At 67.5% G+C, this 832,844-nt stretch carries 769 protein-coding genes, 9 tRNA genes, 1 other RNA gene, 4 pseudogenes and 3 riboswitches (1 of these 786 cut by a window edge); of the genes and pseudogenes, 304 read left to right on the top strand and 479 right to left on the bottom strand.

Annotated features, from left to right (window positions below; genetic code table 11):
• From ISP17_RS06995 to ISP17_RS06840, 32 genes are all read right to left on the bottom strand, one after another.
• Window positions 1-3,587 (bottom strand): beta strand repeat-containing protein (locus ISP17_RS06995; protein ID WP_404631369.1); only part of this gene is annotated, 3,587 nt, incomplete at its 3' end.
• A 318-nt stretch (window positions 3,588-3,905) separates the two neighbouring features.
• Window positions 3,906-5,924 carry a ShlB/FhaC/HecB family hemolysin secretion/activation protein gene (locus ISP17_RS06990; RefSeq protein WP_404631467.1) on the bottom strand — a complete coding sequence of 673 codons (2,019 nt, stop codon included), beginning with the start codon at window positions 5,922-5,924 and terminating at the stop codon, window positions 3,906-3,908.
• Between the two features lie 191 nt (window positions 5,925-6,115).
• A complete protein-coding gene (locus ISP17_RS06985) occupies window positions 6,116-6,463 on the bottom strand; it encodes a hypothetical protein (protein ID WP_404631367.1) in 348 nt (115 codons plus the stop codon).
• Window positions 6,460-10,215 (bottom strand): protein kinase domain-containing protein, encoded by a 3,756-nt coding sequence (locus ISP17_RS06980; RefSeq protein ID WP_404631365.1) that lies wholly within the window; start codon window positions 10,213-10,215, stop codon window positions 6,460-6,462. Before ISP17_RS06980 ends, ISP17_RS06985 begins: the two co-directional genes overlap by 4 nt.
• A 16-nt stretch (window positions 10,216-10,231) precedes the next feature.
• Window positions 10,232-10,951, bottom strand: coding sequence for a PP2C family protein-serine/threonine phosphatase (locus tag ISP17_RS06975; protein ID WP_404631363.1), 720 nt, complete (start codon window positions 10,949-10,951; stop codon window positions 10,232-10,234).
• On the bottom strand, window positions 10,948-12,672 hold the full coding sequence (gene tagF / locus ISP17_RS06970) for a type VI secretion system-associated protein TagF (protein ID WP_404631361.1): 1,725 nt from the start codon (window positions 12,670-12,672) through the stop codon (window positions 10,948-10,950). Before tagF ends, ISP17_RS06975 begins: the two co-directional genes overlap by 4 nt.
• 3 nt (window positions 12,673-12,675) lie before the next feature.
• The gene (gene tssM / locus ISP17_RS06965; RefSeq protein ID WP_404631359.1) at window positions 12,676-16,203 is read right to left on the bottom strand and encodes a type VI secretion system membrane subunit TssM; all 3,528 of its coding nucleotides are present in this window, start codon (window positions 16,201-16,203) and stop codon (window positions 12,676-12,678) included.
• A 4-nt stretch (window positions 16,204-16,207) separates the two neighbouring features.
• Entirely contained in the window at window positions 16,208-17,464 is a 1,257-nt protein-coding gene (gene icmH / locus ISP17_RS06960; RefSeq protein ID WP_404631465.1) for a type IVB secretion system protein IcmH/DotU, read from the bottom strand.
• Between the two features lie 91 nt (window positions 17,465-17,555).
• On the bottom strand, window positions 17,556-18,896 hold the full coding sequence (gene tssK, locus ISP17_RS06955; protein WP_404631357.1) for a type VI secretion system baseplate subunit TssK: 1,341 nt from the start codon (window positions 18,894-18,896) through the stop codon (window positions 17,556-17,558).
• A gap of 63 nt (window positions 18,897-18,959) precedes the next feature.
• A complete protein-coding gene (gene tagH, locus ISP17_RS06950) occupies window positions 18,960-20,351 on the bottom strand; it encodes a type VI secretion system-associated FHA domain protein TagH (RefSeq protein ID WP_404631355.1) in 1,392 nt (463 codons plus the stop codon).
• Between the two features lie 97 nt (window positions 20,352-20,448).
• Window positions 20,449-20,988, bottom strand: a complete 540-nt coding sequence (locus ISP17_RS06945) for a DUF6931 family protein (RefSeq protein WP_404631353.1) — start codon at window positions 20,986-20,988, stop codon at window positions 20,449-20,451.
• Window positions 20,989-21,002: 14 nt separating this feature from the next.
• Window positions 21,003-23,087, bottom strand: a complete 2,085-nt coding sequence (locus ISP17_RS06940; RefSeq protein WP_404631351.1) for a type VI secretion system Vgr family protein — start codon at window positions 23,085-23,087, stop codon at window positions 21,003-21,005.
• 25 nt (window positions 23,088-23,112) lie between these two features.
• Window positions 23,113-24,495 carry a tetratricopeptide repeat protein gene (locus ISP17_RS06935; protein WP_404631349.1) on the bottom strand — a complete coding sequence of 461 codons (1,383 nt, stop codon included), beginning with the start codon at window positions 24,493-24,495 and terminating at the stop codon, window positions 23,113-23,115.
• Window positions 24,496-24,506: 11 nt separating this feature from the next.
• Window positions 24,507-24,794, bottom strand: coding sequence for a PAAR domain-containing protein (locus ISP17_RS06930; protein WP_404631347.1), 288 nt, complete (start codon window positions 24,792-24,794; stop codon window positions 24,507-24,509).
• A gap of 431 nt (window positions 24,795-25,225) precedes the next feature.
• Window positions 25,226-25,663, bottom strand: a complete 438-nt coding sequence (locus tag ISP17_RS06925; protein WP_404631345.1) for a hypothetical protein — start codon at window positions 25,661-25,663, stop codon at window positions 25,226-25,228.
• 240 nt (window positions 25,664-25,903) lie between these two features.
• Window positions 25,904-26,233: a hypothetical protein gene (locus ISP17_RS06920; protein ID WP_404631343.1), complete on the bottom strand. Its 330-nt coding sequence runs from the start codon at window positions 26,231-26,233 to the stop codon at window positions 25,904-25,906.
• Between the two features lie 272 nt (window positions 26,234-26,505).
• Window positions 26,506-27,519, bottom strand: a complete 1,014-nt coding sequence (locus ISP17_RS06915) for a hypothetical protein (protein ID WP_404631341.1) — start codon at window positions 27,517-27,519, stop codon at window positions 26,506-26,508.
• Between the two features lie 348 nt (window positions 27,520-27,867).
• The gene (locus ISP17_RS06910; protein WP_404631339.1) at window positions 27,868-28,617 is read right to left on the bottom strand and encodes a hypothetical protein; all 750 of its coding nucleotides are present in this window, start codon (window positions 28,615-28,617) and stop codon (window positions 27,868-27,870) included.
• Window positions 28,618-28,762: 145 nt separating this feature from the next.
• The gene (locus tag ISP17_RS06905) at window positions 28,763-29,158 is read right to left on the bottom strand and encodes a hypothetical protein (protein WP_404631338.1); all 396 of its coding nucleotides are present in this window, start codon (window positions 29,156-29,158) and stop codon (window positions 28,763-28,765) included.
• 278 nt (window positions 29,159-29,436) lie between these two features.
• Window positions 29,437-30,138 carry a DNA/RNA non-specific endonuclease gene (locus tag ISP17_RS06900; protein ID WP_404631336.1) on the bottom strand — a complete coding sequence of 234 codons (702 nt, stop codon included), beginning with the start codon at window positions 30,136-30,138 and terminating at the stop codon, window positions 29,437-29,439.
• Between the two features lie 56 nt (window positions 30,139-30,194).
• Window positions 30,195-30,848 carry a hypothetical protein gene (locus ISP17_RS06895; RefSeq protein WP_404631334.1) on the bottom strand — a complete coding sequence of 218 codons (654 nt, stop codon included), beginning with the start codon at window positions 30,846-30,848 and terminating at the stop codon, window positions 30,195-30,197.
• 72 nt (window positions 30,849-30,920) lie between these two features.
• Window positions 30,921-31,367 (bottom strand): hypothetical protein, encoded by a 447-nt coding sequence (locus tag ISP17_RS06890; protein ID WP_404631332.1) that lies wholly within the window; start codon window positions 31,365-31,367, stop codon window positions 30,921-30,923.
• 127 nt (window positions 31,368-31,494) lie between these two features.
• Window positions 31,495-34,230, bottom strand: a complete 2,736-nt coding sequence (tssH, locus tag ISP17_RS06885) for a type VI secretion system ATPase TssH (RefSeq protein ID WP_404631330.1) — start codon at window positions 34,228-34,230, stop codon at window positions 31,495-31,497.
• 98 nt (window positions 34,231-34,328) lie between these two features.
• The gene (tssG, locus tag ISP17_RS06880) at window positions 34,329-35,351 is read right to left on the bottom strand and encodes a type VI secretion system baseplate subunit TssG (protein ID WP_404631328.1); all 1,023 of its coding nucleotides are present in this window, start codon (window positions 35,349-35,351) and stop codon (window positions 34,329-34,331) included.
• Window positions 35,315-37,201: a type VI secretion system baseplate subunit TssF gene (tssF, locus tag ISP17_RS06875; protein ID WP_404631463.1), complete on the bottom strand. Its 1,887-nt coding sequence runs from the start codon at window positions 37,199-37,201 to the stop codon at window positions 35,315-35,317. Before tssF ends, tssG begins: the two co-directional genes overlap by 37 nt.
• A 5-nt stretch (window positions 37,202-37,206) precedes the next feature.
• Window positions 37,207-37,710 carry a type VI secretion system baseplate subunit TssE gene (tssE, locus tag ISP17_RS06870; RefSeq protein ID WP_404631326.1) on the bottom strand — a complete coding sequence of 168 codons (504 nt, stop codon included), beginning with the start codon at window positions 37,708-37,710 and terminating at the stop codon, window positions 37,207-37,209.
• Between the two features lie 13 nt (window positions 37,711-37,723).
• Window positions 37,724-38,521, bottom strand: coding sequence for a type VI secretion system accessory protein TagJ (locus ISP17_RS06865; protein ID WP_404631324.1), 798 nt, complete (start codon window positions 38,519-38,521; stop codon window positions 37,724-37,726).
• Window positions 38,522-38,569: 48 nt separating this feature from the next.
• The gene (locus ISP17_RS06860; protein WP_404631322.1) at window positions 38,570-39,070 is read right to left on the bottom strand and encodes an Hcp family type VI secretion system effector; all 501 of its coding nucleotides are present in this window, start codon (window positions 39,068-39,070) and stop codon (window positions 38,570-38,572) included.
• A gap of 225 nt (window positions 39,071-39,295) precedes the next feature.
• Entirely contained in the window at window positions 39,296-40,789 is a 1,494-nt protein-coding gene (gene tssC, locus ISP17_RS06855) for a type VI secretion system contractile sheath large subunit (protein ID WP_404631320.1), read from the bottom strand.
• A 6-nt stretch (window positions 40,790-40,795) separates the two neighbouring features.
• Complete coding sequence (tssB, locus tag ISP17_RS06850; RefSeq protein ID WP_404631318.1) at window positions 40,796-41,311, bottom strand: type VI secretion system contractile sheath small subunit; 516 nt, start codon at window positions 41,309-41,311, stop codon at window positions 40,796-40,798.
• Window positions 41,312-41,697: 386 nt separating this feature from the next.
• Window positions 41,698-42,267, bottom strand: a complete 570-nt coding sequence (locus tag ISP17_RS06845) for an ECF-type sigma factor (RefSeq protein ID WP_404631316.1) — start codon at window positions 42,265-42,267, stop codon at window positions 41,698-41,700.
• Window positions 42,268-42,284: 17 nt separating this feature from the next.
• Window positions 42,285-45,092 carry a protein kinase domain-containing protein gene (locus tag ISP17_RS06840; protein WP_404631314.1) on the bottom strand — a complete coding sequence of 936 codons (2,808 nt, stop codon included), beginning with the start codon at window positions 45,090-45,092 and terminating at the stop codon, window positions 42,285-42,287.
• A 244-nt stretch (window positions 45,093-45,336) separates the two neighbouring features.
• Between ISP17_RS06840 and ISP17_RS06835 the strand changes: the two genes are divergently transcribed.
• The 3 genes from ISP17_RS06835 (at window position 45,337) to ggt (ending at window position 49,118) form a co-directional block, all read left to right on the top strand.
• A complete protein-coding gene (locus ISP17_RS06835) occupies window positions 45,337-45,858 on the top strand; it encodes a hypothetical protein (RefSeq protein ID WP_404631312.1) in 522 nt (173 codons plus the stop codon).
• A gap of 54 nt (window positions 45,859-45,912) precedes the next feature.
• Entirely contained in the window at window positions 45,913-47,193 is a 1,281-nt protein-coding gene (gene kynU / locus ISP17_RS06830) for a kynureninase (protein ID WP_404631310.1), read from the top strand.
• A 152-nt stretch (window positions 47,194-47,345) separates the two neighbouring features.
• On the top strand, window positions 47,346-49,118 hold the full coding sequence (gene ggt, locus ISP17_RS06825; protein ID WP_404631308.1) for a gamma-glutamyltransferase: 1,773 nt from the start codon (window positions 47,346-47,348) through the stop codon (window positions 49,116-49,118).
• 410 nt (window positions 49,119-49,528) lie between these two features.
• Here ggt and ISP17_RS06820 read toward each other — a convergent pair whose 3' ends face one another.
• From ISP17_RS06820 to ISP17_RS06755, 14 genes are all read right to left on the bottom strand, one after another.
• Entirely contained in the window at window positions 49,529-50,794 is a 1,266-nt protein-coding gene (locus tag ISP17_RS06820) for a glutamate-5-semialdehyde dehydrogenase (protein WP_404631306.1), read from the bottom strand.
• 2 nt (window positions 50,795-50,796) lie between these two features.
• Window positions 50,797-51,972, bottom strand: a complete 1,176-nt coding sequence (proB, locus tag ISP17_RS06815; RefSeq protein ID WP_404631304.1) for a glutamate 5-kinase — start codon at window positions 51,970-51,972, stop codon at window positions 50,797-50,799.
• 124 nt (window positions 51,973-52,096) lie between these two features.
• Window positions 52,097-53,227, bottom strand: a complete 1,131-nt coding sequence (gene proB, locus ISP17_RS06810) for a glutamate 5-kinase (protein WP_404631302.1) — start codon at window positions 53,225-53,227, stop codon at window positions 52,097-52,099.
• Window positions 53,220-53,567 carry a cupin domain-containing protein gene (locus ISP17_RS06805; RefSeq protein WP_404631300.1) on the bottom strand — a complete coding sequence of 116 codons (348 nt, stop codon included), beginning with the start codon at window positions 53,565-53,567 and terminating at the stop codon, window positions 53,220-53,222. Before ISP17_RS06805 ends, proB (ISP17_RS06810) begins: the two co-directional genes overlap by 8 nt.
• Before the next feature lie 9 nt (window positions 53,568-53,576).
• The gene (gene argH, locus ISP17_RS06800; protein ID WP_404631298.1) at window positions 53,577-54,872 is read right to left on the bottom strand and encodes an argininosuccinate lyase; all 1,296 of its coding nucleotides are present in this window, start codon (window positions 54,870-54,872) and stop codon (window positions 53,577-53,579) included.
• A 178-nt stretch (window positions 54,873-55,050) separates the two neighbouring features.
• The gene (gene argC / locus ISP17_RS06795) at window positions 55,051-56,007 is read right to left on the bottom strand and encodes an N-acetyl-gamma-glutamyl-phosphate reductase (RefSeq protein ID WP_404631296.1); all 957 of its coding nucleotides are present in this window, start codon (window positions 56,005-56,007) and stop codon (window positions 55,051-55,053) included.
• 16 nt (window positions 56,008-56,023) lie between these two features.
• Complete coding sequence (locus tag ISP17_RS06790; protein WP_404631294.1) at window positions 56,024-57,355, bottom strand: acetylglutamate kinase; 1,332 nt, start codon at window positions 57,353-57,355, stop codon at window positions 56,024-56,026.
• Window positions 57,356-57,392: 37 nt separating this feature from the next.
• Window positions 57,393-58,598 carry an acetylornithine deacetylase gene (locus ISP17_RS06785; RefSeq protein WP_404631292.1) on the bottom strand — a complete coding sequence of 402 codons (1,206 nt, stop codon included), beginning with the start codon at window positions 58,596-58,598 and terminating at the stop codon, window positions 57,393-57,395.
• On the bottom strand, window positions 58,595-59,038 hold the full coding sequence (locus tag ISP17_RS06780) for a GNAT family N-acetyltransferase (RefSeq protein WP_404631290.1): 444 nt from the start codon (window positions 59,036-59,038) through the stop codon (window positions 58,595-58,597). Before ISP17_RS06780 ends, ISP17_RS06785 begins: the two co-directional genes overlap by 4 nt.
• A 3-nt stretch (window positions 59,039-59,041) precedes the next feature.
• Complete coding sequence (locus ISP17_RS06775; RefSeq protein WP_404631288.1) at window positions 59,042-60,232, bottom strand: argininosuccinate synthase; 1,191 nt, start codon at window positions 60,230-60,232, stop codon at window positions 59,042-59,044.
• Window positions 60,233-60,259: 27 nt separating this feature from the next.
• Window positions 60,260-60,733 carry an OsmC family protein gene (locus ISP17_RS06770; protein ID WP_404631286.1) on the bottom strand — a complete coding sequence of 158 codons (474 nt, stop codon included), beginning with the start codon at window positions 60,731-60,733 and terminating at the stop codon, window positions 60,260-60,262.
• Complete coding sequence (locus ISP17_RS06765) at window positions 60,730-61,356, bottom strand: FMN-binding negative transcriptional regulator (protein ID WP_404631284.1); 627 nt, start codon at window positions 61,354-61,356, stop codon at window positions 60,730-60,732. The genes ISP17_RS06770 and ISP17_RS06765 overlap by 4 nt, the downstream gene beginning before the upstream one ends.
• A gap of 10 nt (window positions 61,357-61,366) precedes the next feature.
• Complete coding sequence (locus tag ISP17_RS06760; protein WP_404631282.1) at window positions 61,367-62,374, bottom strand: N-acetylornithine carbamoyltransferase; 1,008 nt, start codon at window positions 62,372-62,374, stop codon at window positions 61,367-61,369.
• A 386-nt stretch (window positions 62,375-62,760) separates the two neighbouring features.
• Window positions 62,761-63,300 carry a glycine zipper 2TM domain-containing protein gene (locus ISP17_RS06755; RefSeq protein WP_404631280.1) on the bottom strand — a complete coding sequence of 180 codons (540 nt, stop codon included), beginning with the start codon at window positions 63,298-63,300 and terminating at the stop codon, window positions 62,761-62,763.
• Window positions 63,301-63,483: 183 nt separating this feature from the next.
• On the opposite strand from ISP17_RS06755, the gene cysS reads away from it, so the two are divergent.
• Both cysS and ISP17_RS06745 read left to right on the top strand, forming a co-directional pair.
• Window positions 63,484-64,854, top strand: a complete 1,371-nt coding sequence (gene cysS / locus ISP17_RS06750) for a cysteine--tRNA ligase (protein ID WP_404631278.1) — start codon at window positions 63,484-63,486, stop codon at window positions 64,852-64,854.
• 49 nt (window positions 64,855-64,903) lie between these two features.
• Window positions 64,904-65,332, top strand: coding sequence for a SufE family protein (locus ISP17_RS06745; RefSeq protein WP_404631276.1), 429 nt, complete (start codon window positions 64,904-64,906; stop codon window positions 65,330-65,332).
• Between the two features lie 12 nt (window positions 65,333-65,344).
• Here the strand turns inward: ISP17_RS06745 and arsH are convergent, their stop codons facing one another.
• The 6 genes and pseudogenes from arsH to dksA form a co-directional block, all read right to left on the bottom strand.
• Window positions 65,345-66,085 carry an arsenical resistance protein ArsH gene (arsH, locus tag ISP17_RS06740; protein WP_404631274.1) on the bottom strand — a complete coding sequence of 247 codons (741 nt, stop codon included), beginning with the start codon at window positions 66,083-66,085 and terminating at the stop codon, window positions 65,345-65,347.
• The gene (arsB, locus tag ISP17_RS06735; protein ID WP_404631272.1) at window positions 66,082-67,146 is read right to left on the bottom strand and encodes an ACR3 family arsenite efflux transporter; all 1,065 of its coding nucleotides are present in this window, start codon (window positions 67,144-67,146) and stop codon (window positions 66,082-66,084) included. Before arsB ends, arsH begins: the two co-directional genes overlap by 4 nt.
• A 28-nt stretch (window positions 67,147-67,174) precedes the next feature.
• A complete protein-coding gene (gene arsC / locus ISP17_RS06730) occupies window positions 67,175-67,597 on the bottom strand; it encodes an arsenate reductase (glutaredoxin) (RefSeq protein ID WP_404631461.1) in 423 nt (140 codons plus the stop codon).
• A 108-nt stretch (window positions 67,598-67,705) separates the two neighbouring features.
• Window positions 67,706-68,116: pseudogene (locus ISP17_RS06725) on the bottom strand (arsenate reductase ArsC); the annotation flags it as partial.
• Complete coding sequence (locus ISP17_RS06720; protein WP_404631270.1) at window positions 68,113-68,463, bottom strand: ArsR/SmtB family transcription factor; 351 nt, start codon at window positions 68,461-68,463, stop codon at window positions 68,113-68,115. The gene ISP17_RS06720 and the pseudogene ISP17_RS06725, both read right to left, overlap by 4 nt.
• 283 nt (window positions 68,464-68,746) lie before the next feature.
• A complete protein-coding gene (gene dksA / locus ISP17_RS06715; RefSeq protein WP_404631268.1) occupies window positions 68,747-69,880 on the bottom strand; it encodes an RNA polymerase-binding protein DksA in 1,134 nt (377 codons plus the stop codon).
• A gap of 124 nt (window positions 69,881-70,004) precedes the next feature.
• Between dksA and yidD the strand changes: the two genes are divergently transcribed.
• From yidD to ISP17_RS06700, 3 genes are all read left to right on the top strand, one after another.
• Window positions 70,005-70,274: a membrane protein insertion efficiency factor YidD gene (gene yidD / locus ISP17_RS06710; RefSeq protein ID WP_404631266.1), complete on the top strand. Its 270-nt coding sequence runs from the start codon at window positions 70,005-70,007 to the stop codon at window positions 70,272-70,274.
• 106 nt (window positions 70,275-70,380) lie between these two features.
• Window positions 70,381-71,160: a M23 family metallopeptidase gene (locus tag ISP17_RS06705; RefSeq protein WP_404631459.1), complete on the top strand. Its 780-nt coding sequence runs from the start codon at window positions 70,381-70,383 to the stop codon at window positions 71,158-71,160.
• An 18-nt stretch (window positions 71,161-71,178) separates the two neighbouring features.
• Window positions 71,179-71,730 (top strand): DUF4339 domain-containing protein, encoded by a 552-nt coding sequence (locus ISP17_RS06700; RefSeq protein ID WP_404631264.1) that lies wholly within the window; start codon window positions 71,179-71,181, stop codon window positions 71,728-71,730.
• Window positions 71,731-71,906: 176 nt separating this feature from the next.
• On the opposite strand, the gene folE2 is transcribed toward ISP17_RS06700, so the two are convergent.
• The 7 genes from folE2 to efp form a co-directional block, all read right to left on the bottom strand.
• On the bottom strand, window positions 71,907-72,860 hold the full coding sequence (gene folE2 / locus ISP17_RS06695) for a GTP cyclohydrolase FolE2 (RefSeq protein ID WP_404631262.1): 954 nt from the start codon (window positions 72,858-72,860) through the stop codon (window positions 71,907-71,909).
• A gap of 124 nt (window positions 72,861-72,984) precedes the next feature.
• Window positions 72,985-73,836 (bottom strand): squalene/phytoene synthase family protein, encoded by an 852-nt coding sequence (locus tag ISP17_RS06690; RefSeq protein WP_404631260.1) that lies wholly within the window; start codon window positions 73,834-73,836, stop codon window positions 72,985-72,987.
• Window positions 73,833-74,510, bottom strand: coding sequence for a phosphoglycolate phosphatase (gph, locus tag ISP17_RS06685; protein ID WP_404631258.1), 678 nt, complete (start codon window positions 74,508-74,510; stop codon window positions 73,833-73,835). Before gph (ISP17_RS06685) ends, ISP17_RS06690 begins: the two co-directional genes overlap by 4 nt.
• Window positions 74,507-75,217 carry a bifunctional 2-polyprenyl-6-hydroxyphenol methylase/3-demethylubiquinol 3-O-methyltransferase UbiG gene (gene ubiG, locus ISP17_RS06680; RefSeq protein ID WP_404631256.1) on the bottom strand — a complete coding sequence of 237 codons (711 nt, stop codon included), beginning with the start codon at window positions 75,215-75,217 and terminating at the stop codon, window positions 74,507-74,509. Before ubiG ends, gph (ISP17_RS06685) begins: the two co-directional genes overlap by 4 nt.
• Before the next feature lie 21 nt (window positions 75,218-75,238).
• Window positions 75,239-75,493 (bottom strand): YciI family protein, encoded by a 255-nt coding sequence (locus ISP17_RS06675; protein ID WP_404631254.1) that lies wholly within the window; start codon window positions 75,491-75,493, stop codon window positions 75,239-75,241.
• A gap of 25 nt (window positions 75,494-75,518) precedes the next feature.
• Window positions 75,519-76,850: a TRZ/ATZ family hydrolase gene (locus tag ISP17_RS06670; RefSeq protein ID WP_404631252.1), complete on the bottom strand. Its 1,332-nt coding sequence runs from the start codon at window positions 76,848-76,850 to the stop codon at window positions 75,519-75,521.
• Between the two features lie 158 nt (window positions 76,851-77,008).
• Window positions 77,009-77,590: an elongation factor P gene (gene efp / locus ISP17_RS06665; RefSeq protein WP_404631250.1), complete on the bottom strand. Its 582-nt coding sequence runs from the start codon at window positions 77,588-77,590 to the stop codon at window positions 77,009-77,011.
• Between the two features lie 88 nt (window positions 77,591-77,678).
• Here efp and epmB point away from each other — a divergent pair, with 88 nt between their 5' ends.
• Together epmB and ISP17_RS06655 are read left to right on the top strand one after the other, a co-directional pair.
• Window positions 77,679-78,689, top strand: coding sequence for an EF-P beta-lysylation protein EpmB (gene epmB, locus ISP17_RS06660; protein ID WP_404631248.1), 1,011 nt, complete (start codon window positions 77,679-77,681; stop codon window positions 78,687-78,689).
• A gap of 136 nt (window positions 78,690-78,825) precedes the next feature.
• The gene (locus tag ISP17_RS06655; RefSeq protein ID WP_404631246.1) at window positions 78,826-80,871 is read left to right on the top strand and encodes an EAL domain-containing response regulator; all 2,046 of its coding nucleotides are present in this window, start codon (window positions 78,826-78,828) and stop codon (window positions 80,869-80,871) included.
• A gap of 102 nt (window positions 80,872-80,973) precedes the next feature.
• Here ISP17_RS06655 and rplS read toward each other — a convergent pair whose 3' ends face one another.
• From rplS to ffh, 5 genes are all read right to left on the bottom strand, one after another.
• Window positions 80,974-81,369: a 50S ribosomal protein L19 gene (gene rplS, locus ISP17_RS06650; protein ID WP_404631244.1), complete on the bottom strand. Its 396-nt coding sequence runs from the start codon at window positions 81,367-81,369 to the stop codon at window positions 80,974-80,976.
• Between the two features lie 32 nt (window positions 81,370-81,401).
• A complete protein-coding gene (gene trmD / locus ISP17_RS06645) occupies window positions 81,402-82,163 on the bottom strand; it encodes a tRNA (guanosine(37)-N1)-methyltransferase TrmD (RefSeq protein ID WP_404631242.1) in 762 nt (253 codons plus the stop codon).
• 34 nt (window positions 82,164-82,197) lie between these two features.
• The gene (gene rimM / locus ISP17_RS06640) at window positions 82,198-82,713 is read right to left on the bottom strand and encodes a ribosome maturation factor RimM (protein ID WP_404631240.1); all 516 of its coding nucleotides are present in this window, start codon (window positions 82,711-82,713) and stop codon (window positions 82,198-82,200) included.
• A gap of 2 nt (window positions 82,714-82,715) precedes the next feature.
• Entirely contained in the window at window positions 82,716-82,970 is a 255-nt protein-coding gene (rpsP, locus tag ISP17_RS06635; protein WP_404631238.1) for a 30S ribosomal protein S16, read from the bottom strand.
• Window positions 82,971-83,273: 303 nt separating this feature from the next.
• Window positions 83,274-84,656 (bottom strand): signal recognition particle protein, encoded by a 1,383-nt coding sequence (ffh, locus tag ISP17_RS06630; protein WP_404631236.1) that lies wholly within the window; start codon window positions 84,654-84,656, stop codon window positions 83,274-83,276.
• A 107-nt stretch (window positions 84,657-84,763) separates the two neighbouring features.
• On the opposite strand from ffh, the gene ISP17_RS06625 reads away from it, so the two are divergent.
• Both ISP17_RS06625 and purU read left to right on the top strand, forming a co-directional pair.
• Complete coding sequence (locus ISP17_RS06625; protein WP_404631234.1) at window positions 84,764-85,561, top strand: cytochrome C assembly family protein; 798 nt, start codon at window positions 84,764-84,766, stop codon at window positions 85,559-85,561.
• A gap of 1 nt (window position 85,562) precedes the next feature.
• The gene (purU, locus tag ISP17_RS06620; RefSeq protein ID WP_404631232.1) at window positions 85,563-86,432 is read left to right on the top strand and encodes a formyltetrahydrofolate deformylase; all 870 of its coding nucleotides are present in this window, start codon (window positions 85,563-85,565) and stop codon (window positions 86,430-86,432) included.
• Window positions 86,433-86,443: 11 nt separating this feature from the next.
• On the opposite strand, the gene radA is transcribed toward purU, so the two are convergent.
• The 7 genes from radA to ISP17_RS06585 form a co-directional block, all read right to left on the bottom strand.
• Window positions 86,444-87,823 (bottom strand): DNA repair protein RadA, encoded by a 1,380-nt coding sequence (gene radA / locus ISP17_RS06615; protein WP_404631230.1) that lies wholly within the window; start codon window positions 87,821-87,823, stop codon window positions 86,444-86,446.
• 102 nt (window positions 87,824-87,925) lie between these two features.
• Entirely contained in the window at window positions 87,926-89,014 is a 1,089-nt protein-coding gene (gene alr / locus ISP17_RS06610) for an alanine racemase (protein WP_404631228.1), read from the bottom strand.
• Window positions 89,015-89,160: 146 nt separating this feature from the next.
• The gene (locus ISP17_RS06605; RefSeq protein ID WP_404631226.1) at window positions 89,161-90,555 is read right to left on the bottom strand and encodes a replicative DNA helicase; all 1,395 of its coding nucleotides are present in this window, start codon (window positions 90,553-90,555) and stop codon (window positions 89,161-89,163) included.
• A 195-nt stretch (window positions 90,556-90,750) separates the two neighbouring features.
• Complete coding sequence (gene rplI, locus ISP17_RS06600; protein WP_404631224.1) at window positions 90,751-91,200, bottom strand: 50S ribosomal protein L9; 450 nt, start codon at window positions 91,198-91,200, stop codon at window positions 90,751-90,753.
• A gap of 105 nt (window positions 91,201-91,305) precedes the next feature.
• Complete coding sequence (gene rpsR / locus ISP17_RS06595; RefSeq protein ID WP_346955315.1) at window positions 91,306-91,536, bottom strand: 30S ribosomal protein S18; 231 nt, start codon at window positions 91,534-91,536, stop codon at window positions 91,306-91,308.
• A 15-nt stretch (window positions 91,537-91,551) separates the two neighbouring features.
• Window positions 91,552-91,992, bottom strand: coding sequence for a 30S ribosomal protein S6 (gene rpsF, locus ISP17_RS06590; RefSeq protein ID WP_449757865.1), 441 nt, complete (start codon window positions 91,990-91,992; stop codon window positions 91,552-91,554).
• Between the two features lie 177 nt (window positions 91,993-92,169).
• On the bottom strand, window positions 92,170-92,496 hold the full coding sequence (locus tag ISP17_RS06585; RefSeq protein ID WP_404631222.1) for a HesB/IscA family protein: 327 nt from the start codon (window positions 92,494-92,496) through the stop codon (window positions 92,170-92,172).
• Window positions 92,497-92,661: 165 nt separating this feature from the next.
• On the opposite strand from ISP17_RS06585, the gene asnS reads away from it, so the two are divergent.
• The 6 genes from asnS (at window position 92,662) to can (ending at window position 97,567) form a co-directional block, all read left to right on the top strand.
• On the top strand, window positions 92,662-94,077 hold the full coding sequence (gene asnS, locus ISP17_RS06580) for an asparagine--tRNA ligase (protein ID WP_404631220.1): 1,416 nt from the start codon (window positions 92,662-92,664) through the stop codon (window positions 94,075-94,077).
• Window positions 94,078-94,088: 11 nt separating this feature from the next.
• The gene (locus tag ISP17_RS06575) at window positions 94,089-94,886 is read left to right on the top strand and encodes a hypothetical protein (protein WP_404631218.1); all 798 of its coding nucleotides are present in this window, start codon (window positions 94,089-94,091) and stop codon (window positions 94,884-94,886) included.
• Window positions 94,886-95,209, top strand: coding sequence for a hypothetical protein (locus tag ISP17_RS06570; RefSeq protein ID WP_404631216.1), 324 nt, complete (start codon window positions 94,886-94,888; stop codon window positions 95,207-95,209). The genes ISP17_RS06575 and ISP17_RS06570 overlap by 1 nt, the downstream gene beginning before the upstream one ends.
• Window positions 95,210-95,237: 28 nt before the next feature.
• Window positions 95,238-96,029, top strand: a complete 792-nt coding sequence (locus tag ISP17_RS06565) for an SDR family oxidoreductase (RefSeq protein ID WP_404631214.1) — start codon at window positions 95,238-95,240, stop codon at window positions 96,027-96,029.
• Window positions 96,029-96,820 (top strand): endonuclease VIII, encoded by a 792-nt coding sequence (nei, locus tag ISP17_RS06560; RefSeq protein WP_404631212.1) that lies wholly within the window; start codon window positions 96,029-96,031, stop codon window positions 96,818-96,820. The genes ISP17_RS06565 and nei overlap by 1 nt, the downstream gene beginning before the upstream one ends.
• A gap of 75 nt (window positions 96,821-96,895) precedes the next feature.
• Entirely contained in the window at window positions 96,896-97,567 is a 672-nt protein-coding gene (gene can, locus ISP17_RS06555) for a carbonate dehydratase (RefSeq protein ID WP_404631210.1), read from the top strand.
• 7 nt (window positions 97,568-97,574) lie between these two features.
• Here can and hutG read toward each other — a convergent pair whose 3' ends face one another.
• Window positions 97,575-98,366 (bottom strand): N-formylglutamate deformylase, encoded by a 792-nt coding sequence (gene hutG / locus ISP17_RS06550; protein ID WP_404631208.1) that lies wholly within the window; start codon window positions 98,364-98,366, stop codon window positions 97,575-97,577.
• 31 nt (window positions 98,367-98,397) lie between these two features.
• A complete protein-coding gene (gene gorA, locus ISP17_RS06545; protein ID WP_404631206.1) occupies window positions 98,398-99,744 on the bottom strand; it encodes a glutathione-disulfide reductase in 1,347 nt (448 codons plus the stop codon).
• Between the two features lie 149 nt (window positions 99,745-99,893).
• On the opposite strand from gorA, the gene ISP17_RS06540 reads away from it, so the two are divergent.
• From ISP17_RS06540 to ISP17_RS06530, 3 genes are read left to right on the top strand one after another with little or no spacing between them, the layout of a single operon-like run.
• Window positions 99,894-100,280: a BlaI/MecI/CopY family transcriptional regulator gene (locus tag ISP17_RS06540; RefSeq protein ID WP_404631204.1), complete on the top strand. Its 387-nt coding sequence runs from the start codon at window positions 99,894-99,896 to the stop codon at window positions 100,278-100,280.
• Between the two features lies 1 nt (window position 100,281).
• Window positions 100,282-101,532, top strand: coding sequence for a TonB family protein (locus ISP17_RS06535; protein WP_404631202.1), 1,251 nt, complete (start codon window positions 100,282-100,284; stop codon window positions 101,530-101,532).
• Between the two features lie 57 nt (window positions 101,533-101,589).
• A complete protein-coding gene (locus ISP17_RS06530) occupies window positions 101,590-102,150 on the top strand; it encodes a C40 family peptidase (RefSeq protein ID WP_404631200.1) in 561 nt (186 codons plus the stop codon).
• Window positions 102,151-102,313: 163 nt separating this feature from the next.
• On the opposite strand, the gene ISP17_RS06525 is transcribed toward ISP17_RS06530, so the two are convergent.
• Together ISP17_RS06525 and ISP17_RS06520 are read right to left on the bottom strand one after the other, a co-directional pair.
• Window positions 102,314-102,799 carry an FKBP-type peptidyl-prolyl cis-trans isomerase gene (locus tag ISP17_RS06525; protein ID WP_404631198.1) on the bottom strand — a complete coding sequence of 162 codons (486 nt, stop codon included), beginning with the start codon at window positions 102,797-102,799 and terminating at the stop codon, window positions 102,314-102,316.
• Window positions 102,800-102,836: 37 nt separating this feature from the next.
• A complete protein-coding gene (locus ISP17_RS06520) occupies window positions 102,837-104,069 on the bottom strand; it encodes an MFS transporter (RefSeq protein ID WP_404631196.1) in 1,233 nt (410 codons plus the stop codon).
• Between the two features lie 230 nt (window positions 104,070-104,299).
• Here ISP17_RS06520 and ISP17_RS06515 point away from each other — a divergent pair, with 230 nt between their 5' ends.
• Window positions 104,300-105,853 (top strand): M4 family metallopeptidase, encoded by a 1,554-nt coding sequence (locus ISP17_RS06515; RefSeq protein ID WP_404631194.1) that lies wholly within the window; start codon window positions 104,300-104,302, stop codon window positions 105,851-105,853.
• A gap of 107 nt (window positions 105,854-105,960) precedes the next feature.
• On the opposite strand, the gene ISP17_RS06510 is transcribed toward ISP17_RS06515, so the two are convergent.
• The gene (locus ISP17_RS06510; protein WP_404631192.1) at window positions 105,961-106,263 is read right to left on the bottom strand and encodes an EF-hand domain-containing protein; all 303 of its coding nucleotides are present in this window, start codon (window positions 106,261-106,263) and stop codon (window positions 105,961-105,963) included.
• 440 nt (window positions 106,264-106,703) lie between these two features.
• On the opposite strand from ISP17_RS06510, the gene ISP17_RS06505 reads away from it, so the two are divergent.
• Window positions 106,704-108,044, top strand: a complete 1,341-nt coding sequence (locus ISP17_RS06505; protein ID WP_404631190.1) for a DEAD/DEAH box helicase — start codon at window positions 106,704-106,706, stop codon at window positions 108,042-108,044.
• Between the two features lie 153 nt (window positions 108,045-108,197).
• Here ISP17_RS06505 and fghA read toward each other — a convergent pair whose 3' ends face one another.
• Together fghA and ISP17_RS06495 are read right to left on the bottom strand one after the other, a co-directional pair.
• Window positions 108,198-109,046, bottom strand: a complete 849-nt coding sequence (fghA, locus tag ISP17_RS06500; RefSeq protein WP_404631188.1) for an S-formylglutathione hydrolase — start codon at window positions 109,044-109,046, stop codon at window positions 108,198-108,200.
• Between the two features lie 74 nt (window positions 109,047-109,120).
• Window positions 109,121-109,870, bottom strand: coding sequence for an SDR family NAD(P)-dependent oxidoreductase (locus tag ISP17_RS06495; protein WP_404631186.1), 750 nt, complete (start codon window positions 109,868-109,870; stop codon window positions 109,121-109,123).
• 115 nt (window positions 109,871-109,985) lie between these two features.
• Here ISP17_RS06495 and ISP17_RS06490 point away from each other — a divergent pair, with 115 nt between their 5' ends.
• The 3 genes from ISP17_RS06490 (at window position 109,986) to ISP17_RS06480 (ending at window position 114,467) form a co-directional block, all read left to right on the top strand.
• Window positions 109,986-111,851, top strand: a complete 1,866-nt coding sequence (locus ISP17_RS06490) for a DEAD/DEAH box helicase (RefSeq protein ID WP_404631184.1) — start codon at window positions 109,986-109,988, stop codon at window positions 111,849-111,851.
• A 136-nt stretch (window positions 111,852-111,987) separates the two neighbouring features.
• Complete coding sequence (locus ISP17_RS06485) at window positions 111,988-113,580, top strand: tetratricopeptide repeat-containing sulfotransferase family protein (protein ID WP_404631182.1); 1,593 nt, start codon at window positions 111,988-111,990, stop codon at window positions 113,578-113,580.
• Window positions 113,581-113,675: 95 nt separating this feature from the next.
• Complete coding sequence (locus ISP17_RS06480; RefSeq protein ID WP_404631180.1) at window positions 113,676-114,467, top strand: dioxygenase family protein; 792 nt, start codon at window positions 113,676-113,678, stop codon at window positions 114,465-114,467.
• Here the strand turns inward: ISP17_RS06480 and ISP17_RS06475 are convergent, their stop codons facing one another.
• The 4 genes from ISP17_RS06475 to ypfJ form a co-directional block, all read right to left on the bottom strand.
• Window positions 114,468-114,977, bottom strand: coding sequence for a hypothetical protein (locus ISP17_RS06475; protein ID WP_404631178.1), 510 nt, complete (start codon window positions 114,975-114,977; stop codon window positions 114,468-114,470).
• A gap of 219 nt (window positions 114,978-115,196) precedes the next feature.
• Window positions 115,197-115,583: a YkgJ family cysteine cluster protein gene (locus ISP17_RS06470; RefSeq protein WP_404631176.1), complete on the bottom strand. Its 387-nt coding sequence runs from the start codon at window positions 115,581-115,583 to the stop codon at window positions 115,197-115,199.
• Between the two features lie 103 nt (window positions 115,584-115,686).
• A complete protein-coding gene (locus ISP17_RS06465; RefSeq protein ID WP_404631174.1) occupies window positions 115,687-115,914 on the bottom strand; it encodes a hypothetical protein in 228 nt (75 codons plus the stop codon).
• An 11-nt stretch (window positions 115,915-115,925) separates the two neighbouring features.
• On the bottom strand, window positions 115,926-116,789 hold the full coding sequence (gene ypfJ, locus ISP17_RS06460) for a KPN_02809 family neutral zinc metallopeptidase (RefSeq protein ID WP_404631172.1): 864 nt from the start codon (window positions 116,787-116,789) through the stop codon (window positions 115,926-115,928).
• A 114-nt stretch (window positions 116,790-116,903) separates the two neighbouring features.
• On the opposite strand from ypfJ, the gene ISP17_RS06455 reads away from it, so the two are divergent.
• Window positions 116,904-117,299 (top strand): MAPEG family protein, encoded by a 396-nt coding sequence (locus ISP17_RS06455; protein WP_404631170.1) that lies wholly within the window; start codon window positions 116,904-116,906, stop codon window positions 117,297-117,299.
• Between the two features lie 7 nt (window positions 117,300-117,306).
• Here the strand turns inward: ISP17_RS06455 and ISP17_RS06450 are convergent, their stop codons facing one another.
• Complete coding sequence (locus tag ISP17_RS06450; protein WP_404631168.1) at window positions 117,307-118,878, bottom strand: TerC family protein; 1,572 nt, start codon at window positions 118,876-118,878, stop codon at window positions 117,307-117,309.
• Window positions 118,879-119,029: 151 nt separating this feature from the next.
• Here ISP17_RS06450 and ISP17_RS06445 point away from each other — a divergent pair, with 151 nt between their 5' ends.
• Window positions 119,030-119,917: a CPBP family intramembrane glutamic endopeptidase gene (locus tag ISP17_RS06445; RefSeq protein WP_404631166.1), complete on the top strand. Its 888-nt coding sequence runs from the start codon at window positions 119,030-119,032 to the stop codon at window positions 119,915-119,917.
• 15 nt (window positions 119,918-119,932) lie between these two features.
• Here ISP17_RS06445 and ISP17_RS06440 read toward each other — a convergent pair whose 3' ends face one another.
• The 7 genes from ISP17_RS06440 to ISP17_RS06410 form a co-directional block, all read right to left on the bottom strand.
• Window positions 119,933-120,502, bottom strand: coding sequence for a Maf family protein (locus tag ISP17_RS06440; RefSeq protein ID WP_404631164.1), 570 nt, complete (start codon window positions 120,500-120,502; stop codon window positions 119,933-119,935).
• 23 nt (window positions 120,503-120,525) lie between these two features.
• Window positions 120,526-120,972, bottom strand: coding sequence for a GNAT family N-acetyltransferase (locus ISP17_RS06435; RefSeq protein ID WP_404631162.1), 447 nt, complete (start codon window positions 120,970-120,972; stop codon window positions 120,526-120,528).
• Between the two features lie 54 nt (window positions 120,973-121,026).
• Window positions 121,027-121,497, bottom strand: coding sequence for a 23S rRNA (pseudouridine(1915)-N(3))-methyltransferase RlmH (rlmH, locus tag ISP17_RS06430; RefSeq protein WP_404631160.1), 471 nt, complete (start codon window positions 121,495-121,497; stop codon window positions 121,027-121,029).
• 219 nt (window positions 121,498-121,716) lie between these two features.
• Window positions 121,717-122,106, bottom strand: coding sequence for a ribosome silencing factor (rsfS, locus tag ISP17_RS06425; protein ID WP_404631158.1), 390 nt, complete (start codon window positions 122,104-122,106; stop codon window positions 121,717-121,719).
• A 163-nt stretch (window positions 122,107-122,269) separates the two neighbouring features.
• Window positions 122,270-122,584: a pentapeptide MXKDX repeat protein gene (locus ISP17_RS06420; RefSeq protein WP_404631156.1), complete on the bottom strand. Its 315-nt coding sequence runs from the start codon at window positions 122,582-122,584 to the stop codon at window positions 122,270-122,272.
• Between the two features lie 85 nt (window positions 122,585-122,669).
• Window positions 122,670-123,338: an NrsF family protein gene (locus ISP17_RS06415; RefSeq protein ID WP_404631154.1), complete on the bottom strand. Its 669-nt coding sequence runs from the start codon at window positions 123,336-123,338 to the stop codon at window positions 122,670-122,672.
• A complete protein-coding gene (locus ISP17_RS06410) occupies window positions 123,325-123,849 on the bottom strand; it encodes a sigma-70 family RNA polymerase sigma factor (RefSeq protein WP_404631455.1) in 525 nt (174 codons plus the stop codon). The genes ISP17_RS06415 and ISP17_RS06410 overlap by 14 nt, the downstream gene beginning before the upstream one ends.
• A gap of 277 nt (window positions 123,850-124,126) precedes the next feature.
• Between ISP17_RS06410 and msrB the strand changes: the two genes are divergently transcribed.
• Entirely contained in the window at window positions 124,127-124,738 is a 612-nt protein-coding gene (gene msrB, locus ISP17_RS06405; protein ID WP_404631152.1) for a peptide-methionine (R)-S-oxide reductase MsrB, read from the top strand.
• Between the two features lie 91 nt (window positions 124,739-124,829).
• On the opposite strand, the gene ISP17_RS06400 is transcribed toward msrB, so the two are convergent.
• From ISP17_RS06400 to ISP17_RS06360, 9 genes are all read right to left on the bottom strand, one after another.
• Window positions 124,830-127,727, bottom strand: a complete 2,898-nt coding sequence (locus ISP17_RS06400) for a TonB-dependent receptor plug domain-containing protein (RefSeq protein WP_404631150.1) — start codon at window positions 127,725-127,727, stop codon at window positions 124,830-124,832.
• A 595-nt stretch (window positions 127,728-128,322) separates the two neighbouring features.
• Entirely contained in the window at window positions 128,323-128,967 is a 645-nt protein-coding gene (gene nadD, locus ISP17_RS06395) for a nicotinate-nucleotide adenylyltransferase (RefSeq protein ID WP_404631148.1), read from the bottom strand.
• Entirely contained in the window at window positions 128,964-129,977 is a 1,014-nt protein-coding gene (gene holA / locus ISP17_RS06390; protein WP_404631146.1) for a DNA polymerase III subunit delta, read from the bottom strand. Before holA ends, nadD begins: the two co-directional genes overlap by 4 nt.
• Window positions 129,978-129,980: 3 nt before the next feature.
• A complete protein-coding gene (locus tag ISP17_RS06385; RefSeq protein WP_404631144.1) occupies window positions 129,981-130,505 on the bottom strand; it encodes an LPS-assembly lipoprotein LptE in 525 nt (174 codons plus the stop codon).
• A 5-nt stretch (window positions 130,506-130,510) separates the two neighbouring features.
• The gene (leuS, locus tag ISP17_RS06380) at window positions 130,511-133,294 is read right to left on the bottom strand and encodes a leucine--tRNA ligase (protein ID WP_404631142.1); all 2,784 of its coding nucleotides are present in this window, start codon (window positions 133,292-133,294) and stop codon (window positions 130,511-130,513) included.
• A 128-nt stretch (window positions 133,295-133,422) separates the two neighbouring features.
• Window positions 133,423-134,043, bottom strand: coding sequence for a PqiC family protein (locus tag ISP17_RS06375; protein WP_404631140.1), 621 nt, complete (start codon window positions 134,041-134,043; stop codon window positions 133,423-133,425).
• Window positions 134,040-135,716, bottom strand: a complete 1,677-nt coding sequence (locus ISP17_RS06370; RefSeq protein WP_404631138.1) for a PqiB family protein — start codon at window positions 135,714-135,716, stop codon at window positions 134,040-134,042. The genes ISP17_RS06375 and ISP17_RS06370 overlap by 4 nt, the downstream gene beginning before the upstream one ends.
• On the bottom strand, window positions 135,709-136,332 hold the full coding sequence (locus ISP17_RS06365; RefSeq protein ID WP_404631136.1) for a paraquat-inducible protein A: 624 nt from the start codon (window positions 136,330-136,332) through the stop codon (window positions 135,709-135,711). Before ISP17_RS06365 ends, ISP17_RS06370 begins: the two co-directional genes overlap by 8 nt.
• Window positions 136,329-136,955 (bottom strand): paraquat-inducible protein A, encoded by a 627-nt coding sequence (locus ISP17_RS06360; protein ID WP_404631453.1) that lies wholly within the window; start codon window positions 136,953-136,955, stop codon window positions 136,329-136,331. The genes ISP17_RS06365 and ISP17_RS06360 overlap by 4 nt, the downstream gene beginning before the upstream one ends.
• 158 nt (window positions 136,956-137,113) lie before the next feature.
• Between ISP17_RS06360 and trxA the strand changes: the two genes are divergently transcribed.
• Both trxA and ISP17_RS06350 read left to right on the top strand, forming a co-directional pair.
• Window positions 137,114-137,980, top strand: coding sequence for a thioredoxin (gene trxA, locus ISP17_RS06355; protein ID WP_404631134.1), 867 nt, complete (start codon window positions 137,114-137,116; stop codon window positions 137,978-137,980).
• Between the two features lie 105 nt (window positions 137,981-138,085).
• Window positions 138,086-138,538 carry a DUF4442 domain-containing protein gene (locus ISP17_RS06350; RefSeq protein WP_404631132.1) on the top strand — a complete coding sequence of 151 codons (453 nt, stop codon included), beginning with the start codon at window positions 138,086-138,088 and terminating at the stop codon, window positions 138,536-138,538.
• Between the two features lie 9 nt (window positions 138,539-138,547).
• Here ISP17_RS06350 and ISP17_RS06345 read toward each other — a convergent pair whose 3' ends face one another.
• Window positions 138,548-139,219, bottom strand: coding sequence for a hypothetical protein (locus ISP17_RS06345; protein ID WP_404631130.1), 672 nt, complete (start codon window positions 139,217-139,219; stop codon window positions 138,548-138,550).
• Window positions 139,220-139,221: 2 nt separating this feature from the next.
• On the bottom strand, window positions 139,222-139,749 hold the full coding sequence (locus ISP17_RS06340) for an RNA polymerase sigma factor (protein WP_404631128.1): 528 nt from the start codon (window positions 139,747-139,749) through the stop codon (window positions 139,222-139,224).
• Window positions 139,750-139,884: 135 nt separating this feature from the next.
• On the opposite strand from ISP17_RS06340, the gene ISP17_RS06335 reads away from it, so the two are divergent.
• The 7 genes from ISP17_RS06335 to rapA all read left to right on the top strand — a co-directional run bounded on the left by ISP17_RS06335 (window position 139,885) and on the right by rapA (window position 153,133).
• Entirely contained in the window at window positions 139,885-140,538 is a 654-nt protein-coding gene (locus tag ISP17_RS06335) for a DUF502 domain-containing protein (protein ID WP_404631126.1), read from the top strand.
• A gap of 127 nt (window positions 140,539-140,665) precedes the next feature.
• A complete protein-coding gene (locus ISP17_RS06330) occupies window positions 140,666-142,483 on the top strand; it encodes a M14 family metallopeptidase (RefSeq protein ID WP_404631124.1) in 1,818 nt (605 codons plus the stop codon).
• Window positions 142,484-142,603: 120 nt separating this feature from the next.
• Window positions 142,604-144,727, top strand: a complete 2,124-nt coding sequence (locus ISP17_RS06325; RefSeq protein WP_404631122.1) for a M13 family metallopeptidase — start codon at window positions 142,604-142,606, stop codon at window positions 144,725-144,727.
• Between the two features lie 103 nt (window positions 144,728-144,830).
• A complete protein-coding gene (locus tag ISP17_RS06320) occupies window positions 144,831-146,951 on the top strand; it encodes a M13 family metallopeptidase (RefSeq protein ID WP_404631120.1) in 2,121 nt (706 codons plus the stop codon).
• A 279-nt stretch (window positions 146,952-147,230) separates the two neighbouring features.
• On the top strand, window positions 147,231-149,528 hold the full coding sequence (locus tag ISP17_RS06315; protein ID WP_404631118.1) for a catecholate siderophore receptor Fiu: 2,298 nt from the start codon (window positions 147,231-147,233) through the stop codon (window positions 149,526-149,528).
• A gap of 14 nt (window positions 149,529-149,542) precedes the next feature.
• On the top strand, window positions 149,543-150,220 hold the full coding sequence (locus ISP17_RS06310; RefSeq protein ID WP_404631116.1) for a Fe2+-dependent dioxygenase: 678 nt from the start codon (window positions 149,543-149,545) through the stop codon (window positions 150,218-150,220).
• A 72-nt stretch (window positions 150,221-150,292) separates the two neighbouring features.
• Complete coding sequence (rapA, locus tag ISP17_RS06305; protein ID WP_404631114.1) at window positions 150,293-153,133, top strand: RNA polymerase-associated protein RapA; 2,841 nt, start codon at window positions 150,293-150,295, stop codon at window positions 153,131-153,133.
• A 253-nt stretch (window positions 153,134-153,386) separates the two neighbouring features.
• Here rapA and ISP17_RS06300 read toward each other — a convergent pair whose 3' ends face one another.
• The 5 genes from ISP17_RS06300 to ISP17_RS06280 form a co-directional block, all read right to left on the bottom strand.
• Entirely contained in the window at window positions 153,387-154,001 is a 615-nt protein-coding gene (locus ISP17_RS06300; protein ID WP_404631112.1) for a rhomboid family intramembrane serine protease, read from the bottom strand.
• Between the two features lie 104 nt (window positions 154,002-154,105).
• A complete protein-coding gene (gene gloA / locus ISP17_RS06295) occupies window positions 154,106-154,636 on the bottom strand; it encodes a lactoylglutathione lyase (protein ID WP_404631110.1) in 531 nt (176 codons plus the stop codon).
• 152 nt (window positions 154,637-154,788) lie between these two features.
• On the bottom strand, window positions 154,789-155,442 hold the full coding sequence (locus tag ISP17_RS06290; RefSeq protein WP_404631108.1) for a C40 family peptidase: 654 nt from the start codon (window positions 155,440-155,442) through the stop codon (window positions 154,789-154,791).
• 184 nt (window positions 155,443-155,626) lie between these two features.
• Window positions 155,627-156,328 carry a YggS family pyridoxal phosphate-dependent enzyme gene (locus tag ISP17_RS06285; protein WP_404631106.1) on the bottom strand — a complete coding sequence of 234 codons (702 nt, stop codon included), beginning with the start codon at window positions 156,326-156,328 and terminating at the stop codon, window positions 155,627-155,629.
• A gap of 58 nt (window positions 156,329-156,386) precedes the next feature.
• The gene (locus ISP17_RS06280) at window positions 156,387-157,811 is read right to left on the bottom strand and encodes a M20 family metallopeptidase (protein ID WP_404631104.1); all 1,425 of its coding nucleotides are present in this window, start codon (window positions 157,809-157,811) and stop codon (window positions 156,387-156,389) included.
• A gap of 211 nt (window positions 157,812-158,022) precedes the next feature.
• Here ISP17_RS06280 and ISP17_RS06275 point away from each other — a divergent pair, with 211 nt between their 5' ends.
• From ISP17_RS06275 to ISP17_RS06260, 4 genes are all read left to right on the top strand, one after another.
• Window positions 158,023-158,364, top strand: a complete 342-nt coding sequence (locus ISP17_RS06275) for a ComEA family DNA-binding protein (protein ID WP_404631102.1) — start codon at window positions 158,023-158,025, stop codon at window positions 158,362-158,364.
• Between the two features lie 115 nt (window positions 158,365-158,479).
• The gene (locus tag ISP17_RS06270) at window positions 158,480-158,950 is read left to right on the top strand and encodes an SET domain-containing protein-lysine N-methyltransferase (protein ID WP_404631100.1); all 471 of its coding nucleotides are present in this window, start codon (window positions 158,480-158,482) and stop codon (window positions 158,948-158,950) included.
• A 13-nt stretch (window positions 158,951-158,963) separates the two neighbouring features.
• Window positions 158,964-159,503: a GNAT family N-acetyltransferase gene (locus tag ISP17_RS06265; protein WP_404631097.1), complete on the top strand. Its 540-nt coding sequence runs from the start codon at window positions 158,964-158,966 to the stop codon at window positions 159,501-159,503.
• Entirely contained in the window at window positions 159,500-160,102 is a 603-nt protein-coding gene (locus ISP17_RS06260) for a hypothetical protein (protein WP_404631095.1), read from the top strand. The genes ISP17_RS06265 and ISP17_RS06260 overlap by 4 nt, the downstream gene beginning before the upstream one ends.
• A 39-nt stretch (window positions 160,103-160,141) precedes the next feature.
• Here the strand turns inward: ISP17_RS06260 and ISP17_RS06255 are convergent, their stop codons facing one another.
• Both ISP17_RS06255 and ISP17_RS06250 read right to left on the bottom strand, forming a co-directional pair.
• A complete protein-coding gene (locus ISP17_RS06255; RefSeq protein WP_404631093.1) occupies window positions 160,142-161,059 on the bottom strand; it encodes a hypothetical protein in 918 nt (305 codons plus the stop codon).
• The gene (locus ISP17_RS06250) at window positions 161,059-163,305 is read right to left on the bottom strand and encodes a M1 family metallopeptidase (protein WP_404631091.1); all 2,247 of its coding nucleotides are present in this window, start codon (window positions 163,303-163,305) and stop codon (window positions 161,059-161,061) included. Before ISP17_RS06250 ends, ISP17_RS06255 begins: the two co-directional genes overlap by 1 nt.
• Window positions 163,306-163,496: 191 nt before the next feature.
• Between ISP17_RS06250 and ISP17_RS06245 the strand changes: the two genes are divergently transcribed.
• From ISP17_RS06245 to ISP17_RS06200, 10 genes are all read left to right on the top strand, one after another.
• Entirely contained in the window at window positions 163,497-164,171 is a 675-nt protein-coding gene (locus ISP17_RS06245) for a response regulator (RefSeq protein ID WP_404631089.1), read from the top strand.
• Window positions 164,164-165,558 (top strand): sensor histidine kinase, encoded by a 1,395-nt coding sequence (locus ISP17_RS06240; protein WP_404631087.1) that lies wholly within the window; start codon window positions 164,164-164,166, stop codon window positions 165,556-165,558. Before ISP17_RS06245 ends, ISP17_RS06240 begins: the two co-directional genes overlap by 8 nt.
• Before the next feature lie 143 nt (window positions 165,559-165,701).
• The gene (locus tag ISP17_RS06235; RefSeq protein WP_404631085.1) at window positions 165,702-167,117 is read left to right on the top strand and encodes a TolC family protein; all 1,416 of its coding nucleotides are present in this window, start codon (window positions 165,702-165,704) and stop codon (window positions 167,115-167,117) included.
• The gene (locus tag ISP17_RS06230) at window positions 167,117-168,250 is read left to right on the top strand and encodes an ABC transporter permease (RefSeq protein ID WP_404631083.1); all 1,134 of its coding nucleotides are present in this window, start codon (window positions 167,117-167,119) and stop codon (window positions 168,248-168,250) included. The genes ISP17_RS06235 and ISP17_RS06230 overlap by 1 nt, the downstream gene beginning before the upstream one ends.
• Window positions 168,247-168,993 carry an ABC transporter ATP-binding protein gene (locus ISP17_RS06225; RefSeq protein ID WP_404631081.1) on the top strand — a complete coding sequence of 249 codons (747 nt, stop codon included), beginning with the start codon at window positions 168,247-168,249 and terminating at the stop codon, window positions 168,991-168,993. Before ISP17_RS06230 ends, ISP17_RS06225 begins: the two co-directional genes overlap by 4 nt.
• Entirely contained in the window at window positions 168,990-169,919 is a 930-nt protein-coding gene (locus ISP17_RS06220; RefSeq protein WP_404631079.1) for an HlyD family secretion protein, read from the top strand. The genes ISP17_RS06225 and ISP17_RS06220 overlap by 4 nt, the downstream gene beginning before the upstream one ends.
• 181 nt (window positions 169,920-170,100) lie before the next feature.
• Entirely contained in the window at window positions 170,101-170,937 is an 837-nt protein-coding gene (locus ISP17_RS06215; RefSeq protein ID WP_404631077.1) for an alpha/beta hydrolase, read from the top strand.
• Window positions 170,938-170,945: 8 nt separating this feature from the next.
• A complete protein-coding gene (locus ISP17_RS06210) occupies window positions 170,946-171,305 on the top strand; it encodes an EamA family transporter (RefSeq protein ID WP_404631075.1) in 360 nt (119 codons plus the stop codon).
• A complete protein-coding gene (locus ISP17_RS06205) occupies window positions 171,302-171,700 on the top strand; it encodes a DMT family transporter (RefSeq protein ID WP_404631073.1) in 399 nt (132 codons plus the stop codon). Before ISP17_RS06210 ends, ISP17_RS06205 begins: the two co-directional genes overlap by 4 nt.
• A gap of 5 nt (window positions 171,701-171,705) precedes the next feature.
• Window positions 171,706-172,911: a DegT/DnrJ/EryC1/StrS family aminotransferase gene (locus ISP17_RS06200; protein ID WP_404631071.1), complete on the top strand. Its 1,206-nt coding sequence runs from the start codon at window positions 171,706-171,708 to the stop codon at window positions 172,909-172,911.
• A gap of 67 nt (window positions 172,912-172,978) precedes the next feature.
• Here the strand turns inward: ISP17_RS06200 and ISP17_RS06195 are convergent, their stop codons facing one another.
• From ISP17_RS06195 to ISP17_RS06170, 6 genes are all read right to left on the bottom strand, one after another.
• Entirely contained in the window at window positions 172,979-173,857 is an 879-nt protein-coding gene (locus ISP17_RS06195) for an arginase family protein (RefSeq protein WP_404631069.1), read from the bottom strand.
• A complete protein-coding gene (locus ISP17_RS06190; RefSeq protein WP_404631067.1) occupies window positions 173,854-174,921 on the bottom strand; it encodes a peptidogalycan biosysnthesis protein in 1,068 nt (355 codons plus the stop codon). Before ISP17_RS06190 ends, ISP17_RS06195 begins: the two co-directional genes overlap by 4 nt.
• Window positions 174,922-174,953: 32 nt before the next feature.
• Window positions 174,954-176,183, bottom strand: a complete 1,230-nt coding sequence (locus ISP17_RS06185) for a beta-ketoacyl-[acyl-carrier-protein] synthase family protein (RefSeq protein ID WP_404631065.1) — start codon at window positions 176,181-176,183, stop codon at window positions 174,954-174,956.
• Window positions 176,180-176,455, bottom strand: coding sequence for a phosphopantetheine-binding protein (locus ISP17_RS06180; RefSeq protein WP_404631063.1), 276 nt, complete (start codon window positions 176,453-176,455; stop codon window positions 176,180-176,182). Before ISP17_RS06180 ends, ISP17_RS06185 begins: the two co-directional genes overlap by 4 nt.
• Before the next feature lie 110 nt (window positions 176,456-176,565).
• Window positions 176,566-177,972, bottom strand: a complete 1,407-nt coding sequence (locus ISP17_RS06175) for an aspartate aminotransferase family protein (protein ID WP_404631061.1) — start codon at window positions 177,970-177,972, stop codon at window positions 176,566-176,568.
• Between the two features lie 20 nt (window positions 177,973-177,992).
• Window positions 177,993-178,721: an MtnX-like HAD-IB family phosphatase gene (locus tag ISP17_RS06170; protein WP_404631059.1), complete on the bottom strand. Its 729-nt coding sequence runs from the start codon at window positions 178,719-178,721 to the stop codon at window positions 177,993-177,995.
• Window positions 178,722-178,825: 104 nt separating this feature from the next.
• On the opposite strand from ISP17_RS06170, the gene ISP17_RS06165 reads away from it, so the two are divergent.
• Window positions 178,826-179,599, top strand: coding sequence for a MipA/OmpV family protein (locus tag ISP17_RS06165; RefSeq protein WP_404631057.1), 774 nt, complete (start codon window positions 178,826-178,828; stop codon window positions 179,597-179,599).
• On the opposite strand, the gene ISP17_RS06160 is transcribed toward ISP17_RS06165, so the two are convergent.
• Both ISP17_RS06160 and ISP17_RS06155 read right to left on the bottom strand, forming a co-directional pair.
• Window positions 179,583-180,356 (bottom strand): CPBP family intramembrane glutamic endopeptidase, encoded by a 774-nt coding sequence (locus tag ISP17_RS06160; RefSeq protein ID WP_404631055.1) that lies wholly within the window; start codon window positions 180,354-180,356, stop codon window positions 179,583-179,585. The two genes, ISP17_RS06165 and ISP17_RS06160, sit on opposite strands and share 17 nt — an antisense overlap.
• A gap of 220 nt (window positions 180,357-180,576) precedes the next feature.
• Window positions 180,577-181,557: a hypothetical protein gene (locus ISP17_RS06155; RefSeq protein ID WP_404631053.1), complete on the bottom strand. Its 981-nt coding sequence runs from the start codon at window positions 181,555-181,557 to the stop codon at window positions 180,577-180,579.
• 55 nt (window positions 181,558-181,612) lie between these two features.
• Between ISP17_RS06155 and ISP17_RS06150 the strand changes: the two genes are divergently transcribed.
• The gene (locus ISP17_RS06150; protein ID WP_404631051.1) at window positions 181,613-181,915 is read left to right on the top strand and encodes a hypothetical protein; all 303 of its coding nucleotides are present in this window, start codon (window positions 181,613-181,615) and stop codon (window positions 181,913-181,915) included.
• Between the two features lie 119 nt (window positions 181,916-182,034).
• On the opposite strand, the gene ISP17_RS06145 is transcribed toward ISP17_RS06150, so the two are convergent.
• Genes ISP17_RS06145 through ISP17_RS06135 form a run of 3 tightly spaced genes read right to left on the bottom strand, consistent with a single transcriptional unit; the run spans window position 182,035 to window position 183,929 of the window.
• Window positions 182,035-182,358 (bottom strand): non-heme iron oxygenase ferredoxin subunit, encoded by a 324-nt coding sequence (locus ISP17_RS06145; protein ID WP_404631049.1) that lies wholly within the window; start codon window positions 182,356-182,358, stop codon window positions 182,035-182,037.
• Entirely contained in the window at window positions 182,355-182,900 is a 546-nt protein-coding gene (locus ISP17_RS06140; protein ID WP_404631047.1) for a GNAT family N-acetyltransferase, read from the bottom strand. Before ISP17_RS06140 ends, ISP17_RS06145 begins: the two co-directional genes overlap by 4 nt.
• 51 nt (window positions 182,901-182,951) lie before the next feature.
• Entirely contained in the window at window positions 182,952-183,929 is a 978-nt protein-coding gene (locus ISP17_RS06135; RefSeq protein ID WP_404631046.1) for an NAD-dependent epimerase/dehydratase family protein, read from the bottom strand.
• A 92-nt stretch (window positions 183,930-184,021) separates the two neighbouring features.
• On the opposite strand from ISP17_RS06135, the gene ISP17_RS06130 reads away from it, so the two are divergent.
• A complete protein-coding gene (locus ISP17_RS06130) occupies window positions 184,022-184,939 on the top strand; it encodes a LysR family transcriptional regulator (protein ID WP_404631044.1) in 918 nt (305 codons plus the stop codon).
• Between the two features lie 7 nt (window positions 184,940-184,946).
• Here ISP17_RS06130 and ISP17_RS06125 read toward each other — a convergent pair whose 3' ends face one another.
• Both ISP17_RS06125 and ISP17_RS06120 read right to left on the bottom strand, forming a co-directional pair.
• Window positions 184,947-185,285: a hypothetical protein gene (locus tag ISP17_RS06125; RefSeq protein WP_404631042.1), complete on the bottom strand. Its 339-nt coding sequence runs from the start codon at window positions 185,283-185,285 to the stop codon at window positions 184,947-184,949.
• 152 nt (window positions 185,286-185,437) lie between these two features.
• Window positions 185,438-185,764: a hypothetical protein gene (locus ISP17_RS06120; protein WP_404631040.1), complete on the bottom strand. Its 327-nt coding sequence runs from the start codon at window positions 185,762-185,764 to the stop codon at window positions 185,438-185,440.
• 421 nt (window positions 185,765-186,185) lie between these two features.
• Here ISP17_RS06120 and ISP17_RS06115 point away from each other — a divergent pair, with 421 nt between their 5' ends.
• From ISP17_RS06115 to ISP17_RS06105, 3 genes are all read left to right on the top strand, one after another.
• Window positions 186,186-186,755, top strand: coding sequence for an RNA polymerase sigma factor (locus ISP17_RS06115; RefSeq protein WP_404631038.1), 570 nt, complete (start codon window positions 186,186-186,188; stop codon window positions 186,753-186,755).
• On the top strand, window positions 186,752-187,201 hold the full coding sequence (locus tag ISP17_RS06110; protein ID WP_404631036.1) for a hypothetical protein: 450 nt from the start codon (window positions 186,752-186,754) through the stop codon (window positions 187,199-187,201). The genes ISP17_RS06115 and ISP17_RS06110 overlap by 4 nt, the downstream gene beginning before the upstream one ends.
• 434 nt (window positions 187,202-187,635) lie before the next feature.
• Window positions 187,636-188,448 carry a hypothetical protein gene (locus ISP17_RS06105; RefSeq protein ID WP_404631034.1) on the top strand — a complete coding sequence of 271 codons (813 nt, stop codon included), beginning with the start codon at window positions 187,636-187,638 and terminating at the stop codon, window positions 188,446-188,448.
• A gap of 84 nt (window positions 188,449-188,532) precedes the next feature.
• Here the strand turns inward: ISP17_RS06105 and ISP17_RS06100 are convergent, their stop codons facing one another.
• From ISP17_RS06100 to ISP17_RS06070, 7 genes are all read right to left on the bottom strand, one after another.
• Window positions 188,533-189,300, bottom strand: coding sequence for an isocitrate lyase/PEP mutase family protein (locus ISP17_RS06100; protein ID WP_404631032.1), 768 nt, complete (start codon window positions 189,298-189,300; stop codon window positions 188,533-188,535).
• A gap of 139 nt (window positions 189,301-189,439) precedes the next feature.
• Window positions 189,440-189,595, bottom strand: coding sequence for a hypothetical protein (locus tag ISP17_RS06095; RefSeq protein WP_404631030.1), 156 nt, complete (start codon window positions 189,593-189,595; stop codon window positions 189,440-189,442).
• Window positions 189,596-189,739: 144 nt separating this feature from the next.
• Complete coding sequence (locus tag ISP17_RS06090; RefSeq protein WP_404631028.1) at window positions 189,740-190,582, bottom strand: helix-turn-helix transcriptional regulator; 843 nt, start codon at window positions 190,580-190,582, stop codon at window positions 189,740-189,742.
• A gap of 206 nt (window positions 190,583-190,788) precedes the next feature.
• Window positions 190,789-192,165 carry an esterase-like activity of phytase family protein gene (locus ISP17_RS06085; RefSeq protein WP_404631026.1) on the bottom strand — a complete coding sequence of 459 codons (1,377 nt, stop codon included), beginning with the start codon at window positions 192,163-192,165 and terminating at the stop codon, window positions 190,789-190,791.
• Between the two features lie 364 nt (window positions 192,166-192,529).
• A complete protein-coding gene (locus tag ISP17_RS06080) occupies window positions 192,530-193,180 on the bottom strand; it encodes a hypothetical protein (protein WP_404631024.1) in 651 nt (216 codons plus the stop codon).
• 298 nt (window positions 193,181-193,478) lie between these two features.
• The gene (locus ISP17_RS06075; protein WP_404631022.1) at window positions 193,479-195,245 is read right to left on the bottom strand and encodes a hypothetical protein; all 1,767 of its coding nucleotides are present in this window, start codon (window positions 195,243-195,245) and stop codon (window positions 193,479-193,481) included.
• A 121-nt stretch (window positions 195,246-195,366) separates the two neighbouring features.
• On the bottom strand, window positions 195,367-195,903 hold the full coding sequence (locus tag ISP17_RS06070; RefSeq protein WP_404631020.1) for a hypothetical protein: 537 nt from the start codon (window positions 195,901-195,903) through the stop codon (window positions 195,367-195,369).
• A gap of 453 nt (window positions 195,904-196,356) precedes the next feature.
• Here ISP17_RS06070 and ISP17_RS06065 point away from each other — a divergent pair, with 453 nt between their 5' ends.
• Both ISP17_RS06065 and ISP17_RS06060 read left to right on the top strand, forming a co-directional pair.
• Window positions 196,357-197,037 carry an XAC0095 family protein gene (locus tag ISP17_RS06065; RefSeq protein WP_404631018.1) on the top strand — a complete coding sequence of 227 codons (681 nt, stop codon included), beginning with the start codon at window positions 196,357-196,359 and terminating at the stop codon, window positions 197,035-197,037.
• 125 nt (window positions 197,038-197,162) lie between these two features.
• The gene (locus ISP17_RS06060) at window positions 197,163-197,504 is read left to right on the top strand and encodes an HVO_A0114 family putative DNA-binding protein (protein WP_449757868.1); all 342 of its coding nucleotides are present in this window, start codon (window positions 197,163-197,165) and stop codon (window positions 197,502-197,504) included.
• 86 nt (window positions 197,505-197,590) lie between these two features.
• On the opposite strand, the gene ISP17_RS06055 is transcribed toward ISP17_RS06060, so the two are convergent.
• The 6 genes and pseudogenes from ISP17_RS06055 to ISP17_RS06030 all read right to left on the bottom strand — a co-directional run bounded on the left by ISP17_RS06055 (window position 197,591) and on the right by ISP17_RS06030 (window position 201,500).
• Window positions 197,591-197,821, bottom strand: coding sequence for a hypothetical protein (locus tag ISP17_RS06055; protein ID WP_404631014.1), 231 nt, complete (start codon window positions 197,819-197,821; stop codon window positions 197,591-197,593).
• Between the two features lie 99 nt (window positions 197,822-197,920).
• Complete coding sequence (locus ISP17_RS06050) at window positions 197,921-198,340, bottom strand: hypothetical protein (protein ID WP_404631012.1); 420 nt, start codon at window positions 198,338-198,340, stop codon at window positions 197,921-197,923.
• Window positions 198,340-198,639: a HigA family addiction module antitoxin gene (locus tag ISP17_RS06045; protein WP_404631010.1), complete on the bottom strand. Its 300-nt coding sequence runs from the start codon at window positions 198,637-198,639 to the stop codon at window positions 198,340-198,342. The genes ISP17_RS06050 and ISP17_RS06045 overlap by 1 nt, the downstream gene beginning before the upstream one ends.
• 14 nt (window positions 198,640-198,653) lie before the next feature.
• Window positions 198,654-198,932, bottom strand: a pseudogene (locus ISP17_RS06040) (type II toxin-antitoxin system RelE/ParE family toxin).
• Window positions 198,933-199,053: 121 nt separating this feature from the next.
• Window positions 199,054-199,536, bottom strand: a complete 483-nt coding sequence (locus ISP17_RS06035; protein ID WP_404631008.1) for a DUF4440 domain-containing protein — start codon at window positions 199,534-199,536, stop codon at window positions 199,054-199,056.
• Between the two features lie 164 nt (window positions 199,537-199,700).
• A complete protein-coding gene (locus tag ISP17_RS06030) occupies window positions 199,701-201,500 on the bottom strand; it encodes an amidase (protein WP_404631006.1) in 1,800 nt (599 codons plus the stop codon).
• 332 nt (window positions 201,501-201,832) lie between these two features.
• Here ISP17_RS06030 and ISP17_RS06025 point away from each other — a divergent pair, with 332 nt between their 5' ends.
• Window positions 201,833-202,204: a YciI family protein gene (locus tag ISP17_RS06025; protein ID WP_404631004.1), complete on the top strand. Its 372-nt coding sequence runs from the start codon at window positions 201,833-201,835 to the stop codon at window positions 202,202-202,204.
• A 148-nt stretch (window positions 202,205-202,352) separates the two neighbouring features.
• On the opposite strand, the gene ISP17_RS06020 is transcribed toward ISP17_RS06025, so the two are convergent.
• From ISP17_RS06020 to ISP17_RS05990, 7 genes are all read right to left on the bottom strand, one after another.
• Window positions 202,353-203,492: an alpha/beta fold hydrolase gene (locus tag ISP17_RS06020; protein WP_404631002.1), complete on the bottom strand. Its 1,140-nt coding sequence runs from the start codon at window positions 203,490-203,492 to the stop codon at window positions 202,353-202,355.
• A 442-nt stretch (window positions 203,493-203,934) separates the two neighbouring features.
• Entirely contained in the window at window positions 203,935-204,825 is an 891-nt protein-coding gene (locus ISP17_RS06015; RefSeq protein ID WP_404631000.1) for an acyltransferase, read from the bottom strand.
• Between the two features lie 460 nt (window positions 204,826-205,285).
• Complete coding sequence (locus tag ISP17_RS06010) at window positions 205,286-206,527, bottom strand: cysteine desulfurase (protein ID WP_404630998.1); 1,242 nt, start codon at window positions 206,525-206,527, stop codon at window positions 205,286-205,288.
• 96 nt (window positions 206,528-206,623) lie between these two features.
• On the bottom strand, window positions 206,624-207,934 hold the full coding sequence (sufD, locus tag ISP17_RS06005) for a Fe-S cluster assembly protein SufD (protein ID WP_404630996.1): 1,311 nt from the start codon (window positions 207,932-207,934) through the stop codon (window positions 206,624-206,626).
• Entirely contained in the window at window positions 207,931-208,698 is a 768-nt protein-coding gene (sufC, locus tag ISP17_RS06000; RefSeq protein WP_404630994.1) for a Fe-S cluster assembly ATPase SufC, read from the bottom strand. The genes sufD and sufC overlap by 4 nt, the downstream gene beginning before the upstream one ends.
• A gap of 174 nt (window positions 208,699-208,872) precedes the next feature.
• Entirely contained in the window at window positions 208,873-210,339 is a 1,467-nt protein-coding gene (gene sufB, locus ISP17_RS05995) for a Fe-S cluster assembly protein SufB (RefSeq protein ID WP_404630992.1), read from the bottom strand.
• Entirely contained in the window at window positions 210,336-210,794 is a 459-nt protein-coding gene (locus tag ISP17_RS05990) for an SUF system Fe-S cluster assembly regulator (protein ID WP_404630990.1), read from the bottom strand. The genes sufB and ISP17_RS05990 overlap by 4 nt, the downstream gene beginning before the upstream one ends.
• 259 nt (window positions 210,795-211,053) lie before the next feature.
• Here ISP17_RS05990 and ISP17_RS05985 point away from each other — a divergent pair, with 259 nt between their 5' ends.
• The 4 genes from ISP17_RS05985 (at window position 211,054) to murU (ending at window position 214,637) form a co-directional block, all read left to right on the top strand.
• Window positions 211,054-211,392 carry a P-II family nitrogen regulator gene (locus ISP17_RS05985; protein ID WP_404630988.1) on the top strand — a complete coding sequence of 113 codons (339 nt, stop codon included), beginning with the start codon at window positions 211,054-211,056 and terminating at the stop codon, window positions 211,390-211,392.
• Complete coding sequence (locus tag ISP17_RS05980) at window positions 211,382-212,716, top strand: ammonium transporter (RefSeq protein ID WP_404630986.1); 1,335 nt, start codon at window positions 211,382-211,384, stop codon at window positions 212,714-212,716. The genes ISP17_RS05985 and ISP17_RS05980 overlap by 11 nt, the downstream gene beginning before the upstream one ends.
• Before the next feature lie 203 nt (window positions 212,717-212,919).
• Window positions 212,920-213,945: an aminoglycoside phosphotransferase family protein gene (locus ISP17_RS05975; protein WP_404630984.1), complete on the top strand. Its 1,026-nt coding sequence runs from the start codon at window positions 212,920-212,922 to the stop codon at window positions 213,943-213,945.
• A complete protein-coding gene (murU, locus tag ISP17_RS05970; RefSeq protein ID WP_404630982.1) occupies window positions 213,942-214,637 on the top strand; it encodes an N-acetylmuramate alpha-1-phosphate uridylyltransferase MurU in 696 nt (231 codons plus the stop codon). The genes ISP17_RS05975 and murU overlap by 4 nt, the downstream gene beginning before the upstream one ends.
• A gap of 150 nt (window positions 214,638-214,787) precedes the next feature.
• Here murU and motB read toward each other — a convergent pair whose 3' ends face one another.
• The 4 genes from motB to ISP17_RS05950 form a co-directional block, all read right to left on the bottom strand.
• Window positions 214,788-215,759 carry a flagellar motor protein MotB gene (gene motB, locus ISP17_RS05965; protein ID WP_404630980.1) on the bottom strand — a complete coding sequence of 324 codons (972 nt, stop codon included), beginning with the start codon at window positions 215,757-215,759 and terminating at the stop codon, window positions 214,788-214,790.
• A complete protein-coding gene (gene motA, locus ISP17_RS05960) occupies window positions 215,756-216,625 on the bottom strand; it encodes a flagellar motor stator protein MotA (RefSeq protein WP_404630978.1) in 870 nt (289 codons plus the stop codon). The genes motB and motA overlap by 4 nt, the downstream gene beginning before the upstream one ends.
• Window positions 216,626-216,807: 182 nt before the next feature.
• Entirely contained in the window at window positions 216,808-219,072 is a 2,265-nt protein-coding gene (locus ISP17_RS05955; RefSeq protein ID WP_404630976.1) for a DUF5916 domain-containing protein, read from the bottom strand.
• A gap of 114 nt (window positions 219,073-219,186) precedes the next feature.
• The gene (locus ISP17_RS05950; RefSeq protein WP_404630974.1) at window positions 219,187-220,446 is read right to left on the bottom strand and encodes a multidrug effflux MFS transporter; all 1,260 of its coding nucleotides are present in this window, start codon (window positions 220,444-220,446) and stop codon (window positions 219,187-219,189) included.
• Window positions 220,447-220,538: 92 nt separating this feature from the next.
• Window positions 220,539-220,600: riboswitch (Fluoride riboswitch) on the top strand.
• A gap of 86 nt (window positions 220,601-220,686) precedes the next feature.
• Here ISP17_RS05950 and crcB point away from each other — a divergent pair.
• The 6 genes from crcB to ISP17_RS05920 all read left to right on the top strand — a co-directional run bounded on the left by crcB (window position 220,687) and on the right by ISP17_RS05920 (window position 225,926).
• Window positions 220,687-221,076, top strand: a complete 390-nt coding sequence (crcB, locus tag ISP17_RS05945; protein ID WP_404630972.1) for a fluoride efflux transporter CrcB — start codon at window positions 220,687-220,689, stop codon at window positions 221,074-221,076.
• Between the two features lie 32 nt (window positions 221,077-221,108).
• Window positions 221,109-221,429: a DUF190 domain-containing protein gene (locus ISP17_RS05940; RefSeq protein WP_404630970.1), complete on the top strand. Its 321-nt coding sequence runs from the start codon at window positions 221,109-221,111 to the stop codon at window positions 221,427-221,429.
• A gap of 142 nt (window positions 221,430-221,571) precedes the next feature.
• Window positions 221,572-222,690: a cyclopropane fatty acyl phospholipid synthase gene (gene cfa / locus ISP17_RS05935; protein ID WP_404630968.1), complete on the top strand. Its 1,119-nt coding sequence runs from the start codon at window positions 221,572-221,574 to the stop codon at window positions 222,688-222,690.
• Between the two features lie 75 nt (window positions 222,691-222,765).
• Window positions 222,766-223,794 carry a proline iminopeptidase-family hydrolase gene (locus ISP17_RS05930; protein ID WP_404630966.1) on the top strand — a complete coding sequence of 343 codons (1,029 nt, stop codon included), beginning with the start codon at window positions 222,766-222,768 and terminating at the stop codon, window positions 223,792-223,794.
• A 410-nt stretch (window positions 223,795-224,204) separates the two neighbouring features.
• Window positions 224,205-224,969 carry a hypothetical protein gene (locus ISP17_RS05925; RefSeq protein WP_404630964.1) on the top strand — a complete coding sequence of 255 codons (765 nt, stop codon included), beginning with the start codon at window positions 224,205-224,207 and terminating at the stop codon, window positions 224,967-224,969.
• A gap of 81 nt (window positions 224,970-225,050) precedes the next feature.
• Entirely contained in the window at window positions 225,051-225,926 is an 876-nt protein-coding gene (locus tag ISP17_RS05920) for a TraB/GumN family protein (RefSeq protein WP_404630962.1), read from the top strand.
• A gap of 72 nt (window positions 225,927-225,998) precedes the next feature.
• On the opposite strand, the gene ISP17_RS05915 is transcribed toward ISP17_RS05920, so the two are convergent.
• Window positions 225,999-226,784 (bottom strand): N-formylglutamate amidohydrolase, encoded by a 786-nt coding sequence (locus tag ISP17_RS05915; RefSeq protein ID WP_404630960.1) that lies wholly within the window; start codon window positions 226,782-226,784, stop codon window positions 225,999-226,001.
• Window positions 226,785-226,971: 187 nt separating this feature from the next.
• On the opposite strand from ISP17_RS05915, the gene parC reads away from it, so the two are divergent.
• Window positions 226,972-229,209, top strand: coding sequence for a DNA topoisomerase IV subunit A (parC, locus tag ISP17_RS05910; protein ID WP_404630958.1), 2,238 nt, complete (start codon window positions 226,972-226,974; stop codon window positions 229,207-229,209).
• Between the two features lie 228 nt (window positions 229,210-229,437).
• Window positions 229,438-229,884 (top strand): hypothetical protein, encoded by a 447-nt coding sequence (locus ISP17_RS05905; protein WP_404630956.1) that lies wholly within the window; start codon window positions 229,438-229,440, stop codon window positions 229,882-229,884.
• A gap of 89 nt (window positions 229,885-229,973) precedes the next feature.
• Here ISP17_RS05905 and ISP17_RS05900 read toward each other — a convergent pair whose 3' ends face one another.
• Together ISP17_RS05900 and ISP17_RS05895 are read right to left on the bottom strand one after the other, a co-directional pair.
• Window positions 229,974-230,390, bottom strand: coding sequence for an NUDIX hydrolase (locus ISP17_RS05900; protein ID WP_404630954.1), 417 nt, complete (start codon window positions 230,388-230,390; stop codon window positions 229,974-229,976).
• The gene (locus ISP17_RS05895; protein WP_404630952.1) at window positions 230,387-230,875 is read right to left on the bottom strand and encodes an NUDIX hydrolase; all 489 of its coding nucleotides are present in this window, start codon (window positions 230,873-230,875) and stop codon (window positions 230,387-230,389) included. The genes ISP17_RS05900 and ISP17_RS05895 overlap by 4 nt, the downstream gene beginning before the upstream one ends.
• Before the next feature lie 106 nt (window positions 230,876-230,981).
• On the opposite strand from ISP17_RS05895, the gene ISP17_RS05890 reads away from it, so the two are divergent.
• From ISP17_RS05890 to ISP17_RS05870, 5 genes are all read left to right on the top strand, one after another.
• Window positions 230,982-231,791 carry a phosphodiester glycosidase family protein gene (locus tag ISP17_RS05890; RefSeq protein ID WP_404630950.1) on the top strand — a complete coding sequence of 270 codons (810 nt, stop codon included), beginning with the start codon at window positions 230,982-230,984 and terminating at the stop codon, window positions 231,789-231,791.
• Entirely contained in the window at window positions 231,788-234,196 is a 2,409-nt protein-coding gene (locus ISP17_RS05885; RefSeq protein ID WP_404630948.1) for a penicillin acylase family protein, read from the top strand. The genes ISP17_RS05890 and ISP17_RS05885 overlap by 4 nt, the downstream gene beginning before the upstream one ends.
• Window positions 234,197-234,429: 233 nt before the next feature.
• Window positions 234,430-236,037: a hypothetical protein gene (locus tag ISP17_RS05880; RefSeq protein ID WP_404630946.1), complete on the top strand. Its 1,608-nt coding sequence runs from the start codon at window positions 234,430-234,432 to the stop codon at window positions 236,035-236,037.
• A gap of 180 nt (window positions 236,038-236,217) precedes the next feature.
• The gene (locus ISP17_RS05875; protein ID WP_404630944.1) at window positions 236,218-236,652 is read left to right on the top strand and encodes a YciI family protein; all 435 of its coding nucleotides are present in this window, start codon (window positions 236,218-236,220) and stop codon (window positions 236,650-236,652) included.
• A 50-nt stretch (window positions 236,653-236,702) separates the two neighbouring features.
• Entirely contained in the window at window positions 236,703-237,962 is a 1,260-nt protein-coding gene (locus ISP17_RS05870) for an RNA polymerase sigma factor (RefSeq protein ID WP_404630942.1), read from the top strand.
• Between the two features lie 83 nt (window positions 237,963-238,045).
• Here ISP17_RS05870 and ISP17_RS05865 read toward each other — a convergent pair whose 3' ends face one another.
• The gene (locus tag ISP17_RS05865) at window positions 238,046-238,954 is read right to left on the bottom strand and encodes a LysR family transcriptional regulator (protein WP_404630940.1); all 909 of its coding nucleotides are present in this window, start codon (window positions 238,952-238,954) and stop codon (window positions 238,046-238,048) included.
• 95 nt (window positions 238,955-239,049) lie between these two features.
• Between ISP17_RS05865 and ISP17_RS05860 the strand changes: the two genes are divergently transcribed.
• Together ISP17_RS05860 and ISP17_RS05855 are read left to right on the top strand one after the other, a co-directional pair.
• On the top strand, window positions 239,050-239,685 hold the full coding sequence (locus tag ISP17_RS05860; protein ID WP_404630938.1) for an NAD(P)-dependent oxidoreductase: 636 nt from the start codon (window positions 239,050-239,052) through the stop codon (window positions 239,683-239,685).
• Window positions 239,686-239,750: 65 nt separating this feature from the next.
• Window positions 239,751-240,308 (top strand): ester cyclase, encoded by a 558-nt coding sequence (locus tag ISP17_RS05855; RefSeq protein WP_404630936.1) that lies wholly within the window; start codon window positions 239,751-239,753, stop codon window positions 240,306-240,308.
• A 20-nt stretch (window positions 240,309-240,328) separates the two neighbouring features.
• On the opposite strand, the gene dapE is transcribed toward ISP17_RS05855, so the two are convergent.
• The 7 genes from dapE to map form a co-directional block, all read right to left on the bottom strand.
• A complete protein-coding gene (gene dapE, locus ISP17_RS05850; protein WP_404630934.1) occupies window positions 240,329-241,477 on the bottom strand; it encodes a succinyl-diaminopimelate desuccinylase in 1,149 nt (382 codons plus the stop codon).
• Window positions 241,474-241,854, bottom strand: coding sequence for an ArsC/Spx/MgsR family protein (locus tag ISP17_RS05845; RefSeq protein WP_404630932.1), 381 nt, complete (start codon window positions 241,852-241,854; stop codon window positions 241,474-241,476). Before ISP17_RS05845 ends, dapE begins: the two co-directional genes overlap by 4 nt.
• Window positions 241,847-242,197: a Spx/MgsR family RNA polymerase-binding regulatory protein gene (locus ISP17_RS05840; protein ID WP_404630930.1), complete on the bottom strand. Its 351-nt coding sequence runs from the start codon at window positions 242,195-242,197 to the stop codon at window positions 241,847-241,849. Before ISP17_RS05840 ends, ISP17_RS05845 begins: the two co-directional genes overlap by 8 nt.
• Window positions 242,194-243,021 (bottom strand): 2,3,4,5-tetrahydropyridine-2,6-dicarboxylate N-succinyltransferase, encoded by an 828-nt coding sequence (gene dapD, locus ISP17_RS05835; protein ID WP_404630928.1) that lies wholly within the window; start codon window positions 243,019-243,021, stop codon window positions 242,194-242,196. The genes ISP17_RS05840 and dapD overlap by 4 nt, the downstream gene beginning before the upstream one ends.
• Window positions 243,022-243,138: 117 nt before the next feature.
• Entirely contained in the window at window positions 243,139-243,717 is a 579-nt protein-coding gene (locus ISP17_RS05830; protein WP_404630926.1) for a DsrE family protein, read from the bottom strand.
• A 74-nt stretch (window positions 243,718-243,791) separates the two neighbouring features.
• Window positions 243,792-246,434: a [protein-PII] uridylyltransferase gene (gene glnD / locus ISP17_RS05825; protein WP_404630924.1), complete on the bottom strand. Its 2,643-nt coding sequence runs from the start codon at window positions 246,432-246,434 to the stop codon at window positions 243,792-243,794.
• A 201-nt stretch (window positions 246,435-246,635) separates the two neighbouring features.
• Window positions 246,636-247,400, bottom strand: a complete 765-nt coding sequence (map, locus tag ISP17_RS05820) for a type I methionyl aminopeptidase (protein WP_404630922.1) — start codon at window positions 247,398-247,400, stop codon at window positions 246,636-246,638.
• A gap of 319 nt (window positions 247,401-247,719) precedes the next feature.
• On the opposite strand from map, the gene rpsB reads away from it, so the two are divergent.
• Entirely contained in the window at window positions 247,720-248,592 is an 873-nt protein-coding gene (gene rpsB, locus ISP17_RS05815) for a 30S ribosomal protein S2 (RefSeq protein WP_404630920.1), read from the top strand.
• Window positions 248,593-248,660: 68 nt separating this feature from the next.
• Window positions 248,661-249,539 (top strand): translation elongation factor Ts, encoded by an 879-nt coding sequence (gene tsf / locus ISP17_RS05810; protein WP_404630918.1) that lies wholly within the window; start codon window positions 248,661-248,663, stop codon window positions 249,537-249,539.
• A gap of 117 nt (window positions 249,540-249,656) precedes the next feature.
• Here tsf and ISP17_RS05805 read toward each other — a convergent pair whose 3' ends face one another.
• The 10 genes from ISP17_RS05805 to ISP17_RS05760 all read right to left on the bottom strand — a co-directional run bounded on the left by ISP17_RS05805 (window position 249,657) and on the right by ISP17_RS05760 (window position 260,087).
• Window positions 249,657-250,433 (bottom strand): HAD-IA family hydrolase, encoded by a 777-nt coding sequence (locus ISP17_RS05805; protein WP_404630916.1) that lies wholly within the window; start codon window positions 250,431-250,433, stop codon window positions 249,657-249,659.
• Window positions 250,434-250,435: 2 nt separating this feature from the next.
• The gene (fba, locus tag ISP17_RS05800; protein WP_404630914.1) at window positions 250,436-251,473 is read right to left on the bottom strand and encodes a class II fructose-bisphosphate aldolase; all 1,038 of its coding nucleotides are present in this window, start codon (window positions 251,471-251,473) and stop codon (window positions 250,436-250,438) included.
• Window positions 251,474-251,585: 112 nt separating this feature from the next.
• Window positions 251,586-252,347 (bottom strand): phosphoglycolate phosphatase, encoded by a 762-nt coding sequence (gene gph, locus ISP17_RS05795; protein ID WP_404630912.1) that lies wholly within the window; start codon window positions 252,345-252,347, stop codon window positions 251,586-251,588.
• Window positions 252,344-254,341 (bottom strand): transketolase, encoded by a 1,998-nt coding sequence (tkt, locus tag ISP17_RS05790; RefSeq protein WP_404630910.1) that lies wholly within the window; start codon window positions 254,339-254,341, stop codon window positions 252,344-252,346. The genes gph (ISP17_RS05795) and tkt overlap by 4 nt, the downstream gene beginning before the upstream one ends.
• Window positions 254,341-255,225 (bottom strand): phosphoribulokinase, encoded by an 885-nt coding sequence (locus tag ISP17_RS05785; protein WP_404630908.1) that lies wholly within the window; start codon window positions 255,223-255,225, stop codon window positions 254,341-254,343. The genes tkt and ISP17_RS05785 overlap by 1 nt, the downstream gene beginning before the upstream one ends.
• 84 nt (window positions 255,226-255,309) lie before the next feature.
• The gene (locus ISP17_RS05780; protein WP_404630906.1) at window positions 255,310-256,386 is read right to left on the bottom strand and encodes a class 1 fructose-bisphosphatase; all 1,077 of its coding nucleotides are present in this window, start codon (window positions 256,384-256,386) and stop codon (window positions 255,310-255,312) included.
• Window positions 256,387-256,393: 7 nt separating this feature from the next.
• Window positions 256,394-257,371 (bottom strand): CbbX protein, encoded by a 978-nt coding sequence (gene cbbX / locus ISP17_RS05775; protein WP_404630904.1) that lies wholly within the window; start codon window positions 257,369-257,371, stop codon window positions 256,394-256,396.
• Between the two features lies 1 nt (window position 257,372).
• Complete coding sequence (gene rpe, locus ISP17_RS05770; RefSeq protein ID WP_404630902.1) at window positions 257,373-258,053, bottom strand: ribulose-phosphate 3-epimerase; 681 nt, start codon at window positions 258,051-258,053, stop codon at window positions 257,373-257,375.
• Window positions 258,054-258,144: 91 nt separating this feature from the next.
• Window positions 258,145-258,579: a ribulose bisphosphate carboxylase small subunit gene (locus ISP17_RS05765; protein WP_404630900.1), complete on the bottom strand. Its 435-nt coding sequence runs from the start codon at window positions 258,577-258,579 to the stop codon at window positions 258,145-258,147.
• A gap of 26 nt (window positions 258,580-258,605) precedes the next feature.
• A complete protein-coding gene (locus tag ISP17_RS05760; protein WP_404630898.1) occupies window positions 258,606-260,087 on the bottom strand; it encodes a ribulose-bisphosphate carboxylase large subunit in 1,482 nt (493 codons plus the stop codon).
• Between the two features lie 114 nt (window positions 260,088-260,201).
• Here ISP17_RS05760 and ISP17_RS05755 point away from each other — a divergent pair, with 114 nt between their 5' ends.
• The 17 genes from ISP17_RS05755 to ISP17_RS05675 all read left to right on the top strand — a co-directional run bounded on the left by ISP17_RS05755 (window position 260,202) and on the right by ISP17_RS05675 (window position 280,067).
• On the top strand, window positions 260,202-261,149 hold the full coding sequence (locus ISP17_RS05755) for a LysR family transcriptional regulator (RefSeq protein WP_404630896.1): 948 nt from the start codon (window positions 260,202-260,204) through the stop codon (window positions 261,147-261,149).
• Window positions 261,150-261,266: 117 nt separating this feature from the next.
• Window positions 261,267-261,989, top strand: a complete 723-nt coding sequence (gene pyrH, locus ISP17_RS05750; RefSeq protein ID WP_404630894.1) for a UMP kinase — start codon at window positions 261,267-261,269, stop codon at window positions 261,987-261,989.
• Window positions 261,990-262,134: 145 nt separating this feature from the next.
• On the top strand, window positions 262,135-262,692 hold the full coding sequence (frr, locus tag ISP17_RS05745) for a ribosome recycling factor (RefSeq protein WP_404630892.1): 558 nt from the start codon (window positions 262,135-262,137) through the stop codon (window positions 262,690-262,692).
• A gap of 43 nt (window positions 262,693-262,735) precedes the next feature.
• Window positions 262,736-263,479, top strand: coding sequence for a polyprenyl diphosphate synthase (uppS, locus tag ISP17_RS05740; RefSeq protein WP_404630890.1), 744 nt, complete (start codon window positions 262,736-262,738; stop codon window positions 263,477-263,479).
• A 17-nt stretch (window positions 263,480-263,496) separates the two neighbouring features.
• Window positions 263,497-264,327, top strand: a complete 831-nt coding sequence (locus ISP17_RS05735) for a phosphatidate cytidylyltransferase (RefSeq protein WP_404630888.1) — start codon at window positions 263,497-263,499, stop codon at window positions 264,325-264,327.
• The gene (locus ISP17_RS05730) at window positions 264,324-265,499 is read left to right on the top strand and encodes a 1-deoxy-D-xylulose-5-phosphate reductoisomerase (protein WP_404630886.1); all 1,176 of its coding nucleotides are present in this window, start codon (window positions 264,324-264,326) and stop codon (window positions 265,497-265,499) included. Before ISP17_RS05735 ends, ISP17_RS05730 begins: the two co-directional genes overlap by 4 nt.
• A gap of 13 nt (window positions 265,500-265,512) precedes the next feature.
• On the top strand, window positions 265,513-266,859 hold the full coding sequence (gene rseP, locus ISP17_RS05725) for an RIP metalloprotease RseP (RefSeq protein WP_404630884.1): 1,347 nt from the start codon (window positions 265,513-265,515) through the stop codon (window positions 266,857-266,859).
• 174 nt (window positions 266,860-267,033) lie between these two features.
• The gene (gene bamA, locus ISP17_RS05720; protein ID WP_404630882.1) at window positions 267,034-269,436 is read left to right on the top strand and encodes an outer membrane protein assembly factor BamA; all 2,403 of its coding nucleotides are present in this window, start codon (window positions 267,034-267,036) and stop codon (window positions 269,434-269,436) included.
• Between the two features lie 142 nt (window positions 269,437-269,578).
• The gene (lpxD, locus tag ISP17_RS05715) at window positions 269,579-270,607 is read left to right on the top strand and encodes a UDP-3-O-(3-hydroxymyristoyl)glucosamine N-acyltransferase (RefSeq protein ID WP_404630880.1); all 1,029 of its coding nucleotides are present in this window, start codon (window positions 269,579-269,581) and stop codon (window positions 270,605-270,607) included.
• Window positions 270,600-271,073: a 3-hydroxyacyl-ACP dehydratase FabZ gene (gene fabZ / locus ISP17_RS05710; protein ID WP_404630878.1), complete on the top strand. Its 474-nt coding sequence runs from the start codon at window positions 270,600-270,602 to the stop codon at window positions 271,071-271,073. The genes lpxD and fabZ overlap by 8 nt, the downstream gene beginning before the upstream one ends.
• Window positions 271,070-271,858, top strand: a complete 789-nt coding sequence (gene lpxA, locus ISP17_RS05705; RefSeq protein WP_404630876.1) for an acyl-ACP--UDP-N-acetylglucosamine O-acyltransferase — start codon at window positions 271,070-271,072, stop codon at window positions 271,856-271,858. Before fabZ ends, lpxA begins: the two co-directional genes overlap by 4 nt.
• 69 nt (window positions 271,859-271,927) lie before the next feature.
• Window positions 271,928-273,145 (top strand): lipid-A-disaccharide synthase, encoded by a 1,218-nt coding sequence (gene lpxB, locus ISP17_RS05700; protein WP_404630874.1) that lies wholly within the window; start codon window positions 271,928-271,930, stop codon window positions 273,143-273,145.
• 19 nt (window positions 273,146-273,164) lie between these two features.
• On the top strand, window positions 273,165-273,773 hold the full coding sequence (gene rnhB / locus ISP17_RS05695; RefSeq protein WP_404630872.1) for a ribonuclease HII: 609 nt from the start codon (window positions 273,165-273,167) through the stop codon (window positions 273,771-273,773).
• A gap of 314 nt (window positions 273,774-274,087) precedes the next feature.
• Window positions 274,088-274,291 (top strand): hypothetical protein, encoded by a 204-nt coding sequence (locus tag ISP17_RS05690; RefSeq protein WP_404630870.1) that lies wholly within the window; start codon window positions 274,088-274,090, stop codon window positions 274,289-274,291.
• Window positions 274,292-274,440: 149 nt separating this feature from the next.
• Entirely contained in the window at window positions 274,441-278,016 is a 3,576-nt protein-coding gene (gene dnaE / locus ISP17_RS05685) for a DNA polymerase III subunit alpha (protein WP_404630868.1), read from the top strand.
• Window positions 278,017-278,186: 170 nt separating this feature from the next.
• Window positions 278,187-279,146 (top strand): acetyl-CoA carboxylase carboxyltransferase subunit alpha, encoded by a 960-nt coding sequence (locus tag ISP17_RS05680; protein WP_404630866.1) that lies wholly within the window; start codon window positions 278,187-278,189, stop codon window positions 279,144-279,146.
• Window positions 279,147-279,296: 150 nt separating this feature from the next.
• Window positions 279,297-280,067 carry an NYN domain-containing protein gene (locus tag ISP17_RS05675; RefSeq protein WP_404630864.1) on the top strand — a complete coding sequence of 257 codons (771 nt, stop codon included), beginning with the start codon at window positions 279,297-279,299 and terminating at the stop codon, window positions 280,065-280,067.
• Window positions 280,068-280,116: 49 nt separating this feature from the next.
• On the opposite strand, the gene ISP17_RS05670 is transcribed toward ISP17_RS05675, so the two are convergent.
• Complete coding sequence (locus ISP17_RS05670; RefSeq protein ID WP_404630862.1) at window positions 280,117-281,781, bottom strand: phospholipase C; 1,665 nt, start codon at window positions 281,779-281,781, stop codon at window positions 280,117-280,119.
• A gap of 156 nt (window positions 281,782-281,937) precedes the next feature.
• On the opposite strand from ISP17_RS05670, the gene tilS reads away from it, so the two are divergent.
• From tilS to ISP17_RS05655, 3 genes are all read left to right on the top strand, one after another.
• The gene (gene tilS / locus ISP17_RS05665) at window positions 281,938-283,224 is read left to right on the top strand and encodes a tRNA lysidine(34) synthetase TilS (RefSeq protein WP_404630860.1); all 1,287 of its coding nucleotides are present in this window, start codon (window positions 281,938-281,940) and stop codon (window positions 283,222-283,224) included.
• Between the two features lie 160 nt (window positions 283,225-283,384).
• Window positions 283,385-283,642: an exodeoxyribonuclease VII small subunit gene (locus tag ISP17_RS05660; protein WP_404630858.1), complete on the top strand. Its 258-nt coding sequence runs from the start codon at window positions 283,385-283,387 to the stop codon at window positions 283,640-283,642.
• Window positions 283,626-284,516 (top strand): polyprenyl synthetase family protein, encoded by an 891-nt coding sequence (locus ISP17_RS05655; RefSeq protein ID WP_404630856.1) that lies wholly within the window; start codon window positions 283,626-283,628, stop codon window positions 284,514-284,516. The genes ISP17_RS05660 and ISP17_RS05655 overlap by 17 nt, the downstream gene beginning before the upstream one ends.
• Window positions 284,517-284,586: 70 nt before the next feature.
• Here ISP17_RS05655 and ISP17_RS05650 read toward each other — a convergent pair whose 3' ends face one another.
• The gene (locus ISP17_RS05650; RefSeq protein ID WP_404630854.1) at window positions 284,587-285,009 is read right to left on the bottom strand and encodes a DUF4870 domain-containing protein; all 423 of its coding nucleotides are present in this window, start codon (window positions 285,007-285,009) and stop codon (window positions 284,587-284,589) included.
• Between the two features lie 96 nt (window positions 285,010-285,105).
• The gene (pmbA, locus tag ISP17_RS05645; protein ID WP_404630852.1) at window positions 285,106-286,473 is read right to left on the bottom strand and encodes a metalloprotease PmbA; all 1,368 of its coding nucleotides are present in this window, start codon (window positions 286,471-286,473) and stop codon (window positions 285,106-285,108) included.
• Between the two features lie 120 nt (window positions 286,474-286,593).
• Between pmbA and ISP17_RS05640 the strand changes: the two genes are divergently transcribed.
• Together ISP17_RS05640 and yjgA are read left to right on the top strand one after the other, a co-directional pair.
• Entirely contained in the window at window positions 286,594-286,851 is a 258-nt protein-coding gene (locus tag ISP17_RS05640; RefSeq protein ID WP_404630850.1) for a DUF1653 domain-containing protein, read from the top strand.
• Complete coding sequence (yjgA, locus tag ISP17_RS05635; RefSeq protein WP_404630848.1) at window positions 286,848-287,438, top strand: ribosome biogenesis factor YjgA; 591 nt, start codon at window positions 286,848-286,850, stop codon at window positions 287,436-287,438. The genes ISP17_RS05640 and yjgA overlap by 4 nt, the downstream gene beginning before the upstream one ends.
• A 40-nt stretch (window positions 287,439-287,478) precedes the next feature.
• Here yjgA and tldD read toward each other — a convergent pair whose 3' ends face one another.
• Entirely contained in the window at window positions 287,479-288,918 is a 1,440-nt protein-coding gene (gene tldD / locus ISP17_RS05630) for a metalloprotease TldD (protein WP_404630846.1), read from the bottom strand.
• 131 nt (window positions 288,919-289,049) lie between these two features.
• Here tldD and ISP17_RS05625 point away from each other — a divergent pair, with 131 nt between their 5' ends.
• Complete coding sequence (locus ISP17_RS05625) at window positions 289,050-290,255, top strand: sterol desaturase family protein (protein WP_404630844.1); 1,206 nt, start codon at window positions 289,050-289,052, stop codon at window positions 290,253-290,255.
• A 4-nt stretch (window positions 290,256-290,259) separates the two neighbouring features.
• Here ISP17_RS05625 and ISP17_RS05620 read toward each other — a convergent pair whose 3' ends face one another.
• The 3 genes from ISP17_RS05620 to ISP17_RS05610 form a co-directional block, all read right to left on the bottom strand.
• Complete coding sequence (locus tag ISP17_RS05620; protein WP_404630842.1) at window positions 290,260-294,156, bottom strand: YhdP family protein; 3,897 nt, start codon at window positions 294,154-294,156, stop codon at window positions 290,260-290,262.
• A 27-nt stretch (window positions 294,157-294,183) separates the two neighbouring features.
• The gene (rng, locus tag ISP17_RS05615; RefSeq protein ID WP_404630840.1) at window positions 294,184-295,674 is read right to left on the bottom strand and encodes a ribonuclease G; all 1,491 of its coding nucleotides are present in this window, start codon (window positions 295,672-295,674) and stop codon (window positions 294,184-294,186) included.
• A gap of 107 nt (window positions 295,675-295,781) precedes the next feature.
• Window positions 295,782-296,909 carry a mechanosensitive ion channel family protein gene (locus ISP17_RS05610; RefSeq protein WP_404631451.1) on the bottom strand — a complete coding sequence of 376 codons (1,128 nt, stop codon included), beginning with the start codon at window positions 296,907-296,909 and terminating at the stop codon, window positions 295,782-295,784.
• A 115-nt stretch (window positions 296,910-297,024) separates the two neighbouring features.
• Between ISP17_RS05610 and ISP17_RS05605 the strand changes: the two genes are divergently transcribed.
• Together ISP17_RS05605 and ISP17_RS05600 are read left to right on the top strand one after the other, a co-directional pair.
• Complete coding sequence (locus ISP17_RS05605; protein WP_404630838.1) at window positions 297,025-297,714, top strand: Dph6-related ATP pyrophosphatase; 690 nt, start codon at window positions 297,025-297,027, stop codon at window positions 297,712-297,714.
• The gene (locus tag ISP17_RS05600) at window positions 297,698-298,210 is read left to right on the top strand and encodes a mismatch-specific DNA-glycosylase (protein WP_404630836.1); all 513 of its coding nucleotides are present in this window, start codon (window positions 297,698-297,700) and stop codon (window positions 298,208-298,210) included. The genes ISP17_RS05605 and ISP17_RS05600 overlap by 17 nt, the downstream gene beginning before the upstream one ends.
• Window positions 298,211-298,447: 237 nt before the next feature.
• On the opposite strand, the gene fabV is transcribed toward ISP17_RS05600, so the two are convergent.
• From fabV to ISP17_RS05585, 3 genes are all read right to left on the bottom strand, one after another.
• Window positions 298,448-299,653, bottom strand: coding sequence for an enoyl-ACP reductase FabV (fabV, locus tag ISP17_RS05595; protein ID WP_404630834.1), 1,206 nt, complete (start codon window positions 299,651-299,653; stop codon window positions 298,448-298,450).
• Between the two features lie 145 nt (window positions 299,654-299,798).
• Entirely contained in the window at window positions 299,799-301,094 is a 1,296-nt protein-coding gene (locus tag ISP17_RS05590) for a c-type cytochrome (protein WP_404630832.1), read from the bottom strand.
• Window positions 301,091-301,852, bottom strand: coding sequence for a c-type cytochrome (locus ISP17_RS05585; protein ID WP_404630830.1), 762 nt, complete (start codon window positions 301,850-301,852; stop codon window positions 301,091-301,093). The genes ISP17_RS05590 and ISP17_RS05585 overlap by 4 nt, the downstream gene beginning before the upstream one ends.
• Before the next feature lie 105 nt (window positions 301,853-301,957).
• On the opposite strand from ISP17_RS05585, the gene ISP17_RS05580 reads away from it, so the two are divergent.
• A complete protein-coding gene (locus tag ISP17_RS05580; RefSeq protein WP_404630828.1) occupies window positions 301,958-303,541 on the top strand; it encodes an amidase in 1,584 nt (527 codons plus the stop codon).
• Between the two features lie 101 nt (window positions 303,542-303,642).
• Window positions 303,643-304,539: a subclass B3 metallo-beta-lactamase gene (gene bla / locus ISP17_RS05575; RefSeq protein ID WP_404630826.1), complete on the top strand. Its 897-nt coding sequence runs from the start codon at window positions 303,643-303,645 to the stop codon at window positions 304,537-304,539.
• A 9-nt stretch (window positions 304,540-304,548) separates the two neighbouring features.
• Here the strand turns inward: bla and ISP17_RS05570 are convergent, their stop codons facing one another.
• From ISP17_RS05570 to ISP17_RS05405, 34 genes are all read right to left on the bottom strand, one after another.
• A complete protein-coding gene (locus tag ISP17_RS05570; protein WP_404630824.1) occupies window positions 304,549-305,925 on the bottom strand; it encodes a class II 3-deoxy-7-phosphoheptulonate synthase in 1,377 nt (458 codons plus the stop codon).
• A gap of 1 nt (window position 305,926) precedes the next feature.
• Window positions 305,927-306,424, bottom strand: coding sequence for a disulfide bond formation protein B (locus ISP17_RS05565; protein ID WP_404630822.1), 498 nt, complete (start codon window positions 306,422-306,424; stop codon window positions 305,927-305,929).
• A 152-nt stretch (window positions 306,425-306,576) separates the two neighbouring features.
• Window positions 306,577-306,963, bottom strand: coding sequence for a 50S ribosomal protein L17 (gene rplQ / locus ISP17_RS05560; RefSeq protein ID WP_404630820.1), 387 nt, complete (start codon window positions 306,961-306,963; stop codon window positions 306,577-306,579).
• 219 nt (window positions 306,964-307,182) lie between these two features.
• Entirely contained in the window at window positions 307,183-308,181 is a 999-nt protein-coding gene (locus ISP17_RS05555; protein ID WP_404630818.1) for a DNA-directed RNA polymerase subunit alpha, read from the bottom strand.
• Window positions 308,182-308,197: 16 nt separating this feature from the next.
• Complete coding sequence (gene rpsD / locus ISP17_RS05550; protein ID WP_404630816.1) at window positions 308,198-308,824, bottom strand: 30S ribosomal protein S4; 627 nt, start codon at window positions 308,822-308,824, stop codon at window positions 308,198-308,200.
• Window positions 308,825-308,835: 11 nt separating this feature from the next.
• A complete protein-coding gene (gene rpsK / locus ISP17_RS05545) occupies window positions 308,836-309,222 on the bottom strand; it encodes a 30S ribosomal protein S11 (RefSeq protein WP_007513384.1) in 387 nt (128 codons plus the stop codon).
• Window positions 309,223-309,234: 12 nt separating this feature from the next.
• A complete protein-coding gene (rpsM, locus tag ISP17_RS05540; RefSeq protein WP_404630814.1) occupies window positions 309,235-309,591 on the bottom strand; it encodes a 30S ribosomal protein S13 in 357 nt (118 codons plus the stop codon).
• Window positions 309,592-309,724: 133 nt separating this feature from the next.
• Window positions 309,725-311,056, bottom strand: a complete 1,332-nt coding sequence (secY, locus tag ISP17_RS05535; protein ID WP_404630812.1) for a preprotein translocase subunit SecY — start codon at window positions 311,054-311,056, stop codon at window positions 309,725-309,727.
• Between the two features lie 4 nt (window positions 311,057-311,060).
• Window positions 311,061-311,498: a 50S ribosomal protein L15 gene (gene rplO, locus ISP17_RS05530; RefSeq protein ID WP_449757867.1), complete on the bottom strand. Its 438-nt coding sequence runs from the start codon at window positions 311,496-311,498 to the stop codon at window positions 311,061-311,063.
• Window positions 311,498-311,695, bottom strand: coding sequence for a 50S ribosomal protein L30 (gene rpmD, locus ISP17_RS05525; RefSeq protein ID WP_404630808.1), 198 nt, complete (start codon window positions 311,693-311,695; stop codon window positions 311,498-311,500). The genes rplO and rpmD overlap by 1 nt, the downstream gene beginning before the upstream one ends.
• Window positions 311,688-312,197, bottom strand: coding sequence for a 30S ribosomal protein S5 (gene rpsE, locus ISP17_RS05520; RefSeq protein ID WP_404630806.1), 510 nt, complete (start codon window positions 312,195-312,197; stop codon window positions 311,688-311,690). The genes rpmD and rpsE overlap by 8 nt, the downstream gene beginning before the upstream one ends.
• Before the next feature lie 107 nt (window positions 312,198-312,304).
• Entirely contained in the window at window positions 312,305-312,664 is a 360-nt protein-coding gene (gene rplR, locus ISP17_RS05515; protein WP_404630804.1) for a 50S ribosomal protein L18, read from the bottom strand.
• Between the two features lie 57 nt (window positions 312,665-312,721).
• Window positions 312,722-313,249 (bottom strand): 50S ribosomal protein L6, encoded by a 528-nt coding sequence (gene rplF / locus ISP17_RS05510; protein ID WP_404630802.1) that lies wholly within the window; start codon window positions 313,247-313,249, stop codon window positions 312,722-312,724.
• 10 nt (window positions 313,250-313,259) lie between these two features.
• A complete protein-coding gene (rpsH, locus tag ISP17_RS05505) occupies window positions 313,260-313,655 on the bottom strand; it encodes a 30S ribosomal protein S8 (RefSeq protein WP_404630800.1) in 396 nt (131 codons plus the stop codon).
• 218 nt (window positions 313,656-313,873) lie between these two features.
• Window positions 313,874-314,179: a 30S ribosomal protein S14 gene (gene rpsN / locus ISP17_RS05500; protein WP_404630798.1), complete on the bottom strand. Its 306-nt coding sequence runs from the start codon at window positions 314,177-314,179 to the stop codon at window positions 313,874-313,876.
• 17 nt (window positions 314,180-314,196) lie between these two features.
• Window positions 314,197-314,739 (bottom strand): 50S ribosomal protein L5, encoded by a 543-nt coding sequence (gene rplE / locus ISP17_RS05495; RefSeq protein ID WP_324896989.1) that lies wholly within the window; start codon window positions 314,737-314,739, stop codon window positions 314,197-314,199.
• An 8-nt stretch (window positions 314,740-314,747) separates the two neighbouring features.
• A complete protein-coding gene (rplX, locus tag ISP17_RS05490; protein ID WP_324896979.1) occupies window positions 314,748-315,062 on the bottom strand; it encodes a 50S ribosomal protein L24 in 315 nt (104 codons plus the stop codon).
• Window positions 315,063-315,076: 14 nt separating this feature from the next.
• Window positions 315,077-315,445, bottom strand: coding sequence for a 50S ribosomal protein L14 (gene rplN / locus ISP17_RS05485; RefSeq protein WP_007513359.1), 369 nt, complete (start codon window positions 315,443-315,445; stop codon window positions 315,077-315,079).
• Window positions 315,446-315,460: 15 nt separating this feature from the next.
• Window positions 315,461-315,721, bottom strand: coding sequence for a 30S ribosomal protein S17 (gene rpsQ / locus ISP17_RS05480; protein ID WP_404630796.1), 261 nt, complete (start codon window positions 315,719-315,721; stop codon window positions 315,461-315,463).
• 12 nt (window positions 315,722-315,733) lie between these two features.
• A complete protein-coding gene (gene rpmC, locus ISP17_RS05475) occupies window positions 315,734-315,919 on the bottom strand; it encodes a 50S ribosomal protein L29 (RefSeq protein ID WP_063672323.1) in 186 nt (61 codons plus the stop codon).
• Window positions 315,919-316,332, bottom strand: coding sequence for a 50S ribosomal protein L16 (gene rplP / locus ISP17_RS05470; RefSeq protein WP_404630793.1), 414 nt, complete (start codon window positions 316,330-316,332; stop codon window positions 315,919-315,921). The genes rpmC and rplP overlap by 1 nt, the downstream gene beginning before the upstream one ends.
• 11 nt (window positions 316,333-316,343) lie before the next feature.
• Window positions 316,344-317,093, bottom strand: a complete 750-nt coding sequence (rpsC, locus tag ISP17_RS05465) for a 30S ribosomal protein S3 (RefSeq protein ID WP_404630791.1) — start codon at window positions 317,091-317,093, stop codon at window positions 316,344-316,346.
• A 15-nt stretch (window positions 317,094-317,108) separates the two neighbouring features.
• Window positions 317,109-317,444 carry a 50S ribosomal protein L22 gene (gene rplV / locus ISP17_RS05460; protein WP_404630789.1) on the bottom strand — a complete coding sequence of 112 codons (336 nt, stop codon included), beginning with the start codon at window positions 317,442-317,444 and terminating at the stop codon, window positions 317,109-317,111.
• Window positions 317,444-317,716, bottom strand: a complete 273-nt coding sequence (gene rpsS / locus ISP17_RS05455) for a 30S ribosomal protein S19 (RefSeq protein WP_404630787.1) — start codon at window positions 317,714-317,716, stop codon at window positions 317,444-317,446. The genes rplV and rpsS overlap by 1 nt, the downstream gene beginning before the upstream one ends.
• A 12-nt stretch (window positions 317,717-317,728) precedes the next feature.
• The gene (gene rplB / locus ISP17_RS05450) at window positions 317,729-318,550 is read right to left on the bottom strand and encodes a 50S ribosomal protein L2 (protein ID WP_324896985.1); all 822 of its coding nucleotides are present in this window, start codon (window positions 318,548-318,550) and stop codon (window positions 317,729-317,731) included.
• Window positions 318,551-318,567: 17 nt separating this feature from the next.
• The gene (rplW, locus tag ISP17_RS05445; RefSeq protein WP_404630784.1) at window positions 318,568-318,861 is read right to left on the bottom strand and encodes a 50S ribosomal protein L23; all 294 of its coding nucleotides are present in this window, start codon (window positions 318,859-318,861) and stop codon (window positions 318,568-318,570) included.
• Window positions 318,858-319,460 carry a 50S ribosomal protein L4 gene (gene rplD / locus ISP17_RS05440; protein ID WP_404630782.1) on the bottom strand — a complete coding sequence of 201 codons (603 nt, stop codon included), beginning with the start codon at window positions 319,458-319,460 and terminating at the stop codon, window positions 318,858-318,860. The genes rplW and rplD overlap by 4 nt, the downstream gene beginning before the upstream one ends.
• A gap of 11 nt (window positions 319,461-319,471) precedes the next feature.
• A complete protein-coding gene (gene rplC, locus ISP17_RS05435; RefSeq protein ID WP_404630780.1) occupies window positions 319,472-320,113 on the bottom strand; it encodes a 50S ribosomal protein L3 in 642 nt (213 codons plus the stop codon).
• 20 nt (window positions 320,114-320,133) lie between these two features.
• The gene (gene rpsJ, locus ISP17_RS05430) at window positions 320,134-320,445 is read right to left on the bottom strand and encodes a 30S ribosomal protein S10 (RefSeq protein WP_017461875.1); all 312 of its coding nucleotides are present in this window, start codon (window positions 320,443-320,445) and stop codon (window positions 320,134-320,136) included.
• A 461-nt stretch (window positions 320,446-320,906) separates the two neighbouring features.
• Window positions 320,907-322,097 carry an elongation factor Tu gene (gene tuf, locus ISP17_RS05425; RefSeq protein ID WP_404630778.1) on the bottom strand — a complete coding sequence of 397 codons (1,191 nt, stop codon included), beginning with the start codon at window positions 322,095-322,097 and terminating at the stop codon, window positions 320,907-320,909.
• 83 nt (window positions 322,098-322,180) lie between these two features.
• Window positions 322,181-322,256, bottom strand: a tRNA-Thr gene (locus ISP17_RS05420).
• A gap of 23 nt (window positions 322,257-322,279) precedes the next feature.
• A tRNA-Gly gene (locus tag ISP17_RS05415) sits at window positions 322,280-322,353 on the bottom strand.
• Window positions 322,354-322,384: 31 nt separating this feature from the next.
• Window positions 322,385-322,470, bottom strand: a tRNA-Tyr gene (locus ISP17_RS05410).
• Between the two features lie 168 nt (window positions 322,471-322,638).
• On the bottom strand, window positions 322,639-323,133 hold the full coding sequence (locus ISP17_RS05405) for an acyl-CoA thioesterase (protein ID WP_404630776.1): 495 nt from the start codon (window positions 323,131-323,133) through the stop codon (window positions 322,639-322,641).
• 100 nt (window positions 323,134-323,233) lie between these two features.
• Here ISP17_RS05405 and ISP17_RS05400 point away from each other — a divergent pair, with 100 nt between their 5' ends.
• Window positions 323,234-325,555, top strand: coding sequence for a SpoIIE family protein phosphatase (locus ISP17_RS05400; protein WP_404630774.1), 2,322 nt, complete (start codon window positions 323,234-323,236; stop codon window positions 325,553-325,555).
• Window positions 325,552-325,941, top strand: coding sequence for an STAS domain-containing protein (locus tag ISP17_RS05395; protein WP_404630772.1), 390 nt, complete (start codon window positions 325,552-325,554; stop codon window positions 325,939-325,941). The genes ISP17_RS05400 and ISP17_RS05395 overlap by 4 nt, the downstream gene beginning before the upstream one ends.
• A 54-nt stretch (window positions 325,942-325,995) precedes the next feature.
• Here the strand turns inward: ISP17_RS05395 and ychF are convergent, their stop codons facing one another.
• From ychF to ISP17_RS05355, 8 genes are all read right to left on the bottom strand, one after another.
• Entirely contained in the window at window positions 325,996-327,087 is a 1,092-nt protein-coding gene (ychF, locus tag ISP17_RS05390) for a redox-regulated ATPase YchF (protein ID WP_404630770.1), read from the bottom strand.
• Window positions 327,088-327,186: 99 nt separating this feature from the next.
• Window positions 327,187-327,768 carry an aminoacyl-tRNA hydrolase gene (pth, locus tag ISP17_RS05385; RefSeq protein ID WP_404630768.1) on the bottom strand — a complete coding sequence of 194 codons (582 nt, stop codon included), beginning with the start codon at window positions 327,766-327,768 and terminating at the stop codon, window positions 327,187-327,189.
• 54 nt (window positions 327,769-327,822) lie between these two features.
• Window positions 327,823-328,467, bottom strand: coding sequence for a 50S ribosomal protein L25/general stress protein Ctc (locus ISP17_RS05380; protein WP_404630766.1), 645 nt, complete (start codon window positions 328,465-328,467; stop codon window positions 327,823-327,825).
• 119 nt (window positions 328,468-328,586) lie between these two features.
• The gene (locus tag ISP17_RS05375; RefSeq protein WP_404631449.1) at window positions 328,587-329,525 is read right to left on the bottom strand and encodes a ribose-phosphate diphosphokinase; all 939 of its coding nucleotides are present in this window, start codon (window positions 329,523-329,525) and stop codon (window positions 328,587-328,589) included.
• A 51-nt stretch (window positions 329,526-329,576) separates the two neighbouring features.
• Window positions 329,577-329,653, bottom strand: a tRNA-Gln gene (locus tag ISP17_RS05370).
• A gap of 3 nt (window positions 329,654-329,656) precedes the next feature.
• Entirely contained in the window at window positions 329,657-331,063 is a 1,407-nt protein-coding gene (gene ispE, locus ISP17_RS05365) for a 4-(cytidine 5'-diphospho)-2-C-methyl-D-erythritol kinase (RefSeq protein WP_404630764.1), read from the bottom strand.
• Between the two features lie 367 nt (window positions 331,064-331,430).
• A complete protein-coding gene (gene lolB, locus ISP17_RS05360; RefSeq protein WP_404630762.1) occupies window positions 331,431-332,054 on the bottom strand; it encodes a lipoprotein insertase outer membrane protein LolB in 624 nt (207 codons plus the stop codon).
• Window positions 332,051-333,742, bottom strand: coding sequence for a tetratricopeptide repeat protein (locus ISP17_RS05355; RefSeq protein WP_404630760.1), 1,692 nt, complete (start codon window positions 333,740-333,742; stop codon window positions 332,051-332,053). Before ISP17_RS05355 ends, lolB begins: the two co-directional genes overlap by 4 nt.
• A gap of 155 nt (window positions 333,743-333,897) precedes the next feature.
• Here ISP17_RS05355 and hemA point away from each other — a divergent pair, with 155 nt between their 5' ends.
• The 3 genes from hemA (at window position 333,898) to ppk2 (ending at window position 337,137) form a co-directional block, all read left to right on the top strand.
• A complete protein-coding gene (gene hemA, locus ISP17_RS05350) occupies window positions 333,898-335,166 on the top strand; it encodes a glutamyl-tRNA reductase (RefSeq protein WP_404630758.1) in 1,269 nt (422 codons plus the stop codon).
• 56 nt (window positions 335,167-335,222) lie between these two features.
• On the top strand, window positions 335,223-336,305 hold the full coding sequence (gene prfA / locus ISP17_RS05345; RefSeq protein WP_404630756.1) for a peptide chain release factor 1: 1,083 nt from the start codon (window positions 335,223-335,225) through the stop codon (window positions 336,303-336,305).
• 64 nt (window positions 336,306-336,369) lie between these two features.
• Window positions 336,370-337,137, top strand: a complete 768-nt coding sequence (gene ppk2 / locus ISP17_RS05340; protein WP_404630754.1) for a polyphosphate kinase 2 — start codon at window positions 336,370-336,372, stop codon at window positions 337,135-337,137.
• A gap of 7 nt (window positions 337,138-337,144) precedes the next feature.
• Here the strand turns inward: ppk2 and ISP17_RS05335 are convergent, their stop codons facing one another.
• Genes ISP17_RS05335 through ISP17_RS05325 form a run of 3 tightly spaced genes read right to left on the bottom strand, consistent with a single transcriptional unit; the run spans window position 337,145 to window position 339,161 of the window.
• Window positions 337,145-337,411, bottom strand: a complete 267-nt coding sequence (locus ISP17_RS05335; RefSeq protein WP_404630752.1) for an acylphosphatase — start codon at window positions 337,409-337,411, stop codon at window positions 337,145-337,147.
• A complete protein-coding gene (locus tag ISP17_RS05330; RefSeq protein WP_404630750.1) occupies window positions 337,411-337,884 on the bottom strand; it encodes a TlpA family protein disulfide reductase in 474 nt (157 codons plus the stop codon). The genes ISP17_RS05335 and ISP17_RS05330 overlap by 1 nt, the downstream gene beginning before the upstream one ends.
• Complete coding sequence (locus ISP17_RS05325; protein ID WP_404630748.1) at window positions 337,881-339,161, bottom strand: YihY family inner membrane protein; 1,281 nt, start codon at window positions 339,159-339,161, stop codon at window positions 337,881-337,883. Before ISP17_RS05325 ends, ISP17_RS05330 begins: the two co-directional genes overlap by 4 nt.
• A 115-nt stretch (window positions 339,162-339,276) precedes the next feature.
• Between ISP17_RS05325 and wrbA the strand changes: the two genes are divergently transcribed.
• The 4 genes from wrbA (at window position 339,277) to ISP17_RS05305 (ending at window position 342,518) form a co-directional block, all read left to right on the top strand.
• On the top strand, window positions 339,277-339,879 hold the full coding sequence (gene wrbA / locus ISP17_RS05320; protein ID WP_404630746.1) for an NAD(P)H:quinone oxidoreductase: 603 nt from the start codon (window positions 339,277-339,279) through the stop codon (window positions 339,877-339,879).
• Window positions 339,876-340,229, top strand: a complete 354-nt coding sequence (locus ISP17_RS05315; RefSeq protein ID WP_404630744.1) for a DUF2069 domain-containing protein — start codon at window positions 339,876-339,878, stop codon at window positions 340,227-340,229. Before wrbA ends, ISP17_RS05315 begins: the two co-directional genes overlap by 4 nt.
• 77 nt (window positions 340,230-340,306) lie before the next feature.
• Window positions 340,307-341,947, top strand: a complete 1,641-nt coding sequence (locus ISP17_RS05310) for an acyl-CoA dehydrogenase family protein (RefSeq protein WP_404630742.1) — start codon at window positions 340,307-340,309, stop codon at window positions 341,945-341,947.
• Window positions 341,948-342,032: 85 nt separating this feature from the next.
• Window positions 342,033-342,518 carry an asparaginase domain-containing protein gene (locus ISP17_RS05305; RefSeq protein WP_404630740.1) on the top strand — a complete coding sequence of 162 codons (486 nt, stop codon included), beginning with the start codon at window positions 342,033-342,035 and terminating at the stop codon, window positions 342,516-342,518.
• A gap of 155 nt (window positions 342,519-342,673) precedes the next feature.
• Here ISP17_RS05305 and ISP17_RS05300 read toward each other — a convergent pair whose 3' ends face one another.
• Window positions 342,674-344,842: a M4 family metallopeptidase gene (locus ISP17_RS05300; protein WP_404630738.1), complete on the bottom strand. Its 2,169-nt coding sequence runs from the start codon at window positions 344,840-344,842 to the stop codon at window positions 342,674-342,676.
• Between the two features lie 510 nt (window positions 344,843-345,352).
• Here ISP17_RS05300 and ISP17_RS05295 point away from each other — a divergent pair.
• A pseudogene (locus ISP17_RS05295) lies at window positions 345,353-345,621 on the top strand (asparaginase domain-containing protein); the annotation flags it as partial.
• Between the two features lie 93 nt (window positions 345,622-345,714).
• On the opposite strand, the gene ISP17_RS05290 reads toward ISP17_RS05295, so the two are convergent.
• Together ISP17_RS05290 and sufT are read right to left on the bottom strand one after the other, a co-directional pair.
• Window positions 345,715-347,406, bottom strand: a complete 1,692-nt coding sequence (locus tag ISP17_RS05290) for a PKD domain-containing protein (RefSeq protein ID WP_449757866.1) — start codon at window positions 347,404-347,406, stop codon at window positions 345,715-345,717.
• 1,358 nt (window positions 347,407-348,764) lie between these two features.
• Window positions 348,765-349,322 carry a putative Fe-S cluster assembly protein SufT gene (gene sufT / locus ISP17_RS05285; protein ID WP_404630734.1) on the bottom strand — a complete coding sequence of 186 codons (558 nt, stop codon included), beginning with the start codon at window positions 349,320-349,322 and terminating at the stop codon, window positions 348,765-348,767.
• Window positions 349,323-349,527: 205 nt separating this feature from the next.
• On the opposite strand from sufT, the gene ISP17_RS05280 reads away from it, so the two are divergent.
• Entirely contained in the window at window positions 349,528-349,968 is a 441-nt protein-coding gene (locus tag ISP17_RS05280; protein ID WP_404630732.1) for a hypothetical protein, read from the top strand.
• Here ISP17_RS05280 and ISP17_RS05275 read toward each other — a convergent pair whose 3' ends face one another.
• Window positions 349,969-351,402, bottom strand: a complete 1,434-nt coding sequence (locus ISP17_RS05275) for an NAD(P)(+) transhydrogenase (Re/Si-specific) subunit beta (protein ID WP_404630730.1) — start codon at window positions 351,400-351,402, stop codon at window positions 349,969-349,971. It lies immediately after the preceding gene.
• The gene (locus ISP17_RS05270; protein WP_404630728.1) at window positions 351,402-351,713 is read right to left on the bottom strand and encodes an NAD(P) transhydrogenase subunit alpha; all 312 of its coding nucleotides are present in this window, start codon (window positions 351,711-351,713) and stop codon (window positions 351,402-351,404) included. Before ISP17_RS05270 ends, ISP17_RS05275 begins: the two co-directional genes overlap by 1 nt.
• Before the next feature lie 159 nt (window positions 351,714-351,872).
• Here ISP17_RS05270 and ISP17_RS05265 point away from each other — a divergent pair, with 159 nt between their 5' ends.
• The 3 genes from ISP17_RS05265 to ISP17_RS05255 are packed head-to-tail and all read left to right on the top strand — an operon-like array spanning window position 351,873 to window position 353,368.
• Entirely contained in the window at window positions 351,873-352,445 is a 573-nt protein-coding gene (locus tag ISP17_RS05265; protein ID WP_404631447.1) for an RNA polymerase sigma factor, read from the top strand.
• A complete protein-coding gene (locus tag ISP17_RS05260; protein WP_404630726.1) occupies window positions 352,442-352,834 on the top strand; it encodes a hypothetical protein in 393 nt (130 codons plus the stop codon). The genes ISP17_RS05265 and ISP17_RS05260 overlap by 4 nt, the downstream gene beginning before the upstream one ends.
• A gap of 3 nt (window positions 352,835-352,837) precedes the next feature.
• Window positions 352,838-353,368 carry a DUF3106 domain-containing protein gene (locus ISP17_RS05255; RefSeq protein WP_404630724.1) on the top strand — a complete coding sequence of 177 codons (531 nt, stop codon included), beginning with the start codon at window positions 352,838-352,840 and terminating at the stop codon, window positions 353,366-353,368.
• A gap of 72 nt (window positions 353,369-353,440) precedes the next feature.
• On the opposite strand, the gene ISP17_RS05250 is transcribed toward ISP17_RS05255, so the two are convergent.
• Complete coding sequence (locus ISP17_RS05250) at window positions 353,441-354,541, bottom strand: NAD(P) transhydrogenase subunit alpha (protein ID WP_404630722.1); 1,101 nt, start codon at window positions 354,539-354,541, stop codon at window positions 353,441-353,443.
• Window positions 354,542-354,704: 163 nt separating this feature from the next.
• Here ISP17_RS05250 and cdd point away from each other — a divergent pair, with 163 nt between their 5' ends.
• From cdd to ISP17_RS05225, 5 genes are all read left to right on the top strand, one after another.
• A complete protein-coding gene (gene cdd / locus ISP17_RS05245) occupies window positions 354,705-355,121 on the top strand; it encodes a cytidine deaminase (RefSeq protein WP_449757864.1) in 417 nt (138 codons plus the stop codon).
• Window positions 355,122-355,129: 8 nt separating this feature from the next.
• Window positions 355,130-355,717, top strand: a complete 588-nt coding sequence (locus tag ISP17_RS05240) for a nitroreductase family protein (protein ID WP_404630720.1) — start codon at window positions 355,130-355,132, stop codon at window positions 355,715-355,717.
• The gene (locus ISP17_RS05235; protein ID WP_404630718.1) at window positions 355,714-356,619 is read left to right on the top strand and encodes a 5'-3' exonuclease; all 906 of its coding nucleotides are present in this window, start codon (window positions 355,714-355,716) and stop codon (window positions 356,617-356,619) included. The genes ISP17_RS05240 and ISP17_RS05235 overlap by 4 nt, the downstream gene beginning before the upstream one ends.
• Window positions 356,620-356,807: 188 nt before the next feature.
• Window positions 356,808-357,383: an NUDIX hydrolase gene (locus ISP17_RS05230; protein WP_404630716.1), complete on the top strand. Its 576-nt coding sequence runs from the start codon at window positions 356,808-356,810 to the stop codon at window positions 357,381-357,383.
• A gap of 113 nt (window positions 357,384-357,496) precedes the next feature.
• Window positions 357,497-357,844: a hypothetical protein gene (locus ISP17_RS05225; protein ID WP_404630714.1), complete on the top strand. Its 348-nt coding sequence runs from the start codon at window positions 357,497-357,499 to the stop codon at window positions 357,842-357,844.
• Window positions 357,845-357,922: 78 nt separating this feature from the next.
• Here the strand turns inward: ISP17_RS05225 and ISP17_RS05220 are convergent, their stop codons facing one another.
• The 13 genes from ISP17_RS05220 to ISP17_RS05160 form a co-directional block, all read right to left on the bottom strand.
• Entirely contained in the window at window positions 357,923-358,750 is an 828-nt protein-coding gene (locus ISP17_RS05220; RefSeq protein ID WP_404630712.1) for a hypothetical protein, read from the bottom strand.
• A gap of 108 nt (window positions 358,751-358,858) precedes the next feature.
• Complete coding sequence (locus ISP17_RS05215; RefSeq protein ID WP_404630710.1) at window positions 358,859-359,164, bottom strand: STAS domain-containing protein; 306 nt, start codon at window positions 359,162-359,164, stop codon at window positions 358,859-358,861.
• 10 nt (window positions 359,165-359,174) lie between these two features.
• On the bottom strand, window positions 359,175-360,356 hold the full coding sequence (locus ISP17_RS05210; protein WP_404630708.1) for a methyl-accepting chemotaxis protein: 1,182 nt from the start codon (window positions 360,354-360,356) through the stop codon (window positions 359,175-359,177).
• 14 nt (window positions 360,357-360,370) lie between these two features.
• Complete coding sequence (locus ISP17_RS05205; RefSeq protein WP_404630706.1) at window positions 360,371-361,462, bottom strand: protein-glutamate methylesterase/protein-glutamine glutaminase; 1,092 nt, start codon at window positions 361,460-361,462, stop codon at window positions 360,371-360,373.
• Window positions 361,463-361,723: 261 nt separating this feature from the next.
• Window positions 361,724-362,392: a chemoreceptor glutamine deamidase CheD gene (gene cheD / locus ISP17_RS05200; RefSeq protein WP_404630704.1), complete on the bottom strand. Its 669-nt coding sequence runs from the start codon at window positions 362,390-362,392 to the stop codon at window positions 361,724-361,726.
• Window positions 362,389-363,288, bottom strand: coding sequence for a CheR family methyltransferase (locus ISP17_RS05195; protein WP_404630702.1), 900 nt, complete (start codon window positions 363,286-363,288; stop codon window positions 362,389-362,391). The genes cheD and ISP17_RS05195 overlap by 4 nt, the downstream gene beginning before the upstream one ends.
• Window positions 363,289-363,291: 3 nt before the next feature.
• Entirely contained in the window at window positions 363,292-365,022 is a 1,731-nt protein-coding gene (locus tag ISP17_RS05190) for a methyl-accepting chemotaxis protein (RefSeq protein WP_404630700.1), read from the bottom strand.
• 11 nt (window positions 365,023-365,033) lie between these two features.
• A complete protein-coding gene (locus ISP17_RS05185) occupies window positions 365,034-365,540 on the bottom strand; it encodes a chemotaxis protein CheW (RefSeq protein ID WP_404630698.1) in 507 nt (168 codons plus the stop codon).
• A 310-nt stretch (window positions 365,541-365,850) separates the two neighbouring features.
• A complete protein-coding gene (locus ISP17_RS05180) occupies window positions 365,851-366,354 on the bottom strand; it encodes a chemotaxis protein CheW (RefSeq protein WP_404630696.1) in 504 nt (167 codons plus the stop codon).
• A gap of 121 nt (window positions 366,355-366,475) precedes the next feature.
• Window positions 366,476-368,179: a methyl-accepting chemotaxis protein gene (locus ISP17_RS05175; protein ID WP_404630694.1), complete on the bottom strand. Its 1,704-nt coding sequence runs from the start codon at window positions 368,177-368,179 to the stop codon at window positions 366,476-366,478.
• A gap of 172 nt (window positions 368,180-368,351) precedes the next feature.
• Entirely contained in the window at window positions 368,352-370,328 is a 1,977-nt protein-coding gene (locus ISP17_RS05170; protein ID WP_404630692.1) for a chemotaxis protein CheA, read from the bottom strand.
• Window positions 370,329-370,345: 17 nt separating this feature from the next.
• On the bottom strand, window positions 370,346-370,708 hold the full coding sequence (locus ISP17_RS05165) for a response regulator (RefSeq protein WP_404630690.1): 363 nt from the start codon (window positions 370,706-370,708) through the stop codon (window positions 370,346-370,348).
• A 13-nt stretch (window positions 370,709-370,721) separates the two neighbouring features.
• On the bottom strand, window positions 370,722-371,045 hold the full coding sequence (locus ISP17_RS05160; RefSeq protein WP_404630688.1) for an STAS domain-containing protein: 324 nt from the start codon (window positions 371,043-371,045) through the stop codon (window positions 370,722-370,724).
• 434 nt (window positions 371,046-371,479) lie between these two features.
• On the opposite strand from ISP17_RS05160, the gene fliK reads away from it, so the two are divergent.
• Both fliK and ISP17_RS05150 read left to right on the top strand, forming a co-directional pair.
• The gene (gene fliK / locus ISP17_RS05155) at window positions 371,480-372,724 is read left to right on the top strand and encodes a flagellar hook-length control protein FliK (RefSeq protein ID WP_404630686.1); all 1,245 of its coding nucleotides are present in this window, start codon (window positions 371,480-371,482) and stop codon (window positions 372,722-372,724) included.
• On the top strand, window positions 372,721-372,996 hold the full coding sequence (locus ISP17_RS05150; protein WP_404630684.1) for an EscU/YscU/HrcU family type III secretion system export apparatus switch protein: 276 nt from the start codon (window positions 372,721-372,723) through the stop codon (window positions 372,994-372,996). Before fliK ends, ISP17_RS05150 begins: the two co-directional genes overlap by 4 nt.
• Before the next feature lie 145 nt (window positions 372,997-373,141).
• Here ISP17_RS05150 and ISP17_RS05145 read toward each other — a convergent pair whose 3' ends face one another.
• Entirely contained in the window at window positions 373,142-374,146 is a 1,005-nt protein-coding gene (locus tag ISP17_RS05145) for an integron integrase (protein WP_404630682.1), read from the bottom strand.
• 173 nt (window positions 374,147-374,319) lie between these two features.
• Between ISP17_RS05145 and ISP17_RS05140 the strand changes: the two genes are divergently transcribed.
• The 8 genes from ISP17_RS05140 to ISP17_RS05105 all read left to right on the top strand — a co-directional run bounded on the left by ISP17_RS05140 (window position 374,320) and on the right by ISP17_RS05105 (window position 380,809).
• Window positions 374,320-374,679: a hypothetical protein gene (locus tag ISP17_RS05140; protein ID WP_404630680.1), complete on the top strand. Its 360-nt coding sequence runs from the start codon at window positions 374,320-374,322 to the stop codon at window positions 374,677-374,679.
• Between the two features lie 465 nt (window positions 374,680-375,144).
• Window positions 375,145-375,483, top strand: a complete 339-nt coding sequence (locus tag ISP17_RS05135) for a hypothetical protein (RefSeq protein ID WP_404630678.1) — start codon at window positions 375,145-375,147, stop codon at window positions 375,481-375,483.
• 78 nt (window positions 375,484-375,561) lie between these two features.
• On the top strand, window positions 375,562-375,858 hold the full coding sequence (locus ISP17_RS05130) for a DUF6968 family protein (protein WP_404630676.1): 297 nt from the start codon (window positions 375,562-375,564) through the stop codon (window positions 375,856-375,858).
• A 1,241-nt stretch (window positions 375,859-377,099) separates the two neighbouring features.
• Window positions 377,100-377,477: a hypothetical protein gene (locus ISP17_RS05125; protein ID WP_404630674.1), complete on the top strand. Its 378-nt coding sequence runs from the start codon at window positions 377,100-377,102 to the stop codon at window positions 377,475-377,477.
• Between the two features lie 457 nt (window positions 377,478-377,934).
• A complete protein-coding gene (locus ISP17_RS05120) occupies window positions 377,935-378,294 on the top strand; it encodes a hypothetical protein (RefSeq protein ID WP_404630672.1) in 360 nt (119 codons plus the stop codon).
• Between the two features lie 63 nt (window positions 378,295-378,357).
• Complete coding sequence (locus tag ISP17_RS05115; protein ID WP_404630670.1) at window positions 378,358-378,735, top strand: hypothetical protein; 378 nt, start codon at window positions 378,358-378,360, stop codon at window positions 378,733-378,735.
• 1,011 nt (window positions 378,736-379,746) lie between these two features.
• The gene (locus tag ISP17_RS05110) at window positions 379,747-379,992 is read left to right on the top strand and encodes a hypothetical protein (RefSeq protein WP_404630668.1); all 246 of its coding nucleotides are present in this window, start codon (window positions 379,747-379,749) and stop codon (window positions 379,990-379,992) included.
• Between the two features lie 523 nt (window positions 379,993-380,515).
• Window positions 380,516-380,809 (top strand): hypothetical protein, encoded by a 294-nt coding sequence (locus ISP17_RS05105; RefSeq protein WP_404630666.1) that lies wholly within the window; start codon window positions 380,516-380,518, stop codon window positions 380,807-380,809.
• A 166-nt stretch (window positions 380,810-380,975) separates the two neighbouring features.
• On the opposite strand, the gene ISP17_RS05100 is transcribed toward ISP17_RS05105, so the two are convergent.
• Window positions 380,976-381,473, bottom strand: coding sequence for a hypothetical protein (locus ISP17_RS05100; protein ID WP_404630664.1), 498 nt, complete (start codon window positions 381,471-381,473; stop codon window positions 380,976-380,978).
• An 83-nt stretch (window positions 381,474-381,556) separates the two neighbouring features.
• Here ISP17_RS05100 and ISP17_RS05095 point away from each other — a divergent pair, with 83 nt between their 5' ends.
• The 7 genes and pseudogenes from ISP17_RS05095 (at window position 381,557) to ISP17_RS05065 (ending at window position 384,952) form a co-directional block, all read left to right on the top strand.
• Complete coding sequence (locus ISP17_RS05095; RefSeq protein WP_404630662.1) at window positions 381,557-381,700, top strand: transposase; 144 nt, start codon at window positions 381,557-381,559, stop codon at window positions 381,698-381,700.
• Window positions 381,701-381,727: 27 nt separating this feature from the next.
• A complete protein-coding gene (locus tag ISP17_RS05090; protein ID WP_404630660.1) occupies window positions 381,728-381,913 on the top strand; it encodes a hypothetical protein in 186 nt (61 codons plus the stop codon).
• A gap of 68 nt (window positions 381,914-381,981) precedes the next feature.
• Window positions 381,982-382,719: pseudogene (locus ISP17_RS05085) on the top strand (IS3 family transposase); the annotation flags it as partial.
• 84 nt (window positions 382,720-382,803) lie between these two features.
• A complete protein-coding gene (locus tag ISP17_RS05080) occupies window positions 382,804-383,181 on the top strand; it encodes a hypothetical protein (RefSeq protein WP_404630658.1) in 378 nt (125 codons plus the stop codon).
• A gap of 477 nt (window positions 383,182-383,658) precedes the next feature.
• A complete protein-coding gene (locus tag ISP17_RS05075; protein ID WP_404630656.1) occupies window positions 383,659-384,012 on the top strand; it encodes a hypothetical protein in 354 nt (117 codons plus the stop codon).
• Between the two features lie 25 nt (window positions 384,013-384,037).
• Window positions 384,038-384,427 carry a hypothetical protein gene (locus ISP17_RS05070; RefSeq protein ID WP_404630654.1) on the top strand — a complete coding sequence of 130 codons (390 nt, stop codon included), beginning with the start codon at window positions 384,038-384,040 and terminating at the stop codon, window positions 384,425-384,427.
• Window positions 384,428-384,460: 33 nt separating this feature from the next.
• Complete coding sequence (locus tag ISP17_RS05065) at window positions 384,461-384,952, top strand: AAA family ATPase (RefSeq protein WP_404630652.1); 492 nt, start codon at window positions 384,461-384,463, stop codon at window positions 384,950-384,952.
• 122 nt (window positions 384,953-385,074) lie between these two features.
• Here the strand turns inward: ISP17_RS05065 and ISP17_RS05060 are convergent, their stop codons facing one another.
• The 24 genes from ISP17_RS05060 to ISP17_RS04945 form a co-directional block, all read right to left on the bottom strand.
• A complete protein-coding gene (locus ISP17_RS05060; protein ID WP_404630650.1) occupies window positions 385,075-385,566 on the bottom strand; it encodes a chemotaxis protein CheW in 492 nt (163 codons plus the stop codon).
• Window positions 385,563-386,570, bottom strand: coding sequence for a flagellar motor protein MotD (gene motD, locus ISP17_RS05055; RefSeq protein WP_404630648.1), 1,008 nt, complete (start codon window positions 386,568-386,570; stop codon window positions 385,563-385,565). The genes ISP17_RS05060 and motD overlap by 4 nt, the downstream gene beginning before the upstream one ends.
• Window positions 386,567-387,307 carry a flagellar motor protein gene (locus ISP17_RS05050; protein WP_404630646.1) on the bottom strand — a complete coding sequence of 247 codons (741 nt, stop codon included), beginning with the start codon at window positions 387,305-387,307 and terminating at the stop codon, window positions 386,567-386,569. The genes motD and ISP17_RS05050 overlap by 4 nt, the downstream gene beginning before the upstream one ends.
• Window positions 387,307-389,277, bottom strand: coding sequence for a chemotaxis protein CheA (locus tag ISP17_RS05045; protein ID WP_404630644.1), 1,971 nt, complete (start codon window positions 389,275-389,277; stop codon window positions 387,307-387,309). Before ISP17_RS05045 ends, ISP17_RS05050 begins: the two co-directional genes overlap by 1 nt.
• A gap of 95 nt (window positions 389,278-389,372) precedes the next feature.
• Complete coding sequence (locus ISP17_RS05040) at window positions 389,373-390,014, bottom strand: protein phosphatase CheZ (protein ID WP_404630641.1); 642 nt, start codon at window positions 390,012-390,014, stop codon at window positions 389,373-389,375.
• Complete coding sequence (locus ISP17_RS05035; RefSeq protein WP_404630639.1) at window positions 390,011-390,418, bottom strand: chemotaxis response regulator CheY; 408 nt, start codon at window positions 390,416-390,418, stop codon at window positions 390,011-390,013. The genes ISP17_RS05040 and ISP17_RS05035 overlap by 4 nt, the downstream gene beginning before the upstream one ends.
• Before the next feature lie 68 nt (window positions 390,419-390,486).
• Window positions 390,487-391,221: an RNA polymerase sigma factor FliA gene (locus ISP17_RS05030; RefSeq protein ID WP_404630637.1), complete on the bottom strand. Its 735-nt coding sequence runs from the start codon at window positions 391,219-391,221 to the stop codon at window positions 390,487-390,489.
• Window position 391,222: 1 nt separating this feature from the next.
• Window positions 391,223-392,215, bottom strand: a complete 993-nt coding sequence (locus ISP17_RS05025; RefSeq protein WP_404630635.1) for a MinD/ParA family protein — start codon at window positions 392,213-392,215, stop codon at window positions 391,223-391,225.
• Window positions 392,212-393,738: a flagellar biosynthesis protein FlhF gene (gene flhF / locus ISP17_RS05020; RefSeq protein ID WP_404630633.1), complete on the bottom strand. Its 1,527-nt coding sequence runs from the start codon at window positions 393,736-393,738 to the stop codon at window positions 392,212-392,214. Before flhF ends, ISP17_RS05025 begins: the two co-directional genes overlap by 4 nt.
• Before the next feature lie 190 nt (window positions 393,739-393,928).
• A complete protein-coding gene (gene flhA, locus ISP17_RS05015; RefSeq protein ID WP_404630631.1) occupies window positions 393,929-396,019 on the bottom strand; it encodes a flagellar biosynthesis protein FlhA in 2,091 nt (696 codons plus the stop codon).
• 41 nt (window positions 396,020-396,060) lie between these two features.
• Window positions 396,061-397,203: a flagellar biosynthesis protein FlhB gene (gene flhB, locus ISP17_RS05010; RefSeq protein ID WP_404630629.1), complete on the bottom strand. Its 1,143-nt coding sequence runs from the start codon at window positions 397,201-397,203 to the stop codon at window positions 396,061-396,063.
• On the bottom strand, window positions 397,200-397,982 hold the full coding sequence (fliR, locus tag ISP17_RS05005; protein WP_404630627.1) for a flagellar biosynthetic protein FliR: 783 nt from the start codon (window positions 397,980-397,982) through the stop codon (window positions 397,200-397,202). The genes flhB and fliR overlap by 4 nt, the downstream gene beginning before the upstream one ends.
• On the bottom strand, window positions 397,979-398,248 hold the full coding sequence (gene fliQ, locus ISP17_RS05000) for a flagellar biosynthesis protein FliQ (protein ID WP_404630625.1): 270 nt from the start codon (window positions 398,246-398,248) through the stop codon (window positions 397,979-397,981). The genes fliR and fliQ overlap by 4 nt, the downstream gene beginning before the upstream one ends.
• Before the next feature lie 139 nt (window positions 398,249-398,387).
• On the bottom strand, window positions 398,388-399,215 hold the full coding sequence (fliP, locus tag ISP17_RS04995; protein ID WP_404630623.1) for a flagellar type III secretion system pore protein FliP: 828 nt from the start codon (window positions 399,213-399,215) through the stop codon (window positions 398,388-398,390).
• Window positions 399,212-399,640 carry a flagellar biosynthetic protein FliO gene (fliO, locus tag ISP17_RS04990; protein ID WP_404630621.1) on the bottom strand — a complete coding sequence of 143 codons (429 nt, stop codon included), beginning with the start codon at window positions 399,638-399,640 and terminating at the stop codon, window positions 399,212-399,214. Before fliO ends, fliP begins: the two co-directional genes overlap by 4 nt.
• Window positions 399,641-399,642: 2 nt before the next feature.
• On the bottom strand, window positions 399,643-399,972 hold the full coding sequence (gene fliN / locus ISP17_RS04985) for a flagellar motor switch protein FliN (RefSeq protein ID WP_404630619.1): 330 nt from the start codon (window positions 399,970-399,972) through the stop codon (window positions 399,643-399,645).
• Entirely contained in the window at window positions 399,969-400,985 is a 1,017-nt protein-coding gene (gene fliM / locus ISP17_RS04980) for a flagellar motor switch protein FliM (protein WP_404630617.1), read from the bottom strand. The genes fliN and fliM overlap by 4 nt, the downstream gene beginning before the upstream one ends.
• A 16-nt stretch (window positions 400,986-401,001) precedes the next feature.
• A complete protein-coding gene (locus ISP17_RS04975; RefSeq protein ID WP_404630615.1) occupies window positions 401,002-401,496 on the bottom strand; it encodes a flagellar basal body-associated FliL family protein in 495 nt (164 codons plus the stop codon).
• A 225-nt stretch (window positions 401,497-401,721) separates the two neighbouring features.
• Window positions 401,722-402,777, bottom strand: a complete 1,056-nt coding sequence (queA, locus tag ISP17_RS04970; protein WP_404630613.1) for a tRNA preQ1(34) S-adenosylmethionine ribosyltransferase-isomerase QueA — start codon at window positions 402,775-402,777, stop codon at window positions 401,722-401,724.
• 88 nt (window positions 402,778-402,865) lie between these two features.
• Window positions 402,866-403,468, bottom strand: coding sequence for a response regulator transcription factor (locus ISP17_RS04965; protein ID WP_404630611.1), 603 nt, complete (start codon window positions 403,466-403,468; stop codon window positions 402,866-402,868).
• Window positions 403,465-404,628, bottom strand: a complete 1,164-nt coding sequence (locus tag ISP17_RS04960; protein ID WP_404630609.1) for a sensor histidine kinase — start codon at window positions 404,626-404,628, stop codon at window positions 403,465-403,467. Before ISP17_RS04960 ends, ISP17_RS04965 begins: the two co-directional genes overlap by 4 nt.
• Complete coding sequence (locus tag ISP17_RS04955; RefSeq protein ID WP_404630607.1) at window positions 404,625-405,839, bottom strand: sensor histidine kinase; 1,215 nt, start codon at window positions 405,837-405,839, stop codon at window positions 404,625-404,627. The genes ISP17_RS04960 and ISP17_RS04955 overlap by 4 nt, the downstream gene beginning before the upstream one ends.
• 40 nt (window positions 405,840-405,879) lie before the next feature.
• Window positions 405,880-406,650, bottom strand: a complete 771-nt coding sequence (locus ISP17_RS04950; protein WP_404630605.1) for an ABC transporter permease — start codon at window positions 406,648-406,650, stop codon at window positions 405,880-405,882.
• Window positions 406,650-407,564 carry an ABC transporter ATP-binding protein gene (locus ISP17_RS04945; protein WP_404630603.1) on the bottom strand — a complete coding sequence of 305 codons (915 nt, stop codon included), beginning with the start codon at window positions 407,562-407,564 and terminating at the stop codon, window positions 406,650-406,652. Before ISP17_RS04945 ends, ISP17_RS04950 begins: the two co-directional genes overlap by 1 nt.
• A gap of 293 nt (window positions 407,565-407,857) precedes the next feature.
• Between ISP17_RS04945 and ISP17_RS04940 the strand changes: the two genes are divergently transcribed.
• Window positions 407,858-409,354: an aminotransferase class III-fold pyridoxal phosphate-dependent enzyme gene (locus ISP17_RS04940; protein ID WP_404630601.1), complete on the top strand. Its 1,497-nt coding sequence runs from the start codon at window positions 407,858-407,860 to the stop codon at window positions 409,352-409,354.
• A gap of 62 nt (window positions 409,355-409,416) precedes the next feature.
• On the opposite strand, the gene ISP17_RS04935 is transcribed toward ISP17_RS04940, so the two are convergent.
• Window positions 409,417-410,727, bottom strand: coding sequence for an MFS transporter (locus ISP17_RS04935; protein WP_404630599.1), 1,311 nt, complete (start codon window positions 410,725-410,727; stop codon window positions 409,417-409,419).
• A 159-nt stretch (window positions 410,728-410,886) separates the two neighbouring features.
• Here ISP17_RS04935 and ISP17_RS04930 point away from each other — a divergent pair, with 159 nt between their 5' ends.
• The 3 genes from ISP17_RS04930 (at window position 410,887) to ISP17_RS04920 (ending at window position 414,884) form a co-directional block, all read left to right on the top strand.
• Entirely contained in the window at window positions 410,887-411,198 is a 312-nt protein-coding gene (locus ISP17_RS04930) for a PsiF family protein (RefSeq protein ID WP_404630597.1), read from the top strand.
• 103 nt (window positions 411,199-411,301) lie between these two features.
• Window positions 411,302-411,946 carry a uracil phosphoribosyltransferase gene (gene upp, locus ISP17_RS04925; protein ID WP_404630595.1) on the top strand — a complete coding sequence of 215 codons (645 nt, stop codon included), beginning with the start codon at window positions 411,302-411,304 and terminating at the stop codon, window positions 411,944-411,946.
• A 172-nt stretch (window positions 411,947-412,118) separates the two neighbouring features.
• The gene (locus ISP17_RS04920) at window positions 412,119-414,884 is read left to right on the top strand and encodes a lamin tail domain-containing protein (RefSeq protein ID WP_404630593.1); all 2,766 of its coding nucleotides are present in this window, start codon (window positions 412,119-412,121) and stop codon (window positions 414,882-414,884) included.
• 81 nt (window positions 414,885-414,965) lie between these two features.
• Here ISP17_RS04920 and pip read toward each other — a convergent pair whose 3' ends face one another.
• From pip to ISP17_RS04905, 3 genes are read right to left on the bottom strand one after another with little or no spacing between them, the layout of a single operon-like run.
• The gene (pip, locus tag ISP17_RS04915) at window positions 414,966-415,943 is read right to left on the bottom strand and encodes a prolyl aminopeptidase (RefSeq protein WP_404630591.1); all 978 of its coding nucleotides are present in this window, start codon (window positions 415,941-415,943) and stop codon (window positions 414,966-414,968) included.
• A gap of 53 nt (window positions 415,944-415,996) precedes the next feature.
• A complete protein-coding gene (locus ISP17_RS04910; RefSeq protein WP_404630589.1) occupies window positions 415,997-416,161 on the bottom strand; it encodes a hypothetical protein in 165 nt (54 codons plus the stop codon).
• 18 nt (window positions 416,162-416,179) lie between these two features.
• Window positions 416,180-417,592, bottom strand: coding sequence for an FAD-binding oxidoreductase (locus ISP17_RS04905; protein WP_404630587.1), 1,413 nt, complete (start codon window positions 417,590-417,592; stop codon window positions 416,180-416,182).
• 122 nt (window positions 417,593-417,714) lie between these two features.
• Between ISP17_RS04905 and serA the strand changes: the two genes are divergently transcribed.
• Window positions 417,715-418,947: a phosphoglycerate dehydrogenase gene (gene serA / locus ISP17_RS04900; RefSeq protein ID WP_404630585.1), complete on the top strand. Its 1,233-nt coding sequence runs from the start codon at window positions 417,715-417,717 to the stop codon at window positions 418,945-418,947.
• 65 nt (window positions 418,948-419,012) lie between these two features.
• On the opposite strand, the gene ISP17_RS04895 is transcribed toward serA, so the two are convergent.
• The 9 genes from ISP17_RS04895 to thrS form a co-directional block, all read right to left on the bottom strand.
• Window positions 419,013-419,089 (bottom strand) — tRNA-Pro (locus ISP17_RS04895).
• Window positions 419,090-419,155: 66 nt separating this feature from the next.
• Entirely contained in the window at window positions 419,156-419,518 is a 363-nt protein-coding gene (locus tag ISP17_RS04890) for a MerR family transcriptional regulator (protein WP_404630583.1), read from the bottom strand.
• Window positions 419,499-419,798 carry an integration host factor subunit alpha gene (ihfA, locus tag ISP17_RS04885; RefSeq protein ID WP_404630581.1) on the bottom strand — a complete coding sequence of 100 codons (300 nt, stop codon included), beginning with the start codon at window positions 419,796-419,798 and terminating at the stop codon, window positions 419,499-419,501. The genes ISP17_RS04890 and ihfA overlap by 20 nt, the downstream gene beginning before the upstream one ends.
• A 1-nt stretch (window position 419,799) precedes the next feature.
• Complete coding sequence (gene pheT / locus ISP17_RS04880; RefSeq protein ID WP_404630579.1) at window positions 419,800-422,178, bottom strand: phenylalanine--tRNA ligase subunit beta; 2,379 nt, start codon at window positions 422,176-422,178, stop codon at window positions 419,800-419,802.
• Between the two features lie 21 nt (window positions 422,179-422,199).
• Entirely contained in the window at window positions 422,200-423,195 is a 996-nt protein-coding gene (gene pheS, locus ISP17_RS04875) for a phenylalanine--tRNA ligase subunit alpha (protein ID WP_404630577.1), read from the bottom strand.
• Between the two features lie 102 nt (window positions 423,196-423,297).
• Window positions 423,298-423,657 carry a 50S ribosomal protein L20 gene (gene rplT / locus ISP17_RS04870; protein ID WP_017463630.1) on the bottom strand — a complete coding sequence of 120 codons (360 nt, stop codon included), beginning with the start codon at window positions 423,655-423,657 and terminating at the stop codon, window positions 423,298-423,300.
• Between the two features lie 15 nt (window positions 423,658-423,672).
• The gene (gene rpmI / locus ISP17_RS04865) at window positions 423,673-423,870 is read right to left on the bottom strand and encodes a 50S ribosomal protein L35 (RefSeq protein WP_038615747.1); all 198 of its coding nucleotides are present in this window, start codon (window positions 423,868-423,870) and stop codon (window positions 423,673-423,675) included.
• 257 nt (window positions 423,871-424,127) lie between these two features.
• Window positions 424,128-424,652 carry a translation initiation factor IF-3 gene (gene infC, locus ISP17_RS04860; protein WP_404631443.1) on the bottom strand — a complete coding sequence of 175 codons (525 nt, stop codon included), beginning with the start codon at window positions 424,650-424,652 and terminating at the stop codon, window positions 424,128-424,130.
• A gap of 45 nt (window positions 424,653-424,697) precedes the next feature.
• Window positions 424,698-426,599 (bottom strand): threonine--tRNA ligase, encoded by a 1,902-nt coding sequence (thrS, locus tag ISP17_RS04855; protein ID WP_404630574.1) that lies wholly within the window; start codon window positions 426,597-426,599, stop codon window positions 424,698-424,700.
• A gap of 257 nt (window positions 426,600-426,856) precedes the next feature.
• Between thrS and ISP17_RS04850 the strand changes: the two genes are divergently transcribed.
• Together ISP17_RS04850 and ISP17_RS04845 are read left to right on the top strand one after the other, a co-directional pair.
• Window positions 426,857-427,867: an NAD-dependent epimerase gene (locus ISP17_RS04850; protein ID WP_404630572.1), complete on the top strand. Its 1,011-nt coding sequence runs from the start codon at window positions 426,857-426,859 to the stop codon at window positions 427,865-427,867.
• Window positions 427,868-428,009: 142 nt separating this feature from the next.
• Window positions 428,010-429,377, top strand: coding sequence for an alpha/beta hydrolase family protein (locus ISP17_RS04845; RefSeq protein ID WP_404630570.1), 1,368 nt, complete (start codon window positions 428,010-428,012; stop codon window positions 429,375-429,377).
• A gap of 12 nt (window positions 429,378-429,389) precedes the next feature.
• Here the strand turns inward: ISP17_RS04845 and ISP17_RS04840 are convergent, their stop codons facing one another.
• From ISP17_RS04840 to uvrB, 3 genes are all read right to left on the bottom strand, one after another.
• Complete coding sequence (locus tag ISP17_RS04840) at window positions 429,390-429,839, bottom strand: CopD family protein (RefSeq protein WP_404630568.1); 450 nt, start codon at window positions 429,837-429,839, stop codon at window positions 429,390-429,392.
• Window positions 429,840-429,971: 132 nt separating this feature from the next.
• A tRNA-Val gene (locus ISP17_RS04835) sits at window positions 429,972-430,046 on the bottom strand.
• A gap of 58 nt (window positions 430,047-430,104) precedes the next feature.
• Window positions 430,105-432,135 carry an excinuclease ABC subunit UvrB gene (gene uvrB / locus ISP17_RS04830; protein WP_404630566.1) on the bottom strand — a complete coding sequence of 677 codons (2,031 nt, stop codon included), beginning with the start codon at window positions 432,133-432,135 and terminating at the stop codon, window positions 430,105-430,107.
• 151 nt (window positions 432,136-432,286) lie between these two features.
• On the opposite strand from uvrB, the gene ISP17_RS04825 reads away from it, so the two are divergent.
• Entirely contained in the window at window positions 432,287-432,847 is a 561-nt protein-coding gene (locus tag ISP17_RS04825; protein WP_404630564.1) for a GspH/FimT family pseudopilin, read from the top strand.
• A gap of 64 nt (window positions 432,848-432,911) precedes the next feature.
• On the opposite strand, the gene ISP17_RS04820 is transcribed toward ISP17_RS04825, so the two are convergent.
• The 7 genes from ISP17_RS04820 to grxD form a co-directional block, all read right to left on the bottom strand.
• Window positions 432,912-432,988, bottom strand: a tRNA-Asn gene (locus ISP17_RS04820).
• 63 nt (window positions 432,989-433,051) lie between these two features.
• Window positions 433,052-434,452, bottom strand: coding sequence for a nucleotide 5'-monophosphate nucleosidase PpnN (gene ppnN, locus ISP17_RS04815; RefSeq protein ID WP_404630562.1), 1,401 nt, complete (start codon window positions 434,450-434,452; stop codon window positions 433,052-433,054).
• Between the two features lie 153 nt (window positions 434,453-434,605).
• Window positions 434,606-437,845, bottom strand: coding sequence for a TonB-dependent receptor (locus ISP17_RS04810; RefSeq protein ID WP_404630560.1), 3,240 nt, complete (start codon window positions 437,843-437,845; stop codon window positions 434,606-434,608).
• A gap of 287 nt (window positions 437,846-438,132) precedes the next feature.
• On the bottom strand, window positions 438,133-439,848 hold the full coding sequence (locus ISP17_RS04805; RefSeq protein ID WP_404630558.1) for a GNAT family N-acyltransferase: 1,716 nt from the start codon (window positions 439,846-439,848) through the stop codon (window positions 438,133-438,135).
• 76 nt (window positions 439,849-439,924) lie between these two features.
• Complete coding sequence (locus ISP17_RS04800) at window positions 439,925-440,524, bottom strand: YhgN family NAAT transporter (RefSeq protein WP_404630556.1); 600 nt, start codon at window positions 440,522-440,524, stop codon at window positions 439,925-439,927.
• A 67-nt stretch (window positions 440,525-440,591) separates the two neighbouring features.
• The gene (locus tag ISP17_RS04795; protein ID WP_404630554.1) at window positions 440,592-441,353 is read right to left on the bottom strand and encodes an SDR family NAD(P)-dependent oxidoreductase; all 762 of its coding nucleotides are present in this window, start codon (window positions 441,351-441,353) and stop codon (window positions 440,592-440,594) included.
• Entirely contained in the window at window positions 441,350-441,676 is a 327-nt protein-coding gene (gene grxD / locus ISP17_RS04790) for a Grx4 family monothiol glutaredoxin (protein ID WP_404631441.1), read from the bottom strand. Before grxD ends, ISP17_RS04795 begins: the two co-directional genes overlap by 4 nt.
• Before the next feature lie 121 nt (window positions 441,677-441,797).
• Between grxD and sodB the strand changes: the two genes are divergently transcribed.
• Window positions 441,798-442,376: a superoxide dismutase [Fe] gene (sodB, locus tag ISP17_RS04785; protein ID WP_404630552.1), complete on the top strand. Its 579-nt coding sequence runs from the start codon at window positions 441,798-441,800 to the stop codon at window positions 442,374-442,376.
• 82 nt (window positions 442,377-442,458) lie between these two features.
• Here the strand turns inward: sodB and ISP17_RS04780 are convergent, their stop codons facing one another.
• Together ISP17_RS04780 and purE are read right to left on the bottom strand one after the other, a co-directional pair.
• Window positions 442,459-443,616, bottom strand: a complete 1,158-nt coding sequence (locus tag ISP17_RS04780; protein ID WP_404630550.1) for a 5-(carboxyamino)imidazole ribonucleotide synthase — start codon at window positions 443,614-443,616, stop codon at window positions 442,459-442,461.
• Complete coding sequence (purE, locus tag ISP17_RS04775) at window positions 443,613-444,116, bottom strand: 5-(carboxyamino)imidazole ribonucleotide mutase (protein ID WP_404630548.1); 504 nt, start codon at window positions 444,114-444,116, stop codon at window positions 443,613-443,615. The genes ISP17_RS04780 and purE overlap by 4 nt, the downstream gene beginning before the upstream one ends.
• A gap of 60 nt (window positions 444,117-444,176) precedes the next feature.
• Here purE and ISP17_RS04770 point away from each other — a divergent pair, with 60 nt between their 5' ends.
• The 4 genes from ISP17_RS04770 (at window position 444,177) to ISP17_RS04755 (ending at window position 448,230) form a co-directional block, all read left to right on the top strand.
• On the top strand, window positions 444,177-444,446 hold the full coding sequence (locus ISP17_RS04770) for a Trm112 family protein (protein WP_404630546.1): 270 nt from the start codon (window positions 444,177-444,179) through the stop codon (window positions 444,444-444,446).
• 112 nt (window positions 444,447-444,558) lie between these two features.
• Window positions 444,559-446,886 (top strand): DUF1631 domain-containing protein, encoded by a 2,328-nt coding sequence (locus tag ISP17_RS04765; protein WP_404630544.1) that lies wholly within the window; start codon window positions 444,559-444,561, stop codon window positions 446,884-446,886.
• Window positions 446,883-447,740, top strand: coding sequence for a carboxylating nicotinate-nucleotide diphosphorylase (nadC, locus tag ISP17_RS04760; RefSeq protein WP_404630542.1), 858 nt, complete (start codon window positions 446,883-446,885; stop codon window positions 447,738-447,740). The genes ISP17_RS04765 and nadC overlap by 4 nt, the downstream gene beginning before the upstream one ends.
• A 52-nt stretch (window positions 447,741-447,792) precedes the next feature.
• The gene (locus tag ISP17_RS04755; protein ID WP_404630540.1) at window positions 447,793-448,230 is read left to right on the top strand and encodes a DUF3301 domain-containing protein; all 438 of its coding nucleotides are present in this window, start codon (window positions 447,793-447,795) and stop codon (window positions 448,228-448,230) included.
• A 279-nt stretch (window positions 448,231-448,509) separates the two neighbouring features.
• Here the strand turns inward: ISP17_RS04755 and ISP17_RS04750 are convergent, their stop codons facing one another.
• From ISP17_RS04750 to petA, 5 genes are all read right to left on the bottom strand, one after another.
• Complete coding sequence (locus tag ISP17_RS04750; RefSeq protein ID WP_404630538.1) at window positions 448,510-448,941, bottom strand: ClpXP protease specificity-enhancing factor; 432 nt, start codon at window positions 448,939-448,941, stop codon at window positions 448,510-448,512.
• Between the two features lie 26 nt (window positions 448,942-448,967).
• On the bottom strand, window positions 448,968-449,591 hold the full coding sequence (locus tag ISP17_RS04745; protein ID WP_404630536.1) for a glutathione S-transferase N-terminal domain-containing protein: 624 nt from the start codon (window positions 449,589-449,591) through the stop codon (window positions 448,968-448,970).
• A 71-nt stretch (window positions 449,592-449,662) separates the two neighbouring features.
• Window positions 449,663-450,394, bottom strand: a complete 732-nt coding sequence (locus ISP17_RS04740) for a cytochrome c1 (protein WP_404630534.1) — start codon at window positions 450,392-450,394, stop codon at window positions 449,663-449,665.
• Window positions 450,387-451,688 carry a cytochrome b gene (locus ISP17_RS04735; RefSeq protein WP_404630532.1) on the bottom strand — a complete coding sequence of 434 codons (1,302 nt, stop codon included), beginning with the start codon at window positions 451,686-451,688 and terminating at the stop codon, window positions 450,387-450,389. The genes ISP17_RS04740 and ISP17_RS04735 overlap by 8 nt, the downstream gene beginning before the upstream one ends.
• On the bottom strand, window positions 451,688-452,293 hold the full coding sequence (gene petA, locus ISP17_RS04730) for a ubiquinol-cytochrome c reductase iron-sulfur subunit (RefSeq protein WP_404630530.1): 606 nt from the start codon (window positions 452,291-452,293) through the stop codon (window positions 451,688-451,690). Before petA ends, ISP17_RS04735 begins: the two co-directional genes overlap by 1 nt.
• 323 nt (window positions 452,294-452,616) lie before the next feature.
• Between petA and ISP17_RS04725 the strand changes: the two genes are divergently transcribed.
• Window positions 452,617-453,804: a S1C family serine protease gene (locus ISP17_RS04725; protein WP_404630528.1), complete on the top strand. Its 1,188-nt coding sequence runs from the start codon at window positions 452,617-452,619 to the stop codon at window positions 453,802-453,804.
• Here ISP17_RS04725 and ISP17_RS04720 read toward each other — a convergent pair.
• Entirely contained in the window at window positions 453,790-454,908 is a 1,119-nt protein-coding gene (locus ISP17_RS04720; protein WP_404630526.1) for a lytic transglycosylase domain-containing protein, read from the bottom strand. The genes ISP17_RS04725 and ISP17_RS04720 overlap by 15 nt on opposite strands.
• Before the next feature lie 219 nt (window positions 454,909-455,127).
• Here ISP17_RS04720 and miaB point away from each other — a divergent pair, with 219 nt between their 5' ends.
• Window positions 455,128-456,474 (top strand): tRNA (N6-isopentenyl adenosine(37)-C2)-methylthiotransferase MiaB, encoded by a 1,347-nt coding sequence (gene miaB, locus ISP17_RS04715; protein ID WP_404630524.1) that lies wholly within the window; start codon window positions 455,128-455,130, stop codon window positions 456,472-456,474.
• Window positions 456,475-456,813: 339 nt separating this feature from the next.
• Here the strand turns inward: miaB and ISP17_RS04710 are convergent, their stop codons facing one another.
• The 4 genes from ISP17_RS04710 to ISP17_RS04695 are packed head-to-tail and all read right to left on the bottom strand — an operon-like array spanning window position 456,814 to window position 460,482.
• A complete protein-coding gene (locus ISP17_RS04710; protein WP_404630522.1) occupies window positions 456,814-457,923 on the bottom strand; it encodes an ABC transporter permease in 1,110 nt (369 codons plus the stop codon).
• Entirely contained in the window at window positions 457,920-458,849 is a 930-nt protein-coding gene (locus ISP17_RS04705) for an ABC transporter ATP-binding protein (RefSeq protein ID WP_404631439.1), read from the bottom strand. Before ISP17_RS04705 ends, ISP17_RS04710 begins: the two co-directional genes overlap by 4 nt.
• Before the next feature lie 14 nt (window positions 458,850-458,863).
• On the bottom strand, window positions 458,864-459,829 hold the full coding sequence (locus ISP17_RS04700; RefSeq protein ID WP_404630520.1) for an HlyD family secretion protein: 966 nt from the start codon (window positions 459,827-459,829) through the stop codon (window positions 458,864-458,866).
• Window positions 459,826-460,482 carry a TetR/AcrR family transcriptional regulator gene (locus ISP17_RS04695; RefSeq protein ID WP_404630518.1) on the bottom strand — a complete coding sequence of 219 codons (657 nt, stop codon included), beginning with the start codon at window positions 460,480-460,482 and terminating at the stop codon, window positions 459,826-459,828. Before ISP17_RS04695 ends, ISP17_RS04700 begins: the two co-directional genes overlap by 4 nt.
• 131 nt (window positions 460,483-460,613) lie before the next feature.
• Between ISP17_RS04695 and ISP17_RS04690 the strand changes: the two genes are divergently transcribed.
• The 4 genes from ISP17_RS04690 to ISP17_RS04675 all read left to right on the top strand — a co-directional run bounded on the left by ISP17_RS04690 (window position 460,614) and on the right by ISP17_RS04675 (window position 464,550).
• Window positions 460,614-461,606, top strand: a complete 993-nt coding sequence (locus ISP17_RS04690) for a PhoH family protein (protein WP_404630516.1) — start codon at window positions 460,614-460,616, stop codon at window positions 461,604-461,606.
• A gap of 11 nt (window positions 461,607-461,617) precedes the next feature.
• Window positions 461,618-462,067: an rRNA maturation RNase YbeY gene (gene ybeY / locus ISP17_RS04685; protein WP_404631437.1), complete on the top strand. Its 450-nt coding sequence runs from the start codon at window positions 461,618-461,620 to the stop codon at window positions 462,065-462,067.
• Between the two features lie 250 nt (window positions 462,068-462,317).
• Complete coding sequence (locus ISP17_RS04680; protein WP_404630514.1) at window positions 462,318-463,169, top strand: HlyC/CorC family transporter; 852 nt, start codon at window positions 462,318-462,320, stop codon at window positions 463,167-463,169.
• Between the two features lie 166 nt (window positions 463,170-463,335).
• Window positions 463,336-464,550: a lipoprotein N-acyltransferase Lnb domain-containing protein gene (locus tag ISP17_RS04675; protein ID WP_404630512.1), complete on the top strand. Its 1,215-nt coding sequence runs from the start codon at window positions 463,336-463,338 to the stop codon at window positions 464,548-464,550.
• 15 nt (window positions 464,551-464,565) lie between these two features.
• Here ISP17_RS04675 and ISP17_RS04670 read toward each other — a convergent pair whose 3' ends face one another.
• Complete coding sequence (locus ISP17_RS04670; protein ID WP_404630510.1) at window positions 464,566-466,590, bottom strand: acyltransferase family protein; 2,025 nt, start codon at window positions 466,588-466,590, stop codon at window positions 464,566-464,568.
• Between the two features lie 150 nt (window positions 466,591-466,740).
• On the opposite strand from ISP17_RS04670, the gene corA reads away from it, so the two are divergent.
• Entirely contained in the window at window positions 466,741-467,754 is a 1,014-nt protein-coding gene (gene corA, locus ISP17_RS04665; protein WP_404630508.1) for a magnesium/cobalt transporter CorA, read from the top strand.
• Window positions 467,755-467,887: 133 nt separating this feature from the next.
• Here the strand turns inward: corA and ISP17_RS04660 are convergent, their stop codons facing one another.
• Window positions 467,888-469,963: a prolyl oligopeptidase family serine peptidase gene (locus ISP17_RS04660; protein ID WP_404631435.1), complete on the bottom strand. Its 2,076-nt coding sequence runs from the start codon at window positions 469,961-469,963 to the stop codon at window positions 467,888-467,890.
• A 468-nt stretch (window positions 469,964-470,431) separates the two neighbouring features.
• Between ISP17_RS04660 and ISP17_RS04655 the strand changes: the two genes are divergently transcribed.
• The 10 genes from ISP17_RS04655 to ISP17_RS04610 all read left to right on the top strand — a co-directional run bounded on the left by ISP17_RS04655 (window position 470,432) and on the right by ISP17_RS04610 (window position 482,544).
• The gene (locus tag ISP17_RS04655) at window positions 470,432-470,857 is read left to right on the top strand and encodes a pilin (protein WP_404630506.1); all 426 of its coding nucleotides are present in this window, start codon (window positions 470,432-470,434) and stop codon (window positions 470,855-470,857) included.
• A gap of 337 nt (window positions 470,858-471,194) precedes the next feature.
• Window positions 471,195-473,087, top strand: coding sequence for a hypothetical protein (locus ISP17_RS04650; protein WP_404630504.1), 1,893 nt, complete (start codon window positions 471,195-471,197; stop codon window positions 473,085-473,087).
• 384 nt (window positions 473,088-473,471) lie between these two features.
• Window positions 473,472-474,233 (top strand): TfpX/TfpZ family type IV pilin accessory protein, encoded by a 762-nt coding sequence (gene tfpZ, locus ISP17_RS04645; protein WP_404630502.1) that lies wholly within the window; start codon window positions 473,472-473,474, stop codon window positions 474,231-474,233.
• Between the two features lie 71 nt (window positions 474,234-474,304).
• Entirely contained in the window at window positions 474,305-476,461 is a 2,157-nt protein-coding gene (locus tag ISP17_RS04640) for a tetratricopeptide repeat protein (RefSeq protein WP_404630500.1), read from the top strand.
• Window positions 476,462-476,577: 116 nt separating this feature from the next.
• Window positions 476,578-477,753 carry a DegT/DnrJ/EryC1/StrS family aminotransferase gene (locus tag ISP17_RS04635; protein ID WP_404630498.1) on the top strand — a complete coding sequence of 392 codons (1,176 nt, stop codon included), beginning with the start codon at window positions 476,578-476,580 and terminating at the stop codon, window positions 477,751-477,753.
• A gap of 7 nt (window positions 477,754-477,760) precedes the next feature.
• Window positions 477,761-478,432, top strand: coding sequence for an acetyltransferase (locus ISP17_RS04630; protein WP_404630496.1), 672 nt, complete (start codon window positions 477,761-477,763; stop codon window positions 478,430-478,432).
• A gap of 8 nt (window positions 478,433-478,440) precedes the next feature.
• Window positions 478,441-479,916 carry a lipopolysaccharide biosynthesis protein gene (locus ISP17_RS04625; RefSeq protein ID WP_404630494.1) on the top strand — a complete coding sequence of 492 codons (1,476 nt, stop codon included), beginning with the start codon at window positions 478,441-478,443 and terminating at the stop codon, window positions 479,914-479,916.
• Window positions 479,917-479,938: 22 nt separating this feature from the next.
• Complete coding sequence (locus ISP17_RS04620) at window positions 479,939-480,961, top strand: glycosyltransferase (protein ID WP_404630492.1); 1,023 nt, start codon at window positions 479,939-479,941, stop codon at window positions 480,959-480,961.
• Window positions 480,962-480,980: 19 nt separating this feature from the next.
• Window positions 480,981-481,751: a class I SAM-dependent methyltransferase gene (locus ISP17_RS04615; protein ID WP_404630490.1), complete on the top strand. Its 771-nt coding sequence runs from the start codon at window positions 480,981-480,983 to the stop codon at window positions 481,749-481,751.
• 28 nt (window positions 481,752-481,779) lie between these two features.
• Window positions 481,780-482,544 carry a class I SAM-dependent methyltransferase gene (locus tag ISP17_RS04610; protein ID WP_404630489.1) on the top strand — a complete coding sequence of 255 codons (765 nt, stop codon included), beginning with the start codon at window positions 481,780-481,782 and terminating at the stop codon, window positions 482,542-482,544.
• Here the strand turns inward: ISP17_RS04610 and ISP17_RS04605 are convergent.
• The 4 genes from ISP17_RS04605 to ISP17_RS04590 form a co-directional block, all read right to left on the bottom strand.
• Window positions 482,534-483,586, bottom strand: coding sequence for a glycosyltransferase family 2 protein (locus tag ISP17_RS04605; RefSeq protein ID WP_404630488.1), 1,053 nt, complete (start codon window positions 483,584-483,586; stop codon window positions 482,534-482,536). The genes ISP17_RS04610 and ISP17_RS04605 overlap by 11 nt on opposite strands.
• Window positions 483,556-484,482 (bottom strand): NAD-dependent epimerase/dehydratase family protein, encoded by a 927-nt coding sequence (locus ISP17_RS04600; protein ID WP_404630486.1) that lies wholly within the window; start codon window positions 484,480-484,482, stop codon window positions 483,556-483,558. Before ISP17_RS04600 ends, ISP17_RS04605 begins: the two co-directional genes overlap by 31 nt.
• Window positions 484,483-485,532 (bottom strand): glycosyltransferase family 4 protein, encoded by a 1,050-nt coding sequence (locus tag ISP17_RS04595; protein ID WP_404630484.1) that lies wholly within the window; start codon window positions 485,530-485,532, stop codon window positions 484,483-484,485.
• 168 nt (window positions 485,533-485,700) lie between these two features.
• Window positions 485,701-486,555: a glycosyltransferase family 2 protein gene (locus ISP17_RS04590; RefSeq protein ID WP_404631433.1), complete on the bottom strand. Its 855-nt coding sequence runs from the start codon at window positions 486,553-486,555 to the stop codon at window positions 485,701-485,703.
• 453 nt (window positions 486,556-487,008) lie between these two features.
• Here ISP17_RS04590 and pilB point away from each other — a divergent pair, with 453 nt between their 5' ends.
• The 4 genes from pilB (at window position 487,009) to coaE (ending at window position 491,757) form a co-directional block, all read left to right on the top strand.
• Window positions 487,009-488,736: a type IV-A pilus assembly ATPase PilB gene (gene pilB / locus ISP17_RS04585; RefSeq protein ID WP_404630482.1), complete on the top strand. Its 1,728-nt coding sequence runs from the start codon at window positions 487,009-487,011 to the stop codon at window positions 488,734-488,736.
• 140 nt (window positions 488,737-488,876) lie between these two features.
• Entirely contained in the window at window positions 488,877-490,160 is a 1,284-nt protein-coding gene (locus ISP17_RS04580; RefSeq protein ID WP_404630480.1) for a type II secretion system F family protein, read from the top strand.
• 117 nt (window positions 490,161-490,277) lie between these two features.
• A complete protein-coding gene (locus ISP17_RS04575) occupies window positions 490,278-491,135 on the top strand; it encodes a prepilin peptidase (RefSeq protein WP_404630478.1) in 858 nt (285 codons plus the stop codon).
• 10 nt (window positions 491,136-491,145) lie between these two features.
• Window positions 491,146-491,757, top strand: a complete 612-nt coding sequence (gene coaE, locus ISP17_RS04570; RefSeq protein WP_404630476.1) for a dephospho-CoA kinase — start codon at window positions 491,146-491,148, stop codon at window positions 491,755-491,757.
• 9 nt (window positions 491,758-491,766) lie between these two features.
• Here coaE and mutT read toward each other — a convergent pair whose 3' ends face one another.
• The 3 genes from mutT to ISP17_RS04555 all read right to left on the bottom strand — a co-directional run bounded on the left by mutT (window position 491,767) and on the right by ISP17_RS04555 (window position 493,574).
• Entirely contained in the window at window positions 491,767-492,168 is a 402-nt protein-coding gene (gene mutT, locus ISP17_RS04565; RefSeq protein ID WP_404630474.1) for an 8-oxo-dGTP diphosphatase MutT, read from the bottom strand.
• Complete coding sequence (locus tag ISP17_RS04560; RefSeq protein WP_404630472.1) at window positions 492,168-492,656, bottom strand: dihydrofolate reductase; 489 nt, start codon at window positions 492,654-492,656, stop codon at window positions 492,168-492,170. The genes mutT and ISP17_RS04560 overlap by 1 nt, the downstream gene beginning before the upstream one ends.
• 123 nt (window positions 492,657-492,779) lie before the next feature.
• Entirely contained in the window at window positions 492,780-493,574 is a 795-nt protein-coding gene (locus ISP17_RS04555; RefSeq protein ID WP_404630470.1) for a thymidylate synthase, read from the bottom strand.
• Between the two features lie 109 nt (window positions 493,575-493,683).
• Here ISP17_RS04555 and ISP17_RS04550 point away from each other — a divergent pair, with 109 nt between their 5' ends.
• Window positions 493,684-494,694, top strand: a complete 1,011-nt coding sequence (locus ISP17_RS04550; RefSeq protein ID WP_404630468.1) for a TIGR00266 family protein — start codon at window positions 493,684-493,686, stop codon at window positions 494,692-494,694.
• A 153-nt stretch (window positions 494,695-494,847) separates the two neighbouring features.
• On the opposite strand, the gene lgt is transcribed toward ISP17_RS04550, so the two are convergent.
• Window positions 494,848-495,723: a prolipoprotein diacylglyceryl transferase gene (lgt, locus tag ISP17_RS04545; protein WP_404630466.1), complete on the bottom strand. Its 876-nt coding sequence runs from the start codon at window positions 495,721-495,723 to the stop codon at window positions 494,848-494,850.
• 199 nt (window positions 495,724-495,922) lie between these two features.
• On the opposite strand from lgt, the gene ISP17_RS04540 reads away from it, so the two are divergent.
• Window positions 495,923-497,878, top strand: coding sequence for an alpha/beta hydrolase family protein (locus ISP17_RS04540; protein ID WP_404630464.1), 1,956 nt, complete (start codon window positions 495,923-495,925; stop codon window positions 497,876-497,878).
• A 75-nt stretch (window positions 497,879-497,953) separates the two neighbouring features.
• Here ISP17_RS04540 and ISP17_RS04535 read toward each other — a convergent pair whose 3' ends face one another.
• The 4 genes from ISP17_RS04535 to ISP17_RS04520 form a co-directional block, all read right to left on the bottom strand.
• Entirely contained in the window at window positions 497,954-498,457 is a 504-nt protein-coding gene (locus ISP17_RS04535; RefSeq protein WP_404630462.1) for a TPM domain-containing protein, read from the bottom strand.
• Window positions 498,457-499,350: a TPM domain-containing protein gene (locus ISP17_RS04530; RefSeq protein ID WP_404631431.1), complete on the bottom strand. Its 894-nt coding sequence runs from the start codon at window positions 499,348-499,350 to the stop codon at window positions 498,457-498,459. The genes ISP17_RS04535 and ISP17_RS04530 overlap by 1 nt, the downstream gene beginning before the upstream one ends.
• A gap of 4 nt (window positions 499,351-499,354) precedes the next feature.
• Entirely contained in the window at window positions 499,355-499,975 is a 621-nt protein-coding gene (locus tag ISP17_RS04525) for a LemA family protein (protein ID WP_404630460.1), read from the bottom strand.
• A 227-nt stretch (window positions 499,976-500,202) separates the two neighbouring features.
• On the bottom strand, window positions 500,203-500,577 hold the full coding sequence (locus tag ISP17_RS04520) for a diacylglycerol kinase (RefSeq protein WP_404630458.1): 375 nt from the start codon (window positions 500,575-500,577) through the stop codon (window positions 500,203-500,205).
• Between the two features lie 287 nt (window positions 500,578-500,864).
• Between ISP17_RS04520 and ISP17_RS04515 the strand changes: the two genes are divergently transcribed.
• From ISP17_RS04515 to ISP17_RS04505, 3 genes are all read left to right on the top strand, one after another.
• On the top strand, window positions 500,865-502,421 hold the full coding sequence (locus tag ISP17_RS04515) for a peptide MFS transporter (protein WP_404630456.1): 1,557 nt from the start codon (window positions 500,865-500,867) through the stop codon (window positions 502,419-502,421).
• Window positions 502,422-502,462: 41 nt separating this feature from the next.
• Complete coding sequence (locus ISP17_RS04510) at window positions 502,463-503,740, top strand: ATP-binding protein (protein ID WP_404630454.1); 1,278 nt, start codon at window positions 502,463-502,465, stop codon at window positions 503,738-503,740.
• Window positions 503,741-503,810: 70 nt separating this feature from the next.
• The gene (locus ISP17_RS04505) at window positions 503,811-504,398 is read left to right on the top strand and encodes a response regulator transcription factor (protein WP_404630452.1); all 588 of its coding nucleotides are present in this window, start codon (window positions 503,811-503,813) and stop codon (window positions 504,396-504,398) included.
• 10 nt (window positions 504,399-504,408) lie between these two features.
• Here ISP17_RS04505 and ISP17_RS04500 read toward each other — a convergent pair whose 3' ends face one another.
• Genes ISP17_RS04500 through ISP17_RS04490 form a run of 3 tightly spaced genes read right to left on the bottom strand, consistent with a single transcriptional unit; the run spans window position 504,409 to window position 507,433 of the window.
• On the bottom strand, window positions 504,409-505,461 hold the full coding sequence (locus ISP17_RS04500) for an isoaspartyl peptidase/L-asparaginase family protein (RefSeq protein WP_404630450.1): 1,053 nt from the start codon (window positions 505,459-505,461) through the stop codon (window positions 504,409-504,411).
• Between the two features lie 48 nt (window positions 505,462-505,509).
• Window positions 505,510-507,078: a M56 family metallopeptidase gene (locus ISP17_RS04495; RefSeq protein WP_404630448.1), complete on the bottom strand. Its 1,569-nt coding sequence runs from the start codon at window positions 507,076-507,078 to the stop codon at window positions 505,510-505,512.
• Window positions 507,065-507,433, bottom strand: coding sequence for a BlaI/MecI/CopY family transcriptional regulator (locus tag ISP17_RS04490; protein WP_404630446.1), 369 nt, complete (start codon window positions 507,431-507,433; stop codon window positions 507,065-507,067). Before ISP17_RS04490 ends, ISP17_RS04495 begins: the two co-directional genes overlap by 14 nt.
• A gap of 215 nt (window positions 507,434-507,648) precedes the next feature.
• Between ISP17_RS04490 and ISP17_RS04485 the strand changes: the two genes are divergently transcribed.
• A complete protein-coding gene (locus tag ISP17_RS04485; protein ID WP_404630444.1) occupies window positions 507,649-509,007 on the top strand; it encodes a 3-oxoacid CoA-transferase in 1,359 nt (452 codons plus the stop codon).
• A gap of 53 nt (window positions 509,008-509,060) precedes the next feature.
• Here ISP17_RS04485 and ISP17_RS04480 read toward each other — a convergent pair whose 3' ends face one another.
• The 3 genes from ISP17_RS04480 to ISP17_RS04470 all read right to left on the bottom strand — a co-directional run bounded on the left by ISP17_RS04480 (window position 509,061) and on the right by ISP17_RS04470 (window position 511,570).
• Entirely contained in the window at window positions 509,061-509,984 is a 924-nt protein-coding gene (locus ISP17_RS04480; RefSeq protein ID WP_404630442.1) for a sensor histidine kinase, read from the bottom strand.
• A gap of 109 nt (window positions 509,985-510,093) precedes the next feature.
• The gene (locus tag ISP17_RS04475; RefSeq protein WP_404630440.1) at window positions 510,094-510,825 is read right to left on the bottom strand and encodes a response regulator transcription factor; all 732 of its coding nucleotides are present in this window, start codon (window positions 510,823-510,825) and stop codon (window positions 510,094-510,096) included.
• Between the two features lie 118 nt (window positions 510,826-510,943).
• On the bottom strand, window positions 510,944-511,570 hold the full coding sequence (locus ISP17_RS04470) for an arylesterase (protein ID WP_404630438.1): 627 nt from the start codon (window positions 511,568-511,570) through the stop codon (window positions 510,944-510,946).
• Between ISP17_RS04470 and ISP17_RS04465 the strand changes: the two genes are divergently transcribed.
• The 4 genes from ISP17_RS04465 (at window position 511,569) to ISP17_RS04450 (ending at window position 516,578) form a co-directional block, all read left to right on the top strand.
• The gene (locus tag ISP17_RS04465; RefSeq protein ID WP_404630436.1) at window positions 511,569-512,270 is read left to right on the top strand and encodes an ABC transporter ATP-binding protein; all 702 of its coding nucleotides are present in this window, start codon (window positions 511,569-511,571) and stop codon (window positions 512,268-512,270) included. The two genes, ISP17_RS04470 and ISP17_RS04465, sit on opposite strands and share 2 nt — an antisense overlap.
• Window positions 512,267-514,750, top strand: coding sequence for an ABC transporter permease (locus ISP17_RS04460; RefSeq protein WP_404630434.1), 2,484 nt, complete (start codon window positions 512,267-512,269; stop codon window positions 514,748-514,750). Before ISP17_RS04465 ends, ISP17_RS04460 begins: the two co-directional genes overlap by 4 nt.
• Before the next feature lie 65 nt (window positions 514,751-514,815).
• Window positions 514,816-515,445 carry a glutathione S-transferase family protein gene (locus ISP17_RS04455; protein WP_404630432.1) on the top strand — a complete coding sequence of 210 codons (630 nt, stop codon included), beginning with the start codon at window positions 514,816-514,818 and terminating at the stop codon, window positions 515,443-515,445.
• A complete protein-coding gene (locus ISP17_RS04450) occupies window positions 515,439-516,578 on the top strand; it encodes an SLC13 family permease (protein ID WP_404630430.1) in 1,140 nt (379 codons plus the stop codon). Before ISP17_RS04455 ends, ISP17_RS04450 begins: the two co-directional genes overlap by 7 nt.
• Window positions 516,579-516,632: 54 nt before the next feature.
• Here ISP17_RS04450 and ISP17_RS04445 read toward each other — a convergent pair whose 3' ends face one another.
• The 4 genes from ISP17_RS04445 to nudE form a co-directional block, all read right to left on the bottom strand.
• Window positions 516,633-517,406 (bottom strand): GIN domain-containing protein, encoded by a 774-nt coding sequence (locus ISP17_RS04445; protein WP_404630428.1) that lies wholly within the window; start codon window positions 517,404-517,406, stop codon window positions 516,633-516,635.
• A gap of 376 nt (window positions 517,407-517,782) precedes the next feature.
• On the bottom strand, window positions 517,783-518,592 hold the full coding sequence (mazG, locus tag ISP17_RS04440) for a nucleoside triphosphate pyrophosphohydrolase (RefSeq protein WP_404630426.1): 810 nt from the start codon (window positions 518,590-518,592) through the stop codon (window positions 517,783-517,785).
• Window positions 518,593-518,708: 116 nt separating this feature from the next.
• Window positions 518,709-519,524 (bottom strand): 3'(2'),5'-bisphosphate nucleotidase CysQ, encoded by an 816-nt coding sequence (gene cysQ / locus ISP17_RS04435; RefSeq protein WP_404630424.1) that lies wholly within the window; start codon window positions 519,522-519,524, stop codon window positions 518,709-518,711.
• Window positions 519,521-520,078 (bottom strand): ADP compounds hydrolase NudE, encoded by a 558-nt coding sequence (nudE, locus tag ISP17_RS04430; RefSeq protein ID WP_404630422.1) that lies wholly within the window; start codon window positions 520,076-520,078, stop codon window positions 519,521-519,523. Before nudE ends, cysQ begins: the two co-directional genes overlap by 4 nt.
• A 269-nt stretch (window positions 520,079-520,347) precedes the next feature.
• Between nudE and ISP17_RS04425 the strand changes: the two genes are divergently transcribed.
• Entirely contained in the window at window positions 520,348-521,295 is a 948-nt protein-coding gene (locus ISP17_RS04425) for a lipase family alpha/beta hydrolase (protein ID WP_404630420.1), read from the top strand.
• Window positions 521,295-522,260, top strand: a complete 966-nt coding sequence (locus tag ISP17_RS04420; RefSeq protein WP_404630418.1) for a lipase secretion chaperone — start codon at window positions 521,295-521,297, stop codon at window positions 522,258-522,260. The genes ISP17_RS04425 and ISP17_RS04420 overlap by 1 nt, the downstream gene beginning before the upstream one ends.
• A 58-nt stretch (window positions 522,261-522,318) precedes the next feature.
• Here ISP17_RS04420 and ISP17_RS04415 read toward each other — a convergent pair whose 3' ends face one another.
• Both ISP17_RS04415 and ISP17_RS04410 read right to left on the bottom strand, forming a co-directional pair.
• Window positions 522,319-523,095: an inositol monophosphatase family protein gene (locus tag ISP17_RS04415; protein ID WP_404630416.1), complete on the bottom strand. Its 777-nt coding sequence runs from the start codon at window positions 523,093-523,095 to the stop codon at window positions 522,319-522,321.
• Window positions 523,092-523,871 (bottom strand): type II secretion system protein N, encoded by a 780-nt coding sequence (locus ISP17_RS04410; protein WP_404630414.1) that lies wholly within the window; start codon window positions 523,869-523,871, stop codon window positions 523,092-523,094. Before ISP17_RS04410 ends, ISP17_RS04415 begins: the two co-directional genes overlap by 4 nt.
• 68 nt (window positions 523,872-523,939) lie before the next feature.
• On the opposite strand from ISP17_RS04410, the gene ISP17_RS04405 reads away from it, so the two are divergent.
• Entirely contained in the window at window positions 523,940-525,304 is a 1,365-nt protein-coding gene (locus ISP17_RS04405) for an adenosylmethionine--8-amino-7-oxononanoate transaminase (protein WP_404630412.1), read from the top strand.
• A 65-nt stretch (window positions 525,305-525,369) separates the two neighbouring features.
• Complete coding sequence (locus ISP17_RS04400; RefSeq protein WP_404630410.1) at window positions 525,370-526,104, top strand: 16S rRNA (uracil(1498)-N(3))-methyltransferase; 735 nt, start codon at window positions 525,370-525,372, stop codon at window positions 526,102-526,104.
• A 59-nt stretch (window positions 526,105-526,163) separates the two neighbouring features.
• Here the strand turns inward: ISP17_RS04400 and ISP17_RS04395 are convergent, their stop codons facing one another.
• The 8 genes from ISP17_RS04395 to ISP17_RS04360 form a co-directional block, all read right to left on the bottom strand.
• Entirely contained in the window at window positions 526,164-526,640 is a 477-nt protein-coding gene (locus ISP17_RS04395) for a chemotaxis protein CheW (protein ID WP_404630408.1), read from the bottom strand.
• A complete protein-coding gene (locus ISP17_RS04390; RefSeq protein ID WP_404630406.1) occupies window positions 526,640-528,331 on the bottom strand; it encodes a chemotaxis protein CheB in 1,692 nt (563 codons plus the stop codon). The genes ISP17_RS04395 and ISP17_RS04390 overlap by 1 nt, the downstream gene beginning before the upstream one ends.
• On the bottom strand, window positions 528,324-534,422 hold the full coding sequence (locus ISP17_RS04385; protein WP_404630404.1) for an Hpt domain-containing protein: 6,099 nt from the start codon (window positions 534,420-534,422) through the stop codon (window positions 528,324-528,326). The genes ISP17_RS04390 and ISP17_RS04385 overlap by 8 nt, the downstream gene beginning before the upstream one ends.
• A gap of 73 nt (window positions 534,423-534,495) precedes the next feature.
• Window positions 534,496-536,526, bottom strand: a complete 2,031-nt coding sequence (locus tag ISP17_RS04380) for a methyl-accepting chemotaxis protein (protein ID WP_404630402.1) — start codon at window positions 536,524-536,526, stop codon at window positions 534,496-534,498.
• A 125-nt stretch (window positions 536,527-536,651) separates the two neighbouring features.
• Entirely contained in the window at window positions 536,652-537,191 is a 540-nt protein-coding gene (locus ISP17_RS04375; protein WP_404631429.1) for a chemotaxis protein CheW, read from the bottom strand.
• On the bottom strand, window positions 537,188-537,559 hold the full coding sequence (locus ISP17_RS04370) for a response regulator (RefSeq protein WP_404631427.1): 372 nt from the start codon (window positions 537,557-537,559) through the stop codon (window positions 537,188-537,190). Before ISP17_RS04370 ends, ISP17_RS04375 begins: the two co-directional genes overlap by 4 nt.
• 32 nt (window positions 537,560-537,591) lie before the next feature.
• Window positions 537,592-537,951, bottom strand: coding sequence for a twitching motility response regulator PilG (gene pilG, locus ISP17_RS04365; protein WP_404631425.1), 360 nt, complete (start codon window positions 537,949-537,951; stop codon window positions 537,592-537,594).
• Between the two features lie 72 nt (window positions 537,952-538,023).
• Window positions 538,024-538,293, bottom strand: a complete 270-nt coding sequence (locus ISP17_RS04360) for a hypothetical protein (RefSeq protein ID WP_404630400.1) — start codon at window positions 538,291-538,293, stop codon at window positions 538,024-538,026.
• A gap of 72 nt (window positions 538,294-538,365) precedes the next feature.
• On the opposite strand from ISP17_RS04360, the gene gshB reads away from it, so the two are divergent.
• The 7 genes from gshB to ISP17_RS04325 all read left to right on the top strand — a co-directional run bounded on the left by gshB (window position 538,366) and on the right by ISP17_RS04325 (window position 544,700).
• Entirely contained in the window at window positions 538,366-539,340 is a 975-nt protein-coding gene (gene gshB, locus ISP17_RS04355) for a glutathione synthase (RefSeq protein WP_404630398.1), read from the top strand.
• A complete protein-coding gene (locus ISP17_RS04350; protein ID WP_404630396.1) occupies window positions 539,341-540,204 on the top strand; it encodes an energy transducer TonB in 864 nt (287 codons plus the stop codon). It abuts the gene before it with no gap.
• 64 nt (window positions 540,205-540,268) lie between these two features.
• Window positions 540,269-540,838: a YqgE/AlgH family protein gene (locus ISP17_RS04345; RefSeq protein ID WP_404630394.1), complete on the top strand. Its 570-nt coding sequence runs from the start codon at window positions 540,269-540,271 to the stop codon at window positions 540,836-540,838.
• Between the two features lie 10 nt (window positions 540,839-540,848).
• The gene (ruvX, locus tag ISP17_RS04340; protein WP_404630392.1) at window positions 540,849-541,316 is read left to right on the top strand and encodes a Holliday junction resolvase RuvX; all 468 of its coding nucleotides are present in this window, start codon (window positions 540,849-540,851) and stop codon (window positions 541,314-541,316) included.
• On the top strand, window positions 541,313-542,239 hold the full coding sequence (locus ISP17_RS04335) for an aspartate carbamoyltransferase catalytic subunit (protein WP_404630390.1): 927 nt from the start codon (window positions 541,313-541,315) through the stop codon (window positions 542,237-542,239). Before ruvX ends, ISP17_RS04335 begins: the two co-directional genes overlap by 4 nt.
• 65 nt (window positions 542,240-542,304) lie before the next feature.
• On the top strand, window positions 542,305-544,092 hold the full coding sequence (locus tag ISP17_RS04330; RefSeq protein ID WP_404630388.1) for a hypothetical protein: 1,788 nt from the start codon (window positions 542,305-542,307) through the stop codon (window positions 544,090-544,092).
• Window positions 544,093-544,340: 248 nt separating this feature from the next.
• Window positions 544,341-544,700 (top strand): BON domain-containing protein, encoded by a 360-nt coding sequence (locus ISP17_RS04325; protein ID WP_404630386.1) that lies wholly within the window; start codon window positions 544,341-544,343, stop codon window positions 544,698-544,700.
• Window positions 544,701-544,770: 70 nt separating this feature from the next.
• On the opposite strand, the gene ISP17_RS04320 is transcribed toward ISP17_RS04325, so the two are convergent.
• Entirely contained in the window at window positions 544,771-545,937 is a 1,167-nt protein-coding gene (locus ISP17_RS04320) for a PilT/PilU family type 4a pilus ATPase (RefSeq protein WP_404630384.1), read from the bottom strand.
• A gap of 87 nt (window positions 545,938-546,024) precedes the next feature.
• On the bottom strand, window positions 546,025-547,062 hold the full coding sequence (locus tag ISP17_RS04315; RefSeq protein ID WP_404630382.1) for a type IV pilus twitching motility protein PilT: 1,038 nt from the start codon (window positions 547,060-547,062) through the stop codon (window positions 546,025-546,027).
• A gap of 300 nt (window positions 547,063-547,362) precedes the next feature.
• Between ISP17_RS04315 and proC the strand changes: the two genes are divergently transcribed.
• Complete coding sequence (gene proC, locus ISP17_RS04310; RefSeq protein WP_404630380.1) at window positions 547,363-548,181, top strand: pyrroline-5-carboxylate reductase; 819 nt, start codon at window positions 547,363-547,365, stop codon at window positions 548,179-548,181.
• Entirely contained in the window at window positions 548,182-548,757 is a 576-nt protein-coding gene (locus ISP17_RS04305; RefSeq protein WP_404630378.1) for a YggT family protein, read from the top strand.
• Between the two features lie 50 nt (window positions 548,758-548,807).
• Here the strand turns inward: ISP17_RS04305 and ISP17_RS04300 are convergent, their stop codons facing one another.
• The 10 genes from ISP17_RS04300 to ISP17_RS04255 all read right to left on the bottom strand — a co-directional run bounded on the left by ISP17_RS04300 (window position 548,808) and on the right by ISP17_RS04255 (window position 557,284).
• Window positions 548,808-549,776 (bottom strand): potassium channel beta subunit family protein, encoded by a 969-nt coding sequence (locus tag ISP17_RS04300; RefSeq protein WP_404630376.1) that lies wholly within the window; start codon window positions 549,774-549,776, stop codon window positions 548,808-548,810.
• A gap of 50 nt (window positions 549,777-549,826) precedes the next feature.
• Complete coding sequence (locus ISP17_RS04295) at window positions 549,827-550,345, bottom strand: phosphatidylglycerophosphatase A family protein (RefSeq protein WP_404630374.1); 519 nt, start codon at window positions 550,343-550,345, stop codon at window positions 549,827-549,829.
• 5 nt (window positions 550,346-550,350) lie between these two features.
• Window positions 550,351-551,340: a thiamine-phosphate kinase gene (gene thiL, locus ISP17_RS04290; RefSeq protein ID WP_404630372.1), complete on the bottom strand. Its 990-nt coding sequence runs from the start codon at window positions 551,338-551,340 to the stop codon at window positions 550,351-550,353.
• A 27-nt stretch (window positions 551,341-551,367) separates the two neighbouring features.
• Window positions 551,368-551,940, bottom strand: coding sequence for a GNAT family N-acetyltransferase (locus ISP17_RS04285; protein ID WP_404630370.1), 573 nt, complete (start codon window positions 551,938-551,940; stop codon window positions 551,368-551,370).
• On the bottom strand, window positions 551,940-552,386 hold the full coding sequence (gene nusB, locus ISP17_RS04280; RefSeq protein WP_404630368.1) for a transcription antitermination factor NusB: 447 nt from the start codon (window positions 552,384-552,386) through the stop codon (window positions 551,940-551,942). Before nusB ends, ISP17_RS04285 begins: the two co-directional genes overlap by 1 nt.
• Window positions 552,386-552,847, bottom strand: a complete 462-nt coding sequence (gene ribH / locus ISP17_RS04275) for a 6,7-dimethyl-8-ribityllumazine synthase (RefSeq protein ID WP_404630366.1) — start codon at window positions 552,845-552,847, stop codon at window positions 552,386-552,388. The genes nusB and ribH overlap by 1 nt, the downstream gene beginning before the upstream one ends.
• 84 nt (window positions 552,848-552,931) lie before the next feature.
• Window positions 552,932-553,852, bottom strand: coding sequence for a muramoyltetrapeptide carboxypeptidase (ldcA, locus tag ISP17_RS04270; RefSeq protein ID WP_404630364.1), 921 nt, complete (start codon window positions 553,850-553,852; stop codon window positions 552,932-552,934).
• A 218-nt stretch (window positions 553,853-554,070) separates the two neighbouring features.
• The gene (gene ribBA / locus ISP17_RS04265; protein ID WP_404630362.1) at window positions 554,071-555,162 is read right to left on the bottom strand and encodes a bifunctional 3,4-dihydroxy-2-butanone-4-phosphate synthase/GTP cyclohydrolase II; all 1,092 of its coding nucleotides are present in this window, start codon (window positions 555,160-555,162) and stop codon (window positions 554,071-554,073) included.
• 151 nt (window positions 555,163-555,313) lie between these two features.
• The gene (locus tag ISP17_RS04260) at window positions 555,314-555,955 is read right to left on the bottom strand and encodes a riboflavin synthase (protein ID WP_404630360.1); all 642 of its coding nucleotides are present in this window, start codon (window positions 555,953-555,955) and stop codon (window positions 555,314-555,316) included.
• 128 nt (window positions 555,956-556,083) lie between these two features.
• A riboswitch (FMN riboswitch) is annotated at window positions 556,084-556,252 on the bottom strand.
• A gap of 117 nt (window positions 556,253-556,369) precedes the next feature.
• Entirely contained in the window at window positions 556,370-557,284 is a 915-nt protein-coding gene (locus tag ISP17_RS04255) for a LysR family transcriptional regulator (RefSeq protein ID WP_404630359.1), read from the bottom strand.
• Window positions 557,285-557,372: 88 nt separating this feature from the next.
• On the opposite strand from ISP17_RS04255, the gene ISP17_RS04250 reads away from it, so the two are divergent.
• Complete coding sequence (locus ISP17_RS04250) at window positions 557,373-558,383, top strand: zinc-dependent alcohol dehydrogenase family protein (RefSeq protein WP_404630357.1); 1,011 nt, start codon at window positions 557,373-557,375, stop codon at window positions 558,381-558,383.
• 5 nt (window positions 558,384-558,388) lie between these two features.
• Here ISP17_RS04250 and ribD read toward each other — a convergent pair whose 3' ends face one another.
• The 4 genes from ribD to ISP17_RS04230 all read right to left on the bottom strand — a co-directional run bounded on the left by ribD (window position 558,389) and on the right by ISP17_RS04230 (window position 562,474).
• Window positions 558,389-559,450 (bottom strand): bifunctional diaminohydroxyphosphoribosylaminopyrimidine deaminase/5-amino-6-(5-phosphoribosylamino)uracil reductase RibD, encoded by a 1,062-nt coding sequence (gene ribD / locus ISP17_RS04245; protein ID WP_404630355.1) that lies wholly within the window; start codon window positions 559,448-559,450, stop codon window positions 558,389-558,391.
• A 173-nt stretch (window positions 559,451-559,623) separates the two neighbouring features.
• A complete protein-coding gene (gene nrdR / locus ISP17_RS04240) occupies window positions 559,624-560,154 on the bottom strand; it encodes a transcriptional regulator NrdR (RefSeq protein WP_404630353.1) in 531 nt (176 codons plus the stop codon).
• Between the two features lie 101 nt (window positions 560,155-560,255).
• Window positions 560,256-561,524 carry a serine hydroxymethyltransferase gene (gene glyA, locus ISP17_RS04235; RefSeq protein WP_404630351.1) on the bottom strand — a complete coding sequence of 423 codons (1,269 nt, stop codon included), beginning with the start codon at window positions 561,522-561,524 and terminating at the stop codon, window positions 560,256-560,258.
• Window positions 561,525-561,568: 44 nt separating this feature from the next.
• Window positions 561,569-562,474 (bottom strand): DUF817 domain-containing protein, encoded by a 906-nt coding sequence (locus ISP17_RS04230; protein WP_404630349.1) that lies wholly within the window; start codon window positions 562,472-562,474, stop codon window positions 561,569-561,571.
• Between the two features lie 193 nt (window positions 562,475-562,667).
• Between ISP17_RS04230 and ettA the strand changes: the two genes are divergently transcribed.
• The 3 genes from ettA to pyrF are packed head-to-tail and all read left to right on the top strand — an operon-like array spanning window position 562,668 to window position 565,651.
• Complete coding sequence (gene ettA, locus ISP17_RS04225) at window positions 562,668-564,329, top strand: energy-dependent translational throttle protein EttA (protein ID WP_404630347.1); 1,662 nt, start codon at window positions 562,668-562,670, stop codon at window positions 564,327-564,329.
• Window positions 564,330-564,333: 4 nt separating this feature from the next.
• Window positions 564,334-564,810: a cupin domain-containing protein gene (locus ISP17_RS04220; protein ID WP_404630345.1), complete on the top strand. Its 477-nt coding sequence runs from the start codon at window positions 564,334-564,336 to the stop codon at window positions 564,808-564,810.
• Between the two features lie 25 nt (window positions 564,811-564,835).
• Window positions 564,836-565,651 carry an orotidine-5'-phosphate decarboxylase gene (pyrF, locus tag ISP17_RS04215; RefSeq protein ID WP_404630343.1) on the top strand — a complete coding sequence of 272 codons (816 nt, stop codon included), beginning with the start codon at window positions 564,836-564,838 and terminating at the stop codon, window positions 565,649-565,651.
• Window positions 565,652-565,739: 88 nt separating this feature from the next.
• Here the strand turns inward: pyrF and ISP17_RS04210 are convergent, their stop codons facing one another.
• The 7 genes from ISP17_RS04210 to ISP17_RS04180 all read right to left on the bottom strand — a co-directional run bounded on the left by ISP17_RS04210 (window position 565,740) and on the right by ISP17_RS04180 (window position 572,106).
• Window positions 565,740-566,864 (bottom strand): hypothetical protein, encoded by a 1,125-nt coding sequence (locus tag ISP17_RS04210; protein WP_404630341.1) that lies wholly within the window; start codon window positions 566,862-566,864, stop codon window positions 565,740-565,742.
• Between the two features lie 936 nt (window positions 566,865-567,800).
• On the bottom strand, window positions 567,801-568,178 hold the full coding sequence (locus tag ISP17_RS04205; protein ID WP_404630339.1) for a hypothetical protein: 378 nt from the start codon (window positions 568,176-568,178) through the stop codon (window positions 567,801-567,803).
• Between the two features lie 235 nt (window positions 568,179-568,413).
• Window positions 568,414-569,538, bottom strand: a complete 1,125-nt coding sequence (locus tag ISP17_RS04200; protein ID WP_404630337.1) for an acyltransferase family protein — start codon at window positions 569,536-569,538, stop codon at window positions 568,414-568,416.
• A gap of 20 nt (window positions 569,539-569,558) precedes the next feature.
• Entirely contained in the window at window positions 569,559-570,314 is a 756-nt protein-coding gene (locus ISP17_RS04195) for a queuosine precursor transporter (protein WP_404630335.1), read from the bottom strand.
• Between the two features lie 84 nt (window positions 570,315-570,398).
• Complete coding sequence (locus ISP17_RS04190; protein ID WP_404630333.1) at window positions 570,399-570,680, bottom strand: DUF427 domain-containing protein; 282 nt, start codon at window positions 570,678-570,680, stop codon at window positions 570,399-570,401.
• 1 nt (window position 570,681) lies between these two features.
• The gene (gene def, locus ISP17_RS04185; protein ID WP_404630331.1) at window positions 570,682-571,218 is read right to left on the bottom strand and encodes a peptide deformylase; all 537 of its coding nucleotides are present in this window, start codon (window positions 571,216-571,218) and stop codon (window positions 570,682-570,684) included.
• Between the two features lie 69 nt (window positions 571,219-571,287).
• Entirely contained in the window at window positions 571,288-572,106 is an 819-nt protein-coding gene (locus tag ISP17_RS04180; protein WP_404630329.1) for a DUF4197 domain-containing protein, read from the bottom strand.
• A gap of 171 nt (window positions 572,107-572,277) precedes the next feature.
• On the opposite strand from ISP17_RS04180, the gene ISP17_RS04175 reads away from it, so the two are divergent.
• The 3 genes from ISP17_RS04175 to ISP17_RS04165 all read left to right on the top strand — a co-directional run bounded on the left by ISP17_RS04175 (window position 572,278) and on the right by ISP17_RS04165 (window position 575,238).
• The gene (locus ISP17_RS04175; RefSeq protein WP_404630327.1) at window positions 572,278-574,356 is read left to right on the top strand and encodes a carbon starvation CstA family protein; all 2,079 of its coding nucleotides are present in this window, start codon (window positions 572,278-572,280) and stop codon (window positions 574,354-574,356) included.
• 8 nt (window positions 574,357-574,364) lie between these two features.
• Window positions 574,365-574,589: a YbdD/YjiX family protein gene (locus ISP17_RS04170; protein ID WP_404630325.1), complete on the top strand. Its 225-nt coding sequence runs from the start codon at window positions 574,365-574,367 to the stop codon at window positions 574,587-574,589.
• 145 nt (window positions 574,590-574,734) lie between these two features.
• Complete coding sequence (locus ISP17_RS04165) at window positions 574,735-575,238, top strand: DUF2127 domain-containing protein (protein WP_404630323.1); 504 nt, start codon at window positions 574,735-574,737, stop codon at window positions 575,236-575,238.
• Window positions 575,239-575,260: 22 nt separating this feature from the next.
• On the opposite strand, the gene ISP17_RS04160 is transcribed toward ISP17_RS04165, so the two are convergent.
• The 21 genes from ISP17_RS04160 to ISP17_RS04060 form a co-directional block, all read right to left on the bottom strand.
• The gene (locus tag ISP17_RS04160; RefSeq protein WP_404630321.1) at window positions 575,261-575,824 is read right to left on the bottom strand and encodes a GNAT family N-acetyltransferase; all 564 of its coding nucleotides are present in this window, start codon (window positions 575,822-575,824) and stop codon (window positions 575,261-575,263) included.
• Window positions 575,825-575,833: 9 nt separating this feature from the next.
• A complete protein-coding gene (locus ISP17_RS04155) occupies window positions 575,834-576,520 on the bottom strand; it encodes an HAD family hydrolase (RefSeq protein ID WP_404630317.1) in 687 nt (228 codons plus the stop codon).
• Between the two features lie 109 nt (window positions 576,521-576,629).
• Window positions 576,630-576,705, bottom strand: a tRNA-Lys gene (locus ISP17_RS04150).
• 75 nt (window positions 576,706-576,780) lie between these two features.
• Window positions 576,781-577,464, bottom strand: a complete 684-nt coding sequence (gene queC, locus ISP17_RS04145) for a 7-cyano-7-deazaguanine synthase QueC (protein ID WP_404630315.1) — start codon at window positions 577,462-577,464, stop codon at window positions 576,781-576,783.
• Between the two features lie 129 nt (window positions 577,465-577,593).
• On the bottom strand, window positions 577,594-578,271 hold the full coding sequence (gene queE / locus ISP17_RS04140) for a 7-carboxy-7-deazaguanine synthase QueE (RefSeq protein ID WP_404631423.1): 678 nt from the start codon (window positions 578,269-578,271) through the stop codon (window positions 577,594-577,596).
• A 31-nt stretch (window positions 578,272-578,302) separates the two neighbouring features.
• Complete coding sequence (gene ybgF, locus ISP17_RS04135; protein ID WP_404630313.1) at window positions 578,303-579,160, bottom strand: tol-pal system protein YbgF; 858 nt, start codon at window positions 579,158-579,160, stop codon at window positions 578,303-578,305.
• Window positions 579,160-579,666: a peptidoglycan-associated lipoprotein Pal gene (gene pal / locus ISP17_RS04130; protein WP_404630311.1), complete on the bottom strand. Its 507-nt coding sequence runs from the start codon at window positions 579,664-579,666 to the stop codon at window positions 579,160-579,162. Before pal ends, ybgF begins: the two co-directional genes overlap by 1 nt.
• A gap of 249 nt (window positions 579,667-579,915) precedes the next feature.
• Window positions 579,916-581,244, bottom strand: a complete 1,329-nt coding sequence (gene tolB / locus ISP17_RS04125) for a Tol-Pal system beta propeller repeat protein TolB (protein ID WP_404630309.1) — start codon at window positions 581,242-581,244, stop codon at window positions 579,916-579,918.
• Window positions 581,241-582,182 carry a cell envelope integrity protein TolA gene (gene tolA, locus ISP17_RS04120; RefSeq protein WP_404630307.1) on the bottom strand — a complete coding sequence of 314 codons (942 nt, stop codon included), beginning with the start codon at window positions 582,180-582,182 and terminating at the stop codon, window positions 581,241-581,243. The genes tolB and tolA overlap by 4 nt, the downstream gene beginning before the upstream one ends.
• Window positions 582,169-582,618: a protein TolR gene (tolR, locus tag ISP17_RS04115; RefSeq protein ID WP_404630305.1), complete on the bottom strand. Its 450-nt coding sequence runs from the start codon at window positions 582,616-582,618 to the stop codon at window positions 582,169-582,171. The genes tolA and tolR overlap by 14 nt, the downstream gene beginning before the upstream one ends.
• Before the next feature lie 11 nt (window positions 582,619-582,629).
• The gene (gene tolQ / locus ISP17_RS04110) at window positions 582,630-583,316 is read right to left on the bottom strand and encodes a protein TolQ (protein ID WP_404630303.1); all 687 of its coding nucleotides are present in this window, start codon (window positions 583,314-583,316) and stop codon (window positions 582,630-582,632) included.
• Window positions 583,317-583,344: 28 nt separating this feature from the next.
• Window positions 583,345-583,818 carry a tol-pal system-associated acyl-CoA thioesterase gene (gene ybgC, locus ISP17_RS04105; protein ID WP_404631421.1) on the bottom strand — a complete coding sequence of 158 codons (474 nt, stop codon included), beginning with the start codon at window positions 583,816-583,818 and terminating at the stop codon, window positions 583,345-583,347.
• Complete coding sequence (gene ruvB / locus ISP17_RS04100) at window positions 583,815-584,861, bottom strand: Holliday junction branch migration DNA helicase RuvB (protein WP_404630301.1); 1,047 nt, start codon at window positions 584,859-584,861, stop codon at window positions 583,815-583,817. The genes ybgC and ruvB overlap by 4 nt, the downstream gene beginning before the upstream one ends.
• Window positions 584,862-585,030: 169 nt before the next feature.
• The gene (locus tag ISP17_RS04095; RefSeq protein ID WP_404630299.1) at window positions 585,031-586,950 is read right to left on the bottom strand and encodes a potassium transporter Kup; all 1,920 of its coding nucleotides are present in this window, start codon (window positions 586,948-586,950) and stop codon (window positions 585,031-585,033) included.
• 16 nt (window positions 586,951-586,966) lie between these two features.
• A complete protein-coding gene (gene ruvA / locus ISP17_RS04090) occupies window positions 586,967-587,563 on the bottom strand; it encodes a Holliday junction branch migration protein RuvA (RefSeq protein WP_404630297.1) in 597 nt (198 codons plus the stop codon).
• Complete coding sequence (gene ruvC / locus ISP17_RS04085) at window positions 587,560-588,084, bottom strand: crossover junction endodeoxyribonuclease RuvC (protein ID WP_404630295.1); 525 nt, start codon at window positions 588,082-588,084, stop codon at window positions 587,560-587,562. Before ruvC ends, ruvA begins: the two co-directional genes overlap by 4 nt.
• Before the next feature lie 40 nt (window positions 588,085-588,124).
• Window positions 588,125-588,859, bottom strand: a complete 735-nt coding sequence (locus ISP17_RS04080; protein ID WP_404630293.1) for a YebC/PmpR family DNA-binding transcriptional regulator — start codon at window positions 588,857-588,859, stop codon at window positions 588,125-588,127.
• A 72-nt stretch (window positions 588,860-588,931) separates the two neighbouring features.
• Window positions 588,932-589,591 (bottom strand): esterase/lipase family protein, encoded by a 660-nt coding sequence (locus ISP17_RS04075; protein WP_404630291.1) that lies wholly within the window; start codon window positions 589,589-589,591, stop codon window positions 588,932-588,934.
• 82 nt (window positions 589,592-589,673) lie between these two features.
• A complete protein-coding gene (aspS, locus tag ISP17_RS04070; protein WP_404630289.1) occupies window positions 589,674-591,449 on the bottom strand; it encodes an aspartate--tRNA ligase in 1,776 nt (591 codons plus the stop codon).
• A 115-nt stretch (window positions 591,450-591,564) separates the two neighbouring features.
• Window positions 591,565-592,188: a DUF3011 domain-containing protein gene (locus ISP17_RS04065; protein WP_404630287.1), complete on the bottom strand. Its 624-nt coding sequence runs from the start codon at window positions 592,186-592,188 to the stop codon at window positions 591,565-591,567.
• An 85-nt stretch (window positions 592,189-592,273) separates the two neighbouring features.
• Window positions 592,274-592,567 (bottom strand): FmdB family zinc ribbon protein, encoded by a 294-nt coding sequence (locus ISP17_RS04060; RefSeq protein WP_404630285.1) that lies wholly within the window; start codon window positions 592,565-592,567, stop codon window positions 592,274-592,276.
• Window positions 592,568-592,823: 256 nt separating this feature from the next.
• Between ISP17_RS04060 and ISP17_RS04055 the strand changes: the two genes are divergently transcribed.
• The gene (locus ISP17_RS04055) at window positions 592,824-595,223 is read left to right on the top strand and encodes a TonB-dependent receptor plug domain-containing protein (protein WP_404630283.1); all 2,400 of its coding nucleotides are present in this window, start codon (window positions 592,824-592,826) and stop codon (window positions 595,221-595,223) included.
• 72 nt (window positions 595,224-595,295) lie between these two features.
• On the opposite strand, the gene clpB is transcribed toward ISP17_RS04055, so the two are convergent.
• A complete protein-coding gene (clpB, locus tag ISP17_RS04050; RefSeq protein WP_404630281.1) occupies window positions 595,296-597,899 on the bottom strand; it encodes an ATP-dependent chaperone ClpB in 2,604 nt (867 codons plus the stop codon).
• Window positions 597,900-598,026: 127 nt separating this feature from the next.
• Here clpB and otsB point away from each other — a divergent pair, with 127 nt between their 5' ends.
• The 3 genes from otsB to otsA are packed head-to-tail and all read left to right on the top strand — an operon-like array spanning window position 598,027 to window position 601,995.
• Window positions 598,027-598,854, top strand: coding sequence for a trehalose-phosphatase (otsB, locus tag ISP17_RS04045; protein WP_404630279.1), 828 nt, complete (start codon window positions 598,027-598,029; stop codon window positions 598,852-598,854).
• The gene (locus ISP17_RS04040; protein WP_404630277.1) at window positions 598,814-600,619 is read left to right on the top strand and encodes a glycoside hydrolase family 15 protein; all 1,806 of its coding nucleotides are present in this window, start codon (window positions 598,814-598,816) and stop codon (window positions 600,617-600,619) included. The genes otsB and ISP17_RS04040 overlap by 41 nt, the downstream gene beginning before the upstream one ends.
• Window positions 600,616-601,995 (top strand): alpha,alpha-trehalose-phosphate synthase (UDP-forming), encoded by a 1,380-nt coding sequence (gene otsA / locus ISP17_RS04035; RefSeq protein WP_404630274.1) that lies wholly within the window; start codon window positions 600,616-600,618, stop codon window positions 601,993-601,995. Before ISP17_RS04040 ends, otsA begins: the two co-directional genes overlap by 4 nt.
• Before the next feature lie 22 nt (window positions 601,996-602,017).
• On the opposite strand, the gene pgeF is transcribed toward otsA, so the two are convergent.
• Both pgeF and rluD read right to left on the bottom strand, forming a co-directional pair.
• A complete protein-coding gene (gene pgeF / locus ISP17_RS04030) occupies window positions 602,018-602,794 on the bottom strand; it encodes a peptidoglycan editing factor PgeF (RefSeq protein WP_404630272.1) in 777 nt (258 codons plus the stop codon).
• Between the two features lie 3 nt (window positions 602,795-602,797).
• The gene (gene rluD, locus ISP17_RS04025) at window positions 602,798-603,772 is read right to left on the bottom strand and encodes a 23S rRNA pseudouridine(1911/1915/1917) synthase RluD (protein WP_404630270.1); all 975 of its coding nucleotides are present in this window, start codon (window positions 603,770-603,772) and stop codon (window positions 602,798-602,800) included.
• A 71-nt stretch (window positions 603,773-603,843) separates the two neighbouring features.
• Between rluD and ISP17_RS04020 the strand changes: the two genes are divergently transcribed.
• Window positions 603,844-604,668 carry an outer membrane protein assembly factor BamD gene (locus tag ISP17_RS04020; RefSeq protein WP_404630268.1) on the top strand — a complete coding sequence of 275 codons (825 nt, stop codon included), beginning with the start codon at window positions 603,844-603,846 and terminating at the stop codon, window positions 604,666-604,668.
• Between the two features lie 228 nt (window positions 604,669-604,896).
• Here the strand turns inward: ISP17_RS04020 and sucD are convergent, their stop codons facing one another.
• Together sucD and sucC are read right to left on the bottom strand one after the other, a co-directional pair.
• On the bottom strand, window positions 604,897-605,769 hold the full coding sequence (sucD, locus tag ISP17_RS04015; RefSeq protein ID WP_404630266.1) for a succinate--CoA ligase subunit alpha: 873 nt from the start codon (window positions 605,767-605,769) through the stop codon (window positions 604,897-604,899).
• An 11-nt stretch (window positions 605,770-605,780) separates the two neighbouring features.
• Window positions 605,781-606,944 (bottom strand): ADP-forming succinate--CoA ligase subunit beta, encoded by a 1,164-nt coding sequence (gene sucC / locus ISP17_RS04010; protein WP_404630264.1) that lies wholly within the window; start codon window positions 606,942-606,944, stop codon window positions 605,781-605,783.
• A gap of 319 nt (window positions 606,945-607,263) precedes the next feature.
• On the opposite strand from sucC, the gene ISP17_RS04005 reads away from it, so the two are divergent.
• A complete protein-coding gene (locus ISP17_RS04005) occupies window positions 607,264-608,925 on the top strand; it encodes a sensor histidine kinase (protein WP_404630262.1) in 1,662 nt (553 codons plus the stop codon).
• Here ISP17_RS04005 and ISP17_RS04000 read toward each other — a convergent pair.
• Window positions 608,918-609,877 carry a LacI family DNA-binding transcriptional regulator gene (locus ISP17_RS04000; RefSeq protein ID WP_404631419.1) on the bottom strand — a complete coding sequence of 320 codons (960 nt, stop codon included), beginning with the start codon at window positions 609,875-609,877 and terminating at the stop codon, window positions 608,918-608,920. The two genes, ISP17_RS04005 and ISP17_RS04000, sit on opposite strands and share 8 nt — an antisense overlap.
• A gap of 361 nt (window positions 609,878-610,238) precedes the next feature.
• Here ISP17_RS04000 and pgmB point away from each other — a divergent pair, with 361 nt between their 5' ends.
• The 5 genes from pgmB (at window position 610,239) to ISP17_RS03975 (ending at window position 618,950) form a co-directional block, all read left to right on the top strand.
• A complete protein-coding gene (pgmB, locus tag ISP17_RS03995; protein WP_404630260.1) occupies window positions 610,239-613,280 on the top strand; it encodes a beta-phosphoglucomutase in 3,042 nt (1,013 codons plus the stop codon).
• 66 nt (window positions 613,281-613,346) lie between these two features.
• On the top strand, window positions 613,347-615,851 hold the full coding sequence (locus ISP17_RS03990) for a TonB-dependent receptor (protein ID WP_404630258.1): 2,505 nt from the start codon (window positions 613,347-613,349) through the stop codon (window positions 615,849-615,851).
• A gap of 131 nt (window positions 615,852-615,982) precedes the next feature.
• A complete protein-coding gene (locus tag ISP17_RS03985) occupies window positions 615,983-617,248 on the top strand; it encodes an MFS transporter (protein WP_404630256.1) in 1,266 nt (421 codons plus the stop codon).
• A gap of 35 nt (window positions 617,249-617,283) precedes the next feature.
• Window positions 617,284-617,412, top strand: coding sequence for a hypothetical protein (locus ISP17_RS03980; RefSeq protein WP_404630254.1), 129 nt, complete (start codon window positions 617,284-617,286; stop codon window positions 617,410-617,412).
• Window positions 617,413-617,543: 131 nt separating this feature from the next.
• A complete protein-coding gene (locus tag ISP17_RS03975; RefSeq protein WP_404630252.1) occupies window positions 617,544-618,950 on the top strand; it encodes a sigma-54-dependent transcriptional regulator in 1,407 nt (468 codons plus the stop codon).
• Window positions 618,951-619,011: 61 nt separating this feature from the next.
• Here ISP17_RS03975 and ISP17_RS03970 read toward each other — a convergent pair whose 3' ends face one another.
• The 4 genes from ISP17_RS03970 to ISP17_RS03955 all read right to left on the bottom strand — a co-directional run bounded on the left by ISP17_RS03970 (window position 619,012) and on the right by ISP17_RS03955 (window position 625,308).
• Entirely contained in the window at window positions 619,012-620,574 is a 1,563-nt protein-coding gene (locus ISP17_RS03970; RefSeq protein WP_404630250.1) for a hybrid sensor histidine kinase/response regulator, read from the bottom strand.
• A gap of 72 nt (window positions 620,575-620,646) precedes the next feature.
• On the bottom strand, window positions 620,647-621,093 hold the full coding sequence (locus tag ISP17_RS03965; RefSeq protein WP_404630248.1) for a response regulator: 447 nt from the start codon (window positions 621,091-621,093) through the stop codon (window positions 620,647-620,649).
• Window positions 621,090-622,883 carry a sensor histidine kinase gene (locus ISP17_RS03960; protein ID WP_404630246.1) on the bottom strand — a complete coding sequence of 598 codons (1,794 nt, stop codon included), beginning with the start codon at window positions 622,881-622,883 and terminating at the stop codon, window positions 621,090-621,092. The genes ISP17_RS03965 and ISP17_RS03960 overlap by 4 nt, the downstream gene beginning before the upstream one ends.
• A 127-nt stretch (window positions 622,884-623,010) precedes the next feature.
• On the bottom strand, window positions 623,011-625,308 hold the full coding sequence (locus ISP17_RS03955) for a GH92 family glycosyl hydrolase (RefSeq protein ID WP_404630244.1): 2,298 nt from the start codon (window positions 625,306-625,308) through the stop codon (window positions 623,011-623,013).
• Between the two features lie 181 nt (window positions 625,309-625,489).
• Here ISP17_RS03955 and fucP point away from each other — a divergent pair, with 181 nt between their 5' ends.
• The 5 genes from fucP (at window position 625,490) to ISP17_RS03930 (ending at window position 632,282) form a co-directional block, all read left to right on the top strand.
• Window positions 625,490-626,794, top strand: coding sequence for an L-fucose:H+ symporter permease (fucP, locus tag ISP17_RS03950; RefSeq protein WP_404630242.1), 1,305 nt, complete (start codon window positions 625,490-625,492; stop codon window positions 626,792-626,794).
• Window positions 626,795-626,873: 79 nt separating this feature from the next.
• Complete coding sequence (locus tag ISP17_RS03945; RefSeq protein WP_404630240.1) at window positions 626,874-628,103, top strand: AGE family epimerase/isomerase; 1,230 nt, start codon at window positions 626,874-626,876, stop codon at window positions 628,101-628,103.
• A gap of 16 nt (window positions 628,104-628,119) precedes the next feature.
• Complete coding sequence (locus ISP17_RS03940; RefSeq protein WP_404630238.1) at window positions 628,120-630,099, top strand: M1 family metallopeptidase; 1,980 nt, start codon at window positions 628,120-628,122, stop codon at window positions 630,097-630,099.
• Window positions 630,100-630,437: 338 nt separating this feature from the next.
• Window positions 630,438-631,526, top strand: coding sequence for an oxidoreductase (locus ISP17_RS03935; protein ID WP_404630236.1), 1,089 nt, complete (start codon window positions 630,438-630,440; stop codon window positions 631,524-631,526).
• 129 nt (window positions 631,527-631,655) lie between these two features.
• Window positions 631,656-632,282, top strand: a complete 627-nt coding sequence (locus ISP17_RS03930; protein WP_404630234.1) for a phosphatase PAP2 family protein — start codon at window positions 631,656-631,658, stop codon at window positions 632,280-632,282.
• Between the two features lie 25 nt (window positions 632,283-632,307).
• Here the strand turns inward: ISP17_RS03930 and ISP17_RS03925 are convergent, their stop codons facing one another.
• Both ISP17_RS03925 and ISP17_RS03920 read right to left on the bottom strand, forming a co-directional pair.
• Window positions 632,308-633,720 carry an ATP-binding protein gene (locus ISP17_RS03925; protein ID WP_404630232.1) on the bottom strand — a complete coding sequence of 471 codons (1,413 nt, stop codon included), beginning with the start codon at window positions 633,718-633,720 and terminating at the stop codon, window positions 632,308-632,310.
• Window positions 633,717-634,382 (bottom strand): response regulator, encoded by a 666-nt coding sequence (locus tag ISP17_RS03920; RefSeq protein WP_404630230.1) that lies wholly within the window; start codon window positions 634,380-634,382, stop codon window positions 633,717-633,719. Before ISP17_RS03920 ends, ISP17_RS03925 begins: the two co-directional genes overlap by 4 nt.
• A gap of 193 nt (window positions 634,383-634,575) precedes the next feature.
• Here ISP17_RS03920 and ISP17_RS03915 point away from each other — a divergent pair, with 193 nt between their 5' ends.
• Genes ISP17_RS03915 through ISP17_RS03900 form a run of 4 tightly spaced genes read left to right on the top strand, consistent with a single transcriptional unit; the run spans window position 634,576 to window position 641,227 of the window.
• Entirely contained in the window at window positions 634,576-635,988 is a 1,413-nt protein-coding gene (locus tag ISP17_RS03915) for a TolC family protein (protein WP_404630228.1), read from the top strand.
• Window positions 635,985-637,076 carry an efflux RND transporter periplasmic adaptor subunit gene (locus ISP17_RS03910; protein ID WP_404630226.1) on the top strand — a complete coding sequence of 364 codons (1,092 nt, stop codon included), beginning with the start codon at window positions 635,985-635,987 and terminating at the stop codon, window positions 637,074-637,076. The genes ISP17_RS03915 and ISP17_RS03910 overlap by 4 nt, the downstream gene beginning before the upstream one ends.
• 14 nt (window positions 637,077-637,090) lie before the next feature.
• Window positions 637,091-640,141, top strand: coding sequence for an efflux RND transporter permease subunit (locus ISP17_RS03905; RefSeq protein WP_404631417.1), 3,051 nt, complete (start codon window positions 637,091-637,093; stop codon window positions 640,139-640,141).
• A 54-nt stretch (window positions 640,142-640,195) separates the two neighbouring features.
• Entirely contained in the window at window positions 640,196-641,227 is a 1,032-nt protein-coding gene (locus tag ISP17_RS03900; protein WP_404630224.1) for a YncE family protein, read from the top strand.
• 73 nt (window positions 641,228-641,300) lie between these two features.
• Here ISP17_RS03900 and ssb read toward each other — a convergent pair whose 3' ends face one another.
• Window positions 641,301-641,837 (bottom strand): single-stranded DNA-binding protein, encoded by a 537-nt coding sequence (gene ssb / locus ISP17_RS03895; RefSeq protein WP_404630222.1) that lies wholly within the window; start codon window positions 641,835-641,837, stop codon window positions 641,301-641,303.
• Between the two features lie 236 nt (window positions 641,838-642,073).
• Here ssb and ISP17_RS03890 point away from each other — a divergent pair, with 236 nt between their 5' ends.
• Window positions 642,074-642,889: a hypothetical protein gene (locus ISP17_RS03890; RefSeq protein ID WP_404630220.1), complete on the top strand. Its 816-nt coding sequence runs from the start codon at window positions 642,074-642,076 to the stop codon at window positions 642,887-642,889.
• Window positions 642,890-642,892: 3 nt separating this feature from the next.
• On the opposite strand, the gene ISP17_RS03885 is transcribed toward ISP17_RS03890, so the two are convergent.
• The 3 genes from ISP17_RS03885 to ISP17_RS03875 all read right to left on the bottom strand — a co-directional run bounded on the left by ISP17_RS03885 (window position 642,893) and on the right by ISP17_RS03875 (window position 648,773).
• The gene (locus ISP17_RS03885) at window positions 642,893-646,369 is read right to left on the bottom strand and encodes an EAL domain-containing protein (RefSeq protein ID WP_404630218.1); all 3,477 of its coding nucleotides are present in this window, start codon (window positions 646,367-646,369) and stop codon (window positions 642,893-642,895) included.
• A 115-nt stretch (window positions 646,370-646,484) separates the two neighbouring features.
• Window positions 646,485-647,480, bottom strand: a complete 996-nt coding sequence (locus ISP17_RS03880) for a DedA family protein/thiosulfate sulfurtransferase GlpE (protein ID WP_404630216.1) — start codon at window positions 647,478-647,480, stop codon at window positions 646,485-646,487.
• Window positions 647,481-647,522: 42 nt separating this feature from the next.
• Window positions 647,523-648,773, bottom strand: coding sequence for an MFS transporter (locus tag ISP17_RS03875; RefSeq protein ID WP_404630214.1), 1,251 nt, complete (start codon window positions 648,771-648,773; stop codon window positions 647,523-647,525).
• Window positions 648,774-648,913: 140 nt separating this feature from the next.
• Here ISP17_RS03875 and ISP17_RS03870 point away from each other — a divergent pair, with 140 nt between their 5' ends.
• The 4 genes from ISP17_RS03870 (at window position 648,914) to ISP17_RS03855 (ending at window position 656,611) form a co-directional block, all read left to right on the top strand.
• Window positions 648,914-649,918 (top strand): polyprenyl synthetase family protein, encoded by a 1,005-nt coding sequence (locus ISP17_RS03870; protein WP_404630212.1) that lies wholly within the window; start codon window positions 648,914-648,916, stop codon window positions 649,916-649,918.
• 93 nt (window positions 649,919-650,011) lie between these two features.
• Window positions 650,012-652,681: a beta-mannosidase gene (locus tag ISP17_RS03865; RefSeq protein ID WP_404630210.1), complete on the top strand. Its 2,670-nt coding sequence runs from the start codon at window positions 650,012-650,014 to the stop codon at window positions 652,679-652,681.
• Entirely contained in the window at window positions 652,678-654,123 is a 1,446-nt protein-coding gene (locus ISP17_RS03860; RefSeq protein ID WP_404630208.1) for a glycoside hydrolase family 125 protein, read from the top strand. Before ISP17_RS03865 ends, ISP17_RS03860 begins: the two co-directional genes overlap by 4 nt.
• A gap of 55 nt (window positions 654,124-654,178) precedes the next feature.
• Window positions 654,179-656,611, top strand: coding sequence for a GH92 family glycosyl hydrolase (locus ISP17_RS03855; protein WP_404630206.1), 2,433 nt, complete (start codon window positions 654,179-654,181; stop codon window positions 656,609-656,611).
• A 138-nt stretch (window positions 656,612-656,749) separates the two neighbouring features.
• Here ISP17_RS03855 and ISP17_RS03850 read toward each other — a convergent pair whose 3' ends face one another.
• The 4 genes from ISP17_RS03850 to ubiH form a co-directional block, all read right to left on the bottom strand.
• A complete protein-coding gene (locus ISP17_RS03850) occupies window positions 656,750-658,345 on the bottom strand; it encodes a tetratricopeptide repeat-containing sulfotransferase family protein (RefSeq protein ID WP_404630204.1) in 1,596 nt (531 codons plus the stop codon).
• A gap of 214 nt (window positions 658,346-658,559) precedes the next feature.
• Window positions 658,560-659,348, bottom strand: a complete 789-nt coding sequence (locus ISP17_RS03845; RefSeq protein WP_404630202.1) for a dienelactone hydrolase family protein — start codon at window positions 659,346-659,348, stop codon at window positions 658,560-658,562.
• Between the two features lie 34 nt (window positions 659,349-659,382).
• Window positions 659,383-660,600 (bottom strand): UbiH/UbiF/VisC/COQ6 family ubiquinone biosynthesis hydroxylase, encoded by a 1,218-nt coding sequence (locus tag ISP17_RS03840; protein WP_404630200.1) that lies wholly within the window; start codon window positions 660,598-660,600, stop codon window positions 659,383-659,385.
• A complete protein-coding gene (gene ubiH, locus ISP17_RS03835) occupies window positions 660,597-661,820 on the bottom strand; it encodes a 2-octaprenyl-6-methoxyphenyl hydroxylase (RefSeq protein WP_404630198.1) in 1,224 nt (407 codons plus the stop codon). Before ubiH ends, ISP17_RS03840 begins: the two co-directional genes overlap by 4 nt.
• 129 nt (window positions 661,821-661,949) lie before the next feature.
• Here ubiH and ISP17_RS03830 point away from each other — a divergent pair, with 129 nt between their 5' ends.
• The 9 genes from ISP17_RS03830 (at window position 661,950) to ISP17_RS03790 (ending at window position 671,121) form a co-directional block, all read left to right on the top strand.
• Window positions 661,950-662,543 (top strand): hypothetical protein, encoded by a 594-nt coding sequence (locus ISP17_RS03830; RefSeq protein WP_404630196.1) that lies wholly within the window; start codon window positions 661,950-661,952, stop codon window positions 662,541-662,543.
• A 7-nt stretch (window positions 662,544-662,550) separates the two neighbouring features.
• Entirely contained in the window at window positions 662,551-663,126 is a 576-nt protein-coding gene (locus ISP17_RS03825; RefSeq protein ID WP_404630194.1) for a cob(I)yrinic acid a,c-diamide adenosyltransferase, read from the top strand.
• 7 nt (window positions 663,127-663,133) lie between these two features.
• Window positions 663,134-664,054 (top strand): histone deacetylase family protein, encoded by a 921-nt coding sequence (locus ISP17_RS03820; protein ID WP_404630192.1) that lies wholly within the window; start codon window positions 663,134-663,136, stop codon window positions 664,052-664,054.
• Window positions 664,055-664,170: 116 nt separating this feature from the next.
• Window positions 664,171-666,573: an LPS-assembly protein LptD gene (locus ISP17_RS03815; RefSeq protein ID WP_404631415.1), complete on the top strand. Its 2,403-nt coding sequence runs from the start codon at window positions 664,171-664,173 to the stop codon at window positions 666,571-666,573.
• A 39-nt stretch (window positions 666,574-666,612) separates the two neighbouring features.
• On the top strand, window positions 666,613-667,974 hold the full coding sequence (locus tag ISP17_RS03810) for a peptidylprolyl isomerase (protein WP_404630190.1): 1,362 nt from the start codon (window positions 666,613-666,615) through the stop codon (window positions 667,972-667,974).
• Between the two features lie 6 nt (window positions 667,975-667,980).
• Window positions 667,981-668,979: a 4-hydroxythreonine-4-phosphate dehydrogenase PdxA gene (gene pdxA, locus ISP17_RS03805; protein ID WP_404630188.1), complete on the top strand. Its 999-nt coding sequence runs from the start codon at window positions 667,981-667,983 to the stop codon at window positions 668,977-668,979.
• Between the two features lie 51 nt (window positions 668,980-669,030).
• Window positions 669,031-669,831, top strand: coding sequence for a 16S rRNA (adenine(1518)-N(6)/adenine(1519)-N(6))-dimethyltransferase RsmA (rsmA, locus tag ISP17_RS03800; protein WP_404630186.1), 801 nt, complete (start codon window positions 669,031-669,033; stop codon window positions 669,829-669,831).
• A gap of 55 nt (window positions 669,832-669,886) precedes the next feature.
• Window positions 669,887-670,270 (top strand): Co2+/Mg2+ efflux protein ApaG, encoded by a 384-nt coding sequence (gene apaG / locus ISP17_RS03795; RefSeq protein WP_404630184.1) that lies wholly within the window; start codon window positions 669,887-669,889, stop codon window positions 670,268-670,270.
• Complete coding sequence (locus tag ISP17_RS03790; protein WP_404630182.1) at window positions 670,270-671,121, top strand: symmetrical bis(5'-nucleosyl)-tetraphosphatase; 852 nt, start codon at window positions 670,270-670,272, stop codon at window positions 671,119-671,121. The genes apaG and ISP17_RS03790 overlap by 1 nt, the downstream gene beginning before the upstream one ends.
• 65 nt (window positions 671,122-671,186) lie before the next feature.
• Here ISP17_RS03790 and secA read toward each other — a convergent pair whose 3' ends face one another.
• Complete coding sequence (gene secA, locus ISP17_RS03785) at window positions 671,187-673,889, bottom strand: preprotein translocase subunit SecA (protein WP_404630180.1); 2,703 nt, start codon at window positions 673,887-673,889, stop codon at window positions 671,187-671,189.
• Window positions 673,890-674,101: 212 nt separating this feature from the next.
• A complete protein-coding gene (locus tag ISP17_RS03780; RefSeq protein ID WP_404630177.1) occupies window positions 674,102-675,031 on the bottom strand; it encodes a M23 family metallopeptidase in 930 nt (309 codons plus the stop codon).
• 28 nt (window positions 675,032-675,059) lie between these two features.
• Here ISP17_RS03780 and ISP17_RS03775 point away from each other — a divergent pair, with 28 nt between their 5' ends.
• Entirely contained in the window at window positions 675,060-675,521 is a 462-nt protein-coding gene (locus ISP17_RS03775; protein ID WP_404631413.1) for a DciA family protein, read from the top strand.
• A 248-nt stretch (window positions 675,522-675,769) separates the two neighbouring features.
• Here ISP17_RS03775 and lpxC read toward each other — a convergent pair whose 3' ends face one another.
• From lpxC to rsmI, 17 genes are all read right to left on the bottom strand, one after another.
• Entirely contained in the window at window positions 675,770-676,684 is a 915-nt protein-coding gene (gene lpxC / locus ISP17_RS03770) for a UDP-3-O-acyl-N-acetylglucosamine deacetylase (RefSeq protein WP_404630176.1), read from the bottom strand.
• A 393-nt stretch (window positions 676,685-677,077) separates the two neighbouring features.
• Window positions 677,078-678,256, bottom strand: coding sequence for a cell division protein FtsZ (ftsZ, locus tag ISP17_RS03765; RefSeq protein WP_404630175.1), 1,179 nt, complete (start codon window positions 678,254-678,256; stop codon window positions 677,078-677,080).
• 119 nt (window positions 678,257-678,375) lie between these two features.
• Window positions 678,376-679,608, bottom strand: coding sequence for a cell division protein FtsA (ftsA, locus tag ISP17_RS03760; protein ID WP_404630174.1), 1,233 nt, complete (start codon window positions 679,606-679,608; stop codon window positions 678,376-678,378).
• Window positions 679,609-679,636: 28 nt separating this feature from the next.
• Complete coding sequence (locus ISP17_RS03755; protein WP_404630173.1) at window positions 679,637-680,374, bottom strand: cell division protein FtsQ/DivIB; 738 nt, start codon at window positions 680,372-680,374, stop codon at window positions 679,637-679,639.
• Entirely contained in the window at window positions 680,371-681,330 is a 960-nt protein-coding gene (locus ISP17_RS03750) for a D-alanine--D-alanine ligase (RefSeq protein ID WP_404630172.1), read from the bottom strand. The genes ISP17_RS03755 and ISP17_RS03750 overlap by 4 nt, the downstream gene beginning before the upstream one ends.
• The gene (gene murC, locus ISP17_RS03745; RefSeq protein ID WP_404630171.1) at window positions 681,330-682,772 is read right to left on the bottom strand and encodes a UDP-N-acetylmuramate--L-alanine ligase; all 1,443 of its coding nucleotides are present in this window, start codon (window positions 682,770-682,772) and stop codon (window positions 681,330-681,332) included. The genes ISP17_RS03750 and murC overlap by 1 nt, the downstream gene beginning before the upstream one ends.
• Window positions 682,769-683,845 (bottom strand): undecaprenyldiphospho-muramoylpentapeptide beta-N-acetylglucosaminyltransferase, encoded by a 1,077-nt coding sequence (murG, locus tag ISP17_RS03740; protein WP_404630170.1) that lies wholly within the window; start codon window positions 683,843-683,845, stop codon window positions 682,769-682,771. Before murG ends, murC begins: the two co-directional genes overlap by 4 nt.
• Entirely contained in the window at window positions 683,842-685,083 is a 1,242-nt protein-coding gene (gene ftsW, locus ISP17_RS03735) for a putative lipid II flippase FtsW (RefSeq protein ID WP_404630169.1), read from the bottom strand. The genes murG and ftsW overlap by 4 nt, the downstream gene beginning before the upstream one ends.
• A complete protein-coding gene (gene mraY, locus ISP17_RS03730; RefSeq protein WP_404630168.1) occupies window positions 685,083-686,165 on the bottom strand; it encodes a phospho-N-acetylmuramoyl-pentapeptide-transferase in 1,083 nt (360 codons plus the stop codon). The genes ftsW and mraY overlap by 1 nt, the downstream gene beginning before the upstream one ends.
• Window positions 686,155-687,522 carry a UDP-N-acetylmuramoyl-tripeptide--D-alanyl-D-alanine ligase gene (locus ISP17_RS03725; protein WP_404630167.1) on the bottom strand — a complete coding sequence of 456 codons (1,368 nt, stop codon included), beginning with the start codon at window positions 687,520-687,522 and terminating at the stop codon, window positions 686,155-686,157. The genes mraY and ISP17_RS03725 overlap by 11 nt, the downstream gene beginning before the upstream one ends.
• Window positions 687,519-688,997: a UDP-N-acetylmuramoyl-L-alanyl-D-glutamate--2,6-diaminopimelate ligase gene (locus ISP17_RS03720; protein WP_404630166.1), complete on the bottom strand. Its 1,479-nt coding sequence runs from the start codon at window positions 688,995-688,997 to the stop codon at window positions 687,519-687,521. The genes ISP17_RS03725 and ISP17_RS03720 overlap by 4 nt, the downstream gene beginning before the upstream one ends.
• The gene (locus ISP17_RS03715) at window positions 688,994-690,811 is read right to left on the bottom strand and encodes a peptidoglycan D,D-transpeptidase FtsI family protein (protein WP_404630165.1); all 1,818 of its coding nucleotides are present in this window, start codon (window positions 690,809-690,811) and stop codon (window positions 688,994-688,996) included. The genes ISP17_RS03720 and ISP17_RS03715 overlap by 4 nt, the downstream gene beginning before the upstream one ends.
• Entirely contained in the window at window positions 690,808-691,080 is a 273-nt protein-coding gene (gene ftsL / locus ISP17_RS03710; protein WP_404630164.1) for a cell division protein FtsL, read from the bottom strand. Before ftsL ends, ISP17_RS03715 begins: the two co-directional genes overlap by 4 nt.
• The gene (gene rsmH / locus ISP17_RS03705) at window positions 691,077-692,027 is read right to left on the bottom strand and encodes a 16S rRNA (cytosine(1402)-N(4))-methyltransferase RsmH (protein ID WP_404630163.1); all 951 of its coding nucleotides are present in this window, start codon (window positions 692,025-692,027) and stop codon (window positions 691,077-691,079) included. The genes ftsL and rsmH overlap by 4 nt, the downstream gene beginning before the upstream one ends.
• A gap of 50 nt (window positions 692,028-692,077) precedes the next feature.
• Window positions 692,078-692,524 carry a division/cell wall cluster transcriptional repressor MraZ gene (gene mraZ, locus ISP17_RS03700; protein ID WP_404630162.1) on the bottom strand — a complete coding sequence of 149 codons (447 nt, stop codon included), beginning with the start codon at window positions 692,522-692,524 and terminating at the stop codon, window positions 692,078-692,080.
• A gap of 290 nt (window positions 692,525-692,814) precedes the next feature.
• Window positions 692,815-693,181, bottom strand: an RNA gene (gene rnpB, locus ISP17_RS03695) — RNase P RNA component class A.
• Between the two features lie 103 nt (window positions 693,182-693,284).
• Window positions 693,285-694,115: a 16S rRNA (cytidine(1402)-2'-O)-methyltransferase gene (gene rsmI, locus ISP17_RS03690; protein ID WP_404630161.1), complete on the bottom strand. Its 831-nt coding sequence runs from the start codon at window positions 694,113-694,115 to the stop codon at window positions 693,285-693,287.
• Between the two features lie 96 nt (window positions 694,116-694,211).
• Between rsmI and ISP17_RS03685 the strand changes: the two genes are divergently transcribed.
• Window positions 694,212-696,059 carry a penicillin-binding protein activator gene (locus ISP17_RS03685; RefSeq protein WP_404630160.1) on the top strand — a complete coding sequence of 616 codons (1,848 nt, stop codon included), beginning with the start codon at window positions 694,212-694,214 and terminating at the stop codon, window positions 696,057-696,059.
• Window positions 696,059-696,415, top strand: a complete 357-nt coding sequence (locus ISP17_RS03680) for a YraN family protein (RefSeq protein ID WP_404630159.1) — start codon at window positions 696,059-696,061, stop codon at window positions 696,413-696,415. Before ISP17_RS03685 ends, ISP17_RS03680 begins: the two co-directional genes overlap by 1 nt.
• Window positions 696,416-696,502: 87 nt before the next feature.
• Here the strand turns inward: ISP17_RS03680 and ISP17_RS03675 are convergent, their stop codons facing one another.
• Window positions 696,503-697,117 carry a homoserine/threonine efflux transporter gene (locus tag ISP17_RS03675; protein WP_404630158.1) on the bottom strand — a complete coding sequence of 205 codons (615 nt, stop codon included), beginning with the start codon at window positions 697,115-697,117 and terminating at the stop codon, window positions 696,503-696,505.
• 242 nt (window positions 697,118-697,359) lie between these two features.
• Between ISP17_RS03675 and ISP17_RS03670 the strand changes: the two genes are divergently transcribed.
• From ISP17_RS03670 to metK, 4 genes are all read left to right on the top strand, one after another.
• The gene (locus ISP17_RS03670; protein ID WP_404630157.1) at window positions 697,360-698,631 is read left to right on the top strand and encodes a nucleoside permease; all 1,272 of its coding nucleotides are present in this window, start codon (window positions 697,360-697,362) and stop codon (window positions 698,629-698,631) included.
• Between the two features lie 67 nt (window positions 698,632-698,698).
• A complete protein-coding gene (gene dusB / locus ISP17_RS03665) occupies window positions 698,699-699,697 on the top strand; it encodes a tRNA dihydrouridine synthase DusB (protein WP_404630156.1) in 999 nt (332 codons plus the stop codon).
• Between the two features lie 93 nt (window positions 699,698-699,790).
• Window positions 699,791-701,143 (top strand): GGDEF domain-containing protein, encoded by a 1,353-nt coding sequence (locus tag ISP17_RS03660; protein WP_404630155.1) that lies wholly within the window; start codon window positions 699,791-699,793, stop codon window positions 701,141-701,143.
• 139 nt (window positions 701,144-701,282) lie between these two features.
• The gene (metK, locus tag ISP17_RS03655; RefSeq protein WP_404630154.1) at window positions 701,283-702,482 is read left to right on the top strand and encodes a methionine adenosyltransferase; all 1,200 of its coding nucleotides are present in this window, start codon (window positions 701,283-701,285) and stop codon (window positions 702,480-702,482) included.
• A gap of 125 nt (window positions 702,483-702,607) precedes the next feature.
• Here metK and ISP17_RS03650 read toward each other — a convergent pair whose 3' ends face one another.
• Complete coding sequence (locus ISP17_RS03650; RefSeq protein ID WP_404630153.1) at window positions 702,608-705,466, bottom strand: serine/threonine-protein kinase; 2,859 nt, start codon at window positions 705,464-705,466, stop codon at window positions 702,608-702,610.
• Between the two features lie 59 nt (window positions 705,467-705,525).
• Complete coding sequence (locus ISP17_RS03645; protein WP_404630152.1) at window positions 705,526-706,128, bottom strand: class I SAM-dependent methyltransferase; 603 nt, start codon at window positions 706,126-706,128, stop codon at window positions 705,526-705,528.
• A 100-nt stretch (window positions 706,129-706,228) separates the two neighbouring features.
• Between ISP17_RS03645 and ISP17_RS03640 the strand changes: the two genes are divergently transcribed.
• The 4 genes from ISP17_RS03640 (at window position 706,229) to ISP17_RS03625 (ending at window position 714,244) form a co-directional block, all read left to right on the top strand.
• Window positions 706,229-708,109 (top strand): ATP-binding cassette domain-containing protein, encoded by a 1,881-nt coding sequence (locus ISP17_RS03640; RefSeq protein WP_404630151.1) that lies wholly within the window; start codon window positions 706,229-706,231, stop codon window positions 708,107-708,109.
• Between the two features lie 273 nt (window positions 708,110-708,382).
• Window positions 708,383-709,936, top strand: a complete 1,554-nt coding sequence (locus ISP17_RS03635; RefSeq protein WP_404630150.1) for an efflux transporter outer membrane subunit — start codon at window positions 708,383-708,385, stop codon at window positions 709,934-709,936.
• Window positions 709,926-711,122, top strand: coding sequence for an efflux RND transporter periplasmic adaptor subunit (locus tag ISP17_RS03630; RefSeq protein ID WP_404630149.1), 1,197 nt, complete (start codon window positions 709,926-709,928; stop codon window positions 711,120-711,122). Before ISP17_RS03635 ends, ISP17_RS03630 begins: the two co-directional genes overlap by 11 nt.
• Window positions 711,119-714,244 (top strand): efflux RND transporter permease subunit, encoded by a 3,126-nt coding sequence (locus tag ISP17_RS03625; protein WP_404630148.1) that lies wholly within the window; start codon window positions 711,119-711,121, stop codon window positions 714,242-714,244. The genes ISP17_RS03630 and ISP17_RS03625 overlap by 4 nt, the downstream gene beginning before the upstream one ends.
• Window positions 714,245-714,280: 36 nt before the next feature.
• On the opposite strand, the gene ISP17_RS03620 is transcribed toward ISP17_RS03625, so the two are convergent.
• A complete protein-coding gene (locus tag ISP17_RS03620; RefSeq protein WP_404630147.1) occupies window positions 714,281-714,904 on the bottom strand; it encodes a TIGR00645 family protein in 624 nt (207 codons plus the stop codon).
• Between the two features lie 98 nt (window positions 714,905-715,002).
• Window positions 715,003-717,744 (bottom strand): phosphoenolpyruvate carboxylase, encoded by a 2,742-nt coding sequence (gene ppc, locus ISP17_RS03615; protein ID WP_404630146.1) that lies wholly within the window; start codon window positions 717,742-717,744, stop codon window positions 715,003-715,005.
• Between the two features lie 132 nt (window positions 717,745-717,876).
• Window positions 717,877-717,999, top strand: a riboswitch (S-adenosyl-L-homocysteine riboswitch).
• Window positions 718,000-718,037: 38 nt separating this feature from the next.
• Here ppc and ahcY point away from each other — a divergent pair.
• The 15 genes from ahcY to ISP17_RS03540 all read left to right on the top strand — a co-directional run bounded on the left by ahcY (window position 718,038) and on the right by ISP17_RS03540 (window position 731,251).
• Window positions 718,038-719,483, top strand: a complete 1,446-nt coding sequence (ahcY, locus tag ISP17_RS03610) for an adenosylhomocysteinase (protein ID WP_404630145.1) — start codon at window positions 718,038-718,040, stop codon at window positions 719,481-719,483.
• Between the two features lie 491 nt (window positions 719,484-719,974).
• A complete protein-coding gene (locus tag ISP17_RS03605; protein ID WP_404630144.1) occupies window positions 719,975-720,487 on the top strand; it encodes a YeeE/YedE thiosulfate transporter family protein in 513 nt (170 codons plus the stop codon).
• A complete protein-coding gene (locus tag ISP17_RS03600) occupies window positions 720,484-721,062 on the top strand; it encodes a YeeE/YedE thiosulfate transporter family protein (protein WP_404630143.1) in 579 nt (192 codons plus the stop codon). Before ISP17_RS03605 ends, ISP17_RS03600 begins: the two co-directional genes overlap by 4 nt.
• A 31-nt stretch (window positions 721,063-721,093) precedes the next feature.
• Entirely contained in the window at window positions 721,094-721,471 is a 378-nt protein-coding gene (locus ISP17_RS03595; RefSeq protein WP_404630142.1) for a hypothetical protein, read from the top strand.
• A complete protein-coding gene (locus tag ISP17_RS03590) occupies window positions 721,471-722,205 on the top strand; it encodes a DUF6969 family protein (RefSeq protein ID WP_404630141.1) in 735 nt (244 codons plus the stop codon). The genes ISP17_RS03595 and ISP17_RS03590 overlap by 1 nt, the downstream gene beginning before the upstream one ends.
• Window positions 722,206-722,237: 32 nt before the next feature.
• Window positions 722,238-723,206, top strand: a complete 969-nt coding sequence (locus tag ISP17_RS03585) for a sulfurtransferase (protein ID WP_404630140.1) — start codon at window positions 722,238-722,240, stop codon at window positions 723,204-723,206.
• A 105-nt stretch (window positions 723,207-723,311) separates the two neighbouring features.
• Window positions 723,312-724,646, top strand: coding sequence for a sulfite dehydrogenase (soxC, locus tag ISP17_RS03580; RefSeq protein WP_404630139.1), 1,335 nt, complete (start codon window positions 723,312-723,314; stop codon window positions 724,644-724,646).
• Complete coding sequence (locus ISP17_RS03575) at window positions 724,633-725,592, top strand: c-type cytochrome (protein ID WP_404630138.1); 960 nt, start codon at window positions 724,633-724,635, stop codon at window positions 725,590-725,592. Before soxC ends, ISP17_RS03575 begins: the two co-directional genes overlap by 14 nt.
• A gap of 89 nt (window positions 725,593-725,681) precedes the next feature.
• The gene (soxY, locus tag ISP17_RS03570) at window positions 725,682-726,170 is read left to right on the top strand and encodes a thiosulfate oxidation carrier protein SoxY (RefSeq protein WP_404630137.1); all 489 of its coding nucleotides are present in this window, start codon (window positions 725,682-725,684) and stop codon (window positions 726,168-726,170) included.
• A gap of 20 nt (window positions 726,171-726,190) precedes the next feature.
• Window positions 726,191-726,502 (top strand): thiosulfate oxidation carrier complex protein SoxZ, encoded by a 312-nt coding sequence (soxZ, locus tag ISP17_RS03565; protein WP_404630136.1) that lies wholly within the window; start codon window positions 726,191-726,193, stop codon window positions 726,500-726,502.
• A gap of 79 nt (window positions 726,503-726,581) precedes the next feature.
• Complete coding sequence (locus tag ISP17_RS03560; RefSeq protein ID WP_404630135.1) at window positions 726,582-727,034, top strand: DsrE family protein; 453 nt, start codon at window positions 726,582-726,584, stop codon at window positions 727,032-727,034.
• Between the two features lie 28 nt (window positions 727,035-727,062).
• Window positions 727,063-727,899, top strand: a complete 837-nt coding sequence (soxA, locus tag ISP17_RS03555; protein ID WP_404630134.1) for a sulfur oxidation c-type cytochrome SoxA — start codon at window positions 727,063-727,065, stop codon at window positions 727,897-727,899.
• A 10-nt stretch (window positions 727,900-727,909) separates the two neighbouring features.
• The gene (soxX, locus tag ISP17_RS03550) at window positions 727,910-728,533 is read left to right on the top strand and encodes a sulfur oxidation c-type cytochrome SoxX (RefSeq protein WP_404630133.1); all 624 of its coding nucleotides are present in this window, start codon (window positions 727,910-727,912) and stop codon (window positions 728,531-728,533) included.
• A gap of 22 nt (window positions 728,534-728,555) precedes the next feature.
• Window positions 728,556-730,274 carry a thiosulfohydrolase SoxB gene (gene soxB / locus ISP17_RS03545; protein WP_404630132.1) on the top strand — a complete coding sequence of 573 codons (1,719 nt, stop codon included), beginning with the start codon at window positions 728,556-728,558 and terminating at the stop codon, window positions 730,272-730,274.
• Entirely contained in the window at window positions 730,274-731,251 is a 978-nt protein-coding gene (locus ISP17_RS03540) for an MBL fold metallo-hydrolase (protein WP_404630131.1), read from the top strand. The genes soxB and ISP17_RS03540 overlap by 1 nt, the downstream gene beginning before the upstream one ends.
• 6 nt (window positions 731,252-731,257) lie before the next feature.
• Here ISP17_RS03540 and ISP17_RS03535 read toward each other — a convergent pair whose 3' ends face one another.
• Window positions 731,258-731,557, bottom strand: a complete 300-nt coding sequence (locus ISP17_RS03535; RefSeq protein WP_404630130.1) for a metal-sensitive transcriptional regulator — start codon at window positions 731,555-731,557, stop codon at window positions 731,258-731,260.
• Window positions 731,558-731,936: 379 nt separating this feature from the next.
• On the opposite strand from ISP17_RS03535, the gene ISP17_RS03530 reads away from it, so the two are divergent.
• From ISP17_RS03530 to ISP17_RS03515, 4 genes are all read left to right on the top strand, one after another.
• Complete coding sequence (locus ISP17_RS03530; RefSeq protein WP_404630129.1) at window positions 731,937-733,214, top strand: OmpP1/FadL family transporter; 1,278 nt, start codon at window positions 731,937-731,939, stop codon at window positions 733,212-733,214.
• 400 nt (window positions 733,215-733,614) lie between these two features.
• On the top strand, window positions 733,615-734,439 hold the full coding sequence (gene metF / locus ISP17_RS03525) for a methylenetetrahydrofolate reductase [NAD(P)H] (RefSeq protein WP_404630128.1): 825 nt from the start codon (window positions 733,615-733,617) through the stop codon (window positions 734,437-734,439).
• Window positions 734,440-734,470: 31 nt separating this feature from the next.
• Window positions 734,471-735,073, top strand: coding sequence for a DUF4124 domain-containing protein (locus ISP17_RS03520; RefSeq protein ID WP_404630127.1), 603 nt, complete (start codon window positions 734,471-734,473; stop codon window positions 735,071-735,073).
• A gap of 52 nt (window positions 735,074-735,125) precedes the next feature.
• Entirely contained in the window at window positions 735,126-736,043 is a 918-nt protein-coding gene (locus ISP17_RS03515; RefSeq protein ID WP_404630126.1) for a branched-chain amino acid transaminase, read from the top strand.
• Between the two features lie 154 nt (window positions 736,044-736,197).
• On the opposite strand, the gene ISP17_RS03510 is transcribed toward ISP17_RS03515, so the two are convergent.
• The 5 genes from ISP17_RS03510 to ISP17_RS03490 form a co-directional block, all read right to left on the bottom strand.
• Entirely contained in the window at window positions 736,198-737,481 is a 1,284-nt protein-coding gene (locus ISP17_RS03510) for a sensor histidine kinase (RefSeq protein WP_404630125.1), read from the bottom strand.
• Window positions 737,465-738,151 carry a response regulator transcription factor gene (locus tag ISP17_RS03505; protein WP_324895621.1) on the bottom strand — a complete coding sequence of 229 codons (687 nt, stop codon included), beginning with the start codon at window positions 738,149-738,151 and terminating at the stop codon, window positions 737,465-737,467. Before ISP17_RS03505 ends, ISP17_RS03510 begins: the two co-directional genes overlap by 17 nt.
• Window positions 738,152-738,446: 295 nt before the next feature.
• Entirely contained in the window at window positions 738,447-739,325 is an 879-nt protein-coding gene (gene rimK, locus ISP17_RS03500) for a 30S ribosomal protein S6--L-glutamate ligase (RefSeq protein WP_404630124.1), read from the bottom strand.
• Entirely contained in the window at window positions 739,322-739,774 is a 453-nt protein-coding gene (locus ISP17_RS03495) for an ATP-dependent zinc protease family protein (RefSeq protein WP_404630123.1), read from the bottom strand. Before ISP17_RS03495 ends, rimK begins: the two co-directional genes overlap by 4 nt.
• A gap of 823 nt (window positions 739,775-740,597) precedes the next feature.
• The gene (locus ISP17_RS03490) at window positions 740,598-741,677 is read right to left on the bottom strand and encodes a hypothetical protein (protein ID WP_404630122.1); all 1,080 of its coding nucleotides are present in this window, start codon (window positions 741,675-741,677) and stop codon (window positions 740,598-740,600) included.
• Between the two features lie 279 nt (window positions 741,678-741,956).
• Here ISP17_RS03490 and ISP17_RS03485 point away from each other — a divergent pair, with 279 nt between their 5' ends.
• Both ISP17_RS03485 and ISP17_RS03480 read left to right on the top strand, forming a co-directional pair.
• Window positions 741,957-742,361, top strand: coding sequence for an H-NS histone family protein (locus ISP17_RS03485; RefSeq protein ID WP_404630121.1), 405 nt, complete (start codon window positions 741,957-741,959; stop codon window positions 742,359-742,361).
• 580 nt (window positions 742,362-742,941) lie between these two features.
• Window positions 742,942-744,117 carry a hypothetical protein gene (locus ISP17_RS03480; protein ID WP_404630120.1) on the top strand — a complete coding sequence of 392 codons (1,176 nt, stop codon included), beginning with the start codon at window positions 742,942-742,944 and terminating at the stop codon, window positions 744,115-744,117.
• An 89-nt stretch (window positions 744,118-744,206) separates the two neighbouring features.
• Here the strand turns inward: ISP17_RS03480 and ISP17_RS03475 are convergent, their stop codons facing one another.
• The 4 genes from ISP17_RS03475 to ISP17_RS03460 all read right to left on the bottom strand — a co-directional run bounded on the left by ISP17_RS03475 (window position 744,207) and on the right by ISP17_RS03460 (window position 747,736).
• A complete protein-coding gene (locus tag ISP17_RS03475) occupies window positions 744,207-745,559 on the bottom strand; it encodes a hypothetical protein (RefSeq protein ID WP_404630119.1) in 1,353 nt (450 codons plus the stop codon).
• A 169-nt stretch (window positions 745,560-745,728) separates the two neighbouring features.
• Complete coding sequence (locus tag ISP17_RS03470) at window positions 745,729-746,013, bottom strand: hypothetical protein (protein ID WP_404630118.1); 285 nt, start codon at window positions 746,011-746,013, stop codon at window positions 745,729-745,731.
• Window positions 746,014-746,492: 479 nt separating this feature from the next.
• The gene (locus ISP17_RS03465; RefSeq protein WP_404630117.1) at window positions 746,493-747,095 is read right to left on the bottom strand and encodes a PIN domain-containing protein; all 603 of its coding nucleotides are present in this window, start codon (window positions 747,093-747,095) and stop codon (window positions 746,493-746,495) included.
• Window positions 747,092-747,736: a hypothetical protein gene (locus ISP17_RS03460; protein WP_404630116.1), complete on the bottom strand. Its 645-nt coding sequence runs from the start codon at window positions 747,734-747,736 to the stop codon at window positions 747,092-747,094. Before ISP17_RS03460 ends, ISP17_RS03465 begins: the two co-directional genes overlap by 4 nt.
• A 280-nt stretch (window positions 747,737-748,016) precedes the next feature.
• Between ISP17_RS03460 and ISP17_RS03455 the strand changes: the two genes are divergently transcribed.
• Window positions 748,017-748,454 carry a hypothetical protein gene (locus ISP17_RS03455; RefSeq protein ID WP_404630115.1) on the top strand — a complete coding sequence of 146 codons (438 nt, stop codon included), beginning with the start codon at window positions 748,017-748,019 and terminating at the stop codon, window positions 748,452-748,454.
• Window positions 748,455-748,468: 14 nt separating this feature from the next.
• Here ISP17_RS03455 and ISP17_RS03450 read toward each other — a convergent pair whose 3' ends face one another.
• Together ISP17_RS03450 and ISP17_RS03445 are read right to left on the bottom strand one after the other, a co-directional pair.
• Window positions 748,469-749,098 carry a plasmid pRiA4b ORF-3 family protein gene (locus ISP17_RS03450; RefSeq protein WP_404630114.1) on the bottom strand — a complete coding sequence of 210 codons (630 nt, stop codon included), beginning with the start codon at window positions 749,096-749,098 and terminating at the stop codon, window positions 748,469-748,471.
• A 78-nt stretch (window positions 749,099-749,176) separates the two neighbouring features.
• Window positions 749,177-749,803, bottom strand: a complete 627-nt coding sequence (locus tag ISP17_RS03445; protein ID WP_404630113.1) for an ankyrin repeat domain-containing protein — start codon at window positions 749,801-749,803, stop codon at window positions 749,177-749,179.
• Window positions 749,804-750,317: 514 nt separating this feature from the next.
• Between ISP17_RS03445 and ISP17_RS03440 the strand changes: the two genes are divergently transcribed.
• The gene (locus ISP17_RS03440; protein WP_404630112.1) at window positions 750,318-751,763 is read left to right on the top strand and encodes a site-specific integrase; all 1,446 of its coding nucleotides are present in this window, start codon (window positions 750,318-750,320) and stop codon (window positions 751,761-751,763) included.
• Between the two features lie 29 nt (window positions 751,764-751,792).
• On the opposite strand, the gene ISP17_RS03435 is transcribed toward ISP17_RS03440, so the two are convergent.
• Window positions 751,793-752,704 (bottom strand): hypothetical protein, encoded by a 912-nt coding sequence (locus ISP17_RS03435; protein WP_404630111.1) that lies wholly within the window; start codon window positions 752,702-752,704, stop codon window positions 751,793-751,795.
• A 120-nt stretch (window positions 752,705-752,824) separates the two neighbouring features.
• Here ISP17_RS03435 and ISP17_RS03430 point away from each other — a divergent pair, with 120 nt between their 5' ends.
• On the top strand, window positions 752,825-754,189 hold the full coding sequence (locus tag ISP17_RS03430; protein ID WP_404630110.1) for an AbiJ-related protein: 1,365 nt from the start codon (window positions 752,825-752,827) through the stop codon (window positions 754,187-754,189).
• Between the two features lie 6 nt (window positions 754,190-754,195).
• Here the strand turns inward: ISP17_RS03430 and ISP17_RS03425 are convergent, their stop codons facing one another.
• Window positions 754,196-754,492 (bottom strand): helix-turn-helix domain-containing protein, encoded by a 297-nt coding sequence (locus ISP17_RS03425; RefSeq protein ID WP_404630109.1) that lies wholly within the window; start codon window positions 754,490-754,492, stop codon window positions 754,196-754,198.
• Between the two features lie 167 nt (window positions 754,493-754,659).
• On the opposite strand from ISP17_RS03425, the gene ISP17_RS03420 reads away from it, so the two are divergent.
• Window positions 754,660-755,430, top strand: a complete 771-nt coding sequence (locus ISP17_RS03420) for a hypothetical protein (protein ID WP_404630108.1) — start codon at window positions 754,660-754,662, stop codon at window positions 755,428-755,430.
• Between the two features lie 40 nt (window positions 755,431-755,470).
• Here ISP17_RS03420 and ISP17_RS03415 read toward each other — a convergent pair whose 3' ends face one another.
• The 3 genes from ISP17_RS03415 to ISP17_RS03405 all read right to left on the bottom strand — a co-directional run bounded on the left by ISP17_RS03415 (window position 755,471) and on the right by ISP17_RS03405 (window position 760,194).
• Entirely contained in the window at window positions 755,471-757,216 is a 1,746-nt protein-coding gene (locus tag ISP17_RS03415; RefSeq protein ID WP_404630107.1) for a MobA/MobL family protein, read from the bottom strand.
• Between the two features lie 359 nt (window positions 757,217-757,575).
• Complete coding sequence (locus ISP17_RS03410; protein WP_404630106.1) at window positions 757,576-758,190, bottom strand: hypothetical protein; 615 nt, start codon at window positions 758,188-758,190, stop codon at window positions 757,576-757,578.
• 213 nt (window positions 758,191-758,403) lie between these two features.
• Window positions 758,404-760,194 (bottom strand): ATP-dependent nuclease, encoded by a 1,791-nt coding sequence (locus ISP17_RS03405; protein WP_404630105.1) that lies wholly within the window; start codon window positions 760,192-760,194, stop codon window positions 758,404-758,406.
• Between the two features lie 310 nt (window positions 760,195-760,504).
• On the opposite strand from ISP17_RS03405, the gene ISP17_RS03400 reads away from it, so the two are divergent.
• From ISP17_RS03400 to ISP17_RS03380, 5 genes are all read left to right on the top strand, one after another.
• Window positions 760,505-761,338, top strand: coding sequence for a vWA domain-containing protein (locus ISP17_RS03400; protein WP_404630104.1), 834 nt, complete (start codon window positions 760,505-760,507; stop codon window positions 761,336-761,338).
• A 9-nt stretch (window positions 761,339-761,347) separates the two neighbouring features.
• Entirely contained in the window at window positions 761,348-762,067 is a 720-nt protein-coding gene (locus tag ISP17_RS03395; RefSeq protein ID WP_404630103.1) for a hypothetical protein, read from the top strand.
• Window positions 762,068-762,081: 14 nt separating this feature from the next.
• Window positions 762,082-763,734 carry a phosphotransferase gene (locus tag ISP17_RS03390; protein WP_404630102.1) on the top strand — a complete coding sequence of 551 codons (1,653 nt, stop codon included), beginning with the start codon at window positions 762,082-762,084 and terminating at the stop codon, window positions 763,732-763,734.
• A 29-nt stretch (window positions 763,735-763,763) separates the two neighbouring features.
• The gene (locus ISP17_RS03385) at window positions 763,764-764,291 is read left to right on the top strand and encodes a hypothetical protein (RefSeq protein WP_404630101.1); all 528 of its coding nucleotides are present in this window, start codon (window positions 763,764-763,766) and stop codon (window positions 764,289-764,291) included.
• A 67-nt stretch (window positions 764,292-764,358) separates the two neighbouring features.
• Window positions 764,359-765,144 carry a DUF2971 domain-containing protein gene (locus ISP17_RS03380; RefSeq protein ID WP_404630100.1) on the top strand — a complete coding sequence of 262 codons (786 nt, stop codon included), beginning with the start codon at window positions 764,359-764,361 and terminating at the stop codon, window positions 765,142-765,144.
• A 78-nt stretch (window positions 765,145-765,222) separates the two neighbouring features.
• On the opposite strand, the gene ISP17_RS03375 is transcribed toward ISP17_RS03380, so the two are convergent.
• Window positions 765,223-765,708: a JAB domain-containing protein gene (locus tag ISP17_RS03375; protein ID WP_404630099.1), complete on the bottom strand. Its 486-nt coding sequence runs from the start codon at window positions 765,706-765,708 to the stop codon at window positions 765,223-765,225.
• A 599-nt stretch (window positions 765,709-766,307) separates the two neighbouring features.
• A complete protein-coding gene (locus tag ISP17_RS03370) occupies window positions 766,308-766,478 on the bottom strand; it encodes a hypothetical protein (protein ID WP_404630098.1) in 171 nt (56 codons plus the stop codon).
• Window positions 766,479-767,188: 710 nt separating this feature from the next.
• On the opposite strand from ISP17_RS03370, the gene ISP17_RS03365 reads away from it, so the two are divergent.
• Entirely contained in the window at window positions 767,189-767,509 is a 321-nt protein-coding gene (locus ISP17_RS03365) for a helix-turn-helix domain-containing protein (protein ID WP_404630097.1), read from the top strand.
• Complete coding sequence (locus tag ISP17_RS03360; protein ID WP_404630096.1) at window positions 767,510-768,379, top strand: ImmA/IrrE family metallo-endopeptidase; 870 nt, start codon at window positions 767,510-767,512, stop codon at window positions 768,377-768,379.
• Between the two features lie 4 nt (window positions 768,380-768,383).
• Here the strand turns inward: ISP17_RS03360 and ISP17_RS03355 are convergent, their stop codons facing one another.
• From ISP17_RS03355 to ISP17_RS03340, 4 genes are all read right to left on the bottom strand, one after another.
• Window positions 768,384-769,106: a hypothetical protein gene (locus ISP17_RS03355; RefSeq protein ID WP_404630095.1), complete on the bottom strand. Its 723-nt coding sequence runs from the start codon at window positions 769,104-769,106 to the stop codon at window positions 768,384-768,386.
• Window positions 769,107-769,499: 393 nt separating this feature from the next.
• Window positions 769,500-769,736, bottom strand: coding sequence for a hypothetical protein (locus ISP17_RS03350; RefSeq protein ID WP_404630094.1), 237 nt, complete (start codon window positions 769,734-769,736; stop codon window positions 769,500-769,502).
• Between the two features lie 141 nt (window positions 769,737-769,877).
• The gene (locus ISP17_RS03345) at window positions 769,878-771,443 is read right to left on the bottom strand and encodes a site-specific integrase (RefSeq protein WP_404630093.1); all 1,566 of its coding nucleotides are present in this window, start codon (window positions 771,441-771,443) and stop codon (window positions 769,878-769,880) included.
• 103 nt (window positions 771,444-771,546) lie between these two features.
• Window positions 771,547-771,620 (bottom strand) — tRNA-Gly (locus ISP17_RS03340).
• Window positions 771,621-771,855: 235 nt separating this feature from the next.
• On the opposite strand from ISP17_RS03340, the gene ISP17_RS03335 reads away from it, so the two are divergent.
• The 5 genes from ISP17_RS03335 to ISP17_RS03315 all read left to right on the top strand — a co-directional run bounded on the left by ISP17_RS03335 (window position 771,856) and on the right by ISP17_RS03315 (window position 779,891).
• Window positions 771,856-774,174 (top strand): DUF6600 domain-containing protein, encoded by a 2,319-nt coding sequence (locus ISP17_RS03335; protein WP_404630092.1) that lies wholly within the window; start codon window positions 771,856-771,858, stop codon window positions 774,172-774,174.
• Window positions 774,175-774,288: 114 nt separating this feature from the next.
• Window positions 774,289-775,017: a tRNA (guanosine(46)-N7)-methyltransferase TrmB gene (gene trmB, locus ISP17_RS03330; RefSeq protein ID WP_404630091.1), complete on the top strand. Its 729-nt coding sequence runs from the start codon at window positions 774,289-774,291 to the stop codon at window positions 775,015-775,017.
• Between the two features lie 197 nt (window positions 775,018-775,214).
• The gene (locus tag ISP17_RS03325) at window positions 775,215-777,032 is read left to right on the top strand and encodes an SLC13 family permease (RefSeq protein ID WP_404631411.1); all 1,818 of its coding nucleotides are present in this window, start codon (window positions 775,215-775,217) and stop codon (window positions 777,030-777,032) included.
• Between the two features lie 428 nt (window positions 777,033-777,460).
• Window positions 777,461-778,645 (top strand): MraY family glycosyltransferase, encoded by a 1,185-nt coding sequence (locus tag ISP17_RS03320; RefSeq protein WP_404630090.1) that lies wholly within the window; start codon window positions 777,461-777,463, stop codon window positions 778,643-778,645.
• 196 nt (window positions 778,646-778,841) lie between these two features.
• Entirely contained in the window at window positions 778,842-779,891 is a 1,050-nt protein-coding gene (locus tag ISP17_RS03315) for an IS630 family transposase (RefSeq protein WP_404630089.1), read from the top strand.
• Between the two features lie 36 nt (window positions 779,892-779,927).
• On the opposite strand, the gene ISP17_RS03310 is transcribed toward ISP17_RS03315, so the two are convergent.
• On the bottom strand, window positions 779,928-781,022 hold the full coding sequence (locus tag ISP17_RS03310; protein ID WP_404630088.1) for a right-handed parallel beta-helix repeat-containing protein: 1,095 nt from the start codon (window positions 781,020-781,022) through the stop codon (window positions 779,928-779,930).
• Between the two features lie 362 nt (window positions 781,023-781,384).
• Window positions 781,385-782,443 (bottom strand): right-handed parallel beta-helix repeat-containing protein, encoded by a 1,059-nt coding sequence (locus ISP17_RS03305; RefSeq protein ID WP_404630087.1) that lies wholly within the window; start codon window positions 782,441-782,443, stop codon window positions 781,385-781,387.
• Between the two features lie 638 nt (window positions 782,444-783,081).
• Here ISP17_RS03305 and ISP17_RS03300 point away from each other — a divergent pair.
• Window positions 783,082-784,053 (top strand): glycosyltransferase family 2 protein, encoded by a 972-nt coding sequence (locus tag ISP17_RS03300; protein WP_404630086.1) that lies wholly within the window; start codon window positions 783,082-783,084, stop codon window positions 784,051-784,053.
• Window positions 784,054-784,218: 165 nt separating this feature from the next.
• Window positions 784,219-785,325, top strand: a complete 1,107-nt coding sequence (locus ISP17_RS03295) for a glycosyltransferase (protein WP_404630085.1) — start codon at window positions 784,219-784,221, stop codon at window positions 785,323-785,325.
• A gap of 121 nt (window positions 785,326-785,446) precedes the next feature.
• Here the strand turns inward: ISP17_RS03295 and ISP17_RS03290 are convergent, their stop codons facing one another.
• The 12 genes from ISP17_RS03290 to ISP17_RS03235 form a co-directional block, all read right to left on the bottom strand.
• The gene (locus tag ISP17_RS03290) at window positions 785,447-786,646 is read right to left on the bottom strand and encodes a glycosyltransferase family 4 protein (protein WP_404630084.1); all 1,200 of its coding nucleotides are present in this window, start codon (window positions 786,644-786,646) and stop codon (window positions 785,447-785,449) included.
• Between the two features lie 151 nt (window positions 786,647-786,797).
• Window positions 786,798-787,973 carry a right-handed parallel beta-helix repeat-containing protein gene (locus ISP17_RS03285; RefSeq protein ID WP_404630083.1) on the bottom strand — a complete coding sequence of 392 codons (1,176 nt, stop codon included), beginning with the start codon at window positions 787,971-787,973 and terminating at the stop codon, window positions 786,798-786,800.
• Entirely contained in the window at window positions 787,970-789,460 is a 1,491-nt protein-coding gene (locus tag ISP17_RS03280) for an asparagine synthase-related protein (RefSeq protein WP_404630082.1), read from the bottom strand. Before ISP17_RS03280 ends, ISP17_RS03285 begins: the two co-directional genes overlap by 4 nt.
• Window positions 789,461-789,638: 178 nt before the next feature.
• Window positions 789,639-791,063, bottom strand: coding sequence for an asparagine synthase-related protein (locus ISP17_RS03275; protein ID WP_404630081.1), 1,425 nt, complete (start codon window positions 791,061-791,063; stop codon window positions 789,639-789,641).
• 44 nt (window positions 791,064-791,107) lie between these two features.
• Complete coding sequence (locus tag ISP17_RS03270) at window positions 791,108-792,172, bottom strand: EpsG family protein (protein WP_404630080.1); 1,065 nt, start codon at window positions 792,170-792,172, stop codon at window positions 791,108-791,110.
• A gap of 10 nt (window positions 792,173-792,182) precedes the next feature.
• Window positions 792,183-793,088: a glycosyltransferase family 2 protein gene (locus ISP17_RS03265; RefSeq protein ID WP_404630079.1), complete on the bottom strand. Its 906-nt coding sequence runs from the start codon at window positions 793,086-793,088 to the stop codon at window positions 792,183-792,185.
• Window positions 793,089-793,104: 16 nt separating this feature from the next.
• Entirely contained in the window at window positions 793,105-794,325 is a 1,221-nt protein-coding gene (locus ISP17_RS03260) for a polysaccharide pyruvyl transferase family protein (RefSeq protein ID WP_404630078.1), read from the bottom strand.
• The gene (locus ISP17_RS03255; protein ID WP_404630077.1) at window positions 794,322-795,305 is read right to left on the bottom strand and encodes a nitroreductase family protein; all 984 of its coding nucleotides are present in this window, start codon (window positions 795,303-795,305) and stop codon (window positions 794,322-794,324) included. The genes ISP17_RS03260 and ISP17_RS03255 overlap by 4 nt, the downstream gene beginning before the upstream one ends.
• Window positions 795,302-796,615 carry an MATE family efflux transporter gene (locus tag ISP17_RS03250; protein WP_404630076.1) on the bottom strand — a complete coding sequence of 438 codons (1,314 nt, stop codon included), beginning with the start codon at window positions 796,613-796,615 and terminating at the stop codon, window positions 795,302-795,304. The genes ISP17_RS03255 and ISP17_RS03250 overlap by 4 nt, the downstream gene beginning before the upstream one ends.
• A 37-nt stretch (window positions 796,616-796,652) precedes the next feature.
• Window positions 796,653-798,050: a UDP-glucose dehydrogenase family protein gene (locus tag ISP17_RS03245; protein WP_404630075.1), complete on the bottom strand. Its 1,398-nt coding sequence runs from the start codon at window positions 798,048-798,050 to the stop codon at window positions 796,653-796,655.
• 44 nt (window positions 798,051-798,094) lie between these two features.
• Window positions 798,095-800,317 carry a polysaccharide biosynthesis tyrosine autokinase gene (locus ISP17_RS03240; protein ID WP_404630074.1) on the bottom strand — a complete coding sequence of 741 codons (2,223 nt, stop codon included), beginning with the start codon at window positions 800,315-800,317 and terminating at the stop codon, window positions 798,095-798,097.
• A gap of 30 nt (window positions 800,318-800,347) precedes the next feature.
• Window positions 800,348-800,782 (bottom strand): low molecular weight protein-tyrosine-phosphatase, encoded by a 435-nt coding sequence (locus tag ISP17_RS03235; RefSeq protein ID WP_404630073.1) that lies wholly within the window; start codon window positions 800,780-800,782, stop codon window positions 800,348-800,350.
• A gap of 383 nt (window positions 800,783-801,165) precedes the next feature.
• Here ISP17_RS03235 and ISP17_RS03230 point away from each other — a divergent pair, with 383 nt between their 5' ends.
• The 3 genes from ISP17_RS03230 (at window position 801,166) to ISP17_RS03220 (ending at window position 804,215) form a co-directional block, all read left to right on the top strand.
• A complete protein-coding gene (locus ISP17_RS03230) occupies window positions 801,166-801,351 on the top strand; it encodes a hypothetical protein (RefSeq protein ID WP_404630072.1) in 186 nt (61 codons plus the stop codon).
• 205 nt (window positions 801,352-801,556) lie between these two features.
• Window positions 801,557-802,624 carry a polysaccharide biosynthesis/export family protein gene (locus ISP17_RS03225; RefSeq protein ID WP_404630071.1) on the top strand — a complete coding sequence of 356 codons (1,068 nt, stop codon included), beginning with the start codon at window positions 801,557-801,559 and terminating at the stop codon, window positions 802,622-802,624.
• 319 nt (window positions 802,625-802,943) lie between these two features.
• A complete protein-coding gene (locus ISP17_RS03220; RefSeq protein WP_404630070.1) occupies window positions 802,944-804,215 on the top strand; it encodes a nucleotide sugar dehydrogenase in 1,272 nt (423 codons plus the stop codon).
• Window positions 804,216-804,375: 160 nt separating this feature from the next.
• On the opposite strand, the gene ISP17_RS03215 is transcribed toward ISP17_RS03220, so the two are convergent.
• Entirely contained in the window at window positions 804,376-804,717 is a 342-nt protein-coding gene (locus tag ISP17_RS03215; RefSeq protein ID WP_404630069.1) for a Rieske (2Fe-2S) protein, read from the bottom strand.
• 78 nt (window positions 804,718-804,795) lie between these two features.
• On the opposite strand from ISP17_RS03215, the gene ISP17_RS03210 reads away from it, so the two are divergent.
• The 4 genes from ISP17_RS03210 (at window position 804,796) to ISP17_RS03195 (ending at window position 808,490) form a co-directional block, all read left to right on the top strand.
• On the top strand, window positions 804,796-805,062 hold the full coding sequence (locus ISP17_RS03210; protein ID WP_404630068.1) for a hypothetical protein: 267 nt from the start codon (window positions 804,796-804,798) through the stop codon (window positions 805,060-805,062).
• 88 nt (window positions 805,063-805,150) lie between these two features.
• Entirely contained in the window at window positions 805,151-806,050 is a 900-nt protein-coding gene (locus ISP17_RS03205) for a methylated-DNA--[protein]-cysteine S-methyltransferase (RefSeq protein ID WP_404630067.1), read from the top strand.
• A 32-nt stretch (window positions 806,051-806,082) separates the two neighbouring features.
• A complete protein-coding gene (gene yedA, locus ISP17_RS03200) occupies window positions 806,083-806,991 on the top strand; it encodes a drug/metabolite exporter YedA (RefSeq protein WP_404630066.1) in 909 nt (302 codons plus the stop codon).
• A gap of 86 nt (window positions 806,992-807,077) precedes the next feature.
• Window positions 807,078-808,490, top strand: a complete 1,413-nt coding sequence (locus ISP17_RS03195) for a short-chain fatty acid transporter (protein ID WP_404630065.1) — start codon at window positions 807,078-807,080, stop codon at window positions 808,488-808,490.
• A 106-nt stretch (window positions 808,491-808,596) separates the two neighbouring features.
• On the opposite strand, the gene ISP17_RS03190 is transcribed toward ISP17_RS03195, so the two are convergent.
• The 4 genes from ISP17_RS03190 to ISP17_RS03175 form a co-directional block, all read right to left on the bottom strand.
• Window positions 808,597-809,919 (bottom strand): ABC transporter permease, encoded by a 1,323-nt coding sequence (locus ISP17_RS03190; protein ID WP_404630064.1) that lies wholly within the window; start codon window positions 809,917-809,919, stop codon window positions 808,597-808,599.
• 11 nt (window positions 809,920-809,930) lie between these two features.
• The gene (locus tag ISP17_RS03185) at window positions 809,931-811,094 is read right to left on the bottom strand and encodes an ABC transporter permease (RefSeq protein ID WP_404630063.1); all 1,164 of its coding nucleotides are present in this window, start codon (window positions 811,092-811,094) and stop codon (window positions 809,931-809,933) included.
• 10 nt (window positions 811,095-811,104) lie between these two features.
• Entirely contained in the window at window positions 811,105-811,791 is a 687-nt protein-coding gene (locus tag ISP17_RS03180; RefSeq protein WP_404630062.1) for an ABC transporter ATP-binding protein, read from the bottom strand.
• A gap of 121 nt (window positions 811,792-811,912) precedes the next feature.
• A complete protein-coding gene (locus ISP17_RS03175; protein ID WP_404630061.1) occupies window positions 811,913-813,148 on the bottom strand; it encodes an efflux RND transporter periplasmic adaptor subunit in 1,236 nt (411 codons plus the stop codon).
• 158 nt (window positions 813,149-813,306) lie between these two features.
• Between ISP17_RS03175 and ISP17_RS03170 the strand changes: the two genes are divergently transcribed.
• The 3 genes from ISP17_RS03170 to ISP17_RS03160 all read left to right on the top strand — a co-directional run bounded on the left by ISP17_RS03170 (window position 813,307) and on the right by ISP17_RS03160 (window position 816,014).
• Window positions 813,307-813,993 (top strand): fumarylacetoacetate hydrolase family protein, encoded by a 687-nt coding sequence (locus ISP17_RS03170; protein ID WP_404630060.1) that lies wholly within the window; start codon window positions 813,307-813,309, stop codon window positions 813,991-813,993.
• A 75-nt stretch (window positions 813,994-814,068) separates the two neighbouring features.
• Window positions 814,069-814,485, top strand: coding sequence for a large-conductance mechanosensitive channel protein MscL (gene mscL, locus ISP17_RS03165; RefSeq protein ID WP_404630059.1), 417 nt, complete (start codon window positions 814,069-814,071; stop codon window positions 814,483-814,485).
• Window positions 814,486-814,571: 86 nt separating this feature from the next.
• Window positions 814,572-816,014, top strand: coding sequence for a M20/M25/M40 family metallo-hydrolase (locus ISP17_RS03160; RefSeq protein WP_404630058.1), 1,443 nt, complete (start codon window positions 814,572-814,574; stop codon window positions 816,012-816,014).
• A 104-nt stretch (window positions 816,015-816,118) separates the two neighbouring features.
• Here ISP17_RS03160 and ISP17_RS03155 read toward each other — a convergent pair whose 3' ends face one another.
• The 4 genes from ISP17_RS03155 to ISP17_RS03140 all read right to left on the bottom strand — a co-directional run bounded on the left by ISP17_RS03155 (window position 816,119) and on the right by ISP17_RS03140 (window position 821,469).
• Window positions 816,119-816,529: a hypothetical protein gene (locus ISP17_RS03155; protein WP_404630057.1), complete on the bottom strand. Its 411-nt coding sequence runs from the start codon at window positions 816,527-816,529 to the stop codon at window positions 816,119-816,121.
• A 66-nt stretch (window positions 816,530-816,595) separates the two neighbouring features.
• Window positions 816,596-819,694 (bottom strand): efflux RND transporter permease subunit, encoded by a 3,099-nt coding sequence (locus ISP17_RS03150; protein WP_404630056.1) that lies wholly within the window; start codon window positions 819,692-819,694, stop codon window positions 816,596-816,598.
• A gap of 33 nt (window positions 819,695-819,727) precedes the next feature.
• On the bottom strand, window positions 819,728-820,852 hold the full coding sequence (locus ISP17_RS03145; RefSeq protein WP_404630055.1) for an efflux RND transporter periplasmic adaptor subunit: 1,125 nt from the start codon (window positions 820,850-820,852) through the stop codon (window positions 819,728-819,730).
• Window positions 820,853-820,983: 131 nt separating this feature from the next.
• A complete protein-coding gene (locus tag ISP17_RS03140; protein WP_404630054.1) occupies window positions 820,984-821,469 on the bottom strand; it encodes a MarR family winged helix-turn-helix transcriptional regulator in 486 nt (161 codons plus the stop codon).
• 63 nt (window positions 821,470-821,532) lie between these two features.
• Between ISP17_RS03140 and ISP17_RS03135 the strand changes: the two genes are divergently transcribed.
• Window positions 821,533-822,054 (top strand): O-acetyl-ADP-ribose deacetylase, encoded by a 522-nt coding sequence (locus ISP17_RS03135; RefSeq protein WP_404630053.1) that lies wholly within the window; start codon window positions 821,533-821,535, stop codon window positions 822,052-822,054.
• Here ISP17_RS03135 and ISP17_RS03130 read toward each other — a convergent pair.
• The 10 genes from ISP17_RS03130 to ISP17_RS03085 form a co-directional block, all read right to left on the bottom strand.
• Window positions 822,041-823,756, bottom strand: a complete 1,716-nt coding sequence (locus tag ISP17_RS03130) for a BatD family protein (protein WP_404630052.1) — start codon at window positions 823,754-823,756, stop codon at window positions 822,041-822,043. The two genes, ISP17_RS03135 and ISP17_RS03130, sit on opposite strands and share 14 nt — an antisense overlap.
• On the bottom strand, window positions 823,753-825,654 hold the full coding sequence (locus ISP17_RS03125; RefSeq protein WP_404630051.1) for a VWA domain-containing protein: 1,902 nt from the start codon (window positions 825,652-825,654) through the stop codon (window positions 823,753-823,755). Before ISP17_RS03125 ends, ISP17_RS03130 begins: the two co-directional genes overlap by 4 nt.
• Window positions 825,651-826,637: a VWA domain-containing protein gene (locus ISP17_RS03120; RefSeq protein ID WP_404631409.1), complete on the bottom strand. Its 987-nt coding sequence runs from the start codon at window positions 826,635-826,637 to the stop codon at window positions 825,651-825,653. Before ISP17_RS03120 ends, ISP17_RS03125 begins: the two co-directional genes overlap by 4 nt.
• Window positions 826,630-827,172 (bottom strand): DUF4381 family protein, encoded by a 543-nt coding sequence (locus ISP17_RS03115; RefSeq protein ID WP_404630050.1) that lies wholly within the window; start codon window positions 827,170-827,172, stop codon window positions 826,630-826,632. Before ISP17_RS03115 ends, ISP17_RS03120 begins: the two co-directional genes overlap by 8 nt.
• A 5-nt stretch (window positions 827,173-827,177) precedes the next feature.
• The gene (locus ISP17_RS03110; protein WP_404630049.1) at window positions 827,178-828,107 is read right to left on the bottom strand and encodes a DUF58 domain-containing protein; all 930 of its coding nucleotides are present in this window, start codon (window positions 828,105-828,107) and stop codon (window positions 827,178-827,180) included.
• A complete protein-coding gene (locus ISP17_RS03105; protein WP_404630048.1) occupies window positions 828,104-829,102 on the bottom strand; it encodes an AAA family ATPase in 999 nt (332 codons plus the stop codon). The genes ISP17_RS03110 and ISP17_RS03105 overlap by 4 nt, the downstream gene beginning before the upstream one ends.
• Before the next feature lie 160 nt (window positions 829,103-829,262).
• Window positions 829,263-831,434 (bottom strand): type IV pilus secretin PilQ, encoded by a 2,172-nt coding sequence (pilQ, locus tag ISP17_RS03100; RefSeq protein ID WP_404631407.1) that lies wholly within the window; start codon window positions 831,432-831,434, stop codon window positions 829,263-829,265.
• A 56-nt stretch (window positions 831,435-831,490) separates the two neighbouring features.
• Window positions 831,491-832,024, bottom strand: coding sequence for a pilus assembly protein PilP (locus tag ISP17_RS03095; RefSeq protein ID WP_404630047.1), 534 nt, complete (start codon window positions 832,022-832,024; stop codon window positions 831,491-831,493).
• Window positions 832,025-832,038: 14 nt separating this feature from the next.
• The gene (gene pilO / locus ISP17_RS03090; RefSeq protein ID WP_404630046.1) at window positions 832,039-832,692 is read right to left on the bottom strand and encodes a type IV pilus inner membrane component PilO; all 654 of its coding nucleotides are present in this window, start codon (window positions 832,690-832,692) and stop codon (window positions 832,039-832,041) included.
• A protein-coding gene (locus ISP17_RS03085) for a PilN domain-containing protein (protein WP_404630045.1) crosses the window boundary here: on the bottom strand, window positions 832,689-832,844 show its final stretch. 501 nt of this gene lie beyond the right edge of the window; 156 of the gene's 657 nt are visible here — the last part of the coding sequence; its start codon lies off the right edge, out of view — the gene reads right to left on this strand; its stop codon occupies window positions 832,689-832,691. The genes pilO and ISP17_RS03085 overlap by 4 nt, the downstream gene beginning before the upstream one ends.

Here is an 832,844-nt window from a genome sequence, read left to right as displayed (position 1 = left end):
TCCGTGGTCAGGCTGGTCAACGCGGTGGTGCCACCCACGGCGCCGCCAAAGCCGGTGGTGCCGGCGGTGTTCACGCTCAGCGCATGGGCGCCGTCCACCGTCGAACCGAAGCCGATCGCGCCGGCACCGCTGCTTGCCAGGGTCAAGTCCGCACCCAGTGTCACGGCGTCGTGGTAGGTCTGCGCGCCGCCCGTGGTGATGTCGGTGGCCAGGCCGATGCCGCCCGATGAGGCGACGTCGAGGTCACCGCCCACAGCCACCGTCCCCAGCGTCAGCACGCCGCTGCCGTTGACGATGCTCGCGTTGCCGGCACCGGTCGTGCCCAGGCTCACGGCACCACTGAAGACGTTGAGCTGGCCCAGCGTGATCGAACCGCTGCCGGCCTGTACGTCGGTGGTGCCGCCCACCGTGAGGATGCCGGCGGTCTGGGCGATGCCGCCCGAGCTACTGGTGAGGTTGAGCGTGCCGGTAGCCGTCACGTCGTTGCCGAGCGTGAGGCCGGTGGTGCCGGTGAGCGCGATGTTGGTGCCAGCCAGAGTGGCGCCGATGGCGAGCGCGCCGCCGGAGGACAGGCTGAGATCGGCCGTACCGGTATTGATGGTGGTAATGCCGGCGCCCAGGGTCAGTGGTCCGCCTGCACTCACCGTGACGGCATTGTTGGCCGCCGAGGTCAGTCCGGCGAGGTCCAGCCCCGTGGTGTCGTTGAGCGTGATCGCCGTGCCCGAGGCGGTGACGGCACCGCTGAAATCATTGCTGCCGCCGAGCACCAGCGCCGCGGCACCGGCATCCAGCGCCACGGCGCCCGCGCCCGCCGCCTGCACGATCGCGCCGGACTGGGTGATACCGGTGGCCGACACACTCAGCGTGCCGCTGCCCACCGTCGAGGCGCCCAGGTCCAGCGCATGCGTGCCGTTGTCCAGCACCACGTTGTTGGCGCCGCTGTTGGCGAGGCTCACCGTGCCGGTGAAGTTGTTGCCGGCGTTGCCCAGCGCTATAGCGCCGGCGCCAGCGTTGAACGAGGCCGCGCCGGCCGAGGCTGCCTGCACGATCGCCCCGGACTGGCTGATACCGGTGGCCGACACGCTCAGCGTGCCGCTGCCCACCGTCGAGGCACCCAGGTCCAGTGCGTGCGTGCCGTTGTCCAGCACTACGTTGTTGGCGCCGCTGTTGGCGAGACTCACCGTGCCAGTGAAGTTGTTGCCGGTGTTGCCTAGAGAGATCGCACCGGCGCCGGCGTTGAACGAGGCCGCGCCGGCCGAGGCTGCCTGCACGATCGCCCCGGACTGGGTGATGCCGGTGGCCGACACGCTCAGCGTGCCGCTGCCCACCGTCGAAGCGCCCAGATCCAGCGCGTGCGTGCCGTTGTCCAGCACCACGTTGTTGGCGCCGCTGTTGGCGAGGCTCACCGTGCCGGTGAAGTTGTTGCCGGTGTTGCCTAGAGAGATGTCACCGGCGCCAGCGTTGAACGAGGCCGCGCCGGCCGAGGCCGCCTGCACGATCGCCCCGGACTGGCTGATACCGGTGGCCGACACGCTCAGCGTGCCACTGCCCACCGTCGAGGCGCCCAGATCCAGCGCATGCGTGCCGTTGCTCAACGTCACGTTGTTGGCGCCGCTGTTGGCGAGGCTCACCGTGCCGGAAAAATTGTTGCCGGCGTTGCCCAGCGATATGGCGCCGGCACCGGCGTCGAGTGTGGCCGCGCCTGCGGCGATCGTGTTCGAACCCGCGAGCTGGCTGATACCGGTGGCCTGCACCGTCAGCGCACCGCCAGCAGTATTGATCGAACCGGTCTTGCTTCCGTTGCCCAGCGTGAAGGCGCCGCCGCCCGTTCCCGTGCGGATGTCGACGAGCCCGCCATTGGTGGCGATCGCGGCATTGCCGGTATCGCCCACGGCCACCACGCAGCTCACGCCGACGGCGCATGCGGCGTTGCTGACGTAGCTCGTTCCGGCTGCGGCGCCACCATAGTTCGACCACAGGTACAGATTGAGCGTATGGGACGCATTGGCGGTGATGTTGCTGTTGACGTAGATGCCGCCTGCTGCTTCCAGATAGAGCGAGTTGTCGCCCGCGGTCGGCTGGATCGACGCATTGACGGTGATGTCGCCGTTGCTGGTGCCGGAGCTGCCGGTGAAGACCGTGACATTGGTGCCGGTGAGCGCATTGTTGAGCGCGCTTACCTGGATGTTCGAGTCCGCCGTCGCCGTGAACGGCGAGGTGAGCGTGCCGGCGCCGCTCTGGATGGTCACGTTGTACGGATCGATCAACCAGTTGCCGGCTGTGCCCGCGGAGGCCGATGCATCGACGCGCCCTTGCACATTCAGGCCATAGTGGGACGAGGTCTCCACCCGGCCACCGTCGCCGCCCGACGCACCGCCGCGTGCGCTGATGCTGCCGTAGAAGTTGTTGCCCTGGTTGCCCCACAGCACCACCGAGCCGCCGTGGCCCGACTGCGTGGCGTCCGCGTCGAGCACCGCGTCCGGGCCGAGGTAGGTGACGTTGGCGGTGGTCAGCCCTTCGCCGCCCTGCCAACCGCCGCCGACGCGGATGCTGCCGCCGCCCTGCGTGCCGGAAGCGTCGATCTTGCCGGTGACGCCGACGTTGGCATCGGACAGCACCTGCGCACTGCCGCCATGCACGCCGGAGACATCGATGCTGCCGCTGCTGATCGTGTTGCCGCCGGATGCCACCAGCCGCACCGTGCCGCCGTCGGTGCTGATGCCGCCGGCGGTGATCACGCCGGCATTGTTCACCACGTCGGTGAACAGGTCCTTCGCTGCCGACGCCTGCAGCACCACGGTGCCGCCGTCGGCCTGCAGCGTGCCGCTGTTGCTCACGGCGGCGTTGGCGTCCAGGCGCTGCTTGAGCTCGCCGGTGACCTGGATGTTGATCAGGCCGTTGCCGTCGAAGTCGAGCACGGCCTTGTCGGCGCCATCGAGGTTGATGTTGCCGTAGTTGGCCAGGATCAGGCCGTCGTTGGCCACGCTGCCGCCGAGCAGGCTCACCGAGCCGCCGCTGGCCGCCGCGATGGTGCCGTGGTTGACCACGCCGGCCATGCCGCCGTGCGCGTCGAGGTTGAAGTGGCTGGCGAGGAAGTCGGTAGGCGTGAGGTCCAGCGTGCTGGCCACCAGGCCGCCCACGTTCACCTGCGCGGTGGAGCCGAAGATGATGCCGTGGGTGTTGATCAGGAACACCTGGCCGTTGGAGTTGATGCGGCCGAAGATCTGGCTGGGGTTCTGGTCGAGGATGCGGTTCAGCGCCACCGCGGTGAACGAGGGCTGCTTGAACAGCACCGTGGCGTCCTTGCCGACGTTGAAGGTGAGCCAGTCCAGCGCGAGCTTGTTGGAGATCTGGTTGATGACGGTGGTGCTGCCGTCCTGGCTGATCGAGCCGATGCCGCCGACCACCGTGCCGCCGGTCGGCGAGGTCAGCGCGCCGACCGACACCGTGCCGGTATTGATCCCGCCGGGAACCACGCTGGACGCATGCGCCGCCGGCGCCAGCGCGGAGCCGGCGGCCAGCGCCATGGCCAGGTAGAGCGGCAGCGCCTTGCGCCTAGGCAGCGATGCGCCTGGGCGGGTCGTCATGCGGGAGGTGCCCGGCGTTGCGTCGGAGTGCTTGTGCATGGTCGTCGCCTGCTAGAGCGTGTTCGTGGTCTCCAAGTCCCCCGCGCAGGAAACTGTTTGCGCGCGGGCCAAGGAAGAAGGAGGGAGTGGACGTCCGTCCACGACTGATGGATGACGCCGGCATGCTGGCAAACAGGCCCGGCCCTGCGGGTTGTCATCGAGCGGCCGCCATGCGGCAGCACGCGGTTCGAACCGATCACCCGCCGGCCCGGCGCCCCGCACCACGCACTGGCGACCACTCGATGAGAACGCGGGAGGCGTAGAGACCATGACCAGGCTCTAGAACGTGAAGCCGAAGCGCGAATAGATGTGGTAGCCCTTCTTGTCCGAGGCATCCGGTCCGCCGATCGGCACCGAGCCGTCCAGATGGAACTCGAAGCGGTGGAAGCGCGGCAGGCGGAAGATCAGTCCCGCGCCCACGCCCTTGAAGGTGATGGCGCTGGAATCGGCGCGATCAGCGCCGGCCGGCAAGCCGCGGGCGTAGTCGACGAAGGCTTCCAGCTCCAGCAACTCACGCCACGGACGCGCATAGAACGGCGAGACCTTGTCGCCGAAGCCCGGCGCGTCCACGTGGTATTCCAGCGAGGCGTAGTAGCCGCGATCGGTCAGGCCGTCGGCGATCGAGTAGGCGCGCACGCTGTCCGGTCCACCGATCACGAACTGCTCCAGCGGCGCCAGCGCGTCGTTCGTCCACTGCCCGCCCAGCTTGAAATACGCGCGCTGCGACTTGGTGAGGAACTGCAGGCGCGTGTACGACAGCCGCGTGCTGAGGAAGCTGCTCGCGTGGTTCGGGCTGACCAGGTCCGGGCCGACCGAGCGGTCGGCGATCGACTTGCGCACGCTCACCTGCAGCAGGTCGATGCCGTGCAGTTTCTGGTCGGTGCGGTTCATCGCCCAGGCCAGCTCGGCCACGTCGAAGCGCTCGTCCGAGAGCGGAATGCCGATGCTGGTGAGCTTGGAGCGTTCGCGGATGTAGTGCAGCGAGGCCTGCATCTGCAGCGTATCGGTGTTGACGAATTTCCAGTCCGCGCCGGCGTACTGCGACGAACTCGGTCCCTTCACGTCCAGCGCGGCGAAGGTGCCGTTGGACAGCTGCAGTTCGCTGCGTGTGGCACCGATCACGCCGCTCAGGCCCGGCACCGCCACGGTCGGCACGCGGTAGGCCAGCGCGCCGTAGACGTTGTTGCGCGGATCCATCGCGTAGTCGACGTTGGCGGTGAAGCTGTCGCCGATGCCCAGCGGACTGTTCCAGGTGACGCCCAACTGCGCCCGGTAGCGGCCGGTGAGCTCGGTGCCGTAATTGTTGGCGCCGGTGGTGATGGTGTACGGGCGCTTGGCCTCGTTGGCCACCATCAACAGGTCGGTCTGGCCGGTCTTCTCGCCAGGCTGGAAGGTGGAGCTCACCGACACGCCCGGCAACTCGCGCGCATACAGCAGCGCCGTGTCCACGTCGCCCTTGCGCAGCACCTTGCCCTTGAGCGGCAGCACCGGCGCGGCGATCGCGCTGGCACGGTAGCGCTTGTTGCCCTTGACGATCACCCGGCCGAGCGTGCCCTCGAGCACGCGGATCTCCACCACATGGTCGTTGCCCACGGTCTGCGCGGGCAGGAACGCGGTGCCGAAGATGAAGCCCGCCTTGCGGTAGGTGTCGGTCATCGCATCGGCCACCTGCTGCAGCTGGGCGAAGTCCAGCTGCGCGGGCGTGGCGCCGCCGCCCAGCTTCTTCAGCTGCGCATCGGCCAGCGCCTGCATGCTGGCCGGCGTGATGCCGGCATCGGGATGATCGCCCACGCCCTGGATGCGAAAGCCCCGCACCGCCAGCGTCTGGGCGGAGGCTGCGCCGCGGTCGCGCACCGGCGGCACCACGTTGTCCGGCAGCGGCGGTTTCGCTGCCGGCGCGGGCGGTTCCGCGGCGGCAGGCGCCTGCGCCACGGCGGGCGCGGGCGCGTCGTGCACGGTGAAGGCCAGCACCTGCTCGGGCAGGTAGGCATGCGCATCGGGATAGCCGGCGGCCTTCAGCGCCGTGGTGATGGCATCGGCGGCCGCCTGCAGCTGCGCCTGGGTCAACGCAGCAGGGTGACCCGCGGCGGCCATAGCCTGCGCGTAGCCCGCCTGCACAATGCCCTGCACCGTCGCGGCATCGCTGCCGGCGGGTACGCCGCTTACCAGGATCTGTTGCGACGGTGCGGCCGCAGCCGCCGTCGCGCCGTCGCCGGGCGCTGCTGCCGCCGGAACGTCCTGCGCCCACGCCTGGCTGTTGGTCAATGCCAACGCCAGGGCTGCTGCCAGAGAAGCCATCCGCACGACGCGTATCCCCTTCGATGTTCGGCCGACCACCCCGGGATCGGCTGTGCCGATGCCGGATGTCGCCCCCTTGCCCCACCGGTCTGACTGCGCCGCCGATTGCCGACGCGCTCAAGATCCCAGCACTCCCCCTGTAATGCGTAACTACGTCACAAAACTGGTCACGCCCGGTTGCGATCGGTGCTTCAGCCGTGGCCCGCCAGCAGCAGCGCGTAGAGCAGCAGCGCACACAGGCCGAGCCCCGCAAAAGCCATCAGCCCCAGCCGCCAGACCAGCCGCCGACGATCCGGAAACAGCGCGCTGGCCATGTCCGCCGTCGGCGCCGCCATGCGCTTCGCATCGCCGCCGCGGGGCGGTGCAGCGGCGGCGGCCGGCGTCAGCGCGTTGCGCGCAGTGATGCCGTCGCTGTCGCACAGGCTGCCGAGCAGGGCGCGGCGCCGCGCGCGATAGTCCTCGCGGGTGATGCGTCCGTTGCGGTGCGCTTCGTCCAGCGTCCGCAGGCTCTGGTTGGCACGGCGCTCGCGCTCGTTCATTTGAGTTCCCTCAGCAGGCGCAGGCCGACGTCGTTCTGGGCGTTGCCGCCGTCGGCCCGGTGCGCGTCGACCGTGCAGTCGGACCAGTAGCTGGTGAAGCTGGCGCCACGCACGGAGACCGCGCCGCCGCTGACCACCCACTCCCACACGTTGCCGGTGAGATTCACCAGGCCCCACGGATTGGGGCTGCGTCCCAGCGAGGAGATCGGCGCGCCCGAGCCGTCGTCCGCAGCGGCGGTCGGCGGCACGCAGTTGCTGTCCGCGGCCTGCTTCCAGCCGCCGCCGGCGCGCGCGGCCGCCAGCCATTCGGCATCGGTCGGCAGCCGGTAGGTGAAGCCGCTGGACTGGCTGAGCCACGCGGCATACGCCTTCGCCTGCGCGAGGGAAATGTTGGTGACCGGCAGGCTGCCGGAGAGACGGTCTTCCACCGCCTTGGGCGTGCATTGGTGCGTGGTGGTGCAGTAGCGGTTGAAGTCGCTCACGCTGACCTCGGCGCGCGACAGCGCGTAGGGACGCCCGCCGCCCAGTCCCGGCACCACCACCAGCGCGGGCCCGCGCTTGCCGGCTATCTGATCGGCGCAGATGCGCCCCTTGCCCACCAGCGCCGGGTCGCCGCAGGGATCGGCACCACCGACCGCCGTTGCCGTGGCACCGGCAACGGGGCCCGGCTGCCCGGCCGCAACCGGCGCCTTCGCCGCTCCCGCCGCCGGGCGCGTGCCAGCCGGCGTGCCGGAGGTGTTCGGCGCCTGCGCCTCCGTGGCAGCCGAAGGGGCCGGCGCGGCGGGCGTGGTGCCGGGGGCAGCGGAGACCGGAGTCGCGGTCGCCGCTTCGCCGGGCTTGAGGCTGTCGAGCAGGTCGGCCAGCTTGCCCTGCGGCAGCTGCCCGCGCAGTTTCATCGCCGACTCGAGCTGGGCGAGTGCGTTCGGATCGTCCTTGCGCGCCGTCGTCAGCTGCTGGCGCATGCGCGCCAGGTCGGCAGCCGAAGCGCCCTGCGTGCGCGCTTTCATGATGTCGGCGAGCACGTCGTAGCGCGCCTTCGCCTGGCGCAGGTCGTCGCGGTTGCCCAACGCCTTGATCGCCCGCGCCAGCGCGTCCGACGCGGACGCGTAGCGCCCGCGCTGCACCGCGGCGGCGGCCTGGCCGAGATAGGCGTCAGCCAGCAGCTTCGGACCGTCCTGCTTGAGGAAATCGCTGTCCGGCTGCAGCGTGCGGATGCGCGCCAGCGCCTCCTGCGCCTTGGCCACGTCGTTGGCCGCGGCGGCGCGCTTCATCGACTCGATGCGCGCGGTGACTTCCGCTGCCGCGCTTTCCTGATCCAGCCGTGCCTGCACAGCCTTCTGCAGGCCGTCCAGGCGATCGCGCTGGGCCAGCAGCGGCGCGGAGGCCGGCGCGTATTTCAACCCCAGCGCCACCGCCTCCTGCGCCTGCGGCAGTTGCAGTGGATCGCTCTGCGTGGCGACCTGCGCCGCGATGGCCGTCGCCAGCGCGGACACCTGCTGCTGCGTCTGGGCGCCGTGGTCGCCGGCGAGCGTGGTCATGGCGCGGGTCACGCCGGCCTGCCACTCGGCATCCAGCGTGGGCCGGGCCACCAACGCGGCCAGCGCCTGATGCGCCTGCGGCACGCTCTGGCCTGCCGCCGACGCCACCGCCGAGGTGCTGGCCGCCGCACTCTGGCTGGCCGCGGCCAATTGCGCCGCGCGCTGCTTGAGGCGGATGGAGTCGGGGAACACCGCCAGCGCCTGCTTCAGCTGGTCTCCCGCCTGCGCGGTGTCGTGGGCCGCCAGCGCATTGCCGATCGCGACGTCGTACTTGAGCTCGAGCTCGGCATTCTTCAGCAGGCTGCTGGTCGGATCGATCGCGCGGATGGTGGCGAGGATCGCCACCGCGTTGTCCGGCTGGTCGGTGAAGATCGCTCCCGCATCGATGCGCTGCGCCAGCCGCGTGTCGAGCTGGTTGAGCAGATCGTTGCGCTCCTGCTCGATCGCGCCGCGCTTGAGGTCGAGCTTGGGCGAATACAGCTTGAGCTGGTCGCGCAGCTGGAACACATGCTGCGCCCTGGCGTAATCGTAGCGCTGCCGCGACGGGTTCCAGTAACTGTCGATGCGGTCGAGCAGGAACGACTGGATCAGCTCGCCCTGGTCGATCACCAGCCGCGTGCGCTCGTCGTCGCCGAGCGTGCCCAGCGCGCTGACGGCCTGGTCTTCGTTGGCGTAGTGCTGCGGATCGGACAGCTGGAAGCGCGCGATCACCTCGTTCACGTCGCGCTGGTGCAGGTAGTGACGCAAGCCCCAGCCGCCGGCCACCACGATCACCAGGCCGATCGAACCGAACACCACGTACGGCCCCACGCGCTCGCGCAGGCTCACCTCGCGCAGGCCCTCGACCAGGTCGGCGGCGCTCTTCAACCGCTTGTCGCCGTTGAAGGCGACGGCGTCGCACAGCGTCTGGTACTGCCGCTTGGTCAGGCCGGGCACCGGCGGCGGCTTGCGCCCCTCCTTCATCGCCACTTCGGCGCTGACCTTGTCGAACGGGTGCTTGCCGGTGAGCAGCTCGAACGCCACGCAACCCAGCGCGTAGATGTCGTCGCTGGGCGTGGGTTCCTTGCCCTGGATCATCTCCAGGCTGGCGTAGGCCGGGGTGAGCGCGCCGAGCGTGCCGGCGTCGAACACGGTCTGCTCGCCGACCTGGTCGCCCATGTGCTTGCCGGCGCGCGCGATGCCGAAGTCGAACACCTTCGGCACGCCGTCGCGGGTGACCATGACGTTGCCGGGCTTGAAGTCCGAATGCACCACGCCGGAGGCATGCGCGCGCTTGAGCGCCCAGGCCATGCCCTCGATCAGCGGCCGCGCCTTGGCCAGCGGCATGCCGTTGTAGGCCTTCTCGCGGATCAGCTGCTTGAGGTCGGAGCCGTCGACGTACTCCATCGTCATGAAGACGATGGTGCGATCCTTGTCGAAGTCGTACACGCGCACGATGTTGTCGTGCGCCAGCGACTGCGAGCGGCGCGATTCGCGCTGCAGGGCGATCAGCGAATCGGGATGGCGGCGGAATTCGTCGTTGAGCACCTTCACCGCGACGTACGGATCGCGGTCGCGCGCTTCCACCTTGCGCTCGTCGCGGGCCAGGAACACCACGCCCATGCCGCCGCGGCCGATCTCCTTCTCCAGATGGAAGCGGCCCTTCAGCACGCTGCCGACGCTGGCGTAGTCGCCGCCCTCGGCGTCGGCCATCTGCTGCCAGCTGTCCGTGTTGAAGCTGCTGCTGGTCCCCGTGCCGGTGGCGCCCTGCGTGCCGGTCACGCTGGTGGCCTGCGCATCGCCGCGGCGCGGCGGCGCGGCGGGCTTGACCATGGTCGCTTCATCGTCGGGGCCGGCGCGGGACACCGAGGCCGGCTGCACCACGGTGGCATCGTCGTCACCCGCGGCGATCGGCGGCGGGCCGCCGGCCTGCACCACGGTGGCGTCGTCCGGCGCCGCGCGGGAACCCGCGGCGGACGGCTGGATCACGGTGGCGTCGCCGTCGGCCACCGCCGGGCGGGAGGTGCTGCCCTGCAGCGAGCGCAGCCGCGCGAGCAGCGCCTCGACCGCTTCGCTCGACAGGCTGCCTTCGTCGCCCAGCCGCTGCACCAGCGCCGCTTCCTCGCGATGGATCGATTCGGGCTGCGCACCGCGCGAGGCAAGCACGTCGAGCAGGGTCGAGAGCTGCAGCTTGTCGGCCTGGTAGGCGGCAATGAGTTCGTTGAGAAAATTCATGAATGAGGGGTCTTGATCAATCCTGGAGCCGCACGACGACGGCGGAAACGTTGTCGCGTGCTGCCCGGCCCAGCGCGATGCCGAGCAGGTTGTTCAGCACCGTCTGCGGCGGGTCGTGCGGGCGGCACTGCGCCTCCATCTCGACATCGGACATTTCCTTGTTGATGCCGTCGGAACACAGCACGAACTGCATGCCGGCGCGGCAGCCGGCGATCTGCCAGTCGACGAAGAGCTGGTCTTCGGCGCCGATCGCGCGGGTGAGCACGCCGGCGCCCGCCTGCGGCTGCGCCGGCAGGCCGCCGAACTGGGTCACGTCGTCCTTCATGCCGTGCACGTGGTCGGCGCTGACCTGTTCGAGGCGGCCGTTTTCCACGCAGTAGGCGCGGCTGTCGCCGACCCAGCCGCAGAGCATGAAGTCCTTGTGGTGCACCAGCAGCACCACGGTGGAGCCGATGATGTCCACCCCGCGGGTGTTGGCCGTGGTGACCAGGTCGGTGTTGACCTGCACCAGCGCGTCCTCGATCGCCTCGATGAAATCGAACACGCTGCCGCTGCGGGTGAGCGCACCGAGGCGGTCGACGATCAGCGCGCTGGCATAGTCGCCGGCCGAATGGCCGCCCATGCCGTCGGCTACCACCCACAGTCCGAGGTCGTCGCGCACGAGGATCGCGTCCTCGTTGTGCCGGCGCACCTTGCCGGTGACGCTGAGGCCAGCCGAAACGTAGGAGTTCGTCATGACGCGATCTCGATGACGGCCAGCGGCCACGGCGAGGGATCGGTGCCCAGCGCGCAGGCGTGGGCGATGCGCGCGCGGGCGCTGTCGCAGTCGGGTAACGCCAGCGCCTGCGCCAGCAGCGCCGGGTCCAGCGCCATCAGCCGGCGCGTGGACAGCAGCAGGAAGCGATCGCCCGGCTCCACCGCGCACACGATGTCGTCGCACTGCGGCTCGCCGGCACCGCCCAGGCCCACGGCCACCGCCCCACGACGGTTGGTCAGCAGCGTGTCGACGCCGGCCGACGCCGACGCGCTCTCGCCGGCGAACACCGGGCGCATCTGGCCGCGTCGCCACTGCCACGCCTCGCCGGTGCCGATACGCAGCAACGCCGCCCAGCGGCCGGTGGTGTGCAGCGCGATCACCGCCGCGTCTTCCATCACCGGATCGATCAGATCCTCGCTGGTCGCCTGCAGCGCCCCGTGGCGGGCCAGCAGCCGCTCGCGCAGCTTCTGCATGCCACCGGAGAAGTCGCCCGGTTGCATCGCGGCCGCCACCGCCTGCGCCGTGGCGGCGCCGCGGCAGCGCGGATCGTGCGCACCGTCATCGGCGGCCAGTACGGTCAGCGCGCCTTCGGGACTGCGATACACCGTGTGCATCGCTGGTGTCGCCGCCGCCGCAGCAGCAGGCGGACTCACCGAGACCGGCGCTGCGCGCGCGGCGGGGGCTGATGCGGGCTCTGATACCGCGGCCGGCGCCGGAGTGGCCGCTGCGGGCGCGGCGCGACCGAAGCCCGGCACCGTGATGTCGTCGGGAACCGGTGGTGCCGGGGTACCGATGCCCTCAAGCAAGGCGGAGAGATCGTCGGGAAGCGGCGTCGGCGCGACCGCTGGCGCGGCGGGCACCCGCACCGGCTCCGGCGCTGCCACAGGCGCGGGCGGCGCGACCGGCGAGGGCGGTGCCGCAGCTGGCGCGGGCGCGGCGGCAGGCGCCGGCGCACCGAAGGATCGCAGCGAACGCCAGCTGTCGTCGGCGTGCCCGGCATCCAGAAACGCCGCATAGCTGGCCGGCGCGGGCAGGCCCTGGGTCAGCATGGCGCTGGCCGGCACCGCGCCGGCGCCGTGCGTCCACCACAGGCACCATGCGGGCCCGGCGGTGGCGACCTGCTGCCACAGCGTCTCCAGGAAGGCCTCATCGTGGCCGTGCACGCGCAGCGGCATGCGCCAGTGCGCGGAGGTGCGCCAGTCGATGCCCTGCAGGGCGGCGGCCGGATCGCTGCGCAGCACCTCCAGCGGACCGGGCAGGCTGGCCAGCCGCGCATCGAACGCCTCGGCCGCCGAACCGTGATAGCGCGCCTCGGCGTGGGCATGCTCCAGCGCGTCGAACCAGCGTTGCGCTTCGCGCAGCGTGTGTGCCACGGCCGCGCGTTCGGCGCCCAGCGGCGCGGCCATCACCATCGGAAAGCAGCGTCCGACGCGGTCGGACGCCGGTGCCATCACGCCGGCCCAGGCGGTGTCGGCGCACACGCCCGGCGCCAGCACGAAGCGCCAGGCCGGGCTGGCGTACCACGCGTCGTGCCAGCGTTCGCCGAGGCGCTCGCGGCTCGCCGCCACGGCGTGTTCGAAGTGGCGGTCCCAGCGCTCCACGAAATCCGCCGGCAGCCGCCGCTGCACGAAGTCACCCGCTCCCGGCAGCTTGCCGAAGAAGCCCACGGATGCCGGAATCCCCCCTGTTGGATTCGGCATCGCTCAGCCTCCGCACCGGAAGCGCTGCACGTCGGTATTGAGGAACGGGTTCTTCAGGTTGTTGGCCTGCAGCGTGAGCCTTGCCACGTGCCCGCCGAAGTTCAGCGAGGCGGCGAAGCGCAGGTCCGACTGGCGCGTGAGCCCGGCCGCCTGCAGCGCACGGAAGAACGCCCAGTCGCCCTGGTAATCGACGCTGCTGATCAGGTTGCCCGCCGTGTCGTAGGCGGTGAACGAAACCTGGCCTGGCTGCGGGCCGGGCCATTTCATCGCCGCACTCATGGCGCCGCCGGGCGTGTACTCGTACTTCTGGCCTTCGACGTTGATCACCAGCTTGCCGATGCCCGCATCGAGCTGCGGCGCCTGCCAGGTGAAATCCACCTCCGGCGTGGCGCTGCCATTGCGGAAGTACATCTGCTTGATCGAGTCGGCCAGTTGCATCTGCGCCAGTATGCCGGGCGAGCCGCTGACCGCGCCGGGGCCGGTCTTCCACTGCCAGTTGCGGCCGCTGGCGTCGACCAGCTTCTCCAGCGTCTGCTTGTAGAACGCGTCGAACTGGCCGCCGTAGCCGAACAGCTCGGCAAAGTTCTGCAGCGGGATCTCCGACTTGCCGTTGGGCGCGAACGGGTAGCGGCCCCGGGTGAAGTCGGCGCAGTCCTTCGCCACGGCCTGCTGGAACTGGTCATCCAGCGCGCCCTTGGTGCCGCTGGCCAACAGCGCCTGGCTCTTGCCGGTGAGCGCGGCGACCCAGCCGGACACCGGCGGCGGCAGCTGCGCCGCGGCCTGCTGTGCCAGCAGCAGCTGCGGATTGGGCTGGCCGGCGCCGCTGCTGAAATCGGTCATGGTCAGCAGCGTCTTGCTGAGCTGATCGAGCACGCCCAGCGTCTGGTCGATCGGCGCCGCGCCGGGCGCGCCTTCGCTGAGCTTGTTGAGCGTGTCGAAGTGCGCGCTGATCGCATCGCCCGGCTTCTCTGTCGTCGCGGCAGGCGTCGAACCGGCTGCAGCGGCCAGCGCGCGACTGAGCGCGCTCTGTGTGGCCTTCTTCTCGGCCGCCTTCTTCGCCGCGTCCAGCGCCTTGTCGGCGCCGTCTTCCGGCGGCGCGCGCAGCAGGTCGTGGGTGTTGTCGCGCACCACGCCGAGCAGGGCCTTCAGCGGCGAGCTGGGGCCGGACAGCTTGGCGGCGATCGCGCTGGCGTCCTGGATGCTGGCGATCGGCTGCAGCTCGAGGTCGGCCAGCAGATCGTCCCAGGTCTTGATGTAGTCGGTCTGGTACAGCGCCAGCACCTGTTGCTGCAGCCGCGCCTTGCCGATCGCGTCGATCGTGCTGGCGCCGAATACCCAGTCGTCCTTGGTGAAATCGGTCACCGCCTGCTCGATGCCCTTGCTCACTTCCTGCGCGAACACCGGCTGGGTGAACAGCGCCGGCAACGGCGTGGACAGCGAGGTGCCGCTGCGGCGGCGGAACACGTTGCCGAGCAGGCCCAGCGCCTTGTCCAGCTGCAGCGGCGATGACTCGCCGGCATCGGCCGACAGCTTGAGGCTGCCGTAGACCAGCGCCGAGAGGTCGGCGGTGCGCAACGTGGCGCGCGCCTGTTCCACCAGGCCATTGTCCAGGCTGATCGCACGCATGCGGCCAGGCTCATTGACCAGCGCGTGGAAGTGCTTGGCGGCGGCCGTCTGCAGCACGTCGTCGCCGGGGAACACCTTGCGCCACTCGATGGTGGTCAGCGCCTCCAGCTGGGCGGGGTCCTGGTGCTTGGGCTCGCCCAGCATCAGGTAGCCCTTGAGGTAGTAGTACAGCGCCTGCGGATCGCTGGCGTTGCCGGTGAGGCCCGAGCGGAACTGCGAGGCTACGCCCGGCAGCAGGATGCCGTTGAGTTCGCGCAGGTAGGCGTCGTGCACTTCGCCGCCCACCGCCTTGCCTTGATACAAACCGAAGCGCATCAGCCACGGCACGTGGCCCTGGTACTGCTGCGCCACGTCCTGCACGCCGGACAACGCTTCGAGCCGCTCCAGCGCCATCGCGAAATACGCTTTCTGGGTGGTCGCCGCGGCCAGGTCGTTCTTCACCGGATAGCCGGCCAGCGCCTGCTGCACCTTGCCCAGGTAGCTGCGGTTGCGGCCATAGCTGGTGGCCATGCCGACGAACAGCAGCGCCGTGGCCAGCAGCACGCCGGCATACGAGGCCGCCTGCAGCAGGATCTTCTGCCGCTCCAGCTTCGGGTTGGTGCCGGCGAAGCCCGACTCCTTGAACAGCACGTCCTTGAGCAGCCGCTCGACGAAGAACGTGCGCTGCTGCGCGCCCTTGGCCTGCACCTTCGCCGCGTCCACGCCGAAGGTGCGCGCCACCGCGCTCATCATGCGGTCGATCGGCGCGCCTTCCTGCGTGCCCGAGGTGAGATACACGCCGCGCAACAGCGGCTGGCTGGCGTAGGGATTGGGCGCGAACACGCCCTCCACGAACTGCCGCGCCACGTCGCGCAAGGCACCGAGCTGCTGCGGGAACGACAGGATCGCCGCACGGCGGCTGCGGTCGTTCTCGGCGTGCAGGCGATCGAGCACGCGCGTGTTGAGCCGGTCCAGCAGGATCTGGAACTCGTCGGCGAACGCCTTGGCCGCGGTGCCGTCCATGGTCTTGTTGACCGGGAACGACATGCCCCAGACTTGGCTGCGCAGCTCCGGATTGAGATCGTCGAAGAACTCGCTGAAGCCGGCGATCAGATCGCACTTGGTCAGTACCAGGTAAACGGGCACGCCGATGCGCAGGTGCTCGGCCAGCTCGTCGAGGCGACGGCGCACCGCCTGCACGTGCTCGTAGCGCGCGTTGTCGTCCAGCACCAGCAGGTCGGACATGCTCATCGCAATGACCACGCCGTTGATCGGCCGGCGCTTGCGGTAGCGGCGCAGCAGCTTGAGGAACTCGGCCCAGGCCGAGGCGTCGGCGTTCTTGTCCGAATCCTGGGTGGTGTAGCGCCCGGCGGTGTCGAGAAAAACCGCCTCGTCGGTGAACCACCAGTCACAGTTGCGGGTGCCGCCGATGCCGCGCAGCGCCTGCTTGCCGAAGCGGTCCGACAGCGGGAAGTTGAGTCCGGAATTCTGCAGCAGCGTGCTCTTGCCCGAGCCCGGCGGACCGATCACCACGTACCACGGCAGCGTGTAGAGATTGCCGCCGCCGTGCTTGGCTTTACGCAGCGTGTCCACCGCCTCCTGGAAACGCGTGGCGAGCTGGGCGCGCTCGCCGGCACTGCGGTCGTCGCCGGCGCCGGCCGCGGCCGCGCCGGCGTCCTGCCCGGCGATGTCGCCGGACATCTGCGCGGTCTTGCTGCGCAGGCGCATCTGCTGGATCTGCAGCGCCACCACCCACACCGCCAGCAGCACGATGATCACCACCAGCCGCGTCACCGGGCTGGCCAGCGGCTGGCTGTCGCCGATGCCGAGGTAGGGGCCACCGAGCCAGATCAGCAGCGACAGCAGCAGCAGGCCGACCAGCGCGATGAACCAGCCGGACTTGAGCAGGGAAAGAAACTTTTTCACGTGCTCAACCCTCCGGGATGTACTTGATTTCCACACGCCGGTTGCGCGTGCGGTTGGCCGGAAGATTCGGCGGCAGCGCGATCGGCTGCGAGGAACCCGCGCCGCTCGATTCCATCCGCGCCGGGTTGTCCAGGCCCTGGCTGAGGATCTCCAGCACCGAGCGCGCGCGCGCGGCTGACAGCTCGAAGTTGTCCTTGAACTTCAGCGAGTGGATCGGCTGGTCGTCGGTATGGCCGACCACGATCACCCGCCCCGCCACCTGGTTCAGCGCGACGGTGATCGCGTGCAGCACCGGCAGCTCGCTGGCGCTCACGTCGACGCCGCCGGAGGCGAACATGTCCGCCGCACCCAGGCGCACCAGCGCGGTGCCGTCGGGCTGCTCGTCCACGGTGAGCTTGCCGGCCTGCTCCTCGGGTGCCAGCAGCTGCTTGAGGCTCTTGTGCGGCACCGGCGGCAACGCGCGGGTATCCGGCGGCGTGGCGCTGTCCAGGCCGATCTGCGCGATCTGCGCACTGGCCGGTGCGGAGGCTGCGTTGAGCCGCGTGTAGAACACCACGAAGGCGACCAGCAGCACGCACGCCGCGGCCGCCGCGATCACCCACAGCGGCACGTAGCGGATCAGCGGATTGCGCCGGTCCTCGATGCCGCGCCAGTGCGGCGCCAGCTCATCGGCGGCCGGCGCGCGCTGCGCCTTGATGCGGCGGTAGAGGTCTTCCTGGATGTCGGCCAGCTTGGCGCGACCGCCCGATTCGATCTGGTAGCGCCCGCCGAAGCCCAGCGCCAGGCACAGGTACATCAGCTCGATCAGGTCGATGTGCCGGCTGAAGTCGGCGCACAGCCGCTCCAGGATCTGGAAGAACTTGGCGCCGCCGTACGACTCGCCGTGGAAGGTGACCAGCAGGGTCTTCTGCGCCCAGCCGCTCTGCTCGCCCCACGGCGCGTTGAGCACCGACTCGTCGAGCATGGTGCACAGCACGTAGCGCGCCGCGGTGACCGTCTGCGCCGGCAGGCCGGCGGCGGTGGCGTGGCTCTCGAACTTGCGCACCTGAGCGATCACCTGGTCGCGCAGGTGCGTGGCGTCCGGCGGCGAGACGCTGTGGCGCAACTGCACGCCCAGCAGCAGCAGCGGGCTGGCAGTCTGCACCAGCGGGTTCATGCCGCCGCCGAGGAATTCGCTGATGTCCGCGCGCGCGGCCTCCATCGGCCGCGCCGCAGCGGGCGCGGCGACGGGCGGCGGTGCATGAGCTGGCGCGGCGGGCATGGGCGCTGCACCGGCCTGCCCGCGCGGGCGCACCACGGTGGCGTCGTCGGGGATAGGCGGATTGCCGGGGCCGTTCGGTGTGTTCATGTGCTCAACCTCCCCTGATGGCCCAGAGCTGCAGGTCGAGACCGGCGAACTCGCTGCCGAAATGGAAGGCGATGCCGCCGGAAGTCTTCAACTCGCGCCACATCGGCGAATGCTTGTCGAACTCGAAGTACAGGTAGCCCGCGTTGTACGGAATCTGCCGCGGCGCCACCGGCATCGGGCTCACGCCGATGCCCGGCAGCTGCAGGTTGACCAGGTCGCGGATCTTCTCGACCGGACCGATCTTGGATACCGCCGGCAGCTGCCGGCGCAGGTCCTCGGACTTGAGATCCGCCTTGGCCGCCAGCACGAAGGCGGCGGTGTCCAGCAGGGTGAGGTCCGGTACCACTGCCACCCACACGCCGAACTTGCGCTGCTGCAGCGGGATCGGCGTGGCGGTCTGCTCCATCACCGCGCTCAGGCTGTTGCGCAGGGCCACGATCACCGGCTCGAAACTCTCGCGCAGCGAATCGTGACGGTAGGCGGGGAACGCGCCGGGCCGCTTGCCCGACGCGGTGAACGTGGCCAGCTCGCCGGCCAGCATCACCATCACGCGGTACAGCTCTTCCGGATGCACCAGCGGCGCTTCGGCCAGGTGCGCCACGAGCGGCTGGCTCCGGTTGACCACCTGCAGCAGCAGAAAGTCGGCGATCTCCGCCGCGCCGCCGCGGTCGGTCACCGCCACGCGGCTGGCCAGCGCTTCGCCGCGCTGGTGCAACAGGCCGAGCAGTTCGGTGAGGAAGGTTACCAGCCGCGGCACCGCCTCCACGCTGAAGCCGCTGGGCATGAAGCCCTCGTCGAGCATCACGCGGCGATCGGAGCGGCACTCGACGATGCGCGCCAGCGGCAGCCGGGTGAGACCTTCCAGCGGCTGCGATTCGGGCAAGAGGCGGCTGGTCATGCCGCCCACTTCCAGCAGTGCGGTGCCGTCGGTGCTGCCGGAGGCGTCGCGCACTTCGGCCTCGCGCACGCGGTAGCGGAAGAGCTTTTCCGCCGGCGCTTCCGGGCGGCCGCTGTCGGGTTGGGTCGGCGAGCGCAGCGGCAGCGTGAGGTAGACGGTCTGGTCGCGCCAGTTGCCGTCCACGTCCAGCGCCGGCGGCAGCGGGTCGTCGCCGGGCATGGCGAACGGCGTGCCGTCGGGGAACACGCCGCGCGCGCGCTTGATGCCGAGCTTGCCCACCGCGAGCAGGTCGGTCTCCAGCTCCAGCTCGGTGAAGCCCCAGGTGTAGGGACGCAGCGCCCCGGCGCGCAGCTCGACGAAGCGCTCCAGGTAGCGCTCGTGCTGCTGCAGGTGCTGGGGCCGCAGGAACAGCCCTTCGCTCCATACCACTTTGTTGTTCTGCGTCATTCGCTTTGCGCCCATCTCGAAAAGGTTCGACGTCGGCATGGCACCGACGCGTCGTGCATGCGGTTACCGTCGCGCGCTGTTGCGCCGCGCCGACTTCAGCCGCGCCAGCTGTTCCTCGTAGGCCCGCGCGAACTCGTCGCCGAACAGGCGCCGGAAGCAGTCGTCGGGGTTCTTGATCAGTCCCTCGAAGTTCTCGCGGTACTTCTCCCAGTACTTCGCCTTGCCGCCGAAGGCCGAGCGCTTGCCGCCATCGACCTCCTGCTCCAGCCGGTCCGGGCCGAAGTGCGCCAGCAGCGACTCGAACGCGGCGCGCACGCCGGCCAGCATCGCCATCTGGTGGCAGCGGATGTCGTCGAAGGCGTCGTCGAACGCGGCCGGGCCGGAGAGGAAGGCGGCGTTCGGCGGCGAGAGGATCTTCTGCAGCGCCTCGTCCGCATTCGGCGCGAACTTCAGCGGGTTGTTCTCCGAGCGCTGGATGATCGTCACCGGCAGGCGGAACGTGTTCTTGATCTCGGCGCGCGCGCGCAGCACGTCCATCACGCCGTCGACCACGATGCTCAGCATCTGCTGCACGTCGGGCGGCAGCGGTGCCACGCCCGTGGGGGCTGCCATCGGCGTCGGCGCGGCGACGGCCGCCGGTGGCGCGAACGGAGCAGCCGGCGGCGGCGCAAACGCCGGCGCGGGTGCCGGCGCGGGAGCGGGCGACCGCGGGGCGAAATCGCCCATGGTCAGATCCCAGTTCTCCGGCAGAGCCTGCGCCTGGCGCTGCCCCTCGGTGATCGGCGGGCGGAAGTGGTCTTCCATGCCCGAGCTGTGGTTCCAGCCGGGGGTGGCCGGCGGCGCGCCGGCGGGTGCGGCCGCGGGCGCCGCGAACGGCGCGTCGAGAAAGCTCAGCGGATCGAGGTCGGCGCCGCCCAGCGGCGAGGCATCCGGGATGAGTCCGCTGTCGCGGGCGCCACCTGCCGGTGCCACCGGGCCGAGCCCGAGGTCGAGGAAATCGTCCAGCGGGTCTGCGGCGCGTGCGGGGAACGGCGCGGGTGGCATGGAAAACGGCGAAGCAGAAGGCGGCGGCGAGGTGGCGAAGATGTCCACCGGCGCGGGCGCCGGGGCCGGCGCCGGTGCGGCCGGGGCGGCGGCCTGCACGTTCACCGAGACCTCGAACGAGTCGATCTGCAGGCGGTCGCCGTGCTTGAGCGCCGACGGCTCGCCCTTCACCAGCGGCACGCCGTTGAGCAGCATGCCGTTGGTGCTGCGGTCCTCGATGAAATAAATGCCGTTGAGGCAGCGGATCATCGCGTGCACGCGTGACACGCCGGAGGAGCTCAGCACCCAGTCGCAATCTTCCGAGCGGCCGATGCTGCCGTCGCGGCCTTCGAACGCCTTCTGGCTGCGGCTGCCGAACTGGGCGGCGTGCGTTCCGGTCACCGCCAGCAACAAGGTAGGTATCGTCGACACGCTCAGCTCCCCTTTCCTGCATCGGTCGGGCACGCCGGCGTCTGCGCGCCGCGTCGTGCCGCTCGGGCTTCGTATTGGCGATCCGTGGCCGCTGCGCTCATGCGTCGCTCGCCCCGGCGTGCAGCAGGCTCATCGCCCGCTCGATGTAGCTGGCGCGGCGCGCCTCGAACTGCGTGGCATCCAGTGCGGCCATCAGGTTGATCGCGGCCACTGTGGCGCGGGCGGTGAGGTGTTCGGCCGGTGGCACCGGCGTTTCCTGCGCTGCCGGCGCCAGGCTGCCGCCGGACCAGCCCGCCGCCGCGGCGATCCACGCACCGAGCGCCTTGTAGCCGCCGGCGTGGGCGAATTCGAACGCGGCGCGGCGGTTGCTCTCGCTGGGCTCGCGTACCCACTGCTCGGCCAGCGAGGCGCCGATGCGGTCTTCCTGCGACAGCGGCTGGTCGCGCGCGCACTGGCACAGCCAGGCCACCGCGTAGCGCTTGGGCATGAGGCGCGCGAGCAGCTTCAGCGCGTCCTGCACCTGGCCGGCGGCGAGCAGTTCCTGCACCGCCGTTTGCGGCGACATGTCCGCGCGCAGCCGGGCGCTGGCGTCCGGGGTGAGTTCCATCTGGACCGAGGCGTGGATGACTGCCGACATGCGTGACTCCCCGGTCAGCCGATCATGATGATGCCGCCGGAGACCTGGGTCATGGCGTCACCCTTGACTGTCGTCATGGTGCCCTTGACCGTGGTCATGGCGGTGCCGGCCACTTCGAGCATGCCGTCCGAATGCGCCTTGAGCGTGGCGCCGGCGCCCAGGTCCATGGTGGCGCCGGCCTTGATGCCCACCTCCACCTGCCCCTCGATCTTCACGCCGACGCTGCCGGTGATCTTGATGTTGAGGCCCTTGATCTCGATGTCGCCCGAGCTCTTCATCACGATGCTCGACGCGCCGGTGACCAGCTCGATCTCGGTGCCGGCGCTGAGCTTGAACTTCTGCCCGATGCTGGTGGTGCCGTTCATCGAGACGTCGAGCTTGTCGTCGTTCTGCACGGTGACCTTGCGATCGTGCTTGATCGTCTCGGTCTGGTCGTTGTTGACGGTGAGCGTCTGGTTGTTTTCCACCGTGGTGGTCTGGTCGTGCTTCACGGTGAGGGTCTGGTCGTTCTTGATCGTGCTGGTCTCGTCGTGGTCGATGGTGACCGTGTGGTCGTTCTCCACTTCCTCGACCATGTCCTTCTGCGCGTGGATGAAGAACTGCTCGGAGCCCTTCTTGTCCTCGAAGCGCAGCTCGTTGGCATCGTCCGCCGCGCCGAGCAGGCTGCGGCTCTTGATGCCGCTCTGGGTCTTGTTGTCCGGCAACGTGTAGGGCGGCATGTTGTCTGCGTTGTAGACGCTGCCGATGATCAGCGGACGGTCCGGATCGCCTTCAAGGAAGCTCACCACCACCTCCTGCCCCACGCGCGGAATGCTCACCGCGCCCCAGTTCTTGCCGGCCCACGGCGAGGCCACGCGCACCGGGCAGGAGCTCTGCGCCTTGTCCTTGTCCGGCTTGTTCCAGTGAAAGGTGACCTGCACGCGGCCGTACTTGTCCACCGCGATCTCTTCGTCGGTATCGCTGCCGCACACCACCGCGGTCTGCAGGCCGACCACGCGGGTCTTGGCCACGCTGGGCAGGTTGCGGAACGGCGTCTTGGAGGTGACCGCCTCGAAGCGGCACTGGAACGGCTCGTCGCCCTGCTCCGCCCCGGCGTGGTAGCCCGGATCGCACAGCTCGATGGTGGTGGTGGTCACCAGGTATTCCTGGTTGAGATCGGCGAGCGGGAAGTCCTTCAGGGTGAACAGGCCGCCGGCGGCCATGCCGCAGGCGTTGGTCTGGCCGTCGAACGCCAGATGCCGCGCGTTGAGCGCCTCCACCCGCACCTGCGCGTAGTGGCGGCCGTCGTCGGCGGTCGCGTGCAGGCCGGGATAGTCGAACACGTCCAGCCCGGAGACCCCGTGGAAGCTGCTGCCGTCGTCGATGTTCTCGGTGCCCAGCAGCGAGGTCTTGGGGTTGAGCGGGTCGTAGTCGGTGAGCTGGCACTTCAGCGCGTGCACGCTCTCGGCCGCGCTCCACACCGACACCGAGGCGGCCTCGCGCTTGCCGTAGTCCACCGGCGGGCAGTACGGGATCTGCGCAAAGCCGCTGATCGCCGCGTGCGCGCCCAGCGCGTCGGCCAGCACCATGGTGTGCGTGCTGGCAGTGTGGGTGAAGTAGTAGTAGATGCCCTCCTGCTCCAGCAGGCGGGTGATGAAGTCGAAGCTGCTCTCGCGGTACTGCACGCAGTAGTCGCGCGCCGCGTAGTCGCCGCTGAGGCTGAGTTTGACATCGGCGTAGCCGATCTCGCCAAGCAGGTCCTTGACGATGGTCGGCACGCTCTTGGCGGTGTAGATGCGGCAGTCCACCTTGCGCGTGAGCAGCCAGGGCTTGGGCACCAGTTGCACGCGGTAGCGCGTGTAACGCACCTTGCTGATCGTCTCGAAGCCGGTCTGCGCCGCCTCGCGGACGATGCCGTGGAAGTGGCGCTCGTAGCCGTCGTCGGTCTTCAGCGTCACCGCCATCGGCGTGCCGAGCAGCTTGCGCAGCTTCACCGTGGCGTGTTCGCTCAGCAGGTCCAGCTCGTACGCGAACAGCCGCCCCAGCTGCTCGCTGGCGCGCATCCGCACGAACAGCAGGGAGCTGTCGATGTCGCTGTGTACGGTGATTGCGTGGGCCATCGGTGGTTTCTCCAGGGCGCCCGGCTCAGCCGACGGCCGTCGTCGATACGCGACGCGCACGCACCACCCAGCCCAGCACCGGCTTGCCCGCCTCGCGGCGCAGGGTGTCGGCGCGGATCGTGATGTCGTCGAAGCCGCTCGCCATCAGCACGTGCTCCACGTAGGCGCGCGAATGGCGGTAGCGTCCGCTGGACGTGAGCTCGGCCAGTTCGCCCTCGCCGTCGATCGCCTCCAGCGTGAAGCCGACCCAGCCGCCCGGCCGCAGCGCGCCGGCGGCGGCGCCAAGCACCGGCCGAAGCTCGCCGAAATACACCAGGGTGTCGGCCGAGATCACCAGGTCGAACTCGTCGTGGCGCGCGCCGAGCCAAGCGGTCAGCTCGGCCACTTCCAGCGTGTCGTAGCCACCGCGGGCGCGCGCCTTGTCCACCATGCCGCCGGACAGGTCCACACCGACCAGGCGCCGGGCGCGTTCGCGCAGCAGCGGCGCGCACAGGCCGGTACCGCAACCGGCGTCCAGCACATCGAGCGCCGCCGGCGTGGCCGGCAGCACCTCATGCAGGAAGTCCACCAGCACTTCCGGCGCGCGGTAGCCCAGGTTGTTGAGCAGTTGCTCGTCGAAGCTGTCGGCAAAGCCGTCGAACACGTCGCGCACGTAGTCGTCCGCCGCCCTCGGCGGCGCCTCGGCCGCACCGCAGGAGGCGAGCATGTGCCGCGGAACCGGATTGTCCGGCTCGCGCACCAGCCAGTCGCGATAGACCTCGGCGGCGGCCTCGTGGCGACCGAGCATGTACAGTGCGATGCCCACGCCCTCCAGCGCGCGCACGTTGCGGTCGTCGCAGCGGAACGCCTGGCGGAAGCACTCGGCCGACTGTTCGAGGTGCTCCTCGTTCTGCGCGTGGTTGCGCAGGAACAGGCCCAGCCGGTAGTGCCCGTGGGCGTAGCCCGGCGCCTGCTGCAGCAGTTTCGTGTAGACCTCGAATGCCTCGTCCAGCCGCTCCTGCGCCTCCAGCACCACGGCCAGGTTGCTCAGCGCCTGGTAGTGCCCGGGGCCGCACTCCAGCGCCCGGCGATAGCAGCGCTCGGCATCGGCCAGCCGCCCGCATTCCTTGTGCACGTTGCCCAGGTTGTTGTGCGCGTCGGGATGGCGCGGGGTGATCTTCAGCGCCGAACCGATCAGCACCAGCGCCTCGTCGCTGCGCCCGCGCTGGTGGCAGAGCACGCCGAGGAAATGCAGCGCATCGGGCTGCGCGACCTGCATGTCCAGCACCTCGCCATACAGGCGCTCGGCGGCGTCGAGATCCCCCGCCTGGTGCGCCTGGATCGCCCGCTGCAGCACGGCCGCATACGGCTTGGGCGCGGCCTTGGCGGCCTTGCGCGAGCGACGGAACGGACGCGTGGCGGCATTCATGCAGGCCTTCCTCAACTGATCAACACCGTGAAACAACCGAGCACGATCGTGCCGCCGTGCGCGCAGCTGTCTCCCATGCGCGCCGCGGGCTGGCCGCCGATCAGCACCTTGGGCGAGCCCATCACGATGCTGTCCGGCGGGCCGACGCAGGTGGCCATGTCGCCCAGGCGGGCGGCCGGGAGGCCACCGATCAGCACCGTCGGCTTGCCCGGCGCCGTGATCGGGCCGCCGACATGCGGCACCACCCCGGTCACCATCGGGCAGACGTGCAGGTCGGTGAGGCGGGCGGCGGGCGGCATGGCTCAATGCCTCCGACGCGCGGCGATGCGCGCGGCAAATGCGTATGAACGGCATGGCTGAAACATCCGGCACCTCCCCCTGGTTCTGCGCAGCCGCGCCGATCCCGTTTGGCGGGACGACATGGCGCTCCATAGTCAGGTGCGTAAAAGGCCGGTGGATTTGATCACCGGGCCACTTGCCGCTCGTCGGCGGCGTTGCCCATGCCACGCCCTGGAAACGCCCCTCGGGGGAACCTACTCGCGAAGGCCTCTTCCGTCGTGGTCCGGCACGCATGCCGTTGCATCGAACCCGGGCTTGCGGCGGGCAGCGGCCCGTCAGGGGCGCCGCCCTGCCCCCGTGGCCGACCCGACATGGAGTGGGCACCGCGCCCGCGACCGCGGCCAGCGACGGGCGCGACGATCCGCGGGCCGGTGGCCCCTCTGCGGCAGGCTCAGAAGTTCACGCAATGACCCGCTTCGACATGAAGATCGTTTTCGATGCCCGCGAGGATCTGCGCGTCATTCGGAGACAGGTTGGCGTAGACGTCGTCGCCCGAGGCGCCCTGGCGGACCAGTCGCGACACGGCGGCGATGCCCTGCGGCGACATCCCGGTGCCGGCGAGAAAGGCATCCACCTCTTCCTGCTGCCGCTTCAGGTCACTGTGCTTCCATCGCCCGACCTTGATGCTGTCGGCGATGTTCTTGCCCAGTCCGATCGGCGACCCCTTGTACACGGCATACATGCCCATGACGGCAAGGATTTTCGTCTTGCTGACGCGGGTATCGGCGGCCTTGAACTGTCGCGCCAGGTTCTTCTGCTGGCTGATGCTCTCGCGCGCCCCGAAGAAGTGCCGGAGTCCGGCTCCGGTCGCCTTGGCCAGTCGTTTCATGATCGTTCGCCTCGGATGGATGGATGGATGGATCGGAGAACTGGAGAAGCTGATCTCTTCGAATCACGGGGAGCCGCGTCGGCGTGCGCTCCCTCGCCAACGCACTGGAAAGACCGGCCCCGCCCCCGATCTGTTCCAGGACACGCGCAAGGCGCTCGGCATGCCAGTGACGCCCGCATCACCGCCTCCTCTCGAGAGCACCCCGGCCTGCACATCCATATGCACTGATGAGGTCGGCGATCAGAAGCGGACGAACTTGTGGACCTTCAGATCGGTCCAGCCGCCCTTCGAGCCCCATTTCCTGTAGTCGAAATAGATCACCGGCGCCCAGTCGCACGGCGTGGCCTGGATGTCGATGCCCCAGCTGAAGGCCTGGCGTTCGGCGGTGACGTCGAGGATCCAGCGCTCGGCGTTCTTGTTCTTCAGCTGCTGCTTGAAGGTCTTCTTGATCGCCTCGACCGAGCGCCATTGCGCCTTGGCCACGGCGAAGTGTTCCGTGAACGGGCCCACCACGTACCAGCGCTGAGCCTGGTCGCCCCCCCAGGTTCCGCAGGTGCTCGAAGGTGGCATCCATTTCTTCGCTGGTCGCACCGGGACTGACGTGGGTACAGAGCATGCCGGCCTTGGTCCAGCCGGCGATCGCGAAGCACTGCGCGATGCCCGGATAGACGCACGTCCTGGACGCTTGCCCCACGCAATATTCGGGGAGTGATTGATCGGCCGCCGGAGCGACGAGCGCGACTCTCATGAAAAAAACCTCCAAGGGATACCGGCTCCGCGCCGGCCGGTGATTGCAGATAGGCGTGGCTGCACGTCGCCACGGCAGCCGAAGGCCGTGGCGACTAGGAAAGATGCAGCTGCTTGAGCGCCTTGCTCTTGACGCTCGCGAAGAAGCCCTTCTTCACGTGCGTACCCTTGTCCGAAGCCAGCCCCTCCAGTTGCAGGCGCGAGGAGGCGATGTTCTTGCTGGCGATCTTGATCAGCGGCTCCATCTGCTTTTTCTTCATCGCCTCCACCCGGTCCATCCAGCCCGGCAGGCCAATGTCGGCCACGAACATGTTCGCCACCGCCGAGGTGTCGGCGCAGGTGATCAGGTAGCAGCCGAGGATCGGACTTTCGTTGAACACGCTCAGATCTAGCGCGTTGGGCTGGGCCAGGCGCTTGTTGCCGGCGCGCATGTCCTTGATGTCCAGCCCCAGGCTGACCAGGGTCAGGCCCAGGCTGGCCATCGCGTTGGCCACGCCGATGCCGGCCGTGGTGGCGGTGCCGAAGTCGGCGAACAGTCCGCCGATCTTGGCACCGGTGGCCAGGCCCTGCTGGGCCAGCTTCACCGAGTGCTGGGCCAGGTCGCGCTTGATGATCACCTGGATGGCTTCGGCCGCCGCGTAGGGATCGCCCATGCGGAAGCCCTGCTTGTAGCCGTCGCTCTTGTAGAGGTTGTAGCCGTCCTGCGCCACCGCCTTGCCGGCCTTGGCCAGCTTCACCGCGCTGGTGACCACGCCGAGGATCGGCGTCACCTCGGAGACGAGTTCCTTGAACACCTCGCCACCGATCGCCTCGATCACGTCCTGGATGTTGTGCACGTCGGCGCACTCCACCATGAAGCCCTCGAACGCCTCGCGCATGCCCGGCAGGCTCACCGCCTTGCTGGCCGTGCTGCCGCCCTTGGCCAGCTTGCTGACCGAAGACTTCATCGACTTCACGTTCGAGGCCAGTGATTTGGTCGTCGACAGCTTGCTCGACGTGCCGAACACCAGCTTGGTGCCGCCGAACATGTTCACCACCAGCTGGCGGCGCGCCTTGGCCAGCTCGCCCAGGGCCATGAATTCTTCACGACTGAGCGGCTTACCGGACATGACGATGCTCCGGCCGCCCATACACAAGCAGCACCGCGTTGCCCGCGTGCCGTGCAGACATGCTCTCGATGTTCATCCCACCCCTCACCCGCCCTGAGCGTCGTCGACGCCATGCCCCGGATCCCGGCGCAAGGGGAAACCCCGCGCCGTGGATCCCGCTCGATGCCATCCCGGCGCATGCTTCCCCGCAGGGCAGCGATGTGGTCCTCTCAAGGGGGAGTGCGCAAAACAGCGGAAAATCCCGTCAGCGCCTTTCCGGGATGCAACGGAACCCGGGCGCGGCAGGAGGATACGCGTGGTGCCACCAAGCGGGCCTGCGCTCGCCCGTCCCGACTGCACGAACAGCGTTCACACCGTGATCGGCGACGAGAAGGAGCTGCCACCGCCACCTCCCACGCCATCGTCCGGGTCCTCGTCCTTCCGCCAGTGCTTGACCGGCGGCTTGCAAGTCGACGGCAAGAGGCTCCAGGGGTCGAGCCAGTGCGAACTGGCCTCCGCGGTCACCCAGCTTTCCGAAAACCGGATGCCGAGATAGGTCAGCACCGCCCGACACAGCGGGCAGATCGGCTTGCTGACCCCGATGCGCTCGATCTCGCGCCCCGGGTGCTTGCCGCGCAGCAGGTAGTGCAGTACGGCATACATCTCCGCATGCAGATGCGAGCCACCACCCGGCTTGAACGTGAGGTCGTGATCGGCGTAATGACGGGTGCCGTACTCCTCCATCGCGGTCATGAAACGCTGCGCGAACACCACATGACGTCCGTTGCTCTTGCGCACCACCGCGGTGACGCATTGATCGCCGCGCCCCTGCCAGTCATAGGCGTTATGCACGTTGTAGGCCACGTCATCGAGGGAGGACCGGCTGGAGCTGGTGGTGGGCGCCGCCCCCAGCAGCGCCGCGCTGGTCCGGGCGACGATCTGGCGGCGACGCTCCGCCTCGCGCTCGCGTTGCGCGATCTCCTGCCGCCGACGCTCCTCCCGCAGTTCCTGGGCATCACTCGGCGTGAGACGAGCCCGCCCCCGCCATCGGGAACAGTCCCGCGCATGGCCGATGCCGTCGGCGGTCAGGTTCTCGCGGCACTCAGGACACCTCGCCATCGGGTATCTCCCTCGAAAGCATTGGACTTCATCTCTCCGATCAGCGCTCGATCCCGACACGGTTTCCCGGCAGCGGTAACGCGAGCGCCAAGGAGCTGAACACCGGCGACACGTAGCTCGATTCCCGCAGAAAATCGGCAGCGGCCTATTGCAACTCCGGCCTGATCCGGTAGGTGACGTCCGGCCCCCAGCCACCGGCCTGCTCGAGCCATTCAAGGCAGTTTTCGCAGGGTGTCCAGAGCTCGGCGCCGTCATAACCCGTGGGGCGTCCAAACGTGATCCGGCTCAAGTCGATGACGTAACCGGCACGCCTGATGTACCAGAGCAACTTGGACAGCGCCTGCGCTTCAGCGCATGCCCATGGAGAGCGTCTGAGTCGGTTCACGGCGTTGATATGCGCATACAAGGCCGGCGCGTAGGCTCGCACGTTGATCGATGGCGCCCGCCTGTCATTGACGGGACGATCAACGGCATTTTCGCCACGCGAGAAAATGGGGCCGTGGTTATGACCGTGATTGAAATCCGCGGTAATGGTCGGCATTCGATCCCTCCTTTGCCCTTCATCAACCTTGACAACATTCCGGGCGAGTCGACGACAGGCCCGATCCATCCGCATGCCACGCTGACCGACCGCCTGACTTGCCAGCGGGAAAAAAACATTGGCCTGTTGCGAATGCGGCCATCACCCCGGTGCTGTACACCCGCAGCGCCAGAATCAGGCTGGCGCGGTAGCGGGCCGCATCGACGCCATTTGTTGAAAAGCAGCACTGCCCCAGCCAGAGCCATGCCTGCGCATCCCTATCCAGCGCTCCGAAATGCTCAACTCACATGACCCAACGCCTTGGCGTAGTTCTTCGCCGCCAGCTTCAGACCTGCGTTGTTGGACGGATCGGTGGCGACCGAGGCGCAATTGCTGAGCGTATGCGTGGCACCGGAATAGAGCTTGTAACCGCCATTGGGGATGCGCAGCGACGTGACGGCCGCCAGCGTCCCCAGATCCGGCGGCGGCTTGGGCAGGTAGCCGCTGATGGTCTGCAGCGATTGCAGCACCTGGTTCTTCTTCAACGACAGCGTGAGAAAGGCCGGTGCCGGGAACAGGCAGAACGGATTGCCGCTGGCGCCGGGAATGTCGTAGCCGGTCAGTGCGGTGTAGTTCTCCTTGTCGTAGTTGCACTCGACCTCGTACTGGAAGTCGACACCGGGATGGGCCAGCACGAAGCGCTTCACCGCGTCCTCGAACTCGTACATGAAGGGGTGATTGGTGCCCGAGGTCAGCGTCACCAGATTGTCGGCATCGTCGCCCTTGCCGCCCAGCGCGTTGCCAATCAGGTGCCCGCGGTTGTGATGGGCCGGACAGCTGCCGTCGAGCCAGCCGGGGGGATTGATCAGATTGCTGGGCCCGCTGCCGCCACCCAGGTTGGTCGAGTTCAACACCACGGTGGCCTTGGTCACCACGGTGGCGGTGACCTTGTTGACCCAGGTGCGGCTGAGAGCGGATTTGGTGAAAACGGGTGTGCACATGACGGGCGTCCTTGCGTGTTCGGGGCGTTGGATGAGCGGCTCGCTGCGACGCCTCGTCAGCTCGTGTACATCGCCGTCCCGGCGGTCGCCGGAAACAGCAGCCAGGTATTGCCAGGCAGGCTGTCGTACTTCTTGTCGAAGTAGATGAGGATGGTGATGTTCTTGCTGGCCGCCAGCGCACGGTAGCGAGCGCAGCACAGCAGACAGGGGCGTGTCGTCTGCCCGATGCCCAGCAGGGTCACGCCGGTCAGGCTGCCGGAGATGCTCTTCCACAAGGCGCGTTCGGCGCAGTGCGAGGCGGTGCTGTTGATCGCGAACGGCGCGTTGGCGGCCAGATCGGTCTTGGCCAGCTTGCTGGTGTCGTTGTCGTAGTTGGCGCTGAAGGCGTTGAAGTAGATCGCGTTGCGATCGCTGCCGCCGGCCGGCACCTCAATGGCGTCGTACACCGCCCCCAGGCAGGCAGCGTTCGGTAGACCGTGCTGGCCACCCAGCGTGGAAAGCGCGCTACCGGTGACCAGGTTGGCCGCCGTCAGCGCGGTGGTCGCCGCGTTGTCCCATTCGGGCACGTCGGAGGTGTCGCGTCCGGTGGTGGTGGCCGTTACTACCAGGTCCCACCCTTTGTTCTTCCCGCACTTCGTGCACTTGCCCGGCTTCTTTGTTGCGGTGACTACCTCGTTGCATTTGTCGTTCTTGCACTTGTAGTTGGCCATGGCCTTGTTCCTTTCATGCGTCCGATCTTGGACGGCTCGCGCCGGGGACGCGTTCGACCGCTGGCTGTCGCGTCACGACCAGCGGGTGGGTGGTTGCCCGGTGCCTATCCGTCCGCTCGCCGTCGGCGCCACCACGATGTCGCCGAGATACCCGAACTTGATGTTCACGCTGTTCCAGGTGGTGGTATCGAATTCCTGCAGCTTCCCGAACTCCTCGTCCAGCTCGCCGATGAACCCGTATATCGGCGCAATCGTCGTGCCGTCCCAGACGTTCCGCGCACCGATCAGGTAGATCGCCGAGACCGTCCCGATCAGCGCCTGCTTGGAGCGCATGTTCTGCACGACCTCGAGCGGCGCCACGCTCTTCATCCCCTGCACCGGCCGGGAAAAATGCCGCCCGATGACGTACGCCGGGTCCTTGTAGACGACGGTCAGGGTCATGCAGGTATTGATTTCCGGGTAGACGATGTCCTCGCCGCCTGCGTGGCAGGCACCCGTCTGGCCCTCGTTGAGTCGCATAGCTTCTTCTCCTGGACGAACTCGATGGCGGTCGCCATGGCCCGCTGCCGCCGACAAGGGGCGGCGCCGCGGACGCTGCAGTCACAGCGCCTCCGGACCGCTACCCCTACCCAAAGCACCAGGCGGGTCAGAACGCGTAACTGAATTCCCCGTCCTTCACGCCCACGCTGGCGCGCTCGATCGGCTTGCCGTCGATCATCCGGTTGAGGAACTCGCGGCTGATGTCCGGCAGCATCGAGTTGGTCAGGATGGCGTCGATCATGCGGCCGCCCGATTCGCTCTCGGTGCAGCGCTCGACCACCAGCTTGACCACGTCGTCGCCGTACTCGAACGGGATCTTGTAGCGGCCCTCGATGCGCTTCTTGATGCGGTTCAGCTGCAGCTTGACGATCTGGCCGAGCATCTCGGGGCTGAGCGGGTAGTACGGGATGGTGACCAGGCGACCGAGCAGCGCCGGCGGGAAGATCTTCAACAGCGGCTCGCGCAGCGCCTTGGCGATGCCGTCGGGTTCGGGCATCAGCTCCGGGTCCTTGCACAGGCCGGCGATCATGTCGGTGCCGGCGTTGGTGGTGAGCAGGATCAGGGTGTTCTTGAAGTCGATCTGGCGGCCCTCGCCGTCCTCCATCACGCCCTTGTCGAACACCTGGAAGAAGATCTCGTGCACGTCCGGGTGGGCCTTCTCCACCTCGTCCAGCAGCACCACCGAGTACGGCTTGCGACGCACCGCCTCGGTCAGCACGCCGCCCTCGCCGTAGCCGACGTAACCGGGGGGCGCGCCCTTGAGCGTGGAGACGGTGTGCGCCTCCTGGAACTCGCTCATGTTGATGGTGATGACGTTCTGCTCGCCGCCATACAGCGCCTCGGCCAGCGCCAGCGCGGTCTCGGTCTTGCCCACGCCGGAGGTGCCGGCGAGCATGAACACGCCGATCGGCTTGTTCGGGTTGTCCAGCCCGGCGCGCGAGGTCTGGATGCGCTTGGCGATCATCTCCATCGCGTGGTCCTGACCGATCACGCGCTGCGCCATCAGGCTGGCCAGGTTCATCACGGTTTCCAGCTCGCTCTTGACCATGCGGCCGACCGGGATGCCGGTCCAGTCGGAGACCACCGCGCCCACGGCGACGTAGTCCACGGTGGGCAGGATCAGCGGGCTGTCGCCCTGCAGCTCGGCCAGCTGCGACTGCAGGCCGCGCAGCTCGTCGAGCGCGGCGGCGCGGGCGGCCTCGTCGAATGCGGCCGGGGTGGCGACCGCTTCGGCGACGGCCTCGGCATTGGCACCGGCCTCGAGCGAGCTGCCGGTGCCTTCCACCGGCGCGGCGTCGCCGCGCAGCCTGGCGCGGATCGCGAGGATTTGCTCGACCAGCGCCTTCTCCGCCTGCCAGTCCGCCTCGAGTTTCTCCAGCCTTGCCTTCTGCGTGGCCAGCTTCTCGCTGGCCGCGGCCTCGCGCTCGGCCACGTTCACGCCCACGGTCTTCTCGCGGGCGATGATCGCCAGTTCGGTTTCCAGCGCCTGGATGCGCTTGCGGGTGTCGTCCACTTCCGGCGGCACTGCGTGCTGGCTGATCGCCACACGGGCGCAGGCGGTGTCGAGCAGGCTCACCGCCTTGTCCGGCAGCTGGCGCGCGGGGATGTAGCGGTGCGACAGCTTCACCGCCGCCTCCAGCGCCTCGTCCAGGATCTGCACGCGATGGTGCTTCTCCATCACGCTGGCGACGCCGCGCATCATCAGGATGCCCTTCTCCTCGCTGGGCTCGTCGACCTGCACGGTCTGGAAGCGGCGGGTGAGCGCGGGGTCTTTCTCGATGTGCTTCTTGTACTCGGCCCAGGTGGTGGCGCCGACGGTACGCAGGTTGCCGCGCGCCAGCGCGGGCTTGAGCAGGTTGGCCGCGTCGCCGGTGCCGGCTGCCCCGCCCGCGCCCACCAGCGTGTGCGCCTCGTCGATGAACAGGATGATCGGCTTCGGGCTGGACTGCACTTCCTCGATCACCTGGCGCAGGCGGTTCTCGAACTCGCCCTTCATGCTGGCGCCGGCCTGCAGCAGGCCGACGTCGAGCGTGCGCAGCTCCACGTCCTTGAGCATCGGCGGCACGTCGCCGGCGACGATGCGCAGCGCGAAACCCTCGACCACCGCGGTCTTGCCTACGCCGGCCTCGCCGACCAGCATCGGATTGTTCTGGCGGCGGCGCATGAGGATGTCCACCACCTGGCGGATCTCCTCGTCGCGCCCGACGATGGGGTCGATCTTGCCGCTGCGCGCCTGTTCGGTGAGATCCACCGTGAACTGCTTGAGCGCCTCCTGCTTGCCCATCTGTGCCGGACCCATCGCACCGCTGGCCTCGCCGGGCACGGCGCCGCCCATCTTGAAGCCGTCCGACGCGGTCTGGTTGTCCTCGGGCGAGCCGCCGACCACTTCGGCGAACTGATCGGTCAACGTCTCCAGCTTGATCTTCTCGAACTCCTTGGAGATGCCCACCAGCACGTTGCGCAGGCTGCGCGTCTGCAGGATGCCGACGACGAGGTAGCCGGTGCGCACCTGCGCCTCGCCGAACATCAGCGTGGCGAACACCCAGGCGCGCTCCACCGCCTCCTCCACGTTGCTGGAGATGTCCGAGATGCTGCTGGAGCCGCGCGGCAGGCGGTCCAGCGCGTCGGTGACGTCGCGCACCAGGTTGGAGGGGTTGAGGTTGAACTGCTTGATGATGTGGTGCAGGTCCGAGTCCTGCAGCTGCAGGATCTGGTGGATCCAGTGCACCAGCTCGATGTACGGGTTGCCCCGGAGCTTGCAGAACACGGTGGCACTTTCGATGCCGCGGTAGGCGAGTTTGTTGAGCTTGCCGAACAGGGCGCTGCGGCTGATGTCTGCCATGGTGCTGGAATCCTTGCGACGTTAGCGGGTGACTCCCACGCACAAGGCGCGGGCGTGGATCGAATGGGTGGGATGAAGCGAAGGGCGCGGCATCGAGTTCATCCGGTGGGCCGGAGCACGACGTCGTCGGCATCGGTAGAGCGGCGCGGCTGGCCCATCCAGGTGGTCAGGCCCATGCGACCGGCCTGGCCCAGCCGGGTGGCGGGAATCTCGTCCCGGCGCAGCACCAGCTGCACGTCCCAGGCCTTTTCCTCGCCGGCATAGGTCTTCACCGCGGCAACCAGCTGGTCGAGCGCTTCGCCGCCAGGCAGGAAGTGGTGGAACTGCACGCTGTCCAGCGGTCCGATCCGCAGGCGAAAGCGCTGCTGCGCGCCCCACACGAATTCGCCCAGCACGGCAGTGCGCCCCAGCGAAGCCATCTGCGCCGAACCGCCGAGCCGAAGATGCGCCTCGTTCGGCAGGCGCATCCATTCGGCGACGAATTCGACCACCCGCACCGGGATGCGGAAAAAATCCTGCAGCAGCGTCTGCAGCCCCTCGGCATTGCGCGCCTGCTGCAGCAGGCGCCCGGCGAAGAAGCGCTTGAAGCGGTCCGGCAGCGCATCGCGATCGGTCACGTGCGGCGTGGCCAGGCCGACCAGCGCGCCGACGTAGGTGCCGAAACGATCCTGTTTGGGTCGGTCGTATTGCACCGTCGGCTGCGCATCGGCCCAGGCGCGGTAGAACAGGCTCATCATCCGGTGATGGAAGATGTCGGCGAACGCGGTGAAGGTCTTGTCGCGCGCGTTGATCTGCCGGTCGAGCGCGTACTCGGTAAGGTGCAGCGGCAGCGCGGCGTTGGGGCCGAACAGGCCGAAGAACAGCCCGTGCAGGCGTGCCGGCTTGCCGTCCGCGGCCTTCTCGACGCGATCGAGCATGCTCGGCGCGAACGCCAGCGACGGCGTGTGGCACAGCCGCACCGGATCCTCCGACGGCTTGGTCGACTCGCCCAGGCGCGGATGCTGCGGATACGCGCACTCGATCCGCCGGACCGCGTCGAAAAAGTCGAACCGCTCCGGGTGCTCGTGCAGCGCGTCGAGCAGCGCTACAGGATCTGGCGCTTGCCCAGCTGTGCCGGCCATCGGGCCACCTCGTTGCGTTCCAGGGTGCGCAGCACCGTCTCGGTGAACGAATTGACCGAGACATAGCGCGCAAAGAAGTGCTGCATGACCGAGCCGAGCAGGAAGGCGCCGGTGCCCTCGAAGGCGCCGTCGTCGCAGGTGAGCGTGACCTCCAGCCCGCGCCCGAAGCTGATCGGGCCGGGCACCGGGATGCGCCGCACGATCGGCGTGGTGCCGACCGCCTTGACGCCCTCGATCTGCCGCCGCGCGCCCGAGTCGAACTCGTCGCAGTACAGCGTGAGCATCTCGCGCAGCGCCGCGGCACCCTGCTCGCCGCCTTCGCCGAGCAGCGAGGCGTAGTTGAGCTGCAGGTGGCTGAGCAGTCGCCACGCGGTCTCGCCGGTGGCGGTGGGCGCGCGCGGCTTGGTCGGCCCGGCCACGCAGCGGATCGCCTGCACCGGCGCGCCGGCCTCCATGGTGAAGTCCGTGGCGCCCTTGCCCACCGGCATCTGCAGCGGGAGGTCGCGGTTGGTGCACAACAGCTGCATGCCGATCTGGCGCAGCGAGGTGGAGAACGGCGCATCGCGCGCGTCCACCAGCGAAATGAACAGCTCGTTGCCGATGTAGCTCGAGCGCGCCCCGTGCAGCTGCTGGCGGGCGGAGAGCAGGCGCGGCTCGCGGCGCACCGTATAGAACGCCGCGGTGCCGCTGTGCCAGGTGCGCTCGTCGCAGCCGTAGAACGGCTGGAAGCGCAGTTCCGGCTCCTGCCGGTCGCCGAAGCCCTCCACCTCGCTGACCGAGTGAATCTCGAAATCCATCGGCCGCGTGCGGTCGGCCAGCACGTGGTACTCGGTCTTGCCGGCCTGCAGGTGGATGCGGTCGGCACGGCGCTGGAACAGGTTGATCGCCGGCGTGCAGAACAGCCGGAAGTTGCCCGCATCCACCGCGTTGTGCAGGCGGGCGATGCTGCGATCGAACAGCACGTCGATCTCGAACTCGCTGCCCTGCGAGCGTGCCAGCACCGAACGCAGGCCGGTGAACTCGGCAAACAGGAACCGCTCCGGACAGGCGAAGTATTCCTGCAGCAGCCGGTAGCCGCTGAAGGAACGCGCCGTGTAGGGGATCAGCGCCTCGCTGTCGTCGAAACCGCGGGTGTGGATGGCATCGGCCGGGAACGTAGTGGCGAGCATGTCACCCGACGGGCCCGCCGCGCGCACCACGTAGCCCACCGCATTGCCCAGCAGCTGTTCGTACAGCCGCTTGGGCAGTTCGTCGGCGCCGGCGATGAATACCGGCAGCTTGTCCAGCGCCAGCGCATGGGCCGGGGCACCCGCGGTGACGCGGAACTTGAGCCGCAGGCCGGCGCGCACCGCCTTGCCATCGGGCATCGGCACGCCCGCCGCCGCCAGCGCTGCGGGCGTCTCGAAATACTTGGCCTCGGACAGTTCCAGCGGCCACAACGTGACGTCATGGGCGGTGCGGTACTCGCAGGCGGTGCGATCGTCGCGGCCGGTCTGGCTGCGCAACGCGGTGTGCCGCGGCACCGTGTGGCCGGTGACCAGCGCCGCCTCCTTCAGGTCGGGCTGCAGCTGCACCACGGCCATCGACGGTACCGGGGCGAGGTAATGCGGGTAGACCATTTCCAGCAGGTGCTGGGTGAACACCGGATACTGCGCGTCGAGCTTCAGCTGCACGCGCGCGGCGAGGAAGGCAAAACCTTCCAGCAGGCGCTCGACGTAGGGATCGGCACACTCGAACCCTTCCAGCCCGAGCCGCCCGGCGATCTTGGGGTATTCGCGCGCGAACTCGCCGCCCATCTCGCGGACGTGCTGCAGCTCGCGGTTGTAGTAGCGCAGCAGGCGCGGATCCATGCTCATCAGCCGAAGCCTTCGGAGACGCGGAACGCGCCGGTTTCCAGGTCCACCTCGGTCTTCAGGTAGAGCTTCAGCGGGATCGGCTGCGCCCACATCTCCGACTCGATGTTGAACACCAGCGACTGCCGGTCCATGCGCGTGCTGTCGGTATTCACCGTGACACGCAGGGTACTGGCGGTGAGTCGCGGCTCGAACGCCAGCAGTGCGGCGCGCAGCTGGCGCTGCAGCGTGGCGGCGTCGACGCCGGCCAGGGCTGTGCCGGTGAGGTCGGGAATGCCGAAGTTGAGCACCGAGCGGGCGACCTCGGGATAGTCGGCCAGCGCCTCGTCGGCGCCCAGGTTCACGCAGTTGAGCAGCCAGGCGATATCGCGGGTCACGCATTCGCGCAGGCGGTTGGCGGTGATCACGCGCTTGTCGCGGCTTTCGTCGTGCTTGCCCGGCTCGTCGTCGGTGAGCCGGTCCAGCAACGAGGGTTGCAACCGTTCCTGGGTGGTCAGCTCGGCCATGACACGCGTTCCATCAGCCGGCGTTGAACGTGATGGAACGGACATCCAGCAACGGATACTCGCCGGCGTCGGTCGCCAGCATGCGCTGCCCCTGGGCCACCTGGAAATCGTCGCCCAGGTCGAGCCAGTCGGTGCGGCGGGCGAGCACGATGTCACCGTCACCGGAGCGGTCTGCCCCGGGGTAGCGGGCGGGCACGAAACCGACCGCCTGGCCGCCATTGGCCCAGGTGATCTGCACCGGCGCCCAGATCTTGTCGCGCAGATCGCTCGGCGCTTCGAAGGTGAGCTCGCGAATGCGCGAGAACGGCGCCCACGCGTAGCCACTCTTGGTGATCACTTCCAGGCACGGGCCGAACCGCGGATCGGCATCGGCCATCCATTCGAACGCGGTGCCGTCGATGGAGCCACCGATGGCCTCGGCCTGTTCGAAAGCCTGCTCGCGCAGCGCGGCGGCCTGCTCGTGGCGACCTTCCGCATTGAGCTTGAGCGCCTGCAGCAGCAGGGCCACCCACTGCGCCGGCTCGCCGATGATGACCGGCGCACGCCGGCCCTCCAGCACCTCGACGCGCTCGCGTTCACCGGCCAGCGCCACGTTGTAGGCGCCGACCATCAAGGCATTGAGCGGGTCCATTTCGCCAGCGACGGTGAGCTGATTCTGGGCCCGCTCCCACTGCCCCAGCAGCGCGAGCAGCTGGAACAGGAAGACCCGGCGCTTGGCATCCGCCGGGTTGGCACGCACCTGTGCGGTGAGGGCCTGCAGCGCCTCGTCCAGCCGGCCTTCCTTGAGCATGTTTTCGGGGGTGTTATCCACGCAAAAGCCTTGGTTGACGAGAGGGACGAGGACGCTGCGCCGAGGCCCTTAGGCCGCGGCGACCTTCTGCATGTCGTAGGTGAAGTCCTTGGCGCCGCCGAGCTTGGCGCCCTTGTCGTCCTGCGGCTGGAACGAGTACTTGAACTTGCCGAAGTGCAGGGTGATGTTCTCGGTGAGGCGATCCTCGCCGCCAGAGCCGCCGGTGGAGTACGAGGTCACCAGGATGCCTTCGCTCAGTTCCAGCGTGAGGAAATCGGTCTGCTCGCCGGTGGCGTTGGTGACGTACAGCCACGCCTGGTCGATGCGACCGCCGGTGCACACCGCGTTCAACAGCGCGTTGGAGCAGCTGTCGACGTACTTGGTGATGGAAATGTCCTGCACGTTGGCCTTGCCGCCGCTGGCGCCGGCGCCGCCGTGCAGATCGCCGGTGTTGCTGGCGCCCCACGACCAGGCAAGGATCGGAACCTCACCCGTGTGCTTGGCGTGCTTGGACGAGCCCTCGATCTTGACCTTGCCCGAGCCGAACTTGATGTGCATGTCGAATGCCATGGAACCTCTCCTCGATCACCTGTGATGGATGGATGACGCCGTTCGGGAACGTCCCCGCACCGGTCGATCCGTGGTTGACGCTTTTCTTGCGTGGGAACGAAAGCCGGCCTTCGACCGTCGTGAACATCGCCCGGGAAGCGACCGTCCCCTGTCGCGCCCTTGTGTTGTCGCTGCTCGCCCGTGCAGGCGGCTGGCGGTCAACGCCAGCGCCTGCGCGGATGTCGATCAGGCCTTGGCTGCCGACGGCAGGCGCGAGACCAGCCGCAGCGACACCGTGAGCCCTTCCAGCTGGTAGTGCGGCTTGAGGAAGAACTTCGAGGTGTAGTACCCCGGGGCGCCCTCCACCTCTTCCACCACCACCTCGGCGGCCGACAGCGGTTTGCGCGCCTTGGTCTCCTCGCTGGAGTTCACCGGGTCACCGTCGACGTAGTTCATGACCCAGTTGGTGAGCCAGCTCTGCATCTGGTCGCGGCTGGAGAACGAGCCGATCTTGTCGCGCACGATGCACTTCAGGTAATGCGCGAAGCGGCTGGCGGCGAACAGGTACGGCAGGCGGCAGCTGAGCGCGGCGTTCGCGGTGGCGTCCGGGTTGTCGTACTCCTCCGGCTTGGCCAGCGACTGCGCGCTGATGAAGGCGGCCATGTCCGAGTTCTTGCGATGCACCAGCGGCATCAGGCCCATCCTGTCGAGCTCGGCCGAACGGCGGTCGGTGATGGCGATCTCGGTGGGGCACTTCATGTCCACGCCGCCGTCGTCACTGGGGAAGGCGTGCACCGGCAGGCCTTCCACCGCACCGCCGGATTCGATGCCGCGGATGCGCGAGCACCAGCCGTATTCCTTGAACGAGCGGTTGATGTTCACCGCCATCGCATAGGCGGCGTTCTGCCAGGTGTACTTGGACGAGTCGGCGCCGGAGGTGTCTTCCTCGAAGTTGAACTCCTCCACCGGATTGGTGGCCGCGCCGTAAGGCAGGCGGGCCAGCGTGCGCGGCATGGTGAGACCGAGGTACTTGGCGTCTTCCGATTCGCGCAGCGAGCGCCACGCGGCGTAGTCCGGCGTGGAGAAGATCTTCGCCAGGTCGCGCGGGTTGGACAGCTCATTCCAGTTCTCCATGCCCATCAGGCTGGAGTTGGCCGCAGCGATGAACGGCGCGTGTGCCGCCGAGGCCACCTGGGCGATGCCGGCGAGCATTTCCACGTCAGGCGGGCTGTGGTCGAAGTAGTAGTCGCCGACCAGGCAGCCATAGGGCTCGCCACCGAGCTGACCATATTCCTCTTCGTACATCTTCTTGAAGATCGGGCTCTGGTCCCACGCGGTGCCCTTGTAGCGCTTGAGCGTCTTGCCCAGCTCCTTCTTGGAGATGTTCATCACGCGGATCTTCAGCTGCTGATCCGTCTCGGTGTTGTTCACCAGGTGATGCAGGCCGCGCCAGGCGCTTTCGAGCTTCTGGAAATCCTCGTGGTGCATGACCAGGTTCAGCTGCTCGCTGATCTTGCGGTCAAGCTCGGCCACATAGGCGTTGATGGTCTGGGTGACGTCGTCGGAGACGATGTCGGACTTGCTCAGCACCTGCTCGGCCAGCGTGCGGACGGCCGACTCGACCTCTTCCTTGGCGCGCTCGCTCTTGGGCTTGAATTCCTTGCTCAGCAGAGCGGCGAAGTCGCCCGCTTCGACGGTGGCGGTCGCACCGCCCTGTTCGGCCAGTTTCTCGGTTGCCATGTGTGCTTACTCCCCGTCCTTGTCGTCGCCGGGCTTGGGCGCCGACACCAGTGATTGCAGCAATGCCGGATCGTTGATCGCCTGGGCGATGAGCTTCTCGGCACCCGCCTTGCCGTCCATGTAGGTACCCAGGTTGGCCAACTGGGTGCGTGCCTCCAGCAGCTTGGCGACCGAGCTCACCTTGCGCGCCACGGCGGCTGGCGAGAAGTCGTCCATGCTTTCGAAGGTGATGTCGACGTTGAGGTTGCCCTCGCCGGTCAGCGTGTTGGGCACGGCGAAGGAGACGCGCGGCTTCATCGACTGCAGGCGCTGATCGAAGTTGTCCACGTCGATTTCCATCGCCTTGCGGTCCTCGATCGCCGGCAGCTCGGCGTTGTTGGCGCCGGACAGGTCGGACATCACGCCCATCACGAAAGGCACCTGCACCTTCTTCTGCGCGCCGTAGACCTCGACGTCGTACTCGATCTGCACGCGCGGCGCGCGGTTTCTCGCGATGAATTTCTGACTGCTTTGCTTGGCCATGCTTGTGTCTCCTTCGAACAGGGTCTACCGGTGATGAGGACGGATCGGAGGCACGGCCGACGCAGCCGAACGCTCGCCGCGGAACCCCGCCGCAAACGCGATGCATGACGTCATGGCATGTCCCCCTGCTGCAGATGTGGAACCGGCCGCCACCGGCGACCGTGACAAGCACGGCACCGCCTTGGGCGAACCCTCCGCCGGGCGGTTGCAAGCCCTTCCATGGAGTTAGTGCGCGCCGGCGCGGCCGAACTGGTCAGGCCGCCGATCTGAAGTTCAGGTTGAGTTCAGCGAATAGAAAGGCGCGAAAAGTCGCCCCTTGCACGAGCACATCCGGCTGGTGCATGCGAAGGGCATCGTGAGGCCGGCCCGAACGGGCCGGCGAAGGTTCAGCCCTGCAGCTCGCGCTGCAGCCAGGCCCGGGCGAGGCGCCACTCGCGCTGCACGGTGGCGGGCGAAATGCCCATGGCGGTGCCGATCTGCTCGGCGGTGAGACCCACGAAGAAACGCATCGACACGATGTTGGCCTGACGCGGATCGATCTGCTCCAGCGCCTCCATGCACTCCAGCAGCGCGGCGTAGTCGACCTCGTGGGTCAGCGCGCCGGAGATTTCCGACAGCTCGATGCGGTCGGCGTATTGCGGCCGCTTCGACGCCTGCCGGCGGCGTGCGGCATCGATGAGGACCTCGCGCATGGCGCGCGCGGCCACGCCAAGCAGGTGGCCGCGGTTTTCCCAGGCCGGCGAGCCGTTGCCGCCGAACACCTTGAGGTAGGCCTCGTTCACCAGCGCGGTGGCGCTCAAGGTGCGCTCGCTGGAGTTCTGGCGCAGCTGTGCGCCGGCCAGCCGGTGCAGCGCGGCATACATCTGCCGCAACGCCTCGTCCATGGCGTCCGGATCGCCCGCCTGCGCCGAATGCAGCAGGCGGGTCACTTCGGATTGCTTGTCCACCACGTTCATACAGACGTCGACCCTGGTCAGTGCATGGCAATACGGTTGTCCGCGGCACACGACACGCCCGCCGGAGCCACGCCCATGCCGTGGCGCGCCTCCGATTCAAGCTGCCGCAAGGCCTGGGAGCGGCGGCTGCAGGCTCCCCATCGCGTGTCCGATTGTGCCGCGGTCGTCGCCGCCAATGAAGCCGCCTGCTGGAACTCCCCCCGCGCCAGCGAGAGGCTCACGGCCAACAGTTGCGCATCGATCGCCGCCGGATGTGGCAGCGCAAGGCGCGCGCTGTCGTTGAAACCGCGCAGCGCGTCCAGCCATACCGCCGCCTGGCGCTGGTCGCCGAGGGCAAGCGAGGCCTGGCCGAGGCCAGCGAGCGCGGCCGCGTAGCTTTCCGGCGAGGTCTTCTGTTCGCGGGGGCCGAGCAGGTCGCGCGCGCGGCGGAACTGCTCCAGCGCCCGTGCCGCCTGCCCGCGCCGCAGCGCCACGGCGCCGGTGACGTTCAGCGCCTCGGCCAGATTGGTGGTGGCCCAGACCGATCCGCTCGCCACGCGCTGGCGCATCGCGTCCAGGTGCGGCAACACCAGCGCCCCGGCATCGGCGTAGCGCTGCATTTCGAGGTACTGCGCGGCCAGCGCATCCAGCGTGCTGAAGTAGAAGTCCGGCGTGTCGGCGGCGTAGTCGCCAGCGATCCGGCTGGCGCGTTCCAGTGCCTGCACGGCGTCGCTGGTGCGCCCCATCTGCACCAGCGCGCCGCCGAAATAACTCAGCAACGCGGCCAGCGACGGGCTGGATGTGCCGATCAGCACGTCGTAATCGGCGAGCGCGCGACGGAAGCCTTCCAGTGCCTGCTGCGGCTGCGTGCGCAGCGACACCAGCGCCTCGACGAAGCGGTAGTAGAGCTGGTTGGTGTCATCGGCCACGAACAGCTTGTTCGCCTCCAGCACGGCCCGATGCGCGACCGCGATGGCCTGGGCATCCTGCCCCTGCGCCCCCTCCGTGAGCGCGAGCACGGCCAGCGCCAGCAGATGCAGCTCCGGCTCGTGGCGCTGCGGTTGACGCTCCAGCCTGGCGACGATGGCGTCGATCTGCCGGCGCACGTCGCCCAGGGAAATGTCCTGCACGCCCAGATGGTTGTAGAGCTGGTTGATCTGCACGCGCAGGATCTCGTCACCGTGCTCGCCCGGTGCGCTCGACAGCAGGCCGATCGCCCGGTCGTTCGCCGGGATGGCGGAAGATTGATCCAGCATGGTGGAGTAGCCGCGCCCCAGTTCCGCATAGACGCGGCCGCGCTCGAGCAAGCCGGGGCTGTAGCCCTTCTCCAGTTCGAGCGCCTGCTTCATCAGCGTCACCGCCGGAGCGCCCAGGCTCAGCTGGTTGTAGGAACGCGCCATCGACAGCATCAGGCGCACGCGAACCTCCGGGGCAATGTCGGTGCGCTTGGCCAGCGTGACCGCGCCGCGATCGAGCACCTGCCGCACGGTGACGTGGCTGCCGCCGGCGTGGGTCGGATCGGCGTTCTCGAACAGCTCCTGCATGAAATCGGCGATGGCCTGCGTCTTGTCGCGCTCCAGCTCGACGCGACGCAACTGCGCCTCCCGCTCGACCGCGAAGCCCACCAGCATGGCCAGCATCACCGCCGCCACACCGAGGCCGACGCGATGGCGGCGCAGGTACAGTCCCACGCGATACAGGCGATGGCCGCGCCGCGCGCGCACCGGGCGCAGGTCGAGGAAGTTCTCCAGGTCCGCCACCATTTCACCGACGGTGGCGTAACGCTCCTCGGGATTGCGCCGCAGTGCCTTCATCACGATCGCGTCGATGTCCGGCGGCACCTCGCGGCCGGCGGACACGGGCGCGCCGGATTCGCGCCGGAGTCGGCGGCTGGGCGGCTGCACGCGCCCGGTCACGATGGCGTTGGAGATATCCAGCGGCGAATCGCCCTGGGCACTGCCGAACGGGCGCTCGCCGCAGACCAGCTGGTAGAGCACCACGCCCAGCGACCAGACGTCCGCCCGCGTGCCCAGCGGCTCCCCCCGAACCTGCTCGGGGCTGGCGTAGGCCAGCGTGAGCGCGCGCTGCATGGTCATCGTCTGCGCGGTGGCCACGCCACCGACCTGGTCGAGCAGTCGCGCGATGCCAAAGTCCAGCAGCTTCGGTTCGCCATCGGCGGTGACGAGGATGTTCGCCGGCTTGATGTCGCGGTGGATCACCAGCCGCTCGTGCGCGTGCCGCACCGCCGCGCACACCTTGAGGAACAGCACCACCCGGCGCCGCAGCGACAGCTGGTGGCGCTCGCACCACTGGTCTATGCGCTCGCCCTGCACGAACTCCAGCGCCAGGAAGGGACGCCCGTCGCGCGTGCTGCCGCCGTCGATCAGGTGGGCGATGCCCGGATGGCTGAGCGAGCCCAGGATGCGTCGCTCCTCGGCAAAGCGCCGGCGCACTCCGGGAGCGAGCAGGCTGCCGGTATTGATGAACTTGAGCGCGACGCGCTGGCGGATTTCCTCGGCGGTGCCTTCGTCGATGATCCGCTCGGCCAGGTACACCACGCCCATGCCGCCTTCACCCAGCTGGCGCACCAGTCGGTACTGGCAGGCGCCGGCGCCGGCAACGCTCGATCCGCTGGCGTCGTGCAGGTCGCCCAGCAACGGCAGCAGCAGGGGCGCCTCGCTGGTGTCGTCGGCGGCTTCCAGCATCCACTGCACTTCGTCGCGCAGCGCCTCGTCGCCACCGCAGGCGGCGTCCACGTAGGCATCCCGCTGCGCAGCATCCAGCTCCATCGCGGCAAAGGCGATCGGCTTGGCGCGCGTGTAGCGCTGCCTGCGTGCCTCGTTCATGCAGTTCCCCCTGCAGTGACGCCGGGCCAGCGTCAGCTCTCAAGTATAAGCACGGCCGTGCGACAGCCGCACGGCCCGCCCCGTACCGGGCGGTACGGAAACGCCCCGTCCGGCACCCTCGTCGGGGCGCGCGACCGCGCATCGCTGTGACCGCGATCGAGCCCGCCGCCGTCGCAAACCATTATTCTTCGCCGATGCAGCGCCCCGGCGCAGCCCATCCAGCCACCGTATTCCCGGAGTCCGCATGAAACTGCTGCGCCATGCCGCCCTCGCCGCCGCCCTGCTGATGGCCGGCCCGGCCCTCGCCTCCGACGTGAGCATGGCCAACGGTGCCATCACCTTCACCACGCCGGCCAACTGGATGGGCATCATGGAGACGCAGGGCGACCCCGAGGTGCGGGTGTTCCAGGTGCCCGACCCTTCGCCCACCGCGAGCAACACGCTGGCGCGCGTCACGGTGACGGTGAAGCAGGTGGGCGACATCGGCGGCTACCAGCGCTACGTGAGCGACGCCAATGCCAAGGCGCAGGCCCTGCCCGGCTACCAGCCGATCCGCGGCGTCAGCAACACCAACGGGCCGAACGATTACCTCTACACCGCCAAGGAAAGCGGCGAGACCATCGCCTACGTCGAGCACTACTGGTTCCGCGACGGTCGCGCGATCCAGCTGCGCTGCCTGCGCCCGGCCTCGACCCAGGCGGGCGCAGCGTGGCAGGCGGCCTTCGACAAGGGCTGCAGCGACGTGGCCAATAGTCTCGCCCGCTGACCCTGGCGCGCCCGAGCTTGTACCCTTGGGGATCGTCTTTGCCGGAAGCGATCCATGTCCGATACGTACCAAGCCGACCTCGCCTGGGCCCAGGCGCAGGATGCCGCCGACCCGTTGCGCGGCTTTCGCGACGAGTTCCTGATTCCGCCGCACGAGGGCCGTGACGGCTTCTATTTCTGCGGCAACTCGCTGGGCCTGCAGCCGCGCGCGGTGCGCCCCGCGCTCAGCGCCGAGCTCGACTACTGGGGCGAGCTGGCGGTGGAAGGCCACTTCAAGGGCCGCGCGCCGTGGCTGAACTACGAGGACTACCTGCGCGACGACCTCGCCGCGCTGGTGGGCGCCAAGCCCATCGAAGTGGTCGCCATGAACACGCTGGGGGTGAACCTGCACCTGATGATGGTGAGCTTCTATCGCCCCACCGCCGAGCGCCCGGCGATCCTGGTCGAGGCGGGCGCCTTTCCCACCGACCGCTACGCGGTGGAATCGCAGATCCGCTACCACGGCTTCGATCCGGCCGACGCGCTGATCGAGCTGGAGGGCGACGGCCCGAACGGCACGCTGACGATGGCCGCCATCGAACGGGCGCTGGCCGAGCACGGCCAGCGCGTGGCGCTGGTGCTGCTTCCCGGTATCCAGTACCGCACCGGCCAGGCGTTCGATCTCAAGGCGATCACCGCGCTGGCGCACGCGCGCGGCTGCACGGTGGGCTTCGACCTGGCCCACGCGGTGGGCAACCTGCCGCTGGCGCTGCACGACACTGGCGCCGACTTCGCCGTGTGGTGCCACTACAAGTACGTCAACTCCGGCCCCGGCGCGGTCGGCGGCGTGTTCGTGCACGAACGCCACGCGCAGGCCGACCTGCCTCGCTTCCACGGCTGGTGGGGCAACCGGCGCGACAACCGCTTCCAGATGGCGCCGGACTTCGACCCGACGCCGGGCGCGGAAGGCTGGCAGCTGTCCAATCCACCGATCCTGGCGATGGTGCCGCTGCGCATCTCGCTGGAGATCTTCCGTCGCGCGGGTATGGAGCGCCTGCGCGCCAAATCGCTGCGCCTCACCGGCTACCTGGAGTGGCTGGTCAATACGCAGCTGGCGGATCTGCTGCAGATCATCACCCCGGCCGACCCGGCACAACGCGGCGCGCAGCTGTCGATCCGCGTACTGGGCGGGCGCGAGCGCGGCCGCGCGTTGTTCGACTACCTGGTCGAACGCGGCATCATCGGTGACTGGCGCGAGCCGGACGTGATCCGCATCTCGCCCGCGCCGCTGTACAACCGCTTCGCCGAGTGTCTGGCTTTTGCCGAGGCGGTGCGTGCGTGGAGCGCGGGGCGCTGATCCATTCTGCTCGCGGGCGTTTGGCGGTTTAGCCGTCCATCGCCCGTAGCCACGCAAGAACGTGCATGGACGCACGCAGGGAAGCATGCCAGGGCGACGCCCGGTACCATCGGAACCGGCACGCCCGTCCCCATCATCTTCCGGAGCCATCGATGCGACATACCCTTCTCCCCGGCCTGGCAGCCCTGCTGCTCACCGCGCCGCTGGCGGCCTGGGGCCAGTCCGCCACCGTGCAGGACAGCATTCCCAAGCAGGCGCTGGACGCCACGGCGGCCTCCACCACGCTGGCCGATCTCTCCAGCGACAAGCCGATCACCGCCAAGCACGCGATGGTGGTTTCCGCGCAGCACCTGGCCACCCAGGTCGGCGTGGACATCCTCAAGCGCGGCGGCAATGCGGTGGATGCCGCGGTGGCGGTGGGCTACGCGCTGGCGGTGGTGCATCCGTGCTGCGGCAACATCGGCGGCGGCGGCTTCATGCTGATCCACCCGGCGCACGGCAAGGACGTGTTCCTCGACTTCCGCGAAAAGGCGCCGCTGAAGGCGAGCCCCACCATCTTCCAGGACGACAAGGGCAACGTGGTGCCGGGCAAGAGCACCGGCACCTACCTCGGCGTGGGCGTGCCAGGTACCGTGATGGGCATGGACGAGGCGTTGAAGAAGTACGGTCGCCTCTCGCGCCAGCAGGTGATCGCGCCGGCGATCCGGCTGGCGAAGGAAGGCTACGTGCTGCAGCAGGGTGACGTGAACATCCTCGACCAGCGCACCAAGGACTTCGCCAAATTCCCGAACGTGGCGGCAACCTTCCTCAAGGACGGCAAGCCCTACCAGGCCGGCGACCGCCTGGTGCAGCCGCAACTGGCAAAGACGCTGGAGACCATCAGCAAGGGCGGCACCTCGGCCTTCTACCACGGCGACATCGCGCGCAAGGTAGTGGCCGCCAGCGACGCCAACGGCGGCCTGCTGAGCATGAAGGACTTCGCCGACTATACGGTGCATTGGGATACCCCGATCAAGTGCGGTTACCGCGGCTATACGGTGGTCTCCGATCCGCCGCCCAGCTCCGGCGGCGCCACCGTCTGCCAGATCCTCAAGCTGCTCGAGCCCTACCCGCTGAAGGATCTGGGCTACGGCTCGGCTCGCGCGCTGCACTTCACCATCGAGGCCGAACGTCGCGCCTTTGCCGACCGCAACAACTACCTGGGCGACCCGGCGTTCGTGAAGAACCCAATCGACACCCTGCTCTCGGACAAGCACATCGACCAGCTGCGTTCGACCATCGACCCAACCAAGGCCACGCCGTCGACGGAGATCAAGGGCAGCCTCGGCGCCACCGAGGGCACCAACACCACCAGCTACGCGGTGGTGGACAAGGACGGCAACGCCGTGGCGGTGACTTACACCATCAACTACCTGTTCGGCGTGGGCCAGATCGCTGGCGACACCGGCTTCTTCCTCAACAACGAGATGGATGACTTCACCTCCAAGCCCGGCGTGCCGAACACCTTCGGCCTGGTGCAGGGCAAGGCGAATCAGGTGGAGGGTGGCAAACGTCCGCTCAGCTCGATGGCCCCCACCATCGTGCTGAAGGACGGCAAGCTGTTCATGGTCACCGGCAGCCCCGGCGGCTCGACGATCATCACCACGGTGATGCAGAGCATCACCAATGTGATCGACTACGGCATGAACATGCAGCAGGCAGTGAACGCCCCGCGCATGCACCACCAGTGGTATCCCGACGCCGTGATCGTCGAGCCGGGCCTGCTCACCGACGCGGTGAAGAAGGAGCTGGAGGACATGGGCTACAAGTTCAAGGAAGTGCAGTCCTGGGGCGCCGACGAGGCGATCCTGCGCAACCCGAAGACCGGCCTGCTGGAAGGTGCCAACGATCGGCGCCGGCCGGCGGGGCTAGCGGCGGGTTACTGATCCCCGGCCTTCCCCGGGAACACGAAGGGCGCGCCATGGGCGCCCTTCTTTTTGGGTCAAAACGTTTCGAGTGCGCTGTCACCGGATCGCCCGGTGAATTCCAGCCAGCAGCACGCCAGCGCCAAGCCCTCCTCTCCGTCATTCCCGCGAAAGCGGGAATCCATGTTCATCGCGACGCATCAGCCACATAGATGAAGAGACGGTCGGCCGGTCACCCACCGGGGTTCTGAGGCTGCAGTGAGATGGATTCCCGCTTTCGCGGGAATGACGGTACGGGCCGAATAGGCGTCAACAGACACCCGGGCATCGGCAACCGGCATGAGCCGGCGCATTGGAAACCGTCGTCGCATACGGCACGCCGTGTCCCGTAGCCCCGCTACAACAGCCCGCGCTGCATGCCCGCCCGAGCCTCAACCTGTGCGGCTCTCCGGATGCCGCACCTGCCCTTCCCCGCGCACCACGAAACGCTCGATGGTGAGCGACTCGGCGCCCATCGGTCCGTAGGCGTGCAGTCGGGTGGTGGAGATGCCGATCTCCGCGCCCAGGCCCAGCTCGCCGCCGTCGGAGAAGCGCGAGGAGGCATTGACCATGATCACCGCCGAGCGCAACGCGTGAACGAATTGTGCCGCTGTCGTCTCGTTGCGGGTGGCGATCACCTCGGTGTGGTCCGAGCCGTAGCGGCGGATGTGCGCGATCGCGTCGTCGAGACTGTCGACCACGCGGACGGCGAGGATCAGGTCGAGGAACTCGGCGGCGTAGTCGTCCTCGGTCGCTGGCTTCATGTCGCCCGCCAGTGCGCGGCTCGCCTCATCGCCGCGCAGTTCCACACCCTTGGCGCGCAGCGCCTCGGCGGCGCGCGGCAGGAAGCTTGGCGCGATGTCCTGATGCACCAGCAACGTCTCCAGCGCATTGCACACGCCGGTGCGGGTGGTCTTGCCATCGAGCAGAAGGTCCATCGCCACGTCGGGGTCGGCGTCGCGGTCCACGTACAGGTGGCAAACGCCCTTGTAGTGCTTGATCACCGGCACGCGCGCGTGTTCGGTGACGAAGCGGATCAGGCCCTCGCCGCCGCGGGGGATGGCCAGATCCACGATGTCGCTCAGCTGCAGCAGCTGGACCATCGCCTCGCGGCTCAGGTCGTCCATGATCGTCAGCACCTCGCGCGGCACACCGTGCCGGTCCATCGCCTCGTGCAGCGCCGCGGCGATGGCCAGGTTGGAATGCAGCGCCTCGGAGCCGCCTCGCAGGATCACCGCGTTGCCGGCCTTCATGCACAGCGCGGCGGCATCGGCGGTCACGTTCGGACGGGCCTCGTAGATCATCGCCACCACGCCGAGCGGGATACGCACGCGCTCGATCGCCAGGCCGTTCGGACGGATCTCGCGCCTCGTCACCTGGCCGACCACGTCGGGCAGGTTGGCCACTTCACGCACGGCGTTGGCGATGGCGGCGACGCGGCTGGCGTCCAGCTTCAGCCGGTCCAGCATGGCGCCCTGCACACCCTTGTCGGCGGCGCCGGCCATGTCCTTCGCGTTGGCGTCGAGGATGGCCCTGGCGTGCGCATCGACCGCGGCGGCCATGTCGCGCAGCAGCGCGCGGCGGGCGTCGGCGTCCAGCATGGCGATCGCCGGGGCGGCGTCGCGGCAGGCCAGGGCTCGGGTTCGGATATCGCTCATGCTCAGATGTCTCCTGTCGTCAGGTCCAGCTCGCGCACCAGCGCGAGATCGTCGCGATGCACCACGTTCTCGCCGAAGCTGTAGCCGAGCCGGGTCTTGATGTCGCGCGTGTGGCTGCGCGCGATGCGGTTGATTTCCATGGCGCTGTACTGGCTGATGCCGCGGGCGAAGGACTGCAGCGAGCCGTTCTCGCCGGGGCCGACGATCTCCACCATGTCACCCCGCTGGAACTCGCCCTCGGCCGCGAGGATGCCCTTGGGCAACAGCGAGGCGCCCTCGTCGCTGAGCGCACGCATGGCGCCGGCGTCCACCTCGATGTGACCGGGCACCGCCGGCACGTGGCGCAGCCAGTACTTGCGCGCCTGCAGGCGGGTGGCCCGGGTGCGCAGCAGGGTGCCGTGCAGCAGGTCACGCGAGAGCAGGCTCACCACCTCGCTGTCACGGCCGTTGAAAAGGATGGTCTCGATGCCCGCGGCGCCGGCCTTCTCCGCCGCTTCCAGCTTGGTACGCATGCCGCCGGTACCCACCGAGCTTCCGGCAGCGCCGGCCATCGCCATGATCTCGGGGGTGAGCTCGGGCACTTCGTTGACCGGTTCGGCATCGGGGTTGCTGCGCGGATCGGCGGTGTACAGGCCGTCGATGTCGGTGGCAATCAGCAGCATGTCGGCGTCGACCAGCGCGGCGATGATCGCGGCGAGGTTGTCGTTGTCGCCTAGGGTGAGCTCGTCCACCGCCACCGTGTCGTTCTCGTTCACCACCGGCATCACGCGATGGCGAAGCAGCTCGCCCAGCGTGGCGCGCGCGTTGAGGTAACGGCGCCGGTTGCGCAGATCGTCGTGGGTGAGCAGCACCTGCGCCAGCGGAATGTCGAGCAGGCGCTGCCACAGCCCCACCGTCTGGGTCTGGCCCAGTGCGGCCATCGCCTGGCGCGCCGCATTGCTGGTGTCCTCGCCGGAATGATCCTTGAGCAGCACGCGTCCGGCCGCGACCGCGCCGGACGACACCAGTACGATCTCGCGGCCGCTGGCGTGGCAGGCGGCGATGAACTGCGCCAGCCCCAGCGCATAGCGCGTACTGAGGCCACCGCCATCGGCAGCGATCAGGCTGCTGCCCACCTTGAGTACGGCGCGCCGCCACGGTGGCACGGATTGCTGCCGAAAGGCCCTCAGTTGCGTCATTTCCCCGACTTCCTCACCAGATACCACCTCTAAAGGGTCTGGGCAGGTTCGTGTATTTCAACCCTTGCCGCGGAACTCCATCGCGGGAGCGAAAACGTTTCGGACGTATGGACGTCCATATCTTCTACGCCGAAACCAGCGCAAGGTCGTCGCGATGCACGATCGCCGGTCCGTAGCTGTAGCCGAGCAGATCGTCGATGTCGCGACTGTGCCGACCGGCGAGGCGTCGCACGTCTACCGCACCGTATTGGCTCAGGCCTCGCGCCACCACGCGACCGGAAGGGTCGACCACTTCCACCAGGTCGCCGCGATGGAAATCGCCCAGCGCCTCCACCACGCCCCCGGGAAGGAGCGAGGCACGACCGGCGGCGAGCGCGCGAGCCGCGCCTGCATCGACCCGGATCGACGACGCGTCACAGGGCGCGTGCAGCAGCCAGTACTTGCGCGCCTGCATGCGGCTCTGCCCGGCGATGAACAGCGTGCCGCGCAGCTCGCCCTGCCCCAACGCCTGCACGGTGGCGGCATCACGCCCGTTGAACAGCGCCGTGGCGATGCCGGCCGCCGCGGCCTTCTGCGCCGCCTGCAGCTTGGTGCGCATGCCGCCGGTGCCGACTGCGCTGCCACTGCCGCCGGCCATCGCCAGCACCGCCGGAGTGATCTCGTCCACGCGCGGAATCGGCCGCGCGTCCGGATCGCGACGCGGATCGGCGCTGTGCAGCGCATCGATGTCCGAGGCGATCAGCAGCAGGTCGGCATCCACCAGCGCCGCGACAATGGCGGCGAGATTGTCGTTGTCGCCCAGCTTGAGCTCGTCCACCGCCACCGTGTCGTTCTCGTTGATCACCGGCAGCACCTCGATCGCCAGCAACTGGCGCAGCGTGGCGCGCGCGTTGAGGTAGCGGCGGCGGTTGCGCAGGTCGTCGTGGGTGAGCAACACCTGCGCGACCGGCCGCGCCGACAGTGACTGCCACAGTGCAACCATCGGCGCCTGTCCCAGCGCAGCCAGCGCCTGCCGTTCGGCCAGGTCGCCCATGGGGACGGCCCGCGCGCGCAGCAGGGCGCGACCCGCCGCGACCGCGCCGGACGACACCAGCACCACTTCCCTGCCCTGCGCCTGGCTGTCGGCGATGAAGGCGGCCAGAGCCTGCGCGTAGTCAGGCGTGAGCCCGCCGCCATCGGCCGCCAGCAGGTTGCTGCCGACCTTGAGCACCGCGCGTCGCCATGCGGGCAGTGGCTGACGGGGCAGCTCAGCCATCGACCACCTCGCGGTCGCCGTGGCTGCGCGGCGACGACACCACCAGAAAGCGAAGCTCGTCACCGGAGTCGTTGCGCATCTGATGCGCCGGGCCGGGCGGTACGTGCAGGCCCTGCCTCGCGGCGAGGCGATGATCGACGCCGTCGAGCTCCAGCGTGGCTTCGCCCTCCAGCACATAGAAGAACTGGCGCGAGCGCGCATGCCGATGGCGCACCTCGGCGGTGCCGGGCGGCATGCGCTCCTCGATCACGCTGAGGTCGTCGCCTTCCAGCAAATGCCAGCCGTCGCACTGCCGGCCCCAGACGTAATGCGCTGCGTTGGCGGTGCTGACGGTGGCCATGGCTTTACCTCACCGGCCGAGTGCGGCGAGCCGCGCGCGCAGCTCGTCCAGCCGCAGGGCGTTGCCGGCTCCGGGCGAGGTGCGCGCGGCGAGGCTGGCCTCGGGCGTGCGGCCTGTGCCGGCGGATGCGGCCGTCTCGGCGGCGGCGCGGTAGGCGTCGCGGAACGGCACGCCGGCGGCGGCCTGCTCGATCGCCACGTCGGTGGCGTACATCGCCGGCTCGATCGCCCCGCGCATCATTGCCTCGTTCCACTGCATCTGCGCCAGCAGGCCCGGCAGCAGCTCCAGCGCCATCAGGCCGTGACGCACGCCGTGGAACAGCGAGCCCTTGGAGAACTGCAGGTCGCGCTGGTAACCCGACGGCAGCGACAGCAACTGCTCGATCTCGCAGCGCGCCGCGGCCACGCTGGCGTAGCTGGCGCGCAGCAGTTCCACCACGTCCGGATTGCGCTTGTTCGGCATGATCGAGCTGCCGGTGGTGTACTGCGACGGCAGCGCTACGAAGTTGAATTCCGCCGTGGTGAACAGCGACAAATCCCACGCCAGCCGGCGCAGGTCGAGCATGGCGCTGGCGATCGCCTCCAGCACCGCCATCTCGAACTTGCCGCGCGAGAGCTGGGCATAGATCGGCGACACCTGCATGCGCGCAAAGCCCAGCGCGCGCGTGGTGTGCTCGCGATCCAGCGGCAGGTTGACGCCATAGCCCGCGGCGGTGCCGAGCGGGTTGGCGTCGATCCAGTCGCGCGTCTGCCGCGCGCGCAGCGCGTTGTCGATGAACCCCTCGGCGAAGCCGGCGAACCACATCGCGGTGGACGACACCACCGCCCGCTGCAGGTGCGTGTAGCCGGGCAGCGGCAGCGCGGGCTGCGCGGCGCGTTCCAGGCAGACCTCGGCCACCGCGCGGCAGTGCGCTTCCAGCTCGGCGAGCTTGTCCTTCAGCCACAGCCGCGTGGCCACCAGGATCTGGTCGTTGCGGCTGCGCCCGGTGTGCACGCGGCGACCGGCGTCGCCGAGCCGCTCGGTGAGGCGCGCCTCGATGGCGGAATGGCCGTCTTCGTAGCGCTCATCCAGCACGAACGCACCGGAACGGAAATCCTCGGCCAGCACGTCCAGCTCGCGCTTCAGCGCCGCCACCTCGTCGGCGCTGACCACGCCGATATTCGCCAGCCCTTCCACGTGCGCCTTGCTGGCGGTGATGTCGTGCAGGAAGAACTCGCGATCGAGGATCACGTCATCGCCGGCGAGGAACTGCATGATGCGCGGGTCGATCTGGATGCCGGATTTTTGCCAGAGGGGCTGGGACATAGGAGTGAGTCGATAGGAGTGAGAAGTGAGAGAAGAGCGGAGAGCTCAGGAGCGAGTGAAGAGGAAGGAATGAAGAGAAGAGAACAGAGCAGAGTCGGTGGCGGCAAGGTAGGCGAGAGGCGAGCTTTTGCTTCTCTCTCACTCCTCACTCCTCTGCACTCACTCCTCGCTTTTTCGCTCACTCCTGCCTTATCGCCGTGAACTCGTCCACACCGATCGCCCGGTTGATGTTCTGCAGCGCCTGAGTCGCCGCACCCTTGAGCAGGTTATCCAGCGTGGCCACCACCACCACGCGCTTGCCGTCGGCGGAGACTGCGAAGCCGCCGATGTCGACGTGATGCTGGCCGGCGACCGCACTCACCCATGGCGCCTCGTCGACCACGTGCACCAGCGGCTCGGCGTCGTAGGCGTGGTGGAAGCGCTGCATCACTTCCTCGCGGCTCATCTTGCGGGCGAGGTAGAGGTTGGTGGTGACGGTGAGGCCGCGGAAGTGCGGCGCTACGTGCGGCATGAACTCCACCGGCACGCCGAGGTGGCGGCTCGCCTCCTTCTCGTGGGTGTGGCCGGTGAGCGAATAAGGCATCAGGTTGTCGCGCAGCTTCTCGGGGTCGTTCTTGTCCGAGGGCGTGGTGCCGGCACCGGAGTAGCCGGATACGCCGAAGCACACCGGCGGCGCGGCCAGCATGTCCTTGAGCGGCGCGATGGAGAGCTGGATCGCGGTGGCGTAGCAGCCGGGGTTGCTGATGTGCTTCTCGCCGCGCCATTTCTCACGCGTGAGCTCGGGCAGTCCGTAGTACCAGCTGCTGTCGAAGCGGTAGTCGGCGGACAGATCGAGGATCAGCGTGCCCGGCTTCACCTTGTCGATCGCCTCGACATACGGCGCCGCCTTGCCGTTGGGCAGGGCCAGCACCACCACGTCGGTGCCCTGCGCCGCCACTGCCTCGGCATCGAGGCTGGCATAGCGAAGCTCGCCGACGTAGCCGTCCACGTGGTCGGCCACGCGCTGACCGTCGAGTTCACGCGAGGAGACGAACGCCAGCTCCAGCGCCGGATGCGCGGCGACCAGGCGGATGAGTTCGGCGCCGGTGTGGCCGCGGGCGCCGACGATGCCAAGGGTTTTGCGTGCAGCAGTCATGACTCTTTCCGAAATGTCAGTCGACCAGCGTCGGCTGGCGGGTGGAGCAGTGGGCGACGCAGCGCTCGATGGTGGCGAAGCCGTCCAGCCCGTACCAGAACACCTTCCAGCGCGCCTGCTTGAAGCAACCGTCGGACTCGGCGTAGTAGAACGGGTTGATCGGATTGCCGTGGCGCGAGCGCCAGAACAGCTGTGGATGCTGCTCGCGCATCACCTGCCACACGGCGCGGCCGAGGCCCTCGCCCTGTGCCTCGTCGAGCACGGCGAACTTGTCGAGGTAGGGAAGCCCCTGCTTTCCATCGACCTGTTCGAGCGTGAGGATCATCGCCGCGCGGTAGTTCTCGCTCACGTACACGCGGTACGGCGTGGTGCGCTCGAAATAATCCGGCACCACCTTGCGGCCGAAGCTGGATTCGATCAGCTCGCGCAGCCGTGGCTGGTCCACGCCCTGCCAGCTGTCGAAGGTGAGCACCTTCTCGCCGCGGCGGACCAGGGTGCCCGAACCCTTGTGGGTGAACAGCTCCTTGGCCAGCTCGGACGGGCGGGTGATCGACACGGACGAGGACAGCGGCAGCTTGTCCAGCAGGTCGGCGATCTGCTCGATCTTCACCCGCATGCCGCCGTTGATCCACGGCTGCGCCATCAGGTGGTCGAACTCGGTCGAGAGGTTGATCGAGTCGATCAGCCGGCCCTGGTCGTCGAGCAGGCCGCCGGTGCCGGTGAGGAACACGATCTTGTACGGCTGCAGCACGCGCACCAGTTCGTTGGCAGCGAAGTCGGCGTTGATGTTGAGGAACTGGCCCTCGTCCGTCTCGCCGAGGCTGGCGATCACCGGGATCGAACCGGCACGCAGGCTGGCCTCGATCGGCGCCAGATTGATGCTGTCGACCTTGCCAACCATGCCGTAGGTGTCGCGGTCGAGGAAGCTGGCCATGAACACGCCCGAGGGCACCGAGGTGGCCCGCGTGTCCATCGACTGCAGCGCCTCGACCAGCTTGAGGTTCTGCTGCTGGAACACGCGGCGCACGATGCCCAGCGCCTTCGGGCTGGTCACGCGCAGGCCGTTGACGGTCTGCTTCTCGATGCCGGCGGCGGCCAGTTCCTCGTCCAGCTGCGGGCCGGCGCCGTGCAGCACGATGGGGGTGAGGCCGACCTGCTGCAGGAAGGTCAGCGAGGAGGTGAGGTCGGCGAGCTCGTCGCGCAGCACCGCGCCACCCACCTTCACCACCGCGAAACGGCTGGCGTCGAGCTGCGAGAAGCGCTTGAGGTACTGCTGGATCTCCTTCGCGCTGCCCATGGCCGAGAGCAGGCGAACGATGGTCTTGCGGGTGTTGGAACCGGTGGTCATGGCGTCAGTCGTTGGGGTGTCGGGAGTCGGCACGGCATCACGCGTTGCCGCGTGCGACGAGGCGATGGATGGTGGTGACGTAATGCTGCAGCTGGTCGAGCGCCACCCACTCGTCGGCGGTGTGCGCCTGGGCGATGTCGCCCGGGCCGTAGACGAACGCGGTGTAGCCGGCGGCGGAGAACAGCGCCGCCTCGGTCCAGAAATCCACCGCGTTGCCGACCGGGATCTCCAGCTCGTCGGCCAGGTCGCGCGCAGCCAGCCGGCGCGCCTCGGCGGTAGCGGTGTCGCCGGCCGGCAGCGAATCGCCGCGGAAGGTTTCGGTGAACTCGGCGGGCGCCGGCTCGACGAGGGTGCGCAGGGTCTCCAGCATGCGCTCCGGGTCCATCGTCGGCAGCGGCCGGAAGCCGAAGCGCACCTCGGTGGTCGGCGCAATCATGTTGGCCTTGATGCCGCCGTCGATGCGGCCGATGTTGAAGCGCAGGCCGGTCAGCCCGCCGAAGCGTTCATGCGACTGCGCCGCGGCGAAATCCAGCGCCGCATCGCCCCAGCGCACCGCCTGGTGGAGCGCGCTGTCGCTGGGCTTCTGCTCACCCGAGGCATGGCCGGCGTGGCCAGCGAAGCGCATCAGCACCGAATGGATGCCGCGGTGGGCCAGCACGGCTTCGCCCTTGGTCGGCTCGGCCACGATCACCGCGTCGTAGCAAAAGCCCCTCTCCCCCCGGGAGAGGGGTTGGGGTGAGGGTTCGGCATCGCCAGAACGCTCCGCTCCGTCCGTACCCTCACCCCGACCCTCTCCCAGCGGGAGAGGGGGAAATTCCTTGAGGAAGCCGGCGATGCAGCGCGCATCGTTGGCCTCCTCGTCGGTGGAGAACAGCATCGCCATCGGGCCGTCGGTGACATTCGCTACGGCAATCAATGCAGCCGCGGCGCCCTTGATGTCGCAGGCACCCAGGCCGATGGCGCGATCGCCTTCCACGCGCAGCACGTGCGGGTCGGCGCTCCAGTGCGGCGAGTCGGGCACCGTGTCCAGGTGCACGTTGAACAGCCGCTTCGGCACACCACGCACCGCGTGCAGGGTGACCGCACCGGCACCGTAGTCGGTGACGGTCACCTCGAACCCCCGCAACTGCGCGCGGATGTAGTCGAAGATGCCGCCGGTGCCGATTTCGCGCGGCGGATTGCGCGTGTCGAAACCGACCAGCGCCTCAAGATGTTGCAGGGTGGATTGCAGAAGAGGGGTCATGGCCTGCCTGGCGTTCGTGTGTAGACGTCCGGATCGAGCTTTTCCATCAAGGTCTGCGGCCGCGCCGGCGCGGTGAAACCGAAGCCGGCATACAGTGCATGCGCATCGCCGGTCGCCAGGCTGAAGCGGCGCAGCCCCTGCAACTGCGGATGCGCCATCACCGCCGCCATCAGGGTCGTGGCATGGCCTTGCCCACGGTGCTCCGGCAGCACGAAAACGTCCGCCAGGTAGCCGAAAGTGGCGCCATCGGTGACCACCCGCGCGAACGCGATCTGGCGTCCGTCGAGGTAGCCACCGAAACACAGCGAGCCTTCGATGGCGCACTCTACCGTGGCGCGCGGGATGCCCCGGCTCCAGTAGGCCTGCTCAGCGAGGAAGGCGTGGATCATGTCCCGATCCAGCGCCTCCCGTGACGTATCGATGCGTAAAGTGCCGTCCATGCGTCAGCGATTGACCTCGGCCCACAGCGTCGAGCTCATGCCGAACAGCTTGATGAAGCCTTCGGCCTCTTCCACGCCCCAGTCGGCGGACTGTGCGTAGGTGGCACCCTTGGCGTTGAGGATGTGCGGCGAGCGGATTTCCACCGCCGTGACCTGGGCACCGCTTGTCTCCAGCACCACCTCGCCATTGACCTGCGACTGGCTGGAAGCGAGGAAGGCTTCAAGGTCGGTCTTCACCGGATCGTGGAAGAAGCCTTCGTAGACCACCTCGACCCACTTGCGCGCCACCTCGGGCTTGAAGCGGTTCTGCTGCTTGGTCAGCACGGCCTCTTCCAGCGCGCGATGCGCGGCGAGCAGCGAAATCAGGCCCGGCGCTTCGTACACGATGCGACCCTTCAGACCGATCGTGGTGTCACCGGTGTACATGCCGCGGCCCACGCCGTACGGCGCGAACAGCGCGTTGAGCTTGGCCAGGAGCGTCGCGCCCGGCAGCTTCTCGCCGTTGAGCGACACCGCCTCACCCTGCTCGAAGCCGAGCGTGACGGTCAGCTTTTCGGACGGCCATTCGGCGCGCGGCTTGCACCAGCCGCGGGCGCCCTCGCCCGGCGCCTTCCAGTGGTCGATCTCGCCGCCGGACAGGGTCACGCCCAGCAAGTTCTCGTTGATGGTGTAGCTCTTCTGCTTGGCGCGCACGTCGAAGCCGCGCTCCTCCAGATAGGCCTGCTCGTAGGCGCGCGTCTGCGTGTGCTCCTTCTGGATCTCGCGAATCGGCGCCACGATCTGGTAGTCGCCCAGCGCCTTCACTGCCAGGTCGAAGCGCACCTGGTCGTTGCCCATGCCGGTGCAGCCGTGGGCGATCGCCCTGGTGCCCAGCTCTTTGGCGCGAGCGATCGCCGCATCGACGATCAGGTAGCGGTCGGACACCAGCAGCGGGTACTGGCCCTGGTAGCCCTCGCCGGCCCAGACGAAGGGCTTCACGAAGCCGTTCCAGATCGCGGGGCCGCCGTCCACGGTGACGTGGCTGGCCACGCCGAGCTCTTTCGCTCGCGCCTCGATATACGCGCGCTCCTCGGCGTCCACGCCGCCGGTGTCGGCGAACACGGTGTGCACGGCCCAGCCGCGCTCGGTCAGATAGGGCACGCAGAAGCTGGTGTCGAGGCCGCCGGAGAAGGCGAGGACGATGTCTTTGCTCATGGCTTGCAGATCCTGGAAAGAAAAGGTTTAGACAGAAGCGACGACGATGCGCGGTTCGCAGCGCACCGGGAAATTCACAGAGTTGGCGATGAAGCAGGCGTGATGCGCGGCCTCGTGCGCGGCCTCGGCTTTGGCCGGGTCGCTGGCGGCGGTGATGGTGACGACCGGGCGCAGCACGACCTCGGTGAAGCGGCCGCCGTCGCCCTCGGTCACCATGCTGCCCTCGGCGGCATCGGTGTAGTCGGTGACCACCACGCCGGCGACCGTCGCCATGTGCAGGTAGGAGAGCATGTGGCAGGTGGAGAGTGCGGCCACCAGCATGTCCTCCGGGTTGTGCCGGGCGGCGTCGCCGCGGAAGGTGGGATCGGCCGACCCGGCGAGATCCGGCTTGCCGGGCACGCGGATCACGTGGTTGCGGCTGTAGCTGCGGTAGCCGTCGGTGCCCGTGCCGCGGTTGCCGGTCCAGGCCACGTCGACGCGATAGCGGTGGGGGCGGTTCATGCGCGGCCTTCCTCCTGTTTCTGCATCAGTGCGGCGAGTGCCAGGTCGTCGATTTGCCCGCGCCGGATCAGGCCGGCGATCACACCGGTGCGGTTGGCATCCGGATGGTTCTGGCTGAGCTTGAACTTGCCCTCGATGCGCTCGATCGCGATCTCGATGCCGACGATGGCACCGAGCAACTTTTCCACGTGATCGGCCGGGGCATCGGCGACCCTCCAGGGCGAAGGCTCGCTGGCCTCATGACGATCGGTCAGTCCATCGAGCAGCGCGCGCAGCCAGTCGGCATCGTGGATCACGCGCAAGCGGCCGTGCACGTGCGCCACGGCGTAGTTCCACGTAGGCACCTCGCGGCCGCCGTTGGCGTGCTTGCTTGGGTACCAGTTCGGGCTCACGTAGCCCTGCGGACCGTGGAAGATCACCAGCGCCGCAGCGCCATCCATTGCCGCCAGTTCGTTACCGCGCGCGACGTGGCCGTGCAACACCTGGCCCTGCCGCACGAACGGCAGGTGGTTCACCGCCATGCCAGCGGCCCCGTTCGCCACCAGCGTGGCGAACGGATGCGCATCGATCAGCCCGTGCAGGGTGTCCTCGCGCGTCTCGACGAAATGCCGGGGCTGATACATGGCGGCCGACTCAACCCTGGCCGATCAGCGACGCCATCACCGCCTTCTGCACGTGCAGGCGGTTCTCGGCTTCGTCGATGGCGATGCAGTACGGCGCGTCCATCACCGCGTCGGTGGCCTTGATGTTCCGGCGCAGCGGCAGGCAGTGGCTGAACAGGCCGTGGTCGGTGAGCGCCATCTTCGCCTCGTCGACGATGAAGTGCTTGTGCGCGTCGCGGATCGGCTTTTCCTGCTCCCAGCGGCCGAAATACGGCAGCGCGCCCCAGCTCTTGGCGTAGACCACGTGGGCACCCGAGTAGGCTTCCTCGATGTCGTGACTGACCTTCAGCGAGCCGCCGTTCTGCTCGGCATTCAGACGGCCAAACGCCATGTAGCGCTCATCCAGCACGTAATCGGGCGTGGGGCACAGCAGGGTCACGTCCATGCCCATCTTGGTGGCGATCAGCAACGCGGAATTGGCCACCGCGGTGTTGAGCGGCTTGGGGTGGTAGGTCCAGGTGAGCACGTACTTCCTGTTCTGCAGGCTGCCCAGGTGCTCCTTCATCGCCAGCGCGTGGGCCAGCTCCTGGCAGGGATGGGTGATCGTTTCCATGTTGATCACCGGCACGGTCGCGTACTGGGCAAAGGCCTTGATGACCTTGTCCTGGCGGTCCACCTGCCAGTCCTGGAACTTCGGGAAGGCGCGCACCGCGATCAGGTCGACGTAGCGGCTCAGCACACGCGCCACCTCGGCGATGTGCTCCTCGGTGTCGCCGTCCATCACGCTGCCCACCTCGAACTCGATAGGCCACGCGTCCTTGCCGGGCGCCAGCACGATCGCGTGGCCGCCCAGGTGGAACGCGCCCAGCTCGAAGCTGGTGCGGGTGCGCATCGAGGGATTGAAGAACAGCAGCGCCACCGACTTGCCGGCCAGCTGCTGACCGCGCGGCGAGCGCTTGAACACGGCGGCCTGTTCCAGCAGCGCGTCGATCTCGGCGCGGCTGTAGTCCTGGGTGGTGATGAAATGCCGAAGGGTCATAGGTGACATCGCTCTTGATGAATAGTCCGGCCATGGATGGCCGGTCTTGCCATTCGCGGACGGATCCGCGTGAAGTGAATCGAAAACGAAAAAACCCGGCGCGAGGGCCGGGTTTTTTCAGTCGTTGCACATGAACAGCAGCGCGCGACAGCCTACCCGGCCGAATGTCGGACCAGCGGTCGGCGCGCACGCGACGTCATGCCAGCAGCCATGCGGGCGCTGGTGAGGACGTTGGCGGTATAGACGGCTGTGGACATGGCGGACTCGGGTGAGGAAACCGAATCATGGCGGCAATTTCGCTGCCGTGCAACAAAATTTGCGGGACGACGTCCGAAAACGCGACCGCCGCCCGGAGGCGGCGGTCGTGACCTTCGATAGCGGTACCGTCAGTCGGCCGGTTCCACGCTCACCCGCACGCGCAGGCGCTCGCCCGGGTCGTAGTTGAGGCGCGAGGTGTACACCTCGCCGCGGTAGCGGTATTCCACGTCATAGCTGGTGATGCGGCGCTGCTCGCTGACCCGGCTCACCTCGCGGCAGCGGGTCTCGGTATCCTCGTATTCGCGGCCGCTGCCGGCCGCGCGGTGGCCGATCGCACCACCGGCCACGGCACCGGCCACGGTGGCCGCCTTGCGGCCGTCACCCTTGCCGACGGTGTTGCCCAGCACGCCACCCACGATGGCGCCGAGCACCGTGCCGGCGGTGGAATTGCCGCCCTCGCGACGCACCACCGGCTGGTCGTAGCACTCCTGCTGCGGCGCTTCGGTGCGCACCACCGCATAATTCGGATCGACCCGCAACACGTCGGCCCAGCCGTAATGGCTGCCATCGTCGCCACCGGGGCCCGCGGGCGGTCCGTAACGGTCCTGCGCGTGGACGGCGCCGGCGAGCAGAGTCAGCGCCAGCACGGAAAACAACATCTTGGTCATTGCGGACTCCAGCTCGGGAGAAGTAGCCGGCCCCCTGTTGGGCCGTGCTGCATTCGAGCAAATTCACTCTGAATCCACGCTTAGAACGGCCCGGGCCGCCGCGGCAGCTTAGGCCTTGTTAAGATGCCCGGCCGTGTTTTGCCCGCCGCTGGCCGGGCGACTGCCGCCGTGGACCTCCCGCCGATGCCGATTTCGCTCTACAACAGCCTCAGTCGCCGGACCGAGCCGTTTGCGCCGCTGGACCCCGAGCGCGTCACCGTCTATCTGTGCGGTCCCACGGTGTACAGCTACGTGCACATCGGCAACGCGCGCGGCCCGGTGGTGTTCGACGTGCTGGTGCGACTGCTGCGACGGCACTACCCGCAGGTGGTCTACGCCCGCAACATCACCGACGTGGACGACAAGATCAACACTGCTGCGCTCGAACAGGGCGTGCCGATCAGCGCGATCACCGACCGCTTCGCCGCCGCCTACCGCGAGGACATGGCCACCCTCGGCATCGCCCCGCCCGACGTCGAGCCGCTCGCCACCGCGCACATCGGCGAGATCATCGCGATGATCCAGACGCTCATCGCCAGCGGCCACGCCTACGCCGCCGAGGGCCACGTGCTGTTCGACGTGGCCTCGTACGCCGCCTACGGCGCGCTGTCCGGCCGCGACACTGAAGAGATGATCGCCGGCGCCCGCGTCGAGGTGGCGCCGTACAAGAAGAACGCCGCCGACTTCGTGCTGTGGAAACCGTCCACGCCCGAGCTACCCGGCTGGGACAGCCCCTGGGGCCGCGGCCGCCCGGGCTGGCATATCGAGTGCTCGGCAATGAGCGCGGCGCACCTGGGCGAAACCATCGACATCCACGCCGGCGGCATCGACCTGCAGTTCCCGCACCACGAGAACGAGATCGCCCAATCCACCTGCGCCCACGGCGGGAAGACCTTCGCGCGCTGGTGGATGCACAACGGCATGCTCACCTTCGACGGTCGCAAGATGTCCAAGTCGCTGGGCAACGTGCTGCACGTCCACCAGCTGCTCAAGCAGCACCCGCCGGAGGCGCTGCGCCTGCTGCTGCTGCGCGGCCACTACCGCCAGCCGCTGGACTGGTCGGACAACGCGATCGCGCAGGCGATCAGCACGCTGGACGGCTGGTACCGCGTGCTGCGCGATCTGGAATCGGTACCGATGATCGAAGGCGCGCTGCCGGTCCCCGAGAGCATCGAGGCAGCACTGTGCGACGACCTCAACACGCCGCAGGCACTGGCCGAACTGTCGGTGCTGGCCGATACGGCGCGGCAGTCGGGCACGCCGGCAGCCAAGGCCGCCCTGCTCGGCGGCGGCACCCTGCTCGGCCTGCTGCAGCAGGCGCCGGAAGCGTGGTTCCAGCGCGGCACCGACGGCGTCGACGGCGCACGGGTCGAGGCCCTGCTGGAAGAACGTCGCGCCGCGCGTGCGGCGAAGGATTTCGCCCGCGCCGACGCGATCCGCGCCGAGCTGACGGCGATGGGCGTGGTGATCGAGGACGGCGCGCAGGGCACGCGCTGGAGCGTTGCCAAGGCCTGACCCATGCAACCAGATCGCTTCCAGCGGGCCTGAGCGCGATAATGCGCGAATGACCGAAACGACCGCCACCGCCCACGACGCCCAGCAGCAGATCGCCGAGGAGTTCGCCTTCTTCAGCGACTGGACCGAGCGTTATCAGTACCTGATCGACCTGGGCAAGCAGCTGCCGCCGTTCCCCGATGAGGCCAAGACCGAGGCCAACCGCGTGCACGGCTGCCAGTCGATGGTATGGCTGGTGCCCGGCGGCGATGCCACAAAGATGCATTTCCAGGCAACCAGCGACTCGGCCATCGTCTCCGGCCTGATCGCACTGGTGCTGCGGGTGTACTCGGATCGACCGGCGGCAGAAATCGTCGCTACCGAACCGGAATTCATCCAGACCATCGGCCTGGCCAAGCACCTCTCGCCCACGCGCTCCAACGGGCTGGCCGCGATGCTGGCCAGGATCAAGAGCCACGCGGCCGCCGCACTGACGTAAGCCGGGACAGGCTTACATCCGCGCCAACGTCTCGCCGATCGCGGTCGTGGCTACCGGCTGGTTCGACTCGCGACGCTCGGAGTAGCGATCCACCAGCTGCGCCGCATGCGGGCGCAGCAGCACGGTGAAGCGCACCAGCTCCTCCATCACGTCGACGATGCGGTCGTAGTAGGCCGAGGGTTTCATCCGCCCCGACTCGTCGAACTCCTGCCACGCCTTGGCCACGCTGGACTGGTTGGGGATGGTGAACATGCGCATCCAGCGTCCCAGCAGGCGCAGCGTGTTGACCGCGTTGAACGACTGCGAGCCGCCGGACACCTGCATCACCGCCAGCGTGCGGCCCTGGGTGGGCCTCACCGAGCCGATCGACAGCGGCAGGTGGTCAATCTGCGCCTTCATCACGCCGGTGATCTGGCCGTGCCGCTCCGGACTGCACCACACCTGCCCTTCCGACCACTGCGAGAGCTCGCGCAGTTCGCGCACCGCCGGATGATCGTCGCCGGCCACCTGGTCGGGCAGCGGCAGGTCGGACGGATCGAAGATGCGCGTCTCGGCGCCGAAGAACTGCAGCAGCCGCGCCGCCTCCTCCACCGCCAGACGCGAGAACGAACGCTGCCGCAGCGAGCCGTACAGCAGCAGGATGCGCGGCGGCGGCTGATCGGGCGCCAAGCCCAGTGCGGGGCGCCGATGAGCGAATTCCGGGTGCAGGGCCGGCAGCAAATCGGGATCGGTTAGGGTGCGCAGCCGGCTCATGCGCGCGTCTCCGCCGCCACCGAAAAGCGCGATTGCATCGCCCGCGCAGCATGCACCAGCGCCAGCAGCACCGGCACTTCCACCAGCGGTCCGATCACCGCGGCGAACGCCACCTTCGACGCCAGCCCGAACGCAGCGATCGCCACCGCGATGGCCAGCTCGAAGTTGTTGCCCGCCGCGGTGAACGCCACCGCCGTGGTGCGCGGGTAATTGGCGCCGACCCAGCGCGCCATCGCAAAGCTCACCGCGAACATCACCACGAAGTACACCACCAGCGGCAGCGCCACGCGCAGCACGTCCAGCGGCAGCGCGAGCAGCTCGCCGCCCTTGAGGCTGAACATCGCCACGATGGTGAACAGCAGCGCCACCAGGGTGATCGGCCCGATCCGCGGCAGGAATCGCTCGACGTACCAGCGCTCTCCCTTGGCGCGGATCAGTGCGCGCCGGCTCAACCAGCCCGCGGCAAACGGGATGCCGAGGTAGATCAGCACCGCGCCGGCAATCGTGGAAAACGCTACCGGCACCACCTGCCCGGCCAGCCCGAACAGCGGCGGCAGCACGCTGAGGAAGAACCACGCGTACGCACCGAACGTAAGCAGCTGGAAGATCGCGTTGAACGCCACCAGCCCCGCCACGTACTGGTTGTCGCCGCCGGCCAGCTGGTTCCAAACCAGCACCATGGCGATGCAGCGGGCCAGGCCGATCAGGATCAGGCCCGTCATGTATTCGGGCTGGTCGCGCAGGAAAATCACCGCCAGCGCGAACATCAGCAGCGGCCCGATCACCCAGTTCTGCAGCAGCGACAGCCACAGCAGGCGGCGATCGGCGAACACCTGGTGCAACTCCTCGTAGCGCACCTTGGCCAGCGGCGGATACATCATCAGCACCAGGCCGATGGCGATCGGAATGTTGGTGCTGCCGATGCTCAGGCGGTCGAGCGCCGCGGGCAAGCTGGTGAACACCGAACCGAGCAGCACGCCCAGCGCCATGGCGGCGAAGATCCACACGGTGAGGTAGCGGTCGAGAAACGAAAGGCGAAGGCGCGGGGCGGCGTCGGTCATCGGTGAATCCAGAAAGAGTTAAAAGAGGTCAGCCGACGCGACGGCCCTGGGCATCCAGCACCGCCTCGCCGTCCTCCTTGACGAAGGCGCCGCGCGGACGCAGCGGCAGCAGGTCGAGCACGCGCTCGGACGGCCGGCATAGCGCCACGCCCAGCGGCGAAACCACCAGCGGACGGTTGATCAGGATCGGATGAGCGAGCATCGCGTCGAGCAGCGCGTCGTCTGACAGCGTGGCGTCGTCCAGGCCCAGCTCGGCATAGGGCGGAGCCTTATCGCGGATCAACGCGCGCAGCGGCTCGCCGGTGCGCGCGGCGAGTTGGGCGAGCAACGCGCGGCTGGGCGGCGTTTTCAGGTACTCGATCACGTGGGGCTCGAAGCCGCAGTGGCGGATCAGGGCCAGCGTGTTGCGCGAGGTGCCGCACTCGGGGTTGTGGTAGATCACCACGTCCACCGGCACGGTCGCGGCGCTGGCGCCCTCGCTGCGGCCGATCTGCTGCAGCTGCGCGCGCAGCGACTCGCGCTCCAGCCCGGCCAGCGGCAAGGCGGTGAAGGCGCGGATGCGGTTGGCCAGCAGGCGGAATGCGGTGTGGAAGGCCTGCTCGCGCTGCTCCGGCGTGCCGCTGGCGGCGGCCGGATCGGCGATGCCCCAGTGCGCGGTCAGCGGATGCCCCGGCCAGATCGGGCAGACCTCGCCAGCGCCGTTGTCGCAGACGGTAAAGACGAAATCCATCACCGGCGCGTCGGCGGCGGCGAACTCGTCGACGTTCTTCGAGCGCAGGCCATCGACCGGATGCCCCACGTCCCGCAGCAGCTTGAGCGCCAGCGGGTGCACCTCGCCCTTGGGCTGGCTGCCGGCCGAGAACGCGCGAAAGCGCCCCTCGCCCAGCTGGTTGAGCAGGCTTTCGGCAAGAATCGAGCGCGCCGAGTTGCCGGTGCACAGGAACAGGACGTTGAAGATGCGATCGGTCATGGAGTGGCCTTGGCAGGTGGGCAGCAGGCCAGTTCGGCCAGCAGCGGAGTGCACAGTTCGGGATGGGCGTTGCAGCAGTCGCGGGCGAGAAACAGCATCAGGCCGCGCAGCGTGTCGAGCTGGGCGCGGTAGATCATCGAGCGGCTGTGCCGCTCGGCATGCACCAGGCCGGCACGCGCCAGCACGCCAAGGTGCGTGGACATGGTGTTCTGCGGCACATCGAGAGTTGTCGCCACGTCGCCGGCCGGCAGACCGTGCGGCTCGTTCGCCACCAGCAGACGGAACACCGCCAGCCGGGTCGGCTGGGCCAGGGCAGCCAGCGTGGCGAGCGCGTCGTTGTTATCCATATATCCAGAATTACCGATATATGTGGCACATGCAAGCCTCGCCCGGGCCATCGCGGTCTGGAAACCGTCACTTGAGGGCGCCAGGCGTGTGCGCGAATGCGCGACACGACGGTTGCGGCCCTCCCCGCATGTCCACACACCGCCTCGGAAACCCGCCAGGAGTCCGATCCCGGCCGAACAGCCATCGAGTTGACGCATTACCAGCGACTGATCTGAGATCCCGCAAAAGACGAAGCCCCGCGCGGGGCGGGGCTTCGTCAACAAGCAGCGATGCCGCGTAGGCCTAGTCGCCCATCTGCTTCTGCAGGTGCTCGCGGCGCTCCTGCGCGTCGAGCGAGAGCGTGGCGATCGGGCGGGCGTCGAGACGATCCACGCCGATCTCCTCGTCGGTCTCCTCGCAGTAGCCGTAGCGGCCTTCCTCGATGCGGCGCAGCGCCTTGTCGATCTTGGAGATCAGCTTGCGGTAGCGGTCGCGGGTGCGCAGTTCGAGCGAGTTCTCGGTCTCGCGCGTGGCGCGCTCGGCCTCGTCGCCCACGTCGCGCACTTCGTCGCGCAGGTTTTCCATGGTCTGGCGCGACTCCTCCACCAGCTGGTCGCGCCAGTCGCGGAGCTTGTTGCGGAAGTACGCCAGCTGTCGCGGGCTCATGTACTCCTCGTCGGCGGAGGGGCGGTAGCCCTTGGGCAGTTCGATCGTGGTGGTCGCCGGGAGCGCGTAGCGCCCGTCTTCCTTGGTCACGCCATTGTCGGAAATTGCAGCAGCTTTATTCATTGAGGACGACTGGGACTTCTGTTTCTTGGGAGGAGTATGGCTGGCGGTGGCCGTGGCCACGCGGGGAGTGGCCAGCGCCACGGCGCTGGCTACCTTGCCCTTGACGGGAGCGGCCGGAGCGGGGGCCGGGCTCGCCGCGACAGGTTTGGCTACCGACGCAGGCTTGGCCGCGACCGGAGCCGGCGCGGGTTTCACCGCAGCGGGTTTCACCGCAGCCTTTTTCACCGGAGCCGGCTTGACGGGTGCCGCCTTCTTGGCAACCACCTTGGCCGGCGCCTTCTTCACGGCGACGGGTTTGGCAACTTTCTTGGCCGGCGCCTTCTTGGCGACGACCGGCTTCTTCGCCGCAACCTTCTTGGCCGTCGGCTTCTTCACCGGCGCGCTCTTGGCAACCGGCTTTTTCGCTACAGCCTTCTTGGCGACCGGCTTCTTCACGGGCGCGGCCTTCACGGGCGCCTTCTTCACAGTCTTCTTGGCAGCGGGCTTGGAGGCCGCGGCTTTCTTCGGTGTGGACTTGGCCGCCTTGCTGGCGCCGCGCGAGGCGGCCGCAACGGGTTTCGCCTTCCCGGGCTTGGTGGATTTTGCCGTGGCCGCAGGCTTGTTCTTCTGCGCCTTGCCGGCGGTCGAACTACGCGTGGTTTTCGCCATTTCCCTTCACCGTTTTGGCCGTGGCGGCCGGGTGTTATAGCCCATGTGCCTTACACCAGCAAGCGCGCTTTCTGGAATACTGGCGCACTACGAACCGCCAGCCGTCTCGGCCGCGTGAACCGTCTTGACCCGATTCCTGCTGCTTCTGCTCCGCTTGTACAAACGCTGGCTCAGCCCCTTGCTGGGGCAGCGCTGTCGCTTCTACCCCAGTTGCTCCGATTATGCACGGATTGCCGTTGCGCGCTTCGGTCCGCTGCGCGGCGGTGCGCTGACGCTGTGGCGGCTGGCCCGCTGCCAGCCGCTGTGCAGCGGCGGCGAGGATCCCGTGCCCGACCGCGTCGTCTTTCGTCGCTGCGGGGATCACGACATCCACGAGCCCCCTCATGATCACTGACCGGCCGGCCTGGAAGAACCATCCGGCGCGGCGCGCGGCGAAGCTCGTGCCGATGAAGCCGTGGCACCGCGCGAGTGGCGCGATGCTCGCCTTCGCCCTGCTGTCCATGCTGTCACCGGCCCGGGCATCCGCACCGAACGCCCTGCCACGCACGATCTCGCAGGGCCAGCTGGTGATCGCGCATCTGCCTGCCGGCTCCACGGCACGACTCAACGGCACGTCGCTGCACGTCGGCGCCGATGGGCGCGTGGTGTTCGGCGCCGGCCGCGATGAAGCCGGCCCGCTGGTGCTCACGCTCGACAACGGGCATGACGGACGACGCACGGTGCGCATCACCGTGACGCCCCGCAACTGGCCGATCGAACGCGTCAACGGCGTGCCACCGAAGACGGTGAACCCGCCGCCGGCGATCGCCGCACGCATCACGCGCGAGCAGGCCCAGGTGACGGCGGCGCGCGAACGCGACGATGCGCGCGAGGATTTCCTGCACGGCTTTGTCTGGCCGGTGCGCGGGCGCGTCAGCGGACGCTTCGGCAACCAGCGCATCTACAACGGCGATCCGCGCGCGCCGCATTCGGGCATGGACATCGCGGTGCCGGTGGGCACGCCGGTGCGCGCGCCGGCCGCCGGCGTGGTGACCTTCGCCGCGCCGGCGCTGTACCTCACCGGCGGTACCGTGCTGATCGACCACGGCTTCGGGCTCAGCTCGAATTTTCTCCATCTGTCGAAGCTGCAGGTGCGCGCCGGCGAGCGGGTGCGGCAGGGCCAGGTGATCGCCCTGTCCGGCATGACCGGCCGTGCCACCGGGCCGCACCTGCACTGGGGCTTCAACTGGTTCGGCACGCGGCTCGATCCGCTGCTGCTGCCGGGCCTGCGCGATCACTGAGGCACGGAGCATCCACGCATGTCCGCTACCCCGTGGCATTACCAGGACGGCACGCGCGCCGTGGGTCCGGTCGACGAGGCGACGATCCGCCAGCGCCTGCGCGACGGCCGGATGCCGGCCGGCACCCTGGTCTGGTGCGACGGCATGGCGGCGTGGGCGCCGGTGGAGAGCACACTGTTCGCCGCCGACGTGCCGCTGCCTTCAGCGACCGGCGATAGCGCATCGGCCTCGATCCACGCAGCGCCGGTGAACCCGATGCCTGCTTGGCTGATCGCGTGCCTGCCGCTGGGGCTGCTGGTGCTGTCGTCGATGCCGGGCGCTGGCCTGGTCGCCCTGCTGGGCTACATCGGACTGGCGATCCACGACCGGGAAACCTTCAGGCGCGCCGGTCGCACGCCTTCCAACGCGTACTGGTGGATGATCCTGCTCGGCGCCGCGGGCGCGCCCGTCTACCTGTATCTGCGCGCGCGGCGGCTGGGCGATCCGTGGGGCTACGTGGTCGCGAGCGTGCTCACGCTGCTGCTGTTTGTCGCCGTCACGCTGCTGGCGGGGACCTACGCAGCGGTCTGAGCGAGGCGAGCGCTGGGAGCCTGTCGGACTTTGGTGGTCGAGGCGAAAATCGGGCTGCGCGAGGACAGATTTTCGACGATTCGCCGGCCCATAGTGGTTCTATGGGCCAAGAAGCGGTGGAAATATGGACCGCGCCGCCTGATTTGCAGCCCGACCGACCAAAGTCTGACAGGCTCCTAGGTGCAGTCGCCGCTGCCGAAACCGCCCGGCACGCCCTTGCTGGCGTAGGCCACGGCGTCGTGCGGATGCAGGCTTTCCTGATGCTCCAGCCGCACGTAGAAGTCGGCGATCGTGGCGTCGGCATCCAGCGCGCGCTGGATGCGCCGGGCGGCGTCCTCGCAGAACATCAGGTTGCCGCCATTGGCCAGTGCGAAAGCCTGCTCGTCCTCCCGCTTCACCGCCGTCTGCACGGGCGTACCCAGCGCCTGCTCGACGCGGTCCAGCAGGGCGATGAGGTTGACCGGCGCGTCCTTGTCGAAGCGCACCAGCAGGCGCGCCACGCTGCGCTGTGCATGCGGCGTGGCGACGATGCCCTGCTCGCTGCCCAGCCACGCCAGCACGGCGGCGCGATCCAGCGCGGCGTCTTCGGCGAAGTCCTTGGCGAACTGGTCCTGGATCAGCTGGCGCGAGAGCGCGGCCGATGCCGGACAGGTGGACGAATAGACTACCTCGGTGCCCAACTCCATGCGGAAGCCGTCGGCACCCAGGCTCGCCTCGATCGACACCGGATAGGCGCGCCAGCCGCTGTTGGCGCTGCGCAGGGCGGCGCGACGCACCAGCTGGTCGAAGCGGATGCTGATGCGTGCCCGGTCGGCCAGATCCTTGTGCGATTCCAGGAACGCGCCCAGCAGGCCCTCGATCATCGCCGCATCCAGCGTGCGCTTGCTCAGGTGCTCGTCCACCAGCAGATACAGCCGCGACATGTGGATGCCGCGCTTGTCCGGCCGGGTGAGATTGACGAAGGCACCGACCTGCGCGCTGGCGCGCTGCACGTCGCCATCGCCCGCGTCGAAGCGCACCGGCACCTCGATGCCGTCCATGCCGACCCAGTCCAGCGCGCCGGCCAGATGCGGCTGGGCCTGATGGGCGACATCGGGCATCAGGCGGGCAGTGTTCTCGTGGCTGTGCATGGGCGTGTCCTGGAGCAATCGTGCGAGGGTTTCGCGTCGAAGCGCTTATTTTGGGGCAGTGCCTGCCAGCACAACAGGCGGATGCGGGAAACGCTGCGTCCGCTGGCCGCAGGCAACCGCGATCTCAGCCCACGGCGGCCCGGCGCCAGCGGCGTGCTGCGTTCCAGGCGGCGAGCGTGTTGCCGAAGCTGCCTCCCTCCAGCCCGAGTTGCAGCGTGCGCAGCGGATCATCCGCCCGCTGCGCCGCGCGTACGAGGCGCGCATCCTGGCGCGCCTCCAGCGCGCGGAACACGCCCAGCGGTCCGGGCAGTTGCGCCGCCTCGCGCCACGCCGCGGCCAGATCGGCCAATTGCGCGCGAATCGCCTGGTCGCGCGCCTCGCTGCGCGTGCGCAGCGCCGAACGCGCGAGCTCGAACCGGGCCAGCCGCGTCATCGGCAGCGGCAGGCGATCGCGCTCGGCGTCGTCGTGCAGGCGGCGCAGCGCGTGCAGCAGATGCGCCAGCACCGCGACGCGCGACGCGCGCTCGGACGACGCCTGCGGGCCGAACCACCACGCCGTCTCGAGCTCGGCCAGCGCGCCGTGCAGCGGTTGCGCTGCGGCCAGCTGCGCGGCGAAATCCGCCGGCGTGCCGTCTTCCAATTGGGTGATGGCGGCGCGCACCGGCGCCAGCCAGCGCTCGGCCGGCAGCGCGTGGGCGCGCTCGTCGTCGAACAGCACCTGGGTCAACGGATGACGACCGCCACTCTGCGCGGCGCCGGCCAGCTCCTCGGCCCACCAGTTCAACTTGACCGCGGCCACCTGTGGCTCGCGAATGCCGTAGGCCGCGCCGAGCAGTTCCTGTTCCAGCGCCGCCAGCGCGATGTGGCCGGCGTGCTCGCGCGGATCGACGAAGGCCAGCGCCACGCGCTGCTGCGGCTGCACCGCCAGCCACTTGTCGACGTAGCTCTGCAGCGCGCCGTGGCCGGTATCGCTCATGCCGACACCTCGGCCGCGAACCACGTGGTGAGCTCGTCCGGATGATCGATCACGCAGTCGGCCTGCCAGTCGTCCGGGTTGCCGCCGTCGAGATAGCCCCAGCGCACGGCCACGGTGTACAGGCCGGCGGCGGCGCCGGCCATCACGTCGCGCCGGTCGTCGCCCACGAACACGCTGCGCGCCGGGTCGATACCGGCGCGCTCGCAGGCGAGCAGCACCGGCGCCGGATCGGGTTTCTTCACCGGCAGGGTATCGCCCGACACCACGGCGGCCGCGCGTGCATCCCAGCCGATGCGCGCCAGCAGCGCATCGGTGAGGAAGCCGGGCTTGTTGGTGACCACGCCCCAGCGGATGCCACGCGCCTCCAACTGCGCGAGCAGAGCCTCGACGCCGGCGAAGGCGTGCGTGTCCTGTGCCACCAGCGCCTCGTACAAATCGAGATAGCGCGGCACCAGCGCCTCGATCGCCGGCTCGCCGCGATCGGCGAAGGCGCAGCGCAGGATCGCCCGCGAGCCGCGCGAGACCACTTCGCGCACCGTCGTGTAATCCGGTGCGGCAACGCCCTCTTCCGCGCACTGGCGCACCAGCGCGGCGTAGAGGTCGGGCGCGCTGTCGAGCAGGGTGCCGTCGAGGTCGAACAGCACGCCCTCGATGCGGGCGGGCCGCGGCTTCATGCCGGCTTGCGCGCGCACAGCACGTAGTTGACCGCGGTGACACGGCTCAGCCAGGCCTTGCGGGTGAGCGGGTTGTAGGCCAGGCCCGAGACGTCCTCCAGCTCCAGCCCGGCATGGCGCAGCAGGCGCGCCAACTCGGACGGCTTGAGGAACTGCGCGTAGTGATGCGTGCCGCGCGGCAGCAGGCGCATCAGGTATTCGGCGCCCAGGATCGCCGCACCGAACGCCACCGGCGTGCGGTTGAGGGTGGACATGAACAGCCGCGCGCCCGGCTTGAGCATCGCCGCCAGGTCGTGCACCAGCGCCTCGGGATCGGGCACGTGCTCGATCATCTCCATGCAGCACACCGCATCGAAACCGGCCGGCTCGGCGGCCGCCAGCTCCGTGGAGGACTGCACGCGGTAGTCGACGGTGAGGTTCGATTCGTACAGGTGCAGCCTGGCGATCTCGATCACCTTCTCGCCCAGATCGATGCCGGTGACCTGCGCGCCGGCACGCGCCAGCGCCTCGCTGAGCAGGCCGCCACCGCAGCCGACGTCGGCCACCTTCGCGCCCTGCAGCGCGACGCGCTCGGCCACATACTGCGCACGCACAGGATTGAGATCGTGCAGCGGGCGCGACTCGCCGTCCGGGTCCCACCAGCGCGCGGCCAGCTTGTCGAAGCGGGCGATTTCCTCGAGGCTCACGTTGGCGTGCGGGTTGTGCATGGCTTGACTCCGGGGCGGCGCTCAGCGCGCCTGCCATTCGTGGATGGTGATATCCCAGCCGCCGCTGGTGTGGGCCGGATCGCGCGCCACCAGCGCCCGTGCCTCGGCCAGGTCAGCCGCGCGCAGCAGATATGCGCCGCCGCTCTTGTCGGCGAACGGACCGGAACGCTCCACGCGGCCCTCGGTGCGCAGCGCGTCGAGGAAGACCATGTGCGCTTCAATCGCCGCCGGATCGACCACCGGACGGCGCAGCAGCATCACCAGAAAAAGATTCATCGGCAGTGTCTCCGTATACGCGCGCTCATGCAGCCGAGATGCGCTCGCGCCACTGCCGCGTGCGGGCGAGGATGGCGTCCACGTCCATGTCCACCAACTGGCGGGCCGCCAGTTTGCGCCGGCCGGCGATCCACACGTCGGTGACCTGGTGGCGACCGGTGGCGTAGATCAGCTGCGAGGCCACGTGGAACAGCGGCTGGGTCTCCAGGTCGCTCAGCCGCACGGCCGCAAGATCGGCCTGCTTGCCGATTTCAATGGAACCCACCTTGTCTTCCAGCCCTATCGCGCGCGCCGCGTTGAGCGTGCCGGCGCGCAGGGCGGAAGCCGCATCGAAGGCGGAAGCGTCCTGCGCCACAGCCTTGGCGAGGATCGCCGCGGTGCGCATCTCGCCGAACATGTCCAGATCGTTGTTGGAGGCGCAGCCGTCGGTGGCCACGGCGAGGTTGACGCCGGCCCGGCGGAACTTCTCGGCCGGGCAGAAGCCGGAGGCGAGCTTGAGGTTCGACTCCGGGCAGTGCACCACCGACACGCCGGCCTCGGCGCAGGCGGCGATTTCGGCATCGGTCACCTGGGTCATGTGCACGGCGATCAGCCGGTCGTTCACCAGCCCCAGCTTCTGCAGCCGCTGGAATGGGCGCAGGCCGCTTTTCTTCTTTTCCTCGTCCACCTCGTGCGCAGTCTCGTGCAGGTGCAGGTGGACCGGGATGTCGAGCTGGTCGGCCAGCACGCGGATGCGCTCGAAGCTGGCGTCGGACACGGTGTACGGCGCATGCGGCGCAAACGCGGTGCTGACCAGCGCGTCGCCGAGGAAACTGTCATGCACCTCGCCGGCGCGCTCGAAGTATTCGTCCTGGGTCTTCGCCCACGCGGTCGGGAACTCGATCACCGGCAGGCCGACCACGGCGCGGAAGCCGAGTTTGCGATAGGTGGCGCCGATCGCGTCGGGGAAGAAGTAGTTCTCGTTGGCGCAGGTGGTGCCGCCGCGCAGCATCTCGGCCACCGCCAGCTCCACGCCGTCGCGCACGAATTCCGGCCCGATCACCTTCGCCTCGGCCGGCCAGATGTGGTCCTGCAGCCAGGTCATCAGCGGCAGGTCGTCGGCCAGTCCGCGCAGCAGGGTCATCGGGTTGTGCGTGTGGCTGTTGATCAGGCCGGGGATCAGCGCATGCTCGCCCAGCTCGACCCGCTCGCGCGGCGCGTAGGCGGCGCGCGCCTCGGCGATCGGCAGCAGCGCCACGATGCGGTCGGCGTCGACCACCACGGCGTGGTGCTCCAGCACCACCGCATGCGGTTCGACCGGCACCACCCAGCGGGCTTCGATGAGCAGATCGACGGGCTGGGGAGAGGTTTGGCTCATCGTGCACTCGCTTGCAAAAGAAGTTGAATACGACATGGGGCGGATCACCTCGCGGTGGCCGCCCCATGCTGGCCCGGCATCATGCCGGGTCTGTCACATCGTCGTTCCAGTGGATGACGAAATGCCCGGCGCACAGGCATCACCCGCGCGCCGGTTCATCACTTGCCGACGCGGCTGTCGTACTCACCGGTGCGGGTATCGACCTTGATGATCTCGTCCTGATTGACGAACAGCGGCACGCGCACCACGGCGCCGGTTTCCAGCGTGGCCGGCTTGCCGCCGCCGCCGGAGGTATCGCCGCGCACGCCCGGATCGGTCTCGGTGATCTTCAGTTCGACGAACTTCGGCGGCTGCACGGCGATGATCCCGCCGTTGAACAGGGTGACCACGCACTCTTCCTCACCCTTGAGCCACTTCCAGGCATCGCCCATCGCGGCCAGCGAAGCGGGGATCATCTCGAACGTCTCCATGTTCATGAAGTGCCAGACGCGGTCCTTGCCGATGCCGTCGATAAACGACAGCTGCATGTCGGTGTCGACCGCGTCGGCCTCCTCGAACGAGTCGCTGGACTTCAGCGTCTGCTCGGTGGTGCGGCCGTCCTTGAGGTTGCGGATGCGGATGCGGGTGAACGCCTGGCCCTTGCCCGGCTTGATGAAGTCCGCCTCGGTGATGATCCACGGATCACCGTTGTGAAGGATCTTCTTGCCCGTTTTGACGTCATTGAGGCCAAGGGTCGCCATGCGCTATCTGCTCCAGAGGTAATTCCACCCCGTGGGGCGGCTAAAATGAGGACTTTGCCGGGCTTCTGGGCCCGTTCCAGGGTCCACCATGATAACCGCAAGCCCCAGCGCCCGCCTATCGTCGCCCGCCCCGGACTGGCGCCAGCTCTGGCGCGAGGCCGTCACCGATCCGGCCGAGCTGCTGGCGCTGCTGGGTCTGCACGAGCTGGCTGCGCAACTGCCGCCGAACGATGCCGGCTTTGCGCTGCGCGTGCCGCGAGGCTTCGTGACGCGCATGCGCCATGGCGATGCGCGCGACCCCCTGCTGCTGCAGGTGCTGCCCCAACTGGCGGAGCTGGCCGAGGTCGATGGCTTTTCGATGGACGCCGTGGGCGACCTGGCCGCGCGCGAGTCGCGGGGGCTGCTGCACAAGTACGAAGGCCGCGCCCTGCTGATCGCCAGCGGCAGCTGCGCGGTGAACTGCCGCTACTGCTTCCGCCGGCACTTCCCCTACGGCGAGGAGATGGCCGCGGCCGGCCAGTGGCGGCAGGCGCTGGCACATCTGCGCAGCGATCCCGGCATCACCGAGCTGATCCTCTCCGGCGGCGATCCGCTGTCACTGGCCACCAGCAAGCTGGAGGAACTCGCGGGCGGGCTGGCCGACATCCCGCACGTCAACCGCCTGCGCATCCACACGCGCCTGCCGGTGGTGCTGCCGGAGCGCATCGACGACGCCTTCCTCGCCTGGCTGGCCGCAATTCCGCTGCAGAAGGTGGTGGTGCTGCATGCCAACCATGCCAACGAATTCGACGCGGCGGTGGATGCCGCCTGCGCCCGCCTGCGCGAAGCCGGCGCCACGCTGCTCAACCAGGCCGTGTTGCTGAAAGGCATCAACGACCACGAGGACGCGCTGGTCGACCTGTCCGAGCGACTGTTTGCCGCGGGCGTGCTGCCGTATTACCTGCACCAGCTCGATCGCGTGCAGGGCGCTGCCCATTTCGAGGTGGACGACGGGCGCGCGCTGGCACTGGTGGAGGCCATGCGCGCGCGCCTTCCCGGCTACCTGGTGCCACGACTAGTGCGTGAAGTGGCCGGCGACAGGTCCAAGCGCCCGCTGTGAACGCGACGGGCGTCGCCGGCAGATCGCACCGCGCTGGCGGCCTGTGCCGGAATCCGCTACAAACCTTGCCTACGTCCCGTCCCGTTCGCGCCCTTCGACGCGACGGTCGGTGCTCCACCCGTCGCCCGATGTGTCCATGAAAAAAGATTCCGTCATCAAGATCCTGTTCGTCGAAACTCCGGTGGAGGACGCCGAACAGATCATCAGCCTGCTGCGCAACGGCGGCATTGCCGTGCGACCCGCGCGGGCGACCAGCGCCGAGGAAATCCAGACCGCGCTGGACGAGCTGGTGCCGGACATCGTGCTGTACGACCCGGTGCCGGCAAAGATGTCGGTCCGCGAGGTATCGCAGCAGCTCGAAGCCCACGGCCGCGACCTGGCGCTGGTGGCACTGGTGGCGCAAATGGACAACCAGGTGGTCGCCGACCTTTTCAATGCGGGCGTGCGCGGCATCGCCATCCGCAGCCAGCCCAAGCAGTTGCTTACCGTGCTGCAGCGCGAGCATGAAGCGCTGCAAACTCGTCGCCAGGTACGCTTGCTGGAGGCCGCCCTGCGCGAATCCGAGCGCCGCGCCGATGCGCTGCTGGATTCGTCCACCGATCCGATCGCCTTCGTCCACGACGGCATGCATGTGCGCGCCAACAAGGCCTACCTGGATACCTTCGGTTACGAGGATTTCGACGATCTGCTCTGTCTGCCGGTGCTCGACCTCATCAGCAGCAGCGACGCGGAGGAGTTCAAGAACCTGCTGCGCAGCCATGCGCGCAACGAGAAGGCTGCGCAGCACATCGAACTGCAGGCACGACGCTCGGATGGCTCCACCTTCCAGGCCACCATCGAATTCGCCCACGCCACGTTCGAGGGCGAGCCGTGCCTGCAGATCGTGTTCCGCCGCCAGCAGGTCGATCCGCAGCTGGTCGAGCAGTTGCAGCGCGATCCGGTCACCGGCCTGTATAACCGCGCCCGCACGCTGGAATTCATCGACGATGCGGTCACCGCCGCAGCCAAGGGCACCAAGGGCCAGAGCCTGCTGCTGGTGGAGCCGGACAACTGGAACGGCCTGATCGACAGCGTCGGCATGGGCAAGGCCGACGAACTGCTGGCCGCCTTCGCCAACCGCATCAGCAGCGGGCTGGGCACGGACGACGTGGCCGGCCTGCTGGCCGAGCACACCATTGGCGTGGTGCTGCGCGAGCGTAACGACGAAGCGGTGAAAGCCTGGATCGCCGGCCTGCAGCAGCGCATCGCCGGGGAGATCTTCGACCTGGGCAACCAGTCCATCACCGTGTCGATCAGCGTCGGCGGCAGCCTGCTGGGCGAGAAGAATGCCAACGCGGAGCTGCTGCTCAACCAGGCCAACCAGGCGCTGCGCAATGCGGTCAGCCAGGGCGGCGGGCGCGTCGAGGTGCACGATCCGGCGGCGCGCGAAAAGGCCGACGCCGAGCGCGAGCGCTACTGGCTGCAGCTGCTGCAACAGGCGCTGGCCAACGACGGTTTCGTCCTCTATCACCAGCACACCATCAGCCTGCAGGATGCCGAGGGCGAGTATTCGGAAATCCTGCTGCGCATGAACGGCCCGCAGGGCGAGGTGCTGCCGGGCTTTTTCATGCCGATCGCCGAGCAGCACGGCCTGAGCGTGGCAATCGACCGCTGGGTGCTGAACAAGGCAATCGAGATCCTGCGCGCGCGCGACGGCCAGGGCATTCACACCACGTTCTTCGTCAAGCTCACTGCCGACTCGGTGCAAGACGCCTCGCTGCTGCCCTGGCTGGGCGAGCAGATCCGCAAGGCCGGGCTCAAGAACGGCCAGATCGTGCTGGAGATGACCGAAAGCAAGGTGGTGACCCTGCTGCGCCCCGCACAGGAGTTCGTCACCGGCTGGAAGAAGCTCGGAGGCCGCTTCGCGCTGGAACAGTTCGGCTCGGGCCTCAACTCGTTCCAGCTGCTCAACCACGTGGACGCCGATTACCTCAAGATCGACCGCTCCTACATGGCGCAGCTGCCGCAGCACCCGGAAAACCAGAAGAAGATCGCCGAAATCTGCCATCAGGCTCGCGAGATGAATCGCGTCACCGTGGCCGAATGGGTGGAGGACGCCAGCAGCACGTCGCTGCTGTTCGCCTGCGGCGTGGATTTCGTGCAGGGCAACTTCCTGCAGGAGCCGCAGCGGCTGGTCAACTGACCCGAGCAACCGGTGCCGCGCCGCCGGAATCCGGACGAGCGCACAGCAAAAAGCCGCGGAGGCTGCCCTCCGCGGCTTTTTTCCTGCCCTGCGTGGGCTGGATTACTCGGCGGCGGCAGCAGCCTTCGAAGCAGCCTTCGCGGCAGCGGCGGCGGCGATGTCTTCCTTGATGCGAGCGGCCTTGCCCTCGAGGTTGCGCAGGTAGTACAGCTTGGCACCGCGCACCTTGCCCTTGCGCTTCACGCTGACCGATTCGATGGTCGGGCTGTGCGCCTGGAACACGCGCTCCACGCCGGTACCGTGCGAGATCTTGCGCACGGTGAAGGCCGAATGCAGGCCGCGGTTGCGCTTGGCGATGACGACGCCCTCGAACGCCTGCACGCGCTCGCGGTTGCCTTCCTTCACCTTGACGTTGACCACCACGGTGTCGCCGGGGCCGAAGTCCGGCAGCTGGCGGGTGATCTGCTCGGATTCGAACTGTTCGATGATCTTGTTCATGGCAACACCTGTGTCAAATGCAATAACTGCGGTCACGCGTTGGCCGCATCGTTGTGCCGCAGATATTCGCGGCGGAATTCGTCCAGCAGCGCAGCGGACTCTTTATCGAGGGTCCGTCGCGCCAGCAAGTCGGGGCGGCGCAGCCAGGTTCGTCCCAGCGACTGCTTCAGGCGCCAGCGGCGGATGGCCGCGTGGTCGCCGGACAGCAACACTGCCGGCACGTCACCCAGTGCGTCATGCACCGGCTTCGTGTAGTGCGGACAATCCAGCAGGCCGTCCGAAAACGAATCCTGCTGCGCCGACTGCGCGTCGTTCAACGCACCGTCCTGCAAGCGGCCCACGGCGTCGATGACCACCGCGGCACCCAACTCGCCACCGGACAACACATAATCGCCGATGGAAAGCTCCTCGTCGACCTCGTGTGCCAGCAGACGCTCGTCCACACCTTCGTATCGTCCACACAGCAGGGCGATCCGCGGCAGCTTCGCCAGCGACTCCACCCGGCCCTGCGTCAGCCGCGCTCCCTGCGGACTGAGGTAAATCACGTGCACCGATTCCGGTGCCGCCTCGCGCATGGCCTTGAGGGTCGCGCGCAAAGGCTCGATCAGCATCACCATTCCCGGTCCGCCGCCGCAGGTGCGGCCGTCCACGGTACGGTAATTGTCGGTGGCGTAGTCGCGCGGGTTCCAGGTTTCCACCTGCAACAGCTCGCGCTGCTGCGCGCGTCCCACCACACCGACGGCGGCGCACTGGCGCATGAAGTCGGGAAACAGCGTGACGACATCGATGCGCATCAGATCCTCCACTCCCGAGCAGCAGTCTGCGGGCTCAGAATTCGGGATCCCAGTCCACCACCATGCGCCCGGCCTGCAGATCCACCGAGCGCACGTAACTGCCCTGGATGAAGGGGATCAGCCGCTCGCGCTCGCCGTCCCGCACCACCACCACGTCGTTGGCCCCGGTCGCGAACAGGTGAGTGACCCGACCCAACGCGACGCCTTCCGTGGTGACGACCTCAAGCCCTTCGAGGTCGACCCAGTAATACTCATCCTGACCCGGCGGCGGCAGCAGCTCGCGGGCGACAAAGATGTCCTGCCCAACAAGCGCCGCGGCCTTCCCTCGGCTATCCACGCCGGGCAGAAAGCAGATCAGCCCCTTGCCCTGTGGACGGCCCTTGATGCCCGTCACCTCGATCATCTCGCCCGGCGCCACGGAGAGCTGCCAGGGCTGGTAATCGAAAATCCGCGTGCGGGGCTCGGACCAAGATTCGATCTTGAGCCAGCCCTGCACGCCGTGCAGCCCGACGATGCGTCCCATCAGGACGCGCCGACCGGCTGCCGTCATGCTCAGGCAGCCTGCTGCTTGCCGGCTTCCTTCACGAGGGCAGCAACCTTGTCGGTCAGCTGCGCACCCTTGCCGACCCACTCCTTGACGCGCTCGACGTTCAGCTCAAGGCGCTTGTCCTTGCCCGCCGCGACCGGGTTGTAGAAGCCCACGCTCTCGATGTTGCGACCGTCGCGCTTGTTGCGCTGGTCGGTCACGACGACGTGGTAGAACGGACGGCCCTTGGCGCCACCGCGCGAAAGACGAATCTTGACCATAGTAAAAGCTCCAGAGTTGCCGGAATTGCCGGCCGCACGCACGAGACCGTGCGCGGTAAACGCGGCATTTTAGTGGATTTTCGGTAAAAGGGAAGCCCTTGGGCGACTATGCTGGCCTGTCCGCTCCTATCACCCATACAGCTGGGTAAGGTCGCCACGAAGCGAACGTCATCCCCGCGAACGCTGGGACCCACTGTGCTCTTGGGGCCAAAGTCAAAATGGGTCCCCGCTTGCGCGGGGATGACGTTCGCCCTGTAGGGGAGCAAAGGCGCGGGGTCGAGGGCCGCGGGATACCCCGGTTGATCAGCGCATCGGCGGCATGCCGCCGCCCATTCCACCCATGCCCTTCATGGCGCCGCGCATCTGCCGCATCAGGCCCTTGGTGCCGCCCTTGGCCAGCTTGGACATCATCTTTTCCATCTGCATGTACTGCTTGAGCAGGCGGTTGACGTCGGCCGGCTGGGTGCCGGAGCCGCGCGCCACGCGGGCGCGGCGCGAGCCATTGAGCAGGTCCGGGTGGCGGCGCTCTTTCTTGGTCATCGACCCGATGATGGCGACCATCCGCTTGAGTTCGTTGTCGTTGACCTTGGATTTGACGCTGTCCGGCACGCTGGCCATGCCCGGCAGCTTGTCCATGAGGCCGGCCAGGCCACCCATGTTGTTCATCTGCTCGAGCTGGTCGCGCATGTCGTTCAGGTCGAAGCGCTTGCCCTTCATCACCTTGGTGGCGAGCTTCTGCGCCTTTTCCTGGTCGACCTTGCGCTCGACTTCCTCGACCAGAGACAGCACATCGCCCATGCCGAGAATGCGCTGCGCGACGCGATCGGGGTGGAACGGCTCCAGCGCATCGAGCTTTTCGCCGGCACCCAGGAACTTGATCGGCCGACCGGTGACGTAGCGCACCGACAGCGCCGCACCGCCGCGAGCATCGCCGTCGGTCTTGGTTAGCACCACGCCGGTCAGGGGTAGCGCCTCGGCGAAGACCTTGGCGGTGTTGGCCGCATCCTGGCCGGTCATCGCGTCGACCACGAACAGCGTCTCGACCGGCGTGATCGCGGCATGCAGCGCCTTGATCTCGTCCATCATCGCCTGGTCGATGCTGAGGCGGCCGGCGGTATCGACCAGCAGCACGTCGATCACCTCGCGCCGTGCGGCCGCGATGGCGGCCTTGGCGATATCGATCGGGTTCTGGCCGGCCTCGGAGGGGAAGAAGCTCACCCCGACCTGCTCGGCCAGCGTGCGCAGCTGCTCGATCGCCGCCGGACGGTAGACGTCGCAGCTCACCACCATCACACGCTTCTTCTTGCGCTCGACCAGGAAGCGCGCCAGCTTGCCCACCGTGGTGGTCTTGCCGGCACCCTGCAGGCCGGCCATCAGCACCACCGCCGGTGGCGTCTGGGCGAGATTGAGCTCGGTATTGACCGTGCCCATCACTGCGGTTAGCTCGTCGCTGACCACCTTCACCAGTGCCTGGCCGGGTGACAGGCTCTTGAGCACTTCCTGGCCGACCGCGCGCACCTTGACCCGCTCGATCAGCGCCTGCACCACCGGCAGCGCCACGTCAGCCTCGAGCAGCGCAATGCGCACCTCGCGCAGCGACTCGCGGATGTTTTCCTCGGTCAGCCGGCCGCGGCCGCGCAGGCGGTTGACGGTGGCGGACAGGCGTTGGCTGAGCGACTCGAACATGGGTGAAAACCGTGGCGCGGAAAGTTGCCGATTATAGCCAGCGGCACACCTTGCCGGCGAATGAAGCCCCTGCAACGGCGCCGGACGCTGTGCGACACTGCCCGGCCATGATGCTTCCCGTCCTCAGCACCCTCGCCATCGTTCTCTACCTTGCCGCTGCCGGCGCACTGGCCTGGCCGCTGCTCGGGGACAACCGACCGACCGGCCGCTGGCCGCTGGCCGTCGGCGCACTCGCGGTGCTGTTGCACGCGGCGATCCTGCTGGGCATGCATCGCGGCGCGCTGGACCTGCACTTCTTCGCCGCGCTGTCGCTGGTCGCCTGCGTGGTGTCCGCGTTGACCCTGCTGGTGAATCTCTCCCGCCCGGTGGCGGCACTGGGGGTGATCGTGTTCCCACTGTCCGCACTGCTGGTGGCGGTGGACGGATTCCTCGCCCCGCCCACGCTGCCGCAGCCGATGGACTGGCAGATCAAGCTGCACGTCACCGTGGCCCTGCTCGCCTTCAGCGTGCTGTCGATCGCCGCGGTGATGGCGATCGGCCTGGCGGTGCAGGAACGCGGCCTGCGCCATCGCCAGTTCGGCCCGTGGCTGCGTGCGCTGCCGCCGCTGACACTTACCGAAACCCTGCTGTTCCAGCTGATCGGCGCCGGCTTCGCGCTGCTCACCCTGACCCTTGTCACCGGCACTCTGTTCGTCGACAACCTGTTCGGCCAGCACTTGGTGCACAAGACGGTGCTGTCGATCATCGCCTGGCTGGTGTTCGGCGCCCTGCTCTACGGCCGCTGGAAGCACGGCTGGCGCGGGCGCCGCGCGGTGAACCTCACGCTGTCGGGCATGGCACTGCTGGTACTGGCGTTCTTCGGCACCAAGGCCGTGCTGGAACTGGTCCTGCACCGGGGGCTCTGAGATGGGCGAGGGCGCGACACAGTTCGTCCTCACGTTGTCCTGCCCCGACCGCCCTGGCATCGTCGGCGCCGTCTCCAGCCACCTCGCCGCGCAGGGCAGCAACATCCTCGAAGCGCAGCAGTTCGGCGACGCACAGACCGGTCAGTTCTTCATGCGGCTGGTGTTCCACCCCTGCCAGTCCAACGTGGCGGCGGACGACCTGCGTACCGGCTTCCGGGTGGTCGCCCAGCGTTTCGACATGCGCTGGACGCTGCGTCCGCGTGACCAGCGCCGCCGCGTGCTGCTGATGGTGTCGAAGTTCGACCACTGCCTGGCCGACCTGCTGTACCGCTGGCGCATCGGCGAGCTGCCGATGGACATCGTCGGCATCGTCGCCAACCATCCGCGCGACACCTATCGCCACCTGGATTTCGACGGCATTCCCTTCCACTACCTGCCCACCGACCGCGCCGACAAGGCCCCACAGGAAGCGCAGGTGTGGGCGCTGATCGAGCAGTCGGGGACCGAGCTGGTGGTGCTCGCCCGCTACATGCAGGTGCTATCGGACGAGCTGACCGCCAAGCTGGCCGGCCGCTGCATCAACATCCATCACTCGTTCCTGCCCGGTTTCAAGGGCGCGCGGCCGTATCACCAGGCGCACCGGCGCGGAGTCAAGCTGATCGGCGCCACCGCGCATTTCGTCACCGCCGAGCTGGACGAAGGTCCGATCATCGAGCAGGACATCGAGCGCGTGAGCCACAGCGACACGCCGGAGGACATGATCCGCATCGGTCGCGACATCGAACGCAGCGTGCTGGCACGCACGCTGCGGCTGGTGCTGGACGACCGCGTGCTGATCGACGGCCACAAGACGGTGGTGTTCGCCCCGTAGGAGCATCGCGTTCAGCGGCAGGCGTCGATCGCCTCGGACAGCCGCTCCACACCGACCACCTCCATCTCGCCCACCTTGCCCTTCTTCGGCGCGTTGGCCTTCGGCACGATGGCGCGGCGGAAGCCGTGATGCGCGGCCTCCTTCAGGCGCTCCTCGCCGTTGGGTACCGGACGGATCTCGCCGGACAGGCCGACCTCGCCGAAGGTGATGGTCTTGTCCGGCAGCGGCCGGTCGCGCAGCGAGGACAGCACCGCCAGCAACACCGGCAGGTCGGCGGCGGTCTCCTGCACGCGGATGCCGCCGACCACGTTGACGAACACGTCCTGGTCGTAGGCCGCCACGCCGCCGTGCCGGTGCAGCACCGCCAGCAACATCGCCAGCCGGTTCTGCTCCAGGCCCAGTGCGACGCGACGCGGGTTGCCCAGCGAGCTCTGGTCCACCAGCGCCTGTACTTCCACCAGCAGCGGTCGGGTGCCCTCGCGGGTGACCATCACCGCGCTGCCCGAGGTGGGGCCGGAGTGCGTGGACAGGAAGATCGCCGAGGGGTTGGGCACCTCGCGCAGGCCCTTCTCGCTCATCGCGAACACACCCAGTTCGTTGACCGCGCCGAAGCGGTTCTTGAACGCGCGCAGCACGCGGAAACGCGAGCCGGATTCGCCCTCGAAATACAGCACCGCGTCGACCATGTGCTCGAGCATGCGCGGGCCGGCGATGCCGCCTTCCTTGGTCACGTGGCCGACCAGGAACACCGAGGTGCCGGTTTCCTTGGCAAAGCGGGTGAGCTTGGCCGCCGACTCGCGCACCTGGCTCACCGAACCCGGTGCCGCGGTGAGCAGCTCGGTCCAGATGGTCTGGATCGAATCGATCACCAGCACACGCGGACGGCTGGCCGACACCTGCTCCAGGATGCGCTCGATGCAGGTTTCGGCCAGCCCGTTCAGCGGCGCCAGCGGCAGGTCCAGCCGCTGCGCGCGGGCCGCGACCTGGGCCAGCGATTCCTCGCCGGTTACGTACACGCTGGGCAACTGCTCGCCCAGCGTGCCCAACATCTGCAGCAGCAGGGTGGATTTGCCGATGCCCGGATCGCCACCGATCAGTACCACCGAACCCTCGACCAGCCCGCCGCCGAGCACGCGGTCCAGCTCGCCAATGCCGGTGAAGCTGCGCGCCTCGGTGGTCAGCGCCACCGCGGTGAGCGGGGTGACCACGGGCGATCCGGCCGCCTTGCCGGCGTAGCCGACGCTGCGCTGCGCCGCCACCGACTTGGCCGCCGGCTGCAGCACGATTTCCGACAGCGTGTTCCACACCCCGCACTCGACGCACTGCCCCTGCCACTTGGAGTGCTCGGCACCGCAGTCGGTGCAGACGTAGGCGGTCTTGGCCTTGGCCATGCGTGTTTCCGGACAATGAAAAGCGAAGCGACGAGCTTAGCGTGCGCGCATCGCAGGTCGCGAGACGCCGGCGACGCGGCGCGCTGTCGGCGCGATGGCCGCTCAGCCCTCGTCCTCGACGAAGAGCACGCGCCGGGTCATGCCGCAGGTGAGGTCGTAGCTGATGGTGCCGGCCCGCGCGGCGACGACCTCCGCCGGCAGCTGCGGCCCCCACAGGGTGACGCGATCACCCACCTTCGCGGCGGGCGCATTGCGCAGGTCCAGCGTGATCAGGTCCATCGAGACGCGGCCGACCAGCGGCACGCGGCGGTCGCCCACCAGCACCGGCGTGCCCGCCACCGCGCTGCGCGGGTAGCCGTCGCCATAACCGATCGCCGCCACGCCGATCGGCATGTCCTCGGGACAGGTCCAGGTGCCGTTGTAGCCGATGCGCTCGCCGGCGCGGACGCGGTTGATCGCGATCAGGCGGGTGGACAGCGTCATCGCCGGGCGGTAACCGAAGTCGCTACCGCTCTTGCCGTCCACCACCGACAGCCCGTACAGCAGGCCGCCCGTACGCACCCAGTCGGCGCGCGCCTCGGGCCAGCCGAGCACGGCGGCCGAGTTGGCCAGCGAGCGCGGCCCATCAAGCCCGGCGGTCACCTCGTTGAAGCGTGCGATCTGCTCGCGGGTCACCGCACCGTCGAACACTTCCGACTCGGCGAAATGGGTGAGCAGGCCGATCTGCGGATCGACGCCCGGCATCGCGGCCAGCCGCGCATGCACGGCGGCCACCTGCTCCGGCGCGAAGCCCAGTCGGTGCATGCCGCTGTCGATCTTGATCCACACCCGCAACCGCCCGCGCCGCGGCGAGGCCTCGGCCAGCCAGGCGAGCTGCGCTTCGTGATGGATCGCCGCATCCAGGTCCAGCCGCTGCATCTCGGCAATGTCGCCGGGCTGGTCGGGGCCGGACAGCACCGCGATGCGCTGGCGATGCCCGGCCGCACGCAGGCGCAGGCCATCGCCCAGCGCCGCGACCGCGAACGCCTCGGCCTGGCTGTCGAGCGCACGCGCCACGCGCTCCAGCCCATGACCGTAGGCATCGGCCTTGACCACCGCCATCACGCGCGCCGGTGCGGCCGTGCGCTGGATCAGCGCGAGGTTGTGGCGCAGGGCGCCCAGGTGGATGGTGGCGACGGTGGTGCGGCTCATGAGTGCGAAAAATGAGGCATGGGCATCAGTAATTGGAGGGAGAGGCGCAAAAGCCCCCTCACCCCAACCCTCTCCCCCGGGCAGCGCCCGGGGGAGAGGGGGCACGGAGCGTGACCATGTGACGAATCACTGGCTTCCCCGGCGCGTCAATCGAACGATCCGACGAACGAGTCCGGCGCGTAGTTCTCGAACTTGGTGTAGTGGCCGAGGAAGGTGAGCTTCACGGTGTCGGTGGGGCCGTTGCGCTGCTTGCCGACGATGATTTCGGCGAGGCCTTTGTCCGGCGATTCCTTGTTGTAGTAGTCGTCGCGGTAGATGAACATGATCACGTCGGCGTCCTGCTCGATAGCGCCGGATTCGCGCAGGTCGGACATCATCGGACGCTTGTCGGCGCGCTGCTCGAGCGAGCGGTTCAACTGCGACAGGGCGATCACCGGCACGTTCAGCTCCTTGGCGAGGCCCTTGAGTGAACGCGAAATTTCTGAAATCTCGGTGGCGCGATTCTCCTTGTTGCCGGGCACCTGCATCAGCTGCAAGTAGTCGATCACGATGAGCCCCAGCCCGCCGTGCTCGCGGTGCAGGCGGCGCGCGCGCGAACGCAGCTCCACCGGCGACAGGCCGGGGGTGTCGTCGATGAAGATCTTCGCCTCGGACAGGATCGCGATGGCGTTGGTGACGCGCGGCCAGTCTTCCTCGGCCAGGTCGCCGTTGCGAAGGTGCTGGGCGTGGATGCGTCCGATCGAGGAGATCAGTCGCAGCGCCAGCTGCGAGGCGGACATTTCCATCGAGAAGATCGCCACCGCCTTCTTGCCGCGCAGTGCGGCGGCTTCGGCGATGTTCACCGAGAACGCGGTCTTGCCCATCGAGGGGCGCGCCGCGACGATGATCAGGTCCGACGGCTGCAAGCCCGAGGTGAGCTCGTCCAGGTCGTTGAAGCCGGTGGAGATGCCGGTGAGCTGACCCTTGTTCTGGTAGCGCTCGTGCAGCAGGCGGAAGGCGTCCTTGACCGCCTCGCGCATCGACACCGAATCCTTCTTGCCGCGCGTGCCGGACTCCGCAATTTTGAACACGCGCTGCTCGGCGTTTTCCAGCACCTCTTGCACGCCCTTGCCTTCCGGCCGGTAACCGTCCTCGCTGATCGACACGCCGGCGTCGATCAGCTGCCGCAGGATCGATTTCTCGCGCACGATGTCGCCGTAGGCGGCGATGTTGGCCGCGCTGGGCGTGGTGTTGGCCAGCTCGGCCAGGTAGCTGGCGCCGCCGACCATCTCGGCCAGGCCATTCGCATCGAACCAGTCGCCCAGCGTCACCGCATCGCAGGGCATGCCCTTGTTCGCCAGCTCGGTGATGGCGCGCCAGATGAGGCGATGATCCTTGCGGTAGAAGTCGCCCTCGGAGAGCCGGTCGGCCACCTTGTCCAGCGCATCGGGCGCCAGCATCAGGCCACCCAGCACCGCCTGCTCGGCATCGATGGAGTGCGGCGGCACGCGCAGCGATTCCACGCTGGATCCGGTGGATTTGCGATCGGGCACGAAGGACATCGGGATACTCGCAGGATGGGCGGCGCAAACCAGCGCGCACGCGGCAAGGATACGCGCCGCCATCGCAGGGCACGAGACAACAAGTCTGTGGATAAGCTGTGGTTTGGCGTGGATAAGCCGCGGCCTGGCGGCATTCCGCTCCAACGCAAACGGGCGCCTTGCGGCGCCCGTCTGGAGTCCGGCGCGAGGCGGGACTTACTTCTCGCCGACCACGATCACCTTGACGGTGGTCTGGACGTCGGCATGCAGGCTGATCACGACGTCGAACTCGCCGGTGTGGCGGATCGGGCCTTCACCCTGGATCACTTCACCCTTGTGGATGGTCAGGCCGGCAGCCTCGAAGGCCTCGGAGATGTCACGCGGGCCGACCGAGCCGTACAGCTTGCCTTCCGGGCTTGCGTGCGCGGTGATCGTCACCGACGCGTCAGCCAGCTTGGCCTTGCGGGCTTCGGCGTCGGCCAGCAGCGTGTTGGCCTTGGCCTCGTACTCGGCGCGGCGCTTCTCGAAAGCTTCGAGATTGGCAGCATTGACCGGCACGGCCTTGCCCTGCGGCAGCAGGTAGTTGCGGCCGTAACCCGGCTTCACGCTGACCTTGTCGCCAAGGTTGCCGAGGTTGCGGACTTTCTCGAGAAGAATCAGTTCCATGGTCGTTCCTTTTCGTTAGCACCGGTGTGGCCCGGCGCAGCCGTGGACGGTTGTCCGAAGGAGTTGCTCACGCGGCCGCCCCGAGGGGGCGGCCGCGCGCCACGATCAAACGTCGTGGTTGTCGGTGTATGGCAGCAGGGCCAGGAAGCGGGCGCGCTTGATCGCGGTCGCCAGCTGACGCTGGTAGCGGGCCTTGGTGCCGGTGATGCGGCTGGGAACGATCTTGCCGTTCTCGGTCACGTACTGGCGCAGGGTGTTGAGATCCTTGTAGTCGATCTCTTTGATGTCTTCTGCGGTGAAACGGCAGAACTTGCGGCGGCGGAAGAACTTGGACATGGCTATGGGCTCCTATCAGTCGCTGTCGCGATCGTTGTCGCGGTCGTCGCGGTCGCGACCACGCGGGCGGCTGTCGCCCTCACCTTCGCTGTCGTCGTCACGGCGACGCGAACCCTTGGCGTCGTCCTTCTCCTTCGACTTCAGGATGAAGGACGGCTCGGTGTCGGCCTCGTCACGACGGATGCACAGGTGGCGCAGCACGGCGTCGTTGAAGCGGAAGCCCGACTCCAGCTCGTTCAGGGCGTTCTGCGTGACCTCGATGTTGAGCATCACGTAGTGGGCCTTGGCCAGGTTGACGATCGGGTAGGCCAGCTGACGGCGGCCCCAGTCTTCCAGGCGGTGGATCTTGCCACCGTCGGTCTCGATCAGCGCCTTGTAGCGCTCGAGCATGGCAGGAACCTGCTCGCTCTGGTCCGGATGGACCAGGAACACAATTTCGTAATGACGCAGGGTCATTGGGTTTGACTCCTTGTGGATGCGGCCCTCACGGGCCTGACAGCCTCCCGTCGGTGCGGTGAGGCAAGGTTCCATCCGGCGCCGATCGGGCGCAGACAGAAGCGGAATTGTACGGTGGCGCCACAAGTGGGCGCAAGCTTTTGATTTGCGGCGGGGAACGGCGCCCGCCGGGGCCGCTCAGCCGACCGTGAAGCTCTCGCCGCAACCGCACTCGCCGGTGGCATTGGGGTTGTGAAACACGAAGCTGGCGTTGAGGCCCTGGCGCTGGAAGTCGATCACCGTGCCGTCGACCAGCGCCAGGCTCTTGCTGTCGACCACCACCTGCACGCCGTCGATGTCGAGCACCTGGTCGTCGGCAACCAGCTCGTCGGCCAGATCCACCACGTAGGCGAAACCGGAGCAGCCGGTGCGCTTGACGCCAAAACGCACGCCTCGGGCGGACGGGGTCTGCGCGAGGAACTGGCGCATGCGCTGGCTGGCGGCGGGAGTGATCGAGATGGTCATGGCGTGCAATCGGTTACGTGTCGGCGGGGAAAGGGTCGCGGGGCGCTCAGAACCTACATTATCATGCGGGTTTGGCCGGCCTCCGATCGTTGTCGGCGCCCTTGCCGCCACCCTTCTTCATCATTCATGTGCCCAGATGCGGCGCAGCAGCAGGAGTTTCAATCCATGGCGTTGGTCAGCGCGACGGTGTGCAGCGTGAAGCAGGCTCTCTCAGGCGCGCTGGAGGCGGGCAGCCGGGTGACCGTGCGCGGCTGGGTGCGCACGCGGCGTGATTCCAAGGCCGGTCTCTCGTTCGTGAACGTCAGCGACGGCTCCTGCTTCGACCCGATCCAGGCCGTGGTGCCGGCCACCGTGGCCAACTACGACAGCGAGGTAAAGCACCTCACCGCCGGTGCCGGCGTGATCGTCACGGGCATCTTGGTGCCCTCGCAGGGCAAGGGCCAGAGCTTCGAGGTGCAGGCCGAGGAGGTGATCGTCACCGGACTGGTCGACGACCCGGAAACCTACCCGATCCAGCCGAAGCAGCATTCGATGGAGTTCCTGCGCGAGGTCGCCCACCTGCGTCCGCGCACCAACCTGTTCGGCGCCGTGACCCGCGTACGGCACACCATGATGACGGCGATCCACCGCCACCTCACCGAACAGGGCTTCTTCTGGATCAACACGCCGATCATCACCGCCTCGGACGCCGAGGGCGCCGGCGACATGTTCCGCCTGTCGACGCTGGACCTGGCCAACCTGCCCCGCCTGCCGGACGGCAAGATCGACTTCCGCAAGGATTTCTTCGGTCGCGAGGCGTTCCTCACCGTATCCGGCCAGCTCAACGTGGAGGCCTACTGCCTGGCGATGAGCAAGGTGTACACCTTCGGCCCGACCTTCCGCGCCGAGAACTCCAACACCCCGCGCCACCTGGCCGAGTTCTGGATGGTGGAGCCGGAGATCGCCTTCGCGGATCTGGCCGCCGACGCCGACTGCGCCGAAGCGTTCCTCAAGGCGATCTTCAAGGCGGTGCTGGACGAGCGCGCCGATGACATGGCGTTCTTCGCCGAGCGCGTGCAGCCTGATGCCATCACCAAGCTGGAGCACTTCATCGCCCAGCCGTTCGAGCGCATCGACTACACCGACGCCATCGAGATCCTGAAGAAGTCCGGGCAGAAGTTCGAATACCCGGTGGCCTGGGGCGTCGACCTGCAGACCGAGCACGAGCGCTACCTGGCCGAGAAACATATCGGCCGTCCCGTGGTCGTCATGAACTACCCGGAAGCGATCAAGGCCTTCTACATGCGCCTGAACGACGACGAGAAGACCGTGGCGGCGATGGACGTGCTGGCACCCGGCATCGGCGAGATCATCGGCGGCAGCCAGCGCGAAGAGCGGCTGGACTACCTCGACGCGCGCATGGACAAGTTCGGCCTCGACAAGACCACCTACGGCTGGTATCGCGACCTGCGCCGTTACGGCACCGTGCCGCACGCGGGCTTCGGGCTGGGCTTCGAGCGCCTGCTGGTGTACGTGTGCGGCCTGTCCAACATCCGCGATGCCATCCCCTACCCGCGCGCGGCCGGTTCGGCCGAGTTCTGACCGGTCACGCCATGCGAACGCTGCCAAAACTCTCCGCTCTCGTCATCGCGCTGGCCCTGTGCCTGCTGCTGGGCGCGTGCCACAGCGCCAAGGTGTTCGTGCCGCCGAACCTGCGCCCGCCGACCGATACCGGCGATGCGCTGAAGCTGGCCAAGCAGCACCTGCAGGACGCCACGCCCTGCTGCACCAGCTTCGCCGACTTCTCCTACGGCAACCTGCTGCCGTGGCGGCCGAAGAAGTTCGAGCTGGGCCCGAACAGCCCGGTGGCCAACCTCAACGGCGTGCGCAGTCACTTCCTCGCATTCAAGCTGCCCAGCGACGTGAAGATGCCCTACCGCATCGCGGTGAAGTCGGAATTGAACGGCCGCTGGCTGCACTCCAGCTACCTGTTCGCGCCCACCACCGTGGTACTCGACGAGGCGTTCCAGCCGATCGACGGCAAGGACATCGCGCTTTGTGAGTACATGGGCTGGAGCAAATCCAGCACCGGCGCGTTCGGCAGCGCCACCATCGACAACCCCAAGGCGCGCTATCTGGTGATCTACTCCTCCGCCGACCAGCAATCGGGCGACACCTACTGGGAGCAGTCGCCCGCCGCATTCTCCGCCGAGGCGCCGGTGAACATGACCTCCAAGGGCAGCTTCAAGATCCCGCACGGTCCGGACGGTACGGTGTGGGTCGGCCTGATGAACGACAGCTACAAGACCGCCGTCGACCAGGCGATCTGCGGTGAGGCACCCAAGGGCGACGGCCTGCTGAAGACGCTGAGCACCGCACTACCCACCCACTGGATCGGGAGCACCAAGTAATGCCTCTGGGCGTGATCTATCTCGGCCTGCTGCTGGCCGGCGTGGCGTGTTTCCTGCTGCACTACGTGGCGCTAATGCAGGTCGCCCGGCGCCTGCGCGAGGCGCATCCGGACCAGTGGAAGATCATCGCGCAGGACGAGCGCGGCGTGGCAGTGCGCGCGCCGCTGCGCTGGATCCGCCTGCAGAACGCACTGCGTTCGCCGGTGTTGCCGGCGCTGGAAGACGCCGTGCTCAACCGCTGGCGCACGCTGTGGCGGATCTTTCCGCTGCTCGCCTGGGCCTGCCTGATCGCCGCCTTCGTGTTGCGCTGGAGCGCCCGCTAGGCTCGTGTTCCGCCATTGAGGACCGCGCATGCATCTGAACCTGAGCGGACGACATGCCCTGGTCTGCGGCGCCTCCGGCGGCATCGGGCGCGCCACGGCGGTCGAACTGGCCGAACTGGGCGCCAACGTCACGGTGCTGGCCCGCTCGGCTGATGCGCTGCAGACCGTGGCGGAGAGTCTCCCGCGGCATCACGCGGCTCAGTTGCACAATTGGCGCCAAGTCGACATGGGCGATACCGCCGCCCTCGCTGAGGCGATCGAGCAGCTGGTCGCGATCCGCCCGGTGCACATCCTGATCAACAACACCGGCGGCCCGCCGGGCGGCAGCGCCCACGGGGCAGATCGCGCCGCCTACGAGATGGCCTTCCGCCAGCACGTGCTCGCCGGGCAGACCCTGCTGCAGGCCGTGCTCCCCGGCATGCGCGCCACGGGCTACGGTCGGCTGGTCAACGTGATCTCCACCTCGGTGAAGGAGCCGATCGCGGGACTGGGCGTGTCCAATACGATCCGCGCCGCGGTGGCCGGCTGGGCCAAGACGCTGGCCGGCGAGCTGGCGGCCGACGGCATCACCGTGAACAACGTGCTGCCCGGCTACACCCGCACCGCGCGGCTGGACAGCCTGCTGGCCGCGCAGGCGCAGGCGAGCGGACGCAGCATCGAGGCGGTGGCGCAGGGGCTGATCGACAGCGTGCCGGCCAAGCGCTTCGGCGAAGCGGCGGAAGTGGCCGCGATGGTCGCCTTCCTCTGCACGCCGGCCGCCGCCTACGTCAATGGAGTAAGCATTGCGGTCGACGGCGGCCGCACGCGGGCGTTGAGCTGATGCCCGAAGGTCCCGAGATCCGTCGCGCCGCCGATGCGCTCGCCACCGCCGTGGTCGGTGCACCGCTGACGCGGGTGTGGTTCGCCTTCGACGCGCTCAAGCGTTACGAGCAGCCGCTGCTCGGGCGCAGCATCGAGTCGATCACCCCGCGCGGCAAGGCGCTGCTCACCCGCTTCGACAACGGCGTCACCCTGTACAGCCATAACCAGCTCTACGGCGTGTGGCGCGTGGCCGCTGCCGGTCGCGCGCCGGAAACCGGCCGCAGCCTGCGGGTAGCGCTGGAAACCGAGCGCAAGGCGATCCTGCTGTACAGCGCCACCGACATCGAGATGTGGCCCAGCGACCAGGTGGAAGAGCATCCGTTCCTGCAGCGCATCGGACCGGATGCGCTGGATCCGTCGCTGACTGCCGGCACCGTCGTCGCGCGCTTGCGCGACCGGCGCTTCGCCCGCCGGCGCCTCGGTGCGCTGCTGCTCGACCAGGCCTTCGTCGCCGGGCTGGGCAACTACCTGCGAGTGGAGATCCTGTGGGAAGCGGGTCTGGGGCCGCAACTGCGCCCGTGCGACCTGGATGAGGCCGAAATCGCCGCGCTGGCCGAAGCGATCCTAGACCTGCCGCGCCGCTCCTACCGCACCCGCGGCAAGCGTGGCGCCGGCCACCTGCAGGACACCCCGTTCCGTTTCCGCGCCTACGAACGCGGCGGCGAGGCGTGCCCGCGCTGCCTGGCACCGATCGAGAAGTCGATGGTCTCCAGCCGACCGTTCTACGCCTGCCTGCGCTGCCAGCGCTGAGCCAATCGGCATCGCCGGGTTACCATGCACGGCTGCGGGCCGCCGCCCGGCTGCTGCGCCCACTAAGGATCTCCCATGAGTCACAACCCCCTGCAGGACCTGATCGACAGCAACCGCCGCTGGTCCGAAACGGTGCGCGAATCCGATCCGGCCTTCTTCGAGCGGCTGGCCAAGCAGCAGTCGCCGAAGTACCTGTGGATCGGCTGCTCCGATTCGCGCGTGCCGGCCACGCAGATCGTCGACCTGCCGCCGGGCGAGATCTTCGTGCAGCGCAACGTCGCCAACGTGGTCTCGCACACCGACCTCAACTGCCTGAGCACCATCCAGTTCGCCGTCGACGTGCTCAAGGTGGAGCACATCATCGTGGTCGGCCACTATGGCTGCGGCGGCGTGCAGGCGGTGCTGGACGAACGCCGCATGGGGCTGGTCGACAACTGGCTGCGCCACGTCGGCGACGTCGCCAAGAAGCATCACGCCATGCTGACCGGGCTGGAGAACATGGCCGACCGCAACGTGCGCCTGTGTGAACTCAACGCGCTGGAGCAGGTGGTGAACGTGTGCCACACCACCATGGTCATGGACGCGTGGGAGCGCGGGCAGCCGCTGAGCGTGCACGCCTGGTGCTACAGCCTCACCAACGGCCACATGAACGACCTGGGCGTGCACATCGACAGCCACGGCGCGATCTGGCCGAGCTACGAAGCGGGCCTGGAGCGTCTGGCCAGCCGCGTCGGCGAGCCCGGCTGAACCTGGGCTAGTCAGCGGCGAGGCAGGCGCGCAGCAGTTCACCGATCAGCGCCTGCGCGCCGGCCGCCCGCTCGGGCAGGAAGTCGAGACTGTCCTCGTCCATGTAGGTGCACTGCGCCAATTCCAGCTGCACCGCCTGCACGTTCGCCGCCGGCCGACCATAGTGGCGGGTGATGTAGCCGCCCTTGAAGCGGCCGTTCACCACGTGGCTGTAGCCGCCCTGCCCGCGCAGCACCGCATCGAGCCGCGCCTGCAGCGGTGCGCTGCAGCTGGCGCCATCGGCGGTGCCGAGATTGAAATCGGGCAGGCGGCCGTCGAACAGCATCGGCACGCGGCTGCGGATCGAATGGCCCTCCCACAGCACGGCGTGGCCGTGTTCGCGCACCAGCCGCGCCAGCTCGTCGGCAAGCGCCTCGTGGTACGGCTGCCAGTACTGGGCCACGCGGCGCGCCACTTCGCCGGCATCCGGCTCGTCGCCCTCGACATACAGCGCCGTGCCGTCGAACGAGATGGTCGGGACCAGCCCGGTCTCGCGCTGCCCCGGGTACAGCGCGTGGCCATCGGCCGGCCGGTTGAGATCCACCACGTAACGCGAGAGCGACGGCCGCAGCACGCTGGCGCCCAACGCCTCCGCCAGCGGCGTGTACAGCCGGCCGACGTGCCAGTCGGTATCGAGTGAGCGTCGCGCCTGCGGCGTCATGCGCGCAGCGATGTCGGCGGGAATCGCGCTGCCGTCGTGCGGCAGGCTGATCAGCAGCGGCGCGGTGCCGCGCGAAAGGGTAATGATGGGCTGGTCCATGCCGACAGTGTAGCGACGCGTGACGCCACGCTCAGCCCATCAGCACCAGCTCCTCGGCCGAGGTGGGATGGATCGCCACGGTAGCATCGAGATCGCGCTTGCGCAGGCCCAGCTTCATCGCCACGGCGAAACCCTGCAGCATCTCGTCGGCTCCCGGACCCAGCGCATGGATGCCGACCACGCGCTCGTCGTCGCCCATGCATACGAGCTTCATCAGCGATGGTTCGCGCCGCCCCGCAAGCGCCAGCTGCATGGGCGTGAACTGGCTGCGGTAGCAGCGCACCGCATCGCCGTGCTGCTCGCGCGCCCGGGCTTCATCCAGGCCCACGCTCGCCAGTGGCGGCTCGCTGAAGAGCACGCTGGGGATGTTGTCGTAGTCCAGCCGGGCCCGTGGCTCGCCACCGAACAACCGGTCGGCCAGCCGTCGTCCCGCCGCCACCGCCACCGGCGTCAGCTCCTTGCGGTCGGTAACGTCGCCCACCGCGTAGATGCCCGGGCAAGCGGTGTTCTGGTAGTCGTCCACCGACACATGGCCCTGGCGACCGAGCGCAATGCCCAGCGCCTCCAGGCCGAGGCTCTCCGTATTGGGGACGCGACCGACGGCCCAGAGCACCGCGTCGTACGGGCCGCCCGCGTCCATGTCGTCGCCGTCGAGCCGCAGTCCCTGTGCATCGCGATGCGCGCCGCGCACCTCGATCGGGCGGATCATGCGGATGCCGTCGTGCTGCATGCGTTCGGCCAGCGCGTCGGTGAGCTCGGCATCGAAGCCGTCCAGCAGCGACCCGCGCACCAGCAGGCTCACCTCGCAGCCGAACGCGCGCAGCAGGCCGGCGAATTCCACCGCCACGTAGCCGCCGCCGACCACCGCCACGCGGCCCGGCAGCGCGCGCAGGGTGAACAGGTCATCCGAGACCCAACCCAGGTCGAAGCCCGGAATGTCCAGCCGGCGCGGTCGACCGCCGGTGGCGATCACCACGTGCGGCGCCTGCCAGCGGGTGCCGTCGACGGCCTGCACGGTACCGGCGTCGACCAGTCGACCGGCGTTGGGCACGCGCTGTATGCCAGCCTTTTGCAGGCGCTCTTCGTAGCGCGTGGTGATGCCGTCTACATAGTCCTGGCGGAGCTGGCGGAAGCGCTCCCAATCCAGCGTCCCGCCCGCCCCGTGGAAGCCGTACTCGCGTGCCAGCGGCTGCTGTTGCGCCAGCTGCGCCGCGTACCACAGCGCCTTCTTCGGCACACAGCCCCGGTGCACGCAGGTGCCTCCGGGCGGCGCCGGATCGAGCAGCACCACCTTCGCCCCGTGGTGCGCCGCACGGAACGCCGTCGCCAACCCGCCGGAGCCGGCGCCCAGCACGATGAGATCGCAGAGCTGCGTCATGAAGCCTCCACCGACAAAGAGCCAATCGGCAGTATCACCGCTCGAACGTCAACGTTGCGGCAGACGAGATCGGCCACTTGCGCCGCGACAAATTACATGTGTAATCTTCAATCAAGGATTACACCCGTAATCCACATGGAAGCCACGTCATGCGCCACGAAATTCCCACCATCACCGATGCCGAGAGCCAAGTGATGGCCGTGCTGTGGGACAGCGCGCCGCGCAGCTCGGAGGAAATCGTCGCCGAGCTGGGCGAGACCACCGACTGGCACGAGAAGACCATCCGCAGCCTGCTCAATCGCCTGCTCGGCAAGGGCGCGGTGAGCGCCGAGCGCGACGGGCGGCGCTATCTCTACAGCCCACTGCTCACCCGCGAGCAGTGGCAGTCGAGCGAGAGCCGCAGCCTGCTCGATCGGGTGTTCGGCGGTCGCGTCGCGCCGCTGCTGGCGCACTTCTCCACCCACGAGAAACTCAGCAAGCGCGACATCGCCGAGCTGCGGGTGCTGATCGACGCCATTGACAGGAAGGAGCGCTGAGATGCTCGCCAGCCTGATCGACCTCAGCGCCGGCTTGCTGCTCGTGCTGGCGCTGCGCAAGCCCGCGCGGAAGCTGTTCGGCGCCGGTCCGGCCTTCACCCTCTGGCTGTGGCCGGTGCTGCTCGGCGCGCTGCCGTGGCTGCCGACGCTGCCCGCGCGCTGGCAGCTGCTGGCGCCGGTGATCGTCCTGCCGGGCACGCTCGCCAGTCCGGCATTGCCGGGGTCCGCCGTGGCGGGAGGCGTGCCGTGGATGGCGCTGTGGCTGGTCGGCGCCACCTTCGCCCTGCTGCGCCTGGCGCTCGCCTATGCACGACTGCGCCGCCGCTGTCGCCCATTGCCGCCGGAGCTGCTGGCGCACTGCCGACACGAGCATCCCACGCTGGACCCGCGTCGCCTGCGCCTGCATTCGCGGGGACCGGCGGTGCTGTGGTCGTGGCGCAGCCTGATCCTGCTGCCGGCGGACTTCACCCGGCGCTTCGGTGCCGAACAGCGCGTGCTGGTGCTGGCCCACCAGCAGGCGCATCTCGCCCGCCGCGATCCGCTGTGGAGCCTGCTGGCCGAAATCCTCGCCGCGCTGCTGTGGTTCCACCCGCTGGCGTGGCTGGCGCTGCCGCGCTTCCGGCTCGACCAGGAGCTGGCCTGTGACGAGCGCACTCTGCATCGCAACACACACGACGCGGGCAACTACGCCCGCACCCTGCTCGCCAGCACCGGCATGGACGCCGCGCCGGTGCTCATCCCCTGGCTCGCCGAGCCGCAACTGAAGGAACGCCTGATGATGATTCGACGCGATCGCACCCCCACCGCACGCCGCCTCGCCGGGTATCTGGCCACGGCGTGTGTCATCGGCGGCATCTGCCTGGCTGCGCAGGCGTCGCCGCGGGTCGCCGACCCGAGCGGCCGGGCCACGCAGGATCTGCAGGCCAATCTCCGTACGCAGCCGCGTTACCCAAAGGCCTCCATCCTCAACAAGGAGAAAGGCACGGTCATGTTGCAGGTGCTGGTCAACCCCGACGGCACCGTCAAGGCGGTGGACTACGACCCCAAGGCAAGCACCACGACCTCGGCAAACCTGATCGCCGCCGCCAGCGATGCGGCGATGCAGTGGCATTTCAATCCCGCCATGAAGGGCGGCCAGCCGATCGAGAGCTACGCGCGGGTGCCGGTGAAATTTCAGATCGACACGCTGCCCGATGCCGCACCCGCGGCAGATTCCGAGAATCAAAATGCAAAAAAGCCAGAAAAGCACTGATTTGAAAGTCTTTTGATGGATTGGTAGGCTCGACGCACCTTCCGTCGGGCCTGCTGTATGACTACCCGCCCCCGCGCCACCCGGTCCCTGCCACGCCAGCTTCCCTGGGTATCCATGGCAGCGGCGGCCCTGCTGCTGGCCGCCTGCTCCAGCGCACCGCACCGGCGCGAGCCCACCTTCAAGACCTCGCACTCCGCGCTGGCCGACCTGCCAGCGCGCGCGCCCTCGGCGGCCACCGCCCAAGTGGCCAATGACGTGCTGTTCCGCGCGATGGCGCTGGTCGGCACGCCGTACAAATGGGGCGGGAACACGCCGCAATCCGGCTTCGACTGCAGCGGTCTGGTGGATTACATCTACCGCCACGCCGCCGACATCGCGCTGCCGCACAGCTCGCGCGCCATGTCCGAGATGGGTCAGAAGGTGAAGCGCATGACGGAACTGGCCAGCGGCGACCTGGTATTCTTCGGCAGCCGCAGCGGCATCAGCCACGTGGGCGTCTACGTCGGCCAGGGGCGTTTCGTGCACGCGCCCAACTCGGGCGGCACGGTGAGATTGGACGACATCGACGGGCCCTATTGGCGCGAGCATTTCGAGTTCGGGAAGCGGCTGCTGGATTGAGCCGGTAGCGGGCCTAGTCCGCGAGGCTTTCACTGCGAAGGCCACAACAAGAGCAGTTTGAGGCAAGCCTTACCCCTCATCCCAGCCTTCTCGCCGTGGGAGAAGGGGAGAACGAAAAACGGCGCCTTGCGGCGCCGTTTTGTTTTTTCCGTTTGAAGCGCACTCAGTGTGCTTCGGCGCCTGGCGGGTGGGCGTGGCCGTGCTGGATCTCTTCCTCGGTACCGTCGCGCACTTCGTTGATGGTCACGTCGAAGTGCAGCGTCTTGCCGGCCATCGGGTGGTTGAGGTCGACGTCCACCGTGGTCATGCCGACCTTGTGCACGGTCACCACGCGCTGGCCGCCCTGCTTGAGCGAGAGCACCGTGGTCATGCCGGGCTTGAGCTTGTTCGCCTGCTGGAAATACTTTTTCGGCACGCGCTGGATCTGGCCTTCCTGGCGCTCGCCGTAACCGTCGGCTGCAGCCACGTCCACCTGCAGCGACTCACCGGCCTCGTGGCCTTCCAGCGCCGTCTCCAGCCCCGGAATCAGCTGGCCGTGGCCGAGCAGCACCCACAGCGCCTCGTCGCGATCGTGCGAACTTTCCACCTTCTCGCCGTCCACCGTGAGGGTGTAGTGCAGCGAGATCACCTTGTCCTTGCCAGCCTTCATTGCCTGTCTCTTGTGCGATTGCAAACCCGGGATTCTATCAGGAGCGGCCGGGCTCGAAGGACACCCCGCGCACTTCCGGCCCGCGCCAGGCCAGGAACGCCAGCGCCAGCGCCACGGCGGCCATCCAGGCCGCCATCACCAGTGCGTAGTCGCCGCCGCGCTCGGCCGCCAGCCAGGCCTGGATCGACGCCGTGCCCGCAGCCAGCAGATTGCCCAGCTGATAGGCGAAGCCGGGCAGCGTCGCCCGCACGTCATGCGGCGCCAGTTCGTTGAGGTAGGTCGGCACCACGCCCCAGGCGCCCTGCACCATCACCTGGATCAGGAACGCGCCGATGCCCAGCAGCACCACCGAGCCGCCAAACGTCCACAACGGGATGCACGGCAGCGCCAGCAGCGCGGCCACCACCATCGCGCGTCGACGCCCCACCCGCTCCGACCAGCTGCCGAAGGTGAGCCCGCCGACGATGGCGCCGGCATTGAGCACCATAGTGAGCACGGCCACCGTGCCGGCATCGAAGTGCATCTGCGACTTGAGGAAGGTGGGATACATGTCCTGCGAGCCGTGGCTGAACATGTTGAACGCCGCCATCAGCAGCATCATGTAGAGCAGCCGCTTGCCGTTGCCTCGCATGGCGGCCACCGCGCCGCGGTGCGGCCCCTGTTCCCGCGCCGCCTGCCAGGCCGGCGACTCGGGCACCTTGGCGCGCAGGTACAGCACCAGCAGCGCCGGCAGCGCGCCCACCACGAACATCGCCCGCCAGCCCAGCCCGAACACGCTGAACACCAGCCAGTAAGCCAGGGCGCCGAGGAAATAGCCGCAGGGGTAGCCGCTCTGCAGCAGGCCGGACACCGCGCCGCGCGCCTTCGCCGGCACGGTTTCCATCGCCAGCGAGGCGCCGATGCCCCACTCGCCGCCCATCGCGATGCCGAAGAAAAAGCGCAGCACCAGCAGCGCGGTGAGCGAGGGCGCGAAGGCGCATGCCAGCTCAAGCACCGAGAACATCAGCACGTCGACCATCAGCACCGGCTTGCGCCCGTAGCGATCGGCCAGCCGCCCGAACAGCAGCGCCCCGATCGGCCGCGCCGCCAGCGTGAGCAGGATGCCAAGGGTGACCTCGGTGTGGCCGACGTGGAACTCGGTGGCGATCTCGTCCAGCACGAACACCAGCAGGAAGAAGTCGAACGCGTCGAGCGTCCAGCCCAGGAAGCTGGCCAGCACGGTGTGGCGCTGAGTCGTGTCGAGTCCGCGCAGTGCGGCAACGAGGGACATTCCAGGCTCCTGATCCAGATTGGGCAGCCGGGGAGGCTAGCACGCAGCCCACAGCGTGACGGGGCGCACGTCCCTACGAAATTGGCCAATTGACTCGCAAGGAATTACGCGCGTAGGGTCGACGGGTCACGCGTCAGACCGGTGGGGACCGGCCGCTTACCGCCTGACGGTCGAGGCGCCGAGGCCGGGAGGGCCGAGGCGCCAAATCACCAATCGGGGAGTACAGATACATGATGCAAAAGCCGCTCGTCGGCGCGCTGCTTGGCGCGCTCGGCCTCGTTGCAATCTCTGCGGCCCAGGCCGCCACGCCCACCACCATCCACGCCGGCGCCATGGGCAAGCTCGCGCCGGCCGCCCTGGCCACACGCCTGGGGCTGGATTCGCAGTCCTCGCTTTCCGCGCAGGCCCAGGGCCGCACGGTCCGCGGCACCCTGAAGACCCGTGAACAGCAGATGTTCGGCCACGTGCCGGTGTACGGCCATGCCGTGGTGGTCGAGCGCGACGGCGCCGGCAATGTGCTCGGCGCCGAGGGCCGACTGGCCAGCGGTGTCGGCTTCGACCTCGCGTCCACCGCGCCGACGATCAGCGCCGACCAGGCCGTACAGACCCTGCGCCAGCGCGCCGGCCTGCTGCCGTTCGGCGTGGGCGCCAACGCCGTGTCGCCATCCGACCTGCACAACGTCAAGCACGACCTGTTCGTGTATGCCGAAGGCAGCAAGGCCCGTCTGGCCTACCTGACCTCGTTCTTCACCGACGCGCAGGGCAAGCCCACCCGCCCGACCGCCCTGATCGACGCCAACAGCGGCGAAGTGATCGCCAGCTGGGAAGGCCTCACCACCAAGGGGCGCCCTGGCGGTGGCGGCGGCGGTGGCACCACCACGCCGACCACGGCGACCGGCCCCGGTGGCAACCTCAAGACCGGCGAGTACTTCTACGGCACCGACTACGCGGCGCTGAGCGTGCAGCAGTCGGGCAGCACCTGCTACATGCAGAACACCAACGTCGCCACCTACAACCTGCACCAGAAGCGCACCGGCGGCACGCTGTGGAGCTTCACCTGCCCCAACAGCGACGGTGACGCCATCAACGGCGCGTACTCGCCGATCAACGACGCCCATCATTTCGGCGGCGTGGTGCACGACATGTACAACAACTGGTTCGGCGCCCCGCCGCTGAATTTCCAGCTGGTGATGAACGTGCACTACAACCGCAACTACGAGAATGCGTTCTGGAACGGTTCGTCGATGAACTTCGGCGATGGCGCCAGCACGTTCTATCCGCTGGTGTCGCTGGACGTGACCAGTCACGAGATCAGCCACGGCTTCACCGAGCAGCACTCCAACCTCGCCTACTCCGGCCAGTCCGGCGGCATGAATGAGGCGTTCTCGGACATGGCCGGCGAAGCGGCCGAGTACTACGACCGTGGCAGCAACGACTGGCTGGTGGGCGCGGAGATCTTCAAGAACGGCACCGCGCTGCGCTACATGTGCACGCCGACGCTGGATGGTCGTTCCATCGACAACGAGGCCAACTACACCAGCACGCTCGATGTGCACTACTCCAGCGGCGTCTACAACAAGGCCTACTGCACCCTGGCCAAGACGAGCACGTGGAACACGCGCAAGGCGTTCGAAGTGTTCGAACGCGCCAATGCGCTGTACTGGACGTCCACCTCGACCTTCGACTCCGGCGCCTGCGGCGTGGAGAGTGCGGCGGCCGACCTGGGCTATTCCGCCAGCGACGTGGCAGCGGCCTTCACGGCCGTGGGCGTGACCTGCAGGTAAGCAACCGCTTCATCGAGTAAAGAAAAAGCCGGCCCGCGAGGGCCGGCTTTTTTGTGACCCGCACCTCGCCCGGGTCGCATGACGCATCCGGTCCGGTGGACGGTCCATCACACTCCGGCAGAAATGATGTTTGAGACGTAGCGCTGGTACTCCTCTTTCGACAACCAGCCGTTGCCGTCGAGATCCGCCTCGCGGAAATGCGCGCGCAATTGTTTGAGGGCGTCGACATCCTTCGGCATCTCGCTGCGCACGAGCTTGCCGTCGTGGTTCTTGTCCAGATCCTCGAACGAGGGCGCATCGGTTGCACCGGCGTCCTTGACGCCTGGTTGCAACTTCGGCGCAGCCACCGCCGGGATCGCGCACAACGCGCATACCAGGGCAACAAGCAGGCCTGCTTTCACGTGGACCATTTCTCTGCCTCCTTTCTTCAGGTCAATGTGGAAAGCCCTGCACATCCCTGGAGGGGATGCCGGGCCATGCTGACCGGTCGAGCCGCCGGCCGCGCCCCACTGTACGACCATGGAGGCTTCTGTGGTGCCGCATCGCGGCGAGCCTGTCGATGCCGGCCCCGATGACGCCCCCGCGCGGCCGAAGAGGCGCAGCGCAACAGCGCCCCCGCCCTCCATGCTGCACCGCAAGCACGGCTGCGCCGGATCGGCTACACTACGCCGGCTCGTAGACGCCCCCGACTCCCTTGCGGACATCGCGGCGATGGCCATGCCCTCGCCCTTTCCCCCACCCCGGTAGCGCGCACGGCACCCGACCAGCCATCGCTTTCGATGTGCGGTCGTCGAATTCATCGTCCGCCGCGCGGTATCAGGGAGCGCAGCAGACCACTCCAGGAGTTTCCATGTCTTTTGAATCGCTGGGCCTTGCGCCCGCGTTGCTGCGCGCGCTTGCCGACCAGGGCTACACCGAGCCCACGCCGATCCAGGCCGGCGCCATCCCGCTGGTGATCGCCGGCCACGACCTGCTCGCCGCCGCGCAGACCGGCACCGGCAAGACCGCCGCGTTCGCCCTGCCGGTGATCCACAAGCTGCTGCAGGGCGGCGACACGCAGACGCGCCGCCCGCGCGTGCTCGTACTCACCCCGACCCGCGAGCTGGCCGCGCAGGTCAACGAGAACTTCCGCGACTACGGCAAGTACGTGCGAGTAGCCACCACCACCATCTTCGGTGGCGTCGGCATGGGCCCGCAGATCAACGCGCTGCGCCGCGGCGTCGACGTGGTGATCGCCACCCCTGGCCGCCTGATCGACCACATGCAGCAGCGCACCATCGACGTCACCGGCATCGACACGCTGGTGCTGGACGAGGCCGACCGCATGCTCGACATGGGCTTCATGCCGGCACTCAAGCGCATCGTCAACGCGCTGCCCAAGCAGAAGCGCCAGACGCTGCTGTTCTCGGCCACCTTCGCCGCGCCGATCAAGGCGCTGGCGATGCAGTTCATGACCGACCCGCGCGAAGTGTCGGTGACCCCACCGAACACGGTCGCACCTCTGGTCAGCCACCACGTGCATCCGGTCGACGCCGCGCGCAAGCGCGACCTGCTGCTGCACGTGCTGTCGCAGGACAGCCGCCGCCAGAGCCTGGTGTTCAGCCGCACCAAGCACGGCGCCGACAAGCTGGTCACCTACCTCAATGTGTCCGGCATCCGCGCCGCGGCGATCCACGGCAACAAGAGCCAGAACGCCCGCACCCGCGCGCTCAGCGACTTCAAGACCGGTCGCGTCACCGTGCTGGTGGCCACCGACATCGCCGCGCGTGGCATCGACATCGACCAGCTGCCGATCGTCATCAACTACGACCTGCCGATGGTCGCCGAGGACTACGTGCACCGCATCGGCCGCACCGGTCGCGCCGGCTCCGAGGGTCTGGCCGTGTCGCTGGTGAGCCACGACGAATCCGGCCTGCTGCGCGACATCCGCATGCTGGTGAAGCAGGACATCGCGATCACCCCGGTGGAAGGCTTCGAGCCGTCCGCGCCGCTGCGGCTGGATGCCGGTGCCCCGCGTCCTGTGCAAGGAGGCGGCAACCAGCGCCAGGGCCGGCAGTCGTCCTCGCGCCCGTCGAACGGCAAGAACGCGTCGTCCCACCGCCCGCATGGCCACGTGCAGCAGGCCAGCGCCGAGCACGCGGCAGGCAACCGCTCGCGCCGCCGCTCGCGTCGTCCGGCCGCGAAGGCCTGATCACACGGCGATGAAAAAGGGCGGCGCCGCAAGGCGCCGCCCTTTTGCTGTCCGTGATCGCATCAGCACATCACCCAGTAGGAGACCGCTCGCGGGCGATGCTTTTCGCTTTGATGTGGCATCAGAGCCAGAGCATCGCCCGCGAGCGGGCTCCTACAACAGGCCGAGCGCGCTAGCGTGGTGGCGCAGGTGGTCTTCCATGAAAGTGCTGATGAACCAGTAGCTGTGGTCGTAACCGGGATGGCGGCGCAGTAGCAGCGGCTGGCCCGCCTCGGCGCAGGCCTGGTCGAACAGCTCGGGCTTGAGCTGGGCTTCGAGGAATTTGTCCGCCTCGCCCTGGTCGACGAGGATCGTGCCGGGAAAGGTCTGCCGGCGCACCAGTTCGCAGGCGTCGTAGTCGGCCCAAGCGGCGGGATCGTCGCCGAGGTAGCGCGGCAAAGCCTTCTGGCCCCACGGCACCTGGCTGGGAGCGACGATGGGTGCGAACGCCGAGACCGAGCGGTAGCGCTCCGGGTGGCGCAGCGCGATGGTGAGTGCGCCGTGGCCACCCATCGAGTGGCCGAAGATGCTGCTGCGCGCGGCATCGACAGGGAAGTGCCGCGCCACCAGCGCCGGCAACTCCTCCACCACGTAGCGATGCATGTTGAAGCGCCCGGCATAGGGCGCCTGCGTGGCGTCGACGTAGAAGCCCGCGCCTTCGCCGAATTCCCAGTCGCCGGTGGCGCCCTCGATGCCGGTGTCGCGCGGGCTGGTGTCGGGCATCACCAGCACCAGGCCGAACTGCGCGGCCAGTCGCTGCGCGCCGGCCTTGATGGTGGCGGTCTCCTCGGTGCAGGTGAGGCCGGCCAGGTAGTACAGCACCGGGCACTTGCCCTGCACCGCCTGCGGCGGCTGGTACACGGCGAACCGCATCGGTCCGCCGCAGCTGGTCGAGGCGTGCCGGTAGAAGCCCTGCACGCCGCCGAAACAGGCCTGCTCGGAAAGAGTCTCGAAACCGTCCATCACCACCTCCATGGAATCACCGCAAGATGTCGATCATAAGCCGCACGGGCGAACGCCCCGACCCGTCGCCAGGCTCAGCGCTCCTGGTCGGTGGGGCGCATCAGGATCTCGTTGATGTTGACGTGCGGCGGGCGCGTCACGCAGAACGCGATCGCCTCGGCCACATCGCGCGACTGCAGCTGGCGCATGCTGTCGGCCCAGGCGTTGAGCGCGTCCTTGGTCGCGGCATGGCCGATGTGGTCGCGCAGCTCGGTCTCCACCACGCCCGGCTCGATCACGCTCACGCGGATCCCGTGCTTGTACACCTCGCGCCGCAGCGCCTCGGAAAACGCCACCACACCGAACTTGGTCGCCGAGTAGGCCGCGGCGTTCGGGTTGGCCACGCGCCCGGCGGTCGAGGAAATGTTGACAATGTGGCCGTCGCCACGCGCGGTCATGCCGGCCAACGCCGCCTGCGTCGAGGCGATCAGGCTGAGCACGTTGAGCTCCAGCATCTGCCGCCAGCGGCCGAGGTCGGCCTCGGCAACCGGCTCCAGATACATCACGCCGGCGTTGTTGACGAGGACGTCCAGACGTCCGAAGTGCGCCTCGGTATCGCGCACCACGCGCTGCGCCTCGGCCTCGTCGAGCAGGTCCGCCTCCAGCACCAGCGGCTCGGCACCGAGCGCGGTGAGCTGCACGGCAAGCTGGTCCAGCCGGTCGCGGCGGCGCGCCGTCACCGCCACGCGCGCGCCTTCCTCCGCCAGCGCGATCGCGGTCGCCTCACCGATGCCCGAGGAGGCGCCCGTCACCAGCGCGACCTTTCCCACCAGACGCTTTGCCATGCCTGAATCTCCTGTGCCTTGAACGTTTTACGAGGCGGGCCGCGCGCCCGCAGACTGCTACAATAGCGCCCATTCTCCCGCATGCCGTCCGGCGTGCCACCCCGAGGTTCCCCCGATGTCATCCCCGTCTCCCGACTCCATCCCGGCTGCCGCCGGCTTTGCCGCGCTTGGGCTGAGTCCGAACATCCTGCGCGCGCTCGCCGACGTCGGCTACGAGTCGCCCTCGCCGATCCAAGCCGCCACCATCCCGCCGCTGATGGAAGGGCGCGACGTGCTCGGCCAGGCGCAGACCGGCACTGGCAAGACCGCCGCGTTCGCGCTGCCGATCCTCTCGCGCATCGAGCTCAAACCCGGCAAGCCGCAGGCGCTGGTGCTGGCGCCCACGCGCGAACTGGCCATCCAGGTGGCCGAGGCGTTCCAGAAATACGCCACCCACCTGCCCGGCCTGCAGGTGCTGCCGATCTATGGCGGCCAGAGCTACGGCCCCCAGCTGCAGGCGCTGCGCCGCGGCGTGCAGGTGATCGTGGGCACGCCCGGGCGCGTGATCGATCACCTGGACAAGGGCACGCTGGATCTCTCCGAGCTGAAGTACCTCGTGCTCGACGAAGCCGACGAGATGCTGCGCATGGGCTTCATCGACGACGTGCAGAAAGTGCTCGAGGCCACGCCGCCGACGCGCCAGGTCGCGCTGTTCTCGGCCACCATGCCCACGGTGATCCGCAAGATCGCGCAGAAGCACCTGAAGGACCCGGTGGAGGTCACCATCAAGTCCTCCACCACCACTGCGGCGAACATCCGCCAGCGCTACTGGTGGGTGAGCGGCCTGCACAAGCTCGACGCGCTCACGCGCATCCTGGAAGCCGAGCCGTTCGACGCGATGATCATCTTCGCGCGCACCAAGCAGGCCACCGAAGAGCTGGCCGAGAAGCTGCAGGCGCGGGGACTGGCCGCCGCCGCGATCAACGGCGACATCGCCCAGCCGCAGCGCGAGCGGGTGATCCAGCAGCTCAAGGACGGCAAGCTCGACATCCTCGTGGCCACCGACGTGGCCGCGCGCGGTCTGGACGTGGAGCGCATCACCCACGTGATGAACTACGACATTCCCTACGACACCGAGAGCTACGTGCACCGCATCGGTCGCACCGGCCGCGCCGGGCGCAACGGCGAGGCGATCCTGTTCGTCACGCCGCGCGAGAAGGGCATGCTGCGCGCGATCGAGCGCGCCACCCGCCAGCCGATCGAGGAAATGAAGCTGCCCACCGTCGAGGCCGTCAACGACGTGCGCATCGGCCGCTTCAAGCAGCGCATCAGCGACACCCTCGCGCAGGGCGAGCTGGAGTTTTTCCAGCAGCTGATCGAGCAATACGAGCAGGAACACAACGTGCCGGCGATCGAGATCGCTTCGGCACTGGCGCGCATCGCCCAGGGCGACCAGCCGCTGCTGCTGACGCCGCCGCCCAAGCGCGAATTCACGGCACGCGAGCACGAGCCGCGTGAGCGCAGCGGCGACCGGCCTGAGCGCAGTGCCCGCCCGGAGCGCGAACGCGAGCCGCGCGATCGCGATGCCGGCCCGCGCGAATCGTTTTCCCGCCCGGTACAGCGCGCCCACGTCACCGAGGAAGGCAAGCGCACCTATCGCGTCGAGGTCGGCCACGACCACGGCGTGAAGCCGGGCAACATCATCGGCGCTATCGCCAACGAGGCCGGGCTGGAAAGCAGCTTCATCGGCCGCCTCAGCATCCGCGGCGAGTACAGCCTGATCGACCTGCCCGACGGCATGCCCAAGGAAGTGTTCGAGCACCTCAAGAAGGTGTGGGTGGTGCAGCATCAGCTGCGCATCCACGAGTGGGACGGCAAGGACGACGGCGCCGCCGACCGTCCGCCGCCGCGCTCCACCACCGGCCCGCGTCCGGGCGGCTTCAAGGGCAAGCCGCGACCCGGCGGCAGCAGCGGCGGCAAGCCGCCCCGCCGCAAGTACTGAGCTTTTCGCTCGACCCACGAAACCCGCGCCCGGCGCGGGTTTCGCTTTTCTGGCAGGCCGTTCACGCTATGCACCGCTCGCCCGGACGAGCAATCGCCCCGTACCATCAGCGGATGATTCCCGCCCCGCTCGCCGCATGACGCCCGCCCCGCCCCGCCCCGGTTTCGATCCGCGCCTGAGCGGCCTGTCCGTGTCGCAGCGCGAGCAGCTGCATGCCGCCGCGCGGGCGATCCGCGACGGCCAGCTCGACGCCGCCGACCGCCTGCTCGACGCGCTGCAGCGGCTGGCGCCGCGACACGCGGAAGTACTGCGCATGCAGGGCATCGCGGCCACCCGGCGCGGCCGCATCGACGACGCCGTCACCATCCTGCGCAAGGCTCTCGCACTGGCCCCGAACGATGCGCTGGTGCTCAACGACCTGGCCAGCGCGCTGGCCCAGCGTGGCGACATGCACGATGCGCTCGTCATTTGGCGACAGGCCTGCGTGGCCGCGCCCGATTACCCGATGGCCTGGTTCAACCTTGGTCGCAACCTGCAGCAGCTGGGCGACAGCGAGGAGGCGCTGCGCGCGCTGGAGCAGGCCACCGCGCTGGCGCCGGACCTGCTGCCGGCGCATATCCTCGCCGGCGACGCGCTGGTGCACCTGGGTCGCTTCGACGAAGCGGCTGTGCACTACCGCGCCGCGCTGGCGCGTCACGGCGCCTGCGGCGACGCCTGGCGCGGGCTGGCCAACATCAAGACACAGTCGCTTGGCGATGAGGACATCTCCGCGCTGTCCTCCTTTGTGCAGCACCCGGGAGTGGCCGACAGCGACCGCATCGCGATGGGCTTCGCCTTGGGCAAGGCGCTGGAAGACCGCGATCGTCACCCGGAAGCCTTCGCCGCGCTCGCCGCCGCCAACGCGCGCATGCGTCAACTGGCACCGTGGCACGCGCCGACCTTCACCGCCCACGTCGCCCGCGTGCTCGACGCGAGCCAACACCTGCCTGCGCCGCTGGACGCCACGCTGGGGCGCGAAGTGATCTTCATCGTCGGCCTGCCGCGCTCGGGCTCCACACTGTTCGAGCAGATCCTCGCCGCGCATCCGCAGGTGGAAGGTGCCAGCGAACTGGACGACCTGGAGGCGGTGATCGCCGAGGAGTCCAACCGGCACCAGCAACCACTGCTGGCGTGGATGCCCGCGGCCAGCGCGGATGACTGGCAGCGGCTGGGCCGACGCTATCTGGAACGCACCGCGCGCTGGCGCACGCAGCGCCCGCGGCACACCGACAAGTTGCCGGAGAACTGGCTATATGCCGGCCTGCTCGGCGCGATGCTGCCGGGGGCGCACATCGTCGACGCACGGCGCGACGCATTGGAAGCGGGCTGGTCGTGCTTCAAGCAGCAGTTCTACCGACTGCCGCACTTCGCCTGCGACCTGGGCGACATCGGCACCTACACCCGCGACTACCAGCGCGCGATGGCGACCTGGCAGGTGGAGCAGCCGCAGCGTGTGCGCATTCAGCGCTATGAGGCGCTGCTGGATGACCCGGAGCGCGAGATCCGCGATCTGCTGGCGTTCTGCGGCCTGCCGTTCGACCCAGCCTGCCTCGATTACCACCGCGCCATGCGCAGCGTGCGCACGCCCAGCGCATCCCAGGTGCGTCAGCCGCTGCGCCGCGATACCGCCCGCGCCGAACGCTACGGCGCGCTGCTCGATCCGCTGCGCCAGGCGCTCGCGGGCAACTGACGCGGGCGTTCGCCTCGCGCAACAGGCTGTTGCGCGAGGCGACGACGAAAATCCGCGCGATGCCCTTATGTTGGGTGCATCGACCGGAGTCCGCCATGACCGCCCTGCCCAGCCTCTACGTTTCCCACGGCTCGCCGCTGACCGCGCTGCAGCCCGGCGCCACCGGCGCACGACTGGCCGAGCTGGCCGCGGCGTTGCCGCGTCCGCGCGCGATCGTGGTGGCCAGCGCGCATTACCTCGCGCGCAGCCCGCAGGTGGGTGCCGCCGCACAACCGGAGACGGTGCACGACTTCGGCGGCTTTCCGGCGGCGCTTTACCAGGTGCGCTATCCGGCACCCGGTGACCCGGCGCTTGCCCGCGAGGTCGCGCAGCGACTAGCGGCGGCCGGCCTGCCGGCAATCGTGGATGCCTCGCGTGGGCTGGACCACGGCGTGTGGGTACCGCTGCGGCTGATGTATCCGGCGGCCGATATCCCGGTGGTGCCGCTGTCGATCCAGCCGCGCGGCGGTCCGGCGCACCTGCTGGCAGTGGGTCGCGCGCTGTCTTCCTTGCGCGAGGATGGCGTGCTGGTGATCGGTTCGGGTTCGATCACCCACAACCTGCACGACTTGGCCGCCGGCTACAGCACCGAACGCGAGGCGCCGTACGTGCGGCCTTTCATCCGCTGGATCGAGGAGCGCCTCGCCGCCGGCGATACCGCGGCCCTGCTCGACTACCGCCGGCAGGCGCCGTTCGCCGAACGCGCGCACCCCACCGACGAGCACCTGCTGCCGCTGTTCGTGGCGATGGGCGTCGCGGGCGAAGGCGCACGGGCGCAGCGGCTGGATGCCGGCGTCGACCTGGGCATCCTGGCGATGGACATCTATCGCTTCGATGCGGCCGCCTGATCAGCCCGATGCCAGCTTGTCGCCGACCGTGACCTGCGCCTTGCCGGCGTGGCAGGTGAAGCGGAACAGGTAGTCCAGGCTGAAGGGCTCGGTGCGGCTGTCCACCACGTGGCTCTCGCCATTGGCGTCGGCGGCCCAGTGGTTGATCTGCAGCGGATTGAACTGCCAGCGCAGCGCGGCCGTCCGCGTAGCGTCGAGGTAGGGCGCGAGATCCGCTTCCGCGGAGGCAGCGTTGCCGGGGCGCACGTCGGTAACCTTGCCGGCGCGATCGACGATCAGCTTGGCGGTCACTTCCACCGCGGGCGGGCAGGCTGCCAGCTGTGCGACCGGATAGATCGGGGTGACGCGCTGGAAGGCCGTAGCGCCGCTGGATACCTCGCCCATGGCGAGCTGATAGTGCACGGTTTCCGGCTGCTCGACCGCGTGCCAGGAGGCGTCCCCCTCGTTGGGTGGCGGGGTATCGGGACGCACGGCATGGCTGGAGCAAGCGGCGAGCCCGGCCAGCAGCATGAATGCCACCACCGATCGCGACGTCGCCAAGCCGCTCATCGCCAGCCTTGCACACCTTGCTTCGCGCTGGTTTGCCATTGCCACCCTCGGATTACGTTCGTAATTTCGATGAAGATTACGGGCGTAATCCTTCGGCTGCAAACCATCCCACCCGGAGAAATGGACGACGCGAAAGACGTCAATTCGCGTGACGCGCAGCGCGCCCCGCGAGTTCGACGCTCAGGCGCTGCGCGGCAGCGGCGGTGCACCCGCACCGGAGGGATCGATCCAGTCCTGCGGCGTCAGCAGCGGCAGGCCGTGCACCAGACGCGCCTTGTCGCACTGCGCGCTGGCCTCGCCGAACTCCCATGATGGCGCCACTTCGCGGCACACCGAGGGCCGCTGCGCATAGATGCCGCAGCTCGCCTGCACGCCCACCTCGCCCTGCAGGGCCACGCAGCGCACCGGCTTGGACTCGGTGCCGCGCATCACCAGCCGGTGCGGATCGAGCTTGGCGGTGAGTTCGGCGGGTACCTCGCCACCGAGGAACGACTCGGCCTCCGACCAGTGGAAGGCCACGCGGAAATGGGCGCAGCAGGCGCCGCAGCGCAGGCAGGGATGCAGCATGGACCGACCGGGAGTGGCGCACCCCGAGGCGCGCAGCGCGCGGATTCTAGATCGTGGGCGGGCACGGCGGAGCGTGCCATCGCCCGGCTGCGCACGGCGGCGTTTAGCCGCGGTTGCCGGGCTTGCCGGCGACCACCGCCAGCAGGGCCGGCGCATCCACCGCGCCGCCGTCCGGCGTGGTCAACACGACGCCGTGCTGCTGCAGCCACGCTGCCACGTCCTTGCAAACCTGCCGACGGCCGGCCTGCGCACCGCTGGCCACGCCGATGGCGATGCCGCTGCCCATGCCCATCGCCAGCCTGATGGGAATTCCCAGCGCCATGCCCGACATTGCAGGGCTCCTCAGACCGGGCCGGCAAACGTGTTGCACTGGCCCATGTCGCCGCTGTCGAAGCCGGCCTTGAACCAGTGCACGCGCTGCGCCGAGGTGCCGTGGGTGAACGAGTCCGGCATCACCTCGCCGCGCGATTCGCGCTGCAGGGTGTCGTCGCCGATCTGGCTGGCGGCGTTGAGCGCGGCTTCCAGATCGCCCGGGTCCAGCCACTGGTTGCGCTGCTCGGCGCTGTGCGCCCAGACGCCGGCGAGGCAGTCGGCCTGCAGTTCCTGGCGCACCGAGAGGCCGTTCGCCCCCTGCAGCGTGGCGCCCTGGCGACGCGCGGCGTCCACCTTGTCGAACACACCCAGCAGGTTCTGCACGTGGTGGCCCACCTCGTGGGCGATCACGTAGGCACGGGCGAAATCGCCGGTGGTGTGGAAACGGTCCTGCAGCTCCTGGAAAAACGCCAGGTCCAGGTACACGTGGCGGTCGCCCGGGCAGTAGAACGGCCCCACCGCCGCCGTCGCCGCGCCGCAGGCGGTGTTCACCCGCCCGGAGAACAGGGTGAGCTTGGGCTGCTCGTACTGGCGGCCCTGCTGGGCGAAGATCTGGCCCCATTCGTCCTCGGTGTCGCCGAGGATGGCGCGCACGAAATCCACCTGCGGATCGTTGGGATTGGCCGGCGTGGTTGCCGGTGCCGCCGTGCCGCCACCGGTGTCGACCTGGTTGAGCAGCGCAGTCGGATCCTTGAAGAACACCAACCCGAGGATGGCCAGGATCACGATGCCGCCCAGCCCCAGCCCGCGACCGCCGCCGAAGCGCGGCCCGCCGCCACCGCTGCCGTCATCGAACACCACGTTGTCGCTGCGACGCCCTTTCTGCCAACGCATGGCCTGCTCTCCCTCGCCGCTTCCGGCGTGTCCCTGGCGACGATAGCGCCTCGCCCCGGCTCCTGCCACGATCGGCACCCGGCACCTGCGCCGCGCAAACCCGAAGGACTGACGATGCTCCAGCAACTGCCCGCCCTGGTCACCCTGCTCAACGTGCTGCTGCTCGCGGCCACCGTGTTCGCGGTAGGCAGTGCCCGCGGCAAGTACGGCATCAAGGCGCCGGCCACCAGCGGCCACGAAGGCTTCGAGCGGGCCTATCGCGTGCAGATGAACACGATCGAGCAGACCGTGCTGTTCCTGCCCACGCTGTGGCTCGCGGCCACGCACGGCTTTGCCGGCTGGGCCGGGATCGCCGGGCTAGTGTGGATCGTGGGACGCGTGTGGTACTTCGGCGCCTATCTGGCCGATCCGGCCAAACGCGGCGGCGGCTTCGTCACCGGCACGCTGGCCTGGCTGGCGGTGCTGGTGCTGGCGGCGATCGGCGTGGTGCGCGCCTTGCTGGTCGGCTGAGCGTCCCTCAACCGGCAGCGGTGGCCGGCACCACGCGCAGACGGTCGATGCGGGCGCCATCCATCGCGATCACCTCGAAGCGCCAGCCGTCAGCGACCACGCCGTCGCCCACCTGCGGGAAACGCCCGAGTTGCTGCAGCACCAGGCCGGCCAGGGTGGAGAAGCTGTCGTCCACGTTCAGGCGCTGGCCGAGCAACTGTTCGGCGCGGCGCACGTCGAGACCGGCGTCGAACAGCCATGCACCGTCTTCGTCCTGGCGGGCCGAAGGATCGCTGCCCAGCGCATCGGGAAACTCGCCGGCGATCACCTCCAGCACATCGCTGGGCGTGACCAGCCCGAGCAGGCTGCCGTACTCGTCCACCACCAGTGCCACCTGCAGCGGCGCGCGGCGGAACTCGTCGATCAGCCGCAACACGCTGAGCGATTCGAGCACCATCAGCGGCTTGCGCACCACGCTGTCCAGGTCGATGCGGCCGTGGTCGAGCAGGCTGGCCATCAGGTCGCGGGTGGAGGCCACGCCGATGAGATTGTCGAGGTCGTCCTGCGCCAGCGGCAGCCAGCCGTGGCCGGCCTCGGCCAGCTCGCGGCGCACGGTCGGCAGGTCGTCGCGCGGGTCGATCCAGCGGATCTCCGGACGCGGCGTCATGATCGAGCGCACCGGCCGCTGGGCCAGATCCAGCACGCCCTGCACCATGGACAGCTCGTCCTTGCCGAACACCGCCACCGCCGGCGCTTCCTCGTCGGTGCCGGCGGATGGCTTGGCCGGTTCGCCGTCCTCCTCCGCGCCGCCGGCGCCAAGCAGGCGCAGTACCGCCTGGGCAGTGCGGTCGCGCAGGTGCCGTGCGCTGCCCAGCAGGCTGCGCTGGCGGTTGCGCCGCATGGTCTGGTTGAACACCTCGATCATGATCGAGAAGCCGATCGCCGCGTACAGGTAGCCCTTGGGAATGTGGAAGCCGAAGCCTTCCGCCACCAGGCTGAAGCCGATCATCAGCAGGAACGAAAGGCACAGGATGATCACCGTGGGTCGCGCGTTGACGAAGGCGGTCAGCGGCTTGCTGGCGCTGATCATCAGCACCATCGCGACGACCACCGCGATCATCATCACCGACAGGTGATCGACCATGCCCACGGCGGTGATCACCGAGTCCAGCGAGAACACCGCGTCCAGCGCCACGATCTGCGCAACCACCAGCCAGAATCTTGCCGGCGCGCGCGTGCCGCCCTCGCCCACGTCCGCCGCCTCCAGCCGCTCGTGCAGCTCCAGCGTGGCCTTGAACAGCAGGAATGCGCCGCCCAGCAGCAGGATGATGTCGCGCCAGGACAGCGAGAAACCCTGCCATTGCGCGATGGGCGTGGTGAGCTTGACCAGCCAGCTCATCGCACCGAGCAACACCAGCCGCATGATCAGCGCAATCGCCAGGCCGCTGATGCGGGCGCGGTCGCGGTGCACCGGTGGCAGCTTGTCGGCGAGGATCGCGACGAACACCAGGTTGTCGATGCCCAGCACGATCTCCAGCACCACCAGGGTGAGAAGACCGGCCCAGGCGGTGGGGTCGGCAAGCCAGTCGAATGCGAACATGGGCGGCGCCTCGGCGCGCGTGTCCTCCGTGCAGTGACGCTCCACTATACAAGCAGCCCCGCAGCACCATGACCGATGGCAGGGATTGCACCGGGGCGACGCCAACCGCTAGCGTCAGCGCGCCCGTCCGCCGAAAGGAATCCTGCTCCCCGTGAATGCCGCCACCGACGTGTTTGCCGCCCCGCCACCGATACCACCGGCTCCACCCGCTCCGGTGCGCGCGCCCGGCGTCGGCGAGGCGATCGGCCTGCTGGCGCTGTATTTCGCCCTGCAGCTGGCGGTCGGCTTCACGGCGGGTTCGCTGGTCGGGCTGGTGGTCGGCATGCGCATCGGTTTTGCGCACGGCGGTGCAAAGACGGGCGGCGACCACACGCTCCACGCGCTGCAGGTCGCCATGAGCAATCCGGACCTGCGTACCGGGGTCACCGCGGCCACGTTGCTGATCGCCGCCTCGGTCACCCTGTGGATCGTGCATCGCCGCTGGCCGCGCCAGTGGCGGCTGGCGCAGGCGTGGCAGGGCTTCGGTTTCGCGCCGAGCTCCAGCGTGGCTTTCTACGCCGCCGCGCTGGCGCTTGGCGTGGCGGTACCGGTCATCGGCGGGATGCTCACCCACCTGCTCGCCGGCAGCCACCCGGTGACCCAGAGCATTGCGCAGATGGGGCAAAGCGCCTCGCTCGGCGGACGCGTGGTGCTGGCGCTGTCGGCCGTCACGCTGGGGCCGCTGGTGGAGGAAGCCCTGTTCCGCGGCGTGCTGTTCTCGTCCCTGCTCGGCTTTCGCCAGCGTCAGGCAATGCTCCCCGCCGTCGGCAACGCGCGCATCGTGCTGGCCATCGGCCTGAGCGCACTGCTGTTCGGCATGGTCCACCTGCCCGACCTCGGCTGGCGCTGGTACGCCGTGCCCAACCTCGCCCTGCTCGGCATCGGCTGCGCCTGGCTGCGCCTCAAGTCCGGCTCGCTGTGGCCGGCCGTGATGGCCCACGGCATCAACAACCTGCTCGCCGTGGCGGGCTGGTTCGTGATGACGCATCCGCCGGGCTGAGCCCGACCCCGGGACTCAGCGACGCCGGTGCTCGAATCGCGCGAGCAGCCGCGCCGTCTCGAACACCGGCAGGCCCATGACGCCGGAATAGCTGCCTTCCAGATGCTCGACGAGCACCCCGCCGCGGCCCTGGATGGCATAGGCACCAGCCTTGCCGAACGGTTCGCGGGTGGCGGCGTAGGTGGCGATGGTGGCGTCATCCAGTTTTGCGAAGCGCACGCGCGAGACGCACAGCTCGCTGTCCTGATGATCGGCCGTGACTGCCCACACGGCCGAGATCACTTCGTGCGTGCGACCGGACAGCCGGTGCAGCATGGCTGCCGCATCCGCCGCATCGGCGGGCTTGCCGAACACCTCGTCGTCCAGCACCACTTCGGTGTCGCTGCCCAGCACCACGGCGTGGGGATCGGCGACCGCAGCCAGGCCGGCCAGCGCCTTGTCGCGCGCCACGCGGCTGACGTAATGACGCGGCGATTCGCCGGCACCGCGCACTTCCGGCACTTCGACGTCGATCACCTGGAAGGCCACGCCGATCTGCTCCAGCAGCTGGCGACGACGGGGAGACTGGGAAGCGAGGTAGAGCATGGCGCGATCCGCTGGCGGCGAGGTCAGAGCGCCAGACTGTATTCGCAGAACTGCCGGTCGCGCACCCAGCCCAGCGACTCGTACAGCGCCTGCGCCGGCGCGTTGTCCAGCGCGGTGGACAGGCTCAGGCCCGCCGCACCGAGTGCCCGCGCATGCTCGGCTGCGGCCGTGAGCAGCGCGCGCGCCACGCCGGCGCGACGAGCCGAAGCGGCGACGAACAGATCGTTGAGCAGGTAGACCCGCGCAGTACGCACGGAGGAAAACAGCGGATAGAGCTGGGTGAACCCCACTGCCGCACCGTCACGCTCGGCCAGCAGGATCAGCGACTCGTGATGGGCGAAGCGTTCGGCCAGGAAGGCGCGTGCGCGCGACAGGTCGGGAGCCTGACCGTAGAACTGGCGGTAGGCGTCGAACAGCGGCGCGAGAGCATCGAGATCGTGGACATGGGCAAGGCGGATGGAGAGCGTCATGGGCGACTCGTCGTCAAATGGAGCCATCAGCTTACCGGTGTCCCGGTCGGCGACTCAGGCACGATGGTAGGGATGCCCGGCGGCAATGGTGGTGGCGCGATACAGCTGCTCGGCCAGCACCAGCCGCACCAGCATGTGCGGCAAGGTGAGCGGCCCCAGCGACCAGCGCTGCTCGGCGCGGGCCAGCACGTCCGGCGCGTGGCCGTCCGGTCCGCCGATGAGGAAGGCGAGGTCGCGGCCGGCCATGCGCCACTGGCCCAGCTGGGCCGCCAGCTCCTCGCTGGACCAGCTCTTGCCGCGACCGTCGAGGGCGATCACGTGGGTATCGCGCGGAATCGCCGCGAGCATCGCGGCGCCTTCGTCGAGGATCGCGCGGGCATCGTCACGCCCCTTGCCGCGCGCGCCGGGCCTGAGCTCGATCAGCTCCAGCGGCAGCTCGTGTGAGAGCCGCTTGCGATATTCGGCAAAGCCCTCGGCCACCCAGCCTGGCATGCGTTCGCCAACGGCAATCAGGCGGGCGCGCATCGTGAGCCCGCTTCAATCAAGCGACGCGGCGTGCAGCGCTACGTTCGCTCCCGCTCCCCGCTGGAGAGAGCTTCGCCCCGAGCAGATCGAGGGGGACGAAGGTGAGCGGCAGCTGGCGTGGCTATTCATCGGAAGGATGTTCTCAAAGCATTGCGTGCTTCGTGGCCGCCGGGTCGCAGGAACAGTCCTTGCCCACAGTGCTGTCCCCACAGAAAACCTTCAACCGGCGCTGGCCGCGCTGGCATCGTGCTCGCGGTCGCCCACGGTCCACAGGCGTTCGAGACCGTAGAACTCGCGGATGCGCGGCAGCATGACGTGAACGATCACATCGCCCAGGTCCACCAGCACCCACTCCGCTTCCTGCTCGCCTTCCACGCCCAGCGGCATCACGCCAGCCTTCTTGGCGAACTTCACCACTTCGTCGGCGATGGACTTGACGTGCCGGGCCGAGGTGCCCGAGGCGATCACCAGCAGATCGGCGATGGACGTGCGACCGCGAACGTCGATCTCGCGAACGTCCTTGGCCTTGAGTTCCTCCAGCGCGTTGATCACGTGCTGGCGCAGCTTGGAAGTGGTAACCGACTTGTCGGTGCGGGAAGAGGTAGCCAAGAGGGAGAGCCTCGGTGCAAATCGCAGCGCGGAATCACGCTGGCGAAGTATACCGCCCCTCCGTGGCGCCCCGACGCCGGGCGCGGGCCGGGATCCTGAACGGGCGCGCAGGCGCGCCGGTCGGGCGACGGGCTCCGGCCTGGGCGCCGGAGCCCGAACGCAATCACATGCCGCCGCTCTTCATGGCATCACCCTTCATGGCATCGCCCTTCATCGCGTCGTCCTTCTTCATGGCGTCGTGCTTCATCCCGTCGCCCTTCATCGCGTCGCCCTTCATCGCATCGTGCTTCATGGCGTCACCCTTCATGGCGTCATGCTTCATCGAGTCGTGCTTCATCGAATCATGCTTCATGCCGTCGTCCTTCATCGCCGAGCCGCTGTCGTGGGCCATCGAATCCTGCGCGAGGGCGGCGGTGGCGAAGCTGCCGGCGAACAGGGCACAGGCGAGGCCGAGCGCGAGCTTGCTGATGTTTTTCATGTGACGTTCTCCTGAAAGTGGGTGTGCAGCCAGCGCTGCACCCCCCTCTTTCGTCGCCGTGAAGCGGCCGGTTACGCCAATGGAATCAGCGGCGCCGCAGCAGTCGCCCGCCGCACAGGGCGTTGGCGCCGATGACCAGGCCGACCGCCAGCGTGTGCATGGCCAGGTCGGTGGCAGCCGCGTCGAACTCGTGGCAGATCTCCAGCAGGCTGGCCGACGCGGCCGCGCTGGCCAGCCCGATCATCACCGCGGTGAGCACCGGCCGCAGCGGATAGGCGCGTCGCAGCAGCCAGACCATCAGTACCGACAACGGCAGCGAGAAGGCGAGGATGAAGCCGAAGCAGCCATGCGTCTGGGCCAGTGTCGCCACTTCGGTATCGGGCGCCACCCACTCGCGCAGGCAGCCCATGCCGCTGGCCCCGATCCACAGCAAGGCGGGCGGCAGCACCAGCCAGGCACGACGCACCGAGCGCCCCGGCACGCCCAGCGAAAACGCCACCCAGCCGGCGACGATGGCCGTAAGCACCGCACCCAGGCCGGCCCAGGCGAGATCCGGCGCGCCCGCCCAGCGGGTGAGCATGGGTGTGAGCCCGTAATGGCGGGCGAGCAGCGCGGCCAGCGCGGCCAGCAGCACCGTCCAGCCGATCGCGCGCTGCAGCGGCGAGCGCAGGCGGCGCACCGGCGCCAGCTCGGCGCCCAGCGCGTGGATCAGCGAATCGTGGGAAGGCGCGTCGGCCAAGTCAGGAATCTCCATGCAGTCGCCCGCGCAGCGCCTTGAGGGCGCGATGCAGGTTCACTTTCAGGGCGCCGGTGGAGCGCCCGGTGAGTTCGGCGGTTTCCGCCAGCGAGCGTTCGCGCAGGCCCAGGTGCTCGACCGCCTCGCGCTGGCCCGGCGGCAGCGTGGCGATGGCCTCGCGCAGGGCGGCGGCACGCTGGTCGTGTTCGGTGGCGTCGCTGGCTTCGCCCTCTTCGGCGAAATTCTCGACCGCCAGCGGCTCGTGCAGCTCACGGCGATCGCGACGGCCATGCTGGCGCAAGGCATCGATGCTGCGCCGGGCCGCGATGGCGGCCAGCCAGGCGTGGTAGGACCGCGACGGGTCATAGGTATGGCGCACGCGATGGATGGTGATCAGGGTTTCCTGCACCACGTCGTCGAGCAGATCCACCGGCACGCCCTGCCGGCGCGCCACGCTGCGGATCACGCCGACCGACTCGCCCAGCACGCGCTCGTAGGCGGCACGGTCGCCCGCCTGCGCAGCCGCCATCCACGCGGCGCGGCGCAGGTCCGCCTGCTGGTTGTCGCTGAGCGATGAATCATCCACGCGCCGGACTGCGTCCCTGTGCCATACAAGGGCGTCATCTACGCCTATCGCGAGGGCGTTGGTCAAGACGGCGGACATCGGGCGTTCCGGGGAAGGGCCTGTCTGCGTTTCGCTGCATCTTGCGTCCCGGTTACTGCGTAGATTCTGGAGGTAACCGCGCACGCCCCGTCTGCGAATGGAAAGGGCCGGTGGATCACCCGACGATCGTGAGGAAACACGCATGTCCCGAACCCAGGAACTCGTGATGCTGGAGCGCCGTCGCCTGCTGCGCGCCACGCTGGCCGGGGGTGCACTGGCCGCGCTCGGCGGGCTGACGTTCATGCCCCGGCTGTTCGCCCGCGACAACAGCTCCGCCGCCGCCCCGGACGCGGCGGGGATGGTCACGCTGCAGTGTTTCGCCGACGATGGCCGCGCGCTGGGCCCGTGCAAGGTCAAACGCCTGGTGCTGAGCGAGGCTGAGTGGCGTCGCCGCCTTTCCCCGGCGGCGTACTACGTGATGCGCCAGGACGGTACCGAGCGCGCCTTCAGCGGCGAGCACGAGAAGCCCGACCGCCCCGGCCTGTTTCGTTGCCCCGGCTGCGCCACGGCGCTGTTCGATGCCGCCACCGAGTTCGACTCCGGCACCGGCTGGCCGAGCTTCTGGCAGCCGATCGCCGCGGCCAACGTGATCGAAAAGCGCGACACCACCTTCGGCATGGTGCGCACCGAGATCCGCTGTGCCGGCTGCGACAGCCATCTCGGCCACGTGTTCGACGACGGCCCGCGCCCCACCGGCCTGCGCTACTGCATGAACTCGGTGGCGCTTCGCTTCGTGCCGCGCACGTCGGCCTGAGCCGCCGCAGCACGCAGAAAATCGCGCCATGAAAAAAAGAGTGGGCCTTGCGGCCCACCCTTTCTGTTTACTGCACTGATCCCTGGGTGAATCAGAACTTCTGCGTGTAACCAACGTAGAAGTAACGGTCCAGGTCCAGGTTCGGGTCCACCGACGAAGCGCTGTTGTAGCCCAGCTGGTTCGCCAGGTAGTTCACCGACGGCTGCTTGTTGAACACGTTGTTGATGCCCAGACGGAACTGGCCGTTCCACGGCGCGTTCCAGCGAACCTGCACATCGTTGAACGCGGTGGCACCGTGGCGGTTCGCCCCCGTGTAACCCCAGCTCGGGCTGGTGTAGTTGGGCTGGTTGCACTCGCTGGCGCTGTAGCATACGTCGCGGATCGAGCTGTAGTAACGCGTGGTCCACGTCGCGCCGAAGGCACCCTTCGACCAGTCCAGCGAGATGTTGGCGCGGTTGCGGTAGATCGGGTACTGACCGACCGACTCGGCCACCACCGCATCGGGCGAGCTCTGCGACTGGTACTTCGACACGTACGAGCCGCTTACCTGCGCGACCAGGCGACCGAACGAGTACTCCGGCAGGCGGTAGCGCACCGAGTAGTCGTAGCCTTCGGTCTCCAGGTAACCCAGGTTCGCGTTGCCGCGGTTGAGGTTGACCACCTGGCTGTTGTCCGGATCACGACCGAACTGGCCGCAGTACTGCTGCGAGCCCTGCAGGTAGCACTGGTCCAGCACGTAACCCGCACTGATCGGCGAGATCAGGTTGTCGACGCGGATCTTGTACCAGTCCAGCGACATGTCCAGGCCGGCCACGTAGCTCGGGCTGTAGACCAGGCCCAGCGTGCGGGTGGTCGCCGTCTCCGGCTGCAGGTTGGCATTGCCGGCACCGGCGTTGAACGCGGTCAGGCCCTGCGCGCCGTTGACGCTGGTGATCGCGGTCTTGTCCTGCTTGAGCTGGCGATAGCCGGCCGGCACGCCGGCGGCCGTGCAGCGGGCAGCCACCTGGGCGTTGGTGGCCGCCGCGCCGTACACGGTGTCGCACGGATCGAGGAACGTGTCGTAGCTCTGCGAACCGCCACCGAAGGTGTCGTCCAGCGTCGGGGCGCGGAAGCCCTCGGCGTAGTTGCCGCGCACCAGCAGGTCGTTGATCGGCTTCCAGCTGAAGCCGTACTTGTTGTTGGTGGTGCTGCCGAAGTTGCTGTAGTGCGAATAGCGGCTGGCCACGTCCACCGACAGCGACTGGGCGCCCGGCAGGTCACGCAGGATCGGCGCATTGAACTCGACGTAGCCCTCGTTCACGCGGTAGCGGCCCGCGGTGGAGTTGGCGGCCAGGTCGGTGGTGTTGCCCGACTGGCTGGCCAGATCCGGGTACAGGTAGCCCTTCTCCTGGCGGCTTTCCACGCCCGCGGCAAAGCTGAACTCACCGGCCGGCAGATTGAACAGGCCGCCGGTGATGTTGGCCGTGGCCGACCGCTCGCTCGAGCCGTAGCGGGTGGTGGTCAGCGCGTTGATGAACTTCAGCGCGTCGGCGGTCGAGGCGGTCGGGCCGCCGGCGATGTCGAACGGCGTGCACTGGCCCTGGTTGAGGCTGGTGCCCAGCGGCAGCGGGTTGGCGGCGGTACCGCACTGGACCACGCCATCGGCATTGAGGAACGACGGCCCCAGCGCCAGCGCCATGGCCTGGCGGTTGAGGTTGCCCGAGCCGGCCAGCGTGCCCTCCGAGCGGTTGTAGGCGATGCCGGCATCCCAGTTCCACTCGTGCTCGCCGACGTTGAAAAAGCCTTCGAGGCCGGCATCGAGGTGCGCGGTATTGGTGTTGTTGCGGGTCTGGCGCGGCAGCTCGACGGTGCGGCGGTAGACCTGGAAATCCGTGCCCGGATAGGGGTTGTAGTAGCTCTGGCCCGACAGCAGCACCGGGTCGGAGAAGGCGCCCGGCTGGAACGGATAACCGGCGATCTGCGAGAACGCGTGGCGCTCGGAATACATCGCCGTGCCCTTGAAGGTCACGTTGTCGGTGAGGTTGTAGGTGCCGTGCGTGAAGATCGAGTTCAGCGTGGTCGGCGTGCGCTCGAGCATCTGGCTGGAGGCGTTGAAGGCATCGTCAACGCGGCCGTCCCAGGCGTGGTAGCTGGCCGGATCGTTCGACGGCGAGGCGCCCACGCCGTTGGCGTGGTTGAGCACGATGTCGGTGCCCGAGACGGGGTCATACAGCTCGCCCCACGGGCCCAGGAACAGGCGGTTCTCGTGATTCGGACCATCGTTGCCGTTGGTCAGCGCGCGCTTGCTCGCCCACACCGGACCCTGCTTGTTGTAGGTGTAGTTGAAGACGATCGAACCCTTGTCGTTGTTCTGACCGAGGGTGAGGCTGTAATTGGTGGTCTCCCCGTCACCCTTCTGGTTCACGCCGTAGGTGCCGTCGAGCTGGGCACCCTGGAAGTGGTCATTGAGGATGAAGTTGATCACGCCGGCGATGGCGTCCGAACCGTACACCGAGGACGCGCCGTCCTTCAGCACTTCCACGCGCTGGATCAGCGCGGCGGGAATGTTGGACACGTCGGTGTAGCCGGCCACGCTGGTCGACCAGCGCTTGCCGTTCACGAGCACCAGCACGCGCTGCGCGCCGAGGTTGCGCATGTCGACGTAGGAGCCGCCCTGCTCGGAGTTCGACGCCAGCACCGAGGCGCTGGTGAAGTCCGGGGTGCCGACCATGGACATGCGGCTGATGATGTCGCCGACCGTGGTGAGACCGGTCTTCTTGATGTCGTCCTGCGACATCACGAACACGGGCTGCTGGGTTTCCACGTCGACGCTGCGGATGCGCGAACCGGTGACGGTGATCGACTGCATCTGCTGGGCCTTGGAGGCGTCCGGCTGCTGGTCGGCAGCGGGGGCAGTGTCCTGGGCGAAGGCCGCCGAAGCGACTGCGCCCACACTCAGGGCCAGCGCGAACTTCACGGCAAGCGACAGCTTGTTGGATCCGATCTTCATGTAAAGCCAAACTCCTGCAAGTGAAAACATCGCCCACGAGGGGCGAAAAAAAGCACGACGCGACATGCCGAGGCGATGCCGAGAGCCGGGTGGGTATTGCTCTTGTTGATCGCCTTCGAGAACCGCGGAGCCGAGTGGTCCGTCAGAACGGGGGATGAAGACGAGGCGGCGAATTAACCACGCAGTAACAATCGTGTCAAACCAGTGTCATGAAATTCCCACTCCATTTGCGGCCGCCGGCACCATCAAGACGCTCATTACATGGCCATCTAGACGGCCAAACTTATTTGATGCCCGGATCGGCGCAGACCGCTCGACCCCATGCCCATCGACGCCGGTGGCAACCGACGCAATCACGGAAATCGTGGCCAGAAGCCCACCCTGATCCGGCGCACGGTGCTCTCAGGACGAAGATCCGGGCTCGAAACCGTGGACTATCGGCAGGCGAAACACGGAGCCGGCGGATCATTCAGCCCTTCCCGGTCACGGTTTCCACGGCGCCAGAAGCGATGCCTGTCCTTGCGCCGAAAACAACCGATGAATCAAGCCGATAAACGTCGCGTCACGATCGCGAGACACGCATCCAGGACTGCTGTCACCCGCGCCGGGATGAGCGATACGCGGCCAGGAGTTCGGGCTCGCCGAACAGGCCGTCCGGAAGCAGGTAGCGCGGCAGGCGCCCGCCGGCAAGCAGGTCGCGAATGCGCGTGGCGGAGATGGCCAGAGGCGTCACGTCGAGCAACACCACGGAGCCGGCCGAACGCGTGTGCAGGGCGTCGACAGTCTCCACCCGTCGTCCGTCCACCGCCGCACGCAACGCCTCGGGCCACGCCGGCGGATCTCCGGGACGGCTCAGCACGCCGACATGCGCCAGATCGAACAGCTCCGGCCAGCGGTGCCAGCTGGTGAGTCCGGCAAAGGCATCGGCGCCCATCAGCAGCACCAGCGGACGTGCACCGTACTCGGCGCGAAGCTCAGCGAGCGTGTCCACGGTGTAGGAAGGACCGGCGCGCTCCAGCTCGCGCAGGTCCAGGCCCAGCCGGTCCTGACCAGCCAGCGCGACTCGCAGCATCGCCACGCGCTGCTCGACGGAGGCGATCGGTGGCGGCCGGTGCGGCGGTACGCTGGCGGGCACCAGCTGCACCTCGGCGTCGAGCAGCTCGCTCGCCTCCCACGCCACGCAGAGGTGGCCGATGTGCACCGGATCGAAGGTGCCGCCGAGGATCGCCAGCGGCTTCATGCCAGCGCGGCGGCCGCTCGCGGTTCAGCCATGGCGGCGATCAGGCGCTCGGCCTCCAGCCAGGCGTCACCGAACTCGCGGCCCTTGGCGATGCGGTCGATGCGCGCCGCGCGGGCGAGGCATTTGAGCCAGTGTTCGCGCGGCGCGCGGCGCAGCGCCTGGCGGAACAGCTGCTCGCGCGACTGCCACAGCCGCTCGGCCTTGGCCTGTGCGGCGAAGTCGCGCGCGTTGGCCAGGCGCAGCGCCAGCTGCAGCTGGTTGACCACCCAGCCCATCATCGGAATCAGCTCCTCGCCTTCGGCGCGCAGGCCGGCCAGCACGCGCAGCGCACGACCGCCGTCGCCGGCGAACGCGGCATCGGTGAGCTTGAACGCGTCGTAGCGTGCGCTGTCGGCCACCAGCGATTCCATCTCGTCGGCGCCGATGCGGCCCTTGCCGTCGTGCAGCACGACCAGCTTGTCGACTTCCTGTGCGGCAGCTAGCAGGTTGCCCTCCACCCGCTGCGCCAGCAGCGCGGCCGCGTCGGGCGTGGCGCTGAGCCCGCGCGAGGCGAGCCGTGCGCCGATCCAGCTGGCCCACTCGTGCGGCCGCGGCGCGCTGAACACCACCATCGCACCGGCGGCGTCGAGCTTCTTGCTCCAGGCGCCGTCGTGCTTGCTGCTCCAGTCGGTCGCCGTGATCAGCAGGGTGACGTCGGGTGGCGGGTTCTCGCAGAACGCGGTGATCGCCTTGGCGCCCTCGACGCCGGGGCGGCCGGTGGGCAGGCGCAGGTCGATCAGGCGGCGCGTGGCGAACAGCGACATGCCGGCCGCGGAGCGGGCCAGGTCGTCCCAGTCGAAGTGCTGCCCGGTTTCGAGCACGTCGCGCTCGCTGTAGCCGAGCCGGCGCGCCTGCGCGCGCAGCGCGTCGGCTGCCTCCAGCACCAGCAACTCCTCGCCGGCCAGCAGGTAGACGCTGTGCAGGCGATCGCCGGCCAGCGTCTTCTGCCACTGCGCGGGCGCCAGTGGCATGGCTTACGGCGTGCCGGCCGCCGCCGCGTCGGCGCGCCTGGCGGCCGCCTGCAGGCGGAACAGGATCGACTGCACCATGTCGTCGACCAGGCTGCGCTGGATCTCCTCCACCTGCGCATCGTTGCCGATGGTGTTGGTGGCGTCGTAGCTGTACTCGCGCGACATCTGGATGTCCTGCGGCGGCAGCAGCACCTCGCCGGCGGCATCGGTGACGCCGAATCGCACCTGGTAGTGCACCGAGTATTCGGTGACGCGCGCACCGCCGCTGATGCTCAACGTGTCGGTGCTGAAGCTCGCCTGCGGCACGGCCAGCTCGGCCACACCGGGACCGCCGGCATCCTCGATGCTGATGCCGGCGTTGCGCAGGGCGCGCGCCAGGTTGCGCTGCAGGTCGCCGCCGTTGCTCACGGTGAGGTGGATGCGCTGCATCGAGGGCGGCAGCGCCACGCTCTGGCGAAGATGGAATCCGCACGCGGACACCAGCAGGGCGAGGACCAGCAGGGACGACAGCTTCACGAAGCGGCTCATGGATTTCATCCTGCGACGATGTTGACGATCTTGCCCGGCACCACGATCACCTTGCGCACGGTCAGGCCCTCAAGATACGCGAGTACCTGCGGATGCGCGCGGGCCAGCGCCTCGGCCTCGTCCTTCGACGCGCTCGCCGGCACCTCGATGGTGCCGCGCAGCTTGCCGTTGACCTGCACCGCCAGCGTGAGCGAATCGCGCACCAGTGCCGATTCGTCCACGCGCGGCCAGGGCAGGCTTTCCAGCACGGCCTGGGGATGGCCCAGCACCTGCCACAGCGCGTGGCTCAGGTGCGGCGTCACCGGGTTGAGCAGCAGCACCATCGCCTCCAGCGCCTCGTGGCGCACGGCGCGCCCCTGCTCGCTCATGTCGCTGAACTTGCCCAGCGCGTTGAGCAGTTCCATCAGCGCGGCGATGGCGGTGTTGAAGGCGTGGCGGCGGCCGAAGTCGTCGGTGACCTTCTGGATGGTCTCGTGCAGCTGGCGGCGCAGCGCCTTCTGCCCGGCATCCAGCGCAGAGGGATCGACCACCGGATGATCCGGCTGCGTCGCATGCGTGGTCACCTCGCGCCAGAACCGGCGCAGGAAGCGCGCCATGCCCTCCACGCCGGCCTCGCTCCACTCCAGCGACTGCTCCGGCGGCGCGGCGAACATCGAGAACAGGCGCACCGTGTCGGCGCCGAACTTGTCCACCATGCTCTGCGGGTCCACGCCGTTGTTCTTCGACTTGGACATCTTCTCGGTGCCGCCGATGTGCACGCTCTGGCCGTCTGCCTTCAGCTTCGCGCCGACCACGCGCGCCTTCTCGTCGCGCTCGATCTCGACGTCGGCCGGATTGATCCAGTCCTTCGAGCCGTCGGCGTTGTCGCGGTAGAAGGTCTCGGCGATCACCATGCCCTGGCACAGCAGGTTGGTGGCCGGCTCGTCCGACTGCACCAGCCCCGCGTCGCGCATGAGCTTGTGATAGAAGCGGAAGTACAACAGGTGCAGGATCGCGTGCTCGATGCCGCCGATGTACTGGTCCACCGGCAGCCAGTAGTTGGCGCGCGCGTCGACCTGTTCGTTCGCACCCGGGCTGGTGTAGCGCGCGTAGTACCAGCTCGACTCCATGAAGGTGTCGAAGGTGTCGGTCTCGCGCTCGGCCGCGCCGCCGCACTGCGGGCAGGCGCACTTGCGCCATTCCGGGTCGGCCTTGATCGGCGACTGCACGCCGCCGCCCTTGGAATACACGTCCGCCACGTCCTCGGGCAGCACCACCGGCAACTGGTCTTCCGGCACCGGCAGCGCACCGCAGCTGGCGCAGTAGATGACCGGGATCGGGCAGCCCCAGTAGCGCTGGCGGCTGACGCCCCAGTCGCGCAGGCGCCAGTTGACGCGGCGCTGGCCCTTGCCCTCGCGCTCGAAGCGGGCCGCCAGCGCCTCGAACGCCTCGGCGTATTCCATGCCGTCGAGCTCGCCCGAATTCACCACGATGCCGCGTTCGGTATACGCGCCCACTTCCTGGATGCTGCGCTCGAAATCCTCCACCACGCGCACGGCGGAAGAGCTGTCGTAGGCGTCCATGCTGCGCCCGCGCAGCGCCGCACGCATCGGGTTGGAACCCACGCCTTGCGCCAGGTCGTGCTGGATCTCGTTCACCGCATCGAGCACCGAGCGATCCACGATCACCATCTTGATCGGCAGGCCGTACTTCTTGGCGAATTCCCAGTCGCGCTGATCGTGGCCCGGCACCGCCATCACCGCGCCGGTGCCGTACCCCATCAGCACGAAGTTGGCCACCCACACCGGGATCGGCTCGCCGGTCAGCGGATGGATCACCTTCAACCCGGTGTCGACGCCGCGCTTCTCCTGGGTTTCCAGCTCGGCCTCGGACACGCCGCCGTGCTTCATCTCGGCCAGCACGTTGGCGACCCGCTCGTTGATCGCCGCCGCGTGCAGCGCCAGCGGATGCTCGGCGGCGACGGAGACAAAGGTCACGCCCATCAGCGTGTCCGGGCGCGTGGTGAAAACGCTCAGCGGCTCGCCGCCGCCCTCGACCTGGAACTGGATCTCCAGCCCTTCGCTGCGGCCGATCCAGTTGCGCTGCATGGTCTTCACCGCGTCGGGCCAGCCAGGCAGCGTGTCCAGTCCGCTGAGCAGTTCCTGCGCGTAGTCGGTGATCTTCAGGAACCACTGCGGGATCTCGCGCTTCTCCACCAGCGCACCGGAGCGCCAGCCGCGGCCGTCGATCACCTGCTCGTTGGCCAGCACGGTCTGGTCGACCGGGTCCCAGTTCACCACCGAGTTCTTGCGGTAGGCCATGCCCTTCTTCATCAGCCGAGTGAACATCAGCTGTTCCCAGCGGTAATACTCCGGGCGGCAGGTGGCGAACTCGCGCGTCCAGTCGTAGGCGAAGCCCATGCGCTGCAGCTGGCCGCGCATGTTGTCGATGTTGCGGTAGGTCCATGCGGCCGGCGCGGTCTTGTTCTTGATCGCGGCGTTCTCGGCCGGCAGGCCGAACGCATCCCAGCCCATCGGCTGCAGCACGTTCTTGCCCTGCATGCGCTGGAAGCGGCTGATCACGTCGCCGATGGTGTAGTTGCGCACGTGGCCCATGTGCAGCGCACCGGACGGATACGGCAGCATCGACAGGCAGTAGAACTTGGGTCGGCGGGCGTCCTCGGTTACCTCATAGGCGCGCTCGTGCGTCCAGTACTGCTGGGCGGCGGCTTCCACCGCCTGCGGACGGTAGCCGTGCTCGCCCGCTTCGGCGCCGGCGGAAGAGGAACCCTGATCGTCGATGTTCTGCATGTGTCCAGTGCCGTTGATGCGTGATGCGGCAGCGTCTGCGGCCAGTGGGTCCGCCGCTGCGTGAAGCCGGCCAGCCTAGCCCAAGCGCCGAGCCCCCGCCAAGCCTGCGCCGGCGGGATTCCGGGCGCTCAGGCGCCGGGGCAGCGCGCGCTGCCGGCCGCCAGCGCGCGGACCGCGTCCGCCACCTCGCCAGCCAGCCGGCCCAGCGCCTGCTGGTGGCCCTGCACCAGGGCGTCATAGCCGCCGGCCACCGGCTGGTTGAATCGGCTGGTGCAGGCCAGCGTGCGCTCGGGCGCATCGCCGCCGAGCACGCGCACGCTCCAGGCCGCCTCCAGCAGCGCGTAGCCGCCGGGCTGCGAATCGAAGCGCCGTACGTCGACCTTGATCCGCGCCACGCGGGCATCCTGATGCGCCAGACCGCTGACGTCGGGGCGACCCAGCGCCTGCGCCAGGTCGGCCGACAGCGCGCCGCGGATCTCGTCGCCCAGCGGGGCGATCCAGCGATGGCCGTCGAGCAGCGCCACGCCCTGCCCGCCCTGGCGGATCACAAGCTGCGGCTGGTCGTCCTGCGGCGGCACGCTCACCGGCAGCAGCTCGAACGGCAGCCCCGGCGACGTCGCGGCCGGTGCTTCGGCGGCGGGTGCGATGAGCGTGTAGTAATGCGTGGGCGCGGACGCGCAGGCGCCCAGCGCCAGCGCGGCGGCGATCGGCGCGAGGCGGCGGGACAGCAGATGGATCAGGCACGTCATGGCTGGCTCCCGGCAGCGTGCTTGGGCGGGTTGGATGGCGCGGGTCTGGACGGCGCAGGATCGGCCTTGCGGCCGCGGATCAGCGCCTCCGGATGCGTGCCGAGGTAATCGCTGAACACGCGCAGCGAGCGCGCCATGCGCTGCAGTTCCTGCAGCGTGCCCTGCAGGTTCTGCTGCAGCGGCGAGTCGGACGACAGCGCGCTGCTGGTGGTGCCCAGCGTCTTGCGGGCGTCCTTCAGCGTGCCCTTGAACTCCGGCAGCACCTCGCCGTTGACCTGCTTGAGCGTCTTGTCGAGGTTGGCCAGCGAGTCGTCCAGATGCACGCCGATGCTGTCGAACGGGATCTTGTGGACCTTGTCGACGATCTCCGCCAGCTGCTCCTGCAGCTTGTCGAAGCTGCCCGGCGCGGTGGGGATTTCCAGCGGCTTGGCGGAGGCATCGAACTCCACCTTGGCCGCCTTCGGCAGGAAGTCCATCGCGATGTAGAGCTGGCCGGTCAGCAGGTTGCCCGTGCGGGCCTGCGCGCGCAGGCCGTGGGCGACGAGCTTGCCGACCATCGGCGCGAGGTCGCCGCCTTCACCCTGCGCCTGGGCCAGCGCGGCGAGCTTGTCGTAGGCGCGGCCGAGCCGCTGCGGATAGATCACCGCCCCGACCGTCACCGGGAAGCGCTCGCGCTTCTCGTCGTAGTCCATGTTGATGGACACCACCCGGCCGATGTTGATGCCGAGGAACTCCACCGGCGCGTCCACCGCCAGCCCGCGCAGCGACTGGTCGAAGCGCATGCGCACGTACTGCGGCGGACCGTCCGGCGGTGCCATCGCGGTGGCCTTCTCGTCGAACAGGCGATAGGTGGAACCCTCCGGCGCCGCACTCGCGTCGTGCGGCCCGGGCGGATCCTGGAACGCCACGCCGCCGGCGAGCACCGCAGCCAGCGACTGGGTATTCACCTTCAGGCCGTTGGCGCCGAGCGAGACGTCCAACCCGCTGGCGTTCCAGAAGCGCGAGGAGCGGCTGACGAACCGGTCGTACGGACCGTCGACGAAGATCTGGAAGGTGACGCCCTTGCCGTCCTTGTCCAACGCGTACGACGACACCCGGCCGACCTGGATGCGGCGGAAATACACCGGCGAGCCGATGTCCAGCGAGCCGAGATCGTCCGCGTGCAGGGCGAAGCTCTTGCCCGGCGCGCCATAGGTCACCGCGGGCGGCTGCTCCAGCCCGACAAAGTTGAAGTGCTCCTCTTTCGAGGTGCCTACATCCACGCCGATGAAGGCGCCGGACAGCAGCGTGTCGACGCCGGACACCCCGCCCAGGCCGATGCGCGGGCGCACCACCCAGAAGCGGGTGTCGGCCATGGCGAAATCCTCGGCGCTCTTCTCCAGCGCCACCTTCACGCGCACCTTGCTGCGGTCGGGGCTGAAGCCGATGCGGGTGACCTTGCCGATCACCACGTTCTTGTACTTCACCGGCGTCTTGCCGGGATCCAGCCCCTCGGCCGAATTGAACGTGATGGTGATGCTCGGCCCGGCCTGCAGCCAGCTGTTGACCACCAGCGACAGGCCAACCAGCGCCGCCAAGATCGGCACCAGCCAGATCAGCGAGGCGCCAAAGCGGCGCCGGTGCACCACGGGCTGCGGCAGGTCGTCGCCGGACGGAGTGGTTTCTTCAGTCATCGTTGTCCCTGTTGTCCCAGATCAGGCGCGGATCGAAGCTCATCGAGGCCAGCATCGTCGCCACCACGGTCAGGCCGAAGTAGATCACCCCCGGCAGCGGCTCGACCTGGCTGAGCACGCCGAAGCGCACCAGCGCGGTCAGCAGCGCCACCACGAACACGTCGAGCATCGACCAGTAGCCGATCAACTCCACCAGCCGGTACAGCATGGCGCGCTGGCGCTGCGCCCAGACGCTGCCACGTTGCGCGCTGATCAGCAGCAGGCCCAGCACCAGGAATTTCAGCATGGGCACCACGATGCTGGCCGTGAACACGATGACCGCCAGGTCGGGCGAGCCCTTCACCCACAGCTCCACCACACCGCTGAGGATGGTGTTGTCGTCCACGTCGCCCAGACTCACCGTGCGCATGATCGGCAGCAGGTTGGCGGGCAGGTAGAAGATGAAGGCGGCGATCAGCAACGCCCACGTGCGACTGATGCTGGCCGACTTGCGCCGGTGCAGCTGTGCGCCGCAGCGCGGGCAGTCCAGGTCGTGCGTGTGCGTGTCGCGGCACACCAGCCCGCACACGTGGCAGCCGATCAGGCCCAGCTCGCCGGCACGCGGCAGCGCGCTCACCCGCGGCGCTCCCGCGTCACGTCCCACAGCTGGCGCAGGTCGATGGTGCCGAACACGGTGATCAGCAGCATCAGCGCGCCGTAAGCGAAGATGCCCGGATCGGGCACCACGTCGAAGTACACGCGCGCCTTGACGATCGCCACCATCGCGCCGAGCACGAACACCTCGCTCATCGTCCACGGCCGCAGGTAGTGCAGCGCGATCATCGCGCCGCGAAATCCCGGTCCGCGCTCGCCGCGGCGCGCGAACCAGAACACCCAGCCGAACAGCGTCATCTTCAGCAGCGGGAAAAAAAACAGCGTCAGCGCGGCCAGCACGGCCACCACTTCGGCGTGCTGCTGCCACATCGTGATGATGGTGCCCCACAGCGTGGTGCTGCTCGGCCGGCCGTTGAGTTCCAGCGTGACGATCGGCCAGACATTGGCCTGCACGAACACCACCATCGCCGTGGCGGTGAGCGCGAGCAGCTGGTCGGGGCCGAGCCGGGGATGCCGTTCGAGCACGAAATTGCAGCGCTCGCAGCAGGCCACCTCGCCGCGGGCCAGCGGACGGCGTCGGTACACCGTGTCGCAGTGCTCGCAGATGAGCAGCCCGGCGGTGGTCGTTGGCGTGGCCGTGCCCATGCGTGTGGTGCCGTGTTCCGAGCAGGTCATCCTGCGGATTCTCGCAAATCTGACGGGCCGGCGCTGAACTCCGCGCGACCGCCGCCGGCCACGCATGGGCCTTGATATGCTGGCCGATGCCCAGATCTTCGGGCGCCATCGCCGCCTGGAGCATCACCGTGACCGATTCCGCCCTCCCGCACGTCTTCGACGTCACCCAGGACAACTTCGAGCGCGACGTGCTGCAGGCCTCGCTGAGCACGCCCGTGCTGGTCGACTTCTGGGCCACCTGGTGCGAGCCGTGCAAGACGCTGGGCCCGCTGCTGGAGCAGCTCGCCGCCGAGTACAACGGCGCGTTCCGGCTCGGCAAGATCGACGTGGACGCCCACCAGCAGCTGGCTGCGATGTTCGGCATCCGCTCGATCCCCACCGTGATGCTGGTGAAGGACGGGCAGATCCTCGACGGCTTCGCCGGCGCCCTGCCACTGGGGCAGCTGCGCGAATTCCTGTCGCGCCACGTGCAGCCGCTGGAGGGCGCGCCGGCCGAGGAGGAAACCGCGGCCGAGACCATCGAGTCGCCGGAAGAGGCGGTGAACCGACTGCAGCAGGCGATCGCCGCCGCCCCGGGGCAGGACGAGCTGAAGCTCGATCTCGCGCTCGCGCTGATGCGCGTGGGCAACGTCGTTGGCGCGCGGGCCGAGCTGGATGCCCTTCCGGCCAAGTTCGCCACCGACGCACGAGCGGTACGTCTGCGCAGCCAGCTCGATCTGGCCGGCGCGCTCGACGGCGCGCCGGACCTCGCCGCGCTGCGGCAGCGGGTGGATGCCGATCCCGCCGACTGGGCCGCACGCGACCTGCTCGGCGTGCGCCTGCTGCTGGAGGACGATGCCGCCGCCGGCCTGGACCAGTTCCTCGCCATCCTGGAAAAAGCGCGCGACTGGAACGACGGCGCCGCCAAGAAGCGCCTGCTCGCCGCCTTTGCCACGCTGGACGATGCCGAACTGGTCGGCCGCTACCGTCGGCGCATGGCCTCGCTGCTGTTCTGATCGCGACCACTGCGGAGCGGGACACGAAGGCGCGGCCGCGCCATCCATACGCAAACGTATGTGTCGGCTAAACTCGGCTGCCGATCCGCTTTGCGAAGCCCGCCGATGCGCCCCAGCACCTTCCGCCGCCTGCTCAACCTGTGGCCGCCGTTCCTGTGCAACAGCATCCGCGTGCTCAAGGTAAGTGACGACTGGAGCGAGGCGCGCGTCGTGCTGAGGCTGCGCCCGTGGAACCGCAATTACGTCCGCACCCAGTTCGGCGGCAACCTGTTCGCGATGACCGACCCGTTCTGGATGCTGCTGGTGATGCACCAACTCGGCAGCGACTACCTGGTGTGGGACAAGGCCGGCGCGATCGACTTCGTCGCGCCCGGCCGCGAGGACGTCTACGCGCATTTCAAACTGGAACAGGCGGTGGTCGAGGAACTGCGCGCAGCGGCGGCCGACGGCGGCAAGGTGCTGCGCTGGTTCGAGACCGATGTGACCACGGCATCGGGCGAAGTGATCGCCCGCGTGCGCAAGCAGATCTACGTGCGGCTCAAGCCGCGCGCGCGCTGAGCCGGCCGGTCAGGCGGCCTCCTCCTCGAATTGCCGCAGCGCGTCGAGTTCGGTCTGCGCCTGACGCAACGATGCCCCGGCCAGATGGTTGGCCAGCCACTCCAGACGGCCGAGCCGGCGCAGCAGCAGGTAACCCAGGCCGACCAAGGCCAGCGAGACCAGCGCCGAGGACACCAGCCATGCCAGCAGGCCGGGCCGGGCGTGATCCCACAGGCTCACCCCGAACCGGTCGCCATCAGCCTGGGCCAGCATGAGCAGCGCGGGAATCCAGATCACGCTGCCCAGCAGCGCCGACACCGGACCCTCGACGCGCACGCGCCAGGCGCGCAGGTCGGCAAGGTGGCGCTGGATCTCCAGCACCGGGGCGGCGTAGTCGATCCCGCGCAACAGCGCCAGCGTGCGCGCCGGGATCATCACCGAGAGCAGGCCGAACACCTGCATCACCACGCCCGGCGCCATCGCTCGCGCATCGCCCAGGTGAGCGGACCACGACGCGATGCCCCACAGCATCAGTGCCACGCCCAGCGGGATCTGCACCACCAGCCACCAGGCGAGCGGCCGCAACCGATGCTGCATGCGCGCCAGACGCCCATCGCGCAACCCCTGCCACTGGATCGCCTGCTGCGCCGCGAGGCGCCGGTCCAGGGCCTGCCAGGCCCGCTTCATCTCATCCAGTTCCATGCTCATGCTCCGGTGGTGGCCAGCGCGGCCGCCCGGCCGCGCAGCTTCTGCTTGATGCGACCGATCTTGGTCGCGACGTTGGTTTCGCTGATGCCCAGCACCTCGGCGATCTCCGCGTAGCTGCGGTCCTCCAGGTAGAGCAGGATCAGCGCGCGGTTGAGGGCATCCAGCTCGCCGATGAAGGCGTAGAGGGCGGCGAGGCGTTCGTCCTCCTCGCGCTCACCCGGCGCATCGCCCACGGAATCCAGGTGGCGTTCTTCAAGCGACTCGACGCGGCCGGTCAGCAGTGCGCCGTCGCGCCGTCGGTAGGAGATCGCCACGTTGAGCGCGATCCGGTACATCCAGGTCGATGGTTTGGAGCGGCTCGCATCGTAGCGGCCGAACGAGCGCCACAGCTGCACGCGGATCTCCTGCGCCAGGTCCAGTCGGTCCTCGCGGTCGCGGGCATAGACCGCCGCCACCTTGAGAATGATTCCGCGGTGCTCGTGCAGCAGCGCCTCGAACGACGGCTGGTGGCTGGGCTTGCTCATGCGAAGGCCTGTTCCCTGGTTGCCAGCATGATTCGCACGGCGGCGAAAAAAATCACAGCCGGTCGCAGCCTCGCCGGCAGATGGCCGGGCCGGCCCCTACAATCGGGCGATCTCTTTCCCGAGGATGCCGTCCCGATGCGACCCCTGCGCGTCAAACGCTTCGTACTCACCGGCCTGCTGACCTTCCTGCCGCTGTGGGTGACCTGGCTGGTGTTCAAGTTCGTGTTCGGCGTGCTGGCCGGACTGGGCGCGCCGATGGCCACGCTGGTGCGCCGCGCGCTGGGCCTGGCCGCGCCGGACGCCGCCACCGCACTCGATCACGGCTGGACGCTGGCGTTGATGGCGCTGGTGCTCACGGTGCTGGCGCTGTACCTGCTCGGCTGGGTGGCCACCCGCGTCGTCGGCAAGCGCGTCCTCGACGGCTTCGACAACCTGCTGGCGCGCATCCCGCTGGTGCAGACCATCTACGGCGGCACCAAGAAGCTGATGACGGTGCTGCAGCAGAAGCCGTCGGGCGTGCAGCGCGTGGTGCTGATCGACTTCCCGCGCCCCGGCATGAAGGTGGCCGGCTTCGTCACCCGGGTGATGACCGAAGAAGGCAGCGGTCGCGAGATGGCCGCGGTGTACATCCCCACCACGCCCAACCCCACCGGCGGCTACCTGGTGGTGGTGCCGGTGGACGAACTCACGCCGACCGACTGGACGATGGACCAGGCGATGGCCTTCATCATCTCCGGCGGCGCCGTCGCCCCCGACACACTCCCCGCCAGCCGCGCCCTTCCCCTGTAGGAGCGCGCCCTGTGCGTGATGCCTTTTGCCACGTGGCGGAATGCACTCGCGCACAGAGCCCGCCCCGAACCCGATCCACGGGTGCGCTCCCACGATCCCGCCTCATGACCAGGACACCGTCACCCGCATGCGCCGCCTGATCCTCGCCTGCCTGATCGGCCTGACCGCCCTCGGCGCCCACGCCGCCGACTGGACCACGCCCGCCGAAGCGACCCACTTCCGCACCACGCCCAGCTATGCCGACACGCTCGCCTACCTGCAGCGGCTGCAGCGTGCCGCGCCGGACAAGCTCAAGCTGGTCACCTTCGGCACCACGCCCGAGGGCCGGCCGATGACGGCGGTGATCGCCAGCGGCGATGGCACCTTCAGTCCCGATGCGGCACGCGCTGCGCACAAACCCGTCGTGCTGCTGCAGGCCGGCATCCATCCGGGCGAGATCGAGGGCAAGGACGCCGGCCTGATGCTGCTGCGGGACATCGCCGTCACCGGCAAGTGGCCGCACCTGCTCGACCATGCGGTGCTGGTATTCATCCCGGTGTTCAGCGTCGACGGCCATGAGAACAGCTCGCCTTATCACCGCATCAACCAGAACGGCCCCGAGCGCCAGGGCTTCCGCGGCCAGTCGCAGTACCTCAACCTCAACCGCGACTACATCAAGGCCGACGCGCCGGAGATGCGCGCATGGCTGAAGCTCTGGCAGCGCTGGCTGCCGGACTTCCTGATCGACGTGCACACCACCGACGGCGCGGACTACCCCTACGACCTCACCTGGTACACCGAAGACCCGCACAAGCTCGACCCCGGCTTGGCCGCCTGGCAGCAGGCACTGATGGCCGCGGCGATTCCGGCCTACGAAAAGCGCGGCCACCTCGCCTCGATCTATCTGGAGTTCAAGGACGGGCGCGATCCGCGCAAGGGCATCGTCAACTTCGGCTCCGGGCCGCGCTTTTCCACCGGCTACGCCGCCCTGCAGAATCGGCCCGCGCTGCTGATCGAGACGCACATGCTCAAGCCGTACGCGGTGCGCGTGCGCGCCACCTACGACCTGGTGCGCCAGCTGCTGGCGCAGATCGACGCGGCGCCGGCGCCGCTGCTGGCGACCAACGCCACCGCCGACGCGCGCGTGATCGCGCGCGCCAGCCAGCCCGGCGCGCAGGTGCCGATCACCTTCAAGGCCTCGCCGGATTCCACGCCGTACGAGCTGAAGGGCTACGCCTTCACGCTCACCCACAGCGACATCTCCGGCGCCGACTGGATCCGCTACGACCCGCACACGCCGCGCACTTACCGCATCCCGAACTGGAACGAGCTGCTGCCGGACATCTCCATCGCGCCGCCGGCAGCCTACGTGGTGCCGGCACCGTGGACCGGAGTGATCGATCGCCTCGCCGCCCACGGCATCGCCATGCAGCGCATCGACCACGCCGTCACCGTCCACGCGGGCGGCTACCAGCTCGACCATCCGCGCTGGGCCGACGCGCCGTTCGAGGGCCAGGTGATGCTGCGCGACGTCGCCGTCACGCCGGTCACGCGCGAGGTCGCCCTGCCACCGGGCTCGGTAATCGTGCTGATGGACCAGCGCGCCGCCAACGTCGCCATCGCCCTGCTCGAACCGCAGGCACCCGATTCGCTGCTGGCCTGGGGCGACCTCGATGCGATCTTCGAGCCGAAGGAATACGGTGAGCCCCGCGTGCTGGAGCAGCTCGCCCGCGACATGCTGGCGAAGGATCCGGCGCTGAAGGCCGACTTCCAGCACCGCCTGGCCAGCGACGCCGCCTTTGCCGCCAGTCCGCGCGCGCGGCTGGAGTACTTCTTCGAGCGCTCGCCCTGGTACACCAGCCAGGCCGTGGGCGCCTACCCGATCCTGCGGCTGGATGCCGCGCAACTGCGCGCCCTTGCGGCCCCCGACGGCGCGAGGCCGCCCGCCCCTACCCCTGACCTTTGACACTGTCTGACCCATGACTCTTGACCTAGCGTGAAAAGTCATGACTGCCGCCCGGGGGGGCCGGTCAGTGCCTGCACGGCGCGCCTTGCCTGCGGGTCACCTTTCGACTGAGGGACATCCATGACCAAGCCGTACATGAAACCGCTGGTGCTCGGCGTCAGCCTCGCGCTCTCGCTCGCCGCCTGCGGCAAGCACGACGACACCGCCCCGGCGCCGGCACCGGCCAAGGCCACCACGGCGGCATCGGTGGCCGCCGCCGCGCCGACCGCGCCCAAGAGCGTGTTCGACGTCAGCGAGCTGGGCCAGCCGAATCTGGCCTGCCAGGATTTCAACAGCTTCGTCAACGCCAAGTGGGTTGCCGCCAACCCGATTCCGGATGACCAGACCTCGTGGGGCTCGTTCAACGTGCTCTACGAGAAGAGCCTCGCCAACCAGCACGACCTGGTGGACGCCGCGGACAAGGGCGCTGACAGCGCCAAGTCCGGCTCGATCGAGCAGAAGATCGGCTGGCTGTACCACTCCTCGATGGACATGGACGCGCGCAACAAGGCCGGCTTCGACCCGCTCAAGCCCGACCTGGCCGGCATCGACGCGCTGAAGTCGAACAAGGACCTGCCCGGCTGGCTCGGCCAGTCCTTCGCCAAGGGCGATGGCGCGGTATTCCGCTTCGGCTCGGGTGCGGACTTCAAGGACGCCAAGATGCAGATCGCCTACGGCCGCCAGAGCGGCCTGGGCCTGCCCACGCCGGACTACTACAGCGATCCCAAGCAGAAGGATCTGCGCGACGCCTACGTGAAGTACCTCGCCAAGCTGTTCGAGCTCACCGGCTCCAGCGCCGCCGACGCCAGCAAGCAGGCCGCGCTGGCAATGAAGTTCGAGACCGACTTGGCGAAACACTCGGTGCCCCGCGTGGAGATGCGCAAGCCGGAAAACCAGTACCACTTCGTGAGCGTGGCCGAGGCCGACAAGATCACTCCGCACTTCGACTGGAACGCGTTCTTCAAGGCGCAGGGCGTCACCGTCGACAAGGGCTTCTCGCTGTCGCAGCCGAAGTTCTTCGCCGAGTTCGACCAGCTGCTGGCCAAGGCGCCGCTGGACGAGTGGAAGGCCTACCTCAAGGCACGGATGATCTCGAGCGCCGCGCCGGCGCTGTCGGAGCCGTTCGTGGATGCGCAGTTCGACTTCTACGGCAAGACCCTGCGCGGCCAGCCCAAGCAGCAGCCGCAGTGGAAGCGCTCGCTCAACGCCGTGAACGGCGCGATGGGCGAGGCGCTGGGCCAGCTTTACGTGGCCAAGTACTTCTCGCCCGAGGCCAAGGCCCGCGCGCAGGAGCTGGTGGACAACGTGCGCAATGCGCTCAAGGCGCGCATCGAAAACCTCGACTGGATGAGCGACACCACCAAGCAGAAGGCGCTCGACAAGTGGTCGAAGTTCCTGCCCAAGATCGGTTATCCCGACAACTGGCGCAGCTGGGACGGCCTGGCCATCGGCAAGGACGGCTACTACGCCAACATGCAGGCGGCGTCGAAGTTCAACTACGACTACGAGATCGCCAAGATCGGCAAGCCGACCGACCGCAAGGAGTGGGGCATGACCCCGCAGACGGTCAACGCGTACTACAACCCCACCGACAACACGATCAACTTCCCGGCCGCGATCCTGCAGCCGCCGTTCTTCGACGCCACCGCCGATGACGCGATCAACTACGGCGGCATCGGCGCGGTGATCGGTCACGAGGCCAGCCACGGCTTCGACGACCAGGGCAGCCAGTTCGACGGCGACGGCAACAACGAGAACTGGTGGACCAAGGACGACCGCGCCAAGTTCGACGCCCGCACCGACAAGCTGGTCGAGCAGTTCAACGGCTATGCGCCGATCGTCGATCACCCCGAGCTGCACGTGAACGGCAAGCTGACCCTGGGCGAGAACATCGCCGACCTGGGCGGCCTCAACATCGCCTACGACGCCCTGCAGGCGGCGCTGAAGAAGCACCCCGAGGAGGCCACCGCCAAGATCGACGGCTACACCGCCGACCAGCGCTTCTTCCTCAACTGGGCGCGCGTGTGGCGCGGCAACATCCGCGACAAGGCGCAGATGGTGTACCTCAACGCTGATCCGCATTCGCCGGAGAAATTCCGCGCCATCGGCGCGCCGTCGAACATGCCGGCCTTCGCCGCCGCGTTCCAGTGCCAGCCGACCGATCCGATGGTCCGCCCGGCCGACAAGCAGGTGAAGATCTGGTAAGCGCCCTCGACGGCCGGATCGCCCAGCGTGGCGATCCGGCCGCCGCCTTTTTCCACCCGTCGTCCGCCCGCGTGGCGGCTTCCGTTCCATCAGAGAGATATCCATGACCAAAAACTACATGAAGCCCCTGGCGCTCGGCGTCAGCCTCGCGCTCTCGCTCGCCGCCTGCGGCAAGCAGGAACAGGCCGCCGCTCCGGCTGCCGCTCCGGCCAAGGCCGGCACCGCCGCCACCGCGGCTGCCGCGCCGGCACCCAAGAGCGTGTTCGACGTGAGCGACATCGATACCAGCATCAACGCGTGCCAGGACTTCAACGGCTTCGTCAACGCCAAGTGGGTCGCCGCCAACCCGATCCCGAACGATCGCAGCCGCTGGGGCGCGTTCGACAAGCTGGCCGAGGACAGCCTCAACACCCAGCACACCATCGTCGAGAACGCCGCCAAGAACGCCGCCAGCGCGCCGGCCGGCTCGATCGAGCAGAAGATCGGCTACCTGTACCAGTCCGGCATGGATGAGGCCGCCCGCGAGAAGGCCGGCTTCGACCCGATCAAGCCCAAGCTCGACGCGATCGCCGCGCTGAAGAACGGCACCGACGTGGCCAACTACCTGGTCAAGAGCTTCGCCGATGGCGACCAGCAGGTGTTCTCGTTCGGCTCGGGCGCCGACTTCCAGCACGCCGACATGCAGATCGGCTACACCTTCCAGAGCGGCCTGGGCCTGCCGACCAAGGATTACTACCTCGATCCGAAGCACGCCGACGAGCGCAAGGCCTACCTCGACTACATCGCCAAGACGCTCGAGCTCACCGGCGTGTCCGCCGATGACGCGAAGAAGCAGGCCGACCAGGTGATGGCGTTCGAGACCGAGCTGGCCAAGGCCTCGCTGGCCCCGGTGGAGCTGCGCGACCCGAAGGCCCAGTACCACTTCGTCAGCGTCAAGGACGCCGACAAGGTCACCCCGCACTTCAACTGGGAGAACTTCTTCAAGGCGCAGGACGTCACCATCGACAAGGGCTTCTCGCTGTCGCAGCCGAAGTTCTTCGCCGAGTTCGACAAGCTGCTGGCCAAGGCTCCCGTGAGCCAGTGGCAGGCCTACCTGCGCTTCCACGTGGCCGACGACGCCTCGCCGTACCTGACCAAGGCGTTCGCGGACAACAAGTTCGATTTCTACGGCAAGACCCTCTCCGGCCAGCCGGAGCAGAAGCCGCTGTGGAAGCGCGTGCTCGGCACCGTCAACGGCGGCATGGGCATGGCGCTGGGCGAGCTGTACGTCAAGCAGGAGTTCACGCCCGAGGCCAAGGCCCGCGCGCAGGAGCTGGTCGACAACGTGCGCAACGCCCTCAAGGCGCGCATCGAGAACCTCGACTGGATGAGCGCCGAGACCAAGGAAAAGGCGATCGCCAAGTGGAACACCTTCCTGCCCAAGATCGGCTACCCCGACAAGTGGCGCGACTGGTCCGGCCTCAGCATCACCCCGGACAACTTCTACGCCAACGTGATGGCCGCCGGTAAGTACAACTACCGCTACGACGTGGACAAGATCGGCAAGCCGACCGACCGCAAGGAGTGGGGCATGACCCCGCAGACGGTCAACGCGTACTACAACCCGACCGACAACACGATCAACTTCCCGGCCGCGATCCTGCAGCCGCCGTTCTTCGACGCCACTGCCGACGACGCGATCAACTACGGCGGCATCGGCGCGGTGATCGGCCACGAGGCCAGCCACGGCTTCGATGACGAGGGCAGCCAGTTCGACGGCGACGGCAACAACAAGAACTGGTGGACCAAGGAAGACCGCGCCAAGTTCGACGCCCGCACCGACAAGCTGGTCGCGCAGTTCAACGCGTACACGCCGATCAAGGACAAGCCGGACGCACACGTCAACGGCAAGCTGACCCTGGGCGAAAACATCGCCGATCTGGGCGGCACCGCCGTGGCCTACGACGCACTGCAGGTCGCGCTGAAGAACCATCCGGAAGAAGCCGGCAAGAAGATCGACGGCTACACCCAGGACCAGCGTTTCTTCCTCAACTGGGCGCGCGTGTGGCGCGGCAGCATCCGCGAGAAGCAGGCGCTGCTGCAGCTCAACACCGATCCGCACGCACCGGCCTCGCTGCGCGCGATCGGTGCCCCGTCGAACATGCCGGCCTTCGCGGCGGCGTTCCAGTGCAAGCCGGGCGACGCGATGGTGCGCACCGGCGATCAGCAGGTGAAGATCTGGTAAGGCGATAGCGCTGACGACACCGCCCTCGGGCGGTGTCGGATGCCCGAAGCCCCGTACGCGAGTGCGGGGTTTTTTTGTGCCCGCCGCGACGCTCGTGTTGCAAATCATTCTCATTTGAGTACCATGGCGACTCCGCGCCCAGCCCGCTCCCGTCGCCAGCGCACCACCCGTTTTCCGCCTCCCTCCGCACGGCCAGCCGGCCGCGCGGAACGGTGCCGGCCGGCCTGCGCAGCGGCCGCCTGCATCCCCGGCGGCAGACCGTTGCAGCAAGGAATCCGCATGGCTTTCATCACGTCGCGCAAGCACGCCCTTCCCACCACCGCCGCCCTGCTCACCGGGCTGGCACTCGCCCCCTCCCTCGTCATGGCAACCGACGTGGAAACCACTGCCCAGGTCAGCCAGGCACGCAGCCTGCCGGGCCTGAAGGTGGAGGCGAACCGCGGCCCGGATTACCGCGTCGACGAACTGTCCTCGCCCAAGTACACCCAGCCGCTGCTGGATACCGCGCAGACCGTGCAGGTGATCGGTCGCGACCTGATCGAGCAGCAGGGCGCCACCACGCTCACCGAGGCGCTGCGCAACAGCCCGGGCGTGGGCACCTTCTACGCCGGCGAGAACGGCACCACCACCACCGGTGACGGCATCACCATGCGCGGCTTCGACACCTCCGGCAGCATCTTCGTCGACGGCGTGCGCGACCTCGGCTCCTACTCGCGCGACGTGTTCAACCTCGAACAGATCGAGGTCACCAAAGGTCCGGACGGCACCACCTACGGCCGCACCGCGCCCACCGGCGCGATCAACCTGGTCAGCAAGCAGCCGATGGCGAGCGATGCGCTGTCCGGCTCCATCGCCTACGGCAGCGCCACCCAGCGCCGCGCCACGGCCGACTGGAACGAGACGCTGTCGCCCACTGCCGCCTTCCGGCTCGACGTGCTGGGCCAGGACAGCGGCGTGCCCGGCCGCGACGACGTGCGCAACAAGCGCTGGGGCGTGGCTCCCTCGCTGGCGTTCGGCCTGAAGACGGCCACGCGGGTCTATCTCGATGCGCTGCACGTCACCCAGCACAACCGTCCTGATGGCGGCGTCCCCACCATCGGCCTGCCCGGCTACGGCACGCCCGACCCGACGCGCCCTTTCCTGGACGACGCCGCGCCGGTCGACCCGTCGAACTTCTACGGCACCCTGGGCGATCACGATGACGTGCGCTCGGACATGCTCACCGCCATCGTGCAACATGACTTCTCGCCCGACGTCACTTTGCAGAACACCGCACGCTGGGCGCGCACCCACCAGGACTACCAACTGATCTCCTACCGCACGACCGCGGCCAACCTGCTCACGCCTGAGCCCTCCGATCCGACCACCTGGACGATCACCCGCGACCTGCCCACGTTCAAGGACCAGACCAACCGCATCCTCACCAACCAGACCAATCTGCGCGTACATGCCGAAGGCCGCCACGTCGACCACGACCTGAGCCTGGGCGTGGAACTGACGCGCGAGGAAGCTGGCGCGATCGGCCAGGCCGCACTGGGCGGCAGCAAGCTCCCCGCGGCAAACCTGTATGCGCCCGATGCCGACGTCGGCGGCTTGCTGGTGGGTCGCACCGGCGCGCGCAGTCGCGGCGTCACCCGCACGGCGGCGGTGTACGCCTTCGACACACTGAGCTTCGGCGAACGCTGGAAGATCAATGCCGGCGCACGTTTCGACCACTACACCACCGACTTCGAAAGCACCGTGCTGTGCGGCGCACGCAACGCGCCGGCCTGCGGCAACCTGCCGGCCGCCACGCCGGTGACAGGGCTGGACACGCGCACCTCCGGCAACCTCCCCAACTACAAGCTCGGCGTGCTGTACAAGCCGGCGGCGAACGGCAGCATCTACGTCAACGTCGCGCAATCGCAGGAGCCGCCGGGCGGCAATACGCTCACCCTGAGCAGCGCGGCGAACAGCGCGGACAACCCCAGCCTCGACCCGCAGAAGGCCCGCACGGTGGAAGTGGGCAGCAAGTGGGACGTGCTCGCCGGCAAGCTGCTGCTCACCGGCGCGCTCTATCGCACCACCGTCAGCAACGAGCTGGTGCAGGATCCGGTGGACCAGCAGTACTACCAGATCGGCCGCAAGCGCGTGCAGGGCGTTGAACTGGGCGCGGTCGGCCGGCTCACCGAGCACTGGGCGATCAGCGCCGGCTTCACCACGATGGATGCCACCGTGCTCAAGGGCGCCGTGGTGAGCAGCGACGGCTCGCGCGATCTCGCCTACACCCCGAAGCAGGCCTTCACCAGCTGGACCACCTACCGCTGGACCTCCGGCCTCACCCTCGGCGGCGGCGCGCGCTACGTGGGCGGGCTCAAGCGCGGCACCGATGGCGCCATCGGCACGCCGACCTCCACCGAGGCGTACTGGGTGTTCGATGCCGTGGCCAGCCTGCCGGTGAACCAGCACCTGAGCGTGCAGCTCAACCTGTACAACCTGTTCGACAAGCGCTACGTGGCCGCGATCAACAAGAGCGGCTATCGCTACACGCCCGGCACGCCGCGATCGGCGATGCTCACCGCCAACTTCCGCTTCTGACCGGACCGAGAACCATGCTGCTGCACCTCCCCGCCGTGCTGGATCCTGCCGAGCTGACCCAGGTGCGACGGGCGCTGGACGACGCCGACTGGACCGACGGCCGCGAGACGGTGGGCGCGCAGGGCCGCGAAGTGAAGCGCAACCGGCAACTGCCGGACGCCTCGGCGCTGCGCCACGCACTCGCTGCGCAGGTGCAGTCGGCGCTGGCGCGGCATCCGCTGTTTCACGCCGCCACGCTGCCGTTGCGCATGCTGCCGCCGCGCTTCAACCGCTACGAGGGCGGCGGCGAATACGGTTTCCATGTCGACGGCGCAGTGATGGCGTTGCCCGATGGCAACCAGCTGCGCAGCGACATCGCCGGCACGCTATTCCTCGCCGATCCGGCCAGCTACGACGGCGGCGAGCTGATCGTCAGCGACACCTACGGCGAGCACGCGGTGAAGCTGCCGGCCGGCGACCTTGTGGTCTATCCGGCCAACAGCCTGCATCGGGTCGCACCGGTGACGAGCGGCGCGCGGGTGGCGGCGTTCTTCTGGGTGCAGAGCCTGGTGCGCGACGAGCGCCGCCGCCGCACGCTTTTCGAGCTCGACCAGGCGATCCAGGCGCTGCGTGCCAGCCGCGCCGATACGGCGGCGGTGCTGCAGCTCACCGGCGTCTACCACAACCTGCTGCGCGAATGGTCCGAGACCTGATTGTCGCTTGCTGTTCCCTGCGCGCGACAAGGGGCGGATAATCGTCGGCCTTTGTCACCACGCGGTTTCGCAATGTTCGTACCTGGTCAACGCTGGATCTCCACCGCCGAACCCGAACTGGGCCTGGGCACCGTGCTGCGCGTCGAGGGACGCGGCGTGCAGGTGCTGTTTGCCAAGGCCGGCGTACTGCGGCCCTACGCGATGGAATCGGCGCCGCTGGTGCGCGCCGAGTTCCGTCCCGGCCAGCGCATCGCCGGCAAGGGCATCTCTTTCCTGGTCGAGCGCGTGGACGTGCGCGAGGGCCTGTTCGTCTACCGCGGCGAAGGCCGCGAGATGGAAGAAGGCCAGCTCGACGACGAGCAGAGCGTGAGCCAGGCCGACGATCGGCTGATCGGCGGGCGCACCGATCCGGTGGCGCAGTTCGAGCTGCGCCTGGACGCCCTGCGTCGCCGCGCCGAGGCCCGTCGCTCGCCCACCTGGGGCCTCGCCGCCGCGCGCGTGGGCCTGGTGCCGCACCAGCTGCGCGTGGCCGGCATCGCCGCGGCGCGCCGTCCGCCGCGCGTGCTGCTGGCCGACGAAGTGGGCCTGGGCAAGACGATCGAAGCGGGCATGATCCTCGCCCGCCAGCTCGCCACCGGCCGCGCCACGCGCGCGCTGGTGTTGTTGCCGGACACGCTGGTGTATCAGTGGTTTGTCGAACTGATGCGCCGCTTCAACCTCAGCTTCGCGATCTACGACGAGGAGCGCTGCGAGGCGCTGGAACAGTCCGAGCCGGGCAGCAATCCGTTCGAGGACGAGCAGCTGGTGATTGCCGATTTCGGCTTCCTGGAGTCCTCGCCCAAGCGCGCGCAGCAGTTGCTCGATGCCGGCTGGGATCTGCTGGTGGTCGACGAGGCGCACCATCTGGAGTGGACACCGGAAGCGGCCAGCCCGCGCTACGCGCTGGTGGAAAAGCTCGCCGCACAGACGCCCGGAGTGATCCTGCTCACCGCCACGCCCGAGCAGCTCGGCCGCAGCGGCCACTTCGCCCGCCTGCGCCTGCTCGATCCGCAGCGCTACAGCGACCTGGATGCCTATCTCGCCGAGGCCGACACCTTCCAGGCGCTGTCGCAGGTGGCCGACCGCCTGCTGGAAAACCAGCCGCTCAGCGTGGACCAGCGCAGCATGCTGGCCGCCGCGCTGGCCGGCGACGCCGAGCTCACCGCGCAGCTGGCCGAGACGATCAAGCCCGAGCACGCGCGCGCCATCCTCGCCGCGCTGATCGACCGCCACGGCACCGGCCGGGCCATGTTCCGCAACCGGCGCGCCGGCATCGGTGGCTTTCCCAAGCGCGTGCCCGTGTGGCACCTGCTCGATCCGGATTTGCTGGACGACGGCGCGCGCCAGTCGTTGCTGGCCGAGTTCCACGCCGATATCCAGCAGCCCGCGCCAATCCTCGCGCTGGACTACAGTGAAGATGCACGCCTGCAGGCGCTGGTCGACCTGCTGGAGAAACACCCGCAGGACAAGTTCCTGCTGATCTGCCGCAGCCAGGCCAAGGTGCTGGCGCTGGAAGAGGCCCTGCGCACGCGCACCGGCGCCGGCCTGGCGCGCTTCCACGAAGGGCTGGGCATCATCCAGCGCGACCGCAACGCGGCGTTCTTCGCCCAGCCCGACGGTGCGCGCCTGCTGCTGTGCTCGGAGATCGGCTCGGAAGGACGCAATTTCCAGTTCGCCCACCGCCTGGTGCTGTGGGATCTGCCGCTGGATCCGGACCTGCTCGAACAGCGCATCGGCCGCCTCGACCGCATCGGCCAGCAGCACGACATCGCCATCCACATCCTCGCCGTCGAGGGCAGCGCGCAGCACGTGCTGGCGCGCTGGTACGACGAGGGCCTGGACGCGTTCCGCTCCAGCCCGGCCGACGGCCGCGAGCTGCTGCGCCGCTACGGCGAGCCGCTGGCCGAGCTGGCCAGCGAGCATGCCCGTAGTGCGGACGGCCGCGACCAGGAGCTGGACGTGCTGATCGCCGAGACGCACGCCACCCACGAGGAACTGGCCGAGCTGATCCGCGCCGGCCGCGACCACCTGCTGGAGCTGGCCGCCAGCCGCGACCTGCACGCCGAGGAGCTGAGTCAGGCGTTCCGCCGCGAGGATGTCGATCCCTCACGCGATGCCTTCGTGCAGCGCCTGCTGGAACAGTTCGGCATCCACGCCGAGGAGCTCGGGCCGAAGGTGCTGCTGCTCGATCCGCAATATCTCTCCACCGACGCCCTGCCCGGCTTCGCAGACGGCCCGGTGTCGGTCACTTTCGATCGCGACCTCGCGCTGGCCCGCGAGGAGCTGCCGCTGCTGCGGCTGGATCACCCGCTGGTGATGGGCGCGATGGATCTCACGCTCTCCGGCGAACAGGGCAACGCGGCCTTCATGGTCGACGACGTGCTCGGTCCGCGCAGCGCACTGCTGCAGGCGGTCTACCTGCTCGAATGCGTGGCCGACCGCGGACTCGATGCCGAGCGCTTTTTGCCCACGCTACCTATCGTCGTCACCATCGACACCAGGCTCGCCGAGCGCGACGACTTCCAGCCCAGCGAGATCGCGCTGCGCAAGGCGGCTGACCGCAGCATCGAGGTGGCGCGCTACCGCAAGTTCCTCAACAAGCTGGTACCGCCGATGCTGGAGAAGGCGGAAGCCGCTGCCGGCAGTCGTGCCGCCGAGCGCGTGACCGAAGCCACCGCGCTGGCTACCGAGACGCTTGATACCGAACTGGCTCGCCTGCACGCGCTGCGTGCGGTGAATCCGTCGATCAGCGCCGGCGAAATCGCCATAGTGCAGGCCGAGCGCGATGCGTTGCTGGAGGCCCTGCCCAAGTCGCGGCTGCGACTGGATGCGGTGCGCTTCGTGGTCAGCGCGGACTTCCTCGCGCTGCGCTGAGCGTTTGCGCCGATGCAAACAACAACGGCGGTCATCGGCCGCCGTTGTTGCTTTTGATCCAACGGGATGCGTGCCCATCACCGGCACACGCCACCCGTTTGCGCTGAGCGTCGCTTGCGCAGGCAAGCGAAGTCGAAACGCCTCTCGACGACATCCGTCGACCGCCGCCAAGAGTCGACGCTGACGCCCGCTATCGCCGAAGTCCGGGAGCTCACCGGCTCAGCAGTGCGCGGCGCGCGCGTCGCGCATCGTCCTAGCGCAGCAATCGTCGCCGCGGCTTGATCGGGAAGCGCCCGCGCCAGTACTGGATCAGCAGCCAGCCACCCAGCATGCCGCCCAGGTGCGCGAAGTGCGCCACTCCCGGCATCCAGCCGAACACGCCGGAAAGCAGTTCCAGCCCGCCGTAGAGGATCACGAACAGCCACGCCGGCATCGGGATCGGCAGCAGGATGAAGTACACCTTCTCGTGCGGATACATCATGCCGAACGCCAGCAGCAGTCCGAAGATCGCGCCGGAGGCACCCACCGTCGGCGTGTCGATGTCATGCAGGAACCAGCGCAGCACCACCAGCTGCAGCAACGAGGCCACCACCAGGCAGGTGAAGTAGTAGATCGTGTAGTGCCGCGCGCCGAACAGTCGCTCGATCTGTCCGCCGAACATGTACAGCGCCAGCATGTTGAAGGCGATGTGCGCGACGCCGCCGTGCATGAAGCCGTTGGTCACGATCTGCCACGGCTCGAACAATCCGCTGCCCAGCGGCCACAGCGCCAGCCAGCCGAGCAGGCCCGGCATCACTTGCTGCAGCAGGAACACCGCCACGTTGGCGATCAGCAGATTGCGGGTGACCGGCGGGAGGGAGATCGGCATGGATGTTCCTTGGGGGTGCGGGCGGCAGCGGCATCACAGACCGCGCGCCGTCCCGTCGGTTCGCGTGCAGGCGGCGCCCTGATCCGGTGCGCAGGCGGCGGTAATTACACCGCAAGCGGTGCGGGCTGCAGGATCTCGATCCAGTAGCCGTCCGGATCCTTGATGAAGGCGATGTGCTTCATGCGCCCATCGGCCAGGCGCTTCTGGAACGGCACGCCGAGCGCCTCGAAGCGCGCACAGGCGGCATGCACGTCCGGCACGGTCACGCACAGATGGCCAAAGCCGCGCGGCTCGCTGTTGCCGCTGTGGTAATGGAAGTCCGGCTGCTGCTCGGTGCCGTGGTTGTAGGTCAGCTCCAGCACGCCGGGCTGGCCCAGCACCCACTGCAGGCGCGCCGCGTCGTCCTCGGGAATCGCCTCGCGATCGGCGCGCAGCACCAGGTAGTAGATGGTGAATGCAGCCTCGGCGAACTCCTGCCGATGCACCGGCGTGAAGCCGAGCACGCGCGTGTAGAAATCCAGCGAGGCGGCGATGTCCTTCACGCGGATCATCGTGTGGTTGAACACGTAGCCGTGGGTGGCGGCCTCGGGTTCGGCGGTGACGCCGGGCAGGTTGAGCAGCGGGGCAAGCGGCATGGGCACTCCAAAAAAATCACGGGAACACGGCTGTTCGACATGGGGCCGTGGGCTGCCGCGCGCAACCGGCGGCGACACGTCGCGCACGGGCACACGGACAAAAAAAGGCCGCCCTGCGGCGGCCGTGTCGGATGTGTATGACGATCGCCAGCTCAGCCCTTGCCGGGGACCGGCTCGATCTGCGCGATCCCTTCCGGCCGCTTGGCGCCGGCGAAATGCCGCGCCCAGTAGGCGTCGGCCAGGTTGTCCACGCGCACGGTCTGACCGCGCGACGGCGAGTGGATGAACCGGCCGTTGTCGATGTAGATACCCACGTGCGAGATGCGCCCGCGACGGCCGGCCGTGCGGAAGAACACCAGGTCGCCCGGCTGCATGTCCTTGCGGTTCACCTTGAGGCCGGCGAGGAACTGCGCGGCCGAATTGGACGGCAGGTGCAGGCCGACCGCGTGGGCGAACACGTAGCGCACGAAGCCGCTGCAGTCGAAGCCGGTGGACGGATCGCGCCCGCCGCGCACGTAGCGGATGTGGCGCAGGGTCATCGCCAGGTCGACCAGCGTCTTGCGCAGATCGGTGACGGCATCGACCGGCGTCACCTGGGCCGGCGCGACCAACAGTGCCGACGGATCGGCCGGCAGCACGGACTGCGCCAGCGCATTGGCGGGACTCACCAGCGGGATGGCATCGGCAAGAGGGGCCGCCACGATGTTCATCGGCAGCTGGGCGGCGGGGGCTTCGTCGGCTTGCAGCGGGGCGGCAAACACGGCGATGGCCAGCGCGGCCAGCGCGGTCAATGACTTCAATGGCATGCGGGACGAACTCCCCTCACGAGCTTGGCGGGCTTGCAGAACCCTTCGCCAGCACGCCGGCGTCGGGACAACCCAGCGAAACTAGCAAAGGGATCCGGCGGGGTTGTTGGATCGGGGTTAAGTGAACCCTGATGGCCAGTATTGCGGGGGCGTCTCGTTCAGCCTTGCCCTGCGCAAACGTGATTCAGCTCACCGTCGCGGTCCGCATGCCGAAGATGGCGCTGCCGATGCGCACCTCGGTGGCGCCCTCGGCGATGGCCAGCGCGAAGTCACCGCTCATGCCCATCGACAGCCGCGGCAGTGCGTGGCCGTCCGCCGTCATGGCGTCGCGCAACTCGCGCAGCTGGCGGAAGCAGCGACGCACTTCGGCCGTGTCGTCGGTATGCGTGGCGATGGTCATCAGGCCCTGCACCCGCAGGGTGTCGAAGCGTCGCAGCTGCATGAGCAGCGGCGCGAGGTCGTCCGGCGACAGCCCGTGCTTGCTCTCTTCCGGCGACGTCTTGACCTGCAACAGCACATCGAGCGCGCGGCCTTCGATCTGCAGGCGATGGTCCAGCGCCTCGGCCAGCTCCACCCGGTCCAGCGTCTGCACCTCGTGGGCGAGACGGGCGACATCCTTCGCCTTGTTGGTCTGCAGCGGGCCGATGATCACCCACTCGATGCCGCAATCGGCCAGTAGCGGCGCCTTCTCGCGCACTTCCTGCACGCGGTTCTCGCCGAAACGGTGCAGCCCCAGCGCGGCCGCCGCGCGCACCACCTCGGCGCCGAAGGTCTTGCTGACCGGCAGGATGGCAACCTCGGACGGCTCACGCCCGGCGTCGCGGCAGGCCTGGGCGACGCGTGCGCGGACAGCGGTCCAGTTGGCGCTGAGGTAGGAGTAGTCCATGGATATGCGGCTCTTCGCTCTGGCCTCCTCTCCCCGATGGCGAGAGGAAGCCGAGGGCTCAGCCCTTGGCTCCCAGCGCGTAATGCTTCGCCACCACCTCGGCCACCACCATCGACACCTTCTTGCCGGTGGGGATGTGCAGGAACTCGTTCGGGCCGTGCGCATTGGAATGCGGGCCGAGCACGCCAGTGATCAGGAACTGCGCCTGCGGAAACTTCTCGCCCAGCATGCCCATGAAGGGAATCGAGCCGCCCTCGCCCATGTACGCCGCCGGCGCGCCGAAATAGTGCTCGGAGGCCTCCTTCACCGCCTCGGCCAGCCACGGCGAGAGCTGCGGCGCGTTCCAGCCGCTGCCGTCCTTCTCCACCTTGAAGCTCACCTTGGCGCCATACGGAGGGTCCTTCTCCAGCAGCTGCTTGACGAACTCGCCGGCGCGGGAGCCATTCAAGGTCGGCGGCACGCGCAGGCTCAGCTTCACGGCTGTCTGCGGGCGCAGCACGTTGCCCGCGCTCTCCAGCGCCGGCATGCCACCGGCGCCGGTCACCGCCAGCTGGGGCCGCCAGGTGCGGTTGAGCACCAGCTCGACCAGGTCGTCGGTGACCGGCCGCATGCCTTCCACGAACGGGAACTTGTCGTAGATCGCCGTGCCCAGCACCTCGGTGGAGGCCTTGGCCTGCGCAATGCGCTCGGCGGGGATGTCCACGTACAGCTCCTGCGGCAGGATCTTGCCGGTAGCCGGGTCCTCCAGCCGCGACAGCAGCTCGCGCAGGATGCGGAAGCTCGACGGCACCACGCCGGAGGCATCGCCCGAGTGCACGCCCTCCTCCAGCACCTGCACGGTCAGCTCGCCGCCGGTCATGCCGCGCAGCGAGGTGGTGAGCCACAGCTGGTCGTAGTTGCCGCAGCCCGAATCCAGGCAGACCACCAGCGACGGGTTGCCGATGCGCTCGGCGAGGTGGTCCACGTAGTACGGCAGGTCGTAGCTGCCGGACTCCTCGCAGGCCTCGATCAGGATCACGCAACGGCTGTGCGCGATGCCCTGCTCACGCAGCGCCAGCAGCGCGGCGAGCGAGCCAAAGATCGCGTAGCCGTCGTCGGCGCCGCCCCGGCCATACAGCTTGTCGCCCTTGATCACCGGCTTCCACGGGCCGAGGTCGTCGGCCCAGCCAGTCATCTCCGGCTGCTTGTCCAGATGGCCGTAGAGCACGACGGTGTCGTCGCCCTCGCCCGGCACCTCGATGTAGATCAGCGGGGTGCGCCCTTCCAGCCGCACCACCTCCAGCGTGGCACCGGGGAACGCGGCCAGCTTGCCGTTGGCCCAGGTCGACATGAGCTCGACGGCCTGGTCCATGTAGCCGTGGGCGACCCAGTCCTTGTCGAACATCGGCGACTTGTTGGGAATGCGGATGTACTCCACCAGCTGCGGCACGATCTCGTCGTCCCACAGTCCGCTGACGAATCGGGAAAGGCGGGTGGTATCCATCGGCAACTCCACGCATATAGCAAAGTGCGTCATTGTATCAGCGCCCTCCCCGACGCCCGCCGCACCTGACGCCGCAGTCAGCGCATGCGTACAGCCGCACCTGCCCGGATGACGCAGCACGCAAGGCCTGCACCGGCAGCCGCCGGGCGACGCGCGAGGGCACAGTGACCGGGCCAATCACGGCTCCAGTCATGCATCACGGAGGATCGCCATGCTTCGTTCCCTGTTCGCCGCCGCGCTCGCGTTCGCCATCGCCCTGCCCGCGTTCGCCGCCACTCCCGTCAACATCAACAAGGCCGATGCGGCCACCATTGCCAATTCGCTCGATGGCGTGGGCGAGGCCAAGGCCAAGGCGATCGTCGCCTGGCGCGACGCGCACGGCCCGTTCAAGACGCTGGACGATCTGGCACAGGTCAAGGGCATGGGCCCGGCCACACTCAAGCGCAACAGCGAGGCCATCCAGTTCAGCGGCAATGCCGCCGGCGCATCGGCCAAGGCGCCGAAGGCCGCCAAAGCCAAGACCAAGAGCAAGGCCGCGGCCGGCGCCAAGTAACCCCCAAAGGACTCCCCAACCCACGGATGGGGCGGCGTTGCGGGCCCCTCATGGCCCGCAACGCTTGCGCTACACTCCGGCGCGCCCGATCCGGGCCCAGCTCGCCGCGCCTGCCATGATTCTTCCGCGTTACCGCATCGCCGCCTCCACCATCGGCGGTGCCGGCCAGGGCCTGTTTCTCGACGAGGCCGTCCGCGCCGGCAGCATCATCACCGCCCCGGACGCGATCGAGCGCACCTGTCGCCACGACGAACTGACCAGCTCGCCGGAACTGGCGCCCCTGCGCTACGCCAGCGCCCGCTGGTTCGAAGATCGTTACACCGTCTCGCCCGACTGGCCCGACGAGTGCTACGTCAACCACAGCTTTTCACCCACCGGCCTGTGGCACCTGGGCTTCATCTTCGCGCTCGCCGACCTGCCGGCCGGCACCGAAGTCACGGTCGACTACCGCCACCTGCTGCCGCCCGGCGAAGCGGAGGATTTTGTCGATTCGGCCACCGGTGAGACAATCACGGGCTTCGCCTGGGAGGACGCCCTGGCCTCAAGTACCCTCGCGCTCAGCCGATTGCTGGATAGCCGTCGCTGATTACCGAATGGCCATGTCCCAGATTCCCACCATCGAAACGGCCCGCCTGCGCCTCACCGCGCTCACCGAGCGACACTTCAACGACTACGCCGCGATGCTGGCCGACCCGGAAAGCACCCGCTGGATCGGCGACGGCCAGCCGCTGGATCGCACCAATGCATGGCGCTCGCTGGCGATGCTGCTGGGCCACTGGCAGCTGCGCGGCTGCGGCATGTGGGCGCTGGAGCGCAAGGACACCGGCGAATTCATCGGCCGCGCCGGCCTGATGTTTCCCGAAGGCTGGCCGGATCTGGAGCTCGGCTGGATGCTCAAGCCCGAACATCGCCACCAAGGCTACGCCACCGAGGCCGGAGCAGCGGTGCTGGACTTCGCCTGGCACACCATGCACGCGCAGCGCGTGATCAGCCTCGTGCGTATCGGCAACGAGGCCTCCGACCGCGTGGCCGAGCGACTGGGCGGCGAGCACGTGGACAACATGGATTTCTACGGCTGCAACACGCACCTGTTCGCCTACTACCCGCCGATCCGCGAGCCGCGCCGCGCCTGGGCATGAGCGTCGGGCCGATACCGGTCGATGCATGGCCTGACGGCCCGACGACAAGCGCGGGCGGGGCATCCCACCCACTGCTCGGCACCGTCACCGGCGAGCCGCCGCAAGACACCGATGACTGGCACTGGCAACTCGCCCTGCACACGCTGGCAGCGGGCGCCGAACTCCCCGCCGGCCCCGGGGAACCGGGCCAGATCACGCCGCTCGATGCGCCGCTGCAACTGCACCAGCACGACGGCCACTCCCGCGCGCTGCTGCGCCTGCAGGTTGCGCGCGGGCCGTTTACCGGCCGCGCCCTGCCCGCCGAAGCCACCCGCGTGGTCAGCCTGCACCTCCGCGAGGGCGTGGCGGCCGAGCTGATCGCCCGACCGCTGCAAGGCCCCATGCTGCTTCCCGCCGGCGCCCGCTGGATGGCGTGGCTGCTGGCCGGGCGGGCCGAGGTTCAATGGGGTGACGCGCGCTGGCCACTGCCGGTCGACCGGCCGATGTGGCTGCCCGACGACGACGCGCGCCGGCTGCGCATCGACGGCGGCGGTGAAGTGTTGCTGCTGAAGATCGACGCGCGCGGCGTCGATCCACTGACCCTCGATACGCTCGGCTGACGACGCCGGCGCGGTGCACCGGCGTCGTCGTGCAATGCCTCAGAGCGCCGGCGGCAGCCCTCCGCCACGACGGGCCGGCAGCAGCGATCCAGCCACGCGAGCCAGCGCGAACACGCGCGCGGCGTGCATCCAGCCAGTGACCGCCACGGCGAACTGGCTGATCAGCAGCGCCAGCACGAAACCGCCCGCGCCCAGTGCCGGCGTGCGCACGCGCCACATGCCCAGCGCCAGCGCGATGGCCAGGCCGATCGCGCTGATCAGCACATAGCTCAGCAAGGTGCTCAGCGGGCGGCGCAGCACCTGCATCACGCCGCGGCCCAGTGCGCGCGTGGCCGAACGCAGACCCACGTCGGCGACGAACGCCGCCCGCGAGGACTCCACCACCGCCTGCGCCAGCACGAACAACGCGCCCAGCACCCACAGCGCGGCGTGCTGCGCCACCTGCGCCTGCGATTCCAGCGTGGCGACATCGGCCTGCTTGCGCGCCACCGACATCGCCATCCCGCCCAAGCCGATCATCACCGCATACGGCAGCACCGACCACAGCATCAGACGGAACATCCGCCCGTACTCGATCAGGCCGCTCTGCAGCAGGTGACCGAATCCGAGCGATCGACCGGCGCGTCCGGCCGCCACCACCATGCCGTGCAGCAGCGGCAGCAGGACCACGGTGACCACCAGGCCGGCGAGGCCGGCCCCGCTCAGCCAGCCGCTGTTCTGCGCCAGCTGCATGATCACGTCGCCGAACATCATGGCGTGGAAGGATTGCGCCCACGCCGCGGCATGCACGGAGTGATCGAGCAGGCCGCCCAGCGATTTCCACAGCGGCAGGCTGACCACCGCCGTGGGCAGCAGCAGCACCACCACCCACAGCAGCAGCAGGCGCCACTGCATGGCGGCGAACGGAGCGGTGACGAGCGAGCCGAGGTCCACCCGGCGCGAATTCATCCTGGCCATCAGAGGGTCCCCAGCAAGGAATAAAGGTTCTGCAGCAACGCGGCCGCATCGGCCGCCCAGCGGCGGGCGGCGCTGCCGTCCGGCTTGCTGGCGTAGCTGTCGTTGAGCTTGTTCGCGTCCAGGTACACCGTCTGCGCCGGATCGAGCTCGGCGGACACCACCTTGGACGGCTTGGTCACCACGAAGCGCACCCAGCGGCGGTCATCGTTCCAGCGCAGGTCCTCGTGGCCGCCGTCGGCATAGGTGAGGCGCAGCGTCTGCGGCGCGCCGGCGCCGTAACGGCGCACCGTGACGGTGCTGCGCCAGGGGAACGGACCCTCACCGGGCCTGGCCTTGGGGTGCGCCTTCTTCCAGTCGGCGCGCTGCTTGTCGAGCTGCTTGTCCAGTGCCGCGGTATCGAGCTCGCTGCGCTGGCCGTCCTTGAGGAAGGTGCCGGCCTGCGGCGTCACCTCTTCGGTGTCGATCGCGGTGACCGCGTCATCCACCCAGGCCGTGCCGTAGGCCACCTGGTCGAACACCTGGTTGACCACGTCGGGCTTGCCGGAGACGTCGATCAGCGTGGCGCGCAGATCGGCCACCGACGGATGACGGAAGCGCCAGCGCTTGTAGTACTCGGCAAAGCCCTTCTCCATCACGTCCTTGCCCAGCCGCTCCTCCAGGTCGTGCATCGCCGTGGCGGTGCGCGAGTAAACAGTGCCGTAGCTGGACGAGGACAGGCGATCCCACGCGTTCTCGCCGATCGGGTCGGCCGGCTGGCGCAGCCCCGCGGTAAGACGCTCCTGAGTGAAGCCGTCCATCGAGGGCGTCACGCCCAGCCAGTTCATGAAGGGCGTGGACAGGTCGATGCCCTGTTTGCGCTCGCGCAGCATGCGCTGGTCCCAGTACTCGTTGAGGCCCTCATCCAGCATCGGCTCCTCGAACTCGTTCGAGGCGAGCAAACCGTAGAAATAGCCGTGGCCGAACTCGTGGATGGTCACGAAATCGATCATGTACTGACTGATCGTGCCGGGCTCGACGTCGCTGAAGCCGTCGGCGGTGAAGAACGTGGGGTACTCCATGCCGCCGGCCTCGCCGGCGTTGTACGGCGGCACCACGGCGGTGAGCGTCCGATACGGATACGCGCCCAGCGTCCTGGAGAAATAGCCCAGCGAATCGATGCTGGCCTTCAGCACCAGCTGCGCGCTGGCCACGTATTCGGGCGGGTAGATCACCCGCACCGCCACCTTCGGGCTGCCGGGCCCTTCGTACGTGCCGTCCAGCGTCTTGTAACCCTTGGCCGCCACCCAGGCGAAGTCGTGCACGTCGCCCTGCACGAAGTGCCAGGTGGTCTTGCCGCCGTCGCTCTGCGGCTGGCCCTGCAGCTCGCCCACCGCGCCGACGGTGTAGTCCGAGGGCACCGTGAGCTTGACGTCATACAGGCCGAAGTCCGCGTAGAACTCGCTGTTGAAGTGGAACTCGTGGCAGTTCCAGCGCACCTCGGTGGCGCCACGTTCGCCCGGCAGCTCCAGCACGCCGATCTTCGGGAACCACTGCGCCACCAGGTTGAAGTCGCCGAACCAGCCGGTGCGCTCCACCACCCGCGGCAGCTGGCTCAGGAAGTCGATATCCAGCGTCAGCGTGCCGCCGGCCGGCACCGGCTGAGCCAGATCGATGCGCACCACGCTGCGATCGGTGGCCGGGCCGTGATCCGGCTGCACGAAGGTGTACTTCAGGTCGGTGTCGGCCTGGCGCACGCTGTTGAGGTCGATCCAGCCCCACTGCCCCTTTTCCAGGCTGGCGTTGCCGCGCCCCCTGCCGTGCGCGGTGAGTACCCCGCGCTCGGTGAAGAAGGTGCTGCCCTGGTTGGCGAACGCATTGAGGTACAGGTGCATGTAGATGCTGCGCACCTCGCGGTCGCTGCGGTTGCGCCACTGCAGCTGCTCGGTGCCGTGCACCGCATGCTTGGCGGCATCCAGCTCGGCCTCGATACGGTAGCTCACCACCCGGTCGGACAGTGTCGGCTCGCTACCGCTGCGTTCGCCGCCCCAGGCGCCGGGCGCGCTTGGCACGCTCACCGCTGCCGCATCGGGAGCGGCCAGCGGAATGGGTGCATCGGGTACCGACGCCGCTGGCGCCGGTGCGGTCGTGCTGGCGGCGGCCGGTGCGGGTGCGGACACCGCGGCCTGCTGGGCAAGCGCACCGAGTGGCCACGCCAGCAGGAACAGCAAGGCGGGCAGCAGCCCGCCGGATCGCTTCGAAGACGCCATGATTCCCCCTGTGGTCAGGCAATGCGCCAGACTGGGGCAAGCCCGGGACAGCGACAAGACCCCCTGTCAAAAGTCACGAAGGCGTCGTGAAAGGTGCAAGATGTTTCGATGCAACTTTGCCCGCCCGGGATCGGTCTGAGCGCGTTCAGCCCCACCCGGCGTCACCCTTGCCCCCTTCCTGCCGTGCCTCCATGCGCATCCTGATTGCCGAAGACGACCCCGCCATCGCCGCCGCCATCACCGCATCGCTGCGCCAGGGGGGACATGCGGTCGACCATGTCACCAGCGGGGCGCAGGCCGATGCCGCACTGCGCGATACCGCACACGACCTGCTGGTGCTCGACCTGGGCCTGCCCGCACTCGACGGCAGCGAGGTGCTGCATCGCCTGCGCCAGCGTGGCTCGGGCGTGCCGGTGCTGGTGATCACCGCCCGCGAGGGGCTCACCGAGCGCGTGCGGGTGCTCGATCTGGGCGCCGACGACTACCTCGTCAAGCCGTTCGCACTGGCCGAATTCGAGGCCCGCGTGCGCGCGCTGCTGCGCCGCTCCGCCACCAAGGGCGCCACCGAACTGCGCATCGGCCGGTTGCGGCTGGACGTGCCCGGGCATCGCGCCTGGGTGGACGAGCAGCCGCTGGAACTGACCGCCCGCGAGTTCGGCCTGCTCGAAGCGCTGGCCAGCCGGCCCGACCGCATCACCAATCGCGCCCAACTGGTCGAAGCGCTGTGCAACTGGGACCAGGAGCTCACCGACAACGGCCTGGACATCGCCATCCACCGCCTGCGCCGCAAGCTGCACGGCAGCGGCGCCAACGTGCGCACGGTGCGCGGGTTGGGCTACCTGCTGGAGGAAAGCGCGGATGCATGAGTCGCGCGCCCACCGCCGCCCCAGCCTGCGGCGGCGCCTGCTGCTGCTCCTGCTGCTGCCGATGCTGCTGTTGCTGCTGATCGATGCCGTGGTGACCTACGGCGTGGCGCTGAACTACTCCAACGAGGTGCACGACGCCGACCTCGCCGACGACGTGCGCACGCTGGCGCAGATGTTCCGCTCCGGCAAGGTCTCAGGCGATCTGCCGGCCGAGGCGCGCTTCCTCATCGAATACGACCCGGACAGCCACAACTACTACAGCGTGCGCAGCAGCCGTCGGGGCCTGCTCAGCGGCAACGGCACGTTTCCGGAGCCGCCTGCTCCGGCGCCGGACGCGGCGCCGGAGCTGTTCTATTCGCGCCTGTCCGGCCGCACCCTGCGCGCCGCCTCGCTCAGCCTGCGCGCGCCGGACGATCCGGGCGACGTGCTCACCGTGACCATCGCCGAGACCCTGCACGACCGCCAGCAGCGCGCGCGCGAGATCCTGCTGCTGGCCGTGCCGATGCAGACCATCCTGATCCTGGGCGCGCTCTCGCTGATGTGGCTGGGCATCAATCGCGGCCTGCGCATCCTGCAACCGCTGACCGACCGCCTCGCCGCCCGCGAGCACGAGCTGGAACCGATCACCGGCGAGGACGTGCCGGTGGAGATCCTGCCGCTCACGCGCACCATCGACGGCCTGTTCGAGCGCCTGCGCGCCATGCTCTCGCTGCAGGAGCGCTTCATCGCCGATGCCGCGCACCAGTTGCGCACGCCGCTGGCCGGCCTGCGCCTGCACGTGGATCGCGCCCGTGCCGCGCACGATGCGGCCACCGTCCACGATGCGCTGGATCACATCGACCAGCTCACCCAGCGCACCGCCCGCACCTCCACCCAGCTGCTCGCGCTGACGCGGGCGCAGAGCCCGTGGACCGAACGCTCGTCGCACGTGCCGGTGGATCTGGCGCGGCAGATCCCACAGGCGGTGGGCCAGCGCGTCCCCGAGGCGATCCGCGCCCACATCGACCTCGGCTACCACGGGCCCGCCGGTCCGGTGTGGGTGCTCGGCGACGCCCCTGCCCTGCAGGAGCTGCTGGACAACCTGATCGACAACGCGCTGCGCTACGCCGGCCGCGGCGCGCGCGCCACCGTCACGCTGCTGCCGCTGCCCGACGGCGGCGTGCTGCTGCAAGTGGAAGACACCGGTCCCGGCGTCTCGGCCGAAGCACTGGAACGGCTGGGCGAGCGGTTTTTCCGCGCGCCCGACGCACCGGCCGGCGGCACGGGTTTGGGGCTGGCGATCGTGCAGCAGATCGCGCACCGGCACGGCGCCCAGGTCGCTTTCGGCAACGCGCCCGAAGGCGGCCTGCGGATCAGCGTACAGTTTCCGGCACCGGCGAAAAGTTGATGAAACCCTCGGCGTGGAAACTTTCGACATGACGCCCCTCCCCGCTTGTCTGCCCCACCTGTCGCGCCACCGCGGCGTCCGTTCTACCCACCTCCCCCGCTGCACCGCCGGCACGGGTCGACGGGTGGCGGACCGGGGCTGAAATGAATCCTTCACGTGTCCGGGTCGCGCGCGCAACGCTCACCGCCGCGCTTGTCGTGCTGCTCGGCGGCTGCACCGGCATCGCCATGCCCAAGCTCGACGCGCCCGTGCCGGCGCACTGGCGCCACCAGAGCGTGGATGCCGCGCCGCCGGCGGATCTGCACGGCTGGTGGCACGCGTTCCACGATCCGGCACTCGACGCGCTGGTCGACACCGCCCTGCACGACAACCTCGACGTGGCGCAGGCAAAGGAGCGACTGCTCGCCGCCCGCGCGATGACCCGCAGCGCCGACGTCGCCTACCGGCCACGCCTGCGCGCCAAGACCGAGGACGCGATCGATCCCGATGCCAGCGCCTCGTTCTTCGTGGCCGGCTTCGATGCCACCTGGGAACTCAACCTGTTCGGCCGCGGCACCGCCACCCATCGCCAGGCGCGCGGCCAGCTCGACAACAGTGCGGCCAGCCTGCAGCAGGTGCGCGTGACGCTGGTGGCCGAGGTGGTGCGCAACTGGCTGGAACTGCGCGCGGCACAGCAGCGCGAGGCCACGCTCACCGCCATCCGCGGCGCCCGCCAGCAGCAGTGGCAGTTGCTGCGCACCCGCGCGCAACTCCAGCTGGCCTCCACCCAGTCGGTAGACGAGGCCGAGGCCGCACTGGCCCAGGCCGAGGCCGCACTGGCCGAGCCGCGCGCCGCCACCGACGCGCTGGCGCAGCAGCTCGCCGTGCTGCTGGGTCGCAACGAACCCGATCCGGCCTGGCTCGCGACCGCGCCGCTGCCGGCGCTGGGCGGGCAGTCGCTTACCCAGGCGCCGGCCGACCTGCTGCGCAACCGTCCGGACATCGCCCGCGCCGAAGCCGACGTGCTCGTCGCCGCGGGCGACGCGGGCGTGGCGCGCGCCGACCTGTATCCGCGCATCGGCATCGGCGGCTCGCTGGTGTGGTCGACCAACCTCACCACCCATCGCCGCACGCGCGACAACGCGCTGCTCTCCGCCGGCCCGATGATCGACATTCCCCTGTTCGACTGGGGCGCCCGCGAAGCCGAGTTGCACGCCCGCAAGCACGAACTGAAGGCCAGCATGTACGCCTATCGCCAGGCCGTGCTGCAGGGCGTGGCCGAGGTGGAAACCGCGCTGGGCCAGCTTCGGCAGCAGCATGAGCGGGAGCAGCAGAGCGCGCAGGCGCACGCCGCCCTGGCGCGCGCCGCCCACGCCGCCGGCGTGCGCGTGAACCTGCACCTGGCCTCGCCGGCGGATCAGCTCGACAGCGAGCTCGCGCTGGCGCAATCGTCCCTCGCGCTCACCGACGCCACCGTGGCGCGCGACCTGGCCTTCGTCAGCCTGTACAAGGCGCTCGGCGGCGCACCGCTGCCGGATGCAGACGCCGACAGCGACACCAAAACCGCGGACGCGCACTGATGGTCGCGCTGGCCCGCAAGACCCTGGTCTACGAATGGCGCCGCTTCCTGCCGGCGATCCTCGCGGTGGGTTTCGCCGGCTTGCTGCAGCTGCTGCAGGCGGCGCTGGTGCTGGGCATCTTCGGCAGCGCCAGCGTGTACATCACCGGTTCCACCGCGGACCTGTGGGTGGGCTATCCCGGCACGCAGAGCGTCAACCTCGGGCGCGCGATCGATCCCGACGTGGAGATGCGCCTGCGCATGGACCCCGAGGTCAGCCACGTCGAACCGTTCCTGTGGATCGACGCCGACTGGCGCGGCGCGCACGACACCGGTGGCGAGTCGGTGTTCGTCTCCGGCATCGATCCGCGCGCCGACGGCCTGATGTTCTCGCGCACCCTGCCACCCGCACTGCGTGCGCGACTGGCCGAGCCGGACGCGGTGATCGTCGACCGCGCCGACATCGACAAGCTCGGCGTGGCGATCGGCGACAACGCGGTGATCAACGGCCACCGCGTGCGCGTGGTCGGCGTGAGCAGCGGGTTGCGCGCGCTGGGCGGGGTCAACGTGGTCAGCTCGCTGGACACCGCGCGCCGGCTCGACACCGACCCGGCCGATGCCGGCCGCCCCACCTACCTGGTCGCCGCGCTGCGCAATCCGGCCACCGCCGATGCCGTGGCGGCCCGCCTGCGCGGGGACAACAGCTTCGGTCCGTACGACGTATGGACGGCCAAATCGTTTGCGCGCCGCTCGGTGCTGTACTGGATGCTCGACACCGGCGCCGGCGCCGGCGTGGTGTTCCTGGCTGGCATCGTGTTCCTGGTCGGCGCGGTGATCACCAGCCAGACGCTGATGGCCGCGGTGGCCGGCTCGGTACGCGAGTACGCCACGCTCAACGCGCTGGGCGTGGGCGTGGTCAACCTGCGCTGGGTGGTGCTGGAGCAGGCCTTCTGGGTAGGGGCGATCGGATTGCTGGGCGCCACCGCGCTGGGCGTGCTGCTGCTGGAACTGGCGCGCAGCCAGGACGTGCCGGTGGTGCTGAGCATCCCGATCACCCTGCTGTGCGTGGTGCTGGCGATGGCGCTGGCCGCCGTCTCCGGCCTGGTGGCGATGCGCAGCCTGCGCCGCGCCGATCCGGCGAGCCTGCTGCGATGAACGCGCTCGCCCGCCCCGCCGCCGGCCCGGCGCTGCACGCCGAAGGCATCGCCAAGGCGTTCGTCTCCGGCAAGGTGCGCACGCAGGTGCTGGACGGCCTGTCGCTGAGTATCGACGCCGGTGAACTCACCCTGATCTCCGGCCCGTCCGGCTGCGGCAAGAGTACGCTGCTGGCGATCCTCAGCGGCCTGCAGAAAGTGGACGCCGGCCGCGTCACCGCGCTGGGCAGCGAGCTGGGCCAGCTCGACAGCCGCGCGCTGGAACGTTTCCGCCTGCTGCACACCGGCTTCGTGTTCCAGGGCTTCAACCTGTTCCCCGCACTGAGCGCGCGCGAGCAGGTGGAGCTGCCGCTGCACTACCTCGGCCTGTCCCGCCAGCAGGCGCGCGAGCGCGCCGTGCAGTCGCTGGAGGAAGTGGGCATGACCCCGCGCATGCAGCTGCGCCCGAGCGAACTGTCCGGTGGCGAAAAACAGCGCGTGGCGATCGCCCGCGCGCTGGCCAAGCGGCCGGAACTGCTGTTTGCCGACGAGCCGACCAGCGCGCTCGACGCCGCCAACGGCCAGATGATCATCGACATCCTCCACCGCATCGCACGCACCCACGGCACCACCGTGCTGTGCGTCAGCCACGATCCGCGGCTGATCCGCCACGCCGACCGCGTGCTGGCGATGGAAGATGGTCGCATTCTCAGTGACCGGCGCCCCGCGCCGCCGGCCGCCATGGACACAGGAACCGCGTCATGAAACCGCTGCGCCTCGCCGCCCTCGTCGCCGCCCTGCTGCTGGCCGCCGGCTGCTCGCATGAATCGCCGCCGCCCGCCGCGACGTCCACCACCGCCGCGTATGCCGCGGTGGCGCGCGGTCGGGTCGACGTGGAAGGCGGCCTGCTGGTGCTCGGCACACCGCGTGACGGCACCCTCACCGGCGTGGCCGTGCACGAGGGCGACCGCGTGAGCAAGGGCCAGGTGCTGGCCACGCTCGATCCCGCGCCGGCCCAGCTGCAGCTGCAGGCGGCCGAAGCGGAGCTGGCCCAGGCCAAGGCGCAGCGCCAGCTGCTCGACGGCAAGCTGGCCGCCGTGCGGGTGCAGGCCCAGCGCCTCGCCGCCGCCGCCAAGGCCGGTGCCGGCGACGGCCAGAGCGCCGATGCCGCGGCGGCCAGCGCCAACGAACTGGTCGCCCAGCAAGCCGCCGCCGATGCCGCCGTGGCGATGGCCACACAGAAGCGCGACGAGGCCCGTTACGAGCTGGGTCTGCGCACGCTGCGCGCGCCGGTCGATGCGCGTGTGGTGCGCGTCGCCGCACAGACCGGCGCCAGCGTGTCGACCACCGTCGGCGGCCCGCTGTTTACCCTGCTGCCGCTGACCCCGCCGATCGTGCGCGCCGAGCTGAGCGAATCCTTCGTCGATGCCGTGAAAATCGGGATGCCCGCCAGCGTGGCGGCCGACGGCGGCGGCAGCACGCAGAGCTGGCCGGCGCACGTGCTGCGCATCGGCAGCGTGGTGGGCCCGTCCACGCTGGAAGACGACCCGCAGCTGCGCGCCAACGCCCGCACCGTGGCCTGCGTACTGGCCTTCGACGCCCCGCCGCCGGCCGACGTGCGCGTGGGCCAGCGCGTGCTGGTGCGGTTCGGCGCCCCAACGGCAGCGCCCACCCCGACGAAAGGCCACTGACACGAACTTGCGATGAAGTGTCCAGGTCTTTACGACGTCATCCCCGCGAACGCGGGGATCCATCTTCGCTTAAAGGCAGTGGATCCCCGCGTTCGCGAGGATGACGAGCAAAGCTGTCCGGCTGCTCGCTTGAGCCATGGAAAAGCCGAGGCACGACAGCCTCACCGCCCAGGATGTCCCCATGATCCAACCCACCGACTTCATGCTCGAAGGTGACCGCCGCGGCGTGCTGCTGATCCACGGCCTCACCGGCACCCCGATGGAAATGCGCCTGCTGGCCAAGGGCCTGAACAACGCCGGCTTCACCGTGTACGGCATGCAGCTGGCCGGCCACTGCGGCAACGTCGAGGACCTGCTCGCCACCGGCTGGCGCGACTGGTACGCCAGCGTCGAAGCCGCCGCCGACAAGCTCCTGCAGCACGTCGACCACCTGTTCGTGGGCGGCCTCTCGATGGGTGCGCTGCTCTCGCTCAAGCTCGCCGCCGAGCGTCCACAGCAGGTGGCCGGCGTGGGTGTGTACGGCGCCACCTTCCGCTACGACGGCTGGAGCATTCCGTGGTCGGCGCGGTTGAGCTTCCTGCTGCCACTGGTGAAGAAGCTCGGCCTCGGTCGCGACCGCGCGTTCGAGGAGCAGCCGCCCTACGGCCTGCGCGACGAGCGCCTGCGCGCGCAGGTCGCCGCCGCGATGCGCTCGGGCGACAGCACCGTAGCCGGCCTGCTCGGCAACCCGTGGCACGCGTTGGCCGACCTGTACCAGCTCTCGGCAAACGTCCGACGTCAGCTGCCGAAGGTGACCTCGCCCTGCCTCGTCGCCCACGCCAGCGAGGACGACGTGGCCAGCGTGCGTAATGCCGAACTGGTGCTGCGCGGCGTGAGCGCCCCCACCGAGCTGCTGCTGCTCAACGACAGCTATCACATGATCACCATCGACAAGGAGCGCCGCACGCTGATCGAGCGCTCGGCGCGCTTCTTCGATGCCATCGTCGCCGGCCGCACCGCCGAACGCGCCGCGGCCTGAGGCAGGTCGTGCCCCTGCTCACCATCATCCTGTGGCTGGCCAACGTGGTGCTCGACACCGGCGGCCAGCTCGCCTTCAAGGCCGCCGCCGGTGACCGCGCCGCGGGCGACGGACTCGCCCGCTGGAAATACATGGCCGCGCGCCCGTGGCTTTGGATCGGCGTGGGCTGCTACGTGTTCGAGTTCCTGGTGTGGATCGCCTTCCTCTCGCTGCTGCCGCTGTCCGAGGGTGTGCTGCTGGGATCGATCAACATCGTGGCGATCATGGTGGCCGGGCGGTTCCTGTTCGGCGAGAAACTCACCCGCCTGCGCGTGGCCGGCATCCTGCTGGTGAGCCTGGGCGTGGCGATCGTGGGAGCGGGCGCATGAAGCGCTTCTACCTGATCGGCTTCGCCCTGCTGATGGGCTTCGACACGCTCACGCAGATCTCCTTCAAGCTCGCCGGCAACCACGCCCTGCCGGTGGAAGCCAACCTCGCCTGGCTGCTGCGCCTGTTCGGCGAGCCGTGGGTGTACGGCGCGGTGCTCGGTTACCTCGGCGCGTTCTTCACCTGGATGAGCCTGCTCAAGCACGCGCCGATCGGCCCTGCCTTCGCCGCCTCGCACCTGGAGGTGATCAGCGTGATGGCATTGTCGGTGTGGCTGTTCCACGAACCGCTCACCGCCGCCAAGCTGCTCGGCGCCACGGCGATCCTCGCCGGCATCGTCTGCCTGGGCCTGGCCGAACGCGAGGCGGCGCCGCACGACAGTCCCGGCGGCGCCTGAGCCCCATGCGCCGCCTGCGCGAGATCCCGCCCACCGCCGGCCTGCCGCTGCAGGCCGCGGACCTGCTGCCGCGTCGCGATGCACTTACCGCAACGCTCGCCGCCCAGCTGGGCACGCCGCCGCTGCAGCTGGAATGCTCCGGCACTGCGGCGCTGCTGGTGGCGCTGCATGCGCTGAAAGCGCGCGCGCCGGATCGCCGCGTGGTGGTGGCTCCGGCCTACACCTGTCCGCTGGTGGCGATCGCCGTGCACCGCATGGGCCTCACGCTGCGCCTGTGCGACACGCGCCCGGGCCACTGGGATCTCGATCCGCAGGCGCTGGCGCAGGCCTGCCGCGAGGACACCCTCGCCATCCTCCCCACCCATCTCGCCGGCCTCGTTGCCGACATGGATGCGCCGCTGGAGATCGCCCGCGCCACCGGCGCCTTCGTCATCGAGGACGCCGCGCAGGCACTGGGCGCGCGCGACGGCGAACAGAGCGTGGGTCTGCACGGCGACATCGGCTTCTTCAGCCTCGCCGCGGGCAAGGGCTTGTCGATCTACGAAGGCGGGCTGCTGGTGACCCGCGACGACGCATTGCGCGAGGAACTGCGCGCCGTCAGCGCCGCCATCGTGCCGCCGGCGTCGGGTTGGGAGCTGCGTCGCAGCGTCGAGCTGCTGGGGCTCGCCGCGCTGTATCGCCCGTCGCTGCTGGGCCTCGCCTACGGCGTGCCGCTGCGCCGCGCGCTGCGGCGTGGCGATCCGGTCGCCGCCGTGGGCGATGACTTCGCGCCGCAGATTCCGTTCCATCGCGTCGGCCGCTGGCGCCGCGGCGTCGGCACGCGCGCAGCCGCGCGCCTGCCCGATTTCCTCATCACCAACCGCGCCCGCGCTTTGCAACGCGTGGCCCGACTGCGCGCCCTGCCCGGCATCAGCGTGTTCGACGAGGCTGCGGGCACTATCGGCAGCTGGCCCTTCCTGCTGCTGCTGATGCCCACCGCCGCAAAAGCCGACGCCGCGCTGGCCGAACTGTGGACCGCGGGCCTCGGCGTCAGCCGCCTGTTCGTCCACGCCCTCCCCGACTACGCCTACCTCGCCGATCGCGTGCCGCAAGACGCCATGCCGCACGCGCGCGACTTCGCCCAGCGTGCGCTGACAATCAGCAACAGCGCGTGGCTGGACGAGGCGGACTTCGAGCGAATTTGCGCGGTGATTGGGCGCGCGAGCGCCTGATCCTGCAAGGGCGTTGGAAGGGAGCCGCACGACGGAAGCGCCGGCTTCCTCTGGCGTGTGCCGCGGGTCAGGCGCTCACCGCGCCCAAGGCATTGATCGCCCCGAGCAACGCCTCATTCAACCCATGTTGCTGCGCCTGCCACTGAGCCAGTTCGCGCGGGTCGACTTCCGGCTGGTCGTCGATGGCAGAGAGGCGGCGCTTCCACCAGCTCTTGTAGCGGTAGGCGGAGATTTCGCCGGTGATGTCGCTGCCGACGAGACCGGCGCGCAGGCTGTCGATGATGGCGGTGGCATGGTGGAGCTGCAGGCTGCCCTGGTCCCAGTTGGTGCGCGCGACGTCCTGCGCGAACACGTCCTTGTCGATCGACAGGTAGGCGGGCTGCGGTGCGACAAGCTGCTGCGCGGTGAAGGCATCGACCAGTGCATCTGCACTCTCGAACGCATGGAAGGCCGGGCCGAGACCGGCCTTGGCCGCCCAGCGCACGTCCACGCCCACGCTCCAGTAGCTGAGGCGCCCGGCGCGCAGCGGGGCGAGGTAGTTTTCCCACGCGTGGCCGGCGCCGATGTCGCTGGAGCCGATGCCCACCACGTGCACGTGACTCACCTGCGGCAGCATCGCCACGCGGCGCACCCACGAGCCGCAATGCACGCCGAACGGGTAGCGCATGTTGTCCGGGTGGTTGTCCAGCACCACCACCTGGAACGGCGCGGCGTGCTTCACCCGCTCGATCAGCGGCCAGCTCAAATGGTGGAAGTCGCCGCTGCCCAGCATCACGGTGCCGTGCTCGGCCGGCAGCGTGTCGTCCAGCACGCTGCGGAAGCGCGCGAGCGTGCGCAGCGTGCAGCCGAAGCGCAGCGCCTCCTGCCAGTGCTCCAGCGGCACCACCAGCCGCTTCGGCAGCGGGCCGACGGAGTGGTCGATATCCAGGACGATGGGGCGGATCATGCCGATTCCATGGCGGGCGCCGGCTGCACCGGCTCGCTCTCGAAGTGGTGGGCGATGCGGCGGAAGATGGCACGCAGCAGCGGGTTGCGCACGTACACGGCGTGGCGGGTGAGACAGAAGCGCGCGCCGAGCTGGCGCTTCACCGCGGTGTCGGTCCAGCCGGCGATGTAGTGGCTCAGGTTCCGTCGTCGCGCGTAGTCGAGATTTTCCATCCAGCTGACGAAGTACAGGTTGTGCTCGCGCGCGGCCGGATAGGCAAGACCGATGTACTTGTCCACCAGCTTGCCGGCGTGCTCGTAGCAGAGGTTCCAGCCGATCAGCGCATCGCCGTGGAAATAGGCGAACACCACGCCGCCGTTGCCGCCCTCGCGCAGCACTGCGTCGAGGAAGGCCGGCGTGAGGTGATCGAAGTGGATCTCGCTCTGCGCGTAGACGTTCTCGTACAGCGCGTGGATGCGCGCGCGCAGGGCAGCATCCTCGAACACCGGCGAGCCGGTGGGCCAGGCCTCGATACGCAGGTCGGCGCGCGAACGCAGCTTGCGCTTGATCTCCTTGCGGCGACTGCGCGAGAGACGGGCGAGGTAGTCATCCTCGCTGTCGAAGTCGATCGGCACCCAGGCCAGCGCCATGCCTTCGAGCAGCACGCAGCCGGCGTCTTCCAGCGCGCGGGCGAAGGCGCTGGCGCGCTGACCGTCGGCCACGTCGAGCAGGGGGGTTTCCGGCGCGATGTCCTTCACCACCAGCAGGGCGCAGTCGCGGCCGTGGCCTTGCACCAGCTCACGCGCCAGCGCTTCGGGCGCGACGCCGCGCGGCAGTGGCGCGAACTCGGTGACGGTGCTGCCGGCAAAGCGCGTGCGCCAGCGCAGCAGCCGACCCCAGCGGCCGTATCCGGGCAGCCGCGTGATGCGCTGTCGCAGCGCGTCGTCGGCGGTGGTGAGCAGGTCGAACGGCGCCACGAAGGTGGGCATGCCCGAGGCCGTGGTGTCGGCGACGAAGCCCTCCGGCGGATGGGCAAGAAACTGCCGCAGCAGGATCTCCGGTTCGAGTTGGGCGAGATAAGGCATGGTTGCGTCCGCTGCAGCGAGCTTCCCGGAGGTCAGGGAGCGCGTACCGCCAGCACGGCGTTGAGCCCGCCGAACGCGAACGAGTTGCTGAGCGCCGCGCGCACGCGCAGCTCGCGCGGCGTATTGGCCACGTAGTCGAGGTCGCACGCCGGATCAGGCGCGTCCAGGTTGGCGGTGGGCGGCACCACGCCATCGCGTATTGCACCGAGCACCGCCACCAGCTCCAGCGCACCGGAGGCGCCCAGCGCGTGGCCGTGCATCGATTTGGTGGAGGACACCGCCAGCTTCGGCGCATGCGTACCGAACACGTGATGGATCGCGGTGGTTTCGGTGGGATCGTTGGCCGGCGTGCCGGTGCCGTGCGCGTTGATGTAGTCGATGTCGCCCGGCGACAGCCCGGCGTCGGCCAGGGCCTGCGTCATCGCCGACGCGCTGCCGGCCGGATCGGGCGCCACGATGTCGCCGGCATCGGCACTCATGCCCACGCCGGCCAGCACACCCAGCACCTGCGCGCCGCGCGCGCGGGCATGGGCCATGGATTCGAGCACGAACACGCCGGCGCCTTCACCAAGCACCAAGCCGCGACGGTTGGCGCTGAACGGGCGACAGGTGTCGTCGGCGAGCACCCGCATCGCTTCCCACGCGCGCATCGCGCCGAAGCTGAGGCAGGCCTCGGTGCCGCCGGCCACCGCCACGTCGACCAGTCCGGCGCGGATCATCAGCGCGGCCTGGGCGATGGCGTGGTTGCTGGAGGCGCAGGCGCTGGCCACGGCGAAGGCCGGGCCGCGCAAGCCGTGCGCCATGGAGATCTGGCTGGTCGGAGCGTTGGTCATCAGCCGCACGATGCTCAGCGGATGCAGCCGCGAGGCATTCTCCGCGTAAAGCCGGCGGCTCTGCTCGTCCTGGGTGGTCTCGCCGCCCACGCCGGTGCCGACCACCACCGCGGTGCGCAGGCCCAGGCCGTTGGCGGCGAAATCCAGCCCCGACTGCGCGATCGCCTCGTTCGCTGCGACCAGCGCGAACTGCGAGGTGCGGTCGAGCATGGACAGCTGGCGCTCGGGGAAATGCGCGGCCGGGTCGAAGCTCTCCGGCACCTGCGCGGCGACGCGCACGCGCAGGTCGGCAGCGCGTTCGTGGCGCAGCGGACGGATGCCGCTGCGCCCTTCGCGCAGTGCGGCCCACAGCGTTTCGGCGCCCTCGCCGAAGGCGCTGATCGCGCCCATGCCGGTGATGGCGATGGCGCGGGATGCGGCGTCGTTCATGCCGATCCGTCAGCCTTGGCGGCCTGCGCCGCCATCACCGCATCGATCAGATGCTGCACGGTGTCGGTGTCGAAGTTGGTGCCCTGGTCGGGGAAGGTGATGTCGAAGTGCTCCTCGATGTCGAAGATCACCTCGATGGCGTCCAGCGACGCCACGCCGAGATCCTTCAGCGTGGACGCCGAGGTGATCGTCGCCACGTCGATCTTGGCCTGCTTGGCGATGATCGCGAACACCTGGTCGCGGACGGCGTCGGCGGAGAGTGGCTCGGTCATGGTCGGGTCCGTTCGCTTGGGGTGGGGTGTGTCTTCGAGCCGTCATTCCCGCTTCCGCGGGAATGACGGCCATGGGACACGGTTCGCTTCTAAAGACTTGTCGCACCGGCTTACGCCGTACGCTTGGCCTTGGTGAGCAGCTGGTCGAGCAGCGCGATCGCCAGGTCGATCTCCTCGTGGGTGATGTCCAGCGAGGGAGCGAAGGTGATCACGTTCTTGTACCAGCCGCCCACGTCGAGCACGAGGCCGATCTTCTTGCCGTTGTGCTCCAGGTCGCCGGCCAGGCCGATGTCGACCATGCGGTCCAGCAGCGCCTTGTTCGGGGTGAAGCCGTCCTCGGTGCAGATCTCGGCGCGCAGCGCCAGGCCCAGGCCGTCGACGTCGCCGATTTCCTTGTGCTTCTTCTGCAGGTCGCGCAGGCCTTCGAGGAAGTGCGCGCCCTTCTTCGGCACGGTGGTCTCGTAGTCCAGCTCGTAGCCCATCTTGATCACTTCCAGACCCAGCGAGGTGCCCAGCGGGTTGGAGTTGAAGGTGGAGTGGGTGGAGCCCGGCGGGAAGATGGTCGGGTTGATCATCTCCTCGCGTGCCCACAGGCCCGACAGCGGGTTCAGGCCGTTGGTGAGCGCCTTGCCGAACACCACCACGTCCGGCGTCACGCCGAAATGCTCGATCGACCACAGCTTGCCGGTGCGCCAGAAACCCATCTGGATCTCGTCGACCACCATCAGGATGCCGTACTGGTCGAGCACCTTCTTGAGGCCCTTGAAGAAGCCCATCGGCGGGACGACGTAGCCACCGGTGCCCTGGATCGGCTCGACGTAGAACGCGGCGTATTCGCACTGGTTGGTCTTGGGGTCCCACACGCCGTTGTATTCGGTCTCGAACAGGCGCGCGAACTGGTTCACGCAGTTTTCCGAATACTCCTCCGCGGTCATGCCCTTCGGGCGGCGGAACGGGTACGGGAACGGCAGGAACATCGCGCGCTCGCCGAAGTGGCCGAAGCGACGACGGTAGCGGTAGCTGGAGGTGATCGACGAGGCGCCCAGCGTGCGGCCGTGGTAACCGCCCTCGAAGGCGAACATCAGGCTCTTGCCGTTCTTGAAGTTGCGCACCAGCTTGAGCGAATCCTCGATCGCCTGCGCGCCACCCACGTTGAAGTGCACGCGCCCGTCGAGGCCGAACTTCTTCTTCGCGTCGAGCGCGATCGTCTTGGCCAGCTCGATGCGGGTCTGGTGCAGGTACTGGCTGGCCACCTGCGGCAGCAGGTCGATCTGGTTCTTCAGCACGTTGTTGAGGCGCTGGTTGGCGTAACCGAAGTTCACCGCCGAGTACCACATCTGCAGGTCGAGGAACGGCGTGCCCTCGGTGTCGTACATGTAGCTGCCGTTGCAGGTGCGGAAGATCTTCGGCGGATCGACGTAGTGCACGGTGTCGCCGAAGGAGCTGTACTTGGCCTCGTCGGCGAGCAGCTGCGCGTCGTCGATCATCACGGCGGTGTTCTTGTCAAAGATGTTCATGGCGTGTCCGGAACGGGAGATCAGGGGGTGGTGGCGACGTGCGGGGCCGTTTCGGCCTCCAGCAGGCTGCCGTCGAGCAGCTTGGGCAGGAATTCCAGCGCGTCCTCGAAGCCGGTGATCGGCACGTAGGCGATGCCGGCGGCGCGGCAATGCTCGATGAGGCGGTGCTTGGCGAAGACGAAATCGACGCGGTCGGCGGCGCAGAAATCCGAGGCACCGTCGCCGATCAGCAGCGTGCGGGTGGCGCCATCGGCACGGGCACGCTCGACGCAGGCGCACTTGCAGGTGCCGCTGGCGCAGCCCTCGGCCTGGAACGGCGAGGTGAGCTGCCAGCGCTGCGGCGGGGTGGCCGGCGACAGGTGGTTGGCGGCCAGCGGCAGGTCGTCCAGGCCGTAGCGGCCGAGGATCTTGTGGATGGCGTAGTCGAGCCCGTCGCTGACCACGCGGATCGGCACGCCGAGCGCGCGGGCCCGGGCGACGAAGCCGGGGAAGGCATGGTCGATCCACAACGTGGAGAGGTGGGCATCGAGCTGCTCACGGCTCATGTCGAGCAGGGCGACCTGGCCGCTCATGCACTCGCGTGAACCGATGCGGCCGGCGCGCCAGTCCTGCTCCAGCGCTTCCCAGCCGGGGCGGCCGTAGCGGTCGAGCAGCGAGTCGATCACGTCCTCGACGGCGATGGTGCCGTCGAAATCACACAGGATTGTCCACCCGGACAGGGGCACAGGCGTTGAGGCATTCGTAGGCATGGCGAAAGGCTAGGCGGCCAGTCTTTCCATGCCCTTTCCCTTTCTTGCGACGTTCCGTGCCGCACGCACGAACGTCCGGACACCCCACGACCACCGACTTGCCCATGCCCCCACGCCCCCGCTTCATCCTCCTGCTGGCATGCGCCCTGCCCGCCCTCTGGCCACTGGCCGGCACCGCCACCGACAACGCGGTGCTCGCCGCGGGCGCCGGCGTGCAGCGCATGCCGGCTTGGCCCGGCGCGAAGAACGATCGCCAGGACCCGGTGCCCTACATCGACATCGAGCTGCCCGGCGTCGGCAGCTTCTCCACGCTGGACGGGCTGGAGCTGGAGTTCCTGCACGGGCCGGCGGTGCGCGGGGGGCTGTACGGCGGCTATCAGTGGGGCCGCGAGCGCAGCGACCTGGGCGCGCTGGGCGGCAAGGTGCCCAGCCTGTCGCCGCGGGTGAACCTGGGAGGCTACCTGGAGTGGCAGATCAACAAGGCGATGGACGTAGGCGCCAACCTCAGCCACGACACCCAGGGCGCCGGCGCATACCTCAACCTCTACGTCGACACCGACCTGCCCGCACTGGGCCCGGTGGAGGAAGCGGCCACGCTGCGCTGGTCACTGATGAACGGCGCGGCGATGAACCGTTTTTTCGGCCTCGGCAACGCGTCGGCCGCGGCGCTGGGGGTGGCGCCCTGGCATCCGTCCGGCGGCAGCGAAATGGCCTCGCTGGAGTACGACCTGTTCGTGCCCACCAGCCACCACACCGGGGTGGCGCTGGCGCTGGTCTACGGCCGTCTGCTCGGTGGCGCGGCGAACAGTCCGCTGGTGCAGCAGTTCGGCACGGCCAACCAGTGGTCCGAGTCGCTGGCCTTCATCTGGCATCCGTAGCGGCATGCCGGCGCGATGCCGGCACGCCGAGCAGCAACGCCACCAGCAGCAGGTGCACGGCGACGGTCAGCAGGTTGCTGCCGTGGACATCGAGCGTGTCGGCCGGCAGCAGCGGATCGAGCACGCCGTTGGCCAGGTTCCAGCCCCAGTGCAGGCCCACCGCGGCCCACAGCGTGCCGGTGCGCCACAGCGCGGTGGCGTAGGCCAGGCCCATGCAGAAAATCATCAGCCACTCGGTCGGCCCGCGGTCGAGCCGGTAGATGTGGTTGAGCACGAAGTAGCCCGCCGAGAACACCACGAAGGCGAGCCCGCGACGCCAGCGGATGCCCGCGGCGCGATACCAGAAACCGCGCGCCAGGATGTCCTCGGCGATCGACGGCACGAACGTCGACAGCAGCAGCATCGGCAGCCCCGCGCCGAGCGCGGCGAAGCCGGCCGCGCTAAACGACGCGCCCGTGGCCGCATAGATGCCCAGCTTCTCGCCCACGCCGATCGCCAGCCCCTTGGCGGCGCAGGCAACGACGAGGCCGGCGCCCAGCCAGACGAACGAGGCCGGCGCGCAATCCAGCGCGTACGCGCCGTAGCCGCGGTAACCCAGCCAGCGCGACAGCGGCCACGCCACCAGCACGCACGCCAGCATCAGCGACGCCTGCACCGGAAAGCTGTGCAGCAGGCGTCCACCGACACCTTCGGCGGACTGGTACAGCACGAACAACAGCGCGAAGACGATCCCCGCACGAGCGACCCGCTGGGTCATGGCGACTCCCCTGATTGGCCGCGCGCAGTGTAGCTGCGCGGATCAGGGCCGTCGCCGCGAGCTCGCCTCGTCCTGGCCGCACCATCCGGTTGGCGTCACCAGGCACGAGGGTGTCTGCGTGGCATCGCGCAGGGGAGCATCAGGCCGCGTGTTCGCACAGCGCGGAACGCACCAGCGGGCGGACAGCCTGCAGGGGCAGCGTGGCGGGCGCGGCCGTCGATCAGGCGACCGAATGCATCGCGCGAACGCTGGCCTCCGCGCGTGGGCACCAGCGCTGCGCTTCGTCGAAGCGGCCTGCGCGCAGCGCCAGACCGAAGCGGGCCTCGCTGAAACCACCGGCCGCCGCCACGGGCGCCAGCGCATGCCGCGCAGCGCCCTGCCCGTTGCGGGCCAGCGCACCGGTCGATACCAGCCGCTCCTGCACGTCACGGTTGGCGGCAAAGCGCACGCGGAAGCGGGCGAGCAGGTCCGGCCGACGCGTCTCCACGTGGGTCAGCAGATACAGCCACTGGCGCTCCTGCACCTCGCGGGTGAAAGCCGGCTGGCGTGATGCCAGGTAGGTCACCAGCTCTGGCTCCCGTCCCGCGTCGGCCAAGGCGTGCGCCATCGCCAACTGTTGCAGCGGCGCCTGCAGCTCGGCATGCGCGTGCTGCAAGGCATGCGCGGCGTCGAGCTTGCGCAGTTGCAGCAGCAGGGCGAACCACTGCCGGTATTCGGCCGGCTGCAGCGCATGGCCCGCCACCTGCAGCGCAGTGAAAATCGCCACGGCGCGTGCGGCATCGCCCAGATAGATCGCCCGCTGCGCCACCGCACACTGCAGCGCCACACCCGCCTCGCTGCGGGCAAAGTCGACGTCGGCCAGCTCGGCCTGCGCGCGGGCCAGATCACCTGCTTGCAGGGCATCGTGGCCACGCTGCGCGCGGCACCTCATCGCCGAGTCGACGGTGCCGCTCTCCGCCATCGGGTACTGCACAGCCACGGAGGTGCCGCGCGCCGCCACACCACGCCGCTCGCCGCGCCATGCCTGCAGCTGCGCCTGTCCGCCAGCGTGGTGTTCCGGCCACTCCCGAGCGGGCCCAGCCGCGAACTGCGCAGCCCGTGCATGGGTCGACGGGCGCCTGGAGCCCACGTAGGTCGAAGGCGGCTGCCCGTGCCATTGCGAGGCGATCGATGGCGGCACCAGCGTCAACGGCAACATCATCAGCGTGTACGCGGCACCACGATTGGCGCGCCGCTCCCGATAGAGCGTTACAGCCGTGAGGCTCGCCTTCGACGGGACCGACGGCAGCGGCATCAAGCGCACAGTGCACGACCACGAATGCGGCAGGTACGTCATCGGCGTGGCAAAGGCATCGGACGAACCGGCGGAAGCGGGCGTAGCGGCCGCTTCGCGCGTAGCGCGCCGGCGAAAATATCGCGCGATCCGGCCGATCGCCCGACCGATCGACCACCCCCGCTCAGGCCGCGCCCGCAACGACGAGGCGTCCGGCGCCACCCACCGTGGCTCCAGGCTCGCCATTCCAAAACATACGTCGGGACCGTTGCTATCCATGGTCTAACCCCGTGCTGAGCACCCCTTTCACGGGGAATCTACGGAGCCAACCCACACCGCGAGTTGATTTTGATCACCTCGCCGTCACCTTTGTCCACGCGCTGTCATGCCCAGGGCAACGCCCGGTCAACGATCATCCCGCGTAAACACCAACCCGCCTTCCTCGAACACCGGGAACGAGGCGATCGGCTCGTACGCCGGCGGGCAGGTAACGGCGCCGGTGCGCAGGTCAAAACGCGCACCGTGGCGCACGCACTCCACCTCGAAGCCGTGCACCTCGCCACCGGCGAGTTCCGCGCCGTCGTGGGTGCACACGTCTTCCACCGCATAGAGCGTGCCGTCGATGTTGTAGACGGCGATGGCAGTGTCGCCGTCCCACACCACTTTGTATTCGCCCGGCAGGATCTCGCTGCGCGTGCCTACCTTCACCCAGCCCGGCGGCGCGCTCATGCGGCCACCTCGCCGAGGGATTTTTCCAGCACTTCGAAGCGCAGGTCGTCGCGACGCGGAATGCCGAAGCGCGCGTCGCCGTACGGGAACGGCTTGATCTGCCCGGTGCGCGCGTAGCCGCGGCGCTGGTAGAACGCGATCAGCTCCTCGCGCTGCACGATCACCGTCATGCGCATGCGGTCCACGCCCCAGCGCGTGCGCGCCAGCTGCTCCGCCTCGGCGATCACGCGCTTGCCGACGCCGCCGGTCTGGCGCGTGGGGTCCACCGCGAACATGCCGAAGTACGCCGCGCCGTCCTGCTTCTCCAGATGGCAGCAGGCGACCAGCGCGCCGTCGTGCTCGGCCAGCAGCACCAGGCTGTCGGGGCGGGCGATCGCCTCGCCCACGTCCTGCGCGTCAGTGCGCTGGCCGTCGAGCAGGTGGCTTTCGGTGGTCCAGCCGCGCAGGCCGGATTCACCGCGGTAGGCCGATTCCACCAGCGCCACCACGGCAGGAATGTCGGCGGCGGTGGCCGCCCGGAAAGCGAGTTCGTTTGCGTGCATCCGCCGATGATAGTCCGCCGCCGCACTGCGCCGCATGCGGCGGCGGTCCGCTCAGGCGGCCTGCGCCGCCATCGTGCCCGCAGCCGGCAGGCATTCCAGGCCGTCGAGCGTGCGGCGCAGGGCCTGTTCCAGCGGCGTATAGCAGTCGTCGCCGAGAAACCCGACCAGCTTGCGGTCGTCCAGCGCGATGGGGGTGCGCCAGAGGTAGCGCATCTTGCGCAGCTCGCTGAGCGTGGCCACGAACGGCGACGCCAGCGTCACCAACCACCAGGGAAAGCGCCCCAGCCGCACGTTCGCGTCGCCGCTGGCGCGGCGCACCGCATCGCCCAGTTCGCGGCCGTCGACGAAGTAGCCGCCGAAATGGAAGCGCTCGAACGCCGCCAGCTCCGGCTCGCGGTCGAGCAGGCGCGCCGCGGTCTCGGCCACGTCCGGCAGGTAGGCCCAGGCGTGGCGGTGCTCCGGCGTGCCGGGATAGCGCAGCGTGCGCACCGGCTTGCCCGGCTGCACCAGCCCCTGCGCGAACCAGCTGTTGCCCGCGTGCGGCCCGAAGAAATCGCCGCAGCGCAGGATCAGCACCCGCGCGCCCTGCTCCGCCGCCGCGGCCAGCCGACGCTCCAGCTCCACGCGGATCGCGCCCTTGGCGGTGGTCGGATGCTGTGGCGAGGTTTCGCTGAGGCGAGGGAAGGCGTCGGGACCGAAGTTGTAGATCGTCCCGGGCAGCAGGATGCGCGCGCCCACCGCGCAGGCCGCGGCGATGGTGTTATCCACCATCGGCAGCACCAGCCGCTGCCAGTCGCGGTAGCCGGGCGGGTTCACCGCGTGCACGATCAGCTGCACGCCCTCGGCGGCCGCGCGCACGTCGGCCGCGTTCATCGCGTCGCCCAGCCGCCAGTCCACCTGCGCGTCGTCGTGCTTCGCCGAGCGCACCAGCGCGCGGACCTGCCAGCCGTGGCGCCGCAGCGCCTCGATCATCGCCTGGCCGATGCCGCCGTTGGCGCCTACCACCAGGGCCGTGCGTGTCGTGTTCATGTCCCGCTCCCGCGTTGAAGGTGAGACCAGCCTGCGCCCGGCGTGGATCAAAGAAAATTGCGCAACGATGAACTTCTGCCATACAAATACGCATGGCCATCGATGACCCCGGCTGGAACTTGCACCGCTCCTTTCTCGCCGTGATGGCTCAAGGCAGCCTGTCCGCCGCCGCCCGCGCGCTGGGCATGACCCAGCCCAGCCTGGGCCGGCACATCCGCGCGCTGGAGCAGCGCCTGGGCGTGGCGCTGTTCACCCGCTCGCCGCAGGGGCTCACTCCCACCGAGATGGCGCACGAGCTGCTGCCGCACGCCCAGGCGATGGCTTCGGCCTCCGCCGCCATGCGCCGCGCTGCCAGCGCCGGCTTCGGCGAGCTGCGCGGCGTGGTGCGGATCAGCGCCAGCGAGGTGATCGGCGGCGAGGTGCTGCCCGGCATGCTGGCCGCTTTTCGCGAGCAGCACCCGGGCGTGGTGATCGAGCTGGTGCTGTCCAACCAGTCCGCCGACCTGCTGCGCAAGGACGTGGACCTCGCCGTGCGCATGGTGCAGCCCACCCAGCAGGCGCTGGTGGCGCGCAAGGTCGGCACCATCGTGCTGAACCTCTACGCGCACCGGCGTTACCTCAAGGCGCACGGCACGCCGCAGCGGCCCGATCAACTGGCCGAGCACGCGCTGATCGGCTTCGACCACGAGCCGCCCTACGTACGCGCTATGCGTCCGGCCGGCCTGGCCTATGCCCGCGAGCATTTCGCCCTGCGCACCGACAGTGACCTGGCCGGCCTGGCCGCCATGCGCGCGGGCTTCGGCATCGGCTTCTGCCAGGTGCCGCTGGCGGCGCGCGACCGCCAGCTGGTGGCGGTACTGGCCGACATGATCGCGCCGGTGCTGCCCACCTGGCTGGTGATGCACGAGGATCTGCGCCGCAGCGCGCGCCACCGCACGCTGTTCGACTTTCTCGCCGAGGCGATGGCGCGCTACGCCACGGGAGAGCACCCCGGCCAGCGCGTGCGCTGACGCCGCCTCAGGCCTCGTCGAAGCGGGCCGTGAGCGTGGCCGGCTGCGTATGGGAGCGTTGGCACACGTTGAAACCGCGCGTAAGCACTTCGCGACCGTCGGCATAGACCAGGCGCAGGTCGTAGCGGCAGCGCGTCACGCCCTGCAAGGCCACACCAAGTTCGCGCCCCGGATGCAGCGGACGCTCGGCCAGCGACAGTTGTCCGCGCTGTGCGGTGCCCACCGGCGTGGCCTCCACCGCCACGATCGGCGAGTCCGTGGCGTTCACCAACCGCAGGTACTGGGTGGCGGCCACCGGGGCCGCGAAAGGCAGGACAAACAGCAGAGCGACGAGGGTCTTGCGCATGGGATGTTCCAGAAATGGCGCGCACGGCTCCGCCGTGCCACACGCGAAGGCACGGAATGCGCGGGGGGGATGGGGGGTGAAGCCGCGCCGGCGGCGGAGCGTGCGCCGGCGCGTTGTGCCGCGGGCCGCAGAACGCGGTCGCAGCGCGGCGATCAGCCGATCTTGCGGGCGACCGCGAAGTACACCAGGTTGCCCAGTCCGGTGGCACCGGCGAGCACGGCGATCATGCCGGGGGTGAGCTCGTGCCAGTCGCCCTGCTGGATCAGCGCGAAGCCGCCAGCCAGCGCCACCAGAATGATGCCCCAGCGCAGCGAGGCGTGGCGGCGGCGCACTTCCTCGCCCTGCAGGATCGAGCGGATCAGCTCTTCCGAGCCGCCGGCGCCGACCATCTTCTGGCGGAAGCGCGCATCGACCACCGACTTGATCGCGTAGGTGATGCACAGAAACAGGACAATGGGAATCAGGTTGCCGTCGATCATGGGGTGCTCCGTTGGGTTGGGTGACGGGGCCATAGATACGGGCGCCGCGGCGGCGGTTGCATCCGGATTCGCGGCCCGCCCCAGCTCGCCTGGATGGACTCCGGCGCGGGTCCTGGCCCCCCGCCAGATGGCACCCGGTATACGGACGTCATTCCCGCGAAAGCGGGAGGAGCCTTTCGCGGGAATGACGAACAAAAGCAGTGCTCGGGCTCCTTGGCGAGCGAGTAAGCCCTCGGACGCCTCACCCCACCGTTCTCCCTGAGCGTAGCGAAGCGCACGCGGGGAGTGGCCATGGATGGCCACGGCGTTGAGGAGCGAGGAAGTCGAAGGGCGCCCGCCCCTCCCTCCCAAAAGTCACCCCACCCCGATGCAACCGTCCGGCACATGCGCGTATCTACGCCCCGATGGAAGCTCGCCCCCGATGACCGACGACCGCGCCCTCGTGGATGCCGTACTGGCCAATGCGCCAGGTGCGTTCGCGCGCCTCGTGCGCGAGTACCAGGGCCTGTGCTGGCACATCATCCAGCGCATGGTGCGCCACCCGGAAGACACCCGCGAGCTGTGCCAGGACACCTTTCTCAAGGTGCACCAGAACCTGCACCAGTACCGCTACGAGAGCGCGCTGAAATCGTGGATCGGCCGCGTGGCCTACACCGTCGCCCTGCGCCACCTGGAGCGCAAGCGCATCGCGCTGGTCGATCCGCACCTGGGCGACGACGAGGATTTTTCGCTGCTGGACACCATCGGCGACGGCTACGACCTGGAAGTGAGCTGCGCCGATGAGGAGATGAGCGCGCACCTGCACGCGGCCATCGACACCCTGCCCCCGCTGCCGCGCACCGTGCTCACGCTCTACCATCTGGACGAGCTGAGCATTCCCGAGATCGCGCAAGTCACCGGCCTGGCCGCTGGCACCATCAAGAGCCACCTGTTCCGCACGCGCCTGAAACTGCGCGAGACGCTGGAAGCCCGGTTGGGAGTCACACCATGAGCAAGCATCGCGATATCGATTTCTTCCGCCACCCCGCCGCCGAGCGCGAGTGGCAGGCACAGGAACGCGCCATGCACGCCGCCCGCACCGGCGAGCCCGCCGCCGATGACGCGCGCACTCGCGCCTACCGCCAGATCGACGCCGCCCTGCGCGCCGACGACGCTATCGCCCTGCCCGCCGACTTCGCCGAACAACTCGCCGCGAAAGCCGGCCGCGTGCCCACCGTCGCCACCGCGCCGGAAACCGGTTTGGAGAAACAGCTCACCCGCCTGCTGCTGGCCGCGCTCGTCATCGCCGGCCTCATCGTCGCCGTGCTCGAAGGCGGCAGCTGGTTCCAGGCTGATCCGGCCGCGTGGTCGGTGGCCGGCAATCCGTGGGTGCTGGCGCTGCTGGCCTGCCTGGGCGCGTCGCAGGGGGCGGAGCTTTTGAGGCGGAGATGGCATTGATCGGGCGCTGCCTCCGTCCGGGGACCCTGGCCGAGCCCGTGGCGCTCCAGATGAATTGACCCAGGAAATGGCTCGATGAGCTCCTCGCCCAAATGGCCGAGGCGTCCTTCTGATCGGGTGGCCGAGCCGCTGGTCGGGGGCGACGTCGTCGGTTTCACCGCCAGCAGAAAGCGATCTGTCCGACTCGGTCGAGCTGATGGAAGCGGTGGAGGCGTTGTGCCCCGTGTGGCTCGAAAGAAAATCCACAGCGCGTTCTTGGAAAGGCCTGCTGTGACCGTTGCCTAGTCGGTGAACCGGCCCTCGCGTTTCTCCGGCCGCCATCGGTGGCGCGCCGCCTGCTCCTGACATCTGTCACCACTGTCGCCTTGCGATCCGCAGTGGATGGCGACGGGCGCGCGGGCGATCCTCTCGACCAGTACCGAGGGGAGCACGCAATGGCGAAGAACCACACATCCACCCAGCCGTGGGTCGACCGGTGGACCCTGGTGGGCCTGGCACTGTTGCTGCTGCCCCTGCTCACCATGGCGCACGAGCTGCTCGGCCACGCCGTCACGTGCGTCGCCACCGGCCACCACCCCAGCGAGCTGGGCGCGTATTACGTCGAGTGCCCCGGCACCCAAGGATGGTCGAGCCGCGTCGTTGCGATGGCCGGCACCGGCGTGGATGTCGTGCTGGCCGTGCTGGCCTATCTGATCTGGCGCCGGACGATCCGTCCGCTGCCGCGTCTGGCGGCGTGGATGGTGTTTGCCGTGAAAGGCATGGTGGCCGCGGGCTACTGGATGTTTTCCGGCGCCACGAATCTCGGCGACTGGGGACCGGGTGCGGGTGGTGGCCTGGGACCGCTGCCCTGGCCTTGGCTGTGGCGGGTGGCGCTGTTCGCGGTGGGTTTGCTGGCCTACATCGGGGTCGTTCGCGCTGCCCTCCGCATGCTCGGGGTGATGTTGGGCGGTGGCGACCAGGCCGCCCACGTGAAGCGACAGATCGCGATGACGGTGTATGTGGTCGGCGGGGTCAGCGCGTTGCTGGTCGGCCTGTTCAATCCGCATGGCCTGGTGATCACGCTGACCTCGGCAGTCGCCGCGTCGTTCGGTGGCACCGCTGGCTTGTTCAACGTGGCCTATTCCCGCCGTTCGGACCTGCCGGCGCAGCCTTTCGAGATCGACCGTCAGCCGGTGGTGCTCGTCCTGGGTGTGCTGGTTACCGCCGCTTTTGCGGCCGTGCTCGGGCCGACGATCTACCTGCACTGAGCGACCCGCACGAAACCATGTGCCGACGCCGGCATCCTTGCCGGCCGGGAAATCGACATGCACCGTCGACCTGCGGCGCGCCGCTCAGGCCATGGCAGCCCGGGCTGCTTCGGTCAGCCACTGCATGGCACCGCGATACGGGCCGGGGCCGTGGCTGATGCGGGCCACGCCGAGCTCGGCCAGGCGCGCGCGGCTGGGCACGCCGGGCATCACCATCACGTTGAGCGGCAGCGGCGAGGCTTCGGCCAGGCGTGCGATCAGCGGCTCGGCGACCACGCCGGGCACGAACAAGCCGCTGGCCCCCGCGTCCGCGTAAAGACGGGCGCGCCGCAGGGCCTCGTCCACCATGTCCATGTCGTGCGCTTCGGCCGGCTTCTGGAAAAACACGTCGGTGCGCGCGTTGATGAACAACGCTACGCCGGTCTTCTCTGCAGCCTGGCGCGCGGCAGTGAGGCGCTCGACCTGATCGGCCGCGTCGCGCAGGCTGCCGTCGGCGGGAAAGCTGTCTTCCAGGTTGCAACCGACGGCGCCCGCATCGAGCGCCGCGGCCACGGTAGCGGCGACGTGTGCGGGCGTCTCGCCATAGCCGCTTTCCAGGTCGATGGTGACCGGCTGGGTGACCGCGGCGACGATCCGGCGTAGGTTGTCCAGCGCGAACGCAAACGGCATCTGCTCGCCGTCGGCGAAGCCGTTGGCGGCGGCCACCGACCAGCTGCCGGTGGCGACTGCGCTGGCACCGGCCTCGGCGACGGCTAGCGCGCTGCCTGCATCCCAGGCGTTGAACAGCACCAGCGGCTGGCCGCGCACGTGCAGGGAATGGAACAGCCGGGCCTTCTCGTTCTGTGGGGTCACGCCAGTCTCCAAGGAATCATCGTGGGAATCGTTGGACGGGGCTGGCCGCACGCAGCGCGCCATCCTCGTGGAAAGGCTCGTGCCCGAGCCGTGCAAGGCGCCGTGCGCCCGGCAGAGTGCGGACACGAGCCGGGGCGGCTCAGGCCTGGTGCGATGCCTGCGCGGAGGCGTAGGCCTCCTTCAGCTTCGCTGCGCATTCGTCGCAGCACACCTCCACGGTCTGCCCGCCGATACGCACCTGGATCGCGGTGTCGTCCAGTTCGTAGTCGCAGGCAGCACAGGTTCGCTTGCTCATGTCGGTTCTCCTTCAAAGCGGGAAGAGAAACCTTCGCCGGCCGTCTCGCACATGCGAGCTCCGGGCAGGAAGGTGGTAGACCCCGGGTGGGGTGGAGCCAGTAGACCCCAGGCGGTTTCCGGCGGCTGTCGAAAACTTTAGCGATCAGCGCCGCAGCGCGATCTGCCGGAACTCGCTGGGCGTGCGCCCGTACATCTTCTGGAACGCCGCAGTGAAATGGCTGTGGCTGGAGAAGCCCAGCTCCATGCCCAGCGCGGCCAGATCCTCGTAGTCGCGCAGCAGATCCAGCGCGCGCGCCAGGCGCAACCGCAGCTGGTAGCGGTACAGCGGCACGCCCTCCACCTGGTGGAAGCTCTGGGTGAGGTAGACCGCCGACACGCCGACTTCCGCCGCCACCTCGGCCAGCGTCCAGCGCCGCGCCAGGTCGCGCACCAGCACCAGCTTGGCGCGATCCACCAGCCGCTGCCGTGCCTGGCTGGCGCCGGCCGCGTGGGTGGTGCGCGGCGCCAACGCGCGGTGCGCGAGGGTCAACGCCAGGCTCTCGCCTTCCAGCGGCTCGGCCACGCCCTCGCGCAGCGAGTGGCGCAGCAAGGCCACCAGCACCTGCGCGCGCGGATCGATGCGCAAGCGCGTCTGGCAAAAGCGCAGCGGCTCGCCCGGCGCCAGCAGCTCGGCCGGGGCGATCTCGCGCAGCAGCACCTCGTCCAGGGTCATCGACAGGCTGGCGTCGCCGCCCGCGTTCGGGTGGCTGATCTGGTAATCCTCGCCCGCGTTGAAGAACAGCACCTGGCTGGCGTCGGCCACCGCGTCGTCCGCGTCCACGTGGCGCACGTAGGTGCCGCGGTAGGGAAACACCAGGTGCGTGCGGCTGGCGCGCTCGATCGCACTCTTGTGCCGGCAGCTGCCCGCACAGACCACGTCGCGCAGCTCGACCATCGGCGTGCTGAGCAGCTTGTGGACCTGGAAATCGGGATGCTCCGTGGACATGCGGCGATTATGGCCAACGGAGAGCGGCCCGGGAGGAGGCCGCCTGCGAAGCGTCCCGGGCAGGGTGCAGCGCGCCCCTTCTCTAGGCCCGCGCTGAAAACGTCGCCGCTGCCCCCGGCCCGGCTTCTTAGACGGAGCACCCTGCCCATCGCAGTGGACAGGGTGCTCTCAAACGCATGCTGGGAAGCGGACGCGAACCGCTGGCCTTATTCCCCGCGGCAGCGCTCGTCGTCGTGGCCGAAGCCGTGGCCCCGGCCGTGCGCGCGGTTGAAGCGCTGCGGCTGGTAGCCCGGCAGGTCCGCGTCGTCGAAGCCGAACACGAAGAAGCGGTTCGGGTTGTCCACGCCCTGCGGGTAGACATCGTCGGTCACCGTGGGGAGAAAGTCGTTGTCGTTGGCGACAAACAGCGTGTGCACGCGGTGACCGTCGCGCACCACGTCCGGGCCGAACGCGACGCCCTCAATCTTGGCCGGGATCGCCTCCGGCGCCACGCCGTGCGCGCCCAATACCGCCACCAGGTCGAGGAAGTCCTGCTTGCTCACCGCCGCCGCGGCCAGCGCGTCCGCGCCGCTGAGTTCGCTGACGTCCTGCGCGTGACTGAGGTCGATGCGCATCAGGTGCTTGAACTTGGCGCTGCTGCCATCGCCCAGGCCCTTGCCGTCGCGCTCGTCCACCAGAAACTCGTGGTCGTTGATCGCCACGATCTCGCTCACGGTGGTGTACTTGGGCTTGCTCGCGCTGCCCACGTTGGTCAGCGGATAGGCGTACTGACGCGTGCGCCCGGTAGCGAGGTCCAGCTGCACGATGCGTGTGGTGGCGGCGTTCTTGCCACCGTCCTGCAGCAGCGGGCTCTGCATGATGCCGGTGAGCGTGCGGCCGTCCGGCGAGATCGCCAGGCCTTCCATGCCCTTGTTGGCCAGGCGGCCGCTGGTGTTGCCATCGATCTCCGCATCGCCGGTGGGCGCGGTGTGCGCCACGCCCAGCATCGCGGGCAGGCGGTAGGCCATGGTGCGCACGCCGCTGCGGCGATCGAAGCGGTAGATGTACGGGCCGTACTCGTCCGACACGTACACCGACTCGCCATCAGCGCTCACGCGGATGCCTTCCGGGTCCAACCGCGCGTTGAACGGCGAGCTGGACGGCAGACCCGGCGCAGCGTTGTCCGAGCGGCCGGTGAAATAGTTGCGGAATGGCCGATTGAGCGCAGGCCGGCCGTTGGGCAGGTTCACCGCGGTGCCGTCGCCGTAGTACAGCGGAAACAAGTCGGCCAGCAGCGTGGTATCGCGCAGCCGTGGCGACAGCGTGAACGGCAGCGCCGCGCCCGGCGCGCTGGGCGCCAGCGTCATGCGCAGCGTCTGGAAGCGGTCGATGTACGAGGTGGTGTCGTCCGCCAGAGCGTCATAGGCCACCGCATTCGGGCCGCGATCGGGCAGCGCGAGAAAGGTGTTGCAGCCGGCATAGGCCAGGCCCGAGCCCAGACCACCGAGCACGTTGCCGGGCACGTTGTTCTCCAGCGGCCCGGACGTGCGATACGCCAGGTCACCGCCATGACCGTCGAGCTGGCCCGTCGCAATCAGATCCACCCCGGCAAATGCCGGACCAGCCATCGCCAACCCAAGGGCCGCAAACAAGGCAACACGCGTGCATCGGATCATCGTGCGTCTCCGCTGGAGGAAAGGTCCAGCGAGCGTGCATCGGGCGTGTGGCAGGGGGATGACCTTGGGGCTACGGGGTGGGAGGTGTAGCGAAGGCAGACCGACGGGAGCTGAAAAGCCCATGTCGGCCCGGCGGTTCGGCCCGGGCCATTGCACTGAAAATAAACCCGGCTCCCGTCCAGCATTGGGCTGCTTTCGGCCAGCAGCGGACGTTCACTGATCGGCACCGAGTAACATGTACAGACTGCGGTGACACTAACGAGCCGCCAAGATCTCGGCGCAAGTCACGCTCCTAACCCGGGATGCCTTCGTATTTTGGCAAGTGCGGTTCAATGGCATCAAGGAATGCTTTTGTGTCCTGCCGCACACGCTCACCAGTGGCCACGAAGCCACTCTCGAAGCGCTTAATGTCCTCGAAAGTTGGAACTTCAACTCCGCTAAGCTCCGCATGCAATATAGTGAAAGCGTAAGAGAGCTGATCAATTTCGGACTCGATCTTCTCAATAGTAAAGCCTTGGCTTCTGAATTCTTCAATCAAGGACTTTCTATTATGATGCGTATGCGCAATCAGCTTACTCCTATATCTCCCCCAGGTATCCCGGACGGAATCTATGCGAGACTTCGCATCAATGCAATGCGTCTTACGTAGGCGAACGCATAGCCTGTAAAGTGATTGTAACGATGCAGAGTTATCCATATCATCGACAAGGGCGCCGATATCAATGATTACCTTCGAAAGGGCGCAGAAGTGCACTTCACGCCAGAAATCTCCGTATCGAACATTTGGATCAATCAGGAAAGGCGTTTTTTGGCGCAGCTCCTCGATTTCCTTGAAGAGCATGAGCGCGGCATAACACTCACCTAGACGGCCGTGGACAAGCTCGTAGTGTTTAGCAACCTTTGTTTGCTGATCTTGGGTTATGCGCATTCCGCCATGTGTCATCACTTACCTTCCTCGCAGTGCGCGACTATCTCAACCTTCCCCTTCACCGACATCGTACAGCCACCAAATCCCGCAGTTTCCATTAAATTGACGTCTCTCGGTGTTCGTTAACCGTCGGCTATGGACTGGTCTCTGAATTTCGCAGCTCGCCAGGGTGCCATCGAGCCTGCAAGGGCCGTAATCGGCCAGGAGCAGCCGGGTCACCGCAAATGAAAGCGGACGTCCCACGCAAGATGAGCAGCGTCTTGCCACAACATGTCCGAGTCCACCGACTTGTTATGCGGCATCCGCGACGCCCTCACGGACTCGTGTTCTTCTCGAAGAGTAGCTTGCCGATCCACCACACGGCATGCCCGACGTTGTGGATAAGTTGCTCGCCCTGGCGCAGGTACGAGAGACTCTCGTCGATCCCGGCAAGCTTCAGGGCCTCCCCAATTTTCGATCCAGTCGGATGAGCATCGCCGACTCTCATCTCATAAGCGCCGATCACTGGACCAAGCACCGTTCGCGCTCTTTCCTCCCCGACCTGCTTGGCTAGGACGTCCTGAAGGAGTTTGTTGGAGGCAAGCTTGTCCTTCTCCTTGTGAGTCGAGATTTTACGGAGCTCTCGAACGTTCATGCGATCCGAAAAGACTCGGATGATCTCCTTCGCGAGATGCAGCAATGAGGCTCGGTCCCTGCTGTGAAAGCGAGATACCTGCTGCATAGCCGACTCGTCGTTGATACTGTGGTTGAACAGCTCAACGCCAAACTTGTCGCGGAAGCCCTGTTCGAGCATTCGCATGCTCACAAAGAGCAACTCTTCCACGGCATGTGTAGACGCCGGCTGCGTCTTAACTTGCGCAGATAGCAGTTCTCCTGAAACCTTCCCATCGGGTGGAACGTTGTGTGCTGCCCAGATATGCTGCTCCCACGCTGCAAGCCGTGCGATATCGTAGGCGTAGACAGTTAGCAAGTCAGCGGAATTGATGCCGAAATGCGTGGCGTAGCCAGAGGTAGACCCAATGGCACCAGTCTCTGCGGTGTACCACTTGAGGGAGAAACCTCGTCGGCCGAGTAAATCGGTCACTACGCTTGTGCGAAACCATAGCCAGCGCCCGATATCTTCAGAGTCGAGCGCTGAGGATGCTGCCCTTGTTCCATCAGTCTCAATGATGAAGTGCGGCAAAGATTGATCAGTGTCACCGCGCACCCGCACGCTCAGGCCTCGATGATCGATCCACTCATCTTTCCAGAATTCACCTTCAACGCGGACTCCGTCGGGCCCGGATCGAACGCCTTCCGACTGTTCGGATTCTGTGTTGTCGTCTCTCTCCGGCCCCAATACGGGAGCGTCCTCTTCCTCATCGACATCAGTTCTCCAGACGCGGAACGACGCCCAGCGTCCGCCATAGACGTCATTGAGGCTCCGAGTGAGGAGTTCAAAGCGACCGCCATCTCGATCGTTCTGATGGCTCTCCAGCCCTTCGTACTCAGTGCCTTCAAGCGAGGCTACATTTTCAACACGTTGCCGATAGTAGGAGAGACGTAGCGCAAGACCTCTGGCGGCAAGATAGTCGATCAGAAACTCCCGTTTGATCTCGATAAGCTGGTGGTTGCCATCGTCGTCAAAAAACTCGCGAGCGACGACAACGAAATCTTCCTCCGGCCTCACCCAGTTGTTGCCTTCCTTAACTAGGCGGAGCGCGATGACAAGATCTGGATTCAGTATCCACTTTGTTCCTCCGACAACCGGCTGGTCATGCACGAATACCAGCTCAACTCCAATCGGCTCTTTGTCGTTGTACTGGTACTGGTCTATCGGCGAGTAGTAGCCATCCTCATATGCGTACGGCTGCACGCTATGACCAATGCCGAGATCGCGCCAGCTCAGTTTCTCTGCGACTTCTCGGTGTTGTGGAGGGAACGCGACTGATCCACAGCCGAAGAACTCGCTGACATAGCCAACTTGAGTAACCCGAGCTTCGCCCTGCTCAACGTTCTGTAATGCGCGCAGCGGTACCCATGTCGCGTTCGCAAAGGATCGGCGCGTCTCGCGTGTTTGAAGAACCCAGTCTCTGTTCATTTTGTGGTCACTTGGGGGCAATGGCAGCTTCCGGCTGGCGTTGCTCAACGGCGGCTCAGGGTCGAAAGCCACCCGAGAGCTCCCCGGCTATCTAACTTTCGCCCTCGAGGGTTCCGTCGCTTTATCTAAGCTCGAACGAAGTACGAAGGGGCACGCTGGCGTGCCGTACGTTGTCTTTAAGCAACACGCGCAACACCCACGTACCCGAGGGATCGCCGGGATCACCCGTCCATCCGACAACCGCCGTCGAAAGGAAGGTATGGCTTACTGGTTCGTTGATGATGCCCTTGTAGCAGGGCACATCGAGTTGATGGAACGTCGGCTTCCCGTCGGGCCGGACTACATCAATGTCGCACGTGATGTCGGCGACCCGGCCGTCTTTCAGGAGCGGATTGGCAAAGAAAATCAGGAAAAAAACTTGCCGCCCTCTCGAGACACTTTTTGCCTCGTCAAAGTGTGGGACGGTGTCGGACGGCGTTTCCCATTTGGCCTTCCAATCCGCGTCTGGGGTAACCAGCAGCGAGCCCCCGAATCCGTTGACCGACCGACGCGAATCGGTCTCGGGCACCGGACGCCCCTGTTTATCCCTCCACCCTTCCTGGCAAAACGCCGGCAGCGCAAGCAAGACCAGCAGCAGTACGCTCAGTCGCTTCAGCATAAGTTCCTCGATCCGTCGGGAAGCGGCGCCAGTGTTTCGATACTGTCTTTCGGCGTCAACAGATATTGAACGCTCTCTTCGATTGGCAGCTTGAGAGAGGCCATCGGGCAAGGTTGACTTGGTTGGCACGGGCCGCCTATCGCAACTCTTCCGGTCGCTGCTCGGACAAGATTGGTGGTTACGAATCAACCTTGACTCCCCTCCAACCCAGTAGCAGACTCGATCCCAAGGAGCCTAGAAACTCCTCGTACAGCGGTACCCACCTCCGTCAAACCGGTGGTTTTTTTGTGCCTGCGCTTTTGCAGGTGCAACCGACGTGACATCTGCGTCGGGAGGGCGGCTAATACAACACCCGCAAGGGGAATACGCCCGCCGTCTGTACGCGGTTTCTAGCCTCCCGACTTCCCGTCGCCACCCCGGCGTGCGGGTACTTCATGGAACGAGGAGGCAAGCATGTCGACCATCGATTCGGAAGATCGGAATGTCACCGGCTATTTCCTGCCGGAGGACACCCAGCTACGGCTGAAGCAACTGCGCGAGTACGTGGGTTTCCTCACCAACCTGGCCCGACCTCGGCGGCCGGACGAGGACAGCGAGTGCTACAACGAGATTCGCCCGGGCGAGGTAGCGATCTGCTTTGAGCTGATCGAAGAGCAGATAGGGTTGGTGCTGGATGAGCTCTCCTGGCCGGCGGAACGTGGTGAGGGAGCGTCGGAGGAAGCGCCCAAAGCCGAGACGGCTGCGGACTCCGAAGAGACGGAGACGCCCACCGAGGGCGCAGACACCGCCGAACCCGCAGCGGCCCAACGCTACAGCTACGGCCTCACCCTGGAGCAGATCGACGAGATGCAGCTGCTGCTCAGCAGCCTGCGTGCGCTCGCCCAAGTGGTCACCTGTGCCGACCACGCCGAGTACGACAAGGCGACGCTTTCCACCATGGGCGATGCCATCTATCGCGATGTGGACAAGCTGCGGGAGATCCTCGATGCCGTTGACGACACGCAGCGGCTGAACCCGCGGCGAGGCACGCGGCCCGGCGTGGAGGAGGAGCACGCCGCCTACCTCGCACTACCCGAGCGCTTGCCGTCGAGCGGTGCGTGGCACACCGAGCAGCCGCAGCCGATGTACCACTAGCGGGCGTCATGGCGGTCTCCCGCCCGCCGATGCGTTACGCCGGGGCACCGACATGGGTGCCCCGGCAGATTGGGGAGTGCGTTTGAAGTCGCTCGCACAGCTGAGGAGACGACGTCTCGAAAAAGATCATCATCGGCATCGCGCCCCAGCAGGCTATCCGTGCGCGCGCCCTGGCCATTGCGCGCGGCGATCGCCAGCCGCGCGCCACCGAACCGAAGATCTGGTTCACCTCCATGCGCTCACTGGCCGAGGTGCTGTCCGACGAGAATCTCGCCCTGCTGCGCGTCATCCGCGAACAAAAGCCCGAGTCATTGCGGCAGCTGGCTGAATTCACCGGCCGCGCTGCCAGCAACCTGTCGCGCACGCTCAAGACCATGGAGCGCTATGGCCTGGTGGAGATGCGGCGGCAACTGCGAACGGTGCGTCCGGTGGTCACCGCCAGCGAGTTCTTGATCAAGGCGGCTTGAAGCGATTGAGTTGCAGATTGCCACGGCCAACACCGGGGTCAGTTTCCGCTAGGCAACGAGCGCTTCGTTCGAGCGGGCATCTTCGATCACTTCAGCGCACCGACGATTGCGGCTACCACAAGCGGAACGCCCACACAGACGACAAATACCGCGATTGCGATGAAGCATTTCCGGCGATAGACCAGCCCCTCAGGCGTCAGCAACTGCGGTTTGAGCAGAGCGTTTGCCGGATTCCAGAGCGTTTCCCACCCCCAAAGTGTGACCCCCGGCTTGGCCCGCCGCGCCGCTTTGACGCAAAGACGATGACTGAGAACCATGCGATGACAGCTACGCACCAGGCGACAACGAATGCCGAGAGCGCGGTGGCGACCAGGATGTCTTTCATAGGCGAAAGTGTGTCTGCATTGGGCCAGGGATCAAGGTGAACCATCGCGTGGCGCATTCGCCACCAGCCATTGCTCGGCAAACACTTCCAGGCTCTTGCGCGCCGGCACGGTGAGCCCAAACACCCGCACCCACCCATCCGCCGCCACGATGAACGCCTGCCGCGCCTGATTCGTTGCCTGCCTCGCCTGCGCCTGCTGCTGCCGCAGGCGCACCAGGTGCGGCGATGGCGGCCCGGGCCGCACGAACTTCTGATCGCGACGCAGCGCATCGGCCACCTGGGTGGTGCTCACCGCCGCGCGATGCACGGCCTCGCTCGCTTTCAGCAGCGCATGCAGCGCCTCGCGCTTTGGCGGCGTGTCCACGAACTCCGCCGGCAGGCCCGCAAAGTCGCCGGCGCCGAGGCGGGCCAGCACAGCGGCATGGGGGAATGGTGCGGGAGTCTCCGGCATCACGCGGCACGCGGCCGAATGTGCTTCAGTTCGGCGGCCAGCTCGCGGCGGGCACATTCGAGTTCGTAGTTCTTTTGCAGGTTCATCCAGCTTTGGGCATCCGTACCGAAGTACGCGGCCAGCCGCAGGGCGGTGTCGGCGGTGATACCGCGCCGCTCGTTGGCGATCTCGTTCACGCGGGCGGCGGTGACGCCAAGGGCGGTCGCCAGCGCATTGGCCGAAAGGCCGAATGGCTTCATGAACTCCTCGCGCAGGATCTCGCCGGGGTGTACCGGTGGAAGCAGAGTCTTGCGGGCCATGTGGTCACCTCGTTTCAATGGTAATCCGTGATTTCCACGCCGAAGGCGTCCCCATCCTTCCAGACAAAGCAAACACGAAACTGGTCGTTGATGCGGATGCTGTGCTGCCCGCTGCGATCGCCCTTCAAGGCTTCCAACCGATGGCCTGGCGGAACTCGCATGAAGTCCAGCGTGGCGGCGGCATGGAGTTGGGCCAGCTTGCGCCGGGCCACGCTCTCGATGTTGATCTAGCGGCGTACACGCTCGCCATGGGCAAGGGCCGCCGTGTCCTTGTCGGCGAAGCTCCCGATCATGGCCTTGTTGTATATCGGTAAACGATAAACGCAAAGACTCACCCAATATCCCTGTTTGGCAATTTCTGGCGCGTCTGCGACGGTAATGCCCACGACGCCGAATACGACTGCGCCGGCGCCATCAGCTGTCGCAGCCAGTGCGCTCCACCGACCAGGTCACGTTCTGGATCTTCCATGTCCCGGCCTCGCGCACCAGATCGAACTGCTGGTAGCCGCAATGGGCCACCTTGCCGTCGACCGCAAAGCTGTAGCGCCCCCAGACCACGGCAATGTCGCCGTGCACCCGTGCCTGCGGGTCGTGCATGCGCTCGGCGTAGCGTTCCGGACCCGGCGTGGCGTCGGCATAGGCGGCGAGAGCCGCGTTGCGTATCACCACCTTTCCGTCCGGCTGATGGAGCAGCACCGTGGCATTGCCGCTGGACCGCAGGTGACGAAGCGTGCCGGGCTGGTCGCGCGCCGAGACCGCGGCAAGCGTCGCGTCGACTTCGGCCAGCACCGCCCGCTCTTCTGCCGTGCGTGATGGCACCGCTGCTGCGACCGCGCCGGCAGGATGCGCCACCGCGAGGAGCATGAGCGTGGAAACAAACCGATGGTGCACGGCCATACAGGCCTCCAAGGCAGGACGCCAGGATCGCCTGGCGCGGCCATTGTGCCTGTGTCCGCGGCGACCACGCAGGCGCCGGCTGCAGGGAGGTCACCCTGCAACCGTGCGCTGGCGCAGCAAGCCGCCTCGGGGCTGCCCGTCCGCCCAGCCCCAGCGGACCCGGATCAGAAGCCGGGCGGGCGCTCGCTGGCCACGTTCACCTTCGCCTCCAGCGCGCGACCCACGCGGCCAAGCGTGCCTTCCTCGAACAGGCGGCCGATCAGCGTGACGCCGTACGGCACGCGGTGCGGCTTGGCCAGCATCGGGCGCGGGTGCTTGGGGTCGGGCGCCCAGTCGCTGCGCACCTGGTTCACTTCCACGAAGCCGGTGCGCAGGGTGAGCGAGGGTTGGCCGGTCATGTTGGAGATCACCATCATCTCGTCGCGCAGGGACGGCACCAGCAGCAGGTCGACCTCGCCCATCACGCGCGCCATCTCTTGGGCCACCTTGCGGCGCAGGCGATCGGCCTGCACGAAGTCCACCGCCGAGAGGAAGCGCGCCTCGCGGAACAGGTTGGGCCAGCCGTCCGGCGTCTGCTCGCTGAGCAGGTCGGCGCGGCCGGTGAGCGTAAGCTCTTCGAACGCGGCGCCGGCTTCGGCGAACAGCAGCAGGTTGAGATCGTCGTAGGGCCAGTCGGGCAGCGACACTTCGGTGGGTACCAGGCCGAGCGCGCGCAGCTGGTCGAGCGCGGCGCGGTCGAGATCCGTCGCCGGTGCTTCCTTCATCCACGCGGGGAAGTAGCCGACTTTGAGGCCCTTGATCGACGCGCCGGCGTCGTAGTCCAGGTGCGCGGCCACGCTGGCACTGTCGCCCGGATCGGTGCCGCGGATGGTGTTGAGCACCAGCAGGGTGTCCTCCACGGTGCGGGCGATGGGGCCGAGCTTGTCCATCGTCCAGCACAGCGTCATGGCGCCGGTGCGCGGCACGCGGCCGTAGGTGGGGCGCAGGCCGGTGGTGCCGCAGCGCATGCACGGGCTGATGATGCTGCCCTGGGTTTCGCTGCCGATGGCGAACGCCACCAGGCCCGCCGCGGTGGCCGAGGCCGGGCCGGCGCTGGAGCCGGAGGAACCTTCCTGCGGCAGCCACGGGTTCATGGTCTGGCCACCGAACCAGATGTCGTTGAGCGCCAGCGCACCCAGGCTGAGCTTGGCCACCAGCACGGCGCCGGCTTCGTTGAGCTTGCGGGTGACGGCGCCGTCGTCCTTCGGCACGCGATCCTTGAACGGTTCGGCGCCGTAGGTGGTGGCGATGCCGGCGGTGTTGAGCAGATCCTTCGCGCCCCACGGCATGCCGTGCAGGGGGCCGCGGTAGTGGCCGGCGGCGATCTCCTTGTCGGCCTGCGCGGCCTGCTTCAATGCGTGCTCTTCGCACAGCGTGATGACGCAGCGCAGCTGGGGATCGAAGCGCTTGAGGCGATCGAGGTAGATCCTGGTCAAGCGCGTGGAGGTGAGCTGGCGCGTGCGGATCCACTCGCCGAGCTGGGCGACGGAGGCGAAGGCGATGTCCTCGTCCTTCGCCGGCAGCGGCGTGGCGGCCACCTTGGACGGCGCGAAGCGGTCGTGCGCGGGACCGACGTGCGCGCGACCCATCGCCGGGAACCAGGTGGTGGCCGGCGCCAGGCCTTCTTCCAGTGCGACTTTGCGCGGGCCGGTGCGACGCTCCAGCAGGCCGGCCATGGAGGTAGGCCAGTTGGCCACGGCCATGGCGCGCTGCGCCTCGGTCATCGTCACCTGCTGCAGCTTCTCCGCCTCGGCGAAGGTGGCGGTGGTGAGCTTCGGGCCCACCGGCGGCGCCGTGTTGAACGCGCCTGGCGAACCGGGCGGCGGCGTGGTGGTTTCGCCGGTTTGCGCCAGCGCGCCACCGGCCACCACGGCACCCAGCAGGCCGAGCGGCGCCTGGGTCAGGAAATCGCGACGAGTCTTCATGGTTCTCCCCGATGCGCCCCGGCAGGAGCGCGTTGCTGTCGATGCTGGTGCCGGCACGCGCGACGCGCGGGCGGCTTCCGGGCTGGCCGGAACGGCTGCTCACTGTGGACGAGCGCCGGGGCGCGCACAACTCGACTTAGGTGAGGTGGAAAGGCGCAGTGGGGCAGGTTCTTGCGACGGGTTTACGCTGGCCCGGAAGGGGGGCCCGCCGGCTGGCCTCATGCAAGGCACCGGGGACACGCCGGCGAAGACGGGCTACAAAGCTCTCGGTGCATGGTCGATTTGCCATCGCCCGCTTCGTCGTCAGTGCATCCCACCCAAAAGGACCACCCATGAAATACCTCGGCCTGGCCTACTTCACCCCCGAAAAATTCGCCGCGCTGCCGCCAGAGCAGGTCAAAGCCATCGTCAGCCAGTGCCCGGCGCTGGACGAGAAGATGCGCGCCACCGGCAAGGTGCTGGTATCCGCGTCGCTGGGCGACCTGGAAAACTGGCGCACGCTGCGCCCGCGCAACGGCAAGACGCAGATCACCGACGGGCCCTACATCGAGTCGAAGGAAGTGGTGGGCGGCCTGTTCATCATCGAAGCGGACGACGCAGACGAGGCCCTGCGCATCGCCTCCATGCACCCGGCCGCGCAGATCGGCGAGGAAGGCGACTGGGCGGTGCAGCTGATTCCGTTGGATTTCTATCTGGAGCCGTGAGGGCTGAGCGCATGCCTCAGGCATGCTTTGTCGCCCCTTTATCTGCAAGCACCCCGACGGCTTCGTGAGCCCTCGGGGCCAAGGCGTTAACGAGAGGCGCGCTGCATTTCCAGTTCGCCTGACCCCGAGGTTTCCCTAGACGACCGCATTAGTTTGCTGGGCCCTCTTTCCTTCGCGTCAGTGGCAGCACTTCGCGCTCCAGAGTCACCAGCGTCTTGCCAGGTTCCTCCTCGAATACCATGTGCGAGGAGTCCTCGAACCAGACCAGCTTCTTAACCGGCGCAGTGAGCTGGCTGAGCCAGCGGTCGGCGAGTTGTGCGTTGACGTTGAGGTCGTGGCGCCCTTCCAAGAGGATGACGGGACAATCGATGTGCCGGATGGTCGAAAGGTTCACACGCGTAATTTCTGGCCACAAAGCGCCGAGGCTGTAATCGAGTCCCCTACTGCGGTCCGCCCAGTCAGTGCCCGTGTAATCCGGACTGAGAAGACCGGCGCGGTCGAGCGCGGCTTGGTCTGTGCGCCAGACAGCCCCGCCATACTTGGCTAACCATTTACGCTCAGTAGCGAGGTGGGCGAGATCGGCTGTGGGGTCGTGTTGATCCGGGAACGGAGCTATCGCCCTCAGTTCCTTGACCGCCTCGCTGTCGCCAGCCGCAATTGCAGCGGCCAACGTGGCCTGATAACCCATCGCCTCGCTCTGATGTGCGTCGGTCGCCTGGCCTACGCCCACATAGGCGTAGAACCAGTCCGGGTGACGCTGGGCGAGCATCAAGCCGAGGATCGAACCCCATGAGTGCCCAACGAGAACAATTTTCTGGCACTGGTAGGTCTTGCGCAGGTAAGCGACGACCTCCTCAGCATCCTTCAGCATCCTGTCGATACTGAGCGACGACGCCGAAAGATCCGGATTGCGGCCAAAAGTCTTGCCCGCTCCGCGCTGATCCCACTGCACGACAGTGAAATACTCCTGCCACTCGGCGGTATAGAGGTAGCTGTTTGGGATCGTTGTAAAGGCGGGACCACCGTGCAAGAACAAAAGGATGGGGGCATCGCGGTGGCGCCCACGCACGCTGATCCACTGCTCAATACCTCCTATGCGGACGAACCGATCGTCCTTCACCGCATCCTTGCCCAGGAACTGGCGAGCATCGCGCAGCACTGCACGCGGATCGGTAGGCGCTTCTGCACATACGCTGTAAGAAGTCAGCTGCAAGGCGGAAACCAGGACAGCCAACATCGCCATACGGCGAACCCGGCGTTGGCGCTTTCGCGATACGGCACTACTCATGTCGGCAATCCTCTACTGACAGCGTGATCGCGCCTCGTCCACCTTTTGTGCGGTGACGAGCGCGATGCCGCTGCCATGTTTGATGGGGAGACGGAATGATGCGTTTGCGAAGCCGATAGCGTCGATAGGCTGATGGTCATGTCGCGTGCCGCAACCGGAGACCTTCTGAGCCCATGCCGCGCGAGAGCTTTTCCACCAGCAGCGTCCCTGCAGGAGATGACTGATACAACGCGCTAGGTTCGTCCTGAAAAGCAGGCGGGAGCCTTGGAGACACCCGGCCGATCGGGTGTGCCTATTGCCTGGGATGGCGCCTGTTGATGGGACGCGAGCAACGGAGCAAGGCAAGCGAAACTGCACAAGGGCTCAACCGCACCCTCTGTCTCGAATAGCGACCCGCCCCTTTATGCAACTGCCATCTGCAACTCTAGGCTGATCGGCATCGCTACGGGCCCAGCAACACCCCCACTTCCGCATCCTTCTCCGCCCACAGCGCATTGATCCACGCCTGGAAGCGCTCGCGGAAGGCCGGGTCGTTCTCGTAGTCGCCGCGCAACGCGGGATCGATGACGCGCTGGCGGATGTGCACGCGGATGTCGCGCACGCGGCCGCCGATGAGATCCATCATGGAGCCAGCGCCCTGGGCGTAGACGATGGTGACGTCGACGATGGCGTGCAGGCCCTCGCCCATGGCGTCGAGCACGAAGGCGACACCGCCGGCCTTGGGGCGCAACAGGTGGGCGTACGGCGAGCCCTGGGCGTCGTGCTTGGCGCGGGTAAAGCGCGTGCCCTCGACGAAGTTCATCACCGACACGGGCATGTGGCGGAATTTCTCGCAGGCCTTGCGGGTGGTCTCGCGGTCCTTGCCGGCCAGCTCGGGATGTTTGGCCAGTTGCTCGCGCGAGTGGCGCTTCATGAAGGGGAAATCGAGCGCCCACCACGCCGGCCCGAGCAGCGGCACCCAGATCAGCTGGCTCTTGAGGAAGAAGCGCAGGAACGGGATGCGTCGGTTGAACACCTTCTGCAGTACCGGGATGTCGACCCAGCTCTGGTGGTTGCACAGCACCAGGTAGTTGCCGTCACGCTTGAGGCCTTCCAGCCCTTCGACGTGCCACTGCGTGCGGGTGAACAGGTCGAACAGCGCGCTGTTGACGGCGATCCAGCTCTCGGCGATGGCCACGAGGACGCGCGACATAGCCACGCGCGCCCCCTGCAACGGCAACAGCAGCTTGACGAAGGTGAGCGCGAACAGCGGCAGCACGTGCGCGATCGTGTTGAGGATCAGCAGCACGATGGCGAGGGGGATGCGCAGGAAGGCGGGGAGCGAGGCGAGCATGGGGGTACCGTCGTGTGTGGGTGACAGCGTAGCGCGGCGGTGGGGTTGTGGTTTGACTGGGGTCAGGGATTGGTCGCGTTCTGCGCGGTGTGGAGGCGGTGTGCCGGCCCTGTTTGCCGTCGACTCGATGGACCGAATCCACGTGGACATCCCAGAAGCCTCATCTTCGTCATCCCGGCGGAGAGCTTTTCAACTGCGCAAGCTGGTCAAGCCAGGATCTCGTGCCTCTGGTCCAGCTGAGTGCAAAGACGCCTGATGACGGAGCTCGGCGAGGCGCCGAGAGGCTGCGGTTGAACGTCATTCCCGCGGCTCTCAACAGCCGAATGGCTGGTCAAGCGGGAATCCAATTCGATCCGGGGGCAAAGGGCCAGATGGATGACCAGACGTTCGTCTGTTGAGAGCCCCGCATTCGCGGGAATGACGATGAGGGAGAACATGCGGCAAAAGCGCTCGCTGCCCCTCACATCAACAGCTTGCGCACCTTCACCAACGCCTCGACGAAGGCATCCACTTCCTCGCGAGTGTTGTAGAAAGCGAACGAGGCGCGCAGCGTGGCGGGCACGCCATAGAACTGCATGAGCGGATGCGCGCAGTGGTGGCCGGAGCGTACGGCAACGCCCTGCAGGTCGAGCAGGGTGGCGAGATCCGTGGCCTGGGCGCCTTCGATCAGGAACGAGATCACGGCCTCCTTCTCGGCCGCCTCGCCGAAGATGCGCAGGCCCGGAATCTCGCGCAGGCGCTCGGTGGCGTAGGTGAGCAGGTTCTGCTCGTGGGCGTGGATCGCCTCGAAGCCGAGCGACCGGTAGTAGTCGATCGCCGCACCGAGGCCGACGAAGCCGGCGATGTTGGGCGTGCCTGCTTCGAACTTGTGCGGCGGCTCGGCGAAGGTGGTGCCGTCGAAGCGCACTTCGCGGATCATCTCGCCGCCGCCGAAGAACGGCGGCATCGCGTCGAGGTGTTCCTTCTTCGCCCACAGCGCGCCGGTGCCGGTGGGCGCGAGCATCTTGTGGCCGGTGAGCGCGTAGAAATCGCAGCCCAGCGCCTGCACGTCGACCGGGCGGTGCGGCAGCGCCTGCGAGCCGTCGACCAGCAGCGGGATGCCGCGCTTGCGGCACTCGCGGGCGATCTCGCGGATCGGGTTCACCGTGCCCAGCACGTTGGAGACGTGGGTGACGCAGGCCAGCTTCACCTCCGGGGTAAGCAGCTCGACGAAACGCTCGACGATCAGCTCGCCGCGCTCGTTGATCGGCGCGGCCTTCACCGTGGCGCCGGCGCGCTGGGCCACCAGCTGCCACGGCACGATGTTGGCGTGGTGTTCCATCACCGTAGTGAGGATCGCGTCGCCCGGTTGCAGGCGCGGCAGCGCGAAGCTGTAGGCGACCAGGTTGGTGGCCTGGGTGGTGCCGGAGGTGAGCACCAGTTCGTTGCGCGAGGTGGCGTTGATGAACTTCGCCAGCTTGTCGCGGGCGCCTTCGTAGGCGGTGGTGGCCTCCTCGCCGAGCAGGTGGACGGCGCGCGACACGTTGGCGTTGTGCAGGCGGTAGTGCTGGTCCACCGCCTCGATCACGCAGGCCGGTTTCTGGCTGGTGTTGGCGTTGTCGAAGTACACCAGCGGCTTGCCGTGCACCGAGCGCGACAGCAGCGGGAAGTCGGCGCGGATGCGCTGGATGTCGAGGGCGGGTGCTTTGGCAGCGGCGTTCATGGCGTGTCCGATGGGTTGGCGGCGGCGCTCTTTCGGGTTTCCGGCGAGGTTGGCGCCTCACCCCGCCCCCTCCCCGCGGGGAGAGGGAGTGAGACGTCAGTCTTGCGGGAGGTGTTGGGCGACCAGTTCGGAAAGATGTTCGCGCAGCGCCTCGTTCGGCAGGTCGTCCAGCACGGCGCGGCAGAACGCGGCGGTGAGCATGGCTCGCGCCTGCGCCTGCGGGATGCCGCGCGAGCGCAGGTAGAACAGCGCGCGCGGATCGAGCTGGCCGACGGTGGCGCCGTGCGCGGCCTTCACCTCGTCGGCGTGGATCTCCAGCTCGGGCTTGGTGTCGATCTCGGCACTGCCGGACAGCAGCAGGTTCTTGTTGCTCAGGGCCGCGTCGCTGCCGTCCGCGCCGGGGGCGACGTAGATGGCGCCGCGGAACACGCCGCGCGCGCGATCGTCGGCCACGCCGCGCCATATCGAGTCCGAGGCGGTGTGCTTCGCGGTGTGGCGCACCAGCATCTGCGTATCCGCATGCTGGCGACCGTGCAGCACGAAGGCGCCGCGCGTTTCCAGTCGGGCGCCGTCACCGGCCAGCTCCACCTGCAGCTCGTGGCGACTGAGGCCACCGCCGAGCTCCAGCGCGTGCAGCGTGGCGTGGGCACCGGCGCGCAATTGCACGCTGGTGCGACGCACGAGGGTGCTGCCTTCGGCGGCGGCCTGCACGATCACGTGCTGCAGGCGCGCGCGCTCGCCCACCACCACGTCGGCCACCGACGTGCCGAGGTGGGCATGCGCGCCGCTGGTGGCGTGGTGTTCGATGAGCGAGAGCGCGGCGCCCTCGCCCAGCTCGATCACGTGGCGCAGGTGCCAGGCGACATCGCCCTCGGCCGCAGCGCCGACGAAGCACAGGTGCACCGGCGAGCTGATCTGCGCACCGGCGGCCACGCGCAGCAACGCGCCGTCACTGGCGAACGCGGCGTTGAGCTGGGCGAACGCATCGCCGGCCTCGCGGTAATGCCGCGCCAGCGCGAAGCGCAGCGGCTCGGCGTCGGTGACCAGCACCTGCGACAGCGGCTGCACGGTGAGGCCGGCGGGCAGCGCGTCGAGCGTGGACAGATCCAGCCGCAGCGCACCGTTGACGAACACCAGCCGCGGGCCGTCGACGCCCGGCAGCTGCAGCGTGGCCGGATCGACCATGCGCGTGGCGAGGTGCGCATCGCCCAGCACAAAGCTGCGCTGGCCGAGCGCGCGCAGTGCGGTGTACTTGAACGCTTCCACCCGCGTGTCGGGCAGGCCGGCGACGAGGAACGCATCGAGGTTGTCGCGCCGCGCCGCATCCAGCCAGCCGATGCCGCTCAGCGGCAGCTCGGCGTCGCGCTGCGAGGCGACGAAGGGCGTGATGGCCGCGGCCTGACTCATGCCGAAGCCCCCGCCGGTTCGCCGTGTTCGCGCAGCCAGGCGTAGCCCTGCGCTTCGAGCTTGAGCGCCAGCGTCTTGTCGCCGCTTTCCACGATGCGACCGTCGGCCAGCACGTGCACGAAGTCGGGCTGGATGTAGTCGAGCAGGCGCTGGTAGTGGGTGATCATCAGCACCGACCGCTCGGGCGAGCGCTGCGCATTGACGCCGTGGGCGACCTGCTTGAGCGCGTCGATGTCGAGGCCCGAATCGGTCTCGTCGAGGATCGCCAGCTTGGGCTCCAGCACGGCCATCTGGAAGATCTCGTTGCGCTTCTTCTCGCCGCCGGAGAAACCCTCGTTGACGGCGCGGTGCAGCAGCTCGTCGGAGATCTGCAGATCCTTGAGCTTCTCGCGCACCAGCTTGAGGAAGGCCATGGAATCGAGCTCTTTCTCGCCGCGCGCGCGGCGCTGCGCGTTGAGCGCGGTGCGCAGGAAATAGGTGTTGTTCACGCCGGGGATTTCCACCGGATACTGGAACGCGAGGAACACGCCGGCCGCGGCGCGCGCCTCGGGCTCCATCGCCAGCAGGTCGACGCCGTTGAAGCTGACCGAACCGGCGGTGACCTCGTAGCCCTCGCGGCCGCACAGCACGTTGCCCAGCGTGGACTTGCCGGCGCCGTTGGGGCCCATGATGGCGTGCACTTCGCCCGGCCTCACGGTGAGGCTGAGGCCCTTGAGGATGTCCTTGCCTTCGACGCGGGCGTGGAGGTTTTCGATGATGAGCATGTTGGTGTGTCCAGTTTTTTTCGCGCGCCCAGGACCTGCCTCGGCGTCATTCCCGCGAACGCGGGAGGTGATTTTCAACGGCGGATGCCGGTCATCCATTGTCTTGTGCCGCCAGAGTCAAAATGGGTTCCCGCTTTCGCGGAAATGACGTCCGGTGGGTATGTGGATGTCCGCCTAGCCCACAGCACCCTCAAGAGAAACTTCCAGCAGCTTCTTGGCCTCCACCGCGAACTCCATCGGCAGCTCCTTGAACACCTGCTTGCAGAAGCCGTCGACGATCATCGACACGGCGTCTTCCTCGCCGATGCCGCGGCTGCGGCAGTAGAACAGCTGGTCGTCGGAGATCTTCGACGTCGTCGCCTCATGTTCAACAATCGCGCTGGGGTTCTTCACTTCCATGTACGGGAACGTGTGCGCGCCGCACTGCTTGCCGATCAGAAGGCTGTCGCACTGGGTGTAGTTGCGCGCGCCCTCGGCGCCCTTCTCCACCTTCACCAGGCCGCGGTAGCTGTTGGAGCTCTTGCCGGCCGAGATGCCCTTGGCGACGATCTTCGACTTGGTGTCGCGGCCCAGATGGATCATCTTGGTGCCGGTATCGGCCTGCTGGTGGTGATGGGTCAGCGCGACGGAGTAGAACTCGCCCACCGAGCGGTCGCCGCGCAGCACGCAGCTGGGGTATTTCCAGGTGATCGCCGAGCCGGTTTCCACCTGGGTCCAGCTGATCTTGGAGTCATGGCCGCGGCAGTCGCCACGCTTGGTGACGAAGTTGTAGATGCCGCCGACGCCGTTCTCGTCGCCGGGATACCAGTTCTGCACGGTGGAGTACTTGATGCTCGCCTTTTCCAGCGCCACCAGTTCCACCACGGCCGCGTGAAGCTGGTTCTCGTCGCGCATGGGCGCGGTGCAGCCTTCCAGGTACGACACGCTGGCGCCGTCCTCGCACACGATCAGCGTGCGCTCGAACTGCCCGGTGTTCATCGCGTTGATGCGGAAGTAGGTGCTGAGCTCCATCGGGCAGCGCACGCCCTTGGGCACGAACACGAACGAGCCGTCGGAGAACACCGCCGAGTTGAGCGCGGCGAAGTAGTTGTCACCCGCGGGCACGACCGAGCCCAGGTACTGCTGCACCAGCTCGGGATGCTCGCGGATCGCTTCGCTCATCGAGCAGAAGATCACCCCGGCTTCGGCCAGCTCCTTGCGGAAGGTGGTGCCGACGGAGACCGAATCGAACACCGCATCCACCGCTACGCCGGCCAGCTTGGCGCGCTCGTGCAGCGGCACGCCGAGCTTCTCGTAGGTTTCCAGCAGCTTCGGGTCGACGTCATCTAGCGACTTGGGGCCTTCCTTCGGCGCGGCGTAGTAGCTGATCGCCTGGTAGTCGATCGCCGGCACCTTGAGCTTGGCCCAGTCGGGAGTGGGCATGGTGAGCCAGTGGCGATAGGCCTTGAGGCGCCACTCGGTCATCCACTCCGGCTCGCCCTTGCGCGCGGAGAGTGCGCGCACGGTGCCTTCGTCCAGGCCAGGCGGCAGGTAGTCGGTTTCGATGTCGGTGACGAAACCGGCGGCGTAGCGGCGGCCCAGCGCCTCGATCACTTCGGCGTTGTCGACCGGCGCGAGTGTTTCGTTCGGTTGGCGGCTCATGCGGTGGTCCTGCCCTTGATCTCGCTGATGGCGATGGTTGCCAGCGCCGGACGCGCCGGCGGCTGCAGCATGTCGGCCAGACTCACGCCGCGCAGGGCGTTGTCCAGGATGTGGTTGATCTGTCGCCAGCTGCCGCGCACGCCGCACTGCGACTCGCGATCGCACTGGCCGTCGGTGCCGCACTCGGTCATGCCGATGCGCCCTTCCATGGCCTCGACGATCTCGGCCAGGTTGATCGCCGTGGCCGGACGCGCCAGGCGATAGCCGCCGTTGACGCCGCGGAACGACTCCACCAGGCCGGCGTGGCCGAGCGACTTCAGCAGCTTGCTCACGGTGGGCAATTCCAGATGCGTCTCCTCGGCGATCTGCGCCGTGCTGAGCACGCTCTCCGGATGCGCGGCGATGCAGGTCATCACCACGGTGGCGTAGTCAGTGAGTCGGCTGACACGGAGCATGGCGGCCCGCCCGTTGAATCAAGACCAAAATGGTACGGATTGACGCCCTTGCGGTCAATCCGGACACGGCGCCGCAGGCAGCTGGTTGCACCACGATCGGGCAAGTGGGCGCACCGCGAGCGGGCGTGTCGGTGCGGATCGCCGCGCGGAGGCATCGCCTGCATCAAGGCTGCGCCTCGTCCGGCGGCGGATCTCCCGTGCTGGCACGCAATCTGCTGTATCGCAGCAAACCACGGCCGCACGGGGAGCAAGGCACGCCATGAAGTGGATCACCGCGATCATCAAACCGTTCAAGCTCGACGAAGTGCGCGAGGCGCTGGCCGAGGCCGGCGTGCAGGGAATGACCGTCACCGAGGTGAAGGGCTTCGGCCGCCAGCACGGCCACACCGAGCTGTACCGCGGCGCCGAGTACGTGGTGGATTTCCTGCCCAAGCTGAAGATCGAGATCGCGGTGAGCGACGAGCAGGCCGAGCGCGCGATCGAGGCGATCAGCTCCACCGCGCGCACCGGCAAGGTGGGCGACGGCAAGATCATGGTGTTCGACTTGGAGCAGGTGATCCGCATCCGCACGCAGGAGGTCGACGCCGATGCGCTGTGATCGCCTGCTCGCCCTGCGCCGCCCGCTGGCCTTCGCCGCCGGCGCGCTGCTCGCCCTGCCCGCCTTCGCGCAAGGCGCGACACCCAAGCTCGACAGCGGCGACACCGCCTGGATGCTTACCGCCTCCATGCTGGTGCTGCTGATGACGATTCCGGGGCTCGCCCTCTTCTACGGCGGCATGGTGCGCGCCAAGAACCTGCTGTCGATACTGATGCAGTGCTTCGCGATCACCGCGCTGGTGACCGTGCTGTGGATGGTCTACGGCTATTCGCTGGCCTTCAGCACCGCCGGCATGCACGCCGGCCAGGTCGACCTGCACTCGATCATCGGCGGGCTGGACCGCTTCATGCTGGCCGGGCTCAAGCCGGACTCGCTGTACAACACGGTGCCGGAAAGCGTCTTCGTGATGTTCCAGCTCACCTTCGCCATCATCACGCCAGCGCTGATCATCGGCGCCTTCGCCGAACGCATGAAATTCAGCGCGCTGCTGTGGTTCACCGGCCTGTGGCTGACCTTCGTCTACCTACCGATGGCGCACATGGTGTGGAGCGGCCCCGGCTCGCTGCTGGGCGACCTGGGCGTGCTGGATTTCGCCGGCGGCACCGTGGTGCACATCAATGCGGGCATTGCCGGCCTGGTGGCGTGTCTGGTGATCGGAAAGCGCAAGGGCTACCCGACCACGCCGATGCCGCCGCACAACCTGGGCTACACCGTGATCGGCGCGAGCCTGCTGTGGCTGGGCTGGTTCGGCTTCAACGCCGGCTCGGCGGTGGCCTCCAACGGCAGCGCCGGCATGGCGATGCTGGTGACCCAGATCGCCACCGCGGGCGCGGTGATCGGCTGGACCACGGTGGAGTGGCTGATGCACAAGCGGCCCAGCGTGCTGGGCGCGGTGTCCGGCGCGGTGGCCGGGCTGGTCGCGGTGACGCCGGCCTCGGGCACCTGCGGACCGGGCGGTGCGCTGGTGCTGGGGCTGCTCGCGGGCGCGGCGTGCTTCTTCACCGCCACGCGATTGAAGAACAAGCTGGGCTACGACGACTCGCTCGACGTGTTCGGCGTGCACGCCATCGCCGGCATCATCGGCGGCCTGCTCACCGGCCCGCTGGCGGCGGCCACGCTGGGCGGCTTCGGCAACGTCACCTCGCTCGGCGGCCAGCTGTGGATCCAGGCCAAGGGCGTGGGCTTCACCATCGCGTGGAGCGCGGCGCTGAGCTACGCCATCCTCAAGCTGCTCGATCTCTCGATCGGCCTGCGCGTGGATGCCGAGCAGGAGCAGGTGGGCCTGGATCTGTCCGAGCACGAGGAGCGGGCTTACAACCTCTGAGTCGCACTGCGAAAGAGGCATGGAGTTGCTGCGTCGGCACGTACGACGCGCGTCGGGGCTGAAGCCCCTCCCACAAGGCACAACGGCACACTGCGACTTCTGTGGGAGCGGCTTCAGCCGCGACGCATCAGCCGCAAAGCGCAACGGCTGATGCGTCCCCGGCCCTCCGCTAGACTCAGCGCTTTGCCGCCGCACGCCTACCCATGACCACCGCCGACCGCGCCGCCGACCGCCTCGCCTGGCTCCGCCGCACCCTGGGCGATGACTCGCTGACGCTCGAAAGCGCCTCGGCCGATGCCAGCTTCCGCAGCTACTGGCGCACGCATCACGACGGCCGCAGCTGGATCGTGATGGATTCGCCGCCCGCGCAGGAAGATCCGGCGCCGTGGCTGGCGTTGGGCAAGCGCCTTGCCGCTGCGGGGCTGCACGTGCCGGAGGTGCGCGCCACCGATCTGGAACGCGGCTTCCTGCTGATCGAGGATCTCGGCACGCGGATGTACCTGCCCGAGTTGTCCGAGGCGAGTGTCGACCGCCTCTACGGCGACGCGCTGGCCGCGCTGCTGCGGATGCAGTCGACTTGCGGCATCGAGGGGCTGGCACCGTACGACCGCGCCTTCCTCGCGCGCGAGCTGGCGATCATGCCGGAGTGGTTCCTCGGCCGGCATATCGGCGTGGCACCTGACGCAGACGAGCAGGCCACGATGGATGACGCCTTTGCCGTGCTGCTGGACAACGCGCTGGCGCAGCCGGTGGTGTTCGTGCATCGCGACTTCCACAGCCGCAACCTGCTGGTGATCGACGACGCGGCGCCGCTGCGCAGTCCCGGCATCATTGATTTCCAGGGCGCGCTGGCCGGCCCGATCACCTACGACCTCGCCTCGCTGCTGCGCGACTGCTACATCACCTGGCCGCGCGAGCGCGTGGAAGCCTGGGCCGAGGGCTACCGCGCGCAGCTGCGGCAGACCGGGCTGATCGACGAAGCGCTGGACGCCGCCACCTTCCTGCGCTGGTTCGACCTCACCGGCCTGCAGCGGCACATCAAGGTGCTGGGCATCTTCTGCCGGCTGCACTACCGCGACGGCAAGCACGGCTATCTGGCAGACCTGCCGCGCGTGTTCGACTACGTGATCGACGTGGCCGCCGGTTACCCGGAGCTGGAGCCGCTGGCCGATCTGCTGGCGCGCCACGCCGGCGAACGCGACCTCACCCGCGCGGTGGCGGCGGCATGAGGCACGCGCTGATCTTTGCCGCCGGGCTGGGCGAACGCATGCGCCCGCTCACCGACCACACACCCAAGCCGCTGCTGGTTGCCGGCGGCAAGCCGCTGATCGCCTGGCACCTGGAAAAGCTCGCCGCCATCGGCGTCAACTACGTGGTGATCAACACCTCGCACCTGGCCGAGCAGTTTCCCGACGCACTGGGCGACGGCTCGCGCTGGGGTCTGCGCATTCGCTACGCCTATGAAGGCCCCACCCCGCTGGAAACCGGCGGCGGCATGCTCAACGCACTGCCGCTGCTGGGACCGCAGCCCTTTCTCGCCATCAACGGCGACATCTGGACCGATCTGGATTTCGCCACCCTGCCCGCCGAACCGCGTGGCGCGGCGCACCTGGTGATGGTGGACAACCCCGCGCATCATCCACAGGGCGACTTCACCCTCGACGCCGCCGGGCGGCTGCACGACGCGGGCGAACCGAAGCTGACCTTCGCCGGCGTGGGCGTCTATGACGCGAGCGTGCTGGAGGGCTGGCAGGCGCTGGCCACGGCCGGCGATCCCGCGCGTCCGCCGCGCTTCGCGCTGGCGCCGCTGCTGCGCGAAGCGATGCGCCGCGGCGACATCGACGGCACGCATCATCGCGGCGCCTGGACCGACGTCGGCACGCCCGAACGCCTCGCCGATCTGGATGCGCAACTGCGCTGAGCCACGCCACGATCAACGCACACATCCTGTAGGAGCCCGCTCGCGGGCGATGCTCCTGGCTTTGAATCTGGATTCAGAGCGAAAGGCATCGCCCGCGAGCGGGCTCCTACAGAGGAGTGCTGGCTGCGCTGATCCGCGCCGGGCCGCTGCTCAGATCGCCTTGTTCGGTGGCGGTGCGGTCAAGGTGGGGGCGCCGGTGTCAGCCGAGCGGATGGGTTGTGGCAGCGGCGGCAGCTTGCTGCCCAGTTCCGGCGCCTTGGCCGCATCGGCGGCCTGCTGCGTCATCACCACGATGCTGATGCGCCGGTTGATCGCCGCGCTCGGGTTGTTCCTGTCGAACGGCACCGACGCGGCCAGGCCGACCACGCGGGCGATCTTGCTGTCCTGCAGGCCACCTTCCAGCAGCGCGCGCCGCGCCGCGTTGGCCCGGTCGGCGGAGAGCTCCCAGTTGCCGTAGGTGTGGTCGCTGGAATACGGCGCATCGTCGGTGTGGCCGGAGATGCTGATCGGGTTCGGCACGCGGTTGATGAAGCCGGACAGCTCGTGGAGGATGTCGACCGTGTAGTCCTTCAACCGCGCACTGCCGGTGTCGAACATCGGCCGGTTCTGCTTGTCGACGATCTGGATGCGCAGGCCTTCGGAGGTGATGTCCAGCAGCAGCTGGTCCTTGAACGGCGCCAGCGCCTGGCTGCTCTGGATGGCCGCGTGCAGCTGCTGCATCAGTTCGTCCAGCCGCGCCTTTTCCTGCGCCCGCGCCTGTTTCTCGATGGCTTCCTTCGACATGGCCGGCGGCGTGTTGCGGCGATCGTCGCCCTTGCCGCGCGGCAGGTCCATCGCGCCGCCGAGCTGGATCGCACTGTCGCTGGCGCCGCCCGGCCCCATCTTGCCCGGCGGCGCAATGGTCGCCGTGCCGGGATCGGCGCTGGGGTTCTTGAAGTATTCGGAGATCGCCGCCTTCTGCTCGCGGGTGCCCACGCCGATCAGCCACATCACCAGGAAGAACGCCATCATCGCGGTGACGAAGTCGGCATAGGCCACCTTCCACGCACCGCCGTGATGACCATGCCCGGTGACGCGCTTGATGCGCCGGACGACGATGACCGATTCGGACTCGTCGCTCACCGCGTCGCTCCCGCGCGGCCATCTTTCAGGTGCGCCTCGAAATCGCTGAAGCTCGGGCGCGCCTGCGCCGACAGCGACTTGCGGGCGAACTCCACCGCCACCTTGGGGTTGTAGCCGCGCAGGTTGGCGATCAGGGCCACCTTGACGCACTCGAACGCGCGCGAATCCTCCTGCACGCGATTCTCCATCGCCGAGCCCAGCGGCCCGATGAAGCCGTAGCAGAGCAGGATGCCGAGGAAGGTGCCGACCAGCGCGCCGGCGATGTGCTCGCCGATCTGCGAGGTGTCGCCGGTGAGCTGCGACATGGTGGTGACGATGCCGAGCACCGCCGCCACGATGCCGAAGCCCGGCAGCGCATCGGCCGCCTTGGCCACGGCCATCGACGGCGCCTCGGCCTCGCGATGGTGGGTTTCCAGCTCGAAGTCGAGCAGCGGTTCGAGCTCGTGCGCGTTCATGCTGCCGCTGACCATCAGGCGCAGGCAGTCGGTGAGGAATTCGATCAGGTGATGCTCGCGCACCAGCCGCGGGTAGGCCGAGAAGATCGGGCTCGCCTGCGGATCCTCGATGTGCTGCTCCAGCCCGAGCAGACCTTCCTTGCGCGCCACGCTGAAGATGTCATACAGCAGCGACAGCAGGTCGACATAGTCCTGCTGCTTGTAGGTCGGCCCCTTGACCAGGCCCAGCGCCCCCGCGAACGACTGCTTCACGATGCTGGCCGGATTGGCGATCAGGAAGGCTCCCATCGCGCCGCCGCCGATGATCAGCAGCTCGTAGGGCTGCCACAGCGCCAGCAGATGGCCGTGGGACAACAGGTAGCCGCCCGTCACGCAGACAAGAACGACGAGCGTACCGACGACAGCCATCATGGGTGGAGTGCCTCGTGTGAGAAATCGGCTTCTGCGACACCGGGGCTATCGGCACGATCGGTCGAAAGTTGAGGACGCGAAGACCGATCGCGCGAACATATGTCCGGCACGTTGGCCGGCCGATCGACCGGGGCACAGGCGGCCAATCCATGCCGTCGCCTGCGCGCGGACGGGGCGTCGAATCAGAGCTCGAACCGATAGGACAGCTTCACCAGCAGCTGCTCGCTGTCGCGCAGGTCGAAGCTGCGGTTGAACTGCGAGCCGGCCTCCTCGTAACGCGGATCGAGCAGGTAGCCGCCGCGGGCGTAGACCACGTATAGATCCGACAGCGGCGCCAGCTCATAGCGGTAGCGGATCTGGAAGCCCAGGTTGCGCACGCTGAAGTCGTTGACCGGATCATCCGTGCGCACGGCGCGCGCATTTGGGGTCACGCGATAGGCACCGCGCAGGCGCGCATCCAGCCCCAGCGCCTGCAGCTTCACCCGCAGCTCCTGGTGCCCGCTGATGTTCCAGTTCATGCCGGCGTCGAGCAGGATCGAGTGGCTGTCGAAGCTGCCGATCAGGTTGTCGTGCTGCCACACCAGCCAGTCCGGCTGGTATCTGTAGTCCGGTCCGCCAAACACGCTCAGCGCATCGCTGAAGAAATAGGTCGGCTCGAACAACACTTCGTAGCCTATCCGGCGCATGCCCATGCGGTCACTGCCGGAGGCGGTCACCTCGCTCTTCCAGGCCCAGTCGCCCTCGCGCGGACTGGTGCGCAACCAGTCGATCAGGTGGATCGTGGGCTTGCGCAGCACGCCGTGGCCGCGAGTCAGCAGGTCGTCATAAGCGGGCGTGTTGAGGTTGAGCTGGATGTCTTCCTCACCGCCATCGCGCAGCTGGCTTTGGCGGATGACCCGCAACTGCCGCTCCAGCTTGACGCCACGGTCGTCATCGATGCCGATGATGCGGAAACGCCAGCGGTGCGAGGCGTACTTCGAATCGGCCGGCAGGTTCGTGTAGCGGCGCTGCACCTCCCAGTGCAGATAATTGAGGCTGTTGCGCGGCAGGTAGCCGAAGTCGTTGATGTCGAGCCGGTCGTCGAAATGCATAGCCAGCCATTGCTGGGTCCAGCGCTCGTTCATCTCGTACTCGACCACGCTGGTGGCCCCCATGCCCGTGACCAGTTGTCCGTGCTGGTCGATATGGCTGCCGACCACGTTGCTGGTGACGGTGATCTTGTCGTTCGGCTGCCAGCGGTGGTCGATGCCCAGCACGTTGGCGTCGCGGTCGAGGAACGGCCGCTCCACGTGCGTGGCCAGCAGGCCCAGCGCCTGCGTGCCGAAATCGTGCTCCAGCCGCAACGCGCCGAAGCTGCGCCCGGCGTCGCCGCTTTCCTGCGCCGCCAGCACGCCGTACTGGGTGGCGCCGACGCTGCCGTTGAGTTTGAGTGCACCCTCGACGTCGGCCGCGCCGCTGCCGTCGTCCGCGGGACCGCCGACGCGGCGGGTGTAGATCAGCTGGCTGTTGTCGATCAGCAGGCTGAAATCGAAGATGCCCTGGTTCTCGGTGAAGAACGGCCGCTTGTCGGTGAAGAAGGTTTCCTCGGCACCGAAGTTCACCACCAGGTCGTCGCTCTCCACCTGCCCGAAGTCCGGGTTGATGGTGGCGGTGAGCTGGGTCTGCCCGTTCGGCTTCCAGAAGATGTCCGCGCCGGCCTTGCCCTGGCTGCGGCCGTGCACCTGGTCACGCACGCCGACCACGTACGGAGTCACCGCCAGCAGCGGCTGGTTGTACGCCGGCAGCGTCACCGGCGTGAAGTCCGACACGAAGCGTGCGCGGGTGAAGCTGGCCACCGGCCAGGCGTCACGCTCGCCGGTCGAGCCGATCACGCGGTCCAGGTACATGCGCACGGTGCGCGCGTTGCCGTCGGCCGCCCGCATCGGCGCGATGTACCAGGGAATGAGCATCTCCACGCTCCAGCCCTGGGCATCCTCGCTCACCGCGTGCTTCCAGTTGCCGTCCCAGTCGGTGTTGAACGTCGTCTCGCTGGTGATCACCGCATCGTCGATGTCGTTGCTCAGCGTGACGGTGAAGTCGTAGCCGGTGCGACCGTCGCCGTTGAAATCGATCATCAGGTTGACTCGGTCGACCTGTGCCTGCTCGTCGCGACGGATCCGCTGCCGCGTGCGCGGCACGCCGGGCGGCTGGATGCAGCGGAACGCGATCGCCAGGCCTTTCGGCGTGGACAGCACCCAGGCTTCCGTTGGCAGGCTGGCCGGATCGCCGTTGAGCGGCTGCACCTTGCGGAAATCGGTGATGTGCCTGGCACCGCGCCACTCGCCCGGATCGAGGTGGCCATCGATGCGCACCGCGAGCGCCGGCCCGGCGAAAACCAGGAGGGCCAGCGCCACGAGGGCGCGCGAGCGGAGCGAAGCCGGCGAGCGACGGCGAACGGAGAGGGTCATGGTTTCGCGAAGGGAGGGGGAAGCCAGCGCAGAGGCTAGGCTGTCGCCATCCGGGCGCCGACTGGAGGAAGTCACGGAAACCGCAGTGTCCGCGGACACTGCGGCGGATCGGGGTCAGCGCGGCTCGGCGATCTGTGCCTGCAGCGCCACGTCACGCGGCGGCGGCGCCGCCGGCGGCACGCGCAGGGTGCGCTGGTACCAGCGCCAGGCGAACCAGCCGGTGCCGGTGAGCACGAGACTGCCGGCGGCCAGCGCCAGCATGCCGCCGGACAGCAGCGGCGAGAGCACGCCGGCCACGCCGGCATTGAGCATCAGGCTGGTGAACGCCTGCACCGACGACGCGCCGCCGCGCCGCTGCGGAAAGCGATCGAGCAGCAGCAGCGTGAGCGTGGGAAACGCCAGCTGCACGCCCACGCCCTGCAGCGCCAGCGGCAGCATCGACCACGGCAGTCGCGGCGATTCGAAGCCGACCGCCGCCAGCAGATGCAGTGCGCACGCACCGAGCATGCAGCCGTAGCCCAGGTTCACCGTGAACGCCACGCTGTGGCGCACCGCCAGCCGCCCGGACAACCACGCGCCGAACACCAGCCCCGCCACCACCGGCAGGAACAGCCAGGGAAAGCCCTGCGCCGACAGATGCAGCAACTCGCGCACGATGCGCGGCGCCGAGGCAATGAACAGGAACAGCCCGGCGAAATTCACCGAGCTGGCGATCAGCAGCGGCACGAACGGGCGGTCGCGACCGAAGGCGAGATAGCCGGCGATCAGCTCGCGCGGCACGAACGGCGTGCGGCTGGCCGGCGGATGCGTCTCGCGCAGCAGGGCCATCAGCGCCAGCGCCATCAGCACGGTGAACGCCATCAGCAGCCAGAAGATGCCGTGCCAACCGTCCAGCCACAGCAGCTGCGCGCCCACCATCGGCGCGATCACCGGCGCGATGCCGAAGATCATCATCACCCGCGACATCAGCTGCTGCGCCGCGGCGCCCTGCAGCGAGTCGCGCACGATGGCGCGCCCCACCACCAGGCCGGCACCGGCGCACGCACCCTGCAGCGCGCGCGACGCCAGCAGCATCGGGAAGGTGGTCGACAGCGCCGCGCCGGCCGAAGCCATCGCATAGACGAGCATGCCGGCGATGATCACCGGCTTGCGCCCGATCGCATCGGAGATCGCCCCGTGGAACAGGCTCATCGCGCCGTAGGTCAGCAGGTAGACGCTGATCAGCTGCTGCAGGGCGATGTCGTCCACTGCGAAGTGGCCACCGATTAGCGGAAAGGCCGGGAACACCGCGTCGATCGAGAACGGGCCGATCATCGACAACCCCGCCAGCAGCCACGGCAGGCTGCGCGGAACGGAGGGAGCGGCGGAAGTCATGAGCGCTGGGGGCATCGACGGAGCGGGGCTCGCCAGCATATCGCCAGTGCCCTCCGGTTGACCGGGCGCGGTGCGCATTTGCTACGATCCGCCGACCGATGGGAGATGGCATGCCTCCCCGAACCGCCGCAAGGCTGATGATGCCTGGTTGACCTCCTCGCGGGGCGATCGGGCATTTCCCAGGCACCGCCTGACGATGCCCGCCGCACCCGCACCACGACTGCTGGAATCCGGATGCGCATGGATCTCTCCTCTTTGTTCGCTGTCGGCTGCGGCGCCTTTCTGGGCGCGGTGCTTCGCTGGATGCTGGGCTCCTGGCTCAACCCGCTGTTTCCCACGCTGCCGCTGGGCACGCTCGGCGCCAACCTGCTTGGCGGGTTGCTGATGGGCCTGGCGATGGGTGTCTTCAGCCAGTTCGACGCGCTCTCGCCGGCGGCGCGGCTGTTCTTCACCACCGGCTTCCTCGGCGGGCTCACCACCTTCTCCACCTTCTCGGCCGAGACGGTGACGCTGATGCTGCGCCAGCAGTACGCGTGGATGCTGGCCATCGTCAGCGTCCACGTGATCGGCACGCTGGCGATGACGCTGGCCGGCATCGGGCTGGTGCGCGCCATCGCCGCCGCTCGCTGAGCGGCGACGCCCCTCTCCCAAGGAGCATTCGCATGAACGGCTATTCGCTGCGCTTTTACATGCACGAGAACCAGAAGCACCACGGCATGCTGTTGTACGAGTGGCTGCTCGAAGCGGCCCGGAAGCACGGCGTGCACGGCGGCTCGGCGTTCAAGACCATCGCCGGCTTCGGCCGGCACGGGCAGATCAACGCCGCGCACTTCTTCGAGCTGGCCGGCGAGCAGACCGTGCTGGTGGAGTTCATCGTCGATGCCGCCACGGCGGACACGCTGGTGGCATTGGTCGAGCAGGAAAAAACGCCGCTGTTCTGGGCGCGCTTTCCGGCGGAGTTCGGCGTGGTCGAGCCGGCCTGATTCGGGCTTGACGCGCATCAAGCGTGCAGCGATCGCTTCGGGCGATCGTGGCCGCTGCAGTACGATCGTGGTCAGGGTCGCGCCAGCGGGGTAACGCCGCCGGCTGTGGACCCGCCATCCGGGGATCGCGAAGGAGGCGCCGATGCATTCGGATTCGCTGCGACTCAAGGCGGAACAGCTGCTGGCCCACGCCGGCATCCAGATCAACGGCGATCGCCCCTGCGACCTGCGCGTGCACGACGAGCGCCTGTTTGCGCGCGTGTTCGCGCACGGCTCGCTGGGCCTGGGCGAGGCCTACATGGACGGCTGGTGGGATGCCACCGACCTGCCCGGCCTGTTCACCCGGGTCCTCTCCTCGCATCTGGATGAGGAGCTGAGGACGCTCGACACCCTGATCGCCCACCTCAAGGCCCGCTTCCTCAACCGGCAGCGCGGCGAACATGCCTTCGAGGTCGCCCAGACGCACTACAACCTGGGCAACGACCTGTTCCGCGCCATGCTCGGCAAGCGGCTGGTGTACTCGTGCGGCTACTGGGCCGCGGCGGACAACCTCGACGACGCGCAGGCGGCCAAGCTCGACCTGGTCTGCCGCAAGCTGCGCCTGCAACCCGGCCAGCGCGTGCTGGACATAGGCTGCGGCTGGGGCGAGGCGTTGAAGTACGCCGCCGAGCACTACGGCGTGGAAGGCGTGGGCATCACCGTCTCCACCGAGCAGGCGGCCTTCGCCCGCGAGCTGTGCGCCGGCCTGCCGATCGAGATCCGCGTGCAGGACTACCGCGAGATCGACGAGCCGTTCGACGCGATCTACTCCATCGGCATGTTCGAACACGTGGGCGGGCGCAACTACCGCAGCTACTTCGAGACGGTGAAGCGCTGCCTGAAGGACGAGGGCCTCTCGCTGTTGCACACCATCGGCAGCCACGGCGCGCCGGCGCGTCCGGATCCGTGGATCGAGAAGTACATCTTCCCCAACTCGATGATTCCCGCCGCCAGCCAGGTCACCGCCGCGCTGGAAGGGATGTTCGTGGTTGAGGACTGGCACAACTTCGGGCCCGACTACGACCGCACCCTGATGGCCTGGCGCGACAATTTCGACCGCGCCTGGCCCGAACTCTCGGCGCGCTACGACGAGCGCTTCCGCCGCATGTGGCAGTTCTACCTGGGCGTGTCGGCGGCCGTATTCCGCAGCCGGCGCGACCAGCTGTGGCAGCTGGTGCTCAGCCCGCACGGCGTACCCGGCGGCTACCGCGCCCCGCGCTGACGCCCGCCTTTGGTCGTACTTGCCGGCGGCCGCGGGGGGCGGGATAGTCGGCGGGCATTTCCGGGGAGAATCACCATGAAGAAGCTTGCCGCACTGCTGGCCGCCCTCGCGCTGCCGTTCGCCGCCTGTGCCGCGCAGTCCGCGCCGCCGGCCAGCTACTACAGCCATGCCGGACACGACGACGTGCTTTCCGGCGGGGTGAAGATGATTCCGATCAGCACCCCGCTCGGCAAATTCCGGGTGTGGACCAAACGCGTCGGCAACAACCCGAAGCTGGCGGTGCTGCTGCTGCACGGCGGCCCGGGCATGACGCACGAATACTTCGAGGCGTTCGACAGCTACCTGCCCGCCGCGGGCATCGAATACATCTACTACGACCAGCTCGGTTCGGCCTATTCCGACCAGCCCAAGGGCCCCGGCACCGACGCGCTGTGGACCACCGACCGCTTCGTCGAGGAAGTCGAGCAGGTGCGCCAGGCGCTGCACCTGGACAAGAACAACTTCTGCGTGCTCGGGCACTCCTGGGGCGGCATCCTGGCGATGGAGTACGCGCTGAAATACCAGCAGCACCTCAAGTGCCTGGTGATCTCCAACATGGTCGACTCGATCCCGCAGTACAACGACTACGCCAAGAACGTGCTCGAACCGGCGATGGATCCGAAGCAATTGGCCGAAGTGAAGGCGATGGAGGCCGAGCACCGCACCGACGATCCGCGCTACATGCAGATCCTCACCACCATGCACTACGAAAAGCACGTGCTGCGCATGCCGCAGGCGCAGTGGCCCGAGCCGGTGACGCGTGCGTTCGGCCACGTCAACAGCCACATCTACACGCTTATGCAGGGCCCCAGCGAGCTCGGTGCCAGCGGCGTGCTGGAACACTGGGATCGCAGCAAGGACCTGCACGAGATCACCGTGCCCACGCTGGTGATCGCCGGCAAGTTCGACACCATGGATCCGGACTACATGGCGCAGATGGCGAAGAAGCTGCCCAAGGGCCAGCTGCTGCTGTGCCCCAAGGGAAGCCACATGTCGATGTACGACGACCAGCAGACCTACTTCACCGGGCTGGTGAAGTTCCTCCGGGGCGTCGAGCGCGAGTGAGTGGATGATGGCGGACTGCCGCAACCCTTGCGCCAACATGTGATACCGCAAACGGAGTGCAGCGCAGTCGCCGCATTCCGACTCCGATGATCGAAGGCACCCGCGTGCCGAACCGTGCGCCGGGGCCGGACGGTGGCTGACGTGCGCCATCCGCGTACGAAACCCCGCGCTGTCATCTTCTGCTGCTTGCGTGTTCGCTGAGCAGAACGCGGGGGTGAGCGCAACGGCCTCACAGGCACGGGGCGGCCCGGGCCTGCGCTGCCCCCTCCGCAAGCCCGGGCCATGGCGCGTTCACGTCCGCGAGACGTCCCTCGGCGCCTAGTCCACGGTGGTGATGTCGCTCGTCCGGCATCTCGCCTGTTCCGGGACCGCCCTCCGGCGCTTTCCCGGCACGCTCAGTCCGGCAGTGCATGGAGGCCTCGCGCCTGCCATGGCTGTTGCGCCAAAGACCGCGCCAGGCGCGTTCCACGGGAATTGACATGCGTTCCTACAAGCAACGAACGTGGTTCAACGTGGCCAGCGTGAGCGGCGCGCCGTTCACGCTGGCGGTGGTGGAATTGTTTCACCCGCACCCCGTTGATCTGCTCGATCTCAACGTGCGGCTCTGGATGCTGGTGCATTACGCGCAGATTCCGCTGTTTGCGCTGTCTGCCCTGGCCGTGACCACGCTGGTGCGGGGCCATATCGACATGGCGGCCACCGTCGCCCGGATCGCCCTGTTCGTCTTCGCGCTCAGCTTTGTGGCCTTCGATACCGTGGCCGGCGTCGCGGTCGGCATCCTCGTCGACTCCGCGCAGGCGTCGGGTACCCCGGAAGCCTGGCGCAGCGCGATCGACGCGCTGTGGATGCACCCGATCATGGGCGGCATGCGATTGAACGGCGATCCGTCGCTGGCCGTGCTTGGCCGCGTCTCGCTCGCCGTGGGCACGGTTGCCGCCGCGGTGTCGCTCAAGCGCAGCGGCAGCTCGTGGGTACCGGCCGGCCTGCTGGCGATCTCCAGCCTTGGAATCAACCTGTTCCACAGCCACTCGTGGCCGGGTGGACCGTTGACGTTCGGAGGCATCGCCCTGGCGGCAGGCTGGATGCAGTACGAGGCGGCCACGCGAGCCGCCCGTGCGAGTCGAACGGCCATCACATTCGGGCGCAGGGCCGGCGACCTCAGCCGGGGATCGTGAGGCGCGATATCGCGGGCCGTCGTATGGCTCCGCCGCCGACGGGGATTGAACCGGCCACAAGCTTGCGCTGACACTGGCCCCATGAAGTCACCCTTGATCGCACGGGCACTGGTCTGCCTGGTCCTGCTGCTGCCCACCGCCATCCTCGCCAAGCCGGCGCTGTGGGTGGTGAAGGATGCGGACACCACGCTGTACCTGTTCGGCACCATCCACCTGCTGCCGAAAGACGCCGACTGGCACTATCCCGCGCTAGACCGCGCGCTGGCGCAAAGCGACGCGCTGGTAGTGGAGATCACCGACGACAATCCCGCCAACATGACCGCGCTGGTGCTGCGGCTGGGTATCGATGCGGCGCATCCGCTGTCCAGCCTGCTCTCGTCCGGCGACTTCCACCGGCTGGACCTCGCGGCCCGCAAGGCCGGCCTGCCCGGCACCACCGCGCTCAACGTGATGCGCCCCTGGCTGGCCACGCTGACGTTGACGCTGGCGCCGCTGACCAAGGCCGGCCTGGACCCGGCCCGCGGCGTCGACCGCCAGCTCCGCGACATGATGGCCAAGGCGGGCAAACCGGTGCGTGCGCTGGAAACCGCCGAGGAGCAGATCCACTTCCTCGCCGACATGCCGACCCGACTGCAGCTGGACATGCTGCGCCAGACGGTGCACGAGGCCGATCACGCCAGCGTGGAACTGCAGGCCTTGCTCGACGCCTGGCAGGCTGGCGACGACGCGGCCATCGCCCGGCTCGAAAACGAGCTGATGAAGCGCGAGACGCCCGCGCTTTACCAGCGCCTGCTGGTCCAGCGAAACGCCGTCTGGGCCGGCCGCATCAAGGCCATGCTCGACACGCCCGGCACAGTGTTCATCGCGGTGGGCGCCGCCCACCTGGCCGGCCCCGACAGCGTGCAGGCGCAGCTGCAAAAGCTCGGCATCAGCAGCGCCCGCGTCCCGGCCATGTAGGAGCCCGCTCGCGGGCGATGCCTTCCGCTCTGAAACCACCCCACAGCCAGAGCATCGCCCGCGAGCGGGCTCCTACCGAGGCGGGGGAAGCAGGCCGGCAAGCTCCGCCGCGCGCACCAGCCATCCGGCCATGCGCTCGCCCCACACGTGCTGGCCGTCGGCATCGGCAATAAGGTCCTGGCGCACCTCCAGCTCCACGTGCGGCAGGCCGCGCTGCTCGCCATACACCGGAATCGCGTAGTCGGTGGCATCGGTCACCGCATACGGCTGGTTGTCGCCCACGCGCCAGCCGTCGGCGCGCATCACCTCCAGCAGCGGATGCGCCAGCCGCGCGTCGCGCTGGTACAGCACGCCCAGCTCCCAGGCGCGGGCATCGTCCATGAATACTGGCGTGAAGCTGTGCACGGTGACCAGGATCGTCGGCTGCCCGGCGGCGGCGCGGCGATCCAGCTCCTGCACCGTGCGCTGGTGGTAGGGCGCGAAGATCTCGCCACGCCGGGCGGCGATCGCCTCGACGGAAAGATCGCGGTTGCCCGGCACCTCAGTGCGCTCGCTGCGGCTGACGATCGAGCCGGGCGCATTCAGCGGACGGTTGCAGTCGATCACCAGCCGCGAGTAGGTCTGGCAGATCAGCCACGCGTCCAGCGCCTCGGCCATCACCTGCGCCATGCCGGCCGCGCCGATGTCCCAGGCGATGTGGCGGTCCCACTCCGGTGCCGGCACGCCCAGGTCGCCCAGCGCGGCGGGCACCGCGCGACCGGCGTGGTCGCAGGTGAGCAGGAACGGCGAGGCGCCGTCGGCGCGATGCACGGTGAACGGGGCGGGATCGGCAGGGCCGAGCAGGCGGGATGACGGCATGGATCGGGGGGCGGCGGGCAAAGCCGCCACGATACCGAGCGCTCCGCTCACCGGCCAGCGCCGCCGGCGCAGCCCGTGCGACGGCAGCACGGCAACCTGTCCCGCGCAAGCTGTCACCCCCCGGCCCGTTCTGGCACCATCGACCGGCTGTCCGCGCCGCCGGCGCGCTTATCGATTGATCGAAAAAATGAACCTGCAAGCCAATTACGAACAGATCCCGCTGAAGGAATACGCCGAGCGCGCCTACCTCGACTATTCGATGTACGTGGTGCTCGACCGCGCCCTGCCCTTCGTCGGCGACGGCCTGAAACCGGTGCAGCGGCGCATCATCTACGCGATGAGCGAGCTGGGCCTGGCGGCCAGCGCCAAGCCGAAGAAATCGGCGCGCACCATCGGCGACGTGATCGGCAAGTTCCACCCGCACGGCGACAGCTCCTGCTACGAAGCGATGGTGCTGATGGCACAGCCGTTCTCGTACCGCTATCCGCTGGTCGACGGCCAGGGCAACTTCGGCTCGCCGGACGATCCCAAGAGCTTCGCCGCGATGCGCTACACCGAGAGCAAGCTCAGCCCGATCGCCGAGGCGCTGCTGGGCGAGCTGGGCCACGGCACCGTCGACTGGGTACCGAACTTCGACGGCACCATGGACGAGCCGAGCTGGCTGCCGGCACGCGTGCCGCACGTGCTGCTCAACGGCTCGATGGGCATCGCCGTGGGCATGGCCACCGACATCCCGCCGCACAACCTGCGCGAAGTGGCGAGCGCCTGCATCCGCCTACTGGACGACCCGGACGCCACCGTGGCGGATCTGGCCGAGCACGTGCTCGGCCCGGATTACCCCACCGAGGCGGAGATCATCACCCCGCGCAAGGAGCTGCTGGCCATCTACACCACCGGCGGCGGCTCGCTGCGCGCCCGCGCGGTGTACGGCGTGGAAGACGGCAACGTGGTGATCACCGCGCTGCCGCACCAGGTCAGCCCGTCGAAGATCCTCGAGCAGATCGCCGCGCAGATGCGCGCCAAGAAGCTGCCGATGATCGAGGACCTGCGCGACGAGTCCGACCACGAGAACCCGATCCGCCTGGTGATCGTGCCGCGCTCCAACCGCGTCGACACCGACGAGATGATGCAGCACCTGTTCGCCACCACCGACCTGGAAAAGAGCTTCCGGGTCAACCTCAACATGATCGGCCTGGACGGCCGCCCGCAGGTGAAGGATCTCAAGCGCATCCTCACCGAGTGGCTGAGCTTCCGCACCACCACGGTCACCCGTCGTCTGGAGCATCAACTGGGCAAGGTGGAGCGCCGCCTGCACCTGCTGGAAGGCTTGCGCATCGCCTACCTCAACCTGGACGAGGTGATCCGCATCGTCCGCACCGAGGACGAGCCCAAGCCGGTGCTGATGAGCCGCTTCCGACTCAGCGACGAGCAGACCGATTACATCCTCGAGACCAAGCTGCGCCAGCTGGCCCGGCTCGAGGAAATGAAGATCACCGCCGAGGCCAACCAGCTCGAGGAGGAGCGCGCGCGCATCAACGTGCTCCTGAAGTCGCCGGCCAAGCTGAAGGGCCTGATCAAGCAGGAACTCAACGCCGACGCCGCCAAGTACGGCGACGCCCGCCGCTCGCCGCTGGTGCAGCGTGAAACCGCGCAGGCGCTGGACGAGAGCGCGCTGGTGGCGAGCGAGCCGGTGACCGTGGTGCTGAGCCAGAAGGGCTGGATCCGCGCCGGCAAGGGCCACGACGTGGATGCCGAAGGCCTCAACTACCGTGAAGGCGACGGCCTGCTCGCTGCGGTGAAGGCGCGCACCACGCAGCAGATCGCGGTGATCGACTCCACCGGCCGCAGCTATTCCACCGCGGCACATACCCTGCCCTCGGCACGCGGCAACGGCGAGCCGCTGACCGGTCGCTTCACGCCGCCGGCCGGTGCCAGCTTCGACGCGCTGGCCGCCGGCGACAACGACACCCGGCTGATCCTCGCCACTGATTTCGGCTACGGCTTCGTCACCCGCTTCGAGGCGCTCACCGGCCGCAACAAGGCCGGCAAGCAGATCATCAGCCTCAGCGACGGCGCGAAGGTGCTGGCGCCACAGGCCAGCGCCGATCCCGCGCGCGACCGCATCGTGGTGGTCACCAGCGAGGGCCACCTGCTGATGTTCTCGGTGGCCGAACTGCCGGAGCTGGACAAGGGCAAGGGCAACAAGCTGATCGAGATCCCGAAGAAGCAGTTGGCGGAGGGTGAACGCGTGGTCGGGGTAGCTGTGGTGGCCGAAGGCAAGGGCGAGGTCACGATGTACGCCGGCCAGCGCAAGCTCACGCTGAAGTGGGCCGACCTGGTGGAGTACGGCGGCAACCGCGCCAGCCGCGGCGGCGTGCTGCCGCGCGGCCTGCGCCGGGTGGAGCGGATCGAGACCAGCGGCTGACCCCACCGGTACCACACCGCCCTGTAGGAGCCCGCTCGCGGGCGATGCTTTTGCCTTGATGCGACATCAGAGCCAGGGCATCGCCCGCGATCGGGCTCCTACAGTGGGTTGCAGGGATCGCCGGCGTCGTAGCGAGGGCAGGAACTTCCCGCCATCGCGGCACCCAAAGCATGGCTGTGCACGCGCCGCGTCCCCACGCGTTGACACGGCATCACCCGCGGAGCGCACATGACCATCCATCGAACCCTCGGCCTGCTCCTTGCCAGCGCGCTCGCCACGTCCGCGGCGGCGCAGAGCGCGGATCGGCCGCTCAACCTCAAGCTCCCGCCCAGCGCCGCTCCCGCAGCGAGCAGCAGCGCGGTCAAACCCGCCACTGCAAGCACCGCTCCCGGCGTCTACTACGGCGACACCAGCGGCACCACCGACGCGAGTCTCGCCGCGGACGACACCGTGGATGACTGCGACGACGCCACCTACAACAAGGCCCAGGTCCACGGCAGCGTCGGCATGGGCGTGGTCGCCGGCAGCCACGTCAGCGGCAATTACCAGACCGGCACGGTCAACCTCTCCAAGGCCTTCGGCGACTGCGACCACCCCACCGGCGGCGTGAGCATCTCGATCGGCGCCGGCCAGGGGCATTTCGATCACGACGGTCGCCGCTTCGGGCGTCCATGAAGGATTCGCCGAGCGCAACCCGATGACCAGGGCGAGTCACCGCCCAGAGAATCAACGCGTGTTGACCGAGCGATCAAAGCCGCCGCATGTCATGGGCGTGCAACGGGCAGCCGCGGCAGGATGTGCTCGCGGCTGAGCCGCGCGATCGGCAGGTCGCCCGGCGCCGCCGGATCGATCCAGCGCAGCTCTTCGATTTCGGCCTGGGCGCGGATGTCGCCGGCCACCTCCACCGCGTAGACCTCGCCTTCGACCGTATGCCCGGGTTCGTTCGCCGCCGGCGCGCTGGCGCGCCATAGATGGCGGGCCGAGCCGGGCACCAGCGTGACGCCCAGTTCCTCGCGCAGCTCGCGGGCCAGCGTGGCGAGGTCGTCTGCGTCATACGGATCGCGCTTGCCTCCCGGTTGCTGGAACACCGTCGCCCCGCGCTTGCGCACCAGCAGCACGCGACCAGTCTCATCGCGAATCACCGCAGCGACGATGCGGATACGCCGGTCTTCGCCGTTCACAGGCGGGAGAACGACCACGACTGCATGCGGCCGTCCTTGTACGGCATCACGCCGTGGAACGGACGCGGGTCGTCGTCGAACACCAGCGGCAGAAAGTGGCGGTCGCCTTCCCACATCGGCAGTTCCATCAGTCGATCGCGCTCGACCCACTCCAGCGTGCCTTCCGGATTGGTCTGCAGCGGCGTGCCTTCGAAGGCGTCGATGACGAAGATGAAACCCAGCCAGTCCTCGCCCTGCTTGCCGAAGCCGGGCCAGTTGAGGGTGCCGCGCAATTGCATCGCGATGCACTCGATGCCGGCCTCCTCGCGGATTTCGCGGCGCATGCAGGCGGCGGCGTCCTCGCCCGGCTCCATCTTGCCGCCGAGGCCGTTGTACTTGCCCAGGTGCTGGTCGTCCGCCCGCGCATTGCGGTGGATCATCAATACCCGGCGGCGATCGGGCGAGAGCACGTATCCGAGCGTGGCGACGATGGGGCAGTAAGGCATGGCGGGCGCCGGCAAAGCGCAAAGTGTAGCGCTGCAGACCGCACCGACTGAACCGCGCCGACGGCAGCGCTTGCGTCGCACCGCATTGCCCGGCGACCATCGGGGAATGCCTGTATCGCCCGCACCGGTTTCGACGTTTTCCCGCTGGCGCCCGCTGCTTGGCGCCGCGCTGCTGCTCGCCACGCTGGTCGGCTGCGCGTCGCGCGCCCGCGCGCTGGACAGCGACGAGCGCGAGTTCGACGGCCAGCGTTTCCACGTGGTGAGCGTCGACCTGACGCGGCAGAGCCTGAGCCTGCACTGGCGCAATCCGGATGACGGCCAGCCCTACGGCAGCATCGACGCCCTGCAGCAATGGGGCGCGCGCCACGGCAAACGGCTGTTGTTCGCCGCCAACGCCGGTATCTACGACCACAAGGACGCTCCGCTGGGTTTGTACGTGGAAGGCGGACGCACGCTGGTGCCGCTGAACCGCGCGCGCGGCAATCCGGCGGCCGGCAACTTTTCGCTGCAGCCCAACGGCGTGTTCGCGGTGTACGCCGACGGCCGCGCCGCCGTACGCACCACCGAGGCGTTCAAGGCCGATGGCAAGTCCGCGGCGCTGGCCACGCAGTCCGGCCCGATGCTGGTGATCGACGGCCAGCTCAACGGGCAGTTCGTCGACGACTCCTCCAGCATGAAATGGCGCAGCGGCGTCTGCGCCAGGACGCCCACCCGCGTGGTGTTCGCGGTGAGCGAGACGCCGGTGAACTTCCACACCTTCGCGCGACTGTTCCGCGACGGCCTGGGCTGCCGCGACGCGCTGTATCTGGACGGCTCGATCTCGCAGTTCTACGTGGACGGCGAAGGCTATAGCGGCGCGCCCTCGTTCATGCTCAAGCCGTACGCCGGCATCTTCGCGGTATTCAGCGATTCATGAGGCGCGCGACCGTATGGCGCTGGTCGCGCCGCCTGCTCGTAGCCCTCGTGCTGCTGATGCTCGCCGCCGGCATCGGCGTGTGGGTGCTGCTGGCGCGCGGGCGCGCCGCGCTGGATGGCGAGGTGGCCGCGCGGGGACTGAGCGCCCCGGTCAGCATTACCCGCGATGCGCTGGGTACCGCCACGCTGGCGGGCAGCACGCGCGACGACCTCAGCTACGCGCTGGGCTACGTGCACGCGCAGGAGCGCTACTTCTCCATGGACCTGATGCGTCGGCTGCCGGCCGGCGAGCTGGCCGCACTGGTGGGCAAAGCCGCGCTGGACACCGACATCGCGCATCGCCGCCTGCGCCTGCGCGCGGTGGTTGAGCAGGCCTACGCGCAGCTGCCGGCCGATCAGCGCCGCACGCTCGACCGCTACCGCGACGGCGTCAACGCGGGGCTGGCGGATCTCGCCGTGCGCCCGTGGGAGTACTTCCTGCTCGGTACGCAGCCGCAGCCGTGGCGGTCGGAAGACAGCCTGCTGGTAATCGCGGCGATGTACCTGGACCTCAACAGCGATGGCGGCAACACGCGCGAGCTGCGCATCGCGCAGATGCGCGCCGCCCTGCCGCGCCCGGTGGTGGATTTCCTGCTTGCGCCCGACCCGGATTGGGAGGCGCCGCTCGCCGGCACGCTGTCGCGCGTGCCGGTGGTGCCGGATGCGACCACCTTCGACCTGCGCAGCGGTGCGTCCGCAGCCGGCAGGAACCTCGCTGCCGTGCTCGCACCGGCGCTGGACGATGCCCGTCCCGGCAGCAACAGCTTCGCGGTGGCCGGCGCGCTCACCGGCAACGGCGCGGCGATGCTCGCCAACGACATGCACCTGGGCCTGCGCGTGCCGAACCTGTGGTTCCGCGCCCGCCTGCGCTATCCGGATGCCGGCGCGCCCAACGGCCGGCGCGACGCCAGCGGCGTCACCCTGCCCGGCACGCCGGCGCTGGTGGTCGGCTCCAACGGCCAGGTCGCCTGGGGCTTCACCAACAGCTACGGCGACTGGGAGGACTGGGTGCGCGTGCAGCGCGATCCCGCGGACGCGACGCGCTACCGCACGCCGGACGGCTGGGAGGCGATCGCCACGCACCACGAAACGATCCACGTGAAAGGCGGGCCCGACCACGCGATGACGGTGCAGGACACGCGCTGGGGCCCGATCCTCGCCAGCGACACCGACGGCACGCCGCTGGCGCTGGCGTGGACCGGCGATCGCCCGCGCGGCTACAACCTCGCCCTGATGCAGCTCGAACGCGCGCCCGACATGGCGCACGCACTCGACCTCGCGCCCACGCTGGGCATGCCGGCACAGAACCTGCTCGTCGCCGACAGCGCCGGGCATATCGGCTGGACCATCGCCAGCAACAGCATCCCGCTGCGCCAGGGCATCGATCCGCTGGTGCCGGCCGACTGGTCGCGCCCGGGCACCGGCTGGGTCGGCTGGGCCAGCGCGGCGCAGTACCCGCGCATCGAGAACCCGGCCGACGGTAGGCTGTGGACCGCCAACAACCGCACCGTCGACGGCGCCGCCCTGGCCCTGCTGGGCAATGGCGGGCATGACCTCGGCGCCCGCGCGCAGACCATCCGCGACGACCTGCGCATGCGCGCACGCTTCTCGCCCGCCGACCTGCTCGACATCCAGCTCGACACCCGCGCGGTGCTGCTCACCCGCTGGCAGCAGCTGCTGCAACAGACCTTGGCCGGCAGCACCGATCCACAGCTCGTGCAACTGCGCGACCTCACCGGCACCTGGCGCGGCCGCGCCGCGGTGGACAGCGTGGACTACCGCCTGGTGCGCGCCTTCCGCGAGCGGGTGCATGCGGCCGTGCTGGCGCCGTTCGCGGCGCGCGTGCAGGCGCGCTTCGCCGACTTCACCTGGCCCGGGCTGGGCGATCCGGAAGCGGCGGTGTGGACGCTGGTGCACCAGCAGCCGAAGCACCTGCTCGATCCGGCCTACGCCGACTGGCACGCGCTGCTGCTCGCCGCGGCGAAGCAGGTGGTCGACGAGCTCGGAAAACAGCCCGGCGGCCTCGCCGCACGCCGCTGGGGCGAACGCAACCGCGCGGCGGTGAACCATCCGCTGGCGCGCGCCCTGCCCGGCTGGCTGGCCCGCTTCATCGACATGCCGGACCAGCCGCTGCCCGGTGACGGCAACCTGCCGCGCGTCGCCGCGCCCGGCTTCGGCGCCTCCGAGCGGCTGGACGTGTCGCCCGGCCACGAGACCCGCGCGATCTTCCACATGCCCGGCGGACAGAGCGACAACCCGCTGTCGCCGTTCTTCGGCGCCGGCCACGAGGACTGGGTGCAAGGCCGGCCCACGCCCCTGCTGCCCGGCGCCCCGACCCACGCGATGACCCTGGTTCCCGCGCGCTGACCGCATGATGCTGCGAGTCCGTGACGGATCGCACACTTCGCCATCGGTTGACGAAAGATTCGTGAAAGATTCAAGCGAGGATGCTCGACCGTCTTCCGTGGGGAGCCGCGACAGGATCGTTGCGGGACGGAAGATCGCACCGGCCAGGGGATGGCGGTGGCGAGCACCCTTTCGCCGCTGCAGCATGCCCGGCTGGCTCAGAAAGTCGAACAGTCTTTCTCGAAGGGGTTCCAATGACATTGCTCAAACCAAACCTGCTGGGCTTGGGTACCGCCCTGTGCGCGCTGGCCGGCATGACCTGCCTGAACGCACACGCGGCCACCGCCACCACATCGGGCGCCGAAGTCACCGCATCGGTGCAGCACGACACGCTTCACTCACTGCGCGGCGTGATGCCGCGTCCGGATGATTTCTCCAAGAGCGGCCAGCAGCATCCGGCCCGTCCGTTGCCCTGGCTCGATGGCCCGGGCACGCCCAACGACGGCGCCGTGCAGAACACCAGCACGGGGAGCTTCGCACCGGCAGTGGGCGCCGGCTTCGACGGCGTCGGCCAGGGCTTCAGCGGTCCGCAGGGCACGTTCACGGTCAACAGCGCGCCGCCGGATACCAATGGCGCGGTGGGCGCCACGCAGTACGTGCAGATCGTCAACTCGGCGTTCGCCGTGTTCGACAAGACCACCAAGTCGGTGACCTACGGACCGGTGGCCACCAACACGCTGTGGACCGGCTTCGGCGGCCCCTGCGAGGCGGACAACGACGGCGACGCCACCGTGGTCTACGACAAGGCTGCCGGCCGCTGGGTGATCTCGCAGTTCGCGGTCACCGCCGCGCCGTACTACGAGTGCGTGGCCGTGTCGGCCACCAGCGATGCCACCGGCGCGTACTACCGCTACGCGTTCCCGTACGGCTCGGTGTTCCCCGACTACCCGAAGATGGGCGTGTGGCCGGACGCGTACTACGAGACGTTCAACATGTTCAGCGGCAACACGTTCTCAGGCGCCAAGCTGTGTGCCTACGACCGCAACGCGATGCTCAGCGGCGCGGCGGCCACGCAGCAGTGCTTCCAGCTGTCCACCAGCTACGGCGGCGTGCTGCCGGCGGATCTGGACGGCAGCACCGCACCGCCGGCCGGCTCGCCGAACTACCTGATGAACTTCACCAGCAACACGCTCAACCTGTGGCGCTTCCACGTCGACTGGGCCAACTCGGCGAACACCACGCTGACCGGCCCGATCGCGATTCCGGTGGCCTCGTTCTCAGCCGCCTGCGGCGGCGGCACCTGCGTGCCGCAGTACGGTTCGCGGCAGAAGCTGGACTCGCTGGCCGACCGCCTGATGTTCCGCCTGGCCTACCGCAACTTCGGCGATCACGAGTCGCTGGTGGTGAGCCACTCGGTGCAGGTGGGCACCAGCCGCAAGAACCCGTATACCGGCGTGCGCTGGTATGAGGTGCGCAACCCCGCCACCACGCCGGTGGTCTACCAGCAGTCCACCTTCTCGCCCGACACCACCTACCGCTGGCTCGGTTCGGTGGCGATGGACAAGGTGGGCAACATGGCGCTGGGCTATAGCGCGTCGAGCAGCTCGATCCACCCGGCGGTGCGCTACACCGGCCGCCTGGCGACCGATCCGCTCAACTCCATGGAAGCGGAGACCAGCGTGATCGAAGGCCTGGGCTCGCAGAGCGGCAACAACCTCAGCCGCTGGGGCGACTACAGCGCGATGACGGTGGACCCGACCGACGACTGCACCTTCTGGTACACCACCGAGTACCTCAAGACCACGGGATCGTTCAACTGGAACACGCGCATCGCGTCGTTCAAGTTCGGCACCTGCCAGTAAGCCCGCTGTCGTAACCGTTGCACCCGGAGGCCGCCGCCAAGGCGGCCTCTTTTTTTTTCGGCGATTTCTTGTGGCGGTGCCTCGTCGACGTGTCGATCCGCCGCGCGCTCGTCCGTCGTGTCATCGGAGCCGGCCGTGCAAGGCCAGCGTGGCACCAGGACAACCACGGGAGATACCAAGATGCGATGCATGGTGATGGTGCGGGCGACCGCCGAATCGGAGAGCCAGTCCGGCGCGCTGCCCTCCAGCGAGATCCTCGAGGCGATGGGCCGCTTCAACGAGGAGCTGATGAAGGCCGGCGTGATGCTCGCGGGTGAGGGGCTCAAGCCCAGCCGCGACGGCAAGCGCATGCGCTTCGCCCACGGCACGCGGCGGGTGATCGACGGTCCGTTCGCCGAGACGAAGGAACTGATCGCCGGCTTCTGGCTGTGGCAGGTGCGCTCGATGGACGAGGCGCTGGAGTGGGCCCGGCGCTGCCCGCCGCCGTTCGAAGGCGAGTGCGAGATCGAGATCCGGCCGCTGTTCGAGGCGGAGGATTTCGGCGAGGCGATGTCGCCCGAGCTGCGCGACGCCGAGGAACGCATGCGTGCCGAGCTGGCCGACCGGCAGCGCTGATGGCATCGGCATGCTTGCCGCGGGCATCCGCCAGTGCTGTGATCGCCCTTATGGACACGGCCGAACTCCACCGCCGCATCGATGCCGTCTGGCGACTGGAATCGCCCCGGCTGATCGGCACGCTGATGCGCGTGGTGCGCGACCTGGACCTGGCCGAGGAGCTGGCCCAGGACGCGCTGGTCGCCGCACTGGAACGCTGGCCCACCAGCGGCATCCCGGACAACCCGGGCGCCTGGCTCACCACCACGGCCAAGCACCGCGCCATCGACCAGTTGCGGCATCGCCAGCTCGCCGAACGCAAGCACGCGATGCTGGGCGGCGATCCTGAGCACGAGGCCCACGTCATGCCCGACCTCGATGCGCTCGACGACGATCTTGGCGACGACCTGCTGCGGCTGATCTTCACCGCCTGCCATCCGGTGCTGCCGCGCGAGGCGCAGATAGCGCTCACCCTGCGCCTGCTCGGCGGCCTCACCACCGCCGAGATCGCCCGCGCCTTCCTGCAGCCGGAAGCCACCGTGGCGCAGCGCATCGTGCGCGCCAAGCGTACCCTCGCCGACCGGCAGCTGCCCTACGAAGTGCCGCGCGGCGACGAGCGCCGCGAGCGGCTCGACGCCGTGCTCGGCGTGATCTATCTGATCTTCAACGAAGGCTACGCCGCCAGCGCCGGCGACGACTGGATGCGCCCGGCGCTGTGCGAGGAGGCGCTGCGCCTGGCGCGCACGCTGGCCGCATGCCTGGGCGATGAACCGGAAGCGCACGGCCTGCTCGCCCTGCTGGAAATCCAGGCCTCGCGCAGCGCGGCGCGGGTGGAGCCGGACGGCACGCCGATCCTGCTGGCGCAGCAGAACCGCGCGCGCTGGGACCACCTCGCGATCCAGCGCGGACTCACCGCGCTGGCGCGCGCCGAAAAGCTCGGCGGCCGCGACGGTCCATATGCGCTGCAGGCGGCCATCGCCGCCTGCCACGCGCGCGCAACGGAGGCCGCGGCCACCGACTGGCCGCGCATCGCGGCGCTGTACGATCGACTGACCGAGGCGATGCCCTCGCCGGTGGTGGAACTCAACCGCGCGGTCGCCGTCTCCATGGCCGAAGGCGCCGCCGCCGCCCTGCCGCTGGTGGAAGCGCTGCGCGGCATGTCGGCACTGGCCAACTACCACCTGCTGCCGGCCGTGCACGGCGACCTGCTGGAAAAGCTCGGCCGCCACACCGAGGCGCGCGCGGCCTACCTGCAGGCAGCCGCGCTGGCCGGCAATGCGCGCGAACAAGCGCTGCTGCAGCAGCGCGCCGAGGCCTGCGCCGGCGGCTGACCAGGACGGTCCGCGCGAGCCGCACAGACCATGCCCACAGCAGCCTGATCGGCGTGCTCATGGGCGCGACGCGCCGCGGTGACTCAGGCGATGCCCATATCCCACGGCGGCGCGTCGCCCAACCTCCCGGCGATGAAGTCGAGGAAGGCGCGCACCGCCGGCGGCATGCGCTGGCGCGAGGCGTACACCGCATGGATGCCCATGGTCTTCGGCGGCCACTGCGGCAGCAGCAACACCAGGCTGCCGTCGCGCAGATGCGGCGCGACCAGGTAGGTGGGCAGCAGCCCGATGCCTGCGCCCGCGAGCACCGCGGCCATCACCGCGCTGGCGTCGTTCGCGCTGATGTTGCCGCCCACCGCCACCGACACCGCATTGGCGCCGCGGCCCAGCGTCCACAGGCTTTTGCCGACGAAATGGTGGGTGAGGCAGTTGTGCCGCGCGAGCTCTTCCGGCCGGGCCGGCGTGCCGTGCGCGGCCAGATACGCCGGCGACGCGCACAGCACCGAGCGGCACACCGACAGCTGGCGCGCGATCAGGTTCGGGTCGAGCTCGTGCGCGATGCGGATGGCCAGATCCACCCGCTCCTCCACCAGGTTCACCGTGCGATCGAGCATCAGCAGATCCACCGAGACGTGCGGATGACGCGCCACGAATTCCGCCACCGCGCTCGCAAGATAGCTGTGGCCGAACGACGAGCTGCAGGTGACGCGGAGACTGCCGGCAGGCGCGGCAGCATCGTCGACCAGCGCCTCGCGCATGCCGTCGGACAGTTCGATCAGTTCGCGGCAGCGCGCCAGTGCGGCCTCGCCCGCCGAGGTCAGGCTGATGCGCCGGGTGGTGCGATGGAACAACCGCACACCCAGCCATTCCTCCAGGTCAGCCAGATAGCGCGAGACCATGGCGCGGGATACGTCCAGCGACTCCGCCGCGGCGGTCAGGCTGCCGCGATCGGCCACTTCCACGAACACGCCGATGGCACGCAGTCGATCCATTGTTTCATCCCCCGCAAAAGACCCGGCCGTTATACGCGGTTTTTCCGCACGATTCGCTCACCCAGGATGGAGGCCTCTCCTTTACGGACGCCGCCATGAAAATCGCCCTCGTTGCCGCCACTGGCCAGATCGGCCGCCACATCGCCCAGCGCGCGCACCAGCGCGGGCACGACGTCACCGCGCTGGTGCGACGCACCCACGACCTGCCGCCGGAGCTGGCCGGCACCCGCGCCACTGTGGCCGCACTGGACGACCCGCAGCACCTCGCCAGCGCGCTGCAGGGTCACGACGCGATCGCCAGCGCCTATGGCCCCGGCCAGGACGATCCCGACACGCTGGTCACGGTGGCGCACGCGCTGGTCGCCGCGGCGCGCCAGGCCGGCGTGAAGCGGCTGGTGGCGGTCGGCGGCGCCGGCAGCCTGCTGATCGCGCCGGGGTTGCAACTGGTCGACTCGCCCGACTTTCCCGCCGCATACAAGGGCCAGGCGCTGGCCCATCGCGCGGCGCTGGCGGTGTACCGCGCCGCCACCGATCTGGACTGGACCTTCCTCGCGCCGGCCGGACAGATCGGCCCGGGCGAGCGGCTCGGCCATTTCCGCACGCAGGCCGACGCGTTCCTCACCGATGCCGAAGGACACAGCCGCATCCACTACGGCGACTACGCCGATGCGTTCATCGAGGTGATCGAGCAGGCGCGCTACGTGCGCCAGGTGGCTACGGCGGCTTACTGAGTTTCCCGGGGTGGCCCGTGCGGCCGCCCCGCTTCCACCGTTCGTCCATGACCCAGGGGATCACCATGCACCGTCACACCCATCGCCGTCCGCTGCTCGTGCTGGCCGGCCTGCTCGCGCTATCCGGCACCGCCGCCGCCAGCAGCGCCGGCTCGGCGCAGGCCGAGCTGGCCAGAATCCACGCCACCGAGGCCCAACAGCAGAAGAACCTCGCCACCTTCGACGACCTCGACTTCAACGTCTACAGCCATCAGAAGTGGGACGAACTCCCGCGCAGCCACGCCGCGAACATCCTGGTGCACTACCCGGACGGCCACACCACGCGCGGCCTCGCCGACCACATCGCTGCGCTCAAGCCGATGTTCGTGTTTGCGCCGGACACTCACATCGACCAGCACCCGATCCGCATCGCGCAGGGCAACCTCACCGCGGTGATGGGCGTGCTGCAGGGCCACTTCAGCCAGCCGATGCCGATCGGCAACGGCAAGACGCTGGCGCCCACCGGCAAGGCGTTCACCCTGTCGATGACCACGATCGGCCGCTGGGAGCACGGGGTGATGGTCGAGGAGTGGTTGTTCTGGGACAACCACTCCTTCATGCAGCAGATCGGGCTGGCGCAGTAACAGGGCGCGGCGCGCGTTGCTCAGCCGTGCGCCGCGTCCACCAGCAGCCGCACGCAGATCGCCTCGTAGAGCGCCGGCAGGCGCTGAAGGTCGGCCACCGCCACGCACTCGTCCACCTGGTGGATGGTGGCGTTGACCGGGCCCAGCTCCACCACTTCGGCGCCCAGCGGCGCAATGAAGCGACCGTCCGACGTACCGCCGCCGGTGCTCTGCTCCGGCACCACGCCGGCCAGTTCACGGCACACGTCCACCACCACCTCGCGCAGGCGCCCGCCCGGTGGGGTGAGGAACGGCTCGCCGGAGAGGTTCCATTCCAGCGCGTAGTCGAGCCCGTGACGATCGAGGATCGCCGCAGTACGGGCCTTGAGCTGGTCGGCCGTGCTGACGGTGCTGTAGCGGAAGTTGAACAGCGCGGTGAGCGTGCCCGGAATCACGTTGGTGGCACCGGTGCCGGCGTTGAGGTTGGAGACCTGGAATGAGGTCGGCGGGAAGTCGGCATTGCCCTCGTCCCAGCGCTCGGCGGCCAGCTCGGCCAGCGCGGGTGCGAAAGCGTGGATCGGGTTCTTCGCCTTCTCCGGATACGCCACGTGGCCCTGCACCCCGCGCACGCTGAGCGTGCCGCTGAGCGAGCCGCGGCGGCCCACGCGGATCAGGTCGCCCAGGCGCGCCTTCGACGACGGCTCGCCGACCACGCACCAGTCGATGCGCTCGCCCTCGGTGCGAAACTGCTCGGCCACCCGGCGCACGCCATCGAGGTTGGTCGGGCCTTCCTCGTCGCTGGTCAGCAGCAGGCCGACGCGGCCGGCGTGATCGGGATGCGCGGCGACGAAGGCCTCCAGCGCCACCACCATCGCCGCCACCGAGCCCTTCATGTCCGCCGCGCCGCGACCGTACAGCACGCCGTCGACCACGGTCGGATCGAACGGATCGAAGCGCCACGCGTCCATCGGGCCGGTCGGCACCACGTCGGTGTGGCCGAGGAAGGCCAGCGTGGGGCCGCCGTCGCCGTGCGTGGCCCACAGGTTGTCGACCTCGCCATGACGCAGGTGGCGCACGGTGAAGCCCGCGCGCATCAGGCGGTCGGCGATGGTCGCCTGGCAGCCGGCGTCGTCGGGAGTCACCGAACGGCGACGGATCAGCTCGCAGGTGAGATCGAACACGTCGCTCATGCGTTTGCCTTGGCGGTCTTGCCGAACAGTTTCTCGTAGCTGCCGCCGGTGAAACCCACGGCGACGCGGCCATCGGCGAGCACCGCCAGCGGCTGGCGCAGCACGCCGGGATGTTCGCGGATCAGCAGCGTCCATTCCGGATCGCTCTCCGGATTGCGCCGCTGCGGCAGCAGGTTCTTCCAGGCCTTGCCGCCGCGGTCGACCAGCGCGTCCCAGCCACCCGCCGCCTGCGCCCAGGCCTTCAGCGCCTCGGGCGCGGGGCGCTCACGCTGGGTGTCGACGAAGCGGTACGCGTGGCCGACACGGTCCAGCCACGCGCAGGTCTTGCGGCACGCGTCGGTGCCGGCCAGTCCGTAGAGCACGGCGGCTTCAGCCACCGAACAGTTCCTTGAACTTCTTTTCGGTAAAGCCGACGCTGACCGCGCCGTCCTTCACCACCACTGGTCGTTTCACCAGCGCGGGGAATTCCTTGATCAGCTTGAGCCACTCGGCGTCGCTGGAAGCGGCCTTCTGCTGCTCGCTCAGGTCGCGCCAGGTGTAGCTGGCGCGGTTGACCAGCTTCTCCCAGGTCAGCTCCTTGGCCCACGCCTTCAGCGTGGTCGGGGCGATCGGCTGATCACGGTAGTCGGTGAAGCTGTGCCTGACCTTGTGCGCGTCCAGCCAGGCGCGCGCCTTGTCACAGGTGCCGCACTTGGCCAGACCATACAGTTCGACGCTCATTCGAAGCTCCTCAGCAGGTCGTTGATGCCGGTCTTGGACCGGGTCTTCTCGTCCACCTGCTTGACGATCACCGCGGCGTAGAGGCTGTGCGATCCGTCCTTCGCAGGCAGGCTTCCGGATACGACCACGCTGCCCGAAGGGATGCGCCCGTAGCTGATTTCGCCGGTGGCGCGGTTGTAGATGCGGGTGGACTGGCCGAGGAACACGCCCATGCCGATCACGCTGCCCCTCTCCACCACCACGCCCTCGACCACTTCCGAGCGGGCGCCGATGAAGCAGTCGTCCTCGATGATGGTGGGGTTGGCCTGCAGCGGCTCCAGCACGCCGCCGATGCCGACGCCGCCGGACAGATGCACGCGCGCGCCGATCTGCGCGCAGGAGCCGACCGTGGCCCAGGTGTCGACCATCGTGCCGCTGCCGACGTGGGCGCCGATGTTCACGTAGCTGGGCATCAGCACCACGTCCTTCGCGATATGCGCACCGCGGCGCACCAGGGCGCCGGGCACCACGCGCGCACCGAGCTGCTGCAGCGAGGCGTCGTCGCCGTGGGCGAAGCGCAGCGGCACCTTGTCGAAGGCGCCGGCCGGGCCGCCGTCCACCACGCGGTTGTCGTTGATGCGGAAGTACAGCAGCACCGCCTTCTTCACCCACTGGTGCACCGTCCAGTCGCCCTGCCCGTCCGGCTCGGCGACACGCAGCTCGCCGCTCTCCAGCAGGTCGAGCACCTGGCCGACCGCGGGACGCAGATGGGTTTCGATCTCGCCCTGGGTGAGCGAGGCGCGGCGCTCGAAGGCGTCGTCGATGAGGGAAGCGAGCTGCTGCATGGGCGGATACGGCCTGTGATCGGAGGTCGGGCCGCCAAGATTACTGCACTTGGCGGCGCGCCCGCCTGAAGCCGTGGCGCCAATGGTCGAATGGCCGTCCAGACGTCCGTTGAATGCCTACAGCTGCATGTAGCTGTAGCCGCGCTGGCCGTAGACCACCGCATCGGTGAGCGCGGACAGCGTCACCGTGACATCCGGCGACACCTCGCTGTCGGCCACGCCCATGCCGGCCAGCGCCTGGCTGCACACCACCAGATGCACGCCAGCGATTTTCAGGGCATGGAGGATCTCCAGATTGGGGTTGTCGACCTTGAAGTGCTGGCGATACATCGCGTTGCCGAACACCGCCGGGGTCGCCTGACGCTCGATCAGCGCCACGATGTGGACATGGCTGGCCGGCACCTTGGCGTAGGCCATCAGGTTGACCAGCCGCGCCAGGCGATCGAGCGACTCGAGCGGCTTGGCGTGGTCCGGGTTGCCGCTGACCACATCGACAAACACCTTGTAGTCGACCTTGGGATCAGGCTGCTCGGGCAGGTCCGGCCGCGGGTGCACGGCGCCGAACTTGGGAATCAGCGGATAGACCCAGCTCGTCGCGGGCTTGGCGGCAGCCTCGGCCGCCAAGGCCGATCCGATCAGCGCGCCCCACAGGCACAGGCTCGCCGCAACGAGCGCAACGATGCGTTTGGTCGACATGACAGTTTTCCGGACGTGAACCGCCCATTGCGGCGGGCCGACGATACTCCGCACCGCGGGTGCGGTGGGCGGGCTCAGGCCTTCGGTGGCGCCAGGCGCTGCAGCAGCGCGCCCTGCAGCCGCTCCTGCAGCTCGGCCGACAGCGGGGCGTCGTGGCGGTCGGTGAGCTGGAAGAAATCCTCCACGCGTTCGCCGAAGGTGGCGATACGCGCGTCCTGCACGCGCACGCCGACCTCCAGCAGCACCTGCGCCACGGCGGCGAGCAGGCCGGGACGGTCGCTGCAGACCAGCGCCATCTGGGTGCGTCCGTCGATGGCGCTGAAGGCGATGCGCGGCGGCATCTGGAAATGCTTCAAGTGCCGCGACAGCCCGCGCCGGGTCGGCTGCACCGGCTTGGCCTCGGCCAGCGCGCGCAGCAGGCGCTGACGCAATTCATCCGAGCGCGCCGCATTGGCGGGCATCTGCGTGTCCGCCTCCAGCAGCAGGAAGGTGTCCATCGCCAGCCCGCTGGGCGAGTTGAGCACGCGCGCCTCCATCACCGAGAAATGCATGCGGTCGAGCATCGCGGTGACGCTGGCGAACAGACCGTCGCGATCGGGCGCGCAGACGAACAGCTCGGTGCTGCCGCGGATCGAGAACGGATGCACCTCCACCAGCGGCATCGCGCCGCCGGCTCGCAGGATCGCCGCGGTCTGCCAAGCGACCTGCTCGGGGCGGTGGCGCAGGAAGCTGCGCTCGGGGAAGTCGTTCCAGACCGCCTCGACCTGCGCCGGCGCAAAGCCTTCGGCTTCGAGCAACGCCATGGCGTAGGTGCGGCACTCGGCGATGCTGGCGCCGGCATCGCGCGGCAGCGCGGCATCGCTGCGCAGCGCGTAGCGGGTGGCGGTGTAGAGATCGGCCAGCAGGCGGTCCTTCCAGGCGTTCCACAGGCGCGGGCTGGTGCCGATGATGTCGGCGATGGTGAGCAGGTAGAGCCGGTCCAGCCGCAGGCGGTCGTCCACCGTCTCGGCAAAGCGGTGCACCACGTCCGGGTCGGTGATGTCCTGGCGCTGCGCGGTGGTGCTCATCAACAGGTGCTGGCGCACCAGCCAGGCGACGGTGTCCACGCTCTCCGGCGACAGGCCCAGCCGGGTGCAGAACGCGCGGGCGTCCTCCTCGCCGAGCACCGAGTGATCGCCGCCGCGGCCCTTGGCGATATCGTGGAACAGACCGGCCAGCAGCATCAGTTCGGGCTTGTCCAACGAGCTCCATATCTGGCAGCCGAGCGGGAATTCCTTGAACGCCGCCGGATCGGCGAAGCGCGCCAGGTTGCGCAGCACGCGCAGCGTGTGTTCGTCCACGGTATAGACGTGGAACAGGTCGTACTGCATGCGGCCGAACACCTTGCCGAACGCCGGCAGGATCGCCGCCAGCAGGCCGTGCCGGTTCATCCGCCACAGCGCATCCACCGCCGGCGCGCCGCGCTGCAGCAGCTTGAGAAATGCCGCCAGCGCGGCCGGATCGTCGGCCAGCGCGGTGCCGTGACGGGCGGTGGCCTGGTGGATGCGCCGCATGGTCTCGGCGCTGAAGCCGATCAGCTCCGGATGGTCCAGCCGCGCCAGGAAGATCTCCACCAGCGCTGCCGGCCGCGTCATGAACAACTCCGGATCGGCCGCGGCGATCCGCCGGCCGTGCTGCACGAAGCCGTCGCCGATCGGCGTCATCGCGCCGTCCGGCTCGAGCATCTCCTCGAAGCGCTCGACGATCTGCACGCCCAGCCGCTCCACCTGGCTGGCGGCGCGGTAGTAGCCCTGCATGAACTGCTCGACGCCGAGGTTCTTCTCGTGTTGGTCGACAAAGCCCATGCGCGCGGCCAGCCCGCGCTGGAAGTCGAACAGCAGTCGCTCCTCCGGCCGCCCGGCCTCCAGGTGCAGGGCGAAGCGGTAGCGGCGCAGCGTGGCCTCGGCCTCGGCCAGCGTGGCGCGCTCGGCCGGGTCGAGCAGGCCCTCGGCGACCATCGCGTCGAAGCCGTCGGCGTGCGCGAGGCGCAGGCCCAGCCAGCGCAGCGAATCGAGCGTGCGCAGGCCACCGGGGCCGTCCTTGAGGTTGGGTTCGAGGTTGTAGGCGGTGTCGTCGAAGCGGGCGTGGCGGGCGTCGCGCTCGGCCAGTCGCGCGGCGAGGTAGGCGCGCGGCGGCCACAGCGCCGGATCGTCGACGATGGTGCGCAACGTGGCGTCCAGCGCCGGATCGCCGGCCAGCCGGCGCGCGTCGAGCAGGCTGGTGAACACGCTGGCCTCCGCGGCGGCAAGCGCGCGGCACTGCGCGGGCTCACGCACCGCGTGGCCGACCTTCAGGCCGATGTCCCAGAACGTGGCGAAGCACTGCTCCAGCGCGCGGCGCAGGGCCGGCTCGTCGCGGGTGGTAAGGACCAGCAGGTCGACATCCGAGTGCGGGAACAGCAGGCCGCGACCGAACCCGCCCACCGCGAACAGCGCGGTGTCGAGCACCTCGCCCAGGCAGGCGTTCCACACGTGCACCACGATGCGCGCCACCGACTCGCCGCGCCGCGCCGCCAGGGCCGTGGCATCGGCGCCGTCGCGGAAAGCGGTGGCCAGCGCACGGTCCATGTCGCCCAGCAGCTGGCGCAGCGCCTTGCGCGCCTCGGTCGAGACGCCCGAACGGGGCACCGCGACGGGCAGGCGCGGCAGCGGCGGCAGCGGGACGGAGGCGGAAGTCATTAGGAGGAGTGAGTGAAGAGGAGTGAGGAGTGAGAGAAGGCAGGACAGTGTAGACCCCGGCATGGCCAGCGCTGCGGCCCTGGACGCGGCTCCGTATCACCTCATGCCCACGTCACCACGGATCGTCCAAATGCAAAGGGCGCCACGTCAACCGTGGCGCCCTCTCTCACTCCTCACTCCTCTCCACTCACTTCTCGCCCCTCAGGCATCCGGCCAGGGCGTGAGGATCTCGAAGCCGTCGTCGGTCACCGCGATGGTGTGCTCCCACTGGGCGGAGAGCGAGTGGTCCTTGGTGACCACGGTCCAACCGTCGGGCAGCTGCTTGGTGTGCGGCTTGCCGGCGTTGATCATCGGCTCGACGGTGAAGGTCATGCCCTTCTTCAGTTCGATGCCGGTGCCCGCCTTGCCGTAGTGCAGGATCTGCGGCTCGTCGTGGTAGACCTTGCCGATGCCGTGGCCGCAGTACTCGCGCACCACGCTGAAGCCGGCCGCCTCGGCGTGCTTCTGGATCGCCGCACCGATGTCGCCGAGCGTGGCGCCCGGGCGCACCGCCTGGATGCCGCGCATCATCGCCTCGTGGGTGGTGTCCACCAGCCGCTTCGCCAGCACCGACGGCGTGCCCACGCAGTACATGCGGCTGGTGTCGCCGTGCCAGCCGTCCTTGATGACGGTGACGTCCAGATTGATGATGTCGCCGTCCTTGAGCACCTTGCCCTCGGTCGGAATGCCGTGGCAGATCACGTGGTTGACCGAGGTGCACAGGGTCTTGGGGAAGCCGTGGTAGCCCACGTTGGCGGGAACCGCCTTCTGCACCTTGACGATGTGCTCGTAGGCGAGGCGGTCCAGGTCCTCGGTGGTGACGCCGGGCTTGACGTGTTCTTTCAGCATCGCCAGCACTTCGGCGGCGAGCTGGCCGGCCACGCGCATGGCGGCCAGGTCTTCGGGGGTCTTGAGGGTAATGGCCATGGTTCCACCCAGATGGCGGCGGCGGGCCGGCGGATCAACGTCCGCCGGCAACTTGCCGCCTAACCGGCGCACCGGCTACAATTCACGAGTTTTGCAGGCCGCACGCGCCCTTTCCGGGTCATGTCGACTGCACAGCGAACGGGCATTGTAACCGCGCCGCGGACCAAGCCCAACCAACGCCACACACGTATCGGCACCGCCTTCGGGGTGCCGCGTCCGTTTCCGCCACTTACCAGGAAACGCCGCGGTCGAAGTCGGGGATGCGTGGAGGTCCCAACCCCCAGGTTCCTTCCGGAACCGACAATTCGGAGTTACACCCATGGCCCAAGTCACCATGCGCCAGATGCTCGAAGCGGGCGTCCATTTCGGTCACCAGACCCGTTACTGGAACCCCAAGATGGCGCCGTACATCTTCGGCGCGCGCGGCAAGATCCACATCATCAACCTCGAGAAGACCCTGCCGCTGTTCACCGACGCGATGAACTTCCTGTCGGGTCTGGCGCAGAAGCGCGGCACCATCCTGTTCGTCGGCACCAAGCGTTCGGCCCGTGAGCCGTTGGCCGAGGAAGCCGCACGCGCCGGCATGCCCTTCGTCACCGCCCGCTGGCTCGGCGGCATGCTGACCAACTTCCGCACCGTGAAGCAGTCGGTCGCCCGCCTGAAGGAACTGGAAGCGGCCGAGACCGACGGTTCGTTCGAGAAGCTGGTCAAGCACGAAGTGCTGGCCCTGCGCCGCGAGCGCGACAAGCTGGAGAACTCGCTGGGCGGCATCAAGAACATGAACCGCCTGCCCGACGCGCTGTTCGTGATCGACATCGGCCACGAAGACATCGCCGTGCAGGAAGCCAAGAAGCTCGGCATCCCGGTGATCGCCGTGGTCGACACCAACTACAACCCGGAGCTGGTGGACTACGCCATCCCGGGCAACGACGACGCCATCCGCGCGATCCAGCTGTACGCCCGCGCCGCCGCCGACTCGATCCTGGAAGGCAAGGCCGCCGCGCCGAACGCCGCCCAGGGTGACGCCGACGAGTTCGTCGAACTGGACGAGGAAGGCAACCCGGTCGCCAAGGACGAGGACCGCAAGGCGGCTGCCCCGCGCCGCGCCCCGGCCAAGAAGGGCGCTGGCGCGCCGCGTCGTGACGGCGGCCGCGGCCGTGGCGGTCGCGAGTCGTCCGACGCCGCCGAGTAAGCCTGACGCTTCACCCGCGGCGTGGCCCGACCCGGGCCACGCCGCTCCCAAGCATTCGAGGAACTGACATGAGCAACATCTCCGCCCAGCTGGTGAAGGAACTGCGCGAGCGGTCCGGCGCCGGCATGATGGAATGCAAGAAGGCCCTGGTCGAGAACAACGGCGACATCGAAGTCGCCATCGAGTGGCTGCGCAAGAACGGCCTGGCCAAGGCCGACAAGAAGGCTGACCGCGTCGCCGCCGAAGGCCGCATCGTGGCCGCCCAGGCCGCCGGCAAGGCGGTGCTGGTCGAGGTCAACTGCGAGACCGACTTCGTCACCAAGAACCCCGACTTCGTCAAGTTCAGCGACACCGTGGCTGCGGTGGCGCTGGAGTCCGGCGCGGCCGACATCGACACCCTGAAGGCCGCTGCCTTCCCGGGCGCGAGCAACGTCGAGGAAGGCGCCAAGGCGCTGATCGCCACCATCGGCGAGAAGATCGACGTGCGCCGCCTGGCCCGCGTCGAGAGCGACGGCGTGATCGGCAGCTACATCCATGGCGGCCGCATCGGCGTGCTGGTGGCCCTGAAGGGCGGCTCCGAAGAGCTGGCCAAGGGCATCGCCATGCACGTGGCGGCGATGAACCCGCAGTACGTGAAGGCCGAGGACGTCCCCGCCGATTTCGTGGCGAAGGAAAAGGACATCGCGCTGAGCCAGATGACCGACAAGGACAAGGCCAAGCCGGCCGAGATTCTGGAGAAGATCATCGCCGGCAAGATCAACAAGATCGTGTCCGAGGTGACCCTGCTCGGCCAGCCCTACGTGCTGGACACCAACGTGACCGTCGGCGACGCGCTGAAGAAGGACGGCGCCGAGGTGGTTTCGGTGGCCCGCCTGGCCGTCGGCGAAGGCATCGAGAAGGTGCAGGAAGACTATGCCGCCGAAGTGGCGAAGGCGATGCAGGTCTGATCGCCCCGCTGCCCTCGGGCTGCTGACGAAAAAGCCGCGGGTGACCGCGGCTTTTTTCTTGCCTGCGCGTGGCGCACACGCGCACCATCGCGCCTGGCGTCGCGCCGCCGACCTTGCTCAGCGGCGCGGTCCATCCTCGTCCAGCACCATCCAGCGCCCGGCCGCATGCAGGTGGCGCAGCGCCGGCAGGTCAACCGGCGTGCCGATGCCGTCGGACGTCGCCATCGCATGATCCAGATCGCGGCACACGTGCACGGCGCCACGGAAATCGGCGTCCTCGAAATAGGCGCCACGGGTCACCACGCAGCCCACGCCGGCCGCCCGGGATGCGCCAAGGCCGGCCGGCGAATCCTCGATTGCCATCGCATCGGCGGCGGCCACGCCCAGCCGCTCCAGCGCCAGCTCGTAGACCTGCGGATGCGGCTTTTTCTGCGGCGCATCCTCGGCGCACACCCGTACCGGAAACAGCGTGCGCCAGTCGGCGCCGAACAGCCGCGGGAACAGCGCCTCGACGTTGCCGCGCCCGGTCGTGGTGGCCACCGCCAGATGCACGCCGGCGTCGACGCATGCGTGCACCAGTCGCAGCACGCCCGGCCGGGCCACAAGCGTGCCCTGCTCCACCAGCTCGCAGTAGTGATGACCCTTGCGCCGGTGCAGTTCACTGGCCAGTTGCAGACGCCCGGCCTCGGTGGCGGGCGCATCCGGGCGCGAGTCCATCCAGGCCAGCAGACGCTCCCGCCCACCGGGCACCCGCAGCAGATGCCCGTAGGTCGACACGTCCCAGTCCCACGCCAGGTCGCAATCGGCAAAGGCGCGATTGAAGGCCACGCGGTGCCCGTCGCGCTCGGTTTCCGCGATGGTGCCGTCGACGTCCCAGATGACCGCGCGCAGCATGGTCAGGCGTAGCGCCTGGCCATCGCTTCGAGCGACACCGGCTTGATCCCCGGTGCCTGGCCGGCCGAACCGAACGCCTCGAAACGGGCCTTGCAGATGCCGCGGGCGGCCTTCCTGGCGGCGATCAGCGGCTTGCGCGGATCGAACTCGCCCGGCTTCTCGGCCAGCAGCTGGCGCATCGCGCCGGTCATCGCCAGGCGGATGTCGGTGTCGATATTGACCTTGCGCACGCCGCTGCGGATGCCGCGCACGATCTCCTCCACCGGCACGCCGTAGGTTTCCTTGATGTCGCCGCCGTACTGGCGAATGATCGCCAGCCACTCCTGCGGCACGCTCGAGCTGCCGTGCATGACCAGATGGGTGTTGGGCACGGCGGCATGGATCGCCGCGATGCGGTCGATGGCGAGGATGTCGCCGGTCGGCTGGCGGGTGAACTTGTAGGCGCCATGGCTGGTGCCGATGGCGATCGCCAGCGCGTCCACGCCGGTGCGTGCGACGAAATCACGCGCCTGCTCCGGGTCGGTCAGCATCATGTCGTGGGTGAGCTTGCCCTCGGCACCCACGCCGTCCTCCTCGCCCGCCTCGCCGGTTTCCAGCGAGCCCAGGCAGCCCAGCTCGCCTTCCACCGACACGCCGACCGCATGGGCGAATTCGCAGACCTTGGCGGTGACGTCGACGTTGTAGTCGTAGCTCGACGGCGTCTTGGCATCCTCGCGCAGCGAGCCGTCCATCATCACGCTGGTGAAGCCGGAGCGGATCGACTGCTGGCACACCGCCGGCGTGGCGCCATGATCCTGGTGCAGCACGATCGGGATATCCGGATACGACTCCACCGCCGCCAGCACCATGTGTCGCAGGAACGCCTCGCCGGCGTAGCTGCGCGCGCCGGCCGAGGCCTGCAGGATCACCGGCGACTGCACTTCGTCGGCCGCTTCCATGATGGCCTGGATCTGCTCGAGATTGTTCACGTTGAACGCGGGCACGCCGTAGTCGTGCTCGGCGGCGTGGTCCAGCAACTGGCGTAGCGAAACAAGGGCCATCGTCATCTCCGTAAGGCGGGTAACCAGGGGTGCAGCGGCACCCGGACGGGGGTAGTGCCGCCCCGATCCGTCGACCGGATCGGGGCCCATGCACTCGCGATCCGCGCCGAACTCAGCCGGACAGGCCGGTCGCGCGTACCGCGGAAATCTCGGAAGCATTCGGGCCCTGGCGCAGCGAGAGCACGTGCTCGGCCACCTGCGACAGGCTCTGGAACATCCGGCTCGGCCGGTCGTGTTCCACCGGCTGGCCCGCGTTGTAGCCCCAGGGCACCGCCCAGTCGGCCACGCCGGCATTGCGCGCCGCATGCAGATCGGTCGCCGAATCGCCCAGGTGCGCGGTGCGCGCCGGCTCGGAGCGCAGCATCGCCATTACGTGCTGCAGCACCCGCGCGTCGGGCTTCTTCCAGGCCAGCGAGTCGCCGCCGATGACCTGCTCGAAATAGCCGGTGAGGTCGTTGGCATCGAGCACGCGCCGGGCATGGCGCAGCTCCTTGTTGGTGACCAGCCCCAGCCGCACGCCGCCCTTGCGCAGCGCCTGCAGGCAGGCGTGTGCGCCGGGATAGGTGACGCCATGCGTGCCCGCGGTCTGCGCGTAGTGATGGTCGAGCCGGGCCAGCACAAGCTCGCGGTCCAGCCGCTGCGCCGGGTCGATCTGCGCCAGCAGCCGCCGCATCAGCTCGTGCGCTCCGGCGCCGATCAGCGACTCGATCTGCGGCTGCGGGCAAGGCGCCACGTCGACATCGGCCAGCGCGCGATTGACCGCCTCGGCGATCTCGGCGGCGGTATCGACCAGGGTGCCGTCGAGATCGAAGGTGAGCAGGTCGATCCGCCCGGCGGTGTCGGCACGCGCGGCGCGGTGGGACTGGACGGTCATGCGCCAAGCGTCTCCTGGATGCGGTCGGCGAGCGCCTGCGGCGTCAAGCCGAAATGCGCGAACACGTCGGCGGCGGGTGCGGACTCGCCGAAGCTGTCCACCCCCAGTGCGGCGACGCAGCCATATTGTCCCCACCACGCGGTGACGCCCGCCTCCACGCCGAAGCGTGGCAGCGCGCCGAGCACCTGCTCGCGGTAGGCGCGATCCTGCCGATCGAAGCGGGTCGAACCGGGGATCGACACCACCCGCACCGGCACGCCCCGTTCCGCCAGCAGCTGGCGCGCGCGCATCGCCAGCCCCACCTCCGATCCGGTCGCCAGCACGGTGGCCTGCGCCGCGTCATCTTCCACCAAGACGTAGCCGCCGCGGGCGATCGCCGCGACCTGCTCCGCGCTGCGCGCCTGCGTGGGCAGCGCCTGGCGCGACAACAGCAGCGCGCTTGGCTGGGTGGCCGCGGCCAGGGCCTCGGTCCAGGCCACCGCGGTTTCGGCCGGGTCGCACGGGCGCCACACCGCCAGATTGGGAATCAGCCGCAGGCTGGCCGCATGTTCCACCGACTGATGGGTGGGGCCGTCCTCGCCCAGGCCGATCGAGTCGTGGGTGAACACGTGGATGACCCGCAGCTTCATCAGCGCCGCCATGCGGATCGCATTGCGGCTGTAGTCGCTGAAGGTGAGAAAGGTGCCGCCGTAGGGAATGAAGCCGCCGTGCAGGGCCATGCCGTTCATCACCGCCGCCATGCCGAACTCGCGCACGCCATAGGACAGGTGGCGCGCGCCCGCGTCCGGAAAATCGGTGAGGTTGGAGCCGGTGAGGTCGGCGCTGCCGCCGAACATTTCCGGCAGCTCCGGCGCCAGTTGCGCCAGCACCTGCTGCGAGGCCTTGCGCGTGGCGACGTCGTCGGCACGCGCCGCCTCGTGGTCCACCACTGCCGCGCGCAGCGCGTCCCAGTCGGTGGGCAACGTGCCGGCCATGCGCCGCTGCAGTTCGGCCGCCAGTTCCGGATGCGCCGCGCGATAGGCGTCGAAGCGGGCCTGCCACCGGGCCTCGGCCTGCTCGCCGGGCTGGCGCGCGTCCCACGCGGCACGCGCGTCATCGGGCAGTTCGAACGGCGGATGGAACCAGCCCAGCGCCTCGCGGGTGGCGGCGATCTCGTCCGCGCCCAGCGGCTCACCGTGTGCACGCGCGGTGCCGGCGCGACCGGGCGAGCCGGCACCGATGGTGGTGCGGCAGACGATCAGGGTGGGCTTGCCGCGGCCACGCCTGGCCTGGGCAATCGCCGCTTCGACGGCACCGATGTCATGGCCGTCCAGCGGCCCGATCACGTCCCAGCCGCAGGCACGAAAGCGCGCCGGGGTGTCGTCGCGGAACCAGCCCTGCACCGGGCCGTCGATGCTGATGCCGTTGTCGTCGTACAGCGCCACCAGCTTGTCGAGCTGCCACACGCCGGCCAGCGAGATCGCCTCCTGGCTGATGCCTTCCATCAGGCAGCCGTCGCCGAGGAACACGTAGGTGTGGTGATCGATCACCGTGTGCCCGGGACGGTTGAACTCCACCGCCAGGCGCTTTTCCGCCAGCGCCATGCCGACCGCATTGGTGATGCCCTGCCCCAATGGCCCGGTAGTGGTTTCCACGCCTGGCGTGATGCCGCGTTCGGGATGCCCCGGGGTGCGGCTGTGCAGCTGGCGAAAACGCTTCAGCTCCTCGACGGGCAAGTCGTAGCCGGTCAGGTGCAGCAGCGCGTACAGCAGCATCGAGGCGTGGCCGTTGCTGAGCACGAAACGGTCGCGGTCGATCCAGCCCGGGTTGGCCGGATTGTGCTTCAGGTGCGATCCCCACAGCGCCACGGCCATCTCGGCCATGCCCATCGGCGCGCCCGGATGGCCGGAGTTCGCCTGCTGCACGGCATCCATCGCCAGTGCGCGCAGGGCGCTGGCGCGCGGATCGCGTGAGGCCTCGCCGTGTTCGATGCGGATGCTCGACAGGCTGGCCATCACAGCGCCCCCAGCGCGCGCTTGCGCCGCTCCATCATGCGCCAGATGAACGGCGTGAAGATCATCTGCATGGCCAGCTCCATCTTGCCGCCGGGCACCACGATGGTGTTGGCGCGCGACATCCACGAGTTGTGGATCATGTTGAGCAGGTAGGGAAAGTCGATGCCCTTGGGATCACGGAAGCGGATCACGCAGATGCTCTCGTCGGCATTGGGGATGTCGCGCGCGATGAACGGGTTGGACGTATCCACCACCGGCACGCGCTGGAAGTTCACGTGGGTGCGCGAGAACTGCGGGCAGATGTAGTTCACGTAGTCGGGCATGCGGCGCAGGATGGTGTCGGTGACCGCCTCGGCGGTGTAGCCGCGCACGTTCTTGTCGCGATACAGCTTCTGGATCCACTCCAGGTTGATCACCGGCACCACGCCGATCAGCAGGTCCGGATGCTGGGCCACGTCCACCTCCGGTGTCACCACGGCACCGTGCAGACCTTCGTAGAACAGCAGGTCGGTGTCGGGCTCGATGTCTTCCCAGGTGGTGAAGGTTCCCGGCTCCTGCCGGTAGGGTGCCGCCTCGCCGGCGTCATGCAGGTACTTGCGGCTCTTGCCGATGCCGGTGCGCGCGTAGTCGCCGAACAACTGCTCGAGCTCGGCGAACAGGTTGTTCTCCGCGCCGAAATGGCTGAAGTGCATGTTGCCGCTCTGCTCGGCCTCGGCCTGGCGCAGGCGCATCTCCTTGCGATCGAAGCGATGGAAGCTGTCGCCCTCGATGATTGCCGCGGTGAGCCCCTCGCGCCGGAAGATGTTCTGGAACGTGCGCGTGACCGAGGTCGTGCCGGCGCCGGACGAACCGGTGATGGCGATGATCGGATGGCGTTCGGACATGAGGATTCCCCAGCAGCTCTCAGGAAGGATCGGTGCCTGCCGCGCGCGGCAGTGAAGACGATGGAACCGGGCGACTGGCGGACGTCAGTCGCGGAACAGCCCGCGCTCGGCGAACAGCGGATTGGAGGCTTCGCGCCGCGATGGCTCGTTGTGGTACTGCTCGATGCGCTCCACCTCGCGGCGCGAACCGAACACCAGGCCGATGCGCTGGTGCAGCGACTCGGGCGTGAGCGCCAGCACCGGCTGGCGCCCGGTGCTGGCGCGGCCGCCGGCCTGCTCCATCACCATGCCGATCGGGTTGGCCTCGTACAGCAGCCGCAGGCGCCCGGCCTTGGCCGGATCCTTGCTGTCGCGCGGATACAGGAACACGCCGCCGCGCATCAGGATCCGGTGCGCCTCGGCCACCATGCTGGCGATCCAGCGCATGTTGAAATCCTTGCCGCGGGGGCCGGTCTTGCCGGCGAGGCATTCGTCCACGTAGCGCTTCACCGGCGCTTCCCAGAAGCGGCTATTGGAACTGTTGATGGCGAACTCGTGGGTGTCTTCGGGAATCCGGATGTCGGCATGGGTGAGCTTGAACTCCCCCACGTTGAGATCGAGCGTGAAACCGGCCACGCCGTTGCCCACGGTCAGCACCAGCATCGTGGTGGGTCCGTACAGAGCGTAGCCCGCCGCCACCTGGGTGGCCCCCGGCTGCAGGAAATCGGCCTCGACCACGTCGCGACCCGAGTCGATCGCCTCCTGCGGCGCGCGCAGGATCGAGAAGATGCTGCCCACCGAGACGTTGACGTCGATGTTGCTGGAGCCGTCCAGCGGATCGAACACCAGCAGGTACTTCCCGCGCGGGTAGCTGGCAGGAATCTGGTAGGGCTCATCCATCTCTTCCGACGCCATGCCGGCCAGGTGGCCGGACCACTCGGTCTGGCGGATCAGCATCGCGTTGCTGGCCACGTCCAGCGGCTTCTGCTCCTCGCCCTGCACGTTGATCGCGCCGCCCGCCGGCGTCTCGGCCAGCGCGCCCAGGGCGACCGTGCGGGCGATCGCCTTGCAGGCGATCGATACGTCGAGGATCAGCGCGTTCAATTCGCCGCTGGCGGTCGGGAAGCGACGACGCTGCTCGATCAGGTACTGGGTCAAGGTGATGCGGTTGGACAGGGGCATGGCGACCTCAGGAACTCGGGTTCTGGAACACACGACTGGCCAGCAGGTCGGCTGGAACGAGGGTGGTGAGGGCCGCTTCGTCGAGCACCCGGTCGCGATCGACGAACAGCCGGCTGGCCTGGCGCAGGCGGGCACGATCGAGCGCGTTGCGCACGCTGCGGGCATTGGCGAAATGCGGCTGCGCAGTGCGCCGCTCGAGGTAGTCGTGGAACACCTCGGCGGCGCCCTCGCCGAAGCGGTAGTGCTGCTGCGTGAGCATGCGTTCGGCAATCTGCGCGAGCTCGTCCACCGAGTAGTCGGGAAAATCCAGGTGGTGCGCGATGCGCGAGCTCATGCCCGGGTTGGACTGGAAGAAGGTGTCCATGCGGTCCTTGTAGCCGGCCAGGATCACCACCAGGTCGTCGCGCTGGTTCTCCATCACCTGCAGCAGGATCTCGATCGCCTCGGCGCCGTAGTCGCGCTCGTTCTCCGGCTTGTAGAGGTAGTACGCCTCGTCGATGAACAGCACGCCGCCCATCGCCTTCTTCAGCACTTCCTTGGTCTTGGGCGCGGTGTGCCCGATGTACTGGCCCACCAGGTCGTCGCGCGTCACCGCCACCAGGTGTCCCTTGCGTACGTAGCCGAGGCGGTGAAGGATCTCGGCCATGCGCATGGCCACCGTGGTCTTGCCGGTGCCCGGGTTGCCGGTGAAGCACATGTGCAGGCTGGGGTTTTCCGCCTGCAGGCCCAGGTTGATGCGCAGCTTGTCGATCACCAGCAGCGCGGCGATGTCGCGTATCCGCTGCTTGACCGGCCGCAGGCCGACCAGGTCACGGTCGAGCTCGTCCAGCACGTCCTCGACGTGGCTCAGCGCCAGCACTTCGTTGACGGTGCGGGCGGCGGCCATGGCGGTCGCCTCGCCTTGCTCTACTGGCACTGGCACCGTCGCCGGCACGGCGACGGCGGGCGCGCTGCTGCCGGGAATGTTGTAGTTCGGCGCGCCCATCTCAGTGCACCTGCGCCAGTTCGGCGCGCATCGCGTCGATCACCCGGCGATAGTCGGGCTGGCCGAAGATCGCCGAGCCGGCGACGAAGCAGTCGGCCCCGGCGGAGGCGACGCTGCGGATGTTGTCGACCTTGATGCCGCCATCGACCTCCAGCCGGATGTCGCGGCCGCTCGCCTCGATGAGCCTTCGCGCCTGCTCGATCTTGCGCAGCGCACTGTCGATGAAGCCCTGCCCGCCGAACCCGGGATTGACGCTCATGATCAGCACCAGGTCGATGTGGTCGATCTCCCACTCGAGCACGTCCAGCGGCGTGGCCGGGTTGAACACCAGGCCGGCCTGACAGCCCTCGCCGCGGATCAGCTGCACGGTGCGATCGACGTGGGCCGAGGCTTCGGGATGGAAGCTCACGGTGTCGGCGCCGGCCTTGGCGAAGGCCAGCGCCAGCGCATCCACCGGCTGCACCATCAGGTGCACATCCAGCGGCACCTTGCCGCCGTCCGCGCGCACGCAATGCGGCTTGATCGCCTGCGCCACCATCGGCCCGATCGTGAGGTTGGGCACGTAGTGGTTGTCCATCACGTCGAAGTGGATCCAGTCGGCGCCGGCGGCGATGACGTCGCGCACCTCCTCGCCCAGGCGGGCGAAGTCGGCGGAAAGGATCGACGGAGCGATGCGGTACATGGCGCGACCTCGTGGCGGATGAAACGGAGCGGATCGGTGATCACGCTCCCGGCCGACAGCGCGTGTCGTCCGGGAGACGGCGGTGCATCACTCAGTAGCGCTCGCCCTCCGGCTTGTCGGCGGCATAGCCCTGGATGGTGTAGCGCTGGCTGCGCCCGTTCACCTCCTGCCGCTGCAGGCTGAAGCCCGGCTCGTTCTCCGGCCGATTGACGATGAAGCTCATCACGATGCTCTCGATGTTGCGGGTGGAGTCGAAAGCCATCAGGCGGATGTAGTGCCGCGGGAACGTCTTGCGGCAGTTGTTGACCTCCAGCAGCACGCCGGCGGCGTCGGCCAGGTCGAACATCGGCATGCCGAACATTTCCCAGTAGGTGTTGCGCGGGTGCGGATCGTCGGTGTACTCGACGCTCCATGCGTATCCCTTGCGCAGCCCGTATTCGATCTGCAGGGTGATCTCGGCGTCGGTGAGGTCGGGCAGGAAGCTGAACTGGCCCTGGGTAATGCGGCCGGTCGGATTGGTCATCATGGTCGGATCTCCTTCGCGGCAAGGGGTCAGGCGGACACGCCGGGGGTCACCGCGAAATCGCTGGTGTCGGTCGAGGTGTAGTTGAAGGTGATGTCGCCCCAGGTATCGAGCGCCTGCTTCAGCGGCGTGCAGGTCTGCGCGGCCTTCTTGAGGATTTCCGGACCTTCGTTCTTGATGTCCTTGCCCTCGTTGCGCGCCTTGACCATGCACTCCAGCGCCACCCGGTTGGCCACCGCACCGGCCTGGATACCGGCCGGATGGCCGATCGTGCCGCCGCCGAACTGCAGGATCACGTCGTCGCCGAACAGGTCGATCAGCTGGTGCATCTGGCCGGCGTGGATGCCGCCCGACGCCACCGGCATCACCTTCTTGGTGTCGCACCAGTCCTGGTCGAAGAACAAGCCGCGCGGCAGGTCCTGCTTCGTGTAGCTGTCGCGGCAGACGTTGTAGTAGCCCTGCACGGTCATCGGGTCGCCTTCCAGCTTGCCCACCGCGGTACCGGTGTGCAGATGGTCGACGCCGGCCAGGCGCAGCCACTTAGCCATCACGCGGAAGCTCACGCCGTGGTTCTTCTGGCGCGTGTAGGTGCCGTGGCCGGCACGATGCATGTGCACGATCATGTCGTTCTTGCGCGCCCAGTTGCCGATGCTCTGGATCGCGCTCCAGCCGATGATCAGGTCGACCATGATCACCACCGAGCCCAGCTCCTTGGCGAATTCGGCGCGCTCGTAGATGTCTTCCATCGTGGCGCCGGTGACGTTGAGGTAGGAACCCTTCACCTCGCCGGTCGCGGCGGAGGCCTTGTTGACGCCTTCCATCACGTAGAGGAAGCGGTCACGCCAGTGCATGAATGGCTGCGAGTTGATGTTCTCGTCGTCCTTCATGAAATCGAGGCCGCCCTTGAGGCCCTCGTAGATCACCCGGCCGTAGTTGCGGCCGGACAGGCCGAGCTTGGGCTTGGTGGTGGCGCCCAGCAGCGGACGGCCGAACTTGTCCAGCCGCTCGCGCTCGACGATCAGGCCGCAGGGGGGGCCCTTGAAGGTCTTGATCAGCGCGTTGGGCATGCGGATGTCCTCGAGGCGCGCCGCCTTGAGCGGCTTGAACGAGAACACGTTGCCGATCAGGCTCGCCGTGATGTTGGCGATCGAGCCTTCCTCGAACAGGATGATGTCGTAGGCGACCCAGCAGAAGTACTGCCCCGGCGTGCCCGGCACCGGATCCACCCGGAAGGCTTTGGCGCGGTAGCTGTCGCAGGCGGTCAGCCGGTCGGTCCAGACCACCGTCCAGGTGGCGGTGGAGGATTCGCCGGCGACAGCGGCCGCCGCCTCGACCGGATCCACGCCGTCCTGCGGGGTGATCCGGAACAGGCAGATGGTGTCGGTCTCGCTGGGCACGTAGTCGGGCTGCCAGTAGCCCATCTGGCGGTACTTGAGGACACCGGCGCTGTAGCGCTTCTTGGCGTTGCCGGTGATGTCGGTCGCTTCGGCGTGGATCTCTTGGGCGCTCATGCAGGACTCCTGGTCGGCGCGGGTGATTGACGCGGCGTGGAGTCGACTGTAGGTTGCCTTCGAGTTCAGTAAAAGTCAGTATTTGTTCTCTAACTCTTCAGGTTTTTATTAACTATGAATCTGAGCTTCCGCCAGCTGCGCATCTTCGTGGAGGTGGCCCGGCTGGGCAGCAACCAGGCTGCCGCCGCCGCGCTGCACATCACCCCGCCGGCGGTATCGATGCAGATCAAGGACCTGGAGTCGCAGCTGCAGCTGGCGCTGTTCAACCGCGAGGGCCGCGGGCTGACCCTGTCGACGGCGGGGGAATACTTCCTGGTGCATGCGCGCCGGATGCTGGCCGCCTACCGCGACGCCGAGGACGCCATGGCCCGTTTCCTCAAGCTGGACCGCGGCGTGCTTACCCTGGGCATCGTCAGCACCGCCAAGCACTTCGTGCCGCAACTGCTGGCCCGCTTCCACCAGGAGCATCCGGGCATCGAACTGAAGCTGCGGGTGGCGCACAACCGGCGGCAGCTGGTGGCGCTGATGCAGGCCGGCGAGGTCGACCTGTCGGTGATGGGGCGCCCGCCGCGCGAGATCGAGACCCGCGCCGAGCCGTTCGCCGCGCATCCGCTGGTGTTCGTGGCTGCACCCGATCATCCGCTGGCGCGCATGGAGGCGATCGCGCCCGACACGCTCGCGGCGCATCCGTTCGTGGTCCGCGAGGAGGGCTCGGGCACGCGTGCCGCGATGCAGGCTTTCTTCGACGAGCACCGGCTGGAGCCGCGGGTGGCGATGGAAGTGGCCAGCAACGAGACGGTCAAGCATGCCGTGATGGCCGGGCTGGGGCTGAGCCTGCTCTCGCTGCACACGATCGGCCTGGAACTGCACAGCGGCCTGTTGCGGATCCTGCCGGTGGAGGGAACGCCACTGATGCGCACCTGGTTCATCGTGCGCATGCAGACACGGCAGCTCTCGCCGGCGGCGGAAGCGTTCCGCTATTTCATCATCGAGCACGGCGAGGCCCATCTGCTGGCGCACGACGCGCCCCTGCTGCAAACCGCCTTGCCCGGCAAAGGCTGAGCGCCTCCACGCCGCATTCTCCGCGGCAAGAAGTCAGCGTCGAAGCACGCCGTCAGGGCCGCATGGCGCCCTGCTCCGCTACAATGCGCCGGTTTGCCCCACCCAACCGGAGTCCCCATGAGCGAATCCTTCAAGCACCAGCGCATCCTGCTCAAACTTTCCGGTGAGGCGCTGATGGGCGAGGCCGACTACGGCATCGATCCGAAGGTGATCGGCCGCCTGGCGGACGAGATCATCGAGGTGCAGAAGGCCGGCATCCAGATCGGCGTGGTGATCGGCGGCGGCAACATCTTCCGCGGCGCCGGCCTCGCTGCCGCCGGCATGGACCGTGTCACCGGCGACCACATGGGCATGCTGGCCACGGTGATGAACGCGCTGGCGATGCAGGACGCGATCGAGAAACGCGGCGGCTTCGCCCGCGTGATGAGCGCGCTGCCGATCCACGACGTGGCCGAGGACTTCATCCGCCGCCGCGCCATCCGCCACATCGAGAAGGGCCGCATCGTGCTGTTCGCCGCCGGCATCGGCAACCCGTTCTTCACCACCGACTCGGCCGCCGCCCTGCGCGCGGTGGAAGTGGGCGCGGACCTGCTGCTGAAGGCCACCAAGGTGGACGGCATCTACACCGCCGACCCGGCCAAGCACGCCGACGCCACCCGCTACGACCACCTCACCTACGACGAGGTGATCGAGCGCAAGCTGGCGGTGATGGACACCGCCGCCATCGCGCTGTGCCGCGACCATCGCCTGCCGATGGTGATCTACGACATGACCGTGCCGGGCAACCTGATGCGCATCATGCGCGGCGAGCCGATCGGCACCACCGTCGGCGCCAGCTGATTCCCTCGCGCGGATCGCGCCGCGCAGATCCACCGTGGCGACCGCCGGCCAGGCGGTCGTCGCCCCGGCCGCGAGGCATCCGCCCGGGCCGCCCGCAGGCCGCTGGTATACTCGCCGGCTAGCCTGATCCATCGGAAGACGACCCATGATCAACGACATCAAGAACGATGCCCAGACCCGCATGGGCAAGAGCATCGATGCCCTCAAGCACGACCTGACCCGCCTGCGCACCGGTCGCGCCAGCACCGCGCTGGTGGACAACATCAAGGTGCCTTACTACGGCTCGGACATGCCGCTGAACCAGGTCGCCTCGGTGGCGCTGGGCGATTCGCGCTCGATCATCATCACGCCGTTCGAGAAGAGCCTGGTGGCGGTGATCGAGAAGGCGCTGATGGCGTCGGACATCGGCATCACGCCGACCACGGCCGGCACGGTGATCCGCCTCAACATGCCGCCGCTCACCGAGGAGCGCCGCCGCGAGCTGGCCAAGCACGTGGGCCACGAGGGCGAGAACGCCAAGATCGCCATCCGCAACATCCGCCGCGACGCCCTGCAGCAGGTCAAGGACCTGCTCAAGGAAAAGCAGATCACCGAAGACGAGGAGCGCAAGGCCGACGACGAGATCCAGAAGCTGACCGACCGCTTCGTCAAGGACGTCGACGCGGCGGTGAAGCACAAGGAAGACGAGCTGCTGAGCATCTGACGATGCGGCACGCGCCTCCCCCGGCCAGCCAGCACCTGCGCGCATGAACGCGCCAGCGCGGGTGCCCCGCCACATCGCCATCGTGATGGACGGCAACGGCCGCTGGGCCAAGGCCCGTTTCCAGCCGCGCAGCTTCGGTCACAACGCCGGGCGCAAGGCGGTGCGCGACGTGATCGAAGGCTGCGTGCGCCAGGGCGTGGAAGCGCTCACCCTGTTCGCCTTCTCCAGCGAAAACTGGCAGCGCCCCGAGGACGAGGTGAGCGCGCTGATGGGGCTGTTCCTGCGCGCGCTGGACAAGGAAGTGGACGAACTGCACGCGCAGGGCGTGCGGCTGCGCTTCGTCGGCGACCTGGCTGGTTTCGGCGACGAGCTGCGTCAGCGCATGGAACGGGCCATGGCGCGCACCGCCCAAAACACCCGCCTGCAGCTCAACATCGCGGTGAACTACGGTGGCCGCTGGGACATCGTGCAGGCGGCACGGCAGGCGGCGCTGGCGATCGGCCGCGGCGAACTGGCGCTTGAGGCGCTGGACGAAGCCATGCTGGGCCGCTGGATGAGCCTGGCCGAGCTGCCGCCGCTGGACCTGTTCATCCGCACCGGCGGCGAGCAGCGCATCAGCAACTTCCTGCTGTGGCAGGCGGCCTACGCCGAGCTCTATTTCACCGACACGCTGTGGCCGGATTTCGACCAGGCCTGCCTGGCCCGGGCCATCGACGACTATGCTCGCCGCGAGCGCCGCTACGGGCGCACCAGCGAACAGGTCGCCGCCACTGTGCCACCGCGCTGACCCACCGAAGGATTTCCATGCTGCTCCAGCGCACCCTCACCGCCCTGCTGCTGATCCCGCTGGCCCTGTTCATCATTTTGGGGCCGGGCACGCCGGTGTTCGCGGCGATCGTGGCGGCGGCCTTCCTGGTGGGCGTGTGGGAATGGACCCGGCTCAGCGGCCTGGCCTCCACCGCGGCGCGGGTCGCGATGCTGGCGTTGTTCGCGCTGATCGTCATCGGGGCGTGGTGGCCGCTCGATCCGCGACTGTGGGGTGCGCTCGCCGCCGCAGGCGTGCTGTGGTGGCTGCTGGCCTGTGCGTGGCTGCGCCACTTCGCCTTCGGCGCCTCGCCCACGCCGGAGAATCGCCGGCTCAAATTGCTGGCCGGGCTGTTCGTGATGGTGCCGGCGTGGGCGGCGTTGGTGCTGATCCATCGCATTGCGCCGCACGGTCACTGGTGGACCTTCCTCGGCCTGGCGATCGTGTGGGCGGCGGACATCGGCGCGTACTTCGCCGGCCGCTTCTTCGGCAAGCGCAAGCTGGCGCCGCAGATCAGTCCGGGCAAGACCTGGGCCGGTGTCTACGGCGCGTTCGTCGCGGCCGCACTGGTGGTCGGCATCGGCGGCTGGCTGCTCGGCGTGCACGACGCGCGGCTGGCCGGGCTGATCGTGGTGGCGGCATTCACCGTGGCCGCGTCGATCGTGGGCGACCTGATCGAGAGCCTGATGAAGCGCCACGCCAAGATGAAGGATTCCGGCCAGATCTTCCCCGGTCACGGCGGCCTGCTCGACCGCCTCGACAGCGTGTTCGCCGCGATGCCGGTGTTTGCGCTGGGCCTGTGGGCGATCGACGTGCTGCCGCTGTCATGAGGCGCGTGGCGGTATTCGGCGCCACCGGCTCGATCGGTGGCAGCACGCTGGACGTGATCGCCCGGCACCCGGAGCGCTTCCGCGCCACGGTGCTGGCGGCGCACCGGCAGGTCGACGCCCTGGTTGCGCTGTGCGAGAGGCACCGGCCGGAACTGGCGATCATTGCCGACCCGGCGCTGGAAGGCGGGCTCGCCCGCGGCCTGGCCGCCGCCGGCGTGCAGTGCGAGGTGGCCAGCGGCGCCGACGCGATCAGCGCCGCGGCTGCCGGCGCGCTGTGCGACACGGTGGTCGCCGCCATCGTCGGCGCCGCCGGCCTCGACTCCACCCTGGCCGCCGCCCGCGCCGGCAAGCGCCTGCTGCTCGCCAACAAGGAATCCATCGTGATGGCCGGCCCGCTGCTGCTGGCCGCGCTGCGCGAGGGCGGCGGCGAGCTGATCCCGGTCGACTCCGAGCACAACGCGATCTTCCAGTGCCTGCCCGGCGGCCGTCCCGATCTCGCCAAAAGCGGCGTGCGCCGGCTGATCCTCACCGCTTCCGGCGGCCCGTTCCGCGGCCGCAAGCGCGCCGAGCTGGCAGACATCACGCCCGCGCAGGCCTGCGCCCACCCCAACTGGGTGATGGGCCGCAAGATCTCGGTCGACTCCGCCACCCTGATGAACAAGGGGCTGGAGGTGATCGAGGCGCACCACCTGTTCGGCGCGCCGGCCGAGGCGATCGAAGTGCTGGTGCACCCGCAGAGCCTGGTGCACTCGATGGTGGACTACGCCGACGGCTCGGTGCTGGCCCAGTTGGGCAACCCGGACATGCGCACCGCCCTCGGCCACGCGCTGGCGTGGCCGGAACGCGTGGACACCGGCGTCGCGCCGCTGGACCTGGCCGCGCTGGCGCCACTGCAGTTCGAGCAGCCCGATACCGACACCTTCCGCTGCCTCGCGCTGGCCTTCCAGGCGCTGCGCGCCGGCGGCGACGCGCCGGCGATCCTGAACGCGGCCAACGAGGTCGCGGTGGACGCCTTCCTCGCCGGGGCGCTGGGCTTTCTCGACATCGCCAGCCTGGTGGAGAGCGTGCTGGCGGAACTGCCGGCGCAGCGCGTGGTCGATGTCCGGACGCTCGTCGAGCGTGACCAGACCGCACGCGCCGCCGCGCGCCGCATCCTCCGCCACGCATGCTGATAAGCTCTTATCGATGAATCCTTTTTTCGGCTCGGTGTTCTGGTTGCTGGTCACGCTGGGCGTGCTGGTGACCTTTCACGAATTCGGTCATTTCTGGGTCGCACGCCGCTGCGGCGTGAAAGTGCTGCGCTTCTCGGTGGGCTTCGGCAAGGCGATCTGGAAGCGCACCGCGCGCGACGGCACCGAATACCAGGTGGCGATGATCCCGCTGGGCGGCTACGTGAAGATGCTCGACGCCCGCGAGGGTGACGTCGACCCGACCCTGCGCGACCAGGAGTTCACCGGCAAGCCGGTGTGGCAGCGTATCGCGATCGTGGCGGCCGGCCCGGGATTCAACCTCATCTTCACGCTGGCGGCGTTCTGGGCGATGTTCATGCTCGGCCGGCCGGACGCCGCGCCGGTGGTCACCGCCGCGCCGCACAGCATGGCCGCCGAGGCGGGCATCCGTCCGGGCGATCGCGTGCTCAGCGTGGGCGGACACCGCGTGACCACCTGGACCGGCGCGATGGACGACCTGGTCGATGCCCTGCTCGGCCGCGAGGCGCTGACCATGCAGGTGCGCAGCGTCGACGGCACGGAACATCCGGTCACGCTGCCGCTGGACCGATTGCCGGCCGGTCAGGATGTCGGCCAGTACCTCGACACGCTCGGCCTCTCGCTGGCGCCGGCCGCGCCGATCGTCGGCACGGTGATGCCCGGCATGCCCGCCGCCAAGGCCGGCATGCAGGGCGGCGACCGCATCGTTAGCGTCAACGGCGTGGCGATCGACGACTACGTGCAGTTCCAGAAGCTGATTCCCGAGCAGGCGGCCAAGTCGCCTCGCCTTGCGGTGGTGGTGCAGCGTGGTGGAACCGCCGTTCCACTCACCGTGGTGGCAGAGCAGTCCTCACTCGACGGCCAGCCTACGCGCTGGGTTATCGGCGTGGAGTCGATGCCGCGCGAATCGGCGATCCAGCACTATGGTCCGCTCAAGGCGCTCGGCGCGTCGTTCGACACCACCTGGAGCAGTGCCGCGCAGACCTTCCGCATGATCGGCAAGATGCTCTCTGGCGAGGCCTCCACCAAGAACCTCTCCGGCGTGATCGGCATCGCCCAAGTCGCCAACCAGTCGGCCAGCATGGGGCCGGCGTGGTTCCTCAACTTCCTCGGCATGGTCTCGCTCAGCCTGTGCATCCTCAACCTGCTGCCGATCCCGCTCTTGGATGGCGGTCACCTGCTGTATTACCTTATCGAGTTGGTCAAGGGCAGCCCGGTGAGCGAGCGCACCATGATCGCCGGCCAGTACGTGGGGCTCGCCCTGCTGTTCACGATGATGGGCCTGGCGTTCTACAACGACCTCCATCGCATCCTGCTGTCGTGACCGCAGCGATGGCGGCCTTCCCTGCCGGCTGCCTGCATCGCCGGCCCGTCTTCGGGACGAGTGATCCAGGCCACCCGGGCGCTCGCGCCGCGGCGGGGGATATGCTCCTGTTCCACGCATTGTCCGGGGCGATCGTCTTGATCGTCCCGCAGAAATAACCCAACGGAATCGACGATGAAGCGTATCGCCGCCCTGATCCTGCTTGCCTCCCTCTCCGCCAACGCGGTGGCTTTCGAGCCGTTCGTCGTTTCCGATATCCGTATCGATGGCCTCAGCCGCATTTCCGCCGGCACGGTCTACAACTACCTGCCGGTGAACAAGGGCGACCAGCTCACCGAGGACGAGGCCCAGCGCGCCATCCGCGCGCTGTACAACACCAAGTTCTTCAGCGACGTGCAGCTCACCCGCGAGGGCAGCATCCTGGTGATCAAGGTGGTCGAGCGTCCGTCTATCGCCAAGCTCACCCTGCGCGGCAACAAGGACATCAAGGAAGAAGACCTGCGCAAGGGTCTGAAGGAGATCGGCCTGTCCGAGGGCGAGACCTTCGACCGCCTCTCGCTGGACCGCGTGAAGCAGGAGCTGATCACCCAGTACTACAACCGCGGCAAGTACAACGTGTCGATCGATCCGCACGTGACGCGGCTGGACCGCAACCGCGTGGCACTGGACATCGAGATCCGCGAGGGCAAGGTCGCCAAGCTCAAGGAAATCAACATCGTCGGCAACACCAAGTTCACCGACAAGCAGATCGAGGACAACTTCGAGTCCGGCACCACCGATTGGTTGTCGTGGTACTCGAAGAACGACCAGTATTCGCGCGAGAAACTCTCCGGCGACCTGGAGAAGCTGCAGTCGTACTACATGAACCGCGGCTACGCCGACTTCGGCGTGGACTCCACCCAGGTCACCATCGCGCCGGACAAGCGCGCGATGTACATCGCCGCCAGCATCAAGGAAGGCGAGATCTACAAGGTGTCCGACGTGCACCTGCTGGGCAAGCTGATCCTGCCCGAGGAGACGCTGCGCAAGCTGGTGTTCGTCAAGGCCGGCGACACGTTCAACCGCGCCGCGGTCGAGGCCACCTCCGACTCGATCAAGGGCATCCTTGCCAACATCGGCTTTGCCTACGCCAAGGTCACCCCGGTGCCGAAGCTGGACAAGGACAAGCGCACGGTCGACATGACCTTCTACATCGAGCCGGGCCAGCGCGTGTACGTGCGCCGCGTGATCTTCCAGGGCAACACCCGCACGGAAGACGACGTGATGCGCCGCCAGCTGCGCCAGCTGGAGGGCTCCTGGTACTCGCAGGCGGCGATCGACCGCTCGAAGATCCGCCTGCAGCAGCTGGGCTATTTCAAGAAGGTCGACATCGACAAGCAGCTGGTGCCGGGCACCGAGGACAAGGTCGACGTGACGGTGAAGGTGGAGGAGCAGTCCGCCGGCAGCCTGCAGTTCGGCGTGGGCTACTCGCAGTACTCGGGCATCATCCTGTCCGCCTCGGTCTCGCAGAACAACTTCCTGGGCACCGGCGACAGCTTCAGCGTGGGCGCGGAAACCAGCACGTACTACAAGCGCATCAACGCCAGCTACTACAACCCGTATCTCACCGACAACGGCATCGGCATCGGCTACAGCGTCGGCTACTCCAAGACCGACTACGGCAACACCGACTTCGCCAATTACGCCACCAGCGCCAAGTCGTTCTCCACGTACCTCGGCATCCCGATCACCGAAACCGACAGCCTGCGCGTGGGCCTGGGCCTGAGCAGCAACAAGATCAACCTGTACTCCGGCTACTCGCCACAGGTGCTGCTGGACTACCAGAACGCGCTGAACAAGCGGACCATCCACGAGTGGACGGGCACGCTGGGCTGGAACCACGACACCCGCAACGGCTACTGGGCGCCGACCCGCGGCGGTCTGCTCTCGCTGTCCACCGACGTGGCGCTGCCCGGCTCCACGGTGCAGTACTTCAAGGTCAGCGCCGAGGCCAACCATTACTGGCCGATCGGCGGCGGCTTCGTGCTCTACACCGACGGCCAGGCGCAATACGGCAAGACCTACGGCAGCCAGACCTACGAGCGCTCGTTCGGCGACTACCAAGCCGGTGCGAAGGTCGACTATCCGTTCTGGCAGAACTTCTACTCCGGCGGCGTGCGCGACGTGCGCGGTTTCCAGGACAACACCCTGGGTCCGCGCGTGTGCTCTGGTCTGACCTCCACCGGCCAGCCGGTGGTGCCGGACAGCAAGGGCAACTGCAACGGCAGCTACTACGGCTACGCGCAGCCGATCGGTGGCGCATTCAAGGTGCTGGGCACCACCGAGCTGTACCTGCCGCTGCCGTTCCTGAAGGACATCAACACCGCCCGCGTGTCGCTGTTCGTCGACGTCGGCAATGCCTACAAGGATTACCAGAGCTTCAAGGCCAGCGACCTGCGCGCCTCGGCCGGTATCTCGCTGCACTGGCAGGCGCCGATCGGCCCGCTGATCATCAACTTCGCCACGCCGATCCGCTCCAAGCCGGAAGACCGCCATTACGAGGAGCGTATCCAGTTCACCTTCGGCAGCCAGTTCTGACCGCAGGCGACACGACCGCCCGGCACGTTCCAGAAGCGCGGCTCCGGCCGCGCTTCTGCGTTTCGGGGCACCGCGTCCCTTCGCCAGCGCACGGACACCGGTGCCCACCTCCCTTACAATGGCGCGCTTTCCGGGAGCACGCATGAGCGCCAACAACTACACGGTGAGCCAGCTGGCGGAACGCTTCGGCCTGCGCGTGCACGGCGACGGCAGCCGGGTCATCGACAGCGTCGGCACGCTGGCCGGTGCCGGTCCCTCGCAGCTCACCTTCCTGTCCAACAGCAAATACGCCAGCCAGCTCGCGGGCACGCGCGCCGGCGTGGTGGTGCTGCGCGAGGCCGATGCCGCGCAGTGCCCGGGCAGCGCCCTGATCGCGCGCGATCCCTACGTGGCCTACGCGAAGATCGCCGCGCTGTTCGAGCGCCTGCCCGCCTCGCCGACGGGCATCCATCCGTCCGCCGTGGTCTCGCCGCAGGCACGCGTGAGCGCCAGCGCCAGCGTGGGACCGTGCTGCGTGGTGGAGGCCGACGCGGTGATCGAGGACGGCGCCGTGCTAGGCCCGCACTGCATCGTCGGCGAGGGCTGCGTGGTCGGCGCGCAGGCACGGCTGGTCGCCCGGGTGACGCTGGTGACGCGGGTGACGCTCGGCAAGCGGGTACTGGTGCATCCGGGCGCGGTGATCGGCTCGGACGGCTTCGGCCTGGCCTTCGACACCGATCACTGGATCAAGCTGCCGCAGCTCGGCGGCGTGCGCATCGGCGACGACTGCGAGATCGGCGCCAACACCACCATCGACCGCGGCGCGCTGGACGACACCGTGCTGGAGGAGGACGTGCGACTGGACAACCAGATCCAGATCGCCCACAACGTGCACGTGGGCGCGCATACCGCCATGGCCGGCTGCGCCGCGGTGGCCGGCAGCGCGAAGATCGGCCGCTACTGCATGATCGGCGGCAACGCCGGGGTACTCGGCCATCTCGAACTGGCCGACCGGGTTACCATTACCGCCAAGAGCCTGGTGACGCACTCGATCCGCGAGCCGGGCGAATACTCCTCGGGCACGCCGCTGCAGGACAACCGCCAGTGGCGCAAGAATGCCGCCCGCTTCAAGCACCTCGACGATTACGCGCGCCGCCTGTCGGCGCTGGAGAAGGACAGCAACAATGAGTGATTACGCCGCGGACTTCAGCCTGCCGGTGCATGTCGAGCAGATCCAGCAGCTGCTGCCCCACCGCTATCCGTTCCTGCTGGTGGACCGGGTGATCGAGCTGGTGCCCGACACCAGCGTGGTGACGTTGAAGAACGTCACCATGAACGAGCCGTTCTTCCAGGGCCATTTCCCCGGCCATCCGGTGATGCCCGGCGTGCTCATCGTCGAGGCGATGGCGCAGAGCGCCGGCCTGCTCACCCAGATCTCCAGCCGCCTGAAGGGCAACCAGGGCAGCCCGCTGTTCTACCTGGCCAAGATCGACAATGCCCGCTTCGCCTGCCCGGTGGTGCCCGGCGACCAGCTGCGCATGGAGGTCTCGCTGAAGCGCCTGATGCGCGGCATGGGCCTGTTCGTGGCGCGCACACTGGTGGATGGCAAGGAAGTGGCCAGCTGCGAGCTGATGTGCGCCGCGAGGTCCGACAAATGAGCCACGCCGCCTCGATCCACCCCACGGCCCAGATCGACCCGTCGGTTGTGCTGGGCGACAACGTCAGCGTCGGCGCCTACAGCGTCATCGGCCCGGACGTGGAGATCGGTGCCGGCACCACGATCGGCCCGCACGTGGTGATCGAGGGGCCGACCCGCATCGGCCGCGACAACCGCATCAGCCAGTTCGCCTCGCTCGGTGGCGATCCGCAGGACAAGAAGTTCAAGGGTGAGCGCACCGAGCTGGTGATCGGCGATCGCAACCTGATCCGCGAGTTCGTCACCATCAACCGCGGCACCGGCGACGGCGGCGGCATCACCCGCATCGGCAACGACAACTGGCTGCTGGCCTACGTGCACGTCGCGCACGACTGCCAGATCGGCAACCACGTGGTGTTTTCCAACTACTCGGCACTGGCCGGTCACGCCGAAATCGGGGACTGGACCATCCTGTCGGGCTACTCGGGCGTGCACCAGTTCTGCAAGGTCGGTGCGCACGCCTTCATCGGCATGGGCTGCCTGGTCGGCTCGGACGTGCCGCCGTTCGTGATGATGGCGAACGAGACCCGCGGCCGCCCGCGCGGCATCAACAGCGAGGGCCTCAAGCGCCGTGGTTTCGATGCGGCACGCATCTCTGCGATCAAGCGCGCCTACCGCACGCTGTACATGGCGGGCCTGAGCCAGGCTGAAGCGCGCGAGCAGCTCGCCGCCCAGGCGCGCGAGAGCGAAGACGTGCGTGCCATGCTCGAGTTCCTCGATCGCAGCGAGCGCGCGCTCGCCCGGTAAGCGCCCCGCTTATCGGGCAATCAGGCACGGGCTCTTGCTCCCGCTTTTACCCGAGGTAGGGACATCGGTATGGAATTGAACGAAGTCTCGCCAGACGCCCCCCTCATCGCCGTGATCGCCGGCGAAGAATCCGGCGACCAGCTCGGCGGCGACCTGCTGGCCTCCCTGCGCCAGCGCTACCCGCAGGCCCGCTTCATTGGCATCGGCGGCAAGCGCATGCAGGCGCAGGGTCTCGAGTCCTGGTACGACATGGCGGAACTGTCGCTGTTCGGACTGGCCGAGGTGCTGCGCCACCTGCCGCGGCTGCTCAGGCTGCGCAAGGAACTGACGGCGCGCCTGATCGCCGCACGGCCGAACGTCGTGATCGGTATCGACGCGCCCGACTTCAATCTCGGCCTCGAACGCCGCCTGCGCGAGGCGGGTATCCGCACCGTGCACTACGTCAGCCCGTCGGTGTGGGCGTGGCGCGAGAAGCGCGCCGAGAAGATCGGCCGCAGCGCCGACCGCGTGCTGTGCCTGTTTCCGATGGAACCGCCGATCTACGCCCGCCACGGCGTCGACGCCCGCTTCGTCGGCCATCCGCTGGCCGACCGCTTCCCGATGGTCGGTGATCGCGCCGGCGCCCGCGACGCGCTCGGCCTGCCGCACGACGTGCCCGTGCTGGCGGTGCTGCCGGGCAGCCGCGGTTCGGAAATCGAACGACTGGGAGCGATCTTCCTCGACGCCGCCGCGCGGGTGGCTGCCGCCATCCCCGGACTGCGCGTGGTGATTCCGGCGGCGAATGCGCGCGTGCACGCACGCATCGAGGCATCGCTGGGACGGATCGGCCGCCATTGGCCGGTGCCGCCCATGCTGATCGACGGCCAGGCGCACGAGGCGATGCTGGCCGCCGACGTGGTGCTGCTCGCCTCCGGCACCGCCACGCTGGAAGCCATGCTGGCCAAGCGGCCGATGGTGGTCGGCTACCGCGTGGCGCCCGCCAGCTACCGCATCGCCAGGCTGCTGCGCATGCTCAAGACCGACATCTATTCGCTGCCCAACGTGCTCGCGCGCGCCAACGGGCTGGACCGTCCGCTGCCCGTCTCCGAGCGCATGCAGGACGATTGCACCGCTGCCCATCTGGCCGATGACACGCTGGCCCTGTTCAACGACAGCGAGCGCCGTGGACAGATCGTGGCGACGTTCGAGGCTCTGCACCGCGCGCTTCGAGTGGACATGCAAGGGCACGCCGGCGACGCCGCGGCCGATGCCATAGCGGAGCTGCTGGAGAATCCCGGTGCGCGGTGAGGAGGCCATCGGTGCACACATGACGTCGGCGGTTGCGCTCGACCAGCGTGTACTCGTCGCCGGCGTCGACGAAGCCGGCCGCGGCCCGCTGGCCGGGCCGGTGGTGGTCGCGGCGGTGATCCTCGATCCTTCCCGACCGATCGTCGGCCTGGACGATTCCAAGAAACTCAGCGAGCGCAAGCGCGAGGCGCTTTATGCGCAGGTGATCGAGCGCGCGCTGGCGCACTGCGTGATCGAGGTGGAGGCCGCGGAGATCGACCAGCTCAACATCTTCCAGGCCACCATGGTCGGCATGAGCCGTGCGGTGGCAGGGCTGTCGCCGGGCGCACACGAAGCGCTGATCGATGGCAACAAGCTGCCGCTGGACCTGCCCTGCGCAGGCCGTGCCATCGTGGGCGGCGATGCGCTGGAGCCGGCGATCAGCGCAGCCTCGATCCTCGCCAAGGTCACCCGCGACCGGCTGATGGTGGCGCTGGATGCGGTGCACCCGGGCTACGGTTTCGCCGTGCACAAGGGCTATCCGACGCCCGCGCATCTCGATGCGCTGCAGCGGCTGGGGCCATGCCCGCAACACCGGCGCAGCTTCGCCCCGGTGACGCGTGCGCTGGAGCAGATTGCGCTTTTCTGAGTCGCCCGCCTCGCCGCGGCGGACAAGCATAAGCAGGGCCACCGCGTGTTCATGAATGCATGCCTGATGGCATGCGTGCGCGCCAAAAGGCCGGCGTAGGATCTTGCTATCGCCCGATGTCCCCACGTCTGGCGTGTCGTGGATGCCCACCGCAACCTTTCGGGCACAGTCCGCATCCATGACGCAAAGGGCACCACGGCGGCAGCCGGCACGGCCAACCGACCACCGCCCCACGCACGGATGCTGTCCGATCCGAAGCGCGCGCCAGGACCGGGAAGCATCCCCTACCGCGGAGACCCCGCTGGAGTCGCGCCATGAAACCGCAACTGTCCCGTCCCCTGATGGCGCCGGACACGCCGGCCGTCATGCTCCCCACCGACAACCATGGCACCGCCGACGCGCCGATGCCGACGCCCGAGTCGCGCCTGCACCGCGACTACGACGGTCGCGGCCTCGGCATCGGCCCGCTCGACCATCTCGACCGCATCGAGAGCTGCGAGCGCTTCGCCATCCGCTGATGGTCCACTGCACCGCGGGCCGCTCACGCGGCCCGCACCGGCCGGTGCCGGATCAGGCGCGCGCTGGCGCGACCTACCGTCACGCGATGTCAATTCTTGCCGCACCGTGGGGGCGCGGCTAGGCTGGGCGACCACCTCGCGCGTGCACCATGTCCGCCCGCTACGTTCACCTGCACCTGCACAGCGAATACTCGCTGGTCGACTCGACCATCCGCATCAAGGCGCTGGTCGACGGCTGCGTGCGCGCCGGCATGCCGGCGGTCGCACTCACCGACGACAGCAACATGTTCGCGCTGGTGAAGTTCTACAAGGCGTGCAGCGCGGCCGGGATCAAGCCGATCGGCGGCTGCGACCTGTGGGTCAGCGCCCAGGATGATCCGCGCCCGTGGCGACTCACCGTGCTGTGCCAGAACCGACCCGGCTACCTGAACCTCTCGCGGATGGTGTCGCGCGCCTGGCGCGACGGCCAGCACGGCGGCAAGGCGATGGTCGATGCGCTGTGGCTCACGCCCGACGCCACCGACGGCCTGATCGCCCTGCTCGGTCGCGACAGCGAGATCGGCCGCATCGCGGTGAACCAGGGCATCGATGCGGCCTCGGCGCGCCTGCGCCCGCTGCTGCGCCTGTTCCCCGACCGGCTCTATCTGGAACTCACCCGCTGCGGCCGCGACGGCGAGGAAACCTGGAACACCGCCGCGCTGGCGCTGGCCACCGAACTCAACCTGCCGGTGATCGCCAGCAACGACGTGCGCTTCCTCAAGCAGGAGGATTTCGAGGCCCACGAAGCGCGCGTGTGCATCAACCAGGGTCGCGTGCTGGCCGATCCGAAGCGCCCGCACGACTACGCCGACCAGCAGTACCTGAAGTCGCCCGAGGAGATGCAGGCGCTGTTCGCCGACCTGCCCGAGGCGCTGGAAAACACCGTCGAGCTGGCCAAGCGCTGCAATCTCGAACTGCAGTTCGGCACCTACTACCTGCCGGACTTCCCGGTGCCCGACGGCCACGACCTGGCCAGCTACATCCGCGAGCTGTCGCGCCAGGGCCTGAAGGAGCGCCTGGCCGCCGCGCCGCTGGCGCCGGGCAAGACGCTGGCCGAATACGAGGAGCGGCTGGAGCGCGAGCTCGACGTCATCATCAAGATGGGCTTCCCCGGCTACTTCCTGATCGTGGCCGACTTCATCAACTGGGGTAAGCAGAACGGCATCCCGGTGGGCCCCGGGCGCGGCTCGGGCGCCGGCTCGCTGGTGGCCTGGGTGCTGAAGATCACCGATCTGGACCCGCTGCAGTTCGACCTGCTGTTCGAGCGCTTCCTCAATCCCGAACGCGTGTCGATGCCGGACTTCGACATCGACTTCTGCATGGATCGCCGCGACGAGGTGATCGACTACGTGTCGCGCAAGTACGGTCGCGACCACGTCAGCCAGATCATCACCTACGGCTCGATGGCGGCCAAGGCGGTGCTGCGCGATTCCGGCCGCGTGCTCGGCATGGGCTACAACGCGGTGGACAAGATCGCCAAGCTGATCCCGCCGCGGCCGCTCGATCTCACGCTGTCCGACGCGCTCGGCCGCAGCGAAAAATCGAAGAAGGAGCCCGACCGCGTCGTCAAGGAATTCTGCGAGCTGTACGAGCAGGACGAGGACGAGGCACGGCCGCTGATCGACCTGGCGCTCAAGCTGGAAAACCTCACCCGCAACGCCGGCAAGCATGCCGGCGGCGTGGTGATCGCGCCGACCCCGCTGACCGATTTCGCGCCGCTGTATTCGGAGCCGGGCGGCGGCGGCGTAGTCACCCAGTACGACAAAGACGACGTCGAGGCCGTCGGCCTGGTGAAGTTCGACTTCCTCGGCCTGCGCACGCTGACCATCATCGACTGGGCGGTGAAGGCGATCAACGCGCGCCGCGCCAAGCAGGGCGAAGCGCCGCTGGACATCTCGCAGCTGCCGCTGGACGACCCGGCACCCTACGAGCTGTTGAAGAAGGCGCAGACCGTCGCCGTGTTCCAGCTCGAATCCTCCGGCATGCAGCGCATGCTCAAGGACGCCAAGCCCGACCGCTTCGAGGACATCATCGCGCTGGTGGCGCTGTACCGCCCCGGCCCGATGGACCTGATCCCCAGCTTCGTCGCGCGCAAGCACGGCCGCGAGGACGTGGAATACCCCGACCCGCGTGTCGAGCCGATCCTGAAAGAGACCTACGGCATCATGGTCTACCAGGAGCAGGTGATGCAGATGGCGCAGATCGTCGGCGGTTACTCGCTCGGCGGCGCCGACCTGCTGCGCCGCGCGATGGGCAAGAAGAAGATCGAGGAGATGGCCAAGGAGCGCGCCAAGTTCCGCGAGGGCGCGGCGAAGGACGGCCTCACCGCCGAGAAGGCCGACCAGATCTTCGACCTGATGGAGAAGTTCGCCGGCTACGGCTTCAACAAGTCGCACGCGGCCGCCTACGCGCTGGTGTCCTACCAGACCGCCTGGCTGAAGGCGCACTACCCGGCCGAGTTCATGGCCGCGACGATCTCCTCGGACATGGACAACACCGACAAGGTGGTGACCTTCCTGGACGAGTCGCGCGCGATCGGCATCACCGTGCTGCCGCCGGACGTGAACGCCTCGGAGTTCATGTTCGTGGCCACCGAACCGGACACACCCTCTGCATCCGGACGCCAAGGCGCCCGGACGATCCAGTACGGCCTGGGCGCGATCAAGGGTGTGGGCCAGGGCGCCTGCGAGGCGATCGTCGCCGAGCGCACGCACGGCCCGTACAAAGATCTCGCCGACTTCTGCCGCCGTGTCGATCCCACCAAGCTCAACCGCCGCGTGCTCGAGGCGCTGATCTACTCCGGCGCGCTCGATGCGCTCGCGCCGACCCGCGCCAGCCTGATGCTGCAGCTGCCCGATGCGATCAAGGCCGCCGAACAGCACCTGCGCGACAAGCAGTCCGGCCAGAACGACATGTTCGGCGCGGCGATGGGCGCCATCACGCCGGTGGTGCAGATCGACCTGCCCACCGCGCCGGAGTGGTCGCTGGAAGACCGACTCAAGGGCGAGCGCGACACGCTCGGCCACTATCTCTCCGGCCATCCCACCGACCCGTGGAAGGACGAGCTGGCGCAGCTCTCCACCTGCCCGCTGGGCGAGATCGTCGACCGCTACCAGCCGCCCCGGCCGCGCAAGAACGACGATGGCGAGGCCAACCGCTTCCGCCGCGGCCCCGACACGCCGTGGACCGTCGCCGGCATGGTCACCGCCGTGCGCAAGCGCGGCGACTCGGATGCCTTCGTGCGACTGGAAGACGGCACCGGCACCATCGAGGTGAGCTTCTTCGGCGAGCTGTTCCAGCAGGTCGCCCCGCTGCTCACCCGCGACGAGATGCTGATCGTCGAGGGCGGCCTGCGCATCGATGATTTCTCCGGCGGCGGTTTCCAGGTGCGTGCGCGCAGCGCGATGACCCTGGCCGACGCCTGCCGCCGGCATGCCCGGCTGCTGCGCCTGAAGCTCAACGGCATCACGCCGGACTTTCCCGCCCAGCTGCAGCGCACCCTGGCCGGCTTCCGCGGCGGGCGCGCCAGCGTGGTGCTGCACGGCTACCACAACCGCGACGCCCAGGCCGACCTGGAACTGGGCGAAGCCTGGCGGGTGGAGGCCATCCCCGACCTGCTGCGCGCGGTGCGCGCGCTGCCGGGCGTGGAAGCGGCACGCCTGCGCATCGTGAAAAGCCAGGAGTGAGGGGAGAGGAGTGAGAAGTGAGAGAAAAGATCGGGCATCGGAGTCCGCCCAGCCCTCTCTCACTTCTCACTCCTCTTCACTCACTTCTCGCTCCAAAGCCATACGGCGGCGTTCTCGCGTTTTTCTGCGCCCCGCTATACTGACCCGCTTACTGTCCTGAACCGCGCCGAATGAACCCCAACTTCCTCGATTTCGAACAACCCATCGCCGAGCTGGAAGCGAAGATCGACGAGCTTCGCCACGCCAGCGACGGTCAGGCGTTCAATATCGACGACGAGGTGCGCCGCCTGCGCGAGAAGCTCAAGGTCAAGACGGCCGAGATCTTCCGCAACCTCAATTCCTGGCAGGTCACCCAGCTGTCGCGCCACCCCGGCCGCCCGTACACGCTCGACTACATCGGCGCGATCTGCGAGGAATTCCACGAGCTGGCCGGCGACCGCGCGTTTGCCGACGACGCCGCCATCGTGGGCGGTCTGGGCCGCATCAACGGTCGCTCGGTGATGATCATCGGGCACCAGAAGGCGCGCGACACCAAGGGCAAGGTACGCCGCAACTTCGGCATGCCGCGCCCGGAGGGTTACCGCAAGGCGCTGCGCCTGATGAAGATGGCCGAGCGTTTCGGCCTGCCCGTGCTCACCTTCATCGACACCCCCGGCGCCTACCCCGGCGTGGGCGCCGAGGAACGCGGCCAGAGCGAGGCGATCGCCCGCAACTTGCTGGAGATGGCCGAGCTGAAGGTGCCGGTGATCTGCACGGTGATCGGCGAAGGCGGCTCCGGCGGCGCGCTGGCGATCGGCGTGGGCGACCGCACCATCATGCTGCAGTACTCGATCTACTCGGTGATCTCGCCCGAGGGCTGCGCCTCGATCCTGTGGAAGAGCCAGGACAAGGTGCGCGACGCCGCCGACGCGATGGGCGTCACCGCCCCGCGCCTGCTCGAACTGGGCCTGATCGACAAGGTGGTACGCGAGCCGCTCGGCGGCGCGCACCGCAGCCCGCACTCCATGGCGATCCGCCTCAAGGCAGTGCTGCTCAACGAGCTGGACAAGCTCGAGGCGCTGAACGTCAGCGACCTCCTCGCCCAGCGATACCAGCGCTTGCGCGGCTACGGCGCCTACGCCGAGAGCTGATCCGGCGGCGGCAACAGCAGCTATCGTCGCGCGCTGGAACGGCTGGCTCGGGCTGGACGCCCTGCGCACCGAGCTGAGCAAAGCCGGCGTGCCGTACTGACCGCCGGCTCTGCGATGATGCGGACCGGATCGCACGAGGAACCCACCGCCATGGCCGCTCCCACTTCCGCCCGCCTCGCCGTGCTGATCGACGCCGACAACGCCCAGCCGTCCATCGTCGAAGGGCTGCTAGCCGAGATCGCCAAGTACGGCACGGCATACGTCAAGCGCATCTACGGCAACTGGACGAGTCCGCAGCTCCAGGGGTGGAAGGATGTGCTGCTGGAGTATTCGATCCACCCCGTGCAGCAGTTCAGTTATACCCGCGGCAAAAACGCCACCGACTCGGCGATGATCATCGACGCGATGGACCTGCTCTACACCGATCGCTTTCAGGGCTTCTGCATCGTCTCCAGCGACAGTGACTTCACTTCGCTGGCGCGGCGCATCCGAGAGTCCGGACTGAACGTCTACGGCTTCGGCGAGCGAAAAACCCCCAACCCCTTTGTCAAGGCCTGCGACCGGTTCATCTACACTGACGTGCTGGTACAGCAACTGGACGAAACGGCGGCCAAGGACGAGGCCGAGAAGTCGCACCCGATCCAGCCGCCGAAAAAGCTTTCCCGGCAGGAGCTCAAGCAGGACACCAAGCTCCTCAACCTGTTCCGTAAAGCCATTGCAGCGAACGAGGACGAGGACGGCTGGGCGAACTTGGGGGCGATCGGCTCCAGCGTGGCAAAGCAGACGCCTGAGTTCGACCCGCGCAACTACGGCTACCGCAAGCTCAGCGAGCTGGTCGACGCGACGGGCCTGTTCGAGATCGACCAGCGCGGCGACGGCCCCGCACGCACGCTGTACGTGCGCGACAAGCGGCGCAAGTAAAACGGCCTCCCGCACTGCGGGAGGCCGCCTCTGTCACTGCCGCTCGACCTCAACCGTGGCGACGGCTGTCGCCGGCGCCGTCCGCGTGCTCGTCGGCCGCGCCCCACCACGGCAGCTGCAGCAACGGCTGGCCGCTGTCCGAGCGCAGGAACAGGCGCTGCGGATGCGGACGGCGGAAGTCGAACAGACCGTCCAGCGCGCCGGCGCGCACGTCGAACGAGCCCTGCCCGAGGCGCTGGCCGCCGAGCCAGTTGTCCTCGATGAAGCGCAGCACCGAGCTCTGGTCGGTGACCGCGTGGTCGACGTAGTTGGTCTTGGCCCACGGCGAGATCACCAGCAGCGGCAGGCGCGGGCCGTAGCCGCAGCGTCCCATCGCCTGGGTGACGGCCGGATCGACGCCCGGCAGGATCGCGCCGCTGCCGCACTGGCCGTCGGCGTCCAGCGCGTCGGCGCTGCCCTGCGACGCATTCACGATCGGGCCGATCTGGTGGTCGTACCAGCCGTCCGAATCGTCGTAGGCAATCACCACCGCGGTATCGCGCCACTCTGGCCGCGATTGCAGGAAGTTCGTCACGCGCACCAGGAACGCCTGCTCGTCCAGCGGATCGGAGTAGCCGGCGTGGCCGTCCTGATAACCGGAGGCCTTGAGGAAGCTCACCGCCGGGAAATTGCCCGCGCGCACGGCGGCGAAGAAATCCTCCAGGTCGTACTGGTGGTTCGCCGCGTCGCCGGCGTGGCCGATCATCGCCACCGAGCTGGGCCGCGCGTGGCTGGGGTTGGCGGTGGAGGCGTAGTACTGGAACGGCTGGTGGTGCGGGATGTAGTCCGGCGCGGGGGCGCCGGTGACGTCAGACAGCGTGCTGCGCTTGCAGCCGGTGCTGCCGTTCGCGTTGGTGTGGCCGAGGTCGAAACCGCCCTCGAACCAGCCCCAGCTCAGGTGGGCTGCATTGAGCAGGTCGCCGATGTTGCGCCCGCTCATCTGCACCTGGTTGCGGGTGGGCGAGGAACACACGTCGCCGATCGGGTCGGCGTCGCCGACCAGGGTCAGGCCACCGTGGCCGTCGCTGGTCTCGTCACCGGTGCCGTTGAGCGTCTGCGCGATGCCGTTGGTCTGGCCGGACACCAGGTTGATCGCGCCTGGCGTGGATGGCCCGAAAGTGGTGCCGTAGCTGTTGTCGCTCATGGCGAAGCGCTGTGCGTAGTTCCACAGCGCGGTGACGGTGTTGCCGTCGTAATAGCCCATCACCAGGCCCTTGCCGCCTTCGTCGGCGCTGCCGTTGCCGGTGGCGGCGGGGAACAGGTCCATCTTGCCGCCGTCGAAAGCGACCTGCTCGGCGGTGTAGTCGTGGTCCTGGTCGGCAGTGGCGGCCTGGTCGCGGCCGAGCCGGAACGGATTGAGCGCGCCGGCGCCGTTGAGCGTGTTGAGGAAGTTCGGGTTGCGGGTGAGCAGGTCGGCGGTGAGGCCGTTCACCGCCGGCGTGCCGGGGCGGGCATGGAACGCCGGCTCGCCGGCCGGATTGAGCGCCAGCGGGTAGGTGCCGAAGTAGTGATCGAAGGAGACGTTCTCCTGGAAGATCACCACCACGTGCTTGATCGGGGTGGCCGTGGCGCCGTGGCGATGCTGGAACTCTGCATGGTCGGCACGCGCCGACGGCAGGGCCGCTAACAGGCAGAGGCCGGCGGCCAGTGCGCTGACAAGTAACTTCTGGGGCATGGGGAACTCCGCAGCAGTGAAGCGGCGCCGTGGCGCCGCGAGCGGTGTCCTGAACTTCCCCCACGCGCATGCTGGCCACCGCGCATGACAGCGGCATGATCGCGGCATGACGACAGCGCCCTACACTGTGCGCTGCCCGAAATCGTGGAAACGACGTTGTCCTCGCCTCTCCTCCAGCACCTCGCCGACCAGCTCGCCGATGCGCCATCGGGCGGGCTGTGCGTGGCCTTCAGCGGCGGGCCGGATTCCACCGCGCTGCTGCACGCGCTGGCCGCGCTGCCGCGCACGCATGCGCTGCGCGCCATCCACGTGGACCACGCGCTGCATGCGGACAGCGCGCAATGGGCGACCCATGCGCGGACCTTCTGCGCCGCGCTGGGGGTGCCGTGCACGGTGCTGCGCGTCACGGTCGACCTCCGCTCCGGCCGCGGCATCGAGGCCGCCGCGCGCGAGGCCCGCTACGCCGCGCTCGCCGCAAACCTCGCTCCGGGCGAGCGCCTGCTCACCGCCCACCACCGCGACGACCAGGTCGAAACCGTGCTGCTGAAACTGCTGCGCGGCGCCGGCCCGGAGGGACTCGGCGGCATGCGCGAGCGCCGGCCACTGGGCGCCGGCGAACTGTGGCGGCCGCTGCTGGCGCTGCCGCGCGAGGCGCTGCGCGATTACGTGCAGGCCCACGCGCTGGCCTGTCTGGACGATCCGGCCAACGCCGATCCGCGACTGCGCCGCAACCTGCTGCGTGGGGAGATCCTGCCGCGCCTGGCCACGCACTGGCCGCACGCCGTCGATGCCATCACCCACAGCGCCGCGCTCTGCCGCGACGCGGCGGACGCGCTGCGCGCGCAGTGGCTGCCCGCATTCGAGACCCTGCACGACCCGCGCAGCGACAGCCTCGACGCGGCGGGCTGGCGATTGCTGGCGCCGGCCCTGCGCGAACCGCTGCTCGATCACTGGCTGCACGCCCGCGGGCTGCCCGCTCCCGGCCGCGCGCAGCGCGCGCAGATCGAGCGGCAGCTCGGCGCCGGCGAGGGGCGCGTGCCCTGCATCCGCTGGCCCGGCGCAGAACTGCACGTGTGGAAAGGTCGGCTGTGGGCGCTGCCGCCGCCCGCGGCGATCGACCCGGCATGGCAGGCGCCCTGGTCGGGCGACCCGCTCGCCCTGCCCGACGGCGGCACGCTCACGCTCCACGGCGCCCTTGCCCAGCCGCTGACCTTGCGCCTGCGCCGCGGCGGCGAACGCCTGAAACCCGCAGGCGATCGTCACACCCGCGAACTGCGCGACCTGTTCCAGCAGGCCGCGCTACCGCCGTGGCAGCGCGCCGCCTGTCCGATGATCCACGAGGGCGACGTGCTGATCGCCGTCGGCGACCGCTGGCTGACCGAGCGCGGCGCGGCCCTGCTCGGCGCACCCGGCGAGCGCCTGCGCTGGCGGCCGGGGAGATAAGCGGAGGAGTGAAAGTCGAGAAGTGAGGAGTGAGAGAGGGCAGCTGCCGCCGCGCGCATCTCTCGTGCTTTCTCTCACTCCTCACTCCTCTCCACTCACTCCTCGCTCTTTGCGGCTTTTCCATTGCTTCATCGTCCCCGCTGCGTTAGCGTTCCCGGCCATGGCCAAGACCGCTCCCGCCCCCGCCAATCCCGCGCCAGCCGCCGACTTCGAGCACTCGCTCGATGAGCTCGAGCAGCTGGTGGCGAAGATGGAGGGCGGCGAGCTGAGCCTGGACGATTCGCTGGCCTCGTTCGAGCGCGGCATCGGCCTGTACCGCCACTGCCAGCAGGCGCTGGAGAAGGCCGACCTGCGCGTGCGCCTGCTGCTGGATCCCGACGCCCCCGAGAGCGCCGAACCGTTTGAACCCGAACTCTGAGCTTGGCCCCGCGCTGCAGGCGCTGATCGAGCGCGCCGACCGCGCGCTGGCCGCGGCCCTGCCCGCCGATGACGTCCCGCCCACCGATCTGCACCGCGCGATGCGCTATGCCGTGCTCGGCGGCGGCAAGCGGCTGCGCCCGCTGCTGGTCTACGCCGCCGGCCACGCGCTGGGCCGCGACGACGCGGCGCTCGACATGCCGGCCTGCGCGGTGGAACTGATCCACGCCTATTCGCTGGTGCACGACGACCTGCCGGCGATGGACGACGACGACATGCGTCGCGGCCGCCCCACCTGCCACATCGTGTTCGGCGAGGCGATGGCGATCCTGGCTGGCGACGCGCTGCAGGCGCTGGCCTTCGAGCTGCTGGCGCAGGCACCGGTGGAGCCTGCCACCGGCATGGCGATGCAGCGCACGCTGGGTCGCGCCTGCGGCGCCGAAGGCATGGCCGGCGGCCAGGCGCTGGACCTGGCCGCGGTGGGTCGCGTGCTGACGCTGGCCGAACTGGAATACATGCACGCCTGCAAGACCGGCGCGCTGATCCGCGCCTCGGTGCAGCTGGGCGCGATGGCCGCCGGCGCGGACATCGACACGCTCGATGCGCTGGACCGCTATGCCCACGCCGTGGGGCTGGCCTTCCAGGTGCGTGACGACATCCTCGACGTGGAAGGCGAGTCCGCGGTGATCGGCAAGACCGCCGGCAAGGACGCCGCCGCCGACAAACCCACCTTCCCCTCGATCCTGGGCCTGGAAGCCTCCCGCGCCCGCCTGGCCGAGCTCACCGACGAGGCGCTCGCCGCACTCGGCCCGCTCGACGCCCCGCACTCGCCACTGCGCGAGCTGGCGCTTTACGCCGCGCACCGGCTGCGCTGAAACTTCCCGCCACCCCACATGAAAAAAAGCAGCCCGAAGGCTGCTTTTTTTGTCGACGATAGGCAATCGCTCAGGCGATCAGGCGCAGCGCGAACGGGTAGCGGTAAGTGACGCCCTCGTTGGCCTTGATCGCAGCCATGATGATCATCACCAGCCACACGATGCCCAGCACCGGCAGCAGCACGAAGCCCACCAACACGAGCATCAGCAGACCGCAGATCAGGCCGGCGATCGCCACCGTGATGTTGAAGTTGAGCGCTTCCTTCGCCTGGTCGGCGACGAAGGGCATGGTGTCCTTCTTCACCAGCCAGATGATCAGCGGCGCGAGGAAGCAGCCGATGCCCAACCAGTGGCCGGTGAGCAGGCCGCCGATCAACGCGGACAGGTGGGCGAACATCGCCCACTGGCGCTCTTCGGCGGTCGGTGCGCCGACACTTGGCGCTTCGTCGTGCGGCGGCGGCGGGGGAACGACGTCATCGGGAGGAACGCTCATGGCCAGACCCTCGATAGTGGTGGCATACCGCCACGGCGTGGCGATTTGCCGCAGATGCTACCGCGGGCGCAGGCTCTTGCGCAGGGGGCTGATGGCCTATTCGCCGGCCACCGTCATGCGATCGAGCAGGATCGAGCCGGTGAGGATGTGCGAACGCGGGTCCACGTCGGCGCCCACCGCCTGAATTCCGCGGAACATGTCGCGCAGGTTGGCGGCGATGGTGATCTCCTCCACCGGGTAGACGATTTTCCCCTGCTCCACCCAGAAGCCCGAGGCGCCGCGCGAGTAGTCGCCGGTGGTGGTGCTCACGCCCTGGCCCATCACCTCGGTCACCAGCAGGCCGGTGCCCAGGCGCTGGAGCATGCCGGCGAAATCGCTGCGCTCGCCGTCGGCGCTACCGGCGTCGACGATGAGGTTGTGGATACCGCCGGCGTTGGCCGTGGTGGCCAGGCCAAGCTTGCGCGCGGAATAGCTGCCGAGCACATAGCGCGCCAGCACGCCGCCTTCCACCAGCGCGCTGTCGCGGGTGGCCACGCCTTCGGCATCGAACGCGCCGGAGGCCTGTCCGCCGATCAGGCGCGGGCGCTCGGCGATGTTCATCCACGCGGGCATCACCGCCTGGCCCACGTGGTCGAGCAGGAAACTGGCGCGGCGATACAGCGCGCCGCCGCTCACCGCGCCTACCAGATGGCCGATCAGCCCGCGTGCCAGCTCCGGCGCAAACAGCACCGGGCATTGCCGCGTCGACAGGCTGCGCGCGCCCAGCCGCATCAGCGTGCGCTCGGCGGCCTTGTCGCCCAGCGCCCTGGCGTCCATGAACTTCGCCGCGTCGCGCACGCTGTCGTACCAGTAGTCGCGCTGCATGCCGGCCTCGTCGCCGGCAATCAGCGACAGCGAGATCGAATGCCGCGTGCCGCGCTCGCGGCCCACGAAACCGTGCGAGTTGGCGTACACCGACAGGCTCTCGCCCATCTGCACGCCGGCACCGTCGGAGTTGCTGATGCCCGCGTGCGCGCGGCCGGCGTCCTCGATGCGCTGGCCCAGCGCGATGGCGCCGGCGGTGTCGATCGCCCACGGGTGCCACAGGTCCAGATCGGGGAAGTCGGTGGCCATCAGCGCCGCGTCGGCGAGGCCGGCGGCGGGGTCTTCCTCGGTGTAGCGGGCGATGGCGCAGGCCTGGTCGATGGTGGCCTGGATCGAATCGGGGTTCAGGTCCGCCGTGCTGGCCGAGCCCTTGCGCTGGCCGAAGTACACGGTGAGCCCGAAACCGCGGTCGCGCGTATGCTCCACCGTTTCCACCTCGCCCAGGCGCACGTTCACGCTCAGGCCCGTGTCGATGCTGGCGGCCACCTCCGCCTGGCTGGCGCCGGCGGCGCGGGCGCGGCGGATCACGTCCTCGGCCAGGCTGGCCAGGCGGTCCAGCTCGTCGCTGCTGCGGTCGGTAGGGAGGGCGATCTCGCTCACGTGGGATTCCTGCAAGGGGGGCGGGTAGAATGGACGACCCTCGCCGTCCGAATCCCCACAGATGGGGTCGCACGGACCGGTTGAAAAGAGCGCGCCAGTCTGGCCGCTGTGGAGAGTCCCATGCAACCAGCTGCCGGCATCTATCGTCACTACAAGGGCCAGCGCTACCGCGTGCTGGGCACCGCGCACCACAGCGAGACGATGGAACCGCTCGTCGTGTATCAGGCGCTGTACGGCGAGCACGGTCTGTGGGTGCGTCCGGCGGCCATGTTCTGCGAGACGGTGGAGCTGGAGGGCGAGCCGATCCCGCGCTTTGCGCTGGAGCAGGCCGACAGCGACGACACCCTTGCCCATCCATCCACCGGAACCCCCTCGTGAGCCCCAGTCGCAGCCGCAACCAGCACGAGCTGGACGACACCGAATACGGTCCCAGCCGCACCCAGCAGCGTCGCGACGCGCTGGCCGTGCTCGCTTTCGCCACCCAGCTGGTGGAGATGCAGCCGGCCAAGCTGGCCAAGATCGACCTGCCCGACGACGTGCGCAACGAGATCGCCAACGTGCGCCGCATCACCGCGCACATCGCGCGCAAGCGCCAGCTCGGCTTCCTCGCCAAGGTGATGCGCCGCTACGACGACGAGGCCTTCGCCGCCGCCCGCGCCGCGCTTGGTGTGAACCGCGAAAAGCTGCGGCAGGAGACCGCCGCCATGCACCGCATGGAGGCGCTGCGCGATCGCCTCATCGCCGAAGAGACATCCGACGACGCGCTGGCCGAACTCATCGCCCGCCAGCCTGACCTCGACCGCCAGCACCTGCGCTCGCTGATCCGCCAGGCGCGCATCGAGAAGGCCACGCCGAACAAGCCGCCGCGCGCCTATCGCGAGATCTTCCAGCTGCTGAAAGAGCTGGAAGCGGACGTCGACGATGACGCCTCTGGCGACGAAGCGGCGGACGACGACGACGCGTGACCATCTGACTCCCTCTCCCCGAGGGGAGAGGGAGCACGTGTCAGGACGCGGTACCGCCCACCGTCATTGAATCAATGCGCAGGGTCGGCTGACCGACGCCCACCGGCACGCTCTGGCCGTCCTTGCCGCACACGCCCACGCCCTCGTCCAGCGCCATGTCGTTGCCGATCATCGAGACGCGGTTGAGCACCTCGGGGCCGGAGCCGATCAGGGTGGCGCCCTTGACCGGGGCGGTGATCTTGCCGTCTTCGATCAGGTAGGCCTCGCTGGCGGAGAAGGTGAACTTGCCGTTGGTGATGTCCACCTGGCCACCACCGAAGTTGGGCGCGTACAGGCCCTTCTTCACCGAGCGGATGATCTCGGCCGGGTCCATGTCGCCGCCGCGCATGTAGGTGTTGGTCATGCGCGGCATCGGCAGCTGGGTGAACGACTCGCGCCGGCCGTTGCCGGTCGGCTTGACCCCCATCAGGCGGGCGTTGAGCTTGTCCTGCATGTAGCCGACCAGAATGCCGTCTTCGATCAGCGTGGTGCATTGGGTGGGCGTGCCCTCGTCGTCGATGCTGAGCGAGCCGCGGCGACCCTCCAGCGTGCCGTCGTCGACCACGGTGACGCCCTTGGCGGCCACGCGCTGACCGATGCGGCCGGCGAAGGCGGAGCTGCCCTTGCGGTTGAAGTCGCCCTCCAGACCGTGGCCGATCGCCTCGTGCAGCAGCACGCCGGGCCAGCCCGGGCCGAGCACCACGGTCATCTGGCCGGCCGGGGCGTCGATCGACTCCAGGTTCACCAGCGCCTGGCGCACCGCCTCGTCGGCAAAGCCGAGCGCGCGGCCGTTGGCGATCAGTTCGCCGTAGCTGTAACGGCCGCCGCCGCCGGAGTAGCCCTGCTCGCGGCGGCCGTTAGCCTCGGCGATCACCTGCACGTTGATGCGCACCAGCGGGCGCACGTCGGCGGCAAGCGTGCCGTCGGACGCGGCGATGAGGATGGTGTCCAGCGTGGCGGCCAGGCTCACGATCACCTGGGTGATGCGCGGGTCGCGCGAGCGCGCATAAGCGTCGACTTCGCGCAGCAGGGCGATCTTGTCCGGATTGGGCAGGCTCTCGACCGGGTCGATCGCCGGATACAGCGAGCGCACGTTGCCCAGCGCCAGCGGCTTGCCCGCGCCGCGGCCGTCCTGCGCGATGGCGCGCGCGGCCCTGGAGGCTTCCAGCAGCTGCGGCAGCACGATCTCGTCGGAATAGGCAAAACCGGTCTTCTCGCCGCTGATCGCGCGCACGCCCACGCCCTGCTCGATGGAGTGGCTGCCGTCCTTGACGATGCCCTCCTCCAGCGTCCACGACTCGCTGCGCGAATGCTGGAAGTACAGGTCCGCGGCGTCGATCGACGGCGCCATCAGCTGGTCGAACACGCGCTCCAGGTCACCGGTGGCGAGGCCGCCTGGCGTGAGCAGGCGCTGCTGGACTTGCTCGAGAAGTGTGGACATGGGCATCAGCATTGGTATCCGGAGTGACTGGCTAAGGTGGGGCCGCCGCGGGCGGCTTTAAAGCGCCGGCCAACGCGGCCATCCGCTACGATGCGCCAACGCCAGGAAAGCGTCCACGGGGGAAACGATCCATGCGGCCATCGTCCAAGCGCGAGCGCACGCGCGAAGCCATCGAGCACGCCCTGCACCAGCCGGTGACGGAGACCCGCGAGCTGCTGCGCAGCGATGGCGAGCTCCACGCCGGACTGGGCCGGATCAGCGGGGTCATCGCGCTGTCGCTGGGCGTGCTCAGCCTGCTCGCGGTGCTGGCGTTCCATTTCCCGCAATACCTGACCACGCCCGACCTGAGGCACAAGTATTCGGTGGACGTGCTGCGCCAGCTGCTGCTGGGCGGCCTGCTGGTGGCCGGCGGCATCTCGCTGGGCAACGTGGTGCTGGGGCGCTCGCGCAACATCAACGCGGTCGCGTTCGCCTTCGTGCTGGCGGCGACCGCGCTGGGCGGCTCGCGCGTGCCGGTGGGCAACTTTCCCGACCATACGCCGTACATCGGGCTGGACTGGTTCATCCTCGACCTGCTCGGCTCGACGCTGGTGTTCGTGGTGATCGAGAAGCTGTTTCCGCTGTACAAGGGTCAGGCCGTGTTCCGCAAGGAATGGCAGACCGACCTGAAGCACTTCGCGGTGAACCACTTCATCGTGGGTCTGGCGCTGCTGACGGTGAACTTCCTGCTGCACCACCTGTTCGGCTGGCTCACCGCCAGCGCGTTCCAGCAGGCGGTGCAGCACATCGCCTTCGTGCCGCAGCTGCTGCTGTGCATCCTGGTCGCCGACCTGGCGCAGTACTGGACGCATCGCGCCTACCACGAGGTGCCGTTCCTGTGGCGCTTCCATGCGGTGCACCACAGCACCAAGACGATGGACTGGCTGGCCGGCTCGCGCCAGCACATGCTGGAGCTCATCGTGACCCGGGTGGCGGTGCTGGCGCCGCTGTACATCCTGGGTTTCAGCGAGGGCGTGATGAACGCCTACATCCTGGTGGTCGGCTTCCAGGCGGTGTTCAACCACGCCAACGTGCACCTGCCGTGGGGGCCGCTGAAATACCTGGTGGTCACGCCGGACTTCCACCACTGGCACCACGCCTCCGACGACGAGGCGATCGACCGCAACTACGCGGCGCACTACGCCTTCCTCGACTACCTGTTCGGCACCGCGGTGAAGTCCACCCGGCGCTTCCCGGACACCTACGGGGTGGTGGGCGACTACATGCCCGATGGCTTCATCCGCCAGCAGCTGTTTCCATTCCGCGGACCGCCGAAACCGGCCGAACCGGCCGACTGAGGCCTCAACGAGCCGGCGCTGCCGAGCTTGCCGGAGCGGGATTCGGCGCAGCCGGTGCCGCGCTCGACGCCGCAGGTGCCGGTGACGGCGGCACGACCTTCGGCACGCGCTTCTCGATCAGCGTGATCACCGGCTTGTCCCAGCTGCCGGTGATCGCATAGCGCGCGCTGGCGGCCTTGTTGAGGCCCTTGCCGAGCAGGCCCTGCACCGCCAGCCCGGCCGCCGCGCCCACCGGCCCGCCGACCACCGCCCCCACCACCGGCAGGCTGTTGCCTACGTGCGGCACCACGTAGAGTTGCTGGTCGTAATCGCGGGCACGCATGCCGGTACGGCCGCTGACGGTGATCTCCGCAGCGGGGCCGCTGATCTTGAGGTTCTTGGTCGTGGCGTTGCCGTCGGCGAAATCGAAGCTGCCGTCGATGGTGTCGAAGGCCAGGCCCTTGCCGAACACGTCGCCGAAATCCAGCGTGAGCCGACGCGGCAGCTCGGCCAGCGAGACCAGGCCGAGCAGGCGGCCCATGCCCGGCGAGGTCGCCTCGGGAATGCGTCCGTCGGTCACGTGCACGTCGAGCTTGCCGTCGAGATTGGCCAGCGTGATCGCCGACGGCCCACCCGGCCAGCTGCCGTCGAGGTGGGCGCGCGTCTTGCCGCCGTTGAACAGGCCGTCGAAGCCGAGCGCGCCGAGCATCTTGCCGATGTCCTCGGCGGCGAAGTCGATGTTGAGATGGGTGCGGCTGTCTTCCGGCGTGCCGTTCCAGTCGCCGGCCGCGGTGATCTGCACGCTGCGCGACAGCGCGCGCAGCTGGTCCATGTGCATGCCGTTGGCGGTGGGCCAGCTCTCCAGTCGCGCCTGGCCAAGGCGAGCGTCGCCGAGGCGCAGGTCGTCCACCAGCAGGTGCAGCGGCGGCAGGCTGGACGGCTTCACGCCGGTGCGCGCGGCCTGCTGCGGCGTGGGGCCGGTGTCGGGCAGGGCCTTGCCGTTGGTGTCCTTCGGCGTCTCGGCCTTGGGCCAGTACAGGCGCTTGAGCCGCGCGGTGATGCCGCGCTTGTCCAGGTCGGTCGTGGGCACCTGGAAGTGGCCCGCCAGGGTGGCGCCGTCGGCATCGATGGAAAGCTCGCCGGCCTGGGGCTGCACCTGCAGGCGCAGCCCGGGGAAATCGCTGCCGAACAGCGTGGCGTGATCGGCGCTGAGGTCGATGCTCTCCAGCGAGGGAGCGCCGGCACCGCTGCTGCCGGCGACCACGTGCTGGATCCAGCCGCTGACGTCCAGGCGATCGCCGTGGCCGCGCACGCGCAGACCCTGCGCCGGAACGGCGTCGGGCATCTGGTCGCCCAGCGCCAGCGTGCCGCCGAGCGGTTCGCCGCCGGCACCGGGCAGGCGGAAGCGCGCACGCAGGATATCGCCCAGCGATACGCGCAGATCCGCGGCCGCGGTGGGGAGCGGCAGGCTCACGTGCAGCTGCTCGGCGCTGGACGCCGGCTTGTCCAGCGGCGCAGGCAGCTTGAGCGCGATGCCCTGCAGGGTGGAGTCGACGCTGAGCGTCTGATGCCACGGGGCATCCTGCGCATCGCGGGCGATGTCGAAGCCGACGCGCACGCTGCTGCGCCCCTCCGAAGCGTCGCCGAGCCAGGCGATCGCCGGCTGGTCCTGCACCAGCTCGGCCAGGCTGTAACGCCCGTCCAGGCTGGCCGACAGCATCGCGTTGGGGTCGCCGGTGGCGCCGGCCAGGCGCATCTGCAGGCTGGACGGCTGGCCGCGAAAACCTGCCTGCAGCGGACCGGCAGTGAGCCCGTGCGCGTCGAACTGCAGCGGGCCGTTGAGCTTGTCCAGCTGCAGCTTCCACTCCGGCGCGCTCAGGTCGGCATCGGTGAGCTGCGCGGTGCCGTTGAGCTGCAGCTCCGAACCGGGCTTGAGCGGCAGGAGCAGGTGGAAATCGAAATCGCCCTTGCCGCCGAGCTTGAGCTTGGCCAGCGTGGCGGCCTCGCGCGCGGCGATCGGGCTGTGGCTGACGAAATCCATCAGGCTTCCGCCACTGCCGCTGCCGCTGGCGTTGAGATCGAGCATGGCGTCGCCGAACTCGGGGATCAGCGCCACCGCGTGGTCGAGCTGCACGCCCCGCGCCTCGCCGCCGGTGGCCTGCACCAGCATGCCGTTGTCGATGAAGTTGGCCACCACGGCGAGGTGCTCGGCGCGCGGCCAGTTCTCGCCGTAGTCCAGCGTGAGGTCGCCGATGCGCGCCTGCGCCTCGAAGCGCCCCTCGTTGTGACGGAACGGCCAGTCGGCGAGGCTGCCGCGCACCAGCGCATCGCCGCCGTCGACGTGGCCGGCGACCAGTGCGCGATTCAGCCACGCCACCGCCTTGGGCGACATCGTCTGCGGCCAGAACAGCTTGGCCGCGGCAATGTCGGCATGGTCGACGTGGGCGTAGAGGTCCAGGAACGGTGCGCCGCCGTCGACCGGCAGCAGCACCTCGCCGCGCGCCTGGCCGGCGAAACCGGCACCGGTGAAATCCAGTGCGTCCGCGCCCAGGTGGGTGCCGTCCTCGTCCCGCCACGCAGCCACCGTGCCGCCGAACTGCGACAGCTCGAACGGCTGCGCGAAAGCATGCGGAAATCGCAGCACGGTGGCCTGCGCGGGCATCTCCAGCGTGACCGCCTGCGCGTCGCCACGCAGCGTGCCGTCGAGCCGGTCGATGCCCGGCAGGCGACCGACCGGATCGATCCCCACGCCCTGCAGCTGCGCCTGCAGCCGCAACAGGCCGGGCCCGCGCTGCCATTGCAGGTCGGCGCTGGCGATCTGGCCACGTGGCTTGCCCGCGCCCAGCCACTGCGCAAGCGCCGGCGACAGGTTCGGCTTGAGCGCCAGCCACGGCACCAGTGGCGCGAGCTGCAGGTGACTGGCGGCCACGCCAAGCCGCATCTCGTCGGCGGAAGGTCGGTGCAGCACGGCCACCAGCGCGCTGCCGTCGGCCCCGGCCCAGGCCAGCCGGTAGCCGTCGACGGTCTGGCGGATCTCGGTGATGCCCTTGATCGCCGCCACCTCGGCCCGGTTGCCGTCGGGCCCCAGCAGCGAGACGTCGGTGAGGTCGGTCTGCAACAGGCTGCGCACCACCTTGCCGGCACGCCAGTCCAGCCACGCCGCCAGCTGGCCGTGGCCGCGTTCGGCCGTATAGCCGGCAAAAACGGCGTCGCCCAGCATGGCCTTCACATCGAGGTTGTCGCCGGCCAGCCACACGCGCCCGCTGCTGCCGTCGTCGCGGAAATCGCCCGCGGCGCGGATCGTGCCGCCGGCCCCCGGCCGGCTAAGCCGCGCGCCCAGCCGCACGCGGCCGGAATCCAGGCCCACGCGCAGTTGTTCGGCGAGCACGTTGTAGTGGCGATCGGTGCGCTGGTCGGCGATGTCGATATGCAGGTCGTCCAGCCACAGGTCCAGCGACAGGTTGCCCAGCGACACCGGCGCGGACGACTCGCCGCCCGCCGTACCGATGCCACTGATCGCCCAGCGCCCGTCGGCACCGCGGCTCAGGTCCAGCTGCAGGCCGCGCGCGTGCACGTTCAGCAGGTGTCGCGAGGGCAGCAGCCAGCCGCCGAAGTCCAGTACGAGGTCCGCCTGCGGGATGCGCAGCGGCGCCTGCCCGGCATCCGCCGCGCCGATGGTCACCCCGCGCAGGGCGAAGCTGGGACCGGCCGGCGTCCAGCGCCCCTGCATCGACTCGAAGCTCACCGGCCGCTGCAGCCGCTGGCTCAGCTGCGCGGCCACCCACTGCGGGTGCTGCGCCAGTTCCGGCAGCAGCACCTGGGCCAGCGCGGCGATCACCGCCAGGGTGATCAGGCACACGCCGACCGTCCAGCCGAGCGCACGCGCCAGCGCGTGCGCATGTCGTGCCCAGGAGGATTTCACCGGAGGTCGCCCGCGCCGCGCAGCGGGTTACAGCAGAACCACATCGAACTGTTCCTGGGAATAATGCTCTTCGGCCTGGAAGCGTATGCTTTTGGAGATGAACTCCTCCAGTTCGGCCACCGCGCTGGATTCCTCCTCCAGGATGCGGTTGACCACCTGCGGGCTGGCCATCACCAGCAGTTTGGCCGCATTGAACTGGCGCACGGCGCGGGTGATCTCGCGGAAGATCTCGTAGGTCACCGTCTCGGCGGTCTTCAGCGTGCCGCGGCCGGAGCAGGCCGGGCACGGCTCGCACAGCTGGCGCTCCAGGCTTTCGGTGGTCCGCTTGCGGGTCATCTCCACCAGTCCCAGCGCCGACATCGGATACACCGTGGTCTTGGCGTGGTCGCGGGCGAGACCCTTCTCCAGCATGCGGATGACCTGGCGCTTGTGCTCCTCGTCGGTCATGTCGATGAAGTCGATGATGATGATGCCGCCCAGGTTGCGCAGGCGCAGCTGGCGCGCGGCCGCCTGCGCCGCTTCGAGGTTGGTTCGGTAGACGGTCTCTTCCAGGTTGCGCGTGCCGAGGTAGCCGCCGGTGTTGACGTCGATGGTGGTCATCGCCTCGGTCTGGTCGACGATCAGGTAGCCGCCGGATTTGAGCGGCACCTCCTTCTTCAGCGCGCGCTGGATCTCGTCCTCCACGCCGTAGAGATCGAAGATCGGGCGCTCGCCGTCGTAGTGCTCGATGCGGTCGTCCAGGCTGGGCATGAACTTGTGCACGAACTTGACCACCTTCTCGAAGGTCTCGCGCGAGTCCACGCGCACCTTCTCGATGGTTTCGTTGAGCGCGTCGCGCAGGCTGCGCAGCGGCAGCGACAGCTCCTCGTACACGCGCTCGCCTACTTTCGCCTTGGCGATGTTCTCCTGCACCACGCGCCACACCTTGCCGAGGTAGGTCACGTCGAAGGCCAGCGATTCGGCCGACTGCCCCTCGGCATTGGTTCGCACGATGTAGCCCAGGCGCGGCGTACCGGGCACATCCTCGCCGATCAGCGGATTGAGCACGTCCTTCAGGCGCTGACGCTCGGCCTCTTCCTCGATGCGTGCGGAAATGCCCAGCGTGCGCGCGTGCGGCAGCAGCACCAGGTAGCGCGAGGGAATCGACAGGTGGGTGGAGAGCCGGGCGCCCTTGGTGCTGATCGGGTCCTTCACCACCTGCACCACGATCTCCTGGCCTTCGTGCACCAGCTCGCTGATCGAGGGCACGTGGCCGTTGCCGTTCGTCTCCCCCTCCACGCCGGGGATCGCCGGCCGGATGATGTCCGAGGCGTGCAGGAACGCCGCGCGGTCCAGCCCGATGTCGACGAACACCGCCTGCATGCCGGGCATCACCCGCTGCACCCGGCCCTTGTAGATGTTGCCCACGTAGCCGCGCCGCGAGGCGCGTTCCACGTGCACCTCCTGCAGCATGCCGTTCTCGACGATGCCGACACGGGTCTCGCGCGGCGTCACATTGATCAGGATCTCTTCGCTCACCGCATTACCCCTGCCCGGAACGACCTTTATAGCGGCTGCCTTGGCGCACTGTCGATGCGCGCGCGCCCTTGACTTTGGCCGCTTGTGACAGCGGCCACCGCCGTCGCTCAGGGTATGCCGTCTGGCGCCGGCGAGGGTACCGCGGCGCCGTCTTCAGGGTGCGGGCTGCGCTGCGGCGGCGGGGGGTAGCGCACCGGCCGTCTGGCCACGTCACCCGGGGCCTCTGCCGGCTCGGAACACTCGCCGCGCCAGCGCGGCAGGGCCTGCGGGAAATTGGCCTGCACGAAGGCCAGCAGGCCCTCGCGCACGCGGCAGCGCAGGTCCCAATTGCGGCCCGAGTCGGCCGAGCTGACCAGCGCGCGCAGTTGCATGGAGTGCTCGCTGGCATCGGTGACCTGGAGCACGCAGACCCGGCGATCCCACTCCGGCGCCTCGCGGCACAGCCGCGTCAGCTCCTCGCGCAGGGGCGCCATGGGCACGCGATAGTCCAGCCACAGGAACACGGTGCCGATGATCTGCGCGCTGGCGCGCGTCCAGTTCTGGAACGGGTGCTCGATGAACCAGTTCAGCGGCACCACCAGCCGCCGCTCGTCCCAGACATGCACCACCACGTAGGTGCCGGTGATTTCCTCGATGCGGCCCCACTCGCCCTCGATGATCACCACGTCGTCCAGCCGGATCGGCTGGGTCAGCGCGATCTGCACGCCGGCGATCAGGTTGCTCAGCACCGGCTTGGCGGCCAGTCCCAGCGCCAGTCCGGCCAGTCCGGCGGAGGCGAGCAGGCTGGCGCCGACCTGGCGCACCTGCGGCAGCGTCATCAGCGCGGCGGCCAGCCCCAGCAGCACGATCAGCACGCTGGCGGTGCGGCCGAGCACGCGCGCCTGGGTCAGCACCCGCCGCGCGTGCAGGTTGTCGGCCACGTCCACCGGGAAGCGGCGCGTAAAAAACGCCTGCGCCGCTTGCACGCAACGCACGCCCAGCCAGCTGGCCACGCCGATCAGCGCCACCACCAGCACGTGCGAGAGCAGCGATACCGGGGCCAGCAGCGCCGACTCGGGACGCGCATGCAGCACGACGGCGAGCGCTACCAGCGGTACCAGCCAGCCCATCGGCGCGCGGGCGAAGCGCAGCATGTCGCGGGCCATCGGGTGGTGCGCGCTGAGCCGCCACAGCAGCGCACGGATCGCGCGGTGCAGCGCGATCGCCAGCAGCAGGGCCACGGCCGCGCTCGCCATCAGCCGGAACACTGCCGAGCGGGTCCACAGGTCGAGCAGGAAGTCCATCATGTCCCCAGCGTGGCAGCGCGGGCGTCCACGTCATGTGGGCACAGTGATCACGTAAAGTGAGCGGATGACTCCGACACCGATCCTGCTCGCCTGGAGCGGCGGCAAGGACTGCCTGATGGCCTTGCAGCGGCTGCGCGCCGATCCGCACTGGCAGGTGGTCGCCCTGCTCACCACGGTCAATCGCACCTATGAGCGCATCGCCATGCACGGCGTGCGGCGCGACATCCTGCAAGCGCAGGCGGCCTCGCTCGGCCTGCCGCTGGTGGTGGCCGAGATGGAATGGCCCGGGTCCAACGACGCCTACGAGGAAGCCCACGTCAACGCACTGGCCGAGGCGCGCATGCGCTGGCCGGGCGTGCGCCATTGCGCCTTCGGCGACCTGTTCCTGCAGGACGTGCGCGACTACCGCGTACGCCAGCTCGGCCGGGCCGAATGGCGCGCGGTGTTTCCGATCTGGGGCGAGGACACCGCCTCGCTGTCGCGCCGCTTCGTGGCCGAAGGTCATCGGGCCGTGCTGTGCTGCGTGGACACGCAGCAGCTTGATGCGTCGTTCTGCGGCCGCGCGTTCGATGGCGCCCTGCTCGATGCCCTGCCCGTCGGCGTCGACCCGTGCGGCGAGCGCGGCGAGTTCCACACGCTGAGCTTTGGCGGGCCGCTGTTCCGCACACCGCTGCATCTGCGCAAGGGCGAGTCGGTATTGCGCGACGAGCGCTTCCAGTTCACCGACTTCCTGCTCGATGACGCCTCGCTCTGACGATCACATCCTGCCGGACATCCTGCAGGGCGGACTGGCGCTGGTGTTCTGCGGCACCGCGGCCGGCACCCGCTCGGCGCGGGAGGGCGCGTACTACGCGCATCCGGGCAACCTGTTCTGGCGCGCGCTGGCCGAGGCGGAGCTGACGCCGCGGCTCTACGCGCCTAGCGAGTTCGCTCAGCTGCCGGCGCTGGGCATCGGCTTCACCGACCTGGCCAAGTTCCACAGCGGCAACGACAGCGAGCTGCCGCGCGATGCGTTCGATGTGCCGGCGCTGGCGGCGAAGATCGAGCGCTTCGCCCCGCGCTGGCTGGCCTTCACCAGCAAGCACGGGGCGAAGGCGGCGCTGGGGCGCGCGATTTCGGACTACGGAATGCAGCCGGAGCGCATCGGCACCACCCGGGTGTTCGTGCTGCCCTCGCCGTCGGGACAGGCGCGGGGGCATTGGTCGATCGGGCCGTGGCTTGAGCTGGCGGAACTGGTACGTGGGGACTAGAGACGCGTGATGACCGGCATCGCCGTTGTGGAGCGCTTCCGGCGTGACCAGCCATGCGGCTGTTGAGAGCCGCCGGGATGACGGTTAGGGAAAGTCGAGGCCGTCAAGGAAGGGGCGAGCGGGCACCGCGCTCTCAGCTCGTCATCCCGGCGAAAGCCGGGATCCAGTGACTTTCTCTCGCCCCCAAACAAAACGGGCGCCCGAAGGCGCCCGTCGGTCTGCTGCGTGCAGGCCTTGTTACATCTCGACGCAGTCGAACCGCACGTCCGACGCCACGTCCTGCGCGTAATCCACGTCGCTGCGGTCGAAGCCGAACAGCTTGAGGAAGTCGTGGCGGTAGCCGGCGTAGTCGGTGAGCTGGTTGAGGTTTTCGGTGGTCACGGTGGGCCACAGCGCCTTGCACTCGGACTGCACGTCGTCGCGCAGCTCCCAGTCGTCCAGGCGCAGGCGGTGCTCGTCATCCAGCTTCGGCGCGGCGCCGTCGGCGCGGTAGAGGAAATCGCGGAACAGGCGGTTGATCTGCTCGATGGTGCCTTCGTGGATGCCCTTGGCCTTCATGATCTTGAACACCATCGACACGTACAGCGGGATCACCGGAATCGCCGCGCTGGCCTGGGTCACCACCGACTTCATCACGCCGACGTAGGCATCGAGGTGCTTGCCGGCGAAACGCTCGCGCAGCGCCGCCGCGGTGTTGTCCAGGTGCTGCTTGGCCCGGCCCAGCGTGCCGTGCCAGTAGATCGGCCAGGTGATCGAGGTGCCGACGTAGCTGTAGGCGACGGTCTTGGCGTGATCGGCCAGCACGCCGGCCTCGTTCAACGCCTCGATCCACAGCGCCCAGTCCTCGCCGCCCATCACGGCGACGGTGTCCTCGATCTCCTGCTCGGTGGCCGGCTCCACGGTGACGGTGACCACGGTGTCGCGGTTGGTGTCGATCGAGGTCGCGGTGAACGACTCGCCGATCGTCTTCAGCGCCGAGCGCTTCAGCTCGCCGGTATCGGGCAGCTTGCGTACCGGCGAGGCGAGCGAATAGACCACCAGGTCGATCTGGCCACCCATCTCGGCCTTGATGATCTCGATGGCACGGGCGCGCGTCTCGTTGGAGAACGCATCGCCGTTGATCGATTTGCTGTACAGGCCCGTCGCCTTGGCCGCCTGGTCGAACGCGGCGGAGTTGTACCAGCCGGCGGTGCCGGTCTTGGTCTCGCTGCTGGGCTTCTCGAAGAACACGCCGAGCGTGGCCGCGCCGTGGCCGAACGCGGCGGTGATGCGCGAGGCCAGGCCGTAGCCGGTGGAGGCGCCGATCACCAGCACGCGCTTGGGGCCGTTGCCGCTCTGGCCGCTGGCCCTGGTGATGTCGATCTGCTCGATCACGTTGTGCGCGCATCCCACCGGGTGGGCCGTGATGCAGATGAAACCGCGGACTTTGGGATTGATGATCATGCGTTCGCTTCGACCGTGGCGGGGCAAAGGCGCATCTTACCCGGCACCGGGAGCCATGCGCCGCAGTAGGGTCCGGCACCGCGTCGGCAGATGCAGAAGGCCCGCGACGGCGGGCCTTCTGCATCGATTCACGGGCGCTCGGCGATCAGTCGATCGGCGTCTGTCGATATTTGCCCACGTCGCGCTCCTGTACCGGCGCGGCGTGGTTGCCCCAGGCCTGGCGGATGTAGCTCACCACCGCGGCCACGTCGGCATCCTTCAGCGACTGCGCGAACGGCGGCATCGAGTAGGGCCGCGGGTTGCCGGCGGTCACCGGCGGGAATCCACCCAGCAGCACCACGCGGATCGCGTTGATGCCGGCGGGCTCGTCCACCGAGGAGTTGCCGTTGAGCGGCGGATACACGCCGACGACGCCGTTGCCGTCCTTGCCGTGGCAGGCGGCGCACTGGCGGTCGTAGATCTCGTTGCCGTGCTTGACCAGCGCCGTGGTGTCGATCGCCGATGTCGCCACCACCGGCTGCGGCCGCGGCGGCAGCGACTCCAGATACGTGGCGACGGCGGCGAGATCCGCGTCGGTCATGTGCTGGGTGCTGCGCGAGACCACTTCGGCCATCGGCCCGAACGCACTGCCCTTGGCCGACTGGCCGGTCTTGAGCAGGTCGACGATGTCCTGCCGGCTCCAGCCGTGCAGGCCGCCGTGGGCCTGGGTGCTGAGATCCGGCGCGTACCAGTCCTGCGCGGGGATCTGGCCGCCGGACAGCGCCGGCTGATCGGGCACGCCGCCCAGCGCGTCGCGCGCCACGTGGCATTCGTTGCAGTGGCCCAGGCCCTGCACGAGGTAGGCGCCGCGGTTCCACTCCGGCGACTTCGACGTATCGGGCTGGTACACGCCTTCGCGGAAGTACAGCGTGCGCCACGCGGCCAGGCCGCTGCGCACGCTGTAGGGAAACTTCAGTCCCAGCGCCTTGGCCGGCTGGTGCACCGGCGCCAGCGACTTGAGGTAGGCGAACATTGCCAGCGCGTCATCGCGGGTGACCTTGGTGTACGAGGTGTACGAGAACGCCGGATACAGGAACTCGCCGTGCCGACCTATGCCCGCGTGCAGCGCCTGCCAGAAATCGGCAAAGCTCCAGCGACCCAGACCGGTTTCGTCGTCCGGCGTGATGTTCGGCGAGGGGATGTTGCCGAACGGCGTGGGCACCTCATGCCCGCCAGCGAACGGCGCGCCGCCGCGCTGGGTGTGGCAGGCGGCGCAGTCGCCCACCGTCGCCAGGTACTTGCCGCGCGCGATCAAGGCGGGATCGGACAGGTTCTCGCCGGCCGCCAGCTGGCCGGTGCGCACCAGCGCCGCGTCACCACGATGCGCGGCGAACAGCCACCAGCCCACCGCGCCGAGCGCGAGCACGAGCAGCACGAGGAAAGAGCGGATGAGCCACTTCATGCGCCGTCTCCCGAGCGGGCGGTGGACGGCGTCGCGCTGGCACCCAGCACGCCGCACTGCAAAGGCGGTTGCACCGAGCCGGCCGGCTGCGCGTGCATGTCGGCCGGCAGCTCGCGACTGGCCAGCCAGGCGGACACGGCGGTGATGTCCGCGGGGGTGAGGCGGTTGGCGATGGTCGCCATGCAATCGGGCGCGGCCGCCGCGCGGGTACCGGTGCGCCAGGAGCCGAGCTGGGAGCTGACGTAGTCGTACGGCAGGCCGACCAGCCCCGGGGTCGACGGCGCCACGCCGGTGAGCTGGCTGCCGTGGCAGGCGGCACAGGCGGGAATCTTGAGGGTGGGATCGCCGTGCACGGTCAGCGCCTCGCCGCGGGCGAGCAGCGCGTCGGACACCTTCGGTGCGGGCGAGCGGGTGTAGGGCACCTGCTGCGCGGCGAAGTACTCGGCGATCTCGTGCATGTACGCGTCACTCAGCGGGCGCGTGGTGTATTCCATCGGCCCGTACTTGCGCAGCCCCTGCTGGAAATAGCGCAGCTGGCGCGCCAGGTAGTCGGCCGGCTTGCCCGCCAGTCGCGGGAAGAAGCCGCTGTCCGGCGTGCCCTCGCCATGCTCGCCGTGACAGGCGGTACAGGAGGCGATGCGCTGGGCCAGCGTGTCGGGCACGGTGTGCGGTGCGCCGTCTTCGGCATGTGCCGCGACGGTGAAGAGGGATGCGAGCAGCAGCGCCGCCCAGCGTCGGGGAAAGGAGGGAGTGGTCATGACCAAAGTATAGGTCCCCGGGTGGCATGCGATCGGTGAGCGAGCCGCTACTCTGGGGAAATCGCGACAACCTGTCGCAACGCCCACCGACCGGAGACACCCTCCATGCGCCTGTCCGTGCTGTCCGCCGCCCTCGCAGTCACCCTGCTCGCCACCGCCGCGCCGGCGCAATCGACCGATCCCGCCTACGCCTCGCTGGCCCAGCTGCAGCAGGCGATGCGCGAGGGCACGCTGAGCTCGCACACGCTCGTGCAGCAGTCGCTCGATCGCATCGAGCGGATCGACCGCCACGGCCCGACGCTGCGCGCGGTGATCGAGACCAATCCCGACGCACTCGCACTCGCCACCCGCGCCGATGACGCCCGCGTTCAGACGGCCAAACCGGGCCTGCTGTACGGCATCCCGGTCTTGCTCAAGGACAACGTGGACACCGGCGACCGCATGCTCACCACTGCCGGTTCGCTGGCGCTGGCCGACGCGCCGGCGCCGCACGACGCGCCGCTGGTGGCGAAGCTGCGCGCGGCCGGCGCGATCATCCTGGGCAAGACCAACCTCAGCGAGTGGGCCAACTACCGTTCCACCCACGCCAGCAGCGGTTGGAGCGGTCGCGGCGGACAGACGCGCAACCCGTACGCGCTGGACCGCAACCCCTGCGGCTCCAGCGCCGGCTCGGGCGCGGCGGTGGCGGCAGGCTTGGCGCCGGTGGCGATCGGCACCGAGACGGACGGCTCGATCATCTGCCCCTCGGCCAGCAACGGGCTGGTCGGCATCAAGCCCACGCTGGGTCTGGTCAGCCGCAGCGGCATCGTGCCGATCAGCCACAACCAGGACACCGCCGGCCCGATGGCGCGCAGCGTGGCCGACGCGGCTGCCCTGCTCAGCGTGATCGCCGGCAGCGACCCGGGCGATCCCGCCACCAAGGACGCCGACCGGCACGCCACCGACTACACCCGCTTCCTTGATGCGAATGCGCTCAGGGGCAAGCACATCGGTGTGGTGCGCGCACTGGTCGGCGCCGAACCGAACGCGGACCGCGCTCTGGAGCAGGCGATCGCGGTGATGAAGGCGCAGGGCGCGATCATCGTGGACCCGGTCACGCTGCCGCATCTGGACGAACTGGGCGAACCGGAAGGCACCGTGCTCAGCTACGACTTCAAACACGACATCAACGCCTACCTCGCCACCCGCACCGGCCTGAAGGTGAAGACGCTGGCCGACCTGATCGCATTCAACGCCGCCCATGCGGAACAGGAGATGCCCTGGTTCGCGCAGGAACTGTTCGAGCAGTCGCAGGCGCGCGGCCCGCTGACCGACAAGGCCTACCTCACGGCGCAGGCCAAGGCCAAGCGTCTGGCCGGCCCCGAGGGCATCGACGCGGCTCTGGCCAAGCATCATCTGGACGCGCTGCTGGCGCCCTCGTCCGGCCCGGCCTTCATGACCGACCCGGTGCTGGGCGATCACATTGTGGGCGGCGGCGCCACCGAGCCGGCAGCGGTGGCGGGCTACCCGTCGATCACCGTGCCGGCGAGCTTCGCGCACGGCCTGCCGGTGGGCATCGTACTGTTCGGTGCCAAGTGGAGCGAGCCGACGCTGATCGGCATCGCCTATGGCTTCGAGCAACACACGCATGCCTTGCAGGCGCCGCGCTTCCTCGACACCGTGGGCGGCACGCCGCAGCTCGCGCACTGAGCCATCCTCGGCAGCGTCGGCAACGCGCCCGCGAACCGTCAGATCGAAGCCCGCCACGACCGCTAAGGTGCGTCGGTTTCCGCCACCTCATGGAGCCACGCATGCGCCTTCGCCAACGATTCGTCCTCGCCGCCGCTGGTTTGATATTGGCCGCCAGCGTCGGCGCCACCGATGCAGCCTCGCCCGGCGCCGCCATGCGCGCCACCTGGCGCCAGCCGCAGGTGCCGGAGCGTATCTACGGCAACACCTGGTACGTCGGCAGCCGCGGCCTGAGCGCGATCCTGATCACTTCGCCCAAGGGCCACGTGCTGATCGACGGCACGCTGGCCGGGAACGCGCCGATGATCGAGGCGAACATCCGTGCGCTCGGCCTCCGCCTGCGCGACGTCAAGCTGATCCTCAACACCCACGCGCACGGCGATCATGCCGGTGCGATTGCGGCGCTGGCGCGTGACAGCGGCGCTGAGGTGGTGGCTCGCTCGGCGCAGGCCCGCGCGCTGCGCGAGGGCGGCGAGGACGTGGACGATCCGCAGCACGGCGATGCGCCGCTGTTTCCGGCGGTGAAGACCGTACGCGTGATCGGCGACGAGGAGACCGTGCGCGTGGGTCCGCTGGCGATCCAGCCGCACGCCACGCCCGGTCACACGCCGGGCAGCACCAGTTGGACCTGGACCTCTTGCGAGGGCACGCGCTGCCGGGCATTGGTCTACGCCGACAGCCTCACGCTGCTCGCCGCGGGCAACTACCGCTACACCGATCCGGCCCATCCCGAACGCCTGGGCGACTTCCGCCGCGCACTGGCCATGCTCTCCGCCCTGCCCTGCGACATCCTGATGACGCCGCATCCGGAGGCGAGCGACCTGCTCAAACGCCTGGCCTCACGCGACGCCGGGAATCGCGACGCGTTGCGCGATCCGCAGGCGTGCAAGGCGTATGCGCGGCTCGGCGAGCAGTCGATGCAGCAGCGCGTCGCTGCCGAAACAGCGATTGCGCGGTAAGCCGGTGACCTACGCCATGCCGCCGGACTTGCGCACGATCAGCATGGCCAGCTCCAGCGACTGCTCGTAGTTGAGTCGCGGATCGACGGTGGACTTGTAGGCGCGATCGAGGTCGAGCTCGACCAGATCGCGCGCGCCGCCCAGACACTCGGTGACGTCTTCGCCAGTGAGTTCCAGATGCACGCCGCCCAGCCGCGTGCCGGCCGCGGTATGGATGTCGAACGCCTGGTCCAGCTCGCCGCGGATATTGTCGAAGCGCCGCGTCTTGTAGCCGTTGGAGGTGCTTTCGGTATTCCCGTGCATGGGATCGGCCACCCACAGCACGCGGCGCCCCTCGCGCTTCACCGCCTGCAGCAGCGGCGGCAGCTTGTCGGCGATGGCGCCATGGCCCATGCGGTGAATCAGCGTGAGCCGGCCGGGTTCGTCATCCGGATTGAGCGCATCCATCAGCGGCAGAAGCTGCTCCGGCGTCACCGACGGGCCGATCTTAACCGCCACCGGATTGCGGATGCCGCGGAAATACTCCACGTGCGCGCCGTCGAGCGCGGCGGTGCGCATGCCGATCCACGGAAAATGCGTGGACAGGTTGAACCAGCCGGGGTGGCGCGGCACCTGGCGGGTGAGCGCCTGCTCGTAGTGCAGCAGCAACGCCTCGTGCGAGGTGAAGAAATCCACCCGCGAGAACCCGGTGATCGGCCCGGCCAGGGTTTCCATGAAGCGCAGCGAGTCGCCGATCGAGGCGACCATCTGCCGGTACTCCGCCGCCATGGGCGAATGCTCGACCCAGGCGAGATCCCAATACTCCGGATGGTGCAGGTCGGCGAAGCCACCATCGATCAGTGCGCGCACGAAGTTCATCGTCAGCGCGGAATGCGCGTGCGCCTGGATCAAGCGCTGCGGATCGGCACGCCGCGCCTCGGGCGTGAACGCAGGCGCGTTGACCACGTCGCCGCGAAAACTCGGCAGCGTCACGCCATCGCGCGTCTCGGTATCCGTCGAACGCGGCTTGGCGTACTGCCCGGCAAACCGGCCCACACGCAACACCGGCTTCTTCAGCCCGTGCACCAGCACCAAGCTCATCTGCAGCAGCACCTTGAGCCGGTTGGAGATGATCGGACTGGTACAGTCGGCGAAGCTTTCGGCGCAGTCACCGCCCTGCAGCAGGAAGCGGTGTCCGTCCTGCGCCTCGGCCAGCGCCTGCTTCAGCGCCAGCACCTCCCAAGAGGTCACCAGCGGCGGCAGCGCGGCCAACTGTGCCGTCGCCGCGGCCAGCTCGGCGGCGTCGTCATAGGTCGGTTGTTGCAGGGCTACGCGCCGTTGCCACGACATCGGGGACCAGTCCTGGCCGGCCGGCATCGGCATCTCGTGCGGGGACGACACGGTCATGTCAGGCCGCCCGCCGACGCGTCGCCAGCACCGTCCACACGGCCAGCAGCACGAACCACAGCAGGGTCCACGCCGGCATCGGCAACCCCAACACGGGCTGCAGCTTGGCGCACTCACCCGAGCCGGTGAATACCAGCTTGAGCACCTTGGCAAAGGGGAACGTGTCGAGCATGTAGCTCAGATCGCCGCCGCACTGCGGCACCTCGTCGGCCGGCAGCGACTGGATCCACAAGTGTCTCGCCGCCACGACGATGCCGAACGCCGCGCCGAGCAGCACGCCGCCGGTGTACACCCAGCGACCGCGGCCGCGCGGCGCGTGCACCGCGGCCAGCAGGAAAAACACGCCCATCACCATGAAACCGATGCGCTGGAAGATGCACAGCGGGCACGGAATCATCGCCAGCACGTGCTCGGCGTAGAGCGCGTAGCCGAGCAGGCCGGCGCAGATCAGGAACCCGGCAAGGGCGACGGAACGGTAAGACCAGGCAAGAGGATTCATGGCGACGTGGTGCAATGCGGTAGTCGACATTAACCCGTCGCCGGGCCGCTGTCAGCACGCGGCGACGACGACCGTGCGACCAACAAAAAGCCCCGGCAGGTCACCCGGCCGGGGCTTTTTGGTCTGGACGTCCGAACGTCCGTCGGGGCCGCTTACTCGGCGTCGACGGCTTCAGCCAGCTGCGGGCGATCGACCAGCTCGACGTACGCCATCGGGGCGTTGTCGCCCGGACGGAAGCCGCACTTGAGGATGCGCAGGTAACCACCGGGACGCTCGCGGTAGCGCGGCCCCAGTTCGACGAACAGCTTGCCCACGGCCTGCTTGTCGCGCAGGCGCGAGAAGGCGAGGCGGCGGTTGGCGACACCGTCGGTCTTGGCGAGCGTGATCAGCGGCTCGGCCACGCGACGCAGTTCCTTCGCCTTGGGCAGGGTGGTGCGGATGAGCTCGTGCTTGAACAGCGACGAAGCCATGTTGCGGAACATCGCTTCGCGATGGCTGCTGGTGCGATTGAGCTTGCGACCGCTCTTCATATGACGCATGGCGAAAATCTCTTGTGTTGTTATGAGAGGCCGGCGCGACGGCTGGCTTCCCGCGGTTGCCCGCTATGAGTGATGAGAGAAACAGGTGCTGCGAAAGGCGCCAGGCAAAGCCTGAGGCATGCGGTCAAGGACCGCGTTTGTTGCCGGAAGCGTGTCGGCCGCAGCTGGCCCACACTCAGCAAGATGCCGCGGTCGCATGGCGACCGCGGCATGGATACATCAACCCAGCTGCATGCCGTGCGAGAGGCCCGGCGGCGGCCAGTTTTCGAGCTTCATGCCGAGCGCCAGACCGCGGCCACCCAGCACGTCCTTGATCTCGGTCAGCGACTTCTTGCCGAGGTTCGGGGTCTTCAGCAGCTCCACTTCGGTCTTTTGCACCAGATCGCCGATGTAGTAGATGCTCTCGGCCTTCAGGCAGTTGGCCGAACGCACGGTGAGCTCCAGATCGTCGATCGGACGCAGCAGCAACGGATCGAAGCCGCTCTTCTCGGCCGTGTCGGTGGCGCTCTCGCGACGCGAGAAGTCACCAAACACCGACAGCTGGTCGTTGAGGATCTCGGCCGCCTTGCGCACCGCGTCCTCTGCACCGATCGTGCCGTTGGTCTCGATGTCGAGCACCAGCTTGTCGAGGTTGGTGCGCTGCTCGACGCGAGCGGCGTCCACCTCGTAGGCCACACGCAGCACCGGGGCGAAGGACGCATCCAGCTGCAGGCGGCCAATCGGACGGGTCTCTTCATCCGGATGCTGGCGCGTGCTGGCCGGCTGGTAGCCGACGCCACGACGCACCTTCAGGCGCATGTTGAGCGCGATGTCCTTGGTGAGGTGGCAGATCACATGCTCGGGATTGATGATCTCGACCGTGTGATCCACCGTGATGTCACCCGCCGTGACCACACCCTTGCCCTTCTTGGACAAGGTCAGCGTGACCTCGTCGCCCGAATGCTGGCGGATCGCGACATCCTTGAGGTTCAGCAGGACTTCGATCACGTCCTCCTGCAGACCCTCAAGCGTGGTGTACTCGTGGAGCACGCCATCGATCTCGACCTCGACGATGGCGCTGCCGGGGATCGAGGAGAGCAGCACGCGGCGCAGCGCGTTGCCCAGGGTGTGACCAAAGCCACGCTCGAGCGGCTCGACCACCACCTTGGCGCGGTTGGCTCCGAGCTGTTCGACGCTGAGGCCGCGAGGCCGCAGCACGCTAGTTGACGAAACTGCCATGCAGAGCTCCGGTTGATTACTTCGAGTAAAGCTCGACGATCAGCGCTTCGTTGATGTCGGACGGCAGATCACCGCGATCCGGCACCGACTTGAACGTGCCGGCGAACTTCTTGGCATCCACTTCCACCCACTGCGGGCGCAGGTCCATGGTGTCGAACACGGTCGCCGCTTCCTGCACGCGCAGCTGATTGCGCGCGCGCTCGGTGAGGGCGATCACGTCACCGGGACGGACCTGATAGGAGGGGATGTTCACTTTCTTGTCGTTCACCAGGATCGCCTTGTGGGCGACCAGCTGACGAGCCTGGGCGCGGGTGACCGCAAAACCCATGCGATAGACGACGTTGTCCAGCCGGCTTTCGAGCAGGCGCAGCAGGTTCTCACCGGTGTTGCCCTTGAGGGTCGACGCCTTGGTGTAGTAATTGCTGAACTGACGCTCGAGCACGCCGTAGATGCGCTTGACCTTCTGCTTTTCACGCAGCTGGACCGCGTAGTCGGACATGCGCATGCGCTTGTTGGCGCCATGCTGGCCGGGCTTGTTTTCCAGCTTGCACTTGGAGTCCAGCGCGCGCGCCGGGCTCTTCAGGCTGAGATCTGCACCCTCACGACGGGCGAGTTTGCAGGTAGCTCCACGATAACGGGCCATGGGTATGCTCCTTAGACTCGACGCTTCTTGGGGGGACGGCAGCCGTTGTGCGGAATCGGCGTGACGTCGATGATGTTGAGCACCTTGTAGCCGAGGGCGTTCAACGAACGCACCGCCGACTCGCGACCCGGACCCGGTCCCTTGATGCGCACTTCCACCGTCTTGACGCCGTAGTCGCCAGCGGCACGACCGGCCTTCTCGGCGGCGACCTGGGCAGCGAACGGGGTCGACTTGCGCGAACCGCGGAAACCGGCGCCGCCAGCGGTCGCCCAGGACAATGCGTTGCCCTGGCGATCGGTGATGGTGACGATGGTGTTGTTGAAGGAGGCCTGCACGTGGGCCACGGCATCCGTGACTACGCGCTTGATCTTCTTCTTGGTCTTGACAGGCTTGGCCATAATTCGAATCCGTTACTTCTTGATCGCGCGCCGCGGACCCTTGCGGGTGCGAGCGTTGGTACGCGTGCGCTGACCGCGCACCGGCAGGCCACGACGGTGGCGAAGACCGCGGTAGCAACCCAGATCCATCAGACGCTTGATGGCAATACCCACCTCGCGACGCAGATCGCCCTCGACTACGTACTTGGCGATTTCGTGGCGGAGCTTCTCCACCTCACCCTCGCTGAGGGACTTGATCGGCGTGGTCGGAACCACACCGGCGTCCACGCAGACCTTCTTGGATCGGCTGCGGCCGATGCCGTAGATGCTCTGCAGGCCGACCCAGACGTGTTTCTGGACTGGCAAATTGACACCCGCGATGCGCGCCATGATGTTCTTTCTCCGATGCGTTTCGTGCGCGGTAAACGCGCAATTTTAACCTGAATTAACTTCACTGGAAAGCCCTGCGGCACCTGCCGCCGCTTCCCCACGATCAAGCCCAGCTCCTACGCCCCAGCAGCCATCAGTTGCGGCGGAGATTGGCCTTCTTGAGCAAACCTTCGTATTGGTGGCTGACCAGATGAGCCTGCACCTGCGAGGTGAAGTCCATCACCACCACCACCACGATCAGCAGCGAGGTGCCGCCAAAGTAGAAGGGCACGTTCCACGACTTCTGCAGGAACGTCGGCACCAGACAGACCAGTACCAGGTAGATAGCGCCCACGCCGGTCAGGCGGGTCATCACCGAATCGATGTAGCTGGCCGTCGCCTTGCCCGGCCGGATGCCCGGAATCAGGGCGCCAGAACGCTTGAGGTTGTCCGCCGTCTCCTGCGAGTTGAAGACGATCGCCGTATAGAAGAAGGCGAAAGTGATCACCAGCACGGCAAAGATCACGTCATGCAGCGGCTCACCCTGCGTCAGCGCCTGCGTCAGCGACTGCAGCCAGCGCGACTGGTGACCCGTACCGAACCAGGTCAACGCGGTCGCCGGGAACATCAGCAAACTGCTGGCGAAGATCGGCGGGATCACACCCGACATGTTGATCTTCAGCGGCAGATGCGAGCTCTGGTTCATGTAGGCCTGCTGGCCCCCGGAGCGTCGGGCGTAGTTCACGGTGATGCGCCGTTGCGCACGCTCCATGAACACCACGAACGCCGTCGTCGCCAGCACCACCGCCACGATCATGATCAGCTTCAGACCATTGCCCAGTTCGCCGTTCGCCTGCATCGTCAGGGTGTGCGCCACCGCGCCAGGCAAACCCGCCACGATACCGGCAAAGATCAGCAGCGAAATGCCGTTGCCGATACCGCGCTCGGTGATCTGCTCACCCAGCCACATCAGGAACATGGTGCCGGCCGTCAGGCCAACCACCGAAGCGACCACGAAACCCATGCCCGGCATGTAGACCACCGGGACGCCACCGGCAGCGACTTGCTTCTGAAGCGCCACGGCAATGCCGAACGCCTGGAAAGCGGCCAGACCCACCGTGCCGAAGCGCGTGTACATCGTCATCTTGCGACGACCGGCCTCGCCTTCCTTGCGCAGGTTTTGCAGGCTCGGAATCACCGAACCCATCATCTGCACCACGATCGACGCGGAGATGTAAGGAACCACGCCGAGCGCAAACACGGACATGCGCGAGAGCGAGCCGCCGGAGAACATGTTGAACATGTTCAGCAGTCCGCCGCCCTGCTGCTCGATCAGGCGAGTCATCGCCTCGGGGTTCACGCCCGGGACGGGAATGAACGAGCCGAGCCGGAATACGATCAGCGCACCAATCACGAAGAAGATGCGCTGACGCAGTTCCGTCAGCTTGCCGAGCGATCCGAGCTGGGTGCCCTTGGCTGCAGCCACCGGGTTACTCCACGCTGCCGCCGGCCGCCTCGATGGCCGTCTTCGCACCGGCCGTGGCGAGGACGCCGGAAAGCTTCACCGCGCGACCGATCTCGCCCTTGGCCACGACCTTGACCTTCTTGGCGCGGCTGTCGATCAGGCCGGCCTGATGCAGGACCACCACGTCGATCACGTCCGCCTTGAGCGTGGCGAGCTGGTACAGGAACACTTCCTGGCTCTCGGCCTTCTTCAGCGAGCGGAAGCCCACCTTGGGCAGGCGACGCTGCAGCGGCATCTGGCCGCCTTCGAAACCGTACTTGTGGGTGCCGCCCGCGCGGGCATGCTGACCCTTGTGACCGCGACCGGCGGTCTTGCCCAGGCCCGAACCGATGCCGCGACCGACGCGCAGGCGCGTCTTGCGGGAACCGGCGGCCGGCTTGATGTCGTTAAGACGCATGATGATTACTCCTCGACCCGGACCAGGTAGTAGACCGTGTTGATCAGGCCGCGCACCTGCGGGCTGTCCTTCAGCTCACGAACGTCGTTGAGCTTGCCCAGGCCCAGGGCCTTGACGCTCAGACGGTGACGGCTCTGCACACCGCGCAGACCCTTGACCAGGCGCACGCGCACGGTCTTGTCGGCAGTCTCTTTATTAGCCATTGCCCAGCACCTCATCCAGGGTCTTGCCACGCTTCGCGGCGATCTTCTTGGGCGAGGCCACGGCCTGCAGACCCTTGATGGTGGCGCGCACGAGGTTGATCGGGTTACGCGAACCCACCGCCTTGGCCAGCACGTTCTTCACGCCGACCACTTCCAGCACGGCGCGCATCGCGCCGCCGGCGATCACGCCGGTACCCTCGGAAGCGGGCTGCATGTAGACGCGAGCCGCGCCATGGTTGGCCTTGATGGCGTACCACAGCGTGCCGTTGTTGAGCTCGATGCTCACCATCTGGCGGCGGGCCCGCTCCATGGCCTTGGAGATGGCCACCGGCACTTCACGCGCCTTGCCATAACCGAAGCCCACGCGGCCCTCGCCGTCGCCGACCACGGTCAGTGCGGTGAAGCTCATCTGGCGGCCACCCTTGACGGTCTTGGCCACGCGGTTGACGGCAATCAGCTTCTCGAGCAGGCCGTCCGAATTTTCGCGATCGTTAGAAGACATGTTCTTTTCCATGTGCCCGGCAGCCCGGGACTTTTGCTTGCGGCTGAGCCGCTTGGAGTTGTAGGTACTTCAAGCGGCTGCCACGTTGAAACGCGGCAGCCGGCAGATCAGAACTTCAGGCCAGCCTCACGCGCGGCATCGGCCAGCGCCTTGATGCGACCGTGATAGCGGAAGCCGGAGCGGTCGAACGCCACGGCTTCGATGCCGGCCGCCATGGCACGCTCGGCAACGGCCTTGCCCACCGCGGCAGCGGCGGCCAGATTCTTGGTGCCCTTCAGGCCCTCGGCGACTGCCTTCTGCACGGTGGAAGCAGCAGCCACAACCTTCGTACCCGAGGCATCGAACACCTGGGCATACAGGTGCTGGCCTGTGCGATGCACCGACAGGCGCGGCACGGCCAGCTTGCGGATGTGCGACCGGGTCGACTTGGCGCGACGCAGGCGGGATTCGTTCTTGTTCATCGTCATTTTCTCCAGGAAGCGGATCGACTTCGGCCAGCACCCGGGCTCGCCCGGGACACCGCCTTAGGCCTTCTTGGCTTCCTTCAGCGTGATCTTCTCACCGGCATAACGCACACCCTTGCCCTTGTAGGGCTCCGGCGGACGGAAGCCGCGAATCTTGGCAGCCACCTGGCCCACGCTCTGCTTGTCCGAACCCTTGATCAGGATCTCGGTCTGCGTCGGGGTCTCGATCGTCACGCCTTCCGGCGCGTTGAACACCACCGGATGGGAGAAGCCCAGGCTGAGGTTGAGAGCCTTGCCGGCCATCGACGCGCGGTAACCAACGCCAACCAGCTCCAGCTTGCGCTCGTAGCCCTCGGACACGCCCTTGATCATGTTCGCCAGCAGCGCACGAGCGGTGCCACCGAACTTGTGATCCGCGCCGTCAGCCAGCTCGATCGTGGCAACGCCCTCGTTGACGGCCACGCTCACGCCCGGCAGCGCGTGGACCGAGAGCGAACCCTTCGGACCCTTCACCGAGACACCCTCGGCGGCAACCTTCAGCTCAACGCCCTTGGGCAGGCTGATCGGCTTCTTAGCAACACGGGACATCGTCGACTCCTTATGCCACTTGGCCGATGACTTCGCCGCCCAGACCCTTGGCACGGGCCTGCGCGTCGGTCAGCAGACCGGCGGAAGTCGAAATGATCGAGATACCGAGACCGCCGAGCACCTTCGGCAGCTCGTCCTTGCCGCGATAGACGCGAAGACCGGAGCGGCTGACTCGGGAAATGGTCTCGATGGCCGGGCGGCCTTCGAAATACTTGAGCTTGATCTCGAGCACCGGCTTGCCTTCCTGGTCGGAAGTCTTGGCGTCGAGGATGTAGCCCTCGTTCTTGAGAAGGTTGGCGATCGCCACCTTCAGTTTCGACGACGGCATGCTTACGGCCTGCTTGCCCGAGAGCTGGGCATTGCGCACACGCGTAAACAGATCGGCGATGGGATCAGTCATGCTCATGAAAACGTCCTTCAGAGTGCACCGATATCCGATAAAACCGGAAATCAATTCTAGATTGTGAGCTGCAACAAGGCAGCCTGCGTTGCGCAGACCGTCGAGTATAGCAGCCTTTTCCTGTTTTGGCGAATATCGACGCGCCGTAGCGTCAACGGGCGGAACGGTCCGTCCGCTGGATGGGCTGCGCGGGACCAGGCCCGCCGCAGCCATCCGATGGGGTATTACCAGCTGGCCTTGCGCAGACCCGGCACGTCACCGCGCATGGTCGCTTCACGCAGCTTGTTGCGGCCGAGGCCGAACTTCTTGTACACGGCGCGCGGGCGGCCGGACAGCGCACAGCGCGTGCGCTGGCGAACCGGACTTGCGTCGCGCGGCAGTTTCTGCAGCTTGGCCTGGGCTTCCATCTTCTCGTCGTACGAGGCGTTGGGGCTCAGCACAACCGCCTTCAGCTCGGCGCGCTTGGCGGCATGCTTCTGGACGAGTTTGGTCCGCTTCAGATCGCGGTTGACCATCGAGGTCTTTGCCATGGTTTATCTCTCGCGTATCAGTTGCGGAACGGGAAGCTGAAAGCTTCCAGCAGCGCCTTGGCTTCGGCGTCGGTCTTGGCGGTGGTGGTGATGGAAATGTCCATGCCACGCATCGCGTCGATCTGGTCGAAGTCGATTTCCGGGAAGATGATCTGTTCCTTGATGCCGAAGTTGTAGTTACCCCGGCCGTCAAACGCGCGACCCGACACGCCGCGGAAATCGCGGACGCGGGGCAGCGAGATGTTGATCAGGCGATCGAGGAATTCCCACATCTGGGCGCGGCGCAGGGTGACCTTGCAACCGATCGGCCAACCGTCGCGGATCTTGAACGAGGCAACGGACACGCGCGCCTTGGTCGTGATCGGCTTCTGACCGGCGATCTTCGCCATGTCGGCAACGGCGTTCTCGAGCACTTTCTTGTTGCCCGCGGCCTCGCCCACACCCATGTTTAGCGTGATCTTCGTGATGCGGGGAACCTGCATCACGTTCTCATAGCCGAACTTCTCGGTGAGCTTGGCGATGACCTGCTCTTTATAAAAGTTTTGAAGGCGCGTCATGATCGTGTTCCTTACGCGTCCACGACCTCGCCAGACGAACGGAACACGCGGACCTTGCGCCCATCTTCGAGCGTTTTGGTGCCGACGCGTTCACCCTTGTTCGTGGCGGGGTTGAACAGCTGCACATTGGAGAGATGGATCGAGGCCTCACGCTCGACGATACCGCCGGGCTGGTTGGCCTGCGGGTTCGCCTTGGTGTGGCGCTTGACCAGATTCACGTTGGCGACGAAAACGCGGTCGCCATCGACGCGCAGCACATCGCCGCGCTGGCCCTTGTTCTTGCCGGTGATCACGAGGACCTGATCACCCTTGCGGATACGGTTCATGGTTATTACTCCGCTCAGAGCACTTCGGGCGCGAGCGAGACGATCTTCATGAACTTCTCGCTGCGCAGCTCGCGGGTGACCGGTCCGAAAATACGGGTGCCGATCGGCTCGAGCTTGTTGTTGAGGAGGACAGCCGCATTGCCGTCGAAACGGATCAGCGAACCATCGGGACGACGCACACCCTTGGCGGTGCGAACGACCACGGCGTTGTACACCTCGCCCTTCTTCACCTTGCCGCGCGGAATGGCATCCTTCACGGTGACCTTGATCACGTCACCGATCGCGGCATAACGGCGCTTGGAGCCGCCGAGCACCTTGATGCACATCAATTCCTTGGCGCCGCTGTTGTCCGCTGCGGAAAGCGTGCTTTGCATCTGGATCATGTCTGCACCCTCCCTTTAGACGTTGGCGCGCGTGAGGATTTCCACCACGCGGTGATGTTTGGTCTTGGACAGCGGGCGGCACTCCGCGATGCGCACCACGTCGCCCTCGTTCGCACCCAGGTCGTCCTGGGCGTGGAGCTTGGTGGAGCGGCGGATGATCTTGCCGAGCAGGCCGTGCTGCACCTGTCGCTCGATCAGCACCGTGACCGTCTTGTCCATCTTGTTGCTGACCACGCGACCCTGCAGGGTGCGTGCCTGTTTCTGATTGTCGCTCATGTCCGCCGTCCCTTACTTCTTGCCGCCGAGCACGAACTTCGTGCGGGCGATGTCGCGCCGAACGCGGCGCAGCTGGTGCGGCTGGCTGAGCTGGCCGGTGCCCTTCTGCATGCGCAGATTGAACTGCTCCTTGCGAAGGTCCAGCAGATGCTGGTTCAGCTCTTCGACCGACTTGTTGTTGATATCTTTGATAGCCATCACATCACCGCCCGGCTGACAAACTGGGTCTGCACCGAGAGCTTGGCGGCGGCCAGGCGGAACGCCTCGCGTGCCGTCGGCTCGTCGACACCCTCGATTTCATAGAGCATGCGACCGGGCTGGATCGGCGCGACCCACAGCTCGACGCCGCCCTTGCCCGCACCCATGCGGACTTCGATTGGCTTCTTGGTGATCGGCTTGTCCGGGAACACGCGGATCCAGAGCTTGCCGCCGCGCTTCACGAAACGCGTGATGCAGCGACGGGCCGCCTCGATCTGACGTGCGGTGAGCGCGCCGTGCGTGGTCGCCTTCAGGCCGTACTCGCCGAAACTCACGAGGTTGGAGCTGAAAGCCAGGCCGTCATTGCGGCCCTTGAACTGCTTGCGGAATTTGGTTCGCTTGGGTTGCAACATGGCAACTCTCCTTACTTCGCCGACCGCTCGCGACGGCCGTCACCGGCCTCGCGACGTGGCTCACGACGACCCTCGCCACCTTCGCGGCGCGGCTGCGACTGCTCTTCCTTCGACTCCTGGCCAATCTGCGCCATGTCGAAGATTTCGCCCTTGTAGATCCACACCTTGATGCCGATGATGCCGTAGGTGGTCTTGGCTTCGGCGGTGCCGTAGTCGATGTCCGCACGCAGGGTGTGCAGCGGAACGCGACCTTCACGACTCCACTCGGAGCGGGCGATCTCGGCACCGTTCAGACGGCCCGAAACGTTGATCTTCACGCCCAGGGCGCCGAGGCGCATCGCATTGCCCACCGCGCGCTTCATGGCGCGACGGAACATGATGCGACGCTCGAGCTGCTGGGCGATCGACTCAGCCACCAGCTGCGCGTCGAGTTCCGGCTTGCGGACCTCGTTGACGTTGATGTGCGTCGGAACGCCCATCATCTGGCTGACTTCCTTGCGCAGCTTCTCGATGTCCTCGCCCTTCTTGCCGATCACCACGCCCGGACGGGCACTGTGGATCGTCACGCGGGCGGTCTTGGCCGGGCGCTCGATCTGGATCTTCGAGATGCCGGCTTGCGCCAGCTTCTTGCGAAGCATGTCGCGGACCTTGAGGTCGGCGACCAGATACTTGGCGTAGTCAGCCTTGTTTGCGTACCACTTCGAGTTCCAGTCCTTGGCGATGCCGAGGCGGATACCGGTGGGATGAACTTTATGACCCATCGTCTATACCCTCAGTCAGTTGCCAACGACCACAGTGATGTGGCTGGTGCGCTTCAGGATGCGCGAGCCGCGGCCTTTGGCGCGGGCGTACATGCGCTTCATCGCCGGACCCTCGTCCACGAAGATGCGCGAGACCTTCAGCTCGTCGACGTCAGCGCCGAGGTTGTTCTCGGCGTTGGCGACGGCCGACAGCAGCACCTTGCGAACAAGGGTTGCGGCCTTCTTGTTGGTGAACTGGAGCACGTCGCTGGCGCGACCCACGGGGAGACCGCGGACCAGGTCAGCTACCAGGCGTGCCTTCTGCGCCGAGATGCGGGCGCTGCGCAGGATCGCTTTGGCTTCAGTGCTCATCACTTGCCCTTCTTATCGCCGCCATGGCTCTTGAAGGTGCGGGTCACCGCGAACTCGCCGAGCTTGTGCCCGACCATGTTCTCGTTGACGAGCACCGGCACGTGCTGGCGACCGTTGTGGATGGCGATGGTCAGGCCGACCATTTCCGGCAGGATCATCGAGCGACGCGACCAGGTCTTGATCGGGCGCTTGTTGTTGGCGGAAACCGCAGCTTCCACCTTCTTGACAAGGTGAAGGTCGACGAACGGACCTTTCTTCAGAGAACGCGGCATGACGGCTTCCTGTTACTTGCGACGACGCACGATGAACTGCTGCGTGCGCTTGTTGTTGCGGGTCTTGTAGCCCTTGGCCGGCGTGCCCCAAGGGCTGACCGGATGACGACCACCAGAAGTCTTGCCCTCGCCACCACCATGCGGATGGTCGACCGGGTTCATGACCACGCCGCGCACGGTCGGGCGGATGCCCTTCCAGCGCTTGGCGCCGGCCTTGCCCAGCTTCTTCAGGCTGTGCTCGGAATTGCCGACTTCACCGATGGTGGCGCGGCAGTCGACCGGCACGCGGCGCATCTCGCCGGAGCGCAGGCGCAGCGTGGCGTAGCCGGACTCGCGGGCCACCAGCTGGACCGAGGCGCCGGCGCTGCGGGCGATCTGCGCGCCCTTGCCTGCCTTCATCTCGATGCAGTGGATGGTCGAACCGACCGGGATGTTGCGCAGCGGCAGGCAGTTGCCGGCCTTGATCGGCGAATCCGAACCCGACACCAGGCGATCGCCCACCGCCACACCCTTGGGCGCAATGATGTAGCGACGCTCGCCGTCGGCGTAGCACAGCAGCGCGATGTGCGCGGTGCGGTTCGGGTCGTATTCGATGCGCTCGACGAGGCCGGCAATGCCTTCCTTGTCGCGCTTGAAATCGATGATGCGGTAATGCTGCTTGTGACCGCCGCCGCGATGACGGGTGGTGATGCGACCGTAATGGTTGCGACCACCGGTCTTCGACTGCGACTCGGTCAGCGGCGCGTAGGGCGCGCCCTTGTGCAGACCCTCGGTGCGGACGCTGACTGCGTCGCGACGCCCGGGCGAGGTCGGCTTGTGCGTAATTAGTGCCATCTCACAGAACTCCTGGCTCAGGCCTTGGCCGACACATCGATGGTCTGACCATCGGCGAGGCGCACATAGGCCTTGCGCTTGCCCTGGCGGCTGCCAGTGCGGAAACGGAAGGACTTGACCTTGCCCTTGGCGTTGACGAGGTTCACCTGCTCGACCTTGACGTCGAACATCTGCTCCACGGCGGCGCGGACATCGGCCTTGGTTGCCTCGGGGGCGACGACAAACACGTACTGGTTGCTCTCGGCCAGACGGGCAGCCTTTTCCGAGATGTGCGGAGCACGCAGCGTGTTGAGAATGCGTTCGTTGCTCATGCCAGCCACTCCTCGATCTTCTTCACCGCATCGACGGTCATGACCACGTAGTCGGAACCGACCAGGCTGACCGGGTTGAGCGCCAGCACATCGAGCACATGGACGTACGGGATGTTGCGCGCGGCGAGGAACACCGACTCGGTCGCATCCTCGGACACCAGCAACACGCGACCGGACACCTGCAGCTCGGCAAGCTTGGCGACCATGGCGGAGGTCTTCGGGCTGTCGAGACCGAAGCCCTCGACGACCTTAAGACGATCCGCGCGGTTGAGCTCGGCCAGGATCGAACGGATGGCCACGCGGTACGACTTGCGATTGACCTTCTGCTCGAAGCTGCGCGGCTTGGCAGCAAACGTCACACCGCCGCCGACGAAGATCGGGGCGCGATAGTCGCCGTGACGAGCGCCGCCGCCCTTCTGCTTCTTGAACTTCTTGGTGGTGCCGGACATCTCACCACGCGACAGCTGCGCCTTGGTGCCCGCGCGACCGCCAGCCTGATAGGCAACGACCACCTGGTGAACCAGGGCCTGCTTGTACTCGCCGCCGAACACTTCGTCCGACACGCTGAGCGGCTTGGCGCCAATAACATTGAGTTCCATGGCGTCTCTCCTCAACCCTTGGTGGTCGGACGGATGACGACGTCGCCACCGGTTGCACCCGGCACCGCGCCCTTCACCGCGATCAGGTGACGTTCGGCGTCGACCTTGACCACTTCCAGCCCCTGCTGCGTGCGGTTGACCGCACCCATGTGGCCGGACATCTTCTTGCCCGGGAACACGCGCCCCGGAGTCTGGCGCTGACCGATCGAACCCGGCGCGCGATGCGACAGCGAGTTACCGTGGGTCGCGTCACCCATCTTGAAGTTCCAGCGCTTGATCGTGCCCTGGAAGCCCTTGCCCTTCGACACGCCGGCAACGTCAACGATCTGCCCGGCAGCGAAGATGTCGTCCGCCTTGATCTCGGCACCGACAGCGTATTTGCCGAGATCGTCGGCAGACACGCGGAACTCCCACAGGCCGCGACCCGGCTCGACCTTCGCCTTGGCGTAGTGCCCCTTCAGCGGCTGGGTCAGCAGCGAGGCGCGCTTCACGCCCGCCGCAACCTGCACAGCGCTGTAGCCATCATTCTCTTCCGTCTTCACCTGGGTCACGCGGTTCGGCGTCGCTTCAATCAGCGTCACCGGAATCGAGCGGCCATCCTCAGTGAAGAGTCGGCTCATGCCGCACTTGCGGCCAACCAGTCCGATACTCATCTTCGTATCCTGTCTATCGCTCAACCGAGCTTGATCTGAACATCGACGCCAGCGGCGAGATCAAGCTTCATGAGCGCGTCCACGGTCTTGTCGTTGGGGTCAACGATGTCGAGTACACGCTTGTGCGTACGGGTCTCGTACTGGTCGCGTGCATCCTTGTCGACGTGCGGCGACACCAGAATGGTGTAACGCTCGATCTTGGTCGGGAGCGGAATCGGGCCGAGAACCGTCGCGCCGGTGCGCTTGGCCGTCTCGACGATCTCGCTGGCCGAGCGGTCGATCAGCCGGTGATCGTACGCCTTGAGCCGAATGCGAATCTTCTGGTTCGCCATAACCGTGTCCTGTTGTCTAAAGAACAAAAACTGTGATCCGGAACGGCTTCTCACCGCCCCGCACAACCCGTGTCACCACTTGCAAGAGCGGCCCCTGGAGACCGCCCAAAATGTTCGGCAAGCCGGAAAACCGACTTGCCGAGCAGAAAAGTATAAAAGGCGTAAAAACAAAGATCAACAAGGCGCGAGCCTTGATGATTGATGTCATAGCCCCAGGCGGTCCGTGCCAGCGAACTCGAAGCACATCCTGCGCCTCATTTCGCGGTAGGGAGACGAGCCGTTTTGCAGCACGTCATCCACATAACTCGTCAAGCTTAGCAAGCCACGACCGGAAAGGAAAGCGCCGCATGTAAAATTCCTTGCCGAGCGCTCGCTGCCACAAAACACAACGGCGGCCAATGGCCGCCGTTGTGTTGCGTCACCCGGGTGCCCCGCGGATGCAGAGCAACCGAAGCGGATACTTACTTGATGACCTTGGCCACCACGCCGGCGCCGACGGTGCGGCCGCCTTCGCGGATCGCGAAGCGCAGGCCTTCGTCCATCGCGATCGGGTGGATCAGGCTCACCACCATCTTCACGTTGTCGCCCGGCATCACCATCTCCACGCCTTCCGGCAGGGTCACGGCACCGGTCACGTCCGTCGTGCGNAAGTAGAACTGCGGGCGGTAGCCCTTGAAGAACGGGGTGTGGCGACCGCCCTCGTCCTTCGACAGCACGTACACCTCGGCCTCGAAGTCCGTGTGCGGGGTGATCGAACCGGGCTTGGCCAGCACCTGGCCGCGCTCCACGTCGTCGCGCTTCAGGCCGCGCAGCAGCAGGCCCACGTTGTCGCCCGCCTGGCCCTGGTCCAGCAGCTTGCGGAACATTTCCACGCCGGTCACGGTGGTCTTCTGCGTGTCGCGGATGCCCACGACCTCGATTTCCTCGCCCACCTTGATGATGCCGCGCTCCACGCGACCGGTCACCACGGTGCCGCGGCCCGAGATCGAGAACACGTCTTCCACCGGCATCAGGAACGGCTTGTCGATGTCGCGCTCCGGCTGCGGGATGTAGCTGTCCAGCGCATCCACCAGCGCGATGATCGCCGGCACGCCGATCTCGCTCTGATCACCTTCCAGCGCCTTCAGCGCCGAACCCTTGATGATCGGCGTGTCGTCGCCCGGGAAGTCGTACTTCGACAGCAGCTCGCGAACTTCCATCTCGACCAGCTCCAGCAGCTCGGCGTCGTCCACCATGTCCGCCTTGTTCAGGAAGACCACGATGTACGGCACGCCCACCTGGCGCGACAGCAGGATGTGCTCGCGCGTCTGCGGCATCGGGCCGTCGGCGGCCGAGCACACCAGGATCGCGCCGTCCATCTGCGCCGCACCCGTGATCATGTTCTTCACGTAGTCGGCGTGGCCCGGGCAGTCCACGTGCGCGTAGTGGCGGTTCGGCGATTCGTATTCCACGTGCGCGGTCGAGATCGTGATGCCGCGTGCCTTCTCTTCCGGCGCCGCGTCGATCGCGTCATACGCCTTGAATTCGCCACCGAAGCGCTCTGCGCCGATCTTCGTCAGCGCCGCCGTCAGCGTCGTCTTGCCGTGGTCCACGTGACCGATCGTGCCCACGTTGACGTGCGGCTTGGTGCGCTCGAATTTACCCTTTGCCATACGCTTTAAACCCCGATGGAGTCAATTGAAGTGAAGAAATCTCTTTCGCAGAGAAAGCCGGACAAGCCGGCCTTCCGCTGGACTGGTGCTCATGACTGGAATCGAACCAGCGACCTCTTCCTTACCAAGGAAGTGCTCTACCGACTGAGCTACATGAGCGAATTACGTGAGGTCGAGTTCAATGGAGCGGGAGACGGGAATCGAACCCGCACCATCAGCTTGGAAGGCTGAGGTTCTACCGTTGAACTACTCCCGCCTCGATCGAATCAACCTTTGCGGAACCTGACTGGTGGAGGGAGGTGGATTCGAACCACCGAAGGCGTAAGCCAGCAGATTTACAGTCTGCCCCCGTTGGCCGCTTGGGTATCCCTCCAACAAAGAACGCCTATTGTCGCCACGCCCCCGGAAACTGTCAACACTGTTGCGGACATTTCCGGACCACAGGGCGACCGCACCAAAGCGAGGGGCGCGAATCATGCGCGGATGGAGCGGAAGCCACAAGCCTCGCCCGTCGCGATGGGCCTCGAAATCCCCGCGAAACTCAGGGTGGCGGCGCCGCGGGGTGCAGCGACACCACCTGCCGCTCCATCGCCTTGGACATGTCCATCAGCCGGCGCGCGTATTCCTGCAGGCGCACGTCCTCGTCGTTGCGGGGCCGCCACGCCGGCACCGGCGTGGGCTTGCCGTCGGGGCGATCGAGCGCAACGAACACCATGACGCAGCTGGTCGCCAGGCGCAGTTCGCCGCTGCGCAGGTCGCTGGCCTGCACGTCCACGGCCAGGTGCATGCTGCTGGTGCCGGTGTGGATCAGCCGCGCCTTCACCGTCACCAGGTCGCCGATCAGGATCGGCTTGACGAACTGGATGCCGCTGACCGACGCGGTCACGCAATACGCGCCGCTCCAGCCTACGGCGCATGCGTAACCGGCCTGGTCGATCCACTTCATCACCATGCCGCCGTGCACCTTGCCGCCGAAATTGACATCGGTGGGCTCGGCGAGGAAGCGGAAGGTGACTTCGTTTTGCTGGCCGGGCATGACGGGCTCCAGGAAGGGGAAAGTGTGAAGTATGCGGCCTGCCACAGCCTTGCGGGCGACCTCCTGCCGTGGCTAGATGAGCTGGGACCGGGAGGTGCGCATGAGGGGTTTGCGCAGTATCGCTTCACGCTTGTCGTTGTGGAGCCTGCTCGGCTCGCTCGTCGTGATCTTGGCCTGCGGCCTGATGCTGCTGAGCCATCTGCGCGAGCTGTGGCTGCTGTCCGCGCACCGCGAGGGAGGCACGCTCGCCACCGCCGCGGCCAACGGCATCGAGGCGCACATCGAGCGCGTCACCGAGGCGACCCGCCTGCTTGCCCGTCTCGCCGAGAGCCGATCGGATCGGACAGAGGAACTAGCGCGCACCACCCTCTTCGCCAATGCCGATCTCGCCGGCCTGTCCTTCGCCTGGATCCCGAACGACCCGACCTCGCCCCCACCCGCCCCGTTCGTCGACCGGCTGCCCGACGGCACGCTGGGCCAGCGTGATCTCCGCGGCGATGCGACGCGCTATTGGGAGCAACCCTGGTTCCTGCACGGCGTGGCCTGCGCCGACGGCTGCTGGCAACGACCGTTCTTTTCGCAATCGCGCCAACGACGCCTGATCAACTATTCCGTGGCCATCCGCGACAACGGACGCGCGGTAGGGCTGGTCAATGCCGATGTCACGCTCGAATGGCTCCAGGGCGTGCTCGGCACGCTGCGTCGCCCGGATGGCGCGGCGCTGTTCGTGGTGGACGCCGAGCAGCGCTTCCTCGCGCACGATCGGGCGACACTGCTCGGCGAGCCGGCCTCGCCCGCACTGATCGCCGCCCTGCGCGACGCGCGCACGGGGCCGCAGGCGTTGTCCGTGCGCGGACTGGTCGACGTTGCCGAGCCGTCGTGGGTCTACAGCGCACCGATCCACGGCACCTCCTGGACGCTGGGCCTGCAGGTACCGCAGGCGCTGCTGGAACACAGCCTGCGCCAGCTGCTCATGCGCGAGCTGATCCTTGGGGTCCTGGCGATGCTGGGCATTGCCCTGATGATCCTGATGGTGACCCGACGCACGCTGTCACCGCTGGCGGCCCTTACCGGCCATGCCGAACACGTGGCCCGCGGCGAACTGGATTTCGCGCTGCCAAAAGTGCGGCGGCGCGACGAGATTGGCCGCCTCACCCACGCCTTCGACACCATGCGCAAGCAGTTGGCGATCCATCTGGCCAAGCTCACGCAGGCCACCCGCGAACAGGAGCGTTTGCGCAGCGAGCTGGAGATCGCCCACCAGATCCAGGTGGCCCTGCTGCCGAACGAGCATTACGTCGACGCGCACTGCGCGGTGTTCGAACTGCACGCCCTGCTGCGTCCGGCCCGCGCCGTGGGTGGCGACCTGTACAGCTACTTCATGCTCGACCAGCAGCACTTCTGCGTGATGGTGGGCGACGTGTCCGACAAGGGCATTCCCGCCGCGCTTTTCATGGCCCGCGCGATCACGCTGGCCAAGGCGCTGGCGCCGCGCGCAGGCCGACCGCGGCAGCTGCTGGAGGAACTCAACCGCGAACTGTGCCGAGGTAATGACAGCTGCATGTTCATCACCCTGCTGTGCGGTGTGCTGGATACCAGCGACGGCCGACTGGTGATGGCCAGCGCCGGACACGAGGCACCGATCCTGTGCCGTGACGGCCGCAGCATGCTGTTCGAGATCGAGACCGGCCCGGCCATCGGCCTGGACGACGAAGCCAGCTACGGCGAGCAGACCCTGACACTGCAAGCCGGCGACACTCTGCTGATGTACACCGACGGGATCACCGAAGCCGGCAACGCGGTGGGCGACATGTTCGGCATCGAGCGCACCCTGGCCAGCCTGTTGCGCGCGCCGGCGCCAGACGCGCCGCGCGCGTTCACCGATCGCCTGCTGGGCGACGTGGACGCATTCGCCGCCGGCCACGACCAGACCGACGACATCACCCTTCTCGCCCTGAGCTGGCATCACCGCGCCACGCAGGAGGAGCGCATGCTCGAATTGACGATGAAACCCACGGTCGAGAGCGTGTTCGACGCGCTCGACCGCTGCGATAGCGTGCTGCACGAAGCCGGCATCGCCGCCGGCACCCGTGAGGACGTGCGACTGGTACTGGAGGAACTGATGGTCAACATGGTGCGGCACGGCCACGACGGCTCGCCCGACGGGGAGATCCGCCTGCGCCTGCGGCCGTCCGCCGAGGCGGTACAGGTGGAACTGCACGACAACGGTTCCCGGTTCGACCCTCTGGAAGCAGCGCCGCCCGCGTTGAGCGGCGACATCGCCGATCCGGAGGAAGTCGGCGGACTGGGCATCCACCTGGTGCGCGCGATGGCCAGCGAACTCACTTACAGCCACGACAGCGAAGGCAATCACCTGCAGCTTCGCTTCATCCATCCCGACCACACGGAACCGACGCCATGACGTTCGAACTGCACACGGAAAAGCCCGCAGCCAACCGCCTCGTCATGCACCTGAAAGGCCGACTGGACGCCGTCACCTACCTCGACTTCGACAACGCCGTGCAGCCACTGCTGGCGATGCTGGCCCGCGGCTCGACGGTGGTGCTGGACCTGGCCGGGCTCGACTACATCTCCAGTGCCGGCCTGCGCAGCGTGGCGCGCATCCGCAAGGCCACGCGCGCCATCGACGGGCATGCCCTGCTGCTGGATCCACAACCACAGGTGCGCAAGGTGTTCGACATCGTCAAGGCGGTACCGGTGAGCGAGGTATTCACCAGCACCGGCGAACTTGACGCCTATCTGGACCGCATCCAGCGACGCGTCATCGAGGGCGAAGACGAGGATTGACGATGCAGAAAGGGGCAGCCTGCACCGCCCCTTTCTGCAAGACATCTGCGCGGATTACACGTTGAACAGGAAGTGCAGCACGTCGCCTTCCTTGACGATGTATTCCTTGCCTTCCTTGCGCAGGCGCCCGGCTGCCGCCGCGCCGGCCTCGCCCTTGTACTGGATGAAGTCGTCGTAACCGATCGTCTCGGCGCGGATGAAGCCGCGCTCGAAATCGGTATGGATCACGCCGGCCGCCTGCGGCGCGGTGGCGCCCTTCTTCACCGTCCATGCGCGCACTTCCTTCACGCCTGCGGTGAAGTAGGTCTGCAGCCCCAGCAGCTTGTAGCCGGCGCGGATCACGCGGTTCAGGCCCGGCTCCTCCAGCCCGAAGTCCTTGAGGAATTCATCGCGGTCGGCGTCTTCCAGCTGCGACAGCTCTTCCTCGATCGCCGCGCACACCGGCACCACCTCGGCGCCCTCGCTGGCGGCGCGCGCGCGCACCGCGTCCAGGTGTGGGTTGTTCTCGAAGCCGTCCTCGCGCACGTTGGCGATGTACATCAGCGGCTTGAGCGTGAGCAGGAACAGGTCGCGCACCAGCGCCTGCTCCTCCTCGTCCAGGCCGAGGCTGCGCGCGGACCGGCCTTCATTGAGGCCGGCGGAAAGCTTCTGCAGCACCGGCTTCCTGGCCAGCGCCTCCTTGTCGTTGGCCTTGGCCGCGCGCTCGGCGCGGTTGAGCGCCTTGTCCACCGACTCCAGATCGGCCAGCGCCAGCTCGGTGTCGATGGTCTCGATATCGGCGATCGGATCGACCTTGCCCGCCACGTGCACGATGTCGCCGTGCTCGAAGCAGCGCACCACGTGGGCGATCGCATCCACCTCGCGGATGTGCGCCAGGAACTTGTTGCCCAGCCCCTCGCCCTTCGACGCGCCCGCCACCAGCCCGGCGATATCGACGAACTCCACCGCGGTGGGAATCAGCTTCTGCGGCTTGACGATCTCGGCCAGTGCATTGAGGCGCGGATCGGGCACCGGCACCACGCCGACGTTCGGCTCGATCGTGCAGAACGGGAAATTCGCCGCCGCGATGCCGGCCTTGGTCAGCGCGTTGAAGAGCGTGGACTTGCCGACGTTGGGCAGGCCGACGATGCCGCATTTGATGCCCATGGGTGACTCCGAAGCTGGGTTATTTCTGGCGTCATTTCCGCGCGAGCGGCCATGACGGCGCGTAATAGGGGATGAGCCGGCGGATGGTCCGACCGACCGTTACGGGCTGACCGTGTGCAACTGCTGCATCGCCTTGTCGAACTGCCCGTCCACCGCCAGCGGCAGCACGTCCAGCGCGCGGGCGATGCCGTCGAGAATGGCGTCCTCGTCCTGCGCAGACGGTCGGCCGAGCACCCACGGGGTGACCCGATCCTTGTGGCCGGGATGGCCGATGCCGATGCGCAACCGATGGTACTTGCCGTGGCCCAGGTGCGCGGCAATGTCGCGCAGGCCGTTCTGGCCGCCATGGCCTCCGTCGAACTTCATCCGCACGGTACCGGTCGGCAGGTCGAGTTCGTCATGCGCCACCAGGCACTCGGACGGCTCGATCTTGTAGTAGCGCAATGCCGAAGCCACGGCGATGCCGCTCTTGTTCATGAAAGTGGACGGCTTGAGCAGCCACACCGGCTCGCCGCCGATGCGAACACGGCAGGCCTCGCCGTGCAGCTTGCCGTCGAAGGCGAAGCGCTCGCCCTGCGACGCCGCCAGGGCGTCCACAAACCAGAACCCGGCGTTGTGCCGGGTTCGGAGATATTCGGTACCGGGGTTGCCCAGTCCGACGATGAGTCGAAGTCCCGCCATGCGTCTGGCAAGCCGACTCCGCCCGCGCCACGAGGGGCGCGGGCGGACGCGGGCTTACTTCTTGTCGCCAGCCGGCTTCTCTTCGCCCTCGGCGGCGGCCGGAGCTGCCTCGACCTCTTCCTTCACCGTGTTGGCGGTGACGACGGCGATGTCGTGGTCCGCGCCCAGGTGCAGGGCCGGCAGCTCCACGCCCTTCGGCAGCTTGATCTGCGAGAGGTGGACGATGTCGCCGGGCTTGAGGTCGCCCAGGTCGAGCTCGATGAACTCCGGCAGGTCCTTCGGCAGGCAGGACACTTCCAGCTCGGTCAGGTTGTGCGAGATCACCACGCCGGAAGTCTTGCCGGCCGGCGAGCTTTCCTGGTTGAGGAAGTGCAACGGCACGTTCACGCGCACGGCAGCGTTCTCGTCGATGCGCAGGAAGTCCATGTGCATCATCTGCTGCTTGTACGGGTGCTTCTGCCAGTCGCGCACCAGCACCTTCTGCACGGCGCCGTCGATGTTCAGGTCGAGCACGGAGGAGAAGAACCACTCGTGCTTGGCGGCGAGCAGGATGGTGTTGTGCTCGATCTGGATGCTCTGCGGCGGCAACTTGCCACCGTAGACGACGGCCGGCACGAACAGCGCACGACGCAGGCGGCGGCTCGCACCTTTCCCCTCGTCCTTGCGGCTCTCGGCCTTGATTTCATGGGTCTTGGACATTGGTTTACTACCTTGGTTTGGAAACGCCGCCTTGCGACGACGGAGTGACTTTCCCGCGACCAGGAAAGTCGGTTTTCGGGGAACGGGATCGCCATGCGGCGAGCTCCATTCCCCGTGGATCAATCCACGTACAGCGAGCTCACCGATTCGCCGAAGGCGATGCGGCGAATGGTTTCGGCCAGCAGTTCGGCGACCGAGAGCTGGCGGATCTTCGGGCATGCCAGCGCGTCGGCGCGCAGCGGCAGCGTGTTGGTGACCACCAGCTGGTCGAGCTGGGAGCCTTCGATATTGCGGATGGCCGCGCCGGACAGCACCGGGTGCACGCAGTACGCCACCACCTTGCGCGCGCCGCGCTCCTTCAGCGCCGCGGCGGCCGCGCACAGCGTGCCGGCGGTGTCGACGATGTCGTCCACCAGCACGCAGGTCTTGCCGTCGACGTCGCCGATGATGTTCATCACCGTGGCCACGTTGGCCTTCGGGCGGCGCTTGTCGATGATCGCCAGGTCCGCGTCGTCCAGCCGCTTGGCCAGCGCCCGGGCGCGCACCACGCCGCCGACGTCCGGGCTGACCACGATGAGATCGTCCATCGAGTGGTTGCGCCAGATGTCCGCCAGCAGGATCGGCGAGGCGTAGACGTTGTCCACCGGGATGTCGAAGAAGCCCTGGATCTGGTCGGCGTGCAGGTCGACCGTGAGTACGCGGTCCACGCCGATGGTGCCGATCATCTTGGCCACCATCTTCGCCGTGATCGGCACGCGCGCCGAGCGCGGACGACGATCCTGGCGGGCATAGCCGAAATACGGGATCACCGCGGTGACGCTGGCCGCCGAGGCGCGCTTGAGCGCATCGACCAGGGTCAGCAGCTCGAACAGGTTCTCCGCGCTCGGCGCGCCGGTCGGCTGCAGCACGAACACTTCCTGCCGGCGCACGTTCTCCTCGATCTCGATCTGCACCTCGCCATCGCTGAAGGTGCCGACCAGCGCCTTGCCCAGCGGCATGCCGAGCCGGTGCGCCACATCCTCGGCCAGCGCGCGGTGCGCATTGCCGGTAAAGAGCATCGGGCTGGACGTATCCACTGACAATTCCTTCGACCTACGGCCTTGGTTGAATGGCTGGGGCGGCAGGATTCGAACCTGCGCATGCGGGAATCAAAATCCCGTGCCTTAACCAGCTTGGCGACGCCCCAGTATTACGTTGTGTGTCGCACCTGCTCCGGCTGCGGCGCACCCTGGAAGCGCGCCAGCGAGCGATGCAGCATCGAGCGATCCGCTCCGGCGGCAACCTGCGCATTCCATGCGTCAGGACAGCGCGCGGCGATCGACAGCGCCCGCAACTCGGAGGGTGTTTCGAGAAACACGCACCCGCCGCTGCCGGACAGCTTCGCCCGCCCGAAACCGCCGAGCCACCCCAGCGCGGCGTCGACGCGCGGATGGCGCGCGCGAACGACCGGCTCGAAAGCGTTCTCGGCTGTTTCGCCCGAAACAAAGGATGAAATTGTCGCCCGGGGGGCATTTCGTGTCAATTCAGGCGCTTGAAACAGCGCCGCGGTAGGCACGTGCTCGCGCGGGTCCAGCACCACGTAATGGCGCCGCGGCAGGTCCAGCGGGGTGAGCAACTCGCCAACGCCTTCGGCCCAGGCCGAGCGGCCGCGGACGAACACCGGCACGTCGGCGCCGAGCTGGCGGCCGAGCTCGGCCAGCGTGTCCTCGTCGAGCCCGGCGCCCCACAGGTGATTGAGCGCCACCAGCACAGTGGCCGCGTCGGAGCTGCCGCCACCCAGTCCGCCGCCCATCGGAATGCGCTTGTCGATACCGATGTCGGCGCCGAGCGCAACGCCGGCCCGCGCCTGCAGCAGGCGCGCCGCGCGCACGGTGATGTCCTCGTCCGCCGGTACGCCGGGCAGCTCGCCGTGGCGCCGGATCGCACCGTCGGCACGCACCCGCAGGCGCAGCTCGTCGCCCCAGTCGAGCAGGCGGAACACGGTCTGCAGCTCGTGATAGCCGTCGGGTCGGCGACCGGTGATGCGCAGGAACAGGTTCAGCTTGGCCGGCGCCGGCCACACGCTCCATTCGTCCGCCGCCAGTGGCGACAGCGGCCGGCTCATGAACACGCGCAGATCGTCGGGAAAGCCGTTCTCGCGATCGCGCTCCCACGCGCGGGCAAACGTGGGGTCGCGCTTGTCGACCACCGCGAAACCGTGCTTCGCGTAGAACGGCGCGTTCCACGGCACATCCACCAGGGTGCCCAGGCCCACCTGCCGATAGCCTGCCGAACGCGCCCAGGCGCAGGCGTGCTCCAGCAGCGCCGCGCCGATGCCGCGACGACCGTGCGAAGGAAGCACGTCCAGCTCACCGATGCCCACCGCATCGCCGCCCAGGTCGTCGTCGAGCCAGACGAAACCCACTGGCTCGTCCTGCTCGATAGCCACCCACACCAGCCCGCGCGCCACGGCGCCGTGCAGCAGCTCGGGCGGAATCGCCATCGCGGCATAGGCACGCCACGCCGGATGGCCGCGGAACAGCTGTACCGCGGCACGCTCGATGGCGCACAGGGCGTCGACCTGCGAGGGCCGGGCGCGTTCGATGTGAACGGTCATGACGGCTCGAATAACGATGCGGGCACCTGCATGACGCCCACGGGGGCCGATAGCCTACCCCAGACCCGCAAACACGCTTAGGGATGCTCTGATCAACCCTGCACAGGCGCCATGATGTCCAGAAGGCGCGCAGGGTGTGTTGCACGGCGCCGGGAAGACTGGCCGTCTTGCCAAGCCGTGCGGCACGGCCTGCGGGCCTTCTGGGCATCACCCAATCCATTTGAATTGAGCATGTTGGGCCGTGGCTGTCTGCCCACATGCCTTCGGTCCGCCGTCTCGACAGACGGCCAGTCTGCCTTCGCCGACGGCCCTGTGGCCTGCGGACAGACAGCCACGGTGGCGCCTGCGCAGGGTTGATCAGAGCACCCTACTGCAAGGTCCAGGCGTTCACCGAGAGCCGGACCTTGTACGGCGGCTTGGTGGCGAACACCTTGGTCGGCAGTGCGGGCTGGCGGGTGGTGTCCCAGGCCCGGTACTCCACGTGCCAGCCGTCCTGCTCCAGCACCGCGGGCAGTCGATCGGTGCCGAAGCTGATCTGTGCCGGCGAGCCCGGTGCGCGCAGTCCCAGCACCCAGGCGCGCAGCGATTCCAGCGGCACCGACCAGCCGGCCGCCTTGCGCATCAGCGCTTCGGCATCCGCGCCGCGGATCGGCTGCTTGCCCACGCCTTCGAGCACGGCGCCCTGGGGATCGCCGCTGAGCCGGTAGTCGTAGCCGAAGCCGCCGTTGACGGTGAATACGTAGCGCTCGCCCTGCTGGTGCCAGCTCAGGCTGCCGCTGCCGTTGCCGCGGGAATCGCTGGCATTGCTGATGCCCAGGCGCCCGTCCAGGCTCCAGTCGCGCACCTCGCGCAGGGCATCCTCGCGCGCGGCCTGCGCGGCCATCAGGCCGGCATCGGCGGCTACCGTCTTGCCGCGTGGCGGCAGGCTCACGCAGCCGGACAGCGCCGCCACGCCCAGCCACAGGGCGATCTTCCGACACGTTCCGGTCATGGCTGCAGGCGCTTGAGCGTGTCGCGCAGGCTCGCGTTGGTCGGGTCGATCTTGCGCACCTGCTCGAACACGCGCGCCGCCTCGTCGCGCTGGCCGCTCTTCCACAACACTTCGCCCAGGTGCACGCCCACGTCCGCATCGGGGCGCTGCTTCCAGGCCTGCCGCAGCACGCTGGCCGCCTCATCGAGATGGCCCAGCCGATACTGCAGCCAGCCCCAGGAATCGGCGATGGCCGGGTCATCCGGCTTGGCCTTGCGCGCCTGCGCGATCAGCCGCTCGGCCTCGGGCAGGTCGCGATTGGCGTCGGCCAGCGTGTAGCCCAGTGCGTTGCTGGCGTCGATGTCGCTGGGCTTGAGCTCAAGCAGGCGGCGCAGGTCGGTGACCGCCTGGTCGATCTTGCCGGACTCGGCATAGGCCAGCCCGCGGCCGTAGAGCAGGCCGGGATCGTCCGGCACCACCTGCAGCGCCCGGCTGAACGCCATCTCCGCCTGCGGATATTTCTGCTCGGCCATATACAGGTCGGCATCGGCCTCGTAGGCCTTGCGCAGCTGCTCGGGCTGGTCGAGGTAGGCGGTCTCCAGCTGGCCGAGCAGCTCGTGCGCCTCGGCCTTCTTGCCCTGACCGTGCAGGATCACCGCGCTGCGCAGGTCCGCGTCGAAGGCGTGCGGATCCTCATCACCCACCTGGTCGTACCACGCCAGCGCCTCGGCCTTCAGATCCTGCATCTCGGCCAGCTGGCCGAGCAGGAAGGCGCTGGACTGACGGATGTCGTCCGGCGACTTCTGCAACTGGCGGTACAGCATGGCCAGGGTCTGCTTGTCGTTGGCCTGGGCCGCCAGCGCCGCGCGCAGGTTGTAGATGTCCGCGCTCTGCTTGCCGCTGGCCAGGAACTTCGCCGCCGCCGGGTAATCGCCGCCCTGCGCCAGCATCGTGGCGTAAGCCAGCCGCAGGTGGGTGTCGCCGGGCGCGCGGGCGATCGCCTGCTTCAACAGCGCCTGCGCGGCCGCTCGATCGCCGGCGCGCAACGTCATCTGGGCGGCCCATGCGTAGGTGGCCGACGAATGAAAGCGCGCGGCCGCGGCGTTGGCGATGCGCAGGGCGTAGGCACGACGGCCGAGCCGGTCGCCCAGCTCGCTCATCGCCAGCCAGGCCCGCTCGTCGGCGGGCAGGCGCTCGGGCGTGGCCAGCGCTTCGAGCAGCCGGGCCGCCTGCGCCGAGTCGCGGGCGCCGACCAGCACCCGGCCGAACTGGCGCCAGGCATCCTCGCCGCCGAGCTTGAGCACGCTCTCCAGCTGGCGCTGGGCTTCGGCCGCGTCGCCGCGATCCAGCGCCAGTTCGGCGCGCGCCTGGGCCAGCGCGGCCGGCTTGGCGCCGAGCGCCTGCCAGCGCTCCAGCGCGTGCATCGCCGCCGCATCGTCGTGTACGGCCAGCGCCAGCGCGGTGGCGCGCTCGGCCACCTGCGGGTCGTTGGACAGGGCCGCGGCCTTGCCGTAGGCCGCCGCGGCCGTCTTGAGATCGGAGTGGGTGAGCGCCATCTCACCGGCCATGAGCTGGGCCATCACATCGTGATCGGCATCGGGCGTGGCCACCACCAGCCGGGCGAGGGGCTGCGGCGACGCGACCGGCGATGGCCGTGCGGCGGGTACCGAAGCGCATCCGGCGGCCACCGCCGCGAGGGCGCCGAGCATCGCAAAATGCCGCATTTGCTTGAACTTGCCCGACCCGCTGAGCACACTATTGATCATCTGTTCGCCTGTTTCGGCCGTATCCGTCACCACTTGCGACGAGCGCCAAGCTTAGCCTACGCCGCCGGACACCCTGCCGCCGAAATGCCGTCCTCGCCATGCCACTGATCGCCCTCGGGCTCAACCACCTCACCGCGCCGGTCAGCCTGCGCGAGCAGGTGGCGTTCGACGCGCACGCCGCCAGCGAGGCGTTGCAGGAGCTCACCCGCGAGCCCGGCGTGGAGGAGGCGATGATCCTGTCCACCTGCAACCGCACCGAGCTGTACGTGGGGGTGGCCGAGGGCGCCGAGCACGTGCCGCAGGCATGGCTGAACCGGCATCACCGTCTGACCCCCGGCAAGCTCGACGAGTTCCTCTATCGGCACGACGAGGACGACGCCGTGCGCCACATGTTCCGCGTGGCCACCGGGCTGGACTCGATGGTGCTGGGCGAACCGCAGATCCTCGGCCAGGTGAAGGACGCCTACCAGCAGGCGCGCGAAGCGCGGGCGCTGAAGGCACCGCTGGACCGCCTGCTGCAGCACACCTTCGCCGTGGCCAAGCGCGTGCGCACCGACACGCGCATCGGCGCGCACACGGTCTCGGTCGCGTTCACCGCGGTGCGGCTGGCCGAGCAGGTGTTCACCGATCTCAAGCAGGCCTGCGTGCTGCTGATCGGCGCCGGCGACACCATCGAACTGGCCGCGCGCCACCTCGCCGACAAGCAGGTGCGCCGCCTCATCGTGGCCAACCGCACGCTGGAGAACGCGCAGGAGCTGGCCACCCGCTACGGCGGCTACGCCATCGCACTGGCCGACCTGCCACAGCATCTGGCCGAAGCGGACATCGTGATCGCCTCCACCGCCGCGCGGCAGCCGGTGCTGACCCGCGCGATGGTCGAGAAAGCCGTCGTCGCGCGGCGACGCAAGCCGATGTTCATGGTCGACATCGCGGTACCGCGCGACATCGAGGCGAGCGTGGGTGAACTGCAGGACGTGTTCCTCTACGGCATCGACGACCTGCGCCAGGTGATCGACCACAACCGCCGTTCGCGCGAGGCCGCAGCCCGCGAGGCCGACGCGATCATCGACCTGCAAGTGGAGCGCTACATGGCCTGGCGTCGCGCGCTGGGCGTGCGCAATCCGGCGGTGGACATGCGCCACCACGCCGAGGCGTACCGCGACGAGGTGCTGGAGAAGGCGCGCGGCATGCTCGCGCGCGGCAAGTCGCCGGAGGAGGCGCTGAGCTTCCTCGCCAACACGCTCACCAACAAGCTGCTGCACCACCCCAGCGCCGCGCTGCGCGAGGCGGCGCTGAGCGGCGATCTCGACCTGCTGCACGCGGCCGGGCGGCTGTACGGACTGGAGCGCGAGACCGGCGAGGATTAGCGGCGCGAACGTTCGGTTGTCCCCGTTCGCCCGCCCTGCCCTCACCGACGCTCGCCATGACCCCGTCCATCCGCGCCAAGCTCGAAGCCCTTTCCGAACGCCACGAAGAAGTCGGCCTGCTGCTGACCCAGCCGGAAGTGATTGGCGACAACGCGCGTTTCCGCACCCTCTCGCGCGAATACGCCCAGCTCGGCCCGGTGGCCGCGGCGCTGCACGAGCATGATGACGCCCAGCGCGAGCTGGCCGAGTCGCGCGCCATGCTGGCCGATCCGGAACTGCGCGAGATGGCCGCCGACGACGTGACGCGGCTGGAGCAGCGCCTGGTGGAACTGGACCAGGAGCTGCAGATCCTGCTGCTGCCCACCGACCCGCGCGACGAGGGCAACCTGTTCCTGGAAGTGCGCGCCGGCACCGGCGGCGACGAGGCGGCGATCTTCGCCGGCGACCTGCTGCGCATGTACCTGCGCTACGCCGAACAGCGCGGCTGGAAAACCGAGATCGAGTCTGCCCACCCCGGCGAGCACGGCGGCTACAAGGAAGCCGTGGCGCGCATCGAGGGCAAGGGCGCGTTCTCGCGACTGAAGTACGAATCGGGCACGCACCGCGTGCAGCGCGTGCCGGCCACCGAATCGCAGGGCCGCATCCACACCTCGGCCGCCACTGTGGCGATCATTCCCGACGTGGAGGAGGTCGAGGAGATCGCGATCAACCCCGCCGACCTCAAGGTCGACACCTTCCGCTCCTCCGGCGCCGGCGGCCAGCACGTCAACAAGACCGACTCGGCCATCCGCATCACCCACGTGCCCACCGGCATGGTGGTGGAGTGCCAGACCGAGCGTTCGCAGCACGCCAACCGCGACAAGGCGATGAAGCGGCTGAAGGCGCAGCTGCTGGACGCCGAGCGCACGAAGCAGGCGGCCGCCGAGGCCGAATCGCGCCGCGTGCAGGTGGGCTCGGGCGACCGCAGCCAGCGCATCCGCACCTACAACTTCCCGCAGGGCCGGATCACCGACCACCGCATCAACCTCACCCTCTACCGCCTGCCGGAAATCCTGCAGGGCGACCTGGACGAACTCGTCGACGCGCTGATGCGCGAGGACCAGGCCGACCAGCTCAAGGCGCTTACCGACGCCGGCTGACGCGGTGACGCGGGCGGCCCCGTCCGCGCTACGCTCGGGCGGACTACCCGCCGGAGACCGCCCCATGAAGCGCAAGGCCTACGAACAGCAGCTGGAAGCGCTGCAGATCGAGCTGACCGGGGTGCAGCGCTGGCTGCGCAAGAGCGGCCGGCGCCTGCTGGTGATCTTCGAAGGCCGCGACGCGGCCGGCAAGGGCGGCACGATCAAGGCGATCACCGATCAGCTGGACACCCGCGGCTACCGCGTGGTCGCCCTGCCCAAGCCGGACGATCGCGAAAGCACGCAGTGGTATTTCCAACGTTACGTGGCCCATCTTCCGGCCGCCGGGGAGCTCGTGCTGTTCGACCGCAGCTGGTACAACCGCGCCGTGGTCGAACCGGCGATGGGCTTCTGCAGCCAGGCGCAGTACGCCCAGTTCCTCGACGACTGCCCCGCGTTCGAACGCATGCTCGCCGACAGCGGCATCCTGATCCTCAAGTACTGGCTCGCAGTAGATCAGCAGGAGCAGGAAGCCCGCTTCACCGAGCGCGCGGCCGACCCGCTCAAGCGCTGGAAGCTGTCGCCGGTGGACCTGGCCGCCCGCGAGAAATACGCCGAGATCGGCCACCTGCGCGACGTGATGATGGCGCGCACCCACGCCGCCCATGCGCCGTGGTTCGTGGTCGACTACAACGACCAGAAGCAGGGCCGCCTCGCGCTGATGCGCCACCTGCTCGACCAGTTGCCCGATGTGCGCGTGCCCGACACCAAGGTCAGGCTGCCCAGGCTGCGCGGCAAGCCGAAGCGCGAAAAGCTGGCCGACGCCAGCTTCTGGATCGCACCGCCGGGCTGATCCATCGTCAGCCGGTGGCGAAGCCGCTGCCGCTCCACGCGGCACACGGTTCGCGCAGCACCTGCTCGACCTGCGCCGCCGGCGGCCCGCGATGCAGCCAGCGCTCCAGCGCATCGAGCGCCTGGCGGTCGCCACAGGCGATCACTTCCACCCGGCCGTCGGCCAGGTTGCGCGCCACGCCGCTCAAGCCCAGCGCCAGCGCCTGCTCGCGCGTGCCGGCGCGGAAGCACACGCCCTGCACACGCCCGCTGACCAGGAAGCGCGCGGTCGGCATCACTTGGCGTCGTCGATCGCGGCCTTCAGCGCATCCCCGGAGATCGGCCCGACGAAGCGCTTGGCCACCGTGCCGTCCGGCGCGATCAGGTAAGTGGTGGGCAGGCCGCGCGGCTCGTCGAAATCCTTCGGCGGATTGTCCAGTGTGACCTGCGCGATCGGATAGCTCACCGGGTGCTTGGCGACGAACGCACGGATATCGGCGATGTCGCTGTCGTCATACGCCAGGCCGATCGCGGTGACGTCCTTGCGCTTGCTGACGAAAGCGGAGATATCGGGCATCTCCTTGATGCACGGCACGCACCACGTCGCCCAGTAATTCACCACCACCCAGTGGCCACGCTGGCTGGCCAGGTCGTACGGCTTGCCGTCGAGCGTGGTCACCTTGAGCATCGGCGTGGTCGGCATGGCGGCCTGGGCGGGAGCCGCGATCACGGCGGCGGCCAGCAGGACTAGCGAAATGAAGATCTTCATGGAACGGACTCCTCGGAAACATCCGCCGCATCGGCGGACGGGGGATAGATGCGATCGAGCCGGGTGCCGAGCGCGGTGTCCAGCGACTGCGCCACCACACCCAGCAGCTCGATCAGTGCCGACGGCAGAACGATGCCCAGCGACTGCGCCTCCTCAGCCGGATGCAACGGCAGTCGATACTGCGTACCGGTGTAAACCCGCAGCAGGTCGGTGCTGTCCAGGCTGCGGGTGAGCAACCAGCCGCCGGCCTCGCTGCGCTGGATCAGGTCGGCGCGCTGCAGATCGTCGAAATAGCAGCTCACCTGGCTGGAACGCAGATACGGCTCCAGCAACTGCACGGATGCCGGGTCCACGCATTCGCCGCGCCGCTGCGCCTGCACGAAATGCTTCAGCACCACCAGCAGGCCGAGAAACTCCGCGCCCTCGGGCAGTGCATGCGCCGGCGGGTGGTATTCGAACGCGTTGATCGAGGCGGCGATCGACGCGCCCAGGATCACGATCACCCACGACAGGTAGATCCACAGCAGGAACGTGGGAATCACCGCCAGCGCGCCGTAGATCTGCTGGTACGTCTGCGCATTGCGCACGAACACCGTGAAGCCCCAGCGCGCCAGCTCGAACAGGATCGCGCCCAGCAGCGCGCCGATCGCCGCGTCGCGCACCACCACCGGGCGATTGGGGATCACCGCGTACATCAGCCACAACGTGATGTACGTGACCACGAACGGCAGCAGCGCCAGCAAGTGCTGGGCGAAGCCCTGATCGAACTGCCCGGCCGCCTGCTGCAGCAGTGGCAACGCCGTGACGTAGGAGGACGCCGCCAGTCCGCCCACCACCAGGATCGGCCCCAGCGTCAGCGACGCCCAGTACAGCAGCAGGCGCGATCCCCACGAGCGCGGCTGGTGCACGCGCCAGATGCGGTTCAATCGATCCTCGATGCTCACCATCATCGACAGCGCGCTGAACAGCATCACCAGCACGCTGATGCCGGTGAGGCTGCTGGCGTTGCTGGCGAAGCTCTCCAGCGCGCGCTGCAGCTTCTCGCCCGCCGCCGGCACGAAATTGTTGAACACGAACGACAGCAGCGCATCGCGCGCCGGCGCAAACGCCGGAAACACCGAGAACATCGCGAACACCGCCACCATCAGCGGCACCAGCGACACCAGCGTGGTGTAGGACAGCGCACCGGCCGTCTCGAAGCACTTGTCGTCGACAAAGCGCTGCCAGATGAAGCGGGCAAAGCTGGCGGTGCGGTCGCGGTTGAACGGCTTGGCCATCGAAGTCCCTTGGATGGGCGAGGGATGCGTGTATCGCGGGCGCGGCGCCGTGGCGCGGCGACTGTCCCGGAGGCGAACGTTACACTAGCTAATCGCCACTGAACCGCCCACGCGCATGAGCCCCAGCATTCTCGTCCTGTACTACAGCCGCAGCGGCCACACCGCGCAGCTTGCGCGACTGATCGCGCGCGGCGTGGAGGAAGTCCCCGGCATGCAGGCGCGATTGCGCCAGGTGCCGCCGGTGGCGCCCGTCACGCAGACCGCGCAGCCGCCCGAACCGGAGGAAGGCGCGCCCTATGCCACCCGCGAGGACCTGCTCGAGTGCGCCGGCCTCGCGCTGGGCAGCCCCACCCGCTTCGGCAACATGGCCGCGCCGCTCAAGTACTTCCTCGACTCCACCGGTGCGGAGTGGGCCAGCGGCGCGCTGGTCGGCAAGCCGGCGGCCGTCTTTACGTCCACCAGCACCATGCATGGCGGGCAGGAATCGACCCTGCTCAGCATGGCGCTGCCGCTGCTGCACCACGGCATGCTGCTGCTCGGCCTGCCGTACACCGAGCCGGCGCTGACGTCCACGCTCTCCGGCGGCTCGCCGTACGGCGCCAGTCACGTCGCCGGTCCCGCCGGCGACAACGCGATCAGCGAGCACGAGCGCGAACTGGCCCGTGCGCTGGGTCGCCGCCTCGCCGACACCGCCCACAAGCTGGCGGTCGGGGTATGAATACCGCATCCACACCGCTGCGGCCGGTCTACCGCGTCGGCCTCGCCGCCTGGGCCGCGCTGGTCGTCCTGCAGCTGATCTGGCACGCGTGGCTGGTACCGCCCGAGCGCATGCCGCTAACCCTGGTGCTGGCCATCACCGTGCTGCCGCTGCTGCTGCCGCTCACCGCGTTGCGCAACGCACGTCGCGCCCTGCTCTGGGTCGGTGTCCTCAGCCTGTTCTATTTCTCCCACGGCATCGCCGAGGCGTGGAGCTCGCCCGCCGAGCGCTGGCTCGGCCTCGTCGAGATCACCCTCACCGTGCTGCTGATCGGGGCGCTCGGCGCAGGCGTCACACGCAAGCGGGGTTGAATCCACGCCGACGACACGGCTTCGCCGTAGGATGGAGCGCCGCAGGCGCGCGACGCGCTGACGACGGAGAGACGGCCATGGCCTTTCTGCAGGATGCACCGCAACTGCCCCATCCCTTCCGCAGCGATCGCGTGCTGCGCAGCCTGCTTGATCGCACCGTGTCGGCCGAGCGCCGGGCCGCGCTGGACGCCGACCTGGATGCGCTGGGCGACTACGCGCTGCATGCATGGCATCGCACCGGCGAAAGCGTGCGGCACAAGCCGGTGCTGACCACGTGGGACGCGTGGGGGCGGCGGGTCGATCGCATCGAGCTGACCGACGCGTGGCGGGAAGGCCCCGGCAACACTACCCGTCACGCGGTGCTCGCCGCAGGGCACGAGGCCCATCCGGACGCACGTCTGGAAGCCTTTGCGCGGGTCTACCTCTATCACCTCGCCAGCGAGTTCTACACCTGCCCGCTGGCGATGACCGACGGCGCCGCCACCGCGCTCAAGGCGTCCGGCAACGCCGCGTTGATCGAGCGCGCCGTGCCGCATTTCCTCAGTCGCGATCCGGCCACGTTCTGGCTCAGTGGCCAGTGGATGACCGAGACCGCCGGCGGCTCGGACGTGGGCCGCACCGAAACGGTGGCGCGCTGCGACGACAGCGGGCAATGGCGGCTGTACGGCCGCAAGTGGTTCAGCTCGGCGGTGGTCGGCGAGGCGGCGCTGGCGTTGGCGCGGCCGGAAGGCGCCGGCAGGGGCACCGGCGCACTGGCGCTGTTCTACGTCGAGACGATGGACTCCGGTCGCCGGCGCCCCGAGCTCGCCATCGACCGCCTGAAGGACAAGCTCGGCACGCACGAGCTGCCCACCGCCGAGATCCACCTCGACGGCCTGCCCGCCTGGCCGGTGGGCGAGCTGGCGAACGGCGTGCGACAGGTGGCGCCAATGCTCAATGTCACCCGCACGTGGAATGCCATCTGCGCCGTCGCCAGCATGGCGCGGGCGATCGCGCTGGCTCGTGACTACGCCACTCGGCGCTTGGCGTTTGGCCGTCCCCTGATCGAGCATCCGCTGCACGCACAGACGCTGGCCGGGATGCAGGCCGAGTTCGAGGGCGCGTTCGCCTTGAGCTTCGAGGTGGCGCATCTGCTCGGTCGCGTCGAGCACGGCGCAGCGGATCCGCACGAGGCGGCGCTGCTGCGCCTGCTCACGCCGCTGGCCAAGCTGTGGACCGGCAAACTCGCCGTCAAGCTGTGCTCCGAGGCGCTGGAATGCTTCGGCGGCGCCGGCTACATCGAGGACACCGGACTGCCGCAGCTGCTGCGCGACGCGCAGGTCTACGCGATCTGGGAGGGGACGACCAACGTGCTCTCGCTCGACGCGCTGCGCGGCCTCGGCGATGGGCTCCACGCCCTGCGCCATGCCGTCGCCGGGTGGACGCGCGACGCCGGTGATCGCGCCTGCGTGCAGGCCATCCACACCGCGCTGGATACGGCGAGTGCTTTCCTCGATCGTCAGGGCGATCACCGCGACACGCTGGAAGCCGGCGCGCGCGGCCTGGCGCTCACCCTGGCGCGCTGCGCGGCGGCCGCCCTGCTCGCCCGCCAGGCGGGCTGGGCCGACGCACGGGGGGATCGACGATCCGGCGCAGCGTTGCGGCGCTTCGTTCAACACGGCCTGGTGCGCCTGCACTGGCCCGACCGCGACGACACGGCGCTGTTGCTGGGCGACTGAACACGACGAGTGCGGGACAACGGATTGGGAGCCCTGCCGCTGCACCGGCTAAAATGCGCCGACTCCTACCAGCGGCGCAGCGACCATGCAGCATCTGACCATCGTCACCACCGGCGGCACCATCGACAAGATCTACTTCGACGACAAGTCGGACTACAAGATCGGCGCGCCGCAGATCGGCGAGATCCTGGGGCATCTCGGTGTGGCGTTTCAGTACGACGTGATCCCGATCCTGCGCAAGGACAGCCTGCACGTCACCGACGAGGACCGCGCGCTGATCCGCTCCACCATCGAGGCGCAGCCGCACCGCCACGTGCTGGTCACCCATGGCACCGACACCATGGTGGAAACGGCCAAGGTGCTGGCCGGCATTCCCGGCAAGGTGATCGTGCTTACCGGCGCGCTGAACCCGGCGCGCTTCCAGGGCTCCGATGCGGTGTTCAACATCGGCTGCGCGGTGGCCGCGGTGCAGACCCTGCCCGACGGCGTGTACATCGCCATGAACGGCCGCGTGTGGGACCCGGCCAAGGTGCGCAAGAACCGCGACGCCAACCGTTTCGAGCAGGCTTGAGCCGCGGCAGTCCCGCACCCGTTTCGGCGCACGCACTGCCCAGCCACCATTGCGATCCTCGGAAAAACGGCGGCCCCGGTCATCCCTGACCGGGGCCGCTGGACTTCACGCGCGGCCGCTCATCCCGAGCGGCCTTCACGCACGATTGCTTTGACTCAGTTCCAGGTCGCCTTGAGCGTCACGCCCGAGAACGCGCTGTAGCCGTTGAGCATGATGTAGTACGTGCCCGTCGACGGCGACGCCACCGTGCAACTCTCGCTGTTGCCCGTCACGTAAGGACGGCAGTCGTAGCTGCTGGTGGTCGGCGTGGCGCCGAACTTCACGTACAAGTCCTCGTCGCCCGAACCACCGGAGGTGGTGATCGCCAGGTTCTTGGCACCGGCCGGGATCTGCACCGTGTAATACAGTTTGGCGCCCTTCGCACCGGACAGGTTGCTGACCGGCACGCCATTCTGCAGCACGTTGCTGCCGCCACCGCCGCTGCTGGTGCTCCAGGTGGCCTTGATGGTCACGCCGGAGAACGCCGAGTAGCCGTGCAGCTTCACGTAGTAGGTGCCCGCCGAGGGCGACGCCACGCTGCAGCTCTCGCTGTTGCCCGACACGTACGGACGGCAGTCGTAGCTGGTCAGCGTCGGCGCCGAGCCGAACTTGGTGTACAGGTCCGCATCGCCGGTGCCACCGGAGATCGAGATCACCAGGTTCGATGCACCGGCCGGCACCGCCACGGTGTAGTTGAGGTCCGCACCTGTTGCCGCAGCCTGGCCGGTCAGCGCCACGCCGTTGGACAGCGCGGTCGTGCCGCCGCCACCGCCGCCGCCCGAGCTCGGGCAGGTCACGCCCACGCCGGAGAACGCAGTCGCCACGTTCGCCGCGCTGTAGCCCAGATCGGTCGCCGCCGACTCCACGCCGCAGGCGCCGGAGTCGAAGGTCGAGGTGGCGGTCCAGTACGACTTGTTGGCCAGCGCGAACACCTGGAAGGCCTTCTTCACGTCCCAGCCGCTGGTCTTGGCCAGCAGGCAGAACGCCTTGTTGTACACGCCCGAGGAGTAGTGCACATCGAGGCTGGAGGTGTAGTTGGCCTCGTTGTCGATCGAGCCACCGTCCTGCGGCGGGTTGCACATGTAGCGCAACGCGTCACCGATACCGGCGCTGGTCTTGACGATGTCGCGACCGACCAGGAAATCGGCAGAGCCGCGGTCGAAGAACTCGGCCGCTTCACCAGCAATGTCCGAGTACGCCTCGTTCATGCCGCCGGACTGGCCGGAGTACTGCAGGCCCGAGTTCTGCTCGGTGTAGCCATGGCTGATCTCGTGGCTGGTCACGTCCAGCGACACCAGCGGATAGAACGTGCTGGCGCCATCGCCGAAGAACATCGCGGTACCGTCCCAGAACGCGTTCTCGTAGTTGCTCTTGTAGTGCACGTTCATGCGCAGCTGCATGCTGAGCGGTGCCGCGCCGGTGTAGGCCACGTACATGTCGTGCACCACGCCACCGAAGTGATGGGCGTCGTTCACCGGCGAGTAGGCGCCGTTGACCGCATCGGTGTTGCTGTTGGGGCAGGTGAAGCTGACGATCGAGCCGCCGCTGGTGCCGTTGTGCAGGTTGTAGGTCACCACGTTGGTGTTCTGCAGGTAGCAGGTGCTGCCCGACTGCGTCACGTCCAGCGCGGCGTAGTCCGTGCCGTAGGTGTACTGACCGGTCTTCTGGTTGCCGCCCGGGCCGGTGGCGGTGGCGTAAGTCAGGCCGTTCCAGCTCTGGATCACCTCACCGGTATTGGCGTCGATGATCGCGGTCGGGCGCGAGACCTGGCCGTTGCCAGCCGCCACGTACGAGGTGCGGTACACGAGGCGGGCCGGGCCGTTGTCCTGCGGATACACGAACAGGTCGCTCTGCTCATTGCGAACGGACACGCCCGCGGCCAGCAGGGTGTGGGCATGGCTCTTGAGCGCGGCAAGCGCCTTGGCCGGCGTGAGACGCGGCGTCACCGAGACCAGGTCGGAATCGAGGTTCTGCGCCAGTTCTCCGGTGGCGCGCAGGGCGTTGCCGCTGGCGTCTTCGACCACGGCCACGCTGCGGCCGTACACCGGCACACCGCGATACATCTGCTGATGGCGAACCACATGACGGCCATTGGCCACGGCGACCGAGCTGCGTGCGACCAGCGCGCTGTTCGCGCCGAGGCCCAAGTGCGCCGACAGGGACGACGCCGGCACCGCGCCGAGATTCTGGGCATGGAGGCTGTGCGTGGTGGCGGCCGTGGCGACGGACGCCGTGACCATGCCGATCGCGGCGACCAGTGCTTTCAAGCGAAGACTGCTCTGCATTGCTGACTCCTGGACATTATTGGGACGAACGCACCTGATGCGGCCGTATCGACCCCATTTATGAGTTGCCGCAGTCTCCTGCGGCTCCATACTTCGTTGGATTGTCTAGCGATGCCTGTCGATCCGACCGCTGCCTCCCCCCGTTGCTTCCTGTCAGGGCTCGCGGTGAATCCGTGGGACGGATGCCGAAATTTCCTACGGCTTCCACAGGATCATCCGTCGACCTCCCCGCCAACGGACGTACCGACCTTAGGCGGCCAGGACGATGGCAACAAGGTGAATAATTCCTATGGGGACAGTCACTTGAGTCGCCACGGCGAGTCTCTCACCGGCTAAAAGTCCATGCGCCGCAAGCCTTTGCGCGTATTTTCTTTCGCGCCAGCCGCGTCGGATCGGCACCGCGAAGGGCGTGGAATGATGGAGTGGGAGCCTTGCCGCCGCACCGGCTAAGATGCCCTCGCCCAACCAGCGGCGCAGCGATCATGCAGCAGCCACTCCACCGTCGAGACGCGGCCGGACCGCCACGTGCTGGTCACCCACGGCACCGACACCAAGGTGGAAACGGCCAAGGTGCTGGCCGGCATCCCCGGCAAGGTGATCGTGCTTACCGGCGCGCTGAACCCGGCGCGCTTCCAGGGCTCCGATGCGGTGTTCAACATCGGCTGCGCGGTGGCCGCGGTGCAGACCCTGCCCGACGGCGTGTACATCGCCATGAACGGCCGCGTGACCCCGCCAAGGTGCGCGAGAACCGCGACGCCGACCGCTTCGAACAAGTCTGAGCAGCCACCACCCACCGGCATGAAAGAAGGCCCGACGCTCGCGCGCCGGGCCTTCGCGTTTCCGATCGCCGCGTCCGTGCGGCGACGCGGGTCTTACTGCACCGTCAGGGTGATGTCATCCAGCACGAACGAGGTCTGCAGCGAGGAGTCCTCGGTACCGGTGAACTTGATCACCACGGACTGACCGATGTAGCTGGACAGGTTGGCGGTGTGCACGGCGTAGCCGCTGGCCTTGTTCAGGTTGGAGAACGTGGCCAGGGTGCCGAGCAGCGTGCCCGAGGTGTTGTATACCTGCACCTTCAGCGTGTCGTACGCCGACGATGTGGTGGTCTCGGCCGTGTCGATGTGCAGGTAGTACTGCAGCGTGGCCGAAGTCTTGCCGCTCGGGATGCTCACGGTCTGGGCGACGGTGTCGGTGTGGCTGGAGCCGTAGCCGTCGAGCCAGGCGTCCCACGAACCGGCGTGAGGGGGCTCGGAGCTGGAGTTGTTGACCACACCGCTGGTGGTGGTCCACGGCGAAGCCGAGCCGGTCTCGAAGCCGGTGTTGCCCAGCAGCTGGCTGCTGCCACCACCGCCCGAGCTGCTCACCGTCACCGACTGCGTCTTGGTGTTGCTGGCGCCGCCGTTGTCGGTCACCGTCAGCGAGACGCTGTAGGTGCCGGCTGCGGCATAGGTGTGGCTCGGGTTGGTCGCCGTCGAGGTGGTGCCGTCACCGAAGTTCCACGAGCGCGAGGCGATGGTGCCGTCGCTGTCGGTGGAGGTGTCGGTGAAGCTCACCGTCAGGCCGCTGATGCTGTCGCTGAAGTTCGCCACCGGCGGGTTGTTGGTGGTACCGCCCGACACGACCGGGTGCGAGATGTCGCACTCGTTGGTGTCGTTGGACCAGGTGCTCTGCATCGCGAAGGTGCCGGTACCCATCACCACGTTCGCGGACGCGCCCTGGCCGGAGCTGATCCAGGCGCACTCGTCACCGTTCTCCTGGCCGTTGTAGGAGCTGCCGGTATGGTTGGTCCAGCCACCGGCCGGGTTCTGATCGGTCACCGTCTCGGCATACTCATGGCCCTCAACCAGCGAGAAGCCGTCGAGGTTGCCCTGCGACGAGCTGCCGTTGACCGAGCCCTTGCCGCAGCTGGTGCCCATGTCATACACGTACGGCATGTTGGTGAACGCGACATCGCCCACCGGCGAAGTGACGCTCTGGTCACCGTTCCAGTCGTGCCATGCGCAGAACTGGCCGCTGGAGGTGTTGAAACCATCCGGGTGGGTGCCGGTCGGCGACAGGATCACGTACTGCACATAACGGTTCGATGCAGCCGTGGTGTTGCCGAAGTGCTGCGCCGCCTTGATCGCTTCCTGCGCCAGCTGTGCGCCGGTCGCCTGCGAGGGCGAGGAAACCGAGTTGTCGTACCAGACGCCAGCCAGCGTGCCGCCGGTCGGATAACCGATGTGCGGCGCGCCCGAAGGGCAGAAGGTCGCGCCGTTGGACACCAGCGAGCCGTCGCAGTACTGGGTCATCGTGCCCGACCACAGCTCGCCGCCCGTGCCGAGGCCCTTGAACAGATTCTGCAGATAGGGCACCGCGCCAACCGGATCGTTGGTCAGCGTCATGTTGCCATTGGCGTCCGTGCCGGCCGTGCCCCACTGGCTGCCATAGACGACCACATAGACCTTGGGCGTACCGCTGGTGACGCCGATGCCGTCAACGCCACCGCCGTAGCTGAGCGTTTCGGTGCCGGTCGCCGCCGTTGTCTGGGACGCCGCATGCAGCGCGCGATATTGCTGCATGCGGACATGCGCTTCGCGGGTCGGGACGACACCGTGGCGATAGGCGTGGCCATTGGCCGGCGAATACGGATTGACCACCTGCGGCGCAGCCGGCGTGCTCTTGGCAACCGCCACACCCGTGACCGCGCTGAGCAAGGTTGTCGCGGCGACCGCCGTCAACAAGCGACTCTTTATATTGAACATATGACTCCCCATGAAATTAAGGACAAACGAACCCGCTGCAGCCGGATGACTGCAGTACTTGATTGCCGCTCCGAGGCGGCTTTTCACTACTTCACGGATTTGCCCAACGATTCCGCCAATGCCCTGCCGCGCCGCGCACATCCCTGACCGAAGTCGTGCCACCTGTGCCCGCCGTTGCGGCAAGCCCCCCTCTGCCGTGACGAAATCATTCGCCGATTACGGATCGACGAATTGCCAGACATTAGGTTTTCGCACGCCGACCAACAATTGGAATTTTTCCCATGTCAGGGATCAAGATCACATAATCTGTCGCATGTAATTTCGACGCATGCTATTTCGACGCCGCAACGCCAATGGCGGAAGTCGCAGCAACGGCGGAAACCCACCGCACGTCAGTGGGCACGGGGTTTTCGCCAAGCCAAGCCTGAGCGACGACCAGACAGGCCTCCTCATGCAATGCGCCGGATCCTCCATCAGCGGAACGGCGCAATAAACTACGGCTTGATGTCGCAATTAGTTTCGATTTTCCGCGGATGAACCGATGTCAGGCAAAGACGTTAATTCGGCGATTATCCCGAGCCGCCTGCCGCGGACGCCAAATATCGACATTCCATCAGCGATCGGGCGTCATTTCCGCAAAAAGGCATCCACCTTATTGCGGCAAACCCTCCGCGACGCAGTTTCACCGGCCACCTCGCGGCGGCCTCGTTGGTCCCCTCACGATTGCTCCGCACAGCCTCGGTGCTCGCATCCACAATCGCACCGAAGCGATCGGGACTGACGCCGTCGATGACGCAGGGATCCCCGACGTGCGACAGACCACCCGCTCGCAGACACACCGCCCGGCCTGCGGATTCTTGGGCGTGGCGCCATCGACCAGCACTGCACGGAAGTATCCCTGGACCGAGGCAAAGGCGCTCGTGGGGGTAGCCCGGGTGTTACCGGAGTACAGCCAGCTCGGTGCATTTCGCAATACTTCGCCTGAGGCTCGCCATACTCGGCCCTGCGCTCACTGCGCTGCGGCGAAGACTCCAGCCAAGGATCATCCGCGGATTCTCATGATCGCGACTGGGGAAACAACGCTCCCCGTCCATCGTGAGCAAAGCACGACCGCGACAAGCTGAATCCGGCCACATGAATGTGGGTCAACCTGCGGCCCACCAGGAACCGCCGGCCTAGAGCATGCCGGTTTCGAGCTTGGCCGCGTCGGACATCATCGAGTGGTTCCACGGCGGATCGAACACCAGGTCCACGTCGGCCTCGGCCACGGTGGGAATGAGTTCGAGCTTGGTGCGCACGTCGTCGACGAGGATGTCGCCCATGCCGCAGCCGGGCGCCGTGAGCGTCATCTTGACGTACACCTTGCGCTGCTCGGTGTCGACGCTTTCCAGGCTCACGTCGTAGACCAGGCCCAGCTCCACCACGTTGATCGGGATCTCCGGATCGAACACCGTGCGCAGCTGCTGCCACACCAGCTTCTCGACGTCTTCGTCGCTGGCATCGTCGGCCAGCTCGATCGCCGGCGGCGGCTCCTTGCCCAGCGCGTCGGCCTCGCTGCCGGCGATGCGGAACAGATTGCCTTCCACGTACACGGTGAAGCTGCCGCCGAGTGCCTGGGTGATGTAGCCGATCTGTCCGGCCGGCAGCACCACCGTCTCGCCTTGCGGCACCATCACCGCGGTGCAGTCCCGCTCGAGGGTGAAAGGTTCGCTGCTCAGACTGAAACCGCTCATGCCTATCCTGCCGATGCCGTCAATGCGCGCCAGCGGCGCGACCGGATGCTCATTATGCGGCCGCCCCGGCCCGCTGCCCAATCCAGATCGGGCTTCCCCGCGCGGTAATCAAGGCGACGGGGGCGCGCCGGCGGGCACGCGCTATGATTCGCGCTTTGCCCGGGACCCGTCGCACGATGCTGCTTTTGCTCCGGCGCGCTGCGCCATGACGCGGTTACGTCGCGCCCTCGCCAACGTCTTTGCCGCGGTCAGCGCGGCCATGCTGGGTCTCGCCGCCGGTGCGCTGTGGATATTGCCGACCACCTACCTGCGGGCGCGCCTGCCGTGGCTCGCGCTGCCGCTCGGCGCACTGCTCGGCTGGGCCGTGGCGCGCTGGGTGCTGCCACGGCCGGGCGCGGCGATCCTGGCGGCATTCGCCACGTTGCTTGCGGCCGCTTACGTCACTGCGCTGATCGCTGCGGTGCAGTTGGCCGGCAACATGGACATGGGCCTGACCGACGCGATGCGCATCGCCGGTGCCGGCATGCTGTGGTCGCTGGTGCGACTGTCGCTCGGCAGCGCCCAGTGGCTGTGGTTCCTGGGCGGCGCCGCCATCGCGGCGTGGACGGCACGCCGCTGCGTCGCACGGCGCTCAAGGATGCCCTGATCAGCTGTCCAGCGTCTTGAGCGCCGTCACCAGCTCGCCGGCGGCGGCCTGGCCGTCGCCGTAGAGCATGCGGGCGTTGTCGGCATAGAACAGCGCGTTCTCGATGCCGGCAAAGCCGGTGCCCTTGCCGCGCTTGACCACGATGACGTTCTTCGCCAGCGACACGTCGAGGATCGGCATGCCGTAGATCGGCGAGGCCGGATCGGTCTTGGCCAGCGGATTGACCACGTCGTTGGCGCCGATCACCAGCGCCACATCGGTGTTGGGGAACTCGGGATTGATGTCGTCCATGTCGGCGATCAGGTCGTACGGCACGCCGGCCTCGGCCAGCAGCACGTTCATGTGCCCCGGCATGCGGCCGGCCACCGGATGGATCGCGAACTTCACCTTCACACCGCGCTCGATCAGCAGCTTGGCGAACTCCCACACCTTGTGCTGCGCCTGCGCCACGGCCATGCCGTAGCCGGGCACGATCACCACGCGCTCGGCATAGGCCATCATCACCGCCACGTCGCTGGCCTCGATCGGCTTCTGGCTGCCCGAGATGGCCTGCGCCTCGCCGCCGGCCGCGGCACCGAAGCTGCCGAACAGCACGTTGCCGATCGAGCGGTTCATCGCCTTGGCCATCAGCTGGGTCAGCAGCGTGCCGGCCGCACCGACCACCGTGCCGGCGATGATCATCGCCTCGTTGTCCAGCACGAAGCCCTCGAACGCCACCGCCAGCCCGGTGAACGCGTTGTAGAGCGAGATCACCACCGGCATGTCGGCGCCGCCGATCGGCAGCGTCATCATCAGGCCAAAGGCCAGCGCCAGCACGAAGAACGCCACGATCACCGGCATCGTCAGATGCCCGGCCACCAGCATCGCACCGCAGATCACCGCGCCGGCCAGCACCAGCAGGTTGACCACCCGCTGGGCGGGAAAGACGAAGCGCTTGTCGAGCCAGCCCTGCAGCTTGGCAAAGGCGATCAACGAGCCGGAGAAACTCACCGCGCCGATCAGCGCGCCCAGCACGCCCAGCACCAGCTGTGCCGTGCCCGGAGCCTCGGCCGGCGCCGCGTTGAAGGTGGCGCCGTCCAGCAAGACCACCGCGCTGCCGGCGAAGCCGACCAGCTCGGCGGCACCGATCGCCGCCGCCGCGCCGCCGCCCATGCCGTTGTACAGCGCCACCATCTGCGGCATGTCGGTCATCGCCACACGCTTTCCGGTCCACCACGCGGCGGACACGCCCAGCAGCACCGCCACGCCAATCAAGGCCCGGTTGTGGATGTCCGGCAGCGCAAAGGTGACCAGCACCGCCAGCAGCATGCCGTAGCCGGCCCACACGATGCCGCCGCGCGCGGTGCGCGGCGAGCTCATGCGCTTGAGGCCGAGGATGAACAGCGCGGCGGCCACGAAGTAGCACGCCTTGATCAGGGTCGGCAGCCAGCTCATCAGTGGCTCCCCCCGGACTTGGCGCTGCCCGGCTTGCTGGACTTGAACATCTCCAGCATCCGCTCGGTCACCACGTAGCCGCCGGCGGCGTTGCCGGCACCGAGCAGCACGCCGATGAAACCGATCACGGTCTCGAAGGTGGTCTGCGCGTGGCCTAGCGCAATCATCGCGCCCACCAGCACAATGCCGTGGATGAAGTTCGAGCCGGACATCAGCGGCGTGTGCAGGATCACCGGCACGCGGGCGATGATTTCGTAGCCGGTGAACGCGGCCAGCATGAAGATGTACAGCGCCAGGAAACCGTCGATCATGACCCCTCCCTGCCGGAACGGCGTGGTTTCCGCATCATACGGTCGCTCGTCAACGCGTGCGAGCCTGCCGCGTTGAGTGCAGGAATCGAACCGATGGAGCCGCTCCATGCGCCACCGGATGCCGTGGATATCGACCCGATGAACAGTCTTGCCGTGCCGATGACCGACAACGTACTCGCCGAGGAGGCGGGCGGGCAGAGCGTGCCGGCCACGCTGGACGCCTTCCTGGCGCAGGTGGAGCGGCGCGCCTTCCGCATGGCCGAGCTGCAGCTGGGCCACCGCGAGGACGCCTTCGACGCGGTGCAGGACGCCATGCTGCGGCTGGTCAGACACTATCGCGACAAGCCCGCCGTGGAATGGAGCCCGCTGTTCTGGGGCATCCTGCGCCGGCGCATCGTCGACCTGCAGCGCCGGCGCAAGGTGCGCTCCATCGTGGTGGGCTGGCTCGGCGGCGGCCACGATGGCGACGGCGACGAACTGCCCGCGTGGGAGCCGGCCGATTCCGGCCCGGGCCCGCTCGATCGGCTGCACGATGCACAGTCCTGGCGGGACATGGCCGCCGCGGTGCGAAAGCTGCCGCAACGCCAGCGCGAAGCCTTCATGCTGCGCGTGCTCGAAGGCCTCGACGTGGCCGATACCGCCCGCGCCATGGGCTGCTCCGAGGGCAGCGTGAAAACCCATCTGTCGCGCGCCATGCACCATCTGCGCGACCAACTGGAGGAATGGCGATGACCTCGCCCGACGAACGCATCGAACGGCGCGCCCGCGCGCTCTATCGCCAGGCCAGCCAGCAACTCGACCCGGCCATCGCAGGTCGCCTGCGCGCGGCACGGCGCGAGGCGCTGCAACCGGCGCGGTCCCCGCATGGCGTCGCCCGCCTGCTGCTGCCGGCCGGCGCCTTCGCGGTGATTGCACTGGCCGCGCTGATGGTCTGGCAGCCGCATCGCGGTGCACCGGCGCCGACCGTTCCGGCCGCTGCCGTCGCCACTGCCCCCGGCGCCACCCAGGACGACGGCGAGCTGCCGCCCGATGCCGACAGCGCCGATCCCAACCTGTACCAGAACCTCGACTTCTACGGCTGGCTGGCCGCGAACGACAGCGCCGCCCCGGCCCGGCGCTGAACCATGCTCCCGTCACCACGCCACCTCGCCTTCGTGCTGCTGACCGTGACCGGCCTGCTTGCCGGTCACCCCAGTGCGCTGCACGCGCAGGACGCCTCGCCCACCGCGGATGCGCAGACCGCACCGCGCCCCTGGCGCTCGCTCAGCCCGGCGCAGCGCGAACTGCTCGCACCGATGCAGGCCGACTGGGATGCCCTGCCGCCGCGAAAGCAAGCGCACATGCTCGACAAGACCCGGCACTGGCTTACGCTGCCGCCCGCGCAGCAGGACAAGATCCGCGAGCGCATCGCGCGCTGGCATGCGATGACACCGGAGCAACGCCACCTCGCCCGCGAGAACATGCGCAAGTTCCACGAGCTGCCGCCGGAGCAGCGCGAACAGCTGCACCACGCCTACCAGCAGTTCCAGCAGCTGCCGCCGGCGCAGCGCGAGAAGCTCTTGCGCAAGTGGCGCTCGCAGACCATCGAGCAGCGCCAGCAGTGGCTGCGCGAGACGAGCCCGCAGCGCCATCCGCCGCGCGACGGCCGGCCCTGAGCAAGGCCCAACGCAAACGCCCCGCAGATCGCGGGGCGTTTGCGTTTCAGGCACGACAGACCCTCTGGACACTCATCCGGTGAATCGCGCGGTGCCGTCGCGGGTGACGCAGCTCTTGGCGACCAGTTCGTCGGCATCGTCCGGCGCCACCGCGTCGTCCTTCACCAGCAGCTCGACGAAATTGAACACGTTGCGCGCGTACATCTCCGACGCGTGCAGCGGCGCACCGGCCGGCAAGTTGAGCGGGCCGAGGATGGTCACACCACCGTGCTCCACGCGCTCGCCCGGACGGGTCAGCTCGCAGTTGCCGCCGCTCTCGGCGGCCATGTCCACGATCAGCGCACCGGGCTTCATGCCGGCCACCATCGCTGCGCTGAGGATCTTCGGCGCGGGACGACCCGGTACCGCGGCGGTCGAGACGATCACGTCGACGTTCTTCAGGTGATCGGCGAGCGCCTGCTGCTGCGCGGCGCGCTCCTCGGCGGACAGCTCGCGCGCATAACCGCCGCTGCCGGCGGCGCTGACGCCGAGGTCGAGAAACTTGGCGCCCAGCGACTCCACCTGCTCGCGCGTTTCCGGGCGCACGTCGTAGCCCTCGGTCTGCGCGCCCAGCCGGCGCGCCGTGGCGATCGCCTGCAGGCCGGCCACGCCGGCACCGATCACCAGCACGCGCGACGGGCGAATGGTGCCCGCGGCGGTGGTCAGCATGGGAAAGAACTTCGGCGCCGACTCGGCCGCGATCAGCATGGCGCGATACCCCGCCACCGCCGCCTGCGAACTGAGCACGTCCATCGCCTGCGCGCGGGTGGTGCGCGGCAGCAGCTCCAGCGCGTAGGCGGCAAGCTTGCGCGCGGACATCGCGGCGATGCGTTCGTGCGCGCCGTAAGGGCGCAGCTGGCCCACCAGCACCGACTGTTCGCGCAAGCCGGCGATGGCGCCGTCGGCCGGCGGAAGCACGCAGGTCAGCACGTCGGCCTGGGCGCAGACCTCGGCGGCGCTGGCGAACTCGACGTCGGCATACGAGGCGTCCGGGAACCCGGCGCTGGCGCCGGCGTCGCGTTCGAGCAGCACGCGCCAGCCGCGGCCGCGCATCTTCTTCGCCATCTCCGGCGTGATCGCCACGCGCCGTTCGCCGGCAGCGGTCTCGCGCAATGCGCCCACGGTGATTGCCATCGTGCATGCCCCGTTGGATAAGGTCTCGGCATCGTAGTGCGGCCACCGACGCTTGGCGACTCTCGCCGGACCGACGCCGGATGAACCGGCCGCCCGCGCGCAGTAGACTGGCCCGCCAACGGTCGCCCGGAAGCGTCCCGCGGGGTCACGCGGAGACCCCTTGATGGCTGCCACGATCCTGTCCGTCGACGAACTGTTGAGCCTCGCCCGCGCCGCACGCCAGCGCGCCTATGCCCCGTATTCCCGCTTCCAGGTCGGCGCGGTGGTACTGACCCGCGACGGCCGCCGGTTCGACGGCTGCAACGTCGAGAACGCCGCCTACGGCCTGTGCAATTGCGCCGAGCGCACGGCGCTGTTCGCCGCCGTGGCGGCCGGCTGCCGGCCCGGCGACTTCGCCGCGCTGGCGGTGGTGGCCGACACTCCCGGACCGGTCAGCCCCTGCGGCGCGTGTCGCCAGGTGATGGCCGAGCTGTGCGACCAGGCGATGCCGGTGCTGCTGGGCAACCTCGCCAGCCAAGTGCAGGAAACCACCGTCGCCGCGCTGCTGCCCGGCTCGTTCAAGCTCCCCCTTCCGTGCTGAGTAACCCGATGTCTTCTTCGCCCGCCGACGCCCTCGCCCTGCTCCACCGCCGCCACTCGCCACCCTCGCGCCAGTTGGGCGAACCGGCGCCCGATGCGGCCACCCTCACTGCCCTGCTGGAGGCGGCGATCCGCGTGCCCGACCACGGCAAGCTGGTGCCGTTCCGGCTGATCACCCTGCGTGGCGAGCACAAGCTGCGCTTCGGCGAGCGCCTGGCCGCGCGCGCGATCGCCCGCAACCCCGAACTGTCCGAGGCCAAGCGCGACAAGGAGCGGGCGCGCTACACCTTTGCCCCGCTGGTGATCGTGGTGGTCAGCCGCATCGATCCCGCCAGCGCGGTGCCGCCGCTGGAGCAGCAGCTCAGCGCCGGCTGCGTGGCCTACAACCTGCTGCTCGGCGCCGAGGCGCTGGGCTTCGGCGCGCAGTGGCTCACCGGATGGGCCGCGTACGACACCGAGGTGGCCTCGCTGCTGGGCCTGGCCCAGCACGAGCAGGTGATCGGCTTCGTGCACCTGGGCAGCGCGCAGATGGAGGTGCCCGATCGCGAGCGTCCTGCGCTCGCCGATCTGCTTTCCGACTGGAGCGACCCGCGTTGAACGCCGCCGTCGGCCATCCGTCGGCCCACCTCATCGACGGCAGCCTGTATGTGTTCCGCGCCTGGCACTCGATGCCGGACGAGTTCCACGACGCCGATGGCCATCCGGTCAATGCCGTGCATGGCTTCACCCGCTTCCTGTGCGAGCTGCTGGAGAAGGTGCGCCCCACCCGCGTGGCCGTGGCCTTCGACGCCTCGCTCACCAGCTCGTTCCGCAATGCCATCTACCCGCCGTACAAGGCCAACCGCGAACTGCCGCCGCCGGACCTGGAGCGCCAGTTCGTGCTGTGCCGGGCGATCACCGAGGCGCTGGGCGTGAACGTGATGATCGACCACAGCTACGAGGCCGACGACCTGATCGGCTCCACGCTGTGGAGCCTGCGCGGCCACGGCGTGCCCAGCGTGATCGTCTCGGCGGACAAGGACTTCGGCCAGCTGCTGGGCGAGCACGACGAGCAGTGGGACTTCGCGCGCAACCTGCGCTGGGGTCCGGCGGGCGTGCACGAAAAACTCGGCGTGCATCCGCACCAGGTCGCCGACTACCTCGCCCTGTGCGGCGACGCGGTGGACAACATCCCCGGCGTGCCCGGCATCGGCGCCAAGACGGCCGCCGCGCTGCTGGCCCATTTCGGCAGCCTGGAAACCCTGCTCGAGCGCGTGGACGAAGTGCCGTTCCTGCGCCTGCGCGGCGCCGCCGCCTGCGCCGCCCGCCTGCGCGAGCATCGCGAGCAGGCGCTGCTGTACCGGCGCATCACGCGCATCGCACTGGACGCGCCCATCGCCGACGGACTGGATGCACTGCGGCGCCAGCCGGCCCGCACCGACGCACTGGACACGCTGTGCGAACAGCTGCGCTTCGGCCCGCTGACCCGCGCTCGTCTGCGCGCGTTGGCCGAAGCCTGAGGCTTTCCAGGAACGCAGCACCGGCGGGCAGGCGGGTGGGCGGTATCCGGCGGCCTCACGGGCAACAGGAACGTGTGGGAGGGGCTTCAGCCCCGACGCTTTACCTTGGCACGCGTCGGGGCTGAAGCCCCTCCCACAACAGCACGGTGGTGGTTGAGCGCAACGCCGACGCCGGGCACCATGCCCGGATGAATCTCGACACCCTGCCGACGCCGCCCGACGCCCACGCTCCCGTGGAAACCCTCTACCAGGGCCGCTGGCTCAGCCTGCGCCAGCGCGGCCGCTGGGAATACGCCGAGCGCAACAACCCCGGCGGCGCGGTGATCATCCTAGCGGTGACGCCGGAGGACCGCATCGTGTTTGTCGAGCAGTACCGGGTGCCTATCCTCCAGCGCACCATCGAGATGCCGGCTGGGCTGGTGGGCGACCTGGCCGAACAGGCCGACGAGGGCACGCTGATCGCGGCCGAGCGCGAGCTGGAAGAGGAAACCGGCTACCGCTGCGGCCGCATCGAATTCATCCACGCCGGACCGTCCTCGTCCGGCATGAGCACCGAGATGATCGCCTTTGCCCGCGCGTGGGATCTGGTGAAGGTGAGCGCCGGCGGCGGCGACGAGAGCGAGGACATCATCGTGCACGAGGTGCCGCGCAGCGAAGCCGGCGCCTGGCTGTTCGCCCGCGCTGCCGAGGGCTACTCCATCGACCCCAAGCTGTTCGCCGGGCTGTGGTTCCTGGAGCACGTCGCGGGCGGCCACGTGCGCTGATAACGAAAAATGTGATGCGCCTCACACGCGAACCGTGAGGCCGCCCTAAAGAAATGCCGGGGCGGGTCGATTCCTAGGGCAACGCTTCCAATCCACCCGAGGGAACCCCGCCCATGAAGACCTTGCTCGCCTCCGCCATGCTGATGCTGGCCCCGCTGGCCGCCCATGCCGCCTGCGCGCCGACCGATTTCGCCATCCAGGATTTCAAGGTCGCCCAGGGCGCCCGCATGACCATGAAGGGTCAGGTGATGAACAAGTGCGCCGAGCCCGCCGCCGCGCAGATCAGCATCGCCGTGAAAGACGCCAGCGGCCGCGTGATCCAGGAGAAGAAGGGCTGGCCGGCAGGCACCACCAACATCGCCCCGGGCCAGGCAGTTGACTTCGACCTCGGCCGTCTGTTCCGCTACTCGCCGGACATGGCCACCTACACCGTGAGCATCGCCTCGGTGCGCACCTGGTAAGCCGTTCCGCGAATCACCACTGCCAAGTAGCAAACGGGGGCCGCAAGGCCCCCGTTTTCTTTGCGGCGCGTGCAGCGCTCAGCGAAACGCCACGCGTCCGCGCGATGGATCCAGACACACCACGTGCTTTGAAAAGAAGCCGGTGCCGAGCACCGCATCCACATCCGGCGCCGGGAACTGCCGCAGCACGAACTCCTGCGGTCCGGCCGGCTGGCCGACCACATCAAACTGGCGGAAGGTGACGCGACGCAGCAGGTCGGCATCCTTGATCCGTCCGGCCACCGCGGAGGGGCGCAGCACGTCCGCCGCGCTGCCGCTGTCCCACTGCACCCGGAACACGCCGTGGCCGGTCTGCACGTCGGACACCATCACGCCACGCTCCACGCGCAAGGGGCCACCTTCACTCCCGCACTCGCGTGCGAGGACGCTTGGCGCCGACGACGGATACAACCGCAGCTCGCCGCCCGGCTCGTCGAACACCATCTGGTAGCGGCCGAGCAGGCCGAAGCCGATCAGGCCATCCTGCGGCAGCGCGGCCTTGCCGCCGCCGACCAGCTCGTTGCCATCGAATTGCGTGGCGACGAGCGTGCCCGCCACCAGCTGTTCCGCATGAAAGATCCGCGAGGTGAACACGTGGCCATCGGCATCGCCGGAGGACTCCGTGTCGCCGGTGAATCGAACCGGCAGCCGCCCCAGCACGGACGTCTTCAGCCCCACCACCTGGTAGCTGCCCGCGTCCAGCACCAGCGTGAGCGGCTTGCCGGCAACTGTGGCCCGCGTCGTCGTCGGCAGGCCATGCTGCAGAGCGAGCGGAATACGCACGGGACGCGGAGCGTCATCGCCGGCGCGCGCGCTGGAAAAAACAAAGGCCAGCACAAGGCCGGCCAGCAGCATGGATCGAGACATCGTGTTCCTCCCTGACACGCGTCGCCGAACGGCAGGCCCTCCCTGCCCGGCCGCGATGTCCCGGCACGATGCCAGAGCGGGCTCGGCGCCACCAGCGCCGCAGCCCTGTCAGTGCAGCACGAACAACTTGTCGAAGCCGGCCACCTTGAGCGTGCTGCGCAGGGCGCTGCCGGCGTTGACGATGCGGATGTCCGCGTGGTCGGCGCCGGCGTGTTCGCGCAACAGCAGCAGCATGCCCAAGGCGGAGCTGTCCATGCTGGCGACCTCACTGAGGTCGACGATGTAGCTGCGCGCGCGGGCGTCGGCGCCCAGGCAGGCGTCGTGGAAATCGCGGTGCACGGAGAAGTCGAAGCGCTCGCCCAGCTGCAGGGTGAGGCAGTCGTGTTCGCGGTCGTGGTGGACGGTCAGGCTCATGGGTCAGTCCTCAAAAGAGTTCGATCTCGCCGGCGTCCATCGAGCTCTGCAGCGCGGGGCCGCGCGAGCGCAGGCGCGCCTTCTCGCGCTGGATCGCCAGCCGGCTGCGCACCTGCTCGGCGCGCTCGGCGAGCACCGCCGAGTCCATCGGATCGCAGGCCAGCCGCTCGATGTCGCGGGTGCATTCGGCGGTCACTTCCTGCAGCTCCACCAGGCGCGTGCGGGTCTGGTTGATCAGCTGGCTGAGGATGTCCTCGAACTGCAGCGAGCGCACGGTGGTGGCCACGTCGCTGCCGAGCCCGCGGTTGATCTCCACCACCTGGTCGGCGACCGAGGTGGTGCGGGCGTCGCTCTCGGTGACGTGGGCCATCATCGCGTCGATGCCGCCCTTGGCCGACAGCGCCACGTTGAGATCCTGCGAGGCCATCGTGCCGACCAGGCCGCGCAGCTGCTCCATCGCGCCGCGCGCGCGCTCGACGTGGCTGCCGATCTGCTCGTTGAACTGGTTGGAATGGCTGGCCAGGTTGCGGATCTCGCCGGCCACCACCGCGAAGCCCCGACCGGCCTCGCCGGCGCGCGCCGCCTCGATCGAGGCGTTCAGCGCGAGCAGGTTGGTTTCCTCGGCGATGGTGTTGACGTTCTTCAGCAGGCCGAACACCGCGTCCATCTCCTTCGCCATGCCGTCGATGCGGTAGACGATGCGCAGGCTCTCGCGCGACATCTGCACGATCATCCCGACGAAGTGCTCCAGCAGGTCCGAGGTGCGATTGGCAAAGTCCTGCACCGACACCTCGCCGTTCTGCACGTCGATGATCGTCTTGAGCAGCGACTGCTGCTGACCGGTCTTGCGCGAGAGGCCGTCGAAGCCGCCGCCCAGTTCCAGCACCGCGTCGCGCAGCAGGTCCATCGCCTGGTGCAGCTCGCGGGTGGCGTGACCGAGCTCGTCGACCAGCGCGCCGCGCACGTCTTCCAGCGCTTCGCGCACCGGCCCGGTGTTGATCGCCACCGCCGCCTCGACCGGCGCGGCGGGCGGCACGCGGCGGCTCTCGACGATCCACACGGCGGTGAGCGCGATCACCAGCAGCGGCGCCAGCCATACCGGATGCCAGACCAGGCACAGCAGCAACGCTGCCGTGCTGGCCAGCAGGCCGGCGACGAGACGGGAGTGGAAGAAGGACACGATGGCAGCCATGGTTGTTCGCTCGATCACGCGCCGACGGCGCTTTTGAATGGTTGGCGCGCCAGCGTGAGCAGGCGTGCGGCAATGTCGTCCAGCGGCAGCGCCTCGCGCGCCGCGCCGAGTTTCCAGGCGGCGCCGGGCATGCCCCACACCACCGAGGTCGCTTCGTCCTGCACCAGCGTGCGCGCGCCGGCCTGGCTCAGCTCCAGCAGCCCGCGTGCGCCGTCGTCGCCCATGCCGGTGAGCAGCACCGCCACGGTGGAGGCACCGGCACTGGCGGCCATGGAGCGGAACAGCACGTCCACGCTGGGCTTGTGCCGGTTCACCGGCGGACCGTCGTGCAGGCGGCACACGTGCTTGGCGCCGTCCCACATCACCAGCAGGTGCTGACTGCCCGGAGCGATGTAGGCGTGCCCGGGCTGGATCGGCTGGCCGTCGTGCGCCTCGCACACGCGCATCGCCGAGCAGTGGTCCATGCGCGCGGCGAAGGGGCCGCTGAAGGCGGCGGGAATATGCTGGGTGATCAGGATCGGTGGCGCGTCCGGCGGCATCTGCTCCAGCACCACGCGGATCGCCTCGGTGCCGCCGGTGGAGGCGCCGATGGCGATCATCGGGCTGCCTGCACGGGTGCCCGCGCCGCTGGCGCGAGGCAGCACCGCGTCGGCCGAGAGCCGCGGCGGCACGTCGAGCTTGCGCACCTCGGTGCGCACGCGCGGCTTGGCGCCCGCGGCGGCGATCACCTTGGCGCAGATCTCCTGCGCACCCTCGGCGAAGGTGTTGGCGAGGTCGCTGTTGGGCTTGGTGAAGAAATCCACCGCGCCCAGCTCCAGCGCGCGCAGCGTCACCTCGGCGCCCTGCTCGGTCAGCGAGGACACCATCACCACCGGCATCGGCCGCAGCCGCATGAGGTTTTCCAGGAAGGTGATGCCGTCCATGCGCGGCATTTCCACGTCGAGCGTGAGCACGTCGGGGTTGAGCTGCTTGATCTTCTCCCGCGCGATCAGCGGATCGGGCGCGGTGCCGACCACCTCGATGCGCGGATCGACCGAGAGCATGGTCGACATGAGCTTCCGCACCAGCGCGGAATCATCGACCACCAGGACTCGCACTCTTTCCATTGCCTGTTCTCTCTGCCTGCTCTTCCAACGTGTCGCCACCGTGTCGCGGTGGCGTGCTTCGATGCTTTCGCGCGGTGAGCGCCCGTCACTGCAGCGCCACCCTTGCCGGACGTCATTCCCGCGAAAGCGGGAATCCACTTTGACTTTGTGGCGCCTCGAAGATGGATTCCCGCTTTCGCGGGAATGACGCCCTGAGGCGTGTCCCGGTGTCCCTGACGGAACGCGGGGCGCGCTTTGCCCATGCGGTCCGGCAAACCCACCTCAGAACAACTCCACCTCTCCCTTTATCGGATCGTTTGCCAACTGCTTGAGGTATTGCTTCTCGCGCGCCACCAGGGCGAACTCGTCGCGGCCGCGCATCTGTCGCACGCGGACCTTGCCGGTCACCGGGAAGAACTGCACCTGGCGCGGGTACACGTCGCCCAGGTCGGATGCGGTCACCGCCAGGCCTTCGGTGCGCAGGTAGCGCTGCACGAACTCGATGTTGCGGCTGCCCACGTCGGTCATCTGCGACAGCACGCGGCCGCCGCCGAACACCTTCACGTCCCAGTCCTCGCGCCGGCTGCCGGCCTTGAGCAGGGCGTTGATCAGGTGCTCCATCGCGTCGTTGCCGTAGCGCGCTGCACGGCCCACCGTGGCCGACCAGCTGTCGCGCTCGGCGCCGCGCTCGCCGCTGGGCTCGGGCAGCATGAAATGGTTCATGCCACCGAGCTTGAGCCGGCGATCGTGGATGCAGGCGGAGACGCACGAGCCGAGCACGGTGGACACCAGCTCGTCCTGCCGGCTCACGTAGTACTCGCCCGGCAGCACCTTCACCGTCATCAGCGAATGCGCTGGATCCCAGAAGCGGCGCATGTGCTCGAACCCGGGCAACACGGCGCCTGCACCACTGCCCGGCGCCGAGGGCAGCGCGGGCGCGACAGCGCTCATGGCCGCTTCCGGTAGACGGTGCGTCCGATCAGTTCGAAATCGTTGCTCAGTCCGTGCATCGACTCGGAGTGGCCGAGGAACAGGTAGCCGCCCGCCGGCAGCATCTGCGCGTAGCGGGCGAACAGCTTTTCCTTGGTCGGCTTGTCGAAATAGATCACCACGTTGCGGCAGAAGATCGCGTCGAACGGGCCCTGCATGGGCCAGTCGTGCAACAGGTTCAGCGGCAGGATGGTGACCAGCTCGCGCAGGCGCGGATGCACCGAGGCCAGCCCGTCGTACTCGCCCTGCCCGCGCAGGAACCAGCGCTTGCGGCGCTCGTCGCTTACGCCGCCCAGGCGGTCCAGCGCGTAGACGCCCTTGCGGGCGGCCTCCAGCGCCTGCGGCGAGAGATCGGTGGCGAGGATCTTCGCGTCGACGCTGCCGCCACTGCGCTCGAGCGCCTCGGCCAGCACCATCGCCAGCGCGTAGGGCTCTTCGCCGGTGGAGCATCCGGCCGACCAGATGCGCAGGCGATCGCCCTGCCGGCGCTTGTGCTCCAGCCACTCCGGCAGCAGCTTTTCCACCAGCAGGTCGTAATGGTGCATCTCGCGGAAGAACGCGGTGACGTTGGTGCTGATCGCGCTGGCCAGCTCGCCCAGTTCGGTATCCGGTTCGCGCTTGAGCACCTCGCAGTACTCGCTGAAGTCGCGCAGCCGCAGCGCGCGCAGGCGGCGTTGCAGGCGACCCTGCACCAACTGGCGCTTCTGCTCGCTCAGCGCGATGCCGCACTGCTCGTAGACGAAGCGCCGCAGGAAGGCGAAATCCTCATCGCCCAGCGACGGGCCGTTCATGGCCGACGCCGGCGCGCCTGCCGCGGCAGCGACGCGTTCGTCGTGCTGAGCCAGGCGCGCGGACATCGATCAGAACTCCTTCCAGGCGCCGGCGTCGGCCGTTTCGGCTGCACGCTGGGCCGGCTTCGCCGCGGATGCCATCGGCGCGCTGCGCACCGCGGCGAACACCGCCTCGGCCTCGGCCGCCACCGTCTTCGCCCGCGTGGTCACCGACGGCGCCACGTTGGACATCGTCTCGTCGAGCTGGAAGAAGCCCACCTGCTGGGTCAGCTCGGCGGCCTGCTCCTGCATGGCGCGGGCGGCCGCGGCGGCCTCTTCCACTAGGGCGGCGTTCTGCTGGGTCATCTCGTCCATCTGCAGCACGGCGTGGTTCACCTGGTCGATGCCGGCGGACTGCTCGGCGCTGGCCGCGGCGATCTCGGCCACGATGTCGGTGACCTTCTTCACGCTGTCGACGATCTCGGCCAGCGACTTGCCGGTCTGGTCGACCAGCGCCGTGCCGTTCTGCACTTTCTCGGCGCTGTCCTTGATCAGGCCCTTGATCTCCTTGGCCGCACCGGCGCTGCGCTGGGCCAGGTTGCGCACCTCGGTGGCGACCACGGCGAAGCCGCGGCCCTGCTCGCCGGCGCGCGCCGCTTCCACGGCAGCATTGAGCGCCAGCAGGTTGGTCTGGAAGGCGATCTCGTCGATCAGGCTGACGATGTCGGAAATCTTGCGGCTGGACTCGTTGATCGCCTTCATCGCGACCACCGCCTGGGTCACCACCTCGCCGCCGCGCTCGGCCTGTTCGCGGGCACCGCGGGCAAGCTGGTTGGCGTGGCTGGCGTTCTCGGCGTTCTGCTTCACGGTGGAGGTCATCTCCTCCATCGACGAGGCGGTTTCTTCCAGCGAGGAGGCCTGCTCCTGCGTGCGCTGGCTGAGGTCGTCGTTGCCGCGGGCGATCTGCTGTGCGGCCGTGCTCACTTCACCGGAACCGTTGCGCACTTCGCTGACGATCGCCGACAGGCGCAGGTCCATGGTGCGGAACGCATCGAGCAGCTCGCCCAGCTCGTCCTTGCGGTTTACCTGGACGTCGTGGCCCAGCTTGCCCTGGGCGATCTCGCGGGCGATGCGGCCGGCGTAGGCCAGAGTGCGGATGATCGAGCGGCTGAGGGTCAGCGCCATGAAGATGGCCAGCACCATGCCCAGCGCCAGCGCGCTGACGCTGATCAGGCGTACCAGCTTGTAGCGGGCGACCTGACCTTCGTAGATGCCCATCGCTTCGGCGCGCTGCACTTCCATCAGCTTGGCCAACTTGTCCTGGCGCGTGAGCAGCAGCGGGCGCACTTCCATTTCCAGCACGTCGCCGGCGCTGGCATCGGCCTGGTTGAGGGCGTCTTCCATGTCCTTTCGTGCGGAGGCGTAATCGCCCTCATCGGCCTGGTACTTCTTGTACTCAGCCTCCACCGCGGCGCTCTTGGGCAGCTTGTCGAAATCGGCCTTGAGCTTGGTCAGTTCGGTCTGCAGCGCGGTGTACTCGGCCATCTTCTGCTTGAGCTGGTCGGGCTTGGCGACCATGCCGCTGGCCTCGCTCATCAGGATGAAGGCGAGCAGCGACTTGTTGTTGATGCGCGAAACCATGGCGGCCGGCACCATCTCGTCCTGGTAGACGCGGCGCAGCCCCTCGTTCTGCTGCTGCATCGAGCCGAAACCGATCGCCGCGCCGATCAACAGCATCAGCACCAGCAGGCCGAGCACGATCCGCAGGCGCCAGCGGATAGTCAGGGAGGGGATCTTGAAGGCGAGCTTGGGCAATTTCATGTCAGTTCCTGTCAGGCAACGGCTTTCACTTCGGCGGCCGCGGGAAGGGCGGCTTCGAGCATCTGCGCGTCCTGCGGCTGCAACAGCTTGTCCACGTCAAGCAGCAGCACCATCCGTTCGTCGACGGCGGTGAGGCCCTTGAGGTATTCGGTATCCACGGTGGTGCCCATGTCCGGCACCGGGCGCAGGTTCGCGGCAGTCACGTCGAGCACGTCGGACACGGCATCCACCACCACGCCGAAGTTGCGTCCGGCGACGGTGACGATCACGGTCACGGTGTTGGCGGTGTACTCCTCGCGCGGCAGGCCGAAGCGCAGGCGCATGTCGATCACCGGCACGATCGCGCCGCGCAGGTTGAGCACGCCCAGCACGTAGGACGGCGCCTGCGGTATGCGTGTCACCGGCGTCCAGCCGCGGATCTCGCGCACGGCGAGGATGTCCACGCCGTATTCCTCTTGCGCGAGGTTGAGGGTGAGGTACTGCGACGCCGCGGCGTCGTGGGGGGAAGCATCGGACATGGACGGGCCTCATCTACCGGAACGCCGCGCGGCGCTCGCTGTCAGCCAGCAGATCGACCGGAAACAGGGAAACTTGAGCGCGAAAGCCTGCGGAAGAAGCAACCCGCCGCGTGCCTCACGAGGCGCCACGCTCGCGGGCATGAGCTCGCTTGCGGGCGATGCTGTTGGCTCTGGATACTGAATCAGAGCAAAGGACATCGCCCGCGAGCGGGCTCCTGCAGCAAGCGAGCGAGGTGTGAGTGCGGGGAGAGGCGTCGGGCTCCCACCGGGCGCATTGGATGGCGGGGATCGCTGCGGGGGATGGGCTCGATCAGGCCGCCCGCGCCGTCTCCGCTGCGGCCATCGCCGCCTGCACGGCGGCGCGGTCGGCGGGGACGATCAGCTGGTCGGGGTCGAGCATCAGCACCATGCGTTCGCCGGCCGCGGCGGCTCCCTTGAGCCAGGCCAGGTCGGCACGCGCGTCCGGTTCCTCGGACGAAGCCGCGGGTTCGTCGGCGATGCCCAGGTCGACCACTTCGGCCACGGCATCGGCGAGAACGGCGAGGCGCTGGCCCGATCGCTCCAGCACGACCGTCACTGCGGGGCCGACGCCGGCCTGCGCGGACAGTCCGATGCGCCGGCGCAGGTCCACCAGCGGCATGGGTCCGAGTGCGTGCGCGAGGCGGCCGGCCACGTAATCCGGCACCCCGCGCAGGGGTTGCACGGTGCCGCTGCCGCGGATGTCTTTCACGGCGCCGAGGGTGATGGCGTAGAGGTCGTCACCGAGCAGCACGGTGAGGTAGTGCGTGCGCAGGGATGCGGAGGTGTCGGTCATGGCGATGTCGCGTCCTTCGAGGCGGCCCCGATGCGCTGGTGCCGTCGTCATGGGCAAACGGAGCGCCCGCGCGCCCCGTGGACATCCCCGCCGGCGCCATGCCGGCGGGGACACGGATGAATCAGAACTCCTGCCAAGCGCCGGCCGCGACCGGCTGCATCGCCGGGGCGCGGGCCGCTGCCGGTGCGCGCACCACCCGCGCCGCCGGAGCAGTCGCCACTGGCGATGCGGCCGCTGCGCCGTGGGCGTGTTCGCTGTGCACACGGAAGTAGCGCATCTGCTCGGCCAGCGCGTCGGCCTGTTCCTGCATGGCGCGGGCGGCGGCGGAAGCTTCCTCCACCAGCGCGGCGTTCTGCTGGGTGACCTCGTCCATCTGCGTGACGGCGTGGTTCACCTGGTCGATGCCGGTGGACTGCTCGTGCGCGGCGGCGGCGATCTCGGCCACGATGTCGGTGACGCGCTTGACGCTGCCGATGATCTCGCCCAGCGCGGCGGACGATTCGTCCACCAGCGCGCTGCCGGCCTGCACCTTGTCCACGGTGGTGTTGATCAGCGCCTTGATGTCCTTGGCCGCCGCGGCACTGCGCTGGGCCAGGTTGCGCACCTCGGTGGCGACCACGGCGAAGCCGCGCCCCTGCTCGCCGGCACGCGCCGCTTCTACCGCGGCATTCAGCGCCAGCAGGTTGGTCTGGAAGGCGACTTCGTCGATCAGCTGCACGATGTCGGTGATCTGTCGGCTGGCCGCCTCGATCTCGCGCATGGCGCCGCTGGCACGCGAGGCCACTTCGCCACCGCGCTCGGCCTGCTGACGCGCGCTGGCGGCGAGCTGGTTGGCGTGACTGGCGTTCTCGGCGCTCTGCTTCACGGTGGAGGTCATCTCTTCCATCGAGGCGGCGGTTTCCTCCAGCGAGGAGGCCTGCTCCTGCGTGCGCTGGCTGAGGTCGTCGTTGCCGCTGGCGATCTGCCGCGCGGCGGTGGACACCACCTGCGAGCCGCGCTGCACCTCGTGCACGATGCCGGTGAGCTTGCCGCGCATGCGCTGCAGCGCGCCGAGCAGGCTGGCCGGGGCGAACTCCGGCTCGTCGGCCGGACGCTGCAGATCGCCGTCGGCGATGCGCGCGGCCATGGCCATGGCGAATGACGGCTCGCCGCCGATGCCGTGGCGGATGCTGCGCATCGACTGCCACACCACCAGGATCACCAGCAGGCCGATCACGCCGGCGCGGATCAGCTGTGCCAGCAGGTTATGGCGATACGCCGCATTGATGTTGGTGTAGTAGGCGCCCGTGCCGAAATGCAGGTCCCACGGCTTGTACCAGACCGTGTAGCTGATCTTCGGCGCCTGCTCCTTGCTGTCGGGCAGCGGCCACATGTATTCGGTGACGCCCGCGCCACCCGCCTTGTCGGTGGCCAGCATGGCCTGGAACAGCTTCTTGCCGGTGGGATCGGCCTTCTCGCCGACGTTGGTGTTCACCAGCGCCGGCGAGATGGGATGCATGCGCATGACCAGGCCGGAATCGAACGCGAAAAGGTAGCCCGTGCCCTGATCCCAGCGCATGGACTGGATTGCCGCCAACGCACGCTTGCGCGCCTCGGCGTCATCGAACTCGCCGGCCTTGGCACGTTGTTCGAAGCCGTCGGCGATCGCCACGGCACTGGCCACGTGGTTGGCCAGGTCGGTGGTCAGCGTGCTCATCTGCTGCTTGCGCGTTTCCACCGCGCTGACCACGGTGAGCGCGGCCAGGCCGGCGATGACGAGCACGATCACCAGCCACACGCGGGCTTGCAGGCTGAGGCGGTCGAGCATTTGAGCGGGGGTACGCATGGCGATTTACCAGAGTGAATGAAAGAGGGGCGTGCGGTGCATGCCCGTGGAGGTCCCTGCACTTGCTGGTCCGGCGTTCCGGCCGGCTGTCGTGCCGGTCCCGGCGCGACAGATTCCCCTTTCATCCGGCGACGCCCCCGCGCCGCCTTGTCACGATGCTTCCGGCTGCCGCTCAGGCCGCCTTGCGGCGTGCCTGCAGACGGATCAGCCCGGCGATGTCGACGATCAAGGCCACCGAGCCGTCGGCCAGGATGGTGGCGCCGGACACGCCCGACACGCGGCGGTAGTTGGCCTCCAGCGACTTCACCACCGCCTGCTGCTGGCCGATCAGGCCGTCGACGAACAGGCCCACGCGGGTACCGTCGCCTTCCACCACGATCATCAAGCCGTCTTCGATCGCCTGCTTTGCGCCGGTGCAACCGAACGTCTCGTGCAGGCGGATCACCGGCAGGTACTCACCGCGGAAGCGGAACAGCTCGCCGCCGCCGACCACGCTGCGCACCGCGTCAGGCTTCAGCTGCACCGACTCCACGATGGACACCAGCGGCACGATGTAGCACTCCTGCCCCACTGCGGCGGTGAGGCCGTCGATGATGGCCAGCGTGAGCGGCAGCACGATGGTGAAGGTGCTGCCCTTGCCCGGGGTGGTGCGGATGGTGACCGTGCCGCCGAGGTCGGACACGTTGCGGCGGACCACGTCCATGCCCACGCCGCGGCCGGAGAGATCGGTGGTGACCGCCGCGGTGGAGAAGCCGGGCTGGAAGATCAGCTCCGCCACCGCGTCGTCACTCATCCCCTCACCCGAGGAAATCAGTCCACGCTGGATCGCCTTGGCGACGATCGCCTCGCGATTCAGCCCGGCGCCGTCGTCGCCCACTTCCACCACGATGGAGCCGCCGCGGTGGAACGCCTCCAGCCGCAGCGTGCCCTGCTCCAGCTTGCCGGCGGCGCGGCGCTTTTCCGGCATTTCCAGGCCGTGGTCGATCGCGTTGCGCACCAGGTGCACCAGCGGATCGCCGATCTTTTCCAGCACCGTCTTGTCCAGCTCGGTGTGCTCGCCGTGCATGTCCAGCCGCACGTTCTTGCCGAGCTTGCCGCTGAGGTCGCGCACCAGCCGCGGAAAGCGGTTGAACACCGAGCCGATCGGCAGCATGCGGATGCCCATCACGCTTTCCTGCAGCTCGCGCGTGTGGCGCGCCAGCTGGGTCAGGCCTTCCTGCAGCAGGGCGAGCTTGTTGATATCGAATTCTTCGCGGAACTGGTCGAGCATCGACTGGGTGATCACCAGCTCGCCGACCAGGTCGATCAGGCTGTCGATCTTGTCGATCGACACGCGCACCGAGCTGGATTCGGCGTTGGCTACCGGCGCCGACTCGCGCGCCGCGCGAGCCGTGGCCGCGTCGGTGACAGTGGCCTTGGGCGCCTCGGCGGCGGCCGGCGGGGCCACCACGTGCAGCGGCTCGATGGCGAGGTCGCAGTCGTCCTCCACCCAGTCGAACACGCTCTTGATCGTCTCGCGCGTCACCTGCCCGCGCAGCTCCATGGTCCAGCCGATATGGCATTGCGAGACATCCAGCGCGTCGAGCGCCGGCAGCTTGTCCAGCTCGGCCGTGACGGTGAGTTCGCCCAGCGCCTTGAGCTCGCGCAGCAGGCGCAGCGGATCGTTGCCGCTGGCGGCCATGCCCGGATGCGGGCGGAAGGTGATCTTCCACGCATCGGCATGGTCGCGGGCACGGCGCGCCTTGACCTGCGTCTCCGCGGCGCGGCCCATCATCGCGGCCAGCTCGCCGCGCAGCCCCTCGGCCACCTCGTCGTTCAACGGCTGGCCGGCCTGGGCGCGGGCGAACATGCCGCGCAGGCAGTCCACCGTGCGCAGCAGCAGCTCGATGATCGGCTTGTCGATCGCGCGACGGCCATCGCGCAGCTCGTCCAGCAGCGACTCGGCCTCGTGGGTGAACGCGGCCATTTCCGGAAACCCGAACGTGGCCGCACCGCCCTTGATCGAGTGGGCGGCGCGGAAGATGGTGTGCACCAGCTCCTTGTCGCCGCCCTCGTCCAGCGCCAGCAGCGCCGTTTCCATGTTGTCGAGTCCTTCCAGGCTTTCCTCGAAGAACACCTGGTGGAACTGCGCCATGCTGACGTTGGCCATGACTGCTTCTCTCCGGCTCAGCCGAGCACGCGGTTGACGGTGGCCAGCAGCTGTTCGGGATCGAACGGCTTGACCAGCCAGCCGGTGGCGCCGGCGGCCTTGCCTTCCATCTTCTTCTCGGTGTGCGACTCGGTGGTCAGCATCAGGATCGGCACGCCCTTGTACTCGGGCAGCGTGCGCAGCTCGCGCACCATCGAGATGCCGTCCATCACCGGCATGTTCACGTCGGCCAGCACCAGGTCGTACTTGCTGCCCTTGGCCTGGTCCAGTGCGAGCTGGCCGTTCTCGGCCTCGCTCACGTCATGCCCCGCGCCGCGCAGGGTGAAGGCCACCATGCCGCGCATCGACGCCGAATCGTCCACTGCAAGAATCTTTGCCATCTTCCACCTCGTTTCAGGCCGGCCGGGCGGCCGGCAGATCCAGTTCGCCATCCAGCCCGAGCAGGGCGGACGCCTCACGCAACACGTCGCTTGCGGCACTCCAGGTCACCGCGCAGCTGCCCTTGGCCGCCGCGCGGCGGAACGCCACCAGCAGTTGCATGGCTGCGCCGTCGACCTTCTCCACGGCCGCGCCATCCAGCGCCGCGGCACCGCCGCGGACGGCTTCGCGCAGCTGCGGCGCCAGCACATCGAGCGCGCCCAGCCGGCAATCCACCGGCAGCACGATCGCCGCCTCAGCCTTGCCCTGCCCGCCTTTTGCTGACGCCTTGCTGCCCATGCGCTTGCCCCGTGGCCGTGCTGGCCGTGACTTCGTTCGGAGGCCTTATCGGCGGCAGTGGCGGTGGCTTTAGGGCGACTCTGTCGACCCGACGCCCGGCGGAACGAAGTGTGGATGGCGTCTCAGTTCCGCCCCGGCCGCGCTCCACTCCCTTCCTTTCAGCCCGTGGTCCGGCGAGGCAGATGCGCCAGGACAACGTCGCCAGCCGCCTCAAACCCGCCCGTCATTACCAGCGACGGCTCAACAGCCGACAGGCTGGTTACGCTGGAAGCGCTTCACAAAGGGGCATGCCGGTCATCCGCCTTGTGGATTTGGCTGGAAAGCGCCAAAAAGCATCGCCGTCGCCGCCCTAAAGTTCCGCCGCCCGCCGCCGTTATCCCCGACAAGTCGTCGTGTATCCGCACGACCATCGCCGTGGGGCGAAGGAGCCTCGCATGATCATCCAGCCCACCAGCCTCGCCGCGCTCACCTGGCTCGGTGCCGCCTCCGGCACCACCGCGGAGAGCTGGCGCATCGGCGTGGTGCTGTCCGCGCGCCCGCTCGGCGTCACCGAGCAGGGCAAGCTGGTGCTGCAGATCGGCGGCATGGCGGTGGAGGCGGACATGCCCGGTGGCCAACAAGGCTCCCTGCCCAACCCGCAAACCCCGTACACCCCGCTGCCCACCGGACAGGCGTCCACGCCGCTGCCGGCGCAGTTCCAGGTGCGCGTGCTCAGCCTGGGCACCCAGCCCACGCTGGAAGTGATGCTGCCCAAGGCCAGCGATTCGGTGGCACAAGTGGCACTGCGCGAGCGCCTGCCGCAGCAGGACGGCTTCGCGCCGCTGCTCGCCACCGTGCAGGCGCTGGCCCAGCGCCCCGTGATGCGCCAGCTTCCCGCCGCGCTGCGCCCGGTGCTGGCGCAGCTGGAACAAGCCATGCGCACGCCCGCCGACATCACCACCGGCGCCGGCCTGCGCGAGGCCATCCTGCGCAGCGGACTGTTCATGGAATCGAGCCTGGCGCAGACCCCGCTGCTCGCCGCCGGCGTGGGCGAGGACGACTGGAAGGCCGTGCTGCTCAAGCTGTCCAACCTGCTCGACAGCTACGCGCCGCCGCGCGGCAGCCCGCTCAACCCCGGCGCCGCCGGCAGCGGCAACGAAACCGCCCCGCCGCTGCTGCAGCGCGGCCTGCAGGCACAGGCCCGCGCCGCGGCTACGGCCGCCGACCTCGCCGCCCTCACCGGCGAAGAAGACACCGCCCCGCTGCTCGGCCAGCTGCACACCGCCGTGCGCGCCGCACTGGCGCGAGTGGAAGTGGCCCAGCTCGAAGCGAGCACCGTCCCCGCGTGGATCACCGAGATACCCATCAAGAGCCGCGACGGCAAGGACGTCCTGCAATTGCAGCTCGACTATCCCACCGACGCCGCTCCCGATGCCCCGCGGCAGTGGACCCTGGGCTTCGCCATCGACCTGCCCACGCTCGGCCCGGTGCAAGGCGAGCTGCAGCTGCACGACCTGCGCCTGTCCGTGCGGCTGTGGGCCGAGCGCACCAGTACCACCGAGCGGCTGGAGCAGCAGTTCACCGCGCTGCGCCAGCGCCTGTCCGCCTGCGGCCTGCTGCTCGACCAGCTCACCTGCCAGACCGGCCTGCCGCGCGCGCACGGCCGCCACAGCGCCCACCTGCTCAAGGCCACCGCATGACCCAGGCCCTTCCCAACCCGCAGCGCAGGGTGACCCTGAAGCTCACCAGTGGCAGCGGCGACGCCGCCACCACCTCGCCGCGCGTGCCCGCCGAAGCGCTGGACCTGCTGCTCGCCCGCGCCCGCAACCAGGGCATCCCGCTGCACCACGATGCGCAGATCGCCAGCCTGCTCGCCGCCCTGCGCCTGCGCGACGACGTGCCCGGCACCCTCTACGCCGCCGCCGCCTCGGTACTGGCCTGCGTGTATGAAGCCTCCGGCGAAAAGCTCTGAGTCAGCGGGTGCGATGGGAACGCATCACCCTGAAGCTGTGCAGCAAAAAACGTCGCGGCTGAAGCCGCTCCCACAACGCCCGCGCGCGGCGCTTCCCTGTGGGAGGGGCTTCAGCCCCGACAGCGTCGGCCCTACCCTGCCCCCCTCACCGATCCAGCGGACTGACCACGCCCATCCCGCCGCGGTTGAGAACATGCGTATAGATCTGCGTGGTGGCCACGTCCTTGTGGCCGAGCAGCTCCTGAATGGTGCGGATGTCCTGCCCGGCTTCCAGCAGGTGCGTGGCGAACGAATGGCGCAGCGTGTGGCAGGTGGCGGGCTTGGCAATGCCCGCGCGATCGCGCGCCTGCTTGATCGCCCGCTGCAGCGTCGATTCGTCCACGTGATGGCGGCGCTCCACGCCATCGCGCGGGTCGACGCTGCGCGCTGACGCCGGAAACACGTACTGCCACCCCCAGTCACCCGCCGCGCCGCGAAACTTGCGGTCCAGCGCATCCGGTAGCCACACCCGGCCGAAGCCGGCGGCCAGATCCCGCTCGTGCACGCGCCGCGCCTCGGCCAACTGCGCGCGCAAAGGGTCCACCAAGGTCAGCGGCAGCATGGTGCGGCGATCCTTCGCGCCCTTGCCTTGCCGCACCACGATCTCGTGGCGCTCGAAATCCACGTCCTTCACCCGCAGCCGCACGCACTCCATCAGCCGCATGCCCGTGCCGTACAGCAAGTTGCCCATCAACCAATGCACGCCGCGCAGTTCGCCCAGCAGGGCCGTTGTCTCCGCGCGCGTCAATACCGTGGGCACGCGCTGCGGCCGCTTCGCCCGCTCCATGCCGTCCAGCCACGGCAACTCCACCCCAAGCACCTGCTTGTAGAGAAACAGCAACGCCGACAACGCCTGGTTCTGTGTGGATGCCGATACCCGGCCGCGAACCGCCAATCCGGTAAGGAACCGCTCGATATCCTCTGCGCCCAGATCCCGCGGATGGCGCTTGCCATTGGCCAGGATGAACCGCCGAATCCAGCCGGCATAGGCCTCTTCGCTGCGTATGGACATATGCAGCCGCCGCATGCGGTCGCGCACCTGATCGAGCAGCTTCGGCGACCTGCCGCCCGGCTCGCTTGCCGTATCCCTCTTGCCGTGGAACGATGCCATCCGTGTCACCCACCGCCGATAGAAGCCGCAAGATTAGGCTGCAGGATTAGGCTGCACGGAGCGGCACAAGTCGTTGAAAGTTGTAGGGGAGTCCCGCGGTGACAGGTGGATTTTCCGGGGATAGGCCGCAGGATTAGACTGCGTTTTGCAATCTACATAGCGTTAGGCCTCGCATGAAGCGTCATTGGGTCCTGCTGTCTTACACCACTGTGCTCGCGATGTCCGGCTGCTACGGCCCGGAGTCGCTGGGCAACAAATCCGACTGGGCTGCGCTTCAGGGCGTGGAGTACGCGCAACGAGCACAAGTTCTAGGCGCGCCAGTTGTGCTTCAGGTCGGGGACTATCGTGTTGCAGGCATTCCACAGTCGAACGCGCAAGGAAATGTTTGGGTTCTTCTTAACCCCAGCGCAGACGAACCGCTTTACAAGCAGCTGCCCGCAGGCAATTACACGCTCACTGCCCAGCAGCTCGCCGTGTTCGGCTCGATCGATCCCGGCGTACTAGCCCAGCTCCGACTACATGTGCAAAGGTGAGCCTAACAATTCGTTCAAGGCGGACGGCTCCGCCGCCGCTTAACTCCAGCGTTAGTGCTCACAATGAACGCTCACCGCTTACTGGCTGTAATTGTTTTCACCTCGCTGATCGCGGGTTGCTACGCGCCTCACAGCGATGCACAAGCGCGGCTCAATCACTGGAACACGCTGCTATCCAAAGAGCTACCAGCGGGCGCGTCAAAGGCAACCGTCCAGGCTTTTTTCTCGGGTCATGGGCTGGAGTCCAGCTACTTGGCCTCCGACCATGCTGTTGTTGCAATCGACCGAGACGTCGAGTCTGGCGGTACGGTTACAACAAGCATCACTTTCAAATGTCCGCTAGACCAAACTGAGCGGCTAGAATCATGCAGCACAGCGTTTGTCTATACGGGGCCCTGAGCTCTAACCACTCATTCGAGGCGGACGGCTTCGCCGCCGCTCAATTCCAGCGTTAGCCCTATCAACATGACCTCACGCGTCGACGAGCTCCTGCATATCGCCAATGCAATATCTCGGGGCGAGATTCCTGCGTATCAGCACAACGAGTGCTACACGTCAGGTGCCTTCGACCTGCTTCTGGTCGAGGCAAACGGCGGAGAAGCCTTCGAAATGTTGGAGACCCTGTGTCGACGCTTTGAGTCAGTCAAAGCCTCAGGCAATGGCATGAAGGGCTACTATGAGCTTGTCACTTTGCTGGCCAGGCAATCCAACACAACAGAGGTGCCGTCTGGCATGCATGCCGTCATCTCCGAACAGCCAGAGCTGTCTAGCGGCCTTCGGTCGTGGTACCGCGACGCAGGCTAACCACTCGTCCAAGCGGACGCGCGTACCGCGCGCCGCTTAACTCCAGCGTTAGGCATTCGGACAGTAATGAGCTCTGACATGGAAATTGGGCAAGTCATCGCTGAGCGAATCATGGTCTTCGTGCACGATACTGGCGAGCGAGAAGATGCGTCGCTGCGGGTTGGCTTGCCCGTGAGGATCAAAGATGAAACTTGGTGCTGCCCCTATGAGCTTCGCACCCAAGGTCGGGTAAAGGCGTTTGCCATGTATGGTGTTGACGCCCTTCAGGCCTTGGAGCTCACGATGAAAACGTTGCGTGTCGAGGTCGATCACTGGGAAAGGCATCGAAAGGGGAAATTTCACTTCCTTGATGGAGAAGGAGCGGCCATCTCATGAGGGGCTGTCGCAGCATGCCTAACAACACGTTCGAGGCGGACGGCTACGCCGCCGCTCAACTCCGGCGTTAGGCGTATCAGAGCATGGAAGAGTCGATCACTTTGAATCTCCCTTACGGCCTCATGGAAGAGGAGTGGTCTAGGGTTATGGGCGTCTACCAGGAAATGGACGGTTGGCTAGAGGGGCAAGATCTTCCCTGCTGGTTCGGCCCCGAAGGAAGTTCGAAATTCATTTGCGCTTCGAGTGAGCCAAGTGGACTCCTGCTCTCAGGAAGCATCGATCCTCTATTGTTTCGTGGCTGGGTCACGAAGTTGTGTGCAAAGCTCACAGCTAGTCTTGGCAGGGAAATTTATGACGCAGAGGTGTAGCGCTGTGGCCGACATGCCTAACAATTCGTTCAAGGCGGACGGCTTCGCCGCCGCTTAACTTCAGCGTTAGGCCCCATGAAAGCATCTCGTCTAAGCAAGCTAGAGGTTCAACTCGAAGCAGCCGAGGCTTCGCTCCTTGGCCTGCTCATGCAAGCTCTCCCTCGCGTCGCCCAGTCGGGTGAGATGCTTTTCTTCAACTCTCAATTCTCCCTAAATGCCACCCGCCCTCATTGGCTGCCTGGTGAGAGCGAGGAGCTTCTGTCCCTCGCTCAACAGGCCGTTTCGTTGCGAGGTGAGTTGGGCTTGCCGCTCCTCGGTTCCGTGGGTCAGCTCTATCTCTCTGCATGTAGCGAGGCTGCGAACTCAGCCAACGAAAACCGTCGTGGGCCGCGCCAGCTGGCAGCTTGGCTGCTAGGCGAACTGGGGCCTAACATCTCGTTCAAGGCGGACGGCTCCGCCGCCGCTTAACTCCAGCGTTAGGCTTTTCATGAGCACTCCTGATTGGTGGTCGCAACCTCCAGGCCCTCGCGGCGGCGGCGCCATCCTTTCGTCCGCAGGACTCTTGGCCGTCTATCTCGGCATCCTTGCCCCGCTCGCTAACCACCACGCACCCACGCTTACCCAACTGGCTTGCAGCCTGTTTGGCCTCCCCTTCGCAGCTGCAGGCGTCGCTTTCCTTGTATTCGGTCAACGTGCGGTCGTGGTCATTGGTGATCCGCGCAAGCCCATCAAGTGGGCTCGCTGGCTCACGGTTCCGCTAGTAGTCTCCGCGTTTGTAGCGTTCGGCTGGCTCAGGTGGCGGTACGCTGCCTAACAACTCGTTCAAGGCGGACGGCTTCGCCGCCGCTTAACTCCAGCGTTAGGTGCCCAAGGATGAATCTCCGCACTCTGGCCAAGATATTTTCTTTCTTTTTGGGCTTGTGCCTTGCCTTGCTGGGAGCAGCCTGGGCTTACATGGCAACTTCCGGCGCGGTCAAATCCGACATCACCGAGAGCTTCGTTGCTGCAGGCGGGCTTCTGCTGGCAGCCGCACCTTGTCTCGTATTTCCTTTTTCAGGTCGCCTCGCCAAAGCTCTGCTAGTCGTGTTCATCTTCGCGATCGCAGTGGGTATGCTTTGGCTTGTCTTCCAACCCAACCTGCCAGCCGAACATCCTGCAGTCCTCCAAGTAGCGGCCATTGCACTTGTTGTAATGCTGGTCGCGCGCGTTGGCTTGGCGCTGCGCCGGAAGTTATCGGCACCGAGCACCTAACCACTCGTCCAAGCGGACGCCGTACCGGCGCCGCTTAACTCCAGCGTTAGGACTCACACATGTTGCAGCTAACGGTGGTGGTGATGGGCTGGCTTTTCGCGGGCTGCACGGGCACGTACATGTACTCGTTCTGGAAGTTTCGTGACATTGTCAAAGCGGAAAAGCCCGAATGGCTTGGGGAAAGGAGTGGCTCGCTAGACTCCATCTATAGTAGTCAGCATATTTTTGGAGGTCGTAGGCACTCGGTAGCATTGACTCGTATCGCCTACGGTCTGCAATTGGGTCAGCTCAACTCTTCTCTTGCCGCTGCATATGCCAGGCGCATTCGGTTTTGCCTACCTTCGTGTCTCGTTCTATTTGCGGTAATCATCGGTTTGGGCCTCGTGCAAGCGTCCTAACCAATCATTCGAGGCGGACGGCTACGCCGCCGCTCAATTTCAGCGTTAGACCGCAAACCATGTCTCTCTCGCTGCTCCGAAAGCTCAAGGAATCGATCGAATCGCGCAGGTTCCGCAAGCAGGCGTGGCTTGGGCAGGACCAACCAGACGCCGACGGGGTCACGCCGTTCCAACGCGCCGCAGTTGCAGCCTTGCAGGATCAATTTGGAGACGTCTCGTTTTCTTCTGCTGGCAGTAAAGAGCTCTACCTGCGCGGCGAACTACCGGGCGCAAATGCAACACTCTTCATCTACAAGGATGGCGCTCAACTTCAGGCCCGCACAGCCGAGTTCCGGGCTGAGCGCTGGGACTACGAAAGCCCATCTGCTCTAATCAAAGAGCTTCTAAACCAGGGCCGTGCGGCATTGCGGTCTAACTGATCGTCCAAGCGGACGGCTTCGCCGCCGCTTAACTCCAGCGTTAGGCCGCACAAGGAGGTTTACGTGAAGATGCAGCTCGCGATCGGCTTGTTCCTGTCGTGCCTTGCTTTTGGCAGCCACGCGCAGTCCCTAGAACAACTTGATCAGCGCGCGCACGCAGACAAGGCCATCGATCTACTGAACCAGTTGCAGGATCAAGTCGATGAGCAGGCTCATGCCACGAAATATGAGTGCCTCAAGGCTTTCGGCAACAGCACCTTTTGTGGCTGTCTTTCAAGCAACTTGCCTGTCGCATTTTCCTTCGCTGATTACATCGCCATAATTACGCAAAGCAAGGAAGCTAACGGTTATGCCAAACTTACCCCCGACACAAAAAAGGCATATGACACCGTGCCGAGCGTCAGAGAAAAATGTGTGGCACAGGCGCGGAGCGCACCCTAACATTTCGTTCGAGGCGGACGGCTTCGCCGCCGCTTAACTCCAGCGTTAGGCGCTTATGTCGACACGTGTTCAAGTAATGGTGCTGAGTACAGTGCTCGCTCTGTCGATTGCCTCCTTCGCAATCGCTCGCCTCTACTCACCTTCTCTGGCTCTGAAGGTAGGCGTCGGTCCTGTCATATTCATGGGAATGGCTCTTTTTGGTCACCTCGTCACTCTCGACGACGATTCAGGAGAAAGCCTCTCTAATTTCCAGCCTTCATCTAGCATCTGGCGCAGTTCTATGTTGGCGCTTGCGCTTAAAGTAGGTCTGTTTGGACTTGTATGCTTTCTTGTTTTCTCGGGCTTGTAGCTACCGCGCGTTGTGGTGCCTAACAACTCGTTCAAGGCGGACGGCTTCGCCGCCGCTTAACTCCAGCGTTAGGGGGCTTGGGAAATGTCGTCGTCGCTGAAGCCACTAAAGTCAGTGGCGCACAACGTCTGCCACCAATTCGCCAGCACGCTCAACCACTGGGCCGGTGATTACGGCATTAATCACTTCGCGCGGTCGGTCGTTGCTGCCGGCGGCTCCGTCGCCGTGGATCTCCTCGCTGGCACAGCGCAGCCGCCCCTGGCCGGAGAGGGCGCCCTAGGTGTTCGTCAGCTGGCATCTGCTCTTCCAGCCCTGCTGATCAAGGAGGGCTTCGAGAGCAACACCCTGTCTTCCGCCATCGCCAACTATCGGATTCGCGGCCCTTTGCCTGAGCCCGGCGGCAACGTGGCGTACGATTGCCGCGTAGAGTTCAGTACAGCAGGGGGGGCGCTCTTACGTGGTCGAGCTGTCCGAGCTCAATGCGCCGTAGCCGCCCCCTAACAATTCATTCAAGCCGAACCCGCTTCGCGGGTCGGTTTAATTCAGGCGTTAGCCGTCAAAATACAGGTCTGCGAATCGGGATGCCAAAGTTACCAAGCAAAGACCAGATTGCGTTTCGTTGGCTCCTAGACCACATACCCATCTCGTGGTGGGTCGCTATCGTGGTCGCCGCCGGATCTCTGTTTTCTGCGGGCATCGGCGTCGGCCGGGTCTCGTTTCAAAACTTGGATGGCGACATCCGCGGCAAAATTGCTGTGCGCGACAAGTTGCAGTCCGACATTCAAGCGCTGTCGTCGCAAAAGACTACGCTTCAGGCCGAGATAGTCAGGCTTCAGGTAGACAAGAAGGTCGAACAAATGACGCCGGATCAAGTCAGGGAAGAGCTCAAGAAGTGGACGCGCGATTGACGGCTAACAGTTCATTCAAGGCGGACGGCTACGCCGCCGCTCAATTCCGGCGTTAGGCGAAGGCAGGGAGCAGCAGCTTGCGAATACCAAGGGTTCTCTGGTGGCTCTATTTCGCCTTCACCGCTTGGTCGTGGGTCCGCTCGCTCTTTGACCTACATGGCATTCCTGACTTTGTCTTGGCCATCTTCAATGGATATGGCGTTGTCGGTTTGTGGGGGTATCTGCGTGGCACGGTCATAGGATGGCGCAGGTTCTGGGTGGTTTACTTCGTGCTCTTCCTAGTCGAGGTTGGCTACAGTGTCTTGCCAGCCGGCTGGCTCGGAGTTCAGTCGGGTTCTCCACTAGTGATCGGCATCGTTGTTGGCGCAGCACTCGTTTGCGTACCGCAAGGCTTCGCACTCTGGCGCTACGCCTTTCATAACCAACAAGCCTGGCGGGCTGCACATGGCACCGCCTAACTCCTCGTCCGAGGCGGACGGCTCCGCCGCCCCTCAACTCCAGCGTTAGGCAAAGGGGGAGCCATATGGTTTTTGTAGTATCAGTCCTCGCAATCTTTGCCTTGTATCTCGCAGCACGTATTGGTGCGGCTATTGGCAGGCGCAGCCCGGCGCCCGTCAGCCTTTTTTTAGCGGCCAGCGCGGCGGTTGCTGCTGTCTACTGGCTCTTCGTCTGGGAACTTCACGCCGGGGAGGGAGCTGCCGGCGGCGTAGTTATTTTTGTGGTCTTCGCAAAAGCGTTCGGTGTTGTTTGCTTAGTTGCCGCGGGCGCTCTGCTGTATGGGTCAGCCACCCGTGACACTTCACCACCGGATGCCTAACATCTCGTCCGAGGCGGACGGCTTCGCCGCCGCTTAACTCCAGCGTTAGGCCGCACACGGAGAGATTCGCAATATGGAAAAGTCACAAGCCGACGCGATCGCTCAGGCCCTCCTGGAGCCGGACATTCGCGCTCAAGAAGAGCTCCGAGAAAAACGCGCCATAGAGTCAGTGCAGCTTGCTCGCAAACGGCGAGTCGCTTGGCTCACCCTCATCGGCGCAGGTATCGGGTCTGCGGTCGCTTACTTCGGCGGCATCCACTTTTCCATCGGCGTTATTTGGGGTGGCTTGTCCGGCTCTGCGGTTGGCTGGCTCATCACTCGTGGGGCTGCGGCCTAACCACTCGTTCAAGGCGGACGGCTTACCGCCGCCGCTTAACTCCAGCGTTAGGCGATACCAGATCACATGTTCCAGTACGATGAATCTTTCGTATTCCTCAAAAAATGGCATAGAGCAGCCTCCGCTTTCATCGCAGTTCTCATGGTCTACAACTACCTCATCCCATGGCCACCGCCCAACAGAAATCAGCTGACAATCGGCTTTTTTGGGTCGGTGTCTTTCGCGCTGATGGCAATCTTTGGGAATCGAGTTCGGGGCGCTCGCTTGCTCTCGGCCGTAACACTCTTGATTTTTATAGCCGCACTCTTCAATAAGCTCGTTGGGCATGGCGCCTAACATCTCGTTCAAGGCGGACGCGATAGTTCCCACGCTTTAGTGGACACCCTGATCTAACTTTTCAGGAATGCTCCATGCCGAAACCAGGCCCAAGAACGACCACGCGCTACAGCGAGCAATTCAAGGCCACCGCCGTGCGCCTCAGCCAGCTCCCAGGCGTCCAGGTGCAGGACGTCGCCGCTTCGCTTTACATCCATCCCTTCATGCTGTCTCGTTAGCGCAAGCAGGCGCGCGAGGGCACGATCATGGTCAAGGGTGTGGACGTCGATCCGGCCGTCGCGGCCGAGCTGAAGGAGCTGCGTCGGGTGAAGAAGGCCTACGAGCAGCTGAAGGTCGAGCATGACCTTTTAAAAAAAGCGATCGCGTTCACTTCCGAACGAAAAGCGAGCGCTTCGCCTTCATCCAGACCCAGCAAGAACACTACCCGGTGAGGCGGCTGTGTCGCCTGTTTGGGGTCAGTGCCAGCGGCTTCTACGCCTAGTGCGCCCGTCCGCTCAGTGAGCGCGCGCAGGAGGATGCACGCCTGATGACGCAGGTTCGCCAGGTGCACCGGGCGAGCCGGGAAACCTACGGCAGTCCGCGCGTGCACGCCGAGCTTCGCCGGCAGGGCGAGGCGGTCGGGCGCCGCCGGATCGAGCGCCTGATGCGCGAGCACGCGGTACGCGCCTGCTCGGCCTCGTTGTATCGACGCCTGCCGGGCCTTGGGCGGTTCTTCGCCAGCGTGGACAACCAAGTTCATGCGCTGACCATCGATCGCTGCGACCAGGTATGGGTCACGGACGTGACGTACCTGAAGGTCGCCGGCACCTGGCGCTATCTGGCCACGGTAATGGACCGCTATTCACGCCGGCTGCTGGGCTGGGCGCTGGGCCGGGAGAAATCGTCCGTGCTGACCTGCCGCGCGCTCGCCTCGGCCACGCGCCATCGACGCCCTGCGCCTGGGACCGTCGTGCATAGCGATCGCGGCGTCGAGTTTCTCGCCAGCGACTTCAAGCAAGCCTTGGGCAAGGCCGGCCTGGTGCAGAGCGTGAACCGCCCGCGGCGCATGACCGACAACGCGCACATGGAGTCGTGGAACAAATCGATGAAGTCGGACATGTACCACCGCCAGCGCTTCACCGACGACCGGACGCTGCGCGGCGCGCTCCGCAGCTACATCGATTTCTACAACCAGCACCGCTTACACTCGGCCTTGGGATATCGGTCGCCGATCGAGTTTGAGGCCCAATGTGTCTGACCTACGGTGTCCACTTTTTCGTAGGAACTCTCAGCGCTTACCGCGCGCCGCTTAACTCCAGCGTTAGCCGTCAGGAGCTTCCCGTTGAAGCAACGTACTCGCCCACTCAGCAAGAAACTCATGCCTGAGACTTATGCGCACGATGATGTTGTGACGTTTCGCGTTGGTAAAGCTGCAAGCCCAGAGAGCCAGGCACTTAGCCCAGTTACAGTACCGGTTCCGCTCATGTATCGGCTGTATCACTTAGCCCGTGCATACGACCTTCGTAGCATCATTCCCTTGCATCCAACATCGGGTACCGTACTCATCCCATATGTGGGCGTTCAGACGCTTGGGCTAGAGCTTGAGTTGCTGTCTAGCATCATCGATGATCCTGCGATCGATCAATGCGTCACCCAGCTTCTTGAGCTTATTTCTAATACACGTAACGACACCAAGTTTTGTCTGCTGGCTGATTTGTAGTTGCGGCTTAAGTGCAAAACGGCTAACAACTCGTTCAAGGCGGACGTCTTCGCCGCCGCTTAACTCCGGCGTTAGGCCCTTGGAGAAAGATCATCATTCTTTTCGCTGCTCTCGCCTTCGCGCAGCTCTCCTCCGCGGCGGCGCCGCTTACTAGAGCGGAGATCATCAAGCTGGCAAAACACCAAGCGGTCAGTTACTGCAGTCGGAGCATGCTCGGGCCTTACACCAAAGTCGGTTGCGAGTATTCGGCAGATTTCGACGGCAAGACGTGGGGCGTCATAGTTCACTCCATCTACAAAGATGCTCAGGGCACAGATGTAGCCGTCTCCGGAGCCGACAGAATCTATGTCTTTTCGCCTGAAGGTGCGTTGCTACAGGAGCACTACGGCCAGTAGCCTAACCACTCGTTCAAGGCGGACGCGCGTACCGCGCGCCGCTTCACTCCAGCGTTAGAGGGCGGCGGGAATGATGTTCTTGGTGTTCTTTTATCTGGCCCTCGCTGTGCTCATGCTTCTTCCGCTTCTCGGCGTCTGGTTCATGGTCAAGCGCGTGCCCGATTCCAAGCGCTCGCTCATTCTTGTCGCCGCCGCAACGATTCTGCTTACCCCTTCTTGGGCGCCCGTAACCATCACTGTGGTCCTTGTCCCGTTTGGGTTCCTGTTTTTCGTTACGCTATTCACCTTGTCTTGGGTTGAGCTTGCGGGACTGGTGAGCCTGTTTCCGATCTGGCACGCGATAGCGTTTCCGGTCACGGCCTTGATCTCTTACTTTGTCATTCGCAAGCGGCCCTCTAACAACTCGTTCAAGGCGGGCGGCTCCGCCGCCGCTTAACTCAAGCGTAAGAGGGCCAAAGACCGTGAGCGTAGTCAGCGACTTCGAAGAAGCACTCGCGCATGGTCTGGCCAACCTGGACGCTGATGAATGGGCCATAGCTAAAGCACAGGACGCAATCTTGGCCAAATTGGATCCGCATGAGGCCTTTCTAGGTATTACCGGCATGCTGCAAGTAGCTGCGAAACAGGAATATCCGTTTTGTTTTGCTGCTTGCTGCTGGTTCGTCCTAAGTCTTGCCCGGAAAGCGGACACAAGCGAGTTTCCGTCAGATGCCAAGATCATCCTTCCCGCGCTTGAGGCACGTGCGGCACTGCTTGGGGAGCAGTGTTCAAATGAGCTCGCAAAGGTTCTCGCATGGTTCCGATTGCCCTCTAACATTTCGCTCAAGGCGGACGGCTCCGCTGCCGCTTAACTCCAGCGTTAGGCGCACTTTGGAGATTTCTTGGTGACCGATGTAGCAACCCTTCACTTCATGTGCGGAAAGATGGGCGCTGGCAAGTCCACTTTTGCCAAATCGCTCGCGATGTCCTGCGAAGCGGCCCTGCTCTCGGAAGACGATCTGCTACGGGATCTCTATCCCGGTGAGGTGATCGATCTCGCCAGCTATGCCACGTTGTCCGGCCGGATCAAGAACGCTCTGGCCGGACACATTTGTGTGCTGCTACGTAGGGGCGTATCAGTCGTCCTTGACTTCCCGGGCAACACCGTCGCCCAGCGGAGCTGGTTCCGGCAACTCATTGATAGGGCCGGTTCTCACCACCAGCTGCACTACCTCAGCGTGCCGAACGAAATTTGCAAGCAGCAGCTGCGGGAACGCCGAGCCACCAATGCCCATGACCCGCTACAAGACGACGCCACGTTCGATGCCCTGCTGGCCTACTTCGCACCGCCGACGCCTGAAGAGCAGTTCGTTGTAATCCTGCATGAGCGCACCTGACAATTCGTCCAAGCGGACGCGCGTACCGCGCGCCGCTTAACGCAGGCGCTTGACGTTGCCCCGGGATGTCGCGGTCACGACGTGCCTGCGTCCAGCAGGCGAGCAGGGGCGACTGAGGCGGATCAGGCGGCTTCGGGCATCCGGCACAGCCGCCCGATATCCAGCAGGGCGACAAAACCACCGGCCACCGGCACCACGCCGCTGACGGGTTCGTCGGCACGCGCGGCGCGGCCGGCGGGGGGCGGCTCGATGGTTTGCGCGGTGGGGTGGATGAGGTCGCCGATGGCGTCCACGCGCAGGCCGATGAGCTGGCCGTTGGCGTGCAGGATCACCACGCGCACGCCGGCCGGTTCGGCGGCGGGCTGCTCGGGCAGGCCGAGGCGGCGGCGGCCGTCCATCACCGGCACGATCTGGCCGCGCAGGTGGCGGATGCCGAGCAGGTCCGGCGCGGCGCCGGGCACGGGGGTGATCTCGCTGTCGCGCAGTACTTCGCCGACCTCGGCGAGCGGTGCGGCGTAGTGCTGACCGGCGAGCTGGAAGGTGAGCCAGGACTGCGCCGTGGCCTCTACCACCGGCGCGTGCGAACGGCTGCGGGACGGGCTGGCTGCGCTCATGGGACGGACTCGGTGGAGGTGGAGGAACGCTCGGATGCCGCTGCCCTGCCCGGCCGCGCAGCGGCCGCCGGGACATCGGCCATCGCCGACAAGGCAGGTGCGGTGACGGCCAGCGTCTCCGCGGCGCCGGTGCTCGCCGCGTCCTGCGCGGCGGGCGGGAGCGCAGCGGCCGGCGGGTTGACGTCGGCCGTAGCGGGCTTGCCGGCGTCCATGGTGAAACGGCTGGGGCCGTCGCGATCGCTCAGCACCACCACCATCACGCGACGATTGCGGTTGCGGCCGTCTTCGGTGGCGTTGTCGGCGATGGGCCGCACCTCGCCCCAGCCCATGATGCCGAGCCGGCTCGGGGTGACCCCGTGGTCGGAAAAAAGCCGCGCCACGCTGGCGGCACGTGCGGCGGACAGCTCCCAATTGGACGGATAGGCGGCCGTATTGATCGGCTTGTTGTCGGTGTAACCCTCGATCCTGAGCGGATTGGGGAACGGCGCCAGGATGCCGGCAAGACTGCCGAGCACGCTCTGCGCCTGCGGGGCGATGCGCGCCACGCCGCTGGGAAACAGGATGTCGGTGCGGATCTCGATCTCCAGCCAGTTCGGCGTGCGCCGGATCACCACCAGCTTCTTGTCGATCAGCGGCTGCAGCGCCTGCTCGACGCTGTGCTGGATGGCGGCGAGGTTCTGCTGCTCCTTCGTCGGCGCGGGCTGGGCGGCCGAGCCGGGCAGGCTGATGGGGGTGAGCGCCGAGCCGTGGCCATTGGCCTGCGGATCGACCACCGGCGCGGCGCTGGGCGACGCACTGGGCGCCATGTCGGACGGCGCGATCACTCGGCTGGTGCCGTGGAAGGCCTCCATCATCGACTGCGACAGCACGCGGTACTTGCCCTCGTTCACCGCGGACATCGCGTACATCACCACGAAGAAGGCCAGCAGCAGGGTGATCAGGTCGCCGTAGGGAATCGCCCAGCGCTCGTGGTTCACGTGCTCTTCGTGGCGCTTGCGCCTCATGGCAGGAAGCCCTGCAGCTTGCTTTCGATCTGCCGCGGGTTGTCGCCCTGGGCGATCGACACGAGCCCCTCGATGAGGATCTCGCGCATCTCGGTCTGCTTGTGGATCATGCCCTTGAGCCGCGCGGCTATCGGCAGCATCAGCAGGTTGGCCAGACCGATGCCGTAGATGGTGGCGACGAACGCCGCGGCGATGCCGTGACCGAGCTTGCTGGGATCGGCCAGGTTCTGCATCACCGCCATCAGGCCCATCACGGCGCCGATGATGCCCATGGTGGGCGAGTAGGTGCCGGCGTTCTCGAACACCTTGGCCGCGTCGATGTCGGCCTGCTCGCGCGTGCCCAGCTCCACCTCCAGCACGCTGCGGATGGCCTCCGGCTCGCCGCCGTCGATCAGAAGCTGCAGGCCTTTGCGCGAGAAGCCGTCGCGCATCTCGTCCAGCTGCGGCTCCAGCCCGAGCAGGCCCTGGCGGCGCGAGACCTCGCTCCAGCCGATGATCTGCTTGATCAAGTTCTGCGGGTAATGCAGCGGCGGCTTGTAGACCAGCGGCAGCAGCTGCCCGGCGCGCTTGAGCACCTTGCCGGGCGTCTGCACCATCAGCGCGGCGAAGGTGCCGACGAACACGATGAGGAACGCCGCCGGATTCCACAGCGACTCCAGACTGGAGCCCTTGAGCACCGTGCCGATGGCAATGACCGCGAAGGCCAGCACCGTTCCAATGAGGCTGACCAGATCCATCAAGCACTCATCCGCAACGCGGGCAACAGCTCGCCGCTGTCATCGGCGAGGCCGGCCAGATCGAGCACCAGCGCGAGGCGGCCATCGCCGGTGACGGTGGCGCCGGCCACGCCGGTGGTGCCGGCGAACAGGTGGCCGAGCGGCTTGACCATCACGTCCTCGCGGCCGATCACCTCATGCACCAGGCAACCCAGGCGCAGGTGGCCGATGTGCAGCACCACCACGTGGCGCCCGGCACCGTCGGCCACGCCGGCCCAGCCGGCGAGATCGCCCAGCACCAGCGCGCGACCGCGATGCGCGGCCACCATGCGGCCGTCGAGCAGGCTGTCCTGTCCCGGGCGCAGCTCGAACACTTCGTCGACGTTGCTCAGCGGCAGCGCCAGCAGGCGATCGCCCACGCGCACCATCAGCACGCGCAGGATCGCCAGCGTGAGCGGTACGGTGAGTTCCAGCGTGCTGCCGTGGCCGAGCCGCGATTGCACGCGCAGCGTGCCGCCCAGTTCGGTGATGCGGGTCTTCACCACGTCCATGCCGACGCCGCGGCCGGAGATGTCCGACACGGTGGCGGCGGTACTGAAGCCGGCGCGGAAGATCAGCTCGTAGCACTCGTTCTCGGTGAGGCGTGCGGCCTGCGCCTCGTCGATCACGCCCTTCTCCACCGCCTTGCGCCGCAGCACCTCGGGGTTCATGCCGCGGCCGTCGTCGCTCACCGTGATGACGATGCGCTCACCGCGCTGGCTGGCCGTGAGGGTGACCGTGCCGCGGCGCGACTTGCCCGCGCGCTCCCGATCCTCCGGCCCTTCCAGGCCGTGGTCCAGCGCGTTGCGGATCAGGTGCACCATCGGGTCGGCCAGCGCCTCGACCAAGCTGCGATCGAGATCGGTGCCCTCGCCTTCGGTGACTAGGTCCACGTCCTTGCCGAGCTGGCGCGCGAGGTCGCGCACGATGCGCGGAAAGCGCTGAAACAATCGCCCGACCGGCTGCATGCGCATGCCGAGCACGGCGTTCTGCAGGTCGTCGGCGACGCGGTTGAGCTCGTCCACGGTGGACGACAGGCTGCTGTCGCCATTGCGCGCGGCCAGCGTGAGCAGGCGGTTGCGCAGCAGCAGCAGTTCGCCGGCCTGGTTGACCAGCGCATCGAGCCGCGCGGTGTCCACGCGCACGCTGGTCTCGGCCGGGGCAGCGGCAGCGCGGGCGGGTGCGGGTGCGGGAGCCGGCGCAGGCATGGGGGCCGGCGCCGCGGATGCGACCACCTGGCCGGGCGTGCCGCCCTTGCCGTGCAGGTTGTCCAGCAGCGCCTCGAACTCGTCGTCGTTGATGCCGCCGGCGGCCGGCGCTGCCACCGCAACCACCGGGGCCGGCGCACCGTTGCCGTGCAGCTGGTCGAGCAGCGCCTCGAATTCGTCGTCGTTGATGGTGTTGGACACAGCGGGCGCGGCGACAGGCGCCGGTTCCACCGTGCCGGGGGCGGCGGTGCCGTAGAGCGAATCGAGCAGCGCCTCGAACTCGCTGTCGTCGATGGCGCCACCGGCCGTCGCGGCCGCCGATGGCGGCGCCGCGACCGGCGCGGGCGCGGGCGGCGCACCCTTCTTCGGCGGCGTGAGGCGCACCAGCAGCGCCGGCGGCGGCATCGCCATGGCGTCGTTGGCGGCCAGCGCGGCCATCATCGACTGCAGCAGGTCGAGCGCTTCGAGCAGCGCGTCCATCCGCGCCGGGTCGATCAGCAGGCTGCCGTTGCGCGCCTCGTTGAGCAGGTCCTCGGCGTGATGGCACAGCTGCACCATCGGGTCCACGTTGAGGAAGCCGGCGCCGCCCTTCACCGTGTGGAAGGCGCGGAACACGGCGTTGAGCAGCTCGGCGTCCTGCGGCGCGGCCTCCAGGCCCACCAGCTGCTCGCCGAGGCGCTCGACCAGCTCGCCGGCCTCGACCAGGAAGTCGTCGCGCAGTTCGGCGTCGAAGGAGGGATCCATCTAGCGGTTTCCGGCAGGCAGCACGACGCCCGCCGCATGACGGCAGGCGTGGGAGAGGCGACGCAGCGTCGGCGCGATCACCGTCATGCGCGGGCTCAGAATCCGAACTCGCTCAGCAGGCGATCGGCCTCGTCCTGGCTGTTGATCTTTTCCACCGCCTCGACCGGCTCGCGGCCGGAGAGCGCGCCGGTGAGGCGCACCAGTTCGAGCATGGACGACTCCACCGAGCCGATGAAGGCGACCACCTTCTTGATGCGCTGGCCGGAGAGGTCCTGCCAGGACTGCGCCATCACCATGTCGTTGAGGCCGGCGTTGCAGCTCTGCGCGAAGGCGCTGGCCTGCTGCGCCAGCGCGCAGACGGCGTCGCTGCCGGCGGGATCCGTGGCGAGGATGGTCGCGGCGTTGTGCGCCAGCGCCTCGGCCTCCGGGCGGGTGCGTTCGGCGAAATCCAGCGTGCGGTGCGCGGCCTGCGAGCTCATCTCCAGCACGTCCTGCAGGTGCTTGCGCGCGTCGGTGACGCTGTCCGGATAGCCGTCCTGCACCAGCTCGCCGCCGAGGCGACGCACGGCGTCGTGCAGGTCGCGGGCCAGCAGGCCGAGCGCGCGGAACAGCTTCTGCTCGCGCTGGCGCACGATGGAATCGAGCGCCTGCTCGAAGGCCGGGCCATCAGGGCTGTTGAGCAGCTCGTGCAGCTCGTTGGGCAGCGCGTCGGGGGTGAGGGTGAGTTGGGCGCTCATGCGGAAGCTCCTGCCGCGGCGAGCCGCTCGAAGATCTTGGTGAGTTTTTCCTGCAGCGTGGCGGCGGTGAACGGCTTGACGATGTAGCCGTTCACGCCGGCCTGGGCGGCGGCGATGATCTGGTCGCGGTTGTTCTCGGCGGTGACCATCAGCACCGGCAGCCCCTTCAGCGAGGCCTCGGCGCGGATCGCGCGCAGCAGGTCGATGCCGGTCATGTTGGGCATGTTCCAGTCGGTCACGACCATGTCGAACGGCTGGCTCTTGAGCATCACCAGCGCGTTCTCGCCGTCGTCGGCCTCCTGGATCAGCTGGCCGGAGAAACCCAGCTCCACGAGCAGGTTCCGCACGATGCGGCGCATGGTGGAAAAGTCGTCCACCACCAGGATCTTCATGTTCTTGTTCAAGCCCGTCTCCACTTGCACGATGGGTCGCCGTGCGCCAGCCCGTAGGTAAGTTGTGTTGCCCGCGTTGCTCAGTCGTCGTCGCGCCAGCCGGTCATGCGCGCGCGCAGCCGGATGATCGCCTGGCCGTGGATCTGGCAGACCCGCGACTCGGTGACGCCGAGCACCGCGCCAATCTCTTTGAGGTTCAGTTCCTGCTCGTAGTACAGCGACATCACCAGCTGCTCGCGCTCGGGCAGCGTGGTGATCGCATCGATCAGCGCCTGGCGCATGCCGGTCTGCTCGATGTCCTCGGCGGGAGTGAGCGTGCTCGAATCGGCCACGTCCATTGCCGGGCTGCCGTCGCCGTCGTCCGGCGCCGTGAGGCTCAGCAATCGGGAGCTGGCCGCATCGGCCAGCACCTGGTGGTATTCATCGGCCGTCAGCCCCAGCCGTTTCATCACCTCCGCGTCGTCGGCATCCGCACCGGTCTCCACCTCGATCTGGCGCACCACCTCGGCTACTTCGCGCGCCTTGCGATGCACCGAGCGCGGCGTCCAGTCGGTCTTGCGCAACTCGTCGAGCATGGCGCCACGGATGCGGATGCCGGCGTACGTCTCGAAGCTGGCCGAACGATCGGTGGCGTAGTTACGCGACGCCTCCAGCAGCCCGATCATGCCGGACTGGATCAGATCGCCCACGTCGACGCTGGGCGGCAGCCGCCCCATCAGGTGATAGGCGATGCGCCGCACCAGCGGCGCATGCGTCTTCACCAGTTCGTCGGCGCTTTGCCGTTGAAGTTGCAGGTATTCGGTTGCCACGCTCATCTCACCACCCCGTCGCCGGTGCAGCCTGACCACTGAAAAATGCGATGCGGTCGAGACCCGGGCGATCGGGTTCTGCCCATGTAACGGCCGCACCGGCCAATTGCTTGAATGCCTGCGCCGAACGGCTGCCCGGCGCCACATCCACCACCGCGTTCTGGCGGCGGATGGCCTGGCGCAGGCGCTCGTCCTGCGGCACCCAGCCCATGAAATCGAGCATCACGTCGAGGAAGCGGTCGGTGACCCGCGCCAGCTTCTGGTGCAGCGCCTTGGCCTCGCCGAGGTTGCGCACCATGTTCGCCACCATGTGCAGGCGCTTCACGCCGAAGTCGCGGCTGAGCACCTTGGCCATGGCGTAGGCGTCGGTGATGGAGGCGGGCTCGTCGCACACCACCAGCACCACGTCGTCGGCCGCGGCGGCGAACATCGCCACCGAGTCGGAGATGCCGGCGGCGGTATCCACCAGCAGGAAGTCGGGCACCTGGGGCAGCTCGTCGAAGGCGCGGATCACCGCGGCCTGCTCGCCGGAGCCCAGCTGCGCCAGCCGGCGCGCGCCGGAGCCGGCGGGAATCACCTTCAGCCCGTGCGGCGCCTCCAGCACCAGGTCGGACAGGCCACACAGGCCGTCGAGCATGTGGCCCAGGTGACGCGAGGGCGCCAGGCCGAGCAGCACGTCGACGTTGGCCAGGCCCATGTCGGCATCCAGCAGCATCGTCTCGTGGCCCATCATGGCCAGCGTCATGCCCAGGTTCACCGCCACCGTGGTCTTGCCTACGCCGCCCTTGCCGCCGCACACCGCGATGGTGCGGCAGCGCTGGCGCGTGGGGCGCCGGTCGAGGTTGGCCGCCTGCGTCGGCGCGTGGTGGACGACGGGTGGCGCGGCCATCTCGGTGAGCGACGAAACCATCTGCTTGAGTCCCCAGGCCTGATTCTTGATGAAGGCGCGCTCTTCCAGCGTGCCGGCGGAAAACGATGCGGGCGACAGCACGGCGCTCATGCGCTGGCCACCGCGAAACCGAAGCGCTCGGCCAGCGCGCTGTCGTCCAGCGTGGGGGCCGTGGCGGCGGATGTCTTGAGTACGTGGGCGGCGCGCAGCACCAGCACGCGGGCGTCGGCCACGGCGAGGTCTTCGGGCACGCGCTGGCCGTCGGTGGTGTAGTCCAGCGGCAGCTTGTGGCGGATCAGCACCGACAGCGCGCCGCCGAGGCTGGGCGCTTCGTCGAGCTTGGTGAACAGCACGCTGGCCGGAGCCAGCGGCATGTACGCGCGCACCGATTCCTCCAGCGACTGCGCCTGCGCGTTGGCGGCCAGCACCAGCGAGATGCGCAGCGCGATGCCGTCGCTATGGGCGACCTCGTTGAGCACGTCCATCTGCTGCTCCAGCCGCGGATCGGAGCCGGACACGCCGGCGGTGTCGATCAGCACGGTGTGCTTGCCCTTGAGCATCTCCAGCACCTGGCGCAGGCTCGCCGCGTCGTCGGCCGGGTACACGCGCACGCCGAGCAGGCGGCCGTAGTGCTCCAGCTGCGCGGCGGCGCCGATGCGGTAGTTGTCGGTGCTGACCAGCGCCACGTTGGCGGCGCCGTGGCGCACCACCGCCCTGGCCGCCAGTTTTGCGATGGTGGTGGTCTTGCCCACGCCGGTGGGGCCGACCAGCGCGATCATGCCGCCGTCGCTGTCGCCGCGGCCGCTGATGGCCACATTGCGGCTGAGCATGCCCAGCGGCAGGTAGCGCGCCTGCTCGGGACTGATCTGCTCGGGCAGGTCGTCGGCGAGCTGGCGGGCGACGTCAGCGTCGATGCCCAGCCGGGTGAATTCGCGCAGCACGCGGGCACGCAGCGGATGGCGGCGCTCCATGTCGTTCCAGGCCAGGCTGGACAGCTGCATCTCCAGCATCTCGCGCAGGCTGCCGAGCTCGGCGCGCATGCGCGCGGTGTCCTGCATGGCGCGTTCCACCGCCGGATGCATCGGCACCGGTTCCTCGGCAGCAGCGCGGGCGACGGCGGCCGGCGCGATCGCGGGGGCACTTGTGGTGGGGGTCGTGTTCGGTGCGGCCGGCGCGGTGCGCGCCGCAGCCGCCGGCGGCGTGGCGCGTGGGGCGACCGGCGCCTCGGCGCGAACCACCGGTGCGACCGGCGCACGCGTCGGCGCGGGACGGGCGACGGTCGGCGGCACGGCGGACTCGATGCGCGCGGCGGCCACCGGCACCTCCGGCACCTCCGGCACGGACGGCGCGGCCGCAGCGCTGGCGGTCTGTCGACGCCACAGGCGCGGCGACGGGGATTCCTCCACCGCCGGCGTCGATGCCTTGCCGGCCGGCGCCGGCGCTTCGTCACCGGCCGGCACGCCGTGGCGGGCGGCCTCGCGTACCAGGGCCTCGTCGTAGTCGAGCGCGGCGATGATCTCGATGCCCTCGGCCAGGCGGCGGGTGGAGAGGATCACCGCATCCGGGCCCTGCTCCTCGCGCACCAGCTTCATGGCCTGGCGCATGTCCGATGCGACGAAACGTTTGATCTTCATGCGTGCTTGCTCCGCAGCGAATGGCGGGAAACCGGGGACGAGGCGCGCGGTGCGGTGCGGCGGACGGAGTCGGCGGCGAACACCACGATGCCGGCGGGATGACGCGCCACGCGCTGCCAGCTCGGCGCCGTTGGCATGGCCGCTGGGCGGCTCGACTCTCGCTTCTCACTTCTCATCACGCACTCCTCGCTCAGCGTCCCAGTGCCTGCACCAGCCGCACCCGGCGGTTGTCGGGCACCTCGTTGTAAGCGAGTACGTGCAGGTTCTGTGCCACGTGGCGGGTGAAGCGCGCGAGCCAGGTGCGCAGCTGCGGCGCGACCAGCAATACCGCCGGTTCGCCGCTCATTTCCTGCTTGCGCGCGGCCTCGGCCACGCCCTGCTGCAGGCGGTCGGCCAGCCCCGGCTCCACCGCCGCACCGGTGCCGCCGTTGCCGGTGAGCGAGCTCATCAGGATCTGCTCCAGCTCCGGCGCCAGCGTGATGACGGGCACCTCGGTGCCCAGCCCGATGATCTCCTGCACGATCTGCCGGCCGAGCGTGACGCGCACCGCGGCGGTGAGCACGCCGGGATCCTGACTCTGGCTGGCGTGCTCCGCCAACGATTCGACGATCGAGCGCATGTTGCGGATCGGCACCCGCTCGGCCAGCAGGTTCTGCAGCACCTTGACCACCGTGCCCAGCGCCAGGCGCTTGGGCACCAGGTCTTCCACCAGCTTGGGCGCGGTCTGCGAGAGGCGGTCCAGCAGCTGCTGCACGTCCTGGTGGCTGAGCAGCTCGTGCGCGTGGCTGCCCAGGATGTGCGACAGGTGCGTGGCGATCACCGTGGCCGGATCGACCACCGTGTAGCCAAGACTTTGCGCGTTGTCGCGCTGGCCCTGCTCGATCCACACCGCCTCCAGCCCGAACGCCGGATCGCGCGTGGGGATGCCCGGCACCGGGCCGTGCACGTGGCCGGGATTGATCGCCAGCAGGCGATCGGTGTGCACCTCGGCCTCGCCCATCGGCACGCCCATCAGGGTGATGCGGTAGGTGTTGGGTCCCAGATCCAGGTTGTCGCGAATGTGTACCGCCGGCACCAGGAAGCCCAGCTCCTGCGACAGCTTGCGGCGCACCGACTTGATCCGCCCCATCAGTTCGCCACCCTGGTGGGTGTCGACCAGCGGAATCAGCCGGTAGCCCACTTCCAGGCCCAGCGGATCGACGCTGGCCACGTCCTCCCAGCCCAGCTCCAGCCGCTCGGTCGGTGCCGCCGGTGGCGGCACTTCGGCGGCCTTCTGCGCCACGCGCGCGGCGGTGTCGCGCTCGCGCTTGATCATCAGCCATGCCGCGCCGCCGCAGGTGGAACCGAGCAGCAGGAAGGCGATGTTCGGCATGCCCGGGATCATCCCCATCACGCCCAGCACCGCACCGGCCACGGCGAGCGCACGCGGCTGGCCGAAGATCTGCGAGACCAGCTGCTTGCCCATGTCCTGCGACTTGGACACGCGGGTGACGATCACCGCCGCGGCGATCGACAGCATCAGCGAGGGCACCTGCGCCACCAGGCCGTCGCCGATGGTGAGCAGGGTGTAGGTCTTGGCCGCTTCCGACGCGGACAGGCCGTGCTGCAACACGCCGACGAAGAAGCCGCCGACGATGTTGATCATCAGGATCAGGATGCCGGCGGTGGCGTCGCCGCGGACGAACTTCGAGGCACCGTCCATCGAACCGTAGAAGTCCGCTTCCTCGCGCACTTCCTGGCGGCGCTCGCGCGCCTGCTCCTGCGTGAGCAGGCCGGCGTTGAGGTCGGCGTCGATCGCCATCTGCTTGCCGGGCATCGCATCCAACGTGAAGCGCGCGGTGACTTCCGACACGCGGGTGGCGCCCTTGGTGACCACCACGAAGTTGATGATGGTGAGGATCGCGAACACCACCAGGCCCACCGCGAAGTTGCCGCCGATGACGAACTCGCCGAACGCCTCGATCACCTTGCCGGCGGCGCCGGGGCCGTCGTGGCCGTGCAGCAGCACCACGCGGGTGGAGGCGATGTTGAGCGCAAGGCGTAGCAGCGTGGCCATCAGCACCACGGTGGGAAAGGCCGCGAACTCCAGCGGCCGCATCACGTAGATCACCGCCAGCAGGATCACCAGCGACAGCGCGATGTTGAAGCTGAAGAGCATGTCCAGCAGGAACGGCGGCAGCGGCAGCATCAGCATCGCCAGCGCGGCCAGCAGGATCACCGGCGCACCGATGCCGCGCTGGCCGATCTGCTTGAGGTTGTTCAGTGCACCGACGGCGGCCATGGCGTGTTTCCTGGGGTGGCGCGGTGCCGTTGCCGGCCCCGCTACAACTTGTACGGACCCATCAGGTCCGGATCGATTTCCGGCTGCGGTGGGGGCGGTGGCGGCGTGTCGCCGCGCGCGCCGGCCTGTTTGAGCTGGAATACGTAGGCCAGGATCTGCGCCACCGCGACATACAGCGATGCAGGTATTTCCCGACCCAGCTCGGTCGTTGCATACAAGGCGCGTGCCAACGGCGGCGACTCGACCAGGGGAATGCGATGGCCGGCCGCCACGGCGCGAATCTGCTGGGCCATCACGTCCACGCCCTTGGCGATCACGCGCGGCGCGCCGAAGCGGTTCTCGTCGTACTTCAGCGCCACCGCGAAGTGGGTGGGGTTGGTCACCACCACGTCGGCGGTGGGCAGGTCCTGCATCATCCGGCGGCGCGACATCTGGTGCTGCACCTGGCGGATGCGGCTCTTGAGCTCGGGGTTGCCCTCGGTTTCCTTCGACTCGTCCTTGAGCTCCTGCTTGGTCATGCGCTGGCGCTTGGAGTGGTCGAACTTCTGGTAGAGCGCATCCACGCCGCCGATCAGCCCCAGCATGCAGCCGAAGGTGAGCGCGGCGCGGCCGAGCAGGCTGATCGCGTCGGCGATGCCGAACGCGACGGATCCGCGACCGGTCGTCAATAATTCGCCTTGCCAGTGACGTAAAAGCAGCACCAGCGCGAAGCCGATCAGCACCAGCTTGAGCAGCGCCTTGCCCAGCTCCACCAGCCCGCGCATGGCGAAGATCTTGCCCAGCCCCGCGATCGGGTCGAGCCGGTCGAACTTCGGCTGCAGCGCCTGCGCGCTGAAGTTGAGCCCGCCCAGCAGGATCGGCGCCGCCAGCGTGGCCAGCACCGTGGCAATGGCGACGGGCGCGAACATCGCCAGCGCCTCGCTCACCGCCATGTGCAGCACGCGGCCGGGCAGCGCCTCGGAAAACAGCGCCTCGCGGGTGTAGCCCAGGCCCAGCCCGTAGATGGTGCGCACGTGCGCCATCGCCGCCGGCGCGCTGGACATCAGCGCCGAGACGCCGGCCAGCACCACCAGTGCGCCGGAGAGGTCGCGCGATCGCGGGACGTCGCCTTTTTCGCGCGCTTCCTTGAGGCGTTTTTCGGATGGTTGTTCGGTGCGGTCTTCGGCGCTGCTCTCCTCGCTCACGGCGCGCCTCCCGTACCGGCGAGCTCATGCATCAGCGACCACGCGCTGTCGGTGAGCGACTGGAACGCGCCGGGCAGGCTGCGCAGCGACAGCCACAGCACCACGATGCCCAGCGTCACGGTGATCGGAAAGCCCACCGCGAACAGGTTCATCGACGGCGCCGCTCGGCTGATCGCGGCGAACCCGATATTCACCACCAGCAGCGAGGTCACCGCCGGCAGCGCCACGCGCACGGCGCCGGAAAACAGCTGCGCGCCGAACAGCACGATCGCGTGCATGCCGTTGGCGCCGATCACGCCGCTGCCCGGCGGCAGCGTGCGGAAGCTTTCGGCCAGCAGCGCCACCAGCTGCAGGTGGCCGTTCATCGCCAGGAAGATCAGCGTCACCAGCACCATGTAGAGCTGGCTAAGCACCGGCGTGCTGCCGCCGCCCTCCGGATTCACCACCTCGGAAAAGCCCAGGCTCATGCTCTGCGACACCATCTGGCCGCCGAAGGACACCGCCTCGAATACCAGCTTGAGCACGAAGCCGATCGCCGCGCCGATCAGCACCTGGCCGACCATGGTGGCCACGCCCTGCGCGCTCATCGGATCGACCGTGGCGGGCGACAGCGGCGCCAGCACGAATGTCAGCAGCATGACGATCGCCACGCGGATGCGCGCCGGGATGGTGGTGTTGCCGAACACCGGCGCCACCATCACCAGCCCGCCCACGCGCCCCATCGCCCACAGCAGCGAACCCACCCAGGCCTGCAGCTGGGCCAGGTCCACCTCGGTCACTTGATCGCCCCCGGCAAGCCGGTGATCAGGTCATGCGTGAAGCGCACCAACGTGCGCAGCATCCACGGCCCGGTGATCAGCGCCACCGCGGCCATGGCGATCAGCTTGGGGATGAAGCTGAGCGTCATTTCGTTGATCTGCGTGGCCGCCTGGATCACGCCGATCAACAGGCCCACCGCCAGCGCGGTGAGCAGCAGCGGCGCGGCGACCAGCATGGCGATGTACAGCGCGTGCTGGCCGAATTCGATGACGGATTCGGGGGTCATGGCAGCTTCGCTCCCTCTCCCCCGGCGATGCCGGGGGAGAGGGCTGGGGAGAGGGGGAGGCTGTTGAGGATCGCGCCGCACGAGAGCGAGAGCATTGCCCGCGAGCGGGCTCCTACAGGGCATCGATGGCGTGCGGGCGTCATGTGTAGAAACTCCCCGCCAGGGTACCGATGAGCAACGTCCATCCGTCGACGAGCACGAACAGCATGATCTTGAACGGCAGCGAGATGATCATCGGCGAGACCATCATCATGCCCATCGACATCAGCACGGAGGCCACGACGAGGTCGATGATCAGGAACGGGATGAACAGCAGGAAGCCCATCTGGAACGCGGTCTTCAGCTCGCTGGTGACGAACGCTGGCATCGCCACGCGCAGCGGCACGTCGGCCTTGCTGGCGTAGGGCTGCTCCTTGGCGAGCTGGGTAAACATCTGCAGGTCCGCATCGCGGGTCTGGTCGAGCATGAAGCGCTTGAACGGGGCGGTGGCCGCGGGCAGCGCCTGCTCGGCGGTGAGCGTGCCGTCCATGTACGGCTTCACGCCGTCCGCGTAGGCGTGGTTGAGCACCGGCGACATCACGAACAAGGTGAGGAACAGTGCCAGCCCCAGCAGCACCTGGTTCGGCGGGGTGGACTGCGTGCCCAGCGCCTGACGCAGGAAGCCCAGCACGATGATGATGCGGGTGAACGAGGTCATCATCAGCAGGACGGCCGGCAGCAGCGTGAGCACCGTCATCAGTGCCAACACCTGCAGCGACAGCGTCCAGCTCTGGCCGCCGCCCGGCGCGCTCTTCACCGTAAGCACGGGGATGCCGGCGCCGGAGCTGGGCAGCGAGGCGGGCATGCTGATGGCGGGCGCGGCGGCCGGTGGCGTCGACGATTGCGGCGCCGCCGCAGCGACCAGCGGCAGCAACGCGCACACCAGCACCAGTGCGACGCGAATGGCGAAACGGGAAAGACGCGTCATGGCGTACGCTTCCAGCGGGCCAGCAGTTCGGCGAAGCCGGGCGCGGGCGCGGGCGCGGCCGGCGGGGCGGGCTCGTCGTTCGTTGCCACCTCACCGTCGAACACATGCAGCGTGCGCAGGCCGCCCTGCCCCACGCCCACCAGCAGGCGCTTGCCGTTGGCTTCCAGCAGCAGCACGCGATCGCGTGCGCCGACCGCCAGCGTCTCCACGCAGCGGATGCGGCGCCCGCCGGGTGCGGTACGTCCGGCCAACCGACGGCTGAGCCAGCCGGCGGCGAAGATCAGCGCGATGATGCCGGCCAGGCTCAGCACCACGCGCAGCAGCTCGGCGCCGACGTTGATCTCGGGCGCGGCTGCCGCGGCGGCCGCGGCGGCCGCGGCAGCCTGGGCGGCGGGAGCGAGCAAGGCGAGCATGGCGGTGGACACGCTCAGCGCAGCTTGCGCACGCGCTCGGCGGGGCTGATCACGTCGGTCAGGCGGATGCCGAACTTCTCGTTGATCACCACCACCTCGCCGTGGGCGACGAGCGTGCCGTTGACGAACACGTCCAGCGGTTCGCCGGCGGCGCGGTCCAGCTCCACCACCGAGCCCTGGTTGAGCTGCAGCAGGTTGCGGATGCTGATGCGGGTGCGGCCGACCTCCATCGCCAGCGTGACCGGCACGTCGAGGATCATGTCCAGGTTGACGTCCTGGCCGTCGATGCTTTCCAGCGGACCGCGCTCGGCGGCGGCCTGCAAGGCTTCGGATGTGCTGCTCATGACGGGATCTGCTCCATGGAAAAGTCGCTGTGCAGGCGCACCTCGCGGCGGCCCGCCTGGGCTTGGAATCGCACGGCCTTGTGGCCGTTGGCCTGGCCGTAGCGGCCGCGGAAAATCGGCACGTCTTCGGCAAACACGGTGGTGAGTTCGGGCAGCTGCACCGGGATCACGTCGCCGGGACGCAGCTGCAGGAAGTCGCCGATGCTGATCTCGGTTTCCAGCAGCAGCGTGCTGAGCCCCACCTCGGCATCGAGGATTTCCTCGTGCAGGGTTTCGCTCCAGCGGTCGTCGCGATCCACGCGGTCGCTCTGCACGCCGGCGTCGAGCAGGGTGCGGATCGGCTCGACCATGGCGTACGGCAGGGTGAGGTGGATCTCGCCGCCGCCGCCATCCAGCTCCACGTGGAAGCGCGACACCACCACCGTCTCGGTGGGGCTGACGATGTTGGCGAACTGCGGGTTGATCTCGGAGTTGAGGTACTCGAACTCCAGCGGCAGCACCGGCGCCCACGCCTCGACCATCGCGGCGAACAGCTCCACCAGCATGATCTGGATGACGCGGTTCTCGGTGGCGGTGAAGTCGCGACCCTCGATGCGCGCGTGGTAGCGGCCATCGCCGCCGAAGAAGTTGTCGATCACGGTGAACACCAGCCGCGGCTCCATCACCACCAGCGCGGTGCCGCGCAGCGGCTTGATGCGCACCAGGTTGAGGTTGCTGGGCACCGCCAGGCCGTGCACGTATTCGGCGAACTTGACCATGCGCACGCCCAGCACCGACACCTCGCAGGTCTTGCGCAGCACGCTGAACACGCCGGTGCGGAAGTAGCGCGCGAAGCGGTCGTTGACCATTTCCAGCGTCGGCAGGCGGCCGCGCACGATGCGGTCCTGCTGGGTGAAGTCGTACTGGATGACGGCGTTGGGATCCAGCGGCTCGTCGCCGCCGGTCTCCACCGCGCCGCCTTCGACGCCGTCAAGCAGCGCGTCGATCTCGTCCTGGGAAAGCAGGTCGCTCATCGCCGTTCTCCGCTGATCACTGCATCACGAAGCTGGTGAAGTACAGCGCGTCGATGCCGGGCTTGCCGGTGCGCGCATTGATGATCTTCTGCACGGCGGCCAGCGCCTGCGCCTGCAGCTTCTGCTTGCCGGCGGCGTCGATCAGGTTCTCGTAGTTCTGCCCGCTGAAGAGCATCAGGAGCTCGTTGCGGATCACCGGCTGCGCTTCCTTGGCCGCGTCCAGCGCGCCCTGGTCATGGCTCATCAGGCTCACGCCCACTTGCAGATAACGCACCGCCTGGTCGTCGCGGAAATTCACCACGAAGGCCGGGTCGAGCGGCAGGTAAAGCTCGGGCCTGTGCTCCGGCGCGGCCGCGGCAGCCTTGCCGCCTGCGGCGTGGCGCGAGCCCAGCGTGGCGTAGAGCCCGGCGCCGCCGCCCAGCAGCACGATCACGGCGACGATCGCGATCAGCCGGCCGCGCTTGGGCTTGGGCGGAACGATCTCGATCGGTTCCTCTTCGGCGTTTTCCATGGTTCCCTCAATCGGTATGCAGGCATGACCTGTCCCCGCCATCGCGGGGTGGACTGATGGATCGATAGCAAACGCCATGCCATGCCCGGCACAGTGAGCGGGAACGCCAGTCGACGGGGGTGGACGCGTGGAGTGGCGGCAGTTTCTTGACGCGCGGCGGAATCGCCACGCGTCATCTTCGCGACGGCCGGCGGGACGCCGGCGGGTGCGGGTGACGGGGTTCCGTCAGTGCGCCGGCACAGGTGCCGATGTGGGCGCCGGCGGCAGGATCAGCATGGCGTCGCCGTAAGAGAAGAACCGGTAGCGCTGCGCCACCGCGTGGCGGTAGGCGTCCAGCATGAACTCGCGCCCGGCCAGCGCCGACACCAGCATCAGCAGTGTCGACTGCGGCAGGTGGAAGTTGGTCACCAAGCCATCGATGCTGGTGAAGCGGTAGCCGGGAAAGATGAAGATCTGCGTCTCGCCGGCAAACGGGCGCAGCACGCCCTCGACGGTGGCGCTCTCCAGCGCGCGCACCACGGTGGTGCCCACCGCGATCACCCGGCCGCCGGCGGCGCGGGTGTGGCGGATCTGTTCCACCAGGTGCGCGCCCACGTTGAGCCATTCGCGGTGCATGTGGTGGTCGGCGATGTTGTCCGCGCGCACCGGCTGGAAGGTGCCGGCACCCACGTGCAGGGTGACGTAGCCGAACTGCACGCCCATCGCCCGCAGGCGCTCGAGCAGCGGTTCGTCGAAATGCAATCCGGCGGTGGGCGCGGCCACCGCGCCGGGCTCGCGCGCGTAGACGGTCTGGTAGCGCTCCAGGTCGCTGGCTTCGGCGCCGCGCTCGATGTACGGCGGCAGCGGCATCTCGCCGAGTTTCAGCAGCAGCTTCTCCAGCGGCTCGGGCGACTCGAAGCGCAGGCGGAAGAAGCCCTCGTCGCGCCCCAGCACCACCGCGTGGCTGCCGTCGGCCAGCTCGATCCGGCCGCCCTCCTTTGGCTTCTTGCTCACGCCCAACTGCACCACCGCCTCGTGCGCGCCGGTGACGCGCTCGATCAGGATCTCCACCGCGCCGCCGGTGTCCTTGCGCCCGTAAAGCCGCGCCGGCAGCACGCGGGTGTCGTTGAACACCAGCAGGTCGCCGGGCCGCAGGAAGTCCGGCAGCTCACGGAACAGGCGGTCGTCGAGCGTGCATGCGGCCGCGTCCAGATGCAGCAGGCGGCTGGCCGAGCGCTCGGGCAGCGGCACCTGGGCGATCAGCTCGGGCGGTAGGTCGAAGTCGAAATCGGTCTTCTTCACGGGCGGCGGCTGGCTTGACGGGGTCGGCGATTATCGCCGATCTGGCCGGTGCACCTCGCCCGCTGCGACGTTCCCGCGGCGAGGCCCCCTACAGCCACCCCTTCTGCCGGGCCAGCCGATAGGCCTCGATGCGGTTGCCCACGCCGAGCTTGCCGATCGCCTCGGACAGGTAGTTGCGCACGGTGCCGTGCGACAGGCTGAGCTGGGTGGCGATGTCGCTGGCGCTCTGCCCTTCGCCGGCCAGGCGCAGCACCTGGCGCTCGCGATCGTTGAGCGGATCGGCCTCGGACCAGGCATCCAGCGCCAGCTGCGGGTCGATCGAGCGCCCGCCGCGATGGACCATGCGCAGCGCCTCGGCGAGGTTCTCCGCCGGCGCATCCTTGAGCAGGTAGCCGGACACGCCGGCCTCCAGCGCGCGACGCAGGAAGCCGGGCCGGGCGAACGTGGTGACGATGATCACCTTGATCGGCAGCTCCTGCCGCTGGATGCGCTGGGCCAGCTCCAGCCCGGTGAGGCCGGGCATCTCGATGTCGGTGACCAGCACGTCGGGCTTGAGGCGCTGGATCTCGCGCCACGCGGCCTCGCCGTCGGCCGCGCTGCCGAGCACCTCGATGTCGCTCTCCAGGTTGAGCAGCGCCGTGAGCGCACCGCGCACCATCGCCTGGTCCTCGGCCAGCAGCACGCGGATCATGCAGCGCTCCCGACGGCACGCGGCGAAGTCACGGCGCCCGCCAGCGGTACGCGCAGTTCCAGCGCGGTGCCCTTGCGCGGCGGCGAGTCGATCGCCAGCGTGCCGCCCAGCGCGCGCACGCGTTCGCGCATGCCGCTGACGCCGTTGCCGTGCGCGGCCAGTCCGCCGCATCCGTTGTCGCTGATCCGCATCCTGAGTTCGCCTTGCTCGCTGGAAATGTCGATGCGCGCCTCGGTGGCGCGCGCATGCCGGTGGATATTGGTGACCGCCTCGCGCAGCACCAGCGCCAACGGCGCCTCGATGGCGTGCGGCAGGGGCGCGAGCCCATCGCAGCCGTCGCAGGCGAACACGATGCCGGAGGCCTCCAGCATCAGCCGCGCCGAGAGCAGCTCGGCGGCCAGGTCGCTGCGGCGCATGCCGGTGACCGCCGCGCGCACCTCGCCCAGCGCATGGCGCGCGACGCGCTCCACTTCCTCCATCTCGCGCTGCGCCGAGGGCGGATCGCGCAGTGCCAGCTTGCGCGCCAGTTCGGACTTGAGCGCCACCAGCGACAGCGTGTGGCCGAGCAGGTCGTGCAGATCGCGGCCGATGCGCTCACGCTCGGCCAGCGTGGCGAGCCGGCGCACTTCTTCCTGCGACAGCCGCAGCTCGGCATCGCGGCGTACGCCGCGCATGTAGATGAAGTTGCTGAAGCCGCCCAGGATCGAGGCGACGAGCACGGTGGCGATCACCCCGTGCTGTGCACGAAGCACGGTTCCCACTACCGACATCACCAGCACCGCACCCACCGTCATTGCCAGCCAGGTGCGCCACGACGGCCCCAGCGCAAGCGCCATGACGCCGATCATCACGTAGATGAATCCGGCACTGTTGAACACCCACAGCGCCAGGCCGAGCGCGGCCAGCGCCAGCGCGTGCGCCAGCATCTGTCTCACCGGCGCGATGTACAGGCGGATGTAGAAAAGCAGGAACAGCGGCACCGACAGCAGCGTCGGACCCATCCAGTGCCAGCTGAAGCCGTGCTCCAGGGGCCGTTGGAACAGGGTGGCAAGAGCCAGCACCTGCACGCCGGCCTGCCAGCGCAGGTACATCGGCGAGCGAAGCTGCCCCAGCAGCGATTGCGGATGCGGCCGGAACAGGCGATGGAACCAGGCGCTCATGCCGCGCTCCGGCCGGTGGCGTCCAGTGACGGCGCGGCCGCGCGCACGCTCTCGCGCAGCGCGGCGTGGGCCAGCCTGGCCGACGGCACCGGCACGCGCACGCGCAGGCAGGTGCCACGCCCGGCCGGCGAGTCGATCTGCAGCGCGCCGTCGATGCCGCGCACGCGCTCGCGCATGCCGGCCAGGCCGTTGCCCTCCAGCACCAGCGCGCCGCGGCCGTTGTCGCCGATCTGCAGCAGCACGTCGGCGCCCTCGACCGACAGCGCGATCTTCGCCTCACTGGCGCGGGCGTGCCGCACGATGTTGGTCGACGCCTCGCGGATCACCAGCGCCAGCGCGCGCTCGACGTGCTCGGGCAGCTGCAGCGCCGGCAGCTGGTAATCCAGGTGCACGCCCGAGGCGCCCAGCAGCAGGCGGGCGGAGGCGAGCTCGGCGGCCAGGTCGGTGGCGCGGATGCCCGTCACCGCGGCGCGCACCTCCGCCAGCGCATGGCGCGCCACGCTCTCAGCCTCGCTCATCTCGCGGCGGGCGGCCTCGCTGTCGCGATCGAACAGCTTGCGCGACAGCTCAAGCTTCAGCGTGATCAGCGACAGCGTGTGGCCGAGCAGGTCGTGCAGGTCGCGGCCGATGCGCTCGCGCTCGGCGGTGGCGGCGAGCCGGCGCACCTCGTCATGCGACAGGCGCAGCTCGGCGTCCTTCTCCTCGCTGGTGCGCTCGGCGTTGACGATCAGGCCGATGATCAGGGTGACGATGGGGATGGTGAAGGTGGCCTGCCACGGGTAGTGCAGCAGCCAGGCTTCTGCCAGCAGCGCCATGTTGAGTCCCACCAGCGTGAGCAGATAGGCGCGCAGCCGCATGCCGCACACGCGCAGCATCACGCAGCCGAACACGAAGTACGTCATCGCGCTGGGGTACCACGGCAGCAGCCCCATGCACAGCAGCACCATGCCGATGGCATAGGTGCGCGAGGCTCGTCGCGAGGCGAGGCAGCACATTGCGTACAGCCACAGGAACAGCGGATAGGAGGCGAGGGTCAGCACGACCCAGCGCAGGTTCCAGGCGTCGCGGTCGAACACCGGCGTGATGAACAGCCAGGCGGTCCACAGCAGGTGCACCGCATCCACCCACGGCGACTTGCCCTTGGCCACGCTGCGCGCTACCAGCGAATCGGGCGCCGGATGCATCCACGCGGGCAGGCTCAAAAAGCGCATGGTTCGATCCCCGTGGCGCAGCGTGCAGTCGGCGAAGCCATCAGCCTAACCGCCGCAACCGCCGCGTCGCCAGCGCGAGGAACACCACCGCGAACCCCGTCAGCGCCAGCACGTGGCCCAGCAGCGGGCCGGAACCCAGGTCCACCGCGGCCAGGGTGAGCTGGTTGAGGTGGTAGCTGGGCCACAGCGGCGCCAGCGTCTGCAGGAACTTCGGCAGCATCGACAGCGGCAGCCACAGGCCGGACAGGAAGGCCATCGGCAGATAGACCAGGTTGAGCAGACCGGGGGCGCCCTGCCCCTTGATCAGCGTGCCCACGAACATGCCCAGCGCGCAGAACGGCAGCACGCCGAACGCGCCGGTGGCCAGCATCGCCAGCATCCGCAGTGGCGACAGCGAAACGCCACCCAGGGTCAGCCCGATGGCGAGCAGCAACACCACCACCAGACTGGCGCAGATCATCGCCATCACCATCTTGCCCAGCAGGTAGGCGCCGGGCGGCATCGGCAGCGCGCGTTTGAGTGTCAGCAGGCCGCCGTCGCGCTCGATCGCCAGCGACACGCCGAAGCCGAACAGCCCCGGCCCGATCACGCCGAAGGTGGTGTAGCTGGCCAGCAGGTAGCGCGAGGCGTCGCTGCCGGGATGGTTCAGCAGCACGCCGAACATCAGGTAGAACACGGTGGAGAACAGCGTCACCGGCAGGATGAAGGAAGGCGCCCGCAGGTAGCGCAGGCATTCGCTGCGGATCTCGGCGAGGTAGGCACCGAGCACGCGGCGCGGCGGCATCGGCAGGACGGCGGCAATGGTGTTCATCAGGCAGCTTCCTGGGTGGCAGTGTCGGTGCGGGTGAGTGCGCTGAACGCCTCGGCCAGGCCGGCGCGGCGTACCTCGAGTTCGGACAGGGCGCTGTCGGCGTCCAGCAGGCGGCGCACCACCGGCTCGGCCGCGGCGGTGGTGACGATCAGCCGGTCGCCCTCGCGGGACGCCCCGGCCACGCCGTTCCAGCCGGCGATGGCCGTCTCGTCCAGATCACTGATGCAGCGGATGCGGGTAAGCGCCACGCGGGCACGCAGGTCGTCGACGCTGCCCTCGGTGAGCACGCGGCCGCGATCGATCACCACCACGCGCTGGGCCAGCGCTTCGGCCTCTTCCAGGTAGTGCGTGGTGAGCACCACGGCGCATCCCTGCGCCACCACCGTGCGCATCGTGGCCCATAGCCGTTCGCGCGCGTCGATATCCATGCCGACAGTGGGCTCGTCCAGAAACAGCAGCTCGGGTCGACCGCACAGTGCCAGGCCGAACTGCACACGGCGCTGCTGCCCGCCGGAAAGCTTGCCGTAGGGGCGCTTCAGCAGGTCGGTCAGGCCCGCCAGGGCAGCGCTTTCGTCCAGCGGCCGCGGATCGGGGTAGTAGCTGGCGGTCAGGCGCAGCAGCTCGGCCACGGTGAGCGTGGCCGGCAGCACCGCCGACTGCAGCATCACGCCGATGCGCCGACGCACCTCCACCCGCTGCGGGTCGGCGCCGAACAGCGTGACCTGGCCGGCCTGCGGCCGTACCAGCCCCAGCAGAGCGGCGACGCTGGTGCTCTTGCCGGCGCCGTTGGGGCCGAGCAGCGCCAGCAGCTCGCCCCGGCGCACGGCCAGGTCGAGCCGGTCCAGCGCGGTAACCGCGCCGTAGCGCAGGGTGACGCCGGCAAGCGCGGCGACGGGGGTGTCCAGGGTGTTCATGCAGGTCTCCTCGGCATGGCGCAACCGTAAGAGGCACAAGGGTTTGCGGCCACTCGCTGGCATCACGCATCGCGCCTGACAGGCGTCATGCGGGGTACCGGGAAACCCGCCCGCGCGGTATCCTCGGCGGATGCCTGAAGCCCGCCAGCCCTTATGCGGCGGTGCATCAGACGGCCCGAGGGGCCTGCGGGAAGGCGCTCCGGGTGCGGTGCGGCGTTCCCGCCCATATCACGAATCCGCCGGCCTGCTTTGCGTTGGGAGCGAGGCGCCGACGGAGGTTGAGGAGGAGCGTTATGCACGTCATTGAACAGCTGCGCGAACTGCGCGAATTCGGCGGCCAGCCGCGGACCACCGGTCTGGACGACGCCAGCATCGAGCGCATGGCTGCGCTGGATCCGATGCTCGGGCAGGCGGTGGCCGAGGCGGTGGCGCGCCATCGCGAGTTGCGCGCGGATCTGGCCGACTTCCTGAAGCTCGACGAGAGCGAGCAGCTCGAGCGCGCGCAGGCCGGCTACGTCAACTTCTACCCGGACGACGCGATCAACCCTTACCTGCCGGCTGCCGCGCGCGGCCCGTGGGTAGTGACGCTGAAGGGCGCGGTGGTCCACGACAACGGCGGCTACGGCATGCTGGGCTTCGGCCACAACGACCCGGTCGTGCTGGAGGCGATGAGCCGTCCGCAGGTGATGGCCAACGTGATGACGCCGAGCGTGGCGCAGCTGCGCATGAACGAGGCGCTGCGCCGTGAGATCGGCCACCGCCGTGGCGGCTTCCCGTTCGCCAGCTTCCTGTGCCTGAACTCCGGCTCGGAGGCCGTGGGCCTGGCCTGCCGCATCGCCGACGTCAACGCCAAGACGATGACCGACGCCGGCGGCCGCCACGAAGGCCGCACGATCAAGCGACTGGCGGTGAAGGGCGCCTTCCACGGCCGCACCGACAAGCCGGCGCTGTACTCGGACTCCTCGCGCAAGACCTACAGCCAGTACCTGGCCAGCTACCGCCACGAAGAGAGCCTGATCACCGTCGCGCCGTATGACGTCGAGCAGCTCAAGGCCGCCTTCGCCGACGCCGACAAGCACGGCTGGTTCATTGAGGCGATGTTCCTGGAGCCGGTGATGGGCGAAGGCGATCCCGGCCGCGCGGTGACGCCGGAGTTCTATGCGGCCGCGCGCGAGCTGACCAAGGCACACGGCACGCTGCTGCTGGTGGACTCGATCCAGGCCGGCCTGCGCGCCCACGGCGTGCTGTCGATCGTCGACTACCCGGGCTTCGAGAAGCTCGACGCGCCGGACATGGAAACCTATTCCAAGGCGCTCAACGCGGGCCAGTACCCGATGTCGGTGCTGGTGGTGAACGAGCGCACGGCCGGGATGTACCGCAAGGGCATCTACGGCAACACCATGACCGCCAACCCGCGTGCGCTGGACGTCGCCTGCGCCACGCTGGGCCAGCTCAGCGACGCGGTGCGCGAGAACATCCGCGAGCGCGGCAAGGAGTTTGTGACCAAGCTCAACGCGTTGAAGGACGAGCTCGGCGGCCTGATCACCAAGGTGCAGGGCACCGGCCTGCTGTTCTCCTGCGAGCTTGCATCGCAGTTCAAGTGCTACGGCGCCGGCTCCACCGAGGAGTACATGCGCGAGCGCGGCATCGGCGTGATCCATGGCGGCGCCAACTCGCTGCGCTTCACCCCGCACTTCAACGTGACCAGCGCCGAGGTCGACCTGATCGTGGCCCACGTGAAGCACGCGCTGCTGCACGGTCCCAAGCGCGAGCAGGCCGAGGCCGCGTAAACCGCCGAGCTGCTCCGCGAGCCGGAACACGAAGGGCGCGTCCTCACCGACGCGCCCTTCGTCTATTCGGGAATCGGCCGCGCAGCCCGATCGACCGGCTCGCGCCGAACACGCACCGGCGCCGACTCGGGCAGGAACGACACCGCCAGCAGGCCGAGCAACACGCTGCCGATCATGTACCACGCCGGTGCCAGCGCATTGCCGGTGAGCCGCGTGAGCCACGCCACCGCGAACTGGGTGGAGCCACCGAACACCGAGATCGCCAGCGCGTAGACCATCGCCAGCGCGCCGGAGCGCACGTGCGCCGGCAGCGACTCGGTCACCGCCACCAGCACGGTGCCGGTGGACAGCGTGGAGGCCACCGTCAGCACGATGGTGGCCCCGTACAGCACGGCACCGCTGCGCTCGCGATCAAGCAGCCAGAACGCGGGCAGGATCGCCAGCAGCAGCACCAGCCACGGCACCAGCATCACCGGCTTGCGGCCGATGCGATCGGACAGCCAGCCGCTCAGCGGATCGCACACCAGCCCGCACAGGCCGATCAGCGCCGTGGCGCCCAACGCCACGCGTTCGGGCAGGCCCAGCGTGGTATTGGCATAGGTGGTCATGTACTCGAGCACGTAGTTGCTGGTGGTGGCCGCGGCCAGCATCGCCAGGCCGAGCAGGCCCACGCGCAGATGGCCCGGCGCGCCCACGCGCGGCGGCGGCGCCCGGCGCGGCTCGAAGGTTTCCACCAGGGTGCGGCGCATCGCCAGCCCGAACGGCACGATCACCGCGCCCAGGCCCAGCGCCACGCGCCAACCCCACGCATCGAGCTCGGCAGGAGTGAGCACGTGCGCCAACCCCACGCCGACCAGCCCAGCCGCCAGCACCGCCGCGTCCGCCCCCATGGCCTGCATGGAGATGTAGAGGCCGCGGCGATGCAGCGGCGCGGCTTCCATCAGGAACGCCGTGCTCGGCCCCACCTCGCCGCCCAGCGCGAAGCCCTGCAGCAGCCGGAACAACACCACCAGCACCGGCGCCGCCACGCCGATCGACGCGTAGGACGGCACCAGCGGCAGGCCGATCACCGCCACGCCGATCAGGCCGAAGGACAACAGCATCGCCGGCTTGCGCCCGCGCCGGTCGCCCATGCGGCCGATCACCCATGCGCCCAGCGGCCGCGTGAGAAAGCCGGCGCCGAAGGTGGCCAGCGAGGCCAGCAGGCTGGCGCCCGGTTCGTCGGAAGGAAAGAACGTGCGACCGATCTGCGTAGCGAAGAACGCGTAGGTGACGAAGTCGTAGAACTCGATGGCGTTGCCCACCGCCACCGCCGCGACCTGGCGCTTGCGCAGCGGGCGGGCGTCCACGGCGTGCGCCGCATCCTCGGTCATGCACTTCCCCTTGGGCCGCACGGCGGCCGGTGCCGGGCAAGCATCGGCGATGCACCGGCCGCTGGCAACGCGGGGCAACCGCCGGACGCAAGAAATTGCACGACATCCGCGCCAGACTGCTCTGCCGGCAGCTGCCGGTCACCTCGGGAGGATCACGCCATGTCGCACTCGTTCCGTCTGCTGTTCGCCGCCACCCTCACGCTCGCCAGCGCGATCGCCTTTGCGGCACCCGCCGCCACCAAGCCGCTCAGCGCGTCGCAGCAGCGCATGTCCGACTGCAGCAAGCAGGCCACAGGCAAGAAGGGCGACGAGCGCAAGGCCTTCATGAGCAGCTGCCTCAAGGGTTCCTCCGCCGCGCCGGCGAAGATGACCCAGCAGGAGAAGATGAAGAAGTGCAACGCGGACGCCGGCAAGCAGTCGCTCAAGGGCGATGCGCGCAAGGCCTTCATGAGCACCTGTCTGAAGGGCTGACCGCCGCGGTCGACCGGCCCGCCACGGGTGCGCGCGCCGGTCCCGAGCCGATAAGCTTGGCGACCACGGCGACACGCGTCGCTCCCCGCCAGGCCACCCGCGCATGCCCATCGTCGAAGTCCGCCACCCGCTCATCCAGCACAAGCTCGGCCTGATGCGCCGGGCCGGCATCAGCACCAAGGATTTCCGCGAGCTGGCCTCGGAAGTGGCGGCCCTGCTGACCTACGAGGCGACCAAGGACCTGGAGACGATCGAGCAGGCGATCGACGGCTGGGCCGGGCCGCTCACCGTGCAGCAGATCAAGGGCAAGAAGATCACCATCGTGCCGATCCTGCGCGCGGGGCTGGGCATGCTGCCCGGCGTGCTCGACCTGATCCCGGCCGCCAAGGTCAGCGTGGTGGGCCTGCAGCGCGACGAGGAAACGCTCAAGCCGGTGACCTATTACGAAAAGCTCACCGGCCGCATGGACGAGCGCATCGCGCTGATCGTCGACCCGATGCTGGCCACCGCCGGCACCCTGCTCGCCACCGTGGACATGCTCAAGGCAGCCGGCTGCCGGCGCATCAAGGGGCTGTTCCTGGTCGCCGCACCGGAGGGGCTGAAGCGCATCGAGGCGGCGCATCCGGATGTGGAGATCTACACCGCCGCCATCGACGAACGGCTCAACGAGCACGGCTACATCCTGCCCGGCCTGGGCGACGCCGGCGACAAGATCTTCGGCACCAAGCAGCTGCCCGACGCGGGCTGAGCCCGTGCGGCGATCGCCGTGCGAAGGGTGACGCGGCGCATGGCGTGATCGGCCGGATGCCTCTGGAGCGGAGCCCCGCTTTGTGGCCCGCGTTCGCGAAACTGTCGTAATAACTTGCTAGCGTGCGGCGTTCATCGGGTCCGGCAAGGACCCCGCCAGAGGGAGTCACAACATGCAGGGAATGAACATGCGGCGCGCCGTGATGGCGACGCTGACCGGCGTGGCGTTGTCGTTTTCAGCCTACGCCAGCGACCTTGAGATCAACCAGTTCCGCGCCCGCGGGCCGGCCGGCGGCAACGACGAATTCGTCGAGCTGATCAACGCCGGCTCGACCGCGCTGGATGTCTCCGGCTACCAACTCAACGGCTCCAATGCCAGCGGCACGGTCGGCACGCGCCTCACGTTGCCGGCCGGCACGAGCATCGCGCCGGGCTGTCACCTGCTGCTGACCAACAAGTCCAGCGGCGGTTATTCCGGCAGCGTGGCGGGCGACCTTACCTACAGCACCGGCGTCACCGATACCGGGGGCCTGGCGATCCTCGATGCGTCCGGCACGATCGTCGACCAGGTCGGCCTGAGCAGCGGCTCGGCCTACCAAGAAGGCACGCCGCTGACCTCGCTGGGCAGCACCAACGGCGACCAGTCCTATATCCGCAGCACCAACGCCGCCGGTCTGCCGAACGACAGCGGCGACAACAGCGCCGACTTCGTGCTGCTCAGCCCCAGTGCGCCGCAAAACAGCGCCAGCCCCTGCGTGGCGCTGGGCGCCAGCATGTCGATCGCCGATGCCAGCGCCACCGTGCGCGGTGCGGCCGACGTGGCGATGCCGTTCACCATCACGCTGTCCAAGCCGGCACCGGCTGGCACGGGCATCACCGTGCACGTGGCCACGGCGGACGACACCGCCTCGGCCAGCGCCGGCGACTACGACGCGCTGAACACCGACCTCACCGTCGCCCCGGGCCAGAGCAGCACCAGCTTCAACGTGACCGTGCACGGCAGCACCGTCGGCAAGACCGACCGTGCCTTCCACATCACCCTGAGCAACCCCTCGGGTGGCTACACGCTGGCCCGCGACAGCGCGATCGGCGCGATCCTGTACGACATTCCGGTCGACGCCGAGATCTGGCAGATCCAGGGCCGCGAGCAGACCTCGCCGCTGCTGGGCAAGACCGTGCTCACCCACGGCAACATCGTCACCGCGGTGGGCCCGGCCGGTTTCACCATGCAGACGCCGGATGCCCGTGCCGATGCCGACCCGCTGACCTCCAACGGCGTCTACGTGTTCACCGGCAGCGCGCCCAGCGTCGCCATCGGTGACGTGGTGGACGTGGATGCGGTGGTGGACAACTACTACCACCTGACCGAACTGAAGAACCCGGTGGTCAACATCTTCTCGCACAATGCGGAACTGCCGAAGGCGGTTAGGTTCGACGCCGGCACGCCCTCGTCCGATCCGCAGCACCTCTCGTGCGGCGCCACCAACTTCCAGTGCTTCATCAGCATGCGGGTGAAGGTGTCCCACGGCATGATCAACACCGGCAACAAGCGCTTCAGCGGCGAGCCGTTCGCCGAGGTGAGCATCACCGCCAGCGGCAAGCGCTCGCTGCGCGAGCCGGGCGTGGTCTACGGCGTGCCGGTGCCGGACGGCGTGAGCCTGCCGAACTGGGACGGCAACCCGGAAGTGTTCAAGATGAACACCGCCGACTTCGGCGCGGTGCCCTTGAACACGCCGTTCAACGCGGGCTCGACGTTCGCCGCCGAGGGCGTGATCTCCTACGACTTCGGCGCGTACACGCTGATCCCGACGAAGTTCCACCTGAAGCAGGCGGTAGAGCTGCCGCGCGCGGTGGACAAGGCGCCACCGGTCGCCCTGCGCGTGGGCGCGCTCAACACCGAGCGCTTCTGCGACACCACGTTCGATACCACCTATACCTGCAGCGGCGGCAGCAAGGAACCCAGCGACGCCGAGGTGCAGCGCAAGACGCAGCGACTCGCCGCGTACATCGGCTCGGTGCTGCGCCTGCCCGACGTGGTCTCGGTGGAGGAAGTGAAAAACCTCGCCCTGCTGCAGGGCCTGGCCAAACAGCTCGGCGACGACTACCACGCCAGCTACGACGCCTACCTGATGGAAGGCCACGACCCCAGCGGCATCGATGTCGGCTTCCTGGTGCGGACCGATCGCGTCAAGGTGCTCTCGGTGCGCCAGCTGGCGGCCGACGAAACCTGGGACGACAACGGCCAGACCGCGTACATCCACGACCACCCGCCGCTGCTGCTGACCGCCCAGGCCGGCCTGATGCGCTTCCAGGTGATCGCGGTGCACACCAAGGCGCGCCAGAACGTGGACAAGACCGGCTCCTCGGCCGATCGCGACCGCGCCAAGCGCTTCGAGCAGGCCCGGTCGATCGCCAGCCAGGTGCAGGCGCTGCAGCAGGCCTCGCCGCTGACCCCGCTGATGGTGGTGGGCGACTTCAACGCCTACCAGTTCAGCGACGGCTTCGTCGACATGGTCGGGCTGATCTCGGGGCGCTACAAGGACAGCGAGAACCTGCTCAAGCTCGGCGGCCCGAACATCGTGCATCCGGCACTGTGGAACGCGGTGGAATCGGTACCGTACAACGACCGCTACTCGTTCCAGTTCACGCAGAACTTCGGCGAGATCCAGGGCTACACCAGGGCCGGTTCGGGCAACTCCGGCCGCTCGGTGCCGACCTTCCAGGTGCTCGACCACGCCCTGCTGAACTGGCCGGCGCGCCTGCGCTTCATGCGCATGCAGTACGGCCGCGGCAACCTCGACGCCCCGGCGCAGACGCTGGACGATGCCGCTTCGGCCACCGACGCGACCAAGGCGATCGGCGCCTCCGACCACGATGGCTTCGTGGTCGAGCTGCTCGATCCCTCGATCGTGATCGGCCGGAGGCACCGCGTGCACTGAACTCGTCGCAAGCCGTAAAGGCAAAGGCCACGCCCGTCGCCGGGCGTGGCCTTTTTCATAGCGGAGAACGGGCCGCCGGGCTCAGGCGGTACGCGTCGCACCCAGGCGGGCGAAGCGGTCGGTCGCCTCGACCAGCTCGTGCAGGATGCCAGGCTCGAACGCCGAATGGCCTGCGTCCTGCACGATCCGCAGATCGGCTTCCGGCCAGGCGCGATGCAGGTCCCACGCGCTGCGCATCGGGCAGACCACGTCGTAGCGGCCTTGCACGATCACCGCCGGAATGTTGCGGATGCGCTCGACGTGGCGCAGCAGCTGGTCGTCGTGCGCGAAGAAGCCGCCGTTGACGAAGTAGTGGCACTCGATCCTTGCGAAGGCCAGCGCGAACTCGTCCTCGGCGCTGGCATCGATGTGGCTCTTGTCCTGCCACAGGAAGCTGGTGGCGCCTTCCCACACCGACCAGGCGCGTGCCGCCGCGACGCGGGTGGCGGCGTCATCGCTGGTAAGGCGGCGGTGATAGGCGCTCATCAGGTCGCCGCGCTCGGCTTCGGGGATCGCCGCCAGATAGGTTTCCCACGCGTCCGGATACAGCGCGTCGCAGCCCTTCTGGTAGAACCATTCCAGCTCCCAGCGGCGCAGCATGAAGATGCCGCGCAGCACCAGTTCGGTGACGCGATCCGGATGCGTCTCGGCATACGCCAGCGCCAGCGTCGAGCCCCACGAGCCGCCGAACACCTGCCAGCGATCGATGGCCAGATGCCCGCGCAGCCGCTCGATGTCGGCGACCAGATCCCAGGTGGTGTTGTCGGTGAGCTCGGCGTGCGGCGTGGATTTGCCGCAACCGCGCTGGTCGAACAGCACGATGCGGTACACCGCCGGATCGAAGAAGCGCCGGCACTTCGCATTGACCCCGCCACCCGGCCCGCCGTGCAGGAACACCACCGGCTTGCCATGGGGGTTGCCGCTCTGCTCGTAGTAGAGCGTGTGCAGCGGCGAGACCTTCAGCAAGCCGCTGTCGAACGGCTCGATTTCGGGATACAGCGTACGACGCTCCGACGACATGCGTGCTCCTGGAAAGCGGGTTGGCCGATTAGGCTAGCACGCGTGCAGGGCGCTCACTTGGGCACGCGCAGGGCCGATTCGCGCAGGGCCTGATCGTGCAGGACCTCGTCGGATTCGGCCTGCTGCTCGGCCTCGTGGGCCTCGCCGGGAAGGTGTGAATGCGGGTGCACGTGCGCACCGGCGGCGGGATCGCTGCTGCTCGGGGTATTGGGTTTCACGTCTGCGCCTGTCGATGATCAGTGACGGCCGTCCGGCGACGGCGGCGGGATGAACAGCTTGCCCGGATTGAGGATGCCATTGGGATCGAACACCTGCCGCACGCCGCGCATCAGGGCGATCTCCGCCGCGCTGCGGGTGCTCTCCAGGTAGGCCCGCTTGACCAGGCCGATGCCGTGCTCGGCCGAGATGCTGCCGCCGAACTGCCGCAGCGTGACGGCCAGGTGCTTGGTCACGTGCTCGCACTGGGCGATGAAGGCCGCGTCGTCCATGCCCGGCGGCGTCAGCACGTTGATGTGCAGGTTGCCGTCGCCGATGTGGCCGAACCACACCACCTCGAACTGCGGATACTCGCGGGTGAGCAGCTCCTGCATGGCGTGCAGGAAGTCCGGTACCGCGCTGATGCGCACGGAGACGTCGTTCTTGTAGGGACGCCGCGGCGCCACGGCTTCGGTGATGCCTTCGCGCAGGCGCCACAGTGCGGTGGCCTGCGCGTCACTCTGGGCGATCACGCCGTCGCTGATCCAGCCCTGCTCCACGCCTTCCTCGAACGCGGCCAGCGCCGCGTCCTGCGCGCGCTCGTCGGCCGCGTCGAACTCGGTGACCACGTAGTACGGGTGCTCGCCGTCGATCGCGCGCTGGGCGCCGTGCGCCAGCACGTGACGCAGCGCCACGTCGGTGAAAAATTCGAACGCCTGCAGCGCCAGCCGGGCGCGGAACAGGGCGAACACGCGCATCAGCGCGTCCATGTCCGGCAGCGCCAGCAGCATCACCTGCGAGGGCGGCGGCGGATCGGTGAGCTTGAGCGTGGCCTCGACCACGATGCCGAGCGTGCCTTCGGAGGCGATCATCAGCTGGCGCAGGTCGTAGCCGCTGGAGTTCTTGATCAGGCCGCGGTTGAGTTCCAGCACTTCGCCGGTGCCGGTGACCACGGTCAGCCCGGCGATCCATTCGCGCGTGTTGCCGTAGCGGATGACGCGAATGCCGCCCGCGTTGGTGGCAATGTTGCCGCCGATCGAGCACGAGCCGCGGGCGGCGAAGTCCACGGGGTAGATCAGGCCGTGCGTCTTGGCCGCGTCCTGCACTGCCTGCAGCGGCATGCCGGCCTGCACGGTGAGCGTGCGATCGACCGCGTCGAAGGCAAGCAGTTGGTTCATCCGCTCCAGGCTCACGACCAGTTCGCCGTGCGCCGCCACGGCGCCGCCGGACAAACCGGTGCGCCCGCCGGAGGGCACGATCGCCACGCCGTGCCCGTTCGCCCAACGCACCACCGCCTGCACCTCGGCCACGCTGGCCGGCAGGGCGATCGCCAGCGGGGCGGGCGTCCAGCGGCGCGTCCAGTCCCGGCCGTAGTGCTCCAGGTCGGACGGATCGGTCAGCAGCCGCAGTGCGGGCAGATCGGCGGCAAGTTGGGCGAGACGTGCATCGGTCATGGGCGGATCCTGGCGCAGGCGCCTAGGGTGACATTGCACCGGAAACCGGTCCAGTGGTGCGCTGCCGCATTCCGCCCGCGGCTCTGGCATAGTGGCCGCCTGTCCCGCGGCGTTGGATCGACATGAAGACCTCGTACCCCAAGCAAGACATCAAGGTGCTGCTGCTCGAAGGCGTCAGCCAGAGCGCGGTGGAAACCTTTCGCCAGGCCGGCTACACGCAGATCGAGTACCACCAGAAGTCGCTGCCGGAAGCGGAGCTCAAGGCACGCGTGGCCGAGGCACACATCGTCGGCATCCGCTCGCGCAGCCACCTCACCGCCGACGTGCTGGCCGAGGCCAAGCGGCTGATCGCGGTGGGCTGCTTCTGCATCGGCACCAACCAGGTCGACCTGGCCACGGCGAAGAAGCTCGGCGTGCCGGTATTCAACGCACCCTATTCCAACACCCGCAGCGTGGCCGAGCTGGTGCTGGCCGAGACGATCATGCTGCTGCGCGGGATCCCGCAGAAGAACGCGCTGTGCCACCGCGGCGGCTGGACCAAGTCCGCCGCCGGCAGCTACGAAGCGCGCGGCAAGACGCTGGGGGTGATCGGCTACGGCCACATCGGCACCCAGGTCGGCGTGCTGGCCGAGGGGCTGGGCATGCAGGTGATCTTCCACGACATCGAGACCAAGCTCTCGCTGGGCAATGCCCGCGCAGCGGCCAGCCTGGATGATCTGCTCGAGCGCTCGGACGTGGTGACCCTGCACGTGCCCGAGACGCCCGCCACGCAGATGATGATCAGCGCCGAGCAGCTGGCGAAGATGCGCGCCGGCTCGCTGCTGATCAACGCTTCACGCGGCACCGTGGTCGACATCGACGCACTGGCGAGCGCGCTGCGCCGCGAGCACCTGGCGGGTGCTGCGATCGACGTGTTCCCGGTCGAGCCGAAAGGTAACGACGATCCGTTCGTCTCGCCGCTGGTCGGCATGGACAACGTCATCCTCACCCCGCACATCGGCGGCTCCACGCTGGAGGCGCAGGACAACATCGGCATCGAGGTGGCCGCCAAACTGGTGCGCTACAGCGACAACGGCTCGACCCTGTCGGCGGTGAATTTCCCCGAGGTGTCGCTGCCGGAGCATCCGAAGAGCCGCCGCCTGCTGCACATCCACCAGAACGTGCCGGGTGTGCTGTCGCGCATCAACGAGCTGTTCTCGGCCGGCAACATCAACATCGACGCGCAGTTCCTGCAGACCGATCCGCAGGTGGGCTACGTGGTGATCGACGTCTCCGCCGACGAGGCGCAGGCCAACGCGCTGAAGGACAAGCTGGCCGCGATCCAGGGTACGCTGCGCACCCGCGTGCTCTACTGACTCCCACGTTCTGCATTGCGCAAACGGCAACGGCGCCCAAGGGCGCCGTTTCTTCTTGTTCCGATTGGTCGGGGCGGCCGGATTCGAACCGACGACCCTCTGCCCCCCAGGCAGATGCGCTACCAGGCTGCGCTACGCCCCGACGATCGAACAAGTCAGCAAGTCTAGCAGCTAGCCGGCAGCAGCCGGAAGCCTCGGGACGTACCGATCAACTTGGACGGCGCAGCAGGCTGAGGATTTCTTCCAGTTCCATGCGCACCTGGCGCACGATCTGGTGCGACATGCTCGCTTCCATCCGCGCCTGCGGGCCTTCCAGCCGGGCGCGAGCGCCGGTGATGGTGAAGCCCTCGTCGTACAGCAGCGAGCGGATCTGGCGAATCATCAGCACGTCGTGGCGCTGGTAATAGCGACGGTTGCCGCGACGCTTGACCGGATTGAGGGCAGGAAACTCCTGCTCCCAGTAGCGCAGCACGTGCGGCTTCACTCCGCACAGCTCACTCACCTCACCGATGGTGAAGTAGCGCTTGGCCGGAATGGCTGGAAGCTCGGTGTTATTCCCTTGGTCCAGCATAGCTCTCGACCCGCACCTTGAGTTTCTGACCCGGACGGAACGTCACAACCCGGCGGGCGGAGATCGGAATCTCTTCGCCCGTCTTCGGGTTGCGTCCCGGACGCTGGTTCTTCATACGCAGGTCGAAGTTGCCGAAACCGGACAATTTGACCTGCTCCCCCTTTTCCAACGCTTCGCGGACCACCTCGAAATAGGCGTCCACGAACTCCTTCGCCTCACGCTTGTTGAGGCCCACCTCGAGGAACAGGCGCTCGGCCATTTCCGCCTTGGTCAGCGCCATCTCAACCTCGCAACCTTGCCTTGCATGCCTTCTCCAACGCAGTGACCGCCTCACGTACGCAACGGTCCGCGTCGTCGTCGGTAAGCGTGCGTGAAGCGTCCTGCAAAATCAAGCCCATAGCGAGGCTTTTTCGGCCTGCTTCGACCCCCTTGCCACTGTAGCGGTCGAACAGTTTGAGCTGACTGAGCACGCCGCCGAGCGTGTCACGGACCACCTGCTCGATCTGTGACCAGCGCACCGCCTCAGGCAGGTCCAGCGCGAGATCGCGGCGGACCGAGGGGAAGCGCGGCACCGATCGTGCACGCGGCAGGCGCCGGTCCAGCAGGGGTTCGAGCGCCACTTCCAGCACGTGCACGTCCGGCCCGAGGTCCAGCGCCTTGGCCAGCTGCGGGTGCAGCGCACCGAGGTAGCCGACGGTGGCACCGTCGCGTGCCACGCGGGCGCCCCGGCCCGGGTGCAGCCAGGCCGGCAACTGATCGGCATGCACTGACCAGCGCTGCGGCTCGCCGCCCCAGGCGATGATGGCGTCCAGGTCGCCCTTGAGGTCGAAGAAGTCCAGCGCGCGCGCGCTCTCGCCCCACTGCTCGGCCCGGGCGCTGCCGCAGGCGGCGATGGCCAGGCTCGGCGTTTCCACTGGCGGATCGCCGGCGGCAAACACCCGGGCCACCTCGAACAAACGCACCCGCTCCTGCTGGCGCGCGCGGTTGTGACGCAGCGATTCGACCAGCCCGGGCAGCAGCGACGGCCGCATCACCGCCAGGTCGGCCGACAGCGGATTGGCCAGCGGCACCAGCGCGTCGGCGAAGCCCCAGCGCGCCAGCAACTCGGCCGACACAAACGACAGGTTCACCGCCTCGTGGTGGCCGCGCGCGGCCAGCTGCTCGCGCAGGGCGAGGTCGCCGATGCGCGCTTCCGGCTCGGCGGCCAGCGTCAGCGCGCCGGCCGGCGTGTGGGTGGGAATGTTGTCGTAGCCGAAGATGCGCGCCACCTCCTCAATGAGGTCTTCCTCGCGCTCGATGTCGAAGCGGCTGCTTGGCGCGGTGACGGTCCAGCCATCGGCGGTGGGCGCCACCTGCATGCCCAGCGCGGTGAAAATGCGCGCCACTTCGGCGTCGTCCACGGTGACGCCCAGCACGCGACGGAGCCGCTCCCGACGCAACGCGACCGGCACCGGCTGCGGAAGGTCTTCCGGCCGCTCGGCCACCAGCACCGGACCGGCCTGACCGCCGACGATCGCCAGCAACAACTCGGTGGCGCGCTCCAGTGCGCGCTGCGGCAGCGCCGGATCGACGCCACGCTCGAATCGGTGCGAGGCATCGGTGTGCAGGCCGAGCTTGCGTGCCTTGCCCATGATCGCCGCCGGTGCGAAGTGGGCCGATTCCAGGAACACGTTGGCGGTGGCGTCGGTGACCCGCGAGTCATACCCGCCCATCACGCCGGCCACGGCCAGGCCCTTGCGTTCGTCGGCGATCACCACGAAGCCGCCGTCGAGCGTAGCTTCGCTGCCATCGAGCAGCTTGAGCGTTTCGCCTGCCGCGGCGTGGCGCACCACGATGTCACCGTCGAGCGCGTCGTTATCGAACGCGTGCATAGGCTGACCCAGCTCGAGCATCACGTAGTTGGTCACGTCGACCACCGCGCTGATCGGCCGCAGGCCGGCGCGGCGCAGGCGCTCGGCCATCCACAGCGGCGTGCGCGCGCTGGCGTCGATGCCCTCAATGACCCGGCCGAGATAGCGCGGCGCATCCTTGCCGGCCTCCAGCCGGATGCCGCGGCGGGCGGCTCCGGACACCGGAGCAGCGCCCTGAGCCGGCACCTTCACGTGGCTGCCGAACAGCGCCGCCACGTCGTGCGCCAGGCCGACCAGGCCCAGGCAGTCCGGGCGGTTCGGGGTGAGCTTGAGCTCGAAGCTCGCATCGGGCAGGCCGAGGTAGGTCGCCAGCGGCTGGCCAACCGGTGCGTCGAGCGGCAGTTCCAGCAGGCCGGAGGCGTCGGCATCGACGCCCAACTCCTTGGCCGAGCACAGCATGCCGAACGATTCCACGCCGCGCAGCTTGGCCGCCTTGATCGCGACACCACCAGGCAAGGACGCGCCGACCGTGGCCAGCGGCACCTTGATGCCGACGCGCGCGTTCGGCGCGCCGCAGACGATCTGCAGCAGCTCGCCCTGCCCCGCATTAACGCGGCAGACCTGCAGGCGGTCGGCTTCCGGATGCTTTTCGGCGGCCACGATCTCGGCCACCACCACACCGTCCAGGCCCTCGCCCAGCGCGGTGAGTTCCTCAACTTCCAGGCCCGCCATGGTCAGCGCATGGGCCAGCTGGGCGCGGTCGGCCTGGATCTCGACCAGCTCGCGCAGCCAGTTCTCGGAGAATTTCATCGTTGTTGATTCCTTGCCGGCTTACGCGAACTGCTTGAGGAAGCGCAGGTCGTTCTCGAAGAACGCGCGCAGGTCGGAGACGCCGTAGCGCAGCATGGCGAAGCGCTCCACGCCCAGGCCGAAGGCGAAGCCGGTGTAGCGCTCCGGATCGATGCCGCAGTTGGCCAGCACGTTGGGGTGGACCATGCCGCAGCCGAGCACCTCCAGCCAACGGCTCTGGCCGTCCTCGGTTTCCCAGCGGATGTCCACCTCGGCCGAGGGCTCGGTGAAGGGGAAGTAGCTGGGACGGAAGCGCATCTCGAAATCGCGCTCGAAGAACGCGCGCACGAACTCGGCCAGCGTACCCTTGAGATCGGCGAAGCTGGAGGTTTCGTCGACCAGCAGGCCCTCGATCTGGTGAAACATCGGCGAGTGGGTCTGGTCCGAGTCGCTGCGGTAGACCTTGCCCGGCGCGATGATGCGGATCGGCGGCTGGCGCCCCTTCATCGAGCGGATCTGCACCGGTGAGGTATGCGTGCGCAGCAGCCGGCCGTCACCGAAGTAGAAGGTGTCGTGCATGGCACGCGCCGGATGGTGCGGCGGGAAGTTCAGCGCCTCGAAGTTGTGCCAGTCGTCCTCGATCTCCGGACCGTCGGCGCGCTGGTAGCCCAGCCGCGCGAAGATCGACGCGATGCGCTCGAGCGCCCGGGTGATCGGATGGATGCCGCCCCGTTCGCCATCGCGGCCGGGCAGGCTGATGTCGATGGTTTCGGAGGCGAGGCGCCGGTCCAGTTCGGCCTGCTCCAGCGTCGCCTTGCGCGCAGCCAGCGCGTCGGCCAGCCGGTCCTTGACTCGGTTGACCTCGGCACCGCGGGCCTTGCGCTCTTCAGGCGCCAGCGCGCCCAGCGACTTCAGCGCGGCAGTGACGATGCCGCTCTTGCCGAGCAGGCCGACGCGCAAGGCGTCGAGCGCGTCGAGCGAGGTGGCCTGTTCGATATCGGCCAGCGCCTGCGCGGCGCGGCTGTCCAGATCGTCCATCGATGCGATTCCGGTGAATGCCCAAACAAAAACGGGGAGGAGGCGTTGGCCTCCTCCCCGCTTGCTTTACATCATATCGTCGGCGCGCGAGCGCCCGAACGATCAAGCAGCCAGACTGGCCTTCGCCTTTTCCGCGATCGCGCCAAACGCCTTGATGTCGTGCACCGCGATATCCGCCAGCACCTTGCGATCAACCGTGATGCCGGCCTTGGCCAGGCCATTGATCAGGCGGCTGTAGGACAGGCCGAACTGACGGGCGGCAGCGTTGATGCGCACGATCCACAGGGCGCGGAACTGACGCTTGCGCTGCTTGCGACCGATATAGGCGTACTGACCCGCCTTGATGACGGCCTGGTTGGCAACGCGGAAGACCTTGCGGCGGGCGTTGTAGTAGCCCTTGGCGCGGCCGATGATTTTCTTGTGACGACGACGGGCGGTGACGCCACGCTTTACACGAGCCATGGTAGGTCTCCTGCCTTAGAGGTACGGCAACATGCGAGCCACACCCTTGGTGTCGCACGCCTTGACGTGGTTGGTGGCACGGAGACCGCGCTTACGCTTGGTCGACTTCTTGGTCAGGATGTGCGACTTGAACGCGTGGCCTGCCTTGAACTTGCCGGAAGCGGTCTTGCGAAAACGCTTCGCCGCCGCCCGGTTGGTCTTGATCTTGGGCATGGGAATGCTCCATGAGTGGGTCTTGCAACCCGGTTTCTGACTGATTCGGCGGCGCCCTTGCGGACACGCTTTCCATCCTGCCGACATCGGTTCACGACCCGTCCGTGTGGGTCGAACCAGCAATTATACGGGCTTGTGGGCCCTGATACCAGTAGGAGCGCACCCTGCGCGCGATGCTCTTCGTCACCTGACGGAAAGCATTCGCGCACAGGGTGCGCTCCTACGGAAAGCCACCAGCGCCGGGGGCGCCGGAATGCTTATTTCTTCTTGGGCCCGATCATCATGACCATCTGTCGGCCTTCCAGACGCGGATAGGACTCGATCTGGCCGTTCTCGCCCACGTCTTCCTGGATCTTCTTGGCCAGGTTCTGGCCCAGGTCCTGGTGCGACATCTCGCGACCGCGGAAGCGGATGGTGACCTTGACCTTGTCGCCCTCTTCCAGGAAGCGGAGCATGTTGCGCAGCTTGATCTGGTAGTCGCCCACGTCGGTGACGGGGCGGAACTTCACTTCCTTGATCTCGACCTGCTTCTGCTTCTTCTTGGCGGCCGAAGCCTTCTTCTGGGCCTCGAACTTGAACTTGCCGTAATCCATGATGCGGCAGACCGGCGGGTCGCCGTTGGGCTGGATTTCGACCAGGTCGAGGCCGAATTCCTCGGCAGCACGCAGCGCCTCGTCACGCGTGAGGATGCCCATCTGCTCGGAATCCGGACCGATGACGCGAACCCGCGGGACGCGGATTTCGAGGTTGCGGCGGTTGCCCTTAGTGTCGGTGGTAGCGATACCACTATCCTCCAGAAGAAGTGTCAGTGGACCGGATGGAGCGCCTCAGCGTCCGATCTCGGCCTGCAAGTGCTCGATGAAGGCGGCCAGCGGCATGCTGCCCAGATCCTCGCCCGAACGGGTACGCACAGAAACGGCGCCGGCTTCCTTTTCGCGATCACCCACGACAAGCAAGTACGGCACCTTCTGCAAGGTGTGTTCGCGGATTTTATAGCCGACCTTTTCGTTGCGCAAATCGGCCTCGACCCGGAAACCTTTGTCGACAAGGGTTTGCGTCACTTCGCGGACATAATCGGCCTGCGCGTCGGTGATCGAGAACACCGCTGCCTGCACCGGCGCCAGCCAGGCCGGCAGCAGCCCGGCGTGGTGCTCGATCAGGATCCCGATGAAGCGCTCCATCGAGCCGACGATGGCCCGGTGCAGCATCACCGGATGGCGCTTGTGCGACTGCTCGTCGACGTACTCGGCCCCCAGCCGCTCGGGCATCATGAAGTCCACCTGCATGGTGCCGACCTGCCAGGCACGGCCGATCGAGTCCTTCATGTGGTACTCGATCTTCGGGCCATAGAAGGCACCCTCGCCCGGCAGCTCCTCCCACTGTACGCCGGCCGCCGACAGCGCGGCACGCAGCGCGGCTTCGGCGCGATCCCACACCTCGTCGGTGCCGATGCGCTTATCCGGCCGCAGCGCGATCTTCAGCGCGATGTCCTGGAAGCCGAAGTCCGCGTAGACCTGCATCGCCTGCTGGTGGAACGCGGTGACTTCCGACTCGATCTGCTCGGCCGTGCAGAAGATGTGGCCATCGTCCTGAGTGAAGGCGCGCACGCGCATGATCCCGTGCAGTGCGCCGGAGGGCTCGTTGCGGTGGCAACCGCCGAACTCGCCATAGCGGATCGGCAGCTCGCGGTAGCTGTGCAGCGTGGTGTTGAAGATCTGCACGTGGCCGGGGCAGTTCATCGGCTTGAGCGCGTAGGTGTGCTTCTCCGACTCGGTGAAGAACATGTTCTCGGCGTAGTTGTCCCAATGGCCGGACTTCTTCCACAGCGACACGTCCAGCACCTGCGGGCAGCGCACCTCCTGGTAGCCGCTCTTCCTGTACACGCCGCGCATGTACTGCTCCACCTGCTGCCAGATCGCCCAGCCCTTGGGGTGCCAGAACACCATGCCGGGGCCTTCTTCCTGCTGGTGGAACAGGTCCAGCGCCTTGCCGATCTTGCGGTGGTCGCGCTTCTCGGCTTCCTCCAACTGGTGCAGGTAGGCCTTCAGATCCTTGTCGTTGAGCCACGCGGTGCCGTAGATGCGGCTGAGCATCGCGTTGCTGGAATCGCCGCGCCAGTAGGCGCCAGCCACCTTCATCAGCTTGAACGCGCGCAGCTTGCCGGTGTTGGGCACGTGCGGGCCGCGGCACAGGTCGGTGAACTCGCCCTGCGAATACAGCGACAGCTCCTCGTTCGACGGGATCGACTCGATGATCTGCGCCTTGTACTCCTCGCCCAGGCCGCGGAAGAACGCGATCGCCTCGTCGCGCGACTTCACGCTGCGCGTCACCGCCAGCTGTTCGTCGACGATCTTGTGCATCTCCGCCTCGATCTTCGGCAGGTCCTCCGGAGTGAAGGGCCGTTCGTAGGCGAAGTCGTAGTAGAAGCCGTTCTCGATCACCGGGCCGATCGTCACCTGCGCACCGGGAAACAGGCGCTGCACGGCCTGGCCCATCAGGTGGGCGGTGGAGTGGCGCAGGATCTCCAGCGCCTCGGGGCTCTTGTCGGTGACGATCTGCAGGCTGGCGTCGCGGTCGATGGTGAAGCCGGCATCCACCAGCTTGCCGTCCACCTTGCCGGCCAGGGTGGCCTTGGCCAGACCGGCGCCAATGGAGGCGGCCACGTCCTGCACGGTCACGGGGTGCTCGAACGGCCGCTTGCTGCCGTCGGGAAGGGTGATCTCGATCATGAAAGGGTCTCTCGGAGAAAGCAGAAAAGGGCGTGACGCCCTTTTCGTATGACAAGGCGCGATGAAGATTCAGCGTGGGCGGGAAGTAGTGGACATGTCGCACACTCGACCGGCGCTCGGGACGCGGGTCACCTTGTCAGGAAAGGTCGAAACAGAACGCTAGTCTAGCCCAGAAACGGCCGTCGATCCGCGCCAGCGGGCGCTTTGCACTGGCGGCGCTAGAATGAGGGAATTCCCACTCTGCCTCGGCTTCCTCCATGCGCATCCTGGTCACCGGTACGGCCGGTTTCATCGGCGCCGCCCTGGCGCAACGCCTGCTCGACCGCGGCGAGGAGGTGTGGGGGTTGGACAACCACAACGACTATTACGATCCGGCCCTCAAGGAAGCGCGACTGGCGCGGTTCGTCGACCATCCGCACTACACGCACCAGCGCGCCGACCTGGCCGATGCGGCGGCAATCGAGCACGCCTTCGCGACCTTCCGGCCGCAGCGGGTGGTCAACCTCGCCGCCCAGGCGGGCGTGCGCTATTCGCTGAAGAATCCCCAGGCCTACGTGTCCAGCAACCTGGTCGGCTTCACCAACGTGCTGGAAGGCTGCCGGCACCACGGCGTGGAGCACCTGGTCTACGCCTCGTCCAGCTCGGTATACGGCGCCAACCGCAAGCTTCCATTTGCGGTCGAGGATGCCGTGGACCATCCGGTCAGCCTGTACGCGGCGACCAAGAAGGCCAACGAGCTCATGGCGCACACCTACAGCCACCTCTACGGCCTGCCGACCACCGGACTGCGCTTCTTCACCGTGTACGGCCCGTGGGGCCGGCCGGACATGTCGCCGATGCTGTTTGCCGAACGCATCAGCCGCGGCGAGCCGATCGACGTGTTCAATTTCGGCAATCACAGCCGCGATTTCACCTACATCGACGACATCGTCGAGGGCGTGATCCGCACGCTCGACCACCCCGCACAGGCCGATCCGTCCTACGACCCGATGCATCCCAACCCGGGCACATCGAACGCGCCCTACCGCGTGTACAACATCGGCAACGACCAGCCGGTGCAGTTGCTGCGCTTCATCGAGCTGATGGAACAGGCGCTGGGCCGCACCGTGGAAAAGCGCCTGCTGCCGATGCAGCCCGGCGACGTGCCCGATACCTGGGCCGACGTCTCCGCCCTGCGGCGCGACGTGGGCTATGCGCCGAACACCTCCATCGAAGAGGGCGTGGCGCGCTTCGTGGCGTGGTACCGGGAGTATCACGAACGGGGCTGAGCCCCCTGGGAAGCTCCGTTCTCCGGAGGCGCGCTGCAACCAGCGAGCCAGAACACGTATCCGGTTCGCATGGGCCCGATCAAGCGGGCAGCCGGAGCATTCCATGGCCGTATCACACGCACACGCCGTTTTTGCCGGCGCCTTGGCGCTGCTCTTCGCCAGCCTGCCGTTGGCGAGCCACGCCGCCGACCGCTGCGAAGTGGGGATCTATCGCCTCGCCGATGGCGAAGACGTCGACATCGGACCGTCCGACAACGGCACACTGCGCTGGCGCAAGCTCGACGGTACGAGCGGAGCGCTCAGGCAGGCCGCACCTGGCCATTGGCAAAGCAGCTACGGCTGGACCGGCCGGGCCGACGGCATCGAGGTCAGCTTTCATGCCTGTCCGACGGAAGGCCTGCATTTCGGCGGCCTCGCTGGCCGGCGCCTGCCGCTGGCGGTGACCGAAACCCGTTTTGTTTCGCGCGGCACCACGCTGGTCGGCCGGCTGCTGCTGCCGCCCGGAAAGTCGCGCGTTCCGGTGGTGGTGCTGGTGCATGGAGCCGAGCACGATTCCGCGCGCCGCTTCAACTACCTGCAACGGCTGCTGCCGTCGCAGGGCGTAGGTGCGTTCGTCTACGACAAGCGCGGCACTGGCAGATCCGGCGGCCAGTACACGCAGGACTTCGACCTGCTCGCCGACGACGCGGTCGCTGCGATGCGCGAGGCACGCCGGCTGGCTGGCCGACGGCTGAGCCGCATCGGCTACCAGGGCGGCAGCCAGGGAGGTTGGGTGGTGCCGCTGGCGACCCGGCGCGCACCGGTGGACTTCGCGATCGTCAGTTTCGGCCTGGCCGTCTCGGTGATCGATGAGGACCAGCAGGAGATCGCCCTGGAGATGCAGCTCAAGGGCTACCGCCCCGACATCGTCGCCAAAGGCCAGGCCATTGGTGCCGCGGCCGAGCGTGTGATCGCCAGTGGTGCCACCGAGGGCCTGGACGCGCTGGACGCGATCCGCGCGAGGTACCGCCACGAGCCCTGGTACAAGGATGTGCACGGCAACTACACCTGGGTGGTGCTCCCGCTAAGCCGGCAGCAGATCGTCGCCAAGTCCGGCGCCTTCCACTTCGGCACGCCCTTCCATTACGACCCGATGCCGACCCTCTCCGCAGTGACCGTGCCGCAGCTCTGGGTGCTGGGCGGGATGGACTTGGAGGCGCCGAGTGCGGAAACATCGCGTCGGCTCCAGCGCCTGATCGCCGCACGGCACCCGATCACCCTGGCGCTTTATCCCGGCGCAGAACACGGCATGACCGAGTTCGAGATCGGGCCGCACGGCGAGCGCCTTTCCACCCGCTATGCGCCAGGCTACTTCCGCATGCTCGCCGATTTCGCCCGGCACGGCAGCCTCGTCGGCGCTTACGGCCAGGCCCGCATCACGCGCACGGACAGTGCCTCGACCACTTGGCGGGATCGCCACAGCGATCGACGCGTGACGGAGAAAACAGCGCCCAATGACGCCCTTCCATAACCGCCAGGCCGATCAGAACGGCTTGGCCAATACCAGGAAGATAACGCCGAGCAGCAGCAGCACCGGCAGCTCGTTGAGCCAGCGCAGCGCGCGCGACGAGGGCAGCGCACCACCCTGCTCGCTGCGCTTGAGCAGCCGTCCGGACCAGATGAAGTACGCCAGCAGCACCGCCACCAGGGTCAACTTGGCGTCGATCCAGTGCATCGATCCGACCACGTTCGGCAGCGACTGCGGAAACACGTGCCAGCCCAGCCAGAGCGCGAGTCCCAGCACAAAGGCAAGGCCGAACATGTTGTGGCCGAACTTGTACAACCGGCGCCCCATCAGGTGCAGGCGAGCGCGCACCGCCGCATCGTCACCGGCCTCGGCCAGGTTCACCAGGATGCGCGGCAGGTAGAACACCGTCGCCATCCAGGCGATGACAAACAGCAGGTGCAGGGACTTGGTCCACAGGTAGATCATCTCGACAGCTCCGCAGGCCCGGCAGCGGGCGTGGAAACAAAAACGGCGCCAACCCGAGGGCGGCGCCGTTCTGCTGAATCGTGTTGCCTTGGCTGGCTTCGGACCCAAAGGGCCGACCCGTCGCCGGTGTCTTGGTGGGCGGTACAAGGATCGAACTTGTGACCCCTACCATGTCAAGGTAGTGCTCTACCGCTGAGCTAACCGCCCAAGAGCCGCGAAGTATAGCCAAAGCCGCAAAACGCGCGCAACAACCGCATCACCGCGATCAACGCAGCGCTTGCTCGCGGAGTTGCCCGATCCGGTCGCGCATGCGTGCGGCCTCCTCGAACTCCAGGTTCTGGGCGTGCTTGTACATCTGCGCCTCGAGTTTCTTGATTGCAGCGGACAACTGGGCCGGGGTGAGCGCGTCGTACTCGCCCGTGGACTCGGCCACCGCCTGCTCGCGCTCGCGGCCACCGCGCCGGCTGCCACGCCCGCGTCCGGGTGCCTCGCTGCGCGCCCCCTCCATGATGTCGGCGATGCGCCGCACCACCGTCTGCGGCGTGATGCCCTGCGATGCGTTCCAGGCGATCTGCTTCTCGCGTCGCCGCGCTGTCTCGTCCATTGCCGCCCGCATCGAGCGGGTGACTTCGTCGGCGTAGAGGATGGCCCGGCCACGCACGTTGCGCGCGGCGCGGCCGATGGTCTGGATCAGCGAGCCGGTGGAGCGCAGGAAGCCTTCCTTGTCGGCATCGAGGATCGCCACCAGCGACACTTCGGGCATGTCCAGGCCTTCGCGCAGCAGGTTGATGCCGACCAGCACGTCGAACTCGCCCAGCCGCAGGTCGCGGATGATTTCGCTGCGCTCGACCGTCTCGATGTCCGAGTGCAGGTAGCGCACCTTGATGTCGTGCTCGGCCAGGTATTCGGTGAGGTTCTCGGCCATGCGCTTGGTCAGCGTGGTGACCAGGGTGCGGTCGCCCAGCGCGATCTGCTTGCGCACTTCGCCGAGCAGATCGTCGACCTGAGTGCGCACCGGGCGCACTTCCACTTCCGGATCAACCAGGCCGGTCGGGCGCACCACCAGCTCCACCACCGCGTCGCCGGACTTCTCCAGCTCGTAGTCGCGCGGCGTGGCGGAGACGTAGATGGCGCGCGGCACGCGCTGCTCCCACTCCTCGAAGCGCAGCGGTCGGTTGTCCATCGCCGAGGGCAGGCGGAAACCGAACTCCACCAGCGTCTCCTTGCGCGAGCGGTCGCCCTTGTACATGGCGCCCAGCTGCGGGACGGTGACGTGCGACTCGTCGATCACCAGCAGGCCGTCGGCCGGCAGGTAGTCGAACAGGGTGGGCGGCGGCTCGCCGGGCTGCCGGCGGGTGAGATGCCGCGAGTAGTTCTCGATGCCCTGGCAGTAGCCGACCTCGGCCATCATCTCGATGTCGAAGCGCGTGCGCTGGTCCAGCCGCTGCGCTTCGAGCAGCTTGTTGTTCGCGTAGAGCTGGTCCAGACGCTCCTTCAGCTCAACCTTCACCGTCTCGATCGCGTTGAGCACGCTCTCACGGGTGGAGGCGTAATGGGTGCGCGGATACACCGTGTAGCGCGGCACCTTGCGGATCACTTCACCGGTGAGCGGATCGAACAGCGCCAGGTTCTCCACCTCGCCGTCGAACAGCTCGATGCGCAGCGCTTCGGTTTCCGACTCGGCCGGGAACACATCGATGATCTCGCCGCGCACGCGGTAGGTGCCGCGGCGCAGCTCCATCTCGTTGCGGCTGTACTGCAGCTCGGTGAGCTGGCGGATCAGCTGGCGTTGATCGATGCGCTCGCCGCGGGCCAGGATCAGCCGCAGCGAGAGGTAGTCCTCCGGATTACCCAGGCCGTAGATCGCCGAGACGGTGGCCACGATGATCGAATCACGCCGAGAAAGCAGCGCCTTGGTCGCCGCCAGCCGCATCTGCTCGATGTGCTCGTTGATCGAGGCGTCCTTCTCGATGAACGTATCGGAGGCCACCACGTAAGCCTCGGGCTGGTAGTAGTCGTAGTAGCTGACGAAATACTCCACCGCGTTGTTCGGGAAGAATTCCTTGAACTCGCCATACAGCTGCGCCGCCAGCGTCTTGTTCGGCGCCATCACGATGGTCGGCCGCTGCACCCGTTGGATCACGTTGGCGATGGTGTAGGTCTTGCCCGACCCGGTCACGCCCAGCAGCGTCTGCGCGGCCAGGCCGGCCTCGAAGCCCTCACTCAGGCGCTCGATGGCCTGCGGCTGATCACCCGCCGGCTGATAGGGAGAAACGAGCTCGAATCGTTCAGTCATGGCCGTCGACATGCGGGCGCGGACCCGCATTTTAAATCGCCCCTCCTGACAGCACCTGTCAGCAGCCTCCGACGACCGATGGCCGCATCGGGTGGCAGTCGGCCCGTCCTGCCGTGTCTAGCATCGCCTGAGGCCACGCAGGAACGCAGGCATGCCAGATCAAAACGGACACCAGGGGCAGGCCGGGCAGGCCGGCATCACCCTCATCGAGCAGATCATGGCGCTGGCCATCGTGGCCGTGCTGGTCAGCATCGCCGCACCCTCACTGGGCGGATTGGTCTCGCGCAACCGGCTGCAGTCCATGCAGATGGACTATATCGCCGGATTGCAGCATGCCCGCGAAGCGGCCATCACCCACGGCGTGCCGGTAGTGTTCTGCCCCAGCAGCGACGGCGTCGCCTGTCAGGCAACTTCCGTCTGGGACCAAGGTTGGCTGATTGCCGAAGATCGCGACGCAGACAACCAGCCCGATCACCAGGCCCTCTACACCGGCACGGCAAGCGAGACGCAACTTCACGTTCGCAGCAGCACGGGCCGATACCGGGTGCGCTTCCATCCTGACGGCAGCGCCGCAGGCAGCAATCTCACGTTCACGGTGTGCCTCGCCGGCAGGCCGGGGCAAGCGCTGAACGTGGTCGTGTCCAACGCCGGCCGGGTCCGCGGCGACACGGCCTCGGCCGCCCAGTCCGCGGCCTGCGCAGTTGACGGCTGAACCGCGCAGGGCGTGGTCGCCCGGACGCAAAAACGCCGGCACAAGGCCGGCGTTTTGCTGAAGATGGCGCCCGAAGTTGGACTCGAACCAACGACCCCCTGATTAACAGTCAAGTGCTCTAACCAGCTGAGCTATTCGGGCGTGAGCTGCGTAGTTTGTCGAGGGAGACCGGGGCTGTCAAGACGCCGGACGCCTCGTTTTCGCTCAGGCTGCGCGCACCCGATAACAAGGCTCGTAGGCCGTGCCGCCCGGCAGCTTCATGCGGTGCTGTGCCACGAACGCCTGCAGCAGCTCGTCCAGCGAACGCATGATGTCCGGCTCGCCGTCGATGTCGAACGGCCCGTGCTGCTCGATGGCACGCACCCCCTCTTCCTTCACGTTGCCCGCGACGATGCCGGAGAACGCGCGACGCAGATCCGCGGCCAGCTCATGGCGTGGACGCTCGCGATGGATCGCCAGCGCACGCATCGCCTCGTGGGTCGGGCGGAACGGCACCTGGAAGGCGAACGGGATATTGAGCGCCCAGTTGAAGAAGAACGCATCCTTGTTGTCCAGGCGATGGTTGCGCACCTTGTCCACGCCCTTGACCATCGCCCGCGCCACGGCCGCAGGGTCGTCCACGATGATCTGGTAGTGCTGCGCCACCTCTTCGCCCAGCGTCAGGCGCAGGAAGCGGTCGATCTGCTCGAAGTAGGCGGCCGACTGCCGCGGTCCGGTGAAGATCAGCGGGAACGGCACGCCGGCATTGTCCGGGTGCAGCAGGATGCCGAGCAGGTAGAGGATCTCTTCCGCCGTGCCCACGCCGCCGGGGAACACGATGATGCCGTGGCCCATGCGCACGAAGGCCTCCAGCCGTTTCTCGATGTCCGGCATGATCACCAGCTGGTTGACGATCGGGTTCGGCGACTCGGCCGCGATGATGCCCGGCTCGGTGATGCCGATGTAGCGGTTGTTGCGCCGCCGCTGCTTGGCGTGGGCGATGGTGGCGCCCTTCATCGGACCCTTCATCGCGCCCGGACCGCAGCCGGTGCAGATGTCCATGCCGCGCAGGCCGAGCTGGTAGCCCACCTGCTTGGTGTATTCGTACTCGTCGCGCGAGATCGAGTGGCCACCCCAGCACACCACCAGGTTCGGATCGATCTGCGGCTTGAGGATGCGCGCATTGCGCAGGATCTCGAACACCGCATGGGTCAGCCCCACGGTGTCGTCGAGATCGAAACCGCCCTGCTCCAGCTGGGTCGACACGTAGACGATGTCGCGGACCACCGCCACCAGCAGCTCGTTGATGCCGCGGATGATCTGGCCGTCCACGAACGCCTGCGCCGGCGCGTGGGTCAGCTCGATCTTGATGCCGCGATCCTGCTGCAGCACCTGGATGTCGAAGTGCGGGTACTGCTCGAACATCGAGCGGGGATCGTCGCTCATGCTGCCTGAGGTCAGCACGGCCAGCGCACAGCGTCGCAGCAGCGCGTGCATGCCCGAACCGCTGGCATCGCGCAACCGCGCCACTTCGTTGCGCGAAAGAATGTCCAGGCCACCGGCGGGCGAAATGCGCGCGCTGACGGTGGCCGCCTTGCCGGCGACGCCGGCGTGAATCTCGTTCATCCGCAAACTCTCCTGCCGCTGACGGCCCACTGCCTCATGCAGCGCCGTGGCGGACCGCCAAGCATCCCCTGCCCTCATGTCATGGTCAAGGCAATAAAAAACCGGCGCCCTTGCGGGCGCCGGCTCGTTTCACATCAGGATCCGATCAGATGATCAGAAGGTGTACTTCAGGGTCAGCATGGCCGACCAGCGCGACACCACGCGGGTCGGGTTGGAGCCCGCGTCGTACTGGATCAACTGCTGCGGCTGGTAGTTGCCGTTCTTGTCCGTCGGCAGGAAGTACACGTACTGGCCATTCGCGTTCACGCCGTTGTAGCCGGCGAGCGTGCGGGTGCCGTACTGGGTGTACGTGGTCTGGCCCCAGTTCTTGTCCAGCAGGTTGAGGAAGTTGTAGACATCGAGGCGCAGGATGCCCTTGTTGCCCTTGAAGATCCCCGGCACTTCCTGCGAGAAGCTCATGTCCAACTGGTTGATCCACGGCGAGTGTGCGCCGTTTCGGTTGGCGATCTGACCACGGTGGCTGTTGAGGTAATCGTTGCTGGAGATGAAGTCCTGGAACTGCTGGATCACCTTCGGATCGGTCGTGCCGTAGCTCACCAGCGGATCGTTTGCCTTCGGAATGTAGGCCGGATCCTCGAAGGTGATGCCATCGCCGTTGACGTCGCCGGAGAAGATCCAGCTGTACGGGTTGCCGCTGCGACCGGTGTAGAACGCCGAGACCGAGGTCTTGTAGTCGCCGAAGAACGCGTGCTGCCAGGTCAGTGCAACCTTGACGGTCTTGGCGATGTTGCGATCGGCGATGCCGGCCACTTCCTCATTGACGTTCTTGCGCACCACGTACTTGTAGCCGGAGGACGCCTGCGAGCTGTTGCCCGGATTGACTTCGGTGGCGTGGTTGAGCGTGAAGCTCACGTTGCCGAACCAGTCGTCGGAGAACGGCTTGGACAGGGCCAGGGTCAGGCTGTCTGACTTGCCCTTGCTGGTGTTGGTGAGCAGCGTGGAATCCTGCGAGAAGGCCAGGTTGCGGTTGTACGCCGCGTCGCGGCTGTTGGCCTTCTCACCCGGGGTCTTCCAGTACTGCTCGCGACCGTCGGGCAGGTAGCCGGTCGGCGCGCCAATGTTGATCGCCTGGTAGAAGATGCCGTCACGCGCCTTGATGTGCTGCACCTCGACCGACCCGATCATGCCCCACCACGGCAGCTCGCGATCGAACGCCAGCGTGGCTTTCCACACGGTCGGCAGCTTGAAGTTCGGGTCGATCGTGTCAACCACGCCCGCCGGCGGGTTCTGCGTGCCGGTGGGGATGTTCTGCGCGTACGGGTCGGGGCTGAACGAGGCGTCGGCCGGATCGAACGAGGAGTAGCTGGTGACCGTCAGGCCGTTGTTCTGGTATGGGTTGGTCATCCACACGGTCGGCGGGAAGGTCTGGAACAGACCGAAGCCACCGCGCAGCTGGGTCATGCGCTCGGTATCGAAGCTGTAGTTGAACGCGAAGCGCGGCTCGACCACCTTGTTCTTGGCACCGAGCTTGGTGTTGTTCGGATAACCGAACGCCTGCTCGAACTTGGCGTTGTACACCGGGGCGCTATCTGCGTGCGGAATGTCCACGCGCACGCCGTAGGTCACCGACAGCGCATTGTTGACCTGCCAGGTGTCCTGCAGGAACGGGCTGTACTGGCTGTACACCCACTTGGCCGCCACATCGCTGAGCGTGTAGCCGGCCGACGGCTGGTACAGGAAGTACGAGTCGTAGTTGCCCGCCTGGAAATTGTTCAGGCCGTAGAATGTGTAGTTGCCGTGCTCGGTGCGACCAAACAGGTTGTAGATCTTGTCGCGCTGGTAGTCGATGCCGCCCTTGATGGTGTGATCACCCAGGTACAGCGTGCCAGCCAGGAACGCGGTCCACTTCTTGGTGCTGATCGCGTTCTCGTGGCGGAACTGGTCCTCGCCCAGGTACACCGACGGACCGCGGCCGGCCGCATCAAGGTAGACCCTCACCTGCGGCTGGTTGATCGCGTTGCCGGCCAGTTGCTCGAACGACTGGTAGCTCACCTTCGCCTCGGTGGAGAAGTTCTCGGTCCAGTCGTCGTAGAACTGGATCGCGGTGTTCTTGGTCAGGCTGTCCTTGGTGTACCAGTAGCTGCTCAGACCGACCGAGTTCGAGCTGTTGCCCTGCACGATCGGCTGGGTTTCCTTGGTGTACTGGTAGGTCAGGCTGGCGCGGTGGTTGTTGGAGATGTTCCAGTCCAGCTTGGCCAGGTAGCGCTTGTCTTCCAGCGTGGTGCTGCCGGCACCGAAGGTGCCCGGCTGCAGGCCCAGCGCCTTGGCCGTGTCGATCACCTTCTGCAGATCCCCGGGGGAGATCTTGTTGGCGGTGGAGGCACCGCTGCCCAGTGCGGGGTCAAGGCCGTTGGCCGAGTCGGCACCGATGCCGTCGGTCTTTTCCTGCTCGGCCGACACGAAGAAGAACAGCTTGTCCTTCACGATCGGACCACCCAGCGTGATGCCGCCGGTCCAGTCGCGCTTGTAGCCGGTGTACTTGTAGCCCGGCGCACCGCTGTCCAGCCAGCCCGCGTCGCCCACCAGCTTGTTGGCGTTGCGATAGGCATAATAGACCGAACCGTGGAACTCGTTGGTGCCCGACTTGGTGACCGCATTGACGTCGGCGCCGACGGTGTCGGAGATCACGTCGAAGTTGGCGGTGGAGATGTTGTATTCACCGATGGTGTCCACCGAGATCGGCGAACCCTGGTACGGCAGGCCGTTGGCATTCAGACCGAACGGGTCGCCCTGCGAGATGCCATCGACGCTGATGTTGTTGTAGCGGTTGGGCAGGCCGGCCGCCGAGATCGAGCCGTCGCCCTGGTCGGAGACGTTGATGCGCGGATCGAGACGCGCGATGTCGTCGATCGAGCGGTTGCCCTGCGGGGTCGTCTCGAGCTGGCGCTGCGACACGTTGGTCGACAGGCCCTTGTTGTCGGGCGTGAAGGTCTGCGCCAGGGCGGAGGCCGACACGGTCACCGCGCCGAGATCCTTAGCCTGCTCGGCGCTGGTCACCTGCAAGTTGATCGAGGAGGTCTGGCCCAGCTGCAGGTAGACGTTGTCCTGCTCGGCGCTGGTCACACCTTCCTTCGAAGCGGTGATGTCGAACGGACCGCCCACGCGCAGGCCCTGCGCGGTATAGCGACCGTCATTGTCGGTGGTCACAACTTTGGTGGTGCCCGACGGCTCATGCACGATCTGCACGGTGGCGCCAGCAACCGGCTGCCCCTTGGCGTCGAGCACGCGGCCGGTGACGGCCGACGAGGTGACGTTCTGCGCGAGCACCGGCGCGGTCGCGAGCAGGCTGGCGATGGCAAACGGCAGAACTTTGGTACGGATTCGACTATTCATTCGGTATCGACCCTATGGTTCGCAACGGAAATCGGTCAGCGAAAAGCAAGAACGTACGAAGGCCCGGCAACAGCCAGGCGCGGAGGACAACGATGCTTTTCCCCGGATTTTGGTAACGCTGGGTGTCGGAGACACGGTTGCGGCGGGGCCACCCCACCTGCCAACTACTTGTTAAACCGACTTTAACGTCAGTGTATGACAGATTTGTAACAAATTCACTGCATGGGCCGGACACGGCCGCCTCCCTGCGGCGGACGCCCGCCTGGCGCAGGATCTCGCGCGGCAGCTCAATCCCTGCCCAGGTAGCGCGCCCGCTTGGCCGGCTTGAGATTGGCCAGATCCAGCATCACCAGGCCATCGACGCAACCGGAAAAACCCGGGTCTTCGCCGAAGTCGAGGAACTGCACGCCCTGTGGCTCCACCAGATCGACGTACTGGCGATAAAGCACCGGCAGGCTGACGCCCAGCGCATCGAGATGATGCTTGAGCTTGCCCAGCCCCTCCGCGGGCTCCAGCCCGGACAGGGCCTCACGCACCATCTGCACCACGTCGTGGGAGACCACGAACGGCTGGCGGGCCGAGGCCAGTCCCGGCGAGCCGAAGTAGTGCTGATGGGCCGCCGCGATCCACTCGCGCGCCTCGCGGGGCAGGTTGACCGACATGCTCACCGGACCGAACAGATAGCGCAGTTCGCGGTGACGCTGCAGGTAGAGCCCGATGCCCTGCCACAGCTGGTCGAGCGCGCGGGACTTCCAGTACGCCGGCGCGATGAAGCTGCGCCCCAGCTCCAGGCCTTGCGCCAGCCGCGACTCCAGCGCCGGCGAGTAGCTGAACAGGCTGGAGGTATACAGCGCCGCCATGCCGCGTCCGGCGATGATCCGGCCGCCGTGCCCGAACCGGTACGAGCCGACGATGCGCAGTGCCTTCGGGTCCCACAACACCAGATGTTCGTAATAGGCGTCATAGGCGTCCAGATCGCGGCGCGCGCCGGTGCCCTCGCCGACCTTGCGGAACGTGAGCTCGCGCAGGCGGCCGATTTCCCGCAGTACGGCGCTGTCGGGTGAGCCCTGCAGCAACAGGACCTGCTTGCCGTCGGCCAGATCGGCGAGCTTCTCCGCCTCGGCAGCCAGTCCGGCAACCACGCGCTCGGTCGGCTCCGGGTGGGCGAGCGGCGCCTGGCCGCCGAAGATCAGGCCGCGGTGGCGGCCGACCCGATAAACGTGGCGGCGCATCAGCTTGGCCGCCTGTGACGGGTCGCCGGCGCTGCGCTGGGCAAGTTCCTCCGCACTCACCAGCGCGCCAACGCTGAAGCCGATGCGCTGCTGACGCGCCGGCGTCACCGCCTCGCGCGGCAGCATGGCGGTGGACAGCGGCTTGGCGAACATCGATACACCGTAGAACATGGCCGAATTGCGCGCGGCCACGTGGATGGGCAGTACCGGCGCCTTGCTCCTCAGCGCAAGCCGCGCAAAACCGTCGGACCAGGCGCCATCGCGCAGGCCTCCCGGCCCCAGCCGCGACACCTCACCAGCCGGAAACACGATCAGCGCCTCGCCGTTTTCCAGCGCGCGATAGATGTTGCGCATCTTCGACGCGGCTCCCTTGCCGAACACGTCCACCGGCAGCAGCAGCGGGCGCAGCGGCTCGACCAGCGCCAGCCAGTCGTTGCCCAGGATACGCACGTCCGGCCGCACCGAACCGACCAGGTGCAGCAGCGCAAGCGCGTCGAGCATGCCCAGCGGATGGTTGGCCACGACCAGCAACGGGCCGTCGACCGGGATGTTTTCGCGCTCACGCGGGTTTATTCGGTAGCTGGCGCCCAGCTCGTCGAGCGTACGGTCGACAAAGGCCAGACCTTGCACATCCCCCACGGCCTTGAGCACGCGGTTGAACCCGGCCTCGTCAGCCAGTCGGCCGAGCATGCCGGCCACCGGTCGACGGATACGCGGATGCTGCGCGAGCCACGGCAGGCGCTCCACGAGGCTTTTGTCGATGCTGAGCATGACCATCTCCTTGGACTGCCTGCATGCTGGCGCCCAATTATGACAGCCGCTCGACTGCCGGGCCGACGCCCGGATGTCAGACAGTCAGGTGCAGGTAAGCCGCCACACCGCCCAGGAACATCTGCACCGACAGCGCAATCAGCAGCATGCCCATCACCCGCTCCAGCGCCGTGAGCACGCTCTCGCCCAGCCAGCGGAACAGGTAGGTCGAGCTGAGCAGGATTACCGAGGTGGCCAGCCAGGCCAGCACCAGCGCCACCGCCCAGTCGGCGGTGCGGCCGGGCTGGGTGTTGGTCAGCAGCAGCAGCGCCGCCATGGCTGACGGCCCGGCCACCCCGGGAATCGCCATCGGCACGATGAACGGCTCGCCCTGCCCCGGCTTGCCGAAGATGCCGCCACCGTCGGCCGGCGGAAACACCATGCGGATGCCGATCAGGAACAGCACGATGCCGCCGGCGATGCTGATCGACTCCTGCCTGAGCTGCAGCGCCTTGAGGATCAGCTGTCCGCCGACCAGGAACACCAGCAGCACGCCCAGCGCGATCAGCAGCTCGCGCACCATCACCACGCGCCGGCGGCGCGGCGGCACGTCCTTGAGCAGGCTCAGGAAAAACGGGATGTTGCCCAGCGGATCCATGATCAGGAACAGCAGGATTCCCGCCGACAAGGTGGTCATCTGCGCTTCCATGGATACAGCCCCTGTGTGTTGGTGAAACGCCCCGCAAGGGGTGAAGTGCAGCCGATCAGGCCTTGCGCAGATCCAGCACTGCACCGCGCGCGGCCGCGCCCTGCGGACTCAGCAGGTAGACCACCGCCTCGGCCGCGTCGTCCGGCGGCGGATGGCGGAACGTATCCTCGCCGAAGTACGCCTCGCGGCGCAGCGCGGTGCGCATCGGCCCGGGCAGCAGGCACTGCACGCGCAGGCTGCCACGGTCGTTCTCCTGATGCAGGATCTCGACCATGCGCTCCAGCGCCGCCTTGGAGGCGCCGTAGGCACCCCAGTGCGCCCGCGACAGCAGCTCCGGATCGTCCAGCACGAACACCACGGCGCTGTCGGGGGCCTTCGCCAGCAGCGGCAGACACGCCTGGGTGAGCGCGAACGGCGCGGACACGTTCACGTGCATCGCACGCAGAAACTGGTCGGGCTTATGCATCGACAGCGGCGTGAGGCCGGGAAAGCTCACCGCGGCATGCACAATGCCGTCGAGCCGCCCGAGGTCGCGTTCGATGCCCTCGGCCAGCGCTTCGTAATCGCCCGGCGTGGCGTTCTCGATGTCCATCGGGTGGATCACCGGCTCGGGCAGCTGCTCCTTGAGCATGGCGTCGTAAAGCTGCTCCAGCTGGCGCTTGCGCCGACCCGTGATGATCACCGTGGCGCCGGCCCGCGCCGCCGCCTTGGCGGTGGCGGTACCCAAACCGCCGCAGGCGCCGGTCACCAGCACGACCCGGTCGGCGAGCGCATCGACCGGCAGCGGCGCGCGCTCCTTCACTCGCGGCATCGTCATCCGTGCAGCGCTCCGAGCACGTCGGCGGCCATGCGCTCCAGCTCGCCGGCGGCATGCAGGTCTTCGATGATGTCGCAGCCGCCGATCAGCTCGCCCTGGATGAACAGCTGCGGGAAGGTCGGCCAGTTCGCATAGTGCGGCAAAGCGGCGCGGATCTCCGGATCGGCCAGTACGTTCACCGCATGGAACGAAGCCCCCGCCGCCTGCAGCGCCTGCACCGCGCGGCTGGAGAAACCGCACATCGGGAACTGCGGGGTGCCCTTCATGAAGAGCACCATGGCGTGCTCGGCGAGCACGGCCTTGATTCGTTCGTTGACGTCCATAGCTCGTGATTTCATCACTACAATGCAGGCAAGCCGCTAGTGTATCAGCCGCTTCCCCGGCGCCGCTCTGGCGCGGACCCAAGCCCATCCCCCTCTCAGCCAACGTCAAGGAGCCAAAGTCATGGCGATTGAATTGCCCGCCCTGCCCTACGAAAAGAATGCCCTCGAGCCGCATATCTCTGCCGAGACGCTGGAGTACCACTACGGCAAGCACCACCAGGCTTACGTCACCAACCTCAACAACCTGATCAAGGGCACCGAGTTCGAGGACGCGGCGCTGGAAGACATCGTCAAGAAGTCCTCCGGCGGCGTGTTCAACAACGCCGCGCAGGTTTGGAACCACACGTTCTACTGGAACTCGATGAAGCCCAACGGCGGCGGCGAGCCGACCGGCAAGCTGGCCGACGCGATCACCAAGGCGTTCGGCTCGTTCGAGAAATTCAAGGAAGAGTTCACCAAGTCGGCCACTGGCAACTTCGGATCCGGCTGGACCTGGCTGGTGCAGCGTCCGGACGGCTCGCTCGGCATCGTCAACACGTCGAACGCCGCCACGCCAATCACCGGCAGCGACAAGCCGCTGTTCACCGCGGACGTGTGGGAGCACGCCTACTACATCGACTACCGCAACGCCCGCCCGAAGTACCTGGAGGCGTTCTGGAACCTGGTGAACTGGGATTTCGCGGCGAAGAACCTGGCCTGATCTTCCCGGCCATCGCCCAATAAAAAAGCGGAGCCGTCACCGGCTCCGCTTTTTTCATTCCCCTACCGCGCGGGCGAGAGCCTCAGATGCCGACCGCCTCACGCACCGCGGCCACCGGCTGCTCCCAGCCGATCACCTGCGCCAGCGCCTCGGCCCGCTCCAACAGCGTCGACGCGTCCGGCGCGCACACCGTGGCGTGCCCCACCTTGCGACCCGGCCGGGCCCGCTTGCCATAGTCGTGCCAGTGGCCGTCGACGGTGCGCAGCAACGGGGCGGGATCGGGCAGCTCGCCGATCCAGTTGAACATCAGCGATGCACCGCGCGCGCCGGTGTCGCCCAGCGGCAGGCCGAGCACGGCACGGACGTGGTTCTCGAACTGGCTGGTGTGGGCACCTTCAATGGTCCAGTGACCCGAGTTGTGCACCCGCGGCGCCATCTCGTTGCCGAGCAGCTCGCCGTCCTTCACGAACAGCTCCAGTGCGAACACCCCCACGTAATCGAGCCGCTCGGCCAGTGTGCGGGCGAGCGCGGCGGCACGCGGTTGCAGCGCATCGATGTCCGGTGCCGGGGCCAGGCTCAGGCTGAGCACGCCATCGGTATGCCAGTTGCGGGTGAGCGGCCAGGTGCGGAACTCGCCGTCGCGACCGCGCACGGCCAGCACCGACAGCTCGCGCTCGAACGGGACGAAGGCTTCCAGGATCAGGCCGTGCGCCGCGGCCTGCGCACCCAGCGCGGCCCAGGCAGCGTCGGCGTCATCCGCACTGCGCAAACGAAACTGGCCCTTGCCGTCGTAACCCAGCCGCCGCGTCTTGAGGATCGCCGGCGCGCCGGTGACGGCCAGCGCACGATCCAGATCCGCGCGGGTGTCCACTGGCACGAATTCCGGGGTGGCCAGGCCGCACTCGCGGAACAGGGTCTTTTCGGCCAGGCGATCCTGCGCCGCCGCCAGCGCCCGCGGATTCGGAAACACCGACACCCGTTCCGCCAGCCAATGCGCGGTGTCGGCGGGCACGTTCTCGAAATCGAAGGTCACCACGTCGACCTTGGCGGCAAATTCGCCCAGCGCTGCGTGGTCGTGCCAGTCGGCCACCACCAGCGGCGCCACCTGCCCGGCACAGGCGTCGGACGAGCTGTCGACCACCAGCGATTGCACGCCCAGCGGTGCGCCGGCGATCGCCAACATCCGTGCCAGCTGTCCACCACCCAGCACCCCGAGAACCGGCTGACGACGGTCGCTCATGCGCGCGGGTCCGGGTGATCGAGCACGTTGCGGGTCTGGCGTTCGCGATACGCATCGAGCGCCTGCGCCAGTACCGGATCGTGCAGCGCGAGCACGGCGCAGGCGAACAGCGCGGCGTTCACCGCCCCGGCCCGACCGATGGCCAGCGTTCCCACCGGGATACCCGCCGGCATCTGCGCGATCGACAGCAGCGAATCCATGCCGTTGAGCGCCTTGGACTGCACCGGCACGCCGAGCACCGGCAAGCGGGTCTTGGCGGCCAGCATGCCCGGCAGATGGGCCGCGCCGCCGGCGCCAGCGACGATCACCTGGATGCCGCGCTCCACCGCCTGCTCGGCGTACTGGAACAGCAGATCCGGGGTGCGATGGGCAGACACCACCTGCACCTCATGGGCCACGCCCAGCTCGACCAGCAGGTCGGCGGCATGCTGCATGGTCTCCCAGTCGGAACGGGAGCCCATGACCACGCCCACGCGCGGCGGCAATGCAGTTGTCGTCATGGCTGGGCCTTCCAAAAGCCGCTATTGTAAGGGCTTTCCCCGGCACCGACACCCGTTCCCATGGACAAGCGCCTGCTCGACATTCTCTGTTGCCCAGTCAGCAAGACCCCGGTCCGACCGGCATCCCGGGCCGAGCTGGACGCGGCGAACCGTGCCATCGGTGCAGGCGGTCTGCAGACCGTCGGCGGCGCCGCGATCACCCACCGCATCGACGAAGCCCTTATCACCGTCGACGGCAAGGTGATCTACCGGGTCGAGGACGGTATCCCGGTGATGCTGCCCGAAGAAGGCATTGGCACCGTCCAGTTGAGCGACCTGCCAACCGCCTGAGCTTCAAACTGCTGCCCAGCGCATGACAATTCGGCCGATTTCGGCTTATTGTTTAGGCCCGTGTGGCCGTCGCGGCTGCTGATGTCCAGAAGGTTCGCCTCAGGGGGCGGCAATGAAAGACGCCATCGAACCGAGCAAGATCGTCAATCTCAATCAGCGGCCGGAATCGCCCGAGCGCCTCGGCGCGCTGGTCCATTCGGTGCGCGACACCGCCAGCCGTCGGCTCCAGGTGCTGCTCGGCAACATGTTCGAGCACGTCGACGACGCCCTGTTCGACCTGGCCGAGAAGGCGGAAAACAACGCTGCCCAGATGCATTACTTCGACGGCATGCGCGAAGTGCGCAAGCGTCGGCCGGTGGTGGAGCGCGCCTATCTGGCCCAATTCAGCCGCGAGCTGACGGAGTTCGCGGCCAATCGCCGCAGCGCGTCGACCGACTCTTCGCCCCCCTCCCTGGGCAACATCGAACTGAGCCTGGTCGGCGAGAACGAGCTGGAGGAATCGCTGGCGATCACCAGCCTGATCAGCAAGAACGCTTCGCGCATCACGCGCGACCTGTTTGCGCTGAACCAGCGCCTGTCGGTGATCTGCGGCGGCATCAAGGTCGACGACACCAACAATCCAGTGGGTCCGGCGGTACTGACCCAGACTTTCCGCCAGGCCATGCGCGAACTGTCGGCCGACATGCGCGTCAAGCTGATCATCTACAAGCTGTTCGACCGTTACGTGCTGTCCGGCCTGGAGGAGCTCTATCAGGAGCTCAATGCCGAACTGATGCGAGCGGGCGTCTTGCCGCAGCTGCGGCACGGGATCACCCGAAGCGGTGCGTCACAGCCGGCCGGAAGCGGCACCCGCGCTGCGGCCGGTGGCGCCAACGCGCTGGGCACGGGGGGCGACGTATCGGCGGAAGATGCCGGCAACCTGCTCGATACCCTGCATGCGCTGTTTACCGCGCGCCGTGCGGGACACGACCTTTCCGGCCTCGGCGCGTCTGTATCCGGCAGTCGGGCGCTGCCCACCGCCAATGAATTGCTCGGCGCCCTCAGCGTGCTGCAGAGCCAGATGGCCAGTCAGGGATCGGGTAGCCCCGGCACGGCCGGTGGTTTGGGCATAGGCACCGTTGCCGGAAGCGGCGCGGTGGATTTCGACATCGCGCACGAAGTGGCCGCCCTGAAGGAGCACCTGCTCAACCAGATCGGCTCGCTGCGCGGGGAGCGCCCGCATCACGTGTCCTCGATCGACGAGGACACCATCGACCTGGTCGGTATGCTCTTCGAATTCATCCTCGAAGACCGCAACCTGCCGCCCCAGATGCAGGTGCTGCTGGCCCGGCTGCAGATTCCCTATCTCAAGGCGGCCATCCTCGATCGGCGCCTGTTTGCGCACCGGCAGCATCCGGCCCGCCGCCTGCTCGACAGCCTGGCCGACGTCGCCAAGGGCTGGTCCGACGAGTCGGACAAGGACCGCCGCCTGCACGACAAGGTGAAGGCCATCGTCGAGCAGTTGCTGCACGAATTCGACGACGACATGGGGATCTTCGATCGCCTGCTCGCCGATCTGCAGGAGTTCCAGGAGCTGACCCGCAAGCGCGCCGAGCTCGCCGAGCAGCGCGTGGCCGAGTCGACCCGCGGTCGCGAAAAGCTCGAACAGGCCCGGCGCCGGGCCGCCCGCGAAATTCTCGAACGGATCGACGGCCGGCCGATCCCGCCACTTGTCCACGGCGTGCTTGCGCGGGCCTGGGCCAACTATCTGGTGCTCATCCTGCTTCGCCAGGGCGAAGATTCGCCCGAATTTGCCGATGGCCTGCGTTTCGTCAACGAGTTCATCGCGAGCACCCGCCTGGGCAGCGACGCGGAAAGCCGCGCCACCCTGCGCCAGATGCTTCCGGGCATCGAGCGGGCCTTGCGCCGCGGCCTGGCCAACGTGGCCTTCCAGGACAACGACGTCGAGCGATTGCTCGACCAGCTCCACGCCTTCTACCGCCAGCAGCTGGGCGAAGCGGACCCGGCCGCCACCACGACGTCCGAGCAGGGGCCGCCGGCGATTCCCGAAAGCATCCAGTCGATCGTCGACACGGTGCAGGAGACCGCGCCGCTGGCTGCCGGCACGACGGACGAGCCGCTGGAGATCCTCGCGCCGGAAGTGCAGGCGCAGATGGAAGCCGTGGGGGCCATGAAGCCCGGCACCTGGATCGAGTTCTGCCCTGCCGGCAGCGCCGCCGAGCGCGCCAAGCTGTCGTGGATCAGCCCGATGAGCGGCCGCTACCTGTTCGTGAACCGGCGCGGCCTGAAGGTGGGCGATTTCGCCCCGCAGGAGCTGGCCGCCTCGCTGGCCGCCGGCTCCGCGCGGATACTCGCATCCAACGCCTTCTTCGACCGTGCGATGGATGCGATCGTGGGCCGACTGAGCCAGCCCGCCAGCGATGCGTCGGAGCCCGGATGAACCAGGGCGACCGTTTTTCCCCGCCGCCTGCCGAGTTGATTCGTCTTGATGTGGAACGCGCCTTCGCCGAAGACATCGGCGCGGGCGATGCCACCGCGGATCTGCTGTCCGAATCCGCCTTCGCCACCGCCGTCCTGACCTGCCGCGAGCACGCCGTACTGGCGGGCCGGCCCTGGTTCGACGCCTGCTTCCGGATGCTCGACCCGGACGTGCGTATCGACTGGCAGCACCAGGACGGCGACATCCTCGCTGCCGATCGCGCCATCTGCACCCTGCACGGGCGCGCCCGCGCGCTGGTGACCGCAGAACGCTCGGCGCTCAACTTCCTGCAGCTGCTGTCGGGCACGGCTACGGTGACTGCGCGTTACGTGTCCGCACTCGCCGGCACCCGCACGCGTCTGCTCGATACCCGCAAAACCGTGCCCGGGCTGCGCCTGGCCCAGAAGTACGCCGTCCGCTGCGGCGGTGGGTGGAACCATCGCACCGGCCTGTACGACGGCGTGCTGATCAAGGAAAACCACATTATCGCGGCCGGCGGCATCGCCGCGGCCGTGGCGGCCGGGCGTCGCTTGCATCCTTCGCTGCCGCTGGAAGTCGAGGTGGAAAACCTCGACGAGCTCGTCGAGGCGCTGGACGCAGGCGCCGACCGCATCATGATCGACAACTTCGAGCTGCCCGCCATGCGCGATGCGGTGCGCATCACCGCCGGCCGGGCCTCGCTTGAGGGGTCGGGCAACGTCGACCTGGAGTCCATCGGCGCGATCGGCGCCACCGGCGTCGATTTCGTGTCGGTGGGCGCGCTGACCAAGCACGTGCGCGCCATCGACCTGTCGCTGCGGCTGCGCCTCGACTGAGGCGGACCGCAGCGCCCTTGCGAACCCTGCGCACCGCACACACACTGCCGTGATGGGCAACCTGCACGACCTCCTTCTCTTGCTCGTCCTCGGCGGCATCGTCACTGCCTGGATGAAGTTATCGCGCGCACGCGAGATTGCGGTATCGGCCGCGCGTCGCCACTGTGAGCTGCACGGACTGCAGCTGCTGGACGAGACGGTGGGCCTGCGCGCCATCCGGCTGCGGCGGATGGATGGACATCGACGGCTGGAACGGGGCTACGGCTTCGACGTCAGCATCGACGGCGAAGATCGCGAGCAGGGCCGCCTGTGGATGATCGGGCAGCGGGTCAGCGGCCTGAACCTGCCGACGGTGCAATGGCTGGTGGGTGGCGGCGAGGAATCAACCAGCGCGCGCCGGGCTGGTTCGGAAGCCCCGATCGAGACCGGCGCGTCCAGCAATGTCATTCCCCTGCGCCGCAGGTTGCCGAACGATCAGCAGCGGCACTAGCGTTGCACTGAGCGGTCCGGCGCCAGCGGCATGATGCTCGAAAGGTCGACAGGGCGTGCCTGGCAGGCTGGAAGCCTGCGTTGCACGACATCGCGACCTTTTGAGCTTCACAGCTTCGAAGGCCGCGATAGAGGCCAACCTCGTCGGCCCACAGGTCTTCAATGCGTCAGCTCGGCAGGCCGCCACTCGGCTACCTGCCGAGAAACCGAACCAGTGAACCCGCGTCTTGGTGGAACAGGGCATCCGTTGCGCCATCGCAGGACGGGCGCCGTACACGCCTTACTTCACTACGCGCAAGTTCGGAGTGCCGCGCTTGGGACGATCGCCCTCGGAGGCGCCATCGGCACCGCCCGGCGCATTGCCGCCGTCGGTCGGAGGAGGTGGAACGTCACCGCCACCATCGTCTTCGGCCGGAAACATCATGCCCTGGCCGTTTTCCTGCGCGTAGAGCGCCAGCACCGCCTGGACCGGGATCAGGATCGACTGGCTGACCCCCGAGAACCGTGCCTGGAAGCTGATCCATTCATTGCCAAGATCCAGGTTGGCGACCGCGCGCATGGCCAGGTTGAGCACCACCTGCCCGTTCTTGATCACCTGCGGCGGCACACGCACGCCTTCGCGCCCGGCATCCACCAGGATGTAGGGCGTGAGGTTGTTGTCGGTGATCCAGTCGTAGATCGCCCGCAGCAGATACGGGCGATTGGACGTCATCGCGGGAGTGTCGTCATGGGCCATCGTCAAGGCCGCATCGCCTTTTCCTCGGCCGTCAGGCTGCGTGCGTAGCCTTGGCTGTGGAACAGGCGCTCGCCGTAATCGAGGATCGGCCGCCCCTCCTTGCCCAGATCCACGCCCAGCCACGGCAGCCGCCAGACGACCGGCGCCACCAGGCAGTCGGCCAGACTCATTTCCGGGTTGAGGAAGAACTTGGCCGCCTTGAACAGCGGCAGCGAAGCCAGCAGCTGCTCGCGCAGGCGTTTGCGCGCGGCGTCGGCGGGCCGGCCACCGGCACGGATGATGTCCACCTCCGGAAGCCAGTCGCGCTCGATGCGCACCGCGGCAAGGCGCAGGCGGGCACGAGAGAGCGGGTCGATCGGCATCAGCGGAGGGTGCGGATAGCGCTCATCGAGGTATTCGCAGACCACCGACGTGTCGTACAGCGTGAGGTCGCGATCCACCAGGGTGGGTGTGCTGGCGTAGGGATTGAGATCGACCAGATCTTCCGGCGGCTTGCCGGGCTCCACCATCACGCGTTCGTAGCTCACGCCCTTGGCGGCGAGCAGAAGGCGCACCCGATGACACTGGATGTCATCGGCGGTGGTGTACAGAGTGAGCACCGTACGCGAGCGGGCGCTTTGAACCATGCGCAATCTCCCCAGCTAACAACGGAATGCGGCGGCCCAGGGCCGCCGCACGCTTGCCACTGTCGTCGCGATCAGTGGACGTCTTTCCAGTATTCCTTCTTGAGCAGGTACGCCAGGAAGGTGAAACCGGCGAGGAACAAAAGCACCCAGACGCCGTAGTGCTTGCGCTGCAGCGCGGCCGGCTCCGACGCGTACTCCAGGAAATTGGTCAGGTCGCGGGTGGCCTGCTGGAACTCCGCCGGCGTCATCTTGCCCGGCTTGGACAGCTCCAGCTTCTCCACTTCCTCGCCGCCGTCCTTCTTCACCGCCGTCTGCACGCCCTGCAGTTCCCACAACGGATTCGGCATCGAGGCGTTGGGGAAGATGGTGTTGTTCCAGCCCACCGGGCGACTGGCATCCAGATAGAACGAGTTGAGGTAGGCGTAGACCCAGTCGGCCGTCTTCGCACGGACTTCCAGCGAGAGATCCGGCGGAGCCTTGCCGAACCACTTGGCTGCGTCGGCCGCCGGCATGTGCGATTCGATCGTCTCGCCGAAATTCGCACCGGTGAAGTTGAGGTTCTTCATCACCTCGTCTTCGGACAGGCCCAGGTCCTCGCCGATGCGCGAGTAGCGCATGAATTTCAGCGAGTGGCAGCCCACGCAGTAATTGAAGAACAGCTTGGCACCGCGCTGCAGCGACGCCTGATCGCTGACGTTGGTGCCAGCCTTTGGCAGACCGCCCTCTTCCGCGGCCATCGCCGAGACGCTGCCGACCAGCAGCCCGAGGGCCAGCGCAATCGTGGAGAAATAACGCTTAGTCATGCATCGTCACCCGTTCCGGAACCGGCTTCGTGGTCTCCCAACCCAGACGCGTGTAGAGCCCGAGGAAGACGAAGAAGCCGAAATAAATCAAGGTCATCGCGCGGCCGAACAGGTTCTCCCAGAACGTCACGTCGACGTTGCCGAACCACTCGGGGATCACTTCCGCCGTCACGCCAGCGCCGACGGCACCGAGCATGATGAAGGACAGCACGAAGAAGCCGAGCGCCACCTTGTAGCCGGTGCCGCGATAGCGAATGGAACGCACCTTGCCCACGTCGATCCAGGGCATCGCGAACAACAGGGCAATGGCACCGAACATGCCCAGCACACCCCAGATGGCGGTGCTGAAGAACGACGGGATCATGCGCAGGATCGCGTAGAACGGGGTGAAGTACCACACCGGCTTGATGTGCGTCGGCGTCACCAGGTTGTTGGCCGGGATGAAGTTGTCGTGCTCCAGGAACCAGCCGCCGAAGGTGGGCGCGAAGAAGATGATGAAGGCCGCGATCAGCAGGAAGAAACCGACGCCGACCAGATCCTTCACCGTGTAGTACGGATGGAACGGAATGCCGTCGGCCGGCTTGAGCGCATCCCAGCGGTTGCCCTTGGGACCCTTCTTGATCTCCACGCCATCGGGATTGTTGGAGCCCACCTCGTGCAGCGCGGCGATGTGCAGCACCACCAGCAGCAACAGCACCAGCGGCAGCGCGATGACGTGCAGCGCGAAGAAGCGGTTGAGCGTGGCGTCGGCCGGGATGTAGTCGCCCATGATCCACTGCACCAGCGAGTCGCCGATGTAGGGGATGGTGCCGAACAGCGAGATGATCACCTTGGCCCCCCAGAACGACATGTTGCCCCACGGCAGCACGTAGCCCATGAAGGCCTCGGCCATCAGCACCAGGAAGATCAGCATGCCGAGGATCCACACCAGCTCGCGCGGCTTCTTGAACGAGCCGTACATCAGGCCGCGGAACATGTGCAGGAACACCACGATGAAGAACAGCGAGGCGCCGGTGGAGTGCATGTAGCGGATCAGCCAGCCCCACTCCACGTCACGCATGATGTACTCGACCGAGGCGAACGCTTCGAGCGCGCTGGTCTTGTAGTTCATGGTGAGGAAGATGCCGGTCACGATCTGGTTGACCAGCACCAGCAGCGCCAGCGAACCGAAGTAGTACCAGAGGTTGAAGTTCTTCGGCGCGTAGTACTCGGTCATGTGCTTGCGGTACGCAGGCATCATGTTCGGCGCGCGCTCGTTGACCCAGTCGCCCATGCGGGTGAATACGTTAGCCATCAGCCGGCCTCCTTCGGATCCACGCCAATCTGGATGGTGGTGTCATTCACGAAGTGATACGGCGGCACCTCGAGGTTGCGCGGGGCGGGCACGCCGCTGAACACGCGGCCGGCCATGTCGTAGCGCGACTTGTGGCACGGGCAGTAGAAGCCGCCCTTCCACTCCGGGTCGAACGGCTCCGGCTTGATCTCGGGCACGAAGTCCGGCACGCAACCCAGGTGCGTGCACAAACCGACGATAACCAGCCATTCCGGCTTGATCGAGCGCGCTTCGTTCTGGGCGTACTTCGGCTGCTGGCCCGCCGACGAGCCATCTGACTTTGGATCGACCAGGCGCGAGTCCACCATCGGCAACGACGCGAGCTGTGCCTTGGTGCGGTTCACCACGAACACCGGCTTGCTGCGCCACGGGAAGGTCACCTTCTGGCCTTCCTCGATCTTGCTGATATCCACGGTCACCGGAGCACCGGCGGCCTTGGCGCGCGCGCTCGGTTCCCACGTCTTGATGAAGGGCACGACTGCCGCAACGACTCCCGCTCCACCAACCACCGCAGTGGTTGCTGTGAGGAAACGGCGGCGGCCGTGATCGACGACTTCGTTCGCCATCAGGCTCTCCGGAACTTGCAATGCCATTGAGGTGCGGACCGGTGGCTTCCACTGGTACCTGCGAAGCGAGCCATCTGTCGCGGCAACGTGCCCCCGGCGCCACGTGCGGCTACCGCTGACGCTTGCCGTCCTGGCCGCGACGGCCGCCCTCGCAACGACGGGCCGACCTGCTTCGCACGTACCGGTCAAAATCCGGCACCCGCAAAAATCGCGTTAGTGTAGCGTCAGCCCCCGCCCCGTACAATCAAACTCGCGGTGCGGTCACGCGCCGCAGCAAGCCGCGCGCGCCGTCTCCACGCACCATTTTACGAAAGCATCCCGCAATGAAACATGCCGCCGGCCTGCTCGGCTTCATCGCCCGATTCGCGATCCTGGGGCTGGCCCTTGCCTTCGTGGTGAGCCTGCTGTGGCCCACCTCGGGCGAACACCTGCGGGAACGCTTCGGCCTGGCCTCGACGACGCCCTCCAGCTTGCCGGTCACCACGACAGGGGCGGCCGGGCCGACGCTCTCCTACGCCGACGCCGTGGCCCGCGCTGCGCCCTCGGTGGTCAACATCTACGCCAACAAGACCGTCACCGAGCAGGCATTGCGGATGTATACCGACCCGCTCATGCAAAGACTCTTCGGCGGCATGCCGGCGGGCCCGGCGTACAAGCGCCGCGAGCAGAGCCTGGGCTCGGGGGTGATCGTCAATGCCGATGGCTACGTGCTGACCAACAACCACGTCATCGCCAATGCCGACGACATCCAGGTGCTGCTTTACGACGGCCGCGTCGCCCAGGCGAAGATCGTGGGCGCGGATCAGGAGACCGACCTGGCGGTGCTGAAGATCGACGCGAACAACCTGCCCGTGGCGCACTTCCAGCCGCATGCCAGCGTCCGGCCCGGCGACGTGGTGCTGGCGATCGGCAACCCGTTCGGCCTCAACCAGACCGTGACCATGGGCATCGTCAGCGCGATCGGCCGGCAGCTGAGCAGCTCCAGTCCGGAAGATTTCATCCAGACCGACGCGGCGATCAACCTGGGCAATTCCGGCGGCGCGCTGATCGATGCCAGGGGCAACCTGGTGGGCATCAACACGCTGCTGATCGGCAAGGCCGCCAATGCCGAGGGCATCGGCTTCGCCATCCCGATGGACAGCGCCAAGAAGGTGCTGGACCAGATCATCGATACCGGCCACGTGGTGCGCGGCTGGCTGGGTGCCGACTACGCCTTCGTGCCGGTAGCGGCGGACAGCGGGCTGCCGGCGGCGGCGCGCGGCGTGCAGGTGTCCGATGTCTATCCCGGCGGGCCGGCAGCCTCGGCGGGCATCCAGCCGCACGACATCCTGCTGCGCATCGGCGACGACGACATCGCCGATCCGGCCGACCTGCGCCGGCACGAAGCTGCACTGAAACCGGGGAGCAAGGTCGACGTGTCCGGCCTGCGCAATGGCGCACCGTTCCGCCTCAGCGTCACGATTGCGCAACGCCCTTCCGTGCTGCCGGACAGCAGCTCACTGGATGGCTGAAGCCACACCGGCATGCACCGCCGCGAGCGGCGGGCGCAGCGCCTGCCCGTAGCGCTGGCGCAGTGCCGCCACGCGACTGACGTAGACCTGGGTCTCCGCATACGGCGGCACGCCCTTGTAGCGCTGCACTGCGCCGGGGCCCGCGTTGTACGCCGCCGCCGCCAGTTTCTCGTTGCCGTTGAAGGACTGCAGCAGCATGCCGAGATAGCGCGCTCCGCCGCGGATGTTCTGCTCGGCATCGAACGCATCGAGCACGCCCATGTCGCTCGCCGTGCCGGGCATCAACTGCATCAAGCCCTGGGCGCCCTTGATCGACATCGCGTGCGGGTTGAACGCACTCTCGGCGTGGATGATCGCGCGCAGGAACGCCTCGTTCACGCCGTAGTCGGTGCTCGCCTGGCGGATGGCGCTGGCGTAGTCCTGCAGGTTCAGCCGCACCGAATTCCAGTGGATCGGCGAATGCAGGTCGCAGGCCATGCAGGTGGCGATGTAGGTGAACAGCATCGTGACGGCGTGACCACGCGCCTGGGCCGGCGCGATATTGGTGTATTCCACGCTGCCGTCGGCGCGCTTGACGCGATACACCGCGCCACGCAGCACGCGATCGCCCGCTCCCGCCGCCGTCGCCTCGGCCGCAGCCAATGCGTTGCGTGATTCGCGATAGTCCCACTGCCCGCGTGCGCCCTGCCGGAGCGGCCGGTCGGGCAGCACCTGCGCGGTGGTCTCCACCGAGGCCTGGACGCCGACAAACAGGCGGCGCGGCGGTGGCAACGCGGACAAGGCCGTCGCGGTGGTGGTGACCGATGCCGCCACGCCCGCGAAAGGATTTTGCACAACGGGCACCCGCCGCGGCGTTACGGTCCGCCGTGGCGCGGCATATGCGCCGATCCGATGGCAATGCTGGTAGCCGGCCGTCTTGCTGGTGAACACGGCCTCGCCACTGGCACCGGTGCAGCGGTACAGCACTTCGGCACGGGCCAGATACGGCGCCAGCAGGAGCGCCGCGAACGCGCAGCCAAACGCGATCCGCAACAGGATCGACGAACGCGGGAAGCGGCGGCCAGACCGACCGGCGCTCCCCTTCTGGCGCGTGGCAGCGGTCATGCGGCGCAGTGTGCAGCGATCGACCCGCATCGCCAAGTGCGAGCGCGCCGAGCTGTGCACCGTGTCGCGACACCGGCCAGGGCGTGGAACACCGCCGACCGGGCCATGCAAGTGCTTGATCCGGCAAGCCCGCTTGCTGGCAGGCGGATGCCGCGACGAGTAAACTGCGCGGTTCGGCGGGCACCCGCCGCCCCCTTTCGAACCATGGTATCTCGCCCCATGAGCGGCAAGCTTTTCATCAAGACCCACGGTTGCCAGATGAACGAGTACGACTCGGCCAAGATGGCCGACGTGCTCAAGGCATCGCACGGCATGGAGCTCACCGACAACGAAGCCGAGGCCGACGTCATCCTGGTCAACACCTGCTCGATCCGCGAGAAGGCGCAGGAAAAGGTGTTCAGCCAGCTCGGCCGCTGGAAGGAGCACAAGGCCGACGGCCGGCCGGTATTGATCGGCGTGGCCGGCTGCGTGGCCAGCCAGGAGGGCGAGGCGATCGTCAAGCGCGCGCCCTATGTGGATCTGGTGTTCGGCCCCCAGACCCTGCACCGCCTGCCCGAGCTGATCGAGTCGCGCCGCGCCACCGGCAAGCCGCAGGTGGACATCTCCTTCCCCGAGATCGAGAAGTTCGACCACCTGCCCGAGCCGCGCGCCGAAGGCCCGACCGCGTTCGTCTCGATCATGGAAGGCTGTTCGAAGTACTGCAGCTATTGCGTGGTGCCGTACACCCGCGGCGAGGAGATCAGCCGCCCGTTCGACGACGTGCTCGTCGAGGTGGCCCAGCTCGCCGAACAGGGCGTGCGCGAGGTCAACCTGCTGGGCCAGAACGTCAATGCCTACCGCGGCGCCACGCACGACGGTGGCGCCGCAGATCTCGCCGTGCTGATCCATGCCATCGCGCAGATCGACGGCATTGGCCGCATCCGCTTCACCACCTCGCATCCGCTGGAGTTCTCCGACTCGCTGATCGAGGCCTATGCCAGCGTGCCGAAGCTGGCCAACTTCCTGCACCTGCCGGTGCAGGCCGGCTCCGACCGCATCCTCAGCGCGATGAAGCGCGGCTACACCGCGCTGGAGTTCAAGCAGAAGATCCGCAAGCTGCGCGCGGTGCGCCCGGACATCTGCATCAGCTCGGACTTCATCGTCGGCTTCCCCGGCGAGACCGATGAGGATTTCGAGAAGACCATGAAGCTGATCGACGATGTCGGCTTCGACCAGAGCTTCAGCTTCATCTTCTCCTCGCGCCCCGGCACTCCGGCGGCGAACCTGCCCGACCCGACCCCGGCCGAGGTCAAGCACGCCCGGCTGACCCGGCTGCAGGCGACGATCAACGCCAACGCCCGAGCGATCAACGAGGCGATGGTCGGTACCGTGCAGCGCGTGCTGGTGGAAAAGCCCAGCCGCAAGAACGCCAGCGAACTCAGCGGCCGCACCGAGAACATGCGCTACGTGAATTTCCCCGGCGATGCGCGCCTGATCGGCCAGTTCGTCGACGTGCTGATCACCGACGCGATGAGCAACTCGCTGCGCGGCCGCCTGCACAGCCACGAAACCGCCGGCGCGTTGTAGGAGCGCACCCTGTGCGCGATTGCAAATTGCTCACGTAGCCACATCGCCCTCGTCTACGGGACAAGCGCCTACCGGGCATGCCCACGCTCAAAATCGGCCATGGGCTGATTGCTGATACCGCGATATCAACGGAGCGCCCCCTCACCGTCATTCCCGCGAAAGCGGGAGGCGCCTCTCAACGGCGGATGCCGGTCATCCATCTTGCCCTTGGCTAAAGATCAAATGGATTCCCGCTTTCGCGGGAATGACGACGTTGAATATTTTTGTGCGCATGGGAATCGCGCTACGACGGCATAGGGCAATCGAGACAATTTTCCAGACCAGAGATGGGGGAATGACTCAATCCAGCCGCTTGCGGAAGCGCAGGATGGCGCCGGCCATCATCACCGCGGTGAATACGATCAGCGCCAGCGCATCGCCCCACAGGTCGAGCAGACCGGCATTGCGCAACATGATGCCGCGGATCAACCGCAGGAAATGGGTCAGCGGCAGCAGCTCGGCGATCCATTGCGCCGCTACCGGCATGCCCGAGAACGGGAACATGAAGCCGGACAGCAGGATCGACGGCAGGAAGATGAAGAAGGTCATCTGCATCGCCTGGAACTGCGACTGCGCCCGCGAGGAGATCAGCAGACCCAGCGTCAGGTTGCTGGCGATCAGCAGCAGCGCGGCGAGGTAGACGTCGAGCAGGCTGCCGCGGATCGGCACGTCGAACAGCCAGCGTCCCAGCGCCAGGATCACCGTGGTCTGCACCAGGCCGATCAGCACGTACGGCACCACCTTGCCCAGCATCAGCTCGGTGCTGGTCAGCGGCGTGGCGATCAGCAGCTCCATGTTGCCGCGCTCGCGTTCGCGCACGATGGCGATGGCGGTGAACAGCACCATCGTCATGGTCAGGATCACGCCGATCAGGCCGGGCACGATGTTGATCGCCGAGCGCCGCTCCGGGTTGTAGAACGAGGTGACCACGATGCGCGGCACCGGCGGCGTGCTGGCGTAGGGCGCATGCAGGTCGGGCAGGCGGCTGTCCACCGGCGTCTGCGCCAGCTGCGCGGCCGCGCCAGCCACCGTGGCGTCGCTGCCGTCGACCAGCACCTGCGCCACCGGGCGTCCGTCCTGCCGGCGCGCCTCGAAGTCCGGCGGGATCACCACGCCGACATTGATGCGGCCGCGGCGAATCAGGTCGACCACTTCCTCCGGCGTGTGTGCGCTGGCCACCGGGCGGATCACGTCGGTAGCCAGCATGTCCATCACCAGCGCACGCGAGCCGCTGGTCTGCGCCTGGTCGGCAATCGCCGCATCCAGCCCGCGCAGGTTGAGGTTGATCGCGTAGCCGAACAGCACCAGCTGCAGGATCGGCATCACCATGATCATCGCCAGCGTGATGCGATCGCGTCGCAGCTGGCGGATCTCCTTCTGCATGATCGCCCACAGGCGGCGCAGGTTCATGCCGCGCGCTCCCGTTCACCCGCACGCGTCGCGGCGACGAACACGTCCTCCAGGTTGGGCGGTGCCGGCCGCAGCTGCGCGGCCTGCCCCGCCTCGCGCAGGCGCTGCTCCACTGCGGCGGCGAAACCGTCGCCCTGATCCTCGTCGGCGAGCAGGCGCAGCGCGTGGCCGACCTGGGCGACACCGAGCACGCCCGGCGCATCGACCAGGGCGTGCTGCGCACGCCGGGGATCGTCCGATTCGACCAGGAAGGTGCGTCCCTCCAGCGCCCCGGTCAGCGCGCCCGGCGTGCCATCAGCCACCAGCCGGCCGCGGTCGAGGATCGCCAGCCGATGGCAGCGCTCGGCCTCGTCCATCAGGTGGGTGGACACCAGCAGCGTGGTGCCGGCATCGGTGAGCTCGAACAGCGCCTCCCAGAAGTCGCGGCGCGATTCCGGATCCACCGCGCTGGTCGGCTCGTCGAGGAACAGCAACTCCGGCTCGTGCATCACCGCGCAGGCCAGCGCCAGGCGCTGCTTCTGGCCGCCGCTCATGGTGCCGGCAAGCTGCTCGCGGCGGTCGGCCAGGTGGTAGCGCTCCATCAGCTCGGCGATGCGCGCGCGCTTGCGTTCGCGTGGCACGCCGAGGATCTCGGCGATGAACTCCAGGTTCTCGCCCACGGTAAGGTCGGCGAACAGCGAGAAGGTCTGCGTCATGTAGCCGATCCGGCGGCGCAACGCCTCGGCCTCTTGCGGCACGCGCAGGCCGAGCACTTCGATGTCGCCCTCGGTCGGTGTGAGCAGGCCGCAGAGCATGCGGATGGTGGTGGACTTGCCCGAGCCGTTCGGCCCGAGGAAGCCGTAGACGCGCCCGCGCGGCACATCCAGGTCGACATGGTCGACGGCGAGCAGCTGGCCGAACCGCTTGCTCAGCCCGCGCACGTGGATGGCCGGCGCCTCGCTCATGGCCGCGCCGGCGCCACGTGCACCGGCAGTCCGGCCGGCAGGTCGGACGGCTGGTCCAGCGTTACCTCGGCGAGATAGCTCAGCCGCGTGGCGTCGTCGCCGCTGAGCGCGTAGTACGGCGTGAACACCGGCTCGGCGCGCAGCAGCCGCACGTGGCCGGCCAGCGGCTGGTCGCGTCCCTGCACGTGTACCTGCACGTGTACCTGCACGGCGCTGCCGACCTTGAGTTGGGCGCGCATCGCCACCGGCACGTAGATCCGCGCATACGGACGATCGCCGACCAGTTCGATCGCCAGCGGCGCGCCCACCGGCGCCTGATCGCCGAGGCGATACGGCACGTCATCGATGCGGCCATCGCGCGGCGCCACCACGTGCAGCTTGCCCAGCGTGACGCGCAGCGCGTCGGCCTGCGCCTGCGCTGCGGCGACGGCAGCGCGCGCCTGCGCCAGCTGTTCGCTGCGGGTGCCGTGCAGCAGCTGGTCGAGCGCGGCGCGGGCAGCGTCGGCCTGGCCACCGGTGTTCTGGGCGTTGGCGCGGGCGCGATCCAGGTCCGAGGCGGCCACGGCGTCCCGCTCCTGTTGCGCCACCTTTTGCAGACGTTCGAGATAGCGTTGCGCATCGCGGGCCTGCGCCTGCGCCGATGCGAGTGTTGCGCGCGCCCTGGCAATGTCTTCCTGGCGCGGGCCGGCCACGCCTTCGGCGAGCGCCTCCTGCTGCCGGCGGACGTCAGCCTGCGCGGCGTCCAGGTTTGCCTGCGTGTGCGCCGGATCGAGATCGAGCAGCGGCTGACCCGCCTTCACCGACTCACCCGCCCGCACGTGCAGCGCCACGATGCGTTCGCCCGCCGGCGCCGGCAGGGTGATGCGGTCGTACTCCAGCGTGCCCGGCGCCTCGTCCGTGTGCCGCTGGCAACCGGCCAGGACGAGGGCGGCGAGGCCGAGCGCAAACAGACGGCCGGTCATGGGGAGGTCTCCGTGGCAGGCGCCAGGCCGTGGGTCAGCAGCGCGAGGGTGTGGGATACGAGCGCCGGCATGTCGAGCCCGGGCATGCCGAAGGCCTTCTGCCAGATCGGTGCGCCGGCCGCCGGGAACAGGGTCAGTCCGACCAGCGAAACCACCAGCAGTCGCGGGTCGATGCCGGAAGCGAGCTGCCCGGACTTGTGTGCCGCCTCGAAGCGCTGCGCCAGCACCTGAGGCAGGCTCGGCATCACCTCGCGGAACACGAACTCACGCAGCGCACCGCCCTCGCACAGCACCTCGCGCACCCACAGCGCGGGCAGCCACGGCAGTTGCGCGACCACGTCAGACACGCCGTGCGCAAACGCCTGCGCCAGCTCCAGCGGCGAGTCGCCCACCGCAGCGAGCGTCTCGCGCAGCGGCAGCACGGTCGGCAGCAGGCGTTCGGTGAGCAGGGCGCGCACGAGGGCGTCCTTGTTGCCGAAGTAGTAGTGCAGCATCGCGGGCGTCACGCCGGCCTCCTGCGCGATGGCGCGCAGCGAGGCCGCGGCTATGCCGGCGCTGGCGAATTGGCCGGCGGCCACGTCGAGCAGGCGGCCGCGCAGATCGCCATCGTCGCCGGCAGGACGACCGGCACGGCGGCGACGGGGTGGGGGCATGGAGGTTCGAGCAGGCATGCGGATAAAATTAATTCAACCATTAATTTAAACGCAAGTGCCGCCCGGCGAGCGAGCTCACGACGGGCCGCACGCGGCGAAGCAAGCCGCTCCCGCGCTATGCTGGCCCGTCTATGAGCCCTCTGAACCAGCGCGACTTCACCCTCGACCCGGTCGACAACGTCCGCCTCGCCAACCTGTGCGGCCCGTTCGACGAGCATCTGCGCCAGATCGAGCTGCGGCTCGGCGTGGAGATCAACCACCGCGGCGGCATCTTCCAGGTGATCGGCGACGACCCTGCCACGCGTGCCGCGGAGAAGGTGCTGCGCTTGCTGTACGACGCCACCGCCAGCGAGGCGCTGACCGGCGCGACGATCCACCTGCACCTGGCCGAATCCGGCATCGAGGCGATCACCGCCGAAGCGGCCGAAGCCGCGCAGGAGGTGACGATCAAGGTCAAGCGCGGCGTGATCAAGGGACGCGGTCCGAACCAGGCGCGCTACCTGCACGCGATCACCAGCCACGACATCAGCTTCGGCGTCGGCCCGGCCGGCACCGGCAAGACCTACCTGGCCGTGGCCAGCGCGGTCGAGGCGCTGGAAGCGAACCGCGTGCAGCGCCTGCTGCTGGTGCGCCCGGCGGTGGAGGCCGGCGAGAAGCTGGGCTTCCTGCCCGGCGACCTCAGCCAGAAAGTCGATCCCTACCTGCGCCCGCTGTACGACGCCCTGTACGAGATGCTCGGCTTCGAGAAGGTGGCCAAGCTGATCGAGCGCAACGTGATCGAGATCGCCCCGCTGGCCTACATGCGCGGGCGCACCCTCAACGATTCCTACGTGATTCTCGACGAGGCGCAGAACACCACGGTCGAGCAGATGAAGATGTTCCTCACCCGCATCGGCTTCGGCTCGGTGGCGGTGATCACCGGCGACGTCAGCCAGGTCGACCTGCCGCGCAACGTGCGCTCGGGCCTGCGCCATGCGGTGGAGGTGCTGCGCGGCGTGGACGGCATCAGCTTCACCTTCTTCACTTCGCGCGACGTGGTGCGTCACCCGCTGGTGGCGAAGATCGTGCGGGCGTACGAGTCGTTCGAGGCGGCTGCCGAGGCCGCCAGGGGCGACAGCAAGTGAGCGGCGAGACGATGGTCCACGTCGGCTACGCGGCGCCGCGTGCGGGTGTGCCGGCCGCGGCCAGCTTCCGCCGCTGGGTGGAGGCCGCGCTGCGCGGGGCGAAGCGGCGGCGCGCCACCGAGCTGTCGATCCGCATCGTCGATGTCGCCGAAGGCCGTGCGCTCAACCGCGACTATCGCGGCAAGGACTACGCCACCAACGTGCTCTCGTTCGGGGCCGACCTGCCGCCCGGAGTCCAGCTGCCGCTGATCGGCGACATCGTGATCTGTGCCCCGGTGGTGGCCCGCGAAGCCGCCGAACAGGGCAAGGCGCCGCGCGACCACTGGGCCCACCTGACCGTGCACGGCGTGCTGCACCTGCTCGGCCACGACCACATCATCGAGGCCGAGGCCGAGGTGATGGAGGCGCTGGAGACGCGAATCCTGGCCGGACTGGGCATCGCCGATCCGTATCGCCCGTAGGAGCCGGCGCGCGGAGGCTCGCGGTGGGAGGGGCCTCAGCCCCCACAACCCACGTCGCAAGCCACCAGCGTCGCGGCTGAAGCCGCTCCCACAAGACCCACAGCTCACGCACTGTAGGGGGGCTTCAGCCCCGACAGCGACACGGCTCCGCTGCGCGCCGCTTCTCCATGCTGCCCAATGCGCTGAATCGATAGGTCATTTCCGCTAGACTGCGCCTTCCGCCCGGCTACGGGCAGAGCTTTCAAGAGTGATGAACGACGAACCTGGCAGTACCGGCGGCCCGGCCCACCGATCATGGTGGGATCGACTGGGCCACATGTTTTCCGGCGAGCCGCGCAATCGCGAGGAACTGGTCGAGGAGCTGCGCGCAGCCCAGGCCAACGGACTCCTCTCCAACGACACCCTCACCATGGTCGAGGGTGCGCTGAAAGTCACCGAACTGAGCGTGGACGACGTGATGGTCCCGCGCGCTCAGATCGTGATGATCTCCGCCGAGTCCCCGCTCGATGACATCCTCGCTGCCGTGGTCGAGTCGGGACATTCCCGCTTCCCCGTGCACGGCGAGGACAAGGACGAGATCCTCGGCATCCTGCTGGCCAAAGACCTGCTGAAGTATTTCGGCGACGGCGAGCATTTCGACATCCGCGCCATCCTGCGCCCGGCGGTGTTGATCCCCGAATCGATGCGCCTGAACGTGCTGCTGGCCGAGTTCCGGCTCAGCCGCAACCACATGGCACTGGTGGTTGATGAATACGGCGGCGTCGCCGGCCTGATCACCATTGAGGACGTGCTCGAGCAGATCGTCGGCGAGATCGACGACGAGCACGACGACGAGGAAGAACCTACCCTGATGCACGCCCAGCCGGGCGGCGACTGGCTGGTGAGCGCGCTCACCCCGATTGCCGACTTCAACGAGCAGACCGGCTCATCGTATTCGGACGAGGAGTTCGACACCATCGGCGGCATGGTCACCTCCGAGTTCGGGCACCTGCCCGAAGCGGGCGAGGAGATCGTCGTGGGCGACTACCTGTTCCACGTCACCGAGGCTGACGACCGCCGCGTGCAGCAGTTCCGCGTGAGCCAGAAGCCCGCGCAGGACTGAACTACCTCTCGTTGTAGGAGCGCACCCTGTGCGCGACCTCTTCTCCATCGCATGGAGGAGCGTTCGCGCACAGGATGCGCTCCTGCAAAAACTGCCTTCCGGAAACGTCGACACCCCGGCCCACCGCCACTAGAGTGGCGCCTTTCCCGCTCCCGGGTCGGTCCCGATGCCCCTGCTCCGCCGCGCCCTCGCGCTGTTTCTGTTGATTCTCCTCGGCACCACTTGGCCCGCCCACGCCGGCGTGGCGAATGCCCCGGGGGCCAACCTGCAGATCACCGTGATCACCTACGGCCCGGGCGACACCTACTGGGAGCGCTTCGGCCACATCGCCATCGAAGTGCAGGACAAGGGCGACGGCGAGGCAGTCAGCTTCAACTACGGCGTGTTCGATTTCGACGAGAAGGGCTTCCTGCTCAACTTCGCGCGCGGCCGCATGCACTACCTGATGGACGCCGAACCGACCGACGTCGACACCGGCTGGTACGTGCAGGCCGGCCGCTCGATCACCCGCCAGCGCCTCGCCTTCACGCCGGAACAGGCGGCCGCACTGCGCGATTTCCTGCTGTGGAACCTGCGTCCGGAAAACGCGCGCTACGACTACGACTACTACGTCGACAACTGCAGCACCCGCGTGCGCGATGCACTGGACAAGGCACTGGGCGGCATCCTCAAGACCACCCTCGCCGCCCGCCCCGGCAGCATGACCTACCGCCAGCAGACCGACCGCCTGATGAGCGCGCAACCGTGGCTGATGCTGCTGCTCGACCTGGGCCTGGGGCCGTATGCCGACCACCCGCTCAGCGGCTGGCAGGAAGCCTTCATCCCGATGGCATTGCAGCGCGAGCTGCGCGCCGTGCAGGTGCCGGACGGGCACGGCGGCCACTCGCCGCTGGTGATCGAAGAACACGAAGTCTCGCCGAACCGCGTGCAGGCACCGCCGCCGCAGGCACCGGATCTGCGCGGCCCGATGGCGCTCGCCGGCGCCGCGCTCGCCGTACTGCTGGTGATCGCGCGTCGCCGCATCCGGGCGCTGTTTGTGGTGCTCGCCATCACCTGGCTGGTACTGGCCGGCGCAGCCGGTCTGCTCATGCTCGGCCTGTGGATCTTCACCAGCCACCACTCGGCATGGGCCAACGCCAACCTGCTGCTGTTCGATCCGCTGGCGTTCGCTCTCATCCCCACGATATGGCGCAGCGAGCGCGGCGCGGTAACCGCGCGCTGGGTGGATGCCTTGCTGATCGCCCAGCTCGTTGCCGGTCTGATCGCCATCGCCCTGCACCTGCTACCGGGCATCGTGCAGCAGAACCAGCCCTGGCTGCTGCTGGCGCTGCCGGTGTGGCTGGCACTGGCGTGGTCGCTGCGTGGAACGACCACACACTGACTGGACTTCAACGAACTAGTGCAGCGCCTCCTTGCGAGGCGCGGAAAACACCACCTTGCCGGTCGCAGCTGCGGCATTCATCCCCAGCTTCAGCGCCATCACCGATCCGAGCGAGGCAGCGAAGCTGCCGGTCAGATGCTGAGAATCGCGAAAAACCACCTGACCTTGGCGCTCGGCTGAACAGATATTCTCAGGACAGACCGAAGAATTCAGATCCAACATGCTGACGTTGACGAAACGGGCGGCAGCCAGTTGCTGCCACCGGAACACCGCATCTCCATTCTGGTCGGCCGCCGAAGCACGGCACGCATACTGCAACGAGAACCATGCCGGCCGCCCTGCATGCTCAGCGAGACAATCTGGTCCATCAAACGGCAAATGCGGTGTGTCTCGCAGGACATAAATGTGCCCCGTGACCGGGCTCAACTTGCCAAGCACGCTAGCAATACCGGTGATCCACTGCTCCTTCGTGAAGCCATACTTGGCATTGCCCATCAACAGCACATTCGGCTTGAGTTCCGCGAGCTTCTCCAGGGCGTGCTCTCGCCACGCCGCACATACCGTGTATTCCTTGCCGATGCGAGCGTAGAAGAACGGCGCGTCTACCATTGCACACGAGGATTTGGTTAGCACCAGCAGGCGCCAACCCGGCCTGTCGAATGCCTTGGCAACGGCCGGAAACCACTGCCCGACATGGCTATCGCCCATCAGTACCGCGGTATGTGTTGCATCGGCTGGGCCAAATGCGCAGACCCGCACTCGATCGCTGTAGTACCAGTCGTCGCACCCCATAGCGTATATCGCGGGCGCGTCACCGTGCGCAGCGGCATATTTCTGCATGACCGGCGAGTTCATCCGCGCCGAGGCGATGTTGTACCAGCGCACGCAGAGGCTGTTGGCAAACAACATCAGCACCAATGCGCCAAAGATTGCCATCCCCGAACGCCTCAACCACTCCCTGCGATAGCGGAGCGGCATCTCAATACACCAGAACGATACGCAGGCGAGCGCAAGCGACAAGAGTACCCAAGTCGCCCGATACACTGGCACATCCGAGCCGGTGAGCGCATGCCCAAGCAGCAGCATGGGCCAATGCCATAAGTACCAAGAATAGGATATTGCGCCCAGCCATCGCATGGGTCGCCATGACAGCAAACGCAGCACGCCAACTGGTCGTGGCGAAACGCTTCCGGCAGCAATCACACCCGCAGCACCGAGCGTGGGCACCAGGGCATACAGGCCTGGATAAGGGATGTCAGTGCCGAACAGCGAAGCTGCCAAGAGAATAAGCACCAGGCTGAGCCACCCGGCTGCCCGCAACCACGATGGGGCAAATTCATGCGGAAACATGTCCAGCGACGCGCGCGGCTGTTTGAAGCAGAGCCACACCAGCGCGCCTACTGCAAACTGCCAGGCACGCATCGGCATCATGTAGAACGACAGCTTCGGCGCCTCGTAACTCAACAGCAGGCAGCTCGCCAAGCTGACGATCAGCACCACCAGCATGCCGATCTTCAATCGCCGGATACCACGCTCACCATCACGCCCGAGCAACCACACCAGCAGTGCGGGCCAGATCAGATAGAACTGCTCCTCTACACCAAGCGACCAGGTATGCAGAAACAGGTTCGTCTCGGTATCTGGGGCAAAGTAGCCCAGCTCAGCAAACGCGAAATGGATGTTGCTCATCCAAAGCGCGGCCATTGCGGCGGCAGACGACTGCTCGCGCTGTTCTGCCGGCGCCAAAAGGAACGCGGCCAAAAGCCCGACAACAAGAAGCATCACCAGCAATGCCGGCAGCAAGCGGCGCAAGCGGCGCACATAGAAATCGGCAAAGCGGAGACCGCCGGTAGTGGATACCTCCTGGACCAGCAGACCAGTAATCAGAAAACCCGACAACACGAAGAACACGTCCACGCCGACGAAGCCGCCACGCAGCCACGGCACTCCCGCGTGTGTCGCCACCACCAGCAGAATCGCCACGGCACGCAAACCTTCCAGGTCGGCTCGATAGCCCAGCCGATATTCATGCCCCTTCATCTATCCGCACCCCATGCGCCGCTGGCCGTTAGAGTCACGATGATACTGAGCCACCGCCATCATCGGATTATCCGGAACTTCGAATGCGGGGATCTCCGGGACGTTGACACTTTGTTGCCCTGACCCTCGGCGCAGCGGCATCATGCGACCATGCCCCTGTCCACACTTCCCGCTTCCACCTCATCCGACGCTCCGATGGTGGTGAACTGCGTCGCCTACCACAGCGACGGCAAGCGCATCGGCGACATCACGCTCGATGCGATCAGCGACGTGCTGGAGCAGCCCGACACCTTCGTATGGGTCGGCCTGCACGAGCCAGACGAACCGCTGCTGGAGAAGCTGCAGGAAGAGTTCGACCTGCACGACCTGGCGATCGAGGATGCGCACAACGCCCACCAGCGCACCAAGATCGAGGCCTACGGCGACTCGCTGTTCATCGTGGTGCAGACCGCCCAGCTTGTAGCCAGCAAGCTGGCCTTCGGCGAGACGCACATCTTCCTCGGGCCGCGCTACCTGGTCACCGTGCGCCACGGCGCCTCGCTCTCGTATGCGCCGGCGCGTCGCACCTGCGAACACTCGCCCGACCTGCTCGCGCTCGGACCGAGCTACGGCCTCTACGGCGTGCTCGATTTCATCGTCGACAACCTGATGCCGATCGTGCGCGACTTCCGCGAAGAGCTGCAGGAGCTCGAGCAGGACATCTTCGCCGAGGCCTTCAACCGCGAAACCGTCCGACGGCTCTACGACATGCAGCGCGACCTGATGACGCTGCGACTGGCGGTTGCCCCGCTGCAGGACGTGATCAGCCAGCTGGTGCGGCTACATCCCAACCTCATCCCGGAAGACCTGCGCGCCTACTTCCGCGACGTCTACGACCACGTGTTCCGCGTCAACGAGTCGGTCAGCGCGATGCGCGAAATGCTCGGCGCCACCATCAACATCAACCTCTCGCTGGTCACCTTCGGCCAGAACGAAGTGATGAAGAAACTCGCCGGCTGGGCCGCCATGCTCGCCGCGCCCACCCTCATCACCAGCTGGTACGGCATGAACTTCCACCACATGCCCGAACTGGACAAGCCGTGGGCCTACCCGACCATGATCGTGCTGGTGATCGCCGTCGTCGCCGGCATCTTCACATGGCTGCGCAAGTCACGCTGGCTGTAGAACGAGCAGCCCCCTGTAGGAGCGACTTCAGCTGCGACGCTTCTTCTGAAAAGTGACGAAGAGCATCGCGGCTGAAGCCACTCCTACATGGCTCGATGGATGGATGGGGGACGCGCGTGGTAGCCCACCAATCTCAGTGCGGCGCGGCTGTCCACTTCTTCAGCCAAGCGTTCACCGTCTCATGCCACTGCACGCTGTTCTGCGGCTTGAGCACGAAGTGGTTCTCGTCGGGGAAGGTGAGGAACTCGCTGGGAATGCCGCGGCGCTGCAAGGCGGTGAAGGCGCCCAGCCCTTGGATGATCGGGATGCGGAAATCCTTCCCGCTGTGCACCACCAGCATCGGCACGCGCCAATCCTTCACGTGGTTGACCGGATTGAAACGCTCGTAATTCTCGGGATGATCGAACGGTGTGCCGCCGTTTTCCTTTTCCTCGAACCACAGCTCCTCGGTGTCGTAGTACATGGCGCGGGTGTCGAACACGCCGTCGTGGTCGACGAAGCACTTCCAAGGCCCGTTCCACACGCCAGCCATCCAGTACACCATGTAGCCGCCGTAGCTGGCGCCCAGCGCGCAGGCGCGGTCGCCATCGAGAAAACTGTACTTGGCCAGCGCGGCGTTCCAGCCCGCCTTGAGATCCTCCAGCGGCTTGCCGCCCCAGTCGCCGGAGATGGCGTTGGTAAAGGCCTGCCCGTAACCGGTGGAACCGTGGAAATTGATCGTGACCACGGCGAAGCCCTGCCCCGCGTAGGTCTGCGGGTTCCAGCGATAGCTCCAGCCGTTGTTCATCGCGCCCTGCGGCCCGCCGTGGATGATGAAGGCGACCGGATAGGTCTTGCCGCGCTTGTAGCCGACCGGCTTCACCACATAGCCCTGCACTGGCTCGTTGCCGGCGCCGTTGAAGGTGAAGAATTCGACGTCGCCGACCTTGGTATCTTTCAGGCGCGCGGCGTTGAAGTGGGTGACCTGGCGCAGGCCATGGCCGTTCGCCTTGGCCACGTACAGATCGGCCGGGCGCTTGAGATCATCGCGAGCCAGCAGCAAGGTGTTGCCGGCCACTGCATAGCCACCGACGGTACCGTCGCCCACCAGCTGCCGCACGGTACCGCTGCTCGGGTCGATCGCAAACAGCGGGTGCTGGCCGCGGTCGTCGGCAGTGGCGAACAGCGTCTTGCCGTCCGCCGCGATCGACAGGCTGCCCGGCGAGCGATCCCACTGCGGGTCCACCTCGTGCGTGCTGCCGCTGGCCAGATCCATCGCCATGATCGCGAAGCGGTCGGCCTCGAACCCCGGCTCCTTCATCGCCAAGTAATAGAGTGTGCGGCCATCCGGCGACGGCACCGGATAGGCGTCCCAGGCGGCATTGGCCGCGGTGAGATTCTGCGGTTCGGCCGAGCCGTCCACCGGCGCGCGGTAAACATCGAAATTGGTCGACCACGGCTCGCTGCTGCCGGCGATGCGGGCACTGAAATAGATGCTCTGCCCATCCGGCGCGAACGCCAGTTCCTCCATGCCGCCGAACGGCTTGCTCGGCACGTCGCCGTCGATGTCGCGGCTGACCAGGGTGGGCTCTGCCGGCAACTGGCCCCGCTCGTCGAAGCTCGCCACGAACAGCTGGTTGCGCCGGCCGCTCGCCCACGCATCCCAGTGACGGACGAACAGCTTCTTGTAGAGCTTGCCGGTGGATTTATCCGACGCCTCGCCGTCCATGCGCTCCTTCGTGCAGGCGAGATCGGCGCAATCGGGATAGACCTCATAAGTCATTGCCACGCGCTTGCCATCCGGCGAGAGGGCGAAGCCACCCAGGTCCAGCGCGGAGTGACTTACCTGCACCGGCTTAGCCAGCACCATGCCGTGCTTGCCGGGCGTGAGATCCACGCGCCACAGCTGGTTCACGCCGCCGGCCGGAGCCATGTAGAACAGGCTCTTGCCATCCACCGACCACCGCGCTGCACTGCCACCATCGAGCAGCTTCACAGGCGCATTGCCGCCGCCCAGATCCAGCAGAAAGACGGCATTGACGCCCTTGTTGGCCGCGTAATCCGTGCTGCGCACGCCGAACGCGGCATGGCGCCCGTCCGGCGAAAGCTGCGGATCGCCCACGCGGTCGAGCATCACTAAGTCGTGGATGTTGAAGGGGTGTGCGCTCACAGGCGCTGCCGGCACGCTCGTGGTCGCGGCACATGCCGCCGCAGCGAGTACCAGCATCATTGATAGTCTTTTCATCGCCTCACCCTTGTTCCGAAGAATGGCCAGGACATTGTCACCGTAGTGGGCATACCTTCGCGGCCGGTGCGGCGCGGAGTCAAAGGATCTCGGCGGTGCCCGGAGTGGACTAGTATTTGAACGTTCCACCAAACACTTCAGACAACTTGACGCAACACGTCAACAAGTGACATCGAGCGGCACTTATCGTCCTGCTGCACGGTTCACGCTTTGAGAATCACATCCTTGGGACGACAAAACTTGTAAGGCTTTCGTGATCGCATGCACAATCGAATATGTCGTCAATGTGGAGAAATTGACGACGGAAGTTGTGGCACGTTCGGTGCTTGAACTTCCGTGAGCTTCCTGGTCGTTCCTGACCGTGAGAGGGGTCCTATCCCGCCTAGGGGGATTTGGGACTGGGGCTCAGGGGGCATCATCCGGTTAGCTAACCCAAGAAACAGAGGAACCACCATGAAGAAGATGCAGAAGGGCTTCACCCTGATCGAACTGATGATCGTGGTCGCGATCATCGCCATCCTGGCCGCCATTGCGCTGCCGGCCTACCAGGACTACATGGTTCGCTCGCGCGTGGCCGGCCTCGCCGTTATTGGCGATGGCATGAAGTCCACAGTGGCCGAGAACATTGCAGCCAACAGCGGAATCATTGCTGCCGGCGCCTGCAAAGGCGTTTCGACTGGCAACGTAACCCCCGCCGATGCAAACGTACTGAGCACTGGTTGCGTCGATACCACGGGCGTGATTACCGTCACCGGCACCACCAAGGCCAAGGGCGTGGTGCTGACCTTCACCCCGGTAGCAGGCACCGGCGCAGTCGGCACGTCCTGGACCTGCACCGGGAGCGGCGGCGACAAGTATCTGCCGGCCACCTGCCGCTGATATCTGGTTACCTCCCTTTGGGGGCTTGAACTAGCCAAAGAAGAACCCCGCGCAAGCGGGGTTTTTTTTGCCCAGGCCAGCATGGACAGCCAGGCCATGCCACAGTCGGTAACGGGGGGATCCTTGGCCTGTACTGACACCGAGGTGCGCGTGATCGCGAAGCCACCGGAACTGTACGCAGAGGTGTTGGCGCGCGATGGTTACCGCTTGGCAATCGCCCCACCCCAGCACCCTCGTCACGACCGTGACAAACAAGTTGCCAGCCCGCATAGTGCAAGATCAATCGGGGAGAAATGCGATGCGGGCAGCTAGATGGCTACTGGCGGCAGCACTGCTGGTGACAGCTTGGGTCTATTGGGCCGGGCTGCACGGCCCGTTCCTGCTCGACGACAGCAACAACCTCGCTCCGATCAACGCCTGGCTGCATGGCGCCGACAGCTGGCGCCATGTGATGTTTTCCAATGGCTCGGGAATGTTCGGGCGCTCGCTGTCGATGGCCACGCTGATGCTCAGCGCCTGGCTTGGTGGCTATACCCCTTTCGCATTCAAACTCGGCAATCTGCTGGTACACCTGCTGTGCGGCCTGGCAGGCTGGCATTTGCTGCGGCGGGCGCTGGCACGCGATGCGCGCCTGGCCGCACATGCCAGCCTCACAGCAGCACTGCTGGCGGCGATGTGGTTGCTGCACCCCCTGAACGTGAGCACCACCCTGTATGCAGTGCAGCGGATGGCGCAGATCAGCACCTTGTTCACGCTGGCATCGCTAGGGGTTTACCTTGCCGCACGCCAGGCACTTGAGCAGGGCAACGGCCGCCGCGCGCTGGTGGGCCTTTTCGTGCTGTTTCCGCTGTTGGTCGCGCTCGGCCTGCTGGGCAAGGAAAATGCCGTCGTCGCTCCGGCGCTGTGCCTCGTACTCGAGTTGGCCTATTTTGGCCACACACGAGCCGACAAGCGTGCACTGGGGGCGTTTTACACGTTATTCCTGGCGGTGCCGGGACTGCTCGCAAGCACATGGCTCCTACATGCGGGCGGTCTGCTGAGCGGCTATCGCGAGCGGGACTTCACCCTGCCACAGCGACTGCTTTCCGAAAGCCGCGCACTGATGGACTACGTCGGTGCATTGCTCCTGCCGCGCGGCCCCAGCATGGGCGTATTCACCGACGATTTCGCGACCTCCACTGGATGGTTGTCACCACCGACGACCTTGTTCTCAGTGCTCGCCCTGGTCACCCTCACGGCGCTGGCGGTTGCCTTGCGCAAGCGCGCACCGAGCGTGTTCGCGGGCTGGTTCTTCTTTCTGGTAGCGCATGCGGTGGAATCCAGCTTTCTTCCTCTGGAACTGTACTTCGAGCATCGCAACTACCTGCCAGCCTTCGGCCTGCTCCTCGCGGTTGCCGGCATGGCCGAGCTGGTCACACGCAAGCTGCATACGCAAAACCTGTCGCGCCATCAGCTGGGCCTGCTGGCCGCAACTGCTTTCGCGCTGGCGCTGGGCTTCGCCACCTACGCGCGGGCCGTGGTCTGGTCCAGCGAAGGCACCTTGCTGGCCCAGGAAGTCCGGTATCACCCCGGTTCGCTGCGCGCCAATCTTGCCTCGGCGTGGTATGGCATCAACCATGACGATGTCGCCCTTGCGCACGCCGCGTTCGCGCGCTTGCTGCAAAGCCCCGATCCCCGCACCGTCGAGCTGGCCCACATCAACCGGGTGCTGGGCGATTGCATGAGTGCCGGTCGTGCCCACGGTGAGGACCTGCAGCAAGCCGTCGCGCTGGCGCAACCCAAGGTGACCCTGGGCGAAATGTACGCCTTCGACAACCTGGCCGACTTTGGTGCCCAACGCCCCTGCAAAGGCGCCGAACCCGCCACCGTGGCCGACACCATCGTCGCCATGCTGGCCGCAACACCGTCCCAGTCCGACGGGGAGCGGGCCAAGTGGCGCTTGCGCCTGACCGCCGCCGAGCTCTATGCGCAGACTGGCGACTGGGTCCGCGCGATGCCGCAGGCGCGGCTTGCGTGGCAACCCGGTGCGGATGCTCCCGTTGGCGCCTTTCTGATTCGCGTGTACGTGCACAACGGCATGCACGCCGAGGCCGAGCGTATGTACGCCGAGGTGGCCCGTCGCGCCAAGCCCGGCGATATCAATGACCAGCGAGGGTTGGCGGCGCTGCGGGAATTTCTCGATCAAGACGCCACGAAAGCCAAGCCGGAGTCACCCGCTCCGACCCCATGATGCATGCGCCGATCGTGTAGACCAAATTCAAACGGGCCGCCTCGTGCCATCACCAGGCCAAAGTGGGACAAGACCCGGCCAGCGCTGCAAAACGATGGGCCGAGCGGCGCCAGTCAGAAACCGACTCTAGCTGGGTGCACGTCGCCTTGATCGAACAAGCCGCGTGCACCAGAGCACGCCGATGTGCAACGTCAAGTAGCCGCCGTTAAGTCAACACAGCGCCGCAGCGGTGCGCGTGCCGCGGGCGGTGCTGAGACGGACTTCACCACTATCTGGAAGCGCAAAACGCGGTTTTGTATCATCAATAAGGGTTTCAACTCGCAAGCGCCACGCCCCCCTGGCACAGCCGTTTCAACGTATTGACGCAGAACTGGTCGACACGTCATGTCCCATACCCGCATGTCCCGCTGGAAAGCGGCCGCCATCCACCTTGGCATAAGCGCCACCATCGCCTTGTGTGTCGGCGCACTGGTGTTTGGCCTGTGGTATCCGCCACCTTATTTCAAGGCGACTGGTGCCAGCGTACTGATGCTGTTACTGATCGGGGTGGATCTGGTGCTCGGCCCGATGCTGACCCTGATCGTGTTCAAGGCCGGCAAAAAAGGCATGCGCTTCGACCTCACCGTCATCGCGGCGGCACAGGCGATCGCCCTGGTCTACGGCCTGCACGTGATCACGGTCGCGCGTCCGGTTTTCATCGTGGCCAGCGTCGACCGCTTCAATCTGGTGACCGCAGAGGATCTGGATCCGAGAGACCTTGCCCAGGGCAGCACGCCTGCCTTCCGCACCTTGTCGTGGACCGGCCCACGCCTGGTCGGCGCACCGGTACCCACCGACCCTGCCGAGCACAACGCGGTCGTTGAGGCTGCGATGCAAGGAAAAGACATCCAGCTATTGCCCAAATACTATGTCAGCTACACCAAGACCGCACCCGCGCTGCTGAAGCGCGCAAAGCCGCTGGCCGGGCTACGTCGCATCAATCCTCATGCCGGCCCGGCGCTCGACCACTGGCTTGCAAAGCATCCCGATCAAACCGGCGCCAACACCGTCTGGCTGCCGCTGATGACGCGCAAGACAAGCCTGACGATGCTGGTGAACGGCAGCACGGGCAAGGTTCTCACTGCCCTACCGATCGATCCGTGGTGATCGGCCGGCGGCGTATCGCTACAACCTGATGCATTCGATACACTCCCCGGATGCGTAGCCGACAGTGGTGGATGATCGGTGCAGCCCTGCTGATGACGGCTGCGGTGTATCTACCCGGCCTGTCCGGAAGCTGGCTGTTCGACGACTTCCCCAACATCGTGGACAACCAGGGGGTACAGCCGAGCGAAGTCAGCGTCTCCAGCGTGGTGCGTGCCGCGCTCTCCTCGCCCTCCAGCGAATTCAGGCGCCCGCTGGCCTCGCTCAGCTTTGTTGCCAACTATCTGGGCACCGGCTTGCGCCCTTATGCCTGGAAAGCCACCAACCTGGTGATTCACTTATTGAACGGTTGGTTGGTGTTCCTGCTTTCTCGGCAACTGTTGCAGGCGACATCAAGGCGCACCGTCAATCTACCGGTGGCAACAAACCCTGTAGGAGCGGCTTCAACCGCGATGCTTCCGGCCGAATACCCCAGCGAGGGCATCGCGGCTGAAGCCGCTCCTACCAGCGGCCGCGCAGGTGTTGTGGCAACGTTGATAGCGGCTTGCTGGATGCTGCTACCGATCAACCTTACCGCCGTGCTTTATGTAGTGCAGCGCATGGAAAGCATGGCCAACCTGTTCGTGCTGGCCGGCCTGATCGGCTACGTCGAAGGGCGACGACGCATGCTCGGCATGACTGTCAGCGCGGGTGAGGCGGCGCCGCCGTCCGCGCGTCGACCGGGTGGATTCGTGCTTTGCCTGCTCAGCATTACGGTGCCTACGGCAGTCGGCATCCTGGCCAAGGAAACCGCGGTGATGCTGCCGCTGTATGCCGCATTGATCGAGTGGATCGTGTTCGGTTTCCGGCCACCGGCCATGGCCAAGGCGCCGCTGTCGGCAGCGCGGCGTGACCATCGCCTCATCGCGCTGTTCGTGCTGGTACTTGTCTTGCCGATGGTGGCCGGCCTGGGCTGGCTGCTACCCGGCCTGTTAGGCCACGAGGCCTGGGCTGCGCGTGATTTCACCCTGGCGACGCGCCTGCTCAGCGAAGCACGCGTCATCGTCGACTACATCGTGTGGACGGTGCTGCCAACGCCGGGAGCGCTGTCGTTCTATCACGACGATTTTCACGTCTCCACCGGCCTGCTGTCGCCGTGGACCACCCTGGCCAGCATCGCCTTGCTTGCCGGGCTGATCGCGCTGATGCTGCGGCTGCGTCGCCGCCGACCGCTGGTGGCGCTTGGCATCGCGTTGTTCCTCGGCTGCCAGCTGCTTACCGGCACCATCCTGCCGCTGGAACTGATCTACGAGCATCGTAACTATTTCGCCAGCTTCGGGCTGATGCTGGCAATTGTGCCGCTGCTCGCCGCGCTTCCCCGCAAGCGAGCGCCCGCTGCGCGATCGCCAGAAACGGTGGCGGTTGGAGAGTTCGCGCCGAGCGTGCGCTCCTTCAAAACCAACGGCACCGCCCACGGTCATGGCATGCGAGAAGTCAGCCAGGCCCTGCCACTGGCAACGGTTCGCTACGTCGCGCTGGCCGGCTTGATGCTGTACGGGACCAGCCTCACCGCGGTCACCGCCTACGCCTGGGGAGATCCACTGCGACTTGCGCAGAGCCTGGCCGCACGCGCGCCACAATCCCCGCGCGCGCAATACGAGCTGGGCCGCAACTACATCATCAAGTCGCACTACGACCCGAACTCGCCCTATACCCGGATGGCTTATGCACCGCTCGAACGGGCCGCGAAACTGCCGGACTCATCGATCCTGCCGCAACAAGCGTTGATCTTCATGAACTCGCGCATGCACCTACCGCTGAAGGATGCGTGGTGGGACAGCATGATCGCCAAATTGAAGGCGCACAAACCGGGGGTGCAGGACGAGAGTTCGCTGGTTGCATTGACGCAATGTGCCAACGAGCGCAACTGCGAGCTGCCCCAAGGTCGCATGGTGGAGGCATTCACAGCCGCGCTCTCGCATCCCGAGCCCAGCGCCCGATTGCTCGCCACCTATGGTGACTACGCCTGGAATACCCTCGGCAACCACGCCCTGGGGGAGGGCATGACCGAAGAGGCCGTAAAATCCAGCCCGGACGAGCCGGCCTACAGGATCACCCTGATTCGTATGCTGGCAGCCCAGGGCGAAGTACAACGAGCGCTTGAGGCTCTGCATCAGTTGGAGCTTCTCAATATCGGCGGGCGGTTAAACACAAGTCTGGAGGAACTGCGTGCGCTGCCGGGATTGAGATAAACCCGTCGCTTGGAGCGACCAAGGCGAACCACCGTGCCTGCCGCACACGTTGATCGCCGCAGCTGCGCTACGCTAGCGCCGGATCGTGCCATCGACATTTCAGGGCCTAGCAACGCGTGCCTACCAAGACCATCCGCAGCAAAGCCGACCTCGCCATCAACGGCGCGCCGCCAGCCTTTGACGAGCCACTCCACGTCGGCCGGCCGAACATCGGCGACCGCGCAGCATTCCTGCAGCGCGTCAACCAGATACTCGACAATCAGTGGCTGACCAACAACGGCCCGATGGTGCAGGAGTTCGAGCAGCGCATCGCCGACTACCTCGGTGTGAAGCACTGTGTCGCCATGTGCAATGGCACCATTGCCCTAGAAATCGCCATCCGCGCTGTGGGACTCGAAGGCGAAGTGATCGTGCCTTCATGGACCTTTGTGGCCACTGCACACGCACTGTACTGGCAAGGTATCACCCCGGTGTTTGCCGACATCGACCCGGCCACACACAATCTCGATCCCGCAGCTGTACACCGCATGATCACGCCGCGCACCAGCGGCATCATCGGCGTGCACGTATGGGGGCGTGCCGCACCCATCGACGAACTGCAGGCCATTGCTGACGAACACGGCCTTAAGCTCATGTTCGATGCCGCACACGCCTTCGGCAGCACCTACAAGGGCCAGACCATTGGCCGCTTTGGCGCCTGCGAGGTACTCAGCTTCCATGCCACCAAATCATTCACCACCTTCGAAGGTGGTGCGGTCGTCACTAACAATGACCAACTCGCCGAAAAAATGCGTCTGATGCGCAATTTCGGGTTCCATGGCTACGACAACGTCGTTCATCCAGGTACCAACGGCAAGATGATTGAGGTTTGCGCGGCGATGGGTCTGACGAATCTGGACGATCATGCAGACGTAATCGCGATCAATATTCGTAACCACGCAGCCTACACCAACGCACTAAGTGGCATTCCGGGTATCTCGGTACTGGTCTACGATTCGACTGAACGCAACAGCCACCATTACGTCGTTGTTGAAGTCGACTCGAGTTGCAGCGTGACGCGTAATCAGATCGTCGCCGCGCTCCAGGCCGAGAACGTCCTGGCACGCAAGTATTTCTGGCCCGGCGCCCACGGGATGAAACCGTATTCCGACATTTTCCCTCACGCAAAGCTCCTTCTGAAAAATACCGAATTCGTGGCCGATCAGGTGGTGATCCTCCCCTCAGGCGTGGCGGTCACAGTCGATGATATCGCCACGATTGGAGCCATCATTAAACAAACAGTGGAGTGTTGAAACTCCCATGGCCTGCAACCCATTCCACAACCCGACACCCGAGTTCACGAAGCTATATATATTCGGCGCCGGCGGTTTTGGCCGAGAGGTAGCCTGGCTTGCTGAGCAGTCTTGGGCACACAAAGTGGACGTAGAGTTCCTCGTCGATATCCCAAATGCCTCCGGGCTGCAAATAGACGGACGCAAAGTCAAACAGATTGCAGACGTCACGCCCGACAGCACGGCACGCATCGTAATAGCTGTCGGCGACTCTTCCACCCGACGCAGGATTTCTGCGCTATGCGAGGCCAGCGGCTTTCGTGAAGCGATCATGGTGCACCCCCGAGCAGAGATGTCGAACTCAGTCGAGCTCGGCTCCGGCACCATAATATGTGCAGGGGCAATTCTGACGACGAACGTACACGTTGGCAGGCATGTCCACATAAACCTAGACTGCACAATAGGGCACGATGCGGTTATCGGTGACTTTGCCACGTTGTCACCGGGAGTCCACGTATCAGGGCACGTGCACATCGGGCAAGGCGCGTTCATCGGCACAGGAGCCAACCTAATCAACGGCTCGGCTGACGCCCCCCTTGTGATTGGTGACCGCGCGGTCATTGCGGCAGGGGCCTGCGTGACCAAATCTGTGGACTGTGGCGCACTGGTTGCGGGTGTACCCGCGACACGAAAGCGTTAGCAATTCCAATGCGGACGCACTCAGCCGCTTCAACCCTTGAACAACGCGCAGGGTCCGCCGCGTGGTGGAGTACGCTCGAAATTCTGGCGCGCTATGGCGTGCAATTCGTAGTCATGGTCGTGTTGGCTCGCCTGCTCTCGCCGGCCGATTTTGGCCTAATTGCGATTCTGTTGGCCTTAACCACCATCGGCACGCTGCTGGTCGACTCTGGTTTCGGCGTGGCCTTGGTGCAACGCCAGCACACAACAGCTGACGATGAAACCACCGTTTTCATCTTCACGGTCGGCGCGAGCATTCTCGCCGCCGGTATCTTGATGCTGGCCGCTCCGGCCATCGCCAGCTTCTTCCACGAACCAAGGTTGGTAGACCTGACTCGTGTCATGGCGCTGGTGTTGCCGCTTGGCGCTTTCGCTTCGGTGCCCGATGCCCTGTTGACTATGCGGCTCGACTTCAGGGCACGCGCACGTGCGGAAGTGGTCGCCTCATTGTGTTCGGGAGCCGTCGCGGTGGTACTGGCGTTGCATGGATTTAACGTATGGAGCCTGGCGTGGCAGAGCATCGTTTCGATCGGCGTGCGAGGACTTCTGTTGTGGCTTTATTCTGGCTGGCGGCCGCGCGGCCGCTATCGCGGAGCATCGTTCCGCAGCCTTTTCGGCTTCGGTGGATACATGCTGTTCACCGGGTTGCTCAACGCGGCTGCCATACGCCTGCAATCGTTGTTGATCGGCAAGCTGTTCGATGCAAGCGCACTCGGGTTCTACACCCTGGCGCAGGGTACCCAACAGGCTCCCGCCTCGTTGATTGACGGCATTCTCAAACGGGTGGGCCTGCCGGTTTTTTCCACGATTGCGCAAGATAAAGCCCGGCTTCGATCAGCCTTCAGGGCATCACTGCGCATGGCGATGTTCCTGTTTGTCCCTTGTATGGTGGGGATCGCAGTAGTCGCCAGGCCATTGATCGAATTTATTTACGGAGCGCGCTGGAGTCCCGCGGCACCCATCCTGAGCATTCTGTCCCTGAGCGCCGCACTGTGGCCAATACACGTGCTCAACCTGGCTGCCATCGGCGCACAGGGGCGATCGAACCTGCTGTTGCGGGTAGAGGTTATCAAGCAGGTCATGGGTATCCTGCTGATCGCCACTGCCTCACCGTGGGGCCCGCTTGCCATCGCCTGGGCCGTTCTCTTCTCCGGATTTTTTGGCGTGGTCATCAACGCCTATTATTCGAAAAAACTGCTGAATTACGGCGCGTTTGCGCAGCTGCTCGATCAGTCCGCCACCTTCGCATTGTCGCTGGTGGCAGCACTGGTTGGCTGGATGATTCTGCAACGGGCGCCGCCCGGTCCCGCATCGATGCTTAGTGCCATTGCGGCTGCAGCCGTCGCTTATGGCACGTTGGCAGCTCTTACGCGCAATATTGCGTTGAACGGGTTGTTGACCATAGTGCGCACGCTGCGCGAAAAGTCTGACACCTCCATCTCATGATGCCTATCAGCGAGACCGCAGCATGACGCCAGCGTCCAACAGCGACGTATCGCATGATAGCTACGAAATCAGTGACCGCATCGCGCTGGTCAAGGAGCCTGTTGTAAGCGTCCTTATACTCGCCTACAACCACGGCCCCTACCTGGCGCAAGCGATCGATAGCGCGTTGGCCCAACGAACCGACTTGCCGATCGAGTTGCTTATCGGCGAGGACTGCTCGACCGACAATACCCGTGATATTGCGCTGCGGTATCAAGAGGCGCATCCGGACATCATCCGGGTCTTTACGGCCGACAAGAACGTTGGCCCGACTTTGAATCATCGACGAATCCTACTTTCTGCACGTGGCGAGTTTTGCGCCTATCTCGACGGCGATGATTACTGGCTACCGGGAAAGCTTCTGCGCCAGGTCAACTTCCTGCGCGAACATTCTGGCTGTGCCGCCGTCTTTACCAATGCCCTGACGGTCGATCAGAACAACCAGAGCGTTGGCGTATTCAATGATGTCGGGAATGAACAGTTCGACCTGGGTTCTCTATTGCGTCGTGGAAATTTCCTTAACAACAGCTCGGTGGTCTATCGCGCGGCATCCCGCCCAGCCCTGCTCGGAATCGAAGTTGCATCGATCGACTATCGCTGGCACTTACAGCTAGCCCGAACTGGCTTTGTGGCACAACTGTCGGAGCCGAAGGTAGCCTACCGTATTGGCTCTGTTGGCTCGATGGTCGTACACGGCAACGACCGTGTTCGCCAGCTCTACTGGGAGGCGATCATGAGCGTGCCCCGTGAGATGGTCACGGACAATGACCTGGCACACGGCATCGCGGACTTCATCCGCCGCGTGTTCTATCGCTCACTACGCACGCGCCAGATTAGGCTGCTTAAGGAATGGGTGCCGCCAGCCTTGGCCGCATCCCCCTATGGAAGGACACGAACTAGTCTATTGGCAGCTGGATCGGTCATGCGCATAGCATACAAAGAGCTAAGCAGCCGACTACGCAAGGGCGTGCACGGCCATCACTCCAAAGTGCTCTATCGTCGCTAGCCAGCCTCACTGGAACACGATGAAACTCTTCAAAACTGCCAAATATGCGCTAGCAGGCTGGTTGCCCGGCGGTAGGTGCCACTGCGTGATGTGCGGCCACCGGGTGTGGTGCTTCATGCCCTACATGCGTGGCTCAGCAGGCGTGCCAGAACTGATGCGAGTAATCAACACTGTTGGCAGCGACCCCGATTGGTTTGAATGCCCCCGTTGCGGAGCTCACGACCGAGAGCGGCACTTGCTGATGTATCTAGAAAAGACCGACATGCTGATGGGCATGCGTGGTAAAGCCGTGCTGCATTTCGCACCGGAAAAGCGACTTGCGCTACGCATTAGCGATGTGGCGCCCGCTCGATACGTTCCCTGCGACCTCTACCCGAGCTCCCCCGATGTGCAGCGTGTCGACATGCTTCAAATGCAATTCGCCGATCAGTCGTTTGATGTGGTCATCGCAAACCACGTTCTGGAACACGTGGACGATGATCTGAAGGCTCTCAAGGAAATTCACCGTGTTCTCAAGTCCGGCGGCCATGCGATTTTGCAGACACCGTACAGTGCGAAATTGCATCGAACCTGGCAGGACCCGGGCATCGACACGGATGCTGCGCGGTTACAGGCATACGGCCAAGCCGATCATGTTCGCCTGTTCGGCAGGGACATATTTGACCGCATCGTTGCTGCAGGGTTCGAATGCCACGTGCAGCAGCACGCCGATCTCCTGGGCGACGTCGATGCCCGTTCGTGTGGCGTCAACCCGATAGAACCGCTGTTTCTGTTTCGCAAGCCCGAATGAGGTGCCGGATGCCAGACCGGGTTTCGGCATGAGCCGTATCAGACAGGTGGCGGCACTTGTTCGACGGTCGCCGCTGCATCCACAGTGGCTATTGGGGCGTCGCCGACCCGATGAAGCGGTTGGCCAATTGCACGGGCGCGTGCTCGATGTTGGTTGTGCTGATCGCTGGATCGAGGCGCACTGCCCTTATGGCATCCAATACATCGGGCTGGATTACCCTGCCACGGGCAAAACACTCTATTCGGCGCGGCCGGACCTCTTTGCGGACGCAACTCGACTGCCCTTGCCGGATGCAAGCGTCGATGCTGTGCTGTGTTTTGAAGTGCTCGAACACTTGCTGGATCATCAGGCCGCACTGGAGCAGTTCAGTCGCGTCCTTAAACCCGCGGGCACCTTGCTCCTCAGCATGCCCTTCCTGTATCCCGTGCACGACGCCCCCCACGATTACCAGCGGCTGACCGAGTTCGGCCTGAAGCGCGATCTCTCACGTGCGGGCTTCAAGGTCATTCGTCTGGAAAAGATCGGACATGCCATGCGTGCGACGGGACTGCTGACCTGTCTGGCCCTGGTCGGCGGTCTGCATACGAAAGCACGCTGGATAGACTTTATACGCATGCCGTTTGCCGCCATCGGCGTGCTATTGGTAAACCTTGCGTCTGCTGGGTTGGCCACGGTTCTGCCAGATTGGGATGCCATTGGCACCGGCTACATGATCGAAGCTGTAAAGCTATCCTCTGACCCGCCTGAGCGCGGGCCACCTGGCGCAGAACGGCAAGATCCATCTAACGGGTGAAGCTCGGTATGCCGAAGCGGAAAAGCATCCTCAGCTTGTGCGGGAGCCATTTCGCCAGCCGGAAGTAGGACAGCACAGAGACTGTGCGCGCGCCCTGCACCCGCCCGCGCACCAAGAGAAGGCGCCTTCTATTCTGGATCAGTGCTCGAGGCACATTTGCATAGACGTCTGTGAAGAGTCGTGCACTGAGTCGGATCATGCTGACGACCACTCCTTCAAGTAGCAACACCGAAACGTGGATCGCCAGCAACAACCACATCGCGGCGGTGGGAGTACAGATAAACAGCACAAACGTCTTGTTGCGCTCGCTTAGCCGACGACGTCTTAGTGTCGTGTTGAGCCTGTTTGCGGAAATCCTTGCCCCGCCGAAACTGGCGCCGAGTCTGTGCCGGAATCCGCTTTGCGGCAGCACCCTCACTGCAACGCCGCGCAATCTGGCAAGGCAGCACAGATACATATCTTCACCAATCGATTCGATCCAGTCGGGAAATCCTCCGAGACTGTTCCATAGACTCCTTGGCATGAACATGCATGCTCCAATCGCCATGGATACATCGACCTGCGCGGGATCCAGATTGGGTACCGGATTGTAGAAAAAATCAAGCAAACAGCCACGATCAACCAGGGCTTTTGTTGTCCAATCGTACTGCGGGAGGGTCAGAATTGACGGCGCTTCACTTACCCGCGCCGCGGTCAGCAATGCCGCTATGGCATCCGCGTGCAGTGCCGCATCGTTGTTCAACAGAAGGATATATTCACCAAGCGCATGTTCAACCATGCGGTTATTGCCAACACAAAAGCCGACGTTCTCCTTGCTCACAAGCAGCTCGACTTGCGGGTACCGCTCACGCAGCAACGCGACGGAATGGTCGGTGGATGCATCATCGTGAACGATGATCTCGATGCAGACGTCCCCTTGTTGCGCAAGAATCGACGTCAAACAATCGTCCAGCCACGCCGCACCGTTGTAGTTGGCGATGCAGACGGAACACACCGGCCGTTCCGGACGATTCAGCGCGTGGTGTTGTTCAACCAGCCCCATGTTCGCTCCAACCCTTCATGCAATGGCGTGGCAAGCGACCATCCGTAATGATGCTTGGCTAGGGTAGGGTCCATCAGCACGCGTAGGGCATCCACTACACGACCCACTTGATAGCTGCGCCGCAAAGATCGACCGGCCACGGCTTCCATGGCAGACAACAGTTCATTGAGACTGACGCCCGTTCCGCTACAGGCGTTGACCACATGCGCCCCAACGGACATGGGCCGGGTGAGAATCATGCGTAACAGCACTGCCAGATCGTCTACATACACATAATCTCGGACAGCGGATCCGTCACCCCAAATCTCCAGGGTTTCATGGCGCTTAATCTTTCCGAAAGCTGTGGGAACGATACCGAATCCCGCACGCTCGGTCTGCCCAGGGCCGTAGACGTTGGACGGTCGCACGATCGTCGCTCTACCCGAGTACTGATGGCTCCACGCAGAAATAAAATGTTCGGCGGCTATCTTCCCTGCGCCATGATACGAACGTGGCTGCACCGGGGTCCTCTCTGTTGCCAAGATCTCGCCTGACGACGGGTAAAGCGAGCCACCAGATGAAAGATAGAGGAGCCTCACGCCAGCGTGCTCTTGCAGTGCCTGCAACAAGGCAGCCAACGGTCGCAGATTGTCGACTATCTCCAGCAAGGGGTTTCCGGCAGAGGTTCCGGGAGTGGATGTCGCGGCGAGGTATGCCACGGCATCACTGCGGGCAAGCAACGGTTTGAAATCGTCGGGCTCTTGCAGGTCGGCGCGTACCGGCTCCACGTTAGCCAAGCCAAAATCCACCTGTTTTCGGCTGACTGCAATCACCAACCCAACCTTTTGTGCCAGCGCGCGCACCAAGTGCTGCCCTATGAAACCACTGGCACCAATAACCAGGACCCGCTCGGTCATCTATTCGACTCCAAGTAGCTCGCTGTAGATCTGAGCGTAGCGATGGGCGCAGTCGTCCCACGTACCTATTTCGCGAGCCGCCCAGCGCCGTGCGGCATCACCCATGCGGCGATTGGCAGTCTCACCCTCCAACTCAAGCAACGCTGCGCCATAGCTCTCCACGGCATCGCACAACCTGCCGGTTTCTCCATCGAACACGATGCTCTCATGCGCGGGCATGCGGGAGGCGATAATGGGTAATCCCGACGCCATGGCCTCAAGCATTACTTGCGGCCGACCTTCCGCATGACGGCTGAGGGTGATCAGGCCACATGCCTTTGGGAACCACTCGTTTGCCAACTGCTCAGCGGTGACTGATCCATGGTAGTGGACCCAATCCGGCACTTCGATACCCTCCTGCATCGGCCCGAAAAGGTGCAATTCACGGGCACCTTCAAGAAACAAATCTTTCGACCAAGTGAATAGGGGACCCAACTTGTTGGCCGTAAGTCGCGTGACGGCAACCCAGCAGTAGGGACGTCCATGGTGGGCCTTTCGTTCGATCGCATACCAGCTGGGATCAATACCAAATGAGACTGGACGGATCTTCGCGACATCGCCAAAAGCGCGTTGCAAGGGCGCCTCCATCCAATCAGCGTTGGGGCAGATAGTCACCCTGTGCCGTTTCATGACGCGGCGCAATAGATGCCGCATAAACGGCAACTTCAGCAGTTTCAGGTCGTTGCCCAGCACCGTGACAAGTGCGGGCTTAAGATTGCCCGGGAGAGGCAAGGCACACTGCAACCAGTTGATATGGTAGATATCCACTTCAAGGTTGGCGCGATAGCTCCGCCCCATCATTAGCAAAAGCCTCATCGGTGCGAACCAAGCCTTCCGCCCCCCTTTGCGCATCATGTGGGAAATACCGCCAGAGGCCATCAATTCATTCAGCCATCGGGCATCGCTGGACGAGACAACTGCAGTCGCCTCCTCGGGCAAATCCCCCGGAGGTGCCCAGACGCTGAGCTTTAAGGTTGGCACTCGAGTGAGTGCAGCCACCAGATGGCGCATGAATATCCCACGCCAATCGGAAACATCACGGGGATAGGAGGTGCTAACCAAAAGTACGCGGATCACTTGCACAAAACCTCAACTCGGATGCGGTAATCCACGGCGGCGCTGTTGCCGAATGACAAGGTAGACCCATGGAGACTCCCAGGTCCACCGCGCATTCATCTTCTACCCTTCGCGGCGAAAGGTGAGGGCCGTGATCTGCTCGGAGATCAATCCGATCAGAAATACGATGACCGCTGCACTCCATAGCAGCGTACTCATGTTTGTCAGGCGGTGGTAAGCAATGATGGTGTAGCCGTAGTTGGCGCAACCCAACAGAAAGAACACCGCGCTAGCCGGTACAAAAAGCTTCAATGGCGAATAAAGCGTGGCGATTTTGAAGATGATCAGCAAAAAGCGGATACCGTCGCGCAACGGTCGGATGTGGCTTTTTCCAACCCGCCGAGCGGCCTTGATCGGGATATAGGCGACCGGATAGGCGCTGCGGAAGAAGGCCATGGTGCTGGTGGTGGGGTAGCTGAAGCCGTTCGGCAGCAAGTAGATGAATTCGCGGAACTTGTCGGCCCGCACCGCGCGGAACCCAGAAGTGAGATCGAGCACCGGATGCCCGGTCACGCGCGTAGCCAGCCAGTTGTATAAGGTGTTCGCCACCCCCCGACCGACACCCGCCTGGCTGCCCCAGTCGCGTGCACCGACCACCATGTCGTAGCCATGCTCCAGTTGGTCGAGCAGGCGCGCGATGTCGGCCGGGTCGTGCTGACCATCACCATCCATGAACACTAGGATGTCGCCTACGGCCGCACGGGCGCCACGCTTGATCGCCGCGCCGTTTCCCATGGAATAAGGCGACGAAAGACAGGTGATGTCCAATACCTCGCACAAGGCGCGGGTGCCGTCCGTGGAGCCATCGTCGACCACGATGATTTCGGCCTTCGGATAGGCTGTCGCGAGGCGCGGCAGCAGATTTGCAAGCGCTGCTGCCTCATTCTTGGCGGGCAAAATGATGCTCAGATGCTCCAAAAAATGCTCCCCTTGATCGGTGGCTGGATGATAGCGCGCCGACACCAGCCTCGCGGGATCAGCTGCCGGCACTGAGGGGTGTGCGTGCGCGGCGCCCGCGGGCTGCTATCGCCCATCAGGCCTGCCAAATGTCTGCACATTTCGAATAGGGGGCGAAAACTTCCGGGGAGGGTCCGCGATGACCCGACAGGGTCTTTGACGGCCCCTGGACTGCCCCAGGATCACCCACCCCGCCACCGCCGCAGCGGCATCTGACACTGCCACGCCCCCCTTGACCGTTGTTTCGACCGTTCATCGATGAGAGGCCCGGGCGATCCCTCCCCCACCCCGATTCGACCGGCCCTAGTTGAGGCGCCCCGCAAGGAGCGCGACGCAGGTCGCTTGCGGCCCGTGATGGGACTGGTACAGTGCAGTAAACACCACGTTAATCAGCAGTGTGAGGCAGGTTCCACGATGGCATCTCAAGTACAGGCGTCGCTCGCAGGGTTGTCGGGCATGGCACGCCGACTGGTGTCGGAGGGCGTGCTGCCAGAGGCCGATGTGCGCAAGGCCGTGCACGATTCGGTCCAACACAAGTCCACCCTCTCCGCGTGGCTGCTCGACCACAACATGGTCGAGAGCACCCGTTTTACCCAGGTGGCCTCCGTCGAATTCGGCATGCCCATGATGGACCTGTCGTCGTTGGCACCCACCGCTATGCCGCTGAACCTGATCAGCGAGGCGCTGATTACCAAGCACAAGGCCTTGCCGCTGTTCCGCCGTGGCAAACGGCTCTTTGTCGGCATTGCCGACCCAATGCAGTCGCATGCGCTAGACGATATCAAGTTCCACTCCAATTGCATGGTGGAGCCGATCCTGGTTGAGCGCAGCCAACTGTTGCGGGTCATCGACTCAGCCCTGGCCGCAGCCAGCAACACCATTGACAGCATGGATGGAGGCGAGCTCGACGACCTCGACCTGGAGACATCCGGCGGCGATGATGAGCCCGAGTCTACTGGCATTGATGCCAGCGGCGTCGATGATGCACCGGTCGTAAAGTTCATCAACAAGATTCTCGTGGACGCGATCCGCCGCGGGGCCTCGGATATCCATTTCGAGCCCTTCGAGACCCAGTACCGCGTGCGTCTGCGCATGGACGGCATGCTTCGCGCCATCGCCAGCCCACCGATGAAACTTGCCAACCGAATCGCTTCGCGCCTGAAGGTGATGGCGCAGTTGGACATTGCAGAGAAGCGAGTACCCCAGGACGGCCGCATCAAACTCAACCTCTCCAAGAGCCGTGCGGTCGACTTCCGCGTGAGCACCCTGCCCACCCTGTTCGGTGAAAAGATCGTGCTGCGCATCCTGGACGGATCCTCGGCCAAGATAGGTATTGAGAAACTCGGCTACGAGCCCGAACAGCAAAAGCTCTATATCGACGCCATCCACAAGCCCTACGGCATGGTGCTGGTCACCGGCCCGACCGGTTCGGGCAAGACGGTGTCCCTCTACACCGGCCTGAACATGCTCAACACCGCCGAACGAAATATCTCGACGGTGGAGGACCCGGTCGAAATTCGCGTTGAAGGCATCAACCAGGTGCAGCAGAACGTCAAGCGCGGCATGACCTTTGCAGCGGCGTTGCGCTCGTTCCTGCGCCAGGATCCAGATGTGATCATGGTCGGCGAAATCCGCGACCTGGAAACGGCCGAGATAGCGATCAAGGCCGCACAGACGGGTCACATGGTGCTCTCCACCCTGCATACAAACGATGCCGCGCAAACCATCTCGCGCCTCATGAACATGGGCATCGCGCCGTACAACATCACCTCGTCAGTCACCCTGATCATTGCGCAGCGCCTTGCCCGTCGCCTGCACGACTGCAAGAAGCAGATGGAGCTTCCCCCCGAGGCACTGCTGGCAGCCGGCTTCACTCAGAAGGATATCGACGAGGGGCTGACCATTTATGAGCCCGTTGGTTGCGATAGCTGCAACGAGGGTTACAAGGGCCGCGTGGGTATCTACCAGGTCATGCCGATGCTCGAGGACATCCAGAAAATCATCCTCAAGGGCGGTAATTCGATGCAAATTGCAGAGGCGGCCAAGGCTGCTGGTGTTGACGATCTACGCGCCTCGGCCTTGAAAAAGGTCAAGCAGGGCCTGACCAGCCTCACCGAGATCGACCGCGTTACCAAAGAATAGACCGGGATCTCTCTACCACCTCAACGGCAACCTGAGCGAGGCGGCACAATTTGAGACGGTCCGGTTAGCATATGCTTGGGGGTAGGTTCTCATCCACCCAGCCCGGGTGGGTAGGGATTGGATCAATAGGGGGAAGGTTCATGGCCACGGCTACCGCGAAGCCCAAGACAAACTTGCAGAGGGCGAGCGAGCTCGGCGCGCTGCGTTCTGAAGTCAGCCGCATGACTACCTATGACTGGGTGGCGCTGGACAAACGCGGCAAGAGAATGAAAGGCGAAATGCCGGCCAAGAATGCCTCGTTGGTCAAAGCGGAACTACGCCGCCAAGGCATGAATCCGCAGACGGTTCGAGAGCGATCCAAGCCCCTGTTTGGCAGCACCGGCAGCAAGGTGAAACCCGGAGATGTCGCCGTCTTCAGCCGCCAGATCGCCACGATGATGGCCTCAGGCGTTCCGATGGTGCAGGCCTTCGACATCATCTCCGAAGGCCAAAAGAACATTCGCTTCAAGAACATCCTGCTGGATGTGAAGCAGAACATCGAGGGCGGCGCCGCCCTGCACGAGGCGTTGGGGAAATATCCGATACAGTTCGACGAGCTCTATTGCAACCTGGTGCATGCCGGTGAAACGTCGGGCGTGCTCGATACCGTGCTCGATACCGTGGCTACCTACAAGGAGCGCACCGAGGCGCTCAAGAAGAAGATCAAGAAGGCGCTGTTCTACCCCATGATGGTGCTGGCGGTGGTCTTCGTGGTTGTGCTGATCATGATGCTGTTCGTGGTGCCGGTATTCGCCAAGACCTTCCAAGATGCAGGCGCGGCTCTGCCCGCGCCTACGCAGTTTGTGGTCAACGCATCCAAGTTCGTTCAGAGCTATTGGTGGTTGATTATCGGTGTCGTGGTGGGCGGCGTCACTGCGATCGTCATGGCCAAGAGCCGCTCGATCAAGTTCGCCCATTTGCTCGACCGCATAGCGCTGAAACTGCCGGTCATGGGCGATATCACGCGCAACTCGGCGATCGCCCGCTTTGCCCGGACCCTGGGCGTGACATTTCGTGCTGGCGTGCCGCTGGTCGAGGCCCTGGACGCGGTGGCTGGCGCCACTGGCAGCGTCACCTACGGGGATGCGGTAAAGCAGATGCGCGAAGATATCGCTGTGGGTCACCAGCTGCAGTTGGCGATGAAGCAAACGGGCCTGTTCCCCAACATGGTGGTGCAGATGACCGCCATCGGCGAGGAATCCGGCTCGCTCGACAGCATGTTGTTCAAAGTGGCGGAGTTCTACGAGGAAGAGGTGGAAAATGCGGTCGATACGCTTTCAACCCTGCTCGAACCGATGATCATGATCGTGCTCGGCACCATCGTGGGCGGCATCGTCGTCTCGCTGTACCTGCCGATCTTCAAACTCGGCGCCACCATCGGCTGATGGCGCCATCAAACGCGTTCGCAGCGATCAGACCCTCGGGATTGGTCATTGCGCGCGTTGGTTTTCTCTCTATCTCCTGCCTCCCCCACAGAGGTATCCGAAACACCAGGCTGCCTCATGCCCGACCTCGCCCCGCCCGTATGGATCGCCTCTGCCGCCGTGCTCGGGCTGCTGGTGGGCAGCTTCCTCAACGTGGTGATCCTGCGCCTGCCGGCCCGCATGGAAGCCATGTGGCGGCGGGAAGCCCACGACGTGCTGGGTCTGGAGGCTGATGCGATCGAGCTTCCGCCGGGCATCGTGCGCGAGCCCTCGCACTGCCCGCACTGCAAGCATCGGCTGGCTGCCCACGACAACATTCCGCTGCTCGGCTGGCTGCTGCTGAAGGGGCGCTGCCGCTACTGCCACGCATCGATCTCGATCCAGTACCCGCTTGTGGAGTTGCTGAGCGGGCTGTGCAGCGCCGTCATCGTGTGGCGCTTCGGCATGGGCTGGACGGCTGCGGCGGGACTGCTGTTCACCTGGACGCTGATCGCACTGTCCGGCATCGACTTCCGCACCCAGCTGCTGCCTGACCAACTGGTCTACCCGCTGCTCTGGCTGGGCCTGCTGCTGTCGCTGAAGCCGCTGTTCGTGTCGCCGTCGGCAGCCATCCTCGCCGCCGCGATCGGTTACCTGAGCCTGTGGAGCGTGTACTGGGTGTTCAAGCTGCTCACCGGCAAGGAAGGCATGGGGCATGGCGACTTCAAGCTGCTCGCAGCGCTGGGCGCATGGATGGGACTGAGCTGCCTGCTGCCGGTGGTACTGCTTTCGTCGCTGATCGGCGCCCTGGTGGGCGGCACGATGATGGCGCTCAAGCGCCACGAACGCGACGTGCCGATGCCGTTCGGCCCGTTCATCGCGGCCGCGGGATGGGTGTGGTTCGTGGCCGGCGACCGGATGCTCGACGCCTACTTGCACTTCACCGGGCTGCGCTGAGGTCCACACGATGGCGCGTTATGTGATTGCGTTGACGGGCGGCGTGGCCGCCGGCAAGAGCGCGGTGACACGGTGCTTTGAGGCGCTCGGCATTCGCGTGTACGACGCGGACCTCGCGGCACGGGAGGTGATCGAACCGGGCACGCAGGGGCTGGCCAGCATCGTCGAAGCCTTCGGCAAGGACGTGCTGGGCCCCGATGGGCGCCTGGACCGGCCGGCGATGCGACGGCGCATTTTCGCCGACCGCGATGCACGCCATACCCTGGAGGCCATCGTGCATCCACGGGTGCGCCAGTGGCTGCGCGACCGTGCCGACGCAGATGGGGGCCCCTACTGCCTGCTGGCGATCCCCCTGCTGGTGGAAAACCTGGCGCACTACCGCTGGGTCGACCGGGTGCTGGTGGTGGACGTGCCGGAGGCTGAGCAGATCCGCCGCCTGATGGCCCGCGACGGCGTGGACGAGGCGCTGGCCCGGCGCATGCTCGCCAGCCAGGCCTCACGCGGCGAGCGCCTGGCGATTGCCGACGACGTGATCGACAACAGCGGCGCGGAATCGGACTTGCCGGCGCGCGCGGAGACACTCGATGCGATGTACCGCGCCCTGGCGGCGGCGCGCCGCTGAGGCCGCGCGTCAGCTCCCCAGCAGGTGGCGCAGGATTTCCCGGTCGGCCGGCGCCAGTCGCTCGGGCGCCAGATCCGCCGGCATGACCCATTCCAGCGCCTGCTGCTCCAGCGATTGCGGCGCCCCCTGCCAGGCGACCACCAACCAGGTATCGAGCAGCAGCTCCTTGCTGTCGTAACGCCACGGCAGGGCGAGCATCGGCTCGGCCGCGACGAGGCGGATGCCGAGCTCCTCGTGCAGCTCGCGGGCCAAGCCGTCACGTGGGGCCTCGCCCGGATCGAGCTTGCCCCCGGGAAATTCCCAGCAGCCGCCCAGATGCTTGCCGGCGGGGCGCTCGGTGATCAGCACCTGTCCGTCGTGACGGCGCAGCACGCCGGCCATCACGTGCAGGGGCGACGGCGCCACGGGCATCAGTGGTTGCGGATGTACTCGACCATGTCGAAGTCGTACGCGTGCTCGGCGTCCGCCTTGTGGTGGGTGCGCGAGACCTCGGTCCACTCACTGAAATGCACGCCGGGGAAGAAGGTGTCGGCGCCGTCCACCGCCGCGTTCACCCACGTCAGGTACAGCCGCTGCGCCATCGGCAACGCTTCGGCGTAAACCTGCCCGCCGCCGATCACCATCAGGCCGGTGCCGTCGGCGCGTGCGCGCGCTTCCTCGATCGAACGCACCGTGGTCTGTCCGGCAAACGGCGCCTCGTGGCGCTTGGACAGCACGAGGTTGGTGCGCCCCGGCAGCGGCTTGCCGATGGCGACAGCAGTGTTGTAGCCCATCAGCACGTACTTGCCGAGCGTGAGCTCCTTGAACCAGCGCAGATCGTCCGGCAGGTGCCAGGGCAGCTGGCCCTTGCGGCCGATGGCGAAGTTTTCATCGAGGGCGGCAATCAGCGAAACAGCCATGGCAATCCTTGGACCTGAAGTGGCGACGTGGCGCGTCGAACCGCGCCTCTCAACCCTGCGATAGTAGCGCGCTGCGGCGGCGCGGGCACCCGCAAGATGCTGCCGGATGCCGGTGATGACGCGTCAGACGGCCACGGGAGCCTTGATCGCCGGGTGTGACTGGTACCCCTCGATGGCCACATCCTCAAAGCGGAAATCGAATATGGAGCGCACGTCCGGATTGAGTTTCAGGCGGGGTAGCGGCAGCGGCTCGCGGCCCAGCTGCAGCTTCGCCTGCTCGACGTGGTTGTTGTAAAGGTGCGCGTCGCCCAGCGTGTGGACAAAGTCGCCCACCTCCAGGCCGCACACCTGCGCCACCATGTGGGTCAGCAGCGCATAGCTGGCGATGTTGAACGGCACGCCGAGGAAGATGTCGCCGGAACGCTGGTACAGCTGGCAGCTCAAGCGGCCGTCCGCCACATAGAACTGGAACATGGTGTGGCAGGGCATCAGCGCCATCTTCGGCAACTCGCCCACGTTCCAAGCGCTCACGATAAGCCGGCGCGAATCGGGGTTGCGGCGGATCTCGTCGACCACCCAGCGGATCTGGTCCACCGTGCCGCCATCCGCCGTGGGCCAGCTGCGCCACTGGGCACCGTAGACCGGCCCCAAGTCGCCGTTGGCGTCGGCCCACTCGTCCCAGATGCTGACGCCGTTTTCCTTGAGATAGGCGATGTTGGTGTCGCCACGCAGGAACCAGATCAGCTCGTGGACGATCGACTTGAGGTGCAGCTTCTTGGTGGTGACCAGCGGAAACCCTTCGCGCAGATCGAAGCGCATCTGCCAACCGAACACGCTGCGCGTGCCGGTGCCGGTGCGGTCGGATTTTTCGGTGCCGTGTTCCAGCACGTGGGCAAGCAGGTCGAGGTAGGCGCGCATCCGGCAAGATTACCAGCGCTGGCCACCCACCCGGGAGGCATGACAACGGTCACTGCCGCCTACCCCGCCCAGCGCCTAGACTCCGGGTCTTTCCCCAGGAGGCACGGACATGGCCCAGTGGTATTTCAGCTACGGCAAGAACACCGAACGCGTCGGCCCGCTCGACGACGCCCAGGCCCGTGAACAGGCCCGGCGCCAGCCCGACGGCTACTGCTGGCGCGAGGGGTTCACCGAGTGGCAGCCGATCCGCTCGGTCGCCGAGCTGGGCGGGGCAGCCGTGATGGCCCCGCCGCCGGCACCGCCCGCGCGCGGCAGCTCGGCGGACGAGATCGACTACCGCATCGTCGGTACCGACATGCAGTTCGTCGAGATCGAGCTGGACCCGGGCGAGAGCGCGATCGCCGAGGCCGGTGCCCTGATGTACAAGGAATCGGCGGTGCAGATGGACACGGTGTTCGGCGACGGCTCGACCGCCAGCCAGGGCGGCGGCCTGATGGACAAGCTGCTCTCCGCCGGCAAGCGCGTGATTACCGGCGAAAGCCTGTTCACCACGGTGTTCACCCACACCGGCGGCGGCAAGGCCAAGGTGGCGTTCGCCGCGCCCTACCCCGGCACGGTGATGGCGATGAAGCTGTCCGAGCACGGTGGCCGGCTGATCTGCCAGAAGGATTCGTTCCTCGCCGGCGCGCGCGGCGTGCAGCTGGGCATCTTCTTCCAGCGCAAGATCCTCACCGGCCTGTTCGGCGGCGAGGGCTTCATCATGCAGAAGCTCGAGGGCGACGGCTGGGTGTTTGTGCACGCCGGCGGCACCGTGGTGCAGCGCGAGCTCAAGGGCGGCGAGCGGCTGGACGTGGATACCGGCTGCGTGGTGGCCTTCCACGACACGGTGAGCATGGACGTCAAGCCGGTCGGTGGCATCAAGAGCATGTTCTTCGGCGGCGAGGGCATGTTCCTGGCCACGCTGACCGGACCGGGCACGGTGTGGCTGCAGTCACTGCCGTTCTCGCGCATGGCCGGGCGCATGCTGGCTGCGGCACCGCAGGGCGGCGGCCAGCGACGCGGCGAGGGCTCGATCCTCGGCGGGCTGGGCGACATCCTCGGCGGCGACCGCAACTTCTAGCCGAACAGCGCCACCCTCCCTTGGGAAGGGTGGCGATCACAAACATTGCGAGCAACGGCGTCGCGACTGAAAAACCTCTGCCGGGCTGCGCCTGTGGGAGGGGCTTCAGCCCCGACAGCCCATCGTCTCAAGCCACTGCGTCGTGGCGTTCCGTCATGCGGCGAGCGACAGCACCGGCGCGCGCCGCGACATCACGATCAGCACCAGCCCCAACACGATCAGCGGGATCGACTGCACCTGCCCCATCGTCAGCCAGCCCCAGGCGAGATAACCGAGCTGGGCATCCGGCACGCGCACGAACTCCACCGCGAAGCGGAAGCAGCCATACATCAGGGCGAACAGCCCCGAGATCAGATAGCGCGGCCGTGGCTTGAGCGACACCAGCCACAGCACGGCAAACATCACCACGCCCTCCAGCGCCAGCTCATACAGCTGCGAGGGATGGCGCGGCAAGCCGTCGAATTGCTGCAGGCGCTGCACCAGGTCGGGATGACCCGACGCCAGCGCGATGTCCTCGTCGCGCGAACCGGGAAAGATCATCGCCCACGGCAGATCGGTGGGCTTGCCCCACAGCTCGCCATTGATGAAGTTGCCCAGCCGCCCCAGCCCCAGTCCCAGCGGCACCAGTGGCGCCACGAAATCGATCGTGTCGAACGGATGCAGCCGATGCCGCCGCGACCACCACCAGCCGGCCAGCACCACACCAAGCAGGCCGCCGTGGAAGCTCATACCGCCGTCCCACACCTTGAACAGCGCCAGCGGCTCGCGCCAGATCCAGCCGATGCCACCGGCGTAGTAGAACAGCATGTACCAGACGCGCCCGCCCACGATGACGCCCATCATTCCGTAGAAGAACAGGTCGCCCAGCGCATCGCGGCTCACCGGCAGCCGGCCGCGCCGCCGCCGGTACTCGCCGAGAACGGCCACCAGCGCAAAGCCCAGCAGGTACATCAGGCCGTACCAGTGGACCTGAAGCGGGCCGAGCTTGAAGGCGACGGGATTGAAATGGACGACAAAGGGAGCGGTCATGGCAGCGCGTCGAACAAAGAGCGCAAGTGTACCGGCGGGCGTCGCCAAAACGGATACAAGGCACCGGGCGAACCGGACCGGAGCGTGGATATACTCGCCGCCAGGATTTGAAGCGGGCCGCGCCGGGGAGGCGCTGGCCACCGGGCATGACGCTCCTTGATGCCCGGTATGTCGTGCAGGAGCATTCAGGGGGAACAACATGTCGAACCAACTTTCACGGGCGCTGATCGGCGCTGCCTTGGCGCTGTTGCCGCTTGCATCGATGGCGGGAGATCTCATCCCGGTCGAGACCTTTGCGCGCCATGCCACGATTTCCACGCCCAGGCTGTCGCCCGATGGCCAATACTTGGCCGTGCGCATGGACGGGGAAGACGGCGCGCACGCGCTGGTCATCTTCAAGGTCAGCGACATGGGCCATCCGGCCAGCATGCTGCGCCTGCCCAAGTACGAGGTACCGGCCAGCTTCATGTGGACCAGCCCGACGCGCCTGATCATCGAGAAAGGGCGCGAATACGGATCGATCGACAAGCCGATGCTGACCGGCGAAATCCTCGCTACGGACATCGACGGCAAGAACCAGGATTATCTCTACGGTCGCGACTCGGTGAAGTACGGGCGCCGCGCAGCCAGTCGTGGCAGCGACGAGGGTTGGGGCTTCTACGACGGCCAGCCCGACGCTTCCAATGGCCACTTCTACATGGCCGCCCAGGGCTGGGACAGCAACAACCAGAGCTCGCTTTACGACGTCGATGCGAACCACAACACGCGTCACCTGATCGGCGATATCGGCGTCTCCGGCATGAGCTTCATGGTGGGCAAGGACGGTGCCGCGCACTACGCCTTCGGTCGCAACCAGGACTACGACTACGTGGTGTATCACCGCGAGGGATCGGGCTGGACCCCGATGACCTCATCGCAGGTCGGCGTCAGCTTTGCCCCGCTGGAGAGCACCCCGGATGGTCAGCACGTCTATGCCGCCTTCAGCGCCGACGGCGGTCCGACGTCGCTGGTGGAGATGGCCGAGAACGGAAGCGATCGCAAAGTGCTCGCCGCCGCCGACTTCGGCAGCGTCGGCGGCGTCGAATGGACGGCCAAACCGGATCAACCCTTCGCCACGACACTGGCTACCGGCGTTCCGACGGCGCGCTACATCGATCCGAACGCGCCGATGTCCAAACTGCATCGCGCGCTCAGCCTGAAGTTCCCCGGCAGTTACGTGCGCTTCGTGAACTTCAGCGACGACGGCAGCGAGCTGCTGTTCGGCGTCGCCAGCGACCGCACACCGGGCACCTACTTCCTGATCAACACGCACACCTACAAGGTGCAGAAGCTGTTCGACGCCGCCCCCTGGATCGATCCGAACCAGATGGCCGAACGGCGCCCGATGACCTTCACGGCGCGCGACGGCACTAAGCTGGAAGCCATCCTGACCCTGCCCAAGGGCGTCGGCGAGAGCAACCTGCCCATGGTGCTGATGCCACACGGCGGCCCGATCGGTATCGAAGACACCTGGTTCTTTGATGACGACGCCCAGTTCCTGGCCAGCCGCGGCTACCTGGTGCTGCAGGTCAATTTCCGCGGCTCGGGCGGCCGCGGCATCGACTTCGAGCAAGCCGGCTACAAGCAGTGGGGCACCGGCATCCAGAACGACCTGATCGACGGCGTGAAGTGGGCCATCGCGCAGAAATTCGCCGACCCGAACCGCATCTGCATCTTCGGCGCCAGCTTCGGCGGCTACTCGGCATTGATGGCGCCGATCCGCGCGCCCGGCATGTTCAAGTGCGCTGTGGGCTATGCCGGCGTCTACGACATGGGACTGCTCTACAAGAAGGGTGATACCCACCAGAGCGAGACGGGCCGCAACGCGCTTCGCCTGGAGATGGGCGACAACGAGGGCGAGCTCGCCGCCAATTCACCGGCCAACCTGGCCGACAAGATCAACGTACCGGTGCTGCTGATCCACGGCGAGGATGACCAGCGCGCGCCGTTCGCCCAGTTCAAGGCGATGCGCGCGGCACTCGATGCGGCACACAAGCCCTACGAGTACCTCACCAAGCCGGGCGAGGGCCACGGCTTCTACGACGAGAAGAACAACATCGAGCTGTTCAACACGCTCCAGGCCTTTCTGGAAAAACACATCGGCAAGGGCGCCTGAGCCGCCTGGTCCGGGATGAAGAAAGGCCGCCCATCCGGGCGGCCTTTGCTTTTGGGCTACAGGTTCACACGCGCATCAGAGCAGAACCGGGCGATCGGGCAATTCGTCCGGATTGCCCAGGCCATCGCCCGGAAAGTGCGTCTCGACCAGCGCGTGCACGGCGGCGATGCCGGCCAGGCTCCCCTCGCGCCAGCGGCCGGCGGAAAAGTCCTGCTGCATGCGGGCGCAGATCTGCGCCCATGCGTCCGGACTAACCCGCGCGGCAAGACCCCGATCGGCCACGATCTCGATGCGCCGCTCGGCGAGCAGCACGTAGATCAGCACGCCGGCATTGTGTTCGGTATCCCACACGCCGAGCTGGGCGAAAACCTGATGCGCGCGCTGGCGGGCGCTCAGTCCGGCCCAGACGGCGCCGGGGGACAGTCGCGACTCCACGGCAAAGCGCAGCTCGCCGAGGTGCCGCCGCTCGCCCTCGCTGATCGCGCGGGCCATCGCATCGAGCAGGTCCGACGGAAAGCATCGGCGCAGTTGGAACCAGCCGCCGAGGAGGTTTGTGGCCAGGCGCTGCAGTCGTTCCATCACCAGCTCCCCGAGGAGCCGCCGCCGCCGAAGCTGCCGCCGCCACCGCTGAAACCACCGCCACCGAATCCGCCACCGCTGCTGCCACCGCCGAACCCGCCGCCACCGAAACCACCACCGCCGAGGCCGCCCCAGCCGCCCCAGCCGCCGCCACCGATGGATCGACCGCCGCCGCCGGGCATCAGCATGATGACGGCGCCGATGATCGCCCCGATGACGCCGGCCCCGACCGCCGCGGCCAGCAGCCACAGCAGCCCGCCGGTCAGCGCGGCGCCCAATGGCGTGCGCACCAGCACGTGGGCCCGACCAAACAGGTTGCGCAGGAAGATCGCCACGATCACCCCGATCAGCAGCGCATGGCCGAGATCCAGGCCGCGGCCTTCGCGCTGCTTGGCCGCGGGAGCGGGCAGCGATTCGCCATCGATCAAGGTGATCAGCGCATCCACGCCGGCGTCGATACCGCCGTAGAAGTCACCCTGCTTGAAACGCGACTCGATGAACTCGCGCCGGATGCGCGCCGTGGCCGCATCGGGCACGGCGCCTTCCAGCCCATAACCCACTTCGATGCGGTCGCGGCGGTCGTCCTTGGCGATCAGCAGCAGGATGCCGTCGTCGGTGCCCTTGCGACCGATCTTGTTGGCTTCGGCCACTGCCAGCGAGTAGCTCTCGATGTCCTGGTCGCCGGTGGTGGACACCATCAACACCACCAGCTGGGTGCCCTTGCGCTGCTCCAGCGCCACCAGTTTGGCGTCGAGCGCATCCACCTGCTGCGCGGTGAGCGTGCCGGTGAGATCGGTGACGTGCCGCGTCAACGCGGGCACATCCGCGGCCCACACCGGCGCCATGCAGGCCAGCGCCAGCACCAGCAGGAACAGGCGCGACAGGCGTCGCATCATCTCAGTGCGCCGAGGCGGGCGCAGCCGGCGCATTCGTGCCGAAGTCGACCTTCGGCGCGGTGGAGATGGTCTGCTCGTTCTCGACGCTGAAGTTCGGCTTCACCTTGTAGCCGAACATCTTGGCGGTGAGGTTGTTGGGGAAGGTGCGGATCATCGAGTTGTATTCCTGCACCGACTGCACGTAGCGGTTGCGCGCCACGGTGACCCGGTTCTCGGTGCCTTCGAGCTGCGCCTGCAGGTTCTGGAACAGGCCGTCGGCCTTGAGCTGGGGATAGTTCTCGCTCACCACCATCAACCGCGACAACGCACTGCCCAGCTGTCCCTGCGCCGCCTGGAACTGCGCAAGCTTCTGCGGATCGTTGACGGTGTTGGCGTCGACCTGGATCGAGCCGACCCTGGCGCGCGCCTCGGTCACTTCGGTGAACACCTTCTCCTCGTGCTGGGCGTAGCCCTTCACCGTGTTGACCAGGTTGGGCACCAGGTCGGCGCGCCGCTGATACTGGTTGAGCACCTCCGACCACGAGGCCTTCACCGCCTCGTCCTGGCGCTGGATCGCGTTGTAACCGCAGCCGGAAAGGCCGACCACCAGCAGCAGGAGCACACAGGCACGCACGAATTTCATGGCAATCACTCCCTCGATGGAAACGGACGACGAGACGCTTGGGACACCAGCATAAACGTTGCGCCAGGAGCGTGGGCGGTGGGAACCAAGTCAGCGAGGCAAAGTGGTTTTGAGTCGGAATTTTCTATCGTTTGAGGCAAATAGCCGTAGCTGCTCAACGAAAAGGAGCGGAAAAGCCGGCCAGAACCACGCAGCCGCAGCCGCTTGTGCTTCTGCCGCCCACGCTCCTAGATCCAGCGCGGCACCAGGATCAGGCCCCAGCACAGCATGGTGAACACCAGCAGCAGGAACACCGCCGCCGAACCCATGTCCTTGGCGCGACCGGCCAGCTCGTGGAACTCGGGGCTGACCTTGTCCACCACCGCCTCGATGGCCGAGTTGAGCAGCTCGCCGGAGAGCACCAGCACGGCCGGCAGCACCAGGGCGATCTTTTCCAGCGCGCCGTTGCCCAGCCACAGGCCCAGCGGCACGAGCACCACGGCCAGCATCGCCTCCAGCCGGAACGACGCTTCGTGGCGCCAGCCGGCCTGCAGCCCCTTCATCGACCAGCGAAAGGCGTTCCAGAGCTGGCGAGGGTTGCCGCGAAATCCGCTGCCGGGCATGGGGCACTGTCTCCTGTGATGAAAGTCCGCGCAGCCACGCGCTTGCAGCGGCCGGCGCAGCGCCGGTTCGACGGCGGCTCAGGCGGCGGATCATGCCATAGCCACCCGATCGACGAACGCCCCCGCGCACGTCACGCCAGAGCGCAAGGCCGCCTTTGCGCCATGGCGCGGCGCAACGACACGCAAAAACCGGATCGGGTACGCTTCGGCGGTTGTGGCCCGCCAACGGGGCCACTCGGCGGCATCGCGACGCGCGGTGCCACGGCACGAACCCGCACGGAAACGATATGGCCCTCCAGAACCCGCCGGTCTCCCAGACACGCTCCTTCAGCACAGTCTTCCTCATTGAAATGTGGGAGCGCTTCGGCTTCTACGGCATGCAGGTGCTGATGGTCACCTACATGATGAAGAAGCTCGGCTTCATCGACAGCAAGGCGAACCTGGTCTGGGGCGCGGCGGCGGCACTGATCTACGCCACCCCGGCGATCGGCGGCTGGATCGGCGACAAGCTGCTGGGCACGCGGCGCACCATGCTGCTGGGCGCGGTGGTGCTGGCGCTGGGCTACGCGATGCTGTGGATTCCCTCCAGCAACCCGACGCTGCTGTACAGCGCGCTGGGCGTGATCGTGGTGGGCAACGGCTTCTTCAAGCCCAACGCAGGCAACCTCGTGCGCAAGATTTACGAGGGCGACGACACCAAGATCGACAGCGCCTTCACCATCTACTACATGGCGGTGAACGTCGGCTCGATGATCTCGATGACCGCCACGCCGTGGATCCGCGACCACGTGGCCGCGACCTACGGCGACAACTGGGGCTGGCACACCGCCTTTGGCGCCTGCGCGATCGGCCTGCTGCTCGGCCTGGTCAACTACTCGCTGATGTACCGCACGCTTGCGCACATCGGCTCGCCGTCGGACAGCCAGCCGGTGAAGCCGATGCGCGCACTGGCGCTGCTGGCCGCCTCGCTGGTGATGATCGGCGTGGTCGCCTTCATCCTGCAGAGCCTGCTCGCCGCCAAGATCTGCGTGTACCTGGCCGGCGTGGTGATCCTGGGCATCTTCGTGCATCTGATCCGCAGCGCCGAGAAAACCGAGCGCGCCGGCCTGATCGCCGCGCTGGTGCTCACCGTGCAGACGATCTTCTTCTTCATCTTCTACGCCCAGATGGCGACCTCGCTGAACCTGTTCGCGCAGCGCAACGTGAACACCGACATGAACCTGCTGGGGTTCCACATCAATTGGATCCCCGAGCAGTACCAGAACCTCAACGCGATCTGGATCGTGCTGCTCAGCCCCGTGCTGGTGTGGATCTACAACGGCCTGGGCCGGCTCGGCCGCAACCCGTCGGTGGCTGTGAAGTTCGCCTGGGGTTTCGGCGCGGTGGCGGCCGGCTTCTTCATGTACGGCGTCGGCGCGATCTGGGCGGTCAACGGCCAGGTGTCGTCGTGGATCATGGTGTGGGGCTACGGCCTGTATTCGCTGGGCGAGCTGCTGGTGTCGGGCCTGGGCCTGGCGATGATCGCCCGCTACGTGCCCGCGCGCATGGGCGGCTTCATGATGGGTGCCTACTACGTGGCCGTGGGCATCTCGCAGTACCTGGGCAGCGTGGTGGCCAACTACGCACACATCCCCGAGGGCCTCACCGATCCGCTGCAGTCGCTGGACATCTACACCAGCCTGTTCAACAAGCTGGGCTTCGTCGGCATCGGCTGCACCGCGATCGCGCTGGTCGTGCTGCCGCTGATGAACAAGCTGTCCACCAGCCACGCGAACGACGCCGGCAGCCGCACGCCGCTGCCCGCCTCGCGCAGCGAAGAAGCCTACGACAATCCCACGCCCTGACGAGCTCGGCCTGCCACCTCGGCGGGCCCTGCCCCACCCCCATGACCACCCTGCATTCCGCCTCGCCGCAGCGCTTCGCGCCCTCCGCCCTGACCCGCACCCTGGCGTGGCTGCGCCTGTGCGCGATCACCGGGCAGAGCAGCGCGGTGCTGGTGGCGGCGCTGTGGATGGGCATGGACGTACCGGTGCTGCCGCTGATGGTGGCGATCGGTTTCCACGCCGTGTTCGCCGCGTTCGCCTCGTGGCGACTGACCCAGCCGTGGCCGGTGCGCGAATGGGAGACGATCGGCCACATCGCGGTGGACACCATCGTGCTGTGGTGCCTGCTGTACTTCACCGGCGGCGCCACCAACCCGTTCGTGACGCTGCTGCTGATGCCGATCGCGCTGGGCGCCGCCGCCCTCACCGTGCCGGCGCTGCTCGCCGTCTCGGCGCTCACCGGGCTGGCCTACCTGATGCTGCTGGTGCACTACGTGCCGCTGCCGCCGATCATGGAAGGCCCCGGTGGTTTTGCCCTGCATGTGATCGGCATGGCGGTGAACTTCGTGATCACCGCGGCGCTGCTGGGCTTCTTCATCAACCGGCTGGCCACGGCGGTGCGCGCGCAGCAGGGCGAAGTGCAGCGCGTGCGCGAGCGGGCGCTGCGTGACGAAGGCATTCTCGCCATCGCCACCCAGGCGGCGGGAGCCGCGCACGAGCTCAACACGCCGCTGTCGACCATGCGCACCCTGCTGCCGGAGCTGCGCCGCGAACACGCGGCCAACACCGTGCTGGCCGAGGATCTGGCGCTGATGCAGGAGCAGGTGGAGCGCTGCCGCGGCATCCTGCGCGAGATGGTGGCCTTCGGCAAGGCGCAGCTCTCGCAGGAAGACGAGCAGATGAGCCTGGGCGCCTTCGTGCGCGGCTGCCTGGAGCGCTTCCAGCTGCTGCGTCCCGAAGCGGAGCTGGAGCTGGAACTGGACGCCGCCACCGCAGACACCGTGCTGCGCAGCCCGCCGGGCATGCGTCACGCGCTGATCAACCTGCTCAACAACGCCGCCGACGCCTCCGCTGCGCGCGGCTCGCAGCGAGTGGCGCTGCGCGTGCGCCACCAGGGCGGCTGGCTGGAGCTGCGGGTGAGCGACCAGGGACCGGGCTTCGCCGTCGGCCGGCCGGGCAGCGTGCTCGGCCAGAGCCAGAAGCAGGGCGGGCTGGGCATCGGCCTCACGCTGGCCGAGGCCACCGCCGAGCGCCTGAACGGCGAACTGACCGCGGTGAACACCAGCGAAGGCGCCGAAGTGAGCATCCGCCTGCCGCTGTCGGCGATCGCCGCCGAATAAAACGCCGCGGCGCGTGCATGCCGTGCGCTGCCCGGCGACAATAAGCGCAGCCGTTCCCCTGGATGCCGCGATGACCGATTCGACCGCCCCTGTGTCTGCACGTCCCCTGCTCATCATCGATGACGATGCGACCTTCGGCCGCGTCCTCGCCCGGGCGCTGGGCTCACGCGGGTTCGAGGTGATCATCGCCGTCAATGCCGACGAGGCACGTGCGCTCACCCGTCGCCACCAGCCGCGCTACTGCGTGCTCGACCTCAAGCTCGGCGAGGAAAACGGCCTGCGCCTGATCCCCGACCTGCAGAGGCTGGTGCCGGATATGCGCATCCTGCTGCTCACCGGCTACGCTTCGATCGCCACGGCGGTGGAGGCGATCAAGCGCGGCGCGCACGACTACCTGGCCAAGCCGGTGGATGCCGATGCCGTGGTGCGCGCGCTGGTCGACGGCGACGGCCCGCATGCCGACGACGACGAAGTGCTGGATGCCCCCGAAGCTCCGCTGGCGCTGCGCCGGCTGGAGTGGGAGCACATCCATCGCGTGCTCACCGAGTGCGACGGCAACATCTCCGAAACCGCGCGCCGGCTCGGCATGCACCGCCGCACGCTGCAGCGCAAGCTGAGCAAGCATCCGGTGCGCGAGCGGCCCGACCGGGACGACTGATCCGCCCGGATCAGTCGTCGGAAGCCGCGTCGTCCGGAGCAGGGGCGGGCAACAGCTCGCCGGTGCCGTCGTCCTCGTCGCCGTAGATCGCCACGTGCGGTTTGCCGCTGCCGTCGATCCAGCCGCGGAACATGCCGTGGGTGTTGAACGGGATGGCGATGTGGCCCTGGTCATCCAGCGCGATCGCACCGCCGCTGCCGCCCATGGCGGGTATCTCCTGGTTGATCACTTCAGCCGCCGCGCGCGCGATCGGCACGCGCTGCTGCATCACTCGCGAACAGATCGCGTGCGCAGCCACGGTGCGCATGTAGAACTCGCCCCAACCCGTGCCGGAGACGGCGCAACCGGCATTGGCATAGGTGCCGGCGCCGATGATCGGCGAGTCGCCGACCCGGCCGGGCATCTTGTCGTTCATGCCGCCGGTGGAGGTACCGGCGGCGAGATGACCGTACACATCCAGCGCCACCGCGCCCACCGTGCCGAAATGCCTGGCGGTGTCCGCATCGGCATGCGGCCGGCCCGCAGCGTCTTCCTTGAGCGCCTGCTGCAGCTGCTGCCAGCGCTCCTCGGTGCGGAAGTACTCCGGCTTCTCGCGCGCGATGCCCTGCGCCTGGGCGAACGCTTCGGCGCCGGCGCCGACCAGCATCACGTGCGGCGTGTGCTCCATCACCGCGCGCGCCAGCAGAATCGGATTCTTCACGTCCGACACCGCCGCCACCGAACCGGCGCGCAGCGTATAGCCGTCCATGATCGCCGCATCCATTTCCAGCGTGCCGTCGTGGGTGAACACCGAGCCGCGGCCGGCATTGAACAGAGGATCATTCTCCAGCACGGTGAGCGACGCCGTCACCGCGTCTACCGAGGGCTTGCCCGCCTTGAGCTCGGCATAGCCCGCTTCGAGCGCGCGGGTGAGCGCGGCGCGGATCGCCTTGTCGCGCGCCGGCGGCATGTCCCGTCGCAGCACGCCGGCACCGGCGTGGATCACCAGCACCGGGCCACTCGCATGGGCGGATGCAGCCAGCCCGAGTGCGGCAAACAGGCTCCATAGACGACGCGACTTCACGTACGAATACTCCCCGGCAATGCGGGGAGTATATCGAGGAGCGTGCGCCTACCTCGGGTCGAAGCGCACGCTGCGTCCGTTGAACACCGCACGTTTGCCGTCGATGTCGGCAAGCAATTGCAGTGCTGAAACCGGGGACATCTGGTCGAACTTGAACGAAGTCGCGCGCTCGCTGAGCGCGTCGGCATTGACGAGGGTGAAGCCCGCTTTCGTCGCCAGCGCCTGTGCCGCCTCGCGCACGGGTGTCGCCTTGGCAGCCAAGTCGATCGGCACCTGCTCGGGGATCGAAGCCAGCGCATCAGCGCCACAGCCGGGAGCCGGGGTCAGGTCGAATCGCACCGTGCCGTCCTCCAGCGGCTTCTCAACCTTCTGGCCAAAGACGATGGTCGCCTGCTGTCCTGCGCGGGTGCGCACGATCGGCTTCCCGTCCATCGCGAGCACCTTCCCACCACCTTGATCCAGCCGCGTATGGAGATCGCCCGCCACCTGGATCTGTCCGTCGGCGGCTGGCGTCACCATGAAATGACCATGCCACGAGAATCCGGGGCCATCGCTTCCGCTCAGGTCGAAGGGCTTGCCCTTGGCCAGGCACTGCGTGAAGTGCATCGAGGGCGCGTGGCCGCGGGTGGCGATATCGATCTTCAGGGTGAAGTGGTCGGTGTCGGCCACCGCATGGCGCTGGGCAGCTGGCGCGGGCTGGGCGGCATACACGCTCAGCGAGCCGGCAAGAACGATCGCGCCAAGCCCCATATGGGCGAGGAAGCGGCGAGTGCGCGTGGGAACAGGTTGCTTGAGCATGGAAACTCTCTCCGTGAGTGGATGGTTGGACGACCACGAACACCCCACCGGCAGCATCAGCGGCGAGGGCTGGGTTTTCAGCATGGCGTTGGCGTACTCCCGACGCGGCGCGCCGTGTTCGCGCAGTACCACTGCATCGCAGGCCAGCTCCTGGTCCTGGCGCAGGCAGGTCAGTGCGTACCAGGCCAGCGGGTGAAACCAGAACAGCGCCGCGAACCCTTGCGCGAGCATTCGCCAGAGGCCGTCGCGGCGGCGGGCGTGCACCTGCTCGTGGGCGAGGATCAGTGCCTGCTCGGCCCGGGTGTAACGGGTGTGGAAGTCGGCGGGCAGCACGATGCGCACGCCCAGCGCGCCCACCGCGGCCGGCCCGAGATCGCTGTCTTCCGCCAGCCACACCGGCCGATACGCGCCAGCGACGTCGATCGCACGAGCACCGGAGAGGCGGCGAAGAAAGCGCCGCTGCGCCTGAACGACCCGTGCGAGCACGACCAACGCTCCAGCGAGCCACGCCGTCATGGCAAGCGCCCGCCAGGGAACCGCCCATCCGCCAGGCGCGGGAGCTGCCACCCAGCTCCCGCCACCGGCAATGCGCACCACCACCGGCGGCAACGCCTCCACGGAGACGACCGGATGCGGCGCCAGCGCGGCGAACAGGGCGAGCGGCACGAGCAGCCACAACAGCGGACCGGCCTCGCTGCCGGCGACTCGCCGCAGCGGCCGCCGCAGAACAAGCACGAGCGCCGCGGCGAGGGTGAAGATCCAGGTCAGCCGTACCGCGTGAGTTACCCAGGCGTTGGCCAATGCTTCAAGGCTGTTCATCGTCGAGCTCCTCCAACAGCTGGCGCAGTTCGGCGATGTCCTTCTTCGACAGCTTGCGCTGCTCGGAGAAGTGGGCCACCAGCGGTGCCACGCGGCCGCCGAACAGGCGATCGAGCAGGCTCTTGCTGCTCTGGTGCACGTACTTCTCGCGCGGCAACAGCGGGCTGTAGAGGTAGCGGCGGCCGTCGCGCTCGGCCTTCACCGCCTTCTTCTTCAGGAGCCGGTTGAGCAGGGACTTCACCGTGCCCTCCTGCCACTGCTGGGCCTCGCCCACTTCGGCAAGGATCTCCTCGGCGCTGCGCGGCGAGCCGCGCCACAGCACTTCCATCACGACGGCTTCGGCTTCGCTGATCATGGCGCCTCGCGTTTACGCGTGTAATCGATAGCGAATGTTTACATGCGTAATCGATGGACGTCAACGGGGGAATGTCCGAGCCACCGTGTCGGCGGAGCGCCGCGCAAGACCCGCACAACCGGGTTCCTGCGGCCCCATGGGACCTTCGTACGAGGCGGGCGGCGGGCGTTCCGTCGTATCCTTGTGCGCTGATTCCCACGCAGGCAGGCATCGCAATGGACAAGGTTTACGCAAGCGCCGAGAAGGCCCTGGACGGACTGCTGGTCGACGGCATGACGATCGCCGCGGGCGGCTTCGGCCTGTGCGGCATCCCCGAGAACCTGATCGGCGCCCTGCTTGCCGCCGGCACCAAGGGACTGACCATCGTGGGCAACAACGCCGGCGTGGACGACTTCGGCATGGGGCCACTGCTCAAGACCCGCCAGGTGAAGCGCGTGTACGCCTCCTACGTGGGCGAGAACAAGGAGTTCGAGCGCCAGGTGCTGGCCGGCGAGCTGGAGCTGCACCTGGTGCCGCAGGGCACGCTGGCGGAGAAGCTGCGTGCCGGCGGCGCGGGCATCCCGGGCTTCTATACGCGTACCGCGTTCGGCACCAAGCTGGCCGAGGGCAAGGAAACCAAGACGTTCGGCGACAAGGAGTACGTGCTGGAGGAGGCAATCCACGCCGACGTGTCCATCGTCAAGGCATGGAAGGGCGACCGCCTGGGCAACCTGGTGTTCCGCAAGACCGCGCGCAACTTCAACCCGATGATCGCCACCTGCGGCAAGGTCTGCGTGGCCGAGGTGGAGGAGCTGGTGGAAGTCGGCACGCTGGAACCGGACCAGATCCACGTGCCGGGCATCTACGTCGATCGCATCATCCAGGGCGCGACGTACGAAAAGCGCATCGAGTTCCGCACCGTGGCCGGCGCCAATACCGGCAAGGAAAGCCCGATCCGCAGCGCGATGGCACAGCGTGCGGCGAAGGAGCTGCGTGACGGCTACTACGTCAACCTCGGCATCGGCATCCCGACCCTGGTGGCCAACTTCATTCCCGAAGGCATGGACGTGATCCTGCAGTCGGAGAACGGCCTGCTCGGTATCGGCCCGTTCCCGGACGACGCGCACGTGGACCCCGACCTGATCAACGCCGGCAAGCAGACCATCACCACCCTGCCCGGTTCGAGCTTCTTCTCCAGCGCCGATTCGTTCGCGATGATCCGCGGCGGCCACATCGATCTGTCGATCCTCGGCGGGCTGGAAGTCTCCTGCACCGGCGACCTCGCCAACTGGATGGTGCCGGGCAAGATGGTCAAGGGTCCGGGTGGCGCGATGGACCTGGTCAGCGGCGTCAAGCGCGTGGTGGTGCTGATGGAGCACACCGCGAAGGACGGCTCGCCGAAGATCAAGGACCAGTGCGACCTGCCGCTCACCGGCAAGCAGGTGGTGGACCTGATCATCACCGACCTGTGCGTGTTCGAGGTGGCCAAGGGCCAGGGCCTGACCCTGATCGAGCTGCACGAAGGCGTCAGCGTGGACGAGGTGACGGCGAAGACGGGCTGCGCATTTGCGGTGTCGCCCGCGCTGAAGGCGTAGGCCCGGCTTGCATCAGCCAGACGCCGCACCCGCAAGGGGGCGGCGTTTTTCTGTCAGGCCGCCTGGGCGTGGGGGAAGCGGATGCTGGCCACGTTCTGGCTGCCCGGCCGGGTCTTCAGCTCCAGCGGCCAGGCGAAGCGGTCGCTGATGCGCTGGGCGATGGCCAGCTCGAAGCCGTGACGATCGGCCCCGTACAGGGGCATCTTGCTGCCATTGCCACCCTCGGAAAGCGGCTCGGCCTGATTGGCCACCACCACCATGCCGGGCATCACGGTGACCACCACGCGACCGCGCTCGGTCTGCTGGCAGGCGTTGCGAACCAGCTGCCAGAACAGCACCGCGAACACGCGCTGTGAACCCCGAAGCGCGAAGCGCGCGGGTTCTTCCAGCTGCAGTTCGATCGGCCGACCCACCAGCATGTCGCGGGCGAAATCGAGCTCGTGGCGCAACGCATCGTTGACCACGAACAGCTCGTCTTCGACGCCGTTGTCCGTCTCCCGCGCAAGGATGAGCAGCGCCTCCACCAGCGCCTCCATCTCGCGGGTGGAACGCCGGATGCGCTGCAGCGAGCGTTCACCGAAATCGCTCAGTCCCTGCTCCTCGGCAAGCATGTCCACCGACATCTTGATCACCGTCAGCGGACTGCGCAGCTCGTGGCTGGCGTCGCGGGTGAAGTTGCGTTCGCGCTCGGTGTAGCCGGCGATGCGCGTGGCGAATCCGTGCAGGCCGCGGGCGAGCGAGGCGACTGCGGCGTCGGTGCGGCGCGACAGTCGCTCGGGCGACAAGGCGGCGAGATCGGGGTGCTGCTCCCAGCCGTCGACCAGCCGCGCCAGCGCGGTAACCGGCCGCCACTCGCGACGGGCCGCCAGCCAGGCCAGCACGGTGGTGATCACGATCAACGCGAGCACGGCCCCGATCGGCGCCATGTCATACGTTCCCATCATCACGCTGATACCCACCGCAATGAGCTGCAACATGAAGATAAGCGCGATGCGGCGCTGGAAGGCGCCGCTGCGAAAGTCGATCTGTGACTGAGATGAACCCCTGCTATTCATGACAGTGCTGCGTGAGGCAACCGGGCACCTCTCAGGCCGGCTGCGTCGCGGTGGCCACCTCCGCTTCGAGATCGGCGAGGCGATATCCGGCGGAGTGGATGGTATGCAGCAGCGCCTTGTCGAACGGCTTGTCGATCACGCGTCGCAGGTTGTAAAGGTGCGAACGCAGGGTGTCCGAATCGGGCAGCGTGTCGCCCCAGATCTCGCGTTCGATGTCGCGCCGGCTGACCACGCGCGGCGACTCGCGCATCAGGATCGCCAGCAGCTTCAAGCCGATCGGCGACACGGTGAGCTCCTGCCCGCCGCGGGTGAGCCGCAGCGTGGCGGTATCGAGCGTCATGTCGCCCACGGTGAGCACCTCGGTGGACACCTGGCGGCGATCGCGGCGGATCAGCGCACGCAGGCGGGCTTCCAGCTCGCGCACCTCGAAGGGCTTGACCAGGTAGTCGTCGGCGCCCGCTTCCAGGCCCACCAGTTTGTCTTCCAGCGTGTCGCGGGCGGTCAGCATCAGCACCGGGGTGGATTTCTTGGCGTCCTTGCGCAGCTTGCGGCAGACGTCCAGGCCGTCCATGCCGGGCAGCATCAGGTCGAGCACCACCACGTCGTAGCTGTTGGACACGGCCAGGTGCAGTCCGCTCACGCCATCGGCGGCGTAATCCACCGAATAGCCGCGGCGCTCCAGGAACTCCCCCACCATTTCGGCGATCTGGCGGTTGTCCTCCACCAGAAGCACCAGACCCGACTGCTCGTCTCGTACGCTCATAGATCCGTCCTGCGGTTGCGCGATTTCACATTTGTGAAAGGCTACCGAGCCATGCAGTGACCACGATGTGAAGGGCGCCGGTCACGTTCACTTGGCGGTCAAGAAAGCCGCGCGGGATCTACCGGCGCGGCGCCTTGAGCAGGGGCTCCAGCGCCTTCCACACGTTGTCCAGCACGCGCTGCTCGCCGGCGGCCAGCGGATGCAGGCCGTCGTCCTGCATCAGGGTGGGGTCGAGCGCCACGCCGTCGAGCAGGAACGGCACCAGGGCGGTGCGCTTGCTGCGGGCGAGGTCGGCATAGATCGCGCGCAAGCCGTCGCGGTACTGCGGGCCGTAATTCACCGGCAGCTCGATGCCCAGCAGCAGCACGCGCGCGCCGCGCTTGTGCGCCAGGTCGATCATGGCGACGAGGTTGTCGCGCAACGCATCCAGCGGCAGGCCGCGCAGGCCGTCGTTGGCGCCCAGCTCGATCACCACCACGGCCGGCCGCTCCTTCGCCAGCAGCCCGGGCAGGTGGTTGCGGCCGCTGAGCGACGTTTCGCCACTGATGCTGGCATTGACCACGCGCCACGGTGGCTCCATCTTGCCCAGACGCTCGCCCAGCAGATGCACCCAGCCGGACTCCACCGGAATGTTGTGCGCGGCCGACAGCGAGTCCCCCAGCACCAGTACGCTCCGGGTCGGCGCCGCCTGCGCGACGGCCACTCCCCACAGCAGCAATCCCAGTGTGCAAAGGAAACGACGCATGAGCGATTCATCCCGTCCGGTGCTTGAAGCGGTCGATGTTAGCAAGTCGGTCGCCGGGCCCGAGGGCGCGCTGGCGATCCTGCGCGGCGTGAGCCTGGCGGTGCATGCGGGCGAGAGCTTCGCCATCGTGGGGGCGTCCGGCTCGGGCAAGACCACCCTGCTCGGCCTGCTGGCCGGTCTGGATCTACCGACCGGCGGCAGCATCCGCGTCGACGGCCAGGCGCTGGAAACCATGGACGAGGAAGCCCGCGCCGATCTGCGCCGGCGGCTGGTCGGCTTCGTGTTCCAGTCGTTCCACCTGCTGCCGGCGCTCACCGCCGAGGAAAACGTGATGCTGCCGCTGGAGCTCGAGGGCGCGCGCGATGCCCGCGTACGCTCCCGCGAGGCGCTCGATGCGGTGGGTCTGGGCGGCCGTCGACGGCACTACCCGGCGCAGCTCTCCGGCGGCGAGCAGCAGCGGGTGGCGATCGCCCGCGCGTTCGTGCACGGCCCGCGCCTGCTGTTTGCCGACGAGCCCACCGGCAACCTCGACCAGCGCACCGGCCACCATGTCACCGACCTGCTGTTCGCGCTCAATCGCGATCGCCAGACCACGCTGGTGCTGGTGACCCACGACGCCGCATTGGCCGCGCGCTGCCAGCGGCGGATCGAGCTGGAGGAGGGCCGCGTGGTCGGCCGCAGCGAGGGCGCCCACGCATGAACATGCTTCCGCTAGCGCTGCGCAGCCTGCGCCGCGAATGGCACCTGCCCGAACTGCGCACGCTGGCCGCCTCGCTGGTGCTGGCGGTGGTGGCGCTGGGCGTGGTGGCCACGCTGGCCACGCGCATCGAGCGCGGCATGCTGGCGAGCGCGGCCGAACTGATCGGCGGCGACATCGGCATCGGCGCGCCGCAGTCGCTGCCCGCCGCGTTTGCCGACGAGGCGACGCGCGACGGCCTGCGCCAGAACCGCGTGGCCAGCTTCCCCAGCGTGGCTTTCGCCGATGGCCGCAGCCAGCTGCTGGACGTGCAGGCCACCGACAACGGCTATCCGCTGCGCGGCACGCTGGAGCTGCGCGATGCCAACGGCCGCACCACCAGCGGCCACGCCCCGGCGAGCGGGGACGTATACCTGGACCACCGTGCGCTGATCGCACTGAACCGGCACGTGGGCGACACCGTGCAGGTGGGCGGACGCGACCTGCGCATCGCCGCCGAGCTGGTGCGCCAGCCCGACGGCGGCGAACTGTTCGCGCTGGCGCCGCGGGCGATCATGAATCTGGAGGACGCTCGCGCGGTCGGGCTGCTCGGCGTCGGCAGCCGCGCCCGCCATCGCCTGCTGCTGGCCGGCAAGCCGGACGCGGTGCAGCGCTGGCGCAGCTGGGCGCTGGCGCAGAAGTTGCCGCAGGGCGCGCAGCTGATCACGCCGGAGCAGACCCAGGAGCGCATGCGCACCGCGTTTGATCGGGCCAGCGCGTTCCTGCGCCTCACCGCGCTGCTCTCCGCGCTGCTGGCCGGCGTGGCGATCGCGCTGGCAGCCCAGCGCTACGCGCGGCGCAAGACGCAGGAAGTGGCGCTGCTGCGCGCGCTGGGCACCTCGCGTCGGCGCGTGATGGCGCTGCTGCTGGGCACGCTCGGCGCGCTCGCAGTACCTGCGGTGGCCATCGGCATCGCGCTCACGCTCGCCCTGGCCCAGGGTGCGTGGCTGGTGGCCAGCTCGCTGTTCGGCAACGTGCCGACGCAGCTGCCGCTGATGCCGGCGTTCGCCGCCGCCGCGGTGGGCATCGCCGTGCTGGCCGGCTTTGCGCTGCCGCCGCTGGCGCGGCTGGCCGAGGTGCCGCCGGTGGCGGTGTTCCGCGCCAGCGTGGCGCGCCGTGTGCGCCGCTTCGACGCGCTGTACTTCATTCCCGCGCTGGTGGCGCTGGCGCTGATCTGGGGCCAGAGTGACTCGGCCAGGATGGCCGGCATCCTCGCCGCCAGCCTGCTTGGCGTGGCGGCGATCGCCGCCGGGCTGGCCGCGCTGCTGCTGTGGCTGGCGCGGCGCATCGCGCCGGGCGCGCATCCGGCGCTGCGGCTCGGGCTGGCAGCGCTGGCGCGGCGGCGGGGTCTGAGCCTGATCCAGGCCACTGCGCTCAGCCTGGGGCTGGTCGCCCTGCTGCTGCTCGCCGTGGTGGCGCCTTCGCTGCTGGAAGGCTGGCGCCGCGAACTGCCCACCGACACGCCGAACTGGTTCGTGCTCAACCTGCAGGACGAGCAGCGCGCCGGCTTCACCCAGGCGCTGGGGCAGATCGGCGCGCAGCAGCTCAACGTGCAGCCGCTGGCGGTGGGCAAGCTCATCGCGATCAACGGCACGCCGGTGGACAAGCTGCCACTCACCGACGAACGCGCCAAGGACTGGACCGATCGCCAGCTGCGCCTGTCGTGGACCGACGCGCTGCCGCCGGCCAACCGGCTCATCACGGGGAGCTGGTTCGCGCCGCACCCGGCGCAGGCGCAGGTGTCGGTGGATGCGATGTGGCGCGACATGTTCCACCTCCAGCTTGGCGACACGATGCGCTTCAACATCGGCGAGAGCAGCATCGATGCCACCGTGAGCAGCGTGCGCGAGGTGGACTGGAGCTCGTTCCGGGTGAACTTCTTCCTGCTGCTGGACGCCGATCACGCCAGCACGTTGCCGCACAGCTACCTGGGCAGTTTCTACCTGCCGCGCGGACGCGCCGATGCGCTGGCGAAACTCTCGCGCGACTACGCCAACCTCAGCATGATCGACGTCGACGCCCTGCTCGATCGCGTGCGCGAGATCGTCGACCGCGTGAGCAACGCGGTGCGCTGGATCCTTGGCTTCAGCATGCTCGCCGGCGCGCTGGTACTGGCCGCGGCGCTGGCCTCGAGCGCCGCCGAGCGCCGCCACGAGGCGGCGCTGCTGCGCACGCTGGGCGCGCGCCGGGGCCAGCTGCGCGTGGCGGCAGCCTGCGAATTCGCGCTGCTCGGCGCGGTGGCCGGGCTCACCGCGGCGATCGGCGCCGCGGGCACGGGATGGTGGCTGGGACGCGCGGTGTTCCACATCGATGGCTTCGTGCCGCCGCTGGTGCCGCTGGCGCTCTATGCCCTGCTCGCTGCCGTGGTGGTGATGCTGCTCGGCCTGGCCGGCACCCGCACGGTGACCCGCACCTCGCCGATGCGACTCTTGCGCGAGGCCTGAACGCGCGGCCAAGATCGCGGCGGCCAGCCCTTGGGCGCCGTCGCGCCGACCATCCCGGAGATTGCATGTACACGCTCTACTACTCCCCCGGCACCGCCAGCATGGTGGTGCACATGGCGCTGATCGAGACCGGCGCGCCGCACGAGCTGAAACTGGTGGACATCGAGCGGGGCGCGCAGCGCGATCCGGCCTACCTGGCACTCAATCCGCGCGGCGTGGTGCCCACGCTGGTGATCGACGGTCGCGCGCGCCACGAGTCGGCTGCGCTGCTGCTGATGCTGGCCGACCGCCACCCCGATGCCGGGCTTGCGCCGGCGCCGGGCACGCCCGGGCACGAGGCGTTCCAGCAGTGGCTGGTGTATCTGAGCAACACGCTGATGTCGACGTACCGCTTCTGGTTCTACCCGCCGGATCTGGGCGCCAGTGAGCACCCGCCCCACGTGCGCGCGGCGCTGGCGGCAAAGATCGAGGGCGTGTGGGACTACCTGGACGCCGAGCTGGCCGCGCGCGGGCCCTACCTGCTGGGCGCGGAGTTTTCCGCAGCCGATCTGCTGCTCGCAATGCTGATGCGCTGGTCGCGCAACATGCCGCGCCCTGCCAGCCAGTGGCCGGCATTGGCGCGGTTGGCCGACCTCATCCGTAATCGTGAGAGCTGGCAGCGCGTGTACGCCATCGAAGGCCTGAGCGGGTGGTGACATCGGTTCGGCCCGCGCTGAGCGCGAGGCTCACGCACTGGCTCAAGGCGGAGTGGCTGCTGGTGCTGTTCGGCGCGCTCGCGCTGGTGCTGGCACTGGCCGACCCGCAGCCGGCGGCGCGCTACCGGCATTGGCTGCAGCTGCCCACGCTGGCCGGATTGATGGGCCTGATGATCGCGATCCAGGGCATCCGCGACAGCGGCCTGGTGCAGCGCGCTGCCAGTGCGCTGGCAGCGCGTGCTCATTCACTGCGCGGCCTTGGCCTGCTGCTGGTGGCGAGCACGGCGATGCTGTCGATGGGGCTCACCAACGACGTGAGCCTGTTCCTGCTGGTGCCGCTCACCGTGGCGATCGGCGGCATGTCGAACCTGCCGGTTCTGCCGATGGTGGTGCTCGAAGCGCTGGCGGTGAACGCCGGCTCCACCCTGAGCCCGATCGGCAACCCGCAGAATCTGCTGCTGTGGCAGAGCGCGCATCTGCCGTTCTTCGCCTTCGTGCGCGGCATGCTGCCGGCCTCGGCGGTGATGTTTTCGCTGCTGGTGGTACTCACGCTCGCATGGCTGCCGAAGGGCCGCGTGCATCTCGACGCCAGGGCGCTGGACGACCATCGCATCGCCACTCCGCTGGCCGTGGTGTCCTTGCTGGCGCTGGCCTCGATGGTGCTGCTGATGGAGCACGGCCTGGCGCTGGAAGGCGCGCTGGGGCTGCTGATTCCGTTTGCGCTGATCGCCCGTGACAGCCTGCGCCGGGTCGACTGGGCGCTGCTGGCGACCTTCGCCGCGATCTTTCTCGGGCTGGGACATTTCGCCGAGCTGGGCATCATCGGCCGGGCGCTGGATCACTTCGACTTCAACCAGCCCCTCACCGTTTTCCTCGGCGGCGCGCTCGCTTCGCAGGTGATCAGCAATGTGCCGGCCACCGTGTTGCTGCTCGATCACGCCAGCGACCCGATCGCGCTGGCGGTGGCCGCCAACGTCGGCGGCTTCGGGCTGGTGATCGGCTCGCTGGCCAACCTGATCGCGCTGCGCCTGGCGAAACAGCCGCACGGACTGCGGCTGTTCCACCGGGTTTCGATTCCGTTCCTGCTGGTGTGCGCGCCGCTGGTCTACCTGGCGTGGCGCTGGCTGGGCTGATTCACGCGTCGCGAACGGAGCCTGCCCGGACTTGATCCGGGGGTGCTCCTGCAATCAATCGTCGTCGCGCGGCACGCTGACCTTGCCCTTGACGCCGCTGTAGTCCACGTCGCCGCTGCCCTTGGCGCCCAGCGACAGGTCACCGCCCACGTCGCGCACCTCAAGGTCGCCCGAGCCCAGCGTGTCGGCGTGCACGCTGCCGCCGACTTGCTTGAGCGTGACGTCGCCCGAGCCGATGCTGCCGACGCTGGCGTCGCCGCGCACGCCGCTCACGCGGGCGTCGCCCGAGCCCACCGAGCCCAGCGCCAGGCTGCCCACGTCACCCGCATCGATGTCGCCCGAACCCACGCTGGCGGCCAGGCGGCCGGCGATCTGCGTGGCGTGCAGGTCGCCCGAGCCGACCTGCGCATCAAGCTGCTGCAGGCCGCTGACATAGGCATCTCCCGAACCCACCGACAGCGTCACCGGCATGCTCGCCGGCAGCTGCACGTTGAGTTCGAGCGAGCTGTAAGAGCTGCCGAACAGGTTGATGTGCATGCCGCTGTGTCGGCCCACCTCGATGATCAGCTGATCGCCCTCGCGACGCTGCTCCACCTGCAGATCGTCCAGCATCGACTGGTCCGAGGCGCAGGCGCGGCCCTTCAGCGTGAGGCCAGTGGCGCTGGTGCTGCCGGTGAGGTGCAGATCCTCGGCATGCAGCGAGATCTGCACGCCGCGCACGCCGGCCAGGTCGGCAGTGAGGTTGCGCGGGGCTTCGTACTTGCATTCGCTGGCCGCCAGCGCCGGCAGCGGGGCGAGCAGGACGGCGAGCATGAGGAGAGGGCGCATGAGGGACTCCGGAAACGAGAGGGAAGGTCACGGCATGGGATGCGGCGGGCGGGGAAATGGTTGCAATCGTGCCGTGCACCAGCCGGAAGCCGTCGGGGCTGAAGCCCCTCCCACAGGGCCTCGTGCGTCCTCTGCAGGAGCGGCTTCAGCCGCGAGGCTGGGGGCCGCGGCGAGCGGGGGCAGGGTTGGGACAGCTCCTTCCGTCGGGGCGGCAATACCTCCCACCGGAGCGCAGCACACTCCACGCATTTTGTGGGAGCGGCTGCAGCCGCGACGCTCCTGATCCGAGCCGGCAAGTGGCCGAGCTGCATTCGTCCAGTCTTCCAGAAGGGCGGGCTTCGTGGCCGAGCTATGTCGGTGCTGGCGCATCCGCTGTTTACGCGCCGCCGCGCTCCTCGCGCTTGACCTCGTCCCACAGCGCCTCCTGCGCATCGAGATCGCGTGCCGCGAGCGGCTCGCCGGAGTCGGTGGCCAGCGCCTCCATGCGGCGGAAGCGCCGCTCGAACTTCGCATTGGCGTGGCGCAGCGCCTGCGAGAAATCCACGCCGGCGTGGCGGGCCAGGTTGACCAGCACGAAGGCGACGTCGCCGATCTCGTCTTGCAGCCGCGCCGTGTCGGCACCCGCGGCGAACTCCGCGCGCACTTCCTCGATCTCCTCGGCCAGCTTGTCCAGCACCGGGTTCGGATCGGGCCAGTCGAAGCCGGTACGGGCGGCCTTCTCCTGCAGCTTCTGCGCGCGCTTCCACTCGGCCAGGCCGCGCGAGACGCCGGCCAGCGCGCTGTCGTCGGAGGCTTCGCCCTTCGCCGCGCGCTCCCCGGCCTTGATCGTCTCCCACGCCGCCTTCTGCGCTTCGACGTCGTCGTAGCTGACGTCGCCGAACACGTGCGGATGGCGACGGATCATCTTGTCGCTGATCGCGTGCGCCACGTCGGCGAAATCGAACAACCCCCGCTCGCTGGCCATCTGCGCGTGGAACACCACCTGCAGCAGCAGGTCACCCAGCTCGTCGCGCAGGTCGGGCCAGTCCTGGCGGTCGATCGCATCGACGACTTCGTAGGCCTCCTCGATCGTGTACGGCGCGATGCTGGCGAAATCCTGCTGCACGTCCCACGGGCAGCCGCGCGCGGGATCGCGCAGGCGGGCCATGATGGCGAGCAGGTCGTCGAGGCTGTGGCGATCGGTCATGGGCAGATGAGGAGTGAGTGGAGAGGAGTGAAAGTGGAGAGGTGCGTTCGCGTGGCGTCAAGCAAGCCCCCGCCTCGCATCGCCGGATCTTTCTCTCGTTCCTCACTTCTCGCCACTCACTGCTCGCTCTTGGCCAGCCGCGTCGCCCAGTCGATGTCGATGTCGCCCACCGCGATGAACTCGGGATTGAGCAGCGACTCGCCGCGGTTGTAGCGCAGCGGCGCGCCTTCCAGGTCGAGCACGGCGCCGCCGGCCTCTTCCAGTACGCACTGGGCAGCGGCGGTATCCCATTCGCTGGTGGGACCGCGGCGCAGATAGACGTCCGCATCGGCGCGGGCGATCAGGCAGAACTTCAGCGAGGAGCCCATCGGCAGCGCGGTGTAGGTGCCGCCGAGCAGCTGTTCAAGTAGCGCCTCGCCGGTGCCGCCGTGCGAGCGGCTGCCGGCGACCACCGGCGGATTGGCCAGGGCGCGGCTGCGGATCGCCTGCCAGTCGCCACCGTCCGCGCGCATCCACGCGCCCTGGCCGCGTTCGGCCACGTAGGTCTCGCCGGTGACCGGTGCCAGCACCACGCCGAGTACCGGCCGATGGTGGTCGATCAGCGCAATATTCACCGTGAACTCGCCGTTGCGCTTGACGAACTCCCGGGTGCCGTCGAGCGGGTCGACCAGCCAGTAGCGCTGCCAGTGGCGGCGCACGTCCCAGGCGCAGGCGATCGCTTCCTCGGAGATCACCGGCAGCACCTCGGGCAGCGCGGCGAGGCCGGCGGCGATCACGGTCTGCGCAGCGAGATCGGCCGCGGTGAGCGGCGAGCGGTCGTCCTTGTGTTCCACCGCGAAGTCGCTGGCGTAGATCTCCATGATCGCCCGCCCGGCCGCCTCGGCGATCGCCGCGACCTGAGTCAGCAGGGGTGACAGCGGCGCGGCGCTCATGCGCGCTGGAACCGGCCGGCGAGGTACTCGCGGGCCATGAACAGGGCGGCGATCGAGCGCCCTTCGGTGACGTCGTCGCGAGCGATCAGCGTGTGCAGCTCGGCCAGCTTCCAGGGCACCACTTCCAGCTCTTCCGGCTCATCGCCCTGCAGCCGCTCGGGGTAGAGATCCTGCGCCAGCACAACGTGGGCCATGTGGGTCATGTAGGCAGGGGCGAGCGAGAGGTGATGCAGGATGGTGAGCTTGCGCGCGCCATAGCCCACCTCCTCCTTCAACTCGCGATCGGCGCCCTGCTCCACTGTCTCGTCCTGGTCCAGGCGGCCTTTCGGCAGGCCCAGCTCGAAGCGGCCGAGGCCGGCGGCGTATTCGTTCACCAGCAGCACGGTGTCGGCGTCGAGCATCGGCACGATGATCACCGCGCCGAGACCGTGCGACTTGAGCCGCTCGTAGGTGCGGCGCTCGCCGTTGGAGAACTCCAGATCCAGCTGTTCGGCGCGCAGGAACGGACTCTGGGCGACGTCACGCCGCGCATGGATGATCGGTAGTTTGGCCATCCGCCGATTCTAGCCTGCGCCGACGACACGGCCGTGGCACACAGGCTGCCCACCGCAGTGCGTCCATACGTCTTGCGTTTGCACATGGAACGCACCACGCGCTCACGCGGGCTGCGCCACGGCGCCCGCGCGAGGCTGCTGCGATGCATCACATATACCTGATTTTCTTTGACTTTTTCGCATGGCGCGCGGCAAAGGTGGCTGCACATACTGGCGCGTACGTCGTGTCGTTCCGCCCGCGCTCACGCGCCTTGCCAAGGAAATCTGCCATGCGTCGTTTCGCCGTTGTCTCCCGTCTCCTGCTCGCCGTCGCACTGCTGGGAGGAGCGGGCCTGTGGTCCGCACCAGCCCGCGCCACCGACACCTATACCCAGACGCGCTATCCCATCGTGCTGGTGCACGGCCTGTTCGGCTTCGACCAGATCTTCGGCAGCGTCGACTACTGGTACGGCATCACCAAGGGTCTGCGTGCCGGCGGCGCCACCGTGTACGTGGCCAGCGTGAGCCAGCTTGGCAGCGACATCACCCGCGGCAACCAGCTCATCACGCAGCTGGACAACCTGCGCGCCGTCTACGGCTATCGCAAGTTCAACCTGATCGGCCACAGCCAGGGCGGCCTGACCATCCGCTATGTGGCGGCGGTGCGGCCGGATCTGGTCGCCTCGGTGACCAGCACGGGCACGCCGCACCGTGGCAGCGCGGTGGCCGACGGCATCGCCGTGCTGGCGCCGGCCGGCAGCGTGCAGCGAGCGCTCGCCGAAGGATTCGCCACCGCGCTGGCCGACCTGATCAGCAGCTTCTCGGGCGGGCAGTCCTCGCAGAATGCGACGGATGCGCTGGTCCAGCTCACCAGTGCGGGCACTGCGCAGTTCAACGCGCAGTTCCCCGCCGGAGCGCCGACCAGCGCCTGCGGCAGCGGCGCCGCCTCGGTCAACGGCATCCGCTACTTCTCCTACGGCGGCACCGGCGTGCTCACCAACGGCTTCGATGCCTCCGACGCCCTGCTCGGCGCGGGCAGCCTGTTCTTCTTCGGCAGCGCCAACGATGGGCTGGTCGGCCGCTGCTCCAGCCACTGGGGCACGGTGATCCGCGACAACTACGGCTGGAACCACCTCGACGAGGTCAACCAGCTGTTCGGTCTGCGCGGCCTTTTCTCGGCCGACCCGGTGGCCGTGTATCGCAGCCAGGCCAACCGGCTCAAGGGTCTGGGGCTCTGATGCAGCGCGCGAGCCTGGCACTGGCAGGCGCCGTCGCGCTGACCGCGCTGGCGTTGCTGTGGCACATGCGGGCCAGTGCACCGGCAACGACACAGGCAGAACCGGCCGTCGAGGCCGCGACAACCGGCGCGAGCCGCGCATACGTCAGCTCGCCATCCGCCATCGCACCGATGCGGACCGATCCTCATCGCGCGTTGCGCGACGGCTCGCTGCGCGGCACCGCGGTGGATGGCGGCGTGACGACCGGCTTCGCTGGCCGCGTCGAACCCGATCCGGCGTTGCGGCGGCTGTTCGACTACTACCTCAGCCTGCTCGGCGAGACCGACCTGGAAGGCGTCCGCCAGCTGCTGCGCGAGGATCTGCAGCGGCGCCCGCTCGACGCCGGCCAGCAGGCCGCGGTGATGGAGCTGTTTGGGCGCTACGTCGCCTATCAACAGGCGCGCACGGCACTGGCCGCACCGGGTGGTGGCGACCTGGCGGCCCGCCTCGCGCAGGACCGGGCGCTGCGCGCACGCCTGCTCGGCCCCGCGCTGGCGCAGGCGTTCTATCCCACCGCCGATGCCGACGACGCGCGCCTGCTGCGTCAGCTGGCCCACGCCGACACGCCCGATGATGCGGTCGCGGACGAACGCGCGTTGGCCACCATGGCCAGCACCATCCAGGCGCAGACCGATCAGCTCGCCGCGCCCTCCTTCACGCCGGCACAACGGCACGCCGAGCGTGCGGCCACCTGGGGCAACGCCGCGGCGGATCGGCTCGATGCACTGGATCGCCAGCGCGCGCAGTGGCAGCAGCGACTCGACGCGTTTGCGGCCGAGGCGTCCGCCGTAGAGGGCGATCCATCGTTGGACGGGGCGCAGCGACGAGTCGCGCTGCAGCAGCTGCTCGACCATCACTTCAAGGGACCGGAGCGGCTGCAGGTGCAGGCGATGTGGCAGACGGGTCTGCTGCACGCGGCGCGCTGAGCCGCGGCGCACCCACAGGAAGCAGGCGGCGGGCTCGCGCGAAGCGATCTCTTCGAGCTCAGCGGCGCAGTCGCGCCAGCGCGTCGGCGTGCAGGGCGGGCGTACCGGCCAGCACGCTGCGCGACTCCAGCGTGAGAGGCGCGCCATCCAGGTCGGTGAACACGCCGCCGGCCTCGCGCACGATCACCGCCAGTGCCGCCACGTCGAGGATGTTGACGTCGGACTCGATCACCAGATCGAGGCTGCCGCGCGCCAGCAGGTGGTAGTGGCAGAAATCGCCGTAGCCACGGATGCGGTTGGCGTCGCGGATCATCTGCCCCAGCGCGGCCCAGCGCGCGTCGGCGGTGAGCGTCTTGACGTTGCCGGTGGAAATGGACGCCTGCGCCATCGACGCAGTCGGCGCCACGCTCACGCGGCTGCCGTCGATCCAGGCGCCGCCGCCGGCGTGTGCCCACATCGTCTCGCCGTACACCGGCGCGCTGGACACGCCCAGCACCAGCTCGCCAGCGTGCATCAGCGCGATCTGAGTGGAAAAGAATGGCGTGCGCCGCACGAAACTCTTGGTGCCGTCCAGCGGATCGACCAGCCACAGCAGGCCGTCGCGCTCACCGTCGAGGCCGAACTCCTCGCCGTAGATCGCCGCCTCCGGCAGCGCGGCGGTGAGGATGCGGCGGATCGCCAGCTCGGCCTCGCGGTCGGCGACGGTGACCGGCGTGTCGTCGGACTTCAGCTCCACGTCGACGCCCTTGCGCCAGTAGTGCAGGATCACCTCGGCGGCGGCGGCGGCGGCCTCGCGGGCGGCGGCCAGGGCGGGGGTGAGGTCGGCAAGCGTCATCGGGAGGCTCCGGCAGACAGGGCGCCCACTCCGGCGCCGCGTTGAAGATGGGTGACACCTTGCGCATCGGGCGGGCCCAGGCGAGCCAGCCAGCGCTGCAGTGCAGGTTCGTGGTCGCGCGCGGACAGACGCGCGTCGAGGCGCCAGCCGATCGGGCTCAGCTGGACCACGCCGGCCAGCGCCAGGGGACCGTTGCCGCCGTCGCGCAGATCGGCGCGAATCACGCCGTGGCTGCCGCTGAGCTCAGCCATCAGGTCGCCCAGGGCGACGGTGGCCTGCGGTGTCTGCATGGTTGCGCGCGGCCAGCGCACGCGGCCGGACACGCTGTCGGGCCAGCCGTTGAGCACCTGCAGTTGCGCCAGATCCAGCACCAGTTCGCCGCGCGGCATGCCCCAGGGTGTCGTCGGTGGATGCGACAGCGCGTCCAGCGCAACGTGCAGCTGCACGCCGCGCCAGCTGGCGCTGTCGCCGTCGCGCGCGAAATCACCGTGACCGCGTATCACCGGTCCGTCGATCGCCGCATGCAGGCGTACCTGGCCGAACAGGGCGCGGCGCGACAGCTGCCAGTCCAACCGGCCCAGCACCGTGCCATCGGCCAGCACCAGCTCGCCCACGCGACCGTCCCACACGCTGCCCGACACCTCGCGCAGCTGCGCGCCGTGCAGCCGCGTCTCGACCATCGGCGCAACCCAGCGCGCCGGCGCAAACCACACCAGCAACGCCAGTGCGACGAGCAGCGCGGCAAGGCCCAGCAGCAGTTTCTTCCACCACGTCAACGCACGGACTCCGGCCTGAATCGAGCGCGCGGCTTGAGTGCCCGGCGCGAGCCCACGATCATAGCCGGATGACCACGCACGACCGCAGCAACCGCGCGCTCGCCCAGCGCGACCTCCGCCACCTCTGGCACCCCTGCACCCAGATGCACGACCACGAGCGCATCCCGATGGTGCCGATCGTGCGCGGCGAGGGCGCCTGGCTGATCGACGCCGACGGCCGCCGCTATCTGGACGGCATCAGTTCCTGGTGGACCAACCTGTTCGGCCACGCCAACCCACGCATCGCGGCGGCGCTGGCCGACCAGGCGCGACAGCTGGAGCACGTGATCTTCGCCGGCTTCACCCATGAGCCGGCGATCGCGCTGGCCGAGGAGCTTGTGCGCATCACGCCGCCGGGCCTCGATCGGGTGTTCCTCGCCGACAACGGCTCGGCGGCGATCGAAGTGGCGCTGAAGATGAGCTTCCACTACTGGCTCAACCAGGGCCACGGCGAGAAGACGCGCTTCATCGCGCTCACTGGCAGCTATCACGGCGAGACGCTGGGTGCGCTCTCGGTGAGCGACGTGGCGCTGTACCGCAAGACCTACGCGCCGCTGCTGCTGACGCCGATCCTGGCGCCCTCGCCCGACACCTACGAAGGCGAGCCCGGCGAGACGCCGCAGCAGCTTGCCGCACGTCGATTGCTCGAGCTGCGCGCGCTGCTGGAACAGCATGCCCATGAGACCTGCGCGGTGATCGTCGAGCCGCTGGTGCAGTGCGCCGGCGGCATGCGCATGTACCACCCGGATTACCTCGCCGGCCTGCGCGCGCTGTGCGACGAGTTCGACGTGCACTTCATCGCCGACGAGATCGCGGTCGGCTTCGGCCGCACCGGCACGCTGTTCGCCTGCGAGCAGGCGGACGTGTCGCCCGACTTCCTGTGCCTGTCCAAAGGGCTCACTGCCGGCTTCATGGCGCTGTCGGCCGTGCTCACCACCGAGCGGGTGTACGAGGCGTTCTACGCCGAATACAGCGCCGGCAAGGCCTTCCTGCACTCGCACAGCTACACCGGCAACCCGCTGGCCTGCCGCGTGGCGCTGGAGACACTGGCGATCTTCCGCGAGGAGCCGGTGCTGGAACGCAATCGCGCGCTGGCCGCCCATCTGGCCGGCCGCCTCGCGCCGCTGCGCGATCACCCGCACGTGGCGGACGTTCGTCAGACCGGATTGATCGCCGCGGTCGAGCTGGTCGCCGACAAGGCCACGCGCCGGCCTTTCCCGGCTGGCGAGCGGCGCGGTCTGGAGGTGTATTTGCACGGACTGAAGCACGGTGCCCTGCTCCGCCCGCTGGGCAACATCGTCTACTTCATGCCGCCCTACGTGACCACGACGGACGAACTGGACCACCTCGTGGACACCGCCGTCGCCGGTGTCGAACGCGCGCTGCGGCGGTAAGCGCGCGGGGCGTCGCGCGGGCGCGCTCGGCTATCCTTGGCGTTTCGCAACGCAGCGTGCCCTCCATGCGCACCATCCGCATCCACGTCGACCACCAGCCGCTGACCGTCGGCAGCTCGCTCGCCCTGCCCGCGCAGGCCGCCGAACACGTGGCGCGCGTGCTGCGGCTGGGTGCGGGCGATCCGCTGGTGCTGTTCAACGGCGATGGCCACGACTACGCCGCCACCATCACCGAAGCGGGCAAGCGCCAGGTCAGCGTGGCGATCGGCGAGCGCACCGCGGTGGCGAGCGAATCGCCGCTGCCGCTGGTATTGGCCCAAGCGGTGGCGCGCGGCGAGAAGATGGACCTGATCGTGCAGAAGGCCACCGAGCTGGGCGTGAGCGCCATCGTGCCGGTGCTGACCGAACGCTCCGAGGTGAGGCTCGACGCCGATCGCGCGGCCAAGCGGCTGGCACACTGGCAGGCAGTCATCGCCAGCGCCTGCGAGCAGAGCGGCCGGGCCGTGCTGCCTTCGATCGTCCCGCCGCAGCCGCTGTCGGCATGGCTGGATCGGCTGGCTGGTGGCGCGCTGCGCCTGGCCTTGCTGCCGGACGGCAGCTGTCGCCCTCGCGAGCTGACACCGACATCCGACGGCGCGTTGCTGGTGGTGGGTCCGGAAGGCGGACTGGGCGAACGCGACGTGGCGGCGCTGCTCGCGCATGGGTTCCATGGACTGCAGCTGGGGCCACGCATCCTGCGTACCGAAACGGCGGGGCTGGCGGCGCTGGCCGCCTTGCAGGCGCTGCACGGCGATCTCTGAGCCGCGTAAACGCGAACGGCGCACCGGAGGTGCGCCGTTGCAGGGATCCGGCGAAAGACTCAGGCCTCGGCGGCGACCAGGTCACCCAGTTCGCGCTCGATCATTTCCAGATCGGGAATCACCGCCATGTCGTCGCGCACCAGCACGTGCGCGCGCACGCCGGGCGGCAGCGCGGTGCCATCGTGCGTGGGGATGATCAGCTCGGAGTTGAGCGTGGTCAGGCGCGGGAAACCCTGGGTGAGCACGGCGATGAAGGGCAGCTCCGGATTGCCGCCCAGCGCCTTCAGCACCGCCACGCGCACGGCCAGGTCCGGATCGCCCTCGCCGGCGCCGGCCAGGCGGGTGAAGGACACCAGCGGCACGCGCCAGCCACGCCACGCGATGCGACCGAGCAGCCAGTCGGGCGCGCCTTCCACCGGCTCGGGTGTGGGCAACGTGATCACTTCGGCGACCGTCGCGTTGGGCAGCAGCAGGCGCAGATCGCCCGCCGGTACCAGCACGCAGCGGATTTCGCGCGGGAGAGGCTGTTCGCTCATCAGTATTCCTCGATCAGGCGCGCGGCAAGCTGCGCCGGCGTGCCGGAAAAATCGGCCAGGTGCTCGGCCAGCACACCGCCGACCATGTCGGCGTAGTGCTCGCCCTGGGCGTCTTCGACCCAGATCCGGCCGCCGCGGTCGTGGACGGCCTGGCAGCCGGCCACGGCGTCGTTGGCCTGCCCGGCAAACACGATCGCCAGCGCATCCACGCCGAACACGTTGGCCACGGCGGTGAAGCTGGCGTCGATCGACGGGCTGCTCGCCGGCACGTCCTGCGACGGGGCGATCTCCAGCTTGCCGTCGCGGGTCAGACGCAGCTGACCGTCCGGCGGCACGACGATGATCTCACCCGGTCGCGCGAACTGGCCATGGACTGCCGCGCGCACCGGCATGGTGCAGTGGCTGCCCAGTTCCTCTACCAGCTCATCCACCGGGCGACCGCCCAGGTGCTGGATATGCACGATGGTGGCGCGGAACCCCTGCGGAAGCTCGCGCAGGAACTCGGCAACCGAAGCGCGGCTGCCCACCGTGGCGCCGGTCAGCACCACGCGCGAGAGGCCGCCGGAAAGCTCTTCGAGCAGCATCTCGCCGCCCGCCTTGGCGTCGTATGCACGCGGGGCGATGGCTTCTTCCAGCGAAACCAGCTCCAGTGTCATGAAGGGTTCGGGGATCGGTCCGGCCGCCTCCGATTCCGGGGTGAGGAAATCCAGCGCGCTGATCTTCTCGATACCGAAGTCGGAAGCCGACGGTCGCGGTGGCGCCGGCGGCGCGGCGACCACGGCATCCTCGTCGACCAGCGACCATTCGTCGGAGAGATTGAAGCGGGCCGTGCCCTCCCCTGCCGGCGCCTTCTCCACCGGGGTCGGTGCGGGCAGATCCGCGTCGTGGTCGAGCAGGCTAAGGCCCTCGGTCGAGAAGCGCGTGGCCGGGGGCGCGGAAGGCTGCGGCTCCTCGGCGGCGGGCAACTCGGCCGCCGCCGCGTCGAGAAAATTGCCGTCGTAGAGCGGCGATTCCGGCAGCGGCTGGTCCAGCTCGCCGAGTGCCAGTTCGTCCAGCTCGAAATCGTCCAGCTCGCGTGTATCCAGCTCCACGCCGGTGGAGGACACGAAGCCGGCTTGCAAGGTGGTGTGCTCAGTGGAAGAGAACGTGTCCTCAGCCGCCTCACCAGGCAGGGGATCACCGGACAGCAGCGCTTCGAGCTCGGCTTCCAGCGACTCCGACTCGGCTGCGATCTCCGCTTCGTGCAAATCCGCCTCGGGCGCAGCCGCCGCAATCACCGGCGACGCTTCGGCTATCGAATTGTCCACGCCCGCTGCCGGCATTTCCGGTTCGGCCGCCAGCGGACGCGGCGGATCGACATCGCTGCGCGCCATCACCTTCGCCGCGAGATGACGCGCCCAGCGGGCACGTGCCCAACCGTCAAGCGCACGGGTGGAATCGGCCTCGTTGAACACCACGCGCGGATGATCACCCTGGATGGACTCGTCCAGGCGATCAAACACCTCGTCGTCCGTTTCGTCGAGATTGATCACCACCACGTCGGCACCGATGCGATCCAGCAGCGCCCGACTGAGGTCCGCCAGCCCGCCTTCGTGGACGATGCTGGCGCCACGCTCGTGCAGGGCTTCGCGCAGGTGGGCGCCGAGTTCCGCATCGTCGAACAACAGGGCGACGGCCGTTGCTTCAGCCATTGGCCAGCTCCATCGCACGTTGCTCGAGCACCTCGCTGATCTGCGCCAGCAGCTCGGCTTCCTGATAGGGCTTGCCGAGGTAGCGGTCCACGCCGATGTCGAACGCGCGCTGGCGATGCTTCTCGCCGGTACGCGAGGTGATCATGATGATCGGCACGTCGCGCAGGCGCGGGTCCGCCTTCATGTGCTCGGCCAGCTCGTAGCCGTCCATGCGCGGCATTTCGATGTCGAGCAGCATCAGATCCGGCACGCGCTGCTCGTGCAGCTTCTCCAGCGCGTCGACGCCGTCCTTCGCGGTGTTGACCTCGTAATCGTGGCGCTCCAGCACGCGGCCGGTGACCTTGCGCATGGTGATCGAGTCGTCCACCACCATCACCAGCGGCTTGGTGCGGGTTTCCTCGATGACCGGCGTGGATACCGGCGCCAGACCCTCGGCCAGACGCTGCTCGCGACGGGCGATGCCGTAACGCACCAGCGGCGCAAGGTCGAGAATCATCAGCACCGAACCGTCGCCCATGATGGTCGCGCCGAGCAGGCCCGGCACCGAACTGATCTGCGGGCCCACCGACTTGACCACGATTTCGCGCGAGCCGATCACCGCATCGATGCGGATCGCGGCGCGCAGGTCGCCCGCGCGGGTGAGCAACAGCGGCAGCTGCGGCTCGTCCGCGGCGTAGCTCGCGGTGAGGCCGAGCAGTTCGGCCAGGTCGTGGATGCCGTAGTCGTCGCCGTTGTGCAGGAACGAGGGCTCGTCCGAAGCCAGGTGGATCGCCAGCTCGTCAGGCGTGATGCGGGCCACGCCCTGCACCGAGGTCATCGGGATGGCGAAGGTGGACTCGCCAATGCGCACCAGGATCGCCTGGGTGACCGCCAGCGTGAACGGCAGGCGCAGCACGAAGGTGGTGCCCTTGCCTGGCTGCGATTCAATCGACAGCGAACCGCCGAGCTGCTTGATCTCGTTGGCCACCACGTCCATGCCCACGCCGCGACCGGCCAGCTGGGTCACCGAACTGGCGGTTGAGAAGCCCGGCTGGGTAATCAGGGCGAGCAGCTGGTCGTCGCTCGGCTTCGCCTCGGCACGCAGCAGACCGCGCTCGACGCCGCGCTTGCGCACCGCTTCGCGGTCCAGGCCGCGACCGTCGTCGGTCACGCGGATCACCACCTCGGTGGCTTCACGGGCCACGCGGATGCGTACCGAGCCATCCTCCGGCTTGCCCGCCTTGCGGCGATCTTCCGGCGACTCGATACCGTGAGCGATCGCGTTGCGCAGCATGTGCTCGAACGGCGCCTTGATGCGGTCGAGCAGGTTGCGATCCATTTCGCCGTGCGCGCCCTCCACGAACAGCTGGGCACGCTTGCCTTCCTCCTGTGCCGCCTGACGCAGGGTGCGGCGCAGGTTCGGCACCATGGTGTCGAACGGCAGCATGCGGGTGCGCAGCAGGCCCTCCTGCAGGTCCGAGCTCACGCGCGACTGCTGGATGAGCAGCGTCTCGGACTGTCGGGTGAGCTCGTCGAGCATGTTCTGGATCGACACCAAGTCGGATACCGACTCGGCCAGCGCACGCGAGTACTGCTGCAGCTGCGAGAAGCGGTCGAGCTCCAGCGGATCGAACACCGCCATGCCCGCCTCGCGGTGCTCGCGCTGGAAGCGCGCGATGATCTGCGCCTCGGTCTCGATTTCCAGCATGCGCAGCTGGCTGCGCAGGCGCACCACGGTCTGGTCCAGCTCGACCAGGTTGAAGCGGTAGCCGGCCACCTGCTGCTCCAGGCGCGAGCGGTAGATCGCCACCTCGCCGGCATGGTTCACCAGGTTGTCCAGCAGTTCGGCGCGGACGCGAATCTGCTCCTGCGGCGAGCGCGCCTCGTCGTGACCGTCCGGCAGCAATTCGGGCAGGAGTTCCGGCAACTCGGCGGCAGCGGGCGCCATCTCGCGCATGGGTGCCGTGGCGGAGACGGGCGCCATCTCGTCGTCGCGTTCCACCAGCGCCTCCTCGCCCGCGAGGGCGAGCAGGTGGTTGATGGTGTCCTGCGGGTAGCGGATGCCCTTGCTCTGGCTGATCCGTTGCACCAGTGCGTGCAATCGGTCGAAACCCACTTCCAGCGCGCCGACCAGGGTCGCGATCTGCGCAGCTTCACCGGTGATCGGCTTTTCCAGCAGCGTCTCGATCGCGTGGGCGAGGTCGCCCACCGGAACGAAGCCGGCAATTCGCGCACCGCCCTTGAGGGTGTGCAGGTCACGCTGCAACACCGGCACCTGTGCCAGCTCGGCCGGCTCGGCGCGCCACTGGGCAAGCGCTTCGTCGGCGTGATCAAGGATCTCGCGCGCCTCTTCGGCAAACACTTCGAGTAGGTCGGGGTCGATGTCGCCGCGCCACAACTCGGCACCTTCGACGCCCTCCTCGTCGTCCTGATCTTCGGAAACGGCCTGTTCCACAGCGGCATCCGACGCCGCCACCGGCAGCTCCGGCGCCTCGGCGTCCAGCGCCTCGGCGGGCGAAGCCTCAACCTCGGCATCGATGTCGGCACCGATGGAAACCGCCGGGACTTCTTCGGCGGCAGCGGCCTGCGCCTCGTGGATCACCGAAGCAGGCTCGTCGGCAAACGCGGCCGCTGCTGCCGGCTCGGCATCCCCGGCATCTTCTGCGGTATCGACGGCCTCGGTTGCTTCGGCATGCTCCGCATCGACGTGGGTTGCATCAACCTGCGATGCAGCGACCTCTTCGACGGCAGGCGTTTCGATCGCGGGTGCAATCGGCGTTTCGTCGAGCAGGCCGGCGAACATCGCCGCGATATCTTCCTCGTCCGAAGCCATGGGCGTGGTCGGCGGGGTCGGCGGCGGCGGCAGGGATGCGCCCTGCTGCAGCGGATCGAACGCGTCCAGCGCCGCCATCATCTCGTCGGCAAGGCGGTCGTGATGCTCCTCTTCGAGCTGCTGCTCGCGACGCGCGTCCACCTCGGCGAGGCTCTCGTCCAGCGCGGCAGCAGCCTCGGCGTGCGAGTCGCCTGCCCCACGCTCGGCGGCCGCGTCGTCGTCCTCGCGGGATTCGAACACGACGTGCGCCACCTGCGGTTCGGGCTGCGCGTCACGCAGCTCGGTGATGCGCGCGATCAGTGCATCGACGTCGGGCAGCTGGGGGTCGGTGGCGTCGAACTGCGCCATCACGTGATCCACCACGTCGGCCGAACGTCCCAACAGATGCACGCCCTCCGCGGACAGCGGCACGTTGGCCGCGCGCAGGCGCTTGAGCAGGCTCTCCAGCGGCGAAAGCAGCTGCGTGAGCAGCGGGATGTCGACCATGGCGATGGCACCGTGCAAGGTATGCACGGCGCGCAGCAGGGCATCTTCCACGCGCAGTTCGGAACCGCTGCGACCGATGTGCGCACGAATGGTTTGCAGGTACTGGGCCACCTCGCTGCGCAGGATCTCCAGCAACACCGAATCGACCGGCGGCATCACCGGCATCGCAATGCCCTGGGCCTGCTCGACGGGCTCCGCGGCGCCAATCGGCGCGGTATTGGCCAGCGTGGCCTGCGGGATGCCGGCGCTGGCGCTGTCGAAGCGCGGCACGCGGCGACGCACGATCCGGCGCACGGTCTCGGTGGCACCGGTCGCAAGCTCCGAGATGTCGGCCTGTTCGCCCGCGGCCAGCCGGTCGGCGGTCAGCATGATGGCGCTGAGCGGCACATCGGGTGTGCCTTCGCCGCGCAAGGCAGTCAGCAGCTGCGGCAACGCCGCGATGGCATGGCGCACCAGCGCCTGCACCCCGGGGTGCGGCTCGATGCTGTGGTCGAGCACGCGGTTGAGCATGTTCTCCACGCGCCAGGCGAACTCGCCCAGCGTGGTGGCGCCGACCAGGCGGCCGGAGCCCTTGAGGGTGTGGAACGAGCGGCGGATCGGCGTGAGCGCGGCAATCTGCGCCGGATCCGCCAGCCAGGCTTGCTCGGCCTGCTGCAGGTTGTCGATCTCCTCCTGCATTTCCTCCAGGAAGATGTCGCGGATGTCGTCGTCGATGCCGTCGGTGGAATCCTGGAAGCCGGCGCTGGCGGCCAACGGATCGGCCACGGGGCGCTGTTCGACCACTTCCTCTTCGATCTCGATCCAGTCCTCACCGCCCTCGGCAACCTCGGCGCCAGCCATGGCCGCGCCCTGATCGACCGTTTCGGCCAGATGCAGGCCGGTCACGTCCTCGGCGAACTCGTTGACCGGCGGCGCTTCGCCAAACATCAGGCTGCCGAGGTCGTCACCCGTACCCACGCTGACCGATTCGGACAGCGCCGGCTGGGCCGCCAGTTCTTCGTCCAACCCGGTCAAGGCGTAGGCGTGCTCCTCGACATGCTGCTCGTGCTCCGGCTCCGACTCCGGCTGCGGCGCGCGGGCGGCCGGCACCGGCCAGTAACCGAGCATCGACAGACTGTGCTCGGCCACGTCGAGGATGTGCTCCAGGCCGCCGCGATGTTCGCGGGCAGCTTCGAGGTAATACTCCAGCGCGGCCAGCGCGTCGGCCAGGTGATCCATCTGCGCGCTGCTGGGCACGCGACGATCGCCCAGCAGCTCGTTGCCGATGAAGCGGCCAATGCCCTCGGCAAGCTCGGCCGGACGCGTGCTCGCCAGCATGCGCATGGCGCCGGCGACCTCCTCCATCTGCCCGGGCGCGTCCTTGAGGTGGTGGTGCTGCCATGCCGATTCGACGAAGCCGACGATCGCGTCCTTGACGCGATTGGTGCTGGCCGTGGCCTCCTGCATGAGGGTGGCCATGATGTGGCGTGCTTCGCTGCGCGGCAGCGCGGGCGTGGCGCCCATCTCGGCCGCCGGCTCCTCGCTGCTGCCGAGGCTTTCGATATGGTCGTCCAGCGAGGCCTCGACGTAGAGCAGGGCGCCGGCGACATCCAGCAGGGTCTCGTCTTCGACCGAACGCATCCGGCTGGCGATCTCGTCGAGGATGCGGCGCTGCTCGTTGATCACCCGGCGCGGCACGCTCAGCGCGAGCATGCCGAGCGTGTCGCCCACGCGCTCGAGCACTTCGCTCTGCGCGGCGAGCTGGGCCGGATCGGCGTCGCTCTGGCGCAGGAACAGGTCCAGCGCTTCCTTCACGCGCAGCAGGTCGTCCTTCAATGCACGGGAGACGGAGTCGAGCAGGGCGCGGTTGTGACCGGCCATCGAGCCGCGGGCGTGCTCCAGTTCCGCCGCGTCGGGCAGCAGGCTGTCCAGCGCATAGGTTTCGCGCAACAACTGCATCTGCGGGCTGCGCTGCTTGGCTTGCGCCACGATGAAGAGCAGCTTGCGAGCCAGATCGTCCGCATCACCGCCGCGCAGGCTCTCCTCGCCGTGCTCGAGCATCTGACGGATGCTGCGATCGACCTTGCCGATCAGCTGGCGCACTTCGGCTGCCTGCGCCTTGAGGTGACCCTGTTCGAGCCCCTCCAGCGTGCCCGCCGCGATCCACCACAGGCGGCGGCCGGGGGTGCTGTGGCAACAGCCGGTGATGGCGTTGAGGGTATCGCGCATGCCCAGCAACTGCTGGTCGGCGTTCTGTCCGCGGAACCAGGCGAGCAGCTGCTGCTGGAAACGCAGACGCAGGTCGGCCACGCGGCCGCGGCGCGCATGCGCCTCGTCCTCGCTCACCGCCGGCGGGGCCTGCGGCGGCAGCGGGGCATCGAGTCGCGGATTGAACAACGCCACTTCCGTCAGCGCCGCCATCTTGCGGCTGGCGCGAAGCTCGTTGAGCAGCGGCAGCAACACGACCGGCACGTCGCGATGACCGCTGGACAGGCGCTCCAGATAATCGGGCAGCTGCATGAGGCCGCGCATCAGCGAGGCGTAGGCCTCCTCGCGCTGGGGCACGTGATCCTCGAGGAGCGCGATGGCAAGCGTCTCCATTTCGTCGGCGACCATGGCGGCGCCGTACAGCTCGACCATCTGCAACGTGCCGTGCACCTGATGCAGGCTGTCAGCGCACGAGCGCATCGCATCCCGGTTGCCCGGGTTGTCGACGTAGGACTCCAGCGCGTCGCGGGCCGCGGCCAGAGTCTCGTCGAGCTCCGGCTTGACCCACTGCAGGGTGGTGAAATCGATATGGTCTTGAAGTCTCATGCGCCCCTCACTGCGGCTGCGCCAAACTGCCTGGCGCAACCGTCGAGGTTGCCCCCTGTCATGTAAGCCCGTGTCAACCCGGCAGCTTGAAGTGCGCCACCGAGCGGCGCAGATCGCTGGCCAGCTGTGCCAGATAACCGATCGAGTCGGCCGTCTGGCTCGCGCCCTGCGACGTCTGCGAGGTGATTTCCTGGATCGCGTTCATCGACTGGGAAATGTCCGTCGCGGCCGCCGACTGCTGGCGTGCTGCAGTGGAGATGTTCTGAATCAGCGCGGACAGATCGTGCGACACGCGCTCGATGTCGCCCAGTGCGCTGCCGGCGTCCTCGGCCTTGCGGGCTCCGGACACCACCTCGGCGGTGGTCTGCTCCATCGAGCTCACCGCCTCGTTGGTATCGGACTGAATCGCCTGTACCAGCGTCTCGATGCGCTTGGTCGCGCTCGCCGAACGTTCGGCGAGGCGCTGCACTTCGTCCGCCACCACCGCGAAACCGCGGCCCGCCTCACCGGCCGAAGCCGCCTGGATGGCCGCGTTGAGCGCGAGGATGTTGGTCTGCTCGGCAATGTCGTTGATCAGTTCCACGATCGAGCCGATTTCTTGCGAGGACTCACCCAGGCGCTTGATGCGCTTGGAGGTTTCCTGGATCTGGTCGCGGATCGAGTCCATGCCCGAGATCGTCTCACGCACCACTTCAGCGCCACGCGAGGCGATCTGCACCGATCGCTCGGCCACGTCGGCCGATTCGGCGGAATCCTTCGACACGTTGTCCATCGAGCTGGCGATCTGGTTGATCGCCGAGGTCGCGGTACTGATGCGCTGCGCCTGCGCCTGTGCCGACTCGGCCAGCTGGCGGGCGGTGGTCTGCGTTTCCTGCGCCGAGGACGACACCTGCTCGGAGGTCTCGTTGATCGTGGTCACCAGGGTGCGCAACTCGTCGATGGCGTAGTTCACCGAGTCGGCAATGGCGCCGGTGATGTCCTCCGACACGGTTGTCTTCACCGTCAGGTCGCCTTCGGCGAGCGAACCCATTTCGTCCAGCAGGCGCATGATCGCCTCCTGGTTGCGCTGGTTCAGCTCGGCCGAATCCTGGAAGCGCCTGCGCTGGTCGCGCACCAGCGTGAACACCAGCAGCAGTGCGAAGGCCACCGTGCCGATCGCGCCGATGATGCCCCACCACAGGTTCGGAAACAGTCGGCGCAGCGGCAGCTTGCCGATCTGGTCGGCCAGTTCGTTGGCGCGCAGCAGCACGTTCTGCGAATCCAGCGAGGCCTGGTTGCCGGCGCGTTTCACATCGGCAATGTTGCCTGCGGCGCCGACCAGCTTGGCCACCGGATCGGCCAGGCCATTCCAGTTGGTCTGCATCTCGCCGAGGATCTTCTGCGCATTGGCGTCGTTCATCGCGCGGATGCCCGCGGCGCTGTCGCCCTCGCTCAGGCCCTTCAGCACGGTGCCGTACAGCTGGGCGTCGCGGGCCAGGCCGTCCGCCGCGGATTGCGCCGAATCGCCGCCCTGCAGCACCTCCTGCACACGGCGGATCATGCGGTCGGCCACCAGCATCTGGCGGGACGAGCCGAGCATCTGGTCGGCACTGCCGTTGCGCTGCTGCAGGATGTTGACCACCTGCTCGGTGCTGGAGTTGAGCAGCGGAATCTGCTTGGCCAGGGTGTCCGCGCGACTGGCCGAGTCCAGCACCACCGACTTGTTCGACAGGATCTTGCCGATGTCGCCGTCCAGCTGGGCCCAGGCGTTGTTGAGCGCGGTGACGGCGCGGCCGGCGGGCGAGGCGTTGTTGTCGCCGTACGCCTGCATGCCGCCCTTGGGATCGCCCTTGGTCAGCTTCTGCACCGCCGAGTCGATGGCGTTGCGCGTGCTTTCCAGCTCGCTGTAGGAGTTGACGTTGCCGTCCGCCGATTCGATCGCGTACTTCGCCGTCTGCTGCGACAGCACCTGGATCTGCGTGGTCAGCCCCACGGCCTGGCGATCTTCGGCGTTCTTCTGGTTGAGGAAGACGAAGTCCAGCGCCGCGAAACCGATCGAGATCAGCAGCAGAACGATCAGGCCGGTATAGCCGCGTTCCTTGCCGATGCCCCCTGTAGTGCTCATGTTCACCTCACCCTTCCACAACCTTGGGATCGTGCGCCGACGCTGCCGGAAGCACCATCCCAGACTTGCCGCCCCTGTTTCCGGCCCGAACCCGGCACCGGCCCTACCTCAGTGACTGTCGTACGTCAGGCCGCGGCCTGACGGAAATCCGGGGCACGCACCAGCTTGCCCATGCTGAACAGGGCGAGCTTCTGCTCGCCCACGCGGTCGTCGACGAACCGCGCCAGCCGCGGATCGTCCTCCGGCTCCGCCTCCCGTCGCTGCTGCTCGTCGACCGTGCGCTGGCCGAACACCTCGTCGACCATCAGCGCCACGCTGCCGCCGCTCTGGCGGACCACCAGCAGGCGCGTACGCTCGCCGGGCTGGCTGCGTGTGCCGAAAAGGAAGCGTCCCAGATCGATCACCGGCACCAGGTTGCCGCGTACGTTGGCGACGCCCAGCAGCCACGGCTGGGTGCCGGGCACCGGAGTCAGCGTCGGCACGGCGAGCAGCTCGTTGATCTCGTCGATACTGCTGACGAACAGACGCGATCCGACGCGGTAGCCGATGCCGCGCCACAGCCCCGGCGCCTCCATCGTCTGCCGCGTGTCCGACGCATGGGCCAGCGAGAGCCGCTCGTAGCGGGCAAGCACTTCGAACGGAGAGAGATTGACCGCCTCGTTCATGCCGCGCTCGGCAACAGATCGTTGATGCACGCCAGCAGCTCTTTTTCCTTCACCGGCTTGGTGATGAAGGCTCGCGCACCCTGGCGCAAACCCCAGACGCGGTCGGTTTCCATCGATTTGGTGGTGATCATCACGATCGGCACGGCCGCCGTGACCGGGTCCCGGGTCAGCGTGCGCGTGGCCTGGAAGCCGTTCATGCCCGGCATGATCACGTCCATGATCACCAGGTCGGGCAGGTCGGCGCGCACGCGCTCGACGCCCTCTTCGGCCGTGCTCACGGCGGACACGACATGGCCCGCCCCTTCGAGCAGCGTGGTGAACACCCGCACGTCGGTGGGTGAATCGTCAATGATGAGAATCTTTGCCACAGGCCTCCCCTCAGACGCCGCAGTCACGGAATTCAGGCAACCGTGCCCACATGGCGATGTATGGCTCCCAGCAGTTCGTCACGCGTGAACGGCTTGGTCAGATATTGCTCGGCGCCGACGATGCGGCCGCGGGCCTTGTCGAACAGGCCGTCCTTCGAGCTGAGCATGATGACGGGGGTAGCCCGGAACTGGGGATTGTTCTTGATCAGCGCGCAGGTCTGATATCCGTCCAGGCGGGGCATCATGATGTCGACGAAGATGATCGCCGGCTTCTGGTCGGAGATCTTTGCCAGCGCCTCGAAGCCGTCGACGGCCGTCAACACGTCGCAACCTTCCTTCTTGAGCAAGGTTTCGGCCGTGCGCCGGATGGTCTTGGAGTCATCGATCACCATGACCTTCAGACCGGCCAATCCGTTTGCACTCACGTTCAAGTTCACTCAACCCCCCTGTGGCCCGCCCCAGGCTCAGGTGAAGCACCGGTCGTGCCTGGCGTGATTGCCGTGCGCAGCCCGTGCAGATGAAAAGAATTCCGCTTTTATTTTGTAGAGACGCCTTTTTTCAGATGACGCCTTCAGCCGTTGCTGTTTACCGCTTGCCCCACGGCCCGTCAAGACAAAATGAAGCGGGATGCCGATTGTGCCGCCCTTCCACAAGGATGTCGGCCGCGGCGCTGCACACTTGATTGCACGCTCGGGTTGCAGCGCCTTGCCGGGCAGCGTGCGCTCGGCCAACATCACGGTTTCCCCGGCTGTCGGGCAGCCGCCTCGCGACTCCGACACCGTCCCTACCCCGCCCCGGAGAATCCCATGCCGCTCTCGGTTGCCGTGCTGATGGACCCCATCAGCGCCATCAAGATCGTCAAGGACACCACGTTCGCGATGCTGCTGGAAGCGCAGCGCCGCGGCCATTCGCTGTTCTACATGGAACAGGGCGACCTGGCCCTGCGCGACGGCACGCCGTGGGCCAGGCTCGCGCCGCTGACCGTGAAGGACGACCCGTCCGGCTGGTTCAGTCTCGGCGAAGCCCGCTGGCAGGACCTGCGCGAGCTGGACGTGGTGCTGATGCGCAAGGATCCGCCAGTGGACCAGCAGTTCCTGTACGACACCCTGGTGATGGAAGCGGCGCAGCGCCACGGCGTGCAGGTGATCAACGATCCGCGCGCCCTGCGCGACTGCAACGAGAAGGTATTCACACTGCACTTTCCGCAATGCATGGCGCCGACCCTGGTAGCCCGCGACCCGGCCGAACTGCGCCGGTTCGTGGCCGAGCATGGCGAGGCCGTGCTCAAGCCGCTGGACGGCATGGGTGGGCGCGGCATCTTCCGCGTGAAGGCCGGTGACGCCAACCTCAACTCGATGCTGGAAACCCTGCTCGGCGGCGACTCCCACGGCCAGGGCCGCCAGTTCGCGGTGGCGCAGAAGTTCATTCCGCAGATCAGCGCCGGGGACAAACGCGTGCTGCTGGTCGACGGCGAGCCGGTGCCCTACGCGCTGGCGCGCATCCCGCAGGGCAACGAGTTCCGCGGCAACCTCGCCGCCGGCGGCCGCGGCGAAGGCGTGCCGCTGACCGACCGCGATCGCTGGATCGCCGCCGAGGTCGGAGCGGATCTGGTCCGGCGCGGACTGCGTTTCGTGGGCCTGGACGTGATCGGCGACTACCTGACCGAGATCAACGTCACATCGCCGACCTGCGTGCGGGAACTGGATGCCCAGTTCGGGCTTAACATCGCCGGCACCCTGTTCGATGCGATCGAACACACCGCCGCCGGAACCCGTGTCTAAGTGAGTAACGCCGTCCCACGCACCCAGGACCCCGACATGATCGGGGCGACCATGCTGTTTTCGCTGCTGTTCCACGGCGTGCTGCTGCTCGGCATCACGTTCCAGTTCGTCAAACCGAAGTCGAGCCTGCCGACGCTGGACGTGACCCTGGTCAACGTGGCCAACCAGCAGGCGCCGGACAAGGCCGACTTCCTGGCGCAGGCCAACAACCGCGGCGGCGGCGATCGCGACCGCGCCGAGCGGCCGTCCAATGCCTTCACCGGGCCGCTGCCCAAGCCCACGCCGGGCATTGCCACTTCTCGGGTCGAAGCCAGCACGCCCGCGCCGCAGCCGCCCACCGAGCAACGCCTCGTCACCACCCGCGGCGACAGCCGCTTCAGCGTGGATGCCAGCACCGGCAAGCCGGAGGTGACCAGCGACCCGAACGAGCGCGCCGCCGAACTGCGCCGCGAGCAGGAGATCGCCCAGCTCGCTGCCGAACTGCGCCACAAGAACGAGGCCTACGCCAAGCGGCCGAAGAAGAAATACATCTCCGCCAACACCCGCGAATACGCCTATGCTGCCTACATGCGCGGCTGGTCGGACCGGGTCGAGCGCATCGGCAACCTGAACTACCCTGAACAGGCCCGTCGGCAGCAGCTGCACGGCGAGCTGCTGCTCACCGTGGGGCTCAACCGCGACGGCGGGATCAGCAGCATCGAGGTGATCAAGAGCTCCGGCTCGCCGCTGCTGGACGCGGCCGCTGAACGTATCGTGCGGCTGGCCGCGCCGTTTCCGCCGATTCCCCGCGACAAGGGCGTGGACGAGCTGTACATCACGCGCACCTGGCAGTTCCTGCCCGGCGACATCCTGCGCAACAAGTAGCGCTCCCAAGGTTCGGCAGCGCTGCGTACAGGCAAGCGACCGGCGGCGGCACTACAATGCGCCCATGCGCGCCTCCCCCCCCTCCTCCCTCGCCGGGCATTTCCTCATCGCCATGCCCAGCCTCGCCGATGCGCCGTTCTCGCGCGGTGTGGCGCTGCTGTGCCAGCACGACGAGGACGGTGCCGTCGGCCTGCTGATCAACCAGCTGTCCGAGTACCGCATGGGCGACATCCTCGACCAGATGCGCCTGGACTGCGCCGATCCCGAGCTGGCCGACGCGCCGGTGCTGATCGGCGGCCCGGTACAGCAGGAGCGCGGCTTCGTGCTGCACCGGGAGCATGGCCATTGGGAGTCGAGCTTCCGCGTCAACGACGTCTGGTCGATCACCACCTCGCGCGACATCCTGGTGGCGATGGCCGCGGGCGAAGGGCCGCACCACGCACTGCTGGCGCTGGGCTACTCCGGCTGGGGCGCCGGCCAGCTCGAGCAGGAGCTCAAGGACAACAGCTGGCTCACCGTGGAAGCGAACGACCGCATCATCTTCGACACGCCGCTGGAAGAGCGCTGGAGCGCCGCCGCCGGCCTGATCGGGCTCGATCCGCTGCAGCTGCCCGGCTACGCGGGCCACGCATGAGCCTCGGTCGATGAGCTGCGTGCTGGGCTTCGACGTCGGCAGCAAGCTGATCGGCGTGGCGGTCGGCAACCGGATTACCCAGAGCGCCCGCGCGCTTGCCACCGTCGCGATGCGCGACGGCCAGCCGGACTGGCCGGCGCTGGATCGCCTGCATCGCGAATGGCTGCCGCAGACGCTGGTGGTCGGCCTGCCGCTGACCCTCGACGGTGCCGAGCAGCCCGCCAGCAAGCTGGCGCGTCGCTTCGCAGACGGGCTCAGGCAGCGCTACGGCACCACGCCGGTGCTGATCGACGAGCGCCACAGCTCGCGCGAAGCGGCCGAACGCTTCGCCGATGCGCGTGCGGCCGGTCTGCGGCGGCGGCGCGACGGCGCGCAGATCGATGCAGAAGCCGCCGCCGTGATCCTCGAACGCTGGCTGGCCGCGGCCGACCTGGCTCAGCCGCCCCTTTCCTCCCCGTCCATCGCCGAGTCGCCATGAGCCCACGCCTGCGCCACCTCACCACGCTCGAACACCTGCCGCGCGAGACCATCGAGCGCCTGCTCGACCGAGCCATGGCCATGCGCGACGCCTGCGCCCACGGCACCCGCAAGATCGACCTGCTGGCGGGGCGCACCGTGCTGAACCTGTTCTTCGAACCCTCCACGCGCACGCGCACCTCGTTCGAACTGGCGGCGCGGCGGCTGGGCGCGGACGTGGTCAATTTCGACATCGGCTTTTCCTCGGCCAACAAGGGCGAGGAGCTGTACGACACGCTGCACACGCTGGAGGCAATGCACCTGGACGCGATCATCGTGCGGCACAAGGTGTCCGGCACGCCCGATGAGCTGGTGCGCCACGCGATGAGCGGCGTGTCGGTGATCAACGCCGGCGACGGCAACCGTGCTCACCCCACGCAGGGCCTGCTCGACGCGCTCACCATCCGCCAGCACCGGCCGGACTTCGAGAACCTCAGCGTCGCCATCTGCGGCGACGTGAAGCACTCGCGCGTGGCCCGTTCGGACGTGCACGCACTGAGCGCGCTGGGCGTGCGGGACATCCGCCTGTGCGGGCCGGCCTCGCTGATGCCGGCGGCGGAAGAGTTTCCGCAATGCCGCTTGATCGAGGATTTCGACCAGGCCATCGAGGGCGTCGACGCCGTCATCATGCTGCGCCTGCAGAAAGAGCGCATGGCGCAGACCGACCTGCCCGACGAGGCCGCCTACTTCCGCCAGTACGGGCTGGACACCGCTCGCCTGGCCAGGGCGCGCAAGGGCTGCCTGGTGATGCACCCGGGCCCGATCAACCGCGGCATCGAGATCGCCTCGGACGTGGCGGACGGCGCGCAGTCGCGCATCCTCGAACAAGTGGGCAACGGCGTGTTCGTACGCATGGCCGTGCTCGGCGAACTGCTCGCCCGCTGACCGGCGGCGCAACATCAAGACGCGGCATAATGGCCGCTGCAACACCACACTCACTGGGGAACACTATGCGACCGATGAAGCGCGCGCTGGCGCTAGGCGTGGCCGGCATCCTGCTGGCTGCCTGCGGCCACAAGGACAAGGATGCACCGTTGGCTTTCGTCCCGGCGGATACGCCGTACGTGGCGGCCAATCTTGACGTACTGGACGACAACACCCGCGCGGCATTGTTCGCCCAGGCCAACGCCCAGCTCCCTGCGCAGGTCGCGCAGATGAAGGCCGCCGCCGACGAGCTGAAGGCGAAGGATCCGCATACCGCCAACCTGCTGCGCGCGTTCGCCGGCGAGTTCGACGGCAAGACCGTGGAGCAGTTCGCCCAGAACGCCGGCCTCGACGTGAAAGGCTATTCGGCGTTCTACGGCCTGGGCCTGGCCCCGGTCGCCCGCTTCCAGCTGAGCGATCCGGCCGCGTTCGACGCCTTCGTCGGCCGCCTGGAAACCGCCTACGGCAAGAAGTTCGATACCGCCAAGCTCGGCGACTTGAGCTATCGCCGCCACGTCTCCACCGAGGCGGGCACTGAGGTCGTGCTCGCGGTGGTCGGCAAGCAGGCCGTCGCCGCGCTGCTGCCGGCCGATGCCTCCGATGCGCTGCTGCGCCAGGCGTTGGGCCTGGATCGTCCGGCCAAGAGTCTGCAGGACGACGGCCGGCTGCAAAAGCTCGCCAAGGCCAAGGGCTACGGCAAGCAGGCGGTGGGCCTGGTCGACCTCAGCCACCTGCTGCCGCTGATCGCCGGCGGCAAGGATCCGCTGTTCCAGGCCATGTTCAAGGCCCATGCGCAAGCCGAGTCGGCCAAGACCGGCGAGCCGGTGGCGAATCAGATGCAAATCCCCGCCTCGTGCGAGGCCGATGCCACCCGCATCGCTGCACGCGTACCCGCGCTGAGCTTCGGTTACACCCGGCTCGATGCCAAGCACCAGGACATGCGCCTGGACGTGGCGATGGCCAGCGACATCACCCAGGCCTTTGCCGGCCTGAAGGTCGCCCTGCCGGGCCTCGGCACCGACGCCAGCGCGCCATTCGACATGAGCCTGGCCCTGCCGGTGGCCGAATTGCGGGCGTTCTGGTCGGCCCAGGCCGATGCGGTCGCCGCCAAGCCGTTCAGCTGCCCCGCGCTGGCCGACCTCAACGAAGGCTTCGCCAAGCTCGGCCCGGCCATGCAGAAGGCGGCGATTCCGCCGTTCGGCGACATGCTCGGCCTGCGCATTGCGCTGGACAGTTTCGCCGCGGGCAGCGGCCAGGGCATGCCCAGCTTCACCGGACGCATCGTACTGGGCACCAACAACCCGTCCGGCCTGCTGGCGATGGGCCAGATGATGACCCCGGCGCTGGCCCAGCTGAAGATCACCGCCGACGGCAAGCCGGTGGCACTGCCGGCCGACCTGACCAAGATGATCGGCCAGCCGGTGTGGGCCGCGATGGGCGAGAAGGCGCTGGCGCTGGCCATTGGCCCGGGCGAGGACGCCAAGCTCGCCGACACGCTGAAGGAGCCGGGCGGCGACGCCGGCCGCATGATGCGCCTGCACCTGGACGGCGCCATGTACCAGAGCTGGATCAAGCTGATGATGGACAAGGCCGACAGCATTGCCGCCATGAGCACCGCGATGGGCGGCAGCGACCCCTCGGCCACCGGGCCGGACGCCGCCGAAGCGGCCGCCGCCAGGAAGGAAGCCGCGGACCGGACGCATGCCCAGTTCCAGGCCATGCAGGCGCAGGCCGCAAGGATCAAGGCGGTCGGTTCGGAAGCACACGTGGATGCCGACGGCCTGGTGATCACCAGCCAGACCGAACTCAAGTAAGCCGGTCCGCAGGTACGACCGCGGAGGGGCGCCATCGGCGCCCCTCTTTTTTTGCGCGTGCGGTTGCCAGGTGTGATCTGCGCGTGTGCGCCGATGCACGGCTGCGTTCGCAACGCCTTCGCCCCGCTGAACCGCACCGGCGGAAGCCCACGGGGTGTTCACACCCGGCTTGATGCCATGTCCCCCGGGAGCCACACGGGCAACCGACTGCCTGCGGGCAGCGTCATCCAAGAGAGAGGAGAAGCACCATGCGTACCCATCTGATCCGCAAGAACCTGGTCGCCATGGGCCTGATCGCCGCCTTTGCCGCTGCGCCGCTGGCGCAGGCCGCCGCGCAGGAGAGCATGTCGAAGGACTCGACCAACCAGACCGTGCCGGACAAGGCAGCCGATGCATGGATCACCGCCAAGGTGAAGTCCGAATTCGCCACCACCAAGGGCGTAGACGCCACGGACATCTCGGTCAGCACCAACGATGGCGTGGTGACGCTGAGCGGCCACGTCGGCAGTGCTGCCGAAAAGACCAAGGCCGAGCAGGTCGCCCGCGCGGTGAAGGGCGTCAAGAGCGTGGACACCAGCGGCCTGACGCTGAGCGCCGGCGACGACTGAGCAGGTCGTCTCTCCCCGGAACGAAAAAGGGGCCCCAAGGGCCCCTTCTTTCGTCTGTCGTCTCACGGGATCAGCGGTGCAGCATGCCGCCGCCGAACTGGTTCTTGTCGCGCGACTCTTCCAGCTCCACGCCATCGAGACCCTGCGAGAGCGTGTGCGCGTCGCCGCCCTGCGCGAGCTTGATGCGCAGGCGCACCTCGTTCGAACTGTCGGCGTGGCGCAGCGCGTCCTCGTAGCTGATCTCGCCGGCGTGATAGAGCTCCACCAGGCTCTGGTCGAAGGTCTTCATGCCCAGGTTGGTGGACTCCTTCATCACCTCCTTGAGCTTGTGGATCTCGCCCTGGCGGATGTAGTCCTGCACCAGCGGCGTGCCCAGCAGCACCTCCACCGCCACCCGGCGCGCCTTGCCGTCCGGGGTGGGAATCAGCTGCTGCGCCACGATGCCCTTGAGGTTCAGCGACAGGTCCATGAACAGCTGCTGGCGGCGATCTTCCGGGAAGAAGTGCAGGATGCGGTCCATCGCCTGGTTGGCGTTGTTCGCATGCAGCGTGCACAGGCACAGGTGGCCCGTCTCGGAGAAGTTGATCGCGTGCTCCATCGTCTCGCGGGTGCGCACCTCGCCGATCATGATCACGTCCGGCGCCTGGCGCAGCGTGTTCTTCAGCGCGTTCTCCCAGCTCTCGGTGTCGATGCCGATCTCGCGCTGGGTGATGATGCAGCCCTCGTGCTTGTGCACGTATTCGATCGGGTCCTCGATGGTGATGATGTGGCCGGTGGAGTTGGCATTGCGGTAGCCGATCATCGACGCCAGCGAGGTGGATTTGCCGGTGCCGGTACCGCCCACGAAGATGATGATGCCGCGCTTGGTCATCGCCAGCTGCTTGATCACCGGCGGCAGCGTGAGCTCCTCGATGGTGGGGATCTTCGACTCGATCCGTCGCAGCACCATGCCCACGCAGTTGCGCTGGTAGAAGCACGACACACGGAAGCGACCCACGCCCTGCGCGGAAATGGCGAACTGGCACTCGTGGGTCTTCTCGAACTCCTCGCGCTGCGAGGGGGTCATCACGTTGAGCACCATGTCGCGCGACTGCTGCGGGCTGAGCGGGCTCTGGGTGATCGGCACCACCCGCCCCTGCACCTTCATCGACGGCGCCACGCCGGCCGTGATGAACAGGTCCGAGGCCTTCTTGTGGACCATCAGCTTGAGGAAAGAGGTGAAATCGAAATCGCTCATGGCGAGTCTCCTCCGGGAGACGAAAAGGCATTGAACCCAGCAGCGAGTCGGTCGGCGCGGCGATAACCGCGGTGCCGACCGCGGGGTTTACTTGAAGGTGTCCTTGTTCTTGGCGTAGGTGATCGCCTCCTGGCGCGCCACCAGGCCGCGCTTGACCAGGTCCTGCAGATTCTGGTCCAGCGTCTGCATGCCGTACTGCTGGCCGGTCTGGATCGACGAATACATCTGCGCCACCTTGTCCTCGCGGATCAGGTTGCGGATGGCCGGGATGCCGACCATGATCTCGTGCGCCGCGATGCGCCCACCGCCCACCTTCTTCAGCAGCGACTGCGAGATCACCGCGCGCAGCGACTCGGACAGCATCGAGCGCACCATCGGCTTTTCGCCGGCGGGGAACACGTCGATGATGCGGTCCACCGTCTTGGCCGCCGAACTGGTGTGCAGGGTGCCGAACACCAGGTGGCCGGTTTCCGCCGCGGTCAGCGCCAGGCGGATGGTCTCCAGGTCGCGCAGCTCGCCAACCAGAATGTAGTCGGGGTCCTCGCGCAGCGCCGAGCGCAGCGCCTCGTTGAAGCCGTGCGTGTCGCGGTGCACCTCGCGCTGGTTGACCAGGCACTTCTGCGAGGTGTGCACGAACTCGATCGGATCCTCGATCGTGAGCATGTGCCCGTATTCGTTCTTGTTGATGTGGTCGACCATCGCCGCCAGCGTGGTCGACTTGCCCGAGCCGGTCGGGCCAGTCACCAGGATCAGGCCCTGCGGCTGCTCGATCAGCTCCTTGAAGATGCGCGGACAGCCGAGGTCCTCCAGCGTGAGCACTTCGGAGGGAATCGTGCGGAACACCGCGCCGGCGCCGCGGTTCTGGTTGAACGCGTTGACGCGGAAACGCGCCAGGCCGGGAATCTCGAACGAGAAGTCGGTCTCGTAGAACTCCTCGTAATCGCGCCGCTGCTTGTCCGACATGATGTCGTAGATCAGCGAGTGCACCTGCTTGTGTTCCAGCGCCGGGATGTTGATGCGGCGCACGTCGCCGTCCACGCGGATCATCGGCGGCAGGCCTGCCGACAGGTGCAGGTCCGAGGCCTTGTTCTTCACCGAGAAGGCAAGCAGTTCGGCGATATCCATCGGGTAGTTCCCCCTCAACCGATCGTCTGAAATTTAGTGTGTTTTGCGGCAATCGATGCGGGTGCCCTGCCCCGGCGCCGGTGGCGTGCGACGGCCGTCTGCCGCGCATGCCACCGATAGCCTGAAGCCGTTCCCGGATCCCCCTGGAGCGGCTCGATACTACTCGCGCCGGGGGCGATGCGGCCAGTCCTCGACAGCGGTTTTGCCAAGGGTGCACACCCGCTCGCCGGACCGACAGCGCAAAGCGCGCACCGCGGCGAGTGGGGTAAGGTATCCGGCTGACGACACACAGGAGCGAACATGACACGCATCGCCTTCATCGGTGGCGGCAACATGGCGCGCAGCCTCATCGGCGGCCTGCTCAAGACCGGTATCCCCGCCGCCGCCATCACCGTCTCCGAACCCCAGGCCGAGTCGCGCCAGAGCCTGGCGCGCGAGTTCGGCGTAGCCACCTACGCCGAGAACCGGCTGGCCGCCGCCGAGGCCGAGGTCATCGTGCTGGCGGTGAAGCCGCAGATCATGCCGGCGATCCACGCCGAACTGCGCGACACGCTGCAGCGCAACCGCCCGCTGCTGATCTCGATCGCCGCCGGCGTGCGGCTGGACCAGCTTGAGCGCTGGTTCGGCGCGCTGCCGATCGTGCGCTGCATGCCCAACACACCCGCGCTGATCGGCGCCGGCGCCACCGGCCTGTGCGCCAACGCCCGGGTCAGTCCACCGCAGCGCGCGCAGGCGCAGCACATCCTGGATGCCGCCGGGCTCACCCGCTGGGTCGACGACGAGGCGCTGATGGATACCGTCACCGGCATCTCAGGCTCGGGCCCGGCGTATTTCTTCGCCCTGGTCGAAGCGCTGGAAGACGCCGCCGTGGCCCAGGGCATGCCGCGCGACACCGCCCGCGCGCTGGCCGCGCAGACCTGCCTGGGCGCCGGCCGCATGCTGGTGGAGAGCGGCGAGGCGCCGGGCGAGCTGCGCCGCCGGGTCACCTCGCCCCACGGCACCACCCAGGCCGCGCTGGAGAGCTTTGCCGCCAACGGCCTGCCCGCTATCGTGGCGCACGCCGTCGCCGCGGCCACCCGCCGCGGCGGCGAACTGGCAGCCGAACTGGACAAGACCTAAGTGACCTACCTGCTCAATGCGCTGTCGCTGGTGATCGAACTGGCCTTCAACCTGCTGGCCACGCTGTTCGTGCTGCGCGTGCTGGCCGAGGCGGCCCGCGCGGACTTCCACAACCCGATCAGCCAGTTCCTGTATCGCGCCACCAACCCGGTGCTGGCGCCGATCCGCCGGGTGATCCCGAACTGGCGCCGGATCAACCTTGCCGCGCTGCTGCTGGCGTGGCTGGTGATGGTGCTCAAGAACGCGCTGCTGTTCGTGCTGCTCGGCGCCGCGCCGAACGCGGCCGGCCTGCTGGTGCTGGGGCTGGCCGACCTGATCGACTTCGTGCTGGTGTTCTACCTGGTGCTGATTTTCGGCTGGTCGCTGATGAGCATGCTGCAGGTGGATTCGCGCCAGCCGGTGCTGCGCCTGGCCGGCGCCATCGTCGAGCCATTGCTGCGTCCGCTGCGCGGCCGGCTGACGGTGGGCATGATCGACTTCTCGCCGATGGCGGTGATGCTGGTGATCGTGCTGGCGCGCATCCTGATCGCCGCCCCACTGCTCGACCTGGGCAAGGCGTTGACGCTGGGCCAGTGATCCACTGGTCAACCGCGTTGACGCCCGCCTGCTGAGCTCGCGGCGAAGGCTCAGCCCACCGCCGCCTCGATCCGCTGCCGCAATGCCGCGTCCATGCGCGGCAGCAGGTCGAGCGCATCGAGGTTCTGCTCCAGCTGCTCCAGCCGGCTGGCACCCAGCAGCACGGTGGACACGTGCGGGTTGCCCAGGCACCAGGCCAGTGCCAGCTGCGCCATCGGCACGCCCAGCTCGTCGGCGATCGGCTGCAGCCGCTGCGCCCGCGCCACGCGCCCCTGGCGCGCATCGAGCAGCTCGTCGCGCAGCCACTCGTAACCGGGCTGGGTCAGCCGCGCGTCGGACGGCACGCCGTCGCGGTACTTGCCGGTGAGCAGGCCCGAGGCCAGCGGCGACCAGATCGTGGTGCCCATGCCGTACTTCGCGTACAGCGGCGCGTACTCGCGCTCCACCCGGTCGCGGTGCAGCAGGTTGTACTGCGGCTGCTCCATCACCGGCGCCGTGAGGTGCTGCTCGCGCGCCACGCGGTGCGCTTCTTCGATAGCCTCGGCCGACCACTCGCTGGTGCCCCAGTAGAGCACCTTGCCCTGGCGCACCAGCAGGTCCATCGCGGCCACCGTCTCGGCAATCGGCGTGTCCGGGTCCGGGCGGTGGCAGAAGTACAGGTCGAGGTAATCGACCTTCAGCCGCTTCAGCGCCTGGTGGCAGGCCTCGATCACGTGCTTGCGCGACAGCCCGCGCTGGGTCGGTTTTGGGTCGGCCACCGCGCCGAAGTACACCTTGCTCGACACGCAGTAGCTGTCGCGCGCAAAGCGCAGATCGGCCAGCACGTCGCCCATCAGCTCTTCGCCAGCGCCCTGGTTGTAGGTCTCGGCGTTGTCGAAGAAGTTGACCCCGCGATCGTGCGCCAGCGCCAGCAGGTCGCGCGCCTGCGACCGCCCGACCTGGCGGCCGAAGTTGATCCAGGCGCCGAACGAAAACACGGACAGCTGCAGGCCACACTGGCCGAGGCGGCGATACTGCATGGGAAGGCTCCAGCGAAAACGTCAGGCGCGGCAGGATGCCAGAGGCTGCGTCACTGGATCGCCAGTGCGACACCGCATGCGTGCATGAGCAGGGCCAGCGCGAGCGCGGCGAACACGCCGGCGACCACGTCGTCCACCATCACGCCCATGCCGCTCTTGAGGTGGCGGTCGAGCCAGCGAATCGGCCACGGCTTCCACACGTCGAACAGGCGGAACAGCACGAAACCGGCCAGCACGATCCACCACGGCGCAAACAGCGCCGGCAGCAGCGCGATCCACTGGCCGACGAACTCGTCGATCACCAGGCTGCGGTGGTCGTCGACGCCGAGCAGGCGACCGGCCACGTTGCAGGCCCACACGCCCAGTGCGAAAACAGCGAGCACCACCAGCAGGTACGCTGGCAGCGGCAGCACGCGCAGCAGCAGCCACGGCAGGATCGCCGCCGCCGAGCCGAATGTGCCCTGCGCCTTGGGCGCGAACCCGGAGCCGAATCCGCAGGCGATCCAGCCGGCTGGCGACGCCATCAGCGTGCGGCGCTGGGCGGTGGTTAGGGTCTTGCGGTCGGCCATGCTCGTCATCGTGCAGCGTCGTCAGCGAAATGATCCCAGCCGCGGCGCGCCGGCGTGAGCCACTCGCCCTCCGTACCGCACACGCGCACGCCGGGCGCCTCGACGATGCGACCGATGCGCGTGGCGCCGCAGCCGAGGCGCGCGAGATCCGCCTGCACCTCGCCTGCCAGCGCCGGCGGCACGGTGAAGCACAGCTCGTAATCGTCGCCGCCGGCCAATGCGTAGTCGTGGGCCGCCGCTTCGTCGCAACTGCCGAGCAGCGCGGAGGACAGCGGCAGCCGCTCCACCTCGATCTCCGCGCCCACGGCGCTGGCCGTGCACAGATGGCCGAGGTCGGCGAGCAGGCCATCGGAGACGTCGATGCAGGCGCTGGCGCGGCCTCGGAGCGAGAGCCCCGCTGCAACCCGCGGCTGCGGACGATTGAGGCGCGCGCGCAGGAAGCCGCGGCGCTTTTCCTCGTCGGGGTCGGTACTGGGTGCCAATCGCTGCAACCCCGCAGCCGCGTCGCCCAGCGTGCCGGTGACGAACACCAGGTCGCCCGCGCGCGCGCCGTCGCGGCGCAGCGCCTGTCCCGGCGGCACAAAGCCGTGCACCGCCACCGAGAGCGTGAACGGCCCGCGCGTGGTGTCCCCGCCGACCAGCGCCACGCCGTACGCCTGTGCGAGCTGCGCGAAGCCGTCGGCAAGGCCGTCGACGCGCGCGGCCTGCGCCGCTGCCGGCAGCTCCGGCAGAGTGAGCGCGAGCAGCGCCCATGCCGGCGTGGCGCCCATCGCGGCGAGGTCGGACAGGTTCACCGCCAGCGCTTTCCAGCCGATGTCGGCCGGCGCCGTGCCGTGCGGAAAATGCACGCCCTCGACCAACGTGTCGATCGCCACCGCCAGCTCCTGCCCGGCCGGTACGGCGAGCAGCGCGGCGTCGTCGCCGATGCCCAGGCGCACGTCCTCGCGCACCTGCGCGGTGCGCGCGTGGATGCGGTCGATCAGGCGGAATTCCATCAGCGCATGGCCATCGGCGGCGGGCCGTCAGCTGCCGGCCGGGGCCGGCACGTCGCGCGTGAACAGGCGGATCGGCGCATCGTGGAAGGTGGTCTCGCACCAGGCACGAAAGCCGGCCTTCTCCGCCACCCGGAGCGAGGCGACGTTTTCCGGCGAGATGATGCAGGCCGCACGGTGCGCGCCCAGATAAGCATCGCCCCAGGCGAGGACGGCCGCCAGCGCCTCGCTGGCGTAGCCGCGCCCGTGCACCGCAGGCGCCAGCACCCAGCCCAGTTCCAGCATGCCGTCCAGCGAAGGGGTGATCTGACGCTGGAAGTCGGCATAGCCGAGATCGCCGACCAGCGCGCCGCTGGCCTTCTCCTCCACCGCCCAGAAGCCGTAGCCGAGCAGCGGCCACATGCCGCCGTAGCGCAGCAGGCGCATCCACACGTCCTGCCGCGTGGCCGGCACGCCGCCGATGTAGCGGTAGACGTCCGGCTCGGACCAGATCGCGTGCAGCGCATCGAAGTCGTCCGCACGATGCGGACGCAGGCGCAGGCGCGGCGTCTCCAGCACGGGCGCCTGCCGCAGCACGGACGCGCCGGCCAGGGTGAACACCATCAGCCGCGCTTCTCCACCGCGCGAAGCTGCGCGGCCAGCTTGTCCAGCACACCGTTGACGTAGCTGTGGCCGTGGTCGGCGCCAAAGCGCTTGGTCACCTCGATCGCCTCGTTGATCACCACGCGGTAGGGCACGTCTGGGCGATAGCCCAGCTCGTAGGCGGCCAGGCGCAAGGCGGCGCGCTCGATCGGATCGATCTGCGCCACTTCGCGGTCGATGTGCGGGCGCAGGCTGGCGTCCAGCGCATCGACGTGCTTTTCCACGCCGTGCAGCAGGTCCTCGAAGTATTCGAGGTCGGCGATTTCCATGTCCTGCTCGTGGCGGAACTGCTCGATCACCGCGCTCATGTGGCTGCCCGACAGCTGCCACGCATACAGCGCCTGCAGCGCACGGCGCCGCGCGCGCGAGCGCGCGGCCATGTCGATGCCCTGGCTCGGCGGCGCCATCACAGCTGCCCGTAGAGGTTGACCATTTCCAGCGCGGCCATGGCTGCGTCCACACCCTTGTTGCCGGCCTTGGTGCCCGAGCGCTCGATCGCCTGCTCGATGGAGTCGGTGGTCAGCACGCCGAACGCGACCGGCACGCCCGAGGCGTAGGCCGCCTGGGCCAGGCCCTTGGCGCATTCGCCGGCGACGTAGTCGAAATGCGGAGTCGAGCCGCGGATCACCGCGCCCAGCGCGATCACCGCGGCGTACTTGCCCGAGGCCGCCACCTTGTGCGCGGCCAGCGCGATTTCCCACGCGCCCGGCACGCGGATCAGCTCGATGTTGTCGTCCTTTACGCCGTGGCGCACCAGCGCGTCGCGCGCACCGGCCACCAGCGGCTCCACCACGAAGCCATTGAAGCGGCCGGCGACGATGGCAAAGCGGCCCTTGGGCGTGGCGAAGTTGCCTTCGATGGTTTTCATGCAGGTGGTCCTCGGTGGGCGCACGGCCCGGGGCAGACCGCACATTTTACGGGTTTGCGGCGCCCGCCGCTCGGGCACGGCGGCTCAGGCCAGGTGCGGATACCCGGAGAAGCTCAACGAGGCTTGTGTGCCGCTGACCTGCAGCCGTGCCGGCACGCCGAACGGCAGCGTGACCTTGGCCGGCGCGTGGCCGAACGGCAGCCCGTCGAGCACCGGGATGCCGGCCACCTTGCGGATCTGCGCAAACGCCTCGTCCAGGTCGTAGCCGTTGTCGTAGCCGGCGGGCCGGCAATGGACGAAATCGCCCAGCACCAGCGCCCGCTGGCGGCCGAGTACGCCCGACAGGTGCAGCTGGTAAAGCAATCGCTCGATGCGGAACGGCGGTTCGCCCACGTCTTCCACCACCAGGATGCCGCCGTCGATGCGCGGCAAGTACGGCGTGCCCAGCAGGCTGCACAGCATGGCGAGGTTGCCGCCCCACAGCGGGCCTTCCACGTCCAGCGCGTGCTCGCCGGAGGTGGCCCATGCGGCTTGGCCCTGGCCGTTGCGCAGGGTGCTCCAGAAATGTTCGAGCGTGTGCGCGCTCGGCTCGGCCGCGCCGAAATCCGGCCCCAGCATGGGTCCGCTGAAGGTCGGCAGGCCCGCCTTCGCCAGCAGGGCGAGCTGGATCGCGGTGAAATCGCTGTGACCGACCAGCACCAGCGGCTCGCCGCCGAGCCGTTCGCGCAGGGCGCCGTAATGCAGATGCTCCAGCAGCCGCGTGGCGCCGTAGCCACCGCGCACCGCCAGCGCGATGTCCGGCAGCACATCCAGCGTGGCGAGCGCGTTGAGGTCGGCGGCGCGCTCGGCGTCCGTACCGGCAAAACGGGACGCGCTGCGTTCCAGCACCGCAGCGCCCTCGACCGAACAGCCCGCCTCGCGCAGCCGCGCCACGCCGCGCGCCATCGCGTCGCGATCGTGCGGGTAGCCGGAGGGGGCGATCAGGCGAATGTGAGTGGCAGGCATGGTCTGGGTCGAAGCAGCGAGGGAAAAGTCAGGGGATCGTAGAGCAAGGTGGGGCGGCGATCGTGGCTGCGGTGGGGCCGGGGCGGGTCCTTCGACTGCGGCCTTGGCGGCCCACGCTCAGGGCGAACGGATTGAGATCTGGCCGGATAACCGCAAACCGTTCGCCCTGAGCGTCGCGATGCTGGTCGAAGGGCCGGCCGCATCGGCCGATCCATCGCTCACACGTACTCGACCACTTCCAGCCCGAACCCACCCAGCCCCACCAGCTTGCGCGGCGTGCCAATCACGCGCAGGCGGTGCACGCCGAGGTCGGCCATGACCTGCGCGCCAAGGCCGAGCTGGCGCCACTGGTTGTGCTGGGCGTCCTCGGCGCTGACCGTGGCCGGCTGGCCCTTCAGACGCGCAAGCAGGGCCTCGGGGGTATCTTCGCCGGACAGCACCAGCAGCACGCCGCGGCCCTCGTCGGCGATGCGCCGCAGCGCGGCAGTGACGGTGAGGCCGAGGTCATCGCGGTTCAGGTGCAGCACGTCCGACAAGGTGTTGCGCACGTGCACGCGGCTGAGCACCGGGGCGCCGTCATCCACCGTGCCCTTGACCAGGGCGAAGTGCAGGCCGCGGCGAATCGCGTCGCGGTAGGCGATCAGGCGGAACGGACCGAACTCGGTATCCACGTCTTCCTCATGCACGCGCTCGACGGTCTTCTCGGTCTCCAGCCGGTAGCGGATCAGGTCGGCGATGGTGCCGATCTTCAGACCGTGCTTCTTCGCGAACACTTCCAGCTCGGGACGGCGCGCCATCGAGCCGTCCTCGTGCAGGATCTCGATCAGGATCGCCGCCGGCTCCAGCCCGGCCAGCGCGGCCAGGTCGCAGCCCGCCTCGGTGTGGCCGGCACGGGTGAGCACGCCGCCGGGCTGCGCGGTGAGCGGGAACACGTGGCCCGGCTGCGAGAGGTCCTGCGGCTTCGCGTCGGACTTCACCGCCACCTGGATGGTGCGGGCGCGGTCGTGCGCCGAGATGCCGGTGGTGACGCCCTCGGCCGCCTCGATCGAGACGGTGAAGTTGGTGTGGTATGGCGAGGTGTTGTCGCTGACCATCGGACGCAGGCCGAGCTGCCGCGTGCGCTGTTCGGTGAGCGTGAGGCACAGCAGGCCGCGCGCCTCGCGCACCATGAAGTTGACGTCCTCCGGCCGCACCATCTGCGCGGCCATCACGATGTCGCCCTCGTTCTCGCGATCCTCGTCATCGAGGATCACGACCATGCGGCCGGCGCGGATGTCTTCGAGGATCTCGGGGATGGTGTTGAAGCTCATGGGGCTGAACCTTGGGAATGGGGACGGAGCGAAGAGCGAGGAGCGAGAAGTGAGTGGAGAGGAGTGAGAAGTGAGAGGGAGCAAGTGCGCGTCACACCCGATGCCTTCTCTCACTCCTCACTTCTCGTTCCTCACTCCTCGCTCCTCGCCTTCAGGCGAAGCCGTGCTGCTTGAGAAACTCGACGTCGATGCCGGACGCCTGCCCGCCACCGATCAGCCGCTCGACGTAGCGGGCGATCACATCCACCTCGATGTTCACCGCGTCGCCGACGCGGCGCGCGTGAAAGGCAGTGTGCTCGACCGTGTGCGGAATCAGGTTGACGCCGAAGCGATGACCGTTGACCTCGTTCACCGTGAGACTGGTGCCGTCGATGCACACCGAGCCCTTGGCCGCGATGTAGCGCGAGATGGCCGCCGGCACCTCGAAGGTCCAGCGCTGCGAGCGCCCGTCCGGAGTGATCGACACCACCTTGCCGACGCCGTCGACGTGGCCGGACACCAGATGCCCGCCGAGTCGGTCGGCCAGGCGCAGTGCCTTCTCGAGGTTCACCGGATCACCGGCCTTGAGCTGGCCCAGCGTGGTGAGCGACAGCGTCTCGTTGGAAACATCCGCGCCGAAACCGTGCGCGTCCAGCGTGACGGCGGTGAGGCACACGCCGGACACGGCGATCGAGTCACCCAGCTGCACGTCGGCGAGGTCGAGGCCGGCTGTATCGACATACAGCCGCACGTCGCCGCCGCGCGGCTCCAGCCGCACCAGGCGGCCGACGGTCTGGATGATTCCAGTAAACATCAGCGCCACCCCGGGGTGGGATGGGCATTCAAGTCGGACGTGTGGATCATGAAACGTTTCCCGCGCAGTGGCTTGCGAAAAACGCCCCAAGGCGCATGGTCGGCGCGCGCCGACCAAGGCGCCCGCCGTACCGTCTTCTCTCATCCGGACTTTCTGGAAACCGTTCGGGTTTCCAACCGTCGGCTCCGGCTTCTGACCGGATCTGCTGACCTTCCGGCCAGGGCCGGAAGCGCTCGCGGGCTCGTGCCTTGGCACCTTACCGCCGGTGGGGAATCGCACCCCGCCCTGAAGACGTCGTTGTCTGTTGCCGCCAGCGAACTGGCCGCAGAAGTCTAGCATCCCGTGCCAGCGCCCGGCGCCGGGGAACGTCCGCCATCGCGCACGCAGCGTTTCCGTTGCCGGCATGCAGCAACATCAACCGGCTACGGTCAGCTCCGTCGCCAGGAAGTCGATCAGCCGACGCAGCGCCGGGACACGATCCGCCCCCGGCAACCACACCAGATGCACGGGCGAGCTCAAAAGCTCCCAGTCGGGCATCACCTCCACCAGCCGTCCGGCCGACACCAGCGGATCGGCCATGTAATCGCCCTGGATGCCGATACCCACGCCGGCAAGCAGCGCATCGCGGACAGCCATCGAATCGTTGCAGGCCAGCACCGGATCAATGCGCACCGAGCGGCGCCGGCGCTGGCGACTGAACTGCCACAACGTGCCGGTGCGCAGGCCGCTGAAGGCCACGCAGCGGTGCGCCTTGAGCTCCACCGGATCGCTGGGTGCCGGTGCGGTCGCCAGGTAGGACGGCGCAGCGCACAGGTAGCGCCGCATGGTGCCCACGCGCCTGGCCACCAGCTGGGCGTCCGCCAGCTTGCCCACACGCACGGCCAGATCGATGCGCCCGGCCACCAGGTCGACGTAGGCATCGTCGTAGGTCGCCTCGATGCGCACCTGCGGATGCGCTGCGGCGAAGCGCGCCAGCAGCGGTGCGATACGAACGCGCCCGTACGACCCTGGCACATGGACGCACAAGCGACCGGCCGGCTCGCCATCGCCGGGACGCAGGCCCGTGGCCAGATCCTGCATCACCGCCTCCAGCCGCTCGCACTGCGCGAGCAACCGCTCGCCGCGCTGGGTCAGCGTCACGCTCCGGGTGGTGCGCAGGAACAGTTTCCCCCCGATTGCCGCTTCCAGCGACGCGATGCGCCGACTAAGCACCGAAGGCGTGCAACCCGCATCGCGCGCGGCACGGGTGAAGTTCAACCGCCGTGCCGCCGCCGCAAAGGCACGCAGCTCGCGCAGACGGTTGGGCGTCAGTTCGAATGATTGATTCATCTGGCGAATGAAAGAAATGCTTTACCGGCGGATTATCACTCCGGGCAGGGCAGTCCACCATCGCCGGCATCGCAACCCGGAGCCCGTCATGCACAGCTATCAACTGACCCGTTTTGGCCTGGACCATCTGCAGCTCTCCGAGCAGCCCGCACCCCGCCCCGGCCCGGGCCAGGTGCTGGTGAAGATGGAAGCCGCCTCGCTCAACTTCCGCGACCACCTGCTGGTGAACGGCCAGCTCTACCGCGACGTGCCGCTGCCGCTGGTGCCGGTGTCGGATGGCGCCGGCACGGTACTGGAAGTCGGCGACGGCGTTGCCCGCTTCAAGCCCGGCGACCGCGTGACCACCTTCTACAAGACCCGCTGGATCGCCGGCGCGATGCGGCCGGAATGGGAGGGCGCGGACCTCGGCGGACCCGGTCCCGGGGCCATGCGTGAACTGGCCTGCTACGACGCCTATGCGCTGGCGCGCGCGCCCGCGCACCTCAGCTCACTGGAAGCAGCCACGCTGCCCATCGCGGCGCTCACCGCATGGACGGCGCTGGAGCAGGCACGCCTGACCAGCGGACAGACGGTGCTGCTGCTGGGCACCGGCGGCGTCTCGCTGTTCGCGCTGCAACTGGCGAAGGCACGCGGCGCGCGGGCCATCGTGCTCTCCTCCAGCGACGAAAAGCTCGAACGCGCCCGGGTGCTGGGGGCCGACCTCGGCATCAACTACGCCAGGCTGCCGAGCTGGGGCGCCGCCGTGCGCGAGGCCAGCGGCGGGCGCGGAGTGGACGCCGTGGTCGAAACGGTGGGTGCCTCCACCTTCGAGCAGTCGATGGACGCCGTGGCGATGCACGGTTTCGTGGGCATCGTCGGCTTCATGGGCGGCAGGCAGGCGCCGCTGCCGCTGGTGCAGGCGATCCTCAAGCGGGTGCGGCTGCAAGGCCTCTCGGTGGCGTCGCTGGCGGAGCACGAGCGCATGGTGGCCGCGCTCGAGGCCATCCGGCTCAAGCCGGTGCTCGATGCGGTCTACGGCTTTGGCGAGCTGCGCGAAGCCTTCGAACATCTCGCCGCGGGCCGGCATTTCGGCAAGATCGGCATCGACTTCGCGAAGTGAACTGCTCAGGCGCCTGCCGGACGCAGGCGCAGGCGCAGATCGCTCCCCAGCATGCGCTGGTCCAGCAACTGCAGTTTCCAGCGTGCGTCCATGTCCGCGAGCGCTGGAAGGTGCAGCAACGGGCGGGCATCGTCGCCAAGCAGCACCGGCGCGATGTACACCAGCAGCTCGTCCACCAGGCCCGCTTCGAGCAGCGCCCCGCCGAGCGTGGGACCGGCCTCCACGTGCACCTCGTTGCAGCCCCGCGCCGCAAGGCGCTGCAGCACCTCGCCCAGGTCCAGGCCCCGGCCGCGCTCGCCGACCACCGTGCGCTCGACGCCCGCCAGATGCGCCGGTACGTCAGCGTCGGCCCCATGCAGCAGCAGCGACGGGGCGGCGGCGTCGAGGATGTGGCTGCCGGCCGGCGTGCGCAGGCGCCGATCGAGCACCACCCGCAGCGGCGGCGCGATCTCGGTATCCGTCGGCAGGCGCACGGTGAGCCGGGGGTTGTCGGCCAGGATGGTGCCGCTGCCGCTGAGGATGGCCGAGCTGCGCGCACGCCAGCGCTGGCCGTCGGCGCGCGCGGCCTCGCCTGTGATCCACTGCGAGGCGCCGTTGGCCAGCGCGGTGCGGCCGTCCAGGCTCATCGCCAGCTTGACCCGCACGAACGGACGCCCGCGCTCTATGCGGTGGAAGAATCCCGCGTTGAGTTCGCGCGCCGGCTCGCGCATCAATCCCGTCTCCACCGTGATGCCGGCGGCGCGCAGACGCGCCAACCCCGCGCCTTCAGCCTGCGAAGTGTCCTCGGCGGCGATCACCACACGCTGCACGCCGGCGGCGATCAGCGCGTCCGCGCACGGCGGCGTGCGGCCGTGCAGGCCGCAGGGTTCCAGCGTGACGTAGGCGGTGGCGCCGTGCCCCCGCTCGCCGGCCTCGCGCAGGGCGAACACCTCGGCGTGCGGACCACCGGCGCGCCGGTGCCAACCCTCGCCCACCACAGCGTCGCCGTGGGCGATCACGCAGCCCACGCGGGGGTTCGGCTGGGTGGTGAACAGCCCACGCTCGGCCAGCGCGAGCGCATGCGTCATGTGTCGGTGGTCGGTCGCTGTGAATGCCATCAGGGCGAGGAGTGAGCAGCCAGGAGCGGGAGGCCGGAGCGACACAGTCTGCCCCAGGAGAGAGAAGCACACATCACGCAGATCATCGGGAGACGGCCGGGCCGGACGAGAGAAGCTTCCTCTCGCACTTCATCCCTATCCACTCACTTCTCGCTCTTGCGCGACTTCCTGGCTACCGCATCGCCGCCCAGCAGCGACAGCTGCAGCTTTTCCAGCTCAGGCAGGTCGCGCTCGAGTTTCTCGATCTCCTCGCGGAACGCCTGCACGTCCTCGAAGCGGCGGTAGACCGAGGCGAAGCGCACGTAGGCGACCTGGTCGAGCTTGCCGAGTTCGCGCATCACCAGCTCGCCGATGTGGCGCGACGGCACCTCGCGTTCTCCACTGCGGCGCAGGTCGTTGATGATCTCGCGCACCGAGGTGTCCACGTCGTGGCTGGCGACCGGGCGCTTCTGCAGCGCGCGCTCGAAGCTGGTGCGCAGCTTGCGCTCGTCGAAAGCCTCGCGCCGCTCGCCGCTCTTCACGATCGCCGGCAGCTTCAGCTCGGCGGTCTCGAAGGTGTTGAAGCGCTCGCCGCACTGCGGACACTCGCGACGGCGACGCACGGTGGCACCGTCGTCGGTGAGCCGCGAGTCGATCACGCGGGTGTCTTCGTGCTGGCAGAAGGGGCAATGCATAAAGGCTCAGGAGTGAAGGTAGAGAAGTGAGGAGTGAGAGGAAAGCAACAGCGGGCGCGGCTTTCTCTCAATCCTCGCTCCTCTCAACTCACTTCTCGCTCTCAGCCGTACACCGGAAACTTCTTGCACTGCGCCTCGACCTTGGCGCGCACGTTGGCGATCACCGCCTCGTCGGCCGGCGCGTCGAGCACGTCGCAGATCCAGTTGGCCAGCTCCACGCAGTCCGCTTCGAGGTAGCCGCGGGTGGTGACGGCGGGGGTGCCCACGCGCAGGCCGGAGGTGACGAAGGGCTTCTGCGGGTCGTTCGGCACGGCGTTCTTGTTCACCGTGATGTGCGCCTTGCCCAGCGCTGCCTCCGCGTCCTTGCCGGTAACGCCCTTGCCGATCATGTCGATCAGCATCAGGTGGTTCTCGGTGCCGCCGGAGACGATCTTGTAGCCGCGCGCGATGATGGTCTTCGCCATCGCCTGCGCGTTCTTCACCACCTGGGTCTGATAGGCCTTGAACTCGGGTTCCAGCGCCTCCTTGAAGGCCACCGCCTTGGCGGCGATCACGTGCATGAGCGGACCGCCCTGGATGCCGGGGAAGACGATCGACTGCAGCTTCTTGGCGATCTCCTCGGCCGCCGCGCCCATGCCCTGATTGCTGGCGACGATGATGCCGCCGCGCGGACCGCGCAGGGTCTTGTGGGTGGTGGAGGTGACCACGTGGGCGTGCGGCAGCGGGCTGGGGTAGACGCCCGCGGCGACCAGTCCGGCGACGTGTGCCATGTCCACGAACAGGTAGGCGCCAACCTTGTCGGCAATGGCGCGGAAGCGCGCCCAGTCCAGCACCTGCGAGTAGGCGCTGAAGCCGGCCACGATCATCTTCGGCTGGTGCTCCACCGCGAGGCGCTCGACCTCGTCCATGTCGACGATGCCGTTGGCGTCCACGCCGTACTGCACGGCGTCGAGGATCTTGCCCGACAGGTTGACCTTGGCACCGTGGGTGAGGTGGCCGCCGTGGGCCAGGCTCATGCCCAGGATCTTGTCGCCCGGCTGCAGCAGAGCGAAGTACACCGCCTGATTGGCCTGCGAGCCGGAATGCGGCTGCACGTTGGCATAGTCGGCGCCGAACAGCTGCTTGACCCGGTCGATCGCCAGCTTCTCGGCCACATCGACGTATTCGCAGCCGCCGTAGTAGCGCTTGCCCGGGTAGCCCTCGGCGTACTTGTTGGTGAGCTTGGAGCCCTGGGCCTCCATCACGCGCGGGCTGGCGTAGTTCTCCGAGGCGATCAGCTCGACGTGATCCTCCTGACGCTGGCCTTCGTCGGCGATGGCCTGGGCCAGTTCGGGGTCGTAACCGGCGATCGTGCAGTCCTTCGGGAACATTCGGGAGCCTCGGCAGGGTCAGGGTGGGAACAGGACGCGAAAGTTTAACGCTGACGGCGGTTTGCGGCCACCGGCGCGCTTGCCGCACCCCGCCGCGGCGTCTGTCGCCGATGCACCGCCGAGACCAGCACGTAGCTGATCACCATCAGCAGCAGCCACGAACCGAGCTTGGCCAGCGGCACCGGATGCCAGCCGGCGCGCTGGGCGGGATAGAGCCAGGCGTGGGTGTAGGTGCCCACGTTCTCGGCCAGCCAGATGAACAGCGCCACCAGCACGAATCCCAGCAGCAGCGGCATCCGCCGATGCACCCGGCGGATGCGGTAATGCACCCAGGTGCGGCCGAACAGCGCCGCCAGCGCGGCGAACAGCAGCCAGCGGGCGTCCGGCAGATAGTGGTGGCTGAAGAAATTCACGTAGATCGCCACGGCCAGCACCACCGTGGCGCCGAACGGCGGATGACGACTGAAGCGGAAATCGAACAGCCGCCACGCCCGTGCGATGTAGCTGCCCACCGCTGCGTACATGAAGCCGGTAAACAGCGGCACCCCGCCCAGGTGCAGCACCGACGGTCCGGGATACGTCCATGACCCCACCGCCGTCTTGAACAGCTCCATCGCCGTGCCGACCACGTGGAACAGCGCGATGACCCTGGCCTCCTCGCGGCTCTCCAGCCCGGTCGCCAGCAGCACCAGCTGGATCGCCAGCGCTGACAGCGTGAGGAAGTCGTAGCGCGACAGCGCCGCGTGCGCCGGATACCAGCGCCAGCTCGCCACCAGCAGGGCCACCATCAGCCCGCCGAACAGGCAGGCGGAGACCTGCTTGAGGCCGAAGCGGACGAACTCGTGCGCCAGCACGCCCGGCCAGCCCAGGTGCCGCGCCCGCCGCGCGATCCTGGCGTCCAGCCGAACCAGCCGGCGGCCTACGCTTGCGCTCCTGCGTACCGCCTCCATATCGCCCCCGTCACCCCGGATCGTGTCGAAAGAGCGAGCGTGGAGCGTGGCCGAGCCGATGCCGGGCCGCGTGCAGGCCCGCGCCATGGCAGCGACATGGCCGATCGGCGATAATCGCCAGTCTTTTCCCTTTGTTCTCTACCTTGCCGGGCCGCGCGCAAACGCGGCTTGCGGACGCCTTTCGGGAGCCAGCATGCAGTACATCTACACCATGAACGGGGTGAGCAAGATCGTCCCCCCGAAGCGCCAGATCATCAAGGACATCTCGCTCAGCTTCTTCCCCGGCGCCAAGATCGGCCTGCTGGGCGTGAACGGCGCCGGCAAGTCCACCGTGCTGCGGATCATGGCCGGCGTGGACAAGGACTATCAGGGCGAGGCCCGTGCCCAGCCCGGCATCAAGGTCGGCTACCTGGCGCAGGAGCCGGACCTGAATCCGGAAAAGACCGTGCGCGAAGTGGTCGAGGAAGGCGTGTCCGAGATCCTCGACGCACAGAAGCGGCTGGAAGAGGTCTACGCCGCCTATGCCGAGGAAGGCGCCGATTTCGACGCGCTGGCCAAGGAGCAGGAGAAACTGGAAAACCTGCTGGCCGCCAACGATGCCCACGCGCTGGAACGCCAGCTGGAAGTGGCCGCCGACGCGCTGCGCCTGCCGCCGTGGGATGCCAAGGTAGGCCCGCTGTCCGGTGGCGAGAAGCGCCGCGTGGCGCTGTGCCGCCTGCTGCTGTCCAAGCCGGACATGCTGCTGCTGGACGAGCCTACCAACCATCTGGATGCCGAGTCGGTGGACTGGCTGGAGCAGTTCCTGCAGAACTATCCGGGCACCGTGGTAGCGGTCACCCATGACCGCTACTTCCTCGACAACGCCGCCGAGTGGATCCTCGAGCTCGACCGCGGCCGCGGCATTCCGTGGAAGGGCAACTACACCGAGTGGCTGGAGCAGAAGGACGCCCGCCTGAAGCAGGAAGCGAACCAGGAGAAGTCGCGCCAGAAGGCGATCGAGAAGGAGCTGGAGTGGGTGCGTTCGGCCGCCAAGGGCCGCCAGTCCAAGGGCAAGGCGCGCCTGGCCCGCTTCGAGGAGCTCAACTCGGTCGAGTACCAGCGCCGCAACGAGACCAACGAGATCTTCATCCCGCCGGGCGAGCGCCTGGGCCAGGAAGTGATCGAGTTCAAGAACGTCACCAAGTCGTTCGGCGACCGCGTGCTGATCGAGAACCTCTCGTTCAAGGTGCCGCCCGGCGCGATCATCGGCGTGATCGGCCCCAACGGCGCGGGCAAATCCACCCTGATGAAGATGATCATGGGCAAGGAGCAGCCGGACTCGGGCGAGGTAAAGCTCGGCCACACGACCAAGCTGGCCTACGTCGACCAGTCGCGCGATGCGCTCGACCCGAAGAACAACGTGTGGCAGGAAGTGTCCGGCGGCTCGGACATCCTCACCATCGGCAACTTCGAGATCCAGTCGCGCGCCTACATCGGCCGCTTCAACTTCAAGGGCACCGACCAGCAGAAGATCGTCGGCAGCCTCTCCGGTGGTGAGCGCGGCCGCTTGCACATGGCCAAGACCCTGCTGCAGGGTGGCAATGTGCTGCTGCTCGACGAGCCGTCCAACGACCTGGACGTGGAAACCCTGCGCGCGCTGGAAGACGCCCTGCTGGAATTCCCGGGCAGCGCGATCGTGATCTCGCATGACCGCTGGTTCCTCGACCGCATCGCCACCCACATCATCGCGTTCGAAGGCGACTCCCACGTGGAGTTCTTCCCGGGCAACTACAACGAGTACGAAGCGGACAAGAAGCGCCGCCTCGGCGACGAAGGCGCCCGCCCGCACCGCGTGAAGTACAAGAAGCTGGTCTGACGCCGTGGATGACACCAAGCTGCCCATAGCGATCGATGCCGGTGACGCCCCCGCGCGCACCGGCTCGGGCTATCCCGCGCCGTTCGCCGCGCAGATGGGCGACCGGCTGCGGCGCAGGCTGGGCGACGTGTTCGGCCTGACCGCTTTCGGCGTCAACCTGGCCCGGCTCGGACCCGGCGCGCACTCGGCACTACGCCATGCACACCACCTCGAGGACGAGTTCGTCTACATCCTCGAGGGCACGCCGACCCTGCTCACCGACGCCGGCGAGACACCGCTGCGCCCGGGCATGTGCGCCGGCTTCAAGGCCGGTACCGGCGACGGCCACGCGCTGGTCAACCGCAGCGACGCGGAGGTGCTGTACCTGGAGATCGGCGCGCGCTGCGTCGGCGAGACGGTCGATTACCCGGACGTCGATCTCAAGGGCGCCACCCTCGACGGGCGCTGGACCTACCTGCACAAGGACGGCACGCCGTACTGACGGCCGCCCTCCCGAGGAACCCGCGATGAGCTTCATGCAAACCCTTGCCGACGCCTGGCAGCGCCACGATTCGCTGGTCTGCGTGGGCCTCGATCCCGAGCTGGGCAAGCTGCCGGCGCAGCTGAAGGGGCGGCCCGACGCGGTATTCGAATTCTGCGCAGCCATCGTCGACGCCACCGCCGACCTCGCCTGCGCGTTCAAGCCGCAGATCGCCCACTTCGCCGCGCTGCGCGCCGAAGACACGCTGGAACGGCTGATCGCGCACATCCACGACAAGCACCCCGGCATACCGGTGATCCTCGACGCCAAGCGCGGCGACATCGGCTCAACCGCGCAGCATTACGCCAGCGAGGCGTTCGAGCGCTTCGGCGCCGACGCGGTGACGCTCAATCCGTACATGGGCCGCGACTCGATCGCGCCGTTCCTGGAGCGCGCCGACAAGGGCGTGATCCTGCTGTGCCGCACCTCCAATCCGGGCGGCGCGGACTTCCAGGCGCTGGACTGCGGCGGCGCGCCGCTCTACCTGCGCGTGGCCGAGACCGTCGCGCGCGAGTGGAACGGCAACGGCAACTGCGCACTGGTCTGCGGCGCCACCTGGCCGGAGGAACTGGGCCAGGTCCGCGCCCGCGTCGGTGACATGCCACTGCTGGTGCCGGGCATCGGCGCCCAGGGCGGCGACGTGGCGGCCGTGCTCCGCCACGGCCTCACCGCCGACCGCACCGGCCTGATGATCAACTCCTCGCGCGGCATCCTTTACGCCGGCCAGGGCGAGGACTTCGCCACCTCCGCCCGCGCGGCGGCATTGGAACTGCGCGACATGATCAACCAGCTGCGTCGCTGAGCAAGGGGCCCAGAGCAATTCCAGCCACGAAACGGAAAGGGCCGCAGCTCACGCCGCGGCCCTTTCGTTTCTGCACTGATTACGCGTCTTACTGCACGACCGGATGGGCGATGTCGCACTCGTTGGTGTCGTTCGACCAGGTGCTCTGCATGGCGAAGGTGCCGTTGGCCATCACCACGTCGGCCGACCTGCCCTGACCGGAGGAGATCCAGGCGCACTCATCGCCGTTCTCCTGGCCGTAGCTGCTGCTCCTGCGGGTCAGATTGGTCCAGCCACCGGCCGGGTTCTGGTCGGTAACGGTCTCGGCATACTCGTGGCCCTCCACGATTGAGAAGCCATCGAGCACACCCGCCGCACCGCTGTTGACGAAGTTCTCGCCGCAGCTGGTACCCATGTCGTAGACATACGGCATATTGGTGAACGCCACGTCGCCGACAGTCGAGCTCACGCCCTGGTCACCGTTCCAGTCGTGCCACGCGCAGAACTGGCCACTGGAGGTGTTGAAGCCGTCCGGATGCGTGCCGCTCGGCGACAGGATCACGTACTGCACGTAACGGTTGGATGCCGCGGTGGTATTGCCGAAATGCTGCGCGGCCTTGATCGCCTCCTGTGCCAGCTGGGCGCCGGTCGCCTGCGAGGGCGAGGACACCGAGTTGTCATACCAGATGCCGGCCAGTGCGCCGCCGGTCGGATAACCGATGTGCGGCGCACCCGAAGGGCAGAACGTCGCGCCACTTGAAACCAGCGGGCCGTCGCAGTACTGGGTCATCGTGCCCGACCACAGCTCGCCGCCCGTGCCCAGACCCGCGAACAGCTTCTCCAGATACGGTACGGCGCCTACCGCATCGTTCGACAGCGTCATGTTGCCGCTGGCGTCGGTGCCGGCGGTGCCCCACTGGCTGCCGTAGACCACCAGATAGACCTTGGGCGTGCCGCTGGTCACCCCGATCCCGTCGACACCCCCGCCGAAACCCAGCAGCTTCGACGACGCGGTGCCCGACGTCCGGGCGGCGTGCAGCGCGGCCCATGACCGCATCAGATCATGTGCCTCACGGGTCGGCACCGGGCCGTGCCGATAGGCATGACCGTAAGCCGGCGAATACGGATTGGTATCGGAACTGCCCGGTGCCGCGCCGGCCATGGCGCCGGCGGAAACGCCGAGCAGGGCAGCGGCACCGATAATGCCGAGCCAGCGACTGCTGTATTTGGACATGCGAAAACTCCCCAAACTGGTTGAGTGATAGGCGATCGATGTGATGCAGACGCGAATTACGCGTCGCGCCCCGCGCACGCAGAAAATCTCTGTCATTGCGGCAATATCAGCCGATATGCAGATGCACGACCTCCCTCCCCAGGGAGACGCCGAGCGGATGGACATTAATCCGACCATTACTCGATGCGCAACAAGCATTTTTCACTTATCTGGACAAGACGAACTGGCAATCTACGCGGAATTTGTCAGGCAAATTTGTCCAATCAATGCAACTACTTGCAATCAGAATCGGGGGCATCTAAATAGTCCGCCGCGCAAGGTATTGCGAAATACTCCACGAGCCGAAATTAATTGCGTTCGCACAAATGCGAACTACATCAATTAATGGCGACAATTTCGTGCGAAACCGCAAGTGTTTCCGCAGGAATGCGAGACTGCGCATCTTCGATCGACGAGCGCCGCACGATTGGTGCGAAATACGCAGCCTCGCACCTTAATCCGCTTTAAAACCATCCCCAGACGGATGCTGGTCGCGTGTTTTCGATCGATGGCCCGGGCCGGTCCGACAGGGCACGGCTTTACTTTGTCCCGACAAGCGACGTCGACCTTTTGCAGCGGGCGCACCAGCCCCTTCTTCGCGTACGGAACCGCCAGGCGGGTCAGCGCTGCTCCGGTTTTCCACGCGCGTTCATGGCAGCCCCGCGCTCTCCCGCCAACCCGGTGCAACCCGACATGCGGAACGAACGCCATAGCCGTGACACGCCAGAACACCGGCAGACCTGGACACTCCGGCCGGAGACGCATGCCCTCGGACGACCGGCAATACCGGCATCGACAACTGGCTCTCGCCGACGACCTGACCGGCACGCAAGAGCCGACAGCACGGCAATGAGCCGGCATCGTGCGGGTCATGCCCCAGCCACGATGGCACTTACTTCAGCGTGTATGCACCCAGTACACGTAGACGCCGTTGGCACGGTCGTCGGCGCGATGACCCTCGCGCCCTTCCACCACGTTGCCCCAGGTCGATCGCAGTGCGCCGGCCTGCACGCGATCGACGCGCACCTGCTCGCCACGCGGAATGATGAAGCTGGCCTCCACCACCATCACGCCGTCGCGCTCGAACACCAGCGTGGCCGGCTTGCCGGCGCCCGCGCCCCACCCCATGTGCACCTCGCACGCGACGGGGGAGAACACGCCGCGGTTGTCCAGACTCCAGCCCTCTGTCTTGCTCAGCAGGGACTGCAGGTGCGGATCGTCCCAGTCGACGGTATTGCCGGCGGCGGCGGCGCGTGGCTTGTCGAAATGGCTCATGCCGGCCACCATCCCGCACCGCCCGTCAACCGGACGTGGTCGGCCACCAGGCCGCGGCCTTGGCCCGCAAAGGCCGCCGTGCCGGCGGCCTCGAGCGGGTCCGGACAAGCGGAACGACGGGTTGCACGGCATACCATACCGGGCCTATCGGCCGAGCCGCAGGTTTCTTGAGGCGCCTTGCCGGTCTGGTCGTCGAACGCACGCCTGTCGGCGCAAAGTGAAGCTTGCGCCAGGGTCAGGCCGATGTGCCGCCTGCAATTGACGGCACGGAGCCGCGGCCCCTGAGCCATCGCTCGCAGGGCTGCGAAAAGGCGCGGGCGACCAGCCAGCCCAGCCACCAGGCCAGCAGCAGGGTGGGCAGGTACCACCACAAGCCCGCGCGCGGATCGCCGCCCATGGCACGCCACAGTCGCACGGCAGTGAACACCACGAACATGTGGGTGAGATAGATCTCGTAGCTCAGTCGTCCCCAGCTTTCGAGCCAGCCGAACCCGCGCAGGCGGTTGCGTGAAGGTGCCGACGGCGACATGCCCACCAGCAGGCACAGCGTCGCGACGGTGAGCATCAGCATCACGCCGTCGCGCATGGTGCGCCACAGCCAGGATGCGGTGAGCGTCATCATGGCGAGCATCGCCGCGCCACCGAACCAGCGCAGCGCGCGGGCATCGCGGGCGGCAGGTGGCCACGCGCGCACCCACAACGCACCCAGGATCCCGGTCGCGATGGCCGCCATGCCCGGCAGATACGCCTTCTCCTTCCACACCTCGTTGCCGGCAATCGACGCCAGCGACCACGGCAGCGACAGCGCGAGCAGCACCAGCAGCGGCACCAGCACCGCACGCCGGCGCGTGAGCAGGCATACGAGTGGAAAGCCGAGGTAGAAGGCCTCCTCGATCGACAGCGACCACAGCACGTCCCAGTTGCCCGGGAGATAGCCCGTCTGCCCTTCATACCAGTTGAGGTACAGGCCCAGTGCCGAGGCGACGGCACCACCCAGCGACTGCCCGGGGCGCTCGATCACATAGTCCGGCACGTTCAGCGCGTGGAGCAGCGCCAGCACGCCCACCAGCGCCAGCAGGCAGGGCAGGATGCGCGAGGCACGACGCCGGTAGAACGTGGCCAGATCGATTCGCGTCAGGTCGCCCCAGCGATCCAGCGCGTTGCCCGCGATCAGGAAACCGCTGATCACGAAGAACACGAACACGGCCTCGTAGCCGTTGTAGTTCAACGCATTCAACAGCCGGCGCGGCAGCCAGTCACCCAGCGCGGTGTCGCGCAACGGCATGCGCAGGCCCAGGTGGTGCAGCACCACCAGCACGATGGCGAGCCCGCGCAACCGGTCGATGCCGGCGTGGCGCATCGAAGTGGTTCCCGCGCGACTCATTCGACGCGACGCAGCTCGCCCTCGTCCTTCAGGCTGAAGGGATTGAAGTGCGTGCCCTCGTCGAACGTGTCCACGCCTTCATGGCGCTTGAGGAAGCCGACCACGGCATAGGTCAGCGGCGTGAACACCACCTCCACCGTCACCTTCATCAGCCAGTTGAAGGCGATCACCTTGACGATGGTCTGCCCTTCCCAGATGCCGATGAAGGCGATCGGGTAGAAGGTGAGGCTGTCCACGCCCTGGCCGACGAGGGTGGAGCCGATGGTGCGTGTCCACAGCATGCGGCCGCGGGTGAGCAGCTTCATCTTGGCCATCACGAAGGAGTTGGCGAAGTCGCCGATCCAGTACGCCACCAGCGAGGCCAGCGCGATCCGCCAGGTGCCGCCGAACACCACTTCCAGCGCCGGCTGCAGCTGCGCGTTGAACGGCTCCGACGGGCTGGCCGGCATGCGCAGGATCACCTGGGTCATGAAGGTGGCAAACAGCATCGCGCCGAAGCCCGCCCAGATCGCCCGACGCGCCCGCGCGTAGCCGTACACCTCGGTGAGCACGTCGCCGAAGATGTAGCTGATCGGGAAGAACAGGTTGCCGGCACCGAAGGTGAGCGCGCCCAGCAGCGGCAAGGTCACCGTGCACACCTTGGCCGGGCCGATCAGGTTGGAGCACAGCAGCACGGCGACCATGCCGCCGACCAGCAGGTCGTAGTAGCGGAAGCCGCGCAGCGGCGCGGCGGACGGTGCGGACGCGGACATCGGATCCCCCTGGACTTGGCGACGGCGCAGCATACCCGGGCGCCGCGCCGGCGGGGACGCCTGGAGGCGATCCGCCGCGGCGACTCAGTCGATGACCTGCACGCCCTTCCAGAACGCCACGCGGCCGGCGATCTGCTTCGCCGCCTCCTTGGGCGCGGGGTAGTACCAGGCCGCACCCGCATTCACTGCCTCGCCCACTACCACGTCGTAGTAGCTCGCGGTGCCTTTCCACGGGCAGGTGGTGTGGCGGTCGCTGTCGCGAAAATGCTCGCGCCGCAGCGCCTCGGCCGGAAAGTAGTGGTTGCCCTCCACCACCACGGTGTCGTTGCTCTCGGCGAGCACGGTGTCGTTCCAGATTGCGCGCATGTCAGTCGTCTCCCAGAGACTGGCCCGGAAACAGCACCTCGGTGAAGCCGAAGCGGCTGAAGTCGGTGATGCGCGAGGGGTACAGGCGGCCGATCAGGTGATCGCACTCGTGCTGCACCACGCGGGCGTGGAAACCGTCGGCGCGGCGGTCGATCGGCGCGCCCTGCGGGTCCACGCCCTGGTAGCGGATCAGGCTGTAGCGACTGACCACGCCGCGCAGGCCGGGCACGGACAGACAACCTTCCCAGCCTTCCTCCATGTCCTGCGAGAGCGGGGTGATCACCGGGTTGAGCAGGATGGTGCGCGGCACTTCGGGCGCGTCGGGATAACGGTCCGAATGCTCGAAGCCGAAGATCACCAGCTGCAGGTCCACGCCGATCTGCGGCGCGGCCAGACCGACGCCGCCGGCGTGGTGCATGGTGTCGAACATGTCGGCGATCAGTGCGTCGAGCTCGGCGCTGCCGATCATCGTGTCGGGCACGGAAGGCGCCACGCGCAGCAAGCGCGGGTCGCCCATCTTCAGGATCTCGTGGATCATGCGTCGTCCTCACGGCGGGATTCGACTGGACTGCGGGCCACGCCAGTGAAATGCAAGGCCGCCGCGCGCTCAGCGGCCGCCGAACACCTTCTTCAGCAGGTCGGTGGTGCGCGCCGCGGGGTTCTGGCGGATCGACTGCTCCTGCTCGGCGATGGTGGTGAACAGGCCGTCCATGGTCTTCTGCGTGACGTAGTCATCCAGATCCAGCGGACTGTGGCCGCTCTTGGACCCGCCGCCCAGCGCGCCGAGCGAGCCCAGCGCATCGCCGAGCGCGCCACCACCGCTGCCCGAGGTGAACGCCTTGTACTTTTGCGTCACGCCGACGCTGTCGGTGGCCTGCGCCACGATGGGATGGATGCGCGCGGCCAGCGCATCGCCGGCCACGCGGCGGAAAAAGTCGGTAGCCGCATGATCGCCGCCGGAGAGGATGCCGCGGGCGTCGTCGAGGGTCATCTTGCGGATGGCGTCGCCGAAGATATCCGCCACCTGCGGCACCGCCTTCTCCGCGGCGCGGTTGAGGCTCAGCTCGAAGGCGTCGACCTTGGCGCCCTGCCCCAGCTGGCGCGCCAGCTTGCCGGCCTGTTCCAGCTTGCCCGGCAGCGGGATGCGCACCTTGGCGTTGTTCCAGAAGCCGCCCTCGCGGCCCAGCGAATTGATCGCATGGGTGGTGCCCTTGGCGAGCGCTTCCTTCAGGCCGGCGGCGATGTCGCTGGTGGGCAACTGGCTGGTCGCGCTGTTGCTGCCTGCGCGGGACTGCGCGGCCTGCCTGGCCTTGTTCAGCAGATCCTTGAACTGGCCATGGCCGCCGGTGGCCGCGGCGGTTCCGCCGAGAAGCACGCCACCTGCCAGCGCGAGGACAAGCAGGCCGGATCGAACGTTGCTGCGCATGGCACGACTCCTGTGGACGCGGGCCTGCGAGTTTAGTCCTGCCTCCCCGCACCCCACATGACGGACGCGACAACCATTCGACCAAAGGCTAATGGGGCAAGGCCCCTGCGACCATTGACCACTCCGGCCGCGAGGGTGACCCTTGGGTATCTCCACCAGAGGGGTCCTCCCATGCAAGCGACAGCCACATCCACCACGGGGCCCGCAGGAAAACTCCTGTGGGCCCTCATTGCCGTGATCGGCGCCAGTTGTCTCGGCGTCGTGGCGCTGCGCCGCGGCGAACCGATCAACGCGATCTGGCTGGTCGCCGCGGCGATCTCGGTGTTCGTGATCGGCTATCGCTTCTACGGCACCTTCATCAACAACAAGGTGCTGCAGCTCGATCCCAGCCGTGCCACGCCGGCCGTGCTGCGCAACGACGGCCTGGATTACGTGCCGACCGACAAGTGGGTGGTGTTCGGCCACCACTTCGCCGCAATCGCCGGCGCCGGCCCGCTGGTGGGCCCGGTGCTCGCCGCGCAGATGGGCTACCTGCCCGGCACGCTGTGGATCCTGTTCGGCGTGGTGTTTGCCGGCGCCGTGCAGGACTTCATGGTGCTGGGCCTGTCGCTACGCCGCGACGGCCGCTCGCTGGGCAACATGCTGCGTGACGAGCTGGGGCCGTTGCCCGGCGTGGTCGCCATGTTCGGTGTGCTGGTGCTGATGATGATCGTGCTGGCGGTGCTGGCGCTGGTGGTGGTCAAGGCACTCACGCACAGCCCGTGGGGCACCTTCACCGTGGCCGCGACGATTCCGATCGCGTTCCTGATGGGCGGTTACATGCGCTGGTTCCGTCCGGGCCGCATCCTCGAAGTGTCGATCATCGGCCTGGTGCTCCTGCTTGGCTCGATCTGGCTGGGCAAGGCGGTCTACGACTCGCCGGTGTGGGGTCCGATGTTCGACTTCGACGCCAAGCACCTGGCGTGGATGCTGATCGGCTACGGCTTCTTCGCCTCGGTATTGCCGGTGTGGCTGCTGCTGGCGCCGCGCGACTATCTGTCGACCTTCCTCAAGATCGGCACCATCGCGCTGCTGGCGATCGCCATCTTCATCGCCGCACCGACCCTGCAACTGCCGGCGGTGACCAAGTTCATCGACGGCACCGGACCGGTGTTCGCCGGCAACCTGTTCCCGTTCCTGTTCATCACCATCGCCTGCGGCGCGGTGTCGGGCTGGCACTCGATCATCGCCTCGGGCACCACACCCAAGCTGTTGGCCAATGAAGGCCAGGCGCAGATGGTGGGCTACGGCGGCATGCTGATGGAGGCCTTCGTGGCGATCATGGCGCTGGTGGCCGCCGCGTCGTTGCATCCGGGCGTGTACTTCGCGATGAACTCGCCGGGCGCGCTGATCGGTGACACCGTGCAGAGCGCGGCCACGGCGATCAGCCAGATGGGCTTCGTGGTGACCCCTGATCAGCTGGCACAGACCGCCAAGGACATCGGCGAGGGCTCGATCCTCAGCCGCGCCGGCGGCGCGCCGACGCTGGCGGTAGGCATGGCCCAGCTGCTGCACGGGATCATCCCCGGCGAAGGCATGGTGGCCTTCTGGTACCACTACGCGATCCTGTTCGAAGCGCTGTTCATCCTGACCACGGTCGATGCCGGCACCCGCGTGGGCCGCTTCATGATCCAGGAGATCGCAGGCCTCATCCACAAGCCGCTGCAGCACACCGAGTCGTGGACCGGCAACCTCGTGGCCACGGTGATCTGCGTGGCGCTGTGGGGTTACTTCCTCTACCAGGGCGCGGTAGACCCGCTGGGCGGCATCAACACGCTGTGGCCACTGTTCGGCATCGCCAACCAGATGCTCGCTGCGATCGCCCTGATGCTGTGCACCGTGGTGGTGGTGAAGCTCAAGCGCGAGCGCTACATGTGGGCACCGGGCATCCCGGCGCTGTGGCTGATCGTGTGCACGATGACCGCCGGTTACGAGAAGCTGGTCGGCCCGATCAGCTTCACCGCGGCGGCCAACAAGTACGCCCAGGGCATTGCCGACGGCAAGCTGCTCGCCCCGGCCAAGTCGGCCGTGGAGATGCAGCGGATCGTCACCAACAACTACGTGGACATGGCGCTCACCGGCCTGTTCATGGCCCTCGTGGTGGCGATGGCGCTGTTCGTGCTCAACGCGATCGCCAAGGCAATGAAAGCCAACCGCCCCACCGCGCAGGAAGAGCCCTACGTGGCATTGAGCAGCGTGGCGCAGTCGTGAGCACCGCGATGAGCGTTCCGCGCCAGCCACGCGCGCTCCTCCAGGCCGCCGTGCAGGCGGTCTGGAAGTGGGCGGTGCAGACGGCGCGGCTGTGCTGCGGCGTGCCGGACTACGACGTCTACGTGGCGCATCTGAAGCGCGCGCATCCCGATCGGACGATTCCTACCTACGAGGAGTTTTTCCGCGAGCGGCAGACAGCGCGCTACAAGGGCACCGGCGGCCGCTGCTGCTGAAGACCCGGCTGGTTTTTCCCCGGGCCACGCCGGTGACGGCGTGGCCTTTTTCTTGGCCGCACGCCACGTATTGCGACCATTCGCGGATGGCGCTGTCACGTGCGGCCCGCGACAATGCTCGATTCCCCACGCATCCCTGCCCGCCATGACCGATCCCCTGCGCGACCGCCAGGACGATGACGACACGCCCGAAGCGCAGCATCGCTTCGGGCTGCGCCTGATCGCCCTGTACAAGATGGTGCAGGCGCTGGGACTGCTGTTCGCCGCCGCCGCGGCCTTCCATCTCCAGCGCCAGCGCAACGTCGACCGGTTGATCGACTGGCTGGAGCACCTTTCGCTCAGCGGCACCAGCGCACTGCGCCAGCACCTGGTCGATGCGCTGGCCGGGCTGGGGCCGCAACGCTTCGTGGTGATCGGACTGATCGCCCTCGCCTACGCGGCGCTGTTCATTACCGAAGGCGTGGGGCTGTGGCTGCGCAAGCACTGGGCCGAATGGTTCACCGTGATCGCCACTGGCTCACTGGTTCCGCTGGAAGCCTACGAGGTGATCGAGCACGCCAGCTGGCTCAAGCTCGGCATCCTGGTCGGCAACGTGGTGATCGTGATTTATCTGGCCCGCATCGCGATGCAGCCACATCGCAGGCACTGAGCGGTGCCAGCAGGGCCCGCGCTCAAGGCGCCCGCGCCGCGCGCCACTCTGAGGCCAGCAATCCATAGAACTCGGTGTCCGACACCTGGCCATCGACGATCCAGCGTTCGCGCAACAATCCTTCGCGCTGGAAGCCGAGCCGTAGCAGGCTGCGCGCCGATGCCCGGTTGGCCGGATCGATATCCGCCTCCAGCCGGTGCAGCTGCAGCGTATCGAACGCCCAGTCGACCAACTGCACCAGCGCCTCATGCATCAGGCCATGGCCCCACTGCGCGCGCGCCAGCGCGTAGCCGATCTCGGCACGACGGTTCGGCCGACTGAGGTTGAACAAGGCCAGTGTGCCCACGACGCGACCGCACGAGCGCAACACGATGCCCAGCCGCAGGGCCGAACCCTCGGCGAAGGCGAGGCGGTCGCGTTCGATCATGCCGAGTGCATCCTGCTCGCCGGTCCACGGCGGCTGGCTCCAGTACCGGACCACTTCGGGATCGCCGAAGATCGCCAGCAGGTCCGCGGCATCACGCGTGTCGAGCAGTCGCAGGGAGAGCCGGTCGGAAGCCAGGGCGATCGGTGGAAATGTCGTCATGCTCATGGCTCAGGCGGGCTGCAACGCGCGCTCGCGGCCCACAGCATCCAGCAGGGCCGGCAAGTACGCCATGTCGTCTAACACGAACTGGGCGCCAGCGGCGAGCAGGCGCTGGGCCGGCGTGTGTGCGGCGTAACCGATCACCGTCATGCCCGCCGCCAGACCGGCGGCGATGCCGGTGGGCGAATCCTCAACCACCACGCAGTGCGAGGGTCGCGCGGCGAACGTGCGGGCCGCCAGCAGGTAGAGATCCGGTGCCGGCTTGCCCTGCGCCACGTCATCGATGCAGAACCAGCGTCCGCCGAAGCGTGGCAACAGGCCGGTGGCGCGCAGGGTGATCTCCATCTTCACCCGCAGCCCGTTGGAGGCGACGGCGCTGGGCAGTTCGATCGCCGCGAGCATGTCCGCCACACCGGGCATGAGGGTGACCTCGCGCGCCAGCACGGCTCGGCTGCGCTCGCCGTAGCGCTCCTCGAAATCCGCAGGCAGTGGGCGACCGAGCAGTTGCTCGGCACGGCGCACCGATTCGGCGGCCGAACGACCGAAGAACTGCTCGGCCATGTATTCCTCGCTCACCGTCAGGCCCAGTTCGCCGAGCATCTGCGCGAATACGCGGTTGGTGATGCGTTCGCTGTCGATCAGCACGCCGTCGCAGTCAAAGATCACCAGGTCGAGGGCGGGGGCCGGGTTGCTCATGCGGAACCGTGGGACGTAGGCATCGGAGCCACCATTGTTCCACGGTGGCCGCTCGCCACGCGCGGGCGAAAAAAAACCGCCGGGGAAAAACAACCCGGCGGTTCGTCGATGGTGGGCCGTCCGAGACTCGAACTCGGGACCAATAGATTAAAAGTCTACTGCTCTACCAACTGAGCTAACGGCCCGCGTGACGCGGCTGCGTTTGCAAACGCAAGCCGGTAATTTTAGGGAGCTTGCGCCAGCGGCACAAGCAAGCACGCTCAGACGTAGCGTGTCGGGTCAGGCAGGCCGGCCTCGCGGAAGCCCTGCGCGCGCAGGCGGCAGGCGTCGCAATGACCACAGGCACGCCCCTGCGCATCTGCCTGGTAGCAACTGACCGTGGCGGAGAAGTCGACCCCCAGCCGCCCGCCCTCGCGGGCGATGTCGGCCTTGCTCATGCGCATAAGCGGCGCATGGATGCGCAACCCCTGCCCTTCCACCCCCGCCTTGGTCGCCACGTTGGCCAGCTGCTCGAACGCCTCGATGAAGGCAGGGCGGCAATCGGGATAACCGGAATAGTCCACCGCATTGACGCCGCACCAGATATCGCGGCTGCCGAGCACCTCGGCCCAGCCGAGCGCGATCGACAGCATGATGGTGTTGCGGGCGGGCACGTAGGTCACCGGAATGCCGACGTCCTCGGTGTCCAGCGGCACCTCGATGTCGGCCGTGAGCGCCGAGCCGCCGATGCTGCGCAGGTCCACCTGCACGGTCTTGTGCTCCACCGCACCGAGCATGCGCGCCACGTGTGCCGACGCCTCCAGCTCGGAGCTGTGGCGCTGGCCGTAGGCGACGCTGAGCGCGTGCACCTGGAAGCCCTGCTCGCGCGCGATGGCGATGGTGACGGCCGAATCCATGCCGCCGGAGACGAGCACGACGGCCTTGGGTTGGGGGGTGTCGGTCATGTCTTCAATCCTCGCAATACGAGAAGTGAGTGCAGAGGAGTGAGAAGTGAGAGTAGAGCCCGGCGTCCGACATCTTTGGCGAACCCGGCTTTTCTCTCACTTCTCACTCCTCTGCACTCACTCCTGGATTCAATGTCCTGGCGCGTCGTTCCAGAGCAGCTTGTGCAGCTGCAGCTGGAAGCGCACGGGCAGGCGGTCGGCGATGATCCATTCGGCCAGGTCGCGCGGCTGCACCGCGCCGTGCACCGGCGAAAACAGCACCATGCAGCGGCGATCGATGCCATGTTCGGCCACCACGCCGCGCGCCCACTCGTAGTCGGCACGGCTGGCGATGACGATCTTCACCTGGTCGTGCGGCAGCAGGTGGTCGAGGTTCGACCACAGGTTGCGGGCGCTCTCGCCGGAATCGGGCGCCTTGAGGTCCATCACCTTGCGCACGCGCGGATCGACCGCGGCCACGTCGAGCGCACCGGAGGTTTCCAGCGACACGTCATAGCCGGCGTCGCACAGGCGCGTCAGCAGGGTCAGGCAGCGCTTCTGCGCCAGTGGCTCGCCGCCGGTCACGCAGACGTGGCGCACCTCGTGCCGGGCGACCTCGGCGAGGATGTCGTCGATCGCCTGCCAGCCGCCGCCGTGGAAGGAATATTCGGTATCGCACCACACGCAGCGCAGTGGGCAGCCGGTAAGCCGGATGAACACGGTGCGCCAGCCGATCGCATCGGCCTCGCCCTGGACGGAGTGGAAGATCTCGGTGATGCGCAGCCGCTCGGCCGCCGCCCCGGTCGAGCGGGCCTCGGCCTCGGCCACGCCCGTGTCGATGCCACTCACGACGGCGGCCTCAGTTGGCCGACTGCAGCTGGATCCGGTTCAGGCGCTCCTGCGCCAGACTGGCCGCCTTCGAGCCGGGGTACTTGCGGATCACGTCCTGCAGCGTGGCTTGCGCCTCGCCGGTCTTCTTCAGCTCGAACTGGGTATAGCCCACCTTGAGCAGCGCATCGGGCGCCTTGTCGCTCTGCGGGAACTGGCTCAGCAGGCGCTGGAACGCCTCGAGGGCCACCGCATAGTTGGTGGTGACGTAGTACGACTCACCCAGCCAATACCACGCATTGGGCGCGAGCGAGCTGTCCGGGTGCTGCTGGATGAAGTCGCGGAAGCCGCGCGAGGCATTGGCGTAATCGCCGGCGCGAAGCGCCTTGAATGCCGTGTCGTAGGCCGCCTGCTCATCCGCACCGGCGGGCGCGGGAGCGGCACCGCCCCGCGGCGCGCTGGCGCTGCTGGCAGGCGATGCGGGCGTGGAAGCCGCCGTGTTGCCGGAGGCGTTGGCAGCCGGTGCGCCGGTGGGCGCCGCTGCTGCCGGGGTCCCCGCAGCAGGCGCGCCCTGGAGGCGGCTGATGCGTGAATCCAGATCGATGTATTGGGCCTTGTTCTTGTCGTCGAGCTGCTGCAGCTGGTGCTGCAGTTCCTCGATCTGGCCCTGCAGCTGCTGCACCTGCGCCTGCAGTTGCTGCACCTGATTGACCATGCCGATACCGCCCTTGTCCTGGTTCTGCGCCTGTTGCTCAAGGCGCGTGACGCGCTCGGCCAGGCTCAGACGCGAGTCCTGCGCGGACACGGGACCGGCCACCAGCATGGCGGACGCAATCGCGCCCGCCATGCCGATGCTGGCTGCAAAACGAGTAGCCAGACGGATCTTCATTACTGCGCCGTGTAGACGATCTCGACGCGGCGGTTCTTGCTCCAGCAATCCTCGTTGTGCTCACGGCACACCGGCTTTTCCTTGCCGTAGGAGATCACTTCGAGCTGGCCAGCCGAACCACCGGCCGCCTGCAGGGCGTCGGAGACGGCATTGCCACGACGCTCGCCGAGGCCGAGGTTGTACTCGCGCGTGCCGCGCTCGTCGGTGTTGCCCTCGAGACGGACGTGAGCTTCCGGACGGTCCTGCAGGTACTTGGCGTGGCACGCCATGATCTGCTGGAACTCCGGCTTGATCTCGGTCTTGTCGAAATCGAAATACACAACGCGCTGGCGCAGGCAGGCGTCGGTATCCAGATCGCCGAGCTTGTACTTGCCGTCGCTCTGGGCGGGCTGGGTGACGGGGGCCTGCTCCGGCTGCGGGGCGGGCTTCACTTCCTGCTTCTTGGAGCAGGCGGCCGCGCCAACGCAAAGCAGGGCGACCAGGGCGACGCGAACGGTCTTATTCATGGTGACGTTCCTTCAAACGGGTTTGAGTTCCGACAGTCAATGACGATTGCGGTTACGGGACAGCATGGCGCCGGTGGTCCGGCTGTTCTTTTGACTTGAAAAAGTCGGCATGGCGGGTTGCCTCGCCATCGACTGACGAGCCGCGGTCGACGACCCCGCGACCCTTAACCGAAAGGACGCCCGAAAGCGCCCTCACGGACCCACTCCGTGGGCTGCCGGGCCGGCGATGGGCTGCCGTCCCGGAGAATTTCAACGCTGCCGGTACGGCCCCCAGCTCGGCTCGCGGACATCGCCGTCGGAAAGCACGAGGCGCTGGCGGACCAAGCCGTCGGCCGACACGGCATAAAGCACACCGCGACGACCTTCGGTGGCGGCGTACAAAAGCATGCTGGCATTCGGGGCAAAGCTGGGCGACTCGTCGATGGGACCCGGAGACAGGAACCGCACCTGTCCGCCCAGACTGTTGTCCATGACAGCAATACGATACACGTTACCGTTGCCCTGCACCATGGCGATCTGCTTGCCGTCGTAGCTCACCGAGGCCTCGGCATTGTTCTGGCCCTGAAAGCTGATGCGCTCGGGGGCGCCACCGGTGGATGGCATCTTGTAGACCTGCGGCCGGCCGGAGCGGTCGGAGGTGAAGTAGATGCTCTGCCCGTCCGCCGACCAGGTCGGCTCGGTGTCGATCGACAGGTTGTTGGTCAGCCGCGTTTCCTTGCGGGTGGCCATATCGAGCACGAAGATCTCCGGATTGCCCACGTAGGACAGCGACACCGCCAGCTTGCTGCCGTCCGGCGACCAGGCGGGGGCACCGTTGATGCCGCGGCTGTGGGACTCCACCAGTTGGCGCGAGCCGGTGGTGATGTCCTGCACGTAGACATTGGAGTTGCCGCTCTCGAAGGAGACGTAGGCGATCTTGCGACCGTCCGGCGACCATGCCGGCGACAGCAGCGATTCGCGCGAGCGTGCGACCACCTGCGGGTTGTAGCCGTCCGAATCGGCCACGATCAGCGAGTAGGTGGTGTTGTTGCCCAGGCCGACCGCCGTGATGTACGCGATGCGCGTCCAGAAGGCGCCGCGCACGCCGGTGATCTTCTCGTAGATCTGGTCGGCGATCTGGTGAGCCACTCCGCGCAGGTCGCCGGCCGGGGCGGTCATCGACTGGGCCAGCAGGCTCTGCTGCTTGTTCACGTCCCACAGCTCGTAATCGACCTTGAGCATGCCGCCGCCGGCGTCGCTGATGCGGCCCACGGTGATGTAGTCCTGCTTGAGCAGTCGCCAGGTGGGAAACTTGATGTCCGAGCCCTTGGACGGGAACTCCACGATCTCGCTCTTGGCCAGTGCGCGGAACTTGCCGGAGCGGTTGAAATCGTTGCGCATCACGTCGGCGATGTCGGTCGGCAGCGGCGCACCGCCGTCCTGCGCGAATGGCACCACTGCGATCGGGGTCGCCGTCTTGACGCCACCGACGATATCGACGTTGAGCGTCTGTGCCCAGACGGGCGAGGCGAGGAAGGTGCCGAACAGCAGGAAGGCCAGGGCCAGCAGCAGATTGGGTTTACGCATGGGCTTGATCATTGCGGCCTGAAGGTGAAGGTGAGATCACGCTGGAACACGCTTTCGAAACCCTTGTAGGGCAACGGCTGCGCACGCAGCACCGCGTTCTCGACCGAGCGCCGACCGGACTCGTCGTACGGGCAGCTGCTGTCGACCTTGGCGCTCATCACGTCGCCGCCAGGCAGCTGGGTGATGTGCACAACGCACGGCAAAGCCGGCATGTTATCCGGGCGCAGCCAGTTCTGCGTGACCGCGTTCTGAATCGCCGCTTGATACTTGGCCAGCAGGCTGTCGTCCTTGCCGTTGGTGCCAGTCTGCCGCTGATCGGCCGCAGGAAGATCCGGCGAGCCGTCGTCCTTGGCATTCTTGAGGTCCTTGAGTTGCTGCTCGGCCTGTCGCTTCTTGTTGTCGGCCTGCCGGGTCGCGGCCGACGCCTTGTCGAGCTGGGCGAAAAGCTGGTCGATCTTCTTCTTTTCCTCTTCCTTCTTCTTGGCCGCCTGGGCGTCCAGCTCGGCCTGGCGCTGGCGCTGCTTCTCCTCCTGCTCGCGCTTGGCGTCCTCGGCCTTCTGCATGGCGTCGGCGACCACCTTCTCCTGGTCGATGATGTCCGGATGCTCGGGAGGCGGCGGCAGCGTCTTCACCTGTGGCGCCTGCACGGTGGGCGTCGGCGGCGGCACGGCCGGAGGCGGCGGCACGGTGTCAGGCACGGGCCTGGCCTTGGTCGGCTTGGGCGGCGGCGCGCCGGTGGGACCGATCAACACGGCCTCGATCGGCTGGCCCGGCAGCTCCAGCGGCTTGGCGCAGGCGATCGGGTTCCAGCCGGCCGGCAGGTGCAGCAGCTCGAACCACTTCTCGAACGTGGTGCACGGCAGGATGGCCAGGTAGAGAAACGCCAGGATGCCCAGGTGCAGGACGGCCGCCAGCACCACGGCCATGGGCGTGCGCTTACTTTCGTCCATCGGACGCGCTCGTCCCCTGCGGCGGCTGGCTCATCAGGCCGACCTTGGCCACGCCGGCCTGCTGCAGGTCGGCCAGCACCTGATAGACGCCGTCGTACTTGCCGTCACGGTCGCCGGCCACCAGCACGCTGATGTCCGGGTTGGCCTTCACGAAAGCACCGACCTTGGTCTTGAGCCCTTCCTCGTCGATGGCTTCCTTCTTGGCATCGCCGAGGGTGAGGAACAGCTTGCCGTCGGAGCCCACGGAGATGATCACCGGGTCCTTCTTGTCCTTCAGCGAGCGGGCATTGGCCTGCGGGAGATTCACGTCGACGTTCGCATTGAGCATCGGCGTGGTGACCATGAAGATGATCAACAGCACGAGCATCACGTCGATGTAGGGCACGACGTTGATCTCGGACTTGAGCTTGTGCCGCTTGCGGTGGCTGGGGCGCATGGTGGCAGGCCTCAGCGGACGTCGTCGGACTGGATCTGCCGCTGCAGCACCGAGGAGAACTCCTCCTGGAACACCTCGTAGCGCGAGGCGATGCGCTCGACCCGGTTGGCGTAGCGGTTGTAGGCCCACACGGCCGGAATCGCGGCGAACAGGCCCATTGCGGTGGCGATCAGCGCCTCGGAAATGTGCGGCGCGACGGCGGCAATGGTGACGTCCTTCATTTCGCCCAGACCCTGGAAGGCGCCCATGATGCCCCACACCGTGCCGAACAGGCCGACGTACGGGCTGATCGAACCGACGTTGGCGAGGAACTCCAGGTTGCGCTCCAGCAGCCCGATCTCGCGGGTGCCGGCCACACGCATGGCGCGCTCGGAGCTCTCCATCACCACGCGCATGTCGCTGAGCTTGCGCTGGCGCTGGCGAGCGAATTCGCGAAAGCCGGACTCGAAGATGGTCTCCATGCCGCCGTTCTCGCTGCCGCCATTGCTCACCTCGCGGAACAGCTGGGCCAGGTCGCCGCCGGACCAGAAGCGCTCCTCGAACGCCTCGGCACTCTCCATCGCTGCCTTCATCTGCGAGTACTTGCGGATGATGATGACCCACGACATGAAGGAGAACGCCAGCAACACGAGCATCACCAGCTGCACGGGCAGGCTCGCTTCCGCGATCAGCTTGAAAATGTTCAGTCCACCGTTCATGGCTTGGGAGTTCTCCGCGGAAATAAGATCAGGGGGTGAGGCCGGGAATGGCGTCGTCCGGTATCCGTACCGGCACCATGCGCTCGACGTCGACGCACGCCACGCGCACCTGGGCCTGGATGAGCCCGGTACCGTCGCGGCGCTGGATGGTCTGGCCGAAAAGGATACTGGCAGCGCGGCGTTCTTTGACTTCGACCGTCACGAGCAGTTCATCGTCCAGCAGGGCAGCCTTGAGGAAATCGATGTGCATCGAGCGCACCAGGAAGGCCAGTCCGGTGCGCGCCTTGAATGCCGACTGCTCGACGCCAAGGCTGCGCAGCCACTCGCTGCGGGCGCGTTCCATGAAACGCAGGTAGCTGGCGTGGTAGACCACGCCACCGGCATCGGTGTCTTCCCAGTAGACGCGCACGGGCCAGTGGAACGGAGGCATGGTCGTGATTTCCTGCGACGAAAGGATGGGGCGCGGATCGGACCGACCGGGCCGGCTCCCTTGATGGATCAGGGCTCATCCGCCTCGGCGGCAAACAGGTCCGGCGCCAGCGCCTGGCGCGGCGGCGGTGCGAGGCCCAGATGCCGCCAGCCCTTGGCGCTGACCATCCGTCCGCGCGCGGTGCGCACCAGATAGCCCTGCTGGATCAGGTACGGTTCGACCACGTCCTCCAGCGTGCCACGATCCTCGCTGAGCGCGGCGGCCAGCGACTCGACGCCGACCGGACCGCCGTCGAAGTTCTCGATGATCAAGGTCAGCAGGCGGCGGTCCAGCTCGTCGAAGCCCTGCGGATCGACCTTCAGCATACCCAGCGCGGCCTGCGCCGCGGCCAGCGTGATGGCACCCTCGGCGCGCACCTCGGCATAGTCGCGCACGCGGCGCAGCAGGCGGTTGGCGATGCGCGGGGTGCCGCGGGCGCGACGGGCAATCTCCTGCGCGCCTTCCATTTCGCAGGCGATGCCGAGGATCTTTGCCGCGCGGCGGACGATGTCGGTCAACTCGTCGGCGGTGTAGAACTCCAGCCGCTGCACGATGCCGAAGCGGTCGCGCAAAGGGGCCGTAAGCATCCCGGCTCGCGTGGTGGCGCCGATCAGGGTGAACGGCGGCAGGTCCAGCTTGATCGAACGGGCGGCCGGTCCCTCGCCGATCATGATGTCGATCTGGAAGTCTTCCATCGCCGGATACAGCACTTCCTCGACCACCGGCGACAGGCGATGGATCTCGTCGACGAAGAGCACGTCGTGCGGCTCGAGGTTGGTCAGCAGCGCTGCCAAATCGCCGGCGCGCTCCAGCACCGGGCCGGAGGTGGAGCGCACGTTGACGCCGAGCTCGTTGGCGATCACATGGCTGAGCGTGGTCTTGCCCAGCCCCGGCGGCCCGAAGATCAGCACGTGATCCAGCGCCCCGCCGCGCTTCCTGGCTGCCTCAATGTAGATCGACAGCTGCTCGCGCACCGCCTGCTGGCCCAGGTATTCGGCCAGCCGCCGGGGCCGGATGGTGGCTTCCAGCGCGTCGTCGTCGAGCTGGGCGGCGGCGGTGATGATGCGGTCGGTCATGTCGCCATTATGGCGGTATGCGCTCTTGCGTGGGACAGAGGTCAAAGGCAAAAGCAGTCGTGTCCGTCAGCCAGGGAAGTGCTTTCCCGCACTTCTTCGGCTCGCTACCGCCTGGCTTGGCCCAGCGGTAGCTCCGTGGATCGCGCTGGAGATCCGATCCGCAAGCGGATCAGATCTCCACCTGCGCGCCCAGCTCGATCAGCCGGTTGCCGGGGATCTGGAAGAACGCCGTGGCAGGCAGCGCGTTGCGCGCCATGAAGGCGAACAACTTGTCGCGCCACAGCGCCATGCCCGGACGGCGCGCGTCGGCAACGATCGTTTCGCGCGACAGGAAGAACGTGGTGTCCATCAGGTCGAACGGCAGGCCGCTGCGCGAGCACTGCGCCAGCGCCAGCGGAATGTTGGGATCCTCGGCGAAGCCGAAGCGCAGGGTGAGGCTGTAGAAGCCGCCGCCCAGTTCTTCCACCTGGATGCGCTCGTCGGCCTCGGCCACCGGGGTCTCCAGCGTCTCGGCGGTTAGCAGCACGTTGCGCTCGTGCAGCACCTTGTTGTGCTTGAGGTTGTGCAGCAGCGCGTGCGGCACCGCCTCCTGGTTGGCGGTGAGGAACACCGCCGTACCCGGCACGCGCAGTGGCGGATGCTCGGCGATGTTGGCGATGAATGGCTTCAGCGCCAGGCCGCCCTGCTTGATCTCGCGCACCACCAGGTCGCGGCCGCGTCGCCAGGTGGTCATCACCACGAACATGATCAGGCCGAGCACCAGCGGGAACCAGCCGCCCTGCAGGATCTTCAGCGTGTTCGCGCCGAAGTAGCTCAAGTCGATCACCAGCAGCACGGCCGCGGTGAGGACTACCAAAGTGCGGCTCCAGTGCCACATGCGCCGCGCCACGATCATCACCAGCACGGTGTCGATCGCCATGGTGCCGGTCACCGCGATGCCGTAGGCGCCGGCCAGCGCATTGGACGAGCCGAAGCTCACCACCGTGGCGATCACCGCCACCATCAGCGCACGGTTCACCCACGGCAGGAAGATCTGCCCGATCGCCTCGCGCGAGGTGTGCACCACCTGCATGCGCGGCACGAAGCCGAGCTGGATCGCTTGGCGCGTCACGGTGAACGCACCGGAGATCACCGCCTGCGAGGCGATCACCGTGGAGGCCGTGGCCAGCGCGATCATCGGGTAGAGCGCCCAGTCCGGCACGGAGTGATAGAACGGGTTGTCGATCGCGGTCGGATCGACCAGCAGCAGCCCGCCCTGCCCGTAGTAGTTGAGCAGCAGCGCCGGCATCACGAAGAAGAACCACGCGGCACGGATCGGGAAGCGGCCGAAGTGGCCCATGTCGGTGTAAAGCGCCTCGGCACCGGTCACGCACAGCACCACCGAACCCAGCGCCAGCGCCGAGGCCGCGCCGTGGGTCATGAAGAACTGCACCGCATACCAGGGGTTGAGCGCGTACAGCACGCCCGGCGCCTGGATGATGTTCCACACACCGATCACGCCCAGGCTGAGGAACCACAGCACCATGATCGGGCCGAACACCGCACCGACCTTGGCCGTGCCGTGCCGCTGCATCCAGAACAGGCCCAGCAGCACCGCCACCGTGAGCGGCACCACCCAGTGCGACAACGCGGGCGCCGCCACCTCCAGGCCCTCCACCGCCGACAGCACCGAGATCGACGGCGTGATCACGCCGTCGCCGAAGAACAGCGCCGCGCCTAGCAACGCCATCAGCACCACCAGCTTGCGCATGCGGGTGGACTGGCCCACCGCGCGCTGGGCCAGCGTCATCAACGCCATGATGCCGCCCTCGCCCTTGTTGTCGGCGCGCATCACCAGGCTCACGTACTTCACCGCCACTACCAGGATCAGCGACCAGGTGATCAGCGAGAGGATGCCCAGTACCGTCGCCGGCCGCGGATGCAGGCCGTGCTCGGGCAGGAAGGTCTCGTGCATGGTGTACAGCGGGCTGGTGCCGATGTCGCCGAACACCACGCCGATGGCACCGAGGATCAGCGCCGAGCGGCTGCCATGGGTGGCGTCGGCGCCACCGGCGTCGGTCGAGGGCGGAGCTTGGGTTGGCTGGTTCATGGCGTTCCCCACTGCCCTAGCCGCCGAGCGCGGCGCGCAGTGCCTTGCGAATGATGGCCTCGGCGCTGTCGCCGTCGGCGGCGACCTTCTGCACCAGGCGCGTGACTTCGGCCGGCTTGTAGCCGAGCTGCTGCAGCGCCACCGTCGCCTCGCCGGACGCATCGAGCGGCCCGGCCGCGCTCGCCGGCATGCCGGGCAGACTCACCGTGAGTCCGTCCACCCGATCACGCAGTTCCACCACGATGCGCTCGGCGGTCTTCTTGCCAATGCCGGGAATCTTGGTCAATGCCACCACGTCACCGGCGTGCACCAGCCGCGCGAAGTCGCTGGTCGACACGCCCGACAGCACGGCCAGCGCGATCTTCGCCCCGATGCCGCTTACCTTGAGCAGGTTGCGGAAGAGCGTGCGCTCGGATTCGTGCATGAAGCCGTACAGCGCCACGCTGTCTTCCTTCACCGCGTGGTGGGTGAGCAGGATCACTTCCTTTCCGGTGGCCGGCAAGTCGTAGATGGTCGACATCGGCGCTTCGAGCTCGTAACCCACGCCACCGACGTCGATCAGCAGCCACGGCGGCTGCTTCGAAACGAGCGTGCCGCGCAGGCGACCGATCATCGTCCACGCCTCCACGCCGTACGCGGAATACCGACGCGGGCCAGGCTCGAACGCGTGTGCGCGTGGGTGACGGCGATCGCCAGCGCATCGGCCGCATCAGCCTGCAGCGGCCCCTTCAGCCCGAGCAGGATGCCGATCATGTGCTGTACCTGGGTCTTGTCGCCGCGGCCGCTGCCGACCACCGACTGCTTCACTTCGGTTGCTGCGTACTCGTGCACCACGATCCCCTGACTGACCACCGCACAGATCGCGGCGCCCCTGGCCTGTCCCAGCTTCAGCGCCGAATCCGGATTGCGCGCCATGAACACCCGCTCGATCGCGCACTCGGCCGGCTGATGGGCGGCGATGATGTCACACAGGCCGTCAAAGATGCGTTTCAGGCGCAGCGGGAACGTGGCCTCGCCGGCCACGACGAGCGCGCCGTGGAAGACGTGCGACAACCTGCCTTGCCCGTCCACGTCGATGATGCCCACGCCGGTGCGCTGGCTGCCGGGGTCGATGCCGAGGATGCGGGTGGTCATGGAAGACGCGGTCGCAGCGCGGCCTCGGGGCGTGGCTGCATCAGCCGGCAGCCTCGGCCGGCAGCAGCGCGTTGTGATAAACCTCGCTGACGTCGTCGAGCGCATCGAGGCGTTCGAGCAGATCCTGCAGCGTCTCCTGCGCTTCGTCCGGCACCGCCACGCGGTTGTTCGGACGCATCACCACGCCGGCATGCGACGACTCCAGCCCCGCGGCGATCAGCGCCTGCTGCACGGCTTCGAAGTTCTCCGGCGCGCACAGCACGGTGCTCTCGCCGTGCTCGTTCACCACGTCGTCGGCGCCCGCCTCGAGCGCAGCCTCCAGCACCTTTTCCTCGGCCGCCTCGTTGCCGCCGGTGGCGAACACGATCTCGCCGCAGCGGGTGAACTGGAACGCCACCGAGCCGCTGGTGCCGAGGTTGCCGCCGTGGCGGGTCAGCGCGTGGCGCACGTCGGCCACAGTGCGGGTGGGGTTGTCGGTGAAGCATTCGATGATCAGCGCAATGCCGGCCGGGCCATAGCCCTCGTAGCGCAGCTCTTCCATGTTGGCGCCGCCGTCGGCACCGGAGCCGCGCTTGATTGCGCGCTCGATGGTGTCCTTGGGCATGTTGGCCGACAACGCCTTGTCCACCGCCGCGCGCAGGCGCGGATTGCCGGCCGGATCGGCCACGCCGGCGCGGGTGGCCACGGTGATTTCGCGGATGAGCTTGGTGAACACCTTGGCGCGCTTGGCGTCTTCGGCGTTCTTGCGACCTTCGATGGACGGGCCTCTACCCATGGCGCTGCACAACCTGATCTGTTGATGAAGCGCGGAATTTTACTCTATCCGCCACGCGGCGGTGGCCTGCGCTCAGCCCGTGGCAGGAAGCTCGCCTGCCGCGGCATCGGCAAAGCGGCCCTCGCGCAGGAAGCGCGCCGTGAGCCGCGCCACGTCGGCGGAAAACAGCAGGCCGGTGTGGCTGGTATCGACCACGCAGTGATCGGCCAGTCCGGGCAGCCGCGTCTCGGACACTGCCACGGTGCCGTCGTGCTCGCCCTCGATGTGGGCCAGCACGGCGCCCAGGCCGATCGGCGAGCGGCCGGCGATCATGCCGACCTCGCGCGGGCCGTCCCAGCGCTCGAAGCCTTTTTCGAGCAGGTCGCGGTTGTGGCCGAGCAGCACCTCGCCGCTGCGGCCCAGACCGGAAAATTCGCGTGCCGCGGCGCTGCCGCGCAGGGGCGAGCCCAGGCACACCACGCGACCGGGCGGCAGGTCCACGGCGCCGTGGCACACCTGCAAGGCCAGCAGCCCCCCCAGGCTGTGCCCCACCAGATGCACCGCGCCGCCGGACTCGGCCAGCTCGACCATCCGCTCGTGCAGCCGTTCCAGGATGCGCTCCTGCGTGTTGGCCACGCTGAGGTAGTCGAACCGATGGATGCGGAAGCCGGCCTCCATCATCCGCCGGTGCAGCATGGCCAGCGCGAAGCCGCGCATCCACAGGCCATGCAGCAGGATGACGTGCTCGATCATCGCGCGAGACCTTGCGGATCGACGCGACGTGGCGCCACCGCGACGCGCCGGCCGAGCCATCGCGTCGACCGCAGCCGGGTCATCAAACCGCCTTGGCCGGCTCCGTCGCCGCCACGGCCACGTGCAGCTCCTTGAGCTGCGTCGGGGCCACCGGCGAGGGTGCATCGGTCATCAGGTCCTGCGCGCTGGTGGTCTTGGGGAAGGCGATCACGTCGCGGATCGACTCGGTGCCGGCCATCAGGGCGGCGATGCGGTCGATACCGAACGCCAGGCCACCGTGCGGCGGCGCGCCGAACTTGAGCGCCTTGAGCAGGAAGCCGAACTTCATCTCGGCCTCTTCCGCGCCGATGCCCAGCAGCTCGAACACGGCGCTCTGCATGTCCGGGCGATGGATACGGATCGAGCCACCGCCGATCTCGTTGCCGTTGAGCACCATGTCGTAGCCGCGGCTCACCGCGTTGGCGGCGTTCGCCTTGAGGTCGGCGATATCGTCGACCTTCGGCGCGGTGAACGGGTGATGCAGGGCGACGAAGCGCTTTTCCTCCTCGTCATACTCGAACATCGGGAAGTCGGTGACCCACAACGGCTTCCAGCTGTTCTCGACCAGGCCGCGATCCTTGCCGACCTTCAGGCGTAGCGCACCCATGAAGTCGGTGACGGTCTTCCACTTGCCGGCGCCGACGAACACGATGTCGCCGGTCTGCGCGCCGGTCGCCTTGAGCAGGCCGTCCAGCGCCGCGTCGTCGAGGAACTTCGCCACCGGCGAGTTGATGCCCTCGCGGCCCTTGGCCAGATCCTCCACCTTGATCCACGCCAGGCCCTTGGCACCGTAGCGGGCGACGAACTCGGTGAGCGTGTCGATTTCCTTGCGCGACAGCGTGGCCGCTTCCGGCACGCGCAGCGCAGCGACGCGGCCGGCCACGTCGTTGGCGGGTTCGGCGAACACCTTGAACTCGACGTGCTTGAGCGCGTCGGCGACGTCGACCAGCTCCAGCGCGATGCGCAGGTCCGGCTTGTCCGAGCCGAAGCGGCGCATCGCATCGATCCAGGTCATGCGCGGGAAGGCGGCGTCCAGCTCCACGCCCTGCACTTCGCGGAACACGTGGCGGATGAGTTCCTCCACGAAGTCCTGCACGTCCTGCTCTTCGACGAAGGCGAACTCCAGGTCGAGCTGGGTGAACTCGGGCTGGCGGTCGGCGCGCAGGTCCTCGTCGCGGAAGCAGCGGGCGATCTGGTAGTAGCGGTCGAAGCCGGCCATCATCAGGATCTGCTTGAACAGCTGCGGCGACTGCGGCAGCGCGTAGAACTGACCCGGATGCACGCGGCTGGGCACCAGGTAGTCTCGCGCACCCTCGGGCGTCGCCTTGGTCAGGATCGGTGTCTCGATGTCCTGGAAGCCGCGCTCGTCGAGGTAGCGGCGCAGTGCCTGCACCAGCTTGATGCGCTTGCGCATCATCGCCTGCATCTCGGGCCGGCGCAGATCGAGGTAGCGGTAGGTCATCCGCATGTCCTCGTTGGGGTTCTCGTGCAGCGCGAAGGGCAGGTCCTTCGCCGCGTTGAGAATCTCCACCGTGTCGGCCAGCAGCTCCACCGTGCCGGTCTTCAGCTTGTCGTTGATCGACAGCCGCGCGCGGATCGTGCCGGTCACGCGCAGGCAATACTCGTAGCCCACCTCGCCGGCCACGGCGAATGCGTCGGCGTTCTCGCGCTCCACCACCACCTGGGCCAGCCCTTCGTGATCGCGCAGGTCGATGAAGGCAACGTGGGACTGCAGGCGGGTCTTGTTGACCCAGCCGCACAGGGTGACGGTCTGGCCGACCAGGGACTCGTCGATGAGTCCGCAGTAATGCGTGCGCATGCGCTTGAAACTCCGGGCCGCGGCGGCGGCGTGAGGCGATGAAAAGGCCCGGAATGGTATCACCGCAGGCGGCGGCCACGCCCGCCGCGCGGCCGCCGGATGGCCGACGTGGCCGCTACCAGCGGCGATCGACCACGAACTGGGCGCGGCAGCCGTGGGCGACCCATACGCCCGCCCGGTTCCAGCCCCAGCTGTAGTCCTCGGTGCAGCGCGCGTCGGACAGCTGGCGGACCAGCCGCACGTAGCCACGGCGGCCCACGTCCACCTGGCACATCTGGTAGCGCTTCTTGTTGCTGTCGCACTGCAGGCGGATCTGGCGATCCCAGCCCGGCCCCGGGCGCCAGGAGCCGCGGTCATCGTCGTCACGGCCGCGGCCGTAACGATCGCCGTAGCCGTCGCGGTAACCGCCGCGATCGTCGTGACGATCACGGTAGCGGTCGCCGTCACCATCGCCGCCCCAGCGATCGCCCGCCACGAACAGGCCGCGGCAGCCGCGATCCACCCACAGCACGCCGCTGCGGTCGACGCCCCAGGTGTCGCCACGCACGCACGCGGCCTTGGACTCCTGCTTCATCAGGCGCGCGTCGCGCCAGGGCATCGCGCAACGGGCGTAGTGGCCGTCGTTGCTGGCACAGCGCACCGGGTCGTTCCAACCCTGGGCCCGCAACGGGGCCGATGCGCAAAGCAGCGCAGCTGCGCCCAGAACCCCAACCAGTGCCGCGGCGAAAAGTGATCGCATGGTGCCCCTCCGGTGATGGTGGGCGGACGCTAGCGAGATGCTCCCGAACGGCGATTGAATCCGCGCACGTTCATGCGCCCTTCGTTCAGTCGGCGCTGCCGGCCGCTGTCGCCGCGGCGGGCGCGGGAGCCGCCGCGGCTGCAGCCGGCGCCGGCGCAGCCGCCGAGTCACCGGCCAGATTGCGCTTCTTGTCGCCGTCCTTCTTGAAGTCCGTCTCGTACCAGCCGCTGCCGGCGAGGCGGAATGACGGTGCGGTCACCTGCCGCTGCACCTGCTCGGCACCACAGGCCGGGCAGACGGTCGGATCGGCGTCGGAGAGCTTCTGCAAACGATCGAAGCTGTGGCCGCAGGCCTGGCAGGCGAAGGCGTAAATGGGCATGGGGAAATCTCCGTGGAGCATCGGGCTGGCGCCGACTATGGCGGCTTGCCGACACATTTCAAGCGCGACAGGCCACCGGTGTGGGCCGGCTTCATGACAACACATTACTAACGTCTGGTTGACACCGGCCCCATGCCTGCCTAGTTTCGCAGTCAAGGGATATATGTCGCATCGCAACAAATCGCGATCGGCGCCGTTTCGCTGCAAGGACTTTCATCGCGCACAGACGCGATCCGTCATCTGGGGAGAACCATCCATGTCCGCACGACCGCTGTTGACCCGCACCGCCCTTGCCGCCGCCACCCTGCTCGCGCTCTCGCAGGCCGCCACCGCCCAGGATGCCGCCGCCAAGCAAGGCGACAAGAAGACCACCCAGCTGCAGACCGTGGTGGTTACCGGCACGCGCTCGTTCGATCGCACCGAATCCACCTCGCTCGCGCCGATCGACGTGCTGACCCCGCAGGACCTGCAGAACACCGGCGCACCCAACCTGGCCTCGGCGCTGCGCACCCTGCTGCCTTCGTTCAACTTTCCCCAGCCGTCGGTGACCGACGCGACGGACGCCACCCAGCCCGCCCAGCTGCGCGGCTTGGCGCCGGACCACACGCTGGTGCTGATCAACGGCAAGCGCCAGCACCCCACCGCGATCGTCAACGTCAACGGTTCGCTCGGCCGCGGTTCCTCGCCGGTGGACATCAATGCGATCCCGGTCAATGCGATCGACCACGTGGAAGTGCTGCGTGACGGCGCGGCCGCCCAATACGGCTCCGACGCCATCGCCGGCGTGATCAACATCATCCTCAAGGGCGGCGCCGAGCACGGCTCGGTCAGCCTGACCGGCGGCCGCTACGACACTGGCGACGGCAAGACCTGGCAGGGCGGCGCCGACGGCGGCTTCAAGCTGGGCGACAAGGGCTGGGTACATCTGAGCGCCAACGTCACCCATCAGGATCCGACCAACCGCGCCGGCCCCGACCAGCGCTATCCGGCCGACCCGACCTACAACACGGTCACCTTCCACTACGGCCTGCCGCTGACCCGCTCCAAGCAGGCGGCGATCAACGCGCAGTACGACCTGACGCCGAACGCGCAGCTGTACGCCTTCACCCTGTTCAACAAGCGCAACGTGAGTGCCGGCGGCTTCTTCCGCTCGCTATCGACCTACGACACCAAGTATCCCGGCGCGCTGGCTCAGTATCCCAGCGGCTATTTGCCGATCGAGAACAGCGCCATCCGCGACGACTCCGAGGTGCTCGGCGTGCGCGGCAAGGTGGCCGGCTGGAACTACGACCTCAGCGCCAATACCGGCGGCAACCACTGGAAACTCAACACCGCCGACACCTACAACTATTCGCTCGACCCGACCTCGCCGACCGGCTTCTACATCGGCACGCTGACCAACCGGCAGGACGCGTTCAACAGCGACTTCAGCCGTGACTTCGACGTCAGCGGCCTGCAGAGCCCGCTGACCGTGGCCTGGGGCCTGGAATACCGCCACGAGAAGTTCACCATCAAGCAGGGTGACGCCGCCTCCTACGCCGGCGCGGGCGCCCAGGTGTTCCCGGGCTACCAGCCGGGCGATGCGGGCACGCACGGCCGCAACAGCCACGCGGTTTACGTCGATCTGGAAAGCGACCTGACCTACAAGTTCTCCGCCGGCCTCGCCGCGCGCTACGAGCACTACAGCGACTTCGGCAGCACCACCTCGGCGAAGGCCTCGGGCCGGTATGCGTTCAATGACACCGTGGCGCTGCGTGGCACCGTGTCCAACGGCTTCCGCGCGCCGTCTCTGCAGCAGGAGTACTACTCCTCGACCGCGATCAACTTCGTCAACACCGGCAACGGTGTGCTGGTGCCCTACACCATCCGCACCTTCCCGGTCAGCGATCCGGCCGCACAGGCGCTGGGCGCGCAGAACCTCAAGCCGGAGAAGTCGCGCAACTACAGCCTGGGGCTCGTGCTCACGCCGTCCAGCGGCCTGTACACCACGCTGGATCTGTACCAGATCGACATCGACCACCGCATCATCCTCAGTGGCAACCTGGTCGGCAGCGCGGTGCAGAACTACCTGACCTCGGTCGGCATCCCGTTCGTCAGCGGCGGTCGCTTCTTCACCAACGCCGTCGACACGCGCACCCGCGGCGTGGACTTGGTTTCCACCTATCCGATCGAGCTGCAGAACTCCTCGCTCAAGCTCACCGGCGGCTTCAACTACAACAAGACCACCATTCGCAACATCGCGCCGAATCCGCCGCAGCTGGGCCTGGCCGGCCTCACGCTGCAGATCATCGACCGCGCCGAGCAGGGCCGCATCACCAAGGGCACACCCAAGACCAAGGCCTTCGTCGCCGGCGACTGGTCGGTGAACAACTGGAGCTTCCACGGCCAGCTCACCCGCTACGGCGAATGGACCACGTTCGCCACCGTGCCCAGCGGCGATCAGACCTTCGGCTCGACCTTCCTGCTGGACCTGTCGGCCAGCTACAACTGGAACGACTGGACCTTCAGCGTCGGCGGCAACAACGTCACCAACGAGTACCCCGACAAGAACCAGCCGCGCACCAGCGCCTTCAACATCATCCTGCCGTACCCGAACTCCTCGCCGTACGGTTTCAGCGGCGCCTACTACTACGCCACCGTGGCGTATCACTGGTAAGCCGTCCGAGTTGATGCCGCAACGAAGAAGCCCGCCGATTGGCGGGCTTCTTCGTTGCGAGGACCGGGTGGCTCAGACCTTGCCGAACACCAGGTGGCCGCCCTCGGCATCCACGGCCACCGTCGTGCCGGCCGGGAACCGTCCTTCGAGGATTTCGCGCGACAGCGGGTTTTCCACCTGCTGCTGGATCGCCCGCTTGAGCGGCCGTGCGCCGTAGACGGGGTCGAAGCCGACATCGCCGAGCAGGTCCAGCGCCTTCTCGCTGATGGTCAGGCCCACCTGCCGCTCGGCCAGGCGCTTCTCCAGGCTGCGCAGCTGGATTCGCGCGATCTGCCGGATCTCCGGCCGGGTCAGCGGATGGAACACCACGATGTCGTCCAGCCGGTTGATGAACTCCGGCCGGAAGTGGCCCTGCACCACGCCCATCACCGCCGCCTTCATCTGCGTGTACGCCTCGGCCGAGTTGGCGTCGGCGCCGCTGTTTTCGGCGATGTCCTGAATCTGCTGCGAGCCGAGGTTGGAGGTCATCACGATCACCGTGTTGCGGAAGTCCACCGTGCGCCCCTGGCCGTCGGTGAGGCGACCGTCGTCCAGCACCTGCAGCAGGATGTTGAACACGTCCGGATGCGCCTTCTCCACCTCGTCCAGCAGGATCACGCTGTACGGCCGGCGACGCACCGCCTCGGTGAGGTAGCCGCCCTCTTCGTAGCCGACGTAGCCCGGGGGCGCGCCGACCAGCCGCGACACCGCGTGCTTCTCCATGAACTCGCTCATGTCGATGCGTACCATCGCGTCAGCCGAGTCGAACAGGAACTCGGCCAGCGCCTTGCACAGCTCGGTCTTGCCCACGCCGGTGGGACCGAGGAACAGGAACGAGCCGCTGGGCCGGTTGGGATCGGAGAGGCCCGCACGCGAGCGGCGCACCGAATCGGCGACCACCTTGATCGCCTCCTCCTGGCCGACCACCCGCGCGTGCAGCGCGTCTTCCATCTTCAGCAATTTCTCGCGCTCACCCTCGAGCATCTTGCTGACCGGGATGCCGGTCCAGCGCGAGACGACCTCGGCGATCTCCTCGGCGGTGACGCGATCCTGCACCAGCTTGAAGTCGCCCTGCTGCTCGGCCGCCTGCGCCGCGGCGAGCTGCTTCTCCAGCTCCGGCATGCGGCCGTACTGGATCTCGCTCATGGTGGCGTAGTCCTGCCGACGCTGGGCCGCCTCCAGCTCGACGCGCGCGGCCTCGATCTGCTCCTTCACCTTGGTCGCACCCTGCAGCGCGGCCTTTTCCGATTTCCAGATCTCGTTGAGGTCGGAGAACTCGCGCTCCAGCTTGTCGATGTCGCTCTCCAGGTCGGCGAGGCGCTTCTTCGACTCCTCGTCCTTCTCCTTTTTCAGCATCTCGCGCTGGATCTTCAGCTGGATCAACCGGCGCTCGAGACGATCGAGCTCTTCCGGCTTGGAGTCGATCTCCATGCGGATGCGCGAGGCGGCCTCGTCCATCAGGTCGATCGCCTTGTCCGGCAGCTGGCGGTCGGGGATGTAGCGGTTGGACAGCGTGGCCGCGGCGACGATCGCCGGGTCGGTGATCTCCACGCCGTGGTGCACCGCGTAGCGCTCCTTCAGGCCGCGCAGGATCGCGATGGTGTCCTCCACCGTGGGCTCGCCCACGTAGACCTTCTGGAAACGGCGCTCCAGCGCAGCGTCCTTCTCGATGTACTTGCGGTATTCGTCCAGCGTGGTGGCGCCAATGCAGTGCAGCTCGCCGCGTGCCAGCGCCGGCTTGAGCATGTTGCCGGCATCCATCGAGCCCTCGGCCTTGCCGGCGCCGACCATGGTGTGCAGCTCGTCGATGAACAGGATCACCCGCCCTTCCTGCTTGGCCAGGTCGTTCAGCACGGCCTTGAGGCGCTCCTCGAATTCGCCGCGGAATTTCGCGCCGGCGATCAGCGCGCCCATGTCCAGCGACAGCACGCGCCGATCGCGCAGGCCTTCGGGCACTTCACCCTTGGTGATGCGCTGGGCCAGGCCTTCGACGATCGCGGTCTTGCCCACGCCGGGCTCGCCGATCAGCACCGGGTTATTCTTGGTGCGCCGCTGCAGCACCTGGATGGTGCGGCGGATCTCCTCGTCGCGGCCGATCACCGGGTCGAGCTTGCCGCTCTCGGCGCGCTCGGTCAGGTCGATGCAGTATTTCTCCAGCGCCTGGCGCTGTTCCTCGGCGTTCTCGCTCTGCACCTTCTCGCCGCCGCGCAGCTTCTCGATCGCGGCCTCGATCGCGGCCTTCTGCGCACCGGCGGCCTTCAGCGCGCCGCCCAGCTCGCCCTTGTCCTCCAGCGCCGCCAGCACGAACAGCTCGCTGGCGATGAACTGGTCGCCGCGCTGCTGCGCCAGCTTGTCGGTGAGGTTGAGCAGGCGATTGAGGTCGTTGCCCAGGTTGATGTTGCCCTCCTGCCCGCGCACCTGCGGCAGACGTTCGAGCATCTCGCCCACGCGCTGACGCAACGCCGGCACGTTGACCTGTGCCTGGGTCAGCAGCGGCGCCGTGGAGCCGCCCTGCTGATCCAGCAGCGCGGCCATCACGTGCACCGGTTCGAGCATGTTGTTGTCGCGCCCTACCGCCAGCGACTGCGCGTCGGCCAGCGCCTGCTGGAAACGCGAGGTGAGCTTGTCCATCCGCATGAGGTGATCCCCTCTCAATAAAGTATTGGCAGCGCCGCTGCCACTGAGCCGCAAGATGCGGACGGGCGTGGGCGATTCAAGCCGATGTGCCCGGCCTTCACATGCGCCTTGCTAGCGTGCTGCGTCGATGACCGCTCCCGATGACACTCCGCCCTCCGATCTGCCCGTGCCCCCGCTGCCCACGCCGGGCGCGCGATGGGCGTTGTTCCTGGACGTCGATGGCACCCTGCTCGACTTCCACGACGATCCCGCCGCCGTCGCCGTTTCGCCCGACCTGCTTGCGCTGCTGCAGCGACTGCACGCCGCGCTGGACGGCGCTCTCTCGCTGGTGAGCGGCCGCGCGCTGACCGACCTCGACCGGCTGTTCGGCCCGCCCTGGGCGATGGCCGGCCTGCACGGCCTGCAGCTTCGCCACGCGGACGGCAGTTGCCGCGAACACCCGCTCGACACTTCCGCACACGCGCAGCTCAGACAACGTGCCGAAACCCTGCTCGGCGCGCTCGACGGCATCGAGCTCGAAGACAAGGGCATCGCCATCGCCCTGCACTGCCGCCGTTCGCCCGAACGCTTCGAGGCCATGCGCGACGCCGCAACCGCCCTTGCCGATGCGATGCCAGGCTACGAGCTTCAGGCCGGCAACCTCGTGATGGAGATCAAGCCGGCCGGCATGGACAAGGGGCGGGCCGTGCGCGAGCTGCTCCAGCAGCCGCCGTTCGCCGGTCGCCAGCCGATCTATCTGGGCGACGACCTCACCGACGAGCATGCCTTCGACACGGTCGCCCGCGCCGGCGGCTGCGGCATCCGCGTGGGCCATCGACGCCCCACTGCCGCGCAATTCACGCTGCCTAGTCCTGCTGCCGTGCAGCATTGGTTGCTCCGCGTGCACCGCGCGCTGATGCAAGGAGCCACGCCGCATGACACCAGAGCGCACGGAGATCCTGCCGAACGATCTTGAGCTGGGCGTGATCGGCAACGGCAGCGTCGCGGCTCTCATCGACCAGCGCGCGCGCATCGTGTGGGCCTGCCTGCCCACCTTCGACAGCGACGCCAGCTTCTGCGCCCTGCTCTCGCCTCGGCGCGAGGGCGGCGACTGGAGCATCGAGCTGCAGGATCTGGAGCGCAGCGAGCAGTGGTATGAAACCAACACCGCCATCCTCGTCACGCGGCTGCACGACCGCCACGGCGGCGCCATCGAGATCACCGACTTCGCGCCGCGCTACCGTGCGCGTGGTCGCCTGTTTCACCCGGTGATGATCGCCCGCCGCGTGTGCCCGCTGGCCGGCTCGCCGCGCATCCGGGTGCTGATGCGGCCGCTGTGCGACTACGGAACCAGCCCCGCTACCGCCACCTCCGGCAGCAACCATCTGCGCTATCGGCTGGGTGACACCACGCTGCGACTGACCAGCGACGTGCCCGTGCCGATGATCGAGCGCGCGCTGCCGTTCGGGCTCGATCGCCCCGCGCACTTCGTGCTCGGCCCGGATGAGACGCTCGACGAGAGTCCGGCTGATTTCATCGCGCTCGCCCTGCACCGCACGCAGCAGTACTGGTTGGACTGGGTGCGCTACTTGTCGATTCCCTACGAATGGCAGGACGCAGTGATCCGCGCCGCCATCACGCTGAAGCTGTGCCAATACGAAGCCACCGGCGCGATCGTGGCCGCGCTCACCACCTCGATTCCCGAGGCGGCCGGCACCGAGCGCAACTGGGACTACCGCTACTGCTGGCTGCGCGATGCGGCCTTCACCGTGCGTGCGCTCAACCGGCTGGGCGCCACGCGCACGATGGAGAACTACATCCGCTACGTGTTCAACCTCGTCGCCGAGAACGACGACGCGGAGATCGGCCCGGTGTTCGGCATCACCTTCGAGCGCGAACTGCACGAGCGCACCGCCGATGCGCTGGACGGCTATCGCGGCATGGGTCCGGTGCGGGTGGGCAACGACGCCTGGCGACAGCGGCAGAACGACGTCTACGGCTCGGTGGTGCTGGCCTCGGCGCAGTTGTTCTTCGACCGTCGCCTCGAACACCGCGGCGACGCGCGCATGTTCGAACGGCTGGAGCGGATGGGCCGCCTGGCCGTGCGCATGGCCGAGCAGCCCGATGCAGGCCTGTGGGAATTCCGCGGCCGTGCCGCCGTCCACACCTATTCGGCCGCGATGTGCTGGGCCGCCTGCGACCGCCTCGCCCACATCGCCACCGAGCTGGGCCTGGACGAGCGCGCGCGGCACTGGCACGACGAGGCCACCACACTGCGTGCGCGCATCCTCGAACGCAGCTGGAATGCCAGCCTCGGCCATTTCGTCGACGCCTACGGCGGCGAGCATCTGGACGCCAGCCTGCTGCTGCTCGCCGACATCGGCTTCATCGAGGCGAAGGATCCGCGCTTCGTCGCCACGGTCGATGCCGTGGGCAAGGCACTGGGGCGCGGCGACCACCTGTTCCGCTACATCGCGCCGGACGATTTCGGCGCCCCGGAAACCAGCTTCAGCATCTGCACGTTCTGGTACATCGAGGCGCTGGCCGCCACCGGCCGGCGCGAGCGGGCGCGCGAGATGTTCGAGCGCATGCTGGCGCAGCGCAACGCACTCGGCCTGCTGTCCGAGGACATCGCGCCGGCCACCGGCGAGCACTGGGGCAACTTCCCGCAGACCTATTCGATGGTGGGCCTGATCCAGGCGGCGATGCGGCTCTCGCGCCGCTGGGAGGACGCCCTGTGAGCGGCAGCAAGAAGCCCGGTCGACTGGTGGTGGTATCCAACCGCGTGGCGCTGCCGCAGCAGACCGCCACCGGTGGCCTGGCCTCGGCAATGCGGGTGGCTATGCGCGAACGCGGCGGCCTGTGGTTCGGCTGGAGCGGCAAGATCGGCACAGACAGTACCAAGGTCCATCGCACGAAGGACGGATCGATCGACTACGCCACGATCGACCTCACCCGCACCGACCATGACGAGTTCTATGCCGGCTTCGCCAACCGCGCGCTGTGGCCCTTGCTGCACTACCGTCCCGACCTGGTGGATTACCAGCGTGACCATCTGGACGGCTATCTGCGCGTCAACGCGCTGTTCGCCGATCACCTGGTCGAGCTGCTCAAGCCCGACGACGTGATCTGGGTGCACGACTACCACCTGATCCCGCTCGCCGCACGCCTGCGCGAGCGCGGAGTGAAAAACCGCATCGGCTTCTTCCTGCACACCCCGCTGCCGGCCGCCGGCCTGCTGATCGGCCTGCCGCAGCACCGGGCGCTGTTCGAGACGCTGGCGTCCTACGACTTGATCGGCCTGCACACCGCGCGCGACCTGCGCGCGCTGGAGGAGTATTTCCTGCACGAGATCGGTGGCGCAATGCGCCCGGGCGGACGCATCCGTGCGGCCAACGGGCGCAGCTTCCGCGCCGGCGTGTTCCCGATCAGCATCGAGACCGCGCTGGTCGCGCAGACCGCCCGCGAAGCGGCCGAGCTGGAAGAGATCACCCAGCTGCGCGACAGCCTGCAGGACCGCGCGCTGATCATCGGTGTGGACCGGCTGGACTACTCCAAGGGATTACCCGAGCGCTTTCGCGCCTATGCCCACCTGCTGGAGCGCGCAAGCGCGCTGCACCGGCAGATCACCTTCCTGCAGATTGCGCCTCCCTCGCGAGGATCGGTGCCGGAATACCGCCAGATCCGCCGCGAGCTGGAGCGCCTGGCCGGCCACATCAACGGCAAGTATGCTGCGCCGGACTGGGTGCCGATCCGCTACGTCAACCAGTCCTTCCCGCACCGCCTGCTCACCGGTTACTACCGCACCGCGCGCGTCGCGCTGATCACCCCGCTGCGCGACGGCATGAACCTGGTCGCGAAGGAATACGTGGCCTGCCAGGACCCGAAGAACCCCGGCGTGCTGGTGCTCTCGCGTTTTGCCGGCGCCGCCGACGAGCTGACCGAAGCCCTGCTGGTGAACCCCGCCGACCCGGCCGAAGTGGCGAACGCGCTGGAGCGCGCCCTGAAGATGCCGCTGCGCGAACGCCGCCAGCGCTGGCGCGCGATGATGGAGGTGCTGGAGGAGCACGACATCACCGCGTGGTGCCAGTCGTTCCTGCAGCGGCTCACGAGCTGACCTGCCGCAAGACTCCGCCAACTCAGCGCGATGCCCCGCCATCCTCCAGCCAGATCACGCTGGCAAAGCGTCCGCTGCGCGCGCCGTCGCGGCGATAGGAATAAAACCGCGAATCGGTGAAGGTGTCGAAGCCGCCGCCGGTTACCTGCGTCACCCCCATCGCCTGCAGACGGCGACGCGCCAGGGCCGCAAGATCGCAACGCCAGTGACCCGGACGCGTCGGCACGAAGCACGACACTGCGCCAGCGTCGGTATCCACGAGCGCCGCGCGCACCTCCTCGCCCACCTCATAGCTTGACAGGCCGATGCATGGCCCCAGCCAGGCCCGCACCCGCGCGGGATCAATCGCCATCGCCGCCACCGTCCGCTCGATCACGCCCGCCGCCAACCCGCGCCATCCGGCGTGGGCGGCACCGATGACGCTGCCGTCGTCGCTGCACAGCAGAACCGGCAGGCAATCGGCGGTGAGGATCACCAGCGGCTGGTCGCATTCGCGGGTGATGGCCGCATCGGCGATCGGCTCCTCCAGCCAAGCGGCATCGCGTACCACGCATACCTCGGTGCCGTGCACCTGCTGCAACCAGCGCGGCGGTCGAGGCAGCTCAAGTGCCGCCTGCAGGGCAACGCGATTGGCCGCGACGGCCGCCGGATCGTCGCCGCTGCGCGTGCCGAGATTGAAGCGATCGAACGGCGCCATCGACACCCCCGGCCCCAGCCGCGTGCTCACGGCCGCGCGAACGCCCGTGGGCGCCCGCCACCCCGGCACGACCCAGGCCGGATCATCGCTGCGAAGGGGCATGCGCTAATCCTGCACCGGTCCGCGTTCGGCGAGATCCGTGCGCAGCGCCTCGATCAACCGCTCCATATCCGCCGGCCGCGGCGAGCTGAACGCCATCGCCTCGCCCGTTGCCGGGTGAATGAAGGCCAGCCGTTCGGCGTGCAATGCCTGGCGGCGGAAGGCGCGCAACGTGGCCGCGAGCGCCTCGCTGGCGCCCTTGGGCAGGCGCAGGCCGCCGCCGTAGAGCGGATCGCCGACCAACGCGTGGTGGATGTGCGCCAGGTGCACGCGGATCTGGTGGGTGCGGCCGGTCTCGAGGTTGCACTGGATCAGCGAATGGGCGCGGAAGCGTTCGCGCAGGCGGTAATGGGTGACGGCGCGCTTGCCGTCCTCTTCGTCGCGCACGGCCTGGCGCAGGCGGTCGCCCATGTGTCGGCCGATCGGCGCATCCACGGTGCCGCCGGCGACCAGCGTGCCCAGCACCACCGCCTCGTACTGCCGCTCCACGTCGTGGCGCGAGAGCATGTCCACCAGCGCGGTATGCGTGGCCAGCGTCTTGGCCACCACCATCAGGCCCGAGGTGTCCTTGTCCAGCCGGTGCACGATGCCGCCGCGCGGCAGTTCGGCCAGCAGCGGGTCGTGATGCAGCAGCGCGTTGAGCACGGTGCCGGCCGGGTTGCCGGCGCCCGGATGCACCACCAGTCCGGCCGGCTTGTTGAGCACCAGCAGCTGCTCGTCTTCGTGCACGATGTCCAGCGCGATCGGCTCGGCGGTGCTGGTCACTTCGGTGGCCAGTTCGGCCTCCAGCCGCACCTGCTCGCCTCCCCGCAGCAGCTGCCGCGGCGGCGCCTGCGCGCCGTCCAGGGTGATCGCGCCCGCCTTGATCCAGCCGGCCAGCCGGGAGCGCGAATAATCCGGGAACATCTCGGCCACGGTCTGGTCGAACCTGCGACCCGCGGCAGCCAGCGGCACCACGGCCTCGTGGCGAATGGTGGTCATGCCCCGCTCCGCGAGGCCCGGCCGGTTTCGGCTATCATGCCTTTTCGATCAAACATCTGAATTCCTTGCCCATGCGTATTTCCAAACTGCTCGTCGTGCTCGGCCTGGCCCTGACGATGAGCGCGTGCTCGATGTTCAAAGGCAAGCGCGACACCATCGACACGCTGCCGGTGGCCCAGCTGTACAGCAAGGCCCACAACGATCTGGAAAACGGCGACTACGCCGCCGCCGCGAAAGCTTATCAGCGTCTGATCGCGCGCTTTCCCTCCGGCGACTACAACGAGCAGTCGCAGCTGGAACTGGCCTATGCCCAGTACAAGGACAACGAGCCGGAAGACGCGTATTCCACGATCAACCGCTTCATCAAGACCTACCCCACCAATCGCCACGTCGACTACGCCTACTACCTGCGTGGCCTGATCAACTTCGGCCGCACCTCGGGCATCATCGAGCGCTACATTTCGCGTTCCAGCTCGGAGAGTCGCCGCGACCAGGGTTACAACCTCAAGTCATTCGACGACTTCACCGAGCTGACCCGCCGCTTCCCGGACAGCGCCTACGCGGCGGACGCGCGCCAGCGCATGATCTACCTGCGCAACGTGCTGGCGCAGTACGAGATCAACGTGGCCGAGTTCTACCTGCGCAACAAGGCGTTCGTGGCCTCGGCCGACCGCGCGCAGTACGTGGTCGAGCACTATCAGCAGTCGCCGCAGACGGCCGATGCGCTGGCCATCCTGGCGCGCAGCTACGCCTCGCTGGATCGCAAGGATCAGGCCGAGCAGGTACGCAAGGTGCTGGCACTGAACTACCCGGATCACCCGTATCTGACCGACCCGAAGTGGCCACACGCGCCCTCCACGCTGCGCAAGCTGGTGCCGTTCTCCGGCCATCACTGAGCGGAGGTTCGGGGCAAACGAAAAGCCGGCGATCGCTCGCCGGCTTTTTTGTTGTCCGGCAGGCCGCGATTCGGAGTTGCGGATGATGCGGCCCGGCTTCGCGGCGCCGCCAGTCGGCAGCCGGCAGCCGGCAGCCGGTAGCGGGTAGCGGAGCGATGCACGGACGACCGGACAAACAAAAGGCCGCGCAATGCGCGGCCTTTTGCGTCGGTGCCGTAGGGCGCCGGCTTACTTCATCAGCTTGGCGAGCGTCTTGCCGAGATCGGCCGGGGACTTCACCGTGGTGACGCCGGCCTTCTCCAGCGCGGCGAACTTGGCTTCCGCCGTGCCCTTGCCGCCGGAGATGATCGCGCCGGCGTGGCCCATGCGCTTGCCGGCCGGGGCCGAAGCACCGGCGATGAACGACACCACCGGCTTGGTCACGTACTCGGCGATGAACTCGGCCGCGTCTTCCTCGGCCGAACCACCGATCTCGCCGACCATGATGATGCCCTCGGTCTGCGGGTCGTCCTGGAACAGCTTCAGGCAGTCGATGAAGTTCAGGCCGTTGATCGGATCGCCACCGATGCCGATGCAGGTGGACTGGCCCAGGCCTTCGTTGGTGGTCTGGAACACCGCCTCATAGGTCAGTGTGCCGGAGCGCGACACGATGCCGACCTTGCCCGGCTTGTGGATGTGGCCCGGCATGATGCCGATCTTGCATTCGCCCGGGGTGATGATGCCGGGGCAGTTCGGCCCGATCAGCACGGTTTCCGGATGCTGTGCCAGCACGTTCTTCACGCGCAGCATGTCGAGCACCGGGATGCCCTCGGTGATCGCCACGATCACGCGGATGCCCGCGTCGATCGCTTCCAGGATCGAGTCGGCCGCGAACGGCGGCGGCACGAAGATCACCGACGCGTCGGCGCCGGTCGCGGCGACGGCTTCGTCCATCGAGTTGAACACGGGCAGGCCGATGTGCTCGCTGCCGCCCTTGCCGGGGGTCACGCCGCCGACCACCTTGGTGCCGTAGTCCAGCGCCTGCTGCGCGTGGAAGGTGCCCTGCTGGCCGGTGAAGCCCTGCACGAGCACCTTGGTGTTTTTGTTGACGAGAACGCTCATTCGCTAACTCCTCAGGCCTTGGCCGCAGCCACGGCTTTCTGCGCCGCATCGTTGAGATCGTCGGCCGGCGTGATCGCCAGGCCGGAGTTGGCCAGCAGTTCGCGGCCCAGCTCGACATTGGTGCCCTGCAGGCGCACCACCACCGGAATGGTCAGGCCCACTTCCTTCACCGCGGCGATGATGCCCTCGGCGATCAGGTCGCAGCGCACGATGCCGCCGAAGATGTTGACCAGGATGCACTTCACCTTGTCCGAGGACAGGATCAGCTTGAACGCCTCGGTCACGCGCTCCTTGGTGGCGCCGCCGCCCACGTCGAGGAAGTTGGCCGGCTCGCCGCCCGCCAGCTTGATCACGTCCATGGTGGCCATGGCCAGACCCGCGCCGTTGACCATGCAGCCGATGGTGCCGTCCATCGTCACGTAGTTGAGGTTGTGCTGCACGGCAGCCGCCTCGGCCGCGTCCTCCTGGGTCAGGTCGCGCATGGCGGCCAGATCCGGGTGGCGGAACTCGGCGTTGTCGTCGGAATTGACCTTGCCGTCGAGCGCGGCGAGGTTGCCGTCCTCGAGGATGGCGAGCGGATTGAGCTCGACCAGCGACAGGTCCTTCTCGTTGAACAGCTTGTACAGGCCCAGCATGATCTTGGTCAGCTGGCCGACCTGCTTGGCGTTGAGGTCCATCGCGAAGCCGAGCTGGCGGCACTGGTACGGCTGCAGGCCCTCGACGAAATCCACCACGATGGTGTGGATGTCTTCCGGGGTGTCCTTGGCGACCTGCTCGATGTCCACGCCGCCGTGCTTGGAGGCGATGAACGAGACCGACTTGGAGTCGCGATCGGTGAGGATCGACAGGTACAGCTCCTTGGCGATGTTGGTCGCATCGGTGACCAGCACCAGGTTCACCGGCAGCGCGCGGCCGGCCGACTGGTAGGTCTCCATGTTCGTGCCCAGCATGCCCTTGGCGGCAGCGCGGACGTCGTCGAGGCTGCGGCAGAACTTCACGCCGCCGGCCTTGCCGCGACCGCCTGCATGGATCTGCGCCTTGACCATCCACTGCGAACCGCCCAGGTGCTTGGCGGCATCGACGGCGGCGTCGGGGGAATTGGCAACCTTGCCCGGCGGAACGGCGATGCCGTACTGCGCGAACAGCTCTTTGGCCTGGTACTCGTGGAAATTCATTCGATACCTCGAGTGAATGGGGGACGTGTCGAACCCTCGCACCGAGGCCGGGGCGAGCATTCGGGAGAGTCGGACGGCGGTTGAGGAACGCTGCCGGCGTGCAAAGCGCTGCCAAGGTGGATAGGTCGTGCGCGTCATGGGCGCGAGGACCGCTCACCGCAAAACGGCGCAGTACGGCCGCGCATTTTCGCAGCAGCGGGCCCGGATGGAAAGGGCGGGCTGTGCCGGCCACGGTCCGGACCACGCTGCGCAAGGCGCGACGGCGCGTCTATACTCGCCCGCAACCCGTCCCGATTCCTGCCGCGGAGTGCGCATCGACGTGTCCAGCCCCGCCCTGCCGCCCGCCCCGGGTATTCGTCGGGCCACCACGGCCACCCGCCACGAGCTGTTCTTCCTGAACTACTTCCGGCTGGCGCAGGCGGCGGTCTATGTGGCGCTCGCCTACAGCCCGCTGGGCATGCAGTGGCTGAAGCTCACCCACCCGGATTTCGCCCAGACCGTGGTGGTGGTCTACCTGCTGGCGGCGCTCGCCATCCTGCTGCTGACGCGCCGGCTCACCGTGATCGCACCGGCCACGGTGTCGATCACCCTGATCGTGGACATCGGCGTGGCTGTGATGGCGGTGATCGCCATGCACGACGCGCGCATCGGCATCGCCATGATGCTGGCGGTGAACCTGAGCGCTGGCGCGCTGGTGCTGCCGCTGCGGCTGTCGCTGTTCTTCGCCTCGCTGGCCACGCTGGGCATGCTCGGCCACACCGTCATCGAGACGCCCGCCAACAGCGCCATCGACAGCCACGAGCTGGTAGAGGCCGGCCTGTTCGGCCTGGCCTACTTCGCCAGCACGACGCTGTGCAACGTGCTGGGCCGCCAGCTGCGCGCCACCGAGGCGCTGGCCGAGCAGCGCAGCATCGACCTGGCCAACCTGGCGCAGGTCAACGAGCTGATCATCCGCCGCATGAAGACCGGTGTGCTGCTGGTAGACGACGCCAACCACATCCACCAGCTCAACGAATCGGCCTGGATGCTGCTGGGCAATCCGCCGGCCGACCAGCGCGACCTGGGCAAGCTGGCGCCGGAGCTGTCGCGCCGGCTGTATCACTGGATGACCTCGGGCAAGCTGGACGAGACCGCCACCCAGCTGGCCGACGGCGTGCCCGAGGTGGTGCCGCGCTTCACCCGGCTGGCGCCCAACGACGACTCGCACGTGCTGATCTTCCTCGACGACACCTCGCTGGTGTCGCGTCGCGCCGAGGAGCTCACGCTCAGCTCGCTGGGCCGGCTGTCGGCGTCGATCGCGCACGAGATCCGCAACCCGCTGGCGGCGATCCGCTACTCCGCCCAGCTGCTGGCCGAGTCGCGCAACATGCCGCCGGCCGACCAGCGCATGGTGGAGATCATCAACAACCACTGCGTGCGGCTGAACGAGATCATCGAGAACATCCTGCAGCTGTCGCGGCGCGAGCGCTCGCGCCCGGAGACGCTGGACCTGGGTCACTGGGCGAACGCCTTCGTCGAGGAGTACCGCCAGGGCAACGACCTGGGCGAGGACTCGCTGCGGGTGATCAACTCCAGCGCGCCGGTGGCGGCGGTGGCCGATCCGCAGCAGCTGCAGCAGGTGGTGTGGAACCTGGTGCAGAACGCGCTGCGCTACGGCCGCCTGCCCGCCGAGCCGGCGCGGGTAATGGTGGTGACCCGGCCGGGCGAGCACGGCGTGCCGATCCTGGAAGTGATCGACCGCGGCCCCGGCATCGCACCCAAGGTCGCCGCGCAGATCTTCGAGCCGTTCTACACCACGCACGAGTACGGCACCGGCCTGGGCCTGTACCTGGCCCGCCAGATGGCCGAGGCCAATCAGGCCTCGCTGGAATACGTGCGCGTGGCCGGCGGCGGCAGCTGCTTCCGCCTCACGCTCACCCCGGCGCACGCCCGCCAGACTGGCGGCGAGCCGGCGGCGGCCGCGGACGAAAACCTCAGGTAGCGCGCACCATCAGGCTCACCGGCAGCACCTGCGAACCGACCGCCTCGCCGCGGATCAGCGCCAGCATCTTCTGCGCGAGCAGGCTGCCACCCTCCTGCCAGTCCTGCCGCACCGAGCTCAGCGCCGGCTGGAACGCGGCGGCCATCGGCATGTCGTCGTAACCCACCACCGAGACGTCGTCCGGCACCTTGCGACCCAGCTCCTGCACGGCGCGGATCGCGCCCATCGCCAGCAGATCGCTGCAGGCGAACAGCGCATCGAATGCCACCTTGCGCGTGGCCAGCGAATGCACCGCGTCGATGCCCGAGGCGAGCGTGAACTCGTCCCGCCGCAGCAGCAGCGGCTTCACGCCGTGCGCGGTGAGCGTGTCGACGAAACCATTGAGGCGCTCGAATATTTCCGGGTGGCTGGGATTGCCCACGAACACCGGATGGCGCCGCCCCTGACGCAGGAAGTGCTCCGCCACCATCCGGCCGCCCATGCGGTTGTCCGAGCCGACCACGGCGTGCGCATCGTCCTCGCTGCGCGCACCCCACACCACCATCGGCAGGCCCAGCTTGTCGAACCGGCGCACCGCGTCCTGGCGAACGCCCTGGCCGAGCAGGATCAGGCCGTCGGCCGCCTGCACCGCGGCCGCCGCCGCCCCCTGGCGCGTGGTCAGCAGCACGCTGTAGCCGGCCGCGGTGAGCTCCTGCGCGATGCCGCCGAGCAGGGTCAACGGGTACGGATCGAGCATGGTGCGGTCGCTGGAGGGCTTCATCTCCACGATGACCGCCACCGTGTGGCTGCGGCGCAGGCGCAGATTGCGCGCGCTCACGTTGAGCTTGTAGCCGTGGTCGCGCGCCAGCGTCTGGATGCGTTCGCGGGTGTCGGGCGTCACCAGCGGGCTGTCCGCAAGCGCGCGCGAGACGGTGATCTTGGAGACGCCGGCGAGCTCCGCCAGGTCCGCCATGGTCAGGCTGCCGGCGGCGGGCTTGTCTTTGCGGGAACGACTCAATGCATGGCCTCCGTACCGGAACGACGCGGGTGTGGCAACGCGACGGCCCGCCCGACGTCCCGCCAGTGTGTCGATTTGTTCGCGTTTCGTCTAACCCGTCGCAGTGCCGCAAAACATCGCCCGCAGCGGGCCGCAGAGGCCGCCCTGCAAAGCCTGCGGCGCCGCCCGCCGGCGTCCGTCCGCGGGCTGCCCATTTGCGGCGGCGCATCAATGATATCGATATCTTGATATCGATATCATTTGCTGTCATCTTCACGCCCCGTTGACCGGGCGCCAGTCCGGCGCGCGCCCGATAACCGACCACGCAGGGGGATCCTTGGACAAGCTCGACGCCGCACCGGCGCTTTCGCCGGCGCCGACCGCACGCACCGTCTCTCCTGCGCCGCCGGCGGCCGATGTCGATCCGTGGCGGATCGTGCGGCACAGCACCGATCCGGCCGACTTTGCCCAGGACGAGAGCCTGTTTGCGCTAGCCAACGGCGCGCTCGGTGTGCGCGGCGGGCTGGAAGAAGCGCCCGGCGGCTCGCAAGGCAGCTTCCTGGCCGGCGCCTGGGAGCGCACGCCGATCGAGTACCACGAGCGCTTCCCGGGCTTCGCCGCGCACACCGACACGCGCATTCCGGTGGCCGACGCCATCGGCATCCACCTGCGCCTGGGCGATACGCCGGTGCGCCTGGCCGAGGGCGAATGGCTGGATTTCGCCCGCGAGCTGGACCTGCGCGCCGGCTGCTACCGCCGCACGCTGCGCTGGCGCTCGCCGGCCGGCGAGAAGATCGAGATCCGCGCCGAACGGCTGGTGTCGCTGGACGAGCCGGGCCTGCTGGCCATTCGCTACAGCGTGCACTCGCTCGACTACACCGGCGCGATCACACTGGAGTCGTCGATCGACACCGCGCGCGATGCCATCGAGCAGGGCGCCGATCCGCGCATCGGCGTGCGGGTGGACGGCGGCTTCCATACCGAACAGTCCGACGCCGACGAAACGAGCGCCTGGCTGATCCAGCGCACCACCCACAGCGGCGTGCGCGTGGCCTGCATGCAGCGCCACCGGCTGGATGCCGCCCTGCACTGCCGCTACGGCGGCCACGGCGCCAACGGCGTGGTGCAGATCCACGAAGGGGCGCTGGCGCCCGGCGGCTCGGTGACGCTCGAAAAGTACGTCGCCTACGCCTGGACCACACCGCACGACGAGGACACCGATGCCGCCCTGCTCGCGCGCGCCGACCAGGCGCTGCTGCGCGCCCAAGCACAGGCGTTCAGCGGCCTGCTGCAGGCCCAGCAGCGGGCACTGGCATCGCTGTGGGAGCGCACGGATCTGCAGATCGAAGGCGACCCGCGCGTCGAGCAGTCGCTGCGCTTCAACCTGTTCCACGTGTTCCAGTCCAGCGGACGCGACGGCCACAGTTCCGCCGCGGCCAAGGGCCTCACCGGTGAAGGCTACGAGGGCCACTACTTCTGGGACGCCGAGGCCTTCATGTTGCCGGCGCTGGTGAACGCGGCGCCGGAACTGGCGCGCGGCATGCTGGCCTACCGCTACCGCACGCTCGACCGCGCCCGGGCGCACGCCCGCGAGATGAACCATGCGCGCGGCGCGCTGTATGCCTGGCGCACCATCAGCGGCGATGAGTGCTCGGCCTACTTCCCCAGCGGCTCGGCGCAGTACCACATCAACGCGGCCGTGGCCTGGGCGGTGCGCCTGTACGTCGACGCCAGCGGCGACCGCGACTTCCTGCGCGAACAGGGCGCGGAAATGCTCATCGAGACGGCGCGCGTGTGGCTCGACGTGGGCCACTTCAATCCCCGCCGCGGCGGCGCCTTCTGCATCCATTCGGTCACCGGGCCGGACGAGTACTCGGCGCTGGTGGACAACAACCATTACACCAACCGCATGGCGCAGAAGCACCTGCGCGACGCCGCCGCCACCGCGCGCTGGCTGGCCGCCGAGCACCCGCAGGACTGGGCCGCGCTGGCAGCGCGGCTGGCGCTGGACGAGCAGGAGATCGTCGCCTGGTCGCTGGCCGCCGATGCGATGTACCTGCCGGTCGATCCGGCGCTGGGCATCTTTCCGCAGGACGACGCCTTTCTCGACAAGCCGCGCCTGCGCGCCGTCACCGCCAGCGAAGGAAAGCGCCCGCTGCTGCTGGAATTGCACCCGCTGACCATCTATCGCCACCAGGTGTGCAAGCAGGCCGACGCCCTGCTCGCGCTGATGCTGGCCGGCAACGACGTGGACCGGTCGGCCAAGCGGCGCAACTTCGACTACTACGAAGGCGTCACCCTGCACGACTCCACCCTGTCGGCCTCCACCTTCAGCGTGCTCGCCACCGAAGTCGGTCGGCACGACAAGGCCTACGCCTACTTTCTCGACACCCTGCGGGTGGATCTGGACGACCTGCACGGCAACGCCGCGCACGGCGTGCACATGGCGGCGATGGCAGGCAGCTGGCTCGCGCTCACCTGGGGCTTTGGCGGGTTGCGCGTGGTCGACGGCCTGCCCAGCCTGGCGCCCACGCTGCCGGCCGGCTGGACCAGCTACCGCTTCGGCCTGCGCTGGCACGCGGCGCAACTGCGGGTGGAGGTCGAGCGCAACGGCGTGCGCTACACGCTGGCCGACGGCGGGCCGCTGCGCTTTCGCCACCACGGCACCGTGCACACGCTGGCGCCTGGCGGTTCGATCGCCCTGCCGCTGCAGCCGCAGCCGGCGCGCCTGCCGCGTCCGCTGAAGGCGGTGATCTTCGACCTCGACGGCGTGATTGCCGACACCGCGGTGGTGCACCACGCCGCGTGGAAGCAGCTGGCGGAAGAGATCGGCGTGGCGTTCGACGACGCCACCGGCGAGCGCATGAAGGGCGTGGACCGCCGCGGCTCGCTCGACATCCTGCTGGAGCGCGCCACGCGCGCCTACGACGAGGAGGAAAAACACGCCCTCGCCGAGCGCAAGAACGCGTACTACCGCGAGCAGATCGCGCAGTTCGGCCCGCAGCACCTGCTGCCCGGCGCGCAGGCGGCGATCGCCTCGGCGCGCGCGGCCGGCATGAAGATCGCGCTGGCCTCGGCCAGCCGCAACGCGCCGCTGCTGCTGGACCGGCTGGGCATCGCCGGCCTGTTCGACTACGTGGTCGATGCCGGGCGCATCGCGCGCTCCAAGCCCGATCCGGAAATCTTCCTCGACGCCGCGCGCGGACTCGGCGTGGCACCGCACGACTGCCTCGGCGTGGAAGACGCTGCGGCCGGCGTGGACAGCATTCTCGCGGCGGGGATGGCCGCGGTGGCGGTGGGCGATTCGCCCGCTCTGGCGCACGCGGATGTGCTGTTACCGAACGTCGCCGCGTTCGACATTGCTCAGTACACAACATAACGGCGAACCGGCGCGGCGCCGGGGCGTCGCGTCATCACACACAAGACTGGTGAGGAGTTGACACGAATGAATACCAAGCATCTGACCCGATTGGCACTATCGGCGGCGATCGCCGCCACGCTGTTGCCCGCGTTCGCGCTGGCGCAGGACGCCGGCGCACAGGACGGCAGCTCCACGCGCAAGGCCCAGGCCAAGCCCGATGCGAGCAAGGCGAAGAACCTGGACCAGGTGGTCGTCACCGGCAACGCCGCCACCGGCGGCCTGCGCAAGATCGACACCAGCTATTCGGTGACCACGGCCACGGCCGAACAGATCAAGATGGCCAACCCCAAGAGCACGGCCGACCTGTTGAAGATCGCGCCGGGCCTGTGGCCGGAATCCACCGGCGGCCAGACCGGCGCCAACATCGAGATCGCCGGCTTCCCGGGCGGCGGTGACGCGCCGTTCAACACGGTGCAGCTGATGGGCTCGCCGCTGTACGGCATGCCCACGCTGTCGTTCTTCGAGCAGACCTCGATCTTCCGCCTCGACGACACCATCGACCGCGCGGAAATCGTGCTGGGCGGCCCGTCGGTGGTGTTCGCCGACGGCCAGATCGGCGCCACCGAGAACTTCATCCTCAAGCAGGGCACCGAGGTGCCGTCCGGCAGCATCGGCGTCACCTACGGCAACGAGAACCTGCGCCGCGTCGACGGCTTCTTCGGCTTCCCGATCGCCAAGGACTGGTACGGCAGCGTCGGCGGCTTCTACCGCACCTCCGACGGCGTGCGCAGTCCGCAGTTCGCCGCCGACAAGGGCGGCCAGTACACCGGCACCCTCACCCACGACAGCGACAACGGCACCATGACGCTGTACGCGCGCGTGCTCAACGACCGCAACCAGTTCATCACGCCGATCCCGCTGATCCAGACCGGCACCGACAGCTTCCACGCCTATCCCGGCTTCGATCCGCTCACCGACACGTACTACAGCAAGGCGATCCAGCACGTGTTCCTGGCCGGCTATCCCGGCGGCGGAACCAGCGCCAACCTGGCCAACGGCCGCGGCGCCAAGATGACTTTCTTCGGCGGCAACTTCGACTACGACCTGGGCGACGGCTGGAACCTGTCGGACAAGTTCCTCATCGACGGCGGCGACGTCGACACCAACGCGCTGTTCTCCGGCTCCAACCCACTGACGATGGGCGCGTTCCTCAATGCCAACACGCCGGCCGGCAGCGTGGCCAGCGCCAACTACGTGGGCGGCGGCGCGGTCGACCCGAGCCAGAGCGTGATCTCGCAGGGCTGGTGGTACATCCACAAGCACCTGAAGAACATGAGCAACGACTTCCGCCTGAGCAAGGAGATCTTCGAGGGCAACACGCTCACCGCGGGCGTGTACCTGGCGCACTACACCGACGATGACAAGTGGGCGCTGGGCAACCAGATGCTGATGACCAACACGCCCAACGCCACGCCGATCACGGTCAGCTATGTCGACGGCGGCGTCACCAAGCAGCTCACCGACAACCAGGGCTTCCTGGACAACGGCGGCTACAACATCACCGAGCGCGGCAAGGCGACCAACAAGGCGTTCTACCTGTCCGACTCGTGGCGCATGGGCAAATGGCTGTTCGACCTGTCCGGCCGCATCGAGAACCAGGATGCGCAAAACGTGGTGTGCAACCTCACCAACCGGGACCTCGACGGCAACCAGGACACGCTCTACAACAACAACGTGCCGGTGTGTAACGGCACCTACTCCACCACCGACTACAACAAGACCCACCCCTCATGGACCTTCGGCGTGAACTACACGCTGGCGGACAACATGAGCGTGTACTTCCGCGCCAACAAGGGCGCGCATTTCGGCGACTTCGACAACGCGCTGCGCGGCAACACCACCGGCAACACGCCGCCGCTGCAGAAGGTGCAGAACTTCGAGGCGGGCTACAAGTACCAGTCCGACAAGGTCTACGCCGACATCAGCGTGTACCACCGCCAGTTCAACGGCCTCACCTACCAGCCCACCGACGGCGCCGGTACGCCGGTCGGCCCGCAGGCGCTTTACGGCTCGGACTCCAAGGGCATCAACTTCACCGGCTACGTGAGCCCGATCGACAACCTGAAGCTGCAGCTGGTGGCGAACTATCTGGACGGCCACTACTCGCACAACAACTCGTGCCTGAAGTACACCGACCTGGCCACCGGCCAGGACCGCTGCCAGTTCATCAACGGCGTGCAGCTGCAGCGCCAGCCGAAGCTGCACTACGCGTTCACGCCCAGCTACACGCTGCCGTTCGCGTGGGGTGACGTGACGGCATTTGTCACATACACCCACGTCGGCCCGCACACGCAGGACCAGTCGGGCCTGCAGCAGCTGGGCTCGTACAACACCATCGACTTCGGCGTGGTGGCGAACGTGGACAAGAACTGGCAGCTGCGCCTGCAGGGCACCAACATGACCAACGAGCTGGGCCTGACCGAGAGCAATTCGCGTATCTTCGGCGCCGCCAATGGCACCGACGGCGTGATCCTGGCCCGTCCGCTGGAAGGCCGCGAGGTCAACGTGCAGGTGAAGTACTTGTTCTGATGCAGCCACCGCGGGGCGGGCCCTGACCGGCCCTCCCCGCGGCGCGTGAGGGTTTACCCCGTGCGGTCCGGATCGCGTTTCACACCTGCGGCCCGGACCGCTCTTTTTGTGATGCACCGATCGAGAGCCGCATGAAACGATTCCGCATGGTCGCCGCGCTGGCGCTGATCTACATGGTGTTCGCGATCCTGCTCAACAGCGTGGGCACGGTGATCCTGCAGGCGATGGCCAGCTTCGGCGTGGACAAGCCGCAGGCCAGCCTGCTGGAGCTGTTCAAGGATCTGCCGATCGCGATCACCTCGTTCGTGGTGGCCTCGTTCCTGCCGCTGCTCGGCTATCGCCGGGCGATGATGGGCGCGCTCACCATCGTCGGCGGCGCCTGCCTGCTGATGCCGATGTTTCCCGGCTTCTACACCACTGAATTCCTGTTTGCCTGCGTCGGCGTCGCGTTCGCGCTGGCGAAAGTGGCCGTGTATTCGTCGATCGGCCTGCTCACCGCCGATCGCGCCGAGCACTCACGGCTGACCAACACCATCGAAGGCCTGTTCATGGTCGGCGTGCTCGCCGGCGGCTGGCTGTTCAGCGCCTTCATCGATCCGGCCAATCCTGCCGACCCCGCGTGGCTGCGGGTGTACTGGCTGCTGGCGCTGATCTGCTTCGCGGTGATCGCGCTGCTGGCGGTGTCGCCGCTGGACGAGTCGGCTGCACGCGACGCCTCGCGTCCCTCGCCCGCCGGTTCCGTCGGACAGATGCTGCGGCTGCTGGCGCGCCCGCTGGTGTACGTGTTCCTGCTGTCGGCGTTCCTGTACGTGCTGATCGAGCAGAGCTTCAGCACCTGGCTGCCCACGTTCAACAACGAGATCCTCAAGCTGCCCAACGCGATGAGCATCCAGATGGCCTCGATCCTGGCCGGCGCCACCGCGCTGGGCCGCATCGCGGCCGGCCAGGTGCTGCGCCGGGTTAGCTGGCATCGCCTGCTCAACGGCTGCGTGCTGGCGATGGCCGCGCTGGTGCTGCTGGTTCTGCCGCTGGCACGCGGCGTGACGGTGGACGCCTCGGTTGGCTGGTCCAGCGCGCCGGTGGCGGCCTACCTCATTCCACTGATCGGACTGCTGATGGCGCCGATCTACCCGGTGATCAATTCGGTCGCGCTGAGCTCCTTGCCCAAGCCCTCGCACGCGGCGATGACCGGGCTGATCGTGATCTTCTCCGCGCTGGGCGGCACGCTGGGCTCGCGCATCACCGCGATGGTGTTCGCCCGTTTCGGCGGCATCCACGCGTTCTACTTCTCGCTGGTACCGATGACGCTGGTGCTGGTGACGCTGTTCTTCTTCCGCCGCGAGACCGAGCGCGCCGGCACGGCGGCGCCGGTGGCCGTGGGCATGGCGGGGAAGTGATCCTTCCGGCGGCCGCTGTAACCCGCCGTCGCAAGATGATGATGTCCGGCGTCGGCGCCGCGGCGCTGGCGCTGGCGCTGGATGATTCCGCGCAAGATGCATTTTCGGGGGCTGAAGCGAAGGCATCCGCATCGAGCGCGACGCGCACGGTCGGTCGCGACTGACGCGCGGGCCGATGGGCACGACCGGGGCGTCCGCTGGGTGCCCACGCTATCCCTCCGCTACCGGCCAAACCTTTGCCCCTGCAGGCGCCGACGGGTATTCTGCCGGCACCCCGCACAGCGCAAGGCACGCCATGAGCCTACAGACCGTTCTGGTCGTCGACGACGAACGCGATATTCGCGAACTGCTCACCATCACCCTGGGCCGCATGGACCTGCAGGTGGATGCCGTGGGCACCGTTGCCGAGGCCCGACGCGCGCTGGGCGAGCGCAGCTACGACCTGTGCTTCACCGACATGCGCCTGCCCGACGGCACCGGCCACGAGGTGATCGAGCTGATCGCCGAAGAGCATCCCGACACGCCGGTGGCGATGATCACCGCCTACGGCAACGTCGATGCGGCGGTGAGCGCGCTCAAGGCCGGAGCGTTCGACTTCGTCTCCAAGCCGGTGGATATCCAGATGCTGAGGCGGCTGGTGCGCACCGCGCTGAAGCTGGCCGAGGAAAAGCGCGGCGAAGCCGGCGCCGGCGCGGCGGCCAGCTCCAGCGAGCGGCTGATCGGCGACTCGCCCGCCATGCAGCAGGTGCGCGCCACCATCGGCAAGCTCGCGCGCAACCAGGCGCCGGTGTACATCGCCGGCGAGTCCGGCGTGGGCAAGGAGCTGGTGGCGCGGCTGATCCACGAGCAGGGCCCGCGCGCCAGCGGCCCGTTCATTCCGGTGAATTGCGGCGCGATTCCCACCGAGCTGATGGAAAGCGAGTTCTTCGGCCATCGCAAGGGCAGCTTCACCGGCGCCAGCAGCGACAAGGAAGGCCTGTTCCAGGCTGCCAACGGCGGCACGCTGTTCCTCGACGAGGTGGCCGAACTGCCGCTGCACATGCAGGTGAAGCTGCTGCGCGCGATCCAGGAAAAGGCCGTGCGCCCGATCGGCGCGCGCGAGGAAGTGCTGGTGGACGTGCGCATCCTGTCGGCCACCCACAAGAACCTCGCCGCGCTGGTCGAGCAGGGCCAGTTCCGCCAGGACCTGTTCTATCGCATCAACGTGATCGAGCTGCGCGTGCCGCCGCTGCGCGAGCGGCGCGGCGACGTGCCGCTGCTGGCCGCGCACATCCTGCGGCAGCTGGCCGCCAAGAGCGGCGGCGCGCCCGGCCGGCTGCTTCCCGCGGCGCAGCAGGCGCTGGACGACTACGACTTCCCCGGCAACGTGCGCGAGCTGGAGAACGTGCTGGAGCGCGCGATGGCGATGAGCGACGGCGAGTCGATCGACGCCTCCGACCTGATGCTGCCCCAGCGTGCGCCGCGACCGGCCTTCGATGCCGGCATGGCCCCGCCGGCTGCAATGGCGACCGCCGCGGCGGCCGCGCCGCCGGGAGCGCCGGGCAGCGGCGTGGCGCTGGAGGATTACATCAGCAACCTCGAGCGCACCGCGATCATGAAGGCGCTGGAGGAGTCGCGCTACAACAAGACCGCGGCGGCGAAGAAGCTCGGCATCACCTTCCGCGCGCTGCGCTACAAGCTGAAGAAACTCGGCATCGACTGATTGTCGATCGACTGATCCCGCGCCCGACACCGTCGCGCGCGGACAAGAACAAGGCCGCCGCTCAGGCGGCCTCGTTGCTTCCCAGGGCCTTGCGCAGGGAGAGCAGCAGGGCGCGGGTGGTCACCGGCTTGTTCACCACGTGCAGGTGATCGAGCGCCGGCAGCTCGTCGAGGTTCGGCGGCGCGTCCGGCCGGGCCAGCAGCAGCACCGGCCCGTTGTAGCCGTGGTCGACCAGCGCGGCCAGCGTGCGCACGCCGGTGAACAGGTTCATCTCCGCGTCCATCACCACCGCCTCGGGCACGCCGTGCGACTCGATCCACTGCAGCGCGGCGGTGCCGCTCTGGCTGGTGTGCACCTGGTAGCCGTAGGCGTCGAGCATGTCCGACAGCAGCGAGAGCTGGGCAGCCTCTTCCACCACCACCAGCACGCGTTCGGCATTGCCCTCGAAACTGTCGCCGTCCAGCGCCTGGGCCGCGGCGTCGTCGCGCAGCTCGGTCAACGGGATGTAGAGCTGGAAGCGGGTGCCCTCGCCGGGACGGCTCTCCACCCGCATCACGCCACCGTGGCTGGCCACGATGCGCTTGCACGAGAGCAGGCCCAGGCCGGTGCCGGTCTTCTTGGTGGTGAAGAACGGCTCGAACAGGCGCTCCAGCGTGTCCTCATCCATGCCTTCGCCGGTGTCGGCGACGACCAGGCACAGGTATTCGCCGTCGCGTGGCTCCTCGCCGGGCAGGAAGAAATCCTCCGGCAGGCGGCAGCGCGACGAGGCGATGCGCAGGTGGCCGCCGTCGGGCATCGCCTGGATCGCGTTGAGGCAGAGGTTGAGCAGGCACTGCTGCAACTCGGTGTGGTTGCCCTCGAAGGACAGGTCCGGATCATCCAGCGCCACTTCCATCGCGATGGAACGGGGCAGCGAGCCCTGCAGCAGCAGGTCCAGCGCCTCCAGCAGCCCGCCCAGCCGCACCTGCTCGGCACGGCGCGCACCGCGGGCGAAGGACAGCATCGACTGCACCATGTCCAGCCCGCGCTTGCCGCAGTCGCGCACCAGCGCGCCGAGCCGCGCCAGGCGCGGATCGTCGGCGTAGTCCTGCAGGCTGTCGCCGGCCAACAGCAGCGGCTGCAGCAGGTTGCGCAGGTCGTGGCTGAGGCCGCCGGCGAGCATCGCCAGCGCCTCGAAGCGCTGCGCGCGGATCAGCTCCGACTCGGCCCGGCGCGCGGCGCGCTGCGCCTCCGCCTCGCTGAGCGCGCGGCGCACCGCGCTGGCCAGCCGCGCGGGATTCTGCTTGAGGATGTAATCGGTGGCGCCGTTGCGCAGCGCCTCGATCGCCGCCTCTTCGCCCAGCGTGGCCGAGATGAAGATGAACGGCGTGTCGTCGTCGCGCGCGCGCAGCAGTTCCAGCGCGCGCTGGCCGGAGAAGCCCGGCATGCTGAGGTCGGACAGCACGATGTCCGGCTGGAAGGTTTCCAGCGCCTCGACGTACGGCTGCTCGTCGTCGACCAGCAGCACCTCGTAGTCGAAGCCGTCGGCATCGAGCTCGCCCAGCACCAGCTCGGCGTCGAGTGCACTGTCTTCGACCTGCAGTATGCGGATGGTGGCCATCGCGCGGTTCAAGCTGTTGGGCATGGATGCATCCCGGAGATACCGTCCCTGACTGCCGCACGTTAGCGCGCGGCGGTTTCCGTGTCCTGAACCGGCTCAGTCCAGCTCGGGGGCCTGGTTGAGCACCGCCCAGAACTGGCCGAGCGTGCGCACCGCCTCGAAGAACTGGTCCACGTCGACCGGCTTGATCACGTAGGCGTTCACGCCCAGGTCCCAGCTGCGCGCCAGGTCGCTCTCCTCGCGCGAGGAGGACAGGATCACCACCGGGATGCGCCGCATGCGCTCGTCCGCGCGCATCTGGGTGAGCACGTCCAGGCCGTTCATGCGCGGCATCTTGATGTCCAGCAGCACCACCGCCGGATCGAGCCGCTCGCGATCGGCCCAGGCGCCGCGGGCGTAGAGGTAGTCGAGACAGTCGACGCCGTCCTCCAGGTGGACCACCGGGTTGACCAGATTGGCCTCGCGCAGGGCGTCCATCGCCATCTCGGCGTCGGCCTGGCTGTCTTCCACCAGGAGGATGGTGCGGATGAAACGGTCGTTCATGAACGGTCCTGTCTACGAGTGTCGCCGGCTTCAGAGGCTGGCAGGGAAAAATGGAAGCGCGCGCCCTGACCCGGCTCGCCCTCGGCCCATACGCGCCCGCCGTGGCGGGCCACGATGCGCCTCACGTTGGCCAGGCCGATGCCGTTGCCCGGGAATTCCGAGGCGCGATGCAGTCGCTGGAACACGCCGAACAGCTTGCCGGCGTATTCCATGTCGAACCCGGCGCCGTTGTCGGCGACGGTGAACTGGTAGTCGCCGCCGGGGGCGCGCGACGTGTCGACGGTGATCTTCGCCAGCTCGCGCTGGCCGGTGTATTTCACGGCGTTGCCGATCAGGTTCTGCCACACGGTGCGCAGCATGTTCTCGTCGCCTACCACCACCGGCAACGGAGCGATCTTCCACTCGATGCGGCGACCGGCGGTGTCGGTTTCGGTCAGCGCGCGCGCCTCCTCCACCAGCGACTGCATGTCCACCGGCTGCATGCGCATGGCGCCGCGACCGAGCCGCGAGAACACCAGCAGGTCGTCGATCAGCTGGGCCATGCGCTGGGCGGCGCTGGAGATCACTTCCAGATAGTGGTGGCCCTTCTCGTCCAGCCGCTCGCCGAGGTGGCGCTCCAGCTTGCCGGCGAAACCGGCGATGTGCCGCAGCGGCGCGCGCAGGTCGTGCGATACCGAATAGCTGAACGCCTCCAGCTCGCGGTTGACGTCGGAGACCTGCTCCACCTTGCCTTCGAGCTGGCGATTGAGCTCCTTGACCTGCTTCTCCACCAGGGCGCGCACGGTGATGTCGCTCACCGTCATCAGCAGGGCCGGTGCGTCGGACTCCTGTTGCAGGCGACGAGCGTTGATCACCACGCGGCGGTCGGCACCGTCGGCGGTGCGCTGGTTGAGCTCGTAATCCCACAGCTCGCGATCGCGCGACATCACGTCGGACAGGCGCTGCAGCAGCGGGCCGTCGTTCCACGCGCCGCCGCCCAGCTCGGCCAGCGGCAGCGAACGCCGCTCCTCGGCGTCCAGGCCGTAGAGCTCGGCGAAGGCGGTGTTCACCAGCAGGGTGTTGAGCCGGCCGTCCAGCAGCACGATCGGCTCGCGCACCGCCTGCACGATCTGCCGCGAGCGCCGCACCGCCAGGCTCTCGCGCTCCTCGGCGCGCAGGCGCTGGCCGATCTGCCGCTCGGACACCACCACGATGATCCCCAGCAGCAATACCTGCGCCAGGGCGCCAATGCCCAGTACCAGCTTGTAGTTGAACGACTGCGCGGCCGCCGCCTCGCGCCGCGCGGTGAGCAGCTGGTCTTCGGTGGACACGATCTTGTCGAGCACGTCGCCGATCACGAACAGGCTGCCGGCATCGACCAGCGCCTTTTCCGCACCCTCGCGATCGCCGTGCCGCGCGCGCCACAGGGCTTGCCACATCAGCGTGGCGCGGCCGTTGACGGTGGTTTCCAGCGAGCCGACCAGCGCCTGCTGGTCGGCGTTGTCGCGGGTGTAGTCGCGCAGCTGCCAGATCAGTTTGGAGATCTGCCTGGTCGCGTCGTCCAGGCGCTCCTGCGCATCCTTGTCCTCGCCGGCCATCACGATGCGATAGGTGGCCGCCTCGGCATCGCGGCTGAGAAAGGCGATGCGGTAGGTGATCGATTTCACCTCGGACGAATGGGTCACCCACTCCGACGCACGCAGGGCCTCGGTGGAGGTGTTGCGGGTGATCACGTAGGGCAGCGCCACGATCACCGCGACCGACAACAGCAGGCCGATCACACGCCAGCGCAGGAAGCTCAGGTTCCTCATGGGCATTGCGGGACGGGTCCTGGACAGACGTATCGCGGCATTCTGGCATGCCGCGGCGGGCCGTCCGGCGCCTGCCCGTCCGCGCGGGGCCGGCCGCAGCCGCCCGCTTCCTTGCCGCCGACCGCGATCATCGTGCCAGCGACGCCTGCGTTGCCGCGCCCGCGGGCGCGGCGATCATGCGGAAATGCAGCTCGCCCCCGTCGATCAGGTCGCGGTGGTGCAGAAAGGGCGTCGTCAGGGGCTGGCCGTTCAGGGTGATCTCGCCGACGTAGGGGTGAAGGGCGTCGAAAGGTGCCGCGGTAATCGTGAAGGTTTTGTCACCGGCCAGATGCAGCACCGCCTTCGCCACGAACGGCCGGCCGATCGCGTACACGTCGCTGGCCGGCGTCACCGGATAGAAACCGAGCGCCGTGAACACATACCACGCCGACATCTGGCCCAGGTCGTCGTTGCCGGCCAGGCCATCCGGCCGGGCGGCGTACTGGCTGTCCATGATCTGTTTCAGGCGCTGCTGGGTCTTCTCCGGCGCGCCGGCATAGTCATACAGATAGGCCAGGTGATGGCTGGGCTCGTTGCCGTGGGCATACCAGCCGATCAGGCCGGTGATGTCCTCCACGTGCTTGAAGTGCGCGGGGTCGACCTTGGCGTCGAACACGCCGTCGAGCTTGTCAACGAACTGCTTCTTGCCGCCCATCGCCTCAATCAGCCCGGGCACGTCCTGCGGCACGTACCAGGAGTACTGGAACGCGTTGCCTTCGGTGTAATCGCTGCCGTAGCCGGCCACCGCCGGATCGAACGGCTCGCGGAACGCACCGTTGGCGAGCCGCGCGCGCATGTAGCCGGTCTTCGCATCCCACGCGTTGCGCCAGTTGCCCGCGCGCTTGCCGAAGGTGGCGGCGACGTCGCGCTTGCCCATCGCCGTGGCCATCTGCGCGATGGTCCAGTCGTCGTAGGCGTATTCGAGCGTCTTGGAGGCACCCTCCGGCTCGCGGTCGATCGGCACGTAGCCGAGTTTCATGTAGTCGGCGAGGTCGCCGTACGGCCCGTAGCTGGCGCTGGCCACCATGGCCTGCAGCGCCTCGTTGGCGTCGAAGCCACGCACGCCCTTGAGGTAGGCGTCGGCGATCACCGGCACCGCGTGATAGCCGATCATGCACCACGTCTCCAGCCCGCCGTACGCCCACACCGGCAGGATGCCGAACGGGCTGGCCGCGCGCGCGGCGAGCAGCGAGCGGACGAAGTCGGTGCTCTTGTCCGGATGCAGCAGCACCATCAGCGGCTGCTGGGCGCGGTAGACGTCCCACAGCGACCAGGTGGAGTAGAAGTCGAAGCCCTTCGCCGTGTGCACCTGGTGATCCGGCCCGCGGTACTGCCCGTTGACGTCCATGCTCAGCGTGGGCGAGAGCAGCGCGTGGTAGAGCGCGGTGTAGAACTGCGTGCGCGCGACGGCCGGCGCGTCCACGTCGACATCGGCCAGCGCGTCGCTCCACGCCCGGTGCGCCTGCTGGCGACGGGCATCGAAATCCCAGCCCGCGCCATCGGCATCGAGGTTGGCCAGCGCGCCCGCCTCGCTCACGGTGGAGATCGCCACCTTCACCACCAGCGGCTTGCTCAGCGTGCCGAAATCGAACACGCCTTCCAGCGCGCGGCCGTCCTGCGCGTCGTGATCCTCGCTCTGGTGGCCGGGCCCCTTGAAGCCCTTGTACGGCGCATCGGTGTCGCGGTCGTACAGCGTGCGCGAGGTCATCGGCTGCGAGAAGCGCATCGCGAAGCACAGCGTGCGCCCCGGCGCCCAGCCGTTGGTGAGGCGGCAGCCGGTGACGCTGCCGTCGGTGCGCACGCGCAGGTTCGACCACAGCACCTTGCCGGGGTAGTCGTAGATGCTGGGGCGCAGGTCCAGCAGCAGGTGCGCCGGCTGGCCGGCCGGAAAGGTGTAGCGATGCCAGCCTATGCGGCGGCCCGCGGTGAGCTCGGCGCGTACGCCCGAGTCCGCCAGCGTCACCGCGTAGTAGCCGGCCTGCACCACCTCGCTGGCGTGGCTGAAGCGCGAGCGGTAGCCGCTGCCCGGCACGGCCGCGTCGCCGGGATCGAGCTTCACCGCGCCGGCCAGCGGCATCACCAGCACGTCGCCGAGATCGGAGTGGCCGGAGCCGGAAAAGTGCGTATGCGAGAAACCCAGGATGCTGCTGTCGCCGTACTGGTAACCGGCAGCCCATTTATAGCCGTGCTTGAAGTCCGGCATCGCCGTATCGGGCGAGAGCTGGATCATGCCGAACGGCACCGTGGCACCCGGAAAGGTGTGGCCATCGCCGCCGGTGCCGATGCGCGGATCGACATCGGCAGCATGGTCGGCAGCCGTGGCGATGCCGCCGGCAAGGGCCATCAGGGAAATCAGGAAACGGACATTCCGGAGGAGCTTGCTCATACGGGGACTCGCAGCCAAAAGAGGCGCCCAAGGTAGCACCGCACAACGATGTTGCAGCGCGCGATGGGGAATGCCGTGGAAACGGTTACATTCGCCCGGCTGCTGGCTTTGGCCCGGCTCCGGCTGGAGCATTCGGGGGCTTGTGGCACCCTTGCATCTTCGCCCATCGGGAAACCCTGCCATGGCCTTTGCCGCTCCGCCCGCCGCCGCCGCATCGACCGCGTCCGGCAACGCTCGCTACACCACCTACCCGCTCGCGCTGGGCGTGCTCACCACGATCTTCTTCATGTGGGGCTTCCTCACCTGCTTGAACGACATCCTGGTGCCGCACCTGAAGTCGACGTTCCAGCTCAACTACACCCAGGCGATCCTGGTGCAGTTCACTTTCTTCGGCGCGTATTTCGTGATGGCGATGCCGGCCGGCCGGTTGATCGCCGCGCTGGGTTACAAGAAGGGCATCGTGGCCGGCCTGGCGATCGCCGGCGTAGGCGCACTGGGCTTCTGGCCGGCTGCCGCGCTGCACCTGTACCCGGCCTTCCTCGGTGCGCTGTTCGTGCTGGCCACCGGCATCACCGTGCTGCAGGTGGCCGCCAACCCGTATGTCGCCCTGCTCGGACCGGAGGCGACCAGCTCCAGCCGGCTCACCCTGGCGCAGGCGCTGAATTCGTTCGGCACCACCATCGCGCCGTACTTCGGCAGCGTGTTGATCCTCGCCAATGCGGTGAAGTCGCCGACCGAACTGGCCGCGCTGGCGCCGGCCGACCAGTTGGCCTACCAGGCGCAGCAGGCGCAGTCGGTGCAGTACCCGTACATCGGGCTGGCGGTGGTGCTGTTCCTGCTGGCGCTGTTCGTGTGGGCGTTCCGCCTGCCGGCGCTGACCGAGTCCACCGACAAGGGCGACCACGAACGCCACGGTTTCGCTGAGGTGCTGCGCCATCGCCACGTGCTGTTCGGGGTGATCGGCATCTTCTGCTACGTGGGTGCCGAGGTATCGCTGGGCAGCTACATGGTCAACTACCTGTCGATGCCGGAGATCGGCCACTTGAGCGAGGCCGACGCAGCCAAGTACGTGTCGCTGTACTGGGGCGGCGCGATGCTGGGCCGCTTCGCCGGCTCGTGGATCATGGCGTGGTTCTCGCCGCGCAAGCTGCTGGCGCTGTTCGCCGCGATCAACACCGTGCTGGTGGCCACCACCATGCTCACCACCGGCAACGTGGCGATGTACAGCGTGATCGCCGTGGGCCTGTTCAACTCGATCATGTTCCCGACCATCTTCGCGCTCGGCATCGAGCGGCTCGGGCCGATGACCAGCAAGGCGTCGAGCCTGCTGATCATGGCGATCGTCGGCGGCGCGCTGATCCCGCAGCTGCAGGGCATGCTGGCCGACCGCTTCGGCCTGCAGCACGCCTTCGTGCTGCCGCTGGCGTGCTACCTGTACATCGTGTTCTACGGCCTCAGCGGCTCGAAGGTGCGCAGCGTCGCCTGAGCCTGATCGCCCATCCGCCATCCCCGCCCCGGCGGCGGGGATGTGCCGTTTTCCGCCCTGCCCCGTGGACCGTTCGCGCATGACCCTCGCCGCCCCCATCCCCGCCCTGCCCGACGTGCGCAGCGAAACGTTCCTGCGCGAGCACATCGCGCAGACGATGGCGTTCTACGACGCCCACGCGCATGACCCGGCCGGCGGCTTCTTCCATTACTTCCGCGACGACGGCACGGTTTACGAGCGCAGCCACCGCCACCTGGTGAGCAGCACGCGCTTCGTCTTCAACTACGCGATGGCGGCGATCGAATTCGATCGCGGTGACTACCTCGAAGAGGCACGCCACGGCCTGCGCTATCTGCGCGACGTGCATCGCGATGCCGCCGACGGCAGCTACGCCTGGACCATGCGCGACCACCGGCCCGAGGACGTCACCCGCCACGCCTATGGCATGGCCTTCGTTCTGCTGGCCTACACCACCGCGGTGAAGGCCGGCATCGACGAAGCCCGCGCCTGGATGGACGAGACCTGGCAACTGCTGGAACAGCGCTACTGGGACGCCGAGGCCGGCCTGTACCGCGACGAGGCCGACGCGCATTGGCAGTTCAGTCCGTACCGCGGCCAGAACGCCAACATGCATATGTGCGAGGCGATGATCGCCGCCCACCAGGCCACCGGCGAAGTGCGCTACCTCGATCGCGCCATCACGCTCGCCGACCACATCACGCGCCGCCAGGCCGCACTGGCCGGCGGACTGGTGTGGGAGCACTACGACGCGCACTGGAACGTGGACTGGGACTACCACCGCGACGACCCCAAGCACCTGTTCCGCCCGTGGGGTTTCCAGCCCGGCCACCTCACCGAGTGGGCCAAGCTGCTGCTCACGCTGGAACCGCTGCTGGCGGCGCAAGGACGTGCGCCCGACTGGCTGGCGCCTACCGCGCGTCACCTGTTCGACACGGCGCTGGAACGCGCCTGGGATGACGTCTACGGCGGCATCGCCTACGGCTTCGCGCCGGATGGCCGCGTGTGCGACGACGACAAGTATTTCTGGGTGCAGGCCGAGAGCCTGGCCGCTGCCGCAAGACTTCACGTGCGCACAGGCGAGGCAATCTACGACCAATGGTACGGTCGGCTGTGGGCATACGCGTGGCACACTTTCATCGATCACCGCCACGGCGCCTGGTACCGCATCCTCACCCGCGACAACCGCGCGATGAGCGACGAGAAGAGCCCCGCCGGCAAGACCGATTACCACACCATGGGCGCCTGCCACGACGTGCTCGCCGTGATCCGCGCGGGAGGCATGCCCTGACCATCACGAGGCCCGCATGACTGCACCGCTGCTCCGCCCGCTCGCCGCCGCTCTCCTGTTCACCAGCATCACCGGCGCGCTCGCCGCCGGAGCCGCGCCCGCGTCGCGCTTCGATCCGCAGGAAACCTTCGCGCCCTTCGCTTACCCGCAGCCGGCCACCGCCATGCGCGACGCCAGCGGCAAGCCCGGCCCGCTGTTCTGGCAGAACCGCGCCGACTACGCGATCCAGGCCACGCTCGATCCGGCCGCGCGCCAGCTCAGCGGCACGGAAACCATCACCTACACCAACCACAGCCCCGACGCGCTGGACGTGATCTGGCTGCAGGTGGAACAGAACCGCTATCGCACCGACGCCCGCGGCGCCTTTGGCGGAGACAAATTCCCCACCGAGTTCACCGACGGCGAACACATACGCTCGGTGGAAGTGGAAGACGCATCCGGCCATCGCCAGAAGGCCGCGTGGGTGATCAGCGACACGCGCATGCAGGTGACCTTGCCCACCGCGCTGAAGGCCCGCGACGGCAAGCTCAAGCTGCACATCACCTGGGACTACACCGTGCCGGGCGAATTCGGCGGCCGCACCGACTGGAACGCCAACAAGCAGGGCAACATCTTCGAGATGGCGCAGTGGTACCCGCGCGTATGCGTCTACGACGACCTGCGCGGCTGGGACACCCAGCCCTTCCTCAACAGCGAGTTCTATCTCGAATACGGCGACTTCGATTACCGCGTCACCGTGCCCGCAGACATGATCGTGGTCGGCTCGGGTGAGCTGCTCAATCCGCAGGAGGTGCTGACGAAAGCCCAGCTCAAGCGGCTGGACCAGGCGCGCCACAGCGATACCACGGTGATGATCCGCTCCGCCGCGGAAGTGACTGACCCGGCCTCGCGCCCGAAGCAGGGCGGCACGCTGACCTGGCACTTCGCCATGAAGCACACCCGCGATGTCGCCTTCGGCGCGTCGAAGGCCTTCATCTGGGACGCCGCGCGGATGAACCTGCCCGGCGGCAAGACCGCGCTGGCGATGTCGGCCTATCCGCTGGAAAGCGCCGGCGACAAGGCCTGGGGCGTGGCCACGCAGAACCTCAAGAAGTCGGTGGAGTTCTTCTCCAGGACCTATTTCCCGTATCCGTACCCGGTGGCCATCAACGAAGCGGGCACCGCCGGCGGCATGGAGTACCCGGGCATCACTTTCGACCACAAGAAGGCCGCCGGCCCGGTGCTGCGCATGCTGATCGCGCACGAGATCGGGCACACCTGGTTCCCGATGATCGTGGGTTCCAACGAGCGCCGCGACGCGTGGATGGACGAGGGCTTCAACACCTTCGTCGACGTGTACGAGGCCGAGGCCTTCGACGGCGGCAAGTTCGCGCCCAAGCGCGACAGCGAATACGCGCCGGGCAAGGGCACGCCGGCCGAGCAGATCGCCGCGATCCTGGCCGATCCCGACGCCCCGCCGCCGATGACCTACGCCGACGCGGTGAAGGAGAAATACCGCCACCCGATCACCTACTTCAAGGCCGCCTTCGGCCTGGTGCTGCTGCGCGAGCAGATCATCGGGCCGGAACGCTTCGACCCGGCCTTCCGCCGCTACATCGCCACCTGGGCGTACCGGCACCCGAGCCCCTCGGACTTCTTCCGCTTCATGGCCAGCGACACCGGCGAAGACCTCGACTGGTTCTGGCGCGGCTGGTTCGCGCACAACTGGCAGTTCGACATGAGCGTGGACAAGGTCGCGCCGACCCAGGGCGACTGGAGCAAGGGCGCGGACATCACCGTGTCCAACCACGACAAACTAGTGCTGCCGAACACGCTGGAGCTCACCTACGCCGACGGCAGCAAGCGCGACGTGCGCGTGCCGGTGGAGACCTGGATGCAGCACACCAGCTACGTGGTGCACGTGGACGGCGACCAGCCGATCACCAAGGTGGAACTGGATCCGAAGCACGATCTGCCGGATGCCAACCGCAACAATGACGGCGAGTGGGAGAATTAGGCCCACGGCCCATTCGGCAAGCTCGAAAGCCCGCCGCCCTGGCGGGCTTTCGTCTTTTGCAGCGGACCGGCCGAGCTCGGCACGCGAAGATGAGGGTGGCAGGCAGGCAACGCGGCACAAGGCACTGGATCCCGGCTTTCGCCGGATGACGACTTTGGAGTGCGCGCCAACTATTGCGTTGCGCGTTGGATGTGGCAAAGCCTAACGAAGCTATGTGATCACTTCGCCCTCAAGCTACACGACCGTCATCCCGGCGAAAGCCGGAGACGCTTTTCAACGGCGGACGCCGGTCATCCAGCGTCTTGGGCATGCAAGGCGCGCTCGACACCGGACCCACCATGACAGCCTCTCCACCCATCCGCCTCGGCCTGACCGGCTACGGCTACGCCGGCAAGACCTTCCATGCGCCGCTGATCCGCGCCACGCCCGGACTCGAGCTCGCCGCGGTCACCTCACGCGATGCCGGCAAGGTGCACGCCGACCTGCCCGGGGTTCGCGTGCATGAAACACCGGCCGCCCTCATCGCCGACGACAGCCTCGACGTGGTGGTGATCGCCACGCCCAACGACACCCATGCGCCGCTGGCTGCCGATGCATTGCGCGCGGGCAGGCACGTGGTGATCGACAAGCCGATGGCGCTGAACTTGGCCGAGGCGCGCTCGCTCGTCGCGCTGGCGGAGCGATCCGCCGGCCAGCTCTCGGTCTTCCACAACCGCCGCTGGGACAGCGACTACCTCGCGGTGAAACAGGCCATCGACGAGGGCGCGGTCGGCGAGGTGATGCACTTCGAATCGCACATCGACCGCTACCGCCCCACCGTGCGCGACCGCTGGCGCGAATCGTCCGCGCCCGGCGCGGGCATCTGGTACGACCTCGGCCCACACCTGGTCGACCAGGCGCTGCAGCTGTTCGGCCTGCCCGAGCGCGTGCATGCCGCACTCGCGATCCAGCGCGCGGGCGGCCTGAGCGACGACTGGGCGCACGTGCGGCTGGATTACGGCGCGCGCCAGGTGATCGTGCACGCCAGCATGCTGGCGGCCGGTGGTGCGCGGCGCTTCGTGGTGCACGGCACGCGCGGCAGCCTGGTCAAGGCCGGTGCCGACCGCCAGGAAGCCCAACTGCTGGCCGGCCTCTCACCCGGAGCCCCCGGCTGGGGCGAAGATCCCGATCCGCTCACCGTGATCGACGCGCAAGGCCATGCGCACACGCTGCCGTTGGCCGCAGGCGACCAGCGCCGTTACTACGCCGCCCTGCGCGATGCCATCGCCAGTGAGGCGCCGTGGCCGGTGGCGCCGATCGAGGCGCTGGCGGTAATGGCCGTGATCGACGCCGGCTTCGCCTCGCAGCGTGAAGGCTGCGCCGTTGCGCTGCCCCTTTCCGGGGCTGAACGGGCGACCTTCGCCACCGGGCACGATCAATCGGCGTGATTGAGCTTCGTCAATCCGGCACAAACCGAACACGCGCACGCTGCCTCCCACGTAAGCGGAGCGAAAGCCTCGGCGCCTAGCGTCCCCCGTGCAGGGGCGTATGCCGCCCGAAGCACGGGGAGCCTGATCATGCGTCGTCTATTCGTCGTCCTGTTTTCTCTCGCCACCCTCGCCAGTGGCAGCACCGCGTACGCTGCGGGCGGCCCGTTCGGCATCGACCATCGCCTTCACTACGACAACAGCGGCATCTGGAACCGCAACAACCAGAAGGCGCTGATGTACGGCAGCATCCTCACCGTGGGCGTGGGTGCGCTCGCGCTGGGCGATGACAGCAAGCTGGGCGACACATTCTGGCGCTCGGTCGACTCGATGGTGTTCACCGGCATCGCCGCGACCGGCATGAAGTACGGCTTCCGCCGCGAACGCCCGTCGCAGACCGCCAGCCCCAACCAGTGGTTCAAGAGCTCGAGCGCGCAGAGCTTTCCCAGCGGCGAGGTGGCGGCGATCTCGGCCGCGGTGACACCGTTCATCGTCAACTACGGCGAGGATCATCCCGCGATCTACGCGCTGGCGCTGCTGCCCGCCTACGACGCGGTGGCGCGCATGAAGACGCGCGGCCACTGGCAGAGCGACGTGCTGGTCGGCGCCGCGCTGGGCACCGGCATCGGCATCTGGTCGGCTCATCGTCAATCGCCACTGATCCTCAGCTGGCTGCCGGGGGGCTTCCAGGTGGGGTTCGTGCACCACTTCAAGTAATCAGCCGCGGCCGTCTGGACGGCTGTTACGGTGTGGCAGTAACGGCATGCAAGGCCGGACGGGACTGCCGCGGAAAGCGCACGCGCACGCACAGGCCCTGCCCGCCCGGAGCGTCGTCCAGCTCGATGGACGCGCCGTGCATCTGCGCCACCCGCTGCACGATCGACAGTCCCAGTCCGTAGCCGTCGCCGCGTCCGCCCGGCTCGCGGTGGAAGCGCGCGAACACTTCGGCGCGGCGCTCGGGCGGAATGCCCGGGCCGTTGTCGATCACCTCGATCACCGCCGTGTCGGCCTGTGGCTCCATGCGCAGCTCCACGGCACCGCCTTGCGGCACGTGCCGCAGCGCGTTCTCCACCAGGTTGCGCAGCAGCGCGGCAAGCCCGGCAGCGAAGCCCTCGACCACCAGCGGCTGCGGCGGCAGCGCCAGCGACAGCTCCACGTTCCAGTCGGCGATCGGCAGCGCGAGTTCGTCGATCACTTCCATCGCGATGTCGCGCAGGTCCACCCGGGCGTGCGCCGCGGCGGCGCCGGCCTCGATGCGGGCCAGCGCCAGCAGCTGCTCCACCCGTCGCGCCAGCACGGTGAGCGCCTGCTGGGTCTGCGTCAACGCGAGGTCGGTGCCGGCGCGATCGTGGCTGCCGATCGCCGTCTCCACGTTGATCAGGCTGGTGGCGATCGGCGTGCGCAGCTCGTGCGCCACGTCGGCACTGAAGCGACGCTCGCGCTCGAGCGCATCCTCCAGCCGGGCGAGCTGGTCGTTCAGCGCGGCGATCATCGGCTGCAGCTCCGGTGGCAGCGGCGCCAGGTCAACCGGTTCACGACTGCCGGGCGCGCGACGGCGCAGCGCATCGGCCAGGCGATCGAGCGGTCGCAGGCCGCGGCGCACGGCCCAACCCACCAGCACCGCCACCAGCGGCAAGCCCAGCAGCAGCGGCAGCGCGTGATCCAGCCACAGCGCGCGGGTGATGTCGTTGCGGCTGTCGTAGCGCTCGCCGGCCAGGATGGTGATGCCCAGCGCCGGATCGCGCAGGGTGTAGGTGCGCCAGTGCATGGTATCGAGCACCAGTTCACCGAAACCTTCCGCCCGCCCCGCGGCCCGCGGCACATCGGCGAAATTGGCCGACTCCAGCCGCACCGCGCCGGCGTCGTCGGTGACGCGGAAGCCGACCTCGGTCTCCACCTCGTGGCCGGCCACCGGGATGGTCAGGCGCGGTGGCGCGGGCACCGCGCGATCCGTGCGAGCGCGCAGGGCGTCGATGCCCGCCTGGCGCACCAGCAGGTCGACCGTGCGCGCCGACTGCGCCAGGCGGCCGTCCGACAGCTCGTTCACTTCCACCAGCGTGGCGCGGAAGCTGATGATGCCCAGCGGCACCAGCACCACCGCCAGCGTCGCGATGACCAGCCAGCCCAGCCGCCAGCGCAGGCTCGCCGCGCTCACTGCGGCTCCCGCGGCAGCATGTAGCCGAAGCCGCGCACGGTGCGCACGGTGTCGGCGCCCAGCTTGCGCCGCAGCGAGTGCACCAGCACCTCCAGCGCGCCGCGACCGACCACGTTGTCCAGCCCGTAGATCGAATTCTCCAGGTGTTCCCGGCGCACGATCTGCCCGGCACGCTCCATCAGCTGCTGCAGCAGGGCGAACTCGCGGCGGGTCAGCTCCACCGGCGCGTCGCGGAAACGCACTTCGGCGCTCTCCAGGTCCAGTGACAGCGCACCGGCCTCGATGCGGTTGACCGCGCGGCCGTGCTGGCGGCGCATCAGCGAGCGGATGCGCGCGGCCAGCTCGTCCAGGTGGAACGGCTTGACCAGGTAATCGTCGGCGCCGGCGTCGAGCCCTTTCACGCGTGATTCGAGCCCGTCGCGGGCGGTCATCACGATCACCGGGGTATCGACGTGGTCGCGCCGCGCGGTGGTGAGCACCTCCAGCCCGTCGCGACCGGGCAGGCCCAGGTCCAGCAGCACCAGGTCGGCGCTGCGATCGGCCAGCGCCGCGCTGGCGCTGCGGCCGTCGCGCAGCCAGGTGACGGTGTAGCTCAGGCGCTCCAGCGCGCGCTGGATCGCCGCGCCGAGCTGGGCGTCGTCTTCAACCAGGATGATGTGCACGCCGCTGACTCCTCCGCTTGCCGCTGCCCCATGATGACCGCATCGCCTTGGCGCAACCTTACGTCACGCCCTGCCTGCGATGGTCGATGCCACACCTAAGCTGGGGCAAAGGCGCCGCTGCCATGCTCGTGGTCTGTCGCGCCACCGCGCAGGTGGCGCCGTGCCCATCGATCCGTCCGGTTGAGAGAGCTTCATGCATCGATGCCCCATCGCGCGATCCGGTCGCGGCCCGATCACGGCGGTTCGCGTCTGTCGCGGCCTGTCTGCACTGGCCTTCACCCTGCTGGCCGGCTGCGCCACGTATCGCCCGCTGCCGCTGCCCGCCGGCCACGGCGCCGCGAGCGTAGGCCAGCTCAGCGCCCCGTTGCCGGCACGCGCGTGGTTGCCGGGGCATCGTTTCGATCCCGCCGACGGGCTGGACGTGACCGAGCTGGCAACGCTCGCGGTGGCCAACAATCCGGACCTGCGCAGCAAGCGCGATGCGCTGGGCGTGGCGCGCGCGCAGGCGTTCGCCGCCGGCCTGTTGCCAGACCCGCAGCTCGACCTCGGCGCGGACTTCCCCCGCAGCAACGCCGCCGATCTCACCACCGGTTACAGCGCGGGCATCAGCGCCGATCTCGGCGCCCTGCTCACCCGTTCGTCGCGCGTCGCCGCCGCGCGCAGCCAGGCGCAGCAGGTCAATCTCGACCTGCTGTGGGCCGAGTGGCAGACCGTGGCGCAGGCGCGACTGCTGTTTGAGCAGGTGACCACGCTGCAGGCGCGGCAGGTCCGGCTGCAGCGCGAGCGCGACGCCGTAGCGCCCCTGGTCAGGCAGGTGCAGGCCGCGCTGCGCGCCGGCAACCTCACCCACGACGCGGCCAGCGCCGGCTTGAATGCGCTGGCCGACGTCCGCCAGCGCCTTGCCGACAACGCCGTGGCGCTGCATCAGGTCGAGGCCGACCTGCACGCGCTGCTGGGTTTGGCGCCGGATGCATCGATCACCCTGGTCGGGCCGCCGTGGCAGGCGGAGCCAGCGCCCGCGGCGGTGCGGCAGGCGCTGGATGATTTGCCGCGCCGCCGTCCCGACCTGCTCGCCCTGCAGGCAGGCTACGCCTCGAAGGAAGCCGAGCTGCGCGGGGCGATCCGCGCGCAGTTTCCCGCGATTACGCTGGGCTTCAACACCGCGCGCGACACCAGCGCGGTCTACACGAATGGCGTCACCCTGGGCATCACGCTGCCGCTGTTCGACCGCAACCGCGGCAACATCGCCGTGGCCACCGCGACCCGCCAGCAGCTGCGCGACGACTACGCCGCCCGCGTGCTCGCCACGCGCACCGACATCCAGCGCCTGACCGCCGACCTCGGCACGCTGACCGCAGCCACCGACGCCCAGCGCCGCCACGCCGGCGAGCTGGCGCAGGCGCGTCGCGCGGCGGAATCCGGCTGGCAGCAGGGCGAGCTGGACTGGCCCACCTACCTGACCATCCGCGCCAGCGCCTTGAGCGCCGATCTCGACCGGCTCGATCTAACCCGGCAGCAGGCCACCGCGTCGATCGCGCTGACCGCCCTGCTCGGCAGCACCGAGCTCACCCCCGCTTCCGCTTCTGCCCGAGTCGACACGCCATGATGCCCACCCGCGCCGCGCCCGCCCTTCGCCGACTCTTGCCGCTTGCGCTGCTCGCGCTCCTGCTTGCCGGATGCGGCGGCAGCCATGGCGACAGCGACGATGAGGACGATGGCGCGCCCGCCGCACGCGGCGTGGTCACGGTCAGCACCGCGCTGCCCAGACAGCAGAGCTTCCACGACACGGTCACCGCGTGGGGCAGCGCGGTCAGCGATCCGCAGCGCGCCCGCGTGATCAGCCTGGGCCACGGCGGCCAGCTGCAGGCGCTGAAGGTGAGCGCCGGCCAGCGCGTGCGCCGCGGCGAACCGCTGCTGGTGATCGCGCCCGACCCGGCCGCGCGCAGCGCCTACCAGCAGGCGCAAAGCGCGGCGCAGCTGGCGCGCAGCGAACTGGCGCGTGCATCACAGATGGCCGCCCAGCGGCTGGCCACGCAGTCGCAGCTGGCCGCCGCGCGCAAGGCGGCGGCCGATGCCGAGGCCGCGCTGGCCGCGCAGCGCGCGCTCGGCGGCGGCAGCGCTGAGGAGACCATCGTGGCTCCCGCCGACGGCGTGGTCACCGCCCTCAGCGTGGGCCAGGGCGAGCGCTTCGCCGCCAACGCACCGCTGCTCACCTTCGCGCCGGACCAGGCGCTGGTCGCCGAGCTGGGCGTGCAGCCGTCCGACGGCAGCAAGCTGCGCGCAGGCATGGCGGTGCGCCTGCACGGCGTCTACGGCAACGCGCCCGCGCTCGACGGCACGCTGGCGATGATCGGCGCCGCGGTCGATCCGCAGAGCCACCTGCTGCCGGCGCGGGTCAGCCTGCCGGCGCAGGCCGGCGCCACGCTGGTGGCCGGCGCGCCACTGCGGGCCACCATCGAGACCAGCGACGTCACCGCGTGGGCGGTGCCGCGCGACGCCGTGCTGCACGACGCGCACGGCGACTACCTGTTCCAGCTCGACCACGGCAAGGCCCGCCGCGTGGACGTGACCCTGCGCAGCCCCGACGGCGACCCGGTGGGCGTGCTCGGGCCGCTCGATGCGAAGGCCCCGGTGATCGTGCAGGGCGTGTACGAACTCCACGACGGCGACGCCGTGCAGGAGCCAGCGCGGTGAATCTCTCGCTGTGGATGCAGCGGCACCGGCGCTCGCTGCTGTTTCTCGCCCTGATGCTGGCGCTTGGCGGCATCGCCAGCGCGTTCCTGATGCCGGTGGCGCTGTTCCCCAACGTGGCGTTTCCGCGGGTGCAGGTGACCCTGGATGCGGGCGACCGCCCGGCCGACCAGATGGCGATCGAGGTGACCACGCCGCTGGAGGAGGCGGTGCGACGCGTGCGCGGCGTGCGCGACGTGCGTTCCACCACCAGCCGCGGCAGCGCCGAGATCGCGGTCACCTTCGACTGGGGCGCGGACATGGCCGCCGCGCTGCAGGAGGTGAATGCCGCGGCCGGACAGATCCTGCCGCAGCTGCCCACCGGCACCGCGCTGGAGACGCGGCGGATGGACCCCACCACCTTCCCGGTGCTGGCCTACAGCCTGCGCTCGCACACGCTCTCGCCCGCCGCGCTGCACGACCTGGCCGAATACCAGCTGCGCCCGCTGCTGAGCGGCATCAACGGCGTGGCCCGCGTCGGCGTGCAGGGCGGCGAGGTGGCCGAGTTCCACGCCGATGTCGATCCAGACAAGCTGCGCGCGTTCGACCTGAGCCTCGCCGACGTGAGCAGCGCGGTGACCCGCGCCGCCACCATCGACGCGATGGGACGCGTATCCGACCACTACAAGCTGTACCTGCTGCTGGCGGACAACCAGCCCAGGTCGATCGCCGCGCTGGGCGACATCGTGCTGCGCGCTACGCCCGGCGGCATGGTGCGACTGCGCGACGTGGCGACGATCCGGCTGGGCCACGTGCCGCAGTGGATCAAGGTCAACGCCGACGGTCAGAACGCGGTGCTGCTGCAGGTCTACCAGCAGCCTGACGGCAACAGCGTGCAGATCGCCCGCGAGGTGCGGCAGCGGCTGGCCGACTTCGCCCCGCAGATGCCGGCCGGGGTGAACCTGGCCAACTGGTACGACCAGACCCAGCTCGTCACCCATGCCGCCGGCAGCGTGCGCGACGCGATCCTGATCGGCATCGCGCTGGCGGGGCTGGTGCTGTTCGTGTTCCTGCGCAACACGCGGGTGATCTTCATCGCGCTGATCGTGGTGCCGGCCGTGCTGGCGATCACCGTGCTGCTGCTGCGCGTGCTGGGCATGAGCTTCAACATGATGACGCTGGGCGGCATGGCCGCCGCGGTGGGCCTGATCATCGACGACGTGATCGTGATGCTCGAACACATCATGCGCCGGCTGGGCGGCGACAGCGGCGACGACCCGACGCATGCACGCATCGCCGGCGCGGCGTGGGAGTTCACCCGGCCGCTGACCGGCTCCAGCGCGGCCACGGTGGTGATCTTCCTGCCGCTGGCGTTTCTCTCCGGCGTCACCGGCGCGTTCTTCAAGGCGCTGTCGCTGACCATGGCCAGCGCGCTGATCATCTCCTACCTGCTGACCTGGATCGCCGTGCCGCTGCTGGCCGAGCGCTTCCTCGACCGGCGCCACCGCATCGAGCATCCGCCCGGGCGCTTCACCCGGCGCATGATGGCCGGCTACGAACGCACGCTGCAGGCGTGGCTCGCGCGGCCACTGCTGATCCTGCTGCTGGTGGTGCCGCTGCTGATCGTGGGCGCGCTGGCCTATACGCGGGTGGGCACCGGCTTCATGCCGAGCATGGACGAGGGCGGCTTCATCCTCGATTACCGCTCCGATCCGGGCACCTCGCTGGAGGAAACCGATCGCCTGCTGCGCCAGGTCGAGGCGATCATCCGCGCCAATCCTAACGTGGACACCTACTCGCGGCGCACCGGCCTGCAGCTCGGCGGCGGCCTCACCGAGGCCAACGAAGGCGACTTCTTCGTGCGACTCAGGAATGGTTCGCGGCCCAGCACCGAGCAGGTGATGGAGCAGGTACGCGGCAAGGTCGAGGCGCAGGTGCCCGGGCTGGACATCGAACTGGCGCAGCTGATGGAAGACCTGATCGGCGACCTGGTGGCCGTGCCGCAGCCGATCGAGGTGCAGCTGTACGGGGACGATCCGCAACAGCTCGGCGCCACCGCCGGCAAGGTGGCCGCGTTGATCGGCAAGATCGACGGCGTGGTCGGTGTGCGCGACGGCATCAACCCGGCCGGCGACGCGCTCGACATCCGCGTCGATCCCGCCCGTGCGGCGCTGCAGGGGCTCGACCCGGTCGGCGTGGCCGACCAGGTCAACGCGGCGGTCGACGGCACCGTGGCCGCGCGCTTGCCCACCGGCGGCAAGCTGGTCGGCGTGCGCGTACGCCTGCCCGACGACGCGCGCCAACACATCGAGCAGATCGGCGCGCTGCCGATCCGCGCCGGCGACGGCCATCTGCTGCCGCTGTCGCAGGTCGCCACGCTGACTCCGGTGCAGGGCCAGCCGCAGATCACCCGCGACAACCTCAAGCGCATGGTCGCGGTCACCGGCCGCATCAGCGGGCGCAGCCTGGGTTCGGCGATCGCCGACGTGAAGGCGGCACTGGGCAGGCCGGGCGTGCTGCCCAAGGGCATGTTCTACCAGCTTGGCGGGCTGTATCAGCAGCAGCAGCAGGCGTTCCGCGGGCTCACCATCGTGATGGTGGCGGCGATCGCGCTGGTGTTCACCCTGCTGCTGTTTTTGTACGAAAGCTTCCGCGTGGCGCTGGCGATCCTGGCGATGCCGCTGCTGGCCTTGCCGGCGGTGTTCATCGGGCTGTGGCTCACCGGCATCGAGCTCAACATCTCCTCGATGATGGGCATGACGATGATCGTGGGCATCGTCACCGAAGTGGCGATCTTCTACTTCTCCGAGCTGCAGCAGGCCGACGATGACGATGCGCAGCGCGAGCTGCCGCTGCACGATGCGCTGCATCGCGCCGGCCGGCACCGCACGCGGCCGATCCTGATGTCCACCCTCGCCGCCATGCTCACCCTGCTGCCGCTGGCACTGGCGATCGGCCAGGGCTCGCAGATGCAGCAGCCGCTGGCGGTGGCGATCATCGCCGGCCTGCTGGTGCAGGTGCCGCTGGTGCTGCTGGTGATGCCGGTGCTGTACGCCGTGCTGCGCCGGCATCGCCGGGCGGCGACCTGACCCCGCCCTCACGTTCGCCTGTTTCTCTTCACTCACCGCAAGGGAACCACCGCCATGAAGCCACTGCTTCGCTCCGCCCTGCCCGCCGCCCTCGCCCTGCTGCTGGCGCCGCTCGTTTCCGCGCACGCCGGCGGCGCGGCTCCGCTGAAGGTGATCGACCGCCTGCCGCTGGGCGGCCCCGGCGGCTGGGACTACCTCTCCGTGGATGCGCCGCACCGGCATCTGTTCGTCAGTCGCGGCGACCGCGTGGTGGTGGTCGATCTCGTCAGCGGCAAGCCGGTCGGCACCATCACCGACACCGCCGGCGTGCACGGCGTGGCCGTCGCCGAGGATCTCGGGCAGGGTTTCACCAGCAACGGCGCGAGCGCCTCGGTGACGGTATTCGACCTGGCCACGCTGAAGCCGCTGGGCACCATCGCCGGCACCGGCCAGAACCCGGACGCGATCCTCTACGACGCAGCCTCGCGCCACGTCTTCACCTTCAACGGCCGCAGCGCCTCGGCCAGCGTGATCGACCCGGCCAAACGCGCGGTGATCGCCACCATCACCCTGCCCGGCAAGCCGGAATTCGCCCAGGCCGACGGCGCCGGCCACATCTACGTGAACATCGAGGACAAGGCCGAGCTGGTCGAGCTCGATACACGCAGCAACGCCGTGCTGCACACTTGGTCGCTGGCGCCGTGCGAATCGCCCAGCGGGCTGGCGCTGGACAACGCGCACCATCGCCTGTTCTCGGTCTGCGACAACCGCATCATGGTGGTGACCGACGCAAACACCGGCAAGCAGGTCGCCACGGTGGCGATCGGCGACGGCCCCGACGCCGCGGCCTTCGATCCGGCCACCGCCATGGCCTATAGCTCCAACGGCCGCAGCGGCACGATCACCGTCGTGCACGAAGACGACGCCGACCACTACACCGTCGCCGCCACCGTCCCCACGCAAAAGAGCGCGCGCACCATGACGCTTGATCCGCAGACGCACCGTCTCTATCTCTCCACCGCCACCCCGGGCACCAAGAAGAACGCGCGCGGCTGGCCCGGGATGCTGCCGGGCAGCTTCACCGTGCTGGTGGTCGGTCAACCCTGAGTCGCGTCGCCCCCGCACAAGCAAAAAAGCCCGCATCGCTGCGGGCTTTTTGTCGAGGGCTGAGCCGGTTCGATCAGAACGGGATGTCGTCGTCGTCGAAGCCGCCGGTGTCGGCGGGGGCCGGAGCCTGGCGCGGCATGTCGTTGCCGCCGCGGTTGTAGTCGCCGCCACCGCCCCGGTTGCCGCCGCCACCGGAACGGCCGCCACCACCGCCGCCCTGGCCGCGCTGCTGGAAGCCGCCACCGCCACCACCGCCCATTCCGCCGCCCTCGGCGCCGCCGCCGAGCATCTGCATCTCGCTGGCCACGATGTCGGTGCTGTAGCGCTCCACGCCCTGCTTGTCGGTGTACTTGTCGGTGCGCAGCGAGCCTTCGATGTAGATCTGGCGGCCCTTCTTCAGGTACTCACCGGCGATCTCGGCGAGGCGGCCGAACAGCTTCACCCGGTGCCACTCGGTGCGCTCCTGCTTTTCGCCGCTCTGCTTGTCGGTCCAGCTCTCGGAGGTGGCCACGCTGAGCGAGGTGATCGCCGTGCCGCTAGCGGTGTAGCGCACTTCCGGATCCGCGCCCAGATTGCCGACCAGGATGACCTTGTTGATACCGCGTGCCATGGGACTACCTCGCTTTGCTGGGCCGGCGCGCGCATCGCCCGGCCGACGGTGTGGTGTGGCCGGGCGAGCGGCTGCGGCCGCGCCCGACGGACTGCCTATCATAGCCGTCCGCTCCGCTTTCGGCGTGGTCCGGGCCGGGTCGGGCCGCATCCATGCCGGCACCCCCTGCGTAGAAACCATCGGCCACGCGCGCTGTGCCGCGACGCGCCGACCCGTTTCCGCCCTGGAGAAAGCGCTTGACGATCGCCCCGTTGCCGGCCACCCGTGCGGCCGCACTGACCCTGCTGCTCGCCTGCGCCGGCACCGCGCTGGCCGACACACCCACGCCGATCGGCGGCATCCGCCAGCTCGAGGGCAGCGCCTATGCCACCGGCGACGGCCACCTGATGTATCGCGAGTCGCACTGGCTGTTCGACGACGCGCAGGGACCGGGGCGCCTGGTGCTGTACCGCTGCCCGGACGGCCGCCCCTTCGCGCGCAAGCTGCTGCACGAGGACGGCAATGCGCAGGCGCCGGATTTCGAACTGGTCGACGGCCGCACCGGCTACCGCGAGGGCGTGCTGCACACGGGCGACGGGCGCGTGGTGTTCGTGCGCAAGAGCGCCGCAGCGAGCGAACGCAGCGCGCCCCTGGATACCACCCCGCTGCCGGTGATCGACGCCGGCTTCGACGCCTGGATCCGCAGCCATTGGGACCGCCTCGGTCGCGGCGACTCGGACACCGTGCCGTTCGTGATCCCCAGCCGGCTGGGTACGCTGAAGTTCAGCGTGAAGCGGATCGACGACGCCACCGTCGAAGGGCGCCCGGCGCGGCAGTACCGCCTGAGCCTGGCGGGCTGGATCGGGTTTGCGCTGCCGCACATCGACGTGGCCTACGACGAGCGCAGCCGGGCGCTGCTGCGCTTCGTGGGCATCGCCAACATCCACGCCAGCGACGGCGACAACGTGCGGGCGCGCATCGTGTTCGACCCGACGCAGGAGCGCATGGCGACGCCGACCGAACTGGCGCAGGCGCGGCAGGCACCGCTGGACGGTCACTGCCCGATTCCCTGAGCTTCAGGCTCCGGCCGCGACCTGCACGCCGAACAGCTGCGCCAGCGGTTCAGGGCGATGGAAGAGGTAGCCCTGGGCGAAATCCACCGGGAACGTCGCCAGGATCGACAGCAGCTCGTCGCGCTCCACGCACTCGGCGATGGTCTGGATGCCCAGCACCCGGGCCACCTCGCAGAAGCTGCGCACGGACACCTGGTCGAGTGGATCGCTGGCCAGGCCGAGCACGAACTGGCCGTCGATCTTGAGATAGTCCACGTCCAGGTACTTGAGGTAGCCGAACGAGGCGACGCCTGCGCCGAAATCGTCCAGCGCGATGCGGATGCCGCGGCTGCGCATCGCTTCCAGGAAGGCCCGCGCCACAGCCAGATTGGTGATGGCGGCGGTCTCGGTGATCTCGAAGCACAGCCGCCGCACGTCGAAGCGCGCGCGCTCGATCAACCCGCCGACGAAATCGTGGAAGGCTCGATCGCCGATCGACTGGCCGGACAGGTTGATCGAGAGCATCGCCGGCATGTCAGCGCGGTCGTGCCAGTCCGAGAGCAGGTCGAACACCGTCTGCACCACCCAGCGATCGATGCGGCTGGCCAGCTGGTAGCGCTCGGCCGCGGGCATGAAGGCCGCCGGTGATACCGGCTCGCCGTCCTCGCCGAGCATCCGCAGCAGCACCTCGGCATGCCAGCCGTGCCGGTCGGCATGCCCGGACACCGGCTGGATGCGCTGGGCGTAGAGCACGAAGCCGTGCTGATCCAGCGCCTGCTCGATCCGCGCGCCCCACGCGGCATCGCCGGCATGCGCCTGCACCGAGGCATCCTGCGCGGCCCAGGTATGGACGCGCCCACGCCCGGCCGATTTGGCGATGTAGCAGGAGATGTCCGCCGCGCGCATCACCGCGTCCAGCTCGTACATCGCGCCGGCGATCGGTACCAGGCCGATGCTGGCGCCGACGCGGAAACCCTGCCCGGTGCCGGCGACATAGCGATAGTCGTCCGCCGCGTCGCAGATGGCCTGGGCGATGTGCTCGGCCTGCTCGCGCGGACAGCCTTCCAGCAGCACCGCGAACTCGTCGCCGCCCAGCCGTGCCACCGTGTCGTGGCTGCGCACGCAGGCGCGCATGAGGCTGGCCATCTGCACCAGCACCTCATCGCCGGCGTGATGGCCGCAGGTGTCGTTGACGATCTTGAAGTTGTCCAGATCCACGAACAGCACGGCGCCATGCTCGCCCTCGTCGCCGGCGCGGCGCAGGAAACGCATCACGCGCTCCTTGTACTCGGTGCGGTTGGGTAAGCCGGTGAGCGCGTCGTGGCGCGCCTGGTGGGAGATCTCGCGACTCAGCGCGCGCGCTGCGGTGACATCGTGGAACACCAGCACCGCACCACGCACGGTGCCGTCGTCATCCTTGATCGGCGCGGCGGAATCCTCGATGCCGAACTCGCGCCCGTCGCGCGCCACCAGCACGGTGTTGTGCGCCAGCCCCACGATGCGACGCTCCGCCAGCGCCGTCTCCACCGGGTTGATCACGGCGTGATGGGTTTCCTCGCTGAGCAGCCGCAGCACCTCGCCGATCGGTCGACCGACCGCCTCGTCCACGCGCCAGCCGGTCAGCGTCTCGGCCACCGGATTGAGCCAGGTGACATGCGCCTGCGCGTCGGTGGTGACCACCGCGTCACCGATGGAGTGCAGGGTGACGCGCAGCAGCTCGCGGTTTTCCGCCAGCGCGAGTTCGGCCTGCTTGCGGCGCGTGATGTCCTGCAGGCTGCCGGTGATACGCACGGGGCGACCGTGCTCGGTCTCCACCTCGCCCAGCGTGCGCACCCAGATCGCGCGCCCGCTGAAGGTGGTACACGGCAGCTCCATGTCCCAGCCGCCGCCGCCGCGGGTGGCGCGTTCCAGCGCGGCCTGCAGGCGCACGCGTGCCTCCTCGGAAAACAGCGCCATGGTGCTGCCGAACCCGGGCACGTAAGCGGCCGGCATGTCGACGATGCGCCGCGCCTGCTCCGACCAGGTGGTCGCCCGCGTGGCCAGGTCCACCCGCCAGCCGCCCACCCGGGCGACGTCGCCGGTGCGCTGCAGGAAGCCGCGGCTCTCACGCAGCTCGTCTTCCATGGCGCGGCGCTCGGTGATGTTGGCGAGGATCACGATGAAGCTGGTCAGCTGCACGTCGCGCCCGCGTACCGGCTGCACTTCCAGCTCCACCCACAGCGGCTCGCCGTGGCGATCGCGCATCGGCGCCTCGCCCTGGAACGGGACGACCTCCTGCACGGCGCGCTTCACTGCCGCGCACGCATCGTCGGCATGCGGCTGTTCGCCAAGCAGATCGCACAGCAGCCGGCCCTGCACGTCGTCCGCGGCATGGCCGACCAGCCGGGTGAAGGCGGGGTTGCTCCATGCGACCCGGCCGTCGACCGTGATGATCGCCACGGCATTGCTGGTGAGGCGCGCCACCGTGGCGAGACGATCGAGCTCCAGCGTCATCGAATGCGCCAGATCGAGCGCGCGCTGGCGACCGGCGATGAGCAGCCACGTCACCGCGGCGATCAGCAGGCTGAGTACGCCGCCGGCCAGGCCCAGACGGCGCGCCTGGGCGGCGTCGTTCGCCACGGCCGCATCGAAGGCGGGCGTGCTGCGCACGACCAGGCGCAGGTGCCGCCCGCCCACGGTCAGCTCGACCTCACGCTGGTAGTGCGAGCGGTAGGCGGGAGGCGCCTGATCCATCGACGGATACACCGTGACCGACGTCGGCGTGGTGATGTCGGCCAGCGTGAAATCCACCAGCCGCTCGTCGCCGACGAGCGAGTGCAGCATGCGGGGGTACTCGACCGCCGCGTAGACCAGGCCCAGCAGCTCGCGGGCGGGCCCGGGGGCAAACACCGGCAGGAAATACAGTGCACCGAACTGGCTGCCGCCGCCCTGCATCAGGTGGATCGGCCCAGTGGCGGTGAATGCGCCGCTGGCCAGCGCCCGCAGTACCGCCTCGCGCCGCACCGGCTCGGCACCCACGTCCAGACCCAACGCCGCAGCATTGCGCTCGATCGGCTCGATCGAGCGGATCACGTACAACTGCTGCGGATCGCCGCTGGTGCGCACCGCAAACGGCTGCGCGTACCACGCCTGCGTGCGCGCCACGAAGGCGGCGCGCTCGTTGCCGGACACCGGCTCGATGAAACCGAACCCGTAGACGCCGGGAAATTCGCGCACGAGGTCCCGCGCCAGCACCGCGCGGCGAAATTCGTCCGGGGTCGGCCGGCGCTGGATCGACAGCACCATGCCGCGCAGGCCGCCCAGGCCATAGGCTGGAACGGTCAGCCGCGAGGCGACTTCCTGACGCAGCTGGGCGCTGGACTTGCGGAACTGGCTGTCGCGCACGGCCTGCGCGTCGGCCGCGGTGCGGGCCACGATCCAGGCGGTGACGGCGCAGCCGACCGCGAACATGCCCAGGGTTCCCAGCAGCGCTTCCCGCAACACCCGGCGTCTGGATTTCACCGTGATCTCCGCAGGCCAAGGACATCCGGCGCCATCCCCGCCGGCCGCGTGCGCAGGCTACAACCAGCCCGCCAGGCGATTTTGCACGGATCGGGTACGGCGAAGGCGAGCTGGATCAAACCCGCAGCGAGGGGGCCGGCCGCGGTTCGCGGCGAGCCGCCCCCGGCGGCGACCCGGACAGACGCTCCAGCGTGTAGCCGGCGGCGTCCCAGGCATCGAGCCCGCCCTGCAGCGGGCGCACCCGGCGATAGCCCAGCGACATCAGCAGCTGCGCCGCCTTGGCCGCGGAGACTTCGTTGGGACAACTGCAATAGATCACCAGCTCGCGATCGCGCGGCACGTCGGCCAGCGCCGTGTGCACGCCCTCCAGATCGGCCAGCAGGGCGCCGGGGATCACCCGGCCATCGAGCAGGCGCGAGGCCGAGGACCGCACGTCCACCACCACCGGGTTCTGGCCGGCGGCGATCGCCTCGTTCAGTTCGTCCACGGAGATGCGCGCCATGCGCAGCGCCGCCAGCAGGCGATGGCGCTGCCACCACTTCGCGGCGATGTAGAGCAGCAGCAGGGCGAACAGGGCCTCCAGCGCCACCGTGCCGGCCTGCTCGATCGCCGCCAGCACGCGGTCCACCTGGGCCGAAAAGGCATAACCCAGCCCCACCGCCAGACCGGCCCACAGCAGCGAGCCGACGCCGTCGAGCAGCAGGAACGCACCCGCGCGCAGGCCCATCGCCCCCACCAGCGGCGGCGCCACGGTGGACAGTCCCGGCACGAACTTGGCCACCAGCAGCATGCGTCCGCGCCAGCGCTGGAAACGCAGCTCGGATTGCTTCACGCAGGAATCGGGGGACAACGAGATGCGGCACAGCGTGCGCATCACGCCCGCACCGAAGCGCCTGCCGGCGAGATACCACGCCGTGTCGCTGAGCAGGCAGGCCAGCAGGGCCGCCAGCAGCACGCCGGCCAGCGGCAGCCGATCACCCGCGGACAGCGCGCCGGCCACCACCAGCGTGGGCACCGCCGGCAGCGGCGCGCCGGCCTGTTCGACCAGCACGTTGAAAAACACCACCAGCAGCCCGTACTGGGCGATCAGCATGATGAGCTCGTGAGCCATGCAGGCGTCCCTGACGCGGCCGAAGCCGACCGCAGGGGCCCATCATTGGGCCGGGTCGGCGCCTTTGCAATCGGCCGCCATCGGCAGCCGCGACGACGCCTCGGCGGGGGTGGCGGCGGCAGTGGCGATGCGCCGCGCGCCGAGTACCACCAGCGGCAGCCACAGCAGGGTGAGCGCCGCCGCACAGGCGAACACGCCGGCAGTACCGAGCCGGCCCAGCGCGATGCCGCCGACGGCGCCACCGACGAACGCGCCCAGGAACTGGCTGGTGGAATATGCGCCCATCGCCGCGCCGCGCAGCGCCGCCGGAGCGAGGCGCGACACCAGGCTGGGCAGCGCCGCCTCCAGCAGGTTGAAGCCGGAGAAGAACATCGCCGCCGCCACGCCGAGCAGGGCGATGTGATCGCCGCCGAGCGCAAACCCCAGCAGCGCCAGGCCGATCACCACGATGCACACCGTCACGATGCGCAGGCTCTGCGCGATCTCCTTCATGCGGTGCAGGCTGGCGCCCATCACGAACGCGGCGATCACCATCACCGGCAGGTACAGCTCCCAGTGGCGGCTCACCGGCAGGTGCAGCTTGTCCACCAGCAGCAGCGGCAGGCCGACGAAGCTGGCGGTCAGCAGCAGGTGCAGGAAAAACACCGAGCCGTTGAGCACCAGCATGCGGCTGTCGCGCAGCATCGCCAGCACGCTGCCGAACCCGGACGCCGCCGGCGCGCGCACGCGCTCGGGCGTGGGCACGATCAGCCACAGCAGGGCCAGCGCGAGCAGGGCGAGGATCGAGGTGGCGGCAAACAGCCCGGACAGCCCGTCGACCGCCTCCAGCGGCGGGCCGAGGATCAGCGCCAGCAGGAAGGCCATGCCGATCGACACGCCGATGATGCCCATCACCTTGCTGCGGTTTTCCTCGCGGGTGAGGTCGGCGGCCAGCGCGGTGCCGGCGCCGGCCACCGCGCCCATGCCCTGCAGCGCGCGGCCGATCACGATGCCCATCAAGGTATGCGACATCGCCGCCACCAGCCCGCCCAGCGCGAACACCGCCAGGCCCATGCTGATCGCCGGCTTGCGCCCGATGCGGTCGGACAGCAGCCCGAGCGGAATCTGCAGGCACATCTGGCCCAGCCCGTACACGCCCAGCGCCAGGCCGATCAGCAGCGGCGTGGAATCCGGCAGCGCCTTCGCGTACACCGAGAACACCGGCATGATCAGGAACAGGCCGAACAGGCGCAGGCTGATCACGCAGGCCAGGGTCAGCGCGCTGCGGCGTTCGAGAGGGGAAAGGGCGCTCACGGCGCGATCGGGAAAAGGCAAACCATCGGCACAGTATACGGAGCGGTGGCATGGCATCGTTGCGGCGGCATGTCGCGTCGCCACGCGGGCGCGCCCGGTCATGCGCAAACCCTATAATCGGTCGCTTGCCAATTGCCGCCATGAAGAACCCGATGCCCGCCGACGCCTCCCGCCCCGACGACTTCACCCGCGTACGCGAGCTGGCCGCCGGCGACATGCAGCGCGTCGATGCGCTGATCCGCAGCCGGCTCGCCTCCGACGTGGTGCTGATCAACCAGATCGCCGAGCACATCATCGCCGGCGGCGGCAAAAGGTTGCGACCGATGCTGCACGTGCTGGCCGCGGGCGCCGCCGGCTATACGGGGGACCAGCACGTCAAGCTCGCCGCGATCGTCGAGTTCATCCACACCTCCACCCTGCTGCACGATGACGTGGTGGACGAGTCGGACCTGCGCCGCGGCCGCAAGACCGCCAACGCACTGTGGGGCAACGCGGCCAGCGTGCTGGTCGGCGACTTCCTCTACTCGCGCTCGTTCCAGCTGATGGTGGAACTGGACGACATGCGCATCATGCGGATCCTCGCCGACACCACCAACACCATCGCCGAGGGCGAGGTGCTGCAGCTGCTCAACATCGGCAACGCCGACGTCGACGAGACGGCGTACCTGGCCGTGATCGAGCGCAAGACCGCGGTGCTGTTCGCCGCCGCCACCGAGCTGGGCGGCCTGCTCGGCGGCCTGCCGGACGACCAGGTGGCCGCACTGCGCAGCTACGGCATGGAGCTCGGCTACGCCTTCCAGATCGCCGACGACCTGCTCGACTACGTCAGCGACGCCGACACGCTGGGCAAGAACATCGGCGACGACCTGGCCGAAGGCAAGCCGACCCTGCCGCTGATCTATGCGCTGCAGCGCGCCGACGAGGAGCAGCGGCGCTCGCTGCGCCACGCGATCGAACATGGCGGACTGGATTCGCTCGATCGCATCATCGCCTCGATCCGCGACTCCGGCGCGCTGGAGCGCACCCGCGAGCGCGCTGAACACCACGCCCGCGCGGCCCGCGCCGCACTGGACAGCCTGCCCGCCTCGGCGCATCGCGACGCCCTGCTGGCGCTGGCCGACTACTCGGTCGCCCGCAACCACTGAGCCGGGCGAGCGGCCAGTCCGCGCCCGCAGCAGCCGGGGCATGACCGATGCCCCATGCCGTCCACCGGCCGATCTGTGGCACGGTGGCGGGCGATGTCATCCCTCATCCCGCGCTACCGCCCGTTGCACCGACCCGGCTGGCTGCTCGCCGGCCTGCTGGCCGGCTTCGTCGCGGCGAATGCTTCCGCATCGCAGAGCCAGCCGCTGGAGCGGGGCTGGCAGCTGCGGATGCTGCCCGGCAGCCGCGCGGCACGCGATCATCCCCCGTTCGAGCGGTGGCAAGCCGCGACGGTCCCGGGCAGCGTGCAGGCCGACCTCGTGGCGCACGGCCAGTTGCCCGACCCGGACTGGCGCGACAACGAGGCGAAGCTGCAGTGGGTCGGGCTGGCCGACTGGCAGTACCGGTTGCGCTTCGCGGTCGATCCCGCGCTGCGCCGTGAGCGCCACCTCGCACTGGTGTTCGACGGGCTGGACACGCTGGCCGACGTCACGCTCGACGGCCGGCCCGTGCTGCACGCCGACAACATGTTCCGCCGCTGGCGCGTACCGCTCGACGGGTTGGCCGGTGCCGACGAGCACACGCTGACGGTCACCTTCCACTCGCCGATCGCGCAGTGGCAGCCGTGGCTGGCGCAGCAGCCCTACGCCCTGCCCGGTGAGTTCGACTCGGCCTTCGGCGACGAGCCGCCCGGCCGCCAGGTGACCAACTACGTGCGCAAGGCGGCCTACCAGTTCGGCTGGGACTGGGGTCCGCGACTGGTGACCCAGGGCATCTGGCAGGACGTGCGGCTGGAGGCCTGGAGCGGCTGGCGGCTGGACGATTTCCACGTGGCGCAGACGCACGTCGACGCGGACCGCGCGCAACTGCGCGCCGGCTTCGCGATCCAGTCCGACACGGCCGGGCCGGCCCGCCTCGTCGTGCACTGGCGCGCGCCCGACGGCCGCGAAGGCACGACCGCGCGCGACGTGCGGCTCGTGGCCGGCGCGCAGCAGTTCGACGTGCCCGTGGCGATCGCCCGTCCGCAGCGCTGGTGGCCGGCCGGCTACGGCGCACCGAACCTCTACAGGGTGTCGGCCGACGTCATGGTCGACGGCCGCGTGGTCGCGCAGGCACAACGCACGGTCGGCCTGCGCTCGATCGAACTGCAGCGCACGCCCGACCGTTGGGGCCACAGCTTCGCCTTCGTCGTGAACGGCGCGCCGGTGTTTGCCAAGGGCGCCAACCTGGTGCCGTTCGACGCGCTCCCCTCGCGCACCACGACCGCACGCATGCGCCGCCTGCTGGACGATGCGCGCTCGGTGCACATGAACATGCTGCGCGTGTGGGGCGGCGGCACGTACCTGCCCGATGCGTTCTACGCCATAGCCGACCGGCGCGGCCTGATGATCTGGCAGGACTTCATGTTCGGCGGGGCGATCCCGCCACCGGACGCGGCGTTCCGCGCCAACGTGAAGCAGGAGGCGATCGAGCAGGTGACGCGGCTGCGCGACCATCCCTCGATCGTGCTGTGGTCGGGCAACAACGAGGTGCAGACCAGCTGGGAGAGCTGGGGCGACCGACAGGATTTCCGCAAGCGCATCGGACCGGCCGAGAGCGCGCGCATCGAGCAGGGCATGCACGCGCTGTTCGACGACACCCTGCGCGAGGTCGCCACGCAGCTCGATCCCGAGGTGCCGTACTGGCCGGGGTCGCCGGAAAGCGAGGGCGACGCGCCGGCCAACAGCCCGGACAGCGGCGACGCCCACGTGTGGGACGTGTGGGGCGGCTCGGCGCCGGTGGAGGATTACTTGAAGACCACGCCGCGCTTCCAGTCGGAATTCGGCCTGCAGTCGCTGCCGGTGATGGCGACGATCCGGCGTTTCGCCGCGCCGCAGGATCTGGCGATCGATTCGCCGGTGATGCGCGCACACCAGAAGTTCGACCACGGCAACGGCAACCAGCGCCTGCTGCTGTACGTGCGCCGCGGCTACGGCGAGCCGAAGGACTTCGCGGCGTTCGCCTACCTCAGCCAGGTGATGCAGGCCGACGGCATCGAGCTGGCGGTGGACCACCTGCGCAGCGCGCGCCCGCGCAGCATGGGCGCGCTGTACTGGCAGCTCAATGACGTGTGGCCCGGCGCCTCGTGGTCGAGCATCGACGTGCACGGCCGCTGGAAGGCGCTGCAGTTCCGCGCGCGGCAGTTCTACGCGCCGGTGCGCGTGGTGCCGCTGCGCCGGGACGGACGCACTTCAGTGTTCCTCGTGTCCGACCGCGCGACGCCGCTGGCCGCGCAGTTGCGGACGCGGGTGATCGGCATGGACGGCACGGTGGTCTCGGACACTACGCGTGCGGTGACGCTGCCGCCGCTGGCCAGCGTCCACGTCGACAACCTCGCCGATGCCGCGCTGCTGCGTGGTGCCGACCCGCACCGCACGCTGGCGGTGTTCGAGCTGATCGCCGACGGCCGCACGATCTCGCGCCACCTGCTCTACTTCGACCGCGCCGCGGCGCTCACGCTGCCGGCGCCGGACATCCGTGCCACCCTGCGCCGCAACGCCAATGGCCTGGCACTGGACCTCGTCGCTACCCGATTCGCGCGGGCGGTGTGGATCGACTTCGGCGATCGCGACGCGACCCTTTCAGACAACGGCATCGACCTGCTGCCCGGCGAACACGCCGTGCTCCAGGTCCGCTCGCAAGACGACATCGACACGCTGCGTCGCGCGATGCATATTCGCTCGCTGGTCGATGCTGTCGCCGCCACGCCAGGAACCCCGCCATGACGCTGAGCCGCCGCGCCCTGCTCAAGCTCGCCGGCGCCGCCGCGGGCGGCTTCGCCTCCGGTGCCGACTTCGCACGCGCCGCGGTGCCGCCCGTGACGCGCTTCGCCAGCCGCCGGCCACCGCCGAGCAAGCGCCTATTCACCAGCGCCGCGGTCGAGCGGACGCTGGCGCTGACCGTGGCGACCATCGGCGATCCGGAACTGGCCTGGCTGTTCGGCAACTGCTACCCGAACACGCTGGACACCACGGTGCAGCTGGACACGCTGGACGGCCGACCGGATACCTTCATCGTCACCGGCGACATCGATGCGATGTGGCTGCGCGACTCCGCCGCCCAGGTCTGGCCCTACCTGCCGCTGGCGCGCGAGGACAAGGCATTGCGGCGGCTCTATCGCGGCCTGATCCATCGCCAGGCGCGCTGCATTGCGATCGACCCGTACGCCAATGCCTTCCTGCCCGATCCGCGCAGCCGCGCCGCACTGAGCTGGGCGTTGCACGACGACACCGACATGCGCCCCGGCGTGGCCGAGCGCAAATGGGAGATCGACTCGCTGTGCTGGCCGATCCGCCTCGCCCACGGCTACTGGCAGGCCAGCGGCGACACCGAACCGTTCGACGACGACTGGCGTGCGGCGATGCACCGCGTGCTCGCCACCTTCCGCGTCCAGCAGCGCAAGGACGGACGCGGGCCGTACCGTTTCCAGCGCATGTCGGAGAACGCCGCGGAAAATCCGCCGCTGAGCGGCTATGGCAACCCGGCGCGGCCGGTCGGCCTGATCCACTCGATGTTCCGACCTTCGGACGATGCCTGCCTGTATCCGCTGTCGGTGCCGTCCAATTTCTTCGCCGTCACGTCGCTGCGCCAGCTGGCGGCGATGAGCGAGGCGATCCATCATGACCGCAGCTTCGCCGCGGACTGCCGCGCGCTGGCCGACGAAGTGGAAAAGGCGCTGCATCGCTACGCATTGATGGCCGGCGATGCCGGCGGCGACGTGTGGGCCTACGAGGTGGATGGCTTCGGCAACCAGCTGTTCATGGACGACGCGAACGCGCCCAGTCTGTCCAGCCTCGCCTATCTGGGCGCCTGCCCACGCGACGACGCGCGCTACCGGCGCACCCGCGCGCTGGCGTGGAGCGCGCGCAATCCGTACTTCTTCGATGGCCGCGCCGCGCAGGGCATCGGCGGGCCGCATCAGGGCCTGCGCATGATCTGGCCGATGTCGATCACCATGCGCGCGCTGACCAGTGACCGCGACGCCGAGATCGCCCAATGCCTGCACTGGCTCAAGACCACCCACGCCGGCACCGGCTTCATGCACGAAGCCTTCGACCAGGACGATCCGGCCAAGTACACCCGCAGCTGGTTCGCCTGGGCCAACAGCCTGTTCGGCGAGCTGATCGTCACCCTCGCCGCGCAACAGCCGCACCTGCTGACCGCCTGATCCATCCCACGTCCCCGCGGTCGCGTGGCGGCCGCTTCCACGGAGAAAACGCACCATGGTGACCCGCCGCCGCTTCCTGCAAGGTTCCGCCACCGCCCTCACCCTGCTGGGCACGCGCCTGGCACCGGCCTCGCCGCTCGCCGCCGCGCTGTCCGCGGCGCGCCAGCCGGAGTCGGCAGCAGGCTTCACCACTGGCGGGCTCGCGCGCTACGTGGACGTGTTCATCGGCACCGGCGGGCACGGCCACACCTTTCCCGGCGCCACGCGTCCGTTCGGCATGGTGCAGCTCAGCCCCGACACCCACGACCAGGGCTGGGACGCCTGCTCGGGCTACCACCAGGGCGACGGCTCGATCATGGGCTTTTCGCACACCCACCTCAGCGGCACCGGCGCCAGCGACATGCTCGACGTGCTGGTGATGCCGGCACAGGGACCGGTGCAGCTCGCCCCCGGCACGCGCGGTCGGCCCGACGTGAACTACCGCTCACAGTTCGACGGCATGCCGCCCAAGGGTGTGCAGCAACCGCCGGTCGACGCGGTGATCACCCCGGGGCCAGGCTATCGCTCACGCTACGACCGCGCCAGCGAGCAGGCGCAACCGGGCTACTACCGGGTGCACCTCACCGACCACGACATCCTCGCCGAGCTCACCGCCACGGCGCGCACCGGCCTGCACCGCTACACCTTCCACGGCGAGGGCGCGGGCCATCTGCTGGTCGACCTTGCGCACGGCTTCCACGACGGCGACGCGCCGGCGAAAGTCTCCGACGCGCTGCTGCGGGTGGTCGGCAACGACACCCTGGTCGGCAGCCGCCACGTGCACCAGTGGGCCAACGGCCGCCAGATCCACTTCGCGATGAAACTCTCGCGCCCGTTCGCGCACGCCACGCTGTGCCGCGAGGACGCTGCACTCGGCGATGCCAGCGAGGCGCACGGCGCCCACCTGAAGGCGGCGCTGCACGTCGACGACATCGCCAGTGCACCGCTGCTGGTGAAGGTCGGGCTCTCGGGCGTGGACATCGACGGCGCGCTGCGCAACCTGGAGGCCGAGGCGCCAGGCTGGGACTTCGACGCCACCCGCGACGCCGCGCTGGCCGAATGGAATCGCGAGCTCGGGCGCATCCGCATCGACACCGGCTCGGACGCCACCCGGCGCACCTTCTACACCGCGCTGTACCACACCATGCTGGCGCCCACGCTGTTCAGCGATGTCGACGGCCGCTACCGCGGCATGGACCTGGCCGTGCACACGCTGCCGGCGGGCCAGCACAACTACAGCACCTACTCGCTGTGGGACACCTATCGCGCGCTGCACCCGCTGCTCACCCTGACCCAGCCCGAGCGCGTGCCCGACCTGGTCAACGGCCTGATCCGCATGGCGGCGGAGAGCCCGGACGGTCCGCCGGTGTGGCCCCTGCAGGGCGTGGAAACCGCCTGCATGATCGGCTACCACTCCGCCGCGGTGGTAGCCGAAGCGGTCGCCAAGGGCTTCCCGGGCATCGACGTGGCGAAGGCCTGGCCGCTGTTCCGCCAGCGCGCGATGGACGACGACTACCGCGGCCTGCCGTACTACCGCAAGCTCGGCTACATCCCCAGCGACAAGGACTGGGAGGCAGTCAGCAAGACGCTGGAATACGCCTACGACGACTGGGCGGTGGCGCACCTCGCCGACGCCGCCGGCGCGCACGACGATGCGAAGGCACTACGCGAGCGCTCGCGCAACTACGCCCACGTGTTCGATGCGAAGCTCGGCTTCGTGCGCCCGCGCGGCGAGAACGGGCAATGGCTGGAGCCGTTCGATCCGCGCGCGGTGGGCCACGGCTCGCGCTGGCGCGACTTCACCGAATCCAATGCGTGGCAGGCCACCTTCCTCAACCAGCACGACCTGCACCACTACATCGACATGTTTGGCGGCGACGCCGGCTTCGAACGCAAGCTCGATGCGCTGTTCACCACCGACTCCACCCAGGTCGGCGACACCCCGCCCGACGTCGCCGGCCTGGTCGGCCAGTACGCGCACGGCAACGAGCCCAGCCACCACGTGGCCTACCTCTATGCCTACACCGGCGCGCACCACAAGACCCAGGCGCGCGTGCGCATGCTGTTGCAGACCATGTACGCCGACCAGCCGGACGGCCTGGCCGGCAACGAGGACTGCGGCCAGATGAGCGCCTGGTACGTGCTCGGCGCGCTGGGGCTGTACGCGGTCGACCCGGTCAGCACCAACTACGTGTTCGGCAGCCCGCTGCTGGATCGCGCCGAGCTCGCCCTGGGCGGCGGGCGCGCGCTGGTGATCGAGACGCACGGCAACAGCGCCGACACACCGTACATCCAGTCGGTGACGTGGAACGGTCGGCCGTGGCACAAGAGCTGGATCAGCCACGCCGAACTGGCCAAGGGCGGCACGCTCTCGTTCGCGATGGGACGCACACCGAACCCCGCGTTCGGTCGCGACGCGGCAGACCGGCCACCGTCGATGCAGGTGTAATGAGGCGGCGGCCGCCTGCAGATGGCTTGGCGATGATGCGTAGCCCGGCGACTGCGGTACGCAGGTAAGCGTCATCTCGATCAGCTAACCCAAAGCAGTGGACCCTGCGTCACGCTTCGTCCGCCGAAGGCAGAGGGATCAGGCCAGCGCCAACCGCAGCGCTTCGAGCTGCGTCGCGTAATGCTGCCAGTCGCCGAGCCCACGGCCGTGGATGGCCTCGCGAACCTGGGCGCTGCTGGGCGTCGCCACAGGCGCGGTATTGCGTTCGGGATGCAGGCAATCTTCCTCCAGCTCGAGTCCGCAATACGCCAGCACGGTGCGCATCATCGCCTCGGGCTGTTGCACCAGCGAGGCATACGGGACATCGAGCAGGGCGTCGGGAAGCGTGGCATGCCAATGCGCCATCAGCCGAACATACTGGCCGTGATAGTGCGCGAGCGAAGCGATGTCGTAGCTGTAGGCCGAGGTATGGCCGAACATGGCCTTCAGATTGGAGAAGCACACGTCCATTGGCTCCCGAACCGTATGCAGGATCGGCGCATGCGGCAACGCCCGGTGGATGAGGTCGACGAACGGAAAGTTCGTCGGCAACTTGTTGATGTAGTAGTCGCGCCCCTGTGCGCGCCATTGCGTCTGCCGCAGGTAGCGCGCGCCCAGTTCGTGGAAATCGATATTCCTGCTGCGTCGGATGAGCTCCAGGCGATGCCTCGCGTCGCCATCGGGCACATCGGCGAGCCACTGCAACTGGCGCAGCAAATCGTTGATCTCGCCCGCGGAGGCCACTTTCGAGTGATTCGACAGCATGCGATCGAGCAGGGTAGAGCCTGACCTCGGCATGCCGACGATGAAAATGGGCACGGGGCCATCGAATCGCGGCGCCAACCTGGCGCCGCCGACATTCCCGGCCAGGGGCTGGCGAATGATCGCATCCGTGACCGCAGCTTCGCCGTCGGCATCGTATGGATTGAACGCGTGCATGATCGCGTTGCTGCGCTCCAGCGCCGCCCAGGCCTCGTCATGCTGCCCAAGGTCATCCAGCTCTTTGAAGAGGGCGTGCTCGAATTCGGCGCGGACAAGATTGTCCTCGGCGACCTTGCTGTTCGTCGGGATGCGGCGAAGCTGCGTACGCAGGAAGTCGAGGTGGTTCGATTCCGCCGTCTGCCGGCGCAGGCGGGCCAGCGCCATCGCCGCCCCGCTGAAGGTCGGCCAGTGGTGCAAGCAGGCGTCCAGCACTGCGCCCGCCCGCTCCATCTGACCGGTGAATTGAAGCAGCATGGCGTGCAGATAGTGCTCGTCCGGGGTATCGACACCCGCGGCCATCGCTCGTTCGATCAAGGCAAGGGCGGCCGGAATGTCGTTGAGCATCCAGTGCAGGTGGGCCTGCACGGCCAGCAACTCGCCTGAAGGATCGCGCGCCAGCGCGGGATGATCGAGACAGTGGCGCGCCGCCACCGTTTCGCCGCACAGGTACAGGCGTCGGACCAGCTGGGTGATCAACGCCGCATCGTCGGGAAGCCGTGACACGACCGCCAGCAGTTCCCTCGTCGATGCACGCAACTGGCCGCGTTCGAGCAACACGCTGGCCAGCTGCATGCGTGCGACCGCATCGAGCGGCACCCGCTGAAGCAGCGTCTCGAGCGTCGTCTGCGCGGCGACCAGTTGGTGACTTTCGAGGTACTGCTGGGCGCGGCGCCGAAGGCGATCCTCCGCCGCATGAAGAGGGTCGGTTGTCATCGACAGATGGTGCATTGAGCCGCGGCGGCAAAGCAAATGCCCGGGAATCGAGGAAACATGACGTCAACCGACCAGTTGCGACCAGCGGAGCATCACACAGCGCAATAGAGGCTGGGCAGGTGGCGGCCACGCCGTCGCCCCCGTCTCTCGACAATCTCGATCCCACACGGAACGGATGCGTGCGAGATGAGGCAACGCTTTCCGACGACCTGAATTAGTCGGTGCCGGCGAATGCGTGATCCAGCCAGTCGTGCATCAGCCGGTAGCTGCGCGCGGCGGCGCGGGCGTCGTACATGCAGCCGGGGCTGTGCTGGTCGGTCTCGGTGAAGCAGTGCACGGCGTGGCCGAGCACCACGAACTGCCAGTCGGCCGGGCTGGCGCGCATCTCGTCCATGAAGGCGGGTGCGTCGGGCATGGTGCCCTTGTCGTCGGCACCGTTCATCACCAGCACGCGTGCCTTGATCTGCTTGGCCAGCGCGGGATCGTCGGTGGCCAGGCCGCCGTGGAACGAGACCACGGCGGCGATATCCGCGCCGCTGCGCGCCAGGTCGAGCACGGCCGTGCCGCCGAAGCAGAAGCCGATGGCGGCCAGATGCGAGAGGTCGATCGGCGCATCCTTGGCCTGCGCCTTGAGCTGGGCCAGCGCGGTGTTCATACGCTGGCGCAGCAGCGGGCGGTTGCCGTAGAGCGGCTTGGTCGCCGCCTGGGCCTGATCGTTGTCGGCCGGACGCACGCCCTCGCCGTACAGGTCGGTGACCAGGATCACGTACTGCTTGCCGGCGATCATCTCGGCCTTTTTCACCGCCATTGCGTTCACGCCGTACCAGTTCGGCACCATCACCAGGCCGGGGCGCTTGGTGGACACCGCATTGTCATAGACCAGCACGCTGCGGAAGGTGGTGCCGTCCTGCGTCCAGGTGACGGTCTTGTGCACCATCGCCGCGTGGGCGGCGAGCGAGCCGAGCGAAAGTATCAGCAGCGAGGTCAGGCGTAGCAGGCGCATGGCGTGGGACTCCAGGTGCGTGGGACGGAAGGGTTCAGCGGCCGGCGGCATGCCCGCCGACGAGCTGCTTGAGCGGAGCAAGGCGATCGAGCAGGCGCACGCCGAGCCCGCGCATGGCGACCAGCGGCGACGCCTGCCAGGCGTAAATGCGCGCCAGCGTATCGAAGCCCAGCGCGTCCAGCGTATCGGCGCTGCGGCGGCGGCGCGCGTAGCGGCGCAACACGTGCGGCGCGGCAATGTCGCGCCCGGCAGCGCGCGCGTCGACCAGGGTGTCGCGCAGCTCGATCACGTCGCGCAGGCCCAGGTTCACGCCCTGGCCGGCCAGCGGATGCACTGCGTGCGCGGCATCGCCCAGCAGCACGAAGCGCTCGGCGTCGTAGCGTTCGGCCAGCTTCAGCTGCAGCGGAAACGCGGCGCGCGTGCCGGTGGCGGTGATGCGGCCGAGGCGGAAGTCGCTGGCCACGCCCACCGCGTCGCAGAATGCCGCCTCGTCCAGCGCCAGCGCGCGTGCGGCTTCCTCCTCGGGCAGCGACCACACGATCGAGCAGCGCCCGTCGGCCAGCGGCAGAAGGGCCAGCGGGCCGGTCGGCAGGAAGCGCTGCCAGGCGGTATTCGCGTGCGGCCGCTCGGTGCGCACGTGCGCCACCACACCGCGCTGCTGGTAGTCGCGTCCGCGCGTGCCGATGCCGGCCATCGCGCGCAGCGGTGAGGCGGCGCCGTCGGCGGCGACCAGCAATCGCGCCGCCATCGACTGGCCGTCCGCCAGCTCGATCTGCATCCGGTCCTCGCGCGCCTCGAAGCCGGCCACCTCGGCCGGACAATGGCGCTGCACGCCGGCCGCGTCGAGCGACTGCCACAGCGTCGACTGCACCAGCGAGTTCTCGACGATGCAGCCCAGCGCGGACTGGCCGCTGGCGGCCGCATCGAAATCGATCGCGGCGCCGCTGCCGGCGTCCCACACGTGCATGTGCGCATACGGCCCCACGCGCGCCTGACGAATGGACGTCCAGACGCCCAAGGCATCCAGCAGGCCGATCGACGAGGGCGCCAGCCCGACCACGCGCAAGTCGACTTCGTCTTCCACGCGCCACGGCGCCGGCTCGCGCGCCTCGATCAGCGCAGTGGTGAAGCCGGCGCGGGCCAGCGCCAGCGCCGCCGCGGCGCCGACCATGCCGCCTCCGACGATGGCGACATCGAGCTCGGGGCCACGCCGGCGCCCGGCGATGTCGCGCGCAGCAAGGGGACGGTTCATGGCAGGGTCTCCAGCACGGCACGCGGCGGCTCACCACGGAAACCCATGCCGCGCCGGGCCAGCATCTGCTGTAGCGGCGGCACGCGGTCGTAAGCCAGCAGCGCAAGCGAGCGGAACGGCGCAAGCAACGGCTGCGGCAGGCAGGCCAGCTGCACCAGGCCGTGGCTCATCGTCATGGTGCCTTCGCGATCGGGCGCGCGGCGCGCGGCATAGTCGTCCAGCAGTTCGGCGGCGCCGGGATCGGCCGCGCCAGCAACCAGCTCGGCCAGCGTGAGCGCGTCGCGCAGGCCAAGGTTGAAGCCCTGCGCGCCGATCGGGTGCACCGTCTGCGCCGCATTGCCCACCAGCACCGCGCGGGGGCCCGTCAGTCGAGTCGCCGCCACCCGGCGGATCGGATAAGGCTGGCGCCGACCCGGCCGCGCGAGCCGGCCGAGCTTCCAGCCGAAACGCTGCTGCGCCAGCGCGGCGTAGGCCGCGTCGTCCAGTGCTGCCACGGCATCGGCGTCGTGCGCCGGCACGGTCAGCACCAGGCCGCAGCGGCGCTCTGACAGCGGCAGCAGGGCGATCGGGCCGTCGTCACTGAAACGCTCGAACGCGCGCCCGGCCGGATCACGCTCGGGCGTGATGGTGCACACGAACAGGCTCTGACCGTAGTCGTGCCGCTCGACGGCGATGCCCAGCCGCTCGCGCACGAACGATTCAGTGCCGTCGGCGCCTACCACCAGCGCGGCCTGCAGCGTGCGTTCGCCATCGGCGGCGCGCACGGTGGCCCGCCAGCCGCCATCGATCGGCTCCAGCGCCGACAGCGTGGCGGGTGCCAGGCGGGTCAGCAGGCGACACTCGTCCAGCCGGCGCGCCAGCGCCGCGCCCAGTTCGCGGGCGGGCAGCGTCCAGCCCAGCGCGTCGACATCGTGGCGCGCGGCGTCCAGTCGGGCGCTGCCGAACTCGCCGGCACGGTTGACGTGGATGTGCGTGATGGCGGTGGCGCGCGGCGCGGCGTGCGGCCATACCCCGATCGCCTTCAGTCCGTTCACGCTGGCCCGCGCCAGCGCGAGGTTGCGCTCGTCATAGCTGGCCGCGGCGTTCGCTTGCGGCGGCGCCGCGTCGATCAGGGTGGCGGGCACGCCGGCCGCGTCCAGTGCAATCGCCAGACTGGCGCCGACCAGGCCGCCGCCGACGATGAGCACGCCGCCCGCGGCGGCAGGGTGAGATGCGTTCATCCGCTGAATGATACGCGCCGCCAGCCGTGCTGCTGCAGCGGCCGGGCGCCGCAGCCGGCCGGGTCGCCAAGCGCCGGGCGGCCGACTAGACTAGCGGATCGTTTTCCGCCGCTTTCGATGGAGCACCCCATGGCCACAACGCAGTCCCAGCGCCTCGGCATTTTCAGCGTTCTCGCCCTGGTGATGGCCGCCACCCGCCTGCATCACTTCGACGCCATCCCGGATGCGTCCTGGGGCGTGTTCTTCCTGGCCGGCTTCTGGCTGCGCGGCTCCGCCCGCTGGGCTTTTCCGTTGTTGATGGCCGAGGCGGTGCTGGTGGACTTCTTCGCCATCACCAGCCAGGGCTTGAGCTTCTGGAGCCACTACTGCGTGTCGCCGGGCTACTGGTTCCTGCTGCCGTCGTACTTTGCGCTGTGGCTGGGCGGCAGCTGGCTGGCGCGCCACCAGGCGGGGTTGCGTCCGGCCACGCTCGGCATGGCCGCGATCGCGCTGCTGGTGAGCGAGGCTGCCTGCTACCTGCTGTCCAACGGCAGCTTCTACTGGCTGTCGCCGACCACCGCGGCCGCGCGCAGCCTCGACGGCTGGTTCGCCAACCTGGGCGACTGGTACCTGCCGTTCCTCGGCACCACCGCGCTGTACGTGGGCATCGGCGCCGTGCTGCACGTGCTGCTGACCCTGCTCGCCCGCAGCGCCGACGGCTCGCGGACCAGGCTGGCTGGCTGAGGCCACGATGGGCAACCGCCTCTCGAAGATCTATACGCGCACCGGCGACGACGGCAGCACCGGCCTCGGCGACGGTTCCCGCGTACCGAAGGACTCGCTGCGGGTCGCCGCCTACGGCACCGTCGACGAGCTCAACAGCACGATCGGCATGGTGCTCGCCTGCGACGGCCTGCCGGACGAGGTACGCGAGACGCTGACCCAGGTGCAGCACGAGCTGTTCGACCTGGGTGGCGAACTGTGCATCCCCGGCATGGCGATGATCGAGGAGAGCGACATCGCGCGGCTGGAGCAGGTGCTGGACCGCTTCAATGATCCGCTGCCGCCGCTGAAGGATTTCATCCTGCCCGGCGGTGGCATGGCGGCGGCCAGCTGCCACCTTGCCCGCACCGTCTGCCGCCGCGCCGAGCGCGAGGTGGTGGCGCTGGGACGCGAGGAAAAAGTGCGGCCGCAGGCGCCGCGCTATCTCAACCGCCTGTCCGACCTGCTGTTCGTGCTGTGCCGCGTGCTGGCCCGGGCCAGCGGACACGGCGAGGTGCTGTGGCAACACGAACGCCGCCGCAAGCCCGCGCCTGCCGCCGACTGAACACCTCATGCTGCGCCTGTACACGCATGAAAGCTGCCTGCGGCACGACCCGGGCCCCGGTCATGCCGAGTCGCCGCTGCGTCTGAAGGCCGTACTGCAGGCGCTGGATGCCGACCGCTTTGCCGCGGTCGATCGGGTTGAGGCTCCGCGGGCGACGCGCGAGCAGCTGCTGCGCGTGCACGACGCCGCGCACGTCGATCGCGTGCTGGGCAGCGCGCCGGCCGAGGGCCGCGTGCAGCTCGATCCGGACACCTGGATGTCGCCCGGCTCCGATGAGGCCGGCCTGCGCGCCGCTGGCGCCACCTGTGCCGCGGTGGATGCCGTGCTTGCCGGCCAGACACCGCGCGCGTTCTGCGCCGTGCGCCCGCCGGGCCACCACGCCACGCCGAGCGAGGCGATGGGCTTCTGTCTGTTCAACTCGATCGCGGTCGCTGCCGCCCACGCGATGGCGGCGCACGGCCTGAAGCGCATCGTCATCGCCGATTTCGACGTACACCACGGCAACGGCACGCAGGACATCTTCGCCAGCGACCCGCGCGTGGTGTTCGTCTCCAGCCACCAGTCGCTGCTGTATCCGGAAACCGGCTTCGCGCACGAGCGCGGGGTGGGCAACATCATCAATGCACCGTTGCCGGCCGGCGCCGGCTCGATGGAATTTCGCGAGACCTGGCACAACGAACTGCTGCCGCGCATGCACGCGTTCCGGCCGCAGCTGGTGCTGGTCTCGGCCGGCTTCGACGCGCACCGCGACGACCCGCTGGCCGACCTGCGGCTGGGCACCGAAGACTACGCATGGATCACCCATCAGCTGGTCGAACTGGCGCGCACCCACGCCGGCGGACGACTGGTGTCCAGCCTGGAAGGCGGCTACGACCTGCGCGCGCTGGCGGCGAGCGCCGCGGCGCACGTCGAGGCCCTGCTCGCGTGACGAACGACGCCGTCGGCTGAACCTGCACCGCGGCCGGATACGCGCGTGTCTGCCGGGTCCGGGGCGTTTCTGCTAGCTTAACGAGCCCTTTCCGCCGACAGACTGCCAACGTGACGATGACGCCGCGCCCGTTGCCCCCGCGCCGCCTGCTGGCGGTTGCCGCTGCCCTCGCCCTGTTCGGCGCACCGCTGGAAGTGGATGCTTCCACGGCATCGGCCGGTGCCGCGCCCGCCGATGCCACCACGACCTGTCCGCTCGGCTCGTTCCACTGCCCGTCGCGGCCGATAAGCTACGCCATGTGCCGGCCGAACGCGCTGCTTGGTTTCTACGACCCCAGCCTGCCTCGCGACAGCGCACTGCGCGATAGCGCGGACACCAACGTCGACGCCGAGCGCGTGGACAGCTCCAACCAGACCCTCTACAAGCTCAGCGGCGACGTGCGGATGCAGCGCGCCGACCAGCTGCTGCGCGCCGACCGGGTCGACTACAACGACCAGACCACCGACTACGACGCCCGCGGCAACGTGCGCTACCAGGATGCCGGCCAGCTGTTCTCCGCCGACCGCCTGCGGGGCAACAACCAGGCCAAGCGCGGCGTGGCGGACAACGTCACCTACCAGCTGCTGGAATCGCGCGGCAATGGCGTGGCGCGCAAGGCCAACCTGCTCGACGCCCAGCACAGCCGCTATGAGGACGTCACCTACTCGACCTGCGACGTGGGCCATCGGCTGTGGGAGGTGCGCGCGCACAAGCTCACGCTGAACCGGGACACCGGCGTGGGCGTGGCGAAGGGTGCGACGATGCGCTTCGCCAACGTGCCGTTCCTGTACCTGCCGTACCTCAGCTTCCCGATCGACGACCGCCGCAAGAGCGGCTTCCTCGCGCCCACGTTCGGCAATTCCAGCCACTCGGGCTTCATGGCGAGCGTGCCTTACTACCTCAACCTGGCGCCGAACTACGACGCCACGCTGGAGCCGCGCCTGTACTCCAGCCGCGGCGTGATGCTGGGCGGTCAGTTCCGCTACCTGCTGCCCGGCACCAGGGGGCAGTTCGACTTCGAATACATCAACAAGGATCACGGCGAGAACCTCGCCAAGTCGGGGCTGACCACGCAGGGCCGACAGCGCTACCTGTACAAGTTTTCGGACAGCACGGCCCTGTGGCCGGGCTGGAATTTCAGCACCAGCGTGAACCGCGTCTCGGACAAGAACTACCTGCGCGACTTCAGCAACGACCTGTACACCACCGCGGTCAATTCGATCGCCTCCAACGCCTACGTGCGCGGTTCCGGCAACTGGTGGAGTGCCTCGCTGGGCGTGGACAGCTACCAGAACACCGACCCGTTCCTCACTGACAGCAGCCTGCAGTACAAGCGCTGGCCGCGCGCCACCTTCAACCTCGACGTGCCGCTGGCCGACTGGCTGGAATTCGGCATGGACAACGAGGCGGTTGCCTTCCGCAAGGACGGCGTGGTGGAAGGCAAGCGCGCCGATCTCTACCCGTACCTCGCCGCCGACTGGCAGGGCGCCGCGTGGTTCGTGCGGCCCAAGCTGGCCTATCGATACACTGCGTACCAGCTCGACGATTACTACTCGCTCTACGGCTACGGCGGCCGCCTCGGCGCCAACCAGGTGTCGCCATTCACCGCGCGCAGCCCCAGTCGCGCGCTGCCGATCGCCAGCCTCGACACCGGTCTGATCTTCGACCGCAGCGCCTCGCTGTTCGGCAACAGCTACACGCAGACGCTGGAGCCGCGCCTGTATTACCTGTACGTGCCGTACCGCAACCAGGACAACCTGCCGCTGTTCGACACGCGCCTGCTCAGCTTCGACTACTGGCAGCTGTTCTCGCCGAACCAGTACTCCGGTGCCGATCGCCAGATGAACGCGAACAACCTCACCGGCGCGCTCACCACGCGACTGCTGGACGACAACGGCGTGGAGCGCTTCTCGGCCAGCTTCGGCCAGATCCGCTACTTCAACCCGCAGCGCGTGAAGCTGCCGGGCCAACCGGTGACCGACTGGACCGGCTCGGATTACGTGGCCCAGGCCAGCATCCAGCTCAACGACCAGTGGCGCGCCAGCTCCTCGTACCAATGGAGCCCCAATACGCGCAAGACCGACCTGGGTACGCTCGAACTGCAGCGGCGCATCCGCAGCGACGGCATCCTCAACTTCTCCTACCGCTTCCGCCGCGTGCCGGGGAGCATCAACACGCTGCTGGAACAATACGACGCCTCCACGGTCTATCCCGTCTCCGAACGCTGGCGCCTGCTCGCGCGCTGGACGTATTCGGTGAAGGACCGTCGCACGGTGGAGGCACTGGCCGGGCTGCAGTACGAAAGCTGCTGCGTGATCGTCAGCCTGGTCGGACGGCACTACGTGAACCAGTACGACATCACGGCCACCCGGCCGCCGACCAACAACGCGATCATGTTCGAGCTGCAGTTCAAGGGACTGGGTGCGTTCAATGGCCAGGCCGAGGACTTTTTGCGGCGTGGTATTCTGGGATATCAATAATTTGTCCATCGCCTGACGGCGATCGAAGGCTCCGTTCTGATGAAGCAACCTCTCGCGCTGTTCCTGCTCGCGATCGCCGCCGCGACCATCGCTCCCGCCCACGCCCAGCTGCTGCCGCAGGCCTCGCAACCCGCGCAGACAGTCGCTGGCGACCAGTCGCTGGACCGCATCGTGGCCGTCGTCGACGACGGCGTGATCCTGCAAAGCGAACTCGATGATGCCGTGCGCGCCGTGCAGCAGCAGTACGCGAACAGCCCCAACCAGCTGCCGCCGCTCAACGTGCTGCAGCGCCAGGTGCTCGATCGCCTCATCCTGATGCGCCTGCAGGTCAACAAGGCCGCCGACCAGGGCATCCGCGTCTCCGACGCCGAGGTCGACCAGGCGGTCGCCGGGGTCGCCCAGCAGAACCGGATGACCGCCGACCAGCTGCGCGCGGCCGTGCAGCAGAGTGGCGCCAGCTTCGCCGCCTTCCGCCAGCAGTTGTCCGAACAGCTGATCGCGCAGCGTCTGCACGACAGCGTGGTGCGCGACTCGGTGCAGATCACCGACAGCGAGATCAACAACCTGCTCAGCAGCCCCAGCTACAAGGCGGGTGAAGTGCACCTGGCGCACATCCAGGTCAGCATTCCCTCCGGCGCCTCCCCCGCGGACATCCAGGCGGCACAGGCCAAGGCGACCGCCGCGATCAAGGCGATCCAGGGCGGCATGGACTTCAACGCCGCGGCGATCCGCTACTCCGACGCGCAGGACGCCCTCGACGGCGGCGATCTCGGCTGGCGCCGCATCGACGAAGTGCCGCCGGCCTTCACCGACACGATCGCCACGATGAAGCCCGGCGACATCACCCCCGCGCTGCGCGGTCCGACCGGCTTCACCATCCTAAAGCTGATCGGCCAGCGTCAGCCCGAGCGCCAGGTCGTCACCGAGTATCACGCGCGCCAGATCCTGATCACCCCGAGCGAACTGATGACGCCCGAACAGGCGCAGCAGAAGGCGCAGGAGCTCTACGACCGCATCGTCAACAAGCACGAGGACTTCGCCAAGCTGGCGAAGGAAAACTCCAAGGACGACACCACCGCCAACGCCGGGGGCGACATGGGCTGGTTCGCACAGCAGGCGTGGGGTGCCACGATCGCCCAGCAGCTGGCCGCACTGAAGCCGGAGCAGGTGTCCAAGCCGTTCCAGAGCGAGGCCGGCTGGCACATCCTGGAGCTGCTGGGCACCCGCCAGGCGGACCGCACCGACGAGATCGCCCGCAACCAGGCCCGCCAGGCGATCGGCAACCGCAAGGCCGAGCAGGCCTATGACGATTTCCTGCGCCAGCTCAAGGCCAACGCCTACATCAAGGTGATGGTGCCGGAGCTGCGCGATCCCGATCAGCCCGGCAACGGAAACGCCTGAGGCCGCATGGACACGCGCCCGCGCCTGCGGCTCGCGCTGACCGCTGGCGAACCGGCGGGCGTCGGTCCCGAACTGCTGGTGCGGCTGGCCGCGATTCCGTTCGATGCCGAACTGGTGGCGATTGCCGATCGCGGCCTGCTTGAACGCGCCGCCGCCCGCTGCGGGCTGGACATCCAGCTGATTGACGACAACGCCCCGGCCCCGGCGCTCGCCACCGCGGTGCAGCTGCGCGTGCACCACGTGCCCATGCCGGCGCCGGAGCAGCCCGGCGCGCCGGACCCGGCCAACGCCCGCTACGTGTTGGCTACGCTCGCCGAGGCGGCCGACGGCTGCCTGGCCGGCCGCTACGATGCGGTCGTCACCGCGCCGCTGCAGAAGTCGTCGATCAACGATGCCGGCATTGCCTTCACTGGCCACACGGAATTCCTTGCCGAGCGCGCTGGCGTCGATGTGGTGATGATGCTGGCCAGCCCGGAGCTGCGAGTGGCGCTCGCCACGACCCATCTGCCGCTGTCCGCCGTGCCGGCCGCGATCGACGGACCGCTGCTGCAGCGGGTGCTGCGTACCGTGCATGCGGAACTGCGGCGCAAGTTCGGCATTGATGAACCGCGCATCGCCGTGCTCGGTCTGAATCCGCATGCCGGCGAAGGCGGTCACCTGGGGCGCGAGGAGATCGACACGATCATTCCCGCACTGGACGCGCTGCGCGGCGAGGGGATGGAACTGCTCGGCCCGCTGCCGGCCGACACCGCATTCGTTCCGGCGATGCGCGCGCGTTACGACGCAGTGCTGGCGATGTATCACGACCAGGCACTGCCCGTGCTCAAGAGCGAGGCGTTCGATCGCACCGTCAACCTCACCCTCGGCCTGCCCTTCATCCGCACCTCGGTCGATCACGGCACCGCGCTGGATCTGGCCGGCAGCGGTCGCGCCGACCCGTCCAGCCTGATCGCCGCCGCGCGCATGGCGCTGGACCTGGTGCTGCGCAGCCGCCGCGCCGCCTGATCGCGCCGACTCGCCGATCCCGGTCGGCGCACTACCTTTCCCGAGTTGCCCATGAACGCCCGTCCCAAGAAAAGCTTCGGCCAGCACTTCCTGCACGAGAAGCGCTACATCGACCGCATCGTCAGCGCCATCTCGCCGCGCGACGGCGATACCGTGGTGGAGATCGGCCCGGGCGAAGGCGCGCTCACCCTGCCACTGCTCGCCGCCGCCGGCCGCCTCACGGCGATCGAACTGGACACCGACCTGATTCCCGCATTGCGCGAGCGCGCCGCTGCGGTGGGGGCGCTGGCGATCATCCAGGCCGACGTGCTCACCGTGGATTTCACCGCGCTGGCCAGCCAGCTGGGCGCCACCCGTCTGCGCATCGCCGGCAACCTGCCGTACTACATTTCCAGCCCGATCCTGTTCCACTGCGTGGAGCACGCCGCGGCGATCCAGGACATGCACTTCATGCTGCAGAAGGAAGTGGTCGACCGCATGGCGGCCGAACCGGGCAGCAAGGTCTACGGACGGCTGTCGGTGATGCTGCAGCTGGCCTGCCGCGTGGTGCCGCTGTTCGATGTGCCGCCGGGCGCGTTCCGCCCGCCGCCGAAGGTGGATTCCTCGGTGGTGCGTCTGGTGCCGCTGGCGGCCCACGAGCTTCACGACGCGGACCCGCTGCGCGTGCACGCTATCGTGAAGGCCGCCTTCGCACAGCGGCGCAAGACGCTGGCCAACGGACTGAAGCAGTTGATGGATGCCGATGCCATCCGGCAGGCCGGAGTCGATCCGGGCGCGCGCGCCGAGACGCTGGCGCCGGCCGATTTCGTGCGGCTCGCCAAGGTCGTCGATACCCGTCGCGCGGCAAGCTGAAGCGCGCCGTCATCCGCCTGACCGGATCGCGCCGGCAGGCCTTACAATCGCGCCTATGAATGCGAAATCCCCCTACACGATCGATGTACGGGTCCAGACCCGCTTTATCCCCGATCAATCCAAGCCCGACGACAACCGTTACGTCTTCGCCTACACCGTCACGCTGCGCAACGCAGGGCAGTTGCCGGCGCGCCTGATCACCCGCCACTGGGTGATCACCGACGCCAACGGCAAGGTGGACGAAGTGCGCGGCGACGGCGTGGTCGGCGAACAGCCGTGGATCCGTCCGGGCGACGACTACGAGTACACCTCCGGCGCCGTGCTGGAGACCGCGGTGGGCACGATGGCCGGCAGCTACCAGATGCTGGCCGATGACGGCACCGAGTTCGACGCGCCGATCCCGACCTTCACGCTGTCGATTCCGCGCACGCTGCACTGATGGCGACCTACGCGATCGGCGACGTGCAAGGCTGCTTTCCGGAGCTGCAGCGCCTGCTCGACAAGCTGCGCTTCGATCCGGCGCAGGACCGTCTGTGGTTCTGTGGCGACCTCGTCAACCGCGGTGGCCAGTCGCTGGAGACGTTGCGGCTGATCCACGGGCTGCGCGAATCGTGCGTGGTCACCCTTGGCAACCACGACCTCAGCCTGCTGGCGATCGCCCTGCGCAAGCCGGACGCACAGGCGCGGGTCAATCCCGAGCTGCGCGAGGTGCTGTTTGCCGAGGATGCGCCGGTGCTGTTCGAGTGGCTGCGCTCGCAGAAGCTGCTGCACCATGACGAACAGCTCGGCTGGACCATGGTGCATGCCGGCCTGGCGCCGATGTGGACGCTGCGCCAGGCCCAGCGCTCGGCGCAGGAGATCGAGCGCGAGCTGTCCAGTCCGCGCTATCCGCGCTTGCTGAAGAACCTGTTCGGCAACCGCCCGGCCGCGTGGTCCAGTCGCCTGCAGGGCGTCGAACGCCTGCGCGCCTCGATCAATACGCTCACTCGCATGCGCTACTGCGACGTCCAGGGCCGCATCGATTTCGAGGGCAAGGATGTGCCGGGCACGCAGAAGCCCGGCATGTACCCGTGGTTCGAGGTGCCGGGCATGCGCCGGCGCGAGACGCGCATCGTCTGCGGCCACTGGTCGGCACTGGGTCGCTTCGCCGGCCTGGGCATCTACGCCATCGACACCGGCTGCGTGTGGGGTGGCCAGCTCACCGCCCTGCGGCTGGACTCGGAAGAGCCCGTCTACGTCACGGTGAATGCCGAGCCGCACCGCAAGCGGCCACCCGGCGGCGAAGACTGAGCCAGCGCGGAACAAAAAACGGGAGGCATCGCCTCCCGTTTTTCATCGACCATGGCGCACACCGGTCAGCTGAGCTGGCCGTGGCAGTGCTTGTACTTCTTGCCGGAGCCGCAGGGACATGGATCGTTGCGGCCAGCCTTGGGACTCTCGGACGCAGCCACCTGCGGGCGTGCCTCGTCGCCCGGATTCACCGGCGCGCCGCCGCCGGTCGCCAGCATCTGGCGCTGCAGGCGCTCGGCCATCCGCTGCTGCTCGGCCTCCATCGCCGCCACTTCTTCTTCGCTGCGCACGCGGATGCGCGCCAGCATCTGCACGACCTCACCCTTGATGCGGTCGAGCATGGTGGAGAACAACTCGAACGATTCACGCTTGAACGCCTGCTTCGGATCCTGCTGGGCGTAGCCGCGCAGGTAGATGCCCTGGCGCATGTAATCCATGCTCGCCAGATGCTCCTTCCAGGCGTTGTCCACCACGGTGAGCATGATGTGCTTTTCCAACTGGCGCATGGTCTCGGCGCCGATCTGCGCCTCCTTGGCGCGGAACAGCTCCTCAACCAGGCCGCGCACGTGCTCGAGAATGGTATCGGCGTCCAGCTCGTGCTGCTGCTCCACCCACGGTTTGAGCTGGGCATGCAGGCCGAATTCCGATTCCAACTGGCGATCGAGGCCGGCGATGTCCCACTGCTCGTCGATGCTGTCGGCCGGCACGTGTGCGCGCACCATCTGCTCGACCACGTCCTCGCGGATGTCCGCGATGGTGGCGGAGACGTCCTCGCCTTCCAGCAACTCGTCGCGCTGCTTGTAGATCACCTTGCGCTGGTCGTTGGCGACGTCGTCGAACTCGAGCAGGTGCTTGCGGATGTCGAAGTTGTGCTGCTCGACCTTGCGCTGCGCCTTCTCGATCTGCCGGCTGACCATGCGGTCTTCCAGCGCATCGTCCTCCTTCATGCCGAACATGCGCATCCAGCGGCCGACCCAGTCGCCGGCGAAGATGCGCAGCAGGTTGTCCTCCAGCGACAGGTAGAAGCGCGAGGAACCCGGATCGCCCTGGCGGCCGGAGCGGCCGCGCAGCTGGTTGTCGATGCGGCGGGACTCGTGGCGCTCGGTGCCGATGATGTGCAGGCCACCGGCCGCCAGCACCTGGTCGTGGCGCTTCTGCCAGTCGCTCTTCACGCGCTGGCGGTCCATCTCGCTGGCATCTGCCGGCAGCGCCGCCAGCGCCACTTCAAGGCTGCCGCCCAGCACGATGTCGGTGCCGCGGCCGGCCATATTGGTCGCAATCGTCACCGAACCGGGCGCACCAGCTTGCGCCACGATATGCGCCTCACGCTCGTGCTGCTTGGCGTTGAGCACTTCGTGCGTGATCTTCTCCTGCTTGAGCAGGCCCGACAACAGCTCGGACACCTCGATCGAGGTCGTGCCGACCAGCACCGGCTGACCGCGCTTGTGGCAATCCTTGATGTCCTCGATCACCGCGCGGTACTTGGCCGCCTGCGCGAGGAAGACCATGTCCGGGTTGTCCTTGCGGATCATCGGCTTGTGGGTGGGGATCACCACCACTTCCAGACCGTAGATGTGCTGGAACTCGTACGCCTCGGTGTCGGCCGTGCCGGTCATGCCGGCCAGCTTGGTGTACATGCGGAACAGGTTCTGGAAGGTCACCGTGGCCAGCGTCTGGTTCTCGCGCTGAATCGGCACACCCTCCTTCGCCTCGACCGCCTGATGCAGGCCATCGGACCAGCGCCGACCGGCCAGGGTGCGGCCGGTGAACTCGTCGACGATGATCACCTCGCCGTCGCGCACGATGTAGTCCACATCGCGCTGGTAGATCGCGTTGGCGCGCAGCGCGGCGTTCAGATGGTGCACCACCGCCAGGTTCTTGGAGTCGTACAGGCCGCTCTCGGCCTCGATCACGCCGACCTGGCGCAGCAGTTCGTCGGCGTGAGCCATGCCCTCTTCGGACAGGTGCACCTGCTTCTGCTTCTCGTCGACCCAATAGTCGCCCGCACCGTCTTCCTTCTCCTGGCGCACCAGCCGCGGCACGATCTTGTTGACCGCGATGTACAGCTCGGGAGAGTCCTCGGCCGGACCGGAGATGATCAACGGAGTGCGCGCCTCGTCGATCAGGATCGAGTCGACCTCGTCGACGATGGCGTAATGCAGGCCGCGCTGGTAGCGCTGATCCTTCGACAACGCCATGTTGTCGCGCAGGTAGTCGAAGCCGAACTCGTTGTTGGTGCCGTAGGTGATGTCGGCAGCATAGGCCGCGCTCTTGTCGGCGTGGTCCATGCCCGGGTAGACCACGCCCACGCTCAGGCCGAGGAAGTTGTACAGCTTGCCCATCTGGGCCGAGTCGCGGCGGGCAAGGTAGTCGTTGACGGTGACGACGTGGACGCCCTTGCTTTCCAGCGCATTGAGGTACACCGGCAACGTACCGACCAGGGTCTTGCCCTCGCCGGTGCGCATCTCGGCGATCTTGCCCATGTGCAACACCATGCCGCCAATCAGCTGCACGTCGTACGGGCGCATGCCGAGTACGCGCTTGGCCGCCTCGCGCACCGTGGCGAAGGCTTCCGGCAGCAACTGGTCGAGCGTCTCGCCGGCGGCGAGGCGCTGCTTGAACTGGTCGGTCTTACCGCGCAGCGCATCGTCGCCGAGCACGGTGTATTCGGACTCCAGCGCGTTGATGCGGGCGACGGACTTGGAGAGCTGGCGCAGTACGCGTTCGTTACGGCTGCCAAAGAGGCTCGTCAGGGCACGATTGAACATCGATCATCCGGATACTGGAGACAGGAGAGCCCGCCAGCACGCGGCCGGCCGGGCCAAATACGCGATGATACTAGGGTCCGTCGGCTATCCCAAACGCATGAAAAGACGCGAAGAACGGCCGCGACGCCCCAACTCGCCGCATCCCTAGAGGGGTGGCGACGCCAGCGGGGAGTTTCAAGAGCCGGGCGCTCCCCGACGGGGAGCGGGCGCGATCAGCGATGGTTGCGCACGTAGGCGAGCGGATTGACCACGCGCCCCTTGTACCAGACCTCGAAATGCACGTGCGAGCCGGTCGAGCGGCCGGTCGAGCCGGCGTCGGCGATCACATCGCCCACCCGCACGCGCTGGCCCGGGTGGGCGATCAACTTGCTGTTGTGCGCATAGCGCGTCATGTAGCCGTTGCCGTGGTCGATCTCGATGACGTCGCCGTAACCACTGCGAATGCCGGCGAACGTCACCATGCCCTCGGCCACCGCATGTACCGGCGTGCCGAGCGGCGTGGCGATGTCGATGCCGGTGTGACGCGCGCTGTGGCCGCTGAAAGGATCGGGGCGGCCGCCGAAGTAGGAGGAGATGTAGCCCTGCACCGGCATGCCGGTCGGCTTGAGGTTGGACTCGATGCGCGCGTCCATCAGCAGGCTCTGCAGCGCGGTCAGCTGGGCTTGCTGGCCATCGAACTGCGTGGCCAGCTGGTTGATGCTGGTGTCCAGATTCTGCGGCAGCGCATAGGCCGAGCCGGTGGTGTCCTCGACACCGCCTACCGGCGGTGCCTGGTCGAAATCGAATTCGCCGTCGTCCAGCTTGCCCATCTGGGCCAAGCGCTCGCCGAGAGCGTTGAGCCGGGTCGACTGCGCCTGCAGCTGACCGAGCTTCACGGCAAGAGCGTCGAGGTTGCGCTGGGCATCCTGCTTGACCGCGCCAAGCTTGATGTCCTGCGCGTTGATCTTCTGCTGGAGCTCGCTGATCTGCGAAAGCGCGCGATCCCGCGGACTGGCCAGCGTGAGCGCCACCACCGCACCCAGCGCCATGCACCCGGTGACCGCCACCGTCGCCATGGCGACGATCCGCAAGCGCATGCGGCGACAGGCCAGATCGAGGGTCTTGGGCACCTTCTTGGTGCGGGACACGAGTATGATTTGCATGCTTTTCCACGTTGAAGAAGTCGGCACCATGCAGCGCGCCGCTCCACCCATCCCCCGCCGCTCCGGCCAAGGGCTCAAGCCCCTCGCCGAGTGTGGCGCGTTTGCCCGGTTGGCCACGAAGGCGGCCGAGCTGGATGCGCTGGATCGTGCCCTGCGCCAGACGTTGCCGACATCGCTGCGCGACCAGGTGCGTTTTGCACATGTACGCGGCGACCGCCTCGTCTTTCTGGCGTCCTCCCCGGCCTGGGCTTCCCGCTTGCGGCTTATGCAGACGCAGCTTCTCGCCACCGCACGTGCCCTCGGCACCTGCGCCAGTTCAGTCACCGTGAAAGTGGCCCCCCAACCGCCGGCCGCAACGGAGCCGGATCGGTCAAAACCGCTTTCGCCTGCTGCAGCCGTACATCTCAAGGCGGCTGCAGTGTCAGTCACAGACCCCGAACTGCGGGCACTGTTCCTGGAGCTGGCGTCCCTCGCCGAAACTGCTGATTGAGACCCCTGTCGACCGCATCCGGCGAAGCCACTGCGGTCTCCCAATGACGCCAATGGCGCCGAAATTTCCGCCGGAAGCGTCCGGCGAGGCTGGGTTTATAACACGAGGGCATGAGCCCATGACAAGCCCGCGTGTCCGCGGCGTGAAGCAATCGTGGACAAACGCGTGACCCCCGCCACAAAACAAAACGGCCACGCTGCAGGGCGTGGCCGTGATGTTTGTGCTTGAGCCCGGCTTTGCGCGGCGGGTCAGATCGCCTGGGCCGGATGGGCGTAGGAGATCGGCGCGGTGGCCGGATCATCCTCGTAGACAACCTCTTCCCAGGCATCCGGCTGGGCGATCAGCGTGCGCAGCAGCTTGTTGTTGAGCTCGTGGCCGGACTTGTGCGCGTAGTAGGCGCCGACCAGGCTGTGGCCGAGCAGGTAGAGATCGCCGATCGCGTCGAGGATCTTGTGCTTGACGAACTCGTCCTCGTAGCGGAGGCCGTCCTCGTTGAGCACGCGGTAGTCGTCCAGCACCACGGCGTTGTCCATCGAGCCGCCCAGCGCCAGGTTGTGTTCGCGCAGCATCTCGATGTCGCGCATGAAGCCGAACGTGCGCGCGCGGCTCACTTCCTTGACGAAGGAGGTGGTGGAGAAATCGATCTCCGCCCGCGAGGTGCGCTTGTTGATGATCGGGTGGTTGAACTCGATCGAGAAACCAACCTTGAAGCCTTCGAAGGGCTCGAAGCTGGCCCACTTGTCGCCTTCCTGCACCTTCACCGGCTTCTTGATGCGGATGAAGCGCTTGGCCACCGGCTGCTCCTCGATGCCGGCGGACTGCAGCAGAAACACGAAGGGACCGGCGCTGCCGTCCATGATCGGCACTTCCGGAGCGGACAGGTCGACATAGGCGTTGTCGATGCCCAGGCCGGCCATCGCCGAGAGCAGATGCTCGACTGTCGAGACGCGGACATCGCCATTGACCAGGGTGGTGGACAGGCGCGTATCGCCCACGCAATCCGGACGCGCGTGGATGTCGACCGGCGGATTCAGATCGGTGCGACGAAACACGATGCCGGTATTGGGCGCTGCCGGACGCAGGGTCATGTAGACCTTGTCGCCGGTGTGCAAGCCCACGCCGGTCGCGCGGATGATGTTCTTGAGCGTACGCTGCTTGATCATTTTCTAGGGTACCTGTGGACGGCAGCAGCCAGATTGGTCGGAGATGCTAACACAGTCTTAACCTCAGGCAATAGCAAACCGGACCGTACAGTCTTAAGCCTGCCTTCATGCTGAAGCGACATCCGGACCCGCCGCCCGTGTACCACAAGCACTTTGAGATCATTGGTTTACAGAAACAGTAAGCCTCATGGCCGGGGACGGGAGTCCGGCCATGAGGCCCGCCGCGAGCCATCCAGACACGCGGCTTTGCCAACGCCTTCACATTTGCGAGGGCATCGGCGACACACCAGCGGGGCGCAGGACGCACCTTGAACCCGCCTTGCCGCGCCGGCATCACCGAAGTCGGTGAGACCGGCGCAGGGACGGATGGTTCCGGCGCTCCCTGCTACCTGCTCAGTCTGCCTGGCGACGCAGGAAGGCGGGGATGTCGAGATAGTCGAAGCTCGAATCCGCCGCCTTGGGCGGCGCACTATCGTGACGGCTGCTGCTCACCACGTCCGGCTGGGCGTAGTCCACCACCTCGTTGCCGGTGCCGGTGCGCAGCACCACCGGACGCGGACGCTGGCGCATCTCCACCTGCTGGGTCTGCACCGGGCGCACTGGCTGGCGCACGTTCGCACGATTCAGGCCGGTGGCCACCACGGTGACGCGCACGTCATCCTGCATTTCCGGATCGAGCGAGGTGCCGATCACCACGGTTGCGTCTTCGCTGGCGAAGTCGTGGATCACCCGGCCGATCTCGTCGAACTCGCGCATGGTGAGATTCGGACCGGCGGTCACGTTGACCAGGATGCCGCAGGCGCCGTTGAGGTTGACGTCTTCCAGCAACGGGTTGTTGATCGCCGCTTCGGCCGCAGCCTGGGCGCGATCGTCGCCGCGGGCGGTGCCCGAGCCCATCATCGCCATGCCCATTTCGGACATCACGGTGCGCACGTCGGCGAAGTCGACGTTGATCAGGCCCGGTGCCGTGATCAGGTCGGCGATGCCCTGCACTGCACCTTGCAGCACGTCGTTGGCGGCCTTGAAGGCGTTCAGCAGGGTGACTTCGCGACCCAGCACCGAGAGCAGCTTCTCGTTCGGCACGGTGATCAGCGAGTCGACGTGCTGGGACAGGTCCTCGATACCCTTCAAAGCGACCTGCATGCGGCGACGGCCTTCGAACGGGAACGGCTTGGTCACCACGGCTACCGTGAGGATGCCCTTCTCTTTCGCCAGCTGTGCCACCACCGGCGCCGCACCGGTACCGGTGCCACCACCCATGCCGGCGGTGATGAACACCATGTCGGCGCCCTCGAGCATTTCTTCGATTCGCTCGCGATCTTCCAGCGCGGCCTGGCGGCCGACCTCGGGGTTGGCGCCCGCACCCAGGCCCTTGGTGACGTTGGCGCCGAGCTGCAGGTGAGTGCGCGAGCCGCAGCTCTTCATGGCCTGCGCGTCGGTGTTGGCGACGACGAACTCGACGCCTTCGATGTTGGCATTGAGCATGTGCGCCACGGCATTGCCGCCGCCGCCGCCCACGCCGATGACCTTGATGACTGCGTTGGGGGTCAATTTATCGATCAGTTCAAACATTTCCCGTCCTCCATAGAGCTTTAGTTGTCGTTGTAACCGCGGCGGATGACTCCTGTCGGGCCGTGGTGGTGGGCGCTTCCCTTCGCCCGTGGCAATGCGTCCGGCATCGCCAAATGCATTCAGAAGTTTTTCTTGAACCAGCCGCGCAGCTTGTCCAGCGGCCCGCCCATGCCGCCGCCCACCGGGCCGCCGTGACGCACGCCGACGCTGCGCGCGCCGTGCAGCAGAAGGCCCACACCGGTGGAATGCAGCGGGTTGGACATCACCTCACCGAGCCCGCTGACGTGCTGCGGCACGCCCACGCGCACCATCTTGTGGAACAGCTCCTCGGCCAATTCGAGCGCGCCTTCCATGCGGGCGGCGCCACCGGTGAGCACGATGCCGGCGGCGATCAGGCTGTCGTAGCCGGACCGGCGCAGCTCGTCCTGCACCATCTCGAAAATTTCCTCGTAGCGCGCCTGCACGCTCTGTGCGAGCGACTGGCGGGCCAGCCGGCGCGGCGGGCGATCGCCCACGCTGGGCACCTGGATGGTCTCGTCGGCGTGCGCGAGCTGTGCCAGCGCGCAGGCGTACTTGATCTTGATTTCCTCGGCATGCGCGGTCGGCGTGTGCACGCCGTAGGCGATGTCGTTGGTGACCTGGTCACCGCCCACCGGCAGCGACTTGGTGTAGCGGATCGAGCCTTGCGTATAGATGGCGATATCGGTGGTGCCCGCGCCGATGTCGACCAGGCACACACCGAGCTCGCGCTCATCGTCGGTCAGCACCGACTTGGCGCTGGCCACAGCGGAGGGCACCAGCTCGTCCACCGACAGGCCGCAGCGCTGGATGCACTTGGTGATGTTCTGCACCGCGGCCGCTGCGCCGGTGACCAGATGCACCGACGCCTCCAGGCGCACGCCGCTCATGCCTACCGGCGAGCGGATGCCGTCCTGGCCGTCGATGCGGTACTCCTGCGACTCCTTGTAGAGCACCTTGCGGTCGGCCGGGATGGCGACGGCACTGGCCGCTTCCAGCACCTGGTCGAGATCACCGGGGGTGACCTCGCGGTCGCGGATCGCCGCGGTGCCGTGCGAGTTGCGCGTCTCCAGGTGGCTGCCGGAGATCGAGGCGAACACCGAGCGGATGTCGCAGCCGGCCATCAGTTCGGCCTCTTCCACCGCGCGCTGGATCGAGTGCACGGTCGACTCGATGTCCACCACCGAGCCGCGCTTGAGCCCGCGCGAGACATGCGAGCCGATGCCGATCACCTCGATCGGCTCGCCCGGCTCGTACTCGCCGACGATCGCCACCACCTTGGAGGTGCCGATATCCAGGCCGACGACCAGCTGTTTGTCGTTACGCGTCTTCATAGGCCGGACTCAATGGGGCAATTCGTCGTCATGTGCGGGGCGCACCTGTTTCATTGGCGATGCCGGCAGCCGGTGGCCAGCGCACGGCGAAACCGTTGGTGTAGCGAAGATCGGCATAGGCGAACCCGGTGGCGTGGCCGGCGACCACCTGCGGGTACACGTCGAGAAAGCGGCGCAGCCGGCGGGCCGCCTGTTCGCGATCGCCCAGCACGATCTGCGCGCCGTCCGCGGTGGCGAGGCTCCAGCTGCCCCGCTCGGTGAGCGACACGCCGGTGATCTGCAGATGGGTGCCGCCGAACGCCTTGCGGGTATCGGCGTAGAAGCTCACCACCTCGGCCAGCCGGTCGTCCGGTCCGTGCAGGCTGGGCAGGCTCGCATCGAGCTCGCTGGCCGGCACGTCGAACACCTGGCCCTGGCGGCTGATCAGCTGCTTGTCGTTCCAGCGCGCGAAGGGCTGGCGCTCGTAGATGCGCAACAGCAAGGTGTCCGGCCAGCGCTTGCTGGCCTCCACCGATTCCACCCACGGCAGCGCGGCGACGGCCTTCTGCACCGCGTCGAGATCCAGCGCAAAGAAGCCGCGACCCAGCCGCGGACGCACGACGTCGCGGATCTGCTCGGCCTTCACGTGACGGAACTCCGCCTGCACGGTGAGCCGGGTGACCGGCCAACGATCGGCCGCGAACCAGCCGCGCAGCACGCCGACGACCGGCAGCACCACTAGGGCGATGGCCAGGCACCAGGCGACGAGGCGGATGACTCCCCTCATGGGCGCCCTCCGGGAATGCCGCGATCCTTGTCGAAGCTGGTTTCCAGCACGCGCCAGCACAATTCCTCGTAGGAGATACCCGCGGCGGCTGCAGCCTTGGGCACCAGCGAGTGCGAGGTCATGCCCGGGGCGGTGTTCACTTCCAGCAGCCAGTTGCGGCCGGTGCGATCGCGCATCACGTCGACGCGGCCCCAGCCGCTGCAGCCGAGCGCGTCGAACGCCTGCAGCGACAGCGCGCGCAGTTCGGCCTCGGCCTCGCCCTGCAGCCCGGGACAGAGATAACGCGTGTCCTCGGCGATGTACTTGGCGTTGTAGTCGTAGAACGCCCCCTTGGGCACGATGTGGATGCTCGGCAGCACCTGGCGGCCGAGGATGGCCACGGTCAGCTCGTCGCCTTCGATGAGCGTCTCCATCAGCAGGTCGCCCGGATACTTCGCGGCCAGCTCGACCGCGGCATCGAGGTCGCTCTCCTCGAACACGCGAGTGACGCCCACGCTGGAGCCTTCGCAGGCCGGCTTCACGATCAGCGGAAAGCCGATCTCGCGCGCGGCAGCGTGCACGTCGGCGCCGCGCGGCAGCGCAACGAACTTCGGTGTCGGCAGACCCAGCGACTGCCACACGCGCTTGGAGCGCGTCTTGTCCATCGACAGCGCCGAGCCGAGCACGCCCGAGCCGGTATACGGCACGTTGAGCGATTCCAGTGCGCCCTGCAGCACGCCGTCCTCACCGCCGCCGTGCTGGCCGTGCAGGATGTTGAACACGCGCGCGAAGTGGCCCGCGCGCAGCGCGTCGAGCAGTGCCGGGATGCCGTCGATGCCGTGCGCGTCCACGCCGCGCGCCTGCAGCGCGGCCAGCACGTTGCGGCCGGAATCGAGCGACACCTCGCGCTCGGCGGAGCTGCCGCCCATCACCACCGCGACGCGTCCGAACTGGGCGGGATCGTTGATCTTGTTCATCACTTGGTGGTCCTCAGGCTGCCCGGCCGGGCCAGCTCCAGCGCCGCGGCGCCGATATCGCCGGCGCCCAGCAGCAGCAACAGGTCGCCGTCGCGCAGCAGGGTCGGCAGGGTGTCCTTGAAATCGCGCGGATGCTCGACCAGCACCGGATCGACCTTGCCGCGCGCACGCACCGCGCGTGCCAGCGCACGGCCGTCGGCGCCGGCAATCGGCGCCTCGCCGGCCGGGTAGACCTCGGTCAGCAGCAGCACGTCGGCTTCCGCCAGCACGTTGGCGAAGTCGTCGAGCAGATCGCGCGTGCGGCTGTAGCGGTGCGGCTGGAAGGCCACCACGAGGCGACGCTCCGGCCAGCCGCCGCGGGCGGCGGCGAATACCGCGGCAAGTTCGCGCGGGTGATGGCCGTAGTCGTCGATCAGCAGCGCGCTGCCGCCCTGCTCCAGCGCCAGCTCGCCGCGCGCGTGGAAACGCCGGCCCACGCCCTGGAATCCGGCCAGCGCGCGACCGATGGCTTCGGCCTCCACGCCCAGCTGCCAGCCGATCGCGGCGGCGGCCAGCGCGTTGAGCACGTTGTGCTTGCCGGGCAGGTTGAGCTGCACCGGCAGCGCGTCGGCGCGGCCCGGCAGCACCAGATCGAAGTGCATGGTGAAGCCGCGCTGCGTCACGTTGACGGCGCGCACGTCGGCGTCGCTGCGCTCGATGCCGTAGGTCATGATGCGGCGCGAGGTGTCGCGCGCCAGCTCGGCCACTTCCGCGTCGTCCACGCACAACACCGCCAGGCCGTAGAACGGCAGGCGGTGCAGGAAAGCGGAGAACGCCTTCTTCACCTCGGCGAAATCGCCGTGGTAGTTCTCCAGGTGGTCGGCGTCGATGTTGGTGATCGCCGCGATCACCGGCGACAGCAGCAGGAACGAACCGTCCGACTCGTCCGCCTCGGCCACCAAGTACTGCCCGGTGCCCAGGCGCGCATTGGCGCCGGCCGCGTTGAGCTGGCCGCCGATCACGAACGTCGGGTCGTAGTTGGCCTCGGCCAGCACGCTGGCGACCAGGCTGGTGGTGGTGGTCTTGCCGTGCGTGCCTGCGATCGCGATGCCGCGGCGGAAACGCATCAGCTCGCCCAGCATCTCCGCACGCGGGATCACCGGAATGCGTGCCTCGCGCGCGGCGAGCAGTTCCGGATTGTCGGCGCGGATCGCGCTGGAGGTGACCACCACGTCGGCGTCGCCCACGTGCGCCGCCTCGTGGCCGATGCGCACCTCGATGCCCAGCCCGGCCAGGCGTTGGGCGGTGGCCGAGTTCGACCGGTCCGAGCCGGACACGGCGTAGCCGAGGTTGTGCAGCACCTCGGCGATGCCGCTCATGCCGACGCCGCCGATGCCGATGAAATGCACGCGGCGGAAGGTGCTCATCAGATCTTCGTGCTGCAGCAGGCGACGCGGCGTCATGCGGTCACCTCCAGACAGGCGCGGGCGATGGATTGCGCCGCATCGGGCTTGGCCAGCGTGCGGGCGGCGCTCGCCATGGCCACAAGGCCGGGGCGATCGGCCAGCAGCACGGTGAGGCGCTGCGCGAGTTGCTGTACGTCCAGTTCACTTTCCTTGATCAGTTCAGCGGCGCCAGCGGCGACCAGCGCCTCGGCATTGCGGGTCTGGTGGTCGTCGACTGCGTGCGGGAACGGCACCAGCACGGCACCGAGCCCGGCCGCGGTGAGCTCGGCGAGGGTGAGCGCACCCGCGCGGCATATAGCGAGATCGGCCTCGCCGTAGGCGGCGGCCATGTCGTCGATGAAGGGCACCACGTCGGCCGCCACGCCGGCTTCGGCATAGGCTCGGCGCGCCTCATCGAGGCCGCGCTTGCCGCACTGGTGCAGCACGCGTGGGCGCTGATCCACCGGCATCTCGGCGAGCGCCTGGGGTACGGTGAGATTGAGCGCGCGAGCACCCAGGCTGCCACCGAGCACCAGCAGGCGCGCCGGGCCGCTGCGCCCGGCCATGCGCGCTGCCGGCGCCGGCAGCGCGGCGATCGACGCGCGCACAGGATTGCCCACCCACATGCCGTTGGGCAGTGCGCCGTCGAAGCCGGTCAGCACGCGACGGGCGAACCCGGCCAGCTTGCGGTTGGTGTAGCCGGCCACCGAATTCTGTTCGTGCACCAGCAGCGGCGTGCCGGTGAGCCGCGCTGCGAGGCCACCGGGACCGGCCACGTAGCCGCCCATCGACAGCACGCTGCGCGGACGCAGCCGGCGCAGCACGGCGAGCGAGGCAAGCAGCGCGCGCGCCAGCATCAACGGGGCGCCGAGTCGCGTCTTCCAGCCCTTGCCGCGCAGGCCGCCGACCGGCACCTCGTGCAGTTCGATGCCGTGGGCCGGCACCACCTGGGTTTCCATGCCGCCGCGCGCGCCCAGCCACGCCACCGGCACGCCGTGGGCGCGCAGCAAGTCGGCCACCGCCAGGCCAGGGAAGATATGGCCGCCGGTTCCGCCGGCCATGATCAGCACGGGGCGCACGGACGCGCTCATGCGGCCTCCGCCTGGCGATCGCGCATCGCCGGTGCGGCGTTGGCGTCGGGCACGGCCAGCGCCGGCATGCGCGTGGCCATCTGGCGGGCGTCGCGCGCACGGTTGATTTCGTAGGTGGCGCGTAGCAGCACGCCGGCCATCGCACAGGTGAGCAGCACCGACGAACCGCCCGAGCTGATCAGCGGCAGCGTGAGGCCCTTGGTGGGCAGCGCGCCGAGGTTCACGCCGATCGACACCATCGCCTGCAGCCCGATCATCATCGAGATGCCGAAGGCCACGTAGCCGGCAAAGCGCTGGTTCACCTCGATGCCGCGCAGGCCCAGGGTGAAGCCACGCGCCACCACCAGCGCGAACAGCGCGATCACCGCAATCACGCCCGCCAGGCCCAGCTCCTCGCCGATCACGGCAAGAATGAAGTCGGTATGCGCCTCGGGCAGGTACGAGAGCTTCAGGACGCTGGAACCCAGGCCCACCCCGGTCCATTCACCGCGACCGATCGCCATCAGCGACTGGGTCAGCTGGAAGCCGTCGTTGAACGGATCCTTCCACGGGTCCATGAACGAGGTGAGCCGCTTCATGCGGTAGCTCTCGCTGGTGGCGGCGATCGCCAGCAGCGGCATCAGCGGCAGGCCCATCAGGAACAGGAAGATCGGCCGCGCGCCGCCCAGCCAAACCATGCCGATGGTGACCGCGATCACCAGCGTGGCCGAGCCGAAGTCAGGCTGCGCCAGCAGCAGCAGCACGATGACGCCGGCCACGATGATCGGACGCAGCAGGCCCCAGAAGGTGTTTTCCACGCTGTCGCGGTAGCGCACCAGGAAACTCGCCACGTAGACGACGAGGATCAGCTTCACCGCCTCCACCGGCTGGAAACTGATCACGACGAGGTTGAGCCAGCGGCGGGCGCCGTTGATGCGCATGCCGAAGTGCGGCACGAACACCGCCAGCAGCATCAGGCCGGCGGCGAGCAGCAGCGGCATGGAGTATTTCTCCAGCAGCTTCAGCTCCACGCGCATGGCGAAGCCGGCCAGGGTCAGCCCGAGCGCGAGGTAGAACAGGTGCTTCTTGAGGTAATAGAACGCACCGATGTGCTGGCTGTCGGCCACCGCGATGGAGCTGGAGGCGACCATCACCACGCCCATGCTGGCCAGGCCCACGAGCCCGAGCAGCAGCGGCAGGTCGAAGCTGCCGCGCGGCCCTTGCCGCTTCACCGCCTGGCTGGTTCCGAAGCCGAACATCAGCGCACCTTCAACGTGGCAAGGCCAATGAGCACCAGCACCACGCTGATGATCCAGAAGCGCACGATCACTCGGGGCTCGGGCCAGCCCTTGAGCTCGAAGTGGTGGTGGATCGGCGCCATCCGGAAGATGCGCTTGCCGGTGAGCTTGAAGCTAGCCACCTGCATCATCACCGAGGCGGTTTCCATCACGAACACACCGCCCATCACCAGCAGCACGATCTCCTGGCGCACGATCACCGCGATCGCCGCCAGCGCCGCGCCGATCGCCAGCGCGCCCACGTCGCCCATGAACACCTGCGCCGGGTACGTGTTGAACCACAGGAAGCCCAGCCCCGCGCCGGCCAGCGCGCCGCAGTAGATCGACAGCTCGCCCGCGCCGGGAATCGAGGGAATGCCCAGGTACTCGGAGAACACCTTGTTGCCGGCCAGGTAGGCGAACACGCCCAGCGCGCCGGAAACCAGCACGGTCGGCATGATCGCCAGACCGTCGAGGCCGTCGGTGAGGTTCACCGCGTTGGAGAAGCCCACGATCATGAAGTAGGCCAGCACCACGAACAGCACGCCCAGCGGAATCGCCACCTGCTTGAACAGCGGCACGTACAGCGCGGTTTCCGCCGGCAGCTGCGCGGTGTGGAACAGGAACCACGCGGCGATCAGGCCGAACACCGACTGCCAGAAATACTTCCACCGCGAGGCCAGGCCGCGGCTGTCGCGCAGGACGATCTTGCGGTAGTCGTCGTAGAAGCCGATCGCGCCGAAGCCCAGCGTCACCGCCAGCACCAGCCACACGTAGCGGTTGTGCAGGTCGGCCCACAGCACGGTGGAAATTGCCACCGACAACAGGATCATCACGCCACCCATGGTCGGCGTGCCGGCCTTGGTCAGGTGGGTCTGCGGACCGTCGCTGCGCACCACCTGCCCCGCCTTGAGCTGGGCCAGCTTGCGGATCACCGCCGGGCCGAACAGCAGCGACATCGCCAGCGCGGTGAGCGCCGCCATGATCGTGCGGAAGGTGATGTACTGAAACAGGTGCACCGCGGCGAAGTGCCGGGCGAGCCAGTCGGCCAGTTCAAGCAGCATGGGGCGCGCCTCCACGTTCGGTTGGGGGGCGCAAGGCCGAGACCACCTGGTCCATGCCCGCCGAACGCGAGCCCTTGACCAGGCAGGTGACGCCGCGGCGCAACAGCGGCTGCAACACGGCGATGAGTGCGTCCTTGCTGTCGAAGTGCGTCGCGCCTTCGCCGAATGCCGCGACCGCAGCGCCGCTCAGCGGACCGACCGCGAGCAGGCGATCGATGCCACGCGCCTTCGCGTGGGCGCCGATGCCGGCATGCAGTGCGCGGGCGTTGGCGCCCAGTTCCGCCATGTCGCCCAACACCAGCACCCGCTCACCCGACGCCAGCGCCAAGGTATCGATGGCCGCCGTGACCGAGCCGGGATTGGCGTTGTAGCTGTCGTCGATCAGGGTCCAGCCGCCGGGCATCGCTTCCACCTTGAGGCGACCGGCGACGCCGTCGACCTGCTCGAGGCCGGCCACGATGGTCGCCAGCGGCACGTCGAGTGCCAACGCCACCGCGGCGGCCGCCAGCGCGTTGGCGACGTTGTGGCGGCCGGCCAGCGGCAGCGCGATATCAGCGTCGCCCTGCGGCGTCTTCAACACGAAGCGCGAGCCGTCGACGCGCTGCTCGATAATGTCCGCCGCGACGTCGGCGGGCTGTTCCAGCCCGTAGCGCAGCACGCGGCGCGAGCCGGCGAGCCCGGCGAAGAACGGCGCGAACGCGTCGTCAGCGTTGATGATCGCCACGCCATCGGCGGGCAGCGCCTGGTACAACGCGCCCTTGGTTTCGGCCACGCCCTCGATGCTGCCCATGCGCTCCAGGTGCGCCGGCGCGATGCACGTGATCACGCCGATATCAGGGCGCGCGATGCCGGCGAGGTAGGCGATGTCGCCGGGCTTGCCGGCACCCATCTCCAGCACGGCGAATTGCGTGTCCCGCGGCATCGCCAGCAGCGTCAGCGGCAGGCCCAGTTCATTGTTGTAGTTGCCGGCGTTGACGTGGGTGCGGCCGTGGCGCGCGAGGATCGACGCGGTGAGCGTCTTCACTGTGGTCTTGCCGTTGGATCCAGTGATGCCGACTACGCGCACGTCGCGCTGGGCGCGCACTGCGCTGGCCAGGTCGCCCAGCGCCGCGGCCGCATCGTTCACCAGCACCTGCGGAATGGCGAGATCGAGCCGGCGCGTGACCATCGCCGCCACGGCGCCTCGGGCGATCGCCTCGGCAGCGTAGTCATGCCCGTCGACGCGCTCGCCCGGCAGCGCCACGAACATGTCGCCGGCCTTCAGCTTGCGGGTGTCGATCGCCACGCCCTGCACGGCGACGTCGGCGCCGATCAGCGTTCCGCGGGTCCACAGCGCGATGGTGCCGAGCGACATCATGCGCAGGCCTCCAGCGCGGCGCGCGCCACCGCCAGATCGTCGAACGGGCGCTTGCCTTGCGCGCCCTCCTGATAGGTCTCGTGGCCCTTGCCGGCCACCAGCAGCACGTCGCCGGCGCGGGCCAGCGACAGCGCCAGCCGGATCGCCGCCTCGCGATCGCGCTCGACTCGCGCCCTGGCGGGGTCGGCAAAGCCGGCCACGATCTGCGCCACGATGGCGTCGCCGTCTTCGCCGCGCGGGTTGTCGTCGGTGACGATGGCGATGTCGGCCAGCCGCTCGGCGATCGCGCCCATCACCGGGCGCTTGCCGGCGTCGCGCTCGCCGCCGCAGCCAAACACGCACAGCAAGCGTCCGGCGCAATGCGCACGCAGCGCGGCGAGCGCCTGTTCCAGCGCGTCGGGCGTGTGGGCGTAGTCGATCACCACCAGCGGCTGGCGCAGGCCGTCGCCGAGGCGATTCATGCGGCCGTTGACCGGCGAGAGCAATTCCACCGCGGCCACGAGCTGCTCGAACGGCTCGCCCAGCGCGCCGAGGCAGGCCACGACGGTGAGCAGGTTGGAGACGTTGAAACGCCCCAGCAGCGGGCTGCGGATCGCGCGTGAACCCCACGGCGTGCGCAGCTGGAACGCCAGCCCCTCGCCGGAGGTGACGATGCCGGTGGCCGCCACTTCTGCGTCCGCACGTCCGGCGGCGCTCACGCGCAGCCGGCGCAGCGTGGCGGGCAGCCGCTCGGCCAGCGTGGCGCCGAAGGCGTCGTCGATGTTCACCACGGCCGCCTGCAGCCCCGGCCACGCGAACAGGCGCGCCTTGGCCGCGCCGTAGGCTTCCATGCTGCCGTGGTAGTCGAGGTGGTCGTGGGTAAGGTTGGTGAAGGCGGCGACTTCGAAATCGACCGCATTGACCCGTCCCTGCACCAGCGCGTGCGAGGAAACTTCCATCGCCACGTGGCTGGCGCCAGCATCGCGGAACGTCGCCAGCTGTGCCTGCACGCTGATCGCGTCCGGCGTGGTGCGCTCGCCTTCGCGCAACTGGCCCACCAGCCCGGCGCCCAGCGTGCCGATGCTGGCAGCGCGATGACCGAGACGGTCCAGCGCCTGCGCCACCAGCTGCACCGTCGAGGTCTTGCCGTTGGTGCCAGTGACGCCGATCAGCCGCAGCTCCTGCGAGGGATGGCGATAGAAGCGCGCGGCAATCTCGCCGACGTGTCCGGCCAGTGCATCGACCCACACCACAGGCACGCCGAGCGAGGGCGCATCCGGCGGTGCCGGCGCATCGGCGATCACCGCCACCGCGCCACGCGCCACCGCATCGGCGGCAAAGGCGATGCCGTGCTGGCGGGTGCCGCGCAGGGCAACGAAGGCAAAGCCCGGCCGCGCATCGCGGGAGTTGAGCGTGAGTCCGGAAACGACGATGCCGCTCAGCGCGGCGGTGTCGGCAAAGCCCAGCAGCAGGCGGTCGAGGCGCGTTCCGGTCATGGCGTCGCCCGGTCCACGGGCGCCTCCTCGATATTCGGTGCGTCCGGCGGCTTGTTGCCGATCAGTCCGTTCTTGCCCTGCATCGGGCCGCCCACGTACCAGCGACCGATATTGTCCGGCGGGATGTCGAGCAGGCGCAGTGCGCCGTCCATCACCTTGGCGAACACCGGGCCGGAGGCGAGGCCGCCGTAGTAGCTGCCCTTGCGCGGGTTGTCGATCATCACCGCGGCGGCGAGGCGCGGATTGCTGGCCGGCACCAGACCGGCGAAGGCGGCGCCGTAGGCATCCTTGGCGTAACCGCCGGCCTGCGCCTTGTGTGCGGTGCCGGTCTTGGCGGCCACCGAATAGTTGGCGATCCACGCCCACGGCGCGGCGGTACCGCCGGGCTGGGTGGTGGTCTCCATCATGTCCACGATCTCGCGCGCAATGCCCGGCTCGATTACCGCTGTCGCTTCGCTCTGCCCGCCCTTGATGAAGGTCGGACTGTGCAGCACGCCGCCGTCACCCAGCGCCGCATAGGCGGTGGCCAGCTGCAGGGCGGTGGCGTTCAAGCCGTAGCCGTAGCCGAGGATTGCCTTCTCCAGCGGGCGCCAGTCGCGCCCGATGCGCAGGCGCCCCGACGCTTCGCCCGGGAAACCGCTCTGCGTGGAGTTGCCGAAGCCGAACGCGCGATAGGTGTTGTACATGAGCTCGGTGTCGAGCTGCATGGCGATATGGGCCGCACCCACGTTGCTCGACTTGGTGATCACGCCGGTGGGCGTGAGCACGCCGTAGTCGTGCGTGTCGTGGATGTCATGACCGCCGAAAAACCAGTGCCCGCCGGTGGTGTCGATAGCCGGGCTGGTCGGGGTGAACTTGCCGCTGGAGAGCGCCGCCGCCATCAGGATCGGTTTGATGGTGGAGCCGGGCTCGAACACGTCGGTGACGGCGCGGTTGCGACGGGCCGACGCCGAGCTGCTGCCCACGGCGTTCGGGTTGTAGGTGGGGATGTTGACCATCGCCAGCACCTCGCCCGTCTTCACGTCGAGGATCACCATGGTGCCGGAGTCGGCCTCGGACTTTTCCACCGCAGCCTTCAGCTCGCTGTAGGCGAGGAACTGGATGCGGCGGTCGATGCTGAGCGTGAGGTTCTTGCCCGGCTTGGGCTCGCGCACCTGCTCGACGTCCTCGACGATGTGGCCCTTGTTGTCGCGGATCACCCGTTTCTTGCCGGGCTGGCCGGAGAGCCAGTCGTCGAACGCCAGCTCCAGGCCCTCCTGGCCGTGGTCGTCGATGTTGGTGAAGCCCAGCACGTGCGCGGTAACTTCACCGGACGGGTAATAGCGGCGGAACTCGCGCTGCCCGTTGATGCCGGGGATGCCAAGACTGAGCACCGCCTGGGCGTCTTCCGGGCTCATCTGGCGCTTGAGGTAGGTGAATTCGCGGCTGGCGCGCTGCTCGAGGTACTCGCGCAACTGGTCCGGCTGCGTGCCCAGCGCGGCGGCGAGCTGCGGCAGCTGATCGTCGTTCGCCAGCACCTGCGAGGGCACGGCGGTGATCGACACCATCGGTGTGGACACCGCCAGCGGCTCGCCGTTGCGATCGAAGATGGTGCCGCGCGACACCGCGATCGGCACCTCGCGCAGGAAGCGGGCATCGCCCTGCTCCTGGTAGAACCCTTTGCGCACCACCTGTACGTCGAAGGCGCGTGCCATGAGGCCCAGCGAGGCCAGACCCAGCAGCACCGCGACTACCGTCAAGCGGCGGCGCGGGCTGGGACCGGCCGTACGGCGGCGCCCCGGCTGCATCGGCGTGACCTTGCGCGGCCGGCTCATCGACGCACCAGCTGGATGTCAGCCGGCGCCGGCGTGACCATGCCGAGCTTGGCGCGCGCCTCTTCGTCGATACGCCGTGGCTCCGCCCAGGTGGCCTGCTCCAGTTCGAGCCGACCGTATTCCACATTGAGATCGTCGCGCTGGTTCTGCAGGCTGGTGAGCTGCACGAACAGCACGCGGCTCTCGTGGCGTGTCCACACCACGCCGAGCGCGGTAATCAGTACCAGGCAGAGCAGGCCGGTGAGGGCAATGGCGCCGAAGATCCTCATGCGAGCTTCTCCGCCACCCGCAGCACCGCCGAGCGTGAGCGCGGGTTGGCCGACTGCTCCGCGTCGGAGGGGAACTGCGCCTTGCCCACCGGCGCCAGCCGCGCCGGCGCCGCCGCCACCGGCGGGCCACGCCGGCTGCCCTGCGTGCGCCCGGAATGGTCGCGGATGAACAGCTTGACCGCGCGATCCTCCAGCGAATGGAAGCTGATGATGGACAGTCGCCCGCCCACCTTGAGTCGCTCCAGCGCCGCATCGAGCCCGCGCTGCAGCGACTCCAGCTCGCCATTCACGCGGATGCGCAAGGCCTGGAAGCTGCGCGTGGCCGGGTGCTTGCCGGGCTCGCGGCGGCCGACCACGCGCTCGATCAGCGCGGCGAGCTGGCCGGTACGGGTGAACGGGGTGGCGTCGCGGTCGGCGACGATGGCGCGGGCGATGCGGCGGGCGTGACGCTCTTCGCCGAACTGCCACAACACGTCGGCGATCTCGCGTTCGTCGGCGCGGGCCAGGAATTCGGCCGCGCTCTCGCCCTGGGTGGTGTCCATGCGCATGTCCAGCGGCGCATCGGCCATGAAGCTGAAACCGCGCGCCGCTTCGTCCAGCTGCGGCGAGGACACGCCCAGATCGAGCAGGATGCCGTCCAGCCCCGCGGCGGTTTCGTCCCACTCGGCCAGGCTGGAGAAATTGGCGTGGCGGATCGACACGCGCGGGTCATCGGCGAACGCGGCCTTGGCCGCGGCGATCGCCTGCGGATCGCGATCCATCAGCAGCAGACGGCCGTCGGGACCCAGGCGCGACAGCACGGCGCGGGCGTGACCGCCGCGTCCAAACGTGCCATCCAGATAGCGCCCGCCCGCTTTCACGGCGAGACCCTCCACAGCTTCGCCCAGCATCACCGGAATGTGCTGCAGCGGCGCCGAGCCTGAATTTGTATTCCGGCTCTGGGCCATACCGCACTCCCGCTCCCGTCCCGCACTTTGTCGCTGCACCGTCTGAAAACTCAGAGGCGCAGATCGGCCATGTCACTGGTGATGTCGTCTTCGCCGATGGTCTGGCGGATCTTGGCCAGATGCGCCTGCTCGCTCCACAGCTCGAACTTGTTGCCCATGCCCAGCAGCACCGCCCGCTTCTCGATGCCCGTGGTGCCGCGCTGGCTGGCTGGCAGCAGGATGCGCGCCGCGCTGTCCGGCTCGACCACCGCCGCCGCACCCACCAGCTTCATCTGCAGGTTGCGGTGAGCCGCCTTCACGCTGGGCAGCGCATTGACCTGGTCACGCACCTGTTCCCACTCCGAGTACGGAAACAGCCACAGGCAGCCGTGCTCGAACGGGTTGTAGGTGATCACCAGACGATTGCCGCAGGCGCCCGTCACCAGCTCCCGATACAGCGTGGGGATGGCAAGGCGGCCCTTGTCGTCAACGGTGATGGCGGTTTCGCCCTGGAACACGTCGCAATGACTCCACTAAAACCCACGATTTCACACCGAAACCCACGATAGTCTCGCCCCCTGAGACTGTCAAGGGAATTTCTTTTGTGAATCAAGGAGTAAAAGCAAAGAGGTGACGACAATTCACACCTTACATGAGGAAGCCAAGCAAGGCGCTTGAATGAAAGGGATTTTTGTTTCTTCCCGGCATGCGACCTCGCACGCCAGAACGGCCGCGGGGCGTGAACCGGCATTCAGTCGCCGACGCCTCCACGAAAAACCCCGGGCGGTGACCCGCCCGGGGTGGAGAAAGGTGGAGTCGGCCTGTAAGCCGGGTTCTGTACGCCTTGCGGCGCGACAGTCATTCCTCTCGGCCAGGCGTCGCCGCCTGGCTCCAGCAACCTACCCGGGAACAACGCGGGCCGCGTTATCGTTCCCCTATTTGGTCTTGCTCCGAGTGGGGTTTACCGTGCCGTACGGCGTTGGCCCCGTACGCGGTGCGCTCTTACCGCACCCTTTCACCCTTACCACGCGCATCCGAAGATGCCGTTCGGCGGTCTGCTCTCTGTTGCACTGGCCGTCGGCTCACGCCGCCCAGGAGTTACCTGGCACTCTGCCCTGTGGAGCCCGGACTTTCCTCGATGCACTTGCGTGCGACGCGACTGTCCGGCCGACTCCATTGGCAAGGATACAGGAGCGAGTGGTGAGGAGTGAGGAGTGAGGAGTGAGGGGGCGCGCCACGCCCCTCCGCTTTCTCTCACTCCTCACTTCTCTTCCCTCACTACTCGGCCTGGTACAGGGCCTTGCGCGGCGCTCCACTGATCGCCGCAGCCAGCTTGGCGGCCCTCGCCGGCGGCAATTCCTCGCGCAGGATCGCAAACACCCGCTGCCCTTCGGCGAGCCGGGCATCCACCTCCTCACCGCGCCCGGCTACCAGCAGCACGCACTCGCCGCGCTGCTGGTCGGGATCGGCCGCGACGCGCGCCGCCAGACCGTCGAGCGGTTCGCCGATCACCGTCTCGAACAGCTTGGTCAGCTCGCGCGCGAGCACGGCCTCGCGTCCGCCGCCGAACACGTCGCGCATGTCGGCCAGGCTCTCGGCTACACGATGCGAGGACTCATAGAAGATCAGCGTGCGCGGATCGCCCGCCAGCTCCTGAAGTCGCGCCCGTCGCGCCGCCGCCTTGGGCGGAAGAAAGCCCTCGAACACGAAACGGTCGCTCGGCAGTCCGGCCACCGACAGCGCGGCAATCGCCGCGCAGGCGCCCGGCACCGGGATGCAGCGCACGCCTGCCGCGCGCGCGGCACGCACCAGCCGGAACCCCGGATCGCTGATCAGCGGCGTGCCCGCATCAGAGATCAGTGCCACCGATTCACCATCCAGCATGCGCTGGACCAGCGCATCCACCACGTCACGCTCGTTGTGTTCGTGCAGCGCCACCAGCGGCGTGTCGATGCCGTGATGCTGCAGCAGCGGGCGGCTGTGACGCGTGTCTTCGGCCGCGATCACCGCCACCTGGCGCAGCGTCTGCACGGCACGGGCGGTGAAGTCGTCGCGATGGCCGATCGGCGTGGCGACCACCCACAGCGAACCGGGTTGAACGGAGGGCATCGGGAAATCCTTGCGGCCGCGGTGCGGCGGATTGATCGTCTATCATCGCGCAGTCCGACCTTCACGATCACGACTACCTCGACTCAAGGACTTTCCATGCGCCTGTACCGCGCCGCCGCCTTCGCCCTGCTGATCAGCTTCGCGCTCGCTGCGTGCGTGCCCACGGCCACCCGGCGCTCGCCCGCGGAAATCAGCGCGATGCAGAATGCCGACGCGCTGCGCCAGCAGGGACAGTTCGAGCAGGCGGCCCAGGCCTATCTCGCGCTTGCCACAGCCAACCCTTCGCACGCAGACAGCTACCGCCTGAACGCCGCCGAGACCTATCGCCAGGAGGGCGAGCTGGATCGCGCCGCCGGCGTGCTGACCGATGTGCGCCGCGAGCGGCTGACCGACGACGAGCCGGTGCGACTGGACCTGCTGCGCGCCGAGATCGCGCTGCATCACGGCGACCCGCGGGCCGCGCTCGCACTCACCACCCAACCCAGCCTGCGCGTGCCGCAGGCGCTGCAGCTGCGCCTGCTCGAGCTGCGCGCCCGCGCACTCGATGCCAGCGGCGATCCGTGGGGTGCCGCGCGCACCCGCGTGCAGATGGACGATTCGCTGAGCGGACTGGATCGCACGCAGAACCAGCGCCAGATCCTCGGCCTGCTCGGTCGCCTGGGCGTGGCCGAGCTGCAGCGGCGCGCCGGCGCCATGACCCGTTCCGATCGCATGCTGCCGTGGATCAACGAGGCGCTGTCGCAGCAAGGCATCACAGTCGCCCACCCCCAGCCGGAGTTGAACCAGCCGGTAGGCACCATGCTGCCCGGCGCCGATGCGAACGTGCGCGAGGGCTACCGCATGCCCAGCCAGATCGCGCTGCTGCTGCCCGCCACGCGCGATTTCGCCGGCGCCACCTCGTCGATCCGCGAGGGCTTCTTCGCCGCCTACGCCGACGCCAGCCGCAACCACGCGCCGCGCGCCGCGCTGCGCGTATACGACAGCGGCGGCACTGCGGACGGCGCGATCAAGGCCTACCGGCAGGCAGTGCAGGACGGCGCCCAACTGGTGATCGGGCCACTGACCCGCGCCGAGGTGAACGCGGTGATCGGCCAGAACCCGCTGCCGGTGCCGGTGCTGGCGCTCAACCATCCCGACGACAAGGCGATGCCCTCGGCCAGCGTGACCGAATTCGGCCTGCTGCCGGAGACCGAGGGCGCCCAGGCGGCTGATCACCTGATCGAGCGCGGCCTGCACACGGCATACGTGATCATCTCCGGCGACGACTTCGCACAGCGCGCCGCGGACGCGTTCAAGGCCGAGCTGATCGCCCGCGGCGGCCAGGTCGCCACCCAGGCCAGCCTGCCGTCGGGCAGCGTGAATTTCGGCGACACCATCGCCGGCATGAACATCGCCGCGGACAACCCCGACGCGGCGGTATTCATCAGCATGCGACCGGAGCAGGCGCGCCTGCTGGTGCCGCAGCTGCGCATCAAGCGGATCACCCTGCCGGTGTTCGCCACCTCGCATATCTATGCAGGCAGCGACGACGCCGGCGACGACCGCGACCTGGAAGGCGTGGAGTTCTGCGACGCGCCGTGGCTGTTCGACGCGCAGCCCGGCCTGCCGCCGCACGCCGGCATGGCCGCCCTGCTGCCGGCCGCCAGCGGCAGTGCGGCGCGCCTGTTCGCTTTCGGCATGGACGCGTGGAACCTCGCGCCATACCTGGCATGGCTGCGCGACCATCCCGGCAGCTACCTGCCCGGCGCCACCGGCCAGCTCACCGCCGACCAGTTCGGCCGGGTGCGGCGCGTGCTGGTGTGGGCCAGGTTCACCGACGGGGTGGCGCGGCCGCTCACCGGCAGCCTGCAGATGGACGACGCGCCCTCGGCCGCGCCTCCGGCCGAGCTGCCGTCCAACAGCGTGCCGGCGCCAGCCAGCAGCGTGGGTAGCGGCACGCCCTGATGCGGGCCACCGGCGCGAGCTTCGAGGAGCGCGCCCGGCGCGAACTCGAACGTCACGGCCTGCGCCTGCTGGCGCAGAACTACACCACCCGCCACGGCGAGCTTGACCTGGTGATGCGTGAGGGCGAATCCATCGTGTTCGTGGAAGTGCGCCAGCGCGGCGCGCGCGGCCACGGCAGCGCGGCCGCCTCGATCACCCGCAGCAAGCGCGACAAGCTGCTGCGCACCGCCTCGCTGTGGCTGGCCGCGCATCCGCAGCACGCGCAGCGCGCCTGCCGCTTCGACGTGGTCAGCTACGACGGCCTCGGCGACGCCGCAAAGATGCATTGGCTGCGCGGCGCCTTCGAGGCGGAATAGCCCGGCACACGCTACGCAATAGGTGGCGCATGGCGGCAGGGGCGACCGGAACCCTGCACGGCGCGATGCAGTCCGGGTTTCGCTCGCCTAACCCAGCATCAGCTGCAGGCCGAACAGCACGAACACGCCACCGGCCAGGCCGTCGATGACGCGCGCCTTGCGCAGATAGGCGCGCCGCATCGGCGGCAGCGCGAACAGCGTGGCCACCAGTGCGAACCACGCCAGCGACTCCACCGCCACCAGTATCCAGAGTTGCCAGCGCGTGGCGGTGGTCACCGCCGGACCGACCAGCGCTGAAAACACGCTGGCGAAATACACCACGGCCTTGGGATTGGCGAGATTGGTGAGCAGGCCGGCGCGCAGGCTGCGCCAGGCGCCGGCCGGGAGCGGAGCCGAACCGCCGGATGCCGCAGCAGCCGGGCGCCACGCCGCGCGCAGCAGCTGCCACCCCATCCACAGCAGGTAGGCGCCGCCGGCGATGGCCACCGTGCGCTGCAGCCACGCGAGCCGGTGCAACAGCACGTGCAGTCCCAGCAGCGCCAGCGCGGCCCACACCGCGATGCCCAACGCGATACCCAGCACGCCGGCCATCGCCTGCGCGCGCGAACGGCTGGCCGCAGTCTGCGAGACGAACAGGAAATCCGGGCCGGGGCTGGCCAACGCCAGCAGGTGCACCAGGGCGATCGTGAGGAACAGCGGCATGGGGGCGAAACCGGGGCGACGGGGCGTCGCAGTGTAGACCGCCGCGCACAGCTCGCGGCGCAGCTTGCCCGGCGCGTGCCCGCTCCTCTACGCTGACCTGCGCCCTCGGCCCGCTGGCGCGGGCCGGCTTGCGGGGAATGCCCTCAGCTCACGAACCGATCGAACCTGCGGCGCAACCTGTCGCGTTCGACCCGGCGCGTGCCAGCGGCGCCCCTTGTCCACCTGCCGCACGAAGAGCCCCGATGAGCATCAAGTTCCGCCTGGTCGTGATGAATTTCCTGCAGTTCTTCGTCTGGGGATCGTGGCTGATCACCATCGGCGCGTACTGGTTCCAGAACAAGCACTGGGGCGGCGCGCAGTTCGGCGCGATTTTCTCCACCATGGGCATCGCCTCGGTGTTCATGCCCTCGCTGATGGGCGTGGTGGCGGACAAGTGGATCAACGCCGAGAAGCTCTACGGAATACTGCACATCCTCGGCGCAATCGTGCTTTGCATCGTGCCGACGATCGACCAGCCCGGCGTGCTGTTCTGGGTGATGCTGGTGAACATGTGCTGCTACATGCCCACCATTGCGCTGTCATACGCGGTGGCCTACAACGCGCTCAAGCGTGACGGGCTGGACGTGGTGACCCACTTCCCGCCGATCCGCGTGTGGGGCACGGTGGGTTTCATCGCGGCACTGTGGACAGTGAGCCTGCTGCACCTTGAAACCACCTCCGGCCAGTTCTACGTCGCCGCCGGCGCGGCGCTGGTGCTGGGCCTGTACGCATTCGCCCTGCCGCCCTGCCCACCCAAGCTCGAGCGCATCGCCTCCAGCCGCTCGCTGCTGGACACGCTGGGCCTGACCTCGTTCAAGCTGTTCAAGAACGCGAAGATGGCGATCTTCTTCATCTTCGCGATGCTGCTGGGTGCCTCGCTGCAGTTGACCAACGCCTACGGCGACACCTTCCTGCACGACTTCGCCACCGAGCCGGCGTACGCGGGCCTGATTGCGGTGAAGTACCCGGCGATCATCATGTCGATCTCGCAGGTGTCCGAAACGCTGTTCATCCTAGCCATCCCGTTCTTTCTCAAGCGCTTCGGCATCAAGACGGTGATGTTCATCTCAATGGCCGCGTGGGCGCTGCGCTTCGGCCTGTTCGCCTACGGCAACCCGGGCCCTGGGCTGTGGATGATCGTGCTGTCGTGCATCGTCTACGGCATGGCGTTCGACTTCTTCAACATCTCCGGCTCGCTGTTCGTGGAGTCGCAGAGCGACCCGGCGATCCGCGCCAGCGCGCAGGGCCTGTTCATGATGATGACGAACGGCGTCGGCGCGGTGCTGGGCAGCTCGATCTCCGGCGTGGTGATCGAGGCGTTCTTCACCGCACCTGACGGAGCCAAGGACTGGCACGGCATCTGGATCAGCTTCGCCGCGTATTCGGCGGTGGTCGCGATCGCGTTCCTGATCCTGTTCCGGCACAAGCACGTACGCCCGGCGCCTAGCGAAGTCGAAGCCAGCCTCGCGCACTGACCATCCTTGCAGGAAGCCCACAGGGTGCGCTCCTACAGGGCCGATCATGGGCCGCTACAATAGGCGGATGCAGATCGGCCCCTACCGCATCGACCCGCCCGTGGTGCTCGCCCCCATGGCGGGCGTCACCGACAAGCCGTTCCGCCTGCTGTGCAAGCGGCTTGGCGCGGGGCTGGCCGTGTCCGAAATGACCACCGCCGACCCCACGCTGTGGCACACCCGCAAGTCGCTGCGGCGCATGGACCACGCGGGCGAACCCGAGCCGGTGAGCGTGCAGATCGCCGGCTACGATCCGGCGATGCTGGCGGAGGCGGCGCGCTTCAACGTGGCCAACGGCGCGCAGATCATCGACATCAACATGGGCTGCCCGGCCAAGAAGGTGTGCAACGTGTGGTCCGGCTCGGCGCTGCTGCAGGACGAGCCGCTGGTGGCGCGCATCTGCAAGGCGGTGGCGGAGGCGGTCGAGATACCGGTCACCCTGAAGATCCGCACCGGCTGGGATCGCGACCACAAGAACGCGCTGCGCATCGCCCGCATCGCCGAGGACAGCGGCATCGCCGCGCTGTCGGTTCACGGGCGCACCCGCGCGGACAAATACGAAGGCGAAGCGGAATACGAAACCATCGCCGCGGTGAAGGCTTCCGTGCGCATCCCGGTGCTGGCCAACGGCGACATCAGCACGCCGCAGCGGGCGAAGCACGTGCTCGACGTCACCGGCGCCGATGCGGTGATGATCGGCCGCGGCGCGCAGGGCCGGCCTTGGATCTTCCGCGAGATCGCGCATTACCTCGCCACCGGCGAGACGCTGCCGGAGCCCACCCCGGATGAAGTCGCCGCGATCCTGCTCGGCCATCTGGAACATCTGCACGCGTTCTATGGCGAGCTGGCCGGCGTGCGCATCGCGCGCAAGCATCTGGGCTGGTACGCCAAGGACCGTCCGGAAAACGCCGCCTTCCGCCAGGTGGTGAATCGGGCCGAGACGGCGCACGAGCAGCTCGCGCTCACGCGCCGATATTTCGCCGCGCTCGCCGCCGGCGATCTCGCTGCGTGCGATGTCGCCGCCTGAGCGAGCGCGGCGCCAAGGGGAGCGAGTCCCGGTAGGCACCGATCACCGCGGGCGCGTACGATAGCCCGTCCGCCGAAAGCCAATCGCCCTCCCATGGAAGCCAGTCCCCCCACGCGCGCGCAGCAGGAAGCGGTCGAGCGGCTCGAACGCAGCGAGGCGCGCTGGCTGCGGCTGGATGCGCTGCTGCGCCGGCTGGTCACGCGGCTGACCTACGCCGCCGACGGTCGCGTCGCCGCGCTGGATATCAGCCTGGGCAACATCCGCCGCCAGGTGCGCGATGCGGTCGACGAGCCGGCGCTGGAGGCGCTGTTGTCCGAGCTGGGCGAGGCGATCAAGGCGCTGGACGAACCGCTGCCGTCCGCCGCCGCCCGCGGCGGCGCGCCTGATCCGCATCCGTTCACCGAGTCCCTCTCCACCGGCCAGGTGCTGCTCGCCCTGGTCGACCGGCTGCGGCTGGACGACGACGCGGTGGCGCGGCTGAACGCGCTGCGCGACACCATCCTGGCCAGCGCCGATGCGGCCACGCTGGCGGTACAGGCCGAGGCCGTCGCCTCGCTGGTCAACCGCCACTGCCGCCGCATCGGCGAGGCCCGCGCCGCCGCCGAGCGGCTGCTCAAGCATGTCACCGAACAGCTGGAAGAGCTGGCCGTCTACCTCGCCCGCGAGGACATGTCCCATCGCGACGGCGAAAGCGCACGCGACCAGCTCGACCACGAGGTGCTGGGCGAAATCACCGCGCTGGAAGCCCACGTTGCGCAGGCGCAGGAACTGGGCGCGCTGCAGGTCGAGGTGCAGCAGCGTCTCGGGGCGATCAGCGGGCACCTGAAGACCTTCCGCCAGCGCGAAGCTGCGCGCGAGCGCGAGTGGCAGGCGCGCACCGAGCAGATGGGCCAGCGCATCCGCGAACTGGAGCGCTCGGCGCAGGCGATGGAAGCCACGCTGCGCCACGAGCAGGCGCTGGCCTCCACCGATCCCCTCACCGGCGTGGCCAACCGGCTGGTGTTCGAGCAGCACATGGCCGATGCCTGCCTGCGCATTGCGCAGGGTGGTGGCGAGACCGCCCTGCTGGTGCTGGACATCGACCGTTTCAAGGAGATCAACGACAGCTTCGGCCACGCCGCCGGCGATCGCGCGCTGCGTATCGTCGCCGAGCAGCTGCGCGCCGGCCTGCGCTCGGACGACCTGCTGGCCCGCTACGGCGGCGAGGAGTTCGTGGTGGTGCTCTCCGGCGTGGGTGCGGAGGCCGCCATGCGCGTGGCCGAATCGCTGCGCAAACGGATCGAAAGCCTGGGCTTCCACGGGCAGCAGCGGCCGGTGCGCATCACGCTCTCGTGCGGCGTCACCGTGCTGCGCGGCGACGACTCGCCAGACACCGCCTTCGAACGCGCGGACAGCGCGCTGTACCGCGCCAAGCGTGGCGGCCGCAACCGCAGCGAGCTGCTCTGAACGCCACGCCGTGCGGCCGTCCAGACGGCTGAACGAAACGGGCGCGGCCCGCGGCGCCCGCCCTGCAAAGCCGAACCGACCGTTGTATGATGCGCGACCGTTTCTATCTCTTTATCCGAAAGGAAGGATATATCCCACGATGAGCAGCCATCTCTTCACCTCCGAGTCGGTCTCCGAAGGCCACCCGGACAAGGTCGCCGACCAGATTTCCGATGCCGTCCTCGACGCGATCCTCGCGCAGGATCCGCGCGCGCGCGTTGCCTGCGAGACCCTGGTGAAGACCGGCGTGGCCATCGTGGCCGGCGAGGTCACCACCAGCGCGTGGATCGACCTCGAAGCGCTGACCCGCAAGGTCATCGTCGACATCGGCTACAACTCCTCCGAGGTCGGATTCGACGGCGAGACCTGCGGCGTGCTCAACCTGATCGGCAAGCAGTCGCCCGACATCAACCAGGGCGTGGACCGCAAGAAGCCCGAGGAACAGGGCGCCGGCGACCAGGGCCTGATGTTCGGCTACGCCACCAACGAGACCAAGGACTTCATGCCGGCGGCGATCTACTACTCGCACCGCCTGGTCGAGCAGCAGGCGAAGGTCCGCAAGAAGAAGAACTCGCCGCTGCCGTGGCTGCGCCCGGACGCCAAGAGCCAGGTCACCCTGCGCTACGAGAACGGCACCGCCACAGCGATCGACGCCGTGGTGCTGTCGACCCAGCACGACCCGGGCGTCAAGCAGAAGGACCTGATCGAGGCCGTGCGTGAGCACATCCTCAAGCCCGTGCTGCCGGCCAAGTGGCTGCACAAGGGCACCAAGTTCCACATCAACCCGACCGGCAAGTTCGTGATCGGCGGGCCGGTGGGCGACTGCGGCCTGACCGGCCGCAAGATCATCGTCGACACCTACGGCGGCTGGGCCCGCCATGGCGGCGGCGCGTTCTCGGGCAAGGATCCGTCCAAGGTCGACCGCTCGGCCGCCTACGCGGCGCGCTACGTGGCCAAGAACATCGTGGCCGCGGGCATCGCCGACCGCTGCGAGGTGCAGGTGAGCTACGCCATCGGCGTGGCCGAACCGACCTCGATCTCGGTCACCACCTTCGGCACCGGCAAGATCGCCGACGACAAGATCGAGAAGCTGATCCGCAAGCACTTCGACCTGCGTCCGTACGGCATCATCAAGATGCTCGACCTGATCCACCCGATGTACCAGCAGACCGCCAGCTACGGCCACTTCGGCCGCACGCCGTACGAGGTGAAGGCCGCCGACGGCAGCACCTACACCGCGTTCTCCTGGGAAAAGACCGACAAGGCCGACGCGCTGCGCGCCGACGCCAAGCTGAAGTAACCGGCACGCCGGTCGTTCGCCCCGGGCAAAGCGCTGCCGGGGCGACATCGAGAGAAGTACCGGAACGGGCCGCCAAAGCGGCCCGTTCTGTTTTCATGCATCCGATTCACCGCATGCACCAGTGCTCAGGGAGTGAGCGGCGCCTTGGCCAGGCCCAGCACACTCAACGCCGACTGCCGCACGTCCTTCAGACTGGCGTTGAGGGTGGCCGGATCCTTCGCGACGATCGGATCCAGATAGCGCTGGCGTAGCGCCAATGCGGCGCGGGCGTCATGCAAGTGATCGAGCACCTCGTACAGGCGTGAGGCGGTCTCCACCGTCAGCGCATCGTCGGTGCCGAGCCGCTTGTCGCGCCCGACCAGCGCTTTCTCGTAGGGTGCACGGGCCTCGGCCCAATGGCCGGCATCCACCTCGATGTCGCCCAGCAGGCCGTAGGTAGCGAACACGATCGGATGCGCGGGGCCGAGCACGCGCTGCTGCCCAGCCAGGGTCAATTGGGCCTCGCGTACGGCTTCCGCGTACTGCCCGTCGTAGCTCAGCAGGTTAGCGAGACTGCCGTGCGCCATCAGCGTATCCGGATGGTCCTCGCCCAACTGCTGCTGATGCGCTGCGAGGATCTGCCGCTCCAATTCGATCGCCTGGGCCATGAAACGATGCCGTATCGCCGAATCGTCGCTGGCGTTGCCGCGCTTGGCCAGCAGACGCACCTGCAGCGTCATGGAGGCGATGGTGTCGGGATGCTCCGGGCCCAGCACGCGTCGGCGTGCGTCGATCAAGCGCTGCAGGTCGGCGCCAGCTGGGTCGAAGGCGGCCTCATCCTGCGCCAGGTACACCTCGTCCATCGCCACCATGTGCTGCGCGCGTAGGGTGTCCGGGTGGTCGGCTCCCAGCCGCTTCAGTCGAACTGCCGCCACCTCGCGTGCCAGCACCAGCGACTGTTCGAAGTTGTGCCGGTAATGCTGCAACTGGGCAAGCGTCACCATCGCGTCGAGGGTCTCGCGCGCCTCGGCGCCGAAGGTGGTGCGATCGAGCGCCACCAGCGGTTCGGCCTGGGCCAGCGCTTCATCGCGCCGCCCCATCCCGATCAGCGTGGTGATCAGGTCGCGGCGCAGGCGCAGCAGTTCCGGATCGGTGGCGGGCAGCCGCTGGCCGAGCGCGTCGAACATGGCCTGCTGCAGCTTTTCCGCCTCGGGCAGACGTCCCTGTGCCACCAGCACGCGAGCGTGTCCGGCTTCGGCTTGTATCCGCAGCGGGTCGGTGAATGGCCGTGCCGAGGCGGCACCGAGAGCGCTGGCATACAGCGTTGCGGCAGACGTCGTGTCGCCCTGGCGCAGTCGCACGCCGGCCAGATCGAGGCGCGTGCCTAGCAGCGCCGGGGCGTCGTTGGGCGCCAGCCGCTGCCGCGTGGCCAGCACCTTGCCCAGTTCGGCCGCTGCATGCGAATAGCTGCCGATGCCGACCAGTACGCGTGCCAGCGACTGCCGCATGTCGGCGGCGAGCAGCGGCGCATCGGCGAAATCGTGATCGAGGCGATCCAGCGCGTGGGTCACCACGAAGGTGTCCAGCGCATGCCGCGCGACGTCGGTGGAGCCGGCCTCCGATGCATCCGTCTTGGCCCGCTGCGCCTGCGCGATGGCATGCCCCATCGCGTCGATGTCCACGCTGTCGAGCGCGGTCTGCTGGAAATCGACGATGCGTTCGAGCTGGTGCTGGCGCTGCTCGGCGAGCTGCTGGGCCAGCCGCGTCTCGCGCAGGGACAGCAGCGTGCTGAACAGTCCGGCCACTACCGCCAAAAGCACCGCCGCGCCGGCCGCCAGCGGCCAGCGGTTGCGCTGCAGGTAGCGCCGCATGCGATACCACTGCCGCCCGCGCCGCGCCTGTACCGGGCGGCACTCCAGAAAGCGCTGCAGATCCGCGGACAACGCCGCGACGCCGGGATAGCGGTCGTCCACCTTGCGCCTTAGCGCCTTGAGCACGATCGCATCGAGATCGCGCGGCACCGCGCGCGTCCGCACCGGCGGCTGGCCAGCCTCCTGACGCGCGAGCCGCGCGGCTCGACTCGGCGGCAGCACGTCGCCGGTGACGATCGCGTTCGACAGCAAGTGCGGCGTGACCAGGTGCTGGTACGGGCGACGGCCGGCCACCAGCTGGTAGAGCACCACGCCGAGCGAATAGACGTCCGCGGCGGTGGTTAGCGGCAGGCGCTCGATCTGCTCGGGGCTGGCGTAGGCCAGCGTCATCGCATGGGCGGCGGTCGCTGTCACCAGCAGCTCGGCCTGACCGTCCAGGATGCGCGCGATGCCAAAATCCAGCAGCTTCGGCGTGCCGTCCTCGGTGACCAGGATGTTCGCCGGCTTGATGTCGCGATGGATGATCAGGTTGCGGTGCGCATACTCCACCGCGGCACAGACCTTCAGGAACAGCGCGATACGCGCGGGCAGATCCAGCGCGTGGCGATCGCACCACGCATCGATCCGCTCGCCCTGCACGTACTCCATCGCCAGGAACGGTTTGCCGTCGGCCAGCGCGCCGCCGTCGAGCAACCTCGCGATGCCGGGATGCTCCAGCCGCGCCAGCAGCTTGCGCTCCTGGCTGAAGCGCTCGGTGAGGATCGGCGAGCCTTCGGCCGCGGCAGTGAGCAGCTTGAGCGCCACCTGCTGGGTGAAGTCGCCGTCGCAGCGCTCGGCCAGGTACACCGTGCCCATGCCGCCTTCGCCCAGATGACGCAGCAGCCGGTAGTGGCGTGGCCCGTTGGCCTGCGCATCGTGCCCGCTGAGGTCGGGCGAAACTGCCGACAGCACTGGCAGCGTGGCGGTGTGGGTGGCATCGAGCGCCTGCAGCATCCAGCGTAGCTCGCGCTCGAGTGCATCGTCGCCTGCGCACGCATCGGCAATGAACGCATCGCGCTCGTCCGCCGACAGCTCGGCGGCCTGCAGCGCGAGGCGCTTGGCCTCGACGTAACGATCGGTCAGTGCCCCCTGCATCGCCCTTCCCCCGAAAGGTCTCTCGCCGCCACGCCGCACCGGCGGCGCAGCATCGTGTCTCAGCCCGGCTTGCGCGCCACCAGGTCGATCAGTGCCGAAATGCCGCGATGCCCGCTGCCCTCGTGGATCTCGGCGTCGTACGCGGCTAGGTGCTCGATCGCCAGGTCGGCGAACGCCCCGCGCAGCATCGCCTCGGTATACAGGTTGGCGACCTCCGACGGCCCACCCGTGCCATAGCCGAGCTGCTCCGGCCGATAGCCCTCCAGCAGCAGCACGCCACCCGGCTTCAGCGCTGCGCTCATGCCGGCAAACAGGCGCGTGCGCAGTGCAGGATCGGCGAACTGGATGAAGATCGCAGCGATCACGTCGAAGCGTTCGCGGCCGAAGTCCCAGCTCGACAGGTCGGCCAGCTCCCAGGCCATGCGCACACCGCGCTCGGCGGCGAGGCGACGGCTCTTGGCCAGCGCCACGTCGGAGGCGTCCACCGCCAGCACGTCCAGCCCCTGCTCGGCCAACCACACACCGTTGCGGCCCTCGCCGTCGGCCACCGCCAACGCCGTGCCGTGCTGCGGCAGGCGGGCGCGCTGGGCCACGAGGAACGTGTTCGGCGCGGTGCCGAACAGGAAATCCTCGCCCGCGTAGCGTTCGTTCCAGCGATTCATGCCGATTCCCGGTGGAAAGCCGGCGAAGTCTAGACCAGCCGGACCCGGGCCGCATGGCCCGTTCCAGCGGAACACCGGGCCCGCCCCGTACAATGGGCGGATGTCTCTTATCCAATTGCAGAACGTCGACTTCTCTATCGGCGGCCCCCTCCTGCTCGAACACGTCGATCTGTCGATCGAGCGCAACGAGCGCGTGTGCATCGTCGGTCGCAACGGCGAAGGCAAATCCACCCTGATGAAGCTGATCGCCGGCGAGCTGCAGGCCGACGACGGCGAGATCCGCGTGCAGAACGGCGTGGTGATCGCGCGCATGGCGCAGGAAGTGCCGCAGGGCACGGAAGGCACCGTGTTCGACGTGGTCTCCGAAGGCCTGGGCGACCTCGGCCGCCTGCTGGCGCGCTACCACCACCTGCTGCACGAGGGCGACTTCGACGCGCTCGGCGACGTGCAGCACGAAATCGAGGCGCAGCACGGCTGGGATCTGGATCGTCGGGTCACCGAGGTGATCACCAAGCTCGAACTCCCCGCCGACACCGACTTCAACGCGCTCTCCGGCGGCATGAAGCGCCGCGTGCTGCTGGCGCAGGCGCTGGTGCGCAAGCCCGATGTACTGCTGCTGGACGAGCCCACCAACCACCTCGACATCGAGGCGATCGGCTGGCTGGAAAACTTCCTCAAGCAGTTCGAAGGCAGCATCCTGTTCGTCACCCATGACCGCAGCTTCCTGCGTGCGCTGGCCACCCGCATCGTCGAGATCGACCGCGGCGCGCTCACCGACTGGCCGGGCGACTACGACAACTACCTGCGCCGCCGCGAGGAGCGCCTGCACGCCGAATCGCAGGCCAACGCGCTGTTCGACAAGAAGCTGGCACAGGAAGAAGTGTGGATCCGCCAGGGCATCAAGGCCCGGCGCACCCGCAACGAGGGCCGCGTGCGCGCGCTGAAAGCGCTGCGCAACGAGCGCGCCGAGCGGCGCAACCTCAGCGGCAACGTGAAGATGACCGCGGCCAATGCGCAGGCCTCGGGCAAGAAGGTGATCGACCTCGAGCACGTGCACCAGGCCTACGACGGCCGCGTACTGATCGACGACTTCAGCACCACCATCATGCGCGGTGACCGCATCGGCATCATCGGCCCGAACGGCGCCGGCAAGAGCACCCTCCTGAAGATCATGCTGGGCGAGCTGAAGCCGCAGCGAGGCACCGCCGAGCTGGGCACCGGCATCCAGGTCGCCTACTTCGACCAGCATCGCCTGCAGCTCAACGACAAGCTCAACGCGCTGGACAACGTGGCCGAGGGCCGCGAGTTCATCGAGCTCAACGGCGCGCGCAAGCACATCATCGGCTACCTGCAGGATTTCCTGTTCTCGCCCGAACGCGCCCGCGCGCCGATCACCCGGCTGTCCGGCGGCGAGCGCAACCGCCTGCTGCTGGCCAAGCTGTTCGCGCAGCCGTCGAATCTGCTGGTCATGGACGAACCGACCAACGACCTCGACGTCGAGACGCTGGAGCTGCTGGAAGAACTGCTCACCGACTACCAGGGAACGCTGCTGCTGGTCTCGCACGACCGCGCCTTCCTCGACAACGTGGTCTCCAGCACCCTGGTGCTGGAGGGCAACGGGCAGATCGGCGAATACGTGGGCGGTTACAGCGACTGGCTACGCCAGCGCCCGACCGCGGCGGCAGCCGTTGCAGCCGCTGCCGCAAAACCCGGCCTCACCCGCACCGATCCGCCTGCGGCGCCCGCTCCCGCAGCGGCGCCGAAGCGCAAGCTCAGCTTCAAGGACCAGCGCGAGCTGGAGCTGCTGCCCAAGCGCATCGAGGAGCTGGAAACGGAGATCGCCAAGCGCGGCGAGGCGATGACCGATCCGGCCTTCTTCAAGCAGGACAGCGCCAAGATCACCGCGGCCAACGAAGCCGTCGCCAAGCTGCAGGCCGAGCTGGAAGCGGCCTACGCGCGCTGGAGCGAGCTGGACGGCTGAGCATGTCACGGGCCACGCCAAAGGGCTTAGCCAGTGAGGGGCTCGACGGCAAGATCGAAGGACGGCAGTCGCCACGGCGCGCGCGATCCGGCGAGCGATGGGATGCCACGCGTCCGGCCGTCTCGCCCCGCCGCGACGGTTGCCAGCGCAGCTAATCCGCCAAGCGGCGCAAGCATTTGTCTCCGCAGGATTTTGCGATTGTCCCCGGACCTTCCCTCAGCGATTGATACGTTATAGCGTTGCGCGCTGATTCTCGCCCCGAAGGCCGTCCGGATGCCCTCTTCCAGGCTCAACGCAAGCGCCCCGGCCGCGGCCATCGCGCACTCGCCGAAGGCGTGGCTGCGCGTGGGCGCGCTGGCCGCCACGTTCGCGCTGGCCGGTTGCGCGGTCGGCCCCGACTTCAAGCCGCCGGCAGCCCGTGCCAGCGACAGCTATGCCGCCCACTCGCCACACGCGACCGCCGGCACGCCCAACGTCACCGCCGGTGCCGCGCAGCACTTCGAACGGGGCGCCGAACTGCCGGCGGACTGGTGGACGCTGTTCCGCTCGGCGCCGCTCGATGCACTGATCAGGCAGGCGCTGGCGAACAACCATGACCTCAAGGCCGCGCAGGCGGCCCTCACCGTGGCGCATGAGACCACGCTGTCCGGCCGCGGCGCGTACGCGCCCAGCGTGAGCGCCGGCATCTCGGCCAGCCGCGAGCAGGATCCGCCCGGCGCGCTGGCGCCGGTGCCGAGCTCCAACGCCTACCTCTACAACCTGTTCACTCCGCAGGTGAGCGTGTCGTACGTGCCGGACGTGTTCGGCCTCAACCGCCGCACGGTGGAGTCGCTCGCCGCGCAGGAAGACGCCGCGCGCTACCAGCTGCTCGCCACGCAGATCACGCTGAGCGCCAACGTGGTGGCCGCGGCGGTGCAGGAAGCCTCGCTGCAGGCACAGCTCGATGCCACGCAGCAGCTGGTGGCGATCAACCGGCACATGCTGGAGATCCTCCAGCGCCAGTTCGCCAAGGGCTACGCCAGCCGGCTCGATGTGGCGGCGCAGACGACGCAGCTGGCGCAGGTCAACGCGACGTTGCCGCCGCTGGTGATGCAGCTGCAACAGCAGCAGCATCTGCTGGCGGTGCTGGTCGGCCGCACGCCCGGCGAGGCGCCCCCGGCGACGTTCACGCTGGACGGTTTCACCCTGCCCGAGGCCCTGCCGCTCAGCCTGCCCTCCGCGCTGGTGGCGCAGCGTCCGGACGTGCTGCAGGCGCAGGCCAACCTGCATGTGGCCAGTGCGCAGATCGGCGTGGCCGAGGCGAGCCGGCTGCCGCAGATCGAGCTCACCGCCAACGCCGGCCGCACCGCGCTGGCGATCGGCGAGGTGTTCAAGCCCGGCTCGGGCTTCTGGAACCTCGGCGCCGCGATCAGCGCGCCGATCTTCCAGGGCGGCGCGCTGATGCATCAGGAGCGCGCCGCGAAGGCCGCCTACGTGCAGGCCGCCGAGCAGTACCGCGGCACCGTGCTCACCGCCTTCCAGAACGTCGCCGACGTGCTCTCCGCCCTGCAGCAGGACGCCGAGGGCCTGAAGGCCGCCGCCACCGCGGCGGACGCGGCAAAGATCACGCTCGACCTCTCCCAGCGCCAGTGGAAGGACGGCTACGCCGGCTACCTCGCCGTGCTCAGCGCCGAGCAGAGCTACCAGCAGGCCCGCATTGCGCTGGTGCAGGCGCAGGCCAGCCGGCTGGCGGACTCCGCCGCGCTGTTCCAGGCGCTCGGCGGCGGCTGGTGGCAGGCCACGCACGCATCCCAGACCACCTCCGTCCGGAACCACGATGAAAAGTAATCCCCCCGGCACGACGCCCGCTTCCGTCCGCGTGAACCGGTGGCCGCGTGCGCTCGCCCTCGGCGTGCTCGCCGCGTCCGGCGCCGCGTTCATCGCCGGCTGTTCGCATGCCCCCGATGAAGCCGCCGGCGCCGCGGCCGTCACCGCACGCAACGTCACGCTCACGCCCCCGCAGCGCCAGCACATCCACCTGCAGGCGGTGGCTGCCGGCGCCTTCCACGCCAGCGTGCACACCACCGGCCGGGTCGATTTCGACAACGAGCGCGCGACCAGCGTGCTGGCCCCGTTCACCGGACCGGTGACGCGCCTGCTGGTGGCCCCCGGCGACACTGTCGCCAGGGGCCAGGTGCTGGCCACGGTGGACTCGTCCGACTTCGCCGCGGCGCTCGGCGCGTACAGCAAGGCGCTGGTGGCCGCGCGCAACGCGCGCCGCATCGCCGACATGGACGCCGACCTGGTCAAGCACGACGGCGTGTCCGCCCGCGAGGCCGCGCAGGCGTCCACCGACGCGGCCAGCGCCGAAGCCGACCGCGATGCCGCGCTGCAGGCCCTGCGCGCGCTGGGCGTCGACCCGGGCACGATCCAGGCGATCCAGTCCGGACGCCCCGTGGCGCATGCCGGCGGCGCGATCCGCGCGCCGATCGCCGGCACCGTGGTAGAGCGGCTGATCACGCCGGGCCAGCTGCTGCAGGCCGGCAGCACCGCCTGCTTCACCGTGGCCGACCTCTCGCGCATGTGGGTGATGGCCCAAGTGACGCCGGCCGAACTGGCCGCGGTGCACGTGGGCGACAGCGCCGAGATCACGACCAGTGCCGCCGGCGCCGCGCCGCTGACCGGCACGGTCACCAACATCGGCGGCGTGGTGAATGCCGACACCGGGCTGATCGACGTGCGCGTGGCGGTGGACAACCGCGACGGCTTGCTGAAAAAGCAGATGTACGTGGATGTGGCGCTGCGCGCGCAGCAGGCCAGCCACGCGCTGCTGGTGCCGGCGTCGGCGGTGCTTCGCGATGACGAGAACCTGCCCTTCGTCTACGTCGCCGAGGCCGACGGCGGCTTCGCGCGGCAGCACGTCACGCTGGGTGACCGCAGCCGCGACGACGTGGCCATCCGCGACGGCCTGAAGGCCGGGCAACAGGTGGTGGTCGACGGCGGCATCTTCGTCCAGTTCCTGCAAAACCAATGAGCGAGCCACTGCCCGGGGGCGAGACCCCCTCCCGCACCGCCTCGATCATGAACCGCATCGTGGCGGCCTCGCTGGGCCAGCGCCTGCTGGTGCTGCTGCTGGTGCTGCTGCTCGCCGGCGCCGGCCTGCATTCGCTCAGGCGGCTGCCGGTGGACGCGTACCCCGATCTCTCGCCGCCCGGCGTGGAACTGGTGACGCAGTGGCCCGGCCACGCCGCCGAGGAAGTGGAGCGGCTGATCACCGTACCGGTCGAGCGCGGCATGACCGGCATCCCGCGCACCACGGTGACGCGCTCGATCTCGCTGTACGGCCTGTCGGTGGTGAACATCACCTTCGCCGACGGCACCGACAACCACGTGGCGCGCCAGGCGGTGTTCAACCGCATGGGCGACCTCGGACTGCCCGACGGCGTGGCGCCCTCGGTGTCGCCGCTGTCGTCGCCCTCGGGGCTGATCTACCGCTACGTGCTGCAGAGCCCGGACCGCTCGCCGACCGAGCTGAAGACGATCGAGGACTGGACCGTGGAGCCGGCGTTCCGCGCCGTGCCCGGCGTGGCCGACGACTCCGGCTTCGGCGGCGGCACGCTGCAGTACCAGGTGCAGCTGGACCAGACCCGGCTGGCCGCGCTCGGCCTCACCGCCACCCAGGTGCAGGACGCGCTGGCGGCCAACAACGGCAACGCCGGCGGCGGCTTCTATTCGCAGGGCGGCCAGTTCTACTACGTGCGCGGCGAGGGCCGCATCAAGACGCTGGAAGACATCGGCAACGTCGTGCTGGCCCAGCACAACGGCACGCCGGTGCTGGTGAAGGATGTCGGCACGGTCACCACCGGCATCGCGCCGCGACTGGGCGAGTTCGGCTACCAGGACCAGGACGACGCAGTGGAAGGCGTGATCTTCCTGCGCACCGGCGAGAAGACCCAGGACGTGCTCCGGCGCGTCGAGGCGAAGACCCGCGAACTCAACGACCACGTGCTGCCGAAGGACGTGAAGATCGTGCCGTTCTACGACCGCAGCGAGCTGATCAGCCGCACCACCGACGTGGTGCGCGACAACCTGGTGCGCGGCATGCTGCTGGTGGTCGTGGTGCTGGTGTTTTTCCTGTACGACCTGCGCGCCGGGCTGATCGTGGCCACCACGATTCCGCTGGCGCTGCTGTTCGCCTTCGTCTGCCTGGATCTGCAGGGCGCCTCGGCCAACCTGCTGTCGATCGGCGCGATCGACTTCGGCATCCTGGTCGATGCGGCGGTGGTGATGGTGGAGAACATCTATCGCCAGCTGGCCGATCGCAAAGGCCAGGAGGTCGGCGTGGTCGAGGTGATCCGCGCCGCCGCGGCGGAGGTCGACCGCCCGCTGTTCTACGCGGTGGCGGTGATCGTGGTGAGCTTCCTGCCGATCTACGTGCTGTCCGGCCCGTCCGGCACGCTGTTCAAGCCGATGGCCGACACCATGATCTTCGCCCTGGTCGGCTCGCTGATCGTCACGCTGACGTTGCTGCCGGTACTGTGCTCGTGGTTCATGCGCAAGGGCGTGCGCGAGCGGCGCAACCGCGCGTTCGAGGCGATCAAGTCGGTGTACACGAAGGGCCTGGACTTCTGCCTGGCCCGCGCCCGCGGCACCGTGCTGGCCTCGGTGGTGCTGCTGGGCCTGTCGCTGCTGCTGATCCCGCGCATCGGCGCGGAGTTCATGCCGCACCTGGACGAGGGCGCGCTGTGGGTGCGCGCCACCATGCCGTACACCATCTCGTTCGACGAGGCGGCGAAGATCACCCCGCAGATCCGCGCGATCCTGCGCAGCTTCCCCGAGGTGACCACGGTCACCAACGAACTGGGCCGCCCCGACGACGGCACCGACCCCACCGGCTTCTTCAACGCCGAGTTCTTCGTGGCGCTCAAGCCCTACTCGCAATGGACCGGCAGCTACCGCAGCAAGCCCGCGCTGATCGAGGCGATGAACCGCAAGCTGGCGCAGTTCCCCGGCATCATCTTCAACTACACGCAGCCGGCCGAGGATGCGGTGGACGAGGCCGAGACGGGCCTCAAGAGCGCGCTGGCGGTGAAGGTGTTCGGGCCGGACCTGGCCACGCTGCAGGCCCGAGGCAAGGCGATCAAGCACGTGCTGGAGAAGGTACGCGGCATCCGCGACGTGACCCTGGTGCAGGAGCTCGGCCAACCCAGCCTGAGCATCGACATCCACCGCGCCGCGATCGCCCGCTACGGCCTCAACGTGGCCGACATCAACGGCCTGATCCAGACTGCGATCGGCGGCGATGTGGCTACCCAGGTGGTGCAGGGCGAGAAGGAGTTCGACCTGGTGGTGCGGCTCAAGAAGCAGTACCGCGACAACCCCGCGGCGATCGGCAACCTGCTGGTGGCGACGCCCGAGGGCAAGCAGATTCCGCTCAAGGTGCTGGCCGACATTCGCGTCACCGACGGCGCGTCCTTCATCTATCGCCAGGACAACTCGCGCTACATCGGCGTGCAGTTCTCGGTGCAGGGGCGCGACCTGGCCGGCGCGGTGGGTGACGCCATCTCGCAGGTGGACAAGCAGGTGAAGCTGCCGCAGGGCTACCGCGTGGACTGGGGCGGCGAGTACTCCGAGTACATGGCCTCCAGCGCGCAGTTGCGGATCATCGTGCCGCTCACCGTGGGGCTGATCTTCCTGCTGCTGTTCACCCTCTACAGCAACTTCAAGTTCCCCTTCATCACCGTGCTCGGCGTGGCGCTGTCGGCACCGGTCGGCGGCATCGTGGCGCTGTGGCTCACCGGCACGCCGTTCTCGGTGTCCTCGGGGATCGGCTTCCTGGCCCTGTTCGGCGTGTCGGTGCAGACCGCGGTGGTCTACATCTCCTACGTCAACGAACTGCGTCTGGGCGGCATGGCGCTGGCACCGGCGATCCGCGAGGCGGCGATCCTGCGCCTGCGCCCGATCATGATGACCGCGCTGGTCGCCGCGCTCGGCCTGCTGCCGGCGGCACTGGCCACCGGCGTGGGCACCGACACCCAGCGACCGTTTGCGCTGGTGATCGTCAGCGGCCTGTTCACCCGATTGCTGATCAGCGTGTTCCTGATGCCCGCCCTGTACGCCCTGGTCGCCCGGCCCGACGATCGCCTCGAGGTGTAGTTGTAGGAGCCCGCTCGCGGGCTCCTACAAAAGGCGTCAGTGGCCGTCGCGCACGCGGGTCACGCCGGCCTGCATGATCCGGTCGGTCCAGGCGATGCCGATGGCCGAGGCGATGAACACTACGTGGATGATCGTCTGCCACATCACGCCCACCGTAGTGAGCGTGGTGCACTTGAGCGCGCCGGCGGTGTTCATGGTGTCGGCCATCGTGGCAAGCACGTCGGGCGAACAGAACGGCAGGCCCTGCAGCGAACCGGCCGCGATGAAGGTCTTCAGCAGGTGGATCGAGGAGATGCCGATGATCGCCATCGCCAGCTTCACCTTCAGCACCGAGGCGTTGACGTGGCTGAGCCACTCCGGCTGATCGGGATGATCTTCCAGCCCCAGCCGCGAGACGAAGGTCTCGAAGCCGCCGACGATCACCATGATCAGCAGGTTGGAAATCATCACCACGTCGATCAGGCCCAGCACGATCAGCATGATCTCCTGCTCGCCCAGGTGCGACGCCTCGTGGATCAGGTGCCACAACTCCTTGCCGAACAGGAACACGTAGACGCACTGCGCCACGATCAGCCCCAGGTACAGCGGCACCTGCAGCCAGCGCGAGCTGAAGATGAAGAGGGCGAGCGGGTTGAGGCGGGGCGGCGGAACGTTGGGCATGACTGGACCGTGCATGGAGGAATGGATAGCAAAGCTTACGCAGATATAGCCCGCCGTGACCTCGCCCCACGTCGAGCGCAGGGCGAGTCGGGCCATGATCAGCCGGTGTTCTGCAGCCCCTGCGAGACGCCGTTGACGCAGGCGACCAGGGCGCGCAGCAGGGCGTCGTCCTCGCCGCCGGAGGCGCGCCAGCGCTTGAGCAGGTCGACCTGCAGCACGCTCATCGGGTCCACGTACGGGTTGCGCAGGCGGATCGACATGGCCAGTCGCGGCGCGCCTTCCAGCAGGGCGCGCTGGCCCTTGAGGCGCAGCAGCCAGTGGCAGGTGCGCTCGAACTCGTCGCGGATCAGCCCGAAGAACGGCGCGTGCAGCTCGCCGGACAGCTGCGAGAACGCCTCGGCGATGTCGAGATCGCACTTGGCCAGCACCATCTCGACGTCGTCGAGCATGTTGCTGAAGAACGGCCAGTCGCGCGCCATCTCGGCCAGCGCCGCTTCGCCGAACTCGGCCGCGCCCTGCTCCAGTGCGGTGCCCAGGCCATACCAGCCGGTGATGATCGAGCGGCACTGGGTCCATGAGAACACCCACGGAATCGCGCGCAGATCCTGCACGCCGCGCATGCTGCGGCGGCGCGAGGGACGCGAGCCGAGCGTCATGCGTTCGATCACGTCGATCGGCGTGGCGGTGCGGAAGTAGCTGACGAACCCATCACGGTCGACGAACGCGCGGTAGTGCGCGCGGCTGGCGGCGGAGAGCCGGTGCATGCGCTCGCGCCATTCGACTTCGCGCGGCTCGTCCTCGCGCGGGCGCAGGCTGGCACGCAGCACGGCGCCCACGGTCTGCTCCAGGTTGCGCAGCGCGAGCGCGCGGATGCCGTACTTGCGGTGGATCACCTCGCCCTGCTCGGTGACCCGCAGCACGCCGGCCACCGAACCGCGCGGCGAGGACATCAGCGCCGGCGTGATGCGTGCGCCGCCGCGGCTGGCCGAGCCGCCGCGACCGTGGAAGAAGGCGAGCTGGATGCCGGCCTCCTGCGCAATCTCCAGCAATTCCACCTGCGCCCGCTGCAGGCCCCAGCGCGAGGCCAGCGTGCCGCCGTCCTTGCCGCTGTCGGAGTAGCCGAGCATCACCCACTGGCGGTCGTTGCGGGCCTGCAGATGCGCGCGGTAGACCGGATCGGCGAGCAGCGCGCGCAGCGTGGCCGGCGCGTTCTTGAGGTCGTCGACGGTTTCGAAGAGGGGGGCGATGTCCAGAGGAACCGTGCTCTTCGTGCCGGCTTCCTCCCCTCGACCGGGAGACGGCGGTTCAATGAGCCCACCGTGGCGCGCGAGCGCCAGCACGGCGAGCACGTCGGCGGCGGTACGGGCCATCGAGATGATGTACAGGCCGATCGCCTCGGTGCCGTAGCGACGGCGCGCAACGCCGAGTTCCTCGAACACGGCGCGCATGCTGGCAGCGCTCTCTTCTTCCGAGGGCGCCAGCGTGGATTCGCCACCGGCGTAGGGATGCAGGCGCGCGACGCGATCTTCCGGGGTGCGATCGCCCCACTGCCCATCGCCCAGCAGCGCGGCGAGCGCGTCGTCGTGCACTTGCGAATCCTGGCGCACGTCGAGCCGCGCCAGGTGCAGGCCGAAGGTGCGCACGCGGCGGATCACGCGCTGCACGGCGTAGGCGCCGGCGTGCAGGCCGTGGTGCTCGATCAGGCTGCGGGCGATCAGTTCCAGATCGCCGGCCAGTTCATCGACCGAGGTGTAGCCCTCGGCGTGATCGTCTTCGAGGCTGGCTTCCAGCCGTGCGCCGATCAGGGTGAGCAGGGTGCGGTAGGGCATGTCGGCGTGGCGCGGGCGAATCTTCTTCGCCGCGGCGCGGAAGCGCGCGCGGTAGTCGTCCAGCCGGGCCGTCAGCTGCGGATCGACCGCCACGCGCCCCTGCGTCTGGCTGAGCAGGCGCGCCAGGCCGGCGACGTCTTCCATGTAGTGCTCGATCACATGCGCGCGCTGGCTGGCCAGGCTGGCCGCGATGGTGTCGGCACCCACGTTGGGGTTGCCGTCCATGTCGCCGCCGACCCAGGTGGCGAAGCTGAGCAGCCGCGGCATCGGCGCAGCCACGCCGTAGACCTGCTGCAACGCCTCGGCCAGCGCCTCATACAGCGCCGGCACGATGCGGTAGATCGGGTTGGCAAGGTAGAAGCCGACGTGGTGGTGTTCGTCCTGCACCGTGGGCTGCACCGGCGAGGCCTCGGCGGTCTGCCAGCCGGAAGACAGCGCCATGAAGATGCGGTCGTCGTCCTCCTTGCGCTCCTGCGGCGTGCGGGTGGGATCGAAGTTGTCCACCAGCGAGCGCACGATCGCCTGCTCCTTCTCCAGCAGCGAGCGACGCACCGCCTCGGTGGGATGCGCGGTGAACACCGGTTCGATGTGCAGGCGACCGAGCCAGTCGAGCAGTTCGTCGGCGGTGACGCCCTGCGCCTTGAGCGCAGTGAACACGTCGAGCAGGGATTCCGGCTGCGGCGCGCTGCCGGCGCGCTGGTAGTCGCGGCGGCGGCGGATGCGGTGCACGCGCTCGGCGATGTTGACCGCCTGGAAGTAGGTGGCGAAGGCGCGCGCCAGCGCCTCCGCTTCGTCGGGCTGCATGCCGCTCAGGGCACGATCCAGCAGGGCGACCGGCTCGTCTTCGCGGCGGCGGCGGATGGCGCTGGTGCGCACCGCCTCGACCCGCTCGAAGAACGCTTCGCCGCGCTGCTCGGCCAGCATCTGCCCGACCATCGCACCAATGCGGCTGACGTCCTCGCGCAGCGGGGCGTCGTGCGGCAGGTCGGGGGTTTCGGGCTGGAAGTGCATGGTGATCTCCGTGAGGTAACCGCCCAAGCCTAACGAAAAATGCTGCTTGTGCAGCAATTTTGCCGACTCCCCGGCCTGCGACCGCATGTGCGGGGGGCAGCGAGGCGCGCTTGCGGTTAGAATGGCGCGCTGCCCGCCGAGGGGCGCTGCGACCGTTTGCGACGGCGGCCTTGTCCGCCCTGCCCGCCTCCTTGAGGCCGGCACGCCATCCGGCCAGGCTCGGCGCGGCACGTTCCACAACGGCGCCCGGTTGCTTTCACGCGAAGCCTTTTCGCATCGAACCGGAGAAATGCATGAACGCTGTCACCCGCGACATCCCCCAGCACGACTACAAGATTGCCGACATCGGCCTGGCCGAGTTCGGCCGCAAGGAACTGGACATCGCCGAGCACGAGATGCCGGGCCTGATGTCGATCCGCAAGAAGTACGCCCCGAGTGCGCCGCTGAAGGGCGTGCGCGTGACCGGCTCGCTGCACATGACGATCCAGACCGCAGTGCTGATCGAGACGCTGAAGGACATCGGTGCCGACGTGCGCTGGGCCTCGTGCAACATCTTCTCCACCCAAGACCACGCCGCCGCAGCGATCGCCGCCACCGGCACCCCGGTGTTCGCCTGGAAGGGCGAGACGCTGGAGGAGTACTGGGACTGCACGCTGGACGCGCTGACCTTCCCCGGCAACGGCGCGGACACCTTCCTCGGCCCGCAGCTGGTGGTGGACGACGGCGGCGACGTGACGCTGCTGATCCACAAGGGCTACGAGCTGGAGAACGGTTCGGACTGGGTCAACTCGGCCTCGGAGAGCCACGAGGAGCAGGTGATCAAGAACCTGCTCAAGCGCGTGGCGAGCGAGCGCCCGGGTTTCTGGCACACCGTCGTGCGCGACTGGAAGGGCGTCTCCGAGGAGACCACCACCGGCGTGCACCGCCTGTACCAGATGCTGGAGGCCGGCAAGCTGCTGGTGCCGGCGATCAACGTCAACGACTCGGTCACCAAGAGCAAGTTCGACAACCTGTACGGCTGCCGCGAGTCGCTGGCCGACGGCCTGAAGCGCGCGATGGACGTGATGCTGGCCGGCAAGGTGGCCGTGGTGTGCGGCTACGGCGACGTCGGCAAGGGTTCGGCACACAGCCTGCGTGCGTACGGCGCGCGCGTGGTGGTGACCGAGATCGACCCGATCAACGCCCTGCAGGCGTCGATGGAAGGCTTCGAAGTGAACACGGTGGAGAGCACGCTGGGCCGCGGTGACATCTACGTCACCACCACCGGCAACAAGGACGTGCTGACCATCGAGCACCTGAGCCAGATGAAGGATCAGGCCATCGTCTGCAACATCGGCCACTTCGACAACGAGATCCAGGTCGACGCGCTGAACAAGTTCCCCGGCGTGACCAAGCTCAACATCAAGCCGCAGGTGGACAAGTACACGTTCAAGGACGGCCGCGCGATCTTCCTGCTGGCCGAAGGCCGCCTGGTGAACCTGGGTTGCGCCACCGGCCACCCGAGCTTCGTGATGTCCAACTCGTTCTCCAACCAGACGCTGGCGCAGATCGACCTGTGGGCGAACAAGGACAGCTACGAGAAGAAGGTCTACATCCTGCCCAAGAAGCTGGACGAGGAAGTGGCCCGCCTGCACCTGGAAAAGATCGGCGTGAAGCTGACCACGCTGACCGACGCCCAGGCCGCGTATCTGGGCGTGTCCAAGGAAGGCCCGTACAAGCCGGAGCACTACCGCTACTGATCGGTGTTCGCACCGCAAAAGTGACAGGCGAAGGGCGCAGCGATGCGCCCTTCGTCGTTTTCCGGGCGTCACTCAAGAATCGAGCGGACCGGTGCCTCTTGAGCGGGAACGCCGCCACGGCGATACCCCCTCCCCCTTTCACGCGCCCGTGACGGCACCCCTCCCTGACGAACCATGGACTGCGCGCTGCGAGCGCCCTTGCCCGCAGCCCAGGCCGCGCCTCGTATCCCACGACCTGCCGCGTGCTCGGCGATGCCCACCACGCGCCATTCACCTGCCCGCATGGGCGACACCCCGGGCGCCGCCGCCCCCGGCAGCACGCTCTTGGCATGCACGGCAGGCCTGGCTGGCGATGGCCGGCCAGGGGGTTTTGCCGCATCGCGGCATGACATGTCGCGGCAAAAAGGGGTATCTAGCAACATACCCAAGGGGGTATGAGTATTCCCCCTTTCCACGCCGGCCGGCCGACAAGGCGGTGATCAGGAGTCACGATGAAACAACGACCCATCTGGAACGCGCATGTCGCCGGGACTGCGCTCGGTCTGGCGCTGCTGCTCACCTTCGTGCTGACCGGTCATGGGCTTGGTGCCTCCGGCACGCCGACCGCGATCGCGGCTGTCACGTCCAACACGGTGGCGCCAGCGGCCACGCAGGCCAACGGCTATCTCGGCGCCATGGTGCAGGGTGGCAACAATCCGCTCAATTCCTGGATCAACTGGGAAGTGCTGGGCGTGCTGCTCGGCGCCTTGCTGGCCGCCTGGTGGTCCGGCCGCATGCGACTGCGGGTCGAAGGGCCGCCGAAGGCACGCACGCCCGGGCGGCTGGCGCTGGCATTGGCGGGCGGCATCCTGTCCGGCTTCGGTGCGCGCGTCTCGGCCGGCTGCACCAGCGGGCTGGGCCTCTCCGGTTCGGCCACGCTGGCCACGGCCGGCTTCGTCTTCCTGATCGGCTTTTTCGGCGCAGGCCTGGCCACCGGCCTGCTCACGCGGAGGATGTGGAAATGACGTTCCCACTCGGAATGACCGGCCCGATCTCGGGACTGGTCTGCGGCGCATTGTTCGGTTTCATCCTGCAGCGCGGCGGCCTGGGCAACGGCTGCCGGCTGACCGCCCAGCTGCGATTGCAGGACTGGACCGTATTCAACGTGATGTTCACCGCCATCCTGGTGGCCGCTGGTGGCCTGTACGTACTCGAGCTCGCCGGGGTCATGCATGCCTCGGACATCTTCGTGCCGACCACCTACCTGTGGGCCACCCTGCTCGGCGGCGCGCTGATCGGCGTGGGCATGGGACTGGGCGGCTATTGCCCGGGCACCTCCGTGGTCGGCGCGGCCGCCGGTCGGATTGACGGCATCGTGTTCTTCATCGGCCTGATCGTCGGCGTGATCGCCTTTGCCGGCGTCTACACCCCGATCGCTCCGCTGCTGGGCGCGGCGGCTGGCCCGCAGTCGCAAACCCTTGGCGACCTGCTCGGCCTGCCGGCATGGGCGGTGCTGGCCATCCTGATCGGCGTCGCCGCCGGCGTGTGGTGGTTCACCCGCCGCAGCGGTGGCGACCAGACCATCACCTGCGCCGACTGACGCGCCATCCCACCCTTCGAGGACAGACACCATGAGCAAGACCAACCGCAAGCGCAGCGCCTCATTGGGCGTCCGGCTGTCGACCGCCACGCTGGCCATCGCGGCGATGGCGCCGCTACCCGCCGCGCTGGCGCCGTTTGGCGGCGTATCCGCGGCCCACGCCCAGAACAATCCATGCGCCCCCACGCCGGCCAAGTCCGCGCCCGCGAACCCCTGCGCACCGCAGAAGGCCGGTGCGGCCAACCCCTGCGCTCCGCAGAAGGCCGACGCAGCCAATCCCTGCGCACCACAGGCAGCTCGCCCGGCGAACCCGTGCGCGCCGAAGGCCGGCAAAGGCAAGAAGAATTGCGACGCACCGAAGAACCCCTGCGCGCCGGCGCCGAAGTGCGACGAGGGCGGCCAGGGCTGATGAATCACGCCCTCGCCACCGCTGCCGACCATCCGCGCCTGCCGTTCCCGCAGGCACGGATCGCTGCGAGCCTGCGTGCGCTTGGTCGCGTCCGCCGCGCGCGCGCGCGCGCCGCGGCGGATGCCCTGGTCGATTGCCTCGACCGGTTCGTCACATCCGGCCGGGTGCCGCTGGCAGCCGCGCTTGGCGACACCGCCACGCCGCAGGCCTGGCGTCAGTACCAGCCGGGCGGGGCCACGGCGATGGACGGCCGCGCGGGCACTTTGCACTTCTACTACCACGCACATCGGACGCCCGGGGCATCCCCCGCCGAGCACGGACACTTTCACGTGTTCGCCCAGCTCGGGGCGGCCGCCGACGAGACGCCCCGCTACACGCATCTGGTGGCTATCGGCGTCGATGCACGCGGCATGCCGCAGCGGCTGTTCACCACCAATCGCTGGGTCACCGACGAAACCTGGTTGCCGGCCGATCGCTTGATCGCCCTGGCCGAAAAGATCGCCGGCGAGCCGGCTGTCGGGAACGATCCGGTGGACGCTTGGCTGCGCGCGCAACTGGGGGTGTTCGCGCCACAGATTGCCGCCGTACTGCGGCATCGCGATCGGCGCATGGCGATGCGCCAGCAAGGCGGGCATCGACCGGGCCTGTTCGAGGACCGTCGCATGCACGTGCTCAGCCAGTGCCGCATTTCGGTCGAACGCCAGCTCACGGCGCTTGACCGCGTTATTCATTAATTGTCCGAAAGGACGGGGTGGAGGGAATGAACATGAACACACGCATCAGAGGCATCTTGGTTGCCGCACTGGCATTGCTCGGATCGGCCGCCGCCCAGGCGGTGACGCTGCCGGGCCCGGTGGTCAGCGCGCAGTGGCTGTCGCAGCATCAGAACGAGGTCAACATCGTCGACGTACGCAGCGATCCTGCCTCCTTCGCCAAGGCACCGGTCTTCACCACCGACAAGGGGACGAAATCGCTCGCCACGCTCGGCGGTCACATTCCCGGCGCCTTGCTGCTCGACTTCGGGAAAGCGCGCGTTGCGCGCACGATCGACGGGCGCGAGATCAAGTTGATGCTGCCCGACCAGGAGACCTTTCAGGCCCTGATGCGGGGCATTGGCGTGAAGGCCGGCAAGCCGACCGTGATCGTGCCCGAGGGCGCCTCTGGCGCCGACATGGACATGGCGGCCCGCGTGTACTGGTCGATGAAGGTCTACGGTGACGACCACCTCGCACTGCTCGACGGCGGCACCACCGGCTGGCTGCAGCAGGGCCTGGCGTTCGACACCACGCCCGCAGCGGCGGGCGATGGCGACTGGGCGGCCACCGCACCGCGCATGAAGTACGTCGCCAGCAGCAAGGACGTCGCCAAGGCCATCGGCACCGGTGTGCAGATCGTCGACGCCCGCCCGATGCCGTTCTATGTCGGCCTGGCGAAGAAGCCGGATGTCGCCAAGGCTGGACACATCAAGGGTGCAGTCAACCTGCCGCCGGATCTGCGTACCGCCTCCACCGGCGGCACCGAGCACTACCTCTCGCCGGCCCAGTACTCGGCGATCTTCAAGCATCTGGACATCAAGACCGGCAAGCCCAGCATCACCTACTGCAACACCGGCCATCTGGCTGCCGGCGCCTGGTTCGTGCTGAGCGAGGTGATGAAGAACCCGAACACCCGCCTGTACGACGGCTCGATGTACGAGTGGACCACCGAGCAGCGCCCGGTGGTCAGCCTGCCCTGACCCGACACGCGTCGTCTCCGTGCGCCTCGCGTGCACGGCGACGACGTTCTCTCTTTTCCGGCAGCGATGACCGCGTCGCGCCGCCTTACCTCGACGGAGCATGCGATGGACCAGCAGGATCCCAAACGGGGCCGCTTGATGCAGGCACCAGAGAACTTCCTGAGCACCGAAGGTCGCTCGCGTCGACGCGCGCTGGGCGGGCTGCTGGCCGGCGGCGCCGCGCTGCTCGCGGCCGGATCGGTGGGCGCGGCCGAGCAGGCCGCTGCCGCGATGGATCCCAAGCACCTCCCCCCGAACCTGCCGCCGTGGTCGCAGAACCTCGGCAAGCCGGTCGGCGCCAATCCGTACGGCGTTCCCTCGAGCTTCGAGAAGAACATCATCCGCCGCAGCAGTCCGGGGCTGACCACCACCACCCAGTCGTCGGTGGCGTTTGCGCCGCTGCAGAACCTGTTCGGCATCATCACGCCGAACGGCCTGCACTTCGAGCGCGACCACAACGGCCGTCCGGACATCAATCCGTACGAGCACCGGCTGATGATCCACGGCCTGGTGCGCGAGCCGAAGATCTACACGATGGAGGACCTGCTGCGCTTCCCGTCGGTGTCGCGCATCCACTTCGTGGAATGCGGCGCGAACTCGGCGATGGAGTGGGCCAACCCGTCGGTGCCCACAGTGCAGTACACCCACGGCATGCTCAGCTGTGCCGAGTGGACCGGCGTGCCGCTGTCCACGTTGCTGGAAGACGCCGGCTTCGACACCAAGCAGGCCAAGTACATCCTGGCCGAGGGCGCCGATGCCGCCGGCCTCACGCGGACCATCCCGATCTCTTTCGCGCTGGACGACGTGCTGGTGGCGTACGGCCAGAACGGCGAGATGCTTCGCCCGGAGAACGGCTACCCGGTGCGATTGATCGTGCCCGGCGTGCAGGGCGTCTCCAACGTGAAGTGGCTGCGCCGGATCAAGGTCGGCGACAAGCCGTGGAACACGCGCGAGGAGTCGCTGCAGTACAGCGACGCGATGCCGGACGGCAGCATCCGCCAGTACACCTGGATCCAGGAAGCCAAGTCGGTGATCACCTCACCGTCAGGCGGCCAGCACCTGCTGGACAAGGGCGGCTACTACGAGATCAGCGGTTTGGCGTGGTCTGGTCGCGGCCAGATCAAGCGCGTGGACGTTTCCACCGACGGCGGCAAGAACTGGCGCACTGCCAGGCTGCAGACGCCGGTGCTGAACAAGGCACTCACCCGATTCCGGATGGACTGGCACTGGGACGGCAGCCCCGCCCTGCTGCAGAGCCGCTGCATCGACTCGACCGGCTACGTGCAGCCGAAGATGCGCCAGTTGCGCGAAGTGCGCGGCACCAGCTCGATCTATCACAACAACGCCATTCAGACCTGGCTCGTCGATGCCGAGGGGAAGGTGCACAATGTTGAAGCCTGATCGAATGGCCGGCGCACTCGCGGCCGTCCTGCTGCTGGCAGCCACCCTGCCCGCGCAGGCCCAGGGCAAGTACGGACTCGGGCAGAAAGCCACCCCCGAGCAGATCGCCGGCTGGAACATCGACGTGCGCCCCGACGGCGCCGGCCTGCCCGACGGACAGGGCTCGGTGTCCGAAGGCAACGAGGTGTACGACGCCAACTGCGCCAGTTGCCACGGCACGTTCGGCGAAAGCAACTCGTATATCGCGCTGACCGGCGTGGCCGCCCGCCTCAACTACGCCACCACGCTGTTCGACTACATCAACCGCGCGATGCCGTTCCCGCACTCGAAGGCGCTGACGGCCAACCAGGTGTATGCCGCCACAGCCTATGTGCTGAACCTCAATGACATCGTCCCGGCCGACTTCGTCGCCAACAAGGACACCTTGCCCAAGGTCAAGATGCCCGCGCACGACAAGGTCAAGCCGTTCCCCGGCTTGATGAGCGTGAAGGGCAGGCCCGACGTCCACAACGTCGCCTGCATGAAGGACTGCGCGAAGGACGTGAAGGTCACCGCAAGCCTTCCGGCCGGCTTCGTCGAGAACCTGTACGGCGACATCCGCGACAACTTCCGCGGCCTGCAGACCATGAACGAGCAGGCCCCGCCCGCGTCCGAGTTGCCGGGCAATGCCGACGCCAAGGCAACCCCGGACGTCCCCAAGCTGCTCGGCACGTACGCCTGCACCGCGTGCCACGCCGCAGACCACAAGGTGGTCGGCCCGGCCTTCCAGGACGTCGCCGCCAAGTACCAGGGCAACGCCGGCGCGGTGCAGCACCTGACGGACAAGATCCGCAAGGGCGGCTCCGGCGTGTGGGGCCCGATCCCGATGCCGCCACAGTCCGGGCCGTCCGACGCGGAACTGGCGGCCATCATCCACTGGGTCCTGAGCCAGCCCGCCAAGAAATGACCGAGGAACCGAGCATGCCGCGACACCCCACACCCGCCACGCCAACGCACCCATCACGCAGCAAACGCAGTCAAGTCGAGGAGTCATCCATGAACATGTCGAGAAGGGCATTCCTGCAGGTCAGCGCCAGCGGTACCGCCCTGCTGTTGGTGTCGGCGACCGGCCTGTTGCCGCGCCTCGCGGCCGCAGCAACCACCAACCCGCTGGCGCCCACCGATCACCGCAAGCCGTTCGAAGCGATGACGCTCGACGAAGTGGTCAAGTCGCTGGGCGGCACCACCGCGACGAAGTCGACCGACATCGCGCTGCAGGCGCCGCCGATCGCCGAGAACGGCGCCGTGGTGCCGGTGGTGATCGAGAGCAAGCTGCCCAACACCAAGATGATCGCGATCGTGTCGGAGAAGAACCCGCACGCGCTGTCGGCCTCCTTCAGCTTCCCCGACGGCACCGAGCCGTACGTGATGACGCGCGTGAAGATCGCCGAGACCTCCAACCTCTACGCCCTGGTGCAGACCGACAAGGGCTTTTTCTATACCGAGCAGATGGTCAAGGTCACCCTTGGCGGTTGCGGCGGCTGAACCGACTCCAGGAGAACGAGATGGCAGATCCGATGCGAATTCGCGCCAGCCTGACGGGCGACACCGTCGAGGTGAAGGTGCTGATGTCCCACCCGATGGAAACCGGCCTGCGCAAGGACGCCAGCGGCAAGCCGGTGCCCGCCCACTACATCGAAACCGTCAAGGCCAGCTGCAAGGGCAAGGACGTGCTGACGGCCGAATGGGGTCCGGCGGTATCCAAGAACCCGTTCCTGGCCTTCAAGTTCAAGGGCGGCGCCAAGGGCGACAAGGTCTCGGTCACCTGGCTCGACACGGCCGGCGAAACCCGTACCGACGAAGCGGTGATCAGCTGATCGGCGCATCCCGTCGGTCGGCCGACGATCGGGCAGCCCGCAGACGCGGGCGGCCCGACCGTCCAGCGAGGTGACACCCATGGTCAAGATGACGCTGACACTGTTGCTCGGCCTGTGCGCGGCCTGCGTACCGGCCGGGTCTGTCCGTGCCGCCGAGACGGCCAGCACGCAGAGCGCGCCGATGCGGGTGGTGTTTCATCTGGACACCGACAGCAAGGGCACCGTCACCGCCATGCATCAGGTCAGGAACCTGCTCACGGCCGACCCGACGGCGAAGATCGTCGTCGTGGCACTCGGCGAAAGCGTGCGTTTCCTGGTCAAGGGCAGCAAGACCGAAGGCGGTTATCCGTTCGCGCTGATGATCGAAGACCTGCAGCAGAGCGGCGTTCGTTTCGAAGCCTGCAACAACACCATGACGACGCTGAAGATCACCAAGAATCAACTGGACGACGACATCGACGTCGTCCCATCCGGCCTGGCCGAAATCGCGCGGCTGCAGTCGCGCGAAGGCTATGCCTACATCAAACCCTGAGCGTCGACGGGCATCAAGGAGACGGCACATGAAATCGAAATCCAGGCAGCTGATGTTCGGGCTGATGCTCGTGGGAGGAGCCGCCGGAAGCCTGGCGGCGTCGCTGGTATGGGCGCAATCGGAAACCGCAACCGACCCGGTGGCCGAATACCGCGCGATGTTCGGCGACGACAACCCGGCCGCACTGTGGATCACCCGCGGACAAGACCTGTGGAACGAGGTGCGTGGCCCCAAGGGAACCTCGCTGGCCAAGAGCTGCGACCTGGGCCTCGGCGCGGGTGTGGTCAAGGGTGCATACGCGCACATGCCACGCTACTTTGCCGACACCAAGAAGGTGCAGGACCTCGATAGCCGACTGCTCACCTGCATGGTGAAGGGGCAAGGCCTGGACGAAGCGGCGATCCTGAAGAACCGCTTTGGCGACGGCGATCGCAAGTCGGACCTGGAAGCGCTGGCATCCTACATCGTCGATGCCTCCAAGGGCGTGGCCATCAGCCTGCCGCTGGATCATCCGCAGGAGAAGCAGGCCTACGAAACGGGCAAGGCGATCTTCTTCTATCGCGCGGCCACGCACGATTTCTCCTGCGCCACCTGTCATGGACAGGTCGGCAAGCGCATCCGCCTGCAGCAACTGCCCGACCTCGCACAGGCCGGCCCGGACGCGCAGGCCACCTACACCGCGTGGCCGGCCTACCGCGTATCGCAGGGCGAGGTGCGCACGATGGAGTGGCGCATCGGCGACTGCTTCCGCCAACAGCGATTGCCGGAACTGAAGTACGGATCGGAAGCCGCGATCGACCTGACCATGTTCCTCGCCAAGAACGCCGAAGGCGGAAAGATGGCGGCCCCCGGTCTCAAACGTTAAGGAGTCGACCATGCGCACCCCGATTCGCCTACTCATCCTGCTTGCGGCCCTGCCGGCGATCTCCAGTGCTGCCGAGGCGGCGCACCAGGGCGACCGCAATGCCCAGGCGCTGGCCGTCATGAAGGCATCGTTCAAGCCTCACGGCCAGGCCGACATGGATCGCCTGAAGCAGGACACCACCCAGGCCCTGTGCTCGCTGCACGCGCCTGCCATGCCCACCGGCGAGGCGGCCTCCAAGGCCCTGGCGGCCAACCAGGCCTCGGTCAAGTTTCCCGCCGATGGCAAGTTCCTCGGCGACTGGAAACGCGGCCAGGCGATCGCCGAGGAAGGCACCGGCTTCCAGTATTCCGACGATCCGGCCAAGCCTTCCGGTGGCAATTGCTACGCCTGCCACCAGCTCGACAAGCAGCAGATCGCCTACGGCACCATTGGCCCGTCGCTCTACAACTACGGCAAGAACCGCGGCCAGTCCGAGCCGGTGCTGAAGCTGGCCTGGAGCATGATCAACGACATGAAGGGGTACTCGCTGTGCTCGGCGATGCCGCGTTTCGGCGCCAAGGGCGTGCTCACCGAACAGCAGATCAAGGACGTCATGGCGTTGCTGTTTGATCCCGCCTCGCCGGTCAACCAGTAAGCGCCCCGGGAGCATCCTTCCAATGAGCATGAATCGTCGCGAGTTCATCCAGCTGATGGCCGCTGCCGCGGCGGCCGGCCTGCCGTTGGCTTCCAGCCGCGCATTCACTGCCAGTGCCAGAGGCGAGGCGTTGTACGACGCCCCGGCGTTCGGCAACGTCAGCCTGCTGCACATGACCGACAGCCACGCGCAGCTGCTGCCGATCCACTTTCGCGAGCCGTCGTCGAACCTTGGCGTCGGCGCCGCGCGCGGCCGTCCGCCGCACCTGGTCGGCGAGCATCTGCTGAAGTTCTACGGCATCAAGCCGGGAACGCGCGAGGCGCACGCGCTGACCTACCTCGATTTCGTCGAGGCGTCCAAGCGCTACGGCAAGGTTGGCGGCTACGCGCACCTGGCCACGCTGATCAAGCGCCTGCGCGCCAGCCGACCCGGTGCCCTGCTGCTGGATGGCGGCGACACCTGGCAGGGTTCGGCAACCTCGCTGTGGACCAAGGGCCAGGACATGGTCGATGCCCAGCTCGAACTGGGCGTGGACGTGATGACCGGGCACTGGGAATTCACCTACGGCACCGACCGCGTGAAGGAAGTCGTCAACGGTCCGTTCAAGGGCAAGATCGACTTCGTGGCGCAGAACATCCGCACCGCCGACTTTGGCGACCCGGTGTTTCCCGACTACGCCATGCGCCAGGTCAATGGCGTGGACGTGGCGGTGATCGGCCAGGCCTTCCCGTACACGCCGATCGCGCATCCGGCGCGCTTCGTGGCCGAGCTGTCGTTCGGCATCCAGCAGGATCACCTGCAGCAGGTGATCGACAAGGTGCGCAAGGCGGGCGCGGCCGTGGTGGTACTGCTGTCGCACAACGGCATGGATTGCGATCTCAAGCTGGCCTCGCAGGTCAGCGGGCTCGACGCCATCATGGGCGGGCACACGCACGACGGCGTGCCGCACCCGGTGAAGGTCAAGAATGCTGGCGGCGAGACCCTGGTCACCAACGCGGGCAGCAACGGCAAGTTCGTCGGCGTGCTCGATCTGGATGTGAAGAACGGCAAGCTGCGCGAAGCCCGCTATCGCCTGCTGCCGGTGTTCTCCGACCTGCTCCCGGCGGACCCGGCGATGCAGGCGCTGATCGCCAGGCACCGCCAGCCGTACGAGAGCCAGCTGGCCAAGAAGCATGCCGTCAGCGAGGGCTTGCTGTATCGCCGCGGCAACTTCAACGGCAGTTTCGATCAGCTCATCCTCGATGGCTTGATGGCCGTGAAGGATGCGCAAATCGCGTTCTCGCCCGGCTTCCGCTGGGGCACCACGCTGCTGCCGGGCGAGGCCATCACCCATGAGCGGCTGATGGACCAGACGGCGATCACCTATCCGACCGTGACCGTCAACGAGTTCACCGGGGAGCGGATCAAGGCGATTCTCGAGGATGTCGGCGACAACCTGTTCAACCCCGATCCCTACTACCAGCAGGGCGGCGACATGGTGCGCGTCGGCGGGCTCACCTATACCTGCGACCCGAATGCGGCCGCCGGCAAGCGCATCAACGACATGCGGCTGAACGGCAAGCCGATCGAGGCCGGCAAGTCCTACAAGGTCGTCGGCTGGGCGCCGGTGGCCGAGGGTGTCACGGGCGAACCGGTGTGGGATGTGGTGGCCGAATACCTGAAGGCGCACCAGACGGTGGCGGCGCCGAAATTGAACCTGCCCAAGCTGGTGGGTGAGCAGAACGATCCGGGCATCGGTTGATGATGCTTCGGCGCACGCTCGCTGCACTGCTGGCATGGGCGTGGCTGTCGCCGGCACTGGCGGCGGCGCCGGCCGGAAAACCCGCGTGGGCACCCAGCGACATCGATCTGCCCGTGCATCAAGTCGGTCCCCACAGTTACTACGTGGAGGGCCGGCTTGAAGAGGCGACTCGCGCCAACGAGGGCTTCATTGCCAACGCGGGATTCGTGATCACCGGCGGTGGCGTGGTGGTGTTCGACACGCTGGGCTCGCCCGCGCTGGGCGATCGGCTGATCGAGGAGATCCGCAAGCTCACCAAGCAGCCGATCCGGCGTGTGGTGATCAGTCATTACCACGCCGACCATTTCTACGGCATTCCGGCCTTTCGCCGGATCGGGGCGCAGATCTGGGCAGACACCCGCGCGCATGGCTACCTCAATTCGCAGGCGGCCACCGAGCGCCTGGCTCAGCGCCAGCAGCTCATCGGGCCGTGGCTCGGGCCAGACTTCACCCTTCCACTGCCGGACCGTTGGCTGGATGCCCCCACGGGTTTCAAGATGGGCGAGGTGACCTTCTCCCTGCGCCACATCGGGCCGGCGCATTCGCCCGAGGATCTGGCGATGCTGGTCGAGCCCGATGGCGTGCTGTACTCCGGCGATGTGGTGTATGCGGGCCGCGTGCCCTTCATCGGCGATGCCGACACCCGCCAGTGGCTGAAGGCGATCGACCAACTGCTCGCCATACCGGCCCGCGTGATGGTTCCGGGACACGGGCCCGCGTCGCTGCATCCGCGCGCCGACGCACAGATGACGCGCAACTACCTGGTGTTCCTGCGCAAGCAGATGGGCACCGCTGCCAGCAACCTCGTACCGTTTGACGAAGCCTACAAGCAGGTGGACTGGAGCGAGTTCAACGCCGAGCCGACGTTTGAGGTCGCCAATCGGCGCAATGCCTATAACGTCTATCTGCAGATGGAGCAGGAATCGCTCTCGCGATAGGCCTGCTCAGCCGAACTTGGCGAGCAGGCGCGCCAGCTCCTTGGTCGACGCCCGGACATCCTCGATGTCGTCGGACGACTCGATATGGTTGTTCAGGCTGCAGATGATCATCTCGTAGAAAGCCTTGTCCAGCGCGCGGCGCGCGGCGGTGAGCTGCAGTGCCACCTGCTCGCAGCTGCAGTTGTCCAGGATCATGCCCTGGATGGCCCGGATCTGGCCCTCGATGCGCGCCAAGCGGGAGACGATCTTGCGTCGCTGCGCCTCTTCGGTATCCAGCGGAATCTCCAAGGGGATCTTTTTGGTCATCTAGGCGAGTCCATCGATCAAGGCGGTTGATGCTGCGACGCAGGATTTTTCGATCAGGCCGGGGACAGTGACGATGTGCGCCCGGAAAAATCCATGCGCCAAACCCTTGGAAGATTAGCACGGGGCAGCCATTTTGCGCGGGCAGATCCACCCCAACGAAGCCACAAATCCGGGCGGAAAAGGTGCGCGTGAAAATGCTGCAATGCATTATCTTTCTTGGCTTTTTTTATCCGGAAATGTTTTGTTTTCCGACTACCAAAAAACCAAAAAGCTCGTGCTAATCTCCGGGTCATATACCTATACCTGCATGGGTATATATGCAAGGCCCCAGGGCACGCTTCCGTTCCCCGGCCCGGCGAATGAATGCAGCGGAGGGGAAATGCTCATGCGACTTCGAATTCTCGTCACGTCCACCGCGCTGCTGTGCTGCGGCACGGCAGCGGCAACCAACGGCTACTTCTCACACGGCTATGGCATGAAGGCCAAGGGCCGCGGGGGCACATCCATGGCCCTGACCGGCGACGGTTTCGGCGGTGCCAACAATCCGGCCACCATGGTGATGTCGGGCAACCGACTCGATCTCGGACTTGATCTGTTCGATCCCGAGCGCAGCGCGTCGCGCAGCGGATTCGGACCGGGCCTCGACGGCTCCATCCACAGCGGTCGAACGCTGTTTGCCATTCCCGAATTCGGCTACAACCGAATGGTGCGGAACAACCTGGCATTTGGCGTCAGCGTGTTCGGCAACGGGGGGATGAATACCGATTATCCCGGTGGCCAGTTCAATTGCGGCCAGGGCCCGGCAAACATGCTGTGCGGCTCGGGCTCACTCGGCGTCGACCTGACCCAACTGATCGTTGCACCGACGGCTTCGTATGCCATCACCGCAAACCAGTCGATCGGCATCGCGCCCCAGTTCGCCGTGCAGCGGTTCTCGGCCAAGGGACTGCAGGCGTTCGCGTACACGCCGGGGCTCTCCTCGGATCCCGCGAACGTGACCAACCGAGGGCCGGAGACATCGCACGGCTATGGTGTGCGCGTAGGTTATTTCGCCCGCCTCACTCCGAGCTTCTCGGTCGGCGGCGCCTATGCCAGCAAGATCAGCATGAGCAGGTTTTCCCGCTACGGCGGCTTGTTCGCCGAGGGCGGCAAGTTCGACATTCCGGAGAACTACTCGCTGGGCTTGGCCTGGACGCCAGTCGAACGCCTGAGCGTCGCGCTCGATTACGAGCGGATCAACTACAGCGGCGTGCAGTCGGTCAGCAACCGCAGCCTAGTCCCGTACCAGTTGGGTGCGAACCATGGCCCCGGCTTTGGCTGGCACGACGTGAAGGTGTGGAAGCTGGGCGTCGAATATGCCAGCTCCGATCGCTGGACCTGGCGCGCGGGGCTCAACCACGGCAGCAATCCGATCCAGAGCGCCGACGTCACCTTCAACATCGTGGCACCGGGCGTCGTCACCGATCACGTCACCCTTGGCTTCACCCACACGATGCGATCAGGGGCGGAGTTGACCATGGCGTACATGCACGCCTTCAGCAAGACCGTGCGGGGTGCGTCGATCCTGCCGGTGTTCATGGGTGGCGCACCGGGCGGCAGCGAGCGCATTTCGATGTACCAGAACTCGGTCGGCATCAGCTACGGCTGGAAGTTCTGAATGAGCAAGCCCCACACGCCGCCACGGCGTGTGGGGACAACCACTCGACGATGGCGCGGGGCGCCCCGTCGGGCCATCGTCATGACCGCGGCGGCCCGGCGATGGCGCGCATGATGATCACTCGCCCCGCCTCCTGATCCAGCACGATGGGCCGCCGGGCGGGCAGGACGCGGCTTTGCCCAAGCGCCGGTCCAGCGAGCGTGTACCAACCGCGCGCCAAGCACATCGCAGCCCCCTTCCCCCATGCTGACAATGGCCGCCTTCCACGGGACATGCCATGGCGCGCCCGCAGGGTTCGATGGACCCGCTGGCCGCACGGCTTGATGGCCGATCTATATCGCTTCATCGCGACATAAAGATATAAACTCCACCCAAGATGCCCTTCCTGGAGACTGCGGCGATGCCGGCCATCAGCTTTGAATTTTTCCCCCCCAAGACCGACGAACAGCGCGCGCAGCTCGATCGCGCTGCGCAGCAGCTGAAGACGCGGGGTCCGGAATACGCCTCTGTCACGTTCGGCGCAGGCGGCTCCACGCTCAGCTACACCGGCGAGACGGTGGCGCGGCTGCATCGCGAGCACGGAATGGAAGTGGCGCCGCACCTGTCGTGCATGGGCGGCACCCGCGCGGAGATCGCCGAGTTGCTTGCCGGCTACCGCGCGGCCGGCTATCGCCGCATCGTGGCGCTGCGCGGCGACCTGCCTTCGGGCATGGCTTCGCCCGGCGACTTCCGCTACGCCGCCGAGCTGGTGCGCTTCATCCGCGAACACTCGGGCGAGCACTTCCACATCGAGGTGGCGGCCTACCCGGAAACCCACCCTCAGGCCGAGGACGCGCTGGCCGACCTGCGCCACTTCCAGGCCAAGGTGGAAGCCGGCGCGAACGGCGCGATCACGCAGTACTTCTTCAACCCGGACGCCTACTTTCGCTTCGTCGATGACGCGCGTGCGCTCGGCGTCACTGTGCCGATCGTTCCGGGCATCATGCCGATCGGCAATTTCAGCCAGCTCAAGCGCTTCTCCGACATGTGCGGCGCGGAAATCCCGCGCTGGATCGCCAAGCGCATGCAGGCGCACGGCGACGATGCCGAGTCGATCCGCCAGCTGAGCGCCGAAGTAGTTGCCGGTCTGTGCCGCCGCCTGCTCGACGGTGGCGCACCGGGCCTGCACTTCTACACGCTGAACCGGGCCCGCCCCACGCTGGCAGTACTGGACCTGCTGCACTGATCGACTGACGCCGCGGCGCTATGCTGCGGTGATGCGCCGGATCACCCTCCTGCTGCTGGTGCTGCTGGCCGCGTCGATCGGCAGGCCATTGCGTGCGCAGGATGCCGGCATCCACCGCTGCGTCGATCGCGCCGGACACCAGGTGTTCACCGACCGTGCCTGCGCGGACCTGGACGCCACCCCGGCGCTCCCTCAAGGCGATGCTGCGCCCGATGCCTCGCCCGTGCCCGGCGAGGACCGCTCCTCGCAACTGTGCGCGGCCACACTGGACGAGCTGCGCCAGCAGGTCGTCGACGCCTTCGCCGCCCGCGATCCCAACCGCCTCGCCGGCCTGATGCTCTGGGACGGCTACAGCCGGCGCGGCGTGGTCGAACAGATCCGCACGCTGGGCACGCTGATGCAGCAGCCACTGCTCGACGTGGCCGACGACGGCCCGGCGCGCACGGCGCAGACCTCGCCCCTGTACGACGCCAGCCGGCCGCTGGATACCGACTTGGACACCGCGCCTGCGGAGGACAACCCGACGGCCCTCACCCTGGTCACCGGCCCGCACGATGCCAGCGGTGCCAGCACGTCCACCCGCTTTGCCCTGGTGGCGCAGTCCGGCTGCCTGTGGCTGCGCCCCGCCGATTAGTGGCGCGCGGGCCGACCCGTTATCATGGGCGGTCCCCCAACGGAGAACCGTCATGGCGCAGCAATACCCCGAATGGATCTGGCAGAACGGCGAGATCAAGCCGTGGAAGGACGCCACCACCCACGTGATGTCGCATGCGCTGCATTACGGCTCGTCGGTGTTCGAGGGCATCCGCAGCTACGCCACGCCGGACGGCGCGGCGATCTTCCGCCTCACCGACCACCTCAAGCGGCTGTACCAGTCCGCACGCATCTACGACATGGTGCTGCCGTACTCGCTGGAAGAGCTGGCCGCCGCCTGCCGCGACGTGATCAAGAAGAACGGCTTCTCCGCCGCGTATCTGCGCCCGGTTGCCTACCGTGGCCTGGGCGGTTTTGGCCTCTCCGCCGAGACGCCGATCGACGTGGCCGTGGCCACCTGGCCGATGGGCCCGTACCTCGGGCCGGAGGCGCTGGAAAAGGGCATCACCGCCTGCGTGTCGAGCTGGCAGCGCTTTGCGCCAAACACCATCCCGGCCGGCGCCAAGGCCGGCGGCAACTATCTCTCCGGCCAGTTGATCGCCCGTGAAGCGCGTCGCCTGGGCTTCGGCGAAGGCATCGCCATGGCCTCCAGCGGCCTGCTCAGCGAGGGCGCCGGCGAGAACCTGTTCCTGGTGTTCGACGGCGTGCTGCACACCACCCCGGCCAGCGCCTCGATTCTCACCGGAATTACCCGCGACACGATCAAGGTGCTGGCACGCGAGGAAGGCATCGAAGTGGTCGAGCGCGACATCCCGCGCGAGTACCTGTATCTGTGCGACGAGCTGCTGATGTGCGGCACCGCCGCGGAGATCACGCCGATCAACTCGGTCGACGGCAAGCAGATCGGCAACGGCACCGCCGGCCGCGTCACCCGTCGCCTGCAGGAGCTGTACTTCGGCCTGTTCGACGGCAGCACCAGCGACAAGTGGGGCTGGCTGGAAGCGGTCTGATCCGGCCCTTCCCCGTGCAGAGCAAGAACGCCCCGCATCGCGGGGCGTTTTTTTGCCCCCTGTAGGAGCCCGCTCGCGGGCGATGCTCTTCGCCCTTAATCGACATCAAAGCTAAAGGCATCGCCCGCGAGCGGGCTCCTACACGGTAAGGGGATCAGCCGAACGTGATGCTGGCGACGGCGCCATTCGTGTCGGTGCGCGGGCGCATCGACACCTGCCAGCCGTAGAGGTCGCACAGCCGCCGCACGATCGCCAGGCCCAGCCCCGCGCCACTGCCACCCGCGCCTTCGCCGCGCACGCCGCGCTGGAACAGTCGCTCGGCATCCTCCGGCTTGATGCCTGGACCGGTGTCGATCACCTCGATGCCGTTGGCACCCACTTCCACCCGCACCTCGCCATCGAGCGTGTACTTGATCGCGTTGCCGATGAGGTTGGTCAGCGCTACCGCCAGCACCGAGGCAGGCGCGTTCACGCTCACCGGCTCGCGCTGGTCCAGGTGCACGGCAACCGGCTTGTCGCGGATCTGCGGGCGCTGGCTCTCGATCACGTCGGCGGCCACTTTGGCCACGTCGGTGGTTTCGCCGCGGGTCGGGCCGCGACGCTCCGCGCGCGACAGCAGCAGCAATGCCTCGATCAGCTCGGTGGCCTGGCGCGAAGCGCGCTCGATGCGCTTGAGGCGTTCGGCCAGCTTGGGCGTGAGATCGGGCGAACCCTGCAGCAGCTCGGTGGTGCTGGCGATCACCGCCAGCGGCGTGCGCAGTTCGTGGCTCACGTCGGAGTTGAACTCGCGGTCGCGCTCCACCATAGCCGTGAGCCGTGCTGCGTAGTCGTCCAATGCCTGCGCCAGCTCTCCCACTTCGTCATCGGCGAACTCCGCCGCCAGCGGCTCGGCCTTGCCGACCTTGCGGAACTCACGCAAACGCTGCGCCAACTGGCTAACCGGCTTGAGCACCTTGCGCGACAGCCACAGGCCGATCGCGAGCGAGAGCAAGCCGAAAAGAAAGACCGCGCCGATGACGCTGAAGAGCAGTTGCTGCTTGCCCAGTTCGTCACGCGAGACGTCATAGCGAAGAAAGCTGTAGATGCCGTCTTTGTGTTCGACGGCTAGCTTGTAGTGGCGAAGGCGGCCATCCGGCCCCTTTTCGCTGACGTCGTGGACCCCGTTGGGAAGTCGCTGCCAATCCAACGGCGCCTTGTAAATGGTGCGGTCGCTCCAAGTCCACGCCTCGACGATGCCGAACTTCGGCTGCTGGTCGGGGTGTTCATGCACCTGGCGATTGAGGTTATCGACCTCATCCACGAGCGTGGCGGTGACCAGCTGATCCTCCACCCGGGTGCGGATATTCAGCGCCGCAAATGCAAACAACGCGCTGAGGCCGAAGCCGAACAGCGCGAAGGAGACGACGAGGCGGAACCGCAGCTTACGCCTGGACTGCATCCGGATCGACCATGCGGTAACCGATGCCGTGCCGCGTGTGGATCAGCGGCTTCTCGAACGGCTTGTCGATCGCCGCACGCAATCCATGGATGTGCACCCGCAGCGAGTCGCTGTCCGGCAGCTCCTCGCCCCACACCTTCTGCTCCAGGTCCTGCCGGGTCACCACCGATGGGCTGGCTTCCATCAGCGCCTGCAGCAGCTTGAGCCCGATCGGGTTCAACTGGATCGACTTGCCCTCGCGGTTCACCGTGAGCGTGTCGAGGTTGAAGGTGAGGTCGGACACCTTGAGCACACGGCTCTGCGGCCCCTTGCCGCGCCGCGCCAGCACTTCCAGTCGCGCGGACAGTTCCTGCAGCGCGAACGGCTTGGTCATGTAGTCGTCTGCACCGGACTCGAAACCGGTGAGCTTCTGCTCGAGCGCATCGCGCGCGGTGAGCATGAGGATCGGCGTCTGCTTGTGCGCCTCGTGGCGCAGCTTGCGCGCCACTTCCAGCCCGTCCATGCCGGGCAACGTGAGGTCGAGCACGATCACATCGAAATCGTGCACCACCGCCAGGTGCAGGCCGGTCACGCCGTCGCCGGCAAAATCGACCACGTGGCCGCGGTCTTCCAGATAGTCGCCGATGTTGGTCGCGATATCGCTGTTGTCTTCGATCACCAGTACGCGCATGCGCCACTCCGAGCGGTCGGCGCACGGGCCGGCCTTATGGGTTGCAAGCTTAACAAGCCTGTCGTGCCGGAGCAGAGCCGCCCGGGCGCGAAACTGAACGCGCCGCGCGGGCAAAGAAAAGGCCCGGATGACTGTCCACGCGGGATCAGTGCATCCGGGCCCAAGCTACTGCCCCGATACCGAATCTGCTGCCACCAGACCTACAGGTTGAAGTGCCAAGCAAATGCAGTGACGCCTTTATAGGCGGGGGGTGGTTAGGATGCAGTTAATGGTTCGCAGCTCCCGCCCGAACCGTTCAGCCGCCGACGCTTTGCTCCAGATGCTTGATGATGTGACCGGACACGTCCACGCCGCTGGCTGCCTCGATGCCTTCCAGGCCCGGCGAGGCGTTGACCTCCAGCAGCAACGGGCCGCGGTCCGAGCGCAGCAGGTCGACACCGGCGATGCCCAGCCCCAGCGCCTGGGCGGCGCGGACGGCGATCTTCTTTTCCTGCGGACTGAGCGTCGCCTTCACCGCGGTGCCACCGCGATGCAGGTTGGCGCGGAATTCACCCGGGCTGGCATCGCGCTGCATCGCCGCCACCACCTTGTTGCCCACCACGAAGCAGCGCAAGTCGCTGCCCTTGGCCTCGGCGATGAACTCCTGCACCAGGAAGTTGGCGTACAGGCCGCGGAACGCCTCGATCACGCTCTGCGAGGCGCTGCGCTTTTCCGCCAGCACCACGCCGGTGCCCTGGCTGCCTTCGTTGAGCTTGATCACGTGCGGCGGCTCGCCCAGCATCGCCAGCACGTCGGTGGTGTCGTCGGGGTTGTCGCCGAACACGGTCACCGGCATCTGCAGGCCGTGCGAGGCGAGGATCTGCAGGCAACGCAGCTTGTCGCGCGCGCGCAGCACCGCGTCGGACGGATTGGGCGTGTACACGCCCATCATCTCCAGCTGGCGCAGCACGGCGGTGCCGTAGAAGGTGCTCTGCGTGCCGATGCGCGGGATCACCGCATCAAAGTCGCGCAGCGCCTTGCCCTTGTAGCGGATCTCCATGCTGCCCGGCGCGATGCGCACGTAGCAGCGCAGCGGATCGAGCACGCGCACCACGTGGTTGCGCTCGCGCGCCGCCTCGACCAGGCGCTGGGTGGAATACAGCCGCGTGTTGCGCGAGAGGATGGCTATCTTCATGGGTTGTCCGGCGCCACGCGCTGCGCGCGCGGCTGGGTGTAGGAAAGCATCGGGTCGACCGCGAAGCGTCCGATCAGGGCGGTGCGGCCAAGCAGCATGGGAAACAGCATGTGACGACGATCGGTCAAGCTGATGTCAATCAGGAACGACTGCCCCGCCAGGCTCACCGTGCTGCGGATGAACCAGCGTTCGCTGCGCCGCCCGCCGGTGTCGGTGACCACGCGCCGGTCCAGCGCCGGCGCCTCGCTGTGCCAGGTGCTGACGCGGCGTCGGCCCGCGCTCACGCTGAAGCGCAGCCAGGTCGCGCCGTCGCGGCGAAATGTTTCGAGGGAGTCGATGTGCAGCGCGCTGGACCGCGCGCCCGTATCGAGCTTGGCCTTCAGGCCGGCGATGCCGAGATCGGGCAGCGCCACGCGCTCCCGCCAGCCGAGGGTGATGACATCCGCCATGGTCAGCGCACGCGTCGGGAGGTGGGGCTCGGGGATCGAGGGGGAGTTGGAGCGGGTGAAGGGAATCGAGTCCCTTTCCCACAGCGTCTTGTTTTTGATCAGCTTTTCGTCAGGACACCAGTAAGCCAGCGATACCCAAAACGATACCCAACAAGCTTACCAGTCAGGCGACAGCCCTCGCTAGTTGCCTCACGCCCTCTCCTGCCATTCGACGTGCACGCGTGGTCGAGCGTGCCAATTTTGCTGAACGATTCACAAACGCCAGCTCAACCGCTCTTGCCGTTGGGCCCATCACTGAGATGGGTCGACGAAGCCGAAGGTCGTGACGCCATCCTTTTCGGTGCCGCGATCTAGCGGCCCATGAAGAGGAACGAACGACATGATCATTTCTGAGTGCAGCCAGCCGAATTCAGATCCGGGCTGCTGCAACGCTGCCTCTCTCACCGAGCCAGTCTCCTGGCACACAGTGTCCACGGATACCTTCGAGGGTGTCCTCGCAGAACATCTCTGCCTCAAATGCAGTGCTCTCTGGCACCACGCCAAGGGGTTCGCGCTTCAACCTCAGCTGGGATTCTGAACCAAAAAAATGGCGCCCATTTCGGGCGCCATCCGGGGCTTGGGTGCACAAGCTAGCCGGTGCCTCACGGTCGGTTCCACCAGGCTTACAGGTCGGCAGGCTGTCGCCAGACCATCCGCCGACTCGGGCCAGACGTGTGGGGCACATCCAGCATATTAAGTTGGCTGAACCCTACAATCAGGGAAAACTGATCACCACGTCAGTCTCCGTCGATCATGCCCGCACTTGTTTGCTGAGCTCATCGCGTCATTCTGCTGATGTGGGGCATGAAGCCTTTATGCCATCCGCATCATTTGCCGCAATCGCCTTGAGGCAAAGCTGTGTTTTCGACTCTTGCAATTGAAGATATGCAACATTTGCGCTTGCCGCTGCCTCACTTTTTTTCGCGTCCCCAAAAGCCGTGAAAAGCTTTCCGAATGCCTCGAAGTAGGCACCAATGACATCAGCAGGAATTTTGAAAAGACCAAGCACCTCACTATTCTTTTGAGGATTGTACCCAGTGGGCATACCATCAGAGAGTGTGATATTCGTTGAGTTGTTTGCGAAAAAATTTCTAGGAACGGGCAACTTATAGACAGCATTCTCATCAGGAATAAATACAATAAAGCCTCTAACAAGTTGCCTCAACGAGGCCTGAGTAGCCTCAATGTGAACTGGGATCGCCTGTCTATAATAGATGCCGCTATACACCCTGCCTAGCGCCATCGCGTTGCCCGCCACACCACCATTGGGCAACGGTGCGACATCATTTATTGTCGGACTGGGAAGGCGAGAAGCGTTGCTCGTAACATGAAAATCAAATCCACATAAATTCTGATCGGATTTTTTTAATTCATCGAAAGTCACAAGCCGACTATAAACCCCACTGACGGGGCATGATTGATCTGGTGAAGCCACAATCCGCCCGAGATTGAAGAACAAGTCGAGCCGCCTTGAAGCCATTGAAGAAGCAATGCTCTTTGCAATGTCATCCACCGCACTTGTTGAAGTAGATTTACTTACGCTAAGCAACCCTGATGTGCTAACCGAAATTTCCAGCGAGTTCGATCCAAACTCGCTTCTAGATATCGTCATAAGAAACGAGGAGCTCATATCCGGATAAGCTTCGCCAGCCTCCACGTTAGGCGTATATATTTTTGTTGCTCCCGAACCTTGGGAATCGTCAGCCACAGTTACGGATAGCCTGATATCCTTCAGGGGAAGATGGTAGATGAGACCATCGTAACCAGCAGCCCCCTCGTTTACCCTTTGCGACTTGATGTTGGCACACCCGGATGCCAACAAGGAAAGGAAAAGAGCAATGGGTAGATTAAATACTGATCGCATAAATCCTCCACCAGAACATGAAAGACTGAATGAAGAAGAATTATTCACTAGCGGCCACTGACCGCTCCTGACGGAAATTCAAATGCGCAACTTGCGAGCAGCGGTGCAATTGTCAGCCGCGCCACGCCCCGCAATGAACTCGACGCTTGAAATATTTTCTCGCGAGAATGTCTACTGCCTCGCAAATTTTATGTAGGGAAAAGCTGACAAGGTGTGTGGGGTATTTCCAATACCGTTCAGGTAGACTGTCTACGTAACTAACCCTTTGAGAGGACCAACATGGCTATCAATCTCGATTCACTTTCCCCCGCTGAACTCCAAGCGCTCATCAAGAACGCCGAAGCGCAGATGGAATCCGCGCGGAAGAATCACGTCAAGGAAGTGCGGGCCAAGATCGATGGCATCCTCGCGGGCGCTGGCCTGACCATTGGTGAGGTCTATCCGACGCGCGGCGGCAAGGTCGCCAAGGGTCCGAAGGCTGTGGTTGCGCCGAAGTACCGCAACCCCGACAACGCGGCCCAGACTTGGTCTGGCCGGGGTAAGCGCCCGACGTGGTTCGTTGATGCCTTGAAGAAGAAGGGTGTCACGGCCGACAGCCTCTTGATTGCTGGTGCCACGGCGAAGACCGCGCCCGCCAAGAAAGCGGCGAAGAAGGCTCCGGCCAAGAAGGCTGCTAAGAAGTAATCCACTGATAGGCCTACCTTTTCCCATAAAGGCGAAAGGTGTAACCTCGCCCCTGAGACCAAAAAAAGTCAAACAGCTTGGGAGCAGTAGTAAAAGCGTTTTTTGCTGAGCTCATTTGCTTCGCGTGTGGCATGGATACCGCTTTGGCCCGTATCGCAGTAGCAGTAACGCTAGATGGTGTTTTTCACGCGTTTGAAAGCTCTGATGGAGGGCACAACATGGCATCTCATGAAAAAGGTGTGGGTACTAAGGGGGTTCTGCGGGGGCCAAACGTATCCATGTCAGCGAAGAGATGAGCAAACGCAAACTCGCTTTTCCAAGAGTCCCGGGGCTCGTCCCCACCCCGCGCCAAATCTAAAAAGGCTGCCTTCTTGGCAGCCTTTTTTTTGCTCGGCGCAACGGTCTGCTTCGTCAGCGGCACGCCAGCATCCCAGCGAGGACGAGCCTGACTGCTTGCCCACCCTAGTCACGACACTCTGTTCCGAAGTGTTCGAATTTCAGAGCTCGCAACCTAGCTGAGCATCTTGCCTGTTGAGACAGGCCCAGCTTAGGCTGGGTCAATCGTTGAAAGGAATGAGCGATGAGACCAGTCGTCGTGTACCTAGATAGCCAGGATTTCTCCAGATTTTCGCCGTCTCACCCAGACTACGAGGCGTCTCTACCCATCAAGCAGCGGTTGCTCGCTCTCCGCGATCAAGGCACCGCCCGTTTTGTATTCAGTGACGTACTCTTCTTCGAAGCGCTTCCGACCGAACCGAGAGTCATCGACAAAGGGCTAGAACGGATCCGCACAATCGCAGAAATGTGCGGAGATAACCATCTCCCTTCCGGCTCAACTATCTTCGAACATGAAATGACAGTCTTGGGTGGATCATCGGCTGTGCTCGATTGGACGGAGTGGCACCCCCGCTTTGAAATGGAACGCCCAAATATTAAAGCGGAGCTCGATAAATGGGTAATAGAAAACTCAACCAACAGAAAGATGCGCCGCGCACTCTCCAAGAGGATCTCCGCAAAGGTGGAACCTGCCTTCTATAAGACATGCGTCGACGAACTGCTGCAAAAATACCCATTATTTCGTGGCGGGAGGGCCGCCATTGAAATGTTCATTCGCGACAACTCCACGTGGCCGCAATTAAGGCAAGCTATCCTCGAAGGAATGCGGGATATCGTTCAGCTATCAACTTGGCTAAGCGATAACTGGAAATACAATCATAATTTTTCAGATGGGCTAAGGGCAGGAAACAGGAGTACGCAAGAATCGCTAATAAATCTTTACGAAAAAATGAGATCAACATTTGATCAAAGCACAATTCCAACAGTTGACGCCGCAAAAATAGTTGAAAAATCTTATAAATTTGAACTGCGCAACGCTTATCAGAAGATAGTAGACAAAAGCAGCACTGATAACATATCTATCACACCCGATCTTCCTATCGAAGAATTCTTCCGCGCCAAGGCACCTTCAATTTTTTGCGCATACACGTTCATCGGCGAGTTGCTTCTTGCGTCAGCCCTTCCCCAGAGACCAAGAAACCCCCACAAGAAGGCGGGCAGCGACTTTGCAGACGCTATGCACCTTCTATTTGTTCCGTATGTTGATATCATTCGGGTGGACTCCTTCGCCCACAGCGTGTTGAAGCGAACTGACCTAGGATTTCCTGCGCAATTCGCACCATCTTTAGCTGACCTGCCCGAACTTATAGGGTCGACTCATGCCAGCAGGAGTGCGAGAGCCGGCCTGACTACGCGTTAGAGCAGGAAGATGAGCATGATCAACTCACCACCCCGCTCAGCTTTCAAGCCAAAAACCCCAAGCCTAACGACGGTCTGACACAGGCAACCTCAGGAGTCGGGACCCTGTTCCGCCACCTCGTTGACAAGCTGTGCGGGCTGGTTCTCCTCTTCATCACCCAAAACCCGCTGGATGGACTGGGAGATGTAATTCAGGACGGAGATCGCCTTCAAGCAATTTTCCTTGGTCCCGTAATCAACCGATTCTCCGTGCAACACCATATGGCGATTGAGACCGGAAAAGCCCTCTGGCCTGTCGCGCTCCGACAACGAAACCTCCAACCCAATCTCGAACGGTGCTAGAAAAGCACTCGAAATGCTCCCGCTTGCAATGCTCATGACGTGGTCTTTTACCTTCTTCCTACCTTTAGCCATAAAAAAGTGAGCATCGACCACGTCCAGGCAAATGCCATCTATCTGGGCAAGGATGGTCGGTATGGCCAAAATGTATTGAGCGTTTGCATACGCCTCAAAGGCGGCCTCGATGATGTGCTGCCTTTTGGGATAGAGATCGCACAGCTCCTGCTTGATCGAGTCAACGCGAGCATCAAAGTGGCAAACCATCTCTTGGTGTGCTTCTTGAACACGCTCCTCTTCTACCAGATTCTTGAATCTGATGGGCGCAGATGCGCCCATGTCGAAGTCAAGGCACCATCCATGCTTCCCCATGACTGCCAGACCTTCGCGCACCTCTTCAGGATATGCTTTAAAACGGCGCGCAATGTCGGCGAATTGCTGACTTGCCGAGAAAAACGAGCTGTCAAATGCTTTAAACTGAGATGCAAACTGCTCCTGAAACTTTCTTGCTTGCTCCAACATCGGAGAGAAGACAAAAGCGGATTTACTGACTCGCTCAACGACATCCAGGAATTCGCTCCGACGCTCCCGCATCGCTTTCGTCCAGACAGGCTCTGCCATCGAGCTCGCCAGATTGAATGAGGGAAGGGGGTCCTTCATCACAGAGCCAATGGGGAAAGTCTTGGTCAATGCCCCTAAGACAAAGGAATTTTCCTTCGCAAACCTCTGCCAAGGCGACTCACGCACTGCTTGGCCCAACGCGTGAGTGGGAAAGGCCAATTTTGAAAACTTCTCGAAAGGAGAATTCCTGACACCGAAACCCAAGGCGTCCTGATGTTTCTGAACCGCTTTCATCCAAACCGGCTCAGCAGCTGCAAATGCTTTTGAAAAGGCAACGGGATGTTTCGTAATACTTCCTAGGTAATCGCGTGCGTGATGGGCGGCCAGGAGTGCATCTTTTTCGGATGTTCCAGTAGCGCCGGAGATGTCATGCGGCGCCGTATCCGCCACACCGTCAGAACCGGTTGGCTCGTCATGGGGAAGAGTTTCTTGGGGTGAAACTTCACCCGGCAGGGTGCTGCGCTCATCTTTATCCTTACCCATCATATCCAGTCCGTTTATCGCGTTCGAAAAGCCACTATATCCAAATTCTGGAAATGTCCAGATGTTGATGGATAAATGACCTGTGCAAGAAACTTGCTCAGTCGCTCTATCTTCAATTGGTAGCTAGCGGCTCAGTGTCATCGATCAACCAACGGAAACCACATTGGATAAGCTAGACGAACGCTCCGACGATAGAGGCGAGCGCGCTGAGACCTATCGACCACGCGGTCAACAGCGCCGCCTTTCTGTTGAGCCTGGAAACATCCATGGAATCACGCATGAGGGCCCCTAGCCTAAGCTCATGCGCGAAAGCGGCGTCAGCTGGTTCCACACGCCCCATGAAGGGGTCATGGGAGACCTGAGCGGATCGATACCAAAGCAGCGCCGAGACACCTCCGGTGACAATCGATGCCGCCACCAGTGCCCAGCGCACCGCGATGAAGGTGTTGCGCCACATGTTCGACCCTCCTAGGCGACATCAGCCGACGGGATGACTCGCGTTGCATCCAAGGCACGGCCTATACACGCCCCGCCTGCCCAGCTTTTCAAAACCCAGAAGACACCCGCAGACATAGCAAAGATCGCCCTCGCCCTTGGTCCACCGCCATACACGGATGCCCTGAACAATTGTCAGGAGAGATGTGAGAGAAAGGCCCGCCAACAGAATGTAGTCCGGGAGCATCGACTCTACGGGATGGCCCCCGAGCCTCCCGGGCAGGCCCTCAAGGACGCTGACCGCCCAAGCAATCAGCAAGGTGAACGCCAAAGGCGCCAAGCATGGAACCAGCATCCGAAGCTGCATCTTTGTTGCATAAGACATAAGGCCACTCCCCAGAGATCATCGCTGACCTTAGCTTGAGGTTGGGGAGTCTCAGAGGCGGAGACGCTGGGGTAGCGGCCGGGCAGGGTCTGATACGCCAGCAGCCCACGCATGGCTCACAGGTAGTAGGTCACCTTCGCCCCCACCACACTGATGTGGCCAGCGTCCTTCAATCCCTCCACCAACGCCGAGATCTCATCTTCGGTCAGCTGCTTGGCGAACAGCGCACCGATGGTGCTGGCCAGGGTTTTGATCGAACGGGGCTTGGCGGCGCCCCTCTGACGAAGGTTGGCCAGGATCAACGCCAGCTTGTCTTCGACCTTCCCTGCCTTGGCGACATGGCCAACTTTGAGCATCGGGATATCGCCAATGTCTTTGGATCGGCAGGCGAAGACCTTTTGGGCCTTCAAGTGCTTGATGAGGGGGTCAAAGCCCGAGTCCTTGCTGATGATGTGGAAGAACGCGTTGGGGTCTTGGGCCGCCAACTGCCCGATGTAGTACGCGATGTGGAAGTCCAGCGCATTGGGGCCGTTGCCTGAGATCTTGATGTACCGCGCATGCTCGCCCAGCGCCTGCATGGCTTCGGCCACCTCGAAGGTGACCTTAGCCTGGCTGGCCCCTACGAACAGATACACCTTGAAGACGTGCTCACCCCTCAGCGCAGCCAAGCTTTTGGGCTGCACGTTCTCGTAGTCGATGAGGACGTAGTTGTTCTTCATGGCCCACTCCCAACTTCCTTTCGAGATCCAGGCCGGATGTGATGAAGCATCGCTTGCAGAAGAGACTTGGATACGGCGTTGATTTCGGCATCGATGCTGTCCAACTCTTCAATGGTGTAGCCAGAAGAAACATTCGCAGCAAAAGCCATCACCGCCTCGATCGCTCCCTTGGCCCGAGCGGGGTCTTCCGCTTCATTTACGGCCACCAACCTTGTCGCCAGGTCGAGATAGTCGTTGGCATGGATGGCGAAAAGTCGGTCGCTGTCGCTTGGCTTGAAGGCCCAGGCGTCATGTTGGACACGATTACGTCTGAGGCGAACCGCATCAAGGCGATCGAGCATTTCGTTCAGGGATTCCAGCTCCGCCCCTACAAGAGCCTTCGCGACAATCTTCTTCGCAAATGCGCTCGCCCTCTCTCCGCTAAGCGCCTTCTCAAGCTTTTCGGCCACGAGCTCTGTTGTCGTTCCCATCAAAGCAGCAAACAGGCAGTTCAGATTGACCTCTGCCTGCGACCATGATGCCGCGATTACACCTACCTTCTCGGCGAAGGCTGGCCGGCTCTTGATGACATGCGGACCGACGTCCAGAAGAAGGTCGCCCGCCTCGTCGCGCACTTGAAGACCATGTTTTTGCTGCTCCATACCTTCATCCTTCCTTTTTGCGTGCTACGCCCGGAGCATCCGCTCCGTCTCATCCATATGGAGCGCGTCGCCTTCGAGCCCCATCCCGGCTGATGTTGACGCCAGTCGGCCAGATCGGCAACGGAAGGAGGTTCGAGACCACCCATAGGAGCAGTGCACGGATATTGGGTCGAAAAGGAGGGCTAGAAGCGGCAGGTTTCGCCGCATAGTTGGTGCAAGCCGGCCTCAGACTTGCCTTTGCGGCATACGCCGTATCACGCGAACCCCAAAGGGAGTTTCAATGCACCTCATCGACCAAGCCTCCGTCCAACACGCACAGAATGCGCTCCTCGCCCTTTTATCGGCCATCCTCCTAGGAAAGAAGATCCTGAAACACGCCTCGAAGCTCTTCCCCAAGGGAACTGGCGCCTTTCTCATCGAACAGTGCCGCAAGGTTCAGGCCTACGTCGTTCGAGAAACCACCCCGCCCATTCGCTATCCGCTCATCCGCAGGATGGCCGAAGTCTTTGTCTCAGCCCACTTCTATGTGCAGGCGCTCACCTGCGTGGCCCTCTTCCTGCTGCTTCTGCTGAAATTGGACATGAGTCACATCACCGTTTGGCGCTTTCTGGCGGCAGCTGCCATCACGCCCCTCATCGGCTTGATGTTCTCGTTCTGCTTTACCCAGGCGGAAAAGCTTCGGGTGAAGCTGAGGGAAGAGAGCGTCGCCCTCTGGTAACAGCGAGCGTCGCTTCACGCATCCAGTTGGGCGAGCCGCTCGGCCGGGTCATGAAAGACCACCTCGGCTGGGTCAAAGGCTTGTGGCTTGAAGGGCCAATAGACCTTGGCGTGCCTATTTTTCATCCAATCCCGCAACTCTCGGTATGCGGCCGACCTGGGCTTGTTGAGCGTGTCGAGAAGCTCCTGAAAGCCATGCACCCCACCACAGTCTTCTGGTGGGGCGGCATTTTCACCGGCCAAGCAACGGGGGTAGCCACCCCCATCGCTCTCCCGGACTTCTTCTAGGTGGATGGTGTGTCGCCAGCAATCCCCGAAGTCGTACAGATAGGAGCAGGTCCGCACCTTGCCGAGCTGTTCGGACAGGGTCGCCGACCAACCTGGAACGATGGGCTTCTCTGCGTAGTCGTCGGGAACCCCAATCGCAACCGACCCAACTTCGAACTCGTGCAAGTGATAGTCCAACCAGCCGAAGGCATCTTGGATGGCCACATGCAGCTCCCAGAACGTCGATGAGGCCGGCATCTCGATGCGCCGCCAGATCATGGGCTCGGTCCTGTCGAGCTCGATGCGGAGCCGAAAGATAGGCTGTGTCGGAGCAGCGGAGGGCGAGGTGAAGGAGGTTTTGCGGGGCCTGGTTGGCATGGACCATGAGGCGTAAGGGAGATCAGCCTAGCCTAGCGATTCCCGTCTCAAAGAGCACACGAGTAACAATGGTCGGGCTCAGATGTAGCTCCTCGAGCGCTTTGCATGCTCTTCGGCAGCCAAAGGTAGTTTTTCTCGCAAAATTTTCTGCTCTCGCTTCGCATAAATAAAGTCAGCAACATCCGTGTGACCCCCTCGCCGCCGGTATTCATCTGCCGTCATGCGCCTTCGGTCTTTGGTGTCGAGATTCGCGCCATTCTCGATTAGGACCTCGGCGATCGCCACACTTTTAGAAAAGAAAAGTGGCGTCATACGTCGATAGCCGCGAGCGTTAACGTTGGCTCCATTATCAATGAGCAACCGCACCATTTCAGGTGTCTTAGCATAAAAAAGGAGCGGGCCAAACCTGTATTTGAAATTGACATCCGCCCCGGAATCGAGGAGGAGCTTGGCAATCTCAATGGACTCCCATCCAAAGCCCCCGGCCCCTCCGCTCGGGTGGTTATCTCGCCCCCTCGAGTTAAGGTCTAAACCTTTTTTCACAAGAAGCCTAGCGCACTCCACATTGCTAACTTTATGGAGCATGGAGTATTCACCATCATAACCATCTGCGTTAACATCAGCGCCTGCGCGGATGGCTTGATCTAAACTCTCTACATCATCGTACATATAAACTTTGTAGATCTCATTTGGGTCGATAGTCATTGGCTTTCTCGTAATAGTACCTGTCCGCATAAAATCAAATTAATTAGCATTGTCAAGGGTGTGGTTTTAGGTTTTTCGACGGCGGCCGCCTACCCATGTCATCCTGAAACTCTCTCTCCAACCATGCTCGCCGCATGCTCGGACCGCGCTAATGCCGTTAGCACATGCGGATGAATCGTAAGATCTTTTACTTACTTAAGAAAAAGATATTGGAAAATGCATTAGGGAGATATATACCAGAGCATTTTTCTAATTTCTCTGCATTAGTACACCCTGAGCAACTCATTTTGCATGAGTCACCAGCCATCCTGGCAGCACATTTCAAAACGTCAATGGATCGCTAGAAGCGGATTTTCCAATTGGCGATCAAAGTCACACTTTTCGCGCCACCGGAATATCGCATTGGAATGCGGTTTTTCGAGGTTTGCGACAGGCTTGGCGATCGAGAAAATACGGGGCTTGACAGAAAAATGATCATCCCTTTAATCACTGTTTTTAAGATTAAAGAGAATTTATGCTTGATTCGTCCAATGGAGGCAGTTCAAAAGCAGCCCTTCCGCATTATCACATCGAATTACCCAACGGATTGAAGGTCACCGCCTCGGGACCTGAGGAACATGAGCGCGCCATGGAAGCCGTCGAACGGCTGGCGAAGCTGTCTTTCGCCCCACCGCCCATGCCTGCGCCGCCTGCTTCCATCCAGGCACCGGTTGCATCGCCCCCTTTGGCACCGTCTCTGCCTCCTGCATTAGTACATGCCCCAACAGGGCCCGCCCTGGACCTGCTTGATGAGGGCGGCCCGGCGCCCTCAAAGAATCCTTCTCCGCTCCTAAGCGCGCGCATTGAGCCCTACGTCGCGTATGGCAAGCAGCGAAAGCTAGCCGTGTCGGTGGTCGGTGAGATGAAATTCGTGCTGAACCTGTTCTTGGAACTGGCCGGGGACAAGCCACTCAACGACTACCACATCGAGGACTCCGACCTTTTCTTGGCGGCGTTGAGCAAATGGCCCAAGCACGCCCAGCGTAAGACCGCCCTGGGGCACATGTCCGCCAAGTCCATCGTTGAGCGGGCCGAGCGCGAGGGGTTGGAACCCATCAGTCTGTGCACCCAGCAAAAGCACGTGGACTACATGCGGGGCTTCTTCCGCTGGTGCCGGGACCGTCGGCACTGCGAGAACGAGCTGTTCGACGGCATTCGGCTGTTTCGCCATCGAAAGGAAGTGGCCACCCAACGGGAGCCGTTCACCGCCGAAGAACTCAACACGTTGTTTGCACCGGCCAACCAGCCGGACCTCGATGCACCCCACAAGCTGTGGGTGCCCCTCATTGCCCTGTACATGGGCATGCGCATCAATGAGATCTGCCAGCTGTATGTGGCGGATGTGGTGACCATTCGCGAAGAGGGGCATCCCAACTTCTCAGCCCTGAGCGTGTCAGGAGACCGAGAGGGCCAACACATCAAGACGCCCTATGCGCGGCGCGTGATGCCGGTCCACCCCAAGCTGATTGAACTGGGCTTCCTGGATTACGTGAGAGACGTGCAGGCCTCCGGCCATGTCCACCTGTTCCCTGGCCTGAGCTGGGCAGATCCGGGACCGGGCAACCAGGTCAGTGGATGGTTCAACCGCACGCACCTTCGTCAGCACTGCGGCATCGTCAGCAAGACCAAGACCTTCCATGGGTTCCGGCATACGTTCGCCACCTTGGCCGACCGCTCCGGTGTGCCCGAAGCACGCATCAGCCAGCTCATGGGGCACTGCACAGGATCATCCACAGCACAGCGGCACTACATCAAACCCGCCGAGGTCCGCGAGGTGAAAACCTTCATGGAGCAAATCGAGGTTCCCGAGTTTGAGGTGACCAAGTACCGCAAGGGGATGTTTGACCCGTACTTGCAGCACGCCCGCGCGAAGGCTGAAAAGAAGGCCCGTGGGGAGAAGGAGAAACGGGGGAAGAAGTGACAGAGGGCTGGGTCTCGTCGTTCGCGCAATTAAGGACCATCGTGCCGGCGCAGCAGGTTCACCATGCGCGCCCATCCGGAACGGGGCGGGACCGACTGTTTGGGCGGGGTTTGTCGACGCTGACCGTACTGGGCATCGATCTCCAAGGCGCGCTGAATGGCTTCTTTGGAGACGTTCCCGCATGTGCGTTGATGCGAAGGCTCCCACCAACGTCGGCAGAGTTTTGGCTGGTAGGGGTATGCCGCGAACTTGGGTTCACACGCTTCCAGTGACCCGAGGAACTTCGCGACGTCCGCATACGTCCGATAGTCCAAAAAAATGGCCGCCTCTTTGGCCTCGTGGCGGCCAGCCACCGACGGTGAGAACATGTAACCGAGAGCGGACAACGAGTGCAGGAACTGTCCGTTATTAAGCATGATGATTTCGTGGGCATCCTGCATGGGGTTGAGGTAGTTCCAGCCCCAAAGCCAATACGGAAAATGCTTTCCTGCGGCATGGTGGAACACCACGATGAACTCGGCCACCAAGTCGACGACCTCCATTGGGTCGGTCTCACTGAGTTCTTCATAGCTCTCAGGCCAGTAGTTCTTTTGGTGCGTCAGTTCGCCGCGAAGAGCGTTCACTGCAAACAGACGGTCCAGCGTAGTCGGCCTTAGATCGAGGTCTTTGCCGACGATAAGCGTCGGCCAGTCTTTGACCTTGTCCATGAACTGCCCACGGCGCAGCTTCTTGTGAACTTCATCGTGCGTCTTGCCCCGTGAGAGCAGATGGTCCCTCATCTGCATGTTCAAGAAGGACTCAACGGCCGAGATGCCAAAGTACAGCGCCGCCATTCGGTGATGCGCGATCTCCATCCCCGTCGTAGCTGCACTGGAAGTGACAGCTTCTCGGTACATAGAGGAGAAGTTTTGCCAGACGGGCTCAACGAACCAGTTGTTCACGGGGTGCCCTGATTGGGTTGGAACCGACTCCTCGGCACACCGCCACTACTGGGCGCGTTGCCATGGACGCTTGCAGCTATGATCCCACGCCTGGTGTGCGGCAAAACATGGATACGGATCATGGATCTGGAAGCTTTGCGCAGACACGTGTCAGGCTTGGTCTTTCGCATTGGCGTAGGTGAATCGCACACCAAGATTGGAGTCTTTTGCGAGAAGCTCCACCTGCCAACACCCGACCCTGCCGGCTCCAAGCGCGAGCGGATGGAAGCGTGTGTATCGGCCATCGAAGACGGCCAGCTTGCCGACGTCGCCAAGCGCCTGCTTCAATCGTTCAGCATCACAACAGCGGAGCGCAACGCGCTCCAAGATGCGTTGTGGAGCTATGAGGGGTTTCCAGAGATCACGAAGCGATGCCGGCGCGACGTCGCGCGCGCTCTCGCCAGCGATGAACTGTTCTCGGATGCTCGGCGGCTTTTGAAGTTGCTGGACGAGTTGTGGGTGCTCGGCGATGACCTTCTTTCCGAAATGCTCGGGCTTACCACGAAGACCCTGCGATCCGAGATCGACCAACATTTCTTCCGGAATCCGGATTGGTCTACCGAGGAACTGTTCGACCAACTGGGAGCGTTTGAGGCGTCCGATCGCCGCTTCGCGTTGTTCCTCGAGGGGCTCGTCTCTGGGGAAGTCAATCCGGACGAACACGCTCAACGCCGCCTTGTTTCCCTGATCAATGATGCTCTACGAAAAGAGGGAGCAGAACTTTGGGAGACGGGGAGCCGGGATGGCTATCCATGCTTCGCACTCGGTTCGAGCGGTCTTCGTTCCCGAGCCCGGCCGAAGAATCTGATCTTCGCCTCGCATGTAAAACCCGATCTTCGACTCAGCGACGCGATCGACAACGAAGTTGAGATTCTGTCAGGTGCCGACAAGGTGCTGGTGTATGACCGAAGCATTGGATGGGATGGCCTTCGGTGGCGGGACTTGCAGCAGTGGTGGGCGGAGACCCAGGAAATCAGTGACGACGCCAAGGCAAAGGTCAGCCTTTACCGAAGGCTCCTAGACAGCCTGCCTCAGACGTCGCCGCCACAATGCACCCTGTTTGACGCGTATCACCGAGCGTTTGGGCCCGCCATCCCAGATCTTCCCGCCCTTCTTCCGGAGGTATGGCTCCACTGGGACCCAAAGACGGTTGCGGCGAGAGGGAAGGACGCACTTCTGCATTCACGCATGGACTTCTTGCTCCTCTTCCCGCATGGAGTCCGCATCGTCATTGAAGTCGACGGCAAGCAGCATTACGCAGATACCCAAGGCCACGCGGATCCGCAGCGATACGCGCGCATGATGGCGGCAGACAGGGAGCTCAGGCTTTCGGGATACGAGGTCTATCGCTTTGGAGCTGCGGAGCTGATGAAAGAAGATGCTGCCGACGTGGTGAAAGCGTTTTTCGTGGCGCTCTTCAAACGCCACCCAATCACCACGATCTGAACAACCTTACCCACCCCGCCTGCGCCCATCCTGCTCACGCGGCTCTTTGTAAGCGGGATCTTTCAGGCGACGCTCGAACTCGGCAACGACATCGACGAGGGCGACCCCGCACACCTGGCACCAGTCGCGAACCTGGACCACATCGAGTTTCCTTAGGCCGCGCTCGGCCTCGCTCGCGAACGTCTGCGCGCGTGAGAGCCTTTGACTGATCTCGACCTGCGTCAGCTTCGCCTCACGGCGGAGATCGCGCAGCAGCTCAGCAAAGATGCGGTTTTCGTCTCGATAGAGCGTTTTGGCGGCCACTGCCCCACCTCTCAGGTGTGGCTCGGCAAGCTATAACCGGTCTTCGTTTAGTCGATAGTCATTTAAACGTTATGCGTATATGCTTTAGTGCCTCCCACTGCTGGGGAGCCTAGGCCGGCTTCCCTTTTCCACGCGAGAGATGACCTCGCACACGCACAGGGGATGCCATGATTCGCAAGACGATCGCGATTGTTCTTTTCGCAGCGGGTGCACTGCTTCCGGTGGTGCTCACCCTCATCCACAACACGGGCATCGCATGGCCCACGTCCGTGGTTCTTTTTGTGGTGGGTGGTGGTCTGTGGTTGTCGGCGCGGCCCAAGCCCCAGCTGGTCTATGCCCCCGATATGCGGCCCGGCGAAGTGCCGGTGAGCCAGGGCTACTCGGTGCCTCCACAGACGAAGGCCACGGTTCTCATCGACAAGATGATCGACCGCACCCTGGTCCACCTCATTCCCGCACATGCGGAGAAAGCAGTGGTCTGGCCGATCCTGGTGGCCATCGTGATGGGTGGGCTCGGGCTGTTCTTTGGTGGTATTGCGGCGGACCTCACCCGCAACCCTTTGTGGCTCGTGTTCTGGGGTGTGCTTGGCTTTGCTCCGGCCTTCCTGAGCAGCCGCATCCTCAACAAGGACCCGCGCGGCGAAGTCTTCGCGACCCGCCTCAACGTCACTGATTCCTACATCGAGGCTCGGGACGCGGAAGGCGAGATGGAGATGTACCAGAAGGGCAAGATTGACCGGCTGACCAAAGAGCCGGTGTACCTCTCCGAGCTCGGCAAGCACAAAATTCAGCAGGATCGCTTTGACTGGTACGCCAAGTATTCGTTCGCCCTCTTCATCACGTACGAGGGCAAGAAGATCGCCATCGCCAGCGGCCTTGATGCGCCGGTCGCCGAAACGGCTTTCCAGGCCGTCTGCAAGCAGTTGGATTTTTCCTGACCGAGTTTGCGCAGCCGGCGATGCCGGGCCCTCTCTTTCGTCAGTGCACCAAGCCCCTCCCAGTGAGGGGCTTTTTCTTTGGTGGGGTGAGGTCGAGCGTGCGGGCGCCGGAGAGCTCGTTGCGAGACGCCTCCTCGTCTTCCTTCTCCCACAGCATGGCTTGGATGAGGGCGCGGTCCTCGGCTGCCATGGCGGAGAGCAGCGCATTGAGGGCCGGCTCGTCCTTTTCCCGAAGCTCGAAGACTGCCTCGCGAAGCTGGGCGAGGATGGCTTCTTGTTTGGCCAGTAACTCATCGGCCTCAGCCTGCGCCTCTCGAATCGGCTGGTCATGTCGTGCCAGCTCGCGTTTCACTTGCTGGACCTGTTCGTTCCGCTCCCTCACCCGGGCCACCAGGGCTTGATGATCCTTTCCGAGCGCGGCCAGGCCGGGCATGGTCGCGAAGGTCAGTTGCCACGAGTGACGGGCTTCCCAAGTCTTCTGGGCGTCCCGAGCCTCCTTTCGGCTCAGGCGTGCCCGGTCGAGTTTGTATGCCGTATCGAGCCGGTCGGCCTTCAATCGCTCCAACAGCGAAAACAGACGCTCGATCGCGGTCAGAATCGAGCGGTAGGCTTCCAATGCCTGCTCGATGATCAGCGTCAGCGCTTTGAGCCGGGGCAACACCAGCTCCCCGAGCCCAAGCTCTCGCCTTCTCGCCTCACTCATGACACCCGCCTGCGCTGTGGCGCCACTGGATGATGCAGCCGCTCCCGTTCGACTTGCCGGCGTGGAGACTGAGTCGAGCCGGATGGGGTTCGGAGCGGACAAGAGCTTCGAGAAGGAATCCTCGCGCTGAGGCCCCTCACGTTGGGTGGCCTCGCGTTGAGGATCTCGCTCTTCGTACGCTCCAACAACAGCTGAGGAGGCTGCTCTTGGCGATGGGTCGCCGGATTCCTCTGAGCGTCTCACTTGTTCCGTCTCGGCCACAGCATGTTTGGCCGCGACGAAGATCTCGGACCGAGCAATCATCTCCCGGAGCTCTTGGCCTTTCCGTGTGGGCATGCCCTTCCGTTCCATCGCCGCCACGTGACGACCCACGGTGAGTTGAGGTTCGGCAGCTACACCCATGCGCTCGTAGCTCCGGTGGTCGTAGTCGGCCACCAGGCCGGCCGCTTCGGTGTACGCATTGGCCAGGTTCGCCCACCGCTCGTTGAGGCTTTCCACAAAGATGGCGCTGGTGTTCTTGTTCGAGAGCATCGAGAGCTTCTCGCCAAACCCCGAGCCTTGAACGCCACCGTCCTCTTGACCATCGACCAGATCAGCTAGTCGGCGCGTGGGGAAGTACAGGTGTGCGTGGAAACCTTGCTTCTCTTTGGGCTTCACGGCGCCGAGCGCATCAAGCTCCGCGTCACGATGGAGTCCGATGGAGACCGGGGTATGAAGCTGGTCGGAGATGAAGCGGGCCATCTCCTCGGCCAGTGCGCTCGCCGTGTCATCGCCAAGGCCGAAGGGGATGGGGATGCGGTAATCGCGGGCCAGCTGTGCGTCTTTCCGCTTCTCGGCCTGCTCCACCCGGTTCCAGAGCTCGCTCGGGTCGGTCGCCCAACCGGGAGCACCAGGCGGGGCCACGGTGAGGGCGAAGACGATCTCTTCTCCGAGCGCCCGCCTTCGGAAGTCGTGCCACTGCTTGGCGCGCGCGTCGTAGAGGCGAAGGCCAAGACGGTAGGCCGCGCCGGCCACCGCCGAGTGGTCTTTGCCACGGGTGTGGGTTTCGAGATGGGGGCGTGCGTGGGGCTGGGGTTCTGGCATGGAAATCCTCCTTGATGAAAGAAAGGCGGCGTCCATGCCACCCCGGCAACGCTTACTTAGCGTTAGCCCCATCCAACCAGAAGATTTAAAAATGTCAAGTTTCCTTGACACATCAAAAAGCCCGCTAACACTTAGTGTTACGGGCTTTGGGTTCTGCTTTGAGCGTCGTGTTGGTACAACACTAAGACGCGCTCTGGCGTATTCATATTAATGATATGTTGACAAAATCGAATTTTTTGAGACCGTATGGAAACTTTATAAAATCGAGAAACCAAATGAACAATGAATCCAGACCAAAAGCAAAACCATGGATTTCGACGATCCTTGGATTAACTTGCCTCATACTTCCACTGATTCTTTTAGCTTTCATGCAGCGTCACAGATAAAGGTGAAAGTGCGCCGGAGAAAAAGAAGAACACCATACCTAAAAGTACTGTGGCAATCCCAACAAAAATGATTATGGGCAGAAATAACCCATCTAACGGATGAGAGCCGTAATCCTTGCGGATAGCAATTATTGCCAATCCCACAACGCATGCTGCCGTGCTGTTAATTATTGTCCAAAACCATATCTGACCAGCAAAACCCGCCGGCCAAATGAACACTACATAGGCCACAGCCAAAATAACTGCGGAAGCAAAAAATGACCAACCAGCGCCGTCCAACCGAGATTTTCCATCAAAAAAAATCCCGCCACCAGCCACTATTCCGGCCAGGCAAGGAAACGCAAATACAGTGTAGTCATAAATCTCTTTGTGACTTCCAAATTTTGCATAAGGGATAATCGTTCCAAGCATTATCGAAAACTCGAGGGCGAGCAACCCAAAAAGGGTGCTCTTGCTAAATACATCGCGCCTCCCCTGACCAACCCAAAGGCTAAACTCTTTCGAACCCTTTATTCTGTATATAGAGTACCCAAGAAGACACAAGAAAAAAGCAACAATAACTGTTAATATAATAGATGGAGCCCTCACCTTTTCCTCCTTGAGTCAACGCGCCAATCACGCTCGATCATTCTTGCTGCCTGACCTAAATCACTTAAAGGTGATTCAGGTCAACCACTCGAAATTATATTCACCAGCGAAAGCACCAAGACATCGTCCTTTGCGGCCATTAAGCTCATGCTCGACATATTAAGCCTCTAGGCTAAAACAAGATCATTCGCCCCAGGCCTCGATACGAAATAGTCATTTTGGCTCATACTTAGCCACAGCCGCAGCCAATACATCCTCGTCCATCCAGACAAGAGCCCCATCGGGACATACCTCAGAGTTCCCGACCAAGAAGTCCAGCAAAGCCAAGACTTTCTGCTTGCCCTCGCCATCCTCTTTGACCCGCAGCCAAGCGGCGTATGGTTTCTCGCCGGACACCAGCTTTCCGAACATGGCGATTTCGAAGGTGTAAAGCGATGCAGCGAGGCGCACAGAACCGGCCGGGGCTTTTTGGATCTCTTCGAGGATCTGTCGGTTCGCGGCCCAAGCAGAGTTACCCTTCAAGGCCCCATCTTTGCCCTTGACTCTCTGTGTGTCTGCATCATGAAGTACGGCATAGGGGCAATTGAACTGGTTCAGGATCTTGCAAAGCGCCACGATGGTGTACTTCCCTCGGGCCCTCACCACATGCACGTTTCGGAACCTTTCCGGAAATTCCGCCATAACCTCCCGGAAGGCCGCGTACTCCGTATCACCTTCCACAATGACCGTTCGGCCACCAAAGAAAAACTCGGCGACATACGGGTCGTACATGTTGAGCAGCTTCAACCGCTCCTTGTCGTCGTCGCTCAGGTGGGCACGCTCGGGCCGAAAAATGGTGGTCCCCGAAACGGTGCCGTTCTCCGCTCGCTCCACCCTCACAATCGACGTATTGTCCCGCGAGAGATCAATGAAGGCGGGCGAGTGTGTAGTCACCATGACCTGCCAGGTCTTTCCTTGTGGCAGTGAGTACAAGACGCGGCATGCATCACGCACAGCTGCCGGATGAAGACAGAGCTCCGGCTCATCAAGCAAGAGAACGTGCGGCCTCTCCGCCCCCTTATCGCCCGCCTTGGCATTTCCCTTGTAGTCCGCAATGATGCGCAGCGCATTCCACATGAGCGTGCGACGCGTGCCGCTGCCCTGCCGCTCAAGATCTGACTGGTGCCCGTCACCGGGCCCCATTTTTAGGATTGGCGGCGCCTTGAAAAACGTCAGTACCTTGTTGAGGTCATCCTCTGGCCTAGCATCCAGGGTGATGGCGTAACCGGGAAACACATTGGCAAGCGCCCGCCCAAGTTCCGCACGAACTTCTTCGATGGCGTCCATCGCTTCTTGTGCCACCGTCTTTTGCAGCTCAGCGACGCCTTTGATGAGTTGGGCGTACGGGCCATCACCACCCTCTTCGGCAGTAAGTGCCGTCACTCGCTGCTTGGTCGCCTCAACCAGGAGGTTAATGATGCTATCCGCCTGCTTTTTGGGGTCATCAAATGCCTCAATGCGGTGCATCGCAGGACGATTCGCCTGGGCAACGGACGCCACACCCCAAGGACCATGTTCAGGGTCCCACTCCTTTTTTTGGACGTCGAACCCACGCTTCTCAGGCTTGCCCGGAGCGCGCCACGTCCAGCGCTCTCGGACGTGACGGTCACCATTCGGCTTCGTGTCTATCCATTTCTCTGCCGGCGGCTTGCTGTCTTCGTAAAGAACAGTTTCGAGCTCAATGCTGGGCATCGCATCTGGATGAAGACCGCCTTCTGGGATGGCCGCACCAGGAAAGTCGTCGAGCACCATCTCGCCGTCCTTTCCAGTCTCCATCACCAGCTGGTAAGCGCGAAGAATGGAGCTCTTGCCCGTATTGTTGGCTCCGACGAGAACAACGATATCGTCGAGCTCAATTTCGACCGGCTCTGAACCAATTGCGCGGAAGTTGCGGATGGTCAGTTTGTGCATCCGAGCGCGCGGCGCGACGACGTCTTCGCCAGCCGCCTGCTTCTTTGCTGCCACAGTGGATCTCCTTGAGCTCGACAGACGGCTTGAATCATCGTCGGCGACCAAAGAGGTGGAGGACACTACAACCCACCACCTTGTGAATTTAGGGGGATATCCGATCCCCATCCTGTCCCCGATGTTTGCCTGATGGTGCATCCAGTGGCGCCGAGCATGCAACGTCCGTCGAGACTAAAGTTTTTCCCCTAGCTGCCGGGTGCCCTGCCTCGCGGGATATCCGCATATTTGCGGTGCACAAAGCACTTCTCTGCGCGCTATGCTTCGACGAATACGGCCTCAGGGTTAGGCATCTCAACAGGGGAAGTACATGACGTATCAAGCCGAAATCAGCAGGACCACTCCGACCGCATTCTTGTTCTTGGTCGACCAGTCCGGCTCCATGCAAGACACCATGGAGAACGGCAAGACGAAGGCTCAGTTCGTGGCCGACGTCCTGAACCGTACGCTCGCGACCCTCATCACCCGCTGCACCAAGTCGGAAGGCACGCGCGACTACTTCCACGTGGGTGTTCTCGGCTATTCGGGTTCGTCGGCCGACAATGGTCTGGCGGGCGCGTTGAGCTCGACCGTGCTCCATCCGATTTCTCAGATCGAAGCCCATCCGCTGCGCGTGGAAGAGCGCACCAAGCGCATGGACGACGGCGCAGGCGGCCTGGTCAATCAGTCCATCAAGTTCCCGGTCTGGTTTGAGGCCAAAGCAGGCGGCGGCACTCCAATGTGTCATGCCATCACGCGCGCCGCAGAAGAACTGGCCGGCTGGTGCGACGCCAACCCCGACAGCTACCCGCCAACCGTCCTTCATGTCACCGACGGTGAATCGACAGATGGGGATCCGGCCGACTTGGCCAATCAGCTTCAACAGATTGGCACCAAGGATGGCACCGTGCTCATGTTCAACCTGCACGTCAGCACGGCAGGGGGCGACCCGGCGAAGTTCCCAACCAGTGATTCGGGGCTTCCCGACAGCTACGCCAAACTCCTGTTCCGGATGTCGAGCCCTCTTCCCCCGCACCTGCAAAAAGCGGCGGAAGAGAAGGGCATCAAGGCGACCATGGAATCCCGGGGCTTCGTCTACAACGGTGAAATCGCCGAGATCGTCGACTTCTTCGACATCGGCACCCGCGCCGCTCAGCTCAGGTAAGCCTCGGCGATGGACATCCTTTTCCAAGGGTCCGTCGGTAAGCACCTTGATCGCCCCGAAGACAATGAGGACGCCTTCTTTGTGGCCGGTGATACCGGCCGCATCGTCCTCAGCGATGGGGCGTCAGAGTCCTATGACGGCAAGAACTGGGCGCGTCTGCTGACTGAGGCCCTAGCGGAGGCAGCCCCTTCGCAAGAGCTCCTCAACGCGTGTCAGGCCACCTTCGGCGAGCTGCACGACCAGGCCAGTATGAGCTGGTCGAAAGCTGCGGCCTTTGAACGAGGCAGCTTCGCGACCGCCCTCATCGCCCAGGAAGACTTGGCCGAACAGACCGTCACCATCCAGTGCGTCGGTGACTCCTGTGCGGTGCTTACCGATGGCGCGCGGCTCTTGGAGACCCTCCCCTATCAGGCCTCGGAACAGTTCGAAGGCAAACCGACCCTCTTTTCAACGCTGCCGCAGCACAATCTGAACCTGCTCGATTCCGGAGCATTCGAGGTGCCAGAAGTCGTCTGGTCGTACGCCGAAACACGTCCATTGTTCCTGCTCTGCATGACCGATGCTCTCGGAGCCTGGCTTCTCCGGAACATGGAGGCGGGCAACAGTGCTGCCCTTGAAACCCTGCTCGCAGTGCGCTCGAACGAAGAACTTGCGGAACTCGTGGAACGGGAGCGCGAGGCAAAAAACATGCGCCGCGACGACAGCACCTTGGTCATCGCTCTGCTCTGAGTCCAGGAACGGACGTGTCTTATCCCACACTCGAACAATACAACGAGGCGCTTCAAGCACCTCAGGTCCATCTTCTCGACGCACTGCTGAAAAGTGGGTCAGTACGGACCACCGGTCTTGGGTTGCCGCTTGCCCTGTGCGGCGGCTTTGCTTTGACGTACACCGTGAATGCTGGTGGCAAACGGTATGCCCTGCGCTGCTTTCATAAAGAAGCGCCTGAGCTCGAACGACGGTACCAAGCGATTTCAGCGCGCTTGAAGCAACTGTCGAGCCCATACTTCCTCCCGTTCGAGTTCATTCCCAAGGGAATCCGGGTTCTGGGGAAGGAATACCCGATCGTCAAGATGGAGTGGGCGTCCGGGGAGACCCTCAGCGAGTTCCTCGAACGTGAGCACAAGAACGCTGCCGCCATCACCCGCCTCAGGGGCACGCTCGCCAAGCTCGCTGAATTCTTAGAGCGAGAGCGCATCGCCCACGGCGACATCCAGCCGGGCAACGTGATGGTGAGCCAAGGCGGCGGCCTGGTGCAGCTCATCGACTACGACGGCATGTTCGTCGAAGCCCTGCGAGGCTCCAAGGCAACTGAGCTCGGCCAGCTCAACTTTCAGCATCCCAAGCGCAGCGCGTCAGACTTCGATGAAAAGCTCGACCGCTTTTCCTTCTTGGCGCTGGATGTGGCTCTTCAAGCGCTGGCTTCTGATGCTGGGATTTGGGGCCGAACACACTCAGACCCCGATGCTGTGGTTTTCCGAAGGAACGACTACCAAGCACCGGGAGCTTCGTCGGTCTTCAAAGAAGTGCTCCGACTCGCGCCTGTCGAGAGCCAGGCCAAGAGCCTCGCGCAAGTGGCAGCGGGGTCGATGGCTCAGGTGCCGTCGCTCAGCGACTTCCTGCAAAAGCGCGGCATCCCTCAAATCATCGTGTCATTTACTGCCCCTGCGCAGGCGACGCCCATCGCCTACCAAGGGCCATACCCCGTCCTCGATGCACTGAACTACGCCGCCGTTCTGTCCATGGTCGGCGACAAGATTGAGCTCGTCGGCAGGATCTTGGATGTGAAGCGAGGGTTCGCGCGAAATCGGACCCACTATGTGTTCGTCAACTTCGCGGACTGGCGCGGCAACGCGGTCAAGCTCAGCATTTGGTCGGACGGCCTGAGCGCTCTTCGTGGCGACGTACCATCCGAATCCTGGGTGGGCCGCTGGATCACCGTCTCTGGCCTTGTCGACGAACCGTTCCACAGCAACGCCCGTGGCCGGCACTACACCCACCTGTCCATCACGATCACGCAAAAGGGGCAGATTCAGACCCTGACGGAAGCAGAGGCGAAGTACCGACTGGGCAGCGGCCCGCAACAGCCTGCAAATACCCCTAAGAATGGCGATGTCCTTCGAAGCATGGGGGGACAAACACGAGCGGCGCCAAGCGTGGCGGCAAGCCAAAAGCATACGCCTCCGCCTTCCTCTCCAAAGTCTGGAAATCAACGGGTGCTCGAACAGATGCGACGCAGCAGCGCACCTGCTACGCAGACACGGCCTACGCCGGCGCCATCACCCGCTCCTTCTGGCCCGCAAACCAAGCCCAATAGCAAAGGCCTTGGCGTCGGTGGATGGATCTTCATCTTACTCGTTATTTTCATTGCCCTGCGGGCGTGTTCCGGGCACTAAATTATCCAGAAACAGTCAACGAGGTTCCTATGCTTTCGAACTGGGCTTATATCCTCATCGGTGATAACAACACCGGGAAGACTTCCTTTCAGAGATATTTGGTGGAAGCACTTTGCCAGGAGACGTACGCGCGGCTCCCGAGAAATATTGTTAAAAATATTACGCACCCACGAGCACCCAAAGGACTCAGTACGCTCTTCACAGCGAATCGCAGCTACCAAGAAAAGCGAGGCGAGTACATAAATCCTAAGAACTATATCCAAAACTTCTTCAAGGATGCCGACATATGCATTCTCTCCTCGCACTCGCACGGGTCATCTCTTCAAGATGTACAAATCATGGTGGAGGAGCTTAAATCCCGAATGTACAACGTGGCAGGAGTTTTCTGGAGCAACGACTACGGCCACGAATCCCGCGCAATCTCTGCACTTCAATGGCAAGAGCGATTCTGGATCAATAATCCCATCCGCCAAAATGAAGAAGCGATCTCCAATCATCTTCGAGAGCAGGCTTATCGTTTTGCCGACATGTTGATATCTCGGTCTCACAATCGATAAGAGAAAGAAAAATCGCAAAAACGAAATCGCACCAAGCACAAACATTCGCCATCAAGGAGCCACAGAGATGCCATTATCTTCAAGCAATACGCAAGAAAACATTATTGGCAATATAGATCTCGAAACACCTATCTATCGAATCTTCTCAAGGCAAAGGTTTCTCGAGCTCATAAAGAGCAAAAAGAACACGCTTGTCAAGCCAAGCATGTGGGACGACCCTTTTGAAAACGCGTTTCTTCAATGCACGGCCATCATGGACGACGGTCAAGAGGTCTCGCTGGAAGATTTAAGAGGTAAATGGTATGGACAGTGCTGGACAACAGAGAAAGAAACTGATGCAATGTGGCGAATATATAGCCAAAATAAAGACGGAGTGAGAGTAAAAACCACCGTCAAGAAGATCTTTCATCCACTTTGGTATACCTACATAAACACTCACGGAAAGAGTAGCTGCTTTATGGGTAAAGTTGAGTATAAAAGGAGAAAAGAAATCGAGATGTCCATTGAGAAGTCTCATGCACAGAATATTATTCTGGGAAAGACATCAATGGCAGAAACTCTCCTGATAAAGAGGAAAGAGTTTGACCATGAAAAAGAAGTCAGAATTCTTTTTCAGGACATAATTCACAAAGGCGCAAGCAAAATACATCAATATGACATCGATTTGAACGACACTCTTGATGAGATAACAGCCGACCCCCGCGCAACTCTGGAAGAGGTCGAGATGCTTGGCGAATTCATTAATCTTCTTGGAATAAAAGCACCCTTTAATCAGTCCGATCTGTACTCATTTCAACCAAAGAAAATTAAATTCGCGCCGGACGGCCAACAACTTCCTATTAAACATATTTGATAAACGCAAAAAACATTCATGCGGAACTTCACTGAACTGTGGAGTTCCGCTTTTGATCGGATGACCAGTCTTGGAGCCTCACAAGAGGCCCCGCTCCGCCATGCTCACGCAGGAGCCTGCACCGACCACGATGTGGTCCAGGATGCGGACGCCCACCAGCTTCAAGGCTTCCACCAGCTCCCTGGTGATGCTCCGATCTGCCGCGCTCGGCTCCGGCACTCCGCTCGGATGGTTATGGGCCAGGATGGCGGCGCATGCGTTTACGTTCAGTGCCGCCCGGACGACTTCGCGGGGGTGCACTGAGGCTCCGTCGATGGTGCCGGTGAAGAGCTTTTGGCAGCTCAGGATGCGGTGGCGGTTGTCGAGCCAGAGGATGTGGAATTCTTCGTGGAGCAGTGCGCCGAGCCTCATGCGGAGGAAGTCGCTGACGTCTCGGGGATTGCTGATGTCGCCTTCGCGTTCAAGCTTGGCTTTGAGGATGCTTTCGGCTGCGGCGAGGACGTCGGCCTCGGTGGTGTTGCCGGTGAGCTTGTAGTTGCCTGCCCTGTCTTTGGTGATGCCCATTGGTCTTCTCCCCGGCACCCGATTGCGCCGTGGGCTCCGGGACGCGGAGCGGGAAAAGACAAGCAGCACCCGGAGACAGCCGCCGTGCGGCTGATGGAGGGCGGGAACAACGTGGACGAGGTCTCGCGCCTTGCGCTGGTCGACCGCGCAGCAAACCTAGCCCACAACAGGTGCAGGCGGGTGATGAGGAAGCTGGTGGGGATTCGGCAGACGCGATGCGTCAACGTCCGCCATAGAAAAAGCCCATGCAGTCATATGCATGGGCCTTAGGTTCATCAAGAATCGTTAGTGGTTGATCGCGTAAACAATCAACTGCCAACGAATAGCACCTTGCGACGACGTGTGTGCGTGATGACCTTGAGGGGGCAATGTGTGCCCCTTTGCGATACCAATTTCGTCTCCGCACCCAGTGCACCGATAAATGCCGGGGTTGGGCGCCTGCACGCCAGGGGCATGGCTAAGGTCGAACGCTTCACTCTGGTTTTGTTGAAGAAATTTTTCGTTTTTGTAAGACGCCATAGCTTGTTCTCCGAGGGACGGCGCAGCCCGCCGCATAGCAAAGATGAAATAGCGGGGCTAAACCGCCCCGCCACGCCGCCTTACTTCTCTTTGCGGACCCCCTTGAACGGCTTCATGTCCGACTTGACGTCCATGAAGCGGCCGGTCTCGGTGTCGCGCTTCACGTAGTGACCAGACGGCGTCTGCGTCTGGGAACGACCACGTACGGCACCGTTGCGGTGACCATCACCTTTGGGCGGATTTGTTGCCATTTCTGCTCTCCTTTGAGCAATGAGGTTGATGTCGCGTGTGGACCACATACCTCAGCGGCTTCCTGTGCAGGGCGGGGGACATCCCCCGCCCTGCTCCCGATTACTCAGGAATCCAGATCGGCCAGGCTTTCAGCCCAACGGAAGAGGCGTAGAGCCTCTTGCCGTTCTTCAAGGTGATGAACGCCCTGAAGATGAGCTTGTAACCCGGACGACTGGGAACAGCGGCCGCGCTTGGCATGGCGTTGGTCCTTTCGTCAGGCACCCCACCACAAACTCCAGGACAAGCACGATTTGACAAGGCAAGAAATTTTGCTTGATACTCCTCGGACTGTTTCCAGCAGTACCCAGAGACCGTGCCTAGGGATGTGTATCGGCGCGGTTTTGTTGTCGACTGGCTGCAACCAGTCGATGAGCTACGCTGTAAAAGAGCTTGTGATACGAGGCCTGGCAGTTTCTGCCGGGCCTTTTTTCTGCCGTTCAGACTAGCACTCCCTCACCAAGAGTGCCAGCCTTCCTGGCAACAAGAAATATCCTTTCTGTACAACAGGCTACAACAGTCCAAGGCCTCATGCCTACTTCCTCAGGAAGCATAAATGTGCTCCCATACCGAACTTCCTGCGGCAGAGTGTCGCGAACAGGTTCTCTGTTGTCAACGAAAAAATTCGGTATAGTTGTACTACGGGTGCTTGCCGTCAAATAAAGAGTGTGTTATGGCGAAAAGCCTGGGGGAGAAGCTCCGCACGTTGCGGAAGGAAAAGAAGCTGACGCTCGACGGCCTCGCGGAGACCGTCGGGATCAGCAAGAGCTATCTGTGGGAGCTCGAAAACAGACCACAAGCGAAGCCGTCTGCCGAGATACTCGACAAACTGGCTATCGAGCTCGGGGTTCCCATGGCCTACCTGCTCGATGCCGACGCCACTCTCCCCGGACAGAACCACGTGGACGAAGCGTTTTTCCGGAACTATCAAAAGCTCGGCTCGACCGAGAAAGAACAGCTTCGCCGCATCCTCGACACGTTCAGGAAGTCATAGATGAGCTCAGAGGCATGGACGCCAACGCGAGCAGCCTTTCGGCTTACGACCCAGCTCAATGTCTTCGCCGAGTATCACGGCGCCCAGCGCTTTCCTGTGGATGTGATGATGCTCGCCCGCGAGGCCGCGAACCTCTTTTCGTGGTCAGACCCCATTACGGAGGTGAAGTCAGCCGACATCGACCGGTTCGAGGGCGCTCTATTCCCGAACGAGGATCGGACCAAGTGGATGCTTCTGTACAACGAAGCACTCACATCCTCTGGGCGCATTCGGTTTACTCAGGCTCACGAGCTCGGCCATTACATCCTTCATCGGATGGAGCGTGACGCTTTTCAGTGCACAGATGGCGACATGCTCGACTGGTCTCCCGATGAGAAGAACATCGAGTCCGAATCTGACACCTTCGCCTCGTACTTGCTTATGCCACTGGATGACTACCGCGTCCAGACTCGAACAGCACCTATCGACCTCGACCTGTTCAGCCACTGCGCTGACCGGTACGGCGTCTCACTGACGGCCAGCATCCTCAAGTGGCTTGAACACACCGAAGAGTCGGCGGTGTTCGTGATGTCGCGAGACGGCTTCATCGATTGGGCATGGTCCAGCCAGCCCGCTATGCGCGCAGGCGCTTACTTCCAGACCCGGAACCGACCGCCGATACCGCTCCCAGCTCAGTCCTTGGCTGCTGATGATCGGATCGAACAGGAAAAGACTGGCCGAGCAATCGGCTCCAACGTCTGGTTTCCGAAGGCGGAGGAGCGCTTTCACGTTCGGGAATTTAAGCTGCGCGCTGACCAGTACGATTCCACGCTCACCCTGCTGCTCCTGCCCAGGTCAGCCAAGGCGTGGGCACCCTGGCAAGAGCACTAACGAGTCAAGATCCGTCGCCAGCTTTGCGCTTTGATGTGAAGCGGTTCCCGCGCTGGCGATGCTCGATGACGAGCACAACGCCCGGAAAGTAGCCCCCCTTATCTTCATCTTTGGCCCCGAGGTTCTCCACATCCTTCGGAAACAGGTATGCAAGGGCGGCAGGGGAACGTCTATCGATATTGAAAGGCTTCGATTTCAACCAGCGTTGCACCACTTCATGCGGATGACTTCCCACGACATCCTTTTTCGGGACGTAGGGCACGACGAACGTAGCCGCAAGCCGGTGCTCGCCCTCATCCAGGTGAAGATCGCCCGCGTCATGCCAGGCCATGCGCATGGCCTTGTGGATATTCGCGACGCCACTGCTTCGTGAGCCGATCGACTGCCATGCTTGCTTGGCTTCAACGGCGAAGTTCGTAGACTTCCCAAGAATCAGCAAATCACACCGGCCGTTACGTTCTGGCGAGGGGCCACCTTCGTCGACCTTGTCCTCCGGCATCACGCCCTTTTTGGTCGTCGCGTATTCCTCGAGCGTGGCCCAGTTGGGCAACGTCCATACCGCACCTGCCAAGGTGCTTAGCGACGCGCGCTCATTGAACCACCAAGGCGCGTCATCGTGACCTTGCAACTTACGGTATCGATGCACCGCTTCGATCCAAGCTTCCAGCACCGGGCGAAGCACCCGAAGCTTCGGCGTGGAAACCCCTCGCAATTCGCTGCTTTTCATGAGACTTCCCTGTCTGAGATTCCTGCAATCTACATCACACCTGGGGCTTAGCCTACTTGCTTCGCCGAGTGCGCTTAGGCCCCTCCGTAAGGGGTGGGGGCTCGGCCAACTCGTCTGGGGCGCCACGCCCAAAGTCATACGCGGGTTCGCGCCTGAGTGTATCGAGGCGTCTGAGCGCCTCGATCGCTGCTGTCAGCATGAGATGACCGGTCTCACCCTTGGAATCGGTCTCGAAAGAGCCGTCCTCTCGCATGAGCACCGTACATCCCCACACCACAGGCGCTTCGGAGCTACCGCCGCCGCGCGGATTCCAGCTGATCTTCGCCACATCTACCCTCCTTAGATCTGACACCACCGGCGCCGCGATGAGGCATCGTCATATCGGCCAGATTTCTACGACGACTTGCAGTGCCCCGTGACCCATTCACACAGGGTCTGGAATCCATCCAGATATCGAAGACCGCCACCGCCTGCTTCGACGACATACCGCACGCCGTACTCTTCTTCGTCTTCCAAGAACACGCGCAGCTCCCACGCCTGAGCGCCGCAAAGCCCGAACGGGCCGTGCACCGCTTCCACCTCGCCTCCCTGATGGTCGGTCACGCATCGTGCGATGTCTTGGTCTGACATGACTATTCCTCCGATGAAAGAGCGTCCGCTCTCGATGTTCGGCTATTGCCGCCTACCTGGCCTTACCGCCACACGGGCGGGGTCACTCCCGGGTTACACGATGCATGAGTGGCAGGTGCTCATGGGTGCGCCCGTAGAACGTCACTTCGAAGCTGCCTTGAAGGGTGCCTTCTTCGCCCGGCGCTCTCGCCAGCTCTTCTCGGCTACCCACTTCGCGGGCAGTTCGTGGGCTTCCTTCAACGCGTCTTCGAACTTGTCCTTCGTGTAGTTCGGCAACGACACGCCCGGTTCGAACTTGGCGAGTACAGCCACACGCTCAGCCAAGGTCGGTGGGTCGATGTAGAACTTCGGCAAGATACCGCCGCTTGGCGTGTGGCCCGTGATGCGGGCAATGGCGCTCTCGGAGACGCCCGCGCGGTCCAACCGCGTAGCCAAGGTATGCCGGAACGCATGCATCCCCATGCCATCGTCCGTCACGCCGCGCTTCTTGATGTACGCCGCGAACTGCTTGCTCATCTGCTTGCCGAACCCGTTGCCATCGTTGTTCGGCAGATGGGGGAACAATCGCTGATGCCCAGCCTTCTTGACCTCCGCGACGTAGTCGAGAAAGCCCGCGTCCAAAAGGGGCTGGGCAAGCGGCACAAACCGCCGAGAAGCCGTGTTCTTGATCTTCTGCCCCTCGAAACGCCGGTTGATGTGAAAGCCCGGCACATCCGAGATGGTTTCGATGTCGTCCAAGTAGAGCTGACTCAGCTCGTTGACGCGGGCGCCGGAGAACAGCCCCAACATCGGCACCCACCAGCGATGGGGCAGCTTTTCGGCCCACGCTTTGAAGGCCTTCGGTTCGAAGATGGCGTCGAGCTCGGCTTGCGTGAAGGGCCTCCCCGTCTCTTCTTCCGCATCCCGCTTTTTGACGCTCACCACACCAACCAGCGGATTGCTGTTGATGTGCTTGTTGTTCAAAAGCCAGTTCAAGAACACCGACAGGCGCTGGCGGTGCTTGTTGAGCGTAGGTTGCGACAGGGCCGGCTCATTCAAGCTTTTGGCCTTGGCGAGCACCTGCTTGACTGAGAGCCCGGAGAACTCCGGCCGCACGCTGGCATGCCTCGGCCAATGTTTGACCGCATCAAAGAACGCTCGGCAGTGACTGCCATAGAGCTCGTGCGCGGCGAGGTCACCCACCACGCCAATGAACAGGTTCAAGGTGTGCCGGCTTTCAAGCACGGTCTTGGCGTCACGGTCTGCCCGCGTCAGATCCGCCAGATGGGTTTCCATCAGGGTCGACAGACGTTCTTCGGGTTTGACCTTGGGCTTGGGTGGGACTGCCCTTACGCGCGCGGAGTCCTCGGCGGCGTAGCGCATGATCTCTTGGAGCTGGCGCTGGTCCTCTTCCGTGTCGACCTGGACGTCGCTCAGCACCACCCCATTGGGCAATTCCACCTTGCGCAACAGGATGTCGCGGGCCTTGCCGCTTTGGACGTCGTCTACGACCTTCTTGATATCCACCGCGACCCCCTGTCGCACAAGCTCAAACGCCTCCGAGAGTGCCACACCCATCCATGCCGCCGTGAGTCTGGCGCGGTCACCAAGCGGCAGATGAAGGCGGCGCACGACGAAACTCGAGCCGACTCGGCTTCGCATGTCGTGAGGTACGAGGAAGCGAACGTAGAGCCCGGAAGGCCGGGTCAGAAACAACGGCTTTGGCATGAAACGATACCCAAAACGATACCCAGAGAGGTCGTTTTGGTTGTCGCCAGCAGGCCGAAATCCCTTTGCACATCAAGCCAGTTGCGCTTGATGGAAGAAAAGCTGGAGCGGGTGAAGGGAATCGAACCCTCGTCAGTAGCTTGGGAAGCTACAGCTCTACCATTGAGCTACACCCGCGTCGGCGGCAGATGGTAACCCGCCCGTCGCGCGTGAGGGAAGCACAAGCCCGCCGCCCAACGCCGGCTAAACCGCAGATGGCGGGCGGCTGAATCCCACGCGCGATCACGCCGTGCAGAAAAGGTGTACGCGCCGTTCGCATGCCCATAATGCGGCCGCGGTCATCCCGACCGACGGCGAGACGTTTTCACGAGATGACCCGATCGCCCGGGCCGCCGCTTCCATGGAGGAAGTCATGCGTCAGTCCTGGATTTCCCGATTCACCAGCAAGCGGCTCTGGCCGCGGTTCGGCGCGTTGGTGGCGCTTGCACTGGCCGCCAGCGTCGGCCACGCGCAGTCCGCATCGGCAGACACGTCGTCCGGCGACCCGCCCGACCGCGTCGCGCGCCTGGCTTACCTGGCCGGCGACGTTGGCTTCCTGCCGGCAGGCGCCAGCGACTGGAGCGAGGCCTCGGTGAACCGCCCGCTCACCCGCGGCGACCGCCTCACCGCGGCGGGCAACGCGCGCGCCGAACTGGAGCTGGACCACGCCAGCCTGCGGCTGGATCGCGACACCGACGTGGGTGTGCTGCAGCTGGATGACCGGCTGGCCCAGCTGGAACTCACTCGCGGCACGCTCAACCTGTCGGTGCGCTCGCTCGGTCAGGACGAGAGTTACGAGGTCGATACGCCCAACGTGGCGGTGGTGGTGAGCTCGCCCGGTGTGTTCCGCATCGATGTGGACGACCGCACCGGCACCACCGAGATCACCGCGCTGGACGGCCAGGCCACGGTCTACGGTGAAAACGACGCCAGCCGGCGGGTGATCGGCGGACACCGGTACCGTTTCGACGACAGCTCGCTGGCGCAGGTCGCCGAGTCGTACGCAGGATCGCAGGATGCGTTCGACCTGTGGTGTGCCGACCGCGACGAGCGCTACGCCCGCGCCGGCAGCCGCCAGTACGTCTCCGAAGACGTCATCGGCTACGAGGACCTCGACCACTACGGTCGCTGGCAGAGCGACGACTCCTACGGCCAGGTCTGGTACCCCGCCTATGTGGCCAGCGACTGGGCGCCCTACCGCGACGGCCACTGGGCCTACGTGGCGCCGTGGGGCTGGACCTGGATCGACGATGCACCGTGGGGTTTCGCGCCCTACCACTACGGCCGCTGGATCAACGTGGGCGGCCGCTGGGGCTGGATTCCGGGGCCGCGCGAGCTGCGCGCGGTGTACGCACCGGCGCTGGTGGCTTTCGTCGGCGGCAGCGGCTGGAGCGTTTCCGTGGGCGCCGGCGCGCCGATCGGCTGGTTCCCGCTGGGACCGGGCGACTTCTACAACCCCTGGTATCACGTGAGCGCCGACTACTACCGCCGCGTCAATCGCCACAACCTGCGCTGGGATCGTCACCACGACGACCGCGACGGCTTCGAGCGCTACTTCAACGAGCGCTATCGCCGCTATCGCGAGGGCCGCGATCCGGACGAGCACTATGCCAACCGCCACGCGCCGCACGGCATCACCGCAGTATCGCGCGACGCCTTCGTGCAGGCGCGGCAGGTGGAAGGCCATCGGCTGCGCATCGATCCGGAACACCTGCGCACCGCGCCCGTCCTCGGCCACGGCGTGCAGGTGACACCGGTGCGCGCCAGCTATGCCGGCGCGCGCACGGAGCGCGGGCGGGCGGCGCCGGAAGGGCGCTTCGATCGACCGGTGGTGAGCCATCGTGCGCCGCCTGCCGTGGCGAATCGCGCGAACGCTCCGCGCGGCGACAACGCCACGCCGTCCGGCGATCTGGCCAACCGCTTCCCCATGGCACGCGGCCGTCCTGACGCGGCGCTGCCGGAGCGCACGATGGTGATGCCGTCCTCGCGATTCGTCCGCGGCCGGCAGATGCCGGACGAAGCCGGCGCCATGCCCGCGCGGCGCGTCGAGGCCGGGCCCGCGACGGCCGATGCCAGCCGGTTCCCGCAGGCGCGCGGCCGCCCGGACTCGGCGCCGCGGGAGCGTGCATTGGCGATGCCGTCCTCGCGATTCGTGCACGGCCGATCCGGTCCGGACGAGTCGAATGCACCGCCCGCACGCGGCGGCACGCTGCCGTCGGTACCGCGATTCGTCCGCGCCGGACAGCTTCCGGCCGCAACGCCGGCCCCGACACCGACGCCTAGCTACCGCTATGCCGGGCCGCGCGAAGGGCCGCGCCCCGCCACCTTGCCGGCCACGCCGCGCTTCATCCCGGCCGAGAACCGGGCCGCGCCCGCCTGGCGCGCCCCGCAGGGCGAGCCGCAGGTCGTGCGTGCACCCAGCCCGCGATCCAGCGAGCCGGCCATGGAGCGGCGCTTCGAGCCGCGCTTCGAATCGCGTCAGGCGCCGATGGCGCCGGCCGCGCGCCCGATGGTGCAGGCGCCGCGCGAGGCGATGCCCGCGCCACAGCCGATGCCGCGCCGCTTCGAGGCTCCCGCCCCGCGAGCGGCACCGCAGGCGGCCCCGCAGGCGCAAAGCGAACCGCGCCGCGTGGCGCCACGCAAGACGGATGACAACGCCAATCCGGGCGCCACGCGGTTCCAACATCGCTGACCCCCGGCGATACAATGGATGGCCTTGCCATGCGGCCGGCATGTCGCGAGACATGCCGGCCGACTTTTTCGGGCGCGCCGCCTCGCTGCGCCGCCCATGCCCCCGGACTCCCCGATGATCGACCACCCCGACCACGACGACGCCCCCGCCGCGGAGGCCGACAGCCCGACCTACCTGCGCCGCATCCGCAGCTTCGTGCTGCGCGAGGGGCGCATGACGCCGGCACAGCAGCGCGCGTTCGACGCGCACTGGTCGCGCTATGGCCTGGACTACCGTGGCGAGCCGCGCGACTTCGACGTCGCGTTCGGCCGCCGTGCGCCGCGGGTGCTGGAGATCGGCTTCGGCAACGGCGAGGCGCTGGCGTGGGCGAGTGAGCACGACGCCACACGCGACTTCATCGGCGTGGAAGTGCACGGCCCCGGCGTGGGTCGGCTGATGAACGCGCTGGCCGCGCGCGACGCCAGCAACGTGCGCATCTACAAGCACGACGCGGTCGAGGTGCTGGAGCACGAGATCGCGCCGGGCACGCTGGCCGAGGCGCGCATCTGGTTTCCCGACCCGTGGCACAAGAAGCGCCACAACAAGCGCCGCATCGTGCAGTCGGACTTCGTCGCCCTGCTCGCCTCGCGGATGGCGCCGGATGGCCTGCTGCATCTCGCCACCGACTGGCAACCCTACGCCGAGCACATGCTCGAGGTGATGGAGGCGGCACCGGACTGGCGCAATGCGGTGGCACCCGGTGCCTGTGCCGACAAGCCGGACTGGCGCATCGAGACCCACTTCGAGCGGCGCGGACTCAAGCTCGGCCACGGCGTGTGGGACCTGCTCTATCGCCGGCGCTAAAAGACGCTTTCGACGAATGGATTCACCAGCGGTCATGCGCGCCCGCATATACTGCCGCTCGACAGAGGGACGGGGCGCCGCGTGAGGCTTGTTTCGCACCACCGCACGCAATCGTGCGGCCTGGCCCGGTGTGCTGACGGCGTGCGAACCCCATCCCGGCGAGAGCTTCCCCCTTGGGCCTGACCCTCACTCCCGAAATGATCCTGGTGCTGGCCCTGGTCGGCTTCACCATGCTCATGCTGGTGCTCGAGTGGATCCGCGCCGACATGGTGGCGCTGCTGGTGGTGGTGGTGATCGGCCTGACCGGCCTGATCCCGTCCGACCGCGTGTTCAACGGCTTCGCCGGCAACGCGGTGATCGCGATCATCGCGATCATGATCATGGGCGCAGGGCTGGACCGCGCCGGCGTGCTCGCGCTCACCGCCAACTTCGTGATGCGCATGGCGCGCGGCGTGGAATCGCGCCTGGGGGTGGTGATCAACGCGGTCACCAGCCTGTTCAGCGCGGTGATCCCCAGCCAGGCGCTCGCGGCGCTGATGATCCCCGTGATCAGCCGCCTGTCCGCACGCACCGGCGTCCCGATCTCGCGCCTGCTGCTGCCGATGGCGTTCTGCATCCTCACCGCGACCAACACCACGCTGATCGCCAACTCGCCGCTGATCATCCTCAACGACCTGATCGCCAGCGCCAACAACAACCTGCCGCCCGGCGCGCACACGATCCCGAAGTTCGGCCTGTTCAGTGTGACGCCGGTGGGCCTGGCACTGGCCCTGCTGGGCGTGGCGTTCTTCTATTTCTTCACGCGCAAGCTGCTGCCGGAGCGTGAGGACGAACGGTTGAAGGTGACGCCCGGCCGCACCGAGAGCTACTTCGCCGATACCTACGGCATCGTCGGCGAGACCGCCGAGCTCACCGTCACCGCGGAGAGTCCGCTGGTCGGCATGAGCATCGGCGAGGTCGAGCAGCTGCGCGAGGCGCCGCTGATCCTGGCGATCAAGAGCGGCAACGACGCGCGCATGGCGCCGCCGGTGGACCAGGTGATCTGGGTCGGCTCGGTGCTGGGCGTGCTCGGTCCGCGCGAACAGCTGGCGCAGTTCGCCAACAACCAGCTGTGCAAGCTGTCGCCGCGCATGCGTCAGCTGGCCGAGCTGTTCAATCCGACCCGCGCCGGCATCTCCGAGGCGGTGATCCCGCCCAGCTCGCGCTTCATCAAGCAGACCATCGGCGAGCTGCGCCTGCGCAAGCGCTACGGCATTTCGGTGCTGGCGGTGAACCGCGGCGACCAAGTGCTGCGCGACGACGTGCGCGGCATCAGCCTGCGCGCCGGCGACACCCTGGTGCTGCACTCGAGCTGGCGCGAGCTGGCGCAGACCACCGAGGACAAGGATCTGGTGGTGGTCACCGACATCCCAAAGGAGGAGCAGCGCCCCGGCAAGATCTGGCACGCGGTGGGCTTCTTCCTGCTGGCCAAGGGCCTGGCGCTGTTCACCAACCTCGACCTCTCGGTGGCGATGATGACCGGCGCCATCGGCATGCTGCTCACCGGCGTGCTCAACATGGATGAGGCGTACAAGGCGATCAACTGGAAGACGATCTTCGTCACCGCATGTCTCATCCCGCTGGGCTGGTCGATGGATGCCACCGGCACCGCCGCCTGGCTGGCGCAGGAAGTGCTGGCCTACCTCGGCCATGCGGCGCCATGGGTGCTGCAGCTGTCGCTGGCGATCCTCACGCTGCTGTTCTCGCAGGTGATGTCCAACGTGGGCGCGACGGTGATGATGGTGCCCATCGCGATCAGCGTGGCGGTGGCCACCGGCGGCAATCCGTCTGCCTATGCGCTGATCGTGGCGGTGTCCTCGTCCAACACCTTCCTGCTCAGCTCCGGCCATCCGGCGCTGATGATGGTGGCCGGACCGGGCGGCTATCGCGGCAAGGATTTCCTGCGCGTCGGCGTGCCGCTCACACTGGCCGTGCTGCTGGTCACCATGCTGGTGATCAACCTGATGTTCCGCTGACGCAGATCACATGCGCCGGCCTGCCGGACGCGCATGGTGCACGCTCGGCCGGACCCTTGAATGAGGGGAGCCGCCAGGCTCTCACAAGCCGACCTGCCTACGTCGCGCGGCCTCGCCCGCACGGCGTTGCATGCGTGTGCCCACGCTCGCCAGCGAGCCAACCGACAGCGTCGGCATCGGCACGCAAGTGCACCAGCGTGTAACTCATAAAGCGACATGATTTCTGTGACGTGTATCACAGAATTTGACGTCAAATGCACTCGGCAGTCACCACCTGAAGTTAAAGCTCCCGCCCAGTTCCGGCTTGTGGGGAACAAGCGGGCTTAGGGGGGCCCAACGTTCGATTTACTGGTCGCCGCAAGGCGGTCAGGAGGGCATGCGGCCACGACCCAGGTCCGCAGCACCTCGTCGATCAGGATGCACCGGCCATGCTGGATTTCAGGATCCTCTTCTCCTGCGCAACCGCCCTCGTGCTGTGCGCGGCAACCCTCCTCATCACTTACCGCCACGCGCCGGCGCTCGGATTGATCGATCGACCGAACGACCGCAAGAAGCACATAGGCAACATCCCCCTGATCGGCGGGATTGCGGTGTTCACCGGACTGCTCTTCGGTGCCTGCGTCTATGGCCAGAGCGATCTCTTTACCTGCGCCGTGCTGGCCACGGCCGCATTGCTGATGCTGGTCGGTGCGCTGGACGACCGCTTCGACCTGAGCGTGCGCGCGAGGCTGCTGGTTCAGGCCTGCGCGGTGCTGGCGGTAGCCATCGCCACCGGCACCCACATCCATACGCTGGGCCACCTGTTCGGCGTCGAGTTGGAGCTGGGGGTCCTGGGCATTCCATTCACCGTGATCGCCGTGATCGGACTGCTCAACGCGTTCAACATGATGGACGGCATCGATGGATTGGCCGGCATGCTGGCACTGGTCGCGGTGGGCGCCATCGCGGCGTACCAGGGCCTTTCGCAATGGTCGAGCATTGGCCTGCTGCTGCTGCTCAGCGCCGCGCTGCTGCCGTATCTGGCCGCCAACCTGGGCCTGGTCGGGCGCAAGGTGTTCCTCGGCGACGCCGGCAGCGTGGTGCTGGGATACCTGCTGGCGTGGACGCTGATCCGGCTGAGCCAGCAAACCGACGCATCCCTCACCACCGTGGACGTGCTCTGGTGCGTGGCGCTGCCGGTGCTGGACACCCTGGCGGTGATGATCCGCCGCCTCGGCGAGCGCCGCTCGCCGTTCAAACCCGATCGCGGGCATATCCACCATCTGCTGCTCGATGCGGGGATCGGGCCGCGCGGCGCCCTCGCCGTGCTGGTGACGCTGGCGATCGTGTTCGCATGCATTGGCGCGCAGACCCGTCAGCTGACCCCGGGCAGCAACCTGCTGTCGTTCGGCGCCGTGGCCGTCATCTACATCGCAACGCACCGAAGCGTGCGGCGTTATCAGCAAGCCCGCGTGGCCGGAAGCGTGACGTCCGAGGCGACACTCCCGATCGGCACGACCGAGGCCGTCCGCAGCCGGCCACTGCGCACCGACGGTCGCCAGAAGCCCGAGCGGGTGCATGCGCGCACGGCCGCGGCGGCCCGTGCCGCACGGGTGAGGAAGATCGTGCCGTGACCTCAGCCACCTGCCAGCGGCACGGTCGACGCACACAGGGCGCGGGGCGGCCAGGCGTGGGGCGGGTAGGCATGGGGTGGCCAGCGGCCGGTGGGCGGATCGCCCGGGCACGCGGTGGCCGCGCGGCAAGCCGGCCATGGCCCGCCCGCATGAACGCGACCCGCGCCAGCCCCCCGGCACATCCCAGTGTGCATCGATGCTGAAGCTCGCATTCACCTCCATGCTGACGCTCTCGCGCGCCGAACGCACCACTCTTGAACGTCAGGCGCAGGCCGACCACGGCAGCTCGGCGGCGGCACGGCGAGCCCGGCTCGTGCTGCTGCTGGCCGACGGTTACAGCTGGACCCAGATCCGCCAGCGCATGGGCTGCAGCGACAGCTTCATCGCACGCTGGAGCAAGCGCTTCGCCAGCGAACGCCTGGCCGGCCTGTATGCGCGACACACCGGGCGCGATCGCTACAAGCTGACCGACAAGCTGGAGCGGCGGATACTCAAACAGACACTTGAGCAGACTCCGGCAGACGGTTCGCGCTACTGGTCGTCGCGCAAGCTCGCGGCCGAGCTGGGCGGTTCGATTTCGCACATGACCGTGGCACGCATCTGGGCCAGGCACGGCATCAAGCCCGACCGACTGGAGGACCATCCGCGACCGGCAGAGCCGGAGTTCAACGCCAGCGCCGTCGATATCGTGGGTTTGTACCTGAACCGCCCGCTGCACGCGGCGATATTCCGCGTCCCCGACTCCGCGCCCGATCGCGACGAGCCGGCTGGCCCGGGCGTCTCATCGATCCAGCCACGGCCTGGCCTGCTCGCTCTGCGCAGGGCACTGCAGGAGCAAGGTACGGCTGACACCGCGACACGTGCCCGGCGATCTGGCGCTGCTGAGCTGGCAGCCTTCGTGGCCAGCATTGCGGCACAGTACCCGGAGGGACGGGAAACCCACGTCGTCGCTGACAACGCAACGGCGACCCGGCGCAGTCATCTGCTCAAGACGATTGACGCCCACCCCAACGTGCATCTCCACCTGGCGGGCACGTACTCCGCCTGGATCGGCCAGATGGACCGGATCCTGGGGAAAATCGAACTGGCACTGGTGGCCCTGGGGCCGTCGCGCGGCCCGCTTGGGGTCAAGACGCGGATCATGCGCGCCATCCGCAACTGCAACCAGCGTCCCGCGCTGGTGAAATGGAGTTACTGCGGCGACACCCCGGATACACGACGGCTTGGCCGCCACACCCCGGGGTGATGCCTGCGCACCGGTGTGGTGCGCAGGCATCGGTGCTCACGGCTTGGGCGAGAGCTTGTTGTTGGCCAGGTAGATATTGTAGGTGGTGCTGCCGATCTGCACGTCTCGCGTGCTGCTGGTGAGCGTGTAGATCGACTTGTTGTTGGCGTAGAACCAGCGCGTGCTGTTGTAGGTGATGGTGTTGCTGGTGATCTTCACATCGTGCGTGGTGGCGACCATGCCCACGCCGTCCAGCCCGTTCTCGGTGATCAGGTTGGCGGCGATCCATGAGTAGGTTCCACCTTCGCTCAACACGCCGAATCCGCGGTTCTGCTTGACGGTGCTCGACTTCAGCACAACCCCCGTCACGTTTTGCTGCAGTTCCAGGCCGTTGCCCATGTTGCCGGCAATCGTGGTGCCCTCAATACGGATGTCCTTGGAGATGCCCTGGGTCTGCGGTTCGATGTCGATACCGTCCTGCGGCGCGGTGCCGTTGGTGTTGGTGAAGGCGCTGTTGACCACATACACCCGCTGCACGGGACCGAACGACAGGCCCTGCCGGCGATTGTTGTTGGAGGTGACCCGGCTGACCGTGATGTCGGTCGAGGGCACGGCGGTGCTCGCCGAGCCGGTGGCACCGATGTAGAAACCATCACCCCAGCAGTCGGACACCTTGAGGTCGTGCACGTACACCTTGCTCGACGAGCGGATATCCACGCCCATGCCCCACTCGCCGGTGGTGCCGATGTGCTTGACGCGATCACCGATGATCTGGCCGCCGGTGATCTCCACGTCGCTCACGCCCCACGCCTTGAGCACGTAATAACGCGTGCTGCTGTTGGGGATGGCGACCAGCTGCGCCAACGGATCCAGCTTCAGCCGCACGTGCGAGCGCAGCTTGACCGAAGTCACGGCGTCGATCATGTAGCGGCCGGCCGGCACGGTCACGGTACCGCCGGTGGAGGGCAGCGAGTTGATCGCGGCCTGGAACGCGGCGGTGTCGTTATGCACGCCGTTACCCAGCGCACCGGCATTGCGCACGTTCACGCTGGCCGAGCCAATCGTCATCGTGGGCGTGGCCGTCCACCAGGTGGCGGCACTGGCCGGCACGGCCACCACGCCAAGGGCGAGCGCCAAGCCGGCAGCAAGCATCCGACGTGGCCGCGCAGTGCGTTCACGGCGGGCGTGGGGGGTCGGGGTGGCGGAGCGGAGGGAAACGGAGCCGGGGGCGGCGAAATCAAGCGACGTACGGTTCATGCAGGAGCCTCTGGGACAGGGTAAAGGGATGACACACCTTCACCTTGCCTCAACGCAGCCTTCACGAAACGTGCGCAAACGCACGCTCTAAAAAGTTCCTATGTAACTGATTTTGCTGAATTTGTTACGCTTAAAACGGTAGTGATTTGAGCGCCGAAACGGCCGCTTCGCGCGGCCTTTTCCAGCGTATTCGCCCCGCTCGCAGCCTCTCCCGGGCGAGTGCCGGGAGAGGCTGGTCGAGCGAGTGCCCTCGGCCCTTACGGCTTGGGCGAGAGGGTGTTGGAGGCGAGGTAGATATTCCGGGTCGTGCTGGAAATCTGGACGTCCCGATTGCTGCTGGTCAACGTGAAGATCGACTTGTTGTGGGCCAGGAACCAGCGTGTGCTGTTGTAGGTGATGGTGTTGCCGATGATCTGCCAGTTGTTGCTGGTGGCCGTCATGCCCACGCCATCGAGTCCGTTCTGCGTGATCACGTTCTTCGACAGCGAGCTGCTGGCGCCATCCACGCTCAGCACGCCGAAACCGCGGTTGCCCTTGAGCGTGCTCGATACCACCGCAAGACCGGCCACGTGCGCGTGCACCTCCAGGCCATTGCCCTGATTGCCGGTCAGCGAGCTCCCTTCGATGCGGATGTCGGTCGACTTGCCTTGGGTCGAAGGTTCCACGTCGATACCGGCCTGGGGGGCCGTGCCATTGGTATTGGCGAAGGTGCTGGCAAGGATGTAGACGCGCTGCACCGGCCCGAACGACAAGCCCTGTCGGCGGTTGTTGCTGGAGATCACGTGGCTGATGGTCACGTCGGTGGATGGCGTGGCCGAGCCACTGGGTCCGATCGCGCCGATATAGAAACCGTCACCCCAGCAATTGGTCACCTTCGTGTTGTGCACGAAGACCTTGCTCGAGGCGCGGATGTCCACGCCCATGCCCCATTCGCCGGTGGTGCCGATATGGCGTGCGCGTTCACCCACGATGCTGCCGCCGACGATCTCGACGTTGTTCACGCGCCACGCCTTGATCACGTAGGAGCGCGTCTGGTTGTTCGGAATGGCCACCAGCTGCGCGAGAGGGTCCAGCTTCAGGCGCGTGTGCGAGCGCATGTTGATCGATTTCAGCGCGTTGATGCGGTAGGTGCCGGCTGGCACCGTGATGGTTCCGCCACTGCTGGGCAGCGAATTGATGGCGGCCTGGAAGGCGGCGGTGTCGTCATGGACGCCGTTGCCAAGTGCGCCGGCATTGCGCACGTTGATCGACGTGGCGCCGATCGTCAGCGTCGGCGAAGAAGTCCACCAGCTCGCCGACGCCGGCAGCGCGACCACGGAGAGAGCCAGGGAAGAAAGAGCGAGTGCAAGGAACTTGCGGGGATGGCGGGAGGCGCGGGCATCGGCCCGGACAGAACGAAGAACAACAGCGGATGAGGGAGTACGGGATTTTTTTTGAAAGATCACGAGAAACCTTTGGGATGGTTGAGGGAAGGCGCCACCTCCACGGCGCGAACCGAAACACGCACGGATACAAGGACATCCGGCGGAAGGCGACCCGCGCCACCGTAGGTGCATCGGTCCGGGCCTGCCTGAATCGCGCACCTCCATATCGAAAGTGAAACGCCGCGAGGCCTTGTGCGCAAAGGCGTCAAGGAACCTGAATCGGGGTGTGAGTGGCCTGTGAAAAAGGCGCCGTACATGAACGGGAGGGCCGTGACATCACCCGCGGGGCAGCGAAGCGGTCGGCACAACCCGCTGACCGGCGTCGGGACAGCCACGCCCAAGGCACCGCCCGAGTCACCGGTGACCAGGTTTGCCTGCCGCTGCCAGACGGTGCGAAAACCGCCCAGGTTCGGCTTCACTCGCACCACGTTCACCGCCTGTCGCCGATCGTTTTGTTGATATGGCGCAAGTAGAGGCATCTCATTGCAGGCAACAGTGCACGTCTTGCGGCATGCGAGGAACTGATGGCCATGAAGTCGGCACCGCCGGAGGGCTCGCCACACGGTCACCTGCAGTACAAGGCGGACCCGGCGCATGGCGCCGCACCGGGTCTCGAGGGGCGAATTGCCCTGACCATCTTCACGCCGACCTACAACCGCGCAGCGCTGTTGACCCGCCTGTTTCGCTCCATCGCGCAGCAGGCCCATCCCGGCACTCCGGTGGAGTGGCTGGTGATCGACGACGGCTCATCGGACGACACCCCTGCCCACCTGGCGGCCTTCGCCGAGGAACGCCCGGATCTGGTGCGCCATCTACGGGTGCCGAACGGCGGCAAGCACCGCGCGATCAATCATGCAGCACGTGCAGCGCGAGGCGAGTGGGTGCTCATTGTCGACAGTGACGACCTGCTGGGTGCGGGAGCACTGGCGGATATCCTGCGCACGCTCGGTCATTGGCATCCGCGCGACCACGTGGGCGTGCTGCGTGGCCTGCGGCGTTTTCCTGCCATTAGGCAGGGGCAGCCCCATTTCCGGGTACCGAGAAACCCGGGCTCGCATGCCGAATGGATTTCCGCGCAGCGCGGCTTCGATACGGTCGAAGTCATCCGCCGCACTGCCCTGCTGGCACATCCGTTCCCGGAGCATGCCGGTGAACGCTTCATGGCGGAGAGCTGGCTTTGGCACGCCCTGGATGCCAGCCATGAGGTCCATTTCCTGGACCGGGCCTGGGTCGACGGCTTTTATCAGGAGGGCGGCCTTACCGCTCGCTCCCGCAGCTTGCGTGTCCACGCCCCGCTGGGCGCCATGGACGTCTACACGGCCATCTACCGATCCGGCGCGCGCTGGACGATCCGCGCGCGCGCCGCCGCCAACTGGTGGCGCTACCGGTTCCACGCCCGCTCCCGCCACGCGGGCGGAGATGGCCGGCCGGCCATACCCGGCTGGTTTGCACCCGTCGGATGGCTCATGAACTGGAACGACCGCCTCCACCTGGAAACCTGATCGAGCTCCATCAGGCGCGGCAAGCAGGACACGCGCAAATATCCACTGTCCCGGCACGCATGACTTCACGAATCCCACCCATATCGGCGTTCCAGAATAGCCAGACAGATGCTGCTGCAGGGATACCATGCTCGTCGTGATCCACGCACCGGCGCTCGCCCGGTAATGCGCATTGCACTGGTCATCACCAGCCTCGGCGTGGCGGGAGCCGAGCGCCTGGTGGTCGACCTTGCCGATCGCTTCGCATCGCTCGGCCACGCGGTACTGCTGGTGCATCTGACCGGCACCGCCGAGGTGGTACCGCGCCATCCTGACGTCACGGTGCTGGGGATGGGCATGAACCGTTCGCCGCTCAGCCTGCTCATCGCGCTGAGATCGGTGCGTCGATCGCTCAAGGCGTTTCGTCCCGACCTGGTGAACAGCCACCTGGTGCATGCCAGCCTGTTTGCCCGACTGCTGCGTCTCACGCTGCCCATGCCCCGACTGGTGAGCAGCGCGCACAACATGAACGAAGGCGGCGGGCGCATGCGCATGTGGGCGTATCGGCTCACCGACTGGCTGGTGGATATTTCCACCAACGTGTCTGACGAGGCCGTGGCCGCCTTCGTCGCCCAGGGCGCGGTGAAACCCGGCCGCATGGTCACCATGCACAACGGCATCGACGTAGCGAAGTTCCACTTTCTGCCGAAGGCGCGCGTACAAGAGCGCCGGGCGCTGGGCTGCACCGATCGCAAGCTGCTGCTGGCGGTGGGCCGGCTGCATGCGCTGAAGGACTACCCCAACCTGATCCGCGCCTTTGCACAGGTGAAGGGCCAAGTCCCCGGCGTGGTGCTGGCGATCGCGGGCGAAGGCCCCCTGCGCGCGGAGCTGGAAGCTCTGGTGCGCTCGCTCGGCCTGGTCGATGACGTGCGGTTCCTCGGCGTCCGCCACGATGTGCCCGAGTTGATGTCGGCCTGCGACGTGTTCGTGCTGTCGTCGGAATCGGAGGGATTCGGGCTGGTGGTAGCCGAGGCGATGGCCTGCGGGAGAGTGGTGGTGGCCACCGATTGCGGCGGCGTGCGCGAAGTGGTGGGCGATGCCGGCCTGCTGGTTCCGCCACGCGATCCCGAACAGCTGGCGGCGGCCATCCTGCACGCGCTGGCATTGCGCCCCGCCGTGACCGCCGTGATGGCGCAGCAGGCGCGCCAACGCATCGAGCGGCTGTATTCGCTCGATACCGCCGCAAAGAAGTGGCTGGCGCTCTACCAGTCGCCGTCGCTGCCCTCCGCGTAAGCGCGGCGGCCACGGGCGGGTGTTCCCGGCCGCGGCGATCCGTTCCACCGGGGGAGCGCGCCGGACACGGTCGCCCGCCTCCCCGGCGAAGCGGGCAGCCTCGCCGGTGCAGGGCCCGCCGTCAGCGGATGAGCGGCTTGGGCGGATATTTGGCGGCGCGCAGCGCGTGCTGCCGCTGCCGATCCGCACTGGACAGCAGCTCACCGTAGACATCCACCGTCCGCTGGATGACCAGCCGCTCGTCGAAGTCGCTCAGCGCCCGCTGCCGGGCGCATCGCCCCAGTCGCTCCAGCAATGCGCGATCGTCGTCCAGCATGCCGATGCGCTGCGCGAGCGCGAGCGCATCGCGCGGCGCCACTCGCAGGCCGTCGCTGCCGTGCTCGGTCACCACCTCGCGGCAGCCGGGAAGATCCGTCGTGATGATCGCCAGGCCGCAGGCGGCCGCCTCGATCAGGCTCTTGGGCACGCCCTCGCGGTAGTAGCTCGGCAACACCATCACGTGCACCGTGCGCAGCAGTGACGGCATGTCGTCGACGTGGCCCAGCCAGGTCACCAGGCCGGCATCGTTCCACCCTTGCGCGTCAGCCTGGGTGGCCGAGCGCGGATTGCCCGGATCGGGTGTGCCGGCGAGCACAAACTCCACGTCCCGGCCCTGCGCGCGCAGATGCTCCGCCGCGTCGACAAACTCCTGGATGCCCTTCTCCCACAGCAGTCGCGCCGCCAGCAGCACGCGCAGGCGGCCACCTGTGGTAGCGGCCGGATCGGCCGGACGAAAGCGGCTCGTGTCGACGCCCGAGCTGCGGATCATGCGGACCCGCTCCGGGGCGATCAGGCGCGCATCGGAGAACGCCGCGGCGTCGTCGGGATTCTGCAGGATCAGCAGCGAGCGTCGGTGGCCCAGCGTCATGCGCAGGAGCAGCTTGACCAGCGGTCGCAGCGCGCGCGCCTTGGCGCCGTCGCTGGTGAACACGTAACCCATGCCCGCCACCGCGTTGACCACCGCCGGCACGCGAGCCACGCGGGCGGCCAGCGCACCGTAGATGGCGCACTTCACCGTGAAGCTGTGCAGCAGGTCGGGCCGCTCCCGACGCAGGAGGCGGGCAAGGTGCCACCACGTGGCCGCCTCACGCAGCGGGTTGAGGCTGGCACGGTCCATCGGCAGGGTTACCCAGCGCAGACCATGTGAAGCGAAGCGCGCGCCGAACGCGCCCGGCGGCGAGAGCATCACCACCTCGTGGCCGTCGGCCTTCAGGCGCAGCGCCGTGGAGAGGCGGAAGTTGTAGAGGTACCAGTCGGTATTGGCGAACAGGACGAATTTCATGGGCGCTCCGTGGTACTGCGGGTTCCTTGCCGGCATCGCCCCGAGCGTCTGCGTCGCCAGGGCCGATCGAACCAATCGGCAACAGTCGCCCGTTGCGCTCGGCGGTTTGCCGGCACAGCCATTCACCCCGCGCACGCGCAGGGACCTGCCGCTACCGCAGGTAGCGGTTGTCTTGCAGAACCGTCGCCTGCGCGCCGTCGTCCACCTTGAGGTCACGCGTGCCGCGCGGCACCCGCTCGCCGGCAAGCGTCTGCATCGCCTGCTTGATCGCTTCGTGCAGGTAACGCGTGCCGTTGCGGCTGAACGTGTTGCCCGCAACGAGGCACGAGCGCACGTCCCTGCGCAGCATCGCTCCGCTCAGGCCGTTGTCGGCAATCGTGTTGCCGGCCAGGACCACCTGATGCGCGCCGCCGATCAGCACGCCGTAGCCGTGGTTGTCGCGGATCTCGCACTGCTCCAGCCGCAGTCGCGTGATGTTCGCGCCCGCCAGCTGGATGCCGCTGCCCTGGTTGCCGGTGATGGTGCAGCGGGAGATCGACACGTCCTCGGTACCCATCTTCAGGGTGCCGGGCTCCACATCGATGCCACATCCGGGGAGCGTGCCGCCGGTGCCGCTGAACTGGCAGTCGCGCACGGTGACCCGCCGTGACGAGGTAATGGAAAGTCCCTGTCGGCGATTGCCACGGCAGGTGACCCGCTCGATCACGATGTCGCTCGCCACCTTGATGGCGCGGCCGCGGGCGAAGATCGTGCCGATGCAGATACCGTCGCCCCAGCACGCCGAGACGTCGACATCGCGAATGCTCACGCCGCGTGCGCCGCTCACCGCAATGCCGTGGCCCCACTCGCCCTCGCTGCCCATATGCGCCGCCCGTTCGCCCACGATGCGCCCGCCGCGAATGCTTGCACCGTCCACGTCGCGGATCAGGATCACCGCATAGCGCTTGAGCGCGTTGGGCATGGCGAGCAGCTGTGCGTCCGCATCCATCACGAGTTGCGTGTGCGAGCGCAGGCGCACCGAGCGCGCGGCGTCGATCAGGTAGCGTCCGGACGGCACGCTCACGATGCCGCCCGATGCCGGCAGTGCATCGATCGCTGCCTGGAATGCCGCGGTGTCATCGTGCACTCCATCGCCCACGGCGCCGTGGCGGCGGACGTCGACCGACGGCATCGGCGTGGACGGCACCGCGGATGCAAGCGCGGCCGGCAGCACCGTCGCACTGGCCACGCGCGTCAGCAAGAACGCCGGCAGCGCCAGCGCGCAGGCCTGCCGCAGGAATTCCCGTCGGGGCGCGCACACCGCATTCCTCAGCGCCGGCCCGGTCATGCCGAGTCACCGCCATCCGCCTCCGCCCTGGCTCCATCGAACCGATGCAGCAGCCACGGCAGGAGGATCGCCAGCAGGTAGAACTTGGAGGCGAAATATTTGTTGTCGAACTGGTGGCGATAGCGCTCCAGCCACGCGGGGGCACCCGGCACCAGCGCACGCGTCTGGCCGGCCATCGTCCACACCTGATCGAACCGTTCGCGCGCCAGGCCGCAGATGTCGAAGCGGAACGAGCCCTTGGCCGCCACGTAGGGCAATGTGCCGAAGCGGCGCGCGATGTGCTTGCGCACCAGCACCTTGTTGACCCCGCCGGGACCGATCAGCTGCTCGTCCGGCACCTCGCGGAACACCCAGTCGCACAGCGGGCCATCGCAGTACGGGTAAACCACGCGCAGATCGAGTGCGCTGGCCACGTACATGCCCTTGGCAAACAGCGCCGGCTCCAGAATGGTGGCCGAGATGCGGCGCTGCGCCTCGGGCGTGCTGGCCGCATCGATGTCGGCACGGAAGGTTTCCAGCCGCTGGCGGGACAGCCAGGACAGCGGATGGCCCAGCAGTTGATCCACTTCCGCGTCGGTGAAGCGCGAGCCCGGATAGAAGCGCTCGAAGGGGTCCATCTGCAGCGTTCCCAGCACGTACGACATCCGGAAGCTGTCGCGCAGCACGGGCATGCGCAGCAGCGCGGCCGGCAATCGCACCCGCCGCGCCAGCGAGCCGAGCAGCTTCTGCTTGCCGTTGGGAGGCACGCCGAAGTAAGGGTCCGAGCCCAGGCCATCGATGATGCCGTCGCCGCCGCCCTGGGCGATGTCGGTGGCGAGATCGCAGTAGGAAAGCAGCGCGAAGTCTCCCGTGAGCAGCGGCATGCGCGGCACCAGCGCGAGATAGCGGTCGTAGGCGCGCCCGGGCTCGCAGGTCAGCGACTCGTGCCGCAGGCCGAGCTTCTGCGCGATCCGCCGCGCCGAGTCCACCTCGTTCTCTTCCTGCCCGCCCAGGTAGGTGATGCAGGTGGTGTGCCGCGCGACTTCGGACATCGCGATCGCCAGCGACGTGGAATCCTTGCCCCCGCTCTGCAGCAGGTACGGCGAGCGCATGCCCGCCGTGGAGCGCACCACCGCCTGGCCGAGCAGGCGATGGTAGGTGTCGATCAGCTGCTCGTCGTCGACCACGTCGGCGGATGGCCGCGTGACCGCCGCCGATTGCCGCTCGAAGTGAAACGCCGGCTCGTCATGCAGGTTCTGCTGCGGCGAGAAGCCGGTGGTCGCCAGCTTCACGTTGCGGAAAATCGAATGCGGCGGATAGACAAACGCGTTGCGCAGCAGATCGGCGATCGATACCGGATCGAGGTTCTCCACCTGTCCGGACACGCCGTGCACGGCAGAAAAATCCGCCTCACCCGCATGCGGGGATGCATTGATCTGTATGCGCTGCGGCGCCGTGCCAGTCGGCCCGTCGCGCTGCGTCTGTGCGAGGTAATCGTGAGATCTCATGTGCGCTTCCTGTTTCGCCACGCCGCCACCGTGGGCATGCGGCCCTTGTCGGGCTCCTGCGATGCACGCGCTGCCCGCAGCACTTGTTCGCCGTACCGCAACCGACCGGCCGTGCAAACCCCGGGTATGCGCCGAGCCATGTCGCTGGAAGCTGTTACGTGCATGTCCCTCCTCCCGGTCAGCGCGCGTGCGCAGGGGTTTCGGCCGAACCGATGCGGCTCAGCAGCCACGGCAGCATCACTGCCAGCAGGTAGAACTTGGATGCGAAGTACTTGTTGCCCAGCTGGTGGCGGTGTCGTTCCAGCCAGGCGGGCGCGCCGGGCATCAGCGCCCGCGCCTGCAGCGCAAAGTCGTGCACCTGATCGAAGCGCCCGGCGAGTCCGCAGACGTCGAAACGGAACGAGCCCTTGGCCCTCACGTAGGGCAGCTGCCGGAACTGCCGGGCGATATGCTGTCGCACCAGCACCTTGTTGACCCCACCCGGGCCGATCAGCAGGCGGTCGGGAACCTCGTGGAAGATCCATTCGCGCAGCACGGTGTCGCAATACGGATAGCCCAGCCGCAGGCCCGCCGCGTCGGCGGTATACATGCCCTTGCCGAAGGTGGCCGCTTCCACGATGGTCGCCGCCACGCGGCGCTGGGCCTCCAGCGTGGGCGCTGCGGCAATGTCTGCGCGGAACGTCTCCAGGCGCTGCCGGGATGCACCCGCCACCGGCAGGCAGAGCAGTTCATCCACTTCGCGATCGGTAAAGCGCGACCCCGGGAAGGACCGCTCGAAGCGGTCCATCTGCAGCGAGCCAAGCGCGTAAGAGAGCGGGAAATTGCGGCTGACCAGGGACGAATGAAGCACCCCTTCGGGCAGGCACAATCGCCGTGCCAGCACTACCCGCAGCAGCTGCGGCCAGCGCAGCGGCAGGCCGAAATAGGGATCGGAGCCGAGTGCATCGAGCACGCCATCGCCGCCGCTGCCGGCGATCTCGGTCACCAGGTCGGCGTAGGACAACATGGCGAAGTCGGCAGTGAGCAGCGGCATCTGCGGCACCATCGCCAGATAGCGGTCGTACGCGCGGCCCGGCTCGCACACCAGCGTCTCGTGACGCAGCCCGAGCTGGCGCGCGACGAAGCGCGCCGAGTCCACCTCGTTCTCCTCGCGGCCGCCCAGGTAGGTCACGCACGTCGCGTCGGGACGGGCCTCGGCCAGTGCCATCGCCATCGAGGTGGAATCCTTGCCCCCGCTCTGCAGCAGCCACGGCGTACGCATGTCCGCGCTGGCGCGGGTCACCGCCTCGCACAGCAGCCGGTGATAGCGCTCCACCAGCAAAGGGCAGTCGGCGTGCGCCATGTCCGGCCGCGCCGGCGCCGCCGAGGACTGGTAAGGGAAATGGAAGCGCGGTTGCGCGTGGAGATCCTGGCCCGGCTCGAAGCCGGAGATCGCTATCTTGACGTCGCTGTAGATCGAGTGCGGTGGATAGACGAAGGCGTTGCGCAGGAGATCGGCCATGGACACCAGGTCGATGGCGGCACTGCGCGGTCGATCCCGCAGCGGCGAGAAATCGATGCGGCGTCCATCAGCCGCGGCCATGAGCTGGATCGGGCCTGGCATGGCGGCATCCGGCGGCGGTATCCGCTCACTCACCCGGGGCACGCTCATATCAGCACCATGTGCAGCACGTAGTAGCAGAACACCCCGGCGGCCGGGATCAGCGCGAGGCGCAGCAGTAGCGGATGGCGCAAGGCCGGCAGGCGCGAATGGCAGGCCATGGCCGCCACGATGAACGAGGCGGCGACCCATGGCACCAGCAGATAGCGGTTGGAGTAATTGCCCCAGCCCACCGCCAGGAACGGCAGCACCATGGTCATGTAGACAGCGGCGCTCTGCTTGATGCGCTCGTCGAACGGCTCGCGCACCAGCCGCGAAGCGAGGAACGGCAGCAGGTACCAGAACAGCGAGAACACCGCGAAATCCAGCCGCACGCCCGCCCGGTACACCGCACCGGAGCTGTAGCTCATCACCGCGGTGTAGACCGCCGGCGCCGCGGCGCGCACCACCAGCATCGAGAGACCGGAGCAGTACGCCAGGAACCCGATGGCCGCCACGAGCCGCTGGGTGCGCAGCCTGAGCAGCAGCACCGGTGCAAAGCCGAGATAGATCAGCGACGAGTAGTGCAGGCTGCTGGCCAGCGCGCCGAGCACCACGAAACTGCGCCACTGGCGACGGTGGAAGGCCAGCAACGCAGCGAACACCAGCGGCGCCGCCAGCCCCTGCCGCACCGCGTTGATCGACGCGTTGACGAACATCGGCGAGACGAAAAGAAACACCAGGACCGCGCAGAGAAAGGTGAGGAACTCGCGCTGCGAGCCCAGGTAGTTGAAGTACTTCCTCGCCGCTACGACCGCGCCACCCAGCAGCACGGAGAACAGCGTGGCCTGGTAGCCCACCACGCTCATGCCAAGCAGGCTGCTCACGCGCGTGAGTGCCACGAAGCCGGGCTCGAAGCGCGTGTCGACCACGCCGTTGCGCATGGCCAGGAACACCCACGCGTAGATGTGCGTGTCCGTGCCCACATCGGTGGAGCGCAGGCTCACCACCGCGGCGGTCATCACCCAGGCAACGGCCACCAACAGCACGGTGACCACGGCGCGGGCGTTGGCCGCGGTGGAATCGCCAAAGTACGCCACGGTCGCCGGCGAGCTCACGAGACCTTCGTTCATGGCCATGGCGTCAGCTCCCCCGGCCGGCATCGCTGCCGGCGCGCCGGCGACGCAGGAAAGTCAGCACGTGGCGTCGCGCATAGCGCACCACCGAATAGGCGTGGGCGGCCAGCAGTTCGGCTCGACCCACCAGCCCCTGCGCGTACAGTGCTCGCCGCATGTCCCACGCCGCCGCGTGCATGGCGGCCAGATCGCCGCTGAGCCCGCCTTCGCCGAAGGGCTGCTTGTGCCACGACGCCAGCACCTGCTGGATCGTCACGCAGCGATAGCCTGACAGCAGGATCTGCCCCCACAGCAGCGCGTCCTCGGCACGTCGACGGCTCTCGTCGAAGCGGAACGGGAGGTCGCGACGCAGCATCACCGAGGCGGTGGGAAACCCGCTGCGCATGCGCAGCAGGCGCCGCGGCACCGCGGCAAGCCTGATCGGCAGAGTCACGGCGGGCGGCGGCGCCGAGCGCGGCTGCACGTTCATCTGATGCGCGATCATCGCGATGTGCGGATCCTGGTCGAGCGCCGCCATCTGCAGTTCGATCTTGCGCGGATGCCAGCTGTCGTCGGCGTCGATGAACGCGATCCACGGCTGGCGCGCCTGCTCCCACCCCTCGTTGCGGGCCGAGGACGGCCCGCCGTTGACGGACAAGGAAATGACCTTGACCCAGCCGGCTGGATAGCTGCGCGCCACTGCTTCCAGCGAGGCCAGCGTGTCATCGCCGCTGGCGTCGTCCACCAGCAGCACCTCGGCCGGCCGCAGGGTCTGCGCAGCCACCGATGCCACCGCGCCGGCAATGGTGCCGGCGCAGCGGAAACAGGGCACCACCACGCTGACTGGCGCCATCGGCACCACTGCGGCAGCGACGCGCGTGTCCACGGCGGGAGCGAGTTCGATCGGTCGCAGGCTGACGGCTTGGGAGTTCATGCGCGAGGGGCTGCTCTCAGTGAACCAGCTGTTCGGAGATGCGTGCCGCCGCGGCGCGCGCCATGGCCCGCAGTTCGTGCATGCGACGCGCCAGCGTGTCGCGCAAATGGCGCTCCTCCTGCACCAGCCAGTCCATCGCCTTGCGCAGGGAGATCGCCGAGACATCCGGCGTCTGCAGCACCATCTCCTCGCTGCCGAACAGGTCGCGGTTGATGCCGCGCGCCTTCACGCTGTAAGCGATGGAGATGGTCGGCACGCCGCTGGACAGCGCCGCGATGGTCGCGTGCGTACGCGCGCCGATGAAGAAATCCAGCTGGCTGATGACGTACTTGGTCTGCGCTGCATTGAAGTGGCCGGGCATCAGCGTCACCGCCCGGCCCAGGTCATCGAGCTGGTCGAGCAGCGGCGCCATGTAGTCCGAGTCGCCGCCGTGGCCGTCCTCGGTGAGCGGATTGACGTGCGGCACCAGCAGCACCCGCATGCCCAGCGCGCTGACCACGTGGCGAATGAAATCGCCGACCTCGGTCCGCAGGTCCTGACCCGGGCGGCGGTAGCGCTCGATGAGCGAGCTGACGTTGAGGCCGAGCACCCGACCGCTGCCTTCGGGCCAGAAGGCATCCAGCGCGACCGGCTCGGGAGCCAGCACGAAGGCGGGATCGGCCATCCGGATCACGTTGCTCAGGCCCAGCTTGCCGGTGAGGTACTCGTAGCTCACCGACTCGCGCGCCGCCACGTGCCGCATGCGCGCCAGGTGCCGGGCCATCGGAGCCATCAGGCCAGGCGCGCGATCGAACGGGCCCACCGAACCACCCCAGAGAATCACCGGCTTGCCCATGTCCATGGCATAGCGATCCACCGCCATTATGGGCGAGGGAATGCGGTAGTCGAGCGAGTAGTTGTCACCGCCGACGGCCAGCACGGCATCCACGCTGGCCAGGTCGTGACGCAGCCACGACGGCATCGGGAACGGCCAGCTCGCGCCCTGCAGCGAAGGCAGCGGCAGGCGCTGCAACTGCACCCAGTAACGCCCCTCCATCGGCAGATAGGCGCGCACGAAGCGCACCCCGCGGGCAGCCGCCTCGGGCCACTGGATCGCGTCGCGCTCGCTGTCGGTTGCGGGTACCAGCACCTCGACCTCGCCGAACTGCTCGGTGAGCAGATCCACGGTGCTGCGCACGATGGCCTCGCAGCCGCGATTGTCGAAAGTGCGTTGCCCGGAAAGATAAAAGCGCTTCATGCGTGGTCGTCCAGAAAGGTGAGAATGCTGTCCACGGGGCGGCGCGCCGAATAGCACACCTTGAGTTTTTCGCTGGCATAGCCGACCGCCATCATGGTGATGACGGTATGGGCGTCATCCAGCGCCACGACCCGGCGCAGGCGCCGGTCGTCGCGGGCACCGCGGCTCCAGTTGAGGAAGCACGAGGCCAGCCCCAGCGAGTGCAGGGCCAGCGCGAGCGACATGGCGAACATGCCGCCGTCCACCCAGTGCTGGAAGCGCTCGCCGTGGGTATCGAATGCGCGCAGGTCGGCGGTGATGATCAGCAGGCACGGCACCTCATGGCCGAACCCGCGGTTGCCGTTCTGCAGCGCCAGCGCGCGATCGATGCTGGCGCGCGAGTCCATCTGGTAGACGTGCCACGCCTGGCGGTTGCATACCGAGGGCGTGCGCATCGCCAGCCGGATGGCGCGCTGAAGCAGCTCGCGCGGCACCGCGGCAGGGCGGAAGTCGCGCACGGAATGACGCGAGAAGAAGAACTGCTCGGGGTCGTCCAGCCGCCCGGCGAGCAGCTCATCGACGCCGAGCTCGATCACCCCGCCCTCGGCCGACTGCTGCCGCACCTGCTGCAGGAATGCCTCCACCCGGCGCGCGGTTTCACCGCCGCCATCGGCGCTGGCGGCGAAGTCGCGCAGCACCTTGAGGCCGACCGTCTCGTGATAGCCCAGTCCAGCCGGCGCGGGCTCGCCGCGGCCCAGCAGGCGCAACAGGTTGTCGGCCGCCTCCCAGCCCGAACCCGCGCGCCGCTCGCGGAAGCTCAGGCTCTTTTCCAGCTGGTGATAGGTCTTCACCGCCTTGTAGTCGCGCCTGCGGTGGTCGGCATGCCCGCGCCATCCGCCGTAGCGCACGTAGCGCGAAAAATCGTAGGCGAACCCGTTGAACGCCCACAGCAGGTTGTGCAGCGGTCGAATGAAGCGCTTGAGGCGCGAGCCGAGCATCATGACGCGCGCTCCCGCGGTGGATGAAAGCGCTGCACACCGCCGTAGAGGGCCAGCAGCAGCACCGACTCGCCCACCACCGTCGCGATCGCCGCGCCGATTTCGTGGTGGGTGGGAATCAGCAGCACGTTGAGCACGATGACCACGAGCGCGCTCAAACCCATCGCGAACACGCGGTAGCGCATGTGCCGCTCGCTGAGCAGCGCCGAACCGACGCCGGTGGACATGAAGCGGATCGGCACGCACCACGCCAGCACCATCAGCACCGGCGTCACGGCCCGGTATTTTTCGCCGAACGCCAGCGGCACCGCCCATCGCGCCAAGAGGGCAACCAGGCCGCCGAGCACGATGCCGGCAACCAGCATGATCACGTTGCCGCGGCGATAGACGAGCCAGAACTTCTTCGGATCGTGCACCGCCCAGCGATGCTGCTTGGACAGCAGGTATTTCTGGAACACCGTGGACGGGATCAGGTAGATCGCCGTCATCACCGCCAGCGCGATGCCGAAGATGCCGGCCTGCACGTTGCCGTCGAAGTACTTCACCAGCACCGTGCTGATCTGGAAGAACACCGGATACAGCACCGCCGACAGGCCGAACGCCCACGCCTGCGACCAGACCGACCACGCGCGCGGTGCGTCGACATCACGGTGTACCCCGGCAGCGGGAGCGGCCGGACGCGGGCCGTGGCCGTGGAGCCTCATCTCGCCGCGCAGCATCGCCCACACCTGCGGTGTGGCCAGTGCCGCCACGCCGAGTGAGATGACGGCGAACCCGAACGCCACGAAGCGCCCGGCCAGCGTCGGCACCAGCATGAGCGCGATGGCCACCATCATCCGGCTGCCCGGGGTGGCCAGCTGCCACAGCGCCAGCGCCCCGTGGCGCTCCTCCAGCCGCAGCTTGGTGCTGATCAGCGATGCGGCAAGCACGCCCAGCACCACCGGCAGCAGGATCACCAGGGTCGAGGCGGCATCCGCCGGCGCACCCACGCCAGCCCACACGACCACGATCGACATCGTCAGCGCGGTGGTCACCGCGAGGAACCGCAGCGACGGCCGCAGCCAGCGATCGGCCGCCCAGCCCTCCGCGCCGTACACCTTCAGCCAGAACTGGGCGAGGCCGAAACCCGCCAGCGGCGCCACCATGGACACCATGGCCAGCGACGAGGTGAACAGGCCATAGCCGGCCGGCCCCAGCTCGCGGGCCAGCAGGGCCTGGGTGAGGAACGCCATGCCGGCACCGAGCGCGGTGGCAAACCACAGCAGCGAGATGGCACCCGCGGCGCGGTGCCAGCCCTGCGGCAGGTAGGTCATGGGCCAGCGTGACAAGAGAACCGATGCCATGGCTGGTCTACACCGTCGCCAGCGGGAGGACATCGAATGCCGTCAGGGGAGCATCGAGCGCCATCGAGGAAATGCGCAGCGAACGCCCGCGACCGATCCCGTAATACGCGATCCCGGCATGCTCCACCGCCTCGGGATCGTAGAGATTGCGACCGTCGAAGATCGCCGGTTCGCGCAATGCGTCGCGGATACGCGCCAGATCGGGGCTGCGGAAAAGTTTCCATTCGGTGATCACCGCCAGCACGTCCGCGCCCTCCAGCACCTGGTAGGGGTGATCGCAGATCACCAGGTCCGCGCGCTCGCCGCAGATTCGCCGTGCCTCGTCGCCCGCCTGCGGGTCATGCGCGCGCACCGTCGCGCCGGCATCCCACAGCGCCCGCATGAGGTAGAGGCTCGGCGCCTCGCGCATGTCGTCGGTATCGGGCTTGAAGGCCAGTCCCCACAGCGCCACCGTCCTGCCCTTGAGCTGGCCGGCGAAGTGGCGGCGGATCAGGTCGTACAGCTTGAGCTTCTGGGCATGGTTGACCGCCTCGACCGCACCCAGCACGAGCGGCTCGTAGGCGCGGCCGCGGGCCATGCGCCGCAGCGCCTGCACATCCTTGGGAAAGCACGAGCCGCCGTAGCCGGCCCCGGCGTAGATGAAGTGATGGCCGATGCGCGGGTCCGAACCGATGCCACGTCGCACCTGCTCGATGTCGGCACCGAGGCGCTCGGCGATGTTCGCCATCTCGTTCATGAAACTGATCTTGCTGGCGAGCATGGCGTTGGCCGCGTACTTGGTCAGCTCGGCCGACCGCGCGTCCATCACCAGGATGCGTTCGTGGTTGCGATTGAACGGCGCATACAGCGTGCGCAGCACCGCCAGCGCACGCGCGCTCTCGCTGCCGAGGATGATCCGCTCCGGGCGCAGGCAGTCCTCCACCGCCTCGCCTTCTTTCAGAAACTCGGGGTTGGAGACCACGTCGAACGGAACCACCGCGCCGCGGGCCGCCAGCTGCTCACTGATCGCCGCCCGCACCTGCTCGGCGGTGCCCACCGGCACGGTGGATTTGTTCACCACCACCACGTACTGCCTGATGTGCTGGCCGATGGTTCGTGCCACGGCCAGCACATGACTGAGGTCGGCACTGCCGTCCTCGCTCGGCGGCGTGCCCACGGCAATGAAGATCACCATGGCCGATGCCACGGCCGGGGCGGCATTGATCGTGAATCCAAGGTTTCCATTGGCCTGGTTGCGTCGCACCAGCGGCTCGAGCCCGGGCTCGTACAGCGGCACCTCGCCGCGCTTGAGCCGGGCAAGCTTGTCCATGTCGACGTCGACGCACGTCACTTCGTTGCCCATTTCCGCCAGGCATGCACCAGTGACCAGGCCGACATAGCCGGTTCCGAACAGGGTGACTTTCATCGTTGCGACCGCTCCGTGGTGTGGGGGTGGATGGCAGGCACGGGCTAGGCGCCCAGCGGGGCCGGGATCTCGGCCGGTGCGCTCGCGTAGGCGTAGTAGGCGTAGTAGCCAGCGGCGCGCTTCTCCACGGCGTTGAAGATGACGCCCTTGATCGGCACGCCGCTCTGCTCGAAGCGCTGCCTGGACAACCCCACCTCGCGCGCCTGGTTGAGACCGAACCGCACCACCATCAGGGCGGTGCCCACGTGATGGCCGATCACCGCTGCATCGGTCACCGCGAGGATCGGCGGCGTGTCGATGATGATCAGGTCGAAGCGCGACTTCAGCTTGTCCAGCAACGCCACGAAATTGGCGTGCATGAGCAGCTCGGAGGGGTTCGGCGGAACCTTGCCGCGCGCGATGAAGAACAGCTTGTTGACGCCCTCCACGTTGCGGATCGCGTGGGGCAGATCGATCTGGCCGCTGATCAGATCCGACAGGCCCTGCTCGGGCCGGCCACCCACCGACGCGTGCAGGCTGCCCTTGCGCATGTCCGCATCGATCAGCAGCACGCGCTGCCCGGCCTGCGCGATCACCACGGCCAGATTGGCCGCGACGAAGGTCTTGCCCGCCCCCGGGCTGGAGCTGCTGATCATCAGCAGGTTGTTCTTGGCTTCGAGGCGGGCGAAATGCAGGCTGGTGCGCAGGCTGCGCAGGGCTTCGGTGGCGATGTCGGCGGGCGCGCGCAGCGCCAGCAGGCGCTGACCGTAGCGCGGACGCCGACGGCTGCTGCGCAGCAACGCGCCTTCCATCAGTTCGCTGCGCGGAATGGACGCGTACACCGGCAATCCGAGCGCCTCGATGACCGCCGGGTCCTCGATGCCGCGCTTGAGCAGCTGGCGCAGGAAGACGAAGCCCACCGCGAGCGAGCCACCCAGCACCGTGCCGCCCAGCACCAGCAGGATCCGCCGCGGCCACACCGGCTTGGTCGTATCGGTCGCGGCGCGATCGATCACCCGCACGTTGCCCACCGTGCCGGCACGCGCGATATCCAGTTGCTGGGCCTGGTTGAGCAGGTTGGTATAGGTCTGGTTGCTCACCTGCACGTCGCGGGTGAGGCGCAGCAGTTGCTGCTGCGTGTCGGGCAACAGGCCGACCTGCTTCTGCAGCGCGCTTCGCTGACCCTCCAGCTGGCCGATCTGCTGCTGCAGCGCCTTGTAGGCGGGATGCTGCGGCGTGTAGCGGTGCTGCATGTCGCTCATCTGCATGTGCAACTGCTGCAGGCTGCTCTCGATGGAGACGATCTGATCGAGCAGTCCCTTGGTCTGCAGCGTGATGTCGACCGAGTGCGCCCGCGTCTGGAACGCATTCATCGCCTGCGTCGCCTGCTCCAGGTCCATGCGCACCTTGGGCAGCTGATCCTTGACGAACTTCAGGCTGCTGGCCGCTTCGGCCGAGTTGCGATCGACGTTCTGGCGCACGTACAGCGCGGTGACCTGGTCCAGCAGGTTGGTGGCCAGTTGCGGATCGGCGTTTTCGTAGGACACCTGGATGATGCCGGAGTCCTTGCCTTGCTCGGAGGCCATCAGGTTGCCCTGCAGCGCGGTGATCAATCCCAGCGATGCATGGCGCACCACGTCGAAGCGCGTGCCGGGGTTGGCCTGCAGGGCTTTCACCTGCATCTCGATGCCGCCGGCGGACGCCAGTTCCCCGACGCGACCGGAGAGCAGCATGTTGCCGTCATCGTCGGTCAGCGTGTAGGCGCCGCGCTGGCCGGCCACCAGATGCAGCGGCGTGTCGAGCAGGCTCGCCGGTACGTCCAACTGGAAGATGTCGAGCGTCGAGCCGCCCCAGTCGTAACGGTTCATGCCGGCCATGGGAGCGGCCACCGCCCCGGGATGGTCTGGCGTGTAATGGCGCGCGAGGTAGGCACCGACCACCGGGAAGTGCTCGGGCTCGGCGTCCACTTCCAGGCCCAGGTTGTGCACGGCCTGGCCCACGACGGAGCGCGAGGTGAGCAGCGCGATCTCGGTCACCGCCTGCGACGTAGAGGTGCCGAGCGTCTGGGCCAGATCGTCCAGACCGGGCAGGCCCGGCATCTTCTGCTCGACCTGCACGATGGCGCTGGCGCGGTAGATGGGCGTGGCCAGCAAGGCATAACCGACACTCGCCACGGTGAACAGCCCGGTGACGGCGATGATCAGCCACTTGTGGTCGAGCAGGGTGCCGAGGATGGCGCGCAGGTCGATGTCGTCATCGCGCGGAGAGAACGTCTGGCGAGTAGTCATGGAGGCCGTTCCAGAGAGTATGAGTAGGGTTCACAGGTAGCGCAGCCAACTGGCGACGCCTCGCTCGATCAGGGTGTAGACGTGTTCGAACGCTTGTCGCGACTGCAGGTAGGGGTCCGGCACGTCGCCGGCATCGAGCCATCGCCTCAACAAGAACAACTTGCCGCTGGCTTCCGGAGCCAGCCTTGCCGCCGCGTGCACGTGCCGGCGTTCCATCGCCAGCACCAGATCGGCATCCCGCAACATCGCCGGCTCGACCTGCCTTGCCCGATGCGTCGAGGCGTCGATGCCACGCTCGTGCAGCAGCGCCGTGGCGTGCCGGTCCGCCGGATGCCCCACCAGCGCACCGAACCCCGCGCTGGTCACCTGCACGCTCCGGCCAGCAAGCCGATCGCGCAGCAGGAACTCCGCGATCGGACTGCGACAGACATTGCCCACACACACGATCAAGATGCGATTGAACACGTACCGAAGCGCCCCCGCGCAGTCCCTTGTGGGCCGATGCGAAATCCGTGGCATGGCCCCTGAAAAAGGCATTTTTCCATTCGAAATCGGGCCGGCACTTGTCAAACATCAATTGAATGCCAAAAAAATGACCGGAAGCTTGGCAATGGCAACTCCAAAAGCACGTCAAGTGCAACTTCGGAAATAGACGCCAATTTCACGAATATGCAAAAAAAGTTTGTCACGCGTGATTGTTGCGACACTCGAGACTGTCTTCTTGAGAGATACACACTCGTGTGTTGACGCCAGGTGATCCAGATCAAACCGGCAGGTGTCAGCCACTGTTACTCATTGTTACAAACAGTTACAAAAATCATCTCATTCGAAACGCGGTCAGGAATGGCTTGAAACAAAGCCTCGCACGGATCACTGGCGAATCAAGCGTCTTTCACACACGTGAAGACGCAATTCATCCGCACGCACGTTTTGTTCACAAAAAAACGGTGATATCGCGCGCCTACTTGCGCCGCGTCAATAACGCATCACAAATCGGCTTTTATATTGCCGCACAGTGCATGGAAGCCATGTAACGAGGGTGTTTCCAATAGGCATCCGGCCGAATGATGGCCGCCGCCATTGGAATGAATGATGTTCGCGTGACTCGCCTGAAAGCGGGGAGATTCTATTTACCGTCATGCCTCGCCTGAGGCAGGACCAACTTTTGCCTGAATCAAGGCATCGCCATAGAAGGCCACGGTCATGAAAAGTCATTGGTTTGCAGGAATTGCGCTTTCGATGCTGCTGCTCACCGGCTGCGCCATCGCGCCCGGGCAGCATTTGACTCCGGACTCGATCACCAGCGACGACGCGCCGGAAAGCGGCCACGTGCAGATGGTGCAGATCACGCCGGAGCTGGTCTCCAGCGCGGTGACCGATGCGTCCGGCCACGCAGTGCCTGCCGAGTTGCTCAGTTACCAGCCCGAGTCCTATCAGATAGGACCGGGCGACACGCTCTACATCACGGTGTGGGACCACCCGGAACTCACCTCACCGGCCGGTTCGCAACAGCAGACGGTCCCAAATGGCCGCCTGGTCCGTCCGGATGGGACGCTCTTCTATCCCTACGTCGGCACCATCAAGGCCGCGGGCATGGACGTGGAGGAGCTGCGCAAGGAAATAAGCACGAAGCTGGCGCGCTACGTGGACGATCCGCAGGTGGATGTGAATGTGGTCGGCTACGGCAGCCAGCGCATCACGCTCGGCGGCGCCTTCACGAAAACGGATCCTCAGTCGATCGACTCGGTACCGATGACTCTGGCGCAGGTCGTCGGCAGCGCCGGCGTGGACACTGCCCAAGCCGACCTTTCGGACCTGGTGCTGACGCGCGACGGCAAGGACTACCACCTGGATCTCAACGCTTCCGGCAGTGCCGAGGGAGCGATCCGGGGGATCTACCTCAAGCCCGGTGACCGCCTGTTCCTGCCCTACAACGACAATCGCGAGGTCTACGTCATGGGCGAGGTGATCCGGCCCCAGGCCATCACCTTCAAGACCGCCCAGCTGACCCTGACCCAGGTGATCGGTCGCGCCGGCGGGCTGAATCCGGTGACTTCCAATGGCAAGGCGGTCTATGTCATTCGCGGCGTCGCCAACCTGATGCAGGAGCCCGCCACGGTCTACCACCTCAACGCCCGCTCTCCCGCCGCCTTCGCTCTGGCGGACAACTTCAGGATCCACGCCGGTGACGTGGTGTGGGTCGGACCGGCCGGTGTCACGCGGTGGAACCGCGTCCTCAGCCAGCTGTTGCCGCTGTCCGGCATCGTGGGCAATGCGGCTTTGACCAACCAGCGGCTGGGCAACTGACCGGCTGACGGGCCGGATTCTTGACGGATCGAGGCGCCTGCCATGGGTTGGCAAGGCGCCATCGGACGCCCCGCCCGCGGCACCGGAAGCTCCACTGCACGGCGGGGACGGCTGGTGCAGGCGTGAGCGCCTGCCGCGGGTGGTGGCGACCCGGTTGATCCGGTTCACCGCGGGCGGCCTAGGCTCGCCAGGCGGGGGCACGCTGCCGCTCGACGCGCGTTGAATGCATCGCCGCGCCGGCCGTCGCATCCCGCGCCGCTCGCGGATGGCGCCCGCCGGCGGCTTGGCGACCGCTGCCGGACCCTTCAAGATAGGCGGCATGTTGAAACCCATCCAACTCGGCATCGTCGGCCTCGGCTATGTCGGGCTCCCGCTGGCCGTCGAGTTCGGGCGTCGTCTGTCGACGCTCGGCTTTGACGTGAACGAGGCTCGCGTCGACGAGTTGCGTCAGGGCATCGACCACACGCACGAAACCACGCCCGCCGAGATCTACGCGGCGACCGAACTGCGCCTGAGCAGCGATCCTTCCGCGCTGGCCGACTGCAACGTGTTCATCGTCACCGTGCCCACGCCGGTGGACGAGGCGAACCGGCCCGACCTCACGCCGCTGGAGCAGGCCAGCGCCACCATCGGTGGCGTGCTCAAGCGTGGCGACATCGTGATCTACGAATCGACCGTGTATCCGGGCACCACCGAGGAAGTGTGCGTGCCGGTGCTGGAGCGCGTCTCGGGCCTGCGCTTCAACGTGGATTTCTTCTGCGGCTACAGCCCGGAGCGGATCAACCCCGGCGATCGCCAGCACCGCCTCGCCACGATCACCAAGATCACCTCCGGCTCCACGCCCGAGGTCGCCGAGGTCGTCGACGCGCTGTACCGGCGCATCATCACCGCCGGCACGCACAAGGCACCCAGCATCAAGGTGGCCGAGGCGGCCAAGGTGATCGAGAACACCCAGCGCGACGTCAACATCGCGCTGATCAACGAGCTGGCGATGATCTTCAACACCATGGGCATCGACACCCAGGACGTGCTGGACGCCGCAGGCACCAAGTGGAACTTCCTGCCGTTCCGGCCCGGGCTGGTCGGCGGCCACTGCATCGGGGTGGATCCGTACTACCTCACGCACAAGGCGACGGTGCTGGGCTACCACCCGGAGCTGATCCTGGCCGCGCGGCGCATCAACAGCCGCATGGGCCTGCACGTGGCGCACCAGGTCATGCGCCTCATGGCGAACAAGCGCATTCACGTGGTGGGCTCGCGCATCCTGGTGCTGGGCCTCACCTTCAAGGAAAACTGTCCGGACCTGCGCAACACCCGTGTGGTGGAGATCGTGCGCGAGCTGGAAGCGGCGCACGCCACGGTGGACGTCTACGACCCCTGGGCCGACGCCGACGAAGCCGAGCGCAAGCTCGGCCTGAGGCCGATCGAACAGCCTGCCGTCGACAGCTACGACGCCATCGTGCTCACCGTGGCGCACCAGCAGTTCGTCGCGATGGACGCGGCCGCCATCCGCGCCTGGGGCCGCGAAGCCTGCGCCCTGTTCGACATCAAGAGCGTGCTGCCGCCGGGGCTCGCCGACGCGCGACTCTAGGAGCCTGTCGGGCCTTGGTGGTCGAGGCGAAAATACGGCTGTGCGAGGACAGATTTTCGACGATTCGCTGACCCATAGTGGTTCTATAGGCCAAGAAGCGGCGGAAACATGGACCACGGAGCCTGATTTGCAGCGCGGCCGACCAAAGTCCGACAGGCTCCTAGGCGAGGCGCACCTCGCCCTCGACCACCGCGACGGCAACCCGGTGCAACTCCTGACCGCGACATGGCCCGCCGATGCACCAGCCGGTGGACGCGGTGAAGCTGGCACCGTGGGCAGCGCAGATCAGCGCGCCCTTGCTGATCAGGAACTTGCCCGGCGCCCAGTCCAGCCGGCGCCCCGCGTGCGGACAGATGTTGAGGTAGGCGTGCACGGCGGCACCTTGTCGCAGCACGATCAGGCTCTCCGGGCCGTCAGGCAGCACCGCATCGACGGCAATCGCCTCGCCGTCGGGAATATCGTCCAGCCGGCAGAGCGGGAGGGCGGTCTCGTTTCTATCCATCGGCACTTGTCTCGGAGGCACGCAGGCCTCATCGTTGCACGCGTAAGTCGTTGATTTTACCACACGGATTTTTAACACATGCGCTTCGTCCTGCCCGCTCCACGTCGTGCCCGCCACCCGCTGGTCCGCGCTCTTTCGATGCTACTCGGCCTCGCCGTGGTGGGCGTCTTGCTGGTGTTCGGACTGGCCGTCGCCGGTGTGCTGCTGGTCGGCGGCGTGCTGCTGCTGGCGGTCCGCCAGTGGAAGTTGCGCGCCAGTCCCTCGGCCGCGCGCGCCGCGCATCGCTCGCAGACGCTGGAAGGCGAATTCGTGGTGCTGCACGAAGGCCGTCGCGCCGCGCATTGATTGCGCCTTGCGCGGTGACGCGCAAGATCCGGATGGCCCGCTCCGCGCTGCGCCACTAGCCTGAGCGCATCCTCTCGCGGATGCCGCCATGACCAAGCCCACCACCGATACCGCCCTCGAGCGCATCCGCGCGCGGATCGAGCAGTGCGATGCGCTGCCGACGCTGGCCGAACTGGCGGCCACCGCGGGCCTGAGTGCCACCCACCTGCAGCGCGCGTTCCGTCGCCGCTACGGTGTCAGCCCGTCCGAGTACCACCGCGCCCGGCGCTTCGACCAACTGCGCCAGTCCCTGCGTGAGGGCAGCGCGGTAACCGATGCGGTCTACGACGCCGGCTTCGGCTCCGCCAGCCGCGTCTACGAGCACAGCGATCGCCTGCTTGGCATGACGCCTGCCAGCTACCGCGCCGGCGGCGCCGGCGCCAGCATCCGCTACACCATCACCGCCACGCCGCTGGGACAGCTGCTGGTCGCTGCAACCACGCGCGGTCTGTGCGCCGTGTCGCTCGGCGACGACGAGGCCTCGCTGCAGGCGCGGCTGGCGCAGGAGTTTCCCCGTGCCGAGCGCGAGCGCGTCGACGCCGGCCGCGAGGAATGGCTGGACGCCGTGGTCGGCCGCATTGCGCACGAACTGGGCTGGAGCGATGCCGAGGCGCCAGCGCTGCCGCCGATCGACGTGGCCGCCACTGCCTTCCAGTGGCGGGTGTGGCAGGCGCTCACCCGCATTCCCGAGGGCAGCACGCGCAGCTACGGCGAACTGGCCAGCGAGCTGGGCATGCCCAAGGCGGCCCGCGCCATTGGCCAGGCCTGTGGCAGCAATCGTCTGGCGCTGATCGTGCCCTGCCACCGCGTGGTGCGCGAGGACGGCTCGCCCGGCGGTTGGCGCTGGGGCGTGGAGCGCAAGGTACAGCTGCTTGCCCGCGAACACGCCGCGACGCTCCCTCGCGATGCCAGCGTCGCCCCTCGTGCGGCGCGCCGCGCTCGCGGATAATGGCGCGCTCTCCCCCGCGCGATTCCCCACGCATGTCCCTGCCAGCTTCCGCGTCCGCCGCACGCGGCCCCGTCGACGAGCGCGTGATGATTCCGCTCGCCCTGCTCGCGCTCTACGTGATCTGGGGCTCGACCTATCTCGGCATCCGCTACGCGCTGGAAAGTTATCCGCCGTTCCTGCTCGCCGGCGTGCGCTTTCTCGGCGCGGGCGTGCTGCTCTACGGCTTCCTGCGCATGCGTGGACTGGCCGCACCGACCGCACGGCAGTGGCGCAATGCGGCGTTCACCGGCGTACTGCTGCTCGGTTTCGGCAACGGCCTGGTGTGCTTTGCCGAGCAGCGCGTGAGCTCGGGCATCGCCGCCGTGGCGGTCGCCAGCATGCCGCTGTTCGCCGCGCTGTTCGCCGGCATGTACGGCCAGTGGTCGACGCGGCGCGAGACGGTGGGTCTGCTGATCGGATTCGCCGGCGTGGTGGTGCTGAACCTGGGCGCCGGCCTGTCCGGCTCACGCATCGGCGCGCTGGCGCTGATCACCGCGGCGATGTGCTGGGCGTTCGGCTCGGCGTGGAGCCGCCGCCAGGACATGCCCGCCGGCCCCATGAACACCGCCGCGCAGATGCTCTGCGCCAGCGTGGCCCTGCTAGGCGTGGGCTATGCCGGTGGCGAGCACCTGCCGGACCACCCGACCGTTCGCGCCACCGCAGCGGTGGCCTACCTCGCCCTGTTCGGCTCCATCGTGGCCTTCAGCGCGTATCTCTACGTGCTCAAGCACGCGCGCCCCGCCGTGGCCACCAGCTACGCCTATGTGAACCCGCCCGTCGCCGTGCTGTTCGGGGTGCTGTTCGCCGGCGAGCATGTGGGCCCGTTCGATCTGGCCGGCATGGCGGTGATCCTGCTCGGCGTGGGGGTGATCACCCTGGCGCGGCAGAAGCGCAGCGCCTGACGCCTGACGCTGCTCCACCTTGGTCGGCTTGCCGGCCTCGGCACGCGCGCGCCACCATGCCCGCTTCCACCGATGGAGCCCGAGGCATGTCCACGACGAATGAAGGTCTGCTGGCGCGCGCGGCCCTGCGCAGCGCAGCGTGGTCGGAGAAATGGTTTCCCGATGCGTGGGTGTTTGCGGCGCTGGGCGTGGTGATCGTGGCGCTGTCGGTGCTGGGCACGGGCGGCACGCCGGTGGCGACGGTGAACGCCTTCGGCGACGGATTCTGGAGCCTGATCCCGTTCACCATGCAGATGGCGTTCGTGGTGATCGGCGGCTACGTGCTGGCCACCGCACCGGTGGTGGCGCGATTGATCGACGCGCTGGCGCGGGTGCCGCGCTCGGGACGCGGCGCCGTGGTCTACGTGGGGCTGGTCAGCATGCTGGCCTCGTTGCTGAGCTGGGGTTTTTCGCTGGTGTTCGGCGGCCTGCTGGTGCGCGCACTGGCAAGGCGCAACGACCTGAGGATGGACTATCGCGCTGCGGGCGCAGCGGCGTATCTCGGACTGGGCGCGGTGTGGGCGATGGGACTTTCATCCTCGGCCGCGCAGCTACAGGCCAACCCGAAAAGCATGCCGCCGGGGCTGCTCGACATCACCGGCGTCCTGCCCTTCACCCAGACGATCTTCCTGTGGCAGTCGATCGTGCTCACCGCGGCGCTGACCGCCGTGTCGCTGCTGATCTGCTGGTTCACCGCACCGTCGGACGCCAATGCCCGCGTGGCGCAGGACTTCGGCGTGAGCGAGGCGCCGCTGCCCGCGCTGCCGCCGCGCACCCGCCCCGGCGAATGGCTGGAATACAGCCCGCTGCTGGCCGTGCTGATCGGCGCACTGGGCCTGGGCTGGCTCGGTTACCAGTTCGCCACCCGGCCGGCGATCACCGTGGTGGCCGACCTCAACGCCTACAACTTCCTGTTCCTCACGCTCGGCCTGCTGCTGCACTGGCGCCCGCGCAGCTTTCTCGATGCGGTGGCGCGCGCCGTGCCGAGCACGGCCGGCGTGCTGATCCAGTTTCCGCTGTACGGCGGCATCGCCGCGCTGCTGACCAAGGCCACCGGCGCGGACGGCCAGACGCTGGCGCACCATCTGTCCGGCCTGTTCGTGCGCGTCGCCTCCACCGACAGCTTCCCTGCAGTGATGGGCGCGTACTCGGCCGTGCTCGGCTTCTTCGTGCCGTCCGGCGGCGGCAAGTGGCTGGTGGAAGCGCCCTACGTGATGCAGGCGGCGAACGACCTGCACGTGCACCTGGGCTGGGCCGTGCAGGTCTACAACGCCGCCGAGGCGCTGCCCAACCTGATCAACCCGTTCTGGATGCTGCCGCTGCTGGGCGTGCTCGGCTTGAAGGCCCGCGACGTGGTCGGCTACACCTTCATGCAGCTCGTGGTGCACGTGCCCCTGGTACTGGGACTGCTGTGGCTGCTGGGCATGACGCTGACCTACGTGCCGCCGGTCATGCCGTAGGAGCGAGGAGTGAGGAACGAGAAGTGAGGAGTGAGAAACAGGCCAATCAGCGCGTCAGGCCGACGCTCTCTCTCACTTCTCACTCCTCTCCACTCACTCCTCGCCCTTAGAGTTCACGCAGCGCCGTGGTCACCGGCAGGCGCGCGGCGCGCACCGCCGGAAACAGCCCGCCGATGAAGCCGATCGCCATCGCCCACTTGATGCCGGTCCACAGCAGCTGCGGCGACACCTTGAACTGGAACACCACCTGGCTGAAGTTCGAGCCCAGGGTCGACGCGGTGTAGCCATTGAAGATCAGCCAGGTGACGAAGCCGCCGAGCAGGCCGCCGAGTAGGGCCAGCAGCATCGTCTCCAGCAGGACCGACACAACCACCGGCACGCCGCGGAAGCCGATCGCGCGCAGCGTGGCGATCTCCCGGGCCCGCGAAGCGACGGCGGCGAACATGGTGTTGAGCGCGCCGAACACCGCGCCGATGGCCATGATGATGCCCACGGTGAGCCCGACGATGCGGATCAGCTTGGTCAACCCTTCGGACTGCTTGGCGAAGTACTCGCGGGTGGTGGTGACATCCACCTTGATGCGCGGGTCGCTGAGCAGGGCCGCCTTGAAGGTGGCGAAGGCCGCGGGGGCGGTGAGGCGCACGGTGACCGACTGCGCACTGGAGCCACGCCGGTAGGCCGAGGCGACGGTCTGCATGTCGCCCCACAGTTCCGAATCGTGCGAATCGTTGGCGGCGAACGCACCGACCACCGTCCACGGCTGCCCGGCAAGGCGAATCTGCCGCCCCACTTCCAGCCCGGCGAACTGCCGCTGCGCGCCCTGCCCCACCACCAGCTCGCGCAGGCCCGGCTTGAAGCGGCGCCCCTCGGTGATGTGCACGTTCGGGCGCAGCGCCCACGCCGCATCGCTGACGCCGCGGATCTGCACGTTGGCTTCCACGCTGGGATCGTTCTTCTTGGCCAGGTTCGCCACCACCGAGATCTCGGCCGAGGCGATCGGCTTGCCGTCGGCATCGCGCGCCACGCCGGGCGCCTGCTCGATCACGTTGAGGCTGTCGCGTTCCAGCACCGAGTTGAGCTCGGCCGCCGAGCCACCGCGCAGCACGATGGCGGTGTCGTCGCTGCCGGTCTGCTGCAGCGTGGCGGCGAAGCCGTCGCCCATCGCCAGCATCGCCACCAGCACGCCGACCACGCCGGCGATGCCGATCACGATCACCGACGAGGCACCGATGCGCTGGCCCAGCGTGCTGATGCCCACGCGAGTCACCGACAGCGTCTGCCGCCCGCGGCGGAACAGCACGAGCCAGAGCACCAGCAGCAGTGCCAGACCGCCGACTGCTGCCAGTGGCAGTCGGGTCCAGATCACCAGCGCCGCGGCAAGCAGCACCAGCAGGCCGAGGTTGCCCAGGAAGCCGAGAAATTTTTTCATGATGGATCTCCTCAGCGGCCCGCGAGGGCGTCGACAATGTTCAGGCGCATCGCGCGCAGCGCCGGCAGTGCGCCGACCACCAGGCCAATCAGCACCATCAGCCCCACGCCGATCGCCCAGCTGGTGGCGCCGACCGGTGGCAGGTTCACCATGCCGCCGCTGCCCTTGGTCACGACCGGCGCCAGCAGCGAAGCGATGCCCAGACCGATTGCGCCCCCCAGCACCAGCAACAGCACCGACTCGGCCAGCACCATGCCGAGCACGCCCGAGCTGGAAAAGCCGATCGTCTTGAGCACCGCCAGTTCGGACGTGCGCTCGCGCACCGCCTGCGCCATGGTGTTGCCGGTGAGCAGGATCAGGGTGAAAAACACCGCGCCCATGATTGCCGTGACGATCAGGCCGATGTCACCCAGCTGCTTGGCGAACGAGGCGCTGAAGGCCTGCTCGGTCTGCGTCTTGGTCTCGTGGTCGGAGTTGGCCGAGATCGCGTCGATCGCCTTGGCCACGCTGTCGGCGGCATTCGGGTCGGCCAGCCGGTCGATGTACCATCCCATCTCGTGGCGCGCGTAGAGGTTGGCCTCGTCGAAATATTTCCAGTGCAGCAGGAACAGCTGGTCCAGGCCGTTGGCTGCCCCCTTGCCGACGCTGAAGATGCCGACGATGTCGAACTGCCAGGTCTTGTCGCCATTCTTCTGCGGGAAGATGGCCGACTGCAGCGGGATCTTGTCGCCCACCTTCCAGCCGTACTTCTTGGCCAGCAACGGGCCGATCACCACGCCGGTGCGGGTACCGTCGAACGCCTTGCGCTGCTCCGGCGACAGCTGGATCTCCGGATAGACGTCCAGGTAGTTCGGGCTCACCGCGTAGCTGAAGACGAAATTCTTCGGGTCCTGGTAGAAGCCGCCGAACCAGTTGGCATACGCCACGTCCCGCACGCCCGGCACGCCGGCGATGCGCGATTGCAAGGCCTGCGGCAGCGACTGGATGATCGAGTAGCGCGAGGCGGTAATGAGTCGATCCACGCCGACCACGCTCTTGCTGCCACTGTCGAAAGCGGTGCGCACCGCGTCGAGCATGCCGAACAGCAGGAACGCGGTGATGATCGACACCAGGGTGAGCAAGGTGCGCGTCTTGCGGCGGAACAGCGCCGCCCAGATGAGATGAAGGTATTTCATCGCCGCCTCCTCAGGCCGTGGCCTGCTCGACCAGCGAGCCCTTGTCCAGGTGCAGGATGTGGTCGGCGTATTCGGCGGCCTTGGGATCGTGCGTGACCATCACGATGGTCTTGCCGTGCTCGCGGTTCAGCGTGCGCAGGAGGCCCAACACGTCCTCGGCGGATTGGCGGTCGAGATCGCCGGTCGGCTCGTCGCATACCAGCAGGGTGGGGTCGGAGACGATGGCGCGGGCGATCGCTACGCGCTGCTGCTGGCCGCCGGAGAGTTCGCTGGGCTTGTGCGAGGCGCGATCGGCCAGACCCACCAGCTGCAGCGCAATGGCAGCGTTCTTCCTGCGCTGTGCGCCGGAAAGCTTGGTCAGCAGCAGCGGCAGCTCCACATTGCGCTGCGCGCTGAGCATCGGCATCAGGTTGTAGAACTGGAAGATGAAGCCGACGTTGGATGCGCGCCACTTCGCCAGCGCACCCGCACCGAGTTGGTCGATGCGCTGACCGCCGACGGTGATGCTGCCCGCGCTGGGCGTATCCAGGCCGCCGATGAGGTTGAGCAAGGTGGTCTTGCCCGAGCCGGACGGCCCCATCAGGGCCAGGAAGTCACCCCGCGCGATGGCCAGGTCGACGTGGTGCAGCACTTCCACCTTCTGCTTGCCGCGCTCGTAGACCTTGGCCAGGTCGTGGATCTCGATCAGCGTTTCCATGGTGCTTCTCCTGCGTAGATGAATGGCCCGCGGTAGGAGCCCGCTGGCGGGCGATGCTCTTGCTCCTGGTCTGCATCAAAGCCAGGAGCATCGCCCGCCAGCGGGCTCCTACAGGGATATGTCAGGGTGGGGTGGACGTCTGGACGGCCGAACCGTCGTGCAGCGTGGATGGCGGCGACACCACCACGCTGTCGCCGGGGCTCACCGCCTCGGGCAGCAGGCGCAGATCGCCATAGGTCTGCGCTGCGGGCGTCACGACGCGCTGCCGCGCCACCTTGCCCTGCACCACGAACACCACGTTCTTTCCGTCGCGCTGCGTGAGCGCCTGGGCCGGCACCAGCACGCCCTTGGGCGATGCGGCGGCCGCCGGCTCCTTGTGCTCCAGGAAGGCCACGCGCACGCCCATGTCCGGCACGATGCGCGCATCCTTCGCCTCCAGCGCCACGCGCACCTTGATCGTTGCCTTGCCGCGGTCGGCGGTCGGCACGATGGCGATGACGTGGGCGGGGATGCGCCAGTCGGGATAGGCGTCGAGCACCGCCTCGGCCGGCATGTCCGGCTGCACGCGGCCGATGTAGGCCTCGTTGACGTCGACGTCGATCTCCAGCGAATCCATGTCCACGATGGTGCCCACGCCCGTACGGGTGAAGCCGCCGCCGGCCGAGAGCGGCGAGACGATCTCGCCGACCTGCGCGGCCTTGTCGGTAACCACGCCGGCGAACGGCGCGCGCACCACGGTGTAGTCGTAGTTGACCTGCGCCACCCGCGCCTGCGCCTGTGCGGCGGCCACCTGCCGGCGTTGTGCATCGACCTGCGCCTGGTAGCTGGCCACGGCGGTGCGCGCCTGCTCGGCTGCCTGCTTCGACACCAGCCCGCGATCCACCAGCGCATCCAGCCGCGCCGCATCGGCGCGCGCCTGCACCAGCTGGGCCTGCAGCTGCGCCACCTGCGCCTGCGCGGCCTGGGCACTGGCGAGCGCGGCGTCGAGGTTGGCGCGATAGCCGCTGTCTTCCAGTCGCGCCAGGATCTGGCCCCTGGTCACGTGGTCGCCTTCCTCGATCAGCACCTCGGTCAGCGTGCCGGTGATCTGTGCGGAGACGGTGGCCTGGCGACGCGCGGTGACATAGCCGGTGGCTTCCAGCACCGCGCCGGCCTCGCCCTGCTTGCCGGGGCTGGCGGCGACGGCCGTCTGCACGACCACCGGGCGATGCGCCATCCACCACCAGCCGCCCGCGCCCATCAGCAGCACGAGCACCACGCCGAGTGCGATCCAGCGCCCGCTGTGGCCCCCACTGCCGACCTCCTCGCGCTGGTTGCGATCGATGCGCAGCTGCTTCAACAGTTCCGCGTTGTCCACGTGTACTCCCCGGCCGGCCCACCCCGGCTCATCCTGGCGACAAGGGTGGAGTGTGCGCCGATCGAAAGGCAGCGGCCGTCATCAGGCATCGGCGGTGACAGCTGTCATTCGCTACCCGCGCTGCCGCGGCCGTGGGGTGCCCTGCTACGCTTTCGGGCATGACCTACGCCATCACTCCCCCGCCCGTTTCCAGCTTGCCGATCGCCGGCAGCGACCAGCGCTTTCCCGTGCGCCGCATCTTCTGCATCGGCCGCAACTACGCCGAGCACGCGCGCGAGATGGGCGCGGTGGTGGAGAAGGACGCGCCGCTGTTCTTCTGCAAGCCCGCCGATGCCGTGGTCACGGACGGCGCGGACGTGCCCTACCCGCAGGCCACCGCCGACCTGCACCACGAGGTGGAGATGGTGGTGGCGCTGGGCGCCGGCGGTCGCGACCTGTCGCCGGAGATGGCGGCCCGGTTGGTGTGGGGCTACGGCGTAGGGCTGGACCTCACCCGCCGCGACCTGCAGGCCGTCGCCAAGGCCAAAAGCCATCCGTGGGACGTGGCCAAGGCGTTCGACCATTCCGCGCCGGTGTCGGCCCTGGTGCCGGCAGCGAAAGCCACGGTGGATGCGGGTACGGTGCTGCGCCTCACGGTGAACGGCGAGCTGCGCCAGCACACCACGCTGGGCGAGATGGTGCACAGCGTGCCGGAGATCCTGGCGGCGCTGTCGCGGCTGTTCGAGCTGAAGGCCGGCGACCTGGTGTTCACCGGCACCCCGGCCGGCGTGGCGGCGCTGCAGCGCGGCGACCGCTTCCATGCCGAGCTGGTGGGCGTGACGACGCTCGACGGACGCGTGGCCTGAGCAGCGCTCGCCTGTTGCCCCTTGGGCCACTGCGCTAGAGTCGCCGGGTCAGTCACATACCCTGGGAGGGGAACCATGAGCATGCTCAAGGAGTTCAAGGAATTCGCCATGCGCGGCAACGTGATCGACCTCGCCGTGGGCGTGGTGATCGGCGGCGCGTTCGGCAAGATCGTCACCTCGCTGGTGAACGACGTGATCATGCCGCCGATCGGCCTGCTCACCGGCGGCGTGGATTTCGCCGACAAGAAGTGGGTGCTCAAGGCCGCCGACAACACCGACCCCGCGCACAAGGTGGCCGAGGTGGCGGTGAACTACGGCATGTTCGTCAACACGCTGATCCAGTTCCTGATCATCGCGTTCGCGATCTTCCTGGTGGTCAAGGCGATCAACCGCATCAGCCGCAAGGAAGAGGCCGCACCCGCCCCGCCGCCGGCCGACGTGGTGCTGCTCACCGAGATCCGTGATCTGCTGAAGAACCGGCCGCAGGCGTAAGCCCTGATCCGGCTGCAAGCATGACTTGTGGCCTAAGCGGCCCGTGGGCACCCCGCCATAATCGGGGTTTGCCCACGGAGTCCCCCATGCGCCGCCTTCGCCTGTCCCTGCTTGCCGCCAGTGTCGTACTGGCCAGCTCCGCATCCGCCGCCGCGGCAGATGCGCCCACCGTGATTCCCGCCGCCGCCGTGCACACCGCCGAGCAGCTGCGCGACAGGGCGATGCACGACGACACCGCCTACCGCATCGTCGAAGGCCTCACCACCGAGGTCGGCCCGCGCCTCGCCGGCGGTCCGAACGACCAGCGCGCCCGCGACTGGGTGGTGGCGAAGATGAAGGCGCTGGGCTTCGATCGCGTCTACACCGAACCGGTGAGCTACCCGCTGTGGGAGCGCCGCAGCGAGAGCGGCGAAATCGTCGCGCCGTTCCCGCAGAAACTGGTGCTTACCGCGCTCGGCTACTCGCCGGCCACGCCGAAGGGGGGACTCACCGCGCAGGTGGTGGCTTTCCCGACGCTCGACGCGCTGAAGGCGGCCGATCCGGCCACCATCAAGGGCCGCATCGTCTACGTCGGCGCGCGCATGACCCGGAAGAAGGATGGCCACGACTACGGCATCGGCTCAGGCGTGCGCACGCAGGGCCCGGTGATCGCGCAGTCCAAGGGTGCCGCCGGCTTTTTGCTGCGCTCGGCCGGCACCGATCCGCACAGCCGCGCGCCACACACCGGCGTCACCGGCTTCACCGACCCGGCAAGGACGATTCCCGCCGCGGCGCTGGCCGGGCCCGACGCCGACCAGCTCGAGCGCGTGCTGGCGCACGGCCAGCCGGTGCAGGTGAAAATGGACCTGGACTGCGGCATCACCGGCCAGTACACCGGCGCCAACGTGATCGGCGAGATCACCGGGCGCAAGCATCCGAAGCAGATCGTCGACATCGGCGGGCACCTGGATTCGTGGGACCCGGGCACCGGCGCGATCGACGACGGCGCCGGCGTGGCCATCGCGATGGGCGCGGCCAAGCTGATCCACGACCTGCCGCAGCGGCCGGACCGCACCATCCGCGTGATCGCCTTCGCCAACGAGGAGATGGGCCTGTGGGGCGGTCGCGCGTATGCCGACAGGCACGGGGCCGACGTGGCCAACCACCAGCTCGGCACCGAGTCGGACTTCGGCGCCGGCCGCATCTGGCGCATGAGCGCCAGCGTGAAGCCCGAGGCGCGCGGCGCGATCGGGCAGATCGCCAAGGTGCTGGCGCCGATCGGCGTGGCCTACGACGCCGAAAAGCCCGGCGGTGGCGGCTCGGATCTGTCGCAGATGCACGCCAAGGGCATGGCCGCGCTGTCGCTCACCCAGGACGGCACCTACTACTTCGACTGGCACCACACGTCGGAGGACACGCTGGACAAGATCGACCCGCAGGATCTGGCGCAGAACGTGGCGGTCTACGCGGCGTATGCGTACATGGCGGCACAGGCGAAGGGCGACTTCGGCTCGGCCCCGGGCGCCTTCCCCGGCGAGCAGGGCGAGTAACCACCACCCTGTAGGAGCCCGCTCGCGGGCGATGCTTTTGCTCTGATTCCACATCCAGAGCCAGGAGCATTGCCCGCTAGCGGTCTCCTACAGATGGGACTTCGCTAGCGGGTGTAGTGCAACTTGGCGTCCACCAGCACCTTCGGAAAGCAGAAGGTCTTCGGGCGCACGGTGATCGCCACCGGCATCAGCACCTCCTGCTCGACGCCGCCCACGCTGTCGCAGCTCGCGCCGTCGGCCAGCTCGTAGTGGATGACCCGCGCGGTGTATTGCGGGCAGACGTCGCCGCACGGGTACTCGGCCACCACGCGCTGACCGTGATGGCGGCCGAGCTCCACCGTGGTGTGCATCAAGGTGGCCTTGTCCCAAGGCTGCTTCGCATACGCCAGCAGCGCCGCGTCATCGAGCGTGCCGGGCGTCGCGGCCCGGCTGGTGCAGGCACCGAGTGCCAGCGCCAGCAGCGCGCTGGTGCCGATCGCGATGGTGCCGATTCGTTTCGCGTGGTTATTGCGCATCGCCGCCGTCTCCCTTGCCGGAAAGCGGCAGCTTAGCCGGCGCAGGCGTGAACGCGATGCCTCCGCTCACACCTCGCTGGTCTGCGCCTGCAGCGCCGGCGACTTGCCGCGATGCTGCAGGCGATCCAGATACAGGTAGATCACCGGAGTCAGGTACAGCGTGAGCACCTGCGACACCAGCAGGCCACCGACCACCGCCAGGCCCAGCGGCCGGCGCACCTCGGCACCCGCGCCGATGCCCAGCGCGATGGGCAGCGTGCCGGCGAAGGCCGCCATGGTGGTCATCATGATCGGACGGAAGCGCACGCGGCAGGCCTCGAAGATCGCCTGCGCCGGCGCCATGCCCTCCTCGCGCTGCCGCTCCAGCGCGAAGTCGATCAGCATGATCGCGTTCTTCTTGACGATGCCGATCAGCATCACGATGCCGACGAAGGCGAACAGGTCCAGCGAGGCCTGGAACACCACCAGCGTGAGCAACGCGCCCACCGCCGCGGCAGGCAGGCCGGAGAGGATGGTCAGCGGGTGGATGAAGCTCTCGTACAGAATGCCCAGTACCAGGTAGATCACGAACACCGCGAGTAGCAACAGCAGGCCCATGCCCTGCACGGAATCCTGGAACGCCTGCGCGGTGCCCTGCACGCTGCCGGTGATCGTCGCCGGCAGACGGATATCCGCCATGGCGCGCTCGATGCCCGACACCGCCTCACTGAGTGACACGCCCGGCGCCAGGTTGAACGACACCGTTACCGCCGGCAGCTGCCCCTGGTGGTTGACGGTGAGCACCTCGGGCTGGCGCTTGAACGTGGCCACGGCATTGAGCGGCACCAGCGCGCCGCTGCTGGCGGTGACGTAGATGCGCGAGAGCACGTCCGGATCGCTCTGCAGGCTGCGCTCCACCTGCAGGATCACCCAGTACTGCGTGGCCGCACCGTAGATGGTGGAGATCTGGTTGGCACCGAACGCTGCACCGAGCGCGCTCTGCACCTGCGCCATGGTGAGCCCAAGCGGCGCGAGCTTGTCGCGGTTCACGTCGACGGCGATCGACGGGCTGTTGAGGTCGAGGTCGGTGGTGACGTCCTGGAAGCCCGGCAGGGCGCGGAACGCGTTCACCACCCTGTCGCTCCAGGCGTACAGCGCCTTCAGATCCACCGACTGCAGGGTGTACTGGTACTGCGCCTTGCTCTGCCGGCCGCCCACCTGGATCGCCGGCGGATTGGCGATGTAGGTGCGGACGCCCGGCACCGCGGCGAACTTCCTGCGCAGCTCCTGGATGATCTGATCGGGCGTGAGCGCGCGCTCGTTCGCCGGCTTGAGCTTGAGCAGCAGGGTGCCGTTGTTTACCGTGCTGCGCGGCCCGCCGGCACCCACGCTGGACATGTAGCCGGCCAGGTTGGGGTCCTTCGCCACGATGTCCGCCAGCTGCTGCTGGCGCGCCACCATGGCGTCGAAGGAGACGTCCTGCGGGCCTTCGGTGGTCACGCGCAGCAGGCCGTTGTCGCCGGCCGGGATGAAATCTTTCGGCACCACCAAGAACAGCAATGCGGTGGCCAGCAGGCTGGCACTGAATCCCGCCAGCACCAGTCGCGGGCGGGCCATGCACCAGCTCAGGCTCGTCGTGTAGCCGCGCTGCACGGCGCTGAAGCCGCGATCGAAGCCGGCGATCAGCCAGTTCTTCTTGTCGTGGTCGTGCGCTCGGACGAAGCGGCTGCACAGCATCGGCGTGAGCGTGATCGCCACGATGCCGGAGATCCCGATCGCCACGCTGATGGTCACCGCGAACTCGTGGAACAGCCTCCCCACGATGCCGCCCATGAACATCACGGGGATGAACACCGCGATCAGCGACAGCGTCATCGAGAAGATGGTGAAGCCGATCTCGCCGGCACCCCTCACCGCCGCATCGTAAGGGCGCTCGCCCGCCTCGATGTGGCGAACGATGTTCTCCAGCATCACGATCGCGTCGTCCACCACGAAGCCGACCGCCAGCGTGAGCGCCAGCAGCGACAGGTTGTCCAGGCTGTAGCCCAGCGCGGACATTGCGCCGAAGGTGCCGATCACCGAGATCGGCAACGCAACCGCGGGGATCAGCGTGGCCGAGAGGTTGCCGAGAAACAGGTAGATCACCAGCACCACCAGCACGCCGGCCAGCAGCAGGGTCAGCTGCACATCGTCCACCGACTCGCGGATCGATTGCGAGCGGTCGTACAGCGTGGCCAGCTTCACCGACGGCGGCAGCGTGGCGACAAAACCCGGCAGCAGCGCGCGGATGCGCTTGACCGTATCCACCGTGTTGGCACCGGCCTGGCGCGAGATCGCCAGGATCAACGCGCGCTCGCCGTTGTACCAGCTGGCGGCCTGGTCGTTCTGCACGCTGTCGCGCGCTGCGCCCAGGTCACCGACGTGCACCGGAGCACCGTTGCGCCACGCCACCACCACACCGTTGTAGGCCGCCGCGCGCATCAGCTGGCCGTCGCTGCGGATCGGCAATTGCTGGCGCTGGCCGTACAGCGAGCCGGTAGCCTGGTTGACGTTGGCGTCGGCGATGGCGCTCTGCACCTGATCGATGCCGATGCCGGCGGCGGCGAGCTTGTCCGGATCGACGCTGATGCGCACGGCGTACTTCTGCGCACCGTAGACGTTCACCTGCGCCACCCCGTCGACCATCGACAGGCGCTGCGCCAGTTCGGTCTCGGCGTACTCGTCCACCTGCGACAGCGGCAGCGTGTCCGAGCGCATGGTGAGGAACAGGATCGGCGCATCAGCCGGGTTCACCTTGCGGAACGTGGGCGGCGTGGGCATCTCGCGCGGCAGCTGGCGCTGCGCGGCGGAGATCGCCGACTGCACGTCCTGCGCGGCGCCATCGATGTTGCGGTTGAGGTCGAAGGTGAGGGTGATCGAGGTGGAGCCCAGCGCGCTGGTCGAGCTCATCGAGGCGATGCCGGCGATGGTCGACAGCTGCGCTTCCAGCGGCGTGGCGACCGCCGAGGCCATGGTTTCCGGCGACGCGCCGGGCAGGCTGGCGTTGATGCTGATGGTGGGAAAGTCGACGTTCGGCAGCTCGTTCACCGGCAACCGCGGATACGCCACGACACCGAATACAAGCAGCGCCGCCATCAGCAGCGTGGTCATCACCGGACGGCGGATGCACAGCGCGGGGATGTTCATGCCGTCACCTCGTCGCCGTCTTCTCGCGCGTCATCACTTGGCGACATGGGCTCTGGCTCCGTTCGCCAACAGCATCTGCCCCTCGATCACCACCTGCTCGCCGGGCGCCACGCCCTTGTCGATCACCTGGCGGTCGCCCTGGGCAGGGCCGGTCTCCACGTAGCGCTGCTGCACAGTGCCATCGGCGCCGAGCACGAACACGAAGCTGCCCTTGGACGAGCTCTGCAACGCCGGCACCGGCACCGTGACCACGCCGGCCAGATGGGTGGTGGGCAGGCTCACCTGTACGTACTGGCCGGGCGTGAGGCGGCGCGCGGCATTGTCGAAGTGCGCCTTGAGAGTGATCGTGCTGGTGGATGCATCCACCGCGTTGTCAATGAACTCCAGCGTGCCGCGCAGCGGCCTGCCGTGATCGCCCGCGACGGTCGCCTGCACGGTCACGGCGCCGCGCGCCAGAGACGTGCGCACAGCCGGCAGCGAATCCTGCGGGATGGCGAAGGTGACGCGTACCGGATCGTCCTGGTTGAGCACGAACAGGTCGGTGGCATCGGAGGTAACCTGCGCGCCCGGCCACACCAGCGGCGCGCCGACCACGCCGTCGAACGGCGCCACGATGCGTGCGTAGTCGAGCTGGGTCTGCGCCAGCTCCTGCGTCGCAAGATCGCTTTGCAGCGCGGCGCGGGCTACGGCGAGGTTGGCTTTGTAAGTATCGAAGTCGGCCTGGGAGACGAAGCCCTTGGCGAGCAGGTCGGTGTAGCGCTGCTGGTCGGCCCGTGCCTTCTGCAACTGGGCGCGATCACGCGCCACCACGCCGCGCGCCTGGTCGAGCTGCGCCTTGAGCAACCGCGGATCGATCTGCGCCAGCACATCGCCCTTGTGCACGTGCGCGCCGGGGGTGAAGCCCAGCGACTGCAACTGGCCGGACACGCGCGCGCGCAGCGTCACCGTGGACCACGCCTCCACGCGGCCGACCAGGGTGAGCACGAGATCGAGGTCGCCACGCGTGGCGGCACTTACCTGCACCGGCACCGAAGCCCCCGCAGCGGCCGCACCGCGGGATGCCGACGACGCCTGCTTGCCGCGGTGGCTGAGCAGGTAGGCGGCCAGCGCCACGACGGCGAGCACGACGAACAGCAGAACGACTTTCTTGCGGGACATGCGGGGGAGTTCTCGGGGGTCGAGTCGCGAACCTTACGGCACGCAGCCGCGAGCGGATTCACGGCGCGTCATCGCACGCGCCGCGACACGCGCGGCACAGCTTCGATCCAACGCCTCAGCGCCGCGAACGTTTACCCGCCATCACCGTGACTTTCGGCAGGGTCTTCCGGATCGGTAACCGACTGGTCGAGCGCCTGCAGGTTGTCCTTGATCCGTTCAAGCACGGCCAGCGCCTGCGCCAGCTCGTCGTAGTCGATGCCCTGGGTGGCATCCTTGCGCAGGCCGCGGCCGATCTCCTCCATGTCGCCAATCACGGCGCGCGCCTGTTCGGTGGGATAGAGGCGCCAGGCGCGACGGTCGCGCGGATCGGGGCGGCGCTCGACAAATCCCGCCGCCTGCAGGCGGTCGATCACGCGGCCCACCGCGATCGGCTCCATCTCCAGGTACTCGGCCAGTTCGGTCTGGCGCAGTCCCTCGCGATAATGGAGCATCTTGGTGGCCCGCCACTGCGCGCGGGTCAGCCCGAACTTCACTGCACGACGATCGAAGTGCTTGCGGAACAGCAGCGTCACGTCGTTGAGCAGGTAGCCGAACGGGAGATCTTCGGTTTTCGTCATGTTTGCGGTGCACTCAGGACCAACCAACGCTGGCAAGCATACGTGCCTGCCGATGGACAGACCATGACCTTGCGCAACATCGTCGCGGACCTCACCACGCTGGCACAGGACGCCATCGTCAATGCCGCCAACCCCAGCCTGCTCGGCGGTGGCGGCGTGGATGGCGCGATCCATCGCGCCGCCGGGCCGGCGCTGCTGGCCGCCTGCCGCGCACTGCCCGAGCACTCGCCCGGCGTGCGCTGCCGCACCGGCGAAGCCGTGATCACGCCGGGCTTCGCGCTGCCCGCGCGCTACGTCATCCACACGGTGGGACCGGTGTGGCGCGGCGGCGATCGTGACGAGGCCACATTGCTCGCCTGCTGCTACCGCAACGCGCTGGCCGTGGCGGCGCGCCACGCGCTGCATCGCGTGGCGTTCCCGGCGATCAGTTGTGGTGTCTACGGCTATCCGCCCGAGGCGGCTGCCGCCGTGGCCGTGCGCAGCGTGCGGGAGGCGCTGGCGCAGTGGCCGTCGATGCAGGTGACGCTGTGTGCGCACGACGCCGCCATGGCGGCGATCCTGGACAACGCGCTCAGCGCAGCGTGAACGGATACAGCGGCGGCAGCGGTTCCTGACCGGCCGGCGGCGAAGCTTCGCTGCGCCAGGCGAAGCCCGACGCAAAGGCCGCCGCGAGCGCTTGACGATCCGGCGCGTGCGCCGACGTGGCGTAGCGTGCGCGCTGCAGTGCATCGATGGCCGCGTGCTGTTCGGATGAAGCCAGCGCCGCCGACACCGCATCGAGGTGACGCAGTGCGGGGCGCTCGGTCCGCGCCCACGCCAACAGGCGATGCGCCTGCTCCGTCACGTCCGCCTCGCGCACCGCCCGCAGGAAGGCCTGCTTCGCCTCGCGGGCGGAGAGCGTCGCTGTGCTTCCCGCCGTCGCGATCGGCGCGGGCCGGGACGCCCGGCGACGCCACCACACGACGCCGAGCAGCACCGTGACCAGCCACAGGCCGAGACTGCCCAGCGCGATCCAGGACCATGGCAGGCTGCGCGCCGGCGCGCTGTTGCCTTCGGCAACCACGGCCGGCGACGACGTCGCCGCGGGCGCACTCGACCCGGCAGTTGCCGGCGGCGTCACCACTGGCGCCGGTGCGCCGGACGCCGACAACACGGTGAACTGATGCTCGGGAACCGTCGCGGTCTCGGCGCGACCGGTGAGCACGTTCCACCACTTCACGGTGATCGCCGGCACGGTCAGCGTGCCCGCCTTGCCCGGCACGATGGCAAATGCCTGCTGGCGACGCCCGACCACCCACGGACCATCCGCACGGTTGCCGGTAACCGGCTTGTCCGGATACGCGGTGGCGCCGTCGAGCGCCGGCAGGCTGAGCGACGGCAGCGCCTCGAACGGCAGGCCGGTGGCCTCCATGCTGAGCGTGAGGTTGAACGGCTGCCCCACGCGCAGCGGCGTGGCCGCGTCGGGCAGGCCATCAAGCGTGAGGCTGAGCTTGCGTGCCGGCAGCCACGCGGCGCTGCCCCAGTCGGACGGCGCCGCATTGATCATCACGGAAAGCGGGCGGCTCTGCGCGGAGACCGGCGCGCCCATGCCGAGGAAGCTGTCCGGATCGTTGGGATCGAGCAGGTCGCCCTGGAACGGAATCGGCGGAATCGTCAACTCGCCAGCGCGCTGCGGCACCAGCACGTAGCGGCGCTCGATCACGTTGTAGATGCGACCGTTGCGCTCGGCCTGGTAATCGGTGTCGCCGCCGATGCGGCTCACGTCGACGCCGTCGATGCGCGGATCGCCCAGCGATGCGTTGGCGAGGTTGGCGGTGTAGTAGAGCTTGACGCTCAGCGACAGCTGCTGGCCGACGTAGGCGTGGCTGGGATCGATCGCCGCCTCGACGAACACCGGCCCGGTCGCGGCCTGGCCGGTCGCGCTCGGCGCGGTGACCTCCAGCGTGAGCGGCTGGGTGGTTTCGTTGCCCACCGTCAGCGGCGGAATGCGCAGCGTGCCCTGGTGCAGCGGGCGCAACGCCACGCCGTACGAATACTCCACCGTGCGCTGGCCATTGACGAAGCTGGTGGTGCTGCCGCTGGACTTGCCCAGCACCTCGAAATCGGCGCTCAGCGGGGAGAGATCCGGCGCGGCAAGGGGCGCCGTCTGCGAACGCAGGTTGAGCGTGACCGTGTCGCCGAGCTGCGCCGTGCTGCGATCGAGCGAGGCCTGCACTTGTGCGTGCGCCAGCCACGGCAGCAGCCAGCAGCACAGCGCGAGGGCGAGAAAGCGAAGCGGACGGGTCACGGCTGCTCATCCTCCGCCGGCGCGCCGCCGTGGCGCTGCCGGTATTCGAGTTCGAACTTGCGCCGCAGCAGCGCGCCCGGATCGTCCGGTACGCGCTGCAGCGCCTGGCGCACTTCGGCCGGCAGGCGCGAGGACGGGTCGCTGTCATCGGGCAGGCCGAGCTGGTGCGGCTGGTCGGGATCCGCCTTGGACGGCTTGCCCTGCTTGGCCAGCGCCTGATCCATCTGCTGCTGCAGCGCCTTGCGTGCCGCCTCGGCACGCGCCTGCTCGGCAGCGCGCTGTTCGGCCGTCTGCGGTTTGCCGGCGTCCTGCGAAGCGTCATTGCCCGGCTTTTGCGCCTGGTCTTGCGCGTTCTTGTCCGGTTGGTCGGCGGGCTTGCCGGACTGCCCCTGGCCGCTGTCGCCGGGCTTGGGCTTGCCTTGGTCGGAGGGCTTGTCCTTGGACGACGACTGGCCGTCCTGGCCGTTTTGCTGGCCGTCCTTGCCCTGGTGATCCTTGCTGTCGTTGTTTGCGTCGTCTTGCTGCTTTTCCTGCTGGCGGCGCAGCCAGTCTTCGACGGCCTGCTTGTTGGCCTTGGCATCGGCGTTCGCCGGGTCGCGGGCGAGCGCGCGATCGTAGGCGGCGATCGCTTCCTTGTAACGCTGCTCCTTGGCCAGCGCATTGCCGAGGTTGTACTGCGCGTCGGTGCCGGGCAGCGGGGCCAGCGCCTGCGCCGCCGTGGCGTAATCGCCGCCGCGGTAGGCCGCGGCGCCGCGCAGCGCGGGATCGCGCGCCAGCTTGCGCGCCGTGGCGACGTCACCGTGCTGCAGCGCGCGCGCCGCCTGCTGATCGGGTCGCAGCCACAGGTCACGCCAGCCGTCCGCATGCGCGGTGCCGGGCAGCAGCAGCGGCACGAGCACGAGCGGCAGCACCAGCAGCCAGCCGCGACGAAAGCCCAGCGCCACCACCGCCAGCAGCGGCAGCAACAGCCACGGACCGCGGTCGAGCCACTGCTCGCTGCTCGCGTCATCGCTGGCGGTTGCGTCGCCGCCACGCAGCTGTGCGTGCAGGGCATCGATGTCGCTGTGATCGTCGCTGGCCGGCACGTAGCGCCCGCCACCGGCGGCCGCGAGCGCGGCCAGGGCAGCATCGTCACGCCGCGCCAGCTCCAGGTTGCCCTGGGCGTCGCGCAGGAAGCCGCCCTCGGCCAGCGGAACCGGGCCGCCGCCGGCGGTGCCGACACCCAGCACCGACACCCGCACGCCCTGCGCCAGCGCGCGGCGTGCCGCGGCCTGCGCAGCGGCATCGGCGCGGTCGGTGATGAGCACCAGCGAGCCGCCGCCGGCCTTGGCCTGGGCCACCAGCTTCACGCCCTGCTCGATCGCCTGCGCGGCGTTGTCGCCCTCGGTGGGCATGGTGTCCGGCGCCAGCGCGTCGAGCAGTTCATCCAGGCTTCCCGCATCGGAGGTAAGCGGCGCCACCACGAAGGCTTCACCGGCGTAGGCGATCAGCGCGTTCTGGCCGGCACGATTGCTGGCAAACAGGTCGCGCGCCTTGTACTTGGCGCGATCGAGCCGGCTCGGCGCGATGTCCTTCGCGAGCATGCGCGGCGAAAGCGACATCGCCACCACCTGTGCGGCGCGTTCGGCATACAGCGGCTGCGGCTGCCGGCTCCAGGTGGGGCCGGCGAAGGCGAGCGTGGCGAGCGTCCAGCCCAGCGCCAGCAGCGCAGTGGAGGCGCGGCGACTGGCCGGCCGGCCGGTCAGCAGGTGCGGCAGTAGTGCGGCATCGACCAGCCGCGACAGCTCGCGCACGCCCGCATCGGCGCGGGTACCGCGCCACACCAGCAGCGGCAGCACGAGCAGGCCCAGCAGCCACAGCGGCCGCAGGAAGTGGAAGGCATGCAGCGCCGCCATCATGCCGGCTGCTCCCGGCGCACGCGTCCGACACGCGACAACGCGGCCAGCGCGAACAGCAACACTGCCGCCCCCAGCGGCCAGCGGAACAGTTCGTAGCGCGGCCGCAGGGCGGGCGCGCGCTGCGGCATCGGCTCCAGCGCATCGATGGTGCGATACGCATCGGCCAGCTGCGCGCTGTCGGTGGCGCGGAAGAACCGGCCACCGGTCTGCTCGGCCATCGCCGTGAGCATGCCGACATCGAGGTCGGCCGAGGGATTGATGGTGCGGCTGCCGAAGAAGTCCGGCACGCTCATGCGGTCCGCGCCGATGCCGATGGTGTAGATGCGCACGCCGGCCGCCTTGGCCGCCTTGGCTGCCTCCAGTGGCGCGATGCTGCCGGCGTTGTTGACGCCGTCGGTGAGCAGCACCAGCACGCGCGCCTCCTGCGGCAATGCGGCCAGCCGCTTCACCGAGACGGCTACGGCATCGCCGATGGCGGTCTCGGTACCCGCCAACCCCACCGCCGCGCCCTGCAACTGTGCGGTGACGGCCGACAGGTCGTAGGTCAGCGGGGTCACCAGGAATGCGCGGCTGCCGAACAGCACCAGTCCCAGCTCGTCGCCGCTGCGTCGCGCGATGAAGTCGCTGGCAATCGCCTCCACCGCGCCGAAGCGGCTCACCGGGTGTCCGGCCAGGCGCATGTCGTCGGTGCGCATGCTTCCTGAGAGATCCACCGCCAGCATCATCGACCGTCCGCTGCGCTGCTGCGCCTGCGGCGGCCCCACCCACTGCGGGCGCGCCGCAGCGGCGACCAGGCACAGCCACGCCAGGACAAACAGGCCCGCGCGCGGACCGGCCGCACGCACCGACACCGCCGCCATCGAGGGCAGTCCCGGATGCGGCAGGTGCAGAGCGCGTCCGGGCGTCGCCGGACGCAGCCAGCGACGCGCCAGCCACGGCAGCGGCAGCGCCACGATCAGCCACGGCCAGGCCAGCTCAGGCAGCGTCACGGGAACGCCTCCACCGGCGGCGCGAGCGCAGTGCCTTCGTCTCGCCCGATGCCTCGGGCAGCGCCGTCAGCCATGCGCGCATGGCGGCCGTGATCGCGTCGACATCGATCGCCGACTGCGGCCGATACATCGCCGCGTCGAGCTGCATCAATTGATCGATGTTCTCGCCGGAGACGGCGACGCGTGCGAGCGTGGCGCGCCACGGCTCGCCACGCTGGGTGATCGCCGCCGATTCCAGCCGGCGCGCGGCGCGCCGCAGCAGTTCGTGCAGACCGGTGGCGAGCGCCTGCGGCGACTGCGCGTGACGCACCAGCACGGATTCCAGCATCGCCAGCAACGCATCGCGACGGCGCGCCCGCGCGCGCGCCTGGCGCCAGCGGCGCGCAATCGCCCACAGCGCCAGTACCAGCATGGCGGCCAGCACCCACCAACCGGGCGCCGGCGGCCACCAGCCCGGCGCCGGCGGCAGGTGGATGTCGCGCAAGGTCGGCCCCGTGGGCGCGACCGCCGGTACCGATCCGTTGGGCATCCACATCACGCGCGCCCTCGCAGACCGAGCAGCGCCGCCACGGCGTCGAACGGATCCTCCGTGGTGTCCACCGTGCGGCAAGCGACACCGGTGGCTTTCGTCAGGGCAAGCAGGCGGGCGTGGCCGGCGCCAAGCAGCTGCGGCAGTGCCTGCTGCTGGCGCTCGCTGCCGACGATCCATTCGATCCGCTCGCCGTCGTGCTCCAGTGGGTATCGACCGGTCGGCGTCAGCGCGGTCTCCAGCGGATCGACCACGGCGAGCACGCCGAGGCGGGCCTGGCGCGCCAGCTCCACCAGGTGTCGCCGCGACGCTTCGTCGCTGCAGGCGCCGTCGGTGATCAGCAGTACGCGGCTGGCGCCGCGCAACACGCGCCCCACGTTCTGCAACACCTGCGAAAGCGGCTCGGCCCCCGACGCGGCATCGTTCGCATCCCAGTCGGCCAATGCGCCGCATGCCGCCAGTGCGCCGCGGGGGCCGGCACGCGGGGCGAGCAGTTCGTCGTGCGCACCGAACCCCATCAGGCCGACGCGTTCGCCGGCCTTGATCGCGTACCAGGCTGCCCACGCCGCGGCACGCGCGGCCTGCACGGACTTGAAGCGCACGCGCGTGCCGAAGCGCATTGAGGCGTGCCCATCGACCACGATCAGCAGGCGTCCTTCACGCTCCTCCTGAAACAGCTTGGTGTGCAGCTTGCCGCTGCGCGCCGTCAGCCGCCAATCGAGCCGGCGCACGTCGTCGCCGCCCTGATAGACGCGCGACTCGGCGTAATCCATGCCGCGGCCGTAAAGACGGCTGGACTGCTGGCCCGAGCGGCTGGCGCGACTGGCCTGCTGGGGCAGCGACGCCTTGCCGACGCGTGCGCGCAGCGCGAGCAGTTCGGCCAGTGAAACATGCGCGGCGCCATCGCCGTCGGAAGATCGCAACGGCGCGTTCACGGCAGCGGCACGAGGTCCAGCAGGCGATCGATGACCTGGTCCGGGCGCACGCCCTCGGCCTCGGCCTCGTAGCTCAGCAGCACGCGATGGCGAAGCACTTCGTGCGCCACCGCGTGAACGTCCTCCGGCAACGCGTAGTCGCGTCCATTCAGCCAGGCATGCGCGCGCGCGCAACGGTCCAGCGCAATGGTGGCGCGCGGACTGCCGCCCCAGGCGATCCAGCGCTTGAGCTCGGGACCGTAGCGACCGGCGTCGCGCGTGGCCAACACCAGCTGCGTGAGGTACTCCTCCAGCGCCGGTGCCATGTGCACCTGGAGCACGGCCTCGCGCGCCTGCATCACATCGGCGGGGGTGAGCAGCGCGCGTGGCGCGGCGTGCGCCTGGGCGTGACGGCTGGCCTGGGTGCGCGCGAGCTTGAGGATGGCCAGCTCCGAGGCGGCATCCGGATAACCGATGGTCACGTGCATCACGAAGCGGTCGAGCTGGGCCTCCGGCAAGGCGAAGGTGCCTTCCTGCTCGATCGGATTCTGCGTGGCCATCACCAGGAACAGCTCGGGCAGCCGCCAGGTGCTGCGGCCCACGGTGATCTGCCGCTCGGCCATCGCCTCGAGCAGCGCCGATTGCACCTTCGCCGGCGCTCGGTTGATCTCGTCGGCCAGCACGATGTTGTGGAACAGCGGGCCGCGCTCGAATTCGAAGCTGCCGGACTGCGGACGGAACACGTCGGTGCCCGTGAGGTCGGCCGGCAGCAGATCCGGGGTGAACTGCACGCGGTGGAAGTCCGCATCGATGCACGCTGCCAGTGCCTTCACCGCGGTGGTCTTGGCCAATCCCGGCGCACCCTCCACCAGCAGATGGCCATCCGCCAGCAGGGCGATCAGCAGGCAGTCGATCAGATGCGGCTGGCCAATGATGGTGCGCTGCAGATCCTCGCGCAGCTGCGCGAAGGCCTGCTGCAGGGGATGGGCAGGGGGAGCTGACGATGTGTCGGTCATGCAGATTTCCATGTTCGAAGCAGGCCTAGGACCACACCTGATCATGGAAGTTTAGCCGGGGGCGTGGGTATAGCCCGGTCGTCATGGACGAGGCTGGGCAGATCAAACGAAGAAGGGCGGCATGCGCCGCCCTTCTTCAGTCCATTTGCCGCCAGACGGCTTACTGCAGCGTGTCGCTGAGGATCCGTGGCGTCACGAAAATCAACAGCTCCGCCTTGTCGCTCTGGCGCGAGGTTCTGCGAAACAGGACTCCCAGACCTGGAATGTCGCCCAGGCCCGGCACCTTGGTGACGGAGTTCTGCTTGGTGATTTCGTAGATACCACCCAGCACCACCGTCTGCCCGTTGTCGACCAGAACGGACGTATTGAGTTCGCGCGTGTCGATCTGCGGGACCTGACCGCTTCCGGGCGCATCGATGAACTTCGCCAGGGCGTCCTTCTTCACGTTGATCTTGAGGTAGACCCGGTTGTCCGCCGTGATGGTCGGCGTCACCTTGAGTTCCAGCACCGCATCCTTGAACTGCACCGTGGCCGTGCCGCTACCCGCCGCACCCGACGCGCTGTTCTGATAGGTCACGTAACCGATCTGCTGACCCTGACGGATGACCGCTTCCTGCTGGTTGGCGGTGATTACGCGCGGACTGGAGATGACCTCACCGCGCCCCTCGGTCTGTGCGGCGGAGAGCTCGAGATCGAGGGCGTAGTTGGCGCCGAGGATAGCGAGCCCGATGCTGCCAGCGGCGGTCGTGGTAGGCAGGTTGAGATTTAGGCCGCTTGCCGTGCCATTGCCTTGATCCTTGCCACCGATTGAGACCACGTTCCCGCCACCAATGCCGCTCTGCAGGCTGGGTGTGGCAGTTGCCGCGTTCTGGAACTCCGTATTGTTCGAGCGTCCCTGCACGCCGAACTTGGCGCCGAGTTCGCGGGTGAACTGATCCGTGGCCACCACGATGCGCGACTCGATCAGTACCTGTTGCACCGGCTTGTCGAGCACGGCAATGAGTTTGCGCAACTCGCGGATGTTGTCCGGACTGTCGTGCAGCAGCAGGGTGTTGGTGCGATCGTCGTAGGAAACGCTGCCGCGGGGAGAGAGGAACCCACGGCTGGCATTCGCGCTCTGTCCGGCCCCTCCCGAGCTCTGCTTGCTCTCGGTGGTGAGCAGCTTCGCGATATCTGCCGCCTTGCCATAGCTGATCGGCACGTAATCCGTGATCAGCTCGGCGTTGTCCTCGGCCTTCAAGCGGGCGTCGGCCACATCCTGCTCGTATTTGGCGAGTTCGGCCTGCGGGGCGATCCACACCACATTGCCGCTGCGGCGCTTGTCCAGACCCTTGGCGCGCAAGACGACGTCCAGAGCCTGATCCCACGGCACGTTGACGAGGCGGAGGGTAACGCTACCACCCACGGAGTCCGAGGCCACAAGGTTGAGGCCAGAGATGTCAGCCAGCAGCTGCAGGGCCGACCGCACCGGAATATCCTGGAAATTGAAGGTGACCCGGCTGCCGCTGTAGACCGGCTCCTGACCTTTCGCAAGTTGGTCTGTGGCGACATCCTTTTTCTTCGGTGCGATTTCGACGACGTACTGATCACCGGACTGATATGAGGAAGTCTCGACGTTGCCGCCGGTGCTGATTTCCATCTGCGCGCCCATGCCGCTGGCACGCGTCACTATGGACTGAACCGGAGTGGCGAAGTCCGCCACATCCAGTCGCTGCGCCTGGCTGGCCGGAAGATTCACGTGATCCAGATCGACGATGACCTTGTCGCCTTCCGTGCGCATGTTGGCAGACGCGCCCGGACCGCTGAAATTGATCAACACCCGCCCCTCGCCCTTGGGACCGCGCCGGAAATCGACATTCGACACGGCAGGTCCGGTGCTCGCGGAAGGCAGGCGCTTGGACGGATCAGTAGTGGCAACCGTCGTGGTGTTCTGAGCGTCGCTGCCGTTGTTGACCGTCAGCACGAGGCTGTTGCCGTCCACGCGGGAGGTGTAAGTAGATTCCCGCATCAGCTCGACCACAACGCGCGTACGTCCGCCAGCGGATACGGCCGACACCCCGGACGTCGACCCCTTGCCGATATCCAGATGGCGGGGGGCCGCATTGGTGGTATCCGCAAAGTCCACCGCGATGCGCGGCGGCGTTCCCGTCGTGAAGATGTTCGGCTGGGGCACCTGGCCCTCGGCGAAATTCATGTGCAACTCGACGCGGCCACCGGGCAGCACGTCGTAGCTGATGTCTTTCAGGGTCGCGGTGGCGGCTGCGGCGGACTGCGCCCAGAAGGCGCTCGCCGCCAGCAAGGTCATCGCCAGGTAACGGCTTGCATGGCGCATGATTCGGCCCTGAACAGGTTTGGTTTGGTTGCTCATTGCATCAGCCCCTGTGTTTCCTATTTCTCGCCGAGCGCGATGCTGGCCGGACGTTCCATCCAGCCACCATTACCGTTGGAGATGAGTTCCACGAGATCGACGTGATCGTCGCTGATCGCGGTGATACGGCCGTAGTTCTGGCCCATGTATTCGTTCTTGTGCACGCGATGGATCACGCCGCCCGGATCCTTGATCAGCACCTCGGTGTTGGCACCGGTGCCGACCGTGCCGACCATCTTGAGGCTGTCCAGGGCGAACATTTCCAGCGGCTGCTTGGCGCGATTTTCGTCCGGCCGCGGCCCCGTTGCGGCTGCCGAGCTGGAAGACGGTTGCGTTTCGGCCGAGCTGGGGCTGAACGGATCGCGGTCGCCCTGGTCGCTGTATTCGAAGGTCTCGAAGGTGCGGATCACCGGCAGCGGATCGATCGGCGCACCCTTCTTGAGCTTCTCCTTGGCGACCCAGTCGCGCAGGTCGGACATGCCGCGCGTACAGCCCGCGAGCGCGATCAGCGCGCCACACAGCGCTGCCACACGCAGCACACGGCTATGCCTCATGGCGAGAGACCGGCTCATTTCCGCCCCCTATTGTTGCCTTTCGCCTTGGCCGCCTTGCCGTCAGCGGTCTCGTCGTCGTCAAGGTAGCGATACGTCTTGACCGTGCCTTGGAGAACCAACTGGCCACTGCCTTCGGCCCCCTGCTTAGGCGTGAGCGACACGTCGTGCAGGGTGAGAATGACCACGCGCGGAAGCGAGGCGACACCGCTGATGAAAGTACCGAACTGATGGTAGGTGCCGGTCATGCGCAGCGAAATCGGCTCCTCCGCGTAGAAGTCCTTGGGCGTCTCGGCGCCGGGCTGGAACAGGTCCACCTCGAGACCCGCCGAGAGCGCGGTCTGCGAAATATCGACCAGCAACTCAGGCATCTCGGTCTTGCCCGGCAACTGACGCAGCAGCTGGCGCAGCATGTCCTGCATTTCGTCGAGCTGCTGCTGCAAGGCGTCGAGGTTGACCGCCTTGGCCTGCTTCTGCGCGAATTCCTGCTTGAGCTGCTCTTCCTTGCCGGCCAGCGTTTGCAGAGAATCCTGCTGATCGCTGATGTACAGGTACCAGCCGAGGAAGCCGATCACGACAAACAGCAGCGCCGTGAAGAATATCTTGATGGATTGTGGCCAACCGCCGATGTTGTTGCGATCGAGGCTGCGCAGATCGTCGAAAAATTTCACGGCTTGGCCCCTCCCGTCGACGGCTTCGCTGCCGACTTGTCGGCGGTCGTGGTGGCAGGTGCCTTGGTCGAGCCCGGAGCGTTCATTACTTCGCCGGCCTGGGCATCGTCCTTGGGACGGCTCAGCGAGACGTTCAACCCAAAGGTGTACGG

The sequence above is a fragment of the Dyella ginsengisoli genome, from assembly GCF_044904665.1.
Taxonomy (GTDB): Bacteria; Pseudomonadota; Gammaproteobacteria; order Xanthomonadales; family Rhodanobacteraceae; genus Dyella_A; species Dyella_A ginsengisoli.
The sequence above is the reverse complement of the archived record's forward strand: the minus strand, read 5'-3'. Positions and strand labels throughout refer to the sequence as shown.

Excerpts from the sequence above, each read along its gene's own strand:
- ISP17_RS06990 (WP_404631467.1), bottom strand. The coding sequence starts at position 5,924 with ATGGCTTCTCTGGCAGCAGCCCTGGCGTTGGCATTGACCAACAGCCAG.
- ISP17_RS06985 (WP_404631367.1), bottom strand. The coding sequence starts at position 6,463 with ATGAACGAGCGCGAGCGCCGTGCCAACCAGAGCCTGCGGACGCTGGAC.
- ISP17_RS06980 (WP_404631365.1), bottom strand. The coding sequence starts at position 10,215 with ATGAATTTTCTCAACGAACTCATTGCCGCCTACCAGGCCGACAAGCTG.
- ISP17_RS06975 (WP_404631363.1), bottom strand. The coding sequence starts at position 10,951 with ATGACGAACTCCTACGTTTCGGCTGGCCTCAGCGTCACCGGCAAGGTG.
- tagF (WP_404631361.1), bottom strand. The coding sequence starts at position 12,672 with ATGCCGAATCCAACAGGGGGGATTCCGGCATCCGTGGGCTTCTTCGGC.
- icmH (WP_404631465.1), bottom strand. The coding sequence starts at position 17,464 with ATGCCCGCCGCGCCAGCTCATGCACCGCCGCCCGTCGCCGCGCCCGCT.
- tssK (WP_404631357.1), bottom strand. The coding sequence starts at position 18,896 with ATGACGCAGAACAACAAAGTGGTATGGAGCGAAGGGCTGTTCCTGCGG.
- ISP17_RS06945 (WP_404631353.1), bottom strand. The coding sequence starts at position 20,988 with ATGTCGGCAGTCATCCACGCCTCGGTCCAGATGGAACTCACCCCGGAC.
- ISP17_RS06940 (WP_404631351.1), bottom strand. The coding sequence starts at position 23,087 with ATGGCCCACGCAATCACCGTACACAGCGACATCGACAGCTCCCTGCTG.
- ISP17_RS06935 (WP_404631349.1), bottom strand. The coding sequence starts at position 24,495 with ATGAATGCCGCCACGCGTCCGTTCCGTCGCTCGCGCAAGGCCGCCAAG.
- ISP17_RS06930 (WP_404631347.1), bottom strand. The coding sequence starts at position 24,794 with ATGCCGCCCGCCGCCCGCCTCACCGACCTGCACGTCTGCCCGATGGTG.
- ISP17_RS06925 (WP_404631345.1), bottom strand. The coding sequence starts at position 25,663 with ATGAAACGACTGGCCAAGGCGACCGGAGCCGGACTCCGGCACTTCTTC.
- ISP17_RS06920 (WP_404631343.1), bottom strand. The coding sequence starts at position 26,233 with ATGCCACCTTCGAGCACCTGCGGAACCTGGGGGGGCGACCAGGCTCAG.
- ISP17_RS06915 (WP_404631341.1), bottom strand. The coding sequence starts at position 27,519 with ATGTCCGGTAAGCCGCTCAGTCGTGAAGAATTCATGGCCCTGGGCGAG.
- ISP17_RS06910 (WP_404631339.1), bottom strand. The coding sequence starts at position 28,617 with ATGGCGAGGTGTCCTGAGTGCCGCGAGAACCTGACCGCCGACGGCATC.
- ISP17_RS06905 (WP_404631338.1), bottom strand. The coding sequence starts at position 29,158 with ATGCCGACCATTACCGCGGATTTCAATCACGGTCATAACCACGGCCCC.
- ISP17_RS06900 (WP_404631336.1), bottom strand. The coding sequence starts at position 30,138 with ATGTGCACACCCGTTTTCACCAAATCCGCTCTCAGCCGCACCTGGGTC.
- ISP17_RS06895 (WP_404631334.1), bottom strand. The coding sequence starts at position 30,848 with ATGGCCAACTACAAGTGCAAGAACGACAAATGCAACGAGGTAGTCACC.
- ISP17_RS06890 (WP_404631332.1), bottom strand. The coding sequence starts at position 31,367 with ATGCGACTCAACGAGGGCCAGACGGGTGCCTGCCACGCAGGCGGCGAG.
- tssH (WP_404631330.1), bottom strand. The coding sequence starts at position 34,230 with ATGGCAGACATCAGCCGCAGCGCCCTGTTCGGCAAGCTCAACAAACTC.
- tssG (WP_404631328.1), bottom strand. The coding sequence starts at position 35,351 with ATGGCCGGCACAGCTGGGCAAGCGCCAGATCCTGTAGCGCTGCTCGAC.
- tssF (WP_404631463.1), bottom strand. The coding sequence starts at position 37,201 with ATGGATCCGCGCCTGCTGCGCTACTACAACCGCGAGCTGCAGCACGTC.
- tssE (WP_404631326.1), bottom strand. The coding sequence starts at position 37,710 with ATGGCCGAGCTGACCACCCAGGAACGGTTGCAACCCTCGTTGCTGGAC.
- ISP17_RS06860 (WP_404631322.1), bottom strand. The coding sequence starts at position 39,070 with ATGGCATTCGACATGCACATCAAGTTCGGCTCGGGCAAGGTCAAGATC.
- tssC (WP_404631320.1), bottom strand. The coding sequence starts at position 40,789 with ATGGCAACCGAGAAACTGGCCGAACAGGGCGGTGCGACCGCCACCGTC.
- tssB (WP_404631318.1), bottom strand. The coding sequence starts at position 41,311 with ATGGCCAAGCAAAGCAGTCAGAAATTCATCGCGAGAAACCGCGCGCCG.
- ISP17_RS06845 (WP_404631316.1), bottom strand. The coding sequence starts at position 42,267 with ATGAACGTGGTGGACAAGCAATCCGAAGTGACCCGCCTGCTGCATTCG.
- ISP17_RS06840 (WP_404631314.1), bottom strand. The coding sequence starts at position 45,092 with ATGAACGAGGCACGCAGGCAGCGCTACACGCGCGCCAAGCCGATCGCC.
- ISP17_RS06835 (WP_404631312.1), top strand. The coding sequence starts at position 45,337 with ATGAAACTGCTGCGCCATGCCGCCCTCGCCGCCGCCCTGCTGATGGCC.
- kynU (WP_404631310.1), top strand. The coding sequence starts at position 45,913 with ATGTCCGATACGTACCAAGCCGACCTCGCCTGGGCCCAGGCGCAGGAT.
- ggt (WP_404631308.1), top strand. The coding sequence starts at position 47,346 with ATGCGACATACCCTTCTCCCCGGCCTGGCAGCCCTGCTGCTCACCGCG.
- ISP17_RS06820 (WP_404631306.1), bottom strand. The coding sequence starts at position 50,794 with ATGAGCGATATCCGAACCCGAGCCCTGGCCTGCCGCGACGCCGCCCCG.
- proB (WP_404631304.1), bottom strand. The coding sequence starts at position 51,972 with ATGACGCAACTGAGGGCCTTTCGGCAGCAATCCGTGCCACCGTGGCGG.
- proB (WP_404631302.1), bottom strand. The coding sequence starts at position 53,227 with ATGGCTGAGCTGCCCCGTCAGCCACTGCCCGCATGGCGACGCGCGGTG.
- ISP17_RS06805 (WP_404631300.1), bottom strand. The coding sequence starts at position 53,567 with ATGGCCACCGTCAGCACCGCCAACGCAGCGCATTACGTCTGGGGCCGG.
- argH (WP_404631298.1), bottom strand. The coding sequence starts at position 54,872 with ATGTCCCAGCCCCTCTGGCAAAAATCCGGCATCCAGATCGACCCGCGC.
- argC (WP_404631296.1), bottom strand. The coding sequence starts at position 56,007 with ATGACTGCTGCACGCAAAACCCTTGGCATCGTCGGCGCCCGCGGCCAC.
- ISP17_RS06790 (WP_404631294.1), bottom strand. The coding sequence starts at position 57,355 with ATGACCACCGGTTCCAACACCCGCAAGACCATCGTTCGCCTGCTCTCG.
- ISP17_RS06785 (WP_404631292.1), bottom strand. The coding sequence starts at position 58,598 with ATGACCCCTCTTCTGCAATCCACCCTGCAACATCTTGAGGCGCTGGTC.
- ISP17_RS06780 (WP_404631290.1), bottom strand. The coding sequence starts at position 59,038 with ATGGACGGCACTTTACGCATCGATACGTCACGGGAGGCGCTGGATCGG.
- ISP17_RS06775 (WP_404631288.1), bottom strand. The coding sequence starts at position 60,232 with ATGAGCAAAGACATCGTCCTCGCCTTCTCCGGCGGCCTCGACACCAGC.
- ISP17_RS06770 (WP_404631286.1), bottom strand. The coding sequence starts at position 60,733 with ATGAACCGCCCCCACCGCTATCGCGTCGACGTGGCCTGGACCGGCAAC.
- ISP17_RS06765 (WP_404631284.1), bottom strand. The coding sequence starts at position 61,356 with ATGTATCAGCCCCGGCATTTCGTCGAGACGCGCGAGGACACCCTGCAC.
- ISP17_RS06760 (WP_404631282.1), bottom strand. The coding sequence starts at position 62,374 with ATGACCCTTCGGCATTTCATCACCACCCAGGACTACAGCCGCGCCGAG.
- ISP17_RS06755 (WP_404631280.1), bottom strand. The coding sequence starts at position 63,300 with ATGACCAAGATGTTGTTTTCCGTGCTGGCGCTGACTCTGCTCGCCGGC.
- cysS (WP_404631278.1), top strand. The coding sequence starts at position 63,484 with ATGCCGATTTCGCTCTACAACAGCCTCAGTCGCCGGACCGAGCCGTTT.
- ISP17_RS06745 (WP_404631276.1), top strand. The coding sequence starts at position 64,904 with ATGACCGAAACGACCGCCACCGCCCACGACGCCCAGCAGCAGATCGCC.
- arsH (WP_404631274.1), bottom strand. The coding sequence starts at position 66,085 with ATGAGCCGGCTGCGCACCCTAACCGATCCCGATTTGCTGCCGGCCCTG.
- arsB (WP_404631272.1), bottom strand. The coding sequence starts at position 67,146 with ATGACCGACGCCGCCCCGCGCCTTCGCCTTTCGTTTCTCGACCGCTAC.
- ISP17_RS06720 (WP_404631270.1), bottom strand. The coding sequence starts at position 68,463 with ATGGATAACAACGACGCGCTCGCCACGCTGGCTGCCCTGGCCCAGCCG.
- dksA (WP_404631268.1), bottom strand. The coding sequence starts at position 69,880 with ATGGCGAAAACCACGCGTAGTTCGACCGCCGGCAAGGCGCAGAAGAAC.
- ISP17_RS06705 (WP_404631459.1), top strand. The coding sequence starts at position 70,381 with ATGCTGTCACCGGCCCGGGCATCCGCACCGAACGCCCTGCCACGCACG.
- ISP17_RS06700 (WP_404631264.1), top strand. The coding sequence starts at position 71,179 with ATGTCCGCTACCCCGTGGCATTACCAGGACGGCACGCGCGCCGTGGGT.
- folE2 (WP_404631262.1), bottom strand. The coding sequence starts at position 72,860 with ATGCACAGCCACGAGAACACTGCCCGCCTGATGCCCGATGTCGCCCAT.
- ISP17_RS06690 (WP_404631260.1), bottom strand. The coding sequence starts at position 73,836 with ATGAGCGATACCGGCCACGGCGCGCTGCAGAGCTACGTCGACAAGTGG.
- gph (WP_404631258.1), bottom strand. The coding sequence starts at position 74,510 with ATGAAGCCGCGGCCCGCCCGCATCGAGGGCGTGCTGTTCGACCTCGAC.
- ubiG (WP_404631256.1), bottom strand. The coding sequence starts at position 75,217 with ATGCACAACCCGCACGCCAACGTGAGCCTCGAGGAAATCGCCCGCTTC.
- ISP17_RS06675 (WP_404631254.1), bottom strand. The coding sequence starts at position 75,493 with ATGAATCTTTTTCTGGTGATGCTGCTGCGCCGTCCGGTGGTCGATCCG.
- ISP17_RS06670 (WP_404631252.1), bottom strand. The coding sequence starts at position 76,850 with ATGAGCCAAACCTCTCCCCAGCCCGTCGATCTGCTCATCGAAGCCCGC.
- efp (WP_404631250.1), bottom strand. The coding sequence starts at position 77,590 with ATGGCGACCCTTGGCCTCAATGACGTCAAAACGGGCAAGAAGATCCTT.
- epmB (WP_404631248.1), top strand. The coding sequence starts at position 77,679 with ATGATAACCGCAAGCCCCAGCGCCCGCCTATCGTCGCCCGCCCCGGAC.
- ISP17_RS06655 (WP_404631246.1), top strand. The coding sequence starts at position 78,826 with ATGAAAAAAGATTCCGTCATCAAGATCCTGTTCGTCGAAACTCCGGTG.
- rplS (WP_404631244.1), bottom strand. The coding sequence starts at position 81,369 with ATGAACAAGATCATCGAACAGTTCGAATCCGAGCAGATCACCCGCCAG.
- trmD (WP_404631242.1), bottom strand. The coding sequence starts at position 82,163 with ATGCGCATCGATGTCGTCACGCTGTTTCCCGACTTCATGCGCCAGTGC.
- rimM (WP_404631240.1), bottom strand. The coding sequence starts at position 82,713 with ATGACGGCAGCCGGTCGGCGCGTCCTGATGGGACGCATCGTCGGGCTG.
- rpsP (WP_404631238.1), bottom strand. The coding sequence starts at position 82,970 with ATGGTCAAGATTCGTCTTTCGCGCGGTGGCGCCAAGGGCCGTCCGTTC.
- ffh (WP_404631236.1), bottom strand. The coding sequence starts at position 84,656 with ATGTTCGAGTCGCTCAGCCAACGCCTGTCCGCCACCGTCAACCGCCTG.
- ISP17_RS06625 (WP_404631234.1), top strand. The coding sequence starts at position 84,764 with ATGATGCTTCCCGTCCTCAGCACCCTCGCCATCGTTCTCTACCTTGCC.
- purU (WP_404631232.1), top strand. The coding sequence starts at position 85,563 with ATGGGCGAGGGCGCGACACAGTTCGTCCTCACGTTGTCCTGCCCCGAC.
- radA (WP_404631230.1), bottom strand. The coding sequence starts at position 87,823 with ATGGCCAAGGCCAAGACCGCCTACGTCTGCACCGACTGCGGTGCCGAG.
- alr (WP_404631228.1), bottom strand. The coding sequence starts at position 89,014 with ATGAGCCGCACCACCGTCGCCACCATCCACCTGGGCGCCCTGCGCCAC.
- ISP17_RS06605 (WP_404631226.1), bottom strand. The coding sequence starts at position 90,555 with ATGTCCTTCGTGCCCGATCGCAAATCCACCGGATCCAGCGTGGAATCG.
- rplI (WP_404631224.1), bottom strand. The coding sequence starts at position 91,200 with ATGGAACTGATTCTTCTCGAGAAAGTCCGCAACCTCGGCAACCTTGGC.
- rpsR (WP_346955315.1), bottom strand. The coding sequence starts at position 91,536 with ATGTCCAAGTTCTTCCGCCGCCGCAAGTTCTGCCGTTTCACCGCAGAA.
- rpsF (WP_449757865.1), bottom strand. The coding sequence starts at position 91,992 with ATGACCCTGCGTCATTACGAAATTGTGTTCCTGGTCCATCCGGACCAG.
- ISP17_RS06585 (WP_404631222.1), bottom strand. The coding sequence starts at position 92,496 with ATGACCATCTCGATCACTCCCGCCGCCAGCCAGCGCATGCGCCAGTTC.
- asnS (WP_404631220.1), top strand. The coding sequence starts at position 92,662 with ATGGCGTTGGTCAGCGCGACGGTGTGCAGCGTGAAGCAGGCTCTCTCA.
- ISP17_RS06575 (WP_404631218.1), top strand. The coding sequence starts at position 94,089 with ATGCGAACGCTGCCAAAACTCTCCGCTCTCGTCATCGCGCTGGCCCTG.
- ISP17_RS06570 (WP_404631216.1), top strand. The coding sequence starts at position 94,886 with ATGCCTCTGGGCGTGATCTATCTCGGCCTGCTGCTGGCCGGCGTGGCG.
- ISP17_RS06565 (WP_404631214.1), top strand. The coding sequence starts at position 95,238 with ATGCATCTGAACCTGAGCGGACGACATGCCCTGGTCTGCGGCGCCTCC.
- nei (WP_404631212.1), top strand. The coding sequence starts at position 96,029 with ATGCCCGAAGGTCCCGAGATCCGTCGCGCCGCCGATGCGCTCGCCACC.
- can (WP_404631210.1), top strand. The coding sequence starts at position 96,896 with ATGAGTCACAACCCCCTGCAGGACCTGATCGACAGCAACCGCCGCTGG.
- hutG (WP_404631208.1), bottom strand. The coding sequence starts at position 98,366 with ATGGACCAGCCCATCATTACCCTTTCGCGCGGCACCGCGCCGCTGCTG.
- gorA (WP_404631206.1), bottom strand. The coding sequence starts at position 99,744 with ATGACGCAGCTCTGCGATCTCATCGTGCTGGGCGCCGGCTCCGGCGGG.
- ISP17_RS06540 (WP_404631204.1), top strand. The coding sequence starts at position 99,894 with ATGCGCCACGAAATTCCCACCATCACCGATGCCGAGAGCCAAGTGATG.
- ISP17_RS06535 (WP_404631202.1), top strand. The coding sequence starts at position 100,282 with ATGCTCGCCAGCCTGATCGACCTCAGCGCCGGCTTGCTGCTCGTGCTG.
- ISP17_RS06530 (WP_404631200.1), top strand. The coding sequence starts at position 101,590 with ATGACTACCCGCCCCCGCGCCACCCGGTCCCTGCCACGCCAGCTTCCC.
- ISP17_RS06525 (WP_404631198.1), bottom strand. The coding sequence starts at position 102,799 with ATGAAGGCTGGCAAGGACAAGGTGATCTCGCTGCACTACACCCTCACG.
- ISP17_RS06520 (WP_404631196.1), bottom strand. The coding sequence starts at position 104,069 with ATGTCCCTCGTTGCCGCACTGCGCGGACTCGACACGACTCAGCGCCAC.
- ISP17_RS06515 (WP_404631194.1), top strand. The coding sequence starts at position 104,300 with ATGATGCAAAAGCCGCTCGTCGGCGCGCTGCTTGGCGCGCTCGGCCTC.
- ISP17_RS06510 (WP_404631192.1), bottom strand. The coding sequence starts at position 106,263 with ATGGTCCACGTGAAAGCAGGCCTGCTTGTTGCCCTGGTATGCGCGTTG.
- ISP17_RS06505 (WP_404631190.1), top strand. The coding sequence starts at position 106,704 with ATGTCTTTTGAATCGCTGGGCCTTGCGCCCGCGTTGCTGCGCGCGCTT.
- fghA (WP_404631188.1), bottom strand. The coding sequence starts at position 109,046 with ATGGACGGTTTCGAGACTCTTTCCGAGCAGGCCTGTTTCGGCGGCGTG.
- ISP17_RS06495 (WP_404631186.1), bottom strand. The coding sequence starts at position 109,870 with ATGGCAAAGCGTCTGGTGGGAAAGGTCGCGCTGGTGACGGGCGCCTCC.
- ISP17_RS06490 (WP_404631184.1), top strand. The coding sequence starts at position 109,986 with ATGTCATCCCCGTCTCCCGACTCCATCCCGGCTGCCGCCGGCTTTGCC.
- ISP17_RS06485 (WP_404631182.1), top strand. The coding sequence starts at position 111,988 with ATGACGCCCGCCCCGCCCCGCCCCGGTTTCGATCCGCGCCTGAGCGGC.
- ISP17_RS06480 (WP_404631180.1), top strand. The coding sequence starts at position 113,676 with ATGACCGCCCTGCCCAGCCTCTACGTTTCCCACGGCTCGCCGCTGACC.
- ISP17_RS06475 (WP_404631178.1), bottom strand. The coding sequence starts at position 114,977 with ATGCTGCTGGCCGGGCTCGCCGCTTGCTCCAGCCATGCCGTGCGTCCC.
- ISP17_RS06470 (WP_404631176.1), bottom strand. The coding sequence starts at position 115,583 with ATGCTGCATCCCTGCCTGCGCTGCGGCGCCTGCTGCGCCCATTTCCGC.
- ISP17_RS06465 (WP_404631174.1), bottom strand. The coding sequence starts at position 115,914 with ATGTCGGGCATGGCGCTGGGAATTCCCATCAGGCTGGCGATGGGCATG.
- ypfJ (WP_404631172.1), bottom strand. The coding sequence starts at position 116,789 with ATGCGTTGGCAGAAAGGGCGTCGCAGCGACAACGTGGTGTTCGATGAC.
- ISP17_RS06455 (WP_404631170.1), top strand. The coding sequence starts at position 116,904 with ATGCTCCAGCAACTGCCCGCCCTGGTCACCCTGCTCAACGTGCTGCTG.
- ISP17_RS06450 (WP_404631168.1), bottom strand. The coding sequence starts at position 118,878 with ATGTTCGCATTCGACTGGCTTGCCGACCCCACCGCCTGGGCCGGTCTT.
- ISP17_RS06440 (WP_404631164.1), bottom strand. The coding sequence starts at position 120,502 with ATGCTCTACCTCGCTTCCCAGTCTCCCCGTCGTCGCCAGCTGCTGGAG.
- ISP17_RS06435 (WP_404631162.1), bottom strand. The coding sequence starts at position 120,972 with ATGACGCTCTCCATCCGCCTTGCCCATGTCCACGATCTCGATGCTCTC.
- rlmH (WP_404631160.1), bottom strand. The coding sequence starts at position 121,497 with ATGCGCGCCCGCCTGATTGCCGTTGGCGAACGCATGCCAGGCTGGGTG.
- ISP17_RS06420 (WP_404631156.1), bottom strand. The coding sequence starts at position 122,584 with ATGAAAAACATCAGCAAGCTCGCGCTCGGCCTCGCCTGTGCCCTGTTC.
- ISP17_RS06415 (WP_404631154.1), bottom strand. The coding sequence starts at position 123,338 with ATGGAGATTCCTGACTTGGCCGACGCGCCTTCCCACGATTCGCTGATC.
- ISP17_RS06410 (WP_404631455.1), bottom strand. The coding sequence starts at position 123,849 with ATGGCGGCTGCGCAGGCGGGCGACCGTGCCGCCTACGAGCGCGTGCTG.
- msrB (WP_404631152.1), top strand. The coding sequence starts at position 124,127 with ATGTCCCGAACCCAGGAACTCGTGATGCTGGAGCGCCGTCGCCTGCTG.
- ISP17_RS06400 (WP_404631150.1), bottom strand. The coding sequence starts at position 127,727 with ATGAAGATCGGATCCAACAAGCTGTCGCTTGCCGTGAAGTTCGCGCTG.
- nadD (WP_404631148.1), bottom strand. The coding sequence starts at position 128,967 with ATGAAGCCGCTGGCGATCCTCGGCGGCACCTTCGATCCGGTGCACATC.
- holA (WP_404631146.1), bottom strand. The coding sequence starts at position 129,977 with ATGCCACTGGCGCCCGCGCAGTGGCAGAAGACGCTGGCCGGCGATCGC.
- ISP17_RS06385 (WP_404631144.1), bottom strand. The coding sequence starts at position 130,505 with ATGAGCCGCTTCGTGAAGCTGTCGTCCCTGCTGGTCCTCGCCCTGCTG.
- leuS (WP_404631142.1), bottom strand. The coding sequence starts at position 133,294 with ATGCAGAACATCGACGATCAGGGTTCCTCTTCCGCCGGCGCCGAAGCG.
- ISP17_RS06375 (WP_404631140.1), bottom strand. The coding sequence starts at position 134,043 with ATGACGTGCCTGATCCATCTGCTGTCCCGCCGCCTCGCGCCGATCGCC.
- ISP17_RS06370 (WP_404631138.1), bottom strand. The coding sequence starts at position 135,716 with ATGACTGAAGAAACCACTCCGTCCGGCGACGACCTGCCGCAGCCCGTG.
- ISP17_RS06360 (WP_404631453.1), bottom strand. The coding sequence starts at position 136,955 with ATGGGCACGGCCACGCCAACGACCACCGCCGGGCTGCTCATCTGCGAG.
- ISP17_RS06350 (WP_404631132.1), top strand. The coding sequence starts at position 138,086 with ATGCGCCCCAGCACCTTCCGCCGCCTGCTCAACCTGTGGCCGCCGTTC.
- ISP17_RS06345 (WP_404631130.1), bottom strand. The coding sequence starts at position 139,219 with ATGGAACTGGATGAGATGAAGCGGGCCTGGCAGGCCCTGGACCGGCGC.
- ISP17_RS06340 (WP_404631128.1), bottom strand. The coding sequence starts at position 139,749 with ATGAGCAAGCCCAGCCACCAGCCGTCGTTCGAGGCGCTGCTGCACGAG.
- ISP17_RS06335 (WP_404631126.1), top strand. The coding sequence starts at position 139,885 with ATGCGACCCCTGCGCGTCAAACGCTTCGTACTCACCGGCCTGCTGACC.
- ISP17_RS06330 (WP_404631124.1), top strand. The coding sequence starts at position 140,666 with ATGCGCCGCCTGATCCTCGCCTGCCTGATCGGCCTGACCGCCCTCGGC.
- ISP17_RS06325 (WP_404631122.1), top strand. The coding sequence starts at position 142,604 with ATGACCAAGCCGTACATGAAACCGCTGGTGCTCGGCGTCAGCCTCGCG.
- ISP17_RS06320 (WP_404631120.1), top strand. The coding sequence starts at position 144,831 with ATGACCAAAAACTACATGAAGCCCCTGGCGCTCGGCGTCAGCCTCGCG.
- ISP17_RS06315 (WP_404631118.1), top strand. The coding sequence starts at position 147,231 with ATGGCTTTCATCACGTCGCGCAAGCACGCCCTTCCCACCACCGCCGCC.
- ISP17_RS06310 (WP_404631116.1), top strand. The coding sequence starts at position 149,543 with ATGCTGCTGCACCTCCCCGCCGTGCTGGATCCTGCCGAGCTGACCCAG.
- rapA (WP_404631114.1), top strand. The coding sequence starts at position 150,293 with ATGTTCGTACCTGGTCAACGCTGGATCTCCACCGCCGAACCCGAACTG.
- ISP17_RS06300 (WP_404631112.1), bottom strand. The coding sequence starts at position 154,001 with ATGCCGATCTCCCTCCCGCCGGTCACCCGCAATCTGCTGATCGCCAAC.
- gloA (WP_404631110.1), bottom strand. The coding sequence starts at position 154,636 with ATGCCGCTTGCCCCGCTGCTCAACCTGCCCGGCGTCACCGCCGAACCC.
- ISP17_RS06290 (WP_404631108.1), bottom strand. The coding sequence starts at position 155,442 with ATGCCATTGAAGTCATTGACCGCGCTGGCCGCGCTGGCCATCGCCGTG.
- ISP17_RS06285 (WP_404631106.1), bottom strand. The coding sequence starts at position 156,328 with ATGGACTACTCCTACCTCAGCGCCAACTGGACCGCTGTCCGCGCACGC.
- ISP17_RS06280 (WP_404631104.1), bottom strand. The coding sequence starts at position 157,811 with ATGGATACCACCCGCCTTTCCCGATTCGTCAGCGGACTGTGGGACGAC.
- ISP17_RS06275 (WP_404631102.1), top strand. The coding sequence starts at position 158,023 with ATGCTTCGTTCCCTGTTCGCCGCCGCGCTCGCGTTCGCCATCGCCCTG.
- ISP17_RS06270 (WP_404631100.1), top strand. The coding sequence starts at position 158,480 with ATGATTCTTCCGCGTTACCGCATCGCCGCCTCCACCATCGGCGGTGCC.
- ISP17_RS06265 (WP_404631097.1), top strand. The coding sequence starts at position 158,964 with ATGTCCCAGATTCCCACCATCGAAACGGCCCGCCTGCGCCTCACCGCG.
- ISP17_RS06260 (WP_404631095.1), top strand. The coding sequence starts at position 159,500 with ATGAGCGTCGGGCCGATACCGGTCGATGCATGGCCTGACGGCCCGACG.
- ISP17_RS06255 (WP_404631093.1), bottom strand. The coding sequence starts at position 161,059 with ATGGCCAGGATGAATTCGCGCCGGGTGGACCTCGGCTCGCTCGTCACC.
- ISP17_RS06250 (WP_404631091.1), bottom strand. The coding sequence starts at position 163,305 with ATGGCGTCTTCGAAGCGATCCGGCGGGCTGCTGCCCGCCTTGCTGTTC.
- ISP17_RS06245 (WP_404631089.1), top strand. The coding sequence starts at position 163,497 with ATGCGCATCCTGATTGCCGAAGACGACCCCGCCATCGCCGCCGCCATC.
- ISP17_RS06240 (WP_404631087.1), top strand. The coding sequence starts at position 164,164 with ATGCATGAGTCGCGCGCCCACCGCCGCCCCAGCCTGCGGCGGCGCCTG.
- ISP17_RS06235 (WP_404631085.1), top strand. The coding sequence starts at position 165,702 with ATGAATCCTTCACGTGTCCGGGTCGCGCGCGCAACGCTCACCGCCGCG.
- ISP17_RS06230 (WP_404631083.1), top strand. The coding sequence starts at position 167,117 with ATGGTCGCGCTGGCCCGCAAGACCCTGGTCTACGAATGGCGCCGCTTC.
- ISP17_RS06225 (WP_404631081.1), top strand. The coding sequence starts at position 168,247 with ATGAACGCGCTCGCCCGCCCCGCCGCCGGCCCGGCGCTGCACGCCGAA.
- ISP17_RS06220 (WP_404631079.1), top strand. The coding sequence starts at position 168,990 with ATGAAACCGCTGCGCCTCGCCGCCCTCGTCGCCGCCCTGCTGCTGGCC.
- ISP17_RS06215 (WP_404631077.1), top strand. The coding sequence starts at position 170,101 with ATGATCCAACCCACCGACTTCATGCTCGAAGGTGACCGCCGCGGCGTG.
- ISP17_RS06205 (WP_404631073.1), top strand. The coding sequence starts at position 171,302 with ATGAAGCGCTTCTACCTGATCGGCTTCGCCCTGCTGATGGGCTTCGAC.
- ISP17_RS06200 (WP_404631071.1), top strand. The coding sequence starts at position 171,706 with ATGCGCCGCCTGCGCGAGATCCCGCCCACCGCCGGCCTGCCGCTGCAG.
- ISP17_RS06195 (WP_404631069.1), bottom strand. The coding sequence starts at position 173,857 with ATGATCCGCCCCATCGTCCTGGATATCGACCACTCCGTCGGCCCGCTG.
- ISP17_RS06190 (WP_404631067.1), bottom strand. The coding sequence starts at position 174,921 with ATGCCTTATCTCGCCCAACTCGAACCGGAGATCCTGCTGCGGCAGTTT.
- ISP17_RS06185 (WP_404631065.1), bottom strand. The coding sequence starts at position 176,183 with ATGAACGACGCCGCATCCCGCGCCATCGCCATCACCGGCATGGGCGCG.
- ISP17_RS06180 (WP_404631063.1), bottom strand. The coding sequence starts at position 176,455 with ATGACCGAGCCACTCTCCGCCGACGCCGTCCGCGACCAGGTGTTCGCG.
- ISP17_RS06175 (WP_404631061.1), bottom strand. The coding sequence starts at position 177,972 with ATGAACATCTTTGACAAGAACACCGCCGTGATGATCGACGACGCGCAG.
- ISP17_RS06170 (WP_404631059.1), bottom strand. The coding sequence starts at position 178,721 with ATGCCTACGAATGCCTCAACGCCTGTGCCCCTGTCCGGGTGGACAATC.
- ISP17_RS06165 (WP_404631057.1), top strand. The coding sequence starts at position 178,826 with ATGCCCCCACGCCCCCGCTTCATCCTCCTGCTGGCATGCGCCCTGCCC.
- ISP17_RS06160 (WP_404631055.1), bottom strand. The coding sequence starts at position 180,356 with ATGACCCAGCGGGTCGCTCGTGCGGGGATCGTCTTCGCGCTGTTGTTC.
- ISP17_RS06155 (WP_404631053.1), bottom strand. The coding sequence starts at position 181,557 with ATGATGTTGCCGTTGACGCTGGTGCCGCCATCGATCGCCTCGCAATGG.
- ISP17_RS06145 (WP_404631049.1), bottom strand. The coding sequence starts at position 182,358 with ATGAGCGCGCCGCCGGGCTGGGTGAAGGTAGGCACGCGCAGCGAGATC.
- ISP17_RS06140 (WP_404631047.1), bottom strand. The coding sequence starts at position 182,900 with ATGCACGCAAACGAACTCGCTTTCCGGGCGGCCACCGCCGCCGACATT.
- ISP17_RS06135 (WP_404631046.1), bottom strand. The coding sequence starts at position 183,929 with ATGAACACGACACGCACGGCCCTGGTGGTAGGCGCCAACGGCGGCATC.
- ISP17_RS06130 (WP_404631044.1), top strand. The coding sequence starts at position 184,022 with ATGGCCATCGATGACCCCGGCTGGAACTTGCACCGCTCCTTTCTCGCC.
- ISP17_RS06125 (WP_404631042.1), bottom strand. The coding sequence starts at position 185,285 with ATGCGCAAGACCCTCGTCGCTCTGCTGTTTGTCCTGCCTTTCGCGGCC.
- ISP17_RS06120 (WP_404631040.1), bottom strand. The coding sequence starts at position 185,764 with ATGATCGACGGCAACCTGATTCCCATTGTCCTGTTTCTGTGCATCACC.
- ISP17_RS06115 (WP_404631038.1), top strand. The coding sequence starts at position 186,186 with ATGACCGACGACCGCGCCCTCGTGGATGCCGTACTGGCCAATGCGCCA.
- ISP17_RS06110 (WP_404631036.1), top strand. The coding sequence starts at position 186,752 with ATGAGCAAGCATCGCGATATCGATTTCTTCCGCCACCCCGCCGCCGAG.
- ISP17_RS06105 (WP_404631034.1), top strand. The coding sequence starts at position 187,636 with ATGGCGAAGAACCACACATCCACCCAGCCGTGGGTCGACCGGTGGACC.
- ISP17_RS06095 (WP_404631030.1), bottom strand. The coding sequence starts at position 189,595 with ATGAGCAAGCGAACCTGTGCTGCCTGCGACTACGAACTGGACGACACC.
- ISP17_RS06090 (WP_404631028.1), bottom strand. The coding sequence starts at position 190,582 with ATGTCCACGGAGCATCCCGATTTCCAGGTCCACAAGCTGCTCAGCACG.
- ISP17_RS06080 (WP_404631024.1), bottom strand. The coding sequence starts at position 193,180 with ATGACACATGGCGGAATGCGCATAACCCAAGATCAGCAAACAAAGGTT.
- ISP17_RS06075 (WP_404631022.1), bottom strand. The coding sequence starts at position 195,245 with ATGAACAGAGACTGGGTTCTTCAAACACGCGAGACGCGCCGATCCTTT.
- ISP17_RS06070 (WP_404631020.1), bottom strand. The coding sequence starts at position 195,903 with ATGCTGAAGCGACTGAGCGTACTGCTGCTGGTCTTGCTTGCGCTGCCG.
- ISP17_RS06065 (WP_404631018.1), top strand. The coding sequence starts at position 196,357 with ATGTCGACCATCGATTCGGAAGATCGGAATGTCACCGGCTATTTCCTG.
- ISP17_RS06055 (WP_404631014.1), bottom strand. The coding sequence starts at position 197,821 with ATGGTTCTCAGTCATCGTCTTTGCGTCAAAGCGGCGCGGCGGGCCAAG.
- ISP17_RS06050 (WP_404631012.1), bottom strand. The coding sequence starts at position 198,340 with ATGCCGGAGACTCCCGCACCATTCCCCCATGCCGCTGTGCTGGCCCGC.
- ISP17_RS06045 (WP_404631010.1), bottom strand. The coding sequence starts at position 198,639 with ATGGCCCGCAAGACTCTGCTTCCACCGGTACACCCCGGCGAGATCCTG.
- ISP17_RS06035 (WP_404631008.1), bottom strand. The coding sequence starts at position 199,536 with ATGGCCGTGCACCATCGGTTTGTTTCCACGCTCATGCTCCTCGCGGTG.
- ISP17_RS06030 (WP_404631006.1), bottom strand. The coding sequence starts at position 201,500 with ATGAAGACTCGTCGCGATTTCCTGACCCAGGCGCCGCTCGGCCTGCTG.
- ISP17_RS06025 (WP_404631004.1), top strand. The coding sequence starts at position 201,833 with ATGAAATACCTCGGCCTGGCCTACTTCACCCCCGAAAAATTCGCCGCG.
- ISP17_RS06020 (WP_404631002.1), bottom strand. The coding sequence starts at position 203,492 with ATGAGTAGTGCCGTATCGCGAAAGCGCCAACGCCGGGTTCGCCGTATG.
- ISP17_RS06015 (WP_404631000.1), bottom strand. The coding sequence starts at position 204,825 with ATGCTCGCCTCGCTCCCCGCCTTCCTGCGCATCCCCCTCGCCATCGTG.
- ISP17_RS06010 (WP_404630998.1), bottom strand. The coding sequence starts at position 206,527 with ATGAACGCCGCTGCCAAAGCACCCGCCCTCGACATCCAGCGCATCCGC.
- sufD (WP_404630996.1), bottom strand. The coding sequence starts at position 207,934 with ATGAGTCAGGCCGCGGCCATCACGCCCTTCGTCGCCTCGCAGCGCGAC.
- sufC (WP_404630994.1), bottom strand. The coding sequence starts at position 208,698 with ATGCTCATCATCGAAAACCTCCACGCCCGCGTCGAAGGCAAGGACATC.
- sufB (WP_404630992.1), bottom strand. The coding sequence starts at position 210,339 with ATGAGCCGCCAACCGAACGAAACACTCGCGCCGGTCGACAACGCCGAA.
- ISP17_RS05990 (WP_404630990.1), bottom strand. The coding sequence starts at position 210,794 with ATGCTCCGTGTCAGCCGACTCACTGACTACGCCACCGTGGTGATGACC.
- ISP17_RS05985 (WP_404630988.1), top strand. The coding sequence starts at position 211,054 with ATGAAGTGGATCACCGCGATCATCAAACCGTTCAAGCTCGACGAAGTG.
- ISP17_RS05980 (WP_404630986.1), top strand. The coding sequence starts at position 211,382 with ATGCGCTGTGATCGCCTGCTCGCCCTGCGCCGCCCGCTGGCCTTCGCC.
- ISP17_RS05975 (WP_404630984.1), top strand. The coding sequence starts at position 212,920 with ATGACCACCGCCGACCGCGCCGCCGACCGCCTCGCCTGGCTCCGCCGC.
- murU (WP_404630982.1), top strand. The coding sequence starts at position 213,942 with ATGAGGCACGCGCTGATCTTTGCCGCCGGGCTGGGCGAACGCATGCGC.
- motA (WP_404630978.1), bottom strand. The coding sequence starts at position 216,625 with ATGATGGCTGTCGTCGGTACGCTCGTCGTTCTTGTCTGCGTGACGGGC.
- ISP17_RS05955 (WP_404630976.1), bottom strand. The coding sequence starts at position 219,072 with ATGACCCTCTCCGTTCGCCGTCGCTCGCCGGCTTCGCTCCGCTCGCGC.
- ISP17_RS05950 (WP_404630974.1), bottom strand. The coding sequence starts at position 220,446 with ATGACTTCCGCCGCTCCCTCCGTTCCGCGCAGCCTGCCGTGGCTGCTG.
- crcB (WP_404630972.1), top strand. The coding sequence starts at position 220,687 with ATGGATCTCTCCTCTTTGTTCGCTGTCGGCTGCGGCGCCTTTCTGGGC.
- ISP17_RS05940 (WP_404630970.1), top strand. The coding sequence starts at position 221,109 with ATGAACGGCTATTCGCTGCGCTTTTACATGCACGAGAACCAGAAGCAC.
- cfa (WP_404630968.1), top strand. The coding sequence starts at position 221,572 with ATGCATTCGGATTCGCTGCGACTCAAGGCGGAACAGCTGCTGGCCCAC.
- ISP17_RS05930 (WP_404630966.1), top strand. The coding sequence starts at position 222,766 with ATGAAGAAGCTTGCCGCACTGCTGGCCGCCCTCGCGCTGCCGTTCGCC.
- ISP17_RS05925 (WP_404630964.1), top strand. The coding sequence starts at position 224,205 with ATGGAGGCCTCGCGCCTGCCATGGCTGTTGCGCCAAAGACCGCGCCAG.
- ISP17_RS05920 (WP_404630962.1), top strand. The coding sequence starts at position 225,051 with ATGAAGTCACCCTTGATCGCACGGGCACTGGTCTGCCTGGTCCTGCTG.
- ISP17_RS05915 (WP_404630960.1), bottom strand. The coding sequence starts at position 226,784 with ATGCCGTCATCCCGCCTGCTCGGCCCTGCCGATCCCGCCCCGTTCACC.
- parC (WP_404630958.1), top strand. The coding sequence starts at position 226,972 with ATGAACCTGCAAGCCAATTACGAACAGATCCCGCTGAAGGAATACGCC.
- ISP17_RS05905 (WP_404630956.1), top strand. The coding sequence starts at position 229,438 with ATGACCATCCATCGAACCCTCGGCCTGCTCCTTGCCAGCGCGCTCGCC.
- ISP17_RS05895 (WP_404630952.1), bottom strand. The coding sequence starts at position 230,875 with ATGCCTTACTGCCCCATCGTCGCCACGCTCGGATACGTGCTCTCGCCC.
- ISP17_RS05890 (WP_404630950.1), top strand. The coding sequence starts at position 230,982 with ATGCCTGTATCGCCCGCACCGGTTTCGACGTTTTCCCGCTGGCGCCCG.
- ISP17_RS05885 (WP_404630948.1), top strand. The coding sequence starts at position 231,788 with ATGAGGCGCGCGACCGTATGGCGCTGGTCGCGCCGCCTGCTCGTAGCC.
- ISP17_RS05880 (WP_404630946.1), top strand. The coding sequence starts at position 234,430 with ATGACATTGCTCAAACCAAACCTGCTGGGCTTGGGTACCGCCCTGTGC.
- ISP17_RS05875 (WP_404630944.1), top strand. The coding sequence starts at position 236,218 with ATGCGATGCATGGTGATGGTGCGGGCGACCGCCGAATCGGAGAGCCAG.
- ISP17_RS05870 (WP_404630942.1), top strand. The coding sequence starts at position 236,703 with ATGGACACGGCCGAACTCCACCGCCGCATCGATGCCGTCTGGCGACTG.
- ISP17_RS05865 (WP_404630940.1), bottom strand. The coding sequence starts at position 238,954 with ATGGATCGACTGCGTGCCATCGGCGTGTTCGTGGAAGTGGCCGATCGC.
- ISP17_RS05860 (WP_404630938.1), top strand. The coding sequence starts at position 239,050 with ATGAAAATCGCCCTCGTTGCCGCCACTGGCCAGATCGGCCGCCACATC.
- ISP17_RS05855 (WP_404630936.1), top strand. The coding sequence starts at position 239,751 with ATGCACCGTCACACCCATCGCCGTCCGCTGCTCGTGCTGGCCGGCCTG.
- dapE (WP_404630934.1), bottom strand. The coding sequence starts at position 241,477 with ATGAGCGACGTGTTCGATCTCACCTGCGAGCTGATCCGTCGCCGTTCG.
- ISP17_RS05840 (WP_404630930.1), bottom strand. The coding sequence starts at position 242,197 with ATGAGCGTCGAACTGTATGGTCTGGCCAAGTGCGGCACCTGTGACAAG.
- dapD (WP_404630928.1), bottom strand. The coding sequence starts at position 243,021 with ATGCAGCAGCTCGCTTCCCTCATCGACGACGCCTTCGAGCGCCGCGCC.
- ISP17_RS05830 (WP_404630926.1), bottom strand. The coding sequence starts at position 243,717 with ATGTCGACCAAACGCATCGTTGCGCTCGTTGCGGCGAGCCTGTGCCTG.
- glnD (WP_404630924.1), bottom strand. The coding sequence starts at position 246,434 with ATGACTTCCGCCTCCGTCCCGCTGCCGCCGCTGCCGCGCCTGCCCGTC.
- map (WP_404630922.1), bottom strand. The coding sequence starts at position 247,400 with ATGGCCATTACCCTCAAGACCCCCGAAGACCTGGCCGCCATGCGCGTG.
- rpsB (WP_404630920.1), top strand. The coding sequence starts at position 247,720 with ATGGCCCAAGTCACCATGCGCCAGATGCTCGAAGCGGGCGTCCATTTC.
- tsf (WP_404630918.1), top strand. The coding sequence starts at position 248,661 with ATGAGCAACATCTCCGCCCAGCTGGTGAAGGAACTGCGCGAGCGGTCC.
- ISP17_RS05805 (WP_404630916.1), bottom strand. The coding sequence starts at position 250,433 with ATGCTGCGCGCGGTCATCTGGGACGTCGACGGCACCATCGCGGAAACC.
- fba (WP_404630914.1), bottom strand. The coding sequence starts at position 251,473 with ATGGCCCTTGTTTCGCTACGCCAGTTGCTGGACCACGCCGCCGAGCAC.
- gph (WP_404630912.1), bottom strand. The coding sequence starts at position 252,347 with ATGACCGTCCAGTCCCACCGCGCCGCGCGTGCCGACACCGCCGGGCGG.
- tkt (WP_404630910.1), bottom strand. The coding sequence starts at position 254,341 with ATGGCCAGCCTGTCGAGCATCCGCATCGAACACGGCGAGGCCTCACGC.
- ISP17_RS05785 (WP_404630908.1), bottom strand. The coding sequence starts at position 255,225 with ATGTCCGAACGCCATCCGATCATCGCCATCACCGGTTCGTCCGGCGCC.
- ISP17_RS05780 (WP_404630906.1), bottom strand. The coding sequence starts at position 256,386 with ATGCCCCTGTCCAACCGCATCACCTTGACCCAGTACCTGATCGAGCAG.
- cbbX (WP_404630904.1), bottom strand. The coding sequence starts at position 257,371 with ATGGGCGCGCCGAACTACAACATTCCCGGCAGCAGCGCGCCCGCCGTC.
- rpe (WP_404630902.1), bottom strand. The coding sequence starts at position 258,053 with ATGTACCGCATCGCTCCGTCGATCCTTTCCGCCGACTTCGCCCGCCTG.
- ISP17_RS05765 (WP_404630900.1), bottom strand. The coding sequence starts at position 258,579 with ATGATGACCAATCCGACCGGCCGCATTACCCAGGGCCAGTTCAGCTTC.
- ISP17_RS05760 (WP_404630898.1), bottom strand. The coding sequence starts at position 260,087 with ATGAGCGCCCAAGAGATCCACGCCGAAGCGACCGACATCACCGGCAAC.
- ISP17_RS05755 (WP_404630896.1), top strand. The coding sequence starts at position 260,202 with ATGAATCTGAGCTTCCGCCAGCTGCGCATCTTCGTGGAGGTGGCCCGG.
- pyrH (WP_404630894.1), top strand. The coding sequence starts at position 261,267 with ATGAGCGAATCCTTCAAGCACCAGCGCATCCTGCTCAAACTTTCCGGT.
- frr (WP_404630892.1), top strand. The coding sequence starts at position 262,135 with ATGATCAACGACATCAAGAACGATGCCCAGACCCGCATGGGCAAGAGC.
- uppS (WP_404630890.1), top strand. The coding sequence starts at position 262,736 with ATGAACGCGCCAGCGCGGGTGCCCCGCCACATCGCCATCGTGATGGAC.
- ISP17_RS05735 (WP_404630888.1), top strand. The coding sequence starts at position 263,497 with ATGCTGCTCCAGCGCACCCTCACCGCCCTGCTGCTGATCCCGCTGGCC.
- ISP17_RS05730 (WP_404630886.1), top strand. The coding sequence starts at position 264,324 with ATGAGGCGCGTGGCGGTATTCGGCGCCACCGGCTCGATCGGTGGCAGC.
- rseP (WP_404630884.1), top strand. The coding sequence starts at position 265,513 with ATGAATCCTTTTTTCGGCTCGGTGTTCTGGTTGCTGGTCACGCTGGGC.
- bamA (WP_404630882.1), top strand. The coding sequence starts at position 267,034 with ATGAAGCGTATCGCCGCCCTGATCCTGCTTGCCTCCCTCTCCGCCAAC.
- lpxD (WP_404630880.1), top strand. The coding sequence starts at position 269,579 with ATGAGCGCCAACAACTACACGGTGAGCCAGCTGGCGGAACGCTTCGGC.
- fabZ (WP_404630878.1), top strand. The coding sequence starts at position 270,600 with ATGAGTGATTACGCCGCGGACTTCAGCCTGCCGGTGCATGTCGAGCAG.
- lpxA (WP_404630876.1), top strand. The coding sequence starts at position 271,070 with ATGAGCCACGCCGCCTCGATCCACCCCACGGCCCAGATCGACCCGTCG.
- lpxB (WP_404630874.1), top strand. The coding sequence starts at position 271,928 with ATGGAATTGAACGAAGTCTCGCCAGACGCCCCCCTCATCGCCGTGATC.
- rnhB (WP_404630872.1), top strand. The coding sequence starts at position 273,165 with ATGACGTCGGCGGTTGCGCTCGACCAGCGTGTACTCGTCGCCGGCGTC.
- ISP17_RS05690 (WP_404630870.1), top strand. The coding sequence starts at position 274,088 with ATGAAACCGCAACTGTCCCGTCCCCTGATGGCGCCGGACACGCCGGCC.
- dnaE (WP_404630868.1), top strand. The coding sequence starts at position 274,441 with ATGTCCGCCCGCTACGTTCACCTGCACCTGCACAGCGAATACTCGCTG.
- ISP17_RS05680 (WP_404630866.1), top strand. The coding sequence starts at position 278,187 with ATGAACCCCAACTTCCTCGATTTCGAACAACCCATCGCCGAGCTGGAA.
- ISP17_RS05675 (WP_404630864.1), top strand. The coding sequence starts at position 279,297 with ATGGCCGCTCCCACTTCCGCCCGCCTCGCCGTGCTGATCGACGCCGAC.
- ISP17_RS05670 (WP_404630862.1), bottom strand. The coding sequence starts at position 281,781 with ATGCCCCAGAAGTTACTTGTCAGCGCACTGGCCGCCGGCCTCTGCCTG.
- ISP17_RS05660 (WP_404630858.1), top strand. The coding sequence starts at position 283,385 with ATGGCCAAGACCGCTCCCGCCCCCGCCAATCCCGCGCCAGCCGCCGAC.
- ISP17_RS05650 (WP_404630854.1), bottom strand. The coding sequence starts at position 285,009 with ATGAGCGTTCCTCCCGATGACGTCGTTCCCCCGCCGCCGCCGCACGAC.
- ISP17_RS05640 (WP_404630850.1), top strand. The coding sequence starts at position 286,594 with ATGCAACCAGCTGCCGGCATCTATCGTCACTACAAGGGCCAGCGCTAC.
- tldD (WP_404630846.1), bottom strand. The coding sequence starts at position 288,918 with ATGTCCACACTTCTCGAGCAAGTCCAGCAGCGCCTGCTCACGCCAGGC.
- ISP17_RS05625 (WP_404630844.1), top strand. The coding sequence starts at position 289,050 with ATGCGGCCATCGTCCAAGCGCGAGCGCACGCGCGAAGCCATCGAGCAC.
- ISP17_RS05610 (WP_404631451.1), bottom strand. The coding sequence starts at position 296,909 with ATGGCGAGCGCGGCCGTGGCCCTGCTGCTGGCGATCGCGCTGCACCGC.
- ISP17_RS05605 (WP_404630838.1), top strand. The coding sequence starts at position 297,025 with ATGACTCCGACACCGATCCTGCTCGCCTGGAGCGGCGGCAAGGACTGC.
- ISP17_RS05600 (WP_404630836.1), top strand. The coding sequence starts at position 297,698 with ATGACGCCTCGCTCTGACGATCACATCCTGCCGGACATCCTGCAGGGC.
- fabV (WP_404630834.1), bottom strand. The coding sequence starts at position 299,653 with ATGATCATCAATCCCAAAGTCCGCGGTTTCATCTGCATCACGGCCCAC.
- ISP17_RS05590 (WP_404630832.1), bottom strand. The coding sequence starts at position 301,094 with ATGAAGTGGCTCATCCGCTCTTTCCTCGTGCTGCTCGTGCTCGCGCTC.
- ISP17_RS05585 (WP_404630830.1), bottom strand. The coding sequence starts at position 301,852 with ATGACCACTCCCTCCTTTCCCCGACGCTGGGCGGCGCTGCTGCTCGCA.
- ISP17_RS05580 (WP_404630828.1), top strand. The coding sequence starts at position 301,958 with ATGCGCCTGTCCGTGCTGTCCGCCGCCCTCGCAGTCACCCTGCTCGCC.
- bla (WP_404630826.1), top strand. The coding sequence starts at position 303,643 with ATGCGCCTTCGCCAACGATTCGTCCTCGCCGCCGCTGGTTTGATATTG.
- ISP17_RS05570 (WP_404630824.1), bottom strand. The coding sequence starts at position 305,925 with ATGACCGTGTCGTCCCCGCACGAGATGCCGATGCCGGCCGGCCAGGAC.
- ISP17_RS05565 (WP_404630822.1), bottom strand. The coding sequence starts at position 306,424 with ATGAATCCTCTTGCCTGGTCTTACCGTTCCGTCGCCCTTGCCGGGTTC.
- rplQ (WP_404630820.1), bottom strand. The coding sequence starts at position 306,963 with ATGCGTCATATGAAGAGCGGTCGCAAGCTCAATCGCACCAGCAGCCAT.
- ISP17_RS05555 (WP_404630818.1), bottom strand. The coding sequence starts at position 308,181 with ATGGCAGTTTCGTCAACTAGCGTGCTGCGGCCTCGCGGCCTCAGCGTC.
- rpsD (WP_404630816.1), bottom strand. The coding sequence starts at position 308,824 with ATGGCCCGTTATCGTGGAGCTACCTGCAAACTCGCCCGTCGTGAGGGT.
- rpsK (WP_007513384.1), bottom strand. The coding sequence starts at position 309,222 with ATGGCCAAGCCTGTCAAGACCAAGAAGAAGATCAAGCGCGTAGTCACG.
- rpsM (WP_404630814.1), bottom strand. The coding sequence starts at position 309,591 with ATGGCGCGCATCGCGGGTGTCAATTTGCCAGTCCAGAAACACGTCTGG.
- rpmD (WP_404630808.1), bottom strand. The coding sequence starts at position 311,695 with ATGGCTAATAAAGAGACTGCCGACAAGACCGTGCGCGTGCGCCTGGTC.
- rpsE (WP_404630806.1), bottom strand. The coding sequence starts at position 312,197 with ATGTCTTCTAACGATCGCGAAAATTCGGACGGCCTGCTCGAGAAGCTG.
- rplR (WP_404630804.1), bottom strand. The coding sequence starts at position 312,664 with ATGACGATGAACAAGAACGAATCCCGCCTGCGTCGCGCCAAGTCGACC.
- rplF (WP_404630802.1), bottom strand. The coding sequence starts at position 313,249 with ATGTCCCGTGTTGCTAAGAAGCCGATCAGCCTGCCCAAGGGCGTTGAG.
- rpsH (WP_404630800.1), bottom strand. The coding sequence starts at position 313,655 with ATGAGCATGACTGATCCCATCGCCGATCTGTTTACGCGTGTGCGCAAT.
- rpsN (WP_404630798.1), bottom strand. The coding sequence starts at position 314,179 with ATGGCAAAGACCTCGATGGTCAACCGCGATCTGAAGCGGACCAAACTC.
- rplX (WP_324896979.1), bottom strand. The coding sequence starts at position 315,062 with ATGAACCGTATCCGCAAGGGTGATCAGGTCCTCGTGATCACCGGCAAG.
- rplN (WP_007513359.1), bottom strand. The coding sequence starts at position 315,445 with ATGATCCAGATGCAAAGCACGCTTTCCGCAGCGGACAACAGCGGCGCC.
- rpsQ (WP_404630796.1), bottom strand. The coding sequence starts at position 315,721 with ATGAGCGACAATCAGAAACAGGCACGCACCCTGCAGGGTCGCGTGGTC.
- rpmC (WP_063672323.1), bottom strand. The coding sequence starts at position 315,919 with ATGGCTATCAAAGATATCAACAACAAGTCGGTCGAAGAGCTGAACCAG.
- rplP (WP_404630793.1), bottom strand. The coding sequence starts at position 316,332 with ATGTTGCAACCCAAGCGAACCAAATTCCGCAAGCAGTTCAAGGGCCGC.
- rpsC (WP_404630791.1), bottom strand. The coding sequence starts at position 317,093 with ATGGGTCATAAAGTTCATCCCACCGGTATCCGCCTCGGCATCGCCAAG.
- rplV (WP_404630789.1), bottom strand. The coding sequence starts at position 317,444 with ATGAGCACTGAAGCCAAAGCGATCCTGCGCAGCGCCCGCATCTCGGCG.
- rpsS (WP_404630787.1), bottom strand. The coding sequence starts at position 317,716 with ATGCCGCGTTCTCTGAAGAAAGGTCCGTTCGTCGACCTTCACCTTGTC.
- rplB (WP_324896985.1), bottom strand. The coding sequence starts at position 318,550 with ATGGCACTAATTACGCACAAGCCGACCTCGCCCGGGCGTCGCGACGCA.
- rplW (WP_404630784.1), bottom strand. The coding sequence starts at position 318,861 with ATGAGCAACGAACGCATTCTCAACACGCTGCGTGCTCCGCACATCTCG.
- rplD (WP_404630782.1), bottom strand. The coding sequence starts at position 319,460 with ATGGAACTCAATGTTATTGGCGCCAAGCCGCTCAGCGTGTCGGACGAA.
- rplC (WP_404630780.1), bottom strand. The coding sequence starts at position 320,113 with ATGAGTATCGGACTGGTTGGCCGCAAGTGCGGCATGAGCCGACTCTTC.
- rpsJ (WP_017461875.1), bottom strand. The coding sequence starts at position 320,445 with ATGGCGAACCAGAAGATTCGCATTCGGCTCAAGGCGTACGATCACCGG.
- ISP17_RS05405 (WP_404630776.1), bottom strand. The coding sequence starts at position 323,133 with ATGCCCGGCCAGCAAAACGAAGTCACCTTCCGCTTCCTCGCCGAGCCC.
- ISP17_RS05400 (WP_404630774.1), top strand. The coding sequence starts at position 323,234 with ATGAGGGGTTTGCGCAGTATCGCTTCACGCTTGTCGTTGTGGAGCCTG.
- ISP17_RS05395 (WP_404630772.1), top strand. The coding sequence starts at position 325,552 with ATGACGTTCGAACTGCACACGGAAAAGCCCGCAGCCAACCGCCTCGTC.
- ychF (WP_404630770.1), bottom strand. The coding sequence starts at position 327,087 with ATGGGCATCAAATGCGGCATCGTCGGCCTGCCCAACGTCGGCAAGTCC.
- pth (WP_404630768.1), bottom strand. The coding sequence starts at position 327,768 with ATGGCGGGACTTCGACTCATCGTCGGACTGGGCAACCCCGGTACCGAA.
- ISP17_RS05380 (WP_404630766.1), bottom strand. The coding sequence starts at position 328,467 with ATGTCCAAGACCCATGAAATCAAGGCCGAGAGCCGCAAGGACGAGGGG.
- ISP17_RS05375 (WP_404631449.1), bottom strand. The coding sequence starts at position 329,525 with ATGCTCTTTACCGGCAATGCGCACCGCGCGCTGGCCGAGGATGTGGCG.
- ispE (WP_404630764.1), bottom strand. The coding sequence starts at position 331,063 with ATGACCGTTCACATCGAACGCGCCCGGCCCTCGCAGGTCGACGCCCTG.
- lolB (WP_404630762.1), bottom strand. The coding sequence starts at position 332,054 with ATGACCGGAACGTGTCGGAAGATCGCCCTGTGGCTGGGCGTGGCGGCG.
- ISP17_RS05355 (WP_404630760.1), bottom strand. The coding sequence starts at position 333,742 with ATGCTCGGCGCCCTCGCGGCGGTGGCCGCCGGATGCGCTTCGGTACCC.
- hemA (WP_404630758.1), top strand. The coding sequence starts at position 333,898 with ATGCCACTGATCGCCCTCGGGCTCAACCACCTCACCGCGCCGGTCAGC.
- prfA (WP_404630756.1), top strand. The coding sequence starts at position 335,223 with ATGACCCCGTCCATCCGCGCCAAGCTCGAAGCCCTTTCCGAACGCCAC.
- ppk2 (WP_404630754.1), top strand. The coding sequence starts at position 336,370 with ATGAAGCGCAAGGCCTACGAACAGCAGCTGGAAGCGCTGCAGATCGAG.
- ISP17_RS05335 (WP_404630752.1), bottom strand. The coding sequence starts at position 337,411 with ATGCCGACCGCGCGCTTCCTGGTCAGCGGGCGTGTGCAGGGCGTGTGC.
- ISP17_RS05330 (WP_404630750.1), bottom strand. The coding sequence starts at position 337,884 with ATGAAGATCTTCATTTCGCTAGTCCTGCTGGCCGCCGCCGTGATCGCG.
- ISP17_RS05325 (WP_404630748.1), bottom strand. The coding sequence starts at position 339,161 with ATGGCCAAGCCGTTCAACCGCGACCGCACCGCCAGCTTTGCCCGCTTC.
- wrbA (WP_404630746.1), top strand. The coding sequence starts at position 339,277 with ATGAGCCCCAGCATTCTCGTCCTGTACTACAGCCGCAGCGGCCACACC.
- ISP17_RS05315 (WP_404630744.1), top strand. The coding sequence starts at position 339,876 with ATGAATACCGCATCCACACCGCTGCGGCCGGTCTACCGCGTCGGCCTC.
- ISP17_RS05310 (WP_404630742.1), top strand. The coding sequence starts at position 340,307 with ATGGCCTTTCTGCAGGATGCACCGCAACTGCCCCATCCCTTCCGCAGC.
- ISP17_RS05305 (WP_404630740.1), top strand. The coding sequence starts at position 342,033 with ATGCAGCATCTGACCATCGTCACCACCGGCGGCACCATCGACAAGATC.
- ISP17_RS05300 (WP_404630738.1), bottom strand. The coding sequence starts at position 344,842 with ATGCAGAGCAGTCTTCGCTTGAAAGCACTGGTCGCCGCGATCGGCATG.
- ISP17_RS05290 (WP_449757866.1), bottom strand. The coding sequence starts at position 347,406 with ATGCAGCAATATCGCGCGCTGCATGCGGCGTCCCAGACAACGGCGGCG.
- sufT (WP_404630734.1), bottom strand. The coding sequence starts at position 349,322 with ATGAGCGGTTTCAGTCTGAGCAGCGAACCTTTCACCCTCGAGCGGGAC.
- ISP17_RS05280 (WP_404630732.1), top strand. The coding sequence starts at position 349,528 with ATGACGCGGTTACGTCGCGCCCTCGCCAACGTCTTTGCCGCGGTCAGC.
- ISP17_RS05275 (WP_404630730.1), bottom strand. The coding sequence starts at position 351,402 with ATGAGCTGGCTGCCGACCCTGATCAAGGCGTGCTACTTCGTGGCCGCC.
- ISP17_RS05270 (WP_404630728.1), bottom strand. The coding sequence starts at position 351,713 with ATGATCGACGGTTTCCTGGCGCTGTACATCTTCATGCTGGCCGCGTTC.
- ISP17_RS05265 (WP_404631447.1), top strand. The coding sequence starts at position 351,873 with ATGACCGACAACGTACTCGCCGAGGAGGCGGGCGGGCAGAGCGTGCCG.
- ISP17_RS05260 (WP_404630726.1), top strand. The coding sequence starts at position 352,442 with ATGACCTCGCCCGACGAACGCATCGAACGGCGCGCCCGCGCGCTCTAT.
- ISP17_RS05255 (WP_404630724.1), top strand. The coding sequence starts at position 352,838 with ATGCTCCCGTCACCACGCCACCTCGCCTTCGTGCTGCTGACCGTGACC.
- ISP17_RS05250 (WP_404630722.1), bottom strand. The coding sequence starts at position 354,541 with ATGGCAATCACCGTGGGCGCATTGCGCGAGACCGCTGCCGGCGAACGG.
- cdd (WP_449757864.1), top strand. The coding sequence starts at position 354,705 with ATGGCTGCCACGATCCTGTCCGTCGACGAACTGTTGAGCCTCGCCCGC.
- ISP17_RS05240 (WP_404630720.1), top strand. The coding sequence starts at position 355,130 with ATGTCTTCTTCGCCCGCCGACGCCCTCGCCCTGCTCCACCGCCGCCAC.
- ISP17_RS05230 (WP_404630716.1), top strand. The coding sequence starts at position 356,808 with ATGAATCTCGACACCCTGCCGACGCCGCCCGACGCCCACGCTCCCGTG.
- ISP17_RS05225 (WP_404630714.1), top strand. The coding sequence starts at position 357,497 with ATGAAGACCTTGCTCGCCTCCGCCATGCTGATGCTGGCCCCGCTGGCC.
- ISP17_RS05220 (WP_404630712.1), bottom strand. The coding sequence starts at position 358,750 with ATGTCTCGATCCATGCTGCTGGCCGGCCTTGTGCTGGCCTTTGTTTTT.
- ISP17_RS05215 (WP_404630710.1), bottom strand. The coding sequence starts at position 359,164 with ATGAGCCTGACCGTCCACCACGACCGCGAACACGACTGCCTCACCCTG.
- ISP17_RS05210 (WP_404630708.1), bottom strand. The coding sequence starts at position 360,356 with ATGGCTGCCATCGTGTCCTTCTTCCACTCCCGTCTCGTCGCCGGCCTG.
- ISP17_RS05205 (WP_404630706.1), bottom strand. The coding sequence starts at position 361,462 with ATGGAAAGAGTGCGAGTCCTGGTGGTCGATGATTCCGCGCTGGTGCGG.
- cheD (WP_404630704.1), bottom strand. The coding sequence starts at position 362,392 with ATGAGCGCTGTCGCGCCCGCGCTGCCCTCGGCGCCGGGCAGTGGTGCA.
- ISP17_RS05195 (WP_404630702.1), bottom strand. The coding sequence starts at position 363,288 with ATGTCCGCGCGCCTGGCTCAGCACGACGAACGCGTCGCTGCCGCGGCA.
- ISP17_RS05190 (WP_404630700.1), bottom strand. The coding sequence starts at position 365,022 with ATGAAATTGCCCAAGCTCGCCTTCAAGATCCCCTCCCTGACTATCCGC.
- ISP17_RS05185 (WP_404630698.1), bottom strand. The coding sequence starts at position 365,540 with ATGTCCGATGCTTCCCCCCACGACGCCGCGGCGTCGCAGTACCTCACC.
- ISP17_RS05180 (WP_404630696.1), bottom strand. The coding sequence starts at position 366,354 with ATGACCGACACCTCCGCATCCCTGCGCACGCACTACCTCACCGTGCTG.
- ISP17_RS05175 (WP_404630694.1), bottom strand. The coding sequence starts at position 368,179 with ATGCGTACCCCCGCTCAAATGCTCGACCGCCTCAGCCTGCAAGCCCGC.
- ISP17_RS05170 (WP_404630692.1), bottom strand. The coding sequence starts at position 370,328 with ATGGCCAACGTCAGCATGGCGCAGTTCCACCAGGTGTTCTTCGAGGAA.
- ISP17_RS05165 (WP_404630690.1), bottom strand. The coding sequence starts at position 370,708 with ATGGCAAAGATTCTTGCAGTGGACGATTCGGCGTCGATGCGCGGCATG.
- ISP17_RS05160 (WP_404630688.1), bottom strand. The coding sequence starts at position 371,045 with ATGGGCAGCAAGGCGTCAGCAAAAGGCGGGCAGGGCAAGGCTGAGGCG.
- fliK (WP_404630686.1), top strand. The coding sequence starts at position 371,480 with ATGATCATCCAGCCCACCAGCCTCGCCGCGCTCACCTGGCTCGGTGCC.
- ISP17_RS05150 (WP_404630684.1), top strand. The coding sequence starts at position 372,721 with ATGACCCAGGCCCTTCCCAACCCGCAGCGCAGGGTGACCCTGAAGCTC.
- ISP17_RS05145 (WP_404630682.1), bottom strand. The coding sequence starts at position 374,146 with ATGGCATCGTTCCACGGCAAGAGGGATACGGCAAGCGAGCCGGGCGGC.
- ISP17_RS05140 (WP_404630680.1), top strand. The coding sequence starts at position 374,320 with ATGAAGCGTCATTGGGTCCTGCTGTCTTACACCACTGTGCTCGCGATG.
- ISP17_RS05135 (WP_404630678.1), top strand. The coding sequence starts at position 375,145 with ATGACCTCACGCGTCGACGAGCTCCTGCATATCGCCAATGCAATATCT.
- ISP17_RS05130 (WP_404630676.1), top strand. The coding sequence starts at position 375,562 with ATGGAAATTGGGCAAGTCATCGCTGAGCGAATCATGGTCTTCGTGCAC.
- ISP17_RS05125 (WP_404630674.1), top strand. The coding sequence starts at position 377,100 with ATGAATCTCCGCACTCTGGCCAAGATATTTTCTTTCTTTTTGGGCTTG.
- ISP17_RS05120 (WP_404630672.1), top strand. The coding sequence starts at position 377,935 with ATGTCTCTCTCGCTGCTCCGAAAGCTCAAGGAATCGATCGAATCGCGC.
- ISP17_RS05105 (WP_404630666.1), top strand. The coding sequence starts at position 380,516 with ATGGTTTTTGTAGTATCAGTCCTCGCAATCTTTGCCTTGTATCTCGCA.
- ISP17_RS05100 (WP_404630664.1), bottom strand. The coding sequence starts at position 381,473 with ATGCCCAACGAGCTTATTGAAGAGTGCGGCTATAAAAATCAAGAGTGT.
- ISP17_RS05095 (WP_404630662.1), top strand. The coding sequence starts at position 381,557 with ATGCCGAAACCAGGCCCAAGAACGACCACGCGCTACAGCGAGCAATTC.
- ISP17_RS05090 (WP_404630660.1), top strand. The coding sequence starts at position 381,728 with ATGGTCAAGGGTGTGGACGTCGATCCGGCCGTCGCGGCCGAGCTGAAG.
- ISP17_RS05060 (WP_404630650.1), bottom strand. The coding sequence starts at position 385,566 with ATGAGCGCAGCCAGCCCGTCCCGCAGCCGTTCGCACGCGCCGGTGGTA.
- motD (WP_404630648.1), bottom strand. The coding sequence starts at position 386,570 with ATGAGGCGCAAGCGCCACGAAGAGCACGTGAACCACGAGCGCTGGGCG.
- ISP17_RS05050 (WP_404630646.1), bottom strand. The coding sequence starts at position 387,307 with ATGGATCTGGTCAGCCTCATTGGAACGGTGCTGGCCTTCGCGGTCATT.
- ISP17_RS05045 (WP_404630644.1), bottom strand. The coding sequence starts at position 389,277 with ATGGATCCCTCCTTCGACGCCGAACTGCGCGACGACTTCCTGGTCGAG.
- ISP17_RS05040 (WP_404630641.1), bottom strand. The coding sequence starts at position 390,014 with ATGAGCGCCCAACTCACCCTCACCCCCGACGCGCTGCCCAACGAGCTG.
- ISP17_RS05030 (WP_404630637.1), bottom strand. The coding sequence starts at position 391,221 with ATGAGCGTGGCAACCGAATACCTGCAACTTCAACGGCAAAGCGCCGAC.
- ISP17_RS05025 (WP_404630635.1), bottom strand. The coding sequence starts at position 392,215 with ATGAGCGCCGTGCTGTCGCCCGCATCGTTTTCCGCCGGCACGCTGGAA.
- flhF (WP_404630633.1), bottom strand. The coding sequence starts at position 393,738 with ATGAAGATCAAACGTTTCGTCGCATCGGACATGCGCCAGGCCATGAAG.
- flhA (WP_404630631.1), bottom strand. The coding sequence starts at position 396,019 with ATGGCCGCCGTCGGTGCACTGAACAACCTCAAGCAGATCGGCCAGCGC.
- fliQ (WP_404630625.1), bottom strand. The coding sequence starts at position 398,248 with ATGACCCCCGAATCCGTCATCGAATTCGGCCAGCACGCGCTGTACATC.
- fliP (WP_404630623.1), bottom strand. The coding sequence starts at position 399,215 with ATGACGCGTCTTTCCCGTTTCGCCATTCGCGTCGCACTGGTGCTGGTG.
- fliN (WP_404630619.1), bottom strand. The coding sequence starts at position 399,972 with ATGAGCAGCACATCCGAAGCCTTGCAGGCCGCCGCCGAGCGCGGTCCG.
- fliM (WP_404630617.1), bottom strand. The coding sequence starts at position 400,985 with ATGAGCGACCTGCTTTCCCAGGACGAGATCGACGCGCTGCTTGACGGC.
- ISP17_RS04975 (WP_404630615.1), bottom strand. The coding sequence starts at position 401,496 with ATGGAAAACGCCGAAGAGGAACCGATCGAGATCGTTCCGCCCAAGCCC.
- ISP17_RS04965 (WP_404630611.1), bottom strand. The coding sequence starts at position 403,468 with ATGATCCGCGTGCTGCTGGCCGAGGACCAGGCGATGGTGCGCGGTGCG.
- ISP17_RS04960 (WP_404630609.1), bottom strand. The coding sequence starts at position 404,628 with ATGAGCGCCTGGTTCCATCGCCTGTTCCGGCCGCATCCGCAATCGCTG.
- ISP17_RS04955 (WP_404630607.1), bottom strand. The coding sequence starts at position 405,839 with ATGCGCTTTTTGAGCCTGCCCGCGTGGATGCATCCGGCGCCCGATTCG.
- ISP17_RS04950 (WP_404630605.1), bottom strand. The coding sequence starts at position 406,650 with ATGAACACCATTGCCGCCGTCCTGCCGATGCCGCCGCGCCGCGTGCTC.
- ISP17_RS04945 (WP_404630603.1), bottom strand. The coding sequence starts at position 407,564 with ATGAACACCCTGGACACCCCCGTCGCCGCGCTTGCCGGCGTCACCCTG.
- ISP17_RS04940 (WP_404630601.1), top strand. The coding sequence starts at position 407,858 with ATGCACGTCATTGAACAGCTGCGCGAACTGCGCGAATTCGGCGGCCAG.
- ISP17_RS04935 (WP_404630599.1), bottom strand. The coding sequence starts at position 410,727 with ATGACCGAGGATGCGGCGCACGCCGTGGACGCCCGCCCGCTGCGCAAG.
- ISP17_RS04930 (WP_404630597.1), top strand. The coding sequence starts at position 410,887 with ATGTCGCACTCGTTCCGTCTGCTGTTCGCCGCCACCCTCACGCTCGCC.
- upp (WP_404630595.1), top strand. The coding sequence starts at position 411,302 with ATGCCCATCGTCGAAGTCCGCCACCCGCTCATCCAGCACAAGCTCGGC.
- ISP17_RS04920 (WP_404630593.1), top strand. The coding sequence starts at position 412,119 with ATGCAGGGAATGAACATGCGGCGCGCCGTGATGGCGACGCTGACCGGC.
- pip (WP_404630591.1), bottom strand. The coding sequence starts at position 415,943 with ATGTCGTCGGAGCGTCGTACGCTGTATCCCGAAATCGAGCCGTTCGAC.
- ISP17_RS04905 (WP_404630587.1), bottom strand. The coding sequence starts at position 417,592 with ATGACCGATGCACGTCTCGCCCAACTTGCCGCCGATCTGCCCGCACTG.
- serA (WP_404630585.1), top strand. The coding sequence starts at position 417,715 with ATGAAGACCTCGTACCCCAAGCAAGACATCAAGGTGCTGCTGCTCGAA.
- ISP17_RS04890 (WP_404630583.1), bottom strand. The coding sequence starts at position 419,518 with ATGCTGGACCAAGGGAATAACACCGAGCTTCCAGCCATTCCGGCCAAG.
- ihfA (WP_404630581.1), bottom strand. The coding sequence starts at position 419,798 with ATGGCGCTGACCAAGGCGGAAATGGCCGAGCGCCTGTTCCTCGAGGTG.
- pheT (WP_404630579.1), bottom strand. The coding sequence starts at position 422,178 with ATGAAATTCTCCGAGAACTGGCTGCGCGAGCTGGTCGAGATCCAGGCC.
- pheS (WP_404630577.1), bottom strand. The coding sequence starts at position 423,195 with ATGGACGATCTGGACAGCCGCGCCGCGCAGGCGCTGGCCGATATCGAA.
- rplT (WP_017463630.1), bottom strand. The coding sequence starts at position 423,657 with ATGGCTCGTGTAAAGCGTGGCGTCACCGCCCGTCGTCGTCACAAGAAA.
- rpmI (WP_038615747.1), bottom strand. The coding sequence starts at position 423,870 with ATGCCCAAGATCAAGACCAACCGGGCGGCGGCGAAGCGTTTTCGCAAG.
- thrS (WP_404630574.1), bottom strand. The coding sequence starts at position 426,599 with ATGATCGAGATCACCCTTCCCGACGGCAGCAAGCGGCCGTTCGAGCAC.
- ISP17_RS04850 (WP_404630572.1), top strand. The coding sequence starts at position 426,857 with ATGCGCATCCTGGTCACCGGTACGGCCGGTTTCATCGGCGCCGCCCTG.
- ISP17_RS04840 (WP_404630568.1), bottom strand. The coding sequence starts at position 429,839 with ATGATCTACCTGTGGACCAAGTCCCTGCACCTGCTGTTTGTCATCGCC.
- uvrB (WP_404630566.1), bottom strand. The coding sequence starts at position 432,135 with ATGACTGAACGATTCGAGCTCGTTTCTCCCTATCAGCCGGCGGGTGAT.
- ISP17_RS04825 (WP_404630564.1), top strand. The coding sequence starts at position 432,287 with ATGCCAGATCAAAACGGACACCAGGGGCAGGCCGGGCAGGCCGGCATC.
- ppnN (WP_404630562.1), bottom strand. The coding sequence starts at position 434,452 with ATGAACGAGATTCACGCCGGCGTCGCCGGCAAGGCGGCCACCGTCAGC.
- ISP17_RS04810 (WP_404630560.1), bottom strand. The coding sequence starts at position 437,845 with ATGAATAGTCGAATCCGTACCAAAGTTCTGCCGTTTGCCATCGCCAGC.
- ISP17_RS04805 (WP_404630558.1), bottom strand. The coding sequence starts at position 439,848 with ATGCTCAGCATCGACAAAAGCCTCGTGGAGCGCCTGCCGTGGCTCGCG.
- ISP17_RS04800 (WP_404630556.1), bottom strand. The coding sequence starts at position 440,524 with ATGACCACCTTGTCGGCGGGAATCCTGCTGTTCCTGATCATGGATCCG.
- ISP17_RS04795 (WP_404630554.1), bottom strand. The coding sequence starts at position 441,353 with ATGACGATGCCGCGAGTGAAGGAGCGCGCGCCGCTGCCGGTCGATGCG.
- grxD (WP_404631441.1), bottom strand. The coding sequence starts at position 441,676 with ATGGACGTCAACGAACGAATCAAGGCCGTGCTCGCCGAGCACGCCATG.
- sodB (WP_404630552.1), top strand. The coding sequence starts at position 441,798 with ATGGCGATTGAATTGCCCGCCCTGCCCTACGAAAAGAATGCCCTCGAG.
- ISP17_RS04780 (WP_404630550.1), bottom strand. The coding sequence starts at position 443,616 with ATGAGCGACCGTCGTCAGCCGGTTCTCGGGGTGCTGGGTGGTGGACAG.
- purE (WP_404630548.1), bottom strand. The coding sequence starts at position 444,116 with ATGACGACAACTGCATTGCCGCCGCGCGTGGGCGTGGTCATGGGCTCC.
- ISP17_RS04770 (WP_404630546.1), top strand. The coding sequence starts at position 444,177 with ATGGACAAGCGCCTGCTCGACATTCTCTGTTGCCCAGTCAGCAAGACC.
- ISP17_RS04765 (WP_404630544.1), top strand. The coding sequence starts at position 444,559 with ATGAAAGACGCCATCGAACCGAGCAAGATCGTCAATCTCAATCAGCGG.
- nadC (WP_404630542.1), top strand. The coding sequence starts at position 446,883 with ATGAACCAGGGCGACCGTTTTTCCCCGCCGCCTGCCGAGTTGATTCGT.
- ISP17_RS04755 (WP_404630540.1), top strand. The coding sequence starts at position 447,793 with ATGGGCAACCTGCACGACCTCCTTCTCTTGCTCGTCCTCGGCGGCATC.
- ISP17_RS04750 (WP_404630538.1), bottom strand. The coding sequence starts at position 448,941 with ATGACGTCCAATCGCCCGTATCTGCTGCGGGCGATCTACGACTGGATC.
- ISP17_RS04745 (WP_404630536.1), bottom strand. The coding sequence starts at position 449,591 with ATGGTTCAAAGCGCCCGCTCGCGTACGGTGCTCACTCTGTACACCACC.
- ISP17_RS04740 (WP_404630534.1), bottom strand. The coding sequence starts at position 450,394 with ATGACTAAGCGTTATTTCTCCACGATTGCGCTGGCCCTCGGGCTGCTG.
- ISP17_RS04735 (WP_404630532.1), bottom strand. The coding sequence starts at position 451,688 with ATGGCTAACGTATTCACCCGCATGGGCGACTGGGTCAACGAGCGCGCG.
- petA (WP_404630530.1), bottom strand. The coding sequence starts at position 452,293 with ATGGCGAACGAAGTCGTCGATCACGGCCGCCGCCGTTTCCTCACAGCA.
- ISP17_RS04725 (WP_404630528.1), top strand. The coding sequence starts at position 452,617 with ATGAAACATGCCGCCGGCCTGCTCGGCTTCATCGCCCGATTCGCGATC.
- ISP17_RS04720 (WP_404630526.1), bottom strand. The coding sequence starts at position 454,908 with ATGACCGCTGCCACGCGCCAGAAGGGGAGCGCCGGTCGGTCTGGCCGC.
- miaB (WP_404630524.1), top strand. The coding sequence starts at position 455,128 with ATGAGCGGCAAGCTTTTCATCAAGACCCACGGTTGCCAGATGAACGAG.
- ISP17_RS04710 (WP_404630522.1), bottom strand. The coding sequence starts at position 457,923 with ATGAACCTGCGCCGCCTGTGGGCGATCATGCAGAAGGAGATCCGCCAG.
- ISP17_RS04700 (WP_404630520.1), bottom strand. The coding sequence starts at position 459,829 with ATGACCGGCCGTCTGTTTGCGCTCGGCCTCGCCGCCCTCGTCCTGGCC.
- ISP17_RS04695 (WP_404630518.1), bottom strand. The coding sequence starts at position 460,482 with ATGCCCCCACCCCGTCGCCGCCGTGCCGGTCGTCCTGCCGGCGACGAT.
- ISP17_RS04690 (WP_404630516.1), top strand. The coding sequence starts at position 460,614 with ATGAGCCCTCTGAACCAGCGCGACTTCACCCTCGACCCGGTCGACAAC.
- ybeY (WP_404631437.1), top strand. The coding sequence starts at position 461,618 with ATGGTCCACGTCGGCTACGCGGCGCCGCGTGCGGGTGTGCCGGCCGCG.
- ISP17_RS04680 (WP_404630514.1), top strand. The coding sequence starts at position 462,318 with ATGAACGACGAACCTGGCAGTACCGGCGGCCCGGCCCACCGATCATGG.
- ISP17_RS04675 (WP_404630512.1), top strand. The coding sequence starts at position 463,336 with ATGCCCCTGCTCCGCCGCGCCCTCGCGCTGTTTCTGTTGATTCTCCTC.
- ISP17_RS04670 (WP_404630510.1), bottom strand. The coding sequence starts at position 466,590 with ATGAAGGGGCATGAATATCGGCTGGGCTATCGAGCCGACCTGGAAGGT.
- corA (WP_404630508.1), top strand. The coding sequence starts at position 466,741 with ATGCCCCTGTCCACACTTCCCGCTTCCACCTCATCCGACGCTCCGATG.
- ISP17_RS04660 (WP_404631435.1), bottom strand. The coding sequence starts at position 469,963 with ATGATGCTGGTACTCGCTGCGGCGGCATGTGCCGCGACCACGAGCGTG.
- ISP17_RS04655 (WP_404630506.1), top strand. The coding sequence starts at position 470,432 with ATGAAGAAGATGCAGAAGGGCTTCACCCTGATCGAACTGATGATCGTG.
- tfpZ (WP_404630502.1), top strand. The coding sequence starts at position 473,472 with ATGTCCCATACCCGCATGTCCCGCTGGAAAGCGGCCGCCATCCACCTT.
- ISP17_RS04640 (WP_404630500.1), top strand. The coding sequence starts at position 474,305 with ATGATCGGTGCAGCCCTGCTGATGACGGCTGCGGTGTATCTACCCGGC.
- ISP17_RS04630 (WP_404630496.1), top strand. The coding sequence starts at position 477,761 with ATGGCCTGCAACCCATTCCACAACCCGACACCCGAGTTCACGAAGCTA.
- ISP17_RS04625 (WP_404630494.1), top strand. The coding sequence starts at position 478,441 with ATGCGGACGCACTCAGCCGCTTCAACCCTTGAACAACGCGCAGGGTCC.
- ISP17_RS04620 (WP_404630492.1), top strand. The coding sequence starts at position 479,939 with ATGACGCCAGCGTCCAACAGCGACGTATCGCATGATAGCTACGAAATC.
- ISP17_RS04615 (WP_404630490.1), top strand. The coding sequence starts at position 480,981 with ATGAAACTCTTCAAAACTGCCAAATATGCGCTAGCAGGCTGGTTGCCC.
- ISP17_RS04610 (WP_404630489.1), top strand. The coding sequence starts at position 481,780 with ATGAGCCGTATCAGACAGGTGGCGGCACTTGTTCGACGGTCGCCGCTG.
- ISP17_RS04605 (WP_404630488.1), bottom strand. The coding sequence starts at position 483,586 with ATGGGGCTGGTTGAACAACACCACGCGCTGAATCGTCCGGAACGGCCG.
- ISP17_RS04600 (WP_404630486.1), bottom strand. The coding sequence starts at position 484,482 with ATGACCGAGCGGGTCCTGGTTATTGGTGCCAGTGGTTTCATAGGGCAG.
- ISP17_RS04595 (WP_404630484.1), bottom strand. The coding sequence starts at position 485,532 with ATGCGCCATCTGGTGGCTGCACTCACTCGAGTGCCAACCTTAAAGCTC.
- pilB (WP_404630482.1), top strand. The coding sequence starts at position 487,009 with ATGGCATCTCAAGTACAGGCGTCGCTCGCAGGGTTGTCGGGCATGGCA.
- ISP17_RS04580 (WP_404630480.1), top strand. The coding sequence starts at position 488,877 with ATGGCCACGGCTACCGCGAAGCCCAAGACAAACTTGCAGAGGGCGAGC.
- ISP17_RS04575 (WP_404630478.1), top strand. The coding sequence starts at position 490,278 with ATGCCCGACCTCGCCCCGCCCGTATGGATCGCCTCTGCCGCCGTGCTC.
- coaE (WP_404630476.1), top strand. The coding sequence starts at position 491,146 with ATGGCGCGTTATGTGATTGCGTTGACGGGCGGCGTGGCCGCCGGCAAG.
- mutT (WP_404630474.1), bottom strand. The coding sequence starts at position 492,168 with ATGCCCGTGGCGCCGTCGCCCCTGCACGTGATGGCCGGCGTGCTGCGC.
- ISP17_RS04560 (WP_404630472.1), bottom strand. The coding sequence starts at position 492,656 with ATGGCTGTTTCGCTGATTGCCGCCCTCGATGAAAACTTCGCCATCGGC.
- ISP17_RS04555 (WP_404630470.1), bottom strand. The coding sequence starts at position 493,574 with ATGCGCGCCTACCTCGACCTGCTTGCCCACGTGCTGGAACACGGCACC.
- ISP17_RS04550 (WP_404630468.1), top strand. The coding sequence starts at position 493,684 with ATGGCCCAGTGGTATTTCAGCTACGGCAAGAACACCGAACGCGTCGGC.
- lgt (WP_404630466.1), bottom strand. The coding sequence starts at position 495,723 with ATGACCGCTCCCTTTGTCGTCCATTTCAATCCCGTCGCCTTCAAGCTC.
- ISP17_RS04540 (WP_404630464.1), top strand. The coding sequence starts at position 495,923 with ATGTCGAACCAACTTTCACGGGCGCTGATCGGCGCTGCCTTGGCGCTG.
- ISP17_RS04535 (WP_404630462.1), bottom strand. The coding sequence starts at position 498,457 with ATGGAACGACTGCAGCGCCTGGCCACAAACCTCCTCGGCGGCTGGTTC.
- ISP17_RS04530 (WP_404631431.1), bottom strand. The coding sequence starts at position 499,350 with ATGCGACGCCTGTCGCGCCTGTTCCTGCTGGTGCTGGCGCTGGCCTGC.
- ISP17_RS04525 (WP_404630460.1), bottom strand. The coding sequence starts at position 499,975 with ATGAAATTCGTGCGTGCCTGTGTGCTCCTGCTGCTGGTGGTCGGCCTT.
- ISP17_RS04520 (WP_404630458.1), bottom strand. The coding sequence starts at position 500,577 with ATGCCCGGCAGCGGATTTCGCGGCAACCCTCGCCAGCTCTGGAACGCC.
- ISP17_RS04515 (WP_404630456.1), top strand. The coding sequence starts at position 500,865 with ATGGCCCTCCAGAACCCGCCGGTCTCCCAGACACGCTCCTTCAGCACA.
- ISP17_RS04510 (WP_404630454.1), top strand. The coding sequence starts at position 502,463 with ATGACCACCCTGCATTCCGCCTCGCCGCAGCGCTTCGCGCCCTCCGCC.
- ISP17_RS04505 (WP_404630452.1), top strand. The coding sequence starts at position 503,811 with ATGACCGATTCGACCGCCCCTGTGTCTGCACGTCCCCTGCTCATCATC.
- ISP17_RS04495 (WP_404630448.1), bottom strand. The coding sequence starts at position 507,078 with ATGAACAGCCTTGAAGCATTGGCCAACGCCTGGGTAACTCACGCGGTA.
- ISP17_RS04490 (WP_404630446.1), bottom strand. The coding sequence starts at position 507,433 with ATGATCAGCGAAGCCGAAGCCGTCGTGATGGAAGTGCTGTGGCGCGGC.
- ISP17_RS04485 (WP_404630444.1), top strand. The coding sequence starts at position 507,649 with ATGGACAAGGTTTACGCAAGCGCCGAGAAGGCCCTGGACGGACTGCTG.
- ISP17_RS04480 (WP_404630442.1), bottom strand. The coding sequence starts at position 509,984 with ATGTTGCAGCTCATTGCGGTGGGTATCAGCGTGATGATGGGAACGTAT.
- ISP17_RS04475 (WP_404630440.1), bottom strand. The coding sequence starts at position 510,825 with ATGAGCGTACGAGACGAGCAGTCGGGTCTGGTGCTTCTGGTGGAGGAC.
- ISP17_RS04465 (WP_404630436.1), top strand. The coding sequence starts at position 511,569 with ATGAGCGATTCATCCCGTCCGGTGCTTGAAGCGGTCGATGTTAGCAAG.
- ISP17_RS04470 (WP_404630438.1), bottom strand. The coding sequence starts at position 511,570 with ATGCGTCGTTTCCTTTGCACACTGGGATTGCTGCTGTGGGGAGTGGCC.
- ISP17_RS04460 (WP_404630434.1), top strand. The coding sequence starts at position 512,267 with ATGAACATGCTTCCGCTAGCGCTGCGCAGCCTGCGCCGCGAATGGCAC.
- ISP17_RS04455 (WP_404630432.1), top strand. The coding sequence starts at position 514,816 with ATGTACACGCTCTACTACTCCCCCGGCACCGCCAGCATGGTGGTGCAC.
- ISP17_RS04445 (WP_404630428.1), bottom strand. The coding sequence starts at position 517,406 with ATGCGCCCTCTCCTCATGCTCGCCGTCCTGCTCGCCCCGCTGCCGGCG.
- mazG (WP_404630426.1), bottom strand. The coding sequence starts at position 518,592 with ATGACCGATCGCCACAGCCTCGACGACCTGCTCGCCATCATGGCCCGC.
- cysQ (WP_404630424.1), bottom strand. The coding sequence starts at position 519,524 with ATGAGCGCCGCGCCGCTGTCACCCCTGCTGACTCAGGTCGCGGCGATC.
- nudE (WP_404630422.1), bottom strand. The coding sequence starts at position 520,078 with ATGGCCAAACTACCGATCATCCATGCGCGGCGTGACGTCGCCCAGAGT.
- ISP17_RS04425 (WP_404630420.1), top strand. The coding sequence starts at position 520,348 with ATGCGTCGTTTCGCCGTTGTCTCCCGTCTCCTGCTCGCCGTCGCACTG.
- ISP17_RS04420 (WP_404630418.1), top strand. The coding sequence starts at position 521,295 with ATGCAGCGCGCGAGCCTGGCACTGGCAGGCGCCGTCGCGCTGACCGCG.
- ISP17_RS04415 (WP_404630416.1), bottom strand. The coding sequence starts at position 523,095 with ATGACGCTTGCCGACCTCACCCCCGCCCTGGCCGCCGCCCGCGAGGCC.
- ISP17_RS04405 (WP_404630412.1), top strand. The coding sequence starts at position 523,940 with ATGACCACGCACGACCGCAGCAACCGCGCGCTCGCCCAGCGCGACCTC.
- ISP17_RS04400 (WP_404630410.1), top strand. The coding sequence starts at position 525,370 with ATGCGCACCATCCGCATCCACGTCGACCACCAGCCGCTGACCGTCGGC.
- ISP17_RS04395 (WP_404630408.1), bottom strand. The coding sequence starts at position 526,640 with ATGAGCGAACAGCCTCTCCCGCGCGAAATCCGCTGCGTGCTGGTACCG.
- ISP17_RS04390 (WP_404630406.1), bottom strand. The coding sequence starts at position 528,331 with ATGGCTGAAGCAACGGCCGTCGCCCTGTTGTTCGACGATGCGGAACTC.
- ISP17_RS04385 (WP_404630404.1), bottom strand. The coding sequence starts at position 534,422 with ATGAGACTTCAAGACCATATCGATTTCACCACCCTGCAGTGGGTCAAG.
- ISP17_RS04380 (WP_404630402.1), bottom strand. The coding sequence starts at position 536,526 with ATGAGCACTACAGGGGGCATCGGCAAGGAACGCGGCTATACCGGCCTG.
- ISP17_RS04375 (WP_404631429.1), bottom strand. The coding sequence starts at position 537,191 with ATGAACGAGGCGGTCAATCTCTCTCCGTTCGAAGTGCTTGCCCGCTAC.
- pilG (WP_404631425.1), bottom strand. The coding sequence starts at position 537,951 with ATGGTGATCGATGACTCCAAGACCATCCGGCGCACGGCCGAAACCTTG.
- ISP17_RS04360 (WP_404630400.1), bottom strand. The coding sequence starts at position 538,293 with ATGTTGGCCGAGCGCACGCTGCCCGGCAAGGCGCTGCAACCCGAGCGT.
- gshB (WP_404630398.1), top strand. The coding sequence starts at position 538,366 with ATGCCGCTCTCGGTTGCCGTGCTGATGGACCCCATCAGCGCCATCAAG.
- ISP17_RS04345 (WP_404630394.1), top strand. The coding sequence starts at position 540,269 with ATGCGCGCCTCCCCCCCCTCCTCCCTCGCCGGGCATTTCCTCATCGCC.
- ruvX (WP_404630392.1), top strand. The coding sequence starts at position 540,849 with ATGAGCTGCGTGCTGGGCTTCGACGTCGGCAGCAAGCTGATCGGCGTG.
- ISP17_RS04335 (WP_404630390.1), top strand. The coding sequence starts at position 541,313 with ATGAGCCCACGCCTGCGCCACCTCACCACGCTCGAACACCTGCCGCGC.
- ISP17_RS04330 (WP_404630388.1), top strand. The coding sequence starts at position 542,305 with ATGCGACCGATGAAGCGCGCGCTGGCGCTAGGCGTGGCCGGCATCCTG.
- ISP17_RS04325 (WP_404630386.1), top strand. The coding sequence starts at position 544,341 with ATGCGTACCCATCTGATCCGCAAGAACCTGGTCGCCATGGGCCTGATC.
- ISP17_RS04320 (WP_404630384.1), bottom strand. The coding sequence starts at position 545,937 with ATGAGCGATTTCGATTTCACCTCTTTCCTCAAGCTGATGGTCCACAAG.
- ISP17_RS04315 (WP_404630382.1), bottom strand. The coding sequence starts at position 547,062 with ATGGATATCGCCGAACTGCTTGCCTTCTCGGTGAAGAACAAGGCCTCG.
- proC (WP_404630380.1), top strand. The coding sequence starts at position 547,363 with ATGACACGCATCGCCTTCATCGGTGGCGGCAACATGGCGCGCAGCCTC.
- ISP17_RS04300 (WP_404630376.1), bottom strand. The coding sequence starts at position 549,776 with ATGCAGTATCGCCGCCTCGGCCAGTGTGGCCTGCAGCTGTCCGTGTTT.
- ISP17_RS04295 (WP_404630374.1), bottom strand. The coding sequence starts at position 550,345 with ATGGCCGACCGCAAGACCCTAACCACCGCCCAGCGCCGCACGCTGATG.
- thiL (WP_404630372.1), bottom strand. The coding sequence starts at position 551,340 with ATGGAATTCCGCCTGATCGACCGCATCCACGCGCGCACCGCGCAGGTG.
- ISP17_RS04285 (WP_404630370.1), bottom strand. The coding sequence starts at position 551,940 with ATGGTGTTCACCCTGGCCGGCGCGTCCGTGCTGCGGCAGGCGCCCGTG.
- nusB (WP_404630368.1), bottom strand. The coding sequence starts at position 552,386 with ATGGCGCCGCCGAGCCAGGGCATCGACATGGCCGCGCGCTCGCGCGCG.
- ribH (WP_404630366.1), bottom strand. The coding sequence starts at position 552,847 with ATGAAAACCATCGAAGGCAACTTCGCCACGCCCAAGGGCCGCTTTGCC.
- ldcA (WP_404630364.1), bottom strand. The coding sequence starts at position 553,852 with ATGCCTGCCACTCACATTCGCCTGATCGCCCCCTCCGGCTACCCGCAC.
- ribBA (WP_404630362.1), bottom strand. The coding sequence starts at position 555,162 with ATGAGCTTCAACACCATCCCCGAGATCCTCGAAGACATCCGCGCCGGC.
- ISP17_RS04260 (WP_404630360.1), bottom strand. The coding sequence starts at position 555,955 with ATGTTTACTGGAATCATCCAGACCGTCGGCCGCCTGGTGCGGCTGGAG.
- ISP17_RS04255 (WP_404630359.1), bottom strand. The coding sequence starts at position 557,284 with ATGAATCAATCATTCGAACTGACGCCCAACCGTCTGCGCGAGCTGCGT.
- ISP17_RS04250 (WP_404630357.1), top strand. The coding sequence starts at position 557,373 with ATGCACAGCTATCAACTGACCCGTTTTGGCCTGGACCATCTGCAGCTC.
- ribD (WP_404630355.1), bottom strand. The coding sequence starts at position 559,450 with ATGACGCATGCGCTCGCGCTGGCCGAGCGTGGGCTGTTCACCACCCAG.
- nrdR (WP_404630353.1), bottom strand. The coding sequence starts at position 560,154 with ATGCATTGCCCCTTCTGCCAGCACGAAGACACCCGCGTGATCGACTCG.
- glyA (WP_404630351.1), bottom strand. The coding sequence starts at position 561,524 with ATGTTCCCGAAGGACTGCACGATCGCCGGTTACGACCCCGAACTGGCC.
- ISP17_RS04230 (WP_404630349.1), bottom strand. The coding sequence starts at position 562,474 with ATGGAGGCGGTACGCAGGAGCGCAAGCGTAGGCCGCCGGCTGGTTCGG.
- ettA (WP_404630347.1), top strand. The coding sequence starts at position 562,668 with ATGCAGTACATCTACACCATGAACGGGGTGAGCAAGATCGTCCCCCCG.
- pyrF (WP_404630343.1), top strand. The coding sequence starts at position 564,836 with ATGAGCTTCATGCAAACCCTTGCCGACGCCTGGCAGCGCCACGATTCG.
- ISP17_RS04210 (WP_404630341.1), bottom strand. The coding sequence starts at position 566,864 with ATGTCCAAATACAGCAGTCGCTGGCTCGGCATTATCGGTGCCGCTGCC.
- ISP17_RS04205 (WP_404630339.1), bottom strand. The coding sequence starts at position 568,178 with ATGAGCCATTTCGACAAGCCACGCGCCGCCGCCGCCGGCAATACCGTC.
- ISP17_RS04200 (WP_404630337.1), bottom strand. The coding sequence starts at position 569,538 with ATGCGCCACGCCGGCATCGACCGGTTGCGCGGGCTCGCCATCGTGCTG.
- ISP17_RS04195 (WP_404630335.1), bottom strand. The coding sequence starts at position 570,314 with ATGTCCGCGTCCGCACCGTCCGCCGCGCCGCTGCGCGGCTTCCGCTAC.
- ISP17_RS04190 (WP_404630333.1), bottom strand. The coding sequence starts at position 570,680 with ATGCGCGCAATCTGGAACGACACCGTGCTCGCCGAGAGCAACGACACC.
- def (WP_404630331.1), bottom strand. The coding sequence starts at position 571,218 with ATGATCCACGAGATCCTGAAGATGGGCGACCCGCGCTTGCTGCGCGTG.
- ISP17_RS04180 (WP_404630329.1), bottom strand. The coding sequence starts at position 572,106 with ATGCGCAGCAACGTTCGATCCGGCCTGCTTGTCCTCGCGCTGGCAGGT.
- ISP17_RS04175 (WP_404630327.1), top strand. The coding sequence starts at position 572,278 with ATGCAAGCGACAGCCACATCCACCACGGGGCCCGCAGGAAAACTCCTG.
- ISP17_RS04170 (WP_404630325.1), top strand. The coding sequence starts at position 574,365 with ATGAGCGTTCCGCGCCAGCCACGCGCGCTCCTCCAGGCCGCCGTGCAG.
- ISP17_RS04165 (WP_404630323.1), top strand. The coding sequence starts at position 574,735 with ATGACCGATCCCCTGCGCGACCGCCAGGACGATGACGACACGCCCGAA.
- ISP17_RS04160 (WP_404630321.1), bottom strand. The coding sequence starts at position 575,824 with ATGACGACATTTCCACCGATCGCCCTGGCTTCCGACCGGCTCTCCCTG.
- ISP17_RS04155 (WP_404630317.1), bottom strand. The coding sequence starts at position 576,520 with ATGAGCAACCCGGCCCCCGCCCTCGACCTGGTGATCTTTGACTGCGAC.
- queC (WP_404630315.1), bottom strand. The coding sequence starts at position 577,464 with ATGACCGACACCCCCCAACCCAAGGCCGTCGTGCTCGTCTCCGGCGGC.
- ybgF (WP_404630313.1), bottom strand. The coding sequence starts at position 579,160 with ATGAAGATCCGTCTGGCTACTCGTTTTGCAGCCAGCATCGGCATGGCG.
- pal (WP_404630311.1), bottom strand. The coding sequence starts at position 579,666 with ATGAATAAGACCGTTCGCGTCGCCCTGGTCGCCCTGCTTTGCGTTGGC.
- tolB (WP_404630309.1), bottom strand. The coding sequence starts at position 581,244 with ATGATCAAGCCCATGCGTAAACCCAATCTGCTGCTGGCCCTGGCCTTC.
- tolA (WP_404630307.1), bottom strand. The coding sequence starts at position 582,182 with ATGGACGAAAGTAAGCGCACGCCCATGGCCGTGGTGCTGGCGGCCGTC.
- tolR (WP_404630305.1), bottom strand. The coding sequence starts at position 582,618 with ATGCGCCCCAGCCACCGCAAGCGGCACAAGCTCAAGTCCGAGATCAAC.
- tolQ (WP_404630303.1), bottom strand. The coding sequence starts at position 583,316 with ATGAACGGTGGACTGAACATTTTCAAGCTGATCGCGGAAGCGAGCCTG.
- ruvB (WP_404630301.1), bottom strand. The coding sequence starts at position 584,861 with ATGACCGACCGCATCATCACCGCCGCCGCCCAGCTCGACGACGACGCG.
- ISP17_RS04095 (WP_404630299.1), bottom strand. The coding sequence starts at position 586,950 with ATGAACCAGCCAACCCAAGCTCCGCCCTCGACCGACGCCGGTGGCGCC.
- ruvA (WP_404630297.1), bottom strand. The coding sequence starts at position 587,563 with ATGATCGGTCGCCTGCGCGGCACGCTCGTTTCGAAGCAGCCGCCGTGG.
- ruvC (WP_404630295.1), bottom strand. The coding sequence starts at position 588,084 with ATGACCACCCGCATCCTCGGCATCGACCCCGGCAGCCAGCGCACCGGC.
- ISP17_RS04080 (WP_404630293.1), bottom strand. The coding sequence starts at position 588,859 with ATGGGTAGAGGCCCGTCCATCGAAGGTCGCAAGAACGCCGAAGACGCC.
- ISP17_RS04075 (WP_404630291.1), bottom strand. The coding sequence starts at position 589,591 with ATGATCGAGCACGTCATCCTGCTGCATGGCCTGTGGATGCGCGGCTTC.
- aspS (WP_404630289.1), bottom strand. The coding sequence starts at position 591,449 with ATGCGCACGCATTACTGCGGACTCATCGACGAGTCCCTGGTCGGCCAG.
- ISP17_RS04065 (WP_404630287.1), bottom strand. The coding sequence starts at position 592,188 with ATGCGATCACTTTTCGCCGCGGCACTGGTTGGGGTTCTGGGCGCAGCT.
- ISP17_RS04060 (WP_404630285.1), bottom strand. The coding sequence starts at position 592,567 with ATGCCCATTTACGCCTTCGCCTGCCAGGCCTGCGGCCACAGCTTCGAT.
- ISP17_RS04055 (WP_404630283.1), top strand. The coding sequence starts at position 592,824 with ATGTCCGCACGACCGCTGTTGACCCGCACCGCCCTTGCCGCCGCCACC.
- clpB (WP_404630281.1), bottom strand. The coding sequence starts at position 597,899 with ATGCGGATGGACAAGCTCACCTCGCGTTTCCAGCAGGCGCTGGCCGAC.
- otsB (WP_404630279.1), top strand. The coding sequence starts at position 598,027 with ATGACCGCTCCCGATGACACTCCGCCCTCCGATCTGCCCGTGCCCCCG.
- ISP17_RS04040 (WP_404630277.1), top strand. The coding sequence starts at position 598,814 with ATGACACCAGAGCGCACGGAGATCCTGCCGAACGATCTTGAGCTGGGC.
- pgeF (WP_404630272.1), bottom strand. The coding sequence starts at position 602,794 with ATGCCCCTTCGCAGCGATGATCCGGCCTGGGTCGTGCCGGGGTGGCGG.
- rluD (WP_404630270.1), bottom strand. The coding sequence starts at position 603,772 with ATGACCACCATTCGCCACGAGGCCGTGGTGCCGCTGGCTGCCGCGGGT.
- ISP17_RS04020 (WP_404630268.1), top strand. The coding sequence starts at position 603,844 with ATGCGTATTTCCAAACTGCTCGTCGTGCTCGGCCTGGCCCTGACGATG.
- sucD (WP_404630266.1), bottom strand. The coding sequence starts at position 605,769 with ATGAGCGTTCTCGTCAACAAAAACACCAAGGTGCTCGTGCAGGGCTTC.
- sucC (WP_404630264.1), bottom strand. The coding sequence starts at position 606,944 with ATGAATTTCCACGAGTACCAGGCCAAAGAGCTGTTCGCGCAGTACGGC.
- ISP17_RS04000 (WP_404631419.1), bottom strand. The coding sequence starts at position 609,877 with ATGGCGGACCTGGCGGAGCTCGCCGGCGTCTCCAAGATCACCGTCTCG.
- ISP17_RS03990 (WP_404630258.1), top strand. The coding sequence starts at position 613,347 with ATGAATACCAAGCATCTGACCCGATTGGCACTATCGGCGGCGATCGCC.
- ISP17_RS03985 (WP_404630256.1), top strand. The coding sequence starts at position 615,983 with ATGAAACGATTCCGCATGGTCGCCGCGCTGGCGCTGATCTACATGGTG.
- ISP17_RS03980 (WP_404630254.1), top strand. The coding sequence starts at position 617,284 with ATGATGATGTCCGGCGTCGGCGCCGCGGCGCTGGCGCTGGCGCTGGAT.
- ISP17_RS03975 (WP_404630252.1), top strand. The coding sequence starts at position 617,544 with ATGAGCCTACAGACCGTTCTGGTCGTCGACGACGAACGCGATATTCGC.
- ISP17_RS03970 (WP_404630250.1), bottom strand. The coding sequence starts at position 620,574 with ATGCCCAACAGCTTGAACCGCGCGATGGCCACCATCCGCATACTGCAG.
- ISP17_RS03965 (WP_404630248.1), bottom strand. The coding sequence starts at position 621,093 with ATGAACGACCGTTTCATCCGCACCATCCTCCTGGTGGAAGACAGCCAG.
- ISP17_RS03960 (WP_404630246.1), bottom strand. The coding sequence starts at position 622,883 with ATGAGGAACCTGAGCTTCCTGCGCTGGCGTGTGATCGGCCTGCTGTTG.
- ISP17_RS03955 (WP_404630244.1), bottom strand. The coding sequence starts at position 625,308 with ATGAGCAAGCTCCTCCGGAATGTCCGTTTCCTGATTTCCCTGATGGCC.
- fucP (WP_404630242.1), top strand. The coding sequence starts at position 625,490 with ATGGCCTTTGCCGCTCCGCCCGCCGCCGCCGCATCGACCGCGTCCGGC.
- ISP17_RS03945 (WP_404630240.1), top strand. The coding sequence starts at position 626,874 with ATGACCCTCGCCGCCCCCATCCCCGCCCTGCCCGACGTGCGCAGCGAA.
- ISP17_RS03940 (WP_404630238.1), top strand. The coding sequence starts at position 628,120 with ATGACTGCACCGCTGCTCCGCCCGCTCGCCGCCGCTCTCCTGTTCACC.
- ISP17_RS03935 (WP_404630236.1), top strand. The coding sequence starts at position 630,438 with ATGACAGCCTCTCCACCCATCCGCCTCGGCCTGACCGGCTACGGCTAC.
- ISP17_RS03930 (WP_404630234.1), top strand. The coding sequence starts at position 631,656 with ATGCGTCGTCTATTCGTCGTCCTGTTTTCTCTCGCCACCCTCGCCAGT.
- ISP17_RS03915 (WP_404630228.1), top strand. The coding sequence starts at position 634,576 with ATGCATCGATGCCCCATCGCGCGATCCGGTCGCGGCCCGATCACGGCG.
- ISP17_RS03910 (WP_404630226.1), top strand. The coding sequence starts at position 635,985 with ATGATGCCCACCCGCGCCGCGCCCGCCCTTCGCCGACTCTTGCCGCTT.
- ISP17_RS03905 (WP_404631417.1), top strand. The coding sequence starts at position 637,091 with ATGCAGCGGCACCGGCGCTCGCTGCTGTTTCTCGCCCTGATGCTGGCG.
- ISP17_RS03900 (WP_404630224.1), top strand. The coding sequence starts at position 640,196 with ATGAAGCCACTGCTTCGCTCCGCCCTGCCCGCCGCCCTCGCCCTGCTG.
- ssb (WP_404630222.1), bottom strand. The coding sequence starts at position 641,837 with ATGGCACGCGGTATCAACAAGGTCATCCTGGTCGGCAATCTGGGCGCG.
- ISP17_RS03880 (WP_404630216.1), bottom strand. The coding sequence starts at position 647,480 with ATGGCTCACGAGCTCATCATGCTGATCGCCCAGTACGGGCTGCTGGTG.
- ISP17_RS03870 (WP_404630212.1), top strand. The coding sequence starts at position 648,914 with ATGAAGAACCCGATGCCCGCCGACGCCTCCCGCCCCGACGACTTCACC.
- ISP17_RS03865 (WP_404630210.1), top strand. The coding sequence starts at position 650,012 with ATGTCATCCCTCATCCCGCGCTACCGCCCGTTGCACCGACCCGGCTGG.
- ISP17_RS03860 (WP_404630208.1), top strand. The coding sequence starts at position 652,678 with ATGACGCTGAGCCGCCGCGCCCTGCTCAAGCTCGCCGGCGCCGCCGCG.
- ISP17_RS03855 (WP_404630206.1), top strand. The coding sequence starts at position 654,179 with ATGGTGACCCGCCGCCGCTTCCTGCAAGGTTCCGCCACCGCCCTCACC.
- ISP17_RS03850 (WP_404630204.1), bottom strand. The coding sequence starts at position 658,345 with ATGACAACCGACCCTCTTCATGCGGCGGAGGATCGCCTTCGGCGCCGC.
- ISP17_RS03845 (WP_404630202.1), bottom strand. The coding sequence starts at position 659,348 with ATGCGCCTGCTACGCCTGACCTCGCTGCTGATACTTTCGCTCGGCTCG.
- ISP17_RS03840 (WP_404630200.1), bottom strand. The coding sequence starts at position 660,600 with ATGAACCGTCCCCTTGCTGCGCGCGACATCGCCGGGCGCCGGCGTGGC.
- ubiH (WP_404630198.1), bottom strand. The coding sequence starts at position 661,820 with ATGAACGCATCTCACCCTGCCGCCGCGGGCGGCGTGCTCATCGTCGGC.
- ISP17_RS03830 (WP_404630196.1), top strand. The coding sequence starts at position 661,950 with ATGGCCACAACGCAGTCCCAGCGCCTCGGCATTTTCAGCGTTCTCGCC.
- ISP17_RS03825 (WP_404630194.1), top strand. The coding sequence starts at position 662,551 with ATGGGCAACCGCCTCTCGAAGATCTATACGCGCACCGGCGACGACGGC.
- ISP17_RS03820 (WP_404630192.1), top strand. The coding sequence starts at position 663,134 with ATGCTGCGCCTGTACACGCATGAAAGCTGCCTGCGGCACGACCCGGGC.
- ISP17_RS03815 (WP_404631415.1), top strand. The coding sequence starts at position 664,171 with ATGACGCCGCGCCCGTTGCCCCCGCGCCGCCTGCTGGCGGTTGCCGCT.
- ISP17_RS03810 (WP_404630190.1), top strand. The coding sequence starts at position 666,613 with ATGAAGCAACCTCTCGCGCTGTTCCTGCTCGCGATCGCCGCCGCGACC.
- pdxA (WP_404630188.1), top strand. The coding sequence starts at position 667,981 with ATGGACACGCGCCCGCGCCTGCGGCTCGCGCTGACCGCTGGCGAACCG.
- rsmA (WP_404630186.1), top strand. The coding sequence starts at position 669,031 with ATGAACGCCCGTCCCAAGAAAAGCTTCGGCCAGCACTTCCTGCACGAG.
- apaG (WP_404630184.1), top strand. The coding sequence starts at position 669,887 with ATGAATGCGAAATCCCCCTACACGATCGATGTACGGGTCCAGACCCGC.
- ISP17_RS03790 (WP_404630182.1), top strand. The coding sequence starts at position 670,270 with ATGGCGACCTACGCGATCGGCGACGTGCAAGGCTGCTTTCCGGAGCTG.
- secA (WP_404630180.1), bottom strand. The coding sequence starts at position 673,889 with ATGTTCAATCGTGCCCTGACGAGCCTCTTTGGCAGCCGTAACGAACGC.
- ISP17_RS03780 (WP_404630177.1), bottom strand. The coding sequence starts at position 675,031 with ATGCAAATCATACTCGTGTCCCGCACCAAGAAGGTGCCCAAGACCCTC.
- ISP17_RS03775 (WP_404631413.1), top strand. The coding sequence starts at position 675,060 with ATGCAGCGCGCCGCTCCACCCATCCCCCGCCGCTCCGGCCAAGGGCTC.
- lpxC (WP_404630176.1), bottom strand. The coding sequence starts at position 676,684 with ATGATCAAGCAGCGTACGCTCAAGAACATCATCCGCGCGACCGGCGTG.
- ftsZ (WP_404630175.1), bottom strand. The coding sequence starts at position 678,256 with ATGTTTGAACTGATCGATAAATTGACCCCCAACGCAGTCATCAAGGTC.
- ftsA (WP_404630174.1), bottom strand. The coding sequence starts at position 679,608 with ATGAAGACGCGTAACGACAAACAGCTGGTCGTCGGCCTGGATATCGGC.
- ISP17_RS03755 (WP_404630173.1), bottom strand. The coding sequence starts at position 680,374 with ATGAGGGGAGTCATCCGCCTCGTCGCCTGGTGCCTGGCCATCGCCCTA.
- ISP17_RS03750 (WP_404630172.1), bottom strand. The coding sequence starts at position 681,330 with ATGAACAAGATCAACGATCCCGCCCAGTTCGGACGCGTCGCGGTGGTG.
- murC (WP_404630171.1), bottom strand. The coding sequence starts at position 682,772 with ATGACGCCGCGTCGCCTGCTGCAGCACGAAGATCTGATGAGCACCTTC.
- murG (WP_404630170.1), bottom strand. The coding sequence starts at position 683,845 with ATGAGCGCGTCCGTGCGCCCCGTGCTGATCATGGCCGGCGGAACCGGC.
- ftsW (WP_404630169.1), bottom strand. The coding sequence starts at position 685,083 with ATGTTCGGCTTCGGAACCAGCCAGGCGGTGAAGCGGCAAGGGCCGCGC.
- mraY (WP_404630168.1), bottom strand. The coding sequence starts at position 686,165 with ATGCTGCTTGAACTGGCCGACTGGCTCGCCCGGCACTTCGCCGCGGTG.
- ISP17_RS03725 (WP_404630167.1), bottom strand. The coding sequence starts at position 687,522 with ATGATGTCGCTCGGCACCATCGCGCTGTGGACCCGCGGAACGCTGATC.
- ISP17_RS03720 (WP_404630166.1), bottom strand. The coding sequence starts at position 688,997 with ATGACCGGAACGCGCCTCGACCGCCTGCTGCTGGGCTTTGCCGACACC.
- ISP17_RS03715 (WP_404630165.1), bottom strand. The coding sequence starts at position 690,811 with ATGAGCCGGCCGCGCAAGGTCACGCCGATGCAGCCGGGGCGCCGCCGT.
- ftsL (WP_404630164.1), bottom strand. The coding sequence starts at position 691,080 with ATGAGGATCTTCGGCGCCATTGCCCTCACCGGCCTGCTCTGCCTGGTA.
- rsmH (WP_404630163.1), bottom strand. The coding sequence starts at position 692,027 with ATGGCCCAGAGCCGGAATACAAATTCAGGCTCGGCGCCGCTGCAGCAC.
- rsmI (WP_404630161.1), bottom strand. The coding sequence starts at position 694,115 with ATGCCCTCCGTTCAACCCGGTTCGCTGTGGGTGGTCGCCACGCCGATC.
- ISP17_RS03685 (WP_404630160.1), top strand. The coding sequence starts at position 694,212 with ATGCGCCTGTACCGCGCCGCCGCCTTCGCCCTGCTGATCAGCTTCGCG.
- ISP17_RS03680 (WP_404630159.1), top strand. The coding sequence starts at position 696,059 with ATGCGGGCCACCGGCGCGAGCTTCGAGGAGCGCGCCCGGCGCGAACTC.
- ISP17_RS03675 (WP_404630158.1), bottom strand. The coding sequence starts at position 697,117 with ATGCCGCTGTTCCTCACGATCGCCCTGGTGCACCTGCTGGCGTTGGCC.
- ISP17_RS03670 (WP_404630157.1), top strand. The coding sequence starts at position 697,360 with ATGAGCATCAAGTTCCGCCTGGTCGTGATGAATTTCCTGCAGTTCTTC.
- dusB (WP_404630156.1), top strand. The coding sequence starts at position 698,699 with ATGCAGATCGGCCCCTACCGCATCGACCCGCCCGTGGTGCTCGCCCCC.
- ISP17_RS03660 (WP_404630155.1), top strand. The coding sequence starts at position 699,791 with ATGGAAGCCAGTCCCCCCACGCGCGCGCAGCAGGAAGCGGTCGAGCGG.
- metK (WP_404630154.1), top strand. The coding sequence starts at position 701,283 with ATGAGCAGCCATCTCTTCACCTCCGAGTCGGTCTCCGAAGGCCACCCG.
- ISP17_RS03650 (WP_404630153.1), bottom strand. The coding sequence starts at position 705,466 with ATGCAGGGGGCACTGACCGATCGTTACGTCGAGGCCAAGCGCCTCGCG.
- ISP17_RS03645 (WP_404630152.1), bottom strand. The coding sequence starts at position 706,128 with ATGAATCGCTGGAACGAACGCTACGCGGGCGAGGATTTCCTGTTCGGC.
- ISP17_RS03640 (WP_404630151.1), top strand. The coding sequence starts at position 706,229 with ATGTCTCTTATCCAATTGCAGAACGTCGACTTCTCTATCGGCGGCCCC.
- ISP17_RS03635 (WP_404630150.1), top strand. The coding sequence starts at position 708,383 with ATGCCCTCTTCCAGGCTCAACGCAAGCGCCCCGGCCGCGGCCATCGCG.
- ISP17_RS03630 (WP_404630149.1), top strand. The coding sequence starts at position 709,926 with ATGAAAAGTAATCCCCCCGGCACGACGCCCGCTTCCGTCCGCGTGAAC.
- ISP17_RS03625 (WP_404630148.1), top strand. The coding sequence starts at position 711,119 with ATGAGCGAGCCACTGCCCGGGGGCGAGACCCCCTCCCGCACCGCCTCG.
- ISP17_RS03620 (WP_404630147.1), bottom strand. The coding sequence starts at position 714,904 with ATGCCCAACGTTCCGCCGCCCCGCCTCAACCCGCTCGCCCTCTTCATC.
- ppc (WP_404630146.1), bottom strand. The coding sequence starts at position 717,744 with ATGCACTTCCAGCCCGAAACCCCCGACCTGCCGCACGACGCCCCGCTG.
- ahcY (WP_404630145.1), top strand. The coding sequence starts at position 718,038 with ATGAACGCTGTCACCCGCGACATCCCCCAGCACGACTACAAGATTGCC.
- ISP17_RS03605 (WP_404630144.1), top strand. The coding sequence starts at position 719,975 with ATGAAACAACGACCCATCTGGAACGCGCATGTCGCCGGGACTGCGCTC.
- ISP17_RS03600 (WP_404630143.1), top strand. The coding sequence starts at position 720,484 with ATGACGTTCCCACTCGGAATGACCGGCCCGATCTCGGGACTGGTCTGC.
- ISP17_RS03595 (WP_404630142.1), top strand. The coding sequence starts at position 721,094 with ATGAGCAAGACCAACCGCAAGCGCAGCGCCTCATTGGGCGTCCGGCTG.
- ISP17_RS03590 (WP_404630141.1), top strand. The coding sequence starts at position 721,471 with ATGAATCACGCCCTCGCCACCGCTGCCGACCATCCGCGCCTGCCGTTC.
- ISP17_RS03585 (WP_404630140.1), top strand. The coding sequence starts at position 722,238 with ATGAACACACGCATCAGAGGCATCTTGGTTGCCGCACTGGCATTGCTC.
- soxC (WP_404630139.1), top strand. The coding sequence starts at position 723,312 with ATGGACCAGCAGGATCCCAAACGGGGCCGCTTGATGCAGGCACCAGAG.
- ISP17_RS03575 (WP_404630138.1), top strand. The coding sequence starts at position 724,633 with ATGTTGAAGCCTGATCGAATGGCCGGCGCACTCGCGGCCGTCCTGCTG.
- soxY (WP_404630137.1), top strand. The coding sequence starts at position 725,682 with ATGAACATGTCGAGAAGGGCATTCCTGCAGGTCAGCGCCAGCGGTACC.
- soxZ (WP_404630136.1), top strand. The coding sequence starts at position 726,191 with ATGGCAGATCCGATGCGAATTCGCGCCAGCCTGACGGGCGACACCGTC.
- ISP17_RS03560 (WP_404630135.1), top strand. The coding sequence starts at position 726,582 with ATGGTCAAGATGACGCTGACACTGTTGCTCGGCCTGTGCGCGGCCTGC.
- soxA (WP_404630134.1), top strand. The coding sequence starts at position 727,063 with ATGAAATCGAAATCCAGGCAGCTGATGTTCGGGCTGATGCTCGTGGGA.
- soxX (WP_404630133.1), top strand. The coding sequence starts at position 727,910 with ATGCGCACCCCGATTCGCCTACTCATCCTGCTTGCGGCCCTGCCGGCG.
- soxB (WP_404630132.1), top strand. The coding sequence starts at position 728,556 with ATGAGCATGAATCGTCGCGAGTTCATCCAGCTGATGGCCGCTGCCGCG.
- ISP17_RS03540 (WP_404630131.1), top strand. The coding sequence starts at position 730,274 with ATGATGCTTCGGCGCACGCTCGCTGCACTGCTGGCATGGGCGTGGCTG.
- ISP17_RS03535 (WP_404630130.1), bottom strand. The coding sequence starts at position 731,557 with ATGACCAAAAAGATCCCCTTGGAGATTCCGCTGGATACCGAAGAGGCG.
- ISP17_RS03530 (WP_404630129.1), top strand. The coding sequence starts at position 731,937 with ATGCTCATGCGACTTCGAATTCTCGTCACGTCCACCGCGCTGCTGTGC.
- metF (WP_404630128.1), top strand. The coding sequence starts at position 733,615 with ATGCCGGCCATCAGCTTTGAATTTTTCCCCCCCAAGACCGACGAACAG.
- ISP17_RS03520 (WP_404630127.1), top strand. The coding sequence starts at position 734,471 with ATGCGCCGGATCACCCTCCTGCTGCTGGTGCTGCTGGCCGCGTCGATC.
- ISP17_RS03515 (WP_404630126.1), top strand. The coding sequence starts at position 735,126 with ATGGCGCAGCAATACCCCGAATGGATCTGGCAGAACGGCGAGATCAAG.
- ISP17_RS03510 (WP_404630125.1), bottom strand. The coding sequence starts at position 737,481 with ATGCAGTCCAGGCGTAAGCTGCGGTTCCGCCTCGTCGTCTCCTTCGCG.
- ISP17_RS03505 (WP_324895621.1), bottom strand. The coding sequence starts at position 738,151 with ATGCGCGTACTGGTGATCGAAGACAACAGCGATATCGCGACCAACATC.
- rimK (WP_404630124.1), bottom strand. The coding sequence starts at position 739,325 with ATGAAGATAGCCATCCTCTCGCGCAACACGCGGCTGTATTCCACCCAG.
- ISP17_RS03495 (WP_404630123.1), bottom strand. The coding sequence starts at position 739,774 with ATGGCGGATGTCATCACCCTCGGCTGGCGGGAGCGCGTGGCGCTGCCC.
- ISP17_RS03490 (WP_404630122.1), bottom strand. The coding sequence starts at position 741,677 with ATGCGATCAGTATTTAATCTACCCATTGCTCTTTTCCTTTCCTTGTTG.
- ISP17_RS03485 (WP_404630121.1), top strand. The coding sequence starts at position 741,957 with ATGGCTATCAATCTCGATTCACTTTCCCCCGCTGAACTCCAAGCGCTC.
- ISP17_RS03480 (WP_404630120.1), top strand. The coding sequence starts at position 742,942 with ATGAGACCAGTCGTCGTGTACCTAGATAGCCAGGATTTCTCCAGATTT.
- ISP17_RS03475 (WP_404630119.1), bottom strand. The coding sequence starts at position 745,559 with ATGATGGGTAAGGATAAAGATGAGCGCAGCACCCTGCCGGGTGAAGTT.
- ISP17_RS03470 (WP_404630118.1), bottom strand. The coding sequence starts at position 746,013 with ATGTGGCGCAACACCTTCATCGCGGTGCGCTGGGCACTGGTGGCGGCA.
- ISP17_RS03465 (WP_404630117.1), bottom strand. The coding sequence starts at position 747,095 with ATGAAGAACAACTACGTCCTCATCGACTACGAGAACGTGCAGCCCAAA.
- ISP17_RS03460 (WP_404630116.1), bottom strand. The coding sequence starts at position 747,736 with ATGGAGCAGCAAAAACATGGTCTTCAAGTGCGCGACGAGGCGGGCGAC.
- ISP17_RS03455 (WP_404630115.1), top strand. The coding sequence starts at position 748,017 with ATGCACCTCATCGACCAAGCCTCCGTCCAACACGCACAGAATGCGCTC.
- ISP17_RS03450 (WP_404630114.1), bottom strand. The coding sequence starts at position 749,098 with ATGCCAACCAGGCCCCGCAAAACCTCCTTCACCTCGCCCTCCGCTGCT.
- ISP17_RS03445 (WP_404630113.1), bottom strand. The coding sequence starts at position 749,803 with ATGACTATCGACCCAAATGAGATCTACAAAGTTTATATGTACGATGAT.
- ISP17_RS03440 (WP_404630112.1), top strand. The coding sequence starts at position 750,318 with ATGCTTGATTCGTCCAATGGAGGCAGTTCAAAAGCAGCCCTTCCGCAT.
- ISP17_RS03430 (WP_404630110.1), top strand. The coding sequence starts at position 752,825 with ATGGATCTGGAAGCTTTGCGCAGACACGTGTCAGGCTTGGTCTTTCGC.
- ISP17_RS03420 (WP_404630108.1), top strand. The coding sequence starts at position 754,660 with ATGATTCGCAAGACGATCGCGATTGTTCTTTTCGCAGCGGGTGCACTG.
- ISP17_RS03415 (WP_404630107.1), bottom strand. The coding sequence starts at position 757,216 with ATGCCAGAACCCCAGCCCCACGCACGCCCCCATCTCGAAACCCACACC.
- ISP17_RS03400 (WP_404630104.1), top strand. The coding sequence starts at position 760,505 with ATGACGTATCAAGCCGAAATCAGCAGGACCACTCCGACCGCATTCTTG.
- ISP17_RS03395 (WP_404630103.1), top strand. The coding sequence starts at position 761,348 with ATGGACATCCTTTTCCAAGGGTCCGTCGGTAAGCACCTTGATCGCCCC.
- ISP17_RS03385 (WP_404630101.1), top strand. The coding sequence starts at position 763,764 with ATGCTTTCGAACTGGGCTTATATCCTCATCGGTGATAACAACACCGGG.
- ISP17_RS03380 (WP_404630100.1), top strand. The coding sequence starts at position 764,359 with ATGCCATTATCTTCAAGCAATACGCAAGAAAACATTATTGGCAATATA.
- ISP17_RS03375 (WP_404630099.1), bottom strand. The coding sequence starts at position 765,708 with ATGGGCATCACCAAAGACAGGGCAGGCAACTACAAGCTCACCGGCAAC.
- ISP17_RS03370 (WP_404630098.1), bottom strand. The coding sequence starts at position 766,478 with ATGGCAACAAATCCGCCCAAAGGTGATGGTCACCGCAACGGTGCCGTA.
- ISP17_RS03365 (WP_404630097.1), top strand. The coding sequence starts at position 767,189 with ATGGCGAAAAGCCTGGGGGAGAAGCTCCGCACGTTGCGGAAGGAAAAG.
- ISP17_RS03360 (WP_404630096.1), top strand. The coding sequence starts at position 767,510 with ATGAGCTCAGAGGCATGGACGCCAACGCGAGCAGCCTTTCGGCTTACG.
- ISP17_RS03355 (WP_404630095.1), bottom strand. The coding sequence starts at position 769,106 with ATGAAAAGCAGCGAATTGCGAGGGGTTTCCACGCCGAAGCTTCGGGTG.
- ISP17_RS03350 (WP_404630094.1), bottom strand. The coding sequence starts at position 769,736 with ATGTCAGACCAAGACATCGCACGATGCGTGACCGACCATCAGGGAGGC.
- ISP17_RS03345 (WP_404630093.1), bottom strand. The coding sequence starts at position 771,443 with ATGCCAAAGCCGTTGTTTCTGACCCGGCCTTCCGGGCTCTACGTTCGC.
- ISP17_RS03335 (WP_404630092.1), top strand. The coding sequence starts at position 771,856 with ATGCGTCAGTCCTGGATTTCCCGATTCACCAGCAAGCGGCTCTGGCCG.
- trmB (WP_404630091.1), top strand. The coding sequence starts at position 774,289 with ATGATCGACCACCCCGACCACGACGACGCCCCCGCCGCGGAGGCCGAC.
- ISP17_RS03325 (WP_404631411.1), top strand. The coding sequence starts at position 775,215 with ATGATCCTGGTGCTGGCCCTGGTCGGCTTCACCATGCTCATGCTGGTG.
- ISP17_RS03320 (WP_404630090.1), top strand. The coding sequence starts at position 777,461 with ATGCTGGATTTCAGGATCCTCTTCTCCTGCGCAACCGCCCTCGTGCTG.
- ISP17_RS03315 (WP_404630089.1), top strand. The coding sequence starts at position 778,842 with ATGCTGAAGCTCGCATTCACCTCCATGCTGACGCTCTCGCGCGCCGAA.
- ISP17_RS03310 (WP_404630088.1), bottom strand. The coding sequence starts at position 781,022 with ATGCTTGCTGCCGGCTTGGCGCTCGCCCTTGGCGTGGTGGCCGTGCCG.
- ISP17_RS03300 (WP_404630086.1), top strand. The coding sequence starts at position 783,082 with ATGAAGTCGGCACCGCCGGAGGGCTCGCCACACGGTCACCTGCAGTAC.
- ISP17_RS03295 (WP_404630085.1), top strand. The coding sequence starts at position 784,219 with ATGCGCATTGCACTGGTCATCACCAGCCTCGGCGTGGCGGGAGCCGAG.
- ISP17_RS03290 (WP_404630084.1), bottom strand. The coding sequence starts at position 786,646 with ATGAAATTCGTCCTGTTCGCCAATACCGACTGGTACCTCTACAACTTC.
- ISP17_RS03285 (WP_404630083.1), bottom strand. The coding sequence starts at position 787,973 with ATGACCGGGCCGGCGCTGAGGAATGCGGTGTGCGCGCCCCGACGGGAA.
- ISP17_RS03280 (WP_404630082.1), bottom strand. The coding sequence starts at position 789,460 with ATGAGATCTCACGATTACCTCGCACAGACGCAGCGCGACGGGCCGACT.
- ISP17_RS03275 (WP_404630081.1), bottom strand. The coding sequence starts at position 791,063 with ATGCCAGGCCCGATCCAGCTCATGGCCGCGGCTGATGGACGCCGCATC.
- ISP17_RS03270 (WP_404630080.1), bottom strand. The coding sequence starts at position 792,172 with ATGAACGAAGGTCTCGTGAGCTCGCCGGCGACCGTGGCGTACTTTGGC.
- ISP17_RS03265 (WP_404630079.1), bottom strand. The coding sequence starts at position 793,088 with ATGAACTCCCAAGCCGTCAGCCTGCGACCGATCGAACTCGCTCCCGCC.
- ISP17_RS03260 (WP_404630078.1), bottom strand. The coding sequence starts at position 794,325 with ATGAAGCGCTTTTATCTTTCCGGGCAACGCACTTTCGACAATCGCGGC.
- ISP17_RS03255 (WP_404630077.1), bottom strand. The coding sequence starts at position 795,305 with ATGATGCTCGGCTCGCGCCTCAAGCGCTTCATTCGACCGCTGCACAAC.
- ISP17_RS03250 (WP_404630076.1), bottom strand. The coding sequence starts at position 796,615 with ATGACCTACCTGCCGCAGGGCTGGCACCGCGCCGCGGGTGCCATCTCG.
- ISP17_RS03245 (WP_404630075.1), bottom strand. The coding sequence starts at position 798,050 with ATGAAAGTCACCCTGTTCGGAACCGGCTATGTCGGCCTGGTCACTGGT.
- ISP17_RS03240 (WP_404630074.1), bottom strand. The coding sequence starts at position 800,317 with ATGACTACTCGCCAGACGTTCTCTCCGCGCGATGACGACATCGACCTG.
- ISP17_RS03225 (WP_404630071.1), top strand. The coding sequence starts at position 801,557 with ATGCTGCTGCTCACCGGCTGCGCCATCGCGCCCGGGCAGCATTTGACT.
- ISP17_RS03220 (WP_404630070.1), top strand. The coding sequence starts at position 802,944 with ATGTTGAAACCCATCCAACTCGGCATCGTCGGCCTCGGCTATGTCGGG.
- ISP17_RS03215 (WP_404630069.1), bottom strand. The coding sequence starts at position 804,717 with ATGGATAGAAACGAGACCGCCCTCCCGCTCTGCCGGCTGGACGATATT.
- ISP17_RS03210 (WP_404630068.1), top strand. The coding sequence starts at position 804,796 with ATGCGCTTCGTCCTGCCCGCTCCACGTCGTGCCCGCCACCCGCTGGTC.
- ISP17_RS03205 (WP_404630067.1), top strand. The coding sequence starts at position 805,151 with ATGACCAAGCCCACCACCGATACCGCCCTCGAGCGCATCCGCGCGCGG.
- yedA (WP_404630066.1), top strand. The coding sequence starts at position 806,083 with ATGTCCCTGCCAGCTTCCGCGTCCGCCGCACGCGGCCCCGTCGACGAG.
- ISP17_RS03195 (WP_404630065.1), top strand. The coding sequence starts at position 807,078 with ATGTCCACGACGAATGAAGGTCTGCTGGCGCGCGCGGCCCTGCGCAGC.
- ISP17_RS03190 (WP_404630064.1), bottom strand. The coding sequence starts at position 809,919 with ATGAAAAAATTTCTCGGCTTCCTGGGCAACCTCGGCCTGCTGGTGCTG.
- ISP17_RS03185 (WP_404630063.1), bottom strand. The coding sequence starts at position 811,094 with ATGAAATACCTTCATCTCATCTGGGCGGCGCTGTTCCGCCGCAAGACG.
- ISP17_RS03180 (WP_404630062.1), bottom strand. The coding sequence starts at position 811,791 with ATGGAAACGCTGATCGAGATCCACGACCTGGCCAAGGTCTACGAGCGC.
- ISP17_RS03170 (WP_404630060.1), top strand. The coding sequence starts at position 813,307 with ATGACCTACGCCATCACTCCCCCGCCCGTTTCCAGCTTGCCGATCGCC.
- mscL (WP_404630059.1), top strand. The coding sequence starts at position 814,069 with ATGAGCATGCTCAAGGAGTTCAAGGAATTCGCCATGCGCGGCAACGTG.
- ISP17_RS03160 (WP_404630058.1), top strand. The coding sequence starts at position 814,572 with ATGCGCCGCCTTCGCCTGTCCCTGCTTGCCGCCAGTGTCGTACTGGCC.
- ISP17_RS03155 (WP_404630057.1), bottom strand. The coding sequence starts at position 816,529 with ATGCGCAATAACCACGCGAAACGAATCGGCACCATCGCGATCGGCACC.
- ISP17_RS03150 (WP_404630056.1), bottom strand. The coding sequence starts at position 819,694 with ATGAACATCCCCGCGCTGTGCATCCGCCGTCCGGTGATGACCACGCTG.
- ISP17_RS03145 (WP_404630055.1), bottom strand. The coding sequence starts at position 820,852 with ATGTCCCGCAAGAAAGTCGTTCTGCTGTTCGTCGTGCTCGCCGTCGTG.
- ISP17_RS03140 (WP_404630054.1), bottom strand. The coding sequence starts at position 821,469 with ATGACGAAAACCGAAGATCTCCCGTTCGGCTACCTGCTCAACGACGTG.
- ISP17_RS03135 (WP_404630053.1), top strand. The coding sequence starts at position 821,533 with ATGACCTTGCGCAACATCGTCGCGGACCTCACCACGCTGGCACAGGAC.
- ISP17_RS03125 (WP_404630051.1), bottom strand. The coding sequence starts at position 825,654 with ATGATGGCGGCGCTGCATGCCTTCCACTTCCTGCGGCCGCTGTGGCTG.
- ISP17_RS03115 (WP_404630050.1), bottom strand. The coding sequence starts at position 827,172 with ATGCCCAACGGATCGGTACCGGCGGTCGCGCCCACGGGGCCGACCTTG.
- ISP17_RS03105 (WP_404630048.1), bottom strand. The coding sequence starts at position 829,102 with ATGACCGACACATCGTCAGCTCCCCCTGCCCATCCCCTGCAGCAGGCC.
- pilQ (WP_404631407.1), bottom strand. The coding sequence starts at position 831,434 with ATGCGCCATGCAAGCCGTTACCTGGCGATGACCTTGCTGGCGGCGAGC.
- ISP17_RS03095 (WP_404630047.1), bottom strand. The coding sequence starts at position 832,024 with ATGAGGCATAGCCGTGTGCTGCGTGTGGCAGCGCTGTGTGGCGCGCTG.